Source organism: Pseudonocardia oceani (assembly GCF_019263585.2).
Lineage (GTDB): Bacteria > Actinomycetota > Actinomycetes > Mycobacteriales > Pseudonocardiaceae > Pseudonocardia > Pseudonocardia oceani.
In genome coordinates, this window is record NZ_JADQDF010000001.1 from 1,356,295 (window position 1) to 2,262,086 (window position 905,792).

A 905,792-nucleotide genomic window follows, 5' to 3' on the forward strand; every position below is an offset into this window, starting at 1 on the left:
AGCGACGTCGACGTCGATGCCGCCCACCGCCTCGAACTCCCCGAAGCGCTTGCTCAGGCCGCGGGCCTGGACCGGTCCGTCCCCCATGCGGGCACGGTAACCGCCACCCCCGACAGCCGCCCCGGACGTGCTAGAGCGCGAGCTGGAACCAGTGCTCGTCGCGGAACTCCCCGGAGTGCAGCTGCAGCGCGTCGGGGAAGAGGCCGACCTCGGTCCAGCCGCGAGCGGCGTAGAACGCGGGGAGCGCGGTACCGCCGCGGGCCGAGAGGCGCAGCTGCCGCAGGCCGAGCGTGCGGGCGTGCGCGGCGGCCGCGTCGAGCAGGGCCGCGCCCCAGCCGCGCCCCTGGGAGGCGGGATCGACCATCAGCCGCACGACGTCGGCCCGGTGGCCGGTGCGCGGGCCGGTGCCCGGGCGCAGGAAGACGGTGCCGAGCAGCGCCGGCCCGTCGTCGAGGGTGAGCAGGGCCAGCTCGCCGGACCGGAGCTCGTCGACGGCCGCCTCCGCGGCCGCACGGACCTCGGACTCCGGGGAGTCGGGCAGGAAGTTCACGGCCCCGCCCGCCCGGCTCACGGCCAGCCACAGCCGGTGCAGCTGCTCCACCGGCGGCGGCCCGGACCGCGCGCGGATCAGAGGTTCGGCCACCAGAGCTTGATCTCCCGGGCGGCGGACTCGGGCGAGTCGGAGCCGTGGACCAGGTTGAACTGGGTCTCCAGGCCGAAGTCGCCGCGGATGGTGCCGGGCGTGGCCTTCTCGACGGGGTCGGTGCCGCCGGCGAGCTGGCGCCACGCGGCGATCGCGCGGGGCCCCTCGACCACGGCCGAGAGCACCGGACCGGAGGTGATGAACTCCAGGAGCGACTCGAAGAAGGGCTTGCCGTCGTGCTCGGCGTAGTGCTGGGAGGCCGTCTCGCGGTCGACGGTGCGGAGCTCGAGGGCCACGAGGTGCAGGCCCTTGCGCTCGATGCGGGCGAGGACCTCGCCGACGAGCTTGCGCTCCACGCCGTCGGGCTTGACGAGGACCAGGGTGCGTTCAGTCACGCGGAGGAGGGTAGCGAGGGGCTCCGCGGCCGGCCGCACCGCCGTCACCCCGGCGGGGGTGCCGCGGTTCAGGCGACCGGACGCAGCTCCGCCGCGGCGAACGAGACGTCGAACCGGTCGCACCAGATGCTGACGCTGGTGAGGTCGTCGAGGTCGGCGTCCGCCGGGACGGGGTAGTTCGAGCTGCCGATGTTGCCCCTGAGTTCGCCGAGCTCCACGTGCGCGCCGTCGTCGAAGACGTGCCAGCCCGCCCGGCCCTCGATCACCGGGGCGTCGGTCAGCCACACCTCGAGCTGCGGGCCGTCGCTGGTCTCGAGGTCCTCCAGCCGCAGCACGCGCGAGCCGTCGGACAGCTCCAGGAGCACCACCGCGCCGCTGCTCGCGTGCTCGTGGCTGATCAGCTCCCCGCGCGCGAGCTCCACGGGCCCGGACGGGGCGACGGGCGCGGCGGCGGGTACGGAGCCGACCGGGGCGGCGGCCGGGGCCACAGCCATGGGCAGCGCCTCGTCCACCGTGCGGTCGACGAACAGCTTCCAGGGCTGGAACACCGACAGGGCGACGACGATGACGATGACGAGGACGGCGACGACGAGGACGGCGGCGACGAGGACGGCGGCGACGACGAGCCCGGTCGGCACGACGGGGCGGCGCAGGAGGGTCACGAGCCGATCCTGCCGCTCCCGGCCGCCGGTGCTCCTTACGGTTCGCGCACCTGCTGGCTCGGCAGCTCGCCGCGCTCCATCCGCAGGGCCACGTCGCGGCGCAGGAACAGCAGACCCGCCCAGACCAGCACGAACACCACCCCGACGATCGCCAGCGCCGGCACCAGGAACCCGCACAGCAGCACCGCGACCTGCAGGGCCAGCGCCAGCCCGAGGCCCCACGGCCGCCGCTGCAGCCCGGCCGCGACGATCATGCCCAGCGCCACCGCCGCGATGGCGGTGACGGCGGGCGCGGTGGCGCCGGTGCCGAACTTGGGCAGCACCAGCAGCGCGAGCAGGACCACGATCGACTCGAGGACCAGCGTGGCCGCGAAGACCCCGCGGATGCCCTTCATCGGGTCCGGCGGGGCCGGGGGCGCCGACGGGTCGGGAGCCGTCACGACGGCTCCTTGCCGAAGATCGTGCGCGTCTCCCCCGCCGTGACGACCGACCCGGTGACGACGACGCCGACGCCGGACTCCCCGGCCTCCTCGGCCAGCTCCCCCGCCTGCTCGATCGCGGCGCGCAGCACCGGCTCGACGCTGACGCGGTCGGTCCCGAACACCTCGGTGGCCAGTGCGCCGAGCTCGTCGGCGTCCATCGCGCGCGGCGACGAGTTCGACGTGACGACGACCTCGTGCAGCACGGGCTCGAGCTCGGTGAGGATGCCGCGGACGTCCTTGTCGCGCATGACGCCGAGCACGCCGACGAGCCGGGTGAACCGGAACTCGGTGGTGAGCGCGGCGGCCAGCGCGCGGGCGCCGTGCGGGTTGTGGCAGGCGTCGACGAGGACCGTCGGCACGCCCTGCCCGGCCGCGACCCGCTCCAGGCGCCCGGGCGAGCTGACGCCGGCGAACGCGGCGCGCACGGCGTCGGGGTCGAGGGGCTGCTTGGGCCCGGCGCCGATCAGCGCCTCCGCCGCGGCCAGCGCCAGCGCCGCGTTCGACGCCTGGTGCTCGCCGTGCAGCGGCAGGAAGATGTCGTCGTACATGCCGGACAGGCCACGCAGCGCGATCCGCTGCCCGCCCACGGCGATCTCCCGCTCGGCCACGCCGAACTCCGCACCCTCGCGCGCGACCTGGGCGTCGACCTCGACGCAGCGCTCCAGCAGCACCGCCGCCACGTCCCCACTCTTGTCGTGACCAGCCTGGGTGGCGAGCACCGCGACCGAGCCGGGCTTGATGATCCCGGCCTTCTCGCGGGCGATGTCGAGGATGTCGGGACCGAGGTGGTCAGTGTGGTCCAGCCCGATGGGAGTGATGACCGCGACCGTCGCGTCGGCGACGTTGGTGGCGTCCCAGCGCCCGCCCAGCCCGACCTCGACGATCCCGGCCTCGACGGGCGCGTCGGCGAAGGCCGAGAAGCCCATCGCGGTGAGGACCTCGAACTTGCTCAGCCGGCCGACCTTCCCGTCGATGATGTCGAGGAACGGCTCGACGTCGCGGTAGACGCCGACGTAGCGCTCGGGCGTGATCGGCCGGTTGTCGATGTTGATGCGCTCGGTGGCCCGCTGCAGGTGCGGGCTGGTGTAGCGGCCGGTGCGCAGGCCGATCTCGGTGAGCAGCGCGTCGACCATCCGGGCCGTGGAGGTCTTGCCGTTGGTGCCGGTCAGGTGCACGACGGGGTAGCCGCGGTGCGGCTCCCCCAGCACGTCGACCAGCGCCGCGATGCGCTCGGTCGAGGGCTCCATGACCGTCTCGGGCCAGCGCCGGTCGAGCTCGGCCTCGACGGCCAGGAACTCCGCGAAGCTCGCGACCGTCGACGTCGGCGGGACGACGTCGGGCGAGTCGCCGCCGCGGATCGCGTCGAGGACGTGGGAGATGACGGCGTCCTCGGGCTCGGGGATCGCCCCGTCACCCTCGGGACCCGTCATGACGGGAGCGCGGCCAGGCGCGCGGTGACCCGCTCGATGTCGGCGACGGCCGTGGCCCGCCGCGCGCGGATGCCCTCGACGACGCTCGAAGGGGCACCCCCGACGAACTTCGGGTTGCCGAGCTTCTTGTCGGCGGCGTCGAGCTCCTTCTGCGCGGCGGCGAGGTCGCGGCCCAGCCGGGCGCGCTCGGCGGCGACGTCGATCGCGCCCGAGGTGTCGAGCTCGACGTGGACCGACGTCCCGCCCAGCGCGACCTCCAGCGTCGCCGTGGCGGCGAAGTCGTCGCCCGGCGCGTCGAGCCGGACCAGCGAGGCGATGGCCGCGCGGTGCCCGCCGAGGCCGGCCTCGTCGAGCCCGACCAGGCGGGCGGCGACGCGGCGGCTGTCGGGGACGCGCTGCTCGGTGCGGAACCGGCGCACCTCGGTGACCAGCTTCTGCAGCGCCAGGATCCGCTCGGTGGCGGCGGCGTCCACCGGGCGCCCGGCCTCCGTCGGCCACTCCGCGACGACGACGGAGCTGCCGTCACCGTGCAGCCCCTGCCACAGCGCCTCGGTGATGAAGGGCATGACGGGGTGCAGCAGCCGCACCAGGGCGTCGAGGACGTGGCCGAGCACGGCGCGCGTGCCGTCGGCGGTGGCCTCGTCGGCGAGCTGGGGCTTGGCCAGCTCCAGGTACCAGGAGCAGAACTCGGTCCACGTGAAGTGGTACAGCGCCTCGGTGGCCTTGGCGAACTGGTAGTCCTCCAGCAGCGCGTCGACCTGCTCGCGCACCTGCGACAGGCGCCCGAGGATCCAGGCGTCGGCGTCGGTGGGCCCGGCCGGGAGCGGCAGGGCGGGCGAGGCCTGGTGGCTCAGCGCGAGGCGCGTGGCGTTCCACAGCTTCGTGCCGAAGCTGCGCGCGGCGAGCACGGCGTCGTCGCCGATCGGCATGTCGGTGCCGGGGTTGGCGCCGCGGGCGAGCGCGAACCGCAGCGCGTCGGTGCCGTAGGCGTCCATCCACTGCAGCGGGTCGACCGTGTTGCCCGCCGACTTCGACATCTTCTTGCCGAACTGGTCGCGCACCATGCCGTGCAGCGCGATGGTGTCGAAGGGCCGCTCGCCCATCGCGTAGTGGCCCATCATCATCATCCGGGCGACCCAGAAGAAGAGGATGTCGTAGCCCGTGACCAGCACGGACGTCGGGTAGAACTTCTCCAGGTCCGGGGTCTGCTCCGGCCAGCCCAGCGTGGAGAACGGCCACAGGCCCGAGGAGAACCAGGTGTCGAGGACGTCCTCGTCCTGGGTCCAGCCCGCGGGCGGCTCCTCGTCGGGACCCAGGCAGACGACCTCGCCCTCGGGGCCGTACCAGACCGGGATCCGGTGGCCCCACCACAGCTGCCGGGAGATGCACCAGTCGTGCATGTTGTCGACCCACGCGAACCAGCGCGGCTCCATCTCCTTCGGGTGCACCGCGACCGACCCGTCGCGGACGGCGTCACCCGCCACCTGCGCCAGCGGCCCGACCTTGACCCACCACTGCAGCGACAGGCGCGGCTCGATGGGCTCCTTGTTGCCCCGGCTGGAGTGCCCGACGCTGTGCAGGTAGGGCCGCTTCTCGGCGACGATCCGGCCCTGTGCGGCGAGCGCCTCGCGGACCTTCACCCGCGCCTCGAAGCGGTCCATGCCGTCGAACTCGGTGCCGGTGCCGCTGATCCGGCCGGACTCGTCCATGATCGTCGGCATCGGCAGGTCGTGGCGGCGGCCGATCTCGAAGTCGTTGGGGTCGTGCGCCGGCGTCACCTTGACCGCGCCGGTGCCGAACTCCGGGTCGACGTGCTCGTCGGCCACGATCCGGATCATGCGCCCGACCAGCGGGAGCTCGACCTCGGTGCCGACGAGGTGGGCGTAGCGCTCGTCGTCGGGGTGCACGGCGATGGCCGTGTCGCCCAGCATCGTCTCGACCCGGGTGGTGGCGACGACGATCGCACCCTCGCCGTCGCCGTAGCGCATGGAGACGAGCTCGCCCTCGACCTCGCGGTGCTCGACCTCGACGTCGGAGAGCACGCTGCGCATCTCCGGAGACCAGTTGACCAGCCGCTCCGCGCGGTAGATCAGGCCCTCGTCGAACAGGCGCTTGAAGATGGTGCGGACGGCGCGGTTGCTGCGGTCGTCCATGGTGAAGCGCTCGCGGGTCCAGTCGACGCTGTCGCCCAGGCGCCGCATCTGGGCGAGGATCGCGCCGCCGTGCTCGGCCTTCCACTCCCAGGTGCGCTCGATGAACGCCTCGCGCCCGAGCTCGCGACGGCTCGTGCCCTCGGCGGCGAGCGCCTTCTCGACGAGCGCGTGCACCGCGATCGACGCGTGGTCCATGCCGGGCAGCCACAGCGCCTCGTAGCCCTGCATGCGGCGGCGGCGGACCAGGACGTCGATGAGCGTGTGCTCGAAGGCGTGCCCGATGTGCAGGCTGCCGGTGACGTTGGGCGGGGGGATGACGATGCAGAACGGCGGCTTGTCGCTCGTGGCGTCGGCGGTGAAGTACCCGGCGTCGACCCAGCCCTGGTACATGCCCGCCTCTACCTCGCCCGGGTTCCACTGGGCAGGGAGGTCGGCCGTGCGCGGAGGGAGGGTGTCGGTCACCCCACCAAGTCTACGAGCCGCCGTCGAACGGCTTGCTCAGGAGGGCAGCAGCGCCGCGTGCAGGCGGTCGAAACCGAGCAGCGCCCCGAGCGTGCGGCGCCCGACCAGCGACGGGTCGACCGCGCGGATCTGGCCGCTCGTGGGCTCGTAGACCTTCCACGCGCCCTCCTGCAGGCCCACCGCCATGACGTAATGGCGCGGCACCAGGGCCCCCACCAGCAGCGGTACCGGGCGCCCCGACCGCAGCGCCGACTCCACGTCGGCGACGACGTCGGCGACGTCACGGGCGGCGACGTCGTCGACGAGCCGGACCCGGTAGGGCCCCGCCGCCGGCAGGTGGCGCCGCAGCCACGCGACCATCCCCCACGGCGAGGTGCCCAGCGCCTGCGGCCAGAACCGCGTGGACTCGCGGTGGACCTGCTTCTGCCGGGCGTCGTAGCGGGAGCCGAACAGCACCGGCGCGGTGGCGGGCGCGGCCACCGGCGCCCCGACCGCGGCGCGGCCGCCCGCTGCGTCGTCGCCGGGACCGTCGAGGCGGCGCACCTCGGCCGGATCGGCCCAGGCCGCGAGGGCCACGAGCACCGCGCTGCCGCAGGTGGTGCCGTCGACCTGGTCGAGCCGGACACCGCCGTGGCGCTGGTCGCCGAGGCGCTCGGACAGCAGCGGGTTGCGCCCCGCCGCGAGCGGGCGCACCGCCGCCACCGGGACGACGGCGGGACGCCAGGCCCCGACGAGCACCTGCACCCGCCGCGCCGTGCCGCAGACCGTCCGCATCGCCCGTTCTCCCCTCGCCGACCCGGTGCCGATCCTAACGATCCGAAGGCCCGGTGCGCGCGCCGTGCGACGGCTCCGCGACGGATCGTCACCACCGGCCGTCACCACCGGCGGGGCGCGCCGGGCGCGGGCCTACGCTCGCCCCATGACCGCACTGACCCCCGAGATCCGCGCGTTCCTCTCGTCCGGCACTCGGACGGGCAAGCTGGGCTTCGTCGCCGCCGACGGCCGCCCGCTGGTGGCGCCGATCTGGTTCGTCGTCGACGGCGACGACCTGCTGTTCAACACCGGGAGCACCACCGCCAAGGGCCGGGCGATCGCGCGCGACCCGCGGCTGGTCATCTGCGTCGACTCCGAGGTGCCGCCGTTCGGCTTCGTCCAGGTCCAGGGCGTCGCGGAGACGTCGGAGGACCCGGACGAGCTGATCCGCTCGGCCACCGAGATCGGCGGCCGCTACATGGGTGCCGACCGGGCCGAGGAGTTCGGACGGCGCAACGGCGTGCCCGGGGAGCTCCTCGTCCGGCTGCGCCCCACGAAGGTCATCGCCGAGCTGGACATGACGGCCTGATCCCCCAGCCGCCCTGACTCCTCGGTAGCGTCAGCAAGCGTTGAACTTCGGTGTGCTGATCTTGTAGCTGATGGTGCTGAACGGATGGGTGTTCTGCCGCAGTGTCCGCCAGGCCGGGTGGTCTGTCATCCGTGCGAGTTGGACGGTGACGAGGTCGCGTAGCCCGTTGATCGACCATCGGCTTCCGCCGATGTCGGTGCGGGCGTTGAGTTCGCGCATGACCCGTTCCAGCACACCGCTGCCCAGCTCGGGGCCGCCGAGCCAGGCGAGGTCCCTTCGGACCTCGGGCAACAGACAGGTGAAGACCTGGTCGCGGGCGCCCAGGAGCAACTCGGTCGCCGCGTGGTGGTGCGCGCCGGTGATCGAGGCGCTGAACGTGTCGTAGGAGTGCAGGGCTTGGCTGTGGGTGCGGTGCTCGCGGGCGGTGCGGCGCAGCAACTCGGCCAGCTCGGCCCGCTTGGCGTTCGCCCAGGGATGCGGGGCCTTGTCGGCGTAGAGCGCCCACCGCAGCGCTCGGGGCAGGTGCCACCAGCAGCGCTGGATAGGGGTGTCGGGCCAGGTGGTCTCGGCCAGCCGCGTGATCGCCGGCTCCCCGTCGACCACGACGATGACCGGGGCGTCCAGCGCGGCCAGCTGCTCACCCATCGCCGCCCAGGGCTGATCGATGGTGACACCGAGCAGGACGGTGTGGGCGCGACGGCGTCGCCGGGGCCCGCTGCGCGCGGTCAGCCCCAGCGCGATGTTGCAGGCGATCCCCAACCGCCGCGGCCCGGCGCGCATCCCGGTGCCGTCCAGGATGACCACCGCGGCTGAGGCCCCGCTGTCGATCAGCTCGGCCGCACCGATCCCGTCCAGTAGCGGTGCCACGTCGGCCACTGCGTGATGAGCGCGTCCGGTCGAGGCCGGCGCTCCGAACGATCGGGCGACCTGCGCGGCGCGGGCGAAGGACATCTGGCTGGCCAGCTCGGCCAGGTCCACCGCGAGCCGGTCGGTGCGGCGGCGGCCGGACAGGTCCAGCATCAGCAGCAACGGTGCGAAGACCCGGCCGCAGGCCCGACAGCCCACGTTCGCCAAATGCAGGCGCACGACTCCGACCGCGATATCGATCCGTCGTGGGCGTGATCGTCTGCCCTTGCGCGCGAAGTCCTGCATCACCCCGCACCCCGGGCACGCGAACGGCGCCGGAAGGTCACGCACCGGGAGCCAACGAGGCCCGCAGACCCGGTCGATCAACCGGTCCTGCGCCTGCTCCAGAGCGGCAGCCAGGACCACGGCGGGCACCTCGTCACGCATCGCCACCGCCCATGCCTCGAGCTGAGACCACCTCAGAGATCCATCGAGCTCCGGCAGCTCAGCACTGAGCACGACACTAGCCACAGCCATGGCAGTTCCTCACGACGAAGGGCACCACCCTCCACCGCAAGATCCCGAAAGTTCAACGCTGCCGGACGCTACCGACTCCTCAGCCGCGCTGCTCCTGGTCGTTGGCCGGCTCGGCGCGCTCGGTGTCGGCGCCCCAGCCCTCGGCCAGCTTGCTGATCTTCCCGGCGTAGTCGCGCGCGGCGACCGCCGGGTCGTCGGCGCGGCCCGCGGCCACGCCGATCAGGAACGCGGTCACGGGGGCCCCGGGACGGCTGACCCCGTGGGCGACGTCGGAGGTCAGGTCGAGCACCATGTCGACGGTGCCCTCCGACTCGACGGCGTCCTCCAGGCCCAGCTCCCGCGACACCGCGGTGACCCACTCGGACAGGGCTTTGGCATCTGCGCTTCCACTCACGCCTCCGACGTTAGCCGCGATGCCGCAGCCCTGCCGGGTCAACCGGCGAACAGCGCCGGGATCTTGACGATCAGCTGGTAGAGGCCGTAGCCGAAGGGCACGACGACCCACAGCCAGGCCAGGACGAGCAGGACGTAGTAGACCGGGGTGCGGTTCCCGGTGGTGCCGAGTGTGCTCATGCCTGCGCTCCCGCGGTCGCGGAGTCCGTGGTCTCGGTCTCGTGGTACTTCTCGTTCACCGGCCGGATCAGCTCGTTGCAGACGAAGGCGACGACCAGCAGCCCGATCATGATCGAGAACGCCATCGTGTAGCGCCCCGGCCCCTCGACGCCCGCGGCGATCTGCGCGTCGGCGATGGCGTTGACGATCACCGGCCCGAGCACTCCCGCCGTCGACCACGCCGTGAGCAGGCGGCCGTGGATGGCGCCGACCTGGTAGGTGCCGAACAGGTCGCGCAGGTAGGCGGGCACGGTGGCGAAGCCGGCGCCGTAGAAGGACAGGATGAACAGCGCGCTGATGAGGAAGACCGCGCGGTTGGAGTTCGTCGTCAGCGTGATGAGCAGGTAGAGCAGCGCGCCGACGCCGAGGTAGATCCGGTACATGTTCTTGCGGCCCAGGACGTCCGACAGCGAGGACCACAGGATCCGGCCCAGCGCGTTGGCCAGCGACAGGATCGCGACGAACCCGGCGGCCGAGGCCGCGATGGTCTCGGCGGGGCTGGAGTCCTGGAAGAAGTCCTGGAAGATCGGCGAGGCCCGCTCCAGGATGCCGATGCCGGCGGTGACGTTGAAGCACAGGACGACCCACAGCAGCCAGAACTGCGGCGTCTTGATCGCGTTGGCCGCCGACACGTTCGCGGTGCTGATCAGCGAGCCGGTCCTCTGCCGGTCGGGCTGCCAGCCCTCGGGCTTCCAGTCGGGTGCGGGCACGCGGATGAGCAGCCAGCCCACCGACATGAAGACCGCGTAGATCAGGCCCATGACGAGGAAGGTCTGCCCGATGCCGGCGGCCTGGGCGCCGTCGCCGGAGCCGCCGAAGGCCCCGAGCAGCGACGTCGTCAGCGGGGTGGCGATGAGCGCACCGCCGCCGAAGCCCATGATCGCGATGCCGGTGGACAGGCCGGGCCGGTCGGGGAACCACTTGATCAGCGTCGACACCGGCGAGATGTAGCCGACGCCCAGCCCGATGCCGCCGACGAACCCGTAGCCGACGATCACGAGCCAGTACTGGCCGAGGTACATGCCGGCCGCGGAGATGAGGAACCCGGCGACGAAGCACGAGGTGGCGACGACCATCGCCCAGCGCGGGCCGTTGGCGTCGACCTTCGTGCCGAACAGCGCCGCCGACAGGCCCAGCATGATGATGCCGAGCGTGAACGGCAGGGCGCTGAGCACGCCCGCGCTCGGGTTGCCGGCCAGGATCGTGTCGGCCAGCGGCGTCTTGAACACGCTCCACGCGTACGCCTGCCCGATCGCCAGGTGGATCGAGAGGGCGGCCGGGGGTATCAGCCACCGGCTCCAGCCCGGGGGCGCCACGATCCGCTCACGTTGCAGGAAGCCTGCTGCCATCGTCTCGCCCTTCCACGGCCGGCGTACCGGGTCGGGCCGAAACTAGGTGCGGTCCCGGGGCCCCGCAACCGCAGGCCGGGGACACGCCGAACGCCGGCCCCGGGATCCGGGACCGGCGTTCGGTGCGTGATCGGACTGCTACGCGGAGCGCTCCCGCCGCTCCCGGCGGGCCGGGGTGCGGGGCACGATCGTCGGGTTCACGTTGCTGCGGACCGTCTGCTCGGTGACGACGACCTTGGCGACGTCGTCACGGCTCGGGATGTCGTACATCACGGGGAGCAGGACCTCCTCCATGATCGCGCGCAGCCCACGGGCCCCGGTGCCGCGCAGGATGGCCTGGTCGGCCACCGCCTCCAGCGCGCCCTCGGTGAACTCGAGCTCCACGCCGTCCATCTCGAACAGCTTGCAGTACTGCTTGACCAGCGCGTTGCGGGGCTCGGTCAGGATCTTGACCAGGGCCTCCTTGTCGAGCGACGTCACCGAGGCGACGACCGGCAGGCGGCCGATGAACTCGGGGATGAGGCCGAACTTGATGAGGTCCTCGGGCATGGTGTCGCCGAAGCTCTCGGCCGCGTCGAGGTCGTTCTTCGAGCGGATCTCCGCACCGAAGCCCAGCCCGCGCCGGCCGACCCGGTCGCCGATGATCTTCTCGAGGCCCGCGAAGGCCCCGGCCACGATGAACAGCACGTTCGTCGTGTCGATCTGGATGAACTCCTGGTGCGGGTGCTTGCGCCCGCCCTGCGGCGGCACGCTCGCCGTGGTGCCCTCGAGGATCTTCAGCAGCGCCTGCTGCACACCCTCGCCGGACACGTCGCGGGTGATCGACGGGTTCTCGCTCTTGCGGGCGATCTTGTCGACCTCGTCGATGTAGATGATGCCGGTCTCGGCGCGCTTGACGTCGTAGTCGGCCGCCTGGATGAGCTTCAGGAGGATGTTCTCGACGTCCTCTCCGACGTACCCGGCCTCGGTGAGGGCGGTGGCGTCGGCGATCGCGAACGGCACGTTGAGCAGCTTCGCCAGCGTCTGCGCGAGGTAGGTCTTGCCGCAGCCGGTCGGGCCGAGCATGAGGATGTTGGACTTCGACAGCTCCACGCCGTCGCCGTCGGCCCCGCGCGCCTTGTCGCCGGCCTGGATGCGCTTGTAGTGGTTGTAGACCGCCACCGAGAGCGTCCGCTTGGTCCGGCTCTGGCCGACGACGTACTGGTCGAGGAAGTCGTGGATCTCGGCGGGCTTGGGCAGCTCGTCGAGCTTGACCTCACCGGCCTCGGCCAGCTCTTCCTCGATGATCTCGTTGCAGAGATCGATGCACTCGTCGCAGATGTAGACGCCAGGTCCGGCGATCAGCTTCTTGACCTGCTTCTGGCTCTTGCCGCAGAACGAGCACTTGAGCAGATCACCACCATCACCGATGCGTGCCATGAGTGCAGACCCCAAATCTCATCAGCGCGACCCCAACCGGCGTACCCGGTAGGCGCGGCCCTCGTGACGGTACCCGCCCGACCCGCCCCCGGGGGAGCACCAGCGTGCTCGGATCCTGGGGCGCGTCGGCGGACGGCCGGTGCCGGGCGTCAGGAGCCCCGCACCGACCGGGTGGTGCAGCCGGCCCGACTAGGAGACGGCGGACAGCTTCCGGCTCTGGATGATCTCGTCGACGATCCCGTACTCCTTGGCCTCGACGGCCGTCAGGATCTTGTCGCGCTCGACGTCGCGGCGGACCTGCTCCTCGCTCTTGCCGGTGTGCTTGGCGAGCGTGGCCTCCATCAGCTTGCGGACCCGGGAGATCTCCGCGGCCTGGATCTCGAGGTCCGAGACCTGGCCGTAGGTGCCCTCGGTGGCCGGCTGGTGGATGAGGACCCGCGCGTTCTGCACCGCGAGGCGACGCCCCGGGGTGCCCGCGGCGAGCAGCACGGCCGCGGCCGACGCGGCCTGCCCGAGGCAGACCGTCTGGATGTCGGGGCGGATGAACTGCATCGTGTCGTAGATCGCCATCAGCGACGTGAACGAGCCGCCGGGCGAGTTGATGTACATGCTGATCTCGCGGTCCGGGTCGGCCGACTCCAGGCACAGCAGCTGCGCCATGACGTCGTTGGCCGACGCGTCGTCGATCTGCACGCCGAGGAAGATGATGCGCTCCTCGAACAGCTTGTTGTACGGGTTCGACTCCTTGACCCCGTAGCTCGTGCGCTCCACGAAGGACGGCAGCACGTACCGCGACTGCGGCGAGTGGAACTGAGTCCCGCTGTTGAACGTCACTGCGCGCTCCCGTTCCCGTTGGTCTCGTTGCCGATGCTCTCGTTGCCGTCGGGCAGCTGCCCGGCGCGGGAGATGACGTGGTCGACGAAGCCGTACTCCAGCGCCTCCGGGGCGCGGAACCAGCGGTCGCGCTCCGAGTCGGCGGTGACCTTCTCGACCGTCTGCCCGGTGTGCTGCGCGATCAGCTCGGCGAGCTCGCGCTTGAGCAGCCGCGACTGCTCGGCCTGGATGACGATGTCGGACTCCTGACCACCCACGCCGGAGGACGGCTGGTGCATCATGATCCGCGCGTGCGGCAGGGCGTAGCGCTTGCCGCGGGCGCCGGCCGAGAGCAGGAACTGCCCCATGGACGCCGCCAGGCCCATCGCGAACGTGGCCACGTCGCAGGGCACGAACTCCATCGTGTCGAAGATGGCCATGCCCGCCGACACCGATCCGCCGGGCGAGTTGATGTAGAGCTGGATGTCCGACTCGGGGTCCTCCGCGGACAGCAGCAGCATCTGCGCGGCGATCCGGTTGGCGATGTCGTCGTCGACCTGCTGGCCCAGGACGATGATCCGCTGCTGGAGCAGCCGCTCGTAGACCGAGTCCGACAGCGTCAGCGACGAGGGCGCGCCCCGTCGCATCGACGCTCCGTCGAGGCGGTCCGCGGTACGCGAACCGGTTTCGTGGGTCCTCACTTCACCCTCTGCTTTCTGGTGCTGGTCAGCTCGCGTGTGCATCGGGGCCGACCCTACGCGGACGGGCGTCGCGCCCGCCGCGTTCGGACCGGTTGTTCGCTCTGGGCGTGTCCGCGGCTCAGGAACCGTCGGCCGCCTTGCCCTCGGTGGCCTCGGCCGCGGGCGCGTCGCCCGACTCGTCGGCGGCCTCGTCGTCCGTCGCCTCGACGGCGGCGGCCTCCTCGGCGGCGGCGGCGTCCTCGGACTCCACGACCTCGCCGGGGACCTCGGTGACCTCGATGCCGTCGCCCTCGTCGCCGAGGAGGTCGGACAGGTCGACCTCGGCGCCCGAGGCGTCGGTGACCGTGGCCGCGCGGACGGCGGTGATGAGGGCCTTGGTGCGGCGGACGTCGGCGTAGATCGCGCCGAGCTGGCCGGCCTCCTGGATGCGGCGCACGAACTCCTCGGGCGGCATCCGGTACTGCTGGGCCTGGTAGACGATGCGCTCGGTGAGCTCCTGGTCGTTGACGCTCACCTGCTCGGCGTCGGCCAGCGCGTCGAGCACGAGGCGCGTGCGGACCGACTTCTCGGCCTCCTCGCGCGTCTCGGTGTCGAACTCCTCACGGGTGCGGCCGTCGCTCGCCAGCGCCTGCGCGAAGCGCTCCTCGTCGTGGTCGAAGCCGTGCACCGCGTCGTGGGTGACCGACTCGACCTCGGCGGCGACGATGCTCTCGGGCAGCGGCACCTCGGTGCCGTCGACGATGGCCTCGAGGATGCGGTCGCGGGCCTGCGTGACCTGCTCCATCCGCTTGACGCGCGCGAGGCGTTCGCGCAGGTCGGCGGTGAGCTCGTCGAGGGTGTCGAACTCGCTCGCCAGCTGGGCGAACTCGTCGTCGGCGTCGGGGAGCTGGCGCTCCTTGACCGCGGTGACCTTGACGGTGACCTCGGCGTCGGAGTCCGCGTGCTCGCCGGCGACCAGCTTCGTGGTGAAGGTCTTCTCCTCGTCGGCCGACATGCCCTGTACGGCCTCGTCGAGGCCGTCGATCAGGCCGCCCTGGCCCACCTGGTAGGAGAAGCCGCTGGTGGTGGCCTCCTCGACGGGCTCGCCGCCGACGGTGGCGGAGAGGTCGACGAGCACGAAGTCGTCGGTGCCCGCGGCGCGCTCGACGCCGGTCAGCGTGCCGAAGCGGGCGCGCAGGCTCTCGAGCTGCTCGTCGACGTCGGCGTCGGTGACCTCGACGTCGTCGACGGTGACGGCCAGCGTGGAGAGGTCGGGCAGCGTCAGGTCGGGGCGGACGTCGACCTCGGCGGTGAACGCGAGGCGCTCCCCGTCGGCGATCTCGGTGACCTCGATGTCGGGGCGCCCGATCGGGTTGACCTCGTCGGCCGCGCTGACGGCCTCGGTGTACTTGTTCGGGACGGCGGCGTTGACGACCTCGTCCAGGACGACCCCGCGGCCCAGGCGGGCCTCGATGATGCGCGCCGGCACCTTGCCCTTGCGGAAGCCGGGGACGGAGACCTGCTGCGCGATCTTCTTGTAGGCGCGGTCGAAGTCCGGCTTGAGCTCGTCGAACGGCACCTCGACATTGATCCGGACCCGCGTCGGGCTCAGCCGCTCGATGGTGCTCTTCACGGTGGGGACACTCCTCATTCTGCGAACACGGCGCATGGCGGGGCACGGGCACGGGACCCGTGCCGACGGCAGTCCGCCGAGTCTAGACGAGTAAGTCCGAATGCGATCAGTGGTCGTAGGCGGTCAGGGAGCGGGTGATCGGTTGGCCGGTGGCCCGGTTGTGCCAGATCGCGGCGGTCAGGGCGAGGAGGCGTTGTCCGATCCGGGCGCCGACCCCGTCGATGGTGCGTCCGCCATGTAGTTCCAGGTCGAGCTGTCCTTTGAGGGTGTCGAAGATCGATTCGACGAGTTGGCGGACGGGTTTGAGCAGATGCTCGGCTGGATGCGGGGTGCGGTTGCGGTAGGACGGTCGCAGTAGTGCAATACCGCGTTCGGCGAGGTAGGTGTCGAGTTCGCGGGACACGTAGCCCTTGTCGGCGATGATGGTGAGTCCGGGCCGGTCGGCGGTCAGAGTGTGGTCGTGGTCCAGTGCGGCAATGAGCACCTGGCGTTCGTCGATCTTGGGGTCGGCCAGGGCCCAGGTGATAGGCAGCCCGGACGGGGTGGCGATCAGGTGCAGGCGCAGTCCCCAGAAGAACCGTGAGTGCGAGGCGCAGTAGCTGTAGCCGGCCCAGCCGGCGAGGTTGGAGCGCTTGACCGTGGGGCGGGAACGGGCGCACTCGACCGGGGTGGAGTCCACGACCCAGACCGGGTCGGCCCATAGATCGGTGTCGGTGGCCAGTACCCGGATCAGCTGTTTGATCAGGGGCAACGCCGCGCGTAGACGCTTGTTGTAGCCCGACTGGCCGGGCAGGTAGGGGAACGCGCCGGGCAGGTGTGTGGGCACGAACCGCAGCCACCGGGCCTCGGACCGCACGCCGAGCAGGACCTGGGCGACGGCGAGGGTGAGCAGTTCGGCGTCGGAGAGTTTCGGTGGTCTCCCGGTGCGGGTGCGGCGCCCGAGATAGTCATCGATCTTGACGTAAAGTGCGGTCAGGAGGGTGTTGAGGTTGGTCGTCACACACTGACCTTCAACACCCTCCGTCCACCTTCGTGGGTGCCACGCCGTTAGGACTTACTCGTCTAGGTGAACCGGCGCCGGGGCCGACGCCCGGCCGCTACGCCCTGGGGGCGGCGGTGACCGCGGCGACCACGTCGGAGAAGGTCACGTCGACGGGCACCGGGCCCAGGACCCCGCGCACGGCGACGGCGAGCTCGTCGGCCAGCTGCGGCAGCGGGACGCCCAGGCGGGCCACGACGGCGATCTCAACGGGCTCGGCGCCGGCACCGAGGCGTACCCCGTCGACGCGGGTGCGGCCGGGCAGGTGCGACGCGATCGTCCCCCACGGTCCGCCGTCGAGGCGGGCGACGCCGGGATGGGCCGACACGGCCGCGGCGACCGCGAGCGCGGTGGCGGCGGTCGGGTCGGGGGCGCGCTCGGCCGGGTGCACGCGATCACGGTAGCCCGCGATCAGCCGGGCGGTCCCGATCGACAGGCCCCGGGAACGACGACGGGCGGCGCACCCCGCGAGGGGTGGGCCGTCCGTCGGGGGCGTGGAGCGCTTCAGCGCCCGTCACCCTTGAGCGTGTCGCCCGGGTTCGATGCGGCGTCCTTCACGGAGTCGCCGGTCTGCTTGACGTTGCCCGAGACCTGGTCCTTCCTGCCCTCGGCCTTGTGCTCGGCCTTGTCGATGAAGCTCATCGCGGTACCTCTTCCGTCGGGGGACGTCGCGCGCGGCCCGGGTCCGGGGCGGCTACCGTGTTCCACTGGTGGTAGGACGACCTCCCGACCGCCGTCCTCACGGTGAGGCGCGTCGCACGCGGACCACGGATCGGAGCGCGGTGCAGCTCAGCCAGGGTGTCGCGGCCGCCACCGCACCGGTGCGGCGCGCACCGGAACCCCCCGTCCCGGAGGCCGGACCGCCCGTGGCCGACGAGCTCGACGAGCAGACGCTGGTCGTGCGCGCCCAGGAGGGCGACGCGCGGGCGTTCGAGGCGCTGGCCCGGCGCCACCAGGACGCGCTCTACCGCGTCGCCGTCCGCGTGATGGGCGACCGCGCCGAGGCCGAGGACGCGCTGCAGGAGGCCCTGCTCGACGCGTGGCGGCGGATCGACCGGTTCCGCGGCGAGTCGGCGTTCCCCACCTGGATGTACCGCGTCGTCACCAACCGCTGCCTGGCGATGCTGCGCAAGCGCCGCCCCGTGCCGGTCCAGGAGATCGAGGCCCCCGCCCCCGCGCAGGACTCCCCCGAGCGCGCCGCCGAGCGCGACGCCGGGATGGCCGCGCTGCACCGCGCGATCGCCGCCCTGCCCGACGACCTGCGGGTCTGCTGGGTGCTGCGTGAGATGGAGGGCCAGGGGTACTCGGAGATCGCGGAGATCACCGGGGCCACCGAGGACGCCGTGCGCGGGCGCATCCACCGGGCCCGCACGAAGCTGGCGGAGGCGATGCGCTCATGGCGGTGAACCCCGCTCCCCTGCCCGATCCCGACGGCCGCCTGGCCTGCGGCCGCGACGCCGCACTGGTCTGGGACCGCGCCGCGGCGGGCGAGGCCCCCGACGAGCACGAGAGCTCGTGCCCGCACTGCCGCGCCGCCGCGGCCGACGCCCGGGGCCTCGACGCGCTGGTGCACCGGCTGGCCGCCGAGCGCCCGCCGCCGCCGCCGTCGGTGCTCGACACGGTGATGGTCGCGGTGCGCACCGAGCTGCGCCCGCACGACGTCCTCACCCTCCCCTCGCCCCACGGCCCGGCCCGGCTCTCGCGCGCCGCGGCCGCCGCGGTGCTGCGCCACACCGTCGACGCGATGGCCGGCGTGCGCGCCCGCAGCTGCCGCATCGAGCAGGTCACCGACACGTCCTCCGGCGAGTCCGGGCACGCCGCCGACGTGCGGATCACGGTGACCGCGCGGTTCGGCGTCGACCTGGCGTCGGTCACGGCGCGGGTCCGCCAGATGGTGGCGGCGGCGGGCGAGCAGGCGCTCGGGGTGCCCGTGCGGCGGGTCGACATCGAGGTCGTGGACGTGTTCGGGGGCGAGTGGTGAGCGCGGGCGGGATGGGCTCCGCCGCGGCCGGTCCCGCGGTCCGCGTGCACGTCGGCGACGCCGTCGTGGCGCGGGTGGCCGCGCACCGCGCCCGCCGCGTCCCCGGGGTCGTCGCCCTGCGGGCCGACCTGACGCAGGCGCTGCTCGGATTGGCCGGGTCCTGGCTCGACCCCGACCGCGACCGCGGCTCGCTGCCCGCCGACGGCGTCCACGCCGCCGTGGACGGCACGGCAGCCGAGGTCACGATCACCCTGGCCACCCGGCTGGGGTTCACCTGCCGCGACGTCGCCCAGGCCGTGCAGCGCGAGGTGGCCGCCGAGGTCGGCGCCTACACCGGGCTCGACGTCGTGGTGACCGTCGTCGTGGCCGAGGTGCTGCTCGACTGACTCCCGTCAGCGCGGCACCAGCACGCAGTCGCCGCACAGCCCCCCGTCGCGGGCCCGGTAGTAGAGGCAGCACGACCGGCGGCGGAAGCTCCACCCGCGGTCGGGCGCCCGCGCCGCGATCCGCTCCCCCGTGCCCGCCAGCACCCCGGTGTCCAGCAGTCGCTCGGCCACCTCGGTGGCCCGCCCGTGCGCCGCGGGCCACTGCGCGACGACCAGCCGACGGGTCGCGGCCACGGTGGAGGCGGTGTTGCCGTGCAGCACCTTCCCCGACACCGCCACCCGCTGCCGGACCGCCGCGGCGAGCGGGCCCAGGTGCTGGTCCAGCAGCAGGTCGGCGAGGCCCGCGGCGGCGTCGGCCGGGTCGGGCACCGCGCGGCCGTCCGGGTCGGCGCACCACAGCGCCCACGGCCCGTCGGTGCGCGGGATCCAGTGCAGCGCCGACGGGGTGAGCGCGGGCAGGACCCCGTGCACGACGGCCGCCGCGAACGGCGCCGCCACGAGCAGCGCCGCGAGGCCCTGGAACGTGACCGACGCCGCGACGCGGTCGTCCGAACCGAGCACCGTGCGTACGTGGGCGATCCGCCGGACGAGTGCATCCCCGCGGCCGGCGAGGACGTCGGCGACGGGCTGAGCGCCGTCCGGGACGGCACCGGCGGGGCCCGTCGAGACGGCGAAGAACGGGCCGGCGCGGGCCACGTCGTGAAGGGCTCGGGCGACGTCCACGGCGCCAGTCTGGCGTGTGGGACAGGCTACCGCCCGCACCGGCGCCTCTGCAGGTCATCGTGCTCACGTCCGCATCCACTGGCGGATCGTCGGCACGGCGTGCGACGCTGGTCGGCGCGCCAGCGCACCCACTGCAGCGTGCCTGCGCACCACGGAGCACCACCGGCCGACGCCCACCCCGGCGTCCGGTCGTCGTGCCGGCGCCGGGTCTCCACCACGACCTCTCGTCGGCACATCCAGATGCACCCGTTCGGACCAGGACCGGCGGTCGCACGGGCGTGTCGCTTATCCTTTCCCCTCAACCATCACGTCGTCCCGATTGCCCCAAGCACGCAGTGGGTCAGTGTCGGGGTGCACCGAGACGACAGGAGGCACTGTTGGCTGCCACCACGAACGCAAGCGGCACCGCGGTCACCTCGGAGGGGCTCTACGCCCCGGACTTCGAGCACGACGCGTGCGGTGTCGCCATGGTCGCCGACCTCTCCGGACGGCGCGGCCACTCCATCGTCCGCAAGGCGCTCACCGCGCTGCTGCGCCTGGAGCACCGCGGAGCACGCGGCGCCGAGGCCAACACCGGTGACGGCGCGGGCATCCTGATCCAGCTGCCGGACGCCTTCTTCCGCGAGGTCGTCGACTTCGCGCTCCCCGAGGACGGCTCCTACGCCGCGGGCACGGCCTTCCTGCCCGCCGACCCCGCGGCCGCCGACGCCGCCGTCGCCGAGATCGACCGCCTCGCCGCCGAGGAGGGCCTCACCGTCCTCGGCTGGCGCGAGCTCCCCGTCGATCCGGACGGCGCCGACATCGGCCCGTCGGCGCGCGCCGCCATGCCCGGCTTCCGCCAGCTGTTCGTCGCCGGCGCGCAGGGCGAGACCGGCATCGCACTGGAGCGCCTCACGTTCTGCCTGCGCAAGCGCGCCGAGCACACCACCGGCACCTACTTCCCGTCGCTGTCGCCGCGCACCATCGTCTACAAGGGCATGCTGGCCGAGCCGCAGGTCGAGGCGTTCTACCCCGACCTCTCCGACGAGCGCGTCACGTCGGCGCTGGCCGTCGTGCACTCGCGCTTCTCCACCAACACGTTCCCGGCGTGGCCGCTCGCGCACCCCTACCGCTACGTCGCGCACAACGGGGAGATCAACACCCTGCGCGGCAACCGCAACTGGATGGCCTCGCGCGAGGCGCTGCTGCAGTCCGAGCTGATCCCCGGCGACCTGGCGCGCCTGTCGCCGATCGTCACGCCGGACGCGAGCGACTCGGCCACCTTCGACGAGGTCCTCGAGCTGCTGCACCTGGGCGGGCGCAGCCTGCCGCACGCGGTGCTGATGATGATCCCCGAGGCGTGGGAGAACCACGACGAGATGGACCCGGCCCGCCGGGCCTTCTACGAGTTCCACTCCACGCTGATGGAGCCGTGGGACGGCCCCGCGCTCGTCGCGTTCACCGACGGCACGCTCGTCGGCGCGGTCCTCGACCGCAACGGCCTGCGCCCGGCGCGCTACTGGGTCACCGACGACGGGATCGTCGTGCTGGCCTCCGAGGTCGGCGTCCTCGACGTCGAGCCGTCGTCGGTGGTCCGCAAGGGCCGCCTCGAGCCCGGCCGGATGTTCCTGGTCGACACGGCCGCGGGCAAGCTCGTCGACGACGCCGAGATCAAGGGCGCGCTGGCCGCCGAGCACCCCTACGCCGACTGGCTGCACGCCGGCCTGATCCGGCTCGAGGAGCTGCCCGCCCGCGACCGCGAGGTCCCGAGCCACGCCGCGCTCACCCACCGCCAGCAGTCCTTCGGCTACACCGAGGAGGAGCTCACCCTCCTGCTCAAGCCGATGGCGGCGGCCGGCGCGGAGCCGATCGGCTCGATGGGCAACGACGCGCCGATCGCGGCGATCTCGGAGCGCCCGCGGTCGCTGTTCGACTACTTCATCCAGCTGTTCGCGCAGGTCACCAACCCGCCGCTGGACGCGATCCGCGAGGAGCTCGTCACCTCGCTGCAGAGCCAGCTCGGGCCGGAGCAGAACCTGCTCGACGCCACCCCGGCCAACTGCCGCACGATCCTGCTGCCGTTCCCGGTGCTCGGGAACGACGACCTCGCCAAGATCGTCCACATCAACGACGACGGCGAGCTCCCCGGGTTCGCCTGCGTCACGGCCAAGGGCGTGTTCAAGGCGGCCGACGGTGGCGCCGGCATGAAGGCGCGGCTCAACGAGATCTGCCGCGAGGTGTCCGAGGCCATCGAGGACGGCGCGCGGCTGATCGTGCTGTCCAACCGCGGCGTCGACGCCACCCACGCGCCGATCCCGTCGCTGCTGCTCACCGGCGCGGTCCACCACCACCTGGTGCGCGAGAGGACCCGCAGCCGGGTGGGCCTGGTCGTCGAGTCCGGCGACGCCCGCGAGGTGCACCACATCGCGCTGCTCATCGGCTACGGCGCGGCCGCGGTCAACCCGTACCTGGCCATGGCCACCGTCGAGGACCTCGCCGAGCGCGGCGACATCCCCGGCGTCGACCCGGCCACCGCGGCGAAGAACCTCGTCAAGGCGCTCGGCAAGGGCGTCCGCAAGACGATGTCGAAGATCGGCGTCTCCACCGTGGCCTCGTACACGGGCGCGCAGATCTTCGAGGCGATCGGCCTGGGCAAGGAGGTCGTCGACGAGTGCTTCTGCGGCACCACCTCGCGCCTGGGCGGCGTCGGCTACGACGTCCTCGCCGAGGAGGTGCTGAGCGCCCACCGCCGCGCCTTCCCGGGCGACGGGGTCCGCGCGCACCACCGCGCGCTGGAGGTCGGCGGCGAGTACCAGTGGCGCCGCGAGGGCGAGCTGCACCTGTTCAACCCGCAGACGGTGTTCAAGCTGCAGCACTCCACGCGGGCCGGGCGCTACGACATCTTCAAGGACTACACGCGCGCCGTCGACGAGCAGGCGCACCGCCTGATGACGCTGCGCGGGCTGTTCGCCTTCAAGGAGGGCCTGCGCGCGCCGGTGCCGCTCGACGAGGTCGAGCCGGTCGAGGAGATCGTCAAGCGCTTCGGCACCGGCGCCATCTCCTACGGCTCGATCAGCCAGGAGATGCACGAGACGCTGGCCATCGCGATGAACCGGCTCGGCGGCCGGTCCAACACCGGGGAGGGCGGCGAGGACTCCGAGCGCTGGACGCCCGACGCCAACGGCGACTCCCGCCGCTCCGCGGTCAAGCAGGTGGCCTCGGGCCGCTTCGGCGTCACGAGCGAGTACCTCGTCAACGCCGACGACATCCAGATCAAGATCGCGCAGGGCGCCAAGCCCGGCGAGGGCGGCCAGCTGCCCGGCGGCAAGGTCTACCCGTGGATCGCCAAGACCCGCTTCGCCACTCCCGGCGTCGGGCTGATCTCGCCGCCGCCGCACCACGACATCTACTCCATCGAGGACATCAAGCAGCTCATCCACGACCTGAAGAACGCCAACCCGCGGGCCCGCATCCACGTGAAGCTGGTCAGCCAGGTCGGCGTCGGCACGGTCGCGGCGGGCGTGGCGAAGGCGTACTCCGACGTCGTGCTCATCTCGGGCCACGACGGCGGCACGGGCGCGTCGCCGCTGTCGTCGATCAAGCACGCGGGCGGTCCCTGGGAGCTCGGCCTGGCCGAGACCCAGCAGACGCTGCTGCGCAACAACCTGCGCGACCGGATCGTCGTGCAGGCCGACGGGCAGCTCAAGACCGGCCGCGACGTCGTCATCGCGGCGCTGCTGGGCGCGGAGGAGTTCGGCTTCGCCACCGCCCCGCTCGTCGTCAGCGGCTGCATCATGATGCGTGTCTGCCACCTCGACACCTGCCCGGTGGGGGTCGCGACGCAGAACCCGGAGCTGCGCAAGCGCTTCGACGGGCGCCCGGAGTACGTCGTCAACTTCATGCGGTTCATCGCCGAGGAGGTGCGCGAGTACCTGGCGGCGCTGGGCTTCCGGTCGATCGACGAGGCCGTCGGCCACGCCGAGGTGCTCGAGACCGACGACGCCGTGCGGCACTGGAAGACCGAGGGCATCGACCTGTCCCCGATCTTCGCGACGCCCGACGTCGGCCCGGACACGGTGCTGCACCGGACGAGGGCGCAGGACCACGGCCTGGAGAAGGCGCTCGACAACACGCTGATCCAGCTGTGCGAGGGCGCGCTGCGCTCGGGCGACAAGGTGCACCTGGACCTGCCCGTCCGCAACGTCAACCGCACCGTCGGCACGATGCTGGGCTACGAGCTCACCAGGAAGTGGGGCGGCGAGGGCCTGCCCGACGACACGATCGACGTCACGCTCACCGGCTCGGCCGGCCAGAGCTTCGGTGCGTTCGTGCCGCGGGGCATCACGCTGCGGCTGGTCGGCGACACGAACGACTTCTTCGGCAAGGGCCTGTCCGGCGGGCGGCTGACGCTGCGGCCCGACCCGACGGCGCCGTTCGCGGCCGAGGACAACATCATCGCCGGCAACGTGATCCTGTACGGGGCCACGTCGGGCGAGATCTTCGTCCGCGGCATCGTCGGCGAGCGGTTCTGCGTCCGGAACTCCGGTGCGCTGGCCGTCGTCGAGGGCGTCGGCGACCACGGGTGCGAGTACATGACCGGCGGTCGCGTCGTCGTGCTCGGGAAGATCGGGCGCAACTTCGCCGCGGGCATGTCCGGCGGCGTGGCCTACGTGCTCGACCTGCCGACGCACCGCGTCAACCCCGAGATGGTCGACCTCGACCCGCTCGACGACGACGACCGCGCGTTCCTGCGCGACGCCGTCGAGAAGCACTACGCCGAGACGGAGTCGGCGGTCGCGAAGACGCTGCTCACCGAATGGGACGACAACGTGGGCCGCTTCGGCAAGGTCATGCCGCGCGACTTCAAGCGCGTGCTGGAGGCCCGCGAGGCCGCCGAGCGCGAGGGACGAAATGTCGACGAAGCTGTTATGGAGGCGGCACATGGGTGACCCGAAGGGATTCCTGACCACCAAGCGCGAGGGTCCCACCCGCCGTCCGGTCGACCTGCGACTGATGGACTGGCGCGAGGTCTACGAGGACTTCCCGCACGACCACCTGGAGAAGCAGGCCGGGCGCTGCATGAACTGCGGCATCCCGTTCTGCCACCAGGGCTGCCCGCTGGGCAACCTCATCCCGGAGTGGAACGACCTCGTCTACCGCAAGGACTGGCGCGAGGCCACCGAGCGGCTGCACGCCACGAACAACTTCCCGGAGTTCACCGGCACGCTCTGCCCCGCCCCGTGCGAGGCGGCCTGCGTGCTGGCGATCAACGACGACGCGGTCACGATCAAGCAGGTCGAGATCGAGATCGTCGACCGGGCGTGGGACGAGGGCTGGGTGCCGCCGCAGCCGGCGCGGACCAAGACGGGCAAGAAGGTCGCCGTCGTCGGTTCCGGGCCGGCCGGGCTGGCCGCCGCGCAGCAGCTCACGCGCGTGGGCCACGACGTCGTGGTGTTCGAGCGCTCCGACCGCATCGGCGGCCTGCTGCGCTACGGCATCCCCGAGTTCAAGATGGAGAAGGCGCGGCTCGACCGGCGCCTCAAGCAGATGCAGGACGAGGGCACGATGTTCCGGGCGTCGGTCGACGTCGGCACGGACATCACCGTCGAGCAGCTGCGCGAGGAGTTCGACGCGGTCGTGCTCGCGGGCGGGGCCACGGCGTGGCGCGACCTGCCCGCCGCCGGACGCGAGACCGAGGGCGTCCACCAGGCGATGGAGTTCCTGCCGTGGGCCAACCACGTGCAGCAGGGCGACATCGACGCGCCGCCGATCACGGCCGAGGGCAAGGACGTCGTGATCATCGGCGGCGGTGACACCGGCGCCGACTGCCTCGGCACGAGCCACCGGCAGGGCGCCCGCTCGGTCACCCAGCTGGAGATCATGCCGACGCCCCCGGAGAAGCGCACCGAGGGCATGCCCTGGCCGACGTACCCGATGGTCTACCGGGTGTCGAGCGCGCACGAGGAGGGTGGCGACCGGCTGTTCTCGGTCAACACCACCGAGTTCGTCGCCGACGACGAGGGCAAGCTGGCCGGCGTCCGGATCGTCGAGGTCAAGCGGGGCGAGAAGGGCTTCGACCCCGTCGAGGGCACCGAGAAGCTCCTGCCCGCGCAGCTCGTGCTGCTCGCGATGGGCTTCGTCGGGCCGGAGAAGGGCAAGCTGCTCTCCGACCTCGGGGTGGAGCTCGACGAGCGCGGCAACGTCGCGCGCGACCGCAGCTTCATGACCAGCGTCGACGGGGTGTTCTCCGCGGGCGACATGGGCCGCGGCCAGTCGCTGATCGTGTGGGCCATCGCCGAGGGCCGGTCCGCCGCGGCGGGCGTCGACGCCTACCTCACCGGGCGCGACGTGCTGCCCCGGCCGATCGAGCCGACCGACCGGCCGCTCACCTGACGGTGCCGACCTGACCGGTGCGGGCCGGGGGCGCTACACCTCCGGCCCGTACCGCCTCACAGGGCCGACCGCGATTCCCGCGAGTCGCGCTCTCGCGGTGCGCGAGTCGCGACCCCGGCTCGCTCGAACGAGACCCCGACTCGCGGGCTTCCTCGCACCCGCTCCGGACCGAGAGCCTCAGACCTCGATCTCCTCCAGCTCGAACGCGTCGTCCCCGATCCACACCCGCAGGCCCTCGGCGTCGTCGGTGAGGAAGCCGTCCTCCTCCTCCCCCAGCTCCCGGGCCGAGCCCAGGGCACGGTAGCTGTAGCTGATCCGGCCGTCCCCCAGGTCCACCGGGCGGTACTCGCGGGCGAGGCGGGCGGTTCGGCTCTCCGTGGCGAGCCAGGTGGCGTTCTCGACGCCCACATCGGCGACCCAGCTGCTAGTGCGCATGCGGCGCAGTATGAGCCGCCGGCTGCCGCGGACCGATCTCATCCTGAGATCGTCGGGGCGGAGCCCACATGATCAGCGCCGTGAATGTGGGTGCGCGCCACACGGCGGAGCGCCTCACCCTGTCCTAACGTTCCCGGGCATGACGATCCTCGACGGACGGACGGCGCTGGTCACGGGCGCGGCGTCCGGCATCGGCAGGGCCATCGCGTCGCGCGTGGCCGCGGACGGGGCGCACGTCGTCGCCGTCGACCGTGACGAGGCGGGGCTCGAGGCCCTCGCGGACGAGGTCCCGGGGATCGAGACGGTCGTGTGCGACCTCTCCGACCTCGACGCGGTCGACGCCCTGCCGTCGGCCGTGGACGTCCTCGTCAACAACGCCGGCATCCAGCACGTGGCGCCGGTGCACGAGTTCGATCCCGAGCGGTTCGGCTTCATCCTGCGCGTGATGCTGGAGGCGCCGTTCCGGCTGTCCCGGCTGGTCCTGCCGCACATGTACGAGCGCGGCTGGGGCCGGATCGTCAACGTCTCCAGCGTGCACGGCGTGCGCGCGAGCCCGTTCAAGTCGGCCTACGTCAGCGCCAAGCACGGGCTCGAAGGACTCTCCAAGGTGATCGCGCTGGAGGGCGCCGCGCACGGCGTCACCAGCAACTGCCTCAACCCCGCCTACGTGCGGACGCCGCTGGTCGAGAAGCAGGTCGCCGACCAGGCCCGCACGCACGGCATCGACGAGTCGCAGGTCCTCGAGCAGATCATGCTCACGCCGGTGGCCGTGAAGCGGCTCGTCGAACCCGCGGAGGTCGCCGAACTCGCCGCCGTGCTCTACGGCCCGGCGTCCGGCTCGATCGCCGGCACCTCCTACCTCATGGACGGCGGCTGGACCGCCCACTAGCGAGAAAGGGTTGCCCCATGGCTGAGAACCAGCCGCGCAGCTCCATCGTCAAGGTCGTCGGCGCGAGCATGGCCGGCACCACCGTCGAGTGGTACGACTTCTTCCTCTACGGCGTCGCCGCGGCGCTCGTGTTCCCGCAGGTCTTCTTCCCCGGCAACGACCCCGCCACCGGCGTGCTGCTGTCGCTGGGCACGTTCGCCGTCGGGTTCATCGCCCGGCCGGTCGGCGGCCTGGTCTTCGGCCACTACGGCGACAAGATCGGCCGCAAGACGCTGCTCGTCGTCAGCCTGCTGATGATGGGGGTGGCGACGTTCCTCATCGGCGTCCTGCCCGGCTACGCCACCATCGGCCTGGCCGCACCGATCATCCTCGTGCTCCTGCGCCTGATCCAGGGCTTCGCGCTCGGCGGCGAGTGGGGCGGCGCGGTGCTCATCGTCTCCGAGCACGGCGACCCGGCCCGGCGCGGCTACTGGGCGAGCTGGCCGCAGGCCGGCGCCCCCGGCGGGCAGCTGCTCGCCAACGGCATCCTGGCGCTGCTCGCGGCGTTCCAGAGCGAGGCCGACTTCCTCGCCTGGGGCTGGCGCATCCCGTTCCTGCTCTCGGCCGTGCTCGTGCTGATCGGGCTCTACATCCGGCTCTCGGTCGAGGAGTCGCCGGTGTTCCGCGAGGCGCAGAAGCAGGCCGAGGAGCGCGCCGCCGCCGGCAGCGCCGACGCCATGCCGATCCTCGAGGTGCTGCGCAGCTACCCCCGCGAGGTGCTGACGGCGATGGGCGCGCGGTTCGCCGAGAACGTCTCGTACTACATCTTCACCATCGTCGTGACGACGTACGCGACGACGCAGCTGGACCTGTCGAGCTCGTTCGTACTGGGCGCGGTGCTGATCGGCGCGGCCGTGCACTTCGTGGCGATCCCGGTCTGGGGCGCGCTGTCGGACCGCTTCGGCCGCAAGCCGATGTACATCCTGGGTGCGGCGGGAGTCGGCATCTGGTCGTTCGCGTTCTTCGCGCTGCTCGACACCCGCAACTTCTGGGCGGCCGTGCTCGCGGTCGTCGGCGGGCTGCTGTTCCACGGCGCGATGTACGGGCCCCAGGCCGCGTTCCTGTCCGAGCTGTTCGGCACGAAGGTGCGCTACTCGGGCGTCTCGATCGGCTACCAGCTGGCCTCGATCCTGGCCGGCGGGCTCGCGCCGATCATCGCGGTCGCGCTGATCACGGCCTACGGCAGCGGCTACCCCGTGGCCGTGTACGTGGCGGCGTCGGCGGTGCTGACGATCATCGCCGTGGCGAGCTACACCGAGACCCGCCACCGCGACCTGGCCGACGACCCGGCCGTGGCGAGGTCGACGGTCCGCTGAGCCGACGCGGTCGGAACGGCACGGCAGGTGGCATCATCCCCGCCGTGCCGCAGACCGCGCTGGACCTGCTGCGCCTGCTCGCCCAGGACGCACCCGCCGACCTCATCGAGGCCCGCGCGCTGCAGGCCACCGACAGCGAGAGCGCGGCCGTCGCCCGCACACTGGCCCTGCGCGTCCGGGCCGGGATCGACGAGCACCGCCGCCGCGAGGCGGAGCTGTCGGCGCTCGTCGAGACCGCCCGTGACCTCGCCTCGGCCGCCGACCCCCGCGGCGTCCTCGACGCCATCGTCCGCCGCGCGCGGGGCCTCATCGGCACCGACGTCGCCTACCTGACGCTGCACGACCCGCAGCGCGGCGACACGTTCATGCGCGCCACCGCGGGCTCGGTGTCGGCGCGGTTCCAGGGGCTCCGGCTGCCGCTGGGGGCCGGGCTCGGTGGGCTCGTCGCGCAGACCCGCCGCCCCTACTGGACCGCCGACTACCCCGCCGACGACCGCTACGCCCACACCTCCGACATCGACGACGCCGTCGACGAGGAGGGGCTGGTCGCGATCTGCGGCACCCCGCTGCTGGTCGACGGCGAGTTCGTCGGCGTGCTGTTCGCCGCCGGCCGCACGCGCCGCCCGTTCACGCGCGAGGAGGTGGCACTGCTCGGCTCGCTGGCGGCGCTGGCCGCGGTGTCGCTCGTGCAGGCCCGCCGGACGGCCGAGATCGCCGACGCCCTCGCCGCGCTGTCGGCCGCCCACGCCGGTATCGAGAGCGCCGCCACCGCGCACGACCGGTTCTCCGAGGTCGTGCTGTCGGGCGGCGGCGTCGACGACATCGCGGCCACGCTCGGCGAGCTGCTCGGCTGCTGGGTCGCCGTCCTCGACGCCGACGACGGGCGCCTCGCCGCCCACGGCCGGGTGCCGCCCGGCGACCTCGCCGCCTCCGCCGCCGTGACGCGCTCCGCCGCGACCGGCCGCATCGCCCGGGGCGACGGCCGCTGGGCGGTGTCGGTGCACGCCGCCGGCCAGCGTCTGGGCTCGCTGGTGCTCGGCGGCTGCGGCGACCTCGACGACGGACAGGGCCGCACGGTCGAGCGCGCGGCGATGGTCACCGCGCTGGTGCTGCTGTTCCGGCTGCGCGCCGCCGAGTCCGACCAGCGCGTGCGCGCCGACCTGCTGGCCGAGCTCCTCGCCCGTCCCGAGGGCGAGCCCGACGCCGGGCTGGTCGAGCGCGGGCGGCTGCTCGGGCTGCGCCTGGGCGTCCCGCACGTGGTGGCGGTGTGTCGCGGGCCGGTCCGCGGGCTCGCGGTCGCCGCGGGCGAGGGCGGCGGCCTGGCGGGGCCGCACGGCGAGGACCTCGTCGCGGTCGTGCCGGGCACCGACCCGTCCGCCGTCGCCGAGGCCCTGTCCCGGCGCCTGCCCGACGGCGTCACGACCGGCACGGCCGGGCCCGTCGTGCCCGGCGGCGGGCTGCGCGAGGTCCACGCGCGGGCGCAGCGGACCGCGGCGGCGCTCGTCGCGCTGGGGCGGGCGGCCGGGTCGGCGCGCGAGCTGGGCTTCGCCGGGCTGGTCGGGCCGGGCGACGTCGGCGCGTTCCTGGACGACGTGCTCGGCCCCGTCGTCGACTACGACGTCCGCCGCGGCAGCGACCTCCTCGGCACCCTCGACGCCTACTTCGCCGCCGGCGGCAGCCCGAGCCGCGCCGCCGGGTCGCTGCACGTGCACGTCAACACCGTGACCCAGCGCCTCGACCGCGTCGCCACCCTGCTCGGCGACGACTGGTCCATCCCCGCGCGAGCCCTGGAGCTGCAGCTCGCGCTGCACCTGCGGCGCCTCGGCGGCACCACGACGTGATCGTCGCGGCGTGATCGTCGCGGCGCTCTACTCCCCCACGTGAGGGACGGGCGCGCCGGGCGCGCGCCGGTCGGCCACCGCCCGTCGCTCGACGGAGACCGTTGAGCCGACAACCGCCGCCCGACCGGTCACCGATGGTGATGAGCCGCTCGACGGAGAGCGAAAAAGGGCCGCATCCCCGGCCAGTGCGATCCGTTGGAGGCTATGACCGGTGTCGGTGGAACGGGGAGCCTCCGCCGACACCGGTCGATCCACGTCCGGGTCTCTCCGGCGCCGCCCGCGCAGCACGCGCCGGGCCAGCGCGAACACCCCGGCCGTCACGGCCGCGAGGACCGCAGCACCGACGACGCAGAGCAGCGGGTTGCCCCCCGTCATCGGCTCCAGGATCCGCCCGACGACCAGCATGTAGACCGCCCACGCCGCGGAGCTGGCCAGCGACCAGCCGACGAACCGGTGCAGCGCCAGGCCGAACCGACCGGCGGCCGCGGTGCTCACGAGGCGCCCGCCGGGCACGAACCGCGCCCCGATCAGCACGGGCCCCGGCCGGGTGAGCAGGTGCCGGCGAACCCACGCCGAGCCGTGCCCCTCCGACGAGCCCGCGATGAGCTTGTGGGACGTGCGGCCCAGGCCGTAGACGAGCAGGTCGCCGATCACCGACCCGAGGACGGCGGCCACGAACAGCCCGACCAGCAGCGCCGCGTCGCCCTCGGTGAACGCGACGGCCGCGGCCGTCATGAACAGCGTCTCGCTGGGCAGCATCGGCACGGGCCCGTCGGCCGCGATCATCAGCACCAGCACCGGCAGCAGCCAGGCGCTGTGCACGACGGCCTGGAGCCACGCCACGACGTCCACTCGGTCGTCCCTCCCGTGAACCCCGCGACCCGATCGGGCTCCAGGGTGACAGACGCCGGTGGCGTCCCACCACCGGCGTCGTCGGCCGACCCCGTGGGGTTACCCCCCGCGGGTGTCCCCCCGCCGGGGCGTGTCGGCGCGGTAGCGTCCCTCCGTGGACGAACTCATGACGATCCGGAGCGCCGAGGTCCGGGGGTACCTCGTGCTGCACGTGCGGGGCGAGGTCGAGGCGCTCACGGCCGACCGGCTCGGCGCAGCCGTCACCGCCGCGCTCGACGGCGACCTGCCCGTCGTGCTCGACCTCACCGACGTCCGCTTCCTCGACTCCGCCGGCCTCTCCACGCTCGTCCGCGCCACCGAGCGCGGCGAGGAGCTCGGCGAGCCCCTGCGCATCGCCGTCGACTCGAACCGCCCGGTCGTGCGCCCGATCGAGATCACCGGACTGGAACGGCGGCTCGCGCTCTACGACTCCGTCGACGACGCGATCACCGGACCTTCCTGATCCCGCTCCCCGGTCCGTCAGGCGGAGCCGCGGGAACCTTGGCAGACTCGTGGGCGATGGCTCCCGTGGAACGCGACACGAACACCTTCCGGGTGCGGCTGCTCGGTGTGCCGGCGTCCGCCTCGATCGTGCGGGAGCGGCTGCGGGCCTGGCTCGACGGGTTCGGGTGGCCCGAGGACGAGGTCGACGACGTCGTGCTGGCCGTGCACGAGGCTGTCAGCAACTCCGTGGAGCACGGGTACGACGGCCGCGAGCCGGGCGAGGTCGACGTCTCCGGGCTCCGCTCGGTCGACGACGACGGGCAGCGCGTGCGCCTGCTCGTCCGCGACGACGGCCGCTGGCGCCCGCCCGGCGACCCCGGCTACCGCGGGCGCGGGATCGCCGTGATGCGCGGGTGCATGGCGCAGGTGCAGGTCCACCCCGGCGACGACGGCACCGCGGTCGTGCTCGTCAGCCGGCCGGTGCCGGTGGCCCGCGGTCGGTCGGCGGCCCCGATGACCGTGGCCACGGTGCAGGTGCGCATCCGGGTGCGGGGCCCGGCGGAAACCGGTCGCTGAGCAGCGCCGGTGGGCCTACCGTCGGAGCCATGCGCGTCACCTTCACCCGCACCGGGGAACGGCGCTACGCGGTCACGGCGGAGCGGCCGGTGGGCGACCGCGTCGCGGCGGACCCGGCGCCCGGCTTCCACGCCCACGTGCCGCACGACCTCGTGCACTTCGTCGTCGAGCGGCAACTCGGGTTGCGCGAGGGCATCTACGGCACGCTGGCCGACGGCGGCGACGCCGGCACGTTCCGGCCGCTCGACGAGCCGTACTCGAAGAAGTGGGCACGCCGCAACACGCGTCCGATCGGGCGCCCCGACATGGCGCGCTCGGAGCGGCTCGCCCAGCTCGTGCAGGGCGCGTGGGAGGTGCGGCACGCCGCGCGCCCGACCTCGCCCGGCATCCGGGCCTGGCTCGACGAGCGGGCCGCGGGCGTCGACCCGGCGCTGGTCGACGAGCTGGTCGACCGGCTCGACGAGCTCGCGCCGCGGTGGCACGCCCTGCGCGTGGGCGGGTCGATCACGCTCGACTGGCCCGCCCCCGCGCATCCCGGTCCCGGGCGGCGCCGGTAGCGGTCAGGACGACGGGACCTCGAACACCTCGCCGCCGCTCCAGCTCTCGCCCCACGTGCCGCCGTAGGGGTTCGAGTCGCGCGACGATCGCGGCCGACCGCGCCGGCAGCCGCATGGCCGAGGCGGTCGGGACTCACTTCACGCCCCACGCCACGATCAACTCGCACGGGCCCTCGAACCCGTCGGGCCCCTCGAACGCGGCCAGCTCGGAGCCGATCTCCGCCCACGCGTCCGCGCGCTCGTCCGGCGCCAGCCCGGCGAGCATCTGGTGCAGCGCGCCGAAGGACTCCCGCTCGAAGCGGACGCAGTCGGCCGCGGCCGGCAGCCGCAGCGGCGCCGGCACGACCTGTGATCCGACGTCCCGGAACCCGGCGGCCCGCAACTCCCCCTCCAGCACGCCGGGGCCGCCGAGGCTGAACGGGCCGGGCTGCCCGGGCGCGGGCGGGGGCAGCTGCGCGCGCCGCCGGATGATCGACACCGGCACCGAGAAGAATCCGTTGCGGTCCGGGGTCGAGTAGACGACGGCGGCGATCCGCCCGCCGGGGCGCAGCGCGCGGTACTGGCCGGCCAGCGCGCCCGCCCGGTCGGGGAAGTAGATGAGTCCGAGCCGGGAGACCACCGCGTCGAAGGCGGCGGGCTCGACGTCGAGCCGCTCGCCGTCCAGCTCCCGGGTGCGGACGGTCGTCAGCCCCGCGGCGGCCGCCACCGCGGCGGCGTGCCGCAGGATCGCCGGCGAGATGTCGGTCGCGAGCACGTCACCGGTCGGCCCGACCCGCCGCGCGGCGGCGAGGGTCTGCCCACCCGCCCCGGCGGCGACGTCGAGGACGCGGCTGCCGGTGCCGACGCCCGCCGTGTCGAGCATCAGCTCGGTGGCCTCTCCAAGCCACTCCTCCAGCGTCGGGCCCCAGGCGTGCCACGCGGCCGCGGCCTCCTCCCACTGGGCGCGCGTGGTGTCCTTGTAGGACGCGGGGTCGAAGGTGACGGTCATGGCGCGCTCCTCGTTCTCGTGGTGGTGCCGACACCCCTACTGCGCCAGAACGGACGGCGCCGCCGCCAGATCCCGTCACGCGGTTCCGCCAGTTCGCACCACACGGCCGCGCGAGCGAGGAGGATCCCCGGCCATGGTCTTCGTCGGCCGTACCCGTGCGCTGTCCCGGCTCCTCGCCGCCGTCGAGGAGGCGGCGGCGGGACGCGCCCGGCTCGTGCTGGTCGGCGGCGAGGCCGGCATCGGGAAGACGACGCTGCTCGGTGAGGCGGCGACGCGCTCCGGGCTCCGCGTCGGTTGGGGCACCTGCGCCGACGCGGAACGGCTCCCCGCGCTGTGGCCGTGGACCACGGCCCTGCGCGGCCTGGTCACGGGCCTCGACCCGGCCGCCGTGGACGCCATGGCAAGCCCCGACTCCGCGGAGCTGGCCCGGCTGCTGCCCGAGCTCGCCGCCGGCGCGGCCGTCGCCGAGGCGCCCGGCGACGCCGAGGACGCCCGGCTGCGCCTGTTCGACGCCGTGGCGCGGTTCCTCGAGCGGCTCGCCCGACACGCACCCGTCCTCGTGGTGCTCGACGACCTCCAGTGGGCCGACGAGTCGACCCTGGCTCTGCTCCGGTTCGTGGCCCGGGCCTACCGTCCGGTCCCGCTGGTCGTCGTCGGCGCCTACCGGCACGACGAGCTCGGGCCCGGCACCGGGCGGGTCCTGGCCGAGCTGGCCCGCGGCGGCGAGGCGGTGCAGCTCGGCGGGCTGTCCGCCGGGGAGGTGTCCGAGCTGGTGGCGGGCGCGATCGGCGACGCGGGTGCAGAGCGCTGGGCGGCCGAGGTGCACCGCCGCAGCGCTGGGCACCCGTTCCTCGCCCGCCAGCTGGCCGAGCTGATCGCCGACCCGGCCCGGCAGTCGGACGCGGTCCCGCCGGTCGCCCACGAGCTCGTCGCCCGGCGCGTCGACCGGCTCTCTCCCGGCGCCCGCGCGCTCGTCGAGGCCGCCGCACTGGCCGGCACCGCGCTGCTGCCCGACGTGCTGGCCGAGGTGTGCGGGATCTCCACCGCCGCCGTCGCGTCGGCGGTCGAGGAGGGGGTGCGGGAGGGGGTGCTGGTCGGCGGCACCCCGGAGTAGCATCCGCGGCTCGCCCACGACCTGTTCCGCGAGGCCCTCGCCGCCCGGCTCGACGTCGCCGCCCGGATGGAGCTGCACCGCCGCTTCGCCGACGCACTGGAGCACCGGCACGTCCGCGGCGCCGCCGTGGTGGCGGCCGACCTCGCCCGGCACTGCGCCGCGGCGGTCCCCCTGGAGGGCGGGGACCGCGCGGTCGCCTGGGCGCGCGCGGCGGCGCGGGCGGACGTCGACCGGCTGGCGTTCGGGGAGGCGGCAGCACACCTCGGCCGGGTCCGCCGCGCGCTGGAGGACGCCGGGATGACCGGTGGGGTGGTCGTCGACCTGCTCGTCGAGGAGGCCGCGGCCCGTGCCCGGGCCGGGGAGCCGGGGGCCCGCGCCCTGCTCGACGACGCCTGGGAGCGGGCGACCGCGTTGGCCGACCCCGAGCGCCTGGGCGCTGCCGCGTTGGGCGTGCAGCGGCTCGGCGCCCGCTTCGCGACGGCCCGCGACGCGGTGGTGACGATGCTGGAGACCGCCCGCGCCGCCCTCGACGGCACCGGCACCGCGCTGGAGGCCCAGCTCACCGCGAGCCTGGCCCGCGAGCTGCACCACTCCGTCCCCGAGCAGCGGGCTCGCGCCCGCCCGCTGTCGGAACGGGCCATCGAACTGGCCCGCAGGCGCGGCGATCCGGCGACGCTGGCCGCCTGCCTGCTCGCCCGCCACGACGTGCTCTGGACGCCGGGCCGGGCCGGTGAGAGGATCGGGCTGGCCCGCGAGATCGTCGAGCTCGCGGTGCGCAGCGGTGACGGCGAGCGGCACGCCGAGGGGCTGCTGCTGCACGCCAACGCGCTGCTGGAGGAGGGCTCCCCCGCGTTCCGCGCCGCGCTCGCCGACTACCTGGCGGCCGCCGACGGGTTCGGGCAGCCGCGCCACGACTACCTGGCCCTGACCCGGCGGGGTGCGCTCGCGCTGCTCGACGGGCGCCTCGACGACGCCGAGCGGCTCATCGCCGAGGCGAGCGACCTCGGCGAGCGGATCGGCGAGCCCGACGCCGGCAACGTGCGGATGTCGCAGCTGCTGGGACTGGTCCGCGCCCGCCGGGACCCCGACCGGTTGCGCGCCACGGCCGCGGAGGCGGTCCGTTGGTGGGTGGGCGTCCCGTCGCACGCCTACGCGGTCGCCGCGGGCCTGCTCGCGATGGCGGGCGAGCCCGCCGACCTCGAGGCCGCCCGCCGCGCGCTCGACACCGTCGTCGCCCTCGACGCGTGGCGCGGCGACCGGTCCTACCTGTGGTCGGTGTTCGTCGGGGGGATGACGACGGCGGCGGTCCGCCTGGGGGACGCGGAGGTCTGCGGCCAGCTGCTCGTCGAGCTGGAGCCCGTCGCCGGGTCGTGCGGCGTGAACGGGGCGCTGGTCTGCTTCGCGGGCAGCAACGCGCACTGGGCCGGGATCCTCGCCGCCGCGCTCGGACGGCCCGACGACGCCCGGCGGTCGCTGACCCGGGCGCTGGCCGTGCACCGGCGGCTCGGCGCGCCCGACTGGGTCGCCGAGACCGAGCGGGAGATGGCCGGGCTCGACGCACCCGCCCGGGCGGCGGCCGACGCCGAGCTGCGCCGCGACGGGGAGGTCTGGCGCGTCCGCCACCTGGGCGCCAGCTCGCACCTGCCCGACCTCAAGGGCCTCGCCGACCTGGCGGTGCTCGTGGCCCGCCCGTACACGGACGTGCACGTGCTGGAGCTGGCCGGTGCCGGCCACCACGAGCGCGACTCCGGCACCCTGCTCGACACCACCGCCCGCGCGGCCTACCGGCGCCGGCTCGCCGAGCTCGACGAGGACCTCGCCGACGCCCGGGCCGACCACGACCTGGGCCGCACGGAGCACCTCGAGGCCCGGCGGGACGCCCTGCTCGCCGAGCTCGGCCGGGCCGCCGGGCTCGGCGGCCGCGGCCGCCCACTCGGCAGCAGCACCACCGAGCGCGCCCGCAAGGCCGTGACCGCGCGGCTGCGCGACGCGATCGGGCGCATCGCGTCGGTGCACCCCGAGCTCGGTGCGCACCTGCGCAGCTCCGTGCTGACCGGCACGGTGTGCCGCTACGAGCCCGTCGAGCGGTGGACCTGGGAGACCTGAGGGCCCGACGTGCGGCACCCGGGTCGACGACGGCCCCGGCTGCCTGTCGCGGCCCGGGTGCCTCCGACGGTCTGCCTCACCGGGCGGCACCGCTCCTGGCCGGACCGGGCGCCGCGGGGTCGTCGCCGGCGCGGAGCAGGGCGTCGGCCCGGCGCATGACGTCGATCTGCGCGGGGTTGTAGAGCTCCCGGATCGCCCGGCCGACGGTCTGCGCGGCGAACGCCGCGCCGCCGGGCGCGTCGGTGTGCGGGTGGGCCAGGTCGGGGTGGTCGACGTACAGCGCGCGCAGGTGGTGGGCGAGGCGCTCGGCCAGGTCCCGGCGCGTGGGCTCGTCGGCGTCGGGGGGCAGGTCGTCGAACTCCGGGCCGGCGGGCCCGTCGGGGGCGGGCTCCTGCAGCAGGTCGGCGTAGGCCCGCAGTCCCACCGGGCCGAGCACCCGGGTCATGACGACGACGAGCGCGCGGTCGGCGTCCGACAGCCGGGCGTCGGCGTCGGCCGGGACGAACCCGGGCGGCAGGTCGGTCGGCGTGGCGTCGCGGAGGATGACATCGAGCTCCGCGCGGACGCGCTGCAGCCGCTCGATGGTGGCGGCCAGCTCGGCGTCGAGGGTGCGCAGGGCCTCCGCCGGGTGGTCGTCGTCCTCGCCCATCGCGGATATCTGGGTCAGCGAGAATCCCAGCTCGGCGAGACGGGTGATCCGCAGCAGCCGCAGGAGATGGGCGACGGTGTACTGCTTGTAGCCGTTGGCCCGCCGCTCGGGCTCCGGGAGCAGGCCGACCTCGTGGTAGTGCCGCACGGCCCGCAGGCTGGTGCCGGCGAGCTCGGCGACCTCGCGGGTGCTCCACGCCACGGACGGCCTCCTCGGGGGTCTGGGACACCGGAACGATCCCAGATCCTGACTTCCTTCCCGCGTTCACGGACGCGGAGGCCCACATCCACGGTGTGCGACCACGGAGAGGCCCGCGACACTACGACCAGATACGCGCTGCCTCGCTCTTCGCACGCACACCTCGACCGTCGGGAGGCGCACACCGTGTCGACGACCGATCCGCAGCCGCCGGCCGAGCGACCGACCGCCCCGTCCGTCGAGGACGTCTTCGGCGACTCCGGGCCGCTGCGATCGGCCGATGACCTCGCCCGCCCCGGCATCGTCGACGACGGTGAGGTCGAGGAGTTCATCGCCGATCTCCACGCCATGCGGCGCACGGACGTCACCTGAGCATGCGGCGGGTACCTGGGCACCGACGATCTCGCGCTCCTGAGGCGAGATCTCGCCACATGCGACACGTCGTGGCCGCCCGCGCCCCCGGAACGACACCTGGACCGCCGCCTGCTGCCTGGCGCACCACCTGCCCCTGGCCACGCTGAACGTCACGGGCTTCCGGGACTTCGCCGAGCACGAAGGCCCGGTCCTCCTCGGCACCTGAGCATCGGGCCTCCCACCGGGACGGTTGATCCCGTGACCGTGAGGCGCGGTACCGACCATGGCCGTCCGGTCGGCCGAGCTGTCCCTGTACCCAGATCGACGTGATCGAGTTGACCGGGCCTTCCCTGCCTGCGCCCAGGTGCTGGGCCTGCACCCGGAACGACTCAGGTCAAACGCCGAGCCGCAGCGGACCCGGGTGGTCGCGGTACCAGTCGAGGGTGCTACGGATCGCCTCCACGTGCGGGGTGGGTATCGCGCCGAACTCGCGCGCGAAACGAGACCCCTCCACGACGAACGGCGCTTCGAACTGGTAGATCATCTCTGCGCCTTCGCGGGCGAGGGCAGAGATCAAACCGAGGGCGCGCGCGGTGACCGAGCCGTGGGTCGTCATCCGGGGTCGCGTGCCGGCGGCTTCGAACGCGAGTCGCACGAACTCGCGTCCGGTCAGCGGTTCGGCGTGCGGAACGTGCCAGACCGCGCCGTGAGAGCCGGTCTCCTTCCCCAACACGACAAGGGCCCGCGCGAAGTCGTCGACGAACATCGGTGTGATTGCGACGTCGGGTCTCCCGACCCAGCGGGCGGTGCCGCCTTTCAGCGCCGCACCGATAACGTTGCGCCCGAGTAGCGACTCCACGCGCGGGCCGTAGAGCTCGCCTGCCCGCCCGATGACAGTGCGGACCTCTCCCCGGTGGTGGGCGGCCAGGACCCGCTCAGCGAGCCACGCTCGCAGCGTTCCCTTCGCGCTCACGGGCCGGTACGGAGTGTCCTCGGTCATGGGTCCGTGGACCCTGCCGTACATCCATGTGTCGTCCGCGAACACGTGCACGGCTCCCGCGGCACCGGCCCCGGCGAGCACGCCGTCCAGTGCGGGAGGGAACAGCTCGCGCCAGCTGCGGAAGGGTGGGTTGATGCAGTTGTAGACCACCGCGGCGCCTGCGCACGCGGCGCGCATCCCGGTCGCATCCGTGGCGTCGGCCGCGACGACCTCGACGCCGTAGGGGGCGGCCATGTCGCCCGCGCGATGGACGGCGCGGACGTGCAGGCCCGCTGCGTGCAGCTCCCGGACGAGAGCCGTGCCGGTGCCTCCGCTGGCGCCGACGACGACGTGCAACTCCTGGGTTGTCATCGGGGTACCCCTTCTAAAACGAACAGTCCTTCTATGAGACGCTCCCTCTTCCCGGTTGTCAAGAACGAGCGTTCGCTTTAATTTGGGACGGTGCCCAAGGTCAGCCAGCAACACCTCGACGCGCGCCGGGCCCAGATCGTCGAGGCGGCAGCGCACTGCTTCGCTCGGCAGGGCTTCCACGCCACGACGGTGCAGGACGTCCTGCGCGAGTCAGGCCTGTCGACGGGTGCGGTATACCGCTACTTCCGCAGCAAGGGCGATCTGGTCTCGGCGGTGGCCGAGCAGTCGGTCGCGGCCGCCGTTCCCCGGCTGGCCGAGGTCCTGCTGGCCGACCCCGTGCCGGCTCCGGCGGACGCCATCGCCGGGGTGGTCGCCGCGATCGATCCGTTCGCCGCAGAGGACGCCGCGCTGCGGATGGCCGTCCAGGTCTGGGCGGAGGCACTGCGTGACGACGACCTGGGCGCGCTCGCCCGCTCCGGGTACCGACGAGTGCGCGGGCTGTTCGTCAACTACGCCGAGCGGGCCGTCGTCGCCGGTCTGCTCCCGGCCGGAACCGATACCGTGGCCGCCGGGCAGGTCTACTTCGGCCTGGTGCCGGGCTTCATCCTCCAGCGACTGCTGCTCGCAGACGTCGACCCGGCGTCGTATGCGAACGGTCTCCGAGCAGTGCTCGCCGGCTCGTGACCGCACCGCCGGTAGCTGCGGCGACGACAGACGCGGTACCGGGCGTGACCATCCGATCTCGTCCGGCCTGCGGGAACCTGATCTCGACCGAACCCGAGCGCCGAGCAGCGCGACGACCTGTGGTGGCTTCCGGAGGTGCTCGGACTGGTAGCGAGGCCGCGCCACCGATCCGCAACCGCCGGCGGCAGGTCGCCCTCGACATCGACGTCGCGTCACTGATCATCAAGCAGCGCCTACCCCCGCGCTGCTGCACGAGATCGTCGGCACCCGGGCCGGCAGCACCTTCGTGACCCTCGGGGAGACTTCACCGAGCACGAAGGACTGGTCCTGCTCGCCAGGTGATCAGGCCGCTCGATCAGGACGACGCGCACCAGTTGGCGACCATGGTCCGACCGACCGAAGCATTGATCGCCACGATGCCGAGGACGGCCAAGACCGGCAGGTCTCCGTAGAGCGCAGCGCGTACCGGTTCGCCCTGTCGACACCAGCCAGCTTGCCGTTCTCGATCTCCGCTGCAGTGGTAGCAGCCGTGCCGACACCGGAGATTCCTCCGACCTGCATCTACCAACCCAGCACCGTGCCGGTCTTCAGCAGGCTCAGCTGCTCGGCGAGACTACTGACGGGGTGCGCATCGACCACAGAGATCATCCCGAGTTCGCATCACCAGTTGACTCATGCCACATTTCGCACCGCACGGGGCGAGGGACGATCGCAACTACACCGCAAAACTCCAGGTCAAGCAGGGAGCGGGCGACAGGAATCGAACCCGCGTAGCTAGTTTGGAAGGCACCCGATCGGCGTACACCAGAGCCTCTACCTGCAACGGAAGCCCAGCGCGACCCGCCTACGGGTGTCTCTAACCACTCTCGCATCCGCTGTTTCGCACCACATTTGATCCCATGACCGTGAGGCGCGGTACGACCAAGGCCGTCCCGCGTGCGATGCGCGCACACCGGCCGAAAGCCGATTCGTCTAGGGCAGGCTTGACGCCTTGTGTCTAGCGCGGGATAGACTTACTCTGTGACCAAGCCGAGGGACATCGTGAAGCGCATCGCCGGGGAGGCGAAGCGACAGGGCCTCGACTTCGCCCTCGACCGCGAGGGCGCCAACCACACGATCTACTCACTCGACGGCGTCATCATCCCGATCCCCCGCCACCGCGAAGTGAACGAGCGCACCACGGAGGGGATCTACCGCGAGTGCCAGGACAAGTTGGGGAAAGATGGTGGCGACGATGAACACCTACACCGCGCTGGTGTCACGCGACGGGAAGCTCTGGCACATCGAGGTGCCAGAGATCGACCGAGTCACCCAAGCCCGCACTATCAACGAAGTCGACAACATGGCCCGCGACCTGATCGCGATCATGACCGGCGCCGAACCTGGAACCATCGGACTCGATGTACGGATCCAGCTTCCCGACAGCGTGGAAGCACACCTGTCCGAGGTCGAGCGGGCCCGAGACGCCGAAGCCAAAGCCCGCTTTCACGCAGCCACCGAACTCCGAGCCGCCGCCGCCGAACTCAAGAACGCCGGACTGTCCGTGCGCGAACTGGGCGCCGTCCTGGGAGTCTCCTACCAGCGCGCCAGCCAGCTCACGAGCAGCGCCGGCAAGCAAGACGCTGACGGCCAGAAGCACACCCCGGTCGGAGGGATTCAAGACCGCACCACTCGACCTCGCCGGACCAATGTTCCCGCAGGGCGTCGTCGAGCCGGCTGACCCATCAGCGGCCGGGAGTAGCCAGGATCTCGCGCACCCCGGCTATAAGAGACTCAGATCGTAACCGTCCCCGAGCTTCGGTCGACTGCCTACGAGACTCCGGCGTATCCACGAAATGCACTCCCGACTGCGAACCGGGCCCGCAAACCCGGTGCCGCTGCCGTCCAGCGCGGACTAGGAGTCTCTCTCGACTCGGATGGCCAAGACTCGAGGGATCACATGCTTACACAGCAAAATGCCTGATCGGACGCTAGAGCGGGCGACGGGAATCGAACCCGCGTAGCTAGTTTGGAAGACTAGGGCTCTACCATTGAGCTACGCCCGCAGCGCCCGGGATCACCCGGGCAGTGCCACTGTAGCGAACACCCCCGCTCGGCAGCTCGACGGCGTCGGCCGGGTCGTCGTGCACCGCTCGCAGCGCCGTCCCGGTCCTCACCCCTGGCGTCCCACCGTCCCGTCGCGCTCACCGCTCGCGATCCCCCGACGGCAGCCGCGCTCCAGCGCACGGGCGCGCCGCCAGCGCTGCAGGAGCGTCGGCGGTGCCGGGTCGAGCACGGCGTGCCCGTGGCGCTCCCGCGCGGTCAGCCGGTCGCCTTCGAGCGTCCCGAGGACGTCCCAGCCCTCCCACCGCTCCCGGTCGATGCTGTGGTCGTGCCCGTGGGCCAGTACGGGCCCACCGTCTCCGCGCAGCGGCGTGTCCGCCCGCAGGGCGACGACCGGAGCCGTCCAGTCCGCTGCGGAGACCACGTCCAGCCGCAGCCCGCCCCCGTCGTCGCGGACGAGCAGCGCGTCCCGGTCGGCGTCCCGCCGCGGCGTCAGCCGCCGGACCTCCCCGACCCGGTCGAGCCGGATCAGGATGCGGGGCAGGTACCACCAGTTCTCCCGCCTCAGCAGAAGGCTGTCGACCAGCGTCCGCGCAGGCGGGTACTTGCGCAGCTCCTGGCCCACCAGGTCGTCGCCGAAGCGCTCGCCGGCGAGGTCGTCGACGACACTGGCCCTTCCGACGGCCGCCACGGCGTCGACGCCCGCGGGCAGTGAGCGCGAGTCGGTGACGGCGAGCGCCACCGCGGTCGCGGCGGCGAGGGAGGGACGCAGGTCGGCGTGGTCGTAGGTCAGCGCGACGCACGGCACGCCGTCGTCCAGGAGGGGCACGGAGCTGACGGCGCGGGGCCGATCACCGTGGTCCACCCAGACCAGCTCGCAGGTCGTGGCCCGGTGCCAGATCCGTCCGAAATCGTCCACTTGTCATCATCCCCTCGGCGGCGTCCGACTGTTAGCGTGGTCACATCCGGCGTTCCCCGCCACCGCTCGTCGAGGGGGAGTCACATGCCCGCGATCGTGGTCGCACTGACCGTACTGGCCCTGTTCGCCGTCGGTTACCGCTACTACTCCAGCTACCTGGCGCGCAAGGTGTTCGCGCTCGACGACTCCCTGCCCACCCCCGCGCACGCCTTCCGCGACGGTGTCGACTTCCTGCCCACCAACCGGCACGTCCTGTTCGGGCACCACTTCACGTCCGTCGCCGGCGCCGCCCCGATCGTCGGTCCTTCCATCGCGGTCTTCTGGGGCTGGGGACCGGCACTGGCGTGGGTGGTGCTGGGCACCATCTTCGCCGCCGGCGTGCACGACTTCGGGTCCATCGTGGTCTCGGTCCGCCACCGGGCCAAGAGCGTCGGCACACTGGCCAGCGAGGTGATCAACAAGCGGGCCCGGACGCTCTTCCTGCTGATCATCTTCTTCCTGCTCACCCTGGTCAACGCCGTGTTCGCCGTGGTCATCGGCAACCTCTTCGTGGCCAACCCCGGCGCGGTGCTGCCGATCCTGCTGGAGATCCCGCTCGCCATCGGGATCGGCCAGTACATCTACCGCAAGCGCACGCCGGCGCTGGTGCCGTCGATCATCGGCGTGGTCGTCCTCTACCTCACGATCCCGCTGGGCCAGCTGCTGCCGATCAGCGTGGCTCCGCTGGCGGAGGTGCTCGGCGTCGAGCAGGAGCGCAACATCTGGGTCGTCCTGCTGTTCCTGTACACGTTCGTCGCCGCGCGGCTGCCGGTGTGGCTGCTGCTCCAGCCCCGCGACTACATCAACTCCCACCAGCTGTTCATCGCGCTCGCCATCATCCTGCTCGGCATCGGTGTCGGGATGAACCAGATCGTGGCCCCCGTCCTCAACGACACTCCCGAGGGTTCACCGAACTGGTTCCCGTTCCTGTTCATCACCATCGCCTGCGGCGCGATATCCGGCTTCCACAGCCTGGTCGCCTCGGGCACCACGTCCAAGCAGCTCGACCGCGACACCGACGCCCGCTACGTCGGCTACATGGGCGCGGTCGGCGAGGGCTCGCTGGCCCTCGGCGCGATCCTCGCCTGCACCGCGGGCGTCGCGGCCACCCAGGTGGAGTGGAACGCGCTCTACATCGACTTCTCCACCGCATCCGGCGGCGCCACCGGCAACTTCGTCGGCGGGATCGCGGCCTTCGCGGGCAACCTCGGCATCCCGATCGCCCTCGGAACGATCTTCGCGGCCGTCGTCGTCATCAGCTTCGCGGCCACCACGATGGACACGGGCGTGCGCCTGCAGCGCTACATCGTCCAGGAGATCGCGGAGGTCGCCGGGGCGTCCCGGCTCGCCCGCAACGCCACGGCCGCCACCACCGTCGCGGTGGTCGTGCCGCTGGCCATGGCGCTGCTGCCCGGCGGCGGCGAGGCTGGCTACACCTTCGGCGTGCTCTGGCAGCTGTTCGGCACCACCAACCAGCTCACCGCGGGCCTGGCGCTGGCCGTGATCGCGGTGTGGGTCACCGGCCGGGGCCGCAACGCCACGGCGGTGCTCGTGCCGCTGGTGTTCTTGCTGGTGATGACGAGCTGGGCACTGATCATCAACCTGGTCACCTTCGTCCGCGCGGGCCAGTGGGTGCTCGCCCCGCTCGACCTGGTCATCTTCGTGCTGGCCGTATGGCTCATGGTCGAGGCGACGATGGCCCTGCTCGCTGCCCGGCGGAGCGCCGCCGGGCAGCCCGCGGCCGGGTCGCGCCCGGACGTGGGGTCCGATGATCGCTGACCGACTGCTGCGGGCGTGGCGCGGCGTGGAACGGATCCACGACGAGCTGTTCGTGGAGCCGCTGCGCCGCGCCGTCGCACGCGAGGTGCGCCGCGAGGACGACGTGCTGCGCGCGCTGGTGCTGCTGGAGTCGCTCGGCGTCGACAACCCCGTCGCCTACGAGACCCTGGACCTCGTCCCGTACCTGGTCGCCGACCTGCACGCCTGGCACCTGCGGATGGGTCAGGACGAGTTCGGCGACGCGGGCGTCTGCTGCTGACCGCGGTGCCCGCCCGACTGCGGTTCCTCGGCGGCAAGGGCGGCGTGGGCAAGACGACGCTCGCCGCGGCCGTCGCCGTCCTCGACGCCGGCCGCGGGCAGCGCACCCTGGTGGTGTCCACCGATCCGGCGCACTCGCTGGGCGACGTGCTGCAGGAGGGGCTCGGGGAGGAGCCCCGCGAGGTCGGCACGTGCCTGTGGGCCGCGGAGGTCAGCGGCGAGGCGCACGCCCGCCGGCGCGTGGCGCAGATCGAGGCCGACGCGGCGGAGGCGCTACCGCCGCAGGTGCGGCCCGCCGTCCGCGAGCACCTGGCCCGGGCCGTCGACAGCCCCGGGACCGTGGAGTCGGCGCTGCTCGACCGGCTCGGCGAGCTGATCGAGCTCGTCCCGGCGCGCTACGACCGGCTGGTGGTGGACAGCGCCCCCACCGGCCACATGCTGCGGCTGCTGACGATGCCGGAACTGCTCACTCCCTGGATCGAGGGGCTCGCGCGGCAGCGGGAACGGGCCCGCGGCACCGACCGGATGCTGGCGGGCCTGCTGGGCAGGCACGAGGAACCCGATCCGCTGCTGGTCCGCCTGCACCGGCGCCGCGAGCGGATGGCGGGCCTGCGCGACCGCCTCCGCGCCGACGCCGCGGTGCACCTGGTGGTGGTGCCCGAGCGGATGGTGTGGGCGGAGACCCTGCGCGCCGTCGACGCCCTGGACCGCGCCGGCATCCCGCTGGGCGCGCCGGTGGTGAACCGGGTGCTGCCCGCGGGCGGCACCGGCCTGCTGGAGGAGCGGCGAGCCGGTCAGCAGCAGGTCCTCGACGCGGTCCTCGAGCGCTTCCCGGCCGCCGCGCAGGTGCCGCTGCAGGCAGGTGAACCGGCTGGGGTGGCCGGACTGCGCGGGATCGCGGAGCTGCTGGAGCGCGCGGGCTGGTGAGCCGCCCTGTGGGGGTGCCCGTCGCCGCCGGGAGCTCCGCCGCCGACCGCGCTACCCTCTGCAGGCAGGACACGGGGTGTGGCGCAGCTTGGTAGCGCACTCGCTTTGGGAGCGAGGGGCCGTGGGTTCAAATCCCGCCACCCCGACCGGTGCAGCGCACGGGACGCGCGGCGGCTCCGTCGCCGGGCCGTCCGCACACCGGTCCCCACGTGCCACATCGGCCGCAGCCGGTGCGCGGCGCACGGGACCGGTGTGGCGCGGGCTCATCCCGCACGAGGAACGCGAGCGCCGCCCGGGCCCTCCGGCGGCGACATCCACGTCCACCGCTCCTGGCGAGGCACCCGCACGAACCGATGAGTCCGGGACGCCTGCGACGTCCTCCCTCCGTAGGCACCCACGCACGCCCGCGAGATGGAGGAGTCCGATGCCCACCACCGTCCCCTGCCTGTGGTTCGACCACGGTGTCGCCGAGCAGGCCGCCGCGTTCTACGTCTCGGTCTTCCCGGACTCGGCGGTCGGCACCGTCACCCGGTACGGCCCGGACACGCCCGGCCCCGAGGGCGGCGTGATGACCGTCGAGTTCACCCTCGACGGCCGGCCCTACACCGGGCTCAACGGCGGCGACCAGTTCCGCTTCAGCGAGGCGGTCTCGTTCCAGATCCGCTGCTCGGGGCAGGAGGAGGTCGACCACTACTGGAACTCGCTGTCCGACGGCGGCCAGGAGGGCCCGTGCGGCTGGGTGACCGACCGGTTCGGGGTGTCCTGGCAGGTCGACCCGGTGGAGCTGCACGAGCTGATCGAGGACCCCGACCGTGAGCGTGCCGAGCGCGCCGTGCAGGCGATGCTGCGCATGGGCCGCATCGACATCGCCGAGCTGCGCCGCGCCGCCGACGCCGTCCCGGCCTGAGGCGCTTCCCGATATGACGGCCGTACTGTCGGAGCCCGGTTGTAGGGTCGCCCGCGTGACGACCACCACGGATCGCGGCGACGTCCGTCCCGAGGAGATGGAGCAGTACCGGCGCGAGCTCACCGGCTACTGCTACCGGATGCTGGGCTCCTCCTTCGAGGCCGACGACGCCGTCCAGGAGACGCTCGTGCGCGCGTGGCGCAAGGCCGACGGCTTCGAGGGGCGCTCGGCGGTGCGCTCGTGGCTCTACCGCATCGCCACCAACGTCTGCCTCGACATGCTGCGCAGCAGCAAGCGCAGAGCGCGGCCGGTCGACCTGGGGCCGTCGTCGCTGGTGGAGGAGTTCACGCGGAGCACCCGCTCCGAGTACGAGTGGGTGGGGCCGGTGCCCGACGAGCGCGTGCTGCCCACCACGGCCGACCCCGCCGAGCTCACGGCGGCGCGGGAGAGCATCAAGCTCGCGTTCGTCGCGGCGCTGCAGCTCCTGCCCGCCCGCCAGCGGTCGGTGCTCATCCTGCGCGAGGTCCTCGCCTGGCAGGCCAGCGAGGTGGCGGAGCTGCTGGAGACGTCGGTGGCGTCGGTCAACAGCGCGCTGCAGCGCGCCCGCGCCACGCTCGCCGCGCGCGACGTCGAGCAGACCGCGCCCGTCACCGCCGACCAGCAGGTGCTGCTCACCCGCTACCTCACGGCGTTCGAGAGCTACGACATCCCGGCGCTGGTCTCGCTGCTCCACGAGGACGCGGTGCTCTCCATGCCGCCCTTCGAGCTGTGGCTGCAGGGGCGCGACGAGCTGGCGAAGTGGTTCGTCGGCCCGGGCAGCGGCTGCCGCGGCTCGCGGCTGCTCCCCGTCACCGGCAACGGGCTGCACGGCTTCGGCTCCTACCGCCCCGACGGCCAGGGCGGGCACGCCCCGTGGGGCATCCAGCTGCTCGAGTTCCGGGGCGACCGGATCGCCGCGCAGCACAGCTTCATCGACGCGAGGCTGTTCCCGGAGTTCGGCCTGCCGACCCACCTCGCCCCCGGGCAGCCGTGGCCCCCGGCGGCGTCCTGACGGAGCAGTAGTGGTGGTGCGGCGACCGGCTCAGGCCGCTGCGTCCCATCGCCACTGCTCGGCCAGCTCGCCGGTGCAGTCGGGGCAGGGCACGGCGACCCCGCCGTCGACCCCAGCCAGCTCCACGTCGATCCCGCAGTCGGTGCAGGCCCACCAGACCGTTGTGCCCGTCAGTGCGTCCATGCCCCCGATGCTAAATGACACCCCTGTCATTCGCGCTCCGGTCACTGCGCGTGCGTAACGGAACGATCATCGGCTCCGACTCTTCCGCTGTGGCGTGGCGTTCCCGCGCCACACCGCCGGTGGCGGACCCCCTCCCGCCGCCGGCCGGGTCCGCGTCGTCCGTGCCCGGACGGCGCGGGCCCACCCCAGCCGACGCGCGGGCTCAGGCCGCCGGCTGACAGGTCGGGCACCAGAACAGGTTGCGGGCGAGGTGCCGCTCGTGCGCGATCGGGGTGCCGCAGACCAGGCAGGGGCGCCCGGTGCGGCGGTAGGCGTAGACCTTGCGGGCGCACAGCGCGCCGCGGTCGGGGGCGTCGAGCATGCGGGGGTCGTCCTCGGGCCGCAGCGTCTCGATCTTGCCGCGCTTCACGCCGTCGCGGAGCATCTCGACGAGGTCGGCCCACAGCGCCTCCCAGGTGGGGCGGTCGAGCGCCTTCCCCGGCAGCTGCGGGTCGAGGCCGAGCCGGAACAGGGCCTCGGCCCGGTAGACGTTGCCGACGCCGGCGATCACCGTCTGGTCCATGAGCAGCGTGGCCAGCGGCGCGCGGGAGCGGGAGATGCGGGCCCAGGCACGGTCGGGGTCGGCGTCGAGGCGCAGCGGGTCGGCACCCAGGCGGTCGTGGATCGCGTCGACCTCGGCGTCGGTGATCAGCTCGCAGGCCGTCGGACCGCGCAGGTCGGCGTAGTGCGACGGCCCGACCATCCGCATCCGCACGAGCCCGCGCGGCGGGTCCACCGGTGTCTTCACGTCGCTGAACTTCCCGTACAGCCCGAGGTGGACGTGGACGACGAGGTCCGGGCCGTAGTGGTGGAACAGGTGCTTGCCGTGCGCCTCGGTGCGCTCCAGCACCCGCCCGTCGACGATCTCCGCGCTGGTGGCGAACCGGCCCTGCGGGCTGGAGACCTCCACCGGCCTCCCCGCGAAGCGGCGCCGGTGGGTGCGGGCGAGGCGGTGGAGCGTGTGGCCCTCAGGCACGGGGCAGGGCGGGGGCCTCGCCCGATCTCTCGTACTCGGCCAGCATCTCGATGCGCCGCGCGTGGCGGGGGTTCTCGGAGAACGGCGTGGTCAGGAACGTCTCCACGATGGCCAGCGCCTCCTCGAGGATGTGCATCCGCGCGCCGATCGCGACGACCTGCGCGTCGTTGTGCTCGCGGGCGAGCTTCGCGGTCTCGTCGTTGTAGGCCAGCGCGGCGCGGCAGCCGGGGACCTTGTTGGCCGCGATCTGCTCGCCGTTGCCGGAGCCGCCGATGACGACGCCGAGGCTCTCGTCGTCCTCGACCGTGCGCAGCGCGGCCTCGACGCAGTAGGGCGGGTAGTCGTCGTCCGGGTCGTAGGTGGCCGGACCGACGTCGATCGGTTCCAGGCCCAGGGTGGTCAGGTGCTCCACCAGCTTCGCCTTGAGCTCGAAGCCGGCGTGGTCGGAACCCAGGTAGACGCGCACGGGCACAATCGTGCCCCATGAGCGCGGTGGCCGGGGTGGACGGGGTTCCCGGCGGCTGGGTCGTGGCCCGGGTGGAGCGCGGGCGCGTCGGCTGGACGGTGTGCGCGGACGCCGCAGCGGTGCTCGTCGCGACCGCCGGGTGCGCCGCGGTGGGCGTCGACATCCCGCTGGGGCTGACGCCCGGACCGGAGCCCCGCGCGTGCGACGTCGCGACCGCGAGGGAACTGGGACGGGCGCGGTCGTCGGTGTTCCCGGCACCGCCGCGCGCGGTGCTGCAGGCACCGGACCACGCCGCAGCCTGCGTCGTCGCCCGGGAACTGACCGGGCGCGCGATCAGCCTGCAGAGCTTCCACATCGGGCCGAAGATCCTCGACTGGGACGCGCTGCCCGAGCGGCCCGCGCACGTCGTCGAGGTGCACCCGGAGCTCGCGCTGCGCCGGATCGCGCCCGACGTGGCCTTCGCGCCGAAGAAGTCGGCCCGCGGCGCGGGGCAGCGCGTGGCGGCGCTGCACCGCTGGATCGACGCGCCCGCGGCCCTGGCGGACCTGCCCGCCGGGGCGCGCCTGGACGACGTGCTGGACGCGCTGGCGGCGGCCTGGTCGGCGCGGCGCTACGCGGACGGGACGGCCGAGCTGCTCGGCGCGGAGGTCGACGACCGGGGGCGGCCGATGCGGGTGGTGGTGTAGCCCTTTGCTCTGGACACCGATACGCACCGCCTTCAGTGGTGCGCATCGGTGCTCAGAGCAAAGGCAGCGGGCTACTTGCGCCCGCCGCCGAGGAGGCCGCCGAGCAGGTCGCCGATGTTCGGGGCACCGCCGGAGCCGCCGCCGGCGAGCACGCCGCCGAGGATGCCGCCGAGCACGTCACCGATGCCGCCGCCGCCGCCCGCGGGGGCCTGCGGGGCGGGCGCGGGGGTGGGGGGCAGGGCCGCCGCCGCACCGCCGGTGAGCTTCGACGCGATCCACGACATCACGATCGGCGCGAGGATCGGCAGCAGCTTCGCGATCAGCTCCTGGCCCACCTGCCCGCCGAGCGGCCCGGTGTTGCCGAGCTGCTGCACGACCTGGCCGCGGTTCGCGCCGAACACGTGCCCGACGATCTTGTCGCCCTGCGCGGTGTCGACCTGCCCGAGGTCGACGCCGCCGTCGACGAGGCCGGCGTCGTGCTGCTGCACCGCGCTCGCGAACGACGACGCGCCGCCGGGGTCGTCGGTGTTGGCCTGGATGCCGCCCAGCAGCGCGGGCAGCGCCTGGCGGGAGGCCTGCTCGGCCGTCTTCTCGTCGACGCCGAGCCGATCGGCCAGCAGGCCCATCGGGATCTGCGAGAGGATCTCGTCCACAGGGCTCATGAGGGCCGCCTTCTCGAGGGGCCACCCCCTAGGGTGGCGACGACCGGCAGCCTAGCGGTGATCATTCCCGTTTCTCGACGGCCGCTCCCGGCTCGGGCTCCCGCCCGTCGCCGGCGGATCCGCCGGTGGCCCCGTCGGCATGCTCGTCCTCCGGTGGCGTAGGTCCCTCGTCGTAGGTGGCCGGGCCCGGGTCGGGCATCGAGGCGTCCTCCGTGCCCGCGGCGCCCGTGCGCTCGTCGATCCGCTCCCCCATGTACCGGATCACCACCGCTGCGGCGGCCGCGGCCGGCACCGCGAGGAACGCGCCGGCGATGCCGTAGAGCGTGCTGCCGCCGGTGACCGCGAGCAGCACGACGGCCGAGTGCAGGCCCAGGCTGCGCGACTGCAGGATCGGCTGCAGCACGTTGCCCTCGATCTGCTGCACCGCGACGATGATCGCCAGGACGATGACCGCCGTCGTGAAGCCGTTGCTGACCAGCGCGACCAGCACGCCCAGCGCACCGGCCACGATCGCCCCGACGATCGGGACGAACCCGCCGAGGAACGTGAGGACGGCCAGCGGCAGCGCCAGCGGGACGCCCAGCACCAGCAGGCCCGCACCGATCAGGACGGCGTCGACGAGGGCGACGATCGCCTGCGTGCGGATGAAGTCGCCGACGGTCTTCCAGATCCTGCGCAGCACCTCGGCGATGTGGCTCCCGGCCCCGCCCCCCGCGACCGTGCGGACCCAGGGCAGGAAGCGCGGCCCGTCCTTGACGAACAGGAACGCGAGCACGAGCGTCAGCACGGCGGTGACGACGCCCGACGCGACGCTCCCGGCGCCCGTGACCACGCTCGTGGCGATCGTCGACACGCTCTGCTGCAGCTGCGCCGTGGCCTGCTGGACGTAGTCGTCGAGCTGGCTCTGAGCGAGGTTGAGCGGGGGCCCGGACAGCCACTCCTGGATGGCCTGGATGCCGCCCGTGGCGCTGGCGGCGATCTGGCCGATGCTGCCCGAGATCGACGTGCCGATCAGCGTGACCATCCCGGCGAGCACGACGATCCCGCCCAGCAGGACCGTGGCCGCCGCGAGCGCGGGCGGGAACCTGTGCCGGCGCAGGAAGGCCGTGGGCGGCCACAGCACCGTCGCGAGGATCACGGCGAGCAGCGTCGGCAGCACCACCGACCACAGCGCCCCGATCAGCAGCCACAGCAGGACCGTGCCCGCCGCGACCAGCAGCAGCCGCAGGCTCCACCGGGCCGCCCAGCTCACCCCGTCACCGATCGCGGTGCCGCGCCCGCGGTTGGTCCCGTCCGTCGTCGTCACGGCGTCAGGTTCCCAGAGATCGGCCGCGCGCGACGGATGGGATTGACCTGCACCGCGGTTCAACTTCTAGCGTCGGCGCCGGGAACTGTCAGGGGTGCCCGCCACACTGGATCCACGACCGACGGGGAGCGCCGCGATGAGCATGGAGATGGTGGCCTGGAACTCGATGTACCAGGCCGCGCACGCGCACGACGAGCGCCGCGCCTTCTCGCGCGTCACGCTGCGCCGGATCGCGGGGTTCGCGCGGCCGCACCGGCGCCGCCTCGCGCTGTTCCTCGTGCTCAGCGTCGTCGGGGCGGCGCTGGGGGTGGCCACGCCCGTGCTGGCCGGGCGGGTCGTCGACGCGATCGTCCGCGGCGGCCCGGTGAGCGCCGTCGTCGGGCTCGCGGCGCTGATCGCGGTGATCGCGGTGGCCGTCGCCGGGCTCGGGGTGGTGCAGCGGTGGCTGTCGTCCACGCTGGGCGAGGGGCTGATCCTCGACCTGCGGGCCGCGGTGTTCGACCACGTGCAGCGCCAGCCCGTCGCGTTCTTCACCCGCACCCGCACCGGCGCGCTGGTCAGCCGGCTCAACAACGACGTCATCGGCGCGCAGCGCGCGTTCAGCGACACGCTGTCCGGCGTGGCGGGCAACGTCGTCACGCTCGCGCTCACGCTCGGCGTGATGCTGACGCTGTCGTGGCAGGTCACGCTGCTCGCGCTGGTGCTGCTGCCGGTGTTCGTGCTGCCCGCGCGGCGGGTGGGGCGCCGGCTCGCGGTGCTGCAGCGCGAGGCCGCCGAGCACGACGCGCGGATGGGCACGCAGATGACCGAGCGGTTCTCCGCGCCCGGGGCCACGCTCGTCAAGCTGTTCGGGCGGCCCTCGGAGGAGACAGCGGAGTTCGTGGCGCGGGCGGCGCGGGTGCGCGACATCGGCGTCCGCACCGCGATGGTGCAGTGGATCTTCGTGACGGCGCTGACGCTGGTGTCGGCGCTCGCGCTCGCGCTCGTCTACGGCCTCGGCGGCTACCTGGCGCTCACCGGCGGCATGGCCACCGGCGACGTCGTGGCGCTGTCACTGCTGATCACCGGCCTGTACGCGCCGCTCACGGCCCTGGCCGGGGCCCGGCTCGACGTGATGACGGCACTGGTGAGCTTCGAGCGGGTGTTCGAGATCCTCGACCTGCCGCCGCTCATCGCGGAGCCGGCGGATCCGGCGCCGCTGCCCGACGGGCCGCTGTCGGTGGAGTTCGACGCGGTGCGCTTCGGCTACCCGTCGGCCGACAAGGTGTCGCTGGCCTCGCTCGAGGAGGTGGCGCAACTCGACGCGCGCGGCGGCGAGGAGGTGCTGCACGAGGTGTCGTTCCGGGCCCCGGCCGGCCAGATGATCGCGCTGGTGGGCTCGTCGGGAGCCGGCAAGTCGACGATCGCGCAGCTGCTCCCCCGCCTCTACGACGCCGACTCGGGCGCGGTGCGCGTGGGCGGGGTCGACGTGCGCGAGCTCTCGTTCGACGCGCTGCGCGACGCGATCGGGCTGGTCACGCAGGACGGGCACCTGTTCCACGAGTCGATCCGGTCCAACCTGCTGCTGGCGCGGCCGGGGGCGAGCGAGGACGAGATCTGGTCGGCGCTGCACCGGGCGCGGCTGGCCGACCTCATCGCCTCGCTGCCCGACGGGCTCGACACGGTGGTCGGCGAGCGCGGCTACCGGCTGTCGGGCGGGGAGCGCCAGAGGCTCACGATCGCGCGGCTGCTGCTGGTCTCGCCCCGGGTGGTGGTGCTCGACGAGGCCACCGCCCACCTCGACTCCACGTCCGAGGCCGCGGTGCAGGAGGCCCTGGCCGAGGCGCTGGAGGGCCGCACCGCCCTGGTCATCGCGCACCGGCTGTCCACGATCCGCGCGGCCGACCAGATCCTGGTCCTCGAGGCCGGCCGGGTGGTGGAGCGGGGCACGCACGTCGAACTGCTGGCCCGCGGTGGGCGCTACGCCGAGCTGTACCGCACCCAGTTCGCGGAGCCGGTGGCGGAGAGCGCGGCCCCGCGCCGCGTCGACGGGTTCCTCGTCGGAAGGAGCGGTGGGTGAGCGGGCGCTGGGTCGAGGTCGGCGACGGGGTGCTGGCCCGGCGCTACGCCGAGCTCGATCTCACGGTCGGGCTGGTGGTCGGCGCCGAGCGGGCGCTGGTGGTCGACACCCGCGGCGACGTCGCGCAGGGCGCGGAGTGGGCGGCGGCGGTGCGCGCGGTGACGGCGCTGCCGCTCGTCGTCGCGATCACCCACGCGCACTTCGACCACTGCTTCGGCACCGCCGCCTTCCTGCCGTGCCCGGTGCACGCCCACCCCGCCTGCCGCGCGGCGATCCTCGCGACCGCCGCGGCGCAGCGGGAGGAGTGGTCGGCGCACTACCGCGAGCGCGGCGACACCGCGACCGCCGCCGCGCTGGCCGGCACCGACCCCCCGCTGCCCGACCATCCCCTGCCCGACCACCGGCTCCCCGACCACCGGCTCCCCGAACGCGGCGCCCCCGTGGTGCTGGACCTCGGCGGGCGGACGGCGGCGCTCCTGCACCCCGGGCGCGGCCACACCGACCACGACCTCGTGGTGCACGTCGACGACGTGGTGTTCGCGGGCGACCTCGTCGAGCAGGGCGCCCCGCCGTCGGTCGGGCCGGACTCGGTGGCGGCGGAGTGGCCCGCCACTCTCGACGCCCTGCTCGCCCTGGGGCCGCGGGTCGTGGTGCCGGGACACGGCGACCCGGTGGGCCCGGCGTTCGTGGCGGTGCAGCGGGACGAGTTGCAGCGGGACGGGTAGGCGGCTCAGGCCAGCGTGATCGCCCCGTCGGTGACCGTGACCGCCCTCTCCGGCAGCGGGGTGGGGGCGGGGCCGCCGGTGACCGTGCCGTCGAGGGCGAAGCTGCTGCCGTGGCAGGTGCAGTGGATGGTGCCGTCGGTGACGTCGGCGACCACGCAGCCCTGGTGGGTGCAGGTGGCGGAGAAGGCGCGGATGGTGCCGGCCTCGGGCTGGGTCAGGACGACGTCCTGCGCCGCCAGGATGATCCCGCCGCCGACGGGCACGTCGGCGACGGTCGCGAGCGGGGTGCCGGTGGGCGCGGGGGCGGCGGCCACGGCCCGGCCGGGGCCGTATCCGGCGCACCCGGCGAGGGCGGCGCAGGCCGCCCCGCACAGGAGGGCGCGACGGCCCAAGGCGGCGACCGGCAGGAGGGGGTGGGTGCTCATCGTCGACTCCTAGAAGCTCAGGCCGGAGGTGGTGAAGAACCAGACCGACGACGTCAGCCAGAGGGCGACGAGCGCGGTGAACACGGCCCCGCCGAACACCGGCAGGGTCCACTTCGGCGCCCCGTGCCGCTGCAGCAGCAGCATCTTGGCGACGAACACGCCGTAGAAGAAGCAGCCGAACAGCGAGTGCACGAGCACCCGCGGCTCGCCGGACTGGAAGCCGAGCGCGTAGAGGCAGTGGACCGCGACGGGCACCGTCAGCAGGACGGCGAGCCGGCCCGACCAGCGGTGCACCGTGCCGGTCCACGGCGGTGCGGTGAGCTTCGGGAAGCGCCCGTACATGAGCATCGCCGACAGCAGCTGCAGCACGGCCAGGGCGAACGCCGCCGTCGCCAACCACGCCTTGGCCGCCGTGCCGCTGGAGAAGCCGCCGAGGTTGACGGCGAAGAACGTGGGCTCGTGGATGCGGCCGTAGACACCGATCCCGACGGCCACCAGCGCGCCGATCCCGGCGGCGACGAGCCACCCGGCGCGCGGGGCGGGAGCGGGCGGGGCCGGGGCCGGCACCGCGAGGCCCGGCTGCGTCACGGGGTCGGTGTACGGGGTGCTCATCGCACGACCCCCTCGGACGCGCCGTCGACCACGGTGACGGCGACGGGTGCGCCGTCCAGCACGACCGCGTCCGGCGCGGCCGGGTCGAGCACCGGGGCGTCGACGACCTCGCCCGCGGCCCGCGCGCCCCCGGTCACGGTGCCGTCGACGGAGATCCAGCCGATGCGGGTGGCGACGCCGTCGACGTTCGCGCGGCCGTCGTAGAGACCGTCCGGCGCCTGCACGACCTTCGCCGCGAACGGCCACGTCCCGCCCCCGGCGGTCACCGAGCCCAGCGCGACCGTCGCGTCGACGGTGCCCGTGAGCACGGCCCCGTCGGCGCCGCCCAGCGCCAGCGCTGACCCGGTGAGCGTGCCCTCCAGCCAGGCCTCGACCTGCTCGCCGTCGCACACGTAGGCGACGGCGCGGCCGTCCTTGACCGCAATCGCGACCGTCACCTCGTTGCCCGACGACCGCCCGGCCCACACGGACTCGGCGACGGCGGGCGGGTCGGGCACGACGGCGACCGGCTCGGCGGCGGGGGCCGGAGCCGGTGCCGCGGCGGCCGCGGGAGCGGGCGGCGGCGCCTGCCCCGGATCGCTGAGGACGTCGACGGCCAGCAGCGCGCCGCCGAGCGCGGCGACCGCCCCGAGCGTCAGCAGTGGTGCGTACCTGGTCATCGTCGGGTCCCCTCGGGTGCGTCGGACGGTGCCCGCACACGGTCCCGCTCCGGCGCCCGCCGCAGCGGGCACGACGACCGGTGCGAACCGGTACGCAGACACAGAGCGGGAGCCGGGACCCTGCGATACCTAAGAGGGGAGGGCCTTCAGCCGGAACGCCGTGACGGGCTCGCGACGGCCCTTGACCGCCAGCTCCCCCAGCGCCTCGACGTCGACGTCCGCGGGCAGCAGCGCCCGCGTGGCCGCGCCGATCACGACCTGCCCCGGCTCCGCGACCGACTCCAGCCGCGCGGCGACGTTCACGGCGTCGCCCATCGCGTTGAAGTTGCGCAGCGCGGTGCTGCCGATGTTGCCGACGAGCGCGGGCCCGGTGTTGACGCCGACGCGGAACGTGGGGCCGTCGTCGTCGGCGATCGCGGCGATGCCCTCCTGCAGGGCGAGCGCGGCGCGGACCGCCCGCACGGCGTGGTCGGGCTGGCGGGCGGGCGCGCCGAACAGCGCCATCATCGCATCGCCGACGAACTGCACCACCGTGCCACCCTCGGCCAGCACGGCCGCCGTCGCCACCTCGAAGTAGCGGTTGAGCAGCACGACGATCTCCTCCGGGCCCGACCGCTCGGAGAACGTCGTGAAGCCGCGCAGGTCGGCGAACACCGCCGTGACGTCGACGACAGCGCCGCCGAGGGCGGCCTGCGCGGGGTCGGCCAGCAGCGCCGTGGCGACGTCGGGCGACATGTAGGCGCGGAACAGCCCGTCGAGCTGGTGGTAGAGCCGCGCGTTCTCCATGCCCATCGACAGCTGACTGGCCAGGGAGGCGAGCAGGGAGCGGTCGCGGTCGCCGAACCCGCCGGGGCGCCGGACGAGCAGGACGCCGGCGGGGAGGTCCTTGACGGTCAGCGGGCAGGCGAGCACGTCGTCGCCGGTCTCGACGGGGTCGAGCCCCTCGGGCAGCGCGACGGGCGCGGTCCACGCCGGGTCGGTGCTCAGGGCACCGGGCCAGCGCAGGTCGCCGTCCTCGAGCAGGCCGATGCGCACGGCGTGGCCGTCGAAGCCGGCGGCGACGCGGGTGACGGCGCGGCGCAGCAGGTCGTCCTCGGCGAGCCGGACGCGCGACTCGTGCCCGATCGCCACGAGCACGCCCAGGCGCCCGATCTGCTCGCGCTCCCCCCGCAGCGCCGACGCGGCCCGCCCGAGCACGGCGGTCTGCCCCTCGGTGAGCCCGAACCGCGACGCCATCCCCGCGGTGATCAGCCCCATCTCGTCGGCGGAGATCTCCCCCGCCTCCTGCCGGCGCACCGCCGACACCAGCGCTTCCAGCGCGGCCCCGTACTCCGCGCGTACGGCCTGCACCGTCTCCTCGGTGCGCACGCCGTCGAACAGGCCGGCGGTGGCACCCTCGGCCTGGTAGCCCGCGTACGCGCTGTAGCCGATGTAGCCGAACGCCAGCGTCATCAACACGTGCCACAGCCACCACGTCAGGTGCCAGCTCGGGCCCAGGACCACCGCGACCATGGCCTCGGCCAGCAGCACGTTGGCGGTGAGGATCGACAGCAGCATCACCGAGCGGCGGCGACGGTAGAGCTGGTAGTAGCGGACGGTGACGATACCGTAGAGCACCACCGAAATCCCCGCGACGACGACGAGCGGGCCGGAGAGCCGCTCCGCGAGCGCCGGGTCGGCCAGCGGCGGCAGCCCGGCGAGCGAGACCACGCCCCACAGCGCGGCGATCGCGAGCAGCCCGCGGCGCAGCCACGGGGCCAGGCGCAGGACCGTCGCCGACGGCAGGTCGACGACCGACGCCGCGGTGCACAGCGCGGCCAGCGCCAGCCCGACGGGCGTGGCCAGCGCGAACCCGCCGTTGCGGCTGCCGAGCAGCACACCGGGCGTGGCCAGCGCGTGCAGCCCGAGGAACAGCGCGGCGGCCAGGAACCCGAGCCCGACCAGCATCAGCCGGGCGTCGTCGTGGCGGCGGGCGGCGCGCGCGACCAGCACCGACAGGCCGACGTTGAGCGCCGCGGCGAGCGCGATCAGCCAGAAGTGCGTCGGGTGGTGCTCCAGGCGCACGTCGGCCGCGGGCACGGCGAGCAGCAGCCACAGCCCGGCCAGCGGCAGCGCGAGGTGGAACGCCCACACCGCGACGCGCGCGGGGACTCCGCCGGTGTCAGCCACGGGCCCTCCTGCGCAGTCCGTCGAGGTCGAGCACGGTCATCGTCCGGCGGCCGGTGGTGAGCAGGCCGCGGTCGCGCAGCACGCGCAGCGCCTTGGCCACCGCCTCCCGCGACGCGCCGACCCACCCGGCGAGCTCGTCCTGGGAGAGCGGCACCGGGATGCGGACGCCGTCGGGCACGGGCTCGCCGAACCGGTCGGCGAGCTCGACGAGGCGCCCGGCGACGCGCGCGGCGATGTCGAAGGCGCCGAACTCGACGCGCTTGCGGTCGGCGTCGCGCAGGCGGGAGGTGACCAGCCGCAGCAGCGCCATCGCCGCCCCCGGCTCGCCGGAGAGGAAGGCGACGAAGTCCGGCACCGGCACGACGAGGGCCACCACCGGCTCCAGCGCGGCCACCGACGCGCCGCGCTCGGTGCCGTCGATCGCCGACAGCTCGCCCAGCAGGGCGCCGGGCCCGCGCACCGCGAGCAGGACCTCCTCGCCCTGCTCGGTGATCGAGAAGACCTTCACGCGGCCGGTGACGACGACGACCACGGTGCTCGACCGGTCGCCCTCCAGGAACAGCGTGGCGCCCGCGGGCCAGCGCCGGTGCCGGCCCCGCGCGGACAGCGCCGCGCGTCCGGCGTCGTCCAGACCGGCCAGGAACTCCTCGGGCTCGAGCATGCGACCTCCGCGCTGACCGGTGCCGGAGTCTTCCACCGCGGGCCGCCCGGGGCCAGGGTCACGCCGCTCCGGTCGGGTCGGCGGCGGGGGCGAGGCCGGCGGTGTCGACGGCGGGCGCGTCGGGCGGGTCCGGCACGACCGCACCCTCGACGGCCGCCGCCGTGGTGGTGCCCTCCGCCGCACCGGTGTCCGGCGGGGCGGTCGTGGGCTCCGTCGTGGGCGGCTCCGTCGTGGGCTCGGTCGTGGGCGGGGGCGTGGTCGCGGCGGGCGGGGCCGCGGTCCGGGGCGCGGGGGGCGGGGCCGTCCGGGGCTCGGGGGCGGGTTCCGGGGCGGGCTCGGGCTCGACCGGCTCCGGCGCGGCCGTCGGGGCGGTCGGGGCGGGCGCCTCGACCCGGCTGAGCGTCGCGGGCTCCGGCGTCGCGGCGGAGGCCGGGGGCCCTGCGCGGTTCGCGAACAGGATCGCCCCGCCCAGCACGCCCGCGGCCAGCACGCTCGCCGCGGTCGCGGCGAGGACCCGCCGCGGGATCGCGCGGCGGGTCGCGGCCGCCTCCACCTCGGCGAGCGGCCGCGCGGGGCGCGGCGGGCGCAGGGCCCGGGTGACCGGCGCCTCCCGCGCCGCCGCGTCCCGCGCCGCCGCGTCCCGCACCGACCCCTCCCGCGACGCCGCCGCCCGCAGCGCCGCCGTCCGCGCGGCCGAGCCGTCGTCGGTGGACACCGCCCCGGCGCCGTGCGCGGCCAGCGCCTCCGCCGCGGGCGCCGACGCCCCCCGCGCGACGAGCGCCGCACCGGCGGCGATGACGCCCTTCGGGTCGACGTCGGCCGACGCCGGACGCCCGATGCCCGCGGAGACGAGCTCGGTCACCAGCGGCATCCGCGACGACCCGCCGACCAGCAGCAGCGTCCCGACGTCGGCGGGCGCGACCCCCGCGGACGCCAGCGCCCGCGCCAGCGCGTCGACGGTCTCGGCGATCGCCGGCCGCACCAGGTCCTCGAACTCCGCGCGTCCCAGCCGCACCCGCGTGTGCAGACCGGGCAGCATCACCGGTACCTGCACGACGGTGTCGACCGACAGCGCCTCCTTCGCCGCGGTGCACTCCCGCCGCAGCCGCGCGACGGCCTCCAGCACCGCGGGGTCGGTGCCGTCGAGTTCCGCCCACGCGGGCCCGATGGCGTCGCGGACGTGGGCGAACACGGCCTCGTCGAAGTCGACGCCGCCCAGCCGCTCGATGCCCTCCGGCGTCCCGAGCAGCGCGAACCCGCCGCGCGGGTCCTTGCGCACCACGGCGGCGTCGAACGTGCCGCCGCCCAGGTCGTAGACGGCGACGACCGAGCCGGTCTCGACGCGCTCGGCGCTCGCGTACCCGACGGCGGCGGCCTGCGGCTCGCTCAGCAGCACCAGCGGTCCGACGCCCTGCGCGGTCAGCGCGGCCCGCAGCGCGGCGGTCTTGTGCGGGCCCCAGCCGGCCGGGTGCGTCACCGCGATCCGCGACGGCGGCCCGCCCTCGCGCTGCGACACCTGCCGGACCAGCGCGGCGACGAACCGCGCCGCCAGCACCTCGGCCGGCACGGGTTCGCGGCCGACGAGGACCGGCGTCGGGTCGCCGATGCGGCGCTTGAACTCGCGCACGACGCGGTCGGGGTCCGACAGCGCACGGCGCTCGGCGGCCTCGCCGAGCAGGAACGAGCCGTCGGCTCCTGCGAACACCGCGGAGGCGACGGCGTGCCCGTGCTCGCCGAGCGGCACGGGCTCGGCCGTGCGGGCGCCGTCGCGGCAGACGGCGGCCGCCGACCACGTCGTGCCCAGGTCCACACCCAGCTGGTACATCGCTTCTCCTCCGTGACCGCTCGCCGGAGCCCGTCGGGGTACGGGGCGCCGTGACGAGCAGGACGCCAGCATCACCGCGCGGGATGCGTCCGGGCCGGAAGTACCGGGTGGATCCCCTACCGCCCGCCGGTACCGGCCCGGGATCCCGGTACGGCGGCCGGCACGGACCGGGGGTCGCCCGGATCCGCGGGAAGGCCTCCGGAGCCCATGGTTCTCGGCAACCGGCAGGCAGCGCCGGTGGGCGCGACCCGGCGCCGACCCGACACGCAGGAGAACACCATGACCGGCTCGTTCAACGTCGAGAGCTTCATCGCCAACCTCAACGAGGACCTCGACCTCGACCAGAACCTCCTCCAGGACTCCGACCAGCAGAACGAGAGCGCGCAGGTCTCCGACCAGGAGACGACGCAGGTCGGCGACCAGGACCAGGACGTCACCACGGCCACGAACACCGAGGGCGGCGACGGCGGCGACGGCGGCCTGGCCGTCGGCGGCAGCGCCGACGGCGGCAGCGGTCTGGGCATCGGCGGCAACTCGGGCGGCATCGCCCAGGGTGGCAACAACTCCGACGGCGTCAACATCAACTTCGGGGACACCGGCGACGCCAACGGCACCGGTGTCGGCGGCGACGGCGGGTTCGGCGGGAACGCCGACGCCTCCGGCGGGAGCGGCGGCGACGCCGACTCCGACGTCGACGTCGACGCCGACGCCACCCAGGTCTTCGACTCCGAGCAGGACAACGACCAGGACTCGGACCAGGACAACGACTCCGACCAGGACGCCGAAGCCGACGCCGACCTGGACCTGACCACCTTCATCAGCTGACGCACTCCCCACCGGCCCCGCCCGCGCGCGTCGCGGGCGGGGCCGGTGGCCGACCCGGAGGTGGACCGCCGTGCTCGCGATGTCCCAAGTGATCGAATTCCTCCTCGACCTGATGCGCGACGAGGGCAAGATGCAGCAGTTCGAGCTGAACCCGCACCGCACGATCGCCGACGCCGGCCTCCAGGGCCTGACCGGCCAGGACGTGCGCGACGCGCAGCTCCAGATGTCGGACTCCGGCGTGCTCCGCCCCGATGAGGACGGAGGCGGAGACGGCGGTGGTGGCGGTGGCGGTGGTGGTGGTGGTGGTGGCGGTGGTGGCGGTGGCAGGCCGAGCAGCGGCGGCGACGACCCCGTCCAGGCCATCCAGCACACGACGGCCACGTTCCACGTCACCGAGGTCACCGAGACCACCATCATCACCATCGACGACCGCGACGTCACCTTCAACGACTCGTTCAACTCCGACGACGACGTGACGATCATCGACGACTCGTTCAACGACAGCTCCTCGGTCGTCAACGACGTCACGGCGATCCAGGACAACGACACGATCATCAACGACAACGACACGATCGACATCGAGGACAACGACGTCGAGGTCGGTGGCACCACCGTCGAGACCGGCGCCCCCGTGCCGGCGAACCCGCCGGTGGGCATCGGGATCGAGGACATCGTCGGCCCGGAGGAGGGAGCCGGAGAGGGGCCCGACGCGGGTCCCGAGGTCACCACGCAGGTCGAGCCGGAGCAGGGCGAGCCGGAGCCGGTGGTGGAGGAACCCGTTCTGGCGGAGGTCGAGCCCGAGCCGGAACCGGAGCCCGAGCCGGAACCCGAGGCCGACGCCGAGCCAGAGCTCGAGGCCGACGTCGACGCCGCGATCGTCTAGGTGACGCCATGAGCGGGACAGCAGGGACCGACCCGGCAGGGACCGATCCGACGGAGGCCGTCGACCGCGCCCTCGCCGCGATCGCCCGCTACGAGCGCCCCGACCTCGACGAGCGGCTGCGCGTCTCGCGCACCCGCGTGCTCGACGGGCGGGTGCGGGTGCTGGTCGTCGGGGAGTTCAAGCAGGGCAAGTCGATGCTGGTCAACGGGCTGGTGGGGGCCCCGGTCTGCCCGACGTTCGACGACATCGCGACCGCGGTGCCGACGGTCGTGCGGCACGCGGAGTCCGTCACCGTGACGCTGGTGCGCCGCGGCGGGCCGGGCACCGAGCCCGTGCGCGTCGACGTCCCGGCCGCCGACCTCGCCGCGCACGTCTGCGAGCAGGGCAACCCGGGCAACCGCGAGGGCTGGAGCCACGTCGAGGTCGGCGTGCCGCGGCCGGTGCTCGCGGGCGGGCTGGAGCTCGTCGACACCCCCGGCGTCGGCGGGCTCCAGTCCGTCCACGGCGCGGCGACGATGGCGGCCCTGCCGTCGGCCGACGCCGTGCTGCTCGTCTCCGACGCCTCGCAGGAGTACACCGCGCCCGAGATCGAGTTCCTGCGCCACGCCGCGTCGGTGTGCCCGACGGTCGCGTGCGTGCTCACCAAGACCGACCTGTACCCGGAGTCGGCGCGCATCGCGGAGCTGAACCGCGGGCACCTCGCGGCGGCGGGGATCACCGCCGAGCTGTTCGAGGTGTCGTCGACGCTGCGCTGGCACGCCGTCGTCGCCGGCGACACCGAGGCCAACGCGGAGTCGGGGTTCCCCGCGCTCGTCGGCTACGTCCGCAAGCGGGTGCTCGGCCAGGCCGACCGCATCGCGCGCCGCGGCGTCGTCCACGACGTCCTCGCCGTGACCGACCAGATCGCCGGGAGCCTGCGCGCCGAGCTGACCGCGCAGGACCCGGAGGCCGCGGCCGCGCTGATGGCCGGGCTGACGGCGGCGCAGGAGCGGGCGACCGCGCTCAAGGAGCGCTCGGCGCGCTGGCAGCAGACGCTCAACGACGGCGTCGCCGACCTCAATGCCGACATCGACTACGACCTGCGCGACCGGATGCGCGAGATCAGCCGCCTCGCCGAGGACGAGCTCGCCGCCGTCGGCGACCCGACGAAGGTGTGGGACCAGTTCGCGGGCTGGGTGCAGCAGGAGGTCGCGAACGCGGCGGCGGCGAACTTCGTCTGGGCCACCCAGCGCGCCCGCCACCTCGCCCAGCAGGTCTCCGAGCACTTCTCCTCCGACCGCGACCAGCTGCTCCCCGCGCTGCGCAACGACCCGTCCGACGCGCTGCGCTCGGTGCGGCAGATGACGATGCCCGACGCGGCGGCCTTCGGCGTCGGCGCCAAGGCGCTGACCGGCCTGAAGGGCGGCTACATGGGCATGCTGATGTTCGGGATGATGGGCAGCATCCTGTTCGGATCGCTCGTCAACCCGATCGGGATCGGCGCCGGCATCGTGATGGCCGGCAAGTCCGTCGGCGACGAGCGCAAGCGGATCGTCACCAAGCGTCAGAACGAGGCGAAGACGGCGGCCAAGCGCTACGTCGACGACGTGACGTTCCAGGTCGGCAAGGACTCCCGCGACCGCCTCCGCGCGGTGCAGCGCGACCTGCGCGACCACTTCACCGAGCAGGCCGAGCAGCTCAAGCGCTCGCTGGCGGAGTCGCAGCAGGCGGCCGAGCGGGCGGTGAAGCAGTCCCACGCCGAGCGGGCCGCGCGGCACGCCGAGATCACCGCACAGCTCGCCGAGCTCGAGGCGGTGCGCACGGACGCGCGGGCGCTGCTGCCCCGGCCCGCAGCCCGGGCGGCGCAGGCCCGGCCGGAGCAGGCGGTGGCGTCGTGAGCCTGCTGGCCGCCACCCGCCGCGTGCTGCTGCTGGCGATCGAGACCCACCGCGACGACCCGGCCGTCGTCGCGCGGATGCAGGCCCAGCTCGCCCGGCTCGACGAGCCGCTGCGCGTCGCGATCGCCGGGAAGGTCAAGGCCGGCAAGTCGACGCTGCTCAACGCGCTGGTCGGCGAGCACGTCGCCCCGACCGACGCCGGGGAGTGCACGCGGGTCGTCACCTGGTACCGCGACGGCCGCCTCCCGCGGATCGTGCTGCACCCGAAGGCCGGCGGCGCCACGCCGCTGACGGTGCGGCGCGCGGACGGCGCGCTCGTCATCGACATGGAGGGCGCGGCGGCCGACGACGTCGAGCGGCTCGTCGTCGACTGGCCCTCGGAGAGCCTGCGGTCCTCGACGCTGATCGACACCCCCGGCATCGCGTCGACCTCGGCGGAGACCTCGCGGCGGACCGTCGCCTTCCTCGACCCCGACGACGACACCCCGACCGAGGCCGACGCCGTCGTCTACCTCATGCGCCACCTGCACGCCGCCGACGCGGAGTTCCTGGAGTCCTTCCGCGACCGCGGGGTCGCGCGGGCGACCGCGGTCAACACCGTCGCGGTGATCTCCCGGGCCGACGAGATCGGCGGGGGCCGCGTCGACGCGATGTTCTCCGCGCGCGGCATCGCGGCGCGCTACCGCTCCGACCCGACGGTGCGCGGGCTGTGCCAGGACGTCGTCGCCGTCGCGGGGCTGCTCGCGCAGACCGGGCGGACGCTGCGCCACGCCGAGCACACCGCGCTCGCCGGGCTCGCCGCGCTGCCGCGCGAGGAGCTGGAGTCGGCGCTGCTGTCGGTCGCCCGCTTCCGCCGCGGCGGCACGGCCCCGGGCGACGGGCCCGACGAGCGCGAACGGCTGGTGCGCCGGTTCGGACTGTTCGGCATCCGGCTCTCGGCGAGCCTGATCCGCCAGGGTGCGACGACGCCCGACGCGCTGGCGGCCGAGCTCGTCGCGCGCAGCGGGCTCACCGAGCTGCAGAACGTGCTGCACACGCAGTTCACCGGTCGCCGCGACCTGCTCAAGGCGCGGTCGGCGCTGCTGGCCGTCGAGGCGCTGCTCTCGGGCACCCGCCGGGAGGGCCCGCTGGCCCGCGAGGTCGAGCGGGTGCTGGCCGGGGCGCACGAGTTCGCCGAGCTGCGCCTGCTGGGGGCGCTGCGCTCGGGCGCGGTCACGCTTCCGGAGGCGGCGGCGCGGGAGGCCGAGCGGCTGCTCGGCGACGCCGGCGCGGCGCCCGCCGCGCGCCTGGGGCTGCCGGTCGGCGCCCCGCCCCAGGAGGTGCGGCACGCCGCGTTCGGCGCGCTGGAGCGCTGGCGGCGCCACGCCGCCAACCCGATGCTGACCCGTGCCGCGACCGACGCCTGCCAGACCGTGATCCGCACCTGCGAAGGGATCGTGGCAGGGCTGCCCCGGCCGGTCCGCTCCCGCTGAGGAGTATCAGGCGTCCCGGGGCGTGCTCCTCCGTGTCGGGTCCGACGGACACCCCGGAGTGTGTACGGGCACACGGAGCCCCACACGGATCCGGCACAGCATGGGCGGACACCACAGCAGGGGGTAGTAGCCATGCCGCACACCGAGAAGCGGAGCAGGCCGTGACCGCGCCGGCCGTCACCGAGGCCGGCGACGCCGTCCGCGCCGAGCAGGCGTGGGCGCGCGGGGACGCGCTGGCCGCCATCGACGCCGCCGACCGCGCGCTCGCCGGGGGCGCGGACCCGGGAGCCCGGGCCGCCGGGGTCGCGGCCGCGGCCGGGGCCGCCGACGGCGCCCTCCTCGACGCGGCCGGCCGCTGGCGCGCCATCTCCGCCGTCCTGGACGCCGAGAGCGCCCACGCCGCCGCGGTCTGGGCCACCGCCCGCGCCGCGCTGCTGGGCGCACTGGCCGGGGACGTCACCGGAGGCGCCGGGGACCTCGCCGACGCCCGCGACCGGCTGCCCGACCCCGCCCCGCGCGGCCTCACCGTCCTCGTCGACGGGGCCGGCGCCGCCCTCGACGCCCTGCGCGGGGCCGTCGAGCCCGCCGCGCGGCGCCTCGCGGGCCTCGCCGCCGCGACCGTCCCGCCCGACCCGCTCGCGCCCGAGCAGTGGGGCGAGCTGGCGGCCACCGTCGCCGCCGCGGGCGGGTACGAGCGCGCCGCCCGCGCGATGCTCGAGCCCGTCCCCGGCACGCTGCCGACCACCCGCCAGCGCCTGCTCGCGGCCTGGCTCGACCTGCGCGCCGGGCGCCTGTCCGACGCCCGCGAGGCCCTGGCCGACGTCGGCGGCACCGCCGTCCTGCGCCGCAACGCCGTGCTCGCCGCGGCCGTCGGCGTCGGCCTGGCCCGCCGCGGCAGCGACCCGGCCGCGCTCGCGGCCACCTGGGACCGCGTCGCACCGGTGGTCGCCGGCGCCGACGTCGAGCCGTTCCTCGTCGACGCCTGGGGCGAGCTGTCCGTCGCCGCCGCGCTCGTCGGCGACCCCTCGGCCGACCTCCCCGGCGCCGTCGACGCCGCCGTCGACGCCGCCGGGTCGCCCTGGTGGGCCGAGGCGTCGCGGCTGTGGTGGGCGCTGGAGCGGGCCGTCGTCGCCGACGACGCCGCGGGCGCCCGGGCCGCGGCCGGACCGCTGACGGAGCTGGCCGTCGACCACCCGGTGCTGCGCGCCCGCGCGCAGGCCGCCGCCGTGTGGGCGGCGGTGCTCGCCGGGGACGTCGACGCGGCGGCCGTCGACGCCGTCACCACCGCCCTGGACGGGGTGGGGCGGCCCTGGGAGGCCGCGGCGCTGTGCCGGGCCGCGACCGCCCGGGCCGGCGCCCCGGCCGTCGCCCGCGCCCTGATGGAGACCGGCCGCCGCCTGCGCCCGGCCCGCGGCCCCCGCCGGGCCGCCGGCACCGACGAGCTGTCGGACCGGGAGCGGGAGGTCGGCGCGCTGGTCGTCGACGGGCTCACGCACAAGGAGATCGGGGCGCGGCTCTACATCTCGCCCAAGACGGTGGAGCAGCACGTGGCCCGGCTGCGGCAGAAGCTCGTCGCCGCGACGCGCGCCGACCTCGTCGCCGCCCTCCGGGCCCGGCTCTGACCGCCGGGTGCGCCGTCCGGTGCGTCCGACCGGCGCAACTCGGGTTGGAGGGCGGCCCTGGCGGGGCAGTCTGCGGCCGTGACCGAGCATCCGCGGGAGATCTGCACGCAGCACGTCCGTAACAACCGCCACCTAGCGTCGCCGGCATGACCGCGCTGCCCCTGCTCGGGGCGGAGGAGGAGTTCCACGTCGTCGACCTGGAGTCCCGACGCTCCGCTCCCGAGGTCGACGCCCTGCTCGCCCGCCTCGACGGCGCCGAGTTCGCCCCCGAGCTGCAGCGCTCGCTCGTGGAGACCAACTCGCCGGTCTGCGCGACCCTCGACGACCTGCGCCACCACCTGCGCCGGCTGCGCGCCACCCTGGAGTCGGCCGCCGAGCCGCTCGGGCTGGGTGTGGTGGCGGCGGGCACCGTGCCGCTGACCCACGAGGGCGACGCCGTCTCCGCGGGCGCGCGCTACGAGCGGATGCAGCACGAGTACCAGCTGCTGGTCAGCGAGCAGCACATCTGCGGGGCGCAGGTGCACGTCGACGTGCCCGACCGCGACGTCGCCGTGCAGGTCGTCCGCCGCGTCGCCCCCTACCTGCCGACGCTCCTGGCGATCTCGGCCAGCTCCCCGTACTGGCGCGGGCGCGACTCGGGGTACGCGAGCTTCCGGTCGATGGTGTGGTCGCGCTGGCCCACCGCGGGCCCGCCCGGGAACGTCGAGACCGCCGCCGACTACGACGCGATGGTCGCCGAGCTCATCGCGTCCGGGACGATCAGCGACCCCGGGATGGTCTACTTCGACATCCGGCCCAGCTCCCACCTGCCGACGGTCGAGCTGCGCGTGTGCGACGCGTGCCCGCAGGTCGACGACGTCGTGCTCATCGCCGGGCTGTTCCGCGCGCTGGTCGGCCGCGCCCGCGCCGACCTCGACGCCGGGCTGCCGCTGCCGGTCTCGCGCCACGAGCTGCTGCGCGCGGCGAGCTGGCGCGCGGCGCGGTCGGGTCTGGAGGGCGACCTCGTCGACCTGGTCGGGCCGAGCCTGGTCTCCCCGCCCCTGGTCGTCGGCCAGCTCGTCGACCACCTGCGCCCGCAGCTCGAGGAGCTGGGCGACTGGGAGCAGGTGCTGGAGCTCTCGCAGGCCACGCTCGCCCGGGGCAGCGCGGCCGCCCGCCAGCGGCGCGCGTACGGGCGGCGCGGCGAGTTCACCGACGTCGTCGACGCCCTGATCGCCCACACCCAGGGCCGCACGCCGGTCTCCGAGCCCCCCGCGACCGTGCCCCGCAGCCCGGCGCTGCTCACCGCCTACCACCCGACGGCGTTCGACGAGGCCGTCAGCGAGGGCGGCACCGTCCTGCCGCACTACGGCTTCCTGTTCCGTGCGCTCGACCGCATGGGCCCGCGCGGGATGGTCGCCGCGGAGAGCGCGCTGCGCACCGAGCAGCGGGCCCGGGGCGTCACCTTCCGCGTCGGCGACGGCGAGCCCGACCGGCTTTTCCCGCTGGACCTGGTGCCCCGGATCGTCACCGCCGAGGAGTGGTCCGGGCTCAGCGACGGGCTGGCGCAGCGGGTCCGCGCGCTGGAGGCGTTCGTCCGGGACGTCTACGGCGAGCGGCGGATCGTCGCCGACGGTGTCGTGCCGGAGGCGGTGGTCGCGAACGCTCCGGGCTGGAGCCGCCTGGGCAAGCTCTGCCCCGCCGACGCCGTGCGGATCGCGGTGGCCGGCATCGACCTGGTGCGCGACCGCGCCGACCACTGGCTCGTGCTGGAGGACAACCTCCGCGTGCCGTCCGGCATCGGCTACTCGATCACGAGCCGGCGCCTGATCCGCAGCGTGATGCCCGACCTGGAGCCGCCCGCGGGCGTCGTCGGGCTGGAGCCGGTGCCCGGGCGCCTGCGCTCCGCGCTGCTCTCGGCCACCGAGCCCGACGAGCCCGGCGCCGACGAGGTCGCGCTGCTCTCGCAGGGGCCGGCCGACTCCGCGTACTTCGAGCACCGCCTGCTCGCCGACCAGATGGGCGTGCCGCTGGTGACCCCGCGGGAGCTGCAGGTCACCGAGGAGGGCGTGTACCTCGTCGGCACCGGGGCGCGCCGCCGGCTCTCCGCGCTCTACCGCCGGATCGACGAGAGCGCCCTGATGGCCGCGCGCGGCGCCGACCAGCGGCCCGTCGGGCGGGCGATCGGCAACGCGGTCGCCCGTGGCACGGTCGCGCTGCTCAACGCGCTGGGCAACGGCGTCGCCGACGACAAGCTCGTCTACGCCTACGTCCCCGAGATGATCGCCTACTACCTCGGCGAGCCGGTGCTGCTCGCCAACGTCCCCACCTACCCCTGCGTCGACGCCGACCGCCGCGCCGAGGTGCTCGACCGCCTCGACCAGCTCGTCCTCAAGCCCGTCGACGGCTACGGCGGGCAGGGCATCGTCATCGGCCCGCACGCCGACCGCGCCGAGCTGGCCGAGGTGGCGGAGGCGATCCGGCAGGACCCCGGGGGCTGGGTGGCGCAGGACCTCGTCTCCCTCTCGACCCACCCCACCTTCGCCGGCGACAAGCTCGAGCCGCGGGCGGTCGACCTGCGGGCGTTCGTGCTGCAGTCGCGCCACGGGGACGGCGCGCAGGTGGAGGTGCTGCCCGCCGCGCTGAGCCGGGTCGCCCCGGCCGGCAGCATGATCGTCAACTCCTCGCGCGGGGGCGGGGCGAAGGACACCTGGGTGCTGCGCTGATCGAACCGATCCCTGCCACCCCGTTCACACGACGGAAACATTCGGCGGAGACGCTGTCGGCATGTGCGGTATCGCGGGAGAGATGAGCTGGCGGGGCGCCGCGGACGTGGAGGCCGTGGCCCGGATCACCGCGGCCATGGAGCCGCGGGGCCCGGACGGGTCGGGCGTGCACGCGAGCGGCCCGATCGCGCTCGGCCACCGCCGGCTGAAGATCATCGACCTGTCCGAGCGCGGGTCGCAGCCGATGGTCGACCCCGAGCTGGGGCTGGCCGCGGTGTTCAACGGCTGCATCTACAACTACCGCGAGCTGCGCGTCGAGCTCGAGGGCCACGGCTACCGCTTCTTCTCCGACTCCGACACCGAGGTCCTGCTCAAGGCGTTCCACCGCTGGGGCGCGGCCTGCGTCGAGCACTTCCTGGGCATGTTCGCCTTCGCCGTGGCCGAGCGCGACACCGGCGTGCTGGTGCTGGGCCGCGACCGGCTGGGCATCAAGCCGCTGTACCTGGCCGAGGGGCCGGGGCGGCTGCGGTTCGCGTCGTCGCTGCCGGCGCTGCTCGCGGGTGGGGGCGTCGACACCTCGATCGACCCGGTCGCCCTGCACCACTACATGAGCTTCCACGCGATCGTCCCGGCGCCGCGCACGATCCTTCACGGGGTGCGCAAGCTGCCGCCCGCGACCGTCCGCACGGTGAAGCCGGACGGTTCGTCGACCGAGCACGTCTACTGGCGCCCGCAGCACGTCCGCCGCCCCGCCGACGCCGGGATGGACGCCCGCGACTGGGCCGACGCCACGCTGGAGGCGCTGCGCCTGGCCGTGCGCCGCCGGATGGTCGCCGACGTGCCGGTCGGCGTGCTGCTCTCGGGCGGGCTGGACTCCTCGCTCGTCGTCGCCCTGCTCGCCGAGGAGGGCCAGACCGGGCTCAAGACGTTCAGCGTCGGGTTCCACGCCGCGGGCGGGGAGTCGGGCGACGAGTTCGTCTACTCCGACCTCGTGGCCGAGCACTTCTCCACCGACCACCGCCAGATCCTCGTCGACCCGGCCCGGATGCTGCCCGCCGTCGACGCGACGGTCGCGGCGATGGCCGAGCCGATGGTCAGCCACGACTGCGTCGCGTTCCACCTGCTGTCCGAGGAGGTCGCGAAGGACGTCACCGTCGTGCAGTCCGGGCAGGGCGCCGACGAGGTGCTGGCCGGCTACAGCTGGTACCCGCCGCTGGACGGGGTCTCGCGCGACCGGGCCGTCGACGCCTACCTCGCCGGGTTCGCCGACCGCCCGCACGCCGACATGGCCTCGGTGCTGCAGCCTCAGTGGCTGCTCGACCACGACCCGAGCCGCGCGTTCGTCGAGGCCCACTTCGCCGAGCCCGGAGCCGACGGCACGCTGGACGCGGCCCTGCGCATCGACTCCACCGTCATGCTGGTCGACGACCCGGTGAAGCGCGTCGACAACATGACGATGGCGTGGGGCCTGGAGGCGCGCGTACCGTTCCTCGACCACGAGCTCGTCGAGCTCGCCGCGGCCTGCCCGCCCGAGCACAAGCTCGCGCTCGGCGGGAAGGGCGTCCTGAAGTCCGCGGCCCGCGGCGTCGTCCCCGACGGCATCATCGACCGCCCCAAGGGGTACTTTCCCGTTCCGGCCATCCGGCACCTGTCGGGGCCGTTCCTCGACCGCGTCCGCGACGCCGTCACCGACCCGGTGGCCGTCCGCCGGGGCCTCGCCCGGCCCGAGTGGATCGCGGAGATGCTGGCCGACCCGAACACGACCCGCACCAACCTGGGCTCCAACGCGTTGTGGCAGGTAGCGCTGCTGGAGATGTGGTTGCAGGAGAGGGGGATCTGATCGCCGAGCCCACCGGGCCCACCACCGGCCCCACCAGCTACCTCGACGCCGTCACGGCACCGGACGGCGGTTCCCTGACGTGGGTGTCCGACGCGTCCGGGCGCCCCCGCGCGTGGACGGCCGCCTTCGACGGCCTCGCGCTGGGCCCCGCCCGGCCCGTGCCGCAGTTCGACGAGGACGTGCAGGCGCTGAGCTGGTCGCCTGACGGCCTGTGGCTCGCGGCGCAGCTCGCCCCCGGCGGCGGCGAGCGCACGCGCGTGCGCCTGATCGGCCCCGACGGGCCCGTCGAGATCGCGCCGGCGGCGCGGGCGGTCACGCTCGGGTCCTGGTCGAAGGGCTGCGGGCGGCTCGGCGTCACGATCCTGGGCGACGACGGCGACGGCCAGGCGTGCCTCGTCGACGTCCGCGACGGCACCTCCACGGTCCTCGCCTCCGGCCCCGCCGCGCGGGTCTGCGCGGTCAGCGGCGACGGGAAGCGCGCGGTCGTGCGGCTGGGCCGGCGCGGGGCGCGCGAGCTCGAGCTCGTCGACCTGCGCTCGGGCCTGCGCACGCCGCTGCTGCCCGGCGGCGGCGCCGTCGTCGCCGACGCCCGGTTCGACCGCTCCCGCCTCTACGTCCACACCGACGCCGGCCACGACCGGCCGGTGCTGCTCGCCGTCGACCTGCGCGGCCGCTCGGCCACCCGCGTCATCGCCGCGCGCGACGACGCCGACCTCGACGTCGTCGCGATGGACCCGGAGGCGTCGCGGCTCACGCTCGTCTGGAACGTCGACGGGCGCAGCGAGCTGGAGCTGCTCGACCTGCGGTCCGGGCGGGCCGAGCCGCTCACCGCGCCCGCCGGCGACGTCGTCACCTCCGTGGCCTTCACCCGCGACGGGCGCGCGCTGCTCGTCGGCAGCGAGGGCCCGGCGGTGCCGCCGCGGGTCTCGCACGTGCCGCTGTGGCCCGGCGGGGTCGCGGCGCCGCTGCTGGCCGACGCGCCGCCGCCCGGGCTCGTCGAGCCCGACCTGGAGCGCTTCACCGCCGAGGACGGGCTGCCCCTGACGGGCTGGATGTTCCGCCCGCGCACCACGCCCGGCGCCCCCGGGGCGCGACGCCCGCTCGGCCCGGTGCCGGTGCTGCTGTGGCTGCACGGCGGGCCGGAGTGGCAGGAGCGGCCGGTGTGGCAGCCGCTGTTCCAGTCACTGCTCGCCGCCGGGATCGCGGTGTTCGCGCCGAACGTGCGCGGCTCCACCGGCTACGGCCGCGCGTTCGTCTCGGCCGACGACGGCCCGCGGCGCCACCGGTCGATCACCGACGTGCGCGCCGCGGTGCGGTTCCTCGTCGACTCCGGGCACGCCGACCCCGCGCGCGTCGGTGTGGCCGGGCGCTCCTACGGCGGCTACCTGACGCTCGTCGCGCTGGCCTGGTACCCGGAGCTGTTCGTCGTCGGCGTCGACGTGTGCGGCATGTCCGACCTGCACACCTTCTACCGCGACACCGAGCCGTGGATCGCGACGGCGGCCACCACCGAGTACGGCGACCCGTCCACGCAGGCGGCCCTGCTGCGCGACCTGTCCCCCATCCACCGCGTCGACCGGATCACCGCGCCCCTGCTGGTCGTGCACGGCGAGGAGGACACGAACGTGCCGCTCGGCGAGGCGTCGCAGATCGTCGCAGCCCTGCGCGAGCGCGGCCGGGCGCCGGGGTTCCTGCTGTTCCCGGGCGAGGGCCACGAGGTGCGCGGGGTCGAGAACCGGGAGCGGTTCGTCGACGAGGTCGTGCGGTGGGTGTCGGGCCCGCTGCTGGACGCGGACCTCGACGTCATCGACGGCCGAAGGACTGGATGACCGCCCCGCCGCCCTCCTCGGCGACGACGAACCGGTAGCCCTCGCTCGAGCTCCCGCCGTCGCGCGGGTCGAACACCACCGTGGCGTCGACGACGCCGTCGCCGGCCGAGCGCGCGTCCTGCAGCGTCACCGACTCCATGCCGGCGTAGAAGTTGTCGTACCCCGACCTCCCGCCCGACGCCGACTGCGCCTGCGGGCTGAGCAGCGCCCAGGCGGAGTCGGTGTCGCCGGGCAGCAGCGAGTAATAGCCCTGCACGAACGACACCGCGTCGACCGGGGCCGCCGAGGACTCGGTGGTGGTGGGCGTGGGGGTCGGCGTCGGCGTGGTGGTCGACGGCGCCGTCGTGGTGGTCGTGGCCGGCTCGGTGGTCGGGGCGGGCTCCGACGTCGGCGTGGCCGGGACCTGCGCCTCCGGTGTGCCCGCCGACTGGTTGAGCAGCACGGCCGTGACGATCCCGCCGGCGACGAGCAGCGCGGCCAGCACACCGGCGAGCACCGCGGTGCGGCGGCGGCGCGGGCGCGCGGGGGCGGACGCGGGCGCGGCGGAGGCCGCCCCGACGACGGTGCCCGGGTTCGGCTCCGCGCCGCGCGGCGGCAGGACCGCCGCCGTCCGGACCGTCGGGCGCGGGGCAACCACGGTGGTCGCCGTGTACTCGTCCTTGCCCGTCGCGACGAGGGCGAGCTGGTCGCGGGCCTGCGCGGCCGTCGGGCGGTCCTCCGGCTCCTTGGCCAGCAGCCGCATCAGCACGGGCATGAGCGGACCGGCCTGCTCCGGCGGGTCGACCTCGCCGGTGGCGACCTTGTGCAGCAGCGCGTACGCGTTCTCGTCGAGCCCGAAGGGCGGGATGCCCTCGACGGCCGCGTACAGCGTGGCGCCCAGCGCGAAGACGTCCGACGGCGCCGCGGGCTCGCGGCCGCGCGCGATCTCCGGGGCGAGGAAGGCGGGGGTGCCCGCGATGAGGCCGGTGCGGGTGAGCTGCACGTCGTCGACGGCGCGGGAGACGCCGAAGTCGGTGAGCTTGACCCGCCCGTCCTCGCCGATCAGGACGTTGCCCGGCTTGACGTCGCGGTGCACGACCCCCGCCAGGTGCGCGGCGGCGAGCCCGTCGGCGACCTGGCGGCCCATGTCGGCGGCCGCCCGCGGCTCCATCGGGCCCTTGCTGGCCAGCACCTGGGCCAGCGACTGCGAGGGCAGGTACTCCATCACCAGCCACGGGCGGTCCTCGTGGATGACGACATCGAACATGCTGATGACGTGCGCGTGCTGCAGCCGCGCCCCGATCCGGCCCTCCCGCATCAGGCGCTGGCGGGCCTCCTCGGCCCCCTCCGCCCCGTTGCCGCGCGAGGCGGCCGCGAGCAGCTCCTTGAGGGCGACGGGCCGGTTGAGCAGCTCGTCGGTGCCCCGCCACACCGCTCCCATGGCCCCGGCACCGATCCGCTCCTCGAGGCGGTACCGGTCGCCGATGCGGGTCGGGGGGTCCTCGGGCGCGTTCATCACCCGCAAGGGTAGCGAGCGATCCTGGACACACCGACCGCGCGGCCCCCACCCGCCCGCTCGACCCCCTCCCCCGGCCCTCCGGGCCCGGCGATCACGGGCGGGTGGTCGTGGTGGGTGGTCCACCGGCGGCCGTCGGCCCGTGATCATCGGGGTGGGACGGGCGTCGAGGGGGCGGCGGGTGCGCACCGCTCCTCCGGCCGCCGCACACCGGTTCCGACCCCCGCACACCCACTGCAGTCGGTGTGTGGCGGCTGGGACCGGTGTGCGGGGTCAGCGGGGCAGGCCGAGCTTGTTGGCGCAGCCGGGCCAGGAGCCGTAGCCGCCGCGGTCGTCGCGGACGCGGGTGGCGACGTCGATCTGCTGCTCGCGCGTGGCCTGGTCGGCGCGCGGGGCGTAGTCGGTGCCGCCGTAGTCGCTCCAGGTGCCCTCGTCAAACTGCAGGCCGCCGTAGTAGCCGTTGCCGGTGTCGATGTCCCAGTCACCGCTCGACTCGCACTGCGCCAGGCGGTCCCAGTCCTCGCGCCCCTCGGCGGGCTCCGACTCGGCCGCAGGTGCGGGGGCGGGTTCGGGGGCGGGTTCGGGCTCAGCGGCAGGTTCCGCCGCGGGTTCGGCCTCGCCGTCCCCTGCGTCGTCGCCGTCCCCTGCGTCGTCGGTGGCCCCTGCGTCGTCGGTGGCCCCTGCGTCGTCGATGGCCCCTGCGTCGTCGATGGCCGCGGCGTCGTCGATGGCCGCGGCGTCCGAGGTGCCGGTGGCGTCCTCCGCACCCGGGTCCCGGCCACCCGCGCCGGTGAGGTCCTGGAGCGGGTCGTCGGCGTCCTCGGTCAGCGGCTCCTCGGCGGGCGGCTCGTCGGCGGGCGGCTCGTCGGCGGGCGGCTCGTCGGCGTCGACGCTCTCCTCCTCGACGCTCCCCTTCTCAGCCCCGTCATCATCCGAGTCCGCGCCATCGGACCCGGCGCCCTCGGACTCGAAGCTCCCGGAGTCGGCACCCTCGTCCCCCGAGCCGGAGCCCTCCGAACCGGCGTCCCCGGACGCATCGGAATCGGAATCGGAATCGGCGTCGGCGTCGGCGTCGGCGTCGGCGTCGGCGTCGGCGTCGGCGTCGGCCGAGTCCTCCTCCGACTCCCCGGGCGCCCCCCTCCCCGCCTCCTCGTCGTCCACCACGAGCACCCAGTCCTCCTCGTCGGGAGGGGTGAAGGTGGCCGGCCCGTCCGTCTCCACCGCGGGGAGCTCCGTCGCCTCCCCCGTCCGCGGGTCGAACCACCACGGCCGGCCCGTGTCGCCGTCGAGCACATCGAGGTCCAGGTCGACGTCCTCGCCCTCGGTGTACGCGACGACCGCGCTCCCGTCCTCGGCCAGCGCGGCGGGGACGTCACCGTCGACCGGCTCCAGGCGCGGCCGCGACTCCACCAGCTCCCGCACCCACCGCACCTGCTCCGCACCGGGGGCGTCGAGGGCGCCGGTCCAGTCGTCCCGCGCCCCGTCGACGGGCGTGCGCCCGGCGTCGAGGAACTGGCCGACCGACGTGTGGCCGTAGGTCGCGCCGGCCGCGCCGGACAGCACCGCCGACCACGCGTCGCGGCGGACGTCGAGGGCCGTGGCCCGCTCCCCCGCGGCGCCGGTGGCGGGGCCGCAGCCGGGCCGGTCCTCCTCCACCACCGCCCCGTCGACGAACGGCTCCCCGGTCGCGTAGGCGCGCGAGCGCTCGGCGGAGCGGTCGGCGCAGCCGTCGCCGGAGAGCACCGCGAAGCGGGGATCGCCCGGCACCAGCACGACGTCACCGGCGGGGGCGAGGCGGTCGCTGAGGAAGCCGGCCTGCCCGGCGCCGCCGCTCAGCGCGACCACGAGCCCGCGCGCGGACGCCTCGGACACGACGAACTCGGCGTGGTCCCAGAAGTCGTACGCCGCGTCGTCGGCCGGGTCCTCCCCCGCCGTGACGACGGGCTCGCCGCCGGCGAACGGGGCGTCGCCGTACTGGTCGGCGGGGACGTCCAGCGACGCCCCGACCACGGTGAACCCCTGGGCGGCGCGGGCGTCGAGGTAGCGGGTGACCTCGGTGCGGTTGAGGTCCTCCAGCAGGTCGGTGGCGGAGTCGGCCAGCCAGAAGAACGGCTCGCCGTCCCGCGTGAGCGAGCGCCCGGCGACGGCGAGCGCCCCCGACCCCGCGCAGCCGACGACGCCGAAGAGGCAGTCGCGCGGCGGCCGGGGCCGGTCGGGCAGGAGCAGGCTCGCGGCGAGCACCGCGGCCACCGCGACGACGGCGGCCGGCGGCAGGAACGGACTGGTCCGGGGCATGGGCGCGGACGCTAGGCACGGCGGCACCCCGCGCGGGGCCGAACGGCCGGACCCGCGGGAACGACGACGGCCCCCACCGGGAGCGGTGGGGGCCGTCGTCGCAGGTCAGCGCTGGATCGACTTGATCTCCAGGAACTCCTCCAGGCCGAAGCGGCCGAGTTCACGCCCGTTACCGCTCTGCTTGTAGCCGCCGAAGGGGGCGAGCGGGTTGAACGCGCCCCCGTTCACGTCGACCTGCCCGGTCCGCAGCCGCCGCGCCACGGCCAGCGCGTGGTCGGCCTCGCCGAACACCGCGCCCGCGAGGCCGTAGACGGTGTTGTTCGCGATCTCGACCGCCTGCTCCTCGTCGGCGTAGGGGATCACCGACAGCACCGGGCCGAAGATCTCCTCCTGCGCGATGACGGCGTCCGGCGCCACGCCGGAGAAGATCGTCGGGCGCACGTAGGCGCCCGGCCCGTCGACGGCCGCACCGCTGAACGCGACGGTGGCGCCGTCGGCGCTGCCCCGCTCGATGTAGCCGTTGACCCGCTCCTGCTGCGCCGCCGACGACATCGGGCCGATGCGCGTGGTGTCCTGCGTCGGGTCGCCGACGGTGTACTTCGCCGCCGCCGCGACGGCCATCTCGACGATCTCGTCGTGCCGCGACGCGGGCACCAGCATGCGCGTCCACGCGGTGCAGGTCTGCCCGCCGTTGATCCAGGCGTTGCCCAGCCCGACCTTGACGGCCCTGGCCAGGTCGGCGTCCTCCAGGATCACGTTGGCCGACTTGCCGCCGAGCTCGAGCGCGACGCGCTTGACCGTGTCGGCCGCGACCACCGAGACGCGCTTGCCGGCGCGGGTCGAGCCCGTGAACGACACCATGTCGACGCCCGGGTGCCCGGCGATCGCCTCGCCGACGACCGGGCCCTCGCCGTGGACGATGTTGAACGCGCCCGCGGGCAGCCCGGCCTCGGCCGCCACCTCGGCCAGGATCTGCGCCGACAGCGGCGCGACCTCGCTGGGCTTGAGCACGACGGTGCAGCCGGCCAGCAGCGCGGGCGCGACCTTCGCGACGACCTGGTGCAGCGGGTAGTTCCACGGCGTGATCGCGCCGACGACGCCCACCGGCTCGCGGACGACCAGCGAGTTGCCGATCTCCTCGGTCCACGGGAACGACGACGCGAGCGACGCCACCCCGGCCGAGGTGTACACGGGGAGCCCGGCCTGCACGGCCTTGGAGAAGCCGATCGGCGAGCCCATCTCCGAGGTCACCGCGGCCGCGATCTCCGCGCCGCGCGCCTTGAGCCCCTCGGAGATCCGCGAGACGACGGCGGCCCGCTCGGCCACGTCGACCTGCGACCAGTCGCGGAAGGCGGCCTGCGCCGCCGTCACGGCCCGGTCGACGTCGGCGGCGGTGCCCTTCGGCACCGCGGAGACCACCTCACCGGTGGCCGGGTCGACCACCTCGATGCGCTCGCTCCCGCCGGCGACCCGCTCGCCGCCGATCCAGTGTCCGGTCACGTCCTCGCTCGATCCCATGCCCCGATCCTCACACGCCCGGCCGGGTGACGTCGCGACGACCGTTCGGCGCACCGATCCCGGCACCCGGGTACAGGCGGGCCGAACCGGGCGGGAGATCGCCGGACGGCCTCCTCACCGGGGCCGGAGCAGGAGGACCATCGGGGGCGACGACGTCGACCGGTTGGGAGATGCGATGAAGATCGCCGACATCCTCGCTACCAAGGGCCGGACGGTGCACTCCGTCCTCCCGTTCCGCACCGTGACCGAGGTGGCCAGACGCCTCGACGACCTCGGCGTCGGCGCCGTGCTGGTCTGCGACGAGCACCGCACCGTCCGCGGCATCGTGTCCGAGCGCGACATCGTGCGGGCGCTCGCGCGGCAGGGCGCGGCGCTGCTGGACCGGCCGGTGTCCGAGGTGATGACGCGCAAGGTCCGCACGTGCGGCTCGCAGGAGACGGTGGCGCGCGCCATGTCGCAGATGACCGCGGGCCGCCACCGGCACCTGCCCGTCGTCGACGACGGCCGCCTCGTGGGCATGGTCAGCATCGGCGACCTGGTCAAGCACCGCCTGCGCGAGATGGAGATGGAGACGGGCGTGCTGCGCGACGTCGTCATCGCCCGCTCGTAGGAGCGGGCCCGTCCGCAGGGGTCCCGACGCGGCAGGACCACCACGGGCGGCGCGGGATCACGAGAAGTCGAGGTCCCCGCTGCGGGTCCGCTTCAGCTCGAAGAAGTAGGGGTAGCCGGCGAGCAGCACGGCACCGTCGAAGACCTTGCCGGCCTCCTCGCCCTTCGGGATCTTCGTGAGCACCGGGCCGAAGAACGCGACGCCGTCGATGTGGATCGTCGGCGTGCCGACATCCATGCCCACCGGGTCCATGCCGCGGTGGTGGCTCGCCTTGAGCTCCTCGTCGTACTCGGTGCTGGTGGCGGCGTCGGCGAGGGACTCGGGCAGCCCGACCTCGGCCAGCGCCTCCCTGATCACCACGTCGAAGTCCTTGATCCCCTGGTTGTGGATCCGGGTGCCCATCGCGGTGTAGAGCGGGAGCAGGACGTCGGGGCCCTTCTCCTGCGCGGCGGCGACGGCGACGCGCACCGGCCCCCACGCCTTCTTCATCATCTCCTGGTACTCCTCGGGGAGGTCGCGCCCCTCGTTGAGCACCGCGAGGCTCATGACCTGCCACGACACCTCGACGTCGCGGACCTTCTCGACCTCGAGCATCCAGCGGGACGTGATCCAGGCGAAGGGGCAGAGCGGGTCGAACCAGAAGTCGACCTTGCTGGGTGTCGTCATGTCAGAGTCCAACCCCCGCGGGACCGGACCGATTCCCGGGCGTCGCCCCGACCCGTGTGGTGGGATGGCGCCCACCGCTCCCGAGAGAAGGTCGACTCCCGCATGGCTCCGCCGAACCTGACCCGATCCGACGCCGAGCGCCGCGCCGCACTGCTGGACGTCGCCGACTACACCGTCGCGATCGACCTCACCGACGGTGGCGGCGAGCCCGGCGAGGACACCTTCTCCACCGTCACGACGGTGCGCTTCTCCTGCACGCAGCCGGGATCGGACAGCTGGATCGACCTGGTCGCCGCCGAGGTCTCCTCGGCCGTGCTCAACGGGCAGGCCCTCGACGTCTCCGGCTACCGCGAGGAGGACGGCATCGCGCTGCCCGGCCTCGCCGCCGAGAACGAGCTCCGCGTCGAGGCGCTGGGCCGCTACATGCACACCGGCGAGGGGCTGCACCGGTTCGTCGACCCCGTCGACGGCAGCGTCTACCTCTACTCCCAGTTCGAGACGGCCGACGCCAAGCGCATGTTCGCCTGCTTCGACCAGCCCGACCTCAAGGCCCGCTACACCCTGACGATCACCGCGCCCGCCGACTGGCAGGTCGTCGTCAACTCGGTGGTGGAGGAGACCTCGGAGGGCGCGGGCGGCGCGGTCGTCCACCGCTTCACGACCAGCGAGATCATGAGCACCTACCTGGTGGCGCTGGTCGCCGGGCCGTACGCGGTGTGGCGCGACGAGCACCGGGACGAGGACGGTGGGGTCATCCCCCTGGGCATCTTCTGCCGCGCCAGCCTCGCCCCGCACATGGACCACGAGCGGCTGTTCACCGAGACCAAGCAGGGCTTCGACTTCTACCACCGCAACTTCGGCGTGCGGTACCCGTTCGGCAAGTACGACCAGCTGTTCGTCCCGGAGTTCAACGCCGGCGCGATGGAGAACGCCGGGGCCGTCACGTTCCTCGAGGACTACGTCTTCCGCTCCCGCGTCACGCGCCCGGTCTACGAGCGGCGCGCCGAGACCGTGCTGCACGAGATGGCGCACATGTGGTTCGGCGACCTCGTCACGATGACGTGGTGGGACGACCTGTGGCTCAACGAGTCGTTCGCGACGTTCGCGAGCGTCCTGTGCCAGGCCGACGCCACCGAGTACAAGGAGGCCTGGACGACGTTCGCCAACGTCGAGAAGAGCTGGGCCTACCGCCAGGACCAGCTCCCCTCGACGCACCCGGTGGCCGCCGACATCCCCGACCTGCAGGCGGTCGAGGTCAACTTCGACGGCATCACCTACGCCAAGGGCGCGAGCGTGCTCAAGCAGCTCGTGGCCTACGTGGGGCTGGAGCCGTTCCTGGCCGGGCTGCGCGCCTACTTCACCAAGCACGCGTGGGGCAACGCCACGTTCGACGACCTGCTGGGCGCGCTCGAGGAGTCCTCGGGCCGCGACCTCTCGGGCTGGGGCGCGCAGTGGCTGCGCACCACCGGGCTCAACATGCTGCGCCCCTCCTTCGACGTCGACACGACGGGCGCGTTCGCCCGCTTCGAGGTCGTGCAGGGCGGCGCCCGCCCCGGCGCCGGGGAGCTGCGCACGCACCGCATCGCCGTGGGCGTCTACGACGACGACGGCTCGGGCGCGCTGGTGCGCACCCACCGCGTCGAGGTCGACGTCGAGGGCGAGCGGACGCCCGTCGCGGATCTGATCGGGGTGCCGCGCGGCAAGCTCGTGCTGGTCAACGACGACGACCTCACCTACTGCGCGCTGCGCCTGGACCCCGACTCGCTGGTCACCCTGATCGACCGCATCGGCGACATCACCGAGCCGCTGCCCCGCACCCTGTGCTGGTCGGCGGCGTGGGAGATGACGCGCGAGGCCGAGCTCAAGGCCCGCGACCTCGTGGCACTGGTGGCCGGCGGCTTCGGCCGCGAGACCGAGATCGGCGTGCTGCAGCGCCTGCTGCTGCAGGCCCAGACCGCGGTCTCCTCCTACGCCGACGAGCGGTGGGCGGCCGAACGCGGCTGGCCGTTGCTGGTGGACGCGCTGCTGTTCCGCCTCGACACCTCGCGCGCCGGGTCGGACACCCAGCTCGCCGTCGTCAACTCGCTGACGAGCAGCGTGCTCCACACGTCGGTGCTCGACGGGTTCGCGGGCTGGCTGGTCGACGTCGAGGTGCCCGAGGGGCTCACCGTCGACACCGACCTGCGCTGGCGCCTGCTGCACGCGCTGGTGGCGCACGGCGCGGCCGGGCCGGAGCGGATCGAGGAGGAGCTCGCAGCCGACCCGACGTCGACGGGCCGGCGGCAGGCCGAGCGGGCCCGCTCGCTGGTGCCCACCGCCGCGGCCAAGGAGGAGGCCTGGCGGCGCGCCGTGCACGACGACACGCTGCCCAACGCCGTCACCGAGTCGATCATCAGCGGCTTCGCGCACCCGACGCAGAAGGCGCTGCTCGCGCCCTACGTCGAGCGCTACTTCGCCGAGGTCGCCGACGTCTGGGAGCGCCGCACGAGCGAGCACGCCCAGGCCGTGGTGATCGGGCTGTTCCCGTCCTGGGCCGTGGAGCAGACCACCGTCGACGCCGCCGACGCCTGGCTCGCCGACGAGTCGCACCCGCCGGCGCTGCGCCGCCTGGTCACCGAGGGCCGGGCCGGCATCGTCCGGGCGCTCGGGGCGCGGGAGTTCGACCGCTCCTGACCGTGCGCGGCGATCGTGGTCCCCACCACGATCGCCGCGCACGACCTCTCAGGGCCGGACGCCGGGCAGGTGCGTGTTCGCGGCGCGCACCAACCGGGCCAGCTCCGGCACCTCGACGACCTCACGGCCGGCGGCGCGCAGCAGCTCGTCGCCCTCGCAGTCGACGAACAGCGAGGGCTCGCGCCAGGCGTAGACGACGCGCGGCACGCCCGCGTCGAGGATGAGCTGCGTGCACGATGCCGGGCGGGAGGCGCGCATGCTGCACGGCTCCAGCGAGGTGTAGACCGTGGCGCCGGCCAGGCGCGGGTCGCCCGCGAGGTCGGCCAGCGCGCTCTCCTCGGCGTGGTCGCGGGGGTCGCGGCGTCCCGACCAGCCCTCGGCCATCGTGGTGCCGTCGGCGGCGACGACCAGCGCCCCCACCCGGAACGTCGCCGACGGCGGGCAGCGCCCGGCCAGCGCGACGGCGCGGCGCAGCAGCCGGTGGTCGTCCGGGACGCTCATCCGGCGCGCCGCAGCAGGCGCAGGACGGCGACGTCGCCGACGGTGTCGACGCCTGCGAGCCGCCAGCGGCCGGCGGGGAACGCGGCGGGGTGCACGAACGGCGGCCCGGACCCGACGAGCAGCGGTGCCACGGCGAGGTGCAGCTCGTCGACGAGCCCGGCCGCGAGGAACGCGGTGTGCACGGCCGCGCCGCCCTCCACGAGCAGACGACCGATCCCGCGGTCGTGCAGCAGCGCGAGCGCCGCGGGGAGGTCGGGGACGGTCACGACCTCGACCGACCCTCCCGGGGCGGGGACGTCGGGCGCCGCGCCCGTCGTCAGCACCAGCGTCGGGGCGCCGGAGAGCACGCGGGCGGCCGGGTCGAGCAGGCCGCCGCGCGAGAGCACGACCCGCAGCGGCGTCTCCGGCAGGCCGCGGGCGACCCGGGCGGCGCGGCGGTCGGCCGAGCGCACGAGCAGGCGCGGGTCGTCGGCGCGGACGGTGCCCGCCCCGACGAGGACCGCGTCGACGCCGGCGCGCACGTCGTCGACGCGGTCGAGGTCCTCGGGGCCCGAGAGCACCAGCCGCGCGGGAGAGGCGTCGTCGATGCGCCCGTCGAGGGAGACCGCGACGGAGGAGACGACGTACGGGCGCCCGTGCCCGGCGCGCACGCCGGCGCTCAGTGCGTGCGCCGCCGGCCCCCGGCCTGGTCGGCCAGCATGCGCAGGCCGCTGAGCAGCCCGCCCAGGAGGTCGCCCTCGCGGAACGAGGCCACCATGCTCATCACGGCGAGCTTCGCGCCGCGATCGGGCAGCCGCACGCGCGCCTCGGCGCCCGTGAGCACCTCGACGACCCGCTGCTCGGGGCTGACCGCCACGAGCACGGCCTCGCCGGAGCCCTCCAGCTGCGAGTGCAGCTCGGCGACGCGCGCGGTGACCTCGGGGCCGAGGTCGCCCAGGTACACCGAGAAGCGCAGCCCGGTCTCGCGGCTCGCGAGCGTGAGCGCCTCGTCGAGCCGGGTGAGCTGCACGGGCGTGAACGGCTGCGCGTCGCGGTCGGGCTCGGCGAACACCTCGGCCGCGGAGACGCGTCCCGACGACGTGACGACGGTGCCGGGCGGCAGGTCCTCGGGGACCGCGACCCGGCCGTGTCCGTGTCCCTCACCAGCTGCCACGGGCACCTCCTCGTTCACCGGTCACGGCGTGACCGTGCGCCGCGGGCAGCTGCGCGCCCTGCGGGTTGGCCGTCCACCACATCGGCTCGTGCGGCCACGGCTGACCGACCCGGTAGCGGGGCCGGCGCGCGAGGCGCGGCCCGACCACGAGAGCCGCCACGAGCAGGTACAAAGCGACCGACGGCACCGCGTACCAGAGGATCGACACCACCACGTCCACGGGCGAGAACCTAACCCACGCGGGCGCGGCGCGGGGCCCGGGGCCGACCCCGTTAGCGTGTCGGTATGCGTGCCGTGGTCACCGGAGGAGCCGGCTTCATCGGATCGAACGTCGTCGACGCGCTGGTCGCGTCCGGGGACGAGGTCCTCGTGCTCGACGACCTCAGCCGAGGGAGCGAGACCAACCTCACCGGCGCCATGGCCGCGGGCGCCCGCCTCGCGCGCGTCGACGTCCGCGACGCCGCGGCCGTCGACGAGCAGGTCGGGCCGTTCCGCCCGGAGGTCGTCTACCACCTCGCCGCGCAGATCGACGTGCGCACCTCGATGGCCGAGCCCGCCCTCGACGCGCACACCAACGTCGTCGGTTCGCTCAACGTCTTCGCCGCCGCGCACCGCGCGGGCGCGCGGCGCGTCGTCAACACCTCGACGGGCGGCGCGATCTACGGCGACACCACCGCCGTGCCCACGCCCGAGACACACCCGGCGGTGCCGCTGTCGGCCTACGGCCTGAGCAAGCTCACCACCGAGGCCTACGGCGCCTGGTTCGGCCGCGCGCACGGGCTCGACGTCACGACCCTGCGCTACGGCAACGTCTACGGCCCGCGCCAGGACCCGCACGGCGACGCCGGGGTGATCGCGATCCTGTGCGACCGCGCGCTCACCGGCACGGCGCCCGTCGTGTTCGGCGACGGCCGCCAGACGCGCGACTACGTCTTCGTCGGCGACATCGTGCGCGCCAACCTGGCCGCCGCCCGGGCCGGGGTGCTGGAGCACGACGTCTACAACGTCGGCACCGGCACGGAGGTCGACCTGCTCGCGCTCGTCGACGCCGTGGCCACCGCCGCCGACCTGCCCGCCGGGACCTTCGCCCCCGAGTTCCGCCCCGAGCGCCCCGGTGAGGTGCGCCGGAGCTGCCTCGACGTCACGCGGGCCCGCACCGACCTGGGGCTGGGCGACCCGACACCGCTGACCGAGGGGCTACGCGCCACCCTCGACTGGGTCCGCACCCTCGCGCGTCCCTGAGGCGGGCCCGCACCCGGCGCCCTCGCGGACCTCCTCGCGCAGCCGCCCGACGAACTCCTCGACCTCCTCGACGTAGCGGCGCAGCTTCTGCAGCCGCTTGTCCGCGAGGTCGGCGAACGCGGACAGCCCGTCGGCGAGCTGCGCGCGGTCGTCACCGGCGTCGCTGGTGCGGGGCCAGACCAGCGCCTCGACGCGGTCGGACGGGCTCTCGGTGCCCGAGGCGAGCTGCTCGCGGATATGCAGGAGTTCGCGCATCTGCGCGAGCGAGAGGTTGAGCGGCTTCATGAAGCGCAGCAGCCGGATGCGGGAGACGTCCTCCTCGCTGTAGAGCCGGAAGCCGCCGGAGCTGCGGGCCGTCGGCGTGACCAGCCTCATCTCCTCCCAGTGGCGGATCGTGCGGATCGACAGGCCCACCCGTCGGGCGACCTCGCCGATCTGCAGCGTCGCGGCCGCCGAGGGGTGGGCCGCCGCGTTCTCGGTGGCAGACATCGAGCCATCATGCCCCATGTGACCAGGTGACCCTTGCCCGCCGCGTCGGCGGGGTCACCACATCGGGGGGGCGCCGCGCCGCGTCGCGACCGGACGCGGCGTCGAGCTGCGCACCGAGCTCGAGCAGCAGCGCGTCGTCGCCCGCACGGCCCACGAGCTGCACCGAGACGGGCAGCTCGGGTCCGTCGGCCGGGCCGTCGACGGGACGGGCGAACGCGACCGGCAGGCTCAGCGCGGGCTGGCCGGTGATGTTGTAGGTCGCCGTGAACGGGGTGAAGCGCTTCTGCCGCGCGAAGTCCTCGGCCGGGTCGCCGCCGTCGGTGAACCAGCCGACCGGGCGCGGGAGCTGGGCCAGCATCGGGGTCAGGACGACGTCGACGCCCGCGGCCGCCTGCGCCCCGACCACCCGCCGCGTCACCGCCAGCGCCGACTGCGTGGCCGCCAGGTACTCCGGCCCGGACACCGCGCTGCCGCGGTCGCGCCACCACCGCGTGAGCGGGGCGAGCAGCGGCTCGGCCTCGGGCGGCACGGGGTGGCCGTGCGCGAGCACCGCCCACAGCGTCTCGAACACCGGCAGGAACGACCCGTCGATGCCGGGCGCGAACTCGACGACCTCGTGCCCGAGCCCGGTCAGCAGGTCGGTGGCCCGCTCGTAGGCGTCGACGCAGGCCGGGTCGAGCACGGCGTCGGGCACGGGCGGGGTGCGGTAGCGCCCGATCCGCAGGCGGCGCGGGGCGGCGCGCAGCGCGGCGGCCAGGTAGGTCTCCGGGCGCGGCGCGAGCAGCGGGTAGGGCTCCCCCGGGACGACGTCGGCGAGCGCGTCGAGCATCGCGGCGGCGTCGTCGACGGTCCGGGCGAGCGGGCCCGACACCGACATGCCCAGCGGGTCGCCGCCCGCGGGGCCGCGGGAGACGAGCCCGCGGCTGGTCTTGAGCCCGACGAGCCCGCAGGCCGCGGCGGGGATGCGGATGGAGCCGCCGCCGTCGGTGCCGTGGGCGAAGGCGACGAGGCCGGCCGCAGTGGCCGCGCCGGCGCCGCCGCTGGAGCCGCCCGCGAGCCGGGTGGGGTCCCACGGCGTCACGGCGGCCGGCCGGCCGGCGGGCTCGGTGTAGGGCGGCAGCCCGAACTCCGGGGTGGCGGTCTTGCCGAGGCTGATCGTGCCGGCGGTGCGCAACAGCCGGGCCGAGTCGTCGTCGACGTCGGGGACCCAGCCCGCGTACACCGGCGACCCGAACGACGTGGCCACGCCGGCCGTCATCGCGAGGTCCTTGATCGCGGTCGGCACCCCGAGGAACGGCGGGAGGTCGTCGCCGCCCGCGGCGAGCCTCTTCTCCGCGGCGCGGGCCTCGTCGAGGGCACGGTCGGCGGTGACGGTGACGAACGCGCCGAGCCCGCCGTCGAGCGCCTCCACGCGGCGCAGCGCGTGCTCCACCAGTTCGACGGCGCCCAGGTCCCCGCGACGCAGGGCGGCGGCCTGCTCGCGCGCGGTCATCTCGTGCGGCTCGGTCACCCGTGAGGTCTACCACGGGGTTCCGGCCCGGCCCTGGCACGATCCCGCGGTGCCGCGCTCCCGCCCGCCCTGCGCCCGTCCCTGCGCCCGTCCGTGCGCCCCGTGGCGGGCGGCGCCGCGCCGGCCGCGGCACGCCTTCCCCAGCGGCCACACCGGGCTCGCGACGGCGCTGGCCGCGGCCGGGATGCTGCTCGTCGTCGACGTGCTGGCGCCGCGGCGCCCGTGGGACGCGCTGGCGGTCGCCGCGGGCACCGTCGCGGTCGGCGCGGGCACCGGCGTGGCGCTCACGGCGATCGAGGTCCACTACCCGACGGACACGGTCGGGGGAGCCGCGACCGCGGTGGCCGTCGTACTGGGTACGGCGCAGTTCGTCGACGCGGTGGCCGCCCACCGTCGGTGACCGACCGCTCGGCCTCCGAGAGGCTCCGCCGGGCGCCGGATCGCCTCTCTCGTCACACGCGCCACTCCTGTACCGAGAGTCACCGTTCCGGCCGATTGCTCACGGTTCGCACACGTAGCGCTCCGTGTCCCCCCATCGTGAGTCCCTCGTTCGACGGAGAACGCTAGGGAACCCGTCACCGCCGCTGCATGGTCGGTCCTGCTCCCCCAATCGACCGCACCCGGACCTCCGGATGCAGCAGAGGCAGGTACGGCTCATGAACCGCAACGGCACCCACTCCCGCCGGCGCTCCGGCCCGTCGCGGCGCCCCTCGGCGCGGCGGTGGCGGCGCTCTCGCTCGCCCTCCTCCCGGCCGTCCCGGTGCTCGCCTCCGCGGCCGGGCCCGCCGTCGTCCCGGTGGCGGCGCCCGGGGCGCTGGCCCCGGGGCCGAACCAGCCCCCGCCCGAACCCGGTGCCGATCCCGGGACGCCCCCTGTGCCGCCGGTCGCCGCCGTGCCCCCCGTCGCCTCCGTGCCCCCCGTCCCGCCGGTGCCCTCCGTGCCCGAGGTGCCGTCCGCCTCCGCGCCCGTCGCCCCCGCGGCGCCCGTCGCGCCGGTCGCCCCCACCACGCCCGCCGCCCCCGCGGCACCGTCGGCGCCCGCCGCTCCGGCCGCTCCTGCCGCACCGACGATCCCCGCTGCGCCGCTCGCCCCGACCACCGGGCCCGAGCCCACCCCCGCACCCGAGCCGGCCCCGGCCGAGACGCCCGCCGAGACCCCCGAGACCCCCGCCGAGGCGCCGGCCGACGGCGCCATGCCGGCGATCACCGTCGAGGGCGACCGCATTATGCGCGGCGGCGAGCCCTGGTGGTTCCTGGGCTACAACTCCTTCGTCTGGTCCGGCGACTGCGGCAACGACGACGAGAAGATGTCGGCCGAGCAGGTCGACGCCTGGTTCCAGAGCATGCGCCACGACGGCCACGGCGCCGTCCGCCTCTTCTTCTTCGACGGCTGGAACCTCGACCGCCTCGACGCGGCCGTGGAGTCGGCGAAGGAGAACGACATCTACCTGACGATCACCCTCGACGACGCCATCGGCGGCTGCGGGGAGAACGACAAGGAGGCCGGCTGGTTCGCCGACCAGTCCGAGCGCGACACCTTCCGCGAGCACATGACGATGCTGCTCGAGCGCTACGAGGGTGAGACGTCCATCGCCTGGTTCGAGTACTTCAACGAGCCGTCCTACGAGGGCGGCGCCCTGCGCGAGTTCTACGACGAGATGGGTGCCGCGGCCGACGAGGTCGACCCGAACCGCCTCTTCTCCTCCGGCACCGTCGCCCCCTACTGGCTCGACGGCGAGGACAACTTCCGCGACGTCCACGAGTCCCCCGGCGTCGACATCGCCTCCCTGCACGAGTACGACGAGAACGAGGTCGAGTCCAACCACGGTCCCGGCGTCCGCGCCAACTCCGGCGGCAAGCCCACGATCGTCGGCGAGTACGGCATCACCGCGGGCGAGGGCTGCGACGTCGACTACGCCGGCCGCGCCGAGCTGATCCGGCAGAAGGCGGAGGTCTACACCGACACCTCCATCGGCTACGCCGGTGCGCTGGCCTGGGCCTGGCAGCCCGGTACGGGCGGCTGCGACATCAGCAACCTCGACGAGGACGAGACCAGCCAGAGCGCGATGCGCGAGTTCGGTGCGGTGGTCGGCCAGGTCGGTGACACGGTCGGCGACCTCGTCGGCGACGTGGTCGGCGACGACGCCCCCGCCTCCGACGACTCCGGCACCGGCGACTCCGCGGACGACGGCGGCGACGAGCCGTCCGACGGCTCCTCCGACGACGACTCCTCCTCCGACGGCGACAGCGAGGGACGGTCTGCGACGATCGGGTGATCCTCACCGTTCGCCCACGCCGACCGCGCGGGGCGCGCAGGGTGGACCTCGCCACCGCCGGCGAGGCCACCGACCACGAGGACCCCGATGCCCACCTCCACCGACGTCCGACCCGCGCCACCCGCCTCCCCGCCCTCGCGGGGGCGGCGGGTGGCGCTCGTCGTCGCCCTGGTGCTGGCCGTGGTACTGCCCGCGCAGCTGTGGACGGGCGGCGCCCCGGCCGGCGCCCCGGGCGACGACCCCCGCTCGGCCACCCGCGCCCGGTCCGGCACCGCCACCGCGCCCCGCGAGCCCGCCGCCCGGCCCGCTCCTCCGGTCCCCGGACCGGCTGCCGCCCCCACTGCCGGCGGCGGCGCGGTGCCGGCCATCACCGTCGAGGGCGACCGGATCCTGCGCGGCGGCGAGCCCTGGTGGTTCCTCGGCTACAACTCCTTCGTCTGGTCCGGCGACTGCGGCACCGACGAGGAGAAGATGTCGGCCGCCGACGTCGACGCCTGGTTCGCCTCGATGCGCCACGACGGCCACGGCGCCGTCCGCCTCTTCTTCTACGACGGCTGGAGCCTCGGCCGCCTCGACGCCGCGGTCGCCGCCGCCCGCGAGAACGCCGTCTACCTCGCGATCACCCTCGACGACGCGATCGGCGGCTGCGGGGAGGACGACAAGGACGAGGCGTGGTTCGCCGACGCCTCCGAGCGCACCGTCTTCCGCGACCACATGACGGCGCTGCTGGAGCGCTACCGCGGCGAGACGACGATCGCCTGGTTCGAGTACTTCAACGAGCCGTCCTACGCGGGCGGGGCGCTGCGGGAGTTCTACGACGAGATGGGCGCCGCCGCCGACGCCGTCGACCCCGACCGGCTGTTCTCCTCCGGCACCGTGGCCCCCTACTGGCTCGACGGCGAGGAGAACTTCCGCGACGTCCACGAGTCGCCGGGCGTCGACGTCGCCTCGATGCACGAGTACGACGAGAACGAGGTCGAGTCCAACCACGGGCCGGGTGTGCGGGCCAACTCCGGCGGCAAGCCGGTGATCGTCGGCGAGTACGGGATCACCGCGGGGCAGGGGTGCGACCTCGACTACGGCGCGCGCGCCGCGCTGATCGCCGAGAAGGCGCAGGTCTACACCGACACCTCCGGCGGCTACGCCGGCGCGCTGGCCTGGGCCTGGCAGCCCGGCACCGGGGGCTGCGACATCAGCAACCTCGACCAGGACGACGCGAGCCAGGAGGTCCTGCGCACCTTCGGGTGACGGCGGCGCCCGGGGCGGCCACCGCCCGCGGGTACCCTCCCGTCCGTGTCAGCCGACCCCGCCGCCACCGGCGCCGACCCCCGCCTGCGCGGCCTCGACTACGAGATCGTGCTCGTCGCCTACAGGAGCGCGGGCCTCGTGCGCGCCCTGCTCGACGCGCTGCCGGGCCGCCCCGTCGCCGTCGTCGACAACTCCCACGACGTCGACGGCCTCGCCGCGGTCGTGGCCGGGCGCCCCGGCGTCCGCTACCTCGACGGGCCCGGCCGCGGGTTCGCCTCGGGCGCCAACCTGGGCGTGCGCACCTCCACCCACGACATCGTCGTGTTCGTGAACCCCGACAGCTCCCCCGACGTCGCCACGCTCGACGCGCTGGCCGCCGACATCGCGGCCGACCCGGGCCTGGGCGCGGTCAGCGCCACGACGGTGCTGCCCGACGGCCGCGTCGAGATCGGCGTCGGCGGCTGGGAGCCGACGGCCCGCCGGGCGCTCGTGCACGCCGTCGGCGCGCACAAGGTCTTCCCCACCGCGGGGCTGTGGGCGCGCCCGGTGCCCGGGAAGCCGATCGAGCTCGACTGGCTCAGCGGCGCCTGCATGGCCGTACGCCGCGCGACGTTCGACGAGCTCGGCGGCTTCGACGAGCAGTTCTTCGTCTACAACGAGGACGTCGCCTTCGGCCGCGCGATCCGCGAGGCCGGGCTGCGCCAGCGCGTCCGCACCGACCTGCTCGTCCCGCACCTGGGCGGCGGCTCGGGCGAGGGCAAGACGCACATGCTCCGCCTGCGCGGCGCGTCGCTCGTCCGGTACGTCCGCCAGCACCACCCGGCGTCGACGGTCCTGGGCGTCCGGCTGGCCCTCACGGTCGGGTACGGCCCCCGCTACCTGCTGGCCCGGATGCGGGGGCAGGCCGGGCAGGCGGCCGAACACGCCGCGTACATCGCCGGACTGTGGATCGGTGCTCCGGACCACTCGTCGGTGCGTACCAGCACGCAACCGCAATAACGACCGGTGCTAAGTTCGGCCTCGCGCGGAATGCGCGATGGACCCCGCGATCATCTCGGGACACCATCGGACCACGCAGCGAGGCTGGTTCCTCACGTCGGAAGGTTCGCAGTGGACATGACCAACCAGTCGTCGGAAAATCACCGGCGCGTGCTGGCGATCGGCCTCGACGCCGCCGAGTCCAGCTTGATCAGGAGCCTGGTTGAGGCCGGTGAGATGCCTGCGTTGAAGGCACTGATCGACCGTGGCTCTTGGAGCCGGGTGACGTCACCGACCATGTTCAGCAGCGGAGCGGTGTGGCCCAACTTCTTCACTGGCTGCCAGGCCTGCGACCACGGGCAGTACTCGATCTGGAACTGGGACCCGGCTCGGATGGCGTTGGCGTACACCGATGAGAGCCGGTTGACGCCCTTCTGGAAGTCGCTCGTTGAGACCGGTACGAGCGTCGGCGTCATGGACGTTCCGTTCGCCCCCTTCCTCGGAGTGTCGACGGGTTTCGAGGCCCATGAGTGGGGTGCGCACTCGCGGGTCGACGGGCGCGTCAGCGTCTCCGGGGCCGCGAGCGACGTGCCGAACGCCTTCGCCACCCACCCTTTCACCGATCCCCTGGCGAACGTCCCCCAGGAGCCGTCTGAGGTGGGGCCCTTCCTCGACGAGTGCATCGGCGGCGTCCGACTCCGGGGTGACGTGGTCCACCACCTCATCAGCCGGGAACACCCGGATCTGACCCTAGTTGTGTTCGAGGAGCCGCATCACGCCGGACACTTCCTCTGGCACACCGTCGATCCGGACCTCCCGATGTACGCGGACCTGTCTCCGGAGGCCCGGCCCGAGCGCACGCTGGCAGATCTCTACCGTGAGCTGGACCACCAGGTCGGGCGCCTCGTCGAGGCCGCGGGGCCGGAGACGACCGTCCTCGTGTTCGCCCTCCACGGGATGGCGCCGTCGCGGGGGCTGCCTCCGGTCCTCGAACCGCTGCTGGCCCGGCTGGGCATGACCCACATCGAGCAGGGGATCAACCGGCGGTCGACTCTCGCTACGATAAAGGATCGGATGCCCGCCCCGGTGCGGGACCTCTACCGCAGGCTCGTGCCGCTTGCCCGCCGCAGTCAGTGGGGCAAGGCCCGGTTGATGCCGGCCTACGACTGGTCCCGTACCCGCGCCTTCCCGCTGCCCATCGAGCAGTACGGCCTCGTGCGGATCAACCTCTCCGGGCGCGAGGCACAGGGCATCGTGCCGCCGGAGGAGTACGAGCAGACCTGCGAGTCGATCGAGGCGGCACTCCGCGAGCTGTCCACCGCGGATGGGCGCAAGGTGGTCCAGGACGTCGCCCGGCCACCCCGCGGACAGCATGCCGCAGGGCTGCCGGACCTGGTGGTGCACTGGAGCCACGCAGCCTTCGAGTCTCCGGCGGTCGTCGGGGGCGAGGAGATCCCGAACATCCGCCGCGAGCAGACGGGCGAGCACGCGTGGGACGGATTCTGCATCGCGAGCGGCCCGGCAGCTGCCGATCTGACCGGTGAGGACATCGATGGTCAGGATCTGCACCGGTATATCGTGAGCGCGCTGCGTCGATGATCCAGGACTTCCACGGTCCGGCGGTCGGGACCGAGCACGTCGCTGATCTTTGCATCGTCGGTGCCGGTCCCGCTGGCCTGGCGATCGCCCATCGGTTCCTCGACTCGGGGACAGACGTCCTGGTCGTCGAGAGCGGGGGGCTCGACCCCGATGCCGGAGCCGACGAGCTCAACGCCGGTGAGAACGTCGGCCTGCCGCTGTCCCTGCGCGAGGGCCGCACCCGCACCTACGGTGGAACCGGAACCCTGTGGCCCGGCCAGTGCATCCGGCTCGACCGCTCGGACCTCGAGGCGCGGGACTGGGTGCCGGGCTCCGGATGGCCACTCGACAGGGATCAGCTGGACCCCTACTACCGACGAGCGGCGAGCTGGCTGGGGATTCCGCAGGACACCTTCGACGAGCAGGCCTGGCGGCGATTCGGGCTCGTGCCTCCCCCGTTCTCCCCCGATTACGTCGAGCACCGGTCATCGATGTACAGCAAGCACCCGGACGTCGGCGCCTTCTACCGCTCGGACATCGAACGTTCGAGCAACGTGCGGGTCCTCGTGAACGCGTCGGTCAGCCACGTCGACACCAGCTCGCCCGACGGGGTAGTCGGCGACCTCACGATCCGCTCGCTCTCCGGACGCGTCGGCCGGGTGCGGGCGCGCACCACGGTGTTGTGCGGTGGCGGGATCGAGAACGCCCGCCTGCTGCTGCTGTCCGGTTACGGGCAGCGGAACGACACGGTCGGCAGGTTCCTGCAGGACCATCCGACGCTCTGGGTCGACCTCGCCACCAACCGGGCGGCGTCGCTCCAGGAGTTCTACGGCTGGCTCGGGCGGGGGAAGGTCCGATACGTCCCGCGGATGCGGTTGGCACCGCAGGTCCAGAGCGAGCACCGGGTCCTCAACGCGATCGCCACGCTCATCCACGACCGCGCGGACACTCCAGGACTCGTCGCGGCGCGGGAGATCTCGAGCGCGCTGCAGGAGCGGCGGTGGCCCCGCTCGCTGCGACCGGCAGATGTTCGTGACGTGCTTCGCGAGCTCCCCCGGGTGGCGATCGGGGCCTTCCGACGGTTCGTCCAGGGACGACCGAGTGCCGCACCTCTGGAAAGGACTCGGGTGCAGATCCTCCTGGAACAGTCGCCGAACTCGGAGAGCCGCATCTCCCTGTCGTCCGAGCGCGACCAGCTGGGCCTGCAGAAGGCACGTGTCGACTGGCGCCTCAGCGATCGCGAGAGGCGGACTGCCCGGGTGTTCGTCGAGGTCCTGGACGCCGAGCTTCGCCGGCTCGGCCTCGGTCACCTCACCGGGTTCGAGTGGCTGGACGGCGACGACTGGACGAAGGGGTTCGAGGATGCCTACCACCCCATCGGCACCACGCGGATGGCCGACGACCCCACCGCGGGGGTCGTCGACGCCGACTGCCGAGTCCACGGGCTCAACGGCCTCTACGTGTGCGGCACCTCGGTGTTCCCTACCAGTGGTTACGCGAACCCGACCCTGACCATCGTGGCACTGGCGCTGCGACTGGCGGACCACCTCGAGACCGAGCTGGTGCGGGCAGCGACGTGGACGTGACCGTCATTGTTCCCACGGTCGGTGGGCCTTGGCTGTCCGAGCAGCTGGCCGCACTGGCTGCTCAGACACGCCCTCCGGCGCAGCTCATCGTGGTCAACAACGGCGTCGTCGGGGCGGTCGACGACGTCATCGGGCGCTGGATGACCATGATGCCCCAGCTCGAACTGGTCGAGGACCGCACCGAGGCGATGCCCGGCTTCGCCCGGAACGTGGGGGCCGATCACGCCAAGGAGCCCGGTCTACTGTTCGTCGACGACGACGACGTCGTCGACCCGGGTTATGTCGCGGCGATGAGTTCGGCTCTGGACCACAGCGAACTGGTCGCCGCGAAGGTCGACATCGCCACGTTGAACGCACCGGCCCTCACTCAACGATGGGGCGCGATGCAGACCGACGGTCCCATGACCCATCACGGGTTCCTTCCCTGGTCGATCAGCGCCGCGCTGGGCGTACGGCGCGACACCTTCGTCGAGATCGGCGGGTTCGACCTCAGCCTGCCGATCTGCGAGGACACGGACTTCAGTTGGCGTGCACAGCTGGATGCTGGTGCCCAGATCACCTTCGTTCCCGACGCGCTGCTCTCCTACCGGTTGCGGACCGGACTACGGGCCGCCTTCCGTCAGGCACGGCTATGGGCATCGTGGGAAGTCGAACTGCATCGTCGATACCGGCCCCGCGGCCTGCCTGCTCCCGGGAGCCCCCTGAGGGCGCTGCTGCGGTGGGCTCGACCGATTGTCCTTCTCGCTGGTGCGCGAAGCTCAGACGACGTCGTGGTCGCGGTTCGGCACCTGGGCGCGTGCGTAGGTCGACTGGAAGGGAGTGTCAGGCGGCGTCATCTGTACCTGTGAGAGCTGTCGGCCCTCCTCTTTCCTGGGCACCTCTGACAGTCACGCCACCGGCCCTCGTTCCGTCACGCCCGCCGAACGGGTGCGCGCCCGCGTCACCGCGCTCCTCTCCACACTTCTCCGGCCGGTACGCTGACGTCGGCGGAGAGTGCGTCCCCGAGCCGATCCGGGGTACGACGGAGGAGATGACGATGCCGGCACGACCCCACGGCCCGCGGTGCCGCCGTGCCGTGCGCGCATGGTGAAGATCCCCGCCGTCGCCCGCCGCGCCGGGTGGAACCTCGGCGACCAGATGCTCGTCAGCCTCACCAACTCGGTGCTGTCGTTCATGGTCGCCAACTCGGTCGACGCCCCGTCCTTCGGTGGCTTCTCCGTCGCGTTCACGGTGTTCGCGCTGGTCATCAGCGGTAGCCGGGCGCTCGCGACGTCGCCGCTGAACATCCGGTTCACCGACGCCGAGGAGGACGAGTCCCACCGCTCGGCGGGCTACGCCACCGGCACGGCGCTCACCATCGGTTTCGTCACCGGCGTCGGCTGCGGCATCGCCGGGCTGCTGCTCGACGGCCCCGCGTCGGCCGCGCTGCTCGCGCTGGCCGTCGTGATGCCGATCGTCGTGGTGCAGGACTCGTATCGCTACGTCTTCTTCTCCCGCGGCCGCCCGTCGGCCGCCGCGCTCAGCGACGGCACCTGGACGCTGTTCCAGCTCAGCGCCGTCGCCGCGCTGCTCGTGTTCGGCGCCGAGTCGGTCGGCCTGCTGATCCTCGCCTGGGGCGTCTCGGCCCTGGCCGCCGTCGCGATGGGCATCAAGCAGTCGGGCACGTTCCCCGACCCCCGCCGCGCCCCCGCCTGGTTCCGCGAGCACCGCGACCTCACCGGCTACCTCTTCGCCTCCGCCGCCACCGCCCACGGCGCCAACCAGGGCGCGATGCTGGTGATCGCCGGTGTCGGCACGGTGCAGGCGCTCGGCTCGCTGCGCGGCGCCGCCCTGATCCTGGGGCCGACCTCGATCCTGTCCTCGGCCGCGATGAGCTTCGCGATCCCCGAGTTCTCCCGGCGCCGCAAGACCATGACCGACCGGCAGTGGCTGCTCGCCGCCGTCGGCGTCTCCGGCGCCGTCGCCTTCCTGGGCCTGTGCTGGGGCTCGTTCTTCCTGCTCGTGCCCGACCAGGTCGGCATCTTCCTGCTCGACGACACCTGGCAGGGCACCTCGGAGATCCTGCTCGCGGCGGTCGTCGCCCAGGTCTTCGCCTGCGGCACCATCGGCCCGGTCGTGATGCTCTACGCGATCGACCGCGCGTCGTCGACGCTGCCGATCCAGATCGTCCTCGGCTCGCTCACCTTCCTCGGCGGCGTCGGCGGCGTCACGCTCGCCGGGGCGCCCGGTGCGCAGTGGGGCTTCGCGCTCGCCAACCTCGTCGTCATCCCGTTCTGGTTCTACCGGCTCTGGCGCGAGCTCAAGAAGCGCCGCGACCTCCTCGACCAGGAGGCCGAGGTCGATCCGGACCCGGTCGACGACGAGACCACCGCGGTGGCCGCCCGCCCGTCGCGCAGCAACCACTTCATGGACGACCTGTCGTCGGCGCAGATGCAGACGATGATCATGCCGAGGATCGAGCCGCGGGAGCCCGCGTCGCGGCCGGCCATGCGCCCCGTCCAAGTCCCCCGGCTCGACGCTCCCCGGGTCGACGCCGACGCCACGCAGGCCGTCCCCACCCAGGCCGCGGCCGACGTCACCGAGGCCGTCCCCACACTGTCCGCGTCCGAGGCCACGCAGGCCGTGGCGACGCCCTCCCCCGATCCGGCCCTCGCGGTCGCGCCGGACGCGGAGGCCACGCAGGTCACGCTCGCGAAGGCGCCCCGTGCACCGTCCTCGCGCTCGGGGCCGGAGTCCCGCTCCGAGTCCGACGGATCCGCCGCCGATCGCGCCCGACCGGCCGGCTCCCCCCACTCCGCTCCCGCCGACCGCGCTCCGGCCGGTCGCACCGAGGACGACCGCGCCGGGAACGACCGCGCCGGGAACGACCGCGCCGACGCCGACCAGGCACGGGACGACCGGGCACGGGACGACCGGGCACACGGTGACCGCGTCCCAGCCGATCTCACCGGCGCCACCCTCTCCGGCGCCGACCTGTTCCGCTCGCGCACCCATGCTGAGCCCCCCACCTCCGACGCCTCCCGGCCCGACGGAGCGCGGCCCGACGGAGCCCGGCCCGCGTACGACGGGGTGCCCCAGCCCGGCCACCCGGGACCGCAGCAGTCGCCGGAGTCGCCGCAGCCGCAGGGCGTCCAGCCCTCTGCCCCGCTGTCGCCGATCCGACAGCCCGCCACCCAGCAGCCCCCCGCCCCGCAGCCCCCCGCCCCGCAGCCGACGCGGTCCGGCCCCCCGCCTCGCTCTGTCCCCGGCGGCCCCGCATCCGGCGCCCCGACACCGGGTGGCTCCGTGCCCGGCGGACAGGCACCCGGCGGACAGGGCCCGCGCCCGTACGGCCCACCCCCCGGCAACGCTCCCGTCCCGCCCTACGGCCGCCCGCCCGTCGGTCCGCACCCCCAGGGTCCGGTCGGCCAGCGCCCGCCCGCGCCCTACCCCGGCGGCCCCCAGCCCTACGGCCCCCCGCAGGGCCCCGGCCCCTACGGCCCCGGCCCCCACCAGCAGGGTCCGCACCAGCAGGCTCGCCCCGGACAGCACGCTCCTGGCCAGCCCGGTCCCGGCCGGCCCGGTCCTGTCCAGCAGCGTCTGGGGCCGCAGGGCTCTGGGCAGCACGCTCCTGGCCAGCCCGGCCCCGGACCGCAGGGCCCCGGCAACCGGGGGCCGGGCCACCACGGTCCTGGCCAGCAGAACCCCGGTCACCCGGGAGCCGGACAGCCGCGCCCCGGTCAGCAGCGCCCTGACCAGCAGGGTCCCGGCCAGCGCGGCCCCGGGCAGCAAGGCCCTGGACAGCAGGGCCCCGACCAGCCCGGCCCGTACGGCCCCATGGGGCGCGTCCCGCAGCCGCCGCGTCCCGGACCCGGCGCGGGTGGACCTCCCCATCCCGGTCAGCAGGGCCCGGGCCGACCCGGGTGGCCGCCCGCCGACCAGCAGGGCCAGCCCCACCCCGGCCGATCCCACCCCGGCCCGCAGGGTCCAGGGAACCAGGACCCTCGCGCGCAGGGACAGGGACCGCAGCAGCCCGGCCGCCGGCCCCAGCCCGACGCGCCCGGCCACCCCCCGCGCGGCGACCGACCCTCACCGGCCCCTCGCCCGAACCCCGGCAACGGCCGACGCGCCGAGGGCGGGAACGGCCACGGCAACGGCCAGAACGGGAACGTGAACGGCGGCGCGAACGGTAACGGCGACGCCCCGAACACGAGCGCCGGCGACGACCAGGACCGCGTCCCCTCCCCCTCCGACGCCGACGCCGACCGGTCCGACGAGCCCCGCCGCAACGGCCACCCCCGCCCCTGACCCCACCGACCGCCCGGTGATCGCCGAGACCGTCACCTCACGGCCCCGGCGGCGACCCCGGCGTCACTCTCCCGTCGATCACCAGTGTGTGATCACCGGAAGCGCGACCTACGGCCGTCCGCACGACCGTCACCTCACACTCCCGGCGGGTTCCGCCCCCTCACCAGCGCCGGCACACTCCCGCGCGCGTTCCCGGTTGCCGCGCGCGTTCTCCGCTCCCGCGAGCCGCCGGGGCCGCGCGGGAGCAGGTTCGGCGCGCGGCAACCGGGTCCGCGCGCGGGAGCGGCCTCAGCGCGACCGATCCTCGACGATCAACGGCGGGAGGTCGTCAGCGGATCTTCCATCACGACCATCCACCCTTGATCAGCGGCGCACCGGCCGCGCGCGGCCCGACACCCCGACCACGCAGCGGCCGACCTGCACCAGGGCCACCCTCAGGGCGTGAACGTCCGCAGCATCTCCTGCACCAACGGGTCCACGTCCAGGTTCCCGTACTCGCACTCCGACGCGTTCTCCGGACCGGGCTGCCACGCCCACATCATCGCCCCGGCGTAGCCGGCACCCGTCGTGTAGGCCTCGGCCTTGAGCCGGGCCTGCTCGGTGCGCTCCGCGAAGTCCCGCTCGCAGTCCTCGCCGGACTCCGAGGCGTAGAGCCCGAACTCCCCCACGATCACCGGCTTGCCCGCCGACCCGGCGCGGACGTCGGGTCCGTGGTTGGACTCGACCTCGTTCTCGTCGTACTCGTGCATCGAGGCGATGTCGACGCCGGGCGACTCGTTGAGCGTGGTGAAGTCGGCGTCGTCGCCGACCGCGTACGGGGCGATGGTGCCGGTCGCGAACAGCCGGTCGGGATCGACCTCGTCGGCCGCCGCACCCATCTCGTCGTAGAACTCGCGCAGCGCGCCGCCCTCGTAGGACGGCTCGTTGAAGTACTCGAACCAGGCGATCGTGGTCTCGCCGCGATAGCGCTCCAGCAGCGAGGTCATGTGCGCGCGGAAGGCGTCGCGCTCATCCTGGTCCTCGAACCAGCTCGAGTCCTTGTCGGTCTCGCCGCAGCCGCCGATGGCGTCGTCGAGCGTGATCGTCAGGTAGACGTCGTGGCGCTTGGCCGACTCGACGGCCGCGTCGAGGCGGTCGAGGTCCCAGCTCTCGAAGAAGAACAGGCGGACGGCGCCGCGGCCGTCGTGGCGCATCGAGGCGAACCAGGCGTCGACGTCCTCGGCGGACATGCGCTCGTCCTCGTCGCCGCAGTTGCCCGACCAGACGAACGAGTTGTAGCCCAGCAGCCACCACGGCTGCCCGTTGCGCAGGATGCGGTCGCCGTCGACGGTGATCGGCACATCGGTGCCCAGCCCGTCTGCGGCGGGCGGCGCGCCGGAACCCCCCGACGGCGACGGGCCCTGGCTGACGATCACCGCGGTGACGACACCGATCACGACGAGCAGGGCCACGCCCGCGCCGATCACGAGGCGGCGGCGACGGCCGCCGGCCGGAGGTGTGACGCGCAGTGGGGTGGTGGACGGATCGCGGCCCGGTGCGTCGGACATGGTCAGGCGTTCCGGGCTCTCTCGATCACGGCGCGAAAGCTAGCACGGTCTACCGTTACGTCAGTGTCAGCCCGGCGGGGGCCAGCGGCTGCACGCCCAGCAGCACGTCGGCGGCCTTCTCGGCGATCATCATCACCGGTGCGCAGGTGTTGGCGTTGACGATCGTCGGCATCACCGACGCGTCGACGACCCGCAGCCCGTCGAGCCCGTGCACCCGCAGCGTCGACGGGTCGACCACCGCGTCCTCGCCGGTGCCCATCCGGCACGACGACGTCGGGTGCAGCCCGGTCCGCGCCCGGCTGCGCACCCAGCCGATGAGCTCCTCGTCGGTGTGCAGGTCGCGGCCCGGCACGACCTCGCCGCCGTCGAACGGGGCGAAGGACGGCTGGTCGAGCAGGTCGCGCGCCACCCGGATCGCCCGCGGCCACCAGTCGCGCTCGGCCTGGGTCGACAGGTAGTCGAAGCGCAGCGACGGGTGGTCGGTCGGGTCGGCCGAGCGCAGCCGGACGCGGCCGCGCGACTCGGGCCGGGCGGCCATCAGGTAGAGCTGGTAGCCGTGCTCGTCCACGAGCGACGCCGGGTCGGTGCGCGTGGCGATCGGCGCGAACGCGAGCATGAGGTCGGGGCGGTCCAGCGACGGGTCGGTGCGCACGAAACCGCCGGCCTCGATCTGCGACGACGCCCCCGGCCCGCGCCCGGCCAGCAGCCACTGCAGCCCGATCGAGGGCCAGCGGCTGCGGTGGCGCATCGTCATCATCGACACCGGCTGCGTGCACCGGTTCTGGATGTGGATCCCGAGGTGGTCCTGCAGGCCGCGACCGACGGCGGGCAGGTCGAGCACCGTCTCGACGCCCGCCTCGGCCAGGTGCTCGGCGTCGCCGACGCCGGAGAGCTGCAGCAGGTGCGGCGTCTGGATCGCCCCCGCCGACAGCACGACCTCCCCCGCCCGGACCTCGGTCTCCGGCCCGCCGTCGCGCCGCACCCGCACGCCCACCGCGCGCGTGCCCTCGAACACGACCCTCGTCACGAGGACGCCGCAGCGCACCACCAGGTTCGCCCGGCCGCGCACCGGGCCCAGGTAGGCCTTCGCTGCGGAGACCCGGCGGCCGCGGCGCACCGCGCGGTCGAAGGCGCCGAACGCCTCCTGCTCCTCGTTGACGTCGCCGGTGACGGCGTAGCCGGCCTCGCGTGCGGCGCCGAGGAACGCGTCGAACAGCGGGTTGTCGACGGGCGCGGGCACGAGGTCCTGCGGGCCGCAGCGGCCCCGGCTCGGCCCGGCGGCGGGGTTGCGGCTGTTCTCCAGGCGCGCGAAGTAGGGCAGGCAGTGCGCCCAGCTCCAGTGCTCCATGCCCGGCTCGGCCGCCCAGCGGTCGTAGTCGCCGGCGTGCCCGCGCTGGTAGACGACGCCGTTGATCGCGCTCGACCCGCCGAGCACCTTCCCGCGCGGGTGCACGAGCCGCCGCCCCTCGAGGTGCGGCTCGGGCTCGGACTCGAAGCTCCAGTCGTGGGAGCGGCTGCCGACGGCGTAGGCCATCGCCGCCGGCATCTCGACGAGCAGGTCCCACCAGCGGCTCTCCTGGCCGGCCTCCAGCACCAGGACCCGGACGCCCGGGTCGGCGCTGAGCCGGTGGGCGAGCACACAGCCCGCCGAGCCGCCGCCGACGATGACGACGTCGATCGCGGGGCCGTCGAACGCGGGGTCGCTCACCGCGCCGCCCCCGGCCGGTCCCCGGTCCCGCGGGCCACCCGTTCCCAGTCGCGGCCGGTGGCGAGATAGGCGGTCTCGAGGTGCGTCGCGAGGTTCGGCGAGGCGGCGACCAGCACGTGGCGGTGACCGGGCCGCCGGTGCGAGCGCAGGTTCATGCCCATCTTGAACGGCGCGAGCACCGCCGAGCGGGCGCGGTCGCGCAGGGACGCCGCCGGAGTCAGCAGCACGAGGTCGCGCAGCAGCCCGCCCCAGCGGTAGGGCTCGAAGCCCTGGTAGGCGAGGCTGACGTCCCAGTCGCGGTACATGTTCTTGTGCGGCACCTTCGCCTGCCGGACGAGCGGCAGGTCCGCGCGCAGCGCGCCGACCCGCACACCGAACGTGCTGGTGGTGCCGAGCACGCGCACCCACTCCTGCCCGTCGACGTCCCACTCCTGCGCCCGCCAGCCCCGCGGCTGGACGTGCGAGGGGTCGCTGACCCGCCCGGCCGCCCGCTCCGCGGGCAGCGTGCCGTAGAGGGCGAAGTAGTGGGCGGGGAGCCGCGCGGCCGCGCGGACGAGGTGCTCCAGCGCGTCGGCGGTGTGCAGGTAGTCGTCCTCGCAGAAGTAGACGAGGTCGTCGTCGGCCCAGCCGCGCTCGCCGGGCAGCCGCAGCGCCGCCATCAGGGAGCCGAACAGGCCCAGCCCCGGCAGCGCGACGACCTCCCCGCGGCCGCGCATCAGCTCCAGCACGGGCTCGGCGACCGGGCCGTCGTTGAGGAAGACGAGCTCGTGGTCGACCGCGTCGGCGGCCCGCAGCAGCGAACGCAGCGCGGTCTGCTTGCTGTAGTAGGGGGGCCGCACCTTGGTGTTGTCGCCGCCGTAGGAGCGGTAGACGATCCGCAGGGTCACCCTCGCTGCTCCCTCGAACGGACGACAGGTCGAGTGAGCAGAGTGGTCGCTCAGAGCGACGGACTGCAACACGTCCGTCACGTGAGGGATGAGTTGACCGCTACTCCGCGGGCGGGTGGAGGTCGAGCCGCTGTTACGGTCCTCGCGACCGCCTGACGGACCGGACGCACCTGGAGCGGAATGCCCGAGACCGCGCTCATCATCAGCGCGACGGCCCCGGTGCCCGTCGACAACGGGAAGCGCGTCGTCCTGCACGGCCTGCTGGAGTACCTCGTCGGCCGGCTCGGCCCGGAGAACGTGCACTACGCGATCGTCGACGGCCCGGGCAGGGAGCGGCCCGACTTCCCGGGCGTCGCCCACCGGCTCGACCGCCCCGGCGCCGTCCGCCAGCTCGCCACGCTGGCCCGCCGCGTCCCGCTGGACCGCTCCTACACCGTTCAGGAGGCGATGTTCGGCGCGGCGACGCTGCGTGACCAGATCCAGGACCTCGTCACGTGGCTGCGGCCCGACATCGAGGTCTACGACACCCTGCGCCTGGGCCAGCACGCACCCGCGTCACCGCGCGGCCGGCGCCGCGTGCTCTATCTCGACGACCTCTTCTCCGTGCGCTACGACCGCATGCTCGCGGTCGACGAGCGCGGCGACGTCGACATCAACCCGCTCGGCGAGTTCGCGGCCAACGTGCCCGCGCCGCTGCGCTCGCTGATCCGCCACCGCGCGGTCTACCGCCCGGTGCTGCGCATGGAGCGCGACCGCATCCGGCGCGCCGAGGCCCGCGTCGTCCACGGCTTCGACACGAGCCTGCTCGTCAACATCGACGAGGTGCACCAGCTGCGCGCGCTCGCGGGCGTCGACTCGGTGCGGGTCGTGCACGGGATGCTGCCGCCGGTCACGCCGCCGCAGCGCACCCCCGCGCGGCCGCCGGAGCTCGTGTTCCTGGGCCGGCTCAACATCCCGCACAACGACGACGCCGTGTGCGCCTTCATCCGCGAGGCCATGCCCGAGCTCGTGCGGCGCCACCCGGCCCTGCGCCTGCGGATCATCGGCAAGGATCCGAGCGAGGCGCTGCTCGCGCTGGTCGGGCGGCACCCGGGCAACATCGTCCTGGAGGGCTTCGTCGCCGACCTCGACGAGGTGTTCGCCACCGCCACCGTGTCGCTGGCCCCCCTCCGGTTCGGCAGCGGCGTCAAGATCAAGATGCTCGACGCGCTGGCCCGCGGGGTGCCCACGCTGGCCACCACGGTGTCCGTCGAGGGCGTGCCGGTGGCCGCCGACGGCGCGAGCGGCTGCTACGTCGAGGACGACCTGCGCCGCTGGCCCGACCTCGTCGACGAGATGGTCGAGCCGGCGCACAACGCTCAGCTGTCGAAGGCCGCCGTGGAGTTCTTCGAGTCCGTCTACGGCCGCGAGGTCGTGACGCGGCAGTACGACGAGATCTTCGGCCTCAGCGCGCCGGGAGCGCCCCGACCAGGCGCCTGATCTGGGCCACGCCGTCGAGCTCGTCGGTGACGAACCGGCGGCCGGCGGCGGCGAGCGCGGCCCGGCGCGGCGGGTCGTCGAGCAGCGCGCGCACCGCCGCGGTGAACGCGGCGGGCCCGTCGGCGACGAGCAGGTGCTCGCCGTCGCGCCAGTGCAGCCCCCGCGCGCCCACCGGTGTCGTGACGACGGGCAGCCCGGCCGCCATCGCCTCGATCATCTTGATGTTGATGCCGGCGCCGTTGCGGACCGGGTTGACGAACACGTCCGCGGCGGCGAGGTGCGAGGCCACCTCCGGGGCGTCGACGGTGACGCGCGCGCCCGCTGCCTCCAGCTCGGCCACCAGCGCCGCGGGGGCGCGCCTGCCGACGACGTGCAGCTCGGCGTCGGGCCGGCGCAGGCCGGGCCAGCAGTGCCGGGCGAACCAGGCGATGCCGTCGGCGTTGTTGGCGTTGTCCAGTGCGCCCAGGAACAGCACCGTGCCGCCGGGCTCGGTGCCCGGCGCGCGGGTGGCGGCCTCCTGCGGCGGCAGGAACGGCGGCACGTGGATCACCGGCGTCGAGGTGGCGGCGGCGCGCACGGCGGCCTCCTCCTCGGCGATCTCGGCGAACACCGCGATCCGCGGCGCGGCGTGCACGGCGGCCTCCGCGCGCCGCAGCTTCCAGGCCTCCGCGGCGTAGGGCAGGTTGCGGGGGAAGCGGGAGCTGCGGGCGAGCTGGTCGAAGTACGCCGACTCGACGTTGTGCGGGCGCACGACCGCCGGGACGTCGAGCGCCTCGGCCAGGGCGACGGCCAGGTGCGCCACCCGGAAGCTGACGGCGAGCACCGCGGTGAAGCCCTCGCCGCGCAGGCCCTCGGCCAGCCCGGCGGGCAGCGGGCGCGACGCGAACAGGTACGGCGTGAGCGAGAGGTGCGACAGCGGGCCGGTGCGCCGCGGGATCGCCGTCACCACGGCGCCGGGCAGCGCCGCGCGGTGCGCCGCGAGCTCCGCGTCGTCGACGCCGGGCACGAGGACGTGCAGCGCGACCCCCGCCGCCAGCGCCGCGCGCAGTTGGTTGAGCGACTCCACGCGGCCGCCCGCGTCGGCCGGGACGAAGGCCTCCTCGGCGATCGCGAGCCAGCGCTGTCCTCGGGTGTCCGGAGCGTCGGGGTGCACGGCGCCATCCTGCCGAGCACCGTCCGGGGGCCGCCTTCGGGTGACGACCGTCGGAGCGGCGAGCACGGTTGGTTAGTATGGCGGCCGACCGACGCCTGATCACGCGGATCGACGGTCACCCCGTCGTCACGGGATCCGCCCGGTCGATCCCCGGCGCCGGGCCCGTCACGCCCGAAGGAGCTCCTGTGCCCGACGTCCCGCTCGACTCGACCTCCGAGCGCACGAGATCGGGGGTTCTGGCGACGGTTCGCACTCACGCGACCGCGATCGCCATCGGTCTCGTCGCCGGCGCGGTCGTCGGCTACGTCGGCTCCCAGTTCCTGCCCACCGAGTACACGGCCACCTCGACGATCTTCTTCGAGGCCAACGGCCCGTTCAGCCCGGACCAGGGTGGCGGCGGTGACGACGCCGTGCGGTTCGTCGCCAACCAGGCGGCGCTCGTGCTCACCACCGACGTGCTGCAACCCGCGGCCGACGCCGTGGCCGTCCCCATCGATGACGTCCGCGAGAGCGTCACCGCGGTGGCCGGCACCGACACCAGCGACGTCACGATCACCGCGGTCGCGCCCGCCGCCGAGCAGGCGCAGGCGATCGCCGACGCCGTCGCGAACTCCTACCGGACGGTCGCGGGCCAGCGGGTCACCGCCGAGGCCGACGCCGCCGTCGCCGCGGTCACCGACGCCCCGGGCGGCGCCGCGGCCGCGGCCGCCGCCGACGGAGCCACCGCGAGCGCGATCCGGCTGCGCGCCGCCGCCTACGGCGACGGCGTCTCCGCGATCGAGCCGGCGATCCTGCCCGAGACCGCCTCGGCCCCGCTGCCCCTGCAGAACGCCCTGATCGGCGGCCTGATCGGGCTGTTCCTGGTCACCGGCGTCAATCTGCTGCGCGACCAGCGCAAGGCCGGCACCGCCTCGGTCGCCGACCTCGACCTCATGCTCGGCGCGCCGCTGCTCTCCCGCTACCCGGCGCCCGGCTCGCGGGCGATCTCCGACCTGGTCAACGCCGACTCCAACTCCGACCGCTTCCGCGCGGCCAACGACGTGCTCACCGCGATCGACGTGCGCCTCGAGGGAATCCGGCGCCCGAGCGTGCTGTTCCTGAGCTGGCAGAACCACCTCTCCACCACCGCGCTCACCGTGTCGGTGTCGCTGGCCGCCGCCCGCGAGGGCCGCCCGGTCGTGCTCGTCGACGGCGGCGGCAAGGAGCGGGGCATCTCCTCGCTCACCGACGTCAGCCCCGGTCGTGGCCTGGAGGGCCTGGCCAACCTGGCCACCCCGATCAGCGCCTCGCTGCGCACGTGGCGCGTCGCGAAGGCCGAGCTCGGCGTCGTCCCGCTCAGCGACTGGTCCCCCACGCCCACGAGCGCCGCGGCCCGTCCGCAGGTGCTGCGCGCGGCGATGGAGCGGCTGCGCGAGAGCTCGGTGCTCAACCTCGTCGACGGCCCGCCGCTGACCGAGCGCTCGCTGGGCCTCGCGCTCGGCCGCGGCGTCGACGGCGTGGTGCTCGTCCTCGACGAGGACACCTCCGTCGACGACGCCCAGGAGATGGGCCGCCGCATCGGCATCGCCGGGATCTCCGCCATCGGGTACGTGCTGGTGCGCGCCCCGCGCCGCCGCCTGCGCGAGAGCGACCGCTCCGGCGGGCGCGGCGAGAGCGCCTACGAGAGCGACATGGTCGTCGAGGAGGACCGCGCGCGTGCCTGAGCGGCCGGGCGGCGACGGGGCGTTCCAGGGCGGCGGGTCGTTCGACGACTCGCGCACCCGGCTGCTGCCCGTCGTCGCACCCCGCGCCGGCTACGCCCCGCCTCGGCGCCTCGGCGCCCCGCCCCCGCAGCCGCGGCGCATCGCCCGGCTCGCCGAGCGCGTGCCGCTCGCGTCGGTCTACCTGCTGATCGTCACCATCACGCTGTTCCAGCGGTTCGTCGTGCCGGGCACCGTGGTGTCGGTCGCGCTGCCGGTCGCGTTCGTCGTGCTGGTCGGCCTGGCCGCGCGGGGGCAGCTCAAGGCCGACGTCACCCGCGTCGCGCTCTACCTGGCGGCGGTCGCGGCCAGCCTGCTGTGCACCGTGGTGGTGTCGGCGGGCTCGGGTCCCGCGCCCTCGTTCACGTCGCTGCTGCTGCTGCTCGTCCTCTACATCCCGCTGTGCTTCCGGGTGAAGGACCGCCTGCGCGACCAGTTCCCGCGGGTCCTGGAGTTCTACCAGCGGATCATGCTCGTGGGCGCGGTGTTCTGCGTCCTGCAGACGGCGATCCAGCTCGCGGGAGTGGGCTACGAGGACCTGTTCGACACCTACCTGCCTCCGACGCTGATCTTCACCGAGTACAACACGACCTACCCGATCTACTACGGGTCGCCGATCCTCAAGGCCAACGGCTTCGTCTTCCTCGAGCCCAGCTTCGCGTCCCAGTTCCTGGCGATCGCGTTCATCGTGCAGCTCATGCTCGACGGGAAGCGCTGGGGCCGCCTCGCGCTGTTCGGCGCGGCGCTGCTCGCCACGGTGTCCGGCACCGGCATCGCGCTGCTCGGCGTCGGCCTGGTCGTCCTCGCCATCCGCCGCGGCGGCCGGTGGACGGCCCGCGCGATCACCGCCACGTTCGTCGTCGCGGTGGCCGTCAGCCTGACCCCGGTCGGCGCCCTGCTCGCCGAGCGCACCGGGGAGAGCTCGACGTCGGGCTCCAGCGGCAACGCGCGCTTCGTGGCGCCCTACGTCGTCATCGCCGACGCGATCGGCCGCGACGAGAGCGTGTTCCTGGTCGGGCGCGGGGCCGGCACCGTCGACTCCGACGTCGGCTTCTTCAACCCGCAGGGCCTGCTCGTCAACTACCCGGCGCTGCCGAAGTTCATCGGCGAGTACGGCGTGCCGACGGCGCTGGTGTTCCTCGCGTTCATCCTGACGGTGCTGCTGCGCAACGTCCCGTCCCCCACGCTGGGGCTGATGGCCGCCACGGTCTACTTCGTGCTGTCCGGGAGCCTGCTGCAACCGCAGACGGTGTACCTGTGCTGGCTGCTGACGGGCCTGTTCGCCGCGGCCCGGGCGGGTGAGGTCGCGGGCAGGCGCGTGCGCCTGAGCTCGGCGGTCGAGCCGCCGCAGTGGCGCAGCCCCGCTCCCCCGCCCCAGGCGCACGCCCGGCCCGTGCCCGGCCCGCGCCTGGCCGCCTTCGACAACGCGCCCGACCGGACGATGGCGGTGCCCCTCGTGCGGCGCCCCGCGCAGCACGCCGGACCCCCTCCTCCCACCAACGGCCACCGCCCCACTCACCAGCGGTAGCCCCCTCATCCGGACGAGTGCCGGGTGCGGGCCCGGACGGGCGCGATGAGAGAGTGTCCGGGTCGATGCACGCGCGCCGGAACCCGACGAACCGGCACGAACCACGCGCTGCTCGATCCGAGCCGGTTCCACGGCAGGTACGGACGGAGGTGGCGGTCCCGGTGAGCGCCACCGCGAACGGAGCGACATGACGACGGCCACGAGCCGCCCCCTGCGGGTCCTGCACCGGTCCTACGGCGGGGACAACGCGAAGCCACGCCCGGAGTACTACAGCAAGCTGCTGGCGCTGGCCGCGCTGCTGCGCGCGGCCGACGCGCTGGACGTCGCCCCGGAGCTCGTGTTCATCAACGACGGGCACATGCCCGACGAGCGGCTGCGCGTGATGGAGCGCTTCGGCGAGATCGTGCCGGTCCGCAGGGGCGGCAGCGACGCCAACTCCTACCGCGAGATGCTCGCCGACGAGAACGCCCGCACCGGCGAGCCCGACGACCTGCTCTGGCTCGCCGAGGACGACTACCTCTACGTGCCCGACGCCCTGCGCCAGCTCGTCGCCGGTGCGGCCGCACTGCCCGGCGCCGACTACTTCACGCTCTACGGCTCGCGCGCGATCGACGTCGAGCGCAGCGGGCGCCACGCCATCATCCGTCCGGAACCGGCCGCCGAGGGCACCGGGCAGTACGTCGAGGTCGGCGACGTGGCGTGGTACCGGGCCGCGTCCACGACCAGCACGTTCGGCATCACGCGACGCGCCCTGTCCGATGACGTGCGGCTGCTGCGCCACTTCGCCCTCACCGGCGGCGCCTGGGACAGCGCGACCTGCAAGGCGATCCAGGGCTTCGCGCCCTTCTCCGGGCAGCGCCTGCGCCGCGACTTCCTCCCCTTCGGCGAGGTGCCGCCCGCCCGGTGGCCCAAGTCGATCGTGCGCGGCGCGCTGCGCGTGGCGTCGATCCCGGTGTCGATGCGCCGCCCGCAGCGGCGCCGCGCCCTCCTGGGCAGCGACCCCGAGCTGATCCTGCACATGGAGGCGCCGGACGATCCGCCGCGCCGGCTCAGCGCCCGCACCCAGAAGATCGACTGGGCGGCGGTCGCGGCGGAGACCGCGGAGTGGGCCAACGACCACGGGATCCCCGTCGTCATCCCGTCCGGGAGGCCCCGTGGCTGAGCACGCACCCGTCCCGTTCCTGCGCCCGCAGCTGCCCCCGCTCACCGAGGTGCAGCGCTACTTCACCCTCGCCGAACAGGCCCGCTTCTACTCCAACGGCGGCCCGTGCGAGCGACTGCTGCGCGAGCGCCTGTCCGACTACCTCGACGGCGCCACCTGCATCCCGGTGAACAACGCCACGAGCGGGATCATGGTCGCCGTGCTCGGGGCCGTGCACCACGCCGGCACCCGCGGCCGCGGCCTGGTGATCACGCCGTCGTACACGTTCGTCGCCACCGCAGGGTCGGTCGAGGCGCTGGGCTACCGCCCGCTGTTCGTCGACGTCGACCCCGACGGCTGGCAGATCGACCCCGACGCCCTGGAGCGCGCCCTGGCCGAGCACGGCGACGACGTCGCCGCGGTGCTCGCCACCCACACCTTCGGCACTCCCCCGCCCGCCGGGCTGGAGGACCGCTGGAGGGCCCTGTGCGCGACGCACGGCGTCCCGCTCGTCGTCGACACGGCGGCCGCTTTCGGCGCCGTCGACGAGGCCGGGGCCCGCACCGGCACCCGCACCGGCACCCACGTGTTCTCCTTCCACGCCACGAAGCCGTTCGGCGTGGGCGAGGCCGGGATGGTCGCCACCCGCGACCCCGAGCTGGCCCGCCTGTTCGACGGCATCCGGCAGTTCGGCTTCGCCGAGGGCCGTGTCGCCTCGCTACCCGGGATCAACGCGAAGATGGACGAGCTGCACGCGGCCACCGCGCTGACGGTGCTCGACGGCTACGCCGACGTCCTCGCCGCCCGCCGCTCCACCGCCGGGTTCTACCGGCAGCACCTCGAGCCCGCGGGCTTCCGCTTCCAGACCGGCTCGCCCGGTGGCACGTGGCAGGCCGGCTACCTGCAGGCCCCCGACCCCGCCGCCCGCGACGCCCTGCTGGTGGCCGGTCGCGAGGCGCAGGTCGGGATCACGGCGTACTACGAGCGCCCCCTGCACCACCACCCCGCCTACGCCCACGGCCTGCGGGAGAACGCCCTGCCGGTGTCGGAGGCCCTGTCGACCTGCGCCCTGGCGCTGCCGATGGCCAACGACCTCACCGAGGTCGAGCGGGCGCGGGTGGTGGACGTGGTGCTGGCGACGGTCGGCGCCCCGGCCTGACGCTCCGCCCTCCGCCCTCCGCCCTCCGCCCCGAGGTTCAGGAAAGCCACGTTCACGCCCTCACAGGGCAGGAACGTGGCTTTCCTGACGCCGGGCCGTGGCCGGGGGGCCCGGGCCAGCCGCCGCTCAGCCGCCCCAGAGGCTCCGGTACACCTCCGCCGACTGCGGGTTGGCCCCGTCGTCGAGCGTGGTGGAGAAGGCCGACTCGTTGAAGTACGTCTCGTACTCCATGACGTCGGCGCCGGCCAGGAACGTCTCGTGCATCTTCTCCATGTACAGCGGGTTGTCGCCGATGCCGGAGCTGATCACGCCCCACTCCGTGACCCCGACGCCCTTGCCGTGCGCCCGGGCGAAGTCGATGACCGAGCACAGGCCCTCGCTGGCGCGGCACTGCTCGTCGAACTCGGCGGCGCTGGTGGAGGTCGGGTAGTGGTCGTAGGGGTCGATGCCGACGACGTCGACGACGTCGTCGCCCGGGTAGGACTTCCAGGCGTCGCCGTCGGAGGTCTGGGAACCGTGGGCGTTCATGTTCCATTCGAACCGCGCGTCCGGGGCGGTGGTGCGGACGGCCTGCACGACCTGGCGGTAGCACTGCTTCCACGCCGTGACGTCGGTGGCGCTCCACTCGAACCAGTCGCCGTTGAACTCCCAGGCGAGGCGCGTGTAGGCGTCGGTGCGGCCGGCGTCCGCCAGCGCGCTGCCGTAGTTGGCCCAGTGCGAGTCGTAGGCGCCGCCGGCGCACTCCGACAGGCTGCCGCCCGAGCCCTCCGGCCAGAACGGCTGGGAGATGACGATGGCGTGCGGGGAGTCGGCCCAGGCGGACAGGATCCAGCTCGCGGACTCGACCTCCTCCCACGACGAGCGGTCGGTGAAGCCGTGCACGACGTCGATCGGGCGGCCGCGGAAGCTCTCCCAGCGGTCGACCTCGCTCTGCGTGCCGATGACCAGCCCGGAGCGCCACGGCAGGCCGCCGGGGGCGTTGCCGGCGACGCGGCGGCGGGTCGTGCCCGTGGCGGCCTGCTCCCCGGAACCCTCCGACGCGGCCTCCCCCGACCCCGAACCCGAACCCGACCCCGGTTCCTCGGTGGCCGGACCCGTGGCCTCGGGCTCCGCGCTGGGCGCGCTGTCGACGGCGGCGGGCGCGGCGAGCACCGGCGGCAGGTCGGGTGTGGGCGGGATCAGCGAGAGCAGGTCGGGCTGCGCGATCTCCGGGGGCACCGTGAGCTGGTCGACGACGTACACGCCCGCGCACACCGCCGCGACCGCCATGACGACGCCCACCGGGAGCCACCGGCCACCGAACCCGCGCCGCGGCACCGGCGCGGCGGACCGGCGGTGCCTCGGCTCGATCGGGGGTGCCTCGGGAGCGCGCATCTGTGACCTCGTGGTGGTTCGCGCCGGGCGGAGCGGGGGAGCGCACCCGGCAGGGCAGGACCGGGGGCGAACCTATCACCCGAAAGCGTGACGATCCGGATCACTCGGCCACCCACCGGCGTCTGCGCCGAGCGTGCGGGGAGCGTCGACGAAAGGATGGGCCGTCCGCAGTACGGTCCCCCGGTGTTCGCCCGCCGCATCACCGTCGTCGGGGCCGCTACGTCGGCCTCACCACCGGGGCCTGCCTCGCCGCGCTCGGGCACTGGGTCACGTGCGCCGACGCGGACGCGGCGCTGGTCGCACGCCTGCGCGCCGGCGAGGAGGCCCTGCGCGAGCCCGACCTCCCCGCCCTCGTCGACGAGGGGCTGAGCGCGGGGCGGCTCTCGCTCGTGGCGGGTGCGGCGGCGGCGCTGTCGACCCCGCGCGGCGCCGCCGAGGTCGTGATCCTCTGCGTCCCGACGCCGGTCGGCGCGGGCGGCGTCGCCGACCTCACCGCGCTGCAGGCCGCCGTCGAGGAGATCGGGCCGCACCTGGCGCCGGGCTGCGTGCTCGTCGTGAAGTCGACGGTGCCGGTGGGCACCGCGCCGCGTGTCCGCGAGCTCCTGGGCCGCGACGACGTGCCGGTCGTGAGCAACCCGGAGTTCCTGCGCGAGGGCACCGCGGTGCACGACTTCCGCCACCCCGACCGGATCGTCGTCGGCTCCGACTCCCAGGACGCGGCGGAGCGCGTGGCCGCCCTGTACTCGCGGCTGGGCGCCCCGACGGTGCTGACCGACGCGGCGAGCGCCGAGCTCGTCAAGTACGCCGCGAACGCGTTCCTGGCGCTCAAGCTCAGCTACGTCAACGCGCTGGCGGAGCTGTGCGAGCGCGTCGGGGCCGACGTCGGCGACGTCACCGAGGGCATCGGCCACGACAAGCGCATCGGCCAGGCGTTCCTGTCCCCCGGCCCGGGCTGGGGCGGCGCCACGCTGCCCAAGGACACGCAGGCGCTGCTGGAGGCGGCCGACGCGGCCGACTTCGAGTTCCGGATCGTCCGCGCCGCGATCGACACCAACACCCGCCAGCGCCGTCGCATGGTCGACAAGGTGCGCCTGGCCGTCACCGGCAGCCGCACCGGCTCGCTGTCGCGCTGCCGGATCGGGCTGCTCGGGCTGACGTTCAAGGCGGGCACCGACGACCTGCGCGACTCCCCCGCGCTAGCCGTGGCCGCGCTGCTGCGCCAGGCCGGGGCCGAGCTCGTCGCCCACGACCCGGCCGTGGCGCCCGGCCGCACCGACCCGGAGCTCGCCGGGATCGAGGTCGTGGCCACGGCCGAGGCGGCGGCGCGGGACGTCGAGGCGCTCGTCGTGCTCACCGAGTGGCCGCAGTTCCGGACACTGGACTGGCCGGCGCTGGCCGGGCTGACCGTGCGCCCGGTCGTCGTCGACACGCGCAACCTGCTCGACCCGGACGTCCTGCGCCGGGCCGGCTTCACCTGCCACCCCCTCGGGCGGCGGGTGCGGACGACCTGAGTCAGTAGGCCCCGTCGCCGCGGAGCACGGCGCCGACGGTCTTCCACAGGATGAGCGCGTCGAGGGCGAGCGACCAGTTCTCGACGTAGCGCAGGTCGAGGCGGATCGACTCGTCCCACGAGAGGTCGCTGCGGCCGCTGACCTGCCACAGCCCGGTGAGGCCGGGGCGCACGTGCAGGCGGCGGTGGGTCTCGGTGGAGTAGCCCTCGACCTCGGCCGGCAGCGGCGGGCGCGGACCGACCAGCGACATCGAGCCGCCGAGCACGTTGAACAGCTGCGGGAGCTCGTCGAGGGAGTAGCGGCGCAGCCACTGCCCGACCGCGGTGACCCGGGGGTCGCGGCGCATCTTGAACAGCGGGCCGGCGCCCTCGTTCATCGTGACGAGGTCGGCGCGCAGCTTCTCCGCGTCGACGACCATCGAGCGGAACTTGACCATCCGGAACGTCTCGCCGTGGCGACCGACACGGATCTGGCGGAAGAACACCGGGCCGCCGTCGAGCTTGACGGCCACGGCCACCCCGGCGAGCAGCGGCAGCAGCAGGAGCAGCAGCAGGACCGCGCAGAAGCGGTCGAAGCAACCCTTCATGACCTTCGCGATGCCGCTGAAGCGCGGCTCGGTGAGGCGCAGCAGCGGCAGGCCGTCGACCGGCTTGACGTGCAGCCGCGGACCGGCGACCTCGAGCAGGCCCGGGTCGACGACGATCTCGGCCTGCGAGTTCTCGAACTCCCACGACAGCCGCTGCAGCCGCCGCGGCGACCAGTCGGGCGTGGGCGTGACGGCCACGACGCGGTAGTGCCCGGCGTCGACGACGCGGTGCAGCGCCTCCAGATCGCCGACGACCGGGACGCCCGCGATGGTGGTGTCACCGTCGAGGCCGTAGCCGCTGGCCGTGCACGCGCCGGCGACCTGCCAGCCGAAGTGGGGGTTGTCGCGCGTGCGGACCACGAGCTCCGCGATCGACTGCGGCGTGCCGACCGCGAGCACGCGGTGCATGCACTGCCCGGTGAAGCGGCGGCGGTGCAGCGCGCGGCGCATGACGTAGCGGGTGGCGGCGATGGCGAGGCCGATCACCGGGATGAAGAGGAAGGCCCACGGCCGCACCGAGCTGAGCTCGAAGGCGAGGCCGAACAGGCCGAGCAGCACGAGGCTGGTGATGGTCCCGCGCAGGACCGAGCTGAACTCCTCGGAGCCCTGGCCGAGCGTCCGCGGCTCCCAGGCGCGCCAGACCCACAGGCAGATGAGCGTGAGCAGACCGGCGATGCCGGCGAGGCCCCAGGCGTTCGGCACGGCCGGGACGCCCAGGTGCGCGGAGCTGATCCATCCCCCCAGGAGCGTGCCCGCTCCCACGACCAGCACGTCCGCCAGCACCACGAGAGCCGTGTAGCGGCCCTCCCACGACGTGCGCGGAGCCTCCACGGCCGGGTGGCCGTGCTCGCTCCCCAGGTCGCCGCGCACTCGGCGCTGCTCCCCGATGACCGGCAATGGACCGGTCCCGACCTCGCTGCTCAACACATCCTCCTCGCAGTGATCCGCATCGTCGCGTGCGAACTCCGGCGCGCCGGTACGGCCCCTGAAAAGTCCCCCACCTACTCAACGCAGGAGGTGGCGCACTGTTACGTGACCTGGGTCACACTTATGCGCCGGTTTTCCGGCTCTGCGTGCAGATCCGCAGGTCGAGGCGACACGCCGCCCTCGACCTGATTCCCACTCCGTCGGAGGGGGTGATCACCCGATCGGGGTGCTCCGGCGGTGACACTCCGGATCTTGTGGACGCTTCGTCACCACTCGGGCACGCACGGACGCAGGACAGCACTCACGCGCTGTACCCCGCAACCGGGTTCCCAGTCCCCTACTTCCGCACGCGGCGCGCAGGGAGGGATGGGTCTCAGTCGCGTGGGGCGGGGCGGCCGGGGCGGACGCACCCGGCGCGGGGGTCACGGCGAGGAACGGCCGAGCGGGGCTGGGGGACGATCGCGGCGACGGTCCCGGCGGTGGCGCCGGCCCGGGGAGGGGCGGGCACGGACGCCGGCGCGGAGGACAGTGCGCCGGGGTGCAGCGGGACCGACGGCGCGGAGCGCACGGTGCCGGACCTCAGGATCACTCCTCCGAGGAGGACCGCGACGACCCATGCGCACACGATCCACAGGGTTCCGAGGCCCATCACCCAGCCGAGCACCGCCATGTCCGCTCCTGACACCCGCGACGGCCACGTTCGTGACCGCGCGTCAGCATGCCGTCGGGAACGCGTGAGGTTGCCTCGCTCTCGCCGACCGGTCCGATCGACGCGCCGATCGGGCGAGGAGAGGGGACGTACGGCGCGTGCCGGCGGCGGACGGGTGTCGGCCGGCGGCGGACCGCCGACCGAACCTGCGCTGGCGGTGCCGCCCATCCGTCAGGCGGCGGCGGTCAGCCACGGCTCCCAGGACGGCAGCGGCTCGACGGCGAGCACGAGCACGCCCCCCGCCGCCCGGTTGGGCGGGCGGGGCACGAAAGGCAGGGACCAGCCCAGCTCGTCGAGCATCCGGTCGGCCTTCTTGGAGTTGCAGGCCTTGCAGGCGGCGACGCAGTTGTCCCAGGAGTGGGCGCCCCCGCGGCTGCGCGGGACGACGTGGTCGATGGTGTCGGCGCGCTTGGCGCAGTAGGCGCAGCGGCGGAGGTCGCGGCGCAGGACGCCTGCTCGGGTCATCGGCACGGCGCGGCGGTAGGGCACGCGCACGTACCGGGACAGCCGCATGACCGACGGAGCGGGGAGCGTGAGGTTCTCGGAGTGGAAGGCGCCGCCGACGGCGGTTTCGACGCACTCGGCCTTGCCGGAGAGCATGAGTACCACGGCGCGCTTGGCGGTGACGACCGCCAGTGGCTCGAACGTGGCGTTGAGGAGCAGTACCCGGGACCCCGTCGGGATCACGCCCGGGACTGGCGCGATCCCCGGCAACTCCCCTGGATCGGGGTCGGTACCGGTGGGGTCCGGTTGTCGATGCTTCACGCGACCACCTCCCTGGCGAATCAGACCATAGAGGGGGTGGGTTGCGTAAGTGTGATATCAGGGCGACATCTTCGACCGTGCTCGCTCGAGACGAAGCGCTCTGCTCGACGGCCGGCAGCACCGTCAGACCGCTCCGAGCGCCCCCACCACGTCCGCCACCAGGTCCTCGGGGTCCTCGCACCCCGCCGAGAACCGGAGCAGGCCCGGGGCCACGTCGTCGCCCCACCGCGCCCGCCGGTCGGCCGTGCTGCGCAGGCCGCCGAAGCTGGTGGCCGAGCCGACCAGCCGGCTCGCCCCGAGGAACCGGCCCACCGCCTGCTGCGACTCCAGCGTGAACCGCAGCACCCCGTTCCACCGGCGCATCTGGCGGGCGGCGACGGCGTGGGCGGGGTCGCCCGCGTGCCCCGGCCACCGGACGTCGGTGACGGCAGGGTGCCCGAGCAGCGCCTCGACCACGGCGCGGGCGTTGCCGGCCTGGCGCTCCAGGCGCAGGTCGAGCGTGCCGAGCCCGCGGTGGGCGAGCCAGGCCTCCATCGGCCCGGGCACCGCGCCGCCGCGCGAGCGGGCCTCGCGCAACGAGGCGGCGAGCCCGGCGTCGCGGGTGCTGACGTGGCCCAGCACGACGTCGCCGTGCCCGGCCAGCGCCTTGGTGTCGCTGGCGACGACCAGGTCGGCGCCGAGGTCGAGCGGGCGCTGGCCCAGCGGCGTCGCCGTGGTGTTGTCGACGGCGAGCAGCGCCCCGACCGCGTGCGCGGCGGCCGCGGCGGCCGCGATGTCGGCGACGTCGAGCCCGGGGTTGGAGGGCGTCTCCACGAGCACGAGCGCGGCGCCGGCCAGCCCGTCGAAGGGGCCGGTGGTCGGCACCTCCCGCACCGGAACGCCGAGCGGGGCCAGCTCGCCGTGGGCCAGCGCGCGGGCGAGGTAGTAGCCGTCCGAGGGCAGGACCAGCGCGCCGTCGCGGCCGGTGAGCCGCAGGACGGCTCCGATCGCGGCCATGCCGGAGGCGAACAGGACGCACTCGCCGCCGTCGAGGTCGCCGATCGCCGACTCGAGCGCCCGCCACGTCGGGTTGCCCGCCCGGCCGTAGAAGTCGGTGGGCAGGGGCTCGTCGGCACCGAGGTCGAACGTGGACGACAGCACCGGTCCGGGGTGCAGGGGCTCCCCCGGTGCGCCGGGGTGGTGCCCGCCGTGCACGCACCGCGTCCCGTCGCCGCTCACGCCCCGCACCCTACGGTCGTGAGTGGCAACCGGTGCCCTGGCACCGGTCGCCACTCACGGGTCACTCCGGACGCGGCGCCCGGCTGATCAGCTCCTTGCCCATCTCCGCCGCCGACAGGCCCTCGTGGCACACCCGGCGCACGGCGTCGGCGATCGGCAGCTCGACGCCGTGGCGCAGCCCGAGGTCGCAGATCGACGTGCACGACTTCACGCCCTCCGCGACCTGCCCGTGGTTGGCCTCCTCGGCCTGCGCGAGCGACTCCCCGCGCCCCAGCCGCTCCCCGAACGTCCGGTTGCGCGACAGCGGCGAGGAGCAGGTGGCGACGAGGTCGCCCAGCCCGGCGAGCCCGGCGAACGTGAGCGGGTCGGCCCCCAGCGCGACGCCGAGGCGCGCGGTCTCGGCCAGCCCGCGCGTGATCAGCGACGCGCGGGTGTTGTCGCCGAAGCCCATGCCCGCCGCCATGCCCGTGGCCAGCGCGATCACGTTCTTGCCGGCCCCACCGACCTCGCACCCCACGACGTCGGTGTTGGTGTAGGCGCGGAAGTAACCGGTGGTGCAGGCGTGCTGCAGGGCGACGGCGCGGTCGTGGTCGGCGCACGCGATGACGGTGGCCGTCGGCTCCTCGGCGGCGATCTCGCGCGCCAGGTTCGGACCCGACACCACGGCCACCTGGTCGGGCGTGACGCCCGCGACCTCCACGACCACCTCGCTCATCCGCTTGAGCGTGCCCAGCTCCACGCCCTTCGCCAGGCTGACGAGCGTGGCGCCGGGAGGCAGCAGGTGGCGCCAGCCGTCGAGGTTGGAGCGCAGGGTCTGCGAGGGCACGGCCAGCACCACGGCGTCGACGCCGTCGAGCGCGGCCGCGGCGTTCGTCGTGGCCGACAGCAGCCCGGGCAGCTCGACGCCGGGCAGGTAGTCGGGGTTGGTGTGCCGCTGGTTCACCGCCGCCGCCACCTCGGGCCGGCGCGCCCACAACCGGACCTCGCGCCCGGAGTCGGCCAGCACCTTGGCGAACGCGGTGCCCCAGGAGCCGCCGCCCAGCACGGCGACCCGCCGGACCTGCCCGCTCACGAGGCCCTCCGGAAGAACGCGGTGGGCGCGGGTTCGCCGCGCACATCGGCGAGCAGGTCGCGGACCCGCACCATCAGCAGGTCGGTGACCTCGCGCAGCAGCGCCGCGTCGATCGGCTTCCCCCGGTACTCCGAGAGGTCGACCGGCTCGCCGCAGCGCACCACGATCGGCCCGCGCGGCAGCGGCCGGAACTTCTTGTTGTAGCCGTCGAGGACCCGGTGGGTGCCCCAGTGGACCATCGGCACGACCGGCACGTCGGCCGTCAGCGCCAGCCGTGCCACGCCGGTGCGCGCGTGCATCGGCCACGTCTGCGGGTCGCGGGTGATGGTGCCCTCGGGGTAGATGATGACGACCTTGCCCTCCTGCAGCGCCGCGGTGCCGTCGCGCAGGCTCTGCTGCGCGTCGGCCGATTCGCGGTAGACCGGGATCTGCCCGCTGCCGGCCAGCGCCTGCCCGAGCACGGGCACCTTCCACAGGCTGTGCTTGGCCAGGAACCGCGGCACGCGCCCCGAGCGCTCGACGATCAGCCCCGAGAAGATCGGGTCGAGGTGCGAGATGTGGTTGGCGACCAGCAGCGCCCCGCCCTGTGCCGGGATGTGCTCGCGGCCCTCGTAGCGGCTGCGGCCCGTGAGCCAGCCGATCGGGTAGAAGAAGACCGCGCAGAACGCGATCCAGAAGCCGCGCTTCTCACGCCTCACCCCATGCACTCCTCACGCCGGGCACCACAACCTGCCGGAAGTGTCCCCGGTGACCGGCCCGCCGGTCCACCCGACCCGATCGTGGAGATCTTTTCCCGAACCGGACGCAACCTCCCCCGGGGCGGCACGTCTCTGGTTGTGAGGACGATTTACGGCAGTACCCGGTGACGAGAAGGACAGTGATGACGGCCGCAGTGCAGACCGCCACGGTGCACCCCCTGAACAGGGTCCCCGACCTGCGCGAACCCGCGCGGGTCACCCCGACGCTGCGTCTGGTGGAGAACCCCACCCCGGCGCCGGTCGACGCCCCCCTAGCCCCCGGCCGCGCGGTGCGCGGGTTCGTCGGGGTCGCGAAGGTCGTGGTCGACGTCACGGCCACCTCCCTGCTCCTGCTGCTCGTCGCGCCGGTGCTCCTCGTCGTCGCTCTCGCCGTGAAGCTCGACGGCGGCCCCGTGTTCTTCCTGCAGACCCGCATCGGCCGCGACGGCCGCGCGTTCCGCATGGTCAAGTTCCGCTCGATGGTCGTCGACGCCGAGAAGCACCGCGCCCTGCTCGCCGCCGACGACGAGGGCGCCGGCCCGCTGTTCAAGATGCGCCGCGACCCCCGCATCACCCGCATCGGCAGCGTCCTGCGCCGCTACTCGATCGACGAGCTGCCCCAGCTGTTCAACGTGCTCACCGGCTCGATGTCGCTGATCGGCCCGCGCCCCCCGCTCCCGCAGGAGGCCGAGACCTACACCGCCCACGAGCGCCGCCGCCTCTCGGTCCGCCCGGGCATGACCGGCCTGTGGCAGGTCAGCGGCCGCAGCGACCTCTCCTGGGACGAGTCGATCGCCCTGGACCTGCGCTACGTCGACGAGTGGAGCCTCGGCCTCGAGATGCACATCGTCGCCGGCACCGCCCGCGCCGTCCTCGGCGGCCGCGGCGCCTACTGACCCTCCCCCGGGAGTCGGGCTCCCGCTTCGCCCGTGTCGGGCTCCGTGAGCCCCCGCCCCGCAGCCTGCGACGATGGACCCCGTGGATCTGGTGGTGCCGGTCAAGCGGCTGGTCGAGGCGAAGACCCGGCTGCGCGGCGCCGCCGGAGACGATCCCGCCGCGCACGCCCGCCTCGCCCTCGCGCTGGCCCGCGACACCGTCGCCGCCGCCCGCACCGCGCGCCTCGTGCACCGGCTGCTCGTCGTCAGCTCCGACCCGGTGGTGGCCCTCGAGCTCACCGCCGCGGGCGTCGAGGTCGTCCCGGACGGTCCCGAGCCCGGCCTGAACGCCGCCTACGCCCACGGCGCCGCCCTGCTGCGGGCCCGCCGCGCCCGGGTCGCGGTCGCCGCGCTGCAGGCCGACCTCCCCGCCCTGCGCCCCGACGAGCTCGACGCCGCCCTCGCCGCCGCCGCCGGGTTCGCCCGCGCGTTCGTCGCCGACGCCGACGGCACCGGCACCGCGCTGCTCACCGCCGCGGCGGGCGTCGACCTCGACCCGCGGTTCGGCGTCGGCTCGGCGGCCGACCACGCCGCCTCAGGCGCGGTCGCGCTGGCCGGCGACTGGCCGGGCCTGCGTCGGGACGTCGACACCCCCGCCGACCTGGCCGCGGCCGGCCTGCTCGGCCTGGGGGAGCGCACGCGCTCCGTCCTCGCTCCCTGCGCGCACCCCTGACGGACGCTCCACACGGTGGCGTGACGCGCGCCGCGTTCACCTCGTGGACGCCCTCGGGATGAGACGGGAGGGACACCAGTGGGCAACAATGGCTCGTGTGGGTGCAGACGTGAACGGTTCAGCAGGGTCCGAACCGACGCCGGGGGGTCGGCGCAAGGCCCGCGACACTGCGTCGAAGCGGGCCCCGCGCCCGTCGACCCGCCGGGTGCACGCCGCCGCGCGGCCGGTGAGCGCCGGCACGGCCACCGTCGACGCCGGGCTCGAGATCCCCGACCAGCCGGGCCCGACGGCCGCGGCCACCGGGGCCCGCACCGACACCGCGGGCGCCGCGGTGCCCGTCAGCCCGCCCGCGCGCACGCCGGTGCCCGGATCGGGCCTGCCCGACGACCGGTACCTCAACCGCGAGCTGTCCTGGCTCGACTTCAACGCCCGCGTGCTGGCCCTGGCCGAGGACACCAGCCAGCCGCTGCTGGAGCGGGCCAAGTTCCTGGCGATCTTCGCGAGCAACCTCGACGAGTTCTACATGGTCCGCGTGGCCGGGCTGAAGCGCCGCGACGACACCGGCCTCGCCGTCCGCAGCGCCGACGGCCTGTCCCCCACCGCGCAGCTCACCCGCATCGCCGCACGCACGCAGGCGATCTCCGAGGCGCACGCACGGGTGTTCCTCGACCACGTCCGCCCGGAGCTCGCCGAGCAGGGCATCAACATCCTGCGCTGGAGCGACCTGTCCGACGACCAGCGCGTCCGGCTCTCGGCGTACTTCTCCGCGCAGGTCTTCCCCGTGCTGACGCCGCTGGCCGTCGACCCCGCGCACCCGTTCCCCTACATCTCCGGGCTCTCGCTCAACCTGGCCGTCACCGTCCGCGACCCCGAGGGGCGCACCGAGCGGTTCGCGCGCGTCAAGGTGCCCAACAACGTCCCGCGGCTGGTGAACGTCGCCACCGAGGACGACACGATCACGTTCCTGCCGATCGAGGACCTCATCTCCGCGCACCTCGGTGACCTGTTCACCGGCATGGAGGTCGCGGAGGTGCACGCGTTCCGCGTCACGCGCAACGCCGACGTCGAGGTCGAGGAGGACCGCGACGAGGACCTGCTGCAGTCCCTCGAGCGCGAGCTCGCGCGGCGCCGCTTCGGCCCGCCGGTGCGCCTCGAGGTCACCGACACCATGAGCGAGCACGTCCTGGAGCTGCTGCTGCGCGAGCTCGACGTGCACCCCGGCGACGTCGTCACGGTCCCGGGCCTGCTCGACCTCACCGCGCTGTGGGCCGTGCACGGCGTCGACCGCCCCGACCTCAAGGACGACCCGTTCGTCCCCGCCACGCACCCGGCGTTCGCCGAGCGGGAGACCCCGCGCAGCATCTTCGCCACCCTGCGCGAGGGCGACGTGCTCGTGCACCACCCCTACGACTCGTTCTCGACGTCGGTGCAGCGCTTCATCGAGCAGGCCGCGGCCGACCCGCACGTGCTCGCGATCAAGCAGACGCTCTACCGCACCTCCGGCGACTCCCCCATCGTCGACGCGCTGGTCGACGCGGCCGCCGCCGGCAAGCAGGTCGTCGCGCTGGTGGAGATCAAGGCCAGGTTCGACGAGCAGGCCAACATCCGCTGGGCGCGCGAGCTGGAGAAGGCGGGCGTGCACGTCGTCTACGGGCTGGTGGGGCTCAAGACGCACTGCAAGACCTCGCTGGTCGTGCGGCAGGAGGGCGAGTCGATCCGCCGCTACTGCCACATCGGCACCGGCAACTACCACCCCAAGACCGCGCGGCTCTACGAGGACGTCGGCGTCCTCACCGCCGACCCGACGATCGGCGCCGACCTCACCGACCTGTTCAACTCCCTCACCGGCTACTCCCGCCAGACCTCCTACCGGTCGCTGCTCGTCGCGCCCTACGGCGTGCGGCGGGGCATCGTGCGGCGCATCGAGGACGAGATCGACGCGCACCGCTCCGGCGACGCGGGGGCGCGCGTCCGGATCAAGGTCAACTCACTCGTCGACGAGCAGGTGATCGACGCGCTGTACCGGGCCTCGCAGGCCGGGGTGCCCGTCGACGTGGTCGTGCGCGGCATCTGCGCGCTGCGCCCGGGCCGCGAGGGGCTCAGCGAGAACATCCGGGTGCGGTCGATCCTGGGCCGGTTCCTGGAGCACAGCCGGGTCTTCCACTTCGGCGCGGCCGACGAGTACTGGCTCGGCAGCGCCGACATGATGCACCGCAACCTCGACCGCCGGGTCGAGGTGCTGCTGCGCGTCGCCGACCCCGCGCTCGCCGGGCAGCTCGGCGAGATGATCGACAGCTGCATGGATGAGGCCACGCGGTGCTGGAACCTGCAGGCCGACGGGCGCTGGGATCCCTCGCCGCCGCTCGACTCCGGCATCTCCCCCGTCCGCGACCACCAGGCCGAGATGATGCTCCGCCACGCCCTGGTGGCCGAGTCGGAATGAGCACGCCGATCCTCGCGGCCGGCGCCGTCCTCTGGCGCCGCGCCGGGTCCCGCGTCGAGGTGGCGCTGGTGCACCGCCCGCGCTACGACGACTGGTCGCTGCCCAAGGGCAAGCTCGACCGCGGCGAGCCGATGCCGCACGCCGCCGTCCGCGAGACGCTGGAGGAGACCGGGTTCACCTCCCGGCTCGGCCCGCTCCTGCTCGACGTGCACTACGACGTCATCGAGGGCCCGAAGGTCGTGCGGTACTGGGCGGCGCAGGCCTGCTCGGGCGGGTTCGAGCCCAACGAGGAGACCGACGAGCTGCGGTGGTGCTCCCCCTCCGACGCCGCCGCCCTGCTGTCCTACCGCCGCGACCTCGACGTCCTGCACCGCTTCTCCGACACCGGTCCGCCCGACTCGGTGGTCGTGCTCGTCCGCCACGCCAAGGCCGGCAGCCGCAACCAGTGGGACGGCCCCGACGACGCCCGCCCGCTCTCGGGCACCGGCCGCGAGCAGGCCCGCCAGCTCGCCGTCCTGCTCCCCCTGTTCGGCCCCGACCGCCTCGCCTCCGCCCCGCCCGTCCGCTGCCGCGACACGATCGCCCCGGTCGCACAGTCCTCCGGCCTCACCGTCGCCGACGAGCCGCGCCTCGGAGAGGAGGGCTACTGGGCCGACCGCCGCGCCGGCCTCGCCCGCTTCCGCGAGATCGCCGCCCAGCCCGGCGTCAGCATGATCTGCAGCCAGGGCGGGGTGATCCCCGACGTGGTCGGGGCGCTGACGGGCCGCAACGACCCGCCCAGCCGCAAGGCCAGCACCTGGGTCCTGGGCTTCACGGCCGGGCGGTTGCGGACGTGGGACTACTACTCGCACCCCACCGCCTGACGACCGTGTAGGTACGCCATCGGTGGAATCCACCGGCGATCAGTTCGCACCGCTGCGATAAAGCTCCCGGAGGCGGCCGACCACCGGCTTCGGCGTGAAGCTGTCTCCGACAGCACCTGACCGAAACAAACCGAACGACCGCTCCGGCGCTGGTCCAGGATTGTTGGGTTCGTCCCGATCCTGGTAGATCATTGCCGTCTCCACCCAGGGGTACCTGTCGCGCATTAGACGGAGCCGCTCGACGGTGAGCGAAGCCTGCTCCCGCTCGTTCACGCAACCCAGTGCCTGCTCACTGCACGTGGAGAAGCCGAACTCCGTCACCCAGATGCGGACCGCCGCGTTGCCGCGCGCGGCGGCAACGGCTCTGACCTCGTCAAGCACCGCGAGATCGGAGTAGGGGTGGGCGGACAGGGCGTCGAAGCACCCCCCGAGCCCCGCTTCGAACGCTGAGTCCAACCACTGCTCCCAGTTCCTGACGTCGAGCGATCCGGCGATGACCGCGGCACCACGGTCCTGCGCCTTGATCGCACGGAAAGCAGCACAACTGGCTGCCGAGTACTGGGCGGGCTGCGCCCAGAGCTGGCCATCGGCGCGCAGGCCGTTCGGCTCGTTCATGATCTCGTACGCCGGACTCGCCCCTCCCGGACCTCGGCCACGAAAGCGTTCGGCGAGGAGCCCCATGAAGTCGCCGTAGGCGGAGGGGTTGCTTGCAGTGCCGTCGGAGTCCCCCCCGGCCCAACTCGGCGCCTGGTCCCCGATGAAGAGGACTTGCAAGCCCGCGGAGGTCGCATCCGACAGCACGGTGTCAAGTGCAGCGAGCGCAGCCTCGTCGGCGAGACGGGAATCGGGCTGGACGGCGTACCAGGGCGCCCCTATGCGGATCCATGTCGCCCCCGCGGCTGCGAGATCGGCGAACTGCTTCCGCCGCTGTGCATCCGTGACACCTTCTAGATGCACTGTGACGCCGAGAGCCGGCAGCGCCGGGACACCGACGGCCTTCGGTTGCCGGTCGATAACACCGACCACGCCGATGGCCAGTCCTATGATCCAGATCACCATCATGGTCCTCAGTCTGGACACGGATTGCCGCCAGCCTCTCCCGGGTTGTTGCCGTTCACTGCACCCTCCTGCGGTCGAACTGCGCTGCTTGAAACGCACTCCGCTCCCGTCCGAAGTCCATACGTGCTCAGTGGCATCGCAGCGGGAGGTTGCCAGCAGGTCCGTGGCGGATTACGCGGGTCGGAGGTCGCAGTCTTCGCCCGCCCTCGCCGCAGTGTCCGCCTGCCGCCACAGATCATGGAGTTTCCGCTGGCTGCGCGGAGTCCGTCGCCACAACCAGAACATCCTCGGTGTCCACTAGTTTGTCGGCGTCCGCAGGTTCGTCGGCGTCTGGTCTGACGGGCGTCCTGCGCTCAGAGTTGTTCGTCACGTCGTCACGTCGTCACGGGACGACCGGAGAGCGAGTTCCGGACGAGGCGTCGATAGGACGTCCGGTGACCGCATCGAGCAGCATCAGCACGACCACGATGATCACGAGTCCGGCGAAGCTTCCACCAAGGATCAGGACGGCAGGCGAGACAGACGCGGAGTTGGCCGGCACGGCCGCTGGCTGAACCACCGACACTGCAACGGTGCCTTCAGGTCGTCCGAGGCCGACCGGGAGCGATCCGACCGGGAGCGAACTCACGAGACTGCCGTAGCTCGCGGCCACGGCATTAGCGATCGCCGCAGCCCGCTGAGGGTCTCGATCCGTCGCGGTGACCTGCAGGATCAGCGTGCCGTCCGGCGCCACTGCCGAGACACGCTTACTGAGTGCCGCAACTTCTTCGGAGGATCCCAGCTGACGGACGACCGGGTCGAGGACAGTAGCCGTGGTAGCCAGTGCGGCGTAGGTCGGCATCTGCTGGAGAAGGTCCTGACTGCTCCCTTCCGCAGATTGCCCCTGAATACCGAACACCAACTGAGTCTCCGCTGCGTACTCAGGACCCCTTGACAGCGCGACAACGCCGCCGATCGCGCCACCGGCCACGATGCACAGGATCACGAGCAACCATCGCCGTGCGATGATGCGAACGAGGGTGACGAAGCTCAACGGGTCTCCCTGTCGACGAATGAGAAGCATGCTGCGAGCAACGACCCTAGCGGGCGCGCTGCTCAGGCTGGAAAGCGAACCGACCAGCAGTGGAGGTCCGGATGAACACCGCCGTTCTCCTGAGGGTGCGGAACGTCTTGCCTCAGATCGTAGTGCTCGTGTGGCTTCCGGTGTGCTTCGTCCTCGGGATGGCGAATCGCAGCTTGCTGCCCCCGAGATTCTTCTTCGACGACAGGCACATCCAGGACGAGATGCTGACGGCTGCGGGGCCCTCGAGCGACTCGTTCATCACGATGGCCTGGCTGTATCGGCTGATGGGCGCTGACGACCATCCCACGGCGGTTCAGGCCGCAACCATGATCGCGTTCTTCGTTCTTCTGTTCACGTGCGCTCCTTGGTCGCAAATACGTGCGTTCGGAATAGTCGAAACCGGAGTTCTCTGTTTCGCCGCGGTCTCCTGTGCCGTCTACCTGGCTCAGTACTCCAAGGAGAGCCTGGTCCTACTGCTGGTCCTCGTCCTGATGAGCAGTATGCGCTGGAGCAGTGAAGTCTTCTTCGTCGTACTCGTGTTCCTCTATGCCGCGTTTATCCGCCCGTACTGGTTTATGATCATAGCGGTGTACCTCGTCCTGAGGCTTCTCTTCAAGCAAACGCGTCGGCCGATCTGGTTGCTGCTGACCATCGCCATCGGAATGTTCGCCTTCGCCGTTACGGCTACGGCAGTCCTGAACGTCGACCTCAACTCGTTCCGAGACTCGGTCGCCTCATCACGGGTCAACTCAATCTACGCTCAATCCGCCATCCAGGACTACGTGAGTGTCTCGGGGCCTGTATCGGCTTCCGTCAACGCCCTCGTCTCGATGGTTCTGCTCATGGTCCCTGTGCCGCTGCTGGCCGACCTCTCGGCGATCTACCTCGTGTTCAGTGTGCTGACCGCTGGACTGTGGCTGCTGCTGACGGGAGTCATCGTGAGTGGAATGCGATCGGGCCGACTCCGCGGCGACACGCGGTTGGCACGGGCCTGTGCCCTGCTCCTTGCAATGGTTACGGTACAGGCCATCTTCGAGCCCGACTATGGCTCCTATCTCAAGCACCTGACGCCCCTGCTACCGCTGTTCCTGGTGGCGTTGGTCCGCCACCGTGCTCGCCCCAGCCAGAGCGAGCCGACCTACCTCGTGGCGACCGCGCAGCGGCGCGCAGCCCTGTTCGAACAGTCCTCGTCAGATCGCCACGGGCCGTCGGTGCGACCGCATCACACCGACCGTCAGGTCGAGCAGGGCGGCGTGCGTCCGGCGGACGTCGAACCCCTGCGCCACCACGGCAGCCCGCTCACCTTCCATCCTGGTCGACGACAGGTCGAGGACCCGTCGTGAAAGTGCTGCGGCGAGGGCAGTGGGGTCATCTGAAGGAACGACCTGACCGTGACCGGTCCGTACGAGCTCGGATAGACCGGGGACATCCGTACCGACGAGGCTGCAGCCGCTGGCGAGCGCCTCGATCGCGGTCAGTGCGAGTCCCTCCCAGCGAGAGGGAAGCACCACAACGTCAGCCGCCGCGTAGTGCAGGCGCACATCGGCTACCGCCTGATCCCGACGTACCCTGTCGGGCAGACCCTGCACCGGAAGGTCCCCGTCGCCGAGCAGTACCAGCTGCGCTGTCGGACATGTCCGACGCACACCCTCCCAGGCCTGTAGCAGAACGTCCTGACCCTTCTGCCGCGTGATGCGGCCTGGGCAGAGGACCACCGGATCTTCCCGGTTCAAGTTGAGTGACGCGGCAGCCGCAGACGCCTCGGCCGTCGTAGCTGGCTTGAACCAGGTCAAATCCACACCGCTTCGTACGACGACGAGGTTCCGGACCCCGGCTCTCCGCCCGAGTTCGGCTTCTCCGTCTCCAACGCACACGATGGTGTCGGCCCATCTGGCCGCCCTTCGCTCCCACATGCGTGCGGCGCGCGCCTGCCCACCGCTCGCGGCGAGCCACGACCAGCCGTGCGGCTGGAACAGCGTGGGTACCCTGCCCCGCAGGGCCAACCTCCCGACGAGGCCTGCCTTCGACGAGTGCAGGTGGACGACGTCAGGCTTGACCCGATGCACGAGGTCTGCCAGCTCGCGAATCTCCGCGGGGACGGACCGTCCCGGATCTCGGCTCGCCTCCCACCGGTGCCATGCGACGCCGGCGCGTCGGACGTCTCCGGACAGGCTGCCTGCCTCCGGGCACGCGACCGAGACGCCCCAGCCCTGCTCCTGTTGATGAGTCGCCGCAGCAAGGACGTAGCGGTGGACGCCGGCGTCGGTCGGCTGAGCGACGTGAAGGATATGACCGCCCCCAGCGACGCTGCTCGACTCCGCGATCATCGGGCCGCTGTCACAGGTGCATCTGTCACATACCGCCGCCAGGAATGGCGGCGCCTCTTCACAGCCAGCCTCAGACTCGAGTCCCGATCACCGATGAACGTGCGAGGGAGTGCGTAGCGGCCCGCGCTCGCGGATGGCCAGATTGCGCAGGCGTAGTCGTAGCCGGACCGGTGGACCGCCTGAGCTTCCCGAGGTCCGACATCACCGTAGGGATAGACGAAGCCTTGCACCGGCGCTCCGGTCAGAGCGACGATCTGTTCACGGCTCCGCTCGATCTCATCAGTGAGATCCGAGTCCGAGAGCGACGGGAGGTGCTGGTGAGTACAGCTGTGCGAACCAACCTCCATACCGCATGCGACCACCGTCGCGATCTGGTCAGCCGTCATCAACGGCTTGACGGGGCCCGGATGGTCCCAGACGTTCTCGCCGCCGATCAGATCTGCCACGACGTACACCGATGCCGTGAAGCCGAAATGCTGGAGGATCGGGATCGCGACGTCGATGAAGTCGACATAACCGTCGTCGAACGTGAGCCCTACCAGGCCGCTGTGAGAACCGTTCTCCTGCGCCTCCATCAGCTCGGCGGCGCCAACTCCGCGCAGTCCTCGGGCCCGCATCCAGGCGAACTGCTTCTCGAGCCGGTCGGGCGTGACGGTGATCTGGTGGGGATCCTCGTCGTAGTCGGCCACCGAGTGGTACATCAAGATGTACGGAAACGATGTGCGATTCATTTCGGTCTCTTTCCTGGCATCGGCAGAGCCTTGGAGAGGACTGCACCGGCACCGAAGACGACGGCCATCAGGAGAGCTCCTGCAGGAAGGCTCACAACCCACGGGAGACCCGCGGTGAAGCCCGATAGAACTAGGCCTGCACCGTAAGCGAGGGGGACGGGAGGCAGGAGTCGGAGAAGGATCAGCGCGATCGCCTTCGGTGAGATGGCGCTACTCCGTCCTCGGCGGTGGAACAGGAGCACGGCGCCCACGGTGATGCCGATCGCATTGCCGGCAGCGATACCGGCTCCCCCGAAGACCGGCGCAGCGACGCCGGCCACCACAGCCGTGACGACGAGGGTCGCACCCATCGCGACAGCCGGGAGAAAGGTCGGCCTCGCTCCGAACAGTGTCCGAACGACGATCGCCACCAGTGCCTGACTCAACAGACCCAGGACGTAGATGCGCAGGATGTCAGCTGTCGCGGCGGTATCCGTGGCGGTGAACTGTCCCCGCTGGAACAGTGCACCGACGACCTCGGGCGCGTGGAGGTGGAGGAATGCGGTGGCCAGGACGACGACCGCGCCGATGACCCGGATGTCCGTCTCCATCCGGGTCCTCGCTGCGTCGGTCTGGCCGCTGGCCAGGCTGCGCGCCAGGATCGGGAACGTCACGACAGCCAAGATCTGGGCGAGCGTCGATGGCAGCTGGCCGATCTTCTGTGCGTAATTGAGGTGTGAGATCGTCCCCGGCGGCAATGACGAACCCACGAAGCGCTCGATGAACACCTGCGACTGCCGGGTGATCGTGTAGAACGCGATCGGCAGGAACGCGGCGAACTCGACCATCACGGTTCGCAGCACGATTTGGCGTGGCAGCGGAACCGTGCGGAGGTACGACGGCGCCTGGACGACGACCATCAGCGCCGCCCCGATGGTGACGCCTACTGCCGCAGCGAGCACACCGAGCGGCCGGTGCAGGACGAGGATCCCACCGATGATTCCGACGTTGAAGGCGAGCGAGACCGCTGCTGGCGGTCCGAAGATCATATGAGCACGCAGAGCGCCGGACATGAATCCGGCCACGCCGAGGAGCACCACGCTCCCGGCCACGATCTGCATCGCCTGCACGCCGAGTTCCGGGTTCGCGAGTCCGGGTGCAAGCAACGGCACCAGCCACGGAGCGGTGCATCCGGCGAGGGCGGACAGGACGACGAGTACCACGATGAGCCTGGGCAGGATCGCCCCGACCACGGACTGTACCGCGACCCGCGGGTCGGTGAACGCCTCGTCGCAGGCCGGAGAGTCGCTGCCAATCGATAAGGCACGGGTGAACGTCGGAATCAGCAGCAGGGCCATGGCACCGTCGATCAAGAGCGGCACGGCGGTCTCGGGGATCGTCCACGCCACGAGGAACGCGTCCGTGGAACCATCGGCTCCGAAGTACGAGGCGATCAAGAGGTCGCGGATCATCCCGAGCAGCGAGCCCGCGCCGATGAGCAGGGTCGATATCAGGGCGGCACGCAGAACGAGTCGCTGCCGCTTCCGATGTCGCTGCGATGGAGCGTCCGTGTCGGGCGCGACCGGGAGCGTGTCGCTGGTCGAGCCCCATCCTCGGCATTCTCGGGTTCGCATCAATCCATCGGTTCAGTCGACTTGCGGCCGAGAACACTACGAGAGATATGCCCTGCCGTCCGAATGATGATTTTGATATCGAGCCAGAGCGACCACGACTCCGCATACAGGTTGTCGTAATGAGCCCGGTCCCGGATGGATGTGTCACCGCGCAGCCCCCGGACGACGGCGAGCCCCGTGAGGCCTGCCGGCATGCGGTGACGATGCTGGTAGCCCGGTACGTCGCGACTGAACTCGTCGACGAAGTGCGGCCGCTCCGGGCGGGGGCCGACGATGCTCATGTCTCCCTTGAGGATGTTGACGAGCTGCGGGAGTTCGTCGAGCGAGGACGCCCGGATGATGCGACCCACCGGCCCCATCCGGGTGTCGCCGTCGATGTTCCAGCGCACCTCGGCCTCGTCGCCGACCGGGGCCAAGGAACGGAACTTGTACAGCGTGAAGACCCGCCCGTTGAGGCCGATCCGCTGCTGCCGAAAGATGACTCCCGGACCGGTCTCGAGTCGGACCGCCAGCGCGACGCCGAGCATCACCGGACCGACGATGACGAGCGCGAGCGCTGCGGAACACACGTCGAAGACCCGCTTCACGCGCCAACTGCCCCTGCGAAATGCCGACCGGCGCAGGCGGACCAGCGGCAGACCGGCAACGATCTGCGACTTCGACGCATCGTCGTGCAGCTCGTGGAAGCGAGGAAGGACGAAGATGTCGCAGGCGAGGCCGTGCATCGACCGCAGGGGGTCCACCGCCACCGCAGACGATCCCCGCCACTGCGCGACGATGATCAGCTGGATCTGCAGCCGACTGACGATGTCCGCCAGCTGGTTCATGTCACCGAGGGGAACGAAGCCGGGCGCCAGCTCGACGCCGTCGTCGATGAAGCCGACCACGTCGGCCCCCAATGCCGGGTTGGCGGCGAGGGCTCGCTCGATCCGACTTCCCGTCGCACCTGTTCCGATGACGATGGCGCGGAGGCGCCCCAGTCCTCGACGCCGGCCACGGCGGACCAACGCGTACGCCCCGCCCCGCCCGATCACGACACCGGCAAGCGCCGACGCACCGACGACGAGCGACAGGCGAGTGTGCGCGGCCAGATCGGCATCCGTTCCGGCCAGGACTGGTGCGACGGCTACGACGAACGTCACCGCCACCGCTGTTCGAACGATCTCTGGGAGATCGTCCAGCACGTTGGGATGGAACCTCCACTGGAGCGATCCGCTAAATAGGGTCCCGACGGCCATCAGGCCGCCGATGGCCGGGACGGGCCATCCCAGACCGATGAGTGCGGCAACCACCACGGCCGACCCGAGGGCGAGCAGCTCGGGGGCGATGACCGTCACCGCGTACTGCCGAGATCCGCGCGAGGTGAGGATCCTCGCGGGACCCACCACCTGTCCAAGCAGCGGCTCCGGCTCGGAGCCGAACGGCTCATCCCGTCTGCCGCCGAGCAACTGCCAGCGCTGTCTGGATAAAGATGTGTGGGGGCGACGGTCGACTGCTTCGCTCACCGTGAACCACCGATCGATGCACGGCTGACGCGCGGGAGCTTCGACAGATGGAGGAGCGCCGCACCAGCGCCGTTCTGGTGGTGGGCAGGGAGCGCCCCCGCCAGCAGGGACCGCACCTCGGGTGCGTGCTCGTGGGCCTCCGCCCGTGATCGCACGGTGCCGACGTACAGCCGGCCCAGCCGAGCGCTGTTGCTCACGAGAGTGTGTGGCGGCGCCACGATGTGCGCGGCCCGCAGCGAGGCGTGGTGCGGCTGGAAGTCCTGCACGATGGGCTGCATGTGGCCCGACCCCCGGTGAGTTGGCGGGTGGAGATATCGAGGGCAAGTTCGCCTGATTCCCCGCAGGCGTTACACCCGTCCGGGTGGCAGTCGCTCGAGCGCGCTCGCTCTTGCACCGTGAGCCAGTCGGCGCGCGCGGCCGGGAGCGAGTTCTTGCAGCTCAGTGCCCTATGTCGCTACTGACAAGTTCCTTGTGACCGGTGCATGGAGGCATTGTGGGGACAGCCACCCCCTCACGTTGGTAACGCGGCGTCATCGTCGAACGAGGTCTGCTTGGCAGGGACCACTGCTTTTGATCACTCGTTCGAGTGGTCTGTAGCAGCGCGTGATCATGCCGAACTGCTCTCGTCGACCAACTCTCTGAGAGGTTCTTGTAGCGTGAAGGTCCTGCATGTCATCACCGGCCTTGCCGCCGGTGGTGCGGAGCGCTACCTGCGGTCATTGATAGCGCACTCGTCCGCGGATGCTGACGTCCTGGCTTTGGCTGCTCTGGGAGTCGTGGCTGAGGAGCTGCGGGCACACGGGATTCGGGTCGACTCGATCGGGATGAGCGGCAACCGTGACGTCAGGGCACTCGCCCGCATCCGGCGCCACATCCGCGACGGGAACTACGACGTCGTCCACACGCATCTGTTCCGCGCCCAGCTCTACGGGTCACTCGCGGCACGGGCGGCGAAGGTACCCGTCGTCATCAGCACGGAGCACTCGCTCAAGGAAGCCGACTTTGAAGGGCGCAGCGCCGACAATCCGCTGTTCCGGCTCATCTACCAACTGGCCGCGCGGCAGCACGATCGGATGCTGGCAGTGTCCGAGGATGTCGCGAACTGCCTGCGACGGCGCGTGGGGGGAAGCGTCGACATCGGGGTGGTCCCGCTCGGGCTCGACGTGGCGTCGTACGCCTTCGACCCGGTCGCCCGTGAGCGGACGCGGACCGAACTCGGTATCCGTCCGGACCAGTTCGTCGTAGGCCTGGTCGGGCGGCTCATCGAGCTGAAGCGGTTCGAGGTGGTGGTCGAGGCGTTGGCCGACCTACCGGAGCGGGTCGTCGGTCTCGTCGTCGGCGCTGGTCCACAGCAGGATGCGCTGTCGCAGCTCGCCATCCGTCTTGGCGTGGAGCACCGGGTTCGCTTCGTCGGCGAGGTGGCCGACGTGTCGCCCATGCTGTCGTGCATGGACCTCCTCGCCTCACCGTGTCGCGAGGAGACCTATGGGCTCGCCCTTCTCGAGGGGCTCGCTGCCGGGTTGCCCGTGCTCTACAGCAGCTGCCCAGCACTGGACGACGTCCGGCGGGTCGAGGCCGCTCGTATGGAGGACGAGCGGAGAGAGGTTGCGCTGGACTCGACGCCGTCCGAATTCGGTGCTGCAATTCGACGAGTCCTGGACACCGACCCACTGCCGCGTCAGACCCCGCAGATCATGAGGCGTCTCGGCATCGCTGCGGCCGCCAGCATGGTGGACGACAACTACGAGGAATTGCTCGACGCGGCGGGACGGCGACACGGTCAAAGGACACGCGGTGGGCCTGTGCTCTCCGCCCTGGGCCGTCGCAGCCACTGAATGGTTTGTCCGCCTGCTCGGGGACGTGAGCGACCTCGACATCCTGCACCGCTTCTCCGACACCGGCCCGCCCGACTCGGTGGTGGTGCTGGTCCGCCACGCCAAGGCCGGCAGCCGCAACCAGTGGGACGGCCCCGACGACCTCCGCCCGCTCTCGGGCACCGGCCGCGAGCAGGCCCGCCAGCTCGCCGCCCTGCTCCCCCTGTTCGGTCCCGACCGCCTCGCCTCCGCCCCGCCCGTCCGCTGCCGCGCCACGATCGCCCCGGTCGCCGAGTCCTCCGGCCTGCCCGTCGCCGACGAGCCCCTGCTGGGCGAGGAGGGCTACTGGGACGACCGCGCCGCCGGCCTCGCCCGCTTCCGCGAGATCGCCGCACAGCCCGGCGTCAGCCTGGTCTGCAGCCAGGGCGGCGTGATCCCCGACGTCGTCGGGGCCCTGACCGGTAAGAACGACCCGTCGAGCCGCAAGGCCAGCACCTGGGTCCTGGGCTTCACCGCCGGCCGGTTGCGGACGTGGGACTACTACTCGCACCCGACCGCCTGACTCACGGAGTCGTGCCAGAATGCGCCGGTGACGAAGGAAGCGGTTGCCGAGGCGATCGCGATGCTGCGCCGGGCCGGGGCCCGGTTCGCGCTGCTGCACGGCAGCCGCGCCACCGGCGGGCATCGACCCGATTCCGACATCGACGTCGCGGCCTGGTGGCCCGCCGACGCACCGGCGTCCTTCGACGTGCTCCTCCCCACGGGGGTCGACCTGATCGTCCTCAACACCGCTCCCCTGGAGCTGGCCGGGCGGATCGCCCAGCACGGGAAGGTGCTGTTCGACGACGACCCACCCGCGCGCGTCCACTGGGTGGCGATGACCCGCAAGATCTACGCCGACGAGCGGCCGCGATTGGAACGCAGCCACCGCGAGTTCGCCGAGGCCGTGCTCCGTGGTCGATGAGGTCCGGGTCCTGCGGCTGCTCCGCGCGGTCAGCGACGACCTCGCCGTCCTGCGCATGGAGGCGGCAGCCGGTGCCGACCGCCGCGCCGACCCGATCTGGATGCGGGGAGTCAAGTACACCTTCGTCACGGCGATCGAGGCGTGCGTGGACGTCGCGCACCACGTGTGCGCGACGCAGGGCTGGGGCCCACCGCGGGACAACGGCGACGCGCTCCGCCTGCTCGGTGCGCACGGCGTACTGACCGACGATCTCGCCGCAGCGATGCGGCGAGCCGCCGGCTTCCGCAACGTCCTCGTCCACGACTACGCCGCAGTGGACGACGGCGTCGTCCTGTCGCGCCTCGCCGACCCCACCGACCTGCAGCACTACATCACCGCCGTGACCGGATGGCTCCCTTCGGCCTCGTGAGGCGATGACGAGGGCCACCGGATCAGCTGTCCCGGGGCAACCCCATGAGGAGTTCTCCGGGCGCAGTTCGCAGGGGCCGGATGCTCCGGGTCGAAGGGGAGCCGGCGGATGAGGTAGATCTCCTGGTAGAGCGGTGCGACGGCGAGTGCTCCCTCGTCGAGGCCGCCGTCCTCGTACTGGCACTTGTCGTCGCGCTTTCCGCCTGCGGCTGGTCGTCCGCGGCGGAACCGGGATCGTACGTAACCGCGATTGTTGTCACCCACCACGTGAACTAGCTGTCACCGCGGCTCAGATCGGCGGCATCGCGACGGCCCGGACGATCACCGACAAGGTCGCCAGTCCACGGAACGGCCGGTACGGTCCTCGCGCTCACGCTCGCCGGCGCCGTGACCCTGGTGAACCTGCCCACGTCTGCGGTTCGGGACGAGAGGACTACGCGCCGACGACCTGCCGCCGCCGACCCCCACCCACCTGAATCCGGCGCGCCGGATGACGTCGGGGTCGAGCCAAAGCCGGGTGTCGATGACGAGCTTCTCCGCCATCTCGCTGCCGATGCGCGGCAGTCCAGTGCACGGAACTTCGGCCACTCGGTCAGCACCCCAACGGCCTCCGCGTCACGAGCTGCCTCGTAGAGGTCGTCGACCACCGTCAGGAGGGAGGAGACGACGGCCGCCCCCCTCGGGCACCGCAAGCAGGCCCGCCAGCTCGCGACCCTGCTACCCCTGTTCGGCCCCGACCGCTTCGCCTCTACCCCGCCGGTCCGCTGCCGCGACACGATCGCCCCCGTCGCCGAGTCCTCCGGCACACGTTGACCAGTGTCACCCAATCCGCGACGCATGGGGACGAGCGACCACCGTCAGTCATCAACATTGACGATTGGTCGCGTGCGCCCGCAACGACCCCCTGCGAACCACCGATAGCAGCTTTGAGTCCGGGGTTTCAAAGGCGACCGGGCCTTCGTCACCCACCTCCCTCTGATTGAAGGACTGGCTATGCGCGTCGCGATGATCGGCACCCGTGGTGTACCCGCCCGCTACGGTGGTTTCGAGACCGCGGTCGAAGAGGTCGGCTCGCGCCTCGTCAAGCTCGGACACGAGGTCACCGTCTACTGCCGGGGCAACGACACCTCGGAGGAGCACCTCGGGATGAAGCGTGTGGTCCTTCCTGCGCTGCGTCACCCCACCGCGGAGACGCTCAGCCACACCGCCCTGTCGGTCGCCCACCTCCTCCGCAATCCCGTCGACGTCGCGCTGGTGTTCAACGCGGCCAATGCGCCCCTTCTGCCCCTGATCAGGGCAGCGCGCATCCCGGTGGCCGTACACGTCGACGGGCTGGAGTGGAAGCGCGCGAAGTGGGGGCCCACCGGTCGCCGCTACTACCTCGCGAACGAGCGGCTCGCCGTCAAGCTCGCAGACGAGTTAATCGCGGATGCGGCCGGCATCCAGGACTACTACCGCGCGAAGTTCGACAGCGACAGCGTCCTGTTGACCTACGGCGCACCGATCATCACGACGACCGAGCCCGCCAAGCTGCAGTCGGTCGGCCTGGAATCCGGCAAGTACCACCTCGTGGTTGCTCGGATGGAGCCCGAGAACCACGTCGACGTCATCGTCGACGGGTACCGGCGGAGCGATGCCACTCTGCCCCTCGTCGTGGTCGGCACCGTTCCCTATGCGAGCGCCTATGAACAGCGGGTGCAGGCGATGGCCGACACCGATCCCCGGATCCGCATGCTCGGCGGGGTCTGGGACCAGGACCTCCTCAACTCGCTGTACGCAGGATGCGCGAGCTACTTGCACGGTCATTCCGTCGGAGGCACCAATCCGTCGCTCCTGCGAGCTATGGGCGCAGGCGCCAACGTCATCGCCTGGGACGTGAACTTCAACCGCGAGGTCCTCGGCGAGGGGGGTACCTACTTCGGCTCGCCGTCGGATCTTCCTGAGCAACTCAGGTCGGTCGAGTCAGACCCCGGAGAGGCTCGCGTGCGCGGCGCCGGTGCGAGGGCTCGGGCAGAGGTCCTCTACCGATGGGACGCCGTCGCAGACGGGTACGAGCAGCTCTGCCAGGACCTGGTCGATGGTCGACGATCCCTCGCTATCCGACGTCAGGCGACGTCCCAGACGACATCGATCGAAGCGCCCGTCAGCATCCCTGAGCAGCGTCCGGTATCGCCCGATCCGCTTCCCGCGCCGCAGAGCGTGGCGTGACGAAGGCAACCTACGACCTCTTCGTCTCCCACTCGTCCTTGACTGTCGGAGCGGAGAGGTCGATCCTCGCGCTCGCCGAGGCGTCTCACCGGCAGGGCAACAGGGTGGAGGTCGTCCTACCACGACCAGGTCCGCTGGAGCCGCTACTGAAGGCGTCCATTCCACGCGTAGTCATTCACCACAGCCCGATGCAGTGGTGGATGGGCGTCGACCACACCGGTCTCCGCGGGCTCCTCAAACTCATCCAGTCAGCGCTGCACGTCTTGCCATGGCTCAGGCTGCTGAAGCGGCTGAGCCCCGACCGGATGATCGTCGGATCGACGGTCGTGCCGGCCCCCGTGGTAGCCGGTCGACTCTCAGGAATCCCTGTGGTGACGTTGCTCAGCGAGAGCATCGCCACCAACCCGACCTTGAAATCTGTTCTGCCGAAACAGCTCATCATCAAGATCCTCAAGGGCTGCTCCTCCGTCACCGTTGCAGTGTCAGAGTTCGTCGCCGCCCAGTTCCATGGTGCGTCGATGATCGAGCCTCCGGCCATCGGTGACCTTCCCGCTGTCGCCCCACCATCGGTGAGACGAGGTACCACGCCCCGGATCGTGATGCTCGGAACGCTCTCAAAGGAGAAGGGACAGCTCGACGCCGTCCAGGCCGTTGCGATGGCTCGCCGCGAGGGAGTCGACGTGACCCTGGAGTTGTACGGAGGATCGACACCGACGACGCTCGCGGAGCTCACCGCTCGCATTCACGACCTCGGGATGGATGACTCGATCTTCCACCGAGGTGAGACCGACGAGCCGCTGCAGGTCCTGCGCGACGCCAACGTGAGCCTCGTCTGCTCGCGCAACGAGGCCTACGGACGCGTCACTGCTGAATCCCTCCTGGTCGGGACCCCAGTGATCGGCTACGCCCTCGGCGGGACGAAGGAGATCATCGCAAGCGGCGGTGGGCTACTGGTTGATGCCCACCCGAGCGCGCTCGCCGCAGCCATATCCGAATTCGTCGTCAACCCGGATCTAGGCCGCGCCCTCAGTCAGGCAGGCGCTGAGCGCATGAAAAGCGGTGTGGGTTTCGGCGATGCCGCTCGAGCCATATCACTGATAGCAGCTGCAATGCCCAGGAGAGCGAATGGCAGTCCGCGAGCACGTAGCCGAGAACTTGCTTCAAGGCATCCAGCGCGGTGAGGCGCAGCATTCGCGGTATCGACTGACAGCACTTGTTCATAGTGCCGTAGCAGCTACGTGCCTACTGCTGTCCGTCCTGGCAGTACACCACACCGCCGATAAGGTTCCGGACGACGCATTCATCATTCTCCGATATGCGCAGAACCTACTGGACGGCCACGGTTGGGTGTACAACCTCCACCACTCCACCACCAACGCCGTCTCCGCTCCGCTCTACACCCTGCTACTCGCACTGCTCGGTTCGATCTTCCGCGACATGGAACTCGCGACGACTCTGCTCTTCGTCTTCACGACGGCTGCATCCGGCTACCTGACCTTCCTCATTCTTCGCAAGAATGCAATGACACTCGGCGGCCTCGCCGCGATGTGCTTGATGATCATCAATCCCTGGCTACTCGCGACTCGAGGCCTTGAGACTTCTGCATTCATCTGCCTATTACTACTCGCGGTGCTGCTACAGGGAGCCGGAAAACACGCAGCGCTCGGCTTCGCACTGGTCGCGGCAACACTGGTTCGCGGCGACGGAGCAGTGTTCGCGGCAGTAGTCTTCGTTCTTCTCTGGATACAGTTCAAGCACTTCCCGATGCGTTTAATGGCAGGCGCCGCGGCAGCAATCGCCCTGTGGGCCCTGACGGCACTAGCCATCAACATCCCCATCATTCCAGACACCTTTGCCGCGAAGGTGGCACAGGGACGCAGTGGCCTGTGGGGTGACATGCTCTACCTGCGCGGATTCGCCGTGAGTCCCAAGGTCTTCGGCTTCATGGAGTGGGCCACAGTGGCCGCACTGATGGGCGGCATAGGAATACTGCTCGTCGGCGGACTATTTGGGCTGCGCCGCTACTTGGGCGCGTTCATCCTAGGCGTAGCACTTCTCTTCGCCGCATACGGCCTAATCATCCGACCACCCAGCTACCACTGGTACTACGGGCCACAACTCGCACTGATGGCCCTGTGCGGCGGAATTGCGATCTCAGTGATTTCACGTGCCTCAGCCGTGAACTTCATCCGCAGTAGTGCTGGGCGACGGGGTGCCGGATCCGACGACCGGCTCAAGGCTTCGCAAAGCGTCTCACAGCGGGCCGGCGCAGTCGCGCTCGCTGTCGCAGTATTCGCGACCGGCGTGATGACAGTAGTGGGCTGGAGGGACATCATTCGAGGCGTCGACCGGCCCGAGTACCTAGATACCGCGTCGTGGCTCAAGGCCAATACCCCCGAGGATGCGACGGTCGCGCTGGCAGAGATCGGGATCGTCGGCTGGTTCAGCGATCGCGAGATGATCGATTTTCTCGGCCTGCTGTCCAAGGACTCGGTCCGTGAGATTGCGAACAGAGACCCCATCTCCTGGCTGACACGCGAAGAGCCCGACTACTGGGTCGTGCACCAGCCTCAGTGGGCGGGCATGGAAGCAGCCGCAAGCGAGCCATGGTTCGCGCTCGCGTATCAGCCGGTTTGGAGCAACGGGAAAGTAGTCGTGTGGCAGCGCTTTCGGGCGATCGCAGAAGCGAAGTATCTTACGAGTACGCTCATCCAGCCGACCGCAAGTCAGATTTCTGCCCAGCTCGGAGTGCCATACGAAGACGAGGCCACACGTCGAGCAATCGCTACTCTGATGGCAATCTTCCAGAGCCGAAGCGACCTGCAAGCCGAATACCTCAGCGATGAACGGTTCGACTTGGCTGGGTTGCTTGGCTGGGCTACAAGCCCGGCTGGCGCGACAGACCGACATGGCGCAACAGTTCAAGAATTTGCGCCGACCTATAGCCAGACCGCACAACGTGCAGCGCAGCTTGCTTTTGGCGCGCCAACCGCTTTGCCGTAGCGCCTCCCCTTCCTCCATGCATCCTCAGTTGGCAAACGAAAATCGCGCATTAGACTTGCGGGTCTCAGGAGCCGCGGCAACTGTCAAACGACAAGCCAGAAACGCTTTCGCGTACGCGATTCTTCCAGTTCTTCAAAGGAGTACTTCTTGTGAGCTCTTTCCTTTCGTCTACAGCAGGGAGAGCGCCACGCCACCTTTCTGCGCCCCAGCTATGCCTAATCATTGAATGGCTTATTGCTACTACAATTGGCGCACTTTCGATCGCGCTCTGTGCCTTCTGGCCCGTGAAGGTGACATCTGGCTGGTTTGATCAAGAGATTTTCCATTGGCCTACGATTGCCAAACTCGCTAATGAGGCTCATCCCAATCGGGGGTGTAGGAGTTGGGGTCTGAAGCCGCCGGTCTCGAGCAGGCTTCGGGCGATGTAGTTGGTCAGGTTGCGGAACCCGAGTGCGGAGCCGCGCAGGTGTTCGAGCCGTCCGTTGAGCGCCTCGGTCGGCCCGTTGCTGGTGCCGGGTCGTTCGAAGTAGGCGAGCACGTCAGCGGCTCGCTTCTTCAGGGTCCGGCCCAGGGTGGTGAGCTCGGTGAGCACCTTGGGGACGCCGGCGCTGAGGTCGGTGATCAGCTTCTCCATGAGCTCGCGGCCACGTTGCCGGTCCTCGTGGCGATAGGCGGCGATCATGCGCTGGTAGACACCCCAGGTCGCCTCGACCTCGACGTGAGCGTCATCAACGAACAGCGCGCGTAGCCTGTCGCTCTGCTTGTCGGTGAGCAGGTCCGCGCCGGTGTGCAGCGTGCGCCGCGACTTGTAGAGCGGGTCGTCCCTGAACCCACGGTGCCCGTGGATCGCGAGTTGGACCCGGCGCCGGCACCTGTCGAGGGCGTCACCGGCCAAGCGCACGACGTGGAAGGGATCCATCACCGTGACCGCGTCCGGGATCTCCTCTGCAGCGGCGGTCTTGAACCCGGTGAAGCCGTCCATCGCGACCACCTCGACCGCGTCACGGAAGGCGTCGTCGCGGTCGGCGAGCCAGGTCTTGAACGCCGCCTTCGACCGGCCCTCGACCATGTCCAGCAGCCTTGCTGGGCCGGCGCCATCGCGGACCGGGGTGAGGTCGATGATCACGGTGACGTACTTGTCGCCACGCCTGGTGTGGCGCCAGACGTGCTCATCGACGCCAATGACCTTCACGCCCTCGAACCGCGTGGGGTCGTTGATCAGCAGCCGATTGCCTTCGGCCAGGACCGCGTTGTTGGCGGTGTCCCACGCGACCCCGAGTCCCTCGGCGACACGGGCGACGGTGAGGTGTGCGACCACGATCCCTTCCAGCGCCCACCGCAACCCGGTGCGCGAGAGCTTCGCGCGTGGCTCCGCCGCGGCGCTGGTGTCTTGGCGCCACACGTGTCCGCAGTCGGCACAGCGGTAGCGGCGCACTACAACTTCCAGCACGGTCGGTCGCCAGCCCAGCGGCTCGTGGGCCAACCGCCGGATCACGGTGTCACGAGCAGCGCCTTCGCTGCCGCACCGTCGGCACCACTGATCTGGTTCCACCACGCGGCACGCGAGGACCGCACGATCCGGTTCAAGTCGTTGCCCGGTCACGCTCAGACCGAGGCCGTCGAGTCGAGCGAAGGCGGTCAGGTCAGGGCGGCCGAAGCCGGCCGGCGGGGTAGCGTCGGACACGTCGAGGTCTTTCGGATGGATGGCGTAGGAACCTCCATCGTCGGGAGACCTCGACGTCTATCTGCGGACCGACGCGCCCGGCCGACCTACACCCTCATCTGGGAAGAGCCGCTAATGAACTGCCATTGCCAGATATTGCCGAAATGCGAACTGCCACCGGACCGGTTTACCACCTGCTGGCTGCGATACCTGCCAGCATTGGAGCCTCGATGGCTGCCACGCAGCTCGTGATGGGCATCTTCTGCTGGGCCTTGCTGGCAGGCGTACTCGTCATCATCCTCCGCAGCATCGAACCGCTGCCCCGAATTCTCGTCATGACTGCCGTATTCGCTAGCCCATACGTACTCCAAAGCACACTCTGGATGACGACCGACACGCTGACCTTAGCGCTCTCGACTCTTGCCCTCTCGCTCCTAGTACAACTTCCGCAGCAATCTGACCGAATTTGGCTGATCGCATGCGCATGCGGAGCCATAATCGCTGCGGCGTGCACCGTGCGACAGACAGCAGTATGGCTAATTGCCGCGGCGGGGGTGGCGGCAGCACTGTCTATACAGCTCCCTCCGCTTAGGCGAGCAGCTATGGCTGCCATAATGGTGCTGCCCGCCTGCGGGTCCCTTCTCTCTCTGATGGCCATCTGGGGCGGATCGACACCTCCGTCAGCTCGAGAAGCGAATGCTAGCAGAATTGAGCCGCTCGGATTGCCGATTGGGTTCTTCCTCTGGGCCTTTTTTGCGACGCCCCTTGTGTTGGCCGCGTGGCAGAGAATACCAAAAGACCGCTTGACTATCATTGGCGCTATCGTAAGCGGCATATTCTGCTCGTCTCCGGCGGTATTCTGGACTAGCACGTACGAGTTTCCCAACCGCATGGGCGGTTGGCCGTGGCGAATTATCGCAGCAACTGGCGGTGTGATCGACCGCTCTCCTATCCTAGTCCTTATGGCATTTGGAGGTGGAGCATCCGTCTTTGTCGTGCTGCGAATTCTCGCAGTCAACACTCTAGTGCAGCATGCATGGATTCTTGGTGCCGCGATTTATCTATCTATTATAGTTTCGACTGCTTCGAGCTACGCCCTTCCCAAGTACCGTGAGATACCTCTACTCGCCTGCCTCCCGGTTCTAGTTGTTGCGATGTATGCATTAGACTCCAGTCGGAGTAGTAGACGCAGACTGAACAGGACGCTCATACTGCCGGCTGCGCTGCAGGTAATCGCCGGGTTGTCGATCGTCGTACTGCCTTTTGTGCAGTATCTTGTCGACCCGAGCTCTGTCCCCGCTCCGGAGTGGGTCGGAAAGATGTGAGACCCTCGCTGACAGGGCAGCATTAGTCCCGACTCTCATTCGCACAGCCGCGTACCGTCACATTAAGCAAATAATGCTCTGGCACGGACTGGTCACGAGCGATCACCTGATCAAGAGCCCCCCATCACAAACTACATGCCTGCCTGCCTGATTTGCATCACCGTGGCTACATCAATGCTGAACTCGTCTATGTCCGACGCGCTGACTGCGTCAGCCGTCTGGCGCGATGTGACAGCGGCGGCCGTCTTAGCCTCGATGTGAGCAACGGTAGTAGGTCGCTAACGAACCACCCGGCACCTTGGACACGCGAGCTGGATTCACTTTCAGGAAACGATGAACACAGCGATCTAAGTCGGAGTTCACTGGTTCAGGTGCTCGCTAACGCGACCTTGAACGGGGGCCTCTGCCTTATCAGCGCTACCCTTAGGATCATCGCCAGCACTGCCAATGCACACGATCGAGATCACACCTAGGAGCGCGTGCAGCGGAAGAAGTGTTTCGATAGCGTTATAGCCAGCAATTGCCACCGAGAACGCGCACAGCATTGCGAGACCCGTGAGGTTTCGCACCTTTCGGGCGTGCACCGCCAGACTCACGAACAGGAGAACAAGACCGGCAAGGCCCGGGAGTCCGAGGCTGACCAAGACTTGTAAGTACGAGTTCTCCAACGGGTAAGCGCCGCCACTCAAGGAGATCATCAGCTTATCCGCAGCCGCAGGCCCCCAACCCAGATAGTCAGAGTCCACCGCCAACTTCAGCACGTAAGGAACAATGTCCGAGCGGACTTGGGTGGAGGTGGTCGCTTCCTCGGTACCGATCCGTCCCTGCAGTACACCTGCACCAAGCATTGCCGCAGCAGCACCGACACCGAGGGCCACTGCCCGGACGTACTTTGCCGAGCGGGTCACATACGGGATCGCTGTCGCTCCGACCGCGAGTACCACCGCTACTGCCGCTACTGCCGCTGCAAGACCACCCCGTGAAAGCGTGGTCAGAAGGCCGACCAGAGCGGCGACGAGCCATAACCGTGAATTGGCGTGCCCGCTGAACCACTGCGCGAATGCACCTCCAAGTGACGTAGCGAAGAATGTGGCGGCGTAGAGAGGGTGGCCGAACGATCCGTGTGCTCGATACGCCGATCCTGCAACGAATGAAGGCCTGCCAACAGCGGAGTACAGCGGTTCGTACAACAAGTTTGCCGATGCAACGAACTCGATAAGCATCGCGACAGCAAGAAGAATGGTGAGCCATCGCAGTACCGCCATCACTGCACGGGCCTCGTCGTGCACATCGCGCACTAGCAGAACGATCACGATCGAGAGAGTGAAACTCACTAGCCAGTCGCGGGCCAGTGGGTTCGGCACGGCAGGCGGAGCGGCCACGAAGAGGACCGCCGCCCACACGCTGACGCTCACCGCGCCGGCTCTTGCTGCGAACAACCAAACGCTGCCGGAGGACGCTCGCGTGACGTCCGAGCTCGCGCGGAAGAGACGGCGGACCACCCATATCGCCAGGACGCCGGTTCCCGCGGAGACCCCGTACAGGTAGCCGACCGCCTGTTGAGGGACCAGCACGTAGAGCACGAGAGCGACAGCGGGCAGGAAGCGTGCCGGAACCTTGGTCGCCATGAGCACGAACAGGCTCAGTACGACAAGGGCGGCAGCAGATCCGAGCACCCCGATCCGGTGGGCGCCGCGGACGAGGAGCACGGCGACGACGAAAGCGGTCAGGGCGGGTATACCGATGCCTGCTAGAACTCCTGCTCGACGGCTCGCCATCACGGTTTCGCACCCAGGCGATCAGCGTGCTCAGCCACTTGCCGGCGTCGGTCACCAGAGAGCAGGACGATGGCCGCCAAGCTCGCGGTCTTCACGACCGTAGTCACAGCGAATCCAGCGGCGGCGCCGGTAGCTCCAGCGATCGAGCCCAGGGCGACTGCGGCCAGGATGAGCACAGCGAACACTGCGCTGTGCACCGCGACCAACCGCTCCTGCCCGAGACCCTGCAGCATCGAAGCAAGCGGTGCGCCCGCTCCGACGGAGGGCAGTGCCAGTACCAGCAGCGCAAAGGCAGGTCCGGCAGCGGCGTACGTGGTACCCAGCACCAGTACGACGAGGGGCTCCGCGTACCAGGCGATGAACGCCATCGGGACCATCATGATCAGGGCGCCGGCCATGATGACCACCGCGCCCCTTCTGATGACGCCTCGCTCCGCTCGGGCTGCCCTCGGCAGGATCACGCCCGCCAGCGTGGAAGTGACGAGTTGGAAAGGTGCGGTGAGCTTGGCTGCGGCGGCGTACAAGCCGGCGACACCAGGACCTGCGCTGACCGCGACGAGCGATACGTCGACGTTGCGCGACTGGATCGCGACGTCGTTGAGTGCGAACGGCGCGGACGAGCGGAGAATCCATCCGGCCCGGCCCCCGTGATGCCTCCGGAGACCCATTGACGAAAGCTTCCGCCACATCTGGATCTGGCCGGCGGCCGGCCCGAGCGCGACTCCGGTCCCATAAGCGATCAACGGGTCGAGCCCGACGAGTAGCAGCCCGAAGAACGTCACGGCGGTGATGACTCGTCGGAGGAGAGCCGAAGCCGACGGAAACCGCAGTTCGCCATCCGCGATCGGTATGGCGAGCGCACCATCGATGTTCTTGTCGAGCGCCTGCGCGAGCACAATGAGGACCAGCGCTACTGCGAGTTCCGCCGAGTGCGGCAACGCAAGGACGGTGACGACGACGATTGCGAGGGCCGCCCCGCCGATGGCGCAGGCAAGATTGACGAAGAGTGCCGACTCCACATCAGCCTTCGAGGAGACGGCGCGCAGGCGCCCGAGGCAGCTCGAGACACCGACGTCGCAGATGATGAACCACAACAACACCGCTCCGGCGACGGCTGCGACCACTCCGTACTCGGTCGGAACGACGGCGCGAGCCAGGCCGACGCCGACGATCGCCTGCACAGCGGAAGAGACGAGCCGTGCCGATGCAAGGGCGAGGAACTGCCTCCGTGCGCTCGAATGCTCAGGCGCCATCGTTCGCCCAGGCGTACGCCGTCCCGTAGAGATCGAGCAGTTCATCGAGGTGCGCTGGACCGGTCATCGCATAGGTGTCTGCAGCCGCACGGACGCCCTGGCCTGGCTCAGGAACCCAAGCCGCCCCGTGTACCGCTTCGGCGAATGCGTCAGCCCAACTCTGCACTCCGTGGGCAACGGTGTGGCCCGTAAGGCCGTCCCGCACGAGTTCGGGCATGCCCCCGACGTCGGCGACGACGGCTGGAACCCCGGCTGAAATGCTCTCGCGCACCGCAAAGGGGCTGTTCTCGAACCAGGCAGCCGGATGGACGGTCGCTATGGCCCCGGCCAGCGACTCCGCTATTCCGGCAGCGTCCAGCCGACCGAGGAACTTAACCCTTTCGACCTTGTTCGACCTGACCCAGTCGCGGAGTTGCTGGGCCTCCGTTCCGTCGCCTGCGACGAGCAACCGGCGCATTCCCGTCCGATCCCGGGCGAGGTGCCAGCCCTTGATCAGAGTGAGTACGTCCTTCTCGGCAGCGAGCCGACCCATGTACAGGAAGTGCTCCCGCGCCCGCGTCATGAGGGCACCCCCCGGCGACCATGGAAGGTCGATGACCCGGATCCGCCCGGCCGACCAGCCGTCGTCGACAAGGGTAGAGAGCATGAACTTCGATGGAGCGTGGATCGCCACGTCCCGAGCTCGCTGCCACACCTGACGACTCAGCACTGCTTCGGCTCCGCCGATCGCCGACGCAGCACGGCTCGACTTGATGCACGATGCCTTGACCGGTTCGGAGAACTTCTGCGCGGTGCTCGCTCCCAGGCATCGCGTGCAGATTCTGCTGGCCGCATCATCCCAGAGCCGCTGATTCGCACATACGAGCTTGTACTCGTGCGCGGTCATCACCCGGCCAGCACCGCTCGCGGCTGCGGCGGTGACGACCGAACTCGTGAGCTGGTAACACGTCCCGTGGTAGTGGATCACGGTCGGAGAGAACTCCGACAGAGCACGTTTCATGGTCGCACCCGCCGCACGCGAGTAGATACTGCTCATCGCGCTGCGGACCCGCATCCGTGATGACGCGGCGACGAACTGACGGGTCGGAGTCAGGTACAACGGCGCTTCGCCGAAGTCCATCGGATCGTGTCCGTCAGGAGGTCTCATCCCGAGCAGAGCCACCTGGTGGCCCGCGGCCTGCATGGTCTCTGCCAGCCACCGCACGTACGTCTCGACCCCTCCGACGTGATGGAGGAACTTGCTCACCAGAAGGACGCGCATCGCGCCTCCCCGAATGCCGCGAGTTCTCGTCGAAGGGCACGGTTCACCCTCTCCACAATGCAGCCCCGTCCACCCCACTGCGGTCTCGCGCCCATCGGACGAACCATCCGCCGAGCACCATCTGATCCCGTGCCCAGCGCCTCGCCCGAGCTGACATCGCACCGATCGTGCACCTCACCGCGCCGGCCGTCATCAGCCGGATGCCGCCTGCGACCCCCACGAGCACGCGCAGTTGCGAGATGCTGTGTCCGGCGGTGTCGTTCAAGGAAAGACATGGCGCACTGGCGAGCTCCATCATGCGGAGCTGCCTCGTCATAGCGGTGTTGCTCTGCCTGCTTGCCCCGCCGACATGTCGAGCAACGACATCCTGGTCCACCACGACCCTCAGGCCCTTCTGCGCAGCCCGATGACAGACCTCCTGGTCTTCCAGGTACATCGGCAATCTCGTGTCCAGGCCCGCTCCGAACACCTCGGCTCGAATGGCCATGAACGCTCCTGACGTGATGTCCACGTCGACGAGTCCCGTCCCTCGTCGAACCGCGAAGTTGCGTGGCCGACTGGCGAACAGCGCAGCCATTCGAGGCGCGCCGACGATCTCGGCGAAGAGCAGGCGGCGGTTCCAGAACCTCCGGGCTACACCGCGGTCGGCATGGTGTCCTTCAGCTTCGAGCAACAGGGGCGCTGCTACTCCGATGGTGGGGTCATTCAGCAGACCAGGGACATGGCTGAGTACCTCGACGTCCGTCATCACATCGGGATTCAGGAGCATCACCGTGCCGGGTCGACCCCATCGAGCCGCGGCCTGCTCGACGGCGGCGTTCACAGCCGGCGCGAATCCTGTGTTACTGCCGTTCACGGCCGCGATGACCTGGTCGCGGTTTTCCTGGGTCGCCGACCGTACGGCATCGATCGTCTCCTGACAGGAGCTGTTGTCCAGTACGACCAGCCGAGCGTTCGAGTGCTCTCGCAACCATTCGTCACAGCTGGAGGCCAAGGCTCCGATCACATCGACCGAGCGATACGTGATGATCACAGCGAGTTGCAGTGCCGTCGGCGAGACGGACGGACTAGTTGATGAGGAGGTCATCTGGCTCTCTCGGTTCAGGAACGGGCGGCGCTAGCCCCGGTTCGGACCGTCGCGCTCGACGCGTTGCATGCGCCCCGTCCGGTCTGCGAAACGATCCGACGACGCCGGACCGGCAGCGCGACCCGGACCAAGTTCCCTCGGCTCGGTCCACGTGGGCCGCATCGCCGGCCGCACGCTCATCGGGCCGTCGCCAATACGTTCGTCTCTAGATCTCGTCTCTGTTCGGTAGAGCGAGTTGTACCGCCCGTACGAATACGGACCGTTGCGAGGCGCCATGGTCAACACCGTTCCCAGTACTCGCGAGTTGACGGATCGCAAGGACTCCGCCGCCCGGGCGAGCTGGGTGGTGGTGGTACTGCCGTGGCGACAGATCAGGATCGCGCCATCGGTCACCGGAGCGACCGCAGCAGCGTCGGCTACGGGGAGGAGCGGAGGCGCGTCGATCAGGACGACGTCGTACTTGCCACGCAGGCTCTCCAGCAACAGCCTCATCTGGCGGGATGCCAACAGCTCGCTCGGGTTCGGCGGAAGCGGACCGCTCGCCAACAGGTCGAAGGCTCCGCCCCACGGCTGGATCACCTGGTCCAGGCTGGTCCGGCCGACGAGGACCGTCGACAGGCCGCTCGTCCGGTCGAGCGCCAGGAGGTCGGAGAGTTTCGGCCGCCGCAGATCACCCTCGATCACAAGGACCCGGGAGTTCGCCGAGGAGAGTGCAATGGCGAGATTGACCAGCGTCGTCGTCTTCCCTTCGGCCGGCATTGCACTGGTTACGACGATGATTTTGCACGGATTGTCGAGGTCGATGAACTGCAGATTGTTCCTGAGCTGGCGGAACGCCTCGGCACGCGCGGACTGAGGATCGTCGTGGACGGTTAACGGCATCTTCGGAACACGTGAGTCGTAGGCGAGTACTCCGAGGTTCGGCGCATCCGTCGTGGTACGCAGTTGCTCGATCGACCTGATCGAGTTGTCGAGCGCATCCCGGGCGAATGCAGACCCGACCCCCACGGCCAGTCCCGCCAGCAGGCCGAGTGTGATCGCGGCCGAGAGGCCGGGCGAGGAGGGAGATGTTGGTACAGCAGCTTCTTGAACGACCCTCACCGCGATGAGCGCGGCCGTACCCGGAGTGGTCGGGCGTTCCACCTCCTCTACGAGATCCGCGAAGACAGCCCCGACGGTGTTGGCGAGCTCTGCCGCTAGCTGCGGCGAATGGTCTTCCACCTCCACCTTGATCAACACGGAGTTCACCGAGCTCGACGCGGTGATCCGACTTGCCAGCTCCTCGGGCTCGATATTCAGGCCGAGCCGCGCGATCACGTCTTCGCTCACTCTCCGACTACCGACGAGTTCGACGTAAGACGTCACTCGCTGCTCCGACAGCTGCGCTGCCTGATAGGCGGCGCTGGCAGAGTCACTGCCTTGCGAGAACACGTACATCGAGATGCCCGCGGTGTAGTCGGCCGGTCTGATCAGACTTGCGGCTGCAGCCGCAGCAGTAGCGACCAGAACCGAGATCACGACGATGAGCCAGCGCTCACGGAGGGTGCGGAGGATGTCGGTCGCCCTCATCGGGATCCGCGCCCCGTCCGGTCCAAGTCCCGTTGCACGACGAGATCCTCCGAGACCGGTAGCTCAGGTTGTGGCTGCTGCATGCCGTTCCACTGCCCCCGACTCCATCCTGCGGTACCCGTGACGTGCTGCCGATGCCCATGCATACCCGCGCGACGCTCGATCGCTTACGCGGGGGTGCCATCACCTGCGCCACCAAGCGGGCTGCCCTTCATCGATGCCGGGAATTCAATGCGTCATGTCGATCTTTCACCGGGTCACCGCTCCGAGCGCATCAGCCGGATGCCGTCCGATGTACTCGACGATGCGACCGTCATCAACGGACTTCCACAGAAGCGCTGATTGGTGCTGGTTCAGGTACACCACCGACTGGTCGCCCTCGCGTCCCAGACCCGCCACAGGGGCGCGCACAAAGGTGACCGCCGACGGGCGCAGGCCCGTCATCTCCAGCGCGAGGGAGCGCAGGCCGCCGTTGCTGAGGGTGTCGTCGACCCCGACGGAGCGGGTGGCGGCGTCGAGCAGGGTGTAGAAGGCCGCGGGGTTGCTGAACGTCGATCCCGAGGCGGCCTTGCTCAGTAGCGCGCGCAGCACGGCCTGCTGGCGCTGGGCGCGGTCCAAGTCGCCGTCGGCCAGGTCGTACCGCTGGCGGACGAACGCGAGGGCCGAGGCGCCGTCGAGGTGGTTGAGGCCCTGCCGGAACTCCACGCCGTCGTTGCTCGTCGCCTCCGAGATCGAGACGTCGATGCCGCCGACCGCGTCGATCATCGACTCGAAGCCGGCGAAGTCGATGACGCCGAAGTGGTCGACGCGGATCTGCGTGAGGTTCTCGACCGTCTCGATGAGCAGGCTCGGGCCGCCGAAGGCGTAGGCCGCGTTGGCCTTGTTCATCCCGTACCCGGGGATGTCCACCCAGCTGTCCCGCGGGATCGAGACCACCGAGGCGCTCTCCCGCGACGGGTCCACGCGGGCGAGCATCAGCACGTCGCTGCGGTCGCCGCCCACTCCCCCGCCCGCGTCCTCGCCGGTCGTGGGGGCGTCGGAGCGGGTGTCGGTACCGACCAGCAAGAATGTGACGGCGTCGCTGGCCACCGGGCGGGTCGACTCGTCCAGTCCGGCGAAGGCGCCCGGCACGCGGTCGACGTTGTTGCCCAGGCTCTCCGACAGCGCGTAGACCGTGCCGGCCACGACGAGCACCAGCAGGAGCACCACCGCCCCCAGCACGGCGGCGATCCGGCGGCCCCGCCGACGCCGCGGTACGGGCGCGCCGACGACCGTGATCCTCACGGTGTCGCCTTCGATCGTGCCTGCGCCGCCGCGCGTTCCTCGCTCGTCCATTCCCCGTCCCCGACATCCCGACCGAGCACGACGACAGTCGCGCTCACTCCGTACTTCATGACTTCCGGTGAGGGCGTTACGAGCGTCCGGGGGGCCGTCATCAATGTTGATGAGGTCTCGGGCCCATCTCGTGACGGACCGTAACGATCACGGTGGGTGCGCACGACGGCCGGAGTGACGGCGCTCATGGGGCGCCGGACGCACGGCACGAACGAGGAGCACTCCCACGTGAGCACGCAGTCCGACATCCACGGCACCGGCCCGGTGCGCGCGGTCGTCCCGGCGCCCCGGACCGGGGGCGGGACGCGCCGGACGGTCCCGGCCGGCGTCACGTGGCCGCGCCGCTACGCGCGGGCCGTGGTGGTCTCCGACGTCGCGAGCATCGTCGTCAGCGTCGTGGTCGGCATCGCCCTCGCCCGGCCCGAGACCGTCGACGGGGTGCGCGCGCTGATCGGCACCGGTGTCGCGGCCGGTCTGCTGCTCGCCCTCGGCCTCGCCGTCGTCCGGGCCTGGGACCCGCTCGTGCTGCACGTCGGCTCGTCCGAGCTGCGCCGCGTCTACCAGGCCGTGTTCGGCTCGGCCGCGGCGCTGGGCCTCGTCGGGCTCGGGCTCGACGTCGAGTCGGTGCGGCCCTGGGTCTTCCTGGCCATGCCCGGCGCCGGTGCGCTGTGCCTGCTCGGGCGCTACGCCGCACGGAAGCGGCTGCACGCGGAGCGCCACGCCGGCCGCTGCATGCGTCCCGTGCTCGCCGTCGGCAGCGTCGACGCCGTGGCCGACCTCGTCCGCCGCACCCGCCGCGACCCCTACTTCGGCTGGGACGTCGTCGGCGCCTGCGTGCCGCAGGGGACCACCGTCGCCGCCGTCGAGGACGTGCCCGTGCTGGGCGACCTCGACGCCGTCGCGGGCATCGCCGGGCGCGGCGCGCACCGGGTCGTCGCCGTCGCCCCCGCGCCGGGCTGGGGCCCCGGCCGGCTGCGCGAGCTCGCCTGGCGGCTCGAGGGCACCGGCGTGGAGCTGGCCGTCGATCCCGGGCTCATGGAGATCGCCGGTCCCCGCCTGCACATCGCCCCCATCGACGGGCTGCCGCTGCTGCGGCTGAGCCAGCCCACGTTCACCGGCGGGCGCTGGCTGCTCAAGCAGACCATCGACCGGGTCGGTGCCGGGGTCCTGCTGGCCGTCAGCGCGCCGGTCCTGCTCGCGATCGCGTTCGCCGTGCGCAGCGACGGCGGTCCCGCGCTGTTCCGCCAGGAGCGGGTGGGCGTCAACGGCCGGACGTTCCGGATGGTCAAGTTCCGCTCGATGGTCGTCGACGCCGACCGGCGCGTGGCCGCCCTGGCTGCGCGCAACGACGGCGCCGGGCCGCTGTTCAAGATGCGGCACGACCCGCGGATCACGCGCGTCGGCGCCGTGCTGCGCCGCTACTCCCTCGACGAGCTGCCCCAGCTGTTCAACGTGCTCGCCGGCTCGATGTCGCTCGTCGGCCCGCGGCCGCCGCTGGCCCGGGAGGTCGCCGCCTACGGGGACGACGCCCGCCGTCGCCTGCTCGTGCGCCCCGGGATGACAGGTCTGTGGCAGGTGAGCGGGCGCAGCGACCTGTCGTGGTCGGAGAGCGTGCGTCTCGACCTGCGCTACGTCGAGAACTGGTCGCTGGCCCTCGACGCCGAGATCGCGTGGAAGACCGTCGGCGCCGTGTTCGGCAGCCGCGGGGCCTACTGAGCCGGGATCGGGCGCCTCAGCGGGCGCGGTGCCGCGGCAGGGGAACGCCACCCACCGCGCGGAGCTCCTCGGTGACGAGCTCCGGCTCGGCGGCGCCGAGGAGCTCCCGCACGAACCGCGGCTCGGACGCCGGCTCCTCGCCGTGCTCCGGCTCCGGACGCACCACGCGCAGGCGCTCGGAACCCACCGGCGTCGCGGGCCGCGGGATGTCGACGGACACCGCCGGCGTGACCGGCAGGGCCCGGGTCCGGTCCTCCACGGGAGCGGCTGCGGCGGGCTCGTCGGCCTGACGCCGTCGGCCGAGCTCGAGCAGGTCGACGATGCGGGCAGCGACCACCTCGAGCACGCCGCCGAGCGCGTCGAGCGCGGACTGCGCCGGCGGCCGGCCGGGGTGACCCAGGACCTGCAGGACGGCCACGACCCGCCCGTCGACGGCCAGCGCGGTGGTCGCCGCCGCCGCGAGGCCCTCCTCGCCGGCGATCGCCGCCAGGGCCGGAGGACCGATGCGGGTGAGGTCGTGGGTCAGCACCGGGCGCCCGGTGCGCGCCGCGGTGGACACGGGACCGTGGCCGTCGCGGTGCTGCACCTCACCGACGAGCGTGGCGACGTCGTCCGAGCCCCGCACCCAGCCCGAAGACGGGACCACCAGGACCACGCCGCGGGCGTCGAGCGCCCCAGCGATCCGCTCCGCGGCGTCGCCGAGGAACAGCAGGGGGTCGAGCCCCGTCACGGGCCGGCGCGCGATGGCGTGCTCGATCTCGACGAACGCTGGCACCTGGCACAACCTCCACGGCGGGAAGGACGACGTCGCCACCGTCGGGCGAGTAGATCACGGGCACCGGGCGGGCCCGCGGTGGCCGAACGCTGCTGGGCCGTACGGCCTCATCCGCTCTGACGGGGCGCCGACCCGGCCGGGGGCAGCCACCGTGGCGCGGCCTGCGGGGGCAGCGGACGGCGGGGTGACAGCGGGGCGCGTGGCGGCGGGGCGGCGGGCCGGCGCACCGGGCCGATCGCCGGACGCGGCGGCGCGACGACGTCGACGAGCAGCGACACGGCCTCGCGGATGAGGACCGTCGCGTGGTGGTGGTCCTCGACGGTGCCCCCCATCGGGTCGGGGATACGGTCGTCCTCGGGCTCCACCGGCGGCAGCAGGCCACGCTGACGGCGGGCCAGCTCCACCAGCGCCCGCGCGCGCGGGCCCGGCTGCTCGGGGAGCGCGGACACGTCGACCGCCCGCGCCAGGCGCGCGAACTCCCGCAGCCCGAACGTCTTCGCCAGCCCGGCCGGGTTGCGCTCGACCACCGCCGAGCGGTGCCGCGGCGTGGCGCCGAGGATGAGGTCGGCCTGATCGATCATCGGCGACCGCAGCTGCCGGGCCACGAACCGCCCCGCGACCTGCCGGTCCAGCCCCCACGGCGACAGCTCGTCGCGCGTGTCGTCGTGCATCCGGCCGTGGGGCACGGCGCTGACCCCCGCGCTGCTCACCTCGATCGTGGCCGCCTCGCGCCCGCCGAGCCGGCCGATCAGCAGGTGCCGCGTCAGGATCTCGGCGAACGGCGAGCGGCAGATGTTGCCGGTGCACACGAACAGCAACCGGAACACGGAGTCCGGTCCGTCGGGTGCCTGGTGCCGGTTCACGACGTCCAGTCTCCCCGCCGGGGCGACCGGACGCACGGGAGCGAGAGTCATCGCACCGGCTCCGCACCGGGTGCGCGGCCGACGCGCCGCTGGATCTCGCGGTAGACCTCCGCGGCGGTCTGCTGCGAGTTCACGCCCAGCTTGGCCAGGACCGACCGGATGTGCGAGCGCACCGTGGTGATCGAGACGTAGAGCAGCTCCGCGATCTCGGCGGCCCGCCGCCCGTCGGCCAGCAGGTGCAGGACCTCGCGCTCGCGCGGGCTCAGCTGCCCGAGCCGGTCGAGCTCCGCGCGCACCGAATCGCGCGCCAGCAGGTACTCCGCCTGCCACGCGGCACGGGCCTGCTCGGTCAGCAGGGCCCGGCCGGCGGCCGTCTCGCGCACCGCGTCGGCCAGCACGTCGATCGACGACGTCTTCGCGATCCACCCGACCGCACCGGCGACGATCGCCGCGGCCGCCCGCTCGCGGTGCGCCACCGACCCGATCGCCAGCACGGTCATGCCGGCCTCGACGGCGCGGACCACGACGTCGGCCCGCGGGTGGAGGTCGACGTCGACGATCAGCAGCCGCGGCTCGTCGCTCTGGTCTACGCTCCGGTCGGTGCCGATCTCGTGCAGGGGCATGCGTCCCGTCTCGACGCGGCTGGAGCGCAGGCCGGCCACGAGCGCGGTGACGAGCAGGTCGGACGGGCCGAGCACGGACAGACGCACGCGTGCGTTATCCACTGGCATGACGGACTGAACCCCCGGGGAGCGACGGTCGAGCTTCGAGGAGGTCTTCGTCCGCCGAACGGACTCCGTTAACAGCGCGTCCGCCCACGTGACGGACCGCGCACGACGCTCCGTTCCGGCCGTCACCCGTCCGGGCTCGTCAGCGGCGTGCTCGGCCTGCTCGGCCTGCTCGGCCCGACCGGCGTGGCCTTCGTCACCGGGCCCCGCGGCCTGTGTGCGAGCGGGACCTACTTCTTCGCCTTCGCCTTCTTCGGCTTCGCCGCGGGCGCCTCGGCCACGGCCGCCTTCGCCTTGGGCGCCGCCTTCGCCTTCGGAGCGGCCTTCGGGGCGGCCTTCGCCTCCACGGCCGGGGTGGCGGCCTTCTCGGCCTTGGCCTTCGGCGCCGCCTTCTTCGCGGCCTTGGGCGCTGCCGCCTTCGGGGCCGCCGGCTCCGCCACCGCCGAGAACGAGGCCCTCGCCTTCGCCGCCTTGCGGGTGGGCTTCGCGGCCGGGGCCTCCACAGCGGGAGCCTCCACCGCCGGCGCCTCGACGACGGGCGCGGCCGCCGTCCGGCGGCGGGCCGGGGTGGCGCGGGGGGCGGGAGCCGCGCCACCGCCGACGGCCGCGCGGAACCCGGTGCCGGGACGGAAGGCGGGCACGGTGGTGGCGGCGACCTCCACCGTCTCCCCCGTGCGCGGGTTGCGGGCCACCCGCGCGGCGCGGGCGCGGGGCTCGAAGACCCCGAAACCGGTGATGGAGACCGAATCGCCGGAGCCGACGGTCTCGACGATGGTGTCCAGCAGGCCGTCGACCGCGGTGGCCGCGGTCCGCCGGTCGCCGATGCGGGCCGCGAGCGCGTCCACGAGCTGCGTCTTGTTCATGGGCGTGACCGTAGCCGCTGGTCAGGGCCGTGCACCAGGGACACGCGGGGCGGATCCGTTGCGCGGCAACGGATCCGCCCCGTGCGGTCAGCTCGTGACGGGCATCCGGGCCGGGCGCGACGCCTCGAACGCCGTGATGTCCTCGGCGTGGCGCAGCGTCAGGCCGATGTCGTCGAGGCCCTCCAGCAGGCGCCAGCGGGTGTAGTCGTCGATCTGGAACGCCACCGTGAGGTCGGCCGCCTGCACCGTCTTCTCGGTGAGGTCGACGGTGATCTCGGTGCCGGGCTGGTTCTCCAAGAGCTTCCACAGCAGCTCGACGTCGGGTTGCGCGACCTCCGCCGCGAGCAGCCCGGCCTTCGCCGAGTTGCCGCGGAAGATGTCGGCGAACCGCGAGGAGATGACGACGCGGAAGCCGTAGTTCATCAGCGCCCACACCGCGTGCTCGCGCGAGGAGCCGGTGCCGAAGTCCGATCCCGCCACCAGCACCGAGCCGCGGTCGAACGGCTCCTGGTTGAGGATGAACGACGGGTCGTTGCGCCAGGCCGAGAACAGCCCGTCCTCGAACCCCGTGCGCGTGACGCGCTTGAGGTAGACGGCCGGGATGATCTGGTCGGTGTCGACGTTCGAGCGGCGCAGGGGAACGCCGATGCCGGTGTGCGTGGAGAAGGCGTCCATCAGAGGTCCTCGGGGCTGCTCAGGGTGCCGCGCACGGCCGTGGCCGCGGCCACGAGCGGGGACACCAGGTGGGTGCGGCCGCCCTTGCCCTGACGGCCCTCGAAGTTGCGGTTGGACGTCGACGCGCTGCGCTCGCCCGGCGCGAGCTGGTCGGGGTTCATGCCCAGGCACATCGAGCAGCCCGCGGAGCGCCACTCGGCGCCGGCCTCGGTGAAGACCTCGTTCAGTCCCTCCTCCTCCGCCTGGAACCGCACGCGCATCGAGCCCGGGACGACCAGCATCCGGACGCCGTCGGCGACCTTGCGCCCGCGGATGACGTCGGCGGCCGCGCGCAGGTCCTCGATGCGGCCGTTGGTGCAGGAGCCCACGAAGACGGTGTCGACGGCGACCTCGCGCAGCGGCTGGCCGGCCGTCAGGCCCATGTAGGTCAGCGCCTTCTCCGCGGAGACGCGCTCGTTCTCGTCGACGATCCGGGCCGGGTCGGGCACGTTCTCGCCCAGCGGGAGGCCCTGGCCGGGGTTGGTGCCCCAGGTGACGAACGGGGTGAGCGCGTCGCCGTCGATCTCCACCTCGGCGTCGAAGACGGCGTCGTCGTCGGTGCGCAGCTCGCGCCACGCCGCCACGGCCTCGTCCCACTCGGCGCCCTTCGGCGCGCGGTCGCGCCCCTGCAGGTAGGCGAACGTGGTCTCGTCCGGGGCGATCATGCCGGCGCGCGCGCCCGCCTCGATCGACATGTTGCAGATCGTCATGCGCCCCTCCATGGAGAGGTTGTCGATGACGTTGCCGCGGTACTCGAGCACGTAGCCCTGCCCGCCGCCGGTGCCGATCTGAGCGATGATCGCCAGCACGACATCCTTGCTGGTGACGCCCGGGCGCAGCGTGCCGTCGGCGCTGTTCACCGTGATCGACATGGTCTTGAACCGCTTGAGCGGCAGCGTCTGCGTGGCCAGCACGTGCTCGACCTCGGACGTGCCGATCCCGAACGCCATCGCGCCGAACGCGCCGTGCGTGGAGGTGTGGCTGTCGCCGCAGACGACCGTGGTGCCCGGCTGCGTGAGCCCGAGCTGCGGGCCGACGACGTGGACGATGCCCTGCTCGGCGTGGTTCATCGGGTAGAGCGGCACGCCGAACTCGGCGCAGTTCTTGCGCAGCGTCTCGACCTGCGTGCGCGACACCGGGTCGGCGATCGGCAGGTCGACGTCGGTGGTGGGGACGTTGTGGTCCTCGGTGGCCAGCGTGAGGTCCGTACGCCGGACCGGCCGCCCGGCGAGGCGCAGGCCGTCGAACGCCTGCGGACTGGTGACCTCGTGCACGAGGTGCAGGTCGATGTAGAGGAGGTCGGGCTCGTTGCCCTCGCCCTCGCGGACGAGGTGCAGGTCCCACACCTTCTCGGCCAGTGTGCGCGGCGCCATCAGTTGCTTCTCCCAGCTGTTGGGACGTTAGTATCGCGGTGTGAGACAGCATAGCGGGATCGGCGTGCTCGACAAGGCCGTGGGTGTGCTCCGCGCCGTGGCCACCGAGCCCTGCGGTCTGGCCGAGCTGTGCCAGCGCACGGGCCTGCCGCGCGCCACCGCGCACCGGCTCGCCGTGGGGCTGGAGGTGCACGGTCTGCTCCACCGCGGATCCGACGGCCGCTGGCGCCCCGGGCCCGCGCTGGCCGAGCTGGCCGCGGGCGGGGCCGACCCGCTCCTGGAGGCCGCCGCGGCCGTGCTCCCTCGCCTGCGCGACATCACCGGTGAGAGCGTGCAGCTCTACCGCCGCGACGGCACGCAGCGCGTCTGCGTCGCCACCGCCGAGCCGGCGAGCGGGCTGCGTGACACCGTCCCCGTCGGCTCGCGGCTGCCGATGACGGCCGGGTCCGGGGCCAAGGTGCTCGCGGCGTGGGCCGAGCCGGCCGTGCAGCGCGCCGTGCTGGGCGACGCCACGTTCACCGAGCGGGTCCTGCTCGACGTCCGCAGGCGCGGGTGGGCGCAGAGCGTCGCGGAGCGCGAGGCCGGCGTGGCGAGCGTGTCGGCGCCGGTGCGCGACGGGAGCGGGCACGTCGTCGCCGCGGTGTCGGTGTCCGGGCCCGTCGACCGCATCGGCCGCCGACCGGGCGTCCGCTGGGCCGCCGACCTGCTGGCGGCGGCGGAGGCCCTGCAGCACCGCCTGTGACGACAGACCCGCCCGAAAGGGTCATCGGCGGCCCGATACCGTGACGCGATTGCACGCAGGGTGAGGATCGGCGGCGGGAACGGGAGACGATGACCTACTTGCTCGGGATCGATCTGGGTACGACGAGGACGTCTGCCGCCGTCGGTCACCCGGGCGCACGGCCCGGCGAGATCGAGATCGTCAACCTCGGCGACCGGTCCAGCTCCGTCCCCTCCGTCTTCTACGCCGGCGCCGACGGCTCGGTCCTGGTCGGCGAGGCGGCCGAGCGCCGCGCGCTGACCGACCCGGCCCGCGTCGTGCGCGAGTTCAAGCGCCGCATCGGCGACCCCACGCCGCTCGTCGTCGCCGGGGTGCCGTGGTCGCCGCAGGAGCTCTCCGCGCGCGTCGTGCGGTGGGCCGTCGACCGGGTGGCCGAGCGAGAGGGCGGCCCCGCCGCCCGGATCGCCGTCACGCACCCCGCGTCCTGGGGTCCGCTGAAGAAGGAGCTCCTCGGCAGCGCGCTGGCCGGGCTGGGCATGCAGGTGTCGTTCCTGGCCGAGCCCCAGGCGGCGGCGCTGCACTACGCGTCGGCCGAGCGCCTCGAGCCCGGCTCGACGATCGCCGTCTACGACCTCGGCGGCGGCACGTTCGACGCCGCCGTCGTGCACAAGGGCCCGCAGGGCTTCGGCACCGTCGGCCGCCCCGAGGGCATCGAGCGGCTCGGCGGCGTCGACTTCGACCAGGTCGTGTTCGACCACGTCCGCGCGGCCATGCCCGAGGCGTTCGCCGGGCTCGACGACACCGACCCCTCGGTCCTCTCCGCCGTCGCCGCCGTGCGCCGGGAGTGCTCGGAGGCCAAGGAGGCGCTGAGCAGCGACACCGAGGTGTCGATCCCGGTGCTGCTGCCCGGGTCGCAGGGCTCGGTGCGGCTGCACCGCAGCGAGTTCGAGGCCTTGATCCGCCCTCAGCTGGAGGACACGGTGTCGGCGCTGCGCCGCGCCGTCGCCTCCGCCGGGACGACGCCCGACCAGCTCACCGCCGTGCTGCTGGTGGGTGGCTCGTCGCGGATCCCGCTGGTGGCGCAGCTCGTGTCGGAGCAGCTGGGGCGCCCGGTCGCGGTCGACGCCGACCCGAAGAACGCCATCGCGATGGGTGCCGCGCTCTCGCTCGACCCGGTCGCGCTCGCCGGCACCGGCCCGCACGTCCCCGCGCCACGGGCCGGCTCGTCGGCGCCCGTGGGCGCCCGCACGGGCGGTTCCCGGTCGACCGGGTCGCAGTGGGCGGCCGGCCCCGGCGGTACGGCCGCCGCGGCCGGGCTCGGGCTCGGGCTCGCCGCGGGCGCCGGAACGGCGTCGGCCGGGCCGACGGCCGGACCGGTGGCGTCGGCGGGCTTCCGGCCGCCCGGCGTCCCCCCGCAGCGGGTGGCCGGGGAGAGGGCGACGCAGGTCGTGCCGCCGCAGCGCCCGATGCCGCCCGGTGCGGCGATGCCCGGCTCGATGCCCGGCTCGGGACAGATGTCGGCGTACCCGGTCCGCCCGCCGATGGGCCTCGAGGTCACCGAGTACCGCGAGGACGACTACGACCGCCCCGAGCCGCCCCGGCGCCGCGGCGGGGCGTTCCTCGTGTCGGTCGGCGGCCTGGCCGCGGCGCTCGGCGTCGTCGCCACGGTGTTCCTCATGCCGACCCCCACCCCGACGCCCACGGCCAACACCGACCCGTCGTCGACGGTGCCGGTCCTGCCGCCGGTGTCGTCGGAGGTGCTGGGCACGCCGACGCCGGTGGAGTCGACGGAGGCGCCGGTGGAGGAGGACCGCCCCGCCCCGGTGGCGCCGACCCGCCGTCCCGACCCGACGACGGTCGCTCCCACCACGCCGGTGGTGGAGCCGCCGCCGGTGACGACGGAGCCCCCGCCGTCCACCACCACCACGACGGAGCCCCCGCCCCCCACGACGACGGCCGTCGAGCCGCCGCCCCCCGAGGGCCAGCGGAACGCCCTGCCCGCCGCCTGAGCCCGCTCGTCGACACAGGAGTGTGACGTCACGGTTGTCCGTACGGCCCTGACGTCGCACTCCCGACCATCACCAGCGCGTGATCACCGGAACCGCACCGTGGCGGCCGCCGCCAGGACCGTGAGGTCACACTCCCGACGATCACCGGCCCCGCGCCGACCACCCCCGCAAACGCAGAAACCCTCCCGACTCCGACGTGCGGAGCGAGAGGGTTTCGTGCGTGGTAGCCCCGACGGGATTTGAACCCGCGCTACCGCCTTGAGAGGGCGGCGTCCTAGGCCGCTAGACGACGGGGCCCTAGGTGGATCTGTACTTCTGGAACCTTACCGGGCACTTCTCCGGTGTTTCCGCTGGGGTACCAGGACTCGAACCTAGAATGGCTGTACCAGAAACAGCTGTGTTGCCAATTACACCATACCCCAAGGGCTCACGATCACTCGGGTTCCAGTCGGTGCGAACCCGGTGTCCGTGCCCTGCGCTGAGTACTCTAGCCGACCCCTCCCGCGCGCTCCACACCGCCCCTCAGTCGGGCGAGGGACCGCTCGCGGCCCAGCAGTTCCATGGACTCGTACAGCGGCGGCGACACCGTGCGGCCGCTGACGGCCACCCGCACGGGGGCGAACGCCTTGCGCGGCTTGAGTCCCAGACCGTCGATCAGGGTGGCCTTGAGGGACTCCTCGATGGCCGCGGTCGACCAGTCCTGGAGGGCATCGAGGCCGGTCAGGGCCGCCTCGAGCACCGGGACGGCGTCGGCGCCGAGGTTCTTGGCGGCCGCCTCCTCGTCGAGCGCGAAGTCCTTCCCGTCGACGAACAGGAACCGCAGCATCCGCGCCGCGTCGGAGAGGACGATGCTGCGCTCCTGCACCAGCGGCGCCGCGGCGGCGAGCACCGCGCGGTCGGCGTCGGTGTCGATCGTCACGTCCTGCTCGGCGAGGTAGGGCTGCACGCGGCGGGCGAACTCCTCGACCGGCAGCGCCCGCAGGTGTGCGGCGTTGATGGCCTCGGCCTTCTTCAGGTCGAATCGCGCGGAATTGCCGGAGACGCGCCCGATCTCGAATGCGTCGACCATCTCCGCCATCGTGAACACGTCGCGGTCGTCGCCGATGGACCAGCCCAGCAGCGCCAGGTAGTTGAGCAGCCCCTCGGGCACGAAACCGCGCTCGCGGTAGAGGAACAGGTTCGATTCCGGATCGCGCTTGGAGAGCTTGCGGTTGCCCTCCCCGGTGACGAGCGGGAGGTGCCCGTAGCGCAGGGGGCCGTCGCCGATGCCGACGCGCTGCAGCGCCTCGAGCAGCGCGATCTGGCGGGGCGTCGAGGAGAGCAGGTCCTCGCCCCGCAGCACGTCGGTGATGCCCATGAGCGCGTCGTCGAGCGGGTTGGTCAGCGGGTAGAGCGGGCTGCCGTCGCCGCGGGCGAGCACGAAGTCGGGGACCGTGCCGACGCGGAACGTGACGTCGCCGCGGACGAGGTCGGTGAAGGTGATGTCGCGGTCGGGCATGCGCAGCCGGTAGACGGGCGCACGGCCCTCGGCGCGGTAGGCATCGCGCTGGGCGTCGGTGAGGTCGCGGTCGGCGTTGTCGTATCCGAGCTTGGGGTCGCGCCCGGCCGCCCTGTGCCGCGCCTCGATCTCGTCGGCCCTGGAGTACGACTCGTAGACCTCGCCCGCGTCGATGAGGCGGCGCAGCGCGTCGGCGTAGAGGTCGCCGCGCTCGCTCTGCCGGTACGGCCCGTGCGGGCCGCCGACCTCGGGGCCCTCGTCCCAGTCGAGGCCGAGCCAGCGCAGGGCGTCGAGCAGGGCCTCGTAGGACTCGACCGAGTCGCGGCTGGCGTCGGTGTCCTCGATGCGGAACACGAACGTGCCGCCGGAGTGCCGGGCGTGGGCCCAGTTGAACAGGGCGGTGCGGATGAGCCCGACGTGCGGGGTGCCCGTCGGGGACGGGCAGAAGCGGACGCGGACCGGCCGGGTCGGTGAGTTCTGGGACGCAGTCATGGTGTTGCCAGGCTAGCGGACCCGCGCTAAATTCAACGCATGAAGAATAGCGCGCGCACGACCTGCCTCGTCGTCGGTGGCGGGCCGGCCGGGATGGTGCTGGGACTGCTGATGGCCCGCGCGGGCGTGCCGGTCACGGTCCTGGAGAAGCACGCCGACTTCCTGCGCGACTTCCGCGGCGACACCGTGCACGCGTCCACGCTGACCCTGCTCGACGAGCTGGGCCTGGGCGAGCGCTTCGCCGCCGTGCCGCACCGGCTGCTGGAGCGGATCACCGCCCAGCTCGACTCCGGCACCGTCGTCCTCTCCGACATGCGCCGGCTCCCCGGGCGGCACAAGCACATCGCGCTCGTCCCGCAGTGGGACTTCCTCGACATGCTGGCCGACTCCGCCGCCGAGGAACCCGCGTTCTCCCTGCGGCGCAACGCCGAGGTCGTCGACCTGCTGCGCGAGGGCGACCGCATCACCGGCGTCCGCTACGCCGACCGCACCGACGGCAGCGAGCACGAGCTGCGCGCCGACCTCACCGTCGCCTGCGACGGCCGAGGCTCCGCGGTGCGCGCCGCCGCCCGGCTGCGCCCCCGCACGTTCGGCGTGCCGATGGACGTCTGGTGGTTCCGGCTGCCGCGCCGCGACACCGACCCCGTCGGCGGCGTCGGGCGGTTCTCCACCGGGCACTTCTGCGTGATGATCGACCGGGGCGACTACTGGCAGTGCGGCTACCTCATCCGCAAGGGCAGCGACACCACGCTGCGCGCGGGCGGCATCGAGCTGATGCGCGAGAGGTTCGCCGGGCTGCTGCCGTGGATGGCCGACCGGATGGGCGCGCTGGAGTCGTGGGAGGACGTCAAGCTGCTCGACGTGAAGCTGGAGCGGCTGCGGCGCTGGGACCGCGACGGCCTGCTGCTCATCGGCGACGCCGCGCACGCGATGTCGCCGGTCGGGGGCGTCGGGATCAACCTGGCCGTGGCCGACGCCGTCGCCGCCGCCCGGATCCTGGCCCCGGCGCTGCGCAGCGGCGGCATCGTGCCGCGCTCGGTGCTGCGCCGGGTGCAGGCGCGGCGCTGGCTGCCGACGGCGCTCGTGCAGGGCGCGCAGCGGATCGCCCACCGCGCGGTGCTCGGGCCGACGATCATGGCCGCACCCGCCGACTCCGCCGTCGCGCCGGTGGGGATGGCCGACGACGGCGGCCTCGCTCCCGCACCGCTCGCGAGCCTGCCGTTCCCGATGCGGATGGCGCAGCGGTTCCCGGTGCTGCAGGGGATCCCGGCCCGGCTCGTCGCGATCGGCCCGCTGCCCGAACACGCGCCGGAGTGGGCGCGCCGAGCCTCCACGCGCGTCTGACCCCCGAGGGGGCACGTGCGGTGTGGGCGGCCGTCTGGCACGGTGTCCGCCGTGAGCCCTGAGAGCGGAGGCCGCAAGCGCGGGCCCGCCGCCCGAGAACGCCGCGACGACCCGACCGGCGACGCGATGCTGTCCAGGGCCGTGCGTGACGTAGGGCGGGACCTCGACGGGATCGACGACGCGCTGCAGGCCGAGCTGTGCGTCGCGGCGCTGCTGGGCACCTGGTGGGGCGTGTTCCTGGTGGACGCCGACCCCGAGGTCGTGCTCGGCGAGCGCCTGGTCGCGATGGCCGGCCGGAAGCGGACCACCACCGCGCTGGGCCTGCTGCGCGCGATCGCGGTCCTGGGTACGGCGGGCCAGCGGGCTGCGGCGGCCGCTGCTGCCGAGGCACTCGCGGCGAAGGGTGTCGGCGAACCGGCCTGGGCGGGCGAGCTGGCGGGGAGGCGGGTGAGCTGGGCCTGGGGCTACGGCGACGTCTACGGCGACCAGACCAGCGTTCTGCTCGCGGTCGAGCACGGCGTTCCGCACGGCGTCATCGTGCTCGTCGACCACGCGATGGGCGGCATCGCCAAGGACGCGTTCGTCACCGACGACCCGACCGGCACCCTGGCGGACATCCGGTCGCTGGACGAGCCGGGCGTCTGGGTCCGCGAACTGACCCTCGAGGAGGCGGCCCGGCTGCTGGTGCCGGCGTTCACGGCGACCGACCGGGCCACCGACCCCCCGGTCGACGCGGGCTTCCGCGACGTCCGCGCACTCGCCATGGCCCGGGTGCGGCTGCTCCCCGACGTGCCTCCGGTGGCCCCGCCGGTCGTCGACGACGCCGAGCGCGAGGCCATCGTGCGGGAGTTCACGGCGTCGGCGCCCGCCCGCGCGCTCGACCTCGATCCGGCGGTCGTCGCCGCCTGCGCGCGGCTGGTCGTCGACCACGGCTGTGAGTCCGACGGGCACCCGCTGCGGGTCGGCCCGGCCAAGGTGGAGCTGTTGCTGCTCGACTGGCTGCCCGCGCATGACCCGGACGAGAACGTGTCGGCGGTGATGCCGGAGGTCGTGCGGGCGTGGGTGCGATGGGCGGGGCCACGAGCGGGGCTCCCCGCAGTGGCTCAGCGGGAGCTGGAGCAGGTCGTCGAGGAGATCGTCGCGGCCATGGACTACCCGGGGCCGGACGACCCGGGGCCGGACGGGTTGCCGCCGGGGCTCGCCGACGCCGTGCTCGACGGGCTGCTCGACGACGACACGACGCCCGAACAGGTGCAGGAGGCGGTCACCCGGCGGGTCTTCGCGACGCCGCGCACCACGGCCGTGCTCGACGGCGAGCAGGTGCAGCTCGACCCGAGCGATCCCGACGGGCGCGGGCTGCTGATCCGCGCCGAGCACCCGGAGTACGCCGACGTCCTCGACGACCCGGCAGGCGAGCTCGGCGCAGGCGGCGTGAACCCGCGCCTGCACCTCGCGATGCACGAGATCGTGGCCAACCAGCTGTGGGACGGCGATCCGCCCGGCGTGTGGCCGGCCGCGCAGCGCCTGCTGGCCACCGGGGCGGACCGGCACGACGTGCTGCACGCGCTCGCCGACGTGGCGACGCGGCACGTGCACGCCGCGCTGACCCGGCAACAGCCGTTCGACACCGCGGCCTACGCCGACGACCTCGCGGAGCTCGGCGCGCCGCCCCGGTCCGGTCGCCGTCGGCGGGGTCGCGCACCGGACGGGCCCGGACTGTTCGACGAGCCGACCACTGCGACCGTCACGCCGCTGCGGCGGCCGCCCGCGCCGCCCGGGCCGTCGACGTACCGGATCAAGGTGGCCCTGCGCGGTGTCCGGCCACCGATCTGGCGCCGGCTGCTCGTGCCGTCCGACACGACGCTCGCCGGGCTGCACGACATCCTGCAGGTCGCGATGGGCTGGCTGAACGGGCACCTGCACCAGTTCGTCGCAGGCGACCGGCTGTTCGGACCGCCGGACCCGGACGCCGAGCCCGAGCAGGTCGACGAGGCGACCGTCCGGCTGCACGAGGTGCTCCGCGCCACCGGCGACCGGCTCCGGTACGAGTACGACTTCGGCGACGGCTGGGAGCACGACGTCGTGCTGGAGGCGGTCGAGCCCGGTCCGCCGGCCACGGCCCGCTGCACGGGGGGACGGCGTGCGTGCCCGCCCGAGGACTGCGGCGGTCCGTGGGGGTACGCGGAGCTGCTCGCGGCCGTGGGCGATCCGGACCACCCCGACCACGCCGAGCGCGTCGAGTGGGCCGGGCCGTACTTCGACCCGGCCGCCTTCGACCGTCGCGACGTCGACGCGGGGCTCGCCGCGCTCGCGGCACGGCGCTGACCCGCCGAACCGTCATCCGACGATGCCGGCGACGCTCCCTCCCCGGGGTGTGGCTGCACGGCACGGGCCGGGGCGACCGGCCGGCGGACGACGGGCACCGCCAGCGCGACCACCACCGCCGCCGCGACCGCCACCCATCCCAGGCCGGCCACCTCGTACAGCGGTCCGGCACCGAGCCCGGCCACCGCGGCCCCGCCGTAGGTGGCCCCGGAGTTCAGCGCCAGCACCGCGCCGCGGGCCCCCGGCGCGGCCGCCGCGAGCCTGCTGACCAGCAGCGTCAGCGCGACGTGGTTGACCAGCCCCCACACCACGGCGACGGCGAGCAGCGCGGGCAGCGCGCCGACCGTCGCCCCGAGCAGCAGGTAGACCACGGCCAGGACCGCGAGTACGGGCGCGACGCCGAGGCCGGTGCGGTCGGCGAACCGGTCGGCGACCGCACCTATCCCGAACCCGAGGCCGTAGGCGAGGGCGAGCAGCCCGGCCCCGGTCGCCCCGCCGCCGTGCAGCAGGCGGATCTCGGCCCCGGCGAACCCGAACACGGCGTAGAACGCGCTCATGAACGCCAGCGTCCCGACGAGCAGCGGGAGGACGCCGGGGGTCCGCAGGGCCCGGCCGAGCCCGCCCCGCGCACCGGTCCCCGCACCGCGGTCGCGACCCGTGTGCCACGGACGGTACCGGTGTGCGGCCGTCCCACCACCGGGCGCGGCGCCCGGCCGCGCGGGCAGCGTCCGGACCAGCGCCGCCTGCGCGCAGGCGAGCACCGCGAGCGCCCCCAGCACCCCGCGCCACCCCACGGCGTCGGCGAGCACGGTGGCCACCGGCACACCCGCCACCAGTGCCACCGACCAGCCCAGCAGCACCCGCCCGGTGGCGCGGGCCGCCGCACCCGGCGCTGCGAGCTCCGCGACGAACGCGTACGTCGTCGGCAGCACGACCCCGGCCCCGATCCCCGCCACGGCCTGCGCCCCGGCCAGCACCTCCCAGTTCGGTGCGAGCGCGGAGACCGCCGAGCTCAGGGCGAGCGCGAGCGCTCCGGCGGTCAGCGCGGTGGCCCGCGGGACGCGGTCGAGGCGGGAGCCGAGCAGCAGCGCCACCGCGACGACGCCGACGCCGTACGCGGCGAGCGCGCGGCCGATCTCGGTGGGGGTGGCGGACAGGGAGGCGGCGAGGTCGGGCAGGAGCGGGGCGAGCAGGAAGGACTGCGCCCCGACCGCGACGACACCCGCGGTCAGGACGGGGAGGTGACGGGCCATGCACCGAACATGCTTCGGTCGGGACGCCGTTTCCAGCGCTTCAGATGCACAGCGAAGACTGTTCGGCCGAAGGACTGTCAGGATGGCGGGATGGACCAGATCGACCGGAGGATCGTCGGCCTCCTCCTCGACGACGCCGACCGCACCTACGCCCAGCTCGGGCGCGACGTCTCGCTCTCCCCCGCCGCGGTGCACGAGCGCGTGCGCCGGCTGCGGGCGTCGGGGGTGGTGCGGCGGACGACGGTGGAGGTCGATCCCGACGCGCTCGGCGTCGACGTGCTCGCCTTCGTGCTCCTGGACACCGAGGGCTGGGCGCGCGACCACGTGTTCGCCGCGGCCGAGGCCGACCGCCGCGTCGAGGAGGCGCACTCGGTGGCGGGCAACAGCAACTTCCTGCTCAAGGTCCGCGCGGCCGGGCCGGACGAGCTGGAGGAGGTGCTGCGCATGCTCTACCAGGTCGAGGGCGTGGTCCGGACCCGCACGATCATGGTGCTGCGGCGCGGGTTCGAGCGCGGCGTCAGCCTGTCGTGACCGCTCCCGGCGCGCGGAGCGCCGCGTAGGCCAGCGCGTCGACCAGCGCCAGCCAGGACGCCTCGACGACGTTGCCGTGCACACCGACCGTCGTCCACTCCCCGGCCTTGTCCGACGACTCGATGAGCACGCGCGTCACGGCGCCGGTGCCGCGCGTGAGGATGCGGACCTTGTAGTCGGTGAGGTCGACGTCGGCCAGCCACGGGCAGGACGGGGCGAGCGCGCCGCGCAGTGCGGCGTCGAGGGCGTTGACGGGGCCGTTGCCCTCGCGCGTGGCGATGAGGCGCTCCCCGTCGACGAGGATCTTGACGGTCGCCTCGGCGACGACCTCGCCGTCGGCGCGCCGCTCGGTGATGACGCGGTAGGACTCCAGGGCGAAGGGCGCGGTGCCCGCGTCGCCGCGTGCGGTGCGCATGAGCAGCTCGAGCGAGGCGTCGGCCGCCTCGAACGACCAGCCCTGCGCCTCGCGCTCCTTGACCGTCGCCACGACCGACGACACGGCGTCCGGCCGGCCGGCCAGGTCGACGCCGAGCTCCTCGCTCTTGAGCTCGACGCTGGCCCGGCCGGCCATCTCGGTGACGAGGATCCGCTGCCCGTTGCCGACGACCACCGGGTCCAGGTGGTTGTACAGCTCCGGGTCCACCTTGATCGCACTCGCGTGCAGGCCCGCCTTGTGGGCGAACGCTGACGTCCCGACATAGGCCTGGTGGGTGTCGGGAGCGATGTTGGCGATCTCCGCCAACGTGTGCGAGGTGCGGGTCAACTCCGCGAGGGCTCCGTCCGGTAGGACGGGCATCCCCAACTTGGTCACCAGGTTCCCGACCACGGCGAACAGGTCGGCGTTGCCGGCCCGCTCCCCGTAGCCGTTCGCCGTGCACTGGACGTGCGTGGCACCGGCCTGCACGGCCGCGACGCTGTTCGCGACCGCGCATCCGGTGTCGTCCTGGCAGTGGATCCCGAGGCGGAAGCCGGTGCGCCCGGCGACCTCGGTGACCACCTCGGCGATGCCCAGGGGGAGCATGCCGCCGTTCGTGTCGCACAGCACCGCGACGTCCGCCCCCGCGGTGACCGCCGCCTCGAGCACGCGCAGGGCGGTGTCGGGGTCGAAGGCGTAGCCGTCGAAGAAGTGCTCGGCGTCGAGGAACACGCGCCGGCCCTCCCCGACGAGGAACGCCACCGTGTCGGCGACCATCGCGCAGTTCTCGGCCGCGTCGGTGCGCAGCGCGCGCTCGACGTGGCGGCGGTCGGACTTCGCGACCAGCGTGACGACGGGCGCGCGGCTGTCGAGCAGCGCGCGGACCTGCGGGTCCTGCGCCGCCGTCGTGCCGGGGCGCCGGGTCGCGCCGAACGCCACCAGCGCGGCGTGACGCATGTCCAGCTCCCCGGCCGCGGCGCGGGCGAAGAACTCCGTGTCCTTCGGCAGCGCGCCGGGCCAGCCGCCCTCGACGTAGCCGACGCCCAGGGCGTCCAGGTGCCGGGCGACGGCCAGCTTGTCGGCCACCGAGTAGGAGACGCCCTCGCGCTGCGCGCCGTCGCGCAGCGTCGTGTCGTAGACGTGGAAGGCGTCGCCGAGCGGGGTGGCGGCGGGGCTGGTGCGGGACATCTCGATCTCCTTCTCGGCAACAAAAAAGGACCCCTCGCGGATGCGAGAGGTCTGCGCGGCGGCTGGGTGGAGCTAGCCGTCGCGCCTGCCGATAATGATCACGGTGCTGAACACGTCGAGGAGCATGGCACGCGCCGTCCCGCCCTGTCACACACGGGTCCACATCCTGGGACGGGTGTAGGCGGGTCACGGCGTGATCCAGCAGGGTGGCGCACGGAGTCCACGCGCACCGACGCGCGTGGGCACGCGTTCGCGAGGAGTCGCCTTGTACCAGCTCACCGCCCTCTACAACCACCCCGAGGACCCGGCTGCGTTCGACAAGCACTACACCGAGGTGCACGCAGAGATCGCGAAGAAGATCCCCGGTGTCCTGCGCTACACGATCAGCCACCCGGGCGCCGACCCCGAGGGCAACAAGCCCCCGTACTACCTGGTCGCGGTGCTCGACTTCGCCGACGAGGCGTCGTTCGGGGCGGGCATGGGCGGGGAGCAGGGCCAGGCGGCGGTGGCGGACCTGCCCAACTTCGCGGGTGCCGGGGTGACCCTGCTGACGGGGCCGTCGAACGAGGCCTGACCCTCCTCTCTTCCCCGCTCCACCCGCTCCAGCTTCGGTTCAGGAAAGCCACGTTCCTGCCCTGTGAGGGCCTGAACGTGGCTTTCCTGAACCGGATCCTGCCGAACGCCCACGCGCACGCTCCCTCCTCGGTCAGCATCGCGGGATGACCCGCTCGCTGCTCCCCACCCACTCCGACGTCCGGGCCGCCTTCCCGCACGGGGTGGCCACGGCGCGCGAGCTCGTCGCGTTCGGCTTCTCCGAGCGCACCGTCTACAAGCGCTGCCTCGACGGCGGTCCGTGGCAGCGGATCCTCCCCGGCGTCATCCTGCTGTTCACCGGACGTCCGACGCGCGACCAGCAGGTGCTCGCCGCGGTCCTGCTCTGCGGACCGGGATGCGTCGTCACCGGCGTGGAGGCCTGTCGGCGCCTCGGCCTCCGGCGAGGACTCCCTCCCGCTCCGGTCGACGGCGGCTACGCCGAGGTGCACGTCCTGCTCCCGGACTCGCGGCAGGTGCGCTGCTGCAGCTACGTGAAGACCGAGCGGACCGGACGCATGCCGACCGCGGTGAGCCGCGGCGGGTTCCTCCTCGCGCCGCTCCCCCGGGCGTGCCTCGACGCCGCGCGCTGCATGACCAGGCGCGGCGACGTCGCCGAACTGCTCTCCGATCCCGTGCAGCGTGGACTCTGCACCGTCGCCGAACTCGCGTCCGAACTCACCGCCGGGTCGCGGCGGGGCATCGCGCTGCCGGGGCAGGTCCTCGCCGGCCTGCGGGCGGGCGTCCGGTCGGCCGCCGAGCAGGAGGCACGGCGGATGTGGCGCGGCACCGGCCTGCCCGAGCCGATGTGGAACGCCACCGTGCGCGATGCCCGCGGCGCGGTCCTGGGCGTCGCCGACTGCTGGCTCGACGACGTCGCGATGGCGTGGGAGATCGAGTCGGGCGAGTGGCACATGAGTCCGGCCGACCACGACCGCACGGTGGAGCGCGCGGCTCGGTTCACCGCCGCCGGCGTCGTCTACACGGCCACGAAGCCGAGGAGGGTCCGCCTCGACCGGGCCGGCGTCGTGGCGACGCTGCGGGCGACCTACGCGCAGGCGAAGGCCCGACCTCGTCCGCCACTGCACGCCACTCCCGCCGACGCCGGCTGATCGACCGCCCCGCCCGCCCCGCCCCGCAAGCAGGAAAGCCACATTCCTGCCCTGTGAGGGCCTGAACGTGGCTTTCCTGAACCTGGGTGGGTGGAGGCTTCGCGGCCGCACGCGGCCACGGAAGGACGTCAGCTGCTCGGCACCCCGGCGTGGCTGCTCACCAGCGCCGCCAGCCGGTCGCCGATGCTGCGGGTGTGGCCGGTGGCCGAGTGGTCGCGGGTGGCCAGGTCGAAGGCCACCGCCGCCTCGATCCGGCGGGCCTCCTCGACGTTGCCGAGGTGGTCGAGCAGCAGGGCGACCGAGAGCACCGCGGCGGTGGGGTCGGCGATGCCCTGCCCCGCGATGTCGGGGGCGCTGCCGTGCACCGGCTCGAACATGCTGGGGTTCTTGCGGCTGACGTCGAGGTTGCCGCTCGCGGCCAGGCCGATGCCCCCGGTGACGGCGGCGGCGAGGTCGGTGAGGATGTCGCCGAACAGGTTGTCGGTGACGATCACGTCGAAGCGCGCCGGGTCGGTGACCATGTGGATCGTGGTGGCGTCGATGTGCTGGTAGGCCACCGAGACGTCGGGGTGCTCCAGCGACACCTCCTCGACGAGCCGCGACCACAGCCGTCCGGAGTAGGTGAGGACGTTCGTCTTGTGCACCAGCGTCAGGTGCTTGCGGGGGCGGCGCTCGGCCCGGGTGAACGCATCGCGCACGACCCGCTCGACGCCGAACGCGGTGTTCGTCGACACCTCGGTGGCGATCTCCTGCGGGGTGTCCTTGCGCAGCAGGCCGCCGGTGCCGACGTAGGGGCCCTCGGTGCCCTCGCGCACGACGACCATGTCGATCTCGGCGTTGCCGGCCAGCGGCCCGCGGACGCCCGGGTACAGGCGGGCGGGGCGCAGGTTGACGTGGTGGTCGAGCTCGAAGCGCAGGCGCAGCAGCAGGCCGCGCTCGAGGATGCCGCTGGGGACCGACGGGTCGCCGACCGCGCCGAGCAGGATCGCGTCGTGCTGCTGGAGCTCGGTCAGCACCGACTCCGGCAGGAGCTCGCCCGTGGAGTGCCAGCGCGCCGCGCCGAGGTCGTAGGTGGTCGTCTCCGCACCGGGTGCGACCTCCTCGAGAACCTTCAGCGCCTCCTCGATGACCTCCGGCCCGATGCCGTCGCCGGGAATGACCGCAAGGCGCATGACTGGTGTTCCTCTCGTGGCTGGACCCGCGCGTGCCTCCGATTACCGGCGGGCCGCTGGGCACGTTACCGGCCGCTACCGGCGCGGATCGCCGCGCCTCACCCGTCCGGGGTCACTCGGGCGGGTGGAACCGCGCCGGAACGGGCCCGGCAGGCCCGCGCCGGACCGCGACACGCCCCCGAGCGGGCCATTCGATGGCCCGCCCGGAGGCCGTGCGCGCCCGTCGTCGAGGGGAATCAGTCGTCGAACGAGATCAGCCGGGTGATGCGCGCCCCGACCGAGGCGCCGATCGGCTCGAGCACGCCCGGGTCGACGGGGCGGTCGACGCGCAGCAGCATGATCGCGTCCTCGCCGTCGGTGGTCTGGCTGATCTGCGCGGCCTCGATGTTGACCGCGGCCTCCCCCAGCAGCGACCCGACGCGGCCCATCACGCCGGGGCGGTCGGCGTACTCCAGCAGCAGCACCTCGCCCTCGGCGCGCAGGTCGAAGTGCCGACCGTTGACCTCGACGAGCTTCTGCACCTGCGAGCGCCCGGTGAGCGTGCCGGAGACAGTGATCGACTCGCCGTCGGGCATCGCCGCGCGCAGCTGCACGACCGACCGGAAGTTCTCGCTCTCGGGGGCCGTGGTCAGCTCGACGTCGACGCCGCGCTCGGCAGCCAGCGCCGGCGTGTTGACGAACGTGACCTGGTCCTCGACGACGTGGGTGAACACCCCGCGCAGCGCCGCGAGCTGCAGCACCGACACGTCCTCGGAGGCGAGCTCACCGGAGACGTCGACGGTGATCGTGCTCGGGACGCGCCCGGCCACGGCGTAGAGCACGGTGCCCAGCTTCTGCGTCAGCGGCAGCCACGGGCGCACCTCCTCGCCGACCGCGCCGCCGACCTGCACGTTGACCGCGTCCGGCACGAACTCGCCGGCCAGCGCGAGCTGCACCGACCGCGCGACGTCGGTGCCTGCGCGGTCCTGCGCCTCGTCGGTGGACGCGCCCAGGTGCGGGGTGACGACGATCTGCGGGATCTCGAACAGCGGGCTCGAGGTGGTCGGCTCGCTGACGTAGACGTCGATCCCGGCACCGCCGACGTGGCCCGAGCGCACCGCCTCGGCGAGCGCGTCCTCGTCGACCAGGCCACCGCGGGCCGCGTTGACGATGATCACGCCCGGCTTCGTCAGCGCCAGCTGGTCCTTGCCGATGAGCCCGAGCGTCTCGGGGGTCTTGGGCAGGTGGATGGAGATCAGCTCGGCGCGGCGGAGCAGGTCGTCGAGCGGGACGAGCTCGATGCCCAGCTGCGCGGCGCGGGCCGGGGCGACGTAGGGGTCGTAGGCGATGAGCTCGACGCCGAACGCGGCGAGGCGCTGCGCGACGAGCTGCCCGATCTTGCCCAGCCCGACGATGCCGGCGATCTTGCCGTTGATCTCGACGCCGGTCAGGGAGCTGCGGGCCCACTTGCCGGCGCGCAGGCTGGCGTCGGCCGCCGGGATGTGCCGCGCGGCGGCGAGCAGCAGCGCGACGGCGTGCTCGGCGGCGGAGACGATGTTCGACGTCGGCGCGTTGACGACCATGACGCCGCGCTGCGTGGCCGCCGGGACGTCGACGTTGTCCAGACCCACCCCCGCGCGCGCGACGACCTTGAGCCGGGGTGCCGCGGCGAGCAGCTCGGCGTCGACCTGGGTGGCCGAGCGCACCAGCAGTGCGTCGGCGCCCGCGATGGCGGCGAGCAGCGCGGGGCGGTCGGTGCCGTCCACGTGACGGATGTCGACGCCGTCGCCCAGCAGCGCGACCGCGGACGGGGCGAGCTTCTCGGCGAGCAGGACGACGGGGCGGGTGGCGGCGTTGCTCACGGCGGTGCAGGGCTCCCGGATCGGATGGCTGTTACGCCGCTGATCCTAGGTCCGCGGGAGGGCAGTGGGTGCGGCGGCGTGGGGCGGGCGACACCTCACGACACCTCACGACGTCAGGAAAGCCACTTTCCTGCCACCGGATGGCGGGAAAGTGGCTTTCCTGCAACGCGAGGGACGAGCAGCGACGATCAGGTCGCCTTGCTACCCACCCAGCTCATCAGGCCGCGCAGCTTCTCGCCGACCTCCTCGATCGGGTGCGCCGCACCCTCCTGCTGGAGCTTGGTGAAGTTCGGGCGCCCGGCCTCGTCCTCGGCCACCCACTCGCGCGCGAACGTGCCGTCCTGGATCTCGCCCAGGATCTTCTTCATCTCCTCCTTGGTCTGCGCGTTGACGACGCGCGGACCGCGGGTGAGGTCGCCGTACTCGGCGGTGTCGGAGATGGAGAAGCGCTCGTTGGCGATGCCGCCCTCGTACATGAGGTCGACGATCAGCTTGAGCTCGTGCAGGCACTCGAAGTAGGCGATCTCCGGGGCGTAGCCGGCCTCGGTGAGCACCTCGAACCCGGTCTGGACCAGCGCCGCGGCACCGCCGCAGAGCACGGCCTGCTCGCCGAACAGGTCGGTCTCGGTCTCCTCGGTGAAGGTCGTCTCGATGACGCCCGCGCGGGCGCCGCCGATCGCCGCCGCGTAGGAGAGCGCGAGCGCCTTCGCGCCGCCGGTGGCGTCCTGCTCCACCGCGATGAGCGCGGGCACGCCCTTGCCGTCGACGAACTGGCGGCGCACGAGGTGGCCGGGGCCCTTGGGGGCGACCATGGCGACGTCGACGTCGGCCGGGGGCTTGATCAGGTCGAACCGGATGTTGAAGCCGTGGCCGAAGAAGATCGCGTCGCCGGCCTTGAGGTTCGGGGCGATGTCGTCGGTGTAGATGAAGCGCTGCTTGGTGTCCGGCGCCAGGATCATGATCAGGTCGGCCCAGGCGGAGACCTCGGCGGGCGTGCCCACCGTCAGCCCCTCGTCGGAGGCCTTGGCGCGGCTCTTGGAGCCCTCGGGCAGGCCGATGCGCACGTCGACGCCGGAGTCCCGCAGCGAGAGCGAGTGGGCGTGGCCCTGGGAGCCGTAGCCGATCACGGCGACCTTGCGGCCCTGGATGATCGACAGATCGGCGTCGGCGTCGTAGTAGATGTTCACGCTCATGACGGGTGGAGGTGTCCTCTCGGTTGGATGTCTGGGGGTCGTGAGCGGCGATCGTGGCCAGGGCGACGGTCGCCGCGCACGGGCGCGTCAGCGCACGGCGGTGGCGGTGATCGAGCGCGGTCCGCGCCCGACGGCGATCGTCCCGGACTGCACCATCTCCCGGATCCCGAAGGGCTCCAGGTTCTTGAGCAGCGCCGCGATCTTCTCGGCCGTGCCGGTGGCCTCGACGGTCAGGGCCTCCGGCGTGACGTCGACGGCGTGCGCGCGGAACAGGTCGACGATCTCCAGGACCTGGCTCCGCACGGCGGGATCGGCGCGGACCTTCACCAGCAGCAGCTCGCGCTGCACCGACGCGGCCGGCTCCAGCTCCACGATCTTGATGACGTGCACCAGCTTGTTGAGCTGCTTGGTGACCTGCTCGAGCGGCAGGTCGTCGACGGCCACGACGATCGTCATGCGGGACACGCCCGCCTGCTCGGTCGGGCCGACGGCCAGGGAGACGATGTTGAAGCCGCGCCGGGAGAACAGGCCCGAGACGCGCGCGAGCACGCCGGGCTTGTCCTCGACGAGGACGGACAGGGTGTGCCGCTCGATCATGACTCGTCCCGGCCGTTCTGCGTGTCGGCGTCGTTCGCTGCCTGGTCCTGCTGGGCCTCGGCGGTGACCGCGGCGATCGTCCCGGTGTCGGCGACGAGCTCGTCGCCGTCGAACAGCGGGCGGATGTTGCGCGCAGCCATGATCTCGTCGTTGCCGGTGCCCGCGGCGACCATGGGCCACACCTGGGCGTCGGCGCCGACCACGAAGTCGATGACGACCGGGCGGTCGTTGATCGCCATGGCCTCGTGGATGACGCGGTCGACGTCCTCCTTCGACTCCGCGCGCAGCCCGACGCAGCCCATGGCCTCGGCCAGCAGCTTGAAGTCGGGGATGCGGTGCTTGTGCGTGCCGAGGTCGGTGTTGGAGTAGCGCTCCTTGTAGAACAGGTTCTGCCACTGCCGGACCATGCCGAGGTTGCCGTTGTTGATGACGGCGACCTTGATCGGGATGCCCTCGATCGCGCAGGTCGCGAGCTCCTGGTTGGTCATCTGGAAGCAGCCGTCGCCGTCGATGCACCAGACGACGTCGTCGGGGCGCGACATCTTCGCGCCCATCGCGGCCGGCACGGCGAAGCCCATCGTGCCCAGGCCGCCCGAGTTCAGCCACGAGCGCGGCTTCTCGTACTTGATGAACTGCGCGGCCCACATCTGGTGCTGGCCGACGCCCGCGGCGTACACGGCGTCCGGGCCGGCGATCTGCCCGATCCGCTCGATGACGTACTCGGGCGACAGCGAGCCGTCGGCGGGCCAGGTGTAGCCGAGCGGGAAGCGCTGCCGCAGCTCGTCGAGCTGGGCCCACCAGGCCGTGAGGTCGGCGGGCTCGGTGGCCGCGCGCTCGGCCGTGACCGCCTCGATCAGGTCGGTGATGACCTCGCGGCAGTCGCCCACGATCGGGACGTCGGCGCGGCGGTTCTTGGAGATCTCGGCCGGGTCGATGTCGGCGTGGACGATCTGCGCGTGCGGGGCGAAGCTCGACAGCACGCCGGTGACGCGGTCGTCGAAGCGCGAGCCGAGCGCGATGAGCAGGTCGGCCTTCTGCATCGCGGCGACGGCGGCGACGGTGCCGTGCATGCCCGGCATGCCGACGTGCTGCGGGTGGCTGTCGGGGAACGCGCCCCGCGCCATCAGCGTGGTGACGACCGGGATCCCGGTGAGCTCGACGAGCTCCTTGAGCTCGTCCCACGCCCGCGCCTTGAGGACGCCGCCGCCGACGTAGAACACCGGCCGCGACGCCGAGTTGATCAGCTTCGCGGCCTCGCGGATCTGCTTGCCGTGCGGCCGGGTCGTCGGCCGGTAGCCGGGCAGCTCCATCTCGACGGGCCAGGTGAACGTCGTCTGCTCCTGCAGGACGTCCTTGGGGATGTCGACGAGGACGGGCCCCGGACGCCCGGTGCTGGCGAGGTGGAACGCCTCGGTGATCGCGCGCGGGATGTCCTTCGCGTCGGTGACCAGCATGTTGTGCTTGGTGACCGGCATCGTGATGCCGGTGATGTCGGCCTCCTGGAACGCGTCCGTGCCGATCAGCGCCCGGGACTGCTGCCCGGTGATCGCGACGAGCGGGATCGAGTCCATGTGGGCGTCGGCGATCGGGGTGACGAGGTTCGTCGCGCCCGGGCCCGAGGTGGCCATGCAGACGCCGACCTTGCCCGTGGCCTGCGCGTACCCGGTGGCCGCGTGGCCCCCGCCCTGCTCGTGGCGGACGAGGACGTGGCGCACCCGGGTGGAGTCGAGCAGGGGGTCGTACGCCGGGAGGATCGTGCCGCCGGGGATCCCGAACACCACCTCGCAGCCGATCTCCTCGAGCGAGCGCACGAGGGACTGCGCGCCGGTCATCGGCACCGCGTCGAAGCGCGGGGACTCGGCCCGGGGGCCGGGGACGGCCTGCGGAGCCTGGCCGGGGCGGCCGGGCGGCGGCGCCGGTTTCGGTCCGGATCGGGGCGTGGCGGTGGTCATCGGCTGCTCTGCCTCGCTGATGGTGGGATTGGGCATGAAAAAACCCCCGACCGCCGGGTGCGGCGGAACGAGGGTGGCGCGTCGACGACCGAGAACCCGCTCAGGCGTGGACGCGCCTGGCGATTACGAGGAACCGGGAGTCGGACATGGCGGCGACGCTAGCACGGCGCTGCCGGTGGGCGTCAACTGCGTGGGACGCCGGGCCCGCATGGTGAGACGCAGCCGACAGGGGCGGGTGGCAGCATGGAGCGGTGCCCGCCGTCGTCTTCCAGCCGTCCCGCCTGCAGCTGTTCGTCGCGGGCGTCCTCGCCCTCTGCGCCACGCCCGTGGCGTTCGGCGCCCCGTACCTGTGGCTGCTCTACCTGGTGCCGCTCGGGTTCGCCGCGTGGGTGGTCCTGACCCGCACGACGGTCGACGCCGACGCCGTCACCATCCGTTCTGTCCGGGGACGCAGGCGCGTACCGTGGTCCGAGATCAGCTCGCTGCGCCTGGCCGGCAAGGGCCGGGTCCGCGCGGTGCTGAACGACGGTGCCGAGCTACCGCTCCCCGCCGTCGGCGTCCGTGACCTGCCCCAGCTCGCCGCCGCCTCCGGCGGCCGGCTGCCCGACCCGGCTGGAGACTGAAGTGCCGGCACTGCGTTCCCGCGTCACCACCCACGGCCGCAACGCCGCCGGAGCGCGTTCGCTCTGGCGCGCCACCGGCATGACCGACGGCGACTTCGGCAAGCCGATCGTCGCGATCGCCAACTCCTACACGCAGTTCGTGCCCGGTCACGTGCACCTCAAGGACATGGGCGACCTTGTCGCGGGCGCCATCACCGAGGCCGGGGGCGTGGCGCGGGAGTTCCACACCATCGCCGTCGACGACGGCATCGCGATGGGCCACGGCGGGATGCTCTATTCGCTGCCCTCGCGCGAGGTGATCGCCGACGCCGTCGAGTACATGGTCAACGGCCACGCCGCCGACGCGCTCGTCTGCATCTCCAACTGCGACAAGATCACGCCCGGCATGCTCAACGCCGCGATGCGCCTCAACATCCCCACCGTGTTCGTGTCCGGCGGACCGATGGAGGCCGGCAAGGCGGTCGTCGTCGGGGGCGTCGCGCAGGCGCCGACCGACCTGATCACGGCGATCTCGGCGTCGGCGTCGTCGGAGGTCGACGACGAGGGGCTCACCGAGGTCGAGCGCTCCGCGTGCCCGACCTGCGGGTCCTGCTCGGGCATGTTCACGGCCAACTCGATGAACTGCCTCACCGAGGCGCTCGGGCTCGCGCTGCCCGGCAACGGCTCCACGCTGGCCACGCACAGCGCCCGCCGCGAGCTGTTCCTGAACGCCGGTCGCACGGTGATGGACCTGGCCACGCGCTGGTACCGCGACGACGACGCGTCCGCGCTGCCGCGCAACATCGCCACCCGCGCGGCCTTCGAGAACGCGATGGCGCTCGACGTCGCCATGGGCGGCTCCACCAACACCGTCCTGCACATCCTGGCCGCGGCGCAGGAGGGCGAGATCGACTTCGACCTCGCCGCCATCGACGCCGTCTCCCAGCGCGTGCCGACGCTGTCGAAGGTCTCCCCCAGCTCGGACTACCACATGGAGGACGTCCACCGCGCCGGCGGCATCCCCGCGATCCTGGGCGAGCTGTGGCGCGCGGGGCTGCTGCGCACCGACGTCCACACCGTCCACTCCCCCTCGGTCGAGCAGTGGCTGGGCACCTGGGACGTGCGGGCGGAGTCGCCGTCGGCGGAGGCGGTCGAGCTGTTCCACGCCGCGCCCGGCGGGGTGCGCACGACGCAGGCGTTCTCCACGTCGAACCGCTGGTCCTCGCTCGACACCGACGCCGCGGGCGGCTGCATCCGCGACCTCGAGCACGCCTACACCACCGAGGGCGGCCTCGCGGTGCTCCGCGGCAACATCGCCCCCGAGGGCGCGATCATCAAGACCGCGGGCATCCCCGAGGAGCTGTGGAACTTCTCCGGCCCGGCGCGCGTCGTCGAGAGCCAGGAGGAGGCCGTCTCGGTCATCCTCACGAAGCAGATCCAGCCCGGCGACGTCCTGGTGGTCCGCTACGAGGGCCCGGCCGGTGGCCCCGGGATGCAGGAGATGCTGCACCCGACGGCGTTCCTCAAGGGCTCGGGCCTGGGCGCGAAATGCGCGCTGATCACCGACGGCCGGTTCTCCGGCGGGTCGAGCGGCATCTCGGTCGGTCACATCTCCCCCGAGGCGGCCGACGGCGGCGTCATCGGTCTGATCGAGGACGGCGACACCGTGCTCATCGACGTCCGCTCGCGGACGCTGTCGGTCGACGTGCCCGACGACGTGCTGGCCGAGCGGCGCCAGAAGATGGACGCCTCGGAGCGCCCGTGGCAGCCGCGCGACCGCGAGCGGGTGGTGTCGAAGGCGCTGCGCGCGTACGCGGCGCTGGCCACCAGCGCGCACACCGGAGCGGTGCGCCGGACGGTGTAGGTGAGTCGAGCCCCGAGCGCGACACGGTCGCCACGAGACCCCGACTCGCGGGGTTGCCTCAGACGCCCGCGAGTCGGGGTCTCGTTGCGCGTGAGTCGGGGTGCCCGTGCTCCCGGCCTCAGGTCGCCAGCAGGGGACCCAGGATGGTGAGCCCGCGCTCCGCGACCGCTGCCATCTCCCCCACCCGCTCCACGCCGAGGTGGTCGGCGGCGAAGCCGAGGTAGTGGACGTGGACGTGCACGTCGGCCCACGCCCGCTCCACCTCCGCGACGCCGGGCGGGCGCGCTCCGGGGCGCAGGGCGTCGAACAGCGCGGTGTAGGCCTGCGGGGCCGGCGCACCGGGCGCGCCGGCCAGCGTGAGGACGTCGACGCCGGCCGGGGCGACCCGCGCGTTCCCCCAGTCGATCAGTGCGCCGCCGAGGACGTTGCCGCGGTGGGCGTCGCCGTGGACGAGCGTGCGGGGCAGGCCGGCGAGCGCGCCGCCGACCCGCGGGTCGGTACGCCAGGCGGTCAGCGCGTCGGCCACCTCGGTGAACGCGGGATCTCCGGTGCGCGCGGCGGCACCGCGGACCGCCACCAGCGTGCGATCGCACAGGCCGCGCCAGTGCGCGGCGTCGACCAGCGGGATCCCGCGCGGGCGCCGGCGCCACCAGTGCGCGTGCACCCGGGCCAGCGCCTCCCACGCCGCGTCCGGAACGGGCTCCCCCTCGGCGGGCGGCGTCCCGTCGACGAAGGGCACGACGATCCAGCCCTCGCCCGCGGCGAGCAGGCCGGGACCGGGGGCGACCGGGCGCACGACGGCCACCGCGCGCATCGCCGCCACCTCCACCGGCGACGCCGCCTTCAGCACGACGGGCACGGGCCGGCCGTCGACGTCGAGGTCGACCCGCTCGACGCTCGCGGCGACGTACCCGCCCGCCAGCGGCGTGCGCGCGACGACCGCGGCCGACCCGCCGAGCGCCCGGGCCGCCGCGGGGAGCCACGCGGCGTCGGGCGGGGCCGTCACGGAGCGACCGGCACCGGGCTGCGCAGCAGGAAGAACACGAGCAGGCCCGCGGCCACGCCGATGATCATCGCGAGCACGCCCCACGGGGCGGGGCGGCGGTTCCACGTGCGCCCCCGCTCCAGCGCGATGTGCCCGGCGCCGGTGAGCACCAGGGCCGCGGCGCCGAGGCCGAGCACCGCCTCGAGCTCCACGCCGCGCGGGTCGGTCGCGAAGAAGCCGCCACCGGCACCCAGCTTGAGCAGCACCACGTTGAGCATGACCGCGACCAGGCCCGCGGCCGCCAATGGCGTGCCGACGCCGAGCACGACGAACGCGCCCGCCACGAGCTCGGTGATGCCGGTGGCCCACGAGAGCGCGAGGGTCTCGCGGAAGCCGAACCCGTCGAGCACGCGCGCGAACCCGCCGATGCCCGGACCGCCCCACAGCCCGAACACCTTCTGCATGCCGTGCGCGACGAACGTCCCGCCGATCGCGAACCGCAGCAGCAGCAGACCCGCGTCGGTGCCGGCGTTCCACTCCAGCGGGCGGCGCGTCGGGCGGGTCTTCGTCGGCTCCGGCTCACCGATGCTGCCGGGCGTGAACACGGAGGTCGGCTGGTCGCTCATGCCCGCGAGACTAGTGGGCGGGCACCGATGAGTCCGGTGATCGGCCGTCGTCTGCCCGATGACAGCACGGCCCGACGAACGGAGAACGCGATGTCCTTCCAGGCCTACCTCGACGCGATCGAGAAGAAGACCGGACGCATCCCGGCCGACCTGGTGGCGCTCGCCCACGAGCGCGGCTACGGCCCGGACACGAAGGCCGGCGTGATGGTCGAGTGGCTCAAGACCGACTTCGACCTCGGCCGCGGCCACGCCATGGCCCTGATCCACGTGATCAGGAGCGGGGCGGGGATCAGCGGGAAGCACGTGGGGACGACGGGGGTGCACCGCGACGAGTCCGACACGCTCCGTCTCGACGGGCTGGCGAACCGCTAGTACCCGCCCTCCACGAGGTTGGGCGGCTGCTCGCCCCGCGCGAACGCCGCGATCTGCTCCGCGGCGATCCCGTACGCGCGCTTCATGCCGCCCGGGACGCTGCCGCCGACGTGCGGGGTGAGGAGCAGGCCGGGCGCCGACCAGAGCGGGTGGTCGGCGGGCAGCGGCTCGGGCTCGGTGACGTCGAGCGCGGCGCGCAGGCGGCCCGACACCAGCTCGGCGGTGAGCGCGTCGGTGTCCGCGACGGGGCCGCGCGCGGCGTTGACCAGCACCGATCCGTCCGGCATGGCGGCGAGGAACCCCGCGTCGATCAGGCCGCGGGTGTCGTCGGTGAGCGGGACGATGACCACGCAGGCGTCGTGGTCGGGCAGCAGGTCGCGCACCTCGTCGATGCCGTGGACGCCGTCGCGGGCGCGGCGGCCGACGAGCGTCGTCGTCACCCCGAAGGGCGTCAGGCGTCGCACGGTGTTCTCCGCGACGTCCCCCGCGCCGACGATCAGCACGCGCTTCCCGTCCATCTCCTCGGTCTGGTGGTAGTCCCAGCGGGCCTCGTCCTGGGCGCGGACGAACTGCGGAAGGTGCCGGTAGACCGCCAGCAGCGCTGCCACGACCCACTCCGCGGTGGCGCCGCCGTGCGCGCCGCGGCAGTCGGACAGGGCGACGCCCTCGGGGAGCTTCCCGATCCACGCCTCGGCCCCGGCGGTGAGCAGCTGCACCAGCTGCAGTTCGGGCAGCTTCTCGGTGAGCGCGACGGCCTCGCTCGTCGCCAGGAACGGCGGCACGAGGACCTGCGCGTGGGCGGCCCCCTCGGGGAGCTCGCCGTCGGGGTCGTAGACGACGGCGGTGACGCCCTCGAGCTGCTCCGCCCCCTCGGCGTGCGGAACCAGGACGGTGATCGTGTCGGCCATGCCCGGGACGGTACTCACGGCCCGCTCACCCGGCCCGGCCTAACCTGGCGCACGTGAGGGGACGGGTGCGGCGCGCACTGGCCGCGGCGCTGCTCGCCGTCGGCCTCGCCGGCTGCGCCACGTTCCCGGACAACGGCCCCCGGGAGTGGCAGGAGCAGATCGAGGGCGAGGGCGAGCTCGGCGGGATCCCGCGCGTGCCCGAATCGGTGGAGCCGACCGCGCCGCCCACCGGGGAGCCGTCGCCGCAGGGCGGCACGCCGCCCGAGCCCGAGCCGTGCGACGACCCGGACCCGGCCGTGATCGCCACCTGCCTCGACCCGGTCGGCGCGATCGCCGTGCTGCCCGACGGGGTCACGGCGCTGGTCGCCGAGCGGCTCACCGGCCGGGTGCTGCGGGTGGCGCGGGACGTCGAGCCGGAGCTGGTCGCGACCGTCGCCGTCGACGCGTCGGGGGGTGGCGGGCTGACCGGGCTCGTCCTCTCCCCGTCCTACGCCGAGGACCGCCTGCTCTACGCCTACGCGACGACGCCCGAGGACAACCGGGTCGTGCGGATCGCGGAGGGCGAACCCCCGAAGCCGGTGCTCACCGGGATCCCGCGCGGGCCGGTCAACAACGGTGGGGCGCTGGGCGTCGACGTCGACGGGTCGCTGCTCGTGGCCACCGGCGACGCGGGCGGCGCCGACCCGGCGTCGCTGGCGGGGAAGCTGCTGCGCGTCGACGCCTTCGGCCGCCCCGCCGGCGGCAACCCCGACGCCGCCTCCCCCGTGCTCAGCTCCGGGCTGGTCGCGCCCGGTGGGGTGTGCGTCAACGCCGCGACGACCGCGGCGTGGGTCACCGACCGCCGCGGCGGGCAGGACGTGCTGCACCTGGTGACTCCCGGTCCCCTCGGCCCGGCGGCGTGGAGCTGGCCGGAGCGGCCCGGGGTGGCCGGGTGCGTCGCCCAGCAGGACATCGTGGCGGTCACGCAGAGCGGGGCCGGGGCGCTGTTCGTGCTGCGCACCGACCCGCTGACGGCGGCCTTCACGGCCACGGAGATCCAGCTGGCCGGCGTCTACGGCCGGCTCGCGGCGGCCTCGCTGGGCCCGGACGGCCTGATCTGGCTGGGCACGGTGAACAAGGACGGCGGGGCGCCGGTGCCGTCGGACGACCGGGTGCTGGTGCTGCCGCCGGTGGCGTCGGGCGGCCAGTCCCGAGCCTGAGCGGCTGGCGCCGCCCGTGAGCGGCGATCGTGGCCAGAGCCACGGTTGCCACTCACGAGCGCGGAGCGCACCTCGGGCAGGCGGCACGGCCGTCCCAGCCGTGTCGCCGCAGCACATGGGCGACCTCGCGCGCACCGCCGCACGGGTCGGCCGAGAGGTCGGCCCAGCCGAAGACCAGGCGGGAGCGGCCTGCGAGCTCGGCGGCGTTGTCCCGGCGGCGGTCGCGGAACGCCACGTCGTCGCGCAGGTGGGTGCGCCCGTCGAGCCGGACCGTCAGGGGCACGCCGAGGTGGTCGTACACCGCGTCCTCCCACAGCGTGGTGCCGTCGACGACCACGGGGACCTGCCGGACGGCGGGCGGCAGCCCGTGCGCCTGCTCGACCTCGACCGCGTACAGCTCCTCCAGCGCCGACTGGACGCCGTGGCGCACGCGCCCCACCGCGGCGGCGAGGGCCCGTCGGTACCGGCGGGGTGGCCGCTCGACCAGCCGCCGCTCGACGTCGAGCGGACGGACGCGGGCACCGGTCATCAGGCCGGTGAGGACCGTGCACGCCGCGCGGGCGTCGTCCTCCTCGACCGCCACGTCGATCACGGTGTCGGCCGCCGAGGTCCGCGGCGGGTCGGTGGCCACCACGATGTGGCGGTGGGCGCGTGAGCGGTGCACGACGACCAGGTCGCCCTGCGAGACCGCCGACGCCCCGTAGGGCACCGTGATGTGCACCGGACCGGGATCGACCGGCGCGAGTCCCCACGCCGCCGCAGCGGTGCCGTGGCTCAGGACCGCCGCCGCGCCGCCGTAGAGCAGCGCCGCCCAGACGCGCGACGCCTGAGGCAGTGGACCCGTGAACGTGGCGTAGACGCCGTGCACGATCCACCGCCAGCGCTCCCCCTCGACCTGCGCGAGGAGCATCGCCTCGGTGACGCCGAACGCGCGCAGCTGACGGACGTGGACCACACCGGCCTGGGCGACGAGGAGCGCGTCCCAGCGGTCCTGCTGGAGGGGAGTCACGACGGATGGCGGGACGGACCTGCGGGTCGGGGTGCTCATGCCACGACCGTGACGCACCGCCGCCCGACCGGAGCGAGGTCCTTCGAACCTGTGGATGCCGGGGGTGCGATGTGGACAGCTCCGCACCCGGGGGTCGTGAGTGGCGATCGTGGTCCTGGCCACGATCGCCGCTCACGGGCGGCGTCAGCCGCAGCGCTCGATGATCAGCTCACGGACCCGCTTGGCGTCGGCCTGGCCCTTCGTCGCCTTCATCACCGCGCCGACGATCGCCCCCGCCGCCGCCACCTTGCCGCCGCGGATCTTCTCCGCCACGTCGGGCTGGGCGGCCAGGGCCTCGTCGACGGCGGCGATCAGCGGGCCGTCGTCGGACACGACCTTCAGCCCGCGCGCCGCCACGACCTCGTCGGGACCGCCCTCGCCGGCCAGCACGCCGTCGACGGCCTGGCGGGCGAGCTTGTTGTTCAGCTCCCCGCTCGCCACCAGCTCGACGACCCGGGCCACCTGGGCCGGGGTGATCGGCAGGGCGTCGAGGGCGACCTCGCGGGCGTTGGCCTGCTGCGTCAGGTACGCCACCCACCACGACCGCGCCTCGCCGGCGGGCGCGCCCGCGGCGACGGTGGCCTCGATGAGGTCGAGCGCGCCGGCGTTGACCAGGTCGCGCAGCTCCTCGTCCGACAGCGACCAGTCGGCCTGCAGCCGCGCGCGGCGGGCCCAGGGCAGCTCGGGCAGCGTGCCCCGCAGCTCCTCCACCCACTCCGCCGACGGCGCGATCGGCACCAGGTCGGGCTCGGGGAAGTAGCGGTAGTCCTCGGAGGTCTCCTTGATGCGGCCCGAGCGGGTGCTGGCCGTGTCCTCCTGGAAGTGCCGCGTCTCCTGCACGACCTTCTCGCCCGCGTCGAGCACGGCCGCGTGGCGGCTCATCTCGTAGCGCACCGCGCGCTCGACCGACCGCAGCGAGTTGACGTTCTTCGTCTCCGACCGCGTGCCCAGGACGCCCGAGCCGCGCGGCGACAGCGACAGGTTCACGTCGCAGCGCATCGAGCCCTGGTCCATGCGCACGTCGGACACGCCGAGGGCCTTGATCAGGTCGCGCAGCGCGGTGACGTACGCGCGCGCCACCTCCGGCGCCCGCTCCCGGGTGCCGGGGATCATCTTCGTGACGATCTCGATCAGCGGGACGCCGGCGCGGTTGTAGTCGAGCAACGAGTACTCCGCGCCGTGGATCCGCCCGGTCGCGCCGCCGACGTGCAGCGACTTGCCGGTGTCCTCCTCCATGTGCGCGCGCTCGATCTCCACGCGGACGACCTCGCCGTCGTCGAGCGTGACGTCGAGGTACCCGTCGACGGCGATCGGCTCGTCGTACTGCGAGGTCTGGAAGTTCTTCGGCATGTCCGGGTAGAAGTAGTTCTTCCGGGCGAACCGGCCCCAGGGGGCGATCGAGCAGTTCAGCGCCAGCCCGATGCGCATGGCCGACTCCACCGCCGCCCGGTTGACGACCGGCAGCGACCCGGGCAGGCCCAGGCACGTCGGGCACACCTGGGTGTTCGGCTCCGCGCCGAACCCCGTGGGGCAGCCGCAGAACATCTTCGTGGCGGTGTTGAGCTCGACGTGCACCTCGAGCCCGAGCATCGGGTCGTAGCGCTCGACGACGTCGTCGAAGTCGACCAGGGACGCGGTCATCGGGACACCTCCGGGGCGACGAGGGGCTCGCGGGTGGACTCGTAGGCGGCGGCCACGCGGTACATCACGGCCTCCCCGAGCGCAGGCGCCATGATCTGCAGGCCGACCGGCAGGCCGTCGGACAGACCCGACGGCACCGACATCGCGGCGGTGCCGGCCAGGTTGGTCGGGATCGTGGCGAGGTCGTTGAGGTACATCGCCAGCGGGTCGTCGACCTTGTCGCCGATCGGGAACGCCGTGGTGGGCGTGGCCGGCGACACGAGGACGTCGGCGTGGGTGAACGCGGCGGCGAAGTCGCGCGAGATCAGCGTGCGGACCTTCTGCGCCTGCCCGTAGTAGGCGTCGTAGTAGCCGCTGGACAGCGCGTAGGTGCCCAGGATGATGCGGCGCTTGACCTCCGGGCCGAAGCCGGCCTCGCGCGTGGCGGCCATGACCGCCTCCGCCGAGGCGCCCTCCGAGACGCGCAGGCCGTAGCGCATGGCGTCGAAGCGGGCCAGGTTGGACGAGACCTCGCTGGGCAGGATCAGGTAGTAGGCCGCGAGCCCGTACTCGAAGTGCGGGCAGGAGACCTCGACGACGTCGGCGCCCAGCTTCTCGAGCTGGCGCAGCGCGGCGTCGAACGAGGCCTGGACGCCGGGCTGGTAGCCCTCGCCGGTGAGCTCGCGGACGACGCCGACGCGCAGGCCGGACAGGTCGCCGTCGGCGCCCTGGCGCGCGGCCGCGACGACCGACGGGACGGGCGCGTCGATCGAGGTGGAGTCGAGCGGGTCGTGCCCGCCGATGACCTCGTGCAGCAGCGCGGCGTCGAGGACGGTGCGCGCGCACGGCCCGCCCTGGTCCAGCGAGGACGCGCAGGCGATGAGGCCGTAGCGGGAGACGCCGCCGTAGGTGGGCTTGACGCCGACGGTGCCGGTGAACGCGGCGGGCTGGCGGATCGAGCCGCCGGTGTCGGTGCCGATCGCGAGCGGCGCCTCGAACGCGGCGAGCGCCGCCGCGGAACCGCCGCCGGAGCCGCCCGGCACGCGCGAGGCGTCCCACGGGTTGCGGGTGACGCCGTAGGCCGAGTACTCGGTGGACGAGCCCATCGCGAACTCGTCCATGTTGGTCTTGCCCAGGATCGTGACGCCGGCGCCGCGCAGCCGGGCGGTGACTCCTGCGTCGTAGGGCGGTCGCCAGCCCTCGAGGATCCGGGAGCCCGCGGTGGTGGGCATGTCGGAGGTGGTGAAGACGTCCTTGAGCGCGAGCGGCACCCCGGCCAGCGGCGACGCGGGGGCGCTGCCGGCGGCCAGCGAGTCGTCGACGAGGGCGGCCGAGGCGAGCGCGGCGTCCGTGGCGACGTGCAGGAACGCGTGGACGCCGCCGTCGACCGCGGCGATGCGGTCGAGGTGGGCCTGCGCGACCTCGACGGCCGACACCTCGCGGGAGTGGATCCGCGACGCCAGGTCGGCGGCGGTCATCCGGGTGAGGTCCGCGCTCATGCCTCCTCCCCCAGGATCCGCGGCACGCGGAAGCGGCCGTCCTCGGCGGCGGGGGCGCCCGAGAGCGCCTGCTCCTGGCTCAGCCCGGGGCGCAGCTCGTCGGGGCGGAAGACGTTCTCCAGCGGCACCGCGTGCGACGTCGGCGGGATGTCGTCGGCGGCGACCTCCCCCACCCGGGCGACCGACCCCAGGATCACGTCGAGCTGGCCGGCGAACAGTTCGAGCTCGTCGTCGGTGACGGCGAGCCGGGCCAGCCGGGCGAGGTGTGCGACCTCGTCACGGGTGATCGCGGCGGACAATGGACCCTCCAGGAGGTTCTGCGGCGGGGGCGGTGTCGGTCGGGGCGCGACGGCGCGGCAGCCCGACACCGTGAGTCTAGTCCCCGGCCCGACACGCTCCGTTGTTGCGTGCGGGGGCCCGGACCCTGACAGAATCCCCACCCAGTGCCGCGCCTGCGGGACGGGTCGAGGAGGCGTGGCGTGTCGTTCCTGCTCCGGGTGGTGCTCCCGGACCAGCCGGGCAGTCTCGGGGCCGTGGCCACCGCGCTCGGCAACGCGGGCGCCGACATCCTGGGCGTCGACGTCGTCGAGCGCTCGCGCGGGCACGCCGTCGACGACCTCGCCGTGGAGCTCCCCTCGGGCCGTCCGCCGGACGTCCTCATCACGGCGGCGGAGTCGGTGCCGGGCGTGCAGGTGGAGTCGGTGCGGCCGCACTCGGGCAAGCTCGACACCCACCGCGAGCTGGAGCTGATCGAGGCCGTCACGGTCGACCCCGGGCACGGGCTGCAGCTGCTCGCCGAGGGCGTGCCGCGGATCTTCCGGGCCGGGTGGGCGCTGGTCGCGGCGCGCGAGGGCACGCGCGCCTACCGGATCGCGGAGAGCTCCGCAGCGCCCGAGACGATCGCCGCCGACCTCCCGTGGCTGCCGCTCAAGCGGGCGATCGCCGTCGACCCCGCGGTGCACGAGGTGCCGCAGCCGTGGACCGAGCTCGACACCGAGCTCGCCGCGGCGCCCTTCGGCCCGTCCACGCCGCACGCGCTGGTCGTCGGGCGTCCGGGCGGACCGGCGTTCCGGCCCTCGGAGCTGGCCCGCCTCGCCCACCTCGCCGGGATCGTGACGACCATCCTCGGGTCGTAGTCCGGTGGACCGTCCCTGGGCGCGCGTGCCGAGCTGGGTCGGGGCCGCCGTGCGGCCCGAGCTGGCCGGGGCCGTCGAGGAGATCATCACCGTCGTCCGCGCGGAGGTGCCCGACTACGCCCGCCCGCTGACCGGCCGCTTCGGCATGCGGATCACCGAGGGCGTGTCGGTGGCGCTGGGCCAGTTCGTCGATCTGCTGGGCCGCGACGAGGCCCTCACCGACACCCGCGTCTACCGCGCGCTGGGCCAGCTCGAGCACCGCGAGGGGCGGACGCTGGCCGCGCTGCAGTCGGCCTACCAGGTCGGCAGCCGGCTGCTGTGGCGCCGGCTCGGCGGCAGCGCCACGGCCCGCCAGCTCCCGCCGGAGGTCATCTTCGCCCTGGCCGAGGCACTGTTCACCTACATCGAGCAGCTCTCGGCGGCGTCGGTGGCCGGGTGGGCGGCCGAGGAGTCGAGCCGCGCGGGGTCGCTGCAGACCCGGCGGCACGCCCTGGTCGAGCTGCTCTCGCAGCAGCCGCCCGCGCCCGTCGCCGAGGTGGAGCGCGCCGCGGCCGCCGCGGGGTGGCCGCTGCCGCCGCGGCTGGCGGCGCTGGCCGTCCAGGACGTCGTGGAGGTGGCCGCGCGGATCCCGTCGGCGGTGGCCGCGGACGTCGACCCGGTGGGGCTCGCGCTGGTGCCCGTCGTCGACCGGACGGGATGGATCGAGCGCGTCCGGGCCGGCACGGGCGAGCGTCGCGCGGTGCTCGGCCCGGTCGTCGAGATCGGGGAGGCGCACCGCTCGATCGCCCGCGCGCGCACGGCCTGGCCGCTGCACGCGGCCGGGCGGCTGGGCCCGACGGCCGACCGACTGGTCCGGGCCGACGAGCACCTGCTCGCGCTGCTGCTCGCGGGCCAGCCGGAACTGGCCGACGACCTGCGCGCCCGCGCGCTCGCCCCGCTCCAGGAGCTGCCCGCCGGGGCCGCCGCCCGCGCCGAGGAGACACTGCGGGCGTGGCTGGACGCGCACGGCGACGTCACCGCCACCGCGGGCGCCCTGCACGTGCACCCGCAGACCGTCCGCTACCGCCTGGCCCAGCTCCGGGACACCTTCGGCGGGGCGCTGGACGACCCGCTCGCGCGCCTGGAGCTGGCGGTGGCGCTGCGCAGCGCGCCACCCGCCGAGCCCGACGCCCCGTCTCAGGCAGCCTTCGGGCCGCCGCCGGGGAACGCGTAGCGGATGATCTTGCGGACCACCTTGGCGTACTGCTTGGGCAGCGGGCCCGCGGTGTAGGGCAGGCCGTAGCGCTCGCAGATCTCGCGCACCCGCGGGGCGATCCGGGCGTAGTGGTTGCTCGGGACGTCCGGGAACAGGTGGTGCTCGATCTGGTGGCTCAGGTTGCCCGTCATCAGGTGGAAGGTCGGGCTACCCGTGAGGTTGGCCGAGCCGAGCATCTGGCGGACGTACCACTCGCCCTGCGACTCGTTCTCCAGCCGCGACTCCTCGAACGACTCCACACCGTCCGGGAAGTGCCCGCAGAAGATCACCGCGTGGGACCAGATGTTGCGGACGGTGTTGGCCGTCAGGTTCGCGACCGCCGTCGACACGAAGCCGGGGCCCGACAGCAGCGGGAACAGCACGTAGTCCTTCGCGAGCTGCTTGCGCGTCTTGCGCCACAGCGCCTTGAGCTCCTGCTTGGCCTGCGCCCAGGGCTTGGTGCCCTCCTGGACCTTCTCGAGCTCGATGTCGTAGATCGCGATGCCCCACTCGAAGATCAGCGAGAGGCCGACGTTCGTGAGCGGCTGGATCAGGTCGATCGGGCGCCACGGCTGCTCGGGCGTGACGCGCATGACCGCGTAGCCCAGGTCGCGGTCCTTGCCCCGCACGTTGGTGAACGTGTGGTGCTCGTAGTTGTGCGACTTCTGCCAGGCCTTGGACGTGGACGCGTGGTCCCACTCCCAGGTCGTGGAGTGGATCTTCGGGTCCTTCATCCAGTCCCACTGGCCGTGGAGGACGTTGTGCCCGATCTCCATGTTGTCGAGGATCTTGGCGACCGAGAGCGCCGCCGTGCCGGCCATCCAGGCCGCCGGGTTGAGCGAGAAGATCAGCGCGCCGCGGCCGGCGATCTCCAGGCCGCGCTGCAGCTTGATCACGTTGTGGATGTACTGGGCGTCGGCCTCGCCGAGGCTGCCGATCACCTCGTCGCGGATGGCGTCGAGCTCGACGGCGAGCGCGTCGTACTGCTCGGGCGTCAGGTGCGCGGCGGCGCTCGGGGCGATGGTCGGCACGCTGCCGGCGACGCGGCTGGGCAGCGGGTTCTCGACGACGAGCGGCTCGGACTTGCGCATCGAGGTGGTGCGCGTGACGGGTCTGTCGATGGCGATGGTCATGAGGATGTCTCCTAGAGCTCGATCTCGACGTCACCGGCGGCACCCGACACGCAGGTCCGGACGTGGTCGCCCGGGGTGTCGTGCAGCTCGCCGGTGTTGAGGTCACGGACGGCGCCCGAGCGCAGGCGCCCGACGCAGGTGTGGCAGATGCCCATGCGGCAGCCGCTGGGCAGGACCGCGCCCGCCGCCTCGCCGGCCACCATGAGCGGCGTGCCGGGGGCGACCTCCGCGGCGATGCCGCTGGTGGTGAACGAGACGGTGCCGCCCGCGCTGTCGCCGGCGAAGGCCGGGGGGACGAAGCGCTCGACGTGGAGGGTGTCCGGGTCGCCGGAGCGGGCCCAGTGGGCGGTGAGGTCGTCGATCATCCCGGCGGGACCGCAGAGCCAGGTCTGGCGGGCGGCCCAGTCGGGGACGCAGTCGCCGAGGGTGTCGGCGGTGAGCCGGCCCTCGAGCGCGGTGTGGCGCTCGACGAGGCGCAGCCCGGTGGACGCGGCGAGCGCGCGGAGCTCGAGGCCGAAGACGACGTCGCGCGGCGTGCGGTCGCAGTGCACGAGCACCGCGCCGTCGAGCGCCTCGGGGCGGGTGACGGCCAGCTCGCGCAGCATGCCCATCACCGGGGTGATGCCGCTGCCCGCGGTGACGAACAGCAGCTTCTCCGGCACCGGCGACGGCAGGACGAACTCGCCCGCGGGCGGCCCGAGCCGGACCAGCGTGCCGACCGGCGTGCGGTGGGCCAGCGCGCCGGACACCGCGCCGCCGGGCACCGCGGTGACGGTGACGGCGAGCAGGTCGTCGGCGGGGCGCGAGGTGGCCGAGTAGGTGCGCCAGTGCCACACGCCGTCGAGCCGGACGCCCAGGCCGACGAACTGGCCGGGGACGTGGCGCGTGCGTGCCCGGCCCGGGCGCAGCAGCAGCGTGGTGGTGTCGGCGGTCTCGCGACGCAGGCCGACGACCTTGGCGTGGGGCTCGCTCGCCGACCACATCGGGTTGAGCGTGCCCAGCACGTCGTCGGGCAGCAGGGGCTGGGTCAGCCATCCCGCCGCCGTGTAGGCCTGCCGGCCGATCGAGCTGAGAACTCCCATGACCGCAACGGTATTGCGCTTTTCGACAGGTGGCCACGCTGGCGGCCACGACAGCGACACCGTTTCTGTTGCGTACGCAAGACCTGCCGGTCAGAAGCGCAGTTTCAGTGCCGTCTCGACGAGATCGTCGTTCCCTGTACCCAACCAGCCGTCCGGCCTAACCAGGACGTCCTCGAAACCGATGCGGGTGTCGAGGTTGTTGCGCATGGCGTACTCGAGCACCGGCCAGGCCCCGTCCTCCTCCCCGTGCAGCAGCACGGGGACCTGCAGCGAGCCGAGCGCGCGCAGGATGCGGACGCCCTCGGCGACGGCCGTGTCGGGATCGGGCACCGTCGACTCGGCCAGCACCCGGACCGTGCCGGGCGGGACGCCGGTGGTGCGCAGCGTCACGGCGTCCCCGCCGGTCCACACCCCGAGCTCGACGCCGATGCCGACGGACGCGGCGGCCGCGCACACGTCGGTCCAGCCCTTCTCGTGCACGTTCACCGAGCACACGTCGGGCTTGCCCATCCCGAGGCGGCCCCAGGCCAGCACGGCCTCGATGCGCAGCCGCGGGTCGGGCTGGATCCACCGGCCGGTGGTCACCCCGATCTCCATGTGCGGCACCTCGGCGCGGATCGCGGCCACGGCGTCGGCCACGTGCACCGGGTCGAGCGTCTCCTCCGCGCCGGGACCCCGCGGGTGCACGTGCACCGAGGAGATCCCGTGCAGCGCGACCGCCCGCGCGTCCCGGGCCAGGTGGCGCGCGAGGACCGGCAGGGCGGGGTGCGCGTCGGCGGGACGCGATCCGTTCAGCACCGCTTGCAGCACCAGTACACCCCCGTCACAGGAGGATCCTAGCCCCGGCGCTCCCGGCCCGGCCCCACCGAGTGCAGACCCCGCCGGCGGGGCCCGGACTGCACTCCACTCGGCCGTTCGCGCACGTCCGGAGGTTCGCGGGATGCTGGTGGGTGCGCGGATCGACGGTGGGTGCGTGGGTGGTCACGGGATGCGGCAGGGCCCGTCGATGATCAGGACGGGGCGCGGGGCGGCCGGGCCTCGGCCCGGCACCGACGGAGCGGGCGAGGCCGCGACCCGGCATCAGCGGAGCGAGCGGGGCCGGCCGGGCATCGGCGGAGCGAGCGGGGCGGCCGGGCATCGGCGGCCCGTCCCGCGCGCGTTCCCGGTTGCCGCGCGCGTATCCGGCTCCCGCACGCCCCCGGGGACGCGCGGGAGCATGTTCGGCGCGCGGGAAGGGTGGGTGCGGGCGGCGGATCGGGCGGTCGCCTCCGACGCCCGTGCGGACTCCGCACGAACTGCGAGGGCCGGGCCGTCAGGCGTCGACCGTCGCCACCTCCTTCGCCGCCTCGGGTCCGCGCTCCAGCAGCACCCGGAAGCCGGCCTCGTCGAGAACCGGGACGCCGATCTCCAGGGCCTTGTCGTACTTCGACCCGGGGGCGTCGCCGGCCACCACGAACGCCGTCTTCTTCGACACCGAGCCCGCGGCCCGGCCGCCGCGGGCGGTGATGGCCTCCTTGGCCTCGTCGCGGGAGAAGCCCTCCATCGACCCGGTGACGACGATCGAGAGGCCCTCCAGCGAGCGGGGCACCGACGCGTCCTCCTCGTCGGCCATCCGCACCCCGGCGGCGCGCCAGCGGGCGACGACGTCCCGGTGCCAGTCGACGGAGAACCAGTCGCGCAGCGCGGCCGCGATGGTCGGCCCGACGCCCTCGACGCCCGCGATCGGCGCCAGCGCCGCGGCCAGGGCCTTCGCCCGCGCCCGCGTCTCCGCACGCGCCTGCTTCTCCGCCGCCGCGGCCCGCTCCTCGTCCGACAGCTCCGCGGGCGCCTCCGCCCCCTCCTCGAGCGCCAGGGCCGCGGGCTCGACCTCGGCGGCGGGCACCGGCTCGGCCGGTTCGTCGGCCGAGCCGTCGGAGGTGATGACCAGGCCCGCGGCCTCGGTGTCGCGGGCGGCCGCGTCGGCCGCCGCCTCGATCGCGTCCATCGACCGGAACTCGCGCGCCAGCGCCTGCGCGGCGGTGGGGCCGACGTGGCGGACCGACAGTCCGACCAGCACCCGCCACAGCGGCCGGTCCTTCGCCGACTCCAGGTTGACCAGCAGTTTGCGGCCGTTGGCCGAGAGCTCCCCCGCCTTGGTGCGGAACAGGTCGGTGCGCAGGAGGTCGTCCTCGGTGAGCGCGAAGACGTCGCCCTCGTCGCGCACCACCCCGGCCTGCAGCAGCGCGACGGCGGCCTCGTAACCCAGGCCCTCGATGTCGAAGGCGCCGCGCCCGGCGACGTGGAACAGCCGCTCCCGCAGCTGCGCGGGGCAGGACCGGGAGTTGGGGCAGCGCAGGTCGGCGTCGCCCGCCTTCTGCTGCGCGAGCGCCGTGCCACACTCCGGGCAGTGGGTGGGCATGACGAACTCGCGCTCGCTGCCGTCGCGCGCGTCGACGACGGGCCCGAGCACCTCGGGGATGACGTCGCCCGCCTTGCGGATGACGACGCGGTCGCCGATCAGCACGCCCTTGCGCTTGACCTCGTGGGCGTTGTGCAGCGTGGCCATCGACACCGTCGACCCCGCGACGACGACCGGCTCCATCTGCGCGAACGGCGTGACCCGCCCGGTGCGCCCGACGTTGACAGCGATGTCGAGGAGCTTCGTGATCGCCTCCTCGGGCGGGTACTTGAACGCGATCGCCCAGCGCGGCGCGCGCGAGGTGGAGCCCAGCCGGCGCTGCAGCGCCACCTCGTCGACCTTGACCACCACGCCGTCGATCTCGTGCTCGATGTCGTGGCGGTGCTCGCCCCAGTACTCGGTGTGCGCCACCACCTCGTCGACGCCCGACAGCACCACGGTGCGCTCCGACACCGGCAGCCCCCACGCCCGCAGCGCGTCGTAACCCTGCGACTGGCGGACCAGCGCGAACCCCTCCCGCCTGCCGAAGCCGTGGCAGATCAGGCGCAGGTTGCGCGACGCCGTGACCCGCGGGTCCTTCTGCCGCAGCGACCCCGCCGCGGTGTTGCGCGGGTTGGCGTACACCGGCTTGCCCGCCTCGACCATCTGCGCGTTGAGCGCCTGGAAGTCCTCCAGCCGGAAGTAGACCTCGCCCCGCACCTCGACCAGCGCCGGCACCGGGAACTCGTCGGTGCCGGTGAGGCGCTCGGGCACCTCGACGAGCGTGCGCATGTTGAGCGTGACGTCCTCGCCCGTGCGGCCGTCGCCCCGGGTGAGCGCGCGCGTGAGCCTGCCGTCCTCGTAGAGCAGGTTGACCGCCAGCCCGTCGATCTTGAGCTCGCAGAGGTAGTGCACCTCCTCCGAGCCGACGTCGCGGGCGACCCGCTCGGCCCATGCCCGCAGCTCGTCGGCGGCGAACGCGTTGTCGAGGCTGAGCATCCGCTCCAGGTGGTCGTGCGCGGTGAAGATCGTGGAGAACCCGCCGACGCGCTGCGTGGGCGACTCCGGCGTGACGAGCTCGGGGTGCGCCTCCTCCAGCGCCAGGAGCTCGCGCCACAGCTCGTCGAACTGGCCGTCGGAGATGATCGGCGCGTCGAGGACGTGGTAGCGGAAGAGGTGCCCGGAGACCTCCTCGGCCAGCTGCGCGTGCCGCTCCGCGGCGTCGACTGGGCTCACGACCGGCAGGTTACCCAGGACCACCGACGGTTTCCGGGCGCTCACCCGAACCGGCGTCGCGCTCGGCCTCCACCGCGGCGAGCAGGGTGCGCAGCAGGTCGTCGAGGGTGCGGCGCTCGTCGGCGGAGAGCGCGTCGAGCAGGCGCTCCTCGTTGGCGACGTGGTCGGTGACGGCGGCGTCGACGACGGCGCGCCCCTGCGCCGTGAGGCTCACGCGCATACTGCGGCGGTTGTCGGGGTCGAGCGCGCGGTCGACCAGGCCGGCGGCCTCGAGGCGGTCGAGCCGGTTGGTCATCGCCGCGGGCGAGAGCATCAGGCCGCGCGCCAGCACCGACGGCGTGAGGGTCCAGGGCTCGCCGGAGCGGCGCAGGGACGCGAGGACGTCGAAGTCACCGGTGGTGAGCCCGTGCGCGGTGAACACGCGCTCGATCAGCGGCCCCGCGACGCCGAGCAGCCGGCCCAGCCGCCCGAACGTGCCCATGGCCTCCAGCGGCAGGTCGGGCCGCTCGGCGCGCCACTGCGCGATGTACCGGTCGACGGCGTCCACAACGGCAGCCTACTTGACTCCGTACATTTCGACGTCGTACTTTTCGTGGCATGAACAGCATCGAGTACAGCGCCGAGACCGACATCGACGCGCCCGCCGCCGCGGTGTGGGCCCTGGTCGCCGACTACGGCCGCGACCCGGAGTGGCGCGAGGGCGTCGCCACGATGGCCCCGGCGCCGCCGGGCGTCGTGCGGCCGGGCACCACCACCGACGAGCGGATGCGCGCGATGGGCCGCGCCTACCGCAACGGCGGCGTCGTCGGGGAGGTGGAGCCGGGCGTCCGCTTCACGTGGCGCACGACCTCGGGCGTCGACGCCGACGGCGCCCGCACCGTCCGCGACCTCGGCGACGGGCGCAGCCGCCTCCGGCTGGAGGTGCGGCTTCGCCCGCACGGCGCGCAGCGGCTGTTCGCCCCGCTGCTGCGGGTCGTGCTGCACCGCGGGCTCGTCGCCGACACCGCCCGCCTGCGCGCGCTGGTCGAGTGCTCGGTGCCGCGGACCTAGGAGCGCCGGTCGCGGTCCTCGTCCCGGTCGTCGCGGTCGTCGTCGGGATCCGCGTCGGGGTCGACGTCGGGCGGGTCCAGGAAGGCCGAGCCCAGCTCTCGGCACAGCTCCAGGGCGCGCCGCGCCCACGCAGGCGACGCGCCGGCGAGCCCGCACGTGGGGGTGGGCACGCACAGCGAGGAGAGGCGGACGCGGTCGAAGCCCAGGCGGTCGGCCAAGTCGAACGCCGGCTGCGCGAGCCGCCGGGACGTCACGCGCCCCCGCGGTTCGACCGACGGCACCAGCCCGAGCAGCAGCGGCGTGCCGGCGTCCCAGATCTCGCCGATGCGGTCGAGCGCCGCGGGCACGGCGGTGCGCCCGGACACCGCGGGGCGGGTGGCGTCGACCGACACCGCCGACGCCCCGACGCCCGCCAGGAGCGCCAGCGGCGCGTCGTCGGCGCAGCAGTGCAGGACGGCGGGCACGCCGACGTCGGCGATCAGGTCGCGCAGCACGTCCGACGCCACCGACTCGGCGACCGACCGCACCGTGCCGTAGCCCGACGGCGTCGGGATTCGGGCGCCGAGCACCGCGGGCAGCGACGGCTCGTCGATCTGCAGCAGCACCTGCGCACCGGTGCGCGCGGCCACCTCGGCGACGTGCACGCGCAGGCCCTCGGTGAGGCTGGCCGCGAACTCGCGCACGGCTCCGTGGTCGGTGAGGACGCGGTGCCCGGTGCGCAGCTCGACGCCGGCCGCGAGCGTCCACGGCCCCGCGGCCTGCACCTTCACCCAGCCCGGGCGGATCGGCTCGCAGGCCTCCTGGAGGGCGTCGAGGTCGAAGCGCAGCAGGTCCAGGGCGCGACGGTGGTCGTGACCGGCGCGCGAGACGACCCGGTAGCCCGAGGGGCGGACCTCCACCGCGATGTCGACGAGCAGCGCCGCGGTGCGCCCGATCATGTCGGCGCCGACGCCCCGTGCGGGCAGCTCGGCCAGGTGCGGCAGCAGCGGCAGCTCGCCGACGATCATGGCCGAGGCCTCGGCGATGTCGGTGCCGGGCATCGAGCCGACGCCGGTGGCCGCGCCGTCGGGCCAGCGGGGCCGCTCGCGCGGGGTCTCGTCCTCCTCCTCGACGACGACGGCGGCGCGCGGCGCGGGCGGGGGCGGGGGCGGGTCGCCGGGACGGGCGCCCCCCAGGCCGGCGGCCGCCAGCGCGGCGGCCAGCGGGTCCTGCGGCTCGGGCTCGGCGGGGGCGAGCCCGGCGGCGGCGAGCGCGGCGGCCAGCGGATCGTCGGTGCTCATGGCGCGTGTCTACCAGTGCGCGCTCAGCCGGCGCGATAGCGGGCGTCGAAGAAGCAGTAGACGCCGAACGCGGTCAGCCCCAGCGCGAGCAGCACCAGCAGCGGCGGGCCGTAGGGCTGGTCGGCGAGCGCCTGCAGCCCGGCGTCCAGCGTGGTCGGCTGCTTCGGGTCGTAGCGCACGGCGGCGACGACGAGCAGCACCCCCGGCACCCCGTACGCGAAGCCCGCCGCGACCCAGCCCACCTGCCCCGTCCGCGTGACGAGCGTGGAGCGCCGCAGCCCGGCACCGCGCAGGTCGAGCTCGCGCAGGAACGTGTGCTGCAGCCCCCGCCGCACCGCGTACGCCGAACCGATCACGACGCCGACGCCCGCCAGCCCCACCAGCACCGGACCGCCCGGCCAGCCCAGCACCACCGACGCGAACGACGGCTGCGTCGACGGCGCCCCGCCCTTGGCCGCGATCGACCCGGCCGACCACGCGAGCACCCCGAACAGGCCGGCCTCGGCCAGGTTGATCGCGACCCGCAGAGCGCGCTGGCGCGGCGGGCACTCGTGGTGCCCCAGCACGGCCTCGGCGAGCTGCCACAGCACCAGCGCGACGAGCCCCCCGGTGACGACCCACAGCAGCACCAGCCCCGGCCCGGTGGCCGCGACGGCCTGCAGCGCGCCCTTCTTGTCGGCCCGCTCGGGGTCGCCGAAGGGAACCTGCACGGCGAGCCCCGCGACGAACAGGTGCACCAGCCCGTAGGCCACCAGCCCGACCCGGCCGACGGTGCGCAGGACGACCCCCGCGCCCTCCGTGGCGTCGTCGCGCGAGACGTCGGCGGTGATGTCGGGCATCTCGGGCCTCCCGGGGTCGGCGCATCGTGGCAGGCACCGGGGCCAGGGCGCCAGCGGTGACCGGGCCGACGGCGCCAGGTGCGGCCGAACGGCCGAACAGGGCATGCTGGTGTCCGCCGGAACGGGTGCCGGCACCCTCCCCGCGCGGCCCGCGGCGCCGACCCTCGACGCCGTGGACACCGGACGCCTCTCCTACCCGCCCTGCTCGCCGCCGGGGCGGATGCCGATGGAGGAGCTGTTCGGGGCGGTCGACCTCGTGCCGGGTGCCGCGGCGGCGGCTCCGGGGCAGACCGGCGGGACGCTCGCGGAGCTGGAGCCGGGGACGTACTTCCTGTTCTGCCCGGTCGGTGGGGACGGCGAGATCCCGCACCACCTGCAGGGGATGATCACGACGATCACGGTGGCCTGACGGGGCCCGGCGAGGTTCAGGAAAGCCACTTTCCCGCCCTCCAGGGGCAGGAACGTGGCTTTCCTGCCGTTCGGTGGGACCGCGCGTCAGCCCGTACCGGTGATCCGCGCGCTCCCCCGCACGACGTCCCCGTCGTACAGCGCCACCGCCTGCCCCGGGGCCACCCCGCGCAGCGGCTCCCCCAGCTCCACCCGCAGCACCCCGCCGGGGCCGGGGTGCACGACCGCGGGCGCCAGGCCCCCGTGCGCACGCACCTGCACCGTGCAGGCGAACGGCCCGTCCGGCTCCTCGCCCGAGCTCCACACCGCGGCCGCCGCGTCGATCGCGCGCACGTCGAGCGCCTCGGCCGGACCCACCCGCACCGTGCCCGACACCGGCTCGATCCCCAGCACGTAGCGGGGGCGGCCGTCGGCGGCGGGGGCGTCGACGCCCAGGCCCTTGCGCTGCCCGACCGTGAAGCCGTGGACGCCGTCGTGGCGGCCCAGCTCCGCGCCCGTGGCGTCGTCGACGACCGGGCCGGGCCGGGTACCGATGCGGGCGCCGAGGAACGCGCGGGTGTCGCCGGAGGGGATGAAGCAGATGTCGTGGCTGTCGGGCTTGTCGGCGACGCGCAGCCCGCGTGCGGCGGCCTCGGCGCGCACGGCCGGCTTGGGCGTGTCGCCGAGCGGGAACATCGCGTGCCGCAGCTGGTGCGCGGTGAGCACCGCGAGGACGTAGGACTGGTCCTTGTCGACGTCGACGGCCCGGGACAGCTCGCCCTGGCGCAGCTGCGCGTAGTGCCCGGTGCAGACGGCGTCGAAGCCCAGCCCCAGCGCCCGGTCGAGCAGCGCCGCGAACTTGATCTTCTCGTTGCACCGCAGGCACGGGTTGGGGGTCTCCCCCGCCGCGTAGGCCGCCACGAAGTCGTCGACGACGTCCTCGGTGAAGCGCGCGGCGAAGTCCCAGACGTAGAACGGGATGTCGAGGACGTCGGCCGCGCGCCGGGCGTCACCGGCGTCCTCCTTGGAGCAGCAGCCGCGCGACCCGCCGCGCAGCGCCGCCGGCGTCTCCGACAGCGCCAGGTGCACCCCGACGACGTCGTGCCCGGCGTCGACGGCGCGCGCCGCGGCCACGGCGGAGTCGACGCCGCCGCTCATCGCGGCCAGAACCCTCATGACAGAACCCTCATGGCAGGACCCTCACGGCAGGACCCTCATGCGCTCAGCGCCCCGCCCCGGCCCGCCGCGCGCGCTCCACGACCTGCCCGATCACCGCCGCCACCGCGTCGACGTCCTCGGGGCGCGAGGTGTGCCCCAGGGAGAAGCGCAGCGAGCCGCGGGCGGTGGCCTCGTCGGTGCCCATCGCGAGCAGGACGTGGCTGGGCTGCGCGACGCCCGCGGTGCAGGCGGAGCCGGTGGAGCACTCGATGCCGTGGGCGTCGAGCAGCATCAGCAGCGAGTCGCCCTCGCAGCCGGGGAACGACAGGTGGGCGTTGCCGGGCAGCCGCGACGGACCGCCGTCCACGGTGCCGGTGCCGGGGTCGCCGTTGAGCGTGGCGTCGCCGACCGTGGCCAGGACCTTGCCGACGAGGTCGTCGCGCAGGCCGGTGAGCATCGCGGCGCGGCGCGGGGCGTCGGCCACCGAGAGGTCGACGGCGGTGGCCAGCCCGACGACGGCCGGGGTGTCGAGCGTGCCCGAGCGCACGTCGCGCTCCTGCCCACCGCCGTGCAGCAGCGGCGTGAGCTGCACGGTCCGCCCGAGCAGCAGCGCGCCCGCGCCGTACGGGCCGCCGAGCTTGTGCCCGGTGAGGGTGAGGGCGTCGACGCCGGACGCGGTGAAGTCGACGGGGAGGATCCCGACGGCCTGCACGGCGTCGGTGTGCAGCGGGACGTCGAACTCGTGGGCGATCTCCGCGAGCTCGCGGACCGGGTTGACCGTGCCGACCTCGTTGTTGGCCCACATCACCGACACGAGCGCGACGGTCTCGGGCGCGGACTCCAGCGCCGCCCGCAGCACCTCCGGGCGGACGCGGCCGACGCCGTCGACGGGCAGGTGCTCGACGGTGGCGCCGGAGTGCTCGGCGAGCCACTGGGCCGAGTCGAGGACGGCGTGGTGCTCGATGCCGGGCAGCAGGACGCGGACGCGGCGGGGGTCGGCGGCGTGGCGGGCCCAGTACAGGCCCTTGACGGCGAGGTTGTCGCTCTCGGTGCCGCCCGTGGTGAGCACGACCTCCGACGGGCGCGCGCCGACGGCCGCGGCGATGCGCTCGCGCGACTCCTCGACGTCGCGGCGGGCGCGGCGGCCCGCCGAGTGCAGCGACGACGCGTTGCCGGTGCGGGCCAGCGCCTCGGACATCGCCGCCACCGCCTCGGGGAGCATGGGCGTGGTCGCCGCATGGTCGAGGTAGGTGGAGCCGGCGCTCGGTGGCGTCACGTCACATGGCCTTCCCGTGTCGCTGGGTCGACCCGAGGATAGTCGCCCGGGCTTCCGCCTACGCGGCGACGGGGACGGGCCGGGCGACGGGGCGGGGCGCGGTGGGGACGGGATGGGGCACACCGGTCACGGCGCCGACGGCGGTGGCCGCGGCCGAGGCGAGCGCCCGCCGGTCCGAACCGGTCGGGTCCAGCGCGGGCAGCACCGTCATCTCGCAGGTCAGGGCGGGTGCGCGCAGGACGCGGCACAGGGAGCCCCAGAGCGTCTGCTCGCCGACGAAGGCGCCGGTCGCGGTGGCGGGACCCGCGCCGTCGCGCAGCACGAACGCCACCGGTGTGACGGGCGTCCCGGCGTCGACGGCGGCCTGGAACGCGGCCCGCCGGAACGTCCCGGCCGCGGCGCCGCACCACGTCGTGCCCTCGGGGAACACCCCGACGACGGCGCCCGAGCGCAGTGCGTCGGCGGTCTCGGCGACGGTGGCCGGCAGGGCGCGCAGGCCCGAGCGGTCGACGAACAGGGCGCCGGTGCGGGCGGCGAGCGGACCGAGCACGAGCCAGTCGCGCACCTCGCGCTTGGCCTGCATGCGCACCGTGCCGGCGGCGAACAGGGCGAGCACGTCGATCCAGGACAGGTGGTTGGCGACGACGAGCGCGCGGTGGCGCGGCAGCCGTCCGGACACGACGGCCCGCACCCCCGCGGCCCGCAGCGCGGCCCCGGCGCAGGTGCGCAGCCAGCCGCGGCGGGCCCGCCCGCGCAGCACGGCGACCCCCGCGACCGTCGCCGTCAGCACGACGACGAGGCCCGCGAGCCGGGCGGCGAACCGCGCCGCGCCGACGCGCGGTCCGTCGCCGGGCAGGCAGGCGGGCCCGCAGACCGGCACGGGCACCCAGGCCGCCGGAGCGCGGTGCAGCGCGCTCACGCCCCCTCCCCCAGGAAGAACCGGGCGTAGCGGGGGTCCATGTGGTCGAGGCCGAGCAGGACGGGGAAGTCGGCGCAGCCGAAGTCCGGATCGTGTGCGGGGGCGCCGCACACCTGCGCCCCCAGGCGCAGGTAGCCGCGCAGCAGGGGCGGGAGCGGCGCGCGGACGGCCGGGCCGTCGTGGGTCCAGGGGCGGTGCGGCGTCACGCGCCGGTCCGGGGGCGAGAGGTGCCCGTCCCGGACCCGCGCGGCCACCGACGCGGCAAGCGCTCCCCCGTCGGCCAGCGGGACGCTGGCGCAGCCGATCAGCCAGCGGTGGCCGGTGAGCAGCATGTAGCGGGCGATGCCGGCCCACACGAGGTTGATGACGGCGCCGTCGCGGTGGTCGGGGTGCACGCACGAGCGGCCGGTCTCGACGAGCGAGTCACGCAGCGGGGCCAGGGCGTCGAGCGCGAACTCGTCCTCGGCGTAGAGGCCCCCGGCGTCGCGGGCCCGGGCCGGCGGCAGCATCCGGTAGGTGCCGACGATCTCGCCCGTGGCGTCCTCGCGGACGACGAGGTGGTCGCAGTGGGCGTCGAAGCGGTCGACGTCCAGGCCCGGTTCGGGGCTGTGCAGGCGGGCGCCGAGCTCACCCGCGAACACGCGGTGGCGCAGCCGCTGGGCGGCGCGGACCTCGGCGGCGTCGGTGGTGAGCAGCAGGGAGTAGCGGGAGGCGGCGGCCGGTGGGGTCGCGGCGAGCAGCTGCGATGCGGTCACCCGCTGTTCGTAGCCCTCGGAGGTGACCCGGACCCCGACCCCTCATTGCAGGAAAGCCACGTTCACGCAACCAGATGGCGTGACCGTGGCTCTCCTGCAACTGGCGGCGGATCAGGACTTGCGCTTCGCGATCTCGTCCTTGAGCTGCGGGGCGACGGTGAACAGGTCGCCCACCACGCCGTAGTCGGCGATCTCGAAGATCGGCGCCTCGGCGTCCTTGTTCACCGCGATGATCGTCTTCGACGTCTGCATCCCGGCCCGGTGCTGGATCGCACCCGAGATCCCCAGCGCGATGTAGAGCTGCGGGGACACCGTCTTCCCGGTCTGACCGACCTGGAACTGGTGCGGGTAGTAGCCCGAGTCGACCGCCGCGCGCGAGGCGCCCACGGCCGCACCCAGGGTGTCGGCCAGGCCCTCGACGACACCGAAGTCGTCCGCCGAACCCACACCGCGGCCACCGGACACGACCACCGAGGCCTCGGTGAGCTCCGGACGGTCACCGCCCACGATCGGCTCCCGGCTGGTGACGGTGGCGTTGCGCCCGTCGACCGACACCGTGACGGTCTCCTGGGCACCCGCACCCGCGGTGGCCTCGATGTCGACCGAGCCCGGGCGCAGCGTGATCACCGGGTGCCCGGTGTTGGCCTTGGCCTCGGCGACGTACGCGCCACCGAACACCGAGTGCGTCACCCCGTCACCGGAGATGGCGACGACGTCGTTGAGCCACGCCGAGTTCGTGCGGACCGCCAGGCGACCGGCGATCTCCTTGCCGTCCGGGGTGACCGCGATCAGCACCGCCGCCGGCGCCGCCGACTCGACCAGCGAGGCCAGCACCGACACCTCGGGCGTCAGGAACGACGCGTCGTCGGTCTCGGCGACGTAGATCTTCTCCGCGCCGTGCCCGGCCAGGCCGTCGGCCAGCTTGGCCGCCGTGCCCGCCGCGCCCACGACCACCGCGGACGGCTCGCCCAGCGCACGGGCCGCGGTCAGCAGCTCGTAGGTCGACTTCTTGATCTCACCCTCGAGGTGGTCGACGAGGACCAGTACCTCAGCCATATCGGTCTTCCTTCCTCAGATGAGCTTCTGCGAGACCAGGAACGCGGCGATCTTCGACCCGCCGTCGCCCTCGTCCTCGATCTTCTCGCCCGCGCTCTTGGGCGGCTTGGGCGACGCGGAGGTCACCAGCGACAACGCGTTGGCCAGACCGACCTCGGAGGCGTCGATCCCGGCGTCGGCCAGGCCGATCGTGGAGACCGGCTTCTTCTTCGCGGCCATGATCCCCTTGAACGAGGGGTAGCGCGGCTCGTTGATCTTCTCCCCGACCGAGATCACGGCGGGAAGCTCCGCGGACAGCATCGTGATGCCGTCGTCGGTCTCACGCTTGACCGTGACCGCCGACCCGTCGATCGTGATCTCGCGGGCGTGGGTGAGCGCGGGGAACCCGAGCAGGTCGGCCACCATCGCCGGCACCGCACCGCCGCGGCCGTCGGAGGCCTCGTTGCCGGCGATGACCAGGTCGACCCCGTCGACGGTGCCGATCGCCTTGGCCAGCGCCTTCGCGGTGCCCACGGCGTCGGTCCCGGCCAACGCCTCGTCCGACAGGTGCACCGCCTTGTCCGCACCCATCGACAGGGCCTTGCGGATCGCGTCGGTGGCCCGGTCGGGGCCCATCGTCAGCACGGTGACCTCGGAGCCGTCGCTGGCCTCCTTGAGCACCAGCGCGGCCTCGACGGCCCGCTCGTTGATCTCGTCCAGGACCGCGTCGGTGGCGTCCCGGTCCAGAACACCGTCCGACGGGTTCAGCTTGCGTTCGGAGTAGGTGTCGGGCACCTGCTTGACCAGCACGACGATGTTCATCGGACCTCTTCGACCTCCTGCCGGTGCGGACGCTGCCGCTCGTGGGTCTCGTGGGGACGAGAACCCCACGGATGTATCGACTCTGCCACTCGCAGCGGGCTCTCGGCGCAGCGGGCGACTCTGCAGGTCATTGTTACCGGGCGGTATCCGCGCGGCAAACGCACAGGGTGGTGAGGCTGCTCACCGAGGGTCGCTGAACCAGGTGTGATCGGCATCACGATCGAGGTTGCGGGCCCGGACGAAACGGGCACTCACTACCCGGGTCGAGCGACGGACGACCGGCGCATCCCGGCCGGCCCGCATCGACGGAAACGGAGTTCTCCCATGCCTCTCATGAACCGCCTCCTCGGAGCCCTGCGCGGTGCCACCAGCCCCGGACACCAGGGCGGCCACGCCCGTCCCGCCGGGGGCGTCACGCCCGGAGCGGGCCGTCCCGCGGGCCGCAGCGGTGGCCTCATGGGCCTCGTCACCTCGGTGCTGGGCAACCGCCGCCGGCGCTACTGAGCCCTCCCCGCACGACCGCACCACCTCTCCTGACGAACGGCGTCCGCGACCACGCGGGCGCCGTTCGCCGTCCCGTACGCATCTCTCCCGTGGACGCCCCGGAGCCGATAAGGTCCGCCGGTACCTCCCGGATGACCCGGACAGGCCGACGGAACCCGTCTGCGGGGTGCGCACGAGAGGGGTGCCGCGGTGGTGGTGACCGGGTACGACGACCGTCACGGCTGCGGCTACGTCCTCAGCACCGGGGCCGACGCCACGGCTCCCGCCTCGCACACCCAGTCGGTCACGCACAACGGCCAGATGGTCCGGGCCACTCCCGAGCTGGCCGCGGCCCTGCGCGACGCGCTGGCCCACCGTCCCGTCGCACTGCTGGGGTGGTCGGGCCCCGAGGTCCCCCTGACCTTCGACGACCGCATCCTGCTGGCGTGGCTGCGCCACACGGTGGGCGGAGTCCTGACGGTCGCGGGTGGCCCGGAGCGCTGACGCGCCCGCCGCACCAGCCCCGCCGCCGCGCACCATCACCGCGCACCGCGCACCGCGAACCGCGCACCCGCCGCTCCCTCCCGCACCCCCGCCCGCACCCCCGCCCTCGTGCCAGTGGAGTGGCTTCACTGGCACCCAGTGGCAGTAAAGCCACTCCACTGGCATCGGGGGCGGGCTGCGGCGGGGCGATCGAGCGCCCGGCTGCTCCGTCTGTCACCGTCGGTGCGTGACATCCCACCCGGCCCCGCTGCCCCTGACCGGCGAGCGGACCGTCCCCGGCATCCCGGAGGAGAACTACTGGTTCCGCCGGCACGAGGTGGTGTACGAGACGCTGCGCGAGCGCTGCGCCGGGGCCGTCGTGCTGGAGGCCGGGTGCGGCGAGGGGTACGGGGCCGACCTGCTGGCCGGGGTCGCGCGCCGGGTCGTCGGCCTCGACCACGACGCCCTCACCGCCGCCCACGTCGCCCACCGCTACCCGCGCGTCGACGTCGCCCGCACGAACCTCGTGGCGCTGCCGGTGCGCGACGGGGCCGTCGACGTGGTCGTGTCGCTGCAGGTCGTCGAGCACCTCTGGGAGCAGGAGCGGTTCCTGCGCGAGTGCCGACGGGTACTGCGACCGGGCGGCGCGCTGCTGCTCTCGACGCCCAACCGCATCACCTTCTCCCCCGGCCGCGACACCCCGCTCAACCCGTTCCACACCCGTGAGCTGTCGGGCGCGGAGCTGGCCGGGCTGGTGGCCGGTGCCGGGTTCACGGGCGTCGAGGTGCGGGGGCTGCACCACGGGCCCCGGCTGCGGGCGGTGGACGCGCGGCACAGGGGGTCGGTCGTCGATGCGCAGGTGGCGGTCGTCGTCGACGGGAACCCGTGGCCCGACGCCCTGCTCGCCGACGTCGCCGCGGTGACGACCGGCGACTTCCTCCTGCACGGCGACGACGTCGACGCGAGCCTCGACCTGCTCGTCCTGGCCATCCGCGCATGACCGCCCCCGTCGGCACCTTCTGCCTGGTCCTGCACAGCCACCTGCCCTGGCTGGCGCATCACGGGCGCTGGCCGGTGGGCGAGGAGTGGCTCTACCAGTCGTGGGCGCACTCCTACCTCCCCGTCGTCGACGTGCTGGAGCGCCTCGCCGCCGAGGGCCGCCGCGACCTCCTGACGCTCGGCGTCACCCCCGTCCTCGCCGCCCAGCTCGATGACCCCTACTGCCTGCGCGGCGTCCACGACTGGCTCGGCGGCTGGCTGCTGCGCGCCCACGAGGCCGCGTCGCGGTTGCCGGAGCTCGGGGCGCACGAGCACCGCGCCGCCACCGCCGCACTGGAGCTGTTCGAGCGCCGCTGGCGCCACGGGGCGTCGCCGGCGCTGCGGGGGCTGTCCGACGCGGGGGCCGTGGAGCTGCTCGGCGGGCCCGCGACGCACCCGTTCGCACCCCTGCTGGAGCCGCCGGTGCGCGCGTTCGCGCTGGCCACGGGCCTGGCCGACGCACGGTTGCGGCTGGGTTCGACGCCCGCCGGGATCTGGGCGCCGGAGTGCGGCTACGCGCCGGGGATGGAGCGGGAGTACGCCGACGCGGGCGTGGCGCGGTTCCTCGTCGACGGTCCGGCGGTGCACGGCGACACGGCGTTCGCCCGGCCCGTGGGCGACTCCGGCGTGCTGGCCTTCGCCCGCGACCTCGGCGTCACCTACCGCGTCTGGTCGCCCCGCGCGGGCTACCCCGGCGGGCGCGACTACCGCGACTTCCACACCTACGACCACCCCTCGGGCCTCAAGCCGGCCCGTGTCACCGGGCGCTCGGTGCCGCCGCACGAGAAGGCGCCCTACGACCCCGCGCGGGCGGCGGCCGCCGTCGAGCGCGACGCCGCCGACTTCGTGTCCGTCGTCCGCGACCGGCTCGTCCGCCTGCGCGAGGAGCACGGGCGGCCGGCGTTGACCGTCGCCGCGTTCGACACCGAGCTGTTCGGCCACTGGTGGCACGAGGGCCCGGCGTGGCTGGAGGCGGTGCTGCGCGCGCTGCCCGGCGCGGGGGTGCGGGTGACGACGCTGGCGGGGGCCGTCGAGCACGGGCTCGTCGGGGACGCGGTGGAGCTGCCGCCGTCGTCGTGGGGGTCGGGCAAGGACTGGCGGGTGTGGGCCGGAGTCGAGGACCTCGTCGCGCTGAACGAGCGGGTGCAGAAGGCGCTGCTCTCGGTGCCGGCGGGCGGCCCCGCCCGCGACCCCCTGCGCGACGCGCTGGCCCAGGAGGCACTGCTCGCGCTGTCGAGCGACTGGGCGTTCATGGTCACCAAGGACTCCGCGGCCGGGTACGCCCGCGACCGCGCGCACGCCCACGCCGCCCGCGTCGACGAGCTGGCGGCGCTGCTGCACGCCGGGCGCCGCGGCGCGGCCGGGCGCCGGGTGCGGGAGTGGCCGGCCCACCCGTTCGGCCACGTCGACGCGCGCGACCTGCGCGCCTGACGCCCACCCCCGGAGCTCGCACACGGGTTGCGGGGCCCGCACACAGGGCCGGACCTGTGTGCGAGCCCCCGGGCCTGTGTGCGAGCGGGCTCAGCGGACCCGCGCGATCACCATGTCCAGCGGGTGCGGCACGTGCCCGTCGTCGGCGATGTCGCGCAGGTAGTCGAGCACCGCGGCGCGCACCGCGGGCGTCATCCCGGCCGTCCGCGCGCCGACGAGGAAGTCGAACACCGCTTCGCCGCGCCCGCACGGGTCGGCGAGGACCGCGGTGACGTCGAGGCGCCCGACCAGGGTCTCGGTGCGGACGTCGAGGCCGCGGAGGTCGAGCTCGTCGCGCACGTCGGCGGCGAACCACGGCCGGTGCCCGCCCCACGGGCACAGCAGCTCGGTGAGCACGCACAGCGGCTCGAGCGGGGCGGTCGCGGCGACGACGAGACCGCCGGACCGGACCATCGTGAGCGCGTGGTCGACCGAGGCGCCCAGGTCGTCGACGTAGTAGAGCGAGTGGACGAAGTGCACGAGGTCGGCGGGGTGGCCGGCGTCGTGGTCGGCGAAGTCGCCGATGACGACCGACGGCGTCAACGCCTCGGCGGGCAGCGCCGACAGCCGCCCCGCGAACCCCATCGCCGACGGCGGGTGCGGCTCGACCCCGGTGTAGCGGACGCGGCGGCCGTCGGCGGCCAGCGCGGCGGCGAGCGGGGCGTCGACGCTGCCGTCGCCCACCCCCACCCCGACGACCCGCACCGGATCGCAGCCGCTGAGCAGCGGCGGCAGCGCGCCGGCCATCCAGTCCTGCAGCAGGGGGCGCTGGTCGCTGGCCGCCTCGTAGGCGGCGTGCGTGAGCGCGTACCGCTCGCCGGAGAGCGCCGGCAGGGGGACCGAGCTGCGCACCCGTTCACGCAGGCGGTCGAGCGGGACGGTGGAGCCGACGGTTGTCACACCTCAAACTAGGGCCCCTACCCGTTCGGGGCGCGCCGAAACCCGAGCTGTGGTTCTCTCGGAAGATGACCTCCCCCGACACCGCCCGCCGCAGTCTCGATCACTGGAGCGAGGCGGGACGCGCCGAGATGGAGGCGTTCTACGCCCTCGCCACCGAGGACTACCGGCAGCTCGCGACGGCCCGCGACTGGGCCGCAGACCTGCGCGCGCACGCCGTTGACGACCGCGTCCGCCTGCTCGACGTCGCCTGCGGCAGCGGCAAGTTCCCGGCCGCGCTGCTGGCGTCGGGGCTGCCGGAGCGGCCCGAGGTCTCCGTCGACCTGCTCGACCCCTCCGCCTTCTCCATCGCCGAGGCCCGCGCCGTCCTGCGTCCCCCGTTCGTCGCCGCAGGCGAGCACGAGGTGTTCCTGCAGGACCTGCGCGCCGAGTCGGCGTTCGACGTCGCCTGGGCGACGCACGCGCTCTACGCCATCCCGCCCGCCGAGCTCGGCGCAGGCGTCGCGCGGATGGTGGCGGCGCTGCGGCCCGGCGGGTTCGGCGTCGTCGCCCAGGCCTGCGAGCGCTCGCACTACCTGGCGTTCTACGAGGCGTACCGCGCCGGGATCGCGCCGGACGTCACCCCCTACACCGACGCCGAGGGCGTGGCCGACGCGCTGCGCGCCGCGGGCGTCGAGCCGCAGGTCGTGCCGATCCACTACACGACCGGGTCGGCCGACCGCGCCGTCGTCGAGGGCTTCCTGCAGCGCTGCGCGTTCGACGACACCGTGCCGCTCGAAGCGATGGAGGCCGACGGTGCGCTGGGCGAGTACCTCGCCGGCTGCCGCGACGCCTCCGGCGCCTACACCTTCACCCACGAGACCCACCTGATGACGTGGGAGAACACGTGAACCCGTTCCTGTCCGCCACGACGGCGGCCGGCGACGCGTGCGACGTGGCCGTCGCGTGGGACCGGGGCAACGACCAGTGGTGGGACTGGTACATGTCCCTCGCCGACGGCCCCGCGCCCTCGGGTCCGCTGACCGATCCCGCCTCGCACGACCCCGGCCCGCTGCCCTCCGACGACGCGCTCGCCGCGGAGCTGGCCGAGCCCTACCCGCTCACCGACGCGCAGGTCGCGCGCTACCGCGCCGAGTCGTTCGTCAAGCTGCCCGGGGTGCTGTCGCCCGGCGGGCTGGAGCGCCTGCGGGTGCGGCTGCGCAAGATGCTCGACGCGGCCGTCGACCCGGCGGTGGGGTTCCAGAGCCTCGAGATGATGTGGCTCGACGACCCGCTGCTGCGCGCCGCCGTGCTCTCCCCCCGCATCGGCGGCATCGCGGCTGGGCTGATCGGCGCCGACCGGGTGCGGCTCTACCACGACAACGCGCTGTCGAAGGAGCCCGGAGCCGGCCGCACGCCCTGGCACTTCGACGCCCACCACTTCCCGCTCGCCTCGGCCGACGTGGTGACGGCCTGGATCCCGCTGCAGCCGACACCGCGCGAGATGGGACCGCTCGCGTTCGCCCGTGGCGCCGACACGTGGCGGGTGGTCGAGGACGTCGCGTTCGACAAGCACGGCACGTCCTACGACCGCGGGGTGTCCGAGGCGTTCCGGGCGCGCGAGGTGTCGGTGGAGGACGGGCCGTTCGCGGCGGGCGAGATGAGCTTCCACTCCGCGCACTGCTTCCACACCGCGGGCGCCAACCTCACCACCGTCCCCCGCATGGTGCTGGCCACCACGTACTTCGCCGACGGGGTGCGGGTGGTGGACGCCCCGACGATGGTGAGCGGCGACTGGCGCAAGTTCATCCCGGGCGCGGAACCCGGCGAGGTCGTGGCGAGCGGCCGCAACCCCGTCCTCTGAAGCGCCCTCCACCACCCCCGCGAGTCGGGCTCTCGTTGCGAGCGAGTCGGGGTCGAGGCGTCACCCACCCCGACTCGCCCGCCACCACACCCCGACTCGCGGGAGGTGGGCATCAGGGTCGGCGGCGGCGCGGGACCTACCGGCTAGTAAGTTCGTCCGATGCGGGTGCTGATGGTGTCCTGGGAGTACCCCCCGGTCGTGATCGGCGGCCTGGGCCGGCACGTGCACGCGCTGGCCACCGAGCTCGCCGCGGCCGGGCACGACGTCGTCGTCCTCACCCGCCACCCCGCCGGCAGCGACGCCACCACCCACCCCACCTCCGACGCGACGGCCGAGGGCGTGCGGGTACTGCGCGTCGCCGAGGACCCGGCGCACCTGGAGTTCGTGCGGGACATGGTCGCGTGGACGCTCGCTATGGGCCACGCGATGGTGCGGGCGGCCCTCACGAGGCTCCAGGGGTGGAGTCCCGACGTCGTCCACGCCCACGACTGGCTCGTCGCGCACCCGGCGATCGCGCTGGCCGACGTGCTCGGCGTCCCGCTCGTCGCCACGATCCACGCCACGGAGGCCGGCCGCTTCAACGGCTGGCTCTCCTCGCCGACGAGCCGGCAGGTGCACTCCACGGAGTGGTGGCTGGCGAACCGCGCCGACACCGTCATCACCTGCTCGGCCGCGATGCGCGCCGAGGCGGCGGAGCTGTTCGACCTCGACCCGGAGCCGATCGCGGTGCTGCACAACGGCATCGAGCCGCGCGGCTGGCGGGTTCCGCGGCGGCGCGTGGCGGCCGCGCGCGAGCACTTCGGCCCCGGCGGCGAGCCGCTGCTGCTCTACTTCGGGCGCTTGGAGTACGAGAAGGGGGTCCACGACCTCGTCGCGGCCCTTCCCCGGATCCGGCGCGCCCACCCGGGCACGCGGTTGCTCGTCGCCGGCACCGGGACGGCGACCGGGCTCCTCGACGACGCCGTGCGCACGCACCGCGTCCGGCGCAGCGTCGACTTCCTCGGGCACCTGCCCGACGCCGACCTCGCCGCGCTGCTGTCCGCCGTCGACGCGGTGGTCCTGCCCAGCCGCTACGAGCCGTTCGGCATCGTGGCGCTGGAGGCGGCGGCCGCGGGCGCGCCGCTGGTGGCCTCGCGCGCGGGCGGGTTGGGCGACATCGTCGTCGACGGGGTCAGCGGGGTCTCGTTCCCGCCCGGCGACGTGCCGGCGCTGGCGCGGGCCGTCGGCAGCGTGCTCGCCGATCCCGCGGCCGCGCGGCGCCGGGCCCGGACGGCGCGGACGCGCCTGGGCGCCGAGTTCGACTGGACGCGGATCGCCGCCGGCACCGCGGAGGTCTACGCCCGCGCGGAGGCCGGCGGTCCGCAGGAGCTGCCGCGCCCGAAGATCCCGTCGGGGAACGTCTTCGGGCGGGGATAGCAGGTCGGGTCAGGCGGCGTCCTGGCTCATGACCTTGGCGATGGCGTCGGGGTACTCGGCGACGAGGTCGGCGACCAGGTCGTCGCGGTCCTCGGCCACGGCCTCGTTGACGGCGACGGTGTAGGAGGCCTCGAGGGCCTGCAGGCGGGAGACGGTGCGGTCGTTCATCGGGGGTTCCTCCAGTCGTGGATCGTTCCTCTCCATCCAACGGCCGACGGGCACCGCCTGTTAGCGAACCGGACGCAGATCACAACGATTCGATGCAGGTCACAGCGACAGAGCTAGATCGACTCCGCGCGCGCGATCCGCGCCTGCACCGCCGCGGCGGTCTTGCGGGCGATGTCGGCGACGGCGGCGCGCTCCTCGGCCGCGGCGCGGTAGTCGTCGAGCCGGTTGCGCACCACCCGCGCGGGCGCGCCGACCGCGATCGAGTACTGCGGGACCTCCCCGCGCACCACCGCGTGCGCGCCCAGCACCGTTCCGCGGCCGACGCGCGTGCCGCGCAGCACCGAGACCTTCGTGCCGATCCAGCAGTCCGGCCCGATCCGCACGGGCGTCTTGACGATGCCCTGGTCCTTGATCGGGACGGCGACGTCGGCGGTGCGGTGGTCGAAGTCGGTCACGTACACCCAGTCGGCGACGATCGTGGCCGCGCCGATCTCGACGTCGAGGTAGCAGTTGACGGTGTTGTCCTTGCCGAAGACGACCTTGTCGCCGATGCGCAGCGAGCCCTCGTGGCAGCGCAGGGAGTTGCCGTCGCCGATGTGCACCCAGCGCCCGATCTCCAGGCGCCCGTACCCGGCGCGCGCGTGCAGCTCGACCCGCTTGCCGAGGAACACCATGCCCCGCAGGACGACGTGCGGGTTGGCCGCGCGGAAGCGCAGCAACCGCCAGTACCGCACCAGGTACCAGGGCGTGTACGCGCGGTTGCGCAGCACCCACCGCAGCGAGGCGAGGGTGAGGAAGCGGGCCTGGCGCGGGTCGCGGCGCCCGGCCCAGCGGTCGCGCAGCGGCGACCCCCACATGCTCGTCATGCCCCGATGATGCCCGACGACCCCGCAGCGCTCGGGGGGCGCCGTGTGGCGGGGGCACCGGTCGGGTACCCGCGGCGATGACGACCCCGAGCGACACCCCCGACGAGGACCTCGACCGCGTCGTGTCCCGCCGCGTCGACAACCCGACGAACGCCGACGCCGACGACGAGCGCGCCTACGCCGCCGCCGACCCGGGCAGCACCGACGACACCGACACCGACCCCGGAGGCAGCGGCGGGGAGTCGGAGCGGGCGGCGCGGGACGTGGAGGGGGAGAACCAGAGCGAGCCCACGCGGTCGGAGTAGGGACGGGCGGAGTCAGCCCGCCGCCTCGATCTCCCCCACCGCGGGCATGCCGGCCCGCGCGCCGACGGCCCCCACCGAGAGCGACGCGGCGCGTACCGCCGTCCGCACGGCGTCGAGGAGCCCGTCCCCCACCGCCAGCCGCGCGGCGAGGACGCCGTTGAACGTGTCGCCCGCCCCCGTCGTGTCCCGCACGGTCGCGACGGGGGCGGGCACCCGCTCCACCGACGCGTCGACGACGAGCGCCCCCTCCCCGCCGAGCGTGACCACGACCGCGGCCCCTGTCCGCTCCCGGATCCGCCGCGCCGCCTCCGCCACGTCGTCGGTCGCGACGCCGAGCCGCCCTGCCAGGTCGAGGCACTCGCCGCGGTTCGGGGTGAGGACGGGCCCGGAGTCCAGCGCCGCGACCACGGCGTCGGTGACGGGCGCGGGGTTGAGCACGCACGGCACCCCGGACGCCGCGCGCACCGCCGCGAGCACCGCGTCGTCGGCGATCTCCGTGCTCACCAGCACGCAGCCCGTGCCGTCCGGCACGTCCACCCGGGACGGGACCAGCGCGTTCGCCCCGGCCCCGACCGCGATCTGGTTCTCCCCCGCCCCGTCGACGACGATCAGCGCGACCCCGGTGGCCCGACCCTCCAGCACCGCCACCCCGGTGACGTCGACGCCCTCGGCGCGGAGCTCGTCGAGCGCGCCGGCGCCCAGGTCGTCGTCTCCCACGGCCCCGACCAGCGCGACCGCGGCACCCGCCCGGGCCGCCGTGACGGCCGCGTTCGCGCCCTTGCCTCCGCCGAAGCGCTCCATGCGGTCGCCGACGACCGTCTCCCCCGGCCCGGGCAGCCGGGGGGCCGCCACGACGAGGTCGACGTTGACCGCACCGACCACCAGAACCGTTCCCGGGAGCGACGTCACGCCCGGGAAGCTACCCCGGCCTCGGGTCCCCAGCGCGCGAGCAGCGCGGCCTCGACGATCGTCATCACCTCGTACAGCACGATCGACACCAGTACCGACATCGCGACGACGGTCCACACCCCGCCGTAGTTGCCCGAGCCCTTGTAGCCCGAGAGCACCCCACCCATCCCCTCGAACCCGACGAGCCACTCGGCCAGCATCGCGCCGACGATCGCCCCGGGCACCGAGATCCGCGCCGACGCCAGGAACTGCGGCAGCGCCGACGGGATCCGCACCGTGACCAGCGCGCGGAGCGCGGAGCCGCCGTTGACGCGGACGACGTCGAGCGCCTGCGGGTGCGCCGAGCCCAGCCCCAGCACGATGTTCACCAGCGCCGGGAACAGCACGACGATCGCCGCGATCACCGCGATGCCGACCTTGCCCTGCCCGAACACCAGCAGCAGCAGCGGTGCCATCGCGACGAGCGGCACCGACCGCAGCAGCATCGCGATCGGCAGGAACGCCACCTCGAACGGCTTCCACAGCACGAACCCGATCGCGACCGCCGTGGCGATCACCATGCCCGAGGCGAACCCGATCGCCGCGTTGATCAGGGTCGTGCCCAGCGCGGCGAGGCTGTCGGCGCGCGCCTGCTCCGCCGACAGCGACGCCGGCCGGACACCGCGTTCGGGGGCGTCGGAGAAGAGGTAGGCCCACACGTCCGACGGCGACTTGCCCACGAACGCCGACACGTCGAACAGCGCGAGCAGCCCCGCCCACAGCGCCACCAGCACGACGACGGCGATGCCGATCGTGAGCAGCGCCCGCCCGAACCGCGCCGCGATCACGCGCTCGTCCAGGGCGTGACGATGCGGGCGACGATCCCCACCAGCAGGTACCCGATCCCCGAGATCAGCCCGCTGACCAGCGCGAGGTACCACAGCAGCGGAGCGTCCGACTGGGTCTGCGCCGCGATCAGCGCGCGCCCGAGCGTGGAGTCGCCGCCGCTGCCGAGGTACTCGGCGAGGATCGCGCCCAGGAACGCGGCGGGCGCGGCGATCCGCAGCGCGGCGAACAGGCTGGGCAGCGCGGAGATCACCCGGACCTTGCGCAGCGTCGTCCAGGCGGTGCCGCCGTAGGCCCGGACCAGGTCGACGCTGGCGCGCGGCGCGGCCCGCAGCCCGACCAGGCAGCCGACGACGGTCGTGAAGAACACGCTCATCGCCGCCAGCACCACCGACGCCCCCGACGGCGCGTCCCGCCCCGCGACGATGACGATCACGGGCCCGATCGCGACGAGCGGGATGCAGTAGCTGACGATCGCGATCTGGTTGGCGAGCTCCTCCAGCCGCGGGACGAGCAGGACGAGCACGGCCAGCGCGATCGCGGCGAGGTTGCCCCAGAGGTAGCCCTGCGCGGCCGAGGTGACCGTCGACGTCGCGTTGGCGACCGTCGACGACCAGCGCTGCGGGTCGAGGAACTCCGCGACGACCGACGGCGGGGTCGGGATGGCGCCGCTGCCCTGGAACAGCACGACCGACGCCACCCACCAGACGGCGACGATGGCGAGCACGCCCGCGGCCCCACCCGTGAGCGGCGATCGTCGCCCCAGCCACGGTTGCCGCTCACGAGTCATTCCGCACCACCGAACAGGATCTCCGACAGCCGGTCGACGTACGCGTGGAACTCCGGCGTGCGCATGAGGTCCGGCGTCCGCGGGCGCGGCAGGTCGATCTCCACGAGCTCGGCGATCCGGCCCGGCCGCGCGCTCATCACGGCCACGACGTCGGAGAGGAACACGGCCTCGGAGATGCCGTGGGTGACCATCAGCGTGGTCGCGGGCCGCTCGGTCCAGATCCGCAGCAGCTCGACGTTCAGGCGCTGGCGCGTCATGTCGTCCAGGGCGCCGAACGGCTCGTCGAGCAGCATCACCGTCGGCTGGACGACCAGGCACCGGGCGATCGCGACGCGCTGCCGCATCCCGCCCGACAGCTGCGCGGGCTTGGCCTTCTCGAAGCCGGTGAGCCCGACCAGCTCGATCAGCCCGTCGACGAGACCCGGCTCCGGGGTGATCCCGGCGACCTCCAGCGGCAGCCGGATGTTGCCCGCGACGCTGCGCCAGGGCAGCAGCGCGGCCTCCTGGAACGCGATGCCGAGCTCGTGGTCGCGCTGGATCTCCCGGGTCGAGCGGCCGTTGATCAGCGCCTCGCCGGCCGTCGGGGACTCCAGGCCGGCGAGGATCCTCAGGATCGTCGACTTCCCGCAGCCCGAGGGCCCGAGCAGCGACAGGAACGAGTTCGCCGTGGTGCCGAGGTCGATCGGCGCGAGCGCCTCCACCGACTGCCGGCCCATCGAGAACCGCTTGGTCAGCCCGCGGATGTTGATGCCCGTGGCCGACGCCGGGTGCGCGTGCGGGTCCAGCGTGGACCGGGTCTCGGTGGAGGTCACGTCAGCCCACGATCAGGTCGGGGTTCTCCGCGTACACCTCGTCGAGGAGCGAGAAGTCGAACAGCTCCTCGGCGGTGATCGTGATGCCGATGGCGGCGAGCGCGCCGATGACGTCGGTGATCGCGGTGTCGGTGGCGGTGAACAGGCCGTTGGCCTTCGTGTCGGCGCTGACGATCAGGTCGTTCTGCGCGGTGGCCTGCTCGGTCTGGCCGGGGACGTCGAGGCCGAGGTCGGCGCCGTAGGTGTTCACGGCGAGCTCGGCCGCGGCGGCCGGGTCGGCGACGGCATCGTTCCAGCCCTTGATCTCGGCGAGCAGGAACGCCTTGAGCTTGTCGCGCTCGGAGTCGATCGTCTCCTGGAGCACGACGAACGACTCCGAGGTCAGCGGCAGACCGTTGTCGGCGAAGGCGAGCGTGACCGGGGTGAAGCCGTCGGCCTTGACCAGGAACGGCTCGTTGGTGAGGAAGGACATGAAGCCGTCGACGGTCTTCTCCGTCAGCGGCGTCGGCTCGTACTGCACGACGACCTGCTCGAGGCTCGCCGGGTCGATCCCGTTGGCGGCCAGCAGGCCCGCGAAGATCTGCTGGTTGGTGCCGGCCTGGATGCCGATGCGCTTGCCCGCGAGGTCGGCGACCGTGCGGATCGGCGCACCCTCCTCGATCGAGAGGATGCAGAACGGGTTCTTCTGGAACGTGTTGCCGATGATCTTCAGCGGGGCGCCCTGCTCCACGATGAAGCGGGCGGTGGCGTCCGGGGCGGAGATGCCGACGTCGACGTTGCCGGCGAGGACGAGCGCGTCGGCGCTGTCGACGGGGCCGCTGACGAGCTCGACCGCGTCGAAGCCCGCCTCGGTGTAGTAGCCCTTCGAGTCGGCCATGTACTCGCCGCCGAACTCGATGTTCTTGATCCACGACAGCTGCACGGAGATGTCGCCGAACGAGCCGGCCGCACCCGCGGCGGCGGGCGCCGGCGTCGTCGAACCACCCCCGCAGGCGGACAGCACCAGTCCGGCGGCGCCGAGGCCGGACAGGCGGAAGACATCACGACGGGACACGATCATGGGGGAACTCCTGACGGTCTGCGACGGCGAGCGGGGGACGGCCGTCGACCCGGTGAATCTAGGAACCGCATGACGCCTGGCGGTTAACGCGCCGTTACGGCCACGCAACCGCGTTTACGCTGCCCGCATGCCGATCCCGCTGGTCATCGACACCGACCCAGGGGTCGACGACGCCGTGGCGCTCGTGCTGGCCGCCGCCTCGCCGGAGGTGGACCTGCGCGCCGTCACGACCGTCTTCGGCAACGTCCCGCTCCCGATGACCACCCGCAACGCCGGGCGCGTGCTCGCACTCGCCGGTCGCGCCGACGTGCCGGTCGCCGCCGGGGCCGCCCGGCCGCTGGTGCACGACCGGGCCGAGCGCGCCGAGGAATGGCACGGCGGTGACGGGCTGGGAGGGCGCGCGACGGCGCTGCCCGACCCGGTCGCCGCGCCCGACCCCCGCGGGGCGCTGGCCGTCATGGCCGCGGTGCTGCGCGGATCCGCGGAGCCCGTGACGATCGCGCCGATCGGGCCGCTGACCAACGTCGCCCTGCTGCTCGCGGTGCACCCGGAGCTCACGCCACGGATCGGGCGGATCGTGTGGATGGGCGGCTCGCTGGGCGCGGGCAACGTCACCGGGGCCGCGGAGTTCAACGCCCACTGCGACCCCGAGGCCGCGCACCGCGTGCTCACCCAGTCCGACGTGCCGGTGACGGTGGTGCCGCTCGATATGACGATGCAGTGCCCCGCGGGCCCGGAGTGGGTGGCCGCGCTCGGGGCGGGCGGGCCGCGCGGGCACGAGCTCGCGCAGGTCCTCGCGCACTACCGCGCGGCCTACCTGGCCCGCTACGGCCGCGACGCGGTGGCGCTGCACGACGCCGTCGCCGTGCTGGAGGCGATCCGGCCCGGCGTGCTGCGGACCGAGTCGATGCCGGTGCAGGTGGCGTGCGACCTCGGCCCGGCGCGCGGCGCGACCGTCCCCGTGCCCGGCGACGGCCCGGACGTGGCGGTCGCGCTGGGCGCCGACGTCGACGCCGTGCTGGCCGATGTGCTGGAGCGGGTCGGCCGGCTCGGCTGAGACCGGGCGGACCGGGCCGCTCAGGCGAAACCGTGCTCGATCGCGTAGCGGACGAGCGCCGCACGGTTGCTCACCGGGAGCTTGCCGAGCAGGCGCTGCACGTGGTTCTCGACCGTCCGCGGAGAGAGCCCGAGCCGGGTCGCGATCTGCCGGGCGGTGAGCCCCTCGACGACCAGCCGCAGCACATCGGTCTCGCGCTCGGTGAGGCGCACCTCGGGCGGTCCGGTGCCGCCGCTGGCCTCCAGCACGACGGCCGCGAGCCCCGGCCCGTAGGCGGGCTCGCCGCGGGCGAGGCGCGCCACGGCGTCGGCGACGTCCCACGGCCGTCCGGTGTCGACGACGAACCCGGTGGCCCCCGCCCGCACCGCGGCCAGCACCTGCTCGTGCTCCGCGGACGCCGACACCGCGAGCACCGCCGCACCCGCGTCGGTGGCGGCGGCCACGGCGGCGAGCGCGTCCGGGGCGGCCATGTCGACCACGACGACGTCGGCCCGCAGCGTCAGCAGCTCGTCCACCGACCCGACGACGCCGAGCACCTCGACGCCCTCGTCGCGCAGCAGCCGCGCCCGGGACTCCGGCCCGTGCAGGAGAGCCACGGACGTCACGCGGTCGATCCTGCCAGCCCGCGAGCCGCGCTCCGGCACCGCGGCGCCGCCGGTCCCCCGAGCGGGTGACGGGCGCTCAGTCGTCGGTCAGGCCCTGGTCGATCGCGTAGCGCACCAGCTGCACGCGGTTGTGCAGCTGCAGCTTGCGCAGGGTGTTCTGCACGTGGCTCTCCACCGTCCGGTGCGAGACGACGAGCCGCTCGCCGATCTGCTTGGCCGTGAGCCCCTTCGCGACCAGCCGCAGGACCTCGGTCTCGCGCTCGGTGAGCACCGGCGCCTCCTCCGCCGCGGGCTCGCCGGCCAGGCGCCGGAACTCCCCCAGCACGAGCCCGGCCAGCCCCGGCGTGAAGACGGGGAACCCGGCCGCCGTGCGCTGCACCGCCGCCAGCAGCTCCTCCGCGCCCGCCGACTTCACCAGGTAGCCCGACGCCCCGGCCTTCACCGCGTCGAGCACGTCGGCCTGCTCGCCGCTGGCCGAGAGCACGAGCACCTTCGTCTCGGGCAGGGCGGCGAGGATGCCCTCGATCGCGTCGACGCCGGACGTGGCGCCGAGGTTGAGGTCCATGAGCACGACGCGCGGGCGGGTGGCCTTCGCGATGCGCACCGCCGCGCCGGCGTCCGGTGCGGTGGCGACGACGTCGAGCCCGCGCTCGGTGAGGTCGCGCGCCACGCCCTCGCGCCAGATCGGGTGGTCGTCGACGACCATCACGGTGATCTCGTCGCTCACGTCTTCTCCCTCGGCATCCGGATGATCCATTCCGTGCCCCGTCCGGGGCCGGTCTCGCAGGTGATCGTGGCGCCCAGGTCGCGCACGCGGCCCCGCATCGAGCGCGCCACGCCCAGCCTGCCCTGCTCCGCGGCCTCGTCGAGGCGCCCGTCGGGGATGCCGGGGCCCTCGTCGCGGACGCTGATCTCGACCGCGTCGCCCAGGTCCTCCACCAGCACCCACGCGGGCGCGTCCGGCCCCACGTGCCGGGCGACGTTCGCCAGCGCCGCCCCGACCACCGCCACCAGCTCCTCGACCGCGGCCGCGGGCAGCCGCACCGGGTGCGCCGGGGTCGACACGCTGACGTGCCCGGCGCCGAGCATGCGCAGGGCGTCGGCGACGTCGCGCAGGCCGTCGGCGCCGGTGGGGGCGCCGTCCGTCGTGAGCAGCGTGCGCAGCACGACCTCCTGCTCGCCGGCCATCGAGGCGAGCGAGGCGGCGTCGCCGCCGAGCTCCTGGCCGCGGCGGTGGACGTAGCCGAGCACCTGCAGCACCCCGTCGTGGACGACGCGGGCGAGCCGCTCGCGCTCGGCCATCGCGGCCTGCTGGCCGATCGCGGTGCGCAGCCGCTCGGCCTGGCGGCGCAGCACCGTGGACGCGTACCCGATGCTCACCGCGACGAGGACGATCAGCTGGATGTCGCCCAGCTCGGCCTCCGCCCGCGCCGACACCGCCAGCAGCACCGAGCACAGCACGACCGCGCCGCCCAGCCCGCCACGCACGCCGAACGCCAGCGCGCAGGCGAGCACCGCGCAGGGAGTCCAGATCGAGCCGGAGACGGGCGCGTCGGCGTCGATCTGCGCCGCGGTCTGCACGAGCGGCGTGGTGGCGATGACCGCGCTGGTGACGACGAGGTCGGCGAGCGCGAGCCGCCCGCGCGGCATGCCGCCGAGGTAGCCGCGGCCGATGACCGCGGTCCAGGCCGCCATCCCCGCCTGCACCGCGACGGCGCCGGCCGGGGAGGCGTGCTCGTCGAGCGTCCAGAGGACGACGGCCGTGGTCGTGACCAGCGTCAGCACGCGGTAGAACAGCAGGCCCCGCCAGAGCGGTTCGAGCGGGCGCTCGACGGCGGCGTCGCTCACGTCACCGGCTCGCGCGTCCCGCCCGGCCACACGCACGGCGACTCCCCCACCAGCACTCCTCCACCCGCGGTCCGGACGGTGAGAACGTAGCCGCCCTCCGCGCGCACCTCGACACCCGAGGCGCCGAGGGAGACCGGCTCCCCCGCCCGCAGCGCCGCGGCGACGAGCGCGGCGGGGTCGCCCGGCACGGCCAGCTCGACGCGGGTGCGCACCTGGTGGCTCGCCGGCCAGCCCGGCACGCCGAGCCACGGACACGCGGCCTCCTCGGCCACGACAGGCGCGGGCGTGGCTCCGGCCACGCTCCGCACCAGGTCGGTCAGGTGCGTGCGGGCCTGTGCGACCGTCTCGGTCGGGGCGGTCTGCACGGCCAGCAGGACCGCGGCGACGGCGAGTACGGCGGCCAGCACCGCGCTCACCGCGCCGACCAGTGCGGGCACCCGACGGCGCAGTTCGTCCACGCGCCCATCGTGGCCGCGCGGCCGGGGCCCGCGGATCCGTAGGACTACCCGACCGGCCCTCCCTTGATCCCGGTGACGAGCGCGTTGTAGAACCACGCCCGCGGCATGACCCGCGAGAGCACGTGCTGGTCGAGCCACGACAGCCGCTGCCAGCTGCGGTAGGCGAACATCGCCCAGCCCATCCCCAGCTTCCCGGGCGGCACGGCGGCCTCGAACGTGCGGACCGGCCAGCCCAGCACCGCTGCGCTAAACTCCTCGGTGACGACCCGCGCGCCCATCGCGCCCGCGCGCCGGGCGGTGTCCTCGAGCTCGGCGGGGTCGAACACGTGGATGTCGACGACGGCCTCCAGCGCCGCGGCCCGGCTCGACTCGTCCAGCTCCGCCTGCGGCCGCCGCCACCCCTGCAGCACCGGCAGGCGGGTCAGCGTGGTGGTGGCCTTCCAGGTGGCTGCGCCGAGGCGGCGGGCGTAGGCGTCGCCGATGCGGGTGGGCTCCCCGGCGAAGACGAACCGGCCGCCCGGCTTCAGCACGCGCAGCACCTCGCGCAGGGCCAGCTCGACGTCGGGGATGTGGTGCAGCACGGCGTGCCCGACGACGAGGTCGAACGTGTCGTCGTCGTAGGGGATGCGCTCGGCGTCGGCCACGCGGCCGTCGACGTCGAGGCCCAGGTGCCCGGCGTTGCGCAGCGCGGCCTGCACCATGCCCGGCGAGAGGTCGGTGACCGAGCCGGCCGTCGCGACCCCGGCCTGCATGAGGTTGAGCAGGAAGAAGCCGGTGCCGCTGCCCAGCTCCAGCGCCCGCCCGTAGGGCCAGCCGGCCTCGCCCGCGACGAGCCGGAAGCGGTCGGCGGCGTAGGTGATGCAGCGCTCGTCGTAGGAGATGGACCACTTGTCGTCGTAGGAGCCCGCCTCCCAGTCGTGGTACAGCACGTTCGCGAGCTTGGCGTCGTGCCGCGCCGCCTCCACCTCCTCGGCGGTGGCGTGCGGGTTCGGGAGCGGCTCCGTACTCATGGGTAGGAGCCTAGCGGCGGCCGCGCGCCGGGGGGCTCGCACACAGGCCGCGGGGCCCGCACACAGGGCCGTACCTGTGTGCGGGCCCCGGGAGGTGTGTGCGAGCTAGCGGCCGGTGAACTCGGCCTTGCCCGGGCCGTTGGCCACGAACGACTCCATGCCGATGCGCTGGTCGTCGGTGGCGAACAGCGCAGCGAAGGCCTCGGACTCGATGTCGAGGCCGGTGCGCAGGTCGACGTCGAGGCCGCTGTCGATCGCCTTCTTCGCCGCCGCGTACGCCGAGGCGGGGCCGTTCACGAACTGCTCCGCCCAGCGGCGCGCGGCCGCGTAGACGTCGTCGGCCGGGACGACCTCGTCGACCAGCCCGATGGCCAGGGCCTCCTCGGCCTTCACCATCCGCCCGGTGAAGATGAGGTCCTTGGCGCGGGACGGGCCGATCAGCCGCGCGAGGCGCTGCGTGCCGCCGCCGCCGGGGATGATGCCGAGCAGGATCTCGGGCTGGCCGAGCTTGGCGTTGTCGCCGGCGATGCGGCGGTCGGCGCCCAGCGCGAGCTCCAGCCCGCCGCCCAGCGCGTAGCCGGTGATGGCCGCGACCGTCGGCTTCGGGATGGTCGACACCGCACCGAACCCGGCGGAGAGCCGCCGCGCGACCGCCGCCATGTCGGCGTAGGTCATCCCCGCCATCTCCTTGACGTCGGCGCCCGCGGCGAGCACCTTCTCCCCGCCGTAGACGACGACGGCGCGCACGTCGTCGCGCTGCGTCGCCTCCGCGGAGGCGGCGAGCAGCTCCTCCTGCACCTGCCGGCTGATCGCGTTCATCGGCGGCCGGTCCAGCCGGATCGTGCCGACACCGCCGTCGACCTCGAGCCTCACGAATTCGCTCATGGCCCGACCCTAGATCAACGCAACCACGCCGTGTAGCGGCCGCGGCGGCGCAGGACGCCGAGCGGGAGGCCGAAGGTCTCGGTGAGGTTGTCGTCGGTGAGCACGTCCTCGAGCAGGCCGGCCGCGACGACCCGGCCCTCCCGCAGCAGCAGCCCGTGGCTGTAGCCCACCGGGATCTCCTCGACGTGGTGGGTGACCAGGATCGACGCCGGCGCGTCGGCGTCGGCGGCCAGCGCGGTGAGGCGCGAGACGAGGTCCTCGCGGCCGCCGAGGTCGAGACCGGCGGCGGGCTCGTCGAGGAGCAGGAGCTCGGGGTCGGTCATCAGCGCGCGGGCGATCAGGGTGCGCTTGCGCTCTCCCTCGCTCAGCGTGCCGTACGCGCGGTCGGCGAGGGGGCGCACGCCGAGGGCGTCGAGGAGCTGGTCGGCGCGGTCGGTGTCGGAGCGCTCGTACTCCTCGCGCCAGCGGCCCAGCACGCCGTAGCCGGCGCTGACGACGACGTCGCGCACGGTCTCGTCCCCGGGGATGCGCAGGCCGAGCGCGGCGGACGTCAGCCCGATGCGGGTGCGCAGCTCGGCCAGGTTGACCCGCCCGATGCGCTCGCCGAGCACGTGCACGCTGCCGGTCGTGGGGTGCATCTCGGCGGCGGCCAGGCGCAGCAGCGTGGTCTTGCCTGCGCCGTTGGGGCCCAGGACGACCCAGCGCTCGTCGAGCTCCACCTGCCAGTCGACGTCGCGGAGCAGCATCGACGTCCCGCGCCGCACGGAGACGCCGTCCATCCGGACGACGAGGTCGGTCAGGTCCGGAGCGGGGGTAGGCGCAGCCACGCCCCCATCCTCGCGGATGCGGCGACGGCGCTCACGGGTGCCCGGGTGCCTTAGGGTGGCTCCACGTGCCGGTCTTCCCGTTGGGTGCCCATGTCGACGACGCGGGGACGCGGTTCGCCGTCGCCTCCACCAGCGCCGACGCCGTCGAGGTCTGCCTCGTCGACGGCGAGGAGGCGGCGCTCACCGAGCGGCGCGTCGAGCTGACGGAGCGGACGTTCGGCGTCTGGCACGGCCACCTCCCCGGCGTCGGGCCCGGGCAGCGCTACGGCTACCGCGTGCACGGCCCGTACCGCCCGTGGCAGGGGCTGCGCGCCAACCCGGCGAAGATCCTCGTCGACCCCTACGCCCGGCGGATCACCGGCCACGTCACCGACCTGGACGCCGCCCGCGGCTGGGTCGACGACCCGATGACCGGTGCGCTCAACGAGCGCGACTCGCTCGGTCACGTCCCGCTCTCGGTCGTCACCGGCCCGGACGGGTTGCCGGCGCACCCGCGCCCGGACGTGCCGTGGTCGGAGACCGTGATCAGCGAGCTGCACGTCCGCGGGTACACGCGGTGCCATCCGGAGGTCCCGCCGGAGCACCGCGGTACCTACCTGGGGCTCGCGCACCCCGCCGTCGTCGCGCACCTGTCGCGGATCGGCGTCACGGCCGTCGAGCTGCTGCCCGTCACCTCCATCGCCGACGAGCCGCCGCTGCTCGAGCGCGGCCTGCCCAACTACTGGGGCTACGCGACGCTGGGCTTCCTCGCCCCGCACGCCGGGTACGCGAGCGTGCCGGGGGCGGAGGTCGAGGAGTTCCGCACCATGGTCGGCGCGCTGCACGCCGCCGGCATCGAGGTCATCCTCGACATCGTCCCCAACCACACCGCGGAGGGCGGGGTCGGCGGCACGACGCTGTCCTACCGCGGCCTCGACGCCCCCGCCTACTACTCGCTGGGTGGCAACGGCCACGACGCCGACATCACCGGCACCGGCAACACCCTCGACGCCGGGTCCCCCACCGTCATCCGCCTGGTGTGCGATGCGATGCGGCACTGGGTCACGGCGTTCGGCGTCGACGGGTTCCGGATCGACCTCGCCTCCGTGCTCGGGCGTCCGCGTTCCGGGGCGTTCGACCCGCACGCGCCGCTGCTCACCGCGATCGCGGTCGATCCGGTCCTGTCGCGGGTCAAGCTGATCGCCGAGCCCTGGGACGCCACCGGCGAGGGCTACCGCGTCGGCGGGTTCGGCGTGGCGTGGTCGGAGTGGAACGGGCGCTTCCGCGACGCCGTGCGCGACTTCTGGCGCGGCCACGGCGGCATCGCCGAGGTGGCGTCGCGGCTGTCGGGCAGCTCGGACCTCTACGCCGGCAACGGGCGGCGGCCGTGGGCGTCGGTCAACTTCGTCACCGCGCACGACGGCTTCACGCTGCGCGACCTGCTGTCCTACGAGCGCAAGCACAACGAGGCCAACGGCGAGCACAACCGCGACGGCACCGACGACAACCGCTCGCAGAACTTCGGCGTCGAGGGGCCGACGACGTCGCCGGTCGTCGCGGAGCGGCGCCTGTCGGCCGCGCGCGGGATGCTCGCGACCATGCTGCTGTCCACCGGCACCCCGATGCTGCTGGGCGGCGACGAGATCTGGCGGACGCAGGGCGGCAACAACAACGCCTACTGCCAGGACAACGCGATCTCGTGGGTCGACTGGGACGGCGGGGAGGCGGCGGAGTCGCTCACGGCGTTCGTCGCGCGCGTCACCGCGATCCGCCGCAGCTCCCCCGCCCTGCACCGCGACCGCTTCTACCGCGACGGCGAGGTGCTGTGGTGGCACCCGGCGGGCCGACGCCTGCGCGGTCACGACTGGCACGACGGCGGGCTGCACAGCCTGGGCCTGCTGCGCGGGGAGTGGCTGCTGCTGCTGCACTCCGGGCCGGACGCGATCCCCTGCACGCTGCCCGCGGGCGGGCCGTTCGTGCCGGAGCTGGACTCGACGCGGCCCGACGGGGCACCGGTGAGCGTCCGCCCGCTGCCGGCGGGGACGACGATCACCCAGCCCGCCCGTTCCCTGCTGCTCCTGCGGGCGCCGACGGACTGAGGGGCGGGCGCGGGCGGCAGACTCGCGCGGCCGGGCGGCGAACTCGCGTTCCCCCCGGCGAGTTTGCCGTTCTGCCCCGCGAGTTTGCCGATCCCGCCCGGCGAGTCTGCCGCTGGTGCACGCCGAGTCGGCCGGTCGCGCACGCCGGTACTCGCTCCCGGCACCCCCGGCGACCTACGATCCCCCCATGCCGCGCTACGACTTCCGCTGCCGCGAGTGTGCGGACACCTTCGAGGTCAGTCGTCCGATGAGCGAGTCGGGCGAGCCCGCACCCTGCCCCGCGGGCCACGCCGACACCGTCAAGCTGCTCACGACCGTCTCCGTCGGGGGCCTGAGCAGCGGCTCCCGCGTCCCGGCCCGTGCCGGGGGCGGTGGTGGCGGCGGCGGGTGCTGCGGCGGTGGCTGCTGCGGATGACGCACGGGTGACCGCGGGGTGGCCGAGCGCCGCCCGGTGATCACGCTCGGTGCACCGCGCCCTATTCTCCGCGCGGCCGGAGCGGCCCGTGCCCGACGCGGGCGCGGGCGGGACTCCGGATCGAGCGAAGGACGTACACACGTGAGCACTCTCAGCGGCGGAAGCAGCCTCGCGGCAGGTCAGGCGGGCATCACCTCCGCCAACGGCCGCTACACCCTGGCCCTGCAGGCCGACGGCGACCTGACCGTCACCGACGGCTCGGGCGCGGTCGCCTGGAGCACCGGCACCGCGGGCAAGGACGTCGCCCGCGCCGACATGCAGGCCGACGGCAACTTCGTGCTCTACACCGCCGACAACGGCGTCGTCTGGGCCTCGGACACCGACGCCCCCGGTGGCGTCCTGGAGCTCCAGGACGACCGCAACCTGGTGCTCTACAAGGCCGACCGCACGGTCGCCTGGTCGCCCAACTCCTACATCAGCGAGTCCGACAAGGCGGCCCTGGACGCCGCCGAGGCCGCGGGTCGCGCCCGCGCCGAGGCCGACGCCGCTGCGGCTCCGGCGCCCGCCGCGGAACGCCGCTACACCGTGCAGCGCGGCGACTCACTGTCGAAGATCGCCAAGCAGTTCTACGGCAACGGAGGCGACTACATGCGCATCGCCCAGGCCAACGGCATCGCCAACCCCGACCTCATCCACCCGGGCCAGGACCTGCTGATCCCCTGATCCCCGGCTCCTCGTTCGCAGGAAAGCCACGTTCATGCAACGGCGTTGCGTGAACGTGGCTTTCCTGCAAGTCGGGGCGGGGGAGGGGACGGCGACGGGCCTCAGCCCGCCAGCACGACCTTCCCCAGCTCCGCCGGGCTCGCCAGCAGCGGGTGGGCCGGCAGCACCCGGACCGTGTAGCCCGTGAGCCCCGCGTGCGGCAGCGGCACCACGGCCTCGAACCGCTCCCCCGCACCGTCGGCCGAACCCACGTGCTTCATCGCGGCCGTGCGCTTGCGGGCGTCGAGCTGGTCGGTCTCGTCGACCGGCCCCACCACCGCCTCCACGACGACGTCCGACGCGTCCAGCCCGGCCAGCTCGACCACCGCGCGCACCGTCATCGGCGCGCCGACGACGGGCGTGTCCGGCAGCCCCGACGCGTCGACGCCCACGACCTGCACGCGGTTCCACGCGTCGCCCAGGCGCTGCCGGTAGGCCGCGAGCTCGCGCGCCGGCCCGAAGGAGTCGGCGACGATCCCGGCCGCCGCGCGGGCCGCCGGGTGGTAGAGCGTCTCGGTGTACTCCTGCACCATCCGCGCGGCCTGCACCTGCGGGCGCAGCGTCGTCAGCGTGTGGCGCACGAGCTCGACCCAGCGCGGCGGGACGCCGTCGGTGCGGTCGTAGAACGCCGGACCGACCTGCGTGGCCAGCAGCTCGTAGAGCGCGTTGGCCTCCAGGTCGTCGCGGCGGGTGGGGTCGGAGATGCCGTCGGCGGTGGGGATGGCCCAGCCGTTGCGGCCGTCGTAGAACTCGTCCCACCAGCCGTCGCGGATCGAGAGGTTGAGCCCGCCGTTGAGCGCCGACTTCATGCCCGAGGTCCCGCACGCCTCCAGCGGGCGGAGCGGGTTGTTCAGCCAGACGTCGCAGCCCCAGTAGAGGTAGCGGGCCATCGACATGTCGTAGTCGGGCAGGAACGTGATGCGGTGGCGCACCGCCGGGTCGTCGGCGAAGCGCACGATCTCCTGGATCAGCGCCTTGCCGCCGTCGTCGGCGGGGTGGCTCTTGCCCGCGACCACGAGCTGCACGGGCCGGTGCGGGTCGAGCAGCAGGTCGCGCAGCCGGTCCTTGTCGCGCAGCATCAGCGTCAGCCGCTTGTAGGTCGGCACGCGCCGGGCGAAGCCGACGGTGAGCACGTTCTCGTCGAACACGTGCTCGGTCCAGCCCAGCTCGGGCAGCGACGCGCCGCGCTCCAGCCAGGCCTTGCGGACGCGGCGGCGCACCTCGGCGACCAGCCGCGAGCGCAGCGCGGTGCGCAGGTCCCACAGCTCGGCGTCGGTGACCGACGCCGCGGGGGCGTCCGGCGTGCCGATCAGCGCCGTGACCTCGCGGGCCTCCCAGGTGGCGCCGTGGACGCCGTTGGTGACCGAGCCGATCGGCACCTCGTCGGCGTCGAAGCCCTCCCACAGCCCGCCGAACATGCCGCGCGAGACGGCCCCGTGCAGCTGCGAGACGCCGTTGGCGCGCTGGGCCAGGCGCAGGCCCATGTGCGCCATGTTGAACATGTTCGGGTTGTCCTCGGCGCCCAGCGCGAGGACGCGCTGCATCGGCACGCCGGGGAGCAGGGTCTCGCCGAAGTAGTGCTGCACCATGTCGACCGGGAAGCGGTCGATGCCCGCGGGCACCGGCGTGTGCGTGGTGAAGACGGTGCCCGCGCGGACGGCGGCGAGCGACTCGTCGAAGGAGAGGCCGTGGGCGTCCTGCAGCTCGCGGATGCGCTCCAGGCCGAGGAAGCCGGCGTGGCCCTCGTTGGTGTGGAAGACGGCGGGCTGCGGGTGGCCGGTGGCCTCGCAGAACGCGCGCACCGCCCGCACGCCGCCGACGCCGACCAGGATCTCCTGGCGGATGCGCTGGTCCTGGTCGCCGCCGTAGAGGCGGTCGGTGACGCCGCGCAGGTCGGGCTCGTTCTCCTCGATGTCGGAGTCGAGCAGCAGCAGCGGGACGCGGCCGACGGCGGCCTGCCAGATCCGCGCGTGCAGCGTCCGCCCGCCGGGCATGGCGATCGCGACGAGCACGGGCGCGCCGTCGGCGGCGGTGAGCAGCTGCAGCGGCAGGCCCTGGGGGTCGAGCGCCGGGTAGTGCTCGAGCTGCCACCCGTCCAGCGATAGGGACTGGCGGAAGTACCCGGAGCGGTAGAGCAGCCCGACCGCGACGAGCGGGACGCCGAGGTCGGAGGCGGCCTTGAGGTGGTCGCCGGCCAGCACGCCGAGGCCGCCGGAGTAGTTGGGCAGCACCTCCGAGACGCCGAACTCCATCGAGAAGTAGCCCACGGCCTCGGGCAGCGAGTCGTCGTCCTCGCGCTCGGACTGGTACCAGCGCGGGCCCTCGAGGTAGGCCGCGAGGTCGTCGGCCAGCTCCCGGACGGTGACGACGGTGTCGGCGTCCTTCGCGAGCGCCTCGAAGCGCTCGGTGGGGATCTCCCCGAGCAGGCGCACCGGGTCGTGGCCCGCGCGGTCCCACGCGTCGGGGTCGAGCGCGGCGAACAGGTCCTGCGTCGGCGGGTGCCAGCTCCAGCGCAGGTTGGTGGCCAGCGACTGGAGCGGCGCGAGCGCGGGCGGCAGCTGGGCGCGGACGGTGAACCGGCGGAGAGCTCTCACGCGCGGCAGGATAGATGAATCGTGACCGGGATCGGTCAAGCAGAGGTCGGCGCCCCTGTGCGCGGAACGGGCGGGGTCCCCGATCGTGCGTCCCGCCGTCGCCGTCCCGACGGTGCCGCGAGCACCGCGGAGGCGCCCTGAGCGGCGGGCGGACCGCCCGGATGACGATCGCGTGAACCTTGCGGAATCGGTTCCGACCCGTTCCTTTCGTGGCGGGAGCGGGTAGGTACGGTTGTGACTCACGTGACGGCTGCTCAGTGGGGGTGTGTGCCGAGATGACCGGACGAATCGGGATCGACGACGTCACTCCCTCGGTGAGCGGCGGGCGGCAGGCCGCGAAGGCCGTCGTCGGCGAGGTCATCCCGATCACCGCGGCGGTGTGGCGCGAGGGCCACGACGCCGTCGCCGCCAACGTCGTGTGGAAGCGGATCGGCAGCAAGGGCACCGCGCACCACGTGCGCATGGAGCCCGTCGGCGTCGGCGGCGACACGTTCGGCGCCACCGTGGCCGCCGACGAGCCGGGCATGTGGACCTTCCGCATCGACGCCTGGAGCGACCCGTGGGCCACGTGGCGCCACGCCGTCACCAAGAAGATGGAAGCGGGCCAGAGCCCCGACGAGCTGGCCAACGACCTCGAGATCGGCGCCCGCCTGCTGCAGCGCGTGGGCCGCCGGCCCGCCGAGCGCGGCAACCGCGACCTCCTCTTCGGCGCCGCCAACGCCCTGCGCGACACCGCGATGCCGCTGCGCGCCCGCGTCGCCCCGGCGCTGTTCCCCGCCGTCCAGCAGATCATGACCGAGCGCCCCGTCCGCGAGCTGATCACGCGCGGCCGCGCCCAGCAGGTGTACGTCGACCGCGAGCGCGCGCTCTACGGCTCCTGGTACGAGTTCTTCCCCCGCTCCACCGGCGGCCGCGACGAGACCGGCCGCGCGGTCCACGGCTCGTTCGTCACGTCGGCCAAGCAGCTCGACCGCATCGCCGCGATGGGCTTCGACGTCGTCTACCTCCCGCCGATCCATCCGGTCGGCACGAAGCACCGCAAGGGCCGCAACAACAGCGTCAACGCCGGGCCCGGCGACGTCGGGTCGCCGTGGGCGATCGGCTCGGCCGAGGGCGGCCACGACGCCATCGACCCGGAGCTGGGCACGCTGGAGGACTTCGACGCCTTCGTGCAGCGCACGAACGACCTCGGCATGGAGGTCGCGCTCGACTTCGCACTGCAGTGCGCGCCCGACCACCCGTGGGTCGCCGAGCACCCGGAGTGGTTCACCGTCCGCCCCGACGGGTCGATCGCCTACGCGGAGAACCCGCCGAAGAAGTACCAGGACATCTACCCGATCAACTTCGACAACGACCCGGCCGGGATCTACGCCGAGTCGCTGCGGGTGGTGCTGCACTGGGTCGAGCACGGCGTCAAGATCTTCCGCGTCGACAACCCGCACACCAAGCCGCCGAACTTCTGGCACTGGCTGATCTGGCAGGTCAAGGCCCGCCACCCCGAGGTGCTGTTCCTGGCCGAGGCGTTCACGCGCCCCGCGCGGCTGTTCGGCCTGGCGCGCCTGGGCTTCACCCAGAGCTACACCTACTTCACCTGGCGCACCACGAAGTCCGAGCTCACCGAGTTCGCCCTCATGCACGCCGAGCGCGCCGACGAGGCCCGTCCGAACCTGTTCGTCAACACCCCGGACATCCTCCACGAGTCGCTGCAGACCGGCGGGCCGGGCATGTTCGCCATCCGCGCCACCCTGGCCGCCACCATGGCGCCGACGTGGGGCGTCTACTCCGGCTTCGAGCTCTACGAGGGCGAGCCGGTCAAGCCGGGCAGCGAGGAGTACCTCAACTCCGAGAAGTACGAGCTGCGCCCCCGCGACTTCGAGGCGGCCGCGGCGTCGGGCAACTCGCTGGAGCCCTACCTCACGCGGCTCAACGAGATCCGCAAGGCGCACCCCGCGCTGCAGCAGCTGCGCGACATCACGTTCCACCACGTCGACAACGAGCAGATCATCGCCTACTCCAAGACCGAGCCCGCCACGGGCGACACGGTCCTGGTGGTCTGCACGCTCGACTCCCATGCGGCCCAGATCGGCACGACCTCGCTCGACATGCCGGCGCTGGGCCTGGGCTGGAACGACCGCTTCACGGTGCACGACGAGGTCAGCGGCGAGACCTACGAGTGGGGCCAGTTCAACTACGTCGACCTCCAGCCGTGGCACCACGTGGCGCACATCTTCCGCGTCCAGCGGGGCTGAACGCGCCGGGCGGCCGCCCGCGGATGAGACGTTCGGGTCGCAGGCGCCGCCACGTGCTGTGGACCCCGCGCCGTCCGATTAACCTCGGCGGCGATGAGTGAGAAGCTGGAGCCGGGCGTCGTGGTCGAGCAGGACGCCGAGGACTACGGGCACGCCCGCACGCTGGACGTCGACCACGACTGGTACAAACGCGCCGTCTTCTACGAGGTGCTGGTCCGGGCGTTCCAGGACTCGAACCGGGACGGCACGGGCGACCTGCGCGGTCTGACGTCCAAGCTCGACTACCTGCAGTGGCTGGGCGTCGACTGCCTCTGGCTGCCTCCGTTCTACGACTCCCCGCTGCGCGACGGCGGCTACGACATCCGCGACTTCCGGCAGGTGCTGCCCGAGTTCGGCACCGTCGAGGACTTCGTCTACCTGCTCGACGAGGCGCACAAGCGCGGCATCCGCGTCATCACCGACCTGGTCATGAACCACACCTCCGACCAGCACCCCTGGTTCGAGGAGTCGCGCCGCAATCCCGACGGGCCCTACGGCGACTACTACATGTGGGAGGACGACGACTCCCGCTACCCCGAGGCGCGGATCATCTTCGTCGACACCGAGCAGTCCAACTGGACCTACGACCCGGTGCGCGGCCAGTTCTACTGGCACCGCTTCTTCTCCCACCAGCCCGACCTCAACTACGACAACCCCGAGGTCCAGGACGCGATGCTCGACGTCCTGCGCTTCTGGCTCGACATCGGCATCGACGGCTTCCGCCTCGACGCCGTGCCCTACCTCTACGCACGCGACGGCACGAACTGCGAGAACCTCCCCGAGACCCACCAGTTCCTCAAGCGCGCCCGCAAGGTGATGGAGGACGAGTACCCGGGACGGGTCATGCTCGCCGAGGCCAACCAGTGGCCGTCGGACGTGGTGGAGTACTTCGGCGACCCGGAGGTCGGCGGCGACGAGTGCCACATGGCGTTCCACTTCCCGCTGATGCCGCGCATCTTCATGGCGGTGCGGCGGGAGAACCGCTTCCCGATCTCGGAGATCCTGGCGCAGACGCCCGCGATCCCGGACAACGCGCAGTGGGGCATCTTCCTCCGCAACCACGACGAGCTCACGCTCGAGATGGTCACCGACGAGGAACGCGACTACATGTACGCGGAGTACGCCAAGGACCCGCGGATGAAGGCCAACATCGGAATCCGCCGCCGCCTCGCGCCGCTGCTCGACAACGACCGCAACCAGCTCGAGCTGTTCACCGCGCTGCTGATGTCGCTGCCCGGCTCGCCCGTCCTCTACTACGGCGACGAGATCGGCATGGGCGACAACATCTGGCTGGGCGACCGCGATGCCGTGCGCAGCCCGATGCAGTGGAGCCCCGACCGCAACGCCGGGTTCTCCATGTCCGACCCGGGCCGGCTCTACCTGCCCGTGATCATGGACCCGCTCTACGGCTACCAGGCCGTCAACGTCGAGGCCCAGCTCAACTCCTCCACGTCGTTGCTGCACTGGACCCGGCACATGATCGAGATCCGCAAGCGGCACCAGGCGTTCGGCCTCGGCGAGTACCACGAGCTGGGCGGCACGAACCCGACCGTCCTGGCCTACGTCCGCGAGCACGGTGACGACGTCGTCCTGTGCGTCAACAACATGTCGCGCTTCCCCCAGCCCGTCGAGCTCGACCTGTCGGCCTGGGTCGGTTGCGCCCCGCACGAGCTCACCGGGGGCGTGCCGTTCCCGAAGATCGGCGAGCTCCCCTACCTGCTGACGTTGCCGGGGCACGGCTTCTACTGGTTCTCGATCACCCCGGCGGAGGAATCTGCGTGAACGAACTCCCCGACCTGCTCACCACCTGGCTTCCCCAGCAGCGCTGGTTCGCCGCGAAGGGCCGCCCCGTCGGGTCGGTCGAGATCGCGGCCCGGACGCCCCTGATGACCGACGGGGAGCCGCTGGTCGACCACCTGCTGCTCGCCGTGTCCTTCACCGACGGCTCGCCGGTGCAGCACTACCAGCTCTGGCTCGGGCGCCGGGAGCACCCGCGGGCCGACCTGGAGCACGTCGTCATCGGTTCCGTCGACGGTGCGCTCGCCTACGACGCGCTGTGGGACGTCGAGGTCACGGCCTGGCTCCTCGAGACCCTGCGCGCGGGCGGCACCGTCGGCGGCATCGCCTTCGTGCCCGAGCCCGGCGCGGAGATCGCGCAGGGAGTGGCCGGGCGCGTGCTGGGCATCGAGCAGTCGAACACCTCGGTGTCCTGGGGCGAGAGGTCGATCCTCAAGGTCTTCCGCCGGGTCGTCCCCGGCCTCAATCCCGACCTGGAGCTGCACCGCGCGCTGCGCTCGGTCGACTCGAACGAGGTCGCGGCCCTGCAGGGCGCGATCGAAGGCACCGTCGACGGCGCCCCGGCCACGCTGGGGATGCTTCAGGACTTCGCGGCCAATTCCGCCGACGGCTGGTCGATGGCGCTGGCCAGCGTCCGCGACCTGCTCGCCGAGGGCGACCTCCGCGCCGACGAGGTGGGCGGCGACTTCGCCGCGGAGGCCTCGCGGCTGGGCGAGACGGTCGGCGTGGTGCACGACGAGCTGCGCCGCGCGCTGGGCACCGGCGAGCGCGACGCCCGCGAGATCGCCGCGGTGTGGCACCAGCGCCTGGCCGTCACCACGGCGGAGGTGCCCGCGCTCGCGCCGCACGTCGACGCCATCCGGGCCACCTACGACGCCGTCGCGGGGCTGGGGGCGCCGCTGCCCGCGCAGCGCGTCCACGGCGACCTGCACCTGGGCCAGACCCTGCGCACCCCCTACGGCTGGCTGGTCATCGACTTCGAGGGCGAGCCCGCCGCGCCGCTGGAGGAGCGGGTGCGGCCCGACTCGTGCCTGCGCGACGTCGCCGGGATGCTCCGCTCGTTCGACTACGCCGCGTTCCACCAGATCCTGCAGTGGGAGCCGGGCACGTTCGCCGACCCCGACCACGACTCGCAGCTGGTGTGGCGCGCCAACGAATGGGCCGAGCGCAACCGCGGCGCCTTCTGCGACGGCTACGCGCTGCGCGCCGGCAGCGACCCCCGCGACCAGCGCATGCTGCTGCGGGCCTTCGAGCTCGACAAGGCCGTCTACGAGCTGCTCTACGAGACCCGCAGCCGCCCGGCCTGGGCGCCGATCCCGCTGGCCTCCATCGCCCGCCTCACGTCCGAGGAGACGGTGCGCTGACGCGCGTACTCTGCGCCCCGTGACCCCGGAAGCGATCAGCGCGCTGCTCGCCCGGCGGCCCGGCGTGCTGCTCGCGGTGCTGCACGGGTCGCGGGCGCGCGGTGACGGTGGTCCGGCGTCCGACTGGGACATCGGCGTGGTCACCGACGGCGGCGTCGACCTCGCCGCCCTCACCGCGGACCTCGCGTCCGCGCTCGGCACGGACGCGGTGGACGTCGTCGACCTCGGCCGGGCGAGCGCGCTCCTGCGCTACCGCGCCGCGAGGGACGGGATGGCGCTCCTGGAGCGCGCGCCCGACGCGTTCCTGGAGTTCCGGATCGAGGCCACCCGGTTCTGGTGCGATGCGGGCCCGGTGATCCGCGCGGCGCAGGAGCGCGTGCTGGCGGATCTCGGATGACGGGGATCGGCCGGTGACCGGCATCGACCGTGAGCTCCTCGCGGAACGCGCGGCCTCCGTGGGTCGCCACCTCGACCGGGTCGCCGCTCATCTGCCCGCCGACCCGGACGGGCTGGGCCCGCTCAGCGCGGCCACCGACACAGTCGTCCTCCACCTGTGGCAGGCCGTGCAGGTGACGATCGACCTCGCCGTATCCTCGTGCGTCCGACTCGGACTCGGCAGCCCACCGACCTACGGCGACGCGTTCCGCTCCCTGGCCGCCGCCGGGGTGGTCGACGGTGAGCTGGCCGGGCGGCTCGCACGGGCCGCGGGGTTCCGGAACCTCGTGGTGCACGCCTACGCCGACCTGGACCTGCGCCGGGTGCACGCGATCGCCTCGGACGGCCCCGCCGACCTGCGCGCCTTCCTGTCCGCGCTGCGCGACCGCGCCGCCGGCTGAGGGCTCGGTAGCGTCCGGCAGCGTTGAACTTTCGGGATCTTGCGGTGGAGGGTGGTGCCCTTCGTCGTGAGGAACTGCCATGGCTGTGGCTAGTGTCGTGCTCAGTGCTGAGCTGCCGGAGCTCGATGGATCTCTGAGGTGGTCTCAGCTCGAGGCATGGGCGGTGGCGATGCGTGACGAGGTGCCCGCCGTGGTCCTGGCTGCCGCTCTGGAGCAGGCGCAGGACCGGTTGATCGACCGGGTCTGCGGGCCTCGTTGGCTCCCGGTGCGTGACCTTCCGGCGCCGTTCGCGTGCCCGGGGTGCGGGGTGATGCAGGACTTCGGGCGCAAGGGCAGACGATCACGCCCACGACGGATCGATATCGCGGTCGGAGTCGTGCGCCTGCATTTGGCGAACGTGGGCTGTCGGGCCTGCGGCCGGGTCTTCGCACCGTTGCTGCTGATGCTGGACCTGTCCGGCCGCCGCCGCACCGACCGGCTCGCGGTGGACCTGGCCGAGCTGGCCAGCCAGATGTCCTTCGCCCGCGCCGCGCAGGTCGCCCGATCGTTCGGAGCGCCGGCCTCGACCGGACGCGCTCATCACGCAGTGGCCGACGTGGCACCGCTACTGGACGGGATCGGTGCGGCCGAGCTGATCGACAGCGGGGCCTCAGCCGCGGTGGTCATCCTGGACGGCACCGGGATGCGCGCCGGGCCGCGGCGGTTGGGGATCGCCTGCAACATCGCGCTGGGGCTGACCGCGCGCAGCGGGCCCCGGCGACGCCGTCGCGCCCACACCGTCCTGCTCGGTGTCACCATCGATCAGCCCTGGGCGGCGATGGGTGAGCAGCTGGCCGCGCTGGACGCCCCGGTCATCGTCGTGGTCGACGGGGAGCCGGCGATCACGCGGCTGGCCGAGACCACCTGGCCCGACACCCCTATCCAGCGCTGCTGGTGGCACCTGCCCCGAGCGCTGCGGTGGGCGCTCTACGCCGACAAGGCCCCGCATCCCTGGGCGAACGCCAAGCGGGCCGAGCTGGCCGAGTTGCTGCGCCGCACCGCCCGCGAGCACCGCACCCACAGCCAAGCCCTGCACTCCTACGACACGTTCAGCGCCTCGATCACCGGCGCGCACCACCACGCGGCGACCGAGTTGCTCCTGGGCGCCCGCGACCAGGTCTTCACCTGTCTGTTGCCCGAGGTCCGAAGGGACCTCGCCTGGCTCGGCGGCCCCGAGCTGGGCAGCGGTGTGCTGGAACGGGTCATGCGCGAACTCAACGCCCGCACCGACATCGGCGGAAGCCGATGGTCGATCAACGGGCTACGCGACCTCGTCACCGTCCAACTCGCACGGATGACAGACCACCCGGCCTGGCGGACACTGCGGCAGAACACCCATCCGTTCAGCACCATCAGCTACAAGATCAGCACACCGAAGTTCAACGCTTGCTGACGCTACCGAGGGCTCACCGCGGCCCTCCCGCTCACCCGCACGGCCGAACGCCGACCCCGATGTGGGTGACGCGGACGGGTCGCTGCCGCCTGGGTCGGCGATCCGCGTGCCGGGGCCATAGGGTGCGCGGGTGGATCGCGAGGAGAACCGAACCCAGACGATCAACCCGATGATCGACGCCTGCCCGCCCGACCCGGCCACCGTCGACCGGGTCCTCGGCGGTGCCCACCACGACCCGCACTCCGTGCTGGGCGCCCACCCGCACGCCGACGGCACGGTGGTGCGCGTCCTGCGCCCACACGCCGACGAGGTGCACGTGGTGCGCGCGGGCGGCGAGGGGCACCCGCTGGTCAAGGTGCACGACGCGGGGCTGTTCTCCGCCGTCGTGCCCGGCCCGCCCGCGGACTACCGCATCGCGGTGCGCTACGGCGACCGCGTCGACATCGTGGACGATCCCTACCGCTGGCTGCCCACCCTGGGCGAGATGGACCTGCACCTCATCGGCGAGGGCAGACACGAGCGCCTGTGGGACGTCCTCGGCGCCCACGTGCGCACCTACGAGACGCCCGCGGGCCCCGTCACCGGCACGAGCTTCGCCGTGTGGGCGCCGGCCGCGCAGGGCGTGCGCGTCACCGGCGACTTCGACGGCTGGGCCGGGTGGGCGCACCCGATGCGCGTGCTCGGCTCGTCGGGCGTCTGGGAACTGTTCGTGCCCGGCGTCGAGCCCGCCACCCGGTACAAGTTCCGGGTGCTGGGCCGCGACGGCCGCTGGCGCGACAAGGCCGACCCGATGGCGTTCCGCACCGAGATCCCGCCGGCCACGGCGTCGGTCATCGACGTCGACACCCACGAGTGGGGCGACGCCGAGTGGCTGGCGGCGCGCGCGCAGAAGCAGGCCCACGCCGAGCCGATGAGCGTCTACGAGGTGCACCTGGGCTCGTGGCGCCAGGGCCTGTCCTACCGCGAGGCCGCGGAGCAGCTCGTCGCCTACCTCGACGAGACCGGCTTCACCCACGTCGAGCTGCTGCCGGTGGCCGAGCACCCGTTCGGCGGGTCGTGGGGCTACCAGGTCACGTCGTACTACGCGCCGACGTCCCGCTTCGGCACGCCCGACGACTTCCGCTGGTTCGTCGACCACCTGCACCAGCACGGCTACGGCGTCATCGTCGACTGGGTGCCCGCGCACTTCCCGCGCGACGAGTGGGCGCTGGCCAAGTTCGACGGGCAGGCGCTCTACGAGCACGCCGACCCGCGCCGCGGCGAGCAGCCCGACTGGGGCACGCTCGTGTTCGACTTCGGGCGCAAGGAGGTGCGCAACTTCCTCGTCGCCAACGCCCTGTACTGGCTGGAGTCGTTCCACATCGACGGCCTGCGCGTCGACGCCGTCGCCTCGATGCTCTACCTCGACTACTCCCGTAAGGACGGGCAGTGGCTGCCCAACATCTACGGCGGCCGCGAGAACCTCGACGCCGTGGCGTTCCTGCAGGAGATGAACGCGACGGTCTACCGCGAGCACCCCGGCGTGGTCACGATCGCCGAGGAGTCGACGGCATGGCCGGGCGTCACGCGCCCCACCCACCTCGGAGGCCTCGGCTTCGGGTTCAAGTGGAACATGGGCTGGATGCACGACACGCTCGACTACACCGGCCGCGACCCGGTGTACCGCGGGTACCACCACAACCAGATGACGTTCTCGCTGATGTACGCCTTCAGCGAGAACTACGTCCTGCCGATCAGCCACGACGAGGTCGTGCACGGCAAGGGTTCGCTCTGGGAGCGGATGCCCGGCGACGCGTGGAACAAGTCGGCCAACATCCGGGCCCTGCTCGCCTTCATGTGGGCGCACCCGGGCAAGCAGCTGCTGTTCCAGGGCCTGGAGTTCGGCCAGGAGCGGGAGTGGTCGGAGTCGCGCTCGCTCGACTGGGAGCTGCTCGAGGACCCGCTGCACAGCGGGATCAGGACGATGGTCGGCGACCTCAACCGCGCCTACCGCTCCCATTCCGCGCTGTGGACGAAGGACGTCTCCCCCGAGGGCTTCTCGTGGATCGACGCCAACGACACGGCGGGCAACGTCTTCAGCTTCCTGCGCCACGGCGTCGACGCCGACGGCAAGCCGACGGTGCTCGCGTGCGTCGCCAACTTCTCCGGCGGCGCCCGCGAGGGCTACCGCGTCGGGCTGCCGTTCGCCGGCCGCTGGCGCGAGGTCCTCAACACCGACGCCGAGCAGTACGGCGGCTCGGGCGTGGGCAACCTCGGGGCCGTCGAGGCCGACGAGATGGTGTGGCACGGGCGGCCGGCGTCCGCGGTGCTGCGGCTGCCCCCGTCGGGGGTGCTGTGGCTGGCGCCGGAGCCGTTCGAGGGCGCTGTGCGGCGGTCGCGGATCGCGGCGGCGCCGGCGGAGCCGGTGGCCGAGGGGTCGGCCTCTGCTCCGTCGGCTGACGCGGTCGACGCTCCGGCCGCGGACGTTCCGGTGTCCGACGCTCCGGGTGCTCCCGTCGTGGACGGGACGGTCGTCGACGAGCCGGTCACCGACGAGGTCGTCGCGGCCGACGGGGTCGTGGAGGCGCCCGGGGACGTGGTGGCCGAGGAGACCGTGGTCGAGGAGCCCGTCACCGAGGCGGCCGTCACCGCGCCCGTCGTGGACGTCGCGCCGGCCGCGCCCGTCACCGACGACGTGCCGGTGCAAGCGCCGGTCACGCCGGACGACCCGCCGGTGCCGGCCGTCGCGCAGACGCGCGTCGACCGGGCCGTGGTCGTCGAGCCGGTCACGGAGCAGGTTCCCGAGCCGGCCGCGGAGCCGGTCGCCGAGCCGGCCGCGGGGGCGGAGTCGTCCGGGGACGAGGTCGTGCCGCCGACCGGGCGGCACGCGCAGGCTCAGCCGGCGGGAGCGCCGGCGTCGGCCGACTCGGGTGCACCGCCCGCGGCCGGTCCGGCCGGGGACCGCCGCAACGGCGTGGCCCCGAGCAGCGCCAGCCAGTAGGCCACGAGGATCGCGCAGTACAGCGACCGACCCAGGTCCGATCCGAGCTCCGCGATCGGACCCGGGTCGGTCGGCCAGATCGCGTTCCAGGAGACGGGGACCACCGCCACCGCGAGCAGCGCCGCCGCGAGAGCGCCCCGGCCCAGCGAGATCAGCACGAGCACGCCGGGCACGAGCAGCAGCAGGTAGTTGTGCCAGGCGATCGGGGAGAGCAGGAGCCCGGCCGCGACCACGGCCCACGGGGCGGTGCCGGCCGGGTCCACGCGGTCGCGGTGGCGCCCCAGCCACACCAGGGTGCCGACGAGGACGACCAGCCCGGCGACGAGGCCGAGCACCGTCGGCACGCCGAAGCGCATGGCGAGCCCGGGGAGCGAGGCGTTGTCGACGGTGTCCGGCACGCCCTCGCTGAGCGCGATCGTCAGCCACTCGATCGCGCTCGACGGGCCCGCGACCAGCACGCCGATCACCGTCGCGACCGCCGCGGAGGCCAGCCCGGCCCGCAGCGGCACCCACCGGCGCTGCACCGCGGGCAGCAGCAGGAGCGGCGCGAGCGAGGGCTTCAGCGCGACCGCCACGCCGTAGCAGACCGCGGCGAGCACCGGGTGCCCGCGGCGCTCGGCGATCCAGCCGGCCACGAGCGCCACCAGCAGCAGCGGGTAGATCTGGCCGAGCACCAGCGTGCCGTGCAGCGGTGAGGACACCAGCACCGCGAGCACGACGGCCGCCGTGGTGGCGACGCCCAGGCGCAGCTCCCGCGCCACCGCCAGCACCGAGACCACCACGAGCACCGCGGTGAGGACCATGAAGATCCGGTAGGCGGTGAGGGCGTCGAGCCCGGCGAACGGCACGAGCAGCACCGTGAGCAGGGGCGGGTTGAGGTTCGTGAGCTTCGCGGGCGTCTCGTAGATGTCGGCGCCCTGGGTGAGCGCGACGGCCGAGTGCCAGAAGGTGTCGAAGTCGACGTGCAGGTCGCGCATGTCGGGCAGCGGCAGGAGCGTCACCAGCGCGTCGGGGTAGCGGATGTGCAGCACCACCGCCGTCACCAGCGACGCGAACACCACCACCGCCGCCAGCGCGGTGGCCGCCGTGATCGTCGGCGCGGAGCGGGTGGTGCGCGGGTCGGACACGGGGCTCGACGCTAGCCGACGGGGTGGACCGACTCCCGTGGCGGGCCGCTCCGGGGGAGGATGGAGGCGTGCGCGCCGTCCTCGTCCTGCTGCTGGCGCTCGTGCTCGTCGGGTGCACGCAGGCCGTGCCCGGCCGCGGGGTGGCCGCCGACCTCCGCCCGCCCGCACCCGCCGTCGTGCCGCCCGTCGCCGACGCCGGCAGCGCGGCCACCGCGGTGACCGCCGCCGTCGAGGGCTTCTGGCGCACCGAGTTCCCCGCGTCCTTCGGGCAGCCGTGGGACGACATCCGGACGCTGCTGCCCGTCTCCCCCGGCGAGGGCACCCCGCCGTGCGTGCAGGACCTGTCCGAGGTCGCCGACCAGGCCTACTACTGCCCCGCCGCCGACGCCGTGGTGTGGGACGCCGCGGGGCTCGTGCCGGACCTGTTCGCGCAGTTCGGGCACGTCGGCGTGGTCGTGGTCCTCGCGCACGAGATCGGGCACGCGGTGGAGACCCGCCTCGGCCTCGACGAGGCGCAGGCCCGCGACCCGGACGCCTATCCGACGATCCTGCTGGAGGCGATGGCCGACTGCTACACCGGCGTCGTCGTCCGGCGCTTCTCCGACGTCCCGGTGCCCGGCCTGCCGATCGGCACCGCCGAGCGCGACGCCGCGCTGCGCACGCTGGTCGGCTTCCGCGACCCGCTCGGGGTCGCGGCGGGTGACGAGGGCGCGCACGGCAACGCGTTCGACCGCGTCTCGGCGTTCCGGGCGGGCTACGACGACGGGGCGACGCGCTGCGCGGAGATGACCGTGCCCGAGCGCGGGTTCACGCAGGTGCGCTTCGGCTCGGCGGCCGACCAGGCCCGCGCGGGCGACCTGCCGCTGCGCGACCTGCTCGCCGCGATCGGCGTCGACGCCCGCGAGTGGGCCACCGAGCTGTCCGGGGTGGCGGGCTGGACCGCTCCCCCGCTGACGACCGACGCCTGCCCCGAGGCCGCCGCGCAGGGTCCGGCCCGGCTGTGTGCGACCGCCGACCCCCTGGCCGAGGGCGCGGTCGACGTCGACCTGGCCGCGCTCGCGCCGCTGCACACCGGGCTCGGCGACTTCGCCGGCGCCACGCTGGTGACCGGTCGCTACGGCCTGGCGGCGCTGCGGGCCGCGGGCTCACCCGTGGAGGGGGTGGAGGCCGGGCACGCCGCGGTCTGCCTCGCCGGGGCCTACTCCGGGCAGTTGCTGGTGGCGCCGGTCGACTTCCGGCTCTCCCCCGGTGACCTCGACGAGGCCGTGCAGGTCCTGCTCGCCGACGACTGGGCCGCGCGCGACGCGTCCGGGCGGGCCGACCCCACCGAGCACGGCTACGAGCGGGTCGCCCGCTACGAGGACGGGCTGCGTGGCGGGCCGGCCGTCTGCTGACGCCGGCCCCCCGCCCGATCAGGACGGGTGCCGGGTCAGGCTGGGTGCCGGGTCAGGCTGGGTGCCGGGTCAGAACAGGACGCGGGCCAGCGCCCGGCGGGCCGCGGTGACGCGCGCGTCGTCGGCCGGGAACAGCTCGAAAAGCCCGACGAGGTGCTCGCGCACCCGGTCGCGGTCGTCGCCGAAGACCCGGCCCGCGGTGGCCACGAGCCGCGCGAACGCGGCCTCGACCCCGTCGCCGGCGATCTCGGCGTCGGCCGCGGCGAGCTGGGCGTCGACGTCGTCCGGAGCGGCGTCGGCCTTGGTGACCGCGTCCGGGTCGACCGCCTCGGCGCGCGCCAGGAACCGCACCTGAGCGAGCGCGGCGGCGGCCTGCTCGTTGGCCGGCTCCACGTTGAGGATGTCCTGGTAGGCGGCCTCGGCGGCAGCGTAGTCGCCCTGCTCGAGGGCGTCCTCGGCCGCGGTGAAGCGCGGGTCCTCCGGCTCCTCCTCGGGCTCGGGGGCGCCACCGGCCGCGGCCTCGGCCGCGGCGATGGCGGGCATCCGCTCGCGCAGCGCGTCGAGCAGGGCGGCGATCCACTGCCGGACCTGCGGCTCGGGCTGCGCGCCGTTGAACGCGTCGACCGGCTGTCCGCCGACGACGGCGACCACCATCGGGATCGACTGCGCGCCGAACGCCTGCGCGATCCGCGGGTTGGCGTCGACGTCGACCTTCGCGAGGATCCACGACCCGTTGCCCGCGGCCGCGAGGCGCTCGAGCACCGGCGAGAGCTGCTTGCACGGCCCGCACCACTCGGCCCACAGGTCGACGACGACCGGGATCTCCATGGAGCGCTCGAGGACGTCGGCCTGGAACGTGGCCTCGGAGACGTCGACGACGAACCCGGCGGGCGGGGCACCGGAGGGCGCACCACCCGACGGGGCGCCACCGGGCGGGGGCCCGGCGGGAGCGGGACGGTTGGCGGCGTCGGAGCGGGCCTTCAGCGCGGAGAGATCGACCGCACCGGACATGGCGGAGGACAGCGCAGCCGTCTGGGCCGCCCGACGGGGATCAGGTCGTGACACGACACCATCCTGGCACGCGGGGACCGGTGGTGACGCCCGGGTCGCCCGCGGCGCCCGGGTCGGCCCTCACCCCGCCTCCGGCAGCAGGCGCAGCCCCATGGGGTTGTCGGCGTTGAAGACGCCACCCGCGGGGAGCATCGCGACGACCGGCGTCGTCAGCGCGACCAGCCGCTCGGCGGCGTCGTCGCCGACCGCCGCCCACGGGACGTCGGCCAGGGCGTCGGTGTGCGCCTCGACCTCGGCGCGCAGCGCGCGCCCCGCCGCGGTGAGGGCCCCGGCCTCGTCGGTCAGCCCGCGCGCGGCCAGCCGCGCCACCGCCTCGTCCCACTCCTGCTCCGACCAGCCCCGCCGCGCGCGCAGCGCCGCCGCGTCGAGCCCCACGTCGGCGGCGAAGACCACCAGCGCTTCCACCGGGTCGAGGCCGGCCGTCAGCAGCGCGGCCACGTGGCCGTCGCCGCGGTGCTCGCGCAGCACGGTCTGCGCGTGCCAGAGCACCAGGTGCGGCCGGTCGGGCCACGGCAGCGCGGCGTTGGCCGCGGCCAGCGCGCGCCCCGCCGTGGGGGCGGCGAGCGCGGCGTCGCGGGCGATGGCTGCCGCCTCGGCCACCTCCGGGCCACCGAGCACCTGCGTCCCGACGACGCGGTGCAGGGCCGCGTCGACGGCGTCGAGCCGCGCGGCGAGGTACCGCTCGGGCGACGCCACCGCCCAGACTGCGGGCACCGCGCGGGCGACGTGCGCGGGGTGGAAGTTGTAGAACAGCGCGGTGACGAGCTCCGGCGGCGCCGCGCCCAGCGGCGCGGCGCGCAGCCCGAAGTAGCTCATCCAGTAGCCCTTCGTGCCGAGCGCGTCGCACGCCTCCTTCGACTCCGGGGCGAAGTAGGTGACGGCGTGGACGGGCTCCACGGCCCGCCACATCCGCCGCGCCCGGTGTTCCTGCTGATCAGCCACGTGCTCCTCCTCGATACGGTCCTGCACCACCCGGTCGGTGTCACCCGAACCGGTCCTTACCTGTGACTCAATGTCACCGATCACCCGCTCGGATCCGGCGTGTCGATCACCGGACCGGCGGAGCACCACGACGGGCGGGCAGTCGTTGAGGATGTGTGAGTGACGCGCGCGTCGCTCTCCGTAGAACTTCTCGGCCGCCCCGCGCGGCCCCCACACGGAGGACCTGCCATGAGCACGGACAAGACCGTCGCCGACCGCCTGCTCGAGGACGCCCGCGCCAAGACCGCGCGCGAGGAGAGCCCGACCCTGGGCAAGATCGCCCTGATCGTGGGCGTGCTGGCCGTGCTCGTGAGCCCGATCTCCATCCTGGGCTGGGTGTTCGGCGCGGCCGCCCTCGGCCTCGGCGTGGCCGCCGTGCGCCGCCCGGCCGCGGCCCAGCAGGCCAAGATCGCCATGGTGCTCGGCGTCGTCGCCATCCTCGTGGGCGTCTTCTTCTTCACGCTCAACGTCGCCCAGGGCTGACCGGCAGCACCCGCACCGCCGACCCCCCGCGCCTCCGTGCGCCGGGGGTCTTCGGCGTCCCGGGGCTCATCCCGCCCGGCCGGCGACCGCGGCCAGCAGCTCCGCCAGCTCCGCGGGGCGCGTGAGCATCGGGAAGTGGCCTCCGGCGAGCTCGACGACCTCCGCCCCGGGCACCACCGCCCCGGTGCGCGACCACTGCGGGTCGACCACCCGGTCGCCGGCGCAGACCACCTGCACCGTGGGCACGGCGGGCCAGGCCGTGAGCGGCGTGACCTCCTTGGTGACCGTCCAGTCCTGCGGCCGGACCGCGGCCACCGCGGCCGCGACCGCCGCCTGCGCGTCGGGGGTCCCGTCGCTCTCGAGCTCGTCGACCACCCCGGCGTAGAGGTTGCCGGCCGCCGCCTCGGGCGACCAGGACGTCGTGCCGTCGTCGGCCCGGACCTGGCCCCGCCCGAACCCGGGCGCCATGATCCCCGCCTCGGCCCGCGTCCGGTCGGCCCACGACGAGCCGGGGAGCGGCACGAGCGCGGCCACCAGGACGAGCGCGGCCACCCGGTCGGGACCGAGCCGCTGCGCCGCCACCGGCACGGTGAGCCCGCCCAGCGAGTGCCCGACGAGCACCACGCGACCCCGGTCGCCGACCGCCGCCAGCACGGCGTCGACGTAGTCGTCGGTCGTGGCACCCGGCCGGTCGCTCGGCAGGTCGACCGCGACGACGTCGTGGTCCTGCGCCGCGAGCAGGTCGACCACCGGCGCCCAGCACGAGCCGTCGTGCCACGCCCCGTGCACCAGGACGACGCGCGCGCTCACGCCGTGGCCCCCGGCGCCCCGTCGGCCCCTCCGGCGGACGGGGCACCTCCCCCCAGCGCCTCCTCGACGCGCTCGACCTTGGCCTGGAGCTGCCCGCTGTCGAACCCGGGCCGGATGTCGGCCTTGAGCACGAGGCTGACGCGCGGGGCACGGGCCTGCACGGCCTCGACCGCGGCCTTGACCACGGCCATCCCTTCGTCCCAGGTGGCGGACTCGATCGTCGTGAACATGGACGTGGTCTCGTGCGGCAGCCCGGAGGCGCGGACGACGCGGACGGCCTCGGCGACGACGTCACCGACGCTGTCGGAGCCGCCACCCGCGGGGGCGATGCTGAAGGCGAAGAGCATGGTCGACAGCGTGCCTCAGCGCGGCGGCCGAGCGCGAGGCCCGGCCCGGCGACGCTGCTAGCGTCGTCGACCATGGCCCGCCACGATCCCCTGCCGTTCGACCCGATCATGCGGGCGGCGGACCTGTGGGCCGAGCGTATCGGCCCGTCGCGCTCGATGGCGGCGGTGACCAGCGTGATGCGGGTGCAGCAGATCCTGCTCTCGGCCGTGGACGGCGCCCTGCGCCCGCACGGCCTCACCTTCGCCCGGTACGAGGCGCTGGTGCTGCTCACCTTCGCGCGCACCGGGCGGCTGCCGATGCGGGTGATGGGCGAGCGCCTGCAGCTGCACCCGACGAGCGTGACCAACATCGTCGACCGCCTGCAGGCCGACGGCCTCGTGCGCCGCATCCCGCACCCCACCGACCGGCGGGCCACCCTCGTGGAGATCACCGACAAGGGTGCGGCGCTGCGGGCGCGGGCCACCGAGTCGGTGACGGCCGTCGACTTCGGCATCGCCGGTCTCGACGACGAGCAGCAGACGCAGCTCACCGCCCTGCTCGGCGAGATCCGCCGGGCCGCGGGCGACTTCGCCTGACCCCTCCGCCCGCTCCTCACGACGGCCCGCCCGGCTCGTCGCCGGGCGCCCGCCGCCCGGGCCACCACCGCCCTGCCCGGCCCCCGTGCGGGCGACGGCCCCTGCGGCCGCGCCGGCGACGACCCGCGCCGAACCCCACCAGCGCTCCCCCGGCCGCTCCGGCCACCGCGCACACCGAGCACGTCGTCAGGTCCACATCCGGCTCCCCCTCCCGCTGTTGACGTCTGTTGCGTCAACAGCGTTGACAGTACGGCCGGGGTCCGACAACCTGGTGCCATGAGCACACCGACCGGCGCCGACGGCGCCGCCCTGCGCGGGGCCCGGGCCGCGCGGGGCTGGTCGCAATCGGGGGCGGCGCGGGCACTGCGGGCGCTGGCCGAGGAGCGCGGCGGGCCCGACGCGTCCGCGGCCAGCCTCAAGACGCAGCTCTCGCGCTGGGAGAACGGCCACGCGCGCCCCGAGCCGGAGTACCGGGCGCTGCTGGCCGAGCTCTACGGGCGCAGCGCCGAGGAGCTGGGGCTGGCCTCCGCGCCGCCCGGGGTGCCCGACGGGCGCGAGCGCCTGCGCGGGGCGCTGGCCGCGGCCGCCGCCGTCGACGACGGTGTGGCGGCGCAGTGGGCGGCGCAGCTCGCGGCCGCCCGGAGCATCGACGACGAGCTCGGCGCCGCCGGGTCGGCCGGCGTCGCGGCGGCGCTGGTCGCGCAGCTCACCACCACGCTGCGGCACACCGCGGCGCCCACCCGGCGACCGGCGCTGGCCGACGTGCTGTCCGGTGCCGCCGCGCTCGCGGGGCGTCACGCCCTCGACGAGGACGACCACGACGCCGCGTGGGGCCACCTCGACACCGCCGCCGCGGCGGCGCGGGAGGCCGGGTCGTCCGTGCTCGTCGTGGCCGCGCTCGTCGGACGCGCCGAGGTGCTGCGCGAGATCGGCGACGCCCCCGCCGCCGCAGCCCTGCTCGACGACCCGGCCTGGGAGGCGATGTGGACATCGCTCCCCGCGGGCGGCTGCGCTCTCCTCGACGCCGCGCGAGCCGTCGCCCTCGCCGCCGCGGGCGAGGAGGATGCCGCGCGGCTGGCCCTCGCGCGGCGTCCGATCGACGCCGCGCGCCCGGAGTGGGTCGACATCGAGTGGGCCGACGTCCACCACCGGCACGGGCAGGCGCTGCTGGAGCTGGGCGATCCGGCGGCCGCCGCGCGGCTGGGGTCGGCGCTGGCCGCCGGGCCCCGGTCGGCCCGCACCCGCGCGGGGGTGCACGCCGACCTGGCGCGGGCCCTGGCCCACGACGACCCCGACGGCGCGGCCGGGCACGCCCGGGAAGCCCGAGCGCTGGCCCTGCGCATCGGCGCGCGCCGGCTGACGGCCCGCCTCGACCGCACGGGCGGCAGGCCGTGACCCTGCGGCAGGCCGTGACCCTGCGGCAGGCCGTGACCCGGAGGGACGCCACCGGGCGCAACGCGCGGCTACCGCTGCGGCGCGACCACCGTCCCGGCCAGCTCGTCGGCCGCGCCGTAGGGGTCGAGCTCGCCGTCCACCACCCGCTCGGCCAGCGTGGCGAGCCCCTCGGCCCCCGACAGGTCGCCGATGCGCGTGCGCACCCGTTCCAGCGTGATCGCCTGGATCTCCGAGCGGGCGCGGGCGAGGCGGCGGCGCCGTCGCTCGCCCCCTGCGTCCATCCACTCGCGGTGGGCGTCCAGCGCCGACACCAGGTCCTCCACGCCCTCGGCGCGGGCCGCCACCGTCGGCACCACCGGGCGCTGCCACCCGCACTCGTCGCCGTCGAGCGACATCATGTGCTGCAGGTCGCGTACGGTCTGCGCGGCGCCGTCGCGGTCGGCCTTGTTCACCACGAACACGTCGGCGATCTCCAGGATCCCGGCCTTCGCAGCCTGCACGCCGTCGCCCATGCCGGGAGCGAGCAGCACCACGGTGGTGTCGGCGAGCGCCACGACCTCCACCTCGCTCTGCCCCACGCCGACGGTCTCCACCAGCACGACGTCGCAGCCCGCGGCGTCGAGCACGCGCAGCGCCTGCGGCGTGGCCCAGGCGAGGCCGCCCAGGTGCCCGCGGGTGGCCATCGACCGGATGAACACGCCCTCGTCGGTGGCGTGCTCACCCATCCGCACGCGGTCACCCAGCAGGGCGCCCCCGGAGAACGGCGAGGACGGGTCCACGGCCAGCACGCCGACCCGGCGCCCCCGGGCGCGCAGCGCGCCCACGAGCACCGAGGTCGACGTCGACTTCCCGACGCCCGGTGGCCCGGTGAGCCCCACGACGTGCGCCCGCCCCGTGTACGGGGCCAGCGCGGCCGCCACTGCGCGCAGGTCGGCCGAGGCGGCGTCGCCCGCACCGTCCATCCCGTTCTCCACCAGGGAGATCAGGCGCGCGACGGAGCGGGCCTCGCCGCGGCGGGCCCGCTCCACGAGGTCGGGCACGTCGGGGCGGGGCATCGCCGGCTCCGGTCAGCTCGTGGCGGGCACGCGCAGGATCAGCGCGTCACCCTGGCCACCGCCGCCGCACAGGGCCGCCGCACCGACGCCGCCACCGCGGCGCTGGAGCTCCAGCGCCAGGTGCAGCGCGAGCCGCGCACCCGAGGCGCCGATGGGGTGGCCGAGCGCGATGGCACCGCCGTTGGGGTTGACGATCGCCGGGTCGACGCCGAGCTTGCGGGTGGACACGACACCGACGGCGGCGAACGCCTCGTTGATCTCGATGACGTCCAGGTCGCCGACCTCGATGCCCTCCTTGCGGCACGCGGCGGCGATGGCGTTGGCGGGCTGCTCGTGCAGGCTGGAGTCGTCCGGGCCGGCCACCATGCCCTGGGCGCCGATCTCAGCGAGCCAGGTCAGGCCCAGCTCCTCGGCCTTGGCCTTGCTCATCACCACGACGGCGGCCGCGCCGTCGGAGATCGGCGAGGAGGAGCCGGCGGTGATGGTGCCGTCGGCGGAGAACGCCGGGCGGAGCTTGCCCAGGCCATCGGCCGTGGTCTCCGGGCGGATGCCCTCGTCGGCGTCGACGACCAGCGGGTCGCCCTTGCGCTGCGGCACGTGCACCGGGGTGATCTCGTCGCCGAACAGCCCGCTCTCCACGGCCTTGCCGGCGCGCTGGTGCGACTGCGCGGCGAACTCGTCCTGGTCGGCGCGGGTGATCTCGTACCGGGCGTTGTGCTTCTCCGTGGAGGCGCCCATCGAGACCTGGTCGTAGGAGTCGTAGAGGCCGTCGTGGGCCATGTGGTCGAGCATCGTGACGTCGCCGTACTTGAAGCCCGAGCGCGACTTGGCGAGCAGGTGCGGCGCCTGGGTCATCGACTCCTGGCCACCGGCCACGATCACGTCGTACTCACCGGCGCGGATGAGCTGGTCGGCCAGCGCGATCGCGTTGAGGCCGGAGAGGCAGACCTTGTTGATCGTGAGCGCGGGCACGTCCATGCCGATGCCCGCGGCGGTGGCGGCCTGGCGGGCCGGGATCTGGCCGGCTCCGGCCGTCAGGACCTGACCCATGATCACGTACTCGACCTGGTCCGGGGTCACGCCGGCGCGCTCGAGCGCGCCCTTGATCGCGACGCCGCCGAGCTGCACGCCCGAGAAGTCCTTCAGTTGGCCGAGCAGGCGCCCCATCGGGGTGCGGGCGCCGGCGACGATGACGGATCCGGACACGGAGACCTCCAGCAGCTGCGATGCGGTCGGGGTGGTACGAGTGACCCTGAGTTGCCGCGAACATACCCGCCGTCGGCGCGCACGACCGGGTCCCGTGACGCCCTCCACGGCGTGACCCGGCACACAACCGCACGTCAGGGGGCCGGGGCGGCTACATTCGCGCCATGGCTGAGCACGCACCTTCGGGAGAGCACACGATCACCGCGGTCGACCACGTCGGCATCGCCGTCGCCGACCTCGACGAGGCGATCGCCTGGTACGCCGACACCCTCGGACTGGTCGCGACGCACGTCGAGACCAACGAGGAGCAGGGCGTCCGCGAGGCGATGCTGTCGGCACCCGGTGACGCCGGCGCGGCCATCCAGCTCCTCGCCCCGCTGCGGCCCGACTCGCCCATCGGCAAGTTCCTCGACCGCAACGGCCCCGGCATCCAGCAGATGGCCTACCGCGTCACCGATATCGAGGCCACGAGCGCCGCCCTGCGTGCCAAGGGCGTCCGGCTGCTCTACGACGAGCCCCGGCGCGGCACCGCCGACTCACGCATCAACTTCCTGCACCCCAAGGACGCGGGCGGCGTGCTCGTCGAGCTCGTCGAGCCGGCGGCGTCCGGGCACTGATCCACGGACCGGTCCGACCTGGCCGGTCGGACGGGCCGGGTCCGACCGGCCAGGTCGGGCCCGGTCCCCCGGCCGAGTGGTCCTGGCCACGTGGACGGGGCGCTCCGACGCCCGAGCGGGTACCATACCACGCAGTAACTTTCGGGATGCCAAGCATCTGACCCACGACTCAGCCATCGGAGGCCAGCCGTGCTGGAGATCCGCGACGCCATCCTCGCCGGACAGTTCGACGCCGTCGGCGGGCTCGAGGTGCCCGACCACTACCGCGGCGTCACCGTGCACGCGGACGAGGCGGAGATGTTCACCGGCATCCCGTCCAAGGAGAAGGACCCCCGCAAGTCCCTGCACGTCGAGGACGTCGCCACCCCCGAGCTGGGCCCGGGCGAGGCGATCGTCGCGGTGATGGCCTCGGCCATCAACTACAACACCGTGTGGACCTCGATCTTCGAGCCGGTGTCGACGTTCGGGTTCCTCAAGCGCTACGGCCGGATCTCCCCGCTCACCGCGCGCCACGACCTGCCCTACCACGTGGTCGGCTCCGACCTGGCCGGCGTCGTGCTGCGCACCGGGCCCGGGGTCAACGCGTGGAAGCCCGGCGACCAGGTCGTCGCGCACTGCCTGTCGGTGGAGATGGAGAGCCCCGACGGGCACGGCGACTCGATGATGGACCCCGAGCAGCGCATCTGGGGCTTCGAGACCAACTTCGGCGGCCTCGCCGAGCTCGCCCTGGTCAAGTCCAACCAGCTCATGCCCAAGCCCGCGCACCTCACCTGGGAGGAGGCGGCCGCCCCCGGGCTGGTCAACTCCACCGCCTACCGCCAGCTGGTCTCGCGCAACGGCGCGGGCATGAAGCAGGGCGACAACGTCCTGATCTGGGGCGCGTCCGGCGGCCTGGGCTCCTACGCCACCCAGTTCGCCCTCAACGGCGGCGCCACCCCGATCTGCGTGGTGTCCTCCCAGGAGAAGGCCGAGGTCTGCCGCAAGATGGGCGCCGAGCTGATCATCGACCGCTCGGCCGAGGGCTACACGTTCTGGCGCGACGAGCACAACCAGGACCCCAAGGAGTGGAAGCGCCTCGGCGCGAAGATCCGCGAGCTCACCGGCGGCGAGGACCCCGACATCGTCTTCGAGCACCCGGGCCGCGAGACCTTCGGCGCCTCGGTCTACGTGGCCCGCAAGGGCGGCACGATCGTCACCTGCGCCTCGACCTCGGGCTACGAGCACAGCTACGACAACCGCTACCTGTGGATGAACCTCAAGCGCATCATCGGCTCGCACTTCGCCAACTACCGCGAGTCCTTCGAGGCCAACCGGCTCATCGCCAAGGGCCTCATCCACCCCACGCTGTCGAAGGTCTACCCGCTCGCCGACACCGGTCAGGCCGCGCTGGACGTCCACACCAACAGCCACCAGGGCAAGGTCGGCGTGCTCGCCCTCGCGCCCGAGGAGGGCCTCGGCGTGAGCGACCCGGACAAGCGCTCCCGGCACCTGGAGTCGATCAACCGCTTCCGCGGCGTCTGACCCGTCCGAGTGAGGAACCCCACCACGGGCGACGCACGTCGGAGGCGCCCGTGGAGGGCCCGGTACGGTGAGGTGCATGCCAGTCGACTCCGCTGAGCCCATGCCGGACGCCGGATTCGACGTCGTGCGCCGGGGCTACGACCAGGGCCAGGTCGACATGCACCTTCGCCGGATCGACGCGGAGATCAGCATCCTGGCCGCCGACCGCGACGCCGCCGTCGACCAGTCGACCCAGCTGGGACGCGAGCTGGAGGACGCGCGGGCCCGCGCCGAGAAGCTGCGGGCGCAGGTCCGCACGCTCGCCGGTCCCCCGCAGAGCGTGCAGGGCATGAGCGAGCGCATGCGGTCGATGCTGCGCCTCGCCGAGGACGAGGTCTCCGACATGCTCGCCGGCGCCGAGAAGGACGCCGCGCGCCGTCGCGAGGAGGCGGAGCAGGAGGCCGAGCGCACCCTGGCCGCCGCGAAGGAGGAGGCCGAGCGCACCCTCACCGCCGCCCGCGACGAGGCCGCGTCCTACCTGGGCCCGGCGCAGGTCGAGGCCACCGAGCTGGCCGAGCGCACGGCCCGGGAGAAGGCCCAGCTCGTCACCGACCGGATCGCCATGGAGCGCGCCGTCGCCGCCGACCGCGAGGCGATGGAGCGTGAGATCGCCGAGCTGCGCGCCACCACCGAGGCCCGGCTGGCCGAGGAGCGCGCCACGGTCGAGCAGGCGCTCGCCGCGCAGCGGGCCGGGGTCGAGCGCGAGGTCGCCGCGCTCGTGCGCCGCTCCGAGGAGGAGCGCGCCCGCCTGTGGGCGCAGGCGCAGGCGCAGCGCGACGAGGTCGAGCAGGACTTCGCCATAGCGATGGACCAGCGCCGCACCGAGGCCCTGGCCGCCCTGGCCGCCGAGCGCGCGTCGACGCGCCGGGAGATCGACGGGATGCACCAGTCCCACGCCGAGCGCGTCCGCGTCGAGATCGTGCGCGCCGAGGAGCACGCCCACCGCATCGTCGCCGCAGCGGAGCGCCGGGTCGCGGAGCTCACGGCTCTGCGCGGGCGGATCGCCGAGCAGCTCGGCGGCACCCAGTACGTGCTGAGCCGCGCCCTGGCCTCGCTCGCGCCCGTCGAGGGCGAGCCGGGCGCCCGCACCAACGGCTACGCCCCGGCCCCGTCCACTCCCGTCCCGGCCCCGCAGAGCCCGCCCCGGCAGACCCCGCCCCGGCCCGCCCCGGCGCAGGCCCCGGCCGAGCCGCCGACCGTGCAGCTCAAGCCCGACACCCTCACCGACCTCGAGCCCGTCGCCGCCCCGACGTCCGATGCACAGGACGAGGCCCCGTCCGCGGACGGGACCCCGACCCCGACCGACGGCGAGGTCGACACGAAGGCCGGGAGCACGAACGGCTCGGGCGACGCCACGGACACCACGGACGCGAAGTCCGCGAAGGACGCGAAGTCCGACTCCCGCCCCAGCCCCCAGCGCCGCGACCGCCGCCGCACCCGCGCCGCCGCCGGCCGCCGCTGACCCGCCCGTCGCCGATCCGTCCGGCCCGCCGCCGTCAGGGGGCAGGGAGCGGAGGCGATCAGCGCCGCCGCCCCGGCCCCCGCCGGTCGCGCGCGGCCCAGCAGCCGGCGTGCCAGTGCCGCCGTTCCTCGACCGAGCCGTACTCCCCCGCCGGCCACGCGACGACGTGCGGCGCGGTCCCCGGGATCACCTGGTCGCACCCCGGGCAGCGGTAGGACCGGTCCGACGCCGTCGAACCGGGCACGCTGCGGACGATCCACTCGCCCTCGACGCGCGTGTAGGTCGCCGACCGCAGCGGCACGTGCGGCGGCCGCTGCGGTCGGCGTCCCCTGGCCATCAGGTCTCGGACCGTCCCGGATCAGCGCGCCGCGTAGTCCCGGAACCCGTGCCCGGTCTTGCGCCCGAGGCGCCCGGCCGTGACGAGGTGCTCCAGCAGCGGGGCGGGGGCGAAGCCGGACTCGCGGAACTCCTGGTAGAGCGAGCGCTCGATGGCCAGCGAGACGTCCAGCCCGACGACGTCGAGCAGCTCGAAGGGGCCCATCGGCAGCGCGCAGCCGGTCTTCATCGCGGAGTCGATGTCGTCGGCGGTGGCGTAGTGCGCCTCCAGCATCTTCACCGCGTCGTTGAGGTAGGGGAACAGCAGCGCGTTGACGATGAACCCGGCGCGGTCGCCGCAGCTCACCGGCACCTTCCCGATCCGCTCGCACAGGGCCAGCACCGACGCCGCCACCTCGGGCGCGGTCGTGATCGTGGAGACGACCTCGACCAGCTTCATCGCGGGCGCCGGGTTGAAGAAGTGCATCCCGATGACGTCCTGGGGCCGCGACGTGGCCGCCGCGCACTCCACGACGGGCAGTGACGACGTGGTCGTGGCCAGGATCGCTCCGGGCTTGCAGATCTCGTCGAGCGCGGCGAACACGGCCCGCTTGACGTCGAGCTCCTCGGCGATGGCCTCCACGACGAGGTCGACGTCGGCGAAGTCCTCCAGGCGCGTGGTGCCGGAGATCCGGGCCAGCGTGGCGTCCTTGTCCTCCTCGGTGACCTTGCCGCGCACGACGGCCTTCTCCAGGGACTTCCTGATCCCCGCGATCGACGCGGACACCTTGGAGTCGCTGCGCCCGCGCACGACCACATCGAGCCCGGCCGTGGCGAGGACCTGCACGATGCCCGAGGCCATCGTCCCGGTGCCGACGACGCCGACCCGGGCGATGTCGCGGACCGCGACGTCCTCGGGCACGGTGCCCGACGGCGTGAGCGCGTCGGGCACGACCTCGGAGCTGTGCGGGCCGGCGTAGGTGTAGAAGCCGCGCCCGGTCTTCCGGCCGAGCAGCCCGGCGGTGATCATCTGCTTGAGCACCGGAGCCGGCGCGTGCTGCTGGTTGCGCGACTGCTTGTACATCGTGTCGAGGATCTCGTAGCTCGTGTCGAGCCCGATCAGGTCGAGCAGCGCGAGCGGGCCCATCGGGTAGCCGCAGCCGTAGCGCATGGCGGCGTCGAGGTCCTCGCGGCTGGCGTAGCGCTGCTCGTACATCTTCGCGGCGTGGTTGAGGTAGCCGAACAGCAGGGCGTTGGCGATGAAGCCGGCGCGGTCGCCGATGACGACCGGCACCTTGTCGAGCGTGGCCGCGAACGCCGCCACGTCGTCGGCCACGTCCTGCTCGGTGACGACGGTGCGCACGATCTCGACGAGCTTCTGGACCGGCGCCGGGTTGAAGAAGTGCAGGCCGACGACCTTGCCGGGACGCCCGGTGCGCACGGCCAGCTCGGTGACCGACAGGGAGGACGTGTTCGACGCGAGGATCACCTCGGGGCGGCACACCGCGTCGAGCTCGGCGAACACCTTCGCCTTGAGGTCCAGGCTCTCCGGCACCGCCTCGATGACGAGGTCGGCGTCGGCCAGGTCGGCCAGCGACGTGCTCGTCGTGATGCGGCCCAGCAGCGCGTCGGCGTCCTCCTGGGTGAGCTTGCCGCGGCCCACGGCGCGGGACGTGGAGGTCTCGAGGTGGCTGCGCCCGCGCTCGACGGCCTCGGCGTCGGTCTCGACGGCGATCACCTGCAGGCCCTTGCGGGCGAACACCTCGACGATGCCCGCACCCATGGTGCCCAGGCCGACCACTCCGACCGTCCGGAACTCACGTGCCACGCTGCCGCCGTTCAAAGTCACAGCCTCCGACGTTGGGGGATTCGGGTCGCCGAGCATCCTGTCATCCGGCGGCGCTCCCCGCCCCGTCCGTGTCGCCGGGAACACGGCTTGCGTCCACGGCGGCCAGAAGCCGGTCGAGCGTGCGGCAGGCCTCCTCGAACGCCGCCGGGCCCACCAGGTCGCCCCACGCAGTCTCGATCTCCGCGACGCGCACCGCCGCGGCCCGCAGCGCCCGCTCCCCCCGGGCGGTGGGCCGGATGAGCCGCGCGCGCCCGTCGGTGGGGTCGGGGACGCGCTCGAGGTAGCCGCGCCGCTGGAGGTCGTCGACCAGTTCGGCCGTGGCGGCCCGGCTCAGGTGCGCCCGGGCGGCCAGCGTGGTGAGCCGGACCTCCTCGCCGCGCAGGTTGCCGAAGACCTGCAGGTGCGCCTCGCGGATGTCGTCGAAGCCGGCGTCGTGGGCGGCGGCGAAGACCTCCTGCCGGAAGTGCTGCAGCAGCCGGCCGAGCAGCTGGCCGACCGCGGGACGGTCGACGGGCAGCGGCCGGACGGCGCTTGACGGATCCACGGTCGAAACTATACAACGGTTTCCGAAACTTCGGAAACCTGCGCATTTTGGGAGCGACACCGTGGACATCACCACCGCCGCCGGCCGCCTGCACGTCAGGACGATCGGCTCCGGCCCGCCCGCCCTGCTCTGGCACTCGATGCTGGTCGACTGCCGGCAGTGGTCCCGGATCACCGCACGGCTCGCGCAGCACCGCACGCTGGTGCTCGTCGACGGGCCCGGGCACGGCCGCAGCGGACCACCGCCCTGCGGCACCGGCCTCGCCGACTGCGCCGACGCCGCGGCGCAGGTCCTGACGCACCTGGGGCTGGGCGCCGTCGACTGGGTCGGCAACGCCTGGGGCGGCCACGTCGGGCTCGTCCTCGCCGCCCGCCGGCCGGACCTGTGCCGCACGCTGACCGCCGTGGCGGCCCCGCCCACGCCGCTCCCGCCCGCGCAGCGGCGCCGGATCGGCCGGCTGGTCACCGCCTACCGGCTGCTGGGCGCGGCCCGTCCCCTGCGCTCGGCCGTGGCCACGAGCCTGCTCTCCCCCGCCACCGCGGCGACCGATCCCGCGGCCGTCGCCCTCGTGACGGACGCGTTCGCCGCGGCACCGCGCACCGGCATGCACCGGGTGATGACGGAGATGATGCTGCGCCGGCCCGACCTCACCGCCGAGGTCTCCCGGATCGCCGCGCCCACCCTGCTCGTGGCCGGGGCGCAGGACCCGATCTGGTCACCCGCCCGCGCCGCGGCCGCGGCGGCCGCCATGCCCCGCGCCACGGCGGCCGGCGTCGACGGGGCCGGGCACCTGCCGCCGCTGGAGGCCCCGGACGCGTTCGCCGACCTCGTGCTGGGGCTCTGGGACGGGGGGCTGCCGGGCGTCAGCGCCCCCGCAGCACCCGCACCAGCCCGAGCAGTGCACCCATCCCCGCGGACGTCCGCCGGAAGCTCGTGACCGCGATCGGCAGCGCGAACCGCTGGCGCGCCACGGCCTGCGGGCGGGTGAACTCGCGCAGCCCGTCCTCGCCGTGGATGCGCCCGAACCCGGAGTCGCCGACGCCGCCGAAGGGCAGGGCGGGGATGCCGGCGAAGGAGATCACGGAGTTGACCGACACCATCCCGCAGCGCAGCCGCGCGGCGATCTCGGCGCCGCGGGCCTTCGAGAAGACCGTGGCGCCCAGGCCGTAGCCGGTGGCGTTGGCGCGGCGCACGGCCTCGTCGACGTCGGGCACCCGGTTGACGACGAGCAGGGGCCCGAACGTCTCCTCGGTGACGGCGGTGGAGTCCTCGGGCACATCCAGGATCACGACCGGCTCGACGAACGCGGTGGCCGCGCTGTCGGCGCCGCCGACGACCGCGGTGCCGCCCTTCTCCAGCGCGTCGGCGACGTGGCGGCGCACCACCTCGGTCTGCGAGGACATCGTCATCGGCCCGAACTCCGCGCCCGCCGTCAGCGCGTTCGCCTTGGCGACGACCTTGTCGGTGAACTCCTGAGCCACCGCGTCGAGGACGTAGACGCGCTCCACGCCGACGCAGGTCTGGCCGGCGTTGGACATCCCGCCCCAGACGGCGGCGTCGGCGGCGGCCTCCAGGTCGGCGTCGGCGTCGACGATCAGCGGGTCCTTGCCGCCGCACTCGATCAGCACCGGCGTGAGGGTCTCGGCGCAGGTCGCCATCACGCGCTTGCCGGTGGCCGTCGAGCCGGTGAAGGCGACCTTCGCGACGCCCGCCGCACGGCAGAGCGCCGCGCCCGTCTCCCCCGACCCGGTGACGACCTGGAGCACGGGACGGCCGCCGACGATCTCGGCGAGCGAGTCGGCCAGCGCCACCCCGACGCCGGGCGTCAGCTCGCTGGGCTTGAACACGACCGCGTTGCCCGCCGCCAGCGCGTAGGCGATCGAGCCCATCGGCGTGAACACCGGGTAGTTCCAGGGCCCGATGACGCCGACGACGCCGAGCGGCGCGTAGGTGAGCGTCGCGGCCTGGTTGGCCATCAGCAGCCCCGAGGAGACCCTGCGCGTGCCGAGCACCTTCTCCGCGTGCTTGGCCGCCCAGTCGAGGTGGTCGATCGCCAGCACGAGCTCGAGGCGGGCGTCGTCGAACGGCTTCCCGGTCTCCTCGACGACGATGCGCGCGAGGGCGTCGAGGCCCTTCACCAGCGCGCGGCGCCACTGCACCAGCAGCGCGCGCCGGCCGTCGAAGCCAAGGCCGGCCCACCAGGTCGCGGCGTCGGCGGCACGGGCCACGGCGGCCTCGACGTCGGCGGCGCCGTGCACCGGGTACGTGCCGACGACCGCGCCCGTGCGCGGGTCGAGGGACTCGAACGTGGCCAGGGCGGGAGCCTGCGTCGTGGTCATTACCGAAGAGTAAGCCGTGGGCACCGGCCCGCACAGGCCGTGCACGGCCCACGGGGGCCGGTACGGTCGCCGCCATGACGGGTGGGGACAGGGTGCTGCTGACCGGCCGGGACGTCGACGGCGAGGGACTGGCGGACTGGCGACCGCTGTTCGCGGAGCTGAGGGCCCGCTTCCGGACCGCCGACTTCGCCTCGGCGCTGGAGCTGGTGAACCGGATCGGCGCGGTGGCGGAGGAGGCCGACCACCATCCCGACCTGGGCCTGGCCTGGGGCCGGGTCGACGTCCGGCTGTCCTCGCACGACGTCGGCGGGCTGACACAGCGTGACGTCCGGCTGGCGCGGGTCATCTCGACGGTCGCCGCCGAGGTCGGCGCGACGGCCGTGACCGACGGCCTGGCCACGGTGGAGCTCGCCCTCGACACCCCCGACCTCGCGGCGGTCCGGCCGTTCTGGGCCGCGGTGCTGGGCTACGAGCTCGGCTCCGACCCGGTCGAGATCGTCGACCCGACCGGGACCCACCCGACGATCTGGTTCCAGGAGTCCACGGACGACGGCGAGGTCCCGCAGCGCTGGCACCTCGACGTCCGCGTCCCGCCGGAGGTGGCCGGCGAGCGCATCGGGGCCGCCCTCGCCGCGGGCGGCACGCTGGTCGGCGACGACCGCGCACCCGCCGTCGTGGTGCTCGCCGACGCCCAGGGCAACAAGGCCTGCGTCACGACCTGGCAGGGCCGCGACTGACGCTCAGAACAGGCGCAGGTCCTTGGACTCCGTGCCGCGCAGCGCGTCATAGTCGACGACGACGCAGCGGATGCCGCGGTCCTCGGCCAGCGTGCGGGCCTGCGGCTTGATCTGCTGCGCCGCGTAGACGCCGGTGACGGGGGCGAGCAGCGGGTCGCGGTTCATCAGCTCGAGGTAGCGGGTGAGCTGCTCGACGCCGTCGATCTCGCCGCGGCGCTTGACCTCGATGGCGACGTGGCGGCCGGCGGGGTCGCGGCAGAGCAGGTCGACGGGCCCGATCGCGGTCATGTACTCGCGGCGGACGAGCGTGAAGTCGTCACCCAGCACCGTGGGGTGCGCGGCGAGGAGCTCCTGCAGGTGCGCCTCGACGCCGTCCTTGACCAGGCCCGGGTCGACCCCGAGCTCGTGGCGCGAGTCGTGCAGCACCTCCTCGATGGTGATGACGAGCGACTCGTCGGCCTTGTTGCGGACGGTCCAGACCCCGGGCTGCTCCTCCAGCCAGCACGGCGGGCTCATCCAGTTCAGCGGCTTGTAGGCCCGGTCGTCGGCATGGATCGACACCGAGCCGTCGGCCTTGACCAGCAGCAGCCGGGGCGCCATCGGCAGGTGGGCGGTGAGTCGGCCGACGTAGTCGACCTGGCAGCGGGCGATGACGAGGCGCACGGCGAGCGACCCTAGCCGGGGCCGCGGGGGAGGGTCAGCCGAGCCCCTGCCGGGCGACCCACGCGGCGATCTGGCTCCGGCCGCTGAAACCGAGCTTGGCCAGCACGTGCTGCACGTGCGTCTCGACCGTGCGCTCGGAGATGTGGGCCCGCTCCGCGATCTGCCGGTTGGTCAGCCCGGCGCCCACGAGCCGGGCGATCTCGGTCTCGCGCGGGCTGAGCACCCCGCCGTCGCAGAGCCCGCCGGCCAGGTCCGCGGCCGCCTGCGCGAGCGGGGCCATCCCGAGCCGTTCCGCGACCGTCCGGGCCTCGCGCGCGGCGGCGAGCGCGGTGTCGGTGTCGCCGCGCCGCCCGCGCGCCCGCAGCGCTCCCGCCAGCCGGAACCGCGCCTGCGCCGCCCACGGCGCCAGCCCCGCGGCGTCGTTCGCGGCGACGGCGGTCTCCTGGTGGCGCACCGCGAGGTCCGGACGCCCGGTCGCCAGCGCGGCGACCCCCAGCGGGCCGTGCACCGACCCGTGGGTCGTGATCGCGCCCGCGCCGCCCGTGACGTGCAGGTCGGCGTGCGGGAGCAGCAGGCGGTAGCAGGTGGCGGCGGTCGCCGTGTCGCCCAGGTCGACCGCCAGCTCCGTCCGCCACGCCTCCAGCGGCAGCGCGACGAACGGCGGGATCCGCGGCGAGCCCGCCTCCGGCAGCCCGGCGTACCAGGCGCGGGCGTCGTCGGCGTCGCCCCGGTCGAGCGCCAGCCGCGCGTACGCGGCCCGGGCCAGCGCCGTGAACGGCGACGCCGTCTGCGGATCCTGTCGGAACCAGGTGAGGTCGCCCGCCGAGCCGCCCGTGCAGCGGGCGACGATGATCCGGACGGACTTGGCCGTGGCGAACGCGCCGATGTCCCCGGCCCGCCCGGCCAGCTCGACGGCCTCCTCGTTGAGCCGCTCCGCCTCGGCGAACCGGCCGCGGCCGAACAGCAGCGCGAACCGCCCGCGCAGCAGGTGCAGCCGGGACAGCGGGCTGCGCAGGCGCGCGACCACGGGATCGACGCGGTCGAGCTCGGCCTCCGCCTCGGCCACGCGACCGAGCTGCATCAGGGCGTCGAAGCACCAGAGGTGGCCCCACAGCACGTCCCACGGATCACCGGACCGCTCCGCCACGGCCAGCAGCCGCCCGCCCAGCACGAGCCGCTCCGCCGCACCTCCGGCACCCGACCGCGCGAGCTGGCGGGCCCGCAGCGCCTCGCGCAGCGCCGCGGGGTCGTCGAGCCGCTCGGCGATGGCGAGGGACTCCGCGCTCGCGCGCGTCAGCACGTCGGTGTCGACGGCCAGCACCGCGGTGTGCGCGAGCTGGGCGAGCAGCCGGCTGCGCAGCACCGAGTCGGCGGGGTCCAGCGCGGCGAGCGCCTCGGTGCACCAGGCGCGGGTGAGGTCGAGCCAGTCGAGCTCGGTCACCCCCGGCAGCACGAGCGCGACCTCCCCCAGCGCAGCGGCGTCACCGGCGTGGCGGGCCAGGTCGGCGGCCGCGCGGCACAGCGCCATCGCCCCCGGGACGTCGTGGCCACCGGCCCGGGCACGCGCCGCGGCGAGCAGCAGCGGCCGGCGCTCGTGCGGTCCGAGGACGCCCCGCGCCGCGTCGACCGCGCCGTCGTAGAACCGCGCGGCGTCCTCGTGGGCGCGGCGCTCCGTGGCCAGCTCGGCCGCCCGCACCGCCCACGCCACCGCCGCGGCCCGGTCGCCGTGCGGCCCGGCGGCCAGCGCGTGGGCGGCGAGGACGGGCAGGACGTCGGGGTCGTCGGCCCGGTCGGCGAGGACCGCGGCGGCCCGCGCGTGCACCCGCCCGGCGTCGGCGTCGACGAGCACGGCCTCGCGCACCAGGTCGTGGGCGAAGCGCAGCCCGGTGCGGCCCGCGGGGCGCTCCAGCAGCCCGTCGGCGACGGCCGGGGCCAGGTCGTCGAGCGCGGCGCCCGCCGGCACCCCCGCGACGGCGCCGAGCAGGTCGGCGTCGACCTCGCGGCCGAGCACCGCGGCCTCGGACAGCCGGGCCCGGCAGCCGGGCGGGAGGCGGTCCAGTCGGGCGCGCACCACGTCGCGCACGGCCGACGGCACGGCGTCGTCGGACATCCCCGCCCGCCACGCCCGCACCAGCTCCCCGACGAGGAACGGGTTGCCCTCGGCCCGCGCGACGACAGCCGCGGCACGCTCGGGCGGCACGCCGGGCAGCGCGCTGCCCACCTCGTCCGGGGTCAGCCCGCGCAGCTCCAGCCGCGTACCGGGCAGCCGCGCCGTCAGCTCCGCGGGCCGGTACGCCCCGACGACGAGCAGGCGCGCGTCCGCGGCGTCGCGGGCGAGGTGGGCGAGCAGCTCCAGCGACGGCGCGTCGGCCCACTGCAGGTCGTCGAGCACCACCACGAGCCCCGTGCCCGCCGCCGCGCCGGCCAGGAAGCGCGTCACGGCGTCGGCGAGGGCGAACCGACCCTCGGGCCGGGCGACCGGCCCGCTGCCGGACGCGAGCGCCGCGAGCTCGGCGGGCAGCTCCCCGCGCCAGCTGCGCAGGGCGCGCCGCCACGGCCAGTACGCCGGCACCCCGGGGGCGTCGCTGCAGCCGCCCGCCAGCACCGGCACCGCCCGCGCGCTCGCCAGCCGCGCGAACTCGGCCGCGAGGCGCGACTTCCCGATGCCCGGCTCCCCCGCCAGGCAGACGACGCCGGCGCGGCCGTCGAGGGCGTCGTCGAGCCGCGCGACGAGCTCCTCCAGCTCGGCCGCCCGACCGGCGAACCTCGGTTCCACGGCACCTCCTGCAGCAGGGAGGTGCGTACCCGTACCACGGATACGTGGTTCCCACGATGGCCCGAGCGCCGGACGGTCGTAGACATCGCGCCATGAGCCGAACCGCCCTGCGCCGAACCGCCCTGCGCGCCGCCCGCCTCTTCGACGGCACCACCTGCACCGACGACCCCGTCGTCCTGGTCGAGGACGGCCGCATCACCGAGGTCCGCCACGGCCGGGGCGCCGCCGTCCCCGACGACGCCGAGCTGGTCGACCTGCCCGGCGCGACACTGCTGCCCGGACTCGTCGACACCCACGTGCACCTGTCCTTCGACGGCGGGTGGGACCCGGTGGCCTCGCTCGCGGACCGCGACGACGGCGCTTTGCTCGACGCGATGCAGGAGGCCGCGGCCGCCCAGCTCGCCGCGGGCGTGACGACGGTGCGCGACCTGGGGGACCGCGGCTACTCCGCGCTCGCCCTGCGCGCCTCGGGCCGCGGGCCGCTGCCCACGATCGTCGCGGCCGGCCCGCCGATCACGTCCGCCGGCGGCCACTGCCACTTCCTGGGCGGCACCGCGACGGGGACGGCGGGCGTGCGCGCCGCCGTGCGCGAGCACGCCGAGCGCGGGGCCGACGTCATCAAGGTCATGGCCAGCGGCGGTCTCATGACGCCCGGCACGGACCTCGAGGGGACCCAGTTCGGCCCGGCGGAGCTGCGGGTCGTGGTCGAGGAGGCGCACCGGCACGGGCTGCCGGTCACGGCCCACGCGCACGCCCTGGCCGCCGTGCGCGACGCGATCGCCGCGCGGGTCGACGGGATCGAGCACTGCACCTGCGTCGAGGGCGGGCAGGTCCTGCTGCCCCCGGACGTCGCCGACGCGCTGGTCGCCCGCCGGATCGCGGTCGGCGCGACCGTCGGGCTGTCCCCGGCCTTCGCCGCCCTCGCGCCGCCCCCGGAGCTGGCCCGCCTGCTCCCCGGGGTGCGCCGCACCTTCGCCGAGCTGGTCCGCGCCGGCGCGCTGGTCGTCGCCGGGACGGACGCGGGCATCGCCCCGCCCAAGCCGCACGGCGTGCTGCCGCACGGGCTGGCCGAGCTCGTCGAGCTGGGGATGACGCCGCTGCAGGCGCTGGTCGCGGGCACGGCGACGGCGGCGCAGGTGTGCGGTGTGGCCGACCGCAAGGGACGTATCGCGCCGGGGATGGACGCCGATGTGCTCGCCGTCGCGGGCGACCCGGCAGCCGACATCACCGCGCTGAACTCGCCGCTCGCCGTGCTGGTGGCCGGGACGGTCGTCGTGTCCGGGGCGGTGGCGGCGTGATGGCCGTGCTGCTCCGGTGGGGGTCGGCGTTCGTGCGGCGCCTCGGTGAGGCCGACGGCCGGCTCGGGCTCTGGTACGGCTACCCGTCGCCCTGGTTGTGGACGGCCAGCGCCGACCCCGCCTCGTACAACGCGACCCGCAGCTCCGGGGGGTCGAGCGCCTCGATCTCGCCGGCCAGGCCGACGAGCTGACCCGCCGCCACCCGGACGTCCTCGACGGCGAGCTCCACGACGCACCAGCCCTCGGCGTCGGGCGGACCGGCGCCGTCGAGCGCGCGCAGCGCGGCCTCGGCGTCGGTGACGTGCGCCAGCCACCTCCGACCGCGCGGGCCCAGCCGCAGCCGGACCGTCGTGCGCAGCATCGTGGCCTCGAAGCCCGCCGAGGACTCCGCCCACCACTTGACCAGGTCGAAGCCCTCCGGGCGTGCGAACACCTCGCCGGTGGGCTCGGCGCCGGTGATCCGGTCGAGGCGGTAGGTGAGGATCCGCTCGCCGCCGCGCGCGGCCAGGTACCAGGTGCCGCCCTTGACCACGAGGCCCAGCGGGTCGACGGTCCGCTCGACCTCCCCGTCGCGGCGGCGGTAGGTGATCCGCAGCCGCCGGTCGGTCCAGACCGCGTCGGACACCGCGGCGAGCTGCGTGACCTCCTGGGTCGTGTGGAACCAGCCGGGCGCGTCGAGGTGGAAGCGCTCGGCGACGGTGCGGGCGTGCTCGCGCAGCCCGTCGGGCAGCGTCGCCAGCAGCTTGGCCTGCGCCCCGGCCAGCGCCGCGCTCATCCCCAGCTCGGCCAGCACCTGCGGGGCGCCGACGGCGAACAGGGCGGCGGCCTCCTGCGCGGTGAGGCCGTCGAGGCGCGTGCGCCAGCCGTCGACGAGCCGGATGCCGCCGCCGGGGCCGGTCTCGGTGAACAGCGGCACGCCCGCGTCGGCCAGGGCGGCGACGTCGCGGTAGATCGTGCGCTCGGACACCTCCAGCTCGCGCGCGAGCTCCGCCGCCGTCGCCCCGCGGCGGCGCTGCAGCGTGAAGAGCAGGGTCACGAGGCGGGACGCGCGCACCCGGCGATACTGCCCCCGTGGAGACGATCAGCAGCCGCCAGGTCTACGCGAACAGCTGGATGACCGTCCGCGAGGACGCGATCCGCCGCCCCGACGGCTCCGACGGCATCTTCGGCGTCGTCGACAAGCCGACGGCGGCCGTCGTGATCCCGCTCGACGGCGACCGCCTGCACCTCGTCGAGCAGTTCCGCTACCCCGTCGGCGAGCGGCGCTGGGAGTTCCCGATGGGCACCGCGCCCGAGCGCGCCGAGATCGACCCCGCCGAGCTGGCCGCGCGCGAGCTCGCCGAGGAGACCGGGCTCGTCGCCGGGCGGATGGAGCTGCTGGGGCGCCTGGACATCGCGCCGGGCATGTCGAGCCAGCGCGAGCACGTGTTCCTCGCGACGGAGCTGACGGAGGGCCCGCCGAGCCGCGAGCAGCAGGAGCAGGACATGCGGGCGGAGTGGTGCACGACGGCGGAGTTCGAGCGGCGCGTGCGCGACGGCGGGATCGTCGACGCCCAGACGCTCGCGGCGTACCTGCTGCTGCGCCTGCGGTAGCCGCGTCTGCGGTAGAAACGGGGCGCGGTACGGCACCCGACCCGAGGCCTGGAGGCACGAGATGGACCTGCGCGAGACCGACGAGCAGCAGCTGCTGCGCAGGTCCGTGGCGTCGATGGCGTCGAAGTACGGCCACGACTACCTCCTCGAGAAGGCCCGCACCGGCGGCAAGACCACCGAGCTGTGGAAGGAGGCGGGCGACAACGGCTACCTCGGCGTGGCGGTCCCCGCCGAGTACGGCGGCGGCGGCGCGGGGATGGTCGAGCTGTCGATCGTCGCCGAGGAGATCGCGGCGGCGGGCTGCCCGCTGCTGCTGATCGTCGTCTCCCCCGCCATCGCGGCCACGGTGATCGCCACCAGCGGCACGACCGACCAGAAGGAGCGCTGGCTCCCGCGCTTCGCCGACGGCAGCGCGAAGGTGTCGTTCGCGATCACCGAGCCGGACGCGGGGTCGAACTCCCACAACATCACCACGACGGCGCGGCGCGACCCCGACGGGAGGGGCTGGCGCCTGTCGGGCACGAAGTACTACATCTCCGGCGTCGACGAGACCGAGGCGACGCTCGTCGTCGCGCGGCTGGAGGGGGCGGGCGGGACGCTGCGCCCGGCCATGTTCATCGTCCCCACCGACACCCCGGGGATGACCTACCAGCCCATCGAGATGGCGATCCACTCGCCGGAGAAGCAGTTCACCGTCTACTTCGACGACGCCCTGCTCCCCGACGACGCGCTGGTCGGCGGCGAGGAGGCCGGGATGGCGGCGCTGTTCGCCGGGCTCAACCCCGAGCGCATCACCGTCGCCGCCTACTCCAACGGCCTCGCCCGCTACGCGCTGCGCAAGGGCACCGACTACGCGCGCGACCGCACCGTGTGGACGACCCCGATCGGCGCGCACCAGGCGATCGCGCACCCGCTGGCCAGGGCCCACATCGAGGTGGAGCTCGCCCGGATGGCGACGACGCGCGCGGCCTGGTTCTACGACGCCGGCGACATGGCGGCGGCCGCCGAGGCCGCGAACATCGCGAAGTACGCCGCGGCGGAGGCCGCGATCGGCGCCGTCGACGCGGCCGTGCAGGCGCACGGCGGCAACGGCATGTCGGTGGAGTACGGCGTCGGCACGCTGGTCGGGGCCGTCCGCACCGCCCGGATCGCGCCCGTCAGCCGGGAGATGATCCTCAACTTCGTCGCCCAGCACACCCTGGGCCTGCCCCGCAGCTACTGACAGGATGCGGGACGTGGCCCCCGACCAGGACCGGCACCTGCCGACCACGCACGCGAGCCTCGCGCACGGCGTGCCCCCCGCGGCGCGGGCGACGATCTTCGCGCTGTCGGTGGCCGGCGGCATCTCGGTCGGCCCCAAGGAGGGGCGCACGCTCGTGTTCGGGCGCAACCGGCCCGAGGTGCACGTCTGCGTCGGCGAGGACGACCCACGGGTGAGCCGCCAGCACGGCGTGCTGACCCACCACTCCGAGCGCTGGTGGATCCGCAACACCGGCCGCCTCCCGGTGCGGCTGCCCGGCGGGCGGCTGCTGTTCGCCGAGGAGGAGCCGGTGCCGCTCGCGGAGGGCTACACGCCGGTGTTCGTGCGGGGGTCGAGCGGGCGCGAGCACCTGCTGGAGCTGTTCGTCACCGGGGCCGACGGCGGACGCCCCGCCGCCCGGCACCGCGACGCCACGCAGCAGCCCGTGCTCTGGCGCCTCGACGACGACGAGCGCCTCGTCCTCGTCGTCCTGGGCCAGCGCTACCTGCTCCACGAGCACCGCCCGCAGCCGCTGTCGTGGCGCCAGGCCGCCGACCAGCTCGCCGAGCTGCAGCCCGACGCCGGCTGGACCCCCAAGCGCGTCGAGCACGCCGTCACCGCGATCCGCACCCGCATGTCGCGCGGCGGCGTGCCCGGGCTGACGCGCGAGGAGGTCGGCGAGCCGGTCGGCAACGCGCTCAACGACAACCTCATCCGCGAGCTCGTGCTCTCCACGACCCTCGTCCCGCCGGATCTGGAGCTGCTCGGCGACACGTGAGCAGCACCACGTGCCCGCCGGGGCTGCCGGTCGGGCCGCGCGCCGGTTACCGTCGGGCCATGGGCGACTACGAGTACCTCCTGGTCAAGCAGGACGGCGACACCGTGCGGATCACGATGAACCGTCCCGAGCGCCGCAACGCGCTCTCCGAGCCACACATGCGGGAGCTGCTGCGCGCGTTCACCGAGGCGGGCGACTCCGACGCCACCGGGATCGTGCTGTCCGGCGAGGGCAAGGCGTTCTCCGCGGGCCACGACTTCGCCGACGTCGCCGCGCGCGACGTCGGGGGCGTCCGCGACCTGCTCCGCCTGTGCACACGCGTCATGACCACGGTGCAGCAGGTGCCGCAGGTCGTCGTCGCCAAGGTCGCGTCGATCGCCACCGCGGCCGGCTGCCAGCTCGTGGCCACCTGCGACCTCGCCGTCGCCGCCGAGTCGGCGTCGTTCTCGCTGCCCGGGGGCAAGGGCGGCTGGTTCTGCCACACCCCGGCCGTGCCGGTCGCGCGCAACATCGGCCGCAAGCGCCTCATGGAGATGACGCTGACGGGCGACGCGATCGACGCCCGCACCGCCGTGGAGTGGGGGCTCGTCAACTACGCCGTGCCCGACGACGAGCTCGACGCCCGCACCGACGAGCTGCTCGCCCGCGCCACCCGCGGCTCCCGCTACGGCAAGGGCGTCGGCAAGCAGACGCTCTACGCGCACCTCGACCGCCCCGAGGCCGACGCGTACGCAATCGCCGTCGAGGTGATGACGGCGATGTCGCAGAGCCCGGGTGCCCGCGAGGGCATGGCGTCGTTCCTGGAGAAGCGCAAGCCGGTCTGGACCGACTGACGGCGGGTCGCGCGACGCCTGGTCCGGCAGGTTCCGCCCGGCCCGCCTAGCCTGCTCGGCGATGCTCTCCCGCCGTGACCTGCTCCTGCTCGCGCCGCTCGCGCTCGCCGCGTGCGCGCAGCCGACGGGCACCACGCTGGAGCGCGCGCGGCAGTCGGGCGTCCTGCGCATCGGGATCTCCGGCGAGCGGCCCTACGGCTACGTCGGCGGCGCGGGAGAGGTCACGGGCGCGCAGCCCGTCGTGGCGCGCGCCGCGCTCGCCCGGATCGGCGTCGACGGGTTGGAGGCCGTGCAGGTCCGTTTCGCCGACCTGGTCCCGGGCCTGCGTGCGGGCCGGTTCGACATGGTCGCGGCCGGGCTGACGGTCACGCCCGAGCGCTGCGCGGAGATCGCGTTCTCCCGTCCCGACTTCGTCGCCCCGCCCGCGTTCCTGGTGCCCGAGGGCAACCCGCGCGGGATCGGGACGTTCCAGGGCGTCCGGCGCTCGGGCGTCCGGCTGGCGGTGCTGGAGGGCTCCTCCGAGCTCACCTACGCCCGGGCGGCGGAGATCCCGGACGATCGCCTGCTGCTCAGCGACTCCCAGGGCTCGCTGTTCCGCGACGTCGTCGGCGGCCGCGCGCAGGTCGGCGCGCTCACCGCCGTCTCGCTGGCCGACGAGCTGCGGCGCAACCCCGGCTCGGGCGTGGAGATCACCGACCCGGTCGAGCCCACCGTCGACGGCCGCACCGTCGTCCCGGCCGCGGCCTTCGCCGTGCGTCTGGGCGAGGACGACCTGCTCGCCGCGTTCGACGCCGCCCTCACCGACCTGCAGTCGTCGGGCGAGTGGCTGGAGCTGACCGAACCGTTCGGCCTCGACGCCAGCAACCTCCCCGACCCCGACCTCACCACCGCCCGCCTCTGCGCCCAGCCCTGATCCCCCGCCCGCCCCGGCCTCGCAGCGGGCGAGCACGGTGATCAAGGACCGGCGGACCGGGGGCGGAGGCGGGGCAAGCGGGCCGGGTTCGGGACGCGCGGGCGTCATGATCGCCAGGAGTGGTGCGATGCGGTCATCGGTGACCGCATCGCACCATTCTTGGTGATCTTGGCTCGGGTTCAGGCCGCTACGAGGTGGGCGAGGACCTTGCGCCGGGGTGTTCGACTCGGGTCGATCCACTTCGGTGGCAGGAACTCCGGGAGGCCGTCGCGGATCCGACGTGCCGGTCGGTGTGGTGGATCTGGCGGTGATGCGCTCTGCAGAGCATCGCCAGGTTGTCGAGTCGGGTGGGTCCGCCGTGTTCCCAGTGGTGGATGTGGTGGATCTCGGACCAGGAGGGTGGGCGGTCGCAGCCGGGGTGGGCGCAGCCGCGGTCTCTGGCGGTGACCGCGCGGCGCAGGCCGTCGGGGATGGTGCGGGTGGCCCGTCCGACGTCGAGGGGCTGGCCTGCGCCGTTCATCACCACGGGAATCACGCCGGCGTCGCAGGCCAGGGTGCGCAGCGCGGCGGGCGTCGACGTCCCGCCGAACTCGAGCATCGCGGAGCGGGCGCGGCGCTCGAGGTCCTCGAGCCGCACGATGACGGTCAACACGGGTCGGCGGCCACCGGTGTCGGGCAGGTCGCCGTGGTCGAGGACGTGCCCGCAGATGTCGGCGAGTGCTTCGGCCTGCCGCTGCGGCGCCGGTCGGTCGTCGTCGGCGGTGAGCGGGGCGGCCTTGGCGTCGATGACCGCGGCGATGGCGTCGTAGAGGGCGGGGTCCTGGAACCGGCCCTTGATCGACCCTCCGCACGCGTGGCGGGTCAAGCGCAGTTCGTTCACCGGGGCCGGAGTGAAGTCGGGTTCGGCGCCGTCCTGGTCGAGCAGGGCGACGAGCGCCGTTCCCAGGGTCTGGAGTTCCGAGGGGTTGAGGCGGGTGGCGTCGGTGGCGAGCTGGGCTTCGACCCCGGCCCACTGCTCGGGCGACAGACGGCCGGCCGCGTCGGTGGACAGCACCCGCCCGATCACGTCGACGTGCCGCAGCGCGATCTCCCCCGCACCGAACGCGGCTGCGGCAGAAGGCAGCCGGGCGGGCAGCGGCGTCCCGTCGAGGGTGGTCCGGGTGTGCACGTCGGCAGCCACGGAGGCGCGACGCCGGGCCTCGACGTAGTCCCATCCCATGAGATCGCAGAGGTGTGCGCGGGCGGCGGACCGGTAGCCGCGGGTCAGAAAGGCGCCCTGGTCGTCCAATCCAGCGATGGCGGAAGTGGAGATCGCATCCACCCGCCGGGCAACGCTCTCGCACAGCCTCACCAGCGCGAGGAGCTCGGCCTCGGACCCGGTGGCAGCGACGGAAGCCAGCTCGTCGAGCGCAGCGTCGAGAACCGGACTCATGCCCTGACCTTACTAGAACATGTGTTCGATAGACAGCGTTTGACGTTCGCAAAAAGGACCACAAGCCAGTCCCAGCAATCAGAACGGGAACCGTTCTGCGCCCGGGTCCGGAGGCCATCGGGACCACGACGGCGGCCGACCCGGTACACGTCCTCAACGCAGCGGAACCACGGCTCCGGCCGCACACACAAAGCAAACTCCCCGAGCAGAAACGGCAAACTCGCCGGGGGGGTCAGCGGTTCAGGACCGCCTTGAGGAACTCCTGCGTCCGCGGCTGGGTCGGGGCCGTGAACAGGGTCGAAGGCGGCCCGTCCTCCACGATCCGCCCCTTGTCGAACATCATGACCCGGTCCGAGAAGTCCCGGGCGAACCCCATCTCGTGCGTGACGCACAGGATCGTGATGTCGGTCGACGACCCGATGTCCCGCAGCAGGGCGAGCACCCCGGCCACCAGCTCCGGATCCAGCGCCGACGTCACCTCGTCCAGCAGCAGCACGTCCGGCCGCATCGCCAGGGCCCGCGCGATCGCCACCCGCTGCTGCTGCCCGCCCGACAACCGGGACGGGTGCTCGTCGATCTTCTCCCCCAGCCCGACGAGGTCCAGCAACTCGGCGGCACGGCCGTTGGCCTCGTCCTTCGACAGCCCCAGCACCCGCGTCGGCGCCTCGATGAGGTTGCCGCGCACCGTCATGTTCGGGAACAGGTTGAACTGCTGGAACACCATCCCGATCCGCCGGCGCACCTCGCGGGAGCGCTTCTCGTCGCCGGTGAGCTCCTGCCCCGCGACACGGATGGTCCCGGACGTCACCGTCTCCAGGCACATCAGCAGCCGCAGGATCGTGGTCTTCCCCGATCCCGACGGCCCGATCAGCGTGACGTGCTCCCCCGGTGCGACGGAGAAGTCGAGCTCGGAGAGCACGACGGTGTCGCCGAAGCGCTTCTCGACGCCGTCGAACACGATCATGGGCTCAGAGGGTCCCGGCACCGGCACGGCGCTCCAATCTCCGCACCGCGAGCGCGGCCGGGTAGCTCAGCAGCAGGAACAGCAGTCCGGCCAGCGTGTACGCCTCGACGTAGCGGAACGACACCCCGCCGACCTCGCGCGCCTGCCCGACGATCTCCAGCACGCTGATCCCGATCAGCAGCGGGGTCTCCTTGAACATCGAGATGACGTAGTTGCCCAGCGCGGGCAGCACCCGCGGGATCGCCTGGGGCAGCACGACGCCGGTCCACACCCGCGAACGCGGCAGGCTCAGCGCGGCCGCAGCCTCCCACTGCCCGACGGGGACGGCGTCGATGCCGGCGCGGTAGATGTCGGCGGTGTAGGTGGCGTAGTGCACGCCCAGCGCGATGACGCCGACCGCGAGCGTCGACAGCAGGATCCCGAAGTCGGGCAGCACGAAGTACAGGAAGAAGATCTGCACGAGCAGCGGCGTGCTCCGGACGAACTCGACGAACCCGCGCACGACGATCGCGAGCAGCCGCGGCCCGCGCAGCGCGAGCGCGAGCACCAGCCCGAGGCTGAACGCGACGAGCGAGCCGAGCAGCGTGATCTGCAGCGTCAGGACCAGGCCGGACAGCAGGTCGGGGAGGATCGAGAACGCGAACCCCCAGTCCCAGACGGGATTCACGCGACACCCGCCGTGCTCAGGCGGCTGCGCTTGGGCGGGCGCCTGCCGAGGCGCCGCGCGCCCACCCGCTCCAGCGCCCGCATCACGCCGGTGATCACCAGCGAGAGCAGCAGGTAGATCACCAGGACGACGATCCAGATGACGAGGTCCTGCGACCCGAAGTTGGGGATGAGCCGCTGCTGGGTGATGCCGGTGATGTCGAGAACCGACACGAACGACAGCAGCGCGGTGCTCTTGAGCAGCTGGATGAACAGCGTGTTGAACGGCGGCAGCATCTCCACCACCGCTTGGGGCAGCACGACCCGCCGCATCCGCTGGGCGGGCGTCAGCGAGAGCGCCATCGCCCCCTCGATCTGCGCGCGCGGCACCGACTGCACCGCCCCGCGCACGATCTCCGCCCCGTACGCGCCGTGGTTGAGCCCCAGCACGAGGATGCCGGCCCAGATCGGCACGATCTGGAAGCCGACGAGCAGCGGCAGCGCGAAGAACACCCAGAACAGCTGCACGACCTCCGACGTCCCCCGCAGCCCCTCGACGTAGATCCGCGCGACCACCCGCACCGCCCGCGAGCCCGACAGCAGGGCCAGCCCCGCGACGAAGGACAACACGATCGTCAGCGCGATGCCGCCGACCGTCGCACCGACCGTGACGGGCAGCCCCTGCAGGATCACCCGCAGGAACAGCCCGACGTCATCGGTCATCAGGCGGAGCAGAGCTGCTCGGTGGTGAGCCCCTCCGCCGGCAGGTTGGCCTCGGAGAACCCGAACGGCGACGCGATCTCCACCCAGCGCCCGCTCTGCTGCAGCGCGAGCAGCTCGGTGTCGAACGCCTCGCGCAGCGCGGTGTCGCCGGTGCGGAACACGAACCCGCCTGCCGACACCACCGGCTGCCCGTCGACGACGGGGTCGAAACTCTCGGTGACCTCGACGGGCGCGCCCGGGTTGAGCGTGCCGGTGAGCCAGCGCAGCGAGATGTCGGTGAGCGCGGCGCACGCGACGCGACCGTCGGTGACGGCCTGCAGCAGCGCGTTCTGCGAGTCGAACGCCTGGATGTCGGTGACGCCCGCGGTCTCGGCGTAGCCCTGCTCGACCGCGGCGCTCAGCACCGCGATGCCCAGGCCCTGCGCGGCGACGTCCTCGAACGTCGCGATGCCCTGCGGGTTGCCCGCCGGCACCAGGAACGCCGTCTTCGCCGAGTAGTCCGGCACGGAGAACGCCGCCTGGCCGCAGCGCTCGGGCGTGATGTTCATGCCCGCGCAGACCATGTCGTAGTTCCCCGCGTTGAGCGACGGGATGAGCGCGCTGAACTCCGGCACCTGCGTGGCCACCACCTCGCCGATGCCCAGCGCCGACAGCACCGCACGGGCGACCTCGGGCGCCTCACCGGTGGTCTCGCCCTCGGGCGTGGTGAAGCCGTAGGGCTGCTCCCCCGCGATGCCGATCCGGATGCTGCCTGCGCTGCGCGCGGCCTCCAGGGCGTTGCTGCCCGGTGCACCCGGTGGCGGCGTGGCCGCGGTGCAGGCCGACAGCAGGGCTGGACCGCCGAGGGCCACCGCCCCGGCCACGGCTCCGCGACGCAGGAAATCACGACGGCTCCACGTTCGGTCGGTCATACCCGGACCTCCTCCGGACGACGATGACGACGGCAGCCGAAGGTAGGCGACCTGCGGCGCGTCTGCTGGGCGCGTTACGGGACTGCAACGCGGCGCCCGGCGACGACGCAGGGCAGTATCGGCTCATGCGCATCGCCGGGCTGCCCGTGTGGGGCCCCTCCGACATGATCACGGCCACCCGTGCCGTCCTCGGGTGGACCGACGAGGCGGTGGGGGTGGTCGCCGCCCTCCCCGGCCGCGTCGACGGCCTGCTCGGCGACGTGGAGGCGCTGGTCGGGCGCATCTCGACGATCGCGGGCTCGGTCGAGCAGCTCCTCGGACGCGCCGACGGGGTCGTCGGGGAGATCGAGGGCGTGCTCGTCTCGGCACGGCGCGCCGTCACCGACATCGACGCCGTCGTCCGCGACGCCGACGGCATGGTGCGCAAGGTCGACCCGCTGCTCGGCGAGGTCCGCGAGGTCGCCGGGAAGGCGGCGGGCCTGGTCGCCGACGCGGGCGAGGTCGCCACCGGTGCCGCGCACCTGATCACCCGGGCCGACGGGGTCGCGGGCGACGCCGCCCAGCTCGTCGCGCACGCGGGCACCGTCGCCGACGACGCCTCCGGGCTCGTGGGCCGGGCCGGCACCGTCGCCGGGCAGGCCGCCGACCTCGTCGGCCGGGCGGACACCGTGGCCGGGCAGGCCGCGGAGCTCGTCGGCCGGGCGGACACCGTGGCCGGGCAGGCCGCGGAGCTCGTCGGCCGGGCCGACGGCGTCGCGGGGAAGGCGGCCGAGCTCGTCGACCGCGCCGACGTCGTCGCGCAGGACGCGTCGGGCCTGGTCGGGCGAGCCGGCGGGGTCGCCGACGACGCGAGCGGGCTGATCACCAGGGCCGACGGCCTCAGCGACGGCGCGATGCAGATCCTCGAGCTCTACCGGCCGCTCGCCACGAAGGCCGCGCCGCTCGCGCAGCGCTTCGTCGAGGACTTCACCGAGGCCGAGCTGCAGGCCGCGATCAAGCTGATCGACCACCTCCCGCAGCTCACGCTGCACCTCGAGGAGGACATCATGCCGATCCTGACCACGCTCGACCGCGTCGGTCCCGACGTCCACGAGCTGCTCGACGTGCTCCAGGACGTCCGCCACGCCATCCAGGGCGTGCCCGGCTTCAAGATGTTCCGCCGCCGCGGTGAGGAGCGGGAGCGGGAGGAGCGCGAGGACGCCGAGGTCCGCTAGTCAGCCCACCCCGTGGGCGCCCCGCACCAGCGTGACGATCTCGTCCATCATCTCGGTGAGCTTGTAGTCCTTGGGCGTGAAGACCGCGGCCACGCCCTTCGCCTTCAGCTCGGCGGCGTCGTCGGGCGGGATGATCCCGCCGACGATCACCGGGACGTCGTCGGCCCCGGCCGCCCGCAGCCCCTCGACGACGGCGGGCACGACCTCCAGGTGCGAGCCCGACAGGATCGACAGCCCGACGACGTGCACGCCCTCCTGGACCGCGGCCGACACGATCTGCGCGGGTGTGAGCCGGATGCCCTGGTAGACCACCTCGAAGCCGACGTCGCGGGCGCGCACGGCCACCTGCTCGGCGCCGTTGGAGTGCCCGTCGAGCCCGGGCTTGCCCACGAGCATCCGCAGCCGCGAGCCGATGTCCTGCCCGGCCTGCCTGACGCGCTCGCGCACCTCGGCGATCTCGACGGCCGCCTCGCCCCCGGAGACGGCGGCCGACACCCCGGTCGGGGCCCGGAACTCGCCGAACACCTCGCGCAGCACCCCTGCCCACTCCCCGGTCGTGACGCCGGCCTTCGCGCAGGCGATCGAGGCGTCCATCAGGTTGGTGTCGGTCTTGGCCGCGTCACGCAGCGCGTCCAGCGCCGACTCGACGACGGCGGCGTCCCGGTCGGCGCGCCACGCCCGGATGGCCTCGACGGCGGCGGCCTCGGTGGCCGGGTCGACGGTCTCGATCGCGGCCGCGCCCTCGGCCTGCAGCGGCGACGGCTCGGTGGTGTCGAACTTGTTGACCCCGACGACGACGTGCTCGCCGGACTCCATCAGGCGCCGCCGCTCCGACAGCGAGGACACGAGCTGGCCCTTCATGTACCCGGACTCGACGGCGGCCACGGCCCCGCCCATCTCCTGGACGCGGTCGATCTCGGCGCGCGCGCCCGCGACGAGGTCCGCCACCTTCGCCTCGACGACGACGGAGCCGGTGAACAGGTCCTCGTACTCGAGCAGGTCGGTCTCGTAGGCGAGGACCTGCTGCATGCGCAGCGCCCACTGCTGGTCCCACGGCCGGGGCAGGCCCAGCGCCTCGTTCCACGCGGGGAGCTGGATGGCGCGCGCCCGCGCGTCCTTCGACAGCGTGACGGCGAGCATCTCCAGCACGATCCGCTGGACGTTGTTCTCCGGCTGCGCCTCGGTGAGCCCCAGCGAGTTGACCTGCACGCCGTAGCGCAGGCGCCGCTTCTTCGGGTCCTCGACGCCGTAGCGCTGCTCGGTGATCTCGTCCCAGAGCTGCCCGAGGGCGCGCATCTTGCACATCTCCTCGACGAACCGGAGCCCGGCGTTGACGAAGAACGAGATGCGCGCAACCACGTCCGGGAACTTCTCGGGCGGCACCTGGCCCGAGTCGCGCACGGAGTCGAGCACCGCGATCGCGGTCGACAGCGCGTACGCGAGCTCCTGCGCGGGCGTGGCCCCGGCCTCCTGCAGGTGGTAGCTGCAGATGTTGATCGGGTTCCACTTCGGGATCTCGGCCACCGACCACGCCACCATGTCGGTGATCAGCCGCATGCTCGGTGCGGGCGGGAACACGTAGGTCCCGCGCGAGAGGTACTCCTTGACGATGTCGTTCTGCGTGGTGCCGGCGAGCGTCGCACGGGGCGCGTCGTGCTCGTCGGCGACGGCGACGTAGAGCGCCAGCAGGTACATCGCGGGCGCGTTGATGGTCATCGAGGTGTTGGCCTCGGCCATCGGGATCCCGTCGAACAGCGCGCGCATGTCGCCGATGTGGCTGACCGGGACGCCGACCTTGCCCACCTCGCCCTTGGCGAGCTCGTCGTCGGGGTCGTAACCGGTCTGCGTCGGCAGGTCGAAGGCCACCGACAGCCCGGTCTGGCCCTTGGCGAGGTTGCGCCGGTAGAGCTCGTTGGACTTGCGCGCCGAGGAGTGACCGGCGTAGGTGCGGATCACCCAGGGACGGTCACGCTCACGGTCGGTCGGGTACGGCACCGGACACCTCCGCCACGTTGGTTCGGGTGATCGTACTGTCGCCTAGCGCTCACACCCGGCCCGCACGACGGTCGTCACATGCGCGGATCGATCCAGCGGGTGAAGATGGAGGCATGGCCGACCAGGCGACGCGCTTCTTCGCCCTCTTCGGTGGGCTGATCATGATGGGGGTCATGGCGCTGGCCCTGCGGTGGACGTTCGGCACCGGGAAGGACCAGCCCGGCCCGCGCATCCCCGACCCCGACGACCCCACCGGCGACGGGCTGCTCGAGGAGGTCTCCCGCGTGTCCACCGAGACCGCCGCGCAGGTCCTGCGGGGGCGGCTGGTGGCCGCCGGGATCCGCGCGACGGTCGGTCGCACGCCCGACGGCTACCGGCTGCTGGTGTTCCCGCAGGACCTGGTCGACGCGAAGCTCGTGCTGTCGGGGCGCTAGCCCGGACGGCGTGGCTCAGACCCGGTGGTAGCGGGCGTCGAAGAAGCAGAAGACGCCGTAGGCCACGAGTCCGATCGCGACCGCGATCAGCAGGTAGGGGCCGTAGGGCTGGGCCGCGAGGCCCTTCAGCGCGGCGTCCAGCCCGGTCGCCTCGTCGGGGCGGCGCTGGATCGCGGCGACGGCCAGCAGGATGCCGATCAGGCCGATCGCCACGCCCTTGGCCATGTTGCCGACCTGCCCGACGCGCTCCAGCACGCGCCGCGCGCGGTGGTCCGACGGTGCCGACATGTCCTCGAGGAACTTCTTCTTGTAGCCCTCGTACACCTTCACGACGCCGACGACGAGCACGACGACGCCGGCCAGCCCGACCAGCCACTGCCCGCCGGGGAGCCCGAACACCCCCGCGGTGGCCTGCTGCTGGCCGCCACCGCCGCCCCCGCCGCCCGACGCCGTGCGCCCGGCCAGGAGGGCCAGCACGACGAAGATGACGGCCTTGACCGCACTCGTGACCTTCTTGCGGATCAGCTTCGTGCGGTCGGACTCGTAGGAGAAGCCCCAGATCGCCTGCTCCAGGCGCCACAGCGCGGCGGCGACGAAGCCGACCGTCAGCAGCCAGAGCAGGACCTGACCGAACGGCTGCTGCGCCAGCGCCTGGAAGGCCCCGGACTGGTCGGCCTGCTCGCCGCCCTGGCCGAACGCGACCTGCAGGGCGAGGCCGCCGATGATGAGGTGGGTGATGCCGTAGGCGAGGATGCCGCCCCGGGCGGCGATCTTGAGGGGCCTGCTGTTCGCGGCCTGGCGGGCCGAGGCGTTCGCCGATCGAGCTGCGCTGGTCATCCGCGGGTGTACCCGATCGGGTGACACCTCACACGCGCCTCACGCGTCGGGTTCTCCCGCGACGCGGGAGATCCCCGCACCCAGCCAGCCGAGGTTCTCGACGAAGCGCGGGTAGCCGCGGTCGATGTGGTCGACGTCCCAGACGGCCGTGCGGCCCTCCGCGCACAGACCGGCCAGCACGAGCCCCGCGCCGGCGCGGATGTCGCTCGCCCACACCGGCGCGCTCGACAGCCGCTCCACCCCGCGGACGACGGCGTGGTGGCCGTCGGTGCGGGCGTCGGCGCCCAGGCGCACCATCTCGTCGACGAACCGGAAGCGCGCCTCGAACACGTTCTCGGTGATCATCGACGTACCGTCGGCCACCGCGGACAGCGCGATCGCCATGGGCTGCAGGTCGGTCGGGAATCCCGGGTAGGGCAGCGTCACGAAGTCGACGGCCCGGGGCCGCCCGTCCATCGCGACGGTGAACCCGTCGGGGCCGATGTCGGTGGTGGCGCCCGCGCTGCGCAGCTTGTCGAGGACGAGGTCGATGTGGTGCGGGTCGACGCCGCGGACGGTGACCTCGCCGCGCGTCATCACCGCCGCGAACGCCCACGTCGCCCCGACGATCCGGTCGCCGATCACGCGGTGCTGCGTGGGCTCCAGCCCGGTGACGCCGTGCACGGTGAGCGTCGAGCTGCCGACGCCGTCGATCTTGGCGCCCATCTGCTGCAGCATCCGGCAGAGGTCGACCATCTCCGGCTCGCGCGCCGCGTTGTCGATGACGGTGGTGCCCTCGGCCAGCACCGCGGCCATGAGGATGTTCTCGGTGGCCCCGACGCTGGGGAAGTCGAGCCAGATCTGCGCGCCCCGCAGCGTCTCGGCCGAGGCGACGACGCGCCCGTGCGCGATCTCGGTGGTGGCGCCGAGCTTGCGCAGCCCGGCCTGGTGCATGTCGAGGGGCCGCGAGCCGATGGCGTCGCCGCCGGGCAGCGGCACGACCGCGCGGCGGCAGCGGGCCACCAGCGGGCCCAGCACGCACACCGAGGCGCGCAGCTTCGACACCGACCGGTAGTCGGCCTCCGCGCTCGGGTTCGCGGGCACGTCGATCGTCACCGTGCCGTGGTCGACGGTGACCGCGCAGCCCAGGCTGCGCAGCACGTCGGCCATCAGCGGCACGTCGAGGATCTCGGGGCAGTTCGTGAGCGTCGTCGTGCCCTCGGCCAGCAGCGCCGCCGCCATGAGCTTCAGCACGCTGTTCTTGGCGCCCACCACGTCGACGGTGCCCTGCAGGCGCGCGCCGCCGTCCACCGCGAAATGCTCAGCCACGAGCGACGACGGTAGCCGCCCCGCCATCCCGGCTAGATTCGACCCATGGCCGTGCACCTGACGAGGATCTACACCAAGACCGGCGACGACGGGACCACGGGACTCGGCGACTTCAGCCGCGTCCGCAAGACCGACGTCCGCCTCGCCGCCTACGCCGACACCGACGAGGCCAACGCGGCCATCGGCGTCGCCGTCACGGTCGGGGGGCTGTCCGATGCGCTGCTGGTGCCGCTGGCGCAGGTCCAGAACGACCTGTTCGACGTGGGCGCCGACCTGTGCTCGCCGATCGTGGAGGACCCGGAGTACCCGCCCCTGCGCGTCACCGAGGAGTACGTGACGCGCCTGGAGGGCTGGTGCGACGAGTTCAACGAGGACCTGCCCAAGCTGGCCTCGTTCATCCTCCCCGGCGGCACCCCGGGCGCGGCGTACCTGCACGTCGCCCGCACCGTGACCCGGCGGGCCGAGCGGACGGTGTGGGCCCTGCTCGACGACGACCCGGAGCGCACGAACCCGCTCACCGCGCAGTACCTCAACCGCCTGTCGGACCTGCTGTTCATCCTCGGGCGCGCCGCCAACCCCGACGGCGACGTGCTGTGGCAGCCGGGCGGGCCGCAGGCGGGGGGCTGAACGGCGGGCTGAGGGGCCGGCTGCCGGGCCTCAGGAGGCCTGGCGGTACCCGGTGCTCCGCCCGGGCGGAGCGGCCTCCAGCCAGGCCAGGAAGCCCATGAGGACCCCTGGGGTCATCGCCAGCTCCACGTCGACGCCGTGGCTGCGGCAGCGCAGCACGGCCGCCGTCGACGGCATCACGTAGGCCTCGGCGTCGGCCGGCAGCCGCCGGTCGACGATCTCGAGCTGGTTGCGGTCGAGCTGGAGCGACGCGCCGGGGCGGAACGAGGTGAGCCGGAACCAGGCCAGCTCGTCACCGCGGTAGCGGGCCACCCCGGAGTGCCAGCCGGCGGAGGCGTCGCGGGAGGCGAACCGGGAGACGCCTGCGGGGCGGCGGCGCAGATTGAGATCCACGCCACCGCCCCGCATGAGGCGCACTCGCCGGAAGGCGAGGTATCCGAGGCACAGGCACGCGGCGATCAGGACGATGCCGAGCGCCGTGGCCGCCATGGTCTCCCCGCTACTCGCCCGCGGCCTGCAGGCGCGCCTCGGCCCACGCGGCGTCGGCCGCGCCCTGGGGGTCCGAGGTGTCGGCCTTGTCGCGGGCGGCGCGCGCCCCCGCGACGTCGATCTCATCGGCCAGCTCGGCGAACTCCGCCAGCACCGTCACGTTCTCGGCGGTGATGTGCAGGAAGCCGCCGCGCACGGCCAGCGTGGTGGACGTGCCGTCGGTGCCGTCGACGCGCACGACGCCGGCGTCCTCGAGCTGCGCCAGCGTGGCCTCGTGGCCGGGCAGGACGCCGATCTCGCCGACCGTGGTGCGGGCCTTGAGGAAGGTGGCCTGTCCGGACCAGATCTTCCGCTCGACCGCGACCAGGTCGACCGTCATCTCAGCCATCCGGATCAGCCCTCGAGCTTCTTCTTGTTCTTCTCGAGGTCCTCGATGCCGCCGCAGAGGAAGAACGCCTGCTCGGGGTAGTCGTCGAACTCACCCTTGGCGATCTTGTCGAAGGCCTCGATGGTCTCCTTGAGCGGGACCGTCGAACCCTTCTGCTGCGTGAACTGCTCGGCGACGAGCAGGTTCTGCGACAGGAAGCGCTCGATGCGGCGGGCCCGGCCCACGAGCTGCCGGTCCTCCTCGGACAGCTCGTCGATACCGAGGATCGCGATGATGTCCTGCAGGTCCTGGTACTTCTGCAGGATCCGCTTGACCTCGTTGGCGACCCGGAAGTGCTCGTTGCCGACGTACTGCGGGTCGAGGATCCGCGAGGTGGACGTCAGCGGGTCGACCGCCGGGTAGATGCCCTTCTGCGAGATGGGGCGGGAGAGCTCCGTCGTCGCGTCCAGGTGGGCGAAGGTCGTGGCCGGCGCGGGGTCGGTGTAGTCGTCCGCGGGCACGTAGATCGCCTGCATCGAGGTGATCGAGCGGCCACGCGTCGAGGTGATGCGCTCCTGCAGCTCGCCCATCTCGTCGGCCAGGGTGGGCTGGTACCCCACCGCGGACGGCATGCGGCCGAGCAGCGTGGAGACCTCGGACCCGGCCTGCGTGAACCGGAAGATGTTGTCGATGAACAGCAGCACGTCCTGGCTGAGCTCGTCGCGGAAGTACTCCGCCATCGTCAGCGCGGACAGGGCGACGCGCATGCGCGTGCCCGGCGGCTCGTCCATCTGACCGAACACCAGCGCGGTGTTCTGGATGACGCCGGACTCGGTCATCTCCGTGATGAGGTCGTTGCCCTCACGGGTGCGCTCGCCGACACCGGCGAACACCGAGGTGCCACCGAAGTTCAGCGCGACGCGCTGGATCATCTCCTGGATCAGCACCGTCTTGCCGACGCCGGCACCGCCGAACAGGCCGATCTTGCCGCCGACGACGTACGGGGTCATCAGGTCCAGGACCTTGATGCCGGTCTCCAGCATCTCGGTCTTGCCCTCGAGCTGGTCGAAGTTCGGCGCCTTGCGGTGGATGCCCCACAGGTCGCCGGTGATCTCGAGATCGGGCTCGTCCAGGCACTCGCCGAGCGCGTTGAACACGTGCCCCTTGACCTGGTCGCCGACCGGCACCGAGATCGGACGGCCGAGGTCGGTGACCGTCTGGCCGCGGACCACGCCGTCGGTGGGCTGCATGGAGATCGTGCGGACGAGGTTGTCGCCGAGGTGCTGGGCGATCTCCAGCGTCAGCGTCTTCGCGAGGTCGCCGAACGCGACCTCGACGGTGAGGGCGCTGTAGAGCTCGGGCACCTCGTTGCGGGGGAACTCGACGTCGACGACCGGGCCGGTGACCCGGACGACCCGGCCGGTCCTGGTGCCGGTGGGGGCGTCAGCGGTGGCGGTCATCAGCTCTCACTTCCTGTGCTCACGAGAGCGTCGGCGCCACCGACGATCTCACTGATCTCCTGGGTGATCTGGGCCTGACGGGCCTGGTTCGACTGCAGCGTCAGGGTACGGATCAGATCGTTGGCGTTGTCGGTGGCGGCCTTCATGGCCCGCTGCCGGTTCGCCGACTCGGATGCGGCCGACTCCAGCAGCGCGGCGAACAGCCGCGCGCCGATGTACTTCGGCAGCAGCGCGTCGAACAGCGCCTCCGCGTTCGGCTCGAACTCGTAGAGGGGCTGCATCTTCTTCTCGTCGCCGCCGGCGGCCTGCGGAGTGCCGCCGCCCGCCGCCGCACCGATCGGCTCGTCCGCCGCGATGCGGTCGGTCTCGCTGCCGGTGTACTCGACCTCCATGGGCGCCATCCGCCGCGCCTGCGGCGTCTGCGTGACCATGTTGTTGAACTGGGTGTACACGAGGTGCAGCTCGTCGACGCCGCGCACTCCGTCGTCGCCGGCCTCCCGCTCACCGTCGGTGTCGACGGTGTCGTCGGAGCCCGCCATGAACGACGCCACGAGGGTGCGCGCCACCTCGGCGGCGTTCTCGTAGTCCGGCTGCTCGGAGAACCCGGTCCACGACTGCTCGACCGGGCGCCGGCGGAACCGGTAGTAGTTCACGCCCTTGCGGCCGATGACGTAGAGCACCGGCTCCTTGCCCTGCTCGCGCAGGAGCGACTGGAGCTGCTCGGCCTCCTTGAGCACGCCGGCGTTGTAGCCGCCGGCCTGGCCGCGGTCGCTGGTGACGACCAGCACCGCGGCCCGGGAGGGGTTCTCCCGCTCGACGAGCAGCGGGTGGTCGAGCGCGGAGTTGCTGGCCAGCTCGGAGAGCACGGCCGTCATCTGCTCGGCGTAGGGCTTGGACTCCTCGACCCGGGCCCGGGCCTTGACGATCCGGGAGGTCGCGATCAGCTCCATCGCGCGGGTGATCTTCTTGATGGACTGCGTCGACTTGATCCGCCGCCGCAGCACACGGATCTGCGCTGCCATGGGTTACCTCAGCTCTTGGCCGGAGCGGGCTTGTTGACCTTGACCGACTCGCGGTCGACGTCGTCCTCGTCCAGCGCCTCGGCGTCCTTCTCCTTCGGCACCACCGACGAGCCGTCGGTCGCGGTGAAGTTCTCCTTGAAGGAGTTCACCGCGGTGGCGATGCGGTCGGCGAGCTCGTCGGACATCTTCTTCTCGTCGCGGATCTCGGCGAGGATGCCCTCCTCGTTGCGCCGCACGTGGTCGAGGAACTCGGACTCGAAGCGCTGGATGTCGGCCACGGGGACCGAGTCGAGGTAGCCGCGGGTGCCGAGCAGGATCGAGACGACCTGCTCCTCGACGGGCTGGGGCGCGTACTGCCCCTGCTTGAGCAGCTCCACCAGGCGGCTTCCGCGGCCCAGCGTGGCGGCCGAGGCGGCGTCGAGGTCGGAGCCGAAGGCGGCGAACGCCTCGAGCTCGCGGTACTGCGACAGGTCCAGGCGCAGCGAGCCCGAGACCGTCTTCATGGCCTTGATCTGCGCGTCGCCGCCGACCCGGGAGACCGAGATGCCGACGTTGATCGCCGGCCGGACGCCCTGGTTGAACAGGTCGGACTCCAGGAACACCTGGCCGTCGGTGATGGAGATGACGTTGGTCGGGATGTAGGCCGAGACGTCACCCGCCTTGGTCTCGATGATCGGGAGGCCGGTCATCGAGCCGGCGCCCTTCTCGTCGGACAGCTTGGCGCAGCGCTCGAGCAGGCGGGAGTGCAGGTAGAAGACGTCGCCGGGGTAGGCCTCGCGGCCCGGCGGGCGGCGCAGCAGCAGCGAGATGGCGCGGTAGGCCTCGGCCTGCTTGGACAGGTCGTCGAAGATGATGAGGACGTGCTTGCCCTCGTACATCCAGTGCTGGCCGATGGCCGAGCCGGTGTAGGGCGCGAGCCACTTGAAGCCGGCCGGGTCGTTGGCGGGGGACGCGACGATGGTCGTGTACTCCAGCGCGCCCGCCTCCTCCAGCGACTGCCGGATGCCGGCGATCGTGGAGCCCTTCTGGCCGATGGCGACGTAGATGCAGCGGACCTGCTGCTTCGGGTCGCCGCTCTCCCAGTTCTGCTTCTGGTTGATGATCGTGTCGACGCAGACCGCGGTCTTGCCGGTCTTGCGGTCACCGATGATCAGCTGGCGCTGGCCGCGGCCGATCGGCGTCATGGCGTCGATCGCCTTGATGCCCGTCTGCAGCGGCTCGCTGACGCCCTGGCGGTCCATGACGCCCGCGGCCTGGAGCTCCAGCACGCGCTGGGTCTCCGCCTCGATGTCGCCGAGCCCGTCGATCGGGTTGCCCAGGGGGTCGACGACCCGGCCCAGGAAGTTGTCGCCGACCGGCACCGAGAGGATGTTGCCGGTGCGCTTGACCGGCTGGCCCTCCTCGATCCCGGCGTAGTCACCGAGGATGACCGCGCCGATCTCGCGCTGGTCGAGGTTCAGTGCGACACCCAGCACGCCGCCGCCGAACTCCAGGAGCTCGTTGGTCATCGCCGAGGGCAGGCCCTCGACGTGGGCGATGCCGTCACCGGTGTCGGATACGTGGCCCACCTCGTCGCGGGACGTACCGGTCTCCAGCGACGAGACGTAGCTGGAGATCGCGCTCCGGATCTCCTCCGGGGAGATCGTCAGCTCTGTCATGGCTGTCGTCTGTCCTTATCTCTGTAAGAAGGGGTGTCAGCTCGGGAGGTGGCGGCCGGCCGCGGCGAGCCGGCCCGCGACGCTGCCGTCGATGACCTCTCCGCCGACCTCGACGACCAGGCCACCGAGCAGGGATTCGTCCAGCTCGACCTGCAGCGACATCGGACGCCCGTAGAGGCGCGTGAGCGAGTCGGCGAGGCGGCGCTCCTGCTCGTCGGTGAGCGCGACGGCGGTGGAGACCCGGGCGACGTACCGGTCGCGCCGGGCGGCGGCCAGCTCCGCCAGCTCCTCGGCCGCGAGGTCGAGGTGCCGGCCCCGCGGGATGCGGACGGTCTGGCGCAGCAGTGCGGCGGTGACCGGGGAGACCCGGTCCCCCAGGACGGTGTCGAGCAGCGCGGCGCGCTTCTCCTCCGGCTGCCCCGTGTCGGAGAGCAGCGTCTTGAGCTCGGGCTCGCGGTCGAGGATGCGACCGAAGCGGAAGAGCTGGTCCTCGACGTCGTCGAGGCCGCCCTCCTTCTCCGCGACGGCGAGCGTGGCCCGCCGCGCGATGGTCTCCAGCGCCTCGACGAGGTCGGACGCCTTGGACCAGCGCGAGCCGACCAGGCCGTCGACGACCCCGAGGGTCGTCTCCCCCACCTGCGTGCCCACGACGTCGCGCAGCAGGCCCGTGCGGGCCTCCTCGGGGACGGCGGGGTCGCCCAGCGCCCGGCGCAGCGCCGTCTGCGCCACGACCAGCCGTGTGATCGCGAACAGCTCGTCGCCGAGCGTCGAGAGGTCGCGGGCGGAGGAGGAGTCGACGATCGCGTCGAGCCGGTCGCCCGCCGCGCGCAGGGACTCCCGGCTCGCGGCCTGGAGGACCACGGCCATCAGCTCGCTCCGGTGGTCTGCCGGGGCGCCATGCCGTCGAGCTCGGCGAGGAAGGAGTCGACCGTGCCGCGGCGGGCCTCGGTGTCGGCCAGCTCGGTGCCGATCAGCCGGGACGCGAGCTGGACGGACAGGCCGCCGATCTCGCCCCGGAGTTGGCGCACGGCCTGCTCGCGGGACGCGGCGATCTGCTCCTCGCCGCGCTGCTTGATCCGCGCGGCCTCCTCCTCGGCCTGGGCGCGCAGCTCGGCCTTGATCTGCGTGCCCTCCGCGCGGGCGTCGTCGCGGATGCGGGCGGCCTCGGCGCGGAGCCCGGCGATCTGCTCCTCGTACTCGGCCTTCAGCCGCTCGGCCTGCTCCTGGGCCTCCTGGGCGCGCTTGATGCCGCCCTCGATGGCGTCGGTGCGCTCCGCGTACATCGCCTCGAAGCGCGGCACGGCGTACTTGTTGAGCACGAAGAGCAGGATGGCGAAGGCGACGATGCCGACGATCAGCTCACCGGGCAGCGGAAGGACCGGGAGCGGCTCCTCGGCGGCGAGGATCACAGTGTCCACCGTGTTTCCTTTCTACGGAGCGGCTCGGCAGGTGCGGCCGCGGTGAGCGGGATCAGCCGGCCGACGCGATGAAGAAGACGACCAGGCCGATCAGGGCGAGCAGCTCGACGAGGACGAAGGTGGTCCACGCGATGCCCATCAGGGTGCCGCGGGCCTCGGGCTGGCGGGCCGTGCCGCTGATGACGGCGGCCCAGATCATGCCCACGCCGATGGCCGCGCCGATGGCGCTGGTGCCGTAACCGATGGCCGCGAGGCCCGGGTTGATGTTCACGGCCTCGGCGGCCTGGGCGAGGACGATGTCGGTGCTCACGTTCGGTGTTCCTTCCATTGGGTCCGCCCGGGGAGCGGATCGTTCGTGGGGGGAGCCTGCCGGCCCGTGGGGGCCGCCGGGTGGGTCAGTGTTCCGTGGAGACCGCCGCGCCGATGTAGACCGCGGCGAGCAGCGCGAACACGTACGCCTGGATGGACATGACCAGCACCTCGAGGAAGGTGAAGGCGATGGCCGCGACGAACGCGAACGGTGCGGCCACGACCAGCGCGCTCCCGGAGAACAGCAGGAACTCGCCACCGACGACGGCCAGCACCAGGATCAGGTGCCCCGCGAACATGGCGGCGAAGACTCGGAGGGCCAGCGACAGCGGCTGGAAGATGAACTTCGTGAACAGCTCGATGACCACGATCAGCGGCGCCACGAAGATCGGGACGCCCGGCGGCAGCGCCGCGTGCTTGATGTAGCCGACGAAACCGTGCTTGCGGAAGCCCGCGTAGTGGTACGTGACGTACACGAACAGCGCGAGCGCGATCGGGAAGCCGATGCGCGACATGGAGGGGAACTGGATGACCGGGATGATCCCGAACAGGTTGTTCACCAGCACGAAGCTGAACAGGCCCAGCACCAACGGGATGAACGGCTTGAACTCCGCCCCGCCGATCTGGTCGCGGGCCATGGTGTTGCGCGCGAGGCCGTAGATCGTCTCGGCCGCGAACTGCGACCGGCTCGGCACGAGCGTCAGCTTGCGCGTGGCGAACGTGAAGTACGCGATCACGATCACCGCGGCGAGGACGACCTGGACGATCGGCTTCGTGACCTCCCCGAAGATGGGGGGGTAGATGAAGGTGCCGACGCCCGGTGGCGTGAACTCCTCGGCCGCCAGTACGAACTCGCCCAATGGGGATCCTTCCGGTGCTCCCGGCCTCGACGGAGGCTGTTCGGGAGATCGCCATGACCTGCGGTGTGCCGCGGTCCCGCGGTGTCATCACCGCGTTTCGCTCACGTTGCGCACATTATCAGCCGGTCGGCGCCGCTCCGACGGCCCTACCTCGCACGTCACCAGCGGCGACGCACCCGCGAGTGGATCACGGGGAGGTCTCGGGCCGCACGGGGCCCGGGGACGTCCCACCGCCCGTCCCGTCGGCCGCCTCCGCCGACGACCCGGACATACCGGTCGGTGAACCGCTGGTCGCGGGCATGATCTCCGGGACGACGAGCAGCGTGCGCAAGCGGTACCCCGCCCACCCCTCGGCCGCGGTTGTGGCGAGCAGACCCACGATCGTCGCCACCGCGAGCGACATCCGGTGCACGCCCGGTACCGACGCGAGGCCGAACAGGGCGATCAGCAGGAAGATCATCTTCTGCACGAAGCCACCCAGTGAGGCCATCATCACAGCCTTCGGCTCCTTGCCGGCCGTGCGGTGCATGAGCCACAGCGTGAACAGCGCGGCCAGCAGCGCGAGCGCGATGCCCGCGAACGCGCTGACCGCGCCCTGCGGCCCGACCAGCGCGCCGGCGACGACGACCGTCGGGACGCCGACGACGGCGGTGGCCACGAGCACCCCGCGGCGCATGGACGAGGCCAGCGCGAGCAGTGTCTGCTCCTGGCCCTCGGGGAGGGTGCGGATCACCGGGTGGTCCTCGCTCTCGGTACGGACGAGGCGAGCACGGCCACGACGAGGCCGACCCCCACCGCCCACAGGACGACGAACGGGTCGTCGATCAGCGCCAGCGCCACGGCGCCGAACGCGAGCACGCCCGCCCAGAGGTAGATCAGGAGCACCGCGCGGCGCTGGCTGTGCCCGATCTCCAGCAGCCGGTGGTGCAGGTGCATCTTGTCCGGCGCGAACGGGCTGCGCCCCGCCCGGGTGCGCCGCACGACGGCCATCAGCAGGTCCAGCACCGGGATGAACACGACCGCGGCGAGCACGATCAGCGGCGCGAACAGCGCCAGCAGGTCGCCGCCGGTGGTGACGTCGGTGAGCCGCCCGGACGCCATCGTGGTGGCCGCGGCGAGCAGCAGGCCGATGAGCATGGAGCCGGAGTCGCCCATGAAGATGCGCGCGGGGTTGAAGTTGTGCGGCAGGAACCCCAGGCACGCGCCCGCCAGCACGAACGCGATGAGCGCCGGCGTGAAGACGAACGGATCGTTGCCGTTGCGCAGCACCAGGCCCATCGTGAACAGCGCGGTGGCGCCCGCGGCGATGAGCCCGATCCCGGCGGCGAGCCCGTCGAGGCCGTCGACGAAGTTCATGGCGTTCACCAGCGCGACGGTGAGCAGCACCGTGAGCAGCACGCCCTGCTCGCGCCCCAGCCCGACCTGGCCGCCGAGGAACACGTCCGGCAGCACGGTCCACTGCACGCCGAACAGCGTCATGACGCCCGCCGCGGTGGTCTGGCCGGCGAGCTTGGTGAGCGCGTCGAGCTCGTAGCGGTCGTCGAGCGCGCCGACCAGCACGAGGATCAGCGAGGCCAGCACGACCCCGACCATCTCCTCGGAGTACGCGAACGCCAGGCGCATCGCCGGGAGCTGGTAGGCCATCGCGACCCCGGCCAGCACCCCGGCGAGCATCGCGAGGCCACCCCAGCGGGCCGTCGGCGTGACGTGCACGTCGCGGCCCCGGGGCCAGGCCACCGCGCCCACCTGCAGCGCGAGCACCCGCACCGGCCCGACCAGCAGGAACGTGACGACCGCGGCCGTCGTCCCGGCGAGCAGGTACTCCTTGATCGGGAGGATCTGCGCCGGGAGTCCCTGGGCGAGCAGCACGGTGGGGGTGGGGTCAGGGGCGCGGGTAGGCGGGCGCCCGGGCCACGAGCGCGCCCACGCCCTCGGCGACCGAGGCGAGCTCGGCGTCACCGGCCGGCGTGCCGTGCTCGGCCTTGATCGCCCGGGCGAGCAGCGACCCGACCTCGGCCATGTCGGCCTCGGTCATGCCCTGCGTCGTGAGGCTCGGCGAGCCGACGCGCACGCCCGAGGGCTTGAGCGGCGGCGCCGGGTCGTAGGGGATGGCGTTCTTGTTGAGCGTGATGCGCGCGGCGTCGCAGCGGGTCTCGGCGTCGGCGCCGGTGACGCTGATCGGCCGCAGGTCGATGAGCGCGAGGTGCGTGTCGGTGCCGCCGGACGTGGCGCGCATCCCCTCGGCCTCGAGGCTCTTCGCGAGCGCCTGGGCGTTGGCGACGACCTGGCGTGCGTAGGTCTGGTAGGCGGGCTGCGCCGCCTCCTTCATCGCCACGGCCTTGGCGGCGACGGCGTGCATGAGCGGGCCGCCCTGGGAGAACGGGAAGACGGCCTTGTCGAGCGCCTTCGCGTGCTCGGCCTTCGACAGCAGCATGCCGCCGCGCGGGCCGCGCAGGACCTTGTGCGTGGTGGCGGAGACGACGTCGGCGTAGGGCACCGGCGACGGGATCGCCTGGCCCGCGACCAGGCCGATGAAGTGCGCCGCGTCGACCCACAGGATCGCGCCGACCTCGTCGCAGATCTCGCGGAAGGCCTTGAAGTCGATGAGCCGCGGGTACGCCGTGGCGCCGGCGATGATCATCTTGGGCCGGTGCCGGCGGGCGAGGTCGCGGACCTCGTCGTAGTCGATCAGCTCGGTGTCCTGGCGGACCGAGTAGCTGATGTTGTCGAACCACTTGCCCGAGAAGCTCACCTTGGACCCGTGGGTGAGGTGGCCGCCCTGCTTGAGGTCCATCGCGAGCACCGTGTCGCCGGGCACGGTGAACGCGCCGTAGACGGCGAAGTTGGCCGAGGCGCCCGAGTGCGGCTGCAGGTTGGCGTGCTCGGCGCCGAACAGCTCGCGCGTGCGCGCGTTGCCGATCTCCTCGGCCTGGTCGACGACCTCGCAGCCGCCGTAGTACCGCTTGCCGGGGTAGCCCTCGGCGTACTTGTTCGACAGCGTGGATCCCAGGGCCGCGAGCACCGCGGGGCTGGTGAGGTTCTCGCTCGCGATGAGCTGGAGGCCGCCGCGCAGGCGCTCCAGCTCGGCGAGCACCACTCCCGCGATCTCGGGGTCCTGCTGCTGCAGTGCGTCGAAGTCCGGGCCCCAGAACGGTGTCGTCACGGCGCCCACGGTACCCGCCGCTCAGGCCGCCGCCCGCGCCTGCTCCCGCCACCAGTCGACGGTCGCGGCGAGGCCCTCCTCGAGCGGGGTGGGCGCCAGCCCGAAGGTGCGCTGCGCCGCCGAGGAGTCGAGGACGAACGGCTCCGCGAACTGGTACCGCACCTCCGCGAGCTCCCGCAGGAACGGCACGGCGAGCCCGCCCAGGCGCACGGCGAACGCCGGGAGCACCTGGACCGGCCGCTCGGGCACGCCCGCCGTCCGCGCGATCCGGGCGAGCATCGCGTTCACCGGCAGCGCCGGCCCGGTCGGCACGTGCCACGCCCGGCCCCACGCGCGCTCGTCGGCGGCCAGCACCGCGAGCGTCGTCACGACGTCGCCGACGTAGGTCCACGCGTGCGGGGCGTCCGGGTCGCCCTGCACCAGGCGCGGCCGCTTGCCGGCGAGGAGGCGGGGCACGGCGTACTCCGCCAGGTGGCCGGTGGTGCGCAGGCCCGGGCCGTAGAAGTCCGACGCCCGCGCCTCGGTCATCCGGATCCGGCCCGCCTCGTGCAGGGCGAGCGCGTCGGCCCACATCCGGTTGCGGATCGCACCCTTCGTGCCGGGCGCCGACCTCGGCGGGGTCTCCTCGGTCATCGGGCCGTCGACGGGGCCGTAGCCGTAGAGGCTCGACATCGTCGTGAGGACGGCGCCGGAGCGCTCGGCGGCCAGGAGCAGGGCGGCCGCGAGCGGCGGCCAGTCGGCGGCCCAGCGGTGGTAGGGCGGGTTGGCGCAGTTGTAGAGCGCGACGGCGCCCGTCGTCAGCTCAGCCAGCCGGGCGCCGTCCGAGGCGTCGGCCGCGACCCGCTCGATGCGCTCCCCCACCGGGCCGGACCCGCTGCGGGAGACGATGCGGACGTCGTGGCCCTGCCCGGCGAGGTGCTGCGCGAGCCCGTTCCCGATCGTGCCGGCGCCGACGATCACGTGCTGTGCCATGGGATCCTCCTGATTGCGTGAGCACCGCTCTCTATTCCGCACACTGTTCACGTCCAGGTGCTCCTCGTCAAGAGCACTGCTCTCGTTCCTGTGCGACACTCCCCCGGTGACCGCCACCGGAACCCGCGCCCGCGTCCGCGCCGAGCTCACCCGCGAGATCACCGAGGCGGCGCGCCGGCACCTCGCCACCGGCGGGGCGGGGGCGCTGTCGCTGCGGGCCGTCGCGCGCGAGCTGGGGATGGCGTCGTCGGCGGTCTACCGGTACTTCCCCAGCCGCGACGACCTGCTCACCGCCCTGATCGTCGAGGCCTACGACGCCCTGGGCGCGGCCGCGGAGCAGGCCGACGCCTCCTGCGAGCCGCGCGACCTGCGCGCCCGCTGGCACGCCGTCTGCCGCTCGGCCCGGGAGTGGGCGCTCGCGCACCCGCACGAGTACGCGCTGGTCTACGGCTCCCCCGTCCCCGGCTACGCGGCCCCCCGGACCACGATCGGCCCGGCGTCGCGGGTGGGCGAGGTGCTGTGCCGGCTCGTCGCCGACGGCCTCGCCGCCGGCGACGTCCCCGTGCCGCAGGGCGGCGGCGACGCGGTGCTGGCCCCCCGCGTCGCGGAGCGGGTCGGCCTGCCCGCGGGCGACTCCGGCTCCTCGCTGGCCGCCCGCTCGATCCTGGCCTGGACCAGCGTGTTCGGCATGATCAGCTTCGAGCTGTTCGGCCACACGCACAACGTGGTGGCCGACCACGAGCGGTTCTTCGCCGACGGTGCCGACCACCTGGCCGACCTCCTCGGCCTCCCCGACGGGGGTGAGGGCGGCCCAGCGCCCTCCGGGCGACCACCACGGCGCACTCCCGCCGATCACCGACCGGCGGTCACCCGGCATCCCTCGATCAGCGAGAACGCGACACCACGGTCGCCACGGCGACCCTGACGTCACACTCCTGACGATCACCGAGCCCACACAGAACCGACCACGGCCCGGCGGCCGGGCGAGTCCGGCGTCCCGATCAGGCCGTCAGGACCTTCCGCCCCAGCACCTCGCGCACCTGGTCGATGGTCACCGCGCCCTGGCGCAGGACCAGGGGCTCGTCGCCGGTGAGGTCGACGATGGTGCTCGCGACGGGGTCGCCGGAGTCGCCGCCGTCGAGGTAGACCGGCACCTTCTCCCCCAGCTGCTCCAGCGCCCCGCCGACGGTGGCGGGGGCGGGCGAGCCGGAGATGTTGGCGCTGGAGACGGCCATCGGGCCGACGTCGCGCAGCAGCTCCAGGGCCACCGGGTGCAGCGGCATGCGCAGCATCACGGTGCCCTTGGTGGAGCCCAGGTCCCAGGACAGCGAGGGGGCGTGCGGCAGGACCAGCGACAGACCGCCCGGCCAGAACGCCTCGATGAGCTGGCGCGCGGTGCGCGGGACGCCGAGGACGAGGCCGTCGATCGTGGACCAGGAGCCCACGAGCACCGGCACCGGCATGTCCGGGCCGCGGTTCTTCGCCTTCAGCAGGGAGCGCACGGCCGTGGCGGCGAACGCGTCGCAGCCCAGGCCGTAGACGGTGTCGGTGGGGAGCACGACCAGGCGCCCGGCGCGGACGGCTCGGGCGGCGGCGGCGAGGCCGTCACGGCGGGCGTCGGCGTCGGCGCAGTCGTAGGTGGGAGGCACGGCGCGAGCCTACGAGGGGCGGTCCGCGGCCTCAGGCGCGGGCGTCGACCCGGCGGGCGGTGGCGAAGCGCGGACGGCCGTTGAGGTCGGTGTGCTCGGTGACGTCGGTGAGCACGCGGCGGCGGCGCAGCAGGGCGGGCACGGCCTCGCCGTGGGTGTCGTCGTGCTCGATCGCGAGGTGGCCGCCGTAGCGCAGCAGGCCCGCCGACGTGGCGATCACCGCGCGGATGATCTCCAGGCCGTCCGGCCCGCCGAACACGGCACCGGGCGGGTCCCACTCGGTGACCTCGGGCGGCAGCTCCGTGTCGTCGGGGACGTAGGGCGGGTTGCACAGCACCAGGTCGACGTGGGACTCCAGGTCGAGCAGCAGGTCGCTCCACCGCACGTCGCCGGCGTGCAGTGTGACCGTGCCGCCGTGCGCGGCGATGTTGTGCCGCGCCCACACCAGCGCGCCCGGGTCGGCCTCGACGGCGTGCACCCGCGCGTCCGGCCGACTCGCCGCCACGGCCAGCGCCAGCGCGCCGGTGCCCGTGCACAGGTCGACGACCAGCGGCGACGTGACGCCCACGATCGCGCGGAGCCCCCACTCCAGCAGCAGCTCGGTCTCCGGGCGCGGGGTGAACACGCCCGGCCCGACGGCCACCGCGACCGGCCCCAGCACCGCGGTGCCCAGCAGGTGCTGCAGCGGCTCGCGGGCGGCCCGGCGGACGACGAGCTGCCGCAGCGCCTCCACCACCGGCGGGTCGACGAGCGGGTGCATCATCAGCCGCCCGCGCTCGACGCCGACGACGTGTGCGGCGAGGAGCTCCGCGTCGACCCGGGGCGAGGACACCCCCGCGGCGGCCAGCAGCCGTTCGGCCTCGGCGATGGCCAGTCGCAGCGGCTGACGGCTCACGAGCTCAGCTGCTCCGCGCGGTCGGCCGCCGTGAGCGCGGTGAGCAGGTCGTCGAGCTCCCCGTCGAGCACCGTGCTCAGGTTGTGCGCCTTGTAGCCCACGCGGTGGTCGGAGATGCGGTTCTCCGGGAAGTTGTAGGTGCGGATGCGCTCCGAGCGGTCGACGGTGCGCACCTGCGACTTCCGCTCCGCCGACGCCTCCTCGGCCAGCGCGGCCTCGTGCTGGGCCTGCAGCCGCGAGCGGAGCACCTCCATCGCGCGGGCGCGGTTCTGCAGCTGGCTGCGCTCGTTCTGGCAGCTCACGACGATGCCGCTGGGCAGGTGCGTGATGCGCACGGCCGAGTCGGTGGTGTTGACGCTCTGGCCGCCGTGCCCCGAGGAGCGGAAGACGTCGACGCGCAGGTCCTTCTCGTCGATCTCGACGTCGGCGTCCTCGCCGGTGTCGGGGTACACGAGCACGCCGGCCGCGGAGGTGTGGATGCGGCCCTGCGACTCCGTGACCGGCACGCGCTGCACGCGGTGCACGCCGCCCTCGAACTTCAACGCGCTCCACACGCCGTCGGGCTCGGGGGTGCGCGCGCGCAGGATCAGCGTGATGTCCTTGTAGCCGCCCAGGTCGGAGACGGTGGCGTCGAGCACCTCGGTCTTCCAGCCGCGCTTCTCGGCGTAGCGGGTGTACATGCGGACGAGGTCGCCCGCGAACAGCGCCGACTCCTCGCCGCCCTCCCCCGACTTGACCTCCATGACGACGTCGTCGCCGTCGTGCGGGTCGCGCGGCACGAGCAGCTCGGCCAGGCGCGTCTCCAGCGCGGGGAGGCGGGCCGCGATCTCGTCGGCCTCGGCGGCGAAGGACGGCTCGTCGGCCGCCAGCTCGCGGGCGGCGGCGAGGTCGTCACGCGCGGCGTCGAGCGCGCGGGCGGCGGTGACCACGGGGCCCAGCTCGGCGTAGCGGCGGCCCAGCTTGCGGGCCAGCGCGGCGTCGGCGTGGATCGACGGGTCCGCGAGGCGCAGCTCCAGCTCGGCGTGCTCGGCGAGCAGCGCGTCGACGGCCGGTGCCGGCATCGTCGCCTCCCTCTCTGGCTCGGTCCCTCGTGACATGCGAACGGCGCCCACCCGGATCGGGTGGGCGCCGTCGGCGGAGCTACTTGCCGGCCCGCTTGCCGTAGCGCGCCTCGAAGCGCGCCACGCGACCGCCGGAGTCCAGGATCCGCTGCTTGCCCGTGTAGAACGGGTGGCAGGCGGAGCAGGCCTCGGCGGTGATCGAGCCGCTGGTCTTGGTGCTGCGCGTGGTGAACGAGTTGCCGCAGCTGCAGGTCACCTGGGTGGTGACGTACTCGGGGTGGATGCCAGATCGCACGGTGGTTCCTCTCGAAGTGGCACCGGGTCCTCGCGGACGAGGTGAACCGGGGCCGGAGCGTGACGGTCTATCTAACCATCCGCTCCGGCCCCTGATTCCCGGTGGTCAGTCGTCGTTCCCGACCGGCAGGCCCTTGGCGACCTGCATGAGGAACTCGATGTTGGTGCGGGTCTTCTTGAGCTGGGTGAGCAGCAGGTCGATGGCCTGCTGGTCGTCCAGCGCCGAGAGCACGCGGCGCAGCTTGACCATGACGGCCAGCTCGTCGGGCGAGAGCAGCAGCTCCTCCTTGCGGGTGCCCGAGTCGCCGACGTCGACGGCCGGGAAGACGCGCTTGTCGGCGATGCGGCGGTCGAGCTTGAGCTCGGCGTTGCCCGTGCCCTTGAACTCCTCGAAGATCACCGTGTCCATCGTGGAACCGGTCTCGACGAGCGCGGTGGCGAGGATGGTGAGCGAGCCACCGTTCTCGATGTTGCGCGCGGCGCCGAGGAAGCGCTTGGGCGGGTAGAGCGCCGTGGAGTCGACACCACCGGACAGGATCCGGCCCGACGCGGGCGCGGCCAGGTTGTAGGCGCGGCCCAGGCGGGTGATCGAGTCGAGCAGCACGACGACGTCGTGGCCCATCTCCACCAGGCGCTTCGCGCGCTCGATGGCGAGCTCGGCGACCGTGGTGTGGTCGGTGGCCGGGCGGTCGAAGGTGGAGGCGATGACCTCGCCCTTCACCGACCGGGTCATGTCGGTGACCTCCTCCGGCCGCTCGTCCACGAGGACGACCATGAGGTGGCACTCCGGGTTGTTCGTGGTGATCGCGTTGGCGATCGCCTGGAGCACCATCGTCTTGCCGGCCTTGGGCGGGCTGACGATGAGCGCGCGCTGGCCCTTCCCGATCGGCATGACCAGGTCGATGATCCGCGTGGTCATGATGTGCGGCTCGGTCTCGAGGCGCAGCCGGTCGTTCGGGTAGAGCGGCGTGAGCTTGGTGAACTCCGCGCGGTTCCGCGACGCCTCCGGGTCCTGCCCGTTGATGGTGTCGACGCGCACGAGCGGGTTGAACTTCTGGCGCGACTGCTCGCCCTCGCGGCCCTCGCGGACCGCACCGGTGATCGCGTCGCCGCGGCGCAGGCCGTGCTTGCGCACGAGCGAGAGCGAGACGTAGCAGTCGGTCGGGCCGGAGAGGTAGCCCGTGGTCCGGACGAAGGCGTAGTTGTCCAGGATGTCGACGATGCCGGCGACGGGCAGCAGCACGTCGTCGTCGCGCACCTCGGTGTCGACGTTGCCCTGGCCGCCGCCGCCCGGCGCACCGGTGCGGTCGCGGTCGCGGCCCCGACGGCGGTCGCGGAAGCGGCGGCCGCGCCGGCCGCGGCCGTCGCCGTCCTCGTCGCCGTCGTCGTCCGGGCGGTTGTCGCGCGGGCCGCGGTTGTCGTTGCCCCCGCGGTCGTTCCGGTCGTTCCGGTCCCGCTCGGCGCGGTCGTTGCCGCCCCGGTCGTTCCGGTCGCGCTCGTTCCGGTCGCGGTCGTTGCGGTCGCGGTCGTTGCGGTCGTTGCCGCCCCGGTCGCGGTCGCCGCGGGTGTCGGTCTGCCCGCTCTGGGCCGTGCCGCTCTGCGCCGATCCGTTCTGCGCCGATCCGCTCTGCGCCGATCCGCTCTGCGCTGATCCGTTCTGCGCCGCGCCGTTCTGCGTGACGGCGGGCGCATCCTGGGCGGCGGCGGGCGCCTGGGCGGCGTCGTTCTGGCCACCGTTCTGCCCGGCGCTCTGCGCCGCGCTCTGGTCGCGCCGGTTGCGGCCGCGACCGCCGCGCACCACCTCGCCGGGCTCGCCGGCGTCGGCGGCCGCGGGCTCGGCCTGCTGCTGCTGGTCGGCGCCGCGCCCGCGGCGGCTGCGGCTGCGGCGGCCACCGCCCTCGGACGGGGTGTCGGTGTCGGTCGCCGGGGCGGAGCCGTTGGTGGCCGGGGCCTGCTCGACGGCCGGGGCCTCGACGACCGGGGCCTCCGCGACGGGGGCCTCCGCAGCGGGGGCGGACGCAGCGGCGATGGACGCAGCGGGGGCGGGCTCGGCCGCGGCCGGAGCCGGGGTCTCGACCGGCGCGGGGGCCGCAGCGGGGGTCGACGCAGCGAGGTCCGACGCAGCGGGGGTCGACGCAGCGGGGGTCGACGCAGCGGGGGTCGACGCAGCGGGCGCCGACGTGGAGTCGGGCGCGCCGGCCGGGCGGGACGCCGTGCGGCGGCGACGGGTGGTGGGCGCGGGCGCGGTGGCCGGGGCCGCAGCGGCCTCGGCGGCCACGGGCTCGGCGGCCACGGGCTCGGCGGCCACGGGCTCGGCGGCCGGGACCTCGGCGGCGGGCGCCGGGGTGGCCGGGGTGGCGGCCGGGGCCGCGCTGTCCGGGAGGGACGGCTGGGGGGCCGGCGACCCGCCCTGGCGCTCCTTGATGGCGGCGATGAGATCGCCCTTGCGCATCCCGGTGGTGCCGGTGATGTTCAGCTCCTCGGCCAGCTGGCGGAGCTCCGCCAGCACCATGCCGGTGAGGCCGCCCCGCTTGCGGGCGGGCGTGGTGCTGACGAGATCGGTCTCGCTCACAGATGTCCTTCCTGACCGACCGGGTCTGATGCCCTGGTCAGCGGATGTCACACACTCGCCCGGACGGTGTGCCGGACGACATGTCGGTCTACGGATCGAGGGCCATCGGACCTCACGGCCGCCCCGACAGGCAGGGGCGACGATCACTGCGACTGTTCGCGGGGGCGGCCGCTCGGGCCGGGCGCGGGTCTGGCTCCAGCACTGGTCCGGTGTGAACCAGGGTGCCGGGGTGCGCAGATGGCCCGAGTGGCCACGCGGAAGACGCGTGGATCGCCGTTGCGTGCCCGAGACTAGACTCCCCCGCTGGTCACGGCAACCACCACCCCCGGCGTGGCGGCCCTCAGTCGATCTCCACCTGCGCGCCCGCCGTGTCGATCGGCAGCGGCAGCGTGGCGAAGCCGTGCAGGTCGAGCCCGGCGGGCAGGGTGCCGTCGGAGGTGAGGGCCAGCACGGTGGGACCGGCGCCGGAGATGGCGGCCGGGACCCCGTGGGCGCGCAGCGCGTCGACCAGGTCGGCCGAGTCCGGGTACGCCGGACGCCGGTAGCCCTGGTGCAGGCGGTCCTCGGTGGCGGGGAGCAGCAGCTCGGGGCGCTGCGTGAACGCCAGCACCGACAGTGCGGTGCGACTGCCCGTGAAGGCGGCGTCGACCAGCGGGACCCGGTCGGGCAGCAGCCCCCGGGTGGTCGAGGTCGACGACTCCGTCCCCGCGACGAGCGCCACGGGGTGGATGCCCGGGTGCGCGTCGAGCCGTACAGCGTGGAAGCGCCCCGCCGTATTCCCGACGGTCTCCCAGGCGATGACGAACCCGCCGAGCAGGCTGGCCGCCGCGTTGTCGGCGTGGCCCTCCATACCGGCCGTGACCTGCAGCAGCGTGTCGCGCTCGAGCTCGACGTCACGGCCCGCGAGCACGACCGCGGCGACGGCCCCGGCCACCGCGGCGGCGGCGGAGCTGCCCAGTCCGCGCGAGTGCGGGATGGCGTTGACGCAGCGCAGCCGCAGCCCCGCGGGGGCGTCGCCGGTGATGTTCCAGGCGGTGCGCATGGCGCGGACGACGAGGTGCGTGTCGTCGCAGGGCACCTGCCCCGCGCCCTCGCCGACGACCTCGACGCCGACGCCGTCGTCGGCGACCCACGCCTCGACCTCGTCGTAGAGGCCCAGCGCGAGGCCGAGGGAGTCGAACCCGGGGCCGAGGTTGGCCGACGACGCCGGCACGCGGACGCGGACCTGACGGGGCCTGCCCATCAGGTGGGGTCCGTCAGTGGGAGCACCGGCGTCCGGGTCGTCGGCGGAGGGCGCATCAACGCAGCTCCAGCGCGTCGGCGACGGCGCTCGGGTCGATGGGGATGACGGTGGGCGCGGGCGCGGTGAGCAGCGCCGTGTCGGGGTCCTTGAGGCCGTGCCCGGTGACGGTGCACACCACCAGGGAGCCGCGCGGCAGCGTGCCGTCGGCGCTCGACTGCAGCAGCCCCGCGACGCTCGCCGCCGACGCGGGCTCGACGAACACCGCCTCGCGGGAGGACAGCAGCCGGTAGGCGTCGAGGATCTCCTCGTCGGTGACGGCGGCGAAGCGCCCACCGGACTCCTCGCGCGCGGCCTGCGCCTGCGCCCAGGACGCGGGCGACCCGATCCGGATGGCCGTGGCGATCGTCTCCGGGTTCTTCACCGGCGCGCCGTGCACGAGCGGTGCGGCGCCCGCGGCCTGGTAGCCGAACATCCGCGGCGGGGAGTCGATCAGGCCGTCCGTCGCGTAGGCGCGGTAGCCGGCCCAGTAGGCGGTGATGTTGCCCGCGTTGCCCACCGGCAGGCAGTGGATGTCGGGCGCGCGGCCGAGCTCGTCGCAGATCTCGTAGGCCGCGCTCGCCTGCCCGGCGATCCGGGTGGGGTTCACGGAGTTGACCAGCGCGGCCACCGGGTACTCGGCCGCGGTCTTGCGGGCGAGCTCCAGGCAGTCGTCGAAGTTGCCCTGGACCTGCACGATCCGCGCCCCGTGCGCGACCGCCTGCGCGAGCTTGCCGAGCGCGATCTTGCCCTGCGGCACGAGGACGGCGCAGGTCATGCCCGCGCGGGCGGCGTAGGCGGCGGCCGAGGCGGACGTGTTGCCCGTGGACGCGCAGATCACGCCCTGCTTGCCCTGCGCGAGCGCGTCGGTGACCGCCATCGTCATCCCGCGGTCCTTGAACGAGCCCGTCGGGTTGGCGCCGTCGACCTTGAGGAACACCTCGCAGCCGGTGAGCTGCGACAGGTGCGGCGCCGGGAGCAGCGGCGTACCGCCCTCCCCGAGCGTGACGACCGTCCAGCCCGGCTCGACCGGCATCCGGTCGCGGAACGCCTCGATGACGCCCGGCCAGCGGGTGGACCGCCCGACGGGAGCGAGGGGGGATGTCGCAGGAGGGGATGTCGCGGAGGTGGAGGTCACGGGGCCACACCCTTTCGTCCGAGGTCCTCGACGCGCAGCACGCTGTCGACGGCGTGCACGGCATCGAGCCCGGCCAGCACGCGGACGGTCGCGGCGAGCGCCGCCTCCGGGGCCGCGTGCGTGACGACGACGAGCCGCGCGGCGCTGACCGGGTCGGCTCCGGCGGAGTCGGCGACACCGCCGGTCTGGCGCACCGCGGCGATGCTGACGCCCTGCGCGGAGAACTCCCCCGCGATGGCCGCCAGCACGCCCGCGCGGTCGGCCACCTCGAGGCTCACGTGGTAGCGGGTGGCGACCGCGCCGATCGGCAGCACGGGCAGGTGCGCGTAGGCCGACTCGCGCGCCCCGCGCCCGCCGTGGACGCGGTTGCGCGCGACGGCCACGAGGTCGCCGAGCACGGCGCTGGCGGTGGGGGCGCCGCCCGCGCCCTGGCCGTAGAACATGAGCTGCCCCGCGGCCTCGGCCTCGACGAACACGGCGTTGAACGCGCCGTCGACGCCGGCCAGCGGGTGCGTGGCGGGGATCATCGCCGGGTAGACCCGGGCGGAGACCGACTCCGGGGTGTCGGCGGTGGCGGGCGCGCGCTCGCAGATCGCCAGCAGCTTGATCACGCAGCCGATGCCGCGCGCGGCGGCGATGTCGGACGCGGTGACGTACCGGATGCCCTCGCAGTGCACGTCGGCGGCCGTGACGCGGGTGTGGAAGGCCAGCGTCGCGAGGATGGCGGCCTTGGACGCGGCGTCGTAGCCGTCGACGTCGGCGCTCGGGTCGGCCTCGGCGTACCCGAGCCGGGTGGCCTCCTCCAGCGCGTCGGCGTAGCCCGCGCCCGACTCCGTCATCGCGGAGAGGATGAAGTTGGTGGTGCCGTTGACGATGCCGGCGACGCGGGTGATGCGGTCGCCCGCCAGGCTCTCGCGCAGCGGGCGCAGCAGCGGGATCGCGCCGGCGACCGCGGCCTCGTAGAACAGGTCGACGCCCGACGCGTCGGCGGCCTCGGCCAGCGCCGCGCCCTCCTCGGCGAGCAGCGCCTTGTTGGCCGTGACCACCGACTTGCCGGCCTTGAGCGCCTCGAGCAGCAGCGTGCGTGCGGGCTCGATGCCGCCGATCACCTCGACGACCACGTCGACGTCCTCGCGCGTGACGAGCGCCGTGGCGTCGGTCGTGAGCAGGTCACCCAGCTCGGGGTGCTTGTGCGGGCGCCGCACGGCCACGCCGACGAGCTCGACCGGGGCCCCGGCGCGTGCGGCCAGCTCTCCCGCCTGCTCGCGCAGCAGGCGCACGATCTCGCCGCCGACGGTGCCGCACCCCAGCAGTGCGACCCGCACCGCGTTCCCGTTCACGCTCGCTCCTCGCTGACGACAGTGGGGGTCATGCTCCGGTGCGCGACCGCGTCGCCGCCCGCGCGCGTGACAGGACTCACGGGCCGACCTCCAGCCGGAACTGGTCCTCGACGGTCTCGCGGCGCAGCAGCACCCGCGCCTGCCCGTCCCGCACCGCGACCACCGCGGGGCGCGGCAGGCGGTTGTAGGAGCTCGCCATCGAGTAGCAGTACGCCCCGGTGGCCGCGACGCCGAGCAGGTCGCCCGGGGCGAGGTCGGCGGGCAGCCAGCAGTCGCGCACGACGATGTCGCCGCTCTCGCAGTGCTTGCCGACGACCCGGGACAGCACGGCCTCGCCGGTGCCGTCGCGCTCCGAGGAGCGCGACACCAGCCGGCAGTCGTAGACGGCGTCGTAGAGAGCGGTGCGGATGTTGTCGCTCATGCCGCCGTCGACGCTGACGTAGCGGCGGCCCGACGACGCGCCCCCCGCCGACCGTCCCAGCGGTACGTCCTTGAGCGTGCCGACCTCGTAGAGCGTGACGGTGCCCGGCCCGGCGATCGCGCGCCCGGGCTCGACGGCGATCTCCGGTACGTCGAGCTCCTCGGCGTGGCACTCCTTCTTGACGATGCCGCGCAGCTCCTCGGCGAGCTCGGCGACGTCGAGCGGGGTCTCGTCCGCCCGGTAGGCGATGCCGAAGCCGCCGCCGAGGTCGAGCGTGGTGAGCGCGGTGAGTGCGGCACCCCCGTGCTCCTCGTGCAACGCGGCCAGGAACCGCACCACGCGGTGCGCGGCGACCTCGAAGCCCTCGGTGTCGAAGATCTGGCTGCCGATGTGGCTGTGCAGCCCGACCAGCGACAGCCCCGGGGAGCGCAGCACGCGCCGCGCCGCCTCGGCCGCTGCGCTCGCGTCGCCGCCCGCGATGGAGAAGCCGAACTTCTGGTCCTCGTGGGCGGTGGCGATGAACTCGTGCGTGTGCGCCTCGACCCCGACCGTCAGCCGGATCATCACGGGCGTGACGACGCCGTGCGCGGTGGCGATCGCGTCGAGGCGGGCGATCTCGTGGAAGGAGTCGAGCACGACCCGGCCCACACCCGCCTCGACGGCGGCGGTGAGCTCCTCGGTGGACTTGTTGTTGCCGTGCACCGCGATCCGCTCGGCCGGGAAGCCCGCGCGCAGGGCGACGGCGAGCTCGCCGCCGCTCGCCACGTCGAGCGAGAGGCCCTCCTGCGCGACCCAGCGTGCGACCTCGACCGACAGGAACGCCTTCGCCGCGTAGTGCACCGACGCGGCGCCGAACGCGGCGGCGAACTCCGCGGCGCGCGAGCGGAAGTCGTCCTCGTCGACGACGAACAGCGGCGTGCCGAAGCGCTCGGCGAGGTCGCGGACGTCGACGCCCGCCACCTCCAGCGCGCCGGACCGCCCGCGCGCGGCGTGCCGCGGCCAGACCGACGGGGCCAGCTCGTCGAACCCGGCGGCGTCGACGGGGCGCGGGCCGGCGGTCTCGGGCGGCGCCGAGATGCCGGCGTGCAGCGGCCCGGCCGGGTGCGCCCTCATGACTGCGCCTCCGCGGAGAGGAGCACGTCGGCGCTCACATCCGCTCCGGCGCGCTGACGCCCAGCAGACCCAGGCCGTTGGCCAGCACCTGCCGCGCGGCCACGCACAGCGCGAGGCGGGCGCGGTGCAGGTCGGAGATCTCCTCGTCGCCCATCGGCAGGACGCGGCAGGAGTCGTAGAAGCGGTGGTAGGTGGCGGCGAGCGTCTCCAGGTAGCGGGCGACCCGGTGCGGCTCGCGCAGCTCCGCCGCCGTGGCGACGACGGCCGGGAACTCGCCGATCGTGCGGATCAGCTCGCCCTCGCGCGGGTGCTCCAGCAGGCCGAACGACGTGCCGGGCTCCAGCCCGACGTCGGCGGCGTTGCGCGCCAGCGACGAGAGCCGCGCGTGGGCGTACTGGACGTAGAAGACGGGGTTGTCGTTGGTCCGGCGGCTCAGGATGTCGAGGTCGAGGTCGAGCACCGAGTCGATCGAGCTGCGGATCAGCGAGTAGCGGGCGGCGTCGACGCCGACGAACCCGACGAGGTCGTCCATGCTCACCGCGGTGCCGGCGCGCTTGCTCATCTTGAGCATCTGGCCGTCCTTGAACAGCCGCACCATCTGCCCGATCAGCACCTCGACGGTGTTCGGGTCGTCGCCGAACGCCGCCGCGGCCGCCCGCAGGCGCGCGATGTAGCCGTGGTGGTCGGCGCCGAGCATGTAGATGCACAGGTCGAAACCGCGGGCGCGCTTGTCGAGGTAGTAGGCGAGGTCGCCGGCGATGTAGGCGGGCTTGCCGTCGCTCTTGATGACGGGGCGGTCCTTGTCGTCGCCCTCGTCGGTGCTGCGCAGCCACCAGGCGCCGTCGGAGAAGTAGAGGTTGCCCGAGTCCTTGAGCCGCTGCACCGCGGTGTCGACGGCCCCGTTGTCGTGCAGCGTCTTCTCGTGGAACCACACGTCGAAGTCGGTGCCGAAGGCGTGCAGGGCGCGCTTGATCTCGTCGAACATGAGGTCGACGCCGATCCTGCGGAAGACCTCGTCGCGGTCGGGGTCGGTGAGCGCCCCGGGCTCCGCGGCCAGCACCTGCGCGGCGATCTCGCCGATGTAGGCGCCGCCGTAGCCGCCCTCGGGCGTCGGGCGGCCCTCGGCCGCGGCCACCAGCGAGGAGACGAAGCGGTCGATCTGGCCGCCGGCGTCGTTGAAGTAGTACTCGCGGGTGACCTTGGCGCCGCGCGCGGCCAGGACCCGGCCCAGGGCGTCGCCGACGGCGGCCCAGCGGGTGTGGCCCAGGTGCAGCGGGCCGGTCGGGTTGGCCGAGACGAACTCGAGGTCGACGACGCGGTCGGCGTACTCGTCGCCGGTGCCGTAGGCCTCGCCCGCCGCCAGGACCTCGCCGACGACCGCGCCCTGGGCGTCGGCCGCGAGGCGCAGGTTGATGAAGCCGGGGCCGGCGATCTCGGCCGAGGCGATGCCGTCGCGGCCGGTGAGGGCCTCGACGAGCCAGCCCGCCAGGTCGCGCGGCGCGACCCCCGCCTTCTTCGCGGTGCGCATGGCGACGTTCGTGGCGTAGTCGCCGTGGTCGGGGTTGCGGGGGCGCTCGACACCGACGTCGTCGGGCAGCGCCGCGACGTCCAGGCCGCGCGTCGTGAGAACCTCGGTCGCTGTGGCGCGGACCAGGTCGGCGAGCTGGGCGGGAGTCACTCCAAGAGTCTAGGAGGTGCTGCTCATGGGTTTCTCAGGCACCGCTCCTAGACTCGGGGGCCGCAAGGGCCGTCCGGGTGACGGCACCCGGACGCGCGATGGTGGGACGGTTCATGGTCAGCGGCAAGAACAGCAAGGCGGTGCGCAACGCGCGCGCCGCGGTCGTGACCCAGCGGTCGACGCCGTGGGGCCTCATCTCGGCGGTGGTCGTCGTGGTGCTGTTCGCCGGCGCCGTCTTCGGCTACGCGTTCCTGCGCGGGGAGGAGAACGCCGAGCGGCTGTCGGCGCTCGCGCCGTTCACGCCCACCGCGGAGAACCCCGACCCGTCGACGCAGATCGAGGGCGTCCAGGTGATCGAGTACACCGGCGGACAGCACGTCGACCCCGTCACGCAGGTCGCCTACACGCAGAGCCCGCCCTTCGGCGGCGCGCACGACGCGGTCTGGGCCGCCTGCAACGGGGTCGTCTACGACCAGGCCGTGCGCAGCGAGAACCTCGTGCACTCCCTGGAGCACGGCGCGGTGTGGATCACCTACGACCCGGACCAGGTCAGCGGGGCGGCGCTCGACACGCTCCGCGCGAAGGTCGAGGGCCAGCAGTACATGGTCATGTCGCCGTTCCCGGGCCTCGACACCCCGTTCTCCCTGCAGTCCTGGGGCCACCAGCTCAAGCTGACCGACGTGAACGACGCGCGGATCGACCAGTTCGTCGCCGCGCTGCGCGTCAACCGCAACACCCACCCCGAGCCCGGCGCGAGCTGCGCCGAGGTCGGCGTCTCCGGCGGCTTCGTCCGCTCGTCCCCGCCGCCCTTCGTCCCCGCCCCGGCGCCCGGCACCCCCGGCACGCAGGCCGAGACCACCGCGGGCGCCGACGCGGTCACGCCCGACGCGGGATCGTGACCGTCTCGGTGGAGCGTCCGCCGACCTCGCCGTCCCCCGCGGACGGCGAGGCGCGGTGGGTGCGTCCGTTCGTCGCGGTCGTCGCGGTGGTGGGCCTGCTCCTGCTCGGCGCCGCGGGCGGGCTGCTGCTCGGCGTGCCCGGCTCGTCGTCGACGCCCGAACCGGGAAGCGTCGACGTCGGGTTCTCGCAGGACATGTCGGTGCACCATCTGCAGGGCGTCGACATGGCGAGCTGGGAGCGCGACCACACCACCGACCCGGTTCTCGCGCAGCTCGCCACCGACATCGAGAAGACGCAGAACAACCAGGTCGGCCAGATGCAGGGCTGGCTCGCGCTGTGGGACGCCCCGGCGCTGCCCATCGGCGGCTACATGGCATGGATGACCGGCGAGCACGGACACGCGGGGATGGGCACGGGCGCCGCGGACGGCCCGGTCGCCACGATGCCCGGGATGGCCAGTACCGCCGAGCTCGACGCCCTGCGCGCCGCGACCGGCCCCCGGCTCGACGTCCTGTTCCTGCAGCTGATGCTGCGCCACCACGAGGGCGGGGCCGAGATGCTGCGCTACGCCGCGGAGAGCGCGTCGGTGCCGCAGGTCCGCAGCCTCGCCTCCCAGATGCTCAGCTCGCAGACCTCGGAGGCCGAGTACCTGCGCCAGCTGCTGCTCGCCCGCGGCGGGACGCCCCTGCCGCTGTGACCGGGCCGGGTGCGCTAGGCTTGACGCACCCGAGCCCCCGTAGCTCAGGGGATAGAGCGTCGCCCTCCGGAGGCGAAAGCGCAGGTTCGAATCCTGCCGGGGGCACCACCCGCTGGTAGCGGATCTCCCCCCTTCCCCCGCGCGTCCCTCTCGTCCACACTCGCCCGTGCGCGGGCGTCGGGACGGAGGCCGGACATGGCGGAGCCGGGGGTCGAGGGCGTGGCCCGCTGGCCGCTGCGCGGGTCCTGGCTCACCTGGCTGCGGGTCTCCGCGCTGATCGGCCTGGTCCTGCTCGTCGCCGGCGCCGTGCTCGTCGTGCTCGTCGTGCTCGCCCTGGCCGGCGGGTCGCTGCCCGGGGTGGTGCCGGGGCTGGTCGTCCTCGCGGTCGGCGCCGTCGTCGGGTGGCAGGTCGCGCACACCGCGCACGACGTGGTCCTGCACGCCGACGGGACCCTCGTCGTGCGGCGCCCGCGCGGCCCGCTGCGCACGCGCGTCGGCGCCGTGACGGCGGTGCGGCCGTCGAGGCTGCGGTCCTCCCGCACCCCGACCGTCCTCGAGACGACCGACGGCTGGGCGTACCTGATCCACGACGAGGCGACGAGAGCGGAGCTGGTGGCGGCCCTGGCCCCCTGAGCCGCACTTCGGAGCCGGAACGCGGTCAGCGGCCCCCTTCCGACAGCGTTCTGGCTCCGACCTGCGGTGGTGGGGGGACGTGGCGTGTGAGTGCTGCTCGTGCCACGGCCTTCACCTCCGGCTTCTCTCGGGTTCCTGTGATCGCTCGCCGCGCTCTCGCCGCCAGGGCGCCGTCGTAGAGGAGCAGGAGCTCGGTCGCCAGGGCGTCGGGGTCGGCCGCGCCCGTGGCCGCGGCCAGGTCGCGCAGGCGCTCGTCGAGCAGGCGGGTGTCGGCGGCGAGCCACTCCCGCGCCGGGTGCCCCGGGTCGACGACCTCCACCGCCGCGGCCAGGAACGCGCAGCCGCGCGCCGCCTCCTCCCGCCGGTGCAGCTCGTCGAGGGCGTCGAAGACCGACAGGGCGCGGGCGGCGGGGTCGTCGCCGCAGCGCAGCAGGACCTCATCCCAGAGCGCGCGCCACCGCTCGTGGCGGCGCTGCAGGGAGGCCGCGACGAGGTGGTCCTTGCCGCCGAAGTGCGCGTAGAGGGTGGCCGGGGCGACGCGGGCGCGCTTCAGGACCGCGTCGACGCCCGTCGCGGCGATCCCGCGCTCGGAGAACAGCTCCTCGGCCGCGTCGAGGAGCCGCTCCCGCGCGCCGGGTCCGTCCATGCCCCGTACTGTAACGACCACTATGGCGAAACGATCGTTACAGTCAGGGCTCGTCGCGTCCGGGACGGGTCTCATCGCGGTGACGTACGGGGTGGTCCGCTACGGCTACGGGCTGCAGCTCCCCCAGCTCGCGGCGGAGTTCTCGCTGTCGACACCGGCGGCCGGCGCCGTCGCGGCGGGCGGGTTCGCCGCCTATTGCGCGAGCGCGCTGGCGGCGCAGCGCCTGCTCGCCCGGGGCTCGGCGCGGACGGTGCTGTGGCTGGCCGCGGCGGTGGCGGCGGCCGGCGCGCTGGTGGTCGCGACGGCGTCGTCCGCCCCGGTGCTGGCGCTCGGCGTGCTCGTGGCCGGGAGCGCCGCGGGTGCCGCGTCCCCGGCGATGGTCGTCGCGGTGGCCTCGACGGTGCGCGGGCCGCTGGTCGCCCGCGCGCAGGCCGTGGTCAACGCGGGCACCGGCGTGGGCGTCGCGGTCACCGGTGCCGCGGTGCTCGCCGCACCCCAGGTCTGGCGCCCCGTCTGGTTCGGCGCCGCCGCGGCCGCCCTGCTCACCGCCGCGGCGGTCGACCGCCTCGCACGGTGGCCCGCCGCGCCCGGCCCGCGACCCGCGGGAGGGGCGACGACCGGGATACGGCGCCCCCTGCTGGCCGCCGCCGTCGCGGGCGCCGGCAGCGCGGCGGTGTGGACGTTCGGGCGCGACCTGGTCACGACCACCGGCGGACTGCCCGAGCGGACCACGGCCGCGCTGTGGTTCCTGCTCGGCGCGGCGGCCGTCCTCGGCGCCCTGAGCGGCGACGCCGTGCGCCTGCTGGGCCTGCGGCGCGCCTGGGTGCTCACCGTGGCGCTGACGGCCGCGGGCACGGCCGCCCTCGCCCTCGCACCGGGCGCGGTGCTCGTCGCGGCCGTCGCCGGGGCGGCGTTCGGGGGCGCCTACACCGCGATGAGCGGGGTCCTCATCGCGTGGGGCAGCGCGCTGCGGCCGCACGCCGCCGGGGAGGCCACGGCCGTGCTGTTCGTCGCGCTGACCGCGGGGCAGGCGCTGGGCGCGGTGGCCACCGGCGCGCTGGCCGGGGGCGTCGGCGCCCCGGCGGCGTTCGGCGTCAGCGCCGCGGTCCTGCTGGCGGCGGCGGGCGTCCTGCCCGCGCGGGCCCGCGCGTCCGCCGGCGTCTGATCGGGGGTGCGGTGGCGCGGCGCCCGGGGAGCCGAGGCGCCGCGCCACCGCCGCAGGGTGGTCCGGTGGATCAGGCCTGGACGGTCTCGTCGACCTGCTCGTGCTCGAGCGCCCGGTTGCGGGTCTCGGGCAGCAGCGACACGCACACCAGCGAGAGCACGCCGATCAGCGACAGCATGACGCCGATCGCGAACGAGCCGAACGACGCCGCCAGGCTCGCGGCGAGCAGCGGCGGGATCGCCCCGCCCAGCACACCGGCGAGGTTGTAGCCCAGCCCGGCACCGGTGTAGCGGTAGCGCGCGGCGAACAGCTCGGGCAGGTACGACCCGGCCGGGCCGTAGGCGATCGCGAAGATCACCATCGTGACCGACAGGCCGATCGCGAACGCCGTCGCGCTCCCGGTGTCCAGCAGCGGGAACAGCACGAGCGCCCAGATGATCCCGGCGATGCAGGACGTGCGGATGACGTTGCGCCGCCCGAACCGGTCCGACAGCACGCCCGCCACGACGATCGCGATGCCGAACACCACCGCCACCACGATGCCGATGCCCAGCACGACCGGGCGCGCCAGCGCCGCGCCGTCGGGGTTGGTGCCGTAGGAGGTCAGGTAGGCGGTGCCCATGTAGAAGAACGCGAACAGCATGGCCAGCGCGCCGGCCGAGAGCAGCACCTCGCGGGGCTGGGCGCGCACGGCGTCCAGGAACGGCAGCCGCCGCGACCGGTCCGCCGAGGCGGCCTCGGCCTGCGCCCGCTGCTGGAGCTCCTTGAACGCCGGGGTCTCCTCGATGGACAGGCGCACCCACAGCCCGACCCCGACGAGCAGGATCGACAGCAGGAACGGGATCCGCCAGCCGTAGGACAGGAACGCCTCGTCGGTGTCACCCATGACGAGGCCGGTGATGAGGAACGTGGCCGAGGACAGCGCGAAGGCGATCGCCGGGCCGAGCTGCGGGAAGACCCCGTACAGCCCGCGCTTCTCCTTCGGGGCGTACTCGGCGGTCAGCAGCGTCGCCCCGGCCCACTCCCCGCCGACGGCGAAGCCCTGCGCGAACCGCAGCACCACCAGGATGATCGGCGCGGCCACCCCGATGGTGTCGGCGCCGGGCAGCAGCCCGATCAGGACGGTCGCGACGCCCATCAGCAGCAGCGTCGAGATCAGGGTGCGCTTGCGCCCGATCCGGTCGCCGTAGTGGCCGAACACGACCGCGCCGACGGGGCGGGCGAAGAAGGCCACCGCGAACGTCGCGAACGAGGCGACGATGCCCGCCGTGGAGCCCAGCGCGGGGAAGAAGACCTTCGGGAACACCAGCGCGGCGGCGGTGCCGTAGATGAAGAAGTCGTAGAACTCGATCGTCGTGCCGGCGCAGCTCGCGGCCGCGACCCGGCCGAGCGGCACCGGCGGGGACGGCGTCCGTCCCGGGGTGGACGTGGTGGACATCGGGGAGCTCCTCGGCGGTTCGGTGCACAACGGCGTACGCAGCGTCACCGCTCGCGGGCGGGCCGCACTACCGACCGAAGTCGGTAGAGGCCTCACAACTCCGGCGCCGTTGACTCGTTGGACCAGCGACGACGCCGTCAGCGGGCCCCGCCCGCCCGACCGGGAGGAGGCCGCCGTGCTCGACGACGACACGGTGTCCCGGGCCGTGGACCGGGTCCTGGCGCAGCGCCTGAACGACCTGCGCAGCCGGACCGGGCTGCCCGTGGTGTTCGGCGGCAGCACCCGCTCGGCCCCCGACGGACAGCAGCTCACGATCAACCGCCTGGCCGGCACGCTCGGTGACTCGCTGCGACTGCTCAGCGTCATCACCGGCCGCGGCCTGGGCGGCGCCGCGATGGCCCGCAAGGTGCCGTGCCGGGTCTCCGACTACGCCTCCACCACCGGCATCACCCACGACTACGACCACGTCGTCGTCGAGCACGAGCGCCTGACCTCGATCCTCGCCTACCCGCTGCTCGTGCACGGCACGGTGCGCGGCGTCCTGTACGGCGCCGTGCGCGAGGACGCGCCGATCGGCGACGTGGCCGTCCGGAACGCGGGGGTCGTCGCGGCCACCATCGCGCGCGACGTGACCGCCCTGCTCGACAGGCACCCTGTGCCGGCCACCGCGACGCCCCGCTGGGCCGGCGAGCTCGGCGCGGGCGCGCTCGAGGAGCTCGCCGCCCTCGCCCGCTCGACGGCCGACCCGGAGCTGCGCGCGCGGCTGCGGCGGATCCACGAGGGCCTCGCCGGCCCGGCCGGGCAGCCTCCCCGCCCGGCCGAGGGCCCGTCGCTCTCACCGCGGGAGGTCGAGGCCCTGCGGCTGGTCGCGGTCGGGTCGACGAACGCCGAGATCGCCGACGGGCTGGGCATCTCCGTGCCCACGGTCAAGGCCTACCTGCACAGCGCGATGCGCAAGCTCGACGTCCACAACCGCGGCCGGGCCGTCGTCGTCGCGCGGGAGGCCGGGCTGCTCTGACCCTGGGTCGTCAGCGCTCGTCGACCACCCGGCGGGCCTTGAAGGTGGTCTCCGGCAGCGTCCCGGGCTCCAGCAGCTCGACCGGGACGCGGATGGCGACCGTCCGCTTCAGCGCCTCCTCCGTCCGCCGGACGAGGTCGGCGCGGCGGGCGTCGCCCTCCCCCGGCGCGGCGGCGGCGAGCTCGGCGCGGACGGTGTGGCCGAGCTCGGCCTGCACGCACAGCTCGTCGAGCGCGCCGACCCGGCGGACCAGGATGCGGAACTCCGGGCCCAGCTCGTGGACGCTGCGCAGGGCGGTCTCGATCGCGCTGGGAAAGACGTTGGCGCCGCGGATGAGCAGCATGTCGTCGAGGCGGCCGAGGATGCCCTCGGGCAGGCGCGGGTAGGTGCGCCCGCACGGGCACGGGTCGGTGGCGAGGTAGGTCTCGTCGCCGGGGGCGAAGCGGATCATCGGCTGGGAGTCGCGCCAGAGGTGGGTGTAGACGACGGCGCCGCGCTGCCCGACCGGGATCGGGGCGTTCGGGTCGGCCGCGTCGACGACCTCGGTGTAGACCTCGTCGGTGAACAGGTGCGTGCCCGTGCCCTCGGTGCAGGCGACGCTGGTCTGGAACGGGTACATCTCCGAGGTCGAGCCGGCGTCGGCCGCGGTGGCGCCCCAGCCCTCCTCGATGATCGTGCGGGTGCCGGGCAGGCTGCCGCCCGGCTCGCCGCCCACGAGCAGGTGCCGGACCGTGTTCTCCCGCAGGTCGATGCCCATCCGCTCGGCCACCGACAGCAGGTGGATGCAGTAGGACGGGGTGGCGCTGAAGATCGTGGAGCCGAGGCGGGAGATCAGCTCCAGGTGCTTCTCGGAGTCGGTGACGCCCAGCGGGAACAGCGTGGCGCCGATCCGCTCGGCGCCCTGCACCACGCCCCAGCCGCCGAAGAACAGGCCGAACGGGAACCCGACCTGCACGATGTCGTCGGGCCGCACGCCCGCGCACCACTGGGCCATGGCGTGCACGTCGCCCGCGCGCTCCCAGTCGGTGCGCGACACCGCGTACATCGTCGGGACGCCCGAGGTGCCCGACGAGCCGTGGATGCGCGCGATCTCCCCGGGTGGCACCGCGCGGCTGTAGCTGCCGAACGGCGGGTGCTCCTGCTGGTCGGCGACCAGCATCTTCTTCGTGATCACCGGGACCCTCGTCGTGAAGTCCTCGATCGAGCTGACCTGGTCGGGGTGGAACCCGTGCGCGTCGTAGAGCCGACGGTAGAACGGCAGCTCGGCGTAGGCGTAGCGGAGCTGGTGCTGCATCCGCTCCAGGATGACGCGGTCGCGCTGCGCGGGCGCGAGGGTCTCGCGCTCCTCGTCCCAGTAGCGGGGGTAGCCCCGCGGCCCGGTCGTGCTGGTCATGCCGCTCCTCGTCGTGTCGTGCCGGCGCCGTGCGGGCGGCCCGTCAGGGGCGGCTGACGAGGCCCTGCGCCTCGGCGACGTCCCAGTAGGAGTGCAGCCCCCGCACGTGCTGTCCGCCGTCGACGGGCACGAAGTGGCCCGTGATCCGGCCGGCGGCCGGCGACAGGAGCCACAGGGCGACGTCGGCGATGTCGGAGGCCTCCTGGTGCCGCGGCGGCGCGACCAGCGTGCGGTCGAGGAACTCCTGGCCGATCTGCCCGACCGTGAACCCGGCGCCCAGCGGGGTATTGACGGTGCCGGGCCCGATCGAGTTGGCCCGGATGCCGTGGCGCCCCAGCTCCCCGGCGCAGACCTGGGTGAACTGCATGATCCCGGCCTTCGCCGCGCAGTAGTGGCCCAGGCCGTCGGTGGCCGCGACGGCGTTGAGCGAGGCGATGTTGACGATCGCCCCGCCCGTGCCCGCCGCGATCGCCTGCCGCGCGAACGCCCTCGTGCACAGGAACGTGCCCTTGAGGCAGGTGTCGACGATGAGGTCCCAGTCGTCCTCGGACGTGTCGACGACGAGCGAGAGCGACGCCGTGCCCGCGTTGTTGACCAGGTACCGCACCGGGCCGAAGCGCTCGGCGGCGAGCGCGAAGGTCGCCTCGACGTCGGCGGCGACGGCCACCGACCCCTCGTACCAGGCCAGGTGGGCGCCCCCGTCCAGCTCCTTCGTCGCCGCCTCGATGTTCTCCGCCGAGACCTCCAGCGAGACCACGTTCGCGCCGCCCGCGAGCAGCGCCGCCGCGATCGCCTTCCCGATCCCGCTGCCCGCTCCGGTCACGACCACGGTCTGTCCCGACAGGTCCGTCATCCGGCACTCCCCTTGGCGTTCCAGCCGCCGTCGACGGGCATCGACTGACCCGTGCAGAAGCTCGCGTCGTCGGAGAACAGGAACGCGGCCGCCGCCGCGATGTCCTCCGCCCTCCCCAGGCGCGGGATCATGTGCGCCGCCACGAAGTTCTCCCGCATGCCGTCGGTGATGCCCGCCAGGATGGGCGTGTCGATCGTGCCGGGGCAGATGCAGTTCACGCGGATCCCGCGCGGGCTGTACTCCATGGCCACCTGCTGGGTCAGGCTGACGACCCCGCCCTTGGCCGCGGAGTAGGCGGCGAGGTTCTCCAGCCCCTTGAGCGCGGCCATCGACCCGATGTTGACGATGCTGCCGCCCCCGCCGTCGAGCATCCGCGGGATGGCGGCCTGCATGCCCAGCCAGACGCCGCGGAGGTCGGTGCCGATGACGTGGTCCCAGCCGGCGTCGTCGAGGTCGACGACGTTGTCGGGCCCCAGGGTGTTGGTGACGCCGGCGATGTTGCCCAGCAGGTGCAGCCCGCCGAACCCGCCGACGGCCTCGTCGACGAGCCGCTTCCAGTCGCCGCGCTGCCGCACGTCCATCGTGATGTGCACGGCGCGGCCACCGGCGGCGACGATCTCCTGCGCCGTCGAGTCGTCGTCCTGCAGGTCGCCGACCACGACGGCGGCGCCCTCGGAGGCGCATCGCAGCGCCACCGCGCGGCCGATGCCCTGCACGCCGCCGGTGATGACGGCGACCTTGCCCTCGAGCCTGTTCATCGCCGCCGCCATCAGGCGATGCCGAGCGCCACGTTGGCCATGTGCTGGCGCCGGGCCATGCGCTCGCGGGCGGTGAACTGCGGCGTGACGTAGCGCGCGAACAGCTCCAGCGAGCGGTTCCACTTGTCGGTGGTGACCCAGTCGCGGCAGTTGATCAGCAGCGTGCCGAAGCCGCCGGTGGCCTCCTCCAACTCCTTGACCTGGCGGATGCAGTCGTCCGGGCTCCCGATGATCCAGGGGATGTTGTCGACCATCCACTCGAAGGTGAGGTCGGGGTCCTCCATGCCCTCGCCCTTCTTCATCAGGGCGCCGAGGCCGAGGCCGAACAGGTAGTCGTAGGAGCGCTTGACGCCCTCGCGGATGTCGCGCATCGCCTGGTCCTTGTCGTCGGTCACGTAGACCTCGCGCACGACGCGCCAGTTGTCGCGGGTGACGGCGGGGTCGATGCCCGACGCCGCGCCGGCCTCCAGCATCGCCCTGCCCATCCCGACCAGGTCGGGGGCGAGGTCGTAGGTGCCGTTGTCGATCGGGGCGAAGTGCACGCTGAGCGGCTTCCAGCCGTTGGCGCCGCACCTGGCGTAGTTGTGCAGGCCGGTGAGGCCGGCGATCGCGAACGGCGGGACGTCCTGGTACGGGCCGACCTGGAGCTGGCGGTTCTCGTACTTCCAGTACACGCCCTCGTAGGTCACCGGGTCGTCGGAGGTGAGGAGCTGCCAGATGATCTCCAGCGCCTCGTTGGTGCGCGGCGCGGCCTCCGAGGGCTCCAGGCCGAACAGCGCCTTGTCGGTGGGCAGCCCGCCGCCGCCGAAGCCGTACTCGAGGCGGCCGTGCGTGAGGTGGTCGAGGAACGCGAGGCGCTCGGCCACCATGAACGGGTCCTGGTAGGGCAGGTTGACGACGCCCGTGCCCAGCCGGATGCGGCTGGTGACGGCCGACGCCTTCGCGATCATGTACTCGGGAACCGGCACGTTCTCGTAGCCGCCGGTGTGGTGCTCACCGATCCAGAACTCCGAGAAGCCGAGCCGCTCCGCCTCGACGATCGCGGCGATGTCGCGGTCGTAGGACAGCGTCCAGTTCTCGATCGGGGGGTGTTCCGGCATGGTGAAAAACCCGAACTTCATCGGTCGGTCCTCCTGCTGTGGGCGTGTCCGAGTGCAAACCGCGGTTCGGCTACCTGGTGCGGCAACTGTGGCGGCACTCACCTACGGCTGTCAACCACCGGACGCGTGCTGCCGCCCTTGCGGTCCGACGAACCGTCCGTCAGGCTGTGTCCGACCCGCGGTTTGGTTACCGAGCCGATCGCCGCCCGCTCAGGAGGAACCGTGACCCAGCCGAGCGCCGCCGACCCGCGGCCCCGCGTCCAGGCGGGCCCGGACGGGCACCGCCGCGTCGCCGGGCGCCGCTGCACGGCCTGCGCCGAGGTCACCGCGTTCGACTGGCCCCGCTGCCCCGCGTGCCGCGGCGAGGTCGAGCCCGCCGACTTCGGCCCGGAGGGCGTGGTGTGGAGCTCCACGGTCGTGCGGATCCCGGTCCCCGGCCGCGTCCCGCCCTACTCGTTGGCCTACGTCGACCTCGACGACGGACCCCGCGTCCTGGCCCACGTCGTCGACGGCTCGTGGCCGACGGCGGAGGCGGCGCCGATCGGGGGCCGCGTGCGCCTGGTCCCGCCCTCCCCCGACGGCGACGTCCGCGTCCAGCTGCTGGGGAGCGGGGTGTCCGCGTGAGCGCGGTCGCGGTGCACGGCGTCGGCACCTCCCACTTCGGCCGCCAGCCCGGGCGCGACCTCATCGCGCTGGCCGAGGACGCCGTGCGCGAGGCGTTCGCCGACGCCGGCGTCACCGACGTCGACGCGGTCTGGGTGGGCACCGTCTTCGGCCCGGCCGGCGTCGCGCAGCGGGTGCTGCGGGCGCTGGGCGTCACCGGGATCCCGGTGATCACCGTGGAGAACGCCTGCGCGAGCGGCACGACCGCGTTCCTCGAAGCGCACGAGGCCGTGCGCACCGGCCGCTACGGGCGCGTGCTCGCGCTCGGGCTGGAGCAGATGAGCACGGCGTTCGCCGGGGCCATCACGCCGGAGCCGACCGACCCGGAGGGCCGCTCGGGCCTGGCGCTCCCGGCCCTCTACGCGATGGCCGCCGCCCGCTACCTGCACCTGGGCGCCGTCACGCCCGAGCAGCTCGCCGCGGTGTCGGTGAAGAACCACGCGCACGCCCTGCACAACCCGCGCGCGCAGTACTCCGGCCGCTACACCGTCGAGGAGGTGCTCGGCTCCCGCATGATCGCCGATCCGCTGACCGTGCTGCAGTGCTGCCCGACCTCCGACGGCGCGGCGGCCGCCGTGCTCGCCCCGGCCGGGCGCGGCTCGCGCGGGGTGGGAGTCCGCGGCATCGCGCTGCGCACCGGCGCGCCGTGGAACCACCGCTCCCCCCACGTCTGGGGCCACGACGTCGTGCGCGACACCGCCGCCGACGCGTACGCCGCCGCGGGGCTGGCCGCCGCCGGCGACGTCGACCTCGCCGAGGTCCACGACGCCTTCACCATCGGCGAGATCGTCACGACCGAGGCGCTCGGGCTCGTGCCGGCGGGCGACGGGGGCGAGGCCGCGGCCGCGGGCGTCACCGCGCTCGGTGGCGCGCACCCCGTCAACCCGTCGGGCGGGCTGCTCTCCCGCGGTCACCCGCTCGGGGCGACCGGCCTCGCGCAGGTCGCCGAGGTCGTGTGGCAGCTGCGCGGGGAGGCCGGCGGGCGCCAGGTCGAGGGCGCGCGGCTGGGCCTGGTGGAGACGATGGGCGGCGGGGTGTCGGTCCTCGACGGCAACGCCTGCGTCGTCGCCGTGCTGGAGGCCCCGTGAGCGCGTCGGTCGACCTCACCCGCGCCGACCTCCTCGGCGAGGACGAGGTCCGGGACCCCTACCCTCTGCTCGCGGCCCTGCGCGAGCACGACCCGGTGCACTGGAGCGAGCGCTACCGGTCGTGGTTCGTCACCCGCTTCGACGACGTCTCGGCCGCCCTGCGCGACGAGCGCTTCTCCTCCGACCGCATCTCGCCCTACCGCCGCGCGAAGCTGGAGGGCCCCGACGCGGACCCGGGGGTGCGGGCGGCGTTCGGCGTCCTCGAGGACTGGATGGTCTTCAAGGACCCGCCCGACCACACCCGCCTGCGCAAGCTGCTGAGCCGCGTGTTCACCCCGCGCGCGGTCGACCGGGTGCGCCCGCGGATCATCGCGATCGCCGACGAGCTGCTCGACGCCGCCACCGCCGACGGCTCGGGCCGCACCGACCTGGTCCGCGACTACGCCTACCCGCTCACCGCGTCGGTGATCGCGGAGATGCTCGGCGTGCCCCGCCAGGACCGCGACCGCTTCAAGGACTGGTCCGACGCCATCACCGGACTGGTCTTCGGCGGGATGGGCGACGCCAACCGGCACACCGCCGGGGCCGACGGCATGGCCGAGCTGACGGCCTACCTCGCCGACCTGGTGCGCGCGCACGAGCGCGAGCCCGCCGACGACCTGCTCTCCGCGCTGGTCAGCGCCCGCGACGACGACGACGCCCTGAGCCACGACGAGGTCATCTCGACCGGGGTGCTGCTGCTGTTCGCCGGCCACGAGACGACGACCAACCTCATCGGCAACGGCCTGCTCGCGCTGCTGCGCCACCCCGACCAGCGCCGCCTGCTCGACGCCGACCCGTCGCTGATCGGCGGGACGGTCGAGGAGCTGCTGCGCTACGACGGCCCGGCCAAGACGGTGGCGCGCCTGATGGCCGGCGACGTCGAGCTGCGTGGCCGCACGCTGCGCCGCGGCGACCGCGTGTTCCTCTGCCCGTCCTCGGCCAACCGCGACCCGGCCGTCTTCGACGACCCCGACCGCCTCGACGTCACCCGCCGCCAGGGCCGCCAGCTCGGCTTCGGCGTCGGGCTGCACTACTGCCTGGGCGCACCGCTGGCCCGGCTGGAGGCGTCGGTCGCCATCCCGCGCGCGCTGGAGCGGCTGCCCGGGCTGCGCCCCGACGGCGACGCGCACCGGTGGCACCCGGTGCTGCTCTCGCGGGGGCTGCGGGAGTTCCCGGTGCGCTTCGACGCCTGAGCGGGCCGCGTCAGGGCGTCGTCGGCATCGAGCGCGCCAGCGCCCGCATGCTGCCGCCCGCGACGAGCCCGCCCAGGGCCAGCGCGAACACCTCGTCGGCGAGCTCGAGGTCGGCGGCCTCGCCGCGCGGGGTGAACCAGTGCTGCATCCAGTCGAGCATCCCGACCAGCGCCCGCGCGACCGTCCGCGGCTCGGCGGGGAGCGAGAACTCGCCCGACGCGGCGCCCTCGGCCAGCAGCCCCTCGACGGCCGCCATGTACCGGGCGTCCATCTCGCGGAACTCGGCGAACTTGGGCGACTGCTCCATGTGCCCGATGTGGCGCAGGTAGACGAACGCCGCCGGGTACCACTCGCTGAAGATCCGCACCTGCATCCGGATCAGCTCGCGCAGCCGCACCGCGACGGAGCTGCCGGTGTCCTGGCGCAACCGCTCCAGCTCGGCGAGCAGCGCCCGGGCGGGCTGCTCGACGACCGCGAGGAGCAGCTCCTCCTTGCCGCCGACGTAGTTGTAGATGCTGCCCTTGAGGATCCCGACGCGCGCGCCGATGCCCTCCAGCGTCGCGTTTTCGTAGCCGTGGTCGCGGAACTCCTCCCCCGCGGCGTGCAGGATCTCCGGCCAGCGGCTGGGACGGGGCATGACGACTCCGGAGATGGGGGCGCGGGGGCCCTCGCATCGTAGGCTCCACCCGTGCCACAGAGGCTGTTCGGCCGCGACGCGGAGCTCGCCGCGCTGCGGGGCGCCGCCGACCCCCGCGCGCTCCCCCGGCCCCGCCTCGTCGTGGTCGAGGGCGAGGGCGGCATCGGCAAGACCAGCCTGGTGCGGGCGTTCGCCGACGCGACGCCGGTCCGCGTCCGGTGGGCGCAGGGCGCCGAGGAGGGCGCGCCCCCGTTCTGGCTGTGGCGCCAGCTCGTGCCGGAGGTGGTGCCCGACCCCGGCGGCGACCGGTTCGCACTGTTCGCCGACCTGCGCGACGCCCTCGCCGCCGACGGGGCCTGCCTGCTCGTCGTCGACGACGTGCAGTGGGTCGACGAACCCTCGCTGCTCGCCCTGCGCACGCTGCTGCGCGACCCGGCGTGCGGTGCGACGGTCTGCTGCGCCACCCGCCGCACCGGCGAGGCCGGGCCCGGCTGGGAGCGGGTCGGGCCCGACCTGCTGTCCGGGCCGGACGTCGAGCGGCTGGCGCTGCACGGCCTCGACGACGACGCCGTCGCCGACGTCCTGCGCGCATCGGCGGGCCGCGACCTCGACGACGGCGAGGTGCGCGAGGCGACCCGCGCGAGCGGCGGCAACCCGCTGTTCCTGCGCGAGCTCGGCCGGCTGATCGCCGCGGGCACCGCGCCCGCCCGCGCGGACCTCGCCGAGATCGTCGCGGCGCGGGTACGGCGCCTCCCCCCCGACGCCCAGCGGCTGCTCGGCGCGGCGGCGCTGCTCGCCGAGGAGTTCGAGCTGACCGTCGTCGCCCGGCTGCTCGACCTCCCGACGTCGGCGTGCCTGCCCGCCGTCGGCGACGCCCTGGCCGCGGGCCTGCTGCACGACGCGGGCGGCGGGCGGTTCCGCTTCTCCCACGGACTGGTGCGCACCGCGCTGGACGCGACGACGCCGCTGCAGCGGGCCGTCGTCCTGCACGTGCGGGCCGCACGGGCGCTGGAGGACCTGCACCGCGACGGCCTGCCGCGGGTGTCGGCCGACATCGCCCGCCACTGGGCCGCCGTCGCGGTCACCGGCGAGCGGGAGCCCGCCGTCGCGTGGGCGCGGCGCGCCGCGCAGGACGCCACCCACGCGCTGGCCCACGAGGAGGCGGCGCGGCTGTGGACCTCGGCCCTGCACTGCGGCGGTCCCGCGCTCGCCGCCGACGAGCGGGCGGGGCTGCTCCTCGGGCTCGCCGCGGCGCAGGTCGCGTCCGGGCGGTTCGCGGAGGCGCTGGCCGCGTGCCGGGAGGCCGTCGCGCTGGCCGAGGACGCCGGGCGCCTCGACCTCGTCGCGGAGGCGGCGCTGACGCTGGACGCGGTCGGCGACGGCAGCTGGGACCGCAGCGTGCGCACCTGGTGCCGGCGCGCCCTCGACGACCCGGACGCGGGCCCGGCGCGCCGCGCGCGGCTGCTGGCCCGCCTGGCCGAGGCCCTCGTGTACGGCGGCGAGCCCGCGGCGGCCGTCGAACCGGCGGCACGGGCCCTGGAGCTGGCCGAACCGAGCGGGGACGGCGACGCGCTCGTCGCCGCCCTCCGCGCCCGCCAGCTCACGTGCAGCGGGCCCGACCACACCGCCGTGCGGGCCGACCTCGCCACCCGGATGACCGCGCTCGGGGAGCGGCTGCGCCGGCCTGCGGTCGAGATGTGGGGGCGGCTGTGGGCCGTCGACGTGGCCTTCGAGCGCGGGGACCTGGCCCGGGTCGCCGCCGAGGCCACGTCCCTGGCCTGGTGCGTCGAGCAGCAGCGCAGCCCGTTCGCGGCCTGGCACCTCTCGGTCGTGCGGGCGGCGCTGGCGCAGGCGCGCGGCGAGCTCGACCGGGCCCGCGAGCTGGGCGACGAGGGCTTCCGGGCGGTGGCGGGCACCGGCCACCCGGCCGCGCTGGGCACCCGCCTGTCCCTGCTCGGCGCGATCGGCCACCACGCCGGGTACGCCGAGGAGACGTTCGGGCCGCCCGGGGGCACGTTCGTCGACCCGGGCGACGTCCGCACGGCGCTGTTCAGCCGGCTCGGTCCCGCACTGGCGCTCGCCGAGAGCGGCCGGCTCGACGAGGCCGCGCACCTCTACCGGCTCACCGGGCCGCCCCGCGACTGGGACGTCCCGCCCTACTTCCTCCTGCCCGCGCTGGCCGCCGGCGCCGGCGTCGCCGTCCTGCTCGACCTCCCCGACGACGTGGCCTGGTTCCGCGCGGCGCTGCGGGACCGGCGGTCCGGGCACCTCGTGGGCGGGGGCGGCACCGCGAGCTACCTCGGTCCCGTCGACCTGGTCCTGGGCCGGTGCGCCTCCGCACTGGGCGACCTCGACGACGCCGCCGCCCTGCTCGCCGACGCCCTGGCCACGAGCGAGCGGATCGGCGCCCCGGGGTTCGCCGTGGAGGCGGCCTGCGAGCTCGCCGCGGTCCGGCTGCGCCGGCGGGAGCCCGACGCGGCGCGGGCGCTGCTGTCCCGGGTCCGCCCGGACGCGCAGCGGATGGGGATGGCGCCCTGGGTCCGGCGCATCGACGCCCTGCTGGGCGGCGGCGCGGGCCCGCTAACGCCGCGCGAGCAGGAGATCGCCGACCTCGTGGCGCTGGGCCGGTCCAACCGCGAGATCGCCGACGCGCTCGTCCTGTCGACCCGCACGGTCGGCAACCACGTCCAGCACATCCTCACCAAGCTGGGCTTCACCAACCGCAGCCAGGTCGCGGCGTGGGTGGTCGCGCGCGGGGAGCGGCGGGGATGAGTAGCCGGTTGAGTACTTCGCCCGGCGCCCCCGCGGCCGCGCGTCCCTAGCGTTCCCGGCGTCCCCACCCGACGCGGCACCAGGAGCACCCGATGACCTACGTCCACATCACCCGCGGGCCGGAAGGGCTCGCCGACTACGAGCGGGTCGAGCGCGAGCTGGGCCCCGCCGCCGTGCCCGGGCGGCTCGGCCACCACGTCGGGACGGCCGACGGGCGGCTCGTCGTCGTCGACGTCTGGGACTCCCGCGCCGACGCCGACCGGTTCGCCGCCGAGCGTCTGTTCCCCGCGTTCGAGCGGGCCGGGGTGCGTCCGGACCCCTCGACCGACGTCACGGCGTTCGAGCCGGTCGCCCCGGGGACGTCGTCGTGAACGCCCGGGTCCTGGCGTCCGCCGGCGCCGCGCTCGCCGGCCTGGGCGCCCTCTACGCGTTCGCGCTGCTGCTCGGGATGCCCGACCCGGCGTGGTCGTACCTGGCCCGCGGCGTGGTGCACCTGGGCGAGCTCGCCGTGCTCCTGGCCGTCGCCGTGAGCGGGGCGGCCGGCTCCGGGCTGCTCGCGCGCGTCGGCGTCGGGCTCGCCGTGCTGGGGCAGCTGGCGCTCGCGGTGGCCGAGTGGACGCTGCTGGCCGCCCCGGACCTCAGCATGACCCTGTTCGCCGTCGGGCCGAACCTCACCGGGCTCGGTCTGGTCCTGACCGGGATCGCGGTGGTCCGCACCGGCCTGCTGACCGGGTGGCACCGGTGGACGGTGCTCGCGCTCGGCGCCTACGTGTTCCTCGTGATGACGCCGGCGATCATCGTGTCGGGCGGGCCGCCCGCCCCCCTCGGGCTGTGGGCGCTCGCCGTCTGGGGCCTGCTGTGGGTGCTCATCGCGGTGTCCGTCCTCGCCGGGACGACGGCGGAGCGGCGGGCCGGCGCGCCGGCCGCGGCGTAGACCCCCCGGACGCACGGAACCGGCCCTGCCGAGGTGGCCGGGCCGGTCCCGTGTGGTGGTGGGATCAGGCGACGTCGTAGCGGTCGAGGTTCATGACCTTGTCGAACGCGGCGACGAAGTCGCGGACGAACTTCTCCTTGGCGTCGTCGCTGGCGTAGACCTCGGCCACGGCCCGCAGCTCGGAGTTCGAGCCGAAGACCAGGTCGGCGCGCGTGCCGGTCCAGACGACCGCGCCCGAGGCGTCGCGCGCCTCGAACGAGTCGTCGTCGCCGGCCACCGACGACCACTGCGTGTCCATCGCCAGCAGGTTCACGAAGAAGTCGTTGGTGAGGGTGCCGGGCGCGTCGGTGAACACACCGGCGGTGGAGCCGCCGGCGTTGGCGCCCAGGACGCGCAGGCCGCCGACGAGGACCGTGAGCTCCGGCGCGGTCAGGCCGAGCAGGTTCGCCCGGTCGACGAGCAGGTACTCCGCCGGGAGCCGGTGGCCCTTGCCCCGGTAGTTGCGGAAGCCGTCCGCGGTCGGCTCCAGGTAGGAGAACGACTCGACGTCGGTCTGCTCCTGGGTGGCGTCGGTGCGCCCCGGGGTGAAGGGGACGGTGACGGCGTGCCCGGCGTCGCGGGCGGCCTTCTCGACGGCGGCGACGCCGCCGAGGACGACGAGGTCGGCGAAGGAGACCGGCTTGCCGAAGGACGACTGCACGCCCTCCAGCACCCGGACGACCTGCGCGAGCTCGTCGGGACCGTTGACCTCCCAGGTGCTCTGCGGCTCGAGGCGGATGCGGCCGCCGTTGGCGCCGCCCCGCTTGTCGCTGATCCGGAACGTCGAGGCCGAGGCCCAGGCGGTCGAGACGAGCTGCGAGACCGTGAGGCCCGAGTCCAGGATCGACGCCTTGAGCGCGGCGACGTCCGCGTCGGACAGGGTGTAGTCGCCGCGGGCGGGCACCGGGTCCTGCCAGAGCAGGTCCTCCGCCGGGACGAGCGGGCCGAGGTAGCGCTGCTTCGGGCCCATGTCGCGGTGGGTCAGCTTGTACCAGGCGCGGGCGAACGCGTCGGCGAACTGGTCCGGGTTCTCGTAGAAGCGGCGCGAGATCGCCTCGTAGACCGGGTCGACGCGCAGCGCGAGGTCGCTGGTCAGCATCGTGACGGGCCGGTTGAGCTCACCGGTCTCCGGGTCCGGGATCTTGTTGTCCCCGGTGCCGTCCTTGGCCACCCACTGCCAGGCACCCGCCGGGCTCTTGGTGACCTCGTACTCGTACCCGAACAGGTTTTCGAAGTACTTGTTCGTCCACCTGGTGGGCTCGTCGGTCCAGGTGACCTCGAGGCCGGAGGTGATCGTGTCGCGGCCCTTGCCGGAGCCGAAGCCCTGCTTCCAGCCCATGCCCTGCTGCTCGATGGGCGCGCCCTCGGGCTCGGCACCGACGTACTGGTCGGGGTCGGCCGCACCGTGGGTCTTGCCGAAGGTGTGCCCGCCCGCGATGAGCGCGACGGTCTCCTCGTCGTTCATCGCCATGCGGCCGAAGGTCTCGCGGATGTCGCGCGCCGAGCCGAGCGGGTCGGGGTTGGCGTTGGGGCCCTCGGGGTTGACGTAGATCAGGCCCATCTGGACGGCGCCGAGCGGCTTCTCGAGCTGGCGGTCTCCGGTGTAGCGCTCGTCGCCCAGCCAGGTGCGCTCCGGGCCCCAGTAGACGTCCTCGTCGGGCTCCCACACGTCGGCGCGGCCGCCGGCGAAGCCGAAGGTCGTGAAGCCCATCGTCTCCAGGGCGCGGTTGCCCGTGAAGACCATGAGGTCGGCCCAGGAGATCGTCTTGCCGTACTTCTGCTTGACCGGCCACAGCAGGCGGCGGGCCTTGTCCAGGTTGCCGTTGTCCGGCCAGCTGTTGAGCGGGGCGAAGCGCTGCATGCCCGCGCCCGCGCCGCCGCGGCCGTCCTCGACGCGGTAGGTGCCCGCGCTGTGCCACGCCATGCGGACCATGAAGCCGCCGTAGTGGCCGAAGTCGGCGGGCCACCAGTCCTGCGAGGTCGTGAGGACCGCGTCGACGTCGGCCGCGAGCGCGTCGAGGTCGAGGCTCGCGAACGCCGCGGCGTAGTCGAAGTCGCCGTCCATCGGGTCGGACGCCTTCGTGTGCTTGCGCAGGATCTTCAGGTTGAGCTGGTTCGGCCACCAGTCGGTGTTGCCAGCGCCCTCGGTGGGGTGTCCGAGGCGGCCCGAGTGCACGGGGCACCCTCCCGCCTCGGAGGTGTTCATGTCGGCTTCGACCGTCTCGTGGTCGCTCGCCTGGGCCTGGTCGTCAGACACGGGGCTTCTCTTCCTGATCAAGGTGGTGGGACGTGGAGCAGCCGGGGCACAGGCCCCAGTAGACGACCTCGGCCTCGTCGATCTCGAAGCCGTGGTCGTCGGACGCGGTGAGGCAGGGCGTGGTGCCGACGGCGCAGTCGACGTCGGCGATCACCCCGCACGAACGGCAGACGACGTGGTGGTGGTTGTCGTCGACCCGCGACTCGTAGCGCGCGAGGGAACCCCGCGGTTGGATGCGCCGGACGATGCCGGCGTCGGTGAGGACCCGCAGGACGTCGTAGACGGCCTGGTGCGACACCTCACCGTGCTGCTCCCGCACGACCCCGATGATCGAATCGGTGTCGGCGTGCGGATGGTCGTGCACGGCGGAGAGCACCGCCACCCGCTGGCGCGTGACGCGCAGTGCCGCCGCCCGCAGCCGGTGTTCGAGTTCCGTCGGCGTGGGCACGGGCGAACTATGGCGCACTTCCTTGAATGAATCAAGATTGTGCTCGACGCGCCCACGGTTGCCCCCGCGGCGACGGCACGATCATGCTGGCCCGGCAGTCCCGCATCCGCCTCGACGACGAGGAGCACCCATGGCGCCCTTCCCCGGCATCCAGCACGTCGCGATCACCGTGACCGACCTGGCGCGCAGCACGGCCTGGTACACGAACCTCTTCGGCTCCGAGCCGGTCCTGGACGAGGACGAGGAGTCGGGCACGTTCCACCACACGGTGTTCGCGCTCGACGGCGGCATGCTGTTCGGCCTGCACACGCACATGGGCGCGGAGAGCGGCGAGCCGGCCGACGAGCGCCGCACGGGCCTCGACCACATCGGCTTCGCCCTCCCCGGCTTCGTCGCCCTGGAGCAGTGGGCCGCCCGCCTGACGGCGCTGGGCATCGAGCACGGCGGCATCAAGAAGGCGAGCTACGGCAGCGGCATCTCGTTCCGCGACCCCGACAACATCGCGCTCGAGTTCTTCATCGCGCCCGGCACCTGACCACCGGGCACCTGACCACCCGGGCAGGGCGGGTCCGCGTCCCGGCGCGGCACCCGCTCGTCGGTCACCGTCGGTAGCGACCTGCCGCCGCCGACGACCACTCCTGACCCGGCGCGGGGCCGGAACCCGGCCCGCCACCCGGCGACGTCACCCGTTGTCGACCGCCGTCCCCCTTGCGCCGCCACACGTTCGGGTGCGGTCGGTCGTCCGCTCCCCACCGCCGCCGCACACTGGCGCCGCCGGCAGGGGGGGTGGACCGATGACCACGACGGACGTCACGACGACGACGCAGCGCGACCGGACGCAGCGCGACGGGCTGCTCGTCCTCGGGCTGGGCAGCGCGCTCGTGTTCGGCGTCCTCAGCCGCGGCGGCTTCCCCACCGGCGACGCCGTGACGGTCCTGCTGCTCGTGGCGGTCGCGGCCGTGGCGCGCGCCCGGGTCCGGCGGGAGGTCCCGCGGCCGGTCGCGGTCTGCGTGGCGGCGCTGCTGGGCCTCGCCGTCTGGTCGGTCGGGCTCGCGCTGCGGCACGGCGACGCCGCCGGCGGCGTTCCCGCCGCGGCGCTGCTCTGCGGACTCGCCGCCTCGGCCTGGACCGCGTCCGGTCTCGACGCCGCCGGCCGCCGGGTCCTGCACGCCGTGGTCCTGACCTGCGGGGTCGTCGTCGCGGGGACGGGCTGGGCCGGTGTCGCCCTGCACGTCGAGCCGCTGGCGCTGGTGTCGTCGGGCCTGTGGCGGGCGTCCTCGACGCTGACCTACGCCAACGCGGCGGCGGCGTTCCTCGTGCTCGCGCTGCTGCTCGCCGTCACGGTCCTGCCCGCGCGGCGCCGGACCACGCTCGTCACGGTATCGGTGCTGCTGCTCGGGCTGGTGGCCACGATGAGCCGGGCCGGGCTGGTGACGCTCGGCGTCGGGGTGCTGGTGCTGCTCGCCTCGGGCCCACACCGGGCGCGGCTGCGCCCGCTGTGGCCGGTGCTGCCGGCCGTGGCCGTGGCCGCCGCCGGGCTCCTGCCCGCCCTGCCCGCCGCCGCCGGACCGCAGCCGCTCGCCGCGCCGGCCGGTCTGGCGTGCGGGACGGGGATCCTGCTCCTGCGCCGGAGGGTCGCAGTGGTGCTGGTGGTCGCCGCGGCCGCCACCGTCGTCCTGGCCGTGCCGGCGAGCACGCTGACCGGCATCGCCTCGACCCGGCTCTCCACGACCTCCGCCGAGCGCGACGACCTCCGCCGCGTCACCGCCGAGCAGTTCCTGGCCGCGCCGCTGACCGGCACCGGCCCCGGGCGGCTCGACCTCGTCTACCTCGACCACACCGGGACGCTGGTGCAGGCGCAGTACACCCACGACGAGTACCTGCAGACCGCGGCCGAGACCGGTGTCGTCGGCCTGGGTCTCGCGGTGGCGGCGCTGGGCGCGCTCGCCGCGGGTGCGGTCCGGCGGTGGCGCACCGCCGCCGGGCCGCCCGTGCTCGCGCTCCTCGCCGCCTTCGCGGTGCACAGCACCGCGGACTTCCTCTGGCACATCCCGGTGCTGCCGCTGCTCCTGGTGGTCTGCGCCGTCTCCCACCCCGCACCACCGATGGAGGAACCGTGAAGATCGCCCGCAGGACCCTCGCCGAGAGCGCGCTGGTGCTCGCCGTCGGCGCCGTGCTGGCCACGTCCGGCGGGGTGACCGCCGCGCTGTCGCTGGTCGGTCACGAGACCGCCCCGGTGCAGGCGTCGAGCCTCCCGGTGGCCGGCAGCAGCGCGCCGGACCGGTGCGTCGACGTGACCGTGCCGGGCGTGCAGGTCAGCGTCGGGTCGGCCAGCGCACCGGCCGGCTGCGTGGTGGTCGACGTGCCCGGCCCCGTCGGCGCGAGCAGCCTGCCGGTGGGCCTCCCCGTGGGCGCCGCCGGCGCACCGGTGGCGCAGTCGAGCGCGCCGCGGTGCGTCAGCGTGATGACGCCCGTCGGGCAGGTGCGATCCGGCTGCTGACGCTCTGCGTCAGCGGGCCGTGGCCTCGCGGCGGGGCAGCACCCAGTCGGGCCGCACGAAGTGGCAGGTGTAGCCGTAGGGGTACTTCTGCAGGTAGTCCTGGTGCTCCTCCTCCGCCTCCCAGAACGCACCGGCGGGGGCGACGTCGGTGGTGACGCGGCCGGGCCAGATGCCCGATGCGTCGACGTCGGCGATCGTGTCCAGGGCGATCCGCTTCTGCTCGTCGCTCGTGTAGTAGATCGCCGAGCGGTAGCTGCGGCCCACGTCGTTGCCCTGCCGGTCCTTCGTGGACGGGTCGTGGATCTGGAAGAAGAACTCCAGGATCTCGCGGTAGGAGATGACATCGGGGTCGTAGACGACCTCGACGGCCTCCGCGTGGTCGCCGTGGTTGCGGTAGGTCGCGTTCGGGGTGTCCCCGCCGGAGTAGCCGACGCGGGTCGAGACGATGCCGGGGCGCTTGCGCAGCAGCTCCTGGGCACCCCAGAAGCACCCGCCCGCGAGGATGGCCGTGTCGGTCATGGTGCGAACCTCCAAAGGTCGTTGCTCTATCCCGAACACACCGATCGTGGACGATGTTCCGCGCGTCCACCACACTGCCGCGGTGCTCACCGTCCTGGGCGTGCCCGCCCACCCGCTCCTCGTCCACGCCGTCGTCGTGCTGCTGCCCCTCGCGACCGCGGGGTCGGTGGCGGTCGCGGTGCGCCCGTCCTGGGCGCGGCCCTACGGCCCGCTCGTCGCGCTCGCCGCCCTGGGCGGGGCCGTGTCGGCCGTGCTGGCGCGCCTCGCCGGCCAGCAGCTGGAGGAGGCCATCGAGATCACCCCGGGCTTCCAGCCGGTGATCGACGAGCACGAGCGCCTCGGCACGCTCACCGTGCTCGTCGCGTGGCCGTTCGCGCTGCTGGCCGTCGCCGCGGTCGGGCTCGCGTGGCGGCGGCGGGAGCGGGCGGCGCGGGTCGCCGGGGTGCTGGCCGCGCTCGCCGGTCTCGTCGCACTCGTCGTCGTGTCGCTGGCCGGGCACAGCGGCGCGGCGGCCGTGTGGGGTGACGTCGTTGGCTGACGCGCCCCTCGCGCGCCTGCGCGGCATCGTCCGCTCGCTCGCGATGTACCACGGCATCCCGGGGCGCCACCGGCGGCTGGTGGCGTTCTACGGGCGGTTCCTCGGTCCCGGCGACGTCGCGTTCGACGTGGGCGCGCACGTCGGCAGCCGCGTCCGGGCGTGGCGCAAGCTCGGCGCGCACGTCGTCGCGATCGAGCCGCAGCCCGACTGCCTGCGCGTCCTGCGCCTGCTGTTCGGCCGCGACGCGGGCGTGACGATCGCGCCGGTCGCGGTCGGGGCGGCGCCGGGCACCGCGCGGCTGGGGCTGTCGAGCGCGACGCCGACGGTCTCGTCGATGTCGCCGGACTGGGTCGGCACCGTCGGGCGCGACGCCGGGTTCTCCCGGGTGCGCTGGGACAGGTCGATCGAGGTCCCCGTGACGACGCTGGACGCGCTGGTGGCCGAGCACGGCGAGCCGGTCTTCTGCAAGATCGACGTCGAGGGCTTCGAGCTCGACGTGCTGCGCGGCCTGAGCCGCCCGGTGCGCGCGCTGTCGTTCGAGTACCTGCCGCCCGCGCACGACGCCGCGCTGGCCGCGCTCGACCTCGTCGACGGGTTGGGTGACTACGCCTACAACTACTCGCCGGTGGAGACCCTGCGGTTCGCCTCCGACGCCTGGCTCGACGCCGACGGCCTGCGCGCGGTGCTCGACCGCCACCGACCGCTCGGCCGCTCCGGGGACGTGTACGCGCGGCTCCGCTGACCGTCAGGAGGGCGAGCTGAAGCAGCCCAGCACGGGGACCGGCGCGCTCGTGTCGATCCGGCACACCGCGGCGTCGCCCAGGAACAGTCGCCACACCGCGGTGTCGCCGACGCCCAGCGCCCACGCCACGGCCGCCTTGATCGGCGAGACGTGGCTGACGACGACGACGTCGCCGCGGGCGGCGTCCGCGGCGAGGTCGAGGCACGCCGCCCGCACCCGCTGCCCCACGGCGGCCAGCGACTCCCCGCCCGGGGGCGCGAAGTCGGGGTCGGTGTGCCAGCGCGACCAGGTGCCGCCGTCGACGTCGGTGGGGACGGCGCCGTCGAGGCGGCCGTAGTCCATCTCGATCCAGCGCTCGTCGACCTCGACGGGGCGCTCCCCCGCGAGCACGGCGGCGGTCTGCCGGGCGCGGCCCAGCGGGCTCGTGAGGATCCGCGCGGGCCGGGGCAGCGCCGCGGCCAGCGCCTGCGCCTGTCGGCAGCCCAGCTCGGTGAGCGGGTGGTCGGCGTGCCCGCAGAGCAGGCCGCGCGCGTTGGCCACGGTCTGGCCGTGGCGCACGAGGATCAGCACGGGACCGGCTCCGGCACGACCGCGCGGCGGGGTGCCCGGGCGAGCAGCACCACCCCGAGCCCGGGCAGGCACGCGATCATGCCGAGCACCCCGTAGACGACGGCGGCGGTGAGCCCCTGCGCCGCGCCGAGGCCGGCCGCGGAGAACGCGACGGCGCCGACGGCCTCGCGCGGCCCCCACCCGCCGACGGTGAGCGGCAGCACCATCGCCAACAGCGACAGCACCAGCAGCGGCAGCAGCTCCCCCACCGGCGCCGTGGCGCCCGCGGCGCGCGCGGCCACGACGAACAGGGCGAGGTACCCGGCCAGCGCCGTCAGCGAGAGGGCGACGACCGCGGGTCCGGTGCGCCGCGCGAGCACCCGGACGTCCGACGCCGCCGCGCCCAGCAGGGCCCGCACCCGCGGCACCCGCCACGCGACGAGGGCCACGGTCCCGAGCAGCGCGAGCCCGGCGCCCAGCGCCGGGAGCAGGCCGCCCAGCAGCACCGGGCGGGCGAGCAGCACCGCCAGCCCCGCGACGACGACCACGACCTGCCCGGCCGTGCGCTCCAGCACGACCGCGCGCAGCCCGCGCCCGTCGTCGCGGCCGTGGCGGACGGCGCGGTGGACGTCGCCGAGCACGCCCGCGGGCAGGACCGAGTTGAGGAACGAGGCCCGGTAGGTGTCGGCGACGGCCGTGCCGAACGGCAGCGCCACCCCCAGCCCCCGCGCAACGAGGCACCAGCGGCCGGCGGCGCACAGCGTCGTGAGCAGGCCGACGGCGAGCGCGACGAGCACCGCGGCGGCGTCGATCGCGGCCAGCCCGTCCACCACGGCGTCGGTGCCGACCCATACCGCGAGCGCGACGAGCACGGCCGCGCCGGCCAGGGTCTTCACAGCGGGACCCTCATCGCGGCACCGCCAGCAGGTCCACGTGCCCGACCGTCACCCGCAGCACCCCGGCGCCCGCGGCGACGAGCCGCCGGCGCAGGTAGCGCCCCGCCTCCCGGTCCAGGTCGGGCCGCTGCTGCACCGCCGCGGCGACCCAGCCGCGCAGCCACTCCTCGGCCAGCGCGGCCTCCCCCGGTCCGAGCCGCCACGGGCTCGGGCGGGTCACGACGGTCATCCCGTGGCGGGCGAGCGCCTCCGCGGCGACAGGCCCGGCGTCGGGCCCGAGCAGGCGCCGGCCGTCGACGGTGCGGCGCTGGTGGGCGTCGAACGCGGCGGCCAGCTCGGCGTCGAGGGGGTCGGGCGGGGAGACCGCGACGTCCCCGCTGACCGACAGCGCGAGCAGCGCCGCACAGCCCGCCCCGGCGCAGGCGGCGGCGAGGGCGTCGACCTCGTCGGCGGTGAGCAGGTCGAGCAGCGCCGACGCGGTGACCAGAGAGGTCCCGGCGAGGTCGGCGGCGCGCAGGGCGGTCAGGTCGCCGCGGCTCGCCTGCGCGTCGACGCCCGGGGGCAGGTCCGCGAGGGCACGGTCGAGCAGGACGGGGTCGCGGTCGTGGAGGACCCACCGCGCCGGAGCCGCCGCCCCGTCGGCGGCGATCCTCGGGGCGATCTTCGGAGCGAGCCACCGCACCATCGAACCGGAGCCGCAGCCCAGGTCGCGCACCACGGCGGGCGCACGCCGGGCGGCCAGCCCGGCCAGCTCCGCCGAGCGTGCGGCGGCGTCGGCGGGCTCGCGCAGGGCGAGCCAGTCGGGCGTGCAGACCGGCGAGCCGACGACGCTCAGACGGGCGTCCCGGCCTTCTCGAGCACGGAGATCAGGCACCGCGAGGTCACCTCCCACCCGGTCAGCTCGCCGCGGCGCGCCCGGGCCCCCGCCCGGAGCTCGGCGCGCAGGTCCGGGAGGTCGAGCCAGCGCGCGAGGGCCATCGCCAGCGCGGGCACCTCGTCGGGCGGCACGAGCAGGCCGGTGCCGCCCAGCGCCGACCGCACCCCGCCGACGTCGGCCGCCAGCACCGGGATGCCGCGGGCCAGCGCCTCGGTCACGACCATCCCGTAGGCCTCGGCGCGCGAGGGCAGCACGAGCAGGTCCGCGGCGGCGAACGCGGCGCCCAGCGGCGCACCGACGAGCGCCCCGGGCATCCGGATGCGGCTGTCGAGCCCGTTGGCGGTGATCATCGCCCGCACGTCGGCGACGTGCACGGGCGCACGCCCGAGCGGGCCGACGAGGTCGCAGGTCCAGTGACGGTCGGCGACGTCGGCGAGGGCGTCGACGAGCAGGTCCTGGCCCTTCGTCGGCGTCACCGAGCCGACGCAGAGCAGCCGGCTCGCGCCGTCGGTGCCGGGCGCGGGCGGCGCCGGGTCGACGCCCGGGGTGACGACCTCGACGTGCGCCAGGTCGTGCTGGGTGCGCAGCCGCTGCGCCGTCCAGGGGCTGGTGGCGACGACGGCCGCCGCGGCCTGCAGCACCTCCCGCTCGCGGTGCGCGAGGTCGGCGGCGCCCACCTCGTCGCCCAGGGGCAGGTGCACGAGCACGACGACCTCGAGGCGCCGCGACTGCGGGACCAGCACGTCGGGCACGCCGCAGGCCACGAGGCCGTCGACCAGGACGGTCGAGCCCGCGGGCAGCCCGGCCAGGGCGCGCTGCAGCGCGCCGCGGTCGGGAACCGATGGCCGCGGCCAGCGTCCGGCCACCGGGACCTGGCGCACGGTCCAGCCGGCCGCGCGCATCCCGGCGACGACCCGGCGGTCGTAGGTGTTGCCGCCGCTGGGGCGGCTCGCGTCGTCGACGTCGGCGGGGACGACGACGTGCACGACGCGCCCCGAGCCCGCGCTCACAGCGCACGCTCGTAGGACGCCCAGGCCACGTGCGACTCGTGCAGCGTGACGGTGACGCCGGCGAGCCCGCGCGCGCCCTCGCCGAGCGCACCGGCGTGCACCCGGTCGGCCAGGCGGTCGGCGACGACCCTCGCCAGGAACTCCGTCGACGTGTTGACCCCGGCGAAGGCCGGGTCGTCGTCGAGGTTGCGGTAGGTGAGGTCGGCCAGTACGGCCTTGAGCTCGGTGCCGGCCAGCCCGATGTCGACGACGATGCCGTCGGCGTCGAGGTCGGGCCGGCGGAACGCGGCGTCGACGACGAACGTCGCGCCGTGCAACCGCTGCGCCGGCCCGAAGACCTCGCCGCGGAAGCTGTGCGCGACCATCATGTGGTCGCGGACCGTGATGCTGAACAAGCGGATGCCCCTTCCCGTGCAGCTGATGACTCAGCCGTAGGTGACACGGACGCAGGGCGCGAACGGTTCACCGGCCGCGAGACGCGGCATCAGTGCGGGCAGATCCTCGAACGGGACGGCGTCGGTGACCAGCGCGTCGTAGCGCGGATCGGCCAGCAGGCGCAGCGCGAGCGCGAGCCGGTCGGCGACGCCGCGGCGCCCACGCCGCGCGGGCGCGACCATCCCCACCTGCGTGCTGCGGATCGCGAGGCGCCGCGCGTGGAACCCGGCGCCCAGCGGCACCGCGACCTCCCGGTCGCCGTACCAGCTCAGCTCCAGCACCTCCCCCTCGACGGCGAGCAGCTCCAGGCTCCGTGCGAGCCCGGCAGCGGTGGCGCTCGCGTGGACGACGAGGTCGCAGTCGCCCGCCGCGTCCTCCGGGAGCGCGAACGGCACGCCCAACGCCTGCGCCACGGCGGCACGCGCCGGGTCGACGTCGACGAGCTCCACCCGCACCCCGGGGAACCCGGCGAGCACCGCGGCGACGCAGCAGCCGACCATCCCCGCCCCGACGACGGCGACCCGGTCGCCGACCAGCGGCGCCGCGTCCCACAGCGCGTTGACGGCAGTCTCCACGGTGCCCGCCAGGACCGCCCGCGAGGGCGGCACGTCGTCGGGCACCACCGTGACCGCGGCGGCCGGCACGACCCAGCGGGTCTGGTGCGGGTGCAGGGCGAACACGGTGCGCCCGCGCAGCGCGTCCGGCCCCTGCTCGACGACCCCGACGGCGAGGTAGCCGTACTTGACCGGCCCCGGGAAGTCGCCGGCCTGGAACGGCGCCCGCATCGCCGCGCGCTGGCTCTCGGGCACCCCGCCCCGGAACACCAGCAGCTCGGTGCCGCGACTGACGCCCGAGACGAGCGCGCGGACCAGCACGTCGCCGGGGCCGGGGTCGGGCAGCACCTCGTCGCGGATCCCGCCGTGGCCCGTACCCGACGACCAGAACGCGCGCGCGCGGTGATCCACCTCGAACCTCCCTGAACCGCAGCGGCGTTCGGACCGTGTCCCTGAGGTGTACACACGTCCCATGACGACCGTAACCCGGCAGACCACGCAGCAGGCCTGCGCGGCCGTGTTCCAGGTCGTCCTGCTCGCCGCGCTCACCGCGACGGTCGGCCTCGGCCCCCTCGGCTGGGCCGCCGGGACCGTGTTCGCCGCCGGGCTGTGGGTCCTGCTCGACGGCGCGGCCCGCCGGGCGGGCACCGACGCCCTCGGGCCCGCCGACCTCGTCACCCTCGCCCGCGCGGCGCTGGCCGGCGGGGTCGCGGCGCTGGTCGTCGACGGGTCGGGGCCGGTCCCGATCGTCGTCCTCACCTCGGTGGCGCTGGTGCTCGACGCCGTCGACGGGAAGGTCGCCCGCCGCACCGGCACCGCCTCGGCGCTCGGTGCCCGGTTCGACATGGAGGTCGACGCGGTCCTGCTGCTCGTGCTCAGCGCGCACGTGGCGACTCTGCTGGGGCCGTGGGTGCTCGTGATCGGCCTGATGCGCTACGCGTTCGTCGCGGCGGCCCGGGTGCTGCCGTGGCTGCGCGGGTCGCTGCCGGTCCGGTGGTCGGCGAAGGCCGTGGCCGCGCTGCAGGGGATCGTGCTGGTGGCCGCCGTGGCGGGGGCCCCGGGGTGGCTGGTCGGGCTCGCTCTGGCGCTGCTGGTGTGGTCGTTCGGGCAGAGCGTGCTGTGGCTCTGGCGTTCCCGGTGACGGCGTTCCCGTTGACGGCGTTCCCGGTGCGCGTCCTGCGCACCGCCCTCGCCGCGCTGGTCGTCCTGGCCGCCCTCGTGGTGCCGCGCGAGCCGCTGGGCCTGCTCGCCCTGCCCGTCGAGGGCCTGCTCGGCGCCGCCCTGCTGCTCCTGCTGCCCGCCCGCGCCGTCCGGCCGGCCGCCACCGTCGTGGGCCTGGCGCTGGGCGCCGTCGGCGTCGTCGCCGTCCTGGACGCCGCGTTCCGCTCGGTGCTGGCCCGTCCGTTCGACCCGCTGCTCGACGCCGCCTCCGTGAGCGCCGGCGTGGAGTTCGTCGCGGGCTCGGCCGGCCCGCTCGCCGCCGCCGGTGCCGTGGTCGGAGCGGTGCTCGTCGCGCTCGCCGTCGTCGTCGGCGTCACGCTCTCGGTCCGCCACCTGGCCGGGATCGCCGTCGCCCACCGCCGCACCGCCGCCCGCACGCTCGCCGCCCTCACCCCCGTCTGGCTGGCGTGCGCCCTGCTCGGTGCGCCCGTCGCCTCGGCCGGTGCGGCCCTGCTCGTCCGCGACCACGCCGTGCAGGTCCGCGACGGCCTCGCCGACGCCGAGGCGTTCGCCGCCGAGCTCGCCGTCGACCCTCACCGCGACACCGACGGCCTCCTCTCCGCGCTCGCCGGAAAGGACGTCGTGGTCGCGTTCGTCGAGAGCTACGGCCGCGACGCCCTCCCCCTCGTCGCCCCCCAACTCGCCGCCGGCACCGCGGGCCTGGAGGCCGCCGGCTTCGCCTCCCGCTCCGGCTTCCTCACCTCGCCCGTCGTGGGCGGGAACAGCTGGCTCGCCCACGCCACGTTCCTGTCGGGCCTGCGCGTGCACGACCAGCGTCGGTACGCGGCACTCGTCGAGAGCGACCGCACGACTCTGACCAGCCTCTTCGGCGCCGCCGGATGGCGCACCGCCGGCGTGATGCCCGGTACCACCCGCGAGTGGCCGGAGGCCGCGTTCTACGGCTACGACACCGTGCTGGACCACCCCGCCCTGGCCTACCGCGGCCCCGACCACGGCTGGGCCACCGTCCCCGACCAGTACACCCTCGCCGCCTTCCAGCGCGCCGAGCGCGACCGGCCCCACGAGCCCCTGATGGCCGAGATCGCGCTGGTCACCAGCCACGCCCCCTGGGCCTACGTCCCCCCGGTCCTCGACTGGGCCGCCGTCGGCGACGGCTCGGTCTACGCCGACGTCCCGCCCGGCCCCGCCGAGTACGGCGGCGCGATCGCCTACTCCCTCGACAGCCTCGTGTCCTGGGTCGAGACCTACGGCGACGACGACCTGGTGCTGCTCGTGCTCGGCGACCACCAACCGTCGGCCGCGGTGACGGGAGCCGGCGACACCGCGGACGTCCCCGTCTCCGTGATCACCCGTGACGAGGCCGTGCTCGACCGCACCGACGGCTGGGGCTGGACATCCGGCCTGCGCCCCGACGACGCCGCCCCGGTCTGGCCCATGGAGTCGTTCCGCGACCGCTTCCTCACGGCCTTCTCCACCGAGCCCGATCACCCGGCCCGGTAGGCCTCGGTCCGGTAAGGCTCGGTCCGGTAGGGCTCGGTCCGGTAGGGCTCGGTCCGGTAGGGCTCGGTCCGGTAGCGGTGCCCGGTCGGGGTGGTCCATTCCAGGGCGCGGTCGGGCCCGAGTTCGGTCTGCCAGCCGGGGTGTTCCTTGAGGTCGTGGTGGGCGGGGCAGAGGGTGACGAGGTTGTCCTCGCCGGTGGTGCCGTCGGGGTTCCAGGGGATGACGTGGTCGAGTTCGCAGGTGGCGGCGGGTTGTCGGCAGCCGGGGGCGCGGCAGGTGATGTCGCGGGCGCGGATGTGGTCGGCGAGGGCGGCGGGTGGTCGGTAGGTGGTGCGTCCGTACTCGAGGACGGTGCCGGTGAGGGGGTCGGTGACCAGGCGGCGCCAGACGGAGTCGGCGGCGATCTCCCGGGCCAGTGGCGCGGGGATCGGGCCGTAGCCGACGAGCTCGCAGGGGGCGTCGTCGGCGCCGGTGAGTGTGGAGTGCGGGACCAGCACGGTGATGAGCGGTTTGCCCGGAGTGACCGGGACGACCGCGACGGTGTCCGAGGCGGCGGGGTCGCGCAGGACCAGCCGCCCGGTGAGGACGGCGGCGAGCAGGTCGGCGCGGCGCTGGTCCAGGGTCCGTGGGTCGTCGGCGCCGAGGCCGCGGGCGAGCCGGGTGAGCCAGGCGTAGGACGAGGCGGCGTCGGGGGCGGTGAGGCGGGCCCAGAGGGTGGCCATGCCGTCCTCGCCGGCGAACACGTCGACGCGCCGTTCGGCGCGGGCGGCCCGGTGTCGTGACGCGGCGCCGTCGGGGTCGAGGGCGAGGATCGCGCGGCGTAGGGCGGCGTCGAGCTGGGCCCAGGTCTGCCCGGGCGCGGCGGGCAGCACCCGTTCCTGGACGGCGGCGGTGAGGGTGTCGTCGAGCAGGGCGAGCCGGTCACAGACGAGACGAGTCCGGGACCAGCACAGCCGGCCGGCTTCGAGCAGGTCGCGGGTGGGGCGGAGCACTCCGGAGAGTCGCCGGGCCTGGGCGAGTCGCACCTGGGCCGATCCGCGGGACACGGTGAGCGCCATCCCGATCTCGTCGGAGGCCCACTCCCGCAGAGGGACAGCACGCACGGACCCGTCGCCGGGCCGCTGCTGGAACTCGGCGAGCACGGCGGTCTGCCGGGCGGCAGCCCAGGCAGCGAGGCGCTCGAACCCGACAGCGGCATCGACGAGCTCGGCGTCGGACAGCGAGCCGACGGACTCGGTGGCGAACTCCAGCTCGAGCCCGAACAGTCCGGACGGCGCGGTGTTGCCCAGTGTCTGCTCGGGCGCATCGGGCGCCTCGAGCACATCGGAGTCGAACATGTGTTCGATGCTAGCACCCTGATCAGGAGAAATCCACACTGGACCGGGGGCTTCGAGGGCAAGGGCGACCCGGACCGCAGGCGCCCGCCGGGGCGCCGAGAACCGGAAGCGCCGCGGCAGCACATGCCAAGGTGACCCCATGCCCGACAGGCACCTGAGCTGGCACCACCTGAACAGAGCCCTACTCACCCGCCAGCACCTCCTGACCAGAACCCACCACGACCTCAAGACGACGGTGGAGGACGTAGGAGGACTCCAGACCCAGTACAGCCCCTCGGCCTACACCGGCCTCTGGTCCCGGATGAGCACCTTCCGGAAGAGCGGCCTGACAGAAGCCCTGATGAGCGGCGAGATCATCCAGAGCTGGGTCATGCGCTGCACCATCCACATGGTCTCCGCCGCCGACCACCCGCGACTCACCGAAGCCGTGAGGGAGCACCGCCGACAGCTCTGGCACCGCACCACGAAGATCGACGTGGACATGGACGCCGTCGCGACCACGGTCCGGGAAGCGCTCCAGGACGGTCCGAGGACCCAGGCCGAGCTCGTCAAGGTCATCGAAGGGGCAGGTCACCCCAAGGAGGCCTTCTCCGGCGCCCAGCTCTGGATCGACCTCGTCCGCGTCCCCCCGGCCGGCACCTGGGACCGCCCCCGCGCCCACGTCTACGGCCTGGCCACTCCCCCGCCCGCCCCCGTCGACCGGGAGCAGGCCGAGGAGCACCTCGCCCGCCGCTACCTGGGCGGCTTCGGCCCCGCCACCCCCGGCGACCTGGCCCGCTACGCCGGCTGGTCGATCACGTTCACGAGGGGCGTGCTCGCCCGCCTCGCGCTCCGCACGTTCCGCGACCCCGACGGCGCCGTGCTCGTCGACCTCCCCGACGCCCCGCTCCCCGACGCCGACGTTCCGGCACCGGTCCGGTTCCTGGGCACCTGGGACGCCGTGCTGCTGCTCGGCCACGCCGTCCGCGCGGGCCTGCTGCCGCCCGAGTACCGGCACCACGTGTTCCACACGCGCAAGCCGCAGTCGGCGCCCACGTTCCTCGTCGACGGCCGGGTCGCCGGCACCTGGCGCTGCGCCGAGGACCGGATCGAGGTCACGCCGTTCGAACCGCTGACGACCGCCGTCCGCGAGGAGGTCGGGGCCGAAGCCGAGCGGCTCGCGACGTTCCATGTCGACGGTTGAACGATCAGCGGCTGAGCCACTCCCGCGCGTGCTCCACGCCGACCCACACGTGCGCGTCCCACCCGTGCGCCCGGGCCGCCTCGACGTTCTCCGCCTTGTCGTCGAGGAACACCGTCTCTCCCGGCCCCAGCAGCGCCGACGCGCGCGCGAACAGCTCCGGGCCGGGCTTGCCCACGCCGAGGTCGCAGGAGAACACGAGCACGTCGAACGGGTCGCTCCACGCCGCCGCCCGCACCGCGGACGCCAGCGGCGCGGGCGCGTTCGACAGCAGCGCCAGCCGGTCGCCCGCCGCCGCCCGCTCCGCCACCAGCGCCGCCTGCTCGTCGGGCAGCACGGACCACCGCGCGGCGTCCCGCCGTTCCAGCTCCGCCATCAGGTCCGGGTCGGCCTCGCGGCCCCACGCCCCCAGCACGCCGGTCCAGTACTCCGACGCCGCGCCGCCCAGGTCGTAGGCGCCGCGCCCGGTCCAGAAGCCGGAGAGGAACTCCGCCTCCGCCAGCCCGAGCCCCTCGCCGACCACCGCGTGCAGCGAGCGCGTCGGCACCAGGACGTCGCCGACGTCGAACACGATCGTGCGCGTCACTCCACCGCGGCCTTCCGCGGCGCCACCAGCAGCGACGTCCCGATCGCGAGCAGCGAGATCACGGCCGCCGTCAGGAACGCGACCCGCACGCCGGCGGCGTCGATCGCCCCGCCGGACGCCGACGCCAGCGTCATCACCGTGACGAACAGCGCCGTGCCCGCCGCCCCCGCCACCTGCTGCAGCGTCGTGATGATCGCGCTGCCGTGCGAGTAGAGCGTGGTCGGGAGCGCGCTGAGCGCGTCGGTCATCAGCGGCGTGAGCATCACCGCGATGCCCGCGCTGAGCACGACGTGCGCGGCGACGACGGTCCACAGCGGCCCGCCGACCAGCGCCGTGAGCAGCCACAGCGCCGCACTGAGCACCACCGCGCCCGGGATGACGAGCGGGCGGGCGCCGATGCGGTCGTAGGTGCGGCCGACGACCGGCCCGAGCAGGCCCATCACCAGGCCGCCGGGCAGCACGACCAGCCCCGTGACGAACGGGTCGGTGCCGAGAACCTCCTGCAGGTAGAGCGGCAGCAGGATCAGTGCGCCGAACAGGGCCATCATGCTGAGCACCACGAGCACGACCGAGACGACGAACGAGCGGTGCGCGAACGGCCGCAGGTCGAGCAGGGCGCGGTCGTCGCGCTGCAGGCGCCGCTGGCGCGCCACGAACACGACCATCGCCACCGCCCCGATGACGATTGGGATCCACGGCGGCACCGCGGCCCCGCCGCGCGCGGCCTCGCCGATCGCGCTCAGGCCGTACACCAGCCCGCTGAACGCGATCGCGGAGATCAGCACCGACGGGACGTCGAGGGGGACCTTCCGCGTCTCCACCGGCACCTGCAGCAGCGACGCCCCCGCGACGAGCGCGACCAGCGCGATCGGCAGGACGATCCAGAACATCCAGCGCCAGTCGAGCGCGGAGAGGATCAGGCCCGAGATCGTCGGGCCGACGGCGGGCGCCACCGCGATGACGATCGAGATCGTGCCCATCGTGGACCCGCGGCGCTCCGCGGGAACGAGCGTCATCACGGTCGTGAACAGCAGCGGCACCATCACCGCCGTGCCGACGGCCTGCACGATCCGGCCCGTCAGCAGGACCTCGAAGCCGGGCGCCAGGCCCGCGATCAGCGTGCCGAGGCTGAACAGCGTCATCGACGCGACGAACACCTGCCGCGGCGTGAACCGCTGCAGCAGGAAACCGGTGACCGGGATGACCACGGCCATCGTGAGCAGGAAACCGCTGGTCAGCCACTGGGCGGTGCTCGCACTGATCTGCAGGTCGGCGATCAGCACGGGCAGTGCGACGCTCATGATCGTCTCGTTGAGGATCATGACGAAGGCGGACCCGACGAGCAGGCCGATCGCGAGACCCACGCGCGTGACCGGCGCCGCCGGCTTCTCGAGACCGACGTTCGTGCCGGACATTCTTGTTCCCCCTGGTTCCGGCGGCCGGACGGCGCCGCCGTGACCCGAGCTTAGGCGGATCCGTCGGCCGGGCGCAGCCGCAATGCGGAAGGCAGGGGATGGGCGGCGTTCGCGACCTCCAGGCCGACGAGGAGCTCCTCCAGCCGCCCGGTCAGCCGCTCACGGACCACAGCGGGGCCGTCGCGGGCCACGGCGCGGTCGCCGTCGACGTCCAGCAGCGGCGCCGGGCCGATGAGGGTCGTCTGCGGCGCGGCCGCGGGGATCGGGGCCGCGGTCGACGACGCCACCCCGACCGAGCCGCTCGGCGTCGCCCGGTCCGACGCGACCCCGTCGGCCGCGACGACGACCGGGCACGCGCGCGGACGACCCGGACGAGCGCGGCTGACCTCACGACCTCCGATAGGCCGGTGCCCGTGACGGCCCCGGGCGGGTGCGCCGCTCCAGCAGCGGCAGGGTCCGCCGCTCCACCACCGTCGACAGGATGACCACGCTCGTCGAGCGGGCCACCGTGCCCGACCGGTTGAGCAGCAGCAGCGTCTCCTGCAGGTCCTCGTGCGACGCCGCGCCGAGGCGGCACAGCACGTCCGACGCGCCGGTCGTGGCGTAGGCCTCCAGCACCGCGGGCAGGGCCGAGAGCTCGGCGGTCACGTCGTCGAGCGCCCCCTGCGCGATCTCCAGGGTCACGAAGGCCTGCACGGGGAACCCGGCCGCGGTGACGTCGACGTCGGGGCCGTAGCCGGTGACCACACCGTCGCGCTCCAGGCGGTCGAGCCGCGACTGCACCGTGCCCCGGGCCACGCCGAGCGTGCGCGACAGCTCCAGCACCCCCGCGCGGGGGCTGTCGTGCAGCGCGCGGAGCAGGTCGACGTCGAGGGCGTCCAACATGGGCGGACTGTACAGCCGATTACGGCCGCCAGGGGTTGATCTGTCCAGTACGAGCAGCTCCCGGAGGGCCTGTTGCGCACTGCCCGTCCGAGGGGCTGTCATGGTGCCCATGAGCCTCGACGCGACCCTGACCAGCCAGGAACGCCTGGCGGAGCTCGATCTGGAGCAGCTGCGGCGGCTCGTCGGGCTCGTCGACCACGACCCGGCCACCGACCCGTTCCCCGTCACCGGCTGGGACGCCGTCGTGTGGGCTGTCGGCAACGCCACCCAGGCCGCACTGCACTACCAGGCGGTGTGGGGCATGGAGCTGGTCGCCTACTCCGGCCCGGAGACGGGCAACCGCGACCACCACGCCTACGTCCTGCGCTCGGGCGCCGTGCGGTTCGTCGTGAAGGGCGGCGTCGACCCGGCCTCGGAGCTGCTCGACCACCACCGCCGCCACGGCGACGGCATCGTCGACATCGCCCTCGAGGTGCCCGACGTCGACCGCTGCATCGCCCACGCCCGCGCCCAGGGCGCGACCGTGCTCGTGGAGCCGCACGACGTGTCCGACGAGCACGGCACCGTCCGCACCGCCGCGATCGCCGCCTACGGCGACACCCGGCACACCCTCGTCGACCGCTCCCGATACACCGGCCCGTACCTGCCCGGCTACGTCGCCCGCTCCGGCGTCACGGCCGGCTCCCGCCTGTTCGAGGCGCTCGATCACGTCGTCGGCAACGTCGAGCTCGGGCGCATGGACGAGTGGGTGTCGTTCTACAACCGCGTCATGGGCTTCACGAACATGGCGGAGTTCGTCGGCGAGGACATCGCCACGGAGTACTCCGCGCTGATGAGCAAGGTCGTGGCCAGCGGCAACCACCGCGTGAAGTTCCCGCTGAACGAGCCGGCGGTCGCCAGGAAGCGCTCGCAGATCGACGAGTACCTGGAGTTCTACGGCGGCCCCGGCGCGCAGCACCTCGCGCTGGCCACCAGCGACATCCTGGCCACGGTCGACGCGCTGCGCGCCCGCGGCGTCGAGTTCCTCGCCACCCCGGAGTCCTACTACTCCGACCCGGAGCTGCGGGCGCGCATCGGGCACGTCCGCGTGCCGATCGAGGAGCTCGCGAGCCGCGGCGTCCTGGTCGACCGCGACGAGGACGGCTACCTGCTGCAGATCTTCACCAAGCCCCTGGGCGACCGGCCGACGGTCTTCTTCGAGCTGATCGAGCGGCACGGCTCGCTGGGCTTCGGCGCGGGCAACTTCCAGGCGCTGTTCGAGGCGATCGAGCGCGAGCAGGCCCGTCGCGGCAACTTCTAGCGCGATCCGGGATCGGCGTCATCCCGTTGTGAGACACCGCGGGCGGCCGCGCTTCGCTAGGTTGCCGCCCATGGACGACGTACTGCCGATCCTGGAGAAGGTGCCGTTCCTCGTGGACGCCCAGCTCTGGGAGATCGCCTCCCGGTGCCGGATCTTCCGTTCGCGCGCCGACGGCGAGGACCAGACCGTGGAGCTGGAGCTCAGCCGGGACACCGCCGGGAGGTGGATGGTGGTGGCGCGCGACGAGGAGCGCGACCTCACCGCGCAGGGCGTGCCCATGCCCGGGCTCAACGGGGCGATCAACATGGTGCCCTGGTACCTGCTCGACGACCCGGTGGCCGCCGCCGACTGATCCCCACACCCGCGAACGACAGGAGCCCGCCACCCCCGAGGGGGTGACGGGCTCCTGTGACGAGCTGTGGATCAGGCGACGACGCGCACGCCGGTGGCCTGGGGGCCCTTGGCGCCCTGGCCGACCTCGAACTCCACGCGCTGCCCCTCGTCGAGCGAGCGGAAGCCGCTCGCGTCGATCTCGGAGTAGTGCACGAAGACGTCAGCGCCGCCCCCGTCGACGGAGATGAAGCCGAAGCCCTTCTCCCCGTTGAACCACTTCACAGTTCCCTGCGCCATGCGATGAGCTCCTAGCAGATGGTGGTGGGGGCCGCACTGCGCAGCCACCCGGCCGACCGACCCTGACGAACGACCACCCGGGCCTCTGTGGACCGGACCGTCGTGCGCCAACTTGTTCCTGCGGGCGTGCATCACACGAACACCGAAACCGACGGACGAACAACGCAACCCTACACCTGTCGATCAGGTCGCGGAACCGGGTCGGTGATCGGCGTTCGCCCCCGCTCGAACACCTCCGAACGCGCCGTAGGGATGCGACGACGGGCGGTAGTGGGCGCCACCGGGGTCCGTAGGTTTTTCACCTGTACGTGTGAGTCCGCCGAACGGAGCCCGTCGCAGTGCCCACCCGCCGCACCTTCCTCGTCGCCCTTCCGGTCGCCACCGCCGCGCTGGTCCTGCCCCCGGGTGCCCTCGCGCACGCCGGCGCACGCCGGCGGGGGACGCCCCACCCGCAGCAGAGCCCGATCGCGCTGGACACCAGCACGACGAAGCCCGCTCCTGAGCTGCCCGAGCTCGTCGTGGCGTACCCGGACGACGTCGAGGTCTCCGTGCGCTACGTCAGCCGCGACCCGGACGACCCCGCCGGCTGCACCACCCGGGGGCACGAGGAGACGGTCGAGGCCGAGGTACCCGAGGGCGCGGCGGCGGTCCTGCTCGGCGGCAGCCGCTACGAACTGGTGCAGTTCCACTTCCACACCCCGTCCGAGCACACACTCGACGGACGGCGGTTCCCGGTCGAGCAGCACTTCGTCCACCGCGGCCCGAACGGCGAGACGCTCGTGGTCGGGCTGTTCCTCACCGACGACGGTGCCGGCGGGACGCCGCAGGACGTCGTGCTCGCGCGACTGCCCGAGGAGTGCGGGGAGGAGGTCACCGTCGGAGGGCTCGACCTCGCCTCGGCACTGCCCTGCGACCTGTCCACGCTCCGCTACCCCGGATCGCTCACGACCACCCCGAACACCGAGGGCGTGTCCTGGCTGGTGCTGCGCGCGCCGGTCGCGGTGGCCCCGTCGACCCTGCGGGGGTTCCAGGAGCTGTTCCCCGAGGGCGACTCCCGCGACCTGCAGCCCCTCGGCGACCGGGTGGTGCGTCTGCGGGAGCAGTGAGGCGGTGTCCGGTGTTCCGAGTGGAGCAGTGGGACGCCGTTCGTCGCACGCTGCGTCACGGTCGGCGTAGCGGAGTGCGTCCGGGAGAGCGCGACGGCCGGAGGTTGCCTAGGTTCGGTCCCGGGTCAGTGACGGCACGGTCACGAACTGGACACGGGACTCCCCACCCGACCGGCTCCCCCGAACCGGATGTCCAGCCGCGCCGTCGTCCCGGAAGGTTGGTCGTGGCTCGGCATCGCTCCCCCCGAGGCCGCCGCGCGCACGAGGGCAGTCCGTTCCCGGCACCGCGCCGGGCCACCGGAACCCCCTCCCTGCGCCGGACGGCGTCCGTCTCCACGCTCGCGCCCGCGTTCCCCGGGCCGCTCGCGTCCACCCCGGTCCGCCGGGGTGCCGCCGTCGTCGCCGTCGCCGGTGGCGCGCTGTCGCTGATGGGGGCCGCGGCCCCCGTCGCCGCGCCGCAGGTCGCCGACGTCGCGGCGCTCGCGCAGCTGCCCGCGCAGGACGCCCCCAACCGCGACGTCGCCGCGCAGGACCTCACCGACGTCCTGCTCCGCTCGTCGGTCGAGCCCGTCGCGCCCGACCCCGACGTCCTCGACGACCCGTCGCCGCTCGTCAAAGCCGTGCAGATGGCCGAGGAGCAGCTCGCGCGGGCCGAGGAGGAGCGCGCCGCCGCCGAGGAGGAGCGCGCCCGCGAGGAGGCCGAGGAGGCCGCCGCGCAGGCCGCCGAGGCAGAGCGCCGCGCCTCCGTCGGCGCCGACTGCGGCCTCGACACCGGCCAGCTCGGTGCCGTCAAGGACTACGTCCGCGAGGCCGCGGAGTTCCTGGGCTGCCTGTTCGGCGAGCCGACGATGCACGGCGTCGCAGGGCGCGCGGGCACGTCGGACCACCCGTCGGGCAAGGCCATCGACTTCATGGTCGACCGCTCCACGGGCGATCAGCTCGCCGCCTGCGCCCTGCGCAACCAGGACTCGCTGGGCATCAGCTACGTCATCTGGGAGCAGCGGATCAACCACGGCAGCGGCTGGGAGCCGATGGAGGACCGGGGCGGCGCCACGGCCAACCACTTCGATCACGTGCACGTCTCGTTCGACTCCGCCGGCGGCGGCGAGCTCACCGGGTGCTGAGCGCCGCTCGTCGCGGTCCGCGACACGCCCACCTCACTCCTGGTGACAATCGACTCCGATCCGTGACCGATTCGCTACTGTTCGCGGCGGAACAGCCCGTACGGCACCGGAGTCCCCGCTCCGGCCGGTCCCCGAACCGGACGCCCGACGGCCCGACGAAGAGGTAGACGTGTCCCGGCACCGCTCCCCCGCCGGCCGGCACGCGCACCCGCGGTCAGCTCCCCCGGCCGCGATCCCCGGTGCGTGGCCGCGTCGCGCCGACGCGCCGCCCGCCCCTGCGCGGGACGGCGGTGGCGTCGCCCTGCTCGACCCGCCCGGCACGCCCCTGCACGACCCGCGCGAGTTCCCCGCCCCGCCGCGCGAGTTCGCCGCTCCGCCGCGCGAGTTCGCCGATCCCGCCCGCCCCCCGACCACCGCCGGCCGCACGGGCCCCCGTCACTCCGCCCCGGCCGTCCGCAACGGGCTCGTGGCCGCGGCCGCCACGGCCGGCCTGCTCTCCGTGGCCGCCCCGCTCGTGCCGGCCCTGCCCGCCACGGATCCCGCCGGCTCCACGACGCTCGCCCTGGCCGCCGAGGCCGCGGCCGCCGCCGGCACCCCCGCCGACGCAGGCACCGCGGCCGTGGCGCAGCCCTCGCCCGTGCAGGCCCTGGCCGCGCCCGTCGACGGCCGGCTCCTCGCCGCCAGCATCCTGCCCGTCCCGGGGCGGACCGAGGTGCTCCCGCCGCAGGCCGACGCCGAGTCGCTGCTCAAGGCGGCCGGGCTCGCCGACGCCGCCCGCGCGTTGGAGGAGCAGCGCCTGGCCCGCGAGGCCGCCGCGAACTGCGATGTCCCGCTTCGCGGCCTGGGCTCGGTCAAGGGCTTCGTCCGCGACGCCGCCCGCTTCATCTCCTGCCTCTACGACCAGCCCGCGCTGATCGGCGTCGCCGGGCGCGCCCGCGTCTCCGACCACCCCCGCGGCCTCGCGATCGACTTCATGACCGGGCGCGAGCGCGGCGACCGGATCGCCGAGTGCGCCCTGGCCAACCAGGACGAGCTGGGCATCAGCTACGTGATCTGGCGCCAGCGCGTCAACTACGGCGACGGCTGGGAGCCGATGGCCGACCGCGGCGGCGCCACGGAGAACCACTACGACCACGTGCACGTGTCGTTCGAGCGCGGCGGCGGGTCGGGCGCCCCGCTCGCCGCGGCCTGCTCGTAGGGGCCCTACTCCCCGATCCGGCCCGGCCCCGACGCGCCCTCGCGCCAGATGTTGACGACCGACGGCCGCGGCTGCGAGCCCGGGCCGTCCGGCCACGTCGACTGCGGCGTCTCCGGGCTCGCTCCGTCGAGGTCGCCCGGATGTTGTGGCGAGATCAGCACGAACTCGTCGGTGACGACCGGCCCGCAGCACTCCGCCCCGTTGGGCACGCTGGCGAACAGCGCGGTGCGCCCGCGCGTCGGCCCCTCCAGCGAGACGCCGTAGAGCCCGTCGTTGATGCCCGCGGGCGTGCCGGGCAGCTCCAGCGCACGGCCGGAGTCGGTGGAGATCCACAGGTTGCCGCGGCCGTCGAACGCCAGGTTGTCCGGCGAGGTGATCGGGCTGACCTGTGACTTGTCGAAGCCCGCGAAGTACGTCCCCGGGTCGTCGGGGTCGCCGCAGACCAGCAGGATCCGCCACGCGAAGGCGGGCGCGGCCGCGTCGCCGCCGTCCTCCTCGAGCTCCAGGACGTGCCCGTGGGCGTTCGTCGTGCGCGGGTTCGCCTCGTCCGGGCCGGCCTTCCCCTCCGTGCCGCGGTCGGTGTTGTTGGTGAGCGCGACGTAGACGCGGCCGGTCACCGGGTTGGCCTCGACGTCCTCGGGACGGTCCATCTTCGTGGCGCCGACGAGGTCGGCGGCCTGCCGCGTGAAGACGTAGACCTCCTCGGCCGACATCCCCGGCACGAAGGACTCGGTCCCCGCGGCGAGCTTGATCCACTCACCGGCGCCGTCGAACGCCCCGTCGGCGGGCACGGCCCCGTCGCCGGTGATCTCCGCGGCCGGGCTGTCGCCGGTGAAGCGGGCGACGTAGAGGGTGCCGTCGTCGAGCAGGGTGGCGTTGGCCTCGCGGGCGGCGCGGGTGCCGCCCTCCTGCATCGCGCGGTCGGAGACGAACTTGTAGACGTAGTCGAAGCGCTCGTCGTCGCCCATGTAGGCCACCGCGCGGCCGTCGGCGGCGAGGTGGGTCGTGGCGCCCTCGTGCTTGAAGCGGCCCAGCGCCGTGCGCTTGACGGGTGTGGCCGTCGGGTCCTGCGGGTCGACCTCGACGATCCAGCCGAACCGGTTGGGCTCGTTGGGCTCGGCGAGCATGTCGAAGCGCGGGTCGAAGCGCTCCCACTTGCGCTCCGACGCCTCCTCCGTGATGCCGTAGCGCTCGGCGCGCGCCAGGACGGCGGGGTCGACGACCGACGCGGCGTTGGCGAAGTACTGGTTGAAGTTCTCCTCGCCGGACAGGAACGTGCCCCACGGCGTGACGCCGCCCGCGCAGTTGTTCAGCGTGCCGAGCACGCGCGTGCCGGTGGGGTCCGCGGAGGTCTGCAGCAGCGCCGACCCGGCGGCGGGCCCGGTGAGCAGGAACTCCGAGGTGGCGGTGTAGCGGCGGTTGAGGGGGTCGAGGACCGCGCGCATCTCGCCGGTGGCCGGGTCGCGCTCGACCACGTGCACCGACAGCCCGTGCGCGGCCATCCCGATGCGCACCTGCGTCTCGGTGGGGTTCTCCTCGTCGTAGCCGGGGAACATCAGCGGCTCGATCGAGTACTCGTGGTTGTTGAACATGACGAGGCGGTCGCCGTCGAGCGGCAGGACCCCGCAGAAGTCGTTGTTGTAGCCGAACTGCTGCGCCTGCGCCTCGGGCGTCTGGTTCGCGAAGTCGAACTCCGGGGCTCCCGGCACGACCGGGTCTCCCCAGCGGATCACGACGTTGCTGGCGTACCCCGGGGGCAGCGTGATGCCGTCGGTGTTGTTGACGGGGACGGTCGCGTAGTCCAGCCCGCGCGGCAGCCCGCTCGCGGTGACCTCGGCGGCCGGCGCCACGGCGGGCGAGGTGGTGCACGCGGCGAGCGCCCCGGTGGACCCGACGGCCAGGGTGATCACGGCTCCGGCCCGCAGCGCGCCGCGGCGGGAGATCGCGCGCTGCAGCACGGCCCCGAAGTACTCGTTCTCGGAGCGGTTGGGCACCGGCCGCGCGCAGGCGTCGCCGCAGCGGTAGCGGCAGGTGTAGAGCCGGCCGGGTCGGTGTGCGGCCGCGAGCAGGGGGAGCTCGACGGCACCGGGCCGGGTGGTGGAGCCGGCGTCCGGGCAGGGCTGGGCCACGGTCATCCTCCTGGTGGGAGTTCGGGAGGACCGACCCTAGGTAGCCCGTTCGCCGAACCGGTGATCCCCGGATGGACGACAGGTGAACGTGCTCAGCTGCCCGGCGTCGCCTCGTGGCCGGGGCGTCCGGCAGTGCGTCGGCGCTGCTTCATCTCGGCCTCGAGCACGTGGCGGCGCCCGTCCATCGTCTTGTCGCGGACGGTCCGCTCCAGCTCGCGCCAGGTCGCGTAGTAGCCGTCGTCGAACTCCTCCACGATCTGGAACGTCCAGCGCCCGGCGAGGACGTTGCGCCCGACGAGCTCGGACTCGATGCGCTCGGCGAGGTCGGCGTGGCCCTCGGCGCGCAGGCCCTCGGTCACGTCGTCGAGCATGGCGTCGGCGCCGCCCATGAGCTGGTGGAACTCGTAGAGGGCGCCGCGGGCGCGCTCGATGCGCTCCAGCGCCTCGGAGAGCGCGCCGACAGCGGACACGAGGTCGTCGGAGGCACCGGCGGGACGGGCGTGGTCGTCGTCGAGGGGTTCCACGGCGAGCACGTGCCCCGTTCGCCCACGGCGCAAACGCGGGCCCCCGGCGAACACGGCCCGCAGCGCGGGCCGGCGGTCCTAGCGTCGGGCCACCGACACCCGAGGAGTCACCGTGCCCCCGCAGCCCGTCCCGCCCCCGCCCCATCCGCCGTTCCCCGGGCCCCGGCCCTCCCACCCCACGGCCTCCGCCTCGTCGACGGTCCTCGTCGCGGGCGCCGACCCGGTCCTCGACCACCTGCTCGACGTCCGGGTCGTGCACGTCGGCGGCGTCCTCGACGACGACGCCGCGCAGCGGGTCTGCGCGCGCCTGCGCCTGCTCGCCGCCCGCGACGCGCGCCACGACGTCGTGCTGACGGTGTCCTGCACGGGCGGTCCGGCCGGGGCCGCGCTCGCCGTCGTCGACACGATGGAGCTGATCGGCCCCGACGTCGCGACCTGCGTGGTCGGCGCCGCTTCCGGCGTGGGGCTGCTGCTCGCGGCGAGCGGCGCGCCCGGCAAGCGGACGGCCACCGCGCACGCCCGCCTCACCCTGCTGGCGCCCGCGGAGCCGTTCGGGATGGCCGTGCTCGCGCCCGGGCAGCAGGCCGACGTGGTCGCGCTGCTCGCCGCGCGCACCGGCCAGGGGGTCGACCGGATCACCGCCGACACCGCGGCGCGGCGCTGGTTCACCACGCCCGAGGCGGTCGCCTACGGACTGGTCGACGGGCCGGCCTAGGTCACCGTCCAGTGCCCGGGCCGGTCACGCCCGGCCGGCAGCGTGGTCGCGGCGTCGCCGCGGGCCGCGTCGAGCTGGGGCTGCACGCCGAACAGGACGCCGGTGAGGTCGGCGCCGCGGAGGTCGGCCCCGCGCAGGTCGGCGCCCAGCAGGTCGGCGCCGCGGAGGTCGGCCCCGCGCAGGTCCGCGCCCAGCAGGACGGCCCCGCGCAGGCAGGCGCGGCGCAGGTCGCGCCTGCGTGCGCCGACGAGGTCGGCCCCGGCGAGGTCCGGCCCGGCCGGGTCGCGGACCTCCGCGCTCACCGCGCGCAGCAGCCCCGCCACCTCCGCGCGGTGCGCCGACGGGTCGAGCGCGGCGAGGTCGTCGGGGGTACCGCCGACCAGGCGCAGCGTCTCGTCGCGGGCGCGGCGGACGGCGGCGTCGTGGCTGCTGCCGCGCTCGAGCGCCTCGGTCTCGTACGCCAGGAGCTCGTGCAGCACCCGCACCACGGGGAACACCGCGCCGACCCGGGCGTCGAGCCGCCCGCCGAACGTCACCTGGACGACCCGCTGGCCCGCGCCGAAGCAGTCGTAGACGGTGCAGCCGGGGAAGCCGCGCTCGCGCAGAGAGGAGTGGATGCCGCAGCCGTGGTCGGGGCGCAGGTTCGGGCACGGCGTGCCGGCGGGCTTGTCGATGGCGAAGTCGGCCGACGCGGCGAACGCGGGCAGGACGCAGCAGAGGCCGGCGCAGCGCGCGCAGTCGGCCCGCAGGTCGGTCGGGGCGGGCACCCGTCCACGGTACGGGGCCGATAGGACGCCTCCGCGCGCACGGCGCTAGCGTGTGCCCACTTCTGCATCGATGGAGAGGCCTCTCACATGCGCGTCGGCGTGCTCACCGGTGGCGGCGACTGCCCCGGACTGAACGCGGTCATCCGGGCGATCGTCCGCAAGGGCGTCCCCGAGTACGGCTACTCGTTCCTCGGCTTCCGCGACGGCTGGCGCGGCCCGCTGGAGGCGCTCACCAAGCCCCTCGACATCCCCGCGGTGCGCGGTCTGCTGCCGCGCGGCGGCACGATCCTGGGGTCGTCGCGGACCAACCCGTTCGCGGTCGAGGGGGGCGTCGAGAAGATCCGCACGAACCTGCAGAACCTGGGCGTCGACGCGCTCATCGCGATCGGCGGCGAGGACACGCTCGGCGTCGCGACGAAGCTGCACGAGATCGGCGTCAACGTCATCGGCGTGCCGAAGACGATCGACAACGACCTCTCGGGCACCGACTACACGTTCGGCTTCGACACCGCGGTCAACATCGCGACCGAGGCCATCGACCGGCTGCACACCACCGCGGAGAGCCACCACCGCGCGCTCATCGTCGAGGTGATGGGCCGCCACGCCGGCTGGATCGCGCTGCACGCCGGCATGGCGGGCGGGGCCAACATCATCCTCATCCCCGAGGTGCGGTTCGACATCGAGCAGGTCTGCCGCTGGGTCGAGTCGCGGTTCCGCCTCGACTACGCGCCGATCATCGTCGTGTCCGAGGGCGCCATGCCCAAGGACCGCGACGAGTCCCTGCTCAACGGGGAGAAGGACGCGTTCGGCCACGTCCGCCTCGGGGGGATCGGCGACTGGCTGGCCAAGGAGATCGAGACGCGCACCGGCAAGGAGGCCCGCACCACCGTGCTCGGGCACGTGCAGCGCGGCGGCACCCCGACCGCCCGCGACCGCTGGCTCGCGACCCGCTTCGGCCTGCACGCGATCGACGCCGTGCACGCCGGGCAGTGGGGCCAGATGACGGCGCTGCGCGGCACCGACATCACGATGGTGCCGCTGTCGGAGGCCACCAAGGAGCTCAAGGTCGTCGACCCGGCGCTCTACGCCGAGGCCGAGGTGTTCTTCGGGTAGCCGCCGGCGGTCCGCCGCTCCCGCCACGCGCGGTAGCGGCGGTACCCGCGGCGCACGTTGCGCCACAGCACCACCAGCAGGATCACCCCGATGACCAGCAGCACCGCGGCGATCCCGAACGCCACCACCGGCGCGACGACGACGAGCGTCGCCACCCCGGCCACGGCGACGTCCTCCCCCAGGCTCACGCCGATGTTCGTGACGGGCTCGGGCGAGGTGTTGACGATCAGCCGCAGACCGCCCTTGACGAGGTGGCTCACGAGCGCGGCCGCCCCGCCGCTCGCGGCCAGCACCGCCTGCTCCAGCGAGGTCGCGTCTCCGGCCAGCAGCAGCCCGATCACCGCGCCCGCCGTCGGCCGGATCGCGGTGGACACCGCGTCCCACAGCGAGTCGACGTAGGGGATCTTGTCGGTGACGAACTCCAGCAGGTAGAGCACCGCGGCGACGACCAGCACGTCGGTGCGGGTCAGCGCCTCGGGCACCGCCTCGATCCCGCCGAAGCGGCCCAGCACGCCGAGCACGACCACGCAGAGGTAGGCGTTGACGCCGCTCGCCCACCCGCTCGCCAGCACCGCCGGCACCAGCTCCATATGGTCAGGCTAGGCGCGGGAGATCACGGGGCAGCCTCAGACGATGCCCTGCCGGGTGGCGGTGTAGACGATCTCGGTGCGGCGGCGGACCTCGAGCTTGTCGCGCAGGTTGCGCACGTGGAACTTGACGGTGGCCTCGCTGATCAGCAGCCGCGCGCCGATCTCGCGGTTGGACATGCCGACGGCGAGCAGGCGCAGCACCTGGTTCTCGCGGTCGGTGAGCATCGCGCCGCCGAGCCGGCGGACGGCGGGGCGGTCGTCGTCGCGCACGACGTCGACCGACGGCTCGACGCCGCGGGGACGGGAGTCGAAGACGCTCTCGCCGCGCAGCAGTGCGTGGATCGCGCGGAGGATGTCGGCGGTCTCGGCGCCCTTGCGGAGGTAGCCGTGCACGCCGAGGCGCACGGTGCGCATCATGACCTCGCGGTCGCGGTTGCCCGTGAGCACGAGGATCCGGGCGCCGCGGTGGCGCTCGAGCAGCATCCGGGCGAGGTCGACGCCCGCCGAGTCGCCGCGGCCCAGGTCGACGTCGAGGATCACCAGGTCGGGCGGGCAGCGGTCGGCGACCACGAGCGCGTCGCGCGGGGATGCGGCCTCGCCGACGACGGCGAGCTCGGGGTCGGGGGCGACGAGCTGCCGCAGTCCGAAGCGGACGATGGCCTCGGAGTCGACGAGCAGCAGGCGGGCGGTCCGGCGCGCCGTCGGGGTGGCGATGCCGGTCATCGCGCGGTCGAGCAGGGCCACGTCCGGTTCGAGCACGGCTTCGGTCGTCACGGGCGAACCTCCTTGGGGCCGTCGGGCGTGTCACGCGTCACTGGTCCCGGACCCTAGGTACCGCCACGTTGCCTCGACGTTGCACGCGCAAGGAGGGCCCGCTTGCCCCGTTCGGAGGCCTGGGCGATGATGTCGCCCGGGGCAAGTCCTGGAGCGACGACGCTCGGAGCACACATGACGACGCGCGGTACGCAAGGCCTGCCCGTGCCCGATCCGGTGGAGCACGCCCGCGCGCTGACCGGCATCTACGATTCGGCGATGTCCGGCGGCACGGGTGCGGAGGCGCCGCGGTCGCTGGTGTCCGCGAGCTGGCAGCGCAGCCTCGCCGCGCAGGTCGATCCCGAGCGGCAGACACCGCGCGCGGTGCTGGCCGAGGACGACCTGCCCGACCTGCGCGAGACCCACCCGCTCAACGAGGTCCTGCCGCTGCTGCGCAGCACGCTCGTGAGCATCGCCGACGAGGCCATGCACGTCATGCTCGTCACCGACGCCGACGGCACGATCCTCTGGCGCGAGGGCGCGGCGCGGCTGCTGCACATCGCCGACGACACCGGCCTGTCCCCCGGGTTCCGGATGTCGGAGGACGCGATCGGCACCAACGCGATGGGTACGACGCTGGCCATCGACGCCCCCGTGCAGATCCACTCGGCCGAGCACCTGGTGCGCGCGTTCCACGCCTGGACCTGCGCCGCCGCCCCCGTCCACGACCCCGACACCGGCGCGATCCTCGGCGCGATCGACATCAGCGGCCCGCTGCACACGGTGCACCCGGCGATGGTGCAGCTCGTCTCGGCCACCGCGCAGCTCGCGGAGAACCAGCTGCGCGTGCGCCTGGCCATCGCCGACGAGCGGCTGCGCGTGCGCAACATGCCGCACCTCACGAGCGTGCGCGGGCAGGCTGCGCTCGTCACCCCCACCGGCCGGATCATCGCCGGCGAGCCCTACGGCACCTGGCCCGAGCGCGTCGCACTGCCGCAGGGGTCGGGCCGCGTGCTGCTCGACGACGGCCGCGAGATGGAGGTCGAGCCGCTCGCCGAGGGCTACCTGCTGCGCACGCCGCGCGCCGCCGTCCGGGCCGTCCGGCGCAGTGCGCTGTCGCTGCGGTTCACCGGCGAGTCCGGCCCGCGGGTCGTGCTCAACGGCAAGTCGGTGCAGGTCACGCTGCGCCCGGCGGAGATCCTCACCGCGCTCGCGCTGCACCCCGGCGGCCTCACCGCCGAGCGCCTGGCGCTGCTGCTCTACGGCGACGACGGCAACCCCACCACCGTCCGCGGCGAGATCCTGCGCCTGCGCGGGCTGATCGGCGCCGACGTCCTGCGCACCCGGCCCTACCGCCTCGACGCCGTCGTCGACAGCGACTTCGAGGCCGTCCGCACCGCCCTGCGGGAGGGCCGCGCCGCCGACGCGCTGCAGGCGTGCGCCGGGCCGCTGCTGCCGCGCTCGGACGCCCCGGAGATCCGCGAGCTGCGCGACCAGATCGAGGCCGGGCTGCGCCGCGCCGTCCTCGACGCCGACGACCTCGGCCTCCTCGTCACGTTCGCCGCCCACCCGCTGGGCCGCGACGACCTGGAGGTGCACGACCTGCTGGTGGAGCTGCTGCCCGAGCAGGACCGCCGCCGCCCCGGCATCGTCACCCGCCGGGAGCGCCTGCTCGCCGACGGCTGAGGGCTCGGCTACCCGTACGGGTCGGTGATCTCGCTCAGCCGCTCCAGCGCCGCCCGCAGCTCGCGCATGGCCCGCGGGCCGAGGTGCGCCGCCCACTCGGCCTCCACCTCGGCCACGGCGGCCGCGGCCACCGGCAGCACGCGCTCCCCGCGGGCCGCGATCCGCACGAGCCGCGCGCGGCCGTCCGCGGGGTCGGGCACGCGCTCGACGTAGCCGGCCCCCTGCAGCTGGTCGACGAGGAACCCGGCCGACTGCTTGGTGATCTGCGCCTGCTCGGCGAGGTCGGTGAGCCGGCTCCCGCCGGGGGCGATGCGCTGGAAGACCCGGGCCTGGGCGAGCGTCACGTCGTCGAAGCCCGCCGCGACGACGGCGGCCATGACGCGCTGCTCCATCGCGCGGTAGGGCAGGAACAGCAGCAGCCCGGTGTTCACGCGTCCCCTCTCGACACTGGTCAGAGAGTCTGACTATAGTGGTCAGCCTCTCTGACGAAAGGATAGGTGACGTGGACGAGGACGCGAGCTGGCGGGTGATCGCCGCGGAACGCCGGGCACTGGCCGATCTGCTCGACGGCCTCACGCCGCAGGAGTGGGAGAGCGCGTCGCTGTGCGACGGGTGGCGGGTGCGCGACGTGGCCGCGCACGTCGCGCTGACGCCGCAGCACCCGAGCATCGGCGCGATGCTCGTCGGCGCGGTGCGGGCCCGCGGCGACTTCGACCGCCTCAACCACGACCTCTCCGTCGCCCATGCCGCGCGGCCGCCCGCGCGGCTCGTCGAGGAGCTGCGGATGCACGCGGAGAGCCACAGGCTGCCGTTCGTCACGTCGTACCGGAACCTGCTGATGGACGTCGTCACGCACGTCCAGGACGTCGCGGTCCCGCTGGGCCTGCACCACGACCCGCCCGCCGACGGCGCGCACGCCGCGGCGCAGCGCGTGTGGGACATGGGATGGCCCTTTCACGCGCGGCGCCGGCTGCGCGGGCTGCGGCTCGTGGCGACCGACGGCCCGTTCGCCGCGGGCGAGGGCGAGGAGGTCCGGGGCTCGACCGTCGCCCTGCTGCTCCTGATGAGCGGGCGCACCGCCGCGGCCGCCCGGGACCTCACCGGCCCCGGGACGGCCCGGCTCGCTACTCGACCGTGACGCTCTTGGCCAGGTTGCGCGGCTTGTCGACGTCCCGCTCCAGGGCCACGGCGGCGTGGTAGGCCAGCAGCTGCAGCGGGATCGAGAGCAGGATCGGGTCGAGCTCCGGCTCGTTGCGCGGGATGACGATCGTGCGGTCGGCCAGCTCGACCGGCAGCTTCCGGTGCGCGAGCGCGATCACCGGGCCGCTGCGGGCCTTGATCTCCGAGAGCGTCGAGGTGTTCTTGTCGAGCAGGTCGTCGTCGGGGACGATCGCGACCGTCGGCATCTCCGGGCTGATCAGCGCCAGCGGACCGTGCTTGAGCTCGGCCGACGGGTACGCCTCGGCGTGGATGTAGGAGATCTCCTTGAGCTTCTGCGCGCCCTCCCGGGCCACCGGCCAGCCGCGGCGGCGGCCCACGAACATCATGCTCGGGCTGGGCGCGATCTCCCGCGCCACCTCGGCGATCTCGTCGGAGAGCTTCAGGATCTCGCGCACCTGGTCGGGCAGCGCGGCGAGGCCGTTGATGATGCGGGTGCCGTCGGTCGGCGAGAGGTCGCGGATGCGGCCCAGGTGCAGGGCGAGCAGCGCGAACGCCGTGACCGTCGAGGTGAACGACTTCGTCGCCGCCACCGACATCTCCGCGCCGGCGTGCAGGTAGATGCCGCCGTCGACCTGGCGGGCGATCGTCGACCCGACCACGTTGACGATCCCGATGACGCGCCCGCCCTTGCGCTGCAGCTCCTGCACCGCGGCGAGCGTGTCGACGGTCTCGCCGGACTGGCTCACCGCGACGTAGAGCGTGTCGGGCTCGACCACGGGGTTGCGGTAGCGGAACTCGCTGGCCGCCTCGCTCGTGGCGGGGAGCCGGGCGAGGTCCTCGATGAGCTGCGCGCCGAGGTCGCCCGCGTAGCAGGCGCTGCCGCAGCCCAGGATCTTGACGCGGCGGAACTCGCGCGCCTCGCGCACGCTGAGGTTGAGCCCGCCCAGGTGCGCGGTGGAGAAGCGCTCGTCGAGGCGACCGGCCAGCGCGCGCGTGATCGTCGTCGGCTGCTCCTCGATCTCCTTGATCAGGAAGTGGGCGTGGTCGCCGATCTCGGCGCCGACGACGTCCCAGTCGATCGTCGACGGGCTCTTCGCCGTGGACGTGTCGTCGAGGGTGAAGGTGCGGTAGCCGCCCGCGGTGAGCGAGGCGAGCTCGCCGTCGTCGAGGTAGACGACCTGGCGGGTGTAGCCGACGAGCGCGGCGACGTCGGACGCCACGAACATCTCCTTCTCGCCGACACCCAGCAGCACCGGGCTGCCGTTGCGGGCGACGACCACGCGGTCGGGGTGCTCGGCGTCGACGACGGCCAGTCCGTAGGCGCCGACGACCTGGCGCAGCGCCCAGCGCACGGCCTGCTCGAGGTCGGCGGCGCCCGCGGAGAAGGCGGCGGCGACGAGGTGCGCGACGCACTCGGTGTCGGTCTGGCTGACGAACTCGACGCCGTCGGCCGTCAGCTTCGCCCGCAGCTCCTCGGCGTTCTCGATGATGCCGTTGTGCACGACCGCGATCCGGCCGGCGGAGTCGGTGTGCGGGTGCGCGTTCTCCGGCGTCGGGCCGCCGTGGGTGGCCCAGCGGGTGTGGCCGATGCCGGGGGCGCCCTTGAAGCGCGCGGGCAGGTCGGCCGCCAGCGCCGAGACCCGGCCGCTGACCTTGCGCACCTTCAACCCGGCCTTCGTCATCACCGCGACGCCCGCGGAGTCGTAGCCGCGGTACTCGAGCCGGCCCAGACCCTCGAGGAGGATCGGTGCCGCGTCCTGCGGGCCGACGTAGCCGACGATTCCGCACATGGAGGTTCTCCCAGGGTCGCTGTTCCGGCGTCAGCCGTAGACGAGGCGGCGCAGCTGCCGGGCCGACAGCGCCGGCGGGGACACCCGCCGCGTCGCCAGCTCCGGGCCGAGCGCCGCGAAGATCCGGTCGTTGTGCCAGCCACGGTTCCTGAGCTCGGCGTGGCGGCGGCGGACGTAGTCCTGCACCGGCTCCGCGAAGTAGCTCAGCACCTCGGCCACCACCCGCTCGGCCTCGCTCGCGCTCAGCGGGGAGCTGCGCACGAGGTGGTCGACGAGGTCGTCGTACGGACCGGGCACCCGGCAGATGCTGCCGGATCACCAGGAGAACGCCAAATCCCTGCCCGGAATCGGGCAGGAGTGGCGGGGAGCCGCGCTGAACGGCACGTCCCTCGTCTCCAAGCCCGCGAGTCGGGGTGTCGTGGCGAGCGTGTCGGGGTGGTGGTGCGAGCTGCACGCCTGGTGGCGGCTCGCGCGGCGCGACGTGCGCAGGCGGCCAGGAGGTACGTAGGCGCGGGTTCGGGCCCACACGCGGCCGCACCTGGGGCCCACGGCCCTGGTGGTCGTTGTCAGTCGTCGCGAGTGCGCCCTGACCGCCCTCCCGACGACCACCACGTCGCACTTCTGGCGATCACCACCAGATCGGTCCCGTGCACCCGGTGCAGCATCTCGAACTGCGCATCCGTTGACCTCCCGCGCGCAGCGGCGTGCGCAGACCGCCAGGAGGGTGCGCGGTTGCCGGTCGGCGACGCGATCCCGGCCGTCGCAGCCGCGCGTTCCGCGGAACGCAGTTCGCGCCGCCGTGATCATCGGAAGTGCGCCTTCGCTGCCCTCCCCGCGACCGTCACGTCACGCTCCCGACGATCAGGGACCCGCGAACGGCCCCGGGCCCTCCCGCAACACGAGCCCGACACGGTCGCCGCGAGAGATCCCGACTGACGGGGCGGAACGGCGCACTCGCCGGGGTCGCGCGGCGAACTCGCGCGGGTTGAGCGGCGAACTCGCCGGGCGGGAGGGCGAACTCGCCGGGCGGGGTGCGCAAACTCGCGGGGCTCGGGAGGCAAACTCGCGGGAGGGGTGGGGCGGGGTCAGGCGGCGGGCTCCAGTTCCCCCGCCCTCCACAGGCGGGCGTAGGGGCCGCCGGCCGACACCAGCACCTCGTGCGGGCCCTCCTCCACGATCCGGCCCCCCTCCAGCACCACGATCCGGTCGGAGCGGGCGGCGGTGGCGAGGCGGTGGGCGACCACGAAGGCGGTGCGGCGGGAGACCACGCGGTCGCCCGCGGCCAGGACCGCGGCTTCCGTGGCGGGGTCGAGCGCGGCGGTGGCCTCGTCGAACAGCAGGATGTCGGGGTCGACCAGCTCGGCCCGGGCCAGCGCGATGAGCTGGCGCTGCCCCGCCGACAGGCCCTGCCCGCGCTCGCCGACCGGGTGCCGGAAGCCGCCGGTCAGGGTGCGGACGAGGTCGAGCGCGCCGACCGCGCGGGCCGCCGCCTCGATCTCCGCCGGCGTCGCCGAAGGCCGGCCGTAGGCGATGTTGGCGGCCACGTCCCCGGTGAACAGGTGCGGCTCCTGCGGGACGATCCCCAGCCGGTGCCGGTAGTCGGCGAGGGCGAAGCGGCGCACGTCGGTGCCGTCGACCAGCACCGCGCCGGACCCGGCCTCGTAGAACCGCGCCAGCAGCTTGACCAGCGTCGACTTGCCCGCTCCCGTCGCCCCCACCAGCGCCACGGTCTCGCCGGGGGCGACGCGCAGCGACACGTGGTCGAGCGCGGGGCCCGGCGCCCCGGGGTAGGCGAAGCAGAGGTCGCGGAGCTCGACGCCGCCCCGCAGCCGCGCCGGCACCGGGGCCGGGTCGACGGCCGGGGCCTCGGAGGTCGGCGTGCGCAGCAGGTCGGAGATGCGGGTGAGGCCGACGCGCGCCTGCTGGTAGGCGTCGAACACCTGGGAGAGCTGCTGCACCGGGGAGAAGAACAGGCCGAGGTAGAGCAGGAACGCGGTGAGCACGCCGGGGGTGAGGTCGCCGGCCGCCACCCGGGCGGCGCCGACGCCGAGCACCGCCACCTGCGAGACGTCCGAGAGCAGCGCGACGAACGGGAAGTACGTGGCGATGTAGCGCTGGGCGCGCATGCGGCTGCGGCGGTAGGCGTCGCTGCGGTCGGAGAAGGCGGCGGCGCTGCGCTCCTCGCGGACGTAGGCCTGCGCGATCCGGACGCCGGAGACGTTCTCCTGCATGTCGGCGTTGACCGCGCCGACCTTCTCCCGCGCCTCCGCGTACGCCCGCGACGACAGCCGCCGGAACACCACGGTGGCCACGACCAGCACCGGCAGCACCGCGAGCGCGACGAGCGCCAGCGCGGTGTCGGTGACCAGCAGCGCCACCGCCACCCCGACGACGGTGAGCAGGCTGACGACGGCCTGCGCGAGCCCGGTCTGCAGGAACGTCGAGAGCGCGTCGACGTCGGTCGTCATCCGCGTCATGATCCGGCCGGACAGCTCGCGCTCGTAGTAGTCGAGCCCGAGCCGCTGCAGGTGCGCGTAGCTCCGCACGCGCAGCAGGTAGAGCAGGCTCTCCCCCGCCCGGGCGGTGACGACGGTCTGCGCGGCGACGACGAACCACCCCAGCGCGACGACGCCCAGCCCGAGCAGCGTGGCCGTGAGCAGCGTGCTGCGCGAGCCCGCGGTGATGCCGCCGTCGACGGCGAGCCGGGCGACGGTCGGGAACGCGAGCGTGGTGAGCGCGTCGAGCGACACCAGCACGATCGTCAGCGCGAGCAGCCACCGCACCGGCCGCAGCAGCTTCACGAGCCGGAAGCCGGGATCGGGGGCGGTGGGCTCCTCGTCGCCCAGGCGCGGGGTCTCGCGGGCGGGCGGGAGCGCGTCGACGGCCGCGGCGAGCGCGGGCGTCACGGGCATCGCCCCGGCCATCGCCGACGGCCCCCCGACGCCCGACGGCCGCCCCGTGCCGGTGCCGGCCGACGCCGCGGCCGCGCGCAGCGCCCCGTCGGACGCCGTGACGGCGGCGGGCTCGGGCCACAGCTCCGGCGTCACGCCGCCGGGCCCGGCCGAGGTGGCGGTGGGCGCGTGCGCGTCCTCCACGGCCAGCAGCTCGCGGAACAGCGGGCAGCGGGCCGTCAGCTCGGCCTCGGTGCCGATGTCGACGACCTTCCCGGCGTCGAGCACGGCCACGCGGTCGGCCAGCGCGAGCGTGGAGCGGCGGTGCGCGACGAGCAGCGTCGTGCGCCCGGCGGTGAGCGTGCGCAGGGTGTCGTGGATGGCGGCCTCGGTGGCGCTGTCGACGGCCGAGGTGGCGTCGTCGAGCACCAGCACGCGGGGGTCGGTGAGGACGGCGCGGGCCAGGGCGATGCGCTGGCGCTGCCCGCCCGAGAGCGTCAGGCCGCGCTCGCCGACCATGGTGTCGTAGCCGTCGGGGAGGCGGTCGACGAACTCGTCGACCTGGGCGGCGCGGGCGGCGGCGCGCACCTCGGCGTCGGAGGCGTCCGGGCTGCCGTAGGCGATGTTGGCGCGGACGGTGTCGGAGAACAGGAACGCCTCCTCGAACACCACCCCGAGCTCACGGCGCAGGTCGTTCAGGCGCAGGTCGGGCAGCGGCACGCCGCCCAGGCGCAGCGACCCCTCCTGCGGGTCGTAGAACCGCGGCAGCAGCAGCGCGACCGTCGACTTGCCGGAGCCGGCCGTTCCGACCAGCGCGAGCGTCTCCCCCGGCGCGACCGTCAGCGACACCCCGTCGAGCACGGGCTCCTTGCGCGAGTAGCCGAACCGGACGCCGTCGAGCTCCACCGACAGCGGCCCGTCGGGCAGGTGCGCGGGGACGGGCGGGTCGACGACGTCGGGCTGGGAGTCGACGAGGTCGTACACCCGCTCCACGCCCGCCCGCGCGAGCTGCGCCGACACGACCAGCGAGCCGAGCAGCCGCGCGGGGCCGACGAGCCCGGCGACGTAGGTCGTGAACGCCAGGAAGGTCCCGAGCGTGATCGACCCGGTGAGCGCGAGGTACCCGCCGAGGCCGATGACGCCGACCTGGCCGAGCGTGGGCAGCGCGAGCAGCGTCGGGTTGAGCCGCGCGGTGAGGCGGGCGGCGCGCATCCGCTCGGCGTAGAGCGTGCGGGCGCGGCCCTCCAGCGCCCCGACCTCGCGCGCCTCCTGCCCGAACCCCTTGACGACCCGGACGCCGGTGACGGTCTCCTCCACCTGCTGCGCGACGTCGGCCGCGCGCTGCTGCGCCGACCACGTCGCCGGGAACAGCGACGCCCTGGACTTGGCGGTGACGAACCCGGCGAGCGGCAGCAGCACGAGCGCGACGAGCGTGAGCAGCGGCGAGAGCCACAGCATCGCCGCCACCGAGGCGACGACGAGCACGACCGAGCCCAGGGCGAGCGGCACCATCGACAGCAGCGACTGCACGAGCTGCAGGTCGGTGATCGAGCGCGACACGACCTGCCCGGTGCGCAGGGCGTCCTGGCGGTGGCCGTCGAGGCGCTGGACCGCGGCGAAGACCTGGCGGCGCAGGTCGTGCTGGACGTCGAGCGCGAGGCGACCGGCCAGGAAGCGCCGCAGGAACGACGCCCCGAAGCGGACGAGCGCGAGCGCGCCGATCGCCGCGACGACCGTGCCGAGGACGGCGGTGGACCCGGCCACGGCGTCGTCGACGGCCACCCGCGTCAGCAGCGGGCCGACGGCCTCCAGGCTGACGCCGAGCGCGGACGCCACGAGCGCGCCGATCGCGACGCCGCGGTGGTGCAGGCACGCACCGACGAGGCGGCGGATCCACCCGGGTGCTGGGGAGCCGGGCGCTGCGGAGCCGAGTGGTGGGGAGTCGGGCACGTCAGGCACCAGCGCCGGGGCGGGCGGTGGCATTCCGGGCGCACCCACTTGCTCACGTGACGTCCCGCCGTCCCCCGACCCACCCGGCCAGCGCGGCGCCCGCGGCCGTCCACCCACCCAGCACCAGCAGCGCACCCCACCACGGCGGCGGCGCGGCCACCCCCGCGGCCAGCCCCAGCAGGTCCGACGCGCTCGCCGGCCCGCCCAGCACCCGCGCCGGCACGTCGTAGACCGCCACCTCGCCCGCGTTCACCGGCAGCCACGCGCTGAGCGCCGCCACCGACGGCGAGTCGTTCGCGGTGAGCAGCAGCGACAGCAGCGGCTCGCCGAGCAGCACGTAGACCAGCAGCAGCACGAGCACGGTGACCTGGTTGCTCAGCACCGTGCCCAGCGCGACGCCGAACGCGCCCCACAGCGCGCACACGGCCGTGCCGATCCCGACGACGGCGAGCAGCGCGCCCGGCTCGGGGAACTGCGCGCTCTCCTGCCCCGCCAGCCCGCCCGCGACCCCGACCACCGACGTCACCAGTGCGTAGACGGCGCCGACCGCGGCCGCCACCAGCGCCTTCGCCGCGAGGACGGCCCCGCGGCCGGGGGTGGTGAGGTAGGTCGTGGTGATCGTGCGGTGCCGGAACTCCCCCGCCGCCGACACCGCGCCGTGCACGCCGGCGAACGTCGCCGTCAGCGCGAGGGAGTAGGCCAGCGAGGCCAGCAGCAGCGGCAGGGCGTCCTCGGCGTCGGAGCCCCCGCCGAGCGCGAGCGTGAACACGCCGCCGAACAGGTTGACCAGCAGCGTCAGCAGGGCGACGGGGACGAGCAGCCCCCACCACAGCTTCGTCGACAGCGTCTTGCGCAGCTCGCTGCGCAGCAGGGCGGCGATCACCGGGCACCCGCCGTGAGGCCGAAGTAGAGCTGTTCGAGGTCGACGCGCTCGGCCTCCAGGCCGTGCACGGCGACACCTGCGGCCAGCGCGACGTCACCGACGCGGGCCGGATCGGCACCGGTGACGGCCAGGCGCCCGTCGCGCCGCGCCTCGACCTCGGGTATCCCGGCCTTCGCCAGAGCCTCGGCGAGGCGGGCCGGGTCGGGCGTGGCGACGAGCACCCGCGGCCGCCCGCGCAGGCGCGCCAGCGGGCCCTGGTGCACGCAGTGCCCGCGGTTGACGACGACGACGTGGTCGACGGTCTGCTCGACCTCCGCGAGCGCATGGCTCGACACCAGCACCGTGCGCCCCTGCGCGGCGAACCCGCGCACGAACGTCCGCAGCCACGCGATGCCCTCCGGGTCGAGCCCGTTGGCCGGCTCGTCGAGCACGAGGACCTGCGGGTCGCCCAGCAGCGCGGTGGCCAGCGCCAGGCGCTGCTTCATGCCCAGGGAGAACCCGCCGACCGGCCGGTTCGCCGCGGTGTCGAGGCCGACCGCGCGCAGCACGTGCCCGACCGCGACGTCGGGCACGCGGATCGCCGCCGCGCACACCGCGAGGTGCGCCCCAGCGGTGCGCGCCGGGTGGAAGCCCTGTGCCTCGAGCACGGCGCCGACGACCCGCGCCGGGTGCGGCAGCTCCCCGAAGCGCAGGCCGTTGATCCGCGCCTCGCCCGACGTCGGCGCGACGAGCCCGAGCAGCATCCGCAGCGTCGTCGTCTTCCCGGACCCGTTCGGGCCCAGGAAGCCGGTGACGGTGCCGCGCTCGACGGCGAAGCTGAGGTCCTCCACCGCACTCACCGGCCCGAACCGCTTGGTGAGCCGCTGTACGGTGATCCGTCCGCTGCCGTCGTCGCCCCGCGCTGCCGTCACCGGCCCGATCCTGCCGCACCGGGCCCGGGCGGGGTCCCGGACGCCCGGGTCAGCCCGCGAGCGCGGCCCGGACGGCGGCCCCCGCCGCCTCGTAGGACCCGCGCGTGTGCCCGATCGCGCCGGCCAGCCACCAGAACCCGTGGATCATGCTCGGGTTCTGCAGGTGCGTCACCGGTACGCCCGCCCCGGACAGGGCGGCGGCGTAGGCGTCGCCCTCGTCGCGCAGCGGGTCGAACCCGGCGGTGATCACCGTGGCGGGCGGCAGGTCGGCGTGGCTCGCGGCCCGCAGCGGCGAGACGTAGGGGTCCTCCACGAGCGTCGGACTGGAGAGGTAGTGGCTGTAGAACCAGTCCATCGCGCTCTTGGTGAGCAGGTAGCCCTCGCCGTTCTCCACCCGCGAGACGTACTCGCCGCCCGCGTCGACCGCGGGGTAGATGAGCAGCTGGTGGGCGATGGCGGGGCCGCCGCGGTCGCGCGCCATGAGCGTGACGGCCGCGGCCAGGTTGCCGCCCGCGCTGTCGCCGGCCACCACGAGCCGGGTGGCGTCGACGCCGAGTTCGGCGGCGTGCTCGGCCACCCACGCCGTGGCGGCGTAGCAGTCGTCGGGCGCGGCGGGGTACACGTCCTCGGGCGCCTTGCGGTAGCCGACCGACACGACGACGGCGTCGACGATGTTGGCGAGCAGCCGGCACGGCTTGTCGGCCACCTCGATCGAGCCGATCACCCAGCCGCCGCCGTGGAAGTACAGGATCACGGGCTTCGGGCCGTCGCCCGCGGGCCGGTAGACCCGCACCGGGATCTCGCCGGCAGGGCCGGGCACGACCCGGTCGGTCACGTCGGCGACCTCGGGCTCCCCCTGCAGGTCGATGAAGGCCATGCCCATCTCCCGCGCCTCCGGCACGGTCATCTCCGCGAAGTCCTTGGCCCCCTGCGCCGCCATCGCGTCGAGCAGTCCCCTGGCCTGTGCGTCGAGCGTCATCGCTCTCCTCAGTGTCGTGGATGTGGATCGGACGCAACACGGTCGCGGCCGCTGCGTCAACGCCTTCTCCCCGGATGTCCGGATCGCTATCGTCGGCTCGCGCATGTGCCGTGCGCCACAGGGAGGAACGCATGACCGGCTCGACCCTCGATCTCTCCACCGCGGCCGCCGACTTCACCGCCATCCTGGGCCACTGGGAGGCCGAGCGGCCCGACGCGCCCGCCGTCACCTTCGCGGGCACCACCCGCACCTGGGCCGAGTTCGCCCGCCGGGTCCGCCAGAACGCGGCGGCCCAGCGCGCCGCCGGCCTGCGGCCCGGCGACCGCGTCGCCGTGCTCGACCTCAACCACCCCTCGTGCGTCGAGCTGACGCTGGCCTGCGCGCAGGTCGGCACGGCCAACGCCGTCGTCAACTTCCGGCTCGCGCCGCCCGAGATCGTCTACGTCGTCAACGACTCGCAGGCGCGGATCCTGTTCGTCGGCCCGGAGTTCGCCGGGGCCGTGGCGCAGGTGCGCGACAAGCTGCCCGCCGTCGAGCAGGTCATCCACGTGGGCGGCGACACCGACGAGTACGAGGCCTGGATCGGCGCGCACGAGCCCGACCACGAGGTGCACCCCTCGGCGCCCGGCGACTGCTTCGTGCAGCTCTACACCTCGGGCACCACCGGCTTCCCCAAGGGCGCGATGCTCACCCACGCCGGGATGCTCGCGCACGCCACGAACGTCATGGCCGACTTCGACGTCGACGCCGACTCGCGCGTGCAGGTCGCCATGCCGCTGTTCCACGTCGGCGGCACGAGCTACGTGCTGCTCTCGATCGCCTCGGGCGCGCACTCGTTCATGATGCGGATGCCCGACCCGGCCGCCGCGCTGGAGATGCTGGAGCGCGAGCGGATCACGCACACGTTCTACGTCCCGGCGCTGATGGCCGCGATGCTGCAGGTGCCCGGCGTCGCCGACCGCGACTACTCGTCGGTGAAGGCCCTGTCCTACGGCGCGTCGCCGATGCCGCTGCCCGTCATGCGCGGGTGCCTGAAGCTGTTCCCGGACGTGATGCACCAGGTCTACGGCATGACCGAGCAGTGCGGCGTCGTCAGCTCGCTGGGCCCGGAGGACCACACGGACCCGGCCGCCGAGCACCGCCTGATCTCGGCGGGCACGCCGATCCACGGCGTCGAGATCGAGATCCGCGATCCCGCCACCGGCGAGCCCGTCGCCACCGGCGAGCCCGGCGAGATCTGGGTCCGCTCGGCGCAGGTCATGGGTGGTTACTGGGGCAAGCCGGAGGCCACCGCCGCCGCGATCACCGAGGACGGCTGGCTGCGGTCGGGCGACGGCGGGCACAGGGACGCCGATGGCTACGTCTACGTCACCGACCGCATCAAGGACATGATCATCAGCGGCGGGGAGAACATCTACCCGGCCGAGATCGAGCGCGTCCTGGCCGAGCACCCGAGCGTCGCCGACGTCGCGGTGATCGGCGTGCCCGACGAGCGGTGGGGCGAGGTGCCCAAGGCCGTCGTCGTGGCGGCCACGGGCGCGGAGATCGACGAGGCGGCGCTGCTGGCCTGGTGCCGCGAGCACCTGGCGTCGTTCAAGTGCCCCAAGTCGGTCGACGTGCTCGACGAGCTGCCCCGCAACCCCACGGGCAAGATCCTCAAGAAGGACCTGCGCAAGCCGTACTGGGAGGGCAAGGACCGCCAGGTCGTCTGACGGTCCCTACGCGAAGCCGAAGGCGGTGATCACCGGCAGGTCGCCGCGGCGCAGGCCCTCGAGGACGAACAGCTCGTGCGGGACGACGGGCTCGGGCAGCGCGTCGAGCGGGTACCAGCCCAGCCCGGCGCTCCGCTCGGGCTCCATCGTGCGCGGCTCGCCGGTCCAGCGGCGGCAGGCGAAGAAGAAGTCGACGCGCTCGTCGATCTCCAGGCCGTTGCCGTGCGTGCGGTGCATGGTCGTCAGGGGGACGAGGTCGCGCTGCTCGACGACGATCCCCAGCTCCTCGGCGGCCTCCCGGCACGCCGCAGCGAACACCGGCTCGTCGGCCTCGACGTGCCCCGCGGCCGCGGCGGCCCAGAAGCCGTCGCGGTAGCCGGTGCCCCGGCGCAGCTGCAGCAGGACGCGCTCCCCGGCGTCGATCAGCAGCACGTACGCGGCAGGCACGACCCGGAACCCCACGGGCGGCGACCCTACCCGGGCCCCCGCACCCCGGCTCGCACACAGGCCGCGGGGCTCGCACACAGGTCCGGCCCTGTGTGCGAGCCCCCGGAGCTGTGTGCGAGCCGGGGGTTGCGCACCGGAGGACAGTCGTCCCATGGCGGTGCGGATGGCGGAGCACGTGGCGGGGTCCTTCGGTGAGCTGCGGGTCGAGCCCACCCCGGTGCGGCTGCGGGCCGCCCTCGACGGCGTCCCGGCCCTCGACACGACCGAGGCCCTGCTCGTCTGGGAGCCCGGACGTGTGGTGCCGCAGTACGCGGTGCCCGCCGCGGACGTGGTGGCCGAGCTCCTGCCCGGCGGCGACGGCCCCCGCTACGGGCCCGGAGCCCAGCCGCTGGGCCCCGAGGGCCGTTCGGTGCTGACGCCCGACACCGGCTTCGGCGTGCACACCAGCGACGGCGAGCCCCTGACGATCCGCCTCGGCGGCTCCGAGCGGGTGGGCGCCGCGTTCCGCCCCGCCGACCCCGAGCTCGCCGGCTACGTGTTCGTCGACTTCACGGCGCTGGACTGGACCGAGGAGGACGAGCCGGTCGTCGGCCACCCCCGCGACCCCTTCCACCGCGTCGACGCCCGGCAGTCCTCGCGGCACGTCCGGATCGCGCTGCACGGGCAGGTCCTCGCCGAGAGCCGGCGCCCGGTGCTGGTCACCGAGACGTGGCTGCCGGTGCGCTGGTACCTCCCGCCCGAGGACGTCCGCACCGAGCTGCTGACGCCGAGCACCACCGTCACCGAGTGCGCCTACAAGGGCGTCGCCCGCTACGACGCCGCCGGCGGCCGCGACATCGCCTGGCGCTACCCGGAGCCGCTGCCGGGCTCGGAGGCGCTCGCCGGGCTCGTCTCGTTCTTCACCGAGCACGTCGACGTGCGCCTCGACGGCGTCGACGTGACGCGTCCCGTCTCCCCCTGGACGTGACGTGACCCGTCGGTAACATCGCCGCATGCTGCTGTCGACTCAACTCCAGTACGGCGACGACCCGATCAACAACGCCGAGGCGGTGGTCGGCCTGGAGAAGGCGGGGCTCGACGTCGTCTGGGTGGCGGAGGCGTACAGCTTCGACGCCGTCTCGCTGATGGGCTACCTCGCGGCGCGCACCGAGCGGCTCCAGATCGGCTCGGGCATCCTCCCGATCTACAGCCGCACCCCCACCCTCACCGCGATGACGGCGGCGGGGCTCGACGCCCTGAGCGGCGGCCGCATGATCCTGGGCCTGGGCGCGTCCGGCCCGCAGGTCATCGAGGGCTTCCACGGCGTCCCCTACGACAAGCCGGTGGCGCGCACCCGCGAGGTCATCGACATCTGCCGGCAGGTGTGGCGCCGGGAGAAGGTCCAGCACGAGGGCCTCTACTCGATCCCGCTGCCCGAGGGGCAGGGCACCGGGCTGGGCAAGCCGCTCAAGCTGATCAACCACCCGAAGCGCTCCGACATCCCGATCTGGATCGCTGCGCTGGGCGACAAGAACGTCGAGCTGACCGCGGAACTCGCACAGGGCTGGCTGCCCCACGTCGTGCTGCCGGAGCGGATGCGCGAGACGTTCGGCGCCGCCCTCGACGCCGGCACCGCGAAGCGCGCCCCCGAGCTCGGCACGCTGCAGATCACCGGCGGCGGCATCCTCGCCATCGAGGACGACATGATGGACGGCGCGCGGCAGATGCACCGGCACATGAGCGCGCTGTACCTGGGCGGCATGGGCGCGCGCGGCAAGAACTTCTACAACACCGTCTTCCAGCGCCAGGGCTACGCCGACGAGGCGAAGACCGTGCAGGACCTCTACCTCGACGGCAAGAAGCAGGAGGCCGCGGAGTCGCTGCCCGAGGAGTTCCTCGCGCACACCTCGCTGATCGGCCCGCCGTCGTTCGTCAAGGAGCGGATCGCTGCGCTGCGTGAGGCGGGGGTGACCCACCTCCACGTCAACCCGATCAGCACCGACCCGCAGAAGGTGTTGTCGCAGGTGAAGGAGTGGCTGCAGTAGGTGACGGGGGGCCCGTGTCGGTGACGAGCGGTGACCGGATCACACTCTGAGGAGTACCGGTCCTCGTCACCGACCCCCGGGAGCGTGCGTTGCTCGACCTCGTCATCGCCACCTCCGACGACCCGATGGGGCCGGAGCAGTACCGGTTCGTGGCGACGGACGCGTGGTGGCTGGGCAGCTTCGGCGCTCACCAGCACCTGACCGAGCACCGGCTGCGCACCTGGATCCCCGCACAGCCCGACCGCGACTGGCTGCTCGACCGCTCCCTGACCGGCCGCCAGCGCTGGCTCAGCGGCTCACTGGAGCAGGCGCAGGAGGACGGGTTCGAGCTGCACGACGTCGCCCCGGTCGGGCTGTTCCGGGCGCCCTACGGCGAGTTCCACCGCGAGCGCGACCGCTGCGTCGAGCCCTCCCAGCGCCGCCGCGGCAGCTGGCAGGCGCCGACGCCGGAGTTCCTCGAGCGCCTGCCCCGCGACCCGGCCGCGCTCCTGCAGCGCCTGCAGGACGACCACCCGGGCCGCTGGGCGTCGCCGTTCAGCGGCGCCGTCGACGTCCTGCGCACCTGCCTCGTGCCCGCAGACCTGCGCGGGGTGCTCTACCAGGCGCTCACCGGGCTGCCCGGCGTCACGCTCGCCGACGGCACGGCGGCCTTCGACGGCCGCGAGTGCCTCGTCCTCGTCCACGACGCCGGGCGCACCCGCACCGAGCTGATGATCGACATCGCCGACGGCCAGTTCGCGGGCGAGCGCGACACCACGCGCACCGAGTCGCGCTGCGACCTGCCGCTCCACACGCTGATCGGCGAGACGGCCGTGCACAGCGCGATCGTCGACGAGCTGGGCGAGCAGCCCTAGCGGCTACCGCAGCGGCTGCTCCGCCCCGCCGTGGTCGGACTCCGGCCGCGGCCCGTGGATGCGCCGCTCGGACTCCTCGATCGGCACGTCGTCGATGCTCGCCTCCCGGCGCCGCATGTAGCCCTCGGCGTCGAACTCCCACAGCTCGTTGCCGTAGGAGCGCCACCACTGCCCGTCGACGTCGCGGCACTCGTACTGGAACCGGACCGCGATCCGGTTCCCCTCGAACGCCCACAGGTCCTTGCGCAGCGCGTACTCGAGCTCGCGGTCCCACTTGCCGCGCAGGAACTCCGCGATCTCGGCGCGGCCGGTGACGAAGCGGTCGCGGTTGCGCCAGACGGAGTCCTCGCTGTAGGCCGCGGCGACCTTCTCCGGGTCGCGGGTGTTCCAGGCGTCCTCGGCGGCCTGGACCTTGCGGGCGGCGGTCGTGGCGTCGAACGGGGGAAGCGGTGGGCGGCTCACGGGCGTCCTCTCCTCGGGGGCCCGGATCATCCCGCGCAGGGCCGGACGGCGCACCCGCCACCACCTGGTGCCCGATGTCTCCCCGCCGTCACCTCTGCCGCGATACCCGCGTCGGACGTCGGGGACTAACCTGGCGTGAAGTCCCGGCGAAGACGCGATCCGATCAAGGCGGTCCACAGCGTGTCCAGCAGCAGTACCTCGAACCCGGCCAGCGACTTCGGTCCCAACGAGTGGCTCGTCGAGGAGATGTACCAGCGCTTCCTCGACGACCCGTCCACGGTCGACCCCGCATGGCACGAGTTCTTCGCCGACTACCGTCCCGGGGACGGCACGCCCGCCGACACCAACGGCGCCGCCGCCTCGCCGTCGACCGAACCCGGCCCGGCACCGACGCCGAAGGCCGAGCCCGCGGAGCCCAGCGAGGACCGCCGCACGGCCGACCGCGCCGCCATGGAACCGCCCGCCGCCAACGGCGCAGCGCCCGCGAAGAAGGAGCCCGGCCGCACCGCGCCGGAGAAGGCCGCCCCGGAGAAGAAGGCCGCCGCGCCCGCGGAGAAGAAGGCCGCGCCCGCCGCGGAGAAGGCGAAGCCCGCCGCCGGCTCGTCGAGCCAGGCCGCGAAGCCGAGCGCCCCGATCGGCGGCGACGGCGAGTCCACGCCGATCCGCGGTGCCGCCAACGCCGTCGTCAAGAACATGAACGCCTCGCTGGCCGTGCCCACGGCCACCAGCGTGCGCGCGGTGCCCGCGAAGCTGCTCGCCGACAACCGCGTCGTCATCAACAACCAGCTCAAGCGCACCCGCGGTGGCAAGATCAGCTTCACGCACCTGATCGGCTACGCGGTCGTCAAGGCGCTTGCCGCGTTCCCGGTGATGAACCGCCACTTCGTCGAGGCCGAGGGCAAGCCCACCGTCGTCCAGCCCGACCACGTCAACCTCGGCCTGGCCATCGACCTGCCCGGCAGGAACGGGCAGCGCTCGCTCGTCGTCGTCTCGATCAAGGGCTGCGAGGCGATGACCTTCGCCCAGTTCTGGTCGGCCTACGAGGACATCGTCCGCAAGGCCCGCAACGGCGCGCTCACCGGTGAGGACTTCGCCGGCACCACGATCAGCCTCACCAACCCGGGCACGCTGGGCACCAACCACTCGGTGCCGCGCCTGATGCAGGGCCAGGGCACGATCGTCGGCGTCGGCGCGATGGAGTACCCGGCCGAGTTCCAGGGCGCCAGCGACGAGCGGCTCGCCCAGATCGGCATCAGCAAGATCATCACCCTGACGTCGACCTACGACCACCGCATCATCCAGGGTGCCGAGTCCGGCGACTTCCTGCGCCGCGTCCACCAGCTCCTGCTGGGCGAGGACGACTTCTACGACGACATCTTCCGCTCGCTCCGGGTGCCCTACGAGCCCGTGCGCTGGGTGCAGGACATCCCCGACGGCGCCGTCGACAAGACCGCCCGCGTCATCGAGCTGATCGACGCCTACCGCACGCGCGGCCACCTCATGGCCGACACCGACCCGCTCAACTACCGTCAGCGCCGCCACCCCGACCTCGACGTCCTGTCGCACAGCCTCACGCTGTGGGACCTCGATCGCGAGTTCGCCTGCGGCGGCTTCGGCGGGCGCGAGCGGATGAAGCTGCGCGACGTGCTGGGCCTGCTGCGCGACTCCTACTGCCGGACCGTCGGCACCGAGTACATGCACATCGCCGACCCCGAGCAGCGCACCTGGCTGCAGGAGCGCATCGAGGTCCCGCACCAGAAGCCGCACGCGGCCGAGCAGAAGTACATCCTGTCCAAGCTCAACGCGGCCGAGGCGTTCGAGACGTTCCTGCAGACCAAGTACGTCGGCCAGAAGCGGTTCTCCCTCGAGGGCGGCGAGACCGTCATCCCGCTGCTCGACGCGGTGCTCGACAAGGCCGCCGAGCACGAGCTCGACGAGGTCGTCGTCGGCATGCCGCACCGCGGCCGGCTCAACGTGCTCGCCAACATCGTCGGCAAGCCGATCAGCCAGATCTTCCGCGAGTTCGAGGGCAACCTCGACCCGGGCCAGGCCCACGGCTCCGGCGACGTCAAGTACCACCTGGGCGCCGAGGGCAAGTACTTCCGGATGTTCGGCGACGGCGAGACCGTGGTGTCGCTGGCGTCCAACCCGTCGCACCTCGAGGCCGTCGACCCGGTCCTGGAGGGCCTCGTCCGCGCCAAGCAGGACCTGCTCGACAAGGGCGAGGGCGGCTTCACCGTCCTGCCGCTGATGATGCACGGCGACGCGGCGTTCGCGGGCCAGGGCGTCGTCGCCGAGACGCTCAACCTCGCGAAGCTGCGCGGCTACCGCACCGGCGGCACCGTGCACGTCGTCGTCAACAACCAGGTCGGCTTCACCACCGCCCCGGAGCACTCGCGGTCCTCGCAGTACTGCACCGACGTCGCGAAGATGATCGACGCGCCGGTCTTCCACGTGAACGGCGACGACCCCGAGGCGTGCGTCTGGGTGGCCAAACTGGCGGTGGAGTACCGCGAGCGCTGGCACAACGACGTCGTGATCGACATGATCTGCTACCGCCGCCGCGGCCACAACGAGGGCGACGACCCCTCGATGACGCAGCCCGCGATGTACGACGTGATCGACGCCAAGCGCAGCGTCCGCAAGATCTACACCGAGTCCCTGATCGGGCGCGGCGACATCTCCATGGAGGAGGCCGAGCACGCGCTCAAGGACTTCTCCAACCAGCTCGACCACGTGTTCAACGAGGTCCGCGAGCTGGAGAAGACCCCGGCCGTCGCGTCGCCGTCGGTGGAGGACGAGCAGTCCATCCCCACCGACCTCGACACCTCGGTCCCGCTGGAGGTGCTGCACCGCATCGGCGACGCGCACGTCGAGCTGCCCGAGGGCTTCACCGTGCACCAGCGCGTCAAGCCGGTGCTGGAGAAGCGCCACAAGATGTCGCGCGAGGGCGACATCGACTGGGCCTTCGCCGAGCTCATCGCGATGGGCGCGCTGGTGATGGACGGCAAGCTGGTGCGCCTGTCCGGGCAGGACAGCCGCCGCGGCACGTTCGTCCAGCGGCACTCCGTCGTGATCGACCGCCGCACCGGCGAGGAGTACTACCCGCTGCGCAACCTGAGCAAGGACCAGGAGCGCTTCCTGCCCTACGACTCGGCGCTCTCGGAGTTCGCGGCCGTCGGCTTCGAGTACGGCTACTCGGTGGCCAACCCCAGCGCGTTCGTGGCCTGGGAGGCGCAGTTCGGCGACTTCGTCAACGGCGCGCAGTCGATCATCGACGAGTTCATCTCGTCCGGTGAGGCGAAGTGGGGCCAGACCTCCGACGTCGCGCTGCTGCTGCCGCACGGCCTCGAGGGCCAGGGCCCCGACCACTCGTCGGGCCGCATCGAGCGGTTCCTGACGCTGTGCGCGGAGGGGTCGATGACGGTCGCCGTGCCGTCGGAGCCCGCCAACTACTTCCACCTGCTGCGCCGCCACGCCATGGACGGGATGCAGCGCCCGCTGATCTGCTTCACGCCGAAGTCGATGCTGCGCAACCGCGCGGTCGTCAGCCCGGTCTCCGACTTCACCGGCGGCCGGTTCCGCTCGGTGATCGACGACCCGCGCTACCGCGAGAACGACGGGCCCGCGGGCGACGTCCAGCGCGTCCTGCTGTGCAGCGGCAAGATCTACTGGGAGCTGGCGGCGCAGCGCGAGAAGCGCGGCGTCGACGGCGTGGCGCTGGTCCGCATCGAGCAGCTCTACCCGGTGGCCGACCGCCAGCTCGCCGCCGTCCTCGACCGCTACCCCAACGCCGAGGACATCCGCTGGGTGCAGGAGGAGCCGGCCAACCAGGGCGCGTGGCCGTTCCTCGGGCTGGTGCTGCCGGAGAAGCTGCCGCGGCTCGTCGGCTGGCGCCGCGTCTCGCGCCGCCGGATGGCCGCTCCCGCCGCGGGGTCGTCGAAGGTGCACGAGGTCGAGCAGAACGCCCTCATCGACGAGGCCTACGAGGACCTGTAGCGATGTACTCCACCGACCGGGGCATCGAGGAGCTCGCGCAGCGCCGGGAGGGCGAGTCGGTCAGCATCGAGTGGCTGGCCGACCGCCTGCAGGCGTTCGTCGACCTCAACCCGGCCTTCGAGGACGCCGTCGAGCGGCTCTCGACGTTCCTGGCCCGCGACGACGCCGACGACGACCCCGACTCCTGACGCCCGCTCCGGCCTACCCAGCCGTGCACGGACCGCCAACTCGCCGGGCGGGAACGGCAAACTCGCGCCCCATCTCCGCGAGTTGTCCGCCCGACCGCGCGAGTGTGCCGCCGGTGCCCGTCGACGTGGCCGTGTCGGGGCGGGACTCGGCGGGGCCGCATGCCGAAGCGTCGCGGCGACGCGTTCATGACGGCGCGGGGCCGCACGAGAAGTCGGCCCGCTCGTAGACCGAGAGCGGGTTGTTCCAGCCCCACTCGATCGAGCGGACGAGCCGGTAGGCACCGCCCAGCGGGGCGACCTGCGGGTCGCTGTCGATCGACAGGATCATCTCCGGTCGGCGTTCGAGCAGCACGCGTCCGACGGAGGACGCCGGCTCGAACCAGCGCTCGTCGACGATGCCGTAGAAGTTGCGGACCTCGGCGTCCGCGGTCCGGGCGAGCTCCGCGTCGGTCAGGCCGCGCACGTCGACGATCTGCAGGTGTGGCAGCGCGAACCCGAAGTGGCCCATCTCGGAGAACGCCGCCGACTGCCCCGGTCCCAGGCAGGCGACCTGGTCGGGCGCCGTCGCCCAGAGCCGGCTGAAGGCACCGTCGAAGTCCGAGTTGCCGTTCTCGATGAGCGTGCGGTCGTCGACGCCACCGGCGCGCCACACCGGTGACCAGGCCGATGTCACCGGCCAGCAGGTCACGGCGAGCACGACCGCCACGAGCAGTCCGGCCGGGGCCCACCGTCCGCGGGCGACCGACCCGCCCACGACAGCGACGAGCCCGACCACCACGAGCACCGTGATCGACGGGATCACCGGGGCCAGGAACCGGGCGCCCCGCATCCAGTCCCCGCCGGACCGGAGCACGAACGCCCCCTGGAACAGGACGACGGCCGGCAGCGGCACGAGGTGCCGACGCCGCCAGGCCACCACCGTGCCCACGCCGACGAGCGCCGCCAGCACGAGCAGCGACGCGTCGGCACCCGGCCGGCCCAGCACGTCCCAGACGGGCTGGCTCTTGCGGATGTAGCGGGCGCCCGACGCCAGGCCTTCGAGGAGCCCCTCCTCCTTCGCGTAGTAGGTGTTGGGCAGCAGCGCCCCGAAGTGCGCCAGGCGCAGCGCCGTGGTCGCGGCGACGGCGAGCAGCGGGGCGAGCACCCACGCCGACCGGCGTCCGGCACCGGCGCCCCCCGGCACCGCGGCGGCGAGCGCGAGCACCAGCACCATCCCGATCGACTCCGGCCGCGCCAGCGCCAGCGCCGTGGCCAGTGCGGCCGTGGTGCCCGGACGCCGCTCGCCCCCGCCCCCGACCAGGAGCGCGACCAGCAGGGTGGTGAGGAACGCGACGAGGCTGGTCTCGAGACCGTTCGTGGCCGACACCGCGAGGGGCCAGGAGGCCCCCACGGCGACGAGCGCGACGACCTGCGCCCAGTGCGGAACGCCCACCGCCCGGACGAGCCGGACGGAGGCGACGCAGGTGAGGACCCCGAAGACGATCGACATCAGCTTCATCTTCAGCAGGACGACGCCGCCGGGGAGGAGCGCCGACCCGACCGTCAGGGCCAGGTGCAGCGGACTGCTGAACCCCTCCACCGGGACACCGGCGTTGAACGCGAGCCCGGCGCCCGACAGCACGTTCCGGGCGTAGCGGGCGGTGATGAGGGCGTCGTCGGGCGAGTAGTGGAAGGTCAGCACCGACACCGCCAGGAACGGCACGACGGCCCACAGGTGGTCCCACCGGGAACCGGTCGGCGGGTGCCCGGCGCCCCGGCCGCCGCCGACCGCGCCCGCCCTCGCCACCACACCCGTCACGGCGTGGTCCGGTCCTCGATCAGCCCGGCCTCGCCGAGCGCGGCGACCAGCGAGCCGAGCACCTCTCCGCGCGCCCAGGAGCCCTGGACCACCGGTCGGCCCGTCGGACCCGCGTGCACGGTCCGGGCGAAGTCGTTGAGCGGGGTCAGCACGTGCACGGGGTGGTTCGTGTACCCCTCGACCTCGACCAGTGCGGGCGAGTTCGGGTTGGCGAAGCCGGGATCGAGGCGGGGCGCGAGCCAGATCGGCCCGTGCGTCACGTTCCTGATGCTGAACGCCGGGAAGTCGGGGGTGCCGTCCCAGGTCCAGTAGCCGCCCTCGACGCGGATGTTGCCCGAGGTCCCGAGCGCGACGTGCTGGCGGGACACGAACTCGATCGGCGAGGCGAGGAGGACGAGACCGGAGAAGCCCCGCTCCTCCACCCCGGGCCCCTCCTGCAGGATCCCGTACTCGGAGAAGCCGAGGTGCGAGCGGACGACGGCGAAGTTGTCGGTCCCGACGCCGTCGGGCAGGAACACGCTCGACCGCGCGTTGCCGTCCAGGAACGAGTTCGTGACGAAGTGGTCGAAGTGGTTGTCCCGCTCGAAGACCACACCGTCGGTGTTGCCGTTCAGGGCGCACGAGTCCAACGTCGCGTGGTCGGACCAGTCCCCGAAGCAGGCTCCGGCGCCGAACTCGACGCCCACCACCCGGCGGGCCGTGGCCCCGTGGCTGTGCCGGCCGGGCCCGTCACCGGAGAAGCGCAGCCCGATCGAGCCCTCGGAGGCGCCGTGCCCGCGCAGCGCGATCCCCTCCAGCTGGACCCACGAGCGCCGCACCCGCACCAGCGAGGTCATCGCCTGCTGCGCGTCCCCGTCGATCGGCCGCAGCACCGAGCCGTACACCTCGTCGAGGTTGTCGTCGTTCTTGTCCCGGCCCCAGGAACCCGCGATGTTGACGTGCCGGTCCACGTCGAGCTCTGCGGAGAGGCGGTAGGCCTGCCCCGGGGGCACGGGCGGCACCCACAGGGTCGCCCCCTCGGGCATCTGGTCCACCGCCGTCCGGAACACCGGGTAGGCGTCGAACGACTCGTCCGCGGTGTCGACGGTGCCGAACTCGCGGACGTCGACGCCCTCGGGCCCGCCCGCCGACAGCGTCCTGGGTGCCGCCGCGGCCGGCGCGGCGCACGCCGCGACCGGGGCGAGCGCCCCGAGAGCCGCGGCGGCACGGATGAGCTCCCTGCGCGACCGGCCCCCTCGCCGTGCACCCTCACGTCCGACGTCCACGGCGTCCCTCCCCTGCGCTCGGTACTGTGCCGACGTGCATCCCCGTGGCGAGCCGCCCGCCGTGCGCCGGCCGCGGCACCGGGCGGTCACGGTCGTGGTGGCGCTGCTCCCGCTGTCCTACGTGCCCCACGAGATCGTGCGCACCGACATCCGGTTCACGTTCCTCACCGCGGCACTGGTCGTGGCGCTGGGGATCCGCTACCGCGTCACCGCCGGCCCCCTGCGGGGCGTGGAGGTGCTGGCGGTCGCCCTCGCGACGTGGGCGGTGTCCCGGTTGCTCCTCATCGCCCCGCTCGACGGGGCGCCCGTGGACCTCGCCGCGGCCCAGCGCGTGATCGTCGCGGTCGGCTGCGGACTCGTCGTGCTCCGCATCGCGGCGCGCCCCGAGCTGCGACCCGCCGTCGTCCGGGGGCTGGGCGCGGCGCTGGCGGTCATGCTGGCCGCGGAGGCCTACCAGTTGGCCGTCGGCCTGCCCGCGCTCCTGTCTCTGGGCTACGAGGCGCCGGACTTCAACTACAACACCGCCGAGGGCTCCTACCGGCCCTTCGGGACGCTGGAGTCGCCGGTCGTCTTCGGGATCCACCTCGCGATGGTCGGGCTGGCGGTCGTGCTCGCCGCCCGCGGCCGGGCGGCGGTGGTCGCCGGCGTCGCCGGATCCGCAGGACTCGTGCTGACCCAGACCCGCAGCGCGTGGCTGGCGGTCCTGGTCGCCCTCGCGGTGGCACTGCTCCTGCAACCCAGGGCCGTGCGCGGCACCAAGCTGCTCGTGCTCGTGCCCGTGACCTGGGCGCTCTCGCTCGTCGGGCTCCTGCGGCCCGACCTGATCGCGGCCGTGACCGGTCGGCTCGGCACCATCACCGACACGTCGGACACGTCGAGCTCGGTGCGCCTGGACCTGTGGCAGGGCACCGTCGCCGCTGCCGCCCGCCGCCCGGTCGAGGGCTACGGACCCGCCGAGTTCGGTCTGGCGATGCGGCCCTTCGTCGGCTCGCTCGCCGAGTTCGGCCACCCGCACGACACCTACCTCCAGATCGTCTACCTGTACGGGACCGTCGGCCTCGTGCTCTTCGTCGCCCTGCTCGGGGCGATGCTGGTGCTCGGCGCCGGCGACCCGGGCGCCACGGCGGACGCCCGCCGGTACCGGATCGCGGGGGTCGCCGCGATCGTCGCCTACGCGGTGGGCTCGCTCTTCGAGTCGACGTGGGTCAGCTTCAACATCATCGTCACGCTGTTCCTGATGGCCGGTCTCGCCGTGCCCGTGCCGACGGCCGCCCCGCGGGACCCCGGCCCGCACCGAAGCGCGCCGGGTACCGGGTCAGCAGGGGCTCGGCCACCAGCGTGACGTTGCGCAGGGCCCAGCGGAGCGAGCCGGTCGGCGCGTGCTCGCTCAGCCACCACAGCGCCTGCACCCGGCGGGTGGTGGAGAACGGCCGTCGGGCGAACGCCACGTTCCAGATCCCGTGCTCGGAGTGGAAGTCGGGGTGCTCCCGGCGGAAGTGCCGGGCGTCCACGGCCAGCTTGTCCAGGCCGAGCGTGCTGCCGCCCGCCGCCTTGGTCAGGGCGTGCACGTGCATCGCGCTCGCTCCGCCCACCAGCACGACGCGTCGGCCCAGCTCACGGATCCGCAGGACCATCACCGGGTCGTAGTAGCCGGCCCGGTAGCCCTCGTCGACGCCGCCGACCTCCTCCAGCACCTCGCGGGGGAAGACGTTGAGGTTGAGCGTCATCGAGGCGGGCTCGCAGGTCACCTGCGTGGGGCGCAGTACCGACTGCCGCACCAGTTGGGTCGCGTAGTCACCCAGGTTCAGGTACGGGAAGGCGCAGCCGACGTCGGGCCGCATCGCGACCTCCAGCAGCGTCTGCAGCGCGCTCACCGGGTGCGGCAGGATGTCGTTGGCCATCAGGCCGACGTAGGGCTCGGAGAGCAGCCGCCAGCCCGTGTTGTAGCCCGCCGCCAGGCCGATCTCGTGGCCCGCGTGGTGGTAGCGGACCCCGATGCTGTCGCAGACCGCGCGCAGGTCGTCGTCCGCGCCGGGGCTGCCGTCGACCAGGACGATCGAGCCGACCACGGGACTGCGGCGGAGCAGCCGCAGGCCCAGCTCGGTGGTGCGGGCGAGCAGGGCGCGGCCCTCGTCGTCCGGTGAGTTCCAGTAGTGGTTGACGACCATGCCGAGCACGGGCGCCGCCGCGTCGGGCACGCCGACGTCGGGCATCTCGGCGTCGGGCATGTCGGCGTCAGGCATGCCGGCGCTCCGTCAGGGCGAACTCGAGGGTCCGCCGGACCTCGGACTCGTCGTGGGCCTCGAGGTACCAGTCGATGGTGGACCGCAGCCCGGTCTTGAAGTCGATCTCCGGCTCCCAGCCGAGCAGCTCGCGGCACAGCGTCAGGTCCGACACCCGGTTGTACGGACCGGTCGGCTTGGAGGGGTCGAACACGAACCGCGCCTCCCGTCCCATGTAGGCGAGGACCTCCCGGGCGCACTCGACCACGCTGGTGCGCTCCATCGTGCCGATGTTGACCGCAGTGCCGTCGTGGATCTCCTCGGCGGCGCGGATCGTGCCCTCGACGATGTCCTGCACGTGCGTCCAGTTGCGCACCTGCTCGCCGGTGCCCCAGATCTCGAACGGGTCCTGCCCCGTCATCGCCCGGGCGATCATCGCCATCACGGCGTGGCTCTCCGGGCAGCGCGGCCCGTAGGCGGTGAAGTACCGGACGGACGCGGCGGCCAGCCGGCCCTCGGCGCAGTAGGCCCGCAGCGTCAGCTCGCCCATCAGCTTGGCCCACCCGTAGAGGTTGTCGGCCGCGTACGGCGGCGCCACGAGGCCCTCCGTGAGGTAGAGGAGCTCCCCGGGGTCGTTCTGCAGGTGCTCGGGGTAGACGCAGCCCGACGACGCGAAGACGACCTTCTCCGCTCCCGCCCGCTCGGCGCTGCGGAAGACCATGCCGTCGAGCACGAGGTTGGTGGAGCAGGCGACCTGGTGCAGATCGATGTAGCCCCGCCCCCCGTGGTCGGCGGCGATGTGGAACACGACGTCGGTCCCGGCGGTGGCGGCGTCGACGACGTCGGACCGCAGCAGGTCGGCCTCGCGGAACTCGACGGCTCCGCTCGCGATGTGGTCGGCGATGTTCTCGCGGCGCCCGCTCGACAGGTTGTCGACGACGCGGACCCGCGCCCCGCGACCGACCAGCGCATCCACCAGGTGGGACCCGATGAAGGACGCGCCTCCGGTGACGAGTACGTGCTTGCTCTTCCAGTCGTGCACGGTCGTGCTCCTCAGCTCTTCGCCGGTCATGCCGGGTTGGGGGTACGGACGTCGGGGTCGAGGGTCCACGGCACCGGGGACCGGGGAACCGGGATGGAACGGGGGACGACGGGCTGCTGGAGGGGGATCCCGGTGACCTCCCCGGCGGCCAGCAGCAGTGCGCGGCGGTGGCGCGCGGGTGCGAAGCGCTCCGCGGTGAGCCGGACGGTCGCGTGGTCCCAGTCGTGGCGGACCACCTGCCTGACGGCATCCGCCACGTCGGCGCCGGTCTCGGGCACGAGCAGTCCGTTGACGCCGTGCAGCACGGTCTCCCGGTACCCGCCGCGGTCGATCGCGACGGTCGGGGTTCCGGCCTGGGCGGCCTCCACCGGGGTCAGGCCGAAGTCCTCGTGCGCCACCGCCAGCAGGACGGACGCCTCGGCGTACAGGCTCGCCAGCTGCTCGTCGGACACGCGGCCGAGGCCGTGCACGCCCGGCCAGCTCGAGCCGATCTCCTCGGTGCCCGCCCCGACCACCACGAGCGGGATGCCCGCCCGCCGTGCGGCGTCCGCCGCGAACGCGAGGTTCTTGTAACCACGCCGACGCGCGACGCACAGCGCGAACACGTCGGGCAGCGCGAACCCGCTCCCGCCCTCGCGCCCGGCTGCGGGCATCGCCACCGGCGGGTGCACGACGGGCGCCTCGATGCCGTACGCCCGCCAGATGCGCTCGCGCGTGACGATGGAGTTGGCGATGTAGCGGGTCACGCGGGACGCGGCGGTGCGGTCCGCCCGGCGCAGGTAGCCCGACATCATCCGCAGCGAACCCCGGCGGAGCGCGCCGATCTGCGCGGAGTAGTCACCGGTCTCGTACAGCCAGCGCGCGGGACTGTGGCAGTAGGCGACGATCGGCACCTCGGCCCGGAACCCGTGGGCGAAGCCGGACGTGCTGGCCAGCACCCAGTCGACGGGTCCCGACACGCGGATCGACGACGCGACGAGCGGCAGCACCGGCAGGAACGACGCCACGGAGCCGGCGAACACGCGGTTGCCGCCGAACGGTGGCAGCACGACGGCCCTGCCGCGGAACTCGGGGAAGGTGTGGTGGGGCGCGTAGGCCATCGTGTAGATCGGCGCCTCGGGGAACAGTCTGCTCCAGGTGGCGACCACGCGCTCGGCGCCGCCGAACTGGGTGAGGTAGTCGTGCGCGATCGCGACCCGGGATGCGCTCACGCGGTCCTCCCGACCGGGGTGCCCGCGTGCGTCAGGTCGTCGTAGGCGCGGGCCCAGGTCCGGGAACGCACGACCGCGCGGCCGCGCTCGGCCACCTGCTCGCGCAGGGCCTGATCGGCGAGCAGCCCGGCGATCGCGGTGGCGAGGCCGTCCGCGTCCCCCGGCTCCACGAGCACCGCGCCGTCGCCGACGGCTTCCGGCAGCCCACCGGCCCGCGTGCAGACGACGGCGGCCCCGCTCGCCATCCCCTCCAGGGCGACGAGCCCGAACGGTTCGGGCCACACCGAGGGCACGACGACCACACGGGTGGAGCCCAGGAACGCGGGCACCTCGCGCGGGGGCAGGAAACCCCGGAACGCGACGTCGAGGCCGCGCTCGCGGACCGTACGCCGCAGCCCGCGCTCGTAGGCCGCAGGACCCCCGTCGACGTGCAGGTGGGCGGCGCCGGCGAGCTCGGCGCGAACCACCACTCCGCGCTCCCGGAGCCTGGTCAGGGCGTCGACGAGCACGTGCACCCCCTTCTCGGGAACCATGCGGCCGACGAAGGCCACGTCACTCGTGGGCCCGGCGCCGGCGCCGGCGAACGCATCGGCCTCCACGCCGCTGTGCACCACGTGCAGCCGACGGGGATCGAGCCCGCAGCGCCCGGCCAGGTCGTCGGCGAGGTAGCGGCTCACGCTGACCACCCCGTCCCAGTGAGCGGCGAGGCGCCGGACCGCGGCGAGGGGAACCCGCTGGAGCAGCCGGTTGTGGGCGTAGACATGGATCTCCGCGTCGGGGAAGCGGTGCCGGAACACCGGGGCCATCCAGGGCTGGTTGTGCAGGTAGACGTGCGTCGGGCGCGACCGCGCGGCGTCGGGGTCGATGCGGTCGCGCCACCGGAACGGCCGTCCGAGGAGCGTCTTCGCCGCCGCGTCCGCGGCGCGGTGCAGCAGGCCGGTCCGCTCGGGCAGCAGCAGGCCCTCGCGGTCGGGGCGCCCCTCCACCTGGTCGGTGCCGACCACGAGGAAGGCCGGCACCCCGCGCCGCCCGGCCTGCTCGCACAAGCTCCGGGCGACGGCCAGCACCGCGGAGGCGTTGTCCTCGGCCACGCTGTCGACGAGGACGTGCCACTCGCACCGAGGAGGCGCCGGCGTCACGCGGTTCACCGGGCCCTCCAGGAGGGGACGACCGCGGCGACATCGGCCCGGCGCAGCACGACCAGCGACCCCGCGCCGAGCCCGCTGAACCGCACGAACGCCACGGCCCGCACGGACCACACGACGGCCTGCGTGCCGCTCACCGTGACCGCGGCGCCGACCGCACCCCACGTCGGTACCGCCAGGACCATCCCGACGAGGGTCACCAGCACCCCGCCCGCCTCGGTCAGCGACACGACGCCCGGTCGACCCTGACCCGCGAGCACCGAGGCGAGGGAGGTGGACCCGGCGGCGAGCACCCCACCGACGACGAGGATCTGCACGGTCACCGCGGCGTCGCCGAAGCTCTCGCCGAAGACCAGCTCCACGAGCGGCCTCGCGACCAGCGCCACTGCGGCTCCCATCGTCAGCGACGACCAGGTGACGAGCCGGACGACCCGGGCGGAGGCGGCCCACCCGTAGCCGCCGGCGACGCGCGTGAAGAGGACGGGCGCCGCGGCCCGGTAGAGGATCCCGGGCAGCTCGGCCACCGTCACCGACACCGCGTAGAGCCCGAGCGCCCCCGCGGGGAGGACCACGGCGAGGAACAGCTGGTCGATCCGCGCGTTCACGACCGAGCTCAGGCCGGTGGCCCAGGACCGCGCGCCGTAGCCGACGAGCTCGCGGCGCGTGGGGTCCGGGGCCGGGACCGCCGACACCGCCACCGGACGGCGCCGCAGGAGCACCAGCCCGACCACGGTGCCGGACGCCAGGTACACGGCGGTCACCAGCTGCGCCGAGCCGGACCCGGTGAGCAGCACGCCGGAGCAGGCGACCAGCCGCAGCACCGGACCGAGCACCGCCTCGAGGTTCAGCCGCCCCCAGGCGCTCTCGCCCTGCCGGCACGCCCGCAGGACGGCGAGGAAGATCCCGGCGATGACGGCGGTCCACAGGACCCGGACCACCGTGACGTCGAGCCCGTGCTGGTCGGACACGACCGGTGCGAACCAGAACAGCGCGGCGTAGGACAGCGCCCCCGACAGCGCCAGCAGCGGCAGCGCCAGCTGGACCAGGCGGGTCGAGCCGGTACCGCGGGCGCGGTAGAACGCGATCGCCGCGGGCACACCGATGGTGGCGATCGCGTCGGCGAAGGTGAGGGGCGCGAGAACGGCCGCCATCTGGCCGCGACCCTCGGGGCCGAGCACGCGGGCGAGGACGGGAGCCAGTGCCGCGGCGCCGAGCGGCCCCGCCGCCATGGCCGCGGTGTTGATCGCGATCGTCCGGGCGCCGCGGCTGATCACGGGCCGTCCCGCGTCGATGGTCATGCTCCGCGGCCGACCGCGGGGAGGACCGGGCCGCGCGCACCCGTCGACCGGACGACGGCGTCGACACCGGCGACCAGCCGGTCCGACGAGAAGCGCTCCGCTGCGACGCTCCGTGCCCTCTCCCCCATGCGGCGGGCCCGCCCCGGGTCCGACGCGAGCTCCGCGACCGCGGCCGCGAGCGCCTCGGCGTCACCGGGCGGGACGAGCAGCCCGGTCTCCCCGTGGGTGAGGATCTCCGGCAGCGCTCCTGCGGAGGAGGCGACGACGGGCAGTCCCGCCAGCATCGCCTCGACGACCGTCAGCCCGAACGGCTCCGCGGCCACGCTCGGGTGCACGCACACGTCCACCGCCGGCATGAGCTCGCGCACGTCGTCGCGGTGACCGAGGAAGGTGACCCGGTCGGCCAGGTCGAGCCGGGCGACGAGGCGGTGGAGGTCGGCGAGGGCCGCGTCCTCCGCGAAGGCCGGACCGCCGACGAGCAGGAGGTGCGCGCCGGGCACCGCTGCGACGGCGGCGACCGCCACGTGCTGCCCCTTCCACGGAGCGATGCGGCTGAACACGCCCACGACCGGGCCGTCCGGGAGACCGAGCCCGCGCCGGAGCGTCGCCCGGTCGGACGGGGACCCGGGGGCGGCTCCGACGCCGTTGGCCACCACGTGCACGAGCGCCCGCCGTCCGCCCGCCGCGACGAAGGCGTCACCGGCGGCCACCGAGGGCACGACGACCGCGGCGCACCGGCGGTTGGCCAGGGCGGTGACGAGCCGCCGCTGCGCGGTCCCGAAGTGGTCGTCGTCGAGGATGTCGTGCAGGTGCCACAGCAGGGGTCGGCGAGCCCGCCGGGCCGCGAAGGCCGAGACGACGAACGCCTTCTGGGAGTTCGCGTAGACGAGGTCGGCGTCCTTGGCGGCCGCCGCGACCACCCGGACCGTCCGGAGCAGGCCGCGGGCCACGCGCAGCACCGATCCGGCCAGCGGCCGGTCCCGGCGGATCCGTCCGAGGTCGGGCGCGCCTGCGGCCACCGTGCACGGCACGCCCCGCGCCTCGAGCGCGGCGCGCAGCGGCCCGTCGGCGAGCAGCAGCACGTGCCCGCCCACACCCGCCGCGACGTCGAGCAGCACCCGTTCCGCGCCACCGACCTCCCCGGTGTGGCCGACGAACAGCACGGTGGGCCCCGGGTCAGCTCCGTCCATCGACCAGCACCTCCGCCGGCGGGCGGACCCCGGTCTCGGCCGCGATCCAGGTCAGCAGGCGGCGCAGTCCCGAGTCGAGCGTGACGGTCGGGTGGTACCCGAGCCGCTCCGCAGCTGCCGCGAGGTCGGCGTGGGCGGCGCGCACGTCACCGGCGCGGTAGCGGCCCGACACGCGGGGCGCGGGGGCGCCGCAGAGCCCGGCGATCCGCTCGGCGAGGTCGAGCAGCGTCACCGGCTCGCCGCTGCCCACGTCGACCGTGGTGCGGGCGCCGTCGTCGAGCGCCGAAGCCGCCACCAGCGCCGAGACCACGTCGTCGACGTACACGAAGTCGCGCAGGATCCGACCGTCCTCGAACACCTCGATCCCCTCGCCGTGCAGACCGAGCCGGGCGAAGAGCGTGACGATCCCGGTGTAGGGGTTGGTGAGCGACTGGCCGGGCCCGTAGACGTTCTGCAGGCGCAGCACCGACAGCGTGCACCCGTGCGCGGCGGCCCACGCCCCGAGCAGGTGCTCCTGGGCCAGCTTGGTGGCGGCGTAGATGTTGGTCGGGCGGGGTTCGGTGGTGCTCGCGCTGTGCGCCAGCGGCCGCGCCGGCACCTCCTGGAGCTCCGGGTCCCAGCGCCCGGCCTCGAGCGCGCCGGCGTCCCGGGCGGGCGGGTAGCAGGTGCGGCCGACCGCGTCCGCCCACGCTCCCTCGCCGTACACGGCGCGCGAGGACGGCAGCACGAGCGCCCGGGGCACCCGACGGTGGCGCGTCAGCCCGTCCAGCAGCCGTGTGGCGCCGACGACGTTGACCATGCCGTGCCGGCTCGCCTCGGTCAGCGACTGGCCCGTGCCGGTCTCGGCGGCCAGGTGCACCACGACGTCCGGACGCGTCCGTGGGAGCAGCGCGTCCCACAGGGCGGGGTCGGTGACGTCGCCGAGGACGCGCTCGACCCCGGCGGGGAGCAGGGCCGGCCACTCACCGGTGGCGTGCACCTGCGGGTGCAGCGAGTCCACCACCGACACGCGGTCGCCGGCCTCGTGGAGGCGAGCCGCGAGCCGCGAGCCGATGAAGCCCGCCCCGCCCGTGACCAGGACGCTCCTGGCGCTCATCGGAGCACCTGCTGCGCAGCCGGCACCGGAGTGCCCAGGACGTGCGCATCGAGCGCGTCGAGGACCGCGTCGTCGGCGTCGAACTTGCGGGCGAACGGCAGGCCGGACGCCAGCAGCTCGTCGAGGTCGTCCAGGCCGAAGACGTCGGGCCGCCCCGAGGCCGGGCGGCTCCAGCGGATGTGGTGCAGGGGGGCGTTCTCGACGACCAGCCGCGGGTCGTTGCCCACGAGCGTCTGGGTGGCCGCCTCGACCGGGATGACGGTGGCGGCGAAGTGCCGCACCAGCTCGGGGTGCTCCCGTACCCGGTCGAGCAGGCTCTCGACCGCCGGGCGCGACAGCGCGTACCAGGTCGAGCCCACCCACACGGGCTCGCCCAGCCCGACGGGCGATCGCCGTGGCCGGAGACCGACCTTCGTCCGGAGCTCCAGCGCCTCGGGGAACCAGTAGACGCGACCCACGTCCTGGACCCGGTTCAGCACCCGCAGCGCCAGCACCCGCGCGGGCGCGACACGCCGACGGACCGCCGACGGCACCCTGTCGACCCACGCCCAGCGCGGCAGGTCGGTGTAGCGGTAGAGGTACCGGCGCTGGTACTCCCGCCGGCGGCCGAGGTGCGGGACGTCGTCGAGGCGGTCGGCCTCCAGCACCGCGTCGGCACCGCAGGACGCCAGCCGCTCGTGCAGCACCGGCAGCGGCTGCAGGGGGTAGTCCTGCTCGGACAGCAGCACCGTCCAGTCGAACTCGACGTGGTCGAGCATCCAACCCAGCACCCGCCAGCGGATCGCCTCGAGGGTCATGTCGCCCCACACCACCGGGTGGTCCGACGTGTGCAGGTGGACGTCCAGGCCGTCGAGGACGGCCTCGTCGAGGTCCGATCCGAAGCGGTCGTGGTGGACCACGAGCACGCAGCCGGGATCGGCCCGCCGCAGCGTGCGCAGCAGGCGCAGCAGCATGTCGGGCGAGCGGTACGAGGTCACGAAGTACGCGATGCGCATCGGGGAGCGCCGTCCTGTGTCGGGGACGCGCCGATCGGCGGAGGCGGGGAGCCGGGGAGTCGCCGGGCGGGGAGCGTCGGGTCGGGTCGAGGGTCCGAGGGGGGCGGGGAGCGGGGAGCGGGGAGCGGTCAGCGGAGCCGGGCGTCGAGTGCGTCGAGCAGGTCGGCCGATCCGATGGAGTCGACCTTCCGCACGAAGTACTGCTCCGAACGCAGCACCGCGTCCAGGTCGGCGGAGGTCCGTATCCCCTTCAGCGAGTGGTCGACGTAGTGGTGGTTGCTGAAGTCGGCGGTGACCCGACCGGCTCGGTCCGCCAGGACCGGGTCAGCGGTCTCCTCCCGCCACCGGCTGTTCCAGAGCAGCGTCTGCAGGAAGGTCTCGTCGGGGGCCTGGGTGTGTCGGAAGGGCCCGGCCACCCCCGGTTCGGCCGCCATGCTGAGCAGGTCCTTCACGCAGTCGGCGGTGAGCGAGGTCCACTGGCTCCCTGCGACGGGGACCAGCGGGGCGAAGCTCGTCGCGCTCCGCCGCGGTGCCGCGGTGGCGATGCCGCGGCGCAGCGCGGCCCTCGCCAGGCGGAGCGGCCCGCCACCGGCGGGGATGGCGTCGAACAACCACCGCTTCGTCACCTGGCCGGCTGCGGGCGTCCCGTCGAGGAGCCGGGCGGCCCGGCAGTGCTGGCGGTGCGGGGCGTCCGCGAGGTGCGCGACGAACTCCGCGACGGGCCGGGCCGGGTAGCACCGGCCGGACAGCAGCACGACGTGGTCGAGCGGGTCGGCGATCGCCAGCGCCGCTGCGTAGAGCCGCGTCGTGGCGCGGACGACGGAGAAGCCGCCCCAGCGGACCGCGACCCGGTCGGTCACCCAGGTGGCCGACGGCAGCCGGGGAAAGGCTCCTACCGGTGACCGCGCGTCGAGGTGGACCACGATGGGATGGGGGGCGAGGCGCTCCACCAGTCGGGCGAGCAGCGGTGGGTCGTCGTGGGCGAGGATCCCGAAGACGGGCATGTCTGACCTCCTCTCCGGCTTCGCGAGTTCACGAAGGGGAAACGCCGGAGAAACATGGAACGCGGGGAGCGGACGGTGTTCAGGGAATGCGGTGGGGAATGGCGCGACCATTCGTGCGGGGAGTCGGTGCACCGTTCTTCGCCACGTGCCGGTTGGGTGCCGGCGCGGCTCGCGGTGACGACGACCGCTCCGTCGACGGTCGGTGCCGGGCGGGTCTCTCCCGTGGAGCCGGCACCAGTCCGGTGACGACGGGCACGGGAACCGTCGGCGGATCGGCCGCCGGTTCGGGCGGGCGGGCGGGCGGGGCGGGCTCGACCGATCGCACCCGGGTCGGGGGGCGGACGTCCCGGACCGGGGTGTCGGGCACGGCCGGCACCACCGCCCAGGTCGGCGGCGCCGGTTCGACCGGCGGGATCGCCGCGAACTCGGCAGGCCGGACCGGCGCGGCGCGCTCGGGCACCTCGTCGGAGCGGTCGGCGCCCACCTGGGTGTACGGCGGAGGCGCCGCGGCCTGCGGCGCCATGGTGAACACGGTGCCCAGCAGCGAGGCCGAGATCGTCTCCAGCGCGTCGCGGGCGGCCGTGACCTGCGCCGTACGGGTCCGGCGGTACCGGCACACGAGGATCGCCCCGTCCGTGGCGGGCGCCAGGACTGCGGCGTCGGTGACCGGTAGCAGCGGCGGGGAGTCGACCAGCACGTACTGGTAGGTCTCACGCACCTCGCGGAGCAGTGCCTCCATCTCGGCGGATGCCAGCAGCTCGCTCGGGTTGGGCGGGAGCGGCCCGGACGCCAGCACGTCGACGTCGCCCCCGGACCACCTCTGGATGGCACTGCCCACCGGCACCCGACCCGAGAGCACGGTGGTCAACCCGACTGCACCCTCCAGACCGAGCAGCTCCGCGACCTTGGGCCGCCGCAGGTCGGCGTCGACGACGAGCACCTTGTTGCCCGCCGATCCCAGCGAGATCGCCAGGTTGCAGACCGTGGTGGTCTTGCCCTCGCCCACCACCGAGCTGGTGACCACGATGACCTTGCAGGCACTGCCGACGCGGATGTAGCGCAGGTTCGTGCGCAGGTGGCGGTAGGCCTCGGCCTCGGGCGACCGCGGGGAGTCCCGGACCGCGAGCGGCCGGTCCCGCACCCGCGGGTCGAGTGCCACCGTTCCGAGGACCGGGGCCCGGGCGACGGCGGCGAGCTGCTCGACCGACTTGACCGAGGTGTCCAGCCCGTGCCGCGCCATGGCCGCCGCCACGCCCAGACCGAGGCCCAGGAGCAGGCCGACGGCGAGGTACACGGCGGGACCCGCGCCGGACGGGGCGCCGGGAGGCTCGGCGGGGTCGACGACCCGCACGCTGATCTCCGCCTCCCCGCCGCCCGTCGGACGCTCGAGGTCGTCGACCAGCGCGATGAACGCCTGTCCGACGGCGTTGGCGAGTTCGGCGGCCCGTACCGGCGAGCGGTCCTCGACCGCGATGCCGATGAGCACCGATTCGGGCACGCTCGTGGAGCTGATGCGCGAAGCCAGCGCGCTCGGGGTCTCCGAGAGGCGGAGGTCCTCGATGACGGTCCTGGCCACCCGCTCGCTGCGCACGAGCTCGACGTAGGACGTGACGCGCTGCTGGGAGAGCAGACCGCCCTGGTAGGCGGAGTCCTCCGCGGCGGACGGGCGCGCCGACACGTAGGTGGTGAGGGTGGCCGTGTACGCGGGCGGTCTCACCGCGGCCAGCGCCCCGGCAGCGGCGACGGTCAGGAGCACCACGGCGACCGCGGTCGTCCAGTGCTCCCGGAGCACCCGGAGGTACTGCCGCGGCGTCATGCGTCGGACATCGCCGGAATCCGCAACGCAGTCACCTCCCGCCTCCACCCGGTCCATCTGTGGACTAGTCCGCCGTTCGCGGCGTTTCGTTACCAGAAGTGGGCGGATACCGGAATTGATGCGGCAAAGGCGCGAAATCAGCGGCTGTTCGGACTAATGCTGCTGACGATCGACCACGTTGCGGTACCGATCGCGTCGGCGGCCCGACGATGGTCATCGCGGGTACCGCCGACCGGGTCGGGGATGTCATCGCTCCCGCGGTCACGCGCCGTCACCAGACCGCGGTGCACGCGAGCGAACTCGACCAGCTCGTGCGCACGGACCACCGGTGACCGCGACAGGGTCGAGGCGTCCATCGCCGCGGCCAGGCGGGCGAACTCCCGCAGTCCGAAGGTGACGGGCAGTGCCTCCGGCGTCTGCTCGACGACGGCGGCGCAGTGCCGGCGCTCGGCCCCGAGCACGAGATCGGCCCGGGTGACGTGCTCGGGCTGCAGCTGCGTCACCACGAAGGCCTCCGCCGGGGAGGACAGGCCCCGGGCTCGGAGCTCGGCCCGCGTCAGCGGATGCATCGACCGACGCTGCGGAGGCACCGCGACACCGGCGCTGGACACGACGAACCCCGCGGCGGCAGGTCCCAGCCGCTCGTGCAGCGCTGCCCGCATCATGATCTCGGCGGTCGGCGAGCGGCACATGTTCGCCGTGCACACGACGAGCAGCCGGAAGCTCTGCTCTGCCTGGCGGTGCCGACCCACCCGGGCATCCTGCCCCGTGCCGGCGGCCGGCCCGTCGGCAGGAGCGCGACGCGGGCGGGGCGGGGCGGGGCGGGCGTGTCGGGGTGGGCGGGCGGGGTGGGCGCGGCCTCAGCGGGGGCGCAGGCCGAAGCGCCGCCGCCGGGCCGCCTCCTGCAGCACCTCGAAGCTGCGGGTGGCCTCGGCGTCCAGCTCGTCCACCCGCGCCGGGTCGACGCCGGGGGCCGGGGCGGGCGGAGGGCGCAGGGTCAGCCACGACTCCTCCCACAGCATCTCCAGCGCCGCCTCCCACCGCACCGCCACGACCAGCCGGGTGAGGCCGGCGCGGGCGGCGGCCTCGCTCATCGCGTCGTGCTGGGCGACGCGGCGGTAGCCCAGCGCCGTGGCGCGCTCGGCGTCCTGCTCCCGCAGCTCCTGGGCGGCGCCGCTCAGGCCCTCCACGATGTCCTTGTACTCACGCGCCGCGCTCACGGCTCCTCCGACGACGGCACGATCACGACCTCCGGACGGGAGTGCTGGGCGCGGTCGTAGAACAGCCCGCGCCCGGGCCGCGGCGACCAGGACAGCATCATCCCCGGCACCAGCGCGCCGAGCTCGCTGCCCTGGACGTCGAGCGCCACCCACGCGCCGACGTCGTCGGGCGTCGCACTGACCGACAGCGTCGACCGCAGCCGCGCCACGCTGCGCCACCACCCCAGCACGTGCACACCGGTCTCCGGGCCCGACCGCAGCACCCGGCGCAGCGCCTCGATCCCCTCGCGCTCCAGCACCGGGTCCGCCGCGTCGGCGCCGAGCAGCACCAGCAGCACCGGACGCCGGGACGCGCCACCGAGCCGGGCGACCACGTCGGCGGCGAGCGCCTCGACCCGCGCCCGCACCCCATCGAGCGCGACGACCTCAGGCGCGTGCCCGGCGGCGGTGAAGCGGGCCAGCAGTGCGCGGGCGTCGGCCAGCAGCGGCGCGACGACGACGTCGACCGACCCGGGCGGGTACTGCCCGGCCAGCGACCCGGCCGCCGCCCCGATGACGCGCCCGGCGTCCTCGGCGTCGGCGCCGAGCACGGCGACGTTGCGGCCGGGGGTGTCGGCGAGCGCGGCCGTGGCGGGGCGCCCGGCCACGTCGATGCACTGCCCGAGCAGCGCCTGCGGCGGGCCGCCCGCCGGCAGCAGCGGCAGCAGGTCGGCCACGGCGGGGGCGCGGCTGCCGTCGAACAGCACGGGCTCCGGCCGGCCGGCGGACCAGGTCCCGTGCAGCACGCGCTGCACCTCGTCGGTCGTGCCGCGGGCGGTGGCGTCGGGGATGCGCACGACCTCGTTGCCGTGGCGGACGCCGGAGTCGTGGTTGACGATCGCGTGCCAGCGCGGGAGGTCCATCGCGGCCTCGTTGAGCTCGCCGAGCACCCGGCGCGCGCGGGGCAGCGCGATCCGCAGCACGAACTGCTCGAACACCGCGGGCCGCCCCCAGAACGCCTCGATGCCGGACACGTCCTGGCTGGCCAGCACCAGGTGGATGCCCTGGCTGCGGCCGCGCCGGGCGACGTCCTCGAGCAGCGCGGTGGCCTTCTTCGTGACGTCGTCGCGCTCGGCGAACAGGAGCTGGAACTCGTCGATGACGGCGACGATCCGCGGCCACCGCCCGTCGGGATCGGCCCCGCGCAGCTCCTCCAGCTTCGTGACCTCGTGGTCCTTGGCGGCTTCGGCGCGGCGGCGCATCTCGTCGGCGAGGAACTGCAGCAGGGCCAGCCCGAACTCGCGGTCGGTGTTGATGTTGACGCCGACCAGCCGGGCGTGCGGCAGCCACGTCGTGTCCCGGCGTCCGCGCGTGAACTGGGCGAACGAGACGCCCTCCTTGAAGTCCAGGAGGTAGAGCTCCAGCTCGTCGGGGTCGTACCGCGCGGCCATCGAGCTGATCATCGTCAGCAGCAGGTTGGTCTTGCCGGTACCGCTCGGACCGCCGATCAGGGCGTGCGGCGACTCGTCGGCCAGCACCACGTCCAGCGGCATCCCGTCGGCGAACCCGATCGGTGCGCGCAGCCCGGTGACCGACCGCTCGCGACCCCAGCGCCCGGGTCCGGGCAGCAGGTCGGCGAACGCGCGGGCGTGGCCGTGCTCGTGGGCGTCGGCGAGGACGTGCGCGGCGCGCGTGACGGCGTCGCGGGGCAGCGGCGGGTCCGGCACGACGACGACGTGCTCCCCCGTCATCGACGACGTCGCCGCGCCGCCGTCGTGCAGCCGCACCGTCTCGTGCGGTGCCTGCAGCGTGACCGGCACGTCGACGAGCACGAGCGAGACGCCGGACGCGAGCCCGCCGCGCGAGATGCGCTGGAGCTGCCAGTGGTCCTCGTCGGCGAGCGGGCGGCCGTCGCCCACCAGCACCGTGACGATCCACGGCTTGACCCGCGTGCCCGTGGCGGCGACGTGCGAGGCCAGCGTGGGGTGCCCGTCGATGAGCAGGCGGGTGTGCACGCGGCGGATCCGGTCGGACAGCTCCTCCAGCAGGTGGGAGAGCCGCCCGGGGTCGTGCACGGTGAGCAGGCCGCTGCGGGTGAGCGGGTAGAGGCCGGGGACGACGCCGGTGAACTGCCCGACGTCCCACACGTGCAGCCGCACGAGCCCGGGCGTGAAGTGGCTGACCACCCGCATCAGCAGCGTCTCGACGAGCGCCTCGGCCTGCGCCCGCCCGTCGCCGGTCGACGTGATCTGCAGGTGCGACTCGTCGAGCAGCGGCACCCCCACCGGCCACGTGACGGGCGGGGTGAGCGACTTGCCGGCGGCGCGGGTCGCCGGCCCGATCCGCGCCTGCCCGATCCGCCCCTGCCCGATCCGCCCCTGCCCGATCCGCCAGAGCCCGGGCACCTCCTCGATGCCGTCGGCCTTGCCGACCTGCCCCAGCCAGCGGCCCGGCTCCAGCCCGGCCGACAGCGGCGCCGCCCGCTCCAGGAGCTCCGCCAATGCGGCGGGCCCGGTGCGCAGCCACGGGTCGAACGCGGCGGCGCGGTCGGCCTCCACCCGCGCGACGACGTCGGCGAGCTGCGGGTTGGCCAGCGGCACGGCGAGCGCGGGGTCGGCGCGGGCGTCGTCGAGGCCCTCGGTGCGCAGCCACTGCTCGACGAGGGTCTCCGCGTGCGCGCGGACCGCCGCGTCCTGCAGGCCGTCGGCGGCGCCCAGCGCGGCCGCGAGCGCGCCGTGGAGCTCGTCGAAGGCCTCGGTGATCCGCTGCTTGCGGCCGGACCGCCCACCCACCATGGGACTAGGACCTCAGATGCCGGTCGCGTAGCCCTGCGCGGTCTGCGTCGCGGCCGTGACGGTGTGCTGCACCTCGACGATGTCCGACATCGCCTTGGAGAGCAGGGCGATCGCCTCGTGCGCGGTGTCCTGCGCGCTGGACTCGGCGGTCTGCACCGTGGCCGCGCGGGCGTCCGCCAGCACGTCGTGGGCCTGCTGCAGGTGCCCGAGGCTCTGCAGCGCGATCTCGGCGGCCCGGGCCATGCTCGCCCGGACCTCGTCGACGCTCGCCATCGTCTCCCCTCCCGTGGAACGGGGCCCCGCGGACGGCCCCGCCGACCCCGCGCGGACCTTAGCGCCCAGTGCACCGCACCCCGGACCGCCCCGCCACCGCGACGGGCCAGCAGTGGCCCCGGTCACGTCGCCCCGTTACCTTGCCCGCACACACGTCGACGGGGGCCGGAGCGATGACGAGCGGGGTCACCACCACACCACCGACGGGGCTCGGGGCGCGGCTGCGCCAGGTCGGGCCGGGCCTGCTCGCGGCGGCCGCGGGCGTCGGCGCGGGCGACCTGGTCGCCACGATGGTCGCGGGCTCCCGCTACGGCACCGCGCTGCTGTGGGCCGCGGTGCTCGGCACGGCGCTGAAGCTCGCGCTGGCCGAGGGCGTCGGCCGCTGGCACCTGGCCTCGGGCGCCACCCTGCTCGACGGCTGGCGCCGGATCGGCCGCCGGGCCACGGTGTTCTTCGGCGTCTACATCGTCATCTGGGGCTTCGTCTACGGCGCCACCGCGATGTCGGCGGTCGGGCTGCCGCTCAACGCCCTGTTCGGCGGGCTGTCGGTGCGCTACTGGGCGATGATCGCCGGCGTCGTCGGCCTGGGGCTCGTGTGGGCCCAGCGCTACGCGGTGTTCGAGAAGTTCATCACCGTGCTGGTGCTGATCAAGTTCGTCTCGGTCGTGTCCGTGGCCGTGCTGATCCGCCCCGACCTCGGTGCGCTCGCCGGCGGCCTCGTCCCCACCATGCCGGACGGCTCGATCGTCTACGTCCTGGGCCTGATCGGCGGTGTCGGCGGCACGATCACGATGGCCGCCTACGGCTACTGGATGATCGCGAAGGGCTGGCGCGGCACCGGGTGGCTGTCGGTGATGCGCCTGGACAACGCCGTCGGCTACGTCATGACCGGCATCTTCGTCGTCGCGATGCTGGTCATCGGCGCGGAGATCCTGCTCGGCCAGGACCTCGCAGCGGGCGACACCGGACTGCTGGTGCTGGGTACCGAGCTCGGGGCGCGCTACGGCGACTGGGCGCGAGTGGTGTTCCTCGTCGGATTCCTCGCGGTCACCACGACCTCGCTGCTGGGCGTGTGGAACGGCGTCAGCCTGCTGTTCACCGACTGGGTCCGCACGATCCGGCTGCCGCACGGGCGCGACGCCGACCCCACCGCCCCCGAGCGGCCCTACGAGGCCGGCGCCGCCGAGCGCAGCGTGCCGTTCCGCGGCTACCTGCTCTGGCTGACGATCCCGCCGATGGGGCTGCTGTTCTTCGACCAGCCCTTCGCGCTCACGCTGGTCTACGGCGTGCTCGGCGCGGCGTTCATGCCGTTCCTCGGCGGGACGCTCCTGATCCTGCTCAACGCGAAGCGGTTCGTCCACGACGGGCGCAGCGGCTGGCTGTCCAACGTGCTGGTCGGTGCCGCGGCCGCGCTGTTCGTCGTGCTGCTGGTGGCCGACCTGGTCAACCGCTTCGGCTGAGGCCCCCGACCGGGCTCGTCACACGGTGTGCACGGCGACCATCATCGCCATGTCCTCGTGCTCGAGGTTGTGGCAGTGCAGCACGTAGCGGCCGCGGTACCCCGTGAACCGCACCGCGACGTCGACGACCTCGCCCGGCCGCACGTCCACGGTGTCCTTCCAGCCGGCGTCGAACGCGCCCGGGCCGCCGCTGCCGCGGCGCAGCACCCGGAACGGGTCGAGGTGCACGTGCACCGGGTGGTGGACGGCGGTCACGAAGCGCCACACCTCGGTCTGCCCGAGCGGCGTCCCGTACCGCCGCGAGTCGGGGTCGAAGCCCTCCCCGTTGATCGTCCAGCCGCTGTGCCCGCCGGTGTCGCCGCGGAGGAAGGCGAAGGTGCGCAGCGGCGCCCCGGCCGGCACGGCCACCGGCTCGACGTCGGACAGGCGCTCGGGCACGGCGCTGTCGTCGCGCGCCGTCCGCACCACCCGGAACGCCATGACGTCGGCGGTGCGGCCCTCGCCGAGCGCGTTCGTCATCCGCACCACGGTGCCGACGGGCACCGCGGAGAGGTCGACGACCACGTCGAACCGCTCCCCCGGCGCGACGTCGAGGACGTCGTGGCGCTCCGGTGCCGCGAGCAGCCCGCCGTCGGACCCGATCTGCACGAACGGGATCCCGCCGTCCAGCACGAGCCGGTAGCGGCGGGCGTTGGAGGCGTTGAGGATCCGCAGCCGGTACCGCGCGGCGTCGGCCTCGTGCACCGGCCAGGGCGCCCCGTTCACCAGCACGACGTCACCGAGCACCCCCGCGCTCCACGCGTCCTCGACGCCGGGCAGCCCGCGCATCCCCTGGTCCAGCCCCGGGTAGGCGAACTCGCCGTCGGCGGTGAAGGAGCGGTCGCACAGCATCAGCGGCAGCTCGCGGTCACCGCGGGGCAGCGGCAGCGCGTCCTCGACGCCGTCGCGCACGAGGTGGAAGCCCGCGAGGCCGCGGTAGACCGCCGGGGCGGTGAAGTCCATGCGGTGGTCGTGGTACCAGAGCGTGGCCGCGCGCTGCGTCATCGGGTAGCGGTGGTCGCGCTCGCCCTCGACGACGTCGCCGGTCATCCGGTGGTGCCCCGTCCAGCCCTGCGCGTCGCCGACGGGCAGCAGCAGGTCGAGCGGCCAGCCGTCGTGCTCGGGCGGGGTGTGGCCGCCGTGCAGGTGCACGACGGTCGGCACCGGGAGCTCGTTGCGGTGGCGCACCACGACCTCGTGGCCGGACCGGCTCTCGATCGTCGGCCCGGGGAAGATCCCGTCGTAGCCGAGCACCGGCGTGCGGACGCCGGGCAGCACCTCCTGCTCGGCGACCCGCTGGGTGATCAGGTAGCGGCCCGGCGACACCGGCCGCGCCACCGGCGGCACCGGCAGCGGCACGCCGTAGGGCGCGGGCAGCGGCAGCGCGCTCACGAGCTGCCTCCCGGTGGAACCGGTCGCCGGCCCGCACCCGGCGAGCGCGGCACCGGCGGCGGCTCCGCCGAGCAGCGCGAGGAAGCGGCGGCGGCCGACCGGGCTCACCGGGACCGCCCCGCCGACGGGCTCCACGCCCAGACCGCCAGCAGCACCGACGCCGCGACGACCGCGACGCCGAGCGGCACGTGCAGGGCGAGGTCACGGGTGTAACCGACCCAGGCCTGGACGCCGATGGCCAGGAACAGCACCACCCCGGCCGGGACCACCCACAGCCGCCCGCGCCCGGCGATGGCGTAGAGCAGCGTGAGCACGACGAGCAGGAGCCCGGACACCGCGAGCAGGTTGCCGACCATCCCGTGCGCGGCGATCGCGTCGATGTCACCCGTGAGGTACCGCCCGGCCAGCACGGGCTGGGCGAGCACGGCCGCCAGGTGCAGCGTGAGCAGGAGGCGCAGCGGCCACAGGGTGAGCAGCATCGAGGTGTCCACACCGCACACGCTATGGGTAGCGGGCCTACTTGTGATCGGGGTTTCTCCCGGATGAGACCCGCACATCCGACGGGTAGCTTCCCTACCTGTGAAGCCCGATGCCGTGCGCGGTCACCTCGACGGCCTGATCCTCGCCGTTCTCGAGCGGGGTCCGCGCCACGGGTACGCCGTGATCGTGGCGCTGCAGACCAGCAGCGGCGGGGCGCTCGACCTGCCCACCGGCACCGTCTACCCCGCCCTGCGGCGCCTGGAGCGCTCGGGCCGGCTGTCCGGCTCCTGGAGCACGGTCGGTGGGCGCGAGCGCCGCACCTACACGCTCACCCGCGCCGGCCGCCACGCGCTGGCGCTGCAGCGGGCCGAGTGGGGCGAGTTCCGCGCGGTCGTCGACGCGGTGCTGCGGCCCGGGGAGGCGGGATGACCGGCGCGCTCCACACCCGCGTGCTCGACGCGCACGCCGCGGCGCTCGCCGCCGTCCTGCGAGGCCCGCGCGGGCTGCGGGACGACGTCGTGGCCGAGGTGCGCGACGGGCTGCACGACGCGGCCGCCGCGCACCGGGCCGCGGGCCTGGGCGACGTCGAGGCGGCGGAGCGCGCCGTCGCCGAGTTCGGGTCGGTCGCCGAGCTCGCCCCGCAGTTCCAGGACGAGCTCACCACGGCCCAGGCCCGGCGCACCGCGCTCGTCGTGGTGGTCCTGTTCCCGGCGCTGCTGCTGGGCTGGGACCTGCTCTGGGCGGCCGGGGTCGGCTGGCCCTCGTCGCCCTCGCCGGTGGTGGGGGTGCTCGCGCGCGGCCAGGACGTCGCCAGCGCGGTGATCACCGGAGCGGGCCTGGTCCTGCTCGCGGCCACGCTGCGGCGCGGGATCCGGCCCCGGCCCCTCGCGGCCGCCACCGCCGCGGTGGCGCTCCTCGGCACGACGGCCTGCGTCGCCACGGCGGTGGTGATGAACCTGGTCAACGGGCCCGCGACGGCCGCGATGCTGGCGAGCAGCCCGCTCGCGGGCCTCGCGTTCGCGGTGACCGCGGTGCTGGCGGGCACCGTGGCCACCTCGTCGGTCCGCACCCCGCGCCTGGTGCGGGCCCGCCACTCCTGAGGACGGACGGGCCCGACCGGGCAGCGGCTAGACCAGCTCCACCACGTCGCCCGTGCGGACGGCACCGCCCGCGGCCACCTCCGCGTAGGCCCCCGCGCACGGCAGCACGCCGAACCCGGTGACCTCGACGCGGTTCTGCTCCATCGGCCCGCGCACCGCGTGCGGGGCGCGGGGCAGGTCGCCGTGCTCCAGCGTCGGCACCGAGCACCGCGGGGTGGGCAGCGTCAGATGCAGGCGCACGTCACCGATCACCAGGTCGCGGCCCAGCCACGTGTTCTCGACGAACGGGGCGGTGCCCGGCGGCGTCGCGATCACGAGGTTGGGCCGGTACCGCAGCGCCTCGACGCCGAGGTGGTCGAGCGTGGCCGTGGTGACGAGGTGCAGCGGCGAGTGGTCGACGAACGACCCGCCGGGAGTGCCCTGCGCGATCTCCAGGGTGGCCGCCTCGACCTCGGCCTCGACGCCGTGCTCCAGCACGTCGAGAGGGTCGGGGCGCTCGACCGTCGCCCCGTCCGGCCGCTGCGCGACCAGGCGCACAGGCCGGCCGAGGAACGCCGACAGCTCCCCGTCGGCGTCGGAGCCGACGATCTTCCCGTCGGGGAGCGTGATCCGCACCCCGGCGCCCTCCGGTTCGGCCGAGCACTGCAGCAGCGTGCGCCACAGGCGCGGGTGCTTGGCCGTGGCCACCCGGCCGGTGACGGCGTCGACCAGCGCGAGCGCGCGGTCGCCGTCGGCCCCGCCGGGGCCCAGCTGCAGCTCCTCGACGTCGACGCCGAGCATGGACTTCACCGGGTAGCGCCGGAGCGCGAGGATCCGCACGGTCAGACGAGGCCCTTCTCGGTCAGCCAGGTCGTCGCGATCTGGGCGTCGGTCTGGGTCTGCTCGCCGATGATGACGTTGAGGGCGAGCAGCTCCTCCTGGCTCAGCGCCGCGGAGACGCCGTTGAGGGCCTCCTCCACCTGCGGGGTGACCTTGCCGGCGTTGATCAGCGGCACGATGTTCTGCGCGGGGAAGTTGTTCTTCGGGTCCTCGAGCGTCACGAAGTCGTTGGCGGGCAGCGCCGGGTCGGTCGTGAACAGGTCGGCGCCCTGGATGGTGCCGTCGGCCAGCGCCGCCACGGTCAGCGGGCCGCCGGTGTCGAGCGGGGTGAAGCCCTTGAACTCGCAGCCGTAGTTCTCGCGCATGCCCTGGATGCCGTAGGAGCGCTCCTGGAACTGCGTCGGCCCGCCGAACTGGATGGTCGGGCAGAGCGGCACGACGTCCTCGATGGAGGTCAGGTTGTTGGCCTCGGCGAAGGCGCGCGTGACGGTGAACGCGTCCTTGTTCTCCGCGGCGGCCTGCTCCAGCAGCGCCAGCTCGGGCGGCAGCGCCGACTGCAGCGCGGCGTAGACCTCCTCGGGCGAGGACTCGGTGGCCTCGGGCACGACGTAGCGCAGCAGGTTGCCGTTGTAGTCCGGGACGACGTCGATCGAGCCGTCGAGCAGGGCCGGGTAGTAGGTCTCGCGCGAGCCGATGGCGAAGCGCCGCTCGACGGTGACGCCCTTGGCCTCCAGGGCCTGCGCGTAGATCTCACCGAGGAGCTGGTTCTCGGGGAACTGCTCGGAGCCCACGCGGATCACGTCGGCGGGCGCGGCGGCCTCGCCGCCACCGGCGAGGGGGTCGCCGTTCCCTCCGCCACCGCCGCCGCAGGCGGCGAGCAGCAGCATGCCGGCCAGTCCGGCTGCGATCGTGGCACCCAGGCGAGTCGTCTTCACGGGGTCAGCTCCTAGCGAGTTCGGGTTCGGGGGTGGAGCGGGTCGGGGTGGGAGCGGCGGGAGCGGGCTCCGACGGCGGGGCCGCGGCGCGGCGCCCGGTCGAGGCCGACGTGCGCAGGCCGGGCGAGACCACCAGGCGCTGCACGCCGGCGAGCACGGCCTCCGCGGTGAGGGCGAGCGCGGCGATGAGGAGCGCGCCGGCCGCCATCTGCGTGTAGTCGCGGACGCCGAGGCCGTCGATCAGGTAGCGGCCGAGGCCGCCGACGCCGACCAGCGCCGCCACCGCGGCGGTGGCGATGACCTGCAGCGTGGCCGTGCGCAGCCCGCCGATGATGAGCGGCAGCGCGTTGGGGAGCTCGACCTTGGTGAGGATCTCGCGCTCGGTCATGCCCATGCCGCGGGCGGCGTCGACGGTGGCGCGGTCGACGTTGCGGACACCGGCGTAGGTGCCGCCGAGCAGGGGCGGGATGGCCAGCACGACCAGCGCGATCGTCACCGGGGTGAGGCTGACTCCGCCGCCGAACGTGACGAGCAGCAGCACGACGCCGATCTCGGGCAGCGAGCGCATCCCGTTGGCCACGCCGACGACGGCGAAGCCGCCGCGGCCGGTGTGCCCGACGTACGCGCCGATCGGCACGGCGATGAGCACCGCGATGACCAGCGCGACGCCGCTGTACTGGATGTGCTCGAGGATCCGCGTCGGCACGCCGGTGGACCCGGTGAGGTTCGACGGGTCGGCGAACCAGGCGAGGACGTCGCTCACGAGGGCGCCCATCAGCGCGACCCCCCGGCGCCGACCCACGGGGTGGCGAGCTTGCCGACCAGCACGAGCAGCGAGTCGAAGATCAGCGCGATGACGAAGATGAGGACCGTCCCGACGAGGATGGAGGTGGACGAGCCGCGCAGGAAGCCGTCGGTGAGGAAGTAGCCCAGGCCGCCGATGCCGATGAGGGCGCCGACCGCGACGAGGCTGATGTTGGTGACGGTGGCGACCCGCAGCCCCGAGATGAGGACGGGCAGCGAGAGCGGCAGCTCCACCTGCGCGAACCGCCGCGCGGGCTTGTACCCCATCGCGGTGGCCGCGGCGACGACCATGCCGGGCACCGCGGCGAGCGCGTCGGCGACCGAGCGCACGAGCAGCGCCACGGTGTAGACCGACAGCGCGACGACGACGTTGAGCGGGTCGAGGATCTGCGTGCCGAGGATGCCGGGCAGCACGATGAACAGCACCAGCGACGGGATCGTGTAGAGCAGCCCCGCGGCCGGCACGAGCACCGCGCGCGCGGCGCGGGACCGGTTGGCCAGCCAGCCCACCGGCACCGCGACCACGAGCCCGATCAGCACCGGGACCAGCGCCAGCAGGAGGTGCTGCACGATCGCCGGCCCGAGCCGGTCGGCGTTGGCCGGGATCCAGCTCCAGTCGATCACGGAACGATCCGGGCGCTCACGCCGCGTCCTCGTGCTTGCGCGCGGTGGCCAGCGCGGTGAGCACGTCGTCGGCGCGGACCGAGCCGACGACCGCGCCGTCGCCGTCGACGGCCACCCCGAGCCCCGAGGGCGACGACAGGGCGGAGTCGAGCGCGCCGCGCAGCGAGTCGGCGGCGGTGTCGTAGAGCGACCCGCCCGCCACAAGCTCGTCGGACGTCGACGGCAGCGCCGCCCCGCCGTTGACCTGCACCCAGCCCAGCGGCTTGCGGGCGTCGTCGACGACGAGCGCCCAGCCGTCGCGCGCGGCGGCGCGGACCTGGTCGGCCCCCGCCCCGAGGGACACGGTCGGCAGCTCGCCGACGGGCAGCCCCTCGGCGGGCAGGAACCCGAGGCCGCGGTAGCCGCGGTCGCGCCCCACGAAGCCGTCGACGAAGTCGTCGGCGGGGCGGGCGAGCAGGTGCCCCGGCTCGTCGTACTGGGCGAGGATGCCGCCGGTGCGGAACACCGCGACCTTGTCGCCCAGCTTCACGGCCTCGTCGATGTCGTGGGTGACGAAGACGATCGTCTTGCCCAGCTCCGCCTGCAGGCGCAGCAGCTCGTCCTGCAGGTTCTCCCGGACGACCGGGTCGACCGCGCTGAACGGCTCGTCCATCAGCAGGATCGGCGGGTCGGCCGCGAGTGCGCGGGCCACGCCGACGCGCTGCTGCTGGCCGCCGGAGAGCTGTGTCGGGTAGCGCTTGGCCATCTCCGGCGAGAGCCCGACGATCTCCATCAGCTCACCGGCGCGCGTGCGGGCCTTCGCCTTGCTCCACCCGAGCAGCATCGGCACGGTGGCGATGTTGTCGAGGATCGTGCGGTGCGGGAACAGGCCGGCCTGCTGGATCACGTAGCCGATCCCCCGGCGCAGCTGCGCCGCGTCCCCCGACATGATGTCGGCACCGTCGATCAGGATCGTGCCACCTGTCGGCTCGACCATGCGATTGATCATCCGCAGTGACGTGGTCTTGCCGCACCCGGACGGCCCCACGAACACCGTGATGCCGCCGTCGTCCACGGTGAGGTCGAGCGCGTCGACCGCCACCGTGCCGTCGGGGAATCGCTTGGTCACGCCCCGGAACTCGATCATCCGAGGGACCCCCTGTCCAGCAGGAACCGCTTGCCGGTCCCCGTGAGAGCAGAAGGCTAACCCGACCGGTCGTGACCCCGCGACCGTTGTGATGAGCCTGAGATTCTGCGGACACCCTCAGCCCGCGAGCGCCGCCGAGGCCGCGGGGGTGGCCAGGCGGCCGCCGGCGAAGACCTCGCGCAGGCGCTCCGCGGGGAGCGGCCGGGCGAACAACCAGCCCTGGTAGGCGTCCACGCCGATGCCCCGCAGCACGTGGAACTGCTCGGCCGTCTCGACGCCCTCGGCCACCGTGGAGCGGCCCATCGCCCGCGCCATGTCGACGACGGCGCGCGCCACCGCGAAGGCCGCGGGGTCGTCGGCGACGCCCGTGACGAACGCGCGGTCGACCTTCACCGTCTGCGCCGGGAGGTCCTTGAGCCGGGCCAGGGAGGAGTAGCCGGTGCCGAAGTCGTCGACGGCGAACCGCACGCCCCGGTCGACGAGCTCGGCCATCGCCGCCAGCGCGTGCGGCGGCAGCGCCACCAGGCTCGTCTCGACGAGCTCCAGCACGAGGTGGTCCCAGTCCAGGCCCGAGCCGGTGACGATCTCGTCGACGACGGTGAGGAAGTCGGCGTCGCCGGGCAGCAGGCCCGCGAGGTTGACCGCGACCGACGGGCGGCGCCCGCGGTGCTCGGGCCACGACGCGGCCTCGGCGCACGCGGTGCGCAGGACCCACAGGTCCAGCTCGCGCAGCAGCCCGCTGCGCTGCGCGACCGGCAGGAAGTCGCCCGGCGGGATCACCCCGCGCTCGGGGTGGTGCCAGCGCACGAGCGCCTCGGCGCTGGTGATCGTGCCGTCCGGGGCGACGACGGGCTGGTACTGCAGCACCAGCCCGGTGCCGGTGATCGCGGCGCGGAGCTCGGCCTCCAGGGCGAGCGCCTGCGTGGCGGAGCTGACGACGCCGTCCGTGGCCATGCCGATCCCTCCGCGGCACTGCCGCCGCTTGGCGTCCTGCATCGCGACCTCGGCGAACCGCAGCAGGTCCGCCGCCCGCACGTCGCCGAGCGGGACCGGCGTCGCCAGCCCCACCGACGCCGTCATCTGCACCGGCTGGCCGTGCACCGTGATGGTGGTGCGGAGCAGGTCGGAGACGAGGCGCGCGAGCTGGTCGGGCCCGCCCACCTCCGCGTGGTCGGCGCAGATGACGACGAACTCGTCGCCCGAGAGCCGCGCCGCCGTGCAGCCCACCGGCAGCTCGCGCTGCAGGCGGCCCGCGAGCGAGACCAGCAGGTCGTCGCCGACCTCGTGGCCCAGCGAGGAGTTGACGCGCGAGAAGTCGTCGAGGTCGCCGCAGACGACGGCGACGCGGTCGCGCGCGGCGCCGGCCAGCAGGGCGTCGACCAGCGACAGGCAGGCGGCGCGGTTGGGCAGGCGGGTCAGCTCGTCGACGGTGCCCGCGCTGCGCAGGAGCTCTGCGACCCGGCGGCGCTCGCCGATGTCGGTGCAGGCCACCAGCCAGAACCAGCTGCCGTCGTCGGCGGTGGAGACCGACGCGCTGACCTCGCACCACACCGTCGTGCCGTCGGCGCGCAGCAGCGGGGCGGCGTCGACGCGGTAGCCGTGCCGGGCGCCGGGCGCGACGGGCCGCAGCCAGCCGGGCAGCGCCGCGCGGTCCGGGCCGAGCAGGTCGAGCGGGCCCTCGGCGGTGAGGTCGGCCGCCGAGACGCCGCGCAGCGCGTCGAGCGGGACGTCGAGCAGCGCGCACATGTTGGCGTTGGCGTCCGTCACGACGCCGTTCGGGTCGATCATGGCGACGCCCGAGGGCACCATCTCCATGAGGTCGGCGAAGCGCCGCCCGGCGTGGCGGACGCGGTCCTGCGCCTGCCGCTGCTCGGACAGGTCGCGCACCACCCCGACCAGGCGGACCGGCACGCCGTCGGCGGAGGTCTCGACCTCGGCGCGGCAGCTCAGCAGCCGCTCGCCGGGCAGGCGCAGCTCGACGTGGTGGTCGGTGGCCGCGCCGCCGCCGCGCAGGCCGCGGCACAGCAGGGCGACCTGCTCGCCCTCGACCGGGCCCTCGATGCCCTCCGGCTCGACCCCGGCCGACCGGTAGAGCTCCAGCAGCGTCTCGCTGCGGTGCAGCGTGGCCGTGGCCAGCTCGTAGCTCCAGGTGCCGACGCCCGCGAGGCGCTCCAGCTCGGCGACCCAGCGGCGGTCGACGCGCTGCTGCTCGGTGTCGCCGCCCTCGGGCAGCTCGACGAGTACGACGGCGCGCAGCTCGCGCCCGGGCAGCTCCCAGCGCACGACCCGCACCCGCACGAGCTCGCCGTCGGGACGGACCAGCCGGGCGTCGGCGTCGGGCCCGACGACGAGCTGCGGGAGGCGCAGGCCGAACAGCCCGGCCTCGGCCTCGGCGGCGTTGCCGGCGGTGCCCGCCCGCCCGCCGACGCGCCCGGCCAGGCGCAGCAGCGGGGCGTTGACGCGGACGATCCGGTCGTCGCGGTCGCAGACGAGCGCGGGCGCCGAGGGCAGGGAGACGATCTCCGGCCCGCCGACGACGCCGCCGCCGGGCAGCGGCCCGCCCAGGTCCGACGCGCCCCGGCCCGCACCGAAGACCGCGGTGCGCAGCGCCGGGAGCGCCGGCGAGCCCTCCGGGTCGGTGCGCTCGTCGGGGTCCAGGTCGTGCAGGTCCGTCATCGAGGTGCCGTTCTCCCCGGCCGACCCGGGGACGGCCTCGACGGCCCGGCGGCCGGAGCCGTCGGCTTCGGGGAGGCGGTGCGCGGCGACCCGCGCGGCGGACCCGGACGCGGCGGGCGAGGGCTCGGGGGTCTCGGCGACGGCCCGGCCGACCGCCCGGGCGAACTGCGCCCGGTCGGCCGGCACCGCGCCGCCGAGGACGGCCTGCCGCGCGCGGCGCAGCTCGGCCCGCGCGACGGCCTCACCGGCCCCGTCGTCCGCACCGCGCGACCCGCTCGACGGGCGGCCGGCGCCGGTCCGGTCTCCGAGCTCGTCCACGGGCACTCCCACCGTCACGCAATGTTGGTCACTCGTCACAACGACGCAGGGACGCACCCGATCCGGGTCTTTCTCCCGATCGGCCTACGCCGCCCCGAGTGAGTGATCACCAAAGCCGGTACGCAGAGTGACGGCGGGTGACACAGGAGCACGAACCTCCAGGCAGCAGGCCCAACTGGAGGTCACTCCGAGTCAGCTTCGCTCAGAGGTCGATCTGGGCGGCCTCGGAGACCGCCTGCGACACGGCGGGCGCGACACGCGGGTCGAACGGGCTCGGGACGATCCGGTCGGGCGCCAGGTCGTCGAGCGCGACCGCCGCGATGGCGTCCGCGGCGGCGAGCTTCATCGCCTCGGTGATCCGTCGCGCGCCCGCGTCGAGAGCCCCCCGGAACACGCCCGGGAAGGCCAGCACGTTGTTGATCTGGTTGGGGAAGTCGCTGCGCCCGGTGGCGACGATCGAGGCGTAGCGGCGGGCGACGTCGGGGTGCACCTCGGGGTCGGGGTTCGACAGCGCGAACACGAACGCCCCGGGCGCCATCAGCGAGAGCAGCTCCTCGGGCAGGCGCGCACTGGACAGGCCCACGAACACGTCGGCGCCCGCGAGCGCCTCGGCGGTGGCGCCGGACAGCCGCCGCGGGTTCGTCACCTCGGCCAGCGACGCCTTCTCCCCCGCGACGCCGGGGCGGCCGGGCAGCAGGATGCCGCGGGAGTCCAGGACGGTCACGTCGGTGGCGCCGGCGGCCAGCAGGATGCGCGCGCACGCGACGCCCGCGGCCCCGGCCCCCGAGATGACGACGCGCAGGTCGCGCAGCTCGCGGCCCTGCACCGTGCACGCGCCGCGCAGGGCGGCGAGCAGGACGATCGCCGTGCCGTGCTGGTCGTCGTGCATGACGGGGCAGTCGAGCGCCTCGACCAGGCGCCGCTCCAGCTCGAAGCAGCGCGGCGCCGAGACGTCCTCGAGGTTGACCGCGCCGAAGCTCGGGCGCAGGCGGACGAGGGTCTCGACGATCTCGTCGACGTCGGTGGTGTCGAGCACGAGCGGGATGGAGTCGAGCCCGCCGAACGCCTTGAACAGCGCCGACTTGCCCTCCATCACCGGCAGCGAGGCGCGCGGGCCGATGTCGCCGAGCCCGAGCACGGCCGTGCCGTCGCTGACGACGGCGACGAGCCGGCTCGTCCACGTGTAGCGGGAGACCAGCGAGGGGTCCGCGGCGATGGCGCGGCTGACGTCGGCGACGCCCGGCGTGTAGGCGATCGCCAGGTCGCGGGCGTCGTCGAGCGGGGTCGTCAGGCCGGTGGAGAGCTTGCCGCCCAGGTGCGCGGCGAACACGTCCTCACGGGTCGGGGCGGGGTCGGACGCGGACGCGGGCAGGGGTGTGGACACGGCGGAGGAACTCATGGGAATGCACTGCTTCCGGTTGCGGGGCGCTGGATCGCCGTGCACCGGAGGGCGGGTGACTGCCCTGTCGCGGTGCCGGACGGCCTCCCGCGGATCACGCGCTGCCGGGATGGAGCGGCGCGGACCGACGGGGTTCGGCTGTCGGGTACACCCGGGATCCTAGAGCGTGGGACGCCCGCCGTCTGCGTCGTTCGCGTCACGCCCCGCGGTGCCCGGCGCACTACCGTGGCCCCATGACCGGTCGGGTGCACCTGCTGCGACACGGTGAGACGGAGTGGTCGCTCTCGGGCAGGCACACCGGTCGCACCGACATCCCCCTCACCGAGCGCGGGCGCGAGCTCGCGGTCGCCGCGGGCGAGCTCGGCAGGCGGCTGATCGACGGCGCGCCCGCGCTGGTGCTGAGCAGCCCGCGCAGCCGGGCCGTCGTCACCGCCGAGCTGGCCGGGCTCACCGTCGACCGCGTCGACGAGCGGCTCGGCGAGTGGGACTACGGCGACTGCGAGGGCCGCACGACGCCGCAGATCCGCGAGACCGTCCCGGACTGGACGGTCTGGACCCACCCCTGCCCGAACGGCGAGACCGCCGAGGAGGTCGGGGCCCGGGCCGACGCGGTGCTGGCGCAGGCCCGGGAGGCCGGCGGCGACGTCGTCCTCGTCGGGCACGGCCACTTCTCCCGCGTGCTCATCGCGCGCTGGATCGGCCTGCCCGCCACCGAGGGCGTCCGGTTCACGATGGACGCCGCCGCCTGGTCCGTGCTGGGCGACGAGCGCGGCGTGCCGAGCCTGGTGCACGTCAACCTGCGGGCGGTGGCGTGAAGGTCCGGCCCGTGCAGCCCGGCGACGTCGCGGCCGTCGTGGGACTGGTGCACGAGCTCGCCGCCTACGAGCGGGAGCCCGACTCCTGCCTGCTCACCACCGACCAGCTCACCGCCGCCCTGTTCGGCCCCTCACCCGCGCTGTTCGGGCACGTGGCCGAGGTCGGCGGCGAGGTCGTCGGCTGCGCGCTGTGGTTCCTCAACTTCTCCACCTGGCGCGGCGTGCACGGCGTGTACCTCGAGGACCTCTACGTGCAGCCCGCCCACCGCGGCGCGGGCCTGGGCCGGGCCCTGCTCGCCACGCTGGCCGGCGTGTGCACCGAGCGCGGCTACGCCCGGCTGGAGTGGTCGGTGCTGGACTGGAACGCCCCGTCCGTCGCCTTCTACCGCGGGCTCGGGGCGCACCCGATGGACGGCTGGTCCACCTTCCGCCTCGACGGCGACGCCCTCACCGCCCTGGGGCGTCCGGCAGGTCCAGGCCCATCGACCACCCCCGCGAGCGCTCGCTGATCAGCAGCAGGAACGTGGCCACCACCAGCACGCCGGTGCCGATCCCGAGGACGAGCTGGCGCGACGGGCCGATCAGGGAGTAGACGACGGGCAGCAGCAGCAGCTGCGTGACGATCGCGGGCGTGCGCGCCCATCGGCGACCGGTGACGAGCCCGACGCCGACGGCGACCAGCGCCAGGCCGATCACCGCGAAGTAGGCCGACTCCCCCAGGACGAAGTCGACGGGAAGGTCGGCCGATCCGGCGCGGAGCGCCAGCAGCACGGCGAAGACGACGGCGGCGAGCCCCTGCAGGGCCACCGACACCCCGGCGAGGCGCACCTGAGGGGGTGGACCGGCAGGTGCGGGGGGTTGTTCTGGCCTCACGGCACCGAGGATAGGACCCCGACCGGGTGGTGACGTGCAGTTCCCACGCGTACCCGGTGAGCGACGAGTCGTCGTGCGAAAGACGCTTCTCGTCGCGTCGAGCGGTCCGGGTCACCCGTTTCGGGGACGTCGACGGTCCATTCACCGATCACGGCGGACCGTCGAGCCGATAAGGGCTCGCACCAGGGCAAACGAGAGCGCACTGTAGGCACCGGACAGGCGAGGGACCCGCAGCCACCACGGTGTCGGCAACCACGCATGGTCCGTCGGGAACCGGGTAACCGCGACCCGATGGGCGGGCGGAGGTTCACGCCCTTCGTCACGGACGATGCGGAGCAGTAACCGAACGTGTCGGATCTCGTTACGAAGGTGGGTGGAACCACTCACCGGAGTGGACCTTGACCCCTTGAAAGACGTACGCGCTCGTGAAACAATTCACAAGCGCGGAAACACCGTGACGGACGATCGGCGCGACCCCGATCGCGCAAGTACGAGGAGCAAAGCAATCATGGACTGGCGCCACCGCGCAATCTGCCGCGACGAGGACCCCGAGCTGTTCTTCCCCGTGGGGACGAGCGGTCCTGCGCTGCTCCAGATCGCCGAGGCCAAGACCGTATGCCGCCGCTGCCCCGTGGTCACCGAGTGCCTCACGTGGGCGCTCGAGAGCGGCCAGGACGCGGGCGTCTGGGGCGGCATGAGCGAGGACGAGCGTCGGGCGCTGAAGCGCCGCAACGCGCGCACCCGCGCTCGCACGGCCTGATCTCGGCGAAGCTGATCAGCGCAGCAGCAGTACCAGTACGACCGGAACCACCAGAAGTAGAAGACTCCCCCACCGAGGGCCCGAAGCCGGACTGCACCCGGCAACGGGCCCTCGGTCGTTCCACCGGGCGCACGCGGGGGCTGCTCCGGGTGGGGAGTCGGCGGCCCGCCAGTGCGACCTGCGTGCCGTCAACCACAGTCGTAGGCTAACGCCCCCGTAACGAGAGCCTGATGAGGGCCTCCGTTCCGCCCCCGGCCCTGGCCCGCACCTGCAGCGCGGAGTCGAGCTCCGAGTCGAGCAGGGTGCGCACGATCTGCAGCCCCAGGCCGTCCGCGGTCTCGACGTCGAACCCCGGCGGCAGGCCCACCCCGTCGTCGAGGACGCCCACGTCCAGCGTCGACGCGGTGCGCCGCGCCGTGACCACGACCTCGCCGGCCCGCCCGGGCTCGAACGCGTGGGCGAGCGCGTTGTGCACGAGCTCGGTGAGCACCAGCACGAGCGGCGTGGCGAGCTCGGCGGACAGCTCGCCGAAGCTGCCGTCGCGGCGCACCTTCGCCCGCGACTCGGCCGTGGCGCCGTCGCCGATGGCGGGCAGCACCTTGTCGACGAGCTCGTCGAGGTCGACGCGCTCGGCCACCGACGCCGACAGGGTCTCGTGGACCAGCGCGATCGAGTCGACGCGCCGCACGCTCTCCGCCAGCGCCCGGCGGGCCTCCGGGATCGCCGTGCGGCGGGCCTGCAGCCGCAGCAGCGCGGCGACGGTCTGCAGGTTGTTCTTCACCCGGTGGTGGATCTCCCGGATGGTGGCGTCCTTGGACAGCAGCGCCATGTCGCGCCGGCGCAGGTCGGTGATGTCGCGGACGAGCACGAGCGCGCCCGCCGCGTCGCCGCGCGGGCGCAGCGGCAGCGCGCGCAGCAGCATGACCGCGCCGCGGGCCCGGATCTCCATGCGCAGCGAGTGCCGTCCGGCCAGCGCCGACTCGATGCGCCCCGCGACCTCGGCGGCGTCGAACGGGTCGAGGACGAGCGCGCGAGTGGCGCGGTCGAGCGGCAGGCCGACGAGGTCGCTGGCGTGGCCCATCCGGTGGTAGGCCGAGAGCGCGTTGGGGCTGGCGTAGGCGACGAGGCCGTGGGCGTCGAGCCGGACCAGCCCGTCACCCGCCCGCGGGCTCGTGTCGGCGCCGGCGACGGTGGCCTTCGGCGGGAAGGTGCCGTCGGCGACCATCTGGCACAGGTCCGACGCGCTGCCCAGGTAGGCGATCTCCAGCGGGCTGGGCACGCGCGGCATCGCGAGGTTGGTGTCGCGCGAGAGCACGGCGACGACCGCGCCGCCGTGCCGCACCGGGATCGTCTCGGTGCGGACCGGCACCTCCAGGTGCCAGCGCGGGTCCTCGTCGCGGCAGATCCGGCCCTCGACGACCGCCCGGCGCAGCTGCGGGTTCTCCGCGACCGGTACGCGCCGGGCCACCATGTCCTCGCCGTGCGCGGTGGGGGCGGTGGTGGGCCGGGCCTGGGCGACGCACAGGAAGTCCGACTCCAGCGGCACCCAGAGCAGGAAGTCGGCGAACGACATGTCGGCGAGCAGCTGCCACTCCGCGACGACCCGCTGCAGGTGCTCGACGACGTCGCCGGCCAGCTGGGTGTGCTCGGCCAGCAGCTCGCTCAGGGTGGACACCGGAGGAAGTCAACCACGTGGGACGATGGGTCCAGCAGCCACGACCGTGTGAGGGAGGGAACCATGTCGAAGCGTGCACGCAAGCGCCGCGACCGCAAGAAGGGCGGCGCGAACCACGGCAAGCGCCCCAACACCTGAGACGCGATCAGCCGCAGAACCGACGATGCCGGGGCCCCCGCGGGGGCCCCGGCATCATCGTGCGTGCGGTGGTGATCGGTCGCGAGCTCAGTACGAGCGGCGCTCGACGCGCGTCGTGCGGACCGTGGTGGTCGTGCCCTCGGGGCCCGACTCGACGGTGACCTCGGCCTGCTCCAGGACCGCGGTGCGGATCTGCTGGCGCAGCTTGTCCTTGAGGCCCGCAGGGGCCTGCTCGCCGCCGCACTTGGTGGCCAGCAGGCGCTTGAGCTTCTCGTCGAGGCCGTACTCAGCGAGGCAGGGCCCGCACTCGTCGAGGTGCTTGGACAGCAGCGCGCGGCGCTCGCCGTCGCACTCCTGGTCGAGGAACAGCCAGACCTCGGCGAGGACCTCGGAGCAGTCGGTCTCGTGGTGGTCGCCGCAGCTCACGACTTCACCTCCTGGCCGCGCAGGAAGCCCCGCTCCCGCGCGGTCTCGGTGAGCATCTCGCGCAGCTGGCGCCGGCCCCGGTGCAGCCGCGACATCACGGTGCCGATCGGCGTGCCCATGATCTCGGCGATCTCCTTGTAGGCGAACCCCTCGACGTCGGCGTAGTACACCGCCATCCGGAAGTCCTCAGGCAGCGCCTGCAGCGCGGCCTTCACGTCGTCGTCGGGCAGCCCGTCGAGCGCCTCGGCCTCGGCCGAGGGCAGCCCCTTCGACGTGTGCTCGCCCGCCTGCGCGATCTGCCAGTCGGTGATCTCGTCGGTCGGCGACTGCAGCGGCTGGCGCTGCTTCTTGCGGTAGCCGTTGATGTAGGTGTTCGTCAGGATCCGGTAGAGCCACGCCTTGAGGTTGGTGCCGGCGCGGAACGTGCCGAAGGCGGAGTACGCCTTCAGGTAGGTCTCCTGGACGAGGTCCTCGGCGTCGGCCGGGTTGCGCGTCATGCGCAGGCCCGCGCCGTAGAGCTGGTCGATGAGCGGCATCGCGTCACGCTCGAAGCGCGCCATGCGCTCCTCGGGGGTCTCCGCCTCCTGGTCGACCACCTCGGGCTCGGGGGCCGCGTCGGTGACCGGGGCGGTGCGGTCGGACGTGCTGCCGGGCACCGTGCTCCTCTCGCGCCGGACCACGCGGGTCCCGGGGCCGGCCACCGGAGTGGTGACCGTACGACGGGACGAGCCTACGCGCCTCGTCGCGGAGCGGCCCGGTGATACCGGGGGGGAGTCCATCAGTGCGTGCGTCACGGCTCGTACAACACCCGCCCCCCGCCGGGTGATTCCCGCGCCGCTAGCGTCGCCGCCATGGCAGGCAGGGGAACCCCGGCGACGGCGCTGCTCACGAAGGAGCGGGTGGCGCACGTCCTGCACTCCTACGAGCACGGCTCCGGCCAGGCGTACGGGCCCGAGGCCGCGCAGCTCCTGGGGCTCGACCCGGCGCGGGTGTTCAAGACGCTCGTCGCCGAGGTCGACGGGAGGCTCACCGTCGCCGTGGTGCCGGTCGCGGACTCCCTCGACCTCAAGGCGCTGGCCGCGGCCGTCGGGGGGAAGCGGGCGCGGATGGCCGACGTCGCCGACGCCGAGCGCACCACCGGGTACGTCGCCGGCGGGATCTCGCCGCTCGGGCAGCGCAAGCGGCTGCCGACCGTCGTCGACTCCTCGGCGCAGGGGCTGGACACGATGTTCTGCAGCGCGGGGCGTCGCGGGCTGGAGGTCGAGCTGGCCCCGGCCGACCTGGCCCGCCTGGCCGGCGCGGTGTTCGCGCCGATCGCGACGTAGCCCGGCCGGGCCGGGGTGGGCGAACGGCACGTTCGTCCGGTGGGGTCGTGCGGGAGCGCCGTTCGCCCGACGGCTCAGAACCGCGCCAGCCAAGCGGTGACGGCGGCCCGCAGCAGTGGGTGCCCGGCCTTCAGGCCGTGGTCCCCGGGCAGGACCACCACCTCGCGGCCCGGTGCGGGGTCGGGCACGCCGAACGGGTCGTTCGCGCCCTGCACCACCAGCACCGGGACGGTCGGCGCGGCGAGCTCGGCGAGCCGGTGCTTCTCCGGGGTCCGCGGCGGCGCGACGGGGAACGCCAGGCACAGCACGCCGACCGCTCCCCCGGCCGCCGCGGTGCGGCAGGCCACCCGGGCGCCGGAGCTGCGGCCGCCGAACAGCAGAGGCAGGCCGGCCCGCACGTGCCCGACGACCGCCAGCCACGCCGTGTCGAGCTGCCCGGCGGGCGCCGGGGCGCGGCGACCGGCCACCCGGTAGGGCTGCTCCACGAGCACGACCGACACCCCGGCCCCGGTGGCCGCCGCGGTGGCCGACACCAGGTCGGGCGCGCCGACGCCGCCGCCCGCGCCGTGCCCGAGCAGCAGCACCGCGCGCGGGTCGGGCGCGTCGTGGCGGGTGAGGCGGGCGGGCCCGTGCGGGGTGTCGACCTCGACGGGAGCCGGGTCGGGCGGGGACGGCGTCATGCCGGGTTCGGGCCCGCCAGCAGGTCGAGCTGCAGGGGCTCCGGCACGTCCTCGAACGGCTCCAGCAGCTCGGGGCCGTTGTTGCGGACGCTGTTGACCTTCGGCGACACCGGCCGCAGCTCCAGCGCGCCGACCAGCTCGTCGGACGGCGGGGCGAGCAGCGCGGCCACCGACGGGTCGTCCGCGCCGACGTCGGGGTCGAGCCAGGCGTCCCAGGCCGAGGGCGGCAGCAGCAGCGGCATCCGGTCGTGGACCTGCGCCAGCACGCCCACCGCGGACGTCGTGAGCACCGAGGCCGTGACGAGCCCGTCGGGGTAGGCGCCCTCGGGGTCGTCCTTGGGCTTCCAGTACTCCCAGATACCGGCCATCGCGAGCGAGGAGCCGTCGGCGCAGTGGGTGTAGTAGGGCTGCTTGTGCTCGGGTCCCCGCTGCCACTCGTACCAGCCGTCGGCGGGCACCAGGCAGCGCCGCGCCTGCATCGCCCGCTTGAACGCCGGCTTCTCCGCGGCCGTCTCAGACCGCGCGTTGATCATGCGGGCGCCGGCCTTCGGGTCCTTGGCCCACGACGGCACCAGCCCCCAGCGCACCAGGCGCAGCGTGCGCTCGGTGGTGTCCGGGTCGGGCGTGCCGTCGGCGTCGCGCGGGTGGCGCTGCACGACCGCGACGATCTGCTTGGTGGGCGCGACGTTGTAGTCGGGCCGGGCCGCACCGTCCGTGGCGTCGACGGCGCGGAACTCGTCGGCGAGGTCGGTGGGGGCCTTGATCGAGGCGTAGCGACCGCACATGGGTCCATCGTGGCACCCCACCCCGACAGCCCGCCGACCGGAAGGAATGGGGGATCATGGGTGCCGTGAGCAGCCCCTGGACCGCCCCCGTCGCGACCGGCCCCGTCCGCGGCCGGGTCTCCGTGCCCGGTTCCAAGTCCGTGACGAACCGCGCGCTGCTGCTCGCCGCCCTCTCCGGCGGCGCCGCCTCGGTCTCCGGGGCGCCGGCCACGCGCGACACCGCGCTGATGGTCGGTGCGCTGCGGGCGCTCGGCGTGCCCGTCACCGTCGAGGGCGAGCACGTCGCGTTCGCGCCGTCCACGGGGCTGCACGGCGGCGACGTCGACTGCGGGCTCGCCGGCACCGTCATGCGGTTCGTGCCGCCCGCCGCGGTCCTCGCCGACGGCCCGGTCCGCTTCGACGGCGACCCGCGCGCCCGCGAGCGCCCGATGGGCACGGTGCTCGGCGCGCTGCGGGCCCTGGGCGCCCGGGTCGACGGCGACGCGTTGCCGTTCACCGTCGTCGGCACGGGCTCGCTGACCGGCGGCGACGTCGTCGTCGACGCGTCGGCGTCGAGCCAGTTCGTGTCCGGGCTGCTGCTGTCGGCGGCGCGCTACGAGAAGGGCGTCACCGTCCACCACGACGGGAAGCCGGTGCCGTCGCTGCCGCACATCGAGATGACGGTGGAGATGATGCGCACGGCCGGGGTCGAGGTCGACGACTCCTCGCCGAACACCTGGCACGTCGCCCCGGGCCCGGTCGCCGCGTGCGACTGGGCGGTGGAGCCCGACCTGTCGAACGCCTCGGTGTTCCTGGCCGCGGCCGCGCTGACCGGCGGCTCGGTCACCGTCGCCGGCTGGCCCGCGGGCTCCACGCAGCCCGGCGCCGAGATCCTGTCGGTGCTCGCGCAGGCCGGCTGCAGCGTCGAGCCCGGCCCGGACGGCATGACGGTGCACGGTCCCGACCGGCTCCAGGGCGTCGACGTCGACCTGCACGACGCCAGCGAGCTCACCCCAACCGTCGCCGCCATGGCCGCGCTGGCCGCCGGCCCGTCGCGGATCCGGGGCGTCGCGCACATCCGCGGCCACGAGACCGACCGGCTCGCCGCGCTGGCCCACGAGATCACCGCGGTCGGCGGCGACGTCACCGAGACCGAGGACGGGCTGGAGATCCGCCCGGCCCGCCTGCACGGCGCGCCGTGGGGCGCCTACGCCGACCACCGGATGGCCACGGCGGGCGCACTGGTCGGGCTCGTCGTGCCCGGCGTCGAGATCGACGACATCGGGTGCACGGACAAGACGATCCCCGACTTCCCCGGACGCTGGACGGCGCTGCTCGGGTGATGCGGGCATGAGCAAGCGGGAGTACGACGAGTCCGACGTCCGGATCCGCCCCGGGCGGCGGGGGTCGCGGCCGCGCACCAAGCAGCGCCCCGACCACGCCGACGCCGAGGGCGCGATGGTCACCCTCGTCGACCGGGGCCGCTGGACCTGCGCCCCCGACGGCGACAGCACCCGCCCGCCGGTCACCGCGATGCGCGCCCGCGAGCTGGGCCGCACGCCGATCGTCGTCGGCGACCGGGTGGGGCTGGTGGGCGACCTCACCGGCGACCCCGACACGCTGGCCCGCATCGTCCGCGTCGACCCGCGCGCCACGGTGCTGCGGCGCACCGCCGAGGACGACGACCCCTACGAGCGGGTCGTCGTGGCCAACGCCGAGCAGCTCGTCATCGTCACGGCGGTGGCCGACCCGGTGCCGCGCACGGGGTTCGTCGACCGCTGCCTGGTCGCCGCCTACGCCGGGGGCCTGTCCCCCGTCCTGTGCCTGACCAAGGCCGACCTCGCCGACGCCGAGCCGTTCGCCGCCACCTACCGCGAGCTGGACTTCCCCGTCGTCGTCACGCGCCGGGACCAGCCCCCGACCGAGCTGGCCGCGCTGCTCGCCGGGAAGGTGTCGGCGCTGGTGGGGCACTCGGGCGTCGGCAAGTCGACGCTGGTCAACGCGCTACTGCCGGGCGTCGACCGCGCCGTCGGGGTGGTGTCGGCCGTCGGCAAGGGGCGCCACACCACCGTCGCCGCGCTGGCGCTGCCGCTGCCCCGCACCGCCGACGGGAGCGACGGCTGGGTCGTCGACACGCCGGGCGTCCGGTCGTTCGGGCTGGCCCACGTCACCGCCGACGACGTGCCCGCCGCGTTCGAGGACCTGGCCGCCGCGATCGAGGACTGCCCCCGCGGCTGCGGGCACCTCGGGCCGCCCGCCGACCCCGAGTGCGCCCTCGACGCGCGGGTCGAGCAGGGCCTGCTCCGGCCGGCCCGCCTCGCTGCGCTCCGCCGGGTGCTCGTCGCTCTCCGATAACGGTTCGCTACGGTTCCTCGACCCTCTGGAGGCGCCGTCGTGGCATCGTCGTTGTCCCGCCTGCTCGCCGTACTGCTCGTCGCCGGTGCCGTAGCGGGGTGCGGCGGGGCCGAGCCGGCCCCGGCCGCGCTCACGCGCTACTACGACATCGGCGAGCTCATCACGGCCGTGTCGGCGCAGCAGCGCGTCGACGAGACGGCGCGGTTCACCCTGCGCGGGGAGCTCACCGGCGCGCAGGACGCGCGGCTGCGGTTCACCGGCGCGGGCGAGGTGCGGATCAGCGACGCCGACGTCGAGCTGGCGTTCACGCAGGTCGTCACGCAGTCGGGGGCCGACCCGCAGGAGACCGGCTTCGTGGTGCTCCCGGACGCGGTCTACCTGCGGATGCCCGCGGCCGGCGGCAACGACGACCGCCCGTGGGTCCGGGTCGACCCGAGCTCGACCGACCCCGCCGACCAGCAGATGATCGCGCTCGCGAACCAGCTCACCGAGCGGGCCGACCTCACCGTCACGCTCTCGCGCTACGCCGACGCCACGCTGGTCAGCGACGCCGTCGACGACGTCATCGGCGGCGACCCGGCGGTGCGCTACACGATCGTCACCGACCTCGCCCGCGCCGCGGCCACCACGACCGACCCGGCGCTGCGCGAGCAGCTCGAGCAGCAGGTCCGCTCGGGGCTGGACCGGATCACCTCGACGCTGTGGGTCGACGCCGCCCACCGCCCGCTGCGCAGCGCCGCCCGCCAGGAGCTGCCCGGGATCGGGACGCTGGTGGTCACGAGCAGCTACCGCGACTGGGGCCAGGCCGCGACGATCGCGCCGCCGCCGCAGGACCAGGTGCGCTGACGCGCCCGTGAGTGGCGATCGTGGCCCTGACCACGATCGCCGCTCACGAGCGCCGCAGGCGCCGTTCGCCGCGCGCGGGCCGCACGCCGCGCCGAGACTGGGGCCGTGCTGCTCCCCACCCCCGCGCCGGACACCGCATCCGCACCGGACACCGCCACCGCGTGGGTCCGCGCGCACCTGGCCGACCTCTGCCGCGACGAGCCCGTCGCCTCCCCCGCCTTCCGCGGCGGCCAGCAGGCCGCCGACACCGCCCTCGCGGCGCTCGACCTCACCGGCTACGCCGCCCGCCGCAACGAGGTGCTTCCCGTGGGGCGGCGCGGGGCGACCCGGCTCTCCCCGTGGATCCGGTACGGCCTCATCGACCTGCCGACGGCGTGGGCCGCCGCGGCGGACGCCCCCGCCCGCGACCGCACGAAGTTCCGCGACGAGCTGGCCTGGCAGGAGTACGCCCGCCACCTCTACGCGCGGGTCGGCCGGCGCACCGCCGCGGCGCTGCGGGCGGCCCCGGCGCGCCCCGCGCAGCCCTGGGACGAGCCGTGGCCCGCCGCGATGAACTGCGTCGCGACCTGCGTCGAGGAGCTGGAGACCGACGGCTGGCTGGTGAACCAGACGCGGATGTGGCTGTCCTCCCAGTGGACCGTGCGCGCCGGGGCCGAGTGGACCGAGGGCGAGGACCGCTTCTTCACCCACCTGCTCGACGGCTCGCGCGCGGCCAACCGCCTCGGCTGGCAGTGGACGGTCGGCGGCGGCACCGGCAAGCCCTACGGCTTCTCCCGCTGGCAGGTCCGCAAGCGCGCGCCCCAGCTCTGCCGCGACTGCGCCCTGCGCGACGCCTGCCCCATCGAGCACTGGCCCGCCGACGCCCCGCCGGAGCCCCGTCCCGAGCCCGACCCCCGCCTGCGCGCCGACCCCGACCCGGAGGCGACCGGCGGGCCGCGCGAGCCCGCCGGCGAGGGCGAGCCCGAGGCCGTCTGGCTCACCGCCGAGTCGCTCGGCGACGCCGACCCCGCCCTGGCCGCACACCCCGGCCTGCCCGCGGTGTTCGTGTTCGACGAACCGCTGCTCGCGCGCCTGCGGCTGTCGGGCAAGCGGCTGGTGTTCCTCGCCGAGACCCTGGCCGACCTGGGCACCCGCCGTCCGGTCGAGGTGCACCGGGGCACCGTGCCGGGCGTGCTGCGCGGGCGCGCGGTGGCCGTGACGCACGCCCCGGTGCCCGGGTTCCGCACCCGCGCCGCGGAGGTCGGGCCGGTCCGGGTGCACCCGTGGCCGTGGCTGTTCCGCCCGCACGCGGGGCCGGTCAGCTCCTACACGGCGTGGCGGAAGAAGGCCCGCTAGTCGCGGCCGCTAGTCCGAGAGCTCCACCAGGAACGCCACCTCGGACGGCGCGTACCAGGCCAGCTCGTGGTCCTCGGCCTCACCGATGAGGAACTCGGCGTCGAGGTCGCCCATGTCGGCGGCGTCGACCGCGGCCGCGGCCTGGCGCACCGCGTACTCGGCCTCCTCGGTGTCGACGTGGACCGCCGCCACCGCCGTCATCGGCACGCCGCCGGAGATGCGGACCGCGCCGTCGTCCAGGTCGGGGCGCAGCGTGGCCTCGACGTCGGCCGCCACCACCACCCGCCGGGCCGGGACGCTGTCCTCCCCCAGCCCGAACTCGACGCCGAGCAGCCGCAGCGACGCGCGCGCGGCCTCGGCCATCGCGGCGTACTCGAGCTCCTCCTCGTCGCCCGCGGTGTAGCTCTCCCGCAGCTTCGGGGTGAGCGCGAACGCCGTGCCCCCCAGCGGGTCGAGGCGGCCGTTCTTCACCATCCGCGCCAGTAGCGGCCACGTCGCCGGGATGTAGACCCGCATCAGCTCACCGTCCCCACGAGCTCGTCGAGCGCCTCGTCGACGAGGCCGGCCAGCACGTCGACGTCGGGCATGGCGTCGCGGTCGCCGTTGAAGCCGTAGTAGACACCACCGTCGTAGGAGGTCAGTCCGATGGCCAGTGCCTGCCCCTTCGCCAGCGGCACGACCGGGAACATCTCCAGCATCCGCGCCCCCGCCGCGTACAGCGGGAACTGCGGCCCGGGGACGTTCGTGACGACCAGGTTGAAGATCCGCTTCGACATCCCGCTCGCCGCGCGCGCCCCGAGCGCGTGCAGCGTGGGCGGGGCGAAGCCGCCGATGCGCACGAGCGTGTCGGCGCCGACGGAGTGCGCCGAGGCCGTGTGCTCCCGCATCGCGTGCGTGACGTGGTGCAGCCGCACCACCGGGCTGGGCTCGCCGACGGGCAGGTCGACGATGAACGACGACACGCGGTTGCCGAGCGAACCCGCCGTCGCGGTGCTGGGGACGTCGGCCTCGCCGCGCACCGACAGCGGCACCATCGCCCGCACCGTCGACGACGCCGTGACCGGCTCGCCGCGGGAGAGCAGCCAGTCGCGCAGGGCCCCGGCGACGACGCTGAGCACGACGTCGTTGACGGTGCAGCCGTGCGCGGCCCGCACGCGGCGGTAGTCCTCCAGCTCCGTGCGGGCGACGGCGAAGCGGCGCTGCGTGGAGATGTCGACGTTGAGCGGCGTGCCCGGCGCGCGCCGGCTGGCCGCGCGCGCCATCGAGAACACCTGCGCGAACCCGCCGGCGACCTTCCCGACGGTGGCGACGGCGTCACCGGCGGCGGCGACGGCGGTCTCCAGGACCATCCCGGGCCGGGCCACCGCCTCGGCCACCGCCCCCATGACGAGCTGCACGTCGGTGGGCTCGGGGCGCGGCATCCACAGCTCGGGGTGCCCGGCTCGGCCGTTGGTCGCGGACTCCTCGCTCGGCGCGGCCACGTCGAGGATGACCTGGCCGATGTCGATGGCGCTGATGCCGTCGACCATGGCCTGGTGGGTCTTGGTGAGGATCGCCGAGCGATCGCGCTCCAGGCCCTCCACCAGGTACATCTCCCACAGCGGGCGGGTGGGGTCGAGCGGGCGCGACACGAGCCGCGCCACGAGCTCGGTGAGCTGCTCGTCGGAGCCCGGCTTGGGCAGCGCGGAGCGGCGGACGTGGTAGGCCACGTCGAAGTCGACGTCGTCGACCCACACCGGGCGGGCGAGGTTGGCCGGCACGTGCCGGACCTTCTGCCGGTAGCGGGGCACGAGCGCGATGCGCTGCTCGACGAGGTCGACGAGCGCGTCGTAGTCGAAGCCGGACGGGGGCCGCTCGAAGATCGACACACCGCCGACGTGCATCGGCGTGGTCGGCTGCTCGAGGTAGAGGAACGAGGCGTCGAGGGGCGAGAGCCGGGGCGGCATGGGCCCGATCCTAGGCTGACGCCGTGCCTGACCCCCGTTCCCCGAAGACCCGATCACCGAAAGACGCCTTCATCACCGTCTACGGCCGCAAGCCCGTGCAGGAGGCCCTGGACGACCCGGACCTGCGCGTCGACAAGGTGATCGTCGCCGAGGGCCTGCGCGGCGAGCCCGTGCGCGCGATCCTCGACTCCGCCCGATCCCGCGGGGTGCCGGTGCAGCGCGCCACCGCCCACCGCGTCAAGGTGCTGGCCGGCAACGGGCGCCACGACCAGGGCGTCCTCGCCGACGTCGTCGCGCCGCGGATGGCACCGGTCGCGGAGTTCCTCGACGCGCTCGCCCCCGGCGCGCCCGCCGCCGTGCTCGTGCTCGACCGCGTCACCAACCCCGCCAACGTCGGCATGATCCTGCGCAGCGCCACGGCCGCGGGGCTCGACGGCGTGCTGCTCCCCCGCCGCGGCGTGCCCGCGATCGACCCGCTCGTCGTCAAGGCGTCGGCGGGGGTCGCGTTCCGGGCGCCGGTGCTGCGCTCGGGCACGGTCGAGGAGGGGTGCGAGGCACTGCGCGACGCCGGGTTCTCCCTCTACGGCCTCGACGCCGGCGGCGAGTCGCTGCTCGACGCGGAGCTCCCGCCGCGGGTCGCGCTGGTGCTGGGCAACGAGACCGACGGCCTGTCCGAGACGGTCGCGCCCCTGCTCGACGGCGTGCTGGCGATCCCGATGCACGGCGGGGTCGAGTCACTCGGCGTCGCGAGCGCGGGGGCCGTGGCCTCGTTCGAGCTGGCCCGGCGCCGGTAGCGGCACCTACCGTGGGGGCATGGTCCAGCGCCGCCTGCCCCGCCCCTCCGAACTGGCCCCGCTCCTGCGGCCCGCGCCGTTCATCCGCGACGCCACCGAGCGGCGCCTGAGCCGCGCGGCGAGCATCGCCGACCTGCGCGCCATCGCCCGGCGGCGGACCCCGCGCGCGGTCTTCGACTACACCGACGGCGCCGCCGACGGCGAGCTGTCGCTCAACCGGGCGCGCGACGCGTTCGACCGCGTGGAGTTCAGCCCCACCGTCCTGCGCGACGTCTCCGAGGTCGACACCGGCCGCGACGTCCTCGGGCAGCGCTCCACGCTGCCGTTCGCCTTCGGGCCCACCGGCTTCACGCGGATGATGAACCACGAGGGCGAGCGGGCCGTGGCGGCGGTGGCGCAGGAGGTCGGCATCCCGTACACGCTGTCGACGATGGGCACGACCACGATCGAGGACGTCGCCGCCGCGGCGCCCGGCGCGCGCAAGTGGTTCCAGCTCTACCTGTGGCGCGACCGCTCGGTCGCCAAGGACCTCGTCCAGCGCGCCGCCGAGGCCGGCTACGACACGCTGATGCTCACCGTCGACACCCCCGTCGGCGGAGCCCGGCTGCGCGACGTCCACAACGGCCTGACGATCCCGCCCGCGCTGTCGCTCAGGACGTTCGTCGACGGGGCGCTGCACCCGAACTGGTGGGGCAACCTGCTCACGACCGAGCCGCTCACGTTCGCGAGCCTGGAGTCCACCGACGGCACCGTCGCCGACCTCATCAACCGCGTCTTCGACCCCGCGCTCACCATGGACGACGTCGACTGGCTGCGCGGCACCTGGCCCGGCACGCTCGTCATCAAGGGCATCCAGAACGTCGACGACGCCCGCCGCGTGGTCGACGCCGGGGCCGACGCGGTCCTGCTGTCCAACCACGGCGGCCGCCAGCTCGACCGCGCGCCCGTGCCGCTGGAGCTGGTGCCGCCCGTCGTCGACGCGGTGGGCGACCGCGCCGAGGTGTGGGTCGACACCGGCGTCATGCACGGCGCCGACATCGTCGCCGCGATCGCGTTCGGCGCGCGCACCGCGCTGATCGGGCGCGCCTACCTGTACGGCCTGATGGCCGGCGGGCAGCAGGGCGTGCGCAAGGCGGTGGAGATCCTCGCGGGCGAGATCGTGCGGACGATGCAGCTCCTGGGCGTCAACAGCGTCGACGAGCTGAGGCCGTCACACGTCCGGCTTCGCTCGAACGGGTGAACGCCGGCGTGCATCCGCCGGCGATCAGGGCCAAGGTGCGGGTATGAGTTTCCTGGACAAGGCCAAGGACCTGCTCAACCAGCACGACGACAAGGTGGACCAGGCGCTCGACAAGGGGGGCGAGGCCGCCAAGGGCCGTTTCGCCGGGCACGAGGGCCACATCGACAGCATCGTCGACCAGGCGCAGCAGCGCACCGGCGCCGGCGACACCACCCAGCAGGCGCCGCCCGCGCCCGCGCAGGGCGTGCCCGCCGACGAGCAGCAGCTCGAGACGCCCGCCCCCGGGCAGAACCAGCCGGGCGAGCCCGAGCCGGGAGCGGTGCCGCCCCACCAGCAGTGACCGGACGGCCGATCCGGCCGACCGCATCCGGGCCCGTGGCCCCGGTGGCGCACCGCGCCGCCGGGCCGCGGGCCCTCCTCATGCCTCCGGCAGGCCCAGCAGCACCTCGACCTCGTCGACGGTCGTCGCGGCGTCGACGTGGTGCACGACCACCGCCCCCGCCGCCCGGGCGCCGCGCACGTTCGCGGCGAGGTCGTCGACGACCACGCACTCCCCGGCGCCGACCCCGAGCCGACCGGCGGTCCGCCGGAAGACCTCCGGGTCGGGCTTGCGCACGCCGAGCGCGGGCCCGAGGACGAGCAGGTCGAACAGCGCGGCCACGTCGTCGGGCACGACGTGGGCGTCGGAGACCAGCGCGGTGGGGTGGCCGGCGACGCGGGCGCGGCGGACGAGGTCGAGCACCTCGGGGCCGTCGGTCAGCACGCCGCCGTAGTCCATGACCAGCGCTCGCAGCACCGGGGTGACCCTACCGGCGCCGTACGGTACGGCCCCGAACCGATCGGAACGGCCCCGCCGCCGCGGCACCGCGGCGCACGCTGCCGCCGTGACCCGCACCCTCGCGCTTCCCGCCCCTGACCCGGCCCCGGCCCCGGTTCGTGCCCCGGCCCCGGCCCCGCGCACCGGTCCCCACCTGCGCCTCGTGCGCTACGAGCCCGCTCCGGGCGAGGATCCCCCGGTACCGCCCGCCGCACCCCGCCCGAGCGCTCCGGCCCCCGACGCCGTCGACGACCCGCCCGGCGCCCGCGAGGCGATCACCCGGCTGCTGCGCCTGGGCTGCGAGGTGCTCGACGGGCGCCGCCCCACCGCGCAGCTCGCCGCACACTCCGAGGAGGAGGTGGTGCGGTACTGGCGGGTGGTCGCGGCCCGGCGCCCCGCCGCGCGGCGCTCACCGGCCCGCTTCCGCCGGGTCCGGCTCTGCCACCCGCGGCCCGACGCCGCCGAGGTGGCCGTGGCCGTCGAGCTCGACGGCGGGGTGCGCGCCCTGGCCGCGCGCTTCGACCTGCGCGACGGCCGCTGGCGCTGGACCGTCGTCCGGATCGGCTGAGGCGTCCCGCCCGTACGCGATCTCCTCGGCCGCCGCGACCACGGCGACCAGGTAGTCCCGCACGGCTCCCGACGGCGGCGGGACGCGCGCGCCCAGCTCCCGCGCCGCGGCGTCGACGGCCGCGGCGTACCGGGCCAGCCCGGCGTCGGTGGCGCGGACCTGCACGACCCGCCGGTCGGTCGTGTCGCGCACGCGCCGCACGAGCCCGCCGCGCTCCAGGGCGTCGACGGCGGGGGTCAGCGTGGCCGGGGCGATCCCGAGCGCGGCGGCGAGGTCGCGGTGCGACGCGGGACGGCCGCGGGCCAGCACGCCGAGCACCCCCAGCGAGGTGGGGGTGAGGCCGTGGGCGGCCACCGCCCGGCGGAGCAGGCGGTCGACCGCCTGCCCGGCACGGGGCAGCAGCAGCCCGGCGGCGAGGGCGTCGGGGACGGGATGCACGCCCGCACGCTAGGGCGGTGTGCCGGGGCGGCGGGGCGGTTCCGGGGAACCGGGCCCGCCGCTCAGGAACTCACGTGCTCAGGGGCGCGCCGCGGTGGCCGACCCGTGGCACTGCTTGTACTTGCGGCCCGACCCGCACGGGCACGGCCGGTTGCGCGACGGCTCGCTCTCGGTGCGGGCGGCCCCGCGCGCGGCACGGCCCCCGGTGCCCCGGCCCCCGGTGGTGGCGGTGCCGCCGTCCTCGGTGGGCCCGCTGTAGCGCAGGTCCGCGGAGCGGGCGCCCTGGTAGGCGGTGGGCAGCACGCTCGTGGTGGCCGCGTCGTCGCCCGGGGCGGACACCGCGGGCTCCGGGCGGCGGCGCCGTCCGGACGGGCGGGAGGCCGAGGCGGCGGGTGCCGCCTCCGCGGCAGCCGGCGCGGAGGGTGCGGCCGGGGCGGGCGGAGCGGCGGCGGGCGCAGGTGCCGCAGCCTCCGCCGCGGCCGGTGCCTGGGTCGCGGCCGGGTCGACGGGTGCCACCGGCGGCGCCGGGGCCTGCACCTTCACGTTGAACAGGTGCCCGACCGTCTCCTCCTTGATGCCCTCGAGCATCGCGGAGAACATGTCGAAGCCCTCGCGCTGGTACTCGATGACCGGGTCGCGCTGGGCCATCGCGCGCAGGCCGATGCCCTCCTTGAGGTAGTCCATCTCGTAGAGGTGCTCGCGCCACTTGCGGTCGATGACCTGCATGAGGACCTGGCGCTCGAGCTCGCGCATGCCGCCCTGCGCGCCGATGATCGCGTCGATCTCGGCCTCGCGGCGGGCGTAGGCGGCGCGGGCGTCCTCCAGCACCGCCGTGAGCAGGCGGTCCTTCGTGAGGTCGCCCGGGTCGTCGAGGTCGCCCTCGTCGTCGGAGTCGGCGAGGTCCTGCCAGCGGAAGCCGATGGGGTAGATCGTGCCCAGCGCGGTCCAGAGCTTGTCGAGGTCCCAGTCCTCGGAGTAGCCCTGGCCGGTCTCGCCGTCGACGTAGGCCGTGACCACGTCGATGAGCATGTGCTCGATCTGCTCCTGGATGTTCTCGCCCGCGAGCACGCGCCGGCGCTCGGAGTAGATGACGGTGCGCTGCTGGTTGAGCACCTCGTCGTACTTGAGGACGTTCTTGCGGATCTCGAAGTTCTGCTGCTCGACCTGCGTCTGGGCGCTGCGGATGGCCTTGGTGACCATCCCGGCCTCGATCGGCACGTCGTCGGGCAGGTTGAACCGGTTCATGATCGACTCGACCATGTGGCCGTTGAAGCGGCGCATGAGGTCGTCGCCCAGCGAGAGGTAGAACCGCGACTCGCCCGCGTCACCCTGACGCCCGGAGCGCCCGCGCAGCTGGTTGTCGATGCGGCGCGACTCGTGGCGCTCGGTGCCGAGCACGTAGAGCCCGCCCGCGGCCTTGACCTCCTCGGCCTCCGCCGCGACCTGGGCCTTCATCGCCGCGACCGTCTCGTCCCAGGCCGCCTCGTACTCCTCGCGCTTCTCCACGGGGTCGAGCCCGCGACGGCGCAGCTCCAGGTCGGCGAGGAACTCGGGGTTGCCGCCCAGCACGATGTCGGTGCCCCGACCGGCCATGTTCGTGGCGACGGTGACCGCGCCCGCGTGCCCGGCCTGCGCGACGATCGCGGCCTCGCGCTCGTGCTGCTTCGCGTTGAGGACCTCGTGCGGCACCTGCCGCTCCACCAGCAGCTTCGACAGGTACTCGGACTTCTCGACGCTCGTGGTGCCCACCAGCACCGGCTGCCCGGCGGCGTGCTTCTCGGCGATGTCGTCGGCGACCGCCTCGAACTTCGCCTCCTCGGTCTTGTAGATGAGGTCGGGCTGGTCCTTGCGGATCATGTCCTTGTTGGTGGGGATCGGGACGACGCCCAGCTTGTAGATCTGGTTGAGCTCGGCGGCCTCGGTCTGGGCCGTACCGGTCATGCCCGACAGGCGCTCGTAGAGGCGGAAGTAGTTCTGCAGGGTGATGGTGGCCAGCGTCTGGTTCTCCGCCTTGACCTCCACGCCCTCCTTCGCCTCGATCGCCTGGTGCATGCCCTCGTTGTAGCGGCGCCCGGACAGCACGCGGCCGGTGAACTCGTCGACGATGAGGACCTGCCCGTCGCGGACGATGTAGTCCTTGTCCTTCTTGAACAGCTCCTTCACCTTGATGGCGTTGTTCAGGTAGCCGACGAGCGGGGTGTTGGCGGCCTCGTAGAGGTTGTCGATGCCGAGCTGGTCCTCGACGAGGGCGACGCCCTCCTCGGTGACGCCGACGGTGCGCTTGCGCTCGTCGACCTCGTAGTGGACGTCGCGCTCCAGCATCGGGGCCATGCGCGCGAACTCCTGGTACCAGCGGGCGCTCTGCTCGGCCGGGCCGGAGATGATCAGCGGCGTGCGGGCCTCGTCGATGAGGATCGAGTCGGCCTCGTCGACGACGGCGAAGTTGTGGCCGCGCTGCACCATGTCGGCCTTGTTCCAGGCCATGTTGTCGCGCAGGTAGTCGAAGCCGAACTCGTTGTTCGTGCCGTAGGTGATGTCGGCCTGGTACTGGCCGCGGCGGATCAGCGGCGGCATCTCCGAGAGGATCACGCCGACCGACAGCCCGAGGAAGCGGTGGATGCGACCCATGCTCTCGGCGTCGCGCTTGGCCAGGTAGTCGTTGACGGTGACCAGGTGCACGCCCTCGCCGGCGATGGCGTTGAGGTAGGCGGGCAGCGTCGAGGTCAGGGTCTTGCCCTCACCGGTCTTCATCTCCGCGATGTTGCCCAGGTGCAGCGCCGCACCGCCCATGAGCTGGACGGTGAAGGGGCGCTGGCCGATCGTGCGGCGGGCGGCCTCGCGGACGACCGAGAAGGCCTCGGGCAGCATCTCGTCGAGGGTCTCGCCGTCGGCGAAGCGGGAGCGGAACTCGTCGGTCTTCGCGCGCAGCTCGGCGTCGGTCAGGCCCTCGACATCGGCCTCGAGGGTGTCGATGTGCGCGGCGATCCGGCCCAGCCGCTTGACCAGCTTCGTCTCTCCGGCGCGCAGCAGGCGGTCCAAAAGCGGCACAGCTCGACCTCATTCACGTGGCGGTCAGGTCGCAGCGCGCGCCCGGGGGCGCAGCACTGCCCGATCCAGGGTAGCGAAGCACCCGGACCCACCCGCACAACGCCGAGGGGGCGACCCGCGTTCCTCGGGGAACGCCGGCCGCCCCTCGGGGTCGGTGGACGGGCTACCTGCCGAGCCGGATGACGCCGTAGTCGTAGCCCTTGCGCCGGTAGACGACGCTGGGCTGTCCGCTCTCGGAGTCGGAGAAGAGGTAGAAGTCGTGCCCGACGAGCTCCATGTGGGAGAGCGCGTCGTCGACCGACATCGGGTCGGCCGTGTGCACCTTCCGGCGGACGACGCGGCCGGGGGCCGGGTCGTCGTCGATGGCCTCGGGCGGGAGGTGGTCGGGAAGGGCGTCGTCGACGGCGTCGCGCGGGAACGGGATGTCCACGTCGGTGTCGGTGGAGGCGAGGTCGAGGGGCGGTGCCTCCTCGAGCAGGGCGGTGCCCCGGCCGTTGGACGCCGCGCGGCCCACGAGCACCTGGGTGCGCCGTCCGGTGACGCGGCGGCGGTCGTGCGAGCGGCGCAGGCGCGCCTCGAGCTTGGCAACGGCGGCGTCGAGCGCGGCGTAGAAGTCCTGGGCACAGGCTTCGGCGCGGGCGACCGGGCCGCAGCCCCGGCCGGTGAGCTCGACACGTTGACAGGTCTTGAGCTGGCGGCGGTTGGGCTCGTGGAAGAGCTCGACCTCCAGCCCGACGATCTTGTGGTCGTAGCGTTCCAGGCGAGCGACCTTCTCGGCGACGTGCACCCGGAAGTGCTCGGGCACCTCGACGTTCCGGCCGGTGACAACGATCTCCACGCAGACTTCCCTCGCTTTCGGCGTCGGGTTGGCGGTGCAGATGCGCCAGGACTGGAGTCCCGGCTCTGGATCGGTGCGTTCCTCCTCGAGTGCCCCGGTGGACGGGGCGGGGTCGGATGAGAAGGGACCGTAGCCCGGATCACAGGACGGCAACAGGCCCGTGCGGTGAGTGACCCCGCGCCGTGTGGTTGCGCTCGGTGACATTCCCCGCACACCTCTGGGCGGGTAGGATTCCACCCGCTGTTCATGATCAACATGCGCCCGTCGCGTCGCACAGGACGAGCGCCCCGTCGACGCGTACGCCCGCCGCCGCGAGCGCCCCGACGGCGGCCCGCAGCGTCGCGCCGCTGGTCACGACGTCGTCGACGAGGAGCACGTCCGTCCCCGGCCGCAGGCGCAGCGGCGCGCGCAGGTGCACCCGCCCGCGCAGGTTGGCCGTGCGCTGCGCCGCGTCGAGCCCCACCGAGTCGGCCGCCCCGCGCGCCAGCCCGAGCACGGGCACGACCCGCACCCCGGCCCGCCCGGCCGCCGCAGCGCGCGCGAGCCGCACCACGTGGTCGCCCCCGCGGGCCCGGGCCGCGGCCGCCCGCGACGGCGCCGGCACCAGGTCGGCCGGCGCCCCGCTCAGCCCGGCCGTCAGCAGCACGGCGAGCGGGGCGGAGAGGTCGCGCCGGCCGCGCTCCTTGTAGCGCAGCAGCGCGGTGCGCAGCGGGCCCGCGTACCGCCCGGCCGCCAGCGTCGGCGGCAGCCCCGGCAGGTCGACGCGGTGCGGCCCGGCGAGCCCGGCCGCGCACGCCGGGCACCACGGCGACTCCGGCGCGGAGCAGGCCGCGCAGCCGGCGGGCAGCACGAGGTCGGTCAGCGCCGCGGCGAGCAGGCGGGGTCCCATCCGCCCAGGGTGCCCGGCGGCGCCGACAGCGGGCGGGGGTTGTCCACAGGCGACTGCTAGCCCGGGTAGAACGGCACCGCGTCCGGCGCCCCGCCCAGCACCTGGCGCCAGGCGTCCTGGTCGCCGCCCGCGAAGCTCCACACCCCGCTCTGGTCGGTCACCAGGAACGGGCGGCTCGGGGCGGCGGCGACCGCTCCGAGCGGCGCCGTCAGGTTGTTGACCAGCAGTCCCTGCACCGCCAGGCCGTCCACCGACACCTGCGCGACGAGCCGGTCGGCCCGCCGCGTGATCGCGACGACCGACTCCGCCGAGCGCCAGTCGGCGCTCACGACCTCGCCGAGGTCGGCCGGGCGCAGTCGCCGGATGTTGCGGACGGCCGCCTCGCCGTCGAGGCTGCGCGTCACCGCCGCCGTGTAGAGCCCGCCCGCCACCACCGCGACCACGCGCATCCCGTCGCGCGAGAGCCGCAGGTCCTGGATCGGGCCGAACGCGGCGAGCTCGTCGGCGTTGACCTGCCCGGTCCGCAGCGTCCCCGCCCCGTCGACGAGCACGCGCGCCACCGTCGTCTCGTCCATGACGGTCCAGACCTCGCTGCCCGTCGGCGTCCACGACGGCCGGGTCATGTCGACGGCCGACAGCCCGACCTCGGCCACCGCGCCGTCGGCGCCGCCGACCAGCAGCAGGCGCCGCCCGGCCGACCGCGCGACCGCGGCGACCCGCTGCCCGTCGACCGACGTCCCCGCCGACTCGACGTCGTAGGCCCCGTCGCCCAGCTGCCCCGGCTGCTCGGTCCCCGCCGACCCGGCGCCGAGCCCGCGCAGCCGCCCGCCCGCGACGACGAGCGCGGGCACGTCGGCGGCGGGCTGGACGTCGCCGTTGAGGTCGGCCACGTCCTCCCGCGTGAGCTCGGGCTTGCCGCTGATCAGCGGGATCCCGTCGACGAGCAGCCGCACGCGCGCGACGTTGACCTCGCCGAGGGACAGCACGACCTGCGCGGCGAGCAGGCGGCGGCCGGGCTCGTCGAGGTCGCCGACCCGCGTGAGGTCGACCATGAGCGCGCCGGTCTCGGTGAGCGCCACGTTCGACCGCAGCCGCGCGCCCGCGTCGAGCTGGGAGCCGACCGCGCCCTGCAGCGCCCCCGACGGCCCCGCCAGCAGCAGCTCCATCGCCCGCGAGGCCTGCGCACGGGACGGGAACGCGGGCAGATAGCGCAGGTCGGGGACGACGACGCGGCGGGTGGTGTCGACGAACCAGGTGCGGACGTCCCGGTAGCTCGTGCGGAACTCGTCGAGCGGCAGGACGACGCCGTCGGGAAGCTCGGAGATGCGCCACTGGCCCTCGCGGCGCACGACCGTGACGTCGATCTGCACCGGCGCCTGCTCCGGCTCGAACGACCCCGACGCCGTCACGCGCCCCACCGAGCTGCCGCGGATCCGGATGCGCGTGACGTCCGACGCCGGGTCGGGGGCGCCCGGCGAGGGCACGGTGTCGAACTGGGAGTCCAGGACGGTGAAGCCGGCGCCGGCGTCCCAGTCCTGCGCCTCGGGGGCAAGGAACAGGCGGGCGGCGCCGTGGTCGTCGGCGCTGCTGCCGGAGGCCTCCACGAAGCCGCGGACCAGCCCGCCCGCGTCCGTGCCGTCGACGGGGCCGGGCGGGAGCACCGCGGTCTCGCCGTCGGTGACGCCGCGCAGGATCTGCACCGGCGAGCTGCCGGGCACGCTCGCGCAGCCGGCCACGCCGCTGAGCGCGAGCAGCACGGCCAGCGCGACCGACGCCCGCCTCACCGCTGCTCCCCCGCGAGACCGGCCGCGGGGCGGGCGCCGTCCTCGCGGTCGTCGTCGGGGTCCTCCACGTCGTCGCCGGGCAACCACCGCACGGCCGGCTCGACCTGTGCCATCCCGCGCGCGGGCGTGGGCACCGACGTCATCGGTGCCGGCGGGGTGCTCTCGTCGGGGCCGAGCGGGAGCGGGCTGTCGACGAGCACGCCGCCGGCGACGCGCGGGAGCGTCAACCGGAACGCCGCGCCACGGCCGACCTCGCCCCACGCCTGCAGCCAGCCACCGTGCAGCCGGGCGTCCTCGACGCTGATCGACAGCCCCAGGCCGCTGCCGCCGCTGCGCCGCGCGCGGCTCTCCTCGGCGCGCCAGAAGCGGTTGAACACCAGCCCGGCCTCGCCCGGGCGCAGGCCGACGCCCTGGTCGCGGACCAGCACGGCCACCGCGCGGTCGTCGGCGGCCAGCTGCACCCGCACCGGCCGCCCCTCGCCGTGGTCGACGGCGTTGGCGACGAGGTTGCGCACGATCCGCTCGACGCGCCGGTTGTCGATCTCGGCGAGGATCCCCTCGGGGAGGTCGAGGTCGAGTTCGGTGCCCGTCTCGTCGGCGATGCCGCGGACGGCCTCGACCGCGCGCAGCACGACCGACCGGACGTCGACCCCCTCGGCCACCAGCTCGGCGACGCCCGCGTCGAGCCGGCTGATCTCCAGGAGGTCGGCGAGCAGCGCCTCGAACCGGTCGAGCTCGGTGACCAGCAGCTCCGAGCTGCGCCGCAGCGCCGGGAGCAGCTCCTCGCGGGAGGCGTAGAGGACGTCGGCGGCCATGCGGACCGTCGTGAGCGGGGTGCGCAGCTCGTGGCTGACGTCGGAGGTGAACCGGCGCTGCAGCGCCCCGAACTCCTCGAGCTGCTGGATCTGGCTCTGGATGCTCTGCGCCATCTCGTTGTACGACTCGCCCAGCCGCGCGACCTCGTCGTCGCCCTGCACGCGCATGCGCTCGTCGAGGTGGCCGTCGGCGAAGCGCTCGGCGATCTCGGCGGCCTCGCGGACCGGCCGCACGACCAGCCGCGTGACGATGCTGACGATGCCCGCGAGCAGCAGGAGCAGCAGCAGCCCGGCGACGATGAGCGTGCTCTGGACCAGCCCGAGGGTGCGCTGCTCGGAGTCGAGCGGGAACAGCATGTAGAACTCGAGCCCGCGCGGGCCCGCGGTGCGCACCGGCTGCCCGACGATGAGCGTCGGTACCGCCACGCCGTTCTGCGTGATCGTCGCGTACTGCCGGGCCAGTGTGCTCTCCTCGCCGACGTCGCGGCGCAGCTCGGCCGGGACGTCGTCGACGGGCCCGGCGGAGATCTCCTCGCCGCCGTCGCGGCGCCCGGTCGTCAGCACGGCCCGGAACTCACCGGCCGCGGTGGCCTCGCCGTCGGAGTCGGCGCTGGTCAGCTGCGCGAGCGCGTTGTTGAGCTCGCCCTCGGCGCCCTCGCGGTCGGGGTCGACGCCGGACAGGTCGCGCTCCAGCAGCGACACGCCCGCCTCGAAGCGCAGCAGCGTGTCGGCCTCCTTGCCCTGCACGAGGCGCTGCGCGATCTGCGTCTGCAGCACCAGGCCGAGCACGAGCACGACGGCCGTCGACAGGGCGAGGGTGCTGACCACCACGCGCAGCTGCAGCGAGCGCCGCCAGACCGCACCCGACGCCTCGGCGACCTCGCCGCCGAACTGGCGCGCCTGGGCCAGGCCGCGGCGCAGGCGGCCCGGGCTCACTGCGCCGAGGCGCGGCGCCCGCTCACGGCGGGCCCGCCTTGTACCCGACGCCGCGGACGGTCAGCACGACCTCCGGGTGCTCCGGGTCGCGCTCGACCTTCGACCGCAGCCGCTGGACGTGCACGTTGACCAGGCGCGTGTCGGCGGCGTGCCGGTAGCCCCACACCTGCTCGAGCAGCACCTCGCGGGTGAACACCTGGCGCGGCTTGCGGGCCAGCGCCACCAGCAGGTCGAACTCCAGCGGGGTGAGCGCGATCTGCTCACCCCCGCGCACGACCTGGTGGGCGGGGACGTCGATGGTGACGTCGCCGATCGCGAGCTGCTCGGCCGGCTCGTTCTCGGTGCGCCGCACGCGCGCCCGGATCCGCGCGACGAGCTCCTTGGGCTTGAACGGCTTCACGACGTAGTCGTCGGCGCCGGACTCCAGGCCCAGGACGATGTCGACGGTGTCGCTCTTGGCCGTCAGCATGACGATCGGCACGCCCGACTCCGAACGGATGGCTCGGCAGACGTCGATGCCGTTCATGCCGGGGAGCATGAGGTCGAGCAGGACGACGTCGGGCCGCAGCTCGCGCACGGCGGGCAGCGCCCGCGTGCCGTCGGCGACGACGGCGGTGTCGAAGCCCTCGCCCCGCAGCACGATGGTGAGCATCTCGGCCAGGGCCGGGTCGTCGTCGACCACCAGCACGCGCGACTTCATGCGGATCAGCATCCCACTACCCGTGCGCGGGCCTCGCAGAGCCCGGCTCCTCGCCGAGCAGACGGGCCGCGAGGGCGTCGGCGTCGACGCCCGCCACACCGTCCAGCACCGTCCACGGCGCCACCCACGACGCGGCCGCGAGCCCGGCGTAGACCGCACCGGTGCGCTCCTGGAGGCGGTCGTCGGACTCGTAGGCGTCGCGCTCGCGGCCGGCCTCGGTGCGCTCGCGGTGCGCGGCCCGGTCGGCGGCCACGGCGCGCGGCACCGCCAGCAGCAGGTGGTGGTCGGGCACCGGGATCGCGAACCGCCCGAACTCCAGCTCCCGCACCCACTCCACGAACTCCCCCGCCGCGTCCTGGTGCAGCCGCGCCGCCCCGTAGGCCGCGGCCGAGGCGGCGTAGCGGTCGACGAGGACGACGTCGTGGTCCGCCAGGTCGGCCCGCAGCAGCGGCCCCGCCGCCCGGCGGTCGAGCGCGAACAGCAGCGTCATGCCGTGGACGGAGCCGGAGAGGTCGCCGAGGCGGCCGTAGAGGGCGTCGCGCACCAGCTCGGCGTGCACGTCGTCGTCATAGCGGGGGAAGGCCGTGCGGGCCACCCGCGCGCCGCGGGCGGAGAGGGCGGCGGTGAGCCGGTCGGTCAGCGTGCGCTTGCCCGCGCCGTCGAGGCCCTCGACGACGACCAGTGCTCCCACGGCGCCGATCCTGCCCCACGGCCCGTCGCGCCGACCACGGCCCTCGCCGCGCACCCCGCACCGACACCCGGGCGCACCGGCGCCGGTCGGTGATCACCGGAACCGCACCGCCACGGCCCCGCCGACGACCCGCACGTCACACTCCCGGCGATCACCGCGGCCGCCCGCCGAACTGCGCACCCGATGGTCTCTCGCGCACGTCCGGCCGTACGCAGGACGCCGGAACGTGCGCTGGTCGGGCACGCCCGACCCTCAGGCCGCCATCCTCCGCACCACGTCCCAGGTCGCCGCGAAGCCGGGGTGCAGGGGCAGGCCGCCCAGGCCCTCGGCCGGCACCCACCGCACCTCCAGCGTCTCGGCCGTCAGCCCCGTGAGCAGCAGGGGTCCGTCGGTGCGGGCGACGACGGTGGTGTAGGTCCAGCCGCCGTGGTCGTCGAGGAACTCCCCCAGCGTCGTGACGGCCGCCGCGTCGAGCCCGGCCTCCTCCGACGCCTCCCGCAGGGCGGCGTCCTGCGCGCTCTCGCCGCGGTTGCGGGCGCCGCCGAGGATGCCCCAGGTGCCGCCGTGGTGGCTCCAGTGGGCGCGGTGCTGCAGCAGGACCTGGTCGTCGTGGCGCAGCAGCAGGCCGGCGGCGCCGTAGAGGCCCCAGTGGCGGTGGCCCTGGTCGCAGTGGGTCCAGCCGTCACCGTCACCCCGAGGGAAGAGCACCCCGCCAGCCTAGGCCGACGCGGGACCCGCTGAGGGAACGCGTCGATCGCCACCTCACCCTGGACGACGGTCGGCGGGTTCGGGATCCACCCCGCGAGGTCGTCGCCGACGAGCTTCCGTCCCGCCCGCGTCGACTCCTCGGATCCGGTCCTCCGCCACCCGGCCGTCGACGAACCGCAGCACATGACCGGTGATGTCGAAGCTCTTGCCGGTCGGCTCCCTGCCCCAGCGCCGGTCCGGTCATCGTGCCGGTGGTGATCGGGACGGCCAGGTCGAGATCGCCCCCGCCCCACACCTCCGCGAGCAGGCGTCGCACCGGCCATCCGCGGGCCGCCGGACGCGGACACGCCGACGGCCGGCGGTGCGGGTGCACCACCGGCCGCGGCGGGGAGGACGGGGAGGATCAGTAGCGGTAGTGCTCGGGCTTGAACGGGCCCTCCACGTCGACGCCGATGTACTCGGCCTGGTCCTTCGACAGCTTCGTCAGCTCGCCGCCCAGCGCCAGGACGTGGATCTTCGCGACCTTCTCGTCCAGGTGCTTGGGCAGGCGGTAGACGTCCTTGTTGTACTCCTCGAACTTCGTGAACAGCTCCACCTGGGCGATGACCTGGTTGGCGAAGCTGTTGCTCATCACGAACGACGGGTGACCGGTGGCGTTGCCCAGGTTCATCAGGCGACCCTCGGACAGCAGGATGATCGAGTGCCCGTCCGGGAACACCCACTCGTCGACCTGCGGCTTGATGTTGATCCTGATGATGCCGGGGATCCGGCCCAGGCCGGCCACGTCGATCTCGTTGTCGAAGTGACCCACGTTGGCCACGATCGCCTGGTGCTTCATCCGCTTCATGGCATCGGTGGTGATGATGTCCTTGTTGCCGGTGGTCGTGACGATGATGTCGGCCTTCTCGATGGTCGACTCCAGGGTCGCGACCTGGAAGCCCTGCAGCAGTGCCTGCAGCGCGCAGATCGGGTCGACCTCGGACACGATCACGCGCGCGCCCTGGCCGGCCAGCGCGGCCGCCGAGCCCTTGCCCACGTCGCCGAAGCCGCAGACCAGCGCGACCTTGCCGCCGATGAGGACGTCGGTGGCGCGGTTGAGGCCGTCGACCAGCGAGTGGCGGATGCCGTAGACGTTGTCGAACTTGCTCTTGGTGACCGAGTCGTTGACGTTGATCGCCGGGAACAGCAGCGCACCCTGCTCCGCCAGCTGGTAGAGCCGGTGGACGCCGGTGGTGGTCTCCTCGGTGACGCCGCGGATGTCCGAGGCGACCTTGGTCCAGCGCTGCGGGTCGGCGGTCAGCGAGCGGCGCAGTGTGTCGAGGATGATCCGGTACTCGTCGGAGACGGTCAGGTCCTCGTCCTCGACGGTCGGGACGACGCCGGTCTTCTCGTACTCGACGCCCTTGTGGATCAGCAGGGTCGCGTCGCCGCCGTCGTCGAGGATCATGTTCGGGCCGACGATCTCGCCGTGGCCGTCACGGAACAGGAACAGCTGCTCGGTGCACCACCAGTACTCCTCCAGCGTCTCGCCCTTCCAGGCGAACACCGGGACGCCCTTGGGCTCCTCGGGGGTACCGGAACCGACGACGATCGCCGCCGCCGCGTGGTCCTGCGTGGAGAAGATGTTGCACGACACCCAGCGGACCTCGGCGCCCAACGACACCAGGGTCTCGATGAGCACCGCGGTCTGGATGGTCATGTGCAGCGAGCCCACGATGCGCGCGCCGTGCAGCGGACGGGCCTCGGCGTACTCGCGGCGCAGCTCCATCAGGCCGGGCATCTCGTGCTCGGCCAGGCGGATCTCCTTACGGCCGAACTCGTGGAGCGCGAGGTCGGCGACGGCGAAGTCGATGCCGTTGAGGTGCTGGAGCTTGCCGGTGGGGTCGGCGGTGGTGTCGACGGACATGACGGTGTGACGCCTCCTGAAGGACTTCGGATGACGGCGGCTCGCGGACAGCGGTGCGGGCAGCCTCTGTGGTCAGAGGCGCCCTTCTCACCATGGCCCGTACAACCCCGAGCGTGGCGGACCGAGTGGTCCGTCGCAGCGCCTCTCGGGGAACGGCTACGCCAGTGCCCCATCAGCCTGGCCGCGGGCGGTCGGCGCTGTCAACCCGGGGTGAGCAAGGCGACGGCTGCAACGCCGCGGCCGCGCCACCGCGTCACAGGAGGGACGGCGCCCGACCCCGGCGCCCCGGCCCCTGGAGCTCCCCGTGCCCCCCTCGCCCCGCCGCGTCCTCGCCCCGTCCGTCCTCGGGATCGCCCTCCTCCTCGCGTGGCCCGCGGCGGCCTCGGCGCAGACGCCGCCCCCGTCGCCGCCGCCGGTGACGGTCGCACCCGTCCCCGCGACGCCCGGCCCCACCGCGGCGCCCACCGCCGTCCCCGCGGTCCCGGCGGCGGCCCCGGCCGAGGGCGGGCAGGTCGCGGTCGTGCCGCGCGGGGGCGCCGAGACCGGTGGCGGCGCCCTGGCCGCCGACGACCCCGCCCCGGCGCTGCTGGGCGGCGCACTGCTCGTCGGGCTGGTGGGCGCCGCCGGTGCGGTGGGGGTGGCGCGGACCCGTCGCGGGCGCGGATGACGCGCGCCGCGGCGCTGCTGTGCCTGGCCCTCGCGCTGCTGGCCGGGTGCGCCGCCGGACCCGTCGCCGCGCCGGAGGTCCCGGCGCCGGCCGCCGCACGACCGGTGGCGCTCGACGTCCCGGTCCTGGGCGTGCACACCCCGCTGCTCTCCCTGGGCCTGCAGCCGGACGGGACGGTCGAGGTGCCGCCGCTCGACGACGTCGGCACGGCGGGGTGGTACCGCCACTCCCCCGTGCCCGGCGGGGTCGGTCCGGCGGTGCTGCTCGGGCACGTCGACTCCGCCCGCGACGGGCCCGGCGTCTTCGCCGGGCTCACGCGGCTGCGTCCCGGCGACGCCGTGTCGGTCGTCCTCGACGACGGGACGACCGCGGCGTTCCGCGTCGACCGGGTGGAGTCCTTCGCCAAGGACGCCTTCCCGACGCAGCAGGTGTACGGCGACCTCGACCACCCCGGCCTGCGGCTCATCACCTGCGGCGGCACCTTCGACGAGGAGCGGCGCAGCTACCGCGACAATGTCGTCGTGTTCGCCTCGGGAGCGCCGTGACCGCCCCGGACCGGGCCGCCTTCGAGGCGTTCGTGCTGGCCCACGGCCCGGAGCTCGTCGCCTTCGCGCGGCGGCTCACCCTCGACCACCACCGCGCCGAGGACGTCGTGCAGGACGTCCTCGCGCGGATGGCGCCGACCTGGCCGCCCGACGCCCGCGACCCGCTGGCCTACGTGCACACCGCGGTGCTGCGGCAGTTCCTGTCCTGGCGGCGCCGGTTCTCCTCGCGGGAGCGCCCGGGCCCCGACGTCGGTGCCGACCTGCCCGCGCACGGCGGCTTCGCCGACGACGTCGTCGAGCGCCGGCGCGTGCACCGCGCGCTCGCCGCGCTGCCGCCCGCCCAGCGCGCGGTGCTCGTCCTGCGCTACCACCACGACCGGGCCGACGCCGACATCGCCGCCCTCATGGGCTGCCGCGAGTCGACCGTGCGCTCGCACGCCCGGCGCGGGATCGCCGCGCTGCGGGCCGCGGGCCTGCTCGACCCGACCAGCGAGGAGACGCTGCGATGACCGGAGAGCCGCGATGACCGACGACGACGCCGTGCGCGACCTGTTGCGCGACCCCGGCCCGGAGCGGCCCGTCTCCGGCACCGCGCTGCTCGCCGGGGTGCGGGTGCGCGAGGAGCGGCTGCGCCGTCGCCGCCGCACCACCACGGTCGTGGCCGCGGCGCTGGCGGCCGCCGCAGTGGCCGGCGGCAGCGGACTGCTGGCCGCGCGGGACGCGCCCCCGCTGCTGGTGCCGGCCGGGCGGCCGACGTCCACGATCGCACCGGAGCCCCCGCCCGCACCCGAGGCGCCGGCGGAGACCGTCACCCCGGTCCCGGCCCCCACCCTCACCCCGGTCCCGGCGACCGCGGTGCCGCGGGCCGTGCCGGCGGAGCCCCCGCCCCGGTCGCCGACCGTCGCGCCCGTCCCGGCGTCACCCGCCGCGCCGTCGCCCTGACGAGCGGTGGGCCGTCAGCCCAGCAGGTGGTCGCGCAGCAGCGCCTCGGCGGCGTCGGTGCGGCCGTGGGTGGCGAGCAGACCGGCCGGGGCGACGGTGAAGTCGGCGTCGACCACGACCTCCACGTCGCCCAGCGCGGCGGCCAGCACGGGGTCGGCGCACAGCGTGGCGATCACCGAGCCCAGCCCGTTGCCCGAGGCCCGCTGGCGGAACACCCCGCCGGTGAGCACGACCAGACCCAGCCCGTCGGCCGCGTCGGCCCGGGTGCGCAGGTGCCGGCGCACGGCGACGACGGACGCGAGAGCCGCGATCCGCCGGTCCTCCGCGGCGCTGCCCGCGTCGCTGGGCACGAAGGCGACCTCGCTGGCCATCCGCGCGACGGTGGGCGCGAGCAGGTCGGCCTCCACCGGGTCGACGACGCCCTCGGCCTGCCCCTCGACGAGCACGCTCGCGGCGGCCGCGCGGACCCCGAGGTCGCCCTCGACGGTGCGCACCGCGCCCGTCCCGTCGACGGAGTGCACGTCGGTGGTGGCGCACCCGACGTCGACGAGCAGCACCTTGCTCCCCCGGATCCGCGCGAGCTCGGCCGCACCGCGGCCCACCGCGTCGGGCGTGACGACCCGGACGAGCCGCCGGAAGCGGGGCGCGACGGTGGCGCCGCGGCCGCCGATGGCGTGGCGCTGGTAGAGCTCCGCGAGCGCGGCCCGCGCGGGCTCCGGCACCACCTCGCCGAGCCTCGGCAGGACGTTCTCGCTGGTCACGACGGCGCGTCCGGTGGCCAGCAGCGTGGCGAGCGCCTCCGCGCGGCCCTCGGAGTTGCCGGCCAGCAGGATCGGCGGGCGGATCCGGGCGCGGGCGAGGCGGCCCGCGTTGTGCAGCAGCGGGGCGGGGTCGTCGCCGTCGGAACCGCCGAGCAGCAGCACGACGCCGGGACGGGCGTCGCGCAGCGCGCGGACGTCGGCGGGCTCGAGCGGGCCGGCGTGGACGTGGACGACGTGCGCCCCCGCCGAGCACGCGACGCGGTGCCCCGCCTCGGTGGAGGACAGCATGTCCGAGCCGACGACGGCCAGGCGCAGCCCGCCGCCCGCCGAGGAACAGGCGAGCAGCTCCGGCTCGGCCGCCGACCCGCCCGCCGCCGAGACCGCGCGGACGGTGGCGTCCATGCCCGCGAGGACGTCGCCGGTGGTGGTCGGGTGCTCGGCGAAACCGGCCAGGCCGCCGTCGGCGCGGACGAGCACCGCCTTGGTCCACGTGGAACCGACGTCGAGGCACACCGCGGCGGTGTCGGGCTGGACGGGCGTCACGACGACCGAGCCTAACGGGCCGGGGGCCGGGTCGGCGCGTGGTCAACGCACCGGGCGTCCGGGTACGTTCCGCGGAGACCTGGTCCCATCTCGCCGCGGGAGTCCCCATGCTCGGCCTCATGCAGGATCGCCCCCTCACCCTGCCGCACGTGTTCCACCGCGCCGAGCAGTACTTCGCGCGCAAGACCGTCGTCACCGCGCAGACCGACGGCGAGACCTCGATGACGATCGGCGAGTGGGCCGGGCGCGTCCGCCGTCTCGCCACCGTGCTCGACACCCTCGGCGTGTCGGCCGACGGGCGCGTCGGCACGTTCTGCTGGAACACCGGCCGCCACCTCGAGCTGTACCTGGCCGCGCCGTGCACCGGGCGGGTGCTGCACACCCTCAACATCCGGCTGTTCCCCGAGCAGCTGGTCTACATCGTCGACCACGCCGAGGACGAGGTCGTCTTCGTCGACCGCTCGCTGATCCCGGTGATCGCGCCCCTGGCCGACAAGATGGGCACCGTCCGGCGGTTCGTCGTGATCGACGACGGCGCCGACGCCGCGATCCCCGAGGGCTGGCTCGACTACGAGGAGCTCCTCGCCGCGGCCGAGCCGTTCGGCGGCACGTTCGTCGTCGAGGACGAGAACACCGCCGCGGCCATGTGCTACACCTCCGGCACCACGGGCAACCCGAAGGGCGTGGTCTACAGCCACCGCTCGGCGGTGCTGCACTCACTGATCACGCTGACGGCCGACGCGTTCGCGCTGTCCGAGCGCGACGTCGTGCTGCCGGTCGTCCCGATGTTCCACGCCAACTCCTGGGGCCTGCCCTACGGCTGCCTGCTCGCCGGGTCCGACCTCGTCATGCCCGGGCCGAACATGACCCCGCAGGCCATCGCGTCGCTGCTGGCCCGCCACCGCGTCACCGTCACCGGCGGCGTCCCCACCATCTGGATGGGGATGCTCCCGATGGTCGGCGACCACGACCTGTCGCACCTGCGCATGATCGTCTGCGGCGGGTCGGCCGTGCCGCGGTCGCTCTCGGAGTCCTACCGCACGACCGTCGGCATCCCGCTGACGCAGGCGTGGGGCATGACGGAGACCAGCCCGATCGCCACCATGTCGACGCCACGCAGCCACCACGACGCCCTCACCGAGGACGAGCGCGCCGACATCCGCGCCCGGCAGGGGCAGCCGGTGCCCTTCGTCGACATGCGGCTCGTCGACCCCGACTCGGGCGAGGTCCAGCCCTGGGACGACGCGGCCACCGGCGAGATCCAGGCCGCCGGCCCGTGGATCGCGAAGGAGTACTACCGCGGCGAGGGCGGCGGCGCGCAGTACACCGAGGACGGCTGGCTGCGCACCGGCGACGTCGGCACCGGCGACCGCTACGGCTTCGTCCGCCTCGTCGACCGCACCAAGGACCTCATCAAGTCCGGCGGCGAGTGGATCGGCTCGGTCGAGCTCGAGAACGAGATCATGGCGCACCCGAAGGTCGCGGAGGCCGCGGTGATCGCCATCCCCAGCGAGAAGTGGGTGGAGCGCCCGCTGGCCTGCGTCGTCGTGAAGCCGGGCGAGACCCTCACCCCCGAGGAGGTCATCGAGTTCCTCACCCCGCGGGTGGCGAAGTGGTGGCTGCCCGACGCCGTCGAGTTCATCGACGAGGTGCCCAAGACGAGCGTCGGCAAGTTCTCGAAGAAGACGCTGCGCGAGAAGTTCGGTGGCTACCAGGTGGCCGGCCCGGCCAGCCACGAGCCGGCCTGAGCGGGCCCGCCACCCGAGGAGACCGCCCAGCGCGGACCCGCTCGTCCACCGTCCCCTGCTCGACGGCGGACCTTGCAGCACCGCTCCGGCCTACAGTGAGCGGCCGCGGCAGCCCGCGACGCACGCAGGAGCGCGGAAGGAGGACGACGCCATGACCCGGGAGTTCCCCGACCCGCACCTCCCCGTCCGCCTGCCCGTCCTCGCGCTCGTCACCTCGGCGGGCGGGCTCGCCGCGCTCACCGCCGTACTGGCCGGGCTGCCCGCCGACCTCCCCGCCGCGGTGCTCGTCGTGCAGCACCAGGACCCGGAGCGCCGCCAGCCCGACGCCCTGGCCGAGCTCCTCGACGGGCGCACCGCGCTCGCCGTGCGGGTCGCCCGCGACGGCGACCGCCTGGAACCCGGTGTCGTGCTGGTGGCCCCGCCCGCCACCCACATGCTCGTGACCTCGACGTCGGAGATCGGGCTGATCGAGTCCGGCGCGCTGCCCCCGGCCCGGCCGTCGGCCGACCTGCTGCTCGCCACCCTCGCCGTGACGTGCGGCCCGTGCTCGCTGGCCGTCGTCCTCACCGGCAAGGGCCACGACGCGCAGGCCGGCATCCGGGCGATGCACCGCTGCGGCGCGGCGGTGCTGGCGCAGGACGAGGCGACGGCCGAGCACTTCGGCATGCCCGGCTCGGCCATCGCCACCGGCCTGGTGCAGGCCGTCCACCCGCTGGACGGGCTGGCTGCGGCGATCGTCGAGCACCTCGACCGCACCGTGGCGCCCGCCGCCGGCTACGGCACCGCCGGGTAGCGCTTCGCCAGCAGGCCCGTGCAGTAGGCGGCGTTCGCCTCGATGCCCACGCGCTGCAGCCGGGCCCGGCGCAGGTGCAGCGGCACCTGCTCCGCGGTGACGCCGGTGCCGTCGGCGTGCACCAGCAGCGGAGCGCCGTCGCCGTGCGGCAGGCCCAGCACGGCGCGGCGGTGCCGCATCCGGGCCAGCTCGGCCGACGGCGCGACCCCGCCCAGCACGGTCGCCGCGAGCTCCTCGGGCCCCGCGCCCGCGTCGACGAGCACCCGGGCCACGCGGTCCTGCCCGGCGAGCGCCGCCTTGCGGAAGAACACCCGGCGCAGTTCGTCGAGCTCGGACGTCGCCTCGCCCTGGTAGGAGCCCGCGAACGCGTCGACGAACCCCGCCTGCGCCGCCACGCCGCCGTTGATCTCGGCGGAGGCGTGGTGGTCGGCCAGGGTGACGTCGGCGCGGGTCACGCCGCGCACCGCGGACACGGCGTCGTAGGCGTCGGCGACCATGAGGAACGAGAAGTTCGGCGCGCAGAAGAACGTGGGCAGCCGCAGCACGACCGCGGCCACCCCGTCCCCGGACACGGTGCACGACTCGACGAAGCCGAGCCCGGTGACGGGCTCGTCCAGCTCCGGGTCGAGCACCGTGTCCAGTGCGCGCCACACCGCGGCGCGCAGGTCGCTCACGCCATGGCCCCCGCGGCCGGCTCGAGCGCCAGCTCCGCCGGCACCGGGATGTCGTAGAGGCGCGCGGCGTTGAGGCCGAGGATCTTCTTCTTCGTGGCGGTGGTGAGCTTCGCGTAGTCGGTGAACGCCTCGTCGTCGGGCATCTGCCAGTCGACCAGGCCCTCGACCTGCCACTTCGGCGTCCAGATGTTGTAGTCGCCGCCGAAGAGCATCTTGTCCTCGCCGACCCAGAACAGCAGCTCGCCCATGACCTTCGCGAAGAACTTCGGCCGGGAGTGCATGAGCCCGCCGGTGACGACCGAGAGCCCGGCGTAGACGTTGGGCTCCTGCACGGCCATGAAGCAGAAGTCCTCGATGCGCGGCAGGCCCACGTGCTCGACGATGAAGTTGAGCTCCGGGAAGTCGGTCGCGGCGTGGTCGACGTCGGACACGTCGAAGCCGTCCTTGTCCAGCGGCCAGATGGTCGGGCCCTTGTGGACGTGGATGTTCCTGATGCCCAGCTCCTGCGTCCGCTCCAGGAAGCGGTAGCACTCCGGGTCGGAGAGCTTGTAGCCGCGGGACTCGCCGTTCCACTCCGCGGTGTAGAGCTTCACGCCCTTGAAGCCGTAGCGCTCGTGGTCCTCGGCGAACTCGGTCCAGCTCGCCTCGCCGTCGCGGGCGTCCCAGCGGCCGTTGACGATCCACCGGTCGCCGTACTTCTCCAGCAGCGCCGCGTTCTGGGCGACGGTGTTGAAGCCGTCCTTGTACCACTCGCGCAGGTAGGTCGACTGGAAGACGGTGTAGTCGACGTGGCCCTCGACGAAGACGTCGCGCTCGAAGTCCTCCGGGGTCGGCTGCAGGAAGCGCTCGTAGTCCCAGTGCGTCTCGGGCGGGCCGAGCTGGTGGTAGCCGTAGAAGCAGTCGATCCAGCCCTTGGCGTACTGCTCGGCGCCGGGCACCCAGTTCTCCCGCCCGGCGTTCCAGAAGTGGCTGTGGGAATCGACGACGAAGTACTTCTCGCCGTTCTTCTCGTACATCGGGTCTCCTCGCGTCGGTGGTGGTGCCCGACACACATGACAGGCGCTCCTCAGACGTCTGACAACCCGTCTTATTCTCACTATGTGTGATAAAGCAGCACGACATCAGATGTCTGATGACGCCTACGTCGTGCGGAACAGCTCGATGATCAGGTCGAAGTTCTCGATCGTCGCCTTCGCCGCGGCCTCCGGGTCGCGCGCCGCGATGGCGTCGAGGAGGGCTGTGTGCTCGTCGGCGGTGTCCGGCAGCGGTTCCTGGTCCACGAGCGCGGCGAGGGCGTGCGCGAGCGGCTCGCGGAACTGGTCGAACAGCGCCAGGAGCAGGGAGTTCCCGGTGATCGCGACGACGCAGCGGTGGAACTCGGTGTCGGCGTCGACGAACGCGGCCGTGTCGCCGCCGACCGAGCGCTGCCGGCGGTCGAGCGCCTGCTCGAGCGCGCGCACGTCGTCGGGGCCCGCGTTCTCCGCCGCGAGCCGGGCCGCCTCGACCTCCAGCGCCCGGCGCACCTGGTAGACCTCCACGATCCGGGCCCGCCGCACGAGCTGGTCGGTGCCGGCGTCCCGGTCGCGCGTCAGGCCGGCGGCGTCGGGACGGGGCGGGTCGTCGGCGGCGAAGGTGCCGGCGCCCTGCCGGACGACGAGCAGCCCGTCGCGGCTGAGCAGCTGGATGGCCTCGCGCAGCGAGGAGCGGCCCACCCCGAGGTCGCGGGCGAGCGCGGCCTCGGACGGCAGCCGCTCCCCCGGGCGCCACCGCCCGTAGGCGAGGTCGTCGCGCAGGGCGTTCTCGACGCGTTGCACCACGCTCTCGTTCCCGAGGCGGCGCTGCGGGAAGTCGCTGGTCATGCGGTTCCTCGGACTCCCGTGGGGGTGGACGGCGGGCCGTCACAGCGTAGGCGGTCGGTCCGCCGGGGCCGGTGTGCGACGGTGGGGCGTGCCGTCCGACCCGCTGCCGAGGCTCGTCGAGCGGGTCCGGGCGACGCCGCCGCGGTGCGGCGCGACTCGGCTGGTGTGCGTCGACGGGCCGTCGGGGTCGGGCAAGACGACGTTCGCCGGACGGCTCGGCGACGCCCTCGACGCGCCCGTGCTGCACCTCGACGACCTCTACCCCGGCTGGGACGGGCTGGCCGCGGTCGTGCCGCTGCTGCACGACGGCGTGGTCGCGCCGCTGTGCGCCGGGGCGCCTGCCGCGTACCGCCGGTGGGACTGGGTGCGCTCCGCGCCCGGCGCGGCCGTCGACGTCGGGCGGCCGCCCGTGCTCGTCGTCGAGGGGGTGGGCAGCGGGGCGCGCACGATCGCCGCGCACGCGGTGCTGCTCGTGTTCCTCGACGCGCCGGTGGAGCAGCGGTACCGGCGCGGGATCACCCGCGACGGCGAGTCCTACCGGCCGCACTGGGAGCGGTGGGCCGCCCAGGAGGACACGCTGTTCGCCGCGGAGGGCACCCGCGCCCGGGCCGACGTCGTGATCGACACCGGCGACCACTGAGAGGTCAGGCGGGCTGCGCCACCGGGAGCCGGGCGACGAGGGCGGCGACGGCGGCGGGCACCTCGGCCTGCGCGCGGTCGCGCTCCTGCACGGTGGCGGCGACGCGGACGTGCCGCACGCGGGCGCCGTGGCCCGTGCCCTCCGGCAGCTCCCACCGCCCGTCGAGCCCGGCGACGAGCGGCGCGACGACCTCGACCGGGTGCACGAGCTGGCGCTCCAGCGCGACCTCCCACCCGCCGGGCGTCCCGGTGACGACGGGCTCCAGCAGGCCCAGCGCGTCGACGTACTCCTCGTGCAGCGCGCGGTGGTCGAGGCCCGGGTCCTCGCCGGGCCGGCCGTCGAGGGAGAGGTCCAGCGCGACCAGGGACGCCTGCCAGCCGGCGGCGAAGCTCGCGGCGCCCGCGCGGTCGTCGAAGGTGTGGGTGAGCAGCAGGACCGAGCCGTCGCCGTCGGGACGCAGCTCGAAGCGCAGGTGGTCGGTCTCCCAGGTGAACGCGATCAGCCGCGGCGGGTCGAGGTCGGTGACGGTGCCGTCGCCGCCGAACCCGAACTCGACCCTCCCGCCGACGCGCATCTCGATCGCCGCGCTGCTGGGGAACCACGTCGCGAGGCGCTCGGGTTCGACGAGCGCGGGCCAGACGCGCTCGGGCGGGTGCGCGAGCCGGCGCTCCAGGCGCAGGACCGAGCGGCCGCCGGAGCTGGTCAGGGTCGGGTTCACGGCGTCTCCTCGTCGGCTTCGTCGAGCGGGCGTGCGGTGTCGAGGTGTCGCTCGAGCAGGTCGAGGCGGTCGGCCCACATCCAGCGGTAGGGGGCCAGCCAGGCGTCGATCTCGGCCAGCGGGGCCGGGTCGAGCTCGTAGAAGCGCCGCTGGGCCTCCGCGCGCACACGGACGAGCCCGGCCTCGCGCAGCACCCGCAGGTGCTTGGACGTGCCGGGCTGGCTCAGCCCGAGGGCCTCGGTCAGCTCGCCGACCGGGCGCGGGCGCTCCCGGAGCAGGTCCAGGATCCGCCGCCGCACCGGCTCGGCGAGCACGTCGAACGTCACCCGTCGAACATACCCTGACGGTCATATACCTGACAAGGCATGTTCAGCCTCTCTCGCCACGGCCGATCCGCTCGGCGAGCCGGGAGTGGTGGCGGCCGTAGACGACGTACACGACCACGCCGACGACCATCCAGACGATGAACCGCAACCACGTCTCCACCGACAGGTTGAGCATCAGCCACAGGCAGGCGAGCACCGCGAGGATCGGCACCAGCGGCACGAGCGGCGTCCGGAACGAGCGGGGCAGGTCGGGCCGGGTGCGCCGCAGCACCACGACCCCGACGGAGACGAGCACGAACGCGAACAGGGTGCCGATGTTGACCATCTGCTCCAGGTCGCCCGCCGGGAAGAACGTCGCCACCGCGGCGACGACGACGCCGACGAGCAGAGTCGCCCGCGCCGGGGTGCCGCGCTCGCCGGTGTGCGAGAGCGCGCGCGGCAGCAGGCCGTCGCGCGACATCGCGAACAGCACCCGGATCTGGCCGAGCATCAGCACCATGACGACGGTCGTGAGCCCGACGAGCGCGCCGATCGCGATGACGGTGGCCGCCCAGTTCACCCCGAGCGAGGCGAACGCGGTGGCGAGCGTGGCGCGCGTGCCGTCGTCGGCGGTCTGCAGCTCGGTGTAGGGCACCATCCCGGTCAGGACGAGCGAGACACCGACGTAGAGCACCGTGACGATCACCAGCGAGCCGAGGATGCCGCGCGGCAGGGCCTTCTGCGGCTCCTTCGTCTCCTCGGCGGTGGTGGCCACGACGTCGAAGCCGATGAACGCGAAGAACACCAGCGACGCGGCGGCCAGCAGCCCGTAGATGCCGTAGACGCTGCCGCCCTCGCCGCCGAACAGCGACAGCAGCGACTGCGTGACCCCGCCCTCGGCCTCGCCGCCCTCCGCCGGCGGCGGCACGAACGGCGAGTAGTTGGCCGGGTTGACGTACATCAGCCCGACGACGATCACCAGCAGCACGATCAGCACCTTGATCGTGGTGAAGACCAGGCTCACGCGGCTCGACAGCTTCGTGCCCAGCACCAGCAGCGTCGCGAGGCCGGCGACGAGCAGCAGCGCGGCCCAGTCGAACGTGAGCCAGCCCAGCGAGAAGGACGTCGGCACGTCGAGGCCGAACTGGCCGAACACCGTGGCCAGGTACTCCGACCAGCCCTTCGACACCACCGCGGACCCGACGGCGAACTCCAGCACGAGATCCCAGCCGATGATCCAGGCGACGAACTCGCCGAAGGTCGCATAGGAGAACGTGTAGGCGCTGCCGGCCACCGGCACCGTCGAGGCGAACTCGGCGTAGCAGAGCGCGGCGAGCCCGCAGGCGACCGCGGCCAGCACGAACGCCAGTGAGACCGAGGGCCCCGCGACGTCGCCCGCCGTGCTCGCGGCGAGGGTGAAGATCCCCGCGCCGACGACGACGGCGACACCGAAGACGATCAGGTCCCAGGTCCCGAGGTCCTTGCGGAGCTTGGTGTCCGGTTCGTCGGTGTCGGCGATGGACTGCTCCACCGACTTCCTGCGCATGATCCCGGACTGCCTGTCCCGCACCGCCATGACGGGCAACGTACGGAGCCACGGCCCCGGTGTCACCCGCTGACCCTCGGGGTCAGAGACCGTCGCCCGCGAGGAACAGCTGGGTGCCCTCGGCGCGCGCCGTCACGGCCACCTCGCCGTCCTCGTCGTCGAGCCAGACCGAGCCGCCGCGCTTGACCGACAGGTCGGTGCCGGCGCCGCGCACCGACGCCGCGCCCGCCGTGCAGAGCAGGATGCGCGGACCGTCGCCGGGCACACGGACCTCGTCGGGCCCGCCCTCGAAGCGGCGCAGCCGGAACTCGTGCGCCGGGGTGTCGTAGCGGACCCACCCGTCGTCGGGCTCGCCGTGCAGGACCGGGCAGACCGGGGCGGTGAAGTCGAGGACCCGCAGCAGCTCGGGGACGTCGACGTGCTTGGGGGTGAGGCCGCCGCGCAGCACGTTGTCGGAGTTGGCCATCAGCTCGACGGCCGCCCCGGACAGGTAGGCGTGCAGGTTGCCCGCGGGCAGGTACAGGGCCTCCCCCGGCGCCAGCGTGACGCGGTGCAGCAGCAGCGCGGCGAGCACGCCCGCGTCGCCGGGGTAGCGCTCCGACAGCTCCAGCACCGTGCGGGCCTCGGCGCTGAACTCCTCCGACGCCCCGGCGAGCCGCACGCAGCCCTCCTGCAGCGCCGGCACGAGGGCGTCGAGCGAGGACTGCGGCAGCGTGATCCACGTCGTGAACAGCGCGCGCAGGCCGTGGTGGTCGGGCTGGGCGGCGAGGAGCTCGGCGTGCGCGGCGAGGGCGTCGACGTCGAGGGCGCGCAGCAGTGCGACGGTGGCCGTGGGCTCCCGGAACCCGACGAGCGCGTCGAAGTCGGTCAGCGCGCAGACCAGCTCGGGCTTGTGGTGCGGGTCGCGGTAGTTGCGGTCGGGGGCGCCGCGGTCCAGGCCCGCCGCGTCCTCGCGGGCGTAGCCCTCCGCCGCCTGCTCCGCGCTCGGGTGCGCCTGCAGCGACAGCGGTTCGTCGGCGGCGAGCACCTTGAACAGGAACGGCAGCCGCCCGTCCCACCGCTCGGCGCGGTAGGCGCCGAGCCTGCCCTGCGGGTCGGCGGTGATCGCATCGAGCAGGGAGGTGCGGGTGCCGTCGACGCCGACCAGGTGCGACGGGGCGCCGGGGTGCGCGCCCAGCCACAGCTCGGCCTGCGGGTGCGGGGAGGGGACCTCCTCGCCCAGAAGGTCGGCGATGACGGTGCGCGAGCCCCACGAGTAGGGCCGCACGGGGTTGTCCAGCAGCTCCACGGCGCCGGTGCTCCAGTCGGTCGTCAGGCGGGTTCGATCGTGCGGGTGGCCAGACCGAGGTAGACGGCGGCGACGTCCACGCGCGAGGCCAGCAGCGCCGCCCGCAGCAGCGCGGCGTGCGGCGTGCCACGGGCGACCTCGTCGACGGGGTGCAGCAGGTCGCCGTCGGGCAGCGGGCGACCGGTGCGGCGCAGCACCGCCTGCACCGGATCGTCCTCCCCGGTGGCCACCAGCACCAGCCGCGGCGGCGGCGGCTCGCTGCCCTCGGGCGGGTCGTCGAAGGGGTCGTGGAAGACGTCGCGGGCGCCGCCGGTGCGGTCGAGCGCGCGCAGCAGCCCGGTGGCGGCCACGCCCTCGCCCACGTCCCCGGCGTGCGCGACGACCCCGGCGTGGGTGGCCAGCGAGGCGGCGGCGTGCCGCGCGACAGCGGCGGCCAGCGGGTCGGTGCCCCACAGCAGCGGGGTGTGCTCGGCCAGGCGCAGCGCGAGCGACTTGGCCGGGTTCATGAACGGCTCGTGGCCGGGCTGGTTGCGCTCGGCCTCCTCGTCGAGCAGATCCGCGAGGACGTCCATCGCGGGGTCCAGCGGCGCGCCGAGCAGGCCGAGCGCGCGCAGCACCGCCAGGCCGACGGCGAGCGCGCGCGGCAGGTCGAGGCCGGGCGGGACCGGGATCTGCGGCTCCACCAGCCGCATCCTGCCCGCGCCCGCCGAGGCGACCGGCCCGTCGCCGGGGGCCGACAGCACGACCTCGGCCCCGCGGCGCACCGAGCGCGCGACCGAGTCGGCCAGCTCGACGTCGGTGGCCTCGTCGGTGTGCGCGACGACCACGTCGAGCGGCCCGATCCAGCTCGGCACCGAGTCGGCGACGACCACCGGCACCGGGCACGCCGGGCCGAGCAGCGCGGCGAGCAGCGCCGACGAGGACGTGGACGCCCCGGGCCTGCGCACCAGCACCAGCGCTCGCGGACGCGTGCCGCCGAGGTCGGCGACACCCGCCTCCTGCGCGCCGTGGGCGGCCGAGCGCACCTGCGCGCCCGCCGTGGCGGCGGACCGCAGGACCCCGCGCGTGTCGAGCGCCGCCAGGGCCCGCGGATCGGCCAGGAGCGTGTCGTCGAGCATCTAGCCCTGGTTCCCGGAGGCCACCGGTGGGGTGGCCTCCTCCAGGAGCAGGACCGGGATGCCGTCGACGACCGGGTAGCCGCGACCGCACGCCGTGCAGGTCAGCACGTCCGCCTCCGGGTCGGCCGGCGTGCCCGCGCGCAGCGGCGCGTGGTCGTCGGACGGGCAGGCGAGGATGTCCATCAGCTGGGGGTCGAGCCGGACGGTCACGGTGGTCCTCCTGGAGGGGTGGTCTCTCTCGACTCTGCCAGTGCGCGGGCGCGGGCGCCGGGGCCGACCGGGTCGATCCCGGTCACCGCGCGTGCGGGATTCAGGCCCGGACCACGGCCAGCACCTCGTCGCGCAGCCGGGCGACGGCGGCGTGGTCGGCCGCCTCGACGTTGAGCCGCAGCAGCGGCTCGGTGTTGGACGGGCGCAGGTTGAACCAGGAGCGGTCGGGCAGCCGGACGGTGAGCCCGTCGAGCTCGTCGGTCTCGACGCCCTCGCGCCTGGCGTAGGCGGCGCGCACGGCCTCGATCCGGCCGGGGACGTCGTCGACGGTCGAGTTGACCTCGCCCGACGCGGCGTAGCGCTCGAAGTCGCGCATGAGCTCCGACGCGGTGCCACCGGAGGCGCCGAGCTCGGCGAGCACGTGCAGCGCGGCGAGCATGCCGGAGTCGGCCTTCCAGAAGTCGCGGAAGTAGTAGTGCGCGGAGTGCTCGCCGCCGAACACCGCACCGGTGTCGGCCATCGTCTGCTTGATGAAGGAGTGCCCGACGCGGGTGCGCACCGGCGTGCCGCCGTGCTCGGTGACGATCTCGGGCACCGCGTTCGAGGTGATGCAGTTGTGGATGACCGTGGCGCCGGGGGTGACGGCCAGCGCGCGCACCGCGACCAGCGCGGTGATCGCGCTGGGACTCACCGGCTCGCCGCGCTCGTCGACGACGAAGCAGCGGTCGGCGTCGCCGTCGAAGGCCAGGCCCAGGTCGGCCCCCTCCGCGACGACGGCCTTCTGCAGGTCGACGAGGTTGGCGGGCTCCAGCGGGTTGGCCTCGTGGTTGGGGAAGCTGCCGTCGAGCTCGAAGTACAGCGGGACGACGTCGATCGGCGCGCCCAGGACGGCGGGCACCGTGTGCCCGCCCATCCCGTTGCCGGCGTCGACGACCACGCGCAGCGGGCGGCTCCCGGACAGGTCGACGAGCTCGCGCAGGTAGGCGGCGTAGTCGGCGAGCACGTCGCGGCGGGTCTCCGTGCCGACCGTGATTCCACCCGCCCGCCCACCGTCGGGGACGCCCTGCTCGACGGCCTCGCGGATCACCGCCAGACCGGTGTCCTGCCCGATCGGCGTCGCGCCCGCGCGGCAGAGCTTGATGCCGTTGTACTTCGCCGGGTTGTGGCTCGCGGTGAACATCGCGCCCGGCAGGTGCAGCCGGCCCGAGGCGAAGTAGAGCTGGTCGGTGCTGGCCAGACCGATGTGGACGACGTCGAGACCCTGGTCGGTGACGCCGGCGGCGAAGGCGGCGGCCAGCGACGGCGACGAGTCGCGCATGTCGTGGCCGACGACGAGCGCGCTGGTGGCCGCGTCCTCGGAGCGCAGCAGGCGGGCGAGCGCGGCGCCGATCGCGCGGACCGTCGGCTCGTCGACGCCCTCCCCGACCACACCGCGGATGTCGTACGCCTTGATGACGGCGGAGAGGTCCCTCATGGGGGTGAGCCTATCGACGGCCCGTCAGGACTCGGACGGCCCCGGCAGGACGCGCAGGTGACCGCGGCGGCCGGTGCCCGTGACCGGCGCGTGCTCGACGGGGCGGTCGGCCCGGCCGGCCTCGCGGACGGCCTCGGCGAGCGCCGTGAGGTCGTCGCTGGAGTGCTGCGGCGGGGCGAACTCGCCCTCGAAACGCACCACCTCCCAGCCCCGGGGGGCGGTGAGGCGGTGGGCGTGCCGGTTGCACAGGTCGTAGGAGTGCGGCTCGGCCTGCGTGGCGAGCGGCCCGACGACGGCCGTGGAATCGGCGTAGACGTAGGTGAGCGTGGCCACCGCGAGCTCGGTGCACCCGGTCCGCGAACACCGCCTCACGCTCAGCACGTCGACGACGATAGCGCGTGCCCGACCCGCCACCCCGTTCCGACGCGCGGGCGTCCGCGCGCGGCGCCCCCGGCGAGCCGAGCGGGGATTACGATCCACCGATGACCACCGCACGACGGACGCTGCGCCGGTCCCCGCGCCGGCGGGACCGCCGGGGGCGCGGCCTGCGGGGGCTGCTCTACCCCACGACCACGCCGGCCGCGCGCACGCGCGCCGAGAAGTTCGACGCGCTGGTGCTGGAGGCGCTGGAGCCGATCGAGCTGCGCTGGGGGTCGGAGCTGACCGACCTGGACCTCGCCGTCGACGACGTGCCGGAGGTCGAGCGCACCTCGCCGGACGAGGTCGCCTGGGCCGCGGGCACGCTGGCCGACGCGGGCGTGCCGCTCGCACAGCTGGTGCCGGCCGGGGTCGACCCCGACGGGCTGCCGTCGCGGGCCCGGATCGTCGTCTACCGGCGCCCGCTGGAGGCCCGCGCCAAGGGCGGGGCCGATCTCGCCGACCTGCTGCACGAGGTGCTCGTGGAGCAGGTGGCGGAGTACCTCAACATCGAGCCCGACGCCGTGGACGGCGGGGCGGAGTAGCCCCGTCCGCCCGTGCTGTCCGGGGCGTGCACGCTCCCCCTGGGGAACGTCTCAGATGACGGCGCCGAGCTCGCCGCGGCGCAGCCGACGGCGCTCGCGCTCGGACAGGCCGCCCCAGATCCCGAAGCGCTCGTCGTGGGCGAGCGCGTAGTCCAGGCACTCGGCCCGCACGTCGCAGCCGCCGCAGATGCGCTTGGCCTCGCGGGTGGAGCCGCCCTTCTCCGGGAAGAAGGCCTCGGGGTCGGTCTGGGCGCAGAGCGCCCGCTCCTGCCACTCGGGGGCCTCCTCCGCACCGCCGTCGATCACGGTGAACGGCCCGGAGAGACGGTCGGGTAGCAAGCCCACGATCCCGGCACCGGCCTCGAACGTTCCCTCGCCCAGGCCCCCTGCAACGATGTTCATGCGCCCACCTCCCCGCTACCACCCGGCGTGACCCACGTGCCCCCGCGAATCACAGCGATGTAAGTACAGCGCTGTCGGTTGGTGGTTGTCCAGCCGGAGCTGCCATCCGGGTGACGCGGTCCACCCCATCGGTCCCCCGTTCAGCACAATGGTCCGATGCGCGGAGTGTCGAATCGGGTGAGCCCGTGGTTCCTGGTGCTGGTGGTGGTCACTGTGGGGGGCGGCGTGCTCACGACGCTGGGCCCCGGTGTGGTCCTCACCACGGGTGTGGTGCTCCTCGTGCTGGGCGGGTGGGCGGTGTCGCTGTGCCTGCACGAGTTCGCCCACGCCTACGTCGCCTACCGCAACGGCGACCTCTCCGTCCGCGACAAGGGCTACCTCACCCTCGACATCCGGCGGTACACCGATCCCGTCCTCTCCTTCGGCCTGCCGGTGGTGTTCCTGCTGCTCGGAGGCATTCCGCTGCCCGGCGGCGCGGTCTGGATCCAGCACGGGGCGATCCGCTCGCGCGCCGCGCGGAGCCTCGTCTCGCTCGCCGGCCCGGCCACGAACCTCGTCCTCGGGGCGGCGCTGACGATCACCGTCGCGGCCGTGCCGATGCCGATCGGGCTCGCCGTCGGGCTGTCGTGCCTCGCGCTGATCCAGGTCCTCGCGTTCGTCCTGAACATCCTCCCGGTGCCCGGGCTCGACGGTTTCGGCATCCTGGAGCCGTTCCTGTCGCTGTCCGCCCGCCGCTTCGCCGCCCGCGTCCGGCCGTGGGCACCGCTCGCTCTGTTCGTGCTGCTCATCGGCGTGCCGGGCGTCGCGTCGGCGTTCTTCGGCCTGGCCTACACGGCGTTCGGGGCCGTGGGCGGGGACGGGCGGCTGGCGGCGGCGGGATACGGGGAGCTGCTGTTCTGGCGCTGATGCTGCGTCACCCGGCACCACTCGTCGAGACCCACTGATCGAGCCCTTCCGCCACTGAGCGTGACCAGATTCGCGCGCTCTCGCGGGTCCACGCGTCGGAATGATCACCGGGTGCCACGGACCTCGCGCTCGGGCGGCCGGAAGCAGGGCCGGGAGCCGGTGCGACACGCCCGAACGGCCGCCGGTCGCTACGCCACGTGCCCATGATCACCCGCTCTCGCAACCCCCGCCCCTGAGCCCGGTGATCAAGGGCGGATGGTCGCGGTGGGTGATCCACCGGCCGCCGTGCGGCCTTGATCGCTGAGTGTTCGATGTGGGGGCGTGGGACCCGTCCGCCTGGAGGTGATCGCTGCTCGCCGCACCTCACGGTCGGCGCCGCAGCGTTGGCGTGCGGCGGGTGGCGATCATCGCGCCGGGGCGCGGCCGTGATCGCCGCGCACCGCACCTCGCGGTCCTCACCGGAGCAGTGGTGTGCGGACGGTGGCGATCACCGCGGCGTGTGCGATCGCGACGATCTCGACCCGGAGCGGAACCGGGAGCGCGCCGGGTCCGTCCATGACCCCGTGCTGACCCGACCCTTCCTCGGCTCCGTGGCGATCGCGCGGGGCCTGCTGACGCCCGGGGTGCTCCGCGGGCCGCGCTTCCGGCGCCTGTTCCCCGACGTCTACGTCCGCGCCGACCTCGAGGTCGACCTCGCGCTGCTGTCGGAGGCCGCGATCGTCCTCACCCGCGGGCGAGGGGTGCTCGGCGGGTGGTCGGCCGCCGAGGTGCTCGGGGCCTCGTGCGGTCCGCTCGGCGCGCCGGCCGAGATCGTGGTGCCGGGTCGGCGGCGGGCGCGGCCGGGGCTGGTCGTCCGCGAGGAGGTGCTGCCCGACGAGGAGGTCGTCGAGGTGGACGGGATGCGCTCCACGATCCCGCTCCGCGCGGCCTTCGACCTCGGGCGACGGCCACCGCTGGTCGAGGCGGTGGCGGCGGTCGACGCACTGGCGCGGGTGGGCCGGTTCGCGCCGCGCGACCTCGTCGCCTTCGGCTCCCGGCACCTCGGCGCGCCGGGGTCGCGGTTGCTCGCGGCGGCGGTCGCCCGGGCCGACGCGCGGTCGGGCTCACCGATGGAGACGCGCATCCGCCTGGCGCTGCTCGACGGCGGCCTGCCCGCGCCGGTGCTGCAGCACGTCGTCGGTCCGTACGAGCTCGACCTCGCCTACCCGGAGTTCCTGCTCGCCGTCGAGTACGACGGGCGCGACCACCTGACCCAGGAGCGGGCGATGCGGGACCTCGTCCGGCAAGCGCACCTCTCGCGCCTGGGCTGGGACGTGCTCCGCTTCACCGCGGCCGACGTCCTGCTGCGCCCGCGGTCGGTGGCGGCCCGGGTGCGCTCCGAGCTCGTCCGCCGAGGGGCGCTCGCCGCGTGAGCGCCGGGCGGGCGAGCCGTCAGGCCGGCACCAGCCGCCGCCGGGCCGCCGCCACCATCTCCCGGACCGTGGGGCTGTCGGTGGGGAGGGCGTCGACCTGCCACCACCGCAGGTCGTCGGACTCGTCGCTGATCCGCTCCACCGCCCCCGCCGGCGCGCGCACCAGGAACCGGACGTCGAGGTGGTGGGTGGGGACGCCCAGCGAGCAGGTGATCGGGTGGACGTCGACGTGCAGCGGCACCGGGTCGATCGTCAGGCCCTCGATCCCCGACTCCTCGGTGGCCTCCCGCAGCGCCGCGGCGACCAGCGAGTCGTCGCCGGGCTCGCAGTGGCCGCCGAGCTGGATCCACCTGCCGACGCGCGGGTGCAGCGTCAGCAGGGTGTGCGTGCCGGCGGCGTCGAGCAGCAGCGCCGACGCGGTGAGGTGCCCCGGCTCGCACGACCGCTCGCACGCGTCGGGGCGGGCGGTGAGGAAGGCGAGCAGGGCGTGCTTGAGGCCGCGCTGGTCGGGGCTCTCGGGCTCCCACCCGCGCAGCTCCGCGGCGGCCATCGCGGCGGCTACCACTCGACGAGCTCCCCGTCGCGCGCCGCCCGCGGCTCCAGCGGCTCCAGCGGGTGCCCGACGGCGATCGCGCCGAGCGGCTGCCAGTCGGGCGGGAGGTCGAGGACGCTGCGCACCACGTCGGGCGCGAAGATCGTCGATCCGACCCAGCAGGTCGCCAACCCCTCCGCCGCCAGCGCGACGAGCAGCGACTGCACCGCCGCCCCGCCCGCGACGGTGAACATCGTGCGCTCGCCGAGGCGGCGCGCCGAGTCGGGGTAGGTGTGCATGCCGTCGCCGGTGCGGAAGGCGAGGACGAGCTCGGGGGCGCGGCGCAGCAGGTCGCCGCGCGCCATCCGCCGGGACACCTCCTCATGCGGGCGCCCGTCGGCGGCGAGGTGCTCGCGCCAGCGGCGGGCCATGGCGTCGAGCAGCGCCTCGCGGCGCCCGCGCACGACCCCGAACCGGAACGGCGTGCTGTGGTGCGGCGCGGGCGCGGTCTGCGCGACGCCGACCGCGCGGCGCACCGCGGCGAGGTCGACCGGGGTGTCGGCGAAGTCGCGCGTGCTGCGCCGCAACAGCACCGCCTCCGACCGCCCGCGGGCGATGGCCTCGTTCGTGCCGAGCCAGAACATGTCGTCGGCGACAGGGCGGACGAGGTCCCGTGCGGTCGACCCGTCGTCGACCGGGCTCATCCCCCGCACCACCGCGACGGGGACGCCGCCGAGCTTGCCCTTCGCGAGGTCGGCGGCCGCGGCCAGCTCGTCGGCCATCGCCACCTGCGTGACGAGCAGCTCGTTGCCCTGGTCGTCGCTCTGCCCGTCGTAGCCGTGCAGCACGGCGATCCCGGCCGAGCCGATGGCGATGTCGGTCTGCCCGATCCGCCACGACCGCCCCAGGGTGTCGGTGACGACCACGGCCACCTCGACGCCGAGCAGCGCGCGCAGCTCCGACCGCAGCCGCGACGCGCTGGCGTCGGGGTCCGACGGCAGCAGCGCGAGCTCGTCGCGCCGCACGTTGGAGCCGTCGATCCCGGCCGCGGCCTGCACGATCCCGAGCTTGCCCACGACGATCGACGTCGGGCCGCGGCGCGCGACCACCCGCTCGGTCTCGGCGTCGATCAGCTCGCGGCGCAGCGCGTCGCGCTCGACCGGATCGGTGGGCGCGGCGACGAGCCGGCCCTCGACCTTGGAGAACACCTTGCTGGTGACGACGACGACGTCGCCGTCGGTGATCCACGGCGCGGCGGCGGCGAGCGTCGCCGCGAGGTCGTCGCCGGGGCGGAACTCGGGCAGCCCGCGGACGGGCCGCACGGTGATGCCGTCGTGCGCGGCGTGGTCGGACACCTCGCGCTCAGGCACCCGCCAGCTCCACCGCGTCGCGCGCCATCTGCGCGGTCGCCTCGGTGCTCGACATCAGCAGCGGCACCGACCGGACCTCGACGCCGGGCACGTCGGCCGTCTCGCCGGAGTGCACCAGCCAGCCGTCGAGGACGCCGCCGGCCGCGCGGGCGCCGTAGTGGCGGCCGACGGCCTCGGCCGTGGTGTCGACGCCGATCGCGGTCAGGCAGCGGTCGGCCATGCCGCGCAGCGGGCGGCCGCCGATGATCGGCGAGACGCCGACGACCTTCGCCGGGGACGCCGCCAGCGCCTCCCGGGCCCCGGGCACCTCCAGCAGCGTGCCGATGCTGACGACCGGGTTCGACGGCGCCATCAGCACGACGTCGGCGCCGGTGATCGCGTCGCGGGCGGCGGGCAGGATCGTGGCCTCGTCGGCACCGATGCTCGCGAACCGGTGCGCGGGCAGCTCGCCCTTGTGCCGGATCCACCACTCCTGGAAGTGGATGGCCTTCTGCGCCTTCGGGCCGGTGGCCGGGTCGTCGACGACGACGTGGGTCTCGACGCGGTCGTCGGTGACCGGCAGCAGCGTGACGCCGGGCTGCCAGCGGTGGCACAGGGCCGCGGTGACGTCGGAGAGCGGGTAGCCCGCGCGCAGCATCCGCGAGCGGACGAGGTGCGTGGCGGTGTCCTTGTCGCCCAGGCCGAACCAGTCGGGGTCGGCCCCGTAGGCGGCGAGCTCGTCGCGCACCGACCACGTCTCCCCCGCGTGCCCCCACCCGCGCTCGGGGTCGATGCCCCCGCCGAGGGTGTACATGCACGTGTCGAGGTCGGGGCAGATGCGCAGCCCGTGCAACCAGATGTCGTCGCCGACGTTGACGACGGCGGTGATCTCGGCCTCGGGGTACGCGGCCCGGACCCCGACGAGGAACCGGGCGCCGCCGACCCCGCCGACCAGCACGGTGACCTTCACGCGTCGGAGCCTACAAGCCCCTCGGCGTGCCGCGGCCCCGTCACATCGCGCGGTAGTCGCGCGGGGAGAAGCGGGGGCCGAAGCGGGGGCGGCGGAAACCGCTGACCTCCACGTACCGCACCGCCCGCTGCCGCTGCGGGACGTAGGGCGCGAGGACGTCGAGCATCCCGGCGTCGTCGAGCGGGCGGCCGAGCAGCGCCCAGCCGACGACGGTGGGGATGTGGAAGTCACCGAAGCTGACGGCGTCGGGGTCGCCCCAGGCGCGCTGGGCCACCTCGGCGGCGGTCCAGACGCCGATGCCGGGGACGCGGCGCAGCAGCTCGCGGCCCTCGTGCCCGCCGAGCTCCGCGGCCTTCTCCAGGCGGTGGGCGACGGCGGCGCAGGCCAGGATCGCGCGCCGCCGCGCCGAGTCGACGCCCGCGCGGTGCCACTCCCAGTCGGGCACGGCCCGGATCTGGGCCGGGGTCGGCGGCACGCGCATGCCGTCGGGGACGGGGCCCGGCGCCGGGTCGCCGAAGCGCCGGCACAGCTCGCGCCACGACCGCCGCGCCTCGGTGCCGGTGACCTTCTGCTCCAGCACCGCCGGCACCAGCTGGTCCCACACCCGCCGCGAGCTGCCGAACCGCAGCCCGGGCAGGCGCCGGTGGGCGTCGGCGACGAGCGGGTGGTGCGCCACGAACTCCTCGGGCCGGTCGTCGGCCCCGAGCAGGGCGGGCAGCCCGTCGAGCGCCCACTGCGCCCCCGGGCCCCAGGCCAGCGCGCGCACCGCGCCGTCGGGCAGGCGGCGCAGGACCGTCGTCGCCGGGCCGTCGGGCGTGGTGCCGACCCGCCAGATCCCCTCGCCGGCCCGCTGGAACGTCGGGTCGCCCGCGCCGCGGCGCAGCGGGGCGAGGACGCCGGCGAGGTCGAGCGGGAAGTCCGGCGTCCACTCCCTCGCGAGGTGCTCAGGCATCCGGGGAGAAGCGGATGCCGCTGACCTGCGCATCGGGCCACACCCGGGCCCCTCCGCGCAGCTCGCAGCCGGATGCGACGACCGCGCGGTCACCCAGCACGGTGTCGACGACGACCGCGCCGTCGGCCACGCACGCGCCGGCCCCGACCACCGAGTCGACGACGACCGCCCCCGCCCCGACGACCGCCCCGTCGAACAGCATCGAGCCCTCGACCGACGCACCGGCGCCGACCCGCGCGCCGCGCCCGACGGTGGACCCGCCCGACACCTTCGCCGACGGGTCGACCTGCGCGCCCTCGAGCACCAGCGCGTCGCCGACGGGTCCGGGGAGCGCGTCGGAGGGGGCGATGCCGCGGACGAGGTCGGCCGAGCCGTGCACCAGGTCGGCGGGGGTGCCCATGTCGCGCCAGTAGGCGGAGTCGACGTGTCCGGACACCCGGCGCCCCTGCGCGAGCAGCCCGGGGAACGTCTCGCGCTCCACCGACACCGCGCGCCCGGTGGGGATCGAGTCGATGACCTCGCGGCGGAAGACGTAGCAGCCGGCGTTGATCTGGTCGGTCGGCGGGTCCTGCGTCTTCTCCAGGAAGGCGGTGACGCGGCCGTCGGCATCGGTCGGGACGCAGCCGAACGCGCGGGGATCGGGCACGCGCACCAGGTGCAGGGTGACGTCGGCCTCGGTGCGCCGGTGGGTGCCGACGACGGCGGTGAGGTCGGTGCCCGCGAGGACGTCGCCGTTGAACACCAGCACGTGCTCGGCGCTCAGGTGCCCGGCGACGTTGCGGATGCCGCCGCCGGTGCCCAGCGGCTCGTCCTCGACGACGTAGGTGAGGTCCAGCCCGAGCGCGGCGCCGTCCCCGAAGTGCTCGGAGAAGGTCTCGGCGAGGTAGCTGGTACCGAGCACGACGTGCCGCACCCCGGACGCGCGGATCCGCGAGAGCAGGTGCGCGAGGAACGGGACGCCGGCCGTCGGCAGCATGGGCTTGGGCGCGGACAGCGTGAGCGGGCGCAGGCGCGTGCCCTTGCCGCCCACCAGTACCACGGCCTCGACGTCGTGCATCGGGTCGGAACCCATTGCGCTACCTCCTCCGGTCCTGCGCGTACCGGCGCAGGCCGCGATCGACGGGCTCCAGCATGCCGGTCGCCGGACCCGGCCCGACGACGACCTCCGCCCCGGGCACGTGCAGGGACAGCCACCCGGCCCGGGCCAGGCGCGCGCCGAGGTCGACGGCGTCGAGCGGGCCGAGGTGGCGCGGGTCGAAGCCGTCGACGGACTCGAACGCCGCGCGCCGCAGCAGCACGCACTCCGCGGCCACCCAGCCGACCGGCGCGGTGTGCCGGGGCGCGCCCGACGGGATCCGGCCCCGCCGCACGTCGGCGGGGGTGGGCAGGGGCCCGGCCGAGGGCAGCACCGCGCCGTCGGCGCCGCGCAGGAGCGGCCCGACCGCGCCGGCGCGGGGGTGCCGCCCGGCCGCGGCGACCAGGGCGTCGACCGCCTCGGGGCCGGGCACGGCGCGGGGGTCGAGGACCAGCACCGCGTCGACGCCGGACGGCAGCGCCGCGACACCGCGGTTCACCGCCGCCGCGCGCGCGAGCTCCTCGCCGACCGCGACGACCCGGGCGCCGGGCGCCTGCGCCCCGTCCGCGGTGACGACGACGAGCGGCCCGGGGAGCTCCGGGGCGGTGCGGGGCGCTCCCCAGGTGACGACGCCGATCTCCACGCGGGAGACCCTAGTCGTCGGCCGGATCCAGCCCGTCGAGCTCCGCCAGGGTGTCGGCGGCGACGCGGTCACCGGTGTCGGCGGCGACCTGGAGGAACTCGCGGGCGTCGTCGGGGCGTCCGACGTCGAGCAGGAAGCGGCCCATCGTGTACGCCCACCCCGGCTCGGAGTGCCGGCGCGCCTCGGCGAACTCGGCCTGCGCGCCGAGCACGTCACCGCGCTGGGTGAGCAGGAACTGGCCGAACGCCGTGTGCGCCCGCAGCGCCCCCAGCTCCCCCGCCTCCCGGAACAGCACCTCGGCCTCGTCGAGCTCCGCCTGGGCCGACCGCACCTCGGCCAAGGCCAGGACGGTGTCGGGCCGGGCCGGGTCGAGGTACTGCTCGGCGGCGTCCGCCGCGGCGGGCAGGTCGCCGGCCTCCAGGTGCAGGGCGACGAGGTTGGCCGGCGCGAGCGGGTCGCCCTCCTCGGCGGCGCGGGCGAGCACGAGGATCCCCTCGGCGAGGCGGCCCTCGTCGCGCAGCAGGATGCCCAGGTCGTTGGCCGCGGCGACCTCGCCCGAGTGGATCGCCAGCCGCAGCGCGTCCTCGGCCCGCTCCCGGTCGCCGATCTCGCTGAGCGCCACCCCCAGCGGCCCGGCGAACCGCACGTGCCCCTGCGCCACCAGCGGCGCGAGCCACTCGGCCGCGGCGTGCCAGCTCCCGCTGTCGAGGTAGGCCCGGACCAGCAGGTCGGGCGCCGACGGCTCCCCCGAGGCGACGGCCTGGCGCAGCACGTCGACGGCCTCCAGCGGGCGGCCGGCCTCCAGCAGCGCGGCGCCCTCCGCGGCGAGCGGCTCGACCGGGAGCGACGTCATGGAACCTCCTCGTTGGGGTGGCCCATGCTGTCAGCTCGCGCGGTCGTCGTCACCCTCCGTAGGTAGCGATCACCCTGCGGTAGGCCATTCGGCGGAGCGACTCGGGCACCAGCCGGTACCCGCCGCGTACGACGACGTTGCGGGCGAACTGCCCGCGCGAGGTGAAGCCGAGCTCCCGGAAGCGTCGCTGCACCGCGAGCTCGGCGCGCAGCTGGCCCAGACCGCCGCGCCGCGCGTAGGCCCCGGCGCCCACCCGGTACTTGACGAGCGGCTCGGCCACGTTGGCCACCCGCGCCCCCGCGACGAGCATCTTCGCCCAGAGCAGGTAGTCCTCCATGAGCGCGAAGTCGCTGTAGCCGCCGACCGCGCGCACGAGGTCGCGCCGGTAGACGACGGTCGGGTGGTTGAACGGGTCGGCGAAGCGGGCGCGGACCGCGATGTCGTGGGCGTCGACGGGCGGGGTGCGCAACCCGACGATCTCGTCGGGGTCGTCGCCGAACTCCTGCAGGCCCGAGCCGACCAGGTCGACGCCCGACTCGATGATCGGCAGCTGGACGGCGAACCGGTGCGGCAGCGAGAGGTCGTCGGCGTCCATCCGCGCGACGACGTCGTGCGCGCAGGCCTCGAGCCCGGCGTCGAGCGCGGGGCCCAGGCCGTCGTTGCGGTCGAGCTCCAGGACGTCGACGGGCACGGGGCTCTCCGCGGCCAGCCGCGTGATCGTCGCCTCCAGCGCCGGCGGCACCGGACCGTCACGCACGATGACGACGTGGTCGGGCCGACGGATCTGGTCCTGCACGCTCGACCGGAACGCCTCGGTGAGGAAGTCGGGCCGGTCACCGGCCCAGACCGGCAACAACAGCGAGAACTGCTCGGCCACCGCCGGTTCCTCCGCCTCTCCCTGGTGGTCACGTTCGGTAAGTGGGCGGTGCGCGGCCGCGATCACCCGCGACACGCCCGCAGCCTCCCGCGAGGCCGCGCCCGATGCTGCACCCTAGAGAGCCGGAGACACCGGGCACGCCGTCGGGGATGGAGCGAGGTGGAGCATGGACCCGCGCGATCTCGGACTCTCGGGCGCCGCACTCCCCGAACCGCCCTGGCTGGCCCGCGCCAACCGCGAGCGTGACGCCCGCGCGGCGGCCCTGCGCACCGGGCTCCGCGCCGACACCACCCGGGCCCCGGCGCGGCCCGTGCGCACCGCCCCGCCGGTGCGGTCCCCGCGAGCGGGCGGCCCGGCGGTCCGCCGGCCCGCCGCTGACGAGCCCTGGGCACCACCCGCCCCCCGCCGCTCCTCGGCCGCCCGCGGCCCGACCCGGCCCGCGGCCCCCCGGACGCCGGGCCCCGGTGCCGCCCGCCGCACGTCGCGCGCCCCGCGGCCGGAGAAGGCGCCCCCTGCGCCCGGCCGGTTCGCGCGCCGGCTGCGCACCGCGACCGTCGTCGCCTCGGTGCTCGTCCTGACGGTGACCGGCACGGCGTGGGGCCTCTACCGCGACATCACCGCGGGCATCGTCACCACCGACGTCATCGTGGGCGGCAGCGACGGCGGCGACCAGAACGTCCTGCTCGTCGGCGTGGACAGCCGCACCGACGCGCAGGGCGACCCGCTGCCGCCGGAGATCCTGCGCGAGCTCAACAGCGGCGCCGACACCGGCGTCCTGAACTCCGACACGATCATGATGCTGCACCTGCCGGCCGACGGCGGGGCCGCGGCCGCGTTCTCCATCCCCCGCGACGCCTACGTCGACATCCCCGGCTACCGCCGCGACAAGATCAACGCGGCCTATCCCGCGGTGAAGGCGCTGACGGCCGAGCGGCTGGTGGGCGACGGCATCGGCTCCGCGGCGCAGGTCGAGGCGGAGGCCGCCCGCGCCGGGCGCAGCGCGCTGATCGGGGCCGTCGAGCGGCTCACCGGCCAGCAGATCGACCACTACGCCGAGCTCAACCTCGTCGGCTTCTACAACCTGACCCGCGCGATCGGCGGCGTCGACGTCTGCCTCGCCGCGCCCGTCGACGAGCCGCTGTCGGGCGCCCGCTTCGGCGCCGGCCCGCAGACGATCTCCGGCCGCGACGCGCTCGCGTTCGTCCGCCAGCGCCACGGCCTGCCCGACGGCGACCTCTCCCGCATCCGGCGCCAGCAGGTGTTCCTCGCCGCCGTCGCCGACAAGGTGCTGTCGGCGGGCACGCTCACCGACCCCGCCGCGCTGGGCGCGCTGATCGAGGTCGTGCAGCAGTCGGTCGTGCTCGACGAGGGCTGGGACCTGCTCGCCTTCGCCCAGCAGGCCTCCGACATCGCCGCCGGCAACCTCGAGTTCGTGACGATCCCGACCGCCGGCCAGGAGCGCAACGACCGCGGCGACGTGGTGCTCGTCGACCCCGACGTCGTCAGCGGGTTCGTCGAGGAGCGCATCGAGGCGCAGCGGGTCGCGGCCGAGGCCGCCGCCCAGGTCCGCGCCGCCGAGCCGCCGCCGCCGGTCACCGTGATCGCCTCGCGCTACATCGTCAACGTCCGCAACGGCTCCGAGGCCGGTGGCCTGGCCGGCGACGTCCGCGGCTACCTCACCGGGCTCGGGTTCACCGGCGGCACCGTCGACAACACCGACCCCGCCGCGACCAGCGTCGTGCGCTACTCGGGCGCCGACGGCGAGGCGGCGCGGTCGGTGGCCGACCAGCTCGGCGGGATCGACCTCGAGACCGACGGCACCGTCCCGCAGGGGCACCTGCTCGTGGTCCTGGGCGGCGACTTCGACCCGTCGGTGCTGCCGGCGCCCGCGCCGGTCGTCGACGCCTCCGCCCCGCCCCCTCCGGTACAGGCCCCGATCACCGCGGCCGGGGTGCCCTGCATCGACTGACGCGACCCGGGAGACTGGCGCGGTGTCCCTCACCGATGCCCTCCTGGACCGCTCCTCGGCCCGCCCCCTGATCACCTTCTACGACGACGCCACCGGCGAGCGGATCGAGCTCTCCGGCGTGACCACGGCGAACTGGGCCGCGAAGACGGCCAACCTGCTGCGCGACGAGTGCGACGTCGAACCGGGCTCGACGGTCGCGGTGCTGCTGCCCGCGCACTGGCAGACGGCCGCCGCCCTGCTCGGGGCGTGGTGGTGCGGGGCGGAGGTGGTCGGCGACCCGGTGGGCGCCGACGTCGTCCTGTGCGACGGCGACCGGATCGACCTCGCCCTGTCGGCCGCGCCGCCGCTGGGGGTCGTGGCGCTCTCGCTCGACGCCTTCGGCAAGGGCCTCACCGGCCTGCCCGACGGGGTCGTCGACTACGCCACCGAGGTGCGCCTGCACGGCGACGAGTTCGTGCCGTGGGAGCCGGTGCCCGCCACCGCGCCCGCGCTGGACGGGGCATCGGTGGAGCGGGTGCTCGCCGCCGCCCGCGACCGGGCGGCGGCGCTGGGGCTCTCGGCGTCGGACCGGGCGCTCTCGACGCTGGAGTGGTCGTCCGACGGCCTCACCGACGGCCTGCTCGCCGTGCTGGCCGCGGGGGCGTCGCTCGTGCAGTGCCGCCACGCCGACCCCGCGGCACTGGAGCGGCGGGCGCAGGCCGAGCGCACCACCGTCCGGCTGGGCTCCTGACCCCCGGGCGCCGATCCCCGGTCAGCGCAGCAGCGACCGGGCCATCACCAGGCGCTGCACCTGGTTGGTGCCCTCGTAGATCTGCGTGATCTTGGCGTCGCGCATCATGCGCTCCACCGGGAAGTCCTTGGTGTAGCCGGCACCGCCGAGCAGCTGCACGGCGTCGGTGGTGACCGACATGGCGACGTCGGAGGCCAGGCACTTCGCGGCGCTGGAGATGAAGCCCAGGTTCGCCTCGCCGCGCTCGGCGCGCGAGGTGGCGACGTAGACGAGCTGGCGGGCGGACTCCACCTTCATCGCCATGTCGGCGATCATGAACTGGAGGCCCTGGAACTCGGCGAGGTGCTTGCCGAACTGCTTGCGCTCCTTGACGTAGGAGATCGCCACGTCCAGCGCGCCCTGCGCGATGCCGACGGCCTGCGCGCCGATCGTGGGGCGCGTGTGGTCGAGGGTCTTGAGCGCGGTCTTGAAGCCGGTGCCCTCGGCGCCGATGATCCGGTCGGCCGGGATCGTGCAGTTCTGGAAGTAGATCTCGCGGGTCGGCGAGCCGTTGATGCCGAGCTTGCGCTCCTTGGGGCCGACCTCGAAGCCCGGGTCGTCCTTGTGCACGACGAACGCGGAGATGCCGTTGGCCTTCTTCTCCGGGTCGGTGACGGCCATGACCGTGTACCAGGTGGAGACGCCGGCGTTGGTGATCCAGCACTTGGTGCCGTTGAGCACCCAGCTGTCGCCGTCGCGCACGGCGCGGGTCTTCATCGACGCGGCGTCGGAGCCGGCCTCCCGCTCGGACAGCGCATAGCTGATCATCGCCTCGCCGGACGCGATCGACGGGAAGACCTGCTGCTTGAGCTCGTCGGAGGCCGACAGCAGGATCGGGGTGAGGCCCAGGCCGTTGACGCCGGGGATGAGCGACGAGGACGCGCACACCCGCGCGACCTCCTCGATGACGATGCAGCCCGCGAGCTCGTCGGCACCCTCGCCGCCGAACTGCTCGGGGATCGTGATCGCGTGGAAGCCCGCCTTGGTCAGGGCCTCCTGCGCCTCGATCGGGTAGCGGCCCTGCTCGTCGACCTCCGCGGCGTACGGGGCGATCTCCTTCTCGGCCAGCGTGCGCACGGCATCGCGAAGGGCCTCGTGCTCGTCGCTGAGCCGGTAGCTGTCGAAGTCGGAGTTCATGCGGCGATCGTAACGGCACTGCGTGCCATCGGGCAAGCTCGCTGTTACCCTGCGTGCCATGACGGGCGCGACACGGCGGGGCCGGTCCGCCGAGGGGCGGGCGGAGGTCCGGCGCGACCTCGTCGCCGCCGCGGTCGCGCTGTTCCGCGACCGGGGCTACGAGGACACGACCGTCGACGACATCGCGGCGGCCGCGGGCGTCGGGCGCCGCACGTTCTTCCGCTACTTCCGCAGCAAGGAGGACGCGATCTCGCCCGACCACGAGACCGCCCTCGGGCGCATCGCGGAGGTCTTCGCGACCGCGCACCCCGACGAGCCCGTCACGAGCGTGGTGCTGCGCGCGGGCGAGACCGTGTTCGACCTCTACACCGACGACCCACCGCTCTCGGTCGCCCGCTTCCGGCTCACCCACGAGGTGCCCGCGCTGCGCGACCGCGAGTCGGCCAGCGTCGACCACTACCGCCGCCTGTTCACCCGCAACCTGCGCCGTCGCTTCGCCGGGGAGCCCGACGGCGACCTGCGCGCCGCCGTCACCGGGGCCGCGGTGGTCGCGGCCCACAACCTCGCGCTGCGCGCCTGGCTGCACGACGGCGCCCCGCCCGCGCGGCTGCACGAGTACCGCGACCGCTTCCGCCGCGTCGCCGGGATGCTCCCCGCCGACGACGGGCTGCGCGGCGTCGCCGAGCGCCTGGAGATCGCGGTCGGGCGGCTGGAGCGCGGCGCCGCCTCCTGACCCCCTGACCCCCTGACCCGTCGGTAGCGTCCGGCAGCTGAACTTTCGGGATCTTGCGGTGGAGGGTGGTGCCCTTCGTCGTGAGGAACTGCCATGGCTGTGGCTAGTGTCGTGCTCAGTGCTGAGCTGCCGGAGCTCGATGGATCTCTGAGGTGGTCTCAGCTCGAGGCATGGGCGGTGGCGATGCGTGACGAGGTGCCCGCCGTGGTCCTGGCTGCCGCTCTGGAGCAGGCGCAGGACCGGTTGATCGACCGGGTCTGCGGGCCTCGTTGGCTCCCGGTGCGTGACCTTCCGGCGCCGTTCGCGTGCCCGGGGTGCGGGGTGATGCAGGACTTCGCGCGCAAGGGCAGACGATCACGCCCACGACGGATCGATATCGCGGTCGGAGTCGTGCGCCTGCATTTGGCGAACGTGGGCTGTCGGGCCTGCGGCCGGGTCTTCGCACCGTTGCTGCTGATGCTGGACCTGTCCGGCCGCCGCCGCACCGACCGGCTCGCGGTGGACCTGGCCGAGCTGGCCAGCCAGATGTCCTTCGCCCGCGCCGCGCAGGTCGCCCGATCGTTCGGAGCGCCGGCCTCGACCGGACGCGCTCATCACGCAGTGGCCGACGTGGCACCGCTACTGGACGGGATCGGTGCGGCCGAGCTGATCGACAGCGGGGCCTCAGCCGCGGTGGTCATCCTGGACGGCACCGGGATGCGCGCCGGGCCGCGGCGGTTGGGGATCGCCTGCAACATCGCGCTGGGGCTGACCGCGCGCAGCGGGCCCCGGCGACGCCGTCGCGCCCACACCGTCCTGCTCGGTGTCACCATCGATCAGCCCTGGGCGGCGATGGGTGAGCAGCTGGCCGCGCTGGACGCCCCGGTCATCGTCGTGGTCGACGGGGAGCCGGCGATCACGCGGCTGGCCGAGACCACCTGGCCCGACACCCCTATCCAGCGCTGCTGGTGGCACCTGCCCCGAGCGCTGCGGTGGGCGCTCTACGCCGACAAGGCCCCGCATCCCTGGGCGAACGCCAAGCGGGCCGAGCTGGCCGAGTTGCTGCGCCGCACCGCCCGCGAGCACCGCACCCACAGCCAAGCCCTGCACTCCTACGACACGTTCAGCGCCTCGATCACCGGCGCGCACCACCACGCGGCGACCGAGTTGCTCCTGGGCGCCCGCGACCAGGTCTTCACCTGTCTGTTGCCCGAGGTCCGAAGGGACCTCGCCTGGCTCGGCGGCCCCGAGCTGGGCAGCGGTGTGCTGGAACGGGTCATGCGCGAACTCAACGCCCGCACCGACATCGGCGGAAGCCGATGGTCGATCAACGGGCTACGCGACCTCGTCACCGTCCAACTCGCACGGATGACAGACCACCCGGCCTGGCGGACACTGCGGCAGAACACCCATCCGTTCAGCACCATCAGCTACAAGATCAGCACACCGAAGTTCAACGCTTGCTGACGCTACCGACCCGTCAGCAGGCCTGGACCCGCCGGGCGTCAGCAGGGCGGGGTGAACGGCAGGTCCGGCACGTGCCGGGCCCACTCCGCGGGCGTGATCGGGACGCCCACCGCGCCGCAGATCGTCCGGGCCGCCTCGGCGGGGTCGGTGAACCAGACCCGCACCGTGCGGTCGGCCGCGCCGCCGAGCAGGCGGGTGCCGTCGGGCGTCCAGGCGACGGAGAGATCGGCCGCGGGCACGGCGGGGGCGAACAGCTCCTCGAACTGGTCGACGACGAGCACCGTGCGCACGGCGGGGTCGAGCTCGTCGCGCACCGCCGCGAGCACCTCCAGCGGGTGCCCGCCGGGCGTCCGCACCAGCGCGGTCGTTCCGGGACGCCCGCAGCGCGGCAACCACCCCGGCCCGCAGCACCGACGACTTCCCCGACCCCGAGGCGCCGACGACGACCAGGGGGCCGGTCGCGGCGTCGAGGCCGTCGAGCACCGCGGCGGTGAGGGCGGTGCGCCCGTGGAAGCGCTCGGCGTCGCCGGGCTCGAAGGGCGCGAGGCCGGGGTAGGGCGGCTGGTCCGGGGCCACCCGCCTCCCGCCGTGGCGCAACCGGATCAGCGCCTCGCGCCAGGCGTCGAGGTCGGTCACGCCGCAGGCGGTGAGCACCAGCTCGTCAGCCCGGCCCGTTCGCGCGTGAGCGTCTGCTCCCGGCCGAGGTCGGCCGGGGACCGGATGCGCGCCGGGTCCGGCGTCAGGTCGGACATGGCTCCCCCGCACGTCCAGGTGAGGGGTTCGTCGCGGGCGTCCCCGGCGTCACAGATAGTTGCGCGCCCACACACTTCGTGAGGACCGGGGAACGGGCCCGGACGTGCGTGATCCCCGGGCCGCACCGTGTGGTGCGCACGCCGAGCTGGACGGGCTCGGGCCCGGGGATCACGGGTGACTGCCTGGGAGTCGCCGGCACCTACCGGCATTCCACGCGGTCGGAACTACGTCCACAGGTGCTAGCGGACAGCCACCTCACGAGTCCGGTTGCTACTCAACGCTGGACCACCTCCTCTCACGTGTGACACCACCCTACGACCGGACGGGCGGGGTGCGCCACGTCTAATTCCGGGAGGGTTGCGCGAGCGGGGAGGGGATGAGGGAGGGGCCCGCCGACCCCCGACGAACCGACGGACCCCGTCTCCCCCTGCACACGGTCTTCGTACGGGCTCGCCGGGCGGTTGGGGGTCCGATCGGGTGGTGCTCAGGCGCCGGCGGCGCGCTCGCGCAGCGCGGCGTCCTTGCTGAGGACGAGGTCGTGCAGGTCGGCCTGGAACGCCGTCATCCGCTCCCGCAGCGCCGCGTCGGAGGCGGCGAGGACGCGGACGGCGAGCAGACCGGCGTTGCGGGCGCCGCCGACCGACACCGTGGCGACCGGGACGCCCGCGGGCATCTGCACGATCGACAGCAGCGAGTCCAGCCCGTCGAGGTGCGCGAGCGGCACGGGCACGCCGATCACCGGCAGCGGCGTGGCCGAGGCGACCATCCCCGGCAGGTGCGCGGCCCCGCCCGCCCCGGCGACGATCACGCGCAGGCCGCGGCCGGCGGCGTCGCGGGCGTAGTCGAGCATCCGCTGCGGGGTGCGGTGCGCGGAGTACACGCCCACCTCCCACGGCACGTCGAACTCGTCCAGCGCCGTGGTGGTCGCCTCCATGACGCGCCAGTCCGAGTCACTGCCCATGATCACGCCGACGACGGGCTCAGGCATTCGTGGTCTCCTTCTCCGCTTCGGCGCCGTGGATGGACCAGCCGTCGGCCCACTCCGCGGTGGAGAGCCAGTGGGCCGCGAGGGCGGCGCGGGCGCGGACGGCGGCCATGTCGTCGCCGAGGACCGTGACGTGCCCGACCTTGCGCGCCGGGCGCTCGGCCTTGGCGTAGAGGTGCACCTTGACGTCGGGGAACCGCGCGAACAGGTGGTGCACCCGCTCGTCGACCGACATGGCGACCGGCCCGTCGGCGCCCAGCACGTTGGCCATGACGACCGCGGGGGCGGTGGGGGTGGTGGCGCCGAGGGGGTAGTCGAGGACCGCGCGCAGGTGCTGCTCGAACTGCGAGGTGCGCGCGCCCTCGATCGTCCAGTGCCCCGAGTTGTGCGGGCGCATGGCGAGCTCGTTGACGAGCAGGATCCCGTCGGTCCGCTCGAACAGCTCGACGGCCAGCAGCCCGGTGACGCCGAGCGCGTCGGCCAGCCGCAGGGCGAGCCGCTGCGCGCCCGCGGCGACCTCCTCGTCGAGTCCGGGGGCGGGCGCGAGGACCTGCACGCACTGCCCGGCCTCCTGCACCGTCTCGACGACCGGCCACGCCGCCGCCTGGCCGTACGGCGAGCGCGCGACCAGCGCGGCGAGCTCCCGGCGCAGCGGCACGGCCTGCTCGACCATCAGCGGCGTCCCGGCCGCCAGCAGCTCCTCGACCAGCGCGGGGTCGGCGGCGTCGAGCATCCAGACCCCGCGCCCGTCGTAACCGCCGCGGACGGCCTTGAGCACGACCGGCCAGCCGTGCTCGGCGCCGAACGCCTCGACGTCGGCCGGGGAGCCGACGGTCGCGAACGGCGGCACCGCGGCCCCCAGCTCCGAGAGCCGGCGGCGCATCACGAGCTTGTCCTGGGCGAACAGCAGGGCGTCGGGCCCGGGGTGGACGGTGACGCCGTCGGCGACGAGCGCGCGCAGGACGTCCTGCGGCACCTGCTCGTGGTCGAACGTGACGGCGGCGCAGCCCGTGGCGAACGCGCGGACCGCGGCGAGGTCGTCGGCGGCCCCCGCCCGGACGTCGGCGCACACCTGCGCGGCGGGCTCACCGGTGCCGGCGGCGAGCACCCGCAGCGACTGCCCCAGCGCGATCGCGGCCTGGTGGGTCATGCGGGCGAGCTGTCCGGCACCGATCATGCCGACGACGGGGAGCGAGGACGGGTTCACGGTGCCGGGAGCCTACGCGAGCGCCGCCGTCGGCCCCGGGACGGCATCTGGAAGGATCGGCCGGGTGTCCGTCGTCGAGTCGGTGCTGGCCCAGATCCCCCAGCCGTACCGCTCCGTGGCCATCAAGCACCGCGAGCTGATCAAGTTCGCCATGGTCGGCGGCACCACGTGGATCATCGACACCGCCGTGTTCCTGCTGCTGAAGAGCACGGTGCTGGTCGAGAAGCCGCTCACCGCGAAGATCATCGCAGTGCTGGTGGCGACCATCGCCTCGTACGTGCTCAACCGCGAGTGGTCCTTCCGCACCCGCGGCGGCCGGGAGACCCACCACGAGGCCCTGCTGTTCTTCCTGGTCAGCGGCATCGGGGTGGCCGTCTACACGGCACCCTTGGCCGTGTCGCGGTACCTGCTGCACCTGAGCGTGCCCGAGGTCAGCCTGTTCACCCAGGAGGTCGCCGACTTCGTCAGCGGCCAGATCGTCGGCGTCCTGCTGGGCATGGCGTTCCGGTGGTGGGCCTTCCGCCGCTTCGTCTTCCCGGACGAGGACGTGCGGCGGCAGGTGCCGGAGGCCGACGCGCCGGACCGCCCGAAGGCCTGACCGGACCGCGTGATCGCCGGGACCGCAGCGTCACGGTCCCGCCGACGACCCTGACGTCAGGTTCCCGGTGATCACCGGGAACCTCAGCGCGGGCTGCTCGGCAACCGCCCCGGCGCCACGACGTCGTCCGCGCGGGCGGCGGGCAGGAAGATCGTGAAGGTCGGGGGGCGGGCGCGGGAGAGCTCCAGCCGTCCCCCGTCCGCCTCGACCAGCGCCCGGGCCAGGGCCAGGCCGATGCCGGTGGACGACCCGACCGACACCCCGCGTTCGAACACGTGCGCCACGAGCTCCTCCGGCACGCCGTCGCCGGCGTCGGTCACCTCGATGACCAGGCTCTTCTCGGTGGCCCGCGCCGCCACGACGACGGTGCCGCCGCCGTGGCGCAGCGCGTTGTCCAGCAGCGCGCCGACCGACTCACGGATGCGGGCGGGCGTCACGCGGGCGAGCAGGCCCTCGGGCACGCGCATCTTCAGCGCCCGCCCGGCCGCCCTCAGCGCGGGCCGCCACTCCTGCGCGACCGCCTCCAGCCCGGCCCGCAGGTCCACCGGCTCGGCGCCGGCCGCGCGGGCGGCGCGGGCCGCCTCCAACAGGTCGTCGAGGACGGCGGACAGCTTCTCGGCCTGCTCCAGCGCGGCGAGGGCCTCGGAGCGGGCGCTGGGGTCGGGGTGGGTGGTGAGCTCGTCGAGGCGCAGCTGCAGGGCGGTGAGCCGGCTGCGCAGCTGGTGGGAGACGTCCCCGACGAGCTGGCGCTCGCGCTGGACGAGCTCGGCGAGCGCGGCGGCGGAGGCGTCGAGGACCTCGGACACGGCGTCCAGCTCGGGGATGCCGTGGCGGGCCGGCGCGGAGCGGAAGTCGCCGGCGCCGAGGCGGGCCGCGCGATCGGCGACGTCGCCCAGTGGCTCGGCGAGGCGCCGCGCCGTGAGCGTGGCGACGACGGTCCCGACCGCCACCGACAGCACCACGAGCAGCAGCACCACGAGCGTGACCTGCACCTGCTGCCCGAGCAGCACCGCCCGCGGCTCCTGCATCGTGGCCGTGCCGCCGGAGCCGAGCGGGAGGGTCTCGGTGACCGGGTCCTCCCCCACGTCCTCGCCGATCACCAGCGGCGCGCGCCCGGCCTGCTCCAGCACCAGCCGCCCGCCCGCGGGAACGGCCAGCTCCAGCCCGGGGACGTCGACGGCGGCGCCGGGACCCTCCAGCCGGGTCGCGACCTGCTCGAGCCGGGAGGTCAGCTCGGCGCGGTCGAAGTCGTCGACGAGCTGCCACGTGGTGATCGCCAGCGGCCCGCCCAGCACCAGCGCGGTGAGGGCGACGACCAGCAGCGTCGACTGCAGGATCCGGCGGCGCACGGCGTCGGCCTCAGTCGTGGTTGAAGCGGAAGCCGACGCCGCGGACCGTCGCGATCCGCCGCTCCCCGCCGATCTTGCGGCGCAGCCAGGACATGTGCATGTCCAGCGTCTTCGACGTCTTCATCTCCGGGTCGTTCCACACCTCGCGCAGGATCTCCTCGCGCGTGACGACCTGCCCCGCGCGCAGCAGCAGCACCCGCAGCAGCTCGAACTCCTTGTTCGCGAGCCCGACCTCCTCGCCGTCGACGAGCACCCGCCGCCCGGACAGCTCCATCCGCACCCCGGCCACCTCCACCGCCTCCGGGGTGAGCCGGCGCAGCAGCGCCCGGACCCGCGCGAGCAGCTCCGCGAGCCGGAACGGCTTGCCGACGTAGTCGTCGGCCCCCGCGTCGAGCCCCACGACGAAGTCGACCTCGTCGGTGCGCGCGGTGAGCATGAGCACCGGCAGGTCGGAGTGGTCCAGCCGCACCCGCCGGCAGACCTCCAGCCCGTCCATGCCGGGCAGGCCGAGGTCGAGCACGAGCAGGTCGACGTCGCCGGCCTGCACACGGTCCAGCGCGGCGAGACCGTCGGTGGCCACCGCGACGGTGTAGCCCTCCCGGGTCAGCGCGCGGGAGAGCGGCTCGGCGATGGCGGCGTCGTCCTCGGCGAGCAGGACGGTCGTCATGGTGGTCACACTAGGCCGGGCAGACTCACTGCTGTGAGCGACTCCGATCTCGACCTCGCCCTCCGCATGGCCGACGCCGCCGACGCCCTGAGCCTCGATCGGTTCCTGGCCGCCGACCTGCGGGTCGAGCGCAAGCCCGACCGCACGCCGGTCACCGACGCCGACACCGCCGTCGAGGAGTCCCTGCGCGCGCTGCTGGCGGCCGAGCGGCCCGGCGACGCGGTGCTCGGCGAGGAGGAGGGCGGCACCGTCGACGGGGCGGAGCGCGGCTGGGTGATCGATCCGATCGACGGCACGAAGAACTTCTCCCGCGGCGTCCCCGTGTGGGCCACGTTGATCGGGCTGACGGCGGCGGGCACCGCGAGCGTCGGCGTCGTGAGCGCCCCCGCGCTGGGGCGGCGCTGGTGGGCCGCGCCCGGGGAGGGCGCCTGGACCCGCGACTCCCCCACCGCGGCGCCCCGGCGGATCGCGGTGTCCGGGGTGGCCGACCTCGGCGACGCCTACGCCTCCACCACCGACGCCCGCGGCCTGGGCGAGCGCTGGGCCCGCCTGGGCGCAGCGGTGTGGGAGACGCGCGCGTTCGGCGACTTCTGGCAGCACTGCCTCGTCGCCGAGGGCGCGATCGACGTCGCCGTCGACGCCGCCGCCAACCCCTGGGACCTCGCCGCCCTGGTGCCGATCGTCCGCGAGGCGGGCGGGCGGCTGGGTTCGCTGGACGGGGCCGACGGCTTCGCCGGAGGCGACGGCATCTCCACCAACGGCCTCCTGCACGCCGCCGCCCTGGCCGTCCTCACCCCCTGACCCTCCCCGCCGAGTTTGCCGCGAGACCCGGCGAGTCTGCCGCCGACGCACGCCGTCTTGGCCGATCGCGCACACGCAGCCGCACCCCATCGGCGAACTCGCGCCGCGAACCGGACGACTCGCCGGGCGGGATCGGACAACTCGCCGGGGGCGTGCGGACAACTCGCGGGGGTGTCGGGGTAGGCGCGAGCTGCTGCCCGCGGGACGGCCGTAACCTGGAGCCACCATGACCGAGCCGCTCACCCGACCCGCCCCCGCCGGCTCCATCGCCGCCCAGGCGCTGCGCCGGCGCACCTTCGCCGTGATCTCCCACCCCGACGCGGGCAAGTCGACGCTCACCGAGGCGCTCGCCCTGCACGCCGAGGTGATCGACTCCGCGGGCGCGGTGCACGGCAAGGCCGGGCGCAAGGGCGTGACCTCGGACTGGATGGAGATGGAGCGCGCCCGCGGCATCTCCATCACCTCCGCGGTGCTGCAGTTCAGCTACCGCGACCACGTGATCAACCTGCTCGACACCCCCGGCCACGGCGACTTCTCCGAGGACACCTACCGCGTCCTCGCCGCCGTCGACGCCGCCGTGATGCTGCTCGACGCGTCGAAGGGCCTCGAGGCCCAGACCCTCAAGCTGTTCGACGTCTGCCGCAGCCGCGGGATCCCGGTGCTCACGTTCGTCAACAAGTGGGACGTGCCCGGGCGCGAGGCCCTGGAGCTGCTCGACGAGGTGGAGCAGACGATCGGGCTGCGGCCGATGCCCGTCACGTGGCCGGTCGGCATCGCGGGCGACCTGCGCGGCGTCGTCGAGTGCGCCACCGGCGAGCTGCGCCGCTACGCCCGCACCGCGGGCGGCGCGACGAAGGGCGAGGTCGAGGTCCTCACGCCGGAGCAGGCCGCCGAGCAGGAGCCGCTCTACACCGAGACCGTGCTCGACGAGCTGGAGCTGCTGCGCGAGATCGGCGCGGAGTTCGACGAGGACGACTACCTCGCCGGCACCGCGACGCCCGTCCTGTTCGGCGCCGCCCGCCACGGCGTCGGCGTGGGCCGCCTGCTCGACGCCCTCGTCGACCTCGCCCCGGCCCCCGCCCCGCGCCCCGACGCCGAGGGCGCGCCGCGCGAGCTCGACACCCCGCTGTCGGGCCTGGTGTTCAAGGTGCAGGCCGGCATGGACCGCAGCCACCGCGACCGCACCGCGTTCCTGCGCATCAACTCCGGCCGCTTCGAGCGCGGCATGGTCCTCACCCACGCCGGCACCGGCCGCCCGTTCGCCACGAAGTACGCGCAGGCGGTGTTCGGCCAGCAGCGCACCACGCTGGAGGAGGCCTTCCCCGGCGACATCGTGGGCCTGGTCAACGCGGGTGCGCTGCGCCCCGGCGACACGCTCTACGCCGACGACCCGGTGCAGTTCCCGGCGATCCCGAGCTTCGCCCCCGAGCACTTCGCGGTGGTGCGGGCCAAGGACGCGGGCCGCTACAAGCAGTTCCGGCGCGGGATCTCCCAGCTCGACTCCGAGGGCGTCATCCAGGTGCTGCGCTCGGACCGCCGCGGCGACCAGGCGCCCGTGCTCGCCGCCGTCGGCCCGCTGCAGTTCGAGGTGGTCACCGCACGGCTGTCCGACGAGTTCGGCGCGCCGGTGTCGCTGGAGCAGCTGAACTACACCGTCGCCCGCCTCACCGACGAGGCCGGTGCGCTCGTGCTGAACAAGGAGAGCGAGACCGAGGTGCTGCAGCGCTCGGTCGACGGCGCGCTGCTCGCGGTGTTCGTCAACAAGTGGCGGATGGAGACGATCCGGCGCAAGCACGAGGGCGTCATGATGGAGCCGCTGCTCGCCGGGGCCGTCGACCGCTGAGCCCTCGCACCGGGGCAACTCTCACGTAGCCGTAGAGTCGCCGTCCGTGACCCGCCCCGCCTGGCTCGCTCCCCGCGTCCTGCGCACCGAGGCCCTCTCCGGACTCGTCGTCGCCCTCGCCCTCATCCCCGAGGCCATCGCCTTCTCGATCATCGCGGGGGTCGACCCGCGCGTCGGGCTGTTCGCCTCGGTCACGATGGCGATCACCATCGCCTTCACCGGCGGGCGGCCCGCGATGATCTCCGCGGCCACCGGGGCGGTGGCGCTCGTCGTCGCCCCGCTGGTCCGCGACCACGGCCTCCAGTACCTCATCGCGGCCGTGCTCCTGGGCGGCGCGATCCAGATCGCGCTGGGCGTGGCCGGCACGGCGCGGCTGATGCGGTTCGTGCCGCGCAGCGTGATGGTCGGCTTCGTCAACGCGCTGGCGATCCTGATCTTCGCCTCGCAGCTGCCCTACCTGGTCGGGATCCCGTGGTCGGCGTGGGTGCTGCTCGCGGTGGCGCTCGCCGTGCTCGTGGTGCTGCCCCGGCTCACCTCCGCCGTGCCGGCCCCGCTGGTGGCGATCGTGGCGCTCACCGCGTTCACCGTGTTCGCGGGCGTCACCGTGCCGACGGTCGGCGACCAGGGCGAGCTGCCCGACGGCCTCCCCGTCCTCGGCCTGCCCGACGTCCCGCTCACGTTCGGCACGTTGGCGATCATCGCGCCGTACGCGCTCGCGATGGCGGTGGTCGGGCTGCTGGAGTCGCTCATGACGGCCAAGCTCGTCGACGAGATCACCGACACGCCCTCCGACAAGACGCGCGAGTCGTGGGGCCAGGGCGTCGCCAACATCGTCACCGGCCTGTTCGGCGGCATGGGCGGCTGCGCGATGATCGGCCAGACGATGATCAACGTGCGGTCCGGCGGGGCCCGCACCCGCGCGTCGACGTTCCTCGCGGGCGCGTTCCTGCTCGTGCTGATGCTCGCGCTGGGCGACGTCGTGGGGACGATCCCGATGGTCGCGCTCGTCGCCGTGATGGTGATGGTCGCGGTCGGCACGTTCGACTGGCACAGCGTCGCCCCCGCCACCCTGCGCCGGATGCCCTACAGCGAGACCGCGGTGACGGTGGCGACGGTCGCGGTCACCGTGGCCACCCACAACCTCGCCTACGGGGTGGGCGTCGGCGTCGTGGTGGCGTCCGTGCTGTTCGCGCGGCGCGTGGCGCACGTGGTCGACGTGGCGGCCGAGCGCGACGACGAGAGGGCCGTCTACCGCGTCACCGGCCAGCTGTTCTTCGCCTCCTCCGGCGAGCTCGTCACGGCGTTCGACTACGCGGGCGACCCGCCGTCGGTCGTCGTCGACCTCTCCGGGGCGCAGGTCTGGGACGCCTCCACCGTCGCCGTCCTCGACACGATCACCGCGAAGTACCGCGCCCGCGGCACCACCGTGACGATCACCGGGATGGACCCGCGCAGCGCCTCGCGGCACGCGGCCCTGGCGGGGCACCTCGAGGCGGGGTGAGCGATGATCGCCCGGTGACCGACCTGGCCTTCGAGGACCTCACCCCCGGCCGTGTGTTCGAGCTGGGCACGACGGTGGTCGACCGCGACGAGATGGTCGCCTTCGCCCGCCGCTTCGACCCCCAGCCCTTCCACCTCGACGACGAGGCCGCGTCGACCTCGCTGTTCGGCGCACTGGCCGCGTCGGGCTGGTTCACCGCCGGGCTGTGGATGCGGCTCTACGTCGACGTGGTCCTCAACAACGCGACGTCGCTGGGCTCCCCCGGCGGCGAGGACATCGCCTGGCCCGCGCCCGTGTTCGCCGGAGACGAGCTGCGCGGCACCATGGAGGTCCTCGACGCCCGCCGCTCCCGCAGTCGTCCGGGCCTGGGCCTGGTCACGCTGCGGGCGCAGCTGCACCGGGGCGACACCGAGGTCTTCCGCAGCACGTTCACCGGGATGTTCGGCACGCGCGACGCGTGAGGCCGCCGGGAGCCCGCCCGCGTCAGCCGGCGAGCGCCCGCACCACCCGCGAGGGCGACGGACGCCCCAGCTGCCCGGCCATCCACGCGCTGGTGGCCACGAGCGCGTCGAGGTCGACGCCGTGGGCGATGCCCAGCCCGTCGAGCATCCAGACGAGGTCCTCGGTGGCGAGGTTGCCGGTGGCCGACTCCGCGTAGGGGCAGCCGCCGAGGCCTCCCGCGCTGGCGTCGACGGTGGTGACGCCGCGGCGCAGCGCGGCGAGTGTGTTGGACAGCGCCTGCCCGTAGGTGTCGTGGAAGTGCACCGCCAGCCGCTCGACGGGGACGCCGCCCGCCACGCAGGCGTCGAGCACGGCGTCGACGTGGCCGGGGGTGCCGGTGCCGACGGTGTCGCCGAGGGAGAGCTGGTCGCAGCCCATGTCGACGAGCCGGCGCCCGACCGCGGCCACCTGCGCCGGGTCGACGGCCCCCTCCCACGGGTCGCCGAAGCACATGGAGACGTAGCCGCGCACGCGCAGACCCTCGGCGACCGCGCGCGTGACGACGGCGTCGAACATCGCGAACTGGGCGTCCAGCGAGCGGTTGAGGTTGCGCTGCGCGAACGTCTCGGTGGCGCTGGCGAACACCGCGACGTGCCCGACGCCCGACTCCAGCGCGCGGTCGAGGCCGCGCTCGTTGGGCACGAGCACCGGGTAGTCGACGCCGGGCGCGCGCGTGAGCCGGGCGAGCAGGTCGGCGGCGTCGGCGAGCTGGGGCACCCACTTCGGGTGCACGAAGCTCGTGGCCTCCAGCGTGCGCAGGCCGGTGCCGGCGAGGCGGTCGAGGAACTCCGCCTTGACCTCGACGGGCACGACCGCCTTCTCGTTCTGCAGGCCGTCGCGGGCCCCGACCTCGTAGATCGTGACGGACGAGGGCAGCCCCCCGGTGGGGACGGCCTGCGGAAGGGCTCGGTCAGACATCGTCGGCGACCTCCTGGTACAGCAGTGCGTGGACCCGCTCGACCCGCGGGACGTCGGTGAACTCGAGCGGCTCGTCGGACGCCGACTCGATCACCAGGGTGCCGCACCCGAGCACCCTCTCGAGCACGGTGTGACGGAACCGGACGCTGTGGATGCGGCTCATCGGGATGTCGATGCCGGTGCGCGCGAGCACGCCCTCGCGGACGAGCACCCGCCGCGTCGTGACGACGAAGTGCGTGGTGCGCCAGCGGACCACCGGCACGAGCGTGAGCCAGACGGCGAGACCGGCCCCGACGACGCCGAGCGCGAGCCAGGCCCACGGCGCCCAGGTCTGCTCGCGCACCAGCGCGGCGAGGAACACGCCGACGGCGACGACGAGCAGCAGGTGCAGGACCGGCCCGAGCAGCATCGTCGCGTGGGGGTGCGTGTGCAGCACGACCCGCTCACCGTCGACGAGCAGGTCATCGGGGTAGGCCACCGGGCCACCGTAGTTGTGGCTACTCCGCGGGCCGGAGGTGGACGACGTCGCCCGCGGCGACCGCGCGGCGGTGCCCGGCGGCGTCGAGCAGGAGCAGGCGGCCGTCGCCGTCGACGTCCTCGGCGATGCCGCTCACCGACGTCCCGCCGGGCAGCTCGACGCGCACCGGCGAGCCCAGGCTCAGGCACCCGGCGCGGTAGTCGGCGCGCAGGCGCGTGGACTCGGGGTCGCCGCGCCCGGTGCGCCACTGCTCCTCGCGGGCCCACAGGCGGGTGAGCAGCTCGACGAGCACGGCCGCGCGGTCGATCTCCCGGTCGCTCTCGGCGGCGAGCGAGGTGGCACCGGGCTGGTCGGACGGCGCGGAGTCGACGTTGAGGCCGATCCCGACGACGACGGCCGGGCGCGCCGGGTCGGCCACCTCGGCGAGGATCCCGGCCACCTTGCGCGGGCCGCCGCGGTCGGCGGAGCCCACGAGGAGGTCGTTGGGCCACTTGAGGCCGGCGGGGGCGTCGGTGACGGTGCGGACGGTGTCGAGCGCGGCCAGCCCGGCCAGCAGTGGCAGCCAGCTGAACCGCGACGGCGACACCCCGACCGGCCGGAACAGCACGCTCACCGTGAGCCCGGACCCGGGCGGGGACACCCAGCTGCGGGCCAGCCGGCCCCGCCCGGCCTCCTGGTGCTCGGCCACGAGGACGGTGCGGTCGGGCGCCCCGGCGAGCGCGGCGGCCATCAGGTCGGCGTTCGTGGAACCGGTGCGCTCGACGACGTCGAGGCGGTTCCACGGGCCCACGCACGCCGCGCGCAGCGCTCCGGCGTCGAGTGGCTGCGCGGTGCGGTTCATGACCCGCAACGGTACCGGCGGGACCCCCGGACCGCGGAGCGGGAGGCCGCCGCGCGACCGGTGGGCGCCGCGGGTCGCCGGGCGCGCAGGGCCCGCCGCCGACCGGTCAGCCCGCGCCGGGCCCGGTGACCGCCGCGGGGCCGGTCAGCACCTGCTCGCTCGGGGCCGGGATCGCGATGGCCGACGCCGCCCTCGTCCCGAACCGCCGGGCGATCGGCGGGAACGCCGCCGCCAGGCGCAGGATCCGGACCGGCTCCGGGTCGCCGCGGCGCATCCGGTCGAGACTGCCCCGCTCGGAGCGGACCTGCGCGCGCTGCTCGCGGTCGGACACAGCCCGGCGGCGCACCTCGAGCTCCCCGCAGGCGGCGTCGATCGTCGTATCGAGGTCGGCCGGGTCGCCGCCCAGGACCGGCGCCAGGGTGTTGCCGGCGTCGGCCGCGTCGGCGATGGCGATGTTGATGCCGTTGCCGCCCACCGGGGAGATGACGTGCGCGGCGTCGCCGATCAGCAGCAGGCCGGGCCGGTACCACGACGGCAGCCGGGTGATCCGGACGTTGAGCAGCGTGAGCTGGGAGAACTCGGTGAGGCCGTCGAGACGGTCGCCCAGCCACGGCATCCGGTCGCGCGCCAGCGCCACCACCGGCCCGACGCCGGCCTCGCGCGCCTGCGCGACCGTGCCCGTCGGGATGATGTGACCGAGTTGCCAGGTCGCGCCCTGCCCGAGCGCGACGACCGCCGCGCCGGGCACCGCGAAGTAGTCCAGGCCCGACAGCGGCGGGTCGTCGTCGCGGCGCGGCACCTCGAACCACAGGATGTCGAGCCCGGCGCCCAGCTCCTCGGCCTCGAACCCGCCCAGGCGCCGGACCTGCGAGAACCGCCCGTCGGCCCCGACGACGAGCGGCGCACGGATCTCGCGCACCTCGCCGTCGGCGGCGCGGTACCGCACGCCGCGCACCCGCCCGTCCTCCTCGACGAGCTCGTTGACCCGCGCCGACATCACCAGCCGGAAGCCCGGCAGCTCCGCGGCGCGCGCGGTGAGCAGCCCGAGGAACTCCGGCTGCGGCACGAGCACGTAGTGCGGGAAGCGGCGGCTGGCACTGCCGTAGTCGGCGATCCGGTAGGACGCCGTCGGCGTGTGCCAGGTGAACGCGTCGGCCGTGGCGTGCGGGCGGGCCAGGACGTCGTCGGCCAGGCCGAGGACGTCGAGCCAGTCCATCACCGGCGGGGCGAGCGAGTCGCCCCGGAAGCGGCGGGCGAAGTCCGACCGCGCCTCCAGCAGCGTCACCCGCCGCCCCGCCCGGGCCAGCAGGTAGGCCAGCACGGCGCCGCCGGGACCGCCCCCGACGACGACGCAGTCGGTCTCGTCCATCTCTCCACCCTCGAATCTCTCGGCCATCGAGAGACTACCGCGGTCGGCCGTTCCGTGCGAAGTACGCCGACGCCGCCGGCCGGAACATGAACCAGATCGCCGCCGCGACGAGGACCACCTGGATCGCGGTGGCGACCACGTTGAGGACGCCCAGCGCCCCGAGCGAGAGCATCTGGCCGGCGGAGAAGAACGAGTAGACGCCGCTGAGCAGCGACAGGACCCCGAGCACGGTCAGCAGGATGCGGGCCCAGTTGCGGCCGTTGCGCATCGCGAACACCGCGGCCGCCACCAGCGCGAGCAGGACCAGCGACACCACGATCCCGCCGATCGCCCCGCCGCGGGCGGCGCCGAGGACCTCGGCCGGTACGTCGCCCGCGGACACCCCGGCGCTCTCCAGGGCGGCCTCGACGAGGGAGTCGATGAGGAAGAAGGCGACGACCGCGCCGATCACCCCGAGCGCCAGGTCGGCCAGCCACAGGAGGAACGCGGTGCGCACCTCGGGCGGCGCCGACGCGGGGCCGCCGCTGCGACCGGACTGCTTCTCGAGGCTCGGGCCGTCGTCGTAGCCCTGCTGAGCGCCACCGTAGCCCTGCTGACCACCGGCGTCCGCCCGGCCGTAGCCGGGGTCCTGCTGGCCCCCGTAGCCGGGCTGGCCGCCGTAGCCGGCCTGTTGGCCGCCGTATCCCTGCTGGCCGCCGTATCCCTGCTGGCCGCCGTATCCCTGCTGGCCGCCGTATCCCTGCTGGCCGCCATAGCCCTGCTGGCCGCCATAGCCGGGCTGCTGCCCGTACCCGGGCTGGCCGCCGTACCCGGGCTGCTGGCCGTACCCGGGCTGCTGGCCGTACCCGGGCTGCTGGCCGTAACCGGGCTGGCCGCCGTAGCCCGGCTGGCCGCCGTAGCCGGGCTGCTGGCCGTAACCGGGCGGTGGCCCCTGCCCGGGCGGCGGGCCGTAGCCGGGCTGCTGACCCCCGTGCCCGGGAGGCGGTCCCTGGCCGGGCGGCGGGCCGTCGCCGGGCCGGCCCTGGCCGGGCCCCTGACCGGGAGGGGGCTCCTGGCCCTGTTGACCCGACTGCGACTCGGACGGTGGCTGCGACATGCGACTCTCCGCTCTCGTGGAGTACCTGGCTGTGACCAGCACCACAAGTGCCGTCGAGGGGATCCAAGCCCCAGCGCCCAGGTCGTGCAAGCAGGACGTTCCCTCCGACGGCGGACGTGACCAGGCACGCACGGACGACGGGTTACCAGCCGGTTAGGCTCCCCGGCCATGACCGCCGCAACGGAGCCGATCGGGGACGCGTCCGGCGCTGCCGCCGACGAGCCGGACGTCCACACCACCGCCGGCAAGCTCGCCGACCTCTACCGACGTGCCGCCGACGCCGTCGACGCCGGGTCGGGCGCCGAGCGCCAGCACGCCAAGGGCCGCCAGACCGCCCGCGAGCGCATCGACCAGCTGCTCGACCCGGGCTCGTTCGTCGAGCTCGACGCGCTCACGCGCCACCGGTCGACCAACTTCGGCATGGACGCCAAGCGTCCCTTCGGCGACGGGGTCGTCACCGGCACCGGCACCGTCGACGGCCGCCAGGTCGCGGTCTTCAGCCAGGACGCCACCGTGTTCGGCGGCGCGCTCGGCGAGGTCTACGGCGAGAAGATCGTCAAGGTCATGGACCTGGCGCTCAAGATCGGGTGCCCGATGATCGGTATCAACGACGGCGGTGGCGCCCGCATCCAGGAGGGCGTGGTCGCGCTCGGGCTCTACGGCGAGATCTTCGTCCGCAACGTCCGCAGCTCCGGGGTCATCCCGCAGATCTCGCTGGTCATGGGCCCGTCGGCCGGTGGAGCGGTGTACTCCCCCGCGCTCACCGACTTCATCGTGATGGTCGACGGCACCAGCAACATGTTCATCACCGGCCCCGACGTGATCAAGACCGTCACCGGTGAGGACGTCGAGATGGAGGACCTCGGCGGCGGCCGGGCCCACAACACGAAGTCCGGCGTGGCGCACTACCTGGGCAGCGACGAGGCCGACGCGATCGACTACGTCAAGGAGCTGCTCGGCTACCTGCCCAGCAACAACCTCTCCGAGCCGCCCGCCTACCCGGCCCCGGAGCCGGTGGCGGGCTCGATCGCCGACGGCCTCACCGACTCCGACCTCGAGCTCGACACGATCGTCCCGGACTCGGCGAACACCCCCTACGACATCCGCGGCGTCATCGAGCGGGTCGTCGACGAGGGCGAGTTCCTGGAGGTCCACGAGCTGTTCGCGCCGAACATCGTGTGCGGCTACGGGCGCATCGAGGGCCGGTCGGTCGGGATCGTGGCCAACCAGCCCACCCAGTTCGCGGGCTGCCTCGACATCGACGCGTCGGAGAAGGCCGCGCGGTTCGTGCGCACCTGCGACGCGTTCAACATCCCGGTCGTCACGTTCGTCGACGTCCCCGGCTTCCTGCCCGGCACCGAGCAGGAGTGGGACGGCATCATCCGCCGCGGCGCGAAGCTGATCTACGCCTACGCCGAGGCGACCGTCCCGAAGGTCACCGTGATCACGCGCAAGGCCTACGGCGGCGCGTACGACGTCATGGGGTCCAAGCACCTGGGCGCCGACATCAACGTGGCCTGGCCGACGGCCCAGATCGCGGTCACGGGCGCCGCGGGCGCGGTGAGCATCCTCTACCGCAAGGAGCTCAACGACCTCGAGGGCGACGAGCTGGCCAACCGTCGCGCGGAGCTGCAGCAGGAGTACGAGGACACCCTCGCCAACCCCTACATCGCGGCCGACCGCGGCTACATCGACGGCGTCATCCCGCCCTCGCACACCCGGGGCTACGTCGGCCGGGCGCTGCGGGCGCTGGAGACCAAGCGCGAGGCGGTCCCGGCGCGCAAGCACGGGAACATCCCCCTGTGAGCACCGAGGACGCCGCGAGCACCGAGGACGCCGCGGGCGACGACGACACCGCGAGCGACGACGACACCGCGGGCCCGGACGCCCCGAGCACGGAGGAGACCGCCGAGCCCACCCCGGAGGAGCGCCGCGCGCTCTTCCGGGTGGTGCGCGGCGAGCCCACCGACGCCGAGCTCGTGGCGCTCACGGTCGTGCTCGCGGCGGCCTCGTCGTCCGGCGGGGGCGACGCCCCGGTGCGCCGCCGCGACCGCTGGTCGGACCCGGCGGCGCGCCTGCGCGCGCCGCTCACTCCCGGCCCGGGCGCGTGGGCGGGCACCTACCTGCCGCGCTGAGGGGGACCTGCCGCGCCGAGGGCCTGCCGCACTGAGGGGCCTGTCTCGCTCAGGTGGCGGGCCGGTCAGGTCGGGACGGCGGTCCGGGCGAGCGCGTGCTGGACCAGCGCGACGAGCGTCGACCGGCCCGACCCGGGGTCGCGGGCGTCCAGCCACACCAGCGGGACGTCCGGGCCCAGGGCGAGCGCGTCGCGGACGTCCTCGGGCCGGTGCTCGTCGGCGCCGGGGAACCGGTTGACCCCCACGACGAACGGCAGCCGCCGGTTCTCGAAGTAGTCGATCGCCGCGAAGCAGTCGTCGATCCGGCGCAGGTCGACCAGCACCACCGCACCGACGCTGCCGCGGGCGAGCTCGTCCCACATGAACCAGAACCGCGACTGACCGGGCGTGCCGAACAGGTACAGGATCAGCGACGAGTCGACCGTGAGCCGGCCGAAGTCCATCGCCACGGTCGTCGTGCTCTTGTCCGGCACGAGGTCGGCGTCGTCGACGCCCACCGAGGCCGAGGTCATGGCCTGCTCGGTGAGCAGCGGCGGGATCTCCGACAACGTCCGCACCAGCGTCGTCTTGCCCACGCCGAACCCGCCGGCGACCAGCACCTTGAGCGGGATCAGCTCCTCATCGACCCGCACGGAGTCCCTCCAGCAGTCGTTCCAGCACGGCGGGCGACGGGCCGTCCTCGCCCGAGGGCGGCAGGTGGATCACGAGGTGGCCGGCATCGACGAGGTCGCTGACGACGACGCGCGCCACCCCGACCGGCACCCCGAGCGCGGCCCCGACCTCGGCGACCGACACCGGCCGCGCGGCCAGCTCCACCGTCGTGCGGTACTCCGGCTCCATCCCGTGCGACGAGGCGTCGGCGGTGGCCGTCACCAGCGCCTCCACGGGCAGGTCCCGGCCCGGGAGCGAGCGGGTGCGGCCGCGGGTGAGCGCGTAGACCGGCACCACCCGCCCGCCGGAACGGTGCTCGCTCACGAGCCCTCCTCGCTCACGCTCGTCAGCCGCGTTCGCGACCGCTGCTGCGCCCATGGTGAGCTGGCAAGCTCGCTCACGCTTCCCGCCCGCTCACGTCGCGGTCGCCGTGCGCGCGGCCGGTGTCAGCGCGTGGCCGACCCGGGCGGCGAGCAGCGTCATCTCGTAGCCGACCAGCCCGATGTCGCACTGCCGGTCGGCGAACACCGCGAGGGTGGCACCGTGGCTGATCGCGGTGACGAACAGGTAGCCGCCCGCCATCTCCAGGATCGTCTGCGTGACCGGCCCTGCCGACAGCAGCTGCGCGGTGCCCCGGGCCAGGCTCACCAGGCCCGACGCCGCCGCGGCGAGCTGGTCGGCCAGCGACGTCCCGACCTGTGACGACGTCGCGAGCCGCAGCCCGTCGCCGGAGACGACGACGCCGTGCACGACGCCGGGCGTGCCGCCGACGAACTCCTCCAGCAACCAGTCCAGCCGACCGCTCACGTCACTCCCCCGTTGTCGACGGTGTACTGCGCCGCACTGCGGCTGGCCTGGTAGCGCGACAGCGCGCTCGCGGCCGCGCTGTCGTGCACGGGCGCGGCCGGCTCGGCGCTCACGGGCCCGCGCAGCTCCGGCGCCAGGTGCGCCTGCGGCACGCGCCGGCGGAGTCCGCCGCGCGCGGGCTGGACCGGCACCGACGGCCCCGTGTCCCCGGGCCGCGGGTCCGGCACCGCCGGCGCGGAGGCGGGCCACCCGCCGCCGGACGGGGCCGGCGGCGTGGCCGCGAACGGCGCAGACCCGAACGGCGCAGACCCGAACGGCGCGGACCCGAACGGCGCGGACCCGAACGGCGCGGACTCGGATGATGCGGGCGGGGCCGCCGCGCGCGGGTCGGCGCCGAACGGGTCGGCGGGCCCGTCCGCCTCCGGGCTCCACCAGCCGCGCCACTCGCCGTCCTCCGGGCCGGGGGCGGCCGGGGCGAAGGGCGTCGGCCAGGGGGTGGACGTCCCGGAGGCCGCGACCGGTACCCGCTCCGGGGCAGGAGCAGGAGCCGGGCCGGGCTCCGGGGCGCGCTCGGCCGGCACCGGCCGCACGGGCTCCGGGGACGGGAACGGGGACGGGGACGGGGACGGGGACGCGCCCAGGGAGTGCCGCGAGGGGGTGAGGTCCCCCGGGGCGCGGCGGGGCAGCGGGACGGCGGGGCCCACCGGGAACAGGGCGGCGGGCAGCGCCACGACCGCGGTGACGCCGGAACCGGGCGTGGCCCCGAGCGAGACGCCGACGCCGTGCCGGGCGGCCAGCCGCGCGACCACGTGGAAGCCCAGCCGCTGGGCGACGGCGAGGTCCACGTCCTGCGGGCGGGCGAGCAGGTCGTTGGCGGCGGCCAGGTCCTCCGGCGGCATCCCCACGCCCCAGTCCTCGACCGTCATCAGGCACGCGCCCTCGTGGCGGGGGTCGGGGCGGGCGCGGACGGTGACCGTGGTGTCGGGCGGGGAGAAGCGCACGGCGTTCTCGGTCAGCTCGGCGAGCAGGTGCGTGAGATCGGCGACGACGCGCCCGGAGACGGCACCCACGCGGTCGTCGATCACCGTCGTGACCCGGTCGAGGTCCTCGGTCTCGGCGATGGCGGCCCGCGCGACGTCGCGCAGCGGCACGGGGGCCGACCACGTGCGCGGCTACTGCTCGCCGGCCAGCACCAGCAGGCTCTCCGCGTTGCGCCGGACGCGGGTGGCCAGGTGGTCGAGGGTGAACAGGTCCGCGAGGGCGTCGGGGTCCTGCTCCTTCTCCTCGAGCTGGTTGATGATGTCGAGCTGCCGGTAGAGCATGCTCTGGTTGCGCCGCGCCAGGTTGACGAGCATGTCCGAGGCGAAGCGGCGCCTGCCGATCTCGGCGTCGGCCGTGACCAGCTGCCTGCCCAGCGCCTCCTTCTCGGCCTGCTCGTCCTCGGTGATCCGCCAGAAGATCACCATGCCGACGCACGCGGCGAGCACCCCGAGGCCGTGGATCCCCGACCACAGCCACGGGTTCGCCTGCCCCGCCGGGTGGGCGAAGATCAGGTCGCCGAGCCAGATCGTGCCGATCCCGTGGCTCAGGACGGTGAAGGCCACGTTCCACAGGAACGGCACCCAGTCCTGGTAGAGCGCGATGAAGCCGATGATGATGAAGAAGTGGAAGTGCGCCTCGATGCTGCCCGAGGTGAGCACGACCAGCGCCGCGGAGCAGAACACCAGCCCGCCGGTGACGAAGAACGACGCGAGCCGGCGCTGCGTCACCACGACGCCCATCACCAGGCCCAGCACCGGCCCGACCAGGGACGCGCCGATGAGCAGGGGCGGGTCGCCCAGCGCGAAGCCCAGCAGCGCGAGCGCGGGGAGGTGCAGGGCCAGCGTCCACTGCAGCAGGCGGTGGCGGCGGTGCCAGGCCCGGTCGTCGAGGGTGTTGCCGCGAGGCAGGTAGTGCCACAGGCGGCCGGCCGTCCCGGGGGCGGGGCCGTCCTCGGTCTCTCCCGCTGCGGGGTCGACGGATGTGTCCACGCTCATCGCACTGTCCCCTCCGGCGGCCACGGGGCGGACGCCACTGCTCCAGGCCGCGCACCGTACGTGGTCGTCCCGACGCAGCCCGGCACTGCGCGAGCGCCGCGGACACTTCGGAGCAACCGTTCGGCGCGCAGACGCAGCGAACGGACGTACGACGACGAGCGAACGGCGTACAACGGCGGCGCGGGTCTCGACAAGCGGGCAGGTACCGCACGTCCGGCGCCGCGGACGGCACGCCGGGCGCCCCGGACACCCCCGGACCGCCTCCCTCCGCGGACCAACGTCCGCTGCTCCATTCAGCCCTGTGGATTCCGCTGTCGGTGCGACGAGCACCGCAGGACCGGTACGCCGGGTGCCCGAAGGGCTGCTCACGACCGGCGCCGCGGCGGCCGGACGGGGGCGGCTGACCCGCCCGGCCGCGACCGCCGCCCGGCCGTAGGGTCCGGCGTCGTGCGCGTCGTACTGGCCTCGGCCTCCCCCGCCCGCCTCTCGGTCCTGCGCGCGGCGGGGCTCGACCCGCTCGTGCACGTGTCCGACGTCGACGAGGACGCGCTGCTCGCGTCGGTCCCCGACGCCACCCCGGCCGAGAAGGTCACGACGCTCGCCGGGGCCAAGGCGACCACCGTGGCGCGCCGGATCGACGAGACCGAGACCGAGGCCGTGGTCCTGGGCTGCGACTCGATGCTGCACATCGGCGGCCACCTGGTCGGCAAGCCCGCCTCCGTCGACGAGGCCCGCGAGCGCTGGCGCGCGATGGCCGGCGGCACGGGCGAGCTCGTCACCGGGCACGCCGTGCTCCGCGTCGCCGACGGGGAGATCGACCGCGTCGCCGAGGGCCACGCCGTCACCGTCGTCCGCTTCGGGGAACCGACCGGGGAGGAGCTCGACGCCTACCTGGGCACCGGCGAGCCGCTCGCGGTGGCGGGCGCGTTCACCCTCGACGGGCTCGGGGGCTGGTTCGTGGAGGGCGTCGACGGCGACCCGTCGAACGTCGTCGGGATCAGCCTGCCGCTCGTGCGACGGCTGCTCGCGGGCGTCGGCGTCCAGGTCACGGACCTGTGGCGACAGGACTAGCCTGGGCGGCATGGCTCTGCAGAACGACACCGACCCGAAGCTGGCCGAGTACGCGCACCCCGACCGCCTGGTCACCACGGCGTGGCTGGCCGACAACCTGGGCGCCGACGGCCTCGTCGTCGTCGAGTCCGACGAGGACGTCCTCCTCTACGACACCGGCCACATCCCGGGGGCCGTGAAGGTCGACTGGCACACCGAGCTCAACGACCCGGTCACCCGCGACTACGTCGACGGCGCGCGCTTCGCCGAGATCTGCGGCGAGCGCGGCATCACCCGCGACACCACGGTCGTGTTCTACGGCGACCGCAACAACTGGTGGGCCACCTACGCCCTGTGGGTGTTCAGCCTCTTCGGCCACGCCGACGTCCGCATCCTCGACGGCGGGCGCGCCAAGTGGGCGGCCGAGGGCCGCGAGATGACCACCGAGCAGCCCGAGCCCGAGGCCGTCGCATACCCGGTCGTGGAGCGCGACGACGCCGCGATCCGCGCGTTCAAGGACGACGTGCTCGCGCACCTGGGGCTCGTGTCGTCTGGCGAGGGGGCCCTGGTCGACGTCCGCAGCCCGGGCGAGTACTCCGGCGAGCTGCTGCACATGCCCGACTACCCCCAGGAGGGCGCCGTCCGCGGCGGCCACATCCCCGGCGCGGCGAGCGTGCCGTGGGCCCGCGCGGCCGCCGAGGACGCCACGTTCCGCTCCCGCGCGGAGCTCGAGGCGATCTACCTGGAGGAGCAGGGCCTGAAGGCCGACGACGACGTCGTCGCCTACTGCCGCATCGGCGAGCGCTCCAGCCACACCTGGTTCGTGCTCACGCACCTGCTGGGCTTCGACAAGGTCCGCAACTACGACGGCAGCTGGACCGAGTGGGGCAACGCCGTGCGCGTGCCGATCGTGCAGGGCAGCGAGCGGGGCTCGGCGTGAGCCTGCCTCCGCAGCTGGAGGAGCTCGTCGAGGACTTCTCCGGCGTCGGTCCCAAGGACCGCCTGCAGCTGCTCCTGGAGCTCTCCCGCGAGCTCCCGGAGCTGCCCGAGCGGTACGCCGACGCGGCCGATTCGATGGAGCAGGTGCACGAGTGCCAGTCGCCGCTGTTCCTCGCCGTCGAGGTCGACGACGACGCCGACCGGCGCGTGCACCTGTTCTTCTCCGCGCCGCCCGAGGCGCCGACCACGCGCGGGTTCGCCTCGATCATGCACACGGGGATGGACGGGGAGCCGGCGGAAGCCGTGCTCGCCGTGCCCGACGACTTCTACACCGCGCTCGGGCTCGCCCAGGCCGTGAGCCCGCTGCGGCTGCGCGGCATGGCCGCGATGCTGTCGCGGATCAAGAAGCAGGTGCGCGCGGCCGTCTGAGGCTCTCCTGCGGCCACCTCAAGTTCTGGTGAAGAACGTTCCCCGGGACGGTGTCCGTCGCAACACTGTGAGGCGTCTCATGAGGACGTCTTCAGGAGGTGCGCGATGGACACCTGGGGAATCAGCGGCCCCACCTTCCTCACCGGCTACGTGCTCCTGGCCGCGGTGGTGTGGGTCGCGGTCGCGCGGCAGCGCCGCGCGCTCGCCGAGGGGTCACCTCGTACCGTCCACGACCTGGGCGGACACGAGGTGGCCCACCTCAACGGCGGGCCCGAACTGGCCGTCACCTCCGCGCTGACGTCCATGCACCTGCGCGGCACGATCGCGCCGGCCAAGGGCCTGGTCCACGCGGTGGGCCGGCCCGAGCCCGGTGCGCACCCGCTCGAGCGGGCCATCCACTTCACCTGCGGCAGCCCCGTACCGCGCGCCCGACTGCCGCTGCACCGTCCGGTCCGCACCGCGCTGGACGGCATCCACGACCGCCTCGTCGCCCAGGGCCTGCTGCTCCCGGAGCCCCGCCGCCGCGAGATCCGCGCGGCCGGTTGGTGGCTCGGTGCAGTCGCGCTGCTGGGTCTGCTGCGCCTGCTCGCCGGCGTCGCCGAGAGCCGGCCCGTCGGGCACCTCGTCGCGGTGCTGCTGCTCGTCTGCGTGGTCACGGCCGTGCTGCTGGTCCGGGCGCCGCGGCGCTCCCGCGCCGGTGACGAGCTCCTGGTGCGCCTGCAGACCGAGCACGACGCGCTGCGGCCGGACTCCCGGCCCGACTGGGTCGCCTACGGCCCGGCCACCGCCGCGCTCGGCGTCGGCATCTTCGGGGCGAGCGCCGTGTGGGCGTCCGACCCGGCCTTCGCCGAGGAGCTCGCCGTCCAGAAGGTCACGTCGTCCGGCGGAGGTGACGGCGGCGCCTCGTCCTCCCTCGGGGGCGGCGACGGCGGCGGTGGGGGCGGCGACGGCGGGGGCGGCGGAGGGTGCGGCGGTGGCTGCGGCGGCTGACGCCTGCACCGTCCCGGGGCTCGCCGGTCTGGGCATCGGCTGGCGGTCCGGGATCGCCGGCGTGGTGGATGACGTCGACGGCCTCGGCTTCACCGAGGTCGTCGCCGAGTCCCTCGTTCCCGCAGATCCGCCTCGAGGGGTGGCGGCTCTGCGGGAGCGGGGGGTGACCGTCGTGCCGCACGGGGTGCGGCTCTCCCTCGGCGGCACCGACCCGCTCGACGCCGCCCGCGTCACGCACCTCGCGGCCTGCGCGGCCGGCGTCGGGGCGCCGCTGGTGAGCGAGCACGTCGCGTTCGTCCGGGCGGGCGGGCGCTACGCCGGGCACCTGCTGCCGCTCCCCCGCTCCCGCGACGCGCTCGACGTCCTCGCCGCCAACGTGGCGCGCACGCAGGCCGAGCTCGACGTCCCGCTGGCGCTGGAGCCGATCGCCGCCCTGCTCGACTGGCCCGACGACGCGATGACCGAGGGCGAGTTCCTCACCGAGCTGCTCGACCGCACCGGCGCCCTGCTGCTGCTCGACGTCGCCAACGTGTACGCCAACGCGCGGAACCGCGGGCAGGACCCGGAGGCGGTGCTGGACTCCTTCCCGCTCGACCGCATCGCCTACGTCCACGTCGCGGGCGGCGCCACGCACGACGACGGGCTCCACCACGACACGCACACCGCGCCCGTCCCCGACGCCGTGCTGCGGCTGCTCGGGGCGCTGGTCGACCGCCTCCCCGCCCCGCCGCCGGTGATGCTGGAGCGCGACGGCGGCTACCCGCCCGCCGCGGAGCTGCACGCCGAGCTGGCGGCGATCCGGGGCGCGGCCCGCCTGGAACCCCCCGCGAGTCGGGCTCTCCTCGCGCGGGAGTCGCGGTGAGCGTCGTCTGGGGGCCCGACGCGCCCTCGGGCCGCGACCGCCTCGCCGCGCGCCAGGCCGCCCTCGTCGACGCGCTGGTGGCCGGCGGCCCGCCCCCGGACGGCTTCGACACCGCCCGCCTCGACGCCACCCGCCGCGCCCTGCTGCGCAAGCGGGCAGGCCTCGCCGCCGAGTCCTGGCCGCTGCTCGCGGCGTCGTTCGGCGAGGGCTGGCCTGCGGTGTTCGCCCGGCACCGCGACGGTCACGAGCCGGTCGGGGCGCTGCGCGACGGCTGGGACGTGGCGCGCGCGGTCACCGGGCTCACGGGCGGCGCGGCGGCGGAGCTCGCCGCCCGCGAGTCCGCGTTCCGCTACGACGGGCGCCGCGCGCCGCGCCCCCGTCTGCGCACGCGGCTGCGCCGGAGGCGGCGGCGCTGACCGCGCACGATCGGGTGCAACGTCATCCACGCCACACGGTCCTCCGTCCGGCGATCGGGCCGACCATGCCTAAACTCCCCGGTAACCACGCGCCGGGGCAGGGGTTCCCCGGTCATCTCAGGGAGGCCGCAACGTGCCGCGCTTGACCAAGGTCCTCGTCGCGAACCGCGGGGAGATCGCCGTCCGCGTGATCCGGGCCTGCGCCGATGCCGGGATCGGCAGCGTCGCGGTATACGCCGACCCCGACCGGGACGCCCCGTTCGTCCGGCTGGCCGACGAGGCGTTCGCGCTCGGCGGGTCGACCGCCGCGGAGTCCTACCTCGACATCACCAAGGTCATCGACGCCGCCAAGCAGGCCGGTGCCGACGGCATCCACCCCGGCTACGGCTTCCTCTCCGAGAACGCCGACTTCGCCCAGGCCGTGATCGACGCCGACATCACCTGGATCGGCCCGACGCCGCAGGCCATCCGCGACCTCGGCGACAAGGTCACCGCCCGCCACATCGCCACCCGCGCGGGCGCGCCGCTGGTCCCCGGCACGAACGACCCCGTGTCGGGCGCCGACGAGGTCGTCGCGTTCGCGAAGGAGCACGGGCTCCCCGTCGCGATCAAGGCCGCGTTCGGCGGCGGCGGGCGCGGCATGAAGGTGGCGCGCGAGGAGAAGGAGATCGCCGAGCTGTACGACTCGGCGGTCCGCGAGGCCACCGCGGCGTTCGGGCGCGGCGAGTGCTTCGTCGAGCGCTACCTCGACAAGCCCCGCCACGTCGAGGCGCAGGTGCTGGCCGACACCCACGGCAACGTCATCGTCGTCGGCACCCGCGACTGCTCGCTGCAGCGCCGCTTCCAGAAGCTCGTCGAGGAGGCGCCCGCGCCGTTCCTGTCCGACGAGCAGCGCGCCACGATCCACGAGGCGTCCAAGGCCATCTGCAAGGAGGCCGAGTACCACGGCGCCGGCACCGTCGAGTTCCTCGTCGGCCAGGACGGGCTGATCTCGTTCCTGGAGGTCAACACGCGCCTGCAGGTGGAGCACCCGGTGTCGGAGGAGACCTCCGGGCTCGACCTGGTCCGCGAGCAGTTCCGCATCGCCGAGGGCCTCGAGCTCAACCTGCTGGAGGACCCGGAGCCGCGCGGGCACTCGATCGAGTTCCGGATCAACGGCGAGGACGCGGGTCGCAACTTCCTGCCCGCCCCCGGCACCGTCTCGTCGATCTCGTTCCCGGCCGGGCCCGGCGTGCGCGTCGACGCGGGCGTGGAGTCCGGCTCCGTCATCGGCGGGCAGTTCGACTCGCTGCTGGCCAAGCTCATCGTCACCGGCTCCGACCGCGCGCAGGCGCTGGAGCGCTCGCGCCGCGCGCTGGCCGAGTTCCGCGTCGAGGGCATGGCCACCGTGCTCGAGTTCCACCGGCTCGTCGTCGAGGACCCGGCGTTCACCGGCACCTCCGAGGAGGAGTTCACCGTCCACACGCGGTGGATCGAGACCGAGTGGGAGAACACCGTCCCGCCGTTCGAGGGCGGCGCGGCGGCGAAGGCCCCGCGCAAGCGCGGCGGCGGCAAGGGCGGCAGCGCGGCGTCGGGCGACTCGGTCACCGCGCCGATGCAGGGCACGATCATCAAGGTCGCGGTGTCCGACGGCGACACCGTCTCCGCGGGCGACCTCGTCGTCGTCCTGGAGGCGATGAAGATGGAGAACCCGGTCACCGCGCACAAGGACGGCACCGTCACGGGGCTGAGCGCGGAGCAGGGCGCGTCGGTCACCCAGGGCACGGTCCTCTGCGAGATCAAGGACTGACCGTGCGCGGCGATCGTGGCCCCGGCCACGATCGCCGCTCACGACCTCGTCATGGACCCCGTCGAGATCAACGCCGGCGCCTGGTACCTGCGGGTGCCCCGCGCCGACGACCGCATGGACGACCGGCACGCCGTGCTCGCCTCGTGCTCCGACCCGGAGATCACCCGCTGGCGCCATCGCCCGCCGCCCGACCCGGCCGAGGCCGACGCCTACGTCCGGCGCCGCCTGCGCGACTGGGCCCGCGACGAGCGCTACACATGGGCGGTCTGCGAGCCGACCACCGGGGAGATGCTGGGCGAGGTCTCGCTCGACCGCGTCGACCCGCCGATGGGGCAGGCCGAGGCCGCCTGCTGGGCCCTGCCCGCGGCCCGGCGCCGCGGCATGACGACCACCGCGCTCGGCGCCGTCCTGCGCTTCGGCTTCGCCGGGCTCGGCCTGCACCGCGTCACCTACCTGTGGGCGGCGGGCAACACCGCCTCCGGTCGCGTCGCGGAGAAGTGCGGGTTCCGCACCGAGGGCCGGATGCGCGACGCCTGGGTCGTCGACGGCGAGCGGCACGACGTGATCGTCACCGGCCTCCTGGCGACGGATCGTTGACGACCTCGCGCGAGCCCGTCTAGCGTCCGTCGGGCCAGGTCAGCCACAGCGACCCCGCACCGTGCTGCACAAGTGCATAGCGGACAGCAGTGATGAACCCGTGTGTCCACCCACGGGGCCCGGTTCCTCCGCCACGCGGACGACCGCGCCGCGGATCCCCCACCACGTCGGCGAAGGCCACGCCGTGGGACGTCCCCGACCTTCCAGGCGACCAGGATCCGTCATGCCCCCCGACCCGTTCGTGACCACCCACGTCCACACCGACGGGCCCATCCCGGGCCCGCACTCCCTGCTCACCCTGACCTCGGCCGCGCACACCGGCGCCGGGGTCCTGACAGCTGTGTTCTCCGCGAACGTGCGCGAACTGCCCGGAGCCACGCTCCACCCGGGAGCCCTGTCCCACTGGCGGTCCAGGGCCGACGACTGGCTGCACTCCCGCCGGGCCTCCCGTCCCCCCGCCCTCGCGATGACCGACTACGCCCGGTGGATCGAGCAGTTCCCCGGCGCCGTCTACGTCGCCGACCCGGAACGCACCGACCACCTCTTCGTCTACTGGTACCTGCAGCGCTACACCGGCCGGTGGCCGTTCGCGGGCACCCTGCTCGACGCGGCCGTGCACGACCGCCTCGAGTGCTCGGCCCTCTGCTCTCTGACCGGCTGCCGGACGCCGCACGCGGCGCCGCTGGCGGCCACCAGCTGACCGACGAACGGCCGGCGCGTCCGCGGACGCGCCGGCCGTTCGTCGTTCCCGTTGGGGCTCCCGGCAGGATCGCCGCCATGACCGCACTGACGAAGGGCGCCAACACCGGCGTCGACGCCCGGCGCCTCGACGTCGCCCTGACCTGGTCGCCGCGTCCCGGAGTCCCCGACGTCGACGCGTCGGCCCTGCTGCTCGACGCGGGCGGTCGGGTCCGGTCCGACGCCGACCTGGTGTTCTACAACCAGCCCGAGCACGCGACGGGGGCGGTGCGCCACACCGGGAGGACCACGGCCGGTGACACGCTCCGCGTCGACCTCGGGCGGGTCGAGGACGCCGTCGACCGCATCGTCCTGGCGGCGTCGGCCGACGGCGGCACGTTCGGTGACGTCCCGGGCCTGGTGCTGCGGCTCGTCGACGCCGACGGGGGCGGTGTCGTCGCCGAGTTCGCCATGACGGCGTCGACCGAGACCGCGTTCGTCGGCGGCGAGCTCTACCGCCGGGGCGGGGCGTGGAAGTTCCGGGCGGTCGGCCAGGGCTACGCCTCCGGACTGGCCGGGCTGGCCACCGACTACGGGATCACCGTCGACGACGAGCCGGTGGTGGCGCCGGTCCCGGACGCCGGCGCCGGCCTGCCGGTCGACCTGCGCAAGCGGCTGGACCTGCGCAAGCGCCAGGTCGCGGTGTCGTTGGAGGAGCGGGGTGCGCGCGGGGTCGCGGCCCGGGTGGTGCTGGCGCTCGACGCGTCGGGCTCCATGAGCCGGCTCTACCGCGACGGCGTCGTGGGCCGGGTCGTGGAACGCATGGCGGCCGTCGCCGCAGTCCTGGACGACGACGGCACCATGCAGGCCTGGACGTTCGCCACGAACCCGGCCCGGCTGCCCGACCTCGTCGTCGACGACCTGCCCGAGTGGATCCGGCTGCACGCGCGGGTCGGGGAGTTCCGGATCCGCAAGCGGCCGCCGCGGGACCTGGAGCCGGGCCAGGTCGACATGGCCGCGGTCGGCGGGTCCAACGACGAGCCGAAGGTGATCGCGCAGATCCGCGCGTTCGTCCGGGCGGCGCCCGTCACGGTCCCGACGCTCGTCCTGTTCTTCTCCGACGGCGGGGTCACCCGCAACCGCGAGATCGAGCGCGAGCTCCGCGACGCCGTGCCGGAGCCGGTGTTCTGGCAGTTCGTCGGGCTCGGCCGCCGCAACCGGTACGGCGTGCTGGAGAAGCTGGACACGATGACCGGCAGGCGCGTCGACAACGTCGGTTTCTTCGCCGTCGACGACATCGACGACCTGCCCGACGCCGAGCTCTACGACCGGCTGCTCGCCGAGTTCCCGTCGTGGATCACCGACGCCCGGGCCGCCGGCGTGCTGCGCTGACCCGTCGTCGTGTCGCCCACGGCAGCCGCACGTCGGCTCAGGGCAGCCGCGACGCCGTGAGCCCGCGCCCGGCCACGGCCCCGGCCACCCCGGCCAGCACCGTGATCCCGGCGAGCAGCAGCGTCACCAGGCCCAGCCCCCCGATGAGCAGGCCGATGCCGGCCGAGGCGAGGCCGACGACGAGCCCGGTACGCGCCACGACCGGCCCCCGGCGGCCACGGGTGACCATGCGGGCACCGGCGACCGTCAGGCCGATCGCGATCAGCCCGGCCAGCGGGCCGAGCAGCAGGGCGCTGGGCGGGACGAGGAAGAACAGGGCGTCGTCGAGGACCTGCGCACCGACGGCGGTGGCCAGGACCGGGGCGACGGGGACCGACGACGACGTGACGGGCTGGATGCTCATGCCGTCCAGGGTCGGCCGCGGGGTCTCCCGGCGGTATCGGGGAAACCCCCGAGTCGCCCCTGGTCCGGGTCGCTCTAGTCGAGGTCGCCGTGGCGCATCAGCTGCCGCCCGGCCTCGGTGATCGAGCCGGACAGCGACGGGTAGACCGAGAAGGTGTACGCCAGGTCGTCGACGGTGAGCCCGTTCTGCACGGCCAGCGCGATCGGCAGGATCAGCTCGCTCGCGACCGGCGCCACGACCACGCCGCCGACGACGACGCCGGTGGCGGGACGGCAGAACAGCTTCACGAAGCCGCGCCGCAGCCCCTGCATCTTCGCGCGGGGGTTCGTCGAGAGCGGGAGCATGATCGTCCGAGCGGGGACCTCGCCGGCGTCGATCGCCCGCTGGCTGATCCCGACGGTCGCGATCTCGGGGCGGGTGAAGACCGCCGACGCCACCGTCTTGAGCTTGATCGGCGCCACGCCCTCGCCCAGCGCGTGCCACATCGCGATCCGCCCCTGCATCGCGGCGACGGAGGCGAGCATGAGCAGGCCGGTGCAGTCGCCCGCCGCGTAGACGCCGGGGACGCTCGTGCGCGAGACGCGGTCGACGGGGATGAAGCCGCCGCGGTCGGTCTCGACGCCGACCTTCTCCAGCGCGAGGTCGGCCGTGTTCGGCACCGAGCCGACCGTCATCAGCGCGTGCGAGCCGGTGATCGTGCGCCCGTCGGCCAGGGTGACGACGACGCCGCCGCGGCCGTCGAACAGGGAGTCGTCGCGCTTCACGGAGTCGGCGCGCGCCTGGCCGAGGATCTCCACGCCGCGCTCGGCGAACACGTCCTGCAGCACGGCGGAGGCGTCGGCGTCCTCACCGGGCAGCACCCGGTCGCGGCTGGAGACCAGCGTGACGCGCACGCCGATCTCGACGTAGGCCGACACGAACTCCGCCCCCGTGACGCCGGAGCCGATCACGACGAGGTGCTCGGGCAGCTCGGGGAGGTCGTAGAGGTCGCGCCAGGTGAGGATGCGCTCGCCGTCGGGGCGGGCGTCGGGCAGGACGCGGGGGGTGGCACCCGTGGCGATCAGCACGACGTCGGCGGGCAGGATCTCGCGGACGCCGTCGGCCCCCCGGGCCTCGACGACGTGCGGCGCGCGGGCGGCGGGCTCGTCGGTGAAGCAGGCGGAGCCGCGGACGATCCGCACGCCCTCCCGCTCGACGCGCGCCCGCACGTCGGCCGACTGCGCCAGGGCGAGGCCCTTGACGCGGGCGTTGACGACGGGCAGGTCGACGCCCACGGAGTCGGGACCGGCCGTGAGGCCGAGCTCGGGCGCGCGGTGCAGGTCGACGCGGATGCCCGCGGAGGAGATGAAGGTCTTGGACGGGACGCAGTCGTGCAGGACGCAGGCGCCGCCCATGCCCTCCTGCTCGACGATGGTGACGTCGCTGCCGTGCTGGGCCGCCACCAGGGCCGCCTCGTAGCCGGCCGGGCCGCCGCCCATGATCACGATGCGGGTCATTCGGGCCTTTCGGGGGGATCTGCGGGTCTCCCGATCACGGTACGCGCGCGGGGGAGCACTACGCTGTGCCGGTGCCGCTCTACGCCGCTTACGGGTCGAACATGGACCCCGCCCAGATGAAGCAGCGGGCTCCCCACTCGCCGATGGCGGGAACGGGGTGGTTGCAGGGCTGGCGCCTGACGTTCGGCGGGTCGGACTACGCCTGGGAGGGCGCGCTGTCCACCGTCGTCGAGGCGCCGGGCGAGCAGGTGTTCGTCGTGATCTACGACGTGCCCGAGCCCGACGCCTCGCAGCTCGACCGCTGGGAGGGCGGCGAGCTCGGGATGCACAAGAAGCTGCGGCTGCGCGTGCACACGCTGGAGGGCGACGTCCTCGCGTGGATCTACGTGCTCAACGACTACGAGGGCGGCGAGCCCAGCGCCCGCTACCTCGGCGTGCTCGCCGACGCGGCCGAGCAGGCCGGGGCCCCGGACGACTACGTGGCCGCGCTCCGCAACCGGCCCAGCAGCAAGTCCTTCTGACCTGCGACTTCCCGTCCCGCGACCGGCCGCGGGATGTACCCCCCGCGTAACGCGGGCGTCACGCCGTCGGAGCAACCGCGTACTTGGCTGACCCGTCGTCGGGCGGGAGGGCCGAGTGCTGATCGAGTTCCGGCTGCTCGGCCCGGTCGAGGCCTGGCGCGACGGCGAGCGGGTGCGCCTGGGCGGGCGCAAGCAGCGCGCGCTGCTCGCGGCGCTGCTCGTCCGCCCCGGCCGGGTGGTGTCGCTGGACCAGCTCATCGACGACCTGTGGCCCGCCGGGCCGCCCGCCCGCGCCGCGGCGACCGTGCAGGTGTTCGTGTCCGACCTGCGCCGGGCCCTGGAGCCCGACCGCCCGCGCGGCACCCCGCCCGGCCTGCTGGTCACCGCCGCGCCGGGGTACGTCCTGCGGACCGACGCCGTCGACGCCCTCGCGTTCGCCGGCCTCGCCGCGGCCGGTCGCGCGGCACTGGACGACGAGGACGCCGGGCGGGCCGCCGACCTGCTGGCCCGCGCCGAGGCACTGTGGCGCGGCGCGGCGCTGGCGGACGTCGCGGACGAGCCGTTCGCCCGTGCCGAGGCCGCGCGGCTCGAGGAGCTGCGGCTGGGCTGCGCCGAGGACCGCGTCGACGCCGAGCTGGCGCTGGGCCGGCACACCGCGGTCGTGGCCGAGCTGGAGCAGCGCGTCGGCGCGCACCCCATGCGCGAGCGGCTGCGCGCGCAGCTGATGCTCGCCCTGCACCGCTCCGGTCGCCAGGCCGACGCGCTCGCCGTCTACGCCGCGGGCCGGCGGATCCTGCGCGACGAGCTGGGGCTGGAGCCGGGGGCGGCGCTGCGGGCGCTGCAGCAGGGGGTGCTCGTCCAGGACCCCGGGCTCGAGTGGTCGCCACGCGGTCCGGTGGTCGTCGACGCCGTGGCGGGCGGGGAGCCGTCGGACGAACCGGGGCGCGTGCTCGTCGTCGACGACAGCGGGACCAACCGGCGGCTGCTCGGCGCCGCGCTCACCGCGCTGGGCCACGAGGTGCGCGCGGCCGCCGACGGCAGGCGGGCCCTGGAGCTGCTGCGCACCGAGGACGTCGACGTCGTGCTGCTCGACGTCCTCATGCCGGTGCTCGACGGGTACGCCACCCTCGCCGCGATCAAGGCCGACGCCCGCCTGACCCACCTCCCGGTGATCATGGTGTCGACGGTGCACGAGCTGGACGGCGTCGTGCGCTGCCTCGACCTCGGCGCCACCGACTTCCTGCCCAAGCCGTTCAGCGCCGCGGTGCTGCGCGCGCGGCTGCGCTCCTCGCTCGCGGCCAAGCGGCTGCGCGACACCGAGCGCGAGCACCTGCGCCGGGCCGAGGAGTCGGTCGGCGGCGGGACCGGGGCCGACGACGTCGCCGGGCGGCTGCTGCAGCTCACCCGCACCGTGGCGGCGCGCGAGGCCGCGCTGCGCGAGGAGATCGAGGCGCTGCGGGCCGAGCTCGGGCGGTCCGCGTCGTGACCACGGGGACGTCGCTGCGCCGGCTCGTGCAGGTCGGGATCGGCACCGGGTTCGCCCTGCTCACCGTGCTGCTCCTGCTGAGCCTGGCCGCCGAGCGCAGCACCCACGACTCGGCCGACGCGGAGGCCCGGCGGGCGACGTCGCTGCGGCTGGCCGACGAGCTGCGCCAGACCTCCGACGACCTGACCCGGATGGCGCGCAGCTACGTCGCCACCGGCGAGCCGCGCTACCGGATCTGGTTCGAGGAGATCCTGGCCATCCGCGCCGGCACCGCGCCCCGGCCCGTCGCCTACGACCAGATCTACTGGGACGTCGTCAGCGACACGGGGGTGCGCCCCACGCCCTTCGGGCCGCCGGAGGACTTCGCGGCGGTCGCCGCGCGGGCCGGGTTCGAGCCCGGGGAGCTGCGGCTGCTGGCCGTCGCCCGGGAGCGCTCGGACGCGCTGGCGCGGATCGAGCAGCGGGCGTTCGCGCTGATCGGGCAACCCGACCGCGCCACCGCGCTGCTGTACGGGGAGGACTACCTGCGGGCGAAGGCGCAGATCATGGAGCCGATCGGGCAGGTGTTCGCCATCGTCGACGCCCGCACCGCGCGCGAGACCGCGCAGGGCGTGCAGCAGGCGCGGACGTGGTCGGCGGCGGCCGTGGCGGTCGCGCTGCTGCTGCTCACCGGCATGACCGTGTTCGCCGCGAACACCCGCCGCGCCGTCATCCGGCCGGTGCTCGACCTCGACGAGGCCACCGCCCGGATCGCCGAGGGCGACCACGACGTGCGCGCCCCGGTGGCCGGCGTCGGGGAGATCGCGGCGCTGGCCGCGCGCTTCAACGGGATGGCCGAGCGGGTGCGCTCGCGCACGGCCGAGCTGGAGCTGCTGCACCGCGTGGCCGCCACCGCGCACCAGGCCGTCGACCTGCCGGCGGCCACGCGGGAGGTGCTCGACCTCGTCTGCGCGCACACGGGCTGGAAGGTCAGCCACGTGTACTGGCGCGAGGGCGCGGAGCTCGTGCCGTCGGCGATCTGGCGCGGGGGCTCGCCCGCGTTCCGCTCGGCCACCGAGGACCTGCCGCCGACCAGCGGCGTCGGGCTCGCGGGGCGGGTGCTGGCCACCGGCGCGCCGGTGTGGATCCGCGACGTGCTGCGCGACCCCGACTTCCCGCGGCGCGCCGCCGCCCCCGACCTCGGCGCCGGGCTGGCGTTCCCCGTGCTCGCGGGCGGCGAGGTCGTCGCGGTGCTGGAGTTCTTCTCCTCGGCCCCCGCCGAGCCCGACGACGCCCTGCTCGCGCTCCTGGCCGACGTCGGGCGCCAGCTCGGACGGGTCGTCGACCGGGTGCGCGCCGCCGACGCCCTGCGCGCCGCCGCCGCGTCCGCCGAGAGCGCGAACACCGCGAAGAGCGCGTTCCTCGCCACGATGAGCCACGAGATCCGCACGCCGATGAACGCGGTGATCGGGATGTCGGGGCTGCTCCTGGACACCGAGCTCGACGCCGAGCAGCGCCGGTTCGCCGGGATCGTCCGCGACAGCGCCGGGTCCCTGCTGCTGCTCATCAACGACATCCTCGACTTCTCCAAGATCGAGGCCGGGCGGCTCGACCTGGAGCGGGCGCCGTTCCACGTCGCGGGATGCGTGCGGGGCGCGCTGGACCTCGTCGCGACCGACGCGGCGCAGCGCGGTGTCGCGCTGCGCTGCACGGTCGCGCCGGACGCGCCCGAGGCGCTCGTCGGGGACGTCACGCGGGTGCGGCAGGTGCTGGTGAACCTGCTGGCCAACGCCGTGAAGTTCACCGAGCGGGGCGAGGTGGAGGTGTCGGTGCGGGCCGACGCGCTGGCCGACGGCACGCACGAGTGGCGCCTCGCCGTCCGCGACACCGGGATCGGCATCCCGCCCGAGCGGCTCGACACGGTCTTCGAGTCGTTCACGCAGGCCGACGTCTCCACCGCCCGGCGCTTCGGCGGCACCGGGCTGGGCCTGGCCATCTGCCGGCGGCTCGTCGACCTGATGGGCGGCACGATCGCGGCCGTCAGCGAGGTGGGGGTGGGCACGACCGTCACCGTGGTGCTGCCGGCCGAGGGCGGGGTGGCGGTCGAACAGGTGCCCGAACCCGCCGTCGAGGAGGTCGGGGGGCCGCTGCGGATCCTCGTCGCCGAGGATCACCCGGTGAACCAGCGGCTCGTGCTGCTCCAGCTCGCGAGGCTCGGGCAGCGCGCCGACGTCGTCAGCGACGGGGCGGAGGCGGTGGCCGCGGTGCAGCGGCGGGAATACGACGTCGTGCTGATGGACGTGCGGATGCCCGACGTCGACGGCGTCACGGCGGCCCGGCGGATCCGCGCGCTGCTGGGCGCGCGGGGGCCGCGCATCGTCGCGGTCACCGCCGACGCCTCCCCCGGCGACCGCGACGCCTGCCTCGCGGCAGGCATGGACGACCACCTGACCAAGCCGCTGCAGCCCGCCGAGCTGGCGCGGGCCCTGCGCGGGTGCGCGCCGCCGGTGCTCGACCGGGCGGCCCTCGCCGCGCTGCGCGAGCTGGTCGGCGACGACCCGGTCGCCCTCTCGGGCCTGGTCGACGACTTCCTCGACGAGGCCCCTCCCCTGCTCGACGCCCTGCGCGGCGACGACCCGGCCGACGCCCGACGGGCGGCGCACACCCTCGGAGCGCTCGGCGCGACGTTCGGGGCCACGGCGATGGCCGAGCTGTGCCGCCGCGACGGGGCGCCCACCGAGATCGGCTCGGAGCTGCGGCGCGTCGCGCTCGCCCTGCGGCGCGGCGATCACTTGGCCGGTGCTTAGCGCTCCCCTGTTCCCTTCCGGGCACGGGGTCGACGCCGCCCCCGGACCACCACCGTGCCCCCGGAGGCGTGAGCGATGAGCATCGAAGAGACGACCGTGACGACGACCGGCGCGGCCCCGCCGACGGCTGCGACGAACGAGACGCTGGAGGACTACACCCTCCGGTACGCGCCGAGCACCTACCGGAAGTGGACGCCCGGCGTCGTCGCGACGACCGCGCTCGGCGGCATCGCCTACCTCGCCGACTTCGCCATCGGCGGCAGCATCGGCCTCACCTACGGCACCGGGAACGCGCTCATCGCGATCCTCGTCGGCGTCGTCGTCATCTTCACGACCGGGCTGCCGCTGGCCTACTACGGCGCCCGGTACAACATCGACCTCGACCTCGTCAGCCGCGGCTCCGGCTTCGGCTACTACGGCTCGGTGCTCACCAACGTCATCTTCGCGACGTTCACGTTCATCTTCTTCGCCCTCGAGGGCTCGATCATGGCGCAGGGCCTGCTGCTGGGGCTGGGGATCCCGCTCTGGCTCGGCTACCTGCTCTCGACGCTGATCATCATCCCGATCGTGATCTTCGGGATGTCCGCGCTCAGCACGATGCAGGTGTGGACGACGCCGCTGTGGCTCGTCCTCATGGTCGGCCCGTTCGTCTACCTGGTGATCGCCGACCCGGCGTCGGTGGGCACGTGGTTGGCCTACGAGGGCAGCGAGGGCGGCGGGATCAGCCTCACCGCGATCGGGCTGGGCGCCGGCGTCGCGCTGTCGCTGATGGCGCAGATCGGCGAGCAGGTCGACTACCTGCGCTTCATGCCCGCGAAGACCGAAGCGAACAAGCGCGCCTGGTGGACCGCCGTCGTCGCGGCCGGGCCGGGCTGGGTGCTGCTGGGCGGGCTCAAGCAGGCCGCGGGCGCGTTCCTGGCCGTGTACATCGTCGGGCAGCTCGGCGAGGTGGCGGCCGTCGAGCCGGTGCAGCAGTTCAACGCGACCTTCTCCGAGATCGTCCCCGGGTGGCTGGCCGTGCTGCTCGCCGTCGTCCTCGTGGTGATCAGCCAGATCAAGATCAACGCGACGAACGCCTACTCGGGCTCGCTGGCCTGGACCAACTCGTTCACCCGCGTCACCAAGCGCTACCCGCGCCGGATCGTGTTCGTCTTCGTCAACCTGGCGTTCGCGCTGGTGCTCATGGAGGCGAACATGTTCGCCTCGCTGAACTACCTGCTCGGCTTCTACGCCAACTGCGCCATCGCCTGGGTCACGACGGTGGCCGCGGACATCGCGATCAACAAGTACCTGCTGGGGATCTCGCCGAAGGAGCCGGAGTTCCGCCGGGCCTACCTGTACGCGGTCAACCCGGTCGGCGTCGGCTCGTTCCTGGTGGCGACGGGCGTGTCGTTCGCGGCGTTCTTCGGGGCGTTCGGCGACGGGGCGCGCGCGTGGTCGCCGTTCCTGGCCCTCGGGCTCGCGATCGTGCTCACCCCGCTGCTGGCCGTGGCGACGAAGGGGAAGTACTACCTCAAGCGCCCCGACCTGCAGCCCGAGCCCCGGTTCACCGCCGACGGCACGCCCGCGACGACGACCCTGGACTGCGCCGTCTGCGGCCTGACCTACGAGCGTCCCGACATGGTCGACTGCAGCTTCCACAGCGCCCGCCTCTGCTCGCTGTGCTGCACGACGGACAAGGCGTGCGGGACGGTGTGCCAGGAGAGCACGACGTTCCTGGGCCTCCCGGTGGGAGCCCCCCACCCCTGACCGCCGCCCCCTCCCCCGCGAGTCGGGGTCTCGTTGCGAGCGTGTCGGGGTGTCAGGTCCGGGCACGACGCGGCTCCCGGTGCTTCCTGCCCTGCAGGACGCCGGGAGTCCGTCTGCGCACGTCCGTCCCCCGTCGCAGAAACGCCTCCTCGAGCTCCCGCTCGTGGCGCCCCGGGTCGCGCAGGTCCTCGACCCGGATCTCGACGACGATCCAGCCCCGCCTGCACAGGTCCTCGACGCGCGCCCGATCGGCCTCGTCCCGACCGGAGTGGGCGGCGTACCCGTGGTACTCCAGCGCGATGCGGAGATCCGGCCACGCCAGGTCGAGCCGGTGGACCTCCCGGCCGTCGGGCCCCAGGACGCTCCAGTTCACCTCGGGGACGGGGAACCCGGCGTCGACGATCCGCCAGAGCACCCAGCTCTCCGCCGGGGACTCGGCCCGTCCGGTGGCCAGGCCCAGCAGACGGGCGCCGCGACGGGTGCCGCGCGGGTCGGGTCGACGCGCGATCCGGTCGGCCACCGCCGCGCGGAACTGCTCCCGCCGCTCCGGGTCCAGCATGCGCAGCGCCTCGTCGGCGACGGCCAGTGCGTCGGGCGTGCCGGACACGCAGAGCAGGTCGCCGACGACGCGCTCCAGCGCGAGCACCGGGATCCCGTCGACCTCCGTCCGGTCGACGTCCGGCACCCGGCCGCTGTGCACGACCAGACCCGCCCGCGACCGGAGCCAGTGCCCGTAGGGGGCGACGAGGTGGACCGGCGTCGGGTCGACGGCGCGGCACCCGTGCAGGTGCGCCGCCGTCGGGCCGGCGACCACCGCCTCGTCGCCGGCCAGCTCTGTGGCCGCGGAGATCAGCGTCAGGGGGTCCGACGCCCGGGACGCCTCGACGTAGACCCCCGACCAGGGCGCGAGCCACTCACCGGCCTCCATCGCCGTCCTGACCCGGTAGGGGCCGAGGGCGGCCGCGGCGGCGGAGCGGGTGAACGCGCCGTGGCGTGCGAGGGCGTGCGTCGTGTCGGGCATGCCGGCCACGATGACCGCCCGCGGGTCATCGTGACCGGCGACCACCGTTCCTGTGGACGGTCACCGGCCGATGTGGACAACGAGGCCCCGACACGGTCGCAACGAGAGCCCGACTCGCGGGCTTTCCGCGAGGCCCCTAGGGCTGGGGGGTCGTCAGCGCGCTCAGCGCCGCGTTCGCCAGGACCCGCACGCCGAAGGGGAGGGCGCGCTCGTCGAGGTCGAACGTGGGCTGGTGGATGTCGCGCATCGGGCCGTGACCCGGCCACACGCCGAGCCGGGCCATGGCGCCCGGCACGTGCTCCAGGTACCAGGCGAAGTCCTCGCCCCCGCTCGACTGCTCCGTGCCCACCGACGCGTCCGGGCCCAGCACCGCGGTGGCGGCGTCGGACAGCATCGTGCTGCTCGCCGCCTCGTTCACCACCGGCGGCACGCCACGGATGTGGTCGAGGACGTAGCCGACCCCGGTGGGCGCGAGGACCGCGGCCACCAGTGAGCGGATCTTCTCCTCGAGCTCGTTCCACGTGGCGTGGTCGGCGGTGCGCAGCGTGCCGCGCAGCAGGCCGTGCTGCGGGATCGCGTTGGCGGCCTCTCCGGACTGCACCGCCCCCCACACCAGGACGGTGCCCGAGCGGGGGTCGACCTGGCGGCCGAGCAGCAGCGGCAGCTGGGTGATGAGCAGCCCGAGCGCCTCGACGAGGTCGGCGGTGAGGTGCGGACGGGCGGTGTGCCCGCCGGGCGAGGTGAGCCGGATCTCGAGCAGGTCGCAGGCCGAGGTGATCGGGCCGACGCGCGTGCCGAGCCTGCCGACCTCCAGGCGCGGGTCGCAGTGCAGCGCGAAGATCCGCTGCACGCCCTCCATGGCGCCGTCGGCGACCATGTCGAGCGCGCCGCCGGGCTGCACCTCCTCGGCCGGCTGGAACACCAGCCGGACGCGGCCGGGCAGATTCGGCGCGGACGCCAGCGCCAGGCCCGCCCCGAGGACGACGGCGGTGTGCGCGTCGTGCCCGCAGGCGTGCATCACACCGTCGACGGTGGACGCGAACGGGAGTCCGGTGTCCTCCTGCAGCGGCAGGGCGTCGAGGTCGGCGCGCAGCGAGACGCAGCGGTCGCCGTAGCCGATGTCGCATACCAGGCCGGTGCCGCCGGGGAGGGTGCGCGGCTCGAGGCCCGCGGCGAGGAGCAGCTGGGAGACCAGCGCCGTGGTGCGGTGCTCGGCGCGGCCGAGCTCGGGTACCGAGTGCAGGGAGCGGCGCCAACCGACGACGTCGTCGGCGTGGGCGGCGAGCCAGCCGTCGAGCCAGGCGGGCCCGGAGCCCGCACCGAGGTCGACCACCGCGGGGGTGGCCGGCATGACCGGGGACGATTCCAGCAAGGTCACTGCACGCCTCCGCTCCGGACGTGCATCTCTGCTCTGTCCTGCATCGGCCCATGGTGCTCACCCGGACGGCGGTAGACCAAGCGCAAATCGTTCACGTAGTGAAACGCTCGCCGAGGGGTCGCCGATCTGCTGCGGGCGGCCGTACCCCACGCGACGAGTGGTGAACGGCACCATCGACGAGCGGAGCTTTTCGCCGTTCGTCTCATCGCGCCGGAGGCCGTGGGGAGCATGCCGGGAGGGATACCCGTATGTGCCCGGAAGATACGTGCCGGTCAGAATGGGCAGGTGACGACGCCGCAGGACGGACAGCGCCGCATCGGCGGCCGGTACCTGCTGTCCGGCAAGATCGGCAGCGGCGCCATGGGCACCGTCTGGGCCGGGTACGACGAGGTCCTGCGCCGTCGCGTCGCCGTCAAGGAGCTGCGGGTCCCGATCGGCGTCGGCGACCAGGAGGCCCTCGACATGCGCGAGCGGATCCTGCGCGAGGCGCGGGCCGTCGGCGGGCTGTCGCACCCCAACGTCATCACGGTGTTCGACGTGGTCGAGGCCGACGGTGAGCCCGTCGTCGTGCTGGAGCTGGTGCCCTCCCGCAACCTCGCGGAGATGATCTCCGACCACGGGGCCCTGTCCGTCGCGCAGGCCGCCGTGGTCGGTTACGCCACCGCGGGGGGTCTGCGGGCCGCGCACCGCGCCGGCATCACGCACCGTGACGTCAAGCCGGGCAACGTCCTCGTCGCCGACGACGGGCGCGTCAAGCTCACCGACTTCGGCATCGCCCGCAACATCGCCGACGCCCCCATGACGAGCGTCGGCCTCGTGCTCGGCTCGCCCGCCTACATCGCGCCGGAGGTCGCGGCCGGCCAGCCCGTCACGCCCGCCGCCGACCTGTGGGGCCTGGGCGCCACGCTGTTCGCCGCGGTCGAGGGCCGTCCGCCCTACGACGTCGGTGGCGACCCGGTGCAGACCATCACCGAGGTCGTCGACGGCGACGTGCCGCGCAGTCGCGCGGGCGGGCCGGTGTCGGAGGTCATCGCGGCGCTGATGGTCAAGGAGCCCTCGGCGCGCATGCCGCTCGACGAGGTGCGCATCCGGCTTCGGCCGCTCATCTCCGACCCCGACGACCCGCTCTACCCCGGCTCCCCCGACGCCCCGACGCTCGCCGCGTTCGTCACGCCCCCGCTCGACCTCCCGCCGCCCGCAGAGCTCCCCGAGCCCTCCCGCAGCTCCGGGTCGCTGGAGGTCCGGCCGCCGTCGCAGCCCGCGCTGCTCGCCGCCGACCCCGGACCGCTGCCGGGGCCGCCGCCCGGGCGGTCGGGGGGGATGCGCCCCGACCTGCCGGTGCCGCTGCGTCCCGACACCCTGCGTCCCGACACCCTGCGCCCCGACCGCGGCCCGCAGCGCCCGCCCCGGCCACCCGCGCGGCCCCCGGCGGCGGCCCGGCCGTTCGCGGAGCCGACCTCGACGCTGCAGTCCGTGGCCCTCGTCATCGCCGGAGCACTGGTCGTGCTGCTGGGTGCGGCCGCGGGCTGGGCGGTCACGCGGATGATCGGCGGGCAGTCGCCGTTCGACACGGTCACGGTGACGTCGGCCGGCACCGGGCTGATCGCGCACCTCGACCCCCTGGGCTTCGACGCCGACGTCCCCGCCGGCTGGACGCAGTTCGACCACGAGCGGCTCGACGGCTCGCGCTCCGCGTCGTTCATCAGCCCCGACGGCACCGAGGAGTTCACGGTGGAGCGCGCGGAGTCGCGCGACGCCGCGCTGGCCGGGCTCACGGCCGACCGGCTCGGCGTCGACACCCTGGAGCGCACCGAGCTCGCCGACGACCGCCTGACCTACCGCACCGACCGCGACGGCCAGCAGCGCGCCACCTGGCTCGCGCTCGTCCCGGCCGACGGCGACGCCGTCTGGGTGGCCCGGCTCACCGTTCCCGGCGAGCGCGGCGAGGGCACCGCGCAGGCCCTGTTCGACGTGCTCATGGCCGGTTTCGCCACTGCCGGGGCCTGATCGCGCGTTCCGTAGGCTGCGGGCATGAGCGAGCTCGAGAGCGCAGCGGCCGCCGCACTGGCCGAGGCCACCGGCGTGGCCACCCACGACGTCGCCGTGGTGCTGGGGTCGGGCTGGCGTCCGGCGGCCGACCTGATCGGCGAGGCCGACCACGAGGTCCCGATGGCCGACCTCCCCGGTTTCCTCGCCCCCACCGTCGCCGGCCACGGCGGCACGGTCCGCTCGGTGCGGGTCGGCGAGCGCCGCGTGCTGGTGCTGCTCGGGCGCACGCACCTCTACGAGGGCCACGGCGTCGACCCGGTCGTCCACGGCGTCCGCACCGCCGCCGCCGCGGGCTGCTCCACCGTCGTCCTCACGAACGCGGCGGGCGGGATCCGCCAGGGCATGAGCGTCGGCGACCCGGTCCTGATCTCCGACCACCTCAACATGACGGCGACGTCCCCGCTGCGGGGTGCGCAGTTCGTCGACCTCACCGACCTCTACTCGCCCCGCCTGCGCACGCTCGCGCGCGAGATCGACCCGTCGCTGGCCGAGGGCGTCTACGCCGGGCTGACCGGCCCGCACTTCGAGACTCCGGCCGAGATCCGGATGTACCGCGGGCTCGGCGCCGACCTCGTCGGGATGTCGACGGTGCTGGAGGCGATCGCGGCGCGCGCGCTCGGCGTCGAGGTGTTCGGGCTGTCGCTGGTGACGAACCTGGCCGCCGGGCTCACCGGGCAGCCGCTGGACCACCACGAGGTGCTGGAGGCCGGGACCGCGGCCGCCGGGCGGATGGGCGAGCTGCTGCGCGAGCTCGTCGCACGGTCGTGAGTGCGCCTGCGGCGCTCGTGAGCGGCAATCGTGGCTCCGGCCACGATCGCCACTCACGGGGGGTGGGGCGGTGACGCCGGAACTGCGCGACGCCACCCTGCGCTGGATCGCCGACGACCCCGACCCCGCCACCCGCGCCGAGCTCCAGCGGGTCCTGGCCGACGTCATGGCGGGCGGCCCCGACGACGACCTCGCCGACCGCATGTCCGGGATGCTGCGCTTCGGCACGGCCGGGCTGCGCGGGCCGGTCCGGGCCGGGCCCGCCGGGATGAACGTCGCCGTGGTGCGCCGCGCGACGGCCGGACTCGCGGCCTGGCTCGCGCGCGACGGCGTCCGCGGCACGGTCGTGGTCGGGCGCGACGCGCGGCACGGGTCGGAGGCCTTCGCCGCCGCCGCGGCCGAGGTGCTCGCCGGCGCCGGGTTCACCGCCCGCACGCTCCCCGGCCCCCTGCCGACGCCCGTGCTCGCCTTCGCCGTCCGCGAGCTGGGGGCGGTGGCCGGGGTCCAGGTCACGGCCTCGCACAACCCGCCCGCCGACAACGGCTACAAGGTCTACCTGGCCGACGGTGCGCAGCTCGCACCCCCGTCCGACGCCGGGATCGAAGCCGCGATCACGGCCGCACCCGCGGCGGTATCGGTACCCACCAGCGGCGACGCCTCCGGAGTGGACGTCACGGAGTCCTACCTGGACCGCGTCGCCCGCCTCCCCCGCGGCACCGCCCGCACCCTGCGCGTCGCGCTCACCCCGATGCACGGCGTCGGCGGGGCCACCGCGGTGCACGCGCTGGGCCGGGCGGGCTTCACCGACGTGCACGTCGTGGCGTCGCAGGCCGCGCCCGACCCCGACTTCCCGACGGTCGTGTTCCCCAACCCCGAGGAGCCCGGCGCCACCGACGCGCTCCTCGCGCTCGCCGCGGAGGTCGGCGCCGACCTCGCGATCGCCCTGGACCCCGACGCCGACCGCTGCGCACTGGGCGTCCCCACCTGCGAGGGCTGGCGCATGCTCACCGGCGACGAGACCGGCGTCCTGCTCGGCGACCACCTGCTCCGCACCGGCACCGGCGACGACCCGCTCGTCGCCACCACGGTCGTCTCGTCGTCGATGCTGCGGTCGGTCGCGCAGGCGCACGGCGCGCGCTTCGCCGAGACGCTGACCGGCTTCAAGTGGATCGTCCGGGGCGGCCCCGGCCTGGTCTACGGCTACGAGGAGGCGCTGGGCTACTGCGTCGACCCGGGCGCGGTCAACGACAAGGACGGGATCGCGGCGGCCACCGTCGCCTGCGACCTCGCGGCGACGCTGAAGGCGGAGGGGAAGGGCCTGCCCGACCGGCTCGACGCGCTGTCGGCCGAGCACGGCGTCCACCTCACCCGCGGCATCTCCGTCCGCATGGAGCCCGGCCCCCGCGACGCCGCCGTGGCCCGCCTGCGCGACGCGCCGCCGCAGGGCTGGGCGGTCACCCGTCCCGCCCCCGACGTGCTCGTGCTGCGCCGCGAGGGCGAGCGGCTCGTGATCCGCCCGTCGGGCACCGAGCCGAAGCTCAAGGCGTACCTGGAGGTCGTGGAGCACGGCGACCGCGCCCGCGCCCAGGAGCGCCTCGACGCGCTCGCCGCCACCGTCACGGACCTGCTGGGCGCATGACGACGCTGCTCGTCGTGCACCACACGCCCTCCCCCGCGACGGCGGAGCTGCTCGACGCCGTGCTGCGCGGCGCCCAGGACCCGGAGATCACCGGCGTCGACGTGGTGCGGCGCGCGGCCCTGGCCGCCACGGCGTCGGACCTGCTCGCCGCCGACGCCGTCGTCCTCGGCACGCCGGCCAACATCGGGTACATGTCGGGCGCGCTCAAGCACTTCTTCGACACCGTCTACTACGTCTGCGCCGACGACACCCGCGGGCTGCCCTTCGGCCTCTACGTGCACGGCAACCTCGGCGTCGAGGGCGCGGTGCGGTCGGTCGAGGGCGTCACGGGCGGGCTGGGGTGGACGCAGGCGGCCGCGCACGTGACCGTCAGCGGCGCGCCGACCCGGGCCGACCTCGACGCCTGCGCGGAGCTGGGCGGCACCCTCGCCGCCACGATCATGGACGGCGGATGACGGGGCCCGGGGCTAGGGTGCCGCGATGCCCCGTCCGAAGGTCCACGACGCGGCGCTGCGCGAGCGCCTGCTCGACCGCGCGGGAGCCCTGCTGTCCGACGGCGGCACCGACGCGCTGAGCCTGCGCGCGCTCGCCCAGGACTGCGGCACCTCCACGACGGCGGTCTACTCGCTGTTCGGCGGCAAGCCCGCGCTGCTCGACGTCCTGCTCGACCGCGCGGTGCATCGCCTCACCGGCCGGCTCGACGCCGTCGACGCGGCGGCCGACGCCGGCACCGACCCGCTGGAGCACCTGCGCCGCCTCGCCCTGGCCTACCGCGACGCCGCGCTCGACGACCCGCGCGTCTACGAGGTGCTCTCGGCCGCGCCCCCCGCCGCGCAGGCGTTGCGGCCCATCGCCGACGCCGTCCGCCGCGCCACGACGGCGGGCGCGCTGCGGGCCGGCGCCGACCCGTCGGCCGTGGCGCTGGCGGTGCAGGCGCTCGTGCACGGTCTCGTCGACCTGGAGCTGCACGGCCTCGCCCCCGCCGCCGACGTGGCGGGCGCCCTGCGGGCCATGCTCGACGGCTGGCGCGCCCCGGACTACGGGACGGCGCCGAACTGACGGTCGCCCGCGTCGCCCAGGCCCGGGACGATGAACGCGGAGTCGTTGAGCCGCTCGTCGATGCTGGCGGTGACGACCCGGACCGGCAGCCCGCTGCCCTCGAGGTGCGCCACGCCCTCCGGCGCGGCCAGCACGCAGATCGCGGTGACGTCGGACGCGCCGCGCTCGGTGAGCATCCGGATCGTGTGCTCCATCGAGCCGCCGGTGGCGAGCATCGGGTCGAGCACGAACACCGGACGCCCGTCGAGCGACTCGGGCAGCGACTCCATGTAGGGCACCGGCAGGTGCGTCTTCTCGTCGCGCGCCAGCCCGACGAAGCCCATCTGCGCCTCGGGCATCAGGGCCTGTGCGGCGTCGACCATCCCGAGCCCGGCGCGCAGCACCGGCACCAGCAGCGGCGGGTCGGCGAGGCGGTAGCCGGTGGTGCGGGCGACCGGGGTGTGCAGCGGCGCGGTGGCCACCGGGGCGTCGCGCGTGGCCTCGTAGATGAGCATGAGCGTGAGGTCGCGCAGGGCCGCCCGGAACGTCGCGTTGTCGGTGCGCGCGTCCCGCATGGTGGAGAGGCGGGCGCGGGCCAGCGGGTGGTCGACGACGCGGACATCCATGGCCGGAAGGCTAGCCGGAGACCCCGGCGAACCGCGCCACCGCCGCGGCCAGCTCCGGCCCGGCGTCCTCCTGCAGGAAGTGGCCCGCACCGGTGATCGTCGGGTGCTCCTGCCCCGCCGCACCCGGCACCTCCGCCCGCAGGATCGGCCCCATCGCCGCGGTGATCGGGTCGCCGTCGCTGAACGCGCAGAGGAACGGCAGGTCCAGGCCGCGCAGGACGTCCCAGGCGGCACGGTTCGCCGCCGTCGACGGGTCGTCGGGCCGGGTCGGGACGAGCAGCGGCATGGCGCGGGGCCCCGCCTTGTAGGACTCGTCGGGGAACGGGGCGTCGTAGGCGGCGCGCACCTCGGGGGTGAACCGCGTGCGGCAGCCCGACTGCACCAGCCGCCCCACGTCCAGCACGTCGGCCTTCTCCACCGCGCGGCGGAACTCCCACCAGACCGAGGGCATGTCGACGTCGCCGGTGGGCAGGCCGGTGTTGGCGGCGACGACGCGGGCGAAACGGTCCGTGTGTTCGGCGACGAGCCGCAGCCCGATCAGCCCGCCCCAGTCCTGGCCGACGAGCGTGACGCCGCGCAGGTCGAGGACGTCGAACACCAGCGTGCGGACCCACTCGACGTGCCGCGCGTAGCTGTGGTCGGTGATCTCCGTGGGCTTGTCGGAGCGACCGAAGCCGACGAGGTCGGGCGCGACGACCCGCATCCCCGCCCCGGCCAGCACCGGGATCATCGTGCGGTGCAGGAACGACCAGCTCGGCTCGCCGTGCAGCAGCAGCACCACGGGGCCGTCGGCCGGGCCGTCCTCGACCCACGCCATCCGCAGCGTCCCGCCGTCGCCGTCGGGGACGTCGGCGTAGCGGGGCGGCTGCGGGAAGCCGGGGAGGTCGGCGAACCGCGAGTCGGGTGTGCGGAGGGTGCGCATGACGACGATCCTGGCACCCGTGCTGATCCGTGACGCCACCCCCGACGACTGGGCCGCGATCTGGCGCTTCGTGCGCGCGATCGCCGCCGCCGGCGAGACCTACACCTATCCGCGCGACATCACCGAGGAGCAGGCCCGCGCGATCTGGATGCCCGGGCCGCCCGCCGCCGCGTTCGTGGCCGTCGACGACGACGGCACCGTGCTCGGCAGCGCCAAGGCCGGCCCCAACCAGCTCGGCCCGGGCGCGCACGTGGCCACCGCGAGCTTCATGGTCGACCCGGCGCACGGGCGCCGCGGCACGGGCCGCGCGCTGGGCGAGCACGTGATCGCCTGGGCCGCGGCGCAGGGCTACCGCGCGATGCAGTTCAACGCCGTGGTCGAGACGAACACCCGCGCCGTGGCGCTGTGGCACGCGCTGGGCTTCGCGACGGTCGGCGTGGTGCCGGAGGCGTTCCACCACCCCGTGCACGGCTACGTCGGGCTGACGGTGATGCACCGGAGGCTCTGAGCAGGCCTGGCCTCACTGCAGCGGGAACGGCGGCTGCCACCACCACGGCTCGTCGACGACCTCGACCGCCACCACCCACTTCACCCACCAGAACCCGCGCCGCCCGGGCGCGACGAGCCGCACCGGCGCCCCGTGCCCGGCCGTGAGCCTGCGCCCGGCCAGGTGCGTGGCCAGCAGCAGCGTGCCGGCCTCGGCCGCCGGGAAGCGGCGGCGGTACCCGGTGGCCGAGACGACGTCGACCGACGCGCCCGCGGGCAGGCCGAGGTCGGCCACGCGCACGCCCCGCCACTCCTGCTCGGTGTACCAGCCGCCGGTGCAGTCGAGCACCGCGCGCACGGTCGTCGGCGGGAGCGCGGCGAGGTCGACCTCACCGCCCGGCACCCGCAGCGGCCGCCCGGGCAGCCGCGGCACCGGGTCGAACATCCACTGCGTGACGGGCACGGCGGTCGCGTCGGCGATCCCGTGCGATCCGGTCTCCCGCCGCTCCCGCCCCGGCGCCACGAGCCACAGCAGCGCCGACCCGGCGACGACCCCGGTGCCGAGCAGGGCACGGCGACGGTCGACGTCGGTGCGCCGGACCAGCGGCCGCCACCGCGCCCGTCGCGCCCGGTCCCGTGTGCGGTGGTGGACCACCACGTGCGCCGCGGCCAGCAGCGCGAACCCCGCCAGGGCCAGGCCCATCACCTTCCGCGACCGTCCCGGCCGCCGCAGCCCCCGCCGGACGATGCGGGACTTCGCCGGGAGGAGGAGCAGCAGCCCCAGCCCGGACGCTCCGTGGACGCCGACGACCCACTGCGCCAGACCCGGCGTCCCGACGGCGAAGGCCAGCACGCCGCTCGCCGTGACCGTCACTATCAGTACCAGGACCGTCACGTTGACGGTCCGTGCCGCCCCGTTCATGCGCCCACCGTTCCGCATCCGGCACGATCAGTGATCGACTTCGAGGTTCACCCTGACCCGAACGGGTGGTCCGGCCGAAAGACTGTCACGCCGGAGGCCCTTCCGACGCTGTACTAGATGACTAGGAGGTGATCCGGTGCCGGAGAACACGACTTCCGACGAGGCGACGCTGGTCGCAGCGGCCGAGAAGCTCACGCAGTGCGACGGATACGTAGTGCTGGCCGTCGACCCCCAGACCGGGGAGGTCGACGCCCACGGGCCGTTCGACGGACTGACGGCGACCATCAAGGCCGACCAGCTCCGCCGCGACTTCGACCGCGGCGGTCTGGAGGACGTCACGGTGGGCGTCGTCCGTCTGCACAGCTCGACCTGATCCACAGCTCCACCTGATCCACAGCCCCACCTGATCCACAGCTCCATCCGTTCCACCGCTCCGCACCGGACATGCTCCGCGCCCGCCGCGCCTCCCGCGCGGCGGGCGCGGCACATCCGGGACGTGCGCGGGGGATCCCGGCCTACAGTGGCTCCGTGACGACGACCGTTCCGGCCCCACGCACCGGGTCGCGCGCAGCCGAGTTCACCGACGCCGTGCGCGACGACGCCTCACTGCGCCGCTTCCTGCACGGGCTCCCGGGCGTCGACCAGGTCGGCCTCGAGCGGCGCTCGGCCGCGCTGGCCACCCGCAGCATCAAGAAGGAGTCCAAGCTCCGGGCGCTCGACACGGCGATCTCGATGATCGACCTGACGACGCTGGAGGGCTCCGACACCCCCGGCAAGGTCCGCTCCCTGTGCGCGCAGGCCCGCCGTCCCGACCCCGAGCACCCCGGCGTCCCGCCCGTGGCGGCCGTCTGCGTCTACCCCGACCTCGCGGGCGTCGCGGTCGAGGCGCTGCGCGGTTCCGGCGTCGCGGTCGCCGCGGTCGCCACCGCGTTCCCGGCCGGCCGGTCCTCGCGCGGGGTGAAGCTGGCCGACACCGCGCTGGCCGTCGACGCCGGCGCGTCCGAGATCGACATGGTGATCGACCGCGGGGCGTGGCTCAGCGGGCGCTACGGCCAGGTGTTCGACGAGATCGTGGCCGTGAGGGCGGCCTGCGGCAGTGACGACTCCTCCCGGGCGCACCTCAAGGTGATCCTGGAGACCGGCGAGCTCGCCGGGTACGACGACGTCCGCCGCGCGGCGTGGCTCGCGCTGCTCGCGGGCGCCGACGTCGTCAAGACCTCCACGGGCAAGATCTCCCCCGCCGCGACGCTGCCCGTCGTGCAGGTGCTGCTGCAGTCCGTGCGCGACTGGCACCGCGCCACCGGCGAGTTCCGCGGGGTCAAGGCCGCGGGCGGCATCCGCACCGCGAAGGATGCCGTGAAGCACCTGGTGGCCGTGCACGAGGTCGCCGGCCCGCAGTGGCTGACGCCCGAGCTGTTCCGGTTCGGGGCGTCGTCGCTGCTGGGCGACCTGCTGCGCCAGCGCCGCACCCAGGCGCTGGGCCACTACGAGAGCACCGACCGGATCGGGAACGCCTGATGCCCACGTGGGAGTACTCGCCCGCCCCGGAGTCCGCCGCGCTCGCGCGGCTGCAGCCGAGCTACCGGCCCTTCGTCGACGGCGCGTTCGTCGACGGCGGCGGGGAGCCGCTGAAGACCGTCAACCCGGCCACGGAGGAGGTGCTGGCCGAGGTCGGCACCGCGTCCGCGCAGGACGTCGACACCGCCGTGGCCGCCGCCCGCCGGGCCCAGGAGACGACGTGGGGCCCGATGCCGGGCGCCGAGCGCGCCAAGTACCTGTTCCGCATCGCGCGGATCGTCGCCGAGCGCAGCCGCGAGCTCGCCGTCCTGGAGACCCTCGACAACGGCAAGCCGATCCGCGAGTCCCGCGACGTCGACGTCCCCACCGCGTCGGCACACCTGTTCCACCACGCGGGCTGGGCCGACAAGCTCGCCTACGCGGGCCTCGGGCCCGACCCGCGGCCCGTCGGCGTCGTCGGGGCGGTGATCCCGTGGAACTTCCCGCTGCTCATGGCCACCTGGAAGATCGCGCCGGCACTGGCGTGCGGCAACACGGTCGTCCTCAAGCCGGCCGAGACCACACCGCTCACCGCCCTCGTGCTCGCCGAGATCGCCGCCGAGGCCGGGCTGCCCGCGGGCGTGCTCAACGTGCTGCCCGGCGCCGGTGACGTCGGCGCGGCGCTGGTCGGGCACGAGGGGCTCGACAAGGTCGCGTTCACCGGCTCCACCGACGTCGGCAAGCAGATCCAGCAGCGCCTGGCCGGCACCGGCCGCCGCCTCACCCTGGAGCTCGGCGGGAAGGCGGCGAACATCGTCTACGACGACGCGCCGATCGACCAGGCCGTCGAGGGCGTCGTCGACGGGATCTTCTTCAACCAGGGCCACGTGTGCTGCGCGGGGTCGCGGCTGCTGGTGCAGGAGTCGATCGCCGAGGAGTTCTCCGAGCTGCTGCTGCGCCGCATCGAGACGCTGCGCGTGGGCGACCCGCTCGACAAGAACACCGACGTCGGCGCGATCAACTCACGCGCTCAGCTCGACCGGATCGTCGACCTCGCCGCCGCGGGCGACGCCGAGGGCGCCCAGCGCTGGACCAGCTCCTGCCCGCTTCCTGAGCGCGGCCTGTTCTTCCCGCCGACCGTGTTCTCCGGCGTCGAGCAGACGATGCGGGTGGCGCGCGAGGAGATCTTCGGGCCGGTGCTGTCGGTGCTGACGTTCCGCACGCCGGAGGAGGCCGTGGCCAAGGCGAACAACACGCCCTACGGCCTGTCGGCGGGGATCTGGACGGAGAAGGGCGCCAAGGCGATGTGGACGGCGCAGCGCCTGCGCGCCGGGGTGGTCTGGACCAACACCTTCAACCGCTTCGACCCCACCTCCCCCTTCGGCGGCTACCGGGAGTCGGGCTTCGGCCGCGAAGGCGGCCGGATCGGCCTGGAGGCCTACCTCGACGCCTGAGGCGGGCGCGAGCGGCGAACTCGCCGGGCGGGGGCGGGAAACTCGTCGGCGAGTTTTCCGGGGACGCGCGGCGAGTTCGCCGGGGACTCCCGTCCTCTCCGCCGACGACGTACGCCGCGTGACGCGCCGAACTAGGCTGGGGCCGTGACCCTCTCCCCCGCCGCCGACGGCCGGCTGTCCGTCGCCAAGACGTTCAAGCTGTACGTGGGCGGGGCGTTCCCGCGCTCGGAGTCGGGACGCAGCTACCCCGTGTCCGACACGAAGGGCCGGTTGCTGGCCCACGCCGCGCTGGCCTCGCGCAAGGACGTCCGCGACGCCGTGGTCGCGGCGCGGGGGGCGTTCGGCGGGTGGTCGGGTGCCACGGCCTACAACCGCGGCCAGGTGCTCTACCGCGTCGCGGAGATGGTGCAGGCGCGCCACGAGCAGTTCGTCGACGACGTGGTGGCCGCCGAGGGCGGCACGCGCCGCAAGGCGGGCGGGATCGTGGACGCCGCGATCGACCGCTGGGTCTGGTACGCGGGCTGGACCGACAAGATCGCGTCGGTGCTCGGCTCGGTGAACCCGGTGGCGGGCCCGCTCGTCAACTGGTCGTCGCCGGAGCCGACGGGCGTGGTCGGCGTGCTGGCGCCGCAGGCGTCGTCGCTGCTCGGGCTCGTCGACGTCCTCGCGCCGGTGCTCGCCACCGGCTGCACCGCCGTCGTGGTGGCGAGCCGGGAGCGGCCGCTGCCGGCCGTCGGGCTCGGCGAGGTTCTGGCCACCTCCGACGTCCCGGGCGGCGTCGTCAACATCCTCACCGGCTCGACCGCGGAGCTGGCCCCGTGGCTCGCCGCGCACGGCGACGTCGCGGCGCTCGACCTCGCCGGGGCCGACGCCGAGCTCGCGGTCGCCTGCGAGCGCGCCGCGGCCGGCACCGTCAAGCGGGTCGTGCCGCGCCCGGCCGCCGAACCCGACCACGCGCGCGTTCCGGGCACGGCCCGGCTGCGGGCCTTCACCGAGATCAAGACGGTGTGGCACCCCGTGGGTCGCTGACCGCACCGGGTCCTAGGCTCCGTGCCGTGGCCAGCGACATCGTCCCGATCCAGCTCTCCCTCACCGAGGGCGACCTCGTCACGCTCTGGGCGCCGCGGTGGCGCGAGGACGGCGAGGAGTGGGAGGCCTTTCTCGGCGACGACGACGCGCTGTTCGCCTTCCCCGAGGTCGCGCAGCTCGCGGCGTTCGTCCGCACGGCCCGGGAGCACGACCTCGTCGACCACCCCGCCTGGTCGGTCGTCCCCGACCTCACCGTCGCCGAGCTGACGCCCGAGGAGACGCAGACCTACGACGTCATCGGCGTCCCCGAGCTGGCGGCCGAGGAGGCCGACCAGTGGACGATCGGCGAGCTGCACGAGATCGTCGGGATGGTCCGCTCGATCGCCGACGTGTGCGAGCTCGACGTCGTCACCGAGGTCCTCGACTCCGCCCCCGGCTTCGGGCTGCTCCACCAGGGCACGCTGCCGTTCGTCGGGCGCGAGGGCGGGCGGCTGTGGGCCCAGCTCGTCGCCGTGATCGCCGAGCGCTGGGACGACGTCGTCGACGCGCTGGACGACCTCGTCGACACCCCCGACGTCGACCCCGCGGCGCTCGGGGCGGCGCGCAAGGAGGAGGTCGCGGAGGCCGCCCCCGCCCCCGCCGACGCCCTGCTCCCCGCCGACGACACCGACGAGCAGGACGAGGACGTCGACCCGGACGTGCCCGTGGGCTTCTGGGACGAGGTCGGCATCCACCCGATCCGCATCACCACCCGCGACGGCGAGTTCGTGACGCTGCGCTGCTTCATCGACGACACCCCCCTGTTCCTGGGCTCCGGCGGCACGATCGAGGTGTTCGGCAGCGAGCGCGCGCTGGCCCGCTGGATCGCCGAGGACGGCGCCGACGGGCACGACCTGACGGCGGCGTCCACGTGGGTCGAGGTCGTCGACCGGGCCGCGGTGGGCGAGCTGGAGGTCGAGGTCGACCCGCTCGACACCTACGTCCTCACCGGGCTGGCCGACGACATCGGCGAGGGCGTCGTGGCCGTCGACGGGACGCAGCTGGAGCGGGCCGTCGAGCTGATCCGCGACGTCGCCGAGTGGGCGGGCGACGACGAGCCGGCCGAGGCGCTGGCCGAGAGCCAGCCGCTGGGCTGGCTCGTGTCGTTCGTCGTGCGCCCCAACCCGACGCGGCTGGCGCCCAGCGCGCCCTTCGACCGGGAGTCCGAGCGGTTCCGCGGGCTCGTCGACGACGTGTCCGCGCGGCTGCACGTCCACTGAGCCCGGCTACGCCTGCAGTGCGGCGTACCCGGGCTTGATGACGTCGTCGATCAGGGCGAGGCGCTCGTCGAAGCCGATGAACGCCGACTTCATCGCGTTGACCGTGAACCACTGCAGGTCGGCCCAGCCGTAGCCGAACGTCTCGGCCAGCGCGGTCATCTCGCGGCTCATCGACACGTCGGACATCAGGCGGTTGTCGGTGTTGACCGTGACGCGGAACCGCAGCTTCGCGAGCAGGCCGATCGGGTGCTCGGCCAGCGAGCGCGCCGCGCCCGTGTGCAGGTTCGACGTCGGGCACATCTCCAGCGGGATGCGCATGTCGCGGACGTAGGCGGCGAGGCGGCCCAGCGTCGCGCCGCCGTCGTCGTCGACGGTGATGTCGTCGACGATGCGGACACCGTGGCCGAGCCGGTCGGCCCCGCACCACTGCAGCGCCTCCCAGATCGACGGCAGCCCGAACGCCTCGCCCGCGTGGATCGTGAAGTGGCCGTTCTGCTGGCGGACGTACTCGAACGCGTCGAGGTGGCGGGTGGGCGGGAAGCCGGCCTCGGCGCCGGCGATGTCGAAGCCGACGACGCCGGTGTCGCGGTAGCGGATGGCCAGCTCGGCGATCTCGCGGCTGCGGGCGGCGTGGCGCATCGCGGTGAGCAGGCACCCCACCCGGATGCGCCGGCCGCGCTCCGCGGCGCGGGCCGTGCCGACCCGGAAGCCCTCCAGCACCGCCTCGACGACGGCCGCGAGCTCCAGCCCGGCCTCGACGTGCAGCTCGGGCGCGAAGCGCACCTCGGCGTAGACGACGCCGTCGTCGGCGAGGTCCTCGGCGCACTCGGCCGCGACCCGCACGAGCGCGTCGGCCGTCTGCATGACGCCGACCGTGTGCCCGAACGTCTCCAGGTAGCGCACCAGCGACCCCGAGTGCGCGGCCTCGAGGAACCACCGGCCCAGCGCGGGGACGTCGGTGGTCGGCAGCGCGGAGTAACCGACCGCCTCCGCCAGGTCGACCACGGTGGCCGGGCGCAGTCCGCCGTCCAGGTGGTCGTGGAGCAGCACCTTGGGGGCGTCGCGGACGGTCTCGAGGTTCAGGTCTACGGCCACGCGTGCACGCTAGAACACCACGTCACGGGGCGTCCTCCGGGCGGCCGCACTGCTCCGAACGAGCGAGCGCGCCTCCGAACGGGGAGCCGCGGACGAGTGATCCACAGCTCTCGCTACGCTGAGTGCTCCACGCCCGCTCAGAGGAAGCTCCCCGCCGCCATGAGCAATGACTCGATCCAGTCGTTCGACCGCATGCGCGGCATGCTGGTGCGCGCCGCGGAGATCCGCGACAGCGAGCAGCAGCAGATCTTCGACTCCCTCGACGAGATCCACGCCCGCCTCGCCGCGCTCGACGCTCTCGGCACCGTGCGCAAGCGGCTCACCGAGCTGCCCGACCGCACCGAGGTCAGCGTCCTGGCCGAGCGGCTCGACGAGACCGTCGCCAAGCTCGACCAGCAGGACGCCACGCTGGCCACCGTGCTGCGCGCGCTGGAGTCGCTGCCCGACAAGCTGGCCAAGCCCTTCGCCCAGCTCGACGGCCGGCTCGACGGGGTGGCCGGGCGCATGGAGGGCATCTCCGGGCGGATGGACGGGCTCGACGACCGCCTCGGCGGCCTGCACAAGCGCCTCGACGACCTCGACAACCGCCTCGACCGCCACGAGATGCGCCTCGACGCCATGCCGTCCTCGGTCGGCACGCCGATCAAGGAGCGCATCGACGGGGTCGAGCGCGTGGTCCGCGAGCAGCTCGACGGCGCCTCCCGCGCGTTCGACGAGACCGGTGAGGGCCTGCGCAACCTGCTCGGCGACACCAGCGTCGGCCTGCACCGGCGTCTGGAGGACCTGGCCTCGCGTCCCGCCGTCGACCCGACGGAGCCGCTCGACGCCCTCGCCCGGCGCCTGGAGGCGCTCGCCGACCGGCTCGACGTCGTCGACCAGGCCGTGACCGACCGCCTCGAGGGGCTCGACAAGGCCGTCGACGGCAAGTTCGGCTCGCTCGACGGCCGCCTCGACGAGAAGCTCGGCCGCATCGACGCCGTGCTGGTGGAGCGCCCCGACGCCGCCGCGGTGCGCGGGCTGGTGGAGCGGGCCAACGAGGAGTCCGAGCGGCGCAACGCCGGGCAGCTCGACGAGGCCATGGCCACGTTCGCGGAGCTCATCCTGGGCCGCGGCGGCCAGCCGCAGTCCCCGCCCCCGCCGCCCCGCCCGAGCCAGCGCCGGGCCCGCAAGGTCACGGTGAAGTCGTCGAACGGGGCGTCGGCGGGCGACACGGTCACCGACGACCCCGACGACGAGTAGCCAGCACACCGAACGCAGGGCCCGGCGAGTTCACCGATCACGCCCGGCGGGTCCTCCGATCCGGACCGGCGGCGGGCCGGGCCGGGCCTCAACGGATCGTGTCCAGCAGCAGCGCCGGCCGCTCCGCCGGCCCGTCGCTGATCGCCAGGCCGCCGTCGAGCGCCGCCCGTGCCCCGGCGACGGCACCGGGGGTGTCCGTGTGCAGCTCCAGCACCGGCTGCCCCGCCTGCACCTGAGCCCCGGGGTCGACGAGCAGCAGCACCCCGGCCCCGGCCTGCACCGCGTCCTCCTTGCGCGCCCGGCCCGCCCCCAGCCGCCACGCGGCCACGCCGACGGCGAGCGCGTCCGGGACGAAGGTGCCCGAGCGGTCGGCCGTCACGGTCTCGACGTGCGCGGCCACCGGCAGCGCCGCCGACGGGTCGCCGCCCTGCGCCGCGATCATGGCTTCCCACACCGGGTACGCGGCGCCGGAGGCCAGCACCTCCGCCGGATCGACGCCGGCGATCCCGGCCAGCGCCAGCATCTCCCGCGCCAGCGCCACCGTCAGCTCGACGACGTCGGCCGGTCCTCCCCCGCGCAGCACCTCCACCGACTCGGCGACCTCCAGCGCGTTGCCCGCCGCCCGCCCCAGCGGCACGGACATGTCGGTGACGAGCGCCGTCGTCGCGAGGCCGTGGACGCCGCCGATCCCGACCATCGTCGCGGCGAGCTCGCGGGCGCGGTCGAGGGTCTTCATGAACGCCCCCGACCCGACCTTGACGTCGAGCACCAGCCCGCCCGTCCCCTCCGCGATCTTCTTGCTCATGATCGAGCTGGCGATGAGCGGGATCGACTCGACGGTGCCGGTGACGTCGCGCAGCGCGTAGAGCTTGCGGTCGGCCGGGGCGAGCGTCGGGGTCGTCGCGCAGATGACGGCGCCGACCGACGCGAGCTGCTCCGCGATCTCCTCCAGCGACAGCGACGCGCGCCAGCCCGGGATCGACTCCAGCTTGTCGAGCGTGCCGCCGGTGTGGCCGAGCCCGCGCCCGGACAGCTGCGGCACGGCGGCGCCGCACGCGGCGACGAGCGGCGCGAGCGGCAGCGTGATCTTGTCGCCGACGCCGCCCGTGGAGTGCTTGTCCACCAGCGGGCGTCCGAGGTCGCCGAAGGACAGGACCTCGCCGGAGTCGATCATCGCCTGCGTCCAGCGCGCGATCTCGGCGGTGTCCATGCCGTTGAGCAGGATCGCCATGGCGAGCGACGACATCTGCTCGTCGGCGACGTCGCCGCGCGTGTAGGCGGCGATCACCCAGTCGATCTGCCCGTCGGACAGGCGTCCGCCGTCGCGCTTGGCGGTGATGACGTCGACGGCGCTGAAGGTCATGTCCCGACCGTAGCGCCGCACGACCGGCGCGCCGTCACAGCCCGACTCACCCGCGACGAGAGCCCGACTCGCCCGCCACCGGACCCCGACTCGCGGGTCCGGGGAAGGCGCTCAGGTCGGCAGGTGCTCCGGCCCGAAGGCGTCGGGCAGGATCTCGCTCAGCGGCAGGATCCCGCGCGGCGTGTCGAGCAGGCAGTCGGGACCGCCGAACTCGTAGAGCACCTGTCGGCACCGCCCGCACGGCATGAGCAGCTCGCCCGTGCCCGACCGGCAGGCCACCGCGACGAAGCGGCCGCCGCCGGTGAGCCGGAGCTGGCCGACCATCGTGCACTCCGCGCACAGCCCGAGGCCGTAGGAGGCGTTCTCGACGTTGCAGCCGCTCACGACGCGCCCGTCGTCGCACAGCGCCGCGGCGCCGACGTCGAGGTGCGAGTACGGCGCGTACGCCGATCCGGCCGCCTCGACGGCGGCCGTGCGCAGCCCCTGCCAGTCGGGATCAGTCACCCTCGCCCCTCCGGTACTCGAGGCCGATCGCCGCCGGCGGGCGCAGCCGTTGCGACGCCGCGGCCAGCACCAGCAGCGTCACGATCTGCGGAGCGTAGGACGCGAACTCGCGCGGCACGGTCTCGGTCGAGAAGTACACCGCGTACACCGCAGCCCCCGCGAGGAGCGCGGTCAGCGCGGTCTGCCAGCGCCGCCGCACGGCCCACAGGACCGCGAGTCCGACGGCGAGGATCGACGCTCCGTACAGCAGCGCGTGCACGGCCTCGCCGCCCGCGCGCAGCTGCACGCCGTCGACGTAGCCGAACAGCGCCGACCCGGCGAGCAGCCCGCCGGGCCGCCAGTTGCCGAAGATCATGGCGGCGAGGCCGATGTAGCCGCGGCCACCCGTCTGGCCCTCCAGGTAGCCGAGCTGCCCGGGGTTGAGCGTCAACGCGGCGCCGCCGATCCCGGCGAGCGCGCCGGAGACGACCAGCGCGACGTACTTGTAGGTGTAGACCTGCACGCCGAGCGACTCCGCGGCCACCGGGTTCTCCCCGCACGAACGCAGCCGCAGCCCGAAGCTGGTGCGCCACAGCAGGAGGTAGCTCGCGGGCACCAGCACGAACCCGAGGACGACGAGCGGGGTCAGCCCGGACAGCAGGCCACCGAGCAGCCCGGAGACGTCGGAGAGCACGACCCGCTGCTCCCGTTCGAGCGCGAGCAGCCCGTCGGCCACCGGCTGCACCGAGAACGTCTCGAACCCCTCGACGCGCGGGCTCTGCCGCGGGTTCTGCGAGACCGGGAAGAACAGCAGCGTCGACAGGTACTTCGTGACGCCCATCCCCAGCAGCGTGATCGCCACGCCGGAGACGATGTGGTTGACGCCGAACGACACCGTGGCGACGGCGTGCAGCAGCCCGCCGAGCGCGCCGAACACCAGCCCGCCGACGACAGCCGCGTACGGGCCCCACTGGTAGCCGGCCCACGCCGCACCCCAGGTCCCGAGGATCATCATGCCCTCGAGCCCGATGTTGATGACGCCCGCGCGCTCGGCCCAGAGCCCGCCCAGCGCGGCGAACAGGATCGGCAGCAGCAGCCGCACGGCGGCCTGCGTGGTGCCGCTGGAGGTCAGCTGGATCTGCCCGGTCAGCGTGGCCGTGACCGACAGCAGCCCGACGCCGATCGCGACGACGATCGCCGAGCGGGCCCAGCCGGGCAGGGCGCTGAACCGGCCGCGGACGGTCGACGCGCTCTTCGCGGTGGTCTGCGTGGCCGTGCTCATGCCACCGGCTCCTTCTGCGGGATGGCGGGGCCGCGCAGCTGCGAGGCCACCCTCCGCTGCTCGGCCGCGAGCTCGTAGCGGCGCACGATCTCGTAGGCGACGACGACCGACAGCACGACCGAGCCCTGCATGATCAGGACGATGTCGCGGGGGACGCCGACGTTGTCGAGCGCGAGCGCCGACTTGTCCAGGAACGCCCACAGGAGCGCGCCGAACGCGATGCCGGCGGGGTTGTTGCGACCCAGCAGCGCGACCGCGAGGCCGGTGAAGCCGTAGCCCTGCGGGGAGGTCAGCGTGTAGGCGAAGTCGCGGCCCAGCACCTCGGGCAGGCCCGCGAGCCCGGCGACCGCGCCCGACAGCACCAGCGCGATGATCACCATCCGCTTGGCGTTGACGCCGCCCGCCGTGGCCGCCGTCGGCGACTCGCCGGACGCCCTGAGCTCGAAGCCGAAGCGGGTGCGGTTGAGCAGGAACCAGTAGCCCAGCCCGAGCGCCGCGGCCACGAACACCATGCCGAAGATCGTGCCCGCGCCGGTCGGGATGCCGGGGAACTGCCCGCTCGGCTCGATCGGGGCCGTCGAGATGTTGTTGCCCTGCAGCACGCCGAACGAGTCGGGCCGGATGAGGAACGCGATCAGGCCGAGCGACACCGCGTTCAGCATGATCGTCGAGATGACCTCGCTGACGCCGCGGTAGGCCTTGAGCAGCGCGGGGATACCGGCCCAGACGGCGCCGACGAGCACGCCCGTCAGGATGATCACCAGCGTGTGCACGACGGGCGGCAGGACGAGCGCCCCGCCGACGATCGCGGCCACGCACGCCGCGAGCCGGTACTGGCCCTCGATGCCGATGTTGAACAGCTTCATCTGGAAGCCGATCGCCGCGGCCAGCGCGACGATGTAGTAGACGGCCGCGCTGTTGACGATGTCGACGGCCGTGGTGCCCTGCCCGACCTGTCCGACCATCGCGCCCAGCGCCGTCAGCGGGGACGCCCCGCTGATGACGAGCGCGACGGCGCACAGCCCGGCCGCGAACAGGATCGCGAGGACGGGCGGCAGGAGGGCCGTGCGGACCCGTGCCACGTTCATGCGGCCGCTCCGTCGGCACCGGTCATGGCGGCTCCCAGCTCCTCGGGCGTGACGGTCGCAGGGTCGGCGTCGGCCACCAGGCGCCCGCGCAGCATCACCTTGATCGTGTCGGACAGGCCGATCAGCTCGTCCAGGTCGGCGCTGATGAGCAGCACCGCGAGCCCGTCGGCGCGGGCCCGGCGCAGCACGTCCCAGATGCCCGCCTGCGCGCCGACGTCGACGCCGCGGGTCGGGTGCGAGGCGATGAGCAGCACCGGCTCGCCCGACAGCTCGCGGCCGACGACGAGCTTCTGCTGGTTGCCGCCCGACAGCGCGGCGGCGGCGACGTCGACACCGGGCGTGCGGACGTCGAACTCCTCGATGATCCGCTGCGTGTCGCGCCGCGCGGCCTCGCGGTCGATCAGGCCGCCGCGCGAGACGGGCGGGCGGCTCTGGTGGCCCAGGATCCGGTTGGCCCACAGCGGTTGCGAGGCGAGCAGGCCGTGCCGGGTGCGGTCCTCCGGCACGTAGCCGACGCCGGCCTCGCGGCGGGCGAGCGTGCCGGCGCGGGTGATGTCGGCGCCGGACAGCGTGATCGTGCCGCCCGCGGCCCGGCGCATTCCCATGATCGTCTCGACGAGCTCGGTCTGCCCGTTGCCCTCGACGCCCGCGATGCCGAGCACCTCGCCCGCGCGCACGACGAGGTCGACGTCGGACAGCAGCGGGCGCCCGCCGTCGTCGGAGTCGAGCGCGAGGCCGCTGACGCGCAGCACCTCGCGGTCGGTGACCGTCGACTCGCCCGTCTGCGGGCTGGGCAGCTCGCTGCCGACCATCATCTCCGCGAGCTTGCGGCTGGTGACCGTCCTCGGGTCGGCCGTGCCGACGCTGGTGCCGCGGCGGATCACCGTGATCGCGTCGGCGATCGCACGCACCTCGTCGAGCTTGTGGGAGATGAACAGGAACGTGAAGCCCTCGGCGCGCATGCCGCGCAGGGTGACGAACAGGTCGTCGACCTCCTGGGGCACGAGCACGGCCGTCGGCTCGTCGAGGATGATCGTGCGCGCCCCGCGGTAGAGGACCTTGACGATCTCGACGCGCTGCCGGTCGGCCACGCCGAGGCGCTCGACGAGCAGGTCGGGGCGGACGTCGAGGCCCACCGTGCGCGCCAGCTCGGTGATCCGGGTGCGCGCCTTCGCGCCGATCCCCAGCTGCGCCTCGGCGCCGAGCAGGATGTTCTCGGCGACGGTCAGGTTGTCGGCGAGCATGAAGTGCTGGTGCACCATGCCGATGCCCGCCCTGATCGCGTCGGCCGGCGAGCGGAACCGCACCTGCTCGCCGTCGACGGTGATCGTGCCCTCGTCGGGCTGCTGGATCCCGTACAGGATCTTCATCAGCGTGGACTTGCCGGCGCCGTTCTCGCCGCACAGCGCGTGCACCTCGCCGCGGCGCACCGCCAGGTGGATGTCGCTGTTGGCGACCACCCCCGGGAAGCGCTTCGTGATCCCGGCCAGCTCGACGGCGTACTCCGTCATGGCTCTTCCTCTCGGACGTACGTCGGGGGGCCGGGGCGATCGGCCCCGGCCCCCCGCGTACGGCGATGATGCCTCACGGACGGAGCCGCCCCGCCCCGGCCGTCAGCGGGCCGGAGCGGGGCGGCGCGGTCTCACGGCGTCGACGGGACCGTGATGTCGCCGTTGACGATCGCCGCCTTGTAGGCGTCCAGGTCCGTGACGAGGTCGTCGACGCCGCCACCGGTGGTGGAGTAGCCGACGCCGTCGACGGACAGGTCGAACGCCGGCGGGATGACCGCGAGGTCACCGGCCGCCACGGCGTTGACGTAGTTGAACACCGCCACGTCGACGCGCTTGAGCATCGAGGTCATGATGACCTCGTTGACCGGCGCGGCCACGGTGTTGTACTGGTCGGAGTCGACGCCGATCGCGAACTTGGGGGCGTCCGGCGTGGTGGCCGCGGCCACCGCCTCGAACACACCCTGACCCGAGCCGCCCGCCGCGTGGTAGACCACGTCGGCGCCGCCGTCGAGCTGGCCGCGGGCCACCTCGGTGCCGCGGGCCGGGTCGTTGAAGCCCGAGAAGTCGCCGGCCGGGGAGATGTAGTCGACGTCGACCTCGACGTCCGGGGCCACCGCCTTGGCGCCCGCGACGTAACCCGCCTCGAAGGCCTGGATCAGCGGGACCTCGACGCCACCGACGAAGCCGATCTGGCAGCTCGTGGTGCGCAGCGCCGCCGCCGCACCGACCAGGAACGAGCCCTGCTCGGCCGCGAACGTCAGGCTGGTGACGTTGGGCAGGTCGACGACGGAGTCGATGATCGCGAACTGGGTGTCGGGGAACTCCGCGGCGATCGTCGTCAACGCCTCGCTGTAGGCGAAGCCGACCGCGATGACGGGGCTGAAGCCGTCGGTGGCGAGCTGGCGCAGTCGTGTGGCGCGGGCGTCCTCGCTCTCACCGTTGGCGGCGGCCAGCTCGCGGGTGTTCTCCCGCACGACGCCGATCTCGCTGATGGCCTGCTCGAGGCCCGCGGCGGCGGAGTCGTTGAAGGACTGGTCGCCACGGCCGCCGACGTCGTAGGCCAGCGCGACGCGCAGCGCGCTCGCGTCGGCGTTCGGGGCGAGCGGGGCGGCGCTGGGGGCGGCGCCACCCGCGGCCGCGGGCGCGGCGTTGCGTGCGCAGGTCTCCTCCTCGCCGCCGCCTGCGGCGGGGGCGGAGCCGGTGTCACGGGCACAGCCCGCGAGGACCAGCGCACTGCTCAGCACGGCGGCTGCCAGTGCCATTCCTCGTCTGTTGCGCACGGAAGGGTGCCTCCTGTTTCGGCCGGTACACCTCGTGGGCCCGGGCTTTCCTGGGAGCGGCGCGACGGTGCGCGCGACGGGGAACCGTAAACCGGTCGGGTGCGCGTTGACCATGGCCGTGACCGAATCGTCGGCTCCGGTGGGTGAGCGAGCCCTGCGCGCGCGGTGATCGCGCCCGTCGCCGTCGAGGTGGGGGCGGTGGGAGGACGTAGAGTCCGCGGCCGTGCGGTGGGTCGCGGCGGTGCTGGTGGTCGTCGTCGGATCGCTGGTGGGCGGACCGGTCACCGCGCACGCCCGCACCGGGTGCGCGGGCCAGGAGGCGCCGCCCGCTCCCCCGTCGGCCGAGGAGCCTGCCGGGCCCCCGGTGGCGGCGCTGCCGGTGCCGGTCGAGCCGGTAGGCGGCCTCGGCGTGTGCGGCGGACCTGCGCATCGACGGCAGCCGCGCCGGCATCGGCCCCGGGGCCGCTACACCGTCCGCCAGCTGCTCGCCGGGATGCTGCTCAACTCCGGCAACGACACGGCGGCGGCGGTGGCCCGCGCGCTGGGCGGGGACGCGGCCACCGTCGCGGAGATGACGGCGACGGCCGCCGCGCTGGCGCCCTGGACACCCGCCCCGCCACCCCGTCCGGCCTCGACGGCCCCGGCGGCGCGTACGACCTGGCCCTGCTGTTCCGGGTGGCGATGCGCGAGCCGCTGTTCACCGACGCCGCGCGCCACACGTTCGTCGGCGCGGCGCAGCGCGACGGGCGGCGGCTGGTGGTGGCGCTGGTGCGCGGCGAGCAGTCCCCGGTGCCGATGACGGCGCAGGCCGCGGCCCTGCTCGACCTCGGCTTCGCGCTGCCCGCGGGCGTCGCACCGATCGGGGTGCTGGTGGACGCGGCACCGTCGCCGTGCCGGTCGCCCTCGCGGCCGGAGCCGCGCTCGTCCACCGCAGGCGCTAGCCCCGGCGCCGCCCCCGCAGCAGGCCGAAGCCGAGCAGGCCGGCCAGCGCACCCGCCCCGACCAGGCCGGCGGCCGTGGCCCCGTCCGGACCGGACCGGACCGTGACCTCGGAGTGGATCACCGCGGGCCCCGGCACCTCGACCGGCTCCTCCTGCTCGTTCTCCCGCGACGTCGCCGCCCAGGCCGTGACGAACAGCATGAAGCGCGAGGTGAAGAACGCGAACACCATCAGGCCGATGAACGGGCCGATGATCTGACCGGTGGGCGAGGCCGTGACCGACGCCAGGTACACCGTCATGACCTGCTTCAGCACCTCGAACCCGACGGCGCCGAGCACGGCGGCCTTGGCCGCGCTGCGCAGCGTCGCGTGCTCGCGGGGCAGCCGGGCGATCACCCAGAGGAAGATCAGCCAGTTGGCGACGAGGCCGAGCACGACGCCCAGCACCCCGAGCAGGAACCGAGCCCAGCCCTCCTCGGCCAGGCCGACGAACTCCAGGACCGTGGACGCGAAGCCGGACGCGATGCCGGTGATCGCGAACGAGCCGACCATGGCGGCGCCCAGGCCGATGAGCGTGAGCAGGTCGAACAGGGTCTTCTTGAGGATCGGCGGGGCGGTCGGCGGCTGCCCCCACTGCTCCGACAGCGCCTCGCGCAGGTTCGACATCCAGCCGATCCCGGTGTAGAGGGCGCCGACCAGGCCGATGATGCCGATCGTGCCGCGGGACTCGATCGCGTTGTCGACGATCGGGTTGATCAGGTCGTCGAGGCCCGCCGGGGCGTTGGCGCTGATCCCGGCCTTGAGCTGGTCGAGCAGGTCGGGCTGCAGGAACAGCACGAACCCGAGCGCGGCCACCGAGACCAGGATCAGCGGGAACAGCGCGAGCACGGAGAAGTAGGTGACGGCCGCGGCGTAGTGGTCGCCGTGCCGGTCGGTGTAGCGGGCACCGGCGCGCACGAGGTGGTCGAGCCACTCGTACTTCGCGCGGTAGCGCTCCAGCATCGTCGGCTTCGCGGGCTCGTCCTTCTCCTCCTCGGCGTCGGCGGCCCGCGCCCGGACGGTGTCCGCGTCCTTGTCGACGACTGCAGTCACGCGTCTCACGTCCTTCTCGTCACGGTTCAGGTCGGGGGGAGGAACCCGATCTTGTCGTGGACGGCCGCCAGTGTCGCGCCGGCGACGTCACGCGCCCGGGTGGCTCCGCGGGCGAGCACCCGGTCGAGCTCGGCCGGGTCGTCCATGTAGCCCTGTACCCGTTTCGCGAGCGGCGCAGTGAAGTCGGCGACGATCTCCGCGAGGTCCTTCTTCAGGTCGCCGTAGCCGCGGCCCGCGTAGTCGGCCTCGAGCTCGGGGATCGTGCGCCCGCTGAACGACGAGTGGATCGTCAGCAGGTTGGCGATGCCCGGCTTCGCGGCGACGTCGTAGCGGATCTCGCGCTCGGCGTCGGTGACGGCGGAGCGGATCTTCTTCGCGCTCACCTTGGGGTCGTCGAGCAGGTTGACGATCCCGGCGGGCGTCGAGGACGACTTGCTCATCTTCGCCGTCGGGTCCTGCAGGTCGTAGATCTTCGCGGTGCCGGCGAGGATGTGCGGTTCGGGCACCGTCAGGACCTTCCCGAAGCGGGAGTTGAACCGCTGCGCGAGGTCGCGGGTGAGCTCGACGTGCTGGCGCTGGTCCTCGCCGACCGGGACGCGGTCGGCGTGGTAGAGCAGGATGTCGGCGGCCTGCAGGATCGGGTAGGTGAACAGCCCGACCGTGGCGCGGTCGGAGCCCTGCTTCGCGGCCTTGTCCTTGAACTGCGTCATCCGGCTCGCCTCGCCGAACCCGGTGAGGCAGCCCAGGATCCAGCCGAGCTGGCTGTGCTCGGGCACGTGGCTCTGCACGAACACGGTGCAGCGGTCGGGGTCGAGCCCGAGCGCGAGGAGCTGCGCGACGCCGTTGCGGGTGCGGTCGGCCAGCGTCGACGGGTCGTGCTCCACGGTGATCGCGTGCAGGTCGGGCACGAAGTAGAACGCGTCGTGGTCGTCCTGCAGGGCCACCCACTGCCGCACGGCGCCGAGGTAGTTGCCGAGGTGGAACGAGTCGGCGGTCGGCTGGATGCCGGACAGCACCCGGGGGCGGCGGTCGGTGGGCGTGCTCATGACGCCATTCTGGCCGGTGGGTCGAACGGGTTCGCCTGCGGGACGATGTCCGGCGCGGGCGCGCGGCTCCGACGTCCCCGGTGAGCGGCGCCGCCGGGTGCCGACACGAGCGGAGGAGCAGCCGTGAAGTACATGATCATGCTCTACGGGTCGCAGCAGGACTACGACGCGATGGCCGGGCGCCCGGGCGGCAAGCCGCCGATGTCCGCCGAGGACGTCGCGGCGATGCACGAGTACATGGGGACCTACCACCAGGCGCTGGTCGACAGCGGCGAGTTCGTCGACGCCCGGGGCCTGTCCGCCCCCGTGCACGCCCGGCGGGTGCAGCTGCGCGACGGCGTGAAGGCCGTGACCGACGGGCCCTACCCGGAGACGCAGGAGGTGCTCGTCGGTTACACGGTCGTCGAGTGCGCGAGCTACGACCGGGCGGTCGAGATCGCGGCCGGGCTCCTGGACCCGGGCGGCGAGGGCGAGTACGTCGACGTCCGCCCGGTCGCCGAGGGCGTCGAGGACCTGGACCGACCGTGACGGACACCGCGCCCGAGGACCTGCTGCGCCGCCTGGCCCCGCCGGTGCTCGGTGCGGTCGTCCGCCGCCACGGGCACTTCGACACCGCCGAGGACGCCGTGCAGGAGGCGCTGCTGGCCGCGTCCCGGCAGTGGCCCGTCGAGGGCCTGCCGGACCACCCGCTCGGCTGGCTCATCACCGTGGCCGGGCGGCGGCTCACCGACCTGCTGCGTGCCGAGCAGGCGCGACGGCGCCGCGAGGAGGCCGACGCGCGGCTCGTCGGGGAGGCGGCACCCGCCCCCGTGCCCGACGCCGACGACACGCTCGTCCTGCTGTTCCTGTGCTGCCACCCCGCGCTCTCCCCCGCGTCGCAGATCGCGCTGACGCTGCGCGCCGTCGGCGGCCTGACCACCGCCGAGATCGCCCGCGCGTTCCTCGTGCCCGAGGCGACGATGGCGCGGCGGATCAGCCGCGCCAAGCGGGGCGTCGCCGACCGGGAGTTCCGGATGCCCGGCGCCGCCGAGCGCGACGAGCGGCTCGCGGCCGTCCTGCACGTGCTCTACCTGGTGTTCAACGAGGGCCACACCGCGACGTCCGGGCCGCACCTGGTGCGCACCGCACTGTCGGCCGAGGCCATCCGCCTGACCCGGGTCGTGCGCCGGCTGCTGCCCCGCGACGGCGAGGTGGCGGGGCTGCTGGCGCTGATGGTGCTCACCGACGCCCGGCGCCCGGCGCGCACCGGCCCCGACGGCGCGGTGGTGCCGATGGCCGAGCAGGACCGCAGCCTCTGGGACGCGGACGCCATCGCCGAGGGCGTCACGCTGATCAGCGAGGCCCTCCCCCGCGGTCGCGTCGGCCCGTACCAGCTCCAGGCGGCGATCGCGGCGGTGCACGGCGAGGCCCCGAGCGCGGAGGCCACCGACTGGCCGCAGATCCGGGCGCTCTACGAGGTCCTGCTGCGGATCACCGACACCCCGGTCGTACGGCTCAACCACGCCGTCGCGGTGAGCATGGTCGACGGCCCCCGCGCCGGGCTCGACCTGATCGCCGGCCTGCCCCTCGACGACGACCACCGCCTGCACGCCGTGCGCGCCCACCTGCTGCAGAGCGCGGGCGACCACGAGGGCGCCCACGCCGCCTACCTCCGGGCCGCGCGCCTGACCACGAGCGTGCCCCAGCAGCGCTACCTGCACGCGCGCGCCGCGCGGCTCTGACGGCGTGTCCGGTCCGGGCCGGCGGCTCCGACGTCTCGGGTGGGCGGTGCCGCCGGGGCGCCGCGGAGGAGCCGTCATGACCACGCAGACCACCGCCGCACCCGCCCGTCCGCTGCTGGTCGCGGGTCTCGCCGCCGGACCGCTGTTCCTGGCGGCGGGGCTGGTCCAGGCCGCCACCCGCGACGGCTTCGACCTGGCCCGCCACCCGCTGAGCCTGCTCGCCGTCGGCGAGGGCGGATGGGTGCAGGCGGCGAACTTCGTCCTGTCGGGCGCGCTGGTCGTCGCCTCGGCGTCGGGCATGCGGCGCGGGCCGGAGGCGGGCACCTGGGGGCCGCGGCTCGTCGCGGTGTTCGGGGCCGGGCTCGTGCTGTCGGGTGTGTTCGTCACCGACGCCGGGGCCGGGTTCCCGGCCGGGGCGCCCGAGGGGGCGCCCGAGATGAGCTGGCACGGGGTGCTGCACGAGATCGGGTTCGGCGTGGCGGTGCTGGGGTGGACCGCGGCGGCCGCCGTGTCCGCCCGGCGGTTCGCCACCCGCGGGCGGTGGGGCGCGGCGGCGGCGACGGTCGGGACGGCGCTGGCCGCGTTCGCGGTGGTCGGGTGGCCGGACCCCGACTCGTTCAGCGTCCGGCTGGTGGTCGCGTCGGCGGTGCAGTTCGGTCTCGTCGCCGGGCTGTCGGCCGATCTGCTGGGTCGCGGGGCGTCCCGCGCGTAGCGTCGGCCGGAGCCCGCCCGAGGAGGAGCCGTGACGACGTTCGTCGCCCGCGAGACCGGCGCCGAGGACAACCCGTACCTGCTCGGCGTCCACGCCCCCGTGCGCGACGAGATCACCGCGGGGGACCTCGAGGTGATCGGGCAGATCCCCCGCGACCTCAACGGCGTGTACCTGCGCAACGGGCCCAACCGCCGCTACGACGCCCCCGGGCGCTACCACTGGTTCGACGGCGACGGCATGGTGCACGCGATGGCGTTCGAGGACGGCACCGCGCGCTACCGCAACCGCTATGTCCGCACGGCGGCGCTCACGGCCGAGGAGGCCGCGGGGCGCGCGCTGTGGAGCGGGGTCATGGAGTCCCCGCGCGGCAACCCGGTGGGCACCGCGCGCGGGCTGCCGTTCAAGGACAGCGCCAACACCGACCTCGTCCACCACGACGGGCGGGTGCTCGCGACCTGGTACCTGTGCGGGCAGCCGATGAGCCTCGACCCGCTGTCACTGGAGACGATCGGCGCCGAGACGTTCCTGGGCACGCTGCGGGGCGACGTCATGGCGCACCCGAAGTCCGACGAGGCCACCGGCGAGCTGATGTGGTTCGACTACGGCGCCCGCGATCCGCTGCTGCGCTACGGCGTCGTCGGCGCGTCGGGCCGGATCGAGCACGAGATCACGATCGACCTGCCCGGCCCCCGGCTGCCGCACGACATGGCGATCACCGAGAACTTCTCGGTCCTCATGGACCTGCCGCTGACCCAGGACGCCGCGGCCGCCCGCGAGGGCCGCTACAAGATCGCGTTCGACCGGGAGACCCCGGCGCGGTTCGCGGTGGTGCCCCGCCGCGGCACCGAGGTGCGCTGGTTCACCGCCGAGCCCTGCTACATCTACCACGTGGTCAACGCGTTCGAGGACGGCGCGACGATCGTCATGGACGTGTGCCGGGTGACCCGGCCGGCACCGGTCCCGACCCGCCCCGGTCCGCTGGGCAAGCTGCTGGGCTACCTGCGCCTCGACGCCCGGCTGCACCGCTACGTCCTCGACCTCACCACCGGCACCACCACCGAGACGCAGCTCGACGACGCCAACACCGAGTTCCCCTCGATCGACGCCCGCCTGACCGGCCGCGCCGCGCGCTACGCCTACAGCGTGCACATCGCCGACACCGAGACCGTGCTGTTCGACGGCCTCCTGCGCCACGACCGCGTCACCGGCGAGCGCCAGGAACACCGCTTCGGGCCGGGCCGCTACGGCAGCGAGGCCCCGTTCGCGCCGCGCGACGGCAGCACCGGCGAGGACGACGGCTACCTCGTGTCGTTCGTGACCGACGAGCGCACCGGGCGCAGCGAGGTGGAGGTCCTCGACGCGAGCGACCTCACGGCCGGGCCGGTGGCCCGGGTGCTGCTGCCCCGGCGGGTGCCCGTCGGCTTCCACGCGACGTGGGTGCGGGCCGACCAGCTGCGCGCGCCCTCGTGAGTGGCAACCGGTGCCAGGGCACCGGTTGCCACTCACGGGTCACTCGTCCTCGGGCGACGGCGACGGCTCCGGCGCGGGCTCGGACCGGTGCACCACGACCGTGCCGTTCTCCAGGTCGATCGGCCCCAGCCGCCACTTCTGGCCGTCGCCGGACTCGCCGCCCTCGTCACTGATCTCCGGACCAGGAAACAGACTCCCGAGAACACCCATGAGCCCACGCTACGCCGGGCGAACGGCACTTCCACCCGGCCCCGTGGGGTGGGAGTGCCGTTCGCTCAGGCCGTGGTGAGGGGCAGCAGGCGCGGGGCCGCGGTGGCCGACGCCTCCAGGCGCGACGGCGAGCCCACGTAGGTCGTGGTGCGCTGGCGCACCGGACGGCCGGCGGCCGTCGCGATCGCCTCCAGCTCGACGACCGTGCGGGCGCTGCCGTTCTCCGAGCCCGCCATCCGGCTGATCGTCTCCTCCATCAGCGTGCCGCCCATGTCGTCGGCGCCGCCGCGCAGGATGTCGGCCGACAGGTCGTCGCCGAGCTTCACCCACGAGCACTGGATGTGGTCGATGCGCCCGTGCAGCGCGAGGCGGGCCACCGCGTGCACGGCGCGGTTGTCGCGCTCGGTGGGCCCGGGCCGGGCGAGGCCCGCCAGGTAGATCGGCGCGTTGTGGTGCACGAACGGCAGCGGCACGAACTCGGTGAACGCCGCCCCGCCCGCCTCGCGCGAGCGGTCCTGCTGCGCGGCGAGCGTGCGCAGGTGCCCGAGCCAGTGCCGGGGCTCGTCGACGTGGCCGTACATCATCGTCGAGCTCGACGGAATGCCCAGGCGGTGCGCGGTGCCCACGACCTCGAGCCACTGCGACGCCGGCAGCTTGCCCTTCGTCAGCACCCAGCGGACCTCGTCGTCGAGGATCTCGGCCGCCGTGCCGGGGATCGAGCCCAGCCCGGCGTCGCGCAGCTCGGTGAGCCACTCCTCGATCGACACGCCCGCCTTCGCCGCCGCCGACACGATCTCCATCGGCGAGAACGCGTGCACGTGCATGTCCGGCACGGCGGCCTTCACGGCGCGCACGAGGTCGGCGTAGAACGTGACGGGCAGCTGGGGGTCGATGCCGCCCTGCACGCAGACCTCGGTGGCGCCGTCGCGGGCCGCCTCCACGGCGCGGGCCGCGACCTCGTCGAGCGAGAGCCGGAACGCGTCGGCGTCGCGCTCGCGCTGCGCGAACGCGCAGAACCGGCACCCGACGTAGCAGACGTTGGAGAAGTTGATGTTGCGGTTGATCACGTAGGTGACCTCGTCGCCCACGACGTCGCGGCGCACGTCGTCGGCGAGGCGGCACAGCTCCTCGAGCGCGGCGCCGTCGGCCAGGACCAGCGCCATCGCGGCGTCGCGGTGGGCCGGGTCGAGCAGCGCGGCCGGGTCGGACGAGGCGAGCGCCAGCCCCGCGCGGACGTCGGAGTCGAGCCGCTCGGGCGCCGCCTGCCGCGACGCCGCCAGCTCCGCCTTGAGCTCGTCCCAGTCGCCGTAGACCGACTCGAAGTCGCCCCGGCGGTCGTCGGTGCGGCCGTCGGTGTCGATGGAGGCGTGCAGGTCGGTGCGGCCGGTGGAGGCGAACCCGCCGTCGGGCTCCTGCCACGGGCGGCCCACGACGACGGCGCTCTCGTCGGCCAGGCCGTCGGGCCCGGCCAGCGCGGCGACGTGCGCGTGCAGCCGCGTGTCGATCCACGGCGAGCCCGCCAGCACGTAGCGCGGGTAGGCCGTGAGCCGCTCGCGCAGCGTGAACCCGGCGGCCTGCGAGCGCGTGGCGAGCTCGTCGATCGCGGGCCAGGGGCGCTCGGGGTTGACGTGGTCGGCGGTGACGGGCGAGACGCCGCCCCAGTCGTCGATGCCCGCGCGCAGCATCAGCGCGAACTCCTCGCCGACGAGGTTGGGCGGGGCCTGCACGCGCATCTTGGGCCCGAGCACGATCCGGGTGACGGCGATGGTGGCGGCGAGGTCGTCGAGGTCGGCGTCGGGGTCGTTCGCCATCGCGGTGTCCGGCTTCGCCCGGAAGTTCTGGACGATCACCTCCTGGACGTGCCCGGCCGCGCGGGCGGCCGACCGGATGGCGAAGATCGACTCCGCGCGCTCGGTGCGGTTCTCCCCGATGCCGATGAGGATGCCCGTGGTGAACGGGACGCCGACGCGCCCGGCGTCGGTGAGCGTGCGCAGCCGGACCGCCGGCTCCTTGTCGGGGCTGCCGTAGTGCGGGCCGCCGGGCTCGCTCCACAGCCGCGTGGCCGTGGTCTCCAGCATCATCCCCATCGAGGGCGCGACGGGCTTGAGCCGCGTGAGCTCCTCCCACGACAGCACGCCCGGGTTGAGGTGCGGCAGCAGTCCGGTCTCCTCGAGCACGGCGATCGCGCAGGCGCGGACGTACTCCAGCGTGGAGCCGTAGCCGCGCTCCTCCAGCCACTCGCGGGCGGCGGGCCAGCGCGCCTCGGGGCGGTCGCCCAGGGTGAACAGCGCCTCCTTGCAGCCGGCCGCCGCGCCCGCGCGGGCGATCTCCAGCACCTCGTCGCGCTCCAGGAACGCGGCGGGCAGCTTGTGCGGGACGGTGGCGAACGTGCAGTAGTGGCAGCGGTCCTGGCACAGCCGCGTGAGCGGGATGAACACCTTGCGCGAGTACGTGACGACGCCCGGGCGGCCCTCGGCGACCAGGCCGGCGTCGCGGATGCGGGAGGCGGCGGCGAGGAGCTCGTCGAGCTGCTCGCCGCGCGCGGCGAGCAGGACCGCGGCCTCGGCGACGTCGAGCACGGCCCCGTCGCGGACCCGCCGCAGCGCACGCCGCAGCGAGGCGTCGGTGGGGACGGGTTCGGGGAGCGTGACGGCCATGAGCAGACAGTAGGTCGCGGTCGGCGTCCGGTCGACCGCCCCTCGACAGCCGCCCGCGCGCGGTGTCCACTGGCGCCGGTGCGACGACGGAGGGTGCGCGCGGCGGTCGTCGCGGCGCTGGTGACGATCCTGGCCGCGGCCTGTTCCCCCGTGACGGTCGGATCGGGGGTGACGATGCTCACTCCGCTGGTCGTCGTGCTGCACGGGCTGGGTGGCTCCGGCGGCGACACGCGGACCTTCGGCTTCGACGAGATCGAGGGCGTCCTCGTCGCGCATCCCGACGGCGTCGAGCGCTCCTGGAACGCCGGGACGTGCTGCGGGAAGGCGCACGAGCAGCGTGTCGACGACGTGGCGCGGCTCGACGCGCTCGTCGCGCGGATGGTGGCCGAGGAGGGCGCCGACCCCGACCGCGTGTATGCCGTCGGCTTCTCCAACGGCGCCATGATGGCCTACGCGTGGGCGTGCGGGTCGCGGACGCCGGCCGGCATCGGGGTCGTCGGGGGCGCGCGGGTGGCGCCGTGCCCGGACCCGGGTCCGGTGGCGGTCGTGGCCGTGCACGGTGACGCCGACCGGTCCGTACCGATCGGCGGAGGCGTGGGGCCGCGCAGCGTCACCCGCCACGACTACCCCTCCTTGGACGAGTCGCTCGCCCCGTTCCCCGACGCCGTGCGGATCGTGCTGCCCGGCGTCGGGCACGAGTGGCGCCCCGGCACCGCCGACGTGCTGTGGCAGCGCCTGCGGACGGCGGTGCGGCAGCCCTGAGCCGCCGGCCCCACGGGTCGCGGCGGGGGCGGCGATGGATTTCGGCCCGCCGGGCGGTCTCACCTCCCATGGGCACCCTCGTCTACGCCATGACCACCTCCCTCGACGGCTACGTGGAGGACCCGACCGGCGGCATCGGCTTCTCCGAGCCCGACGAGGAGGTGCACCGCTTCGCCAACCGGCAGACCCGGGACACGGCGGCGTTCCTGTTCGGCCGCGGCCTCCACGACGTCATGGAGGAGTACTGGACGGCGCCGGAGCGGGCCGACGGGGACGGGGCGGAGGCGGAGTTCGCCCGGGAGTACACGGCGACGCCGCGGATCGTGTTCTCCGACTCGCTGGCCTCGGTCGGGCCCGGGTGCCGCCTGGTGCGCCGCGCCGACGCGGTCGACGAGGTGGTCCGGCTCAAGGCGCGGACCGGCGGCGAGCTGGCCGTCGGCGGCGCCCGCCTGGCGGCGTCGCTGCTCGATCTGGTCGACGAGTTCCGCGTGACCGTCATGCCCGCCGTCACCGGTGGCGGCACGCCCTACCTCCCGCTCGGCACCGCCCTGGCTCTGCGGCTGGTCGAGCAGCGCACCTTCGGCTCCGGCGCCGTGCACCTGCGGTACGCACGGGTCCGCTGACGGCGGTCAGGCCACGTCGATCAGGCCACGTCGGCGGGCTGCCCGCCGGTGACGGCGACGAGCTCGTCGAACGTCGTCGGGAACACCGCGCGGGCCACCCCGCCCGCGGCCCACACCTCGTCGTGGGCGGCCAGCGCGCGGTCGACGAGCGTGCGCAGCGGCGCCGGGTGCCCGACGGGGGCGATGCCGCCGATGACCTGCCCGGTGGCCGCGTGCACGAACTCCGCCGACGCCCGGCGCACCCGGCCCGCGCCGAGCAGGGCCGCCACCTTCCCGGTGTCGACGCGGTGCGCGCCGGAGGTGAGGACGAGCAGCGGCTCGCCGTCGCGGTCGAACACCAGGGAGTTGGCGATCTGCCCGACCTCGACGCCGAGCGCGGCCGCCGCGGACGCGGCCGTGGTGACCGCGTCGGGCAGCACCACCAGGCGGGAGACGCGGGCGGGGTCGGCGCCGCCCGCGAGCAGGGCGGAGGTCACGAGCTCGATGTTGCGGTGCACGGTCATCCCGTCGCGCTCAGGCGGCTGCCGGTGAGCTGGCCGCCGTCGGTGGTGGTCAGGAGGCAGTAGGCGTCGCGGTCCTGGAACGATCCGCTGCCGCTGTCGCGGCGGAACTCCGCCTCCGACGGCACCAGCGCCGTGACCTCCACCCCGTCGCGGTCGGCGAGCAGCCCGGAGTCGAAGCGCATCGCGCACGCCTCGGCGGCGAACTCCGCCAGCCGCGCCGGGTAGGGCAGGTCCTCCTGCGTCGAGAAGGTCTCGACGACGGCGAACGCCTCCGCGGCGTGCGGTGTGTCGCAGTCGACGGTGGCGCTGCTCGCGATCTGCACGCCGGGGTCGGGCCGGACCTGCAGGCAGTAGAGGAACGAGACGTCGTAGAGCGGGACGTCGCCGCCCTCGCCGTAGGTCAGCGTCCGGACGTCGGTGTCGCCGGCCCGGGCCAGTGCGAACCCGCCGGCGAGCCCGCCCACCAGCCCCGCCACGAGCGCCACCGCGAGGGCGACCAGCCACGGCGTCCGGCTCCGCGGGGACGCGGTGAGCGGGGTCGTCGGCACGTCCGCGGGCGGGGGCGCGCCGCCGGGCGAGGCGAGCAGCGCCTCGGCCTGCACCCCGGTCAGCCGGGCCTGCGGGGAGCGCTGCAGCAGCCCGGTGACGACCGCCCCGAGCGGGCCGCGGGTGCGCGCGGTCGGCGGGTCGGCGTGCAGGACCGCCGAGATCGTGGCGGCGGCGGTCTCGCGGTCGAAGGGCCCGCGCCCCTGCAGGGCGTGGAACAGCGTGGCGCCCACCGCCCACAGGTCGGCCGCGGGCGTGGCCGGTCCGCCCTCCAGCCGCTCGGGCGACATGAAGCCCGGCGATCCGATCATCGAGCCCGTCGTGGTCAGCCGCGGGTCCTCGGCGGCCTGCGCGATGCCGAAGTCGGTGAGCTTCACGCGGCCGTCGGCGGCCAGCATGACGTTGCTCGGCTTGACGTCGCGGTGCACGACGCCGCCCTCGTGCGCGACCCGCAGCGCCGCGAGCAGCGCCCGCCCGATCGCGGTGACGGCGCGCTCGTCGAGCGGGCCCGACGCGGCGACGACCTCGGTCAGCGTCCGCGCCTCGATGAGCTCCATGACGATGTGGTCGACCCCGTCGTCGGTGACGACGTCGTGCACGGTGACGATGCCGGGGTCGTTGAGCCGGCCGGCCGTGCGCGCCTCGCGCAGCAGCCGCTCGCGGAACAGCAGGCGCTCCTGCGCGGGCAGCCCGGGCGGCAGGTGCAGCTCCTTGACGGCGACGTGGCGGCCCATCACGCGGTCCTCCGCGCGCCACACGATCCCCATGCCGCCGCGACCGAGCTCGGCCAGGACGACGTAACGGCCGCCGATGACGCGCGTGGGCATCACGGGCCGTACACCACCGTGACCGGCGCGTGGTCCGACCAGCGCTCGGCGTGGCTCGGGGCGCGCTCCACGACCGCCGACCGGGCGCGGTCGGCCAGCCCCGGCGTCGCGACGTGGTGGTCGATGCGCCAGCCGGTGTCGTTGTCGAAGGCGCGGCCGCGGTAGGACCACCACGAGTACGGGCCGTCGACGCCCGGGTGCTGCGCGCGCACGACGTCGACCCAGCCCTCGCCGAACAGCGCCGCCAGCCACTCCCGCTCGTGGGGCAGGAACCCGCAGTTCTTCACGTTGCCGCGCCAGTTGCGGATGTCGGCCTGCTCCGGGGCGATGTTCCAGTCGCCGCACACGAGCACCTCGCGGTCCTCGGCGGCGGCCTTGGCCCGGCGCAGCGCGAGGTAGGGGGCGAACCGGGCGAGGAACCGGTCCTTCTCGTCCTGCTTGGGCGTGCCGACGGTGCCGTTGGGCAGGTACAGCGACGCCACCGTGACACCGGGCAGGTCGACCTCGAGGTAGCGGCCCGATCCGGCGAACTCGTCGTCGTCGATGCCGGTGCGGGCGGCCCCGGGCTCCGCGCGGGTGAGGATCGCGACCCCGCTGCGCCCCTTCACCTCCGAGGGGGCGTGCCGGGCGTGCCAGCCGTCGAACAGCCCGGCCGGGACCTCCTCGGGCTGCGCGCGCGTCTCCTGCAGGCAGACGACGTCGGCGGGGGTGGTGGCCAGCCAGGCGGCGAGCCCCTTCCCCGCGGCGGCGCGGATGCCGTTGACGTTGACGGAGCTGACGACGAGCACGTCGTGAGACTGCCCCATCGGCCTCGCTCAGCGGCAGTCGGTACCGGGCACGGGGGTCAGGTAGACGTCGGCCACGAAGCGGCCGTCCTCCAGCTCGCGGAAGCCGTCGGTGACGTTCGTCGTGCCGTCGACGAGGACGCCGCGCGCCAGCGTGCCCAGCAGCTCGGACTGCTCCGCGGGCCCGGCGCGCACGTTGAGCTGGTCGGTGGTGACCTCCAGCTGGCAGCCGGTGGACCCGTCGGCGCCCGCCTCGCCGGTGCCGCGGTCGAACAGCGCCACCACCGTGAGGACGACGCCGAGGATCACGACGAAGGTCCAGCTGCGGTACAGCGCCATGTCGGGGCGCTTGAGGGTCAGCGGCACGGAGGCAACGGTAGCCGTCCCCTCCACATCAGGACAGACGTACGGGATAGCGTGTCGGGGACCCCGCGAACACGGACACCGAGGCAGGCGCGCAGACGATGAAGGTCATCTACACCTACACGGACGAGGCCCCGGCGCTGGCGACGCACTCGTTGCTCCCGGTGGTCGAGGCGTTCCTGGGCAAGGCGGGGGTCGACGTCGAGACCCGCGACATCTCCCTGGCCGCCCGCATCCTGGCCGCGTTCGGGCTCGTCCCGGACGCGCTCGCCGAGCTGGGCGAGCTGGCGAAGACGCCCGAGGCCAACATCATCAAGCTGCCCAACGTCAGCGCGTCGATCCCGCAGCTCAAGGCCGCGATCGTCGAGCTGCAGAAGGCCGGTTTCGACGTCCCCGACTACCCGCACGAGGCCTACGACGCCGTCAAGGGGAGCGCGGTCAACCCCGTGCTGCGCGAGGGCAACTCCGACCGCCGCGCCCCCGCGTCGGTCAAGCGGTTCGCGCAGGCGCACCCGCACTCGATGGGCGCGTGGTCGGCCGACTCGGCGTCGCACGTCGTCACGATGGAGGACGGCGACTTCCGCCACTCCGAGCGCTCGGTCACCCTCGGCGCCGACGACGTCCTGCGCATCGAGCACGTCGCCGCCGACGGCGCCGTCACGGTGCTCAAGGAGTCGCTGCCGGTCGTCGCGGGCGAGATCGTCGACGCCGCCGTGATGCGCCGCGAGGCCCTCGACGCGTTCCTCGCCGCCCAGGTGGCCGACGCCCGCGAGCGCGGTGTCCTGTTCTCGGTGCACCTCAAGGCCACGATGATGAAGGTGTCGGACCCGATCCTGTTCGGGCACGCCGTCACCGCCTACTTCGCCGACGTGTTCGCGCAGTACGGCGACGACCTCGCCTCCGTCGGCGCCAACCCCAACGACGGCCTCGCCAGCGTGCTCACCGCGCTGGAGAAGCTGCCCGCCGACAAGCGCGAGGCCATCGAGAAGGCCATCACGGCCACCTACGAGTCCGGCCCGCCGGTCGCGATGGTCGACTCCGACCGCGGCATCACCAACCTGCACGTGCCCAGCGACGTCATCATCGACGCCTCGATGCCCGCCGCGATCCGCACGTCCGGGCAGATGTGGAACGCCGCGGGCGAGCTCCAGGACACCAAGTACGTCATCCCGGACTCCTCCTACGCCGCGCTGTACGCCGAGACCGTCGCGTTCTGCCGCGAGCACGGCGCGTTCGACCCGACCACGATGGGCACCACGCCCAACGTCGGGCTCATGGCGCAGAAGGCCGAGGAGTACGGCAGCCACGACAAGACGTTCGAGATCCCGGCGGCGGGCACCGTCCGGGTCGTCGACGGCGCCGGCACCGCGCTGCTCGAGCACGAGGTCGCCGAGGGCGACATCTGGCGCGCCTGCCAGACCAAGGACGCCCCGATCCGCAACTGGGTCGAGCTGGCCGTCTCCCGCGCCCGCGCCACCGGGGCGCCCGCCGTGTTCTGGCTCGACGAGACCCGCGGCCACGACGCCGAGGTGCTGCGGAAGGTCCGGGCGCAGCTCGACGAGCTCGACACCGACGGCCTCACCATCGAGGTCCTCGACGTCGCCGCGGCCACCCGCTACACGCTCGACCGGGCCAGGCGCGGCGAGGACACGATCTCGGTCACCGGCAACGTGCTGCGCGACTACCTCACCGACCTGTTCCCGATCCTGGAGCTGGGCACCAGCGCCAAGATGCTCTCGATCGTCCCGCTGATGAACGGCGGCGGCCTGTTCGAGACCGGCGCGGGCGGCTCGGCGCCCAAGCACGTGCAGCAGCTCGTCAAGGAGAACCACCTGCGGTGGGACTCCCTGGGCGAGTTCCTCGCGCTGGCCGTGTCGCTGGAGTTCCTGGGCGACAAGACCGACAACCCGCGCGCGGCGCTGCTGGGCCGGGCGCTGGACGACGCCACCGGCACGCTGCTCGAGGAGGGCCGCTCGCCCTCGCGCAAGGTCGGCGAGCTCGACAACCGCGGCAGCCACTTCTACCTGGCGCTGTACTGGGCGCAGGCGCTCGCGGCGCAGACCGAGGACGCCGAGCTGGCCGGCCTGTTCACCGACCTGGCCGCCCGCCTGGCCGCCGACGAGGAGACGATCGTCGGCGAGCTGAACGCGGTGCAGGGCCAGCCGGTCGACCTGGGCGGGTACTACCACGTCGACAAGGCCAAGGCCGACGCCGTCATGCGGCCGAGCGCCACGTTCACGGCGGCGCTGACGGAGTTCTGACCGGCGAGTTCGCCCCACCCCCCGGCGAGTTCGCCGCCCGAGCCCGCTGTCCTTGCCGATCGCGAACGACATTCGCGTACGCGATCGGCCATGACGGCGGGCGTCGGCGGCAGACTCGCCGGAACTCGGTTGCTGCCCGCCGTAACGTGGACAGACGTGCTCGCGCCGTACCCGCAGCTCGTCGTCGCCGGATTCCGCCGCTACGCCACCTACCGCCAGGCCGCTCTCGCGGGCCTCACCACCAACCTCGTCTTCGGGCTCCTCCGCGCCGCCGTGCTGGTCGCGGTGCTCGCCGAGCGGCCGGTCGTCGCGGGCTACGACGTCGCCGTCGCCGTCACCTACGTCTGGCTCGGGCAGGGCCTGCTCACCGTCGTGATGCTGTGGGGCGACTCCGAGCTGTCCACCCGCGTCCGCACCGGCGACGTCGTCGTCGACCTCGGCCGCCCGTGGGACCTGCAGGCCGCGATGCTGGCCACCGACCTCGGCCGGGCCGGCTTCGCCGTGCTCTCCCGGCTCGTCCCGCCGGTGGCGTTCGGCGCGCTGCTGTTCCCGATCCGCTGGCCCGAGCGGCCCGTCACCTGGGCGCTGTTCGCGGTGGCCGTGCTGCTCGCCGTCGTCGTCAGCTTCGGGGTGCGGTTCCTGCTCAACACCAGCGCGTTCTGGCTGCTCGACGCGCGGGGCGTGCTCGCGGTGTGGGGCGTGGCCGGCGGGGTGCTGTCGGGGATGGTGATCCCGCTGGTCTGGTTCCCGCCCGCGGCGCAGGCGGCGCTCGCCTGGACCCCCGCCCCGTCGCTGTTCCAGATCCCGATCGACGTGTTCACCGAGCGCGGCGACCCGGTCGGGGCGCTGGCCGCGCAGGCCGGGTGGGCGGTGCTGCTGCTGGCCGTCGGGCGGCTCGTGCTGCGGCGGGGGTCGGCGCGGCTGGTGGTGCAGGGTGGCTGACCGCGCAACGCCCGGCAGCGTGTACCGGCGCATCGTCGGCTCCCGCATCCGCAGCCAGCTGTCCTACCGCGCCTCCTTCGCCCTCGACGTCGTGGCGCAGACGATCGGGCAGAGCATCGAGCTGGTGGCCGTCCTCGTCGTGTTCACGCAGGTCGACGCGCTGGGCGGGTTCGCCCGGCACGAGGTGCTGGTGATGTACGGGATCGCGGCGACGGCGTTCGGGCTCGCCGACCTCGCCGTCGGGCAGGTCGAGGAGCTCGCGAACCACATCCGCACCGGCGAGCTCGACGTGCTGCTGTTGCGCCCGCTCGGCACGCTGGCGCAGATCCTCTCCGCCGACGTGGCGCTCAAGCGGCTGGGCCGGGTCGCCGCCGGGCTCGTCGTCCTGCTCCACGCCCTCGCGACGGCCGGGATCGACTGGACACCGGTGCGGGTGCTGCTGGCCGCCACCGCGCCGCTCGTCGGCGCCGTGATCTTCGGCGCGATCTGGGTCGGGGCCAACACCGTGTCCTTCTGGGTCGTCGACGGCCGCGAGTTCTCCAACTCCGTCACCTACGGCTCGAGCTTCTCCACCTCCTACCCCGCCACGGTCTACGGGCCCTGGGTCCGCCGCGTCCTGTGCTTCGCCGTGCCGAGCGCGTTCGTCGCCTACTTCCCGGCGCTGGCCCTGCTCGGCCGGACCGACCCGCTCGGCCTCCCGGCGGCGCTGCAGTACTGCGGGCCCCCGGTCGCCGCGCTCACCGTTGCCGCCGCCGCACTCGTCTGGCGGGCCGGGGTCCGCCGCTACCAGGGAACGGGATCATGATCATCTCCACCGACGGGCTCGGCCGCGACTTCCTCGTCGGGAGCCGGCTGCGCCGCACCCGGGTCACCGCCGTCGCCGACGTGACGCTCGACGTCGCCCGCGGCGAGGCCGTCGGCTTCCTCGGGCCCAACGGCGCCGGCAAGTCGACGACGATCAAGATGCTGACGGGCGTGCTCGTGCCCAGCGCGGGCACCGCGCGGGTCTGCGGGCTCGACCCCGTGCGCGAGCGCAGGGCGCTGGCCCGGCGCATCGGCGTGGTGTTCGGGCAGCGCAGCCAGCTGTGGTGGGACCTGCCCCTGGCCGAGAGCTTCGCGCTGCACGGCGCGATCCACCGCGTGCCGCCCGCGCGGCACCGGGAGCGCCTCGAGGAGTGCGTCGAGCTGCTGGACATGGCCGCGTTCCTCGCCACGCCGGTCCGCCAGCTGTCGCTGGGCCAGCGGATGCGCGGCGAGGTCACCGCCGCCCTGCTGCACTCCCCCGAGCTGCTCGTCCTCGACGAGCCGACGATCGGGCTCGACCTCGCCAGCAAGGAGCGGCTGCGCACGTTCCTCTCCGCGGTCAATGCGCGCGGCGACGTGACGCTGCTGCTCACCACCCACGACCTGCCCGACGTCGAGCGGCTGTGCCGGCGCGTCGTCGTCATCGACCGGGGGCGCGTGCTCGTCGACGACGACCTCGCGACGCTGCGGCGGCGCTTCGCGGGCCACCGCACGCTCGTCGTCGAGCTGGTGGCGCCGGCGGGCCCGCTGCACGGCCTGGCCGGGGTCGTCGACGTCGCCGTGGAGGCGCAGGGGCTGCGCCAGCGCCTGGAGTTCACCGGCGCCACGACCGCCGCGGCGCTGATCGCCGACGTCGCCCGGCGCGTCGAGATCCGCGACGTCTCCGTGGACGAGCCGTCGATCGAGGACCTGGTGCGGACGCTGTACGCCGGGTCCTGACCGGCCGCGCCGCGGTCCCGTTCAGCTGACCGACTTCCCCTCCAGCGTCGCCGAGGCCGCGACCCCGGGGATCGCGCCGCCGCGGAAGGCCTCGACGAACAGGGCGTGGTCCTCCCGGACACGGGCGGAGTAGGAGTGGGCGAAGTCGACGACCCAGTCGGCGAACTCCTCCTCCTTCCCGTCGACGACCGCGAGGATCGCGTCCTCGGTCTGGAACGGGACGAGCGTGTGGTCGGCGTCGGAGTCGGCGACGCAGTGCACCTTCGCCGTCGCCCGGCCCAGGTACTCCACGACCGGCGCGATCTCGTCGGGCTCGGTGAGGTTGCTCCAGTCGAGGTCGTTCTCGTAGGGCGAGACCTCGCTGACGACGAACCCGACGCCGTCGAGGTCGGTCCAGCCCAGGAGCCGGTCGGCGTGGGCCTGCAGCGCGCGCTGCGACACCGCGGTGCGGTGGCCGTGGTGCCGGAACGCCGCCGCGATCTCCGGGTCGGTGACCACCCGCGAGGGCGCGGCGACGTTGCCCTGCTTCATCGACACGACGACGTCGTTGTCCAGCGCCTCGTTGGGCCCCTCGATGAGCACCGTGTACGCCGGGAGCCCGGCGCTGCCGATGCCGAACCCGGAGCGGCCCACGACGTCCTTGACGGTGTAGGCGACGCCGCGGAAGCGCTTGGACTCCGGGATCGACTCCAGGTAGCGGGAGAACGCGTCGACGACCTTCGCCCGCTCGTCGTCGTCGAGGCGGCGGACGCCGGGGCCGTCGCGCAGGATCCGGTCGAAGCCCTCGGCCTCGGTGATCCCGTCGAGCAGGTCGACCCGGGTGCGCAGCCGCGCGAGCTGCAGCACCTGGTGGATCGCGCCCTCGGAGGTGCGCAGGTTCAGCGCGAAGCCGCGGTCGTCGTCCTTCGAGACGAACGTCCGGACCTGGTCGACGTAGCCGCGCACGTAGCTGCGCACGAGCGTGGTGATGTCGTCGTCGGAGATCGCCTTGCGCCACCCCATCAGCGCCATGCTCGCCGCGAAGCGCAGGACGTCCCAGGTGAAGTGCCCGACGTAGGCCTCGTCGAAGTCGTTGACGTCGAAGACGAGGACGCCGTCGCCGTCCATGTAGGTGCCGAAGTTCTCGGCGTGCAGGTCGCCCTGGATCCAGACCCGGCTCGTCTTCTCGTCGGCCCACGGGTCGTCCATCTCGGCGACGTCGGCGTAGAAGAGGCAGGCGCTGCCCCGGTAGAACGCGAACGGGTCGGCGGCCATCTTGCGGAACTTGGTGCGGAAGGCGGCCGGGTTCGCCGTCATGAGGTCCTCGAACGCGTCCACCAGCGTGTCGACGATGCGTGCCGATCGGTCGGTCATGCGCCGAACGTAGCCGGTGGGGCCCCGTCCGGGAGCGGCACGCGCAGGACGCGCATCTGCACGGCGAGCAGCGAGTAGTAGCCGACCAGCGTGGTCAGCTCGACGGCGCCGGCCTCGCCCAGCGCCGCGACGGTGCGCGCCCACGCGTCGTCGGTGAGGTCGCCGGTCCGCAGCAGCTCGTCGACGGCGTCGACGGCCACCTGCTCGGCGTGCGGGTCGAGCCCCTCCAGCGCCGCCACGAGCGGGGCGTGCGCGTGCCACTCGTAGGCGCTGCGGTGGTGCGCGGCCACGGCCAGGACCGCCCGCTCGCGCACCCGGTCGGGCAGCACGCCGTCGTAGCGCAGCGCCGCGCCCAGGGCCGCCAGCGCCGTGCCGGTGCGGGGCGCGCGCAGCATGGCGTCGAACGGGCCGTGCAGGGAGCCGTCGACGGCCGTCTCGACGCGCCCGGCCGGGGTCGCCAGCCGGTCGCGCAGCGCGCGCTGCTCCTCGTCGAGGTCGCCGGGGCGCAGCGCGGGCAGGCGCCGCGCCGGCTCAGGCGAGGGTGAGCTGGCCACGGGTGATGGTGACGGCGAGCAGTACCATGACGATGCCCGGCACGACGTAGCAGACGACGTCGAGCACGCGGCTGCGGATCGCGAGCAGCCCGGCCTGCTCGGGCGGCAGCGCCACCCGCAGCACGGCCGCGACGAGCAGCGCGCCGCCGAGCAGCACCCCGCCCTGGCGCCAGTGCTCCATCAGCACGCGGACCATGCCCGCGGCCGCGATCAGCAGCACGAGGGCGGTGGGGGCCCATACCGGCAGCCGGGTGCGCACGTCAGCCCTGCGCAGCCTTCTCGACGGCCTTCTCGGCGGACTCGACCACGTTGGTCAGCAGCATGCCGCGCGTCATCGGGCCGACGCCGCCGGGCATCGGCGCGAGCTTCCCGGCGACCTCGGCGACCTCGGGGGCGACGTCACCGACGAGCCCGAGCTCGGTGCGCGAGACGCCCACGTCCAGGACGGTGGCGCCCGGCGCGACCATGTCGGCGGTGATCAGGCCGCGCACGCCGGCCGCGGCGACGACGACGTCGGCGCGGCGCACCTCGGCAGCCAGGTCGCGGGTGCCCGTGTGGCACAGCGTGACGGTGGCGTTCTCCGCGCGGCGGGTGAGCAGCAGGCCGAGCGGGCGCCCGACCGTGACCCCGCGCCCGACGACCGTGACGCGCTTGCCCGCCAGCTCCACGCCGTAGCGCGCGCACAGCTCGACGATGCCGCGCGGCGTGCACGGCAGCGGGCCGGGCTCGCCGAGCACGAGGCGCCCGAGGTTCGTGGGGTGCAGCCCGTCGGCGTCCTTGTTCGGGTCCACCCGCTCCAGCGCCGCCCCGGAGTCGAGGCCGCGGGGCAGGGGCAGCTGCACGATGAAGCCGGTGCAGGTGGGGTCGGCGTTCAGCTCGTCGATGACGGCCTCCACCTGAGCCTGCGTGGCGTCGGCCGGCAGCTCGCGCTGGAGCGAGGTGATGCCCACGCGGCGGCAGTCGCGGTGCTTGCCCCGGACGTAGGAGTGCGAGCCCGGGTCGTCACCCACGAGGACCGTGCCGAGCCCCGGCGTCGCACCCGCGGCCGTGAGCTTCTCGACCCGGCCGGACAGCTCCTCCAGGATCGCGTCCAACGTGGCCCTGCCGTCCATCACCGTCGCCGTCACGCCCGCCATCCTTCCAGACGGGCCGGCGCCCTGATCTCGGTGCGGTCACGGTGTCTCATTCCGGTACAGGTAGACCTTCTGGCCTATCGGACAGGTGTGTAATCCGTGTGACGACGCGCACAATCGGCGCCGTGACCGGCAACGATGCCGGGATCCCACCGACGAGAGGCTTTGGTCAATGAGTGTGGAGAGCGACGTCCAGTCCGGCGCGCACGCGGCCGCGGCACCCGCCCCGGCAGCCCCCGCAGGCAACCCGGCGCTGCTGGGTCTGGCCACGTTCCTGCCCGGCGCCCTGTCCCTCGGCCTCTGGCTGGTCGGCTACCTGCCGGCCGGCGACGTCGGCGGCATCATCCCGGCGCTGGTGTTCTCCAACGGCCTGTTCCTGATGATCTCCTGCATCTGGGCGGCCCGGCTCGGCGCGAGCGCCGTGTCCGCGATCTTCGGCACCTTCTCGGCGTTCTGGTTCAGCCTCGGCGTGCTGCTGGCCGGCGTCACCAACGGCTGGTTCGCGCTCACCGCGACCAGCACCCCCCTGCCCACCTACCTCCTCGCGTGGCTGATCGTCTTCGTGGCGCTCACGCTGTCCACGCTGCGCCTGCCGCTGGCCTTCAGCGCGGGCTTCCTCTTCGTCTCGATCGCGGTGGCGCTCGTGCTGGCCAACGCCCTCACCGGCTCCGCGATCTTCAACACCCTGGCCGGCATCTCGGTCTTCGTGTTCTGCGCGATCTTCGCCTACATCTGGGTCGACGGGATGGGCCAGGAGCTCGGCGGCAAGGCGATGTCGATGGGCAACCCCATCCAGCGCTGACGCACCGCACGCTCCACGCGCAGGCCCCGCCGCACCCCCGCGGCGGGGCCTGCGCCGTGTCCGGGGCCGTGTCGGGGGCCTGCGTCCGGGCCCGCTCAGCGGAAGTCGCGGCTCTTCACCGCCACCGCCAGGTCCAGGCGCTGCAGCCGGTCGGCCACGAGGTTGAGCACCCCCTCCTCGCTGCGCTCCAACCGCCCGCGCACCAGCAGCGCCGCGCTGCCGACGGCCACCGTGCGGTAGCGCGCCCACAGCCCCTCCGAGCAGGTGACGTTGAGCATGCCGCTCTCGTCCTCCAGGTTGAGGAACGTGACGCCCTTCGCGGTGGCCGGGCGCTGCCGGTGCGTGACGACCCCGCCGACGAGCACGCGCGGCGGGCGGCGCTCGGGGTCGCTCGGGGCGTCGAGGTCGGCGAGCCGGTCGATCCGCAGCGCGCCGAGGCGGTCGAGGCGCTCGCGCAGGTGCTGCACCGGGTGGCTGTCCGGGGAGACGCCGGTGGCCCAGACGTCGGCGACGGTGAGCTCGACCTCGCTCATCCCGGGCAGCGCGGGCGCGTCGAGCCCCACCGCGGTGCCCGGGAGCTGGTCGGGGCGCACCGACGCCACGACGCCCGCGGCCCACAGCGCGGCGCGGCGGTCGAGCGTCCGGTCCCGCGTGCCGAAGCAGCCGAACGCGCCCGCCGTGGCCAGCGCCTCGGCCTGCGGGGCGGTGAGCCGGACGCGGCGGGAGAGGTCGGCGAGGTCGCGGTAGGGGCCGCGCAGGTCGCGCTCGGCGTCGATCAGCTCGGCCAGGTCGGTGCCGATCCCGCGCACCTCCGCGGTGCCCAGGCGGACCGCGAACCCGCCGGTGCTGAGCGGATCGGGCTCGAGCAGGGCCTCGGCGCGGCCGCGGTTGACGTCCGGGCCGCGGGCGAGCACGCCGTGCCGGCGGGCGTCGGCGACGAGCGACTGCGGCGAGTAGAAGCCCATCGGCTGGGAGTTGAGCAGCGCCGCGCAGAACGCGGCCGGGTGGTGCCGCTTGAACCAGGCGCTGTAGTAGACCAGCGACGCGAAGCTGATCGAGTGGCTCTCCGGGAAGCCGAAGTTGGCGAAGGCCAGCATCTTGGTGAAGATCCCGTCGGCGACCTCGCCGGTGATCCCGTTGGCCGCCATCCCGTCGAAGAACCGGGCGCGCATCTTCTCCATCTTCTCCGTCGAGCGCTTGGAGCCCATCGCGCGGCGGAGCTCGTCGGCGTCGCCCGCGGAGAACCCGGCGACGTCGACGGCCACCTGCATCAGCTGCTCCTGGAACAGCGGCACCCCCAGCGTCTTCTCCAGCGCGTTCTCCAGCAGGGGGTGGTCGTGCTCCCACCGCTCCAGCCCGTTGCGGCGGCGGATGTAGGGGTGCACCGAGCCGCCCTGGATCGGGCCGGGGCGGATCAGCGCGATCTCGACGACCAGGTCGTAGAACGTGCGCGGCTTGAGCCGGGGCAGCGTGGCCATCTGCGCGCGGGACTCCACCTGGAACACCCCGACGGAGTCGGCGCGCTGCAGCATCGCGTAGACCTCCGGGTCGGTGGGCTGCAGCCGGTGCAGCTCGACCCGCTCCCCCGTGTGCCCGGCGACGAGGTCGATCATCAGGTGCAGCGCGGTGAGCATGCCCAGCCCGAGCAGGTCGAACTTGACGAGCCCGGCGTAGGCGCAGTCGTCCTTGTCCCACTGGACGACGGTGCGGCCCTCCATCCGCGCCCACTCGACGGGCACCACCTCAGACACCGGCCGGTCGCAGATGACCATGCCGCCGGAGTGGATGCCGAGGTGGCGGGGGAAGCCGAGCAGCTGCCCGGCCAGCTCCCCGACCTGCTCGGGCATCCCCGCGACGAGCGGCGCCGCTGTCCCGATGCCCGCTCCGCCTGCGCTCCGCGGGGCCCATCCCTCGATCCGCTTGCTCCACGCGTCCTGCTGGCCGGGCGAGAACCCCAGCGCGCCCGCCATGTCGCGCACCGCCGACCGCGGCCGGTAGGTGATCACGTTGGCCACCTGGGCGGCGCAGGAGCGCCCGTGCGTGGCGTAGACGTACTGGATCACCTCCTCGCGGCGGCCGGACTCGATGTCGAGGTCGATGTCGGGGTAGCCCTCGCGGGCCGGTGAGAGGAACCGCTCGAACAGCAGGCCCATGGCCACGGCGTCGACGTTCGTGATGCCCAGGGCGTAGCAGACCGCCGAGTTCGCGGCCGAGCCCCGGCCCTGGCAGAGGATGTCGGCGCGGCGGCAGAACTGCACGATGTCGTGGACGATCAGGAAGTAGCCGGAGAAGTTCTTCTCCTCGATGATCGTCAGCTCGCGGTCGACCGTGTCGACCGCGCGGGGGTACTCGGAGTGGCTGCCGTAGCGCTCCGCCACCCCGCGCCGGGTGAGCTGGCGCAGCCAGGAGGACTCGGTCTCCCCCGGGGGCACCGGGAACGGCGGCAGGTCGGGCGCCACCAGCCGGATCGAGAACGCGCACGCGCGCCCGAGCTCCGCCGCGCGGGCCACCGCGCCCGGGTACCGCGGCTCGAACCGGGCCGCCATCTCCGCGCCCGAGCGCAGGTGGGCGGTGCCGGCCGGGGGGAGCCAGCCGTCGATCTCGTCGAGGCTGCGCCGGGAGCGGACCGCCGCCAGCGCCGTGGCCAGCGGGAACCGCTCGCGCGTGGCGTAGTGGGCGGCCGTCGAGGCGATCACGGGCAGGCCGGCGCCCGCGGCGAGGGCGGCCAGCGCGTCGTTGCGCCCGCTGTCGGTGGGCAGGCCCTGGTGGGTGAGCTCGACGGCCACGTGGTCGGCCCCGAACATCTCGACGAGCCGGCGCAGCTCCTTCTCCGGGTCGCCCCCGGTGTCGAGCGCGCGGCGCACCGACCCCTTCCGGCAGCCGGTCAGCGCCAGCACCTTCCCCGCGGTGTCGGCGACGACCTCGTCGAGGTCGTACACCGGGCGCCCCTTCTCCCGCCCGCGCAGCTGCGCGGCGCTGACGGTGCGGCACAGCGCGCGGTAGCCGTCGGGGCCCAGCGCGAGCAGCAGCAGGTGCCCGCCCTCGGGGTCGGCCACGCCGTTCTGCGGGGCGGACAGGCCCAGGCTCAGCTCCGTGCCGAACACCGTGGCGACGCCCACCTCGGCCGCGGCCTCGGCGAAGCGCACCACGCCGTACATGCCGTCGTGGTCGGTGAGGGCGAGCGCGTCGAGACCGAGGCGCGCCGCCTGCTCGACCAGCTCCTCGGGGTGGCTCGCGCCGTCGAGGAAGCTGAAGTTGGAGTGGCAGTGCAGCTCGGCGAACGGGACGTGCTCCTGCGGGCGCTCCAGGTCGGGCGACTCGTAGGGCCCGCGCCTGCGCGACCAGGCCGGGCCGTCGCCGCCGTCGGGCGGCTCCCCGGTGAGGCGGCCGGCGCTCGCGCGCCCGGACAGCACCGCCTCCAGCTCCGACCACGGGACGTCGGGGTTGCTCCACGCCATCGGTCCAGTCGAACACACGTTCGACGTGGACTCAACGGTGAGCCGGTCACACCCCCGCGAGTTCTCCTCCCACCCCGGCGAGTTCGCCTGCAGCCCCGGCGAGTTGTCCGATCCCGCCCGGCGAGTTCGCCGCCCGCGCCCGGCGGGTCGTCCTACCGCGCCGGCGCACGTGTCGGGGTCGGGGCCGGGAGGTGCGGCTCGACCGCCCGCAGCAGGGCCGCCTTCGGCCGGGCGCCGACGACCTGCGCCACCACCCGCCCGCCGACGTAGAGGCTCAGCGTCGGCATGCCCATCACGCCGGCGGCGCGGGCGGTCAGCGGGTTCGCGTCGACATCGAGCCGGGCGACGACGAGCCGCCCCTCCTGCTCCGCGGCGATCTCGCGCAGCACCGGCTCGATCATCCGGCACGGCGGGCACCAGTCGGCGGTGAAGTCGAGCAGGACGGGCAGCTCGGCGGCCAGCACGAGCGCGTCGAAGGTGGCGTCGGTGACGGTGATCAAGGTTCCTCCGGGGGATCGAGGTCGCAGCGCGGCGCGGGCGCGCGGGCGAGCAGGGCGGCGTGCAGCTGGTCCTGCAGCTCGGTGCGGACGCCGTGCAGCCGCGCCAGCCAGGCGTCGACCTCGGCGAGCTTGGCCCGGTACACCGCGATCGAGTCCGGGCAGCCCCCGCCGACGGCGTTCCCGGCGCGCAGGCACTCGACGAAGGGACGGGTCTCCTCGAGCGCGAACCCCAGCGCCACCAGCGACCGGATCTCGACGACGGCGCGCTCGTCGGCGTCGTCGTAGTCGCGGTAGCCGTGGGTGTCGCGCCGCGCGGGCAGCAGCCCGAGCGACTCGTAGTGCCGCAGCGTCCGCGTGCTCACGCCGACCCGCCGTCCCAGCTCCCCGATCCGCACACCGGTGACGCTAGAGGTGCACGTCGACGTCAACGCAAGGGTTCCGCGCGAGGTGGTCCTGCGCCCAGGCGGCGAGCGTGGTGGGCGTGGTCGTGGTGGCGTCGCGGGCTGCTCGGGCACGAACCCGTCGCGCATCCCGGTGGACATGGCGCCGAGGCGGGCGTGGTCGGCGACCGGTTCGTCGCCGGTGCCCGAGGGCTGCACCCGGTGCAGGGCGTCGACGCCGGCGGTGGCCGCGACGACCGCGTCGGCGCCGCGGAGGTCGACCACGGCGACGTCGACGTGCGGGCGCAGCGCCGGGTCGAGCCGCGCGGGGTCGCGGGCCCACGGTGCCGGGCATCCCTGACACCCCCGGTCAGGGACGGAGGCTTCAGTCGTAGACGCCGACGACCGACCACCTCCCGCCGCGGTGGGCCAGCAGCAGCGCCGTGCCGTCGTCGAGGGCGACCTGCATCCGGCTCACCGGCTCCGCGCCCGTCCACCACCGCTGCTCCAGCGGCCACGGCCCGGCCCACCCCAGCACCTCCCGGGCCGGGCCGCCGTGGACGGCCACCCGGTGCGGCGCGGCGGTGAGCCGGTCGGGCTCGGCCAGCCCGACCGGCGTCCCCGCGGCGTCGACCGGGGCCGCCGGGAGCGGCGGGGCGGGCACCGTGGCCGGCGAGGGCGCGGGCACCCGCCCCGGCCACGACGGCGGCGGCTCGGACACCGCGGGCCGCCCCATCGGCGCCGACCGCGTGATCGCACGTCGCCGCGCGTTGGTGGGGCGGGGGTTCCCGGCCCCGGCGCGGCCGGCGGCGCTCACCCGCCCGGTGGCGCGCAGGACGTCGTCGGGCCAGCCGGCGGGGGCGCGGTGGGGACCGCCGTCGGCCCCCCACGACCACGCCCCCGGATCCCGCTCCACCACGGGCACCGGCTCCGGCTCGGTCGCCTCCGGCCGCGGGCGGCGCGCGGGCCGCCGGGTGCCGGTCGTGCGCGGCTCCCGCTCGTCACCCCAGGGCACCAGCCGGACCTGCTCGCCCGGGTCGCGCCCGCCCGTCAGCACCGCGGTGACCACGGCGTCGGGCCCGAGCAGGGCCTGCACCCGGACCATCGCCCGCCCGGCCCGGGCGTCGGCCTCCCCGACCTCGCCCCACAGCCCGAGCTGCAGCGCCCCGGCCGTGACCGTCTCCTCCGGCGTGAGCCGCAGCCACCCCACCGCCCCCGCGCCGCCGCGCGCGAGCCAGGCGTCGAGCTGCCAGCGGACGCGGTCGACGGTGCCGGCGGGGGTGAGCGGCTCGGCGCACCGCCAGATCCGGTGCAGCTCCCTCCCCGCCTCCCCGCCGGCCGGCACGGTGCGGGCCGCGATGCCCAGCCGCGTGCAGGACAGCCCGTGCCCGGCCAGCGCGGCGTGCAGCCGCTCGGCCAGGCCGCGGGCGGCGAACGCGGCGGCGTCGACGCGGTCGACCGGCGGGTCCAGCTCGATCTCGACGGCCAGCTCCTCGGGCGGGCGGCGGCGCAGCGGCGGGCGCGGGTCGAGCCCCCGGGCGAGCCGGTGCGCGAGCACCGCGTCGGCCCCGAACCGGGAGGCGACGTCCTCCGGGTCGAGCTTCCCGAACGACCCGAGGCTGCGCAGGCCGAGGCGGCGCAGGAGGTCGACGAGGTCGGTGCGGCCGGCGTCGGGCTCCCGGTCGAGCTCCTCGACGCCGAGCGGGGCGAGGAACGCCGGTGTGTCGCCCGCCCCGACGGCCAGCCCGCGCCGGGCGGCGAGCACCGCGGCGAACAGCCCGTCGGCCACCCCGACCTGGCACTCGACACCGGTGCGGGCCGCCACCTGGTCGACGAGCCGCTCCGCCGCGGCCTGCTCCCCGCCGAACCAGCCGACCGGGCCCTGCGCGGGCAGCGCCAGCAGCCCCGGCCGGACGATCTCGACGCCCGGCGCCAGCTCCTCCACCGCGACGACGACCGGCTCGAACGCCCGCGCGTCGCGGTCGGCGTCGCGGGCGAGGACCACCAGGTCGGGGCAGCGCGCCTGCGCCTCCCGGCGGCGCAGCCCGCGCCGGACCCCGTGCGCGCGGGCCACCGCCGAGCAGGCCAGCACCCGGTTGGCCACCACCACCGCCGCGGGCCGGTGCGGCGCCACCCCCTCGGCCCGGGCCGCCGCGGTGACCGGCCAGTCGGGCGACCACAGCGCCAGCACCCGCATCGGCGCCCCACTCACCCCGCCACCGCCTCGACCCGCGCCGCGGGAGCCACCCGCTCGCCACCGTCGTCACCGCCCACGCCCCCGCCGTCGGCGGGCAGCACCAGGCCCGCGGTGCGCCCCGGCCCGAGCCCGCGCCCCGCCGCGCGCACCCGGATCCGCCGGGAGCACAGCCGCCCGGCGCCCGCCTCCAGCCCCTGCCACTGCACGTCGGCGCAGCCCAGCTCGACGTCGGCCCCCGGCCACGGACCCAGCGCGAGCAGCACCGCGCCGCGCTGGCGGGCGCGGGCGGCGAGGCGCTGCCGGTCGCCCGCCCGCACCCCCGCACCCGGGACGGCCACCACGTCCATCCCGTCGAGCAGCGCCACGGTGACGGCGAGCAGGTCGCGCCCCGGGTGCGGCACCAGCGCGAACCGCTCCAGCGCCACCCCCGCCTCGACCGCCGCGACGAGCCCCAGCTCCGGCCGCCCGACCACCCCGACCCACGCCCCCTGCGCGGACGCCTCGCCGACGAGCCCGAGCAGCAGTGACGTGGACCCGGGGCCGGGCGCAAGCGCGACGGTCGACCCCCGCCGCAGCCCCCCGCCGGGCAGCAGCCCCGCGAGCGGCCCGGCCACCGGCAGCACCCGGCCGTCGGACTCGGCCGCCGCGACGGGCCGGACCCCCGCCGCGCGGTCCTCCGCCCCGCGCAGGAGCCCGCGGGCCAGCGCCAGCCGGCTCGCGACGTCGCCCCGACCCTGCTCGCCGTGCGCACCGCGCACCGCCACCTCGGCCACGTCAAGACCTCCCCTGGTGCCCGCGCCGAGGGGAAGTCGACGTCTCGAACTGATGTTCGAGTGTAGCGAGGAGAGGCCCTCGAACACCAGTTCGATCCGTGCACAGATCCATCCACACCCTGTGGACGGACACGGACGGGTGAGGCCGCTGGGGAGGGCCCGCGCACTCGTCCACACTGGGTCACATGCTGGTGGCGGTCGTTCCCGCGCACGACGAGGAACGCACCCTCCCGGAGTCGCTGGGCGCACTGCGCGTGCAGGACCCGCCCCCCGACCGCGTGGTGGTGGTCGCCGATGCCTGCACCGACGCCACCGCCGCCGTGGCCGCCGCACTCGGGGCCGAGGTCGTCGAGACGGTGGGCAACACCGGCCGCAAGGCGGGCGCACTCAACCAGGTCCTCGATGCACTGCTGCCCGGTCTCGCCGACGACGACCTCGTCCTCGTCACCGACGCCGACTCCGCCCTGGTGCCGGGCTTCGTCGCCGCCGCGACCGCCCGGCTGCGCGAGGACCCGGGCACCGGGGCCGTCGGCGGCGTCTTCACCGGCCGTCCGGGCGGCGGGCTGGTGGGGGCGCTGCAGCGCAACGAGTACGCGCGCTACGCCCGGGAGGTCGCGCGCCGCGGCGGCGCGGCGCGGGTGCTCACCGGCACCGCCACCCTGTTCCGCGCGTCGGTGCTGCGCGAGGTCGCGGCCGCCCGCGGCGGCGCGCTGCCCGGCCGCCCCGGCGCCGTGTACGACCCCGGCGCACTCACCGAGGACGACGAGATCACCCTCGCCGTCCGCACGCTCGGGCACCGCACCGCGTCCCCACGCGCGTGCGTCGTCGTCACCGAGGTGATGACGACCTGGCGCGACCTCTGGGAGCAGCGGCTGCGCTGGCAGCGCGGCGCCCTGGACGACCTGCGCGCCTACGGCCTCACCCGCGTCACCGCCCCCTACGCGCTGCGGCAGGCCGCGATGTACGCCGGGATCCTCGCCGTCACCCTGTTCCTGCTGGCCACGGCCCTGTTCACGGCGCACGGCGAACTCGGGCCGCCGCGCGGGCCCTGGCTCGTCGTCACCGCCGTGCTCGTCGTGGAGCGGGTGGTCACGGTGCGCCGCCGCGGGTGGCGGGCGGTGCTGCTCGCCGCGCCCGTCGTCGTCGAGTTCGGCTACGACCTGTTCCAGCAGGCCGTCTACCTGCGCGCGGCCGCCGACCTGCTCGCCCGCCGCGCGCCCGGCTGGCACCACCCCGTCGCACGGATCCCGGTCGGGGCCTGAGCGGTGTACGGGAAGCTCGGTTCCACCGCGGTCCTGGCCGCGCCCGCCGGGGCGCTGGTCACCGGCGGGATGCACGCACTCTGGTGGGCGGTCGCGGCCTGCACGCTGGTCGCCGCGGCGCTCGCGGCGGCGCGCCTGCTGCCCCGCCGCGAGCGCTGACTGTAGGAGTGGCCGGCCCCGCTCAGTGCGCGAAGTGGCGCGTGCCCGTGAGGTAGAGCGTGACGCCGGCGGCCTCCGCGGCCGCGGTGACCTCCGCGTCGCGCACCGACCCGCCCGGCTGCACGACGGCGCGCACGCCGGCCCCCAGCAGGACCTCGAGGCCGTCGGGGAACGGGAAGAACGCGTCGGAGGCCGCGACCGAGCCGCGGGCGCGGTCGCCCGCGCGCGCGACCGCGAGCCGGGCGGCGTCGACGCGGTTGACCTGCCCCATCCCGACGCCGACGGCCGCGCCGCCGGAGGCGAGCAGGATCGCGTTCGACTTCACCGACCGGCACGCCCGCCACGCGAACGCCAGGTCGGCCAGCACCTCGGCCGGGGCGGCCTCCCCGGTGGCGAGGGTCCAGGAGGCCGGGTCGTCGCCGGGCGCGTCGACCGCGTCGCGCTGCTGCAGCAGCAGCCCGCCGGTGATCGGGCGCAGCTCGGCGCCGGTGCGCGGCGGGGCGACCGGCAGCCGCAGCAGGCGCACGTTCTTCTTGCGCGCCAGCACCTCCAGCGCGCCGTCGGCGTAGGAGGGGGCGAGCACGACCTCGGTGAAGATCTCCGCGACCTGCTCGGCCATCTCCACGCTGACCTCGCCGTTGGTGGCGATGACGCCCCCGAACGCGCTGACCGGGTCGGTGGCGTGCGCCTTGCGGTGGGCCTCGGCGACGTCGGCGCCGACCGCGATCCCGCACGGGTTGGCGTGCTTGATCACCGCGACGGTCGGGGCGTCGCCGTGGTCGTGCGCCGCGCGCCAGGCCGCGTCGGCGTCGACGTAGTTGTTGTAGGACATCTCCTTGCCGTGCAACTGCTCCGCGGCGGCGAGGCCGGGGCCGCCGGAGACGTAGAGCGCCGCGGCCTGGTGCGGGTTCTCGCCGTAGCGCAGGGTCACCGAGCGCTCCCACGTGGCACCGGCCCAGGTCGGGAAGATCCCGCCGTCGGGGTCGGGGGCCAGGACGTTGCCCATCCACGACGCCACCGCGACGTCGTAGGTGGCGGTGTGCCGGAACGCGTCGGCGGCCAGGAAGCGGCGGTCCTCCAGCGAGAACCCCCCGTGCTTGAGCTGCTCGAGGACCCACTCGTAGCGCGAGGGGTCGACGACGACGGCCACGCTGTCGTGGTTCTTCGCCGACGCCCGGACCATCGCGGGCCCGCCGATGTCGATCTGCTCGACGCACTCGGCCGGGGTCGCCCCGGACGCGACGGTCTCGGTGAACGGGTAGAGGTTCGAGACCAGCAGGTCGAACGGCGCAATGCCCAGCTCGGTGAGCTGCGCGAGGTGCTCGGGCTTGCGGGTGTCGGCGAGCAGGCCGGCGTGCACGCGCGGGTGCAGCGTCTTGACCCGCCCGTCGAGGCACTCCGGGAACCCGGTGAGCTGCTCGACGGGCGTGACCGGCACCCCGGCGTCGGCGATGCGCTGCGCGGTGGAACCGGTGGAGACGATCTCCACGCCGAGCGCGTGCAGCCCGGTCGCGAGCTCCAGCAGGCCCGCCTTGTCGTAGACGCTGATCAGCGCGCGCTTCACGGGCCTTCTCACGGGATGGTCACCTCTCGTCCGGTCACGGTGGCCCCGTGTCGGGCCAGCGCGGCGACGGTGCCCACGAGCAACCGCCGCTCCTCGATCTTGATGCGTTCGTGCAGGGAGGCGACGGTGTCGCCCGGCTGGACGACGACCGCGGCCTGCGCCAGCACCGGGCCGGTGTCGGTGCCCTCGTCGACGAGGTGCACGGTGGCGCCGGTGACCTTCACGCCGTAGGCCAGCGCGTCGGCGACGCCGCGGATCCCGGGGAACGACGGCAGCAGTGCCGGATGGGTGTTGACGACGGGCGCACCGACCTCCGCCAGGAAGCCCGGCCCGAGGATCTTCATGAACCCCGCGCTGACGACCAGGTCGGGCCGGTGCGCGGCGACCGCCTTCGCGAGCGCGGTGTTCCACGCGGCGCGGTCGGGGTGCTCGGCGACGGGGCACACGAACGTCGACACCCCCGCGCGCTCGGCGCGGGCGAGGCCCTCGATGCCAGGGCGGTCGGCGCCGACGGCCACGACCCGCCCGGGCGGCCCGGCGTCGAGCAGGGCCTGCAGGAGCGTGCCCGACCCGGAGACCAGCACGACCACCCGCGGCGGGTCGGGGATCTCGATCCGGCGATCCGGTGGCGCGGAGCTCGACGGCGCGGGACTCGGCGACGCGGACACGCAGGGGGCTCCTCGCGGCTCGACGGTGATCGGCGGAACCCGCCCAGCCTAGGCGGCGGCCCAGGTCACACCGATGCCGGAGCCCCCGCGCTCAGCCGTCGGCGCTGCGGTCGGCGCTGCCGTCCGCCGACTCGCGGGCCGCGCGCTCGGCGGCCTGGCGGGCGCGCAGGGCCACGAGCTCGCCCACGGTCCGCGGGGCGGGGGGCTCCTCGTCGACGTCCGGGACGTCCGCGGTGCCGGCGGCCTCGACGGGGACGGCCGCGGGGCGCTCGTCGGCGGTGGCCTCGGCGGGCCGCTCCTCGTCGGTGTCGTCCTCGTCGGGCCACTCCTCGTCGGCGGTCTCCGGGACGGGCGACTCCTCGGCGGGGGCCTCGTCGAGGGGCACCTCGTCGACGGACACGTCCTCGCGGACCTCCTCGACCGGGCTCTCCTCGCCCTCGCCCTCGCCCTCGCCCTCGATCGAAGCGGGGGCGGGGGCGTCGGCCCGCGTCCGCTCCCGGATCCCGCGCCGGTCGCGCAAGGCGGGCCGGCGGCGGGCGACCCGCTCGCGCGCGGTCCCGTCAGCGGCCACCGCAGCGGCCCCGGCCACCTCGGCCGCATCCTCCGGCTCGTCCGCCGCGACCGCAACCGACGGCTCCTCCACGTCGTCCTCGTACTCGTACGGGTCCTCCCCCGGAGCGCGGCCCCGGCCGAGGAACACCACGAGCAGCGCCGGCACCCCGACGAGCAGCAGGACCGACGGCACCAGCAGCTCGGCCGGGATCCGCACGGGGTCGTAGGGCCCGGCGGCGAGCCGGCCGCCCGCGAGCGCGCCGAGCAGCCCGACGACCGCGGCGGTCCCGGCGACGGCGACGCCCGCCACCGGCATCGCGTGGTCGCCGGCGCGGCGCGCGACCACGCCCGTCAGCGCGCCGACGGCGATCGGCCCGGCCAGCGCGAGCAGGGCCCAGACCGGCGTCGGGGCGTCGGGCAGGGCCGCGAACAGCGGGAACACCGACGGCTCGCCCGGGGACACCCCGAACGGCGACACCGACGCCGAGCCCACGGAGAACCCGGGCCCGAGCACCCACGACACGCCGCCGACCACGGCGTTGGGCAGGTAGGCGAGCGCCAGCAGCGTCAGGCCGACACCGGAGCCGGGGTCGGGTGCGAGGTCGGCGTAGGCGTCGCCGACGGCGGGCGCGCCGAGCAGCAGGGACCCCAGCAGGGCGAGCGCGCCGAGCCCGACGAGCCCGGTGAGGGCGACGGCACCGGTCCGCAGGGCGGCGCCGGCCCACGGCGGCACCCGCGGGTCGGCCGGGCGGCCGCAGACCCGCACGACCCCCAGGGTCGCGGCCCCGCCCGCCACGAGCCCGGACGAGACGAGCGCGGCCCACGGCGCCGCGGCCACCTCGGTCGCCCGCGGCAGCAGGGCGCTGCCCAGGACGGCGACGGCGGAGTGCGCTCCGGCGAACGTCGCGAGCACCGCACCCGCGTCGGTCCGCCAGTGCCCGCCGAGCCGGCGCACCGCCCAGCCCGCCCCGACGGCGACGACCCCGACGACGAGCAGCGTCGGCAGCAGCGGCAGCACGCTGAGCGGCTGACCCCCGAGCGCGAGCGGGATGAGGTGCGCGGCCAGCCACAGCGGGATGGCGGCGGCGAAGGCGCTGTCGAGCGAGACGTCCGCACCCGCGGTGAGCACGACGGCCGCCGCGCCCGGGACGAGCAGGGCGTAGCTGACGATGACCGTGCCCATCGCGCCGGCCATCAGGACGCGCAGGCGGTCGAACCCGTCGGCGTCGGGCCGCACGACGGATCCACCCGGTTCGTGATCGGGGGCGTCGAGGGTGCGAGTCACCCCAGCAGGGTCGCAGCGCGGCCCGCGGGGATCGCGCAGGCGCGCGGGGGCCCGGGCGGGTGATTCCGGCCGCGCCCCCGGCGCGTCAGCCGGGCCGCGACTGGTCGCCCGGGGTGATGAAGCGCGTCTCGTCGGACGTCTCCTGGCCGGGCTCGCGGTGCTGCTCACCGGCGGCGGGCGCGCTGTGCGGGCCGCCCTCGGCCGGCTGCACCGGCGAGCCGGACGCCGGCGTGCTCGCCGAGGACGACACCTCCGGGCCCGCGTACCGGCCGGACTCCCCCGCACCCGGTGCGGGCATGGCCGCGGTGGCCTCCGAGGAGCCCTGGCCCGGGTCGGCGGGCTGGCCGCCGGGGGCCGCTCCGTAGCCCGCCGCGTAGCCGGGGCCGCCGTAGCCCGGGCCCTGGCCGTAGCCCGTGCCGTGGCCGGGCGCCGGTGGGCTGACCGGCAGTCCGCCGGTCGAGGGGCCGCCGTAGCCGGGCTGCTGCCCGGGCTGGCCGTAGCCGCCGTACTGGCCGCCGTAGCCGGGCTGCTGGCCGTAGCCGCCGCCGTACTGGCCGCCGTAGCCGGGCTGCTGGCCGGGCTGCTGGCCGGGCTGCTGGCCGTAGCCGCCGTACTGGCCGCCGCCGTACCCGGGCGTCGACGGGGCCGAGGGCCGGCGCGCCGGTGCCTTGACGAGGCCGGCGTCGAGCAGCAGCGCGCCCACGGCCGCCGCGGCGGCGAGGAACGCGAGGACGAGCCCGACGACCTGCACCGCGCTCGGGCCGCCGAACTCCTGCCCCAGCGCACCCCCGACGCCCTGCAGCAGCTGCAGCGTGCCGGTGACCAGCAGGACCGCCGCCGGGAGCAGCACGCGCCCGGTCCGGGGCAGCACCGCGGCGCCGGCGAGCAGGCCGCCGCCGATGATCAGCGCACCGGCGAGGCCGCCGGTGAAGGTGAGCTCGTCGAAGAAGCCGAGGATGTAGACCACGACCACGAGGGCGGCGGCGGCGAGGGCGAGCAGCCGCGCCGGGCCCGGCTTGAGCTGGTGATCGGTGCTGCCGGCGGCCGTCGAGGTCGGTTCGGGCTGCTGCGTCATCGTGGAATGCTCCCCTCCGTGCGGACTCCCGCGGTCCGGTGCACGGGCCTCCCGCACGCTAGACCATCGCGCCCGGGCGCCCGGTCCGGACGCGGGCCCCGGGCGCAGGAAAGCCACTTTCCCGCCCTCTCATGGCGGGAAAGTGGCTTTCCTGCAACACAGGGGCGGGCGCTACAGCCCCGCCACGATCTCCCGCATCAGGTCCGCGGTCTCGCTCGGCGTCTTGCCGACCTTGACCCCGGCGGCCTCCAGGGCCTCCTTCTTCGCCTGCGCCGTGCCTGCCGAGCCGGAGACGATGGCGCCGGCGTGGCCCATCGTCTTGCCCTCGGGCGCGGTGAAGCCCGCGACGTAGCCGACGACCGGCTTGGTCACGTGCTCCTTGATGTAGGCCGCCGCGCGCTCCTCCGCGTCGCCGCCGATCTCGCCGATCATGACGATCGCGGCGGTCTCGGGGTCGGCCTCGAAGGCCTCGAGCGCGTCGATGTGCGTGGTGCCGATGACCGGGTCGCCGCCGATGCCGATGGCGGTGGAGAAGCCGATCTCGCGCAGCTCGTACATCATCTGGTAGGTCAGCGTGCCCGACTTGGAGACGAGCCCGATCTTGCCGGCGCCCGCGATGTCGGCCGGGATGATGCCCGCGTTCGACTTCCCGGGCGAGATGATCCCGGGGCAGTTCGGGCCGATGATCCGGGTCTTGTTCCCCTTGGCCACGGCGTGCGCCCAGAAGTACGCGGAGTCGTGCACCGGCACGCCCTCTGTGATGATCACCAGCAGTGGGATCTCGGCGTCGATCGCCTCGATCACGGCGTCCTTGGTGAACTTCGGGGGCACGAAGGCGACGCTGACGTCGGCGCCGGTCTCCTTCATGGCCTCCTCGACGGTGGCGAACACCGGGAGCTTCTTACCGCCGATCTCGACGGTCGTGCCGGCCTTGCGCGCGTTCACGCCGCCGACGATGTTCGTGCCCGCCGCGAGCATCTTGGTGGAGTGCTTGGTGCCCTCACCACCGGTGATGCCCTGGACGATGACCTTGCTGTTCTCGTTGAGGAAGATCGACATAGTCAGGCCCCCGCCGCTGCGAGCTCGGCGGCCTTGTCGGCCGCGTTGTCCATGGTGTCCACCTGCGTGACGAGCGGGTGGTTCGCGTCGTCGAGGATCTGGCGGCCCTCGATGACGTTGTTGCCGTCCAGGCGCACCACGAGCGGCTTGGTGGCGCTGTCGCCCAGGATCTTCAGGGCCTCGACGATCCCGTTGGCCACCGCGTCGCACGCGGTGATGCCGCCGAAGACGTTGACGAAGACGCTCTTGACGTCCGGGTCGCCCAGGATGACGTCGAGGCCGTCGGCCATGACCTGCGCCGACGCACCGCCGCCGATGTCGAGGAAGTTGGCGGGCTTGACGCCGCCGTGCTTCTCGCCCGCGTACGCGACGACGTCGAGGGTGCTCATGACCAGGCCCGCGCCGTTGCCGATGATGCCGACCTGGCCGTCGTCGAGCTTGACGTAGTTGAGGCCCTTGGCCTTCGCCTTGGCCTCGAGCGGGTTCTCGGTGCGCTCGTCGACCAGCGCCGCGTGCTCGGGGTGCCGGAAGCCGGCGTTCTCGTCGAGCGTGACCTTGCCGTCCAGCGCGATGACCCGGTCCTGCGGGTCGCGCACCAGCGGGTTGACCTCGACGAGCGTGGCGTCCTCGGAGACGAAGGTCTCCCAGAGCTTCACGATGACGTCGGCGGCCTCCTCGGCCACCTCGGCCGGGTACTTCGCCGCCGCGACGATCTCGGCGGCCTTCGCCCGGTCGACGCCCGCGATCGCGTCGATCGGGATGCGCGCCAGCGCCTCGGGCCGCTCGACCGCGAGCTGTTCGATCTCCATGCCGCCCTCGGCGCTCGCCATCGCGAGGAAGGTGCGGTTGGAGCGGTCGAGCAGGAAGGAGAAGTAGTACTCCTCCGCGATGTCGCTGGCCGTGGTCACGAGCACGCGGTGCACCGTGTGGCCCTTGATGTCGAGGCCGAGGATGTCGGTGGCCTTCTCGGCCGCCTCGTCCGGGGTCGTCGCCAGCTTGACGCCGCCGGCCTTGCCGCGGCCACCGACCTTGACCTGCGCCTTGACGACGACGGCGGTGCCGAGCTCGGCCGCCGCGGCCTTCGCGTCCTCGACCGTCTCGACGGTCTTGCCCGGCAGGACCGGGACGCCGTGTGCGGCGAAGAGGTCCTTCGCCTGGTACTCGTAGAGATCCATGGGCTCTCCCACTCCGCTGTGCGTGTGAGCCGCTCTCCGGCTCGCGGAAACGCTGCTGCGACGACCCTAGCGACGCGGGCCGCACCTGCCCTGACCTGCCCCGGTGACCGCTGTCACCCCCCGGTCGGACAGGGCCGTTCCGCACGGTGTGTCAATCGGGGACAGCGCGACGGCGGTCTCTGGCCTACCGTCGGGTACATGGCGCTGGTCCGCGAGGGACTCGACCGCCTGGCGTCCGCCGCCGGGGCGGTCGGCCGGGCCGCGGTCGAGGTCGGCCGCGCCGGGGCCTACACCGCCCGGACCGTCGGCACCCCCTCCGGCCTGCGCGGCGTCGCCGTCGAGTGGGCGTGGCTGGCGGCGCACCTGGCCGTGTACCCGGCCGGACTGCTGCGCGAGACGCTGGTGGAGTCCGGCGACGGCTACCGCACCGACCCGCTGCCGCCCGAGCGCCGCGGCCTGCTGGTGGCCGACCCCGAGGGCGCCGGCTACCCGATCCTGCTGGTGCACGGGATCATGGACAACCGCTCGGTGTTCACCGTCTTCCGCCGCGCGCTGCGCCGGCGCGGGTTCGGCACCGTGCACGCGGTGAACTACAGCCTGTTCACCGACGACGTCCGCACGGCGGCGCACGAGCTGCGCGGGCACGTCGAGCGGCTGCGCGAGCTCACGGGCGCGGAGCGCGTCCACATCGTCGGGCACTCGCTGGGCGGGATGATCGCGCGCTACTACGTGCAGCGCCTGGGCGGTTCCGACGTCGTCGACACGCTCGTGACGCTGGGCAGCCCGCACACCGGCTCGCTCAGCGCCTACCTCATGCCCACGCCGCTGGCCGCCCAGCTGCGCCCCGGCTCCGACCTGCTGCGCGAGCTGGAGGAGCCCGCACCCGGCTGCCCCACGCGGTTCCTGGTCGTGTGGAGCCGCATGGACCAGATGATCGTGCCGCAGCGCAACGCCCGGCTCGCGCACGCCGACCTGCACGTCGAACACCTGGAGCTGCGTGACGTCGGTCACCTCTCCCTGCCGATCGACCCGCGGTCCGTGCACTGGGTGGTCAGCGCACTCGCTCGTTCGGACCATCGCCGTCACCCGTTCCGCCGTGGCCAGGCTCTCGACAACCCCCGTCCGACCACGTTCGGTCAGCGCTCCTCGCCCGCGTCCTGATAGGAGCGGTCGACTTCGCGACACGCCGCCCCCTGATTTGCCTACGGCGCGTGACCACCGCTACGTTTCGCCCGTTCGCATCACGGACCGGTCACGACGGCAGCAGGCATCCCCCGAGACGCCTGGGACATCCCCAGTCCACGCCGACCGGCCCGCGGTACGGAGACCACCATCCGTCGAGAAGGGCAGGTCGTGGCGCGCCACCGCTCCCCCAGCGGCGCCCCGGACCACCTCAGTGACGTGACGGCGCCACTGCGCGTCGTCACCGTCCCCGGGGTGCACCGGCTACCGGCGCCTCCCGCCGCGTCCCTCCGCGGCCGCGTGACCGTCGCCGCCGTGGCCACGGGCGCCGTCGTCGCGGCCGGCCAGACCGCCGTCGCACCCCTGCTCGAGGCCGCCGAGCCGCCGCCGGTCGCGATGAGCGCGCTGCTGCCCGTCGCCGAGGTCGGCGAGGCCGTCTTCCCGGTCGACGCCATCGGCGGCGACCAGGTGCTCCCCGGGGCGCTCGCGACCGTCGGCCTCGACCCGGAGTCGCAGGTCGACGTCCAGAACCTCACCAAGGCCGTCGAGATCGGCCAGGAGCTCGCCCGCCGCGACGCGATCCTCACCTCCGCGCTCTCCTTCGGCGCCCCGCTGGCGCACCTCGTCGGCGACCAGGCGTTCGTGCAGCCGACCATCGGCCGCTTCACCTCCGGCTTCGGCGGCCGCTGGGGCACCCACCACAACGGCATCGACATCGCCAACGCGATCGGCACCCCGATCTACGCCGTCACCGACGGGGTCGTCGAGAAGTCGGGCCCGGCGTCGGGCTTCGGGCTCTGGGTCGTGCTCCGTCACGCCGACGGCACCAAGTCGGTCTACGGGCACATCAACCGGGCGGTCGTGCAGGTCGGCGACGAGGTGGCGGCCGGCCAGCAGATCGCCGAGCTCGGCAACCGCGGCTTCTCCACCGGCCCGCACCTGCACTTCGAGATCCACGACGCGAACGACAACCCGATGAACCCCCGCCCGTGGCTGGAGCAGCACGGCATCGACGGCTTCTGAGCCCCGCTCAGGCCCGCTCGCGCGCCTCCCGGGCGAACTCCGCCCAGTCCTGCTCGGGACCCAGCACCACCCACGCCCGCATCGCGCGGCCGTGCCCGTTGTCGAACCGCGCCCCGGCGCCGGCGTCGAGCAGCTCCCCCACCCGCGCGGGGTCGAGCTTCACGACGAACCGGCCGTAGACGTCGAGCATCGCGAAGATCGCGCCGCCCGCGCGCAGCGCCCGCGCGCCGAACCCGCGGGCGCCGGGCCGCGGCGGCTCGACGCCCGGGTCGTCGGCGAACCCGTCGACCACGTCGGCGAAGCGCTCGACCGCCTCCACCGCGCCTACAGCTTCTGCATCGGCACGCCGCCGATCAGCATGAGCCGCACCGTGCCGGAGCTGCCGAAGTCGATCGTGACGGTGGCCCGCGCACCGCTGCCGTCGGACGCGACGACCGTACCCAGCCCGTACTTGTCGTGGTTGACGCGGTCGCCCACGTCGAGGCTGAGCGTGGGCGCCATCGACGCCTTCGGGACGTTCCACGTGCCGCGGTCGGTGGCGGTGCTGCGCCGGCCGAAGCCGAAGCGGCCCACCGGGGCCGAGCGCTCGGGCTCGGCGCGGCGCCAGTCGACCAGGCCCTCGGGCACCTCCGCCAGGAACCGCGAGGCCGGGTTGGCGTTGGGCTGGCCGAACGCCGAGCGGATCATCGCGCGGGACAGGTAGAGCCGCTCCCGGGCGCGCGTGATGCCCACGTAGGCCAGCCGCCGCTCCTCGGCCAGCTCGGCCGGGTCGCCCATGGCGCGCATGTGCGGGAAGACGCCGTCCTCCCAGCCGGTGAGGAACACGACGGGGAACTCCAGCCCCTTCGCCGTGTGCAGCGTCATCAGCGTGACCATGCCCTGGTCGTCGTCGGGGATGGAGTCGGCGTCGGCGACCAGCGCCACCCGCTCCAGGAACGCGGCCAGGGAGCCGGGCTCGGGGGCGCCGACCTCCACGTCGGAGGCGTCCGGGTCGGCCGCGGCGACGTCGCCCGCGAACTCCCGCGCCACCGTGACCAGCTCGGCGAGGTTGTCCAGTCGCGACCCGTCCTGCGGGTCCTCGCTGGCCTCGAGCTCGGCGGTGTAGCCGGTCTTCGCGTAGACCGCCTCCAGCAGCTCGGCGGTCTCCTCCCCGCGGGCGACGAGCTCGTCGAGCTCGTCGAGCATCCGGACGAAGCCGCCGATCGCGCGCTGCGAGCGAGTGACCAGGCCGGGGACGCGCTCGGGCTGCTCGGCGACGATCCGCAGCGCCGCGGCGAACGAGATGCGCTCGCGGTCGGCGAAGGCCGCCACGGTGTCCTCGGCCTTGTCGCCGATGCCGCGCTTGGGCACGTTGAGGATGCGCCGCAGGCTCACCGTGTCCTCGGGGTTGGACAGCACCCGCAGGTAGGCCAGCGCGTCGCGCACCTCCATCCGCTCGTAGAAGCGGACGCCGCCGACGATCTTGTAGGCCATCCCGACGCGGGCGAACACGCCCTCGAAGACGCGCGACTGCGAGTTGGTCCGGTAGAACACCGCGATGTCGGAGTTGCGGTGCTCGCCGGAGTCGACGAGCCGGTCGATCTCGGCCGCGACGAACGCCGCCTCGTCGTGCTCGTTGTCGGCGACGTACCCGACGACCTTCTCCCCGTCGCCCTGCTCGGACCACAGGCGCTTGTCGCGGCGGTCGGGGTTGCGGGCGATGACGGTGTTGGCCGCCGTGAGGATGGTCTGCGTGGAGCGGTAGTTCTGCTCCAGCAGGATCGTGCGGGCGTCGGGGAAGTCCTTCTCGAACTCCACGATGTTGCGGATGTTGGCGCCGCGGAAGGCGTAGATGGACTGGTCGGAGTCGCCGACCACGCACAGCTCGCCCGGCAGCGCACCCGGCGCCGCGGGCGCCACCAGCTCGCGGACCAGCACGTACTGCGCGTGGTTGGTGTCCTGGTACTCGTCGACGAGTACGTGGCGGAACCGGCGGCGGTAGTACTCGGCGACGGCGGGCAGCCGCTGCAGCAGCGAGACCGTCTCCATGATCAGGTCGTCGAAGTCGAACGCGTTGGCCGTGCGCAGCCGCGACTGGTAGACGCTGTAGACCTCGGCCACCTTGCGCTCGTGGTCGTTGGTGGCGCGCTCCGCGGCGTCGTCGGCGGAGAGGAGCTCGTTCTTGAGGTTGGAGATCTGTGCGGCGACCGCGCGGGGGGCGTACTTCTTCGGGTCCGCCCCGAGGTCGCGCGTGATCATCCCGATCAGCCGCCGCGTGTCGTCGGCGTCGTAGACGGAGAACGCGCTGCGCACGCCCAGGTGCGACGCCTCGCGCCGCAGGATCCGCACGCACATCGAGTGGAACGTGGACACCCACATCGCGTTGCCGCGGCGCCCCACCAGCGCGTCGACCCGCTCCTTCATCTCGGCCGCAGCCTTGTTGGTGAAGGTGATCGACAGGATCTCGCCGGGGTGCGCGTCGCGCTCGGCGAGCAGCCAGGCGATGCGGTGCGTGAGCACCCGGGTCTTGCCCGACCCCGCGCCCGCGACGATCAGCAGCGGCGACCCGGCGTGCACGACGGCCTCCCGCTGGCGCGGGTTGAGACCCTCCAGCAGGGTCCGGCCCCGGGCGGTGCGGGGCTCGGTGACGGTCTCCTGGGGCAGTTCGAACAGCGCGCTCATCGCTCTCCCTCGCTGCGCGAGCTCGGCGCTGCGCGCAGGCGCCGTGTCATCGATTCGCTCGCAGGCTCGCTCATCGTGTTCCGCAGGGTACCGCCGCCCCCTGACGGTCCCGCGCTGTGGCACACTCCGACCGTGCTGCGGAGCTGCCGATTCCGCTACGGGTGCCGGACCCCGGTGCCCGTGGCCGCCCCGCGCTGACCAGCCCACGAGCCCCGGAGTCCAGCGGACCCGGGGCTCTCCCGCGTCCGGGCCCGGGCACCGGCGACGAGGAGGAGACGTGACCGTGAGCGCCGAACAGGCCCCGCCCGAGGACGACATCCCCGCCGAGGACGAGATCCAGGAACTGCGGCAGGAGATCGACCGCCTGGACGCCGAGATCCTGCGCCTGGTCATGCGCCGCAGCGAGGTGTCGCAGCGGATCGGCCGCGCGCGCATGGCCGCCGGCGGCCCCCGCATCGTCTACAACCGCGAGATGGCCGTGCTCGCCCGCTTCCGCGACCTCGGCGTCGAGGGCCGCGAGCTGGGGATGCTGCTGCTGCGCCTGGGGCGGGGACGGCTCGGAGGACGCTAGGAGCGCGCTGGTTCTGGCACTCTGGACGCCATGGGAGCTGTGGTCGGTCTGGTGGCGTTCCTCGTGGCCCTCGCCGGGCTGCTCGTCGCGCTGGGTCATGTCGGGTACCTGGCGATGTTGAACGGCGCAGCGCGGAAGCGGGGCGGCGCGGGCGGCGCCACCGCCGACTACGTGTCGGGCCGCTGGAAGGTCGCGGGCGGCACGGCCGCGGCGGCCGCGCTCGGGCTGCTGCTCACCAGCGGCGGGCTGCCCCTCGACGTGCTCGGCCTGCTGCTCGGCGGCGGGGCCGGCGTCGTCGCGAAGGGGGCGCTCGACCAGACCCGCGGGCAGTTCCGCGGGCAGCTCTGACCTCGACAAGGGGATGAACGGTCCGTCACATCCGGCGAGCGGTGCTGGGCCGTTGGGGTGAAGGGCGACGAGTGGGCGAGTAGCACTTGGCCCCCGGGTGCGCCATCCGGTAGACATTCCGCAACTCGTTCACTCCAAGGAGGACGTCGCGTCGTGCCCCAGCTGCTGTCCCGCGCCGGATCCGTCGATGCGACCTCGGGTGAGTTCCCCTCGGACGTCGTCACCGTCGCCGAGCTGCTGGGCCGCTACGCGGCCGAGCCCCAGGCCGAGCCGGAGCCGTCCACCGGGCCCGTCACCGTCGGCAGCATCCTTCGCCGCGAGGGCCGCGCCCCGCACGCCGCCGACCGCCCGGTCGCCGCGCGCGGCCGCGACGACTCCGACGACGACGAGGAGCGGCCGCGCCGCGGCTCCGGCGCCCTCGTGCGCCGCAGCGCCCTCGCCGCGGGCGGCCTGCTCGCCGCCGGATCGGTCCTCGGCGCCACGGTGATGACCGACTCCTCGCTCACCGGCACGCTCGACGACACCCGCGCCTCCGGCGGCTACGCCGGCGAGGGCCGCCTCGACGAGCCCGCAGCGGGCCGGGACCGCCCGATCCCCACCGTCATCGACACCACCGCGCAGACGCAGGCCCTCGACGCCGGCGAGGCCGCGCCGATGGCCTGGACCGAGGTCGCGTTCCCCCGCGCCACGGGCGGCTCCACCGGCACCCCCGCCGCGACCGCAGCATCGTCCGCGGGCGGCTCCTCGTCCTCCGCGGGCACCGGCTCGCCCGCCGGCGGCGGCTCGGGCTCCGGCGGCAGCTCCACCCCGGCTCCCTCCACCCCCTCCGGTTCCGGCGGCGGCTCGGGCTCGGGCTCCGGCGACCAGGGCGGCGCTCCCGCCCCGCAGGGCGGCGGCCTCGGCAGCACCGTCCAGGACCTCGGCAACGGGGTGGGCGGACCGGTCGGCGGGGTCGTCAGCGGCCTCGGCGGCGTCGTGAGCGGCGCCGGCGGCGCGCTGGAGGGCGACGAGCCCAGCATCGTCGGCGGGCTCGCCGGCGGCCTCCTCCGCTGAGCGGCTACACCAGCCGGCGGTCCGACGCCCAGCGCGACAGCTCGTAGCGGTTCGACAGCTGCGTCTTGCGCAGCACGCTCGACACGTGCGTCTCCACCGTCTTCACCGAGATGAACAGCTCCGCGGCGATCTCCTTGTAGGCGTAGCCGCGGGCCAGCAGGCGCAGCACGTCGCGCTCGCGGCGGGTGAGCAGGTCGAGCTCCGGGTCTCCGGGCGGGGCCGCGCCGGGCTTGTTGGAGAACACGTCGAGCACGAACCCGGCCAGCCGCGGCGAGAACACGGCGTCGCCGCCGTGCACGCGGCGGACCGCGTCGGCGAGCTCGCGACCGGAGATCGTCTTGGTGACGTAGCCGCGCGCGCCCGCCCGGATCACCGCGATGACGTCCTCCGCGGCGTCCGACACCGACAGCGCGAGGAACACGACGTCGGGAAGCTCGGGCCGCAGCCGGCGCAGCACCTCGGCGCCGCCGCCGTCGGGCATGTGGACGTCGAGCAGCACGACGTCGGGCCTGTGGTGCCGCACCGCCGCCACCGCCTCGTCGACGGACCCGGCCTCGCCCACCACCCGCACGTCCGGGACGCCGCGCTCGAGCTCCGCGCGGACGCCGGAGCGGAACAGGGCGTGGTCGTCGACGAGGAAGACGCTGATGGTGCCGTCGCCGTCCGGAGCCTGCTGGTCGGTCGGGTCCTCTGTCATGATGCCGCCTCCTCGTGCGTGCGTACCGGCATCGCGAGGTGCACCTCGGTGCCCTCTCCCGGCGTGCTGCGCAGGCGGACCGTGCCGCCGTGCCGTGCCATCCTGCCGTGCACCGAGTCGGCGAGGCCGTGCCGGTCGCCGGAGACCCCGTCCGGGTCGAAGCCGGCGCCGCGGTCGCGCACGAACAGGTTGACCGCGTCGTCCTCCACCTCGACGTACACCGACACCTCGGCGACGCCCGCGTGCTTGGCCGCGTTGACCATCGCCTCGCGCCCGGCGAGCACGAGCGCCCGCAGGTGGTCGTCGAGCGGGCGGTCGGCGCCGACGACGACGGGCGCGACGGTCACGGCGTAGGTGTCCTCGACCTCGGCGGCCGCAGCGGCCAGCGCGGCCGTCAGCCCCTCGTCGAGCGTCGGGGTGCCGCCGCGGCCGTAGCCGCCCGCCCCGTACAGCCAGGACCGCAGCTCGCGCTCCTGCCCGCGCGCCAGCCGGGCGACCTCGCGGGGCTGGTCGGACTGGCGCTGGATGAGCGCGAGGGTCTGCAGCACGGAGTCGTGCAGGTGCGCGGCGATCTCCGCGCGCTCGGTCTCCACGATCCGCTCGCGGCGCTCCTCGGTCAGCTCGCGGACCAGCCGGACCCACCACGGCACCGTCAGCACGCCGACGCCGAGCAGCGTGGCGAGCACCGCGAGCAGCGCGAACTGCACCTGCCCGAGCTGGAGCTGGCCGAACAGGAACACCGCGATGCCGGCGGCGACGAACAGCGCCCCCGCGAGCGTGCGGAGCACCGCGTTGCGGCCCCCGGCGGTGCCCGAGCGGGTCCAGCGGCGGCGCTGCCCCTCGTCGGCCTCGCGCCAGACCAGCGCCGCACCGACGGCGGCGACGCCCAGCGGGCCGACGATCCAGCCGATGAGGTCGTTGCCCAGCGCGGCGGCCGTCAGCGCGGCGGCGACGCCCAGCGCGGCCAGGCCGAGTGCCTGCTGGCGCTCGCGCGGCGGCGTGCGGCGCTCGACGTCGGCGCCCTCCTGCTTGACGAAGACCCACAGCAGGCCGTAGGCCATCGCGCCCGCCCACCACATGGCGGCGAGGCCGACGAACGCCGCGCGCACCCAGGTCACGGGGATGCCGAGGTGGTCGGCCACCCCGCCGGCGACGCCCGCGACGATCCGGCCCGAGCGGCGGCGGGCCAGCGGTGGGGTCGGTGTGTTCACCGCTCCATCGTCACACGCACGGGAGCGGGTGACATCGGGGGAATCTCGGGGGCGTCCCGGGGTCATCCCTCATGATTCGGGGGTCGGCGGCGAGCAGGGTGGTGGACATGGACGGGACAGAGCTGCGGACGAGCCTCCGCGACATGTGGGACACGCGGCCGGCACGGCCGCGGGAGGGCCGGCACGTCGCCGGCGTGGCCGCGGCGATCGCGCGCCGCTACGACGTGGACCCGGTGCTGATCCGCGTGGCGTTCGTCGTCGCCGCGTTCTCGGGCGTCGGCGTGCTGCTCTACGTCGCGGGCTGGATCGCGCTGCCCGACGGCACCGACGAGCCGGTCGGCAAGCGGGGCCCGCGCGGCGCCGCACTGGTCGGTCTGGCGGTCCTCGGCGTGATCGGGTTCGGGTCGCTGTTCGACGACAACGGCTTCGGGATCCTGCCGCTGGTCGTCGCACTGGGGCTGCTGTTCCTGCTGCACCGCAGCCGCGGCGAGCGCGTGGTCGCGCAGCCGGTCCCGCAGCCGGTCTCGCCGCCGGTCGCCACCGCGGCGGCCGCCGACGGCTCGACCGTGTCGCTGGTCAAGGACGGCACGCCGCCGGCCTGGGACCCGCTGGGCGCCGCCCCGTTCGCCTGGGACCTGCCCGAGCCGGCCGGTCCGCCGCCCGCCCCGGCCCGCCGCCGCCCGCCGGTCACGGCCGTGACGCTCGGCGTCGCGCTGCTCGCCGGCGGCGCCACCGCCGCGCTCATGCTGGCCACCGGTGTGCTGACGGCGCCCAACGCTCCCGTGCTGCTCGGCGTGGTGCTCACCGTGCTCGGGTTCGGACTCGTCGCCGGGTCGTTCCTGCGGGCCGGGCGGGGGCTGATCCCCGTGGCCGTGGTCGTCGGCCTGGTGACGTGGGGGTCGCTGGCCACGGCGTCGTTCGACTGGCCCGAGGGCGGTGTCGGCGACCTCGCCGTCCGCCCGGCGTCGGTGTCGCAGCTGCAGCCGGTCTACAGCCGCGGGGCGGGCGACGTCGACATCGACCTCACCGCGCTCGACCTCACCGCGCCCGGCGCACCGCTGGTCACCGAGGTCCGGCTCGGCGTCGGGGACGTCACGGTCACGGTCCCGCGCGACGCCGACCTGACGTTCACCGGCACCACCGGTGTCGGGGAGGTGCGCGCCGCCGACGAGCAGCGCGACGGCATCGACGGCACGCTCACCGTCTCCGACCTGGGGGCGGACGGTATCGCGGGCGGTCGCCCGCTGGAGATCACCGTGCACTCCGGTGCCGGTGACGTGGAGGTGCTCCGTGGCTGAGCTGGAGACGGGCCGTCGCCGGCCCGAGGCGCTGACCCTGGTGACCGGGCTCCTGGCCCTCGTGCTCGCGGTGTGCGCGTTCGTGGGAGAGCTGCCCTCGATCGACCCGCGCTGGCTGCTCGCCGGCGGCGCGGCGTTCGTCGGGATGGTCCTGCTGGCGGGGAGCCTGCGGGGGCGGCGGGAGTAGACGACCCGCCCGGGACGGGGAGCCCCGGGGCGGAGGCGGACGGTGGGCGGTACCGGGTCGGGGGACCCGGTACCGCCCACCGTCACGTCCGGACCGCTACTCCCACTCGATCGTGCCCGGCGGCTTGCTCGTGACGTCGAGGACCACGCGGTTGACCTCGGCCACCTCGTTGGTGATCCGGGTGGAGATCCGCTCCAGCACCTCGTAGGGCAGGCGGGTCCAGTCGGCGGTCATCGCGTCCTCGCTCGACACCGGCCGCAGCACGATCGGGTGCCCGTAGGTGCGCCCGTCGCCCTGCACGCCGACGCTGCGCACGTCGGCCAGCAGCACCACCGGGCACTGCCAGATCGTGTCGTCGAGCCCCGCGGCGGTGAGCTCCTCGCGGGCGATCGCGTCGGCGGCCCGCAGCGTCTCCAGGCGGTCGCGGGTGACCTCGCCGATGATCCGGATTCCCAGTCCCGGCCCGGGGAAGGGCTGGCGCCCGACGATCGCCTCGGGCAGCCCGAGCTCCCGCCCGACGCGGCGCACCTCGTCCTTGAACAGCGCCCGCAGCGGCTCGACCAGCGCGAACTCGATGTCGTCGGGCAGCCCGCCGACGTTGTGGTGGCTCTTGATCGTGGCCGTGCCCGACCCGCCGCCGGACTCCACGACGTCGGGGTAGAGCGTGCCCTGCACGAGGAAGCCGACGTGCTCGTCGCGCGCCACCTCGGCCGTGGCGGCCTCGAAGACGCGGATGAACTCCCGGCCGATGATCTTGCGCTTGGTCTCCGGGTCGGTGACGCCGGCGAGCGCGTCGAGGAAGCGGTCGGCGACCGACACGGTGTGCAGGTCGACGCCGGTGGCCGCCACGAAGTCGCGCTCCACCTGCTCACGCTCCCCCGCGCGCAGCAGGCCGTGGTCGACGAACACGCACGTCAGCCGGTCGCCGATGGCGCGCTGGACGAGCGCGGCCGCCACGGCGGAGTCGACGCCGCCCGACAGCCCGCAGATCGCGCGCCCCTCGCCCACCTGGGCGCGGACGGCGGCGACCGTGTCGTCGATGATCGACGACGTGGTCCAGCCGGGCGTGATACCGGCGACGTCGTGCAGGAAGCGCCGCAGCACCTCCTGGCCGTGCGGCGAGTGCCCGACCTCGGGGTGGTACTGGACGCCCGCGAGCCGCCGGTCGGTGTCCTCGAACGCCGCGACCTTCGCCCGCTCGCTCGACGCCGTGACCGTGAAGCCCTCCGGCGCGCGTACCACGGAGTCGCCGTGGCTCATCCACACCGGATGGGTGCCGGGCAGGCCGTCGTGCAGGGCGCCGGGGTGGTCGGTGACCGTGAGCTCGGTGCGCCCGTACTCCCGCGTGCCGTCCGGCGCGACCTCCCCGCCCAGCGCCTGCGCCATGGCCTGGAAGCCGTAGCACATGCCGAAGACCGGGACGCCCGCCGTGAACAGGTCGGGGTCGATCGACGGCGCACCCTCGGCGTACACGCTCGACGGCCCGCCGGACAGGATCACCGCCGCGGGCTTGCGCGCGACGATCTCCTCGACCGACGTGTCCCCCGGCACGATCTCGGAGTACACCTGCGCCTCCCGCACGCGGCGGGCGATGAGCTGGGCGTACTGCGCCCCGTAGTCGACGACGAGGACGGTCGGTGGCTGCACGGGTCCAGCCTAACGACCGTCTCGTTCCTCCTCCGCCCGCTGCCGGATCCAGCGGGCGACCTGCTCCACGTAGGTGCCGTACAGCTCGGAGGCGTGACCCAGGGCGATCTCCATCTTCCGGTGGTCGATCGCCCGGACCGAGCGCCAGTCGAGCTGTCTCTGCGTCATCCGGCCGACAACTCCAGGTCCAGGCGCCTCATGGGGTCCGTCTCCACACGCTCGACGATCGCCGCGACCTGCGCCGCGGTGAGCTCACCGCGGCGTCCCGCCAGCGCTGCAGAGCCGCGGCCGGAGTGGTCACCCGCACAGGGTGCCCGGGACCGGGTCCGAGAGCGAGTCCGATCCACACGGGCACGGTCTGCGCGTCACCCGGCGGGGTGAGCACCGGTAACAGACCGGCTCGAGCGGACGAAAGCGGAAGCATGCACCCGGAGCAGCGGCGCCCAGAGATCGACCCGGTCACGGAGCGGTTCCCGCGCATCAACGCCACCGCCGTCCACGCGGCGCCGCGCTACGACCAGCCGCGCTACGACCAGCCGCCGCCCGGCTGGGCCCCGCCGCAGCAGCGCGCCTACGCGCCCCCGCCGCAGCCCCCGGCCGTGAAGCCGAAGCGGACCGGCCGCACGGTCCTCGCGTGGTCGGCGGGCGCGGTGGTCGCGCTGGTCGCCATCGCCGGCCTGTCGGCCCGCACCCCCGAGGCGGCGCCCGCTCCGACGGTCGCGGCGCAGGAGGCCCCGGCCGCCGTGGTGGAGGCGCCCGCACCGGAGCCGAGCATGACGGTGAGCCAGTCGAACGCCGTGCGGAAGGCGGAGGACTACCTGAGCTACATGGGCTTCTCGCGCTCGGGCCTCGTCGACCAGCTCGAGTTCGAGGGCTTCTCCACCGCCGACGCCACGTTCGCCGTCGACACCGTGACCGTCGACTGGATGGAGCAGGCCGCGAAGAAGGCGCAGAGCTACATGGACTACACGGGCTTCTCGCGCTCGGGCCTCATCGACCAGCTCGAGTTCGAGGGCTTCACCGCGGAGCAGGCCCGCCACGGGGCCGACTCCGTGGGCCTCTGACGGACTCGGAGGCTCAGCCCCGGACCGTCAGCCCCACCCGCTGGAACTCCTTGAGGTCGCTGTAGCCCGTCTTCGCCATCGCCCGGCGCAGGGCGCCGAACAGGTTGACCGTGCCATAGGGCGACGAGGACGGGCCGAACAGCACCTGCTCCAGGTCGCGCTCGCCGGTGCCGAAGCCGGTGACCTCGGAGCGGGGCAGCGAGGGGTGCGCCACCGAGGAGGTCCAGTAGAGGCCGCGGCCGGGCGAGTCGCTGGCCTCGGCCAGCTGCTCCCCCAGCATGACGGCGTCGGCGCCGCAGGCGATCGCCTTCGCCACGTCGCCCGAGCCGGTCATGCCGCCGTCGGCGATGACGTGGACGTAGCGGCCGCCGGTCTCGTCGAGGTAGTCGCGGCGGGCCGCGGCGGCGTCGACGATGGCCGTCGCCATCGGCACCCCGATGCCCAGCACCTCGTCGGTGGTGGTCGCGCTCGACTCCCCGTACCCGACGATGACGCCCGCCGCGCCGGTGCGCATGAGGTGCATCGCAGTGCGGTAGTCGCCCACCCCGCCCGCGACGACAGGAACGTCGAGCGAGGCGATGAACTCCTTGAGGTTGAGCGGCTCGCCGCCCGACACGTGCTCGGCGGAGACGATCGTGCCCTGCACGACGAGGATCTCGACGCCGGCCGCGAGCAGCGCGGGGGTGAGCTCGCGGGCGCGCTGCGGGCTGACGCGCGCGGCGACCGTCACCCCGGCCTCGCGGACGGCGCGCAGCGCCTCGGCCAGCAGCGCGGGCCGGATCGGGGCGGCGTGCAGCTCCTGCAGCATCCGGACCGCGCCGGCCGGGTCGTCGCCCTCCGCGGCCTCGAGCACCCGCGCGAGCGCGCCGTCGGCGTCGGCGTGCCGGGCCCACAGCCCCTCGGCGTTGAGCACCGCGAGCCCGCCCAGCTTGCCGATGGTGACAGCGCTGGCCGGCGACACCACGGCGTCGGTCGGGTGGGTGATCAGCGGGATCTCGAAGCGGTACGCGTCGAGCTGCCAGGCGGTGGACACCTCCTGGGAGCTCCGCGTGCGCCGCGAGGGCACGATCTCGACCTGGCCCAGGTCGTAGCTCCGACGGGCCTCCCGGCCCATCCCGATCTCCACGAGGTCACGCACGTGGAGCAGGGTAGAGCGGGCCCTGCCCCATTCCCGCCCCGGCCCTCCGTCCCCCTAGCGCGCGGCGTAGTTGGGCGCCTCGACCGTCATGGTGATGTCGTGCGGGTGGCTCTCCTTGAGCCCGGCCGCGGTGATGCGAACGAGCTGGGCCTGCTGCAGCTGCGGGATGGTCTCGGCGCCCGCGTAGCCCATGCCCGAGCGGAGGCCGCCGGTGAGCTGGTGGACGACCTGCGACAGCGGCCCGCGGAACGGGATGCGCCCCTCGATGCCCTCCGGCACCAGCTTGTCCTCGCTGAGCACGTCGTCCTGAGCGTAGCGGTCCTTGGAGTAGGACTTGCTGCCCTCGCGCGCGCTCATCGCGCCGAGCGAGCCCATGCCGCGGTAGGTCTTGTACTGCTTGCCACCGACGAGGATCAGGTCGCCGGGCGACTCCGCGGTGCCCGCGAGCAGGCTGCCCAGCATGACGGTGGACGCACCGGCCGCGATGGCCTTCGAGATGTCGCCCGAGTACTGGATGCCGCCGTCGCCGATCACCGGGACACCCGCGGCCGAGCAGGCCAGCGAGGCTTCGTAGATCGCGGTGATCTGCGGCGCCCCCACCCCGGCGACGACGCGCGTGGTGCAGATGGAGCCCGGCCCCACCCCGACCTTGACCGCGTCGGCGCCGGCCTCGACGAGCGCCGCGGCGCCCGCACGGGTGGCGACGTTGCCGCCGACGACGTCGACGTCACCGACCTCGGCCCGCAGCTTCGCCACCATCTCCAGCACGCGCCTGGAGTGCCCGTGGGCGGTGTCGACCATGAGGACGTCGACGCCCGCCTCGACCAGCCCCATCGCGCGGGCGTAGGACTCCTCGCCGACGCCCACCGCGGCCGCGACGACCAGCCGGCCGTCGGGGTCCTTCGTGGCCAGCGGGTACTTCTCGGTCTTGTTGAAGTCCTTGATGGTGATGAGCCCGCGCAGGATCCCGTCGCCGTCGAGGATCGGGAGCTTCTCCAGCTTGTGCCGGCGCAGCAGGCCCAGCGCGGCCTCCGCCGACACCCCGACCCGGGCCGTGATCAGCGGGGCGTGCGTCATGACCTCGCGGACGGGGCGGCTGTGGTCCATCTCGAACCGCATGTCGCGGTTGGTGATGATGCCGACGAGCCTGCCGCCCGCGTCGGTGACCGGGACGCCGGAGATCCGGAACTTGGCGCACAGCGCGTCGACGTCGGCCAGCGTGGCCTCGGGCGTGCAGGTGACCGGGTCGGTGACCATCCCGGCCTCGGACCGCTTCACGACCTCGACCTGCGCGGCCTGCTGCTCGGGCGAGAGGTTGCGGTGCAGCGTGCCCAGCCCGCCCGCGCGCGCCATGGCGATCGCCATGCGCGACTCGGTGACGGTGTCCATCGGCGACGACACCAGCGGCACCTTCAGGCGCACCCGCCGCGTCACCTGGGTGCCCGTGTCGACGCTGCTGGGCACCACGTCGGACTCGGCGGGGAGCAGCAGCACGTCGTCGAAGGTCAGGCCCAGCATCGCGAACTTCGGTGGCAGACCGGTGGCCTCGCTCGTCATCGGATCCTCCGGGCTCGTCATCGCTGACCGCCATCGTATCCACGCGCACGGTGCGTGGCGCGCGGGTCCGGGGAGTGCCTGCCCACAGATCCCTGTCGCCCGTCCCGGGTACCATCGGGACCGTGCCACCTGACGCGCTGCCGCCGGACCCGTTCGCCGGGGATCCGCACGACCCCGCGCTGTCGCTCGACGGCCCCGAGCCCGAGGAGGCGGAGGAGCTGAGCGACGTGGAGCGCGACGAGATCGTCGCCGACCTCGCCGACCTCGCCGTGTACCAGGCCCTGCTGGAGGGCCGCGGGGTGCGCGGCATCGTCGTCGACTGCGCCGACTGCGGCGAGCAGCACTTCCACGAGTGGAGCCTGCTCCGCGCCAGCCTGCAGCAGCTGCTCGACGAGGGCCAGATGCGCCCGCACGAGCCGGCCTTCGATCCCGACCCCAGCAGCTACGTCACGTGGGAGTACTGCCGCGGCTACGCCGACGCGGTGCTGTCCGACTCCTGACGGGCTCCGCCGCACCGACGCCGACGGCCCCGGTCCCCCTCGCGGGGGCCGGGGCCGTTTCGACGTGCGGGAACGCCTCAGCTGGTCGTGCTCGACTCGCTCGTCTCCGAGCCCGACGCGGTGGGCGTGCCCTCCTCTGTGGCCGAGGTGCTGAGCCCCTGGCCGGAGGTCGTGGTGGTGGGGTCGGCGCTGCCCTCCGCCGTGGGCGAGGACGGCGGGTCCTGCGTGCCCTCGCCGTTGCCGCCACCCGGGGTCGTGCCGCCGCCCGTGCTCGGGCCGGACGTCGGAGGGACCGCGGTGCTGGTCGGCGCCACGGGGCTCGCCGCGGGGGCGGGCACGTCGCTGGTGGTGGTGGTGGCCGGAGCCGGAGCCAGGGCGGGCGACGGCGTCTCGGTGGCCGCGCGGGGCGGCACCGGGCGACGGGGGTCGCTCTCCAGCGGGCTGCCCGGCTCGACCGGCTGGCCGGGCGGCGTCTCGGCCGCCTTCGCCTCGAGGAAGCTCTGCGCCTCGGCCAGCTCGGCGAGGCCCTCCTCGGCGCGGACGGCGACGAGGTCCTCCTCGGCCGCGGCCAGTGCCTGCGCCGCCACGGCGGGCTCGCCGCGCGACAGGGCCTGCTTGGCCTCGTCGATGCGGACCTCGACGCGCTCGGCGGCCTCGACGGACTCCGCGCGCTCGGCGTAGAGCACGCGGGAGACGCCCCAGAGGGTGTCGCCCGGCTTGGCCTCGGCGGCGCCGACGGACACGCCGCCGACGGTGAAGACGATCATCGCGGCGGCCGCGGCCAGCGGGAACAGGTGACGGGCGCGGCGGCTCGGCGGGCGGGACGACGACCGGACCGCGGCCATCGCCGTGTCGAGGTCGACGAGCTCGGGGAGGGGCTCGCGGTCGACCTCGGCGCGCCAGGTGGCGAGCAGCGCGGCGACCTGGTCGTCGGCGTCGTAGCCGCCGACACCGGGGGACGAGACGGACATCCCGGCGGCGAGCGCGCTGATCAGCTCGTCGTCGGCCTGGACCGCGACGAGGTCGATCGGCTCGTCGGAGACCTGGGTGAAGGGGATCGGTTGCGTGCGCATCCCGTCGGGATGGGAGCCGTTGCTGCCGTTGGTGTGCGGCCGGCGCGGACCGCGCCCACCGGAACCGCGTTCGTCCTGCATCTAGACCACCTCCTCGGGCATCGACTTGCGGAGCCGGGCCAGGGCCCGGTGTTGAGCGACCCGGACCGCTCCGGGGGTGGAGCCGACGGCTTCCGCCGTCTCCTCCGCCGACAGGCCCACCACGACCCGCAGCACCAGGATCTCGCGCTGCTTCTCCGGGAGCTGCTCGAGCAGACGGGACATCTCCCCGGACAGCTCGACGCGGAGCGCGCGCTGCTCGGGACCGTCGGAGGTCTCGACCGAGTCGGGGAGCTCCGCAACGGGTTCGGACTTGTTGCGGGTGGACGCTCGATGGGCATCGATCACCTTGTGTGACGCGATGCCGTAGACGAACGCCAAGAAGGGGCGCCCCTGGACCCGGTATCCCGGTAAGGCCGTCAGCACGGCCAAACACACCTCCTGTGCGACGTCGTCCGCCGAGGCGAACGAACGCTCCCGCCCCAGGCGAGCGCGGCAGTACCGCACGACCAGGGGCCGGATGATGGCGAGCACGTGCCCGACGGCGACGCGATCCCCCGCCATGGCGCGGGTGACCAGTTCATCGGGAACGTCTGTCGTCTCACTCATCGCACAGAGTCGTCCGGGTGTTACGCAGCATGTTCGATCTCATCCGTTCGTGACGGCGACCACGGAGAGTGTTCGACCGTGTCCTCAGTGCGGTTCACCGTAGCGAAGCGCCGGGAGTCACCGGACCGGGTACCTCGTCAGGAGGACGCGCCAGGGCGGGGCCGGGTTGCCCGGTGCGGACACGGGGCCGGACACGCCGACGGGTGCGTGGCGCCGGATCGGCGGACACGCACCCGTGGGAGAGCGGTGGAGCGGTGCGGGGCACCGCGCGCCGGCTTCGGGGGCCGGCGGGCGGGCTCCTAGGAGACCAGGCCGCGACGGAAGCCGTGGGCGACCGCCTGGGCGCGGTCACGCACGCCCAGCTTGCGGAACAGCCGGCGGGCGTGGGTCTTGACCGTGTCCTCGGACAGGTAGAGCTCCCGTCCGATCTGGCCGTTGCTCTTGCCCTGGCTCATCCCGCGGAGCACCTGCAGCTCGCGCTCGGTGAGCTGGACGCCCGAGTCCGTGGGCGCCCGGGGCGTGGGCACGGCCGTGCTCGCGAGCGTGTGCGCGAGTGCGGCCACCAACTCGGGACGCGAGGCGTCCCAGCGCAGGTAGCCCCTGGCCCCGCCCGCGATGGCCGCGGCGATGCTGCCCGCGTCGTCGGGGGCTCCGAACACGATCACGTTGGCCTGGGGGTGAGCGGCGACCAGTCGTCGGGTCGCCTCCACCCCGGTGGGCACCGCACGCTGGGTGCCTACCAGGACAACGTCGACCGGCTGCCGGGAGAACCGGGCCAGCAACTCGTCCCCGTGCGCAACGCAATCGATCCGATGCACTCCCGGCACCGCGGACATCACGCGGGTCAGGCCTTCGCGGACGCTGCGACGATCGTCGCAGATGAGTACCGTCGTCACGACGATTCCTTCCTGCAGCTTCCTGCAGCCGGGTGATGTGTCACCCCACGCATCGGCGGGTGACCGCTCCACCTTGACACGATCAGGGCCCATTTGTGCCCTCCATTCGGGAGGGTTGCGCCGAGTGGCACTCGTCATGTGGGTGACGAAGTTCCGAATGGAGTAATTACATTACTGGGACCTAGGGCACACGCTGCACCGACTCCCCCATCAGGCCCCTCCCCACGGGATCACTGAACTGGTAGAGGGCGTTCGCCGAGAGTGCTGCGGCGTGTCGTCGGCGCGCCGGACCGCTCATCCGGCCGTTCACCGCTTCGTCGGACCGGTCGTCCGCCCCATCGTTTGCGTTCAGTGACGACCCTGTGACGCTCGGCGACTCGATGTGATGGGCGAGGTCGGCCGCGGCCAGCCGTGCGGGGCCCACGAGTGGGAGCAGCCCGGCCCCGGACGCCGCATCGGCCACGGCGTCCAGCTCAGCCAGCACTGCTCCGTCCGGGTGAGCGACGGCGCGGACGACGGCCAGCACGAGCCGGGACTTCACGACGTGCCGCAGCCCGCCCCCGGCCCGGGCCCGCTCCAACGCGCGTTCCGCGGGCTCGAGGCCCCGGGCCGCCTCGCCCGCGAACAGCGCCGCCTCCGCCTGCACCCAGCCGATCCGCACCGCCGTCCGCCAGGAGGGGTGGCCCCGCTCCTGCGCCGCGTCGAGCAGCCGCCCGGCCGCCCGGTCACCGAGACCGAGCGCGTCGGCGGCCAGGCCGACGAGCGCGTCGACGGCGGCCGCGCCGGCGTCGGTTCCGTCCGGGCACGGCGGTCCGGACGGGGCGGCGGCCGCCAGCCGCAGCCCGCGGGCGTCGAGGGGGCGGGCGAGCGCGTGCCCGCCCTGCTGGCGGCGGTGCGCGGCGAGGGTCACCGCGGCATGCGCCGCCACCGCCGGCGGGGTGCGCGGATCGGCCAGCAGGTCCCGCAGCAGCGTCACCGCGGCGGCGAAGCGGCCCTGCCCGCCGAGGACGACGGCCGCCCGCCAGCGCTCCCCGGGCGGTGCGCCGGGAGCGAGCCGTACGACGGCACAGGGGTCCGGGCCGAAGGCGGCGGCGTCGAGCGGGCCGCGCACGACGGGATGGCCGGCTGCGGCCGGGCGCGTCAGACCAGCACCGCCGCGGCGAGGCCCGCGGCCGCGTCGGCCAGCGAGTCGAACGAGCCGACGCGGGGTGGCAGCTCCACGCCCGCCCAGCCGGGGCCGGCGGCGTAGGTCCGGAACCGCGGACGGGTGCGGGGCAGCGCCCGCAGCAGCGCGGGGTCGGCGGTCGCCGGGATCTGCGACCACAGGACGACCGCGGCGGGCGCGGTCCGGCGGATCGCGGCGACGAGCGCGTCGGCCGGGAGGTTGGAGCCCAGCGACCGGCACTCGACGAGCCGGTCGGCCAGCGACGCGGCGAGCGCCGCCAGGGGCAGCGTGTGCTGCTCCCCCGGCATCCCCGCGAGCAGCACCGGGCGCGGGTTCCGCGGGGCCGGGGCCTGAGCGACGCACCCCGCGAAGACCGATGTCACGCACTCGCTCACCAGGTGCTCGATCTCCACGCCGGCGCCCGTGTCGGCCCATCGCTGCCCCACCGCGGCCAGCACGGGTCGGGCGACGGCGTCCCAGGTGTGGTCGACGCCGTGCGCCCGCGTCGACTCCTCCAGCAGCCTGCGGATCGCGCCGGCGTCCAGCGCCAGTGCGGCGCGGCCCAGCCCGCGGGCCTCGCGCCCCGCCCCGGGCAGCCGCAGCGCGCGGCCGCCGACGCGGACGCGGGTGGCGGCGCGGCCGTCGCCCGCGTCGTCGGTGAGCAGGAGCGGGCCGCCGGTCGCGCCATCGTCCCCCGCCCTGACCTCGTCCCGGGCCGGGTAGCCGTCCCCGGCCGCGTCCGGCGCCGGGTGCGCGGGCGGCAGCAGCCGGCGCGGCCCGTCGGCGTCGGGCCGGGGCAGCCGGGCCCCGCGGGCGTAGGCGGCGGCGTCCGCGGGGGCGGCTCCGCGCAGCAGCGCGTGCTGCATGAGCTCGAGGCGGGCGACGTCGTCGACGGTGTAGCGGCGGTGCCGACCGGGCTCGTGGTGGCCCGGGCCGATGCCGTAGCGGCGGTCCCACGTGCGCAGGGTGGCCGGGGCGATCCCCAGCCGCCGGGCGACGGCGGCCACGGTGAGCCCGGGGACCGAGTCCGGCGCGGGCTCGTCGGACGTCGACCCATCCGACGGGGCCCCGGCGGACGAAGACTCGGTGGACGGATCGACGGGGCGCGGACCGGCCGCTGCGGCGGCGGCCGCCGGCGGCTCGGACTGCATCCGCTCATGGTGCGGGGCCGGTGTGGGAAGAGCAACCTCACCACTCGGCGCGAACTGCTTGAACAAGGTTTGGCGCGGTTCTACGCTGGGGACTCCGACCTCGAGAAAAGGTCGTAGCAGAGGAGAGGTCGTCGTGGCGGACATCAGAAGGCTCCCGGTCCCGGTCACCGACATCTGGGACTGGCAGATGCACGGATCGTGCCGCGGCATGGACAGCGGCTTCTTCTTCCACCCGGAGGGCGAGCGGGGCCCGGCCCGCGCCAACCGCGAGGCCCGCGCCAAGCAGGTGTGCGAGGCGTGCCCGGTGCTCGAGCAGTGCCGCAGGCACGCGCTGACGGTGCAGGAGCCCTACGGCGTGTGGGGCGGGCTGTCGGAGTCCGAGCGCGACGAGATCATCCGCGGACGCGGGCGCACGCTGAAGATGGCCGGCACCGCACCGGTCGTGCACGAGGCTCGCTGAACCTCCGGACCCGTCCGGAGCACGCAGAACGGGCCACCTCCCGGAGGAGGTGGCCCGTCGGTGTGCGCGGGTCGGACTAGTGGCCGTGCCCGTGGCCGTGGCCGCCACCGGCGGGGGCCGGCGGGGCGTCGACGGGCTTGTCGACGACGGCGCTCTCCGTGGAGAGGACCATGCGGGCGATCGACGCGGCGTTGACCACGGCGGAGCGCGTGACCTTCACCGGGTCGATGACACCGTCGGCAAGCAGGTCGCCGAAGGTGAGCGTGGCGGCGTTGAAGCCGTGGCCCCACTCCTGCTCGGCGACCTTGTTGACGACGACCGAGCCCTCGAAGCCGCCGTTGGCGGCGATCCAGTAGAGCGGCGCCGAGAGCGCCTTGCGGACGATCGAGACACCGGTGGCCTCGTCGCCGGTCAGGCCGAGGCCCGAGTCCAGCGTCTTGGCCGCCTGCACCAGGGCGGAACCGCCGCCGGGCACGATGCCCTCCTCGACCGCGGCCCGGGTGGCCGACACCGCGTCCTCGATGCGGTGCTTTCGCTCCTTGAGCGCGGTCTCGGTGGCCGCTCCGACCTTGATCACCGCGACGCCGCCGGCCAGCTTGGCCAGCCGCTCCTGCAGCTTCTCGCGGTCCCAGTCGGACGTGGCGTCCTCGATCTCGCGCTTGATCTGCGCGACGCGGTCGTCGACGGCGCTCTTGGGGCCGCCACCCTCGACGAGGGTCGTCGCGTCCTTGGTGACGACGACACGGCGGACCGTGCCCAGCAGGTCCAGACCCGCCTCGGACAGCTTGAGGCCGACCTCGGCGTTGATGACCGTGCCGCCGGTGGCGATGGCGAGGTCCTCCATGAACCACTTGCGGCGGTCGCCGAAGAACGGCGACTTGACCGCGGCGACCTTGACGGTCTTGCGGATGGAGTTGACCACGAGGGTCGAGAGGGCCTCGCCCTCCAGGTCCTCGGCGATGATGAGGAGGGGCTTGCCGTCGGCGAGCACCTTCTCCAGCAGCGGCAGCAGGTCGGCGATGGCGCTGATCTTGTCGCGGTGCAGCAGGACGTAGGCGTTCTCCAGCACCGCCTCCATCGACTCGGCGTCCGTCACGAAGTACGGCGACAGGTAGCCCTTGTCGAACTGCAGGCCCTCGGTGATCTCCAGCTCGGTGGCGAGCGTGGAGCCCTCCTCGATGGTGATCACGCCGTCCTTGCCGACGGCCTTGAGCGCCTCGCTGATCAGGTTGCCGATCTCGGCCTCGCGGGAGGCGATCGTGCCGACCTGGGCGATGTGCTCCTTGTCGTCGACCGGGATCGCCTTCTCCTTGAGGAAGTCGGCGACCGCGTCGGCGGCGGCGGAGATGCCCTTGCCCAGCGCCATCGGGTTGGCACCCGCGGCGACGTTGCGCAGGCCCGCGGCCACCATGGCCTGGGCGAGCACGGTGGCGGTGGTGGTGCCGTCGCCCGCGACGTCGTTCGTCTTGGTGGCGACGGTCTTGGCGAGCTGGGCCCCGAGGTTCTCGAAGGGGTCCTCGAGGTCGATCTCGCGGGCGATGGTGACGCCGTCGTTGGTGACGGTCGGCCCACCGAACTTCTTGTCGATCACGACGTGACGGCCGCGCGGGCCGAGGGTGACCTTGACCGCGTCGGCGAGCTGGTTCACCCCGCGCTCGAGTGCGCGGCGGGTCTGCTCGTCGAAGCTGATCTGCTTCGGCATGTCCTGCCTCTCTGGGTTACTTCGTGCGAACTGCGACCGCCCCGGGGCCCGCTCGGTCGAGGGACCACCGGGGCGGCGGCACTACAGAACTGCCGGGTGCGTCAGTTGACGACCGCGAGCACGTCGCGCGCGGAGAGGATGAGGTACTCCTCGCCGTTGTACTTGACCTCGGTGCCGCCGTACTTGGAGTAGATGACGACGTCGCCCACGGCCACGTCCAGCGGGACGCGGTTGCCGTTGTCGTCGATGCGACCGGGGCCGACCGCGAGGACCTTGCCCTCCTGGGGCTTCTCCTTGGCGGTGTCCGGGATGACGATGCCGGACGCGGTCGTGGTCTCCGCCTCGCTGGCCTGGACGACGATCTTGTCCTCGAGCGGCTTGATGTTCGCCACGACGATGACCTCACCTTCAGGGTGTGCGTGTATCGGCTGTCGGATGACGTGGGACCGGCCGGGCTCCCCGCCGCCGCGGGTGCCGGGGTGCCGGGGTCGGGCACCACGTGCGATTGGCACTCTACCCACGAGAGTGCCAATCCCTCAACGGTGCCCCACCCCTCGATGTGATCAGCGCCCTATCCACCCACGTCCGGCGGCGGGCAGGGTGCGGGGCGGCGACGGTGCCGGCGGTGCGGGGGTGGCGCGATGACCACGGTGGACGCGGTCCTGATCCTGCTCGCGGGCACGGCGGCGGGGGCGATCAACGCCGCCGTCGGGTCCGGTTCGCTGATCACCTTCCCGACGCTGCTGGCGCTCGGCTTCCCGCCGGTGCTCGCCAACGTCTCCAACAACATCGGCCTCGTGCCCGGTGGCGCGGCGAGCGTCTGGGGCTACCGGCGCGAACTGGCCGACCAGCGGCGCAGACTGCTGGTGCTCGGCTCGATGTCGGTGCTCGGCGGCACGGCGGGGGCGGTGCTGCTGCTCGTGCTGCCCGCCTCGGCGTTCCGGGCGGTGGTACCGGTGCTCATCGGGGTGGCGGTCGCGCTGGTCGCGGCGCAGCCGTGGATCCAGCGCGCGCTGGCCCGGCGGCGCGAGGGCCGGGCGGCGCGGGCCGACGTGGGGCCGGGGTCCCTGCTGGCCACCGCGGTCGTCGGGGTCTACGGCGGCTACTTCGGCGGCGCGCAGGGGATCCTGCTCGTCGGCGTGCTGGGCACGATGATCACCGAGACGCTGCAGCGCCTCAACGCCCTGAAGAACGGGCTCGTCACCTGCGTCAACGCGGTGGCGGCCGTGACGTTCCTGGTCGTGGCGCCCGAGCAGGTCGACTGGCGGGTCGTCGGGCTGATCGCCGTCGGGTCGTCGGTGGGCGGGCTGGTCGGGTCCCGCGTGGGGCGCCGGCTCCCCCAGCCCGTGCTGCGCGCCGTCATCGTCGTGGTGGGGCTCGTCGCGATCGTCAACCTGCTGCTGCCCTGAGCCGGGCGTAGCGTCGGAGCATGGCGAAGATCGGTTCCCTCGACGTCTCCCGGCTGTGCCTCGGCGCCAACGTGTTCGGCTGGACCGCCGACCGCGACGCGTCCTTCGCGGTCCTCGACGGCTTCGTGGCCGCGGGCGGCACCGTGATCGACACGGCCGACTCCTACATGTGGCGCGCGCCCGGCAACTCCGGCGGCGAGTCCGAGACGATCATCGGCGAGTGGATGGCCGCGCGCGGCAACCGCGACGACGTCGTGATCGCCACCAAGGTCGGCTCGCTGCCCACCCGCCCCGGGCTGTCCGCCGCGAACGTCCGCGCCGCGTGCGAGGACTCGCTGCGTCGCCTCCGCACCGACCGGATCGACCTCTACTGGGCCCACAAGGACGACCCGGAGACCCCGCAGGAGGAGACGCTGGAGGCGTTCGACGCACTCGTGCGCGCGGGCTCGGTGCGCGAGATCGGCGCCTCCAACTTCTCCGCCGACCGCCTGCGCAGCGCGCTCGACGTCTCCGCCTCCGCGGGCACCGCCGCCTACGTCGCGGCGCAGCCGCACTACAACCTCGTCGAGCGCACGGAGTTCGAGGCCGGGCTCGCGCCGCTGCTCGCCGAGCGGGGCGTCGCCTGCCTGCCGTACTACGCGCTCGCCAAGGGCTTCCTCACCGGCAAGTACCGGGAGGGCGGCGCCGCCGTCGAGAGCGTCCGGGCCGAGGGCGCCCGCGCCTACCTCGACGAGCGGGGCACCGCCGTGCTGGCCGCGCTGGACGAGGTGGGCGCCGCGCACGACGTACCGGTGGCGGCCGTGGCGCTGGCCTGGCTCGCGGCGCAGCCGACGGTGGCCGCGCCGATCGCCAGCGCCCGCACCCCCGAGCAGCTCACGGACCTGCTGCCCGCGCTCACCCTCGAACTCTCCGACGACGAGCTGGGGCGGCTGACGGCGGCGAGCGAGTAGCCGGGCTCTAGTCCGGGACGGCCCCGACCAGCACCTCGGTCACCGGCATCGCCGAGTCGGCGGGCAGGTCCAGCGGGCTGGCCGGGGCGCCCGCCACGGCCAGGTGCGCGCCCAGTGCGGCCACCATCGCCCCGTTGTCGGTGCACAGGCCCGGGCGCGGCACGCGCAGCACGATCCCGGCGGCGTCGCAGCGCTCCTGGGCCAGCGCGCGCAGCCGCGAGTTGGCCGCGACGCCGCCGCCGAGCAGCAGCGTCTCGGCCCCGCGCTCACGGGCCGCGCGCACGGCCTTGGCCGTCAGCACGTCGACGACGGCCTCCTGGAAGCTCGCCGCCACGTCGGCCACGGGCACCGGCGCACCGGCCCGCTCCAGCGCCTCGACGTGCCGGGCGACGGCGGTCTTGAGGCCGGAGAAGGAGAAGTCGAACGGGGCGTCGCGCGGGCCGGTGAGCCCGCGCGGGAATGCGATGGCCCGCGCATCGCCGTCGGCGGCCACCCGGTCGACGTGCGGCCCGCCGGGGAAGGGCAGCCCGAGCAGCCGGGCGATCTTGTCGAAGGCCTCGCCCGCGGCGTCGTCGATGGTGGCGCCGATCGGGGTGACCGGCCCGGCGACGTCGGGCACGTCGAGCAGGCTGGAGTGCCCGCCGGAGACGAGCAGGGCCAGGCACGGAGGCAGCGGGCCGTGCTGGAGCGTGTCGACGGCGACGTGAGCGGCCAGGTGGTTGACGCCGTAGAGCGGCACGCCCCACGCCGTCGCGTAGGCCTTGGCCGCGGCCACACCGACGAGCAGCGCGCCGGTCAGCCCGGGCCCGGCGGTGACGGCCACGGCGTCCACGTCGCGGGCGGTGACGCCCGCCGTCGCGAGCGCGCGGCGCACCGCGGGCACCATCGCCTGCAGGTGCGCGCGCGAGGCGACCTCGGGCACCACCCCGCCGAAGCGCGCGTGCTCGTCGACCGAGGACGCCACCTCGTTGGCGAGCAGCACCGGCGCCGCGCCGTCGTGGCGGACGATGCCGACGCCGGTCTCGTCGCACGAGGTCTCGATGCCCAGCACGATCACCGCGGGTCCCTCCGCATCGTGTGCGCGTCGGCCCCGCTGGGCCGGTAGTAGTTCTTGCGGACACCGACCACGACGAACCCCTCCGACTCGTAGAGCCCGCGCGCCGCGTCGTTGTCGGTGCGTACCTCCAGGAACACCGTGGCCCGCTCGGCGTCGGCCACGGCCAGCAGCTCGCGCAGCAGCACGCGACCGATGCCCCGGCCCTGGTGCGCCGGGTCGACCCCGATCGTGTGCACCTCGGCCTCGGCCTGCGGCGGCCCCGCGACGAACGCGAGCCCGGCGTACCCGACGAGCAGGTCGCCCTCGCGGGCCGCGCGGTAGAGGTGGCCCATCCGGACCTCCTCGCGGAACGCGTTCTCGCTCCACGGGTCGTCGCCGGGGAACAGCAGCGCCTCCAGCACGGCGCAGCGCGGCGCGTCGGACTCGCGGAGGTCGTCGATGCGCACGGTGGGCGCGGTCATCCGGTGCTCACCTTCTTGCGCGCACCGGGCGGGGCGGCGTCGGGCCGGCGCAGGTAGAGGGGTTCGAGCGGCCCGGGCTCGACGCCGGCGCGCAGGGCGGGCGCGGCCACGGCCACCAGTCCGGCCGGCGACGGGGACGCCGGGCCGCGGACCGGGAAGCCGAGCCCCTCGGCCGAGCCGCCCGCGGCCGCCGCGACCGCGAGCCCGCGCTCGGCGAGCAGTGCCGGGGCCTCGACGTGCGGGCCGTCGGTGCGCGTGCCGGTGGCGTCGTAGGCGGCCCAGTAGACCTCGCGGCGGCGGGCGTCGGTGGCGACGAGCAGCCGTCCCGTCTCCCCCTGGGCCGTGACGTCGGCCGCGATGGCGTCGAGGGAGCACACGCCGTGCACCGGCACACCGAGCGCGTCGCCCAGCGCGGCGGCGGTGACCATGCCGACCCGCAGGCCGGTGAACGGCCCCGGGCCGGTGCCGACGACGACCGCGGCCACCTCGCGCAGCGCGATCCCCGCGTCGGCGCAGGCGGTGAGCACGGCGGGCATCAGCAGCTCCGCGTGCTTGCGGGCGTCGTGCACGACGTGGGCCGAGCGCGGCACGACCGCGTCCGCAGTCAGGTCGACGACGCCCGCCGTCACGGCGGGCGTCGCGGTGTCCAGGGCCAGCACGAGCACCCGCCCAGGCTACGAGCGTCGACCCGGACCGCGTCGGGCGGCCGTCGACCTGTGGACGACTTCCGGCGATGTGGACAACTGCGCGACGCCGGAACGGTCCTGTCGGGGGGCCGCCGGATCGTCGCCGCCATGACACGACCCACCCGCCGGACCGTTCCTCCGCCCGTCCCCCTCGCCGACGCCGTCGCCCCCGACCGCGAGCGGCACCGCGACCTCATCGACGCGGCGCTCGACTGGCTGGCCGCGCACGACCGCGAGGCCGAGCCCGACCTGCTCGCCCTGGTCTGCGCAGTCGCCGACCACCGGCAGGGCAGCCCGACCCGCTGGTCGCGCACGGACGTCACCGGGGCCCTGCGCGCCGACCTGTCGACATGGTGCTCCCGGCGGCGCTGCCTCGTCCCCGACGGCGTGCCGGAGGCCATGTGGAGCTGGTTCGACGCCCTGCACGCCACCGGCCGGCTCGACCCGACGTCCGACCCGCTCGCCGAGCTCCGCAAGCCGCTGTGCTGCGCGGGCGGGCTCGACCAGGACGGCCGTCCGCTGTCCGCGGGCGCGCCGCGGCAGGTGGAGTGCGAGTGCCTCCTGCCCTACCGGGAGACCGCCGCACTCCTCGGCGCGCTCGTGCGGCTCGCCGAACACTACGGCGGCGACCCGCTCGGTCCGCTGCGGCGGCTCGTCGGGGACGACTCCCCGGAGCTCCCGCCGTGGACGGTGTCGGGCCCGTGAGCGCCGTCAGGCGTCGACGCGCCGCACGGTGGCCACGCGCACGTCGTCGGGCCGGCGGCGCAGGCGCACGAGCAGGTGCCGGGCCGAGAGCCGCTCGGCCACGCCCTCGCCCCACTCCACGGCCACCACGGCGTCGGCCAGGTCGGTGTCGAGGTCGAGGTCGTCCAGTTCCGCGGCCACGTCGGCCGCCAGGCCGAGCCGGTAGGCGTCCACGTGCACCAGCGGCACCCCCCGGGCTCCGGCCCGGTGCTCGCGGGCGATCACGAACGTCGGCGACGTCACCGGTCCGGACACCCCGAGGCCGCGGGCCAGCCCCCGCACGAACGCCGTCTTGCCCGCCCCCAGCGGGCCCGACAGCACCACCAGGTCGCCCGCCGCGAGACCGGCCGCGAGGCGCTCGCCCAGCGCCTCGGTGTCGGCGACGTCGGGCAGTTCCAGATCGGTGTCCAGCGGCACCTCGGGTGCGCTCATGCGCGCCGCCGGGACCGCTTGGGCCGCGTGCGGGTCTCCCCGGCGACGGTGTCGATGCGGGCCGCGCTGCGCCGCAGGAACGCGACCAGGGCCTCGTCCATCGTCGCGTGCTGCTCGAGCATCGGGAGGTGGCCGACCCCGGGGAAGCGCACGAACGTGGCGTCCGGGAGCTCGGCGGCGATCCGCTCGGAGTGCGAGTACGGGATCACGCGGTCGGCCTCGCCCGCCGCCACCAGCACCTCGCACCCGGCCAGCGCGGGCAGTGCGGCCACGCGGTCGTGGCTGCCCACGGTGTCGACGAAGTCGGTGAGCGCGTCCACGGCGTTCGAGCTGATCATGGTGTCGACGAGGTCGACCAGCCAGGGGGCCACGCTGCGGTCGCCGTAGGCGAAGCTGCGCGTGATCGCCCAGATCAGGTCGCCCGCCACGCCGCGCACGACGTCGACCAGCGTGGGCTGCAGCCGCGCGAGCAGGCCGACACCGCGGATGAGCGGGTTGCGCCGCGAGAGCAGCGCGCCCGGGAGCCCGGCGCTGCCGACCTCGCCCGCCGAGGTCGACACCAGCGCCACCCCGAGCACCCGCTCGGCGAACAGCTCCGGGTGCTCCTCGGCCAGCGCCATGATCGTCATGCCGCCCATGGAGTGCCCGACGAGCACGAGCGGGCCCTCCGGGGCGAGCGCGCGGATCACGGCGTCGAGGTCGCGCCCGAGCTGCTCGATCGTGCAGCTCTCCCGCGAGGCCCGCTCGGAGCGGCCGTGGCTGCGCTGGTCGTAGAGCACCAGGCGCACGGGCGGGTCCACCAGCTCGGCGAGGCTGCGGCGCTCGAAGTGCCAGGTGCGGCGGTCGAGGGCGAATCCGTGCACCAGCACGACGGTCAGGACGGCGGCGTCGTCGGGATCGGCCGGGTCGCCGGTGAGGTCGATCTCCTCGCACGACAGGCGCACGCCGTCGTCGGCGGTGACCGAGGAGGGCTCGCCGGGCGGCAGCACGCCGGGCTCGGACGACCCCTCCGACATCTGCGTGGCCAGGCGCCGCCGCGCGGTGGCGATCTGCTTGCGCTTGCGGGCCGCCGCGCCCACGGCGACGCCGGTGGCGGCCGCGCCGACCACCCCGCCCGCGACGCCGACGGTCTGCCAGATGCCGGGCTTCTTCACGAGCGGCCCACCACGGTGCGGGTCACCCGGCTGCCGTGCACGCCCGTGGCGATCTCGTAGTGGATCGTGTCGAGCTCGTCGGCCCAGTCCTGCGCGGTGGGCCCGCCGCCGTCGCCGGGGCCGAACAGCACGGCGGTGTCGCCGGTGCGGACGTCGGAGCCGGGGCCGCAGTCGACCACCACCTGGTCCATGCAGACCCGCCCGACCACCGGCAGCGACCGGCCGCCGAGCAGCACCTGCATGCGGCCGTTGCGGTTGAGCCGGCGCGGCACGCCGTCGGCGTACCCGGCGGGCAGCAGCGCCAGCGTCGTCTCCTCCGGGGTCGTGAACTCGTGGCCGTAGGACACGCCCTCGCCCGCCGGCACCTGCTTCACCAGCGCCACGCGGGCGCGCAGCGTCATCACCGGGCGCAGCGGGCTCTCGCCGACGGGGCGGTCGAGCGGGTCGAGCCCGTACACCGCGATGCCCGGCCGGACGATGTCGAAGTGCAGGTCGGGCCGGGTGAGGGTGGCCGCGGAGTTGGCGAGGTGGCGCAGCGGCGACAGGCCCCGGTCGCGCGCGGCCTGCCACGCCGCGGTGAGGCGGACGGCCTGCCGGTCGAGCGTGGGGTGGTGCGGGGCGTCGGCGTGCGCGAGGTGCGACCAGACGGCCACGACCTCGCAGCCCCCGTCGGCGACGGCCTTCGCGGCGTCATCGACCAGGTCGGCCCACTCGGCGGCGGGCGCACCGTTGCGGGACAGCCCGGTGTCGATCTTGAGGTGCAGCCGGGCCGGGCGCCCGGCCGCACGCGCCCCGGCGAGGACGGCGGCGAGGTGCTCGCGCGAGGACACCGACAGGTCGACGTCGGCGGCCACGGCGGAGGCGAAGTCGTCGTCGGGCAGGTGCAGCCACGACAGCAGCGGGGCGGTGATCCCGGCCGCGCGCAGCTCCAGGGCCTCCTCGATCGTGCAGACCCCCAGCCAGGTCGCGCCGGCCCCCAGGGCGGCGCGCGCGACCGGTACGGCGCCGTGCCCGTACCCGTCGGCCTTGACCACGGCCATGACCTGGGCCCCGGGGGCCGCGGCCCCGAGGACCCCGACGTTGTGGCGCACGGCGTCGAGGTCGATCACCGCCTCGACCCGGGCCGTCCCCGTCGTAGTCACCCCGGCATCATCGCATCACCGGTGGGGGCGGCGTGGCCCCCGGACGGCGTGCGCCGCCTCACCGCGGGGTCGTCACCGAGCGTCGCGGGCCCGCTCCGCCGCCCGCAGCGACCGCACGGCGGCGGGGATCGCGGCCTGCATCAGCGATGCCGGGGCGGGGGCTCCAGCGGCCGCGGTCTCCGCGGCGCGCGCGTGTACGAACGCGGCGCAGCCGGCCGCCCACCAGGGTTCCAGCCCCGCCGCGAGCAGGGCGCCGATCATCCCGGAGAGCACGTCGCCCGAGCCTGCGGTGGCCGCCCAGGACGAGGTCGCGGGGTGCACGAGGACCCGGCCGCCCGGGTCGGCGACGACGGTCGCGTTGCCCTTGAGAAGCACCGTCGCCCCGAGGTCGGCGGCCGCCCGCCGGGCCGCGCCGATCCGGTCGGTGCCGACGTCGCCGGCCAGGCGCGCGAACTCGCGGTCGTGCGGGGTGAGCACCACCGGACGGCCGCGCACGGCGTCGCGCAGGTCGGCGTGCTGCGCGAGCAGCGTGATCGCGTCGGCGTCGAGGCAGAGCGGCACGTCGTCGGCCAGCGCGGCGAGCACCGTGGCGCGGCCGGTGTCGTCGGTTCCGGAGCCGGGCCCGACGGTCCAGGCCTGCACCCGCCCGGCACCGTCGACGTCCGCGGTGGCGACGACCTCTGGCCAGCGCGCGTGCACGGCCTCGGCCCCGGTGCCCGCGTAGCGCACCATTCCGCTGGTCGCGAGCACGGCGGCGCCGGTGGCGAGCACCGCGGCGCCCGGGTAGACCGCCGAACCGGCCGCGACCCCGACCACACCCTGCGTGTACTTGTCGTCGGCCGGACCGGGCACCGGCCAGCGGGCGGCCACGTCGGGGGCCTCGAGCACGTGGGCGTGCGGTTCCGGCAGGTACGGGCCCAGCCCGAAGTCGACGAGGTGCACCGGCCCGCAGGCCGGCGCGGCCAGCGCGTGCACGGGCTTGCGCGCCCCGAACGTCACGGTCGCGTCCGCCCGGACCGCGGGCGCGTGGACCTCGCCGGTGTCGGTGTCGACGCCGCTGGGCAGGTCGACCGCGACGACCGGCACCCCGGCCCGCGCGGCCGCGGCCACCAGCCCCGCCGCGGGCTCGCGCAGCGCACCGCGCCCGGAGATGCCGACGATGCCGTCCACCACGAGGTCGGCGCGCTGCACGAGGTCCGCCGCGCCGTCGGCGCCGGTCACGCGTCCACCGGCCCGGCGCAGCGCAGCCAGCCCGGGTGCGTGGGCGCGCTCGGGCACCAGCAGCACCGCCGTCACCGCGACGCCCCGCCGGCGCAGCTCGTAGCCGGCCCACAGCGCATCGCCGCCGTTGTGCCCGGCCCCGACGAGCAGCACGACCCGCCGCCCGGCCACGGCCCCCAGCGCGGCCCGCACGCGCACGGCCAGCCCGTACGCGGCGCGCCGCATGATGGTCTCGCCGGGGACGTGCCGCATCATCGCGGCCTCGGCGTCGCGGATCTGGCCGGCCGTCCACACACCCCACATGCGGGCGAGGGTAGGCCGGGTCGGATCGGCCGGCCCGCGCGATGTCTCGTCCGGGCCGGTCACGAACGGGTGACACCCGTCCCGGACCGGCGACGGCGGGCGCACGGTACTACGGTTCTGCGCTGTGACCCGGACCCGCTCGTCCTCGCCCGCCGCGGTGCGCTCGCAGCTCTCCGACCTGCGCGGCGGCAAGGACGCCCTCGAACAGCTCTCCCGCCCGGGTCCGCTCACGGCGCTGCGCGGCGACCTCGGGATGGTCGGCATCCCGGGCGTCGTCTTCGCGCCGGAGGAGGGCCTGGGCCTGCCCGCCGTCGCGTTCGCGCACGACTGGCTGCAGCCCGCATCCCGCTACGCCGACCTGCTGCGCCACCTCGCGACGTGGGGCATCGTCGCGGCCGCGCCGGGCGGGCACCAGGGCCCGCTGCCCAGCCACGCGGGCATGGCCGCCGACCTGCGCACCACGCTGGAGGTGTGCGCGGGCGTGCGCCTGGGCGACGGCCGGATCAGCGTCGACGCCCGCCGCACCGCCTTCGCCGGGCACGGCATCGGCGGCGGCGTCGCCCTCCTCGCGGCCGCCGGCCACGCGCGGGCCCGCGCGGTCGTCACGATCGCGCTCGCTCAGACCCGCCCGTCGGCCCTGGAGGCCGCCCGCAAGGTCACCGTCCCGACCCTGCACCTCACGGCGGGCCGCGACACCGTCGCCCCCGCCGCCGGCCACGCGGAGCCGGTGTCGGCCTCCGCGGGCGGCGCGGTCGTGCTGCGCACGCTGAAGAAGGCCACGCACACGGGCTTCCTCGACGGCACCCACTGGAGCGACCTCCTGCTCTCCGGCAGCCCCGACGCGAAGACCCGGCGCCTCACCCGGGGCCTGGTCACGGCGTTCCTGCTGCGCGAGCTGTCCGACGAGAACGGCCCGCTCGACGAGGTCGTGGTCGGCAAGGTGCCCGGCACCGAGGTCGTCTCCCGCTCCTGACCCGGCACCGTTCACTCCCGCACCCACCCGCGCACCTGGTGGCCGACCGCGCACGTCCCGACATGCGCAGGACGCCACTCCGTGCGCAGTCCGGACCGGCGGGCACCCCGACCCCAGCACGGGTGCCGGGCTACCCGTCCTCCCCGAGCCGAGCCACGCTCATCCCGCGCTCGTCCTCGACCCGGCGGGCTGCGGTCCCACCCAGCCGGGGGCCGGCGCCACCGCGGACCGAGGGCGGCCCGCCGGTGTCCGCGGCCCGCCCGCCGGTGTCCGAGGCCGTGACCGGCCCGCCCGCGACCGGCCCGCCCGGGACCGCTGCGTCCGCCACCCACCGCTCGGCCGCGGCCGCCACGATCCGGGCCGCGGCCAGCGCGGCGTCGAGCTCCCGGTCCAGCGCCCGGCGCGCGAGGCCGGCGCGCTCGGCCCAGGCGCGGCCGGCGTCGTCGAGCCAGTCGTCCCCGACGTCGGCGATCAGGCGGCCGAGGGCGGGCAGAGCGTGCTCCATGCGGGCGGCGGCGACGGCCAGCACCCCGGCCGCAGCCACCAGCGCGTCCTCCGCCCCGTCGCGCGGCTCGCCCCCGTTCACGACGGCTCCAGCAGCGCGGCGCGCGCCTCGGTGTCGGCCGCACCGGCCGCGTAGGCGGTGACGTGCAGCCCCGCGGTCAGGTCGGCCAGCTCGCGGCCGATCCGGTCGACGGCCGCCGCCGCGCGGTCGAGCTCGGCCAGCAGCACCGCCCCGTCGGGCGCCGCGGCCAGCGCCGCCCGCGCCGTCCCGTCGACGACGGGCAGCGGCAGCAGCTCGGCGAGCAGCCCGGCCAGGCGCCGCCCGTGGGCGTGCAGGCGGTCGGGGTCGAGATGCAGGCCGGACGGCACCGGCCGATCCTCGCCCACGACCGCCCCGCCGCGGGGCGGAACCGGGGAAGCCGTGAGCGGACGGGGCCGGCCCTCAGCGGGCCGCGGCCACGACCTCGGCGAGCCGGGCGGCGGTGCCGCGCGCCTGCTCCTCGGTGGGGGCCTCGACCATCACGCGCACCAGCTGCTCGGTGCCCGACGGGCGCAGCAGCACCCGCCCGGTGCCGCCGAGCTCCGCCTGCGCGGCCTCGACGGCGTCGCGCACGGCGGCCGACTGCGCCACCGCCGCCTTGTCGACGACGGCGACGTTCTGCAGCACCTGCGGCAGCGCCGTCATGATCCCGGCCAGCTCGGCCAGCGAGGCACCGGTCTCGGCCATCCGGGCCATGATCCGCAGCGCGGTGAGCAGGCCGTCACCGGTGGTGGAGCGGGTGGGGAGCACGACGTGACCGGACTGCTCGCCGCCGAGGGTGAACCCGCCCGAGCGCAGCTCCTCGAGCACGTACCGGTCGCCGACCGCGGTGGTGCGCAGCGCGATCCCGGCCGCCTCCATCGCGAGGTGCAGCCCCAGGTTGCTCATCACGGTGGCGACGAGCGTGTCCTGCTCCAGCTCGCCCGCGTCGCGCATCGCCACGGCCAGCACGGCGAGGATGTGGTCGCCGTCGACGACCCGCCCCGCCGCGTCGACGGCCAGGCAGCGGTCGGCGTCGCCGTCGTGGGCGATGCCGAGGTCGGCACCGTGCTCGCGGACCGCGTCCTGCAGCAGTGCGAGGTGGGTGGAGCCGACGCCGTCGTTGATGTTGAGGCCGTCGGGGTCGGCGTGCAGCGCGACGACGTCGGCACCGGCGCGGCGGTAGGCGTCGGGGGCCACGGTCGACGCGGCCCCGTGCGCGCAGTCGACGACGACGCGGATCCCCGCGAGCGACGGCGTCCCCGCCAACAGGTGCGCGGTGTAGCGCTCGGCGGCGTCGGCGAGGTCGCGGACGCGGCCGATGGCGGCACCGGTGGGCCGGCGGCCGTCGGCGGTCATGCCGTCCTCGACGGCGGTCTCCAGCGCGTCGGCCAGCTTGTGCCCGCCGGAGGCGAAGAGCTTGATGCCGTTGTCGGGCATCGGGTTGTGCGAGGCGGAGATCATCACGCCCAGATCGGCGCCGAGGACGTCGACCAGGTGGGCGACGGCCGGCGTCGGCAGCACCCCGACGCGGACGGCGTCGGCGCCCGCCGAGGTGAGCCCGGCGACCACCGCGGCCTCCAGCATCTCACCGCTGGCCCGCGGGTCGCGCCCGACCACCGCGACCGGGCGGTGCGTCCGGTCGCGCTCGGCGAGCACGCGCGCGGCGGAGGCGGACAGCGCAACGGCGAGCTCCGGGGTGAGGAGCTCGCCGTTGGCCAGTCCGCGAACGCCGTCGGTACCGAAGAGACGTCGTTCGCCCATGCTCAGCGCTTGCTGTACTGGGGCGCCTTGCGGGCCTTCTTGAGGCCGTACTTCTTCCGCTCGATCACGCGCGGGTCGCGGGTGAGGAAGCCGGCCTTCTTGAGCGGCGGGCGGTCCTCGGCGTCGACCTCGATGAGCGCACGGGCGATCGCCAGGCGCAGTGCGCCGGCCTGCCCGGAGATCCCGCCGCCGTGCAGGCGGGCGAAGATGTCGAAGCGCTCGGTCTTCTCGAGCAGCACGAGGGGCTCCCGGATCAGCTGCTGGTGCAGCTTGTTCGGGAAGTAGGTCTCGAGGCTCTTGCCGTTGAGCGTGAAGTTGCCGCTGCCGGGCATGAGGCGGACGCGGACGACGGCCTCCTTGCGGCGGCCGACGGTCTGCACCGGGCGGTCGGAGAACACGGCGTCCGGCACGTCGCTGGCCACGTCGACGTCGACGTCGACGTCGGTGTCGGTGTCGTACTCGTCGTCGACGGCGTCGAGCTCGTCGGAGCTGGCCTCGGCCTCGACGGCCTCCGCGGGGACCTCGTCCTCGGCGATGGCCTCGACCTCGGGCTCGGGGCTGGTCACGGGCTGTCCTTCTGTCGTGGGATCAGGAGTCACGGACTCAGGGGTGCTCACTGAGCGACCTGCGTGATCTCGAACGCGGCCGGCTGCTGCGCGGCGTGCGGGTGGCTCGGGCCGGCGTAGACCTTGAGCTTCTTGCCCATGGCGCGGCCGAGCTTGTTCTTGGGCAGCATGCCCTTGACGGCCTTCTCGACGAGGCGGTCGGGCTGCTTGTCGATCATCTCGCCGACGGACCGCTGGCGGAGACCGCCCGGGTAACCGCTGTGGCGGTAGACGAACTTGTCGTCGCGCTTGTTGCCGGACACGGAGATCTTCTCGGCGTTCACGATGACGACGAAGTCACCGGTGTCCATGTGCGGCGCGTAGGTGGGCTTGTGCTTGCCGCGCAGGAGCGTGGCGGCATGCGTGGCGAGGCGGCCGAGCACCACGTCCGTAGCATCGATCACGTGCCAGGCGCGGGTGATATCGCCGGGCTTCGGGCTGTACGTGGACACGGACCTACCTCGTCGCTGTCTAGTGCTCGTCGAACTGCGGGCTCGGGAGCTGCCTCTGGTGCGTGTGGTGCGGAAAAGGGCACCGGGCCCCGGAGGCGGGGTGCACTCCTCGGAGCGCACGACCTCCCGCCGCACTATCGGTTGTCGAGGGTACCCGCCGGTCCGGAGGAGGGTCAAAACGCCCCCTCCGGACCGCTCCGCTCAGGTCCAGAGCGACCGGTTGCGGGCCTCCACCTGCTGGTAGTTCTCGTTCGCCGCGCCGACCGCGCGGCCGATCCGCTCGAGCACCGCCGCGATGCCGACGGCGGCGTCGTCCCACTCCCGCTGCTTCTCCCGGTAGAACAGCGCGGCCTCGCCCTGCCAGGTCGCGGTGACCGGGCGCAGACCCGCCTCCAGCTCCGCGAGCCGGTCGTGCATCCGCTTCGTCGTGGCCCGGATGTCCTCCTGCGCCGTCGCCAGCGCACCGAACCCGACCTTGATCTCCGTCATGTCCCGCTCCCCCTCAGCCCAGTGCCGCGGTGATCGTCGACAGCTGCTCGCGCGAGGCGTCCTCGGACGCCTGGTAGCTCGTGCCCGACGTGCGGATCGCCTCGCCGATCGCACCGAGCGCCTCGCCGAGGCGCTGGGCGTCGGTGTCCCAGCGCGCCATCAGCGCCACGAAGGCGCGGTAGCTGTCGCTCGACCACGACGACGCGAGCGGGGCGAGCCGGCCCTGCAGCGCCCGCAGGTCGGCCAGGACGGTGTCCCTCACCTCCATCGCCCGTGCGCCGGCGGCCATCATGTCCTCGGTCGAGGTGCCGAACCCGTCCATCGCACTCCTCCTCAGTCCGGCGACCTCGTGGTCGCCCGCGTGGGGGGACCGTGCCAGCCGGGGACCGCGTCCCGTGGCGTTTCGAGGCAGGAGTGTGCGGGCGCGAACGCCTCAGCCGCCCCGCAGCGTGCCCACCACGAGCGCGCAGGCCGCCGCGACCGCCGCCGTGCCGGTCGGGGTGTGCCGGCAGCCGACGCTGAGCTGCGTGCCGCCGTCGAGCAGGACGTACCAGTCGACGACGGACGCCCCGGCGCGCTCCCGGTACGCGGTGACCGCGCGCCCCCCGAACCGCGCACGCGCGTCGTAGCCGGAGAGGCCGGGCCCACCGGCGTCGAACTCCGCCCGCAGCTCCGCGGCCGCCCGCGCCGGCTCCGCGGCGGCGTCGTAGCCCAGTGGAGTGGCCTCGACGGCGATCAGGTCGCTGCCCTCGGGCGCGGCCACGGGCGTCAGCAGGCTGCGGCGGCGCTCGGGCAGCCCGCCGGTGTGCGCCCAGCCCTCGGGCAGCGCGAACCGGTAGCCGTACTGCGCGAGCACCCCCGTGGGCGGCGGCCCCGGTGCGGACGCGAGGAGCCCGCCGAGCACGTGCAGCGCCCCCAGGACGACGGCGGCGGCGAGGGCGGCCAAGAACGTCCGGCCGGTGCGGCGCCGTCGCGGCGGAGGGTCGGGCAGCCACCGCGGGCGGGACGACGCCCCGGAGACAGGAGGGGGCAGCCGGGTCAGCGCCGCCAGCGCCGCCGCCGCCTCGGGCCGCGGGGCGACCACGACATCGCGCAGGCCGGCCGCGTCGAGGTCCGCGGCGAGGTCCGGGGACCGCGCGCCTCCGCCGACGAGCAGCACCGGCACGTCCGGCCGCCCGGCCACCGCGACGACGGCGCGCACCACCTCGGCCCGGCAGGGCCGCAGCGCCGCCCGGACCTCGGCCGCGCGCAGGCCCTCCGCCTCCTCGTGCAGCGACAGGGCCTCCCGCACCCGTCGGGCCCGCGGCTGGTCCCCGTCCCCGAGCAGCCCCGCCACGACCGCGTCCATCCGGTCGCCACCGGGAGCGCCGCGCCGGGTCACCACACGACCGCCCCGGACGAGCGACACCTCCGTCGCGCGTGCCCCGGCGTCGACGACGACCACCTCCGGCCGCCCCGCCGCGACCGCCTCGGCCCGGAGGAACACGACATCGGCCGCGCCGGCCAGCCCCCGCAGCAGCACCGGCAGCGCGACGCCGGGCTCCACCGGCACCTCGACGACCCGCGGCTCCCCGTCCGGCCCCTCCCGCGCCACGCGCACGACCGACCGACCGACCTGCACGACTGCGCGGACCGGCACCGTCACGGCCCGTCGACCGGCGGCACCCACGCCAGCTGCACCCGCCGCGCGCCGTGGCGCCGGTCGACGAACGTGCCGCGCCCCGGCGGCAGCGGCCCGGCCTTCACCGCCTCCACCAGCGCGCCTTCGTCCGGCCTCCCGTTCATCACCAGCCCGGGCGCCGACAGCTCGCGCAGCCGCCCGAGCACCGGGTCGAACAGCGCGCGGCCCGCGCCGCCGCAGCGCCGCGCCACGACCAGGTGCAGCCCGACGTCCTTCGCCTGCGGCAGGAACTCCAGCAGCGGCAGCAGCGGGTGCGTGCCGCCGTGGCCGCCGGTGGGCGCGACGAGGTCGTAGTCGTCGACCAGCACGTACACCTCCGGCCCCGTCCACCAGCTGCGCTCGCGCAGCGCGCGGGCGGACACGCCGGGCCCGGGCAGCCGCCGCCGCAGCGAGGCCGCCACCTCCGTGACCGCGTCGGCCGCCGCGCCGGGCGTGCTGGCGTGGCCGATCAGGTGCGTGTCGGGGACCGCGCCGAGCAGCGTGCGCCGGTAGTCGAGCACGACGATCCGCGCCTCGTCGGGCGTCGACCGGGCGACGATCCCGTGCGCGAGCAGCCGCAGCAGCGCGGTCTTGCCGCTCTCGGCGTCGGCGAAGCAGACCAGGTGCGGCTGCGCGGCCACGTCGAGCTGCACGAGCGCGAGCCGCTCCTCGTCGACGCCGAGCGGGATCCCGGTCGACCCGGGCTCGGGGTCGGGCAACCGGTCGTGGTCGAGCCGGTCGGGCAGCTGCCGGACCGGCGCGAACCCCGCGCCCGGCCGGGCCCGCACCACGTCCGCGACGAGCGCCGCCGTGTCGCCTCCGGTGAGCCGGGGCGCGGCCAGCACCATCGCGGCCCCGTCCGGGGCGAGGCCGTGACCGGGGCGGGCGGGCACCGATGCCGCCCGGCGCCGGTCGACCTCGGAGTCGGCGACGTCGCCCAGTCGCAGCTCCAGACGGCTGCCGAACAGGTCCTTGAACGCGGGGCGCAGCTCGCTCCAGCGGGCGGCGGTGACCGCCAGGTGCACCCCGAACGACAGCCCCTGCGCGGCGACGGCGAGCAGCCGCGCCTCCAGGTCCTCGAAGTCGTGGCGCAGCGTGAGGTAGCCGTCGACGACGAGCAGCACGTCGGTGGCGGGCTCGGCCGCGAACTCCCCGGTGCCGCGGCGCGCCCGGAACGCCTCGACGCCGCTGAGCTGCGCGTCGCGGAACAGCTGCTCGCGGCGGATGAGCAGCGCGGCGACCTCTGCGACGGTGCGGCGCACCAGGTCGGGCTGCAGCCGGTCGGCGACGGTGCCGACGTGCGGGAGCCCGGCGAGCGGGGTGAGCGCGCCACCGCCGAAGTCGAGCACGTGCACCCCCAGCTCGGCGGGCGTGTGCGTCAGCGCGAGCCCCAGCACCGCGGTGAGCAGCGCCGTCGACTTCCCCGACCGCGGCCCGCCCACCACCGCCAGGTGCCCGGCGGCGCCGGAGACGTCGAGCAGCAGCGGGTCGCGGCGCTGCTGGTAGGGCCGGTCGACGAGCGCGACGGGTACCCGCAGCGCTCCCCCGCGCCCACCGGAGGCGGCCAGCCCGCGCCCCGGGACCGGCCGCACGGCGCCGACCAGCTCGTCGAGCGGCGGCGGGTCGCCCAGCGGCGGCAGCCACACCCTGTGCGCGGGCGGACCGAGCCCGTCGAGGGCGGCGAGCACGGTCTCCAGCACCGTCGGGAGCTCCTCGGGCCCGGCCTGCGCGGCGGGCCCGGGCGGGGCGGCGGGCACGGGCGGCGCGGGCACCGGGCGGACCTCGAACGGGTGCGCCCTGCGCGAGGCCGTGCCGCGGACCCGGCGCGGCGCCTCGGCGGGCCCGGAGACGTACGCGGCGCGGAACCGGACCAGCTCGCCCGTGCCGGTGGACAGGAACGCCGAACCGGGCGCGGCCGGGAGCCGGTGGGCGTCCGGGACGCCGAGCACGGCCCGCGACTCCGCCGCCGAGAACGTGCGCAGCGCGATCCGGTACGACAGGTGCGACTCCAGCCCGCGCAGGCGCCCCTCCTCCAGCCGCTGCGACGCGAGCAGCAGGTGCAGGCCGAGCGAGCGGCCGAGCCGCCCGATCGTGACGAGCAGCTCCAGCAGCTCGGGGCGCTGGGCGAGCAGCTCGGAGAACTCGTCGACGACGACGAGCAGCGCCGGCAGCGGCGGCAGGTCGGCGCCCGCGCGCCGCAGCGCCGCGTACTCGGTGACCCCGACGAGGTTGCCCGCGGCGCGCAGCAGCTCCTGGCGCCGGGTGATCTCCCCGGCCAGGGCGTCGGCCATGCGGTCGACCAGCGCCAGCTCGTCGGCGAGGTTGGTGATCACGGCCGAGACGTGCGGCAGCGCCGCGAGCCCCAGGAACGTCGCCCCGCCCTTGAAGTCGACGAGCACCAGGTTGAGCTCCTCAGACGGGTGCGACGCGGCGAGGCCCAGCACGAGCGTCCTCAACAGCTCGCTCTTCCCGGAGCCCGTCGCGCCGATGCACAGCCCGTGCGGGCCGCTCCCGCCCTGCGCGGACTCCTTGAGGTCCAGGTGCAGCGGGCCGCCGCTCTCGTCGAGGCCGATCGGCACGCGCAGGCGGTCGGTGTCGGTGTGGCGCCACCGCCGCCGCAGCGCCTCGACCCCGCCGTGCCCGGCGTCGAGGCCGAGCAGGGAGGGCAGGCCCGCGGCCGGTCGGGTGCCGTCGGCGGCGACCGGGCCGTCGGGGCGGTAGCGGGCCAGGCGCCGGGCCAGCGCCCGGGCCTCGGGCACGGTCACCGCGTCGGGGCGTCCCACCGGGCGGACACCGGTCTCCTCGTCCTCGGGGCCCTCGTCTCCCCCGGCCCGCTCCAGCGAGCCCTCCCCGACCAGCAGCCGCACCACCGACGGCGCCGGGCGCCGCCCCGGCGGCGGCCCCACCCGTAGCACCGTCACCCCGGCCACCGCGGCCCACGGGCCGGGCCCGTCGGCCACCTCGTCGACGACGACGAGCAGGTGCGGTTCGCCCGCCCCCGGTCCCGCCGGACGCCCGGCCAGCTCGGCGACCCACCAGCGGCGCACCTCGTCGGCGTCGCCGGTGAGCATCCGCAGCGGGCCGATCGCGTCGCGGCGGCGGGGGTGGGCCGTGTGCGGCAGCCACTTCGCCCAGTCCCACTCGGCGGCCAGCGGGGGCGGCGCGACGACGGCGAGCAGCGCGTCGGTCGGGCTGTGCCACAGCGCGTACCCGGCCACCACCGCGCGGGCCAGCGCGCGGGCGGGCCGCAGGTCCGCCGAGCCGGCGGGCGGCTCCAGCCAGACCGTCGAGCCCGAGCGCAGGGCCAGCGCGACCGGCAGGTCGGGCACCACGGCGTGCCCGTGCAGGAACCGGCGCAGCGCCAGCCCGGTGATCGGCTCGACGCCCTCGACCGGCCCGGTCCGCGGAGCGACGAGCCGGGTCGCGAGGCGCTGCGGCCCGCACCCGACGCGCACCCGCCCGAAGTCGGCGTCGGCCGGGCGGCGCTCCCACAGCCGGCCCGCCGCGAGCACCGCGGGCCACGCCGTGGCGTCGGGGTGCACGCTCTCCAGGCCGGTGCGCTGCGCCGCGGCCACGGTGCGGACGCGGCGGCGGAGCTGGGCGAGGTAGCGCAGGTAGTCGCGGCGGTCCTCGTCGACCGACGCCGACCGGTCGCCCCCGCCGCGCCCACCCGAGCCGGTGAGCAGCATCCCCAGCGTCGAGACCATCATCATGCCGCCGAACAGCCACGACGTCGGGTTGCGGACGCCCAGTGCCGCCACGAACCCGACCGACGCCAGGAGCATCACGGCGGGCAGCAGCCGGGCGACCATCCCGGCCGGCACCACCCGCTCCGGCTCGGGCGGCGGCTCCAGCACCAGCTCGCCGTCGGGGATGCGGGGCACCGCGCGCCGCGGCCGGACCAGCCCGATCGTGCCCACGCACCCACCTCCACGAGTTCTCCGGAACGCCCACGGGACGGCCCGGGCGCGGGGGATGGTAGGCAGCCGCGCCCGTCCGGCGGGGCCGTTCGGAGGAAGTCGAGGTCCCCATGTCCGTCGCCCGACCGGTGGCCGAGCCGGGCCCGCCCGCCTACACCCGGCTCACCGTGCTGGCCCCGCGCACGCGCGTCGACGTCGCGCTCCCGGCCGACGTGCCGGTGGGCGAGCTGGTGCCGATGGTGCTGGAACTGGTGGGCGAGCCGGGCCCGGGGCGCCGGATGCTGCCGTGGCGGCTCACCGGCGTCACCGGCGGCCCCCTGCACCCGGCGGCCACGCTCGACGAGCTCGGTGTGCTCGACGGCGAGGTGCTGCGCCTCGGTCCGGACGGCCCGCCGCCGCCGGCCCCGGTGTTCGACGACCCGGTCGACGCGCTGGCCGCGACGGCGGACGACGGAACGCAGCGCCCCCTCCCCGACGCCCGGGCGGTCGTCGCCGTCGTCCTCGCCGGTCTCGCCGCCGTCGTCCTCGCGACGGTGCCGGCGGGGCCGTGGGGCGTGGCGGCGGCGGTGCTCGGCGGGCTCGCCGCGGTGGCGGCGCTGGCGCGGACGGCCCGCACCGACCGCCACCCGCTCGTCGCCGTCGCACTGGCCGCGGGCACCGGGGCGGCGGCGAGCGGAGCCGCGGCCACCGGGCCGGGCACCGCGCAGGTGCTGCTCGCCGTCGCGGCGGCGGGGGTCGTCGCGGGGGCCGCGCAGGCACTGCGGCGAACCGTCCACCCGGTGCTGGTCGCGGCCGTGGCCGTGGCCGTCCCGACGGCCCTCGCCGCGCTCCTGCACCTGCGCCTGGGCGCCTCCCCCGCCGCGCTCGCGGCGGGCACCGGCGCCCTCGCGCTGCTGGCCGGGCCGCTGCTGCCCCGCGCCGCGCTGCGCCTCGCGGCCCTGCCCGGACCGGTCGTGCCCACCGACGCGGGCGAGCTCGCCGCCCACGACGATCCCCTGCCGCTCGCCGAGCTCGCCGAGCGCGCCGCGCTCGCCCGCGCGCACCTCGCCGGACTGGTGGGCGGCTGCGGCGTCCTGGCGGCGGCGTCGGCGGGTCTCGTGGCCGCGGGCGGGGGTCGGGCCGGGATCGCCCTCGCCGCGGTCGTGGTGGCCGTCCTGGGGCTGCGCGCGCGGGGGTTCGCCGACGCCGCACCGGCCCGCGCGCTGCTCGCCTGCACGGTGGCGGGCGGGGCCGCACTGGCGATCGCGGTGGCGCTGGGCTCCGACGGTCCCGGGCGGCTGCTGGTCGCCGGGATCGCCGTGGCCGCGGTCGCGGTCGTCGCGGGTCCGGAGCGGCCCCCGCCCTCGCCGGTCGCGCGGCGGGCCGTCGACCTGCTGGAGGGGGTGCTCGTCGTGTCCGCGGTGCCGCTGGCGCTGGCGGCGACCGGGCTGTTCGCACTGGTGCGGGCGCTGTGAGAGCGCTGACCCCAGTTCTCACGGCGCTGGTCCTCCTCGGCACCGGCGCGGCACCCGCCCAGGCCGCGGCCGCGCCCGGGTGCGCACCGCTGCCCGCCGGCACCGCCGTCCCGCCCGACCCGCCGCCCGCACACCGCCTGCGCCTGGCCGACGCCCACCGCCTCGCCACCGGCGCGGGCGTCCTCGTCGCGGTGATCGACACCGGGGTGGCGCCGCACCCGCGGCTCGCCGGTCGACTGCGCGGCGGGGGTGACCTCCTCACCGGCGGCGGCCCCGGGACCGGCCTCGACGACTGCGACGGCCACGGCACCGCCGTCGCCGGGCTGATCGCGGCCGCCCCCTCGCCCGACGACGAGGTCGTCGGCGTCGCCCCGGGCGCCACGCTGCTCGCGATACGCCAGGCCGGTCCGTCGTCGGCGCCCGGCCCCGACGGGCGGCCGCGAACGGCCGGCGACCTCACCACGCTCGCCGAGGGCGTGGTGCTGGCCGTGCAGGCCGGCGCCGACGTCGTCAACGTCTCGGAGGCGGTGTGCCTCCCGCCGGAGCGGGCCGGAGCCGGTGGTTCGCGGCTGCAGGCGGCCCTGCGCCTCGCCGCCGACGCCGACGTCGTGGTGGTCGCCGCGGCGGGCAACGCGGGCGTCGGCGGGTGCGGCGACGAGCCGGGGCCGGTGTCGCTGCCCGGCTGGTACGACGAGGTGGTGGCGGTCGGCGCCACCGGCCCCGACGACGCCGCGGCCGCGTTCACGGTCGCCGGGCACTGGGTCGACCTCGCCGCCCCCGGCACGGGCGCGCGCTCGCTCGCGGTCGGCGGCGGGCTCACCGCGGAGCCGCCGGCGGGCACCAGCTTCTCCGCACCCCTGGTGTCCGGGCTGGCCGCGCTGGTGCGCGAGCGCTTCCCGGAGCTGACCGCGGCGCAGGTCGTCGACCGGGTCGTGGCCACGGCCCGCCGCCCGGCCGGTGGACGCGACGACGCGCTCGGCGCCGGCACCATCGACGCCGTCGCGGCGCTCACCGCCGAACCCGCCGTCCTCACCGCTCCGGCCGCTGCCTCGAGCACCGGCGCACTCCTCGGCACCGGGCCTGGAGCGATCCCCTCAGCCCCGCCCCTCGACCTGGCCGCCGTCGCCGTCCTGCTCGGCACCGCCGCCGCCCTCGCCGCCCACCTGCGCCGCCGCGATGCCGCCCGGGGGGTCAGCCCGGCAGCACGTCCACCGTCCGCTCCGCCGCGCTGACGTCGAGCGCCCCGCCGACGGGCAGCAGCCGCAGCGCCCACTCCGGCGCCGGCTCCGCCGCCGTCACGCCGAGCGCCTGCGCCGTGGCCCCGTCGACCACCCCGTACGCGACGCCGGTGGCCGCGACGAGCCACAGCGGCCCCGCCCCGGGCGCGCGCCCCGGCCCGGTGGCCCGCACCGCCCCGCCGCCCGCGGGCACCAGCACCACCGCGTCGGCCCGCTCCCCCGGCCCGTCGGCCTGCGCCAGGTCGACGCCCACCGCGCCCGCCGGAACGGGCAGCGCCGGACCCACGAGGGCCACCGTTCCGTCCGCGGCCGACCACACCGCGCACACGACGGGCTCCTCCGACGGCGGCGGCACCGCCTCCGGCCACCCGACGACGTCGAGCACGACCAGCGGCCGCAGCCGCGCCAGGACCTCCGGTCCGACCTCCCGCACCACCGCGCCCGCGGCCCGCAGCGCCTCCGCCACGGGCGCCGGGACCTGCTGCACGCCCCCCGCCAGCAGCACGTGGAACGTCGGCGGGGCGCCGCCGAGCGGCCGCCCGACCAGCACGTCGCCCACCTCGCCCGCCCCGTCCGGTCCGGCCGCGCCGGCGTCGGGGACGCGCGGGGTGCGCAGCGCGACCCCCTCGGGCAGCGCGTTGACCAGCGCCGCCGACGCCGGGCGCAGCTCCCGCCCGTCCAGCCCCAGCGCTCCGGTGGCGGCCCGGTCGGCCGGGTCGACGCGGTGGCGCCGGCCCCCGGTCACGAGCCAGGTGCCGCCGCCCTGCACGGCGAGCAGGAGCGAGGCGGCGGGCGGCGCGACCGGCACCGCCCCGCCCACCACCGTCGTGCGGAACTCCCCGGTCTCCGCATCGGTGACGTCGCACACCGCCCACCGCGGCGCCACCACCTCCCCGCCCAGCCGCACCGCCGTGGCCCCGGGCACCGCGGCGGTGGGGGTGCGCGCCGCGGCGTCGAGGTCGGCGTCGGCCACGAGCACCGGCTCGGCCGTCGCCGGGTCCACCTCGCTCGCCCCGCCGTGGTGCAGTGCGGCGAGCACGAGCCGCCCGGCGGGCAGGTTGGCGACCGGCACGAGCCGGTCGGGCCCGTGCGCCACCACGTACATCGCCCCGGACTCCGCCCCGACGACGACGGCCTGCGCCGCCCACCCCGGCCGCGGGTCGACCTTCGCCCACACGAACGCGCCGACCAGCACCAGCACCCCGAGGACCGCCCCGGCCACCGCGGCCCGGCGCTGCGTGCGCAGCTGCTCGTGCAGCGGCACCGGATCTGCGCGGACCAGCGCGGACTCCAGGCGCCGCACCCCGAACCGGTGGGCGTCGGCGTGGTCGCGGGTGGCGGGCGTCCGCATCCGCGGACGCTAACCCCGGGGTGCCGCCCGCCGTGGGCGTTCGGGAGAACTCAGCCGCCCGGGATCCCTATCCTACCGATATCGCCGTGAGGCGCTCCCGCAGGAACGGCGCCGACACCACCGGCTCCAGGTCCTCGCGCCGCCCGATCGGCGGCGCGAGCGGGCTCACGAGCGCGTCGTGGTCGAGCTCGAAGAAGAACACGAGCGAGATCAGCCTCCTCGTGCGGCGCGCCCGCCTGCGGCGGCAGCACGCGGTGCCGCCCGGAGCGCCAGCGCATCCCCGTCCGGTGGGCGAGCAGGTCGCCGACGTCGACGGTGAGCGCGTCCGGGTCGTAGGGCGCGTCCTCCCATCCCCCGGCGTCGCTGTGCACCTGCAGGCCGCCCGCCCCGGGCTCGCGGTCGAGCACGGTGACGGTGTCGAAGTCGGTGTGCGGACGATCCGGAACTGCCCCGGCGCGGGCTCGCCCACCTCGGTGAGCGGCGGGTAGCGGTTGATGTTGCACGTCCAGGTCGGGGTCGTCGTCCTCAGCGGCGCCACGCCCAGCGCGGTCCCGCACAGCTCCAGGAGCCGTCCCGACAGGGCCGTCATCTCCGCCAGGGCCGTCATCTCCGCCAGGTACCGCGTGACGACGGCCTGCGGCTCGGGCACCTCGGCGGGCCGGACGTTGGGCGGGAACCACACCGCGTCGACGGCCGCGTCCCCGGTCGGGGTGTCGGGCCCGATAGCGAACGACTCCTTGAGGTCCGGCGGGTGCTCCCCGCCGTCGGGGTCCGGCCCCTCGACCGACCTGTTGGCCTCGACGCCCGGCGGCAGCCACCCGCGCCCGCCGACGCCCCCGCGTACGCCCCGCTTCACCGACGCCGGCAGCGCGAAGAACCGCCGCGCCGCCGCCCGCAGCTCGGCACGCAGTGCCACGTCGACGCCGTGCCCGGTGACCAGACGCCGTGCCCTGTGACCAGCAGGAACCCGGCCTCCTGCAGCCCCGTGTCGACGGCGGCCGGGTCGGGGCCGCGCAGGTCGACGGTCGCGATCACGGGACCTCCCCGATGTCCTCGAACCACAGGTCCGGCCGGGCGGCGACGAAGTCGGTCATCAGCGCGACGCACCGCTCGTCGGACAGCACCGTGACCTCGACGCCGTGCTCGGCGAGCCAGTCGTGCCCGCCGGAGAACGTCTGCGCCTCCCCCACGACGACCGCGCCGATCCCGAACTGGCGCACCAGCCCCGAGCAGTACCAGCACGGCGACAGCGTCGTCACCATGATCGTCGTGCGGTAGTCGCGCTGCCGCCCGGCGGCCTTGAAGGCCGCGGTCTCGGCGTGCATCGACGGGTCGCCGTCCTGGACGCGGCGGTTGTGGCCGCGGCCCAGCAGCGTGCCGTCGCCCGCGAACAGGGCGGCGCCGATCGGGATGCCGCCCTCCGCGAGCCCGGCGCGGGCCTCCTCGACGGCGACGTCCAGCATCTCGGGGTTCACCGGGCCATGCTCCGGCGGAACAGCACCGCGTACAAGCCCGCCGACAGCGCGGTCCCGACGAGGAACGTGATGTCGCCGATCCCGGGCGCCACCGACGGCACCAGGCCGACGAACAGCGCCCGGTTGGAGAACAGCCCCACCGAGACGACGATGCCCGCGACGAGCGCGATGACGAACCCGACGACCCCGAACGCCACCGCGACGACGGCCCGGGCCCGCTCCAGCCGGATCGGGAAGCCCATCCCGAGCCCGACGCGCCGGCGCGGGCTGTCGGCGGGGAGGTAGCGGGCGTAGTCGGCGGCGTACGAACGACGGGTCCGACGACGCCAGCACGATCACCGCGCCGATCCCCGGCACCACCGCGAGCACGGGAAACGCCACGCACTCGAACGCCTGCCACCAGGTCGTGCCCGAAGAACGCGACGCCGACCTGCACCAGCACGACGACGACCAGCCAGAACGGCGCAGGGAGCCCGGTCAGCGAGTCGAGCGCGAACGAGGCGCTGACGCTGTTGACCGCGAACCACCCGAAGCCCGACGTGATCGTCATGAGCGCCGCGGGCAGGATGTTGCCGCGGTAGCCGGACGCGAGGCGCCCCAGCACCATCTGCGGGACACCGGCCGTTGCTCCCCGGCTCCACGGCGACGATCTCCGCGCCGTGGACCGGGGTGGTCTCGAGCGGCGTCAGGCGTCGGCTCGGCGGTCATGGGTCCTCCCGCGCTCGGTGGGAAGGCCGACGCTACGTCCGCACCGGGCTCCGGCGGCAGCGCCGGTCCGGTTCGGTCACGCAGAGTTCACGGGCGCCGGATCCACGGGCGGCGGGGCGGCCGACCTGATGTGGCGCGTCTGCTCCGCCCGCGCCGCGAGGTCGTCGTCGGGCGGGTAGTCGACCCCGACGAGGGTGAGCCCGTGCGCCGGCGCCACCGGCACCTCGCTCGCCCGCTCACCGCGCCGCAGCAGGCCCGCGGGCCACTCGACGGCCCGCCGCCCGCGCCCGACGTCGAGCAATGCGCCGACCAGGCTGCGGACCATCGAGTGGCAGAAGGCGTCGGCGGACACCGCGGCGGTGACGACCCGCTCGTCGTCGATGCTCCAGCGCAGGTCCTGCAGGGCCCGCACGGTCGTGGCGCCCTCGCGGCGCTTGCAGAACGCGGCGAAGTCGTGCTCGCCCAGCAGCAGCGCGGACGCGGCCCCGAGGGCGTCGAGGTCCACCGGGAAGGGCCAGGCGACGGTGTCGCGGGCGCGCAGCGGCTCGGCGCCGTGCGGGGCGGTGGCGAGGCGGTAGCGGTAGTGGCGGCGCAGCGCGCCGAACCGGGCGTCGAAGGCGGCGGGGACGGGCCGGACGGCCCGCACCCGCACGTCGGGCGGCAGCAGCCGCGCGAGGCGGCGGACCAGCCACGCCGGGTCGAGGTCGGCGGGGAGATCGGCGTGCGCGACCTGGCCGGTGGCGTGCACCCCGGCGTCGGTGCGCCCGGCCACCGTCACCGCGACGGGCTCGCGCAGCACCGTCGACAGCGCGTCGAGCAGCACCCCGCACACCGTCCGCCTGCCGGGCTGCACCGCCCACCCGGAGAAGTCGGTGCCGTCGTAGGCGAGGTCCAACCGGTGGCGCTGCCGCAGAGACGGCCCGAGCCCGCCGTCCGGGGGGACGACGGGCTCGGGCACGTGGAGCGGGTGGCTCAGGACTCGTCCTTCTTCTGCTGCGAGGCAGGCAGGGAGAAGCCGGCGGCCTCCGCCGCCTCGGCGCTGGCGAACCAGACCTCGGCGACGGTGTTGTCGTAGAACCGCGAACCCGGGACGTGGTAGAGCATCGAGTCGGCGTTGCCCTTGATCTCGAAGCCCTCCGGCGCCTCGTCCGCGTCCTCCAGCGGGGCGTGGCTGCCCTCGCCGTAGGGCGCGTCGGCGGAGTCGGAGGCCTGCTGGGCGGCCTCGGCCGCGTCCAGGGCCTTCTCCTGGGTGTCGCTGCCCTCGGGGGCCTCGGCGGCGGCGTCGAGCGCCTTCTCCGAAGCCTCCTCGGCGGTCTCGCCCGCGGGCGTGGTCGCGGCCTGCTGCGAGGCGGCGGCCCGGCGGGCGCGGTTGGCCTCGTCGGTGACCGTCTTCTGCCGGACCAGCTCGATCACGGCCATGGGGGCGTTGTCGCCCTTGCGCGGCAGCGTCTTGGTGATCCGGGTGTAGCCGCCCTGGCGGTCGGCGAAGAACGGGCCGATGTCGGCGATCAGACGGTGCACGACGGTCTTGTCGCGGATGACCTTCTGGATCTCGCGACGGTTGTGCAGGTCGCCGACCTTGGCCTTGGTGATCAGACGCTCGGCGTAGGGGCGCAGCTTGCGCGCCTTGGCCTCGGTCGTCGTGATCCGGCCGTGCTCGAACAGAGACGTCGCCAGGTTGGCCAGGATCAGCCGCTGGTGCGCGGGTGACCCGCCCAGGCGGGGCCCCTTGGTGGGCTGAGGCATGGCTACAGCTGCTCCGTTTCTGCGTAGTCCTGGCCGTCGTCGCCGAACGGCTGGTCGGCGTCGTATCCGCCGTCGGAGCCGTACTCGGCGGCCGCGGCCGACGGGTCGAATCCGGGCGGGCTGTCCTTGAGCGCGAGCCCGAGGCCGACGAGCTTCATCTTGACCTCGTCGATCGACTTCGCACCGAAGTTGCGGATGTCGAGCAGGTCGGCCTCGCTGCGGCCGACGAGCTCGCCCACGGTGTGGATGCCCTCGCGCTTGAGGCAGTTGTAGGAGCGGACCGTGAGGTCGAGCTCCTCGATCGGCATCGCGAAGGCGGCGATGGTGTCGGCCTCCTGCGGCGACGGGCCGATCTCGATGCCCTCGGCGTCGACGTTCAGCTCGCGGGCGAGACCGAACAGCTCCACCAGCGTCTTGCCGGCCGAGGCCAGCGCGTCGCGGGGGGTGATCGAGGGCTTCGTCTCGACGTCGAGCACCAGCTTGTCGAAGTCGGTGCGCTGCTCGACGCGGGTGGCCTCGACCTTGTAGGTCACCTTGAGGACCGGCGAGTAGATCGAGTCGACCGGGATGCGGCCGATCTCGGCGCCGGTGGCCTTGTTCTGCATGGCCGGGACGTAGCCGCGACCCCGCTCGACGACGAGCTCCACCTCGAGGCGGCCCTTGTCGTTGAGCGTGGCGATGTGCAAGTCCGGGTTGTGCACGGTGACACCGGCCGGCGGGACGATGTCGCCCGCCGTGACCGGGCCGGGGCCCTGCTTGCGCAGGTACATCGTGACCGGCTCGTCCTCCTCGGAGGACACGACCAGCTCCTTGAGGTTCAGGATGATGTCGGTGACGTCCTCCTTCACCCCCGGGACGGTCGTGAACTCGTGCAGGACGCCGTCGATGCGGATGCTGGTGACCGCCGCGCCCGGGATGGACGACAGCAGCGTGCGCCGGAGCGAGTTGCCCAGCGTGTAGCCGAACCCGGGCTCCAGCGGCTCGATGACGAACCGGGAGCGGGTGTCGACGACCGAGTCCTCGGCCAGGGTGGGGCGCTGAGAGATCAGCATGGGGTGTGTGCCTCCTTAGGGCGCCACGGCGACCGCTATTTGAAGCCGTGGTGAGCCCCCGGTCCCACCCTTCGGGACCGGGGGTGTCGAGCGTCTACCTGCTACTTGGAGTAGAGCTCGACGATCAGCTGCTCGGTGACCTGCGTGTCGATCTGCGCACGCTCGGGCAGCTGGTGGACCAGGATGCGCAGGTTCGAGGGGACGACCTGCAGCCACGCCGGAACCGGACGGTCGCCGAGGAGCTCCTTGGCGATGATGAACGGGTCCGTGTTGACCGACTTCGGCTTGACGTCGATCACGTCGTACTGCGACACGCGGAAGCTCGGGATGTCGACCTTCTGGCCGTTGACCAGGAAGTGACCGTGGTTCACGAGCTGACGGGCCATGCGCCGCGTGCGGGCCAGGCCCGCGCGGTACACGACGTTGTCGAGGCGGGTCTCGAGGATCTGCAGCAGGTTGTCACCGGTCTTGCCCTGGCGACGGTTGGCCTCCTCGTAGTAGCGGCGGAACTGCTTCTCCAGCACGCCGTACGCGAATCGGGCCTTCTGCTTCTCCTGCATCTGCAGGAGGTACTCGGTCTCCTTGATCCGGATCCGGCCGTGCTGGCCGGGCGGGTAGGGGCGACGCTCGAACGCCTGGTCGCCGCCGACGAGGTCGACCTTGAGACGACGCGACTTGCGCGTCATGGGTCCTGTGTAGCGAGCCATCTCTTGTCTCCCTCCCCTAGACCCGGCGCCGCTTGGGCGGACGGCAGCCGTTGTGCGGCTGCGGGGTCACGTCCGAGATCGTGCCGACCTCGAGGCCTGCGGCCTGCAGCGAACGGATGGCGGTCTCGCGACCGGAACCCGGGCCCTTCACGAACACGTCGACCTTCTTCATGCCGTGCTCGGCGGCCTTGCGGGCGCAGCTCTCGGCAGCCATCTGCGCCGCGAACGGCGTGGACTTGCGCGAGCCCTTGAAACCGACGTGGCCGGCGGAGGCCCACGCGATCACGGCACCGGTCGGGTCGGTGATCGACACGATCGTGTTGTTGAACGTGCTCTTGATGTGAGCGTGCCCGTGGGCGACGTTCTTCTTCTCCTTGCGACGGACCTTCTTGGGTCCGGCCTGCTGGCGAGTGCGGGGCGGCATTACTTCTTACCTGCCTTCTTCTTGCCGGCGACCGTCTTCTTCGGTCCCTTGCGGCCGCGGGCGTTGGTCTTGGTGCGCTGGCCGCGCACCGGCAGACCCCGGCGGTGCCGGATCCCCTGGTAGCAGCCGATCTCGATCTTGCGACGGATGTCGGCCTGCACCTCGCGGCGCAGGTCGCCCTCGACGCGCAGGTGCTCCTCGATGTACGTGCGGAGCTTGGTGAGGTCGTCGTCCGTCAGGTCCTTCGAGCGCATGTCGCGGTCGATGCCCGTGGCGGTGAGGATCTCCAGGGAGCGGGTGCGACCGATCCCGAAGATGTAAGTGAGCGCGATCTCCATCCGCTTGTCGCGGGGGAGGTCGACACCGGAAAGACGTGCCATGCGGCGGTTTCTCCTGTCGTAACCGTGTCCAGGTCTGCCCGACGCCCGTCCCGGCTCTCCGCATTCTCGCCTCGCTGCCGCTCGGCTCGGTGCTGTCGATCCGGGCCCCGGCCTGGTTCCGGGGGTGGGTTGCGCCCGTGTGGCGCGGTAGGTGCGTCGGGTTCCTCTGTGTTGCTACTGCTGCGTCCTGTGGACGAAGAGCTGCGGAGCGATCAGCCCTGGCGCTGCTTGTGGCGCAGGTTCTCGCAGATCACCATGACCCGGCCGTGACGGCGGATCACCTTGCACTTGTCGCAGATCTTCTTGACGCTCGGCTGGACCTTCACGTCCGTCGCTCTCTCAGTTGGTCGGTCACTTGTAGCGGTAGACGATGCGGCCGCGGGTGAGGTCGTACGGAGACAGCTCCACCACCACGCGGTCCTCGGGGAGGATCCGGATGTAGTGCTGCCGCATCTTGCCGCTGATGTGGGCGAGGACCCGGTGCCCGTTCTCCAGCTCCACGCGGAACATCGCGTTCGGCAGGGGTTCGACGACCCGGCCCTCGACCTCGATCGCCCCGTCCTTCTTGGCCATGTCCTCCGCGATCCGTGACAGGTGTACGTACAGTTGACGTCGTGCTGGTGGTGCCTGTCCGCCGGCCCGGGACCGCTGGTCCCTCAGAGGTGCTACCTCGAACGGCACGACGGCTGCAGATGCATCCCGGGACGCACAGAGGCGCACCGAACGTCCAGAGTACAACCGTTGCGCACCGGCCCGCACATGGGGTACACGCGCACGGGATCTCGCTCGACCGTCGCGGCGCGCCGGTGGTGAGCTGACGCCGTGACGACGCTGCCGCGCCCGCTCCGCCCCTTCCGCCACCGCGACTACCGCCTCCTCGTCGCGTCGATGGCGTCCTCGCTGTTCGCCACCGGCGTCTGGCTGCTCGCGGTGGTCTACCAGGTCATCGCGCTCGGCGGCGGGCCGACGGAGCTCTCGCTCGTTGTCGCGGCCGGCAGCGTCGGCCTGCTCGCCAGCGTGCTCGTGGGCGGGATCGCCGCCGACCGGCTGCCGCGGCGCGCGCTGCTGATCGGGGTCGAGTCGGTGCGGGTCGTCGCGGCCGGCGCCGCGGCCGCCCTCTCCCTGACCGGCTCGCTGCAGCTGTGGCACCTGGCGATCGCCTCGCTCCTGCTCGGCTCCGCGGAGGGCTTCTACTTCCCGGCCTACTCCGCCCTGCTGCCCACGCTGCTGCCCGCCGACGAGCTCCTGGCCGCCAACGGCGTCGAGGGGACGCTGCGCCCGGTCGTCATGCAGGCGCTCGGCCCGGCGCTGGCCGGCGTGCTGGTCAGCGCGTTCCTGCCCGGCGCGGCGATCGTCGCGGCCGCCGTGGCCAACCTGGCCGCGCTGCTGCCGCTGCTGGTGATGCGGGTGGCGCCGGTGGCCGAGCGCGCCGACGGACCCGTCTCGGTGCTCGCCGACCTGCGCGAGGGCTTCGGCTACTTCCTGCGCACCGGCTGGCTGTTCGCGACGCTGGCCTTCGCCTCGGTGCTCGTCCTGCTGATCATCGGCCCGATCGAGGTGCTCGTGCCGTTCGCGGTGCGCGACCAGACCGGATCCGGGCCGGGCGGCTACGCGTTCGTGCTGGCGAGCTACGGCGTGGGCGGTGTCGTCGGGTCGGTCGCCGCCTCCGCGGGCCGGCTCCCCCGCCGCTACCTCACGTGGATGATCCTGCTGTGGGGCGCGGGCTGCCTCCCGCTCGTCGTCATGGGCGTCACCGACCTGCTGTGGGTGATGGGCGCCGCGGCGTTCGTCGTCGGCGTCACCGGGGCGGCGGCCACCGTCATCTGGGGCACGCTGCTGCAACGCCGCGTGCCACCGCACCTGCTGGGCCGGGTGTCCAGCCTGGACTTCTTCGTCTCGCTGGCGCTGATGCCGATCTCCATGGCCCTGGCCGGGCCCGTCGGCGACGCCCTGGGCCTGCCGCTGACGTTCCTGCTGGCCGGTGCGATCCCGGTGTTCCTGTCGATCGCGGCGATCCTGGGCTGGCGCCTGTACCGCGACGAGATCGCCCACCCCCTCGACGTGCCCGCGGAGGAGGTCAGCGCGGCGCCGGCATCGTGAACCACAGCATCGGGTTGCGGGTCGCGCCGCGGGCCCCGGTCAGGCCGAGCTCGGCGCGGACCTCCGCGATCCGGGCGAAGACCTCCGGCGCCCGGCGGCGCGACGCCGTGAACCCGGTGACGCCGTGCTCCCGCATCCAGCGCAGCACGACCGCGCCCTCGGTGAGGGGCAGGACCCGGCGTCCGTGGTGCACGTCGTGCACGCTCACCGGGATCCCGGCCGGCACCAGCGGGAACAGCTCGGCGAGGAACCACCGCGCGAACGACGCCGTGTGCGCGGCGTCGACGAACAGGTAGCCCGCATCGCGCGGCACGTCGGCGATGCGCTCGCGGACGTCGCCGAGGACGAACGTCCACCGGTCGGCCGCCAGCTCCGGGGGCACCGTGCTGCGCACGTTGTCGATGCGGTCGAACGAGTGCAGGTGCCCGGACCCGTTGTCCCGTAGCGCCCGCAGGATCCAGCTCGTCGACCAGCCGTGGAACGTGCCCAGCTCCATCACGTGCGCGGGCCGGGCGTCGCGCAGGAGGAGGTAGGTGACCTCGGCCTCGACGTCGTCGAGCTGCGGGGTCATCGACGGCGTCGCCTCGCGGAACCGCCGCTGCTCCTCGACGACGCGGGCCAGGTCGGCGGCGTGGGTGCGGTAGAGCGCGCAGACGCGGCCGAGGTCGATCACGCCGCCGACCGTAGCCGACGCCGCCTCCGCCGCCGGGCCACCACCAGCGCACCCGCGACGCCCGCCAGCGCCCACCCCGCCCGCGACGACCGCCGGGGAGCGACGGGATCGTCGCCGTCCTCCTCGTCCAGCAGGGTGACCGTGCCGGCGTCACCGTCGACCCGGATCTCCTGCCCGGTGCGGATCCGGCTCGTGGCCGACCCGGTGCCGAGCACGGCGGGGATGCCGTACTCGCGGGCCACGATCGACCCGTGGCTCAGCGGCCCGCCGACGTCGGTGACGACGGCCGCGGCCATCGCGAACAGCGGCGTCCACGCGGGCGTCGTGATCCGGGCGACGAGCACCTCCCCGGGCACCAGCGACGCGAGGTCCTCGGGGCCGCCGAGGACGCGCGCGCGGGCCGTCACGCGGCCGGACCCGGCGCCGATCCCCCGCACGACCGCACCGGTGCCCCCACCCTCGCGCGCGGGCATGACCGACGACAGCGCCCGGCTCAGCCACGGCCGCTCCGGCAGCAGCTGCGGCGGGACGGCGCGGCGCTGCCCTCGCCACACCACGCGGCGCTCGGCGACCTCGGCGCTCAGGTCCGGCCGCTCGGTGCCGCCGGCCAGGGCGCGGAGCTCGTCGTGGTGGAGCCAGAACACGTCGTCGGCCTGCGCGACGACGCCCTCGAGGGCGAGCCTCCGGCCGAGCTCGCGCAGCATCCGGCGCATCGCCGGCCACGCCAGCCCGACGTCGGCCAGCGCGTCCTCGCGGACCGGGCCGGTGGACTGCGCCGCGGCCAGCAGCCGGTCGAACAGCGCGCGGCGCACCGGGTCGAGCCGGGCCCGGACGAGGTGGGTCAGCTCGGTGCGCTGCGCCGCCGTGCGCCGCTGCCGCTCGTGCGGGTCGCTGCCGCCGCCCCCGGCGAAGAAGCGGATCGTGGCGAGCAGCGGCTCCGGGTCGTCGGCGGGCACCGGGCTCGCGAAGTCGAGGTTGTAGACGGTGTGCCCGAACTCGGCGAGGTGGCGCCGGAAGCCCTCGTCCCAGTCGGCGTCGCGGGGAGCCAGCGCGAGGTCGTGCAGCGACTTCTCGGCCTGCAGCGGCCTGCTGTCGAAACCGACGAGCAGCACCTGCGCGGGCGGGTCACCCTCGCGGCGGACCAGCCGGTCGTAGAAGGCGGTGAACACGATCTCCGACCCGGCCGCGAGCGGGATGATCGACTGCACCGACGTGTAGTAGCGCGTGCCCGCGCCGAGCAGCGCCGACACCCCGTCGAGCACCTCCGTCGCGGTGAGCAGCGCGGGGTCCCGGTCGGCCCACTCGGCGACGGCGGCGACGTAGGCCGGGTGCGCCGTCTCCCGCCACGCGGCGACGCCGCCGCGGGCCGTCGAGCCCCCCGGGCCGGAGAGCGCCCGGATCGCCTGCGGCGTCCGCAGCGTCATCCGGACCAGCCCGGTGTTGCGGTAGTAGTAGTACGCGTAGCCGTTGACGGTGGGGAACGCCAGGTCGCCCTCGCGCAGCGGGCTGTCGAACGCGGTCGCCATGAGCTCTCCCAGGGAGCGCGTCACCGAGTCGTCGACGAGGTCCGCGAACAGGGGCGTCAGCGGGTCGGGCAGCTGCTCGACGATGCTCGCGCGGAAGTAGGTGCCGCCCGGGTACGGCACGGGCCAGCTCGACGGGACCTCGCCGGTGGGCTCGGGCAGCGCCGTGATCGGCCGGGCCTGCACGACGTGGAACGCCCCGTCGGCGTCCCGGACCCACTCGACGTCCTGCGGCGCGCCGAAGTGCTCGGCGATCCGGACGCCCAGCGCCACGAGCTCGGCCGCGGCGGCGTCGTCGAGCACCGGCGCGCGGCGGCGGTCGGGCGGCACCGGCACCTCGTGCGTGCCGGTCGCCCCGGGGACGGTCATCACCGCCTTGTCGGCGACGTGCCGGGAGACGACGGCGCCGGTGGCCGCGTCGACGAGGAGGCCGTCGGGGCTCACCGTCCCGCCGACGACCGACTCGCCCAACCCCCACGCCGCGCTCACGGCGGCGCGGTCGCGGCGGCCCGACGTCGGGTCGGCCGTGAACAGGACGCCCGCGGAGCGGGCGTCGACCATCCGCTGGACGACGACGGCCAGGCTCACGCCCGCGGGATCGATCCCCTCCCGCGAGCGGTAGGCCATCGCGCGCCCGGTCCAGAGCGAGGCCCAGCAGTCGCGGACGGCGGCGAGCACCGCCGCCTCCCCCTCGACGTGCAGGTAGGTGTCCTGCTGCCCGGCGAAGCTCGCGCCCTCGAGGTCTTCGGCCGTCGCCGACGAGCGGACGGCGACCGGTCCGCCGCCCAGCCCCGCGTAGCCGGCCGCGATCGCGTCGGCCCAGTCGGCGGGCGGCTCGTGCGCGGCGAACAGCGCCGCGACGGCGTCATCCGCGCCGGGCCCGCCCGCGCGGGCGAGCGCCACGACCTCCGCGCCGATCCCCGCCGCGGCGACGAACGCGTCGTACCCGTCGGTCGGCACCACGAACCCCGGCGGGACCGGCAGACCAGCCCGCACCAGCTCACCGAGGTTCGCGCCCTTGCCACCCGCCACCGCGACGTCGGTGCGCCCGACGCCGCCGAGAGCCATCACCGCCGTCACGCCCGCGACGCTACTCGCGGCGCGGGCGCGGTGACCGACGGTGGACACCTGCCGGAAGGACCTACAGCGCCTTGAGCTCCTCGGTGACCGCGGCGACCGACTTCTTCGCGTCGCCGAACAGCATCGCGGTGTTGTCGGCGTAGAACAGCGGGTTGTCGATGCCCGCGAAGCCGCTGCTCATGGAGCGCTTGAGCACGATCACCGAGTGGCTCTGGTCGACGTTGAGGATCGGCATGCCGTAGATCGGGCTCGACGCGTCCGACCGGGCCGCCGGGTTGGTGACGTCGTTCGCCCCGATCACCAGCGTGACGTCGGTGCGGGAGAACTCGTCGTTGATGTCGTCCATCTCCTTGAGCGCGTCGTAGGAGACGTCGGCCTCGGCGAGCAGGACGTTCATGTGGCCCGGCATGCGCCCGGCCACCGGGTGGATCGCGTACTTGACCTCCACGCCCTTGGCCTCCAGCAGCTTCGCCATGTCCTTGACGGCATGCTGCGCCTGCGCGACGGCGAGCCCGTAGCCGGGGACGACGATCACCGACGACGCGTACGCCATCTGCACGGCGGCGTCGGCCGCGGACGTCGACTTCACGGTGCGGTCGACGCCGTCGTCGGCGCCGGGCACCAGCGTCGTGCCGCCGAAGCCGCCCGCGACGATCGCCGGGATCGTGCGGTTCATCGCCACGGCCATCTGGTTGGTCAGGATCGAGCCCGACGCCCCGACGATCATGCCCGCGACGATCATCGCCGTGTTGTCGAGCGCGAGGCCCGCCGCGGCGGCGGAGAGGCCGGTGAGCGCGTTGAGCAGCGAGATGACGACCGGCATGTCGGCACCGCCGATGGGCAGCACCACCAGGACGCCGAGCACGGCCGCGACGACCAGCAGGCCGATGATCCAGATCTCGGCCGCCCCGCCCAGCCCGGCGACGACCGCGCACGCGACGGCGCCGGCCAGCAGCAGGACGTTGACGAACTGCTGCGCGCGGCCCAGGCCGATCGGGCGGCCGGGCAGGATCTCCTGCAGCTTGCCGTAGGCGATGATCGAGCCCCAGAACGAGACCGAGCCGATGATCGCCGCGAACAGCGACGCCACGATCACGTAGGTCGGCTCGCCGGAGAACGACTCCGTGGTGCGGAACTCCGACCACGCGATGAGCGCCACCGCGCCGCCGCCGACGCCGTTGAACAGCGCGACCATCTGCGGCACGGCCGTCATCTGGACCTTCTGGGCCGACGGCACGCCCAGGGCCGTGCCGACCACCAGGCCGACGATGATGAGGATCCAGTTGTGGGTGACGGTCAGCAGCGTGGCGACCACCGCGATCGTCATGCCGACGGCGGCGATCTTGTTGCCGCGCACCGCCGTCTTCGGGCCGGTGAGGCCCATCAGGCCGTAGATGAACAGGCCGAAGGCGATGATGTAGAGGACCGGGATGAGCACGTCCATCAGGAGTCGCCCTTCTTCTGCACGGGCTTGGCCTTGAACATGCCCAGCATCCGGTCGGTGACCAGGAAGCCGCCGATCACGTTGATCATGCCGAAGGCGATCGCGACGACGAGGATGATCGCGTCGCCGACCGACGGGTCCTCCAGCCGCCCCAGCACGATCAGGCCACCGAGCAGCACGATGCCGTGGATGGCGTTGGTGCCCGACATCAGCGGCGTGTGCAGCGTGTTGGGCACCTTCGAGATCACCGCGAAGCCGACGAAGCCGGCCAGCACGAGGATCGCGATGTTCGCGAGCAGGCCCGTGGAGCCCGCCTCCGCCGCGTTCGCGGCGAGGATCGAGACGTTCATCAGGCACCCACCTCCCGGGTGACGCAGGACTGCGCGAGCACCTCGTCGTCGAAGTCCGGCGCGAGCGCGCCGTCGTCGTCCAGCATCAGCTCCAGGAGGGCCGACACGTTGCGCGCGTAGAGCTCCGAGGCGTGCTCGGGCATCGTCGCGGGCAGGTTGAGCGGCGAGGCGATGGTGACGTCGTGCTCCACGATGACCTCACCGGGCTTCGTGAGCTCGCAGTTGCCACCGCTCTCCCCCGCCATGTCGACGACGACGCTGCCCGGGCGCATGCCCTCGACGGCCCGCGCCGTGACCAGCGTCGGCGCCTTGCGCCCCGGCACGTTCGCCGTGGTGATGACGACGTCGAAGCCGGTGATGGCCTCCTCGAGGCGCTTCTGCTGCTCGGCGCGCTCGTCCTCGGTGAGCTCGCGGGCATACCCGCCCTCACCGACGGCCTCGATGCCGAGGTCGAGCCACTGCGCGCCCAGCGAGCGGACCTGGTCGGCCACCTCGGGGCGCACGTCGTAGCCCGTGGTGCGGGCCCCGAGGCGCTTGGCGGTGGCGAGGGCCTGCAGCCCGGCCACCCCGACGCCCAGCACGAGCGCCTGCGCCGGCTTCACCGTGCCGGCGGCGGTGGTGAGCATCGGGAAGAAGCGGGTGGAGCGCTCGGCGGCGAGCAGCACCGCCTTGTAGCCCGCGACGTTCCCCTGCGACGACAGCGCGTCCATCGACTGGGCCCGCGAGATGCGCGGGATCGACTCCATCGCGAACGCGACGACACCGGCGGACTTCAGCGCGGCCAGCGACTCCGGCGCGGTGCGCGGTGCGAGGAAGCCGATCAGGGTGGTGCCCGACCGGAGCCTGCCGATCTCCTCGGTACTCGGTGGCGCGACCTTCACGACGACGTCGGCCGACCAGGGGTCCCCGATCGTGGCGCCCGCCGCGACGTAGAGGTCGTCGGGGATCAGCGCCCCGAGCCCGGCCCCGGACTCGACGACGACCTCGACCCCCCGCGTGCGGAGCTTCTCGACGACCTTCGGCACGAGCGCGACGCGGCGCTCGTCCGCTCCCGACTCGCGGGGCACACCCACGGTGGTGCCCCCGGTTGCTGCAGTCATGGCGGGAACCTAGCCCAGCGCCACGACAGGAGTACCCACCGTGTGATCAGTGTCGGGCCACGGAGCCCGGCTCGACCGATTCAGCCGGGTCAGCTCACCGGCAGCGTGAGGATCCGCGGCCCGTCCTCGGTGATGGCGACGCTGTGCTCCCAGTGCACGGCCCGACTCCCGTCGGCGGTGACGACGGTCCAGCCGTCGGCGAGCTCCAGGGTCTCCGGGTCGCCGCCGGTGAGCATCGGCTCCACCGCGAGCGCCATCCCGGCCCGCAGGCGCGGGCCCTGGCCGGGCTCGCCGTGGTTGGGCAGGAACGGATCCATGTGCATCGAGGTGCCGATGCCGTGGCCGCCGTACTCGGCGACGATGCCGTAGGGCACGCCGTCACGGCGCCCGGCCTCCTCGCACGCCTCCTGCACCGCGTGCGAGATGTCGGTGAGCCGCCCGCCGGGCCGCACCGCCGCGATCCCCGCGTGCAGCGCGGCCTCGCAGGCGGCCGACAGCTTGAGGTCGGCCTCGGACACGGCCCCGATCGGGATCGTGACCGCGGCGTCGCCGTGCCAGCCCTCCAGGACCGCGCCGCAGTCGACGGAGATGAGGTCGCCGTCGGCGAGCACCGCCGACGCGGACGGGATGCCGTGGACGATCTGCTCGTTCACCGACGCGCAGATCGAGCCGGGGAAGCCGTGGTAGCCCAGGAACGAGGGGACGGCGCCGCCGTCCCGGATCGTCTGCTCGGCGAGCGCGTCGAGCTCGGCGGTGGTGACGCCCGGCTTCGCCAGCTCGACGACGGCCACGAGCGTGCGAGCGACGAGCGCGCCGGCGGCCCGCATGGCCTCCAGCTCGCCCGGCGTCTTCAGCTCGATGTCACGGCCGCGCAAGCGGTTCACCAGCCCCCGTACCCCGCCGCGCCCGCGGCTCACGGCGTGGGCAGGGCGTCGAACACCCGCTCGGTGATCTCCTCGACGGAGCCGACGGCGTCCACGCGGATGAGCCGGTCGGCGTAGTAGGCGAGGAGCGGGGCGGTGTCGTCCCGGTAGACCTGCTGGCGACGGATGATGACGTCCTCGGTGTCGTCGCTGCGACCGCGGCCCATCAGCCGCTCCACGACGATCTCGTCGGGCACGACGAACTCCACGACGGCGTCGAGCGCCACGCCCTGCTCCTGCAGCAGGCCCGCGAGCGACTCCGCCTGCGGGGCGGTGCGCGGGAAGCCGTCGAGGATGAAGCCCTTGGTGGCGTCGGGCTCGGTGAGGCGCTCGCGGACCATCGCGACCGTGACCTCGTCGGGGACGAGGTCGCCGGCGTCCATGTAGCGCTTGGCCTCGACGCCGAGCGGGGTCTCCTCCTTGAGGTTCGCCCGGAACAGGTCCCCGGTGGAGATGTGCGGCACGTCGAGGCGCTCCGCCATCCGCTCCGCCTGAGTTCCCTTGCCCGCGCCCGGCGGACCGACCAGAACGAGTCGCACGCGAACCCGCCTTTCCCTCATGGAGTGCAGTTGACCCGACGGACGTTAGCGCAGGAAACCCTCGTAGTTGCGCTGCATGAGCTGGCTCTCGATCTGCTTCACGGTGTCGAGCCCCACTCCGACCATGATCAGCACGGCCGTGCCGCCGAACGGGAAGTTCTGGTTCTGACCCGATCCGGTGATGCCCAGGAAGAAGTTCGGGAGCACCGCGATGAGGCCGAGGTAGAGCGAACCCGGCAGCGTGATGCGGGAGAGCACGTGGTTGAGGTACTCCGCCGTGGGGCGACCCGGGCGGATGCCGGGGATGAAGCCGCCGAACTTCTTCATCTCGTCGGCGCGCTCGTCGGGGTTGAACGTGATGCCGACGTAGAAGTACGTGAAGAAGATGATCAACCCGACGTACAGGAGGATGTGCACCGGGTTGGACTGGTCGACCAGGTAGGTCTGCACGAACTGCTGGACCGCGCCGGACTCCGTGCCGACGAGCTGGGACACCAGCTGCGGCAGGTACAGCAGCGACGACCCGAAGATCACCGGGATGACGCCGGCCTGGTTCACCTTGAGCGGGAGGTAGGTCGACGTGCCGCCGTACATCCGGCGCCCGACCATCCGCTTCGCGTACTGCACGGGGATGCGCCGCTGGCCCTGCTCGACGAACACGACGCTCGCGATGATGGCCAGGCCGAAGACGCAGACGCCCGCGAAGATGAGCGGCCCACCCTCGGGGTTGTTGAGGATGTTGGCACCCTCGGCCGGGATGCGGGCCGCGATCGAGGCGAAGATCAGCAGCGACATGCCGTTGCCGACGCCGCGCTCGGTGACCTGCTCGCCCAGCCACATGATGACCGCGGTGCCCGCCGTCATCACGACGACGATCAGGGCGAGGTCGAACACGCTGTCGCCCGGGATGATGTCCTGCGTGCAGCCCTGGAAGAGCTGGCCGCGGTCGGCGAGCGCCACGATGCCGGTGGCCTGCAGGATGCCGAGCGCGATCGTGAGGTAGCGGGTGTACTGGGTCAGCTTCGCCTGGCCCGACTGCCCTTCCTTCTTCAGCTGCTCGAACCGCGGGATGACCACGGTGAGCAGCTGCACGATGATGCTCGACGTGATGTAGGGCATGATGCCCAGTGCGAAGATCGACAGCTGGAGCAGCGCCCCGCCGGAGAACAGGTTGATCAGCGAGTAGACGCTGGAGTTCGCACCGCTCGACACGTCGGCGATGCACTGCTGCACGGCCGGGTACGAGACGCCCGGCGACGGGATGGTGGCGCCGAGCCGGTAGACCGCGACGATCCCGAGCGTGAAGAGGATCTTCTTCCGGAGATCCGGCGTGGTCAGTGCCGACCGGAAAGCGCTGAGCACTGGTGTGATCCTCCTGTACTGGTGGCCCCCGCGTCGCGGGCTGCCGCAGCGGGCCCATCGGGCGCACCGCGCAGGAACCCTAACAGCGGCTGTGCCGCCCCCACGGCACGGACCGGCGCGATGGCGCCGGTCCGCACCGAACGGGAGTCACAGCTCGGTGACGGACCCGCCTGCTGCCGCGATCTTGTCGCGGGCGCTGCCGGAGAAGGCGTGCGCGCTCACCGTGAGCGCGACGCCGTCCAGGTCACCGTTGCCCAGCACCTTGACGGGCTGGTTGCGGCGCACGGCACCGGCCTCGACGAGCTCGTCGGGGCCGACGGTGCCGCCCTGCGGGAACAGGGTGGCCAGGTCGCCGACGTTGACGACCTGGAACTCCACGCGGAACCGGTTGCGGAACCCCTTGAGCTTGGGCAGCCGCATGTGCAGCGGCATCTGCCCGCCCTCGAAGCCCGCGGGCACGCCCTTGCGGGCGCGCGTGCCCTTGGTGCCCCGGCCGGCGGTCTTGCCGCCCTTGCCGCCCTCACCGCGTCCGACGCGGGTCTTGGCGGTCTTGGCACCCGGCGCGGGGCGCAGGTGGTGGATCTTGATCGTGGACTCGCTCACGAGTTCACCTCCTCGACCGTGACCAGGTGGCGCACGGTGTGGACCATGCCGCGCACCTGGGGGGTGTCGTCCTTCTCGACGGTCTGCCGGATCTTGCGCAGGCCGAGCGAGAGCATGGTGGCGCGCTGGTTGGCCTTGGCGCCGATGACGCTCTTGCGCTGGGTGATGATCAGCTTCGCCATCAGACCCTCGCCGCCTGCGCGGCTTCCGCACGCGCCCGCATCATCGACGCCGGAGCGACGTCCTCGAGCGGCAGGCCACGGCGGGCCGCCACCTCCTCCGGGCGCTGGATCATCTTCAACGCGGCGATCGTCGCGTGGACGACGTTGATCGCGTTGTCGGTGCCCAGGCTCTTGGAGAGGATGTCGTGGATCCCGGCGCACTCCAGCACGGCGCGCACCGGGCCACCGGCGATGACGCCGGTACCGGGGCTCGCCGGGCGGAGGAGGACGACGCCGGCAGCGGCCTCGCCCTGCACCCGGTGGACGATCGTGCCGCCGATGCGGGGGACGCGGAAGAAGTTCTTCTTCGCCTCCTCCACACCCTTGGCGATCGCCGCGGGCACCTCCTTGGCCTTGCCGTAGCCGACGCCCACCAGGCCGTCGCCGTCGCCGACGATCATCAGCGCGGTGAAGCTGAAGCGCCGACCACCCTTGACGACCTTGGCGACGCGGTTGATCGTCACCAGGCGCTCGATGTACGGAGTCTTGTCCTGGGCGCCGCCGCGGCCGCCCCCGTCGCGGCGGTCACGGCCGCCACCCGAGTTGGAGCGCTCGCCACCGGGCCCGCTGTTGGGCCCACCGGACCCTCCGGGTCCTCCGCCGTCGCGCCGTGCACGTCCCGGCATCAGTGGTTCCCTTCCATGTGGATCATCATCAGAACTCCAGACCACCCTCGCGGGCGGCGTCGGCCAGGGCCGCGATCCGGCCGTGGTAGCCGTAGCCACCGCGGTCGAACACGACGGCCGTGACACCGGCCTCGCGGGCGCGGGCGGCGACGAGCTCGCCGACCCTGGCCGCGCGGGCCTTCTTGTCGCCGTCGAGCGCGCGGACGTCGGCCTCCATCGTGGACGCCGAGGCCAGCGTGCGGCCGGCCAGGTCGTCGATGAGCTGCACGACGATGTGCCGCGCGCTGCGGTTCACCGCGAGGCGCGGGCGCTCGGGGCTGCCGCTGACCTTCTTGCGCAGCCGGGCGTGCCGGCGCGTGCGCGAGACGCGGCGCTTGCTGGACACCTGGGAGGCGGTCCGCTTCTTGGCGGCCGCGGAAATCGTGTCGGCCATTACTTACCCGTCTTCCCGACCTTGCGGCGGATGACCTCGCCGGCGTAGCGCACGCCCTTGCCCTTGTACGGGTCGGGCTTGCGCAGCTTGCGGATGTTGGCGGCGACCTCGCCGACCAGCTGCTTGTCGATGCCGGAGACCGAGAACCGCGTGGGGGTCTCGACCGCGAAGGTGATGCCCTCGGGCGCCGGGATGACGACCGGGTGGCTGAACCCGAGCGCGAACTCCAGCGTGTTGCCCTTGAGCGCCACGCGGTAACCGACGCCGTGGATCTCGAGCTTCTTCTCGTAGCCGGCGGTGACGCCGACGAACAGGTTGTTGACGAGGGTGCGCGAGAGGCCGTGGTAGGCCTTGCTCTTGCGCTCCTCGTCCGGGCGCTTGACGACGACGGCACCCGTGTCGTCGCGCTCGATCGTGATCGGCTCGATCACGGTGTGCGACAGAGTGCCCTTGGGCCCCTTCACCGTCACCGTGCGGCCGTCGATGCTGACGTCCACGCCGGAGGGCACGGTGATGGGCAGCTTCCCGATTCGGGACATGGTTCCTACCCCCTCACCAGACGTAGGCGAGGACTTCCCCGCCCACGCCGTTCTTGTGCGCCTGCCGCTCGGTCTGGAGACCGGCGGATGTCGAGATGATGGCCACGCCCAGCCCGCCGAGAACGCGGGGCAGGTTCGTGGACTTGGCGTAGACGCGCAGACCGGGCTTGGAGACCCGGCGCAGGCCGGCGATGCTCCGCTCGCGGTTGCGCCCGTACTTCAGCTCGATGACCAGGGACTTGCCGACCTCGGCGTCCTCGACGGAGTGCGACGCGATGTAGCCCTCGCGCTGGAGGATCTCGGCGATCGACACCTTGAGCTTGGAGTGCGGCATGACCACGCGGTCGTGGTACGCCGAGTTGGCGTTGCGGAGACGCGTGAGCATGTCCGCGATGGGATCGGTCATCGTCATGGTGACGTCACTGCTTTCCCGCCTGGTTCCCCCGGGCTGGAGCCCGGGGGCCTGTGACGATCTGGAGGGGTACTACCAGGAGGACTTGTGGACACCCGGCAGCTCGCCGGCGTGCGCCATCTCGCGGACGCAGATCCGGCAGAGGCCGAACTTGCGCAGCACGGCACGCGGCCGTCCGCACTTCTGGCAGCGGGTGTAGCCGCGGACCTTGAACTTCGGGACAGCGGCGGCCTTGATGCGGAGCGCCTTCTTGGCCATGTCTCACGCCTCCCAGACAGTGGGTAGGGGAAGCCGAGCGTGCATTGCCGACATTCTCACGCCTCCTTGAAGGGGAAGCCGAGCTTGCGGAGCAGCGCACGGCCTTCGTCGTCGGTCGTCGCCGTGGTGACGACCGTGATGTCCATGCCGCGCGGCCGGTCGATCGAGTCGGGGTCGATCTCGTGGAACATCGACTGCTCGTTCAGGCCGAACGTGTAGTTGCCCCGGCCGTCGAACTGCGTGGCCGAGAGGCCGCGGAAGTCCCGGATGCGCGGCAGGGCGATCGTCAGCAGCCGGTCCAGGAACTCCCACATCCGGTCGCTGCGCAGGGTGACCTTCGCGCCGATCGGCATGCCCTCGCGCAGCTTGAACTGCGCGATGGACTTGGTGGCGCGGCGCATCTGCGGCTTCTGGCCGGTGATGGTGGCCAGGTCGCGCAGCGCGCCGTCGATCAGCTTCGCGTCACGGGCGGCGTCGCCGACACCCATGTTGACGACGACCTTGACGACGCCCGGGATCTGCATGACGTTCGCGTACTCGAACTGCTCGCGCAGCTGCGGAGCGATCTCGTCGCGGTAGCGCTGCTTGAGCCGCGGGACGACCTTCTCGGTGCCCGTATCGGTCGATGCAGTCACCTCAGATCTCCTTCCCGTTGCTGCGGGCCACGCGGACGCTGCTGCGCTTGCCCTCGTCGTCGCGGGTGACCTGGCGGCCGACCCGCGTGGGGGTTCCGTCGGAGTCGACGACCATCACGTTCGAGACGTGGATGGCGGCCTCCTGCGTGACGATCCCGCCGGACTGCGCACCGCGCTGGTTCTGGCTGACCCGGGTGTGCTTCTTGATCCGGTTCACGCCCTCGACCAGGACGCGGTCGCGCTCGGGGTAGGCCTGGATGACCTTGCCCTTCGCGCCCTTGTCCTTGCCGGCGATCACCACGACGGTGTCGCCCTTCTTGATCTTCATGGGTTACAGCACCTCCGGCGCGAGGGAGATGATCTTCATGAACTTCTTGTCGCGGAGCTCGCGACCGACCGGTCCGAAGATGCGGGTCCCCCGCGGCTCGCCGTCGGGCTTGATCAGCACGGCGGCGTTCTCGTCGAAACGGATGTAGGAACCATCCGGGCGGCGACGCTCCTTGACGGTGCGCACGATGACGGCCTTGACGACGTCACCGCGCTTCACCCCCGCTCCGGGGATGGCGTCCTTCACCGTGGCGACGATGGTGTCGCCGATCCCTGCGTAGCGCCGAGCCGAACCGCCCAGCACCCGGATGCAGAGGATCTCCTTCGCACCGGTGTTGTCGGCGACGCGCAGTCGCGACTCCTGCTGGATCACTTCGCCTTCTCCAGGATCTCCACCAGGCGCCAGCGCTTGGTGGCCGACAGCGGGCGGGTCTCCATCAGCCGGACGCGGTCGCCGACGCCGGCCGTGTTGGCCTCGTCGTGCGCCTTGATCTTCGTCGTCCGGCGGATGACCTTGCCGTACATCCGGTGCTTCACGCGGTCCTCGACGACGACGACGATCGTCTTCGCCATCTTGTCGGAGACCACGAGACCCTCACGGATCTTGCGCTCGTTCCGCTCCACCTCAGTGGGCGGCGTCTTGGCCGTGTCGGTCATGCCGCACCCTCGTCCTCGGTCGGGGCGGCAGACAGGCCCAGCTCGCGCTCGCGCATGACCGTGTAGATCCGCGCGATGTCGTGCCGGACGGTACGCAGCCGCCGGTTGTTGTCCAGCTGCCCGGTGGCCATCTGGAAGCGGAGGTTGAACAGCTCCTCCTTGGCCTCACGCACGCGGAGCACGAGCTCCTCGTCGGTGAGCTCGCGCAGCTCGGCGGCGGTCGTCGTCGACGCGGCCATCAGATGTCACCACCCTCACGGGTCACGATCCGGCACTTCATGGGCAGCTTGTGGATCGCGCGGCGCAGGGCCTCGCGGGCGAGCTGCTCGTTCGGGTAGCTCATCTCGAACAGGACCCGGCCCGGCTTCACGTTGGACACCCACTTCTCGGGGGAGCCCTTGCCGGAACCCATGCGGGTCTCCGCCGGCTTCTTCGTCAGCGGGCGGTCCGGGAAGATGTTGATCCAGACCTTGCCGCCGCGCTTGATGTGCCGGTTGATGGCGATACGGGCGGACTCGATCTGCCGGTTGGTGACGTAGGCGGGCTCGAGGGCCTGGATGCCGTACTCACCGAACGTCACGCGGGTGCCGCCCGAGGCCGCACCGGTGCGGTGCGGACGGTGCTGCTTGCGGTGCTTGACCCTGCGGGGGATCAGCATGGTCAGGCCTCCCCACCGGTCGCGTCGTTCGTGGACGGCGCCGGCGCGTCGACCGTGGCGGTGGCGGCGCCACCGGCGGACGACTCGGCGGCGGCGCGGCCGGCCTCGGTGCCGGAGCCCGTGGTGCCCGAGGCACCCGAGCGACGGCGGGCCGGACGCTCGCGGCGCGGGCCGCGGTCGCCACCGGGGGCGGCGGCCGCAGCGGCAGCGCCCTCGCGACGACCACCGACGACGTCACCCTTGTAGATCCACACCTTGACGCCGATGCGCCCGAACGTGGTGCGGGCCTCGAACAGGCCGTAGTCGATGTCGGCGCGCAGCGTGTGCAGCGGGACGCGACCCTCGCGGTAGAACTCCGAGCGCGACATCTCCGCGCCGCCGAGGCGACCCGAGCACTGGACCCGGATCCCCTTGACCTGCGGGGAGCGCATGGCCGACTGGATGGCCTTGCGCATCGCGCGGCGGAACGCCACGCGGTTGGACAGCTGCTCGGCCACGCCCTGCGCGACGAGCTGGGCGTCCGACTCGGAGTTCTTGACCTCGAGGATGTTGAGCTGGACCTGCTTCTTGGTCAGCTTCTCGAGGTTGCCCCGGATGCGGTCGGCCTCCGCGCCGCGGCGGCCGATGACGATTCCCGGACGCGCGGTGAAGATGTCGACGCGGACCCGGTCACGGGTGCGCTCGATCTCGACCTTGGAGATGCCGGCCCGCTCCATGCCCTTGGAGAGCATCTTGCGGATCTCGACGTCTTCACCGACGTACTCGGCGTACTGCTTGTCTGCGTACCAGCGTGACTTCCAGTCGGTGGTGATACCGAGGCGGAAGCCGTGCGGGTTGATCTTCTGACCCATTAGCGGGTCCTCCCCTTCGCACCACGAGCGCCGCGCCCGTTCTTGGCGGGCTGCGACTCGACCTCGACGGTGATGTGGCTCGTGCGCTTGCGGATCCGGTACGCGCGGCCCTGGGCCCGCGGACGGATGCGCTTGAGCGTCGGGCCCTCGTCGGCCATGGCCGCGGCCACCACGAGGGTGTCCGGGTCCAGGTCGAGGTTGTTCTGGGCGTTGGCCGCCGCGCTGGCGACCACCTTGTACAGGGGCTCGCAGGCAGCCTGCGGCGAGAACCGCAGGATGTCGAGGGCCTCCTGGACCGGTCGTCCCTTGATCAGTGCGACGACGCGCCGCACCTTCGTCGGGGACATGTGCACGTACCGCGCCACCGCGCGCGCCCGGACGGGCGCGGCGGCAGTGCCTTCGGCTGTCTCAGCCATGGTCACTTCCTCCTGCTCCGTCTCAGCGCCTGCGCGACTTGCGGTCGTCCTTGATGTGGCCCCGGAAGGTCCGCGTGGGCGCGAACTCCCCCAGCTTGTGGCCGACCATCGAGTCCGACACGAACACCGGCACGTGCTTGCGGCCGTCGTGCACCGCGATCGTGTGCCCGATCATGTCGGGGATGATGGTCGACCGTCGGGACCAGGTACGGATGACGGTCTTCTTGCCCGACTCGTTGAGGACGTCCACCTTCTTGAGCAGGTGGTCATCCACGAACGGGCCCTTCTTCAGGCTGCGTGGCATCTTTTACCTCCCTGCTCAGCGCTTGTTCTTGCCGGTGCGGCGGCGGCGGACGATCAACTTGTCGGACGGCTTGGTGCGGCGGGTGCGGCCCTCGGGCTTGCCCGCGGGGTTGACCGGGTGGCGACCACCGGAGGTCTTGCCCTCACCACCACCGTGCGGGTGGTCGACCGGGTTCATGGCCACACCGCGGACGGTCGGGCGCTTGCCCTTCCACCGCATGCGGCCGGCCTTGCCCCAGTTGATGTTGGAGTGGTCGGCGTTGCCGACCTCACCGATCGTGGCGCGGCAGCGCACGTCGACGTTGCGGATCTCGCCCGAGGGCAGCCGGAGCTGCGCGTACGGGCCGTCCTTCGCGACGAGCTGCACCTTCGCGCCGGCGGACCGCGCCATCTTCGCGCCGCCGCCGGGGCGGAGCTCGATCGCGTGGATCACGGTGCCGGTGGGGATGTTGCGGAGCGGCAGGTTGTTGCCGACCTTGATGTCGGCACGGGGACCGGCCTCGACCCTGTCGCCCTGCTTCAGCTTCTCCGGGGCGATGATGTAGCGCTTCTCGCCGTCGGCGTAGTGCAGCAGTGCGATCCGCGAGGTGCGGTTCGGGTCGTACTCGATCTCGGCGACCTTGGCCGGCACGCCGTCCTTGTCGTTCCGGCGGAAGTCGATCAGCCGGTACGCGCGCTTGTGGCCACCGCCCTGGTGCCGGGTGGTGATGCGCCCGTGCGCGTTGCGACCGCCCTTGGAGTGCAGCGGACGGATCAGCGACTTCTCCGGCGTCGACCGGGTGATCTCGGCGAAGTCCGAGACGCTGGAGCCGCGGCGACCGGGGGTCGTCGGCTTGTACTTGCGGATACCCATGTCCTACGCCCCTGCCCGGCCACCGAAGACGTCGATCGTCCGGCTCTCCTCGGAGAGCGTGACGATCGCGCGCTTCGTGTCCCTGCGCTTGCCGTAGCCGGTGCGGGAGCGCTTGCGCTTCCCGTTGCGGTTCAGGGTGTTCACGGAGAGCACCTTGACGCCGAACACCTTCTCGACAGCGATCTTGATCTCGGTCTTGTTCGCGTCCGGCTTCACGAGGAAGGTGTACTGGCGCTCCTCGAGCAGCCCGTAGCTCTTCTCGGAGACGACCGGAGCGAGCAGGATGTCCCGCGGATCGGGGATCACTTGCCCTCCTCCTTCTCGCGCTGCGACGGCGGCAGCTGGAAACCGGCGGCCTCCGCGGCCTCGGCGGTGGCGAACCAGACCTCCGCCACGGTGCGGGCGTAGAACGAGCTGCCCGGCACGTGGTAGAGCATCGAGTCCGCGTTGCCCTTGACGGGGAAGCCCTCGGGCGCCGAGCCGTCGGCCAGCGGAGCGTGGCTCTGCGGGCCGTAGGGGGCGTCGTCGGTGTCGTCGGCCGCGTCCGCCTTCGCGGCGGGGGCCTTCTTCACCAGCGCCTGCGGCTCGGCCGCGGCGGCCGACTTCCGCGTGGGCGCGGCGACGGGACCGGCGAGGAAGGTCTCGAGCGACTCCTCGGTGAACAGCACGACGTCGTTGACGAGCACGTCGTAGGTGTTCAGCTGGTCCGGCGCGATGAGGTGCACGGCCTGCAGGTTGCGCAGGCTGAGCTGGCTCACGACGTCCTCGCGGCCGACCACGGCGAGCACGCGGTGCCCGGCGTCGCTCACGAGACCCTCGATGACCTTGCGCGCGGCCTTGGTCGACGGTGCGTCACCGGTGGTGAGCGAGTCGACGACGATCACGCGGCCGGCGCGGGCCCGGTCGGAGAGGGCGCCGCGCAGGGCGGCGGCCTTCATCTTCTTGGGCGTCTTCTGGGTGTAGTCGCGCGGCGTCGGGCCGTGGACGGTGCCACCGCCGGCGAACTGCGGGGCGCGCGTCGAGCCCTGGCGGGCGCGGCCGGTGCCCTTCTGGCGGTACGGCTTCTTGCCGCCACCGCGAACCTCACCGCGGGTCTTCGTGTCGTGCGTGCCCTGGCGCGCGGCGGCCAGCTGGGCCACCACCACCTGGTGCATCAGCGGCACGTTCGCGGTGACGTCGAAGACGTGGGCGGGGAGATCCGCCTTCACGGTCGTCGTCATGCCTTCACACCACCCTTCGCGGGGCTCTTGACCAGCAGGAGGCCGCCACGGGGGCCGGGGACGGCACCCTTGATCAGCAGCAGGCCGCGCTCGGCGTCGACCCGGAACACGGTGAGGTTCTGGGTCGTGACGCGGGCGACGCCCATGCGGCCGGCCATCTTGATGCCCTTGAAGACGCGGCCCGGGGTCGCGCAACCGCCGATGGAGCCGGGCGAGCGGTGCTTACGCTGCACGCCGTGGCTCGCGCCGAGGCCGTGGAAGCCGTGGCGCTTCATGACACCGGCGGTGCCCTTGCCCTTGCTGGTGCCGACGACGTCGACCACCGCACCGGCCTCGAAGACCTCGGCGGTGATCTCCTGGCCGGGCGAGTACTCGCCGGCGTCGGAGGTGCGCAGCTCGACCAGGTGGCGGCGCGGCGTGGTGCCGGCCTTCTCGAAGTGGCCGGTGCGCGGCTTGTTCACCTTGCGCGGGTCGATGGCGCCGTACGCCAGCTGGACGGCGACGTAGCCGTCCTTCTCGGCGGTCCGCACCTGGGTCACCACGTTGGGGCCCGCCTGGACCACGGTGACCGGGACCACCCGGTTGTTCTCGTCGAAGACCTGGGTCATCCCGAGCTTGGTGCCCAGGATCCCGGTGATCTGCCTCTCGCTCATGATTCCGTCAGCCCTACTGGATGTTGACGTCGACGGACGCCGGCAGGTCGATGCGCATGAGCGCGTCGACGGTCTTCGGCGTCGGGTCGAGGATGTCGATGAGCCGCTTGTGGGTGCGCATCTCGAAGTGCTCGCGCGAGTCCTTGTACTTGTGCGGCGAGCGGATGACGCAGTAGATGTTCTTCTCCGTCGGCAGAGGCACCGGCCCGACGACCCGAGCACCCGTGCGCGTGACCGTCTCGACGATCTTGCGCGCGGAGGCGTCGATGGCCTCGTGGTCGTAGGCCTTCAGCCTGATGCGGATCTTTTGTCCCGCCATGGTCGTCGGTCGTCCTTCTCATCCTGGGAGCGTGCTACGGGCGGTTCCGGGTCGGGCCCGGCCCGTGGACCGGCGCAGCCACTCCGCCTGGGGCAGCACGGGGCGGCTGTCGGTTCGCACGGTCTGGGCTCCGGTCCACGAGGTCGGGCGTGTCGCGCCCGGCTCGCATACCGGTCCCCGGGATCACCCACGACCCCGGGGGGCCGCTGTGCTCGGGGGGTCCGCACCGGGGCGGCCCGCGATCGCTCGCGGGCCGGCGCCCGATGCGCAACCCGTCAAGGATGCCACACGGACGTGCGGCATCCTCGACCGGGGTGGTGCGGTACTACTTGGTGATCTTGGTGACCTGGCCGGCGCCGACGGTCCGACCACCCTCGCGGATGGCGAACTGCAGGCCCTCCTCCATGGCGATCGGCTGGATCAGCTTCACGTCCATGAGGGTGTTGTCGCCCGGCATGACCATCTCGGTGCCGCTGGGCAGGGTCACCACGCCGGTGACGTCCGTCGTCCGGAAGTAGAACTGGGGACGGTAGTTGTTGAAGAACGGCGTGTGACGGCCACCCTCGTCCTTGGACAGGATGTAGACCTGGCCGACGAACTCGGTGTGCGGGGTGGTGGTGCCCGGCTTGGTCACGACCATGCCGCGCTCGACCTGCTCGCGCTTGATGCCGCGGAGCAGCAGCGCCGCGTTGTCGCCGGCGCGACCCTCGTCGAGGAACTTCTTGAACATCTCGATGGACGTGGTGGTCGTCTTGAAGGACTTCTCCTTGATGCCGACGATCTCCACCTCCTCGTTCACCTTGACGATGCCGCGCTCGATGCGACCGGTGACGACGGTGCCACGACCGGAGATCGTGAAGACGTCCTCGACCGGCATCAGGAACGGACGGTCGACGTCGCGCTCGGGCTCCGGGATCGACTCGTCGACGGCGTCCATGAGCTCGAGCAGCTTCTCGGCCCACTCGGCGTCGCCCTCGAGGGCCTTGAGCGCCGAGACGCGGACGATCGGCAGGTCGTCGCCCGGGTAGTCCTGAGCCGAGAGCAGCTCGCGGACCTCGAGCTCGACGAGCTCCAGGATCTCCTCGTCGTCCACCATGTCGGCCTTGTTCAGCGCGACGACGATGTACGGCACGCCGACCTGGCGGGCGAGCAGCACGTGCTCGCGCGTCTGGGGCATGGGGCCGTCGGTGGCGGCGACCACGAGGATGGCACCGTCCATCTGGGCCGCACCGGTGATCATGTTCTTGATGTAGTCGGCGTGCCCGGGGCAGTCGACGTGCGCGTAGTGGCGCTTCTCGGTCTGGTACTCGACGTGCGCGATCGAGATCGTGATGCCGCGCTGGCGCTCCTCGGGAGCCTTGTCGATCTGGTCGAACGCCGACGCCGCGTTGAGCGTCGGGAACTTGTCGTGGAGAACCTTGGTGATTGCCGCCGTCAGCGTGGTCTTACCGTGGTCGATGTGACCGATGGTGCCGATGTTGACGTGCGGCTTGGTCCGCTCGAACTTCGCCTTCGCCACTGGGGAATCCTCCTGGACTGAGTGACTTCATCCGCCGTGCTGACGGGGGGTCTGTGGGTCGTGCCGGGTCCGGCGGGCCCGTGGTGGGCCCGCCGGGGACTTACTCGCCCGTGGCCTTGGCGATGATCTCCTTGGCCACGTTGGTCGGGACCTCCGCGTAGGAGTCGAAGACCATGGTGTAGTTCGCCCGGCCCTGGGTCCGCGACCGCAGGTCGCCGACGTAGCCGAACATCTCGGACAGCGGGACCAGCGCCTTGACGACGCGGGCACCCGCCCGCTCCTCCATGGCCTGGATCTGGCCGCGGCGGGAGTTGAGGTCGCCGATCACCTCACCCATGTAGTCCTCGGGCGTGGTGACCTCGACGGCCATCATCGGCTCGAGCAGCGCCGGGCTGGCCTGACGTGCGGCCTCCTTGAGCGCGATCGAGCCGGCGACCTTGAACGCCATCTCGGAGGAGTCGACCTCGTGGTAGGCACCGTCGACCAGGGTCAGCTTGACCCCGACCAGCGGGAAGCCCGCGAGGATGCCGTACTGCATGGCGTCCTGCGCACCGGCGTCGACCGACGGGATGTACTCCCGCGGGATGCGGCCACCGGTGACCTTGTTGTCGAACTCGTACAGCGCACCGTCGGCGGTGTCGAGGGGCTCGATGGTGATGATCACCTTCGCGAACTGCCCCGAGCCACCGGTCTGCTTCTTGTGCGTGTAGCTGTACTTCTCCACGGCGCGGCGGATCGTCTCGCGGTACGCCACCTGCGGCTTGCCGATGTTCGCCTCGACCTTGTAATCGGTCTTCATGCGGTTCACCAGCACCTCGAGGTGCAGCTCCCCCATGCCGGCGAGGATGGTCTGGCCCGACTCCTCGTCCTGCGTGACCTGGAAGGTGGGGTCCTCCTCGGCCAGCTTCTGGATCGCGACGCCCAGCTTCTCCTGGTCGGCCTTGGTCTTCGGCTCCACCGCGACCTGGATGACCGGGTCGGGGAAGGACATCGACTCGAGCACGATGGGGTGCTGCGGGTCCGACAGGGTCTCCCCCGTCGTCGTGTCCTTCAGGCCGATGACCGCGTAGATGTGGCCGGCCTGGGCCTCGTCGACCGGGTTCTCCTTGTTGGCCTGCATCTGGAACATCTTCCCGATGCGCTCCTTGCGGTCCTTGGTCGAGTTGACGACCTGGGAGCCCGCGGCGACCTTGCCGGAGTAGACCCGGATGTAGGTGAGCTTGCCGAAGAACGGGTGCGCGGCGATCTTGAACGCGAGCGCGGAGAACGGCTCGGTGACGTCCGGCTTGCGCGACTGCGCCGTCTCGCCGTCCTGCAGCGTGCCCTCGACCGGCGGCACGTCGAGCGGGGACGGGAGGTAGGCGATGACCGCGTCGAGCATGGGCTGGACGCCCTTGTTCTTGTACGCGGACCCGCAGAGCACCGGGTAGGCGATGCGGTCGGTCACGATCTTGCGGATGCCGTGCTTGATCTGCTCGACCGTGAGCTCCTCGCCACCGAGGTAGAGCTCCATGAGCTCGTCGTCGGTCTCGGCGACGGCCTCGACGAGGGCCGTGCGGTACTCCGCGGCCTTCTCGAGCATGTCGGCCGGGATCTCCTCGACCGTGTAGTCCTCGCCGATCTTCACCTCTCCGCGCCACGTGAGCGCGCGCATCTCGACCAGGTCGACGACGCCGATGAAGTCGTTCTCGGAACCGATCGGCAGCTGCAGGGGCAGCGGCGTGGCGCCGAGGCGCTCCTTGATCGTCCGCACGGTGAAGTAGAAGTCCGCACCGAGCTTGTCCATCTTGTTGACGAAGCAGATGCGCGGCACGTCGTACTTGGTGGCCTGCCGCCAGACCTGCTCGGACTGCGGCTCGACCCCCTCCTTGCCGTCGAAGACCGCCACCGCGCCGTCGAGCACCCGCAGGGAGCGCTCGACCTCGACCGTGAAGTCGACGTGGCCGGGGGTGTCGATGATGTTGATCTGGTGGTCTTTCCAGAAGCAGGTGATCGCGGCGCTGGTGATCGTGATGCCGCGCTTCTGCTCCTCCTCCATCCAGTCCATCGTGGCCGCGCCGTCGTGGACCTCACCGATCTTGTAGTTCAGACCGGTGTAGTACAGGATCCGCTCGGTCGTGGTGGTCTTGCCGGCGTCGATGTGGGCCATGATGCCGATGTTGCGGACCTTGCCCAGGTCCGTCAGCACGTCGCGTGCCACAGCTATCTCGCTTCCCTCAACAGGTTGGCGCGGACGATCGGCCCGTCACCAGCGGTAGTGGGCGAAGGCCTTGTTGGACTCCGCCATCTTGTGCATGTCCTCGCGCCGCTTGACGGCGGCGCCCAGACCGTTGCTCGCGTCGAGGAGCTCGTTCATGAGCCGCTCGACCATGGTCTTCTCGCGGCGCTGCCCGGCGTACGACACCAGCCAGCGCAGGCCCAGCGTGGTCTGCCGGACGGCACGGACCTCGACGGGCACCTGGTAGGTGGCGCCACCGACGCGGCGGCTGCGCACCTCCAGGGCGGGCTTGACGTTGTCGAGCGCGCGCTTGAGCGTGACGACCGGGTCGGCCCCGGTCTTCTCCCGCGTGCCCTCGAGGGCCGCGTAGACGATCCGCTCGGCGAGGCTGCGCTTGCCGTCCTGGAGCACCTTGTTCACCAGCTGGGTGACCAGCGGCGAGCTGTAGACCGGGTCGGAGACCAGCGGTCGCTTCGGAGCAGGGCCCTTGCGAGGCATCAGCTCTTCTCCTTCTTCGCGCCGTAGCGGCTGCGAGCCTGCTTGCGGTTCTTCACGCCCTGCGTGTCCAGCGAGCCGCGGACGATCTTGTAGCGGACACCCGGGAGGTCCTTCACGCGGCCACCGCGCACCAGGACGATCGAGTGCTCCTGGAGGTTGTGGCCCTCACCGGGGATGTAGGCCGTGATCTCCATCTGGCTGGTCAGCTTGACGCGCGCGACCTTGCGAAGCGCCGAGTTCGGCTTCTTCGGGGTGGTCGTGTAGACGCGCGTGCAGACGCCGCGGCGCTGGGGACTCCCCTTGAGCGCGGCCGTCTTCGTCTTGGTGGCCTTGTCCTGACGGCCCTTGCGGACCAGCTGCTGGATCGTGGGCATGAACCGTCTGCTTCTTCCCGTCGGTGGTGCTGGTGCACTGCGTCTGTCGTGTGTCGAGCTGGGTCGTGCTGGGGAGGCCGGCTGCACCGGCCGCCCTCCCCCGAGGTCGGGCGTGTCGCACCTTCGAACACCGTGCGAATGAGATCGGGGAACCTCACCGGATGGCCGGAGGCCTGCGCATCGGGGACGCGATCACGGGCCGGAGCACGGGATCGACGGCCCACAGGCGCGCAGATCGGCCCGACCGAGGTCGAGCGCAAGCACCAAGACTACCCGCCCCGCCGAAGGGGGGTCAAAACGGGTCCAGGTGAGCATCTGCCGGTGCTCGCAGAGTGCCGCACGACGTGGCGCGCCGCAAGAGGACTCGCCCGCTCGCCGCCGCTCGGCACCCGCTCGCCGCAGACGGGCGGCCACGGGCCGTGACGACCGGTGTGGCCCGTCCGTGCACGTCCTGGCCCCGGAGAGCCGTTCCCGGCGTGGTCCGGGGCTGGATACCGTCGCGCATGGCCCTTCCCCGTGCCGCCGTCCGGCTGCTCACCCGGGGCGTCGTCGCCCCGCTGCTCTCCCCCCTGCTGCCGCTGCCGGTCAGCAGGCGCCTGCTCGACGCCACCGGCTACGTGCTCCCGCTCCCCCTCGGCACCCGGCGCACCGCCGTCGACCTCGGCGGCGTACCGGCCGAGCGCGTCGTCGCGCGCGGCGCCGACGGCCCGCAGCAGGTGCTGTACCTGCACGGCGGCGGCTACAAGACGGGTTCCCCCACCTCGCACCGCGCGCTCACCGCGCACCTGAGCCGGGCGTGCGGCGCCCCGGTGCACGTGCCGGCCTACCGGCTCGCGCCCGAGCACCCGTTCCCGGCGGCCGTCGACGACGTCGTGGCCGCGTGGCGGGCGCTGCGCGCAGCGGGGCACCAACCACAGCGCATCGCCGTGCTCGGTGATTCCGCGGGCGGCGGACTCGTCATGGCGCTCGCGCTGCGGCTGCGCGCGGCCGGCGAGGAGCTGCCCGGCTCGCTCGGGCTGGTCTCGCCGTGGCTCGACCTCGACCTGCGCTCTCCCTGGGTCACGGCCAACTCCCGCCGCGACGCCATGCTCGACGCAGGGACCCTGGCGCCGGCCGCCGCGGACTACCGGGCGGGCGCAACGGCCCCCGAGCTCGAGCCGCTGGCCGCCGACCTCACCGGCTTCCCGCCGCTGCACGTCGTCGCCGGGGCCGACGAGGTGCTGGTCGGCGACGCCGACGCCCTCGTCGAGCGGGCGCGGGCGGCCGGCGTGCCCGTCACCTACACCCGCGCGGCCGGGCTCTGGCACGCCTACCCGGTGTTCGCGGGCCTGCTCGCCGAGGCCGACGCCGCCGTCGCGGAGCTCGGCGAGGCCGTGCGCCGCGACTGCGGCGGCGGCGCCCCGGTGCGCGTCGCCGTCGTCGGGGCCGGGTTCGGCGGGATCGGCATGGGTGCGGCCCTGCGGGGCACCGGCGCCGAGGTGACGATCCTCGACCGGGCCGACGGCGTCGGAGGCGTGTGGCGGGCCAACACCTACCCGGGCGCGGCGTGCGACGTCCCGTCGCACCTCTACTCCTTCTCCTTCGCCCCCGGCCGCGAGTGGACCCGCCGGTTCGCCCCGCAGCCCGACATCCTGCGCTACCTCGAGCGCGTCGCGGCCGAGCACGGGCTGGCGCCGCGGCTGCGCACCGAGGTCACCGAGGCCCACTGGGACGACGCCCGCGGCGCCTGGCGCCTGGACCTGTCCGACGGCGAGACGCTCGAGGCCGACGTGCTGGTGCCGGCGTGCGGGCAGCTCTCGCGCCCGGCCGCGCCGCGCATCCCCGGCCTCGACGCGTTCACGGGCCCGGTCTTCCACTCCGCGGAGTGGGACCACGACGTCGACCTCACCGGCAGACGCGTGGCCGTCGTCGGCACCGGGGCCAGCGCCATCCAGTTCGTGCCCGCGATCGTCGACCGGGTGGCGTCGCTGACGGTCTTCCAGCGCTCCGCGCCCTACCTCATCCCCAAGCCCGACCGTGCCTACTCCACCACCCACCACGCGTTCTTCCGCGCGGTCCCGGCCTGGCGGAGCGCGGCCCGGGCGTTCTGGTTCGGGTTCTTCGAGACCGGCGCGCTCGGGTTCACCGCGGTCCGGTCGCTGACGGTGCCGTTCCGCTGGGCGTTCGAGGGCCTGGTGCGCAGCCAGGTGCGCGACGCCGCACTGCGGGAGAAGCTGCGTCCCGACTACCCCGTGGGCTGCAAGCGGGTGCTCATCTCCTCGGACTGGTACCCGGCGGTCGCGCAGCCGCACGTCGACGTCGTGACGGCGGGGGTGGCGGGCGTGACGGCCGGGTCCGTGCTCGCGGAGGACGGCACCGAACACCCCGCCGACGTGATCGTCCTCGGCACCGGGTTCGCCACCACCGACTTCCTCACGCCGATGAAGGTCTTCGGCCCCGGCGGCGCCGAGCTGTCGGACCGCTGGCGCGCCGGTGCCCGCGCGCACCTGGGCATCACCGTGCCCGGCTTCCCCAACCTGTTCCTGCTCTACGGCCCCAACACCAACGTCGGCTCGGGGTCGATCGTGCACATGCTGGAGAGCCAGATCGCGTACGTGCGCCAGGCCGTCGCGGCGGTGGCAGGCGGCGCGGGCCCGCTCTCGGTGCGCCCCGACGTCGAGTCGCGGTTCGACACCGAGGTGCAGGACCGCCTGGGCCGCAGCGTCTGGACCGGCTGCCAGAGCTGGTACCGCACGGCCAGCGGGCGGATCGTCAACAACTGGCCGGGGTTGATGCGCGAGTACCGGCGGCGGACGGCGCAGTTCGACGTGACGGAGTACGAGACCCTCTAGCACCTCCGCGCGAACGGCACTACCGCCCAATGTGGTCGGGCGGGAGTGCCGTTCACCTGGGGGGTAGCGCCAGCAGCGGCGGCCTCGGGCGCCGCGACGCGTGCGCGTGGTTCGCCGTGAGGTCGCGCAGCACCGCGACCGGGTCCCTCAGCGCGCTCGGCAGGTGGTGGACGACGACCACGCCCTCGGCCATCATCGCCGCGCGGCGGTCCAGGGTGCGGGCGTAGTCGGCCGGGCCGAGGTGCCACTCCAGCGAATCGATCTCCCAGGCCATGCCCACGTCGTCGAACCAGGCGTCGGGCACGGCGACGAGCCGGCCCACACGGTCGTGGAGCTCGGCGTTCCAGATCGGGGCGGGCAGGCCCGACCGCCGCAGCACCGCCCGGGCCTGCGCCTCGGCCGCGGAGCGCACGCCGTCGCCGACCTCGCGCAGGACCTCCCGGGGCAGCGCGCTCCCCCGTCCGCTGCCCGCCGCGAGCTCCGTGTTCAGCTCCGCCGGCGTGCACCGCCCGCGTTGCACGACCTCGGCGACGGCCGCCCGCACCTCGGCGCGGACGCGGCAGCGGCGGGCGAAGTCGAGGACCGCGCGGGCCTCGTGCGCGAGCGCCCAGCGTCCGGGTGCGGGGACGGGGAGCCGGTCGGTGCGCTCGGCGAGCACCCGCCCGGACCCGGCGCGCCGCACGTCGGCGGCCACGAGCAGGTGCACCGGACCCGACGGGCGCGGCATGCGCTCCATCCCGTGCAGCTCGAGCGCGTCGGCACCGGTGAGCACGGCTCCGGGACCGCCGTGGAGCAGCGCCGCCTGCCTGCGGTCGGCCCGGGTGACCGGACCGTTGTGCAGCAGCAGGATGCCCGGCAGCAGCAGCTGCCACGGCCCGCCCGCGCGGCAGCGGTGGCTGATGGTGCTGCGGGGGACGCCGAGCGCCACCAGGTCGGCGGCGCGCACGACCGCCGTGCCGCACAGCTGGGGGATCTCGTCGAGGCGGGGCACCCACAGATCGTGCGGCCTCCGGCGACCCGCGGCGGCGCGAGCTGCGGAGCTGTGGACGCGCGGGGCCCGATGTGGACAACCCCGCCACGCGCGAACGGCACCCTCACCCGAGCAGGTTGGGTGAGAGTGCCGTTCGCACGGAGATGGGATGGGCCGGAACGGCGGACGGGGCCGGCCACCGCCACGGGAGAGCGGTGTCCGGCCCCGTCCGGGACCCCTCGGTGCGTCCCCGCCCGCGACCGGGCGGGGACGTCGCGGCTACCTAGCGGTAGTCGCGGCCGAAGTCGTAGTCGTCCAGCGGCACGGCGGCACCCGTGCCCGTGCCGAACACGTCGGGGCTGTAGTAGCCGTCGTCGTAGCTCGGCAGTGCGTAGGCGGCCGCGCGGGCCTCCTCCGTGGGCTGGACCTGGATGTCGCGGTAGCGGGCGATGCCCGTACCGGCCGGGATCAGCTTGCCGATGATCACGTTCTCCTTGAGCCCGACGAGCTTGTCGCGCTTCCCGTTGATCGCGGCATCGGTGAGGATCCGGGTGGTCTCCTGGAACGAGGCCGCGGACAGCCACGACTCCGTGGCCAGCGAGGCCTTCGTGATCCCCATCAGGACCGGGCGGCCGGACGCGGGCTCGTTGCCCTCGGCCACGACGCGCCGGTTCTGGGTCTCGAAGTCGGCCCGCTCGGCGAGTGCGCCGGGCAGGAACTCCGTGGACCCCGAGTCGATGATCGTGACCCGGCGCAGCATCTGCCGGATGATCACCTCGATGTGCTTGTCGTGGATGTCCACGCTCTGCGTGCGGTACACCTTCTGCACCTCACGCACGAGGTGCAGCTGCACCTCGCGCGGACCCATGACGCGCAGCACCTCGTGCGGGTCGGCCGTGCCCTCGAGGAGCAGCTGGCCCACGTGCACGTGGTCGCCGTCGGCCAGCGGACGCTCCTGGCCGTCGACCGTGGTCATCGCGAGCCACTGCCGCTTCGACAGCTTCTCGTAGACGATCTCCTCGCCGCCGTCGTCCGGGGTGAGGGTGATCTTCCAGAAGCGCTCGCCGTCCTCGATCGCGATGCGACCGTCGACGTCGGCGATCGGGGCCTTGCCCTTGGGGACGCGGGCCTCGAACAGCTCCTGGACGCGCGGCAGACCCGTCGTGATGTCGTCGCCCGCCACACCACCGGTGTGGAACGTGCGCATCGTCAGCTGGGTGCCGGGCTCACCGATCGACTGCGCCGCGACGATGCCGACGGCCTCGCCGACGTCCACCAGCTTGCCGGTGGCCATCGAGCGGCCGTAGCACATGGCGCAGATGCCGGTGGCGGACGTGCAGGTGAGCGGGCTGCGCACCTTGATCGTCCGGATGCCGGCCGCGACCAGCACCTCGAGCGCCGGGTCACCGAGGTCGTCGCCCCGGCGGACCACGACCGCACCGTCGGCACTGGTGACGTCCTCGCCCGAGGTGCGGGCGTAGACGGCTGTGCGCAGGTAGCGGTGCGGGATCAGGCGGCCGTCGGAGGTCTCCTCCGTGACGGCCATCGTGACGCCCCGCTCCGTGCCGCAGTCGACCTCGCGGACGATGACGTCTTGCGACACGTCCACCAGACGACGGGTCAGGTAGCCCGAGTCGGCGGTGCGCAGCGCGGTGTCCGCCAGGCCCTTGCGGGTGCCGTGCGTGGAGATGAAGTACTCCAGGACCGACAGGCCCTCACGGAAGTTGGACTTGATCGGCCGGGGGATGTACTCGCCCTTGGGGTTGGCCACCAGACCACGCATACCGGCGAGCTGCCGGACCTGGGTCATGTTGCCCGCCGCGCCCGACTTGACGATCGTCGGGATCGGGTTGTCCTCCGGGAAGTTGGCCTCCATGGCCCGGGCGACCTCTTCGGACGCCTGGGTCCAGATCTTGACCATCTCGTCGTTGCGCTCCTGGTGGGACAGGGCCCCGCGCAGGTAGCGCTTGTTGACCTGCTCGGCCTTGACCTCGTAGCCGTCCAGGATCTCCTGCTTGTTCGGCGGCACGACGACGTCGGAGACGGCCATCGTGACCCCGGAGCGCGTGGCCCAGTAGAAGCCCGCGTCCTTGAGCCGGTCGAGGCACTGCGCGACCTCGGTCATCGAGTACCGCTCGGCCAGGTCGTTGACGATCATGGCCTGGCGCTTCTTCGGCAGGATCTCGTTGACGTACGGGTAGTCCGCCGGCAGGAGCTCGTTGAACAGCACCCGGCCCAGGGTCGTGTCGGCCAGCCACGGGTCGCCCTCGGACCAGCCGATGGACTCCGCGATCGCGGCCGGCGGGGTGACCCCGTGCAGGCGGATCTTCATCGGCGCCTGCAGGTGGAGCACCTTGCGGTCGTACGCCATGATCGCCTCGGCGACCGAGGAGTAGATCCCGCCCTCGCCGTGTGCGCCCTCGCGCAGCCGGCTCAGGTGGTAGATGCCCGTGACCATGTCGAGTCGCGGCATGGCGAGCGGACGCCCGGACGCCGGCGACAGGATGTTGTTCGACGACAGCATCAGCACGCGGGCCTCGGACTGCGCCTCGGCCGACAGCGGCAGGTGGACCGCCATCTGGTCACCGTCGAAGTCGGCGTTGAACGCCTCGCAGACCAGCGGGTGCAGCTGGATGGCCTTGCCCTCCACCAGCTGCGGCTCGAAGGCCTGGATGCCGAGGCGGTGCAGGGTAGGTGCGCGGTTGAGCAGCACCGGGTGCTCGGAGATGACCTCCTCGAGCACGTCCCACACCTGCGAGCGGCCGCGCTCGACCATGCGCTTCGCGGACTTGATGTTCTGCGCGTGGTTGAGGTCGACCAGCCGCTTCATGACGAACGGCTTGAACAGCTCCAGCGCCATCTGCTTGGGCAGACCGCACTGGTGCAGCTTGAGCTGCGGGCCGACGACGATGACCGAACGGCCCGAGTAGTCGACGCGCTTGCCGAGCAGGTTCTGGCGGAACCGGCCCTGCTTGCCCTTGAGCAGGTCGGACAGCGACTTGAGCGGCCGGTTGCCCGGGCCCGTCACCGGCCGGCCGCGGCGGCCGTTGTCGAACAGCGCGTCGACGGCCTCCTGCAGCATCCGCTTCTCGTTGTTGACGATGATCTCGGGCGCGCCGAGGTCGATCAGTCGCTTGAGGCGGTTGTTTCGGTTGATGACCCGGCGGTACAGGTCGTTCAGGTCGCTCGTGGCGAAGCGGCCACCGTCGAGCTGCACCATCGGGCGCAGGTCCGGCGGGATGACCGGGACGCAGTCGAGCACCATGCCCATCGGCGAGTTGCCGGTGGTCTGGAACGCCGCGACGACCTTGAGGCGCTTGAGGGCGCGGAGCTTCTTCTGCCCCTTGCCGCTGCGGATGGTCTCCCGCAGGTTCTCGGCCTCGGCCGGGATGTCGAAGTTCTGCAGCAGCGTCTGGATCGCCTCGGCGCCCATGGCGCCGGTGAAGTAGTCGCCGTACCGGTCGTAGAGCTCCCGGTAGATCGACTCGTCGGCGATGAGCTGCTGCACGTCGAGCTTGGTGAACGCGGTCCAGATCTCGTCGAGCCGGTCCAGCTCGCGCTGGGCGCGGTCGCGGAGCTGGCGCATCTCGCGCTCGCCACCGTCCTTGACCTTGCGGCGGACGTCGCCCTTCGCGCCCTCGGCCTCGAGCTCGGCCAGGTCGGCCTCGAGCTTCTGGGCCCGCTCCTCGAGATCGGTGTCGCGCCGGTTCTCGACCCGCTTGCGCTCCACGCTCATCTCGGTCTCGAGCGTGGACAGGTCGTTGTGGCGGAGCTCCTTGTTGACCGACGTGATCACGTAGGCCGCGAAGTAGATGATCTTCTCGAGGTCCTTGGGCGCCAGGTCGAGCAGGTAGCCCAGGCGGCTCGGCACACCCTTGAAGTACCAGATGTGCGTGACCGGGGCGGCCAGCTCGATGTGCCCCATCCGCTCACGACGCACCTTGGCGCGCGTGACCTCCACGCCGCAGCGCTCGCAGATGATGCCCTTGAACCGGACGCGCTTGTACTTGCCGCAGTAGCACTCCCAGTCGCGGGTCGGGCCGAAGATCTTCTCGCAGAAGAGCCCGTCCTTCTCCGGCTTGAGGGTGCGGTAGTTGATCGTCTCGGGCTTCTTGACCTCACCGTGCGACCACTGACGGATGTCCTCGGCCGTGGCCAGGCCGATGCGCAGTTCGTCGAAGAAGTTGACGTCGAGCACTATTCGCCTCAGTTCCTTCTTGTGTATCTGGCTCGGGCGGTCAGTTGACGACGTCGTCGACGGTCATCGACTCGGATCCGGGGCGGCTGGACAGGTTGATGCCCAGGTTCGCCGCGGCCCGCTCGAGGTCCTCGTCGTCGGTGTCGCGCATCTCGATCGCCTGGCCGTCGCTGGAGAGCACCTCGACGTTCAGGCAGAGCGACTGGAGCTCCTTGAGCAGCACCTTGAACGACTCGGGGATTCCCGGCTCGGGGATGTTCTCGCCCTTGACGATCGCCTCGTAGACCTTCACGCGGCCCGCGACGTCGTCCGACTTGATCGTCAGCAGCTCCTGGAGCGTGTACGCCGCCCCGTAGGCCTGCATCGCCCAGCACTCCATCTCACCGAAGCGCTGGCCACCGAACTGGGCCTTACCACCGAGGGGCTGCTGCGTGATCATTGAGTACGGACCGGTGGAACGGGCGTGGATCTTGTCGTCCACCAGGTGCAGCAGCTTGAGGATGTACATGTAGCCGACGGCCACCGGGAACGGGAAGGGCTCCCCGGACCGGCCGTCCATCAGCACGGCCTTGCCGTCGGACTTGACCATCCGCTCACCGTCGCGGTTGGGCAGCGTGCACCCGAGCAGACCGGTGATCTCGTGCTCCTTGGCGCCGTCGAAGACCGGGGTGGCGGTCTTCGTGCCGGCCGGGGCCGAGTGCAGGCTGTCCGGGATCTGCTTGGCCCAGTCGAGCCCGTCGGCGTTCTCACCCTCGTGGATGTCCCAGCCGGTCTTGGCGATCCACCCGAGGTGGGTCTCCAGGACCTGCCCGATGTTCATCCGTCGCGGCACGCCGTGCGTGTTGAGGATGATGTCGATCGGGGTGCCGTCGGGCAGGAAGGGCATGTCCTCGGCGGGGAGGATCTTGCCGATGACGCCCTTGTTGCCGTGGCGGCCGGCGAGCTTGTCGCCGTCCTGGATCTTGCGCTTCTGGGCAACGTAGACGCGGACCAGCTCGTTGACGCCGGGCGCCAGCTCGTCCTCGTCGTCGCGGGAGAAGACCCGGATGCCGATGACCTTGCCGGTCTCGCCGTGGGGCACCTTGAGCGAGGTGTCGCGGACCTCCCGCGCCTTCTCGCCGAAGATCGCGCGGAGCAGGCGTTCCTCCGGGGTCAGCTCGGTCTCGCCCTTGGGCGTGACCTTGCCGACCAGGATGTCGCCGGGCTGGACCTCGGCGCCGATCCGGATGATGCCGCGCTCGTCGAGGTCGGCCAGGACCTCCTCGGAGACGTTCGGGATGTCCCGGGTGATCTCCTCGGCGCCCAGCTTGGTGTCGCGGGCGTCGATCTCGTGCTCCTCGATGTGGATCGACGTGAGCACGTCGTCCTGCACCAGACGCTGCGAGAGGATGATCGCGTCCTCGTAGTTGTGGCCCTCCCACGGCATGATCGCCACGAGCAGGTTCTTGCCCAGGGCCATCTCGCCGTTCTCGGTGCACGGCCCGTCGGCCAGGACCTGCCCGACCTCGACGCGCGCGCCCTCGAGCACGATCGGCTTCTGGTTGGTGCAGGTGCCCTGGTTGCTGCGGCGGAACTTGTGCAGCCGGTACGTGCGGCGCGTGCCGTCGTCGGCCATCACCGTGATGAAGTCGGCGCACAGCTCCTCGACGACACCGGCCTTCTCGGCCACGACCACGTCGCCCGCGTCGACCGCGGCGCGCAGCTCCATGCCCGTGCCCACCAGCGGCGAGTCGGAGCGGAGCAGCGGCACCGACTGTCGCTGCATGTTGGCGCCCATCAGGGCGCGGTTGGCGTCGTCGTGCTCGAGGAACGGGATCATCGCCGTGGCGACCGACACCATCTGCCGCGGGGAGACGTCGATGTAGTCGACGCCGGCCGGGGAGATGTAGTCGACCTCGCCGCCCTTGCGGCGCACCAGCACGCGGCTGCCGACGAAGTTGCCGTCGTCGTCGAGCGGCTCGTTGGCCTGCGCGATGACGAAGCGGTCCTCCTCGTCGGCCGTCAGGTAGTCGATCTGGTCGCCCGCGCGGCCGTTCTCGACCTTGCGGTACGGCGACTGGATGAAGCCGAACGGGTTGACCTGCGCGAAGCTCGACAGCGACCCGATCAGGCCGATGTTCGGGCCCTCCGGGGTCTCGATCGGGCACATGCGGCCGTAGTGGCTGGGGTGCACGTCGCGCACCTCGAAGCCGGCGCGCTCGCGGGACAGACCACCCGGGCCCAGCGCGGACAGGCGACGCTTGTGCGTCAGGCCCGCGAGGGGGTTGGTCTGGTCCATGAACTGCGACAGCTGCGACGTGCCGAAGAACTCCTTGATCGCCGCCACGACGGGACGGATGTTGATCAGGGTCTGCGGCGTGATCGCCTCGACGTCCTGGGTCGTCATCCGCTCGCGGACGACGCGCTCCATGCGCGAGAGGCCGACCCGGATCTGGTTCTGGATCAGCTCGCCCACGGTGCGCAGGCGACGGTTGCCGAAGTGGTCGATGTCGTCGGTCTCGACCGGGATCTCGACGCCCGAGCCCTCCTGGCCCTCGACGGCGTCGGAGATCATCGAGGTGTCGCCGGCGTGCAGCCGGACGAGGTACTCGATGGTGGTGGCGATGTCCTCCTCGGTCAGCGTGCCGACTGGGTTGGGCGTGGACAGGCCCAGCTTCTTGTTGACCTTGTAGCGGCCCACCTTGGCGAGGTCGTAGCGCTTGTCCTTGAAGAACAGGTTCTCCAGGAGCGTCTGCGCGCTCTCGCGGGTGGGGGGCTCGCCGGGGCGCAGCTTGCGGTAGATGTCGAGCAGCGCCTCGTCCTGGCCGGCCGTGTGGTCCTTCTCCAGGGTGGCGAGCATCGTCTCGGAGAAGCCGAAGCGCTTCGAGATCTGCTCGGCGTCCCAGCCGAGGGCCTTGAGCAGCACGGTGACGGGCTGACGGCGCTTGCGGTCGATGCGGACGCCGACGGTGTCGCGCTTGTCGACGTCGAACTCCAGCCACGCACCGCGGCTGGGGATGACCTTGACCGAGTAGACGTCCTTCTCGGTCGTCTTGTCGATGCTGTGGTCGAAGTAGACACCCGGCGACCGGACGAGCTGGGACACCACGACACGCTCGGTGCCGTTGATGATGAAGGTGCCCTTCGACGTCATCACGGGGAAGTCGCCCATGAAGACCGTCTGGCTCTTGATCTCACCGGTGGTGTTGTTCGTGAACTCCGCGGTGACGAACAGCGGAGCCGCGTACGTCATGTCCTTGTCCTTGCACTCCTCCTCCGACGCCTTCACTTCGTCGAAGCGGGGGTCGGAGAAGGACAGGGACATCGACCCGGAGAAGTCCTCGATGGGCGAGATCTCGGTGAGGATCTCCTCGAGACCGCCCACCGGGTTCTCGTCACCGGCATCGATCCGCCGCTGGAACCACGCCTCGTCGCCGACGAGCCACTCGAACGACTGCGTCTGCAGGTCGAGCAGATCGGGCACCCGGAGGGGCTCGCGGATCTTCGCGAAGGAGACCCGGGTGGGGGCTCCGGGGAGGGCCATGTGGTCCGAGGTGGTCGCGGGGGTCTTGGTGGCGTGCGGCGATGCCAAGATGCGTCCTTCCGGAACTGCGCTCTTCATCTGGCGGGCCCCGGGTTCCTCGCGCTACCGTCTCGTTGATCCGGTAGGAGCGGGATGGTCCGGGGCACACCGTCTGTTGTCAGGGCACGGCCGCCGACCACCTTCGCGAGCAGTCGAGGTGGTTCCCACCGGAGCTCGTTCTCCCGGCTGGAGTCCTCGATGCGCACGCGAAGCTGGACGGAGGCAGCGCAAAGAGGCAGTCTAGCTGCAAACGCAGCCGCTGTCGAGACGGGTCACCAAGGCAACCATCGAGACCTAAGAGTGACCTGACAGGCGCACCGAGTCAAGACTCTACGCGTCGGTAAGTGGTCTGTTCTGCGGGATGGACGGTGGTTCAACGAGCATCCGCGCAGATGGCGACCGTTCGTCCCGAGGGTTCATCCCGTCGTGTCGACGGCCGACGTCGGCCCCCGATCCGGTCGCGCTCCGTGATCACCGCGAGGTCAGGACGGGCGACGGCCCCGCCTTGACAGCGCGTGATCGCCGACACAACGATCGCGAGCGTCAACGATTGTGTCGACGAACGAGGAGACATCGATGTCCGAGGCCCCCGACATGCGCGATCTGCTGGGTGCGGACGCCCCCTCCAACTGGGGCAAGTGGGGACCGGACGACGAGCTCGGCGCCCTGAACTACCTCGACGCCGGCGAGGTGCTCCGGGGCATCCAGCACGTGAAGTCCGGCGAGACGTTCACCCTGCAGATCCAGATGGGCCGCACCGACGGCCCCGGTGACCCGCTCTGGCCCGGCCGCGAGGGGATCAAGCGCAAGAACGAGCTCGACGAGGGCACCTGGGACGGCGAGGGCGCCCCCGCGTTCCCCGGCGGCCTGCACTACGCCGACGACACCGCGCACATCTTCCTGCAGGGCTCCACGCAGTACGACGCGCTGGGCCACGTCTGGTACGACGGCAAGCTCTGGAACGGCTACGACGCCCGCACCACCATCGACGCGATGCAGAAGGCCTCGGTGCTCCCCATCGCCGAGAAGGGCGTCGTCGGGCGCGGCGTGCTCATCGACATGGCCCGCCACCGCGGGAAGCAGTGGCTCGACAAGGGCGAGACGTTCGACCACACCGACCTCGAGGCGGCCGCGGAGGCCCAGGGCGTCACCATCGAGCCGCACGACGTGCTCTGCGTCCGCACCGGCTGGATGAAGTACTGGTACGAGCTCAACGACCCCGCGAAGTTCTACGACGGCTTCCAGGAGCCGGGCCTGACCTACTCGCGCGAGCTCGTGCAGTGGTTCCAGGACCGCGAGGTCCCCAACCTCGTCACCGACACCATCGCCAACGAGGTCACCTACGAGCCCGAGACGGGCGTCGCGCTCCCCCTGCACTGCGCGCTGATGCGCAACCTCGGAGTCACCCTCACCGAGATCGCCTGGCTCGACGACCTCGCCGACGCGTGCGCGATCGACGGCCGCTGGAGCTTCCTCTACGTCGCCGCGCCGCTGAAGGTCGTCAACGGCACCGGCGCCCCCGTCAACCCGGTGGCCATCCGATGACCGCCGCCGCCGACTCCACGATCTACGGCTCCAAGCCGTGGCTGGCCCGCTACGCACCCGGCCAGCCCCCCTCGATCACCGTCGAGTTCGACAGCGCCCTGGACATGTTCCGGGCCGCGGTCGCGCGCGACCCCGACGGCGACATCATCCGCTACTTCGACGGCCGGATCACCCTGCGCGAGCTCGACGCGCTCACCGACGCGTTCGCCGCGGGCATCACCGACGCCGGCTTCTCCCCCGGCGAGCGCGTGGCCGTCTACCTGCAGAACGTGCCGCAGTTCGTCATCGCCCAGATCGGCACCTGGAAGGCCGGCGGCATCGCCGTGTCGATCAACCCGATGAACAAGGAGCGCGAGCTCACCGAGCTGCTCACCGACTCCGGGGCGACCGTGCTGGTCTGCCTGGAGAGCCTGCACCGCGACGTCGCCGCGTCGGTGGTGCCGGGCACCGCGGTCCGCACGGTGATCACCACCTCGGAGCTGGAGCACCAGACCCGCAACGACCCGCGGATCTTCTCCGGCGTCGAGCGGATCGCGTGCGAGGGCACCGTCGACATGGCGGGGCTGCTGGAGCGGTTCGCCGGCCAGGCGCCGCCGGAGGTGTCGCTCGGGCCGGACGACATCGCGTTCCTGACCTACACCTCCGGCACCACCGGCCCGCCCAAGGGCGCGATGACGACGCACCGCAACGTCGTCTTCAACGCCCAGACCTACCGCGAGTGGGTCGGCCTGACCAGCGACGACGTCGTGCTCGGCGTCGCACCGCTGTTCCACATCACCGGCCTGATCGCCCACATCGCGATCTCGCTGCTGATCGGGGCGCCCCTGGTGCTCATGCACCGCCTCGACCCGGCCGTCACGATCGAGACGGTCCGCGACGAGCGCGCCACCTTCACCGTCGGGTCCATCACGGTGTTCATCGCCCTGATGAACTCTCCCGCGGCGGACAAGGAGGCGCTGACGTCGCTGACCAAGATCCTGTCGGGCGGGGCGCCCATCCCGCCGTCCACGGTGAAGGCGTTCAAGTCCGCGTTCGGGCACTACATCCACAACGTCTACGGCCTCACCGAGACCACGTCCCCGAGCCACGGCACCCCGTTCGGCACCGAGGGGCCGGTCGACGAGGCCTCGGGCGCGCTGTCGGTCGGCGTCCCGGTCTACGACACCGTCGTCCAGATCGTCGACGACAAGGGCGAGGACCTGCCCGTCGGCGAGATCGGCGAGCTGGTGACCACCGGGCCGCAGGTCGTCATCGGGTACTGGAACAAGCCCGAGGAGACCGCGAAGGCGCTGCCCGGCGGCTCACTGCACACCGGCGACGTCGGGTACATGGACGCCGACGGCTGGTTCTACATCGTCGACCGCAAGAAGGACCAGATCAACGCGGGCGGCTACAAGGTCTGGCCGCGCGAGGTCGAGGACGTGCTCTACGAGCACGAGGCGGTCCGCGAGGCGGCCGTGGTCGGGGTGCCCGACGAGTACCGGGGCGAGAGCGTCAAGGCGTTCGTCAGCCTGCGCCCCGGTAAGGAGGTCAGCGAGGCGGACCTCATCGCGTTCACCAAGCAGCGCATGGCCGCCTACAAGTACCCGCGGCAGATCGAGTTCCTCGACGAGATCCCCAAGACCGTCACCGGCAAGCTCCTGCGCCGGGAGCTGCGCGGCCGCTGACGGTCCGCAGGGCCCACGACGACGAACGGCCCTCCCGTCGGAGGACGGGAGGGCCGTTCGGGCGCGCGGGGTGGAGCGGGATCAGCTCAGGCTGACCTTTGCGCCGGCGTCCTCGAGCTTGGCCTTGGCGGCGTCGGCCGCGGCCTTGTCGACACCCTCGAGGATCGGCTTGGGGGCCGACTCGACGAGGTCCTTGGCCTCCTTGAGGCCCAGGCCCGAGACGAGCTCGCGGACGACCTTGATGACCTGGATCTTCTTGTCGCCGGCCGCGTCGAGGACGACGTTGAACTCGTCCTTCTCCTCCTCGGCGGGGGCCGCGGCACCACCGGCGGCGGGGCCGGCGGCGGCGATGGCGACCGGGGCGGCCGCGGTGACGTCGAAGGTCTCCTCGAACTTCTTCACGAACTCCGACAGCTCGAGCAGCGTCAGGTCCTTGAAGGCGTCGAGCAGCTCGTCGGTGGACAGCTTCGCCATGGTGGCGGTCCCTTCTCAAAAGTTGATCTAGCTCGGGGTGGAGCACAGACCGTGGGGGGTGGAGCTCAGCTCTCGGCGTCGGCCGGGGCCTCGGTGGTGCTGTCGTCGGTGCTGCCGGCGTCGGCGGCACCGTCCTCGGCGGCGGCCGGAGCCGCACCCTCGGACTCGGCCCGCTTGTCGGCGAGCGCCTGCGCGAGGCGGGCGACCTGCGACGCCGGAGCGGCGAACAGACCGGCGGCCTTCGACAGGTTGGCCTTCATCGCGCCGGCCAGCTTGGCCAGCAGGACCTCGCGGGACTCCAGGTCGGCCAGCTGGGCGACCTCGGCGACGGTCAGCGCGCGACCGTCCATGAAGCCGCCCTTGATGACCAGGCCCTTGTTGTCCTTGGCGAAGTCGCGCAGCGCCTTGGCGGCCTCGGAGGGCTCGCCGGTGACGAACGCGATCGCGGTCGGGCCGATGAGCATCGACTCGAGGCCGTCGACACCGGCGTTCTCCGCGGCCCGCTTCACCAGGGTGTTCTTGGCGACGCGGTACGTGGCGTCCTGGCCCAGCGCGCGCCGCAGGGCGGTCAGCTGGGTCATGGTGAGGCCGCGGTACTCGGTGACGACCGAGGCGGACGCGCCCCGGAACCGGCTGGCGATCTCTTCGACCGCCGTGACCTTGTCGGATCGGGCCATTCCTGCCTCCTCTCGGGTAGTCGTCTTCGGATGGATCTGCGGGTCCGACCGCGGGGCGACGACTGCCCTGGAGACGTCGAACGCCCCGGCGCAGGAGCGCACGGGGCGGAGCGGGTGCCTTCGCACCCGGAGCTACCTCGTCCTCCTGCGCGGGTCGCCCGCTGCTGCGGGGCCTTCGTGCGCCTGCCCGGGGTGAACCGGGCGGGGCGCAGACCTGCGGTCTTCGGTGGAACCGACCACGAGAGTACGCGCCCCCGCGCCCGTCCCGGCGCGGGGGTCGCCCCTGCTCAGCGGCTCTCGACCGCGGCGATCCGCCAGCGCCCGTCGACGCGCTCGCCGGTGACGGTGAGCCGGCCCGCGGCCGCGACCTGCTCGGCGCTGGCCGCGGTCGTCGCCTGCTGGTCCATGAAGGCGACGAGGACGGCGGTGTCGCCGTCGATGCGCTGCACCGCCGAGACGTTGACGACGGCGGAGACGACGGCCTCCTGCTGCGGCGCCAGCTCCCGGACCTGCGCGAACAGGCGGTCGAACTCCGGGGCGAACGCGTCGGTGATGACGCCGCGGGCGGCCCGCTCGTTCTCGTCGAGGCGGCTGAAGTCGTAGGAGTAGAGCGTCTCCAGCGCGTCGCCGAGCTGGGTGCTCACCTCCGAGGTGGCGGCGAGGTCGGTCAGCGCGGTGTTCGCCGCGGCCGGGTTGCCGCGCAGGGACGCGGTGGCGATCCCGAAGAACACCGCCAGGGCGACGAGGACGACGAGCGCCGCGGCCAGCACGGGCACCGTGCGCAGGCGGGCGAGCAGCGCGCGGCCCCGGCCCCAGGAGGCGGTCTCGGCGGGCTCGGTGGCCTCCGCCGGCTCGTCCCGCGCCGCCCGGCGGCGCCCGCGGGGGGCCGACTTCTCCAGGTCTGCCGGCCCGGGCTCGGCGTCGGGCTCGGCGGCGTCGACGTCGACGGGGGCGGGCTCCACGGGATCGGCGAGATCCGCAGGGTCGGCGACCTCGGGCTGCGTCCGCGCCCGCGGCTTCACCGGGGCGGCGGGGCGGGCGGCGCGGACCCCGGTCAGGGTCGGTCCCTCCCCCTCGGTCTCCGGGCGGCCGGGCACTGCGGTGCCGGCGACCTTGGGACGGCGGGTGGCGGGGCTGGGGGTCGTGCGGCGGCGTGCGGGCATCTCTCGCACCTCCTGGTCGGATCGGGGGTGGTCAGCGGACGACGTCGGCCCGGCTGGCCTTCCATCCCTGCTCGGTGCGGGTCATCTCGATCTGCAGGCGCTGCCGCAGCAGCACCGGGTCCTCGTCGGGCACCGTGACCTGCACGTCAACCCCGACGACGACGCGCGCCACGCCGGCGCGCAGGTCCAGCTCGGCCACCGCCGCGTCCGCGACCGACGCCGTCGTGCTGCGCCCGGACTGCGTGACGAGCCCGGCGTACTCGGCGCGGTTGGCGCGGAACTCCTCGAGCAGCCCTCCGGTGGAGGACTGCTCCCACAGGTCCAGGCCCGGCTCGACGTCGGCCGAGTCGAGGGTGTTGAGGTTGATGGCCGCCTGCCGCGCGTCGACGAGCACGACGTCGCGCGTGCGCGCGAGCTCCAGGGAGTCGTCGGTGGCGGTGAACGCCCACAGCACCCCCAGCACGAGGGCGGCCAGCGCCGCGACGGCGACCAGCACCGTCAGCAGCCGGACCGGGTCGCGGCGGGGCGCGGCGGGCCCGGGGGCCGCGTCGCGCTCGTCGAGCTGGGTCATGCGCCCTCCTGGGGGGAACGCGGCCTAGGGGAGGAGGCCGGTGAGGATCTGCGCCGGGGAGCTCAGGGGCGTCGGCGAACCGACCGGCGCCGACCCCGCGGGCAGCCCGCCCGCGGGCGGGCCGGACGGGGCACCCGCCGGCGCCATCGGGGTCTCCGCCCGCGGGGCATTCTGCGCTCCGCGTACCGAGATGGGGCTGCCGGGGGGTTCGGCGCAGTAGGCGTCCTGGTTCGCGGGCGTGTCCGCGATGTCGGTGCCGCTGCGCCGGACCGTGCCCTCGTAGCCCCGGGTGCACGGGAACGGGTCGAACACGTTGACGACCAGCCCGAGGTGGGCGGTGCCGTCGCCGGGCGCCACCGTGTACGCGACGGAGGCGAACGCCGGGTAGGTGACGAGCAGCTGGCGCAGCGCCTCCTGCCGCGGCTCGGCGACGCGCGCGACCGTGAGCAGGTCCGACAGCAGGACCGACAGGCCCGGGCCGCTCTCCCGCAGGAGCCCGGTGATCTGCTCGGACGCCTCGGGGGCGGTCTCCAGCAGCCGCCGCAGGTCCGGGTCGGACGTGCGGAGCTGCTCGGCCAGCAGCGCCAGGTCGGCGCTGAAGTTCTGGAACGAGCCGGCGGTCTCGTTCTGCGTGGTGAGCACGGTGCGTCCGTCGCGGAGCAGGTCGAGGGTCTGCGGCAGCGCCTCGACGGCGTCCTCGCTGAACGCGTCGGTGGTGGCGAGGATCTTCTGCAGCGGCCCGGCGGTGCCCTCGAACGCGGTGCCGAGCTCCGACACCACGGTGCGCAGCGACTCCAGCGGGACCGAGCGGGCGAGGTCGTCGACGCCGACGACGAGGTCCTCCACCGGCACCGGGATGCTGGTCCGGTCGACGGGGACGACCGACCCGTCCTCCAGCGACGGCCCTCCGTCGGAGGCGGGCTGCAGGTCGACGTACTGCTCGCCGATCGCGGAGAGGTTGCGGACGGCCGCGTCGACGTCGAGCGGGATGGCCGGTGCGCTGCGCTGCAGGTCGAGCTGCACGTCCACGCCCTGCGGGGTGAGCGTCAGCGGCCCCACCCGCCCGACGCTGACGCCGCGGTAGGTGACGTCGGCGCCGGTGAAGATGCCGCCGGAGTCGGCCAGCTGCATCGTCACCGGGTAGGTGGTGGTGCCGAAGACGTCGCCGAAGCCCGCGTAGCGGAAGCCGGTGTAGCCGACCCCCAGCACGGTGAGCAGCAGGAACGCCACCAGTTGGACCTTCGTCGCCCGGGTGATCATCGTCCGCCTCCCAGGAGACCGCCGAGGAGGCCGCCGCCGTCCTGCTCGGCCTCCTGCTGCTCGAGCTGTGTGGGCTGCCCCGGCTCGGGGGCGCGGGTGGAACCCTCCGGCGCCCGCTCGGGCAGCGGCTGCGCCTGGCCCGGCAGGACCGGCAGGACGTCGCCGAGCAGCGGGAACTCCTGCAGCCCCTGCAGTGCGCCGGTCGGGCCGAGCAGCGGGCCGAGCAGTTGGCCGGTGGGCGGCAGCGCCGCGAGCGGGCTGTCGGGGCCGAGCAGCGGCTGGTTGGACCGCACGAGGTTCTCCAGCACGCTGCCGAGGTCGAGATCGGCGGTGACGTAGAGGTTGGCGTAGTCGCCCGCGAACGCGGCCTCGCCGGCGTCGGTGAAGGGCGGGGTGAACAGCAGCTGCAGCGACTCGGGCAGGTCGGCCCCGGACTCCGCGAGCTTCTGCAGCACCGGGCGCAGCAGCTCGAGGTCGGCCAGCACGTCGTCGCGGCTGCGGTTGACCACGTCCGTGCCGACGACCGAGAGCCGGTCGAGCGCCTGGAGCATGTCGACGAGCTGCGAGCGCTGGTCCTCCAGCTCCCGCAGCCCCGGCGCGAGGTCGTCGAGGGCGATCTCGATCTGCCCGCGGCGGTCGGCGAGCGTCCTGCTCAGCTGGTCGACCTCGTCGAGGGCGCGGGTGATCTCGCCCTTGCGCTCGTCGAGCGCGCCGACCAGGGCGTCGACGTCGTCGAGCAGCGCCCGGATCTCCGGCTCGTTGCCCTCCAGCGCCAGGTTCAGCTCGTTCGCGATCGTCCGGATCTGCGCGACGCCGCCGCCGTTGAGCAGCATCGACAGCGCGCCGAGCACCTCCTCGACCTCTGCGGCCCGGCCGGAGCGCTCCAGCGGGATGACCGCACCGTCCGCGAGCGAGCCGGAGCCCGCGCCGTCGTCCGGCGAGCCGAGCTCGACGAACTTCTCGCCCAGCAGGCTGGTGGTGCGCACCCGGGCGGTGGCGTCGGCGGGCAGCTGCACCCGGTCGTTGACCAGCATCGTGACCATCGCGGTCCAGTCGTCGCTGACCGTGATGCCGGTGACGGTGCCGACCGGCACGTCGTCGACCATCACCAGCGACTGCGGCACCAGGTCGACGACGTCGCCGAACTCGGCCGTCACCTCCATCGGCGCCTCGCCGAGGTCGGCGCCACCGGGGAGGGTGATCCCGCGCAGCCCGTCGGTCAGCAGGCCGCAGCCGCTGGTCAGCAGCGTCACGGCGGTGAGGACCGCGGCGAGCCGCAGCGTCCGGGTGGTCATCATCCGGGTGGTCATCACTCACCCTCCAGGGGGGCGGCGGCGTTCGGGAGCGGCGCGGCCGGGACGGCGGGCGCGGTGGGCAGCGCCAGCCCGGGGACCGGCGGCAGCTGCCCCGCCTGCAGCGACGTGATCACCTCGGCCGCGGACGGCAGCGGGAGCTGGTCGAGCGGCCCGAGCTGCTCGCACGCCGTGCCGATCGTGATCGGCAGGTCGGCCAGCGCCTCCGGCGTGCCCCGCTCGAGCAGCTCGCAGATCAGGGCCAGCGGCGGCAGCGTCAGCTCGTTGATGTTGAGTCGCGTGTCGAGCGTGCCGGACGAGCCGTTGTAGGCGTTGGCCAGGTTGCCCAGCGCCGTCGGCGCGGTGTCGAGGGTCTCGGCGAGCGCGCGCTGCTGGTCGACCAGCACGGCGGTGACGTCGGTGAGGCGGTCGACGTTCGACGCCACGATCTCGCGGTTGTCGCGGACGAACACCGCGACCTCGCCGAGGGCGATCGAGAGCTCCTGCAGCGCCGCGCCGAGGTCGCCGCGCTCGTCGGCGAGGAAGGCGGACACGTCCTCGAGGCGCGTGTTGAACTCGCGGACCTCCGCATCGTTGGCGGCGATCACGGAGACGAACCGCTGCAGCTCGGTGACGGTGCCGAACAGCTCCTCGCGGGAGTCGGCCAGCGTGCCCGACAGCTCGCCGAGGTCGGTGATCGTGTCGTTGAGGGCCTGGCCGTTGCCGCCCAGGTTGTCGGCGCCGACGTCGAGGACGCGGGAGAGCGAGCCGTCGCGGTTGACGCCGTTCGGACCGAGCGCGTCGGTGAGGTCGACGGCGGTGCGGGCGAGGTCGTCGACGTCGAGCGGCACCGCGGTGCGCTCGACGGGGATGACGGCGCCGTCGGCGAGCTCCGGCCCGCCGGAGTACGTCGGGGTGAGCTGGACGTAGCGGCCGGTGACCAGGCTCGGCGAGATGACGACCGCGCGGGCGTCGGCGGGCAGGACCAGGTCGGGGTCGTCGATCGTCATCTCGACGCGGACGCGGGTGCCCTCCGGCACCACCCGGTCGATCGTGCCGACGTCGACGCCGAGCACGCGCACCGAGTTGTCCTCGAACACCGCCGTGGCCGAGGTGAAGTAGGCGACGAGCGTGCGGCCCGGCGGGCGGGCGATGACGACGACCGCCGACGCCAGCAGCACCGCGATGACCGCGACGAGGCCGACGAGCTGGAACTGCCGCCGGTCGGTGTCGGTGAGCGCCATCAGCAGCCGCCTTCGTTGATCGGGCCCAGCGGCGGGAAGACCAGCCCGCAGATGTAGTTGTCGAACCAGCGGCCGTTGCCGACCGCGTTGGAGAACAGGCGGGTGAACACGGCCTGGCGCTCGAGCGCGAGCTCGAGGTTGTCGCGGTTGCGCTGCAGGATCTCCGCGACGCCGTCGAGCGCCTCCAGGGTGGGTGTGAGCTGCTCCTGGTTGTCGGCGACGAGGCCGCGCAGCTGCACCGACAGGGCGCGCGTGCCGTCGAGCAGGGCGCTGATCGCGTCCTTGCGGCGCTGGATCTCGGCGAGCAGCAGGTTGCCGTCGGACAGCAGGCGCTCGAACTCCGGCGCCCGGTCGGCGAGCACGCCGGAGAGGTTCTGCGTGCCGGCCAGCAGGCGGCGGATCTCCTCGTCGCGGCTCGCGATGGTCTGCGAGAGGCGGGACAGGCCGTCGAGCGCGCCGCGCACCTCCGGCGCCGTGCCGGAGAACGTCTCCGACAGCGTGTCGAGGCTGGTGGCGAGCTGGGCGGTGTCGAGCCCGTCGATGGTGCTGGACAGGCCGTTGAACGCCTCGACCACGTCGAACGGGGACGCGGTGCGGTCGAGCGGGATGACGCCGTCGTCGGGCATGTCGGCGTCGCCCTGCGGGTCGAGCGCGAGGTACTTCGCGCCGAGCAGGGTCTTGACCTCGATCGAGGCCGAGGTGCGGTCGCCCACCCAGGCGTCCTTCACGTCGAAGGTGACCAGGACGCGGTCGCCGGCGAGCTCGACGGACTCGACGCGGCCCGCCTCGACCCCGGCGATCGTGACGAGGTCACCGGACTGGAGCCCGGCGGCCTCGCTGAACTCGGCCCGGTGGACGTCGCCGCGGGTCAGCGCAGCGGGCAGGGTGAACGCCGCCACGAGGACGCCGACGATCACGAGGATGCCGGTGATCGCGACCGGTACCGGTCCGCGCGTGTCGGGCATCAGTTCCCTCCCAGGAGCGGCAGCCCGGCCAGGTCGGGCGAGCTGGGCAGGGTCGGGAGCGGTCCGCCCAGTGCCCGCGTGTCGCCCTCCCCCCCGCCGTCGGGGTCGGGTCCGCAGCGCGGCTGCGTGTTCGTGTAGCCCTCGAGCTCGAAGGCCGGTACGTACGGTGCGAGGCCGACGGAGCCGCCCAGACCGCAGAGGTAGAACTGGAACCAGCTGCCGTAGCTGCCGGCGCGGGTGATCGTGTTGAGCTTGCCGGGCCAGTTCACCAGGAAGCTCTCCAGCGCGGGCTCGCTCGCGTTCAGGTTGTCCGACAGATCGCCGAGCGCGGCGATGTCGTCGCGCAGGGCGGGGCGGCCCTCCTCGACGAAGCCTGCGGTGACCTCCGTCAGCTCCCCGATCGACTCCAGCGCCTGCCCGATGGGCTCGCGGTCCTCCGATAGCCCGGAGACGAGCTCCTGCAGGGAGACCACCAGTTCCGACAGCTCCTCGTCGCGCTGGTTGACCGTCTCCAGCACCAGGTTGAGGTTGTCGATGACCTGCCCGATGACCTCGTCGCGGTCGGCGATCTCGTTGGTCAGCGACGCGGTGCTGGCCAGCAGGCTGCGGATGGTGCCGCCCTGGCCCTGCAGCACCTCGATGATCTCGAAGGAGAGCTTGTTGACCTGGTCGGCGTCGAGCGCGGCGAACAGCGGCTTGAAGCCGTTGAACAGCGTCGTCAGGTTCAGCGGGCCGCGCGTGCGCTCCACCGGGATGACGGCGTCGGGCGCCAGCACCTCGCCGGTCGGGCCCGAGCCCTGCGTCAGGCCGAGGAAGCGCTGGCCGACGAGGTTCTTGTAGTTGATCGCCGCCGCGACCGACGCCGGGATGCGCTGCGCGCTGTCGACGGAGAAGCGGACCTCGGCGAAGCGGCGGTCGACGATCGTGACGTCCTCGACCCTGCCGACGACGACGCCGGCGATCCGCACGTCGTCGCCGACGAGCAGGCCGGCGGCGTCCTCGAAGCGCGCGCTGTAGCTGGTGCGCTCGCCGCCGGAGCCGTTCGCGATGGTCACGCCCAGCACCGTCGTGGCCAGCGCGACGACGAGCGCGAGCGCCAGGAACTTGAGCAGCGAGGCGAGGGGCAGGTTCCTCACGTCAGCGTCACCTCCGACCCGCGGTAGAGCGGGCCGACCATCATCGAGCCCCAGCCGGGGACGTCGGCGGGGCTGCCGCCGTCCTGCGCCGCCACGAGCTCGGCGACGAGCCGCTGCTCGCCGGGCGAGTTCGGCAGACCCATGCCCTGGTAGGCGATGGCCTCGACCGGCAGGTCCGACAGCACGGGGAGACCCGGGAGCAGCGCTCCCCCGCCGGAGGCCGGTGTCCCGCGGGCGGAGCTCCCGTCCTCGCAGGTGTAGGAGGCGTCGCCGGTGCCGAACGTGTCGCCGCCCAGCGCGTCGACGTCACCCCGGGGGGAGTCGACGGGTGGGGGCGGGGCCAGCGAGCCGTCGCAGAACGGGCCGTCCGGCGGCTCCTGCGGGCCCAGCGGCAGGATCGGGTAGCAGCGCGGGCCGCGGTCGTCGAGGTACTCGGGCTCGTCCTGGTTCGGCACGTACTTGCCCTTGTTGTTGACGATCTCGACGGTCACGTAGACGCCCGGGCGACCGCGGCCCACGCCGAAGACCTCGTCCAGGCGCGGGACGAGGCCGTTGAGCTGCTCGAAGAAGCAGGGGAACTCCGGCGAGTAGCGCGCCAGGGACTCCAGCGTCGGCCGCGAGGCGGCCGAGAGCGAGATGATGTTCTCCCCGTTGCGGTCGAGGAAACCGCTCAGGTCGTCCGACGCCGTGGTGACGCCGCCGATCAGGGCGCGGAGCTGGTCGCGCTGCTCGACGACCGTGCGGCTGGTGGCGGAGAAGTCCTCCAGCGCGTCGAGCAGGTCGGGCGCCGCGGAGTCGAGGTTGTCGGCGAAGTCGGCGAACTGCGTGATGTCCTCCTGCAGGTCCGGGATGCCCGGGCGGAGGCCGCCGGTGAGCTCCTGGAGCCGGACGAGGGTGTCGCCGAGGCGCTCGCCGCGCCCGGACAGCGCCTGCGAGAGCGCGCCGAGGGTCGTCGCGAGGTCGTCGGGGTTCACGGCCTGCAGCAGCGGCAGGAGCCCGTCGAGCGCGGCGTCGATCTCGCGCGCGGTCTCGCTGCGGTCCATCGGGATGACGTCGCCGGCCGCGATCGTCGTGCCGCCGCCCCCGCTCGCCGGCGCCACCAGCGACACGTACTTCTCGCCGAACAGCGTCTTGGGCAGCAGCCGGGCCGACACGCCCGCGGGGATGAGGTCGACCATGTCGGGCCGGATCGTCAGCTCCACGTCGGCGCCGCCGCCGGTGGTGCTGATCGTTTCGACGCTGCCCACGATCAGGCCGCGCATCTTCACGTCGGAGCGCTCGGTGAGCTGGTTGCCCGCGCGGTCGACCTGCAGGGTCACCGGGACCCCGCTCTCGAACGCGCCGTTGTACTTCGCGATCGCCAGCCCCAGCAGGGTGACGATGACCAGGACGAACGCGAGTCCCTGGATCCGACGCCTGATCATCCGGCCACCCGCACCGAGGTCTCCGTCCCGTAGATCACGAGGGTGAGGAAGAAGTCGAGGATCGCCGTGCTGACGATCGACAGCCGGACCGAGCGGCCCACCGCGATGCCGACGCCCGCGGGCCCGCCCTTGGCGTGGTAGCCGTAGTGGCAGTGGATCAGGATGATCACGATCGCGAAGACGATGACCTTGAGGTAGGAGTACAGGACGTCGCTGACCGGCAGGAACAGGTCGAAGTAGTGGTCGTACGTGCCGCCGGGTAGTCCGTTGATGAGCGTGACGTTCAGGCGCGAGGAGATGAAGCTCGCCAGCAGGCCGACCGTGTAGATCGGGATGATCGCGATCGTCCCGGCGATCACGCGGGTGGTCACCAGGAACGGCACGCTGGGCACCGCCATGACCTCCAGCGCGTCGACCTCCTCGGAGATCCGCATGGCGCCCAGCTGCGCGGTGAAGCCCGCGCCGAGCGTGGCGGTCAGGGCCGCGGCGGCCACCAGCGGCGCGATGTCGCGGGTGTTGAAGTAGGCCGTGATGAAGCCGGTGAGGGCCTCGACGCCGAGCGAGTCGAGCGCGCGGAAGCCCTGCAGGCCGACGAGTGAGCCGACGAACAGCGACAGCGACAGCATGACGCCGGCCGTGCCGAGGATGACGATGAGCGCGCCGGAGCCGAAGCTCACCTCGGCGAGCAGCCGGGCGATCTCGGGGCGGTAGCGGCGCAGCGTGCGCGGGATCCAGGCGATCGCCCGCCCGTAGAGCGAGAGCTGGTCGCCGAGCTCGTCGAGCTGGCCGAGCGGGCCGCGCACGAGGCCGCGGGCCCGGGAGCCGATCGTCGCCATCTCAGGAGCCCTTCGGCGGGACGAGGTCCAGGTACAGCGTGGTCAGCACCAGGTTGAGGAAGAACACGAGGACGAAGGAGATGACGACGGACTGGTTGACCGCGTCGCCGACGCCCTTCGGCCCGGGGGGCGGGTTGAGGCCGCGGTAGGCGGCGACGACCCCGGCCGTGAAGCCGAACAGCACGGCCTTCAGCTCGCTGACCAGGATGTCGCTGACCTGGGCGATCGAGGAGAACGCGGCGATGTACGCACCCGGCGTGCCGCCCTGCACGATGACGTTGAAGAAGTAGCCGCCCGCGACGCCGACGACGGTGGCCAGGCCGTTGAGCACCAGCGCGGTGGTGGCCATCGCCAGCACCCGCGGCACGACGAGCCGCTGGATCGGCGAGATGCCCAGCACCTCCATCGCGGCGATCTCCTCGCGGATGGTGCGGGCGCCGAGGTCGGCGCACACCGCGCTGCCGCCCGCGCCGGAGATCAGCAGCGCGGTGACGATCGGCGCGGCCTGCTGCACGATCGCCAGGACGCTGCCGGCACCGGTCTGGCTCTGCGCGCCGAACTGGCGGGTGAGCTCGCCGAGCAGCAGCGCGATCGTGGCGCCGAACGGGATCGTGAACAGCGCCGTGGGCAGCGCGGAGACCTTGGTGACGAACCAGGTCTGCTCGATGTACTCACGCAGCTGGAACGGCGGCTTGAACGCGCTGACGACGACGTCGGCGCCGAGGGAGAACAGGCGCCCGACCGGGGTCAGCGCCCGGGTGAGCGGAGCGGTCACGGCCGCATCCCGCGGTGCCGGCCGGGGCCCGGCGGCGGGGACTGCGGGCCGGGGCCGTTGCCGGGGCCGGCGAACCAGGCGGGCGGACCGTCGCCGGGGCGGATGACGTCGGTGTCGTCGGGCCCCGCGGGGCCGGCCGGGCCGCCGAGCAGGCCCTGCTTGCGCATCGGCAGCGGACCGCCGGCCATCGCGGGCACCGGGTCGTTCGCGTAGCTGCGGCGGATCTCCTCCTGCGCGGCGGCGGGCAGCGTGTGCAGCATCTGCATGACGCGCTCGCGGCGGCGGCCGACGGCCTTGCGCTCGGGCATACCCGGGCTCACCTCGAGCTGCGGCTTCATCTCCGGCAGCCCGGCGAGCTCGCCCGCCTCGGCCATCTCGCGCTGCGCCTGGGCGGTGTCCTTCTCCTCCGACATCCCGATCGGGCCCTGCCGGCGGCCGTTGAGGAACTGGCTGACGACCGGCTCCTCGCTGGTCAGCAGCACCTCCCGCGGCCCGAACATCGACAGGTGCTTGCGGTAGAGCATCCCGATGTTGTCCGGGACGGTCTGCGCGGTGTTGATGTCGTGGGTGACGATGAGGAACGTGGCGTCGGTCTGCGCGTTCAGGTCGATGATCAGCTGGTTGAGGTAGGCGGTGCGCACGGGGTCGAGGCCGGAGTCCGGCTCGTCGAACAGGATGATCTCGGGGTCGAGCACCAGCGCGCGGGCCAGCCCGGCGCGCTTGCGCATCCCGCCGGAGATCTCGCCCGGCAGCTTCCGCTCGTCGCCGGTGAGCCCGACGAGGTCCATCTTCTCCGCGACGATGTCCTTGATCTGCGCCTCGGACTTCTTCGTGTGCTCGCGCAGCGGGAAGGCGATGTTGTCGAACAGGTTCATCGACCCGAACAGCGCACCGTCCTGGAACAGCACCCCGAACAGCTTGCGGATCTCGTAGAGCTTCGACTCCGAGCAGCGCACGAGGTCGACGCCGTTGATGACGATCGAGCCCTTCTCCGGCTTGAGCAGCCCGATCAGGGTCTTGAGGAACACCGACTTGCCCGTGCCGACGGGCCCAGCAGCACCGACACCTCGCCCGGCGGCAGCGTCAGGGTGACGTCCGACCAGATGTTCGCGCGGCCGAACGACTTCGAGAGCCCTTCGACCTTCACCTCGACACCGGCCACGGCGCCGCCTCCTCAGTGGTTCCGGGCTGATCGCGGCCGCCGAGCGGGGAGCGGGCGGCCGACTGCCCACAACACCCCAACGACGGATCGTGAGGTGGGTTACTGACCAGTTGCTGGGAAGACGACAAGTTGGTCCGTTCGCAGGCGGACGTCTCACCCAGCAGGTGTAACCGACGGTACCCGCAGGCCAGCGGCTCGCCGTGCGTCACCACCCACGGTGCAGACGTGCTCTACCGAGAGTGCGCGCGCACGACCGACTCGACGTCGTCCAAGAGGCCCGCGAGGACCTCGGGGACGGGTGGCGCGCACGTCTGCTGGAACCCGACGAGCACCGACAGGCCGAGCACCGCGAGCCGCTCGACGACGACCGGGTCGTCCACGATCCCGGAGACGACCCACCGCACCGAGGCGCGGCGCTCGTCGTCGACGCGGCGCTGGGCCCGCCCGACGTCGGGGTCGAGCGCCGCCCAGACCCGGATCGCGGCCTCCGCGGCGTGCGGGACCGTCACCGCCAGAGGCGGCGCACTCCACGCTCGCGCTGCACCGCCACCCCGAGCAGAAGGCGCTGCTGCTGGAGGACTTCGCGGGCCCCATCGACGGGGCCGTCGACGAGCTCGTGCGCTGGGCGAGCCCGGTGCTGACGTTCCGGCGCACCGCGCGGCGCGACACCGAGCTCCGCGGGCAGCGGATCGCGGCGGGCGAGAAGGTCGTGCTGTTCTACCGCTCGGGCAACTTCGACGCCGACGTCTTCGCCGACCCCGACCGCTTCGACATCACCCGCAGCCCCGACCCGCAGATCGGCTTCGGCGGCGGCCCGCACTTCTGCCTGGGCAGCCACCTCGCACGGATGCAGCTGCGGGCGGTCTTCGACGAGCTGCTGCACCGGCTCCCGACGCTGACCGTCGGCGAGCCGGTGCACCTGGCGGGCAACGTCATCAACGGCATCGAGAGGCTGCCCGCCCGGCTCTGTTCCCTCCGGCGACCCCTCAGGCTGCGGCCAGCTCGGCCTGGTCCTCGGCGTGGAACCGCTCCTCGAGCGCCTCGGGGGCGGCGTCCACGTCGATGACCCTCAGGTCGGCGCCGCGCGCGGACTCGATGGCGCCGAGGCGGCGGCCGATCTTGTCCATCGCGTACTCGGCCATCTCGTTCATGTCGACGTCGAACGGCGTGGGCTCGCCCTCCTCGTACCGCTCGAACGTGCCGGTGACCACGCCCATCGCCGGCACGAGCAGCTCCTGCATGCGCTCGTCGACGGCGTCCCACAGCGAGTCGTCGGCGGCGACGTGGCGGCGGCAGGTGAACGTGCCCCAGGCCATGTGGCGGCGCTCGTCGTCGCCGATGTGCTTGATCAGCTTCTGCATCCCCGGCAGGATCCCGCGGCTCTGGCAGACCTTCGACCAGGCGAAGTAACCCGTCAGCGCCAGCGTGCCCTCGACGATGTGGTTGTAGGTCACCGAGGCGCGGACCTGGTTGCGCGGCGACGGGTCGAGCGCCAGCGCGTACAGGCTGTTCGGGAGCTCGTCGGTGAAGATCTGCATGTAGTGCTCGTTGGACTCGATCTGGTCGTGCAGGTCGCCGGTCATGCCGACGGCGTCGAACCAGCGGCGGAAGCCCTCGGTGTGCTTGGCCTCCTCGAACACGAACTGCGTCAGGTACATCTCGTCGGCCAGGCGGCCCTCGGCGGCCATCGCGGCGACGAAGGGCTGCAGGTCCTGCGTCACCGACTCCTCGCCCGCAATGAACTGCGCGGCCAGGCTGACCGTCATGTCGCGCTCGGCGTCGGTCATCGCGGCGATGTCGCGCGCGTCCTGGGTGAAGTCGATGTCGGCGGGGTTCCAGTGCTTGGCGTTGCCCTTGGAGAACAGCCGCATCGGGAACGAGTCGAAGTTGAGCCCGCCCGTCCCGAGGGTGGCGAAACCGGTGCGCTTGCCGTGCTCGATCGATCGCGTCATCGCAGACCTCCGTGTGCTCGTGCTCGTCAGTACCGGATCAGGCCGCGGATGTTGCGGCCCTCGCGCATGTCGTCGTAACCCTGGTTGATCTCCTCCAGGGAGTACTCGTGGGTGATCAGCTCGTCGAGCTTGAGCTGGCCCAGGTTGTACATCTCCAGCAGTCGGGGCACGTCGTGCTGGCCGTTGGAGCTGCCGAACAGGGCGCCGCGGATCTGCTTCTCGTAGAGCGTGAGGTCGAGCAGCGACAGCGACGCGGTCTCCTCGTCGGGGTGGCCCAGCGCCGTCACGACGACGCGACCCTTCTTGCCGACGAGCTGCAGCGCGGGCTGCAGGTAGGAGCCCTCGGCGACGCCCGTCGTCAGGATGGCGGCGTCGGCGAGCTGGCCGCGGGTGAGGGTGGAGACGGTGTTCCACGCCTCGTCCATGCTCGCGGCGACGTGCGTGGCGCCCAGCTCGAGGGCCTTCTCGCGCTTGAACGCCACCGGGTCGACGGCGACGACGTAGCGGCAGCCCGCGACCTTCGCGCCCTGCACGGCGTTGGCCCCGATACCGCCGACGCCGATGACGACCGCGGTGTCGCCGGCCCGCAGGTCGGCGGTGCGCACGGCCGAGCCGAAGCCCGTCGTGACGCCGCAGCCGACGAGCGCGGCCAGGTGCAGCGGGAACCCCTCGTCGATCTTCACGACCGACTTCACCGGCACGACGGTGTGCCGCGCGAACGTGCCGAGCAGGCACATCTGGCCGACGTCCTCGCCGCGCGCGTGGAAGCGGTAGGTGCCGTCGAGCTGCGGGCCCAGCGTGGCGCCGGCGCCGTCGTCGCAGAGCGAGGTGTAGCCGCGCACGCAGTACGAGCAGCGCCCGCAGCTGGGCAGGAACGTCATGACGACCGGGTCGCCGACGGCCACGTCGGTGACGCCGGGACCGGTCTCGAGGACCCGCCCGGCCCCCTCGTGCCCGCCGACCATCGGGAACCCGACCGGCAGGTCACCGGTGACGAGGTGCTCGTCGGAGTGGCACAGCCCGCTCGCCGCGAGCTCCACCAGCACCTCGCCGGCGTTCGGCGGGTCGAGCTCGACCTCCTCGACCTCCCACTTGCCGCCCTGCTCCCACAACACCGCCGCCTGCGTCCGCATGGGGGAAGCATGGCGGGCCGGTCGGCGGAGCACAGCGGTCCGGGAGTTCCGCCCCTGGCCCGGAGGTGCCACCGAGGACCCCGCGAGTCGGGGTCTCGTGGTGGGCGTGTCGGGGTCTCGTGGTGGGCGCAGCGGGAGCGCGACACGGTCGCACCCACACCCCGACCCGCGGGTCTAGGGCGGGGGGAGGGGGAGGTCCAGGTGGGCCACCAGGCCGCCGCCGTCGCGGGGGCGCAGGCTCAGCTCCCCGTCCATCGCCGCCACCAGCGCCTCGACGATCCACAGGCCCAGCCCGGCCGTGCCCCGCCGCTCCCCCAGCGCCACGCCCTTCGCCGTCACCACACCCTCCTGCCCGGGCGGGAGGCCGGGGCCACGGTCACGGACCTCCGCGACCAGCCGCCCCTCGGCGTAGCGCAGGGCCAGCTCGACGGGGGCGTCGCCGCTGTGCCGCGCCGCGTTCTCGACGAGGTTGGTGAGCACTCGGCGCAGGCGCTGGGGGTCGCACCGCACGGCCGCCCCCTCCGGTTCGACCGACGGCCGGCGCCGCTCCGCCGCGACCCCGGCCGAGTCCAGCACCGCGTCGGCCAGCTCCGAGAGCGGCACGACCCGCGCCCGCACCCGCCCGATCGGGCTCCCGTCGGTGACGGCGACGTCGGCGAGGCCGTCGAGCATGTCGCGCAGGTGCACGGCGTGCTCGGCCAGCAGCCGCGTCGCGAGCTCCCGCGACGGCTCGGACAGCCGGCCCGCGACGAGGTCGGCGGTCAGGGCCGTCAGCGAGGCGACCGGCGTGCGGAACTCGTGCAGCACCACCCGCACCCCGTCGAGGCGGGCCTGCTGCGCGGACAGCAGCCGGGCGCGCAGGTCGCGCTCCTCCAGGAACGCCTCGTGCTCGGCCAGCGCCCGGGCCCGCGACACCGCCGCCGCCTCCAGCTGCCGCTCCAGCAGCTGCACCAGCGCCCCGACCAGCACCGACGCCGCGACGAGGAACGCGGTCCACCAGGCGCCGGTGAGCCAGCGGTCGGCGAGCGGGACGTCGGGGTCGGACCCGAGCACCGCGGCCAGCGTGAACCCCGCCCCCGCGACGACGGCCGCGAGCCGCCCCGCCACCGCCCCGCCCCGCACCGACGCCGCGATGACGACCAGCGGCAGCATCGCGACCATGATGCTCTCCGCGCCCCCGGTCAGCCCGCACGCGACGAGCACCAGCACCCCGTCGACGACGGTCGCGACGCGCGGCGGCAGCACCTGCCGGCCCCGGAACTCCGCGACGGCCAGCACCACGGCGTAGACCAGCGCGGCCAGCACGATCGCCGCCAGCGGGGGCAGCGGCCCGCGCGCGAGCTGCGGCCCGGCCGCCAGCGCCACCCCGACCGCCACCACCGTCACGACCCGGATGACGACCGCCGCGCGGTCCTCCGTCGTGCGCCCACCGACCGTCTGCACCGCGACAGCATGCCCGGTGCCGCTAGAGTCGCCGACCGTGCGCGACGGCCGGTACGTCGTGGTCATCGTCGACGACCACGCCCTGTTCTCGCAGGGCCTCGCCCTGCTGCTGGAGTCGCGCGCCGGGGACCGGTTCGTCGTCGCCGGCTCGACCACCGCGGGCGAGGAGGCGGTGGCGCTCGTCGGGCGCGAGGCCGCCGACATCGCGATCGTCGACCTCGCCCTGCCCCCGCTCGGCGGCGTCGAGACCATCCGCCGCATCGGCGCCGCCTACCCGGCCACCCACGTGCTGGCCCTCTCGGGCACCGACGACCTCGGCCTCGCCACGACGGCGCTGCGGGCCGGGGCGGCGGGGTTCCTCGGCAAGTCGGCCGACCCGGACGTGCTGGTCGCGCCGCTGCTGGCGATCGTCGCGGGCGTGCGCGTCGTCCGCCCGGACCTCCTCGACGCCCTGCTGGTGGCGGGCGACCGCACCGGCGACGGCCTCATGGAGCGCCTCGGCCCCCGCGACGTCGCGCTGTGGCGGCTGCTCGCGCGCGGGCTGGAGACCAGCGAGATCGCCAAGCCGATGCTGGTCAGCGAGCGCACCGCGAAGCGCATGATCGCCTCCCTGCTGCACCGCCTGGGCGCCGCCAACCGCATCGAGGCCGCCGCGATGGCCGGGCGCTACGGCCTGCTCGACGACGGCGACGAGCCCCGCAGCCGCTGACACCCGCCGCTGACACCCGGGCGGCCGACCCTGGCCCGGGCGGGCCGCGGATGGCCCGTTCGTGGTCGTGTGCACCGCGCGCGGCTGCGCCAGACTCCCCCTGACCAGCACCGATCGACGAAGGGGCCGACGTGGCGGCGTTCAGCAGCGAGGCAGAGGTCTACGAGTTCCTGGGCGGGGTGTTCCGGCGCGGGATGGGTGACGCCGACCTCGTCGCGAAGCTCGAACCCACCGGCATCGTCCTGCGCATCACCTACACCGACCCGGACGCGGTGATCACCGTCGACATGCCGGGCAAGGAGGTCCACCAGGGCGCGGGCCTCGGGCCCGAGCCCAACGTCGAGCTGTTCATGACCGCCGACACCGGCAACCGGTTCTGGCTCGGCAAGGTGGTCCTCCCGGTGGCGCTGGCCAAGGGCCAGGTCCGCGCGAAGGGACCTGTGGCCAAGCTGCTCAAGGTCCTGCCGCTGGCCAAGCAGATGTTCGGGCCGTACCGGGAGCACCTGGAGTCGGCGGGCCGCACCGATCTCCTGAACGCCTGAGGGTCACCCGTTCCGGTGGCCGACCGCGCTGTCCGCGCAGGTCGGCCGCATACTCCGCGATCATGGACCAGGTGTGGCTCGACGTGCGGATGTGGACGGGGCTCCAGGGCAACTTCCACCCCTTGACCGACGTCGTCTGCGACGCGCCCGAGCCGCTGCCCGACCTCGTCGACGACTGGCAGCGGTGGGCGTGGGACCACCTCGGGGCCGTCGCGACGCACGAGGGCTGGCAGCCCGGGCGCTACCACTACAGCGCCGAGCAGCGCGACGACGGCGGGCACACGCTCGCCGTCTTCGCCCGCGGCACCTGGGACTGGAACACCTGACGCGCGGCCCGCGCGAGGCGGACGAGGTCGCCGCGCGGGGTGGCCCGGCGGCGCGGCGGGGGCAGCTCGCCCGGCGGCAGCCGGCGGCTGTCGACGCCGTAGCGCGGCGCCGCGAGCGCGATCAGGACGAGAACGGTGAGCAGCATCCACATCTCCATGACGCCATCGTCACCCTGATTGGCCTTGGCCCACAGGGCCAATTCCGGAAAGGTGGACTTCATGGATGACGTGGACCGGCGGATCGGCGCCCGCAGCTTCGCCCGCCTGCTCGGCGACTGGCGTCCGCCCGACGGCCGTGGCCTGGCCGGCGCGCTCGCCGACCGCGTCCGCCTGCTCGTCCTCGACGGGCGCCTGCCCCTGCAGACCCGCGTGCCGGCCGAGCGCGAGCTGGCCGGGGCGCTGGGCGTCAGCCGGACCACCGTCGCCGCCGCGTACGACGCCCTGCGCGAGGCCGCCGTCCTCCGCAGCAGGCGCGGCTCGGGCAGCTGGACCCAGCTGCCCGACGACCCGATCACCGGCACGACGCAGTCGCCGTTCTCCCCGCACGGCGACCGCTCGCTGTTCGACCTGGCCCACGCGGCCCTGCCCGCCCCGAGCGCCGAGCTGCGCCGCGCCGCCGCCGGGGCCGTCCACGACCTCGACGCCCTGCTCGGCGGGCACGGCTACGACCTCCTCGGGCTCCCCGCCCTGCGCACCGCCGTCGCCGACCGGTTCACCCAGCGCGGCCTGCCCACCACCCCCGACCAGATCCTCGTCACGGCCGGCGCGCAGAGCGCGATCGGGCTGGTGCTCGCCGCGTTCACCGGGCCGGGCGACCGCGTCCTGGTCGAGCACCCGACCTACCCCAACGCCCTCGACGCCATCAGCGCCCGCGGCGCCCGCTCCGTCCCGGTGCCGATGGGCACGAGCGCCGACGGCACCGGCAGTTGGGACCTCGACCAGTTCGCCACCGCCGTCCGCGACGTCGCACCGCGGCTGGTCTACGTCATCCCCGACTTCCAGAACCCGACCGGCGCCGTCCTCGGCGCCGCGGGCCGCGAGCGGCTCGTCGACCTCACGCGGCGCACCGGAACGCCGCTGCTCGTCGACGAGACCCTGGCCGAGCTGGCGCTGGACGGGCCGTTGCCCCCGCCCGTGGCGACGTTCGGCGACTCCGCGCAGCTGCTCACCATCGGCTCGGCCAGCAAGGTGTTCTGGGGCGGGCTGCGCACCGGCTGGATCCGTGGGTCGGCGGCCACGGTGCGCCGCCTCGCCGCGCTGCGGGCCTCGATCGACCTCGGCGGGCCCGCGCTGGAGCAGCTCGTCGTCGCGCGCCTGCTCCCCGAGGTCGAGGCGGTCACGGCCACGCGGCGCGCCGAGCTCGTGGCCGCGCGGGCGCACCTGCTCGAGCGGGTCGCGGAGCTGTTCCCGCGCTGGCGCCCGTCGCACCCGACGGGCGGACTGAGCCTGTGGGTCGACCTGGACGAGCCGGTGTCCAGCCGGTTCGCCGTGGCCGCCCGCCGCCACGACGTGCTGCTCGCCGCCGGCCCCCGCTTCGGCCTGGACGGCGCCTTCGAGCGGCGGCTGCGGCTGCCCTACACGCTGCGCCCCGACCGCACCGACGACGCGCTGGAGCGCCTGCTGCTCGCCTGGCACGGCCTGGACCACCTCGACACCGGCGCCTCCGCCGAACCCGTGGCGGTCGCCTGACGCGCGTCCGGCGACCATCTAGTGTCGGAACGTCGATCACGAGGAGGCTCTACGTGAGCAAGCGCCAGCGCGCGAACCATGGACGCAGCGTCGCCGCGAAGCGGGCGACCGAGCGAAGCGAGGGAGCACGGTGAGCAAGCGCCAGCGCGCGAACCATGGACGCAGCGTCGCCGCGAAGCGGGCGACCGAGCGAAGCGAGGGAGCACGGTGAGCAAGCGCCAGCGCGCGAACCATGGACGCAGCGTCGCCGCGAAGCGGGCGACCGAGCGAAGCGAGGGAGCACGGTGAGTGGACCGCTGGCAGGGTGCAAGGTCGTGGAACTGGCCGGGATCGGTCCCGGCCCGCACGCGGCGATGGTCCTCGCCGACCTGGGTGCCCAGGTCGTGCGCGTGGACCGGCCGGGCGGGCTGCAGATCGGTGACTCGGACGCCCCCGACCCCACGCTGCGCGGGCGGCGCCGGGTGGCGGCCGACCTGAAGTCGCCCGAGGGCGTCGAGACGGTCCTGCGCCTGGTCGAGCAGGCCGACGTGCTGATCGAGGGCTACCGGCCGGGCGTCACCGAGCGGCTCGGCGTCGGGCCCGCCGACTGCCACGCGCGCAACCCGGAGCTCGTCTACGCCCGCATGACCGGGTGGGGCCAGGACGGCCCGATGGCGCAGCGCGCCGGGCACGACATCAACTACATCTCGCTCACGGGCGCGCTGCACGCCATCGGCCGCGCCGGGGAGCGGCCGGTGCCGCCGCTGAACCTGGTCGGCGACTTCGGCGGCGGCTCGATGCTGCTCGTCGTCGGCGTGCTGTCGGCGCTGTGGGAGGCGGGCCGGTCCGGGCAGGGCCAGGTCGTCGACGCGGCGATGGTCGACGGGGCGTCGCTGCTGAGCCAGATGTTCTGGGGCTTCCTGTCGCAGAAGATCTGGCTCGACGAGCGCGACTCCAACCTGCTCGACGGCCACGCCCCGTTCTACGACACCTACACCTGCGCCGACGGGAAGCACGTGGCCGTCGGCTCGCTGGAGCCGCAGTTCTACGCGGCGCTGCTCACCGGGCTCGGCATCGACCCCGCCGACCTGCCGCAGCAGTACGACCGCGAGCAGTGGCCGGTCCTGCGGGCGCGCTTCACCGAGGTGTTCGCGAGCCGCACCCGCGACGAGTGGGCGGCCGTCTTCGCCGACACCGACGCCTGCGTCACGCCGGTCCTCGCGTTCGGCGAGGTCGCGGCGCACCCGCACATCGCGGCGCGCGACACGGTCGTCGAGTCCGGCGGGGTGGCGCAGGCCGCGCCCGCACCCCGCTTCTCCCGCACGAGCCCGGGCCTGCCGGCGCCGGCGGCCGAGCCGGAGGACGTCGAGTCGGTGCTGGCCGACTGGCGCTGACGCGCGGGCGCCGGCGCACCGACGACAGCGCCCCCGCGGCCGAGGGCTGCGGGGGCGCTGCGTGTCGTGCGGGAGATCAGGCAGGGGCGATCAGGCCGAGGGCTCGTCCACCAGGAGGTTGCGGGTCCGCAGCGGGTCGACCGGGATGCCCGGGCCGGTCGTCGTGGAGACCGTGATCTTCTTGATGTAGCGGCCCTTCGCGGCCGACGGCTTGGCGCGCAGGATCTCGTCGAGCGCGGCGCCGTAGTTCTCCACCAGCTTCTCGGTGTCGAACGAGGCCTTGCCGATCACCAGGTGCAGGTTGGCCTGCTTGTCGACGCGGAAGTTGATCTTTCCGCCCTTGATGTCGTTGACCGCCTTCGTGACGTCGGGCGTCACGGTGCCGGTCTTCGGGTTCGGCATCAGGCCGCGCGGGCCCAGGATGCGGGCGATCCGGCCGACCTTGGCCATCTGGTCCGGCGTGGCGATGGCGGCGTCGAAGTCGAGCCACCCGCCCTGGATGCGCTCGATGAGGTCCTCGGCACCGACGACGTCGGCGCCCGCGGCCTCGGCCTCGGCGGCCTTGTCACCGGTGGCGAACACGATGACGCGGGCGGTCTTGCCCGTGCCGTGCGGCAGGTTGACCGTGCCGCGGACCATCTGGTCGGCCTTGCGGGGGTCGACACCGAGGCGCATCGCGACCTCGACGGTGGCGTCCATCTTCGTGCTCGCCGTCTCCTTGGCCAGGTTCGCGGCCTGGAGCGGGGAGTACAGGTTGTCCTTGTCGATCTTCTCCGCGGCTTCGCGGTAGGCCTTGCTGCGCTGTGCCATCTGAATCCTCAGTCTTGTTCAGGTCGTGGTCCGAGCCGCGCCCGGCTCTCCCACGCGTGCGTGTGGGTGGTGCTCAGCCCTTGACCGTGATGCCCATCGAGCGCGCGGTGCCGGCGATGATCTTCGCGGCCTGCTCGATGTCGTCGGCGTTCAGGTCGGCCATCTTGGTCTGGGCGATCTGGCGCACCTGGTCCATGGTGACCGTGGCGACCTTGGTCTTGTGCGGCTCGCCGCTGCCCTTGTCGACGCCGGCGGCCTTGAGCAGCAGCCGGGCGGCGGGCGGGGTCTTCAGCGCGAACGTGAACGACCGGTCCTCGAAGACCGAGATCTCGACCGGCACGATGTCGCCGCGCTGCGACTCGGTGGCCGCGTTGTAGGCCTTGCAGAACTCCATGATGTTGACGCCGTGCTGGCCGAGCGCGGGGCCGACCGGCGGGGCCGGGGTCGCGGCCCCGGCCTTGATCTGGAGCTTGATGATCGCGGAGAGCTTCCGCTTCTTGGGGGGCATCTCTGTGTCCTCGTACTAGATCTTGGAGACCTGGCTGAATGCCAGCTCGACAGGTGTCTCGCGGCCGAAGATCGACACCAGCACCTTGAGCTTCTGGGCGTCGATGTTGACCTCGTTGATGGTGGCCGGGAGCGTGGCGAACGGGCCGTCCATGACCGTGACGGACTCGCCGACCTCGAAGTCGACCTCCACCGTGGCCTTGCCGCCCGTGCTCGCGCCGGCCTCCGCCTTGCCGCCCGCGGTGGCCGGCTTCGGCTCGACCTTGGGGAGCAGGAACTTGATGACCTCGTCGTGGGTCAGCGGGGAGGGCTTCGACGTGGCACCGACGAAGCCGGTGACGCCGGGGGTGTTGCGGACCGCGCCCCAGGACTGGTCGTTGAGATCCATCCGGACCAGGATGTAGCCGGGCAGCACCTTGCGCTGCACCTGCTTGCGCTGGCCGTTCTTGATCTCGGTGACCTCCTCGGTGGGCACCTCGACCTGGAAGATGTAGTCCTCGACGTCGAGCGTCTGCACGCGCGTCTCGAGGTTGGTCTTCACCTTGTTCTCGTAGCCCGCGTAGGAGTGCACGACGTACCAGTCGCCGGGCGCGCGGCGCAGGGCCGCGCGCATCTCCTCGACCGGGTCGACCTCGACCTCGGGCTCGTCGGGGGCGGCCTCGGCCGCGGCCCCGTCGGCCTCGTCGGCGTCGTCGTCAGTGGCGGTGGCGACGTCGTCGGCACCGGGCTCGTCGTCGCCGTCATCATCGGACAGAGCGTCGTCGGACACCGCGTCGGAGGAGTGGGCCGCCTCGACGTCGGCGTCCTGCACGGCCTGCTCGGGGAGATCCGCGTCCGGGCTGGCGTCGGCCGTGGCGTCGAGCGCGGCCTCGTTGGCCTCGATCTCGCTGTCGGACAGCTGTGTGCCGCCGTCTGGGGAACTCACGTGCGTCTCGCTTCCTTCTCCGTGTCGTACCGGGTCACGTGCCGAACAGGTACGTGACACCCTGCGCGAACACCAGATCCAGCAGTGCGACCAGCGCGACCATGAACGACACGAAGACCAGCACGACGATCGTGTAGGTGATCAGCTGGTTGCGCGTCGGCCAGATGACCTTGCGCAGCTCTGCTACCACCTCGCGCAGGAACCGGACCACCCTGCTGGGCAGGGACGCCTTCGCCGGACGGCCGTCACGGACCGCGGTGGCCCGACCCTTGTCGCCGTCGCCGGCCGGCGTGGAGCCGGCCCGTCGACTCCGACGGTCGGCAGCGGAGTCCGGGCGTTCCCGCCCGTCACCACTCGCCTCGCGATCGTCCGTCACGCCCGTCCTCCAGCTCGCCGGCGGGATACCGACCGGCACGAGCTGCCGGTCGGATCCCGCTGCTGTCCGTCCTGTACGCAGTGCAGGGGTGACAGGACTTGAACCTGCAACCTGCGGTTTTGGAGACCGCTGCTCTGCCAGTTGAGCTACACCCCTAGACCACTCCGCCGAGGGACCTGCCCGCGTGCGGAGGGGTGCATCGCATGACGACGCACCCAGCACAATGAGTGTACGGCACCGGGCGGAGGGCTTCCGCCCGCCCTACTCCACGGCCCTACTCGTACAGCGGGGCCAGCGCCACGGGCGCCGCGGCGCGCTGGGGGTACTTCCGGTTGCCGAGGCCCGCGACGGTCGTGATGCCCAGGTCCTCGGGGAGCGCCTTGTCCACGAGATCGCCGAACTCCACGTCGTGATCCCTCCGGTCGGCGACTTCCGCCGGGCGGCGTCGACCCTCCGCCCGCGGGCGGACGCACCGGGGTGGGTCACGCGGGGAGCGCGACCTCGGCGACGGCCCTGCCGAGCACGGTCTTCCCGGCGGAACGGGCCGTGATGGCGACCGTGGCGATCCCGTCGGTCACGTCGGTGACCTTGCCCGAGAGCTCCAGGAGCGCGCCCTCGTCGTCGTCGGGGACGACGACCGGCCGGGTGAAGCGGACGCCGTAGCTGCGCACCGCCGACGGGTCGCCCACCCACTGCGTGACGAGCCGGCCCGCCAGGGCCATCGTCAGCATCCCGTGCGCGATGACGCCGGGCAGGCCGACGCCGGTGGCGACGCGGTCGCTCCAGTGGATCGGGTTGAGGTCGCCGGACGCGCCCGCGTAGCGGACGAGGTCAGCGCGGGTGACCCGCAGCTCCAGCGGCGGCAGCTCGGCGCCCTTCCCGACGTCGCCGAGGGAGCTCACGACGCCTCCCCCTGGGTCACCAGCAGCGCCTTCGTCGTGGCCACCGCGGCGCCGGCGGCGTCGGCGATCTCGCAGCGCAGCGTCAGCATGTGGCTGCCGGCGCGGCTGCTGAGGTCCTCCACGTGGATCGTGGTGACGAGCTCGTCGCCGCCGTGGATCGGGCGGTGCAGCACGATCGTCTGGTCGCCGTGCACCATGCGCGAGTAGTCCCAGCCGAACGCCGGGTCGCGCAGGAAGCCCTCGATCAGCGGCATCGTGAACGTGACGGCGAACGTCGGCGGCGCGACGAGGTCGGGATGACCCGCGGCCGTGGCCGCGTCCAGGTCGGTGCACACGGAAGCGCCCTCGCCGATGGCGAGGGCGAATTCCCTGATCTTCTCCCGGCCGACCAGGTACGGCGCCGAGGGCGCCAGTGCCGTGCCGACGAACGAGGCGTCGGGCACCGTCAGCGGGTCTCGCGGTGCTCGCGGTGCGTGCCGCAGTTGGAGCAGAACTTCTTGACCGCGAGGCGGTCAGGATCGTTGCGCCGGTTCTTCTTGGTGATGTAGTTGCGGTGCTTGCACTGCTCGCACGCCAGCGTGATCTTCGGCCGGACGTCCGTGGCCTTACCCATCGCGGGTGCCTCCATGCTTGTCTGTCAGTGGAACTGGTAGCGGTGGCCGGACTTGAACCGGCGACACAGCGATTATGAGCCGCTTGCTCTACCAGCTGAGCTACACCGCTATGAGAAGTGGCTGACGCCACCTCACCGAGCCCCTTTACGGAATCGAACCGTAGACCTTCTCCTTACCATGGAGACGCTCTGCCGACTGAGCTAAAGGGGCGGCACGGGCCCACGGTGGTACATCTCCGCGGCCGGAAACGATGCTACACACCCCTCCGCGACACCCGTGAACGGGACCCGTTCACCAACTCGACGTGCGCACCCCCGGCAGGTGACCGGCGTGCGCGAGGTCCCGGACCTTCACCCGCGACAGGCCGAACTTGCGCAGGTAGCCGCGCGGGCGGCCGTCGGAGGCGTCCCGGTTGCGCACGCGCGTGGCGCTCGCGTCGCGGGGCTGGCGGCGGAGCTCGCGGACGGCGGCGGCGCGCTCGTCGTCGGGCGTGGTCGGCCGCGCGATGACGGCCTTGAGCTCGGCACGGCGCTCCGCGTGCCGCGCCACCACGGCCTTGCGCCGCTCGTTCTTCACGATCTTGCTGGTCTTGGCCATCAGACCTTGCCCCCTCGGGCGCGGATGCGGGCCACCGCGGCGTCGATGCCGATGCGGTCGATCGTGCGGATCGCGTCGGCGGTCAGGCGCAGGCGCACCGTCCGACCCTCGACGCGGTAGCGCTTCACCTGGATGTTGGGGTCCCAGCGGCGGCTCGTGCGCCGGTGGGAGTGGGACACGGAGTTGCCGAAGCCGGGCTCGCGCCCGGTCAGCCGGCAGCGCCTCGACACGGTCAGCTCCTCCCGGCGTGCGGGTGGGGCAACAGCGCCGTCTCGCGGGCGTCGCGGGCGGCGGCCACCTCAGCGCTCCTCGCGGAAGTCGACGTGGCGCCGGACGACCGGGTCGTACTTGCGCAGCGTCATGCGGTCCGGGTCGTTGCGCCGGTTCTTGCGCGTGACGTACGTGGTGCCGGTGCCGGCCGTCGAGCGCATCTTCACGACCGGCCGGAGCTCGTTGCTGCGGGCCATGACCCACCTCCTCGCGTAACGACATTCGTTTTCAACTAGGGTCGACGATACCCCACCCCTGGAGGTCCCGTGTCCCGCCCCGAGCTCCTCGTGCTGACCGGGCTGAACGCGCCCGGCGTCGAGGACGTCGTCACCCGCGTCCGCGCCCTCGACCCCGACGCGGCCGTCCTGCACCACGACCTGCGCGATGTCGACGCCGGCCTGGTGCGGCGCCGGCTGCGCACCCGCCACGCCGACGTCACCACCACCGTCGAGCTCGCCCACGGCTGCGTGTCCTGCACGCTGCGCGAGGACCTGCTCCCGCAGCTGCGCACGCTCGCCGCCCCCGGCGGTCCGGCGCGGATCGTGCTGCACCTGGACCCCATGCTCGAACCGGAGCAGGTGTGCTGGTCCCTGCTGCACGTGCTGGTCGACGGCACCACCGTCGCCGACGAGGTCGACCTGCGCGGCGTCGTCGCCGTGGTCGACGCCGGGACCTGGCTCGCCGACGCCACCGGCGACGCCACGCTGCCCGAGCGCGGCTGCGCCGGACCCGGCGCCGACGACGAGCGGACCGTCGCGCAGGTCGTCGTCGGGCAGGCGGAGTTCGCCGACCTCGTCGTCCTCACCGGCACCGCCGACGCCTGGGAGCGCGCGCGGCTCGACGCCGTCCTCGCCCGGCTCGCGCCCGACGCACCCCGCCTGCCGCTGCGCGAGGTCGACGAGCGGGTCCTCCTGCGCGACGCCGTGCGGCGCGGGCGCCCCGCGGACGTGCACGCGGCGCTGCTGCGCGGGTCTCCCCCGCTCGACGCCGACTGCGGCGTGCGGCTCGTCGTGTTCTCCGCGCGCCCCCCGTTCCACCCCGGGCGCCTGCACGACGCGCTCGACGTCCTGCTCGACGGCGTCGTCCGCGCCCGCGGCCGCATCTGGCTCGCGACCCGCCCCGACGCCGTGCTGTGGCTGGAGTCGGCGGGCGGCGGCCTGCGGGTCGGGCACGCCGGCGACTGGCTCGACGGGGCGGGCGAGGAGGCGTGGGAGGCGGCGTCGGCGGAGCGGCGCGCGATCGCGTCACTGGGCTGGCACCCGCGGTTCGGCGACCGTGCGCAGGACGTCGTCGTGCTCGCCCACGCCGCCGACCCCGACGCCATCGACGCCGCGCTCCGCGGCGCCCTGCTGACCGACGCCGAGCTCGCGGCCGGCCCCGGCGCCTGGAGCGCGCTGCCCGACCCGTTCGGCTGGTGGCACACCGACCCCTGCTCCCCCGCCGCCGACGCGGTGGCGGGCGCCGACGCCCACTCCGAGGAGGAGCACTGAGCCCTGCCTGAGGGGCCCTTACGGCGGGCGGGCCGGCAGGAGGGCGGGATCGGCGTGATCGCCCGATGCCCGGGGCCCGGCCTCAGCACGAGGCTCGTCGCATGTTCTTCGACCCGTCGCACCTGTCCCTCACCGCCGACCTGCGCCACCGCGAGCTGCTCGCCGAGGCCGAGCAGTTCCGCCTGGGGCGCCTGGCCCGTGCCGCGCGCCGCGCCGCCCGGCGGCGGCCGGCCCCGCCCGACCTGCCCGCGCCGCCGGACCCGCCCACCCACGGCACCGCGGCCCCCGCCCCGTCCGCCCTCCGCGGAACCCCGGGAGAACGTCGGACCCTCGTGCCACGATGACCGGCGTGACGCGGCTGGGGGTGGGGATCGGGCTGGTGGGCCGCCGGGACGAGGTCTCGGCGCTCACCGCCGCCCTCGGCCGCGCCGCCGCGGGCACCCCGTCCGGGGTGCTGCTGTCGGGCGAGGCCGGCGTCGGCAAGTCGCGGCTCGTGGCCGAGGCGGCGACCCGGGCCGCCGCGTCCGGTTTCACCGTGCTCACCGGCCGGTGCCTCGACACCGCCGAGGCTGCGCTGCCCTACCTCCCGTTCGCCGAGATCGTGGGCTCGCTCCCGCCCGAGCTGGTGGCCGGGCACGGGGCGCTGCGCCACCTGCTGCCCGACGGCCCGCCCCGCGGCGAGCCGGGCGGCGACCGCGCACTGGGCCAGCTCCGCGTGTTCGACGCCGTGCTGTCGGTGCTCGACGAGCTCACCGCCGAGCGGCCCGCGCTCGTCGTCGTCGAGGACCTGCACTGGGCCGACCGCTCCAGCCGCGACCTGCTCGTCTTCCTGCTGTCCCGGCTCGACGCCCAGCGCCTGGTCGTGCTGGCCACCTACCGCTCCGACGACCTGCACCGTCGCCACCCGCTGCGGCCCGTGCTCTCCGAGCTGGTGCGGCTGCCCGCCGTGGAGCGGCTGGAGCTGGGCCCGCTCGGCCCCGACGACGCGCTGTCGCTCGTGCGCCTGCTCGCCGACGGGTCGCTCGCGCCGCCGCTGCTGCACAGCGTCGCCCGGCGCAGCGAGGGCAACGCGTTCTTCGCCGAGGAGCTCGTCTCCGCCTGCTCAGACGGGCTGCCGCACAGCCTCGTCGAGGTGCTGCTGGCCCGCGTCGAGAGCCTGGGCCCCACCACGCAGCGGCTGCTGCGGGTGGCGTCGGTGGGCGGGCGCCGCGTGCGCCACGACCAGCTCGCAGCCGTCGCCGGGCTCGACGTCGACGAGCTGGAGCTCGCGCTGCGCGAGGCCGTGCACCACCACGTCCTGGTCGCCGACGACGGCACCGACGGCTACGCCTTCCGCCACGCCCTGCTGCGCGAGGCCATCCACCACGACCTGCTGCCCGGCGAGCGCAACCGCCTGCACGCCGCCTTCGCCGCGCTGCTGGCCGATCCGGCCGCGCCCGACGAGCCCGGCCGCGCCGCGCTGCTGGCCCACCACGCGCTCGCCGCGCACGACCTGCCCACCGCGCTCGCCGCGTCGGTCCGGGCCGCGCGCGAGGCCGACGAGCAGGAGGCCCCGGCCGAGCTGCTGCTGCACGCCGAGCGCGCGCTGGAGCTGTGGTCGGCGGTGCCCGGCGGCGAGGAGGTGGCCGGCCTGCCGGAGCTCACGGTCACGCGGATGGCCGCGTGGGCGGCGAGCGCCACGGGCGACCCCGAGCGCGGCTCGGCGCTGGGCCGGCGCGCGCTGGAGATCGCCGAGCGCCGCGGCGACCCGGTGCTCACCGCGAAGACGCGGCTGAAGTACGCGATGCGGCTCGTCGACCGCGGCGACGACCTGCGCGAGGCCCGCGCCGCCGCGGAGCAGTCGCTGGCCGTGCTCGCGGGCGGGCCACCGACGGGCGAGCTGGCCTGGTGCCACGCGGTGCTGGCCCGTGCGCACTACCGCGTCGACGACTTCCCGGCGTCGCGGCGCTGCGGCGAGCAGGCGCTGGAGGTCGCGGCCGCCCTGCCCGACGACGACTCCGCGCAGGCCGCCGCGGCCGACGCGCTCGCCACCATCGCGGGCTGCGAGTCCTACTCCGGGCGCCCCGAGCAGGCGCGGGAGCGGCTGGCCGCGGCGCGCTCGCTGGCCCGCCGCGCCGGCGACCTCGGAGCCGAGCTGCGCACCTACTCCGCCGTCGGCTTCTCGCTGCTGGAGGAGTGCCGGTTCACCGAGGCGGCCGCCGAGCTCGCCGAGGGCGAGGGGCGCGCCGCGGCCACCGGGCTGCGCTGGAGCATGCCCGGGCTCGACGTCCGGGTCGCCCACGTCGTGGCCCGGTTCCTCGCGGGTGACTGGGACGCCGCCGAGACCGCGGCCGACCTCGCCGGGGCGGCGGTGCCGGCCAGCGTGTCGGCCCGCCTGGTCGGCGCCGGACTGCTGGTGGCCGCGGCCCGCGGCCGGTTCGACGTCGTCGAGCGCCGCCACGCCGAGCTCGGGCGCCGCCCGCCGGAGAACGTGCAGGCGGTGACGTTCCTGGGCGTCGCGGCCACCGAGTCGGCGCTGTGGCGGGGCGAGCCCGACGAGGCGGTCGCGCGGGCCGCCGCCGCGCGGGCCGCGCTCGACGCCGTGGAGGCGTTCCAGTTCGGGAACATCGCGCTGGCGGCGCTGGGGGTGGCCGCCCACGCCGACCGCGTCGCGGCGGGCGCCGACGCCGGGCAGGCGCTCGACGCGGCGCGGCTGCTCGTCGACGCCGCGGAGGAGACGGCCCGGCGCGGACTGCCGCGCGGCACCGAGATGGGCCCCGAGGGCGGGGCCTGGCTGCTGCGCGCCCGTGCCGAACTCACCCGCCTGACCGGGCCCGACCCGTCGGCGTGGGACGCCGTCGTCGCCGCGTTCGGCTACGAGGTCGGCGGCGGCGCCGAGGTGGTCGTGCGCGCGGGGCTCGGCTACCGCGGGGCCTGCGCGGTCCTGCGCCGCGCCGAGGCCCGGCTCGCCACCGGCGCGCCCGGCGCGGCTGACGACCTCGCCGCCGCCCACCGCACGGCCACCGCCCTGCGCGCCGCCCCGCTGCTGGACGCCGTCACCGCGCTGGCCGCCCGGGCGGGTGTCACACCGCAGGGCGCGCCCGCCCCCGCGCCCGACGTCCTCACCCCGCGGGAGCGGGCGGTGCTGGAGCAGGTGGCCCTCGGTGGCACCAACCGCCGGATCGGCGCCGCGCTGTTCATCAGCGAGAAGACGGTGAGCGTCCACCTGTCCCGGGTGATGGCCAAGCTCGGCGTCGCCAGCCGCACCGAGGCCGTGAGCGTCGCCTACGCCCGGGGGCTGCTCGGCCCGCGCCTCCCGGTCCGATCCCGGGTGGCCCGCACGGGCCCGCGACAGGCCCGCGGGGCCCCTTGATCCGCACCCGCGCGTCCCTAGGGTGAGGTGACCCGACTCACGAGGAGGCGCGCCGATGACGTCGAGCACGACCTGGACCACCCGGCCGAACCTGTCCGATGTCGAGCGCTTCTGGACCGCGCCCGTCGCCGAGCGGGCGGCCGCCTTCGCGGCGCTGCGGGAGCGGGAACCGGTGCCGTTCTTCGAGGAGCCGCAGTTCGCGTTCCTGCCCCAGGGCGCCGGCTACTGGGCGCTGACCCGCCTCGACGACCTCGTGGAGGCCAGCCGCAACGCGAAGGTCTTCACCTCGGGTCCGGGCGCGACGAGCATCGCCGACATGCCGCCGGAGTTCCTCGAGTTCTACGGCTCGATGATCAACACCGACGACCCGCGGCACGCGCGCCTGCGCCGGATCGTCTCCCGCGGGTTCACGCCCCGGCGCCTGGCGGCGCTCACCGACGAGGTGCAGGCCACCGCCACCGCGATCGTCGACGACGTCGTGGACGCCGGTGAGGTCGACGCCGTCACCGCGATCTCCGCACGGCTGCCGCTCAAGATCGTCTGCGACATGATGGGCGTGCCGGAGAGCCAGTACGACTTCGTGTTCCAGAAGTCCAACGTCATTCTCGGCGCGAGCGACCCCGAGTACGTCCCGGACGCCGAGAACATCATCGTGGCGCTGCTGGAGGCGGGCAACGCGCTCGCCGAGCTCATGCGCGACCTGGGCCGGCACCGCGAGGCGAACCCGACCGACGACGTGACGTCGGCGCTGGTCAACGCCGAGATCGACGGCGAGCGCCTCACCAACGACGAGCTGGCGAGCTTCTTCATCCTGCTCGTCGTGGCGGGCAACGAGACCACCCGCAACGCGATCAGCTGGGGCCTCAAGCTGCTCACCGACCACCCCGAGCAGCGCCGCATCTGGCTCGACGACCTCGACGGCGTCACGCCGACGGCGGTCGAGGAGATCGTCCGCTGGGCCTCGCCGGTGATCTACATGCGGCGCACCCTGGCCGTCGACGCCGTGCTGGGCGGGCAGGAGATGTCGGCGGGCGACAAGCTGCTGCTGTTCTACTGGGCGGCCAACCGCGACCCCGCGCACTTCACCGACCCGGACGCGTTCGACGTCCGGCGTTCGCCGAACCCGCACGTCGGCTTCGGCGGGGCCGGGCCGCACTTCTGCCTCGGCGCGCACCTCGCCCGCCGGGAGATGGCGGTGATGTTCCGCGAGCTGCTCACGCGCGTGCCCGACATCCACGCCACCGCCGAGCCCCGCCGCCTGCAGTCGATGTTCATCAACGGGATCAAGAGCATGCCCGTGAGCATCCGATGACCACGCTCGACTACCCCGAGGTCCCGGTCGGCGCGCTGCTCGCCGGCGCCGCGCGGCGCTACGGCGACCGCACCGCGCTGCATTTCGCGGGCCGCGAGCTCAGCTACTCCGCGCTGCACGCCCGCGCCGGCGCGTTCGCCAACGCGCTGCACGGCGCGGGGATCGGGCGCGGCGACGTCGTCGCGATCCACCTGCCCAACTGCCCGCAGTACGCCGTCGCCTACTACGGGATCCTGATGGCGGGGGCCGCGTTCTCCCCGACCAACCCGCTCCTGCCCCCGCCCGACCTGGCCGCGCAGCTCGCCGACTGCGGCGCCGTCGCCGCCGTCACCTGGGCCCCGGCCGCACCCGCGCTGGCCGCGGTGCGCGACCGGACCGCGATCCGGCTCGTGCTGGTCACCGACCGCGAGCAGGCGGTCGACCCCGCCCACCGGCTCGCCCTCGACGGCTCGCTCGGCGACGCCCGCGACTTCGAGGAGTTCCACGCCGAGGCCCCGACCGCGGCACCGGCCGTCGAGATCGACGTCCACCGCGACCTCGCCCACCTCGCCTACACCGGCGGCACGACGGGCCGGTCGAAGGGCGTGCAGCTGCCGCACCGCAACGTCGTCGTCAACGTGCTGCAGTACGCGTGCGGCGGCTCCGGCTCCGTGCCGGCCCTCGACGACGAGGGCGGCCTGGTGCTCGACCAGGTGGGCTCGCCCGAGGAGTTCCCGACGCGGCTGGGCACCGGCGTCGCGATCGGCCTGGCGCCGTGGTTCCACGCGATGGGCACGATCGGTGGGCTCAACGTCCCCACCGCCACCGGCGCCACGACGGTGCTGCACGAGCGCTTCGACCCCGGCGCCTACCTCGCCGACGCCGAGCGCTTCGGCATCACCGGCATGAGCGGGGCGCCGCCGGTGTACGGCGCGCTGCTGCGCCACCCCGACTTCGCCACCCGCGACCTGTCGACCATCCGCGGCCTGTCCTCGGGCGCCGCACCGCTGCCCGTCGAGATGATCCAGGGGCTGCAGCGCCGGCTCGGCGAGGACGTCGTCATCACCGAGGGGTACGGGCTCACCGAGGTCACGATGGGCGCCACGATCGGCCCGGCGGCGCGCTCGGCGGTGCGCAAGCCCGGCACGGTCGGCCCGCCCGTCGCCGACACCGAGGTGCGGATCGTCGACCCGGCCGGCACCGACATGACCGCGCTGCCCACCGGGGAGCCGGGCGAGGTCGTCATCCGCGGGCCGCAGGTGATGGTCGGCTACAAGGACCGGCCCGAGGACAACGAGGCCGTGCTCGTCGACGGCTGGCTGCGCACCGGCGACATCGGCGTCCTCGACGGGGACGGCTACCTCTCCATCGTCGACCGCAAGAAGGACTTGCTGCTCTACAAGGGTTACAACGTGTACCCGCGCGACCTGGAGGAGATCCTGCACGCGCAGCCCGGCGTCGCGGGGGCGGCGGTGGTCGGGCGGCCCGACCCGGAGGTCGGCGAGCTGCCGGTGGCGTTCGTCGTGGCGCCCGGCGCCGATCCCGAGGCGCTGATGGAGGCGGTCAACGCGCAGGTCACGCCGTACAAGCGGCTGCGCGAGCTGCACCTCGTCGACGCCATCCCGGTGTCGGCGGCGGGCAAGGTCCTCAAGCGCGAGCTGCGGGAACGGTTGCAGAAAGACACGAACGGGTGACAGGGAGCTAACGATCAGCGGGGCGAGGGCGATATGCGGTGCGTACGGACACCCGGCACGCGCGCACCGGCCCGGACATCCTCCTCGTCCCGCTGATCGAAAACGGTGCCGCCATGTCCGCTCCGCTCCAGACCGCACCCCCGGCCACGGGACGCCACCACCGCACCGCCACCCTGCGCGACCGCGCCCTGCGCGCGGTCGACCTCGCGGGCCGGCTGGGCACGGTCGTCACGCTCGCGGCCCTGCTGGTCGTCGCCGGGGCCGTGGGCGGCCTGTTCGACGGCACGCCGGCCACCGAGAACGCCACCGTGACGGCGACGTTCGGCCGGTGACACCCGGCCGGTGACCTGCGGGTCAGGCCGCTTCGGCCTGGCCAAGCGGCGTCTTGAGGACGTGGTCGACCAGCCGCATGACCAGCTGGCCACCGCCGAGGCGGTACCCGAACTCCTCCCAGGTGAGCAGCTCCCGTGAGAGCACCTCACCGACGGGGCCGGGGTACAGACGGGTCACCCGGAACGCGGCTGCACGCAGCCGCATCTTCTCGTGATGATCCATGGGTACGGGGCTCATTCCGACTCACCTCCGCGTGCGTAGCGGGGCTCTCACCATTGAGCGGCCACCCTGGTGGGGATTCCCATAGTGGGCCCGGGAAACCCGGACCCGATCCCATCGTACCCGAAGAGTGACCGACGTCTCACCCTCCGCGCACAGCTCGTACGGACCCCGTGACCGAGCGCTAACCTGATCTTCGTGGCTTCCCGCGACGTGCTCTGGTCCGACATCACCGGTGTCTACGAGGCGATCCTCGCCCATCCGTTCCTCGCCGGGCTCGCCGACGGCACGCTGCCGCGCGAGGCCTTCCGGCACTACGTCGTACAGGACGCGCACTACCTGCGCGGCTACGCGAAGGCCCTGGCCGTGTGCGCCGCGAAGGCCCCCGACGAGTCCGCGACGGTGATGTTCGCCCAGCACGCGGCCGGTGCGATCGCCGCCGAGCGCGACCTGCACGCCTCGCTGCTCGACGAGCTCGGCACCCTCGACGACGAGGTCGCCCCGGCCACGCAGGCCTACCTGAGCTACCTGCTCGCCACGGCGCACGGGGGCTCCTACGCCGACGCCGTCGGCGCGGTCCTGCCCTGCTACTGGATCTACGCCCGGGTCGGCGAGGCACTGCTGGAGGCGGGCTCGCCCGACCCGCTCTACGCGCGCTGGATCGCGATGTACGGCGGCGAGGACTTCCAGGGCGTCGTCGACGCCGTGCTGGCCGAGACCGACCGCACCGCCGCCGCCCTGTCCGAGCCCGACCTCGCGCGGATGCGGCGGCACTTCGCCACGACCGCGCGGTACGAGTGGATGTTCTGGGACGGCGCGTACCGGCAGGAGCGCTGGCCGGTCTAGCGCTGGTCGATCCGGTCGGGGATGACGACGTGCAGCACGAACCCGACCACGGCCACCACGATCGCGCCGACGAACGCCGCGCCGAACCCGCCGACGGTGAACGGCAGGCCCAGCCCGTCGGCCACGAACCCGACGAGCAGGAACAGCAGCGCGTTGACGACGAGCCCGAACAGGCCGAGCGTCAGCACGTAGAACGGGCAGCCCACGACCTTGATCAGCGGCTTGAGCACCGCGTTGATCAACCCGAAGATCAGCGCGACGCCGACGAGGGTGAGGACCTGGTTGCCGGTGGTCCCCGCGGCGACGTCGATGCCCGGCACGAGCAGCGTGGCGACCCACAGGCTGACGGCGACGACCGCCACCCGGACGACGAAGGCGAGCGCGTTCGACATCAGTCCACCAGCGCCTGGGTCACGAGCGTCCGCAGCTGCGGGCGGATCGGGTACGTGCTCGAGGGCATGAGCTGCGTGAAGAACATGGCGGTGATCTCCTCGACCGGGTCGACGTAGAAGGCGGTGCTGGCCAGCCCGCCCCAGGCGTACTCTCCGTCGCTGGTGAGCGCCTTGCCCGCGACGGCGTCGACGACCACGGAGAAGCCGAGGCCGAACCCCACCCCGTCGACGTTCGACTCGGCGAAGATCGGGCGGCCGAACGACGCGAGGTCCTGGTCGCCGGGCAGGTGGTTGCGGGTGGCGTAGGCCAGGGTGCGCGGGCCGAGCAGGCGGGCGCCGTCGAGCTCGCCGCCGCGCAGGAGCATGCGGCAGAAGCGGTGGTAGTCGGCCGCGGAGGAGACGAGCCCGCCGCCGCCGGAGAGGAACGCCGGCTCGCGCAGCGCGGCGTCGCCCATGCGGTCGTTGCGGTGCAGGCCGCCGCCGGGCTTCGGGACGTAGAGCGCGGCGAGGCGCTCGGGGTCGGCCGCGCCGAAGCCGGTGTCGGTCATGTCCAGCGGGCCGAGGACCTCCTCGGCGAGGAACGCGTCGAGCGACTTCCCGGACACCACCTCGACGAGCCGGCCCAGCACGTCGGTGGCCACCGAGTAGTTCCACTCCGCGCCGGGCTGGTGCACGAGCGGGATGCGGGCCCAGGTGTCGCAGGCGGTGGCCAGGTCCATGCCCGCGGGCACGCCGAACTCGAAGCCGCGGCTGCGGTACATCTCGTCGACGGGGTGGGCGTGGTGGAAGCCGTAGGTGAGCCCGGCGGTGTGGGTGAGCAGGTGCCAGACCCGCATCGGCTCGGTGGCCGGGACGGTGCCGGGGTCGGCGGCGGACCCGCTGCGGTAGACGCGCAGGTCGGCGAACGCGGGCAGGTACTGCGCGACCGGGTCGGTGAGCGCCAGCAGGCCCCGCTCGTGCAGCATCAGCACGGCCACCGACGTGATCGGTTTGGTCATCGAGTAGATCCGCCACAGCGTGTCGTCGCCGACGGGGCGCCCGGCCTCGACGTCGGCGAGCCCGTGGTGGCTCAGATGCACCACCCGGTCGCGGCGGGCGACGGCGACGGTCCAGCCGGCGAGCCGGCCGTGGTCGACGTAGCGGGCGAAGTGCTCGTCGATGCGGGAGAGCCGCTGCGGGTCGAACCCGACCTCCGACGGCTCGGCTTCCACCTTCAGTTCGGCCACACCGCCACCCTACTGATCTCCGGGCGGGGCCAGTCCGGCTGCGGGGTCGTCGATCACCAGCACCCAGTCGAGGCCGGCGTCCGCCGGGCCCGTGACCGGCGGGAAGAACGACGCCGACGGCGAGCGCGGCACCGTTCCGACGTCGGTCGGGACGCCCGTGCGCGGGTCGAACCACCAGCCGCGCAGCGCCTCGCCGGGCAGGGCGGTGGTGTCGAGCGCGATGCCCTCCCCCGCAGGGACGTGGGCCATGAGGTGGTCGGCGGCGCGCAGCACCCCGGCCGCGCCCTCGACCAGCAGCTCCGGGGCGGGGGTGCGGGCGGCGCGCGAGTCGGTCAGGGCCCGCAGGTGCGCCATCTGCACCGCGCCCTCGTCGACCAGCGCCGCGGCGCGGAGGGCGGCGTCGGGGGCCCAGGTGTCCCGGTGGCCGTAGGTGTGGCCGGCGGCGCCGGCGAACACGTCGCCGTAGGCGCTGCGGCGGACGTCGAGCGCGGTGGTGGCCGCGCCGGTGCCGGAGCAGTCGGGGGCGTCCTCCTGCGCGGGGCGGGCGTCGAGGAAGGGACGGGCGAGCATGCCGCCGACGCGGGCCACCGCGTCCTCGCACGCCGCGCCGCGGACCAGCGCGAACGACAGCCACGCGGCGTCGCCGACGACGTCGGCCGAGGACCGGCCGGGGCCCGGCTCGAACGTCATCAGCGGGTCGGCGACGGCACCGGCGGCGATGCCCTCGCCCAGCGCCGACCAGGTCGCGGCGTCGTCGTCGGTGCCGTCGCCCAGGACCCAGACGACGCGGTCGCCGTAGCGGGCGCCCAGGAACCGCCCGAGCGCCGGCGCGGCGGCTGCGGCGGGCAGTGCGGGGGTGACCGCGATGTGCAGGCCGCGCCGGGCGGCCTCCGCGACGGCGGCGTCGACGCGGCTCCAGTCGGCGCCGCCCCCCTCGGCGTCGGCCCCTTCGGGCACGGCGGTCTGCACGACGGTGAAGCCCTGCGCGGCGCGGACGTCGAGGTAGTGGCGCACCTCGGCCGGGTCGGCGGTCGCGAGCAGGCCCCACGCGGTGTCACCGAGCCACAGGAACGGCGCCCCGCCCGCGGTGAAGGAGCGCCCGTCCGGTGCGACCCGCAGCGGGGGCGGGCCGGGGTCGGGGGCCGCGGCGGCGGTCAGCGGGGCGGCGAGCGCGGCGGCGAGCACCGCGGCCAGGGTCCGGTGCCTCACGAGGCCTCCAGCAGGCGGTCGAGGGTGCGGCGGAGCTGCGTGCGCTCCTCGGGGGAGAGCGGGGCGAGCAGGCGCTGCTCGCAGTCGCGCAGGCGCTGGGCCGCGGCGGCGCGCAGGGCCGCCCCGACGGGGGTCAGCTCCAGGACGAGCACGCGGCCGTTGCCGGGCATCGGGGTGCGGCGGACGAGACCGCGGTCGTCGAGGCGGCGCAGCAGGGCCGCGGTGGTGGTGCGGTCCAGACCGATGGCGGCGCCGAGCTCGTGCTGGCGCGCGACGGGCCCGCCGGCGAGCAGTTCGAGCATCGCGTAGTGCCGCACCGGCAGGCCCAGCTCGGCCAGCGCCCGCTCGTCGAGGTGCTCGGCGCGGCACAGGACGGAGCGGAGCCGCGCGGTGATGTGGTCCATCGGTCCCTCCGCGGCGCGGTCGGCAGTGGTCAGGGGCCGATACTCACCGCGCCGGCGGCCGGGGTGGAGGCGGCGCGCGGCGGAGACACCCGAACGGGCATGCTGGGCCGGATGGAGCAGCGGACGCGGTCGTGGTGGGGATGGGGCTGGACCGGCGAGGCCATGGCCGACGAGGCGTGCTCGGCGCTGGCGGCCGGGTTGCCGGGGTGCGCGACGACACCGGTTCCGGTCCCGGTCGTGCCCGGCCTGCGCGCTCCGCGGACCGCGCCGCCCGCCGCGCTCGCCGGCCTGTGCACCGCGGACCCCGCCGTCCGCGCCGGGCACACCTACGGCAAGGCGTTCCGCGACGTCGTCCGCGCGCTGGACGGCGACCTGTCCGGCGCACCCGACGTCGTCGTCCTCCCGCGGACCGAGGACGACGTCGCCGCGGTACTGGACTGGGCCGGGGACGCGGGCGTCGCCGTCGTGCCCTACGGCGGCGGCAGCTCGGTCGTCGGCGGCACCGAGTACCGGGGCGACGGGCCGTGGGTCTCGCTGGACCTCACCCGGCTCGACCGCGTCCTGGAGGTCGACGCCACCAGCCGCGCCGCCCGGGTGCAGGGCGGCACGCTCGGGCCGTGCCTGGAGGACCAGCTCCGCCCGCACGGGCTGACCATGCGCCACTTCCCGCAGAGCTTCGAGTTCTCCACCGTCGGCGGCTGGCTCGCCACGCGCTCCGGCGGCCACTACGCGATGGGGCGCACGCACGTCGACGACTTCGTGGAGTCGCTGCGGGTCGTCACCCCGGTCGGGGTGTCGGAGTCGTGGCGGCTGCCGGCCTCGGGCGCGGGTCCCTCGCCCGACCGGCTGTTCCTCGGCTCGGAGGGCGCGCTCGGGGTGATCACCGAGGCGTGGCTGCGGGTGCAGCGCCGCCCGGAGCACCGGGCCTCGGCGGCGGTGCGGTTCGTCCGGTTCCCCGACGCGCTGGCGGCCGTCCGCGAGATCGCGCAGTCGGGCGTCACGCTGGCGAACTGCCGGCTGCTCGACCACGGCGAGGCCCACTTCTCCGGCGCCGCGTCCGGCGGGCACGCGGTGCTCGTGCTGGGGGCGGAGTCGGCGCACGGCCCCGTCGACGTCGCCGGTCCGCTGGAGATCGCGCTGGCCCACGGCGGCGTGGTGGAGGAGGAGCCCGCCGACGGCCGCGACGGCGCGGTCGCCTCGTGGCGCTCGGCGTTCCTGCGCATGCCCTACCTGCGCGACGGGCTCACCCGCTGCGGCGCGATCGTCGAGACGTTCGAGACGGCCTGCACCTGGGACACCGCGGCCGTGCTGGTGGAGGCCGTGCGCACCGAGGTCGGCGCCGCGGTGCGCGAAGTGTGCGGCGTCGAGGGGATCGTCAACTGCCGCCTCACCCACCTCTACCCCGACGGGCCCGCCCCGTACTTCACGGTGCTCGCCGGCGGGCGGCCCGGGATGCAGCTCGGGGCGTGGGACGAGATCCGCGCGGCGGCGACGGAGGTGCTGGCGCGCCACCGCGCGACGATCACCCACCACCACGCCGTCGGCCGCGACCACCGCCCCGGCTACGACCGGCAGCGGCCCGACCTGTTCGCCGCGTCGCTGCGCGCGGTGAAGGACGTGCTCGACCCGCGCGGCGTGCTCAACCCGGGCGTGCTGGTCTGAACCCGTCCGGCGATGATGCGGAGGTGCTCCCCCTCCCCGGCGACGACGAGGTGCTCCGCGCGCTCGTCCACCGCCGCGACTCCGGCCGGCGCGACGACGGCCACCGCATCGCGCTCGTCGTCAGCGGGGGCGGGATGCGCGGCGCCTACGCGGGCGGGATGGCGCACGCCCTCGACGACGCCGGGCTCGGCGGCTGCTTCGACGTCGTCTACGGCAGCTCGGCGGGCGCCTACATCGGCGGCGCGCTGCTGCTGGGCGACGGCCGCGGCGCCGCGCACATCTTCTTCGAGGACATGGCGTGCCGGGCGTTCGTCGACCCGCGCCGCCTGGGCACCCGCCGCCCGGTCGTGTCGCTCGACCACCTCCTGGGCCACATCCTCACCGTCGCCAAGCCGATGTCGTGGGAGGACCTGCGCGACTCCCCCGTGCCGCTGCGGGTCGTCGCCACCGCGGCCGACGACCTGAACCCGCACGTCCTGGAGCCCGCGACCGTCGACGAGTGGCGCCTGGCCCTGCGCGCCACCGCGGCCATCCCGCTGCTGGCCGGGCCCGCCGTCACGCTGCACGGGCGCCGCTGGATCGACGGGTCGGTGGCGGAGCCGCTGCCCGTGCTCCGGGCCCTGCGCGACGGCGCCACGCACGTGCTCGCGCTGCTCAACCGGACGCTGCCCGAGCTGCGGGCGGGAGACCCCGGCGCCGGGCCGGGCCGCTGGGCCCGCGCGCTCGACCGGCTCGCCCCGGGGCTGGGCGCGATGACGCAGGAGAGCGTGCGGCACGGGCCCGCGCTGGCCGTGCTCGACGACGCCGGGCACCCCTCCCGCAGCGGCGTGCACCTGCGCGCGGTGCTCCCGCTGCGCGACGTCGGCGTCCACGGCCTCACGATCGACGCCCGGCGCGTCGAGCTCGCCGCCCGCGTCGGGTACGCGTCGCTGGAGGCGGCGATGGAGAGCGTGGCGGCGGCGTGACGCGGTCCCGGTGTCCGGCGCGGTGACCGACGCCCTGGTCGAGCGGCTGCGGGCGGCCGGGTGCGTGTTCGCCGAGGACGAGGCGCGGCTGCTGCGGAGCGCGGCCGGCTCGGACGTCGAGCTCGACGCGCTGGTCGCGCGGCGGGTGGCGGGTGAGCCGCTGGAGTACGTCGTCGGGTTCGCGGAGTTCTGCGGGCTGCGGATCGCCGTCGGGCCCGGGGTGTTCGTGCCGCGGGTGCGCACGGGGTTCCTGGCCGAGCGGGCCGTGGCGCTGACGGCGGCGAGCGCGGTCGTCGTCGACCTCTGCTGCGGCACCGGCGCCGTCGCCGCGGCCGTGCTCGCGGCCGTGCCGGACGCCGAGGTGCACGCCGCCGACGTCGACCCGGTCGCCGTCGCGCTGGCCCGGCGCAACCTCCCCGGCGGGCACGCCCACGAGGGCGACCTCGACGCCCCGCTGCCCGCCCGGCTGCGCGGGCGCGTCGACGTCCTCGTCGCCAACGCCCCGTACGTCCCGACGCGCGAGATCGACCTCATGCCGGCCGAGGCGCGCCTGTTCGAGGCGCGGGCCGCGCTCGACGGCGGGCCGGACGGCACCGGCGTGCAGCAGCGGGTGGCCGCCGCGGCCCCGCGCTGGCTCGCCCCCGGCGGGCACCTGCTCATCGAGACGAGCACCCGCCAGGCCCCGCTGACGCGGGCGGCGGTGGAGCGGCACGGGCTGGCCGCGCGGGTCGTCGTCGACGAGGAGCGGGAGGCGACCGTCGTGATCGGTGTCCGTCCGGCCCGATGAGTCGCGGCCCCGGCGGTCGGTCCCGGCATGGCGCAGCGCAGGCCGGGCGGTCAGCGCCGCAGGTGGGTGCCGAAGAAGTCCAGCGTGCGTCCCCAGGCCAGCTCGGCGGCGTCGGCGGTGTACATCGAGGGCGCGTCCCGGTTGGAGAAGGCGTGGAAGATCTCCTGGAACAGCAGCACCCCGGGCGCGCGCTCGCGGTCGGGTCGGGCGCAGAAGGCGTCGAAGGACCCGCCGTCGTGCGCCTGGACGCGTTCGTAGCGGCTCACGGTCACTCCTCGTCGTCGACGTCGGGCGGCCGATCATGGCGGTCGGCCGCACGCGTGTCGAGCACCGGCTGGCGCAGGATCGTGCGCAGCTTCGCGGGGTCGGTCCGGCGTGGGTCGCCGAGGTAGATCTCGTGGTGCCTGCCCGTCATCGTGAGCCCCCGACCGGGGATGAACTCCTCGTGGACGCGGCGCAGCAGCGCGGTCTCGTCGTCGTAGCCGCCGACGTGGAGCACCTGGACGCAGCGGCCCTCCGACAGCGACTCCAGGCGCAGGTCGTCGAGCCGCGGGGGCCGCTTCTTCCGACCCACCCGCTCGACCGCCTCGGCGACCATCGCGGTCGTGACCCACGGCGGGGCCAGGATCATCATGGTCCAGTCCCACCGCGACTTGTCCCGGGCCGTGGTGAAGGTGCTCATGTCCTCGGCCCACCACAGGCCCTCCAGCGGCATCACCACGAAGTCGCGGTCGAGGCTCGTCCGGCTCAGCGTCTTGAGCCCGTAGGCGACGGGGTAGAGCGTCGACACCGCATCGGTGTAGGCGGGTGTGTTCGGGTCGCCGTGGCCGTCGACCACGAGGTACTGCAGGTCCGGTACGTCGACGACCTGCGGCGTGCGACCCGCGCGGTAGCAGGGCAGCTCCCGCTTGAAGTCGATCTTGTCGGGCACGGGCGCTCCTGTACCGGGCGGGGAACTGCCGCCAGCCTTCCGCGTCGCGGCGGACCTGTCACGGACTGGGTCATGATCTGTGCGCGTCACAGATGAGTTCCGGACGCGCGTCCGGTCCATACCGGCATGAGCGATGCGGACACCCCCACGGGCAAGGTCGTCGTGAACCGGGCGATGTCGTTGGACGGCTTCATCTCCGGCCCCGACGACGCCATGGACTGGGTCATGGAGTATCGGAGCGAGACCCTCTTCCCCGAGGTCATGCAGGCCACCGGCGCGATGCTCGCCGGCCGGCGCACCCACGAGGTCGGCAAGCGGATGTCGCCCGAGGGCGCCGACTACGAGGGCGGCCCGCTGTTCGTCCTGACCCACCGCCCGCCGGAGGAGCCGGAGCGCGGCGTCACCTACCTCACCTGCGACGTCGAGGAGGCCGTCGCCACCGCGCGCGCGGCCGCGGGCGGGAAGAACCTGGAGATCCTCGGGGCCGACCTGGCCGGCCAGTGCCTGCAGCGCGGACTCGTCGACGAGGTGCTGGTGTACCTCATGCCGGTGCTGCTCGGCGACGGCGTCCGGTTCTCGGCACCCGGGCTCGGCCGGGTCGACCTCGACCCGATCGACACGACCCGGTCGGGGCCGGTGACGATGCTCCGCTTCCGCGTGCGGAACTGAACCCGCGGGTCGATCAGTCGCCCAGGCGCCCGCGCAGCGCCGCGATGTCGGAGCGGACGGGCTCGCCGTACCCCTCGGCCGGGAGGTCCGACTCCGCCGGCCGGGCGTCCGCCAGGTGCTGCCGGGCCTCCTCTGATCGTCACAGGGGCCGGCGGGCCGCAAGTAGGCCTCTGACAGAACAGGCCCGCGCCGGGGGGAGGTCGGCGCCCCCTGGTGCCCCTCCCCTGATCTACGAAGCAGCGTCGGGCGCGGGCGGAGCCCGGCTGTGCAGTGTCTCCGCCAGACTGGCGCGACTGGTCGCAGACGGTTGAGGAGGGTGGGTCGGGATGACGTTCGATGATGCCGAGGTCGCGTATCTGCATTCGCACTCGTTGGGGCGCTTGGCGACGGTGGGCGAGGACGGGCAACCGGACGTGGTGCCTGTCGCGGTGGAGTTCGACGGGGTGTTCTTCTGGGTGGGTGGCGGTGATCCGTCGTCGGTGCTCGCGACGCGGAAGTTCCGCAACGTCGCCGCCGGGGAGCACCGGGTGGCGCTGGTGGTCGACGACCTGGTGTCTCTGGACCCGTTCATCGCTCGCGGTGTGCGGGTGTACGGCACCGCGGAGGGGCCGGTGGAGCGGGTCGGCATGATCGGTCCGGGGGTGTTCTTGCGGATCGCGCCTGAGGTGTCGTGGAGCTGGAACATGGCCGGGGAGCCGGTCGGGGGGTCGTGGTACCCGTCCCGCAAGGTCGCGCACGGTGCAGCACCTGCGGCTTCGTGAGATGAGTACTGGTCCGGCCAGGCGAGGCGGATCGTTCGGGCGATCGACGACGGCGCGCGGTGTGGACGCAGAAGCGGCCCCCGACCGTGTTTCCACTGGTCAGGGGCCGCTTTACCGGGGTGTGGCAGGTGAAGGATTCGAACCTTCGTAGGCTAAGCCGACGGATTTACAGAGAGCTGCCAAAGCGGCCCCGACCTGCGGCGGGGCAACTGACTAGCCGTCTGAGTCCGCGCATAGTCCGCGCTCGGCAAGTGGCAGGGTTGATCAGGCCGTCGCGGCGCGGCGATGATTGCGGCCATGGACGCCGTCGTCGTCAGTTTGATCGCTGTGGCGGGCACGCTGCTCGGGTCATTGACCACGTACCTGTTCCAGCGGCGAACAGCGCTCCACACAGAGACGACTGCACGTGCCGAGCGGCTGCGTCAAGACCGACTCGCAGCATGCGGTGCGTTCGCAGCGGCCGTCACGGAGGTCAAGCGGGCCGTGATCACCGCGTGGTTCCGACGCGATGTCCAGGACGACGAGTGGCGGACGGCCATGACCGAAGCAGACACGCTGGGAGCTGCGGCGGAGGGGGCCTATATTCGCATGCTGCTCCTGACGAGCCTGTCAGATGGTCTGTGTAACAAGATCCTCTTGAGTTGAGGAGTACACAGATGTCCGTGATCGATGATCAGGATGTGCATCCGCTCGGAGCCGCCCCCTCGGTCGGTGCCGAGCCCGAGACGGCCCGTGACGCCGTGAACCGGATGGTCGATGCCGGTCTGCTCGACGGGCTGATGTCCAAGGTGGATGCCGGTGAGCTCGCGCTGACCGGTGACGGGGGCTTCCTCCCCGAGATGATCAAAGCGGTCCTCGAGCGTGGCCTGGCCGCCGAGCAGACCGCTCACCTGGGCTACGAGCGTGGCGACCCGGCCGGGCGCGGGACCCCGAACTCCCGCAACGGGTCCACCCCGAAGACCCTCGCGACCGAGGTCGGCGACGTGGCGCTCGACGTGCCGCGGGACCGGGCCGGAACCTTCGAGCCACGGCTGGTCCCGAAGGGGTCACGGCGCACCGGCGGCCTCGACGAGATGATCGTCTCGCTCTACGCGGGCGGGATGACGGTGCGCGACATCAGCCACCACCTGGCCCGCACGCTGGGCACCGAGCTGTCCCACGACACGATCTCCAAGGTCACCGACTCGGTGCTCGAGGAGGTCAAGCTCTGGCAGTCCCGCCCGCTGGAGGAGATCTACCCGATCGTCTACCTCGACGCCCTCATGATCAAGGTTCGGGACGGGCACCAGGTCCGCAACCGGGCCGCGCACATCGCCGTCGGCGTCGACCTCGACGGCGTCAAGCACGTCCTGGGCATCTGGGTCCAGGCCGCCGAGGGTGCGAAGTTCTGGGCCGGAGTGTGCGCCGAGCTGCGCAACCGCGGCGTCCGGGACGTGATCATCGTGTGCTGTGACGGGCTGTCCGGGTTCCCGGAGGCGATCGAGGCGACCTGGCCGCAGTCGATCGTGCAGACCTGCACGGTGCACCTGCTGCGGGCGGCGATGCGGTTCGTGTCCTACTCCGACCGCAAGAAGGTGGCCGCGGCGCTCAAGCCGATCTACACCGCCCCGACCGACGAGGTCGCCCGCGTGGAGCTCGACGCGTTCGCCGCCTCCGACCTCGGGCGCCGCTACCCGGCGGCGGTGATGACCTGGACGAACGCGTGGGAGCGGTTCATCCCGTTCCTGGCGTTCCCACCGGAGTTGCGGCGGATCATCTACACGACGAATGCGATCGAGTCGCTGAACTACCAGCTCCGGAAGATCATCAAGAACCGTGGTCACTTCCCGAACGACGACGCCGCGATCAAGCTGCTCTGGCTCGCCATCCGCGATATCGAGGACAAGCGAGCCCGGGCACGGGAGAAGGAGAAGGGGCTGCCCGCCCACGCCCGCCGAGCGTCTGGCCGACTCGTCGAAGGAGCCGTCGTCCAGGGCTGGAAACAGGCCCTCGGCGCCCTCGCCCTGACCTACCCCGAACGCCTCAGCCCCTACCTGTCCTGACAATTTCTAGATCGACTTACACAGAGATCTTGACAGGCCCCTCCTGACCGACGACGCGAACCTGCGACAGCTGGCCGACGCACTGTCCGCCCACATCGGCGTCCTCCGGTCCTCCGCCGACAAGGCCCAGCTTGAGCGTCGCGAAGTCAAGTTCGCTACTGCGAGGGAAACCTTCATCGCAGCAGCACGAACCACCATCGCGACAGCGTGATCCTTTTAAGGGGTGCCGCTCCCCCGCCGTGACCATGGCCGTGACCTGGTCCGACTCCGTCGTCGGCCCAACCACGACGAGAACTTCGGCGCGTATTTGGCACACGGCGGTCGGTCTGGCCCTTCGGCCGCCTGGCGTCAACGCCACCTTGACGCCGCGGCCCGCACACGACCAGTCCGCTCGTCCCGGGTGCCTACTCCCCTCCGGCTTCCTCGTACTGGCCGCTCTCCTCGTCGCGGCGGGTGGGTCAAGGGGGCCGCAGGCATCGCGAAGCGACGGCGCAGCCGCCCTTGACACGGCCGTCGCGGCGTGGACGATGACTCGGCCGAGGGAGCCATTCCAACGAACCGAACCACCGACGTCCACGCCGCCGCGGCTGCGTTCTGTATCAGGGGCGTGGAGTTCCGCCAGGCTGCGGGTTCGGGTCGCCAGGCTGGCAGTTGTGCCCCTTAGCAACACGGATACGGATGAAGTGCGGGTCATCACCGCGGCCAGGGCCAGGCTCCTCGTTGAGGTATTGCACGGTGTCGCTCACGTAGTCGCCCATGCATGCCTTGGGCTGCCACGGCTCCGCCGGGCCGTCGGCCATGGCCGGGGCTGCCGTAGCGAGAGTTAGCCCCGCGATCATGAGGCCGATGGCGGCTGTCCTGCGCATGGCGATTCTCCCTGGATGGATGGCTGGTTGGTCCGCCCGGCATCGTGTCGTGCCGGGGACTGCTTCGACATCGCGACGCCTGCTAGCGGCGTTACTGCGCTTGGCCCACACGGCCGGGGCTTACCGGCGCAGTACCAGGGAGCGTCAGGACTGCATGCTCGCCGACATCGTTTCTGCGGATCGATCGCTGGCCGTCGGTGGGAGCGGGGCCGGGTAGCCGAGCCACGCCGGCCGCGACCGGGCCGGAGGTGTAGGGAGCGAGTCGGCGGGGCCGGCGTAGCCGGCCACGCGCGCCGCCGACAGGCGGCGCACTTGATCCCATAGAGACAGATTCGGCAGCATCGCTCGTGACCTAGGTGAGCTACGTCGAGACCCGGACGAAGATGCGCAGGTGGGAGCACCTATCTGGGAATTCGGCTCGGAGAATGTGAGCGAGCGCTTCGTTGTAGAGGCGGAAGCCCCGCTTCCTCGGGTCGCCCGGTGCCGCCTCGTGCCGTCTGAGCTGCGGTTACGGCTGGTGTCGGCCGGTGACGGCCGGACCCACCGGTCCTGATCCGGAAATGCTCCGCCTCCAGCCTCCACCCAGGTAGAGGGGAGTGCGACCGGTAGTTGACCGGTACCGCTACGAAGTAGCCAGAGGCGTCGGAGCGACGAGCCGCGAGGGGTCCTGATGAACCACTACGTCGAGGCTGTCCATGACTTCGTCATTCAGCTTGACTCGGATGGTGTATCGACCCGTCGCGGCGATAGGTAGGTGGCGTAGTGGCACAGAGACAGGGAGGTGCGGCGAGGGCAGACTCTTCGCATCTGTCTGGGTGTCGGGCAACATGGCCCAGCTCCAAGTCATGCTGACTTCGGCGACCTGCTGGTCGTCCTCACCGCGCACGTCGACGACGACAGCATGCTCGGCGTTAAAGTCATCGGGACCTTCGGCTCGAAAGAGCAGACCTAGATCCACATCCAGGGGACCTGGAAGGTTCTGAAGCGCAACCTGCGTGATGCCAGCACCGAGAACGTTCAAGAGATTGTCCCGCACCGTTGCTCGGTCGCACAGTGCGGACATCGCGAGCTTCAACGGAACCCCTGACGCATCATCGGCAGCACAGTAGACCCACCGCCCGTTGTGAAGCTGCCACGGGCTGCAAGACCGTAGTTCGCCCGGCCGCCGACCGTACCGACGGTCCTCGTCGTCCGGGTGGTAGTGACGACCCGGACAGGTCGCGTGTACGACGAACTCGTGCGAGACGCAGGCGTCGAGGTGGCTAACACCGGGTGTGATCGAACTACAGGAGCCGGGGAGGCGTGGTCGTCGTCCATGCTCGCCCAGTCCACGTCGAGGTACAGCAGGCCATGAGCGTTGTCGATGCTCGCGACGGTCGCACGACCAGCGATGCCGTCCTCGGGCTCGAACACGGTGACCTCCTCGAAGAGCGTCACTGGCCGACTGGTGTTGCTCTGCCGAGTACGGATGTAGCCCTCTGGCGTAACCGCGTTGACGTCAATCTCGACCCGGGCAGGACCTCGCGTAAGAGTCTCCGTCACTTCTTCCACGACAGGTTCCTCCTCCGGCCCTCCATGAACAGCTGCGAGAGACGCTCCACGTCCAAATCACGAAGCTCGTCGCCTAGTACCACATCGTAGTGGTGAATCGGCGGCGAGGTCTCGACTGTGTCGAACCCGGCGTCGCGCAGCAACCGTTCGGTGACGACGTGGATGTTCTTGGACGTCGGCAGGACCTCGCTGCAGAGGCGCGCGAGCAGCTCCTCGTCCGTCTCCGAGCCGATGCGCATCGCGAACGTCGAGACGGCGTACCACGGAATCTGCGCTCTACGTTCGCGGTCGGCGTACTCCTCCTGCGCCGTCTCGCGCAGCTTCTCGACACTGATCGGCGAGAAGCGAACGACCACCAGGTCGCCCGGGACGACATCGGGCACCTGCAACAGGCTAGCGGGGTCCTCTGACAGCGCTTGCGCGGATTAGCTGTCCGCCCGCCGAACGGCAGAACGTGTCGCCGGGCAACCGCGCCTGAGGCGGGCAGCTCACGCGTTGGCACCCCGCCCACGTAGATCGCCTCGCGCCATCTCGTCGACCTGGCGTAACCCGATCACGCCACGGCCGGCGGGCAACGGACCGCCAGACCGGACCACGTACAGCAGACGCCCGCGGTTGGCGTCGCTGCCCCGGACCAGCTCGCCAGGCTTGCCCTCCGGCCGTGGCGTGATAGCCCTCTGGGAGGTCGTCGAGATGGCGCGCACTACTCTCCTCGAAACCGCGCCAGCCTGCTCGTCCCGCCCTCTCGGAGACCTGCCCGCCCGGCGAGGGCAGTTCTTCTAGATGAGCCTAGAGATGGGGACGTCACGGAAGGGGTTGGCTGTACCGCCCGTGTGGAGGTTGACCCACGTGAAGCCCTGGTCGCGCAGTCGCCTGATCACGTCGTAGGTGGCGGGCTCACCGACACGAGTCCAGCCGTCCATGCCGTTGGTCTCAGGCCGCGTCGCCTCACCCGTCGGCCTCCAGGCGTTGTCGACCCTGACGGTCCTGTTGGCGCTCGGTGGAAACTGCGCCTGCGCGCTGGCGAGGATGTGCGGCCGCATGTACGGAAGGCTAGCCCGCTTGAGACATCGTTCAGGCCCCTACGAGCCTGCGGTGCCGCGCCCCGTTCCTCGTGTCCGCGCGCCTGGGACCGGCCGCCGGGCCGCATGCCCGGCGAGCGCTTGCGCGGGCACACAACGCAGCACGGGCCGCCTTGAACAGGGAAGAAAACTCTGAACACGCTTGACTTGGGCAGTGTTGTCAGCGGCCAAGGTGACGGCCGGACGTCGTCCGGTACAGCGAGGGTTCGTAGCGCGCTGCGCGGTCGGTCGAGAGTAGATCGGTCAGGGCGTCGAATGCGGGCAGCGTGGTTGCGCCGAGCAGTTCCGACAGGCGACGGACGCTGATGAACTCAGCTCCATGGGCTCGAGCGTCGTCGGCGATACGGTCAACAGCAGGCAGATCGGCTGTCGTCGGTTCGTGCGCCTGGCGGGCGGCGAGCCGCATGGCCTTCTTGATTTCGTAGGCAATCTCCGAGACTCCGGTGACCTCGCGGATCGTTCGCTCTGCCTCGTCCAGCGACGCAGTGTCGGTCAAGTGGACTGCGGGGGTCACATCGGCTGCGCGCTTCGCATCGACAGCAGAGACCTTCGTCGTGGCATCCGTCATCTCGATGTGGTCACCGGCGTCCCGGACTTCGACTTTCCCGCGCCGCCCCGTGGCTGCCGCGGCTAGCAGCCCGGATGCCTCAGACGGATGCCACCCGAAAACATGCCGGACGGGGGCGACGGCCGCGGCATCGAGCGGGGGTAGTTGCTGCGCGTCTAGCAGGGCCAGTCGTTCGGCGATCAGTGCGGCAGGTAGTTCTCCGTCGAGACCGGCACCTGCGATGAGTAGTCGTGTCGGGAGGCCGGTTCGCACGCAAGCTGCGAGTGCGAGCTGATCGGCAAGCGGGCTACGCAGTTCTGGGTCCGCGCCGTTGGTGAGGGCGTCGCCTCCGACGTCGACGATGTCGATGTCGTCGAGCTGGAAGAACTCGACCGTGGCCGCGATCTGGCGGGCCATCCCGACCGCTCCCCCACTCGGATCGAGCAACAGGAGCCGGGCGGGCAGCTCAGCCGCGAGCCTGGGAAGTGACGAGCCGGCGCCACCGATGGGGGTGGTCGTGGCGACCACTTCGAGCACGTGCGGCGCAAGCTGGTGCAGGCCGGTGAAATCGGCTGCGATCCGCGGACCGGGAAGCGGGTCGACCATGAGTCGATCCCACGAGTAGGTCATGACGACCGGCGGGCCGGACATGCCCTGGCAGCCGGCGATCGCGGCGCCGGTGATGGCGTCTCCTCCGCCGCCGGCGGCGACAATCAGTGTCCGCACACGGGTGACCCTACGTGAACTCCAGTGAACGTCAGGAGCCTAGAGTGGCAAGTGGCATAGGACAGTTGATGAGCGCGAGGGGCAGATGCCCGAGATCCAGAAGGTGCTCCCCAAGTACCTGCAGATAGCCGGCCACATCCGCGACCAGATCGTCCGCGGGGACCTCAGCCCTGGTGATGAGGTGCCGTCGGAGCGTGAGCTGGCCGCGCGGTGGAGCGTGGCTCGCCCGACCGCGGCCCGCGCACTGGAGTCGCTGCGGGTGCAGGGCCTCGTAGAGTCTCGGCAGGGTTCGGGGACCTACGTCCGGGCGAGTCAGTCCGCGCCGCGGGCCCGGGAGCGGTACGAGCGGGGCCGTGATCTCGGCACCATGTACGGCGCGACGGAGTCCGTCGAGTTCCTGGCGACCGACATCGTGGCCGGCGTCGATCACGTCGTCGAGGCGTTACAGCTTCCCCCTGGCAGCGACGTGATCCGTAGGATTCGTCTGCTTCGCGGTGAGGACGGGAAGCCGATCGAGCTGTCGACGTCGTGGTTCGCCCCCCACCTCGCCGAGCAGGCGCCCCGACTGCTGCACCCGGAACGGCTACTCGGTGGGACGGGCAAGTACATCGCTGAGGTGACCGGGCGCGAGTCCGAGTACGCCCGCGATCAGGTCGCCGCGCGACTGGCCACGGCCGACGAACGTCGCCTGCTCGAACTCCCCCGGCCGGCGGCCGTCCTGGTCTACCGGCTGACCGCCTACGACTCGTCTGACCTGCCGATCCAGTTCGATGACGCGACGTATCCGTCGGACCGCTGGGCCTTCCGCCAGGAGTACCCGCTGGCCCGGTAGCCCTGCCCCCGTGCGGGTTGTCCACACCCCCATTGCCTCAGTGGCCTATGCCACTTATAGTGGCAAGTGGCATAGGCCACACGGTCTGCCGCACACACAGGAGACGCAATGGCGATCAACGGAAAGTTCAAGGTCAACCACGGGGACGTGTTCCCGCACGGCGCGTACGTCGTCGGGGACGTGGAGCCGGTGCGGGATTTCGAGCGCTCGACCCGGGAGCGTCCGGTGCAGGCCACCGACAAGGACTCCGGCTTGCTGGTGTGGTCGGTGTCGGTGCTCGACCCGGACCCCGACGCCCGGAAGGACGCCAAGACGGTCACGGTAAAGATCTCCGCCCCGCACCAGCCGGTCCCGCCGGAGGCGATCCCGGGGATGCCGTTCCGGCCCGTCGAGTTCGACGGCCTCATGGTCACGCCCTACCTGAACGAGAACGGCGGCCGGGCCCGCGTCGCCTACAGCTTCCGCGCGGCCGCGATGCGCGCCCCGCAGCAGGCCGGCTCCGGCAAGCCGGCGCCCCGCGCCAATTCCGGGGAGGCCGCCTGATCGACCTCATGGCGGAGGGGAGCCGCGGCGGCAACCGGGCTCCCCTCCTGATCTCCCTAGTCCCCAACCCCTGGCAAGGAATCCGAGTCCCGGAAGGACACCGATCCTAGATGCGAACCCACACCTCCGACCGCAACCGGCCCGACCGCAGCGCCGAGACCCCGGCGCACATCGTCGCCGCGCTGGCCGACCACGACGCCGCCTACCGCAACGCGGCGGACCTGCCGCACACCACCGACGCCGAGCGGGCGACCCGCGCGGACCGCCTCGCCCTGGTCGTGGCCCGCCGGGCCGCCTGGTGGGGCGTGCTGTCCACCTGGACCTACCTGCACTCCGACAAGGGCGCCGTGTACGGCCGGGCCGCGATGATCGCCCGCGCCGCAGAGTGGGACCGGGCCCGGTTCTGGCGCGACACCGCCGCGGACTGGCGTGCCCGCGCCGAGCGCCGCCCGACCTCCGACGCAGCGGGTGCCCTGTCCAATTGGCACGAGCTGGGGGTGTCGGCATGAACGCCACGGCCACGACCACAGCCACCGGGCGGGACTGGCGGCACGACGCTGAGTGCGCCGATGTCGATCCGGAAATCTTCTACCCGCTCGACCTCGCCCCGTACGGGCCCGCCGTCACCGTGGCCCGGGAGATCTGCGCGGGCTGCCCGGTCCGGCTCGACTGCCTGCTCGACGTGATGGCCGGTGAGGACCCGGCCCGCCGGTGGGGGATCACCGCTGGGCTGACCCCTGACGAGCGGGCCGACCTGTTCGCCGGCCGCCGCCTGTCGTCGGCCCGGCCTGGGGCGGTGGCTGCGTGAGCGCCGCGACCCGTTCCCGTGTCAACGCCACCTTGACGGGCGGACGCACTCCGCGGGTGGTGGAGAATTCCGAGTTCGCCGCGTTCGGCCGCCGCATCATCCGGGCCGCTGGCCGCCGGATCGCCGCGGGCGACGTCGAGGCCCTGCCCGACCTCGCTGCGTTGTCGGCGGATCTCGACGCCGCGATCGGCGACGCGGTCACCGGGCTCCGGGCGGCCGGCTACTCGTGGGGCGAGATCGCCTCCCGCCTCGGCGTGACCCGGCAGGCCGCTCACCAGCGCTGGGCCGGCGGCCCGGCCGTCACTCGGGGGGTGGCGTGATGACCACGGCGCAACTCGTCCTGCTCGTCCTGGTCGCCGGTGGCGGGCTGTGGGTGCTGCACACGCTCGGCCGCTGGCTGACCCAACTGCTCGAAGCGCTCGCCGCGATCGCGGTCGTGTTTGTCACGGCCTGGCTGCTCATGAAGGGCGCGTGGAAGCTCGGGCGCTGGATCGTGCGGCACTGGCGCACCAGCGTCGGCACCGCGCTCGTCGTGGCCTGGTGCTACTTCCTGGGCTGGCCCTCCCTGCTCATCACCGCCGCCGTTCTGGGGCTCGGGCTGCTCGGCTGGCGATGGTGGGATCACGACTCCTTCGAGCCCTTGGCCGGCCGCCACCTGCGCGCGTGGTGGCTGCGCTGGGCGATCTACGCCCGCAAGATGCCCCGCTGGCTGCGCGCCTGCGGCCTCACGGTCGTCGAGCGGGATCCGGGCGTGCATGTGCAGGTCAACCCGTTCCGGCGCTCCGCGGTCCAGCCGAAGGCCACCGGCCGGGCCGATCAGGTTCCGCGCGTGGTCGGGGTCCGCTCCGGCGGCTCGTGGGATGAGGTCCGGGTGCGTCTGGTCCCGGGGCAGACGCCGGAGGACTTCGACCTTGCGGCCCGCTCCCTCGCCGTCGCGCGCGGAGTGTCGCGGTGTCAGGTGCGAGAGCTCGGGCCGAACCTGGTGTCGATCGACTACCAGCGCCACGACCGCCTCGCCTCCGTCGTCGACTGCCAGCCCCTCTGCGCGCTGTGGGGGGTGCTCGGGGAGCACATCGACTTCCGCCGCGTCTGGTCCGGGCGCACCGAGTACGGCACCGACTGGTTCCAGGCAATCGAAGGCAGCCACACCCTCGTGGCCGGCTCCACCGGCGCCGGGAAGAACTCGTTCACCTGGTCGCCGATCATCTCCATGGCCCCGGCCATCCGCGACGGCCTCGTCCGGGTCTCCGCGATCGACCCGAAGGGGATGGAGCTGGCGTACGGGCGGCGGGTGTTCCACCGCTACGCCTCCACCAGCAAGGACGCCCTGGCGCTGCTCGACGACCTGATCGACGGCATGACCGAGCGGAAGGAACGGTTCTCCACGCACAAGCGGGTCGTGCCGATCTCGCGTGAGTTCCCGTTGGAGCTGATCGAGTTCGATGAGATCGGCGCCCTGGTCCGCTACGTCGGGGACCGTAAGACCCGAGAGGCCATCGTGGAGCGCGTCGCCCTGCTGACCACGCAGGGCCGGGCGCTGGGCTACTCCGTGCGCGGCTACGTGCAGGAGCCGACCAAGGACACCGTCCCGGTCCGGGAGCTGTTCCCCCGCCGCATCTGCCTCCGCGTCGCCTCGAAGTCGCACGTGTCGATGGTGCTCGGCGAGCACGCTTACGACCGCGGAGCGTGGGCCAACCGCATCGGGGAGCACGAGCCGGGTGTGGGCTACCTGTTCGGCGAGGGCATCCGCGAGCCCATCCGCGTCCGCTCGGCATGGGTCCCGGACCACGTGATCAAGGACCTGGAGCGGTTCGTCACCACGCCCCTGATCGTGCCCGCGATCCCGGCGCAGGGCGGGCCGTTCTCCGTGCCCGTCCCCGCTCTGCAACCGACCGGAGGCCCCGCATGACCACCACCAACACCACCACCGATCCTGCGGCCCGCACTGTCGAGTACGACCAGCTCACCCGCGCACAGAAGGCGCTCATGTCCCTGTCCGGGGACGTCGCGCAGCAGCTCGCGGAGGACCACGGGGTCTGTGTCCGCCCATTGGCGATGCGGCGGATCGACCTCACGACCGGCCGGGTGGAGGTTGTCCCGGTCCCGTGCGGGGCACGGCGGGAGGACCTGTGCCGGCCGTGTGCGGAGAAGTGCCGCCGGACCCGGATGACCCAGTGCCGGGAGGGCTGGCACCTCGAGCACGAACCGATCCCGGACCGGCCGGCGCCCACCGAGACGCAGAAGGATCTGCTGGCCGTGCGGGCGGATCTGCACGCCGTCTATCAGGAGGAGGACGACGAGACCGAGCGGGAGGCGATCCGCAACACCGTCGCCGTCCTTGACGATGAGCTGCGCCGGGCCGGGGTGACGGGTCGTTTGGAACCGCTCGATCCGCCCGACCGGCCCGCGGTCAAGCGGTCCACCCGGCGCCGGCAGGACGCCCCGAACCTCCCCCGCCGGCCGGTGGAGAAGCGCACGCTCGGGCAGGTATTCGGCGGCAAGTTCCGGCCCTCGACGTTCCTCACGCTGACCCTGGACTCCTACGGGCGGGTGGACGGCGACGGGGCCGCGCTCGACCCGGACCGCTACGACTACCGCCGCGCCGCCCGCGACGCGATCCACTTCCCCAAGGCGGTGGACCGGTTCTGGCAGAACGCCCGGCGCTGCGTCGGCTGGGAGGTCCAGTACTTCGGGACCATCGAGCCTCAGAAGCGCGGCGCCCCGCACTTCCACGCCGCCATCCGCGGCAGCATCCCGCGCGCCGAGCTGCGGGCGATCACCGCCGCGACCTACCACCAGGTGTGGTGGCCCCACCACGACGACCAGGTCTACCGCGGCGACCACGTCCCGGTGTGGAACGACGACGCCCACGGCTTCGTCGACCCCGACACCGGCGACACGCTGCCCACGTGGGACGCGGCCACCGACCCGGCGGTGTTGCTCACCCCGGGGCACACGGTGACCTTCGGGGCGCAGGTCCACGTCAAGGGCATCCTCGGCGGCACGGAGGAGGCCGGCCGTCACATCGGCTACCTGACCAAGTACCTCACCAAGTCGGTCTCCCAGGCGGCTGGGCTGGTGGAGGACCCGAGCGTTCGGCAACGCGAGCACCGGCGCCGCCTGGTCGCCGAGCTGGAGAAGACGCCGTGCTCGCCGCAGTGCCCGATCTGGCTGCTGTACGGCGTGCAGCCGAAGAAGGTCAGACACACGGCAGTCCCCGGGCAGTGCAAGGGCAAAGCGCACCGGCCCGAGCACCTCGGCATCGGCGGACGTCGCGTCCTGGTCTCCCGCAAGTGGTCCGGGAAGACGCTCGACGACCACCAGGCCGAGCGGGCCGAGTTCGTTCGGCAACTCCTCGACCGGGCCGGCGTGCGCCCCGGCTACGCCGTGGATGACGGGCCGTTCGAGTGGGAGAAGACCCGGCCCGGTGATCCGGACGTGCCGACGAGACCCGCACTGCTGCTGCACGCGATCTCGCAGCGACAGCGCTGGAAAGCCGACTACGCCGCCGCCCAGGCCCTGGCCGGCGATCCACCCGACGATCGTTCGGCAACTGCTGGGGAGGCGGCGTGAAGCGCGTGGCAACGGTGGCCCGGACGGTCGTGGAGCAACTGACGGTGGACCAGCTCTGCGAGGAGCTGCAGGTGGCCCGGTCGACGTTCTACCAGTGGCGGCAGGTCGGGAAGGCCCCTCGATGCGTGCGGCTCCCGAACGGAGCAATCCGGGTCCGGCGCGATGATCTGGACTCCTGGTTGGCCTCGCTCGCGGATGCGGCATGAGCGGCGACGACGTCACGTCCTTCGACGTTCGCGTGTGGGCGGTGACGAAGCGGAGCCGGCGGGACGGGCCGAAGTACCGCACGCGCTGGGTCGTGGCCGGTCACGAGTGGCACGACACCTTCACGACGAAAGCGCTCGCCGACAGCTTCCGGTCCGACCTGGTCTCGGCGACTCGGCGCGGGGAGGCGTTCTCTCTCGCCACGGGCCGCCCTGTGACGTGGGAACGGCCGGTGGAGTCCGCGGTGTGCTGGTACGACCACGCCTGCGCCTACGTGGACATGAAGTGGCCGCACGCGGCCGGCAAGAGCCGTCAGGGCATCGCGGACTCGCTGGCGACCGTGACACCGGCGTTGCTGTCATCGGTCAAGAGCCGGCCCGGTGCGGAGGCGATGCGCGCGGCGCTCTACGGGTGGTCGTTCAACGCCCGGCGGCGGGCGAGCGGGCCACCAGATGAGGCGCATCGGCGGGCTGAACGGTGGGTCGCGGCGAACACGCGGCCGGTGCGGGATCTCGCCGATCCGGGGGTGCTGCGGCCGGCTCTCGATGCTCTGGCGCTGCGGATGGACGGGAAGCCGGCTGCGGCGTCGACGGTGGCCCGCAAGCGGGCGATCTTCTACAACGCCGTGGAGTACGCGGTGGAGCTCGGGCACCTGTCCGGCAATCCGGTGGCGTCGATCAAGTGGCGCGCGCCGAAGGTCACCGAGGCGGTGAACCCGCGGGTGGTGATCAACCACTGGCAGGCACGCGCACTGCTCGACGCGGTGCGGGCACAGGAACCGGTCGGCGGGCGCCTGGTCGCGTTCTTCGGGGTCATGTACTACGCCGCGCTCCGGCCGGGGGAGGCGGTCGATCTCCGGAAGGACGCCCTGTCGCTCCCGGCGAAGGGCTGGGGCGAGCTGTACCTGAGCACGTCGGCGCCCTCGGCCGGGCGCTCGTGGAGTGAGTCCGGGACCCGGCGGGAGCCTCGCCAGTTGAAGCACCGGGGCACGGAGGAGGTCCGGGTCGTGCCCTCTCCCCCGGAACTGACCGCGCTGCTGCACCAGCATCTCGACGACCACGGGACCACTCCCGATGGCCGGCTGTTCCGGGGCGTCCGCGGCGGCCCGCTCTCCGAGAGCCTGTACGGCCGGCGCTGGGCGGTCGCGCGAGCTACGGCACTGAGTACTGAGGAGGCCGGCTCCCCGCTCGCGCGCCGGCCCTACGACCTCCGGCACGCTGCCGTGTCCACCTGGCTCAACGGTGGCGTTCCAGCGCCCCAGGTGGCCGCGTGGGCGGGGCACAGCGTGGACGTGTTGCTCCGGGTCTACGCCAAGTGCATCTCCGGCCAGGACGCGACGGCGCGGCGGCGGGTGGAGGAGGCTCTGCGTGCCGGATCGTGAAGATCAGTCCGTGCATGGTCCGTGGATGGCCGTAAACAGCCGTCTGGAGCTGGACACAGCGGGACAGACCCAAAAGCGGCCCCTGACCGTGTATCTGCTGGTCAGGGGCCGCTTCTGCGGGGTGTGGCAGGTGAAGGATTCGAACCTTCGTAGGCTAAGCCGACGGATTTACAGTCCGCTCCCTTTGGCCACTCGGGCAACCTGCCCCGGTGCGCCGTAGCGCTCGACGAGGATACGACAGCCGGTTGCGGGGTGCGCCCCCGGCCCCGGCGATCAGGAGGACCGCATGGCAGACCCGTCGTTCGACGTGGTGAGCAAGGTCGACCGCCAGGAGGTCGACAACGCCCTCAACCAGGCCGCGAAGGAGCTCTCGCAGCGGTTCGACTTCCGCGGCACCGGCACCACGATCACGTGGTCGGGCGAGGAGGCACTGACGATCGAGTCCGAGACCGAGGAGCGGGCGCTGGCCGCCGTCGAGGTGTTCAAGGAGAAGCTGGTCAAGCGCAGCATCTCCATGAAGGCCTTCGAGGCGGGCGAGCCGGCGATCTCGGGCAAGGTCTACAAGGTCAACGGCAAGATCATCCAGGGCATCGAGTCGGAGAAGGCCAAGGAGATCAGCAAGGCCATCCGCGACGAGAAGTTCAAGGGCGTCCAGGCGCAGATCCAGGGCGACCAGCTGCGGGTGTCGGGCAAGAAGAAGGACGACCTCCAGGCGGTGATCGCACTGCTGAAGAGCAAGGACTTCGGCATCGCGCTGCAGTTCACCAACTACCGCTGACCGCTACGGCGCCAACCGCACCGGGTCGTGAGGCGGGCGCCGAAGGACAGGTCGGCGCCGTCGGTGACCGTCGCGTTGATCCCGGTGATGTCGACGAGCACGGGGCTGCCGGCGGCCAGGGTCGTGCCGGCGAGCTCCACCTCCTCGGTGGTGAAGTGCCACAGGCTCAGCGGCGCCGGCGGGTGGCGGCGCAGGACGTCGCGGACGAGGTCGTCGGCGGGCACCTCGCGGCCGCTGCCGTCGAGCGCGTCGGCGAGCAGGAAGCCCGCGGCCGGGTCGGTGGTGAGCTGACCGGCGAACAGCAATGTGAAGACCAGATAGTGCAGCGTGCCGGTCGGGGTGCCGTCGGGTACGGCGTCGCGCAGGTCCGCGGCCAGGCCGGTCCGGCCCGGCGCCAGCGCCGACGCCGCGAGCTCGCCGTAGGTGGCCATCGCGCGTCCGGTGGCGGCCGGGTCGCCGCTCAGGACGCCCCGGCAGGCCCCGGCCGCGCGGTCGATCTCGTCGAGCGGGACGCCGAGCAGCTCGCACAGGACCGTGAGCGGGTAGCGGGTGGTGAGGTCCGCCGCAAGGTCGACGACGGGCTCCCGCGCCGCGTCGTCGAGCAGGGCGCGGGCGATCTCGCGCACGCGCGGGGCGAACGCGGGATCCTTGCCGATGCGCGGGCCGACGAGCACCGCGCGGGCCAGCTCGTGGGCGGTGACGACGTACGCGGGCCCGCCGGGAGTGTGGCTGTCAACAGGGGCAGGGTGGACGAGCGCGAGCAGCTGGCGACGGAGGTCGTCGGGGCGCTGACCGGCTGGACCGTGGCCGTCGTGCAGTTCAACGGGATGGTCGCCGCACGCCTGCAGGTGGCCGGAACGGGTCGAGCAGCGCCGCGACCACCGACGGCGCCTCGACGTGCGCGTTGTGCCCCAGACCCGGCAGGTCGACGGGGTCGGGCACGAGCTCGCGCAGGAGCGCGGTGCCGACCATCCGGTCGTGCTCACCGCGGACCAGCCGCACCGGCACGCGGGCGCCGGCGACCAGAGCCGTCATCTCCGGGTCGCCGACGCCGAACGCGCGCACGTCGAGCGCCGCGCGCCACCGCCCGTCCTCCTCCACCACGCCGGCGTCGACGTCACCCGGTTCGACCAGCCCGGTGAGCCCGGCCAGGCGCAGGTGCCGCTCGACCGCCTCCTCGCGGGTGTCGAACAGCGCCGGCCCACGGGCGGCGAGCGCGGCGCCACGGGCGAGCTCGTCGGACGTCCACTCGACCTTGATGCCCAGCCCCACCACGGCCCGGACGCCCGGCCGGTTCGCCAGGTGCAGACCGACGACGCCGCCGAAGGAGTGCCCGAGCACGAGCGTGCCCGCCGGGTCGACCAGACCGGCGACGGCGTCGGCCACCGCCGCGAAGGTGTAAGCGGGCAACGGGGGCGAGCCGCCGTGGCCGGGGAGGTCGGGCGCCACGCACACCAGGGGGTCGAGCGAGGCGGCGACGCCCTCCCACACGTCGGACGTGGCGCCGAGCCCGTGCAGCAGCAGCACGGTGGGCGCACCGCTGCCCCGGCGCCGGACCCGCAGCCCGCTCACGCGCTCACCGGCGCTTCCCGGCGGCGGCAGGCCGCGGCGTAGGCCAGCGGCGGCATGCCGATGGCGTCGGTGAAGTCGCGGATGAAGTGCGACTGATCGTAGTAGCCCAGCTCCGCGGCGATCTCGGCCCACGGCCGGTGCTGCTCGGCGGCCAGCGCCGCGGCGGCCTCGTGCAGCCGGTAGCGGCGCAGCACCCACTTCGGGCTGACGCCGACGTAGCGCCGGAACAGCCGCTGCAGCGTGCGCGGGGCGAGGTCGAACCGGTCGGTGACGTCGTCGACGCGGGTGATCGTGCGGTCGCGCAGCAGCGCGGCGACGATCCGCCCGACGAGCTCGACCTGCGGGTCGTCGTCGGGCCACCGCTCCCTCAGGAACGCCTCGACGTGCCCGACGAGCGCGTCGACGGGGCCCGTCATCCGGGCGGCGAGCGCGTCGGCCGCCGGGCCCCAGAGCGCCGACGCCGGCACTGCCGTGCCCGTGAGGTCGCCGACCGGGCGGCCCAGGAACGGCAGGAAGGCCCCCGGCCGGAACTTGACGCCGAACACCCGGCCGGTGCCGTGGTAGGCGTAGGTGAAGCGGCCGAGCCCGACCCCGGAGACGGCGAGGCGCCCCTCGTCGAGCACCAGGTTGACGCAGGGGTGCGGCAGCAGCGTGACCGAGGCCTCGCGCCCGGGCGGCAGCTCCCACGTGACGACCCAGTGCCGCTCGACGAGCGCGGCGAGGTCGGGGGCGGGCGGGAGGCGCTCGAGCGTGAAGTCGACGTCGCGGACCCCGAGCACGCCGTGCTCGCTCGTCGTCGACAGGTCCGTGTCGGCCATGCCGACAGGATGCCCGCCAGCACCGACAATCACCGCATGGACGTTCGCGAGATCTACGCCAGGTGCAGCGCCGGGTTCACCGAGCGCGTGCGCACGATCGACCGCGCGTGGGACGCGCCCACCCCGCTGCCGGGCTGGGACGTCCGGACGCTGGTCCACCACCTCGTGCACGAGGAGGTCTGGACCCCGCCGCTGCTGGGCGGCGCGACGATCGAGGAGGTCGGCGACCGGTTCGACGGCGACCTGCTGGGACCGGACCCCGTCGTCACCCTCGAGGAGGCGGCGGCCGCGGCGCTGGCCGCCGTGCGGGCCGACGGCGTGCTGGAGCGCACCGTGCACCTGTCGTTCGGCGACCGCCCCGGCCGCGAGTACGTCCTGCAGCTCTCCGCCGACCACCTGGTGCACACCTGGGACCTCGCCCGCGCCCTGGGCGCCGACGAGCGGCTCGACCCGGAGGTGTGCGCCGCGGTGCTCGACTGGTTCCGCGTCGACACCGAGGCGCTCTACCAGCGGATCGGCGAGATCGGGCCGCGGGTCGAGGTGCCCGGCGGCGACGCGCAGGCGGAGCTCCTGGGGCGGTTCGGGCGCACCCCGTAGCAGCTCAGTGCCGGTGCAGGCCCATCTGCTCCAGCCGGCGGATGCGGTCCTCCATCGGCGGGTGCGTGGCGAACAGCCGCGCCATGTGCTCACCGGCCCGGAACGGGTTGGCGATCATCAGGTGCGACTGCGCGGTGAGCTGCGGGTCGGGCGGCAGCGGCGCGAGCTGGGTGCCGGCGGCGAGCTTGCGCAGGGCGGAGGCGAGTGCGAGAGGGTCGCCGGTGAGCGCGGCGCCGCTCGCATCGGCCTGGTACTCCCGCGACCGGCTCACCGCCATCTGCACCAGGCCGGCGGCGACCGGGCCGAGCAGCGCGATCAGCAGGAGCGCGACCGGGTTGGGCCGGTCGTCGTCGGCGCCGCCGAACAGGCCCGAGAACATGGCCATGTTGGCCAGGAAGCCGACGGCCGTGGCGAGCGCGCCCGCGACCGAGGAGATGAGGATGTCGCGGTTGTGGACGTGGGAGAGCTCGTGGGCCAGCACGGCGCGCAGCTCGCGCTCGTCGAGCATCTCCAGCAGCCCGGTCGTGGCGCACACGGCGGCGTGGCGCGGGTCGCGCCCGGTCGCGAACGCGTTGGGCGCCGCGGTCGGGGAGATGTAGAGGCGCGGCATCGGCTGGCGGGCGGCGCGGGAGAGCTCGCGCACGATGCGGTACATCGCCGGGTGCTCCGGCTCGGTGACGGGCCGCGCGTGCATCGCCCGCAGCGCCAGCCGGTCCGACCTGAAGTACGCCCAGCCGTTGACCGCCAGCGCGGCCACCACCGCGACGACCAGCCCGGTCCGTCCGAACAGCGACCCGACGAGCAGCAGGAGCCCGCTCATCCCGCCGAGCAGCAGCGCGGTCTTGAGGCCGTTCATGACGAGGTCCGTCCCTTCCGGTGTCGCTTGCCGTATCAACGAGCCACGACCGGGTGGTGTTCCGAAAGCGCTTGACCTCCACCCGCTGTCAGGTCGCACCCTCGGCGCGTGACCACGCTCGACACCGACGGCTACGTCGTCCTCGACTTCCTCCTCGACGCCGACCTCCTCGCCGCCGTGCGCGCCGCCATGACCGACGCCCTGCACCACGACGGCGCCCGCGGCCCCGGCGGCACCCTGCACGTGGACGACCTGTGCGGGCCCGCGGTGGAGGCCGTCTGGACCGCGCCGCGGCTCGTCGCGGCCGTGGAGCAGGTGCTGGGGCCGGACCCGGAGCGCGGCGCGCTGCACGTCCGCGCGCCGCACCCGGGCTTCGGCGCCCAGGCCCTGCACGCCGACTTCGCCGGCCCGCCGCCGCCCGAGCCGCAGGTGGCAGTGGCGATCGTCGCGCTCGTCGACGTCACCGAGGACGGGGGCGCGACCCGCCTCGTGCCCGGCACGCACCGCTGGAACCGCACCGCGCCGGGGAACACGGTCGACCGCACCTGGCCCGGCGAGGTGCGGGTGGCGCTGCCCGCGGGGTCGGCCGTGGTGCTCGACGGGCACCTGTGGCACTCGGGCACCCGCAACCGTTCCGACCGCCGCCGTGACGCCCTGCAGGTCACGTTCCGGCGGCGCGGGTGAGCCCCGGCGCGGCGTCCGACCCGGCCTTCGACCCGGCTTTCGGCACCGTGCTCGCCCGCGAGTTCGAGGACCCCGCGTACTTCGCGGTCCACCAGCTCACCGTGGCCGCCTACCGGCTCGACCACGCCGACGGCGGGAGCGACCACACCGTGGCCGCGCTGCTGTCGGTCCTGCGCGGCTGCCTCGACGACGGGCTCGAGGGCGCCCGGCTGCGCGCGCACGTCCGCCGCACCTCCGAGCAGCTGCGCGCGCACCCGCCGGGGCCCGTCCGGCGGGTGGGGCGCCCGCCCGGCACCGGGATCGCCGACGTCGCCCGCGCCCGTGACGCCGACGAGCACTGCGCGGTCGTGCGGCGGTGGGCGGCGGAGGTGTGGGAGGCCTGGCGCCCGGTCGCGGACGAGCTGGGCGTGTGACTCACCAGCCCCGCAGGTCGACCGCCCAGGTGTCGAGCACCTCGGGGTCGGGGTCGTCCCCCCGCACCAGGTGCATCCGCTCGTGCAGCGTGACGGTCGGGTCGACGTGCGCGGGCACGACCCGCACCCGGTCGCCCACGCGCAGCGGCGCGTCGGGCGCGAACGTGAGGTGCTCGTCGGAGCAGAACCACACCTGCGCACCCGGCACGACCGGGTTGCCGTGGTCCATGCCCAGCGCCTTGAGCCCGACGTCGGCGACGGCCCACCCGGGCACCTCCCCCGCCGGCGCCGTCACCGAGATCACCGTGCCCAGCACCGTCAGCGCCTGGCGGAACGGCAGCCCGGCCGCGGTGTAGGCGGTGTCCATCAGCGCGTAGGAGCCGGCCTGCACCTCGGTGACCCAGGTGTTCAGCGCGTACGTGCCGGTGCCGCCGCCGGAGACCAGCTCACCGCCGACGTCGGCGTGCGCGGCGAGCAGGCGCCCCATGCACTCCTCGGTGAGACGGGCGCGCTCGGCGACGTCGCCGAGCATCATGAGGTGGCCCTCGTAGCCCATGACGCCGCGAACGGTGAGCCCGGCGGCACGGGCGCGGTCGGCCAGCCGGCCGGCCCGGTCGGGCGCGATGCCGCAGCGGGGCAGCCCGACGTTGACGTCGACGAGCACCTCCCGCACCCCGCCCGCGACGGCCGCCGCGAGCGTCTCCTCGGAGTCGACCGCGAGCGTCACGCGCGCGTCGAGGGCGCCGAGGCGCCGGGCGTCGAGGACCTCGTTGGCCAGCAGCAGGTCCTCCCCCAGCCCGGCAGCGGCCATGCCCTCCACCTCGCGGACCGTCGCGCAGGTGAAGCCGGCATGGCCGACCCCGGTCTGCCGGCGGGCCAGCTCGGTCGTCTTGTGCGCCTTGACGTGCGGGCGCAGGCGCGGGCCGGGCAGGGCCGCAGCCATGTCGGCCAGGTTGGCGTCCAGCGCGTCGACGTCGACGAGCAGCGCCGGGGTGGTCAGGTCCGAGACCCTCATCCGAGTACCCGCTCCAGGTAGGCGTTGGTGAACCGGCGTGCCGGGTCGAGGCGCTCGCGCAGGGCGGTGAACGCGTCGAACCCCGGGTAGGACGGGCGCAGGTCGGCCGCCGTGCGCGTGTGCAGCTTGCCCCAGTGCGGGCGCCCGTCCAGCCCGCGCAGCACCTGCTCGACCGCCCCGAAGTACGCCTCGTGCGGCTGCCCGCGGTGCACGTGCACGGCGAGGTAGGCGCTGTCGCGGCCGTGCGCGGTGGACAGCGGCACGTCGTCGGCGGCGGCGACGCGCACCTCCACCGGGAACAGCACGTCGCGGGCGTGGCGGGCGGCCGCGGCGCGCAGCCCGTCGAACGCCTCGCCCAGCGCCTCGCGCGGCACCGCGTACTCCATCTCCAGGAACCGCACGCGGCGCGGGGTGGTGAACACGCGGTAGGAGCGGTCGACGTACCCGGCGGACGCCATCCGCGCGGCGACGAACCGGTTGAGCCGGGGCACCAGCGACGGCGCGGCGCGCCCGATCCGCCCGACCGCACCGAACCCCGCGTTGCCCAGGAGCTCGTCGCCGACCCACTCCGCCACCCGGCCGCGCCGCGGGGACTCCGCGTCCGTGCGGTGGTTGCGCTTCGTCGCGGCCACGTCGGTGTGCGGGAACCAGTAGAACTCGACGTGGTCGGCGGAGGTCATGAGCCCGTCGAGGTCGGTGAGCACGGCGGCCAGCGGCACCGCCACCTCGACGGCGTGCAGCCGGAACGCGGGCACCGTCGCGAGTGTGACGCCGACCAGCACGCCGAGCGCCCCCAGCCCGACCCGCGCAGCGGAGAACACGTCGGGGTGCGCCGACGGCGAGCAGTGCAGCAGCGACCCGTCGGCGGTGACCAGGTCGAGGGCCCGGACCTGCGCCGCGATCCCCCGGTGCGCCGCGCCCGTGCCGTGGGTGCCGGTGGAGATCGCGCCCGCGACGGTCTGGGCGTCGATGTCGCCGAGGTTGGGCAGCGCCCGCCCGTGCTCCCACAGCAGCGCGTTGAGGCGGTGCAGCGCCAGACCGGCGGGCACCGTGACCAGGTCGTCGTCGAACCGCACGGCCGCCGGGTCCGCGGGCGCCACGAGGGCGACGCCGTCGGGCACGCCGATGCCGGTGAACGAGTGCCCGGAGCCGACGGCCTTGACCCGCAGCCCGTCGCGCTCCGCGGCTCGCACCGCCTCCACGACGTCATCCGCGTCGCGCGCGACCACCGTGCGGACGGGCTCCGTGCGCTGGTTGCCCGCCCAGTTCCGCCAGGCCACGGCGCTAATGCGGAGCGCCGTGCGTGGTGAAGTGCTCCATGGGCACCGTGACGAACAGCGCCGTCGCCTCGACCGCGACCGGCCCGTCCGGGGAGTCGAGCCGGCCCACGCCCGAGCACCACACCTTGCGGCCCTCGCGCGCGTCGATCCGGGTGCGCAGGTGCAGCACCGACCCCACGGGCACGGGGCGGCGGAACCGCGTCTGCAGCTCGGCGGTGACCGAGGGCTCGCGGTGGTGCACGGCGAGCGCCCCGAGGGCCTCGTCGAAGGCGGCCGCGATCACGCCGCCGTGCGCGATCCCCGGCGCGCCCTGGTGGTGGCGCTGCACGGCGAACGTGCTGGTCATCGTGACGTCGTCGCCGACGGTCTGCCGCAGCCGCAGGCCGCCCTCGAGCTCGCCGCAGCCGAAGCAGCCGCGGAAGTGGGGCGGCAGTTCGGTGCCGGGCGCGGGGGTGTCGGGGTGCGAGGCGGGACGGACGGCGCCGTCGGGCACGGACAGGGACATGTACCGGACGGTAGCCGCCGCTGGTGCAGGATGCCCCCATGGCCGACATCACCAGTTCCGAGATCCGGGTCCTGCGCACCACGACCGACGGCGTCGCGGTCCTCACCCTCTCGCACCCGGCGCGGCGCAACGCGATGAACCTGGAGCTGTCCGGGCTGCTCGCCGACGCGATCGCCGCGGCCGTGGCCGACCCGGAGGTCGGCGCGGTCGTCGTCACCGGCGAGGACCCCGGCTTCTGCGCGGGAGGCGACCTCGCCGAGCTCGCGACGGCCGACCCCGCGACCCTGCGCCGCGTCTACGGCGGCTTCCTCGCGCTCGCCGAGTGCCCGCTGCCCACGATCGCCGCCGTCAACGGCGCCGCGGTCGGGGCCGGCCTCAACCTGGCGCTCGCCGCCGACGTCCGCCTCGCCGGGCCGAAGGCGAAGTTCGACGCCCGGTTCCTGCCGCTGGGGCTGCACCCCGGCGGCGGCTACACGTGGATGGCGCACCGCGTCCTGGGCGCGCAGGGGGCGGCGGCGCTGACGCTGTTCGGCGAGGTCGTCGACGCCGAGGAGGCGCAGCGGATCGGGCTCGTCCACCGCACCGTCGACGACGTGGTGGGCGCGGCCGTCGAGATGGCCGCCCGCGCGGCCGCCACCCCGCGCGACCTCACGCTGGCCACCAAGGCCACCCTGCGGCTGACGGCGTCGATGGCCTCGCAGCTCGATGCGCTGGAGGTCGAGGTGCGCGCGCAGGCCGAGTCGGTGCACTCCGAGGAGTTCCGCACCCGGCTCGCCGCGCTGCAGGCGAAGATCAGCCGTTCCTGAGCGCGGCACACGGGCCTGACCATCGGGTGTGACATCGGGCAGGGTGCGGGGACACCGGGGCGAAACGAGAGCTAACCTCGCCCTTGAGTACTCTCCGCACCCGTCCGGAACGAGGACACCACCTACCCATGACTGCCACCCCCGACACCGCTGTCGACCGCACCGAGGTCGTGGAGAAGGACCGGGTGGTCATCCGTTTCGCGGGTGACTCCGGCGACGGCATGCAGCTCACCGGCGACCGCTTCACCTCCGAGACCGCCGCGTTCGGCAACGACCTCTCGACGCTGCCGAACTTCCCCGCCGAGATCCGCGCACCTGCCGGCACCCTGCCGGGCGTGTCGTCGTTCCAGCTGCACTTCGCGAACTACGACATCCTCACCCCCGGCGACCGCCCCGACGTGCTGGTGGCGATGAACCCGGCCGCGCTCAAGGCCAACGTCGCCGACCTGCCCCCGGGCGGGGTGCTGATCGTCAACACCGACGAGTTCACGAAGCGGAACCTGACGAAGGTCGGCTACGCGGCGAACCCGCTCGAGGACGACTCGCTGGAGCAGTACGCGGTGCACGAGGTCGCGATGGCCACGCTGACGATGGGCGCGCTGGCCGAGACCGGGCTGAGCAAGAAGGACGCCGAGCGGGCGAAGAACATGTTCGCGCTCGGGCTGCTGTCGTGGATGTACCACCGCCCCCACGAGGGCACCGAGCGGTTCCTGCGGGAGAAGTTCGCGCGGCGCCCCGACCTGGCCGAGGCCAACATCCTGGCGTTCAAGGCCGGGCACGCCTACGGCGAGACCACCGAGGCGTTCGCGGTGACCTACCAGGTCAAGCCGGCGCCGCTGCCGACCGGCACCTACCGCCAGATCACCGGCAACACCGCGCTGTCCTACGGCCTGGTCGCCGCGGGGCGCACCACCGGGCTGCCGGTGTTCCTGGGCTCCTACCCGATCACGCCGGCCAGCGACATCCTCCACGAGCTGTCCAAGCACAAGTCGTTCAACGTGACGACGTTCCAGGCCGAGGACGAGATCTCCGGCGTCGGGGCGGCGCTGGGCGCGAGCTTCGGCGGCGCGCTGGGCGTCACCACGACCTCCGGGCCGGGTCTGTCGCTGAAGTCGGAGACCGTCGGTCTCGCGGTGGCCCTGGAGCTGCCGATGATCGTCGTCGACGTCCAGCGCGGCGGCCCGTCCACCGGGCTGCCGACCAAGACCGAGCAGGCCGACCTGCTGCACGCGATGTTCGGGCGCAACGGCGAGTCGCCGGTGCCGATCGTGGCCCCGCAGAGCCCGGGCGACTGCTTCGACGCCGCGCTGGAGGCGGCCCGGATCGCGGTCACCTACCGCACCCCGGTGCTGCTGCTGTCCGACGGCTCGCTGGCCAACGGGTCCGAGCCGTGGAAGGTGCCCGACATCGACACCCTCACCCCGGTCGACCCCGGCTTCGCCACCGAGCCCAACGCCCCCGACGGGACCGGCGAGTTCTGGCCCTACCTGCGCGACGACGACACCCTGGCCCGCCCGTGGGCGATCCCGGGCACCAAGGGCCTGGAGCACCGCATCGGCGGCCTGGAGAAGGCCGACGGGCGCGGGTCGATCTCCTACGACCCGGCCAACCACGACCGCATGGTGCGGCTGCGCGCGGCGAAGGTCGACGGCATCACCGTGCCCGACCTGCAGGTCGACGACCCCAACGGCGACGCCGAGCTGCTCGTCCTGGGCTGGGGCTCCACCTACGGCCCGATCGGGGCCGGGGCGCGCCGCGTCCGCGCGATGGGCCACAGCGTCGCGCAGGCCCACCTGCGCCACCTCAACCCGCTGCCGGCCAACCTCGGCGAGGTCCTCGCGAGCTACCGCACCGTGCTGGTGCCCGAGATGAACCTCGGCCAGCTCGTGCTGCTGCTGCGCGCCCGCTACCTCGTCGACGCGAAGAGCTACACCAACGTCACCGGGCTGCCGTTCAAGGCCGAGGAACTGCAGGACCTGTTCCTGAGCTACCTCGCCACAAACAGCATCACAGGAGAGCTGGCATGACCGCGCTCGATCTCGGACTGCCGTCGATCGGGGGCCTCGACGGGGTCCCCACCACGACCGACAAGCAGACCGCCAAGGACTTCACCTCCGACCAGGAGGTTCGCTGGTGCCCCGGCTGCGGCGACTACGCCGTGCTCGCCGCCGTGCGCCAGTTCCTCCCGACGCTGGGGATCAAGCGCGAGAACACCGTCTTCATCTCGGGGATCGGGTGCTCGTCGCGGTTCCCCTACTACCTCAACACCTACGGGATGCACTCGATCCACGGGCGCGCCCCGACCATCGCCACCGGCCTGGCCGTGTCCCGGCCCGACCTGTCGGTGTGGGTCGTCACCGGTGACGGCGACGCGCTCTCCATCGGCGGCAACCACCTGATCCACGCGCTGCGCCGCAACGTCAACCTCAAGATCCTGCTGTTCAACAACCGGATCTACGGGCTGACCAAGGGCCAGTACTCGCCGACCTCCGAGGTCGGGAAGGTCACCAAGTCCACGCCCATGGGCTCGGTCGACCACCCCTTCAACCCGGTGTCGCTCGCACTCGGCGCCGAGGCCACCTTCGTCGGGCGGGCCATCGACTCCGACCGCAAGGGCCTCACCGCCGTCCTGGGTGCGGCCGCCGCGCACCGCGGCACCGCACTCGTCGAGATCTTCCAGGACTGCCCGATCTTCAACGACGGGTCGTTCGACGTCCTGCGCAAGGGCGACGACGTCGAGGAGCGCCTGATCCACCTCACCGACGGCGAGCCGATCCGCTTCGGCCCCGCAGGCGACGACGGCCTGGGCACCTTCGCCGTGGTCCGCGAGGGCTTCGGGCTCGGCGTCGCGAAGGCCGCCGAGGTCGACGCCTCGGAGATCGTGGTGCACGACGCGCGCGACCACAACCTCGCGTTCGCCCTGTCCCGGCTCTCGGACCAGGACCTCACCCACACCGTCACGGGCATCTTCCGCGACGTCGACCGCACCACCTACGACGACGCCACCCGCGCCCAGGTCGACCAGGCTCGCGAGGCCGCCGCCGCCAAGGGCGGGCCCGACCTGCAGGCCCTGCTCCACGGCCGCGACACCTGGACCGTCGTCGGCTGACCGGACCACCCGCGCCGCCGCCCCTCCCCGCACCGCGGGGAGGGGCGGTGTCGTTCCCGGGGGTCGAGGGTCAGCGGGCGTCGCGCCCCTCGTCGTCGGTGGGCCCGTGCTGCTGCGGGATGGGCGGGGCCAGCCCGGACGGCTCGACGCCGAGCAGGTCGAGCGCCGCGCGGGCGCGGTGCCCGGGCCGTTCCGGCGGGCCCGTCGGCGGCATGTCGAGCGCCGCGAGGGCGGGATCGACGGGCGGCGCGGGCGGGTCCTGCGGCGGCGCCGGCGGCTCGGCCGGGGCCGCCACCGGCAGCGCGGTCGGCACCGGCTCGGGCACCGGCACCGGCGGCCGGGCGCGGCGCAGCGGCCGCACGAACAGCAGCCACGTGACCGCCGCCCCGAGCAGGAACGCGACGGCGCACAGCACCCACACCTGGGCGACGAACCAGGCCACGGCTCCCCCTACCTGATCTCGAACTCGACGCGCCGGCTGGCGGCGAGGGTGTCCAGGGGCGCGGTCGCGCCGAGGCCGACCGCCGTGATGCGGGCCGGGTCGACGCCCCCCGCGACGAGGGCCTGCGCGACGGCCGCCGCCCGCCGCTCCGACAGCCCCTGCGCGCCCTCCGGCGAGCCCGGGGTGTCGGCGACGTGCCCGGTGAGCCGCACCGCGGCGTCGGACGGGGCGAGCACGGCGGCGACGGCCCGCACCGTCTCCGCGGCCGCACCCGGCAGCTCCGCGCTGTTCGCCGGGAACGTCACCGGCGAGGCCGCGACGAGCGCCGCGACCCGGTCGGCGACCGGGGCCTCCTGCGCGGTGGGTACCTGGGCCGTCGGCACCTGTCCGGTCGGCGCCTGCTCCGCGCCCGTCACGGGACCCGCGGTGACGACGGTGGTCGGCAGCGACGCGGCGGCGGACACGGACGGGGCGGCGGGCGGTACGGCCGCGTCCGGCTCGGCCCAGGCCGCCGCGACCCCGGCCAGCACCGTCGGCACGGCGAGGAACGCCGCGCACCACTGCAGGCGCGCGGTGCGCAGGGAGGACATGGCGGCTCCAGGGAAGGGGGAGGACCCCCGGGTGATCAGAAGCTCCCCGACGACAGTCACGGGACGATCACGACCCGGCGGCACTTCGGAGCCGGAACGCTCTCGGGATGCCCCCTCCCACCGCGTCCCGGCTCCGGAGTGCGGGAGGGGGCGGCGTGTTCTGATGGTCCCGTGAGTGTTCTCGAGCGGCCCGCTCTGTCCGGGCGGGGTGTGGGGGCGGCGGTCGCCGCGTACTCGATGTGGGGGCTGTTCCCGGCGTTCTGGCCGCTGCTGGCCCCCGCGGCGCCGGTCGAGGTGCTGGCGCACCGCATCGGATGGACGGCCGTGCTGATGGTCGGCGTGCTGACGGTCCTGCGCGGCTGGGGCGAGCTCGCGACGCTGCGGCTGCGGTCCTGGCTGACGGTGTTCGCGGGCGGGGTCTTCATCGCCGTCAACTGGGGCGTCTACATCGGGTCGGTGTTCGCGGGGCTCGTGATCGAGGCGGCGCTGGGCTACTTCATGAGCCCGCTGGTGAGCGTCCTGCTGGCCGTGGTGGTGCTGCGGGAGCGGCTGCGGCCCGCGCAGTGGACCGCCGTCGCCATCGCCCTGGTCGCGGTCCTCGTGATCGCCGTCGAGGGCGGGCGGCCGCCGTGGATCGCGCTCGTCCTGGCCACCTCGTTCGGCCTCTACGGGCTGATCAAGAGCACCGTGCCCCTGACGGCCGCCGCGGGCCTCACGGCCGAGAGCCTCGCTCTGGGTCCCGTCGCGCTGGGCGTGATCGCGTGGTTCGAGCTGACCGGCACCGGCACGATGGGCGGGTTCGGCGCCGGCCACCTGCTGCTGCTGGTCGCGGCCGGCCCGGTGACGGCCGTGCCCCTGCTCCTCTACGCCGTGGGCGCCCGGAGGGTGCCGCTGAGCACGATCGGCGTGCTGATGTACATCAACCCGACCCTGCAGTTCCTGTGGGGCGTGCTCGTGGTGCGCGAGGAGGTCTCGCCGCTGCGCTGGGCCGGGTTCGCGCTCGTGTGGGCCGCGCTGGTGGTGTTCACCGTCGACCTGGTGCGCACCTCGCGTTCCGACCGCGCCGCCCGCCTGGCCCCGCTGGCGTAGCGGGTCAGGCGGTGCGGTCGACCATGTAGGCGGTGAGCGTGGCCAGCGCGTCGGCCGCGGAGCACCGCGGGAGCTGCTCGAGCTCGCGCTGCGCGTCCTTCGCCTGGGCGGCGAGCACCTCGCGGGCGCGGGCGATGCCGTCGCCGCGGCGCAGGAGCGTGAGCGCCTCGTCGACCTCGGCGTCCGCGGAGATCGGGTGGGCCAGCAGCGTCCGCAGCCGCTCCGCGTCGGCCCCGGAGCCCTGCATGGCGAACAGCATCGGCAGCGTGTGGACACCCTCTCGCAGGTCGGTGCCCGGCGTCTTGCCCGAGTCCTCCGACGCCGAGGCGATGTCGATGATGTCGTCGGAGATCTGGAACGCGGCGCCGACGATCGCGCCGAACCGGTGCAGCGACTCGGTCTGCTCCGGCGCGCAGCCGGAGAACATGCCGCCGTAGCGGCCCGCGGTGGCGATGAGCGAGCCGGTCTTCTGCGCGATGACCCCGAGGTAGTGCTCCACCGGGTCCTCGTCGGGACGCGGCCCGCGCGTCTCGCGCATCTGGCCCGTGACCAGCTCGGCGAACGTCAGCGCGATGATCCGCACCGCGTCCGGTCCGAGGTCGGCCACCAGGCGCGAGGCGTGGGCGAACAGGAAGTCGCCGGTGAGGATGGCGACGGTGTTGTCCCAGCGGTGGTTCGCGCTCTCCGCGCCGCGGCGCATCGTCGCGGAGTCCATGACGTCGTCGTGGTAGAGCGTGGCCAGGTGGATGAGCTCGACGACCGCGGCCGCCGTGATCACGTCCGGCGACTCCGGCCGCGGCCCCATCTGCGCCCCGAGGAGCGTGAACAGGGGCCGGAAGCGCTTCCCGCCCGCCTCGATGAGGTGCAGGGACGTCTCGGTGACGAACCGGTAGTCGCTGTGCACCTCGCGGCGCAGCAGCTCCTCCACGCGCTCGAGCCCGGCCGTCGTGGAGCCGGCCAGATCCGCGTCACCCAGCTCGACGCCCGCAACCTCGTAGTTACTCACGCCCCTAGCCTACGAACACTCCGCCGGCCGCCCACTCCAAGGCCAGCGTCGGCAGCACGCCCAGCAGCAGGGTGATGAGCACGCCGAGCGTGATCGCGGCCGTCGTGAACGCGCCCGGCACCGTGACGGACGGGCCGTCGGGGGCGGGCTCGCTGAAGAACATCAGCACGATGACGCGGAGGTAGAAGAACGCCGCGATCGCGCTGGCGATCAGGGCGATCACCACCAGCGGGCCCATCCCGTCGCCCAGCGCGGCGGAGAACACCGCGAACTTGGCGGTGAAACCGCTGGTCAGCGGGATGCCGGCGAGCCCGAGCAGCAGGAACGCCATCGTGTACGCGACGACCGGCGACCGCTTCGCCAGCCCCGCCCACTGCGACAGGTGCGACGCCTCGCCGTCGGCGTCGCGCACCAGGCTGATCACGCCGAAGATCGCGAGAGTGTTGAAGCCGTAGGCGAGCAGGTAGAACAGCGAGCCCGAGATGCCGCCGGGGGTGATCGCCATCGCACCGAGGAGCAGGAAGCCCGCGTGCGCGACCGAGGAGTAGGCCACCATCCGCTTGATGTCGGTCTGGGTGAGACCGATCACCGCGCCGATCACCATCGAGGCGATGGCCACGGCCCACAGCACGCCGCGCCACTCCCAGCGGGTGTCGCCGAAGGCGACGTGCAACACGCGCAGGATCCCGCCGAACGCCGCGACCTTGGTGCAGGCCGCCATGAACGCCGTGACCGGCGTGGGCGCACCCTGGTAGACGTCGGGCGTCCAGGTGTGGAAGGGGCCGACCGAGGCCTTGAACATCAGGCCGACGACCAGCAGCGCGAGCCCGGCGTAGAGCAGCGCGTCCGACCGCGCGGAGCCGACGGAGGCCTCCGCGACGTCGGACAGGCGCACGGAGCCCGCGTAGCCGTAGATCAGCGCGAGGCCGTAGAGGAAGAACGCCGAGGCGAACGCCCCGAGCAGGAAGTACTTGACCGCCGCCTCCTGCGACAGCAGCCGGCGCCGCCGCGCGAGCCCGCACATCAGGTACAGCGGCAGCGAGAGCACCTCTAGGGCGATGAACATCGTCAGCAGGTCGTTCGCCGCGACGAACGTCATCATCCCGGAGAGGGCGAAGAACGTGAACGGGAAGACCTCGGTCTGCATCGTCGGCGCCGCAGAAGGATCAGACCCAGGCGGAGAGCCGTAGTCGCGGTCCTCCGGGCCGGCACCGGTGCCGGTGGACCGGCCGCCCACGGCCGCCCGGGCGATGGCCGAGGGCAGGATCGCGCCGCCCGGCTCCACCGAGCGGTCGGCGATCAGCAGCACGCTGCCCAGGCCGAGGGCGAGCAGTGTGCCCCACAGGAACAGCGTGGGCCGGTCGACGGCGAGCGCGGCCGAGAGCGTGACGACGCCGTCGGGCCCGGCACCACCGGCGTAGATGCCGAGCGTGAGTCCGGCCGCGGCGATGCCGACGACCGACAGCGCGACCTGGGCCGGCCAGCGCTGGTGGCGCGGCAGGAACGCCTCGACGAGTACGCCGACCAGCGCCGTGCCGAGGATGATCAGCAGCGGTGCGATGGCCGCGTAGTCGATCGGGGGCACCTCGATGCCCTGAGCCAATGCGGTCTGCGCCACTACGGTCTGCGCCACTACGGAACTCACTGGGCCAGTCCTCCCACCGGGTCGGGCAGACCCACCTCGTTCATCGTGTCGATCACCGACGGGGTGATGACGTCGAGCACCGGGCCCGGGAAGAACCCGAGCACCAGGATCAGCACGATCAGCGGCGTCAGCACGGCGATCTCACGCCGGCCGAGGTCGGGGAAGCCCGACGAGCCGCCGGCGCGGGAGGCCTCGACGGTCGGGTCGAGCATGGTGCCCGGCCCGCTCGTGGAGACCGCCGACAGCACCGCGGCGCCGCGCACCGGGCCCTGCATGACCTGCTGGTAGACCCACAGCACGTACAGCGCGGCGAAGATGATGCCGACCGTGGCCAGGATCGTGAAGACGGGCTGGCGCGGGTAGGAGCCGACGAGCACCAGGAACTCGCTGACGAACGAGTTGGTGCCCGGCAGCGCCAGCGACGACAGACCCGCGATGAGGAACGACCCGGCCAGCAGCGGCGCGAGCTTGTGCACGCCGCCGTAGTCGCCGATCAGGCGCGAGCCGCCGCGCGCGATCAGCAGGCCGACGACGATGAACAGCATGCCGGTGGAGATGCCGTGGTTGACCATGTAGAGCGTGGCGCCGGCGAACGCCTGGCTGGAGAAGGAGAAGATCCCCAGCGCGATGAAGCCGAAGTGCGCGATCGAGGTGTAGGCCACGAAGCGCTTCATGTCGGTCTGGCCGACGGCGAGCAGCGCGCCGTAGAGGACGCCGATCACCGCGAGCGTCAGCACCAGCGGCGCGAGGCGCTGGCTGGCCAGCGGGAACAGCGGCAGGCAGTAGCGCAGGAAGCCGAACGTGCCGACCTTGTCGAGCACGCCGACCAGCAGCACGCCCGCCCCGACCGGGGCCTCGGCACCGGCGTCGGGCAGCCACGTGTGGAACGGCACCAGCGGGGCCTTGATCGCGAAGGCGACGAAGAACCCGAGGAACAGCAGGATCTGCGTGCCCTCGTCGACGCCCGCGGCCATCCGCTGCAGCTCGACCCAGGTGAAGGTGCCCTGCCCGAGCTCCTCGCCGGAGACGACGAACAGCCCGATCACCGACGCGAGCATGATCAGCCCGCCGAGCAGCGAGTACAGGAAGAACTTCACGGCCGCGTACTGGCGGCGCGGGCCGCCGAAGCGCCCGATCATGAAGTACATCGGCACGAGCATGGCCTCGAAGAACACGTAGAACAGGAAGACGTCGGTGGCCGCGAAGACGCCGACGAGCAGGCTCTGCGTGGACAGCAGCAGCGCGTAGAGGCCCGAGGCGGAGCGCCCCTCGGGGAGTCGCTCCTCCCACGAGAACAGCATGACGATCGGCACGAGCACGGCGATCAGCGCGAGCATGACGAGCGCGATGCCGTCGATGCCCAGCGCGAACGACGTGCCGAACGCGGGGATCCACGGCACCGAGAGCTCGAGGGCGAACCGGCTCTCCGAGCGCGCACCGAGGTAGGCGAACCAGACCACGACGGTCAGGGCCAGCGAGGCGAGGGCGAAGCCGACGGCGACGAGCTTGGCCAGGCGCTGGTTGGCCCCCAGCGCGGCGACGACGGCCGACCCCGCGAGCGGGAGCAGCAGCAGGGCGAGCAGCAGCGTTCCGGAGTCCATCAGACGAACCTCACCGCGAGCAGGGCCGCGACCACGAGGACCGTGCCGCCGAGCATGGACAGGGCGTAGGACCGGACGAACCCGGTCTGCAGCCTTCTGAGCCGTCCCGAGCTGCCGCCGAGCAGGGCGGCGGTGCCGTTGACGACCCCGTCGACGCCCCGGTTGTCGACGAACACCAGCGCCCGGGTGAGCCAGGTGCCGGGCCGGGCGATGACGGCCTCGTTGATCGCGTTCGCGTAGAGGTCGCGGCGCGCGGCGCGCACCGGCAGCGAGACGCGCTCGGGGCGCTCCACCGGCGTCCGCCGGTTGGTGGCGACGGCGATCAGCACGCCGACCAGCGAGATCCCGACGACCAGGAACGGGGTGAGGCTGTGCGGCACCGCGTTGGCCTCGCGCTCGACGAGCTCGCCGACCGAGGGCGCGAGCCACGCCGTGAGCACCTCGTCCTGGTGCAGCAGGAAGCCCGCACCGACCGAGCCGAAGGCCAGCACGATCATCGGCACCGTCATCGACAGCGGCGACTCGTGCGGGTGGTAGTCCTGCCCGTCGGCCGACGTGAGGTCCTTCCAGCGCTTCTCGCCGAAGAACGTCATGAGCATCAGGCGGGTCATGTAGAACGCGGTGAGCCCGGCGGCCAGCAGCGCGGCGCCGCCGAACACGTAGCCCTGCCAGCCCGGCTGGTCGAACGCCGCGGCGATGATCTCGTCCTTGGAGTAGTACCCCGACAGGAACGGGAAGCCGATCAGCGCGAGGTAGCCCAGGCCGAACGTCACGAAGGTGACCGGCATGTAGCGGGCGAGCCCGCCGTAGCGGCGCATGTCGACGTCGTCGTGCATCGCGTGCATCACCGAGCCCGCCCCGAGGAACAGACCGGCCTTGAAGAAGCCGTGGGTGAGCAGGTGGAAGATGCCCAGCGCGTACCCGGCCGGGCCGAGCCCGACGGCCAGGATCATGTAGCCGATCTGGCTGACCGTGGAGTAGGCGAGCACCTTCTTGATGTCGTCGTAGGCGCAGCCGATGATCGCGCCGATCAGCAGCGTGACGACCCCGACCAGCGTGACGACCAGCCGCCCGGTCTCCGACAGGTTGTAGACCGGCGAGGCGCGGGCGATGAGGTAGACGCCCGCGGTGACCATCGTCGCCGCGTGGATCAGGGCGGAGACCGGGGTCGGGCCCTCCATCGCGTCCGGCAGCCAGGACTGCAGCGGGAACTGGCCCGACTTACCGCAGGCGCCCAGCAGCAGCAGGATCGTGACGGCGACGATCGCGGCCGGGTCGGCCTGGTCGATCGTCGCGAAGACCTCGGTGTACTGGACCGTGCCCAGCTGGGTCCACAGGATGAAGATGGCGACGGCCAGGCCGACGTCACCCACGCGGTTCATGAGGAACGCCTTCTTGGCGGCCGTGGCCGCGGACGGGCGGTCCTGGTAGAAGCCGATCAGCAGGTAGGACGCCAGGCCGACGCCCTCCCAGCCCAGGTAGAGCATCACGAAGTTGTCGCCCAGGACGAGCAGCAGCATCGCGGCGACGAACAGGTTGAGCTGCGCGAAGAACCGGCGGCGGCCGGGGTCGTGGCTCATGTAGCCGATCGAGTAGATGTGGATCAGCGACCCGACACCGGTGATCAGCAGGACGAACGTCAGCGACAGCGGGTCGAGCCGCAGCCCGAAGTCGATGTCCAGACCGGCGACGGAGAACCAGTCGTACAGCGACAGCTCGCGCGTGCGCTCCTCGGCCGGCAGGGCGACCGTCTCCAGGAAGACCGCCAGCCCCACGCCGAACGACGCCAGGACGGCGGCCACGCCGAGCCAGTGGCCCCATGCGTCGGCACGGCGGCCGGCGACGAACAGCAGCAGCGCCCCGACCGCGGGCAGCACGAACAGCAACCAGGCCAGCGACGCGACGCCGGTGGCGGTGCCGACCTCGGGCAACTCCGTCACGGGGTCACCTCGGGGTGGTGAGCAGGGCTGAGCACGGGGAGCTCCTAGGTCAGTACTTCAGCAGGTTGGCGTCGTCGACCGACGCCGTCCGGCGGGTGCGGAAGATCGAGGTGATGATCGCGAGGCCGACCACGACCTCGGCGGCGGCGACGACCATGACGAAGAACGCCATGACCTGGCCGTCCAGGTCGCCGTTGATGCGCGAGAACGTCACGAGCGTCAGGTTCACCGCGTTGAGCATCAGCTCGATGCACATGAAGACGACGATCGCGTTGCGGCGCACCAGCACGCCCACCGCGCCGATGCTGAACAGCAGCGCGGAGAGCAGCAGGTAGTAGGTGGGGGTCACGACGTCGTCGTCCCGTCCGTCGAGGAGCGGCCGGTCAGCGAGCGCGCGTCGGGGAGCACGTCGTCGACCGGGGCCACCGGGGTGGCGTCGATGATCGCGGAGATCGACTCGGGGGCGATCGAACCGTCGGGCAGCAGTGCGGGGACCGCCACCGAGTTGGCCGTGGCGAACACTCCGGGGCCGGGCAGCGGGGAGATGCGGTCGTGCTCGCCGCGCAGGCGGGCCTGCACGGTGGCGCGCTGGCCTCGCTTGTCGTGCGAGGCGGACTGCGCGAACGCCAGCACCATCGCCCCGAGTGCCGCGGTGATGAGCAGCGCCGAGGTGAGCTCGAAGGCGAACAGGTACTCGGTGAAGATCAGCTGGCCGAGGCCCGCGATGTTGTTGCCCGAGCCCGCGCCGCCCGCGGCCAGCCCGGCGGACTGCACCGAGACCAGCGACGGGCCGATGCCCGCGACGAGCAGCAGCGCCAGCCCGACGCCGAGCACGAGGCCCGCGACGCGCTGGCCGCGGAGCACCTCGACCACGGAGTCGGAGCTGTCGCGCCCGACGAGCATGAGCACGAACAGGAACAGCATCATCACGGCGCCGGTGTAGACGATGATCTGCACGAACCCGAGGAACGGGGCCTGCTGGACCATGTAGAGCACGGCCAGGCAGAACATCGTGAGCACCAGGAACAGCGCCGAGTGGACCGCGTTGCGGGCGAAGATCATGCCCAGCGCCCCGGCCAGGGCGATCGGCCCGAGGATCCAGAAGACGATCGCCTCCCCGGTGGTGACGGAGTCGACGGCCGCCAGCGCGAGAGGGCTCACGTGACCTGCTCCCCGACCGGGTCGGAGAGCAGATCCATCTTCGCGAGGGTCGGGCCCAGCACGTAGTAGTCCTGCTCGTGGTCACCCAGGCGCATCGGGTGCGGCGGCTGCTCCATACCCGGGAGCAGCGGCGCGAGCAGCTGCTCCTTGGTGTAGATCAGGTTCTGCCGGTCGTCGTCGGCCATCTCGTAGAAGTTGGTCATCGTGAGCGACCGCGTGGGGCAGGCCTCGATGCACAGGCCGCAGCCGATGCAGCGCAGGTAGTTGATCTGGTAGATGGCGCCGTAGCGCTCACCCGGGGAGAAGCGCTGCTCCTCGGTGTTGTCCCCGCCCTCGACGTAGATCGCGTCGGCCGGGCAGGCCCAGGCGCACAGCTCGCAGCCCACGCACTTCTCCAGCCCGTCCGGGTGCCGGTTGAGCTGGTGGCGGCCGTGGTACCGCGGCGCCGCGGGCGGGAAGTTCTCGGGGTACTCCTCGGTGACGACTCGTCTGAACATCGTCGAGAAGGTGACGCCGAATCCCTTGAAGAACTCAAACATTCTCGGACTCCTTCCCTGTGGGGAGGGCGGGCTCGCGGGCGGCCGTCCGCGCCCGCAGCTTGTGGCGCGACGGGGTGGGCACGGCGAGGTCGAGCGGGGGCACCGGGTAGTCCGACGCCACTTCGACGACCGGCTCGGGCTGCGCGCGGTCGGGCACCAGGAAGGCGACCAGCAGCACGACGGCCAGGACGATGCCGATGACGAACAGCAGCGCGGTGAGGTCGCCGCCCTCGCTGTTGCGCCAGGTGCGGATCGCGAAGATCGTCAGGATCCAGAGCAGGCTGCCGGGGACCAGGACCTTCCAGCCCAGGCGCATGAACTGGTCGTAGCGCAGGCGGGGCAGCGTGCCGCGCAGCCAGATGAACAGGAACAGGAAGATCATCGTCTTCAGCAGGAAGGCGACGAACTGCAGCCAGCCGTTGGCGTTGAGGAACGAGAGCGGCCAGGGCCACATCCCGCCGCCGAGGAACAGCGTGGTGGCCATCGCCGAGACGGTGACCATGTTGACGTACTCGGCCAGGAAGAACAGCGCGAACTTCAGCGACGAGTACTCGGTGTGGAAGCCGCCGACCAGCTCCGACTCGGCCTCGGGGAGGTCGAACGGGGCGCGGTTGGTCTCGCCCACCATCGCGATGACGAACACCACGAAGCTCGGGATCAGCAGCCAGCCGAACCAGCCGCTCGCCTGCGCCCCGACGATGTCGGCGGTGCTCATCGAGCCGGCGTAGAGGATGACCGCGACGATCGAGAGGCCGAGCGCGATCTCGTAGGAGATGACCTGCGCGGCCGAGCGGAGCGCCGCGAGCAGCGGGTAGGGCGAGCCGGAGGACCAGCCGCCGAGCACGATGCCGTAGACGCCGATCGAGGAGCAGGCCAGCACGACCAGCACGCCGACCGGGAGGTCGACGAGCTGCAGCACGGTCGGCTCGCCGAAGATCGAGACCTCGCCGCCGAAGGGGATCACCGAGAACGCGACGAAGGCCGGGATGGTGGCGATGATCGGCGCGATGAAGTACACCGGCTTGTCGGCCATCACCGGCATGATGTCCTCCTTGAACGCGAGCTTGAGCCCGTCGGCCAAGGACTGGAGCCATCCGCCCGGTCCGGTGCGGTTGGGGCCGGGACGCTGCTGCATCCGCCCCACCACCTTGCGCTCGGCGTTGATCATGATCAGCGTCAGCAGGACGCCGATCGCGAACAGCACCACGACCTTCAGCAGGATCAGCCAGATCGGGTCGTCGGCCAGCAGCTGCTGCGTGCGGGTCAGGCCCTCGACCGGCTCCGGCTCCTGGGCCAGGTAGGTCGTGATCACGCGGTCACCTCCACGAGGTCGCCGTGGCCGGCGCCGAGCAGCGCGCGCACCCGGGAGTCACCGGAGTTGCCCGGCAGCCAGACGACGCCGTCGGGCAGGTCGGTCAGCGCCACCGGCAGCGTGATCATGCCGCGGGTGGTGCGGACGGTCGCCGGGGCGCCCTCGGTGAGCCCGAGGCGGTCCGCGGTGGCCGCGTTGACCCGCACCAGCGCCGGGCGCGCCGTGCCGGCCAGCGCCGGCTCGTCGACCGCGAGGCTGGAGCCGTCGATCAGCGCGCGCCAGGTGGCCAGGACGGCCTGCCCGGGAGCGGTGGGGCGCCGGGGCTCCCCCGGTGCCGTCGCGGGCGCGGCGGGCGCGGCTCCGGTACGGGCACCGAGGCGGGCCATCTCGCCCGCGGCCGCGGCCGGGGTCTGGGTGAACAGGTCGGCGTCCATCTCGACGGCCAGCGTGTCGAGCACGCGGCAGTCGGGGAGCACGCCGGACGCGTCGAGCGCCGGGTCGAAGCCGCGGACCCGGCCCTCCCAGTTGACGTAGCTGCCGGCGCGGTGCGCGTCGGGGGCCACGGGGAGGACGACGTCGGCGAGCTCGGTGACCGCGGAGACGTGCATCTCCAGGCTCACCAGGAACCCGACCTCGCGCAGCCCGGTGATCGCGGCGGCGGGGTCGGCCAGGTCGTAGGGGTCGAGCCCGCCGACGACCAGCGCGGCGAGCTCGCCGTCGGCGGCCGCGGCGAGGATCTCGGCGGTGCCGCGGCCGGGGAGCGACGGTAGCGAACCGGACGGGAGGGCCCAGGCCGCCTCGACCTCCGCGCGCGCGGTGGCGTCGCCGACCGGGCGGCCGCCCGGCAGCAGCGTGGGGACCGCGCCGGCCTCCAGCGCACCGCGTTCACCGGCGCGGCGCGGCACCCAGCCGACGACGGCGCCGGTGCGGGCGGCCAGCGCCGAGACCGCGGAGTACAGGCCGGGCACCTCGGCGGCGCGCTCGCCGACGAGGATCACGCCGCCACCCCGCAGGGCCTCGATCACGGCGTCGGGCAGCTCGCCCAGCACCGCGGCCTCGGCCCCGGGCACGGCCGGGATCAGGTTGTCCTTGGCCGCGGGCGACGCCGCGCCGGTCTCGCGCGAGGTGCGCTCGACGGCGGGGGTCGTCCACTGCCCGAGGTGGAACACCTGCTGCCCGTGCTTGCGGGCGGCCTTGCGCAGGCGCAGGAAGACGACGGGCGCCTCCTCCTCCGGCTCCAGGGCCACGCAGAGCACCGCGGGCGCGGCCTCGAGACGGGTGTAGCTCAGCACCTCGGGGCCCTGCCCGACGACGTGCGCGGCGAGGAACTCCAGCTCCTCGGCCGAGTGCGGGCGGGCCCGGAAGTCGACGTCGTTGGTGCCGGCGGCGACGCGGGCGAACTTGCCGTAGGCGTAGGCGTCCTCGACGGTGAGCCGGCCGCCGGCCAGCACGCCGATGCCACCGGCCTTCGCCTCGGCCAGGCCGCGGGCGGCGACGGCGAGCGCCTCGGTCCACGACGTCTCGGCCAGGACGCCGTCGGCGCCGCGGACCATCGGGCGCGTGATGCGCCCGGCGGAGGACAGGTAGCGGAACGCGAAGCGGCTCTTGTCGTCGATCCACTCCTCGTTGACCTCGGGGTCGTTGCCCGACAGGCGCCGCAGGACGGTGCCGCGTCGGGTGTCGATGCGCAGCGCCGCACCGCTGGAGGAGTGCTCGTCGACGCCCATCGTGGAGACGAGGTCGAACGGGCGGGACCGGAAGCGGTACGCCGCGCTGGTGAGCGCGCCGACCGGGCAGATCTGGATGGTGTTGCCCGAGAAGTAGCTCTGGAACGGCTTGTCCTCCGCCACGCCGACCTGCTGGTTGGCACCGCGCTCGAGCAGGTCGATGAACGGGTCGCCGGCGATCTCCTCGGAGAACCGGGTGCAGCGCTGGCAGAGCACGCAGCGCTCGCGGTCGAGCAGCACCTGCGTGGAGATCGGGAGCGGCTTGGGGAACGTCCGCTTCGTCTCGACGAACCGCGACTCGGTGCGCCCGCTCGTCATCGCCTGGTTCTGCAGGGGGCACTCGCCGCCCTTGTCGCAGATCGGGCAGTCGAGCGGGTGGTTGATGAGCAACAGCTCCATGACCCCGGCCTGGGCCTTCTCGGCCACCGGGGAGGTGTGCTGGGTCTTGACGACCATGCCGTCGGCCACGGTCATCGTGCAGCTGGCCTGCGGCTTGGGCATCGGGCGCCCGCCCATCTCCACCTCGACCAGGCACTGGCGACAGGCGCCGGCCGGGTCGAGCAGGGGGTGGTCGCAGAAGCGCGGGACGATGATCCCGAGGCGCTCGCAGGTGCGGATGAGCAGCTCGCCCTGGGGGGCGTCGACGACGTGGCCGTCGATGGTGAGCCGCACGTACCCGTCGGGGACGGGGGCGGTGTCCTTCTCCGGGGCGATCGTCATGCCATGGCTCCAGCGGGCTCGGGCTCGGCCTGCGCGGCGGGCTGCGCCGCGCACAGGTCCAGGAACTCCTGGCGGAAGTACTTGATGGCGCTGGTGATCGGGCTCGTCGCGCCGTCACCGAGTGCGCAGAAGGACCGGCCGAGGATGTTGTCGCAGATATCGAGCATCGTCTCGACGTCGGCGGCGGTGCCGTGGCCCTCCACCATCCGCTCCAGGATCTGCACGAGCCAGTAGGTGCCCTCGCGGCACGGGGTGCACTTGCCGCAGGACTCGTGCTTGTAGAACTCGGTCCACTTCATGACCGCCCACGGCACGGACACGGTCTCGTTGAAGACCTGCACCGCGGTGGTGCCGAGCATGGAGCCCGCGGCCGCCGCGCCCTCGAAGTCGAGGGGGACGTCGAGGTGCTCCGCGGTGAACAGCGGGGTGGACGAGCCGCCGGGCGTCCAGAACTTCAGCGGGACGCCGTCCTTCATGCCGCCCGCGAGCTCGAGGAGCTGACGCAGCGTGATGCCCAGCGGGGCCTCGTACTGGCCGGGGCGCTCGACGTGGCCGGACACCGAGTAGATCTTCGGGCCGGGGCTCTTCTCGGTGCCCATCGACCGGAACCACTCCGCGCCGCCCTGCACGATGGCGGGAACCGAGGCGATGGTCTCGACGTTGTTCACCACGGTGGGCGAGGCGTAGAGACCGGAGGTGGCGGGGAACGGGGGCTTGAGGCGGGGCTGGCCGCGCCGGCCCTCCAGCGAGTCGAGGAGCGCCGTCTCCTCGCCGCAGATGTACGCGCCGGCGCCGGCGTGCACGACGATGTCGAGGTCGAAACCCGACCCGAGGATGTCCTTACCGAGGTAACCCTTGGCGTAGGCCTCGTTCACGGCGTTGCGCACACGGCGGATCGGGTGCAGCGCCTCGCCGCGGATGTAGATCGCGCAGAAGTTCGCGCGGATCGCGAAGCTCGTGATGACGCAACCCTCGATGAGCGAGTGCGGGTCGGCCATCATCGTCGGGATGTCCTTGCAGGTGCCCGGCTCGCCCTCGTCGGCGTTGATCACGAGGTACTTGGGCTTCGCGCCGGGGCCGGTCGGGCCCTGCGGGATGAAGCCCCACTTCATGCCGGTGGGGAAGCCCGCGCCGCCGCGGCCGCGCAGGCCGGAGTCCTTGACGAGCTGGATCAGCTGGTCGGGGTGGGCGGTCAGCGCGGTGCGCAGGGCCTGGTAGCCCTCCAGCTGCTCGTAGGTCTCCAGCGACCACGAGCGCGGCGACTGCCAGCGTCTGGTGAGCACCGGCGTCAGCATGTCCGTCATGACTTCTTCTCCGGCAGGCTCGGGAAGGCGGGCGGGGAGTCCGGCATCGACGGGGCGCTCCAGCCCCGGTCGGTGGCCAGCCGGGCCCCGCGCATGGTCTCGACGGCGCTCGAGGCGCCCTCGACGGTGTGCTCCAGGTCGGTGAAGACCCCGGCCAGCTCCAGCTCCACGGAGCGGAAGTCGGTGATCGGGGCGCCGCGGGTGGGTTGGGGCTTCTCCCCGCGCGCCAGTGCGTCGACCAGCTCCTCGGCGGAGGAGACGGTCTGGTTGTCGAAGAACTCGTAGTTGACCTGCAGCACCGGTGCGAGGTCGCAGGCCGCGAGGCACTCGGCGTGCTCGAGGGTGATGGAGCCGGTGGTGCCGGGCTCCCCCGCGGTCTCCTCGTGGCCGATCCCGAGCTTGGCCTTCAGGCGGGCGTAGATGTCGTCGCCGCCGAGCACCGCGCACAGCGTGTTGGTGCAGACGCTGACCAGGTGCTCGCCGCACGGCGTGCGCTTGTACATCGTGTAGAACGTGGCGACCGCGGAGACCTCGGCGGTGCTGAGCTCCAGCGCGTCGGCGCAGTAGCGGATGCCGTCCTGGCTCACGTGGCCCTCGACCGACTGCACGAGGTGCAGCAGCGGGAGCAGCGCCGACCGCGACTGCGGGTACTGCGCGATGATCTCCTCGGTGCGCTGCCGCGTGAGGTCGTCGAACCGCGGGCTCACCGGCGACTGCGGCGCCGGGGCGTCCCAGACGACCTCGTCGGGAGCGGCCACCGGGCCGTTCGTCTCCGGGTTGGGGGTGGTCATCGGTCCACGCCTCCCATGACGGGGTCGATCGACGCGACGGCCGCGATGACGTCGGCGACCATGCCGCCCTCGCTCATCGCCGGCATCGTCTGCAGGTTCACGAAGCTGGGCTCGCGCACGTGGACGCGGACGGGGCGGGTGCCGCCGTCGGAGACGAGGTGGAAGCCCAGCTCGCCGCGCGGCGACTCGACGGCCGTGTAGACCTGCCCGGCCGGGACGTGGAAGCCCTCGGTGACGAGCTTGAAGTGGTGGATCAGCGACTCCATCGACTGGCCCATGATCTTGCGGACGTGCTCGAGGGTGTTGCCCATGCCGTCGGAGCCGACCGAGAGCTGCGCGGGCCAGGCGACCTTGCGGTCCTCGACCATGACCGGGCCGGGCTCCATCTTCGCCACGGCCTGCTCGACGATCTTGAGCGACTCGTGCATCTCGGCGACACGCAGCCGGTAGCGCGCGTAGCAGTCGGCCTCGGTGAGCACCGGGACCTCGAAGTCGTACTCCTCGTAGCCGCAGTACGGCTCGACCTTGCGCAGGTCCCACGGCAGGCCGGCCGACCGCAGGATCGGGCCGGTGGCGCCGAGCGCGAGGCAGCCGTCGAGCGGGAGGTAGCCGACGTTCTCCAGCCGCTGGCGCCAGATCGGCTGGCCGGTGAGCAGCTTGTCGTAGTCCGGGAGCCGCGTCCGCATGAGCGCGACGAACTCGGTGACCTTCTCCTCCCAGCCGTCCGGGAAGTCCTGCGCCAGGCCGCCGGGGCGGACGTAGGCGTGGTTCATGCGCAGGCCGGTGAGGAACTCCAGCAGGTGCAGGACCTCCTCGCGCTCGCGGAACCCGGCCGTCATGCCGGTGAGCGCGCCGAGCTCCATGCCGCCGGTGGCCAGGCACACGAGGTGCGAGCCGATCCGGTTGAGCTCCATGAGCAGCACACGGGCCTGCTGGGCGCGGCGGGGCGCCTCGATGCCGAGCAGCTTCTCGACGCCCAGGCAGTAGCCGACCTCGTTGAAGATGGGCGCCAGGTAGTCCATGCGCGTCACGAACGTGACGCCCTGGGTCCAGGTGCGGTACTCGCAGTTCTTCTCGATGCCGGTGTGCAGGTACCCGATCACCGAGCGGGCCTGCTGGACGGTCTCGCCCTCCAGCTCCAGCACCAGCCGCAGCACGCCGTGCGTCGACGGGTGCTGCGGACCCATGTTGATGACGATGCGGTCGTCGTGGTCCTCGTCGAGCAGGGTGTCCCAGTCGCCACCGGTGACGGTGTAGACGGGCCCCTCGGTCGTGATCCGCTCGTCGGCGGGCGTGGGCGTGGTCACGAGTAGGACCGCCTCTCATCCGGGGGCGGGATCTCCGCGCCCTTGTACTCCACGGGGATCCCGCCGAGCGGGTAGTCCTTGCGCTGGGGGTGCCCCTCCCAGTCGTCCGGCATGAGGATCCGGGTCAGCGCGGGGTGGCCCTCGAAGACCACGCCGAACATGTCCCAGCACTCGCGCTCGTGCCAGTCGGCCGTCGGGTAGACCTCGACGACGCTGGTGACCCTCGGGTCCTCGACGTCGAGCGCGACCTCCAGGCGGATCCGGCGCCGGTAGGTCATCGACGTGAGGTGGTAGGCGACGTGCAGCCGCTGCGGGACGCCCTCGCCGTAGTCGACGCCGGAGACCGAGCTGCACAGCTCGAAGCGCAGGCCCTCGTCGTCGCGCAGGGTGCGGCAGATGTCGAGGACCCGCTCGGGCCGCACGTAGAACGTGATCTCGCCGCGGTCGATCGTGATCTGCTGGACGGAGTCGCGGGGGACGTCGCGCTCGGCGAGCGCCTCCGCGAGGTCGTCGGCGAACTCGTCGAACCAGCCGCCGAAGGGCCGCTCGGCCGGAGCCGGCGCGTAGCCGGGCAGGCGCAGGCCACCGAAGCCGGACGTGTCGCCCGACCCCGTGACGCCGAACATCCCCTGCCGCTCGCGCGAGGCCGGGGCCGCGGTGCGCGTGCCGCCCTCGGGGGTGGCGCCGGTGCCGGAGACCTCGGCGCCCTCGACGTCGGCGGGGGCCTGCTCCTCCTCGCCCGCCGTCGGTGCCGTGCCGCCCGCGGCGCGCTGGGCCTGGGCGTCGGGCCCGCTCGCCTCGGCGGAGGACTGCTCGCCGCCTGTGGGCTCGGCGTCGTCCTTGGAGGTACCGGTGGTGTCGTCGGCCATGCTCACTCGCCTCCCGCGGACACGGTGGGAGCGGTGGGAGCGGCCGACTTCCTCGCCTTCGGCGCGTACTTCACCGACGACGGGACCATCTCCGTCCTGTGGCCGCTCTCGGCGAGCTCCGCGGCGCGCTTGGCACCCAGCGGCTCGTCCATGATCTTGGCGTGGATCTTGAGGATCGCGTCCATGAGCATCTCCGGGCGCGGCGGGCAGCCCGGGAGGTACATGTCGACGGGGACGACGTGGTCGACGCCCTGCACGATGGCGTAGTTGTTGAACATGCCGCCGGAGCTCGCGCACACGCCCATCGCCAGCACCCACCGGGGCTCGGGCATCTGGTCGTAGATCTGGCGCAGGACCGGGGCCATCTTGTTGCTGACGCGGCCCGCGACGATCATCAGGTCGGCCTGGCGCGGCGAGGCGCGGAAGACCTCCATGCCGAAGCGCGCGAGGTCGTAGCGCGGGGCGCCCGTCGTCATCATCTCGATCGCGCAGCACGCCAACCCGAAGGTGGCGGGCCACAGCGAGGACTTCCGGGTCCAGTTGACCAGCTTCTCGACGCTGGTCAGCAGGACGCCGCTGGGGAGGTTCTCTTCGAGACCCATGTCAGTTCCAATCCAGGCCGCCGCGGCGCCACACGTAGACGTAGGCGAACCCGACGGTGACGATGAACAGCACGATCTCCACCAACCCGAACAGCCCGAGCATGTCTGCGCTCACGGCGAACGGGTAGAGGAAGACCATCTCGATGTCGAACAGGATGAACAACATCGCGGTGAGGTAGTACGCGACCGGCATGCGGCCACCGCCGACGACCGGCTGCGGCGACGGCTCGATGCCGCACTCGTAGGCGTCGAGCTTGGCGCGGTTGTACCGCCGCGGGCCGATGTAGGGCGCGGACACCACCGAGAACAGCGCGAACGCACCGGCCAGGGCGAACATCAGCACCAGCGGGAGATAAGGATCGAGCATCCTGCGCAGTCCTCGCCGTCGACGGATCTGGATTCCGGGCGACCCTAGGTCGCTGCAGCACGCCCGACGTCAGTCAGGTGAGCCTTACTCGCACGCACGCGGGCCTGGTCGCCGCCGTGGTCGCCGAATCCGACGGCCGCTGCGTGTGGTGGTCCGCATGCGGTCCTGCGACTCCTTGTGAAGGATTTCACGAAGTCGGGGTGAGTCTAGACATCTCCCGACGCGGGCGCGCGCCCGGTTCGTGCCGTCATCCAACGGCGACCCGGCGCCACCGCCCGTCGAGCAGGGCGGGGTCGTGCGACACGAGCAGCACGGTGCGCGGATCGGCGGCCAGCCGGTCGAGCAGCCGGACGGCCAGCGGCGCGTCGAGGTGCGCGGTCGGCTCGTCCGGCAGCAGGACCGGTGACGGCGCGAGCAGGGCGCGGGCCAGCGCGAGGCGCGAGCGCTCCCCGGCAGACAGGCGCTCACCCGCCTCGCCGACCCAGCCGTCGAGCCCCGTGCGGTCGAGCAGCGCGTCGAGCCCCAGCTCGCGCAGGGCGGCGTCGAGCTCGGCGTCGGTGGCGCCGTCGCGGGCCACGCGCAGGTTCGCCGCGAGGGTGCCGCCCAGGACCTGCGGGGTCTGCGGCGCCCAGGCGCAGGCCGCTCGGACGTCGGCCAGGGCGAGCTCGCGCAGGTCGGTCCCGCCGAGGGTCACCCGGCCGGCGTCCGGGTCGCGCACCCGCAGCGCGAGCGCGAGCACCGTGCTCTTGCCCGCGCCGCTCGGGCCGGTGAGCGCGACCTTCTCGCCCTCGGCAACGGTGAGGTGCAGGTCGTTGACGGCGTCGCGGACCGCACCGGGGTAGCGCAGCGAGACGCCCTCGAAGCGCAGGTCCGACCGCGCGGGCCGGGGGCGGGGCGCCGCCGGGTCGGTGACCGCGGGCCGCCGCGCGTCGAGGGCGCGCACCCGGCCGGCCGCCGCGCGGACCCCGTCGGCGGCGGCCCACGCGGCGCCGAGCCCGCCGACCGCCTCGAACGCGCCGAGCACCCCGAGGGCCGCCGCGGCCAGCAGCACCGGTGACGTCGAGCCGGTGGCGACGTCCCACCCCACCAGCCACAGCGCCGCGACGACCCCGAGCGCGGGCACCCCCTCGCGCAGCGCGGTCGTGACGGCCGTGACCCGCGCGGCGGCCCGCTCGGCCCGCTCCTGGCGGTCGAGGTGCGCGTCGAGGGCGCGCAGCGCGCCCGCGCCGCCGTCGCCGCTCACGTGGTCGGCGAGGCCGCGGACCAGGTCGAGCGCGTCGCTGCCGAAGGCCGCGTCGGCCTGCGCCGCCTCGACGGCGGGGCGGCGACCCGCCGCCCGCGACCACGCGGGCACCCCGGCGCCGAGGACCAGCAGCAGCACGGCGAGGACGAGCGCCAGGGGCGGCGACACCAGCGCCGTGAGTCCGACGGCGGTGGTCCCGGCGAGCACGGCGACCAGGGCGGGCCCGACGAGCCGGACGACCACCCCCTGCAGCTCGTCGACGTCGGTGCGGATGCGGGCGAGCAGGGCGCCGCCGCGGGCGCCGGTGAGCGCGGCGGGGGCGAGCGGGACGAGGCGCTCCAGCAGTCCGGCGCGCAGCCGCGCGACCAGCCGCAGCGTGAGGTCGTGGGACACGAGCCGCTCGGCGTAGCGCAGCGCCGCACGGGCCACGCTGAACAGGCGGACCGCGGTGATCAGCGGCAGGAGCACGAACAGGGTCTCGGGCCGCCGGGCCGCGCCGCTGATCAGCGCACCGGACGTCGCGAGCAGCGCCGCGCCGCTCAGCACCGTCAGGGTGCCGAGGACGACCGCCGCGGCCAGCCGTCCCGGCGCCACCAGCCGCAGCAGCGCCGTCACCGGACCGGCTCCCGCACCCGGCCGCCGACGAGCTCGACCACCCGGTCGTGCAGGGCGAGTGGGGCGCTGCGGTGGGTCACCGTCAGCACGGTGCGTCCGGCGGCGAGGTCGTCGAGCGCGGCCAGCACGGCGGCCTCGGTTCCGGGGTCGAGCTGCGAGGTCGGTTCGTCGAGGACGATCACCGCCGCGTCCTTGACGAACGCGCGGGCGAGCGCGATGCGCAGCCGCTCGCCGCCCGAGAGCCGGGCGGCGTCCTCGCCGAGCGGTGTGTCGGCGCCGCGGGGCAGGGCGGCGACGAACCCGTCGGCGTCCGCGCGCCGCAGCGCCTCGGCGACCTCGGCGTCGGTGGCGCCGGCCCGGCCGACCCGCACGTTGTCGGCCACCGTCCCGGGCAGCAGCCACGGCCGCTCGGGCACGTAGGCGACGCGGGCGCGCCACGCGTCCGGGTCGAGCGCGGTGAGCGGCACGCCGTCGACGAGCACCTCCCCCGCGTCGGGCGCGGTGAGCCCGAGCAGGAGCCGGGCGACGCTGGACTTCCCCGCCCCGCTGGGGCCGACCAGCGCCGTGCGGGAGCCGGGCGGCAGGTCCAGGTCGAGGCCGTCGAGGCCCGCGCGGCGCAGCACGATCCCGCGCAGCGCCACGTGCGGCACGCCCGGGCCGACGGTCCCCGTGCCCCGCGCCGGCTCCGGCGCGTCCAGCAGCGCGACGACCCGCTCGGCGGCGGGCCGGCCCTCCAGCGCGGCGTGGTGGTCGGCGCCCAGCGCGCGCAGCGGCGCGAAGAACTCCGGCGTGAGCAGCAGGACCAGCAGCGCGACCTCGAAGCCGAGGGCGCCCCCGAAGACCCGCACCCCCACCGTGACGGCCACGAGCGCGGTGCACAGCGCCGCCCCGAACTCCAGCACGAACCCCGAGAGGAACGCGGTGCGCAGCACCCGCATCGTGGCGGCGCGGTAGTTCTCCCCCACCTCGGTCAGCCACCGGCCCGCGCTCCGGGCCCGCCCGAAGGCGACGAGCGTGGGCAGCACCCGCAGCGTGTCGACGAGCAGGGCGCCGAGCCGGCCGAGGGTCTCCCACTGCGCCTGCGACGACCGTTGCGCCCGCGTGCCGACCAGCCACAGGAACACCCCGACGAGCGGCCCGCCCACCAGCAGCAGCAGCCCGCTCGGCGGGTCGGTCACGAGGACGACGGCGGCCAGCAGCGGTGGCACGACGGCCGCGGTGACCGCCCCCGGCACGGCCCGGGCCACGAGGGCGTCGAGCATGGCGACGCCCCCGGTGAGGGTCGTGACCAGCTCCCCCGCGCGCTCGTCGGTCACCGCGTCCGGCCCGCGGCGCAGCAGCCCGCGCACCAGGTCGGCGCGCACCTGCCGGCGCACCCGCGACGAGGCCCGCGCGGCGAGCCGGTCGCGCGCGGCCACCAGCCCGGCCCGGGCGAGCCACGCGGCGAGCGCGCCGAGCAGCGGCGCGAGGTGGTCGGCGGGCGCGCCGCCTGCGACCACCCCCGCGACGACGGCCGCGACGAGCGACCACTGGACGACCAGCAGCACCGCGGTCGTGACGGCGAGCAGCGCGCAGGCCGGGACGAGCCGGCGGACCGCGGGCAGGCACAGCAGGCGGCGCATCAGTAGCCCGCGGCGAGGCTGCCCTCGTCGGGGCGGATCCGCTCGCGGAACACGTAGTAGTTCCAGGCCTGGTAGCCGATGATCAGCGGCAGGAAGATCGCCCCGACGACCGTCATCAGCACCAGCGTGTAGTGCTGGCTCGCCGATCCCGCCAGGGTGAGGCTCGCGGCGGGGTCGAGCGTGGAGGGGAGCACGATCCCGCGCGTGAACAGGGCGAGGAACACCGTGACGGTCGAGAACACGATCGTCAGCCCGCTCATCACGAACGCGAGGGCGTCGCGGCGCCGGACCAGCGCGAACCAGATGGTCGCCAGCGTCGCCGCGGCCGCGAGCGGGAACACCCAGGGCAGCACGCCGAAGCTCGCGAACAGTCCCTCGGTCACGTAACCCATCACGACGAACGCCAGGATCGCGACGGTCGCGAGCGCGCCGGAGCGCAGCGCCGCGGTGCGGGCGCGGGCGTGCAGGTCGGTGTCGACGTGCAGACGCAGCAGCAGGAAGTTCGCGCCGTGCAGCACGAACAGCAGCAGCGTGGCCGCGCCCCCGACCAGGGAGAACGAGGTGAACAGGTCGCCGATACCGCCGATCACCTCGACGTCGGCGGTGAGCGGGAGCCCCTCGATGATCTTAGCGAGGATCACGCCCCAGAGGAACGACGGGATCGCGCTGCCGGCGAAGGACAGCCAGTCCCACACGTCGCGCCAGCGCTGCTGGTCGACCTGGTTGCGGTACTCGAACGACACCCCGCGCAGCAGCAGCGACAGCAGGATCAGCACGAACAGCGGGTACATGCCGCTGAACAGCGCGCCGTACCAGATCGGGAACGTCGAGAACATGATCCCGGCCGCGGCGAGCACCCACACCTCGTTGCCGTCCCAGAACGGGCCGATCGTGCCGGTCAGGGCGCGTTCCTCGGCCTCGGTGCGGGCCAGCACCGGGCGGAGCATGTCGACGCCGAAGTCGAAGCCCTCGAGGAAGAAGTACAGGACGAACGTGGCGGCGAGCAGCCAGAACCACAGGTCCGCGAGGTTCACCGGTCCTCCTTGCCGTAATGCTGCGGCGAGGTCCAGTCGGGGGCCGGGGCCGAGGCCATCTCCGCGGCCGGACGGCGGTGCACGCCGGCGCGGGCGGTGGTCGTCAGCAGGAAGATGTCGAGGCCGATCAGCGCCAGGTACACCACCCACAGCCCGACCAGCCCGGCGAGCACCTCGCCCGTGGTGTTCGCGCTGACCCCCTCGTCCACGGTGAGCAGGCCGTAGACCATGAACGGCTGGCGCCCCATCTCCGTGGTGATCCAGCCGGTGAAGTTCGCGATCCACGGCAGCGGCACCAGGTACACCAGGGATCGCAGGTACCAGCGGGAGTCCAGCCGGCCCCGCCACCACAGGAACAGGCCGGTGAACGCGGCCAGCAGCAGCAGCGACCCGATCCCCACCATGATCCGGAACGACCAGTAGACCCAGGTGACGGGCGGGATGTACTCACCCGGGCCGTACATCTCCTTGTAGCGCTCGTTGAGCCCGATCATGCCCTCGTAGCCGGCGTCGAGGTTGTTCTCGGCGAGGATCGAGCCGACGTAGGGGACCTCGACGCTCACGTCGTTGCGACGCTCCGCCTCGTTGATGTCGGCGACCAGCGACCACGGCGCGGGCGCGGGCGCGTCCTCCCACTGGGCCTCCATGGCGGCGAACTTCATCGGCTGGTCGTCGCGCGCGTACTGCGCCGCGCTGTGCCCGCTCGCCGCGGAGAACACGGTGCCGATCGCGGCGAACACCAGCGCGATGCGCAGCGCCGGCGAGAACACCTCGACGTCGCGGCGGCGCAGCAGGTGGAACGCGCTGATGGCCAGCACGAAGAATGCGGCCACCGTCCACGCGCTGCCCTGCACGTGGGCGAAGTACAGCCAGGCCTTGTAGTTGAACACCACCTCGCTGAAGCTGGTGAGCACCGCCTGCCCGCCGACCACCTCGTAGCCGACGGGGTGGTGCATCCAGGCGTTGGCCAGCACGATCCAGAACGCGCTGACCTGTGTGCCGATGGCGACGAGCCAGATGCTGCCCAGGCGCATCCACGGCTTCAGCCGGTCCTTGCCGAACCACCACAGCCCGATGAACGTGCTCTCCAGGAAGAACGCCATGAGCACCTCGAGCGCCAGCGGGACGCCGAAGATGTTGCCGACGAAGTAGGAGAAGTCGCTCCAGTTCATGCCGAACTGGAACTCCTGCACGATCCCCGTCACGACGCCGACCGCGAAGTTGATGAGGAACAGGTGCCCGAAGAAGTTCGTCATCCGGTCGTAGGTGTCGGCCCTGCCGCGCTTGCGGTGCAGGTAGGCGAAGGTCTCCATCACCGCGATGAGGAACGCCAGGCCGACCGTCAGCGAGACGAAGAAGAAGTGGAAGATGCTGGTCGTCGCGAACTGGAACCGGGACAGGTCCACCACGGTCGCCGTCATCACGACGGGCGGGTGCCCCCTCCACCCCCGCCCAACCGCCCGGAGCGGCGCTAGTAGGTGCGGCGCGCCCGGTGCAGGGCGACGGCGCCGAACGTCAGGTCGCGCCAGCCCACCTCGCCCCAGCCCGCCCGCGCGATGCGGGCGGCGAGCTCGGGTTGCGGGGACCAGTCGCGGATCGACTCACCGAGGTACCGGTAGGCCGCGGCGTTGCTCGACACCCGCGAGGCGACCGCGGGCAGCACCGTCTCCAGGCCCGCGTAGTAGACGGCCCGGAAGGGCGCCCAGGTGGGCCGGCTGAACTCGCACACGACGAGCCGGCCGCCGGGGCGGGTGACGCGGGCGAGCTCGCGCAGGGCGAGGTCGGTGTCGGCGACGTTGCGCAGCCCGAACGAGATCGTCACGGCGTCGAAGGAGGCGTCGGCGAACGGGAGGTGCAGCGCGTCGGCGGCGACCTTGGGGACCGCGCGGCCGGCGCCGGCGCGCAGCATCCCGAGGGAGAAGTCGGCGGCGACACACCACGCGCCCGACCGCTCGAGCTCGACCGTCGACACGGCGGTGCCCGCGGCGAGGTCGAGCACCTTCTCGCCGGGGCGCAGGCCGAGCGCCTGGCGGGTGAGGCGGCGCCAGCGGCGGTCCTGGCCGGCGCTCAGGACCGTGTTCGTCAGGTCGTAGCGCTGCGCCACGCCGTCGAACATCGTGGCGACGTCGCGGGGGTCCTTGTCGAGGTCGGCGCGGGTCACGGTGCCGACGCTACCCGCGGCGGGCCGGGCCGCACGTCGGCCGGTGGTGCCGGTCGCGCCACGGCGTGGCGCAGCAGCACCGCCCAGTGCCCGAGCAGCACCGCGCAGTAGAGCGAGAGCGGAAGCGCAGGGGCCGTGCCGTCGTCGCCGTACCAGAGCGCGGGCCACTCCTGGCCCAGCAGCGCCAGCGCGAGCAGCGGCGCCGCGGCCGCTCGCGATCGGGCCAGCACGACGAGCACGCCCGGGGCGAGGACGACGAGGTAGGTGTTCCAGGTGACCGGCGACGCCACGAGCGCGGCCGCGGCCACCGCCCACAGCGCGTCCGGGCCGCAGCGGCGCACGAGCCACAGCGTGCCGGCAACGACCGCGACCGCCAGCACCGTGCCGACGACCAGCCCGCCCGGCACCTCGACGAGCGGGCGCCCCCAACCGGTGTCGCTCGTGAGCCGCACGAGGGTGGCGGGCAGGGAGGCGTTGTCGAAGAAGGTCTGCACGGGGTGGTCGAGCACGAGCCGCAGCCACGTGACGCTCGCCGCCGGGCCGCAGACGACGGCCCCGACCAGCGTGCCCGCCGCGGCCGTGCCGAAGGCCGCGACGGCGGTGCGCGGGGCCCGGCGCAGCACCGGGAGCAGCAGGAGCGGGGCGAGCGAGGGCTTGAGCGCCACGGCGAGCCCGATCCCGGCGCCCTCCCAGGCGGCGTGCCCGCGCCGCGCGGCCAGCCAGGCCCCGGTGAGCGCGACGGCGAGGAACGCGTAGATCTGCCCGAGCCCGACCGTGGCCAGCAGCGGCGCGCCGAGCAGGACCGCGGCCACGGCGAGCCCGGTGTCGACGGGCCGCAGCTCCACCTCGCGCGCGACGGCGAGCAGGCACGCGAGCACCAGCGCCACCGTGACGAGCCCGAACAGCCGGTAGCCCGGCTGGGCGTCGAACAGCGCGACCGGCGTCATCACCACCGTCATCAGCGGCGGGTTGAGGTTGGGCAGGGCGGCGTCGGTGGCGTAGATGTCGGTGCCGTCGAGCAGGGCGAGCACCGAGGCGCGGAACGTCGCGAAGTCGGAGTGGTACTCCGGGTCCTCGACGAGGATGCGCGAGAGGTTGAAGCTGCCGCGCTCGGCGAAGATCCAGCTCTGCGTCCCGACGGCGAGCAGCACGAGCAGCGCGGACACCCCGCGTCGCCACATGCCGACCTCCCGCCGTCGGCGGCTGACGCTAGCGGGCGGGGCCGGGAAGCTCCCGCAGCACCTCGTCGACGCCGTCGAGGTACTCGACGCGCACGCGCTCGGCGATCGCGTCCCACTCGTCGGCGGGGACGCTCAGCTGCCCGTCGCCCGCCCCGAAGGCGCCCGTCCCGTGCAGGTTGACCCAGCGGTGGTCGTACTCGTGCGGGGTGGCGCGGTCCCACGCGACGGCGCGCTCGGCGAGCGGGCGCAGCCGCGACGGCTCGGCGAACACCCACCGGTTCACCGGCGGGCCGAAGCGGCCGGTGAGGATCGCCGCGGCGCCCTCGACGGTGGGGTCGGCGCAGCGGGTGATGTCGAAGCGGGTGCGCAGCTGGGCGGCGTAGAACCGCCAGGCGCCCTCCTCGCGGTCGGTCGCGAACACCGCCTCCGACACCGCGTGCAGCACGGGCGGGGCGAAGCGGGAGGGCATGTGCAGGACCGTCCGCACGGCGTCGTCGCGGCGCAGCGGGTCGGCGCCGGTGAGCGCGGCCAGCGCGGAGCGCAGCACGCGCACGTCGATCGCGGCGTGCTCACCGGCGGGGGTGACGGGGATCGGGTGTCCGAGCGGTGCGGCCATGCGCCGATCCTCACGGCCGGGCGGGGCCCGGGCATCCGTGCGGCTACGGAGTCGGTGCGAGCTCGGGATCAGGCCGCCGCGCGCAGCGCCGCCGGCACGCCGAGCACGTCCGCGTAGTGCGCGAGCAGTTCGTCGCCGACGTTCGACCATGTCCGGCGCAGCACCGAGCGGCGGGCCGCCGCGCCGAACCGGCGGCGCAGGACGTCGTCGGTGACCAGGACCTCGACGGCGGCGCGCAGCCGCTCGTCGGCGGCCACGGAGGCGGGGTCGGCCGCGTCGGCGCCGTCGGGCCGGGGCGGCACGAGGTAGCCGGTGCGGCCGGGCAGGACGAGGTCGCGGGGCCCGCCCGCGTCGGGCGCCACCACCGGCAGGCCGGACGCCAGCGCCTCCTGCACGGCCTGGCAGAACGTCTCCGACGGGCCGGTGTGCACGAACACGTCGAGCGAGGCGTAGGTGCGGGCGAGGTCGTCGCCGTCGCGGAAGCCGAGGAAGGCCGCGCCGGGCAGCGCGGCCCGCAGCCGCTCCTCGCCGGGCCCCGCGCCGACGACGACGAGCCGCGTTCCGGGCAGGCCGTCGAGCGCGGCGAGGCGCTCCACCTGCTTCTCCGGCGCGAGGCGTCCGACGTAGCCGACGAGCAGCTCGCCGCGGGGTGCGAGCTCCGCGCGCAGGGCGTCGTCGCGCCGGGACGGGGTGAACCGCCGGGTGTCGACGCCGCGGGCCCACTGGTGCACCCGCGGCACGCCCCGCGCGCGCAGCGCCTCGGTGGCCCAGCTCGACGGGGCGAGCGTGCGGTCGGCCAGTCCGTGCAGCCGGCAGGTCCAGCGCCACGCGGCCCGCGCGGTGAGCCCGAGGCCGTAGGAGGAGGCGAAGCCGGCGACGTCGGTCTGGTAGACCGCGACGGTCGGGATCCCGAGCCGCCGCGCGGCGTGCAGCCCCCGGTACCCGACGACGAACGGCGCCGCGAGGTGCACGACGTCGGGCCGGAACTCGCGCAACGCGGTCAGGACGCGGCGGCTGGGCACTCCCACCGGCATCGAGGTGACGACGGGCAGGTCCAGCGACGGCACCCGGACGACCGGGACGCCGCGGTACTCGGCCGGCCCCTCGCCGGGGGCGATCACGAGCACGTCGTGCCCGGCCGCGGTGAGGTGCTCGACCACCCGCAGCACCGAGTTGGTGACGCCGTTGACGACGGGCAGGAAGCACTCGGACACGATGGCGACACGCACCGGGGGAACCTCCCGCACGCGCGGGCCACGCCGCCGTCGCCGGGCTGTCCGCCGGCCGAACTCACGGACAACACACCGTGCCGGGGCCCTGGCCACACGGTCGGCCCGGTGAAGGACAGTTGTCCCGGTGATGGGCGACACGTCATCCGCGCGTTCCACCCCCGACACCGGCCGCCGCGACCCTCGGGCCCCATGAGCCTCCGGCACGAGACGCGCCTCCCCCCGCCCGCGGAGCCGGCGCTGCTCTCCCGCGCGCTGGAGGTGGCGGGCCGCCTGGCCAACGACGCCGCCGAGGTGATCACCGCGACCGCCGGGCGCGACCGCCTCACCGACACCGTGAAGGCCCACCCCTTCGACTGGGTGACCGACACCGACCGCACGCTGGAGCGCCACACCCGCCGCGTGCTCGCCGCGGAGTTCCCGCACGTGCCGGTGCTGGGCGAGGAGTACGGCGCCGACGACGGGGTGCACGCGGCCCCGCTGCGCTGGGTCGTCGACCCGGTGGACGGCACGGCCAACTACGTCGCCGGGTTCCCGTGGTGCGCCTACAGCCTGGCCCTGGTCGACGCGCACGGGCCGGTCGTCGGCGTGATCGCCGACCCGAGCCGCGCCCAGATCTACGCCGCCGCCCGCGGCCGCGGGGTGCGCGCCAACGGCGTGCCGGTGCGGATCACGCCGCGCCCGGTCGTCGGCGGGCTGGTGTGCGCGGAGCTGTCACTGGAGCGCGGCCCGGGCTTCACCGCCCGCGCCTCCGAGGCCCACACCGGGGTGCGGGTGCTCGGGTCGGCCGCGCTGGCGATCACGCAGGTCGCGCTGGGGCACGCCGTCGCCGCGGTGCTCGACCGCTACCAGGAGTGGGACGTCGCCGGGGCGCTGTGCCTGGCGGCCGAGGCCGGCGCGCTCGTCGTCGACGCCCGGGGCAACCCCGACCCGCTGCCGACCGGGGACCTCGTCGTCGCCGTCCCCGGCGCGCTCGACGCCGTCCTGTCGTGGTGGCACGCGGCCTGAGCGCCGCCTAGGGTCGGGCCATCGCCACCACCACCTCGGGCCGCGACGCCGCGGCCCTCCTCGTCCGCGCCGCGCCCGTGGTCTTCGTGCTGATCTGGGCCACCGGGTTCGTCGTCGCCAAGTACGCCGCGCCGCACGCGGAGCCGCTGAGCTTCCTGCTCGTGCGCTACGCCGGGGTCGTCGTCCTGATGCTGGTCCTGGCGCTGGTCGCCCGGGCGCGCTGGCCTCGCGGGTGGGCCGTCTGGCACCTCGCCGTCGCGGGGGTAGGGATCCAGGCGGGCTACCTCGGCGGCGTCTGGGCCGCGGTCGCGGCCGGCATGCCCGCCGGGGTGGCGGCGCTGGTCGTCAACCTGCAGCCGGTGCTCACCGCGGCCGTCGCCGGGCTCACCGGCGCCCGGCTGGGCCGCCTGCAGGTGGTCGGGCTGGTGCTCGGGTTCCTCGGGGTCGTGCTGGTCGTGTCGAGCAAGCTCACCACCACCGGGATCACGGCGACGACGCTCGGGCTCACCACCCTCGCCCTGCTGACGATCACCACCGGCACGCTCTACCAGAAGCGGTTCTGCCCGCAGTTCGACCTGCGCACCGGGCAGGTCGTGCAGTTCGCCGCGTCGATCGTGGTGACGCTGCCGTTCGCGCTCGCGTTCGAGTCGTTCCGCCTGGACTGGACGCCCGAGCTGATCGGCGCACTGGTGTGGTCGGTGGTGGTGCTCACCGGCGGCGGGATCTCGCTGCTGTTCCTCATGCTGCGGCGCGGGGCGGCGACGCAGGTCACGAGCTACTTCTACCTCGTCCCCGGCGTCACGGCGCTGCTCGCGCTGGTGATGTTCGGGGAGGTGCTGGGGCCGTTCGCGATCGCCGGGATGGTGGTCGCGGTGCTCGGGGTGGCGCTGGCGACGCGGGCCGGGCCGGGGTCAGGCGGCGCGCCGCCTGCGGCGCCGCAGCCAGAGGGCGAGCGGGCCGAGGACCACCCAGGTGCCGACGACGCCGAGCACCATCGGGCCGATGCCGTCGGCGGTGCTGCGACCGGCCACGCGGACCAGCTCGGGGTCGGTGACGTCGTACTCGACCGCGACGACCTCCCCCGCTGAGAGCCCGCGGGGGTGGAACACGCCGTGCTCGGGCACGACGGCCTGCCCGTTCGCGACGGTGAACCGCACGAGCGTGCGGAAGAACGTGGAGCCCTCGAGCACCTCGGCCTGCGCACTGGCCGGGTTGGCGTCGATGGCGCGGTCGTCGACGGCCGAGCCGATCAGGGCGAGCCCGGCGAGCACCGTGACCAGGACCGCGAGGCCCAGGACCAGCTCGGGGAGCCGCGTGCGGACGAACCGGGCTGCGGGCGCGAGGGTGGCCGCGACCTCGTCCAGCGCCCTCGGTTCACCCACGACGGCGGAGTCTAGACGGGTTGCGGGCCGCCACTGTGGTCAGCGCCTCCCCGGGGCGGACGAGCGTCGGGGACGCGCGCCTCTTACGCTCGAAACGTGACGATCGCTCCGCTACCGACCGGTGTGCGCGTGCGAACCAGGCCCGTCGACGAACTCGGCGGCCTGCTGGACCTGCTGCCGGACGCTCGCACACCCAAGTCGTGGGTGCGCGGTGGGGACGGCCTCGTCGGGTGGGGCGAGGTGGCCCGGTGGACCGGATCGGGTCCCGACCGCTTCGCCGACGCCGACGACTGGTGGCGCTCCTTCGTCTCCGGCACGCGCGTCCTCGACGAGGTCGGGCGGCCCGGCACGGGGCCCGTCGCGTTCGCGAGCTTCACCTTCAGCGACGACTCCCCCGGCTCGGTCGTCGTCGTGCCGCGGGTCGTGGTCGGGCGCCGCGACGGCCGGGCGTGGATCACCGAGTTCTCCCGCGGCGACGGGCCGTCGGTCGTGCACGCGATCGACCCGGTGCGCCCCAGCGGCACGCTGCGCTACTCCGACGGGCTGCTGCCGGTCGACCGCTACCGCGCCGCCGTCGCCGAGGCCGTGCGCCGGATGCGGGCGGGCGAGCTCGACAAGGCCGCGCTGGCCCACGACCTGATCGCCGTCGCCGAGGCCCCGCTCGACCCCCGCCACCTGCTCGGCGGCCTCGCCGAGCGCTACCCGACGTGCTGGTCGTTCGCCGTCGAGGGGCTGGTCGGCGCCACCCCGGAGCTGCTGGTGCGGCGCACCGGCGACGTCGTCGAGTCCCGGGTGCTGGCCGGCACGATGTGGGCGGCCTCCCCCGGCGAGGGGTCGCTGGGCGAGCGGCTGATGGGCTCGACGAAGGACCGCCACGAGCACGCGCTCGCCGTCGACTCCCTCACCTCGGCGCTGGCCCCGCTGTGCGCCTCGCTCGACGCGCCCGAGGTCCCCGACGTGCTGACGCTGCACAACGTCTCGCACCTGGCGAGCGACGTCCGCGGCCGCCTCGACCCCGTCGCCCCCGCGTCGCTGCTGCGCCTGGCCGAGGCCGTGCACCCCACCGCGGCCGTCGGCGGCACCCCGCGCAAGGTGGCCGTCGACCTCATCACCGAGCTGGAGGCGATGGACCGCGGCCGCTACGCCGGCCCCGTCGGCTGGATCGACTCCCGCGGCGACGGCGAGCTCGGCATCGCCCTGCGCTGCGCCCAGCTCGACGGCCGGGCGGCCCGGCTGTTCGCCGGCTGCGGGATCGTCGCCGACTCCGACCCCGACACCGAGGTGCGCGAGGCCGCGGCGAAGCTCGTGGCCGTGCGGGACGCGCTCGAGGGCGACTAGCTGCGCCGCGGCGGGCCGGACCGCGCTGGTCCGGCCCGCGCCGCTCATGCCGTCCGCGGACGGGGTGTCTGCGCGGCCGGGTAGGGGCGGGGACCGAGGGTGAAGTCCGACGGCATCGTGAGGTCGCCCGGTTCCAGGTCGGCGAGCGAGGCGCGCCCGAGCCCGAACAGCGCCTCGTCGATCCCGCTGCGCAGGACGTCGAGGACGTTCTCGACCCCGGCCTGACCGTTGGCCGCGAGCCCCCACAGGTAGGGGCGCCCGATCATCACCGCGCGGGCGCCGAGGGCGATCGCCTTCACGGCGTCGAGGCCACGGCGGACGCCGCCGTCGAGCAGGACCTCGATCTCGTCGCCGACCTCGTCGACGATCGAGGGCAGGACACGGATGCTGCCGGGGGCACCGTCGAGGTTGTTGCCGCCGTGGTTGGAGACCGAGATCGCGTCGGCGCCGATGTCGACGGCCTTGCGGGCGTCGGTGGGCCGGGTGACGCCCTTGACCATGAACGGGCCACCCCACCGCTCGCGCAACCACCGCAGGTCCTCCCAGGTGGGCGGCGGGGTCTGCATCCACTCGCCGTAGGCCTGGAAGAAGGTGGGCGGGTCCTCGCCCGGGTCGGCCATGTTGGGCACGGTGAGGTCGGGCAGGTGGCGGTGGCGCAACCACCCGAGCATGTAGCGGGGGCGGCGGACCCCCTCCGGGGCGAACCGCGCCATGGCCTTGAGGTCCAGGCGTTCGGGGATCGGCGGGCTGCCCCAGTCCCGGCGGCTGTCGAAGACCCAGTCCAGGGTCACGATGAGCGCCTTCGCCCCCGCCGCCTTCGCGCGCTCGACGCGCCGGGCGATGCGGTCGCGGTCGCCGACCCAGTACGTCTGGAAGAAGGTCTGCGGGTTCGCCTGCACCACGTCCTCGATCGCGCGGCTGCCGAACGAGCTCAGTCCCATCGCCGTCCCGGCGGCGGCGGCGGCGCGGGCGGCGGCGACCTCCGCCTCGGGATGGACGGCCTGTACGCCGGTGGGGGAGAGCAGCACGGGCAGGGAGATGTGCTGCCCGAGCACGGTGGTCGCCTGGTCGCGCTCCGACGGCTGGTCACCGACCTGCGGTCGGAAGCCGAGCTCGTCGAAGGCGCGGCTGTTGTCGGTCATCGTGATGCCCTGCTCGGTCCCCGCGAGCAGGGCGCCGTACACCGAGGGCGGGAGCCGCTTGCGGGCTCGGCGCTGAGCTTCGGCGACGGTCTCGAACCAGGTGGCGGTGCTGGCCATCAGGGCCTCCCTACTTGGCCATGAAGCCGGCGTCGACGGGCAGGGTGACGCCGGTGACGTAACGGGCCTGGTCGGACACCAGCCAGGCGATCGCGTTGCTGATGTCGATGGGTTCGATGGCCTCGACGTCGAGCAGGTTGGTCAGTGCCGCCCCGACCTCGGGCGACTGGGCGAGGAACGCCTGCATCGCGTCGTTGTCGATCATCGGGGTGTTCACGCCGGTGGGGTGGACGGTGTTGACCCGGATGTGGTGCGGGGCCAGCCAGTTCGCCCAGCTGCGCATCAGGCCGACGACGCCGTGCTTGGCGGCGACGTAGCCCTCCATGGCGCCGGAGCCGTTGCCGCCCCGGCCGGACAGACCCTGGGTGGAGCTGGTCACGACGATCGCGCCGCCCTCGCCCTGCTCGATCATGCGGGGCACGGCGGCCTGGACGGTGTGGCGGACGCCTTCGAGGTTCGTCATGACGGTGTCGTGGAACGCGGCGACCGGGTCGGACTCGTCCGCCGAGTGCGGGGCGATGCCGGCGTTGGGCAGGACGATGTCGACCCGTCCCAGCTCGGCGATCCCGGCCCGGATCGCGTCGGTGACCGCGGCGACGTCGCGGACATCGGCCTCACGGGTCACGATCCGGCGGTCGAGCTTCTCGACCTCGGTCGCGGTCTCGGCCAGGTCGTCCGGGGTGGCCAGGGGGTAGGGCACGGTGTCGATCTGACGGCAGATGTCGATCGCGACGATGTCCGCGCCCTCCCCTGCGAGCCGGACGGCATGGCTGCGACCCTGGCCGCGGGCCGCTCCGGTGATCACGGCGACCTTGCCTTCGAGGGTTCCGGTGGGCATGGGTCCTCCTTGGTGTCGGTGGTCGAGCTCTCCGCCCGACACCTGTGCGGTACCCGTGCCGACGGCGTCCACAGGGCGGGGCCGGCGATCGGAAGGTCGCCGCAAGGTTTGCGCGGGCCACGTCGTCGCGAGCCGGCGCCCCACGAGATGGAGGAGTCCTCCGCGACGATGCTCGACGGTGGAGAGGGAGGTCGTGACGTGTACTGCCTCAAGCACGCACCGTGCCCGATGGTCCCGGTTCCCGCTCCCGATCGCGAGGAGGCGGAGTGAGCATCGGGGCGACGCCCGCGACCACCTGGTTCTAGCTGCGCCGCTCCCGCGCCAGCGCGGCGACCTCCAGCTGGGAGCCGACCTCCAGCTTCGACAGGATCGACCGGACCTGCGTGCGGACCGTCGCCACGGAGACGACGAACTCCTCGGCGATCGCGGCGGGGCGGCGGCCGGCGGCGATGCGCTCGACGATCTGCAGCTCGCGCGGGGTCAGGCGCTCCCAGCGGTCACGGGCCAGGCGCCGCTCCTGGGCCTGGGCCGACGCGGCCTCCTCGATCCGGCGGCGCTCGTCGCCACCGATCAGGGGGCGGCCCTCGGCGGCCCGGGTCGCCGCGGCGACGAGCTCGGGGAACGGCGCCGACTTGCGGACCCGCCCCAGCGCACCGGCCGCGATGCCCGCCGCGATGCGGTCGTCGTCGGTGGAGCCGGTGACGAGCAGGACCCGCCAGCCGGCGCGGCGCAGGCGCGGGACGAGGTCGACGCCGTCGAGGCCGCCGCCGAGGTCGAGGTCGAGCAGCACGAGCGCGCCGGGCGGCGCGGGGTCGTCGACGCGGGGCAGGAACGCGTCGGGCAGGACGGCCGTGGCCTCGATCCCGCCGGAGCGCAGCGCCATCACGAGCGCCCCGGCGACCAGCGCGTGGTCGTCGACGATGACGACCGGCGCACCCCTCACGCCACTCCCGACGGCACCGGTGCGCGGCAGCCGGCGACGGGCAGCTCGATGTGGACCGTGCAGCCCGGCCCGGACAGCAGCGTGAACGTGCCGCGGTGCCGCTCGACGAGCTCGGCGGTGATCGCCAGGCCGAGGCCGTCTCCGCCGGAGTCGGGGCCGCGGACGCCGCGGCGCAGCACGACGTCGGGCGGCGCGCACAGCCCGGGCCCGTCGTCGGAGACGTCGATGCGGACGTGCCGCGCGTGCACCCGCGCCCGCAGCCACACGCGGGCGCCGGGGGCGTGGCGGCGGCAGTTGACCAGCAGGTTCGTGACGACCTGGGCGAGGACCCCGGGCGCGATCGCGGCCTCCGGGTCGCCGGTGACGTCGACGTGCACGTCGAGCCCGGTGGCGCGGTGCACGACGGCGAGGTCGTCGAGGATCGCGCCGACGCGCGCCTCGACGGGCCCGTCGTCGGGGCGCGGCCCGTCGAGCATCTGCTGCAGGCGGGCCAGCTCGGCGCCCGCGGCGACCAGCAGGCGGCGGCCGTCGTCGGAGCGGCTCATCAGGTCGTCGCCCAGGACGGTGGCCGCACCGCTCAGCCCGGCGACGACGTTGCGCAGCTCGTGGTCGCGCTCGGCCACCGACGCCATGGCCGCCTCGACCTCCGCGAGCCGGCTGCGCGAGCGCTCCTGCTCCTGGCCGATGTCGCGGATGGAGGCGAGCAGGAACGTTCCCGCGGCGACGAGCAGCATCGCGACCGCACCGAGCTCCACGATGCCGCCGAGCAGCGGGCGGGCCGCGACGATCCCGGCGGCGTGCGCGGTGCCGAGCGCGGCGAAGGCCAGGCCGGTGCGGCGCAGCAGCGGGCGGCGGTTGACGGTGCCGTCGCCGAGGATGAGGAGCCCCGCGACGCCGCAGGCGACCCATCCCCCCAGCGACACCGCCCGCACCATGTCCGGCGACGGCACGTGCGACGGGGCGAGCAGCGCGGTGACCGCGACCGACACCGTGGCGAGGGCGACGAGCACGACCAGCCCGACCGCGTGGGCGTGCACCGGCCGCGACGCCGGCCGGGCGGCGAGCACCAGCAGCCCGGCGACCCCCAGCACGGCGACGCCCCCGGCGATGCCCCAGACCCCGCCGTCGAGATCGAGGTCGACGGCGCCCAGCAGCAGCATGACGCCCGCGTAGACGCCGACCGCGGCCGCGACCCGGCGCGCGCGCCGGTTGCCGCTGATCCACGCCGCTACCGCCAGCAGGATCGTCGCGGCCACACCGCCGGTGAAGGTCAGCGTGCCGATGGCCCGCTCCGGCATCTCCCGGCCCTGCAGCAGGACGACGGGCGCCGTGGCGAGGGCGACGAGGGCGCCCTGCAGGACGACCTCCGCCGCCGGGACCCGGACGGCGGTCCAGATCGCGGGGAGACGGCTGTGTCTCGGAGTGCTGCCGGTCAATGCAACCCCTCGGACGTACGGGGAACGGCGCCGACCCACTCGGGGGCGTGCCGGGTGCTGGGGAGCTCCATCTGCCTCTTCGGCACTCGATCGGGTGCTGTTACGCGCCTGTTCGCTCTGCGGACGGAGTCAACGACGGCGACGCGCCGCCTGCGGGGCCGTCACCGTGCGTGGAACCAGCACGTACGCAGCGATGATGAGGAACAGCACGGCCGCGGCGAAGTACATCCCGGGCGGTGTGAAGAGACGTTCCCTGAGCAGCCCGACGTAGGGCACGTGGTACCACTGCACGCCCCGGACGTCGGCCGCCTGGACCAGACCGGGATCGGGAGCGTTGTTCGCATCGCCCTGCGTCACGAACGCCGGACCCGGCCGCACCTCGATCACGCGGTGGGTGACGATCCGCGTCTCGTCGCTCTCGGTGCTGCGGTCGGTGAACGTGATGACGTCCCCGACCGCGATCTCGGAGGCCGCCCGCGGCTGCACGACGACCGTCGACCCCACCGGCAGCGCGGGCTCCATGCTCCCGGACAGCACGGTCAACGGCGTCGCCCCGCCGATGGCCGGGACGATCGCGACCGCGATGGCCAGCGCGACGACGAGGACGAGCGCGGTGCCCGCGGCCCACCCCATGATCCGGCGCACGGGGTGCACGGCCGGCTCGGGTTCCGGCTCGGGCGCCCGCCTCTGCCTCGGGGCCGGGACCGGGGTCGGGGTCGCCCGCACGACCGGAATGCGTTCGGTCACCGGTTCGCCGGCCATGATCCCCCTAGAACGAGCACGCGAAGCCCCACCGTCGCGCGCGCGGGACGCTGCTGTCATACCTCGGATGAGGTACGCCGTCGACGGCTCGAATACTCACGTTGAGGTATGTGCCGATCGCGTGGAGTGGCCAGAGTTGTCCACAACGCGGTCCCCCCGGACCGCCCCGCCCCCCGCGATCCGAGGAGAACCCATGTCCGTCCTGCAGAAGAACAAGAAGGTCGCCGCCGGTGTCGGCGTCGCCGCCGTCGCCGCCGCTGCCCTCGCCCTGGGCGCCGGCACGTACGCGTCGTTCAGCGACACCGAGGCCGGCCCCGGCGGCACCCTGGCCGCCGGCACGCTGACTCTCGACATCACGTCGAACCCCTCCGGCGTCACCGAGATCTTCTCCGCCAGCGGTATCGCCCCCGGGTACACGTCGGGCACCCGGACCATCACCATCAAGAACAGTGGAAACATCGACGGAAAGCTGACCGGCACTCTCAGCGTCACCGGCGGCCCCGACCTGGACGACCAGATCGGGATCACGGGCAACTGCGGCAACCTGAACGTTCCGCCCGGCGCAACGCTGGCTTCGCTCTCCGGGCCGGCCGGAAACTTCCTCAGCAGCGGCGTTGCCCTGAACGGCGGCCAGACCGTCACGTGCAGCTTCCAGTTCACGTTCAAGGAGCTCGCCGACGAGACCAACAACCTTGCACAGGGCGAGTCGGTCGTCGTGACCTCGAACCTCACGCTGACCCAGGACGAGACCCAGGCCGGCAGCTGATCGGCCGGAGAGCGGGGCGGCGGACCGGAACACGGGCCCTCCGCCCCGCTCTCGCAACCCCGCGGATACCCACTTTGAGGTATGCGCGGCTGCTGGTCGTGCCGTCATCCTCACCGCCGTGCGGTCTCCATGGATCGCCCCGTCCATGCGATACCCAGGAGCACCCGTGTCGATCCTGCAGAAGAACAAGAAGCTCGCCGCCGGCATCGGAGTCGCCGCCGTCGCGGCCGCCGCACTCGCGCTCGGCGCGGGCACCTACGCCGCGTTCAGCGATACCGAGGCCGGCCCCGGCGGCACGCTGGCCGCGGGGACGCTGACCCTGGACATCACGGGAAGCCCGACCGCGACGACCCAGCTGTTCAGCGCTTCCAACATCGCGCCCGGTTACGACTCCGGTCCACTGATCTTCACGATCGAGAACACCGGCACGATCGACGGCACCGTCCGCGGCGACGCGACCGTCACCGAGAACGCGGGGGGCGAGCTGGACAAGCAGCTGCGCGTGTCGGGCAACTGCCCCGGCACGCCGTCGAACTTCAGCAACCAGCCGGTCAGCATCCTCACCACCGGGTTCAACGCGGAGATCGACGCGGGTGACTCGGTCGTCTGCACCTTCCGCTTCACGTTCCCGCACGCGGTGAACAACAACGACGCCCAGGGCGACTCGGTGACCATCGACTCGCTCTTCAGCATCACGCAGCGCACTACCTGATCGACAGCGGGACGGGAGGTGGGTCGGCGCAGCCGGCCTCCGCCCCTCTCGTGTTAACAGGGTCCGATCCGCGCACGAAAGGGGTGTGCCGCTCCCGGCGGTGACCCACAAGGCAGTCCGAAGACCCCGACGACCGGGCACGGTCGCAGAGGTCGCAGCTCCACCGGGGGAAATGTGCAGGCACGTACGGTCGCCGTGGCCATCGCGAGCATCGTGGCGGTGGGGGGTGTGACACTCGTCGCGGCCTTCTCGTCCGACGGCACGCTGGCGTCGTACTCGTCGACGTTCTCCAGCTCCCCGAGCACCATCGGCGCCGCGCGGGTGACTCTCGGCGGAGGGGACGACGCCGGCCCCGAGCTCGGCTACACCGACCTGCGGCCGGGCGTGTCCCAGACCGTCGAGCTGGTGGTCGCCTACGACGGCACCGTCGCCGCCGGGATCGGCCTGTCCCTCGCCCCCGCGGCCGGGTCCCCCTTCTGCGAGCAGCGCGCCGGTAAGTGGGTCACGAAGCCCGGGATGGCCGTGACGCTCCGTTTCGGCGACGCTCCGGCCGAGAGCTACTGCTCCCTCTACGACGGTCGCGTGGTGCCGCTCGGCACCGCGCAGCCGAACGCGGCCCAGCCCGTCCGCGTCCCGGTGACGCTGACCCTCGCCGAGGGCGCCGCAGCGGCGTCGGCCGGCCTCGACCACACCGACGTCGCCACCGTCCACGCCGAGGGCGGGTTCACCGACCGTGCCGACGGCCACCTCCGCATCGCCACCGCCGCGGCCGCCGACCTGCCCCCCGGCACCGCGCCCGGCCCGGTCTCCGTGCCGCTCGCCCCGCCCGGGCAGGCGGCGCCGCCGCTGAACCCCGCCGATCCGGCCGGGTTCGTGCGCGAGGCAGCCGCCGGGACCGGTGTGGCGCTGCCCGCGGAGTGCGTCGCGGCCGGGATGGTCGCCACCGACTTCGTCGAGGTCATCGCCCTGGACCCCGCGAAGCGGACCTGGGACGCGACCGCGAGCCGGGGCCGCGACGCGGGCCCGTTCGTCATCCTCGGCACCTCCCGTGCCGACACGATCGTCGGCTCCACCGGCGACGACTGCATCGTCGGCGGAGCGGGCGACGACTCCCTCACCGGTGGCGACGGCGCCGACGTGCTGGTCGGCGGGGCGGGCGTCGACCTCCTCATCGGCGGCGCCGGCGCCGACACCCTGCTCGGCGGCCCCGGCAAGGACGACCTCCGCGGCGGTGACGGCCAGGACGTCTTCGACGGCGGTCCCGGCGGCGCGATCTGCGACGTGCTCGCGACGGAGAAGGCCGCGGCGTGCAGCCCCCCTCCGCCCGCCGCGACACCTCCGGCTGCGCCGCCCGCCCCGGCACCGCCCGCGCCGGCTCCGCCCGCGCTGATCGCCCCGGAGTCGCAGGTCGAGCCCGAGCCGCCGGCGGTGGCACCCGCACCCGACACGCTCGCGCCCCAGCCGGAGCCGCCCGCGGTCGAGCCCGAGCCCGAGGTCGAGGAGCCCGCGGTCGAGCCGAGCCCGACGGCCTCGCCCGCGGTCACGAGCGACGCGACGAGCGAGCCCGCGGCCTGAGCGCAGCGCGCAGCCCGTCGTGACCGTCAGGCCGCGAGGTGGGCGAGGACCTTCCTTCGGGGTGTCCGGCTCGGGTCGATCCACTTCGGTGGCAGGAACTCGGGGAGTCCGTCGCGGACGCGGACCTGCCAGTCGGTGTGGTGGATCTGGCGGTGATGCGCTTTGCAGAGCATCACCAGGTTGTCGAGCTTGGTTGCTCCGCCGTGTTCCCAGTGGTGGATGTGGTGGACCTCGGACCAGGAGGGTGGCCGGTCGCAGCCGGGGTGGGCGCAGCCGCGGTCGCGGGCGGTGATGGCGCGGCGCAGGCCGTCGGGGATGGTGCGGGTGGCGCGCCCGACGTCGAGGGGTTGGCCGGCGCCGTTCATGACGACGGGGATGACGGCGGCGTCGCAGGCCAGGGTCCGTAGCGCGGCGGGGGTGAGGGTGCCGCCGAACTCCAGCATGGCCGAGCGGGCGCGGTTCTCCAGGTCTTCGAGCCGGACGAGGACGGTCAACACGGGTCGGCGGCCGCCGCTGTCGGGGAGGTCGCCGTGGTCCAGGACGTACCCGCAGACGTCGGCGAGCGCTTCGGCGTGGCGCTGCGGCGCGGGTCGGTCGTCGTCGGCGGTCAGGGGTGCGGCTTTGGCGTCGATGACCGCGGCGATGGCGTCGTAGAGGGCGGGGTCCTCGAACCGTCCCTTGATCGACCCTCCGGTCGCGTGGCGGGTGAGGCGCAGCTCGTTGACCGGCGCCGGGGTGTGGTCGTCGGGTTCGGCTCCGTCCTGGTCGAGCAGCGCGACCAGCGCGGTCCCGAGGGTCTGCAGTTCCGACGGGTTGAGCCGCGTGGCGTCGGCGGCGAGCTGGGCCTCGACCCCGGCCCACTGCTCGGGAGTCAGTCGTTCGGCGGCGTCGGTGGACAGCACCCGTCCGATGACCTCGACGTGTCGTAGCGCGATCTCGCCCGCGCCGAACGCGGCCGCAGCGCAAGGCAGGCGAGCAGGCAGCGGAGTTCCGTCGAGCGTGGTCCGTGTGTGAACATCGACAGCAACGGCAGCGCGACGCCGGGCCTCGCCGTAGTCCCACGACAGCAGGTCGGAGAGCGCACGGGCCGCGGAGCGGTAGCCGCGCGTGAGGAACGCGCCCTGGTCGTCCAACGTCGCGATAGCGGACGTGGAGATCGCATCGACGCGACGGGCGACGCTCTCGCACAGCGTCAGCAGCGAGAGCAGCTCGGTCTCGGATCCGGTGGCCACGACGGCAGCGAGCTCGTCGAGCGCATCGTCGAGGACCGGACCCATGCCCTGATCATACTCGAACAAGTGTTCGATAGACAGGTTTTGAGCAGGGAAAACAGCACCACAGGATAGTCCCAGCAATCAGAGCGGGAACCGTTCTGTGCCCGGGTCCGGAGGCCATCGGGACCACGACGGCGACCGACCCGGTACACGTCCTTCGCGCCCACAGGACCCCAGGGAGAAAGAACCTTGACCCTGACACAGTGACAACGTCTCGACTGCAACCATGAACGGACTGCAGCACCCGGACGAGAAGATCCGCCTGAGAACAGCGATGGACATGGGCACGACACCGAACCCCCGAGACGTCGACGCCCTCATCGAGAGGTGCGGGACGGAGACGGACTTCCATGTCCGCGAAGTGCTCACCTGGGCCCTCACCCGCCACCCCCGACAGACGACCGTCCCCAGGCTGACGCGAGAGCTCGAGGACGACCGCCCACAGGCCAGGAGCCAGGCCCTCCACACCCTGTCCAAGATCGGCGACCCGAGCGCCTGGCCCGCCATCACCCGAGCACTCCTGATGGACCCCGACGACGAGGTCGCCCGCAGCGCCTGGCGGGCGGCGACGGTCCTGGTGCCGGGCGACGACAAGGCTGACCTGACGACAGTGCTGATCACCCAACTGGCCCGCGGCCCCCACGACACCCAGCGGAGCCTGAGCCGCGCCCTCGTCGCCCTGGACGCCGATCTGGACACCGCACACAACCACCCCGACCCCGCAGTCCGCGCCCACGCCCGCGCCACCGAGCAGCTCAAGCACGATCCGGAGGCGGGCTTCGCGATCGAGGAGGCGACGCGCGTGGTCGCGCTCGGACCGTGCTGATCGGGGAGGTGGCGCGGCGCTCCGGCGTCAGCGCCCGCATGCTCCGCCACTACGAGTCGCTGGGGCTGGTCCGGCCGACGGGCCGCACCGGCGCCGGCTACCGCGAGTACTCCGCGGACGACATCCGGCGGATCTTCCACGTCGAGAGCCTGCGGTCGCTGGGGCTGTCGCTGCGCGAGGTCGGGCGGGCGCTCGACGATCCCGGCTTCGCTCCCGCCCGGCTCGTCGACGACCTCGTCGCCCGCACCCGCGAGCGCATCGCCGCCGAGACGGAGCTGCTCGGCCGCCTCCGCCGGATCGGGGCCGCCGGGCCCGAGGACTGGGAGGACGTCCTGCAGGTCGTCGCCCTGCTGCAGGACCTGGGCTCCGACAGCGCAGCCCGCCGCCAGAGCGCAGCGCTGTCGCCCGACCCCGTACCGGTCGACGCCCTGGTCGAGGCCGCGCTGGCCGAGGACGACCCGCACGTCGCCGGGGCCCTGCGCTGGGCCCTGGCGCGCGCGGGCACCGACGGACCACCGCTGTTGGAAGCGGGCCTCGACTCGCCGGACCCCGACATCCGCGACCGCGCCGTCCGCTCCCTCGCCGCCATCCCCGGCGACGCCGCCACCGCCCTGCTCCGCGACGCCCTCGCCCACGCCGACGTCGAGGTCCGCCGGCGCGCGGCGCTCGCGCTCGGCACCCGCGGCGTCGCCGACGCCGTGCCGACGCTGGTCGCCATGGTCGTCGACGACGTGCACGACGCGGACGCCGCCGACGCGCTCACCGCGCTGGCCGCCGACCCCGCGACGGCCGACCGCATCGCCGAAGCCCTCGCCGCCCACCTCGACGCCCACCTCGACGCCCACCTCGACGCCGATCCCGCGGCCCGTCGACGGATCGTCCAGGCGCTCGCCGACGTCCCCGGCGCCGCCGCGGAGCGGAGCCTCATGCAGCTGACGGCGGACGACGACCGGACCGTCGCCCTCACCGCCGCCCACGTCCTGCGGCGGCGCGGGGACCTACCGCCCGCCTGAGACCCGCTCGCGCAGCGCCGCGTGCCCGGACCGCAGGCCCGCGCGGTCGGCCCGCACCTCCACCACCCGCAGGCCCGACGGCGGGGGCAGCGGCGCGAGCTCGACCCCCGACACCGCGTGCGCGATCCCGAACGCCCCGCACAGCTGCTCCAGCGACACCTCCTGCGGCGTCCCGAACATCCGCTCGAACGTCGCGGAGTGCTCCTGCGCCCCCTGCTCCAGCAGCCCGAAGATCCCGCCGCCGCCGTCGTTGAGCACCACGACCGTCAGGTCCGGGCGGGGCTCGCCAGGGCCGATGAGCAGGCCGGTGGTGTCGTGCAGGAACGTGAGGTCGCCCATCAGCGCGAAGGCCGGGCCGCCGTGGGCGAGCGCGACCCCGACCGCCGTCGACACCGTGCCGTCGATCCCGGCCACACCCCGGTTGGAGAGCACCGCCAGGTCGGCGCGGGGCACGGCGGCGAGCGCGACGTCGCGCACCGGGTTCGACGAGCCCACCACCAGCGCCGACGACGGCGGCAGCGCGGCCACCAACGAGCGGGCCAGCCGCAGCCCGGCGGGGGCGTCGGGCAGGGCGGCGTCGAGCGCCTCCGACGCCGCGCGGTCGGCCGCGCGCCAGCGCTCCAGCCAGCCGTCGGGCGGGGTGAGCGGGGGCAGCGAGCCGACCGCGCGGACGGTGCCGGGCACGTCGGTCCAGGGCCCGTCGCCGTCGAGCGCGTAGACCGCGACGCCCGGGTCGGCGAGCAGCCGGGCCACGCCGCGGTGCAGCGTCGGGCGACCGGCCACGACCACCTGCGCGGGCCGCAGCGCCGGGTCGTCGAGCAGCCACGGCCCGGCGCGCAGCCCCTGGGCCCACTGCCCCGACGACGGCTCCGCGACGACGGGCGCGGCGACCCCGGCCAACGGCGGCGCCCCCGCACCGGCGACCACCAGCGTCGGCGCGGACGGATCGAGGGGCAGCGGCCCGGCGGTGCGGACGAGCGGCGCGAGAGCCGTCCAGGGCGCACCACCGTCGCGCCCGGCCGGGAAGCCGGGCTCCGAGGGCGTCAGCGGCTCGTCGAACGGGGCGTTGAGGTGCGCCGGACCGCGCGTCGCGAGCACCCGCGCGACGACCGAGCGCCAGTGGGCGTTGCCGCCCGCCGCCGACGCGGTGGCGGTCGGCAGCCCGAGGACGCCGTCCTGCACGACGGTCTGGCTCGCGCCGGTGCCGACGAGCTGCGGCGGCCGGTCGGCGGTGAGCGCGATCAGCCGCACCCCCGAGTACGCCGCCTCCAGCACGGCGGGGTGCAGGTTCGCGACGGCCGTGCCCGACGTCGTGCACACCGGCACCGCGCGCCCCGACCGCAGCGCGAGGCCCAGCGCGAGGAACCCGGCCGTGCGCTCGTCGATCCGGACGTGCAGCCGCAGCCGACCCGACGCGGCCGCGTCGTGCAGGGCGAAGGCGAGCGGGGCGTTGCGCGAGCCGGGGCAGAACACCGCATCGGTGACGCCGCCGCGCACGAGCTCGTCGACGAGCACGCGGGCCATCGCCGTCGAGGAGTTCACGACCTCACCCTAGGACGCGTGATGATCCGCACGCCGCGGACAGGAAGGCCGCCGGCACTCCGCCCTGTTCAGCATCACGTGACCCACCAGCCGCTCCCGTCCGACAGCCCCCTCCTGCAACCGGTCACCGCCGGCGCCCTGCGCGCCGCGAACCGCGTGTGGCTGGCGCCGCTGACGCGCAACCGCGCCGACGCCGACGGCACCCCCAACGACCTCTCCGTCGAGTACTACCGCCAGCGCGCCGGTGCCGGCGTCGTCATCACCGAGGGCAGCCAGCCCTCCGCCGTCGGCCAGGGCTACCCGAACACCGCCGGGGTCGTCACCGACGCCAACGAGGCCGGCTGGACGCGCGTCGCCGACGCCGTGCACGCCGAGGGCGGCACGCTCGTCGTCCAGCTCATGCACGCCGGCCGCATCTCCCACACCGGCACGATCGACGGCGCCACCCCGGTGTCCTCCACGGCCACCCCCGCGCAGGGCGAGATCTTCACGACCGAGGGCCCGCAGGCCCACTCCGCACCCCGCGCGCTCGCCACCGACGAGCTGCCCGGCGTGGCCGCCGAGTTCGCCGACGCCGCCCGCCGCGCGATCCGCGCCGGCGTCGACGGGGTCGAGCTGCACGCCGCCAACGGCTACCTGCTGCACCAGTTCCTCGCCGACGGCGTGAACGACCGCACCGACGCCTACGGCGGGCCGGCGGAGAACCGCGCGCGCTTCGTCGTGGAGGTCGCGAAGGCCACGGCCGACGCCGTCGGCGCCGACCGTGTCGGCATCCGCCTGTCCCCCGCGAACCCCTACAACGACATCACCGAGGACGACGTCTCGGTCTACGAGACCCTCGTCGCGCAGCTCGCCGACCTCGGCCTCGCCTACGTGCACCTGCTCGCCGAGGCCGACGACCCGATCGTCGGCAAGCTGCGGGCGGTCTGGCCGGGCGTGCTCGTGCTCAACACCGGGTTCGCCGTCGACAGCGACCGCGACGCGGTCGGGCGCATCGTGGCCGACGGCGTCGCCGACGCCGTGACGGTCGGGCGCCCGTTCATCGCCAACCCCGACCTCGTGACGCGCTGGACCCGCGGCAGCGAGCTCAACGAGCCCGACCCGTCGACCTTCTACGGCGGCGGCGCCGAGGGCTACACCGACTACCCCCGTCTCGCGGGCTGATCCCCGCGGCGAGGGTTCACGACGGCGGGCACCCCTACCCGGGGTCGCCCGCCGTCGGCGTGTCCGAGGTCAGTCGGCCAGGCGCGTCGTCACCGGCGTGGGCCGGCTGAACAGGTCGAGCACCGGGCAGTGCTCGTCGACGGCGGCGCGCAGCTCCTCGTAGCGCTCCCGCGTCGCCGGGCCCTGCAGGTCGACGACGACCCGGACCTCGCCGAAGCCCGGGCGCACGGCGTCGTCGAAGCCGAAGAAGCCGCGGACGTCGAGGTCGCCCTCGATCGTGGCCGACACGTCGTCGAGCGGGATGCCGAGCTTCGCGGCCCAGAAGCGGTAGGTCACGACCTGGCAGGACAACAGCGCCGCCAGGGCGTACTCGACGGGGTTGGGCGCGGCACCCTGGCCGCCGAGCGCGGGCGGTTCGTCGACGCGGAGGTCGTGGCGGCCGGCGCGGATGTCGGACACGACGCCCGCCCCGCCCGTACCGGTGGTGCGGAACAGGGCGAGCGCCCTGTCGGGGCTGTCGGTGACGGCCGCCTCGGTGGCGGCGATGACGGCACGCAGGGCGTCGTCACGGGTATCGGTGCTGGTCGTCTCGGTGCTGGTCACAGGGGTCTCCGTCCGGGTCCGGTCCGGACGTGCGGGCACGCCGGACGGACCCTGGGAAGTAGGGGGGTGTCTCGGATCTGCGGGACGGGCGGCGTCACGGACGCCGGGGAGTCACCGACAGAGCGCGGCCTGGGTGCGGCAGAGGTCGACGTGTCGACGGCGGGAGAACACGGCCCGAGCCCACACGGCGCGACCGGCGGAGTCAACCCCCGTCTCACATCGCGATCAGCTCGAACGCCGTGGCGAGGCGCGCCCCGGGCAGCCGCGCGCCGTCGGCCTCGGCCATCGGGCGCAGGAACCCCTCGGGGTCCGACATGTCGCCGCCGAGCGCGGCGAGGTAGGCGCGGTGCGCGGCCAGGGAGGCGACGCCGCGCTCGAAGTAGCCGTCGACGTCGACGGCGTGGCTGTTGCGCGGCGACGCCGCGGCCGCCACCCACCGCACCCCGCCCCACGGCTCGCCGGCCTCGGGGAACAGCCAGCGGTTGCCCGCGTCGCGGACCGCGTCGAGCACCGCCCGGCCGGTGGCGGTGTGGTCGGCCATGTTGAGACCGACGTCGCCGGGCCAGGTGTCGCGGAAGTTGCCGGTGACGACGAGCTCGGGGCGGTTGCGGCGGATGCCCGCGGCGATGTCGCGGCGCAGCGGCACCCCGTACTCGATCAACCCGTCGGGGTGGTCGAGGAACTCCACGACGTCGACGCCCACCGCCGCGGCCGCGGCCCGCTGCTCGGCCTCCCGCAGCGGCCCGCACTCCGCGGGTGGCACCGTGTCGATCCCCGCCTCCCCGCGCGTGACCAGCAGGTACGTCACGTGCTTGCCCTGCGACGTCCACCGCGCGACGGCCGATGCCCCGCCGTACTCCAGGTCGTCGGGGTGGGCCACCACGGCCAGCGCGCGGGTCCAGTCCTCGGGCACGGGCTCGTAGATCATGGCGACATCCTGGCCCCTCGGTCGTCGGCGCGGGAGCGGGCCGCGGGCAGCAGCAGTCCGGCGCCGAGCAGGAGCAGCAGCACCCCGCCCCCGACCAACAGGCCGACGGGTGCGCGTGGTGCGCGCACGGACCCGGGGGTGGCGGATCCGCGCCATTCGTCCACCCGATCGGTGATTCCGGGGGGCGATTCCGGCGGTGCTCCTGGTGAATGTCGCCATGACTGCACTGCAGAACAAGAAGATCAGACTCGGAATCGGCATCGCGGCCGTCGCGCTCGCCGCCGCCGCGATCGGCGCCGGCACCTACGCCGCGTTCAGCGACACCGAGACCGGACCCGGCGGCACCGTGGAGGCCGGCACGCTGGACCTCACGGTCGGCGGCTCCGGCGGCGTCACGCTGTTCTCGGGCGAGAACATCGCTCCCGGGTACACCTCGACCTCGACGATCACCCTGAACAACACCGGAAGCATCCCGGGCACGCTGGCCAGCACGCTCCAGCTCTCGGGCGCGGACGTGACCTGCACCGAGCCGGAGGCCGAGGCCGAGGGGAAGGCGCAGGGAGCGTGCGCGACCGGCGGCGACCTCCAGGACCAGCTCACCATCTCGATCCTCAGCGGGCCGGGCGTCGCCGCCGCGACGCCCCCGGTGACGCTGGCGAAGTTCGCCGAGACCGGGTTCGGCCAGCTCCCGCTCGGCGCCGGAGCGACCGGCGAGTACGTCCTCGAGTTCGAGCTGCCGAACCTCTCCGGAACGGAGAACAACAAGGTCCAGGGCGACCGCGTCACGCTGAGTTCGAATTACACCCTGACCCAGTCCTGATCCGGGGTGGGGGGCCGATCATGCGACGGAAAACGGTACTCGCCGTAGTGCTGGTCCTGGCGATCACCGCCACGGGTGCCGCATTCGTGTTCGGCGGCGGCACCCTGGCGGCGTTCTCCGACTCCGACAAGGGCGGCGGCGGGACGGCGCGCGCCGCCACCGTCGTCCTCGGCGGGCGGAGCACGCCGCTGGTGCTGGACTTCGCCGGCATGCGGTCGGGCACGACCCGCACGGTGAACATGACGGTCGACTACCGGGGCACGGTGCCCGCCACCGTGCAGTTCCAGCTGCCCTCGGGGGCGACGGCCACCTCGTGCACGCGCAGCGGTTCGACCTGGTCCGACGGCGGGCTCATCGGCACGCTCACGATCGCGCTGGGCAGCCGGCCGGCCGTGTCCTACTGCTCGCTGCTCGACGGCACCGCCCGCACGCTCGTGACGACGGTCAACCCGGGGACGACGACCGTCGTGCCGGTGACCGTGTCCTTCACCGGCCAGGTCCTGGGGCTGGTGAGCCGGTCGGAGAGGGCCGCGGTGGTCGTCCGGGCCGTCGGCGGCTTCACCGACCGGGTCACCGGCACGATCTCGATCACCACGACCGGCGTCATCGGGCCGCGGTCCCTCGCCGTGGCCGCCCCGGCCGCGGCGCGCGCCGCGGCGCCCGCGCCACCTCCCGCGGAGTGCACCGGCACGTACGCCGAGACCGTGGTGCTGACGCCCGACCGGCCGCGGTTCGTCGCGACGGAGGACCGCCCGGGCGCCCCGGGGCCGTTCCTGGTGCAGGGCACCGCGGGCGACGACGTCGTCACCGGTTCCGGCGCGGGTGACTGCCTCGTCGGCGGGGGCGGCGCCGACGTGCTCGACGGCGCGGGCGGCGACGACGTGCTGCTCGGCGGCGACGGCGCCGACCGGCTCACCGGCGGCGCGGGCGACGACCGGCTGCTCGGCGGCGCCGGTCCCGACGAGCTGACCGGCGGGGCGGGCGCCGACGTCCTCGACGGCCAGGCCGACGGCGGCACCTGCGACGCCGATCCGGCCGACACCGTCACCGCGTGCACGCTGCCGGCGCCCCCTCCGGCTCCGGTCGCGCCCGCACCGGCCCCGGCCGAACCGGCCCCCGCGCCGGTCCCCGCACCGGAACCGGCTCCGGCTCCGGAACCGGCCCCGGCCGAGCCCGCCCCGGTGGAACCCGCCCCGGAACCGGCTCCGGCCCCCGCCGAACCGCCGCCCGTCCCGGAGTCGGTGCCGCAACCGGTGCCGGAGCCGGTGCCCGCAGCGCCGGTCCCCGAGCAGGAGGGCACCGCCGACCCGGCGCCGCCCGAGGGGACCGGGTAGCGGCCCCGGCCCGGCGGGTAGCGTTTCCCGCGACATGAGCGCCACCCTGCAGGCCACCGACCTCGCCGCCGGCCACGGCGCCCGCGTGCTGTTCTCCGGGCTCGACCTGGTCGTCGCCCCCGGCGACGTCGTCGGGCTCGTCGGGGCCAACGGCGCCGGCAAGTCCACGCTGCTGCGCCTGCTCGCGGGCGAGCTCGACCCCGAGGGCGGGCGCGTCTCGCTCAGCCCGCCGGACGCCACGGTCGGGCACCTCCCCCAGGAGCCCGACCGCCGCCCCGGCGAGACCGTGGCCGCGTTCCTCGCCCGGCGCACCGGTGTCGCGGCCGCGCAGGCGGCGATGGACGCCGCCGCCGAGGCGCTCGGCGAGGGCGCCCCCGGCGCCGACGACACCTACGCCGCAGCGCTCGACCGCTGGCTCGCCCTCGGCGGTGCCGACCTGGAGGAGCGCGCGGGCGAGGTCGCCGCGGAGGTGGGGCTGGGCGTCGACCCGGAGGCGCCGATGACGGCGCTGTCGGGCGGGCAGGCCGCCCGCGCCGGGCTCGCCGCGCTGCTGCTCTCCCGCTACGACGTGCTGCTGCTCGACGAGCCCACCAACGACCTCGACCTCGACGGCCTGGAGCGGCTCGAGCGGTTCGTGCAGGGGCTGCGGGCGCCGGCGGTCGTCGTCAGCCACGACCGGGAGTTCCTCGCCCGGACCGTCACCCGGGTCGTGGAGCTCGACCTCGCCCAGCAGCAGGTCGGCGTCTACGACGGCGGATACGACAGCTACCTCGCCGAGCGGGAGGTGGCGCGCCGGCACGCCCGCGAGGCCTACGAGGAGTACGACGACAGGCTCGGCTCGCTCAAGGACCGCGCGCAGATGCAGCGCAACTGGATGGCCCAGGGCGTGCGCAACGCGCGCCGGAAGTCGACCGACAACGACAAGATCGGTCGGAACAAGCGCGCCGAGACCAGCGAGAAGCAGGCCGCGAAGGCCCGCCAGACCGCGAAGATGATCGACCGGCTCGACGTCGTCGAGGAGCCCCGCAAGGAGTGGGAGCTGCGCATGACGATCGCCGCGGCGCCGCGCTCGGGCACCGTCGTCGCGTCGATGACGGGGGCGGTCGTGCGGCGCGGCTCGTTCACGCTCGGGCCGATCGACGCGCAGGTCGACTGGGCCGACCGCGTCGTCATCACCGGGGCCAACGGTGCGGGCAAGACCACCCTGATCGGCGCGCTGCTCGGGCGCATCCCCGTCGACGAGGGCTCGGCGGGACTCGGGTCCGGCGTCCGCGTCGGGGAGATCGACCAGGCCCGCGGGCTGTTCCTCGGCCCCCAGCCGCTCGCGCGGGCGTTCGGCGACGCCGTGCCCGACTGGGCGGAGTCCGACGTGCGCACGCTGCTCGCGAAGTTCGGGCTCACCGGCGACCACGCGCCGCGCCCGGCCGCGTCGCTGTCGCCGGGCGAGCGCACGCGGGCGGCGCTGGCGCTGCTGCAGGCGCGGGAGGTCAACCTGCTCGTGCTCGACGAGCCGACCAACCACCTCGACCTGCCCGCCATCGAGCAGCTCGAGCAGGCGCTCGACGGCTTCGGCGGCACCGTGCTGCTCGTGACGCACGACCGCCGGATGCTGGAGTCGGTCCGCACCACCCGACGTTGGACCGTGCACGAAGGGCGATTGATCGCGTCCTGAGCCGTCCTGATGAGACCGTTCGGGCGCCTCGGACGGAGTCGTCGTCACTCCACGTGTCCGATGTGGGCACGTACGGGGCTGCTTGCCCGGGATCCGTAATGCCGTCGCGGACCCACCCGATATGCGGGGTGGAGCCCGTCCCCGTGGCGGTGCGACACCACGAAGTGGAGGCGCCGGCAGATGGGTGCAGTCGACACGGCCACGAGACCGTCCCGACCCGTGACGTCCGGCGACGCGGACCCGCCCGGTGGTGCCACGCTCGCCCGGTGGGTGTCCGACCATCCGCGCGACCCGCTCGTCGCAGGCGTCCTGGGCCCCGGCGGAACCGGCAAGTCGATGCTGCTCGACGTGCTCGCCGGGCACTACGCCGCAGCCGGGGTGACGGTGCACCGCAGCGGCCCGCGGGATCCGGCCGTGTCCCACGACGTCGACGGGGTCGTGCTCGTCGACGACGCGCACCTGCTCGACCGCGACCGCATCGACGCGCTGCACGCCCTGGTCCGCTCGCCCGGAGCCCGGGTCGTCATGGCGCACCGGCCGTGGCCGCGCCCCGACGGGCTCACCCGCCTGTGCGCCGACGTCGGTGCGCGGCGCGTCGTCGCGGTCGTCGGGCACCTCGGCCGGCGGGCGGTCGCGGACCGCGTCGCGCAGCGGCTGGGGGCGCCCGCGCCCGAACGGATGGTCGAGCTCGTCCACACGCAGTCGGGCGGCCTGCCCGCACTCGTGGACCTCGTGGCGCAGGGCCTCATCGAGTCGGGGCTCGTCGACGCCCGCCAGCCCGCGCGGTTCCGCGCACCCGAGCGGATCACGGTCTCGGTCGCTCTGGCCGAGCGGCTGCGCCATCGCGTCGACGCGCTGCCGGCGCCGGTGCAGGAGCTCCTCACCGCGATGGCCCACGGTGCGACCCTCGACAGCGACGTCCTGGCGCAGCTGCTCGACCAGCCCGTCCCCGAGTTCGGGCCCACGGTCGAGGCGGCCCGCGCCACCGGTCTGCTCACCGACACCGGCACACTGATCCCCCTGATCGGTGCCCTGTTCCTGCGGCTGACGCCCGCACTGCGCACCCACGACCTGCACCGACGGCTCGCCACCCTCGAGCTCGCCCGCGGCGGGTCGGTCCTGGCCGCCGGGCGACGGCTGCTGGGCACCGGGGCCGGTGGTGGGCGGATCGCCGAGGTGCTGGTCGCCGCGGCGGAGGAGGCGGCGGCGGAATCCTCCTCGCTCTGCGCCGAACTGCTGGAAGCCGCCGTCGACGCGGGGCGGCCGCAGCGGGAGCTGGCCGGGCGCCGCTCGCACGCGCTGGCGCTGGAGGGCGATCTCACGCAGGCCCTGCGCCACGCCGACGCGACCCTCGCCGACCCGCACGCCCCCGACCGGCACCCCGCCACCCTCGCCGCGGCCGCCGCACTGGCCCACCGCGGGCTGCCGGGGCGCAGCGTCGAGTTGCTGCGCACCCTGCCGGCCTCGTCGGCGGTGCTGGCCGTCCCCGGCCTGCTCTCGCTCGGACGGATCGACGAGGCCCGTGCGACGCTCGACGCCGCGGAGGGCACCGACGGACCCGGCACCCTCCTGGAGGGATCGGCGACGATGATCGGCCGCGGCATGGTCGGGACCGTCATCGGTTCGACGGCTGCCCTGTCCCGGCTCGCCCAGGCCACCGCGATGCTCGAACCCGTCGCCGGCACGAGCCTGCTCCCCGACACCCCCGCGGCACTGACCGCCGTCGTCGCGACCCTGTCCGGGCAGCCCACGATCGCCGAGTCGACGCTGCGCCGGGCCATCGAGGGCCGGCACGGGGGACGTGTCGCGGTGCTGCGGCACCGCCTGCTGCTGGGCTGGGTCCTGATGTGCCGGGGCACGCTCGACCCGCCGACGGCACTGGTGGGCCGCGTCCTGCGCCAGGAGACCCCGCCGGACTCGCGCGACGCCCTCCTCGCCGCCGCGCTCGACATCGCACTCGCCCGCCGGCGTGACGACGGTGCCGCGATGGGGGCCGCCTGGGACCGGGCCCGCGACGCGCTGCTGCGCCAGCCCGTCGATCTGACCCTGGTCCCGGTGCTCGGCGAGCTCTCCGTCGCGGCCGAGCAGATCGGGGAGGCGCACTGGCTCGCAGGGCAGGCGGAGGACCTCGACGACCTGCTCGACCGGCTCGGACGTCCCGCGCTGTGGACGGCCCCGACGCTGTGGTGGCGCCTCCAGGCCGCCGTCGTCGCCGGTCGTCACGACGAGGTCGCCGGGCACGCGACCGCACTGGGTCGCCTCGCCGCGTCGTCGCCGTACACCGAGGTGCTCGCCGCTGCGGCCGCCTGCTGGTCGTCCGTGCTCGACGGGAGCCCGGAGGTCTGCGACGTCATCGCCGTCGGCCGTCGGATGGAGACGACGGGGCTGGTCTGGGAGGCCGCCCAGCTCGCCGGCCGGGCCGCCGCGGCGAGCGCCGACCGGCGGGCCGCGCAGAGCCTGCACGCCTTCGCCCGCTCGCTCGGGAGCCCGGCAGACCCGGCGCCGGTGACGCCGGCGGCCGACGTCCCGGCCCCGCAGGCCCCGGACCCGACCTTCACCGAACGCGAGCTCGAGATCGGTCGCCTCATCCTCGACGGGCTGACCTACAAGCAGATCGGCACCCGGCTGTTCATCGCGGCCAAGACCGTGGAGCACTACGTCGCCCGGATGCGCCAGCGCCTCGGCGTGGCCACCCGCAACGAACTGTTCGCCCTGCTGCAGACCGCGCTCGAGGAGCCCGCCGCCCGACCGGAGGGCGTGCACCCCGAGGGCGTCAATCCCTGAGGTCGGCGAGCAGCCCCTCGCAGGTGCGTACGACCGTCCGGCACGCAGCGGACACCGAGCGGTCGAGCATCGGGTTCTCGGCGTGCTCCTGCCAGCGGTGCAGCGCGTCGCGTGCCGCCTCACGCAGTTCCGGGCGCGACGCGTCGGGCGCCAGGCCCAGCCGCGACGCGGCCCGGGCACCGGCGTCGCCCAGCAGGGTGGTCCCCTCCGCGGCCAGCGCCCCGGGCAGCGCGACCGAACCGAACCGCAGCTCCCCGAGCAGGCGCAGCTCGGCGAACTCGTGGGCCCCGGTGAGCAGGCGTTCGAGCTCGGCGGCGAGCGTCCGCGACCCCGCCACCGGGTCCTCCTGCACCACCTGGTGCACGGCGAGCAGGGCGGAACGGGCCTTGAGCACCTCACGGCGCTCGATGAACTGGTTGTCCAGCGCCGCCTGCAGCTCGCCGAGCCCGCTGCGCTGCACCAGGTCGGCGGCCAGCGCCGCAGGGGTGCCGACGCCCTGTCTGATCAGCGTCGTCGACAGGCGCAGGCCGAACACCCCGAACCGGCGCAGCAGCCCGCGACGTACGTCCACGGGCAGCCCACCGGCCGGACCGGCGTCGGGGGCGGTGAACCGGTCGACGGTGAGCAGCGAGCGCTCGAGGTCCTCCCTCGGCTGCGCGGCCAGCACGGCGAGCGCGGCGAACTCGGTCTGCCGCAGAGTGCGACCGGTCTCGGCCACCAGCCCGGCCACCGCGACGATGTTCTGCGCGAGCCCCTGCAGTGTCGGATCGGATCGCAGGCGCCGCGCGATGGCCCGCGCCGACACCATCGCGTCGACCCGCCCGCCGCCGATCTCGTCGGCCCGCGAGACCACCGCGAGCGAGTTCACCGACGCCGTCCGAGCCACACCGAGCCCGCGGAACGCCTCCAGGAACTGCGCGTCGGCGACGTGCAGGTGGCGCATCAGGTAGACGACGGCGTCGGCCTCCGTGGGCCGCTCGTCGTCGGGGTGCAGGAAGCGCACGGTGCGCCGCCCGACCTCGGTCGACAGCGACGCCAGGCCGGGCGTGTCGATCAGGGTGGCGATCCGCAGGCTCTGCGACGGCCAGTCGACCACGATCATCTCGACGTCGTCGGCGGCCGCCCCGCCCAGGTCGATCACCAGCGCGCCGGCGCGGCGGTCCACCGCCAGATCCGTGACGGACCCGTCCGCGCCGACCATCCGCACCTCCGGCCGCAGGGCGTCGCGGTACCAGGTGACGACCTTGGTGCACTCCCCGGCGTCGACGGGCGCGAGCTGCTCACCGACCAGCGCGTTGAGCAGCGTCGACTTGCCGGCCTTCACCTTGCCCGCGATCGCGAGCCGCAGGGGTTCGTCGAGCCGCTCGGCCTGCCGGCGGAGCCACTCGGCGGTGGCCGGATCGTCCCGGTAGACCTCGACGGCGTCGAGGACGAGTTCGCGAGTCGCGTCGGTCAGCGACCGGGGCGACGCCCGCCCGGCCACCGTCATCGGGCGGACGTCACCGGCTCACCGGCCCCCTGCGCCCGTACCGCGGGTGGCCGGTCCGCCGACGGCACGAGCGTCCGGACCCGCGCCTGGAGCTTCTCCAGCGCCGCCAGCTCCACCGGGATCTCCTTGAGGCGCTTCGCCCGCTCGCCCTCGGTCGTCCGGACCGACTTCTCCGCCGTGCCGAGCGAGTCCTTGAGGGAGCGGTTGAGCTGCTCGGCGAGCTCGCTGTAGTGGTCGCGCAGGTCGCGCTGGACGTCGCGGAGCATGTCTCGCGAGTCCTTGCCCACCTGGAAGGTGACGTCGTCCACGTAGCGGCGGATCGCGGTCTTGGCCTCGGCCTGGCGCCTGCCGACGATGCGCCTGCGCTCGTCACTGATGGTCTTCCCACCCAGCAGCAGGCCCGCCCCCAGGGAGAACGGGTTGATCAGGCTCATCCCGACCATGGTGCCGATCAGCCCGAACATGAGCACGCCGATGTAGCCGCCCCGCAGGCCGGCCAGCGCCTGCTGGCCCAGGTTCCACGGCTCGGTCTCGCGCACCCGCATCTCCCGGGCGGCGCCCACGGCAGCCGATGCCTCGGTGCGCAGTGCGGGCAGCGCCGCCTCGCGGTCCTCGGCGAAGTGCGTCGCCACCTGCTGGGCCAGCCAGCGCGCCCGCTGGGTCGCCCACAGGTAGTTGGTGGACGCGGCCGAGGCGACCTGCTGCTCGATCCAGCCGGAGAGCTGGTCCCACGTCTTCGTGGGGTCGCCTCCGTCGTCGACCTCCTCCTCCGCGAGCCGGGTGATCTCGCGCATCCGGTCCCGCAGGTCGTGCTCGACGTCGGTGTTGAGGTCGGCGACGCCGTCGTTGAGGGTCAGTTGCCAGCGGGCCGACCGCTCCTTGAGCGCCGCCGCGCGCTCCTGCGACCTCCGCAGCGTGCGGATCAGCTCCTGGACTCCCTCGGGGTCGCGGTGCGACGCCTCCTCGGACCGCAGGCCGTCGCACAGCTGGTCGGTGACGGCGATGACGTCGTGCACGGTGGACCGGCGCGAGAGCAGGTCGGCCTGGCCGAGCACCCGTTCGGCCAGGTACGCCTCCAGGCGCGGGAAGCCCGACTCCTCGTTGACCGACTCGTCGCCGAGGACCGCCTGCCACCGGACCGCGGACGACACCGCGATCAGTTCGGCGGCGATCCCGGCGTCGGCCAGGTGGCGGCGGTCGAGCTCGGCGATGCGGCGCCACTCCGGGTACATGTCGGTCTTCGTGAGGATGCAGGCGACGTTGGGGCACAGGCGGATCGCGGCGCGCAGGAACTCCAGCTCGGGAGCGGTGTACTCCTGCGAGGCGTCCGACACGAGCAGTACGGCGTCGGCCGAGGGCAGCGCGGCCATGGTGGCGGCGCCGTGCACCGAGGTCAGGCCCCCGACCCCCGGTGTGTCGACGACCTGCAGGCCCGCCCGCAGGATGTTGCGCGGGATCCCGATCTCGACGTGGCTGAGCCCGTGGGCGTTCTGCGGGTTCTTCGCCTCGGTCACGTAGCCGGCGACGACCTCGGACAGCTCCGGCAGCGCGATGTCGGTGCGACGGGTGCGGTGCTCCCCCGCGGGGTCGTCGCCTCCGCCCGGGCGCACCAGCGTGAGCTCGGGCTGCTCGGCGAATCCGACGACGGTGGAGACCGACGTCGCGACATCGTCGAAGACCGGGCAGACCGGGGCGCTGAGCAGGGCGTTGACCAGCATGCTTTTGCCCTGCTTGAACTCCCCGACGACGAGCACGCGGACGTGGTCGTCGAGCAGCCGGGCCCGGGCCTGCCGCAGTCGGTCCTCGAGGTCGGCCCGTCCGTACCGGGAGATGGTGGACAGGGCCAGGTCGATGGCCTTGACCGTGAGCGGACGTTCCACGGGTTCCTCCACGAGCCGATTGTGGGTCATGGGCGCCGGGCACGGCTGCGCCCTCCCCCGGACGGGGGAGGGCGCTGCCGCGCCGTTCGCGGCGGTGCGGTCAGGCCGCGGACGGGTCGTCGGCCAGGTCGGGCTCGCTCGACGTGGTGCTCGCCGGCACCGGGTCGTACGAGCCGTTGATCGACTCACCCGTGGTCTGCTGCACCGTCGTGGAGTTGTCGTTGCCCGAGTCGACCACGATGATCTCCTCGCTGGCATCCTCGTTGAACGAGTCGGTGACGGTGGTCGTCTCCTCGGTCGTCACGACGGTGTTGCCGACCGTGTTCTCGTCGCCGACCACGACGCTGGAGTCGACGACGTCGGCCCCCTTGAGGTCGACGCCGTCGTTGTCCTGGTTGTACGAGTCGTTGATGTACGTCCCGCCCTCGGCGACGTGCACGCTGTTGTCGACGTAGTTGTACTCGGTGTTGTACTGCTTGTACTCGATCTCCTGCGTGGTGTGGTGCTCGTTGCGGACCACCACCTCACGCTCCACGTGGTGGGTCTGCTGGACGTGGTGGATGACCCGCACCGGGTCGTCGTCGTGCTGGTAGGAGCGGTGCGCGCCGCCGGGGTCGTGGTCGCCCCGGTCGCGGCCGCCCCCGGAGTGGCCGCCCCCGGAGTGACCGCCCCCGGAGTGACCGCCCCCGTCGCGGTCGCTGCCGCCCCGGTAGGACACGCCGCTGCAGTCGGCCAGCAGGGGCTGGACGTCGCGGACGTCCTGGGCGGTCACGCCCTCGAGGTTGTGCCGGGCCAGCATGCCCTGCGGGTCGCGCTCGAACTCCGCCTGGGCGTCCTCGTCACGCAGCAGGCCGAGCAGGAAGTCGATCAGTGAGGAAAGGGAGAGCATCTCGTTCACCTCCGTGGGTGTTTCTCGGGCCCGGCCGACGGTCGGGTCCGGCCGGGCGGCCGGGGTTCAGCAGGAGCGGCACGGGTCCCGCCGCCGGAGTGCGGCGGGACCGTGTCGCCGTACCCGGTGCCCCGTCAGTTGCCGAGGAAGCCGTTGAGGGCCGAGAGGTCGACGTCCACGTCGAGGTCGGAGAGCAGGTCGGTGTCGAGGAGGTCGTTGTCGTTGCCGCCGACGTTGTTGTCGCCGTCGACCGAGGACGAGTTGTCGTCGTCACCGATGTTGTCGTCGCCGATGATGTTGCCGTTGAAGGCGTCCTCGATGTCGGTGGAGTAGTCGTTGCCGATGTTCTCCAGGTCGATGTCGACGCTGTTGTCGGTGTTGAACGAGTCGTCGATCCGGGTGATCTCGGTCTGGTTCAGGATGGTGTTGCCGACCGCGTTGCCGTTGCCGAAGGCGAAGTTGGAGTCGGTGATGTCGGCATCCTTGAGGTCGACACCGTCGTTGTCCTCGTTGAACGAGTCCTCGTTGATGCCGAAGGCACCCGGGCCGAAGGCCAGGTTGTGTTCGACGCTCTGGAAGTTCAGGTTGCCGTTGGTCCCGCCGGCACCGCCGTTGCCACCGTTGCCGGTGTCGGCGTCCTGGTCCAGGTCGCCGCCGTCGCCGCCCTCGCTGTCGCCGCCGTCGCCGCCGTCGCCGCTGTTGGCGTTGCCCGCGAGGCCGAGGCCGAGGCCGCCGACACCCGCGCCACCGAGACCCAGGTTGCCCAGTCCGAGCCCGAGCAGGCCGGCGACGTCGCCACCCTCACCCTCGCCGCCGACGCCGTCGCCGCCGACGCCGGTGTCGTCGTTGCTCAGGTCGACGTCGCCGCCGTTGCCACCGTCGTCGGCGGCGCCGCCGTTGCCGGTCTGACCGACGTTGAGCGCGTCGCCGCTGGCGCCACCGTTGCCGCCCCCCGCACCCTGGCTGACGTCGTTGATCAGCACCGTCTCCGGGCTGTAGACGAAGGTCGGGGCCTGCTGGTTGTTGTAGTAGTCCTTGTACTTGTCCGCGTAGCCCATGGTCGTGGTCCCGTCTGGAGGAGGAGCGCCGCTGCGGCGCCGGCCGGTGGTGGCTTGCCGCAAAGCTAGGGCGGCAGCCGGGCACGGTCAGCGGGGAAGCGCCCGAAGCCCCGCGGGACCCCCATGGGGACACCCCGGGGCGACCCCCATGGGGTCGGGTCAGGCCGCGGGGAGCCGGTCGAGCAGGCCGGGGGCGATCTCCTGCAGCTCCGTGCACGAGTCCGGCACGCCGCCGTCCAGCGCGATCAGCACCACCTGGTCCGGCGCGATCCCGACGTCGTACTGGCAGAACTCGCCGGCACCGGTGAAGGTCTCCAGGGCCGGGTAGCCGTCGAGCCGGACCCGGGTCGTCGTGGGGGCGCTGTTGTCGGCGAGCGTGGCCAACCCGCCCTCCCCGGCGAACAGCGTCACCGCCAGACGACGGCCCGGCTCCCCCGCCCACTCGCACCGCGGCCCCTCCGGACCCGTGCCCGCGACTCCAGGACCGGAGAGACGGGAGTCGCCGAGCGCGCGGGCGTCCATCAACGAGCACGGATCGACGGCACGGATCTCGCGCGGCTCGTCGATGGCCGGCAGTTCAGGTGTGCCCGATCCACACCCGGCCAGCGCGAGCAGCACCGCCACCACCGCCGTCGACCTGCGCATGCGCTTCCCCCCGGTCCGTCCGTGCGGATACTGCCCGGGCCGCCCACCGAGCCCGGCGACGGGGGTCGAACACCCTGCGTGAGCAGGTAGCACGATCGGGCGATCCGGGCCCCAGGCCCGTAACGGCGCCGCAACACGGGCGATGAACGGAGCATCCCCGCGTGGTCCAGACCACACCCCACCAGGAGAGGTCCCGATGCCCCGGACGCGTTACCAGCTCGGCGTCGATCTCGGCACCACCTACACCGCCGCGGCCGTGTGTCGCGACGGGCAGGAGCGCCCGGAGGTCGTCGCGCTGGGCAACGCGTCGAGCGCCATCGCATCGGTGATCTTCCTCGGCCCCGACGGGACCATGATCGTCGGCGAGGCGGCGCTGCGCCGCGCGCTGACCGAGCCCCGGCGTATCGCCCGCGAGTTCAAGCGGCGCATCGGCGACGGCACGCCGCTGCACATCGGCGGCTCCGAGATCGCCGCGCACGAGCTGTCCGCCCGCTTCCTCTCCTGGGTCGTCGAGGAGGTCGCAGCCCGGGAGGGCGGGCCCGCCGACCGCGTCACCGTGACCCATCCCGTCGAGTGGGGCGGGTACAAGCGGGCCACCTTCGCCGCGGCGCTGGCCGGGCACGGCCTCGGTCACGTCGAGTTCCTGTCCGAGCCGCAGGCCGCGGCGATCGGGTACGCCGGTACCGAGCGGATCGACGCCGGGGGCGTCGTCGGCGTCTACGACCTGGGCGGGGGCACGTTCGACGCAGCCGTCGTGCGCAAGCTCCACGACGGCACCTTCGCGCTGCTCGGCCGGCCGGCCGGCATCGAGCGCCTCGGCGGCGTCGACTTCGACGACGCCGTGCTCGACCACGTCCGCACCGCACTGGGACACGCATGGGCCGAGCTCGACCCGGCCGATCCCCGCGTGCAGTCGGCCGTCGCCGGGCTGCGTCGCGAGTGCACCGCGGCGAAGGAGGCGCTCTCGGCCGACACCGAGGTGCTGATCCCGGTGATGCTGCCCGGCATCCACACCGAGGTGCGACTGGGCCGCGCCGAGTTCGAGGACATGATCCGCCCGCCGGTCGGCGAGACCGTCGAGGCGCTGCGCCGGGCCATCGACTCGGCCGGGCTCGCCCCCGGCGACCTCGACGCGGTGCTGCTGGTCGGCGGATCCTCGCGGATCCCACTGGTCTCCCAGATGGTCTCCGCCGAGCTGGGCCGCTCGATCGCCGTCGACTCCGACCCCAAGGCCGTCGTGGCCTCCGGTGCGGCGCTCGCCGCCCGCGGGCCGCTCGAGCCCGTCGTGGTCGAACTGCTCGACGCCCTGCCCGAGACCCCTCCGGTCGCCTTCGACGCCCCGCCCGACGACGACGACGAGGACGGGTCGCCGGTGCGGCGCAGGCGCACCCTCGTGCTGGCCGCCTCCATCGCCGTGGCCGCCACGTTCACCCTCTCCGCGACGCTCGCCACCGGTGTCGTGCCGGTGTCGAACTCCGCAGGAGGCCACTCCGTGGCGCAGGCCGACGCCCCCCTCGACGTCCCGCCCGCCCTCGACCCGTGGACCGGTGCACCCGCCGCGGACACCACCACCCCCGGTCCGCGACGGCCCGATGCCGTCGCCGCGCCGGTCCGGCCGGCCGCGCGCAACACACCGACCGGCGCCACCGGGGCGTCGGCGGTCGTCCCGACGCCCGGCGCAGCGGTTCCCGCCGCCACCCCCGGTGCCGCCACGCCGGCCACCCCCGCCCCGGGGACGACCCCTGCGGCTCCGACTGCCGATTCGATCACCGACGGTGAGCCGGAGACAACTCTCCCCGACCCCGCACCGGTCGACCCCGCACCGGTCGACCCCGCACCCACCGACCCCGCACCGGTCGATCCCGAACCGGTCGACCCCGCACCCACCGATCCCGAACCGGTCGACCCCGCACCCTCCGACCCCCAGCCCACCGACCCCGCACCGTCGGTCGAATCCGCACCCGTCGACACCAGCACGACCGCCGCGGCGACCACCACGGCCGGCGCCGAACCGTCCCCCTGAGCGGTACACCTTCACCATCAGTGGCCGACCGTGCGGATACAGTGATCGTGTGAGCCCCCCCGACCCGGAGACGTCGCCGATCCCGGCGCCCGAACCGCCGGGGCGCCCCCGGTTCGAGTTCCGCCAGCGCCCGTCGGAGGTCATCACGCAGCGGGCGGGCTCCGTCGTCGTGGCCTACGGGCTGTGGACGGCGGCGGCCGCGGTCGGGCTGCTGGCGGCCCTGGCCATGCTCATCGACCTCGACGGCGTGCAGGGCGCGGTCCGGGCGACCGTGGATCGGGACTTCCCGAACGAGTCCGCCGTGACGCGCGACCGGGCCGTCGCCGCCGCCACCGGGGTACTCATCGGGGGGGCGTTCGTGGTCAGCGTGCTCACCGGCATCACGGCCACGGCCATGCGGGCCGGCCGAGGCGCCGCACGTGTCGTGCTCGTGCTGCTCATCGCCGTCGTGGTCGTCGAGATCGTGCTGGCGGTGGACGTCGTGTCCCCGCTCGCGCTCGGCCTGCTGGTGGTCAACGCGGCGCTGGGAGCGGCGGGGACGGTGATGATGTACCTGCCGGACGCCAACAACTGGTTCGCGATCAAGCGGCGGTAGCGACGCCGAGAGGGCGCCCCGCTTCACGGGACGCCCTCTCGTTGTCGTGGTGCGCGATCACGCCTCCGGCTGCTGCTGCGGGCCGATGGCGAACCGCAGCTCCTGCTCGCCGTCGGCGCCCGCCACGGGCTGGACGTCGAGCACCTTGTCGTCGAGGACCTGCGCCGCGACCGGCTCCAGGAACACGGCGACGCCGTCCCCCGACAGCACGACGTCGTCGGCGGCCGGCTGCCCCGCCAGGGACAGCTCGAGGCCCTGGTCCGGGCTCGGCGCAGCGATGCGCAGGCCGCCCCCGTCGGGCAGCTCGGCGTCGGTGGTCAGCGACTTGATGGCTTCGGCCGCGATATCGGTGATTGCCAGCATGGGCGTCGACCGTAGGGGCGGTGAGCCCGTCCCGCAGGGCGGGGCGGGCCCGGGAGCCACCCTCAGCCGAACTCGTCGGGGTCGGGCCCCATGCGCTCACCGGTGTCGAGCTCGCCGATGGTCGCCATGTCGGCGGGGGCCAGCTCGAAGTCGAAGACCTCGATGTTCTCCCTGATCCGGGACGGTGTCACCGACTTCGGGAACACGATGTTGCCGAGCTCGACGTGCCACCGCAGGACGATCTGCGCGGGGGTCTTGCCGTACTTCTCGCCGAGGGAGACGAGACGCTCGTCACTCAACAGGTCGCCGCCCTGTCCGATGGGGCTCCACGCCTCCGTCGCGATGCCGTGCTCGCGGTGGTAGGCGCGCAGCTCCTCCTGCGGGAGGCGGGGGTGCAGCTCGATCTGGTTGACGGCGGGCACGGTGCCGGTCTCGGCGGCCAGGCGCTCCAGGTGCGGGATCTGGAAGTTCGAGACGCCGATCGCGCGCGTCCGCCCGTCGGAGGCGAGCTTCTCGAAGCCCTTCCACGTCTCCACGTACCGGCCCTCCGACGGCCGCGGCCAGTGGATGAGGAACAGGTCGACGTGGTCGAGCCCGAGGCGCTCGAGGCTCTCGCCCAGCGCGCCGACGGCCTCGTCGTGGCCGTGCCGGTCGTTGTCGAGCTTGGTGGTCACGAAGACCTCGTCGCGCCGCAGACCGGAGGCGGCGATGGCCTGCCCGACCTCGGTCTCGTTGCGGTACATCTGGGCGGTGTCGACGTGCCGGTAGCCGGCCTCGAACGCCGCACCCAGCGCGGGGCCCACGTCACCGGGGTCGATCTGGAAGACGCCGAACCCGAACCGGGGGATCTCGACGCCGCTGTTGAGCCGGAAGCTGGGTACCTGAGCCATGCTCGCGAGTACCCGTTATCCAGCCGTCCAGATCGCCGCGATGGCATCGGTCACGTCGGCCGCCTGGGTGCGCCCGGCCCGTGCGGCGGCGGCGCGGCGCGCGGGATCGAGCACGTTGCGGCCGATCGCGGCGACGGCGGCGGGGTCGGGTGACACCAGCACGACCCGCGACCCGGCCGCCCGCAGCCCCTCCACCTGCGGCGCGACGCCGCCCTGCGGCCCGAGACCGCGGACGATCGGCGCGAGCACGACGACCCGCTCCGAGCCGGCTGCCAGGTCGGCGTTGACGGGCGAGCGCACGCCGCCGTCGATGTAGCGGGTGCCGCCGGTGGTGACGGGCGGGTAGACGCCGGGCACCGCGCAGCTCGACGCGACGGCGTGCACGAGCGGCACGCCCGAGGTGCGGTCGAGGACGCGGAAGGCGCCGTCGTGGGCGTCGACGGCGGTGATCCGCAGCGAGCGCTGCGGCCACTCCTGCACCGGCAGGCGCGCCCCGATCACCGCGAGGCGCTCGGACTCGGGCATCGTCGCCGCGCCGCGGGCGAACCGCCCGATGCGGGCGCGCAGCCGCTGCGGGTCGCGGGAGCCGACCAGCGTCAGGCCCAGGCGCAGCAGCCCGCCCTTCCCGATCCCGGCTGCCACCTCGCCCGTCGGGTCGGCGAGCTGGGCGGCGTAGCGCTCCTCGACGTCGACGCCGGTGGCGAGCTGTGCGCCCCCCACCGACCCGGCCGAGGTGCCGACGACGTCGTCGGCGGCGCGGAGGTCGACGCCGCGCTCGGCGACCCCGGCCAGCAGGCCGAGCATCCAGGCGATCCCGGTGATCCCGCCGCCGCCCAGGACCAGCGTGCGTCCGTTCATGGCGGCGATCGTCGCACGGCCCGCGCCGGGCCGCCGTCGTCATCCCGTCGTGGTCCCCCCGGCGGGGGTGAGGCGGTCGGACGGGGTCTGGCGGGCGATCCGGACCACGATCGCGACGAGCACGACCGCCAGCGCGACGAGCAGCGCGGTCCCGGCGTTGAGGCCCACGCCGTTGATCAACACGAACGAGAGCCCGCCCGCGAACAGGCAGTAGTAGACGGTGGGGATGATCGTCATCCGGATCAGGTCACCCTCCCTGCCCAGCAGCCCGACCGTGGCCGAGGCCGCGACCACGTTGTGCACGGTGATCATGTTGCCGGCCGCGCCGCCGACCGCCTGGGTCGCCACGACCGTCTCCTGGCTCGCGCCGATGTGCTCCGCCGTGGCGAACTGGAACAACGAGAACGTCAGGTTGGACACCGTGTTGCTGCCGGCGATGAACGCACCGAGCGCGCCGATCCAGGGAGCCAGCAGCGGCCACGCCGAGCCGGTCAGCGCCGACGCCCCCTCGGCGAGGGTGATCGGCATGCTCGAGAAGCCGGTGCTGTTGTAGTCGGGCCCGGAGTTGATCAGGATGCGCACCAGGGGCAGGGCGAACAGCAGCGCCACCGCGGCACCGGCCAACTGGCTGCCGGCGATCCGCCAGGACTGCGCGATCTGGGCCGGGCGCATCCGCTGCAGCCCGTAGGTGATCAGGCAGGCCACGATGAAGATGAAGCCGGGCAGGTACACGACCTGCAGGGACTCGCCGATGCCCGTGGCCAGGATGTCGTCGAAGCCGATCGTGACACCGGTCAGGAAGTCCGTGACCGGCTCGACCGTCCGCGTCAGCACGAGCAGGACCGCCACGATGACGTAGGGCGACCAGGCCAGCCAGATGTTCATCTTCGCGCCGGCGACGGTGGATGCGTCGGCCTCCAGGTTGCCGGTCCAGCGGTCCGACCAACGCTCGCGCGGCGGGAAGTCCCAGATGTCCTTCGGCATCAGGAAGCCGCGGCTGGAGGTGAACATGACCAGTGCGAGGCCGATCAGGCCACCCAGGAGCGACGGGAACTCCGGCCCGAGCACTGCCGCGACCGTCACCGACGGCACGGTCATCGCCAGCGCGGCGTAGATCGCGAACGGCCACACCTTGAGCCCGTCGACGAAGCGGCCGCCGAAGAAGCCGGTCAGCATGCAGACCAGGAACAGTGGGATCAGCGTGCCGACGACCGCGTGGATCGAGGCCACCTGCAGACCGAGCACCTGCAGGTAGCCGGGCATGTCCAGGCCCAGCACGCCGATCCGCGCCTCGACGGCGCCGTCGCCGGCCAGGCCCTGGCCCAGCCCGGTCAGCACCGGAGTGCCGGCCGCGCCGAAGCTCACCGGCGTGCTCTGGATGACCAGGCCGACCATCACCGCCGCCATGGCCGGGAACCCGAGCGCGAGCAGCAGCGGCGCGACCACCGCGGCGGGCGTACCGAAACCCGACGCGCCCTCGATGAACGATCCGAACAACCAGCCGATGATGATCGCCTGGACGCGGCGGTCGGCGCTCACCGTCGTGAACCCGGCCCGGATGGTCGCCAGCGCGCCGCTGGCCGTGAGCGTCTGCAGCAGCAGCAGCGCCCCGAAGATGATGTACAGCAGGCCGATCGCGATCACCAGGCCCTCGACGCTCGCCGCGGCGAGCACCGCTGCGTCCATGCCCCAGACCAGCGCTCCGACGATCACGGCGGCGGCGAATCCGACCGGCATCGCGTACTTGGCCGGCCAGCGCAGGCCGACGAGCAGTACGGCGACCACCAGGATCGGTGCGAGCGCAGCCAGGCTCAGCAGGGCGAGGTTGTCCACTCTGACGTCCCTCCGACGGGTGACCGGCCCGATCCGGTCGGACGGAGCGTCACATCATCGGACCCACGGGACAACTCGAGGGAGGCGATCCATTTCGTTTCGTGACCTACCTATTCCGCATCACGGAACACTCCGAGCGCGCGGGCGGCGAGCTGGGCGAGGTGCACCGGCTCGCGGGTGCCGGCCTGGCGCAGCTGCGTGCGGCAGGAGAAGCCGTCGGCGAGCACGTCGACGTCGGCGTCCGCGGCGCGCACCGCGGGCAGCAGCACCCGCTCCGCGCACGCCATCGACACGTCGTAGTGGCCCTTCTCGAAACCGAAGTTGCCGGCGAGGCCGCAGCAGCCGGAGTCGAGCACCTCGGCATCGACGCCGATGGCCGCCATGACCGCGCGGTCGTCGTCGGTGCCGAGCTCGGCGTGCTGATGGCAGTGGACCTGCACCAATGCCCTGCGCGCCGGCCCGGTGGCCGCGGCGGCGAGCTCGTCGACGTGCTCGCCCAGCACCTCGGCGAACGTCCGGACCCCGGTGGACAGCGCGGCGGCCAGCGGCTCGTCGGGCAGCAGCTCCGGGCCGTCGGCGCGCAGCGCGGCGGTGCAGGAGGGCTCCAGCCCGACGACGGGCACGCCCGCCGCCAGCCACGGCTCGATCGTGCGCAGGCTGCGGCGCAGGACGCGGCGGGCGGCGTCGACCTGGCCGGTGGAGGTCCAGGTCAGACCGCAGCAGACGTCGCGGGGCGGCAGCTCGACGGTGTAGCCGAGCCGCTCCAGGACCGCGACGGCGTCGACGGCGATGGCGGGGTCGAAGTGGTTGGTGAAGGTGTCGGGCCAGAGCAGGATCCGGCCGCGGCTGCCCGGCCCCGTCCTGCCGTCCTGCAGCAAGGCCACCTTGCTGACGTCCTGTTGCGCAGGGGTGGCCCCGCTGACTCCGGGCAGCCGCCGCCGCACCGGCCCCGGCAGCCCGGCCCGCACCCGCGCCCCCAGGCGCGCACCGGCCCCCGGCCCCGCGCCCGTCCGCGTGTACGGGGTGCGCGCGATCGGCGGGATCGCCCGCTCCGGGGTGATGCCGCCCGCGCGCTTGGCCAGCGCCGCGAGCGGGCTGCGGGCCGCGGCGTTGAGGACGTCGACGACGCCCGCGGGCAGCTTCCCGACGATCCGCATCCAGCGCGGCAGCGCTCCCATCGAGTAGTGCGACGCGGGGCGCACCTTGCCCTGGTAGCGCTGCGCCAGGAACTCGGTCTTGTACGCCGCCATGTCGACGCCGACGGGGCAGTCGCGCTTGCAGCCCTTGCAGGACAGGCACAGGTCGAGCGCGTCGTCGACCTCGGTGGAGTCCCAGCCGCCCTTGATCACCTCGCCGTTGGCCATCTCGAACAGCAGCCGCGCGCGGCCCCGGGTGGAGTGCATCTCCTCGCCGGTGGCGCGGTAGCTCGGGCACATCACGCCGCCCGACTCCGTGACGCACTTGCCGACGCCCAGGCACCGGCGGGTGGCGCGCCCGAACGAGCCGCGGTCGTGGGCGAACGCGAGCATCGGGGCGTCGACCATCGTCGGCATCCCGACGAAGATCCGCAGGTCCTCGTCCATCTTCTTGGGGCGCACGACCGAGCCCGGGTTCATCCGGTCGTCGGGGTCCCAGATGCCCTTGAACTCCTCGAACGCCGCGATGATCTCCGGCGGGTACATCCGCGGGAGCAGCTCCGCGCGGGCCGTGCCGTCGCCGTGCTCGCCCGAGAGCGAGCCCCCGTGCGCGACCACGAGGTCGGCGCCCTCCTCCATGAAGCCGCGGAAGTTCGCGATGCCCTCGCGGGTGAGCAGGTCGAAGTCGATCCGGACGTGCAGGCAGCCGTCGCCGAAGTGGCCGTAGTAGGCGCCACGGCGCCCGTGCCTGCTCAGCAGCGCGTCGAACTCGCGCAGGTAGGCGCCGAACCTCTCCGGCGGCACCGCGGCGTCCTCCCAGCCGGGCCACGCCTCTCCACCGTCGGGGGAGCGGGTGAGGATGCCGGCGCCGTCCTCGCGGATGCGCCACAGCGCCTTCATCTGGCCCGGGTCGCTCACGACGAGCGCGTGCGGGGTGTACGGCTTCATCGCGACGACGACGGCGTCCGCGGCGGCCTCGGCCTCGGCGCGCGTGGCGCCGCCGGTCTCGACGTAGAGCCACCCGCCGCCCTCGGGCAGCGCGCGCGACGCGGTCTCCAGCGGGTTGGCCGCGCGCAGCGCCGCGATGAGGCCGGCGTCCATGCCCTCGATCGTCAGCGGCCCGAGCTCGCGGATCGGCATGACGTGGTCCGCGGCGGTGTAGGCGTCGGGAAAGCCGAGGACGGCCAGCGCGCGGAAGGCCGGCGACTCGACGAGCCGCACCGTGGCGCCCAGCACCGTGGCGCACGTGCCCTCGGTGCCGACGAGCGCCTTCGCGAGGTCGAACCCGTTCTCGGGCAGGAGCTGGTCGAGGTTGTAGCCCGACACGCGCCGCGTCAGGTCGGGGAACGACGTGCGCACCTGCTCGCCGAGCCGGTCGGCGAGCGACGCGAGCTGAGCGGGGATGCCCGCGCCGTGCTCGCCGCGACCGAGCTCCAGGCGCTGCCCGCGGTAGGTGAGGACGTCGAGCGCGTGCACGTTGTCGACGGTCTTGCCCCACGCCACCGAGTGCGACCCGCACGCGTTGTTGCCGATCATCCCGCCGAGCGTGCAGCGGTTGTGCGTCGACGGGTCGGGCCCGAACGTCAGGCCGTGCGGGCGCGCGGCGTCGCGGAGCTTGTCGAGGACGACGCCGGGCTGAACGCGTGCGGTGCGCGCCTCCGGGTCGATCGACTCGATCTTGTCGAGGTGCGAGGCGAAGTCCAGCACCACGGCCGTGTTGACCGCCTGCCCCGCGATCGACGTGCCCGCGCCGCGCGGCAGCACGGGCACGTCGTGCGCGGAGCAGACGGAGACGGCGGCCTCGACGTCGTCGACGTCCACCGGGGTGACCACCCCGATCGGCACGCGCCGGTAGTTCGAGGCGTCCGCGGAGTACATCGCGCGGTGGGCGGGGTCGAACCGGACGGGGCCGCGCACGGCCCGGCTCAGCGCGGCGGAGAGGTCGTCGACGTCGGAACTGCTCACGGGATCAGTCTGAGCCGCCCGCCGGGGAAGCACCCGTCGACCCCGTGGTGGGCTTCGTCGCATGGCCGTGGCCGTGACCGTGACCGCCGTGGCCGTGCCCGTGACCGGTGCTCGGCGGGGCCGCCGCGGCGGCGTCGTCGGCGGCCGGCCGGGGCGCGGTGGCGTGCCCCGCCGCCCCGCCCAGCGGGACGTCGCCGGCCCGCAGCGGGGCCGCGTGGTAGCGCCCCTCGTGGGCGATGATCGGCCGCTGGTCGCCCGCGATCTCGGGGTGCTTCGCCTCGACCTGCTGGCGCTTGTCCCACTGGCGCCGCAGCTTCGTCACGTACTCGCGGTCGCCGTTGTAGGTGCCCTTCCAGGTCTGGGGCATCTGCTCCTTGGTCAGGCCGGCGCTGGCCTGCCCGCCGAGGCTGAACCCCGCGGGGATCTTGCGGGTGGCACCGCCGCACTCCGGGCAGGCGGGGGCGGCGGCGTCGAACGAGGCGAGGTACTCGAAGCGGTACTCGCACTCGCACTTGAAGACGTAGATCGGCACTGCGGCACCTCCGGTGCTCGTGAGCGGGAACCGTGGCCGGGGCCACGGTTCCCGCTCACGGGGGCTACCAGTTCTCGATGGACCGGGTGAGGATCCCGGCGATGTCGTCCTCGGTCGGCGTCTTCGGGCACGTCGCGAGCAGGCGGGCCTGCTTCATCGTGCCGGGGACGAGGTCCGGGACGTCCGACTCGGTGTAGCCGACGCCGCCGATCCCGTTGGGGATCCCGATGTCGCGCATCAGCGAGACGAGCACCGACGGCAGCTGCTCCGACGGCTTCGCGTGCTTGTCGGCCCGCGGGTCCATCATCTCCGCGGCCTTCAGGTGCCGCTCGGGAGCGGACTCGAAGGAGAAGCGGAACGCCTCGGGCGCGGTCAGCGACACCGACTGGCCGTGCGGCACCATCGGCTCGTCCTGCGGGTAGCCCGCGGGGCGGTAGTCCTTGACCATGCCCGCGATCGGATAGGCGTTCGCGTGCGGGATGTGCACGCCGGAGTTGCCGAACCCCATGCCCGCGAACGTCGCGGCCATCATCATGTTCGAGCGGTCCTCCAGCGACCCCTCGCGCACCGAGCCTCGGAACGACTGCGCGATGAGCGACATCGCCTTCTCGCACCACAGGTCCGACACCGGGTTCGACCCGCAGTAGGTGACGCGTTCCTCGGGCTTCTTGCGGTCGAACGTCGTGTAGTAGCGCGCGGTGTAGCTCTCGACCGCGTGGCACACGATGTCCATGCCCGACGCCGCGCTGACCTCGGGGCCCAGCGTCATCGTCAGCAGCGGGTCGATGACGGCCAGGGTCGGGCGCAGCCGCCAGTGGCTGATCCCGGTCTTGACCTTCATCGACAGGATGTCCAGCACGCACATGGCGGTGGACTCCGACCCGGTGCCCGCCGTCGTCGGCACCGCGATGAGCGGCTTGAGCTGCCCGGGCGGGGCCTTGGCCGCACCGATCGGCTTGTTGATGTAGTCCATCAGCTCGCCGGGGTGGCTGGTGAGCAGGTTGATCGCCTTGGCGGTGTCGATCGCCGACCCGCCGCCGACGGCCACGAAGCCGTCCCAGTCACCCTGCGCGCGGGCGTACTCGACGGCCTTGTTCATCGAGTCGTCGGTGGGCTCGACGTGCACGCCGTCGAAGATCTCCGACGAGATCTCGTAGCGCGCCAGCGTGTCGGCGATGCGCTGCGGGATGCCCAGCGCGCTGACGCCGGGGTCGGTGACGATCAGGACGCGCTCGACGCCGTAGCCCGACATCTCGAAGCCGATCTCGTCCGACGCACCGGCGCCGAACTTCAGCGGGGGCGCGCCCCACGTGAAGATCGTCTCTTCCTTCAGCTCGATCCCGGTCATGATCTCGCCTCCGCGGGGAGAGGTACGTCGGCGGTCACGTGTACGAGCCCTCCGGAGCCACGCGCAGCTGGTGGATCTGCTCGGCGTCGTGGCCGAACACCATCGTCGCGTTCGTCTTCTCCTGGATGCCGCGCAGCTTCTCGACCGACTTGTAGAAGTCCTCGAGGTTGTTGACGATCGCGGCCGGCGTGGCGGGCGGGCCGAAGCTCTCGCCCATGTAGACGGCGTCGGAGGTGAAGATCATCGTGCCGGTGTCGGGCAGGTCCACCTGCATCGACATCGTGCCGACGGTGTGACCGGGGGTCTCGATCAGCGTGATGCCGGGGAGGAACTCCGTGTCGCCGGAGACGGTCTGGAAGTCCAGGCCCTCGTAGTCGGCCTTGAGGTGCGCGCCGTTGAAGGGTCCCTCGAAGTTGAACGCGAAGTCCTTCTCGCGCTCGTGGCAGACCAGCTTCGCGTTGGTCTTCTTGAACATCTGCGCGTTGCCGGCGTGGTCGAAGTGCAGGTGCGACAGGATGACGTAGTCGATCTCGTCGAGGCCGACGCCCAGCTGGGTGAGCCGGGCGTCGAGGTACTCGTCGTCGGACACCTTGTCGTAGGGGAAGAAGTCCTGCAGCCCGGTGGGGGCCCAGCGGTCCTCCCAGTCGCTCGGACAGCTGGTGTCCCAGAGGACCTTGCCCTCGTCGGTCTCCACCAGCACGCAGTGGGTGGGCACGTCCACCCAGGGGGCGGGACCGTCCTTGTGGTTCCGGTCGGTGATCGACTTACCGGGCTTGAGCAGGAGCCAGGTGAGGTCTGCGGTCATCGCCCCGCAGGGGATGACGGTGACCTTGTTCGCTGTGGCCATGGGGATCCTCTCGCCGTCGAGCGACGCGCTCGGACGCGCCTGTGCGCACCGTGACATGTGACATGCCACTCGTCAATCCGTGCGCACGCGTCCATCGGTCCACGCCAGGTCGATCTCCAGCGAACCCGCCGGCTCACCACCCTCCTGGGCGATGAGCAGTTCCGCGGTGTGCAGCACGTGGGCCCGCATCGCGGCGGCCGCACCGTCGGCGTCGGAGGCCTCGATGCGCTCCAGCACCACCAGGTGCTCGGCGACGATCTCGTGCAGCGACCGCGACGACCGCGCCGTCGACACGCCGCGGCGCAGCACCGTGTCGCGCAGCCCGTCGACGTAGTGCGCGAGGCGCGTGTTGCCCGAGGCCTGCAACAGCGCGCGGTGGAAGTGCCGGTCGTGCTCCCACAGGGCGAACTCGTCGTCGGCGTCGGCGGCGCGCTCCATCGCCCGGAAGACCCGCCGCAGCTCCTTGCGCCCGGCCGCGTCGATCAGCTCGCAGGCCCGGCGCGTCGCCGGCACCTCCAGCAGCAGCCGCAGCGCGAAGACCTCCTCGAGGTCGTGCAGCGAGGTCTGCAGGACCCGCACCCCGCGGTTGCGCTCGAACCGCACCATCCCGAGCTGCGCCAGCTTGATCAGCGCCTCCCGGACCGGCGTGCGCGAGACGCCGAGCTGCGTCGCCAGCGCCTGCACCGAGTGCAGCGACCCGGGCGCGAGCTCCCCGGAGATGACGGCGGCGCGCAGCGCACCGAGCACGCGCGCGTCCATCCTGTCGGAGCGGACCTGCTCCACGGCTAGTCCAGGCCCCGGAGCAGCTGCTCGGCGGGCCCGTACATGGCGCGGACGGTCTTGCCGTCGTGGAACTCGCCGATCGCGGTCATCGTCCAGGCGACGCCGGAGCGGCGCAGCACACTCATGATCACGCCGGTGTGCGGCTTCGAGTCGGTCAGCTCGAAGCGGACGAGCTCGGCGCGGGTGTCGAGGTCGATGAGCCGGCAGTACGCCCGGCTCACCTCGGTGAACCGCTGCCCCTGGAAGGAGTTGACGACGAAGACGATCGCCTGCGCGTCGTCCGGGAGCTTCGCGAGGTCGACCTCGATCGTCTCGTCGTCGCCCTCGCCGTGGCCGGTCAGGTTGTCGCCGGAGTGCTCCAGCGCGCCCTTGAACGCGCTCTTGGACATGAACCACACCGAGTCGGTCTTCTTGCCGCGGCTGCCGATGACGATCGCGGAGGCGTCGAGGTCGATGCTGCGCCCGCCCCGCGCCGGGTCCCAGCCCAGGCCCATGGCGACGCGGCGCAGCGGCGGCGCGCCGGTCTTCGTGAGCGACACCGTCTGCCGCTTCGCCAGCGAGACCTTGCCCTTGTCGAGGTTGACGACGGACGGCGCCGCCGGCGCGGGTGCGGCCTGCTGCTCCACGGGCGCCGGCTCGTCGTCGACGGAGATGCCGTAGTCGGTGGCGATGCCGCCCAGCCCGTTCGCGTAGCCCTGCCCGACCGCGCGGACCTTCCACTGCGCACCACGGCGGTAGATCTCGACGCACAGCAGCGCCGTCTCCGCACCGAGGCCCTCGGGGGTGAACGTCGCGACCGGGGTGCCGGCGACGGCCACGTCCATCCGCAGCCCGCCGAGCGCGCCGAACGACGCGGGGCCGCGGCCGTCGAGGCTCGCGGTGACGACCACCGTCTCGATCGCGTCCTCGACCGCTCCCGGGTCGACGTCGACGCCGTCGGGGTCGTAGCGGACGCCCGGCGCCTGCGGCTGGTTGTAGAACACGAAGTCCGCGTCGCCGCGCACCTTGCCGGTCGCCGCGACGAGCAGCGCGGAGATGTCGACGGGGGCGGCGGCCGTGACGCGCACCGAGACGGGACCGGGAGGGAGCGGCGCGTTGGCGCCCTTGGGCAGGGTCTGCACGCCCGCGATCCTGCCAGTCCCGCGCTCAGGCCGGGGAGGAGCGCGCGACGGCGGCCGGGTGCGCGGCCGCCGCCAGCAACCCGCAGCCGACGCCGATCGCGAGCACCGCGAGCCCGCCCGAGGGCCAGTAGACGTGCCCGTGCAGGAAGTTCGCCGCCCCGCCGACCAGGACCACCGCGCCGGGCAGCGCGCCACGCCCGTGTCGGCGCACCAGCACGACCCCGGTGAGAGCCGTGGCCACGAGGAACGCCCACGACCCGACCATCCCGAGGTCGTTGCCCAGCACCCGCAGGTCGAGCGCCTCCTGGCTGCCGCCCTGCGCGCGGTCGACGAGGTACCCGGCGCCGATCCCGGCCAGCACGTCGAGCGCGGTGTAGAAGGCGGCGTAGACGTAGGCGGCCACGCGCGCCGCCCGGGCCAGCGGCCCGCGCTCGCCGCGCAGCAGCACCCACACCGCCACGGCCAGCAGCGGGAACAGCGGCAGCAGGACGACGTGCAGCTGCCACCACAGCGGCGCCGTCGACGGGGCCAGCGCACGGGGGTGGAACAGCCCGGCCGCGGCGACCAGGACCCCGGGGGCGGCGACGGCGGCGACGAGCCCGGCGCGGCCGCGGGTGGTCGGCGCGTCGGTCACGGATCCAGCCTCGCAGACCTCCCCCCACCCCGCGCGGCCGTGCACACCCGCCGGTCGCGGTGCACGGGTCCCGGCGCGTGCACGGCGCGGCACGGTGTGCACCGACCCCGCGCACGCGATCCGTAAGGTGCGGGTCGTGCCCGAACAGGTCTCCGAGACGTTCGATCCCTCCGCGTGGCGTCCGGTGGAGGGGTTCGACTTCGTCGACATCACCTACCACCGCGCCGTCGACACCGGAGCGGTACGCATCGCGTTCGACCGGCCCGAGGTGCGCAACGCGTTCCGCCCCGGCACCGTCGACGAGCTCTACCGCGCCCTCGACCACGCCCGCCAGAGCCCGGATGTCGGCTGCGTGCTGCTCACCGGCAACGGCCCGGCGCCCAAGGACGGGGTGTGGGCGTTCTGCTCGGGCGGTGACCAGCGCATCCGGGGCCGCACCGGCTACCAGTACACGGTGACGGACACGGCCACCGGCCGCGCCGGCGAGACGGCCGACACGGTGCAGGCCGGGCGCGCCGGGCGCCTGCACATCCTCGAGTGCCAGCGGCTGATCCGGTTCATGCCCAAGGTCGTGATCGCGGTCGTCAACGGGTGGGCGGCCGGCGGCGGGCACTCGCTGCACGCGGTGGCCGACCTGACGCTCGCCAGCGCCGAGCACGCCCGCTTCAAGCAGACCGACGCCGACGTCGGCAGCTTCGACGGCGGCTACGGCTCGGCGTACCTGGCCAAGCAGGTGGGGCAGAAGTTCGCCCGCGAGATCTTCTTCCTCGGCCGCACCTACTCCGCCGCCGACGCGCACCGCATGGGCGCGGTCAACGCGGTCGTGCCGCACGCGGAGCTGGAGGCGACGGCGCTGCAGTGGGCGAAGGAGGTCAACGGGAAGTCGCCGACGGCGCAGCGGATGCTCAAGTACGCCTTCAACCTCACCGACGACGGCCTGGTCGGGCAGCAGCTGTTCGCCGGCGAGGCCACCCGCCTGGCCTACATGACCGACGAGGCCGTCGAGGGCCGCGACGCGTTCCTGCAGAAGCGCGACCCCGACTGGGCCGCCTACCCCTGGCACTACTGACCCCCTGGCACTACTGAACGGGCCTCAGGCGATCCCGCGCACCATCCGCCGTCCCGCGCAGCCCAGCCCGTGCCGCTGGTGGGCCGGCTGCCGCCGGACGGTGCTCCGCTGCCCGCCCCGGGCGCCGGCGCGGATCGCCGTACCCACGAGGAGGGCGAGCGGCACGGACAGCGCCATCCACGCCGTCACCCCGACCGCCACCCAGCTCATGATCTCCATGCCTGCTCATCGGGCTCGTGAGCTGCAGTGTTGCGTCTCATCCGCGTGAGCGACCTCCCCGTGTGGGTGATGCCCTCGGCACGGACCGTCACGATCCCGGCCGGACCGGTGCCCCGATGGGCCCCCGGCACGGCGACGGTGTGGACTCGGGGCATGCGGACGCTCGCCCTCGACGGCTCCCCCGGCTCCGTCGACGCCCTGGCCGCGGCGCTCGCGGACGCGCTCGACGGCGGCCCCGCGGTCCTGCCGCACACCGGCACCGCACCCGCCGCGGAGCCCCCGCCCGGCACCGCCGTCGTCATCGCGACCTCGGGGTCCACCGGCGAACCGAAGCTCGTCGCGCTGCCGGCGTCCGCGCTGCGGGCGTCGGCCGCGGCCACCGCCGCGCGCCTGGGCGGAGAGGCGCGGTGGCTGCTCGCGCTGCCGGCCGAGCACGTCGCCGGGGTCCAGGTCGTCGTGCGGGCCCTGCTGGCCGGGGCGCCGCCGGTGGTGCAGGACCTGCGCGGCGGCTTCCGCCCCGACGACTTCGCCGCCGCCACCGCGCGCCTTCCGCCCGGTCCGCGGCACACCAGCCTGGTCCCGACGCAGCTGCTGCGCGTCCTCGACGCCGGTGGCGCCGCGCTCGACGCGCTGTGCGGCTACCGCGCGGTGCTCGTCGGCGGGGCGGCGCTCGACGCCGGCCTGCGCCGCCGCGCGCTCGACGCGGGGGTCGCCGTCGTCACCACCTACGGGATGAGCGAGACGGCGGGCGGCTGCGTCTACGACGGCGTGCCGCTCGACGGCGTCACCGTCGACCTGGAGGACGACGGGCGCATCGTGCTGGGCGGGCCGACGCTCGCCACCGGCTACGTCGGGGGGCCCGCGTTCGGCGGGCGGTTCCGCACCGGCGACCTCGGGCGTCTGCGCGAGGGCCGTCTCGAGGTGCTCGGCCGCGCCGACGACGTGATCGTCACGGGCGGGGAGAAGGTGGCGCCCGCGGCCGTCGAGCAGGTGCTCGCCGCGCAGCCCGGCGTGCGGGACGTGTGCGTCGTGGGGGTGCCCGACCCGCAGTGGGGGCAGGCCGTCGCGGCCGCTGTGGTGGCCGGACCGGACCGCCCCGACGACGACCGGCTCCGCGACGCCGTGCGCACCGCCCTCGGGCGGGCCGCGGTGCCGCGCCGGATCGTCGACGTCCTGGAGATCCCGGTCCGGGGAATCGGCAAGCACGATCGTGCGGCCGTGTCCCTCCTCGTCACGGTGAGGCCGGGGCCCGACCACCCGGGCGGGTGACGGCGGGCGCCATCAGTTCGGTGCGCTCACTCTGAGTTGATTGACCACTACTCCCCCGTCCGGTCTGCTGCGCCATCAGAAGCAACACCAGCACCAGCAGTCACAGAAACCACACGGGGAGTTCTCAGCATGCCGATGAGGTTGCGCACCGCCACCCTGCTGGCCGTCGTCGGCGCCCTCGCGCTCGGCACGGCCGCACCGGCGGCGGCCGCCGAGCCCGTCCCGGCGTCGGTGTGGAGCCCGGACCTGGTCGCCGGCGAGAGCGCGGGCGTGGTCGTCGACGGCGGCGCCGCCCGCCTCGACCACGCCGGCACCCACCTGCTCCCGGCCGACTCCGACGGCGCGCCGGTCCCGACCGGCCTCCTGACGCTGCCGACGCACGCGCTCGAGATGCGCACCGACCGCGTGGAGACCGCCGTCGACGGCGACCTGCCCGCGGGCAGCACCGCCGTCGTCGACGTCCGCGGGCGCCGCGCGTCGGGCGGCTGGACCGAGTGGGTCCCCACGACCGGCAGCACGGCGACCACGGGGACCACGGGGACCACGGGGACCGCGACCCTGCCCGAGCCGACGTCGGAGGTGCAGACCCGCCTCGTGCTCACCGGTGACACCGCCGCCGAGCCCACCGTCCGCGGCGTCACGGTCACCGCGCACCCGGCCGCGGCGCGCACCGAGGCCGTCGTCGAGACCGCCACGCTCAACTACCGCGTCTTCGCCACCCGCGAGGGCCTGGCCGGCGGCACCACCGCCAACGGGCACGTGATCGCCGAGCGCGACCACTTCGTCGCCCTGCCCTCGCGCCGCGCGCTCGCCCCGCGCGGCACGAGCGACTACTCGGTCAAGGTCTGCGCCCCCAACGGCCGCTGCGCGTTCGCACCGGTCTGGGACGTGGGCCCCTGGAACACCCGCGACGACTACTGGAACCCCGCCGACCAGCGCCAGGAGTGGAAGGACCTCCCGCAGGGTGTGCCGCAGGCCCAGGCCGCGCACACCGACGGCTACAACGGCGGCCGCGACCAGTACGGCCGCACCCCCTCCAACCCCGCCGGCATCGACCTCGGCGACGGCCTGTTCTGGGACGCGCTGGGCCTGACCGACAACGCCTGGGTCAGCGTCGACTACCTGTGGACCGGCTCGGTCCGCCTGTCGCTGGTGAGCTCGGAGTCCCCGGTCGACGTGCTCGCGGCGCCCGACGCGGCCGCCGAGGTCGTGGGCGTGGCCGCCGAGCGTGCCGCCGTGCCGGTGGAGTGCTCGACGGTGTCGGGCGCGGACACCTGGCTGCGGATCGGCGCCGACCAGTACATCGGGGCGGGCGACGTCAGCGGCGCCGACGACGTCGCGGCCTGCACCGCCGACACCCCCGCCGCGGCGCCGACGCAGTCCGACGCCGCCGCGGCCACGGACCTCGGGATCACCACTCCCACCGACGCCGCCGCTCCCACCGACGCTCCCGCCCCGGCCCCCGCGATCGTCCCGACCGAGGTCCCCGGTCCGGCGGACGCCCCCGGCCCCACCGACGCCCCCGGCCCGGTCTCCCCCGAGGGCGCCGCCGGCACGACCGAGGGTGCGACGAGTGCGCAGCGCGGCAGCTCGGCCCGCGCGACGGCGGCGCCCACGACCCCGTCGGTCGCCTCCACGACCACCGCCGCCGCCCCCTCCTGACCCGCTCCCCCGTTGCGGGGAGGCCACCTTGCTGACGGTTCCCGTCAGCAAGGTGGCCTTCCTGCAACCCCCGGGCCGGCAGATGGATAGCGTTCCCCCGTGGCCACGCTGAGCGAGTGGGTGCAGGGCGCCCGCCCCCGCACCCTGCCGACCGCCGTCTCCCCGGTCCTGGTCGGCACCGGGGTCGCCGTGGGGGCCGGCACCGTCGCCCCCGGGCGGGCGCTGCTGGCGCTGCTCGTGGCCGTCGCGCTGGTCGTCGGCGTCAACTACGCCAACGACTACTCCGACGGCATCCGCGGCACCGACGACGACCGCGTCGGCCCGCTGCGCCTCGTCGGCTCGAAGCTCGCCGCGGCCACCACCGTCCGCACCGTGGCCTTCGGCTGCTTCGCCGTGGCCGGCCTGGCCGGGCTGACGCTGGTGTCGCTGTCGCGGCAGTGGTGGCTGATCGCGGTCGGCGCGGTGTGCATCGCGGGCGCCTGGTTCTACACCGGCGGCTCCCGCCCCTACGGCTACGCGGGGCTCGGCGAGATCGCCGTGTTCGTGTTCTTCGGGCCGGTCGCCGTGCTCGGCACCGTGCTCACCCAGAGCGGCCCGCCGAACCCGCTCGCCGTCATCGGGGCGGTCGGGGTCGGCCTGCTCGCCTGCGCCGTGCTCGTGGCCAACAACCTGCGCGACATCCCGACCGACACCGTCGCCGGCAAGCGCACGCTGGCCGTCGTGCTGGGCGACACCGACACCCGCCGGCTCTACGTCGCCCTGGTGACGGCCCCGTTCCTGCTCTCCGCGCTGGCCGGGCTGCGGAGCTGGCCGATGCTGCTCGCGCTGCTGGCCCTGCCGCTCGCGGTGGCGCCGGCGCGCCAGGTGCTGGGCGGGGCCGACGGCCGCGCGCTCGTCCGCGTGCTGGGCGCCACCGGGGTGCTGCTGCTCGCGTGGTCGGTGCTGACGGCGGTGGGCGCGGCCGTCACCGCGCTCGTCTGAGCGCCGCCCTACTCCGGCCCCGGCTCCCCGCGCAGGCGCGACCGCAGCGCCTCGCGCTCCACCGACCGCCTGCGCGACGACTCCGCCAGCGCCGCGTCCAGGCGCGAGCGGAGGCCGCGGAACAGCACCATCGACAGCGGCAGCGCGACGATCAGCGCCACGAGCACGGCGACGACGACCGGCACCCCGGCGAGCATCAGCAGCGCGGCGACGAGGGCGACGAGCCCGAGCCGCGCGACCGCGTAGAGCCCGACGGTGGGCAGCAGGCCCGGGGCCGAGGGAGACGTCATGGTTCCAGCGTACGACCCGCTCCAGGAGGTGGACACTCGTCCGTTTCGTCCTTTAGGCGCCCTTTACCTCCGGACAACCGTTCGAGTACCCGGGGTCCCGAGTGTCACGATGGACCAGGACATCCACTTGGAGGCGCACCATGGCAGCACCCACGAGCAGCGACGAGCGGCTCCTCACGCCCGGTGAGGTCGCCGGCCTCTTCCGCGTCGACCCCAAGACGGTCACCCGCTGGGCGTCCGCGGGCCGCATCGGTTCCATCCGCACCCCCGGCGGGCACCGCCGCTTCCGCGAGTCCGAGGTCCGCGGCCTGCTCGCCGACCTCACCAGCGAGGCCACGCTGCCGCCCGCACACGGCTGAGCACGCTCCGCCGCACGGGTTCACCCCGACGCAGCACCACCTCCGCTAACCTCGACGGCGGAGGTGGTGCACATGCTGTTTCTCATCGCGTTCGTCGGCGCGGCGATCATCGCTCTGGTGCTCTGGAAGGCGATGGGCACCGCGAACGGTGACGCGCTCCCCCAGGGCGAGCGTCCCGCTCCCGGCCCGGCCCGGCCGCGCGTGAGCGGCCCGGACGACGATCCCGACTTCCTGCGTCAACTCGACGAGCGCGTCAAGCGCCAGGACGAGCCGCCGGCCGGCTGACCGGCCCCGACGGGGATCCCTAGCCGCCGCTGTGGGCCGACGCGAAGGCGTCGGCCACGGCTGCGGCCAGCTCCAGCAGCGCCAGCCTGGTGGCCGGCTCCAGCCGGTCCAGATCGACCTCCGCCCCCTCCTGCAGGTGCGCGTCGAAGGGGATCCGCACGACCGCCCGGCAGCGGGCGGCGAAGTGCTCCGCCACCCGGTCCAGGTCGACGCCGCCCGACGAGCGGCTCACGTTGTTGACCACGGCCACCGCGTTGCGCACGAGGTCGCCGTGCCCGTGCGCGTCGAGCCAGTCCATCGTGGCCGACGCGCTGCGCGCCCCGTCGATCGAGCTCGACGACACGATGATCAGCTGGTCGGCCACGCCGAGCACGCCGTACATGGCCGAGTGCATGAGTCCGGTGCCGCAGTCGGTGAGCACGATGTTGTAGAAGTGCTCCAGCAGGTTGACCGTGCGCCGGTAGTCGTCCTCGCTGAACGCCTCCGACACCGCCGGGTCCTGCTCGCTGGCCAGCACCTCGAGCCGTGATGCGCCCTGCGAGGTGTAGGCCCGCACGTCGGTGTAGCGGCGGACGCGCTGGGCGTCGCGCAGCAGGTTGCGCACGGTGGCGCTGGTCTCCAGCGGGATCTTCTGGCTCAGCGTGCCGCGGTCGGGGTTGGCGTCGACGGCCACCACCCGGTCGCCGCGCAGCGACGCGAACGTGGCGCCCAGCGTGGCCGTCATCGTGGTCTTGCCGACGCCGCCCTTGAGGCTGAGCACGCCGATCTTGTAGCAGCCCAGCAGCGGCTGGTTGATGCGCACGGTGAGCTCGCGGCGCCGCACGTCGGCCGGGCTCTCCCCCGGGTTGAGCAGGCGCCCGGACAGCACGTAGACCAGCCGGCGCCAGCCCGACTGCGGCGGTCGCTTGGTCGGGCGCAGCAGCCGCGCCGACGACAGGTCGGGCTGGCCGGGGTTGCGCGCCTGCTGCGCCTCCTGGGCGGCGACGGCTCCCGGGTCCGTCCAGCGCGGGGCCCCGCGGGGCGGCGTGCGCGGGCCGGGGTCGGCGGGCGCGGACCCGTTGCCCGACGGCGCGGGCGCAGGGGCGGACGGCACCGATCCGGACGGGCCGGTGCCGTACGGGGGGCGCGGCGGGCGCGGGGGCGACTGGCCCGCCGCGCGCTCCGGGGCGGCGTCACGGGGGCGCGGGTCGGCCGGGCGCAGGTCGGGCACGTCGGGCGCGCGGCGCGGCGGGGCGTCGGTGGGGGCCGCCGGGGCGCGGTGCGCGGCGGCGCGGCCCCGCTCGGCCCACGCGTCGACGTCGTCGTGCCCGCTCAGCTCGTCGAGCCGGGGCGCGGCAGAAGGAGGCGCGGCGGGCCGCAGCGGCAGCGAGGAGTCACCGGCGGGCACCTCCCCACCGGGCTCCGGTGCCGGCTCCTCCGCGGGATCCGGCTGCCGCACGGGCGCCACGTAGGGCCGGGTCTTGCGCGGGGTCGGGGCGGCGCCCCACTGCTCGCGGACATAGCGGCCCACCGAGCCGTCGGGGTAGTCCCCGTCGCCCTCGGAATCACGCTCCGTCATCAACGCTTCCCGTCGAACCCGTCGTACCTACCGTTGGACCCTGTCACGGACGCCGACGGTAGTCGCGTCCTCGCCCGTGGTCGAGGCGCGTACGGGTGGCCCTCGCCTCGTACCGCCCGCTCAGCCCAGACCCGCGTAGGAGTGCAGGCCCGCGACCACCATGTTGATGAAGAACAGGTTGAACAGCACGGTCGCGAACCCGGCCACGTTGATCCAGGCCGCGCCGGCCGCGCGCCACCCGGCGGTGGCCCGGGCGTGCAGGTAGGCCGCGTAGACGACCCACGAGACGAACGCGACGGTCTCTTTGGGGTCCCAGCCCCAGAACCGGCCCCAGGCCGCCTCGGCCCAGATCGCGCCCGCGATGACCGCGAACGTGAACAGCGGGAAGGCGATGATCGTGGTGCGGTAGGCGAGCCGGTCGAGCACGTCCGAGGACGGCAGCCGCTCGGCCAGGCGCTCGGGCAGCCGGCCCGAGCCGCGCAGCAGGAACAGGATGCTCGCGACGCCCGGCACGAGCAGCAGCCCCGACGAGATGGTGATCGTCGTGACGTGGATGACCAGCCAGTAGGACTGCAGCGCGGGCACGACGGGCGCGGCCTGCGCGTAGAGCACGGTGCCCGCCAGGAACAGCAGGACGACGACGGGCAGCAGCACGAACGGCCCGACGGCGCGCGTCACGGGCGAGCGGCGCAGCATCACCAGCCAGCCGACGACCGCGGCGAGGCAGATCGCCGAGGTGAACTCGTACATGTTGCCCAGCGGCCAGCGCTCGGCCGCGACGCCGCGCGTGACGATCGAACCGAGGTGCAGCAGTGCGCCCAGCACCGTGAGCGAGACGGCCATGCGGGCGAAGCGCTCGCCGCGGGGGCGGGCCTCCTCGACCGGGCGCCCGTCGCCGTCCGGGCCGCCGGCGCCGACCAGCGCGGGCTTCGCCGACCGGGCGGCCGCGAACTCGGCGGCGTGCAGCACCATCGCCAGCACGTACACGCCGACGGCGGCCATGAACAGTCGGTCGCTGTAGAGGGCGAGCATCAGGCGTCCTTCTCCACTTCGGTTCGCAGCAGGTCCGCCCGAAGGCGGTCGAACTCCTCGCCGTACCCGGCGCGGTCGGTGCGGGCGAGCCCACCGAGCTCCACCACGGTACGACCGGGCGCCCCGGACGGGCTGAGCCTGGCCCAGAAGCGGCGGCGCCGCACCCCGAGCGAGGCCGCGAGGCCGATCAGCATGGTGACGGCGAAGACCAGCACCCAGACCTGGCCCGGGTCGTGGCTGATCTGCAGGTTGACCCACTTGCGCACGCCGTCGAAGCGCACGGTCGTGCCGTCGTCGAGGGTGAGGCTCTGGCCGGGCACGAGGTTCTCGCGCGCCACGCGCACCAGCTCGCCCGACTCCACCTGGCCCTGGTCGACCTCGAAGATCGACTGCCCGCGGCCGTCGTCGAGGCCGAGGTCGCCGCGCAGCACGTCGACCGCGACCTCCGGGTCGCGCAGGTCGGGGAACACCGACGTGACGACGTCCCCGCCCGACGTGGTGGGCGCGAGCAGCCCGGTGATCGCGAGCTGGCCGGTGCGCCGCTGCTCGTCGTCGGTGACTCCGGGCGGCTCGAACTTCGTGGCGCCCTCCGACAGCAGCGTGGCCTGGTCGACCGGGCGCCACTGGACGTCGCCGGTGCGGGAGTCCCCGTTGGGGAAGGTCACGGTGAAGACCGGCGCGTAGCCGTTGCCCAGCAGGTAGACGCGCGCGCCGTCGGTGCGCAACGGGTTGTTGACCGACAGCGGGAACGAGCGCCACGCGTCGGCGGAGCCGGAGGCGAGGTCGTCGCCGGTCTGGTAGCCCAGCGCGGCGTCGTAGCGGTCGGGCTGGCCGGTGGGCAGGTAGGAGGCGGTGAAGTCGTCGACGCGGATGCAGAACGGCGCGAGGTCGGTGCCGTCGACGAGCGTGCCGGCGCGGAACGAGTCGTAGCCCAGGATCCCGGTGTTGCAGAACTCGCCGCCGCCCGCGGGCACGATGACCTGGCCCTCGTAGCCGAACAGCTTGCCGGCCGCGAACCCGATCAGCAGCCCCACCAGCGACAGGTGGAACACCAGGTTGCCGACCTCGCGGGAGTAGCCCTTCTCGGCGGAGAAGGTGCGCCGCCCGTCCTCCTCGCGCTCGGCGACCCGCCAGCCGCGCAGCCCGGCGCGCACGCGGCCGGCCGCGGCGTCGAGGTCGGCGTCGAGCGCGCCCTCGCCGTGGTGGGGCAGGCGGGCGAGGTTGCGCGGGACGGCGACGGGCTTGGCGCGCAGCGCCGTGAGGTCGTCGACCGTGCGGGGCAGCACGCAGCCGATCAGCGAGATCATCAGCAGCAGGTAGATCGCGGCGAACCACGGGGCGGCGAACACGTCGAACGCGGACACGCGGTCGAGCAGCGGGGCCAGCGTCGGGTGGTCGGCGAAGTACTGGTCGACCAGGCGCTGGTTGAGCGAGCGCTGGGGCAGCAGGGCGCCGGGCAGGGCGGCGAGCGCGAGCAGGAACAGCAGCACCAGCGCGGTGCGCATCGAGGTGAGCGCGCGCCAGCCGTTGCGCAGCACGAGCCAGCCCGGGGGCGGCGTGCGCGGCGGCGGGGTGGCGCGGACGGGCGCGTCGGTGACCACTCAGATCACCGGGGTGAAGCCGGCGACGGACACCTGGAGCTGCGCGAGCAGCCCGCCCCAGAGCCCGGACAGGAGCAGGAGGCCGACGGCCACCATCAGCACGCCGCCCCCGATCTGGATGGAGCGGGTGTGGCGGCGCAGCCAGCCCAGCGCGGTGACGGCGCGCGAGGCCCCCAGCGCGATGACGACGAACGGCAACCCGAGTCCGGCGCAGTAGGCGAGCGTGAGGACGACGCCGCGCAGCGAGCCGCCGCCGGTGCCCGCCGCGACCGCGACGACCCCGGCCAGCGTCGGGCCGATGCAGGGCACCCAGCCGAGACCGAACACCGCGCCCAGCAGCGGGGCGCCCCACAGCCCGGTGCGCGGCACCCAGTGCACCCGCCGCTCGTTCTGCAGCACCGGGATCAGCCCGACGAACGCCAGCCCCATCGCGATCATGACGACGCCGCCCGCGCGCTGCAGCAGCGCCTCGTTGGCGACGAGCGTGTCGGCGAGCCAGACGACGCCGGTGAGGATCGCGCCGAAGACCACGGTGAATCCGAGCACGAACAGCCCCGCCGCACCCGCGACGCGCCACTTCCCGCTGCGCCGCTGCCGCGCCTGCTCCGCCGTGGCGGGCGGGGCCTCGGCGCCGACCAGGCCGGCGAGGTAGGCGAGGTAGCCCGGGACCAGCGGCACGACGCACGGCGACGCGAAGCTCACGGCGCCCGCCAGCACGGCCACGGCTGCCGCTACCAGCAGCGGGCCGGAGACCGCGAGGGTGGTCGAGGGATCCATCGGGCACCAGGGTAGGCCGGTGCACCCCACCCCCGCGCGCCGGGTTCTACGTCGTGTAGTGGACCGCGTCGCAGGTGGGGTCAGGCGGCGGGCTCGGCCACGAGCCGCTCGACGACCGGGATCAGCTCCGGGATCCGGATCTGCGTCAGGTACACCGCCGCGACCCGGTGCTGCTTGTCGAGCACGAGCGTCGACGGCGTCGTGTTGCGCGGGTACCCCGACAGCTGCGCGAGCGTGCGCGCCGGGCTGTCGTAGATCGAGTCGAAGGTCAGGCCGCGGTCGCGGACGAAGTCGGCGGCGGCGTCGCGGGAGTCGCGGACGTCGAGCCCGAGCACCGACACACCCTCGACGGTGTCCTGCACGAACTGCAGGTCCGGCATCTCCTCGCGGCACGGCCCGCACCACGATCCCCACACGTTGAGGACGACGACCTGGCCCGCGTAGTCGTCGAGCCCGATCGTCCGCCCCGGGTCGAGCAGGCTCTCGCCCTCGATGCCGCGGACGCTGCCGCGGTCGGCGGGCGGGTCGTAGAGGATCGTCGTCTGCCCGCCGGGGGCGACGAACGTGAACTCGCCGTCGTTCGCCACGGCGTCCCGGCTGGTGGAGCAGCCGCCCAGCGCCAGCCCCAGCACCGCGACGACGGCGAGCGCGAGCCTCCTCATGCGCCGGTCTTCCGCGGGTCGCTCGGGCCGGCGGGCTCGGAGTAGCGCAGCTGCGTCAGCTCGGCGCCGTCGAACACCAGCGTCGTGAGCGAGGCGAGCCCGCACTGGCGGCGGCGCGGGTCGTGCCACAGCCGCTGCCCGGTGACGAACCGGCGCAGCGTCCAGATCGGCAGCTGGTGCGACACGCACAGCACCTCGCGGCCGGGCGCGAGCTCCCGCGCGCGGTGCACCGCGCCGAGCATCCGGTGCGCGATCTGCAGGTACGGCTCGCCCCACGACGGCGTGAACGGGTCGCGCAGCTTGGGCCAGTGCCGCGGCTCGCGCAGAGCGCCGTCGCCGACCGCGACCTTGAGGCCCTCGAACTGGTTGCCCGCCTCGAGCAGCCCCTCGTCGGTGCCGATCTCCAGGCCGTGCGCGGCGGCGATCGGCGCGGCGGTCTCCTGCGCGCGCTGCAGCGGGGAGGCGACGACGGCGGCCAGGTCGGCCCCGGCGAGCGCCTCGGCCACGACCCGGGCCTGCCGGCGCCCGGTGTCCGAGAGCCGGAAGCCGGGGATGCGGCCGTAGAGGATGCCGTCGGGGTTGTGGACCTCGCCGTGGCGCAGGACGTGGACGACCGTGCGCGGAGGGGTCACTGCGCGGCCTCGGCGGGCGAGGTCGCGGTGGAGGCGGCCTGCGCGGCGGCCGGCAGCGCGGCCTCGATCCTCTCCCAGCACTCGTCGTCGAGGGCGGCGGAGACGAACCAGGCCTCGAACGCGCTGGGCGGCGGGTACACCCCGGCGTCGAGCAGGGCGTGGAAGAAGGCGGGGAACCGCCAGGTCGCGGCGGCCTGTGCGCCGGCGTAGTCGTGCACCTCGTCCGCGGAGAAGAACACCGAGAGCATCGAGCCCGCGTACTGCACGCGGTGCGGCACGCTCGCGGCCGACAGGGCGTCGCCGAGCAGGGTGCCCAGGCGCTGCGCGTTGGCGTCCAGGGCGGCGTAGACGGCGGCGTCGGCGGTGCGCAGCGTGGCGAGCCCGGCGGCGACGGCGACGGGGTTCCCCGAGAGCGTGCCCGCCTGGTAGACCGGCCCGGCCGGGGCGAGGTGGGCCATGAGCTCGGCCGACCCGCCGAAGGCCGCGGCGGGCAGCCCGCCGGACATGACCTTGCCGAACGTGTAGAGGTCGCCCGCCACCCCGTCGAGGCCGTACCAGCCCGACGGCGAGACGCGGAAGCCCGTCATCACCTCGTCGACGACGAGCAGCGCGCCGTGCGCGTGGCAGACGTCGCGCAGGCCGGCGTTGAAGCCCTCGACCGGCGCGACCGCGCCCATGTTGCCCGCGGCCGCCTCGGTGATGACGCACGCGATCTCGTCGCCGCGCTCGGCGAACACCGCGCGCACGGCCTCGAGGTCGTTGTAGGGCAGGACGACGGTGTCGGCGGCCTGCGCACCGGTGACGCCCGGGCTCGTCGGCAGCCCCAGCGTCGCGACGCCCGAGCCGGCCTGGGCCAGCAGCGCGTCGACGTGGCCGTGGTAGCAGCCGGCGAACTTGACGATGACCTTGCGCCCGGTGATGCCGCGGGCCAGCCGGATGGCGCTCATCGTCGCCTCGGTGCCGGAGTTGACCAGCCGCACCTGCTCCACCGGCCCGACCCGGCCGATGATCGCCTCGGCGAGCTCGATCTCCGCGGGCGTCGGCGCGCCGAACGACAGGCCCTGGCCGGCGGCGCTGCGCACGGCGTCGACGACGGCGGGGTGCGCGTGCCCGAGGATCATCGGGCCCCACGAGCAGATGAGGTCGACGTAGCGGTTGTCGTCGGCGTCGGTGAGCCAGGGCCCCCGCGCCGACGTCATGAACCGCGGCGTGCCCCCGACCGAGGTGAACGCGCGGACCGGGGAGTTGACCCCGCCCGGGATCACGGTCGAGGCGCGGGCGAACAGGTCCTGGGACGACGTCGTGCGTGAGGCCACGGCCGCCAGTCTCACATCCGGCCGGCGGGGCCGCGCGAGGGCCTCAGCGGCGGGGCGCGGAGAACCAGGCGTTGGACGCGGGCAGGAAGAGGATCACGACGCCGAGCACGGCGAGCAGCACCGGCAGCAGCAGGATCCCCGCGCCGGCCGGGTCGGCCGCGCCGCCGGTGAACGCCGCGAACAGCAGGAACAGGCTGAACCCGACCGTCATGACGGTGACGAGGATGCGCGCCCAGTTGCGCCCGGTGAAGGCGACCACGGCGAACACGATGTAGATCAGCGACAGCCCGACGAAGATGCCACCGAACACCCGCACGAACGAGAGCAGCGTCTCCACCGTCACACCGGCGGCGGCGAGGTCGGGGTTGTCGAGCACCTCGGGCGGGATCGTCGCGGAGTCGAGCGGGACCGCGAGCACGATGGCGCCGAAGACGAGGAACGGCAGCGCCGCGAGGATCTGCAGCACGAGGCCGAGCACGAGGATCCCCGGGCGGCGCGCGGGCGCCGAGCCCCGGTCGTCGAGCCCGGCCGGGTAGCCGCCGTAGGGCGACTGGCCGTACGGGGTCTGGCCGTAGGGGTTGTACGGGTAGCCCTGCTGCCCCTGCTGGCCCGGGTACGGCTGTCCCGGCTGCTGTCCCGGCTGGCCCTGCCCCGGGTAGGGCTGCCCGGCCGGGGCCTGGCCCTCGGGGTACGGGTACTGCACGCCGCCGTAACCGGTGCCGTAGGCCTGCTGGCCCGGCTGCTGCCCGGCACCCGGGCCCTTGTCCAGGTTCGGCCGGTCGTCCGGTTCGGGGTAGCTCACGGCGCCACCGTAGATCCCGGCCCGGAGCGTGTCCACGGGGCCTGCCGGGCCGGGATCTCCGGTGGTCACCGACGGTTGTGGATGTCCTCCGACATGCGCACGACCGCGTAGTAGAACTCGAGCGACACGCGCAGGAGAGCGATCGTGAACAGCGCGAAGATGGCGCCGAAGATCAGGATGCCGATGCCGGCGGCGGCGCCGAGCGCACTGAAGCCGACCACCACGTACCCGAGCCAGCCGAGCACGATCAGCACGGTGCCGATGATGTAGAGGATCCGGATCAGGCCGGGCGTCGCGAAGCTGTCGAACGTGAAGTCGAACAGCGCCGAGAAGAAGCTCTTCTGCGCGGGCGAGCCGGACGGACCGCCGGGGCCGGGGGGCGGCCCCCATCCGGCGGGCGGTTGCTGGCCGTAGCCACCGCCGGGGGGCGGCGGGTAGGGGGGCTGTTGCCCGCCCTGCCACCCCTGGCCTCCGGGCTGACCGCCTGCGGGGTCGTAGCTCATCGTTCTCCTCGGTGCGCTGGCTCGGCGCTTCGCAAAGCCCCGGGTGATCACTGGCGGCGGCAGCCTACCCCGATGACCGCCGGTCAGGGCCCGATCGACGCTCAGCCGCGACCGAGTCGCAACGCCACCTCGGTGGCCCAGTAGGTGAGGACGACGTCGGCACCCGCCCGGCGGATCGCGGTGAGCGTCTCGGTGATCGTGCGGTCGCGGTCGAGCCACCCGTTCGCGGCGGCCGCCTCCACCATCGCGTACTCCCCCGACACCTGGTACGCCGCGACCGGCACGTCGGCGATCTCGGCCACCGCGCGCAGCACGTCGAGGTAGGACATCGCCGGCTTGACCATCACCATGTCCGCGCCCTCCTCGAGGTCGAGCGCGAGCTCGCGCAGCGCCTCGCGGACGTTGCCCGGGTCCTGCTGGTAGGTCTTGCGGTCGCCGCGCAGCTGCGAGTCGACGGCCTCGCGGAACGGGCCGTAGAACGCCGAGGCGTACTTGGCGGTGTAGGCGAGGATGCCGGTGTCGGCGTGCCCGGCCGCGTCGAGCGCGTCGCGCAGGACGCCGACCTGGCCGTCCATCATGCCGCTGGGGCCGAGCAGGTGGGCCCCGGCGTCGGCCTGCGCCACCGCCATCTGCGCGTAGACGGCGAGGGTGGCGTCGTTGTCGACCCCGCCGTCGGCGTCGAGGACGCCGCAGTGGCCATGGTCGGTGAACTCGTCGAGGCAGGTGTCGGCCATGAGCACCGATGCGTCCCCGATCTCGGCGCGGACGTCGCGCAGGGCCGCGTTGAGCACGCCGTCCGGGTCGACGCCCGCGGTGCCGGTGGCGTCGCGCACGGCGGGGACGCCGAACAGCATCAGCCCCCCGACGCCCGCCTCGACGGCCTCGACGCACGCCTTGCGCAGGGAGTCGCGGGTGTGCTGCACGACCCCGGGCATCGACGCGATCGGCACCGGCTCGCCGATCCCCTCCCGCACGAACAGCGGCAGGACCAGGTGCCGGGGCCGCAGGTCGGTCTCGGAGACGAGCCGCCGCAGGGCCGGGGTGGAGCGCAGGCGGCGGGGGCGGTGGGAGGGGAACGCCATGGGGCCAGCCTACGACCGGCCGCCGCACCCTTCCCGAACGGCAGGAAAGCCACGTTCCTGCAACGTGGTTGCGTGAACGTGGCTTTCCTGCAAGTCGGGCGGGACCTGCTAGCGCCGCCGCGCCTTCGCCTTGCGCGGGGGCGGGAGGGCCCCCTCCGCCCGCAGCCGGGCCGCGTGCGCGGCCAGGGCGTCGACCAGGGCCGGCACCCGCGCCTCGTCCGGCTGCACGTCGACCCGCAGGCCGAACTCGCGGGCCGTCTCGGCCGTCTGCGGACCGATGCACGCGACGATGGTGCGGGCGTGCGGCTTGCCCGCGATCCCGACCAGGTTGCGCACCGTCGACGAGCTCGTGAAGCAGACGGCGTCGAACCCGCCGGTCTTGATCGCCTCACGGATCGGCGCGGGCGGCGGTGCCGCCCGGACGGTGCGGTACGCCGTGACGTCGTCGATCTCCCAGCCGCGGTCGCGCAGACCGGCGGCGAGGGTCTCGGTGGCGATGTCGGCGCGCGGGAGCAGGACCCGGTCGACCGGGTCGAGCACGTCGTCGTAGGGCGGGAAGATCCCGAGCAGTCCCTCGGAGCTGGACTCCTGCGACTCCTCGATGTCGGGCACCAGCTCGGGCACGATGCCGAAGCCGCGCACCTTCTCCGCGGTGGCCGTGCCGACGCAGGCGATCTTGACGCCGGAGAACGCGCGGGCGTCGAGGCCGAACTCGGCGAACTTCTCCCACACGGCCTTGACGGCGTTGGTGGAGGTGAAGACGACCCACTGGTAGCGGCCGTCGACCAGGCCCTTGACGGCCCGCTCCATCTGCGTGGGCGACCGCGGCGGCTCGACGGCGATCGTCGGGACCTCCTCGGCAGAGGCGCCGTGCACGGCGAGGCGGTCGCTCATCGCGCCGGCCTGGTCCTTCGTGCGCGGCACGAGGACGCGCCACCCGTAGAGCGCGCGCGACTCCCACCAGGAGAGCTCGGCGCGCAGGCCGACCTCGTCGCCGACGGTGACGACGAGCGGACCCTCGAGGTCCGACGCGTCGGCCGCGAGCGTGGCCAGCGTGCCCTGCACGGTCCGCTGAGTGGTCTGCGACCCGCTCGAGGTGACCGCGACGGGCGTCTGCGCGGCGAGGCCGTGCTCGGTGAGCCCGCTCGCGATCTCCGCGAGGTGCGTCGGGCCGGCGTGCAGCACGAGGACCCCGGGCGCCACGGCGAGCCTGGCCCAGTCGACGCCCGCGCGGACGTCGGCCTCGATGTGCGCGGAGCCCAGCGGCACGCCCGCGTACGCCGGCACCGCGGTGCCCGAGGGCACCCCGGGGACGACGTCGAACGCCACCTCGGCGCCGGACACCGCGATGGCCTCGGCCACCACGGCGTCGACCGTCAGCGGGTCCCCGCTGACCAGCCGCGTCACGGTGCGCCCGGCGCGGGCCTCGGCGACCAGGTCGCGCGCGACGTCGGCGGGCTGGCCCACGGCCGGCCGCACCTCGGCCCCCTCGGCGACGAGGGCGAGGATCGCCTCCGGCACGTCCGGGTCGGTGATGATCAGCGGCGCGGACGCGATGGCGTCCCGCGCACGCACGGTGAGCAGGCCGGGATCGCCGGGGCCGCTGCCCACGAAGGCGACCCGTCCGGTGGAAGGTGCTCGGTTCATCTGTTCTCTGAACTCCCGGTCAGCGGTTTCCCAGGGACAGCGAGCTGCCCCCCAAGTCGAGGAGCTCCGCGGCGAGTGCCGCTCCGAGCTTCTCGGCGACGTCCATGTCTCCGGTGATCGAGGCGCGGATGAGCGCCCCGTCCTCGGTGCCCACCACGGCGCGTAGTGAGATGCGGTCCAACACGTTGCCGTCGTCGTCGAGGTCGGACACGACGTCGGCGAGCGCCCCCACGGGCGCACTGCACCCTGCTTCGAGCGCCGCCAACACCGCCCGCTCCGCGGAGACGGCGGCCCGGGTGAACGGGTCGTCGAGCGCGGAGGCGAGGGTGTCGGACAGCGCGGTGTCGTCGGCCAGGCACTCGACGGCGAGCGCCCCCTGCGCGGGGGCCGACACCATCTGCACCGGGTCGAGCAGCTCGGAGGCCTCGTCGGCCCGGCCGAGCCTGCGCAGCCCGGCCGCCGCCACGACGACGGCGTCGAGCTCGCCGGAGCGCACCTTGCCGATGCGCGTGTCGACGTTGCCGCGGATGGCCACGACCTCCAGGCCGAGCCCCAGCGCGGCGAGCTGCGCGGCGCGCCGCGGCGACCCCGTGCCCACGCGGGCCCCGGACGGCAGTTCGCCCAGCACCAGCCCGTCGCGGGCCACCAGTGCGTCGCGGGGGTCCTCCCGCGGCGGCACGGCGGCGAGCACGAGCCGGCGGTCCGGCGCGGTGGGCAGGTCCTTGTAGGAGTGCACCGCCACGTCGACCCGGCCGTCGACCAGCGCCTCGCGCAGCGACGACACGAACACCCCGACGCCCAGCTCCGCGACGGGCGCGGAGGAGCGGTCGCCGGGCGAGCTGATCTCGACGAGCTCGCAGGTGTGGCCCTTCGCCCGCAGACGGTCCGCGACGTGCCCGGACTGGGCGACGGCGAGCGCGCTGGGGCGGGTGCCGATCCTGATGGTGCGCGGTTCCGGGGTCATCGGCGCTCCTCCGAACGGGCTTCGAGCGCGGCCAGCACGTCGCCGCTGCGGGCGACCGCGACGGCCGCGGGCGTCTGCGGGTCGAGCTCGAACAGCTCGCGCAGCGCCTCGGCGTAGCTCGTGCCGTCGGGCCCCTCGGCGAGCCGCTTGATCTGGACGGTCGGTGTGTGCAGCAGCTTGTCGACGACGCGGCGCACGCTGCGGTCGAACTCCTCGCGCACGCGGTCGTCGAGGTCGGGCAGCTTCGCGTCGAGGCGCAGCAGCTCGGCGTCGATCACCTCGGACGCGCGGCGGCGCAGCGCGGTGACGGTCGGTGTGACCGCCGCGGAGCGCTGCGCGGCCAGGTAGGCCTGCGCCTCGGCCGCGACGAGCTCCTGCGCGGCGGCGACGGCGGCGCCCCGCTCGCCGGTGGACAGGCGCGCCTGCAGCGCGATCAGGTCGACGACGGTGACGCCGGGCAGCGCGGCCACGCCGGCGTCGACGTCGCGGGGCAGGCCCAGGTCGCACACCGCGAGCGGGCGCCCGGGACGTCCGGCGACGGCCGCGGCCACCACCGAGCGCTCGACGACCGTGCCGATCGCGCCGGTGCAGGCCAGCAGCAGGTCGGCGTCGGCCAGCGCCTGCGGCAGCGCGTCGAGGGTGCCGGCGCGGGCGGGCGTGCCGTGCTCGGCGCTGGTGGCGGCGAGGCGCTCGGCCCGCTCGACCGACCGGTTCAGCACGACGATCTCGGCGGCCCCGGCGCGGCGCAGGTGGGCCGCGGCGAGCGCGCCCATCGCCCCGGCGCCGACGAGGACCGCGCGGCGGCCGGTGAGGTCGCCGCCGAGCGCGGTGGCCGCGTCGGACAGGGCCTCGGAGACCACGGAGGCGCCCGCGGTGTCGATGCCGGTGCGGGCGTGGACGCGCTTGCCGACGCGCAGCGACTGCTGCGCGAGCTCGTGCAGCGCGCGCCCGACGGTGCCCGTCTCGTCGGCGGTGGCGTAGGCGGCGCGGAGCTGGCCGAGGATCTGGGCCTCGCCGACGACCATCGAGTCGAGCCCGGCCGACACCGCGAACAGGTGCTGCACGGCCGACCCGGCGTAGTGCACGTAGACGTGCTCGGTGAGCTCGGCCAGCGGCATCCCGGAGTGCCGCGAGAGCACCGCCGAGACGTCGGCCAGGCCGCCGTGGAAGGCGTCGACGACCGCGTAGACCTCGATGCGGTTGCAGGTCGAGAGCATCATGACCTCGGAGACGTGCTCGGCGTGCACCATCTCGTCGAGGAGCTTGGGGACGTCGGGCGCGGACACGGCGGCCCGCTCCAGCACCTCGACCGGCGCGCTGCGGTGCGACAGCCCGACCACCAGCACACTCATGCCCGTCCCTCCGACGTCGTCGTCCCGTCCACCAGGGGGAACGTGCGCACGCCCGAGGCGTGCCCGTTGCGGGTGCGACCATTCCCACCCGTGCCGTTCGCCGCACTCCCGTTCGACGCGGACGCATGCCCGGCGACGTGGCGGCGGGCGACGTGGAACGCCAGGACCTGCAGTTCGACGGCCAGGTCGACCTTGCGGACCTCCACCTCGTCGGGCACCTGCAGGACGACGGGGGCGAAGTTGAGGATGCAGCGCACGCCGGACCCGACGAGCAGGTCGCACACGCCCTGGGCGGCCGGCCCGGGGGTGGCGATCATGCCGATCGTGACGCCCTGCGCCGCGCAGACCTCGGGGATCGCGCTCACGTGCTCGACGACGATGCCGTTGATGTGGATGCCGACCAGGTCGGGGTCGACGTCGAACAGCGCGGCGACGGGGAACCCGCGGCCGCCGAAGCCGTTGTAGCCCGCGAGGGCGTGACCGAGGTTGCCCACGCCCACCAGCGCGACGGCCTGGCGGTGGTTGAGCCCGAGCACGCGCTCCAGCTGGTGCAGCAGCGCCCGGACCTCGTAGCCGACGCCGCGGATGCCGTAGGACCCGATGTAGGACAGGTCCTTGCGCAGCTTCGCCGGGTTGACACCGGTGACGGCGGCGAGCTCGTCGCTCGATACGGTCTCCGTGCCCTGCTCCGCGAGCTCGCCGAGCATGCGCAGGTACAGGGCGAGCCGGGCGACGCTGGCCTCCGGTATGGTCCGCGACCCGGCTCCACCGTCGGAGTCGGCCTGCGGCGGCACGGTCACGGGCGGATGCTCCTCGGGGCTGTTGCGGGTGGACTGCTCGTCGGGACCCGCGGACCGGATCACCCGGGGGGTCTTGACGGCGACTGGACAACACGGTAGCCGCTTGTGAAGACCCGCACAAAGTTGCGATCTTGAACTCCGCCGTGCTCACGACGACCCGTCCGGGCGACGACCGGCCGTCGCGCCGCAGGCCCCGCTCGTCGGTCACCGGCAGGTCGGAGGGGCCGTCCGGGTCCGGGACGTGACGCCGTTCACCGCAGAGCTCCCGGGTCACCGCGTGTCCGGGACGACACACACCGCAGGGGCGGTCCCGGAGTACCGGGACCGCCCCTGCGGTGTGCTGCGAGCCGGGATCAGCTGGCGGGCATCAGAACGGTGTCGATGACGAACACGGTGGCGTTCGCGGTCGGCACGTTGCCGCACAGGTTGGTGGCGGCGGTGCCGTTGCCACCGTCGAACGTGGGGGCATCGGCGGTGCCACCGATGGTGACGGTGCCACCCGAGAGGACGTCGACCGAACCGGCCTCGACCAGGCCGGCGGCGTCGTAGCGGGTGGAGGAGACGTGGCCCTGGAGGATCGGGGCCAGCTGGTCGGGGTTGGCGACCAGGGTCTCGACGGTGCCGGCGGGCAGCGCCTCGAACGCACCGTTGAACGGCGCGAAGACGGTGAGGGCCTCCGCGGAGTTCAGGGTGTCGGCCAGGCCATCGACGGCGCCGACGGCGGTGACCAGGGTGGACAGCAGCGGGTTGTTCGACGCGGCGGTGGCCACCGGGTCGTCGATCATGCCCTGGGCGGAACCCTCACCCTCGGTGGGGACCTGGTCGCAGGCCGGGCCGAAGATGTCGTCGATCGTGGTGACGCCGTCGCTGGCCGCCTCGGTGGTGGCAGCGGCGGAGGGCGCCGACGAGGCGGGGGCCTCGGCGGAAGGGGTCTCGGAGCTGCTGCACGCGCCCAGCGCCACGGTCAGGGCGGCCATGGCGCCGACGGCGGCCAGTCGCTGGATCTTTCGCACGGTGTGTCCTCCTCGAGCTCGACCCGGTCTGTCCGAGTCGCTACATCAGAACCTTCGGCATCGATCCAAAGGCGGTTCACTCACGGAAATAACGGTTCGGCAACGGCCTGGACCGGATCCGCGGGAAGTTCGCGTGTCTGCACCAGCGAGCGCCCGTTCGGAGTACGAACTGCGCCTCAACGGCCTAGGAAACGGTGAAGATAGTGCTGGGCCAACCGGTGGCGCCATCCGGGATGGGCATGGCGCGCTGCTCCGGTTGTGTGACGCCGTTCGCATCGGTCGCGCGGCTGGTCACGGTGTGGCTGCCGGCGTCGAGCGGGAACTCCGCGCGCCACATGCGCCACGTGCGCGGGTTGACCTCGTCGGCCAGCTCGGCCTCCTGCCACGCCCCGCCGTCGACCCGCACCTCCACCTTGCTGACGCCGATCGGCTGCGACCACGCGATCCCCGCGACGGACACGGTGCCGGCGGGCACGCTCTGGAACGGTGCGGGCGAGTCGATCCGCGACTGCGTCTTGATCGGCGCGAACTTGCCCCAGCCGCGCTGCAGCCAGTAGCCCTGCGCGGCGTCGAACGTCGTGAGCTCGATGTCGGCGAGCCACTTGGTGGCCGACAGGAACCCGTAGAGACCGGGCACGACCAGGCGCACCGGGAAGCCGTGCTCCTGCGGCAGCGCCTCGCCGTTCATGCCGATAGCGATCAGCGCGCCGCGGCCGGGCTCCATGACGACGTCGGTGGGCGAGCCGGCGGTCCAGGCGTCGAGGCTGGTGCTGTAGAGCTGGTCGGCGCCGGGCCGGATCCCCGCCTCGAGCAGGATGTCGCGGAGCTCGACGCCGATGAAGTTCGCGGTGGAGATGTAGGGGCCGCCGACCTCGTTCGACACGCACGTCATCGTGAGCGTGCGCTCCACGAGCGGGCGGTTCATCAGGTCGTCGAACCGCAGTACGATCTCGTCGTCGACCATGCCGTGGATCCGGCACGACCAGTCGGCCGCGGTCTGCGACGGGAGCTGCAGCGCGGTGTCGACGCGGTAGAAGTCGGCGTTCGACGTGACGAACGGGATCGAGCCGGACTCGGGGAACGACGCGGTCGCGGGGATCGGCGGGGCGGTCTCGGTGAGCACGGCCCGCGCCAGCCGCGCGGTGACCTCGGCGCGGGAGTCGGCGACGCCGTTGCCCAGATACTGACCGCCGGCGCCCGCGGCGAGCGCGCCGAGGCCGACCGCGGCGGACGAACCCACGAGCACCCCGCGCCGCGAGACCTCCGGGCCGCCCGACGGCGCCGGCGCGGAGGCGCGCAGCGCGACAAGGTGCAGCAACCGGAAGGCCGCGACGCCCGCGACGAGCGAGGCGAGCGGCGCGAGCAGCCCCAGCGGGGCGAACGACGGCGCGAAGAACACCGCGAGGAACCCCAGCACGCCCATCCCGACGACGACCGCGGTGCCGACGGCCGGCGAGCGGCGCGACAGCAGCCCGCCGACGGCGGCGAGCACGAGGATGACGACGGCCATGCCGCCGAGCAGCACCGGCTTGTCGGCCGTGCCGAACGTGGTCTTGGCGAACTCGGTGAGCACCTGCGGCGAGAAGCGGATGACGGTGTCGCCGACGGCCAGGAACGGCGACGACGACGGCCCGACGAACGCGGCGACGAGGTGCCCGACGCCCAGCGCGAACCCGACGGCCAGGACGCCGGTCAGCGCGGCGACCCCCCGGGGGATTGTCGCGGACGGTCGTGGCTCGTGGGACTGCTCGGGTGCTGCCGCGGTGGTGCTCACAGCCGAGGGTTCGCCCCCCGGGCGCCCCGCGGTTCATCCACGGGGTCGATCGTCACCGTTCGGTGACGATCGCCTTCCGCAGACGCGGCTCCTCGACGCGCCAGAACCCGTGCTCGCGGCCGTCGACGAGGATGACGGGCACGCGGTCGCCGTACTCGGCGCGCAGCTCCGGGTCGGTGTCGACGTCGACGGCCTCCCAGCCGACCGCCAGCTCGCCGCAGATCCGGGCGACGTCCGCCTCCGCCGTGACGCAGGTGGAGCAGCCGGTGCGGGTGTAGACGGTCACCCTGCTCCCCGTGCCGCCGCTCACGGGGCCGCCGCTCACGGGGCCGCCTCGGCGACGGGGCCGCCGGGCACCTGCGCGAGCTGCCGGCGCGCGACCTTGCCGGTGGGCGTGCGCGGCAGGTCGTCCACGAAGGCGATCACCGACGGCGTCTTGAACCGCGCCAGGCGCACCGCGCAGTGCTCCCGTACCTCCTCCTCGGTGAGCCGAGAGCCCGCGGCGCGCACCAGCACGGCCTTGACGGCCTCGCCCGTGCGGTCGTCCGGCACACCGACGACGGCGGCCTCGGTCACGCCGTCGAGCTCGGCGAGCACGCGCTCCACCTCGCGGGGGTAGACGTTGAACCCGTTGACGATGACGAGGTCCGAGGAGCGGTCGACGAGGTGCAGGTCGCCGTCGCCGTCGAGGAAGCCGACGTCGGCGGTGCGGAACCAGCCGTCGTCGTCGGGGCCGCCCTCCCCGTCGGGCCAGTACCCGGAGAACAGGTTCGGTCCGCGGACGGCGACGAGCCCGGTGTCGTGGCCGGGGTCGGAGACCGCGTCGAGCTCCTCGTCGTCGTCGGGGTCCTCGGTGTCGATCGGGCGACCCTCGGCGTCGACGAGGCGGAGCTCGACGCCGGGCAGAGCGCGCCCGACCGACCCGGCCTTCGCGACGCCGCCGACGCCGTTGGTCGTGAGCACCGGGCCGCCCTCGGTGAGCCCGTAGCCCTCGAAGATCCACAGCCCGGTGGCGTCGTGGAAGTCGGCGAGCCACCGCGCGGGCAGCGGCGCCCCGCCGGAGGTGCACATCCGGACGTTGGCGGTGGCCGCGCGCAGCCGGTCGGCCGGCAGGTCGAGCAGCGACCGGAACATCGACGGCACACCCGCCACCCCGCTCACGCGGTGCGCGACGAGGACCTCGGCGGTGTGCTCGGGGTCGGACCGCTCCGTCAGCACCGCGGTGGCCCCGGCCCAGCACACCTGCAGGAAGCCGGCGGCGAGCCCGAAGACGTGGAACAGCGGCAGGGAGAGCAGGACGCGGTCGACCGTGGTGACCGGCGCGGGCCGGAGCTCGGCGGCCTGCGCGCGGTTGGCCAGCAGGGCCCGGTGGGACAGCCGCACGCCGCGGGGCGTGCCCGTCGTGCCCGAGGTGTAGACGAGCAGCGCGATGTCCTCGTCGCCGCCACCGTGCGTGACGGCGGCGCCGTCCGCGACACGCGAGGTGAGGTCGGGCGGCCCGATCAGGGTGGCGCCCGCGGAGGCCGCGCAGCCCGCCGCGTCGGAGTCACCGGGGCCGGCCACGACGATCGACGGGGTGCAGTCGGAGAAGACGATGTCGAGCTCGCGCGGCACCGCGACGGGGCCCACCGGGACGGCCGTGGCGCCCGCCCGCAGCGCGCCGAGCACGGCGACGCAGAACGGTGCGCCGTTGGCCAGCCGCACCACCACGCGGTGGCCGCGACCCACACCGGCGGCGACGAGCCGGGCCGCTTCGGCCGCGGTGGCGGCCTCGAGGTCCGCCCAGGTCAACGTCGTGCCGCCGGTCACATCGATGATCGCCGGGTGATCAGGAGCGGCTCCGGCGGCGCGCGTCACGAGATCGGCGAGGTGCCGGGGCCCACCCGGTCCCTGCGGCCTGGTCGGACTGTCCACGGTGCTCCTGGGTGCGCTCGGCGGTTCGACGCGGTGGCGCGGGCGCCGGGTCGGGCACCCGCACGTCGAGTCTGGCACGGGGCCCCCGACCCGCGGAGGCGCGTCGCGCGACGCGCCGGGGAGCCGCGGAACGACCGCTGCGAGTCCGGATCGTGACGTTGACCGCGCGTAACCGTCCGCTCACCGGAACAGGACCACGGCAAGTGGATGCTGCGTGCTTCGACACAGTCGTCCGCCCGTATGCTCCGCCGCTACAGCCGTCTCAACGCGTCAGCTCCCCACTTCGACGCGGAACTCACCCAAGGGAGTGGCATGCAGCCTGTCGTCAGCGCACCGCGGGCCGACCCTCGGCGTCCCGCCCGATGCGCGCGGTCCGCCGGTCGGGAGGCATGACCCGTCCGATGCGACCGTCCCGGCTGCTCCGCACCGACACCGCCCGCCGTCCCGCGGGTGGGGAGGTCGACATGACCCAGACAGCGCCCCCGATGACCCAGACAGCGCCCCCGGCGGCCCCCGAAGCCGCCATGCCGTTCCCCCGGCAGCGTCCCCGCGCCGCCACCGAGCTCGCCCCCGTCGACGCGCCGGCCCCCGCAGCGGCCCCCGGTCCGGTCGCGGACACCCCGCACGAGGACACCCCGCACGAGGACGTCATGGACGACGCGCAGGCCGACACCGGCGCCTGGTCGCTCGTCCGGGCCGCCCAGGAGGGCGACATGGCGGCGTTCAGCGAGCTGTACGAGCGCTACTACGACGTCGTCTTCCGCTACGTGCTGTTCCGCATGAACGACCGCAACCTCGCCGAGGACGTCACCCAGGAGGCGTTCGTCCGGGCGCTGCGGCGCATCGGCTCGGTGACCTACCAGGGCCGCGACATCGCCGCCTGGTTCGTCACCATCGCCCGCAACCTGATCTTCGATCACGTGAAGTCGAGCCGGTACCGGCTGGAGTCCACCACGTCGGACATGATCGAGCTCTCGCCCAGCACGCACGGCCCCGAGCAGCAGGTCCTCGACGGCGCCACCAACGAGGAGCTCATCCGGTGCGTCCGCAAGCTGAACCCCGACCAGCAGGAGTGCATCACCCTGCGGTTCCTGCAGGGGCTGTCGGTGGCCGAGACGGCGCGCATCATGGATCGCAACGAGGGGGCCGTCAAGGCCCTGCAGCACCGCGCGGTGCGGCGGCTCGCCCAGCTGCTCCCCGAGGGGTTGCGATGACCGGGCGCCATATCGCCCCAGCTGCCCCGGGCGTTACGGGTGCGGCGAATGAACGACTCGATGCGGTGAACGGTCTCACAGCCGTAACCCCTCGCCCGGAGGCTCGTTGTACCGGCGAAAGTCGAGCAAGCGCAGCAGGACCGGGCGCCGCGACACAGAGCGCAGGGATGCAGTGAGGACGGCCAACATGCCCGCCGGACAGGGCAAGGACGCAGAGCAGCTGGATGCCGCGATCGAGCAGGGGACACCCCCCGGTTCCGTCGCGGACCCCGAGCTCGCGCGTGATCTCGAGATCGTGGCGATGCTGCGGTCCCGGCGTGCGGCGTACGACCCGCACCCCGAGGCCCGGTCGCGGTCGAAGCAGCGCCTCATGGAGGCCCTGCTCGCGGCCCAGGCCGAGGACCGCGCCGCCGCGGCCTCCCCGGCCCCGCACGCCTCGGAGCTCACCGCACCTCTGCCCCTCGTCACCGCGCCACCCGCCCCGGTCTCCGGAGCCACCGACGAGACCGCCGTCATCGGTCGTGTGACCGACGACGAGCCCGAGGTCGCCCACGAGGACGGCGGCACCGTCGTCGAGTCCCCCGTGGTGCGCCCCGGGCGCCCGGGCCGGCACAGCCTGCCGACGCGGCCGGGATCGCGGTCGCGCTCACGCGCCGCGTCGCGCCCGCCCTCGCGCGGGCTGCGCCGCCGCTTCGCGATGGTGGGGGCGGCCGCGATGGTCGCCCTCGTCGCCATCACGACGGCGGGCAGCTTCGCCAGCCGCAACGCCCTCCCCGGCGACGCGCTGTACGCGATGAAGCGCATCTCCGAGGACACCGGCCTCGCGTTCACCTTCGACGACACCGAGCGCGCGCAGCGCTACCTCGCGCTCGCCACCACCCGGCTCGACGAGGTGGAGCGGCTCGTCCAGGCCGGGGCCGCAGCCGGCAGCACCGACCCGGCGCTGCTCGCCGCCGCGATGCGCGACTTCGACGACTCCACGGGCGAGGCCTCGCGGATGCTGCTGAGCACGGAGGACGCGTCCGGCGCCCCCGCTCTCGGCGACCTCCGCACCTGGGCCGCCGAGCAGGCCGCGCGCCTGTCGCTGCTGCGCTCCTCCCTGCCCGACCCGGCCGTCGCCGACGCCGACACCTCCCTCGCGCTGCTCGACCGCCTGGTCGGCCGCACCGAGGCCCTCGAGGCGCGGTCGTCCTGCTCCGACGTCACCTCCAACACCGTCGACGACCTCGGCCGGCTCCCGGCCGAGGGCACCTGCTCCCCCCGGGCGCAGGTCGCCGACGACCCCACCACCACCGAGGACGAGAGCGTCACGCCGACCACCACCCCGGACGGCACGTCTCCCGCGACCTCCAGCACCGCCCCCGGCGGCACCACGACCACCGCGCCGGGCACCCCGTCGTCCGAGAGCGGCGGCGGCCTGCTGCCCGACCTCGGCGGCTCGGACGGCCTGCCGCTGCCCGACGAGGGCCTGTCCACCAGCGGGGGCTCCTCGTCCTCCGGTGGCAGCGAGGGCGGTGGCGACGTCTCGATCCCGCTGCCGCTGGTGCCGCCGATCCAGCTGCCTCCGCTGCTGCCGGGCCTGCCCGGTGTGTCGATCGGCTGACCCACCACGCACGTGCACGACCGGGACCGCCGCGGGGATCTCCCCGCGGCGGTCCTGCTCGTTAGGGTGGGCGTACCGACCGTCGTCGTCCTCGAGGGAGCCCAGGTGTGACAGGCGCAGGCGACGCCCCGCGCGGGATCGACGCCTCCACGGCGCTCGATCCGGCCGTCCGGGCCGGGGAGGCCTCGGCGGCCGCCGCGGTGGCGGCCGGCGACAGCGGCCCGGGCGACGTGCCCCTGACCGACCTCACCGCCGCGGCCTTCTTCGACGTCGACAACACCATGATGATCGGCGCGTCGATCTTCCACTTCGCCCGCGGCCTCGCCGCCCGCAAGTTCTTCACCAGCTCCGACCTCGCCGGCTTCGCCTGGCAGCAGATCAAGTTCCGGGTCGGCGGCCGGGAGAGCACCTACTCCACGACGACCGGGCGCGACACGGCGCTGTCGTTCGTCGCGGGGCGCGGCGTGGAGGAGATCACCACGCTCGGCGAGGAGATCTACGACGAGCTCATGGCCGACCGCATCTGGGCGGGCACGCGCGCGCTGGCCCAGATGCACCTCGACGCCGGGCAGCGGGTCTGGCTCGTCACGGCCACGCCCGTCGAGCTGGCCCTGATCATCGCGCGGCGCCTGGGACTGACGGGCGCGCTGGGCACCGTGGCCGAGAGCGTCGACGGCGTCTACACCGGGCGCCTCGTCGGCGAGATCCTGCACGGCCCGGCGAAGGGCCACGCCGTGCGCGCGCTGGCCGTGTCCGAGGGGCTCGACCTGCGGCGCTGCACGGCGTACTCCGACTCCGTCAACGACGTGCCGATGCTCTCGGCCGTCGGCACCGCGGTGGCGATCAACCCCGACGCATCCCTGCGCGACGTCGCCCGCGAGCGCGGCTGGCAGGTCCGCGACTTCCGGACCGGCCGCCGGGCCGCCCGGATCGGCGTGCCGTCGGTGCTCGGCGCGGCCGCGGTGGCCGCAGCAGGGCTGGCGGTGCGGCGGCGCTGAGCCGCCGGGCCGCTCAGCCCAGGAACGCGTTGCGGCGCTGGGACAGCAGCCGGTAGAGCGTGTGCTGGATGGTCTCCCGGACCTGGTCGGTCAGGTTGAACACGAGCATCGGGTCGTCGGCCTCGCCGGCGCCCAGGCCCTCGGTGCAGATGGGCTCGCCGAACTCGATGTACCACTTCGACGGCAGCGGGATCAGCCCCAGCGGCCCCAGGTGCGGGAACAGCGGCGTGACGGGGAAGTACGGCGCCCCGAACAGCCGCGCGAGCGCCTTCACCTCGCCGATCTTGGGGTAGATCTCCTCGGCCCCGACGATCGAGCACGGGATGATCGGCACGCCGGTGCGCAGCGCCGCCGACACGAAGCCGCCGCGGCCGAAGCGCTGCAGCTTGTAGCGGTCGCGGAACGGCTTGCCGATGCCCTTGAAGCCCTCCGGCCACACGCCGACGAGCTCGCCCGCCGACATGAGCCGCTCGGCGTCCGGGGAGCAGGCCAGCGTGCTGCCCTGCTTGCGCGCCAGGGAACCCAGCACGGGCAGCTGGAACATCAGGTCGGCGCCCAGCATCCGCAGGTGCCGCTGCGCGGGGTGGTCGTCGTGCAGGGCCACGGCCGTCATCAGGGAGTCCAGCGGCAGCGTGCCGGAGTGGTTGGCGACGATCAGCGCACCGCCGGTGTCGGGCACGTGGTGCATCCCGATGGTCTCCACGCGGAACCAGCGCTCGTAGAGCGGGCGCAGGGCGGGGAGCAGGACGTTGTCGGTGAGCTCGGCGTCGAAGCCGAACTCGTCGACGGTGTAGTCGCCCGCGAGCCGCCTGCGCAGGAACGCGAGCGCCTCGGTGAGCGCCTCCTCCCACTCCGCCACGGGCTCGGGCTCCGGCTCGGGTGCGGGCACCGGCTCGGGCTCCGGGGCGGGCGGGGTGCGGCTCTCGCCGAGGCGCCAGCGGGTGCGGGCCCCGCTGCGGTCGGCGTGCAGCGGGATGACGTGGGCGTCGGACACGGCGGCCCTCCTCGCGTCGGCGGGCGTCATCGCAGGGTTCTCGCCGCGGCGAGCACGCCGCGCTCGACGGTCTCGATGGACTCGGCCGAGACCACGGGGCGCAGGGCGCGGCCGCGGACGTAGTCGTCGAACGCCTGGGTGGTGGTCCAGCGCGGGGTGAAGCCGAACTGGCTGCGCAGCCGGCCGGTGTCGACGACCCGGCCGAAGTTGAGGAAGCGCATCTGCTCCGGGGAGAAGTCGACGAGCCGCGCGCCGCGGAAGATGCGGCTCACCGGGCCCACGGCCCCGCTGGGCACCGGCAGCGGCACGCGCCCGGCCCGCCGGATGGCCTGGGAGAGCAGCAGGACGCCGTCGGCAGCCACGTTGTACACCCCGGACAGATCGTGGCTCGTGGCGCGCTCCAGGACCGCGAGGGCGTCCTCCTCGTGCAGCAGCTGCACGCGGGCGTCGTAGCCGAGCACGGTGGGGATCACGGGCAGCGCGAAGTAGCGCGTGAGTACCGTGTCGATGCGCGGGCCGATGAAGTTCGAGAACCGCAGCACGGTGACCGAGACGTCGGGCCGGCGGCGGCCGAACCCGCGCAGGTAGCCCTCGATCTCGACGGCGTCCTTCGCGTAGCCGCCCGAGGGCAGGTCCTTCGGCGTGGTCGTCTCGTCGAACAGCGCCGGGTCGCGCGGGCTGGAGCCGTACACCGCCGTGGTGGACTTGAGCACCATGCGCTGCACCGACGGCGCCTTCTGGCACGCCGCGAGGAGCTGCATCGTGCCGATGACGTTCATCTCCTTCATCGTGGCGCGCCCGCCGGCGGAGCCGGGGTTGGCCGACAGCGACGCGTGCACGACGGTGTCGACCGAGGCGTGCTCGATGACCTTGGAGATGAGCGGGTTGCGGATGTCGGCGCGCACGAACTCGGCGCGGCCCATCCGGCGCAGCAGGTCGCGCGGTGGGGGGACGGTGTCGACCCCCAGGACGCGGTCGATGTCGGGGTTGGCGGCGAGCCGGGCGGCGAGGTGCCCGCCGAGGAACCGGCTGACCCCCGTGACGAGCACGACAGATGGCGTCACGGACCTACTCCGAAGAACGAACGATGCGGTGGGTGGCCGATGCTAGACCCTGCGCACCCACGGCGCGTCGGGTCGTGGCCACCGACACGACGTGCGGGATCAGGGGACCACGGACCCGGTGCGGCCGGCGGTCACCCGCCGGCCCGCCTCACTTGCCGAGCTTGCGACGCTGCACGCGGGTCTTGCGCAGGAGCTTGCGGTGCTTCTTCTTCGACATCCGCTTGCGGCGCTTCTTGATGACTGAACCCATGCTGGGTGCCTTCCTGGTCTGCGGGTGGAGCGGGCGGGCCCGGCTGCACGGCGCCGGTGGTGCGCAGATCGGCGCCGGCCGGGAGGACGACCGGTGGCCCACCTTACCGAAGCACTCGCGCGAGGTATCAGCCCGCGTCGAAGTAGGCGTTGCGCAGGTAGTCCTCGACGGCGGGCTTGGGCACGCGGAACGAGCGCCCGACCCGTGCGGCCGGCAGCTCGCCGGAGTGCACGAGGCGGTACACGGTCATCTTCGAGACCCGCATGGTCGCTGCGACCTCGGCCACGGTCAGGAACTGCACCTGGGCGAACCCGTGCTGTTCGGACGCCATCCCGCTCACCGCTTTCGTCTGGTCACCAGACACGGCACTGGTGTTCTGCCCGAGCTTAGCTTGACCCCTGTGACGGCTGTGACACGGATGGTCACACGAGTGTGCAGTTCAGCCCCGCGTCAGGGTGAGCAGCGGTCGTCCGATCGGGTCACCGACCTGCCGCCGCGCGACCCAGTTCCACCGATCGGTCGCGCGCCGCCTCGATCGCGGCGATCAGCGCAGCCCGCACGCCGTGCTTCTCGAGCTCCCGGATCGCGGCGATCGTCGTGCCCGCGGGGGAGGTGACGGCCTCGCGCAGGATCACCGGGTGGTCGTCGGACTCGCGCAGCATCAGCGCCGCCCCGAAGGCCGACTGCACGATGAGGTCGGCGGCCACCGCGCGCGGCAGCCCGAGCAGGATCCCGGCGTCGATCATGGCCTCGACCAGGAAGAAGAAGTACGCCGGACCCGATCCCGACAGCGCCGTGACGGCGTCCTGCTGCGTCTCGGGCACCCGGACGACGCGCCCGACGGCCCGCAGCATCTCCTCGACGGCGGCGAGCTGCTCCTCGCTGCTGTGCGCGCCGCCCGACAGCGCGCTCATCGCCTCCCCCACCAGCATCGGGGTGTTCGGCATGACGCGGACGGCGGCCGTGCCCGCGGGCAGCGCACCCTCGACGACGGCCAGCGGGACGCCCGCGCACAGCGACACCACGAGCGTGCCGGGCCGCAGCACGCCCGCGAGCTCGGCCAGCACCGGCACGACGTCCTGGGGCTTCACGGCGATGACGGCGATCTCGGCGTGCGCCGCCGCGGCGGCGACGTCGACCCCGGCCACCCCCAGGCGCCCGGTCAGCTCCGCGGCGCGCTCCGGGTGCCGCTCGGTGAACACCAGGTCGTCCGGCGAGCGCCCGGCCGCCAGCAGCCCGGCCAGCAGGGCCTCCCCGATCTTCCCCGCCCCGAGCACCGCGATCCGCGTCATGGCCGAGACGGTAGCCGGGGCGGCGGGCCGGTGATCAGTCGGTCAGCGGCGCCAGCGCGAGCTGGCGGGCCTGGCAGACCAGCCGGCCCGCCGCGTCGACGACGGTGGCGTCCTCGTCGAACCAGGTGCCCGCGACCGTCCGCGACCGCGACTCCACCCGCAGCCAGCCGGGGGCGGGCTTCGCGCGGAGCAGGGCCGTCAGCTGGACGGTGGGGGCCCAGCCGAAGCGGCCGGTCACGTTGAACACCGTGGGCGGCAGGATGTCGCCGGCGAGCATCGCGAACAGGACGTCGGTGGGCTCGTCGCGCGGGCGGGTCCAGCCGCGCACGACCGGCGGGCCCTGCTCGCGGCGCGCGAACGGCATCGACGCCTGGTCGAAGCGCAGGTCGCACGAGGAGGACAGGCCGAACACCGCCTTCTCCTGCGAGCCCGGGTCGAAGGCGTCGGCGGGCGGCTCGGCCGGGAGGTCGGGCAGGTCGGCGTAGTGCGGCTCGGCGTCGGGCAGCGTGCCGCCGGTGACGGTGGCCGCGAGCATCGCCCTGCCGCCCTGGCTCATCCGCACCTGCACCACCGACACCGTGCGCCCCAGCTTGAGGACCTCCGTCGTCAGCTCGACGGGGCCGGGGTCGGGGGCGCGCAGGAAGTCGGCCGCGACGGCGAGGGGGTCGGGGGCCGCGCCGGGGGCGTCGGCGGCGAGGCGGGCGAGCCCGGCCTGCGCGAGCAGCACCATCAGCAGCCCGCCGTGCGCCTTGGGGCCCACCGTCCAGTGCGGGCCGAGCTCGGCGCCGAAGCGGCCGTCGCCCAGGTCGTCGATGGCGATGGCGCGGCGGAACGGCGCCGTCGCGGTACCCGTCGTGGTCATGGGAAAGCTCTACCACGCCGCCGCCGCGCGGCCGGTGTGATGCGCGCCCGGGAGCGCGCTCCTAGACGAGTAAGTCCTAACGGCGTGGCACCCACGAAGGTGGACGGAGGGTGTTGAAGGTCAGTGTGTGACGACCAACCTCAACACCCTCCTGACCGCACTTTACGTCAAGATCGATGACTATCTCGGGCGCCGCACCCGCACCGGGAGACCACCGAAACTCTCCGACGCCGAACTGCTCACCCTCGCCGTCGCCCAGGTCCTGCTCGGCGTGCGGTCCGAGGCCCGGTGGCTGCGGTTCGTGCCCACACACCTGCCCGGCGCGTTCCCCTACCTGCCCGGCCAGTCGGGCTACAACAAGCGTCTACGCGCGGCGTTGCCCCTGATCAAACAGCTGATCCGGGTACTGGCCACCGACACCGATCTATGGGCCGACCCGGTCTGGGTCGTGGACTCCACCCCGGTCGAGTGCGCCCGTTCCCGCCCCACGGTCAAGCGCTCCAACCTCGCCGGCTGGGCCGGCTACAGCTACTGCGCCTCGCACTCACGGTTCTTCTGGGGACTGCGCCTGCACCTGATCGCCACCCCGTCCGGGCTGCCTATCACCTGGGCCCTGGCCGACCCCAAGATCGACGAACGCCAGGTGCTCATTGCCGCACTGGACCACGACCACACTCTGACCGCCGACCGGCCCGGACTCACCATCATCGCCGACAAGGGCTACGTGTCCCGCGAACTCGACACCTACCTCGCCGAACGCGGTATTGCACTACTGCGACCGTCCTACCGCAACCGCACCCCGCATCCAGCCGAGCATCTGCTCAAACCCGTCCGCCAACTCGTCGAATCGATCTTCGACACCCTCAAAGGACAGCTCGACCTGGAACTACATGGCGGACGCACCATCGACGGGGTCGGCGCCCGGATCGGACAACGCCTCCTCGCCCTGACCGCCGCGATCTGGCACAACCGGGCCACCGGCCAACCGATCACCCGCTCCCTGACCGCCTACGACCACTGATCGCATTCGGACTTACTCGTCTAGGACAGGGCAGGGTCGGGCGCGGCCTGCAGGTGCAGCCGCGCGAACAGCAGCGACTCGGCCAGCAGCGACGTGCGCTCGTAGCGGGTGCGGCAGCGGCGCGTGCTGACCTCCAGCACCACCACCCCGCCGAAGCCGGACGCCATGAGGCGCTCGCAGACCTCGGCGCACGGCTGCGCGCCGCGCCCGGGCACCAGGTGCTCGTCGCGGGGCGCGCCGCTGCCGTCGGTGAGGTGCAGGTGGGTGAGCCGCTCCCCCATGCGCTCGAGCATCGCGAGGGCGTCGGAGCCGGCGGCGGCGGTGTGGGAGAGGTCGAGCGTGTAGTGCGCGTGCCCGACGTCGGTGGGGTCGTAGCCGGGGCTGTAGGGCACCGTGCGCAGCGCACCGCGCCGGATGGGGAACATGTTCTCGACGGCGAGGGCGACGCCCGCGTACTCACCGGCGCGGGCCACCTCGTCGGCGAACTGCGCGGCGTAGCGGCGCTGCCAGCGGAACGGCGGGTGCAGCACGACCGTGGACGCCCCCAGCTGCGCCGCGGCCTGGACGGAGCGGCGGATGCGGACGATCGGGTCGGCGCCCCACACGCGCTGCGTCACGGCCAGGCAGGGCGCGTGCACGGCGAGGACGGGCACGCCGGAGCGCTGGGCCAGGCGGTCGACGGCGGCGACGTCCTGGCTCACCGGGTCCGACCACACCATCAGCTCGACGCCGTCGTACCCGAGCTCCGTCGCCACCTCGAAGCCCGCGGCGACCGGTTCCGGGTAGACCGATGCCGTCGAGAGCGCGACGGGCGGCGAGAGCCTCATCTGCCCATGAGTACCAGGATCGCGGGCGACACGGTCAGGAGGAGGCCGACGAGCACGGCGAAGACGGTCGTGCGCCGGTCGTCGTTGTGCAGCAGGGCGCGCACGATCACGACGAGACCGACCGTGACGAGCACGGCGGAGGCCAGCGCGACGACGGGCAGGTTGCGCCACAGGAACCGGAACAGCACCCACAGCACGGCGCCGCCGAGCGCACCCCCGATCCACTGCACCACGACCGCGGCCCAGCCGGGCGCAGCGCCCTCGCGGGCCGACGAGCCGCGGCCCAGCCGGCGCTCGCGCGGCGGCGGGACGTCGTCGTCCGGGGCGTCGAGCGGACGGCCGCCGAGGCCCGCAGGGCTCTCGCCGGGCCGAACCGGCGGGGTGCCGGAGCCGGTGTCGTCGAAGCGGGGGTCGTCGAAGCCGTCGTCGAAGCGGGGGTCGTCGAAGCCGTCGTCGAAGCCGTCGTCGAGGCCGCCCGGGTGGAACCCGGTGCTCTCGAGGCCGTCCTCGTCGAGGCCCGTGCCCGCGCCGTCGCGGCGGGCGTCGTCGGTGCGGGCGCGGTGCCGGTCCTCGGCCCCGACCGGCGCGACGCCGACCCTCGTCGAGGGGCCCTCGCCGGCGTCGCCGGCGGGCTCGGGCGCCTGCTGCGGGATCGGGCGGGTGAAGAGGTCCTCCTCCACCGGGTCGTCGTCGCGGTAGCGCGGCATGACGTCGGTGGGGCGGTCGCGCTCGGGCGCGGCGGCGGGGCGGGCGGGGCCCTGGGTCGGCGTCTTCGTCAGGCTCTGTGGGCCCTGCTGCGCGGGGGGCGCGGCCGGCGGCTGCGCGCGGACGGAGGGTGCGGCCGGGTGGGCGGGGGCCTGCTGGGGCGCCGGGGAGCCGTTGCGGGTCTCCGGGGCCGCAGTGCCGGGCACCGCCCGGTACTGGGCCGTGCCGTCCTGATCCGCCGTGCTGGGGGCCTGGAGGTTCTGGACCGTCCCGGGACCGTCCTGCGGTGCCGCGTCCTGCGCCGGGGCGCTCGGGGCGTTCTTCGGCGCGCCGTTCTGGGTCGGGGCGTTCCGGGGCTGAGCGCTCTGAGGCGGGGCGCTCTGGGTCGAGGAGCCGGTGCGGGCCTGCGCGCCGTTCCGGTTCCACGAACCGCTCGGCGGCTGGGGTGCGCCGTTCTGGGTCGCGCCGTTCTGCGGGGCGCCCTTCTGGGGCGCGCCGTGGGGGGCTGCGCCGTTCGGGGCTGCGCTGTCGGGGGCTGCGCCGTTGGGGGCTGCGCCGTTGGGAGGCGGCGGGGCCTGCCGGGCCGGGGCGGACGCGCGCGGGTCGTACGGCTCGCCCCGCGGCGGGGCGGGCTGGACCGGCTCGCGCAGGACCGAGCGGGCGGGCGCCGCGGGTGCGTCGGCGGGGGCGGCGTCCGGTGGACCGGGCGGGGCGCCTTCCTCGAGATCGTCGCTCTCCCGCCGGCGGCGACGCCGACCGGTGGACGCACCGCCGCTGCCGTGCTCGGCGAGGAGCTCGGCGACGGTGCGCTGACGGGGGTGGTCGGTCTCGGAACTCATCCAGTACACCGTGCCTCGTACGACGTCAAGCGTCCAAGTCCGTCCGGCGCGTCCTGCGCCGAGCGGTCGGTCTGTGCCGAGGGCGGGCGGGCGGACGCCTCGAGCGTGTCGAGCCGCCGGAGGATGACACCCTCCCGCAGGGCCCACGGGCAGATCTCCAGCTCCGTGATCCGCAGGGCGCGCATCGCGGCCTCGGCGACGAGCGCGCCGGCCACGAGCTGGTGCGCGCGGCTCGCGCTGACGCCCTCCAGCTCGGCGAGGTCACCCGCCGACATCCGCGTGATGAACGCGGCGAGCTGGCGCAGCCCGACGTCGGTGAGGGCGCGCCGCACCCGGGGCCCCTCGCTCGACGGCGCGGCCCCGGAGAGGCGGGCCAGCGACCGGAAGGTCTTCGACGTGCCGACCGCGAGCTCCGGCGCGCCGGCCCGGCGCAGCCGCCGCGCGACGGGGGCCAGCTCGGCGTCGAGGTGGGCGCGCAGGGCGTCGATCTCACGGCGCGAGGGCGGGTCGGAGCGGAACCACTCGCGCGTCAGGCGTCCGGCGCCCAGGGGCAGTGACGCGGCCACGGCGGGGTGCTCGTCGCGGCCGGCCGCGAGCTCCAGCGACCCGCCGCCGATGTCGAGCACGAGCAGCCGCCCGGCCGACCAGCCGTACCAGCGCCGGACCGCGAGGAAGGTGTAGCGCGCCTCGTCGTCACCGGGCAGCACCTGCAGCCGGACGCCGGTCTCATCGCGGACGCGGGCGAGCACGGCGGCGGAGTTGGTGGCGTCGCGCAGGGCGGAGGTGGCGAACGCGAGGAGGTCGGCGCAGCCCGCCTCGGTGGCCGCGGCGCCGGCCTTCGCGACGGCCCGGACGAGCGCGTCGGCCCCGGCCGGGGTGAGCGCGCCGCCGGCGTCGAGGTTCTCGGCGAGGCGCAGCTCGTCCTTCTCCGAGGTCATGGGCGTGGGGTGGCCACCGCGGTGCGCGTCCACCACCAGCAGGTGGACGGTGTTGGAACCGACGTCGAGCACACCCAGGCGCACCACCGCAGGCTACTGCCCGTCGTGACCCGGCCGTGACCGAACCCGTCACACCCTCCCCCGCGCACTGCGCACGCACCCCCGGCGCACCTGCCGCGCACCCGTACCCACCGGGCGGTGCGCCTGTCCCTCGGCACCGTGACAGGCACCGTGACCGGTAGCGGCCGGCCCGCGTTCTGCAGTGCGCACGGCGTGGCGCGCATCTCCAGACATGGCACTGAGGGCCTCGGCGTGCTATAGGCCGGGACCGGGTTCTGCGCTACCCTGCCCCACGCCAGATCCCGGTGACGGAAGGTCGACGATGACTGCGGCGAGCCCCGGCGAATCCGAACCCGTCTTCCGGCTCGTCTACCGGAGTCACAGCAGGATTCCGGCCGAGGATCGACCGAAGGTGCTCGCGCGCATCTTCGACGTCGCCCGGTCCCGCAACAAGGCGGCGCGCGTCACCGGCGCCTTGCTGATCACCGATCACTACTTCGTCCAGGCCCTCGAGGGCGACGAGGCAGCGGTGCGGTCGCTGTTCGACAGCATCAACAGCGACGAACGGCACACCGACGTCACCATCGTCGAGGAAGGCACCTGGGACGAGCGGACGTTCTCGCGATGGTCGATGGCGCAGGTGTCCGCCAGCGGGAAGGCCGACATCCCGCTGCACAGCAACCACGGCGAGATCCACGCGGCGGCTCGGTCGTCGCTCACCCGCGAGCAGATGGCTCTGCTGAAGCGAATGCGTAACACGATCGGCGCCGACGCGGTGTGAGTCGAGTTCTGCGGGATCGCCCGGTCCTGCGCATCATGGCGGGGCATCGATCCGGTCGGGTGCCGCCGGCGGTCAGGCCTCGAACTTGTACCCGAGCCCCCGCACCGTCACCAGGTGCTTCGGGGCCCCCGGGTCGGTCTCCACCTTCGACCGCAGCCGCTTCACGTGCACGTCCAGCGTCTTGGTGTCACCCACGTAGTCGGCGCCCCAGACGCGGTCGATGAGCTGGCCGCGGGTCAGCACCCGGCCGACGTTGCGCAGCAGGTACTCCAGCAGGTCGAACTCCTTGAGCGGCAGCGCCACGTCCTCCCCGCCCACCGACACGACATGGCGCTCCACGTCCATCCGCACCGGTCCGGCCTCGAGCACCGCGCCGCTCCCCCGGCCGCCGGGGCCGTCGGCCTCCGGACCGCCCTCGCCGCCGCGGCGCAGCACCGCGCGGACGCGGGCGATGAGCTCGCGGGCGGAGTAGGGCTTGGTGACGTAGTCGTCGGCGCCCAGCTCCAGGCCCACGACCTTGTCGATCTCGCTGTCGCGGGCCGTCACCATGATCACCGGGACGGCGGAGCGGGTGCGCAGGGCCTTGCAGACGTCGGTGCCGCTCATGCCGGGGAGCATGAGGTCGAGCAGCACGATGTCGGCGCCGTTGCGGTCGAACTCCTCCAGCGCCTCGGGCCCGGTGACGGCAACGGCCGTCGTGAACCCCTCCTTGCGCAGCAGGAAGGCGAGCGGATCGGCGAAGGACTCCTCGTCCTCGACGATGAGCACCCTGGTCATGACATCTCCTTCGCGCGCAGTTCGGTGGCGTCCTCGGGCTCGTCGGCCTCGTCGAGGTCGTCCAGCTCGTCGGTGTGGACCGGCAGGCGCATCGTGAACGTGGAGCCGGTGCCGGGACTGCTCCACAGCCGCACCTCGCCCCCGTGGTTGGCCAGCACGTGCTTGACGATCGCGAGCCCCAGCCCGGTGCCGCCGGTGGCTCGCGAGCGGGCGGGGTCGACGCGGAAGAAGCGCTCGAACACGCGCTTCTGGTGCTCGGGGGCGATGCCGATGCCGCGGTCGGTGACCGAGACCTCCACCCAGTCGCCGACGCGCCGCCGCGACACCGACACCGACGCCTCCGCGGGCGAGTACGCGATCGCGTTCTCGACGAGGTTGGACAGCGCGGTGACCAGCAGCGTGCGGTCGCCGTCGACCTCGAGGCCCGTGGGCCGGTCGACGGTGATGTCGATGCGCGCCCGCTCCGCGGAGATCCGGCTGCGGGCCATGGCCTCGCGCACGACCTCGTCGACGTCGACGACGCACAGCTCGGGCAGCCGCTCGGCCCCCGTCAGCCGCGACAGCGCGATCAGCTCGGTGACCAGCGCACCCAGCCTGTTGGCCTCGCTGAGGATCTTCGCGCTGAACCGGCGGACCTCGACGGGGTCGTCGGCGGCGTCCAGCACGGCCTCGGCGAGCAGCCCCACCGCGCCGACGGGCGTCTTTAGCTCGTGGCTGACGTTGGCGACGAAGTCGCGGCGCGTGGCCTCCAGGCGCACGGCGTCGGAGGTGTCGGCCGCCTCGGCGACGGTGTAGCCGTCCCCGAGGGGACGCACGTCGGCGACGACGGCGGCGGGCTGGCGGCCGCGGTGGCCGAGCGGGGAGAGGTCGACGGTGCCGGGCTGCCCGCTGCTCTGCGCGCGCTGGCACGCCGCCCACGCCCGGGCGTCGGGGAGCCCGGACCTCACGAGCCCGAGCTCGACGGCGCGGTCGTTGTGCAGCACGACGTCGCCGGCGCGGGTGAGCACCGCGAGGCCGGTGTCGGAGGACCGGAACACCCGCTGCAGGAGGTCGGCCATCGGCGGGCCGGGGGTCGGCGGAGCCGGGACGGGGGCGGGCTCGACCCGCCGCCGCGCGGTCCGCGCCCCGACGACGACGCCGAGCGCGAGAGCGGCGGCCGCGATCAGCACGCACAGCAGTGCGGTCACGGGCGGCATCGTAGGCAGGCCGGGGGCCGCCATGGCCAGCCCGGATGCCCGGTCGTGACCGCCGTGACGTCCGGGAACGCGATAGTTCGGCCGCCGTTCACGCGGCGTTCACGACGCCCGTCGTCCACCGCCCGATTGCAGGAAGAGGGCGCGGCAGGACGCTCCGCGCGGCTCGGGAGCGCTCAGCGCCCCTGCGCCGCCACCGCCGCCGCGGCGTCGGCCGCCGCCTGCGGGTCGAGGTAGGTGCCCCCCGCGACCGTGGGGCGCAGGTCGTCGTCGAGGTCGTAGCGCAGCGGCATGCCGGTGGGGATGTTGAGCCCGGCGATGTCGGCGTCGGAGATGCCGTCGAGGTGCTTGACGAGCGCCCGCAGCGAGTTGCCGTGCGCGGCCAGCAGCACCGTCTTGCCGGCGCGCAGGTCGGGCACGACCGCCGACTCCCAGTACGGCAGGAACCGCTCGACGACGTCCTTGAGGCACTCGGTCCGCGGCACGGGCGCACCGGCGTAGCGGACGTCGCCGCTCTGGTCGAACTCCGTGCCGGGCTCGATCTCCGGCGGCGGCGTGTCGTAGGAGCGGCGCCACAGCATGAACTGCTCCTCGCCGAACTCGGCGAGCGTCTGCTTCTTGTCCTTGCCCTGCAGGGCGCCGTAGTGGCGCTCGTTGAGCCGCCAGTCGCGCGTGACCGGGATCCAGTGGCGGTCGCACGCGTCGAGGGCGAGGTGCGCGGTGGAGATGGCGCGGCGCAGCAGCGAGGTGTGGACGACGTCGGGCAGCAGCCCGGCCTCCCGCAGCAGCTCACCGCCGCGGCGGGCCTCCTGCTCGCCCGTCTCGGTGAGCGGCACGTCCACCCATCCGGTGAACAGGTTCTCGGCGTTCCACACGCTCTGCCCGTGACGGAGCAGCACCAGGGTTCCCATGGCGGTCACTCTGCCAGCCGGGCCTCCTGCTGCCCGGACCGGCCGGGGAACGCGGCCGGGGCGTCGAGGCCCTCCAGGATCGCCGCGCCGATGTCGCGGAGCTGGCCCACCTGCTCGGCGGAGAGGCGGTCGAAGACGTGGCAGCGCACGGTGGCGACGTGCCCGGGCGCCGCGGCGGCGAGCACCTCGAAGCCGGCGTCGGTGAGCCGGGCCAGGGTGCTGCGGCGGTCGTCGGGGCAGGGGACGCGACTCACCCAGCCGTTGGACTCCAGCCGCGACACCGCGTGCGAGAGCCGGCTCTGCGAGCTCTGCGTCATGACGGCGAGGTCGCTCATCCGCAGCGTGCGCCCGGGCACGTCGGACAGCATCGCCAGGATCAGGTAGTAGGTGTGGGGCAGCCCGGAGTCGCGCTGGAGCTGGCGGTCCAGCGCCGCGTCGAGCAGCGTCGTCGCGGCCTGGAAGGTCAGCCAGGCCTCCAGCTGGTCCTCGGTGAGCCACCCGTCGTCCGTCACGACGCCACCCTAGCGCAATTCAGTTGAGCTTTCATGTGTTAGGGTGGTTGAACGTTCAACCCTAGGAGATCCGATGCCCGTCCAGCGCCTCAACCACGCCGTCCTCTACGTCCGCGACGTCGACGCCAGCGCGGCGTTCTACCAGGGGGCGCTCGGCTTCCGCCCGGTCGCGGGCATGCCGGGCCGCGCGGTGTTCCTGCAGGCCGAGGGCTCGACGAACGACCACGACCTCGGCCTGTTCGCGATCGGGGCGCAGGCCGGCGCCTCGACGGCGGGCCGCGGGACCGTCGGGCTCTACCACCTGGCCTGGGAGGTCGACACGCTCGCCGAGCTGCGCCGTATCGCCGGCGTCCTGCGCGAGCACGACGCGCTGGTCGGCGCCTCCGACCACGGCAGCACCAAGGCGCTCTACGCCCACGACCCCGACGGCATCGAGTTCGAGGTGAGCTGGCTCGTGCCCGCCGACCTGCTGGGCGAGGACACGGACATGCGCACCGCCGCGCTCGACATCGACGCGGAGATCGCGCGCTACGGCGCCGACACGCGCGGCGGGGTGGGGGTCTCGGTCCCGGTCGGCTGACCGGGGTCGACCGCCTCGTGCAGGCTCCCGGTGAGCTCGCCCAGGATCGACCGGAGCTCGGCGATCTGGGCGTGGCTCATGCCCGTGGCCCGCACGACGCGGCGCTGGATGTCGGGCACGCGCCCGCGCAGCTCACGGCCGGCGTCGGTGAGCGAGACCAGGACCGAGCGCTCGTCGCTCTCCTGCCGGCGCCGCGCGACGAACCCGGCCGCCTCCAGGCGCTTGAGCAGCGGGGACAGCGTGCCCGTCTCCAGCTGCAGCGCCGAGCCGATCGCGGTGACCGTGGCCTCCTCGCGCTCCCACAGCACGATCATCACGAGGTACTGCGGGTAGGTGAGCCCGATGGCGTCGAGCTGGGGCCGGTAGCAGCCGATCATGGCGCGAGAGGCGGCGTACAGCGAGAAGCACAGCTGCTCGTCGAGGTTGGTCGACGTCGCGGTCTCCGGCTGGGCCATCGACCCACTGTAGGCCCGTGAGCACGTCCTCTCACCCCTGCCCCGCGAACCGGGACGTTCAGCCCATCGGATCTCCCCGCACGGGGTGCGGGGAGGTCGAGGACCCGGGAGTGCCGCAGCCGCCACACCAGGTGGGCCAGGCCGACGCGCGAGCGGTCCGGGCCGCCGAAGGGGTCGAAGCCGAGGACGTCGGCGGTGGCGTCGAGGCGGGTCCCCGACGCCGTCGAACCGGCCGGTCGACGGCGACGTGCGGGACCGCGCCCGCGTCGACCGCCTCCTGCAGGACCCTGTCGACCGCAGTCCGGCGGGCGCCGTCACCGACAGCGGGGCGCAGCTCAGGCGTGACGGCCGCCATGTGGCGGGTCGCCGACGGCTCCGCGGGTCCTACGCCGACCGGCGGTCGCGGGAGTGTGACCTGCGCCACTAGCGTCGCCGGCATGTCCCCTCCCCCGTCCACCGGGTTCCACCACTTCTCACCGACCGTGCGCGACGTCGAGGCCAGCGCCGCCTGGTACGAGCGCGTGCTCGGCCTGCAGCGCATCCCGGCGCCGTTCCCGCACTGGGGCAACGAGGAGAGCGGTCACGCGATCGTGCTCATGCACCCCGACAACGGCCTGACGATCGGCCTGCACCACCACGTCGCCAACGGTGGCGAACCGGCCCACGAGTCGCGCACCGGGCTCGACCACCTCGCCATCGGCGTCGCCCGGCACGAGGACCTCGACCAGTGGGCCGCCTGGCTCGACGAGGCCGGCGTCGAGCACTCCGGCGTCATCGACGCGACGGAGCCGATGCCCTACTCCGTCATCGTGTTCCGCGACCCGGACAACATCCAGCTCGAGCTCGCCTTCATGGGCGGCTGAGCCCGGTCAGCCGCGGGGGGCGTACATGATCACTGCGACGCCGGCCAGGCAGACCAGCGCGCCGATCACGTCGTAGCGGTCGGGGCGGTAGCCGTCGGCGACCATCCCCCACGCCAGCGAGCCCGCGACGAACACACCCCCGTACGCGGCGAGGATGCGCCCGAACTGGGCGTCGGGCTGGAGGGTGGCGACGAAGCCGTAGAGGCCGAGCGCGATCACCCCCGCCCCGATCCACACCCACCCGCGGTGCTCGCGCACCCCCTGCCACACCAGCCACGCTCCGCCGATCTCGAACAGGGCGGCGACGACGAACAGCGCGATCGACCGGGCGATCAGCACGGGAGCCTCTCCTCGCCGGTGCCGGACCGGCGCGTCGGACACGGGACGGCGGGGGATCCGGCGGGCGCCCGCGGGGCGACGGTAGACCAGCGCGCCCGCCCGCGGACCGCACTCCGGCCGGCCGGCCGCACCCGCGGGGCGGGCCGGCCGCGCATCGGGTGGCGACCTGCGCAGGTCCGGATGTGCGCGGGACGTCGGCGGATGCGCAGTTCGGGCTGCGCGGGCAGCTGATCACCGAGACCGCACCACCACGGCCCCGCCACGACCCGCACCTCACCTTCTCGGCGATCACGGCGGCCGGCGCGGGTCCCTACCGGGCCGCGGGGCCGGCGACGGCGCACGTGCGCGGCAGGGTCGCGGTGCACGACGACGTGGAGCGGGTGGAGCAGGTCGTCCGCCGGCTCACCGAGCTGCACGAGGCCGGGCGGCCCGCCCGTGGGACGTCGACGACGCCCCGGAGAAGTACCTGCGCGGGCAGCTGCGGGCGATCGTGGGCGTGGAGGCCCGGATCGAGCGGATCGGCGCGAAGCTCGAGCTCAGCCGGAACCGCCCCGCCGCCGACGTCGGCGGTGTGATCGCCGAGCTGCAGTCCGTCGGCGACACGGCGGGGGTGCGGGCGGTGGCGGCGCACCGACCCCGACCCGCCCTCACCGGGCCGCGACCGTTGCGACCCCGGCCTCTGTACGTCTACCCTTACCGTTCGTGTCGGCTTACGGAGATGCGGGACTGGGCCTGCTCGGCGACCCGACCCGTCGCGCCATCTTCGAACTGCTCGCCCGCGGCCCTCTCTCGGTCCAGCAGCTCGCCGACCGGCTGCCGATCAGCCGCCCGGCGGTGTCCCAGCACCTGCGTGTCCTCAAGGACGGCGGACTGGTCGACAGCCACGCCGAGGGGACGCGTCGCATCTACCGCCTGAACCAGGACGGCGTGGCGGCGCTGCGGGCGTGGCTGGACGGGGTCTGGGCCGACGCCCTGACCGGGTTCCAGAAGGTCGCCGAGACCCCTCCTCCCCCGCCGCGACAGGAGTCCTGATGAGCGAGACGGCCCCGATCCCCCCGATCACCGGCAGCGCCACCGTCGCCGTGCCGGTCGACGAGGCGTTCCGCGTGTTCACCGGCTCGATCGACGCGTGGTGGCCCCACCAGTTCCACATCGGCGCGTCCGAGGTGGCGGAGGTGGTGCTGGAGCCCGGCGTGGACGGCCGGTGGTACGAGCGCGGCACGGACGGCACGGAGTGCGACTGGGGTCGCGTGCTCGTCTGGGACCCCCCGCACCGGCTGGTGATCACCTGGCAGATCAACGGGTCCTGGCAGTTCGACCCCGACCCCGGGCACGCCAGCGAGATCGAGGTGCGGTTCACCGCGAGCGGCCCGGCGGAGACGGTGGTCGAGGTCGAGCACGGCTCCTTCGAGCGGCTCATCGGCGGCGGGACCATCAACGACGCCATCCGCGGTGGCGGCGGCTGGGTCTTCCTGCTCGACGGGTTCGGCACCGTCGTGGCGGCCCGGTCGTGACCGTCGACGCGATGAGGCTCGCGCGCGAGGAGCGGGCCGACCTCGCCGACCTCCTCGCCTCGCTGACCCCGGCGCAGTGGGACGCGCCGTCACTGTGCGCCGGGTGGCGCGTCCGCGACGTCGTGGCGCACATGTTCAGCTACGAGGAGCTGAGCCCGGTCGGCCTCGTCATGAGGTTCGTCAGGGGCGGCATCCTCCCGGGCCGGGTCAACGGCGCGGGCGTCGCCGCGTACGCCGGTCATAGCCCCGCCGACCTGCTCGCGCTGGTGCGCGACCACCAGCAGCCCCGCGGCCTCACCGCCGGGTTCGGCGGGCGGATCGCCCTGACCGACGGCGTCATCCACCACCAGGACGTCCGCCGCCCCCTCGGCCTCCCCCGCGAGATCCCGGCCGACCGCCTGCGGGTCGCCCTGGACTTCGCCCGCACCGCGCCGACCATCGGCGCGGCGAAGCGCGTGCGCGGGCTGACCCTGGCCGCCACCGACCTGGACTGGAGCGCCGGCACCGGTCCGGTGGTCGAGGGGCCCGCCGAGTCCCTGCTGATGGCGATCGCCGGCCGGCGCGGTGCCGCGCGGGAGCTCACCGGGCCCGGGCGACCGGTCCTCGCCGCCCGTCTCCCGGGGTAGCGGTACTCGTTCGGCACTTTCCGCACACACACAACAGAACGGGGCCGACTACTGCGTGCGCGCCGATCCACATTCCCGGACGTGACGCATGCGCACCGCCCCCTTCCTGCCGGGGCTGCTCGAGGGGCACGACGCAGAACGGCGTCGCACAGCGCGATATCCATCGCTCCGCTGCGCTAGCATCGCCGCATGTCGATGAGTTGCGCTCCCGACGAGCTGACGCCCGCCGTCGCACTGTTCCGGTCCCTGGCCGACCCGGCGCGGCTGGCCATCGTCCTGCGGCTGGCCGAGGGCGAGGCGCGGGTCGTCGACCTGACCCGGATGCTGGGACTGGCGCAGTCCACGGTCTCGAAGCACCTCGCCTGCCTGCGCGGCTGCCGGCTCGTCGACCACCGTATCGAGGGTCGCCAGTCCTACTACTCGCTCACGCGCCCCGAGCTGATCGACCTGCTGCGCGGCGCGGAGGTCCTGCTTGCGGAGACCGGGGACGCGGTGGCGCTGTGCCCGGTCTACGGGGAGCCGGCCCGGGTGACGCAGCCGTGAGCGCCACCACCGCAGACCGGCAGGCCGTCCTGCGCCGCCGCGTCCGGTGGCTGGTCGCGGGCACGATCACCTACAACCTGGTCGAGGCCGCGATCGCCCTCACCGCCGGGACGATCGCGTCGTCGGTGGCGCTGATCGGGTTCGGCCTGGACTCGCTGATCGAGGTCGGCTCCGCTGCGGCCGTCGCGTGGCAGTTCGCCGGCGCCGACCCCCGGCGTCGCGAGCAGGTGGCGCTGCGGGCGATCGCCTGGTCGTTCTTCGCGCTCGCGGCGTACGTGACGGCCGAGTCGGCGCGGGCGCTGCTGGGCGGGGCCGAGGCCGAGCGCTCCACCGTCGGGATCGTCCTCGTGGCCGTGAGCGTGGTGGTGATGCCGTTCCTGTCCCTGGCGCAGCGCCGGGCGGGGACGGAGCTGGGGTCGGCCAGCGCGGTGGCGGACTCGAAGCAGACCCTGCTGTGCACCTACCTGTCCGCGGCGGTGCTCGTCGGGCTGGTCCTCAACGCGGCGCTGGGGTGGTGGTGGGCCGACCCGGTCGCCGGTCTGGTCCTGGCCGTCCTCGCCGTGCGGGAGGGGCGCGCCGCGTGGCGCGGGGACCTGTGCTGCGCCCCGCCGCCGGTGCCCGGACCGGCGGCGGGGAGCTGCTCGGACGGCTGCCGCCCGTCGTAGGTCAGGCCTGCGCCGCCTCCCGAGCGCGCAGGTCCTTGCGCAGGAACCGCGGGCCTCGGCGACACACGGCCCTCGACCTGCGACAGCGCTGATTTTGATCATGTCGCTGCCGGTGGTCGTTACGTGCCGGTCCCGTAGACGGTGCGGGAAACGCTCTACGACCTTCCTGCACGCCGGATGCTAGTGGTGATCTCGTCGCGGCGCGGGTGGAACCCGTCCGGGTCGAGGGGCGGGGTGCAAGGCACGTCTTCCCGCCTTGTGCCCCGCCCCTCGACCCGGTAGCCGTCTCGGCGTGCCGCGGCGAGATCACCACCCCGCCGCACTCCCCCGATCTCCGAGCGGTGCCGGGCGCGGGCAGAGCCCGCATGATCTGCAGGCCAGAGTTTGATGCGATTCTCACCGGGCACGCATGGACGAGCTATCGACCAACAGCCGACGCAGGGAGTCCGGGTGCAGGTGGCTGAAGCGTCGTGGCGGTTCGAACCTCAGATCACCGCGCCCGCGGGGATCCGAAGACACCTCACCTCAGCGCTGAACCAGTGGGGTGTCGCTCCGAGCGACTGGGATGACGTGATGTTCGTCCTGAACGAGCTGGTTACGAACGTCATCGAGCATGCGGGCACGCCGGGCGAGGTCCACGTCGGGCATGACGGCGAGGTCGCGGTGATCCGCGTCATCGACTTCTCACCCGACATTCCCCGGCTCAGACTGTCCATGTCGGAGCATGAACCGGCCTGCGGTTTGCGACTGGTGGCCGCACTGAGTCGCAACTGGGGCTACGTCGTCTTACCGGGAGGGAAGACGGTCTGGGCAGTGGTTCAGGCGAGATCCGGGGAGGCACCGTGACTACTCGTGGCCTCAGTGGGGGTCCCGAGCTGGTGACCTCGACTAGAGCGGTTCGACGCTCGGCGCAGGAGCTCGCCGGCGATGTCGCTCGGCTCGCCGACGACGTGGCTCGCACTTCCGAGCGCTTAGCCAAGCTCCTGCGCGCGCGAGCCGATGCCCATCCCGATCCAGATCGGGCTGATCATCTGCGGAGTGTGGCGGCGCGGGCCGAGGAGTTCTCACGCGATGAGCGCTCGGCGAGTCGGCGGTGGCGCAGGGTCCACGCGTCCGACGACTGACGAGTCTCGTGGAGCTGTGCCGCGCGGCTCGTCTGTGAAGTCAGCCTGCCCGCCGAGGTGCTCCCGCTACGCTCACGGCGAGGCCGAGGGGGCGCCATGACCGACGAAGTGGGCCAGACCACCGTGGCTTGCGGTTGCTGCGGCGAACCCCGGCCTGCGGAAGACGTGTCGAGGCTGGGACTGCACCCCGAGATCGCCGTGTGCGGCAGCTGCGTCCACAACATGGCCGGCCGCCTCGTCGCCCGTCCCGCGATCACTCCGATCTTTGCTGTGCACGACATGGCCGCCGCTCGCGAGTTCTGGGCTCGGGCCGGGCTGCGCGTCGATGAGTACAGCCCCGAGTACGCCTTCGTCATGCACGGTGAGGCCGAGCTCCTGCACCTGGATCTGCGGGCGGATCTGGACCTGGAGCGCAACGCCGCGGCCTGCTACGTGCACATCGCTGACCCCGTCGAATGGCATCGGCGGTGGAAGGAGCAGGGCCTGCCGGTGAGCGACGTCGTGGTCGAGCCGTGGGGGATGGTCGAGTTCAACGTGAAGGATCCGAGCGGCAACCTGATCCGGATGGGCCGCAACGACTAAAGCGTGTACTGACTGCGCCTCAAGGGGCTGCCAGGCACACTTGTGGCTATGCGGGTGGAGCTGCTGGTTGTGTCGGACTGCCCGAACGAAGCGCTGGCCTACGAACGTCTGCGTCGGGCGCTCGATGATGCCGGGCGCTCCGACACCTTGATCATGGTCCGCACGCTCACTGAGGACTCGATCGGATCGGCGGCTGCGTTCGCTGGGTCGCCCACGGTCCTGATCGATGGGGTGGATCCGTTCGCGGAGCAGGCGACGCCGGCGGCGAACCTGTCGTGTCGGGTCTATCGGTCTGCTGACGGGGTGTCCGGCGCGCCGTCGCTGGATGAGCTTCGTCGGGTCGTTCGTCGCTGAATCAGTCCTGGGAGCACGCTCGCTCGCATTCTGGCAGTGGGGCCGGGTAGCCGGCCACGGCGCCGCGAACGGGCCGGAGGTGTAGTGAGCGAGTGCCGCGGCCGGCGTGGCCGGCCCCGCGCCGCCGGAGGCGGCGCGCTTGATCCTAAAGAGACAGATTCGGCAGTGACATGAGCAGGCACTGTGTCCGGTCCCGGCTGATGCTTGACGTTCCGGTCTCACCTGATGCTGACGCTCTGGCCGGGTCGGCTGCCGCACTCCGCGTCCTGGCTGATGTAAACGAGAGGCTGGGATCGGACAAGTGGACAGGCGCGTCAAGCCTCGCGCTTGACCGCGGCGTCCGTCGGCAAGTTGCGCGCACTGGATATTCGCCGCATCTAGACGTAACACCTTGCAATGTACGCACGAAGCACGGTGAGAGGACCAACCAGAGGAGAGCAATGCCGCGCCCGCCGTCGAAAGCAAGTAAGGCGTCACTGCATCGCATTTGGGTGGGAACGGACGAGCTGCTTGCTGTCGCAGCAAAGGAGGAGTACGTCGACCGGGAGCAGTTCGATACGGAGGAAGTAGTTTTCGGGAATCGGCAAGCTTTACTGGTTTATGGCCAGATACCGAATGAACAGCCGGACTGGCTGGACCACGTGCAAACTTTGACAGGCTTTAGACCCCCGGTACAGAACGACACTTCCGCCGGATTGCTTTTGGTACGACTTGAAGACTCGCACAACTACTGCTACGGCATCACGTGGGGGATGGGCCACCTCATCGTTGACGGAGCTAGAATTGATGATGGCTTCGGACTCCGCTTCGCGTTGCGGCGCGCTGACTCAGATCAAATAAGTGCACTAACTACACATGCACTCGACACGCTGCCACGAACTTCGCGACTATCCGTTCTTGGCGGAACTGCGATAAAGTCCTTCGGCCTTGAGGAAGTCGGTGAAGTTGTGAGCAGGATTGTCGGCAAGATTCCTGCGACCGGCTTCTCCAGCGATAAGCCCGGAACGCCCATATACATCACGGTCCGGGGATCAGATGCGCTAGGGGTTCCATTAGCAAAAGATCCCTATAAAGCACTTTCAGACCTAAACCTGATCGACTCCGTAATTTTAAGCGAGGAACCGGCAGAGGGTCTCGAACACCTCGAAAACACTCGCCCACTGCGGCCCGGCCACCCACTGATTCCTGAACTGAACAAGGCGCTAAGCGAACGCATCGCGGACATCGGCCCGGGCCGTCTCGCGCTCTCGTGGCCAGCAGAGTGGAATGAGGATGTCGGAGAAGCCTCCACGTACCAAATATCGGGTCTCCCCAGAGAAGACGCTGTAGTCCAAGAGATTGAACTAGCGGATATTATTGAGCCGGTTGCTGAGCGTCCCGACCCCGATAAGCTAGCCCTTTTAAAACGTCTCAGCATCCAGGGTCTTGCCGCGGGCGGAACTCCGCTATCGCGAAAGATATCAACTGAGAAGTGGCTATCCTTCGAATGCGACTTGAACGCAGAGCGATACGTTATGCAGCGCGGGCGCTGGTTTAATGTCGGCGGTGCATACATCGAGATGCTGGAAGATAAGATCAGAAGAATACTTTCCGCGACGTCGCCGATCGACCTCCCTCGATGGCCAAAGCAGGAGAAGACCCGTCGCAGAGGTGGCGCGAGGTACACAGCTCGCGCAGATGAAGGCGTCTACAACAAGCTAGCCGCACAGCGCGACAGAGACTTGGTATGCATGGATCGAAAGTTGATTCAGACCGTTCAGCATCCGTCTGGCTTCGAATCATGCGACCTGTATCACTCCTCAGGAGCGCTCATCCATGTGAAGCACCTAGATGACTCGGTCTCAGCTAGCCATCTCTTCAATCAAGCCGTGGTGTCAGCCGAAGCACTTCGACGCCAAGTCGATGCCCTTGAGAATTTCCGTACCCGCGTGGAAGCAGAGAGTGGCGGGACCCATCATGTCGCAACCGGTTACAGACCAGCTCAGGTCGTTCTTGCATTCTCGGGAGGAGGCGCGGTAGCTGATTCAATTTTCACATTCTCGAAGATTGCGCTTGCACGGTGCGCTCAAAGACTTGAGGAGATGGCGATTGATTTGATGATTACCCGAATCGGAGAATCAAACGAGGTGGTGGAGCCGTAGAGTTGCGGCTCCATGCGCCAGAACTGATCATGCGGGTGGACAGAAACCCTGAACTACAGCCAAAGTCTTATCGTCATGCGGCTTAGCACGAGGAAGCAGGCGGCCCTCCGGATCGACCACGCCCTCCCATTCGTGAATCTGGCACAACAGACCCATAAGGCCATCACTGTCGCGCTGCGCTACAGCAGACCACTCCGGACTGCCGTGATGATCGATTAGATCGGCTGCGCCGTCCGTAGCGAGGACAGCCCAATCGATCTGATCAGCCGCAACTGCGGCGGTTAAGGCCTGTGCAGCGGCGCCCGGGTCGGTCTCGGCTATCCAATAGCCCTCGGGTTTGTTACGTAGGGCACCTTGAGCCCGCTGCAAACGCTTTAGCAGGTTTCGGTGATTACCACTGTATCCGGCACCGGAACGCAGCGCTTGAACGTATCGCGCTCGCTCTATTAGCGGAAGAACCGCTAGGCGGTCGTCAATAAGACGATGCACGGCTCGTCCCGAGCCATAGTAAATTGGGCTGTCACCCAGCGCGTAGAGGTCTACTGCTTCCCGACGTACTCGGAGAATGCTCACGGTGCTGGACGGAGAGGCATCACCGCGGAGGTGCAGATTGGCGGCGGCGTTTTGGATCGCTTCGGCGACTGCCTGCGTAAGGTTAGTGTCAGGGGCGGCGTCGAGCTGATCGGCGATGCTTGCGCCTAGGGTCTCGGCGTAGGTGCCAGGATCGACGTCAACTGGCTCGAACGCTGTAGCGCCGTCGAGCACAATCACTGCGTTCTCGGTGACGAACACGCGATCGGCGTTGTTCTCGCCGCCGGCCAGTTGCGCGGTGTGGACCTGCATGACGGCTACCAGCGGTGGGGGCCGGTGAGCGGCTCGCTGTCGACGACGGTGAGGCCGTCGAGCCGGCAGCGGACTGCCAGACTGAACGAGTCGCTTCCGACCGTGCTGTGTAGTTCGGCCAGGTGGTGGGCGAGGTAGTGCACGACGCCGCGGGAGCCGGGGCTGTGGATGCCGGCGATGTGCACGATCACGCGGTCACCGTCCATGCGGCGCGACAGGTAGCCCAGGTCCTCATCACCGGCAGGGTGCTCGGACATCGGGGAGCCGAAACGCTCCTCCGTGGTCTTGTCCTCGATCCACCATCGGCCGACGTCGTTGACCATGCCCAGTCGCGGGTCGCCGTCGAGCAGCTCAGCGCCGATCGGTGCGGACTTCGGCCCGCAGATCATCACGACGTCACCGCCGGGCAGGGTCGTACCTTCCGGTTCGATCGTGAACGGCTCCGCGGCGAGCGCTAGTGTCCCGAGCAGCGTGGCGGTGTCTTGCTGCGTCGCGAGGTCCGCCGCGTCGACGTAGCTGCGCATCCGGCTGTCGGTGCCCTCGCGCAGGGGCACGCCGACGTGAACCGGGCCGACGCCGAAGAAGACCCGTTCCCGGGCCGGCGCCCCGGACCGGATCTGCGTGACCCGGCCCTTCGTGATCCCGAGCGCGGCCGCGATCTCGGTGTAGGTGAGGCCGCTCCCCTGGTGCGCTTCCTCGATGGCCTCGCGCCGCAGACGAGCCAGCTCGGCGGCGCGCTGCTGATAGATGGACATGAGTTCGGTGGCCCTGCGGCCCCGCCGGATCGGGTCGGGGTCGCGTCGGACCGCGTCGAAGTCGTCCGGGCTACTCACCGTGATGAGTTTAGGGGTGCTTGACAGGTTCGTCGAACCCGCCTAGCTTCTGTTTACCCCCCCTCGACGAACACGAGCCAAGAACGGCTCTGCTGTTTAGAGGGGTAAACGACGAGGGAGTCCGATGGCCATCAGCAGAGGGATCAAGGTCCATCACGACGACGTGTTCCCGCACGGGGCGTACATCGTCGGCGAAGTGGAGGCGGTGCGGGACTTCGAGCGCTCGACCCGTGAGCGACCGGTGCAGGCGACCGACAAGGAAACCGGCCAGCTGGTGTGGTCGGTGTCGGTCCTCGACCCGGACCCGGACGCCCGCAAGGACGCCAAGACGGTCAACGTGAAGATCTCCGCCCCGGTGCAGCCGGTGCCGCCCGGGGAGATCGCGCCGGGGATGCCGTTCCGCCCGGTGGAGTTCGACGGCCTCACCGTCACGCCCTACCTGAACGAGAACGGCGGCCGGGCCCGGGTGGCGTTCAGCTTTCGCGCGACCGGGATGCGTGCCCCGCGGGCTGGGGCGAAGCCGACCCCGCGCGCGAACGGGGAGGCCGCCTGACCTGTATGGCGGAGGGGAGCCGCGGCGGCAACCGGGCTCCCCTCCTGACCTTCCACGAGCCCAACCCCTGGCAAGGAACCGAGTCCCGGAAGGACACCGACCTTAGATGCGCGCACCCTTGATCGCCCCACCCACTGACCCGGCGGCAACGCGAGTCGTCCCGGAGATCCCGACCCACGTCGTCACCGCCCTGGCCGAGCTGGACGACGCCTACGACGCCGCGGCCCGGATGCCGCACACCAGCAACGTCGAGCACGCCGACCGCGCTCTGGCGCTGGCCCGGCTTTGTGCCCGGCGGGCGGCGTGGTGGCGGGTGCTGGCCCTCTGGACGTACCGCGCCGGGTTCGACCGGCTACACGGGAAGGCGGCCTTGGCGGCCGGGCACAGGCAGCAGGAGCGGGCTCGGTTCTGGCGCGACACCGCCGCGGACTGGCGCGCCCGCGCCGACCTCCGCCCCACCTCCGATGCCGCCGGTGCGCTGTCCAACTGGGCCGAGCTGGGGGTGTCGGCATGACCGCCCCGACCACCGCCGCTTCGAGCTGGCGCCGGCTCGCAGCCTGCACCGTCGTCGGCCCGGAGACCTTCTATCCGCTCGACCTGACCCCCACGGGGCCGGCCGTCATCGCGGCCCGCCGGGTCTGCGCCACCTGCCCGGTGCGGAGAGCCTGCCTCGCCGACGTCATGGCCGCCGAGAGCCCGGCCCGGCGATGGGGCATCACCGCCGGCCTGACTCCCGACGAGCGAACGGCCCTGTTCGCCGGGCAGCACTCGCTGGTTGATCCGACTGGGGCGGTGGCCGCGTGAGCGCCCGGACCCGGTCCCGTGTCAACGCGGCCTTGACGGGCGGACGGTCGCCGCGGGTGGTGGAGAATTCCGAGTTCGCCGCGTTCGGAGGCCGGATCATCCGAGCGGCTGGGCGTCGGATCGCTGCCGGTGACGTCGACGCTCTGCCCGACCTCGCCGCCCTCTCCGCGGAACTTGACGCCGCCATCAGCGACGCCGTCACCGGGCTCCGAGAGGCCGGTTACTCCTGGGGCGAGATCGCCTCCCGGCTCGGCGTCACCCGGCAGGCCGCGCACCAGCGCTGGTCCGCCCCTGTCGCTGGGGAGGTGGCCTGATGAACACCGCGCAGATCGTCGTGGTCGCCCTCGTCGCCGGGGGTGGGCTGTGGGTGCTGCACAAGGTCGGGCGCTGGCTGACCCAGCTCCTGGAAGCCCTGGCCGCGATCGCCGTCGTGTTCGTGACGCTCTGGCTGATCGTCAAGGGCGTCTGGTGGGCAGGACGCCAAGTCGTGAAGCACTGGCGGACCAGTGTCAGCACCGCCGTCGCGGCGGCCTGGTGCTACCTGCTGGGCTGGCCCTCGCTCGCCATCACCGCCGCGGTCATCGGGCTCGGCTTGGTCGGGTGGTGGCAGCTTGGCCGCGACTCCTTCGAGCCCTGGGCCGGTCGACACCTGCGGGCCTGGTGGCTGCGGTGGGTGCTCTACGCCCGGAAGATGCCGGGCTGGCTCCGCGCCTGTGGCCTGACGGTGGCCGATCGCGATCCCGGCGTGCATGTGCAGGTGAACCCGTTCCGCCGGTCCGCGGTGCAGCCGAAGGTGAAGCCCGGCGCGGGCCGGACACCGCGCGTGGTCGGGGTCCGCTCGGGCGGGTCATGGGACGAAGTGCGGGTGCAGCTGGTGCCGGGGCAGACCCCGGAGGACTTCGACCTCGCCGCCCGCTCGCTCGCCGTCGCCCGCGGTGTCGCGCGGTGCCAGGTGCGCGAGCTCGGCCCGAACCTGGTGTCGATCGACTTCCAGCGCCACGACCGCCTCGCCTCGGTCGTGCCGTGCCACTACCTGGGCAACCTGACCTGGGTGCGCGGGGAACACGTCGACTTCCGCCGGGTGTGGTCCGGACGCAGCGAGTACGGCACCGACTGGTTCCAGGCCATCGAAGGCAGCCACACCCTCGTCGCCGGCTCCACCGGGGCGGGCAAGAACTCCTTCACCTGGGCGCCGATCATCTCCATGGCCCCCGCCATCCGCGACGGACTCGTCCGCGTCTCTGGCATCGACCCCAAGGGCATGGAGCTGGCCTACGGGCGCCGGGTGTTCCACCGCTACGCCTCCACCAGCAAGGACGCCCTCGCGCTGCTCGACGACCTGATCGACGGCATGACCGCCCGCAAGGAGCAGTTCTCCACCCACAAGCGCGTCGTCCCGATCAGCCACGAGCACCCGTTGGAGCTGGTCGAGTTCGACGAGATCGGCGCCCTGGTCCGCTACGTCGGCGACCGCAAGACCCGAGAAGCGATCGTGGAACGGGTCGCTCTCCTGACCACCCAAGGCCGCGCGCTCGGCTACTCCGTCCGCGGCTACGTCCAGGAACCGACCAAGGACACCGTCCCAGTGCGCGAGCTGTTCCCGCGCCGCATCTGCCTACGCGTCGCCTCCAAGAGCCACGTCTCGATGGTGCTGGGCGAGCACGCCTACGACCGCGGGGCCTGGGCCAACCGCATTGGCGAGCACGAACCCGGGATCGGCTACCTGTTCGGCGAAGGCATCCGCGAACCCCTGCGCGTCCGGTCGGCGTGGGTGCCCGACCACGTCATCAAGGACCTGGAGCACTTCGTCCACTCCCCCGCCTCACCACCGCTGGCCAACCCCGCGCAGGGCGGACCGTTCGCCGCACCCGTTCCAGCGCTGCAACCGATCGGAGGCCAGGCATGACCACCACCGACACCGCGGCGGGCATGGGGGCGGGGATGGTCGACTACGACCAGCTCACCCGCGCGCAGAAGGCCCTGATGTCCCTGTCCGGGGACGTCGCGCACCAGCTCGCCGAAGACCACGGCGTCTGCGTCCGCCCCCTGGCCATGCGCCGGCTCGACCTCACCACCGGGCGGGTCGACGTCGTCCCGGTCCCCTGCGGGTCGCGCCGGGACGACATCTGCAAGCCGTGCGCGGACAAGTGCCGCCGCACCCGGATGACCCAGTGCCGGGAGGGCTGGCACCTCGAGCACGAACCCATCCCCGACCGGCCCACGCCCACCGACACGCAGAAGGACCTGTTGGCCGTGCGGGCGGATCTGCACGCCGTCTACCAGGAAGAGGCCGACGAGACCGAGCGGGAAGCGATCCGCGACACCGTCGCCGTCCTCGACGACGAGCTGCGCCGGGCCGGCGTGACGGGCCGGTTGGAACCGCTTGATCCGCCCGAGCGGCCCGCGGTGAAGCGCTCGACCCGGCGCCGCCAGGACGCACCCAACCTGCCAAGGCGGCCGGTGGAGAAGCGGACGCTCGGGCAGGTGTTCGGCGGCAAGTACCGGCCCTCGACATTCCTCACGCTCACCCTCGACAGCTACGGTCGGGTGGACGGGGACGGAGCTGCGCTCGACCCGGACGGCTACGACTACCGCCGCGCTGCCCGCGACGCGATCCACTTTCCCAAGATCGTCGATCGGTTCTGGCAGAACACCCGGCGCTGCGTCGGGTGGGAGGTGCAGTACTTCGGCACCATCGAACCCCAGAAACGCGGGGCGCCCCACTTCCACGCCGCCATCCGCGGCACGATCCCCCGCGCCGAGCTGCGGGCGATCACCGCCGCGACCTACCACCAGGTGTGGTGGCCCCAGCATGACCAGCAGATCTACCGCGGCGACCACGTACCCGTATGGAACGACGACGCGCACGGCTTCGTCGACCCCTACACCGGCGCCGAGCTGCCCACGTGGGAGGAGGCCACCGACCCGGAGGTGCTGCTGTCCCCCGGGCACACGGTGACCTTCGGGGCCCAGGTGCACGTCAAGGGCATCCTCGGCGGCACCGAAGAAGCCGGGCGCCACATCGGCTACCTGACCAAGTACCTCACCAAGTCCGTCTCCCAGGCCGCCGGGCTCGTCGAGGACCCGACCGCTCGGCAACGCGAGCACCGCCGCCGCCTCGTCGCCGAACTCGACCGCACCCCATGCTCACCGCAGTGCCCGATCTGGCTGCTCTACGGCGTCCAGCCCAAGAAGGTCCGACACACCGCCGTCCCCGGACAGTGCAAGGGCAAAGCCCACCGGCCCGAGCACCTCGGCATCGGCGGCCGCCGCGTCCTCGTCTCCCGCAAGTGGTCGGGCAAGACCCTCGACGACCACCAGGCCGAACGGGCCGCGTTCGTTCGGCAACTCCTCCACAACGCCGGTGTCCGTCCGGGCTACGCCGTGGATGACGGGCCGTTCGAGTGGGAGAAGACCCGGCCCGGCGACCCGGATGTCCCGACGAGACCGGCGCTGCTGCTGCACGCGATCTCCCAGCGACAACGCTGGAAGGCCGACTACACCGCCGCCCAAGCCCTGGCCGGCGACCTGCCCGACGAGCGTTCGGCAACCGAGGAGGTAGCGGCGTGAAGGCGATCGACCGTGACGAGCTGCTGAGCGTGCGGCAGGTGCTCGAACTGCTCGGGGGCGTCTCCCGGGACACCTTCTACGAGTGGCGGGAGAAGCGGACCGCTCCGCCCTGCTTCCGTCTGCCCAATGGGCACCTCCGGGTGCGGCGGGGCGACCTGCTCGACTGGCTGGAGGGCCTGCGGGATGCGCCGGGACGGGCGGCATGAGCGAGCGGCCGACCACCTACCGCGTGAGCGTGTGGAACGTCGTCAAGCACGCCTCGCGCCGTCGGTACGGCGTCCGGTGGAAGACCGAGGGGCGGGAGCACTCGGAGTGGTACGCGACCAAGGCGCTGGCGGAGTCGTTCCGGTCGGACCTGCAACGGGCTCAGCGGGCGGGTGAGGCGTTCGAGGTGCAGAGCGGGCTCCCGGTGTCGCTCGCGCGCAAGCGGAACGCGCGGACGCTCCTGGAGGTGGCGACGAGCTACGTCGACTGGTTGTGGGCCAGCGGCGCACCTCCGAACACGCGTAAGGGCGTCGTGACGAGCATGGCCGCGATCGTGCCGCTGTTCGTCCGGCAACTCGATCACGCGCCCGACCCGGCGGCTCTGCAGCGGCTGCTGTCGACTCGCCTGCTCCCGCCGCCTCGTCGTGGTGAGCCGTTGACGGCGGCGCAGACCGCGGCGGCGAGCTGGTTGGTCCGAGCGTCTCGACCGGTCGCCGACCTGGCCGACGACATCGTGGCCTCGGAGCTGTTGACGGCGCTTGGGAAGACCGTTTCGGGGCGCTCAGTGACGTCGCTGACGTGGGACAAGCGTCGGGCGGTGCTGCACCGCACGGTGGAGTTCGCGCGGTCGTCGGGGTGGATAGACGTCAACCCGCTCACTGGTCGGCGCCACGTCGTGCGCCACAGCGGGCCGCAGATCGTCGACCCACGCGTGGTGGTCAACCCGGCGCAGGCGCGCCAACTGCTCGCAGCGGTGACCTACGTCAGGGGCCGGCGGCTCCAGGACCGGGACCGTGGTCGGCGGCTGCATGCGTTCTTCGCCTGCATCTACTACGCCGGTCTGCGGCCCGGCGAGGTCCAGTTGCTGCGGGAGGCGGACTGCACGTTGCCCGCCTCGGGCTGGGGCGAGCTGGTGCTCACGGGATCGCGCTCGGAGGTCAGCGCCGGCTACTACGCGCCGCGGGGGAAGCGTCACCACGAGCGTCCCTTGAAGCGTCGCGCGGCGGAGGAGGTTCGGCCGGTGCCGATCCCGCCCGCGCTCGTCGAGATCCTGCGCGCGCACCTGGCGGAGTTCGGGACGACGCGGGACGGCCGGCTGTTCTCCGGCGTCGAGTCGGGAGAGAACGTGCCGGGCTCGGTCTACTCCCGGGTGTGGGAGGAGGCCCGGCAGATCGGGCTCAGCCCATCGCAGGAGGCGTCCCTGCTCGCCCGTCGTCCGTACGACCTCCGCCACGCCGCTCTGTCGAGCTGGTTGGCCGCGGGGGTGCCGCCCACCGAGGTGGCCGAGCGCGCGGGGAACTCCGTCAAGGTGCTGTTGACGGTCTACGCCAAGTGTCTGGACGGGCAGCGTTCGGCCTACAACGACCGCATCACGACGCTGCTCGACGGATGAAGGCGGGAACGGCAGAGGCCCCGGCGGTCCACGGTGATAGTTCCACTGTGGACGCCGGGGCCTCTTCGCGTTCCGTACCGGTCCCGTGGATGACCCCAGATCACCCGGCACTCCGCCGGTTCCTCACAGAGAGGGAGTCGGAAGTGGTCGAGCGTTCGTGCTGGTCAACGCCTCGTTCCGGCTGGTCGGCCGTCTCAGGCGTTGGCGGCTTCCCGAGCGCGGAGGTCCTTGCGCAGGATCTTCCCGGACGCCGACTTCGGGATGACGTCGATGAACTCCACGACCCGCACCTTCTTGTGCGGCGCGATGCGCTCGGCGACGAACGACATCACCTCGTCGGCACTGAGCTCGGCACCGCTCTGCAGCACCACGAACGCCTTGGGCACCTCCTCGCCCTCCGCGTCCTTCACCCCGATGACGGCCGAGTCGGCGATCTTCGGGTGGGTGAGCAGCAGCGCCTCCAGCTCGGCGGGCGGCACCTGGTAGCCCTTGTACTTGATGAGCTCCTTGACGCGGTCGACGATCGAGAAGACGCCCTCCTCGGTCACCTCGGCGACGTCACCGGTGTGCAGGTAGCCCTCGTCGTCCAGGGTGGCGGCGGTGGCCTCGGGGTTGTTCAGGTAGCCCACCATCACGTTGGGGCCCTTGACCCACAGCTCGCCGCGCCCGCCGGGGCCGACCTCCTCGCCCGTCTCCGGGTCGACCAGCTTGCACTCGATGTTGGGCAGCGCGAAGCCCGAGGAGTTGAGGTCGAGGTCGGGTCGGTCGTCGGGCATCGCGTGGCTCACCGGCGACAGCTCGGTCATGCCGTAGCCCTGCAGGACCGTGCAGCCCAGCCGTTTGCCCATCGCGTTGCCGAGCTCGGCGTCGAGCGGGGCCGCGCCGGAGAAGATGACGTCGACGCAGGAGAGGTCGTACTCGTCGACCATCGGGTGCTTGGCCAGCGCCACCGCCACCGGCGGGGCGATGTAGAGCCGCTGGATCTTGTACTCCGACACGATCCGGAGGAACTCCGGCAGGTCGAACTTCGGCATCGTGATGACGGTGGCGTTGCGGTGCAGGCCGTGGTTCATCATCACGGTCATGCCGTAGATGTGGAAGAACGGCAGGACGGCGAGGATCCGCGTGTCGGGGCCGACCTTCATGACCCCGTCCATCTGCACGAGGTTCGCGACGAGGTTGCGGTGCGTGAGGATCACGCCCTTGGCCAGGCCCGTGGTGCCCGAGGAGTAGGGCAGCACCGCGGTGTCGGTCGGGACGACGTCGGCCGCGGGCACCTCGGCGGTGCTCGCGAGCAGGTCGCGCAGCGAGGCGTAGCCCTCGGCACCGTCGAGCACGATGATCGAGTCGGCGGGCAGCCCGGCCTGCTCGACGGCGGCGGCCGCGCGCTCCAGGAACGGCGACGCCGTGAACAGCAGCTTCGCGCCGGAGTCCGTGAGCTGGTGGGCGAGCTCGCCGGGGGTGTAGAGGGAGTTGGCGCTGGTGACGATCGCGTTGGCGCGCAGGATGCCGTGGAACACCGCCGCGTAGTACGGGGTGTTGGGCGAGAAGATGCCGACGACGTCGCCCTTGACGATGCCCCGCTCGGTCAGGGCCGCCGCGATCCGCTCGGTCATCCCGCGCAGCTCGGCGAAGGAGATCGACGCACCGGACGAGCCGTCGGTCAGCGCGGGCTCGGCATCACGGCCGCCGAAGTCGGAGAACAGGAAGTCGAACAGCGGGACCTCGGGGATCTCGACGTCCGGGAACGGGCTGCGAACGGGCATTGCTGCACTCCCTCGGGCACGCCCGTGCGGACCTGCTCCGACGGGCGTCCAACTCTAGACCGGCCGGAGGCGACACCAACTGGGCAACCCGGAAGGGTTGCCTTGATCGTCACTCGCTGTCATCGTGACGGCGTCGGACGGACGGGCCCCCCACCTGTCCGGACCGTACGGGCGGTGCCCCCGCGCCGCCCGGTGCCCTGTGGCCCGCGGTGCCCCCGACCGCGCGGCCCTCCAGGGCGGCACCACGCGGGGTGGCCCGACTCCGACTCCCCCTCCCGGGCGCGGGCCACTCCGCGCCGCCCCGCGCTCAGCCGGGCGGCAGCACCACGTCGGGCGTGGGCGGCACCTCGAACGACGGGATCGACGTGCCCAGCTGCTCCAGCGCGGCCTGCGCCCGGTTGAGCTGCACCGCCCCGTAGACGACGACGGCGATGAACAGCAGGCTGGCCACCGACGTGAGCACGTAGGCGGTGACGCGCAGCGCGGTGACCGCGCGGCCGTCGCGCGGTGGGATGATGATCGTCTTCGTGCGGGTCTGCACCGGCGGGGCCGCCTGGGCGAACGGCTGCGACGGTGGGTACGGCGGCCCGTGGCCCTCGCGCGGTCCGCGCTGGGGCGGCACCGCCCCCTGGTACCTCTGCTGCATATCGGTCACGGCCCCTGCTCCCGTCGTCGCGAGCGACGCCCCCCGGACGTCATTTCCCTGTCGCAAATCCCCCACCAGGCGTTACGCCGCCTGGGCCGTCCGGCGGCGCCGTCGCACCACCAGCCACACCAGTCCCGCGAGCAGCGCGACCACCGGCAGGAACGGCAGCAGGAACCCGACCACGGTGCCGGTGGCCGTGCCGAGCGCGAGCAGCCCCTCCCACCCGGCCGCGAGGCCGGGGCCGAAGCCGGCGGCCGCGGGCGTCGGGTCGTCGTCGCCGGTCCACGGGACGCGCAGGTCGACGGTGACCGTCGAGAACGCGACCTGGTCGCGCAGCGCCGCCAGCCGCCCGGTCAGCGAGTCGAGGTCGGCCTCCCGGCGCGCGAGCTCGGACTCGATGGCCACGACGTCGCCGATCGAGGTCGCCTCGGCGAGCAGGGCCCGGACGCGCGCGACGCTCGCCTGCTGGCTGGCGACGCGGGCGTCGAGGTCGACGACCTCCTCCGTCGCGTCGACGACCGACGAGGAGCGGTCGGTGACCGTCCCGACCGCGGCGACCCGGTCGAGCACGGCGTCCAGCGCGTCGGCCGGGACGCGCAGCACCACCCAGCCGCCGCGGTCGCCCGCGCTCTCCTCCGCGACGAACCCGCCCGCGGCGGCCGCGGCCGCGCGCACGTCCCGCACGCCGGTCGCCGCGTCGCCCACCTCGACGGTGACCTGCGCGGTCCGTACCAGCGAGCGCTGCGCCGACCCGACCGGGACGCCCTGCGAGCCCGCCCCCGTGACGCCGTCCGGCGCGGGCGCCGCCGGGGCCACGAGCGGTGAGGCGGCGTCGGCCGACCCGGCGTACTCCTCCGTGCTGCGCCCGATCGCGGGCTCCGCGGTGTCGTACGGCGAGGACGGCGAGGACGACGACCCGCCGTCCGCACCACCCACCGCCACCACCACCGATCCCAGCAGGACCAGCCCCACGACGACCGCGCCGAGCACCAGTCCCGTCCGCCGGGTCGTCCACCGCCGCCAGAGCGCCACCGCCACCGCCTCCTCGTGCCCCCGGTCGCTCCGGGGATGTCACGGCAGGGACGGCGGACCGGCCCCCGCGCGTTGGCCGGGCCGGGTCACGATCGGGTGACGGGCCTCAGGCGGTGCGGCGCCAGGAGCCGACCAGGACCACCGCGGTCGCCGCGGTGATCAGCATGGCCAGCGGCACGTGCACCCAGAGCGTCGTGTCCTCGCCGAGCGTGGCCTCCACGAACGTGGCCGCGAAGACGACGAAGGACAGCACGGCCGGGGCGACGGGACCGCGGGCGAGGCGCCGGTCCAGGGCCGCGGCGACCACCATGAGGCCGGTGAGGACGTGCAGCACGATCGCGCCCGTCTGGTGCGACCCGTAGGCCCCGCTCACCGAGTTGACCACACCGCCCGCGGTGACGCCCTGGTACAGCACCCCCAGGGTGGACAGCACCGCCGTGACGCGCAGCGCCCAGGTGGTGGCGGGGACGGCCCGCCGTGCGGTGGTGGTCATGGTGTCTCCTGGGGAGTGGGAGCGCTAGCGGAACAGGTGCTCGAAGGCCTGGAGGTTAGCGGTGGACTCGCCGCGCTCGGAGCGCCAGGCGTGCTCGCGGCGGATGGAGCTCGCGAAACCCAGTTCCAGGAGGGTGTTGAAGTCGCCGTCGGCGGCCTCGAGGACCTGCCCGAGCACGCGGTCGATCTCGTCGGGCGTGACCGCGTGCAGGGCGATGCGGCCGGTGAGGTGGATGTCGCCGATCCGGTCGAGCGTGTAGTGCACGCCGTAGAGCCGGGCGTTGCGCTGCAGCAGGAACCGGTAGACGTTCTCGAACTCCTCGTCCGGGCGCCGGCACACGAACGCCTGCACGAACACGGCGTGGTCGCGGACGACGAGCCAGCAGTGCGTCTGCAGACGGGCGGTGCCGGGGAGGGTGACGAGGAACTGGCCCGGCTCGCGGCGGTGGTGGTCGACGTCGAGGTCCGCCAGCGCGGCGGCGATGACGGCGTCGGTGTCGCTGCCGGGGCTGTTCGGGATCTCGGGCGGCTTCGGGATCTCGGGCGTCACAGCGCGATCATCCCCGCCGGCACCCCCTGGCGCTCGGCGAACTCGGCGGCCGCACCCGTGTAGGTGTCGAGCAGCGACTCGGTGGTGCGGTCCCAGGAGAAGCGGCGCGCGTGGCCCACCGCGGCGGCGCCGAGGACGTCGCGGCGCTGCAGTGCGTCGCGCAGCGCGTCGGCCCACTGCCCGGAGCCGTGACCGGGCACGAGCAGCCCGGAGCGCCCGTCGGCGACGGCGACCGGGAGCCCGCCGACGCGCGCGGCCACGACCGGCGTGCCGCACGCCTGCGCCTCCAGCGCAACGAGCCCGAACGACTCGTTGTGACTCGGGACGGCGACGAGGTCGGCCGAGCGGTAGACGTCGACGAGGCCGGTGCCGCGCTGCGGCGGCAGGAACCGGAGCACGTCGGTGATGCCCAGGCTCGCGCCCAGCTGCTGCAGCGACGTCGGCTCGGCCAGCCCGCTGCCCGACGGACCGCCCGCCACGAGGACGACGAGCCGCTCGCGCAGGCCCGGGTCGCGGCGCAGCATCTCGGCGGCCGCGCGCAGCAGCACGTCGGGGGCCTTGAGCGGCTGGATGCGCCCGACGAACGCGAGCACGACGGCGTCGGGGGCGATGCCCAGCGCGCGGCGGGCGGAGGCACGGTCGCCGGGGACGAACCGGTCGAGGTCGACGCCCGGTGGGATCGTGACGACGCGGCCGGGGTCGGCGCCGTAGAGCTCGACGAGCTCGCGGGCCTCGGACTCGGTGTTGCCGATCAGCCGGTCGGCCTCGGCGACGACCTGGTCCTCGCCGATCACCCGCACCATCGGCTCGGGCTCGTCGCCCGCGGCCAGCGCGGCGTTCTTGACGCGAGCGAGCGTGTGCGCGCTGTGCACGAGCGGCACGCCCCAGCGGTCGCGGGCGAGCCAGCCGACCTGGCCGGAGAGCCAGTAGTGGGAGTGCACGACGTCGTAGTGGCCCGGGTCGTGGTGGGCCTCGGTGCGCAGGACGCCCGCGGTGAACGCGCAGAGCTGGCTGGGCAGGTCGTTCTTGCCCAGCCCCTCGAACGGGCCGGCTGCGATGTGGCGCACGAGGACGCCGGGTGCGAGCTCGGCCACCGGCGGGTGCTCCGACGACGTGGCGCGCGTGAAGACCTCCACCTCGACGCCCCGCTCGGCCATCCGCCGCGCGGTCTCGACGATGTAGACGTTCATGCCGCCCGCGTCGCCCGTGCCCGGTTGCTCCAGCGGCGAGGTGTGCACGGACAGCACACTGACGCGACGGGGCCGGCGGTGGAGAGTCACACCTCTGTGTAGCACGTGTCCTTCACTCGGCAAGCAGGGCGAGCAGCGCACGCAGGGGATCCTCGGCGTGCCACCCGCCGGCGCCGTCGGGCCAGACGGGGACGCGGAACCGGCCGGTGACGGGCCGCGTGACGTCGACCCGCAGCTCGTCGTGGCGGATCACCGAGCCCTCCGGGACGGCGACGCCGAGCGTGTGGCAGGCCACGACGACCTCGGCGACGTCGGTCCACGGCACGGCGCTCCCCGTCCCCTCGACGGCGCCGGCGACGACGTCGGTGGCGAGCGGGAGGTCGAGGAGATCGGCCAGCAGTCCGGGGTCACCGCCCGCCACGAGCTCGCCCGCCGGGAGGACCGAGGCGGGCCACGGCGCATCGAGGACCACGGCGACGTCGACGGACACGACCGAGCCGTCGAGCGCCCGCACGCGCTCGGGGGCGTCGAGGTCGGCCGGGTCCACGCGCCCGGCGGCGACGGCGTCGGTCAGGGCGATGTGGGCCTCGGCCACCAGCGCGACGTCGGGGTGGCGGGCGGGGTCGGCGAGGCGGTCGAGGAGGTCGGCGGCGCCGCGGGCGTCGGCGACGGTGAGGTCGGCCCGCACGCCGACGGCCCGCCAGACGTCCTCCAGCCCGTGAGCGGCGATCGTGGCTGGGGCCACGGTTGCCGCGCACGGGTCGTAGAGGGCCGCGATGGTCGTCGCCGTGGGCAGCCGCCAGTGGTCGGGCCGTCGTCCGTCGAGCCGCGCGTGGCGGGCCAGCCACCAGAGCGTGTAGCCCTCCCGCAGCGCCTCACGGGTCTCGCGCCCGGCGGCGAGCAGGGCGAGGGCGGCGGGCCAGGCCCCGTCGGCGACGAGGTCGAGGTCGCGCACCGCCACCAGCCGCCGCGGCGGCTCCGGCTGCGCGTCCCACCAGCGCTCCTCGTCGTCGAGGTCGTGGTCGGGACCGGTCGGCTCCTCGTCGACGACGACGGCGAACCCGTCCACCACCCCGACGGCGACGAGCGCGGCCCGGTCGGCCCACGGCGCGTCGACGACGCCGAGGGGCGGGTCGTCGCCGAGCAGCGGGGCGAGCGCGGCGTCGGGCAGCATCAGCTCGTCGGCGCGGGCCGGGAGGCCGTCGTCGGCGGGCAGCGCGAGCGCGCCGTAGCCGTCGGGGGCGCTGCCGACCCGCTCCACCAGCGCGAGCACCGCCTCCGCGAGCGGGCGGACGTCGAGCCCCGCGTCGGCGTCGTCGAGAGAGCCCTCGACGGCCGCGAGGAGCGCCGGGTGCTCCAGCAGCGCGCGGGCGTCGGCCTCCTGCGCGCCCAGACGCACGAGCAGGGGGTGCACCGCGTCGGGGTGCGCGAGGTGCAGGCCCGGCAGCGGCACGGCGAACTCGGCGCCCGCGGGCAGCAGGACGGTCGGCGGCCCGTGTGCGACGCGGCCGTCGGCGAGCGGCACGGGCAGCGCGCGCAGGTCGTCGGCCAGGCCCGGGACGACGCCCACCAGGGGCGCGAGCGCCGCGTACAGCCCGCGCCACCACGACGGCGGCCGCGACACCCCGCCGAGCCGCTCCACCAGCCCGGCCGGGGACAGCCGCTCCACCTCCAGCGCCGCGGGCGGCGGAGCCGCGGCCAGGTCGGCGAACCCGAGCAGCGCGACGACCTCCTCGGAGCCGGGGAGGTCGAGCCACCGCGCGCGGGCGGGCACCAGCTCGGAGCCGTCGGCGCCGGGCAGCCACGCCGTCGTCCGCAGGGCGTCGACGACGAGCTCGCGCAGCCGCCCGTCGAGCACGGAGCGGGGGAACCCGGGCACGGGGACGAGCGCGGCCCGCTCGGCCGGCGGGGTGGCGCGGACCAGGTCGAGGTAGGCGTCGACGGCCCCGGCCAGCACGGCGTCGGTGCCCGGACCGGTGCGCGCGCGACGCCGGTCGGGCTCCATCGGCACGGTCGCGACCAGCCGCGCGGGCAGCCCGAGGCGCTCGCCGGTGGCGGTGGGCGCGTGGAGGACCTCGTCCTCGCCCAGGGCACCGTCCTCGCCCAGGGCACCGTCGAGGGGGAGCGCCCAGGTCGCCGACCAGTCGAGGCGCCCGCGCTGCTCGGCGGCCCGGTCGGCCGGCGCGTCGAGGCGCCCGGAGCGCCGAGCGAGCCGCCAGCGCCGTCCCGCGACCACCGTCTCGGGCCCGTCGGACGAGCGGCGCAGCACCTCCCCGTCGACGGCGACCTCGTGCAGGTCGGGCAGCGCGAGCAGCAGGTCGGGGGCGTCGGCGCGGGCGCGGGCCAGCAGCGCCGCGGGATCGAGCCCGGGCCGCAGCGGCATCCGGACCTCGGTGTCGAACCCGGCCTCCGGCGTCCCGTCGACGGCCCAGACCAGGCGCAGCACCGGCGGCTCGTCGCGCCGCGCGAGCTCGGCGGCCGCGCCCGGCAGGTCGGCGACCGCGTCCGCGGTGCGCGACGCGGAGAACGCGACACCGCCCGTCGTCGACACGACCCGCGGCGCGTCGGTGACGGCGAGGACCGCTGCGAACCCGACGCCGAACCGGCCGACCGCGTCGGCGTCGCGCTTGGCCGACGCCCGCAGCGACGCGAGCGCGGCGACCCCGGCCGCGTCCAGCGGGGCGCCGGTGTTGGCGACGCGCAGCTCACCGTCGACGAGCGACACGGCGATCCGGCCGGGGACGCCCGCCGCGCGGGCGGCGTCGGCGGCGTTCTGGGCCAGCTCGACGAACCACGCGTCGGCGTAGCCGCCCAGGCGCAGGTCCTCCTCGGCGTTCGCGTCCTCCCGGAAGCGGGTGGGCGAGGAGGCCCAGGCGTCGAGGACCGCCGCCCGGAGAGCATCGGTGCCGAAGGGGTCGGCGCCGGACGGGTCGGTCACGAGGGCGAGGGCACCGGCTCCAGGTCGACCCCGTCGTCGTAGACGAGCTCGGCGACCGCCACCGGCGACGCCGCCGGGGCGGCGACGTCGGAGTGCGCGCCGCAGCCGAACCCGACGGCGACGACGGCGCCGTCGGCGGGCGCGTACTCGTTGCCGCACACGCCGAACGCGCCGCCCATCGACCCGGCCAGCGACAGGTAGAACCCGCAGGTGCCGCAGGAGCCGGGGGCGGCCTTCGCCATGTCGGCGCCGGGGCCGTGCGGCCCGTCGTACCAGCGGTCGGCGGCGGCGTCGCGGCCCGCGCGCGAGAGCACCTTGGTGCGGCCCAGCCCGACCTCGACCACGATCTCGCTGCCGAGCGAGCCGTCGTCGGGCCCCAGGTAGCCGGGCACGAGGCGCTCGTCGTCGTCGGGCGCGGGGAGCAGGTCGCCGACGCCCAGGTCGCCCGGGCGGATCCGCTCGTGCCACGGCACCCACGCGGGAGCGACGACGGCGTCGGGGCCGGGCAGGAGCACGACCTCGCACACGGTGATCGGGCCCTCGTCGGGCTCGCCCTCCGGCCCGGAGGCGACGGTGACCGACCAGCGCCAGCCCCGGTAGCCGCCGTGCTCGGCGGCGAAGTAGTGGGTGAGCGTGCCCGGGTCCTCGACGACGGCCTCGAGGTGCTCGCCGACGGCGTTCTCGGCGCTCGCGCGGCCCAGGTCGGCGGTGGCGTCCTCGACGGCGGCGGCCCTGGCGAGCTCGACGGCGTGAACGAGCCGGGCGGGAGTGGTGGGTTCGGCGCTCACCGCCGTGATTGTGCCACCCTGCCGTCCATGAGCCTCGGGCCGTGCACGACCCTCGGGCGCGCGCTCGTCTGCGCGGCGGTGCTGGCGATGGCGGGCTGCGCCGCGGCGTCGCCCGGGCCCGGAGCGGTGCCGGTGCTGCGGCCCGAGGTGGTCGCGGAGGTCCCGCACGACCCGACGGCCTTCACGCAGGGCTTCGAGATCGCCGACGGCGTCCTCTACGAGGGCACCGGGCTCGTCGGCGCGTCGCAGCTGCGCGAGCTGGACCCGTCGACCGGGGCCGTCCTGCGCTCCGCGCCGCTGCCCGACGACGTGTTCGGCGAGGGCATCACCGTCGTCGGCGACCGCATCTGGCAGCTCACCTGGCAGGACGGCGTCGCCTACGAGTGGGACCGCGCGTCGCTGACGCGGATCCGCGAGGTGCCGCTCGCCGGCGAGGGCTGGGGCCTGTGCACCGGCGACGACGGGCGGCTGGTCCGCTCCGACGGCACGTCCCGCCTGCGCTTCCACGACCCGGTGACGTTCGCCGAGACCGGGTCCGTCGACGTCGCGCAGGACGGGGTGCCGGTGTCGCAGCTCAACGAGCTCGAGTGCGTCGACGGGCAGGTGTACGCGAACGTCTGGCGGACCGACCGGATCGTGCGGGTCGACCCGGCCGACGGGCGGGTCACCGCCGTCGTCGACGCCACCGGCCTGCTCGACCCCGGACAGCGCGCCGGCACCGACGTCCTCAACGGCATCGCCGACGCCGGCGGCGGCGAGCTGCTGCTCACGGGCAAGCTCTGGCCCACGACCTTCCGGGTGCGGCTGGTCCCCGCCGGTTGATGCGCCGCCGGCGGCCCTCGATGCGTCAGAATGAGCGCGTGGCGCGCTCCGGGTTCTCCTTCCTCCGCCGCCGCGGCACGCCCTCCCGGCCTCCGGCGGCGGCGCCGCGCCCCACGGCGCCGTTCCCGGCCCCCGGGGCCGACCCCGCCGGCCGCTACGCGCCCCGCCGCCGCTACCCCTGGCACGACGACCCCGACTACGACCCCGCGCTGCACCGCCGCACCCCGCCGCCGCCCCCGACGTGGTCGCCGCCGCCCGCCCCGGCGTCGCAGACCTGGGTCTCGTCCACGCCGCCGGACGCCCGCGAGGACGTGCGCTGGACCGAGGCCGGGCCGCCGCCGGTGGCCGAGGAGCCCCTGACGGAAAAGGCCGAGGCGCCGACGACGGTCCGGATGCCGCGCAAGCTCACCGTCACGCGCGTGGCCGCCCTGCGCAGCCGCCAGATCACCGGCAACGGCATCCGCGCGTTCCACCGCGCCGCCTCCGCCGACGGGGCGGACCGCTCCGGGCTCACGGCGCTCACCTACGCCACGATGATGACCTACGCCGTCGACGCCGCGGTGGCCGTCGCGCTGGCCAACACGCTGTTCTTCGCCGCCGCGAAGGCGGAGAGCGTCACCAACGTCGCGCTCTACCTGGCCATCACCGTGGCCCCGTTCGCCGTCGTCGCCCCCGTGATCGGGCCGCTGCTCGACCGCCTGCAGCGCGGCCGCCGCGCCGCGCTCGCGGTGTCGTTCGGCGGGCGCGCGGTGCTGGCCGTCGTCATGGCGCTCAACTACGACAACTGGGGCCTCTACCCCGCCGCGCTCGGCGTGATGGTGCTGAGCAAGTCGTTCCAGGTGCTCAAGGCGGCCGTCACGCCGCGGGTGCTGCCCGCGACCATCACCCTGGCCACCACGAACTCGCGGATCACGACGTTCGGGCTCGTCTCCGGCGGCGTGTTCGGGGGCATCGCCGCGGGCATCGCCGCGCTGTTCGGCTCGCCGGGGGCGCTGTTCTTCACCGCCGGCCTCGCCGTGGCCGGGATGCTGCTGTGCCTGCGGATCCCGCGCTGGGTGGAGTCGACGGCCGGCGAGGTGCCCGCCTCCCTGCGCAGCACCGTGCGGGGGCCGCGCCGGTCGGTCAGCCGCGGCGTCGTCGTGGCGCTGTGGGGCAACGGCTCGATGCGCGTGCTCACCGGGTTCCTCACGCTGTTCGTCGCCTTCACGGTGCGGGCCCAGGCGGGCGACGACCCGGCGCGGCAGCTGTTCCTCATCGGTATCGTGGGCGCGGCGGCCGGGATCGGGTCGTTCACCGGCAACGCCGCCGGGTCGCGCCAGCGCTTCGGCCGCGCCGACACCGTGATCGTCTCCTGCATCGCGGTGGCCGTCGCCGCGGCCGTGGTGGCGGCGGTGCTGCCGGGGATCGCGACGGCGGCGGTCGTCGCGCTGGTGGCGTCCACGTGCAGCGCCCTCGCCAAGGTCTGCCTCGACGCGGTGATCCAGCGCGACCTGCCCGAGGAGTCGCGGGCGTCGGCGTTCGGGCGCTCGGAGACGGTGCTGCAGCTGGCCTGGGTGTTCGGCGGCGCGATGGGCGTGCTGCTGCCCCACGACACCTACGGGTTCGGGTTCGTCGTCGCGGCCGCCGTCGTGGCGCTGGGCGGCGTGCAGACCGCGCTCATCGCGCGCGGGCACAGCATCCTGCCGTTCCTGGCGCCGCGGTCGGAGCCGGCCCGCACCCGTCCGTAGGGTGGGCCCGTGCTCCGCCGACTCGTCCCGCTGGTCCTCGCCGCCCCGCTGCTGGTCGCCTGCGGCGCCGGGGGGCCGCCGGACGTCACGTTCGCCGCGGGCGCGCAGAGCGCCGTCGCCGGGCCCACGCAGTACTGCGAGGACGACTTCGTGACCTGCACGAACGACGCCACGGCCCCCGTCACGCTGCCGGTGCCGCCGGGCACGCCGCTACTGGTCACCGTGCCGCCGGCGGTGTCGGAGACGCCGTGGCAGATCGTGTTCACCTACCGCGACGGCGCGGGCGAGCAGGTCGACGAGCGCACCACGGTGTTCGCCCCGCAGGCGCAGGAGTCCTACGCGCTGGAGCTCCCCGCGGACGCCCGCCTGCTCACCGCGCAGGTGCAGCAGTACGGGCCGCCCCCGGAGATCGACGAGACCACCGGCGAGGTCGTGTTCCCGATCCGGTCGAGCTGGGTGCTGACCGTCGCCGGGTAGGGATCAGGAGCCGTCGAGGTCGCGCGCCACCGCGCGGACGACCTCGGCCGCCAGCTTCGCCGTCTTCCGCTCGGGGTAGCGGCCGCGCCGCAGGTCGGGCTGCACCTTGGTGTCCAGCAGCCGGATCATGTCCTCGATCAGGCTGTGCAGGTCCTCGGCGGGGCGGCGCGTCGCCTCCGCCACCGACGGCGGGGAGTCCACCAGCTTCACCTGCAGCGCCTGCGGGCCGCGCCGGCCCTCCGCCATCCCGAACTCGACGCGCTGGCCCGGCTTGAGGGCCTCCACCCCGGCGGGCAGCGCCGCCTTGCGGACGTAGACGTCCTCGCCGCCGTCCTGGGCGAGGAAACCGAATCCCTTGCCGGCGTCGTACCACTTGACCCTGCCGCTCGGCACCTGGTCTCACCCGTTCCTCGATCGTCGGTCCTCGTGCGCCGCGCCCTCGCGACCGCACGACGAACGCGCCCTGATGCCTGGGCCGCCTTCTGGGCCCACCTGCCGACACCGGGACGCGTCGCACCAGCTTAGCCCGCCGGGACCGGTCCGTGCAGCGGCCGCGAGGATGCCCGGATGCACCCCGACGCCGCGACGCGGCACGAGTGGCGGCTGCTGCTCGCCGCCCGACCCGCTCTGGCCGCGCTGCTGCTGGGCGGGCGCGTGGCCGTCCCGATCCGGCGCGTGCCGCGGCTGGGCTGGGTCAGCGCCGACCCGCTGGTCGCCCGCGAGGTGCTCACCGACCACCGCTCGTTCACCCTGCTCGGCGAGGGCGGCGTCGGGCACCTGTGGGCGCAGGTGCTGGGCGACTGGGTGTACGACCTGTTCGACGGCGCCGGCCACCACGACCTGCGGTCCCGCGCGCGCGACCTGTTCACCGAGGCGACGGCCACGGCGCTGGTGCGCGGCGCGTGGTCGCAACGGTTGGAGCGGGCGCGGGAGGCGCTCGCGGCCGGGGAGGTGGTCGACGTCGCCGACCTCGCCCGCGTGCTGGTCGGGCGCATGCTCGCGTCGCTGCTCGGCCTGGGCGGCCTCGACGACGACCGCGCCCGCGCGCTGTTCGCCACCGGCGAGCGCCTGGCCGCGACGGCCCTGGGCAGCGCCGCCGACACCACGCTGACCCCGGCCGCGGTGGCCGGGGCGAAGGCGATCGTCGACGACCTCACCCGCGGCGTCCCCGACGCGTGGGCGCACGCGGGGCCGGAGACGCTGCTGGGCCGCTGCCGCGAGCTCGGCCTCGGGCTGCGGGAGACGACCGGGCTGTCGGCGCTGCTCATGGTGGCGGGCACGGAGACCGCGGCGTCGGCGATGGGGCGGACGGTCGCGCTGCTGCACGACACCGGCGCCCAGCACCGCCTGCTCGCCGACCCGGCCGCGCTGCCCGACGCCGTCCGCGAGGGCCTGCGCGTCACCACGCCCGCCCCGGTGATCGGGCGGTCGGTGCGCCGCGACGTCACGGTGGCCGGGCGGCGGCTGCGCGCCGGCGAGCGGGTCGTTCTCCTGACCTGGACGGCGAACACCGCTCCCGGCGGCTTCGACCTCGACCGCCCCTACCTGCCCGACAACCGCCAGCTCTGGTTCGGCGCGGGCCGCCACCTCTGCCTGGGCGCCCCGCTGGCCCGCGCGGAGCTGGGCGCGGCGCTGCAGACCGTCACCGCGGCCGGGCGACCCTGGACCGTGGTGCGGCGGGCGCCGGCCCGCCGCGCGCTCGTCCCGACCTACCGGGAGCTGGCCGTCCGCCACGTCTGAGCGCTCCGCGAGCTCCACGGGCACCCCGTTCGCGCAGGTACAGTCGGTGGTGTCCGTTACATCCGCTTCGTGGTCGGTGTCCGATCGCACGAGCTGAAGGAGACGGAGCGTGAACATCGCACTCGTCATCATCGCCATCGTCGTGGTCGCCGGCCTGCTGGTCGTCGGCAACAGCTTCCGACTCGTCCAGCAGTACCAGCGGGGGGTCGTCCTGCGGTTCGGCCGCCTGCTCCCCCAGGTCCGGGAACCCGGTCTCCGCATGATCATCCCGTTCGTCGACCAGATGACCAGGGTCCCGGTCCAGACGGTGGTCATGGACGTGCCGTCGCAGGGGGCCATCACCCGCGACAACGTCACGCTCAGCGTCGACGCCGTCGTGTACTTCCGCGTCAAGGACCCGGCGAAGGCCGTGGTCAACGTGGAGAACTACCTCGGTGCCGTCTCCCAGGTCGCGCAGACGTCGCTGCGCTCGGTGATCGGCCGGGCCGACCTCGACACGATCCTGGGCGACCGGGAGAGGGTCAACAGCGAGCTGCGCGCCGTCATCGACACCCCCACCGAGGAGTGGGGCATCACCGTCGACCGGGTCGAGGTCAAGGACGTCGCCCTGCCCGACACGATGCGGCGCTCGATGTCGCGCCAGGCGGAGGCCGAGCGCGACCGCCGCGCCCGGGTCATCGCCGCCGACGGCGAGTACCAGGCGTCGGCGAAGCTCGCGCAGGCCGCCCAGGCCATGAGCGCCACGCCCGGCGCCCTGCAGCTGCGGCTCCTGCAGACCGTCTCCGACGTGGCGGCCGAGCACGGCAACACCCTCGTCATGCCGTTCCCGATCGAGATGCTGCGCTTCTTCGAGCGCAGCGGGGTCCCGCAGGACCAGGCCACGGCCGACGCCGCGCCCGGGGACGCCGCGCCCGCCGCGCTGCGCGCCCCGGCCGACGACGTCGAGCCGTTCGACGTCGACGCGCTGCCCGACGCCCTGCCCTCCGACGGGCAGCTCTCGTCGCGCTAGTGGCTCAGCCGCGCCGGTGACTCACCACAGGTCCCTGGGCAGGTCGGCGGTCAGGTCGCCGAGCTCGCCCAGGGTCCGCGCCGCGTAGACGGCGGTCAGCCGCTCGTCGAACTCCTCGACCGTCAACCGGCCCTCGCCCAGGGCGCGCGCGATCCGGCCCGCCGCGGACTCGCGGTCGGTGTCGGACGCGCGCACCGCCCGCCGTGCGTCGTCGGGTTCCACGCCCCCGAGGATAGGGCCCCGGGGGACGGGTCGGTCAGGCGTTCCGCACCGCCGCCGCGTCCTCGAGACCCAGCAGCCCGACGCTCTTCTCCCGCATCTCGATCTTGCGGACCTTGCCCGTGACCGTCATCGGGAACTCGTCCACCACCATCACGTAGCGCGGGATCTTGTAGTGGGCGAGCTTGCCGGTGGCGAACTCGCGCACCTTCTCGACCGTCAGCTCCTCTGCGCCGTCGCGCAGCGTCACCCAGGCGCACAGCTCCTCGCCGTACTTCGCGTCGGGCACGCCGATGACCTGCGCGTCGAGGATGTCGGGGTGGGTGTAGAGGAACTCCTCGATCTCGCGCGGGTACACGTTCTCGCCGCCGCGGATGACCATGTCCTTGATCCGGCCGGTGATGTTGAGGTAGCCCTCGTCGTCCATGATCCCGATGTCGCCGGTGTGCATCCAGCGGGCGAAGTCGATCGACTCGGCGGTCTTCTCCGGCTCGTTCCAGTAGCCCAGCATCACGGAGTAGCCGCGGGTGCAGAGCTCGCCGGGCTCGCCGCGGGGCAGGGTCAGGCCGGTCTCCGGGTCGACGACCTTGACCTCCAGGTGCGGCCCGACGCGGCCGACGGTGGCGACGCGGCGCTCCAGCGAGTCGTCGACACGGGTCTGCGTGGACACCGGCGACGTCTCGGTCATGCCGTAGCAGATCGAGACCTCGGTCATCCCCATCCGGTCGACGACCTGCTTCATGACCTCGACCGGACACGGCGAGCCGGCCATGATCCCGGTGCGCAGCGACGAGAGGTCGTGGTCGCCGAAGGTGGGGTCGTTGAGCTCGGCGATGAACATCGTGGGCACGCCGTAGAGCGAGGTGCACCGCTCCTGCTGCACCGCGTGCAGCGTGGCCTTCGGGTCGAAGCCCTGGCCGGGGATGACCATCGTCGAGCCGTTGGAGGTGCACGCGAGGTTGCCCATGACCATGCCGAAGCAGTGGTAGAAGGGCACCGGGATGCAGACGCGGTCCTCGGGGCCGTAGCCGCACAGGCGGCCGACGTTGTAGCCGTTGTTGAGGATGTTGTGGTGGCTCAGCGTGGCGCCCTTGGGGAAGCCCGTGGTGCCCGAGGTGTACTGGATGTTGATCGGGTCGTCCGGGCTCAGCTCGGCCTGGCGGCGCGCGAGCTCGGCGGCGTCACCGGTGCGGCCGGGCTCGACGAGCGCGTCCCAGTCGGGGGTGCCGATGAGCACGACCCGGCGCAGGTCGGGGCAGTTCGGCCGGACGTCGGCGATCATCGCCGCGTAGTCGGACGTCTTGAACGCCGTCGCCGCCACGAGCACGGAGATCCCGGCCTGCTTGAGCACGTACTCGAGCTCGTGGGTGCGGTACGCCGGGTTGATGTTGACCAGCACCACGCCGATCTTCGCCGTGGCGTACTGGACCAGCGTCCACTCGGCCACGTTGGGCGCCCAGATGCCGAGCCGGTCGCCCTTCTCCAGGCCCGCCGCCACCAGCCCGAGCGCGACGGCGTCGACCTCGGTGCGCAGCTCGCCGTAGGTCCATCTCCGGCCCGTCGGGACCTCGACCAGCGCGTCGACGTCCGGCTGGGCGAGCGCGGTGCGGTCGAAGTTGTCGCCGATCGTGTCGCCGAGCAGCGGTACCTCCGAGGTACCGGAGGCGTAGGAGGGGACGGCGGGGGCGAGGGACACGGGAAGGCCTTTCACACGACGATGTGGTTCACCGCTCATCCTGCGACGGCGACGGGCCGCCCCGCCACCTCCGGATGGGGAGACGCCACCCGGAAGGCGGTGGCGCGGCGCCGATACCCTGGTCCGATGCACGACCCCCGCGTCCTGCTCGATCCCGCCACCGATGCCGTCCGCCGCCTCGCCCGGCGCGGCCACTCCCTCGACGTCACCGCGCTCGAGAAGCTGCTGGCCGCCCGCAACTCCGCGATCGGTCGGGGCGACGACGCGCGCGGGGAGTCCAAGCGCGTCGCCACGTCGGTCAAGGGCGCCTCCCCGGAGGAGCGCCCCGCGCTGGTCGAGCGCGCCCGCGAGCTCAAGGCCGTCGTCGCCGCGGCGGAGGACGAGCACCGCGTGCTGGAGGCGGAGCTGCAGGACCTGCTGCTCGGGATCCCGAACCTGCCCGCCGACGAGCTGCCCGACGGCACCTCCGACGCCGACGCCGAGCTGGTGCGCACCTGGGGCGAGCCCCCGGCGATCGACGCCCCGCTCGACCACGTCGACCTCGGCGAGAAGCTCGGCATCCTCGACCTCCCGCGCGCCACGAAACTGGCCGGCCCGCGGTTCGTCGTGCTCAAGGGCCGGGGCGCGAAGCTCGAGCGCGCGCTCGCCCGCTACTTCCTCGACCTCGCCGAGCAGCACGGCTACACCGAGTTCTCGGTGCCCACGCTGGTCAACGCCACGACGATGACCGGCACCGGGCAGCTGCCGAAGTTCGAGCAGGACCTGTTCCGCACCGGCGTCGACGAGCGCGCGCTCTACCTCATCCCCACCGCCGAGGTGCCGCTCACGAACCTGCACGCCAAGGAGACCCTCGACGCCGAGGACCTCCCGCTCGCCTACACCGCGCACACCCCGTGCTTCCGCTCCGAGGCGGGCTCCTACGGCCGCGACACCCGCGGGATGATCCGCGTGCACGAGTTCTCCAAGGTCGAGCTCGTGCGGTTCGTCGACCCGGCGCGCTCGCGCGAGGAGCTGGAGCTGCTGCTCACCCACGCCGAGGCGGTGCTGCAGGGCCTGGGCCTGGCCTACCGCGTCGTGCGGCTCGCGGCGGGCGACATCGGCTTCTCCTCGGAGTACACCTACGACATCGAGGTGTGGCTGCCCGGCCAGCAGGCCTACCGCGAGATCGCGTCGGCGTCGGACTTCGGCACGTTCCAGGCCCGCCGCGCCGGGATCCGGACCAAGGCCAAGGACGGCACCCGCGGGTTCGCGGCCACGCTCAACAGCTCCGCGCTCCCGATCGGGCGCACGCTCGTCGCGCTGCTGGAACAGGGGCAGCAGGCCGACGGGTCGGTCCGCATCCCCGAGGCGCTCGTGCCCTACACCGGGTTCGACGTCCTCGACCCCGCGTAGGCCCGCCCGCCCCCTGGCGACGGCGGGCGGGCACCGGTGGTCAGAGGCCGCCGGTGCTCAGCAGGAGGTTGGCCGTGCCGCCCTCGCCGCCCCCGCGGACGACGCCGGGGGTGCCGTTGGCGAGCAGCCAGCGCTCGACGTCGCCGCTGGAGGCGTCGCCGTAGGTCTCCTTGTAGAGCGCGGCGACCCCCGCGGCGTGCGGCGCGGCCATCGAGGTGCCCGTGTAGGACGCCGTGCCGCCGCCGGGGACGCTGGAGACGATGCCGCTGCCGGGGGCGTAGAGGTCGACGCAGCCGCCGGTGCTCGACGAGGAGGCGCGCTGGTCGTCGATCGTCGAGTTGGCGACGACGAGCACGCCGTCCGAGGCGCGGGGCGCGACGCCGCAGTCGTCGCCTCCGGTGTTGCCCGCCGAGGACGCGACGAAGACCCCGTCGCCGACGAGCGAGCTGACGGCGCTGAGCAGGACGTCGGACGGGCCGTAGCTCCACGACATCACCGCGACCGACGGGCCCCGGCGGTTGCGCGCCACCCAGTCGATGCCCGCGAGCAGCGAGGACAGGGTGCCGGCGCCGGAGCAGTCGAGCACCTTCACCGAGCGCACCTGCGCGCCCTTCGCCACGCCGTAGTCGCGGGAGGCGGCGATTCCGGCGACCACCGTGCCGTGGCCGTCGCAGTCACCGGAGATGTCGTCCACGGTGTTGACGGCCTCGCTCGCGCGGCCCTCGAACTGCGGGTGGGTGGTGTCGACGCCGGTGTCGAGCACGTAGACCGTGACGCCCGCGCCCGTCGCCCGGGTCGTGTAGGCGTTGTCGAGGGGGAGCGCGCGCTGGTCGATGCGGTCCAGGCCCCAGTTCGGCGGGTTGCGCTGCACACCCTCGGTGAGGGCGTCGCTCGTGCGGCGGGAGCGGGGCTCGAGCGGGGTGATCCGCAGGTCCTCCTCCACCCCGATGACGCCGGGGCGGTCCTGGAGCTCCTGCACCTGCAGCCGCGAGAGCCGTGCGGCGAAGCCGGAGAACGCGCGCTCGAACAGCACCGTCGGCTCCACCCTCAGCGCCCGCGCCGCCGCCCGCGCCTCGGCCGCCGTGCGGGCGTGCACGACGTAGTCCGACCCGGCGTCGGGCTCCGGCTGGCCGGCATGGGCGGCGGGGCCGAGCACCGTCGTCAGGCACAGGAGCGCGATCACCAGGGGGGCGAGGCGCAGGATCAGGCGGGTCACGGTGAG

Annotated in this window: 876 protein-coding genes, 9 tRNA genes and 11 pseudogenes (1 of these 896 running past the window's edge); 339 read left to right on the forward strand and 557 right to left on the reverse strand. The window is 73.9% G+C overall.

Going from position 1 to position 905,792, the window contains the following annotated elements; translation table 11 throughout:
- The 8 genes from I4I82_RS06760 to I4I82_RS06795 form a co-directional block, all read right to left on the reverse strand.
- Positions 1–87 carry the 5' portion of an ABC transporter ATP-binding protein gene (locus I4I82_RS06760; protein WP_218595482.1) on the reverse strand. Its footprint begins 837 nt before the window's first position, so 87 of the gene's 924 nt are visible here — the first part of the coding sequence; its start codon is at positions 85–87; the stop codon falls past the left edge of the window.
- Between the two features lie 43 nt (positions 88–130).
- Complete coding sequence (locus I4I82_RS06765; RefSeq protein WP_218595483.1) at positions 131–643, reverse strand: GNAT family N-acetyltransferase; 513 nt, start codon at positions 641–643, stop codon at positions 131–133.
- Complete coding sequence (gene ndk / locus I4I82_RS06770) at positions 628–1,038, reverse strand: nucleoside-diphosphate kinase (protein ID WP_172159431.1); 411 nt, start codon at positions 1,036–1,038, stop codon at positions 628–630. The genes I4I82_RS06765 and ndk overlap by 16 nt, the downstream gene beginning before the upstream one ends.
- 68 nt (positions 1,039–1,106) lie before the next feature.
- Positions 1,107–1,700, reverse strand: a complete 594-nt coding sequence (locus I4I82_RS06775; protein ID WP_226369913.1) for a DM13 domain-containing protein — start codon at positions 1,698–1,700, stop codon at positions 1,107–1,109.
- A 35-nt stretch (positions 1,701–1,735) separates the two neighbouring features.
- Positions 1,736–2,140, reverse strand: a complete 405-nt coding sequence (locus I4I82_RS06780) for a DUF4233 domain-containing protein (protein ID WP_226369914.1) — start codon at positions 2,138–2,140, stop codon at positions 1,736–1,738.
- Positions 2,137–3,612, reverse strand: coding sequence for a bifunctional folylpolyglutamate synthase/dihydrofolate synthase (locus tag I4I82_RS06785; RefSeq protein WP_218595484.1), 1,476 nt, complete (start codon positions 3,610–3,612; stop codon positions 2,137–2,139). Before I4I82_RS06785 ends, I4I82_RS06780 begins: the two co-directional genes overlap by 4 nt.
- Complete coding sequence (locus I4I82_RS06790) at positions 3,609–6,227, reverse strand: valine--tRNA ligase (RefSeq protein ID WP_218595485.1); 2,619 nt, start codon at positions 6,225–6,227, stop codon at positions 3,609–3,611. Before I4I82_RS06790 ends, I4I82_RS06785 begins: the two co-directional genes overlap by 4 nt.
- Before the next feature lie 36 nt (positions 6,228–6,263).
- On the reverse strand, positions 6,264–7,001 hold the full coding sequence (locus I4I82_RS06795) for a hypothetical protein (RefSeq protein WP_218592637.1): 738 nt from the start codon (positions 6,999–7,001) through the stop codon (positions 6,264–6,266).
- 145 nt (positions 7,002–7,146) lie between these two features.
- Between I4I82_RS06795 and I4I82_RS06800 the strand changes: the two genes are divergently transcribed.
- A complete protein-coding gene (locus I4I82_RS06800) occupies positions 7,147–7,569 on the forward strand; it encodes a PPOX class F420-dependent oxidoreductase (protein ID WP_218592636.1) in 423 nt (140 codons plus the stop codon).
- A 30-nt stretch (positions 7,570–7,599) separates the two neighbouring features.
- Here I4I82_RS06800 and I4I82_RS06805 read toward each other — a convergent pair whose 3' ends face one another.
- The 11 genes from I4I82_RS06805 to I4I82_RS06855 all read right to left on the reverse strand — a co-directional run bounded on the left by I4I82_RS06805 (position 7,600) and on the right by I4I82_RS06855 (position 17,139).
- Positions 7,600–8,952 carry an ISH6 family transposase gene (locus I4I82_RS06805; RefSeq protein WP_443690139.1) on the reverse strand — a complete coding sequence of 451 codons (1,353 nt, stop codon included), beginning with the start codon at positions 8,950–8,952 and terminating at the stop codon, positions 7,600–7,602.
- 79 nt (positions 8,953–9,031) lie between these two features.
- The gene (locus I4I82_RS06810) at positions 9,032–9,346 is read right to left on the reverse strand and encodes a DUF6457 domain-containing protein (RefSeq protein ID WP_218594595.1); all 315 of its coding nucleotides are present in this window, start codon (positions 9,344–9,346) and stop codon (positions 9,032–9,034) included.
- Between the two features lie 38 nt (positions 9,347–9,384).
- Positions 9,385–9,525 carry an MFS transporter small subunit gene (locus I4I82_RS06815; RefSeq protein ID WP_218594594.1) on the reverse strand — a complete coding sequence of 47 codons (141 nt, stop codon included), beginning with the start codon at positions 9,523–9,525 and terminating at the stop codon, positions 9,385–9,387.
- A complete protein-coding gene (locus I4I82_RS06820) occupies positions 9,522–10,913 on the reverse strand; it encodes an OFA family MFS transporter (RefSeq protein WP_218595487.1) in 1,392 nt (463 codons plus the stop codon). The genes I4I82_RS06815 and I4I82_RS06820 overlap by 4 nt, the downstream gene beginning before the upstream one ends.
- Positions 10,914–11,051: 138 nt before the next feature.
- Positions 11,052–12,332 carry an ATP-dependent Clp protease ATP-binding subunit ClpX gene (gene clpX, locus I4I82_RS06825; RefSeq protein ID WP_172159405.1) on the reverse strand — a complete coding sequence of 427 codons (1,281 nt, stop codon included), beginning with the start codon at positions 12,330–12,332 and terminating at the stop codon, positions 11,052–11,054.
- 189 nt (positions 12,333–12,521) lie between these two features.
- Entirely contained in the window at positions 12,522–13,166 is a 645-nt protein-coding gene (locus tag I4I82_RS06830) for an ATP-dependent Clp protease proteolytic subunit (RefSeq protein WP_218589473.1), read from the reverse strand.
- Positions 13,163–13,792, reverse strand: a complete 630-nt coding sequence (locus I4I82_RS06835; protein WP_218589472.1) for an ATP-dependent Clp protease proteolytic subunit — start codon at positions 13,790–13,792, stop codon at positions 13,163–13,165. Before I4I82_RS06835 ends, I4I82_RS06830 begins: the two co-directional genes overlap by 4 nt.
- Before the next feature lie 172 nt (positions 13,793–13,964).
- Positions 13,965–15,458, reverse strand: coding sequence for a trigger factor (gene tig / locus I4I82_RS06840; RefSeq protein WP_218589471.1), 1,494 nt, complete (start codon positions 15,456–15,458; stop codon positions 13,965–13,967).
- Positions 15,459–15,564: 106 nt separating this feature from the next.
- Complete coding sequence (locus I4I82_RS06845) at positions 15,565–16,458, reverse strand: IS982 family transposase (protein ID WP_218595225.1); 894 nt, start codon at positions 16,456–16,458, stop codon at positions 15,565–15,567.
- A 97-nt stretch (positions 16,459–16,555) separates the two neighbouring features.
- Positions 16,556–16,888 (reverse strand): hypothetical protein, encoded by a 333-nt coding sequence (locus tag I4I82_RS06850; RefSeq protein ID WP_218589470.1) that lies wholly within the window; start codon positions 16,886–16,888, stop codon positions 16,556–16,558.
- Between the two features lie 113 nt (positions 16,889–17,001).
- Positions 17,002–17,139, reverse strand: coding sequence for a hypothetical protein (locus I4I82_RS06855; RefSeq protein WP_218595488.1), 138 nt, complete (start codon positions 17,137–17,139; stop codon positions 17,002–17,004).
- Positions 17,140–17,279: 140 nt separating this feature from the next.
- Here I4I82_RS06855 and I4I82_RS06860 point away from each other — a divergent pair, with 140 nt between their 5' ends.
- From I4I82_RS06860 to I4I82_RS06870, 3 genes are read left to right on the forward strand one after another with little or no spacing between them, the layout of a single operon-like run.
- A complete protein-coding gene (locus I4I82_RS06860) occupies positions 17,280–17,903 on the forward strand; it encodes an RNA polymerase sigma factor (RefSeq protein WP_218589468.1) in 624 nt (207 codons plus the stop codon).
- Complete coding sequence (locus I4I82_RS06865; RefSeq protein WP_226369915.1) at positions 17,900–18,478, forward strand: Asp23/Gls24 family envelope stress response protein; 579 nt, start codon at positions 17,900–17,902, stop codon at positions 18,476–18,478. The genes I4I82_RS06860 and I4I82_RS06865 overlap by 4 nt, the downstream gene beginning before the upstream one ends.
- Positions 18,475–18,864: an Asp23/Gls24 family envelope stress response protein gene (locus tag I4I82_RS06870; protein ID WP_218589466.1), complete on the forward strand. Its 390-nt coding sequence runs from the start codon at positions 18,475–18,477 to the stop codon at positions 18,862–18,864. The genes I4I82_RS06865 and I4I82_RS06870 overlap by 4 nt, the downstream gene beginning before the upstream one ends.
- 6 nt (positions 18,865–18,870) lie before the next feature.
- Here I4I82_RS06870 and I4I82_RS06875 read toward each other — a convergent pair whose 3' ends face one another.
- Entirely contained in the window at positions 18,871–19,587 is a 717-nt protein-coding gene (locus I4I82_RS06875; protein WP_218589465.1) for a (2Fe-2S)-binding protein, read from the reverse strand.
- A gap of 377 nt (positions 19,588–19,964) precedes the next feature.
- On the opposite strand from I4I82_RS06875, the gene gltB reads away from it, so the two are divergent.
- Positions 19,965–24,515: a glutamate synthase large subunit gene (gene gltB, locus I4I82_RS06880; protein WP_218589464.1), complete on the forward strand. Its 4,551-nt coding sequence runs from the start codon at positions 19,965–19,967 to the stop codon at positions 24,513–24,515.
- A complete protein-coding gene (locus I4I82_RS06885) occupies positions 24,508–25,959 on the forward strand; it encodes a glutamate synthase subunit beta (RefSeq protein WP_218595490.1) in 1,452 nt (483 codons plus the stop codon). Before gltB ends, I4I82_RS06885 begins: the two co-directional genes overlap by 8 nt.
- A gap of 177 nt (positions 25,960–26,136) precedes the next feature.
- Here the strand turns inward: I4I82_RS06885 and I4I82_RS06890 are convergent, their stop codons facing one another.
- Entirely contained in the window at positions 26,137–26,394 is a 258-nt protein-coding gene (locus I4I82_RS06890; RefSeq protein ID WP_218589462.1) for a hypothetical protein, read from the reverse strand.
- Between the two features lie 139 nt (positions 26,395–26,533).
- On the opposite strand from I4I82_RS06890, the gene I4I82_RS06895 reads away from it, so the two are divergent.
- From I4I82_RS06895 to I4I82_RS06905, 3 genes are read left to right on the forward strand one after another with little or no spacing between them, the layout of a single operon-like run.
- A complete protein-coding gene (locus I4I82_RS06895; protein ID WP_218589461.1) occupies positions 26,534–27,283 on the forward strand; it encodes a 3-hydroxybutyrate dehydrogenase in 750 nt (249 codons plus the stop codon).
- Between the two features lie 17 nt (positions 27,284–27,300).
- Positions 27,301–28,638 (forward strand): MFS transporter, encoded by a 1,338-nt coding sequence (locus I4I82_RS06900; protein ID WP_218595491.1) that lies wholly within the window; start codon positions 27,301–27,303, stop codon positions 28,636–28,638.
- A 44-nt stretch (positions 28,639–28,682) separates the two neighbouring features.
- A complete protein-coding gene (locus I4I82_RS06905; RefSeq protein WP_226369916.1) occupies positions 28,683–30,479 on the forward strand; it encodes a helix-turn-helix domain-containing protein in 1,797 nt (598 codons plus the stop codon).
- Between the two features lie 27 nt (positions 30,480–30,506).
- Here the strand turns inward: I4I82_RS06905 and I4I82_RS06910 are convergent, their stop codons facing one another.
- A complete protein-coding gene (locus tag I4I82_RS06910; protein WP_218589459.1) occupies positions 30,507–31,331 on the reverse strand; it encodes a DedA family protein in 825 nt (274 codons plus the stop codon).
- Positions 31,332–31,485: 154 nt separating this feature from the next.
- On the opposite strand from I4I82_RS06910, the gene I4I82_RS06915 reads away from it, so the two are divergent.
- Genes I4I82_RS06915 through I4I82_RS06925 form a run of 3 tightly spaced genes read left to right on the forward strand, consistent with a single transcriptional unit; the run spans position 31,486 to position 32,947 of the window.
- Positions 31,486–31,833 (forward strand): STAS domain-containing protein, encoded by a 348-nt coding sequence (locus I4I82_RS06915; RefSeq protein ID WP_218589458.1) that lies wholly within the window; start codon positions 31,486–31,488, stop codon positions 31,831–31,833.
- 56 nt (positions 31,834–31,889) lie between these two features.
- Positions 31,890–32,390, forward strand: a complete 501-nt coding sequence (locus tag I4I82_RS06920; protein WP_218589457.1) for an ATP-binding protein — start codon at positions 31,890–31,892, stop codon at positions 32,388–32,390.
- A gap of 29 nt (positions 32,391–32,419) precedes the next feature.
- Complete coding sequence (locus tag I4I82_RS06925; RefSeq protein ID WP_218595492.1) at positions 32,420–32,947, forward strand: hypothetical protein; 528 nt, start codon at positions 32,420–32,422, stop codon at positions 32,945–32,947.
- Between the two features lie 133 nt (positions 32,948–33,080).
- Here the strand turns inward: I4I82_RS06925 and I4I82_RS06930 are convergent, their stop codons facing one another.
- Complete coding sequence (locus tag I4I82_RS06930; RefSeq protein ID WP_218595493.1) at positions 33,081–33,935, reverse strand: class I SAM-dependent methyltransferase; 855 nt, start codon at positions 33,933–33,935, stop codon at positions 33,081–33,083.
- Between the two features lie 133 nt (positions 33,936–34,068).
- On the opposite strand from I4I82_RS06930, the gene I4I82_RS06935 reads away from it, so the two are divergent.
- Positions 34,069–35,049, forward strand: coding sequence for an ATP-binding protein (locus I4I82_RS06935; RefSeq protein WP_218595494.1), 981 nt, complete (start codon positions 34,069–34,071; stop codon positions 35,047–35,049).
- 66 nt (positions 35,050–35,115) lie between these two features.
- On the forward strand, positions 35,116–37,155 hold the full coding sequence (locus I4I82_RS06940) for a hypothetical protein (protein WP_218595495.1): 2,040 nt from the start codon (positions 35,116–35,118) through the stop codon (positions 37,153–37,155).
- Between the two features lie 76 nt (positions 37,156–37,231).
- Here the strand turns inward: I4I82_RS06940 and I4I82_RS06945 are convergent, their stop codons facing one another.
- Entirely contained in the window at positions 37,232–38,005 is a 774-nt protein-coding gene (locus tag I4I82_RS06945) for a MerR family transcriptional regulator (protein WP_218595496.1), read from the reverse strand.
- A 183-nt stretch (positions 38,006–38,188) separates the two neighbouring features.
- On the opposite strand from I4I82_RS06945, the gene I4I82_RS06950 reads away from it, so the two are divergent.
- Entirely contained in the window at positions 38,189–38,374 is a 186-nt protein-coding gene (locus tag I4I82_RS06950) for a hypothetical protein (protein ID WP_218595497.1), read from the forward strand.
- Between the two features lie 376 nt (positions 38,375–38,750).
- On the opposite strand, the gene I4I82_RS06955 is transcribed toward I4I82_RS06950, so the two are convergent.
- On the reverse strand, positions 38,751–39,707 hold the full coding sequence (locus I4I82_RS06955) for an NAD-dependent epimerase/dehydratase family protein (protein WP_218595498.1): 957 nt from the start codon (positions 39,705–39,707) through the stop codon (positions 38,751–38,753).
- 90 nt (positions 39,708–39,797) lie between these two features.
- On the opposite strand from I4I82_RS06955, the gene I4I82_RS06960 reads away from it, so the two are divergent.
- Both I4I82_RS06960 and I4I82_RS06965 read left to right on the forward strand, forming a co-directional pair.
- Positions 39,798–40,391 carry a TetR/AcrR family transcriptional regulator gene (locus tag I4I82_RS06960; protein WP_218595499.1) on the forward strand — a complete coding sequence of 198 codons (594 nt, stop codon included), beginning with the start codon at positions 39,798–39,800 and terminating at the stop codon, positions 40,389–40,391.
- A 1,234-nt stretch (positions 40,392–41,625) separates the two neighbouring features.
- The gene (locus tag I4I82_RS06965) at positions 41,626–42,111 is read left to right on the forward strand and encodes a hypothetical protein (protein ID WP_218592837.1); all 486 of its coding nucleotides are present in this window, start codon (positions 41,626–41,628) and stop codon (positions 42,109–42,111) included.
- Between the two features lie 254 nt (positions 42,112–42,365).
- Here the strand turns inward: I4I82_RS06965 and I4I82_RS06970 are convergent.
- Both I4I82_RS06970 and I4I82_RS06975 read right to left on the reverse strand, forming a co-directional pair.
- Positions 42,366–42,436: transfer RNA gene (locus I4I82_RS06970), tRNA-Gly, on the reverse strand.
- A 107-nt stretch (positions 42,437–42,543) separates the two neighbouring features.
- The gene (locus tag I4I82_RS06975) at positions 42,544–43,263 is read right to left on the reverse strand and encodes a hypothetical protein (protein ID WP_218592838.1); all 720 of its coding nucleotides are present in this window, start codon (positions 43,261–43,263) and stop codon (positions 42,544–42,546) included.
- Positions 43,264–43,437: 174 nt separating this feature from the next.
- On the opposite strand from I4I82_RS06975, the gene I4I82_RS06980 reads away from it, so the two are divergent.
- The 6 genes from I4I82_RS06980 to I4I82_RS07005 all read left to right on the forward strand — a co-directional run bounded on the left by I4I82_RS06980 (position 43,438) and on the right by I4I82_RS07005 (position 48,314).
- Positions 43,438–45,171: a carbon starvation CstA family protein gene (locus tag I4I82_RS06980; protein WP_218592839.1), complete on the forward strand. Its 1,734-nt coding sequence runs from the start codon at positions 43,438–43,440 to the stop codon at positions 45,169–45,171.
- Complete coding sequence (locus I4I82_RS06985) at positions 45,161–45,430, forward strand: cory-CC-star protein (protein WP_218592840.1); 270 nt, start codon at positions 45,161–45,163, stop codon at positions 45,428–45,430. The genes I4I82_RS06980 and I4I82_RS06985 overlap by 11 nt, the downstream gene beginning before the upstream one ends.
- 5 nt (positions 45,431–45,435) lie before the next feature.
- Positions 45,436–46,356: an ArsA family ATPase gene (locus tag I4I82_RS06990; RefSeq protein WP_226369917.1), complete on the forward strand. Its 921-nt coding sequence runs from the start codon at positions 45,436–45,438 to the stop codon at positions 46,354–46,356.
- Positions 46,357–46,428: 72 nt separating this feature from the next.
- Positions 46,429–46,502, forward strand: a tRNA-Pro gene (locus I4I82_RS06995).
- A gap of 278 nt (positions 46,503–46,780) precedes the next feature.
- Entirely contained in the window at positions 46,781–47,263 is a 483-nt protein-coding gene (locus I4I82_RS07000; RefSeq protein WP_218595500.1) for a VOC family protein, read from the forward strand.
- A gap of 55 nt (positions 47,264–47,318) precedes the next feature.
- On the forward strand, positions 47,319–48,314 hold the full coding sequence (locus I4I82_RS07005; RefSeq protein WP_226369918.1) for a sigma-70 family RNA polymerase sigma factor: 996 nt from the start codon (positions 47,319–47,321) through the stop codon (positions 48,312–48,314).
- 30 nt (positions 48,315–48,344) lie between these two features.
- Here I4I82_RS07005 and I4I82_RS07010 read toward each other — a convergent pair whose 3' ends face one another.
- The 3 genes from I4I82_RS07010 to I4I82_RS07020 form a co-directional block, all read right to left on the reverse strand.
- Positions 48,345–48,497 (reverse strand): hypothetical protein, encoded by a 153-nt coding sequence (locus tag I4I82_RS07010; RefSeq protein ID WP_218595502.1) that lies wholly within the window; start codon positions 48,495–48,497, stop codon positions 48,345–48,347.
- 202 nt (positions 48,498–48,699) lie between these two features.
- The gene (locus I4I82_RS07015) at positions 48,700–49,512 is read right to left on the reverse strand and encodes an Fpg/Nei family DNA glycosylase (protein ID WP_218592844.1); all 813 of its coding nucleotides are present in this window, start codon (positions 49,510–49,512) and stop codon (positions 48,700–48,702) included.
- Positions 49,505–49,978: a ribose-5-phosphate isomerase gene (locus I4I82_RS07020; protein ID WP_218592845.1), complete on the reverse strand. Its 474-nt coding sequence runs from the start codon at positions 49,976–49,978 to the stop codon at positions 49,505–49,507. Before I4I82_RS07020 ends, I4I82_RS07015 begins: the two co-directional genes overlap by 8 nt.
- A gap of 17 nt (positions 49,979–49,995) precedes the next feature.
- Between I4I82_RS07020 and I4I82_RS07025 the strand changes: the two genes are divergently transcribed.
- Positions 49,996–50,664 carry a DUF429 domain-containing protein gene (locus I4I82_RS07025; protein WP_218592846.1) on the forward strand — a complete coding sequence of 223 codons (669 nt, stop codon included), beginning with the start codon at positions 49,996–49,998 and terminating at the stop codon, positions 50,662–50,664.
- 71 nt (positions 50,665–50,735) lie between these two features.
- Here the strand turns inward: I4I82_RS07025 and I4I82_RS07030 are convergent, their stop codons facing one another.
- Complete coding sequence (locus I4I82_RS07030) at positions 50,736–51,326, reverse strand: DUF937 domain-containing protein (protein WP_218595503.1); 591 nt, start codon at positions 51,324–51,326, stop codon at positions 50,736–50,738.
- A gap of 61 nt (positions 51,327–51,387) precedes the next feature.
- Entirely contained in the window at positions 51,388–52,632 is a 1,245-nt protein-coding gene (locus I4I82_RS07035; protein WP_218594058.1) for an AI-2E family transporter, read from the reverse strand.
- Between the two features lie 136 nt (positions 52,633–52,768).
- On the opposite strand from I4I82_RS07035, the gene I4I82_RS07040 reads away from it, so the two are divergent.
- Complete coding sequence (locus I4I82_RS07040; RefSeq protein WP_372451528.1) at positions 52,769–54,691, forward strand: ABC transporter ATP-binding protein; 1,923 nt, start codon at positions 52,769–52,771, stop codon at positions 54,689–54,691.
- Positions 54,688–55,416, forward strand: a complete 729-nt coding sequence (locus I4I82_RS07045) for an MBL fold metallo-hydrolase (RefSeq protein ID WP_218595504.1) — start codon at positions 54,688–54,690, stop codon at positions 55,414–55,416. The genes I4I82_RS07040 and I4I82_RS07045 overlap by 4 nt, the downstream gene beginning before the upstream one ends.
- A 5-nt stretch (positions 55,417–55,421) precedes the next feature.
- Here the strand turns inward: I4I82_RS07045 and I4I82_RS07050 are convergent, their stop codons facing one another.
- From I4I82_RS07050 to I4I82_RS07075, 6 genes are all read right to left on the reverse strand, one after another.
- The gene (locus I4I82_RS07050; RefSeq protein ID WP_218594056.1) at positions 55,422–55,841 is read right to left on the reverse strand and encodes a QcrA and Rieske domain-containing protein; all 420 of its coding nucleotides are present in this window, start codon (positions 55,839–55,841) and stop codon (positions 55,422–55,424) included.
- Between the two features lie 9 nt (positions 55,842–55,850).
- Positions 55,851–56,453: a DUF6529 family protein gene (locus I4I82_RS07055; RefSeq protein ID WP_225920535.1), complete on the reverse strand. Its 603-nt coding sequence runs from the start codon at positions 56,451–56,453 to the stop codon at positions 55,851–55,853.
- Positions 56,450–57,112, reverse strand: a complete 663-nt coding sequence (locus tag I4I82_RS07060) for a hypothetical protein (RefSeq protein WP_218595505.1) — start codon at positions 57,110–57,112, stop codon at positions 56,450–56,452. The genes I4I82_RS07055 and I4I82_RS07060 overlap by 4 nt, the downstream gene beginning before the upstream one ends.
- 129 nt (positions 57,113–57,241) lie before the next feature.
- Positions 57,242–59,281 carry an adenylate/guanylate cyclase domain-containing protein gene (locus I4I82_RS07065; protein WP_218594520.1) on the reverse strand — a complete coding sequence of 680 codons (2,040 nt, stop codon included), beginning with the start codon at positions 59,279–59,281 and terminating at the stop codon, positions 57,242–57,244.
- Positions 59,274–59,942 carry a Crp/Fnr family transcriptional regulator gene (locus I4I82_RS07070; RefSeq protein WP_218595506.1) on the reverse strand — a complete coding sequence of 223 codons (669 nt, stop codon included), beginning with the start codon at positions 59,940–59,942 and terminating at the stop codon, positions 59,274–59,276. Before I4I82_RS07070 ends, I4I82_RS07065 begins: the two co-directional genes overlap by 8 nt.
- A gap of 58 nt (positions 59,943–60,000) precedes the next feature.
- Complete coding sequence (locus I4I82_RS07075; RefSeq protein WP_218595507.1) at positions 60,001–61,767, reverse strand: Hsp70 family protein; 1,767 nt, start codon at positions 61,765–61,767, stop codon at positions 60,001–60,003.
- Positions 61,768–62,046: 279 nt separating this feature from the next.
- Here I4I82_RS07075 and I4I82_RS07080 point away from each other — a divergent pair, with 279 nt between their 5' ends.
- The 8 genes from I4I82_RS07080 to I4I82_RS07115 all read left to right on the forward strand — a co-directional run bounded on the left by I4I82_RS07080 (position 62,047) and on the right by I4I82_RS07115 (position 74,820).
- Positions 62,047–62,592, forward strand: a complete 546-nt coding sequence (locus tag I4I82_RS07080; protein WP_218595508.1) for a hypothetical protein — start codon at positions 62,047–62,049, stop codon at positions 62,590–62,592.
- Positions 62,593–62,680: 88 nt separating this feature from the next.
- Positions 62,681–63,475: an IniB N-terminal domain-containing protein gene (locus I4I82_RS07085; RefSeq protein ID WP_218595509.1), complete on the forward strand. Its 795-nt coding sequence runs from the start codon at positions 62,681–62,683 to the stop codon at positions 63,473–63,475.
- An 8-nt stretch (positions 63,476–63,483) separates the two neighbouring features.
- Positions 63,484–65,352, forward strand: coding sequence for a dynamin family protein (locus I4I82_RS07090; protein WP_218595510.1), 1,869 nt, complete (start codon positions 63,484–63,486; stop codon positions 65,350–65,352).
- Complete coding sequence (locus I4I82_RS07095) at positions 65,349–66,824, forward strand: dynamin family protein (RefSeq protein ID WP_226369919.1); 1,476 nt, start codon at positions 65,349–65,351, stop codon at positions 66,822–66,824. The genes I4I82_RS07090 and I4I82_RS07095 overlap by 4 nt, the downstream gene beginning before the upstream one ends.
- A 161-nt stretch (positions 66,825–66,985) precedes the next feature.
- The gene (locus tag I4I82_RS07100) at positions 66,986–68,446 is read left to right on the forward strand and encodes a helix-turn-helix transcriptional regulator (protein ID WP_218595511.1); all 1,461 of its coding nucleotides are present in this window, start codon (positions 66,986–66,988) and stop codon (positions 68,444–68,446) included.
- A 146-nt stretch (positions 68,447–68,592) separates the two neighbouring features.
- Complete coding sequence (locus tag I4I82_RS07105; protein ID WP_218595512.1) at positions 68,593–71,151, forward strand: carboxylate--amine ligase/circularly permuted type 2 ATP-grasp protein; 2,559 nt, start codon at positions 68,593–68,595, stop codon at positions 71,149–71,151.
- Between the two features lie 61 nt (positions 71,152–71,212).
- Positions 71,213–72,991 carry an N-acetylglutaminylglutamine amidotransferase gene (locus tag I4I82_RS07110; protein ID WP_218592092.1) on the forward strand — a complete coding sequence of 593 codons (1,779 nt, stop codon included), beginning with the start codon at positions 71,213–71,215 and terminating at the stop codon, positions 72,989–72,991.
- Positions 72,967–74,820: a S9 family peptidase gene (locus I4I82_RS07115; RefSeq protein ID WP_218592093.1), complete on the forward strand. Its 1,854-nt coding sequence runs from the start codon at positions 72,967–72,969 to the stop codon at positions 74,818–74,820. The genes I4I82_RS07110 and I4I82_RS07115 overlap by 25 nt, the downstream gene beginning before the upstream one ends.
- Here I4I82_RS07115 and I4I82_RS07120 read toward each other — a convergent pair.
- The 4 genes and pseudogenes from I4I82_RS07120 to I4I82_RS07135 form a co-directional block, all read right to left on the reverse strand.
- Positions 74,795–76,315 carry a serine/threonine-protein kinase gene (locus I4I82_RS07120; RefSeq protein WP_218595513.1) on the reverse strand — a complete coding sequence of 507 codons (1,521 nt, stop codon included), beginning with the start codon at positions 76,313–76,315 and terminating at the stop codon, positions 74,795–74,797. The genes I4I82_RS07115 and I4I82_RS07120 overlap by 26 nt on opposite strands.
- Before the next feature lie 273 nt (positions 76,316–76,588).
- A pseudogene (locus I4I82_RS35145) lies at positions 76,589–76,831 on the reverse strand (transglycosylase family protein); the annotation flags it as partial.
- Positions 76,832–77,482: 651 nt separating this feature from the next.
- Positions 77,483–78,610: pseudogene (locus tag I4I82_RS35150) on the reverse strand (apiosidase-like domain-containing protein); the annotation flags it as partial.
- Between the two features lie 105 nt (positions 78,611–78,715).
- A complete protein-coding gene (locus I4I82_RS07135) occupies positions 78,716–80,128 on the reverse strand; it encodes an aldehyde dehydrogenase family protein (protein ID WP_218595515.1) in 1,413 nt (470 codons plus the stop codon).
- Positions 80,129–80,303: 175 nt separating this feature from the next.
- Between I4I82_RS07135 and I4I82_RS07140 the strand changes: the two genes are divergently transcribed.
- Complete coding sequence (locus tag I4I82_RS07140) at positions 80,304–80,738, forward strand: CBS domain-containing protein (protein WP_218592387.1); 435 nt, start codon at positions 80,304–80,306, stop codon at positions 80,736–80,738.
- A gap of 57 nt (positions 80,739–80,795) precedes the next feature.
- Here the strand turns inward: I4I82_RS07140 and I4I82_RS07145 are convergent, their stop codons facing one another.
- Positions 80,796–81,404 carry a mycothiol-dependent nitroreductase Rv2466c family protein gene (locus I4I82_RS07145; protein WP_218595516.1) on the reverse strand — a complete coding sequence of 203 codons (609 nt, stop codon included), beginning with the start codon at positions 81,402–81,404 and terminating at the stop codon, positions 80,796–80,798.
- A 102-nt stretch (positions 81,405–81,506) separates the two neighbouring features.
- On the opposite strand from I4I82_RS07145, the gene pepN reads away from it, so the two are divergent.
- Positions 81,507–84,077, forward strand: a complete 2,571-nt coding sequence (gene pepN / locus I4I82_RS07150) for an aminopeptidase N (protein WP_218595517.1) — start codon at positions 81,507–81,509, stop codon at positions 84,075–84,077.
- Positions 84,078–84,125: 48 nt separating this feature from the next.
- On the opposite strand, the gene I4I82_RS07155 is transcribed toward pepN, so the two are convergent.
- From I4I82_RS07155 to ctaJ, 4 genes are read right to left on the reverse strand one after another with little or no spacing between them, the layout of a single operon-like run.
- Positions 84,126–84,578 carry a cytidine/deoxycytidylate deaminase family protein gene (locus tag I4I82_RS07155; protein WP_225920537.1) on the reverse strand — a complete coding sequence of 151 codons (453 nt, stop codon included), beginning with the start codon at positions 84,576–84,578 and terminating at the stop codon, positions 84,126–84,128.
- The gene (locus tag I4I82_RS07160) at positions 84,575–85,228 is read right to left on the reverse strand and encodes a RibD family protein (RefSeq protein WP_226369920.1); all 654 of its coding nucleotides are present in this window, start codon (positions 85,226–85,228) and stop codon (positions 84,575–84,577) included. Before I4I82_RS07160 ends, I4I82_RS07155 begins: the two co-directional genes overlap by 4 nt.
- A gap of 8 nt (positions 85,229–85,236) precedes the next feature.
- Positions 85,237–85,731: a DUF5130 family protein gene (locus I4I82_RS07165; protein WP_218592390.1), complete on the reverse strand. Its 495-nt coding sequence runs from the start codon at positions 85,729–85,731 to the stop codon at positions 85,237–85,239.
- On the reverse strand, positions 85,718–85,951 hold the full coding sequence (gene ctaJ, locus I4I82_RS07170; RefSeq protein ID WP_226369921.1) for an aa3-type cytochrome oxidase subunit CtaJ: 234 nt from the start codon (positions 85,949–85,951) through the stop codon (positions 85,718–85,720). The genes I4I82_RS07165 and ctaJ overlap by 14 nt, the downstream gene beginning before the upstream one ends.
- A 65-nt stretch (positions 85,952–86,016) precedes the next feature.
- On the opposite strand from ctaJ, the gene I4I82_RS07175 reads away from it, so the two are divergent.
- Positions 86,017–86,973, forward strand: a complete 957-nt coding sequence (locus I4I82_RS07175; RefSeq protein ID WP_218595518.1) for an NAD-dependent epimerase/dehydratase family protein — start codon at positions 86,017–86,019, stop codon at positions 86,971–86,973.
- On the opposite strand, the gene I4I82_RS07180 is transcribed toward I4I82_RS07175, so the two are convergent.
- Both I4I82_RS07180 and I4I82_RS07185 read right to left on the reverse strand, forming a co-directional pair.
- On the reverse strand, positions 86,929–87,462 hold the full coding sequence (locus tag I4I82_RS07180) for a MerR family transcriptional regulator (RefSeq protein ID WP_218595519.1): 534 nt from the start codon (positions 87,460–87,462) through the stop codon (positions 86,929–86,931). The two genes, I4I82_RS07175 and I4I82_RS07180, sit on opposite strands and share 45 nt — an antisense overlap.
- Before the next feature lie 7 nt (positions 87,463–87,469).
- Positions 87,470–88,972 carry an amidase gene (locus I4I82_RS07185; protein WP_218595520.1) on the reverse strand — a complete coding sequence of 501 codons (1,503 nt, stop codon included), beginning with the start codon at positions 88,970–88,972 and terminating at the stop codon, positions 87,470–87,472.
- Positions 88,973–89,021: 49 nt separating this feature from the next.
- On the opposite strand from I4I82_RS07185, the gene I4I82_RS07190 reads away from it, so the two are divergent.
- The 8 genes from I4I82_RS07190 to I4I82_RS34385 all read left to right on the forward strand — a co-directional run bounded on the left by I4I82_RS07190 (position 89,022) and on the right by I4I82_RS34385 (position 100,924).
- Entirely contained in the window at positions 89,022–89,372 is a 351-nt protein-coding gene (locus I4I82_RS07190) for a phosphatase PAP2 family protein (RefSeq protein ID WP_218595521.1), read from the forward strand.
- A 321-nt stretch (positions 89,373–89,693) separates the two neighbouring features.
- A complete protein-coding gene (locus I4I82_RS07195) occupies positions 89,694–91,247 on the forward strand; it encodes a cellulase family glycosylhydrolase (RefSeq protein WP_218595522.1) in 1,554 nt (517 codons plus the stop codon).
- 87 nt (positions 91,248–91,334) lie between these two features.
- Positions 91,335–92,495 carry a cellulase family glycosylhydrolase gene (locus I4I82_RS07200; RefSeq protein WP_218595523.1) on the forward strand — a complete coding sequence of 387 codons (1,161 nt, stop codon included), beginning with the start codon at positions 91,335–91,337 and terminating at the stop codon, positions 92,493–92,495.
- A 45-nt stretch (positions 92,496–92,540) separates the two neighbouring features.
- On the forward strand, positions 92,541–93,494 hold the full coding sequence (locus I4I82_RS07205; protein WP_218595524.1) for a glycosyltransferase family 2 protein: 954 nt from the start codon (positions 92,541–92,543) through the stop codon (positions 93,492–93,494).
- Positions 93,495–93,611: 117 nt separating this feature from the next.
- Positions 93,612–95,072, forward strand: coding sequence for an alkaline phosphatase family protein (locus I4I82_RS07210; protein ID WP_218595525.1), 1,461 nt, complete (start codon positions 93,612–93,614; stop codon positions 95,070–95,072).
- Positions 95,069–96,637 carry a GMC oxidoreductase gene (locus I4I82_RS07215; protein ID WP_218595526.1) on the forward strand — a complete coding sequence of 523 codons (1,569 nt, stop codon included), beginning with the start codon at positions 95,069–95,071 and terminating at the stop codon, positions 96,635–96,637. The genes I4I82_RS07210 and I4I82_RS07215 overlap by 4 nt, the downstream gene beginning before the upstream one ends.
- Positions 96,628–97,485 (forward strand): glycosyltransferase family 2 protein, encoded by an 858-nt coding sequence (locus I4I82_RS07220; protein WP_218595527.1) that lies wholly within the window; start codon positions 96,628–96,630, stop codon positions 97,483–97,485. The genes I4I82_RS07215 and I4I82_RS07220 overlap by 10 nt, the downstream gene beginning before the upstream one ends.
- A gap of 235 nt (positions 97,486–97,720) precedes the next feature.
- Complete coding sequence (locus I4I82_RS34385; RefSeq protein ID WP_218595528.1) at positions 97,721–100,924, forward strand: hypothetical protein; 3,204 nt, start codon at positions 97,721–97,723, stop codon at positions 100,922–100,924.
- A 434-nt stretch (positions 100,925–101,358) separates the two neighbouring features.
- Here I4I82_RS34385 and I4I82_RS07240 read toward each other — a convergent pair whose 3' ends face one another.
- From I4I82_RS07240 to I4I82_RS07250, 3 genes are read right to left on the reverse strand one after another with little or no spacing between them, the layout of a single operon-like run.
- Positions 101,359–102,471, reverse strand: a complete 1,113-nt coding sequence (locus tag I4I82_RS07240) for a cellulase family glycosylhydrolase (protein WP_218595529.1) — start codon at positions 102,469–102,471, stop codon at positions 101,359–101,361.
- A gap of 55 nt (positions 102,472–102,526) precedes the next feature.
- Positions 102,527–104,179 carry a choline dehydrogenase gene (locus I4I82_RS07245; RefSeq protein ID WP_226369922.1) on the reverse strand — a complete coding sequence of 551 codons (1,653 nt, stop codon included), beginning with the start codon at positions 104,177–104,179 and terminating at the stop codon, positions 102,527–102,529.
- Positions 104,176–105,066 carry a glycosyltransferase family protein gene (locus I4I82_RS07250; protein WP_218590467.1) on the reverse strand — a complete coding sequence of 297 codons (891 nt, stop codon included), beginning with the start codon at positions 105,064–105,066 and terminating at the stop codon, positions 104,176–104,178. The genes I4I82_RS07245 and I4I82_RS07250 overlap by 4 nt, the downstream gene beginning before the upstream one ends.
- A 180-nt stretch (positions 105,067–105,246) precedes the next feature.
- On the opposite strand from I4I82_RS07250, the gene I4I82_RS07255 reads away from it, so the two are divergent.
- Positions 105,247–106,545: a glycosyltransferase gene (locus tag I4I82_RS07255; protein WP_218595530.1), complete on the forward strand. Its 1,299-nt coding sequence runs from the start codon at positions 105,247–105,249 to the stop codon at positions 106,543–106,545.
- On the opposite strand, the gene I4I82_RS07260 is transcribed toward I4I82_RS07255, so the two are convergent.
- Entirely contained in the window at positions 106,511–107,698 is a 1,188-nt protein-coding gene (locus tag I4I82_RS07260; protein WP_218590465.1) for a glycosyltransferase, read from the reverse strand. The two genes, I4I82_RS07255 and I4I82_RS07260, sit on opposite strands and share 35 nt — an antisense overlap.
- A gap of 185 nt (positions 107,699–107,883) precedes the next feature.
- Here I4I82_RS07260 and I4I82_RS07265 point away from each other — a divergent pair, with 185 nt between their 5' ends.
- From I4I82_RS07265 to I4I82_RS07280, 4 genes are all read left to right on the forward strand, one after another.
- Positions 107,884–109,401: a P-loop NTPase family protein gene (locus I4I82_RS07265; protein ID WP_218590464.1), complete on the forward strand. Its 1,518-nt coding sequence runs from the start codon at positions 107,884–107,886 to the stop codon at positions 109,399–109,401.
- Positions 109,394–110,965 carry an O-antigen ligase family protein gene (locus I4I82_RS07270; protein ID WP_218595531.1) on the forward strand — a complete coding sequence of 524 codons (1,572 nt, stop codon included), beginning with the start codon at positions 109,394–109,396 and terminating at the stop codon, positions 110,963–110,965. The genes I4I82_RS07265 and I4I82_RS07270 overlap by 8 nt, the downstream gene beginning before the upstream one ends.
- Positions 110,966–111,152: 187 nt before the next feature.
- Positions 111,153–112,127 (forward strand): hypothetical protein, encoded by a 975-nt coding sequence (locus I4I82_RS07275; RefSeq protein WP_218595532.1) that lies wholly within the window; start codon positions 111,153–111,155, stop codon positions 112,125–112,127.
- Positions 112,120–113,265, forward strand: coding sequence for a DegT/DnrJ/EryC1/StrS family aminotransferase (locus I4I82_RS07280; protein WP_218595533.1), 1,146 nt, complete (start codon positions 112,120–112,122; stop codon positions 113,263–113,265). The genes I4I82_RS07275 and I4I82_RS07280 overlap by 8 nt, the downstream gene beginning before the upstream one ends.
- A 126-nt stretch (positions 113,266–113,391) precedes the next feature.
- Here the strand turns inward: I4I82_RS07280 and I4I82_RS07285 are convergent, their stop codons facing one another.
- Positions 113,392–114,639: a glycosyl hydrolase gene (locus tag I4I82_RS07285; RefSeq protein ID WP_218595534.1), complete on the reverse strand. Its 1,248-nt coding sequence runs from the start codon at positions 114,637–114,639 to the stop codon at positions 113,392–113,394.
- 183 nt (positions 114,640–114,822) lie between these two features.
- On the opposite strand from I4I82_RS07285, the pseudogene I4I82_RS07290 reads away from it, so the two are divergent.
- A pseudogene (locus I4I82_RS07290) lies at positions 114,823–116,150 on the forward strand (UDP-glucose dehydrogenase family protein).
- A gap of 1 nt (position 116,151) precedes the next feature.
- On the opposite strand, the gene I4I82_RS07295 reads toward I4I82_RS07290, so the two are convergent.
- The 5 genes from I4I82_RS07295 to I4I82_RS07315 form a co-directional block, all read right to left on the reverse strand.
- Positions 116,152–117,663, reverse strand: coding sequence for a sugar transferase (locus I4I82_RS07295; protein ID WP_372451533.1), 1,512 nt, complete (start codon positions 117,661–117,663; stop codon positions 116,152–116,154).
- An 880-nt stretch (positions 117,664–118,543) separates the two neighbouring features.
- Positions 118,544–119,059 (reverse strand): HNH endonuclease, encoded by a 516-nt coding sequence (locus I4I82_RS07300; protein ID WP_308112772.1) that lies wholly within the window; start codon positions 119,057–119,059, stop codon positions 118,544–118,546.
- A 201-nt stretch (positions 119,060–119,260) separates the two neighbouring features.
- Positions 119,261–120,355: a cystathionine gamma-lyase gene (locus tag I4I82_RS07305; RefSeq protein WP_218595536.1), complete on the reverse strand. Its 1,095-nt coding sequence runs from the start codon at positions 120,353–120,355 to the stop codon at positions 119,261–119,263.
- A gap of 61 nt (positions 120,356–120,416) precedes the next feature.
- The gene (locus I4I82_RS07310) at positions 120,417–121,427 is read right to left on the reverse strand and encodes an NAD(P)H-dependent glycerol-3-phosphate dehydrogenase (RefSeq protein ID WP_218595537.1); all 1,011 of its coding nucleotides are present in this window, start codon (positions 121,425–121,427) and stop codon (positions 120,417–120,419) included.
- Complete coding sequence (locus tag I4I82_RS07315; RefSeq protein WP_218595538.1) at positions 121,424–122,125, reverse strand: lysophospholipid acyltransferase family protein; 702 nt, start codon at positions 122,123–122,125, stop codon at positions 121,424–121,426. Before I4I82_RS07315 ends, I4I82_RS07310 begins: the two co-directional genes overlap by 4 nt.
- A 347-nt stretch (positions 122,126–122,472) precedes the next feature.
- On the opposite strand from I4I82_RS07315, the pseudogene I4I82_RS07320 reads away from it, so the two are divergent.
- From I4I82_RS07320 to I4I82_RS07335, 4 genes and pseudogenes are all read left to right on the forward strand, one after another.
- Positions 122,473–123,060, forward strand: a pseudogene (locus I4I82_RS07320) (sugar transferase); the annotation flags it as partial.
- Positions 123,061–123,133: 73 nt separating this feature from the next.
- Positions 123,134–123,772: a 2-phospho-L-lactate guanylyltransferase gene (gene cofC, locus I4I82_RS07325; RefSeq protein ID WP_218595540.1), complete on the forward strand. Its 639-nt coding sequence runs from the start codon at positions 123,134–123,136 to the stop codon at positions 123,770–123,772.
- Between the two features lie 88 nt (positions 123,773–123,860).
- Positions 123,861–126,215, forward strand: coding sequence for an RNA degradosome polyphosphate kinase (locus I4I82_RS07330; protein WP_372451406.1), 2,355 nt, complete (start codon positions 123,861–123,863; stop codon positions 126,213–126,215).
- Positions 126,212–127,078, forward strand: coding sequence for an NUDIX hydrolase (locus I4I82_RS07335; protein WP_218595541.1), 867 nt, complete (start codon positions 126,212–126,214; stop codon positions 127,076–127,078). Before I4I82_RS07330 ends, I4I82_RS07335 begins: the two co-directional genes overlap by 4 nt.
- A gap of 39 nt (positions 127,079–127,117) precedes the next feature.
- Here the strand turns inward: I4I82_RS07335 and I4I82_RS07340 are convergent, their stop codons facing one another.
- On the reverse strand, positions 127,118–128,140 hold the full coding sequence (locus tag I4I82_RS07340; RefSeq protein ID WP_218595542.1) for a cellulase family glycosylhydrolase: 1,023 nt from the start codon (positions 128,138–128,140) through the stop codon (positions 127,118–127,120).
- Positions 128,141–128,519: 379 nt separating this feature from the next.
- A complete protein-coding gene (locus I4I82_RS07345; RefSeq protein WP_218595543.1) occupies positions 128,520–129,170 on the reverse strand; it encodes a YveK family protein in 651 nt (216 codons plus the stop codon).
- A 101-nt stretch (positions 129,171–129,271) separates the two neighbouring features.
- Here I4I82_RS07345 and I4I82_RS07350 point away from each other — a divergent pair, with 101 nt between their 5' ends.
- Positions 129,272–130,543 (forward strand): hypothetical protein, encoded by a 1,272-nt coding sequence (locus I4I82_RS07350; protein ID WP_225920541.1) that lies wholly within the window; start codon positions 129,272–129,274, stop codon positions 130,541–130,543.
- A gap of 51 nt (positions 130,544–130,594) precedes the next feature.
- On the opposite strand, the pseudogene I4I82_RS34890 reads toward I4I82_RS07350, so the two are convergent.
- The 5 genes and pseudogenes from I4I82_RS34890 to I4I82_RS07375 all read right to left on the reverse strand — a co-directional run.
- Positions 130,595–131,527, reverse strand: a pseudogene (locus tag I4I82_RS34890) (glycosyltransferase); the annotation flags it as partial.
- Positions 131,524–132,216, reverse strand: a complete 693-nt coding sequence (locus I4I82_RS07360) for a polysaccharide deacetylase family protein (protein ID WP_226369923.1) — start codon at positions 132,214–132,216, stop codon at positions 131,524–131,526. The gene I4I82_RS07360 and the pseudogene I4I82_RS34890, both read right to left, overlap by 4 nt.
- 38 nt (positions 132,217–132,254) lie before the next feature.
- Positions 132,255–133,709, reverse strand: a complete 1,455-nt coding sequence (locus I4I82_RS07365; protein ID WP_218595546.1) for a lipid II flippase MurJ — start codon at positions 133,707–133,709, stop codon at positions 132,255–132,257.
- 161 nt (positions 133,710–133,870) lie between these two features.
- Positions 133,871–135,208: a sugar transferase gene (locus tag I4I82_RS07370; RefSeq protein WP_218595547.1), complete on the reverse strand. Its 1,338-nt coding sequence runs from the start codon at positions 135,206–135,208 to the stop codon at positions 133,871–133,873.
- Positions 135,209–135,372: 164 nt separating this feature from the next.
- The gene (locus I4I82_RS07375; RefSeq protein WP_218595548.1) at positions 135,373–135,654 is read right to left on the reverse strand and encodes a hypothetical protein; all 282 of its coding nucleotides are present in this window, start codon (positions 135,652–135,654) and stop codon (positions 135,373–135,375) included.
- A 378-nt stretch (positions 135,655–136,032) separates the two neighbouring features.
- Here I4I82_RS07375 and I4I82_RS07380 point away from each other — a divergent pair, with 378 nt between their 5' ends.
- The 7 genes from I4I82_RS07380 to I4I82_RS07410 all read left to right on the forward strand — a co-directional run bounded on the left by I4I82_RS07380 (position 136,033) and on the right by I4I82_RS07410 (position 143,773).
- A complete protein-coding gene (locus I4I82_RS07380) occupies positions 136,033–137,211 on the forward strand; it encodes a glycosyltransferase (RefSeq protein WP_218595549.1) in 1,179 nt (392 codons plus the stop codon).
- Positions 137,212–137,236: 25 nt separating this feature from the next.
- Positions 137,237–137,752 carry a SixA phosphatase family protein gene (locus I4I82_RS07385; RefSeq protein ID WP_218595550.1) on the forward strand — a complete coding sequence of 172 codons (516 nt, stop codon included), beginning with the start codon at positions 137,237–137,239 and terminating at the stop codon, positions 137,750–137,752.
- A gap of 27 nt (positions 137,753–137,779) precedes the next feature.
- Positions 137,780–138,154 (forward strand): type VII toxin-antitoxin system MntA family adenylyltransferase antitoxin, encoded by a 375-nt coding sequence (mntA, locus tag I4I82_RS07390; protein ID WP_226369924.1) that lies wholly within the window; start codon positions 137,780–137,782, stop codon positions 138,152–138,154.
- The gene (gene hepT / locus I4I82_RS07395; protein ID WP_218595551.1) at positions 138,144–138,563 is read left to right on the forward strand and encodes a type VII toxin-antitoxin system HepT family RNase toxin; all 420 of its coding nucleotides are present in this window, start codon (positions 138,144–138,146) and stop codon (positions 138,561–138,563) included. The genes mntA (I4I82_RS07390) and hepT (I4I82_RS07395) overlap by 11 nt, the downstream gene beginning before the upstream one ends.
- Positions 138,564–139,555: 992 nt before the next feature.
- Positions 139,556–140,770 (forward strand): DUF1972 domain-containing protein, encoded by a 1,215-nt coding sequence (locus I4I82_RS07400; RefSeq protein WP_218595552.1) that lies wholly within the window; start codon positions 139,556–139,558, stop codon positions 140,768–140,770.
- Positions 140,767–141,951, forward strand: coding sequence for a glycosyltransferase (locus I4I82_RS07405; protein WP_218595553.1), 1,185 nt, complete (start codon positions 140,767–140,769; stop codon positions 141,949–141,951). The genes I4I82_RS07400 and I4I82_RS07405 overlap by 4 nt, the downstream gene beginning before the upstream one ends.
- Entirely contained in the window at positions 141,896–143,773 is a 1,878-nt protein-coding gene (locus I4I82_RS07410) for a DUF8728 domain-containing protein (protein WP_218595554.1), read from the forward strand. The genes I4I82_RS07405 and I4I82_RS07410 overlap by 56 nt, the downstream gene beginning before the upstream one ends.
- 358 nt (positions 143,774–144,131) lie before the next feature.
- On the opposite strand, the gene I4I82_RS07415 is transcribed toward I4I82_RS07410, so the two are convergent.
- The 7 genes from I4I82_RS07415 to I4I82_RS07445 all read right to left on the reverse strand — a co-directional run bounded on the left by I4I82_RS07415 (position 144,132) and on the right by I4I82_RS07445 (position 154,993).
- Entirely contained in the window at positions 144,132–145,457 is a 1,326-nt protein-coding gene (locus I4I82_RS07415) for an ISL3-like element ISPfr2 family transposase (RefSeq protein WP_032401348.1), read from the reverse strand.
- A 1,663-nt stretch (positions 145,458–147,120) separates the two neighbouring features.
- Positions 147,121–148,470, reverse strand: a complete 1,350-nt coding sequence (locus I4I82_RS07420) for an O-antigen ligase family protein (protein WP_218595555.1) — start codon at positions 148,468–148,470, stop codon at positions 147,121–147,123.
- 68 nt (positions 148,471–148,538) lie between these two features.
- Complete coding sequence (locus tag I4I82_RS07425) at positions 148,539–149,720, reverse strand: lipopolysaccharide biosynthesis protein (protein ID WP_218595556.1); 1,182 nt, start codon at positions 149,718–149,720, stop codon at positions 148,539–148,541.
- 61 nt (positions 149,721–149,781) lie between these two features.
- Positions 149,782–151,053 carry a glycosyltransferase gene (locus tag I4I82_RS07430; RefSeq protein ID WP_218595557.1) on the reverse strand — a complete coding sequence of 424 codons (1,272 nt, stop codon included), beginning with the start codon at positions 151,051–151,053 and terminating at the stop codon, positions 149,782–149,784.
- A gap of 43 nt (positions 151,054–151,096) precedes the next feature.
- Positions 151,097–152,086, reverse strand: a complete 990-nt coding sequence (locus I4I82_RS07435) for a glycosyltransferase (RefSeq protein WP_218595558.1) — start codon at positions 152,084–152,086, stop codon at positions 151,097–151,099.
- 84 nt (positions 152,087–152,170) lie between these two features.
- Positions 152,171–153,709, reverse strand: coding sequence for a tyrosine-protein kinase domain-containing protein (locus I4I82_RS07440; RefSeq protein WP_218595559.1), 1,539 nt, complete (start codon positions 153,707–153,709; stop codon positions 152,171–152,173).
- Between the two features lie 249 nt (positions 153,710–153,958).
- Positions 153,959–154,993: an LCP family protein gene (locus I4I82_RS07445; protein ID WP_226369925.1), complete on the reverse strand. Its 1,035-nt coding sequence runs from the start codon at positions 154,991–154,993 to the stop codon at positions 153,959–153,961.
- 279 nt (positions 154,994–155,272) lie between these two features.
- On the opposite strand from I4I82_RS07445, the gene I4I82_RS07450 reads away from it, so the two are divergent.
- Complete coding sequence (locus tag I4I82_RS07450) at positions 155,273–156,760, forward strand: sugar transferase (RefSeq protein ID WP_226369926.1); 1,488 nt, start codon at positions 155,273–155,275, stop codon at positions 156,758–156,760.
- 16 nt (positions 156,761–156,776) lie between these two features.
- Here I4I82_RS07450 and I4I82_RS07455 read toward each other — a convergent pair whose 3' ends face one another.
- The 6 genes from I4I82_RS07455 to leuC form a co-directional block, all read right to left on the reverse strand.
- Positions 156,777–157,535, reverse strand: a complete 759-nt coding sequence (locus I4I82_RS07455) for a GAF domain-containing protein (RefSeq protein WP_218595561.1) — start codon at positions 157,533–157,535, stop codon at positions 156,777–156,779.
- A gap of 107 nt (positions 157,536–157,642) precedes the next feature.
- Positions 157,643–158,398: an arsenate reductase/protein-tyrosine-phosphatase family protein gene (locus tag I4I82_RS07460; RefSeq protein WP_218595562.1), complete on the reverse strand. Its 756-nt coding sequence runs from the start codon at positions 158,396–158,398 to the stop codon at positions 157,643–157,645.
- A 47-nt stretch (positions 158,399–158,445) separates the two neighbouring features.
- A complete protein-coding gene (locus tag I4I82_RS07465) occupies positions 158,446–159,108 on the reverse strand; it encodes a helix-turn-helix transcriptional regulator (protein WP_218595563.1) in 663 nt (220 codons plus the stop codon).
- 248 nt (positions 159,109–159,356) lie between these two features.
- On the reverse strand, positions 159,357–159,989 hold the full coding sequence (locus I4I82_RS07470; protein ID WP_218595564.1) for an HU family DNA-binding protein: 633 nt from the start codon (positions 159,987–159,989) through the stop codon (positions 159,357–159,359).
- Positions 159,990–160,076: 87 nt separating this feature from the next.
- On the reverse strand, positions 160,077–160,664 hold the full coding sequence (gene leuD / locus I4I82_RS07475; protein ID WP_218594198.1) for a 3-isopropylmalate dehydratase small subunit: 588 nt from the start codon (positions 160,662–160,664) through the stop codon (positions 160,077–160,079).
- On the reverse strand, positions 160,664–162,076 hold the full coding sequence (leuC, locus tag I4I82_RS07480; protein ID WP_218594197.1) for a 3-isopropylmalate dehydratase large subunit: 1,413 nt from the start codon (positions 162,074–162,076) through the stop codon (positions 160,664–160,666). The genes leuD and leuC overlap by 1 nt, the downstream gene beginning before the upstream one ends.
- A 40-nt stretch (positions 162,077–162,116) precedes the next feature.
- On the opposite strand from leuC, the gene I4I82_RS07485 reads away from it, so the two are divergent.
- Entirely contained in the window at positions 162,117–162,818 is a 702-nt protein-coding gene (locus I4I82_RS07485) for an IclR family transcriptional regulator (RefSeq protein WP_218594196.1), read from the forward strand.
- A gap of 89 nt (positions 162,819–162,907) precedes the next feature.
- Positions 162,908–164,806 (forward strand): Hsp70 family protein, encoded by a 1,899-nt coding sequence (locus I4I82_RS07490; RefSeq protein WP_218595565.1) that lies wholly within the window; start codon positions 162,908–162,910, stop codon positions 164,804–164,806.
- Between the two features lie 221 nt (positions 164,807–165,027).
- Here the strand turns inward: I4I82_RS07490 and I4I82_RS07495 are convergent.
- From I4I82_RS07495 to gltX, 3 genes are all read right to left on the reverse strand, one after another.
- Positions 165,028–165,103 (reverse strand) — tRNA-Glu (locus tag I4I82_RS07495).
- 53 nt (positions 165,104–165,156) lie between these two features.
- Positions 165,157–165,228 (reverse strand) — tRNA-Gln (locus tag I4I82_RS07500).
- Between the two features lie 65 nt (positions 165,229–165,293).
- The gene (gene gltX / locus I4I82_RS07505; protein ID WP_218595566.1) at positions 165,294–166,796 is read right to left on the reverse strand and encodes a glutamate--tRNA ligase; all 1,503 of its coding nucleotides are present in this window, start codon (positions 166,794–166,796) and stop codon (positions 165,294–165,296) included.
- Between the two features lie 39 nt (positions 166,797–166,835).
- Between gltX and I4I82_RS07510 the strand changes: the two genes are divergently transcribed.
- Both I4I82_RS07510 and I4I82_RS07515 read left to right on the forward strand, forming a co-directional pair.
- On the forward strand, positions 166,836–168,140 hold the full coding sequence (locus I4I82_RS07510; protein ID WP_218593861.1) for an FAD-dependent oxidoreductase: 1,305 nt from the start codon (positions 166,836–166,838) through the stop codon (positions 168,138–168,140).
- A gap of 51 nt (positions 168,141–168,191) precedes the next feature.
- Positions 168,192–170,465, forward strand: a complete 2,274-nt coding sequence (locus tag I4I82_RS07515; RefSeq protein WP_218595567.1) for a DUF1841 family protein — start codon at positions 168,192–168,194, stop codon at positions 170,463–170,465.
- Between the two features lie 419 nt (positions 170,466–170,884).
- Here I4I82_RS07515 and I4I82_RS34895 read toward each other — a convergent pair.
- A pseudogene (locus tag I4I82_RS34895) lies at positions 170,885–171,718 on the reverse strand (MFS transporter); the annotation flags it as partial.
- A 90-nt stretch (positions 171,719–171,808) separates the two neighbouring features.
- Between I4I82_RS34895 and I4I82_RS34900 the strand changes: the two are divergent.
- Positions 171,809–172,249 carry an Lrp/AsnC family transcriptional regulator gene (locus I4I82_RS34900; RefSeq protein WP_218594704.1) on the forward strand — a complete coding sequence of 147 codons (441 nt, stop codon included), beginning with the start codon at positions 171,809–171,811 and terminating at the stop codon, positions 172,247–172,249.
- Here the strand turns inward: I4I82_RS34900 and cimA are convergent.
- Positions 172,236–173,852 (reverse strand): citramalate synthase, encoded by a 1,617-nt coding sequence (gene cimA / locus I4I82_RS07530; protein WP_218594705.1) that lies wholly within the window; start codon positions 173,850–173,852, stop codon positions 172,236–172,238. The two genes, I4I82_RS34900 and cimA, sit on opposite strands and share 14 nt — an antisense overlap.
- Positions 173,853–174,117: 265 nt before the next feature.
- Between cimA and I4I82_RS07535 the strand changes: the two genes are divergently transcribed.
- Positions 174,118–174,426, forward strand: a complete 309-nt coding sequence (locus I4I82_RS07535) for an EthD family reductase (RefSeq protein WP_218595568.1) — start codon at positions 174,118–174,120, stop codon at positions 174,424–174,426.
- Between the two features lie 145 nt (positions 174,427–174,571).
- A complete protein-coding gene (locus I4I82_RS07540) occupies positions 174,572–175,555 on the forward strand; it encodes a hypothetical protein (protein ID WP_218595569.1) in 984 nt (327 codons plus the stop codon).
- Between the two features lie 128 nt (positions 175,556–175,683).
- Here I4I82_RS07540 and I4I82_RS07545 read toward each other — a convergent pair whose 3' ends face one another.
- The 5 genes from I4I82_RS07545 to I4I82_RS07565 all read right to left on the reverse strand — a co-directional run bounded on the left by I4I82_RS07545 (position 175,684) and on the right by I4I82_RS07565 (position 182,310).
- Positions 175,684–176,727, reverse strand: a complete 1,044-nt coding sequence (locus I4I82_RS07545; protein WP_172159022.1) for a 3-isopropylmalate dehydrogenase — start codon at positions 176,725–176,727, stop codon at positions 175,684–175,686.
- A 236-nt stretch (positions 176,728–176,963) separates the two neighbouring features.
- Entirely contained in the window at positions 176,964–178,568 is a 1,605-nt protein-coding gene (serA, locus tag I4I82_RS07550) for a phosphoglycerate dehydrogenase (protein ID WP_218595570.1), read from the reverse strand.
- A 188-nt stretch (positions 178,569–178,756) separates the two neighbouring features.
- A complete protein-coding gene (ilvC, locus tag I4I82_RS07555) occupies positions 178,757–179,761 on the reverse strand; it encodes a ketol-acid reductoisomerase (protein ID WP_218589865.1) in 1,005 nt (334 codons plus the stop codon).
- Between the two features lie 87 nt (positions 179,762–179,848).
- Complete coding sequence (ilvN, locus tag I4I82_RS07560; RefSeq protein WP_218589870.1) at positions 179,849–180,355, reverse strand: acetolactate synthase small subunit; 507 nt, start codon at positions 180,353–180,355, stop codon at positions 179,849–179,851.
- On the reverse strand, positions 180,355–182,310 hold the full coding sequence (locus I4I82_RS07565; protein ID WP_218596457.1) for an acetolactate synthase large subunit: 1,956 nt from the start codon (positions 182,308–182,310) through the stop codon (positions 180,355–180,357). The genes ilvN and I4I82_RS07565 overlap by 1 nt, the downstream gene beginning before the upstream one ends.
- Before the next feature lie 251 nt (positions 182,311–182,561).
- Between I4I82_RS07565 and I4I82_RS07570 the strand changes: the two genes are divergently transcribed.
- Complete coding sequence (locus I4I82_RS07570; RefSeq protein ID WP_218595571.1) at positions 182,562–182,933, forward strand: PH domain-containing protein; 372 nt, start codon at positions 182,562–182,564, stop codon at positions 182,931–182,933.
- Position 182,934: 1 nt separating this feature from the next.
- The gene (ilvD, locus tag I4I82_RS07575) at positions 182,935–184,776 is read left to right on the forward strand and encodes a dihydroxy-acid dehydratase (protein WP_218595572.1); all 1,842 of its coding nucleotides are present in this window, start codon (positions 182,935–182,937) and stop codon (positions 184,774–184,776) included.
- Positions 184,777–184,894: 118 nt separating this feature from the next.
- Here ilvD and I4I82_RS07580 read toward each other — a convergent pair whose 3' ends face one another.
- Both I4I82_RS07580 and I4I82_RS07585 read right to left on the reverse strand, forming a co-directional pair.
- The gene (locus I4I82_RS07580; protein WP_218595573.1) at positions 184,895–185,782 is read right to left on the reverse strand and encodes a phosphotransferase; all 888 of its coding nucleotides are present in this window, start codon (positions 185,780–185,782) and stop codon (positions 184,895–184,897) included.
- Complete coding sequence (locus I4I82_RS07585) at positions 185,779–186,387, reverse strand: DoxX family protein (protein ID WP_218595574.1); 609 nt, start codon at positions 186,385–186,387, stop codon at positions 185,779–185,781. Before I4I82_RS07585 ends, I4I82_RS07580 begins: the two co-directional genes overlap by 4 nt.
- Before the next feature lie 90 nt (positions 186,388–186,477).
- Between I4I82_RS07585 and I4I82_RS07590 the strand changes: the two genes are divergently transcribed.
- A complete protein-coding gene (locus tag I4I82_RS07590; RefSeq protein WP_218595575.1) occupies positions 186,478–186,759 on the forward strand; it encodes a DUF4287 domain-containing protein in 282 nt (93 codons plus the stop codon).
- Here the strand turns inward: I4I82_RS07590 and I4I82_RS07595 are convergent.
- The gene (locus tag I4I82_RS07595) at positions 186,756–187,667 is read right to left on the reverse strand and encodes a 2-hydroxyacid dehydrogenase (protein WP_218595576.1); all 912 of its coding nucleotides are present in this window, start codon (positions 187,665–187,667) and stop codon (positions 186,756–186,758) included. The two genes, I4I82_RS07590 and I4I82_RS07595, sit on opposite strands and share 4 nt — an antisense overlap.
- Before the next feature lie 53 nt (positions 187,668–187,720).
- On the opposite strand from I4I82_RS07595, the gene I4I82_RS07600 reads away from it, so the two are divergent.
- Positions 187,721–188,866 (forward strand): PQQ-dependent sugar dehydrogenase, encoded by a 1,146-nt coding sequence (locus I4I82_RS07600; RefSeq protein ID WP_218595577.1) that lies wholly within the window; start codon positions 187,721–187,723, stop codon positions 188,864–188,866.
- Positions 188,867–188,918: 52 nt separating this feature from the next.
- Here I4I82_RS07600 and I4I82_RS07605 read toward each other — a convergent pair whose 3' ends face one another.
- The 4 genes from I4I82_RS07605 to gatC form a co-directional block, all read right to left on the reverse strand.
- Positions 188,919–189,914: a hypothetical protein gene (locus tag I4I82_RS07605; protein ID WP_225920545.1), complete on the reverse strand. Its 996-nt coding sequence runs from the start codon at positions 189,912–189,914 to the stop codon at positions 188,919–188,921.
- Between the two features lie 144 nt (positions 189,915–190,058).
- Positions 190,059–191,555 (reverse strand): Asp-tRNA(Asn)/Glu-tRNA(Gln) amidotransferase subunit GatB, encoded by a 1,497-nt coding sequence (gene gatB / locus I4I82_RS07610; RefSeq protein ID WP_218589857.1) that lies wholly within the window; start codon positions 191,553–191,555, stop codon positions 190,059–190,061.
- Positions 191,552–193,033 (reverse strand): Asp-tRNA(Asn)/Glu-tRNA(Gln) amidotransferase subunit GatA, encoded by a 1,482-nt coding sequence (gatA, locus tag I4I82_RS07615; RefSeq protein WP_218589856.1) that lies wholly within the window; start codon positions 193,031–193,033, stop codon positions 191,552–191,554. Before gatA ends, gatB begins: the two co-directional genes overlap by 4 nt.
- Positions 193,030–193,332 carry an Asp-tRNA(Asn)/Glu-tRNA(Gln) amidotransferase subunit GatC gene (gene gatC, locus I4I82_RS07620; RefSeq protein ID WP_172158996.1) on the reverse strand — a complete coding sequence of 101 codons (303 nt, stop codon included), beginning with the start codon at positions 193,330–193,332 and terminating at the stop codon, positions 193,030–193,032. Before gatC ends, gatA begins: the two co-directional genes overlap by 4 nt.
- A 180-nt stretch (positions 193,333–193,512) precedes the next feature.
- Between gatC and I4I82_RS07625 the strand changes: the two genes are divergently transcribed.
- Together I4I82_RS07625 and I4I82_RS07630 are read left to right on the forward strand one after the other, a co-directional pair.
- Positions 193,513–194,169 carry an ACT domain-containing protein gene (locus tag I4I82_RS07625; RefSeq protein ID WP_218595578.1) on the forward strand — a complete coding sequence of 219 codons (657 nt, stop codon included), beginning with the start codon at positions 193,513–193,515 and terminating at the stop codon, positions 194,167–194,169.
- A 4-nt stretch (positions 194,170–194,173) separates the two neighbouring features.
- Positions 194,174–195,382 carry a PucR family transcriptional regulator gene (locus I4I82_RS07630; protein ID WP_218589854.1) on the forward strand — a complete coding sequence of 403 codons (1,209 nt, stop codon included), beginning with the start codon at positions 194,174–194,176 and terminating at the stop codon, positions 195,380–195,382.
- Here I4I82_RS07630 and I4I82_RS07635 read toward each other — a convergent pair.
- The 5 genes from I4I82_RS07635 to I4I82_RS07655 all read right to left on the reverse strand — a co-directional run bounded on the left by I4I82_RS07635 (position 195,346) and on the right by I4I82_RS07655 (position 201,778).
- Positions 195,346–196,536: a fatty acid desaturase family protein gene (locus I4I82_RS07635; protein ID WP_225920546.1), complete on the reverse strand. Its 1,191-nt coding sequence runs from the start codon at positions 196,534–196,536 to the stop codon at positions 195,346–195,348. The genes I4I82_RS07630 and I4I82_RS07635 overlap by 37 nt on opposite strands.
- Positions 196,537–196,547: 11 nt before the next feature.
- Positions 196,548–197,618: a ferredoxin reductase gene (locus tag I4I82_RS07640; protein WP_218589853.1), complete on the reverse strand. Its 1,071-nt coding sequence runs from the start codon at positions 197,616–197,618 to the stop codon at positions 196,548–196,550.
- 90 nt (positions 197,619–197,708) lie between these two features.
- Positions 197,709–198,428: a 3-keto-5-aminohexanoate cleavage protein gene (locus tag I4I82_RS07645; RefSeq protein ID WP_218589852.1), complete on the reverse strand. Its 720-nt coding sequence runs from the start codon at positions 198,426–198,428 to the stop codon at positions 197,709–197,711.
- Positions 198,429–198,930: 502 nt separating this feature from the next.
- Positions 198,931–201,231 (reverse strand): NAD-dependent DNA ligase LigA, encoded by a 2,301-nt coding sequence (gene ligA / locus I4I82_RS07650; RefSeq protein WP_226369927.1) that lies wholly within the window; start codon positions 201,229–201,231, stop codon positions 198,931–198,933.
- 10 nt (positions 201,232–201,241) lie between these two features.
- Positions 201,242–201,778 (reverse strand): MarR family winged helix-turn-helix transcriptional regulator, encoded by a 537-nt coding sequence (locus I4I82_RS07655; protein ID WP_226369928.1) that lies wholly within the window; start codon positions 201,776–201,778, stop codon positions 201,242–201,244.
- A gap of 50 nt (positions 201,779–201,828) precedes the next feature.
- Here I4I82_RS07655 and I4I82_RS07660 point away from each other — a divergent pair, with 50 nt between their 5' ends.
- The gene (locus I4I82_RS07660) at positions 201,829–202,281 is read left to right on the forward strand and encodes an SRPBCC family protein (RefSeq protein WP_218595580.1); all 453 of its coding nucleotides are present in this window, start codon (positions 201,829–201,831) and stop codon (positions 202,279–202,281) included.
- Here the strand turns inward: I4I82_RS07660 and I4I82_RS07665 are convergent.
- A complete protein-coding gene (locus I4I82_RS07665; protein ID WP_218595581.1) occupies positions 202,278–203,561 on the reverse strand; it encodes a methionine synthase in 1,284 nt (427 codons plus the stop codon). The two genes, I4I82_RS07660 and I4I82_RS07665, sit on opposite strands and share 4 nt — an antisense overlap.
- 23 nt (positions 203,562–203,584) lie before the next feature.
- Positions 203,585–204,400, reverse strand: coding sequence for a DUF1206 domain-containing protein (locus tag I4I82_RS07670; RefSeq protein WP_218595582.1), 816 nt, complete (start codon positions 204,398–204,400; stop codon positions 203,585–203,587).
- 103 nt (positions 204,401–204,503) lie between these two features.
- Between I4I82_RS07670 and I4I82_RS07675 the strand changes: the two genes are divergently transcribed.
- A complete protein-coding gene (locus I4I82_RS07675) occupies positions 204,504–204,809 on the forward strand; it encodes a hypothetical protein (RefSeq protein ID WP_218594543.1) in 306 nt (101 codons plus the stop codon).
- Positions 204,810–204,895: 86 nt separating this feature from the next.
- Here I4I82_RS07675 and mnmA read toward each other — a convergent pair whose 3' ends face one another.
- The 6 genes from mnmA to I4I82_RS07705 all read right to left on the reverse strand — a co-directional run bounded on the left by mnmA (position 204,896) and on the right by I4I82_RS07705 (position 210,752).
- Positions 204,896–205,963 (reverse strand): tRNA 2-thiouridine(34) synthase MnmA, encoded by a 1,068-nt coding sequence (mnmA, locus tag I4I82_RS07680; RefSeq protein ID WP_218595583.1) that lies wholly within the window; start codon positions 205,961–205,963, stop codon positions 204,896–204,898.
- Between the two features lie 46 nt (positions 205,964–206,009).
- On the reverse strand, positions 206,010–207,221 hold the full coding sequence (locus tag I4I82_RS07685; RefSeq protein ID WP_226369929.1) for a cysteine desulfurase family protein: 1,212 nt from the start codon (positions 207,219–207,221) through the stop codon (positions 206,010–206,012).
- A gap of 58 nt (positions 207,222–207,279) precedes the next feature.
- Positions 207,280–208,140, reverse strand: a complete 861-nt coding sequence (locus I4I82_RS07690) for a lysophospholipid acyltransferase family protein (protein ID WP_218595584.1) — start codon at positions 208,138–208,140, stop codon at positions 207,280–207,282.
- Positions 208,137–208,895 carry a GNAT family N-acetyltransferase gene (locus I4I82_RS07695; protein WP_218595585.1) on the reverse strand — a complete coding sequence of 253 codons (759 nt, stop codon included), beginning with the start codon at positions 208,893–208,895 and terminating at the stop codon, positions 208,137–208,139. The genes I4I82_RS07690 and I4I82_RS07695 overlap by 4 nt, the downstream gene beginning before the upstream one ends.
- Before the next feature lie 111 nt (positions 208,896–209,006).
- Positions 209,007–209,951: an electron transfer flavoprotein subunit alpha/FixB family protein gene (locus I4I82_RS07700; protein WP_218594308.1), complete on the reverse strand. Its 945-nt coding sequence runs from the start codon at positions 209,949–209,951 to the stop codon at positions 209,007–209,009.
- Between the two features lie 15 nt (positions 209,952–209,966).
- Positions 209,967–210,752, reverse strand: coding sequence for an electron transfer flavoprotein subunit beta/FixA family protein (locus tag I4I82_RS07705; protein ID WP_218595586.1), 786 nt, complete (start codon positions 210,750–210,752; stop codon positions 209,967–209,969).
- 333 nt (positions 210,753–211,085) lie between these two features.
- Between I4I82_RS07705 and I4I82_RS07710 the strand changes: the two genes are divergently transcribed.
- The 4 genes from I4I82_RS07710 to I4I82_RS07725 all read left to right on the forward strand — a co-directional run bounded on the left by I4I82_RS07710 (position 211,086) and on the right by I4I82_RS07725 (position 214,187).
- Entirely contained in the window at positions 211,086–211,256 is a 171-nt protein-coding gene (locus I4I82_RS07710; RefSeq protein ID WP_218594310.1) for a hypothetical protein, read from the forward strand.
- Positions 211,257–211,445: 189 nt separating this feature from the next.
- On the forward strand, positions 211,446–211,739 hold the full coding sequence (locus I4I82_RS07715) for a hypothetical protein (RefSeq protein ID WP_218595587.1): 294 nt from the start codon (positions 211,446–211,448) through the stop codon (positions 211,737–211,739).
- Between the two features lie 226 nt (positions 211,740–211,965).
- Complete coding sequence (locus I4I82_RS07720; RefSeq protein WP_218595588.1) at positions 211,966–212,718, forward strand: class I SAM-dependent methyltransferase; 753 nt, start codon at positions 211,966–211,968, stop codon at positions 212,716–212,718.
- Positions 212,715–214,187, forward strand: a complete 1,473-nt coding sequence (locus I4I82_RS07725; protein WP_218595589.1) for a 1,4-alpha-glucan branching protein domain-containing protein — start codon at positions 212,715–212,717, stop codon at positions 214,185–214,187. The genes I4I82_RS07720 and I4I82_RS07725 overlap by 4 nt, the downstream gene beginning before the upstream one ends.
- 90 nt (positions 214,188–214,277) lie before the next feature.
- Here I4I82_RS07725 and I4I82_RS07730 read toward each other — a convergent pair whose 3' ends face one another.
- Positions 214,278–215,126, reverse strand: coding sequence for a class I SAM-dependent methyltransferase (locus I4I82_RS07730; protein ID WP_218594665.1), 849 nt, complete (start codon positions 215,124–215,126; stop codon positions 214,278–214,280).
- A 65-nt stretch (positions 215,127–215,191) separates the two neighbouring features.
- Here I4I82_RS07730 and I4I82_RS07735 point away from each other — a divergent pair, with 65 nt between their 5' ends.
- The 3 genes from I4I82_RS07735 to I4I82_RS07745 all read left to right on the forward strand — a co-directional run bounded on the left by I4I82_RS07735 (position 215,192) and on the right by I4I82_RS07745 (position 218,382).
- Positions 215,192–216,013 carry a class I SAM-dependent methyltransferase gene (locus I4I82_RS07735; RefSeq protein WP_218594664.1) on the forward strand — a complete coding sequence of 274 codons (822 nt, stop codon included), beginning with the start codon at positions 215,192–215,194 and terminating at the stop codon, positions 216,011–216,013.
- The gene (locus I4I82_RS07740; RefSeq protein WP_218594663.1) at positions 216,010–216,966 is read left to right on the forward strand and encodes a phytanoyl-CoA dioxygenase family protein; all 957 of its coding nucleotides are present in this window, start codon (positions 216,010–216,012) and stop codon (positions 216,964–216,966) included. Before I4I82_RS07735 ends, I4I82_RS07740 begins: the two co-directional genes overlap by 4 nt.
- A 159-nt stretch (positions 216,967–217,125) precedes the next feature.
- Positions 217,126–218,382, forward strand: a complete 1,257-nt coding sequence (locus I4I82_RS07745) for a glycosyltransferase family 4 protein (RefSeq protein WP_218594731.1) — start codon at positions 217,126–217,128, stop codon at positions 218,380–218,382.
- Between the two features lie 9 nt (positions 218,383–218,391).
- Here the strand turns inward: I4I82_RS07745 and I4I82_RS07750 are convergent, their stop codons facing one another.
- Both I4I82_RS07750 and I4I82_RS07755 read right to left on the reverse strand, forming a co-directional pair.
- A complete protein-coding gene (locus I4I82_RS07750; RefSeq protein ID WP_218594732.1) occupies positions 218,392–218,550 on the reverse strand; it encodes a hypothetical protein in 159 nt (52 codons plus the stop codon).
- A gap of 113 nt (positions 218,551–218,663) precedes the next feature.
- Positions 218,664–219,416 carry an acyltransferase gene (locus tag I4I82_RS07755; RefSeq protein WP_218594733.1) on the reverse strand — a complete coding sequence of 251 codons (753 nt, stop codon included), beginning with the start codon at positions 219,414–219,416 and terminating at the stop codon, positions 218,664–218,666.
- Between the two features lie 77 nt (positions 219,417–219,493).
- Here I4I82_RS07755 and I4I82_RS07760 point away from each other — a divergent pair, with 77 nt between their 5' ends.
- Positions 219,494–219,721, forward strand: coding sequence for a hypothetical protein (locus tag I4I82_RS07760; RefSeq protein WP_218595590.1), 228 nt, complete (start codon positions 219,494–219,496; stop codon positions 219,719–219,721).
- Positions 219,722–219,733: 12 nt separating this feature from the next.
- Here the strand turns inward: I4I82_RS07760 and I4I82_RS07765 are convergent, their stop codons facing one another.
- Genes I4I82_RS07765 through I4I82_RS07785 form a run of 5 tightly spaced genes read right to left on the reverse strand, consistent with a single transcriptional unit; the run spans position 219,734 to position 224,117 of the window.
- Positions 219,734–220,630, reverse strand: coding sequence for a PfkB family carbohydrate kinase (locus I4I82_RS07765; RefSeq protein ID WP_218595591.1), 897 nt, complete (start codon positions 220,628–220,630; stop codon positions 219,734–219,736).
- On the reverse strand, positions 220,627–221,457 hold the full coding sequence (locus I4I82_RS07770; RefSeq protein ID WP_218595592.1) for an ABC transporter permease: 831 nt from the start codon (positions 221,455–221,457) through the stop codon (positions 220,627–220,629). The genes I4I82_RS07765 and I4I82_RS07770 overlap by 4 nt, the downstream gene beginning before the upstream one ends.
- Positions 221,454–222,182 carry an ABC transporter permease gene (locus I4I82_RS07775; protein WP_226369930.1) on the reverse strand — a complete coding sequence of 243 codons (729 nt, stop codon included), beginning with the start codon at positions 222,180–222,182 and terminating at the stop codon, positions 221,454–221,456. The genes I4I82_RS07770 and I4I82_RS07775 overlap by 4 nt, the downstream gene beginning before the upstream one ends.
- Positions 222,183–222,241: 59 nt before the next feature.
- Positions 222,242–223,057 (reverse strand): ABC transporter ATP-binding protein, encoded by an 816-nt coding sequence (locus I4I82_RS07780; protein WP_226369931.1) that lies wholly within the window; start codon positions 223,055–223,057, stop codon positions 222,242–222,244.
- Position 223,058: 1 nt separating this feature from the next.
- Complete coding sequence (locus I4I82_RS07785) at positions 223,059–224,117, reverse strand: ABC transporter substrate-binding protein (RefSeq protein ID WP_218592411.1); 1,059 nt, start codon at positions 224,115–224,117, stop codon at positions 223,059–223,061.
- A gap of 127 nt (positions 224,118–224,244) precedes the next feature.
- Here I4I82_RS07785 and I4I82_RS07790 point away from each other — a divergent pair, with 127 nt between their 5' ends.
- A complete protein-coding gene (locus I4I82_RS07790; protein WP_218592410.1) occupies positions 224,245–225,174 on the forward strand; it encodes a nucleoside hydrolase in 930 nt (309 codons plus the stop codon).
- Positions 225,175–225,194: 20 nt separating this feature from the next.
- Here I4I82_RS07790 and I4I82_RS07795 read toward each other — a convergent pair whose 3' ends face one another.
- From I4I82_RS07795 to I4I82_RS07825, 7 genes are all read right to left on the reverse strand, one after another.
- Complete coding sequence (locus tag I4I82_RS07795) at positions 225,195–225,779, reverse strand: response regulator transcription factor (protein ID WP_226369932.1); 585 nt, start codon at positions 225,777–225,779, stop codon at positions 225,195–225,197.
- Positions 225,780–225,855: 76 nt separating this feature from the next.
- Positions 225,856–226,536 (reverse strand): response regulator, encoded by a 681-nt coding sequence (locus I4I82_RS07800; RefSeq protein ID WP_218595594.1) that lies wholly within the window; start codon positions 226,534–226,536, stop codon positions 225,856–225,858.
- A complete protein-coding gene (gene macS / locus I4I82_RS07805) occupies positions 226,503–227,627 on the reverse strand; it encodes a MacS family sensor histidine kinase (protein ID WP_226369933.1) in 1,125 nt (374 codons plus the stop codon). The genes I4I82_RS07800 and macS overlap by 34 nt, the downstream gene beginning before the upstream one ends.
- Entirely contained in the window at positions 227,624–228,085 is a 462-nt protein-coding gene (locus I4I82_RS07810) for a hypothetical protein (RefSeq protein ID WP_218592408.1), read from the reverse strand. Before I4I82_RS07810 ends, macS begins: the two co-directional genes overlap by 4 nt.
- A gap of 44 nt (positions 228,086–228,129) precedes the next feature.
- A complete protein-coding gene (locus I4I82_RS07815) occupies positions 228,130–229,095 on the reverse strand; it encodes a class I SAM-dependent methyltransferase (RefSeq protein ID WP_218592407.1) in 966 nt (321 codons plus the stop codon).
- A 105-nt stretch (positions 229,096–229,200) separates the two neighbouring features.
- The gene (locus I4I82_RS07820; protein ID WP_218595595.1) at positions 229,201–229,980 is read right to left on the reverse strand and encodes an enoyl-CoA hydratase/isomerase family protein; all 780 of its coding nucleotides are present in this window, start codon (positions 229,978–229,980) and stop codon (positions 229,201–229,203) included.
- Positions 229,981–229,994: 14 nt separating this feature from the next.
- Complete coding sequence (locus I4I82_RS07825) at positions 229,995–230,759, reverse strand: ABC transporter ATP-binding protein (RefSeq protein ID WP_218596462.1); 765 nt, start codon at positions 230,757–230,759, stop codon at positions 229,995–229,997.
- Between the two features lie 113 nt (positions 230,760–230,872).
- Here I4I82_RS07825 and glgX point away from each other — a divergent pair, with 113 nt between their 5' ends.
- The 3 genes from glgX to I4I82_RS07840 all read left to right on the forward strand — a co-directional run bounded on the left by glgX (position 230,873) and on the right by I4I82_RS07840 (position 234,023).
- Positions 230,873–232,885 carry a glycogen debranching protein GlgX gene (glgX, locus tag I4I82_RS07830; protein WP_218595596.1) on the forward strand — a complete coding sequence of 671 codons (2,013 nt, stop codon included), beginning with the start codon at positions 230,873–230,875 and terminating at the stop codon, positions 232,883–232,885.
- Between the two features lie 187 nt (positions 232,886–233,072).
- Positions 233,073–233,300 (forward strand): FmdB family zinc ribbon protein, encoded by a 228-nt coding sequence (locus I4I82_RS07835; RefSeq protein WP_218595597.1) that lies wholly within the window; start codon positions 233,073–233,075, stop codon positions 233,298–233,300.
- Positions 233,301–233,441: 141 nt separating this feature from the next.
- Entirely contained in the window at positions 233,442–234,023 is a 582-nt protein-coding gene (locus tag I4I82_RS07840; protein WP_218592952.1) for a LysM peptidoglycan-binding domain-containing protein, read from the forward strand.
- A 101-nt stretch (positions 234,024–234,124) separates the two neighbouring features.
- On the opposite strand, the gene glgP is transcribed toward I4I82_RS07840, so the two are convergent.
- Positions 234,125–236,656, reverse strand: a complete 2,532-nt coding sequence (glgP, locus tag I4I82_RS07845) for an alpha-glucan family phosphorylase (RefSeq protein ID WP_218592951.1) — start codon at positions 236,654–236,656, stop codon at positions 234,125–234,127.
- Between the two features lie 275 nt (positions 236,657–236,931).
- Between glgP and I4I82_RS07850 the strand changes: the two genes are divergently transcribed.
- The 7 genes and pseudogenes from I4I82_RS07850 to glgB all read left to right on the forward strand — a co-directional run.
- Positions 236,932–238,905 carry an alpha-1,4-glucan--maltose-1-phosphate maltosyltransferase gene (locus tag I4I82_RS07850; protein WP_218592950.1) on the forward strand — a complete coding sequence of 658 codons (1,974 nt, stop codon included), beginning with the start codon at positions 236,932–236,934 and terminating at the stop codon, positions 238,903–238,905.
- A gap of 93 nt (positions 238,906–238,998) precedes the next feature.
- On the forward strand, positions 238,999–240,726 hold the full coding sequence (treS, locus tag I4I82_RS07855; RefSeq protein WP_218595598.1) for a maltose alpha-D-glucosyltransferase: 1,728 nt from the start codon (positions 238,999–239,001) through the stop codon (positions 240,724–240,726).
- Positions 240,723–242,105 carry a maltokinase N-terminal cap-like domain-containing protein gene (locus I4I82_RS07860; protein ID WP_226369934.1) on the forward strand — a complete coding sequence of 461 codons (1,383 nt, stop codon included), beginning with the start codon at positions 240,723–240,725 and terminating at the stop codon, positions 242,103–242,105. Before treS ends, I4I82_RS07860 begins: the two co-directional genes overlap by 4 nt.
- A 19-nt stretch (positions 242,106–242,124) precedes the next feature.
- Positions 242,125–242,502: a type VII toxin-antitoxin system MntA family adenylyltransferase antitoxin gene (gene mntA / locus I4I82_RS07865; RefSeq protein ID WP_218592948.1), complete on the forward strand. Its 378-nt coding sequence runs from the start codon at positions 242,125–242,127 to the stop codon at positions 242,500–242,502.
- Between the two features lie 13 nt (positions 242,503–242,515).
- Positions 242,516–242,941: a type VII toxin-antitoxin system HepT family RNase toxin gene (hepT, locus tag I4I82_RS07870; protein WP_218592947.1), complete on the forward strand. Its 426-nt coding sequence runs from the start codon at positions 242,516–242,518 to the stop codon at positions 242,939–242,941.
- Between the two features lie 79 nt (positions 242,942–243,020).
- Positions 243,021–244,373, forward strand: coding sequence for an ISH6 family transposase (locus I4I82_RS07875; protein WP_443708433.1), 1,353 nt, complete (start codon positions 243,021–243,023; stop codon positions 244,371–244,373).
- Positions 244,374–244,542: 169 nt separating this feature from the next.
- Positions 244,543–246,723, forward strand: a pseudogene (glgB, locus tag I4I82_RS07880) (1,4-alpha-glucan branching protein GlgB); the annotation flags it as partial.
- Positions 246,724–247,247: 524 nt separating this feature from the next.
- Here the strand turns inward: glgB and I4I82_RS07885 are convergent.
- A complete protein-coding gene (locus I4I82_RS07885; protein ID WP_218592968.1) occupies positions 247,248–248,480 on the reverse strand; it encodes a glycosyltransferase family 87 protein in 1,233 nt (410 codons plus the stop codon).
- Positions 248,481–248,548: 68 nt separating this feature from the next.
- Between I4I82_RS07885 and I4I82_RS07890 the strand changes: the two genes are divergently transcribed.
- Positions 248,549–249,874, forward strand: coding sequence for a neutral zinc metallopeptidase (locus I4I82_RS07890; RefSeq protein ID WP_218592967.1), 1,326 nt, complete (start codon positions 248,549–248,551; stop codon positions 249,872–249,874).
- Between the two features lie 69 nt (positions 249,875–249,943).
- Here I4I82_RS07890 and I4I82_RS07895 read toward each other — a convergent pair whose 3' ends face one another.
- Together I4I82_RS07895 and I4I82_RS07900 are read right to left on the reverse strand one after the other, a co-directional pair.
- A complete protein-coding gene (locus I4I82_RS07895) occupies positions 249,944–250,885 on the reverse strand; it encodes a tetratricopeptide repeat protein (protein WP_218592966.1) in 942 nt (313 codons plus the stop codon).
- A 120-nt stretch (positions 250,886–251,005) separates the two neighbouring features.
- The gene (locus tag I4I82_RS07900) at positions 251,006–251,887 is read right to left on the reverse strand and encodes an SCO6745 family protein (RefSeq protein ID WP_226369935.1); all 882 of its coding nucleotides are present in this window, start codon (positions 251,885–251,887) and stop codon (positions 251,006–251,008) included.
- Positions 251,888–252,115: 228 nt separating this feature from the next.
- On the opposite strand from I4I82_RS07900, the gene I4I82_RS07905 reads away from it, so the two are divergent.
- Complete coding sequence (locus I4I82_RS07905) at positions 252,116–252,409, forward strand: hypothetical protein (protein ID WP_218592965.1); 294 nt, start codon at positions 252,116–252,118, stop codon at positions 252,407–252,409.
- Between the two features lie 66 nt (positions 252,410–252,475).
- On the opposite strand, the gene I4I82_RS07910 is transcribed toward I4I82_RS07905, so the two are convergent.
- On the reverse strand, positions 252,476–253,219 hold the full coding sequence (locus I4I82_RS07910; RefSeq protein WP_218592964.1) for an alpha/beta fold hydrolase: 744 nt from the start codon (positions 253,217–253,219) through the stop codon (positions 252,476–252,478).
- On the reverse strand, positions 253,216–253,566 hold the full coding sequence (locus I4I82_RS07915; protein ID WP_218592963.1) for a thiamine-binding protein: 351 nt from the start codon (positions 253,564–253,566) through the stop codon (positions 253,216–253,218). Before I4I82_RS07915 ends, I4I82_RS07910 begins: the two co-directional genes overlap by 4 nt.
- Positions 253,567–253,638: 72 nt before the next feature.
- Here I4I82_RS07915 and I4I82_RS07920 point away from each other — a divergent pair, with 72 nt between their 5' ends.
- Together I4I82_RS07920 and I4I82_RS07925 are read left to right on the forward strand one after the other, a co-directional pair.
- Positions 253,639–254,142, forward strand: coding sequence for a MarR family winged helix-turn-helix transcriptional regulator (locus tag I4I82_RS07920; RefSeq protein WP_218592962.1), 504 nt, complete (start codon positions 253,639–253,641; stop codon positions 254,140–254,142).
- 276 nt (positions 254,143–254,418) lie between these two features.
- The gene (locus I4I82_RS07925) at positions 254,419–255,537 is read left to right on the forward strand and encodes a hypothetical protein (protein ID WP_218593792.1); all 1,119 of its coding nucleotides are present in this window, start codon (positions 254,419–254,421) and stop codon (positions 255,535–255,537) included.
- Positions 255,538–255,605: 68 nt separating this feature from the next.
- On the opposite strand, the gene meaB is transcribed toward I4I82_RS07925, so the two are convergent.
- On the reverse strand, positions 255,606–256,592 hold the full coding sequence (gene meaB / locus I4I82_RS07930) for a methylmalonyl Co-A mutase-associated GTPase MeaB (protein WP_218593791.1): 987 nt from the start codon (positions 256,590–256,592) through the stop codon (positions 255,606–255,608).
- Between the two features lie 12 nt (positions 256,593–256,604).
- The gene (locus I4I82_RS07935) at positions 256,605–257,798 is read right to left on the reverse strand and encodes an acetyl-CoA C-acetyltransferase (protein WP_218593790.1); all 1,194 of its coding nucleotides are present in this window, start codon (positions 257,796–257,798) and stop codon (positions 256,605–256,607) included.
- A 164-nt stretch (positions 257,799–257,962) separates the two neighbouring features.
- Here I4I82_RS07935 and mce point away from each other — a divergent pair, with 164 nt between their 5' ends.
- From mce to I4I82_RS07950, 3 genes are all read left to right on the forward strand, one after another.
- The gene (gene mce / locus I4I82_RS07940; RefSeq protein ID WP_218593789.1) at positions 257,963–258,415 is read left to right on the forward strand and encodes a methylmalonyl-CoA epimerase; all 453 of its coding nucleotides are present in this window, start codon (positions 257,963–257,965) and stop codon (positions 258,413–258,415) included.
- A 189-nt stretch (positions 258,416–258,604) separates the two neighbouring features.
- On the forward strand, positions 258,605–259,936 hold the full coding sequence (gene ccrA, locus I4I82_RS07945) for a crotonyl-CoA carboxylase/reductase (protein ID WP_218593788.1): 1,332 nt from the start codon (positions 258,605–258,607) through the stop codon (positions 259,934–259,936).
- A 76-nt stretch (positions 259,937–260,012) separates the two neighbouring features.
- The gene (locus I4I82_RS07950) at positions 260,013–261,437 is read left to right on the forward strand and encodes a coiled-coil domain-containing protein (protein WP_218595600.1); all 1,425 of its coding nucleotides are present in this window, start codon (positions 260,013–260,015) and stop codon (positions 261,435–261,437) included.
- Between the two features lie 58 nt (positions 261,438–261,495).
- Here the strand turns inward: I4I82_RS07950 and I4I82_RS07955 are convergent, their stop codons facing one another.
- The 3 genes from I4I82_RS07955 to I4I82_RS07965 form a co-directional block, all read right to left on the reverse strand.
- Positions 261,496–261,774: an Rv1322 family protein gene (locus tag I4I82_RS07955; RefSeq protein ID WP_218595601.1), complete on the reverse strand. Its 279-nt coding sequence runs from the start codon at positions 261,772–261,774 to the stop codon at positions 261,496–261,498.
- 21 nt (positions 261,775–261,795) lie between these two features.
- Positions 261,796–263,580, reverse strand: coding sequence for a 3-hydroxyacyl-CoA dehydrogenase family protein (locus I4I82_RS07960; RefSeq protein WP_218591739.1), 1,785 nt, complete (start codon positions 263,578–263,580; stop codon positions 261,796–261,798).
- Between the two features lie 61 nt (positions 263,581–263,641).
- Positions 263,642–264,145, reverse strand: coding sequence for a MarR family winged helix-turn-helix transcriptional regulator (locus I4I82_RS07965; RefSeq protein ID WP_218591738.1), 504 nt, complete (start codon positions 264,143–264,145; stop codon positions 263,642–263,644).
- Positions 264,146–264,206: 61 nt separating this feature from the next.
- Here I4I82_RS07965 and I4I82_RS07970 point away from each other — a divergent pair, with 61 nt between their 5' ends.
- Entirely contained in the window at positions 264,207–265,082 is an 876-nt protein-coding gene (locus I4I82_RS07970) for an alpha/beta fold hydrolase (protein ID WP_218591737.1), read from the forward strand.
- On the opposite strand, the gene I4I82_RS07975 is transcribed toward I4I82_RS07970, so the two are convergent.
- Entirely contained in the window at positions 265,009–266,484 is a 1,476-nt protein-coding gene (locus tag I4I82_RS07975; RefSeq protein ID WP_218591736.1) for an aldehyde dehydrogenase family protein, read from the reverse strand. The two genes, I4I82_RS07970 and I4I82_RS07975, sit on opposite strands and share 74 nt — an antisense overlap.
- A 74-nt stretch (positions 266,485–266,558) precedes the next feature.
- On the opposite strand from I4I82_RS07975, the gene I4I82_RS07980 reads away from it, so the two are divergent.
- Entirely contained in the window at positions 266,559–267,221 is a 663-nt protein-coding gene (locus I4I82_RS07980) for a 4a-hydroxytetrahydrobiopterin dehydratase (RefSeq protein WP_218591735.1), read from the forward strand.
- Between the two features lie 3 nt (positions 267,222–267,224).
- Here I4I82_RS07980 and nucS read toward each other — a convergent pair whose 3' ends face one another.
- Positions 267,225–267,884 (reverse strand): endonuclease NucS, encoded by a 660-nt coding sequence (nucS, locus tag I4I82_RS07985; protein ID WP_218591734.1) that lies wholly within the window; start codon positions 267,882–267,884, stop codon positions 267,225–267,227.
- 34 nt (positions 267,885–267,918) lie between these two features.
- On the reverse strand, positions 267,919–270,660 hold the full coding sequence (locus I4I82_RS07990) for a LuxR family transcriptional regulator (protein ID WP_218591733.1): 2,742 nt from the start codon (positions 270,658–270,660) through the stop codon (positions 267,919–267,921).
- A 92-nt stretch (positions 270,661–270,752) separates the two neighbouring features.
- On the opposite strand from I4I82_RS07990, the gene I4I82_RS07995 reads away from it, so the two are divergent.
- Positions 270,753–271,958 (forward strand): amidohydrolase family protein, encoded by a 1,206-nt coding sequence (locus I4I82_RS07995; protein ID WP_218591732.1) that lies wholly within the window; start codon positions 270,753–270,755, stop codon positions 271,956–271,958.
- A 79-nt stretch (positions 271,959–272,037) separates the two neighbouring features.
- Here I4I82_RS07995 and I4I82_RS08000 read toward each other — a convergent pair whose 3' ends face one another.
- Entirely contained in the window at positions 272,038–273,012 is a 975-nt protein-coding gene (locus I4I82_RS08000; RefSeq protein WP_218591731.1) for a helix-turn-helix transcriptional regulator, read from the reverse strand.
- A gap of 17 nt (positions 273,013–273,029) precedes the next feature.
- Between I4I82_RS08000 and I4I82_RS08005 the strand changes: the two genes are divergently transcribed.
- The 5 genes from I4I82_RS08005 (at position 273,030) to I4I82_RS08025 (ending at position 277,315) form a co-directional block, all read left to right on the forward strand.
- The gene (locus I4I82_RS08005) at positions 273,030–273,551 is read left to right on the forward strand and encodes an NUDIX domain-containing protein (RefSeq protein WP_226369936.1); all 522 of its coding nucleotides are present in this window, start codon (positions 273,030–273,032) and stop codon (positions 273,549–273,551) included.
- 61 nt (positions 273,552–273,612) lie between these two features.
- A complete protein-coding gene (locus tag I4I82_RS08010) occupies positions 273,613–274,773 on the forward strand; it encodes an acyl-CoA dehydrogenase family protein (protein WP_218591730.1) in 1,161 nt (386 codons plus the stop codon).
- A 13-nt stretch (positions 274,774–274,786) separates the two neighbouring features.
- Positions 274,787–275,569 (forward strand): FHA domain-containing protein, encoded by a 783-nt coding sequence (locus I4I82_RS08015; RefSeq protein ID WP_226369937.1) that lies wholly within the window; start codon positions 274,787–274,789, stop codon positions 275,567–275,569.
- 59 nt (positions 275,570–275,628) lie between these two features.
- A complete protein-coding gene (locus I4I82_RS08020; protein ID WP_218591729.1) occupies positions 275,629–276,402 on the forward strand; it encodes an enoyl-CoA hydratase-related protein in 774 nt (257 codons plus the stop codon).
- Positions 276,403–276,463: 61 nt separating this feature from the next.
- Complete coding sequence (locus tag I4I82_RS08025; RefSeq protein WP_218595602.1) at positions 276,464–277,315, forward strand: transporter substrate-binding domain-containing protein; 852 nt, start codon at positions 276,464–276,466, stop codon at positions 277,313–277,315.
- 187 nt (positions 277,316–277,502) lie between these two features.
- Here I4I82_RS08025 and I4I82_RS08030 read toward each other — a convergent pair whose 3' ends face one another.
- From I4I82_RS08030 to ehuB, 5 genes are all read right to left on the reverse strand, one after another.
- Positions 277,503–278,747, reverse strand: coding sequence for an HNH endonuclease signature motif containing protein (locus I4I82_RS08030; RefSeq protein WP_218595603.1), 1,245 nt, complete (start codon positions 278,745–278,747; stop codon positions 277,503–277,505).
- A 232-nt stretch (positions 278,748–278,979) separates the two neighbouring features.
- A complete protein-coding gene (locus I4I82_RS08035; RefSeq protein ID WP_218589788.1) occupies positions 278,980–279,711 on the reverse strand; it encodes an amino acid ABC transporter ATP-binding protein in 732 nt (243 codons plus the stop codon).
- 4 nt (positions 279,712–279,715) lie between these two features.
- Positions 279,716–280,378: an ectoine/hydroxyectoine ABC transporter permease subunit EhuD gene (ehuD, locus tag I4I82_RS08040; RefSeq protein ID WP_218589787.1), complete on the reverse strand. Its 663-nt coding sequence runs from the start codon at positions 280,376–280,378 to the stop codon at positions 279,716–279,718.
- Positions 280,375–281,079, reverse strand: a complete 705-nt coding sequence (gene ehuC, locus I4I82_RS08045; RefSeq protein ID WP_218589786.1) for an ectoine/hydroxyectoine ABC transporter permease subunit EhuC — start codon at positions 281,077–281,079, stop codon at positions 280,375–280,377. Before ehuC ends, ehuD begins: the two co-directional genes overlap by 4 nt.
- Positions 281,079–281,990, reverse strand: coding sequence for an ectoine/hydroxyectoine ABC transporter substrate-binding protein EhuB (ehuB, locus tag I4I82_RS08050; RefSeq protein WP_218589785.1), 912 nt, complete (start codon positions 281,988–281,990; stop codon positions 281,079–281,081). The genes ehuC and ehuB overlap by 1 nt, the downstream gene beginning before the upstream one ends.
- A 125-nt stretch (positions 281,991–282,115) precedes the next feature.
- Between ehuB and I4I82_RS08055 the strand changes: the two genes are divergently transcribed.
- Positions 282,116–283,204 carry a hypothetical protein gene (locus tag I4I82_RS08055; protein WP_218589784.1) on the forward strand — a complete coding sequence of 363 codons (1,089 nt, stop codon included), beginning with the start codon at positions 282,116–282,118 and terminating at the stop codon, positions 283,202–283,204.
- Here I4I82_RS08055 and I4I82_RS08060 read toward each other — a convergent pair whose 3' ends face one another.
- Complete coding sequence (locus I4I82_RS08060; RefSeq protein WP_218589783.1) at positions 283,205–285,199, reverse strand: ethylmalonyl-CoA mutase; 1,995 nt, start codon at positions 285,197–285,199, stop codon at positions 283,205–283,207.
- Between the two features lie 113 nt (positions 285,200–285,312).
- Here I4I82_RS08060 and I4I82_RS08065 point away from each other — a divergent pair, with 113 nt between their 5' ends.
- The gene (locus I4I82_RS08065) at positions 285,313–285,633 is read left to right on the forward strand and encodes a hypothetical protein (RefSeq protein WP_218589782.1); all 321 of its coding nucleotides are present in this window, start codon (positions 285,313–285,315) and stop codon (positions 285,631–285,633) included.
- A gap of 15 nt (positions 285,634–285,648) precedes the next feature.
- Here the strand turns inward: I4I82_RS08065 and I4I82_RS08070 are convergent, their stop codons facing one another.
- Positions 285,649–286,470 carry a DUF1206 domain-containing protein gene (locus I4I82_RS08070; RefSeq protein ID WP_218589781.1) on the reverse strand — a complete coding sequence of 274 codons (822 nt, stop codon included), beginning with the start codon at positions 286,468–286,470 and terminating at the stop codon, positions 285,649–285,651.
- Positions 286,471–286,509: 39 nt separating this feature from the next.
- Entirely contained in the window at positions 286,510–287,778 is a 1,269-nt protein-coding gene (gene murA / locus I4I82_RS08075) for a UDP-N-acetylglucosamine 1-carboxyvinyltransferase (RefSeq protein ID WP_218589780.1), read from the reverse strand.
- 45 nt (positions 287,779–287,823) lie between these two features.
- Between murA and I4I82_RS08080 the strand changes: the two genes are divergently transcribed.
- On the forward strand, positions 287,824–288,405 hold the full coding sequence (locus I4I82_RS08080; protein ID WP_218589779.1) for a cob(I)yrinic acid a,c-diamide adenosyltransferase: 582 nt from the start codon (positions 287,824–287,826) through the stop codon (positions 288,403–288,405).
- Between the two features lie 30 nt (positions 288,406–288,435).
- Here I4I82_RS08080 and I4I82_RS08085 read toward each other — a convergent pair whose 3' ends face one another.
- The 13 genes from I4I82_RS08085 to I4I82_RS08145 form a co-directional block, all read right to left on the reverse strand.
- Positions 288,436–288,894, reverse strand: a complete 459-nt coding sequence (locus I4I82_RS08085) for a DUF2550 domain-containing protein (protein WP_218589778.1) — start codon at positions 288,892–288,894, stop codon at positions 288,436–288,438.
- Positions 288,895–288,904: 10 nt separating this feature from the next.
- On the reverse strand, positions 288,905–289,282 hold the full coding sequence (locus tag I4I82_RS08090; protein WP_218589777.1) for a F0F1 ATP synthase subunit epsilon: 378 nt from the start codon (positions 289,280–289,282) through the stop codon (positions 288,905–288,907).
- 5 nt (positions 289,283–289,287) lie between these two features.
- Positions 289,288–290,721 carry a F0F1 ATP synthase subunit beta gene (atpD, locus tag I4I82_RS08095; RefSeq protein ID WP_218589776.1) on the reverse strand — a complete coding sequence of 478 codons (1,434 nt, stop codon included), beginning with the start codon at positions 290,719–290,721 and terminating at the stop codon, positions 289,288–289,290.
- Positions 290,721–291,743: a F0F1 ATP synthase subunit gamma gene (locus I4I82_RS08100; RefSeq protein ID WP_218589775.1), complete on the reverse strand. Its 1,023-nt coding sequence runs from the start codon at positions 291,741–291,743 to the stop codon at positions 290,721–290,723. The genes atpD and I4I82_RS08100 overlap by 1 nt, the downstream gene beginning before the upstream one ends.
- Positions 291,744–291,751: 8 nt before the next feature.
- Entirely contained in the window at positions 291,752–293,401 is a 1,650-nt protein-coding gene (gene atpA, locus I4I82_RS08105) for a F0F1 ATP synthase subunit alpha (RefSeq protein WP_218589774.1), read from the reverse strand.
- Positions 293,402–293,437: 36 nt separating this feature from the next.
- Complete coding sequence (locus I4I82_RS08110) at positions 293,438–294,268, reverse strand: F0F1 ATP synthase subunit delta (protein ID WP_218589773.1); 831 nt, start codon at positions 294,266–294,268, stop codon at positions 293,438–293,440.
- Positions 294,268–294,810: a F0F1 ATP synthase subunit B gene (locus I4I82_RS08115; RefSeq protein ID WP_218589791.1), complete on the reverse strand. Its 543-nt coding sequence runs from the start codon at positions 294,808–294,810 to the stop codon at positions 294,268–294,270. Before I4I82_RS08115 ends, I4I82_RS08110 begins: the two co-directional genes overlap by 1 nt.
- A gap of 61 nt (positions 294,811–294,871) precedes the next feature.
- On the reverse strand, positions 294,872–295,147 hold the full coding sequence (locus I4I82_RS08120) for an ATP synthase subunit C-like protein (protein ID WP_172158754.1): 276 nt from the start codon (positions 295,145–295,147) through the stop codon (positions 294,872–294,874).
- Between the two features lie 67 nt (positions 295,148–295,214).
- On the reverse strand, positions 295,215–295,988 hold the full coding sequence (atpB, locus tag I4I82_RS08125; RefSeq protein WP_218589772.1) for a F0F1 ATP synthase subunit A: 774 nt from the start codon (positions 295,986–295,988) through the stop codon (positions 295,215–295,217).
- 187 nt (positions 295,989–296,175) lie between these two features.
- Positions 296,176–296,721, reverse strand: a complete 546-nt coding sequence (locus I4I82_RS08130; protein WP_218589771.1) for a Cg1360 family ATP-synthase-associated protein — start codon at positions 296,719–296,721, stop codon at positions 296,176–296,178.
- Entirely contained in the window at positions 296,718–297,857 is a 1,140-nt protein-coding gene (locus I4I82_RS08135) for an MraY family glycosyltransferase (protein ID WP_226369938.1), read from the reverse strand. Before I4I82_RS08135 ends, I4I82_RS08130 begins: the two co-directional genes overlap by 4 nt.
- Positions 297,858–297,870: 13 nt before the next feature.
- A complete protein-coding gene (gene glyA / locus I4I82_RS08140) occupies positions 297,871–299,151 on the reverse strand; it encodes a serine hydroxymethyltransferase (RefSeq protein ID WP_218589770.1) in 1,281 nt (426 codons plus the stop codon).
- Between the two features lie 21 nt (positions 299,152–299,172).
- Complete coding sequence (locus tag I4I82_RS08145) at positions 299,173–300,123, reverse strand: NAD-dependent epimerase/dehydratase family protein (RefSeq protein WP_218589769.1); 951 nt, start codon at positions 300,121–300,123, stop codon at positions 299,173–299,175.
- Between the two features lie 106 nt (positions 300,124–300,229).
- Here I4I82_RS08145 and I4I82_RS08150 point away from each other — a divergent pair, with 106 nt between their 5' ends.
- Positions 300,230–301,048, forward strand: coding sequence for a TetR/AcrR family transcriptional regulator (locus tag I4I82_RS08150; RefSeq protein WP_218589768.1), 819 nt, complete (start codon positions 300,230–300,232; stop codon positions 301,046–301,048).
- 76 nt (positions 301,049–301,124) lie between these two features.
- Here I4I82_RS08150 and I4I82_RS08155 read toward each other — a convergent pair whose 3' ends face one another.
- The 10 genes from I4I82_RS08155 to argS all read right to left on the reverse strand — a co-directional run bounded on the left by I4I82_RS08155 (position 301,125) and on the right by argS (position 313,563).
- The gene (locus tag I4I82_RS08155) at positions 301,125–301,772 is read right to left on the reverse strand and encodes an L-threonylcarbamoyladenylate synthase (protein WP_218589767.1); all 648 of its coding nucleotides are present in this window, start codon (positions 301,770–301,772) and stop codon (positions 301,125–301,127) included.
- A gap of 31 nt (positions 301,773–301,803) precedes the next feature.
- Positions 301,804–302,667, reverse strand: a complete 864-nt coding sequence (gene prmC, locus I4I82_RS08160; RefSeq protein ID WP_218589766.1) for a peptide chain release factor N(5)-glutamine methyltransferase — start codon at positions 302,665–302,667, stop codon at positions 301,804–301,806.
- Positions 302,664–303,728, reverse strand: a complete 1,065-nt coding sequence (gene prfA / locus I4I82_RS08165) for a peptide chain release factor 1 (protein ID WP_218589765.1) — start codon at positions 303,726–303,728, stop codon at positions 302,664–302,666. The genes prmC and prfA overlap by 4 nt, the downstream gene beginning before the upstream one ends.
- Before the next feature lie 79 nt (positions 303,729–303,807).
- Positions 303,808–304,023, reverse strand: a complete 216-nt coding sequence (rpmE, locus tag I4I82_RS08170; RefSeq protein ID WP_218589764.1) for a 50S ribosomal protein L31 — start codon at positions 304,021–304,023, stop codon at positions 303,808–303,810.
- A gap of 105 nt (positions 304,024–304,128) precedes the next feature.
- The gene (gene rho / locus I4I82_RS08175; protein WP_372481154.1) at positions 304,129–306,594 is read right to left on the reverse strand and encodes a transcription termination factor Rho; all 2,466 of its coding nucleotides are present in this window, start codon (positions 306,592–306,594) and stop codon (positions 304,129–304,131) included.
- A 340-nt stretch (positions 306,595–306,934) separates the two neighbouring features.
- Complete coding sequence (thrB, locus tag I4I82_RS08180) at positions 306,935–307,837, reverse strand: homoserine kinase (RefSeq protein WP_218590761.1); 903 nt, start codon at positions 307,835–307,837, stop codon at positions 306,935–306,937.
- Between the two features lie 55 nt (positions 307,838–307,892).
- Positions 307,893–308,909: a threonine synthase gene (gene thrC, locus I4I82_RS08185; protein ID WP_218590764.1), complete on the reverse strand. Its 1,017-nt coding sequence runs from the start codon at positions 308,907–308,909 to the stop codon at positions 307,893–307,895.
- Between the two features lie 98 nt (positions 308,910–309,007).
- Positions 309,008–310,351: a homoserine dehydrogenase gene (locus I4I82_RS08190; RefSeq protein WP_218590760.1), complete on the reverse strand. Its 1,344-nt coding sequence runs from the start codon at positions 310,349–310,351 to the stop codon at positions 309,008–309,010.
- A gap of 76 nt (positions 310,352–310,427) precedes the next feature.
- A complete protein-coding gene (gene lysA / locus I4I82_RS08195; protein ID WP_218590759.1) occupies positions 310,428–311,885 on the reverse strand; it encodes a diaminopimelate decarboxylase in 1,458 nt (485 codons plus the stop codon).
- A gap of 34 nt (positions 311,886–311,919) precedes the next feature.
- Positions 311,920–313,563, reverse strand: coding sequence for an arginine--tRNA ligase (argS, locus tag I4I82_RS08200; protein ID WP_218590758.1), 1,644 nt, complete (start codon positions 313,561–313,563; stop codon positions 311,920–311,922).
- A gap of 77 nt (positions 313,564–313,640) precedes the next feature.
- Here argS and I4I82_RS08205 point away from each other — a divergent pair, with 77 nt between their 5' ends.
- From I4I82_RS08205 to I4I82_RS08220, 4 genes are all read left to right on the forward strand, one after another.
- Complete coding sequence (locus I4I82_RS08205) at positions 313,641–314,462, forward strand: thioredoxin-like domain-containing protein (protein ID WP_226369939.1); 822 nt, start codon at positions 313,641–313,643, stop codon at positions 314,460–314,462.
- 8 nt (positions 314,463–314,470) lie between these two features.
- Positions 314,471–315,160: a DUF305 domain-containing protein gene (locus I4I82_RS08210; protein ID WP_218600031.1), complete on the forward strand. Its 690-nt coding sequence runs from the start codon at positions 314,471–314,473 to the stop codon at positions 315,158–315,160.
- Between the two features lie 33 nt (positions 315,161–315,193).
- Positions 315,194–315,268: transfer RNA gene (locus I4I82_RS08215), tRNA-Arg, on the forward strand.
- An 87-nt stretch (positions 315,269–315,355) separates the two neighbouring features.
- Complete coding sequence (locus I4I82_RS08220) at positions 315,356–315,793, forward strand: hypothetical protein (protein ID WP_218590757.1); 438 nt, start codon at positions 315,356–315,358, stop codon at positions 315,791–315,793.
- Between the two features lie 25 nt (positions 315,794–315,818).
- On the opposite strand, the gene I4I82_RS08225 is transcribed toward I4I82_RS08220, so the two are convergent.
- Entirely contained in the window at positions 315,819–316,439 is a 621-nt protein-coding gene (locus I4I82_RS08225; RefSeq protein ID WP_218590756.1) for a TetR/AcrR family transcriptional regulator, read from the reverse strand.
- A gap of 79 nt (positions 316,440–316,518) precedes the next feature.
- Here I4I82_RS08225 and I4I82_RS08230 point away from each other — a divergent pair, with 79 nt between their 5' ends.
- The gene (locus tag I4I82_RS08230) at positions 316,519–317,604 is read left to right on the forward strand and encodes a YbfB/YjiJ family MFS transporter (protein ID WP_218590755.1); all 1,086 of its coding nucleotides are present in this window, start codon (positions 316,519–316,521) and stop codon (positions 317,602–317,604) included.
- 70 nt (positions 317,605–317,674) lie between these two features.
- Here the strand turns inward: I4I82_RS08230 and I4I82_RS08235 are convergent, their stop codons facing one another.
- A complete protein-coding gene (locus I4I82_RS08235; protein ID WP_218590754.1) occupies positions 317,675–319,042 on the reverse strand; it encodes an MFS transporter in 1,368 nt (455 codons plus the stop codon).
- 175 nt (positions 319,043–319,217) lie between these two features.
- On the opposite strand from I4I82_RS08235, the gene I4I82_RS08240 reads away from it, so the two are divergent.
- Positions 319,218–320,060, forward strand: coding sequence for a helix-turn-helix transcriptional regulator (locus I4I82_RS08240; RefSeq protein WP_218590753.1), 843 nt, complete (start codon positions 319,218–319,220; stop codon positions 320,058–320,060).
- Positions 320,061–320,070: 10 nt separating this feature from the next.
- On the opposite strand, the gene I4I82_RS08245 is transcribed toward I4I82_RS08240, so the two are convergent.
- Genes I4I82_RS08245 through I4I82_RS08260 form a run of 4 tightly spaced genes read right to left on the reverse strand, consistent with a single transcriptional unit; the run spans position 320,071 to position 324,185 of the window.
- Complete coding sequence (locus tag I4I82_RS08245) at positions 320,071–321,453, reverse strand: phenylacetate--CoA ligase family protein (protein WP_218590752.1); 1,383 nt, start codon at positions 321,451–321,453, stop codon at positions 320,071–320,073.
- A 43-nt stretch (positions 321,454–321,496) separates the two neighbouring features.
- Complete coding sequence (locus I4I82_RS08250) at positions 321,497–322,306, reverse strand: SDR family NAD(P)-dependent oxidoreductase (RefSeq protein ID WP_218590751.1); 810 nt, start codon at positions 322,304–322,306, stop codon at positions 321,497–321,499.
- On the reverse strand, positions 322,303–323,064 hold the full coding sequence (locus tag I4I82_RS08255; protein WP_225920549.1) for an SDR family NAD(P)-dependent oxidoreductase: 762 nt from the start codon (positions 323,062–323,064) through the stop codon (positions 322,303–322,305). The genes I4I82_RS08250 and I4I82_RS08255 overlap by 4 nt, the downstream gene beginning before the upstream one ends.
- Before the next feature lie 11 nt (positions 323,065–323,075).
- The gene (locus I4I82_RS08260) at positions 323,076–324,185 is read right to left on the reverse strand and encodes an LLM class flavin-dependent oxidoreductase (RefSeq protein ID WP_218590749.1); all 1,110 of its coding nucleotides are present in this window, start codon (positions 324,183–324,185) and stop codon (positions 323,076–323,078) included.
- Positions 324,186–324,386: 201 nt separating this feature from the next.
- On the opposite strand from I4I82_RS08260, the gene I4I82_RS08265 reads away from it, so the two are divergent.
- From I4I82_RS08265 to I4I82_RS08275, 3 genes are read left to right on the forward strand one after another with little or no spacing between them, the layout of a single operon-like run.
- Positions 324,387–324,788: a Zn-ribbon domain-containing OB-fold protein gene (locus tag I4I82_RS08265; RefSeq protein WP_218590748.1), complete on the forward strand. Its 402-nt coding sequence runs from the start codon at positions 324,387–324,389 to the stop codon at positions 324,786–324,788.
- The gene (locus tag I4I82_RS08270) at positions 324,785–325,915 is read left to right on the forward strand and encodes a thiolase family protein (protein ID WP_218590747.1); all 1,131 of its coding nucleotides are present in this window, start codon (positions 324,785–324,787) and stop codon (positions 325,913–325,915) included. Before I4I82_RS08265 ends, I4I82_RS08270 begins: the two co-directional genes overlap by 4 nt.
- The gene (locus I4I82_RS08275; protein ID WP_218590746.1) at positions 325,912–327,150 is read left to right on the forward strand and encodes a cytochrome P450; all 1,239 of its coding nucleotides are present in this window, start codon (positions 325,912–325,914) and stop codon (positions 327,148–327,150) included. Before I4I82_RS08270 ends, I4I82_RS08275 begins: the two co-directional genes overlap by 4 nt.
- Before the next feature lie 10 nt (positions 327,151–327,160).
- Here the strand turns inward: I4I82_RS08275 and I4I82_RS08280 are convergent, their stop codons facing one another.
- A complete protein-coding gene (locus I4I82_RS08280) occupies positions 327,161–327,787 on the reverse strand; it encodes a TetR/AcrR family transcriptional regulator (RefSeq protein WP_218590745.1) in 627 nt (208 codons plus the stop codon).
- 51 nt (positions 327,788–327,838) lie between these two features.
- Between I4I82_RS08280 and I4I82_RS08285 the strand changes: the two genes are divergently transcribed.
- The 3 genes from I4I82_RS08285 to I4I82_RS08295 all read left to right on the forward strand — a co-directional run bounded on the left by I4I82_RS08285 (position 327,839) and on the right by I4I82_RS08295 (position 331,493).
- A complete protein-coding gene (locus I4I82_RS08285) occupies positions 327,839–330,559 on the forward strand; it encodes a helix-turn-helix transcriptional regulator (RefSeq protein WP_218595604.1) in 2,721 nt (906 codons plus the stop codon).
- 92 nt (positions 330,560–330,651) lie between these two features.
- The gene (locus I4I82_RS08290) at positions 330,652–330,930 is read left to right on the forward strand and encodes a hypothetical protein (protein WP_218590191.1); all 279 of its coding nucleotides are present in this window, start codon (positions 330,652–330,654) and stop codon (positions 330,928–330,930) included.
- Positions 330,927–331,493: a hypothetical protein gene (locus I4I82_RS08295; RefSeq protein ID WP_218590190.1), complete on the forward strand. Its 567-nt coding sequence runs from the start codon at positions 330,927–330,929 to the stop codon at positions 331,491–331,493. The genes I4I82_RS08290 and I4I82_RS08295 overlap by 4 nt, the downstream gene beginning before the upstream one ends.
- 64 nt (positions 331,494–331,557) lie before the next feature.
- Here I4I82_RS08295 and katG read toward each other — a convergent pair whose 3' ends face one another.
- Entirely contained in the window at positions 331,558–333,738 is a 2,181-nt protein-coding gene (katG, locus tag I4I82_RS08300; protein WP_218590197.1) for a catalase/peroxidase HPI, read from the reverse strand.
- Positions 333,739–333,781: 43 nt separating this feature from the next.
- The gene (locus I4I82_RS08305) at positions 333,782–334,237 is read right to left on the reverse strand and encodes a Fur family transcriptional regulator (RefSeq protein WP_218590189.1); all 456 of its coding nucleotides are present in this window, start codon (positions 334,235–334,237) and stop codon (positions 333,782–333,784) included.
- 130 nt (positions 334,238–334,367) lie between these two features.
- On the opposite strand from I4I82_RS08305, the gene I4I82_RS08310 reads away from it, so the two are divergent.
- The 3 genes from I4I82_RS08310 to I4I82_RS08320 all read left to right on the forward strand — a co-directional run bounded on the left by I4I82_RS08310 (position 334,368) and on the right by I4I82_RS08320 (position 336,737).
- Positions 334,368–334,772: a VOC family protein gene (locus tag I4I82_RS08310; protein WP_218590188.1), complete on the forward strand. Its 405-nt coding sequence runs from the start codon at positions 334,368–334,370 to the stop codon at positions 334,770–334,772.
- A 259-nt stretch (positions 334,773–335,031) separates the two neighbouring features.
- Positions 335,032–336,357 (forward strand): O-antigen ligase family protein, encoded by a 1,326-nt coding sequence (locus I4I82_RS08315; protein ID WP_218590187.1) that lies wholly within the window; start codon positions 335,032–335,034, stop codon positions 336,355–336,357.
- Entirely contained in the window at positions 336,354–336,737 is a 384-nt protein-coding gene (locus tag I4I82_RS08320) for a hypothetical protein (protein ID WP_218590186.1), read from the forward strand. The genes I4I82_RS08315 and I4I82_RS08320 overlap by 4 nt, the downstream gene beginning before the upstream one ends.
- A gap of 9 nt (positions 336,738–336,746) precedes the next feature.
- Here the strand turns inward: I4I82_RS08320 and msrA are convergent, their stop codons facing one another.
- Positions 336,747–337,256, reverse strand: a complete 510-nt coding sequence (gene msrA / locus I4I82_RS08325; RefSeq protein WP_218590185.1) for a peptide-methionine (S)-S-oxide reductase MsrA — start codon at positions 337,254–337,256, stop codon at positions 336,747–336,749.
- 82 nt (positions 337,257–337,338) lie between these two features.
- Here msrA and I4I82_RS08330 point away from each other — a divergent pair, with 82 nt between their 5' ends.
- Together I4I82_RS08330 and I4I82_RS08335 are read left to right on the forward strand one after the other, a co-directional pair.
- Positions 337,339–337,794, forward strand: a complete 456-nt coding sequence (locus I4I82_RS08330) for a DUF2231 domain-containing protein (RefSeq protein ID WP_218595605.1) — start codon at positions 337,339–337,341, stop codon at positions 337,792–337,794.
- Complete coding sequence (locus tag I4I82_RS08335; protein WP_225920551.1) at positions 337,787–338,536, forward strand: FkbM family methyltransferase; 750 nt, start codon at positions 337,787–337,789, stop codon at positions 338,534–338,536. The genes I4I82_RS08330 and I4I82_RS08335 overlap by 8 nt, the downstream gene beginning before the upstream one ends.
- A 3-nt stretch (positions 338,537–338,539) precedes the next feature.
- Here the strand turns inward: I4I82_RS08335 and I4I82_RS08340 are convergent, their stop codons facing one another.
- Genes I4I82_RS08340 through I4I82_RS08365 form a run of 6 tightly spaced genes read right to left on the reverse strand, consistent with a single transcriptional unit; the run spans position 338,540 to position 343,268 of the window.
- Positions 338,540–339,106, reverse strand: a complete 567-nt coding sequence (locus I4I82_RS08340) for a histidine phosphatase family protein (protein WP_218590183.1) — start codon at positions 339,104–339,106, stop codon at positions 338,540–338,542.
- Positions 339,100–339,981: a lysylphosphatidylglycerol synthase transmembrane domain-containing protein gene (locus tag I4I82_RS08345; RefSeq protein ID WP_218590182.1), complete on the reverse strand. Its 882-nt coding sequence runs from the start codon at positions 339,979–339,981 to the stop codon at positions 339,100–339,102. The genes I4I82_RS08340 and I4I82_RS08345 overlap by 7 nt, the downstream gene beginning before the upstream one ends.
- 10 nt (positions 339,982–339,991) lie before the next feature.
- Complete coding sequence (locus I4I82_RS08350) at positions 339,992–340,816, reverse strand: SAM-dependent methyltransferase (protein WP_218590195.1); 825 nt, start codon at positions 340,814–340,816, stop codon at positions 339,992–339,994.
- Entirely contained in the window at positions 340,813–341,868 is a 1,056-nt protein-coding gene (locus tag I4I82_RS08355; protein ID WP_226369940.1) for a glycosyltransferase family 4 protein, read from the reverse strand. Before I4I82_RS08355 ends, I4I82_RS08350 begins: the two co-directional genes overlap by 4 nt.
- Positions 341,865–342,263, reverse strand: a complete 399-nt coding sequence (locus I4I82_RS08360) for a 6-pyruvoyl trahydropterin synthase family protein (protein ID WP_218590181.1) — start codon at positions 342,261–342,263, stop codon at positions 341,865–341,867. Before I4I82_RS08360 ends, I4I82_RS08355 begins: the two co-directional genes overlap by 4 nt.
- A 30-nt stretch (positions 342,264–342,293) precedes the next feature.
- Positions 342,294–343,268: an MDR/zinc-dependent alcohol dehydrogenase-like family protein gene (locus tag I4I82_RS08365; protein WP_218590180.1), complete on the reverse strand. Its 975-nt coding sequence runs from the start codon at positions 343,266–343,268 to the stop codon at positions 342,294–342,296.
- 61 nt (positions 343,269–343,329) lie between these two features.
- On the opposite strand from I4I82_RS08365, the gene I4I82_RS08370 reads away from it, so the two are divergent.
- The gene (locus I4I82_RS08370; RefSeq protein ID WP_218590179.1) at positions 343,330–343,998 is read left to right on the forward strand and encodes a CDP-alcohol phosphatidyltransferase family protein; all 669 of its coding nucleotides are present in this window, start codon (positions 343,330–343,332) and stop codon (positions 343,996–343,998) included.
- Complete coding sequence (locus I4I82_RS08375) at positions 343,977–345,539, forward strand: sulfatase-like hydrolase/transferase (RefSeq protein ID WP_218590178.1); 1,563 nt, start codon at positions 343,977–343,979, stop codon at positions 345,537–345,539. The genes I4I82_RS08370 and I4I82_RS08375 overlap by 22 nt, the downstream gene beginning before the upstream one ends.
- Here I4I82_RS08375 and I4I82_RS08380 read toward each other — a convergent pair.
- The gene (locus I4I82_RS08380) at positions 345,524–346,876 is read right to left on the reverse strand and encodes an HNH endonuclease signature motif containing protein (RefSeq protein WP_218595606.1); all 1,353 of its coding nucleotides are present in this window, start codon (positions 346,874–346,876) and stop codon (positions 345,524–345,526) included. The genes I4I82_RS08375 and I4I82_RS08380 overlap by 16 nt on opposite strands.
- Before the next feature lie 139 nt (positions 346,877–347,015).
- Between I4I82_RS08380 and I4I82_RS08385 the strand changes: the two genes are divergently transcribed.
- Positions 347,016–348,059, forward strand: coding sequence for a winged helix DNA-binding domain-containing protein (locus I4I82_RS08385; protein ID WP_218595607.1), 1,044 nt, complete (start codon positions 347,016–347,018; stop codon positions 348,057–348,059).
- A gap of 4 nt (positions 348,060–348,063) precedes the next feature.
- Here the strand turns inward: I4I82_RS08385 and I4I82_RS08390 are convergent, their stop codons facing one another.
- The 4 genes from I4I82_RS08390 to I4I82_RS08405 all read right to left on the reverse strand — a co-directional run bounded on the left by I4I82_RS08390 (position 348,064) and on the right by I4I82_RS08405 (position 350,942).
- Complete coding sequence (locus I4I82_RS08390) at positions 348,064–348,642, reverse strand: HAD-IA family hydrolase (protein WP_218593495.1); 579 nt, start codon at positions 348,640–348,642, stop codon at positions 348,064–348,066.
- Positions 348,639–350,057: a DHA2 family efflux MFS transporter permease subunit gene (locus tag I4I82_RS08395; protein WP_218593494.1), complete on the reverse strand. Its 1,419-nt coding sequence runs from the start codon at positions 350,055–350,057 to the stop codon at positions 348,639–348,641. Before I4I82_RS08395 ends, I4I82_RS08390 begins: the two co-directional genes overlap by 4 nt.
- 50 nt (positions 350,058–350,107) lie before the next feature.
- Positions 350,108–350,344, reverse strand: coding sequence for a hypothetical protein (locus tag I4I82_RS08400; protein WP_218593493.1), 237 nt, complete (start codon positions 350,342–350,344; stop codon positions 350,108–350,110).
- Between the two features lie 100 nt (positions 350,345–350,444).
- Positions 350,445–350,942 carry an Lrp/AsnC family transcriptional regulator gene (locus tag I4I82_RS08405; protein WP_218593492.1) on the reverse strand — a complete coding sequence of 166 codons (498 nt, stop codon included), beginning with the start codon at positions 350,940–350,942 and terminating at the stop codon, positions 350,445–350,447.
- 109 nt (positions 350,943–351,051) lie between these two features.
- Between I4I82_RS08405 and hppD the strand changes: the two genes are divergently transcribed.
- Positions 351,052–352,242 (forward strand): 4-hydroxyphenylpyruvate dioxygenase, encoded by a 1,191-nt coding sequence (gene hppD, locus I4I82_RS08410; protein WP_218593491.1) that lies wholly within the window; start codon positions 351,052–351,054, stop codon positions 352,240–352,242.
- Between the two features lie 70 nt (positions 352,243–352,312).
- Positions 352,313–352,594 (forward strand): hypothetical protein, encoded by a 282-nt coding sequence (locus tag I4I82_RS08415; RefSeq protein ID WP_218593490.1) that lies wholly within the window; start codon positions 352,313–352,315, stop codon positions 352,592–352,594.
- Positions 352,595–352,665: 71 nt separating this feature from the next.
- On the opposite strand, the gene I4I82_RS08420 is transcribed toward I4I82_RS08415, so the two are convergent.
- Complete coding sequence (locus I4I82_RS08420; RefSeq protein ID WP_172158556.1) at positions 352,666–352,872, reverse strand: cold-shock protein; 207 nt, start codon at positions 352,870–352,872, stop codon at positions 352,666–352,668.
- A 338-nt stretch (positions 352,873–353,210) separates the two neighbouring features.
- Between I4I82_RS08420 and I4I82_RS08425 the strand changes: the two genes are divergently transcribed.
- The 3 genes from I4I82_RS08425 to I4I82_RS08435 all read left to right on the forward strand — a co-directional run bounded on the left by I4I82_RS08425 (position 353,211) and on the right by I4I82_RS08435 (position 356,300).
- Positions 353,211–353,978: a carbonic anhydrase family protein gene (locus I4I82_RS08425; RefSeq protein WP_218593489.1), complete on the forward strand. Its 768-nt coding sequence runs from the start codon at positions 353,211–353,213 to the stop codon at positions 353,976–353,978.
- Positions 353,979–354,202: 224 nt separating this feature from the next.
- Entirely contained in the window at positions 354,203–355,102 is a 900-nt protein-coding gene (locus I4I82_RS08430; protein WP_218593488.1) for a VldE C-terminal domain-containing protein, read from the forward strand.
- Positions 355,103–355,271: 169 nt separating this feature from the next.
- Complete coding sequence (locus I4I82_RS08435; protein ID WP_218595608.1) at positions 355,272–356,300, forward strand: VldE C-terminal domain-containing protein; 1,029 nt, start codon at positions 355,272–355,274, stop codon at positions 356,298–356,300.
- 5 nt (positions 356,301–356,305) lie between these two features.
- On the opposite strand, the gene I4I82_RS08440 is transcribed toward I4I82_RS08435, so the two are convergent.
- Both I4I82_RS08440 and I4I82_RS08445 read right to left on the reverse strand, forming a co-directional pair.
- The gene (locus tag I4I82_RS08440; protein WP_226369941.1) at positions 356,306–358,429 is read right to left on the reverse strand and encodes a PhoX family protein; all 2,124 of its coding nucleotides are present in this window, start codon (positions 358,427–358,429) and stop codon (positions 356,306–356,308) included.
- A gap of 92 nt (positions 358,430–358,521) precedes the next feature.
- Positions 358,522–358,953, reverse strand: a complete 432-nt coding sequence (locus I4I82_RS08445) for a hypothetical protein (RefSeq protein ID WP_218594535.1) — start codon at positions 358,951–358,953, stop codon at positions 358,522–358,524.
- A 112-nt stretch (positions 358,954–359,065) separates the two neighbouring features.
- On the opposite strand from I4I82_RS08445, the gene I4I82_RS08450 reads away from it, so the two are divergent.
- A complete protein-coding gene (locus I4I82_RS08450) occupies positions 359,066–359,668 on the forward strand; it encodes a ClpP family protease (protein WP_218595609.1) in 603 nt (200 codons plus the stop codon).
- On the opposite strand, the gene I4I82_RS08455 is transcribed toward I4I82_RS08450, so the two are convergent.
- Complete coding sequence (locus tag I4I82_RS08455; protein WP_218593064.1) at positions 359,665–360,435, reverse strand: pentapeptide repeat-containing protein; 771 nt, start codon at positions 360,433–360,435, stop codon at positions 359,665–359,667. The genes I4I82_RS08450 and I4I82_RS08455 overlap by 4 nt on opposite strands.
- Positions 360,436–360,522: 87 nt before the next feature.
- Between I4I82_RS08455 and I4I82_RS08460 the strand changes: the two genes are divergently transcribed.
- The gene (locus tag I4I82_RS08460; RefSeq protein WP_218593063.1) at positions 360,523–361,548 is read left to right on the forward strand and encodes a 6-phosphofructokinase; all 1,026 of its coding nucleotides are present in this window, start codon (positions 360,523–360,525) and stop codon (positions 361,546–361,548) included.
- On the opposite strand, the gene I4I82_RS08465 is transcribed toward I4I82_RS08460, so the two are convergent.
- Both I4I82_RS08465 and I4I82_RS08470 read right to left on the reverse strand, forming a co-directional pair.
- Positions 361,518–362,138: a DUF4126 domain-containing protein gene (locus I4I82_RS08465; protein ID WP_218593062.1), complete on the reverse strand. Its 621-nt coding sequence runs from the start codon at positions 362,136–362,138 to the stop codon at positions 361,518–361,520. The genes I4I82_RS08460 and I4I82_RS08465 overlap by 31 nt on opposite strands.
- A 36-nt stretch (positions 362,139–362,174) precedes the next feature.
- A complete protein-coding gene (locus I4I82_RS08470; RefSeq protein WP_226369942.1) occupies positions 362,175–362,912 on the reverse strand; it encodes a LuxR C-terminal-related transcriptional regulator in 738 nt (245 codons plus the stop codon).
- Positions 362,913–363,086: 174 nt separating this feature from the next.
- On the opposite strand from I4I82_RS08470, the gene I4I82_RS08475 reads away from it, so the two are divergent.
- A complete protein-coding gene (locus tag I4I82_RS08475; RefSeq protein ID WP_218593061.1) occupies positions 363,087–364,577 on the forward strand; it encodes a helix-turn-helix domain-containing protein in 1,491 nt (496 codons plus the stop codon).
- 8 nt (positions 364,578–364,585) lie between these two features.
- On the opposite strand, the gene I4I82_RS08480 is transcribed toward I4I82_RS08475, so the two are convergent.
- Positions 364,586–365,008 carry a MarR family winged helix-turn-helix transcriptional regulator gene (locus tag I4I82_RS08480; RefSeq protein WP_226369943.1) on the reverse strand — a complete coding sequence of 141 codons (423 nt, stop codon included), beginning with the start codon at positions 365,006–365,008 and terminating at the stop codon, positions 364,586–364,588.
- A 71-nt stretch (positions 365,009–365,079) separates the two neighbouring features.
- Between I4I82_RS08480 and I4I82_RS08485 the strand changes: the two genes are divergently transcribed.
- A complete protein-coding gene (locus tag I4I82_RS08485) occupies positions 365,080–365,715 on the forward strand; it encodes a maleylpyruvate isomerase family mycothiol-dependent enzyme (protein WP_218593060.1) in 636 nt (211 codons plus the stop codon).
- Here I4I82_RS08485 and glmS read toward each other — a convergent pair.
- From glmS to lipP1, 6 genes are all read right to left on the reverse strand, one after another.
- Positions 365,702–367,528: a glutamine--fructose-6-phosphate transaminase (isomerizing) gene (gene glmS / locus I4I82_RS08490; protein ID WP_218593059.1), complete on the reverse strand. Its 1,827-nt coding sequence runs from the start codon at positions 367,526–367,528 to the stop codon at positions 365,702–365,704. The two genes, I4I82_RS08485 and glmS, sit on opposite strands and share 14 nt — an antisense overlap.
- 30 nt (positions 367,529–367,558) lie before the next feature.
- On the reverse strand, positions 367,559–367,825 hold the full coding sequence (locus I4I82_RS08495) for a hypothetical protein (protein ID WP_205347193.1): 267 nt from the start codon (positions 367,823–367,825) through the stop codon (positions 367,559–367,561).
- A 788-nt stretch (positions 367,826–368,613) separates the two neighbouring features.
- Positions 368,614–372,369 (reverse strand): ABC transporter ATP-binding protein, encoded by a 3,756-nt coding sequence (locus I4I82_RS08500; RefSeq protein ID WP_226369944.1) that lies wholly within the window; start codon positions 372,367–372,369, stop codon positions 368,614–368,616.
- A 52-nt stretch (positions 372,370–372,421) separates the two neighbouring features.
- The gene (locus I4I82_RS08505) at positions 372,422–373,252 is read right to left on the reverse strand and encodes a hypothetical protein (protein WP_218595611.1); all 831 of its coding nucleotides are present in this window, start codon (positions 373,250–373,252) and stop codon (positions 372,422–372,424) included.
- Positions 373,249–374,163 carry an ATP-binding cassette domain-containing protein gene (locus tag I4I82_RS08510; protein WP_218590172.1) on the reverse strand — a complete coding sequence of 305 codons (915 nt, stop codon included), beginning with the start codon at positions 374,161–374,163 and terminating at the stop codon, positions 373,249–373,251. Before I4I82_RS08510 ends, I4I82_RS08505 begins: the two co-directional genes overlap by 4 nt.
- 49 nt (positions 374,164–374,212) lie before the next feature.
- Entirely contained in the window at positions 374,213–375,142 is a 930-nt protein-coding gene (gene lipP1, locus I4I82_RS08515; RefSeq protein ID WP_218590171.1) for a LipP1 family hormone-sensitive lipase, read from the reverse strand.
- A 131-nt stretch (positions 375,143–375,273) separates the two neighbouring features.
- Between lipP1 and I4I82_RS08520 the strand changes: the two genes are divergently transcribed.
- Positions 375,274–376,854: a long-chain-fatty-acid--CoA ligase gene (locus I4I82_RS08520; RefSeq protein ID WP_218590170.1), complete on the forward strand. Its 1,581-nt coding sequence runs from the start codon at positions 375,274–375,276 to the stop codon at positions 376,852–376,854.
- A 6-nt stretch (positions 376,855–376,860) separates the two neighbouring features.
- Here I4I82_RS08520 and I4I82_RS08525 read toward each other — a convergent pair whose 3' ends face one another.
- A complete protein-coding gene (locus tag I4I82_RS08525; RefSeq protein ID WP_226369945.1) occupies positions 376,861–377,316 on the reverse strand; it encodes an NUDIX domain-containing protein in 456 nt (151 codons plus the stop codon).
- A gap of 136 nt (positions 377,317–377,452) precedes the next feature.
- Here I4I82_RS08525 and I4I82_RS08530 point away from each other — a divergent pair, with 136 nt between their 5' ends.
- From I4I82_RS08530 to I4I82_RS08540, 3 genes are all read left to right on the forward strand, one after another.
- Complete coding sequence (locus I4I82_RS08530; RefSeq protein ID WP_218590168.1) at positions 377,453–378,268, forward strand: DUF427 domain-containing protein; 816 nt, start codon at positions 377,453–377,455, stop codon at positions 378,266–378,268.
- 25 nt (positions 378,269–378,293) lie between these two features.
- Positions 378,294–379,325, forward strand: a complete 1,032-nt coding sequence (locus tag I4I82_RS08535; RefSeq protein ID WP_218590167.1) for an LLM class F420-dependent oxidoreductase — start codon at positions 378,294–378,296, stop codon at positions 379,323–379,325.
- A gap of 89 nt (positions 379,326–379,414) precedes the next feature.
- Positions 379,415–380,179, forward strand: a complete 765-nt coding sequence (locus I4I82_RS08540; protein WP_218590166.1) for a hypothetical protein — start codon at positions 379,415–379,417, stop codon at positions 380,177–380,179.
- Positions 380,180–380,182: 3 nt separating this feature from the next.
- Here the strand turns inward: I4I82_RS08540 and I4I82_RS08545 are convergent, their stop codons facing one another.
- On the reverse strand, positions 380,183–380,671 hold the full coding sequence (locus I4I82_RS08545; protein WP_218590174.1) for a nuclear transport factor 2 family protein: 489 nt from the start codon (positions 380,669–380,671) through the stop codon (positions 380,183–380,185).
- Between the two features lie 216 nt (positions 380,672–380,887).
- Between I4I82_RS08545 and I4I82_RS08550 the strand changes: the two genes are divergently transcribed.
- Together I4I82_RS08550 and I4I82_RS08555 are read left to right on the forward strand one after the other, a co-directional pair.
- Positions 380,888–384,640, forward strand: coding sequence for a multifunctional oxoglutarate decarboxylase/oxoglutarate dehydrogenase thiamine pyrophosphate-binding subunit/dihydrolipoyllysine-residue succinyltransferase subunit (locus I4I82_RS08550; RefSeq protein WP_225921243.1), 3,753 nt, complete (start codon positions 380,888–380,890; stop codon positions 384,638–384,640).
- 2 nt (positions 384,641–384,642) lie between these two features.
- Positions 384,643–384,828, forward strand: coding sequence for a DUF6104 family protein (locus I4I82_RS08555; protein WP_218590164.1), 186 nt, complete (start codon positions 384,643–384,645; stop codon positions 384,826–384,828).
- A 184-nt stretch (positions 384,829–385,012) separates the two neighbouring features.
- On the opposite strand, the gene I4I82_RS08560 is transcribed toward I4I82_RS08555, so the two are convergent.
- Both I4I82_RS08560 and I4I82_RS08565 read right to left on the reverse strand, forming a co-directional pair.
- Positions 385,013–386,626, reverse strand: coding sequence for a hypothetical protein (locus tag I4I82_RS08560; RefSeq protein ID WP_218590163.1), 1,614 nt, complete (start codon positions 386,624–386,626; stop codon positions 385,013–385,015).
- Positions 386,623–387,891 (reverse strand): hypothetical protein, encoded by a 1,269-nt coding sequence (locus tag I4I82_RS08565; RefSeq protein WP_218590162.1) that lies wholly within the window; start codon positions 387,889–387,891, stop codon positions 386,623–386,625. Before I4I82_RS08565 ends, I4I82_RS08560 begins: the two co-directional genes overlap by 4 nt.
- A 34-nt stretch (positions 387,892–387,925) precedes the next feature.
- Between I4I82_RS08565 and I4I82_RS08570 the strand changes: the two genes are divergently transcribed.
- Complete coding sequence (locus I4I82_RS08570) at positions 387,926–389,233, forward strand: O-antigen ligase family protein (RefSeq protein WP_218590161.1); 1,308 nt, start codon at positions 387,926–387,928, stop codon at positions 389,231–389,233.
- Here the strand turns inward: I4I82_RS08570 and I4I82_RS08575 are convergent.
- The 14 genes from I4I82_RS08575 to I4I82_RS08645 form a co-directional block, all read right to left on the reverse strand.
- A complete protein-coding gene (locus I4I82_RS08575; protein WP_218590160.1) occupies positions 389,115–390,134 on the reverse strand; it encodes a glycosyltransferase family 2 protein in 1,020 nt (339 codons plus the stop codon). The two genes, I4I82_RS08570 and I4I82_RS08575, sit on opposite strands and share 119 nt — an antisense overlap.
- Positions 390,127–391,155: an NAD-dependent epimerase/dehydratase family protein gene (locus I4I82_RS08580; protein ID WP_226369946.1), complete on the reverse strand. Its 1,029-nt coding sequence runs from the start codon at positions 391,153–391,155 to the stop codon at positions 390,127–390,129. Before I4I82_RS08580 ends, I4I82_RS08575 begins: the two co-directional genes overlap by 8 nt.
- A gap of 26 nt (positions 391,156–391,181) precedes the next feature.
- A complete protein-coding gene (locus I4I82_RS08585) occupies positions 391,182–392,366 on the reverse strand; it encodes a glycosyltransferase (protein WP_218590158.1) in 1,185 nt (394 codons plus the stop codon).
- On the reverse strand, positions 392,363–393,514 hold the full coding sequence (locus I4I82_RS08590; protein WP_218590157.1) for a glycosyltransferase family 4 protein: 1,152 nt from the start codon (positions 393,512–393,514) through the stop codon (positions 392,363–392,365). The genes I4I82_RS08585 and I4I82_RS08590 overlap by 4 nt, the downstream gene beginning before the upstream one ends.
- Positions 393,511–394,809 carry an oligosaccharide flippase family protein gene (locus I4I82_RS08595; protein ID WP_218590156.1) on the reverse strand — a complete coding sequence of 433 codons (1,299 nt, stop codon included), beginning with the start codon at positions 394,807–394,809 and terminating at the stop codon, positions 393,511–393,513. The genes I4I82_RS08590 and I4I82_RS08595 overlap by 4 nt, the downstream gene beginning before the upstream one ends.
- Complete coding sequence (locus I4I82_RS08600) at positions 394,806–395,999, reverse strand: glycosyltransferase family 4 protein (RefSeq protein WP_218590155.1); 1,194 nt, start codon at positions 395,997–395,999, stop codon at positions 394,806–394,808. Before I4I82_RS08600 ends, I4I82_RS08595 begins: the two co-directional genes overlap by 4 nt.
- Entirely contained in the window at positions 395,986–397,095 is a 1,110-nt protein-coding gene (locus tag I4I82_RS08605) for an NAD-dependent epimerase/dehydratase family protein (RefSeq protein WP_218590154.1), read from the reverse strand. Before I4I82_RS08605 ends, I4I82_RS08600 begins: the two co-directional genes overlap by 14 nt.
- Entirely contained in the window at positions 397,092–398,090 is a 999-nt protein-coding gene (locus I4I82_RS08610) for a beta-1,6-N-acetylglucosaminyltransferase (protein WP_218595612.1), read from the reverse strand. Before I4I82_RS08610 ends, I4I82_RS08605 begins: the two co-directional genes overlap by 4 nt.
- 128 nt (positions 398,091–398,218) lie before the next feature.
- Complete coding sequence (locus tag I4I82_RS08615) at positions 398,219–399,094, reverse strand: beta-1,6-N-acetylglucosaminyltransferase (protein WP_218595613.1); 876 nt, start codon at positions 399,092–399,094, stop codon at positions 398,219–398,221.
- 79 nt (positions 399,095–399,173) lie between these two features.
- Positions 399,174–400,910: a tyrosine-protein kinase domain-containing protein gene (locus I4I82_RS34390; protein WP_218595614.1), complete on the reverse strand. Its 1,737-nt coding sequence runs from the start codon at positions 400,908–400,910 to the stop codon at positions 399,174–399,176.
- A gap of 137 nt (positions 400,911–401,047) precedes the next feature.
- On the reverse strand, positions 401,048–401,662 hold the full coding sequence (locus I4I82_RS08630; RefSeq protein WP_218595615.1) for an arsenate reductase/protein-tyrosine-phosphatase family protein: 615 nt from the start codon (positions 401,660–401,662) through the stop codon (positions 401,048–401,050).
- Positions 401,663–401,770: 108 nt separating this feature from the next.
- Entirely contained in the window at positions 401,771–402,130 is a 360-nt protein-coding gene (locus I4I82_RS08635; protein WP_218595616.1) for a hypothetical protein, read from the reverse strand.
- Positions 402,127–404,904, reverse strand: a complete 2,778-nt coding sequence (locus I4I82_RS08640; RefSeq protein WP_218593026.1) for an FtsK/SpoIIIE domain-containing protein — start codon at positions 404,902–404,904, stop codon at positions 402,127–402,129. Before I4I82_RS08640 ends, I4I82_RS08635 begins: the two co-directional genes overlap by 4 nt.
- 12 nt (positions 404,905–404,916) lie before the next feature.
- Positions 404,917–405,177 (reverse strand): hypothetical protein, encoded by a 261-nt coding sequence (locus I4I82_RS08645; protein ID WP_172158491.1) that lies wholly within the window; start codon positions 405,175–405,177, stop codon positions 404,917–404,919.
- Positions 405,178–405,350: 173 nt separating this feature from the next.
- Here I4I82_RS08645 and I4I82_RS08650 point away from each other — a divergent pair, with 173 nt between their 5' ends.
- Positions 405,351–406,637 (forward strand): Nramp family divalent metal transporter, encoded by a 1,287-nt coding sequence (locus tag I4I82_RS08650; RefSeq protein ID WP_218593025.1) that lies wholly within the window; start codon positions 405,351–405,353, stop codon positions 406,635–406,637.
- Between the two features lie 18 nt (positions 406,638–406,655).
- On the opposite strand, the gene I4I82_RS08655 is transcribed toward I4I82_RS08650, so the two are convergent.
- The gene (locus I4I82_RS08655; protein ID WP_226369947.1) at positions 406,656–408,203 is read right to left on the reverse strand and encodes a multicopper oxidase family protein; all 1,548 of its coding nucleotides are present in this window, start codon (positions 408,201–408,203) and stop codon (positions 406,656–406,658) included.
- Positions 408,173–408,559: a hypothetical protein gene (locus I4I82_RS08660; protein ID WP_218593024.1), complete on the reverse strand. Its 387-nt coding sequence runs from the start codon at positions 408,557–408,559 to the stop codon at positions 408,173–408,175. Before I4I82_RS08660 ends, I4I82_RS08655 begins: the two co-directional genes overlap by 31 nt.
- Positions 408,560–408,647: 88 nt before the next feature.
- Here I4I82_RS08660 and I4I82_RS08665 point away from each other — a divergent pair, with 88 nt between their 5' ends.
- Together I4I82_RS08665 and I4I82_RS08670 are read left to right on the forward strand one after the other, a co-directional pair.
- Positions 408,648–408,977 (forward strand): PadR family transcriptional regulator, encoded by a 330-nt coding sequence (locus I4I82_RS08665; protein WP_218593023.1) that lies wholly within the window; start codon positions 408,648–408,650, stop codon positions 408,975–408,977.
- Positions 408,974–409,648, forward strand: a complete 675-nt coding sequence (locus I4I82_RS08670; RefSeq protein WP_218593022.1) for a permease prefix domain 1-containing protein — start codon at positions 408,974–408,976, stop codon at positions 409,646–409,648. The genes I4I82_RS08665 and I4I82_RS08670 overlap by 4 nt, the downstream gene beginning before the upstream one ends.
- A 27-nt stretch (positions 409,649–409,675) precedes the next feature.
- Here the strand turns inward: I4I82_RS08670 and I4I82_RS08675 are convergent, their stop codons facing one another.
- The 7 genes from I4I82_RS08675 to I4I82_RS08705 form a co-directional block, all read right to left on the reverse strand.
- Positions 409,676–410,467 carry an MOSC domain-containing protein gene (locus I4I82_RS08675; RefSeq protein WP_218593021.1) on the reverse strand — a complete coding sequence of 264 codons (792 nt, stop codon included), beginning with the start codon at positions 410,465–410,467 and terminating at the stop codon, positions 409,676–409,678.
- Positions 410,468–410,469: 2 nt separating this feature from the next.
- Positions 410,470–411,402: an ABC transporter substrate-binding protein gene (locus I4I82_RS08680; RefSeq protein WP_226369948.1), complete on the reverse strand. Its 933-nt coding sequence runs from the start codon at positions 411,400–411,402 to the stop codon at positions 410,470–410,472.
- 4 nt (positions 411,403–411,406) lie between these two features.
- Complete coding sequence (locus I4I82_RS08685) at positions 411,407–412,177, reverse strand: ABC transporter permease (RefSeq protein WP_218595617.1); 771 nt, start codon at positions 412,175–412,177, stop codon at positions 411,407–411,409.
- Positions 412,177–412,830 (reverse strand): ABC transporter permease, encoded by a 654-nt coding sequence (locus tag I4I82_RS08690; RefSeq protein WP_218592085.1) that lies wholly within the window; start codon positions 412,828–412,830, stop codon positions 412,177–412,179. Before I4I82_RS08690 ends, I4I82_RS08685 begins: the two co-directional genes overlap by 1 nt.
- 16 nt (positions 412,831–412,846) lie before the next feature.
- Positions 412,847–413,956, reverse strand: coding sequence for an ABC transporter ATP-binding protein (locus I4I82_RS08695; protein WP_218592084.1), 1,110 nt, complete (start codon positions 413,954–413,956; stop codon positions 412,847–412,849).
- Between the two features lie 117 nt (positions 413,957–414,073).
- Entirely contained in the window at positions 414,074–416,950 is a 2,877-nt protein-coding gene (locus I4I82_RS08700) for a putative bifunctional diguanylate cyclase/phosphodiesterase (protein ID WP_226369949.1), read from the reverse strand.
- 202 nt (positions 416,951–417,152) lie between these two features.
- On the reverse strand, positions 417,153–418,349 hold the full coding sequence (locus I4I82_RS08705; protein ID WP_218592083.1) for an NAD(P)-dependent malic enzyme: 1,197 nt from the start codon (positions 418,347–418,349) through the stop codon (positions 417,153–417,155).
- A 233-nt stretch (positions 418,350–418,582) separates the two neighbouring features.
- Here I4I82_RS08705 and I4I82_RS08710 point away from each other — a divergent pair, with 233 nt between their 5' ends.
- Both I4I82_RS08710 and I4I82_RS08715 read left to right on the forward strand, forming a co-directional pair.
- Positions 418,583–419,164 carry an acid phosphatase gene (locus tag I4I82_RS08710; RefSeq protein WP_218592082.1) on the forward strand — a complete coding sequence of 194 codons (582 nt, stop codon included), beginning with the start codon at positions 418,583–418,585 and terminating at the stop codon, positions 419,162–419,164.
- Between the two features lie 11 nt (positions 419,165–419,175).
- Positions 419,176–419,673 (forward strand): GNAT family N-acetyltransferase, encoded by a 498-nt coding sequence (locus tag I4I82_RS08715; RefSeq protein ID WP_226369950.1) that lies wholly within the window; start codon positions 419,176–419,178, stop codon positions 419,671–419,673.
- Here the strand turns inward: I4I82_RS08715 and I4I82_RS08720 are convergent.
- The gene (locus I4I82_RS08720) at positions 419,612–420,037 is read right to left on the reverse strand and encodes a hypothetical protein (RefSeq protein ID WP_218592080.1); all 426 of its coding nucleotides are present in this window, start codon (positions 420,035–420,037) and stop codon (positions 419,612–419,614) included. The genes I4I82_RS08715 and I4I82_RS08720 overlap by 62 nt on opposite strands.
- A 508-nt stretch (positions 420,038–420,545) precedes the next feature.
- On the opposite strand from I4I82_RS08720, the gene I4I82_RS08725 reads away from it, so the two are divergent.
- A complete protein-coding gene (locus tag I4I82_RS08725; protein WP_075950692.1) occupies positions 420,546–420,797 on the forward strand; it encodes a WhiB family transcriptional regulator in 252 nt (83 codons plus the stop codon).
- A 205-nt stretch (positions 420,798–421,002) separates the two neighbouring features.
- Here I4I82_RS08725 and I4I82_RS08730 read toward each other — a convergent pair whose 3' ends face one another.
- Complete coding sequence (locus I4I82_RS08730; protein WP_218592079.1) at positions 421,003–422,472, reverse strand: sensor histidine kinase; 1,470 nt, start codon at positions 422,470–422,472, stop codon at positions 421,003–421,005.
- A gap of 63 nt (positions 422,473–422,535) precedes the next feature.
- On the opposite strand from I4I82_RS08730, the gene I4I82_RS34905 reads away from it, so the two are divergent.
- A complete protein-coding gene (locus I4I82_RS34905; protein WP_370467464.1) occupies positions 422,536–422,610 on the forward strand; it encodes a 50S ribosomal protein bL37 in 75 nt (24 codons plus the stop codon).
- An 87-nt stretch (positions 422,611–422,697) separates the two neighbouring features.
- Here the strand turns inward: I4I82_RS34905 and rsrA are convergent, their stop codons facing one another.
- Both rsrA and I4I82_RS08740 read right to left on the reverse strand, forming a co-directional pair.
- Complete coding sequence (gene rsrA, locus I4I82_RS08735; RefSeq protein WP_218592078.1) at positions 422,698–423,036, reverse strand: mycothiol system anti-sigma-R factor; 339 nt, start codon at positions 423,034–423,036, stop codon at positions 422,698–422,700.
- Entirely contained in the window at positions 423,033–423,692 is a 660-nt protein-coding gene (locus I4I82_RS08740; protein ID WP_218592077.1) for a sigma-70 family RNA polymerase sigma factor, read from the reverse strand. Before I4I82_RS08740 ends, rsrA begins: the two co-directional genes overlap by 4 nt.
- A gap of 195 nt (positions 423,693–423,887) precedes the next feature.
- Between I4I82_RS08740 and ybaK the strand changes: the two genes are divergently transcribed.
- The gene (gene ybaK / locus I4I82_RS08745; protein ID WP_218592076.1) at positions 423,888–424,361 is read left to right on the forward strand and encodes a Cys-tRNA(Pro) deacylase; all 474 of its coding nucleotides are present in this window, start codon (positions 423,888–423,890) and stop codon (positions 424,359–424,361) included.
- 74 nt (positions 424,362–424,435) lie between these two features.
- Here ybaK and I4I82_RS08750 read toward each other — a convergent pair whose 3' ends face one another.
- A complete protein-coding gene (locus tag I4I82_RS08750; protein ID WP_218595618.1) occupies positions 424,436–425,041 on the reverse strand; it encodes an alpha/beta hydrolase family protein in 606 nt (201 codons plus the stop codon).
- Entirely contained in the window at positions 425,038–425,826 is a 789-nt protein-coding gene (locus I4I82_RS08755) for an SOS response-associated peptidase (RefSeq protein ID WP_218595619.1), read from the reverse strand. Before I4I82_RS08755 ends, I4I82_RS08750 begins: the two co-directional genes overlap by 4 nt.
- A 65-nt stretch (positions 425,827–425,891) precedes the next feature.
- Between I4I82_RS08755 and aroA the strand changes: the two genes are divergently transcribed.
- The 4 genes from aroA (at position 425,892) to I4I82_RS08775 (ending at position 430,341) form a co-directional block, all read left to right on the forward strand.
- Positions 425,892–427,148: a 3-phosphoshikimate 1-carboxyvinyltransferase gene (gene aroA / locus I4I82_RS08760; RefSeq protein WP_218594239.1), complete on the forward strand. Its 1,257-nt coding sequence runs from the start codon at positions 425,892–425,894 to the stop codon at positions 427,146–427,148.
- 7 nt (positions 427,149–427,155) lie between these two features.
- On the forward strand, positions 427,156–428,160 hold the full coding sequence (gene rsgA, locus I4I82_RS08765) for a ribosome small subunit-dependent GTPase A (protein WP_218594238.1): 1,005 nt from the start codon (positions 427,156–427,158) through the stop codon (positions 428,158–428,160).
- 39 nt (positions 428,161–428,199) lie between these two features.
- The gene (locus I4I82_RS08770; protein WP_218594237.1) at positions 428,200–429,006 is read left to right on the forward strand and encodes an SCO4651 family lipoprotein; all 807 of its coding nucleotides are present in this window, start codon (positions 428,200–428,202) and stop codon (positions 429,004–429,006) included.
- A 105-nt stretch (positions 429,007–429,111) separates the two neighbouring features.
- Positions 429,112–430,341 (forward strand): FAD-binding domain-containing protein, encoded by a 1,230-nt coding sequence (locus tag I4I82_RS08775; RefSeq protein ID WP_226369951.1) that lies wholly within the window; start codon positions 429,112–429,114, stop codon positions 430,339–430,341.
- Positions 430,342–430,350: 9 nt separating this feature from the next.
- Here the strand turns inward: I4I82_RS08775 and I4I82_RS08780 are convergent, their stop codons facing one another.
- Positions 430,351–430,857: a DUF6912 family protein gene (locus I4I82_RS08780; RefSeq protein WP_218594844.1), complete on the reverse strand. Its 507-nt coding sequence runs from the start codon at positions 430,855–430,857 to the stop codon at positions 430,351–430,353.
- Entirely contained in the window at positions 430,857–432,287 is a 1,431-nt protein-coding gene (locus I4I82_RS08785; RefSeq protein ID WP_218595620.1) for a WS/DGAT/MGAT family O-acyltransferase, read from the reverse strand. Before I4I82_RS08785 ends, I4I82_RS08780 begins: the two co-directional genes overlap by 1 nt.
- Positions 432,288–432,310: 23 nt before the next feature.
- Between I4I82_RS08785 and I4I82_RS08790 the strand changes: the two genes are divergently transcribed.
- The 3 genes from I4I82_RS08790 to I4I82_RS08800 are packed head-to-tail and all read left to right on the forward strand — an operon-like array spanning position 432,311 to position 434,661.
- On the forward strand, positions 432,311–433,081 hold the full coding sequence (locus I4I82_RS08790; RefSeq protein WP_218594658.1) for a TrmH family RNA methyltransferase: 771 nt from the start codon (positions 432,311–432,313) through the stop codon (positions 433,079–433,081).
- Positions 433,082–433,100: 19 nt separating this feature from the next.
- The gene (locus tag I4I82_RS08795; protein ID WP_218594657.1) at positions 433,101–434,321 is read left to right on the forward strand and encodes an alpha-hydroxy acid oxidase; all 1,221 of its coding nucleotides are present in this window, start codon (positions 433,101–433,103) and stop codon (positions 434,319–434,321) included.
- Positions 434,322–434,364: 43 nt separating this feature from the next.
- On the forward strand, positions 434,365–434,661 hold the full coding sequence (locus tag I4I82_RS08800) for an antitoxin (RefSeq protein WP_218594656.1): 297 nt from the start codon (positions 434,365–434,367) through the stop codon (positions 434,659–434,661).
- Between the two features lie 78 nt (positions 434,662–434,739).
- Here the strand turns inward: I4I82_RS08800 and I4I82_RS08805 are convergent, their stop codons facing one another.
- On the reverse strand, positions 434,740–435,117 hold the full coding sequence (locus tag I4I82_RS08805; RefSeq protein WP_226369952.1) for an HAD-IA family hydrolase: 378 nt from the start codon (positions 435,115–435,117) through the stop codon (positions 434,740–434,742).
- An 88-nt stretch (positions 435,118–435,205) separates the two neighbouring features.
- On the opposite strand from I4I82_RS08805, the gene I4I82_RS08810 reads away from it, so the two are divergent.
- A complete protein-coding gene (locus tag I4I82_RS08810) occupies positions 435,206–435,706 on the forward strand; it encodes an Rv3235 family protein (RefSeq protein ID WP_226369953.1) in 501 nt (166 codons plus the stop codon).
- A gap of 150 nt (positions 435,707–435,856) precedes the next feature.
- Here I4I82_RS08810 and I4I82_RS08815 read toward each other — a convergent pair.
- From I4I82_RS08815 to ahcY, 10 genes and pseudogenes are all read right to left on the reverse strand, one after another.
- A pseudogene (locus I4I82_RS08815) lies at positions 435,857–436,144 on the reverse strand (MarR family winged helix-turn-helix transcriptional regulator); the annotation flags it as partial.
- A gap of 78 nt (positions 436,145–436,222) precedes the next feature.
- Positions 436,223–439,192, reverse strand: a complete 2,970-nt coding sequence (gene secA, locus I4I82_RS08820; protein ID WP_218595622.1) for a preprotein translocase subunit SecA — start codon at positions 439,190–439,192, stop codon at positions 436,223–436,225.
- Between the two features lie 163 nt (positions 439,193–439,355).
- Entirely contained in the window at positions 439,356–440,030 is a 675-nt protein-coding gene (gene hpf, locus I4I82_RS08825; protein ID WP_218592365.1) for a ribosome hibernation-promoting factor, HPF/YfiA family, read from the reverse strand.
- A 250-nt stretch (positions 440,031–440,280) separates the two neighbouring features.
- Positions 440,281–440,919: a ComF family protein gene (locus I4I82_RS08830; protein WP_218592366.1), complete on the reverse strand. Its 639-nt coding sequence runs from the start codon at positions 440,917–440,919 to the stop codon at positions 440,281–440,283.
- Positions 440,920–440,975: 56 nt separating this feature from the next.
- Positions 440,976–442,703, reverse strand: coding sequence for an LpqB family beta-propeller domain-containing protein (locus I4I82_RS08835; protein ID WP_218592367.1), 1,728 nt, complete (start codon positions 442,701–442,703; stop codon positions 440,976–440,978).
- Positions 442,700–444,454, reverse strand: a complete 1,755-nt coding sequence (gene mtrB / locus I4I82_RS08840) for an MtrAB system histidine kinase MtrB (RefSeq protein ID WP_372451484.1) — start codon at positions 444,452–444,454, stop codon at positions 442,700–442,702. The genes I4I82_RS08835 and mtrB overlap by 4 nt, the downstream gene beginning before the upstream one ends.
- Before the next feature lie 22 nt (positions 444,455–444,476).
- A complete protein-coding gene (gene mtrA / locus I4I82_RS08845; protein ID WP_218592368.1) occupies positions 444,477–445,154 on the reverse strand; it encodes an MtrAB system response regulator MtrA in 678 nt (225 codons plus the stop codon).
- Between the two features lie 16 nt (positions 445,155–445,170).
- Positions 445,171–445,845, reverse strand: coding sequence for a dTMP kinase (locus tag I4I82_RS08850; RefSeq protein WP_218592369.1), 675 nt, complete (start codon positions 445,843–445,845; stop codon positions 445,171–445,173).
- A gap of 252 nt (positions 445,846–446,097) precedes the next feature.
- Positions 446,098–446,553, reverse strand: a complete 456-nt coding sequence (locus tag I4I82_RS08855; protein WP_218592370.1) for an NUDIX hydrolase — start codon at positions 446,551–446,553, stop codon at positions 446,098–446,100.
- 403 nt (positions 446,554–446,956) lie between these two features.
- Positions 446,957–448,459: an adenosylhomocysteinase gene (gene ahcY / locus I4I82_RS08860; protein ID WP_218592371.1), complete on the reverse strand. Its 1,503-nt coding sequence runs from the start codon at positions 448,457–448,459 to the stop codon at positions 446,957–446,959.
- Between the two features lie 304 nt (positions 448,460–448,763).
- On the opposite strand from ahcY, the gene I4I82_RS08865 reads away from it, so the two are divergent.
- From I4I82_RS08865 to I4I82_RS08880, 4 genes are read left to right on the forward strand one after another with little or no spacing between them, the layout of a single operon-like run.
- The gene (locus I4I82_RS08865; RefSeq protein WP_218595623.1) at positions 448,764–449,126 is read left to right on the forward strand and encodes a hypothetical protein; all 363 of its coding nucleotides are present in this window, start codon (positions 448,764–448,766) and stop codon (positions 449,124–449,126) included.
- Positions 449,123–449,671, forward strand: coding sequence for a class F sortase (locus I4I82_RS08870; protein ID WP_218594900.1), 549 nt, complete (start codon positions 449,123–449,125; stop codon positions 449,669–449,671). The genes I4I82_RS08865 and I4I82_RS08870 overlap by 4 nt, the downstream gene beginning before the upstream one ends.
- Positions 449,668–450,180, forward strand: a complete 513-nt coding sequence (locus I4I82_RS08875) for an RNA polymerase sigma factor (RefSeq protein ID WP_218594899.1) — start codon at positions 449,668–449,670, stop codon at positions 450,178–450,180. Before I4I82_RS08870 ends, I4I82_RS08875 begins: the two co-directional genes overlap by 4 nt.
- 13 nt (positions 450,181–450,193) lie before the next feature.
- Positions 450,194–450,613 (forward strand): hypothetical protein, encoded by a 420-nt coding sequence (locus I4I82_RS08880; protein ID WP_218595624.1) that lies wholly within the window; start codon positions 450,194–450,196, stop codon positions 450,611–450,613.
- Between the two features lie 14 nt (positions 450,614–450,627).
- On the opposite strand, the gene I4I82_RS08885 is transcribed toward I4I82_RS08880, so the two are convergent.
- Positions 450,628–451,917, reverse strand: coding sequence for a glutamate mutase L (locus I4I82_RS08885; RefSeq protein ID WP_218594608.1), 1,290 nt, complete (start codon positions 451,915–451,917; stop codon positions 450,628–450,630).
- A 119-nt stretch (positions 451,918–452,036) separates the two neighbouring features.
- On the opposite strand from I4I82_RS08885, the gene I4I82_RS08890 reads away from it, so the two are divergent.
- Together I4I82_RS08890 and I4I82_RS08895 are read left to right on the forward strand one after the other, a co-directional pair.
- A complete protein-coding gene (locus I4I82_RS08890) occupies positions 452,037–453,665 on the forward strand; it encodes a long-chain fatty acid--CoA ligase (RefSeq protein WP_308112773.1) in 1,629 nt (542 codons plus the stop codon).
- 151 nt (positions 453,666–453,816) lie between these two features.
- On the forward strand, positions 453,817–454,458 hold the full coding sequence (locus I4I82_RS08895) for a chemotaxis protein CheB (protein ID WP_218595625.1): 642 nt from the start codon (positions 453,817–453,819) through the stop codon (positions 454,456–454,458).
- On the opposite strand, the gene I4I82_RS08900 is transcribed toward I4I82_RS08895, so the two are convergent.
- The 3 genes from I4I82_RS08900 to I4I82_RS08910 all read right to left on the reverse strand — a co-directional run bounded on the left by I4I82_RS08900 (position 454,440) and on the right by I4I82_RS08910 (position 456,991).
- Entirely contained in the window at positions 454,440–455,132 is a 693-nt protein-coding gene (locus tag I4I82_RS08900) for an iron-sulfur cluster assembly protein (protein WP_218591547.1), read from the reverse strand. The genes I4I82_RS08895 and I4I82_RS08900 overlap by 19 nt on opposite strands.
- Positions 455,129–456,148 (reverse strand): amidohydrolase family protein, encoded by a 1,020-nt coding sequence (locus I4I82_RS08905; RefSeq protein WP_218591546.1) that lies wholly within the window; start codon positions 456,146–456,148, stop codon positions 455,129–455,131. Before I4I82_RS08905 ends, I4I82_RS08900 begins: the two co-directional genes overlap by 4 nt.
- Before the next feature lie 123 nt (positions 456,149–456,271).
- Complete coding sequence (locus tag I4I82_RS08910; protein WP_218591545.1) at positions 456,272–456,991, reverse strand: FadR/GntR family transcriptional regulator; 720 nt, start codon at positions 456,989–456,991, stop codon at positions 456,272–456,274.
- Positions 456,992–457,079: 88 nt separating this feature from the next.
- On the opposite strand from I4I82_RS08910, the gene I4I82_RS08915 reads away from it, so the two are divergent.
- The gene (locus tag I4I82_RS08915) at positions 457,080–457,631 is read left to right on the forward strand and encodes a nucleoside/nucleotide kinase family protein (protein ID WP_218591544.1); all 552 of its coding nucleotides are present in this window, start codon (positions 457,080–457,082) and stop codon (positions 457,629–457,631) included.
- Positions 457,632–457,635: 4 nt separating this feature from the next.
- On the opposite strand, the gene I4I82_RS08920 is transcribed toward I4I82_RS08915, so the two are convergent.
- From I4I82_RS08920 to I4I82_RS08955, 8 genes are all read right to left on the reverse strand, one after another.
- Entirely contained in the window at positions 457,636–458,349 is a 714-nt protein-coding gene (locus I4I82_RS08920) for an SRPBCC family protein (RefSeq protein ID WP_218591543.1), read from the reverse strand.
- The gene (locus tag I4I82_RS08925) at positions 458,346–458,675 is read right to left on the reverse strand and encodes an ArsR/SmtB family transcription factor (RefSeq protein WP_218591542.1); all 330 of its coding nucleotides are present in this window, start codon (positions 458,673–458,675) and stop codon (positions 458,346–458,348) included. Before I4I82_RS08925 ends, I4I82_RS08920 begins: the two co-directional genes overlap by 4 nt.
- 43 nt (positions 458,676–458,718) lie before the next feature.
- Positions 458,719–460,230, reverse strand: a complete 1,512-nt coding sequence (locus I4I82_RS08930) for an amino acid permease (RefSeq protein WP_218591541.1) — start codon at positions 460,228–460,230, stop codon at positions 458,719–458,721.
- A 52-nt stretch (positions 460,231–460,282) separates the two neighbouring features.
- Positions 460,283–461,488 carry a mannose-6-phosphate isomerase, class I gene (gene manA / locus I4I82_RS08935; protein WP_218591540.1) on the reverse strand — a complete coding sequence of 402 codons (1,206 nt, stop codon included), beginning with the start codon at positions 461,486–461,488 and terminating at the stop codon, positions 460,283–460,285.
- Positions 461,489–461,511: 23 nt separating this feature from the next.
- Complete coding sequence (locus I4I82_RS08940) at positions 461,512–462,606, reverse strand: SIS domain-containing protein (protein ID WP_218591539.1); 1,095 nt, start codon at positions 462,604–462,606, stop codon at positions 461,512–461,514.
- Positions 462,607–462,816 (reverse strand): Trm112 family protein, encoded by a 210-nt coding sequence (locus I4I82_RS08945; protein ID WP_218591538.1) that lies wholly within the window; start codon positions 462,814–462,816, stop codon positions 462,607–462,609.
- Between the two features lie 100 nt (positions 462,817–462,916).
- Entirely contained in the window at positions 462,917–464,290 is a 1,374-nt protein-coding gene (locus tag I4I82_RS08950) for a phosphomannomutase/phosphoglucomutase (protein WP_218591537.1), read from the reverse strand.
- A 24-nt stretch (positions 464,291–464,314) separates the two neighbouring features.
- A complete protein-coding gene (locus I4I82_RS08955) occupies positions 464,315–464,671 on the reverse strand; it encodes a DUF3499 domain-containing protein (protein ID WP_218591536.1) in 357 nt (118 codons plus the stop codon).
- Positions 464,672–464,772: 101 nt separating this feature from the next.
- Here I4I82_RS08955 and I4I82_RS08960 point away from each other — a divergent pair, with 101 nt between their 5' ends.
- Positions 464,773–465,252, forward strand: coding sequence for a metallopeptidase family protein (locus I4I82_RS08960; protein ID WP_172158359.1), 480 nt, complete (start codon positions 464,773–464,775; stop codon positions 465,250–465,252).
- 51 nt (positions 465,253–465,303) lie between these two features.
- Here the strand turns inward: I4I82_RS08960 and I4I82_RS08965 are convergent, their stop codons facing one another.
- Entirely contained in the window at positions 465,304–465,654 is a 351-nt protein-coding gene (locus I4I82_RS08965; RefSeq protein WP_225920554.1) for a WhiB family transcriptional regulator, read from the reverse strand.
- A 156-nt stretch (positions 465,655–465,810) separates the two neighbouring features.
- Here I4I82_RS08965 and I4I82_RS08970 point away from each other — a divergent pair, with 156 nt between their 5' ends.
- Both I4I82_RS08970 and I4I82_RS08975 read left to right on the forward strand, forming a co-directional pair.
- Complete coding sequence (locus I4I82_RS08970) at positions 465,811–466,560, forward strand: site-2 protease family protein (protein ID WP_218591535.1); 750 nt, start codon at positions 465,811–465,813, stop codon at positions 466,558–466,560.
- A gap of 563 nt (positions 466,561–467,123) precedes the next feature.
- A complete protein-coding gene (locus I4I82_RS08975; RefSeq protein WP_218591534.1) occupies positions 467,124–467,972 on the forward strand; it encodes a DUF559 domain-containing protein in 849 nt (282 codons plus the stop codon).
- Between the two features lie 19 nt (positions 467,973–467,991).
- Here I4I82_RS08975 and I4I82_RS08980 read toward each other — a convergent pair whose 3' ends face one another.
- Genes I4I82_RS08980 through I4I82_RS09015 form a run of 8 tightly spaced genes read right to left on the reverse strand, consistent with a single transcriptional unit; the run spans position 467,992 to position 475,223 of the window.
- Positions 467,992–468,537, reverse strand: a complete 546-nt coding sequence (locus tag I4I82_RS08980; RefSeq protein ID WP_226369954.1) for an NUDIX hydrolase — start codon at positions 468,535–468,537, stop codon at positions 467,992–467,994.
- Complete coding sequence (locus tag I4I82_RS08985; RefSeq protein WP_226369955.1) at positions 468,531–469,874, reverse strand: coenzyme F420-0:L-glutamate ligase; 1,344 nt, start codon at positions 469,872–469,874, stop codon at positions 468,531–468,533. The genes I4I82_RS08980 and I4I82_RS08985 overlap by 7 nt, the downstream gene beginning before the upstream one ends.
- Positions 469,867–470,823, reverse strand: a complete 957-nt coding sequence (cofD, locus tag I4I82_RS08990) for a 2-phospho-L-lactate transferase (protein WP_218595626.1) — start codon at positions 470,821–470,823, stop codon at positions 469,867–469,869. Before cofD ends, I4I82_RS08985 begins: the two co-directional genes overlap by 8 nt.
- Before the next feature lie 40 nt (positions 470,824–470,863).
- Positions 470,864–471,775, reverse strand: coding sequence for a DNA-3-methyladenine glycosylase family protein (locus tag I4I82_RS08995; RefSeq protein WP_218595627.1), 912 nt, complete (start codon positions 471,773–471,775; stop codon positions 470,864–470,866).
- On the reverse strand, positions 471,768–472,847 hold the full coding sequence (gene manB, locus I4I82_RS09000) for a mannose-1-phosphate guanylyltransferase (protein WP_225920555.1): 1,080 nt from the start codon (positions 472,845–472,847) through the stop codon (positions 471,768–471,770). Before manB ends, I4I82_RS08995 begins: the two co-directional genes overlap by 8 nt.
- Before the next feature lie 4 nt (positions 472,848–472,851).
- Entirely contained in the window at positions 472,852–473,493 is a 642-nt protein-coding gene (locus I4I82_RS09005) for a glycosyltransferase family protein (protein WP_218594500.1), read from the reverse strand.
- Between the two features lie 10 nt (positions 473,494–473,503).
- Positions 473,504–474,346, reverse strand: a complete 843-nt coding sequence (locus I4I82_RS09010; RefSeq protein WP_218594501.1) for a tetratricopeptide repeat protein — start codon at positions 474,344–474,346, stop codon at positions 473,504–473,506.
- A gap of 49 nt (positions 474,347–474,395) precedes the next feature.
- Entirely contained in the window at positions 474,396–475,223 is an 828-nt protein-coding gene (locus tag I4I82_RS09015; protein WP_226369956.1) for a glycosyltransferase, read from the reverse strand.
- A 166-nt stretch (positions 475,224–475,389) separates the two neighbouring features.
- On the opposite strand from I4I82_RS09015, the gene I4I82_RS09020 reads away from it, so the two are divergent.
- Together I4I82_RS09020 and I4I82_RS09025 are read left to right on the forward strand one after the other, a co-directional pair.
- Entirely contained in the window at positions 475,390–477,192 is a 1,803-nt protein-coding gene (locus tag I4I82_RS09020) for an LCP family protein (protein WP_218595628.1), read from the forward strand.
- A gap of 22 nt (positions 477,193–477,214) precedes the next feature.
- A complete protein-coding gene (locus tag I4I82_RS09025; RefSeq protein ID WP_218594561.1) occupies positions 477,215–477,922 on the forward strand; it encodes a TIGR03089 family protein in 708 nt (235 codons plus the stop codon).
- Positions 477,923–477,943: 21 nt separating this feature from the next.
- On the opposite strand, the gene I4I82_RS09030 is transcribed toward I4I82_RS09025, so the two are convergent.
- Positions 477,944–479,098, reverse strand: coding sequence for an acyl-CoA dehydrogenase family protein (locus I4I82_RS09030; RefSeq protein ID WP_218594562.1), 1,155 nt, complete (start codon positions 479,096–479,098; stop codon positions 477,944–477,946).
- Positions 479,099–479,156: 58 nt separating this feature from the next.
- Here I4I82_RS09030 and I4I82_RS09035 point away from each other — a divergent pair, with 58 nt between their 5' ends.
- Together I4I82_RS09035 and I4I82_RS09040 are read left to right on the forward strand one after the other, a co-directional pair.
- Positions 479,157–479,831 carry a TetR family transcriptional regulator gene (locus tag I4I82_RS09035; protein ID WP_218594563.1) on the forward strand — a complete coding sequence of 225 codons (675 nt, stop codon included), beginning with the start codon at positions 479,157–479,159 and terminating at the stop codon, positions 479,829–479,831.
- Positions 479,832–479,924: 93 nt separating this feature from the next.
- Positions 479,925–481,277, forward strand: a complete 1,353-nt coding sequence (locus tag I4I82_RS09040) for an ISH6 family transposase (protein ID WP_443690139.1) — start codon at positions 479,925–479,927, stop codon at positions 481,275–481,277.
- Positions 481,278–481,315: 38 nt separating this feature from the next.
- Here I4I82_RS09040 and I4I82_RS09045 read toward each other — a convergent pair whose 3' ends face one another.
- The 4 genes and pseudogenes from I4I82_RS09045 to I4I82_RS09055 form a co-directional block, all read right to left on the reverse strand.
- On the reverse strand, positions 481,316–481,633 hold the full coding sequence (locus tag I4I82_RS09045) for a WD40 repeat domain-containing protein (protein ID WP_218593675.1): 318 nt from the start codon (positions 481,631–481,633) through the stop codon (positions 481,316–481,318).
- Between the two features lie 19 nt (positions 481,634–481,652).
- Positions 481,653–482,042: pseudogene (locus I4I82_RS34910) on the reverse strand (nSTAND1 domain-containing NTPase); the annotation flags it as partial.
- Between the two features lie 472 nt (positions 482,043–482,514).
- The gene (gene purE, locus I4I82_RS09050; protein WP_218595629.1) at positions 482,515–483,018 is read right to left on the reverse strand and encodes a 5-(carboxyamino)imidazole ribonucleotide mutase; all 504 of its coding nucleotides are present in this window, start codon (positions 483,016–483,018) and stop codon (positions 482,515–482,517) included.
- On the reverse strand, positions 483,011–484,222 hold the full coding sequence (locus tag I4I82_RS09055) for a 5-(carboxyamino)imidazole ribonucleotide synthase (RefSeq protein WP_226369957.1): 1,212 nt from the start codon (positions 484,220–484,222) through the stop codon (positions 483,011–483,013). Before I4I82_RS09055 ends, purE begins: the two co-directional genes overlap by 8 nt.
- A gap of 64 nt (positions 484,223–484,286) precedes the next feature.
- Here I4I82_RS09055 and I4I82_RS09060 point away from each other — a divergent pair, with 64 nt between their 5' ends.
- Positions 484,287–484,820, forward strand: coding sequence for a GtrA family protein (locus tag I4I82_RS09060; protein WP_218591478.1), 534 nt, complete (start codon positions 484,287–484,289; stop codon positions 484,818–484,820).
- Positions 484,821–484,903: 83 nt separating this feature from the next.
- Here the strand turns inward: I4I82_RS09060 and I4I82_RS09065 are convergent, their stop codons facing one another.
- On the reverse strand, positions 484,904–486,169 hold the full coding sequence (locus tag I4I82_RS09065; RefSeq protein ID WP_218591479.1) for an ATP-binding protein: 1,266 nt from the start codon (positions 486,167–486,169) through the stop codon (positions 484,904–484,906).
- A 10-nt stretch (positions 486,170–486,179) separates the two neighbouring features.
- Positions 486,180–486,836, reverse strand: coding sequence for a response regulator transcription factor (locus I4I82_RS09070; RefSeq protein ID WP_218591480.1), 657 nt, complete (start codon positions 486,834–486,836; stop codon positions 486,180–486,182).
- 66 nt (positions 486,837–486,902) lie between these two features.
- On the opposite strand from I4I82_RS09070, the gene I4I82_RS09075 reads away from it, so the two are divergent.
- The 4 genes from I4I82_RS09075 to I4I82_RS09090 all read left to right on the forward strand — a co-directional run bounded on the left by I4I82_RS09075 (position 486,903) and on the right by I4I82_RS09090 (position 491,442).
- Entirely contained in the window at positions 486,903–487,637 is a 735-nt protein-coding gene (locus tag I4I82_RS09075) for an inositol monophosphatase family protein (RefSeq protein WP_218591493.1), read from the forward strand.
- A 226-nt stretch (positions 487,638–487,863) separates the two neighbouring features.
- Complete coding sequence (locus tag I4I82_RS09080) at positions 487,864–489,480, forward strand: peptide chain release factor 3 (RefSeq protein ID WP_218591481.1); 1,617 nt, start codon at positions 487,864–487,866, stop codon at positions 489,478–489,480.
- A gap of 46 nt (positions 489,481–489,526) precedes the next feature.
- Positions 489,527–490,981: a SulP family inorganic anion transporter gene (locus tag I4I82_RS09085; protein WP_218591482.1), complete on the forward strand. Its 1,455-nt coding sequence runs from the start codon at positions 489,527–489,529 to the stop codon at positions 490,979–490,981.
- 14 nt (positions 490,982–490,995) lie between these two features.
- The gene (locus I4I82_RS09090; protein ID WP_218591483.1) at positions 490,996–491,442 is read left to right on the forward strand and encodes a MaoC family dehydratase; all 447 of its coding nucleotides are present in this window, start codon (positions 490,996–490,998) and stop codon (positions 491,440–491,442) included.
- Between the two features lie 22 nt (positions 491,443–491,464).
- Here the strand turns inward: I4I82_RS09090 and I4I82_RS09095 are convergent, their stop codons facing one another.
- From I4I82_RS09095 to I4I82_RS09115, 5 genes are all read right to left on the reverse strand, one after another.
- A complete protein-coding gene (locus I4I82_RS09095; protein WP_218591484.1) occupies positions 491,465–492,400 on the reverse strand; it encodes a hydroxymethylglutaryl-CoA lyase in 936 nt (311 codons plus the stop codon).
- A complete protein-coding gene (locus tag I4I82_RS09100) occupies positions 492,393–492,878 on the reverse strand; it encodes a PH domain-containing protein (RefSeq protein WP_218591485.1) in 486 nt (161 codons plus the stop codon). Before I4I82_RS09100 ends, I4I82_RS09095 begins: the two co-directional genes overlap by 8 nt.
- 19 nt (positions 492,879–492,897) lie before the next feature.
- On the reverse strand, positions 492,898–493,719 hold the full coding sequence (locus I4I82_RS09105) for a biotin--[acetyl-CoA-carboxylase] ligase (protein ID WP_218591486.1): 822 nt from the start codon (positions 493,717–493,719) through the stop codon (positions 492,898–492,900).
- Between the two features lie 106 nt (positions 493,720–493,825).
- Positions 493,826–495,088 (reverse strand): FAD-dependent monooxygenase, encoded by a 1,263-nt coding sequence (locus I4I82_RS09110; RefSeq protein ID WP_218591487.1) that lies wholly within the window; start codon positions 495,086–495,088, stop codon positions 493,826–493,828.
- 34 nt (positions 495,089–495,122) lie between these two features.
- Positions 495,123–496,184, reverse strand: a complete 1,062-nt coding sequence (locus I4I82_RS09115) for a hypothetical protein (protein ID WP_218591488.1) — start codon at positions 496,182–496,184, stop codon at positions 495,123–495,125.
- Positions 496,185–496,352: 168 nt separating this feature from the next.
- Between I4I82_RS09115 and I4I82_RS09120 the strand changes: the two genes are divergently transcribed.
- Both I4I82_RS09120 and I4I82_RS34745 read left to right on the forward strand, forming a co-directional pair.
- Positions 496,353–497,990 carry an acyl-CoA carboxylase subunit beta gene (locus I4I82_RS09120; protein ID WP_218591489.1) on the forward strand — a complete coding sequence of 546 codons (1,638 nt, stop codon included), beginning with the start codon at positions 496,353–496,355 and terminating at the stop codon, positions 497,988–497,990.
- The gene (locus I4I82_RS34745) at positions 497,987–498,319 is read left to right on the forward strand and encodes an acyl-CoA carboxylase subunit epsilon (RefSeq protein ID WP_308112774.1); all 333 of its coding nucleotides are present in this window, start codon (positions 497,987–497,989) and stop codon (positions 498,317–498,319) included. Before I4I82_RS09120 ends, I4I82_RS34745 begins: the two co-directional genes overlap by 4 nt.
- Positions 498,320–498,384: 65 nt before the next feature.
- Here the strand turns inward: I4I82_RS34745 and I4I82_RS09130 are convergent, their stop codons facing one another.
- From I4I82_RS09130 to I4I82_RS09150, 5 genes are all read right to left on the reverse strand, one after another.
- Positions 498,385–498,951, reverse strand: coding sequence for a GTP-binding protein (locus I4I82_RS09130; RefSeq protein WP_226369958.1), 567 nt, complete (start codon positions 498,949–498,951; stop codon positions 498,385–498,387).
- Complete coding sequence (locus I4I82_RS09135) at positions 498,938–499,294, reverse strand: DUF742 domain-containing protein (protein WP_218591490.1); 357 nt, start codon at positions 499,292–499,294, stop codon at positions 498,938–498,940. The genes I4I82_RS09130 and I4I82_RS09135 overlap by 14 nt, the downstream gene beginning before the upstream one ends.
- 90 nt (positions 499,295–499,384) lie before the next feature.
- Positions 499,385–499,777 carry a roadblock/LC7 domain-containing protein gene (locus tag I4I82_RS09140; RefSeq protein ID WP_218591491.1) on the reverse strand — a complete coding sequence of 131 codons (393 nt, stop codon included), beginning with the start codon at positions 499,775–499,777 and terminating at the stop codon, positions 499,385–499,387.
- Positions 499,774–500,928 (reverse strand): ATP-binding protein, encoded by a 1,155-nt coding sequence (locus I4I82_RS09145; protein WP_218595630.1) that lies wholly within the window; start codon positions 500,926–500,928, stop codon positions 499,774–499,776. The genes I4I82_RS09140 and I4I82_RS09145 overlap by 4 nt, the downstream gene beginning before the upstream one ends.
- Before the next feature lie 21 nt (positions 500,929–500,949).
- Complete coding sequence (locus I4I82_RS09150) at positions 500,950–501,813, reverse strand: hypothetical protein (protein ID WP_218594319.1); 864 nt, start codon at positions 501,811–501,813, stop codon at positions 500,950–500,952.
- Between the two features lie 447 nt (positions 501,814–502,260).
- Between I4I82_RS09150 and I4I82_RS09155 the strand changes: the two genes are divergently transcribed.
- From I4I82_RS09155 to I4I82_RS09200, 10 genes are all read left to right on the forward strand, one after another.
- Positions 502,261–502,884 (forward strand): Maf family protein, encoded by a 624-nt coding sequence (locus I4I82_RS09155; RefSeq protein WP_218594320.1) that lies wholly within the window; start codon positions 502,261–502,263, stop codon positions 502,882–502,884.
- A 10-nt stretch (positions 502,885–502,894) separates the two neighbouring features.
- Entirely contained in the window at positions 502,895–503,803 is a 909-nt protein-coding gene (locus tag I4I82_RS09160) for a sulfurtransferase (protein WP_218594321.1), read from the forward strand.
- Entirely contained in the window at positions 503,800–504,231 is a 432-nt protein-coding gene (locus I4I82_RS09165; RefSeq protein ID WP_218594322.1) for a SufE family protein, read from the forward strand. The genes I4I82_RS09160 and I4I82_RS09165 overlap by 4 nt, the downstream gene beginning before the upstream one ends.
- 105 nt (positions 504,232–504,336) lie before the next feature.
- On the forward strand, positions 504,337–505,221 hold the full coding sequence (locus I4I82_RS09170; protein ID WP_218595631.1) for a TIGR04222 domain-containing membrane protein: 885 nt from the start codon (positions 504,337–504,339) through the stop codon (positions 505,219–505,221).
- Positions 505,205–506,083, forward strand: a complete 879-nt coding sequence (locus I4I82_RS09175; RefSeq protein ID WP_218595632.1) for an MbnB/TglH/ChrH family RiPP precursor modification enzyme — start codon at positions 505,205–505,207, stop codon at positions 506,081–506,083. Before I4I82_RS09170 ends, I4I82_RS09175 begins: the two co-directional genes overlap by 17 nt.
- Positions 506,080–506,499, forward strand: a complete 420-nt coding sequence (locus tag I4I82_RS09180; RefSeq protein ID WP_218595633.1) for an SCO6045 C-terminal-like domain-containing protein — start codon at positions 506,080–506,082, stop codon at positions 506,497–506,499. The genes I4I82_RS09175 and I4I82_RS09180 overlap by 4 nt, the downstream gene beginning before the upstream one ends.
- A gap of 133 nt (positions 506,500–506,632) precedes the next feature.
- The gene (locus I4I82_RS09185) at positions 506,633–508,288 is read left to right on the forward strand and encodes an acetyl/propionyl/methylcrotonyl-CoA carboxylase subunit alpha (protein WP_218595634.1); all 1,656 of its coding nucleotides are present in this window, start codon (positions 506,633–506,635) and stop codon (positions 508,286–508,288) included.
- A gap of 15 nt (positions 508,289–508,303) precedes the next feature.
- A complete protein-coding gene (locus I4I82_RS09190; RefSeq protein WP_226369959.1) occupies positions 508,304–508,885 on the forward strand; it encodes a GNAT family N-acetyltransferase in 582 nt (193 codons plus the stop codon).
- Between the two features lie 223 nt (positions 508,886–509,108).
- Positions 509,109–509,585, forward strand: a complete 477-nt coding sequence (locus I4I82_RS09195) for a hypothetical protein (RefSeq protein WP_218592628.1) — start codon at positions 509,109–509,111, stop codon at positions 509,583–509,585.
- A 77-nt stretch (positions 509,586–509,662) separates the two neighbouring features.
- Positions 509,663–510,955, forward strand: a complete 1,293-nt coding sequence (locus tag I4I82_RS09200) for a VWA domain-containing protein (RefSeq protein ID WP_218592629.1) — start codon at positions 509,663–509,665, stop codon at positions 510,953–510,955.
- Between the two features lie 37 nt (positions 510,956–510,992).
- Here I4I82_RS09200 and I4I82_RS09205 read toward each other — a convergent pair whose 3' ends face one another.
- Together I4I82_RS09205 and I4I82_RS09210 are read right to left on the reverse strand one after the other, a co-directional pair.
- Entirely contained in the window at positions 510,993–511,358 is a 366-nt protein-coding gene (locus I4I82_RS09205) for a hypothetical protein (protein ID WP_218592630.1), read from the reverse strand.
- A 74-nt stretch (positions 511,359–511,432) separates the two neighbouring features.
- The gene (locus tag I4I82_RS09210; protein WP_218592631.1) at positions 511,433–512,854 is read right to left on the reverse strand and encodes an NAD(P)H-quinone dehydrogenase; all 1,422 of its coding nucleotides are present in this window, start codon (positions 512,852–512,854) and stop codon (positions 511,433–511,435) included.
- A 71-nt stretch (positions 512,855–512,925) separates the two neighbouring features.
- Here I4I82_RS09210 and I4I82_RS09215 point away from each other — a divergent pair, with 71 nt between their 5' ends.
- From I4I82_RS09215 to I4I82_RS09230, 4 genes are all read left to right on the forward strand, one after another.
- The gene (locus I4I82_RS09215; protein ID WP_218592632.1) at positions 512,926–513,375 is read left to right on the forward strand and encodes a gamma-glutamylcyclotransferase family protein; all 450 of its coding nucleotides are present in this window, start codon (positions 512,926–512,928) and stop codon (positions 513,373–513,375) included.
- A 115-nt stretch (positions 513,376–513,490) separates the two neighbouring features.
- Positions 513,491–514,861 (forward strand): BTAD domain-containing putative transcriptional regulator, encoded by a 1,371-nt coding sequence (locus I4I82_RS09220; RefSeq protein WP_218592633.1) that lies wholly within the window; start codon positions 513,491–513,493, stop codon positions 514,859–514,861.
- Positions 514,858–517,647: a hybrid sensor histidine kinase/response regulator gene (locus tag I4I82_RS09225; protein ID WP_218592634.1), complete on the forward strand. Its 2,790-nt coding sequence runs from the start codon at positions 514,858–514,860 to the stop codon at positions 517,645–517,647. Before I4I82_RS09220 ends, I4I82_RS09225 begins: the two co-directional genes overlap by 4 nt.
- A 75-nt stretch (positions 517,648–517,722) precedes the next feature.
- Entirely contained in the window at positions 517,723–519,396 is a 1,674-nt protein-coding gene (locus I4I82_RS09230; RefSeq protein ID WP_225920558.1) for a purine-cytosine permease family protein, read from the forward strand.
- Between the two features lie 52 nt (positions 519,397–519,448).
- Here the strand turns inward: I4I82_RS09230 and I4I82_RS09235 are convergent, their stop codons facing one another.
- Together I4I82_RS09235 and I4I82_RS09240 are read right to left on the reverse strand one after the other, a co-directional pair.
- Entirely contained in the window at positions 519,449–520,417 is a 969-nt protein-coding gene (locus I4I82_RS09235; RefSeq protein WP_218594539.1) for a hypothetical protein, read from the reverse strand.
- A gap of 136 nt (positions 520,418–520,553) precedes the next feature.
- Positions 520,554–521,768, reverse strand: a complete 1,215-nt coding sequence (locus I4I82_RS09240) for an amidohydrolase (protein ID WP_218594540.1) — start codon at positions 521,766–521,768, stop codon at positions 520,554–520,556.
- Positions 521,769–522,080: 312 nt separating this feature from the next.
- Between I4I82_RS09240 and I4I82_RS09245 the strand changes: the two genes are divergently transcribed.
- The 5 genes from I4I82_RS09245 (at position 522,081) to I4I82_RS09265 (ending at position 527,310) form a co-directional block, all read left to right on the forward strand.
- Complete coding sequence (locus I4I82_RS09245; protein ID WP_226369960.1) at positions 522,081–523,802, forward strand: serine/threonine-protein kinase; 1,722 nt, start codon at positions 522,081–522,083, stop codon at positions 523,800–523,802.
- Positions 523,803–523,826: 24 nt separating this feature from the next.
- Positions 523,827–524,612 (forward strand): purine-nucleoside phosphorylase, encoded by a 786-nt coding sequence (locus I4I82_RS09250; RefSeq protein ID WP_218592558.1) that lies wholly within the window; start codon positions 523,827–523,829, stop codon positions 524,610–524,612.
- 70 nt (positions 524,613–524,682) lie between these two features.
- Entirely contained in the window at positions 524,683–526,251 is a 1,569-nt protein-coding gene (locus tag I4I82_RS09255; RefSeq protein ID WP_218592559.1) for a phospho-sugar mutase, read from the forward strand.
- The gene (locus tag I4I82_RS09260; RefSeq protein ID WP_218592560.1) at positions 526,248–526,706 is read left to right on the forward strand and encodes a flavodoxin family protein; all 459 of its coding nucleotides are present in this window, start codon (positions 526,248–526,250) and stop codon (positions 526,704–526,706) included. The genes I4I82_RS09255 and I4I82_RS09260 overlap by 4 nt, the downstream gene beginning before the upstream one ends.
- 25 nt (positions 526,707–526,731) lie before the next feature.
- Positions 526,732–527,310 carry a TetR/AcrR family transcriptional regulator gene (locus I4I82_RS09265; RefSeq protein ID WP_218592561.1) on the forward strand — a complete coding sequence of 193 codons (579 nt, stop codon included), beginning with the start codon at positions 526,732–526,734 and terminating at the stop codon, positions 527,308–527,310.
- Here I4I82_RS09265 and upp read toward each other — a convergent pair.
- Positions 527,289–527,915 (reverse strand): uracil phosphoribosyltransferase, encoded by a 627-nt coding sequence (gene upp, locus I4I82_RS09270; protein WP_218592562.1) that lies wholly within the window; start codon positions 527,913–527,915, stop codon positions 527,289–527,291. The genes I4I82_RS09265 and upp overlap by 22 nt on opposite strands.
- A gap of 10 nt (positions 527,916–527,925) precedes the next feature.
- The gene (locus I4I82_RS09275) at positions 527,926–528,837 is read right to left on the reverse strand and encodes a haloalkane dehalogenase (RefSeq protein WP_218592563.1); all 912 of its coding nucleotides are present in this window, start codon (positions 528,835–528,837) and stop codon (positions 527,926–527,928) included.
- On the opposite strand from I4I82_RS09275, the gene I4I82_RS09280 reads away from it, so the two are divergent.
- On the forward strand, positions 528,836–529,345 hold the full coding sequence (locus I4I82_RS09280) for a GNAT family N-acetyltransferase (protein WP_225920559.1): 510 nt from the start codon (positions 528,836–528,838) through the stop codon (positions 529,343–529,345). The genes I4I82_RS09275 and I4I82_RS09280 overlap by 2 nt on opposite strands.
- Positions 529,346–529,357: 12 nt before the next feature.
- Here the strand turns inward: I4I82_RS09280 and I4I82_RS09285 are convergent, their stop codons facing one another.
- The gene (locus tag I4I82_RS09285) at positions 529,358–530,245 is read right to left on the reverse strand and encodes a molybdopterin-dependent oxidoreductase (protein ID WP_218592564.1); all 888 of its coding nucleotides are present in this window, start codon (positions 530,243–530,245) and stop codon (positions 529,358–529,360) included.
- Positions 530,246–530,381: 136 nt separating this feature from the next.
- Here I4I82_RS09285 and I4I82_RS09290 point away from each other — a divergent pair, with 136 nt between their 5' ends.
- The 5 genes from I4I82_RS09290 (at position 530,382) to I4I82_RS09310 (ending at position 535,484) form a co-directional block, all read left to right on the forward strand.
- Positions 530,382–530,618: a hypothetical protein gene (locus I4I82_RS09290; protein ID WP_141279019.1), complete on the forward strand. Its 237-nt coding sequence runs from the start codon at positions 530,382–530,384 to the stop codon at positions 530,616–530,618.
- Positions 530,619–530,773: 155 nt separating this feature from the next.
- A complete protein-coding gene (deoC, locus tag I4I82_RS09295) occupies positions 530,774–531,763 on the forward strand; it encodes a deoxyribose-phosphate aldolase (RefSeq protein ID WP_226369961.1) in 990 nt (329 codons plus the stop codon).
- Positions 531,763–533,196, forward strand: coding sequence for an aldehyde dehydrogenase family protein (locus I4I82_RS09300; protein ID WP_218592566.1), 1,434 nt, complete (start codon positions 531,763–531,765; stop codon positions 533,194–533,196). Before deoC ends, I4I82_RS09300 begins: the two co-directional genes overlap by 1 nt.
- Before the next feature lie 144 nt (positions 533,197–533,340).
- Complete coding sequence (locus tag I4I82_RS09305) at positions 533,341–534,225, forward strand: aldehyde dehydrogenase family protein (protein WP_226369962.1); 885 nt, start codon at positions 533,341–533,343, stop codon at positions 534,223–534,225.
- Between the two features lie 26 nt (positions 534,226–534,251).
- Entirely contained in the window at positions 534,252–535,484 is a 1,233-nt protein-coding gene (locus tag I4I82_RS09310; RefSeq protein WP_218595636.1) for a SatS C-terminal domain-containing protein, read from the forward strand.
- Between the two features lie 6 nt (positions 535,485–535,490).
- Here I4I82_RS09310 and I4I82_RS09315 read toward each other — a convergent pair whose 3' ends face one another.
- Positions 535,491–536,579, reverse strand: coding sequence for an adenosine deaminase (locus I4I82_RS09315; protein ID WP_218594713.1), 1,089 nt, complete (start codon positions 536,577–536,579; stop codon positions 535,491–535,493).
- A gap of 159 nt (positions 536,580–536,738) precedes the next feature.
- Between I4I82_RS09315 and I4I82_RS09320 the strand changes: the two genes are divergently transcribed.
- Positions 536,739–537,818: a PA containing protein gene (locus I4I82_RS09320; protein ID WP_218595637.1), complete on the forward strand. Its 1,080-nt coding sequence runs from the start codon at positions 536,739–536,741 to the stop codon at positions 537,816–537,818.
- A gap of 88 nt (positions 537,819–537,906) precedes the next feature.
- Here the strand turns inward: I4I82_RS09320 and I4I82_RS09325 are convergent, their stop codons facing one another.
- From I4I82_RS09325 to I4I82_RS09350, 6 genes are all read right to left on the reverse strand, one after another.
- Positions 537,907–539,181 carry a thymidine phosphorylase gene (locus tag I4I82_RS09325; protein WP_218595638.1) on the reverse strand — a complete coding sequence of 425 codons (1,275 nt, stop codon included), beginning with the start codon at positions 539,179–539,181 and terminating at the stop codon, positions 537,907–537,909.
- A 111-nt stretch (positions 539,182–539,292) separates the two neighbouring features.
- Positions 539,293–539,685 carry a cytidine deaminase gene (locus tag I4I82_RS09330; RefSeq protein ID WP_218589540.1) on the reverse strand — a complete coding sequence of 131 codons (393 nt, stop codon included), beginning with the start codon at positions 539,683–539,685 and terminating at the stop codon, positions 539,293–539,295.
- The gene (locus I4I82_RS09335) at positions 539,678–540,946 is read right to left on the reverse strand and encodes an ABC transporter permease (RefSeq protein ID WP_218589539.1); all 1,269 of its coding nucleotides are present in this window, start codon (positions 540,944–540,946) and stop codon (positions 539,678–539,680) included. The genes I4I82_RS09330 and I4I82_RS09335 overlap by 8 nt, the downstream gene beginning before the upstream one ends.
- The gene (locus I4I82_RS09340; RefSeq protein ID WP_225920560.1) at positions 540,943–542,034 is read right to left on the reverse strand and encodes an ABC transporter permease; all 1,092 of its coding nucleotides are present in this window, start codon (positions 542,032–542,034) and stop codon (positions 540,943–540,945) included. Before I4I82_RS09340 ends, I4I82_RS09335 begins: the two co-directional genes overlap by 4 nt.
- Positions 542,031–543,545, reverse strand: coding sequence for an ABC transporter ATP-binding protein (locus I4I82_RS09345; RefSeq protein WP_218589538.1), 1,515 nt, complete (start codon positions 543,543–543,545; stop codon positions 542,031–542,033). Before I4I82_RS09345 ends, I4I82_RS09340 begins: the two co-directional genes overlap by 4 nt.
- A 131-nt stretch (positions 543,546–543,676) precedes the next feature.
- Positions 543,677–544,807: a BMP family lipoprotein gene (locus tag I4I82_RS09350; RefSeq protein ID WP_218589537.1), complete on the reverse strand. Its 1,131-nt coding sequence runs from the start codon at positions 544,805–544,807 to the stop codon at positions 543,677–543,679.
- Between the two features lie 241 nt (positions 544,808–545,048).
- On the opposite strand from I4I82_RS09350, the gene I4I82_RS34750 reads away from it, so the two are divergent.
- Complete coding sequence (locus tag I4I82_RS34750; protein ID WP_218589536.1) at positions 545,049–545,624, forward strand: hypothetical protein; 576 nt, start codon at positions 545,049–545,051, stop codon at positions 545,622–545,624.
- Positions 545,625–545,762: 138 nt separating this feature from the next.
- On the opposite strand, the gene yhjD is transcribed toward I4I82_RS34750, so the two are convergent.
- Together yhjD and trpS are read right to left on the reverse strand one after the other, a co-directional pair.
- A complete protein-coding gene (gene yhjD / locus I4I82_RS09360) occupies positions 545,763–546,857 on the reverse strand; it encodes an inner membrane protein YhjD (RefSeq protein WP_226369963.1) in 1,095 nt (364 codons plus the stop codon).
- Positions 546,858–546,883: 26 nt separating this feature from the next.
- The gene (gene trpS / locus I4I82_RS09365) at positions 546,884–547,903 is read right to left on the reverse strand and encodes a tryptophan--tRNA ligase (RefSeq protein ID WP_218589535.1); all 1,020 of its coding nucleotides are present in this window, start codon (positions 547,901–547,903) and stop codon (positions 546,884–546,886) included.
- Between the two features lie 132 nt (positions 547,904–548,035).
- On the opposite strand from trpS, the gene I4I82_RS09370 reads away from it, so the two are divergent.
- The 4 genes from I4I82_RS09370 to I4I82_RS09385 all read left to right on the forward strand — a co-directional run bounded on the left by I4I82_RS09370 (position 548,036) and on the right by I4I82_RS09385 (position 551,806).
- Positions 548,036–548,431, forward strand: coding sequence for a YciI family protein (locus tag I4I82_RS09370; protein ID WP_225921294.1), 396 nt, complete (start codon positions 548,036–548,038; stop codon positions 548,429–548,431).
- Positions 548,428–549,624: an RNA polymerase sigma factor gene (locus I4I82_RS09375; RefSeq protein WP_218589533.1), complete on the forward strand. Its 1,197-nt coding sequence runs from the start codon at positions 548,428–548,430 to the stop codon at positions 549,622–549,624. Before I4I82_RS09370 ends, I4I82_RS09375 begins: the two co-directional genes overlap by 4 nt.
- A gap of 76 nt (positions 549,625–549,700) precedes the next feature.
- Complete coding sequence (locus I4I82_RS09380; protein ID WP_218589532.1) at positions 549,701–550,336, forward strand: DUF998 domain-containing protein; 636 nt, start codon at positions 549,701–549,703, stop codon at positions 550,334–550,336.
- A gap of 30 nt (positions 550,337–550,366) precedes the next feature.
- Complete coding sequence (locus I4I82_RS09385; protein WP_218589531.1) at positions 550,367–551,806, forward strand: carotenoid oxygenase family protein; 1,440 nt, start codon at positions 550,367–550,369, stop codon at positions 551,804–551,806.
- 39 nt (positions 551,807–551,845) lie between these two features.
- Here the strand turns inward: I4I82_RS09385 and I4I82_RS09390 are convergent, their stop codons facing one another.
- Together I4I82_RS09390 and I4I82_RS09395 are read right to left on the reverse strand one after the other, a co-directional pair.
- Entirely contained in the window at positions 551,846–552,016 is a 171-nt protein-coding gene (locus I4I82_RS09390) for a hypothetical protein (RefSeq protein WP_218589530.1), read from the reverse strand.
- 65 nt (positions 552,017–552,081) lie between these two features.
- Positions 552,082–554,673 carry a bifunctional FO biosynthesis protein CofGH gene (locus tag I4I82_RS09395; RefSeq protein WP_218589529.1) on the reverse strand — a complete coding sequence of 864 codons (2,592 nt, stop codon included), beginning with the start codon at positions 554,671–554,673 and terminating at the stop codon, positions 552,082–552,084.
- 78 nt (positions 554,674–554,751) lie between these two features.
- On the opposite strand from I4I82_RS09395, the gene I4I82_RS09400 reads away from it, so the two are divergent.
- On the forward strand, positions 554,752–555,435 hold the full coding sequence (locus I4I82_RS09400) for a CE1 family esterase (protein ID WP_218589528.1): 684 nt from the start codon (positions 554,752–554,754) through the stop codon (positions 555,433–555,435).
- Between the two features lie 89 nt (positions 555,436–555,524).
- Positions 555,525–556,058 carry a dihydrofolate reductase family protein gene (locus tag I4I82_RS09405; protein WP_225920561.1) on the forward strand — a complete coding sequence of 178 codons (534 nt, stop codon included), beginning with the start codon at positions 555,525–555,527 and terminating at the stop codon, positions 556,056–556,058.
- A 20-nt stretch (positions 556,059–556,078) separates the two neighbouring features.
- Here the strand turns inward: I4I82_RS09405 and I4I82_RS09410 are convergent, their stop codons facing one another.
- From I4I82_RS09410 to I4I82_RS09425, 4 genes are read right to left on the reverse strand one after another with little or no spacing between them, the layout of a single operon-like run.
- Positions 556,079–556,561, reverse strand: a complete 483-nt coding sequence (locus tag I4I82_RS09410; RefSeq protein WP_218589526.1) for a YbaK/EbsC family protein — start codon at positions 556,559–556,561, stop codon at positions 556,079–556,081.
- Positions 556,558–557,934 carry a serine/threonine-protein kinase gene (locus tag I4I82_RS09415; RefSeq protein ID WP_218589525.1) on the reverse strand — a complete coding sequence of 459 codons (1,377 nt, stop codon included), beginning with the start codon at positions 557,932–557,934 and terminating at the stop codon, positions 556,558–556,560. The genes I4I82_RS09410 and I4I82_RS09415 overlap by 4 nt, the downstream gene beginning before the upstream one ends.
- Positions 557,934–558,722 carry an exodeoxyribonuclease III gene (locus I4I82_RS09420; protein ID WP_218589545.1) on the reverse strand — a complete coding sequence of 263 codons (789 nt, stop codon included), beginning with the start codon at positions 558,720–558,722 and terminating at the stop codon, positions 557,934–557,936. The genes I4I82_RS09415 and I4I82_RS09420 overlap by 1 nt, the downstream gene beginning before the upstream one ends.
- A gap of 27 nt (positions 558,723–558,749) precedes the next feature.
- Complete coding sequence (locus I4I82_RS09425) at positions 558,750–559,085, reverse strand: SH3 domain-containing protein (RefSeq protein WP_218589524.1); 336 nt, start codon at positions 559,083–559,085, stop codon at positions 558,750–558,752.
- A gap of 98 nt (positions 559,086–559,183) precedes the next feature.
- On the opposite strand from I4I82_RS09425, the gene I4I82_RS09430 reads away from it, so the two are divergent.
- The 4 genes from I4I82_RS09430 to I4I82_RS09445 all read left to right on the forward strand — a co-directional run bounded on the left by I4I82_RS09430 (position 559,184) and on the right by I4I82_RS09445 (position 564,028).
- Positions 559,184–561,343 (forward strand): NADP-dependent isocitrate dehydrogenase, encoded by a 2,160-nt coding sequence (locus tag I4I82_RS09430; protein ID WP_218589523.1) that lies wholly within the window; start codon positions 559,184–559,186, stop codon positions 561,341–561,343.
- Positions 561,344–561,499: 156 nt separating this feature from the next.
- The gene (locus I4I82_RS09435; RefSeq protein ID WP_226369964.1) at positions 561,500–562,285 is read left to right on the forward strand and encodes an ABC transporter permease; all 786 of its coding nucleotides are present in this window, start codon (positions 561,500–561,502) and stop codon (positions 562,283–562,285) included.
- On the forward strand, positions 562,278–563,090 hold the full coding sequence (locus tag I4I82_RS09440) for an ABC transporter permease (protein ID WP_226369965.1): 813 nt from the start codon (positions 562,278–562,280) through the stop codon (positions 563,088–563,090). Before I4I82_RS09435 ends, I4I82_RS09440 begins: the two co-directional genes overlap by 8 nt.
- Positions 563,087–564,028 carry an ABC transporter ATP-binding protein gene (locus I4I82_RS09445; protein WP_218589521.1) on the forward strand — a complete coding sequence of 314 codons (942 nt, stop codon included), beginning with the start codon at positions 563,087–563,089 and terminating at the stop codon, positions 564,026–564,028. Before I4I82_RS09440 ends, I4I82_RS09445 begins: the two co-directional genes overlap by 4 nt.
- 21 nt (positions 564,029–564,049) lie before the next feature.
- Here I4I82_RS09445 and I4I82_RS09450 read toward each other — a convergent pair whose 3' ends face one another.
- The 4 genes from I4I82_RS09450 to I4I82_RS09465 are packed head-to-tail and all read right to left on the reverse strand — an operon-like array spanning position 564,050 to position 567,062.
- Positions 564,050–565,381, reverse strand: a complete 1,332-nt coding sequence (locus I4I82_RS09450) for a DUF2252 domain-containing protein (protein WP_218589520.1) — start codon at positions 565,379–565,381, stop codon at positions 564,050–564,052.
- Positions 565,378–565,935, reverse strand: a complete 558-nt coding sequence (locus I4I82_RS09455) for a carboxymuconolactone decarboxylase family protein (RefSeq protein ID WP_218589519.1) — start codon at positions 565,933–565,935, stop codon at positions 565,378–565,380. Before I4I82_RS09455 ends, I4I82_RS09450 begins: the two co-directional genes overlap by 4 nt.
- Complete coding sequence (locus I4I82_RS09460; protein ID WP_226369966.1) at positions 565,913–566,194, reverse strand: DUF3017 domain-containing protein; 282 nt, start codon at positions 566,192–566,194, stop codon at positions 565,913–565,915. The genes I4I82_RS09455 and I4I82_RS09460 overlap by 23 nt, the downstream gene beginning before the upstream one ends.
- A gap of 1 nt (position 566,195) precedes the next feature.
- Entirely contained in the window at positions 566,196–567,062 is an 867-nt protein-coding gene (locus I4I82_RS09465; RefSeq protein WP_218589518.1) for a bifunctional methylenetetrahydrofolate dehydrogenase/methenyltetrahydrofolate cyclohydrolase, read from the reverse strand.
- Between the two features lie 178 nt (positions 567,063–567,240).
- On the opposite strand from I4I82_RS09465, the gene I4I82_RS09470 reads away from it, so the two are divergent.
- Positions 567,241–567,870: a GPR1/FUN34/YaaH family transporter gene (locus I4I82_RS09470; RefSeq protein WP_218589517.1), complete on the forward strand. Its 630-nt coding sequence runs from the start codon at positions 567,241–567,243 to the stop codon at positions 567,868–567,870.
- A 95-nt stretch (positions 567,871–567,965) separates the two neighbouring features.
- Here the strand turns inward: I4I82_RS09470 and I4I82_RS09475 are convergent, their stop codons facing one another.
- From I4I82_RS09475 to imuA', 5 genes are all read right to left on the reverse strand, one after another.
- Positions 567,966–571,328 (reverse strand): error-prone DNA polymerase, encoded by a 3,363-nt coding sequence (locus I4I82_RS09475; protein WP_218589516.1) that lies wholly within the window; start codon positions 571,326–571,328, stop codon positions 567,966–567,968.
- 152 nt (positions 571,329–571,480) lie between these two features.
- The gene (locus I4I82_RS09480) at positions 571,481–571,828 is read right to left on the reverse strand and encodes a thioredoxin family protein (protein ID WP_218589515.1); all 348 of its coding nucleotides are present in this window, start codon (positions 571,826–571,828) and stop codon (positions 571,481–571,483) included.
- Entirely contained in the window at positions 571,825–572,223 is a 399-nt protein-coding gene (locus tag I4I82_RS09485) for a MerR family transcriptional regulator (RefSeq protein ID WP_218589542.1), read from the reverse strand. Before I4I82_RS09485 ends, I4I82_RS09480 begins: the two co-directional genes overlap by 4 nt.
- A gap of 370 nt (positions 572,224–572,593) precedes the next feature.
- Complete coding sequence (locus I4I82_RS09490; protein ID WP_218596469.1) at positions 572,594–574,405, reverse strand: DNA polymerase Y family protein; 1,812 nt, start codon at positions 574,403–574,405, stop codon at positions 572,594–572,596.
- An 11-nt stretch (positions 574,406–574,416) separates the two neighbouring features.
- Positions 574,417–575,178 (reverse strand): DnaE2-dependent mutagenesis accessory factor ImuA', encoded by a 762-nt coding sequence (gene imuA', locus I4I82_RS09495; RefSeq protein ID WP_308112775.1) that lies wholly within the window; start codon positions 575,176–575,178, stop codon positions 574,417–574,419.
- Positions 575,179–575,363: 185 nt separating this feature from the next.
- Here imuA' and I4I82_RS09500 point away from each other — a divergent pair, with 185 nt between their 5' ends.
- Together I4I82_RS09500 and I4I82_RS09505 are read left to right on the forward strand one after the other, a co-directional pair.
- A complete protein-coding gene (locus I4I82_RS09500) occupies positions 575,364–576,440 on the forward strand; it encodes a glycosyltransferase family 2 protein (RefSeq protein ID WP_218594061.1) in 1,077 nt (358 codons plus the stop codon).
- 3 nt (positions 576,441–576,443) lie between these two features.
- The gene (locus I4I82_RS09505; RefSeq protein WP_218594062.1) at positions 576,444–576,599 is read left to right on the forward strand and encodes a hypothetical protein; all 156 of its coding nucleotides are present in this window, start codon (positions 576,444–576,446) and stop codon (positions 576,597–576,599) included.
- Between the two features lie 22 nt (positions 576,600–576,621).
- Here the strand turns inward: I4I82_RS09505 and purH are convergent, their stop codons facing one another.
- The 6 genes from purH to sucC form a co-directional block, all read right to left on the reverse strand.
- Positions 576,622–578,175: a bifunctional phosphoribosylaminoimidazolecarboxamide formyltransferase/IMP cyclohydrolase gene (gene purH, locus I4I82_RS09510; RefSeq protein ID WP_218594063.1), complete on the reverse strand. Its 1,554-nt coding sequence runs from the start codon at positions 578,173–578,175 to the stop codon at positions 576,622–576,624.
- On the reverse strand, positions 578,172–578,777 hold the full coding sequence (purN, locus tag I4I82_RS09515; protein ID WP_218594065.1) for a phosphoribosylglycinamide formyltransferase: 606 nt from the start codon (positions 578,775–578,777) through the stop codon (positions 578,172–578,174). Before purN ends, purH begins: the two co-directional genes overlap by 4 nt.
- Positions 578,778–578,922: 145 nt before the next feature.
- On the reverse strand, positions 578,923–580,668 hold the full coding sequence (locus I4I82_RS09520; protein WP_218595639.1) for a cell division protein PerM: 1,746 nt from the start codon (positions 580,666–580,668) through the stop codon (positions 578,923–578,925).
- A gap of 85 nt (positions 580,669–580,753) precedes the next feature.
- Positions 580,754–581,743 (reverse strand): DUF5336 domain-containing protein, encoded by a 990-nt coding sequence (locus I4I82_RS09525; RefSeq protein ID WP_218592235.1) that lies wholly within the window; start codon positions 581,741–581,743, stop codon positions 580,754–580,756.
- A 171-nt stretch (positions 581,744–581,914) separates the two neighbouring features.
- Positions 581,915–582,802, reverse strand: coding sequence for a succinate--CoA ligase subunit alpha (sucD, locus tag I4I82_RS09530; protein ID WP_218592234.1), 888 nt, complete (start codon positions 582,800–582,802; stop codon positions 581,915–581,917).
- 2 nt (positions 582,803–582,804) lie between these two features.
- The gene (gene sucC, locus I4I82_RS09535; protein ID WP_218592233.1) at positions 582,805–583,977 is read right to left on the reverse strand and encodes an ADP-forming succinate--CoA ligase subunit beta; all 1,173 of its coding nucleotides are present in this window, start codon (positions 583,975–583,977) and stop codon (positions 582,805–582,807) included.
- 198 nt (positions 583,978–584,175) lie between these two features.
- Between sucC and I4I82_RS09540 the strand changes: the two genes are divergently transcribed.
- Both I4I82_RS09540 and I4I82_RS09545 read left to right on the forward strand, forming a co-directional pair.
- Complete coding sequence (locus I4I82_RS09540) at positions 584,176–585,138, forward strand: alpha/beta fold hydrolase (protein ID WP_218592232.1); 963 nt, start codon at positions 584,176–584,178, stop codon at positions 585,136–585,138.
- A 192-nt stretch (positions 585,139–585,330) separates the two neighbouring features.
- On the forward strand, positions 585,331–586,182 hold the full coding sequence (locus I4I82_RS09545; RefSeq protein ID WP_226369967.1) for a M23 family metallopeptidase: 852 nt from the start codon (positions 585,331–585,333) through the stop codon (positions 586,180–586,182).
- Between the two features lie 7 nt (positions 586,183–586,189).
- On the opposite strand, the gene I4I82_RS09550 is transcribed toward I4I82_RS09545, so the two are convergent.
- Together I4I82_RS09550 and pcrA are read right to left on the reverse strand one after the other, a co-directional pair.
- Complete coding sequence (locus tag I4I82_RS09550; RefSeq protein WP_218592231.1) at positions 586,190–586,501, reverse strand: hypothetical protein; 312 nt, start codon at positions 586,499–586,501, stop codon at positions 586,190–586,192.
- Positions 586,502–586,506: 5 nt separating this feature from the next.
- The gene (gene pcrA / locus I4I82_RS09555) at positions 586,507–588,843 is read right to left on the reverse strand and encodes a DNA helicase PcrA (RefSeq protein ID WP_218592230.1); all 2,337 of its coding nucleotides are present in this window, start codon (positions 588,841–588,843) and stop codon (positions 586,507–586,509) included.
- A 277-nt stretch (positions 588,844–589,120) separates the two neighbouring features.
- Here pcrA and I4I82_RS09560 point away from each other — a divergent pair, with 277 nt between their 5' ends.
- From I4I82_RS09560 to I4I82_RS09570, 3 genes are all read left to right on the forward strand, one after another.
- Complete coding sequence (locus I4I82_RS09560) at positions 589,121–589,414, forward strand: chorismate mutase (protein ID WP_205347169.1); 294 nt, start codon at positions 589,121–589,123, stop codon at positions 589,412–589,414.
- 30 nt (positions 589,415–589,444) lie between these two features.
- Positions 589,445–589,762 carry a hypothetical protein gene (locus tag I4I82_RS09565; protein WP_218592229.1) on the forward strand — a complete coding sequence of 106 codons (318 nt, stop codon included), beginning with the start codon at positions 589,445–589,447 and terminating at the stop codon, positions 589,760–589,762.
- A 153-nt stretch (positions 589,763–589,915) separates the two neighbouring features.
- Complete coding sequence (locus tag I4I82_RS09570; protein ID WP_218592228.1) at positions 589,916–590,815, forward strand: hypothetical protein; 900 nt, start codon at positions 589,916–589,918, stop codon at positions 590,813–590,815.
- Between the two features lie 4 nt (positions 590,816–590,819).
- On the opposite strand, the gene I4I82_RS09575 is transcribed toward I4I82_RS09570, so the two are convergent.
- A complete protein-coding gene (locus I4I82_RS09575; protein WP_172157916.1) occupies positions 590,820–591,512 on the reverse strand; it encodes a response regulator in 693 nt (230 codons plus the stop codon).
- Entirely contained in the window at positions 591,509–592,789 is a 1,281-nt protein-coding gene (locus tag I4I82_RS09580; protein ID WP_218592227.1) for an ATP-binding protein, read from the reverse strand. Before I4I82_RS09580 ends, I4I82_RS09575 begins: the two co-directional genes overlap by 4 nt.
- A 41-nt stretch (positions 592,790–592,830) precedes the next feature.
- Here I4I82_RS09580 and I4I82_RS09585 point away from each other — a divergent pair, with 41 nt between their 5' ends.
- Together I4I82_RS09585 and I4I82_RS09590 are read left to right on the forward strand one after the other, a co-directional pair.
- Positions 592,831–594,021, forward strand: coding sequence for a PspC domain-containing protein (locus I4I82_RS09585; protein WP_218595640.1), 1,191 nt, complete (start codon positions 592,831–592,833; stop codon positions 594,019–594,021).
- Positions 594,014–594,208, forward strand: a complete 195-nt coding sequence (locus I4I82_RS09590; protein WP_226369968.1) for a hypothetical protein — start codon at positions 594,014–594,016, stop codon at positions 594,206–594,208. The genes I4I82_RS09585 and I4I82_RS09590 overlap by 8 nt, the downstream gene beginning before the upstream one ends.
- Positions 594,209–594,304: 96 nt before the next feature.
- Here I4I82_RS09590 and guaA read toward each other — a convergent pair whose 3' ends face one another.
- Both guaA and I4I82_RS09600 read right to left on the reverse strand, forming a co-directional pair.
- Positions 594,305–595,855 (reverse strand): glutamine-hydrolyzing GMP synthase, encoded by a 1,551-nt coding sequence (gene guaA / locus I4I82_RS09595; protein WP_218594465.1) that lies wholly within the window; start codon positions 595,853–595,855, stop codon positions 594,305–594,307.
- Between the two features lie 9 nt (positions 595,856–595,864).
- A complete protein-coding gene (locus tag I4I82_RS09600; RefSeq protein WP_218594466.1) occupies positions 595,865–596,023 on the reverse strand; it encodes a hypothetical protein in 159 nt (52 codons plus the stop codon).
- A 254-nt stretch (positions 596,024–596,277) separates the two neighbouring features.
- Here I4I82_RS09600 and I4I82_RS09605 point away from each other — a divergent pair, with 254 nt between their 5' ends.
- Positions 596,278–596,919, forward strand: coding sequence for an Ltp family lipoprotein (locus I4I82_RS09605; RefSeq protein ID WP_218594467.1), 642 nt, complete (start codon positions 596,278–596,280; stop codon positions 596,917–596,919).
- Positions 596,920–596,932: 13 nt separating this feature from the next.
- Here the strand turns inward: I4I82_RS09605 and I4I82_RS09610 are convergent, their stop codons facing one another.
- Both I4I82_RS09610 and guaB read right to left on the reverse strand, forming a co-directional pair.
- Positions 596,933–598,057, reverse strand: a complete 1,125-nt coding sequence (locus I4I82_RS09610; protein WP_218595642.1) for a GuaB3 family IMP dehydrogenase-related protein — start codon at positions 598,055–598,057, stop codon at positions 596,933–596,935.
- 54 nt (positions 598,058–598,111) lie between these two features.
- Entirely contained in the window at positions 598,112–599,614 is a 1,503-nt protein-coding gene (guaB, locus tag I4I82_RS09615) for an IMP dehydrogenase (RefSeq protein WP_218595643.1), read from the reverse strand.
- Between the two features lie 122 nt (positions 599,615–599,736).
- On the opposite strand from guaB, the gene I4I82_RS09620 reads away from it, so the two are divergent.
- The gene (locus I4I82_RS09620) at positions 599,737–600,114 is read left to right on the forward strand and encodes a DUF5319 domain-containing protein (protein WP_218590309.1); all 378 of its coding nucleotides are present in this window, start codon (positions 599,737–599,739) and stop codon (positions 600,112–600,114) included.
- A 77-nt stretch (positions 600,115–600,191) separates the two neighbouring features.
- Here the strand turns inward: I4I82_RS09620 and I4I82_RS09625 are convergent, their stop codons facing one another.
- The 5 genes from I4I82_RS09625 to I4I82_RS09645 form a co-directional block, all read right to left on the reverse strand.
- Complete coding sequence (locus I4I82_RS09625; protein ID WP_218590308.1) at positions 600,192–601,268, reverse strand: anti-sigma-D factor RsdA; 1,077 nt, start codon at positions 601,266–601,268, stop codon at positions 600,192–600,194.
- Entirely contained in the window at positions 601,269–601,835 is a 567-nt protein-coding gene (locus I4I82_RS09630) for a sigma-70 family RNA polymerase sigma factor (protein WP_218590307.1), read from the reverse strand.
- Positions 601,836–602,134: 299 nt separating this feature from the next.
- Positions 602,135–602,731 carry a response regulator transcription factor gene (locus I4I82_RS09635; protein WP_218590314.1) on the reverse strand — a complete coding sequence of 199 codons (597 nt, stop codon included), beginning with the start codon at positions 602,729–602,731 and terminating at the stop codon, positions 602,135–602,137.
- Positions 602,732–602,912: 181 nt separating this feature from the next.
- Positions 602,913–603,842, reverse strand: coding sequence for a hypothetical protein (locus tag I4I82_RS09640; protein WP_218590306.1), 930 nt, complete (start codon positions 603,840–603,842; stop codon positions 602,913–602,915).
- A gap of 29 nt (positions 603,843–603,871) precedes the next feature.
- Complete coding sequence (locus I4I82_RS09645) at positions 603,872–605,047, reverse strand: MerR family transcriptional regulator (protein WP_218590305.1); 1,176 nt, start codon at positions 605,045–605,047, stop codon at positions 603,872–603,874.
- A gap of 133 nt (positions 605,048–605,180) precedes the next feature.
- On the opposite strand from I4I82_RS09645, the gene I4I82_RS09650 reads away from it, so the two are divergent.
- Positions 605,181–605,507 (forward strand): WhiB family transcriptional regulator, encoded by a 327-nt coding sequence (locus I4I82_RS09650; protein ID WP_275948771.1) that lies wholly within the window; start codon positions 605,181–605,183, stop codon positions 605,505–605,507.
- Between the two features lie 76 nt (positions 605,508–605,583).
- On the opposite strand, the gene groL is transcribed toward I4I82_RS09650, so the two are convergent.
- Both groL and groES read right to left on the reverse strand, forming a co-directional pair.
- Complete coding sequence (gene groL, locus I4I82_RS09655) at positions 605,584–607,209, reverse strand: chaperonin GroEL (protein ID WP_218590304.1); 1,626 nt, start codon at positions 607,207–607,209, stop codon at positions 605,584–605,586.
- Positions 607,210–607,310: 101 nt separating this feature from the next.
- Positions 607,311–607,601: a co-chaperone GroES gene (gene groES, locus I4I82_RS09660; RefSeq protein WP_013677399.1), complete on the reverse strand. Its 291-nt coding sequence runs from the start codon at positions 607,599–607,601 to the stop codon at positions 607,311–607,313.
- Positions 607,602–607,850: 249 nt separating this feature from the next.
- Here groES and I4I82_RS09665 point away from each other — a divergent pair, with 249 nt between their 5' ends.
- Both I4I82_RS09665 and I4I82_RS09670 read left to right on the forward strand, forming a co-directional pair.
- Positions 607,851–608,618, forward strand: coding sequence for a sulfite exporter TauE/SafE family protein (locus I4I82_RS09665; RefSeq protein ID WP_218590303.1), 768 nt, complete (start codon positions 607,851–607,853; stop codon positions 608,616–608,618).
- Positions 608,619–608,638: 20 nt separating this feature from the next.
- Positions 608,639–609,568, forward strand: coding sequence for an aldo/keto reductase (locus I4I82_RS09670; protein WP_218590302.1), 930 nt, complete (start codon positions 608,639–608,641; stop codon positions 609,566–609,568).
- A 7-nt stretch (positions 609,569–609,575) separates the two neighbouring features.
- Here the strand turns inward: I4I82_RS09670 and tsaD are convergent, their stop codons facing one another.
- Genes tsaD through tsaB form a run of 3 tightly spaced genes read right to left on the reverse strand, consistent with a single transcriptional unit; the run spans position 609,576 to position 611,751 of the window.
- Entirely contained in the window at positions 609,576–610,625 is a 1,050-nt protein-coding gene (tsaD, locus tag I4I82_RS09675) for a tRNA (adenosine(37)-N6)-threonylcarbamoyltransferase complex transferase subunit TsaD (RefSeq protein WP_218590301.1), read from the reverse strand.
- Positions 610,622–611,086, reverse strand: a complete 465-nt coding sequence (gene rimI, locus I4I82_RS09680; RefSeq protein ID WP_218590300.1) for a ribosomal protein S18-alanine N-acetyltransferase — start codon at positions 611,084–611,086, stop codon at positions 610,622–610,624. Before rimI ends, tsaD begins: the two co-directional genes overlap by 4 nt.
- Positions 611,083–611,751 (reverse strand): tRNA (adenosine(37)-N6)-threonylcarbamoyltransferase complex dimerization subunit type 1 TsaB, encoded by a 669-nt coding sequence (gene tsaB, locus I4I82_RS09685; protein ID WP_218590299.1) that lies wholly within the window; start codon positions 611,749–611,751, stop codon positions 611,083–611,085. Before tsaB ends, rimI begins: the two co-directional genes overlap by 4 nt.
- A 129-nt stretch (positions 611,752–611,880) precedes the next feature.
- Between tsaB and I4I82_RS09690 the strand changes: the two genes are divergently transcribed.
- Positions 611,881–612,477: a hypothetical protein gene (locus I4I82_RS09690; protein WP_218590298.1), complete on the forward strand. Its 597-nt coding sequence runs from the start codon at positions 611,881–611,883 to the stop codon at positions 612,475–612,477.
- 6 nt (positions 612,478–612,483) lie between these two features.
- On the opposite strand, the gene tsaE is transcribed toward I4I82_RS09690, so the two are convergent.
- The 4 genes from tsaE to I4I82_RS09710 all read right to left on the reverse strand — a co-directional run bounded on the left by tsaE (position 612,484) and on the right by I4I82_RS09710 (position 616,768).
- Entirely contained in the window at positions 612,484–612,948 is a 465-nt protein-coding gene (gene tsaE / locus I4I82_RS09695) for a tRNA (adenosine(37)-N6)-threonylcarbamoyltransferase complex ATPase subunit type 1 TsaE (RefSeq protein WP_218590297.1), read from the reverse strand.
- A complete protein-coding gene (locus tag I4I82_RS09700) occupies positions 612,945–614,102 on the reverse strand; it encodes an alpha/beta fold hydrolase (RefSeq protein WP_218590296.1) in 1,158 nt (385 codons plus the stop codon). The genes tsaE and I4I82_RS09700 overlap by 4 nt, the downstream gene beginning before the upstream one ends.
- Entirely contained in the window at positions 614,099–615,244 is a 1,146-nt protein-coding gene (alr, locus tag I4I82_RS09705) for an alanine racemase (RefSeq protein WP_218590295.1), read from the reverse strand. The genes I4I82_RS09700 and alr overlap by 4 nt, the downstream gene beginning before the upstream one ends.
- Positions 615,245–615,316: 72 nt before the next feature.
- Positions 615,317–616,768: an NAD(P)H-hydrate dehydratase gene (locus tag I4I82_RS09710; RefSeq protein ID WP_218590294.1), complete on the reverse strand. Its 1,452-nt coding sequence runs from the start codon at positions 616,766–616,768 to the stop codon at positions 615,317–615,319.
- 124 nt (positions 616,769–616,892) lie between these two features.
- On the opposite strand from I4I82_RS09710, the gene I4I82_RS09715 reads away from it, so the two are divergent.
- The gene (locus I4I82_RS09715) at positions 616,893–617,741 is read left to right on the forward strand and encodes a dienelactone hydrolase family protein (RefSeq protein WP_226369969.1); all 849 of its coding nucleotides are present in this window, start codon (positions 616,893–616,895) and stop codon (positions 617,739–617,741) included.
- A 130-nt stretch (positions 617,742–617,871) separates the two neighbouring features.
- Here I4I82_RS09715 and I4I82_RS09720 read toward each other — a convergent pair whose 3' ends face one another.
- The 9 genes from I4I82_RS09720 to eccCa form a co-directional block, all read right to left on the reverse strand.
- Complete coding sequence (locus I4I82_RS09720) at positions 617,872–618,327, reverse strand: hypothetical protein (protein ID WP_218590293.1); 456 nt, start codon at positions 618,325–618,327, stop codon at positions 617,872–617,874.
- Positions 618,324–618,614: a hypothetical protein gene (locus I4I82_RS09725; protein ID WP_218590292.1), complete on the reverse strand. Its 291-nt coding sequence runs from the start codon at positions 618,612–618,614 to the stop codon at positions 618,324–618,326. The genes I4I82_RS09720 and I4I82_RS09725 overlap by 4 nt, the downstream gene beginning before the upstream one ends.
- Positions 618,615–618,687: 73 nt before the next feature.
- Positions 618,688–620,028, reverse strand: coding sequence for a phosphoglucosamine mutase (gene glmM / locus I4I82_RS09730; RefSeq protein WP_218590291.1), 1,341 nt, complete (start codon positions 620,026–620,028; stop codon positions 618,688–618,690).
- Between the two features lie 2 nt (positions 620,029–620,030).
- A complete protein-coding gene (gene rpsI, locus I4I82_RS09735; protein WP_226369970.1) occupies positions 620,031–620,594 on the reverse strand; it encodes a 30S ribosomal protein S9 in 564 nt (187 codons plus the stop codon).
- 47 nt (positions 620,595–620,641) lie between these two features.
- Positions 620,642–621,085, reverse strand: coding sequence for a 50S ribosomal protein L13 (gene rplM / locus I4I82_RS09740; RefSeq protein WP_172157846.1), 444 nt, complete (start codon positions 621,083–621,085; stop codon positions 620,642–620,644).
- A 201-nt stretch (positions 621,086–621,286) separates the two neighbouring features.
- Positions 621,287–621,574, reverse strand: coding sequence for a WXG100 family type VII secretion target (locus I4I82_RS09745; RefSeq protein WP_218590290.1), 288 nt, complete (start codon positions 621,572–621,574; stop codon positions 621,287–621,289).
- A 13-nt stretch (positions 621,575–621,587) separates the two neighbouring features.
- Complete coding sequence (locus I4I82_RS09750) at positions 621,588–621,896, reverse strand: WXG100 family type VII secretion target (RefSeq protein ID WP_218590289.1); 309 nt, start codon at positions 621,894–621,896, stop codon at positions 621,588–621,590.
- Between the two features lie 111 nt (positions 621,897–622,007).
- On the reverse strand, positions 622,008–623,219 hold the full coding sequence (locus I4I82_RS09755; RefSeq protein ID WP_218595644.1) for a type VII secretion-associated protein: 1,212 nt from the start codon (positions 623,217–623,219) through the stop codon (positions 622,008–622,010).
- Complete coding sequence (eccCa, locus tag I4I82_RS09760; RefSeq protein ID WP_218595645.1) at positions 623,216–627,154, reverse strand: type VII secretion protein EccCa; 3,939 nt, start codon at positions 627,152–627,154, stop codon at positions 623,216–623,218. The genes I4I82_RS09755 and eccCa overlap by 4 nt, the downstream gene beginning before the upstream one ends.
- 110 nt (positions 627,155–627,264) lie before the next feature.
- Between eccCa and eccD the strand changes: the two genes are divergently transcribed.
- The gene (eccD, locus tag I4I82_RS09765; protein ID WP_218595646.1) at positions 627,265–628,608 is read left to right on the forward strand and encodes a type VII secretion integral membrane protein EccD; all 1,344 of its coding nucleotides are present in this window, start codon (positions 627,265–627,267) and stop codon (positions 628,606–628,608) included.
- On the forward strand, positions 628,605–629,840 hold the full coding sequence (gene mycP / locus I4I82_RS09770) for a type VII secretion-associated serine protease mycosin (RefSeq protein ID WP_218595647.1): 1,236 nt from the start codon (positions 628,605–628,607) through the stop codon (positions 629,838–629,840). Before eccD ends, mycP begins: the two co-directional genes overlap by 4 nt.
- Here the strand turns inward: mycP and eccB are convergent.
- The 14 genes and pseudogenes from eccB to infA form a co-directional block, all read right to left on the reverse strand.
- The gene (gene eccB / locus I4I82_RS09775) at positions 629,800–631,197 is read right to left on the reverse strand and encodes a type VII secretion protein EccB (RefSeq protein WP_218595648.1); all 1,398 of its coding nucleotides are present in this window, start codon (positions 631,195–631,197) and stop codon (positions 629,800–629,802) included. The genes mycP and eccB overlap by 41 nt on opposite strands.
- Before the next feature lie 50 nt (positions 631,198–631,247).
- Positions 631,248–631,877 carry a 2OG-Fe(II) oxygenase family protein gene (locus I4I82_RS34755; protein WP_308112864.1) on the reverse strand — a complete coding sequence of 210 codons (630 nt, stop codon included), beginning with the start codon at positions 631,875–631,877 and terminating at the stop codon, positions 631,248–631,250.
- Positions 631,878–631,912: 35 nt separating this feature from the next.
- Positions 631,913–632,113 (reverse strand): annotated as a pseudogene (locus I4I82_RS09785) (hypothetical protein); the annotation flags it as partial.
- Complete coding sequence (locus I4I82_RS09790; RefSeq protein ID WP_218588933.1) at positions 632,050–632,232, reverse strand: hypothetical protein; 183 nt, start codon at positions 632,230–632,232, stop codon at positions 632,050–632,052. The pseudogene I4I82_RS09785 and the gene I4I82_RS09790, both read right to left, overlap by 64 nt.
- The gene (locus I4I82_RS09795) at positions 632,229–632,660 is read right to left on the reverse strand and encodes a nucleoside deaminase (protein ID WP_218588940.1); all 432 of its coding nucleotides are present in this window, start codon (positions 632,658–632,660) and stop codon (positions 632,229–632,231) included. Before I4I82_RS09795 ends, I4I82_RS09790 begins: the two co-directional genes overlap by 4 nt.
- Positions 632,661–632,668: 8 nt before the next feature.
- Entirely contained in the window at positions 632,669–632,914 is a 246-nt protein-coding gene (locus I4I82_RS09800; protein WP_218588932.1) for a hypothetical protein, read from the reverse strand.
- A gap of 542 nt (positions 632,915–633,456) precedes the next feature.
- Entirely contained in the window at positions 633,457–634,338 is an 882-nt protein-coding gene (truA, locus tag I4I82_RS09805; protein ID WP_226369971.1) for a tRNA pseudouridine(38-40) synthase TruA, read from the reverse strand.
- A gap of 14 nt (positions 634,339–634,352) precedes the next feature.
- Positions 634,353–635,126 (reverse strand): 50S ribosomal protein L17, sunset domain variant, encoded by a 774-nt coding sequence (rplQ, locus tag I4I82_RS09810; protein WP_218588931.1) that lies wholly within the window; start codon positions 635,124–635,126, stop codon positions 634,353–634,355.
- A gap of 2 nt (positions 635,127–635,128) precedes the next feature.
- Positions 635,129–636,178, reverse strand: coding sequence for a DNA-directed RNA polymerase subunit alpha (locus I4I82_RS09815; protein WP_172157823.1), 1,050 nt, complete (start codon positions 636,176–636,178; stop codon positions 635,129–635,131).
- Positions 636,179–636,279: 101 nt separating this feature from the next.
- The gene (gene rpsD, locus I4I82_RS09820) at positions 636,280–636,885 is read right to left on the reverse strand and encodes a 30S ribosomal protein S4 (protein WP_141278892.1); all 606 of its coding nucleotides are present in this window, start codon (positions 636,883–636,885) and stop codon (positions 636,280–636,282) included.
- Between the two features lie 16 nt (positions 636,886–636,901).
- A complete protein-coding gene (rpsK, locus tag I4I82_RS09825; RefSeq protein ID WP_141278890.1) occupies positions 636,902–637,309 on the reverse strand; it encodes a 30S ribosomal protein S11 in 408 nt (135 codons plus the stop codon).
- A complete protein-coding gene (gene rpsM / locus I4I82_RS09830) occupies positions 637,309–637,689 on the reverse strand; it encodes a 30S ribosomal protein S13 (RefSeq protein WP_218588930.1) in 381 nt (126 codons plus the stop codon). The genes rpsK and rpsM overlap by 1 nt, the downstream gene beginning before the upstream one ends.
- A gap of 212 nt (positions 637,690–637,901) precedes the next feature.
- Positions 637,902–638,015 carry a 50S ribosomal protein L36 gene (rpmJ, locus tag I4I82_RS09835; RefSeq protein WP_010148647.1) on the reverse strand — a complete coding sequence of 38 codons (114 nt, stop codon included), beginning with the start codon at positions 638,013–638,015 and terminating at the stop codon, positions 637,902–637,904.
- 25 nt (positions 638,016–638,040) lie between these two features.
- A complete protein-coding gene (gene infA, locus I4I82_RS09840; RefSeq protein ID WP_028929190.1) occupies positions 638,041–638,262 on the reverse strand; it encodes a translation initiation factor IF-1 in 222 nt (73 codons plus the stop codon).
- Positions 638,263–638,511: 249 nt separating this feature from the next.
- Here infA and I4I82_RS09845 point away from each other — a divergent pair, with 249 nt between their 5' ends.
- On the forward strand, positions 638,512–639,789 hold the full coding sequence (locus I4I82_RS09845) for an MFS transporter (protein ID WP_218588929.1): 1,278 nt from the start codon (positions 638,512–638,514) through the stop codon (positions 639,787–639,789).
- Here the strand turns inward: I4I82_RS09845 and I4I82_RS09850 are convergent.
- The 33 genes from I4I82_RS09850 to rpsL all read right to left on the reverse strand — a co-directional run bounded on the left by I4I82_RS09850 (position 639,767) and on the right by rpsL (position 663,376).
- A complete protein-coding gene (locus I4I82_RS09850) occupies positions 639,767–640,462 on the reverse strand; it encodes a class I SAM-dependent methyltransferase (protein ID WP_218588928.1) in 696 nt (231 codons plus the stop codon). The genes I4I82_RS09845 and I4I82_RS09850 overlap by 23 nt on opposite strands.
- On the reverse strand, positions 640,459–643,065 hold the full coding sequence (locus tag I4I82_RS09855; protein ID WP_218588927.1) for a PEP/pyruvate-binding domain-containing protein: 2,607 nt from the start codon (positions 643,063–643,065) through the stop codon (positions 640,459–640,461). The genes I4I82_RS09850 and I4I82_RS09855 overlap by 4 nt, the downstream gene beginning before the upstream one ends.
- A gap of 61 nt (positions 643,066–643,126) precedes the next feature.
- Positions 643,127–644,509 (reverse strand): NAD(P)(+) transhydrogenase (Re/Si-specific) subunit beta, encoded by a 1,383-nt coding sequence (locus tag I4I82_RS09860; RefSeq protein ID WP_218588926.1) that lies wholly within the window; start codon positions 644,507–644,509, stop codon positions 643,127–643,129.
- Positions 644,509–644,859: an NAD(P) transhydrogenase subunit alpha part 2 gene (locus I4I82_RS09865; protein WP_218588925.1), complete on the reverse strand. Its 351-nt coding sequence runs from the start codon at positions 644,857–644,859 to the stop codon at positions 644,509–644,511. The genes I4I82_RS09860 and I4I82_RS09865 overlap by 1 nt, the downstream gene beginning before the upstream one ends.
- Complete coding sequence (locus tag I4I82_RS09870; protein WP_218588924.1) at positions 644,859–645,959, reverse strand: Re/Si-specific NAD(P)(+) transhydrogenase subunit alpha; 1,101 nt, start codon at positions 645,957–645,959, stop codon at positions 644,859–644,861. Before I4I82_RS09870 ends, I4I82_RS09865 begins: the two co-directional genes overlap by 1 nt.
- An 89-nt stretch (positions 645,960–646,048) precedes the next feature.
- On the reverse strand, positions 646,049–646,843 hold the full coding sequence (gene map, locus I4I82_RS09875; protein WP_226369972.1) for a type I methionyl aminopeptidase: 795 nt from the start codon (positions 646,841–646,843) through the stop codon (positions 646,049–646,051).
- Positions 646,844–646,872: 29 nt separating this feature from the next.
- The gene (locus I4I82_RS09880; RefSeq protein ID WP_218588923.1) at positions 646,873–647,442 is read right to left on the reverse strand and encodes an adenylate kinase; all 570 of its coding nucleotides are present in this window, start codon (positions 647,440–647,442) and stop codon (positions 646,873–646,875) included.
- 24 nt (positions 647,443–647,466) lie between these two features.
- The gene (gene secY / locus I4I82_RS09885; RefSeq protein WP_218588922.1) at positions 647,467–648,783 is read right to left on the reverse strand and encodes a preprotein translocase subunit SecY; all 1,317 of its coding nucleotides are present in this window, start codon (positions 648,781–648,783) and stop codon (positions 647,467–647,469) included.
- A 147-nt stretch (positions 648,784–648,930) separates the two neighbouring features.
- Positions 648,931–649,386 (reverse strand): 50S ribosomal protein L15, encoded by a 456-nt coding sequence (gene rplO, locus I4I82_RS09890; RefSeq protein WP_218588921.1) that lies wholly within the window; start codon positions 649,384–649,386, stop codon positions 648,931–648,933.
- The gene (gene rpmD / locus I4I82_RS09895; RefSeq protein WP_172157801.1) at positions 649,383–649,568 is read right to left on the reverse strand and encodes a 50S ribosomal protein L30; all 186 of its coding nucleotides are present in this window, start codon (positions 649,566–649,568) and stop codon (positions 649,383–649,385) included. The genes rplO and rpmD overlap by 4 nt, the downstream gene beginning before the upstream one ends.
- Complete coding sequence (rpsE, locus tag I4I82_RS09900) at positions 649,568–650,233, reverse strand: 30S ribosomal protein S5 (protein WP_218588920.1); 666 nt, start codon at positions 650,231–650,233, stop codon at positions 649,568–649,570. The genes rpmD and rpsE overlap by 1 nt, the downstream gene beginning before the upstream one ends.
- Before the next feature lie 28 nt (positions 650,234–650,261).
- Positions 650,262–650,666, reverse strand: a complete 405-nt coding sequence (gene rplR / locus I4I82_RS09905) for a 50S ribosomal protein L18 (RefSeq protein WP_218588919.1) — start codon at positions 650,664–650,666, stop codon at positions 650,262–650,264.
- Positions 650,666–651,205 (reverse strand): 50S ribosomal protein L6, encoded by a 540-nt coding sequence (gene rplF, locus I4I82_RS09910; protein WP_172157795.1) that lies wholly within the window; start codon positions 651,203–651,205, stop codon positions 650,666–650,668. The genes rplR and rplF overlap by 1 nt, the downstream gene beginning before the upstream one ends.
- A gap of 13 nt (positions 651,206–651,218) precedes the next feature.
- Positions 651,219–651,617, reverse strand: a complete 399-nt coding sequence (rpsH, locus tag I4I82_RS09915; protein WP_141278869.1) for a 30S ribosomal protein S8 — start codon at positions 651,615–651,617, stop codon at positions 651,219–651,221.
- A 72-nt stretch (positions 651,618–651,689) separates the two neighbouring features.
- Positions 651,690–651,875, reverse strand: coding sequence for a type Z 30S ribosomal protein S14 (locus I4I82_RS09920; RefSeq protein WP_172157793.1), 186 nt, complete (start codon positions 651,873–651,875; stop codon positions 651,690–651,692).
- Between the two features lie 56 nt (positions 651,876–651,931).
- On the reverse strand, positions 651,932–652,510 hold the full coding sequence (gene rplE, locus I4I82_RS09925) for a 50S ribosomal protein L5 (RefSeq protein WP_218588918.1): 579 nt from the start codon (positions 652,508–652,510) through the stop codon (positions 651,932–651,934).
- A 1-nt stretch (position 652,511) separates the two neighbouring features.
- On the reverse strand, positions 652,512–652,838 hold the full coding sequence (gene rplX / locus I4I82_RS09930; protein WP_172157782.1) for a 50S ribosomal protein L24: 327 nt from the start codon (positions 652,836–652,838) through the stop codon (positions 652,512–652,514).
- A gap of 3 nt (positions 652,839–652,841) precedes the next feature.
- Positions 652,842–653,210: a 50S ribosomal protein L14 gene (gene rplN / locus I4I82_RS09935; protein ID WP_172157780.1), complete on the reverse strand. Its 369-nt coding sequence runs from the start codon at positions 653,208–653,210 to the stop codon at positions 652,842–652,844.
- Positions 653,207–653,494, reverse strand: a complete 288-nt coding sequence (rpsQ, locus tag I4I82_RS09940; RefSeq protein WP_172157778.1) for a 30S ribosomal protein S17 — start codon at positions 653,492–653,494, stop codon at positions 653,207–653,209. Before rpsQ ends, rplN begins: the two co-directional genes overlap by 4 nt.
- A complete protein-coding gene (gene rpmC, locus I4I82_RS09945; RefSeq protein ID WP_172157776.1) occupies positions 653,491–653,733 on the reverse strand; it encodes a 50S ribosomal protein L29 in 243 nt (80 codons plus the stop codon). Before rpmC ends, rpsQ begins: the two co-directional genes overlap by 4 nt.
- On the reverse strand, positions 653,733–654,152 hold the full coding sequence (gene rplP, locus I4I82_RS09950) for a 50S ribosomal protein L16 (protein WP_141278862.1): 420 nt from the start codon (positions 654,150–654,152) through the stop codon (positions 653,733–653,735). The genes rpmC and rplP overlap by 1 nt, the downstream gene beginning before the upstream one ends.
- A 2-nt stretch (positions 654,153–654,154) precedes the next feature.
- Positions 654,155–655,003 carry a 30S ribosomal protein S3 gene (rpsC, locus tag I4I82_RS09955; protein ID WP_218588917.1) on the reverse strand — a complete coding sequence of 283 codons (849 nt, stop codon included), beginning with the start codon at positions 655,001–655,003 and terminating at the stop codon, positions 654,155–654,157.
- Positions 655,003–655,419 (reverse strand): 50S ribosomal protein L22, encoded by a 417-nt coding sequence (gene rplV, locus I4I82_RS09960; RefSeq protein ID WP_218588916.1) that lies wholly within the window; start codon positions 655,417–655,419, stop codon positions 655,003–655,005. The genes rpsC and rplV overlap by 1 nt, the downstream gene beginning before the upstream one ends.
- A 22-nt stretch (positions 655,420–655,441) precedes the next feature.
- On the reverse strand, positions 655,442–655,723 hold the full coding sequence (gene rpsS / locus I4I82_RS09965) for a 30S ribosomal protein S19 (RefSeq protein WP_141278859.1): 282 nt from the start codon (positions 655,721–655,723) through the stop codon (positions 655,442–655,444).
- A 15-nt stretch (positions 655,724–655,738) separates the two neighbouring features.
- Positions 655,739–656,575 (reverse strand): 50S ribosomal protein L2, encoded by an 837-nt coding sequence (gene rplB / locus I4I82_RS09970; protein WP_218588915.1) that lies wholly within the window; start codon positions 656,573–656,575, stop codon positions 655,739–655,741.
- Positions 656,576–656,578: 3 nt separating this feature from the next.
- Positions 656,579–656,881, reverse strand: coding sequence for a 50S ribosomal protein L23 (gene rplW / locus I4I82_RS09975; protein ID WP_172157760.1), 303 nt, complete (start codon positions 656,879–656,881; stop codon positions 656,579–656,581).
- Positions 656,878–657,795, reverse strand: a complete 918-nt coding sequence (gene rplD / locus I4I82_RS09980) for a 50S ribosomal protein L4, sunset domain variant (RefSeq protein ID WP_218588914.1) — start codon at positions 657,793–657,795, stop codon at positions 656,878–656,880. The genes rplW and rplD overlap by 4 nt, the downstream gene beginning before the upstream one ends.
- On the reverse strand, positions 657,792–658,448 hold the full coding sequence (rplC, locus tag I4I82_RS09985) for a 50S ribosomal protein L3 (RefSeq protein WP_218588913.1): 657 nt from the start codon (positions 658,446–658,448) through the stop codon (positions 657,792–657,794). Before rplC ends, rplD begins: the two co-directional genes overlap by 4 nt.
- Positions 658,449–658,461: 13 nt before the next feature.
- Entirely contained in the window at positions 658,462–658,767 is a 306-nt protein-coding gene (gene rpsJ, locus I4I82_RS09990; protein WP_040804197.1) for a 30S ribosomal protein S10, read from the reverse strand.
- 325 nt (positions 658,768–659,092) lie between these two features.
- The gene (tuf, locus tag I4I82_RS09995; protein ID WP_218588912.1) at positions 659,093–660,286 is read right to left on the reverse strand and encodes an elongation factor Tu; all 1,194 of its coding nucleotides are present in this window, start codon (positions 660,284–660,286) and stop codon (positions 659,093–659,095) included.
- A 100-nt stretch (positions 660,287–660,386) separates the two neighbouring features.
- Positions 660,387–662,486: an elongation factor G gene (gene fusA, locus I4I82_RS10000; RefSeq protein WP_218588911.1), complete on the reverse strand. Its 2,100-nt coding sequence runs from the start codon at positions 662,484–662,486 to the stop codon at positions 660,387–660,389.
- Positions 662,487–662,531: 45 nt separating this feature from the next.
- Positions 662,532–663,002: a 30S ribosomal protein S7 gene (gene rpsG / locus I4I82_RS10005; protein ID WP_172157749.1), complete on the reverse strand. Its 471-nt coding sequence runs from the start codon at positions 663,000–663,002 to the stop codon at positions 662,532–662,534.
- On the reverse strand, positions 663,002–663,376 hold the full coding sequence (rpsL, locus tag I4I82_RS10010; protein WP_141278851.1) for a 30S ribosomal protein S12: 375 nt from the start codon (positions 663,374–663,376) through the stop codon (positions 663,002–663,004). Before rpsL ends, rpsG begins: the two co-directional genes overlap by 1 nt.
- A 503-nt stretch (positions 663,377–663,879) precedes the next feature.
- On the opposite strand from rpsL, the gene I4I82_RS34760 reads away from it, so the two are divergent.
- A complete protein-coding gene (locus I4I82_RS34760; RefSeq protein ID WP_218588910.1) occupies positions 663,880–666,207 on the forward strand; it encodes an alpha/beta hydrolase fold domain-containing protein in 2,328 nt (775 codons plus the stop codon).
- A 52-nt stretch (positions 666,208–666,259) separates the two neighbouring features.
- On the opposite strand, the gene I4I82_RS10025 is transcribed toward I4I82_RS34760, so the two are convergent.
- The 3 genes from I4I82_RS10025 to rpoB all read right to left on the reverse strand — a co-directional run bounded on the left by I4I82_RS10025 (position 666,260) and on the right by rpoB (position 674,946).
- Positions 666,260–667,198, reverse strand: a complete 939-nt coding sequence (locus I4I82_RS10025) for a hypothetical protein (RefSeq protein WP_226369973.1) — start codon at positions 667,196–667,198, stop codon at positions 666,260–666,262.
- Positions 667,199–667,460: 262 nt separating this feature from the next.
- Complete coding sequence (locus I4I82_RS10030) at positions 667,461–671,375, reverse strand: DNA-directed RNA polymerase subunit beta' (RefSeq protein WP_218588909.1); 3,915 nt, start codon at positions 671,373–671,375, stop codon at positions 667,461–667,463.
- A gap of 40 nt (positions 671,376–671,415) precedes the next feature.
- Complete coding sequence (gene rpoB / locus I4I82_RS10035; protein WP_372451320.1) at positions 671,416–674,946, reverse strand: DNA-directed RNA polymerase subunit beta; 3,531 nt, start codon at positions 674,944–674,946, stop codon at positions 671,416–671,418.
- Between the two features lie 567 nt (positions 674,947–675,513).
- Between rpoB and I4I82_RS10040 the strand changes: the two genes are divergently transcribed.
- On the forward strand, positions 675,514–676,482 hold the full coding sequence (locus I4I82_RS10040) for a cyclase family protein (protein ID WP_218588908.1): 969 nt from the start codon (positions 675,514–675,516) through the stop codon (positions 676,480–676,482).
- Positions 676,479–678,149, forward strand: coding sequence for a long-chain-fatty-acid--CoA ligase (locus tag I4I82_RS10045; RefSeq protein ID WP_218588907.1), 1,671 nt, complete (start codon positions 676,479–676,481; stop codon positions 678,147–678,149). Before I4I82_RS10040 ends, I4I82_RS10045 begins: the two co-directional genes overlap by 4 nt.
- A gap of 81 nt (positions 678,150–678,230) precedes the next feature.
- Here I4I82_RS10045 and rplL read toward each other — a convergent pair whose 3' ends face one another.
- The 14 genes and pseudogenes from rplL to I4I82_RS10115 form a co-directional block, all read right to left on the reverse strand.
- On the reverse strand, positions 678,231–678,623 hold the full coding sequence (rplL, locus tag I4I82_RS10050; protein WP_218588906.1) for a 50S ribosomal protein L7/L12: 393 nt from the start codon (positions 678,621–678,623) through the stop codon (positions 678,231–678,233).
- Between the two features lie 65 nt (positions 678,624–678,688).
- The gene (gene rplJ, locus I4I82_RS10055; RefSeq protein ID WP_218588905.1) at positions 678,689–679,300 is read right to left on the reverse strand and encodes a 50S ribosomal protein L10; all 612 of its coding nucleotides are present in this window, start codon (positions 679,298–679,300) and stop codon (positions 678,689–678,691) included.
- A gap of 287 nt (positions 679,301–679,587) precedes the next feature.
- The gene (locus I4I82_RS10060) at positions 679,588–680,463 is read right to left on the reverse strand and encodes a nuclear transport factor 2 family protein (protein ID WP_218588904.1); all 876 of its coding nucleotides are present in this window, start codon (positions 680,461–680,463) and stop codon (positions 679,588–679,590) included.
- 31 nt (positions 680,464–680,494) lie between these two features.
- Positions 680,495–681,034 carry an Rv1363c family protein gene (locus I4I82_RS10065; protein WP_218588903.1) on the reverse strand — a complete coding sequence of 180 codons (540 nt, stop codon included), beginning with the start codon at positions 681,032–681,034 and terminating at the stop codon, positions 680,495–680,497.
- A gap of 24 nt (positions 681,035–681,058) precedes the next feature.
- A complete protein-coding gene (locus I4I82_RS10070; protein WP_218588902.1) occupies positions 681,059–682,294 on the reverse strand; it encodes an MCE family protein in 1,236 nt (411 codons plus the stop codon).
- On the reverse strand, positions 682,291–683,604 hold the full coding sequence (locus I4I82_RS10075) for an MCE family protein (RefSeq protein ID WP_225920564.1): 1,314 nt from the start codon (positions 683,602–683,604) through the stop codon (positions 682,291–682,293). The genes I4I82_RS10070 and I4I82_RS10075 overlap by 4 nt, the downstream gene beginning before the upstream one ends.
- Positions 683,604–684,830, reverse strand: a complete 1,227-nt coding sequence (locus I4I82_RS10080; RefSeq protein ID WP_218588901.1) for an MCE family protein — start codon at positions 684,828–684,830, stop codon at positions 683,604–683,606. Before I4I82_RS10080 ends, I4I82_RS10075 begins: the two co-directional genes overlap by 1 nt.
- Positions 684,830–685,795: an MCE family protein gene (locus tag I4I82_RS10085; protein WP_218588900.1), complete on the reverse strand. Its 966-nt coding sequence runs from the start codon at positions 685,793–685,795 to the stop codon at positions 684,830–684,832. Before I4I82_RS10085 ends, I4I82_RS10080 begins: the two co-directional genes overlap by 1 nt.
- Positions 685,795–686,931 (reverse strand): MCE family protein, encoded by a 1,137-nt coding sequence (locus I4I82_RS10090; RefSeq protein WP_218588899.1) that lies wholly within the window; start codon positions 686,929–686,931, stop codon positions 685,795–685,797. Before I4I82_RS10090 ends, I4I82_RS10085 begins: the two co-directional genes overlap by 1 nt.
- Complete coding sequence (locus I4I82_RS10095) at positions 686,928–688,355, reverse strand: MCE family protein (RefSeq protein WP_218595649.1); 1,428 nt, start codon at positions 688,353–688,355, stop codon at positions 686,928–686,930. Before I4I82_RS10095 ends, I4I82_RS10090 begins: the two co-directional genes overlap by 4 nt.
- Complete coding sequence (locus tag I4I82_RS10100) at positions 688,352–689,191, reverse strand: MlaE family ABC transporter permease (RefSeq protein ID WP_218594729.1); 840 nt, start codon at positions 689,189–689,191, stop codon at positions 688,352–688,354. The genes I4I82_RS10095 and I4I82_RS10100 overlap by 4 nt, the downstream gene beginning before the upstream one ends.
- Before the next feature lies 1 nt (position 689,192).
- Entirely contained in the window at positions 689,193–689,966 is a 774-nt protein-coding gene (locus I4I82_RS10105) for an MlaE family ABC transporter permease (protein ID WP_218595650.1), read from the reverse strand.
- Positions 689,963–691,128 (reverse strand): annotated as a pseudogene (locus I4I82_RS10110) (ABC transporter ATP-binding protein). Before I4I82_RS10110 ends, I4I82_RS10105 begins: the two are co-directional and overlap by 4 nt.
- A 230-nt stretch (positions 691,129–691,358) precedes the next feature.
- The gene (locus I4I82_RS10115) at positions 691,359–691,637 is read right to left on the reverse strand and encodes a hypothetical protein (RefSeq protein ID WP_225922733.1); all 279 of its coding nucleotides are present in this window, start codon (positions 691,635–691,637) and stop codon (positions 691,359–691,361) included.
- Positions 691,638–691,762: 125 nt separating this feature from the next.
- On the opposite strand from I4I82_RS10115, the gene I4I82_RS10120 reads away from it, so the two are divergent.
- Positions 691,763–692,194, forward strand: a complete 432-nt coding sequence (locus I4I82_RS10120) for a cytochrome P450 (RefSeq protein ID WP_267461592.1) — start codon at positions 691,763–691,765, stop codon at positions 692,192–692,194.
- On the opposite strand, the gene I4I82_RS10125 is transcribed toward I4I82_RS10120, so the two are convergent.
- The 3 genes from I4I82_RS10125 to I4I82_RS10135 all read right to left on the reverse strand — a co-directional run bounded on the left by I4I82_RS10125 (position 692,115) and on the right by I4I82_RS10135 (position 695,656).
- The gene (locus I4I82_RS10125) at positions 692,115–693,080 is read right to left on the reverse strand and encodes a R2-like ligand-binding oxidase (protein ID WP_218594331.1); all 966 of its coding nucleotides are present in this window, start codon (positions 693,078–693,080) and stop codon (positions 692,115–692,117) included. The two genes, I4I82_RS10120 and I4I82_RS10125, sit on opposite strands and share 80 nt — an antisense overlap.
- A 26-nt stretch (positions 693,081–693,106) precedes the next feature.
- Positions 693,107–694,213, reverse strand: coding sequence for an NDMA-dependent alcohol dehydrogenase (locus tag I4I82_RS10130; protein ID WP_218594332.1), 1,107 nt, complete (start codon positions 694,211–694,213; stop codon positions 693,107–693,109).
- A 174-nt stretch (positions 694,214–694,387) separates the two neighbouring features.
- Positions 694,388–695,656, reverse strand: a complete 1,269-nt coding sequence (locus I4I82_RS10135) for a sensor histidine kinase (RefSeq protein ID WP_226369974.1) — start codon at positions 695,654–695,656, stop codon at positions 694,388–694,390.
- 37 nt (positions 695,657–695,693) lie between these two features.
- On the opposite strand from I4I82_RS10135, the gene I4I82_RS10140 reads away from it, so the two are divergent.
- The 3 genes from I4I82_RS10140 (at position 695,694) to I4I82_RS10150 (ending at position 697,233) form a co-directional block, all read left to right on the forward strand.
- On the forward strand, positions 695,694–696,365 hold the full coding sequence (locus I4I82_RS10140; RefSeq protein ID WP_218592579.1) for a response regulator transcription factor: 672 nt from the start codon (positions 695,694–695,696) through the stop codon (positions 696,363–696,365).
- Between the two features lie 131 nt (positions 696,366–696,496).
- Entirely contained in the window at positions 696,497–696,907 is a 411-nt protein-coding gene (locus tag I4I82_RS10145; RefSeq protein ID WP_218592580.1) for a sterol carrier protein, read from the forward strand.
- A 62-nt stretch (positions 696,908–696,969) separates the two neighbouring features.
- Positions 696,970–697,233, forward strand: coding sequence for a hypothetical protein (locus I4I82_RS10150; RefSeq protein WP_218592581.1), 264 nt, complete (start codon positions 696,970–696,972; stop codon positions 697,231–697,233).
- Here the strand turns inward: I4I82_RS10150 and I4I82_RS10155 are convergent.
- Positions 697,155–697,391 carry a hypothetical protein gene (locus tag I4I82_RS10155; protein WP_218597204.1) on the reverse strand — a complete coding sequence of 79 codons (237 nt, stop codon included), beginning with the start codon at positions 697,389–697,391 and terminating at the stop codon, positions 697,155–697,157. The genes I4I82_RS10150 and I4I82_RS10155 overlap by 79 nt on opposite strands.
- A gap of 61 nt (positions 697,392–697,452) precedes the next feature.
- Between I4I82_RS10155 and yczR the strand changes: the two genes are divergently transcribed.
- Both yczR and I4I82_RS10165 read left to right on the forward strand, forming a co-directional pair.
- Positions 697,453–698,922, forward strand: a complete 1,470-nt coding sequence (gene yczR / locus I4I82_RS10160; RefSeq protein WP_218592583.1) for a MocR-like transcription factor YczR — start codon at positions 697,453–697,455, stop codon at positions 698,920–698,922.
- Between the two features lie 284 nt (positions 698,923–699,206).
- Positions 699,207–700,295, forward strand: coding sequence for a CaiB/BaiF CoA transferase family protein (locus tag I4I82_RS10165; RefSeq protein ID WP_218592584.1), 1,089 nt, complete (start codon positions 699,207–699,209; stop codon positions 700,293–700,295).
- Between the two features lie 90 nt (positions 700,296–700,385).
- Here I4I82_RS10165 and rplA read toward each other — a convergent pair whose 3' ends face one another.
- From rplA to rpmG (I4I82_RS10230), 14 genes are all read right to left on the reverse strand, one after another.
- Complete coding sequence (gene rplA, locus I4I82_RS10170) at positions 700,386–701,105, reverse strand: 50S ribosomal protein L1 (protein WP_172157685.1); 720 nt, start codon at positions 701,103–701,105, stop codon at positions 700,386–700,388.
- A 73-nt stretch (positions 701,106–701,178) separates the two neighbouring features.
- The gene (gene rplK, locus I4I82_RS10175) at positions 701,179–701,613 is read right to left on the reverse strand and encodes a 50S ribosomal protein L11 (protein ID WP_172157683.1); all 435 of its coding nucleotides are present in this window, start codon (positions 701,611–701,613) and stop codon (positions 701,179–701,181) included.
- 15 nt (positions 701,614–701,628) lie between these two features.
- Positions 701,629–702,537, reverse strand: a complete 909-nt coding sequence (gene nusG, locus I4I82_RS10180; RefSeq protein ID WP_218592585.1) for a transcription termination/antitermination protein NusG — start codon at positions 702,535–702,537, stop codon at positions 701,629–701,631.
- A 34-nt stretch (positions 702,538–702,571) separates the two neighbouring features.
- Positions 702,572–702,913: a preprotein translocase subunit SecE gene (gene secE, locus I4I82_RS10185; RefSeq protein ID WP_218592586.1), complete on the reverse strand. Its 342-nt coding sequence runs from the start codon at positions 702,911–702,913 to the stop codon at positions 702,572–702,574.
- A gap of 83 nt (positions 702,914–702,996) precedes the next feature.
- Positions 702,997–703,069, reverse strand: a tRNA-Trp gene (locus tag I4I82_RS10190).
- A 118-nt stretch (positions 703,070–703,187) separates the two neighbouring features.
- Positions 703,188–703,319, reverse strand: coding sequence for a hypothetical protein (locus I4I82_RS34395; protein ID WP_267460596.1), 132 nt, complete (start codon positions 703,317–703,319; stop codon positions 703,188–703,190).
- Positions 703,320–703,395: 76 nt separating this feature from the next.
- Positions 703,396–703,815 (reverse strand): MaoC family dehydratase, encoded by a 420-nt coding sequence (locus tag I4I82_RS10195; RefSeq protein ID WP_218592587.1) that lies wholly within the window; start codon positions 703,813–703,815, stop codon positions 703,396–703,398.
- Positions 703,812–704,258 carry an FAS1-like dehydratase domain-containing protein gene (locus I4I82_RS10200; RefSeq protein ID WP_218592588.1) on the reverse strand — a complete coding sequence of 149 codons (447 nt, stop codon included), beginning with the start codon at positions 704,256–704,258 and terminating at the stop codon, positions 703,812–703,814. The genes I4I82_RS10195 and I4I82_RS10200 overlap by 4 nt, the downstream gene beginning before the upstream one ends.
- Before the next feature lie 2 nt (positions 704,259–704,260).
- Positions 704,261–704,428, reverse strand: coding sequence for a 50S ribosomal protein L33 (rpmG, locus tag I4I82_RS10205; RefSeq protein ID WP_172157673.1), 168 nt, complete (start codon positions 704,426–704,428; stop codon positions 704,261–704,263).
- A gap of 34 nt (positions 704,429–704,462) precedes the next feature.
- A tRNA-Met gene (locus tag I4I82_RS10210) sits at positions 704,463–704,538 on the reverse strand.
- Between the two features lie 28 nt (positions 704,539–704,566).
- Positions 704,567–704,639: transfer RNA gene (locus I4I82_RS10215), tRNA-Thr, on the reverse strand.
- Between the two features lie 81 nt (positions 704,640–704,720).
- Complete coding sequence (gene rpsN / locus I4I82_RS10220) at positions 704,721–705,026, reverse strand: 30S ribosomal protein S14 (protein ID WP_218592589.1); 306 nt, start codon at positions 705,024–705,026, stop codon at positions 704,721–704,723.
- Positions 705,026–705,256, reverse strand: a complete 231-nt coding sequence (gene rpmB, locus I4I82_RS10225) for a 50S ribosomal protein L28 (protein WP_218592590.1) — start codon at positions 705,254–705,256, stop codon at positions 705,026–705,028. The genes rpsN and rpmB overlap by 1 nt, the downstream gene beginning before the upstream one ends.
- 69 nt (positions 705,257–705,325) lie before the next feature.
- Positions 705,326–705,493 (reverse strand): 50S ribosomal protein L33, encoded by a 168-nt coding sequence (rpmG, locus tag I4I82_RS10230; protein ID WP_172157656.1) that lies wholly within the window; start codon positions 705,491–705,493, stop codon positions 705,326–705,328.
- Between the two features lie 69 nt (positions 705,494–705,562).
- Between rpmG (I4I82_RS10230) and mrf the strand changes: the two genes are divergently transcribed.
- From mrf to I4I82_RS10260, 6 genes are all read left to right on the forward strand, one after another.
- Positions 705,563–706,786, forward strand: coding sequence for a ribosome hibernation factor-recruiting GTPase MRF (gene mrf, locus I4I82_RS10235; protein WP_218592591.1), 1,224 nt, complete (start codon positions 705,563–705,565; stop codon positions 706,784–706,786).
- 101 nt (positions 706,787–706,887) lie between these two features.
- A complete protein-coding gene (locus I4I82_RS10240; protein WP_218595652.1) occupies positions 706,888–707,130 on the forward strand; it encodes a hypothetical protein in 243 nt (80 codons plus the stop codon).
- 5 nt (positions 707,131–707,135) lie between these two features.
- Positions 707,136–710,138, forward strand: a complete 3,003-nt coding sequence (locus I4I82_RS10245; RefSeq protein ID WP_218595653.1) for a helix-turn-helix transcriptional regulator — start codon at positions 707,136–707,138, stop codon at positions 710,136–710,138.
- 55 nt (positions 710,139–710,193) lie between these two features.
- The gene (locus I4I82_RS10250) at positions 710,194–711,450 is read left to right on the forward strand and encodes a cytochrome P450 (RefSeq protein WP_218592875.1); all 1,257 of its coding nucleotides are present in this window, start codon (positions 710,194–710,196) and stop codon (positions 711,448–711,450) included.
- A complete protein-coding gene (locus I4I82_RS10255) occupies positions 711,447–713,123 on the forward strand; it encodes a class I adenylate-forming enzyme family protein (RefSeq protein WP_218592874.1) in 1,677 nt (558 codons plus the stop codon). Before I4I82_RS10250 ends, I4I82_RS10255 begins: the two co-directional genes overlap by 4 nt.
- Positions 713,124–713,236: 113 nt before the next feature.
- Complete coding sequence (locus I4I82_RS10260; protein WP_218592873.1) at positions 713,237–713,455, forward strand: hypothetical protein; 219 nt, start codon at positions 713,237–713,239, stop codon at positions 713,453–713,455.
- 22 nt (positions 713,456–713,477) lie between these two features.
- Here I4I82_RS10260 and I4I82_RS10265 read toward each other — a convergent pair whose 3' ends face one another.
- A complete protein-coding gene (locus tag I4I82_RS10265; protein WP_172157642.1) occupies positions 713,478–713,693 on the reverse strand; it encodes a hypothetical protein in 216 nt (71 codons plus the stop codon).
- Between the two features lie 180 nt (positions 713,694–713,873).
- Here I4I82_RS10265 and tenA point away from each other — a divergent pair, with 180 nt between their 5' ends.
- The gene (gene tenA, locus I4I82_RS10270; RefSeq protein WP_226369975.1) at positions 713,874–714,521 is read left to right on the forward strand and encodes a thiaminase II; all 648 of its coding nucleotides are present in this window, start codon (positions 713,874–713,876) and stop codon (positions 714,519–714,521) included.
- On the opposite strand, the gene I4I82_RS10275 is transcribed toward tenA, so the two are convergent.
- From I4I82_RS10275 to I4I82_RS10290, 4 genes are read right to left on the reverse strand one after another with little or no spacing between them, the layout of a single operon-like run.
- Positions 714,518–714,913, reverse strand: coding sequence for a phage holin family protein (locus tag I4I82_RS10275; protein WP_218592872.1), 396 nt, complete (start codon positions 714,911–714,913; stop codon positions 714,518–714,520). The genes tenA and I4I82_RS10275 overlap by 4 nt on opposite strands.
- Positions 714,913–716,139 (reverse strand): serine hydrolase domain-containing protein, encoded by a 1,227-nt coding sequence (locus I4I82_RS10280; protein ID WP_218592871.1) that lies wholly within the window; start codon positions 716,137–716,139, stop codon positions 714,913–714,915. Before I4I82_RS10280 ends, I4I82_RS10275 begins: the two co-directional genes overlap by 1 nt.
- 9 nt (positions 716,140–716,148) lie before the next feature.
- On the reverse strand, positions 716,149–717,348 hold the full coding sequence (locus tag I4I82_RS10285) for an apiosidase-like domain-containing protein (protein WP_218595654.1): 1,200 nt from the start codon (positions 717,346–717,348) through the stop codon (positions 716,149–716,151).
- Positions 717,345–717,752 (reverse strand): MarR family winged helix-turn-helix transcriptional regulator, encoded by a 408-nt coding sequence (locus tag I4I82_RS10290; protein WP_218595655.1) that lies wholly within the window; start codon positions 717,750–717,752, stop codon positions 717,345–717,347. The genes I4I82_RS10285 and I4I82_RS10290 overlap by 4 nt, the downstream gene beginning before the upstream one ends.
- A 111-nt stretch (positions 717,753–717,863) precedes the next feature.
- Here I4I82_RS10290 and I4I82_RS10295 point away from each other — a divergent pair, with 111 nt between their 5' ends.
- The 3 genes from I4I82_RS10295 to I4I82_RS10305 are packed head-to-tail and all read left to right on the forward strand — an operon-like array spanning position 717,864 to position 721,166.
- A complete protein-coding gene (locus tag I4I82_RS10295; RefSeq protein ID WP_225920565.1) occupies positions 717,864–719,414 on the forward strand; it encodes an FAD-binding oxidoreductase in 1,551 nt (516 codons plus the stop codon).
- Positions 719,415–719,437: 23 nt separating this feature from the next.
- Entirely contained in the window at positions 719,438–720,379 is a 942-nt protein-coding gene (locus I4I82_RS10300) for a patatin-like phospholipase family protein (RefSeq protein WP_226369976.1), read from the forward strand.
- A gap of 22 nt (positions 720,380–720,401) precedes the next feature.
- Positions 720,402–721,166, forward strand: a complete 765-nt coding sequence (locus tag I4I82_RS10305; RefSeq protein WP_226369977.1) for a putative protein N(5)-glutamine methyltransferase — start codon at positions 720,402–720,404, stop codon at positions 721,164–721,166.
- Positions 721,167–721,216: 50 nt separating this feature from the next.
- On the opposite strand, the gene I4I82_RS10310 is transcribed toward I4I82_RS10305, so the two are convergent.
- Together I4I82_RS10310 and I4I82_RS10315 are read right to left on the reverse strand one after the other, a co-directional pair.
- On the reverse strand, positions 721,217–721,432 hold the full coding sequence (locus I4I82_RS10310; RefSeq protein WP_225920566.1) for a dienelactone hydrolase family protein: 216 nt from the start codon (positions 721,430–721,432) through the stop codon (positions 721,217–721,219).
- Positions 721,433–721,434: 2 nt separating this feature from the next.
- On the reverse strand, positions 721,435–722,097 hold the full coding sequence (locus I4I82_RS10315; RefSeq protein WP_226369978.1) for a GyrI-like domain-containing protein: 663 nt from the start codon (positions 722,095–722,097) through the stop codon (positions 721,435–721,437).
- A gap of 126 nt (positions 722,098–722,223) precedes the next feature.
- On the opposite strand from I4I82_RS10315, the gene I4I82_RS10320 reads away from it, so the two are divergent.
- The 5 genes from I4I82_RS10320 to I4I82_RS35185 all read left to right on the forward strand — a co-directional run bounded on the left by I4I82_RS10320 (position 722,224) and on the right by I4I82_RS35185 (position 725,780).
- Positions 722,224–722,766: a dihydrofolate reductase family protein gene (locus I4I82_RS10320; RefSeq protein WP_218593781.1), complete on the forward strand. Its 543-nt coding sequence runs from the start codon at positions 722,224–722,226 to the stop codon at positions 722,764–722,766.
- Positions 722,767–723,092: 326 nt separating this feature from the next.
- Positions 723,093–723,527 (forward strand): PPOX class F420-dependent oxidoreductase, encoded by a 435-nt coding sequence (locus I4I82_RS10325; RefSeq protein WP_218593780.1) that lies wholly within the window; start codon positions 723,093–723,095, stop codon positions 723,525–723,527.
- Between the two features lie 297 nt (positions 723,528–723,824).
- Positions 723,825–724,172 carry a plasmid transfer protein KilB gene (kilB, locus tag I4I82_RS10330; RefSeq protein WP_218595656.1) on the forward strand — a complete coding sequence of 116 codons (348 nt, stop codon included), beginning with the start codon at positions 723,825–723,827 and terminating at the stop codon, positions 724,170–724,172.
- Positions 724,173–724,183: 11 nt separating this feature from the next.
- Positions 724,184–725,569 carry an IS256 family transposase gene (locus I4I82_RS10335; protein ID WP_218594897.1) on the forward strand — a complete coding sequence of 462 codons (1,386 nt, stop codon included), beginning with the start codon at positions 724,184–724,186 and terminating at the stop codon, positions 725,567–725,569.
- A 43-nt stretch (positions 725,570–725,612) separates the two neighbouring features.
- The gene (locus I4I82_RS35185; protein ID WP_504739264.1) at positions 725,613–725,780 is read left to right on the forward strand and encodes a hypothetical protein; all 168 of its coding nucleotides are present in this window, start codon (positions 725,613–725,615) and stop codon (positions 725,778–725,780) included.
- A gap of 1,277 nt (positions 725,781–727,057) precedes the next feature.
- Here I4I82_RS35185 and I4I82_RS10340 read toward each other — a convergent pair.
- From I4I82_RS10340 to I4I82_RS10355, 4 genes are all read right to left on the reverse strand, one after another.
- Positions 727,058–727,510: a DUF6941 family protein gene (locus tag I4I82_RS10340; protein WP_218591787.1), complete on the reverse strand. Its 453-nt coding sequence runs from the start codon at positions 727,508–727,510 to the stop codon at positions 727,058–727,060.
- Positions 727,507–727,872 carry a hypothetical protein gene (locus I4I82_RS10345; protein WP_218591786.1) on the reverse strand — a complete coding sequence of 122 codons (366 nt, stop codon included), beginning with the start codon at positions 727,870–727,872 and terminating at the stop codon, positions 727,507–727,509. Before I4I82_RS10345 ends, I4I82_RS10340 begins: the two co-directional genes overlap by 4 nt.
- Positions 727,873–727,973: 101 nt before the next feature.
- Positions 727,974–728,369, reverse strand: a complete 396-nt coding sequence (locus I4I82_RS10350; RefSeq protein WP_218591785.1) for a hypothetical protein — start codon at positions 728,367–728,369, stop codon at positions 727,974–727,976.
- Positions 728,370–729,228: 859 nt separating this feature from the next.
- Positions 729,229–730,341, reverse strand: a complete 1,113-nt coding sequence (locus I4I82_RS10355) for a DUF1152 domain-containing protein (RefSeq protein WP_218591784.1) — start codon at positions 730,339–730,341, stop codon at positions 729,229–729,231.
- Positions 730,342–730,426: 85 nt separating this feature from the next.
- Here I4I82_RS10355 and I4I82_RS10360 point away from each other — a divergent pair, with 85 nt between their 5' ends.
- The 9 genes from I4I82_RS10360 (at position 730,427) to I4I82_RS10400 (ending at position 737,682) form a co-directional block, all read left to right on the forward strand.
- Positions 730,427–731,173, forward strand: coding sequence for a GntR family transcriptional regulator (locus I4I82_RS10360; protein ID WP_218591783.1), 747 nt, complete (start codon positions 730,427–730,429; stop codon positions 731,171–731,173).
- Positions 731,174–731,281: 108 nt separating this feature from the next.
- Entirely contained in the window at positions 731,282–731,716 is a 435-nt protein-coding gene (locus tag I4I82_RS10365; protein ID WP_218591782.1) for a plasmid replication, integration and excision activator, read from the forward strand.
- Positions 731,717–731,826: 110 nt separating this feature from the next.
- Positions 731,827–732,225, forward strand: coding sequence for a hypothetical protein (locus I4I82_RS10370; protein ID WP_218591781.1), 399 nt, complete (start codon positions 731,827–731,829; stop codon positions 732,223–732,225).
- Positions 732,222–732,524: a WhiB family transcriptional regulator gene (locus tag I4I82_RS10375; RefSeq protein ID WP_218591780.1), complete on the forward strand. Its 303-nt coding sequence runs from the start codon at positions 732,222–732,224 to the stop codon at positions 732,522–732,524. Before I4I82_RS10370 ends, I4I82_RS10375 begins: the two co-directional genes overlap by 4 nt.
- A 56-nt stretch (positions 732,525–732,580) precedes the next feature.
- Positions 732,581–732,844 (forward strand): helix-turn-helix domain-containing protein, encoded by a 264-nt coding sequence (locus I4I82_RS10380; protein ID WP_218591779.1) that lies wholly within the window; start codon positions 732,581–732,583, stop codon positions 732,842–732,844.
- The gene (locus I4I82_RS10385) at positions 732,844–734,433 is read left to right on the forward strand and encodes an FtsK/SpoIIIE domain-containing protein (protein WP_218591778.1); all 1,590 of its coding nucleotides are present in this window, start codon (positions 732,844–732,846) and stop codon (positions 734,431–734,433) included. The genes I4I82_RS10380 and I4I82_RS10385 overlap by 1 nt, the downstream gene beginning before the upstream one ends.
- Positions 734,430–736,097 carry a replication initiator gene (locus tag I4I82_RS10390; protein ID WP_218591777.1) on the forward strand — a complete coding sequence of 556 codons (1,668 nt, stop codon included), beginning with the start codon at positions 734,430–734,432 and terminating at the stop codon, positions 736,095–736,097. Before I4I82_RS10385 ends, I4I82_RS10390 begins: the two co-directional genes overlap by 4 nt.
- Positions 736,094–736,303: a helix-turn-helix transcriptional regulator gene (locus I4I82_RS10395; protein ID WP_218591776.1), complete on the forward strand. Its 210-nt coding sequence runs from the start codon at positions 736,094–736,096 to the stop codon at positions 736,301–736,303. Before I4I82_RS10390 ends, I4I82_RS10395 begins: the two co-directional genes overlap by 4 nt.
- Positions 736,300–737,682, forward strand: coding sequence for a tyrosine-type recombinase/integrase (locus I4I82_RS10400; RefSeq protein ID WP_218591775.1), 1,383 nt, complete (start codon positions 736,300–736,302; stop codon positions 737,680–737,682). Before I4I82_RS10395 ends, I4I82_RS10400 begins: the two co-directional genes overlap by 4 nt.
- Positions 737,683–737,806: 124 nt before the next feature.
- On the opposite strand, the gene I4I82_RS10405 is transcribed toward I4I82_RS10400, so the two are convergent.
- Positions 737,807–737,888: transfer RNA gene (locus tag I4I82_RS10405), tRNA-Tyr, on the reverse strand.
- Between the two features lie 80 nt (positions 737,889–737,968).
- Between I4I82_RS10405 and I4I82_RS10410 the strand changes: the two genes are divergently transcribed.
- Complete coding sequence (locus tag I4I82_RS10410; protein ID WP_172157603.1) at positions 737,969–738,460, forward strand: YajQ family cyclic di-GMP-binding protein; 492 nt, start codon at positions 737,969–737,971, stop codon at positions 738,458–738,460.
- Here I4I82_RS10410 and I4I82_RS10415 read toward each other — a convergent pair.
- The 3 genes from I4I82_RS10415 to I4I82_RS10425 all read right to left on the reverse strand — a co-directional run bounded on the left by I4I82_RS10415 (position 738,451) and on the right by I4I82_RS10425 (position 740,850).
- Positions 738,451–739,134 (reverse strand): cytochrome P450 family protein, encoded by a 684-nt coding sequence (locus I4I82_RS10415; RefSeq protein WP_218591774.1) that lies wholly within the window; start codon positions 739,132–739,134, stop codon positions 738,451–738,453. The genes I4I82_RS10410 and I4I82_RS10415 overlap by 10 nt on opposite strands.
- A 145-nt stretch (positions 739,135–739,279) precedes the next feature.
- Positions 739,280–740,032 carry an alpha/beta fold hydrolase gene (locus tag I4I82_RS10420; RefSeq protein WP_218591773.1) on the reverse strand — a complete coding sequence of 251 codons (753 nt, stop codon included), beginning with the start codon at positions 740,030–740,032 and terminating at the stop codon, positions 739,280–739,282.
- Positions 740,029–740,850 (reverse strand): helix-turn-helix domain-containing protein, encoded by an 822-nt coding sequence (locus I4I82_RS10425; protein ID WP_218595657.1) that lies wholly within the window; start codon positions 740,848–740,850, stop codon positions 740,029–740,031. The genes I4I82_RS10420 and I4I82_RS10425 overlap by 4 nt, the downstream gene beginning before the upstream one ends.
- A gap of 36 nt (positions 740,851–740,886) precedes the next feature.
- Between I4I82_RS10425 and I4I82_RS10430 the strand changes: the two genes are divergently transcribed.
- Entirely contained in the window at positions 740,887–741,447 is a 561-nt protein-coding gene (locus I4I82_RS10430) for a TIGR03086 family metal-binding protein (RefSeq protein WP_218590420.1), read from the forward strand.
- 4 nt (positions 741,448–741,451) lie between these two features.
- Here I4I82_RS10430 and htpX read toward each other — a convergent pair whose 3' ends face one another.
- Complete coding sequence (gene htpX / locus I4I82_RS10435; RefSeq protein ID WP_218590421.1) at positions 741,452–742,303, reverse strand: zinc metalloprotease HtpX; 852 nt, start codon at positions 742,301–742,303, stop codon at positions 741,452–741,454.
- 108 nt (positions 742,304–742,411) lie between these two features.
- Here htpX and I4I82_RS10440 point away from each other — a divergent pair, with 108 nt between their 5' ends.
- The gene (locus tag I4I82_RS10440) at positions 742,412–742,987 is read left to right on the forward strand and encodes a phytanoyl-CoA dioxygenase family protein (RefSeq protein ID WP_218590422.1); all 576 of its coding nucleotides are present in this window, start codon (positions 742,412–742,414) and stop codon (positions 742,985–742,987) included.
- Complete coding sequence (locus I4I82_RS10445) at positions 742,984–743,400, forward strand: DUF5946 family protein (RefSeq protein ID WP_218590423.1); 417 nt, start codon at positions 742,984–742,986, stop codon at positions 743,398–743,400. The genes I4I82_RS10440 and I4I82_RS10445 overlap by 4 nt, the downstream gene beginning before the upstream one ends.
- 1 nt (position 743,401) lies before the next feature.
- Here the strand turns inward: I4I82_RS10445 and I4I82_RS10450 are convergent, their stop codons facing one another.
- The 3 genes from I4I82_RS10450 to I4I82_RS10460 are packed head-to-tail and all read right to left on the reverse strand — an operon-like array spanning position 743,402 to position 746,200.
- A complete protein-coding gene (locus I4I82_RS10450) occupies positions 743,402–744,415 on the reverse strand; it encodes an alanine racemase (RefSeq protein ID WP_218590424.1) in 1,014 nt (337 codons plus the stop codon).
- Positions 744,412–745,704 carry a D-arabinono-1,4-lactone oxidase gene (locus I4I82_RS10455; protein WP_443690119.1) on the reverse strand — a complete coding sequence of 431 codons (1,293 nt, stop codon included), beginning with the start codon at positions 745,702–745,704 and terminating at the stop codon, positions 744,412–744,414. The genes I4I82_RS10450 and I4I82_RS10455 overlap by 4 nt, the downstream gene beginning before the upstream one ends.
- A complete protein-coding gene (locus I4I82_RS10460; protein WP_218590426.1) occupies positions 745,700–746,200 on the reverse strand; it encodes a PaaI family thioesterase in 501 nt (166 codons plus the stop codon). Before I4I82_RS10460 ends, I4I82_RS10455 begins: the two co-directional genes overlap by 5 nt.
- Before the next feature lie 38 nt (positions 746,201–746,238).
- Between I4I82_RS10460 and I4I82_RS10465 the strand changes: the two genes are divergently transcribed.
- The 3 genes from I4I82_RS10465 to I4I82_RS10475 all read left to right on the forward strand — a co-directional run bounded on the left by I4I82_RS10465 (position 746,239) and on the right by I4I82_RS10475 (position 750,115).
- Positions 746,239–747,006 (forward strand): enoyl-CoA hydratase, encoded by a 768-nt coding sequence (locus I4I82_RS10465; RefSeq protein WP_218590427.1) that lies wholly within the window; start codon positions 746,239–746,241, stop codon positions 747,004–747,006.
- 128 nt (positions 747,007–747,134) lie between these two features.
- A complete protein-coding gene (locus I4I82_RS10470; RefSeq protein ID WP_218590428.1) occupies positions 747,135–749,033 on the forward strand; it encodes a 2-oxoacid:acceptor oxidoreductase subunit alpha in 1,899 nt (632 codons plus the stop codon).
- Positions 749,030–750,115: a 2-oxoacid:ferredoxin oxidoreductase subunit beta gene (locus I4I82_RS10475; protein ID WP_218590429.1), complete on the forward strand. Its 1,086-nt coding sequence runs from the start codon at positions 749,030–749,032 to the stop codon at positions 750,113–750,115. The genes I4I82_RS10470 and I4I82_RS10475 overlap by 4 nt, the downstream gene beginning before the upstream one ends.
- Before the next feature lie 70 nt (positions 750,116–750,185).
- Here the strand turns inward: I4I82_RS10475 and I4I82_RS10480 are convergent, their stop codons facing one another.
- Positions 750,186–750,557: a hypothetical protein gene (locus I4I82_RS10480; RefSeq protein ID WP_218590430.1), complete on the reverse strand. Its 372-nt coding sequence runs from the start codon at positions 750,555–750,557 to the stop codon at positions 750,186–750,188.
- A gap of 8 nt (positions 750,558–750,565) precedes the next feature.
- Positions 750,566–751,147 carry an OmpA family protein gene (locus I4I82_RS10485; protein ID WP_218590431.1) on the reverse strand — a complete coding sequence of 194 codons (582 nt, stop codon included), beginning with the start codon at positions 751,145–751,147 and terminating at the stop codon, positions 750,566–750,568.
- 171 nt (positions 751,148–751,318) lie between these two features.
- Here I4I82_RS10485 and rarD point away from each other — a divergent pair, with 171 nt between their 5' ends.
- Positions 751,319–752,236 (forward strand): EamA family transporter RarD, encoded by a 918-nt coding sequence (rarD, locus tag I4I82_RS10490; RefSeq protein WP_226369979.1) that lies wholly within the window; start codon positions 751,319–751,321, stop codon positions 752,234–752,236.
- 4 nt (positions 752,237–752,240) lie between these two features.
- Here rarD and I4I82_RS10495 read toward each other — a convergent pair whose 3' ends face one another.
- The 23 genes from I4I82_RS10495 to I4I82_RS10605 all read right to left on the reverse strand — a co-directional run bounded on the left by I4I82_RS10495 (position 752,241) and on the right by I4I82_RS10605 (position 778,828).
- Positions 752,241–753,242: a polyprenyl synthetase family protein gene (locus I4I82_RS10495; protein ID WP_218590432.1), complete on the reverse strand. Its 1,002-nt coding sequence runs from the start codon at positions 753,240–753,242 to the stop codon at positions 752,241–752,243.
- Positions 753,243–753,246: 4 nt separating this feature from the next.
- Positions 753,247–754,845, reverse strand: a complete 1,599-nt coding sequence (nuoN, locus tag I4I82_RS10500) for an NADH-quinone oxidoreductase subunit NuoN (protein ID WP_218590439.1) — start codon at positions 754,843–754,845, stop codon at positions 753,247–753,249.
- A 38-nt stretch (positions 754,846–754,883) separates the two neighbouring features.
- The gene (locus I4I82_RS10505; protein WP_218590433.1) at positions 754,884–756,488 is read right to left on the reverse strand and encodes an NADH-quinone oxidoreductase subunit M; all 1,605 of its coding nucleotides are present in this window, start codon (positions 756,486–756,488) and stop codon (positions 754,884–754,886) included.
- Positions 756,488–758,419: an NADH-quinone oxidoreductase subunit L gene (gene nuoL, locus I4I82_RS10510; RefSeq protein WP_218590440.1), complete on the reverse strand. Its 1,932-nt coding sequence runs from the start codon at positions 758,417–758,419 to the stop codon at positions 756,488–756,490. The genes I4I82_RS10505 and nuoL overlap by 1 nt, the downstream gene beginning before the upstream one ends.
- A gap of 58 nt (positions 758,420–758,477) precedes the next feature.
- Entirely contained in the window at positions 758,478–758,777 is a 300-nt protein-coding gene (nuoK, locus tag I4I82_RS10515) for an NADH-quinone oxidoreductase subunit NuoK (protein WP_172157570.1), read from the reverse strand.
- A complete protein-coding gene (locus I4I82_RS10520; protein WP_218590434.1) occupies positions 758,774–759,589 on the reverse strand; it encodes an NADH-quinone oxidoreductase subunit J in 816 nt (271 codons plus the stop codon). Before I4I82_RS10520 ends, nuoK begins: the two co-directional genes overlap by 4 nt.
- Positions 759,586–760,128 carry an NADH-quinone oxidoreductase subunit NuoI gene (gene nuoI, locus I4I82_RS10525; RefSeq protein ID WP_218590435.1) on the reverse strand — a complete coding sequence of 181 codons (543 nt, stop codon included), beginning with the start codon at positions 760,126–760,128 and terminating at the stop codon, positions 759,586–759,588. The genes I4I82_RS10520 and nuoI overlap by 4 nt, the downstream gene beginning before the upstream one ends.
- Positions 760,121–761,395 (reverse strand): NADH-quinone oxidoreductase subunit NuoH, encoded by a 1,275-nt coding sequence (nuoH, locus tag I4I82_RS10530; protein WP_218590441.1) that lies wholly within the window; start codon positions 761,393–761,395, stop codon positions 760,121–760,123. The genes nuoI and nuoH overlap by 8 nt, the downstream gene beginning before the upstream one ends.
- A 41-nt stretch (positions 761,396–761,436) precedes the next feature.
- Positions 761,437–763,887, reverse strand: coding sequence for an NADH-quinone oxidoreductase subunit G (locus I4I82_RS10535; protein ID WP_218590436.1), 2,451 nt, complete (start codon positions 763,885–763,887; stop codon positions 761,437–761,439).
- Positions 763,884–765,191 (reverse strand): NADH-quinone oxidoreductase subunit NuoF, encoded by a 1,308-nt coding sequence (nuoF, locus tag I4I82_RS10540; protein ID WP_218595658.1) that lies wholly within the window; start codon positions 765,189–765,191, stop codon positions 763,884–763,886. The genes I4I82_RS10535 and nuoF overlap by 4 nt, the downstream gene beginning before the upstream one ends.
- Positions 765,188–765,982 (reverse strand): NADH-quinone oxidoreductase subunit NuoE, encoded by a 795-nt coding sequence (nuoE, locus tag I4I82_RS10545; protein WP_218592797.1) that lies wholly within the window; start codon positions 765,980–765,982, stop codon positions 765,188–765,190. The genes nuoF and nuoE overlap by 4 nt, the downstream gene beginning before the upstream one ends.
- Positions 765,979–767,289: an NADH-quinone oxidoreductase subunit D gene (locus tag I4I82_RS10550; protein WP_218592798.1), complete on the reverse strand. Its 1,311-nt coding sequence runs from the start codon at positions 767,287–767,289 to the stop codon at positions 765,979–765,981. Before I4I82_RS10550 ends, nuoE begins: the two co-directional genes overlap by 4 nt.
- Positions 767,286–768,158: an NADH-quinone oxidoreductase subunit C gene (locus I4I82_RS10555; protein WP_218592799.1), complete on the reverse strand. Its 873-nt coding sequence runs from the start codon at positions 768,156–768,158 to the stop codon at positions 767,286–767,288. The genes I4I82_RS10550 and I4I82_RS10555 overlap by 4 nt, the downstream gene beginning before the upstream one ends.
- A 2-nt stretch (positions 768,159–768,160) precedes the next feature.
- Entirely contained in the window at positions 768,161–768,760 is a 600-nt protein-coding gene (locus I4I82_RS10560; protein WP_218592800.1) for a NuoB/complex I 20 kDa subunit family protein, read from the reverse strand.
- A gap of 1 nt (position 768,761) precedes the next feature.
- Positions 768,762–769,127: an NADH-quinone oxidoreductase subunit A gene (locus I4I82_RS10565; RefSeq protein ID WP_218592801.1), complete on the reverse strand. Its 366-nt coding sequence runs from the start codon at positions 769,125–769,127 to the stop codon at positions 768,762–768,764.
- Positions 769,128–769,374: 247 nt separating this feature from the next.
- Positions 769,375–770,985 carry a thiol reductant ABC exporter subunit CydC gene (gene cydC / locus I4I82_RS10570; protein ID WP_218592802.1) on the reverse strand — a complete coding sequence of 537 codons (1,611 nt, stop codon included), beginning with the start codon at positions 770,983–770,985 and terminating at the stop codon, positions 769,375–769,377.
- Positions 770,982–772,607, reverse strand: a complete 1,626-nt coding sequence (gene cydD / locus I4I82_RS10575) for a thiol reductant ABC exporter subunit CydD (RefSeq protein ID WP_218592803.1) — start codon at positions 772,605–772,607, stop codon at positions 770,982–770,984. Before cydD ends, cydC begins: the two co-directional genes overlap by 4 nt.
- The gene (cydB, locus tag I4I82_RS10580) at positions 772,607–773,641 is read right to left on the reverse strand and encodes a cytochrome d ubiquinol oxidase subunit II (RefSeq protein WP_218592804.1); all 1,035 of its coding nucleotides are present in this window, start codon (positions 773,639–773,641) and stop codon (positions 772,607–772,609) included. Before cydB ends, cydD begins: the two co-directional genes overlap by 1 nt.
- Positions 773,638–775,062, reverse strand: a complete 1,425-nt coding sequence (locus tag I4I82_RS10585; RefSeq protein WP_225921358.1) for a cytochrome ubiquinol oxidase subunit I — start codon at positions 775,060–775,062, stop codon at positions 773,638–773,640. The genes cydB and I4I82_RS10585 overlap by 4 nt, the downstream gene beginning before the upstream one ends.
- A gap of 50 nt (positions 775,063–775,112) precedes the next feature.
- Positions 775,113–775,802, reverse strand: a complete 690-nt coding sequence (locus tag I4I82_RS10590; RefSeq protein WP_218595660.1) for a demethylmenaquinone methyltransferase — start codon at positions 775,800–775,802, stop codon at positions 775,113–775,115.
- Complete coding sequence (locus I4I82_RS10595; RefSeq protein ID WP_218591704.1) at positions 775,799–776,983, reverse strand: glycosyltransferase family 87 protein; 1,185 nt, start codon at positions 776,981–776,983, stop codon at positions 775,799–775,801. Before I4I82_RS10595 ends, I4I82_RS10590 begins: the two co-directional genes overlap by 4 nt.
- A gap of 28 nt (positions 776,984–777,011) precedes the next feature.
- A complete protein-coding gene (locus tag I4I82_RS10600; protein WP_218591705.1) occupies positions 777,012–777,599 on the reverse strand; it encodes a hypothetical protein in 588 nt (195 codons plus the stop codon).
- 68 nt (positions 777,600–777,667) lie between these two features.
- Positions 777,668–778,828 (reverse strand): glycosyltransferase family 4 protein, encoded by a 1,161-nt coding sequence (locus I4I82_RS10605; RefSeq protein WP_218591706.1) that lies wholly within the window; start codon positions 778,826–778,828, stop codon positions 777,668–777,670.
- A 192-nt stretch (positions 778,829–779,020) separates the two neighbouring features.
- Between I4I82_RS10605 and I4I82_RS10610 the strand changes: the two genes are divergently transcribed.
- The 3 genes from I4I82_RS10610 (at position 779,021) to I4I82_RS10620 (ending at position 782,556) form a co-directional block, all read left to right on the forward strand.
- Positions 779,021–779,836 (forward strand): inositol monophosphatase family protein, encoded by an 816-nt coding sequence (locus tag I4I82_RS10610; protein WP_218591707.1) that lies wholly within the window; start codon positions 779,021–779,023, stop codon positions 779,834–779,836.
- Between the two features lie 77 nt (positions 779,837–779,913).
- On the forward strand, positions 779,914–780,924 hold the full coding sequence (locus I4I82_RS10615; protein WP_218591708.1) for a DMT family transporter: 1,011 nt from the start codon (positions 779,914–779,916) through the stop codon (positions 780,922–780,924).
- Positions 780,925–781,347: 423 nt separating this feature from the next.
- On the forward strand, positions 781,348–782,556 hold the full coding sequence (locus I4I82_RS10620) for an isochorismate synthase (protein ID WP_226369981.1): 1,209 nt from the start codon (positions 781,348–781,350) through the stop codon (positions 782,554–782,556).
- A gap of 44 nt (positions 782,557–782,600) precedes the next feature.
- Here I4I82_RS10620 and mftD read toward each other — a convergent pair whose 3' ends face one another.
- The 5 genes from mftD to I4I82_RS10645 form a co-directional block, all read right to left on the reverse strand.
- Positions 782,601–783,815: a pre-mycofactocin synthase MftD gene (gene mftD / locus I4I82_RS10625; RefSeq protein WP_218591709.1), complete on the reverse strand. Its 1,215-nt coding sequence runs from the start codon at positions 783,813–783,815 to the stop codon at positions 782,601–782,603.
- Between the two features lie 10 nt (positions 783,816–783,825).
- Positions 783,826–784,653, reverse strand: a complete 828-nt coding sequence (locus tag I4I82_RS10630) for a mycofactocin-coupled SDR family oxidoreductase (RefSeq protein WP_218591710.1) — start codon at positions 784,651–784,653, stop codon at positions 783,826–783,828.
- Positions 784,654–784,954: 301 nt separating this feature from the next.
- On the reverse strand, positions 784,955–785,596 hold the full coding sequence (locus tag I4I82_RS10635; protein WP_218591711.1) for a response regulator transcription factor: 642 nt from the start codon (positions 785,594–785,596) through the stop codon (positions 784,955–784,957).
- Complete coding sequence (locus I4I82_RS10640) at positions 785,593–787,032, reverse strand: sensor histidine kinase (protein WP_218591712.1); 1,440 nt, start codon at positions 787,030–787,032, stop codon at positions 785,593–785,595. Before I4I82_RS10640 ends, I4I82_RS10635 begins: the two co-directional genes overlap by 4 nt.
- Positions 787,033–787,161: 129 nt before the next feature.
- On the reverse strand, positions 787,162–787,686 hold the full coding sequence (locus tag I4I82_RS10645; protein ID WP_218591713.1) for a signal peptidase I: 525 nt from the start codon (positions 787,684–787,686) through the stop codon (positions 787,162–787,164).
- A gap of 301 nt (positions 787,687–787,987) precedes the next feature.
- Between I4I82_RS10645 and I4I82_RS10650 the strand changes: the two genes are divergently transcribed.
- The 3 genes from I4I82_RS10650 to I4I82_RS10660 all read left to right on the forward strand — a co-directional run bounded on the left by I4I82_RS10650 (position 787,988) and on the right by I4I82_RS10660 (position 790,847).
- The gene (locus tag I4I82_RS10650) at positions 787,988–788,560 is read left to right on the forward strand and encodes a TasA family protein (RefSeq protein ID WP_218591714.1); all 573 of its coding nucleotides are present in this window, start codon (positions 787,988–787,990) and stop codon (positions 788,558–788,560) included.
- Between the two features lie 166 nt (positions 788,561–788,726).
- The gene (locus tag I4I82_RS10655; protein WP_218591715.1) at positions 788,727–789,272 is read left to right on the forward strand and encodes a TasA family protein; all 546 of its coding nucleotides are present in this window, start codon (positions 788,727–788,729) and stop codon (positions 789,270–789,272) included.
- 219 nt (positions 789,273–789,491) lie between these two features.
- Positions 789,492–790,847, forward strand: a complete 1,356-nt coding sequence (locus I4I82_RS10660; RefSeq protein ID WP_218595662.1) for a calcium-binding protein — start codon at positions 789,492–789,494, stop codon at positions 790,845–790,847.
- Between the two features lie 26 nt (positions 790,848–790,873).
- On the opposite strand, the gene I4I82_RS10665 is transcribed toward I4I82_RS10660, so the two are convergent.
- Entirely contained in the window at positions 790,874–792,124 is a 1,251-nt protein-coding gene (locus tag I4I82_RS10665) for an HNH endonuclease signature motif containing protein (RefSeq protein ID WP_218595663.1), read from the reverse strand.
- A 223-nt stretch (positions 792,125–792,347) separates the two neighbouring features.
- Between I4I82_RS10665 and I4I82_RS10670 the strand changes: the two genes are divergently transcribed.
- Both I4I82_RS10670 and I4I82_RS10675 read left to right on the forward strand, forming a co-directional pair.
- On the forward strand, positions 792,348–792,947 hold the full coding sequence (locus I4I82_RS10670) for a HEAT repeat domain-containing protein (protein WP_218593401.1): 600 nt from the start codon (positions 792,348–792,350) through the stop codon (positions 792,945–792,947).
- Complete coding sequence (locus tag I4I82_RS10675; protein ID WP_218593400.1) at positions 792,941–793,960, forward strand: HEAT repeat domain-containing protein; 1,020 nt, start codon at positions 792,941–792,943, stop codon at positions 793,958–793,960. Before I4I82_RS10670 ends, I4I82_RS10675 begins: the two co-directional genes overlap by 7 nt.
- On the opposite strand, the gene menD is transcribed toward I4I82_RS10675, so the two are convergent.
- Positions 793,946–795,502 carry a 2-succinyl-5-enolpyruvyl-6-hydroxy-3-cyclohexene-1-carboxylic-acid synthase gene (gene menD, locus I4I82_RS10680; protein ID WP_218593399.1) on the reverse strand — a complete coding sequence of 519 codons (1,557 nt, stop codon included), beginning with the start codon at positions 795,500–795,502 and terminating at the stop codon, positions 793,946–793,948. The two genes, I4I82_RS10675 and menD, sit on opposite strands and share 15 nt — an antisense overlap.
- 78 nt (positions 795,503–795,580) lie before the next feature.
- On the opposite strand from menD, the gene I4I82_RS10685 reads away from it, so the two are divergent.
- The gene (locus I4I82_RS10685) at positions 795,581–796,666 is read left to right on the forward strand and encodes an alkene reductase (RefSeq protein WP_226369982.1); all 1,086 of its coding nucleotides are present in this window, start codon (positions 795,581–795,583) and stop codon (positions 796,664–796,666) included.
- 69 nt (positions 796,667–796,735) lie between these two features.
- On the opposite strand, the gene I4I82_RS10690 is transcribed toward I4I82_RS10685, so the two are convergent.
- From I4I82_RS10690 to I4I82_RS34400, 3 genes are all read right to left on the reverse strand, one after another.
- Positions 796,736–797,269 (reverse strand): OsmC family protein, encoded by a 534-nt coding sequence (locus I4I82_RS10690; protein WP_226369983.1) that lies wholly within the window; start codon positions 797,267–797,269, stop codon positions 796,736–796,738.
- A 214-nt stretch (positions 797,270–797,483) separates the two neighbouring features.
- Positions 797,484–798,197 (reverse strand): PIG-L deacetylase family protein, encoded by a 714-nt coding sequence (locus I4I82_RS10695; RefSeq protein WP_218593398.1) that lies wholly within the window; start codon positions 798,195–798,197, stop codon positions 797,484–797,486.
- On the reverse strand, positions 798,194–798,325 hold the full coding sequence (locus I4I82_RS34400) for a hypothetical protein (protein ID WP_267460610.1): 132 nt from the start codon (positions 798,323–798,325) through the stop codon (positions 798,194–798,196). The genes I4I82_RS10695 and I4I82_RS34400 overlap by 4 nt, the downstream gene beginning before the upstream one ends.
- Before the next feature lie 89 nt (positions 798,326–798,414).
- On the opposite strand from I4I82_RS34400, the gene I4I82_RS10700 reads away from it, so the two are divergent.
- The 4 genes from I4I82_RS10700 (at position 798,415) to I4I82_RS10715 (ending at position 804,807) form a co-directional block, all read left to right on the forward strand.
- On the forward strand, positions 798,415–799,017 hold the full coding sequence (locus I4I82_RS10700; protein ID WP_218593397.1) for a TasA family protein: 603 nt from the start codon (positions 798,415–798,417) through the stop codon (positions 799,015–799,017).
- Between the two features lie 20 nt (positions 799,018–799,037).
- Positions 799,038–800,351, forward strand: a complete 1,314-nt coding sequence (locus tag I4I82_RS10705; RefSeq protein WP_218595664.1) for a calcium-binding protein — start codon at positions 799,038–799,040, stop codon at positions 800,349–800,351.
- Positions 800,352–800,385: 34 nt separating this feature from the next.
- Complete coding sequence (locus tag I4I82_RS10710; protein ID WP_218594669.1) at positions 800,386–802,023, forward strand: ABC-F family ATP-binding cassette domain-containing protein; 1,638 nt, start codon at positions 800,386–800,388, stop codon at positions 802,021–802,023.
- Positions 802,024–802,242: 219 nt separating this feature from the next.
- Entirely contained in the window at positions 802,243–804,807 is a 2,565-nt protein-coding gene (locus I4I82_RS10715; RefSeq protein WP_218595665.1) for a helix-turn-helix transcriptional regulator, read from the forward strand.
- On the opposite strand, the gene I4I82_RS10720 is transcribed toward I4I82_RS10715, so the two are convergent.
- The 5 genes from I4I82_RS10720 to I4I82_RS10740 all read right to left on the reverse strand — a co-directional run bounded on the left by I4I82_RS10720 (position 804,797) and on the right by I4I82_RS10740 (position 810,945).
- Positions 804,797–806,296: a dynamin family protein gene (locus I4I82_RS10720; protein ID WP_218594634.1), complete on the reverse strand. Its 1,500-nt coding sequence runs from the start codon at positions 806,294–806,296 to the stop codon at positions 804,797–804,799. The two genes, I4I82_RS10715 and I4I82_RS10720, sit on opposite strands and share 11 nt — an antisense overlap.
- On the reverse strand, positions 806,293–808,176 hold the full coding sequence (locus tag I4I82_RS10725; RefSeq protein WP_218595666.1) for a dynamin family protein: 1,884 nt from the start codon (positions 808,174–808,176) through the stop codon (positions 806,293–806,295). The genes I4I82_RS10720 and I4I82_RS10725 overlap by 4 nt, the downstream gene beginning before the upstream one ends.
- 100 nt (positions 808,177–808,276) lie before the next feature.
- Positions 808,277–809,065: an IniB N-terminal domain-containing protein gene (locus tag I4I82_RS10730; RefSeq protein ID WP_218595667.1), complete on the reverse strand. Its 789-nt coding sequence runs from the start codon at positions 809,063–809,065 to the stop codon at positions 808,277–808,279.
- A gap of 134 nt (positions 809,066–809,199) precedes the next feature.
- Positions 809,200–810,123, reverse strand: coding sequence for a hypothetical protein (locus I4I82_RS10735; RefSeq protein ID WP_218594882.1), 924 nt, complete (start codon positions 810,121–810,123; stop codon positions 809,200–809,202).
- Between the two features lie 159 nt (positions 810,124–810,282).
- Positions 810,283–810,945, reverse strand: coding sequence for a DUF3558 family protein (locus tag I4I82_RS10740; protein WP_308112776.1), 663 nt, complete (start codon positions 810,943–810,945; stop codon positions 810,283–810,285).
- Positions 810,946–810,964: 19 nt separating this feature from the next.
- On the opposite strand from I4I82_RS10740, the gene I4I82_RS10745 reads away from it, so the two are divergent.
- The gene (locus tag I4I82_RS10745; protein WP_218595669.1) at positions 810,965–812,791 is read left to right on the forward strand and encodes an Hsp70 family protein; all 1,827 of its coding nucleotides are present in this window, start codon (positions 810,965–810,967) and stop codon (positions 812,789–812,791) included.
- Positions 812,792–812,840: 49 nt separating this feature from the next.
- Complete coding sequence (locus I4I82_RS10750) at positions 812,841–813,386, forward strand: hypothetical protein (protein WP_218594011.1); 546 nt, start codon at positions 812,841–812,843, stop codon at positions 813,384–813,386.
- Positions 813,387–813,443: 57 nt separating this feature from the next.
- Here the strand turns inward: I4I82_RS10750 and I4I82_RS10755 are convergent, their stop codons facing one another.
- The 11 genes from I4I82_RS10755 to I4I82_RS10805 form a co-directional block, all read right to left on the reverse strand.
- Positions 813,444–813,749, reverse strand: a complete 306-nt coding sequence (locus I4I82_RS10755) for an adhesin (protein WP_218594012.1) — start codon at positions 813,747–813,749, stop codon at positions 813,444–813,446.
- 62 nt (positions 813,750–813,811) lie between these two features.
- On the reverse strand, positions 813,812–814,639 hold the full coding sequence (locus tag I4I82_RS10760) for an aldo/keto reductase (RefSeq protein ID WP_218594013.1): 828 nt from the start codon (positions 814,637–814,639) through the stop codon (positions 813,812–813,814).
- 15 nt (positions 814,640–814,654) lie between these two features.
- Positions 814,655–815,497: a patatin-like phospholipase family protein gene (locus tag I4I82_RS10765; RefSeq protein WP_218595670.1), complete on the reverse strand. Its 843-nt coding sequence runs from the start codon at positions 815,495–815,497 to the stop codon at positions 814,655–814,657.
- Positions 815,498–815,536: 39 nt separating this feature from the next.
- On the reverse strand, positions 815,537–817,330 hold the full coding sequence (locus tag I4I82_RS10770) for an L-lactate permease (protein WP_218594015.1): 1,794 nt from the start codon (positions 817,328–817,330) through the stop codon (positions 815,537–815,539).
- 110 nt (positions 817,331–817,440) lie between these two features.
- Positions 817,441–820,494 carry an FAD-binding and (Fe-S)-binding domain-containing protein gene (locus tag I4I82_RS10775; protein ID WP_218595671.1) on the reverse strand — a complete coding sequence of 1,018 codons (3,054 nt, stop codon included), beginning with the start codon at positions 820,492–820,494 and terminating at the stop codon, positions 817,441–817,443.
- On the reverse strand, positions 820,436–820,963 hold the full coding sequence (locus I4I82_RS10780; RefSeq protein ID WP_218592616.1) for an FmdB family zinc ribbon protein: 528 nt from the start codon (positions 820,961–820,963) through the stop codon (positions 820,436–820,438). The genes I4I82_RS10775 and I4I82_RS10780 overlap by 59 nt, the downstream gene beginning before the upstream one ends.
- 64 nt (positions 820,964–821,027) lie before the next feature.
- The gene (locus I4I82_RS10785) at positions 821,028–822,311 is read right to left on the reverse strand and encodes a hydroxyacid-oxoacid transhydrogenase (RefSeq protein WP_218592617.1); all 1,284 of its coding nucleotides are present in this window, start codon (positions 822,309–822,311) and stop codon (positions 821,028–821,030) included.
- Positions 822,312–822,345: 34 nt separating this feature from the next.
- Positions 822,346–823,158, reverse strand: a complete 813-nt coding sequence (locus I4I82_RS10790; RefSeq protein ID WP_218592618.1) for an N-acyl homoserine lactonase family protein — start codon at positions 823,156–823,158, stop codon at positions 822,346–822,348.
- A gap of 72 nt (positions 823,159–823,230) precedes the next feature.
- A complete protein-coding gene (locus I4I82_RS10795; RefSeq protein WP_218592619.1) occupies positions 823,231–823,941 on the reverse strand; it encodes a GntR family transcriptional regulator in 711 nt (236 codons plus the stop codon).
- 2 nt (positions 823,942–823,943) lie between these two features.
- Positions 823,944–825,062 carry a TerD family protein gene (locus tag I4I82_RS10800; RefSeq protein ID WP_218592620.1) on the reverse strand — a complete coding sequence of 373 codons (1,119 nt, stop codon included), beginning with the start codon at positions 825,060–825,062 and terminating at the stop codon, positions 823,944–823,946.
- 25 nt (positions 825,063–825,087) lie between these two features.
- Positions 825,088–825,696 (reverse strand): hypothetical protein, encoded by a 609-nt coding sequence (locus I4I82_RS10805; RefSeq protein WP_218592621.1) that lies wholly within the window; start codon positions 825,694–825,696, stop codon positions 825,088–825,090.
- 136 nt (positions 825,697–825,832) lie between these two features.
- On the opposite strand from I4I82_RS10805, the gene I4I82_RS10810 reads away from it, so the two are divergent.
- The gene (locus I4I82_RS10810; protein WP_218592622.1) at positions 825,833–826,765 is read left to right on the forward strand and encodes a 1,4-dihydroxy-2-naphthoyl-CoA synthase; all 933 of its coding nucleotides are present in this window, start codon (positions 825,833–825,835) and stop codon (positions 826,763–826,765) included.
- Between the two features lie 24 nt (positions 826,766–826,789).
- Here the strand turns inward: I4I82_RS10810 and I4I82_RS10815 are convergent, their stop codons facing one another.
- A complete protein-coding gene (locus I4I82_RS10815; protein ID WP_218592623.1) occupies positions 826,790–826,984 on the reverse strand; it encodes a hypothetical protein in 195 nt (64 codons plus the stop codon).
- A gap of 153 nt (positions 826,985–827,137) precedes the next feature.
- Between I4I82_RS10815 and menE the strand changes: the two genes are divergently transcribed.
- The 3 genes from menE (at position 827,138) to I4I82_RS10830 (ending at position 830,896) form a co-directional block, all read left to right on the forward strand.
- Positions 827,138–828,253, forward strand: a complete 1,116-nt coding sequence (gene menE / locus I4I82_RS10820; RefSeq protein WP_218592624.1) for an o-succinylbenzoate--CoA ligase — start codon at positions 827,138–827,140, stop codon at positions 828,251–828,253.
- 129 nt (positions 828,254–828,382) lie between these two features.
- Entirely contained in the window at positions 828,383–829,915 is a 1,533-nt protein-coding gene (locus tag I4I82_RS10825) for a DUF8814 domain-containing protein (RefSeq protein WP_218595672.1), read from the forward strand.
- 99 nt (positions 829,916–830,014) lie between these two features.
- On the forward strand, positions 830,015–830,896 hold the full coding sequence (locus I4I82_RS10830) for a 1,4-dihydroxy-2-naphthoate polyprenyltransferase (RefSeq protein ID WP_218595673.1): 882 nt from the start codon (positions 830,015–830,017) through the stop codon (positions 830,894–830,896).
- Positions 830,897–830,904: 8 nt separating this feature from the next.
- Here I4I82_RS10830 and I4I82_RS10835 read toward each other — a convergent pair whose 3' ends face one another.
- Positions 830,905–831,186, reverse strand: a complete 282-nt coding sequence (locus I4I82_RS10835; RefSeq protein WP_218594687.1) for a DUF4229 domain-containing protein — start codon at positions 831,184–831,186, stop codon at positions 830,905–830,907.
- 140 nt (positions 831,187–831,326) lie between these two features.
- On the opposite strand from I4I82_RS10835, the gene I4I82_RS10840 reads away from it, so the two are divergent.
- Together I4I82_RS10840 and I4I82_RS10845 are read left to right on the forward strand one after the other, a co-directional pair.
- Complete coding sequence (locus I4I82_RS10840; RefSeq protein WP_218594688.1) at positions 831,327–831,545, forward strand: BldC family transcriptional regulator; 219 nt, start codon at positions 831,327–831,329, stop codon at positions 831,543–831,545.
- Positions 831,546–831,617: 72 nt separating this feature from the next.
- Entirely contained in the window at positions 831,618–831,830 is a 213-nt protein-coding gene (locus I4I82_RS10845) for a hypothetical protein (protein ID WP_218594689.1), read from the forward strand.
- Positions 831,831–831,849: 19 nt separating this feature from the next.
- Here the strand turns inward: I4I82_RS10845 and I4I82_RS10850 are convergent, their stop codons facing one another.
- The 18 genes from I4I82_RS10850 to I4I82_RS10935 all read right to left on the reverse strand — a co-directional run bounded on the left by I4I82_RS10850 (position 831,850) and on the right by I4I82_RS10935 (position 851,259).
- Positions 831,850–833,388, reverse strand: coding sequence for a MinD/ParA family ATP-binding protein (locus I4I82_RS10850; protein WP_218595674.1), 1,539 nt, complete (start codon positions 833,386–833,388; stop codon positions 831,850–831,852).
- 120 nt (positions 833,389–833,508) lie between these two features.
- Positions 833,509–834,420, reverse strand: a complete 912-nt coding sequence (gene ccsB, locus I4I82_RS10855; protein ID WP_218593590.1) for a c-type cytochrome biogenesis protein CcsB — start codon at positions 834,418–834,420, stop codon at positions 833,509–833,511.
- A complete protein-coding gene (gene resB, locus I4I82_RS10860) occupies positions 834,420–835,925 on the reverse strand; it encodes a cytochrome c biogenesis protein ResB (protein WP_218593597.1) in 1,506 nt (501 codons plus the stop codon). Before resB ends, ccsB begins: the two co-directional genes overlap by 1 nt.
- A gap of 96 nt (positions 835,926–836,021) precedes the next feature.
- The gene (locus I4I82_RS10865) at positions 836,022–836,798 is read right to left on the reverse strand and encodes a cytochrome c biogenesis CcdA family protein (RefSeq protein WP_218593591.1); all 777 of its coding nucleotides are present in this window, start codon (positions 836,796–836,798) and stop codon (positions 836,022–836,024) included.
- 80 nt (positions 836,799–836,878) lie between these two features.
- The gene (locus tag I4I82_RS10870) at positions 836,879–837,460 is read right to left on the reverse strand and encodes a TlpA family protein disulfide reductase (RefSeq protein WP_218593592.1); all 582 of its coding nucleotides are present in this window, start codon (positions 837,458–837,460) and stop codon (positions 836,879–836,881) included.
- Positions 837,457–838,092, reverse strand: coding sequence for a histidine phosphatase family protein (locus I4I82_RS10875; RefSeq protein ID WP_218593593.1), 636 nt, complete (start codon positions 838,090–838,092; stop codon positions 837,457–837,459). Before I4I82_RS10875 ends, I4I82_RS10870 begins: the two co-directional genes overlap by 4 nt.
- Complete coding sequence (gene hemL / locus I4I82_RS10880; protein WP_218593594.1) at positions 838,089–839,408, reverse strand: glutamate-1-semialdehyde 2,1-aminomutase; 1,320 nt, start codon at positions 839,406–839,408, stop codon at positions 838,089–838,091. The genes I4I82_RS10875 and hemL overlap by 4 nt, the downstream gene beginning before the upstream one ends.
- Before the next feature lie 43 nt (positions 839,409–839,451).
- Positions 839,452–840,210, reverse strand: coding sequence for a hypothetical protein (locus tag I4I82_RS10885; protein WP_218593595.1), 759 nt, complete (start codon positions 840,208–840,210; stop codon positions 839,452–839,454).
- A gap of 65 nt (positions 840,211–840,275) precedes the next feature.
- Positions 840,276–840,713 carry a DUF4282 domain-containing protein gene (locus I4I82_RS10890; protein ID WP_218595675.1) on the reverse strand — a complete coding sequence of 146 codons (438 nt, stop codon included), beginning with the start codon at positions 840,711–840,713 and terminating at the stop codon, positions 840,276–840,278.
- 101 nt (positions 840,714–840,814) lie between these two features.
- On the reverse strand, positions 840,815–841,795 hold the full coding sequence (gene hemB / locus I4I82_RS10895; protein WP_218595676.1) for a porphobilinogen synthase: 981 nt from the start codon (positions 841,793–841,795) through the stop codon (positions 840,815–840,817).
- Positions 841,796–841,903: 108 nt separating this feature from the next.
- Complete coding sequence (locus tag I4I82_RS10900) at positions 841,904–843,442, reverse strand: bifunctional uroporphyrinogen-III C-methyltransferase/uroporphyrinogen-III synthase (protein WP_218592935.1); 1,539 nt, start codon at positions 843,440–843,442, stop codon at positions 841,904–841,906.
- Positions 843,443–843,461: 19 nt separating this feature from the next.
- Entirely contained in the window at positions 843,462–844,406 is a 945-nt protein-coding gene (gene hemC / locus I4I82_RS10905) for a hydroxymethylbilane synthase (protein WP_218592934.1), read from the reverse strand.
- The gene (locus tag I4I82_RS10910) at positions 844,403–845,758 is read right to left on the reverse strand and encodes a glutamyl-tRNA reductase (RefSeq protein ID WP_218592933.1); all 1,356 of its coding nucleotides are present in this window, start codon (positions 845,756–845,758) and stop codon (positions 844,403–844,405) included. The genes hemC and I4I82_RS10910 overlap by 4 nt, the downstream gene beginning before the upstream one ends.
- On the reverse strand, positions 845,755–846,558 hold the full coding sequence (locus I4I82_RS10915; RefSeq protein WP_226369985.1) for a redox-sensing transcriptional repressor Rex: 804 nt from the start codon (positions 846,556–846,558) through the stop codon (positions 845,755–845,757). Before I4I82_RS10915 ends, I4I82_RS10910 begins: the two co-directional genes overlap by 4 nt.
- Positions 846,559–846,911: 353 nt before the next feature.
- Entirely contained in the window at positions 846,912–847,571 is a 660-nt protein-coding gene (locus I4I82_RS10920; protein WP_218592931.1) for a fasciclin domain-containing protein, read from the reverse strand.
- 184 nt (positions 847,572–847,755) lie between these two features.
- Positions 847,756–849,345 carry a molybdopterin-dependent oxidoreductase gene (locus I4I82_RS10925; protein WP_372451499.1) on the reverse strand — a complete coding sequence of 530 codons (1,590 nt, stop codon included), beginning with the start codon at positions 849,343–849,345 and terminating at the stop codon, positions 847,756–847,758.
- 52 nt (positions 849,346–849,397) lie between these two features.
- Positions 849,398–849,631, reverse strand: coding sequence for a glutaredoxin family protein (locus I4I82_RS10930; RefSeq protein ID WP_218592930.1), 234 nt, complete (start codon positions 849,629–849,631; stop codon positions 849,398–849,400).
- Between the two features lie 35 nt (positions 849,632–849,666).
- Positions 849,667–851,259: an AMP-binding protein gene (locus I4I82_RS10935; RefSeq protein WP_218592929.1), complete on the reverse strand. Its 1,593-nt coding sequence runs from the start codon at positions 851,257–851,259 to the stop codon at positions 849,667–849,669.
- A gap of 650 nt (positions 851,260–851,909) precedes the next feature.
- Between I4I82_RS10935 and I4I82_RS10940 the strand changes: the two genes are divergently transcribed.
- The 3 genes from I4I82_RS10940 to I4I82_RS10950 all read left to right on the forward strand — a co-directional run bounded on the left by I4I82_RS10940 (position 851,910) and on the right by I4I82_RS10950 (position 855,074).
- On the forward strand, positions 851,910–852,473 hold the full coding sequence (locus I4I82_RS10940) for an RNA polymerase sigma factor (RefSeq protein ID WP_218593627.1): 564 nt from the start codon (positions 851,910–851,912) through the stop codon (positions 852,471–852,473).
- A gap of 187 nt (positions 852,474–852,660) precedes the next feature.
- Positions 852,661–854,076: a DUF5667 domain-containing protein gene (locus I4I82_RS34405; protein WP_218593621.1), complete on the forward strand. Its 1,416-nt coding sequence runs from the start codon at positions 852,661–852,663 to the stop codon at positions 854,074–854,076.
- 107 nt (positions 854,077–854,183) lie between these two features.
- Entirely contained in the window at positions 854,184–855,074 is an 891-nt protein-coding gene (locus tag I4I82_RS10950) for an HAD family hydrolase (RefSeq protein ID WP_218593622.1), read from the forward strand.
- A gap of 13 nt (positions 855,075–855,087) precedes the next feature.
- Here I4I82_RS10950 and I4I82_RS10955 read toward each other — a convergent pair whose 3' ends face one another.
- The 6 genes from I4I82_RS10955 to I4I82_RS10980 form a co-directional block, all read right to left on the reverse strand.
- Positions 855,088–856,098, reverse strand: coding sequence for a lysophospholipid acyltransferase family protein (locus I4I82_RS10955; RefSeq protein WP_218593623.1), 1,011 nt, complete (start codon positions 856,096–856,098; stop codon positions 855,088–855,090).
- Positions 856,095–857,132 carry an NAD-dependent epimerase/dehydratase family protein gene (locus I4I82_RS10960; RefSeq protein WP_218593624.1) on the reverse strand — a complete coding sequence of 346 codons (1,038 nt, stop codon included), beginning with the start codon at positions 857,130–857,132 and terminating at the stop codon, positions 856,095–856,097. Before I4I82_RS10960 ends, I4I82_RS10955 begins: the two co-directional genes overlap by 4 nt.
- 148 nt (positions 857,133–857,280) lie before the next feature.
- Positions 857,281–857,382 carry a 30S ribosomal protein bS22 gene (locus tag I4I82_RS10965; protein ID WP_010241351.1) on the reverse strand — a complete coding sequence of 34 codons (102 nt, stop codon included), beginning with the start codon at positions 857,380–857,382 and terminating at the stop codon, positions 857,281–857,283.
- A gap of 127 nt (positions 857,383–857,509) precedes the next feature.
- Positions 857,510–857,713, reverse strand: a complete 204-nt coding sequence (locus I4I82_RS10970) for a helix-turn-helix domain-containing protein (protein WP_172157430.1) — start codon at positions 857,711–857,713, stop codon at positions 857,510–857,512.
- A 148-nt stretch (positions 857,714–857,861) separates the two neighbouring features.
- Positions 857,862–858,674 carry a pyrroline-5-carboxylate reductase gene (gene proC, locus I4I82_RS10975; protein WP_218593625.1) on the reverse strand — a complete coding sequence of 271 codons (813 nt, stop codon included), beginning with the start codon at positions 858,672–858,674 and terminating at the stop codon, positions 857,862–857,864.
- 34 nt (positions 858,675–858,708) lie between these two features.
- Entirely contained in the window at positions 858,709–859,536 is an 828-nt protein-coding gene (locus I4I82_RS10980) for a thioesterase family protein (protein WP_218595677.1), read from the reverse strand.
- A gap of 127 nt (positions 859,537–859,663) precedes the next feature.
- Between I4I82_RS10980 and I4I82_RS10985 the strand changes: the two genes are divergently transcribed.
- Positions 859,664–860,557 carry an IS982 family transposase gene (locus I4I82_RS10985; RefSeq protein ID WP_218595225.1) on the forward strand — a complete coding sequence of 298 codons (894 nt, stop codon included), beginning with the start codon at positions 859,664–859,666 and terminating at the stop codon, positions 860,555–860,557.
- A 20-nt stretch (positions 860,558–860,577) separates the two neighbouring features.
- Here I4I82_RS10985 and I4I82_RS10990 read toward each other — a convergent pair whose 3' ends face one another.
- The 3 genes from I4I82_RS10990 to I4I82_RS11000 are packed head-to-tail and all read right to left on the reverse strand — an operon-like array spanning position 860,578 to position 863,950.
- Positions 860,578–861,384, reverse strand: a complete 807-nt coding sequence (locus I4I82_RS10990) for a sugar phosphate isomerase/epimerase family protein (protein ID WP_218594896.1) — start codon at positions 861,382–861,384, stop codon at positions 860,578–860,580.
- Entirely contained in the window at positions 861,381–862,928 is a 1,548-nt protein-coding gene (locus I4I82_RS10995; protein WP_218595678.1) for an Rv0497 family membrane protein, read from the reverse strand. Before I4I82_RS10995 ends, I4I82_RS10990 begins: the two co-directional genes overlap by 4 nt.
- Positions 862,925–863,950: a Ppx/GppA family phosphatase gene (locus tag I4I82_RS11000; RefSeq protein WP_218594475.1), complete on the reverse strand. Its 1,026-nt coding sequence runs from the start codon at positions 863,948–863,950 to the stop codon at positions 862,925–862,927. The genes I4I82_RS10995 and I4I82_RS11000 overlap by 4 nt, the downstream gene beginning before the upstream one ends.
- 298 nt (positions 863,951–864,248) lie before the next feature.
- On the opposite strand from I4I82_RS11000, the gene I4I82_RS11005 reads away from it, so the two are divergent.
- Positions 864,249–864,707, forward strand: coding sequence for a BLUF domain-containing protein (locus tag I4I82_RS11005; RefSeq protein WP_218594476.1), 459 nt, complete (start codon positions 864,249–864,251; stop codon positions 864,705–864,707).
- A 72-nt stretch (positions 864,708–864,779) separates the two neighbouring features.
- Here I4I82_RS11005 and I4I82_RS11010 read toward each other — a convergent pair whose 3' ends face one another.
- From I4I82_RS11010 to I4I82_RS11025, 4 genes are all read right to left on the reverse strand, one after another.
- A complete protein-coding gene (locus tag I4I82_RS11010; protein WP_218594477.1) occupies positions 864,780–865,484 on the reverse strand; it encodes a response regulator in 705 nt (234 codons plus the stop codon).
- Positions 865,481–866,671 carry a sensor histidine kinase gene (locus I4I82_RS11015; protein ID WP_372451713.1) on the reverse strand — a complete coding sequence of 397 codons (1,191 nt, stop codon included), beginning with the start codon at positions 866,669–866,671 and terminating at the stop codon, positions 865,481–865,483. The genes I4I82_RS11010 and I4I82_RS11015 overlap by 4 nt, the downstream gene beginning before the upstream one ends.
- Positions 866,672–866,853: 182 nt before the next feature.
- Positions 866,854–867,597, reverse strand: a complete 744-nt coding sequence (locus tag I4I82_RS11020) for a phosphoglyceromutase (RefSeq protein WP_218594497.1) — start codon at positions 867,595–867,597, stop codon at positions 866,854–866,856.
- Positions 867,594–868,100, reverse strand: coding sequence for a MarR family winged helix-turn-helix transcriptional regulator (locus I4I82_RS11025; protein ID WP_226369986.1), 507 nt, complete (start codon positions 868,098–868,100; stop codon positions 867,594–867,596). The genes I4I82_RS11020 and I4I82_RS11025 overlap by 4 nt, the downstream gene beginning before the upstream one ends.
- Before the next feature lie 73 nt (positions 868,101–868,173).
- Between I4I82_RS11025 and I4I82_RS11030 the strand changes: the two genes are divergently transcribed.
- A complete protein-coding gene (locus I4I82_RS11030; RefSeq protein WP_218594496.1) occupies positions 868,174–868,680 on the forward strand; it encodes a VOC family protein in 507 nt (168 codons plus the stop codon).
- On the opposite strand, the gene I4I82_RS11035 is transcribed toward I4I82_RS11030, so the two are convergent.
- Positions 868,629–869,135 carry a MarR family winged helix-turn-helix transcriptional regulator gene (locus I4I82_RS11035; RefSeq protein WP_218594495.1) on the reverse strand — a complete coding sequence of 169 codons (507 nt, stop codon included), beginning with the start codon at positions 869,133–869,135 and terminating at the stop codon, positions 868,629–868,631. The two genes, I4I82_RS11030 and I4I82_RS11035, sit on opposite strands and share 52 nt — an antisense overlap.
- Before the next feature lie 437 nt (positions 869,136–869,572).
- Between I4I82_RS11035 and I4I82_RS11040 the strand changes: the two genes are divergently transcribed.
- Positions 869,573–869,998: a VOC family protein gene (locus I4I82_RS11040; RefSeq protein ID WP_218594494.1), complete on the forward strand. Its 426-nt coding sequence runs from the start codon at positions 869,573–869,575 to the stop codon at positions 869,996–869,998.
- A gap of 6 nt (positions 869,999–870,004) precedes the next feature.
- Here the strand turns inward: I4I82_RS11040 and I4I82_RS11045 are convergent, their stop codons facing one another.
- Positions 870,005–870,337 (reverse strand): YnfA family protein, encoded by a 333-nt coding sequence (locus tag I4I82_RS11045; protein ID WP_218595680.1) that lies wholly within the window; start codon positions 870,335–870,337, stop codon positions 870,005–870,007.
- 702 nt (positions 870,338–871,039) lie between these two features.
- Here I4I82_RS11045 and I4I82_RS11055 point away from each other — a divergent pair.
- From I4I82_RS11055 to I4I82_RS11095, 9 genes are all read left to right on the forward strand, one after another.
- Positions 871,040–871,369, forward strand: coding sequence for an ArsR/SmtB family transcription factor (locus I4I82_RS11055; protein WP_218590028.1), 330 nt, complete (start codon positions 871,040–871,042; stop codon positions 871,367–871,369).
- Positions 871,369–871,851 (forward strand): SRPBCC family protein, encoded by a 483-nt coding sequence (locus I4I82_RS11060; RefSeq protein ID WP_218590029.1) that lies wholly within the window; start codon positions 871,369–871,371, stop codon positions 871,849–871,851. The genes I4I82_RS11055 and I4I82_RS11060 overlap by 1 nt, the downstream gene beginning before the upstream one ends.
- 11 nt (positions 871,852–871,862) lie before the next feature.
- Positions 871,863–872,477, forward strand: a complete 615-nt coding sequence (locus I4I82_RS11065; protein ID WP_218590030.1) for a maleylpyruvate isomerase family mycothiol-dependent enzyme — start codon at positions 871,863–871,865, stop codon at positions 872,475–872,477.
- Between the two features lie 189 nt (positions 872,478–872,666).
- Complete coding sequence (locus I4I82_RS11070) at positions 872,667–873,020, forward strand: ArsR/SmtB family transcription factor (protein ID WP_372451364.1); 354 nt, start codon at positions 872,667–872,669, stop codon at positions 873,018–873,020.
- Positions 873,017–873,685 carry a cation efflux transmembrane domain-containing protein gene (locus I4I82_RS11075; RefSeq protein WP_226369987.1) on the forward strand — a complete coding sequence of 223 codons (669 nt, stop codon included), beginning with the start codon at positions 873,017–873,019 and terminating at the stop codon, positions 873,683–873,685. Before I4I82_RS11070 ends, I4I82_RS11075 begins: the two co-directional genes overlap by 4 nt.
- Positions 873,686–874,135: 450 nt before the next feature.
- Positions 874,136–874,531 (forward strand): ATP-binding protein, encoded by a 396-nt coding sequence (locus I4I82_RS11080; RefSeq protein ID WP_218590032.1) that lies wholly within the window; start codon positions 874,136–874,138, stop codon positions 874,529–874,531.
- Between the two features lie 374 nt (positions 874,532–874,905).
- Positions 874,906–875,391 carry a VOC family protein gene (locus tag I4I82_RS11085; RefSeq protein ID WP_218590033.1) on the forward strand — a complete coding sequence of 162 codons (486 nt, stop codon included), beginning with the start codon at positions 874,906–874,908 and terminating at the stop codon, positions 875,389–875,391.
- A gap of 48 nt (positions 875,392–875,439) precedes the next feature.
- Positions 875,440–875,745: a thioredoxin family protein gene (locus I4I82_RS11090; protein ID WP_218590034.1), complete on the forward strand. Its 306-nt coding sequence runs from the start codon at positions 875,440–875,442 to the stop codon at positions 875,743–875,745.
- A gap of 491 nt (positions 875,746–876,236) precedes the next feature.
- Entirely contained in the window at positions 876,237–877,886 is a 1,650-nt protein-coding gene (locus I4I82_RS11095) for a DUF6119 family protein (protein WP_218590035.1), read from the forward strand.
- Positions 877,887–877,913: 27 nt separating this feature from the next.
- On the opposite strand, the gene I4I82_RS11100 is transcribed toward I4I82_RS11095, so the two are convergent.
- Together I4I82_RS11100 and I4I82_RS11105 are read right to left on the reverse strand one after the other, a co-directional pair.
- A complete protein-coding gene (locus I4I82_RS11100; RefSeq protein ID WP_225920570.1) occupies positions 877,914–878,729 on the reverse strand; it encodes a hypothetical protein in 816 nt (271 codons plus the stop codon).
- A gap of 5 nt (positions 878,730–878,734) precedes the next feature.
- Complete coding sequence (locus tag I4I82_RS11105; protein ID WP_218590036.1) at positions 878,735–879,562, reverse strand: hypothetical protein; 828 nt, start codon at positions 879,560–879,562, stop codon at positions 878,735–878,737.
- A 124-nt stretch (positions 879,563–879,686) separates the two neighbouring features.
- Between I4I82_RS11105 and I4I82_RS11110 the strand changes: the two genes are divergently transcribed.
- The 8 genes from I4I82_RS11110 (at position 879,687) to I4I82_RS11145 (ending at position 886,086) form a co-directional block, all read left to right on the forward strand.
- Positions 879,687–880,115, forward strand: a complete 429-nt coding sequence (locus I4I82_RS11110) for a plasmid replication, integration and excision activator (RefSeq protein WP_218590037.1) — start codon at positions 879,687–879,689, stop codon at positions 880,113–880,115.
- A gap of 106 nt (positions 880,116–880,221) precedes the next feature.
- On the forward strand, positions 880,222–880,629 hold the full coding sequence (locus I4I82_RS11115) for a hypothetical protein (protein ID WP_218590038.1): 408 nt from the start codon (positions 880,222–880,224) through the stop codon (positions 880,627–880,629).
- The gene (locus I4I82_RS11120) at positions 880,626–880,919 is read left to right on the forward strand and encodes a WhiB family transcriptional regulator (protein WP_218590039.1); all 294 of its coding nucleotides are present in this window, start codon (positions 880,626–880,628) and stop codon (positions 880,917–880,919) included. The genes I4I82_RS11115 and I4I82_RS11120 overlap by 4 nt, the downstream gene beginning before the upstream one ends.
- Positions 880,920–880,975: 56 nt before the next feature.
- Positions 880,976–881,233: a helix-turn-helix domain-containing protein gene (locus I4I82_RS11125; protein WP_218590040.1), complete on the forward strand. Its 258-nt coding sequence runs from the start codon at positions 880,976–880,978 to the stop codon at positions 881,231–881,233.
- Positions 881,233–882,825 carry an FtsK/SpoIIIE domain-containing protein gene (locus I4I82_RS11130; RefSeq protein WP_218590041.1) on the forward strand — a complete coding sequence of 531 codons (1,593 nt, stop codon included), beginning with the start codon at positions 881,233–881,235 and terminating at the stop codon, positions 882,823–882,825. Before I4I82_RS11125 ends, I4I82_RS11130 begins: the two co-directional genes overlap by 1 nt.
- Positions 882,822–884,489 (forward strand): replication initiator, encoded by a 1,668-nt coding sequence (locus tag I4I82_RS11135; RefSeq protein WP_225920571.1) that lies wholly within the window; start codon positions 882,822–882,824, stop codon positions 884,487–884,489. The genes I4I82_RS11130 and I4I82_RS11135 overlap by 4 nt, the downstream gene beginning before the upstream one ends.
- Complete coding sequence (locus I4I82_RS11140; protein WP_308112777.1) at positions 884,486–884,695, forward strand: helix-turn-helix transcriptional regulator; 210 nt, start codon at positions 884,486–884,488, stop codon at positions 884,693–884,695. The genes I4I82_RS11135 and I4I82_RS11140 overlap by 4 nt, the downstream gene beginning before the upstream one ends.
- On the forward strand, positions 884,692–886,086 hold the full coding sequence (locus I4I82_RS11145) for a tyrosine-type recombinase/integrase (protein ID WP_218595681.1): 1,395 nt from the start codon (positions 884,692–884,694) through the stop codon (positions 886,084–886,086). Before I4I82_RS11140 ends, I4I82_RS11145 begins: the two co-directional genes overlap by 4 nt.
- Positions 886,087–886,280: 194 nt before the next feature.
- Here the strand turns inward: I4I82_RS11145 and I4I82_RS11150 are convergent, their stop codons facing one another.
- The 8 genes from I4I82_RS11150 to I4I82_RS11185 all read right to left on the reverse strand — a co-directional run bounded on the left by I4I82_RS11150 (position 886,281) and on the right by I4I82_RS11185 (position 895,488).
- Positions 886,281–887,852, reverse strand: a complete 1,572-nt coding sequence (locus I4I82_RS11150) for a 4-coumarate--CoA ligase family protein (RefSeq protein ID WP_218590043.1) — start codon at positions 887,850–887,852, stop codon at positions 886,281–886,283.
- Positions 887,853–888,159: 307 nt separating this feature from the next.
- Positions 888,160–888,507: a hypothetical protein gene (locus tag I4I82_RS11155; protein WP_218590044.1), complete on the reverse strand. Its 348-nt coding sequence runs from the start codon at positions 888,505–888,507 to the stop codon at positions 888,160–888,162.
- Between the two features lie 72 nt (positions 888,508–888,579).
- The gene (locus tag I4I82_RS11160) at positions 888,580–889,530 is read right to left on the reverse strand and encodes a DUF4349 domain-containing protein (protein ID WP_218590045.1); all 951 of its coding nucleotides are present in this window, start codon (positions 889,528–889,530) and stop codon (positions 888,580–888,582) included.
- Positions 889,531–889,636: 106 nt separating this feature from the next.
- Positions 889,637–890,023 (reverse strand): hypothetical protein, encoded by a 387-nt coding sequence (locus tag I4I82_RS11165; RefSeq protein ID WP_218590046.1) that lies wholly within the window; start codon positions 890,021–890,023, stop codon positions 889,637–889,639.
- Between the two features lie 24 nt (positions 890,024–890,047).
- Entirely contained in the window at positions 890,048–890,572 is a 525-nt protein-coding gene (locus I4I82_RS11170) for a type III secretion system chaperone family protein (protein WP_372451362.1), read from the reverse strand.
- Positions 890,569–891,867 carry a D-inositol-3-phosphate glycosyltransferase gene (gene mshA, locus I4I82_RS11175; protein WP_218590047.1) on the reverse strand — a complete coding sequence of 433 codons (1,299 nt, stop codon included), beginning with the start codon at positions 891,865–891,867 and terminating at the stop codon, positions 890,569–890,571. Before mshA ends, I4I82_RS11170 begins: the two co-directional genes overlap by 4 nt.
- A gap of 7 nt (positions 891,868–891,874) precedes the next feature.
- A complete protein-coding gene (locus tag I4I82_RS11180; RefSeq protein ID WP_218590048.1) occupies positions 891,875–894,700 on the reverse strand; it encodes a sacsin N-terminal ATP-binding-like domain-containing protein in 2,826 nt (941 codons plus the stop codon).
- Positions 894,697–895,488 carry a DUF3027 domain-containing protein gene (locus tag I4I82_RS11185; protein WP_226369988.1) on the reverse strand — a complete coding sequence of 264 codons (792 nt, stop codon included), beginning with the start codon at positions 895,486–895,488 and terminating at the stop codon, positions 894,697–894,699. Before I4I82_RS11185 ends, I4I82_RS11180 begins: the two co-directional genes overlap by 4 nt.
- 27 nt (positions 895,489–895,515) lie before the next feature.
- On the opposite strand from I4I82_RS11185, the gene I4I82_RS11190 reads away from it, so the two are divergent.
- Genes I4I82_RS11190 through I4I82_RS11200 form a run of 3 tightly spaced genes read left to right on the forward strand, consistent with a single transcriptional unit; the run spans position 895,516 to position 898,514 of the window.
- Positions 895,516–896,310: a glutaminyl-peptide cyclotransferase gene (locus I4I82_RS11190; protein ID WP_218590049.1), complete on the forward strand. Its 795-nt coding sequence runs from the start codon at positions 895,516–895,518 to the stop codon at positions 896,308–896,310.
- 38 nt (positions 896,311–896,348) lie between these two features.
- Positions 896,349–898,037 carry an MFS transporter gene (locus tag I4I82_RS11195; protein WP_226369989.1) on the forward strand — a complete coding sequence of 563 codons (1,689 nt, stop codon included), beginning with the start codon at positions 896,349–896,351 and terminating at the stop codon, positions 898,035–898,037.
- A 9-nt stretch (positions 898,038–898,046) separates the two neighbouring features.
- Positions 898,047–898,514 (forward strand): DUF2771 family protein, encoded by a 468-nt coding sequence (locus tag I4I82_RS11200; protein ID WP_218593055.1) that lies wholly within the window; start codon positions 898,047–898,049, stop codon positions 898,512–898,514.
- Positions 898,515–898,517: 3 nt separating this feature from the next.
- Here I4I82_RS11200 and I4I82_RS11205 read toward each other — a convergent pair whose 3' ends face one another.
- The gene (locus tag I4I82_RS11205) at positions 898,518–898,907 is read right to left on the reverse strand and encodes a cold-shock protein (RefSeq protein WP_218593054.1); all 390 of its coding nucleotides are present in this window, start codon (positions 898,905–898,907) and stop codon (positions 898,518–898,520) included.
- Positions 898,908–899,081: 174 nt separating this feature from the next.
- Between I4I82_RS11205 and I4I82_RS11210 the strand changes: the two genes are divergently transcribed.
- Positions 899,082–900,254, forward strand: a complete 1,173-nt coding sequence (locus I4I82_RS11210) for a cytochrome P450 (protein WP_218593053.1) — start codon at positions 899,082–899,084, stop codon at positions 900,252–900,254.
- Positions 900,255–900,363: 109 nt separating this feature from the next.
- Positions 900,364–901,263, forward strand: a complete 900-nt coding sequence (locus I4I82_RS11215) for a slipin family protein (protein ID WP_308112778.1) — start codon at positions 900,364–900,366, stop codon at positions 901,261–901,263.
- A gap of 21 nt (positions 901,264–901,284) precedes the next feature.
- Here the strand turns inward: I4I82_RS11215 and I4I82_RS11220 are convergent, their stop codons facing one another.
- Positions 901,285–901,485 carry a DUF1707 SHOCT-like domain-containing protein gene (locus tag I4I82_RS11220; protein ID WP_226369990.1) on the reverse strand — a complete coding sequence of 67 codons (201 nt, stop codon included), beginning with the start codon at positions 901,483–901,485 and terminating at the stop codon, positions 901,285–901,287.
- A gap of 34 nt (positions 901,486–901,519) precedes the next feature.
- Complete coding sequence (locus I4I82_RS11225; RefSeq protein ID WP_275948772.1) at positions 901,520–903,178, reverse strand: AMP-binding protein; 1,659 nt, start codon at positions 903,176–903,178, stop codon at positions 901,520–901,522.
- A 126-nt stretch (positions 903,179–903,304) separates the two neighbouring features.
- On the opposite strand from I4I82_RS11225, the gene serS reads away from it, so the two are divergent.
- A complete protein-coding gene (gene serS, locus I4I82_RS11230; RefSeq protein ID WP_218593051.1) occupies positions 903,305–904,570 on the forward strand; it encodes a serine--tRNA ligase in 1,266 nt (421 codons plus the stop codon).
- Between the two features lie 40 nt (positions 904,571–904,610).
- On the opposite strand, the gene I4I82_RS11235 is transcribed toward serS, so the two are convergent.
- The gene (locus I4I82_RS11235) at positions 904,611–905,786 is read right to left on the reverse strand and encodes a S8 family peptidase (RefSeq protein ID WP_218593050.1); all 1,176 of its coding nucleotides are present in this window, start codon (positions 905,784–905,786) and stop codon (positions 904,611–904,613) included.
- Positions 905,787–905,792 lie beyond the last annotated feature (6 nt).

Bases quoted from the DNA above. Each gene is read 5' to 3' on its own strand.
- rsgA (WP_218594238.1), top strand. From the start codon at position 427,156: ATGAGCAAGCGGGAGTACGACGAGTCCGACGTCCGGATCCGCCCCGGG.
- I4I82_RS09325 (WP_218595638.1), bottom strand. From the start codon at position 539,181: ATGACCTTCAGCGCCGTCGACGTCATCACCGCCAAGCGCGACGGCGGA.
- I4I82_RS08575 (WP_218590160.1), bottom strand. From the start codon at position 390,134: ATGCCTGACGCCGACATGCCCGACGCCGAGATGCCCGACGTCGGCGTG.
- I4I82_RS10255 (WP_218592874.1), top strand. From the start codon at position 711,447: ATGACCACGCTCGACTACCCCGAGGTCCCGGTCGGCGCGCTGCTCGCC.
- guaB (WP_218595643.1), bottom strand. From the start codon at position 599,614: ATGACGAGCGAGGCCACCGGTCTGCCACCGAAGTTCGCGATGCTGGGC.
- rplR (WP_218588919.1), bottom strand. From the start codon at position 650,666: ATGGCCGACACGATTTCCGCGGCCGCCAAGAAGCGGACCGCCTCCCAG.
- I4I82_RS06980 (WP_218592839.1), top strand. From the start codon at position 43,438: ATGCCCGCGATCGTGGTCGCACTGACCGTACTGGCCCTGTTCGCCGTC.
- I4I82_RS07135 (WP_218595515.1), bottom strand. From the start codon at position 80,128: ATGGGATCGAGCGAGGACGTGACCGGACACTGGATCGGCGGCGAGCGG.
- I4I82_RS09795 (WP_218588940.1), bottom strand. From the start codon at position 632,660: ATGCTGGACGTCGCCGTCGAGGAGGCCCGCGCCGGGCTCGCGGAGGGC.
- I4I82_RS06955 (WP_218595498.1), bottom strand. From the start codon at position 39,707: ATGACAACCCAGGAGTTGCACGTCGTCGTCGGCGCCAGCGGAGGCACC.
- rpsD (WP_141278892.1), bottom strand. From the start codon at position 636,885: ATGGCTCGCTACACAGGACCCATGACGCGCAAGTCGCGTCGTCTCAAG.
- I4I82_RS09280 (WP_225920559.1), top strand. From the start codon at position 528,836: ATGACGACGATCCTGGCACCCGTGCTGATCCGTGACGCCACCCCCGAC.
- I4I82_RS08405 (WP_218593492.1), bottom strand. From the start codon at position 350,942: ATGTTGGACGCCCTCGACGTCGACCTGCTCCGCGCGCTGCACGACAGC.
- I4I82_RS10535 (WP_218590436.1), bottom strand. From the start codon at position 763,887: ATGACGATCGCCCCGGAGAAGGACACCGCCCCCGTCCCCGACGGGTAC.
- I4I82_RS07335 (WP_218595541.1), top strand. From the start codon at position 126,212: ATGAGCACGCCGATCCTCGCGGCCGGCGCCGTCCTCTGGCGCCGCGCC.
- yczR (WP_218592583.1), top strand. From the start codon at position 697,453: ATGGATGACGTGGACCGGCGGATCGGCGCCCGCAGCTTCGCCCGCCTG.
- I4I82_RS06925 (WP_218595492.1), top strand. From the start codon at position 32,420: ATGCGCGTCACCTTCACCCGCACCGGGGAACGGCGCTACGCGGTCACG.
- I4I82_RS07200 (WP_218595523.1), top strand. From the start codon at position 91,335: ATGCCCACCTCCACCGACGTCCGACCCGCGCCACCCGCCTCCCCGCCC.
- rpsS (WP_141278859.1), bottom strand. From the start codon at position 655,723: ATGCCACGCAGCCTGAAGAAGGGCCCGTTCGTGGATGACCACCTGCTC.
- hppD (WP_218593491.1), top strand. From the start codon at position 351,052: ATGAGCCTCGACGCGACCCTGACCAGCCAGGAACGCCTGGCGGAGCTC.
- rpmC (WP_172157776.1), bottom strand. From the start codon at position 653,733: ATGGCCGCGTCGACGACGACCGCCGCCGAGCTGCGCGAGCTCACCGAC.
- I4I82_RS08030 (WP_218595603.1), bottom strand. From the start codon at position 278,747: ATGAGTCCGGTTCTCGACGCTGCGCTCGACGAGCTGGCTTCCGTCGCT.
- I4I82_RS10095 (WP_218595649.1), bottom strand. From the start codon at position 688,355: ATGATCAGGCGTCGGATCCAGGGACTCGCGTTCGTCCTGGTCATCGTC.
- I4I82_RS09860 (WP_218588926.1), bottom strand. From the start codon at position 644,509: ATGGACGTGCTCATCCCGGTCCTCTACATCATCGCCTTCGGCCTGTTC.
- I4I82_RS08255 (WP_225920549.1), bottom strand. From the start codon at position 323,064: ATGAACAGGCTCGAGGGCAAGGTCGCCGTCATCACCGGCGGCGTGCAG.
- I4I82_RS07675 (WP_218594543.1), top strand. From the start codon at position 204,504: ATGCTGGTGTCCGCCGGAACGGGTGCCGGCACCCTCCCCGCGCGGCCC.
- I4I82_RS10555 (WP_218592799.1), bottom strand. From the start codon at position 768,158: ATGGCCGACGACACCACCGGTACCTCCAAGGACGACGCCGAGCCCACA.
- eccD (WP_218595646.1), top strand. From the start codon at position 627,265: ATGTCCGTCGCCCGACCGGTGGCCGAGCCGGGCCCGCCCGCCTACACC.
- ccsB (WP_218593590.1), bottom strand. From the start codon at position 834,420: ATGCTCGCCCTCTACAGCGACCGACTGTTCATGGCCGCCGTCGGCGTG.
- I4I82_RS08600 (WP_218590155.1), bottom strand. From the start codon at position 395,999: ATGGACGGAGCTGACCCGGGGCCCACCGTGCTGTTCGTCGGCCACACC.
- I4I82_RS08785 (WP_218595620.1), bottom strand. From the start codon at position 432,287: ATGCCGCCCCGGCTCTCGCCCCTCGACGCCTCGTTCCTCTACCTCGAG.
- I4I82_RS10240 (WP_218595652.1), top strand. From the start codon at position 706,888: ATGTTCTTCGACCCGTCGCACCTGTCCCTCACCGCCGACCTGCGCCAC.
- I4I82_RS11090 (WP_218590034.1), top strand. From the start codon at position 875,440: ATGCGGGTGGAGCTGCTGGTTGTGTCGGACTGCCCGAACGAAGCGCTG.
- I4I82_RS07800 (WP_218595594.1), bottom strand. From the start codon at position 226,536: ATGGATCATCCGGATGCCGAGGGAGAAGACGTGAGCGACGAGATCACC.
- I4I82_RS10700 (WP_218593397.1), top strand. From the start codon at position 798,415: ATGACTGCACTGCAGAACAAGAAGATCAGACTCGGAATCGGCATCGCG.
- I4I82_RS08755 (WP_218595619.1), bottom strand. From the start codon at position 425,826: ATGTGCGGTCGCTACGCCTCGATCAAGGCCCCCACCGACCTCGCCGAC.
- I4I82_RS09880 (WP_218588923.1), bottom strand. From the start codon at position 647,442: ATGAGGGAAAGGCGGGTTCGCGTGCGACTCGTTCTGGTCGGTCCGCCG.
- I4I82_RS08685 (WP_218595617.1), bottom strand. From the start codon at position 412,177: ATGGGCGCCCTCGTGAGCGACGTCCTCGCCTGGTTCGCCGACCCGTCG.
- rpsM (WP_218588930.1), bottom strand. From the start codon at position 637,689: ATGGCACGTCTTTCCGGTGTCGACCTCCCCCGCGACAAGCGGATGGAG.
- I4I82_RS10565 (WP_218592801.1), bottom strand. From the start codon at position 769,127: ATGCTCGATCCTTATCTCCCGCTGGTGCTGATGTTCGCCCTGGCCGGT.
- I4I82_RS09035 (WP_218594563.1), top strand. From the start codon at position 479,157: ATGACGGGCGCGACACGGCGGGGCCGGTCCGCCGAGGGGCGGGCGGAG.
- I4I82_RS07825 (WP_218596462.1), bottom strand. From the start codon at position 230,759: ATGGACGGCGTCTCCGTGCGGCGCGGGACGTCGATGCTGCTCCGCGAC.
- I4I82_RS07075 (WP_218595507.1), bottom strand. From the start codon at position 61,767: ATGTACCAGCTGGGTGTGGACCTGGGCACGACGTGGTCGGCGGCCGCC.
- I4I82_RS08110 (WP_218589773.1), bottom strand. From the start codon at position 294,268: ATGGCCGTGGTCCTCCAGGCCGCGAGCCGGGAGTCCCTGCGCGCGGCG.
- I4I82_RS06890 (WP_218589462.1), bottom strand. From the start codon at position 26,394: ATGCGCACTAGCAGCTGGGTCGCCGATGTGGGCGTCGAGAACGCCACC.
- I4I82_RS10390 (WP_218591777.1), top strand. From the start codon at position 734,430: ATGACCACCACCAACACCACCACCGATCCTGCGGCCCGCACTGTCGAG.
- I4I82_RS09210 (WP_218592631.1), bottom strand. From the start codon at position 512,854: ATGACCCGCATCGTGATCATGGGCGGCGGCCCGGCCGGCTACGAGGCG.
- I4I82_RS07665 (WP_218595581.1), bottom strand. From the start codon at position 203,561: ATGAGCACCGACGATCCGCTGGCCGCCGCGCTCGCCGCCGCCGGGCTC.
- I4I82_RS07980 (WP_218591735.1), top strand. From the start codon at position 266,559: ATGACGGGTGGGGACAGGGTGCTGCTGACCGGCCGGGACGTCGACGGC.
- I4I82_RS09040 (WP_443690139.1), top strand. From the start codon at position 479,925: ATGGCTGTGGCTAGTGTCGTGCTCAGTGCTGAGCTGCCGGAGCTCGAT.
- I4I82_RS08725 (WP_075950692.1), top strand. From the start codon at position 420,546: ATGGACTGGCGCCACCGCGCAATCTGCCGCGACGAGGACCCCGAGCTG.
- I4I82_RS07585 (WP_218595574.1), bottom strand. From the start codon at position 186,387: ATGAGCGACCAGCCGACCTCCGTGTTCACGCCCGGCAGCATCGGTGAG.
- I4I82_RS09575 (WP_172157916.1), bottom strand. From the start codon at position 591,512: ATGACAGAGGACCCGACCGACCAGCAGGCTCCGGACGGCGACGGCACC.
- I4I82_RS07080 (WP_218595508.1), top strand. From the start codon at position 62,047: ATGACCGGCTCGTTCAACGTCGAGAGCTTCATCGCCAACCTCAACGAG.
- I4I82_RS09350 (WP_218589537.1), bottom strand. From the start codon at position 544,807: ATGGCACTGGCAGCCGCCGTGCTGAGCAGTGCGCTGGTCCTCGCGGGC.
- rpmD (WP_172157801.1), bottom strand. From the start codon at position 649,568: ATGGCGAAGCTGATCATCACCCAGCGCAAGAGCGTCATCGGCGCCAAG.
- I4I82_RS09815 (WP_172157823.1), bottom strand. From the start codon at position 636,178: ATGCTGATCTCTCAGCGCCCCACCCTGGCCGAGGACTCGGTCGTCGAC.
- I4I82_RS11120 (WP_218590039.1), top strand. From the start codon at position 880,626: ATGACCGCCCCGACCACCGCCGCTTCGAGCTGGCGCCGGCTCGCAGCC.
- I4I82_RS07210 (WP_218595525.1), top strand. From the start codon at position 93,612: ATGACCAACCAGTCGTCGGAAAATCACCGGCGCGTGCTGGCGATCGGC.
- I4I82_RS09110 (WP_218591487.1), bottom strand. From the start codon at position 495,088: ATGGACGAGACCGACTGCGTCGTCGTCGGGGGCGGTCCCGGCGGCGCC.
- I4I82_RS07110 (WP_218592092.1), top strand. From the start codon at position 71,213: ATGTGCGGTATCGCGGGAGAGATGAGCTGGCGGGGCGCCGCGGACGTG.
- I4I82_RS08420 (WP_172158556.1), bottom strand. From the start codon at position 352,872: ATGGCGCAGGGAACTGTGAAGTGGTTCAACGGGGAGAAGGGCTTCGGC.
- rpsC (WP_218588917.1), bottom strand. From the start codon at position 655,003: ATGGGTCAGAAGATCAACCCGCACGGCTTCCGCCTCGGTATCACCACC.
- I4I82_RS10260 (WP_218592873.1), top strand. From the start codon at position 713,237: ATGTCCGCTCCGCTCCAGACCGCACCCCCGGCCACGGGACGCCACCAC.
- I4I82_RS08895 (WP_218595625.1), top strand. From the start codon at position 453,817: ATGACCCGGGAGTTCCCCGACCCGCACCTCCCCGTCCGCCTGCCCGTC.
- I4I82_RS10070 (WP_218588902.1), bottom strand. From the start codon at position 682,294: ATGATCACCCGGGCGACGAAGGTCCAACTGGTGGCGTTCCTGCTGCTC.
- I4I82_RS09080 (WP_218591481.1), top strand. From the start codon at position 487,864: ATGACCGAGCCGCTCACCCGACCCGCCCCCGCCGGCTCCATCGCCGCC.
- I4I82_RS10970 (WP_172157430.1), bottom strand. From the start codon at position 857,713: ATGGCGTCCGAACAGCACGGGTTCGCCCAGGTGCAGTTCCTGACCGTG.
- I4I82_RS07350 (WP_225920541.1), top strand. From the start codon at position 129,272: ATGAACACCGCCGTTCTCCTGAGGGTGCGGAACGTCTTGCCTCAGATC.
- I4I82_RS07140 (WP_218592387.1), top strand. From the start codon at position 80,304: ATGAAGATCGCCGACATCCTCGCTACCAAGGGCCGGACGGTGCACTCC.
- I4I82_RS08930 (WP_218591541.1), bottom strand. From the start codon at position 460,230: ATGGCGGTGCGGGACAGGCAGTCCGGGATCATGCGCAGGAAGTCGGTG.
- I4I82_RS07105 (WP_218595512.1), top strand. From the start codon at position 68,593: ATGACCGCGCTGCCCCTGCTCGGGGCGGAGGAGGAGTTCCACGTCGTC.
- tsaE (WP_218590297.1), bottom strand. From the start codon at position 612,948: ATGAGCGCACCCGAGGTGCCGCTGGACACCGATCTGGAACTGCCCGAC.
- kilB (WP_218595656.1), top strand. From the start codon at position 723,825: ATGGACGCCGTCGTCGTCAGTTTGATCGCTGTGGCGGGCACGCTGCTC.
- I4I82_RS08090 (WP_218589777.1), bottom strand. From the start codon at position 289,282: ATGGCTGAGATGACGGTCGACCTGGTCGCGGTCGAGCGGAAGATCTGG.
- I4I82_RS06965 (WP_218592837.1), top strand. From the start codon at position 41,626: ATGAACACCTACACCGCGCTGGTGTCACGCGACGGGAAGCTCTGGCAC.
- I4I82_RS09500 (WP_218594061.1), top strand. From the start codon at position 575,364: ATGCTGGTGGCGGTCGTTCCCGCGCACGACGAGGAACGCACCCTCCCG.
- I4I82_RS07055 (WP_225920535.1), bottom strand. From the start codon at position 56,453: ATGAGCACCCCGTACACCGACCCCGTGACGCAGCCGGGCCTCGCGGTG.
- I4I82_RS11130 (WP_218590041.1), top strand. From the start codon at position 881,233: ATGAACACCGCGCAGATCGTCGTGGTCGCCCTCGTCGCCGGGGGTGGG.
- I4I82_RS10100 (WP_218594729.1), bottom strand. From the start codon at position 689,191: ATGGCGACGATCGGCTCCCGGGCCCGCGGCCTCGTGCGCGGCCCGCTC.
- I4I82_RS06805 (WP_443690139.1), bottom strand. From the start codon at position 8,952: ATGGCTGTGGCTAGTGTCGTGCTCAGTGCTGAGCTGCCGGAGCTCGAT.
- I4I82_RS09645 (WP_218590305.1), bottom strand. From the start codon at position 605,047: ATGCAGTCCGAGCCGCCGGCGGCCGCCGCCGCAGCGGCCGGTCCGCGC.
- I4I82_RS09115 (WP_218591488.1), bottom strand. From the start codon at position 496,184: ATGTCGCAGCCACCGTCCGAGTCGCAGTCGGGTCAACAGGGCCAGGAG.
- I4I82_RS11005 (WP_218594476.1), top strand. From the start codon at position 864,249: ATGACTGCGGCGAGCCCCGGCGAATCCGAACCCGTCTTCCGGCTCGTC.
- I4I82_RS10785 (WP_218592617.1), bottom strand. From the start codon at position 822,311: ATGACCGGGATCGAGCTGAAGGAAGAGACGATCTTCACGTGGGGCGCG.
- I4I82_RS10600 (WP_218591705.1), bottom strand. From the start codon at position 777,599: ATGGCCGCACCGCTCGGACACCCGATCCCCGTCACCCCCGCCGGTGAG.
- I4I82_RS10865 (WP_218593591.1), bottom strand. From the start codon at position 836,798: ATGGATCCCTCGACCACCCTCGCGGTCTCCGGCCCGCTGCTGGTAGCG.
- msrA (WP_218590185.1), bottom strand. From the start codon at position 337,256: ATGACCGACACGGCCATCCTCGCGGGCGGGTGCTTCTGGGGTGCCCAG.
- rpsN (WP_218592589.1), bottom strand. From the start codon at position 705,026: ATGGCCAAGACCAGCAAGATCGTGAAGAACGAGCGGCGCAAGGCCGTG.
- rpmG (WP_172157673.1), bottom strand. From the start codon at position 704,428: ATGGGTAAGGCCACGGACGTCCGGCCGAAGATCACGCTGGCGTGCGAG.
- I4I82_RS07635 (WP_225920546.1), bottom strand. From the start codon at position 196,536: ATGACCATCGCCATCGACAGACCCGTCACGCGCACCACCTCGATGCGC.
- treS (WP_218595598.1), top strand. From the start codon at position 238,999: ATGAGTGAGAAGCTGGAGCCGGGCGTCGTGGTCGAGCAGGACGCCGAG.
- I4I82_RS10650 (WP_218591714.1), top strand. From the start codon at position 787,988: ATGTCCGTCCTGCAGAAGAACAAGAAGGTCGCCGCCGGTGTCGGCGTC.
- rpsQ (WP_172157778.1), bottom strand. From the start codon at position 653,494: ATGACCGACACGGCCAAGACGCCGCCCACTGAGGTGGAGCGGAACGAG.
- I4I82_RS34385 (WP_218595528.1), top strand. From the start codon at position 97,721: ATGGTGAAGATCCCCGCCGTCGCCCGCCGCGCCGGGTGGAACCTCGGC.
- I4I82_RS07330 (WP_372451406.1), top strand. From the start codon at position 123,861: ATGGCTCGTGTGGGTGCAGACGTGAACGGTTCAGCAGGGTCCGAACCG.
- I4I82_RS09030 (WP_218594562.1), bottom strand. From the start codon at position 479,098: ATGAACTCCGACTTCGACAGCTACCGGCTCAGCGACGAGCACGAGGCC.
- I4I82_RS10995 (WP_218595678.1), bottom strand. From the start codon at position 862,928: ATGAGTTCCGAGACCGACCACCCCCGTCAGCGCACCGTCGCCGAGCTC.
- I4I82_RS07760 (WP_218595590.1), top strand. From the start codon at position 219,494: ATGACGACCCCGAGCGACACCCCCGACGAGGACCTCGACCGCGTCGTG.
- I4I82_RS09490 (WP_218596469.1), bottom strand. From the start codon at position 574,405: ATGCGGGTGCTGGCGCTGTGGTCGCCCGACTGGCCGGTCACCGCGGCG.
- nuoE (WP_218592797.1), bottom strand. From the start codon at position 765,982: ATGACCACCCCCAACCCGGAGACGAACGGCCCGGTGGCCGCTCCCGAC.
- I4I82_RS07565 (WP_218596457.1), bottom strand. From the start codon at position 182,310: ATGACCACCGCCACGCCCCGATCCGGACCGAAACCGGCGCCGCCGCCC.
- I4I82_RS09170 (WP_218595631.1), top strand. From the start codon at position 504,337: ATGGACACCTGGGGAATCAGCGGCCCCACCTTCCTCACCGGCTACGTG.
- I4I82_RS06900 (WP_218595491.1), top strand. From the start codon at position 27,301: ATGGCTGAGAACCAGCCGCGCAGCTCCATCGTCAAGGTCGTCGGCGCG.
- lipP1 (WP_218590171.1), bottom strand. From the start codon at position 375,142: ATGACGCTCGACGCACAGGCCAGGGGACTGCTCGACGCGATGGCGGCG.
- I4I82_RS09430 (WP_218589523.1), top strand. From the start codon at position 559,184: ATGAAGGTCATCTACACCTACACGGACGAGGCCCCGGCGCTGGCGACG.
- I4I82_RS06920 (WP_218589457.1), top strand. From the start codon at position 31,890: ATGGCTCCCGTGGAACGCGACACGAACACCTTCCGGGTGCGGCTGCTC.
- I4I82_RS06940 (WP_218595495.1), top strand. From the start codon at position 35,116: ATGGAGCTGCACCGCCGCTTCGCCGACGCACTGGAGCACCGGCACGTC.
- nuoI (WP_218590435.1), bottom strand. From the start codon at position 760,128: ATGTTTGAGTTCTTCAAGGGATTCGGCGTCACCTTCTCGACGATGTTC.
- I4I82_RS09105 (WP_218591486.1), bottom strand. From the start codon at position 493,719: ATGAACCGCACCGCGCAGCCACTCGACGCCGGAGCGCTGCGCGCGGCG.
- htpX (WP_218590421.1), bottom strand. From the start codon at position 742,303: ATGAACGGCCTCAAGACCGCGCTGCTGCTCGGCGGGATGAGCGGGCTC.
- I4I82_RS07590 (WP_218595575.1), top strand. From the start codon at position 186,478: ATGTCCTTCCAGGCCTACCTCGACGCGATCGAGAAGAAGACCGGACGC.
- I4I82_RS06885 (WP_218595490.1), top strand. From the start codon at position 24,508: ATGGGTGACCCGAAGGGATTCCTGACCACCAAGCGCGAGGGTCCCACC.
- cydD (WP_218592803.1), bottom strand. From the start codon at position 772,607: ATGCGCCGCCTGCTGTGCCTGCCCGCGGTCCGCCGGCTCGTCCCGGCC.
- infA (WP_028929190.1), bottom strand. From the start codon at position 638,262: ATGGCCAAGAAGGACGGGGCGATCGAGGTCGAGGGCCGGGTCGTCGAA.
- I4I82_RS10835 (WP_218594687.1), bottom strand. From the start codon at position 831,186: ATGACGTCTCCCTCGGCCCCGGGCCTGCTGCCCACCGTCGGGCTCTAC.
- I4I82_RS08010 (WP_218591730.1), top strand. From the start codon at position 273,613: ATGGACCTGCGCGAGACCGACGAGCAGCAGCTGCTGCGCAGGTCCGTG.
- I4I82_RS09120 (WP_218591489.1), top strand. From the start codon at position 496,353: ATGACCGCCGCAACGGAGCCGATCGGGGACGCGTCCGGCGCTGCCGCC.
- proC (WP_218593625.1), bottom strand. From the start codon at position 858,674: ATGACGCGGATCGCGGTGCTCGGGGCGGGGAAGATCGGGGAGGCCCTG.
- rpsE (WP_218588920.1), bottom strand. From the start codon at position 650,233: ATGCCGGGACGTGCACGGCGCGACGGCGGAGGACCCGGAGGGTCCGGT.
- rimI (WP_218590300.1), bottom strand. From the start codon at position 611,086: ATGACCGCGCCCACCGTGCGCATCGACGACCTCCGCGAGTCCGACGCG.
- I4I82_RS08710 (WP_218592082.1), top strand. From the start codon at position 418,583: ATGACCGGTCGGGTGCACCTGCTGCGACACGGTGAGACGGAGTGGTCG.
- I4I82_RS09600 (WP_218594466.1), bottom strand. From the start codon at position 596,023: ATGACGCAGAGACAGCTCGACTGGCGCTCGGTCCGGGCGATCGACCAC.
- rplF (WP_172157795.1), bottom strand. From the start codon at position 651,205: ATGTCCCGAATCGGGAAGCTGCCCATCACCGTGCCCTCCGGCGTGGAC.
- leuD (WP_218594198.1), bottom strand. From the start codon at position 160,664: ATGGACGCCTTCTCCACGCACACCGGCATCGGCGTTCCCCTGCGCCGC.
- I4I82_RS06800 (WP_218592636.1), top strand. From the start codon at position 7,147: ATGACCGCACTGACCCCCGAGATCCGCGCGTTCCTCTCGTCCGGCACT.
- I4I82_RS07895 (WP_218592966.1), bottom strand. From the start codon at position 250,885: ATGTCCGGTGCGGTCGATCTCTCCGCGCTGAAGGCCCGCTCCGACGCC.
- rplL (WP_218588906.1), bottom strand. From the start codon at position 678,623: ATGGCGAAGCTGTCCACCGACGAGCTGCTCGACGCCTTCAAGGACCTG.
- I4I82_RS10790 (WP_218592618.1), bottom strand. From the start codon at position 823,158: ATGGCCACAGCGAACAAGGTCACCGTCATCCCCTGCGGGGCGATGACC.
- I4I82_RS07155 (WP_225920537.1), bottom strand. From the start codon at position 84,578: ATGAGCGTCCCGGACGACCACCGGCTGCTGCGCCGCGCCGTCGCGCTG.
- I4I82_RS08910 (WP_218591545.1), bottom strand. From the start codon at position 456,991: ATGACCAGCGACTTCCCGCAGCGCCGCCTCGGGAACGAGAGCGTGGTG.
- I4I82_RS08100 (WP_218589775.1), bottom strand. From the start codon at position 291,743: ATGGCAGCGCAGATCCGTGTGCTGCGGCGGCGGATCAAGTCGACGCAG.
- I4I82_RS34900 (WP_218594704.1), top strand. From the start codon at position 171,809: ATGGACCAGATCGACCGGAGGATCGTCGGCCTCCTCCTCGACGACGCC.
- I4I82_RS09195 (WP_218592628.1), top strand. From the start codon at position 509,109: ATGCCCCCCGACCCGTTCGTGACCACCCACGTCCACACCGACGGGCCC.
- I4I82_RS09235 (WP_218594539.1), bottom strand. From the start codon at position 520,417: ATGCCCGACACGACGCACGCCCTCGCACGCCACGGCGCGTTCACCCGC.
- I4I82_RS09260 (WP_218592560.1), top strand. From the start codon at position 526,248: ATGACGACGCTGCTCGTCGTGCACCACACGCCCTCCCCCGCGACGGCG.
- I4I82_RS11150 (WP_218590043.1), bottom strand. From the start codon at position 887,852: ATGCCCGTTCGCAGCCCGTTCCCGGACGTCGAGATCCCCGAGGTCCCG.
- pepN (WP_218595517.1), top strand. From the start codon at position 81,507: ATGGCTCCGCCGAACCTGACCCGATCCGACGCCGAGCGCCGCGCCGCA.
- I4I82_RS10775 (WP_218595671.1), bottom strand. From the start codon at position 820,494: ATGCGACGAAGCCCACCACGGGGTCGACGGGTGCTTCCCCGGCGGGCG.
- rplC (WP_218588913.1), bottom strand. From the start codon at position 658,448: ATGAGCGAGAGGCAGATCACCGGGATCCTGGGCACCAAGCTCGGGATG.
- I4I82_RS07735 (WP_218594664.1), top strand. From the start codon at position 215,192: ATGACCTCCCCCGACACCGCCCGCCGCAGTCTCGATCACTGGAGCGAG.
- I4I82_RS11065 (WP_218590030.1), top strand. From the start codon at position 871,863: ATGAGGCTCGCGCGCGAGGAGCGGGCCGACCTCGCCGACCTCCTCGCC.
- I4I82_RS09405 (WP_225920561.1), top strand. From the start codon at position 555,525: ATGACCACCTCCCTCGACGGCTACGTGGAGGACCCGACCGGCGGCATC.
- ybaK (WP_218592076.1), top strand. From the start codon at position 423,888: ATGGCAGGCAGGGGAACCCCGGCGACGGCGCTGCTCACGAAGGAGCGG.
- I4I82_RS08395 (WP_218593494.1), bottom strand. From the start codon at position 350,057: ATGTCCGGCACGAACGTCGGTCTCGAGAAGCCGGCGGCGCCGGTCACG.
- I4I82_RS11165 (WP_218590046.1), bottom strand. From the start codon at position 890,023: ATGACCACCACCGCACGGCGGGCCGTCCCCGCCACCACCTGGGCGCTG.
- I4I82_RS07430 (WP_218595557.1), bottom strand. From the start codon at position 151,053: ATGCGCGTCCTTCTGGTGAGCAAGTTCCTCCATCACGTCGGAGGGGTC.
- I4I82_RS09605 (WP_218594467.1), top strand. From the start codon at position 596,278: ATGCACCCGGAGCAGCGGCGCCCAGAGATCGACCCGGTCACGGAGCGG.
- rplX (WP_172157782.1), bottom strand. From the start codon at position 652,838: ATGAAGATCAAGAAGGGCGACACCGTCGTGGTGATCGCCGGCAAGGAC.
- I4I82_RS08595 (WP_218590156.1), bottom strand. From the start codon at position 394,809: ATGACCATCGACGCGGGACGGCCCGTGATCAGCCGCGGCGCCCGGACG.
- I4I82_RS09160 (WP_218594321.1), top strand. From the start codon at position 502,895: ATGGCTCTGCAGAACGACACCGACCCGAAGCTGGCCGAGTACGCGCAC.
- I4I82_RS08380 (WP_218595606.1), bottom strand. From the start codon at position 346,876: ATGTTCGACTCCGATGTGCTCGAGGCGCCCGATGCGCCCGAGCAGACA.
- I4I82_RS07595 (WP_218595576.1), bottom strand. From the start codon at position 187,667: ATGGCCGACACGATCACCGTCCTGGTTCCGCACGCCGAGGGGGCGGAG.
- I4I82_RS10965 (WP_010241351.1), bottom strand. From the start codon at position 857,382: ATGGGTTCAGTCATCAAGAAGCGCCGCAAGCGGATGTCGAAGAAGAAG.
- I4I82_RS08960 (WP_172158359.1), top strand. From the start codon at position 464,773: ATGACCACCGCACGACGGACGCTGCGCCGGTCCCCGCGCCGGCGGGAC.
- I4I82_RS10365 (WP_218591782.1), top strand. From the start codon at position 731,282: ATGGCGATCAACGGAAAGTTCAAGGTCAACCACGGGGACGTGTTCCCG.
- I4I82_RS09665 (WP_218590303.1), top strand. From the start codon at position 607,851: ATGACCACGGTGGACGCGGTCCTGATCCTGCTCGCGGGCACGGCGGCG.
- I4I82_RS07545 (WP_172159022.1), bottom strand. From the start codon at position 176,727: ATGCGCCTTGCGGTCATTCCCGGCGACGGCATCGGGCCGGAGGTCATC.
- I4I82_RS08670 (WP_218593022.1), top strand. From the start codon at position 408,974: ATGACCGGCGCGCTCCACACCCGCGTGCTCGACGCGCACGCCGCGGCG.
- I4I82_RS10290 (WP_218595655.1), bottom strand. From the start codon at position 717,752: ATGGACCACATCACCGCGCGGCTCCGCTCCGTCCTGTGCCGCGCCGAG.
- I4I82_RS08120 (WP_172158754.1), bottom strand. From the start codon at position 295,147: ATGGAAGGAACACCGAACGTGAGCACCGACATCGTCCTCGCCCAGGCC.
- I4I82_RS09870 (WP_218588924.1), bottom strand. From the start codon at position 645,959: ATGACTGCAGCAACCGGGGGCACCACCGTGGGTGTGCCCCGCGAGTCG.
- I4I82_RS10670 (WP_218593401.1), top strand. From the start codon at position 792,348: ATGAACGGACTGCAGCACCCGGACGAGAAGATCCGCCTGAGAACAGCG.
- I4I82_RS06835 (WP_218589472.1), bottom strand. From the start codon at position 13,792: ATGCGACGGGGCGCGCCCTCGTCGCTGACGCTGTCGGACTCGGTCTAC.
- I4I82_RS09745 (WP_218590290.1), bottom strand. From the start codon at position 621,574: ATGACGGAGATCAAGGTCGGGTTCGGTGCGCTGGCGACGGCGCAGGAG.
- I4I82_RS09345 (WP_218589538.1), bottom strand. From the start codon at position 543,545: ATGACGGAGTACGCCGTCGAGCTGGCCGGGATCACGAAGCGCTTCCCG.
- I4I82_RS08615 (WP_218595613.1), bottom strand. From the start codon at position 399,094: ATGCCCGTCTTCGGGATCCTCGCCCACGACGACCCACCGCTGCTCGCC.
- I4I82_RS07000 (WP_218595500.1), top strand. From the start codon at position 46,781: ATGCCCACCACCGTCCCCTGCCTGTGGTTCGACCACGGTGTCGCCGAG.
- I4I82_RS08780 (WP_218594844.1), bottom strand. From the start codon at position 430,857: ATGCGGGTCTACATCCCGGCGACGTGGCCGCTACTGGCGCGGATGGTG.
- I4I82_RS09800 (WP_218588932.1), bottom strand. From the start codon at position 632,914: ATGGGCTTCCCGATCCGGCTGGAGCGGGCCCGGGCCGTCGTCGCGGTG.
- I4I82_RS11040 (WP_218594494.1), top strand. From the start codon at position 869,573: ATGTCCCCTCCCCCGTCCACCGGGTTCCACCACTTCTCACCGACCGTG.
- ilvC (WP_218589865.1), bottom strand. From the start codon at position 179,761: ATGAGCGTGAACATCTACTACGACGCCGACGCCGATCTGTCGATCATC.
- upp (WP_218592562.1), bottom strand. From the start codon at position 527,915: ATGGATGTCCGCGTCGTCGACCACCCGCTGGCCCGCGCCCGCCTCTCC.
- I4I82_RS10155 (WP_218597204.1), bottom strand. From the start codon at position 697,391: ATGGAGATGTGGATGCTGCTCACCGTTCTCGTCCTGATCGCGCTCGCG.
- mtrA (WP_218592368.1), bottom strand. From the start codon at position 445,154: ATGAAGTCGCGCGTGCTGGTGGTCGACGACGACCCGGCCCTGGCCGAG.
- I4I82_RS09920 (WP_172157793.1), bottom strand. From the start codon at position 651,875: ATGGCCAAGAAGGCGCTCCGCATCAAGGCCGCCGCTGTCCCGAAGTTC.
- I4I82_RS09070 (WP_218591480.1), bottom strand. From the start codon at position 486,836: ATGACGACCGTCCTGCTCGCCGAGGACGACGCCGCCATCGCCGAGCCG.
- I4I82_RS09865 (WP_218588925.1), bottom strand. From the start codon at position 644,859: ATGAACGTCTCGATCCTCGCCGCGAACGCGGCGGAGGCGGGCTCCACG.
- I4I82_RS10815 (WP_218592623.1), bottom strand. From the start codon at position 826,984: ATGGAGATCATGAGCTGGGTGGCGGTCGGGGTGACGGCGTGGATGGCG.
- I4I82_RS09150 (WP_218594319.1), bottom strand. From the start codon at position 501,813: ATGAGCGTGGACACATCCGTCGACCCCGCAGCGGGAGAGACCGAGGAC.
- menE (WP_218592624.1), top strand. From the start codon at position 827,138: ATGCGGACGCTCGCCCTCGACGGCTCCCCCGGCTCCGTCGACGCCCTG.
- I4I82_RS09240 (WP_218594540.1), bottom strand. From the start codon at position 521,768: ATGCCGGCCACCCCCGCGGTGGTCGACCTCGGTGCGGGCTCCGGGCCC.
- I4I82_RS08830 (WP_218592366.1), bottom strand. From the start codon at position 440,919: ATGGGACCCCGCCTGCTCGCCGCGGCGCTGACCGACCTCGTGCTGCCC.
- I4I82_RS08605 (WP_218590154.1), bottom strand. From the start codon at position 397,095: ATGAGCGCCAGGAGCGTCCTGGTCACGGGCGGGGCGGGCTTCATCGGC.
- I4I82_RS08800 (WP_218594656.1), top strand. From the start codon at position 434,365: ATGAGTTTCCTGGACAAGGCCAAGGACCTGCTCAACCAGCACGACGAC.
- I4I82_RS10460 (WP_218590426.1), bottom strand. From the start codon at position 746,200: ATGTCCCTGTCCGTGCCCGACGGCGCCGTCCGTCCCGCCTCGCACCCC.
- prfA (WP_218589765.1), bottom strand. From the start codon at position 303,728: ATGCCGGCACCGGCCGTCGACGCGCTGCTCGCCGAGCACGCCGAGCTG.
- I4I82_RS08995 (WP_218595627.1), bottom strand. From the start codon at position 471,775: ATGCCTGAGCACCTCGCGAGGGAGTGGACGCCGGACTTCCCGCTCGAC.
- I4I82_RS08290 (WP_218590191.1), top strand. From the start codon at position 330,652: ATGACCTACGTCCACATCACCCGCGGGCCGGAAGGGCTCGCCGACTAC.
- I4I82_RS11010 (WP_218594477.1), bottom strand. From the start codon at position 865,484: ATGACCAGGGTGCTCATCGTCGAGGACGAGGAGTCCTTCGCCGATCCG.
- I4I82_RS10385 (WP_218591778.1), top strand. From the start codon at position 732,844: ATGACCACGGCGCAACTCGTCCTGCTCGTCCTGGTCGCCGGTGGCGGG.
- I4I82_RS09340 (WP_225920560.1), bottom strand. From the start codon at position 542,034: ATGAACGTGGCACGGGTCCGCACGGCCCTCCTGCCGCCCGTCCTCGCG.
- I4I82_RS08385 (WP_218595607.1), top strand. From the start codon at position 347,016: ATGCCCGACAGGCACCTGAGCTGGCACCACCTGAACAGAGCCCTACTC.
- I4I82_RS08880 (WP_218595624.1), top strand. From the start codon at position 450,194: ATGACCGACGACGACGCCGTGCGCGACCTGTTGCGCGACCCCGGCCCG.
- I4I82_RS07410 (WP_218595554.1), top strand. From the start codon at position 141,896: ATGGCAGTCCGCGAGCACGTAGCCGAGAACTTGCTTCAAGGCATCCAG.
- I4I82_RS08550 (WP_225921243.1), top strand. From the start codon at position 380,888: ATGTACCAGCGCTTCCTCGACGACCCGTCCACGGTCGACCCCGCATGG.
- leuC (WP_218594197.1), bottom strand. From the start codon at position 162,076: ATGGCGCCGCGCACACTGGCCGAGAAGGTGTGGGACCTGCACCTCGTC.
- I4I82_RS07365 (WP_218595546.1), bottom strand. From the start codon at position 133,709: ATGATCCGCGACCTCTTGATCGCCTCGTACTTCGGAGCCGATGGTTCC.
- I4I82_RS10125 (WP_218594331.1), bottom strand. From the start codon at position 693,080: ATGACGCGATCGATCGAGCACGGCAAGCGCACCGGTTTCGCCACCCTC.
- I4I82_RS08645 (WP_172158491.1), bottom strand. From the start codon at position 405,177: ATGGCGAGCGTCGACGAGGTCCGGGCGAGCATGGCCCGGGCCGCCGAG.
- I4I82_RS07820 (WP_218595595.1), bottom strand. From the start codon at position 229,980: ATGAGCGAATTCGTGAGGCTCGAGGTCGACGGCGGTGTCGGCACGATC.
- I4I82_RS07790 (WP_218592410.1), top strand. From the start codon at position 224,245: ATGCCGATCCCGCTGGTCATCGACACCGACCCAGGGGTCGACGACGCC.
- I4I82_RS09710 (WP_218590294.1), bottom strand. From the start codon at position 616,768: ATGTGGGGTGTGTGGACGGCCGGCCAGATCCGCGACGCCGAGGCCGCG.
- I4I82_RS08940 (WP_218591539.1), bottom strand. From the start codon at position 462,606: ATGCTCGACGACACGCTCCTGGCCGATCCGCGGGCCCTGGCGGCGCTC.
- I4I82_RS10940 (WP_218593627.1), top strand. From the start codon at position 851,910: ATGGACGACGCGCAGGCCGACACCGGCGCCTGGTCGCTCGTCCGGGCC.
- I4I82_RS10850 (WP_218595674.1), bottom strand. From the start codon at position 833,388: ATGACGGAGCGTGATTCCGAGGGCGACGGGGACTACCCCGACGGCTCG.
- I4I82_RS08465 (WP_218593062.1), bottom strand. From the start codon at position 362,138: ATGGAGCTGGTGCCGGCGGTGCTGGCGAGCGGGTGGGCGAGCGGCGTC.
- I4I82_RS07145 (WP_218595516.1), bottom strand. From the start codon at position 81,404: ATGACGACACCCAGCAAGGTCGACTTCTGGTTCGACCCGCTCTGCCCC.
- I4I82_RS11060 (WP_218590029.1), top strand. From the start codon at position 871,369: ATGAGCGAGACGGCCCCGATCCCCCCGATCACCGGCAGCGCCACCGTC.
- I4I82_RS07995 (WP_218591732.1), top strand. From the start codon at position 270,753: ATGAGCCGAACCGCCCTGCGCCGAACCGCCCTGCGCGCCGCCCGCCTC.
- I4I82_RS06855 (WP_218595488.1), bottom strand. From the start codon at position 17,139: ATGAGCTTCATCGACAAGGCCGAGCACAAGGCCGAGGGCAGGAAGGAC.
- I4I82_RS07605 (WP_225920545.1), bottom strand. From the start codon at position 189,914: ATGAGCACCCCGACCCGCAGGTCCGTCCCGCCATCCGTCGTGACTCCC.
- I4I82_RS10080 (WP_218588901.1), bottom strand. From the start codon at position 684,830: ATGGCGCTCACCGACACCGACCGGCGGCAGTTCCAGCTCGTCGGCCTC.
- I4I82_RS08310 (WP_218590188.1), top strand. From the start codon at position 334,368: ATGGCGCCCTTCCCCGGCATCCAGCACGTCGCGATCACCGTGACCGAC.
- I4I82_RS10485 (WP_218590431.1), bottom strand. From the start codon at position 751,147: ATGTCCTCCCTGCGCACCGCGCGCCTGCAGTGGTGCGCGGCGTTCCTC.
- I4I82_RS10560 (WP_218592800.1), bottom strand. From the start codon at position 768,760: ATGGGTCTCGAAGAGAACCTCCCCAGCGGCGTCCTGCTGACCAGCGTC.
- I4I82_RS08555 (WP_218590164.1), top strand. From the start codon at position 384,643: ATGTACTCCACCGACCGGGGCATCGAGGAGCTCGCGCAGCGCCGGGAG.
- I4I82_RS07955 (WP_218595601.1), bottom strand. From the start codon at position 261,774: ATGGCCAGGGGACGCCGACCGCAGCGGCCGCCGCACGTGCCGCTGCGG.
- I4I82_RS07975 (WP_218591736.1), bottom strand. From the start codon at position 266,484: ATGACCACGACGCAGGCTCCCGCCCTGGCCACGTTCGAGTCCCTCGAC.
- I4I82_RS08020 (WP_218591729.1), top strand. From the start codon at position 275,629: ATGGGCGACTACGAGTACCTCCTGGTCAAGCAGGACGGCGACACCGTG.
- I4I82_RS11070 (WP_372451364.1), top strand. From the start codon at position 872,667: ATGTCGATGAGTTGCGCTCCCGACGAGCTGACGCCCGCCGTCGCACTG.
- I4I82_RS08250 (WP_218590751.1), bottom strand. From the start codon at position 322,306: ATGACGGACCTGTCGGGACAGACCGTGGTCGTGACCGGAGCGGGCAGC.
- trpS (WP_218589535.1), bottom strand. From the start codon at position 547,903: ATGAGCACGCCCACCGACCGCCGCCCCCGGGTGCTGTCCGGCATCCAG.
- clpX (WP_172159405.1), bottom strand. From the start codon at position 12,332: ATGGCACGCATCGGTGATGGTGGTGATCTGCTCAAGTGCTCGTTCTGC.
- I4I82_RS07180 (WP_218595519.1), bottom strand. From the start codon at position 87,462: ATGTCTGCCACCGAGAACGCGGCGGCCCACCCCTCGGCGGCCGCGACG.
- I4I82_RS11100 (WP_225920570.1), bottom strand. From the start codon at position 878,729: ATGCAGGTCCACACCGCGCAACTGGCCGGCGGCGAGAACAACGCCGAT.
- I4I82_RS10910 (WP_218592933.1), bottom strand. From the start codon at position 845,758: ATGAGTGTGCTGGTGGTCGGGCTGTCGCACCGCAGCGCGCCGGTCGAG.
- I4I82_RS08080 (WP_218589779.1), top strand. From the start codon at position 287,824: ATGGCCGTGCACCTGACGAGGATCTACACCAAGACCGGCGACGACGGG.
- I4I82_RS07705 (WP_218595586.1), bottom strand. From the start codon at position 210,752: ATGAACATCGTCGTGCTGGTCAAGCAGGTGCCCGACACCTACTCCGAA.
- mftD (WP_218591709.1), bottom strand. From the start codon at position 783,815: ATGGCCAGCACCGCCACCTGGTTCGAGACCGTCGCCGAAGCTCAGCGC.
- I4I82_RS09470 (WP_218589517.1), top strand. From the start codon at position 567,241: ATGAGTGTGGAGAGCGACGTCCAGTCCGGCGCGCACGCGGCCGCGGCA.
- rpsK (WP_141278890.1), bottom strand. From the start codon at position 637,309: ATGCCGCCCCGCACTCGCCAGCAGGCCGGACCCAAGAAGGTCCGTCGC.
- I4I82_RS34405 (WP_218593621.1), top strand. From the start codon at position 852,661: ATGCCCGCCGGACAGGGCAAGGACGCAGAGCAGCTGGATGCCGCGATC.
- nuoF (WP_218595658.1), bottom strand. From the start codon at position 765,191: ATGACGGACATGCTGACGCCGGTGCTCACCAGACGCTGGCAGTCGCCG.
- I4I82_RS07275 (WP_218595532.1), top strand. From the start codon at position 111,153: ATGACGACGGCCACGAGCCGCCCCCTGCGGGTCCTGCACCGGTCCTAC.
- I4I82_RS09670 (WP_218590302.1), top strand. From the start codon at position 608,639: ATGGCGAAGATCGGTTCCCTCGACGTCTCCCGGCTGTGCCTCGGCGCC.
- I4I82_RS10900 (WP_218592935.1), bottom strand. From the start codon at position 843,442: ATGAACCGAGCACCTTCCACCGGACGGGTCGCCTTCGTGGGCAGCGGC.
- I4I82_RS10040 (WP_218588908.1), top strand. From the start codon at position 675,514: ATGTCCGAGGCCCCCGACATGCGCGATCTGCTGGGTGCGGACGCCCCC.
- I4I82_RS10730 (WP_218595667.1), bottom strand. From the start codon at position 809,065: ATGCTCTCCCTTTCCTCACTGATCGACTTCCTGCTCGGCCTGCTGCGT.
- I4I82_RS06895 (WP_218589461.1), top strand. From the start codon at position 26,534: ATGACGATCCTCGACGGACGGACGGCGCTGGTCACGGGCGCGGCGTCC.
- I4I82_RS10840 (WP_218594688.1), top strand. From the start codon at position 831,327: ATGGCAGCACCCACGAGCAGCGACGAGCGGCTCCTCACGCCCGGTGAG.
- I4I82_RS10295 (WP_225920565.1), top strand. From the start codon at position 717,864: ATGGAGCAGCGGACGCGGTCGTGGTGGGGATGGGGCTGGACCGGCGAG.
- I4I82_RS07090 (WP_218595510.1), top strand. From the start codon at position 63,484: ATGAGCGGGACAGCAGGGACCGACCCGGCAGGGACCGATCCGACGGAG.
- I4I82_RS10475 (WP_218590429.1), top strand. From the start codon at position 749,030: ATGACCGCGCTCGATCTCGGACTGCCGTCGATCGGGGGCCTCGACGGG.
- I4I82_RS07470 (WP_218595564.1), bottom strand. From the start codon at position 159,989: ATGAACAAGACGCAGCTCGTGGACGCGCTCGCGGCCCGCATCGGCGAC.
- rplB (WP_218588915.1), bottom strand. From the start codon at position 656,575: ATGGGTATCCGCAAGTACAAGCCGACGACCCCCGGTCGCCGCGGCTCC.
- I4I82_RS07700 (WP_218594308.1), bottom strand. From the start codon at position 209,951: ATGGCTGAGGTACTGGTCCTCGTCGACCACCTCGAGGGTGAGATCAAG.
- I4I82_RS10425 (WP_218595657.1), bottom strand. From the start codon at position 740,850: ATGGCCGACACGGACCTGTCGACGACGAGCGAGCACGGCGTGCTCGGG.
- rplQ (WP_218588931.1), bottom strand. From the start codon at position 635,126: ATGCCTCAGCCCACCAAGGGGCCCCGCCTGGGCGGGTCACCCGCGCAC.
- I4I82_RS07905 (WP_218592965.1), top strand. From the start codon at position 252,116: ATGAGCACGGACAAGACCGTCGCCGACCGCCTGCTCGAGGACGCCCGC.
- I4I82_RS07640 (WP_218589853.1), bottom strand. From the start codon at position 197,618: ATGGGAGTTCTCAGCTCGATCGGCCGGCAGGCCTACACGGCGGCGGGA.
- I4I82_RS08235 (WP_218590754.1), bottom strand. From the start codon at position 319,042: ATGTCCACCACGTCCACCCCGGGACGGACGCCGTCCCCGCCGGTGCCG.
- I4I82_RS10060 (WP_218588904.1), bottom strand. From the start codon at position 680,463: ATGCCCGCACGCCGCCGCACGACCCCCAGCCCCGCCACCCGCCGTCCC.
- I4I82_RS10890 (WP_218595675.1), bottom strand. From the start codon at position 840,713: ATGAGCTACGACCCCGCAGGCGGTCAGCCCGGAGGCCAGGGGTGGCAG.
- I4I82_RS07025 (WP_218592846.1), top strand. From the start codon at position 49,996: ATGAGCGCGGTGGCCGGGGTGGACGGGGTTCCCGGCGGCTGGGTCGTG.
- glmS (WP_218593059.1), bottom strand. From the start codon at position 367,528: ATGTGCGGAATCGTCGGCTACGTCGGCCCGCAGGACGCGGCACCGATC.
- I4I82_RS10250 (WP_218592875.1), top strand. From the start codon at position 710,194: ATGACGTCGAGCACGACCTGGACCACCCGGCCGAACCTGTCCGATGTC.
- I4I82_RS07835 (WP_218595597.1), top strand. From the start codon at position 233,073: ATGCCGCGCTACGACTTCCGCTGCCGCGAGTGTGCGGACACCTTCGAG.
- I4I82_RS07510 (WP_218593861.1), top strand. From the start codon at position 166,836: ATGAAGAATAGCGCGCGCACGACCTGCCTCGTCGTCGGTGGCGGGCCG.
- I4I82_RS08280 (WP_218590745.1), bottom strand. From the start codon at position 327,787: ATGCCCCGTCCCAGCCGCTGGCCGGAGATCCTGCACGCCGCGGGGGAG.
- I4I82_RS09205 (WP_218592630.1), bottom strand. From the start codon at position 511,358: ATGAGCATCCAGCCCGTCACGTCGTCGTCGGTCCCCGTCGCCCCGGTC.
- I4I82_RS07920 (WP_218592962.1), top strand. From the start codon at position 253,639: ATGGCCCGCCACGATCCCCTGCCGTTCGACCCGATCATGCGGGCGGCG.
- I4I82_RS10075 (WP_225920564.1), bottom strand. From the start codon at position 683,604: ATGACCACCCGGATGATGACCACCCGGACGCTGCGGCTCGCCGCGGTC.
- I4I82_RS10465 (WP_218590427.1), top strand. From the start codon at position 746,239: ATGGCCGACATCACCAGTTCCGAGATCCGGGTCCTGCGCACCACGACC.
- pcrA (WP_218592230.1), bottom strand. From the start codon at position 588,843: ATGAGCGCGCTGTTCGAACTGCCCCAGGAGACCGTCACCGAGCCCCGC.
- I4I82_RS07915 (WP_218592963.1), bottom strand. From the start codon at position 253,566: ATGCTCTTCGCCTTCAGCATCGCCCCCGCGGGTGGCGGCTCCGACAGC.
- atpD (WP_218589776.1), bottom strand. From the start codon at position 290,721: ATGACCGCCACCGCTGACGCCCCCACCGGCACCAGGACCGGCCGGGTC.
- rpsG (WP_172157749.1), bottom strand. From the start codon at position 663,002: ATGCCTCGCAAGGGCCCTGCTCCGAAGCGACCGCTGGTCTCCGACCCG.
- I4I82_RS09230 (WP_225920558.1), top strand. From the start codon at position 517,723: ATGAGCATCGAAGAGACGACCGTGACGACGACCGGCGCGGCCCCGCCG.
- atpA (WP_218589774.1), bottom strand. From the start codon at position 293,401: ATGACAGAGCTGACGATCTCCCCGGAGGAGATCCGGAGCGCGATCTCC.
- I4I82_RS07875 (WP_443708433.1), top strand. From the start codon at position 243,021: ATGGCTGTGGCTAGTGTCGTGCTCAGTGCTGAGCTGCCGGAGCTCGAT.
- I4I82_RS07950 (WP_218595600.1), top strand. From the start codon at position 260,013: ATGCCAGTCGACTCCGCTGAGCCCATGCCGGACGCCGGATTCGACGTC.
- I4I82_RS06930 (WP_218595493.1), bottom strand. From the start codon at position 33,935: ATGACCGTCACCTTCGACCCCGCGTCCTACAAGGACACCACGCGCGCC.
- purE (WP_218595629.1), bottom strand. From the start codon at position 483,018: ATGCCTGAGCCCGTCGTCGGCGTGATCATGGGCAGTGACTCGGACTGG.
- I4I82_RS08970 (WP_218591535.1), top strand. From the start codon at position 465,811: ATGCGCGGAGTGTCGAATCGGGTGAGCCCGTGGTTCCTGGTGCTGGTG.
- I4I82_RS09415 (WP_218589525.1), bottom strand. From the start codon at position 557,934: ATGCCCACGCGCGTCATCGGCGGCCGTTACGTCGTCCTGGCCGAGCTC.
- I4I82_RS07850 (WP_218592950.1), top strand. From the start codon at position 236,932: ATGACCGGACGAATCGGGATCGACGACGTCACTCCCTCGGTGAGCGGC.
- I4I82_RS08650 (WP_218593025.1), top strand. From the start codon at position 405,351: ATGACGAGCGGGGTCACCACCACACCACCGACGGGGCTCGGGGCGCGG.
- I4I82_RS10825 (WP_218595672.1), top strand. From the start codon at position 828,383: ATGCCGATGAGGTTGCGCACCGCCACCCTGCTGGCCGTCGTCGGCGCC.
- I4I82_RS07240 (WP_218595529.1), bottom strand. From the start codon at position 102,471: ATGTCCGACGCACCGGGCCGCGATCCGTCCACCACCCCACTGCGCGTC.
- I4I82_RS11135 (WP_225920571.1), top strand. From the start codon at position 882,822: ATGACCACCACCGACACCGCGGCGGGCATGGGGGCGGGGATGGTCGAC.
- hemC (WP_218592934.1), bottom strand. From the start codon at position 844,406: ATGACCCCGGAACCGCGCACCATCAGGATCGGCACCCGCCCCAGCGCG.
- I4I82_RS09625 (WP_218590308.1), bottom strand. From the start codon at position 601,268: ATGCAGGACGAACGCGGTTCCGGTGGGCGCGGTCCGCGCCGGCCGCAC.
- serS (WP_218593051.1), top strand. From the start codon at position 903,305: ATGCACGACCCCCGCGTCCTGCTCGATCCCGCCACCGATGCCGTCCGC.
- gatB (WP_218589857.1), bottom strand. From the start codon at position 191,555: ATGACCGCGTCCCTGGTCGACTTCGACGACGTCGTCGAGCGCTACGAC.
- rplP (WP_141278862.1), bottom strand. From the start codon at position 654,152: ATGCTGATCCCCCGCAGGGTCAAGCACCGCAAGCAGCACCGTCCGCAC.
- I4I82_RS10990 (WP_218594896.1), bottom strand. From the start codon at position 861,384: ATGAGGCTCTCGCCGCCCGTCGCGCTCTCGACGGCATCGGTCTACCCG.
- I4I82_RS08640 (WP_218593026.1), bottom strand. From the start codon at position 404,904: ATGGTGGGTGGGCGGTCCGGCCGCAAGCAGCGGATCACCGAGGCCTTC.
- I4I82_RS11110 (WP_218590037.1), top strand. From the start codon at position 879,687: ATGGCCATCAGCAGAGGGATCAAGGTCCATCACGACGACGTGTTCCCG.
- I4I82_RS10150 (WP_218592581.1), top strand. From the start codon at position 696,970: ATGGACCAGGTGTGGCTCGACGTGCGGATGTGGACGGGGCTCCAGGGC.
- I4I82_RS06985 (WP_218592840.1), top strand. From the start codon at position 45,161: ATGATCGCTGACCGACTGCTGCGGGCGTGGCGCGGCGTGGAACGGATC.
- rplV (WP_218588916.1), bottom strand. From the start codon at position 655,419: ATGGCTGAGACAGCCGAAGGCACTGCCGCCGCGCCCGTCCGGGCGCGC.
- I4I82_RS07440 (WP_218595559.1), bottom strand. From the start codon at position 153,709: ATGAGGGCGACCGACATCCTCCGCACCCTCCGTGAGCGCTGGCTCATC.
- I4I82_RS10760 (WP_218594013.1), bottom strand. From the start codon at position 814,639: ATGGCTCAGGTACCCAGCTTCCGGCTCAACAGCGGCGTCGAGATCCCC.
- sucD (WP_218592234.1), bottom strand. From the start codon at position 582,802: ATGTCGATCTTCCTCAACGAGAACAGCAAGGTCATCGTCCAGGGCATC.
- I4I82_RS08260 (WP_218590749.1), bottom strand. From the start codon at position 324,185: ATGAAGTTCGGGTTTTTCACCATGCCGGAACACCCCCCGATCGAGAAC.
- I4I82_RS08145 (WP_218589769.1), bottom strand. From the start codon at position 300,123: ATGGCACAGCACGTGATCGTCGGCGCCGGCACGATCGGGAACGGGCTC.
- I4I82_RS08610 (WP_218595612.1), bottom strand. From the start codon at position 398,090: ATGCGCATCGCGTACTTCGTGACCTCGTACCGCTCGCCCGACATGCTG.
- I4I82_RS07060 (WP_218595505.1), bottom strand. From the start codon at position 57,112: ATGACCAGGTACGCACCACTGCTGACGCTCGGGGCGGTCGCCGCGCTC.
- I4I82_RS09020 (WP_218595628.1), top strand. From the start codon at position 475,390: ATGGACCCGCGCGATCTCGGACTCTCGGGCGCCGCACTCCCCGAACCG.
- I4I82_RS11190 (WP_218590049.1), top strand. From the start codon at position 895,516: ATGAGCCTCGGGCCGTGCACGACCCTCGGGCGCGCGCTCGTCTGCGCG.
- I4I82_RS10955 (WP_218593623.1), bottom strand. From the start codon at position 856,098: ATGACGCCCGCCGACGCGAGGAGGGCCGCCGTGTCCGACGCCCACGTC.
- I4I82_RS10745 (WP_218595669.1), top strand. From the start codon at position 810,965: ATGCCCCGGACGCGTTACCAGCTCGGCGTCGATCTCGGCACCACCTAC.
- I4I82_RS09095 (WP_218591484.1), bottom strand. From the start codon at position 492,400: ATGTCTGACCGAGCCCTTCCGCAGGCCGTCCCCACCGGGGGGCTGCCC.
- I4I82_RS09390 (WP_218589530.1), bottom strand. From the start codon at position 552,016: ATGGGTGTTCTCGGGAGTCTGTTTCCTGGTCCGGAGATCAGTGACGAG.
- I4I82_RS10720 (WP_218594634.1), bottom strand. From the start codon at position 806,296: ATGACGGTGGCCGGGCGGGCGTCGCCCCGGTCGCTGACCGACGCGACT.
- I4I82_RS10085 (WP_218588900.1), bottom strand. From the start codon at position 685,795: ATGCCCGACACGCGCGGACCGGTACCGGTCGCGATCACCGGCATCCTC.
- I4I82_RS06795 (WP_218592637.1), bottom strand. From the start codon at position 7,001: ATGCGGACGGTCTGCGGCACGGCGCGGCGGGTGCAGGTGCTCGTCGGG.
- I4I82_RS09320 (WP_218595637.1), top strand. From the start codon at position 536,739: ATGAGCAATGACTCGATCCAGTCGTTCGACCGCATGCGCGGCATGCTG.
- I4I82_RS07710 (WP_218594310.1), top strand. From the start codon at position 211,086: ATGAACCGCCTCCTCGGAGCCCTGCGCGGTGCCACCAGCCCCGGACAC.
- rpsL (WP_141278851.1), bottom strand. From the start codon at position 663,376: ATGCCCACGATCCAGCAGCTGGTCCGCAAGGGCCGTCAGGACAAGGCC.
- I4I82_RS08055 (WP_218589784.1), top strand. From the start codon at position 282,116: ATGCGCATCGCCGGGCTGCCCGTGTGGGGCCCCTCCGACATGATCACG.
- I4I82_RS10980 (WP_218595677.1), bottom strand. From the start codon at position 859,536: ATGACCACGACGGGTACCGCGACGGCGCCGTTCCGCCGCGCCATCGCC.
- I4I82_RS07040 (WP_372451528.1), top strand. From the start codon at position 52,769: ATGAGCATGGAGATGGTGGCCTGGAACTCGATGTACCAGGCCGCGCAC.
- rpsH (WP_141278869.1), bottom strand. From the start codon at position 651,617: ATGACGATGACCGATCCCATCGCGGACATGCTCACGCGTCTCCGCAAC.
- I4I82_RS10320 (WP_218593781.1), top strand. From the start codon at position 722,224: ATGAGCGATGCGGACACCCCCACGGGCAAGGTCGTCGTGAACCGGGCG.
- I4I82_RS10870 (WP_218593592.1), bottom strand. From the start codon at position 837,460: ATGAGGAGGCTCGCGCTCGCCGTCGTCGCGGTGCTGGGGCTGGCGCTG.
- I4I82_RS08460 (WP_218593063.1), top strand. From the start codon at position 360,523: ATGCGCGTCGGCGTGCTCACCGGTGGCGGCGACTGCCCCGGACTGAAC.
- I4I82_RS07340 (WP_218595542.1), bottom strand. From the start codon at position 128,140: ATGATGGTGATCTGGATCATAGGACTGGCCATCGGCGTGGTCGGTGTT.
- I4I82_RS08795 (WP_218594657.1), top strand. From the start codon at position 433,101: ATGGTCCAGCGCCGCCTGCCCCGCCCCTCCGAACTGGCCCCGCTCCTG.
- I4I82_RS08370 (WP_218590179.1), top strand. From the start codon at position 343,330: ATGACGACCGTAACCCGGCAGACCACGCAGCAGGCCTGCGCGGCCGTG.
- I4I82_RS08535 (WP_218590167.1), top strand. From the start codon at position 378,294: ATGCTGCTGTCGACTCAACTCCAGTACGGCGACGACCCGATCAACAAC.
- I4I82_RS09380 (WP_218589532.1), top strand. From the start codon at position 549,701: ATGACCACGCAGACCACCGCCGCACCCGCCCGTCCGCTGCTGGTCGCG.
- I4I82_RS10665 (WP_218595663.1), bottom strand. From the start codon at position 792,124: ATGGGTCCGGTCCTCGACGATGCGCTCGACGAGCTCGCTGCCGTCGTG.
- I4I82_RS09335 (WP_218589539.1), bottom strand. From the start codon at position 540,946: ATGAGCACGGCCACGCAGACCACCGCGAAGAGCGCGTCGACCGTCCGC.
- resB (WP_218593597.1), bottom strand. From the start codon at position 835,925: ATGCGCACCGCGCTGGTGCTGCTGTTCCTGCTCGCGCTCGCCGCCCTG.
- I4I82_RS08065 (WP_218589782.1), top strand. From the start codon at position 285,313: ATGGCCGACCAGGCGACGCGCTTCTTCGCCCTCTTCGGTGGGCTGATC.
- gatA (WP_218589856.1), bottom strand. From the start codon at position 193,033: ATGAGCGCGGACCTCACCCGGATGACCGCCGCCGACCTGGCGTCGCGG.
- ehuB (WP_218589785.1), bottom strand. From the start codon at position 281,990: ATGACCGACCGAACGTGGAGCCGTCGTGATTTCCTGCGTCGCGGAGCC.
- I4I82_RS10845 (WP_218594689.1), top strand. From the start codon at position 831,618: ATGCTGTTTCTCATCGCGTTCGTCGGCGCGGCGATCATCGCTCTGGTG.
- katG (WP_218590197.1), bottom strand. From the start codon at position 333,738: ATGAACACCTCCGAGGCGGGAGGGTGCCCCGTGCACTCGGGCCGCCTC.
- I4I82_RS10325 (WP_218593780.1), top strand. From the start codon at position 723,093: ATGACGTTCGATGATGCCGAGGTCGCGTATCTGCATTCGCACTCGTTG.
- I4I82_RS34390 (WP_218595614.1), bottom strand. From the start codon at position 400,910: ATGACGCCGCGGCAGTACCTCCGGGTGCTCCGGGAGCACTGGACGACC.
- I4I82_RS06785 (WP_218595484.1), bottom strand. From the start codon at position 3,612: ATGACGGGTCCCGAGGGTGACGGGGCGATCCCCGAGCCCGAGGACGCC.
- thrB (WP_218590761.1), bottom strand. From the start codon at position 307,837: ATGGGCAGGCCCCGTCAGGTCCGCGTCCGCGTGCCGGCGTCGTCGGCC.
- I4I82_RS07540 (WP_218595569.1), top strand. From the start codon at position 174,572: ATGACCCGCTCGCTGCTCCCCACCCACTCCGACGTCCGGGCCGCCTTC.
- glmM (WP_218590291.1), bottom strand. From the start codon at position 620,028: ATGGGCGAACGACGTCTCTTCGGTACCGACGGCGTTCGCGGACTGGCC.
- I4I82_RS10450 (WP_218590424.1), bottom strand. From the start codon at position 744,415: ATGAGGGTCTCGGACCTGACCACCCCGGCGCTGCTCGTCGACGTCGAC.
- I4I82_RS09450 (WP_218589520.1), bottom strand. From the start codon at position 565,381: ATGACCGACCGATCGGCACGCATCGTCGACACGCTGGTGGACGCGTTC.
- I4I82_RS06935 (WP_218595494.1), top strand. From the start codon at position 34,069: ATGGTCTTCGTCGGCCGTACCCGTGCGCTGTCCCGGCTCCTCGCCGCC.
- I4I82_RS09630 (WP_218590307.1), bottom strand. From the start codon at position 601,835: ATGAGTGAGACGACAGACGTTCCCGATGAACTGGTCACCCGCGCCATG.
- I4I82_RS10410 (WP_172157603.1), top strand. From the start codon at position 737,969: ATGGCAGACCCGTCGTTCGACGTGGTGAGCAAGGTCGACCGCCAGGAG.
- I4I82_RS11210 (WP_218593053.1), top strand. From the start codon at position 899,082: ATGCACCCCGACGCCGCGACGCGGCACGAGTGGCGGCTGCTGCTCGCC.
- eccB (WP_218595648.1), bottom strand. From the start codon at position 631,197: ATGCGGACGCCCGCCACCCGCGACCACGCCGACGCCCACCGGTTCGGG.
- I4I82_RS06815 (WP_218594594.1), bottom strand. From the start codon at position 9,525: ATGAGCACACTCGGCACCACCGGGAACCGCACCCCGGTCTACTACGTC.
- I4I82_RS09370 (WP_225921294.1), top strand. From the start codon at position 548,036: ATGATCATGCTCTACGGGTCGCAGCAGGACTACGACGCGATGGCCGGG.
- I4I82_RS10400 (WP_218591775.1), top strand. From the start codon at position 736,300: ATGAGCGGCGACGACGTCACGTCCTTCGACGTTCGCGTGTGGGCGGTG.
- I4I82_RS08085 (WP_218589778.1), bottom strand. From the start codon at position 288,894: ATGGCGGCCACGGCGCTCGGCATCGTCCTGATCGCCGCGTGCCTGTGC.
- I4I82_RS08705 (WP_218592083.1), bottom strand. From the start codon at position 418,349: ATGAGTTCCTCCGCCGTGTCCACACCCCTGCCCGCGTCCGCGTCCGAC.
- I4I82_RS08415 (WP_218593490.1), top strand. From the start codon at position 352,313: ATGGACGACGTACTGCCGATCCTGGAGAAGGTGCCGTTCCTCGTGGAC.
- rplD (WP_218588914.1), bottom strand. From the start codon at position 657,795: ATGACGACGACCGTGAAGGCGGATCTCCCCGCCCACGTCTTCGACGTC.
- I4I82_RS07285 (WP_218595534.1), bottom strand. From the start codon at position 114,639: ATGCGCGCTCCCGAGGCACCCCCGATCGAGCCGAGGCACCGCCGGTCC.
- I4I82_RS09410 (WP_218589526.1), bottom strand. From the start codon at position 556,561: ATGACCGTGCACCGCAACATCGAGCTCGTGACCTCCGCCCTGCTCGCG.
- I4I82_RS09010 (WP_218594501.1), bottom strand. From the start codon at position 474,346: ATGACGTCGCTCCCGGTCGAGCCGCTCGCCGCGGAGGGCGCCGCGCTG.
- I4I82_RS09445 (WP_218589521.1), top strand. From the start codon at position 563,087: ATGATCATCTCCACCGACGGGCTCGGCCGCGACTTCCTCGTCGGGAGC.
- mce (WP_218593789.1), top strand. From the start codon at position 257,963: ATGGCTGAGCACGCACCTTCGGGAGAGCACACGATCACCGCGGTCGAC.
- I4I82_RS11035 (WP_218594495.1), bottom strand. From the start codon at position 869,135: ATGGCCCAGCCGGAGACCGCGACGTCGACCAACCTCGACGAGCAGCTG.
- I4I82_RS07725 (WP_218595589.1), top strand. From the start codon at position 212,715: ATGACCGCCCCCGTCGGCACCTTCTGCCTGGTCCTGCACAGCCACCTG.
- I4I82_RS10335 (WP_218594897.1), top strand. From the start codon at position 724,184: ATGTCCGTGATCGATGATCAGGATGTGCATCCGCTCGGAGCCGCCCCC.
- I4I82_RS09075 (WP_218591493.1), top strand. From the start codon at position 486,903: ATGGCCGACGCCGCCGACGCCCTGAGCCTCGATCGGTTCCTGGCCGCC.
- rplJ (WP_218588905.1), bottom strand. From the start codon at position 679,300: ATGGCCCGATCCGACAAGGTCACGGCGGTCGAAGAGATCGCCAGCCGG.
- cimA (WP_218594705.1), bottom strand. From the start codon at position 173,852: ATGTCCCGCACCAGCCCCGCCGCCACCCCGCTCGGCGACGCCTTCCAC.
- I4I82_RS09300 (WP_218592566.1), top strand. From the start codon at position 531,763: ATGCCCACGTGGGAGTACTCGCCCGCCCCGGAGTCCGCCGCGCTCGCG.
- sucC (WP_218592233.1), bottom strand. From the start codon at position 583,977: ATGGATCTCTACGAGTACCAGGCGAAGGACCTCTTCGCCGCACACGGC.
- mnmA (WP_218595583.1), bottom strand. From the start codon at position 205,963: ATGAGGGTTCTGGCCGCGATGAGCGGCGGCGTCGACTCCGCCGTGGCC.
- I4I82_RS10370 (WP_218591781.1), top strand. From the start codon at position 731,827: ATGCGAACCCACACCTCCGACCGCAACCGGCCCGACCGCAGCGCCGAG.
- I4I82_RS07255 (WP_218595530.1), top strand. From the start codon at position 105,247: ATGCCCGAGACCGCGCTCATCATCAGCGCGACGGCCCCGGTGCCCGTC.
- I4I82_RS10045 (WP_218588907.1), top strand. From the start codon at position 676,479: ATGACCGCCGCCGCCGACTCCACGATCTACGGCTCCAAGCCGTGGCTG.
- I4I82_RS08890 (WP_308112773.1), top strand. From the start codon at position 452,037: ATGCAGGATCGCCCCCTCACCCTGCCGCACGTGTTCCACCGCGCCGAG.
- I4I82_RS07050 (WP_218594056.1), bottom strand. From the start codon at position 55,841: ATGAGCACCCACCCCCTCCTGCCGGTCGCCGCCTTGGGCCGTCGCGCC.
- I4I82_RS07400 (WP_218595552.1), top strand. From the start codon at position 139,556: ATGCGCGTCGCGATGATCGGCACCCGTGGTGTACCCGCCCGCTACGGT.
- I4I82_RS09250 (WP_218592558.1), top strand. From the start codon at position 523,827: ATGAGCGAGCTCGAGAGCGCAGCGGCCGCCGCACTGGCCGAGGCCACC.
- I4I82_RS10630 (WP_218591710.1), bottom strand. From the start codon at position 784,653: ATGCCCACCGGAACCCTCGAAGGCAAGGTCGCCGTGATCACCGGAGCG.
- I4I82_RS08695 (WP_218592084.1), bottom strand. From the start codon at position 413,956: ATGATCGAGTTCCGGGGCGTGACCAAGCGATTCCCCGACGGCACGGTG.
- I4I82_RS10375 (WP_218591780.1), top strand. From the start codon at position 732,222: ATGAACGCCACGGCCACGACCACAGCCACCGGGCGGGACTGGCGGCAC.
- I4I82_RS07030 (WP_218595503.1), bottom strand. From the start codon at position 51,326: ATGAGCCCTGTGGACGAGATCCTCTCGCAGATCCCGATGGGCCTGCTG.
- cofC (WP_218595540.1), top strand. From the start codon at position 123,134: ATGGACCCCGTGGATCTGGTGGTGCCGGTCAAGCGGCTGGTCGAGGCG.
- I4I82_RS10470 (WP_218590428.1), top strand. From the start codon at position 747,135: ATGACTGCCACCCCCGACACCGCTGTCGACCGCACCGAGGTCGTGGAG.
- I4I82_RS10265 (WP_172157642.1), bottom strand. From the start codon at position 713,693: ATGAGCCCCGTACCCATGGATCATCACGAGAAGATGCGGCTGCGTGCA.
- I4I82_RS08950 (WP_218591537.1), bottom strand. From the start codon at position 464,290: ATGAGGGACCTCTCCGCCGTCATCAAGGCGTACGACATCCGCGGTGTG.
- I4I82_RS07925 (WP_218593792.1), top strand. From the start codon at position 254,419: ATGAGCACACCGACCGGCGCCGACGGCGCCGCCCTGCGCGGGGCCCGG.
- I4I82_RS07660 (WP_218595580.1), top strand. From the start codon at position 201,829: ATGAACAGCATCGAGTACAGCGCCGAGACCGACATCGACGCGCCCGCC.
- I4I82_RS10585 (WP_225921358.1), bottom strand. From the start codon at position 775,062: ATGACGGCGACCGTGGTGGACCTGTCCCGGTTCCAGTTCGCGACGACC.
- I4I82_RS07490 (WP_218595565.1), top strand. From the start codon at position 162,908: ATGACCTACTTGCTCGGGATCGATCTGGGTACGACGAGGACGTCTGCC.
- ehuC (WP_218589786.1), bottom strand. From the start codon at position 281,079: ATGACCGATGACGTCGGGCTGTTCCTGCGGGTGATCCTGCAGGGGCTG.
- I4I82_RS11115 (WP_218590038.1), top strand. From the start codon at position 880,222: ATGCGCGCACCCTTGATCGCCCCACCCACTGACCCGGCGGCAACGCGA.
- I4I82_RS08220 (WP_218590757.1), top strand. From the start codon at position 315,356: ATGGCGGAGCCGGGGGTCGAGGGCGTGGCCCGCTGGCCGCTGCGCGGG.
- I4I82_RS08225 (WP_218590756.1), bottom strand. From the start codon at position 316,439: ATGGACGGACCCGGCGCGCGGGAGCGGCTCCTCGACGCGGCCGAGGAG.
- I4I82_RS11145 (WP_218595681.1), top strand. From the start codon at position 884,692: ATGAGCGAGCGGCCGACCACCTACCGCGTGAGCGTGTGGAACGTCGTC.
- I4I82_RS10065 (WP_218588903.1), bottom strand. From the start codon at position 681,034: ATGACCCAGCTCGACGAGCGCGACGCGGCCCCCGGGCCCGCCGCGCCC.
- I4I82_RS10505 (WP_218590433.1), bottom strand. From the start codon at position 756,488: ATGGACTCCGGAACGCTGCTGCTCGCCCTGCTGCTGCTCCCGCTCGCG.
- I4I82_RS07070 (WP_218595506.1), bottom strand. From the start codon at position 59,942: ATGCTCGAGCCCGAGGAGTTCCTGGCCGGTCTGGACGACGCCGGACGC.
- I4I82_RS10130 (WP_218594332.1), bottom strand. From the start codon at position 694,213: ATGCGGACGCAGGCGGCGGTGTTGTGGGAGCAGGGCGGCAAGTGGGAG.
- I4I82_RS08545 (WP_218590174.1), bottom strand. From the start codon at position 380,671: ATGATCCGGGCCCCCGAGGAGAGGACGCCCGTGAGCCGCCCACCGCTT.
- I4I82_RS07745 (WP_218594731.1), top strand. From the start codon at position 217,126: ATGCGGGTGCTGATGGTGTCCTGGGAGTACCCCCCGGTCGTGATCGGC.
- I4I82_RS10430 (WP_218590420.1), top strand. From the start codon at position 740,887: ATGGACGTTCGCGAGATCTACGCCAGGTGCAGCGCCGGGTTCACCGAG.
- I4I82_RS11085 (WP_218590033.1), top strand. From the start codon at position 874,906: ATGACCGACGAAGTGGGCCAGACCACCGTGGCTTGCGGTTGCTGCGGC.
- I4I82_RS07010 (WP_218595502.1), bottom strand. From the start codon at position 48,497: ATGGACGCACTGACGGGCACAACGGTCTGGTGGGCCTGCACCGACTGC.
- I4I82_RS09265 (WP_218592561.1), top strand. From the start codon at position 526,732: ATGCCCCGTCCGAAGGTCCACGACGCGGCGCTGCGCGAGCGCCTGCTC.
- I4I82_RS10735 (WP_218594882.1), bottom strand. From the start codon at position 810,123: ATGGGCTACGCGGACAAGTACAAGGACTACTACAACAACCAGCAGGCC.
- I4I82_RS10765 (WP_218595670.1), bottom strand. From the start codon at position 815,497: ATGAACGGACGCACGCTGGTCCTGGGCGGCGGCGGGATCACCGGGATC.
- I4I82_RS08245 (WP_218590752.1), bottom strand. From the start codon at position 321,453: ATGACCAGCACGACCGGGCCGCGGGGCTACCCCCGCTACTGGGACGAG.
- groL (WP_218590304.1), bottom strand. From the start codon at position 607,209: ATGCCGAAGCAGATCAGCTTCGACGAGCAGACCCGCCGCGCACTCGAG.
- I4I82_RS10695 (WP_218593398.1), bottom strand. From the start codon at position 798,197: ATGATCTACGAGCCCGTGCCCGAGGACTGGACCCGCGCGCTGGCCGTG.
- meaB (WP_218593791.1), bottom strand. From the start codon at position 256,592: ATGCCCCGCCCCGACGTGCCCGACCTCGTGGAGCGGGCCCGCCGCGGC.
- I4I82_RS34760 (WP_218588910.1), top strand. From the start codon at position 663,880: ATGGCCCTTCCCCGTGCCGCCGTCCGGCTGCTCACCCGGGGCGTCGTC.
- thrC (WP_218590764.1), bottom strand. From the start codon at position 308,909: ATGCCGGTCGAGCCGGGCTGGACGGTCGTCACGCTCGGGGAGGGCGGT.
- I4I82_RS07750 (WP_218594732.1), bottom strand. From the start codon at position 218,550: ATGAACGACCGCACCGTCTCCCGCCTGCAGGCCCTCGAGGCCTCCTAC.
- I4I82_RS08905 (WP_218591546.1), bottom strand. From the start codon at position 456,148: ATGTACGAGAAGAACGGCGAGAAGTACTTCGTCGTCGATTCCCACAGC.
- I4I82_RS09285 (WP_218592564.1), bottom strand. From the start codon at position 530,245: ATGAACGGGGCGGCACGGACCGTCAACGTGACGGTCCTGGTACTGATA.
- I4I82_RS09585 (WP_218595640.1), top strand. From the start codon at position 592,831: ATGGACGGGACAGAGCTGCGGACGAGCCTCCGCGACATGTGGGACACG.
- gltX (WP_218595566.1), bottom strand. From the start codon at position 166,796: ATGACTGCGTCCCAGAACTCACCGACCCGGCCGGTCCGCGTCCGCTTC.
- rplA (WP_172157685.1), bottom strand. From the start codon at position 701,105: ATGGCACAGCGCAGCAAGGCCTACCGCGAAGCCGCGGAGAAGATCGAC.
- I4I82_RS09275 (WP_218592563.1), bottom strand. From the start codon at position 528,837: ATGCGCACCCTCCGCACACCCGACTCGCGGTTCGCCGACCTCCCCGGC.
- I4I82_RS10275 (WP_218592872.1), bottom strand. From the start codon at position 714,913: ATGTCGAACGCGCTCGCCTTCGTCGTCCGGGTGGCGGTCGTCGCCGTC.
- hemB (WP_218595676.1), bottom strand. From the start codon at position 841,795: ATGGCGTTCCCCTCCCACCGCCCCCGCCGCCTGCGCTCCACCCCGGCC.
- I4I82_RS07120 (WP_218595513.1), bottom strand. From the start codon at position 76,315: ATGAACGCGCCCGAGGACCCCCCGACCCGCATCGGCGACCGGTACCGC.
- I4I82_RS08520 (WP_218590170.1), top strand. From the start codon at position 375,274: ATGACCGGCTCGACCCTCGATCTCTCCACCGCGGCCGCCGACTTCACC.
- I4I82_RS09475 (WP_218589516.1), bottom strand. From the start codon at position 571,328: ATGGCGTGGAGCAACCCCGACGTCCCGTGGTCGGAGCTGGAGGCGGTG.
- I4I82_RS10710 (WP_218594669.1), top strand. From the start codon at position 800,386: ATGAGCGCCACCCTGCAGGCCACCGACCTCGCCGCCGGCCACGGCGCC.
- I4I82_RS06820 (WP_218595487.1), bottom strand. From the start codon at position 10,913: ATGGCAGCAGGCTTCCTGCAACGTGAGCGGATCGTGGCGCCCCCGGGC.
- I4I82_RS07755 (WP_218594733.1), bottom strand. From the start codon at position 219,416: ATGACGAGCATGTGGGGGTCGCCGCTGCGCGACCGCTGGGCCGGGCGC.
- I4I82_RS08965 (WP_225920554.1), bottom strand. From the start codon at position 465,654: ATGAACATCGTTGCAGGGGGCCTGGGCGAGGGAACGTTCGAGGCCGGT.
- I4I82_RS10360 (WP_218591783.1), top strand. From the start codon at position 730,427: ATGCCCGAGATCCAGAAGGTGCTCCCCAAGTACCTGCAGATAGCCGGC.
- I4I82_RS09540 (WP_218592232.1), top strand. From the start codon at position 584,176: ATGGCGCTGGTCCGCGAGGGACTCGACCGCCTGGCGTCCGCCGCCGGG.
- I4I82_RS11030 (WP_218594496.1), top strand. From the start codon at position 868,174: ATGCCCGTCCAGCGCCTCAACCACGCCGTCCTCTACGTCCGCGACGTC.
- lysA (WP_218590759.1), bottom strand. From the start codon at position 311,885: ATGAGGGCGCACCCGGCCGGGCCGCTGCACGCCGGCATCTCGGCGCCG.
- rpsJ (WP_040804197.1), bottom strand. From the start codon at position 658,767: ATGGCGGGACAAAAGATCCGCATCAGGCTGAAGGCCTACGACCACGAG.
- I4I82_RS07375 (WP_218595548.1), bottom strand. From the start codon at position 135,654: ATGCAGCCCATCGTGCAGGACTTCCAGCCGCACCACGCCTCGCTGCGG.
- I4I82_RS08530 (WP_218590168.1), top strand. From the start codon at position 377,453: ATGGCGGTGCGGATGGCGGAGCACGTGGCGGGGTCCTTCGGTGAGCTG.
- I4I82_RS09525 (WP_218592235.1), bottom strand. From the start codon at position 581,743: ATGACGCAGCAGCCCGAACCGACCTCGACGGCCGCCGGCAGCACCGAT.
- I4I82_RS10595 (WP_218591704.1), bottom strand. From the start codon at position 776,983: ATGTGGCGACGCGGGGTGTCCGCGCTGCTCGTGCTGCTCGCCGTCGGG.
- I4I82_RS09200 (WP_218592629.1), top strand. From the start codon at position 509,663: ATGACCGCACTGACGAAGGGCGCCAACACCGGCGTCGACGCCCGGCGC.
- I4I82_RS09395 (WP_218589529.1), bottom strand. From the start codon at position 554,673: ATGGCCGTCACGCTCCCCGAACCCGTCCCCACCGACGCCTCGCTGCGG.
- I4I82_RS08070 (WP_218589781.1), bottom strand. From the start codon at position 286,470: ATGACCAGCGCAGCTCGATCGGCGAACGCCTCGGCCCGCCAGGCCGCG.
- I4I82_RS08750 (WP_218595618.1), bottom strand. From the start codon at position 425,041: ATGACGCCGTCCCCGCCCGACCCGGCTCCCGTCGAGGTCGACACCCCG.
- I4I82_RS09750 (WP_218590289.1), bottom strand. From the start codon at position 621,896: ATGGACGGGTTCGGCACCTCGACCGAGGACATGATGGCCGCCGGCGCA.
- rplK (WP_172157683.1), bottom strand. From the start codon at position 701,613: ATGCCCCCCAAGAAGCGGAAGCTCTCCGCGATCATCAAGCTCCAGATC.
- I4I82_RS07815 (WP_218592407.1), bottom strand. From the start codon at position 229,095: ATGAGTACGGAGCCGCTCCCGAACCCGCACGCCACCGCCGAGGAGGTG.
- rpmG (WP_172157656.1), bottom strand. From the start codon at position 705,493: ATGGCCCGCAGCAACGAGCTCCGGCCGGTCGTGAAGATGCGCTCGACG.
- I4I82_RS10610 (WP_218591707.1), top strand. From the start codon at position 779,021: ATGAGCCTCCGGCACGAGACGCGCCTCCCCCCGCCCGCGGAGCCGGCG.
- ahcY (WP_218592371.1), bottom strand. From the start codon at position 448,459: ATGTCCGTCGACACCACCGCCGACCCCACCGGCAAGCTCCAGCACCTC.
- I4I82_RS07175 (WP_218595518.1), top strand. From the start codon at position 86,017: ATGCGTGCCGTGGTCACCGGAGGAGCCGGCTTCATCGGATCGAACGTC.
- I4I82_RS08025 (WP_218595602.1), top strand. From the start codon at position 276,464: ATGCTCTCCCGCCGTGACCTGCTCCTGCTCGCGCCGCTCGCGCTCGCC.
- I4I82_RS08035 (WP_218589788.1), bottom strand. From the start codon at position 279,711: ATGATCGTGTTCGACGGCGTCGAGAAGCGCTTCGGCGACACCGTCGTG.
- manB (WP_225920555.1), bottom strand. From the start codon at position 472,847: ATGGGTTCCGACCCGATGCACGACGTCGAGGCCGTGGTACTGGTGGGC.
- I4I82_RS07785 (WP_218592411.1), bottom strand. From the start codon at position 224,117: ATGATCGTGTCCCGTCGTGATGTCTTCCGCCTGTCCGGCCTCGGCGCC.
- I4I82_RS09580 (WP_218592227.1), bottom strand. From the start codon at position 592,789: ATGACCCCGGGACGCCCCCGAGATTCCCCCGATGTCACCCGCTCCCGT.
- I4I82_RS08870 (WP_218594900.1), top strand. From the start codon at position 449,123: ATGACGCGCGCCGCGGCGCTGCTGTGCCTGGCCCTCGCGCTGCTGGCC.
- I4I82_RS10755 (WP_218594012.1), bottom strand. From the start codon at position 813,749: ATGCTGGCAATCACCGATATCGCGGCCGAAGCCATCAAGTCGCTGACC.
- I4I82_RS09690 (WP_218590298.1), top strand. From the start codon at position 611,881: ATGACACGACCCACCCGCCGGACCGTTCCTCCGCCCGTCCCCCTCGCC.
- I4I82_RS09565 (WP_218592229.1), top strand. From the start codon at position 589,445: ATGGGAGCTGTGGTCGGTCTGGTGGCGTTCCTCGTGGCCCTCGCCGGG.
- I4I82_RS08475 (WP_218593061.1), top strand. From the start codon at position 363,087: ATGACGACGCGCGGTACGCAAGGCCTGCCCGTGCCCGATCCGGTGGAG.
- I4I82_RS07670 (WP_218595582.1), bottom strand. From the start codon at position 204,400: ATGCCCGACATCACCGCCGACGTCTCGCGCGACGACGCCACGGAGGGC.
- I4I82_RS08315 (WP_218590187.1), top strand. From the start codon at position 335,032: ATGACCACGACGGACGTCACGACGACGACGCAGCGCGACCGGACGCAG.
- I4I82_RS07215 (WP_218595526.1), top strand. From the start codon at position 95,069: ATGATCCAGGACTTCCACGGTCCGGCGGTCGGGACCGAGCACGTCGCT.
- I4I82_RS10705 (WP_218595664.1), top strand. From the start codon at position 799,038: ATGCGACGGAAAACGGTACTCGCCGTAGTGCTGGTCCTGGCGATCACC.